Annotated in this window: 642 protein-coding genes, 8 tRNA genes, 2 rRNA genes, 1 other RNA gene, 19 pseudogenes and 2 riboswitches (2 of these 674 running past the window's edge); of the genes and pseudogenes, 294 read left to right on the forward strand and 378 right to left on the reverse strand. The window is 71.9% G+C overall.

Annotated elements, in window-relative coordinates; all coding sequences use genetic code 11:
- Both ychF and GA0070617_RS25010 read right to left on the reverse strand, forming a co-directional pair.
- Nucleotides 1–990 carry the 5' portion of a redox-regulated ATPase YchF gene (ychF, locus tag GA0070617_RS25005; protein WP_091443522.1) on the reverse strand. It extends 96 nt beyond the left edge of the window, so 990 of the gene's 1,086 nt are visible here — the first part of the coding sequence; its start codon is at nucleotides 988–990; its stop codon lies beyond the left edge, outside the window.
- A 243-nt stretch (nucleotides 991–1,233) separates the two neighbouring features.
- Nucleotides 1,234–1,656, reverse strand: a pseudogene (locus GA0070617_RS25010) (hypothetical protein); the annotation flags it as partial.
- A gap of 365 nt (nucleotides 1,657–2,021) precedes the next feature.
- On the opposite strand from GA0070617_RS25010, the pseudogene GA0070617_RS32470 reads away from it, so the two are divergent.
- The 8 genes and pseudogenes from GA0070617_RS32470 to valS form a co-directional block, all read left to right on the forward strand.
- Nucleotides 2,022–2,435 (forward strand): annotated as a pseudogene (locus tag GA0070617_RS32470) (Ada metal-binding domain-containing protein); the annotation flags it as partial.
- A 126-nt stretch (nucleotides 2,436–2,561) separates the two neighbouring features.
- A pseudogene (locus tag GA0070617_RS32475) lies at nucleotides 2,562–3,464 on the forward strand (DNA-3-methyladenine glycosylase family protein); the annotation flags it as partial.
- Entirely contained in the window at nucleotides 3,461–4,030 is a 570-nt protein-coding gene (locus GA0070617_RS25020; protein ID WP_091443528.1) for a methylated-DNA--[protein]-cysteine S-methyltransferase, read from the forward strand. The pseudogene GA0070617_RS32475 and the gene GA0070617_RS25020, both read left to right, overlap by 4 nt.
- A gap of 137 nt (nucleotides 4,031–4,167) precedes the next feature.
- A pseudogene (locus GA0070617_RS25025) lies at nucleotides 4,168–5,988 on the forward strand (ABC transporter ATP-binding protein); the annotation flags it as partial.
- A 131-nt stretch (nucleotides 5,989–6,119) separates the two neighbouring features.
- A complete protein-coding gene (locus tag GA0070617_RS25030; protein ID WP_091443536.1) occupies nucleotides 6,120–8,009 on the forward strand; it encodes an ABC transporter ATP-binding protein in 1,890 nt (629 codons plus the stop codon).
- Between the two features lie 107 nt (nucleotides 8,010–8,116).
- Nucleotides 8,117–8,416: a hypothetical protein gene (locus GA0070617_RS25035; protein ID WP_091443539.1), complete on the forward strand. Its 300-nt coding sequence runs from the start codon at nucleotides 8,117–8,119 to the stop codon at nucleotides 8,414–8,416.
- On the forward strand, nucleotides 8,416–10,056 hold the full coding sequence (locus GA0070617_RS25040; RefSeq protein ID WP_229688557.1) for an amidase: 1,641 nt from the start codon (nucleotides 8,416–8,418) through the stop codon (nucleotides 10,054–10,056). The genes GA0070617_RS25035 and GA0070617_RS25040 overlap by 1 nt, the downstream gene beginning before the upstream one ends.
- Nucleotides 10,057–10,317: 261 nt before the next feature.
- The gene (valS, locus tag GA0070617_RS25045) at nucleotides 10,318–13,092 is read left to right on the forward strand and encodes a valine--tRNA ligase (protein WP_229688558.1); all 2,775 of its coding nucleotides are present in this window, start codon (nucleotides 10,318–10,320) and stop codon (nucleotides 13,090–13,092) included.
- 104 nt (nucleotides 13,093–13,196) lie between these two features.
- Here valS and GA0070617_RS25050 read toward each other — a convergent pair whose 3' ends face one another.
- Genes GA0070617_RS25050 through GA0070617_RS25065 form a run of 4 tightly spaced genes read right to left on the reverse strand, consistent with a single transcriptional unit; the run spans nucleotide 13,197 to nucleotide 16,666 of the window.
- Nucleotides 13,197–13,907, reverse strand: coding sequence for an ABC transporter permease (locus tag GA0070617_RS25050; protein ID WP_091443547.1), 711 nt, complete (start codon nucleotides 13,905–13,907; stop codon nucleotides 13,197–13,199).
- A 5-nt stretch (nucleotides 13,908–13,912) separates the two neighbouring features.
- The gene (locus tag GA0070617_RS25055) at nucleotides 13,913–14,881 is read right to left on the reverse strand and encodes an ABC transporter ATP-binding protein (protein ID WP_091443550.1); all 969 of its coding nucleotides are present in this window, start codon (nucleotides 14,879–14,881) and stop codon (nucleotides 13,913–13,915) included.
- Complete coding sequence (locus GA0070617_RS25060; protein ID WP_091443553.1) at nucleotides 14,878–15,759, reverse strand: ABC transporter permease subunit; 882 nt, start codon at nucleotides 15,757–15,759, stop codon at nucleotides 14,878–14,880. The genes GA0070617_RS25055 and GA0070617_RS25060 overlap by 4 nt, the downstream gene beginning before the upstream one ends.
- Nucleotides 15,752–16,666, reverse strand: a complete 915-nt coding sequence (locus GA0070617_RS25065; RefSeq protein WP_091443557.1) for an ABC transporter ATP-binding protein — start codon at nucleotides 16,664–16,666, stop codon at nucleotides 15,752–15,754. The genes GA0070617_RS25060 and GA0070617_RS25065 overlap by 8 nt, the downstream gene beginning before the upstream one ends.
- A gap of 241 nt (nucleotides 16,667–16,907) precedes the next feature.
- On the opposite strand from GA0070617_RS25065, the gene cysC reads away from it, so the two are divergent.
- Both cysC and galT read left to right on the forward strand, forming a co-directional pair.
- Nucleotides 16,908–18,437: an adenylyl-sulfate kinase gene (gene cysC, locus GA0070617_RS25070; RefSeq protein WP_091443560.1), complete on the forward strand. Its 1,530-nt coding sequence runs from the start codon at nucleotides 16,908–16,910 to the stop codon at nucleotides 18,435–18,437.
- Between the two features lie 29 nt (nucleotides 18,438–18,466).
- A complete protein-coding gene (gene galT, locus GA0070617_RS25075) occupies nucleotides 18,467–19,540 on the forward strand; it encodes a galactose-1-phosphate uridylyltransferase (protein ID WP_091443563.1) in 1,074 nt (357 codons plus the stop codon).
- Nucleotides 19,541–20,230: 690 nt separating this feature from the next.
- Here the strand turns inward: galT and GA0070617_RS25080 are convergent.
- The 5 genes from GA0070617_RS25080 to purN form a co-directional block, all read right to left on the reverse strand.
- Nucleotides 20,231–21,445 (reverse strand): NADP-dependent isocitrate dehydrogenase, encoded by a 1,215-nt coding sequence (locus tag GA0070617_RS25080; RefSeq protein WP_091443566.1) that lies wholly within the window; start codon nucleotides 21,443–21,445, stop codon nucleotides 20,231–20,233.
- A gap of 144 nt (nucleotides 21,446–21,589) precedes the next feature.
- The gene (locus tag GA0070617_RS25085) at nucleotides 21,590–22,540 is read right to left on the reverse strand and encodes a malate dehydrogenase (protein WP_091443568.1); all 951 of its coding nucleotides are present in this window, start codon (nucleotides 22,538–22,540) and stop codon (nucleotides 21,590–21,592) included.
- A 160-nt stretch (nucleotides 22,541–22,700) separates the two neighbouring features.
- Complete coding sequence (locus GA0070617_RS25090; protein ID WP_091443571.1) at nucleotides 22,701–23,558, reverse strand: bifunctional methylenetetrahydrofolate dehydrogenase/methenyltetrahydrofolate cyclohydrolase; 858 nt, start codon at nucleotides 23,556–23,558, stop codon at nucleotides 22,701–22,703.
- 149 nt (nucleotides 23,559–23,707) lie between these two features.
- Nucleotides 23,708–25,279, reverse strand: coding sequence for a bifunctional phosphoribosylaminoimidazolecarboxamide formyltransferase/IMP cyclohydrolase (gene purH, locus GA0070617_RS25095; RefSeq protein WP_091443575.1), 1,572 nt, complete (start codon nucleotides 25,277–25,279; stop codon nucleotides 23,708–23,710).
- Entirely contained in the window at nucleotides 25,276–25,896 is a 621-nt protein-coding gene (gene purN / locus GA0070617_RS25100; protein ID WP_091447327.1) for a phosphoribosylglycinamide formyltransferase, read from the reverse strand. Before purN ends, purH begins: the two co-directional genes overlap by 4 nt.
- Before the next feature lie 308 nt (nucleotides 25,897–26,204).
- Here purN and GA0070617_RS25105 point away from each other — a divergent pair, with 308 nt between their 5' ends.
- On the forward strand, nucleotides 26,205–26,747 hold the full coding sequence (locus GA0070617_RS25105) for a DUF4190 domain-containing protein (RefSeq protein ID WP_091443578.1): 543 nt from the start codon (nucleotides 26,205–26,207) through the stop codon (nucleotides 26,745–26,747).
- A 56-nt stretch (nucleotides 26,748–26,803) separates the two neighbouring features.
- Here GA0070617_RS25105 and GA0070617_RS25110 read toward each other — a convergent pair whose 3' ends face one another.
- A complete protein-coding gene (locus GA0070617_RS25110; protein WP_229688559.1) occupies nucleotides 26,804–28,306 on the reverse strand; it encodes a cell division protein PerM in 1,503 nt (500 codons plus the stop codon).
- 196 nt (nucleotides 28,307–28,502) lie between these two features.
- On the opposite strand from GA0070617_RS25110, the gene GA0070617_RS25115 reads away from it, so the two are divergent.
- Complete coding sequence (locus tag GA0070617_RS25115) at nucleotides 28,503–28,763, forward strand: hypothetical protein (RefSeq protein ID WP_091443582.1); 261 nt, start codon at nucleotides 28,503–28,505, stop codon at nucleotides 28,761–28,763.
- Between the two features lie 40 nt (nucleotides 28,764–28,803).
- Here the strand turns inward: GA0070617_RS25115 and sucD are convergent, their stop codons facing one another.
- The 3 genes from sucD to icmB form a co-directional block, all read right to left on the reverse strand.
- Nucleotides 28,804–29,691 (reverse strand): succinate--CoA ligase subunit alpha, encoded by an 888-nt coding sequence (sucD, locus tag GA0070617_RS25120; RefSeq protein WP_091443586.1) that lies wholly within the window; start codon nucleotides 29,689–29,691, stop codon nucleotides 28,804–28,806.
- A 2-nt stretch (nucleotides 29,692–29,693) separates the two neighbouring features.
- Nucleotides 29,694–30,872, reverse strand: coding sequence for an ADP-forming succinate--CoA ligase subunit beta (gene sucC / locus GA0070617_RS25125; RefSeq protein ID WP_091443589.1), 1,179 nt, complete (start codon nucleotides 30,870–30,872; stop codon nucleotides 29,694–29,696).
- A 408-nt stretch (nucleotides 30,873–31,280) separates the two neighbouring features.
- Entirely contained in the window at nucleotides 31,281–31,685 is a 405-nt protein-coding gene (gene icmB, locus GA0070617_RS25130; RefSeq protein WP_091443594.1) for a coenzyme B12-dependent isobutyryl CoA mutase small subunit, read from the reverse strand.
- Between the two features lie 436 nt (nucleotides 31,686–32,121).
- Between icmB and GA0070617_RS25135 the strand changes: the two genes are divergently transcribed.
- Together GA0070617_RS25135 and GA0070617_RS25140 are read left to right on the forward strand one after the other, a co-directional pair.
- Nucleotides 32,122–32,838 (forward strand): M23 family metallopeptidase, encoded by a 717-nt coding sequence (locus GA0070617_RS25135; RefSeq protein WP_091443597.1) that lies wholly within the window; start codon nucleotides 32,122–32,124, stop codon nucleotides 32,836–32,838.
- A 274-nt stretch (nucleotides 32,839–33,112) separates the two neighbouring features.
- Nucleotides 33,113–33,946: a M23 family metallopeptidase gene (locus GA0070617_RS25140; protein ID WP_091443601.1), complete on the forward strand. Its 834-nt coding sequence runs from the start codon at nucleotides 33,113–33,115 to the stop codon at nucleotides 33,944–33,946.
- 30 nt (nucleotides 33,947–33,976) lie between these two features.
- On the opposite strand, the gene pcrA is transcribed toward GA0070617_RS25140, so the two are convergent.
- A complete protein-coding gene (pcrA, locus tag GA0070617_RS25145; protein WP_091443604.1) occupies nucleotides 33,977–36,412 on the reverse strand; it encodes a DNA helicase PcrA in 2,436 nt (811 codons plus the stop codon).
- 323 nt (nucleotides 36,413–36,735) lie between these two features.
- On the opposite strand from pcrA, the gene GA0070617_RS25150 reads away from it, so the two are divergent.
- Nucleotides 36,736–37,098 carry a chorismate mutase gene (locus tag GA0070617_RS25150; protein ID WP_091443607.1) on the forward strand — a complete coding sequence of 121 codons (363 nt, stop codon included), beginning with the start codon at nucleotides 36,736–36,738 and terminating at the stop codon, nucleotides 37,096–37,098.
- A gap of 268 nt (nucleotides 37,099–37,366) precedes the next feature.
- On the opposite strand, the gene GA0070617_RS25155 is transcribed toward GA0070617_RS25150, so the two are convergent.
- The 8 genes from GA0070617_RS25155 to GA0070617_RS25190 form a co-directional block, all read right to left on the reverse strand.
- Entirely contained in the window at nucleotides 37,367–38,380 is a 1,014-nt protein-coding gene (locus GA0070617_RS25155) for an ABC transporter ATP-binding protein (protein WP_091443611.1), read from the reverse strand.
- Nucleotides 38,373–39,395 (reverse strand): ABC transporter ATP-binding protein, encoded by a 1,023-nt coding sequence (locus tag GA0070617_RS25160; RefSeq protein WP_091443616.1) that lies wholly within the window; start codon nucleotides 39,393–39,395, stop codon nucleotides 38,373–38,375. Before GA0070617_RS25160 ends, GA0070617_RS25155 begins: the two co-directional genes overlap by 8 nt.
- Nucleotides 39,396–39,421: 26 nt before the next feature.
- A complete protein-coding gene (locus tag GA0070617_RS25165) occupies nucleotides 39,422–40,405 on the reverse strand; it encodes an ABC transporter permease (protein ID WP_091443689.1) in 984 nt (327 codons plus the stop codon).
- 63 nt (nucleotides 40,406–40,468) lie between these two features.
- Nucleotides 40,469–41,395: an ABC transporter permease gene (locus tag GA0070617_RS25170; RefSeq protein ID WP_091443692.1), complete on the reverse strand. Its 927-nt coding sequence runs from the start codon at nucleotides 41,393–41,395 to the stop codon at nucleotides 40,469–40,471.
- A gap of 144 nt (nucleotides 41,396–41,539) precedes the next feature.
- Entirely contained in the window at nucleotides 41,540–43,177 is a 1,638-nt protein-coding gene (locus GA0070617_RS25175; protein WP_091443696.1) for a peptide ABC transporter substrate-binding protein, read from the reverse strand.
- 796 nt (nucleotides 43,178–43,973) lie between these two features.
- Nucleotides 43,974–45,185: a thioester domain-containing protein gene (locus tag GA0070617_RS25180; protein WP_175440652.1), complete on the reverse strand. Its 1,212-nt coding sequence runs from the start codon at nucleotides 45,183–45,185 to the stop codon at nucleotides 43,974–43,976.
- A gap of 182 nt (nucleotides 45,186–45,367) precedes the next feature.
- A complete protein-coding gene (locus GA0070617_RS25185) occupies nucleotides 45,368–46,054 on the reverse strand; it encodes a response regulator (protein ID WP_091443703.1) in 687 nt (228 codons plus the stop codon).
- Nucleotides 46,055–46,056: 2 nt separating this feature from the next.
- Entirely contained in the window at nucleotides 46,057–47,295 is a 1,239-nt protein-coding gene (locus GA0070617_RS25190) for a PspC domain-containing protein (protein ID WP_373868396.1), read from the reverse strand.
- Nucleotides 47,296–47,480: 185 nt separating this feature from the next.
- Here GA0070617_RS25190 and GA0070617_RS25195 point away from each other — a divergent pair, with 185 nt between their 5' ends.
- From GA0070617_RS25195 to GA0070617_RS25205, 3 genes and pseudogenes are all read left to right on the forward strand, one after another.
- Nucleotides 47,481–49,394 carry a PspC domain-containing protein gene (locus GA0070617_RS25195; RefSeq protein WP_091443709.1) on the forward strand — a complete coding sequence of 638 codons (1,914 nt, stop codon included), beginning with the start codon at nucleotides 47,481–47,483 and terminating at the stop codon, nucleotides 49,392–49,394.
- Nucleotides 49,391–49,648, forward strand: a pseudogene (locus GA0070617_RS32480) (hypothetical protein); the annotation flags it as partial. The gene GA0070617_RS25195 and the pseudogene GA0070617_RS32480, both read left to right, overlap by 4 nt.
- A 342-nt stretch (nucleotides 49,649–49,990) precedes the next feature.
- Nucleotides 49,991–51,244, forward strand: a complete 1,254-nt coding sequence (locus GA0070617_RS25205) for a phosphatidylserine decarboxylase (protein ID WP_091443712.1) — start codon at nucleotides 49,991–49,993, stop codon at nucleotides 51,242–51,244.
- Nucleotides 51,245–51,344: 100 nt separating this feature from the next.
- Here the strand turns inward: GA0070617_RS25205 and GA0070617_RS25210 are convergent, their stop codons facing one another.
- The 3 genes from GA0070617_RS25210 to GA0070617_RS25220 form a co-directional block, all read right to left on the reverse strand.
- A complete protein-coding gene (locus GA0070617_RS25210; RefSeq protein WP_091443715.1) occupies nucleotides 51,345–52,298 on the reverse strand; it encodes a CDP-alcohol phosphatidyltransferase family protein in 954 nt (317 codons plus the stop codon).
- Nucleotides 52,299–52,648: 350 nt separating this feature from the next.
- Nucleotides 52,649–53,614, reverse strand: coding sequence for an NUDIX hydrolase (locus GA0070617_RS25215; protein ID WP_091443718.1), 966 nt, complete (start codon nucleotides 53,612–53,614; stop codon nucleotides 52,649–52,651).
- Between the two features lie 125 nt (nucleotides 53,615–53,739).
- A complete protein-coding gene (locus tag GA0070617_RS25220) occupies nucleotides 53,740–54,687 on the reverse strand; it encodes an NUDIX hydrolase (RefSeq protein ID WP_091443722.1) in 948 nt (315 codons plus the stop codon).
- A 169-nt stretch (nucleotides 54,688–54,856) separates the two neighbouring features.
- On the opposite strand from GA0070617_RS25220, the gene GA0070617_RS25225 reads away from it, so the two are divergent.
- The gene (locus GA0070617_RS25225; protein WP_091447334.1) at nucleotides 54,857–55,243 is read left to right on the forward strand and encodes a PspC domain-containing protein; all 387 of its coding nucleotides are present in this window, start codon (nucleotides 54,857–54,859) and stop codon (nucleotides 55,241–55,243) included.
- Nucleotides 55,244–55,249: 6 nt separating this feature from the next.
- Here GA0070617_RS25225 and guaA read toward each other — a convergent pair whose 3' ends face one another.
- Nucleotides 55,250–56,806 carry a glutamine-hydrolyzing GMP synthase gene (guaA, locus tag GA0070617_RS25230; RefSeq protein ID WP_091443726.1) on the reverse strand — a complete coding sequence of 519 codons (1,557 nt, stop codon included), beginning with the start codon at nucleotides 56,804–56,806 and terminating at the stop codon, nucleotides 55,250–55,252.
- Between the two features lie 191 nt (nucleotides 56,807–56,997).
- Here guaA and GA0070617_RS25235 point away from each other — a divergent pair, with 191 nt between their 5' ends.
- Nucleotides 56,998–58,110, forward strand: a complete 1,113-nt coding sequence (locus GA0070617_RS25235) for an LCP family protein (protein WP_229688560.1) — start codon at nucleotides 56,998–57,000, stop codon at nucleotides 58,108–58,110.
- 59 nt (nucleotides 58,111–58,169) lie between these two features.
- On the opposite strand, the gene GA0070617_RS25240 is transcribed toward GA0070617_RS25235, so the two are convergent.
- Entirely contained in the window at nucleotides 58,170–59,642 is a 1,473-nt protein-coding gene (locus GA0070617_RS25240; protein ID WP_091443734.1) for a M1 family metallopeptidase, read from the reverse strand.
- A 572-nt stretch (nucleotides 59,643–60,214) separates the two neighbouring features.
- Here GA0070617_RS25240 and GA0070617_RS25245 point away from each other — a divergent pair.
- Nucleotides 60,215–61,357 (forward strand): sugar phosphate isomerase/epimerase family protein, encoded by a 1,143-nt coding sequence (locus GA0070617_RS25245; protein WP_091443737.1) that lies wholly within the window; start codon nucleotides 60,215–60,217, stop codon nucleotides 61,355–61,357.
- Nucleotides 61,358–61,604: 247 nt separating this feature from the next.
- Nucleotides 61,605–64,889: a ThuA domain-containing protein gene (locus GA0070617_RS25250; protein WP_091443739.1), complete on the forward strand. Its 3,285-nt coding sequence runs from the start codon at nucleotides 61,605–61,607 to the stop codon at nucleotides 64,887–64,889.
- Nucleotides 64,890–64,987: 98 nt separating this feature from the next.
- On the opposite strand, the gene GA0070617_RS25255 is transcribed toward GA0070617_RS25250, so the two are convergent.
- Nucleotides 64,988–66,106 (reverse strand): GuaB3 family IMP dehydrogenase-related protein, encoded by a 1,119-nt coding sequence (locus GA0070617_RS25255; protein ID WP_091443742.1) that lies wholly within the window; start codon nucleotides 66,104–66,106, stop codon nucleotides 64,988–64,990.
- 30 nt (nucleotides 66,107–66,136) lie between these two features.
- Nucleotides 66,137–67,699 carry an IMP dehydrogenase gene (guaB, locus tag GA0070617_RS25260; RefSeq protein WP_091443745.1) on the reverse strand — a complete coding sequence of 521 codons (1,563 nt, stop codon included), beginning with the start codon at nucleotides 67,697–67,699 and terminating at the stop codon, nucleotides 66,137–66,139.
- 197 nt (nucleotides 67,700–67,896) lie between these two features.
- Here guaB and GA0070617_RS25265 point away from each other — a divergent pair, with 197 nt between their 5' ends.
- A complete protein-coding gene (locus GA0070617_RS25265) occupies nucleotides 67,897–68,307 on the forward strand; it encodes a DUF5319 domain-containing protein (protein WP_091443749.1) in 411 nt (136 codons plus the stop codon).
- Nucleotides 68,308–68,496: 189 nt separating this feature from the next.
- Here the strand turns inward: GA0070617_RS25265 and GA0070617_RS32485 are convergent.
- Together GA0070617_RS32485 and GA0070617_RS32490 are read right to left on the reverse strand one after the other, a co-directional pair.
- Nucleotides 68,497–68,700, reverse strand: a pseudogene (locus GA0070617_RS32485) (response regulator transcription factor); the annotation flags it as partial.
- Nucleotides 68,701–68,903: 203 nt separating this feature from the next.
- Nucleotides 68,904–69,339 (reverse strand): annotated as a pseudogene (locus GA0070617_RS32490) (helix-turn-helix transcriptional regulator); the annotation flags it as partial.
- Nucleotides 69,340–69,589: 250 nt separating this feature from the next.
- Here GA0070617_RS32490 and GA0070617_RS25275 point away from each other — a divergent pair.
- Both GA0070617_RS25275 and GA0070617_RS25280 read left to right on the forward strand, forming a co-directional pair.
- Nucleotides 69,590–69,967, forward strand: a pseudogene (locus GA0070617_RS25275) (WhiB family transcriptional regulator); the annotation flags it as partial.
- A 320-nt stretch (nucleotides 69,968–70,287) separates the two neighbouring features.
- Nucleotides 70,288–71,607, forward strand: a complete 1,320-nt coding sequence (locus GA0070617_RS25280) for a hypothetical protein (protein WP_091443765.1) — start codon at nucleotides 70,288–70,290, stop codon at nucleotides 71,605–71,607.
- 319 nt (nucleotides 71,608–71,926) lie between these two features.
- Here GA0070617_RS25280 and GA0070617_RS25285 read toward each other — a convergent pair whose 3' ends face one another.
- The 3 genes from GA0070617_RS25285 to groES all read right to left on the reverse strand — a co-directional run bounded on the left by GA0070617_RS25285 (nucleotide 71,927) and on the right by groES (nucleotide 76,203).
- Complete coding sequence (locus tag GA0070617_RS25285) at nucleotides 71,927–73,597, reverse strand: molybdopterin-dependent oxidoreductase (protein ID WP_091443769.1); 1,671 nt, start codon at nucleotides 73,595–73,597, stop codon at nucleotides 71,927–71,929.
- 574 nt (nucleotides 73,598–74,171) lie between these two features.
- Nucleotides 74,172–75,818 (reverse strand): chaperonin GroEL, encoded by a 1,647-nt coding sequence (gene groL, locus GA0070617_RS25290; RefSeq protein WP_091443772.1) that lies wholly within the window; start codon nucleotides 75,816–75,818, stop codon nucleotides 74,172–74,174.
- A gap of 70 nt (nucleotides 75,819–75,888) precedes the next feature.
- Nucleotides 75,889–76,203 carry a co-chaperone GroES gene (groES, locus tag GA0070617_RS25295; RefSeq protein ID WP_091443775.1) on the reverse strand — a complete coding sequence of 105 codons (315 nt, stop codon included), beginning with the start codon at nucleotides 76,201–76,203 and terminating at the stop codon, nucleotides 75,889–75,891.
- 340 nt (nucleotides 76,204–76,543) lie between these two features.
- Here groES and GA0070617_RS25300 point away from each other — a divergent pair, with 340 nt between their 5' ends.
- The 7 genes from GA0070617_RS25300 (at nucleotide 76,544) to GA0070617_RS25330 (ending at nucleotide 84,386) form a co-directional block, all read left to right on the forward strand.
- Nucleotides 76,544–77,827, forward strand: a complete 1,284-nt coding sequence (locus GA0070617_RS25300) for a THUMP-like domain-containing protein (protein ID WP_091443779.1) — start codon at nucleotides 76,544–76,546, stop codon at nucleotides 77,825–77,827.
- Between the two features lie 256 nt (nucleotides 77,828–78,083).
- On the forward strand, nucleotides 78,084–78,557 hold the full coding sequence (gene ybaK / locus GA0070617_RS25305) for a Cys-tRNA(Pro) deacylase (protein WP_091443781.1): 474 nt from the start codon (nucleotides 78,084–78,086) through the stop codon (nucleotides 78,555–78,557).
- A gap of 418 nt (nucleotides 78,558–78,975) precedes the next feature.
- Nucleotides 78,976–80,073 (forward strand): sugar ABC transporter substrate-binding protein, encoded by a 1,098-nt coding sequence (locus GA0070617_RS25310; protein WP_091443784.1) that lies wholly within the window; start codon nucleotides 78,976–78,978, stop codon nucleotides 80,071–80,073.
- Between the two features lie 160 nt (nucleotides 80,074–80,233).
- The gene (locus tag GA0070617_RS25315) at nucleotides 80,234–81,058 is read left to right on the forward strand and encodes an ATP-binding cassette domain-containing protein (RefSeq protein ID WP_091443788.1); all 825 of its coding nucleotides are present in this window, start codon (nucleotides 80,234–80,236) and stop codon (nucleotides 81,056–81,058) included.
- Complete coding sequence (locus tag GA0070617_RS25320; protein ID WP_091443790.1) at nucleotides 81,055–82,314, forward strand: sugar ABC transporter permease; 1,260 nt, start codon at nucleotides 81,055–81,057, stop codon at nucleotides 82,312–82,314. Before GA0070617_RS25315 ends, GA0070617_RS25320 begins: the two co-directional genes overlap by 4 nt.
- Nucleotides 82,315–82,345: 31 nt before the next feature.
- The gene (locus tag GA0070617_RS25325; protein ID WP_091443793.1) at nucleotides 82,346–83,527 is read left to right on the forward strand and encodes an ROK family transcriptional regulator; all 1,182 of its coding nucleotides are present in this window, start codon (nucleotides 82,346–82,348) and stop codon (nucleotides 83,525–83,527) included.
- A 118-nt stretch (nucleotides 83,528–83,645) separates the two neighbouring features.
- Nucleotides 83,646–84,386: a DUF4142 domain-containing protein gene (locus GA0070617_RS25330; RefSeq protein WP_091443796.1), complete on the forward strand. Its 741-nt coding sequence runs from the start codon at nucleotides 83,646–83,648 to the stop codon at nucleotides 84,384–84,386.
- A 111-nt stretch (nucleotides 84,387–84,497) separates the two neighbouring features.
- On the opposite strand, the gene GA0070617_RS25335 is transcribed toward GA0070617_RS25330, so the two are convergent.
- The 5 genes from GA0070617_RS25335 to ung all read right to left on the reverse strand — a co-directional run bounded on the left by GA0070617_RS25335 (nucleotide 84,498) and on the right by ung (nucleotide 87,731).
- Entirely contained in the window at nucleotides 84,498–84,752 is a 255-nt protein-coding gene (locus tag GA0070617_RS25335; protein WP_091443799.1) for a hypothetical protein, read from the reverse strand.
- Between the two features lie 17 nt (nucleotides 84,753–84,769).
- Nucleotides 84,770–85,816: a tRNA (adenosine(37)-N6)-threonylcarbamoyltransferase complex transferase subunit TsaD gene (gene tsaD / locus GA0070617_RS25340; protein WP_091443802.1), complete on the reverse strand. Its 1,047-nt coding sequence runs from the start codon at nucleotides 85,814–85,816 to the stop codon at nucleotides 84,770–84,772.
- Nucleotides 85,809–86,294, reverse strand: coding sequence for a ribosomal protein S18-alanine N-acetyltransferase (gene rimI / locus GA0070617_RS25345; RefSeq protein ID WP_091443807.1), 486 nt, complete (start codon nucleotides 86,292–86,294; stop codon nucleotides 85,809–85,811). The genes tsaD and rimI overlap by 8 nt, the downstream gene beginning before the upstream one ends.
- A complete protein-coding gene (gene tsaB / locus GA0070617_RS25350) occupies nucleotides 86,291–86,968 on the reverse strand; it encodes a tRNA (adenosine(37)-N6)-threonylcarbamoyltransferase complex dimerization subunit type 1 TsaB (protein ID WP_091443811.1) in 678 nt (225 codons plus the stop codon). Before tsaB ends, rimI begins: the two co-directional genes overlap by 4 nt.
- A 61-nt stretch (nucleotides 86,969–87,029) precedes the next feature.
- Complete coding sequence (ung, locus tag GA0070617_RS25355; protein WP_091443814.1) at nucleotides 87,030–87,731, reverse strand: uracil-DNA glycosylase; 702 nt, start codon at nucleotides 87,729–87,731, stop codon at nucleotides 87,030–87,032.
- 134 nt (nucleotides 87,732–87,865) lie between these two features.
- On the opposite strand from ung, the gene GA0070617_RS31830 reads away from it, so the two are divergent.
- From GA0070617_RS31830 to GA0070617_RS32495, 4 genes are all read left to right on the forward strand, one after another.
- Nucleotides 87,866–89,851, forward strand: coding sequence for a 3-oxoacyl-[acyl-carrier-protein] synthase III C-terminal domain-containing protein (locus GA0070617_RS31830; protein WP_229688562.1), 1,986 nt, complete (start codon nucleotides 87,866–87,868; stop codon nucleotides 89,849–89,851).
- Nucleotides 89,844–90,797 (forward strand): DUF6999 family protein, encoded by a 954-nt coding sequence (locus GA0070617_RS25365; RefSeq protein ID WP_175440653.1) that lies wholly within the window; start codon nucleotides 89,844–89,846, stop codon nucleotides 90,795–90,797. Before GA0070617_RS31830 ends, GA0070617_RS25365 begins: the two co-directional genes overlap by 8 nt.
- Before the next feature lie 163 nt (nucleotides 90,798–90,960).
- Complete coding sequence (locus GA0070617_RS25370; RefSeq protein WP_091443818.1) at nucleotides 90,961–91,173, forward strand: type II toxin-antitoxin system HicB family antitoxin; 213 nt, start codon at nucleotides 90,961–90,963, stop codon at nucleotides 91,171–91,173.
- A gap of 91 nt (nucleotides 91,174–91,264) precedes the next feature.
- Entirely contained in the window at nucleotides 91,265–91,393 is a 129-nt protein-coding gene (locus GA0070617_RS32495; protein ID WP_373868397.1) for a type II toxin-antitoxin system HicA family toxin, read from the forward strand.
- A gap of 40 nt (nucleotides 91,394–91,433) precedes the next feature.
- Here the strand turns inward: GA0070617_RS32495 and tsaE are convergent, their stop codons facing one another.
- The 5 genes from tsaE to GA0070617_RS25400 all read right to left on the reverse strand — a co-directional run bounded on the left by tsaE (nucleotide 91,434) and on the right by GA0070617_RS25400 (nucleotide 96,219).
- Nucleotides 91,434–91,916 carry a tRNA (adenosine(37)-N6)-threonylcarbamoyltransferase complex ATPase subunit type 1 TsaE gene (gene tsaE, locus GA0070617_RS25380; RefSeq protein ID WP_091443822.1) on the reverse strand — a complete coding sequence of 161 codons (483 nt, stop codon included), beginning with the start codon at nucleotides 91,914–91,916 and terminating at the stop codon, nucleotides 91,434–91,436.
- 34 nt (nucleotides 91,917–91,950) lie between these two features.
- On the reverse strand, nucleotides 91,951–93,000 hold the full coding sequence (locus tag GA0070617_RS25385) for an alpha/beta fold hydrolase (protein WP_373868403.1): 1,050 nt from the start codon (nucleotides 92,998–93,000) through the stop codon (nucleotides 91,951–91,953).
- Between the two features lie 56 nt (nucleotides 93,001–93,056).
- A complete protein-coding gene (alr, locus tag GA0070617_RS25390; protein ID WP_091443829.1) occupies nucleotides 93,057–94,175 on the reverse strand; it encodes an alanine racemase in 1,119 nt (372 codons plus the stop codon).
- A gap of 102 nt (nucleotides 94,176–94,277) precedes the next feature.
- Nucleotides 94,278–95,747: an NAD(P)H-hydrate dehydratase gene (locus tag GA0070617_RS25395; protein WP_091443834.1), complete on the reverse strand. Its 1,470-nt coding sequence runs from the start codon at nucleotides 95,745–95,747 to the stop codon at nucleotides 94,278–94,280.
- A 103-nt stretch (nucleotides 95,748–95,850) separates the two neighbouring features.
- On the reverse strand, nucleotides 95,851–96,219 hold the full coding sequence (locus tag GA0070617_RS25400) for a holo-ACP synthase (protein ID WP_091447337.1): 369 nt from the start codon (nucleotides 96,217–96,219) through the stop codon (nucleotides 95,851–95,853).
- A 259-nt stretch (nucleotides 96,220–96,478) separates the two neighbouring features.
- On the opposite strand from GA0070617_RS25400, the gene GA0070617_RS25405 reads away from it, so the two are divergent.
- Entirely contained in the window at nucleotides 96,479–96,775 is a 297-nt protein-coding gene (locus GA0070617_RS25405) for a type VII secretion target (protein ID WP_091443843.1), read from the forward strand.
- On the forward strand, nucleotides 96,772–98,358 hold the full coding sequence (locus GA0070617_RS25410) for an alpha/beta hydrolase (RefSeq protein ID WP_091443847.1): 1,587 nt from the start codon (nucleotides 96,772–96,774) through the stop codon (nucleotides 98,356–98,358). The genes GA0070617_RS25405 and GA0070617_RS25410 overlap by 4 nt, the downstream gene beginning before the upstream one ends.
- Nucleotides 98,359–98,387: 29 nt before the next feature.
- On the opposite strand, the gene glmS is transcribed toward GA0070617_RS25410, so the two are convergent.
- A complete protein-coding gene (gene glmS, locus GA0070617_RS25415) occupies nucleotides 98,388–100,298 on the reverse strand; it encodes a glutamine--fructose-6-phosphate transaminase (isomerizing) (protein WP_091443853.1) in 1,911 nt (636 codons plus the stop codon).
- Nucleotides 100,299–100,472: 174 nt separating this feature from the next.
- On the opposite strand from glmS, the gene GA0070617_RS25420 reads away from it, so the two are divergent.
- Nucleotides 100,473–101,657 carry a pyridoxal phosphate-dependent aminotransferase gene (locus GA0070617_RS25420; RefSeq protein ID WP_091443857.1) on the forward strand — a complete coding sequence of 395 codons (1,185 nt, stop codon included), beginning with the start codon at nucleotides 100,473–100,475 and terminating at the stop codon, nucleotides 101,655–101,657.
- A gap of 119 nt (nucleotides 101,658–101,776) precedes the next feature.
- Here the strand turns inward: GA0070617_RS25420 and glmM are convergent, their stop codons facing one another.
- The 7 genes from glmM to GA0070617_RS25455 form a co-directional block, all read right to left on the reverse strand.
- Nucleotides 101,777–103,129, reverse strand: a complete 1,353-nt coding sequence (gene glmM, locus GA0070617_RS25425) for a phosphoglucosamine mutase (protein ID WP_091443860.1) — start codon at nucleotides 103,127–103,129, stop codon at nucleotides 101,777–101,779.
- Nucleotides 103,130–103,245: 116 nt separating this feature from the next.
- Nucleotides 103,246–103,710, reverse strand: coding sequence for a 30S ribosomal protein S9 (gene rpsI / locus GA0070617_RS25430; protein ID WP_091443866.1), 465 nt, complete (start codon nucleotides 103,708–103,710; stop codon nucleotides 103,246–103,248).
- A gap of 20 nt (nucleotides 103,711–103,730) precedes the next feature.
- Entirely contained in the window at nucleotides 103,731–104,174 is a 444-nt protein-coding gene (rplM, locus tag GA0070617_RS25435) for a 50S ribosomal protein L13 (protein WP_091443870.1), read from the reverse strand.
- Nucleotides 104,175–104,364: 190 nt separating this feature from the next.
- Nucleotides 104,365–105,741: an MFS transporter gene (locus GA0070617_RS25440; RefSeq protein WP_091443874.1), complete on the reverse strand. Its 1,377-nt coding sequence runs from the start codon at nucleotides 105,739–105,741 to the stop codon at nucleotides 104,365–104,367.
- A 176-nt stretch (nucleotides 105,742–105,917) separates the two neighbouring features.
- On the reverse strand, nucleotides 105,918–106,211 hold the full coding sequence (locus GA0070617_RS25445) for a type II toxin-antitoxin system PemK/MazF family toxin (RefSeq protein WP_091443878.1): 294 nt from the start codon (nucleotides 106,209–106,211) through the stop codon (nucleotides 105,918–105,920).
- Between the two features lie 10 nt (nucleotides 106,212–106,221).
- Nucleotides 106,222–106,479 (reverse strand): DUF6364 family protein, encoded by a 258-nt coding sequence (locus GA0070617_RS25450; RefSeq protein ID WP_091443881.1) that lies wholly within the window; start codon nucleotides 106,477–106,479, stop codon nucleotides 106,222–106,224.
- An 82-nt stretch (nucleotides 106,480–106,561) separates the two neighbouring features.
- Nucleotides 106,562–107,257 carry a class I SAM-dependent methyltransferase gene (locus tag GA0070617_RS25455; RefSeq protein WP_091443885.1) on the reverse strand — a complete coding sequence of 232 codons (696 nt, stop codon included), beginning with the start codon at nucleotides 107,255–107,257 and terminating at the stop codon, nucleotides 106,562–106,564.
- Nucleotides 107,258–107,425: 168 nt separating this feature from the next.
- Between GA0070617_RS25455 and GA0070617_RS25460 the strand changes: the two genes are divergently transcribed.
- The 5 genes from GA0070617_RS25460 to GA0070617_RS25485 are packed head-to-tail and all read left to right on the forward strand — an operon-like array spanning nucleotide 107,426 to nucleotide 115,140.
- Complete coding sequence (locus tag GA0070617_RS25460; RefSeq protein WP_091443888.1) at nucleotides 107,426–109,573, forward strand: molybdopterin oxidoreductase family protein; 2,148 nt, start codon at nucleotides 107,426–107,428, stop codon at nucleotides 109,571–109,573.
- Entirely contained in the window at nucleotides 109,570–111,138 is a 1,569-nt protein-coding gene (locus GA0070617_RS31835; RefSeq protein WP_229688563.1) for an FAD-dependent oxidoreductase, read from the forward strand. The genes GA0070617_RS25460 and GA0070617_RS31835 overlap by 4 nt, the downstream gene beginning before the upstream one ends.
- A 38-nt stretch (nucleotides 111,139–111,176) precedes the next feature.
- The gene (gene nirB / locus GA0070617_RS25475) at nucleotides 111,177–113,708 is read left to right on the forward strand and encodes a nitrite reductase large subunit NirB (RefSeq protein WP_091447341.1); all 2,532 of its coding nucleotides are present in this window, start codon (nucleotides 111,177–111,179) and stop codon (nucleotides 113,706–113,708) included.
- Nucleotides 113,705–114,052, forward strand: coding sequence for a nitrite reductase small subunit NirD (gene nirD, locus GA0070617_RS25480; protein WP_091443893.1), 348 nt, complete (start codon nucleotides 113,705–113,707; stop codon nucleotides 114,050–114,052). Before nirB ends, nirD begins: the two co-directional genes overlap by 4 nt.
- A complete protein-coding gene (locus GA0070617_RS25485) occupies nucleotides 114,052–115,140 on the forward strand; it encodes a uroporphyrinogen-III synthase (RefSeq protein WP_091443896.1) in 1,089 nt (362 codons plus the stop codon). The genes nirD and GA0070617_RS25485 overlap by 1 nt, the downstream gene beginning before the upstream one ends.
- Here the strand turns inward: GA0070617_RS25485 and GA0070617_RS31135 are convergent.
- The 5 genes from GA0070617_RS31135 to GA0070617_RS25515 all read right to left on the reverse strand — a co-directional run bounded on the left by GA0070617_RS31135 (nucleotide 115,119) and on the right by GA0070617_RS25515 (nucleotide 120,900).
- Nucleotides 115,119–116,081 (reverse strand): ferritin family protein, encoded by a 963-nt coding sequence (locus tag GA0070617_RS31135; RefSeq protein ID WP_217628872.1) that lies wholly within the window; start codon nucleotides 116,079–116,081, stop codon nucleotides 115,119–115,121. The genes GA0070617_RS25485 and GA0070617_RS31135 overlap by 22 nt on opposite strands.
- Before the next feature lie 274 nt (nucleotides 116,082–116,355).
- Nucleotides 116,356–116,979: a GTP-binding protein gene (locus tag GA0070617_RS25500; protein ID WP_091443900.1), complete on the reverse strand. Its 624-nt coding sequence runs from the start codon at nucleotides 116,977–116,979 to the stop codon at nucleotides 116,356–116,358.
- On the reverse strand, nucleotides 116,960–117,325 hold the full coding sequence (locus GA0070617_RS25505; protein ID WP_091443903.1) for a DUF742 domain-containing protein: 366 nt from the start codon (nucleotides 117,323–117,325) through the stop codon (nucleotides 116,960–116,962). The genes GA0070617_RS25500 and GA0070617_RS25505 overlap by 20 nt, the downstream gene beginning before the upstream one ends.
- 96 nt (nucleotides 117,326–117,421) lie before the next feature.
- Complete coding sequence (locus GA0070617_RS25510) at nucleotides 117,422–117,829, reverse strand: roadblock/LC7 domain-containing protein (RefSeq protein WP_007465177.1); 408 nt, start codon at nucleotides 117,827–117,829, stop codon at nucleotides 117,422–117,424.
- Nucleotides 117,826–120,900: a sensor histidine kinase gene (locus GA0070617_RS25515; protein WP_091443906.1), complete on the reverse strand. Its 3,075-nt coding sequence runs from the start codon at nucleotides 120,898–120,900 to the stop codon at nucleotides 117,826–117,828. The genes GA0070617_RS25510 and GA0070617_RS25515 overlap by 4 nt, the downstream gene beginning before the upstream one ends.
- A 449-nt stretch (nucleotides 120,901–121,349) precedes the next feature.
- On the opposite strand from GA0070617_RS25515, the gene GA0070617_RS25520 reads away from it, so the two are divergent.
- Complete coding sequence (locus GA0070617_RS25520) at nucleotides 121,350–122,534, forward strand: ABC transporter substrate-binding protein (protein ID WP_091443910.1); 1,185 nt, start codon at nucleotides 121,350–121,352, stop codon at nucleotides 122,532–122,534.
- A gap of 95 nt (nucleotides 122,535–122,629) precedes the next feature.
- Here the strand turns inward: GA0070617_RS25520 and GA0070617_RS25525 are convergent, their stop codons facing one another.
- On the reverse strand, nucleotides 122,630–123,490 hold the full coding sequence (locus tag GA0070617_RS25525; protein ID WP_091443913.1) for an ABC transporter permease: 861 nt from the start codon (nucleotides 123,488–123,490) through the stop codon (nucleotides 122,630–122,632).
- 98 nt (nucleotides 123,491–123,588) lie between these two features.
- Nucleotides 123,589–124,620: an ABC transporter substrate-binding protein gene (locus GA0070617_RS25530; protein WP_091443916.1), complete on the reverse strand. Its 1,032-nt coding sequence runs from the start codon at nucleotides 124,618–124,620 to the stop codon at nucleotides 123,589–123,591.
- 271 nt (nucleotides 124,621–124,891) lie between these two features.
- Between GA0070617_RS25530 and GA0070617_RS25535 the strand changes: the two genes are divergently transcribed.
- The 4 genes from GA0070617_RS25535 (at nucleotide 124,892) to GA0070617_RS25550 (ending at nucleotide 129,642) form a co-directional block, all read left to right on the forward strand.
- Nucleotides 124,892–125,695, forward strand: a complete 804-nt coding sequence (locus GA0070617_RS25535) for an ABC transporter ATP-binding protein (protein ID WP_091443920.1) — start codon at nucleotides 124,892–124,894, stop codon at nucleotides 125,693–125,695.
- Between the two features lie 2 nt (nucleotides 125,696–125,697).
- The gene (locus GA0070617_RS25540; RefSeq protein WP_091447348.1) at nucleotides 125,698–126,648 is read left to right on the forward strand and encodes an LLM class F420-dependent oxidoreductase; all 951 of its coding nucleotides are present in this window, start codon (nucleotides 125,698–125,700) and stop codon (nucleotides 126,646–126,648) included.
- Nucleotides 126,645–126,953, forward strand: coding sequence for a cupin domain-containing protein (locus GA0070617_RS25545; protein WP_091443926.1), 309 nt, complete (start codon nucleotides 126,645–126,647; stop codon nucleotides 126,951–126,953). Before GA0070617_RS25540 ends, GA0070617_RS25545 begins: the two co-directional genes overlap by 4 nt.
- A gap of 76 nt (nucleotides 126,954–127,029) precedes the next feature.
- Nucleotides 127,030–129,642 (forward strand): hypothetical protein, encoded by a 2,613-nt coding sequence (locus GA0070617_RS25550; protein WP_091443929.1) that lies wholly within the window; start codon nucleotides 127,030–127,032, stop codon nucleotides 129,640–129,642.
- 148 nt (nucleotides 129,643–129,790) lie between these two features.
- On the opposite strand, the gene thiC is transcribed toward GA0070617_RS25550, so the two are convergent.
- The 7 genes from thiC to thiE form a co-directional block, all read right to left on the reverse strand.
- The gene (gene thiC, locus GA0070617_RS25555) at nucleotides 129,791–131,383 is read right to left on the reverse strand and encodes a phosphomethylpyrimidine synthase ThiC (protein ID WP_091443935.1); all 1,593 of its coding nucleotides are present in this window, start codon (nucleotides 131,381–131,383) and stop codon (nucleotides 129,791–129,793) included.
- A gap of 17 nt (nucleotides 131,384–131,400) precedes the next feature.
- Nucleotides 131,401–132,210, reverse strand: coding sequence for a bifunctional hydroxymethylpyrimidine kinase/phosphomethylpyrimidine kinase (thiD, locus tag GA0070617_RS25560; RefSeq protein ID WP_091443942.1), 810 nt, complete (start codon nucleotides 132,208–132,210; stop codon nucleotides 131,401–131,403).
- Nucleotides 132,207–132,875 carry a thiamine phosphate synthase gene (locus tag GA0070617_RS25565; RefSeq protein WP_091443946.1) on the reverse strand — a complete coding sequence of 223 codons (669 nt, stop codon included), beginning with the start codon at nucleotides 132,873–132,875 and terminating at the stop codon, nucleotides 132,207–132,209. The genes thiD and GA0070617_RS25565 overlap by 4 nt, the downstream gene beginning before the upstream one ends.
- Complete coding sequence (locus GA0070617_RS25570) at nucleotides 132,872–133,654, reverse strand: thiazole synthase (protein WP_091447354.1); 783 nt, start codon at nucleotides 133,652–133,654, stop codon at nucleotides 132,872–132,874. The genes GA0070617_RS25565 and GA0070617_RS25570 overlap by 4 nt, the downstream gene beginning before the upstream one ends.
- Before the next feature lie 5 nt (nucleotides 133,655–133,659).
- The gene (thiS, locus tag GA0070617_RS25575) at nucleotides 133,660–133,860 is read right to left on the reverse strand and encodes a sulfur carrier protein ThiS (protein ID WP_091443949.1); all 201 of its coding nucleotides are present in this window, start codon (nucleotides 133,858–133,860) and stop codon (nucleotides 133,660–133,662) included.
- A 127-nt stretch (nucleotides 133,861–133,987) separates the two neighbouring features.
- The gene (gene thiO, locus GA0070617_RS25580; protein WP_175440655.1) at nucleotides 133,988–135,175 is read right to left on the reverse strand and encodes a glycine oxidase ThiO; all 1,188 of its coding nucleotides are present in this window, start codon (nucleotides 135,173–135,175) and stop codon (nucleotides 133,988–133,990) included.
- An 85-nt stretch (nucleotides 135,176–135,260) separates the two neighbouring features.
- On the reverse strand, nucleotides 135,261–135,884 hold the full coding sequence (thiE, locus tag GA0070617_RS25585; protein WP_091443953.1) for a thiamine phosphate synthase: 624 nt from the start codon (nucleotides 135,882–135,884) through the stop codon (nucleotides 135,261–135,263).
- Nucleotides 135,879–135,987: riboswitch (TPP riboswitch) on the reverse strand. It overlaps the preceding gene by 6 nt.
- Before the next feature lie 538 nt (nucleotides 135,988–136,525).
- Between thiE and GA0070617_RS25590 the strand changes: the two genes are divergently transcribed.
- The 3 genes from GA0070617_RS25590 (at nucleotide 136,526) to GA0070617_RS25600 (ending at nucleotide 148,296) form a co-directional block, all read left to right on the forward strand.
- Complete coding sequence (locus tag GA0070617_RS25590; protein ID WP_229688566.1) at nucleotides 136,526–141,109, forward strand: ThuA domain-containing protein; 4,584 nt, start codon at nucleotides 136,526–136,528, stop codon at nucleotides 141,107–141,109.
- A 302-nt stretch (nucleotides 141,110–141,411) separates the two neighbouring features.
- Nucleotides 141,412–147,237, forward strand: a complete 5,826-nt coding sequence (locus GA0070617_RS25595; RefSeq protein ID WP_091443959.1) for a ThuA domain-containing protein — start codon at nucleotides 141,412–141,414, stop codon at nucleotides 147,235–147,237.
- A gap of 375 nt (nucleotides 147,238–147,612) precedes the next feature.
- Complete coding sequence (locus GA0070617_RS25600; protein WP_139135760.1) at nucleotides 147,613–148,296, forward strand: hypothetical protein; 684 nt, start codon at nucleotides 147,613–147,615, stop codon at nucleotides 148,294–148,296.
- Between the two features lie 111 nt (nucleotides 148,297–148,407).
- On the opposite strand, the gene GA0070617_RS25605 is transcribed toward GA0070617_RS25600, so the two are convergent.
- The 3 genes from GA0070617_RS25605 to GA0070617_RS25615 form a co-directional block, all read right to left on the reverse strand.
- Nucleotides 148,408–149,352, reverse strand: coding sequence for an aldo/keto reductase (locus GA0070617_RS25605; RefSeq protein ID WP_091443966.1), 945 nt, complete (start codon nucleotides 149,350–149,352; stop codon nucleotides 148,408–148,410).
- Nucleotides 149,353–149,438: 86 nt separating this feature from the next.
- Nucleotides 149,439–151,109: an ABC-F family ATP-binding cassette domain-containing protein gene (locus tag GA0070617_RS25610; protein WP_091443969.1), complete on the reverse strand. Its 1,671-nt coding sequence runs from the start codon at nucleotides 151,107–151,109 to the stop codon at nucleotides 149,439–149,441.
- Between the two features lie 41 nt (nucleotides 151,110–151,150).
- Nucleotides 151,151–151,768 carry a class I SAM-dependent methyltransferase gene (locus GA0070617_RS25615; protein ID WP_091443972.1) on the reverse strand — a complete coding sequence of 206 codons (618 nt, stop codon included), beginning with the start codon at nucleotides 151,766–151,768 and terminating at the stop codon, nucleotides 151,151–151,153.
- Between the two features lie 101 nt (nucleotides 151,769–151,869).
- Between GA0070617_RS25615 and GA0070617_RS25620 the strand changes: the two genes are divergently transcribed.
- On the forward strand, nucleotides 151,870–153,186 hold the full coding sequence (locus GA0070617_RS25620) for a chromosomal replication initiator protein DnaA (protein ID WP_175440656.1): 1,317 nt from the start codon (nucleotides 151,870–151,872) through the stop codon (nucleotides 153,184–153,186).
- 24 nt (nucleotides 153,187–153,210) lie between these two features.
- On the opposite strand, the gene truA is transcribed toward GA0070617_RS25620, so the two are convergent.
- The 54 genes from truA to GA0070617_RS25890 form a co-directional block, all read right to left on the reverse strand.
- Complete coding sequence (gene truA, locus GA0070617_RS25625) at nucleotides 153,211–154,041, reverse strand: tRNA pseudouridine(38-40) synthase TruA (protein ID WP_091443976.1); 831 nt, start codon at nucleotides 154,039–154,041, stop codon at nucleotides 153,211–153,213.
- Between the two features lie 70 nt (nucleotides 154,042–154,111).
- Nucleotides 154,112–154,672, reverse strand: coding sequence for a 50S ribosomal protein L17 (gene rplQ, locus GA0070617_RS25630; RefSeq protein ID WP_091443980.1), 561 nt, complete (start codon nucleotides 154,670–154,672; stop codon nucleotides 154,112–154,114).
- A gap of 34 nt (nucleotides 154,673–154,706) precedes the next feature.
- Complete coding sequence (locus tag GA0070617_RS25635) at nucleotides 154,707–155,729, reverse strand: DNA-directed RNA polymerase subunit alpha (RefSeq protein WP_091443984.1); 1,023 nt, start codon at nucleotides 155,727–155,729, stop codon at nucleotides 154,707–154,709.
- Between the two features lie 96 nt (nucleotides 155,730–155,825).
- On the reverse strand, nucleotides 155,826–156,452 hold the full coding sequence (rpsD, locus tag GA0070617_RS25640) for a 30S ribosomal protein S4 (RefSeq protein ID WP_091443987.1): 627 nt from the start codon (nucleotides 156,450–156,452) through the stop codon (nucleotides 155,826–155,828).
- A gap of 13 nt (nucleotides 156,453–156,465) precedes the next feature.
- Nucleotides 156,466–156,873 (reverse strand): 30S ribosomal protein S11, encoded by a 408-nt coding sequence (rpsK, locus tag GA0070617_RS25645; protein WP_030329919.1) that lies wholly within the window; start codon nucleotides 156,871–156,873, stop codon nucleotides 156,466–156,468.
- An 88-nt stretch (nucleotides 156,874–156,961) separates the two neighbouring features.
- Nucleotides 156,962–157,342 (reverse strand): 30S ribosomal protein S13, encoded by a 381-nt coding sequence (rpsM, locus tag GA0070617_RS25650; RefSeq protein WP_091443990.1) that lies wholly within the window; start codon nucleotides 157,340–157,342, stop codon nucleotides 156,962–156,964.
- Nucleotides 157,343–157,606: 264 nt separating this feature from the next.
- Nucleotides 157,607–157,720, reverse strand: coding sequence for a 50S ribosomal protein L36 (gene rpmJ, locus GA0070617_RS25655; protein WP_012184307.1), 114 nt, complete (start codon nucleotides 157,718–157,720; stop codon nucleotides 157,607–157,609).
- A gap of 95 nt (nucleotides 157,721–157,815) precedes the next feature.
- Nucleotides 157,816–158,037: a translation initiation factor IF-1 gene (gene infA / locus GA0070617_RS25660; RefSeq protein WP_007073013.1), complete on the reverse strand. Its 222-nt coding sequence runs from the start codon at nucleotides 158,035–158,037 to the stop codon at nucleotides 157,816–157,818.
- A 228-nt stretch (nucleotides 158,038–158,265) separates the two neighbouring features.
- On the reverse strand, nucleotides 158,266–158,919 hold the full coding sequence (locus GA0070617_RS25665) for a DUF1707 SHOCT-like domain-containing protein (protein ID WP_091443993.1): 654 nt from the start codon (nucleotides 158,917–158,919) through the stop codon (nucleotides 158,266–158,268).
- A gap of 74 nt (nucleotides 158,920–158,993) precedes the next feature.
- Nucleotides 158,994–159,845, reverse strand: a complete 852-nt coding sequence (gene map, locus GA0070617_RS25670) for a type I methionyl aminopeptidase (RefSeq protein ID WP_091443995.1) — start codon at nucleotides 159,843–159,845, stop codon at nucleotides 158,994–158,996.
- Nucleotides 159,846–160,004: 159 nt separating this feature from the next.
- Nucleotides 160,005–160,658: an adenylate kinase gene (locus GA0070617_RS25675; protein ID WP_007073015.1), complete on the reverse strand. Its 654-nt coding sequence runs from the start codon at nucleotides 160,656–160,658 to the stop codon at nucleotides 160,005–160,007.
- Entirely contained in the window at nucleotides 160,659–161,987 is a 1,329-nt protein-coding gene (gene secY, locus GA0070617_RS25680; RefSeq protein WP_091443998.1) for a preprotein translocase subunit SecY, read from the reverse strand.
- 232 nt (nucleotides 161,988–162,219) lie between these two features.
- The gene (gene rplO / locus GA0070617_RS25685) at nucleotides 162,220–162,663 is read right to left on the reverse strand and encodes a 50S ribosomal protein L15 (RefSeq protein ID WP_091444000.1); all 444 of its coding nucleotides are present in this window, start codon (nucleotides 162,661–162,663) and stop codon (nucleotides 162,220–162,222) included.
- Nucleotides 162,663–162,845, reverse strand: coding sequence for a 50S ribosomal protein L30 (gene rpmD / locus GA0070617_RS25690; RefSeq protein ID WP_091444005.1), 183 nt, complete (start codon nucleotides 162,843–162,845; stop codon nucleotides 162,663–162,665). Before rpmD ends, rplO begins: the two co-directional genes overlap by 1 nt.
- Entirely contained in the window at nucleotides 162,845–163,459 is a 615-nt protein-coding gene (gene rpsE, locus GA0070617_RS25695) for a 30S ribosomal protein S5 (RefSeq protein ID WP_091444013.1), read from the reverse strand. Before rpsE ends, rpmD begins: the two co-directional genes overlap by 1 nt.
- Before the next feature lie 32 nt (nucleotides 163,460–163,491).
- Nucleotides 163,492–163,881, reverse strand: coding sequence for a 50S ribosomal protein L18 (rplR, locus tag GA0070617_RS25700; RefSeq protein ID WP_091444018.1), 390 nt, complete (start codon nucleotides 163,879–163,881; stop codon nucleotides 163,492–163,494).
- Nucleotides 163,878–164,420, reverse strand: a complete 543-nt coding sequence (gene rplF, locus GA0070617_RS25705) for a 50S ribosomal protein L6 (RefSeq protein WP_091444022.1) — start codon at nucleotides 164,418–164,420, stop codon at nucleotides 163,878–163,880. The genes rplR and rplF overlap by 4 nt, the downstream gene beginning before the upstream one ends.
- A gap of 16 nt (nucleotides 164,421–164,436) precedes the next feature.
- Nucleotides 164,437–164,844: a 30S ribosomal protein S8 gene (rpsH, locus tag GA0070617_RS25710; RefSeq protein WP_091444025.1), complete on the reverse strand. Its 408-nt coding sequence runs from the start codon at nucleotides 164,842–164,844 to the stop codon at nucleotides 164,437–164,439.
- 115 nt (nucleotides 164,845–164,959) lie between these two features.
- Nucleotides 164,960–165,145: a type Z 30S ribosomal protein S14 gene (locus tag GA0070617_RS25715; protein ID WP_007073023.1), complete on the reverse strand. Its 186-nt coding sequence runs from the start codon at nucleotides 165,143–165,145 to the stop codon at nucleotides 164,960–164,962.
- 1 nt (nucleotide 165,146) lies between these two features.
- Nucleotides 165,147–165,716 carry a 50S ribosomal protein L5 gene (gene rplE / locus GA0070617_RS25720; protein ID WP_091444029.1) on the reverse strand — a complete coding sequence of 190 codons (570 nt, stop codon included), beginning with the start codon at nucleotides 165,714–165,716 and terminating at the stop codon, nucleotides 165,147–165,149.
- On the reverse strand, nucleotides 165,716–166,030 hold the full coding sequence (gene rplX, locus GA0070617_RS25725) for a 50S ribosomal protein L24 (RefSeq protein WP_091444032.1): 315 nt from the start codon (nucleotides 166,028–166,030) through the stop codon (nucleotides 165,716–165,718). The genes rplE and rplX overlap by 1 nt, the downstream gene beginning before the upstream one ends.
- Before the next feature lie 82 nt (nucleotides 166,031–166,112).
- The gene (gene rplN / locus GA0070617_RS25730; RefSeq protein WP_023358185.1) at nucleotides 166,113–166,481 is read right to left on the reverse strand and encodes a 50S ribosomal protein L14; all 369 of its coding nucleotides are present in this window, start codon (nucleotides 166,479–166,481) and stop codon (nucleotides 166,113–166,115) included.
- Nucleotides 166,482–166,578: 97 nt separating this feature from the next.
- The gene (gene rpsQ, locus GA0070617_RS25735; RefSeq protein ID WP_091444035.1) at nucleotides 166,579–166,863 is read right to left on the reverse strand and encodes a 30S ribosomal protein S17; all 285 of its coding nucleotides are present in this window, start codon (nucleotides 166,861–166,863) and stop codon (nucleotides 166,579–166,581) included.
- Nucleotides 166,860–167,096: a 50S ribosomal protein L29 gene (gene rpmC, locus GA0070617_RS25740; RefSeq protein ID WP_007073028.1), complete on the reverse strand. Its 237-nt coding sequence runs from the start codon at nucleotides 167,094–167,096 to the stop codon at nucleotides 166,860–166,862. The genes rpsQ and rpmC overlap by 4 nt, the downstream gene beginning before the upstream one ends.
- Nucleotides 167,096–167,521, reverse strand: a complete 426-nt coding sequence (gene rplP, locus GA0070617_RS25745) for a 50S ribosomal protein L16 (protein ID WP_067359618.1) — start codon at nucleotides 167,519–167,521, stop codon at nucleotides 167,096–167,098. Before rplP ends, rpmC begins: the two co-directional genes overlap by 1 nt.
- Before the next feature lie 3 nt (nucleotides 167,522–167,524).
- A complete protein-coding gene (rpsC, locus tag GA0070617_RS25750; protein WP_091444039.1) occupies nucleotides 167,525–168,394 on the reverse strand; it encodes a 30S ribosomal protein S3 in 870 nt (289 codons plus the stop codon).
- Nucleotides 168,394–168,891 carry a 50S ribosomal protein L22 gene (gene rplV / locus GA0070617_RS25755; protein WP_091444042.1) on the reverse strand — a complete coding sequence of 166 codons (498 nt, stop codon included), beginning with the start codon at nucleotides 168,889–168,891 and terminating at the stop codon, nucleotides 168,394–168,396. The genes rpsC and rplV overlap by 1 nt, the downstream gene beginning before the upstream one ends.
- Nucleotides 168,892–168,931: 40 nt before the next feature.
- Nucleotides 168,932–169,213, reverse strand: a complete 282-nt coding sequence (gene rpsS, locus GA0070617_RS25760; protein WP_091444045.1) for a 30S ribosomal protein S19 — start codon at nucleotides 169,211–169,213, stop codon at nucleotides 168,932–168,934.
- A 12-nt stretch (nucleotides 169,214–169,225) separates the two neighbouring features.
- Nucleotides 169,226–170,065, reverse strand: a complete 840-nt coding sequence (gene rplB, locus GA0070617_RS25765) for a 50S ribosomal protein L2 (protein WP_091444050.1) — start codon at nucleotides 170,063–170,065, stop codon at nucleotides 169,226–169,228.
- A 12-nt stretch (nucleotides 170,066–170,077) separates the two neighbouring features.
- Nucleotides 170,078–170,380, reverse strand: a complete 303-nt coding sequence (rplW, locus tag GA0070617_RS25770; RefSeq protein ID WP_007465304.1) for a 50S ribosomal protein L23 — start codon at nucleotides 170,378–170,380, stop codon at nucleotides 170,078–170,080.
- Nucleotides 170,377–171,027 carry a 50S ribosomal protein L4 gene (gene rplD / locus GA0070617_RS25775; RefSeq protein ID WP_091444054.1) on the reverse strand — a complete coding sequence of 217 codons (651 nt, stop codon included), beginning with the start codon at nucleotides 171,025–171,027 and terminating at the stop codon, nucleotides 170,377–170,379. The genes rplW and rplD overlap by 4 nt, the downstream gene beginning before the upstream one ends.
- A complete protein-coding gene (gene rplC, locus GA0070617_RS25780) occupies nucleotides 171,024–171,689 on the reverse strand; it encodes a 50S ribosomal protein L3 (RefSeq protein WP_091444056.1) in 666 nt (221 codons plus the stop codon). The genes rplD and rplC overlap by 4 nt, the downstream gene beginning before the upstream one ends.
- Before the next feature lie 11 nt (nucleotides 171,690–171,700).
- On the reverse strand, nucleotides 171,701–172,009 hold the full coding sequence (rpsJ, locus tag GA0070617_RS25785; RefSeq protein ID WP_007073037.1) for a 30S ribosomal protein S10: 309 nt from the start codon (nucleotides 172,007–172,009) through the stop codon (nucleotides 171,701–171,703).
- 350 nt (nucleotides 172,010–172,359) lie between these two features.
- Entirely contained in the window at nucleotides 172,360–173,553 is a 1,194-nt protein-coding gene (tuf, locus tag GA0070617_RS25790; RefSeq protein WP_091444060.1) for an elongation factor Tu, read from the reverse strand.
- 218 nt (nucleotides 173,554–173,771) lie between these two features.
- Complete coding sequence (gene fusA, locus GA0070617_RS25795) at nucleotides 173,772–175,868, reverse strand: elongation factor G (protein WP_091444066.1); 2,097 nt, start codon at nucleotides 175,866–175,868, stop codon at nucleotides 173,772–173,774.
- A 75-nt stretch (nucleotides 175,869–175,943) separates the two neighbouring features.
- Nucleotides 175,944–176,414, reverse strand: coding sequence for a 30S ribosomal protein S7 (rpsG, locus tag GA0070617_RS25800; RefSeq protein WP_091079418.1), 471 nt, complete (start codon nucleotides 176,412–176,414; stop codon nucleotides 175,944–175,946).
- 1 nt (nucleotide 176,415) lies between these two features.
- On the reverse strand, nucleotides 176,416–176,790 hold the full coding sequence (gene rpsL / locus GA0070617_RS25805; protein WP_007465318.1) for a 30S ribosomal protein S12: 375 nt from the start codon (nucleotides 176,788–176,790) through the stop codon (nucleotides 176,416–176,418).
- A gap of 509 nt (nucleotides 176,791–177,299) precedes the next feature.
- Nucleotides 177,300–177,671, reverse strand: a complete 372-nt coding sequence (locus GA0070617_RS25810) for a hypothetical protein (protein WP_091444069.1) — start codon at nucleotides 177,669–177,671, stop codon at nucleotides 177,300–177,302.
- 464 nt (nucleotides 177,672–178,135) lie between these two features.
- Nucleotides 178,136–178,504 (reverse strand): hypothetical protein, encoded by a 369-nt coding sequence (locus GA0070617_RS25815; protein ID WP_091444072.1) that lies wholly within the window; start codon nucleotides 178,502–178,504, stop codon nucleotides 178,136–178,138.
- Between the two features lie 94 nt (nucleotides 178,505–178,598).
- Nucleotides 178,599–182,486 (reverse strand): DNA-directed RNA polymerase subunit beta', encoded by a 3,888-nt coding sequence (locus GA0070617_RS25820; RefSeq protein ID WP_091444075.1) that lies wholly within the window; start codon nucleotides 182,484–182,486, stop codon nucleotides 178,599–178,601.
- 87 nt (nucleotides 182,487–182,573) lie between these two features.
- Nucleotides 182,574–186,014: a DNA-directed RNA polymerase subunit beta gene (gene rpoB / locus GA0070617_RS25825; protein ID WP_091444078.1), complete on the reverse strand. Its 3,441-nt coding sequence runs from the start codon at nucleotides 186,012–186,014 to the stop codon at nucleotides 182,574–182,576.
- A gap of 606 nt (nucleotides 186,015–186,620) precedes the next feature.
- Nucleotides 186,621–187,007, reverse strand: coding sequence for a 50S ribosomal protein L7/L12 (gene rplL / locus GA0070617_RS25830; RefSeq protein WP_091444082.1), 387 nt, complete (start codon nucleotides 187,005–187,007; stop codon nucleotides 186,621–186,623).
- 53 nt (nucleotides 187,008–187,060) lie between these two features.
- Nucleotides 187,061–187,609, reverse strand: coding sequence for a 50S ribosomal protein L10 (gene rplJ / locus GA0070617_RS25835; RefSeq protein ID WP_091444086.1), 549 nt, complete (start codon nucleotides 187,607–187,609; stop codon nucleotides 187,061–187,063).
- 446 nt (nucleotides 187,610–188,055) lie between these two features.
- The gene (rplA, locus tag GA0070617_RS25840; RefSeq protein WP_091444089.1) at nucleotides 188,056–188,772 is read right to left on the reverse strand and encodes a 50S ribosomal protein L1; all 717 of its coding nucleotides are present in this window, start codon (nucleotides 188,770–188,772) and stop codon (nucleotides 188,056–188,058) included.
- Nucleotides 188,773–188,958: 186 nt separating this feature from the next.
- Nucleotides 188,959–189,390: a 50S ribosomal protein L11 gene (gene rplK / locus GA0070617_RS25845; protein WP_091444093.1), complete on the reverse strand. Its 432-nt coding sequence runs from the start codon at nucleotides 189,388–189,390 to the stop codon at nucleotides 188,959–188,961.
- A 176-nt stretch (nucleotides 189,391–189,566) separates the two neighbouring features.
- Nucleotides 189,567–190,289, reverse strand: a complete 723-nt coding sequence (nusG, locus tag GA0070617_RS25850; RefSeq protein ID WP_091444096.1) for a transcription termination/antitermination protein NusG — start codon at nucleotides 190,287–190,289, stop codon at nucleotides 189,567–189,569.
- A gap of 38 nt (nucleotides 190,290–190,327) precedes the next feature.
- Nucleotides 190,328–190,738, reverse strand: a complete 411-nt coding sequence (gene secE / locus GA0070617_RS25855) for a preprotein translocase subunit SecE (protein ID WP_091444098.1) — start codon at nucleotides 190,736–190,738, stop codon at nucleotides 190,328–190,330.
- 211 nt (nucleotides 190,739–190,949) lie between these two features.
- A tRNA-Trp gene (locus tag GA0070617_RS25860) sits at nucleotides 190,950–191,022 on the reverse strand.
- A 129-nt stretch (nucleotides 191,023–191,151) separates the two neighbouring features.
- Nucleotides 191,152–191,544, reverse strand: coding sequence for a MaoC family dehydratase (locus GA0070617_RS25865; RefSeq protein WP_091444101.1), 393 nt, complete (start codon nucleotides 191,542–191,544; stop codon nucleotides 191,152–191,154).
- Between the two features lies 1 nt (nucleotide 191,545).
- Nucleotides 191,546–191,992, reverse strand: a complete 447-nt coding sequence (locus GA0070617_RS25870) for a MaoC family dehydratase N-terminal domain-containing protein (RefSeq protein WP_091444104.1) — start codon at nucleotides 191,990–191,992, stop codon at nucleotides 191,546–191,548.
- Between the two features lie 121 nt (nucleotides 191,993–192,113).
- Nucleotides 192,114–192,281 carry a 50S ribosomal protein L33 gene (gene rpmG, locus GA0070617_RS25875; protein WP_013288652.1) on the reverse strand — a complete coding sequence of 56 codons (168 nt, stop codon included), beginning with the start codon at nucleotides 192,279–192,281 and terminating at the stop codon, nucleotides 192,114–192,116.
- Between the two features lie 133 nt (nucleotides 192,282–192,414).
- Nucleotides 192,415–192,487 (reverse strand) — tRNA-Met (locus GA0070617_RS25880).
- A 26-nt stretch (nucleotides 192,488–192,513) separates the two neighbouring features.
- Nucleotides 192,514–192,586, reverse strand: a tRNA-Thr gene (locus GA0070617_RS25885).
- Nucleotides 192,587–192,712: 126 nt separating this feature from the next.
- Nucleotides 192,713–195,241, reverse strand: coding sequence for a putative bifunctional diguanylate cyclase/phosphodiesterase (locus GA0070617_RS25890; RefSeq protein WP_091444122.1), 2,529 nt, complete (start codon nucleotides 195,239–195,241; stop codon nucleotides 192,713–192,715).
- Nucleotides 195,242–196,066: 825 nt separating this feature from the next.
- On the opposite strand from GA0070617_RS25890, the gene GA0070617_RS25900 reads away from it, so the two are divergent.
- On the forward strand, nucleotides 196,067–196,897 hold the full coding sequence (locus tag GA0070617_RS25900) for a protein phosphatase 2C domain-containing protein (protein ID WP_091444123.1): 831 nt from the start codon (nucleotides 196,067–196,069) through the stop codon (nucleotides 196,895–196,897).
- A 141-nt stretch (nucleotides 196,898–197,038) separates the two neighbouring features.
- Here GA0070617_RS25900 and GA0070617_RS25905 read toward each other — a convergent pair whose 3' ends face one another.
- A complete protein-coding gene (locus tag GA0070617_RS25905) occupies nucleotides 197,039–197,776 on the reverse strand; it encodes a hypothetical protein (RefSeq protein WP_139135761.1) in 738 nt (245 codons plus the stop codon).
- 436 nt (nucleotides 197,777–198,212) lie between these two features.
- A tRNA-Tyr gene (locus GA0070617_RS25910) sits at nucleotides 198,213–198,296 on the reverse strand.
- A 150-nt stretch (nucleotides 198,297–198,446) separates the two neighbouring features.
- Between GA0070617_RS25910 and GA0070617_RS25915 the strand changes: the two genes are divergently transcribed.
- Nucleotides 198,447–198,941, forward strand: coding sequence for a YajQ family cyclic di-GMP-binding protein (locus GA0070617_RS25915; protein ID WP_091444126.1), 495 nt, complete (start codon nucleotides 198,447–198,449; stop codon nucleotides 198,939–198,941).
- 379 nt (nucleotides 198,942–199,320) lie between these two features.
- On the opposite strand, the gene GA0070617_RS25920 is transcribed toward GA0070617_RS25915, so the two are convergent.
- From GA0070617_RS25920 to GA0070617_RS25955, 8 genes are all read right to left on the reverse strand, one after another.
- Nucleotides 199,321–200,607: an MFS transporter gene (locus tag GA0070617_RS25920; RefSeq protein WP_091444129.1), complete on the reverse strand. Its 1,287-nt coding sequence runs from the start codon at nucleotides 200,605–200,607 to the stop codon at nucleotides 199,321–199,323.
- A gap of 191 nt (nucleotides 200,608–200,798) precedes the next feature.
- On the reverse strand, nucleotides 200,799–201,674 hold the full coding sequence (gene htpX / locus GA0070617_RS25925) for a zinc metalloprotease HtpX (protein WP_091447358.1): 876 nt from the start codon (nucleotides 201,672–201,674) through the stop codon (nucleotides 200,799–200,801).
- 92 nt (nucleotides 201,675–201,766) lie between these two features.
- Nucleotides 201,767–203,272, reverse strand: coding sequence for an NADH-quinone oxidoreductase subunit N (locus GA0070617_RS25930; protein WP_091444131.1), 1,506 nt, complete (start codon nucleotides 203,270–203,272; stop codon nucleotides 201,767–201,769).
- Between the two features lie 16 nt (nucleotides 203,273–203,288).
- The gene (locus GA0070617_RS25935; protein WP_091447361.1) at nucleotides 203,289–204,827 is read right to left on the reverse strand and encodes a complex I subunit 4 family protein; all 1,539 of its coding nucleotides are present in this window, start codon (nucleotides 204,825–204,827) and stop codon (nucleotides 203,289–203,291) included.
- Nucleotides 204,828–204,966: 139 nt separating this feature from the next.
- Nucleotides 204,967–206,985 (reverse strand): NADH-quinone oxidoreductase subunit 5 family protein, encoded by a 2,019-nt coding sequence (locus GA0070617_RS25940; RefSeq protein WP_091444133.1) that lies wholly within the window; start codon nucleotides 206,983–206,985, stop codon nucleotides 204,967–204,969.
- Nucleotides 206,982–207,365, reverse strand: a complete 384-nt coding sequence (gene nuoK / locus GA0070617_RS25945) for an NADH-quinone oxidoreductase subunit NuoK (protein WP_229688564.1) — start codon at nucleotides 207,363–207,365, stop codon at nucleotides 206,982–206,984. Before nuoK ends, GA0070617_RS25940 begins: the two co-directional genes overlap by 4 nt.
- Nucleotides 207,362–207,871, reverse strand: coding sequence for an NADH-quinone oxidoreductase subunit J family protein (locus GA0070617_RS25950; protein WP_091444135.1), 510 nt, complete (start codon nucleotides 207,869–207,871; stop codon nucleotides 207,362–207,364). The genes nuoK and GA0070617_RS25950 overlap by 4 nt, the downstream gene beginning before the upstream one ends.
- Nucleotides 207,868–208,638, reverse strand: coding sequence for a NuoI/complex I 23 kDa subunit family protein (locus GA0070617_RS25955; protein WP_091447366.1), 771 nt, complete (start codon nucleotides 208,636–208,638; stop codon nucleotides 207,868–207,870). Before GA0070617_RS25955 ends, GA0070617_RS25950 begins: the two co-directional genes overlap by 4 nt.
- A gap of 119 nt (nucleotides 208,639–208,757) precedes the next feature.
- Between GA0070617_RS25955 and GA0070617_RS25960 the strand changes: the two genes are divergently transcribed.
- Complete coding sequence (locus tag GA0070617_RS25960) at nucleotides 208,758–209,330, forward strand: Uma2 family endonuclease (protein ID WP_091444137.1); 573 nt, start codon at nucleotides 208,758–208,760, stop codon at nucleotides 209,328–209,330.
- 60 nt (nucleotides 209,331–209,390) lie between these two features.
- Here GA0070617_RS25960 and GA0070617_RS25965 read toward each other — a convergent pair whose 3' ends face one another.
- Nucleotides 209,391–209,981 carry a TetR/AcrR family transcriptional regulator gene (locus GA0070617_RS25965; protein ID WP_091444145.1) on the reverse strand — a complete coding sequence of 197 codons (591 nt, stop codon included), beginning with the start codon at nucleotides 209,979–209,981 and terminating at the stop codon, nucleotides 209,391–209,393.
- Between the two features lie 61 nt (nucleotides 209,982–210,042).
- Between GA0070617_RS25965 and GA0070617_RS25970 the strand changes: the two genes are divergently transcribed.
- The 4 genes from GA0070617_RS25970 (at nucleotide 210,043) to GA0070617_RS25985 (ending at nucleotide 214,642) form a co-directional block, all read left to right on the forward strand.
- Complete coding sequence (locus tag GA0070617_RS25970; protein ID WP_091444149.1) at nucleotides 210,043–210,768, forward strand: CPBP family intramembrane glutamic endopeptidase; 726 nt, start codon at nucleotides 210,043–210,045, stop codon at nucleotides 210,766–210,768.
- A gap of 248 nt (nucleotides 210,769–211,016) precedes the next feature.
- On the forward strand, nucleotides 211,017–212,060 hold the full coding sequence (locus GA0070617_RS25975) for a glutathione S-transferase family protein (RefSeq protein WP_091444152.1): 1,044 nt from the start codon (nucleotides 211,017–211,019) through the stop codon (nucleotides 212,058–212,060).
- A 245-nt stretch (nucleotides 212,061–212,305) separates the two neighbouring features.
- The gene (locus GA0070617_RS25980) at nucleotides 212,306–213,565 is read left to right on the forward strand and encodes a S8 family peptidase (RefSeq protein ID WP_091444154.1); all 1,260 of its coding nucleotides are present in this window, start codon (nucleotides 212,306–212,308) and stop codon (nucleotides 213,563–213,565) included.
- Nucleotides 213,566–213,727: 162 nt separating this feature from the next.
- The gene (locus tag GA0070617_RS25985) at nucleotides 213,728–214,642 is read left to right on the forward strand and encodes an IS5 family transposase (protein ID WP_091444158.1); all 915 of its coding nucleotides are present in this window, start codon (nucleotides 213,728–213,730) and stop codon (nucleotides 214,640–214,642) included.
- 180 nt (nucleotides 214,643–214,822) lie between these two features.
- On the opposite strand, the gene nuoH is transcribed toward GA0070617_RS25985, so the two are convergent.
- Nucleotides 214,823–215,785: an NADH-quinone oxidoreductase subunit NuoH gene (gene nuoH, locus GA0070617_RS25990; protein ID WP_091444161.1), complete on the reverse strand. Its 963-nt coding sequence runs from the start codon at nucleotides 215,783–215,785 to the stop codon at nucleotides 214,823–214,825.
- A complete protein-coding gene (locus GA0070617_RS25995) occupies nucleotides 215,785–216,636 on the reverse strand; it encodes an NADH-quinone oxidoreductase subunit C (protein WP_091444165.1) in 852 nt (283 codons plus the stop codon). The genes nuoH and GA0070617_RS25995 overlap by 1 nt, the downstream gene beginning before the upstream one ends.
- A 114-nt stretch (nucleotides 216,637–216,750) precedes the next feature.
- On the opposite strand from GA0070617_RS25995, the gene GA0070617_RS26000 reads away from it, so the two are divergent.
- The 3 genes from GA0070617_RS26000 (at nucleotide 216,751) to GA0070617_RS26010 (ending at nucleotide 219,390) form a co-directional block, all read left to right on the forward strand.
- Nucleotides 216,751–217,797, forward strand: a complete 1,047-nt coding sequence (locus tag GA0070617_RS26000) for a glucose 1-dehydrogenase (protein ID WP_175440657.1) — start codon at nucleotides 216,751–216,753, stop codon at nucleotides 217,795–217,797.
- Nucleotides 217,798–217,858: 61 nt separating this feature from the next.
- A complete protein-coding gene (locus tag GA0070617_RS26005) occupies nucleotides 217,859–218,392 on the forward strand; it encodes an RNA polymerase sigma factor (protein ID WP_091444167.1) in 534 nt (177 codons plus the stop codon).
- On the forward strand, nucleotides 218,389–219,390 hold the full coding sequence (locus GA0070617_RS26010) for a hypothetical protein (RefSeq protein WP_091444172.1): 1,002 nt from the start codon (nucleotides 218,389–218,391) through the stop codon (nucleotides 219,388–219,390). The genes GA0070617_RS26005 and GA0070617_RS26010 overlap by 4 nt, the downstream gene beginning before the upstream one ends.
- 58 nt (nucleotides 219,391–219,448) lie before the next feature.
- Here GA0070617_RS26010 and GA0070617_RS26015 read toward each other — a convergent pair whose 3' ends face one another.
- The gene (locus tag GA0070617_RS26015) at nucleotides 219,449–220,756 is read right to left on the reverse strand and encodes a DUF2252 domain-containing protein (protein WP_091444175.1); all 1,308 of its coding nucleotides are present in this window, start codon (nucleotides 220,754–220,756) and stop codon (nucleotides 219,449–219,451) included.
- 113 nt (nucleotides 220,757–220,869) lie between these two features.
- Between GA0070617_RS26015 and mgtE the strand changes: the two genes are divergently transcribed.
- The 4 genes from mgtE (at nucleotide 220,870) to GA0070617_RS26035 (ending at nucleotide 223,747) form a co-directional block, all read left to right on the forward strand.
- A complete protein-coding gene (gene mgtE, locus GA0070617_RS26020; RefSeq protein WP_217628873.1) occupies nucleotides 220,870–222,213 on the forward strand; it encodes a magnesium transporter in 1,344 nt (447 codons plus the stop codon).
- Between the two features lie 161 nt (nucleotides 222,214–222,374).
- A complete protein-coding gene (locus tag GA0070617_RS26025; protein WP_091444177.1) occupies nucleotides 222,375–222,584 on the forward strand; it encodes a helix-turn-helix transcriptional regulator in 210 nt (69 codons plus the stop codon).
- A 132-nt stretch (nucleotides 222,585–222,716) separates the two neighbouring features.
- A complete protein-coding gene (locus GA0070617_RS26030) occupies nucleotides 222,717–223,073 on the forward strand; it encodes a hypothetical protein (protein WP_091444182.1) in 357 nt (118 codons plus the stop codon).
- A gap of 38 nt (nucleotides 223,074–223,111) precedes the next feature.
- A complete protein-coding gene (locus GA0070617_RS26035) occupies nucleotides 223,112–223,747 on the forward strand; it encodes a nucleotidyl transferase AbiEii/AbiGii toxin family protein (protein ID WP_229688420.1) in 636 nt (211 codons plus the stop codon).
- Between the two features lie 12 nt (nucleotides 223,748–223,759).
- Here GA0070617_RS26035 and GA0070617_RS26040 read toward each other — a convergent pair whose 3' ends face one another.
- From GA0070617_RS26040 to GA0070617_RS26050, 3 genes are all read right to left on the reverse strand, one after another.
- Entirely contained in the window at nucleotides 223,760–224,425 is a 666-nt protein-coding gene (locus GA0070617_RS26040) for an NADH-quinone oxidoreductase subunit B (RefSeq protein WP_091444189.1), read from the reverse strand.
- A 66-nt stretch (nucleotides 224,426–224,491) separates the two neighbouring features.
- Entirely contained in the window at nucleotides 224,492–225,979 is a 1,488-nt protein-coding gene (locus GA0070617_RS26045; RefSeq protein WP_091444192.1) for a pyridoxal phosphate-dependent decarboxylase family protein, read from the reverse strand.
- The gene (locus GA0070617_RS26050; protein ID WP_091444196.1) at nucleotides 225,976–227,340 is read right to left on the reverse strand and encodes an MFS transporter; all 1,365 of its coding nucleotides are present in this window, start codon (nucleotides 227,338–227,340) and stop codon (nucleotides 225,976–225,978) included. The genes GA0070617_RS26045 and GA0070617_RS26050 overlap by 4 nt, the downstream gene beginning before the upstream one ends.
- A gap of 431 nt (nucleotides 227,341–227,771) precedes the next feature.
- Between GA0070617_RS26050 and GA0070617_RS30175 the strand changes: the two genes are divergently transcribed.
- Nucleotides 227,772–228,734 carry a hypothetical protein gene (locus tag GA0070617_RS30175; RefSeq protein WP_139135763.1) on the forward strand — a complete coding sequence of 321 codons (963 nt, stop codon included), beginning with the start codon at nucleotides 227,772–227,774 and terminating at the stop codon, nucleotides 228,732–228,734.
- 92 nt (nucleotides 228,735–228,826) lie between these two features.
- Here GA0070617_RS30175 and GA0070617_RS26060 read toward each other — a convergent pair whose 3' ends face one another.
- Complete coding sequence (locus GA0070617_RS26060; protein WP_091444202.1) at nucleotides 228,827–229,135, reverse strand: MGMT family protein; 309 nt, start codon at nucleotides 229,133–229,135, stop codon at nucleotides 228,827–228,829.
- A gap of 13 nt (nucleotides 229,136–229,148) precedes the next feature.
- Between GA0070617_RS26060 and proB the strand changes: the two genes are divergently transcribed.
- From proB to GA0070617_RS30180, 4 genes are all read left to right on the forward strand, one after another.
- Nucleotides 229,149–230,306, forward strand: a complete 1,158-nt coding sequence (proB, locus tag GA0070617_RS26065; RefSeq protein WP_091444207.1) for a glutamate 5-kinase — start codon at nucleotides 229,149–229,151, stop codon at nucleotides 230,304–230,306.
- A gap of 88 nt (nucleotides 230,307–230,394) precedes the next feature.
- Entirely contained in the window at nucleotides 230,395–231,639 is a 1,245-nt protein-coding gene (locus tag GA0070617_RS26070; RefSeq protein ID WP_091444210.1) for a glutamate-5-semialdehyde dehydrogenase, read from the forward strand.
- Between the two features lie 90 nt (nucleotides 231,640–231,729).
- Complete coding sequence (locus GA0070617_RS26075; RefSeq protein ID WP_091444215.1) at nucleotides 231,730–232,746, forward strand: methyltransferase; 1,017 nt, start codon at nucleotides 231,730–231,732, stop codon at nucleotides 232,744–232,746.
- A 57-nt stretch (nucleotides 232,747–232,803) separates the two neighbouring features.
- Nucleotides 232,804–233,592: a hypothetical protein gene (locus GA0070617_RS30180; protein WP_139135764.1), complete on the forward strand. Its 789-nt coding sequence runs from the start codon at nucleotides 232,804–232,806 to the stop codon at nucleotides 233,590–233,592.
- 30 nt (nucleotides 233,593–233,622) lie between these two features.
- On the opposite strand, the gene GA0070617_RS26080 is transcribed toward GA0070617_RS30180, so the two are convergent.
- Entirely contained in the window at nucleotides 233,623–234,453 is an 831-nt protein-coding gene (locus GA0070617_RS26080) for a prenyltransferase/squalene oxidase repeat-containing protein (protein WP_229688421.1), read from the reverse strand.
- Nucleotides 234,454–234,901: 448 nt separating this feature from the next.
- Between GA0070617_RS26080 and GA0070617_RS30185 the strand changes: the two genes are divergently transcribed.
- A complete protein-coding gene (locus GA0070617_RS30185; RefSeq protein ID WP_139135765.1) occupies nucleotides 234,902–235,342 on the forward strand; it encodes a hypothetical protein in 441 nt (146 codons plus the stop codon).
- A 78-nt stretch (nucleotides 235,343–235,420) separates the two neighbouring features.
- On the opposite strand, the gene moeZ is transcribed toward GA0070617_RS30185, so the two are convergent.
- From moeZ to GA0070617_RS32500, 5 genes and pseudogenes are all read right to left on the reverse strand, one after another.
- Complete coding sequence (gene moeZ / locus GA0070617_RS26095) at nucleotides 235,421–236,641, reverse strand: adenylyltransferase/sulfurtransferase MoeZ (RefSeq protein WP_175440659.1); 1,221 nt, start codon at nucleotides 236,639–236,641, stop codon at nucleotides 235,421–235,423.
- Between the two features lie 71 nt (nucleotides 236,642–236,712).
- Nucleotides 236,713–237,714, reverse strand: a complete 1,002-nt coding sequence (locus tag GA0070617_RS26100; protein WP_229688422.1) for a DUF3152 domain-containing protein — start codon at nucleotides 237,712–237,714, stop codon at nucleotides 236,713–236,715.
- Between the two features lie 80 nt (nucleotides 237,715–237,794).
- Nucleotides 237,795–238,835, reverse strand: a complete 1,041-nt coding sequence (locus GA0070617_RS26105) for a DUF3152 domain-containing protein (RefSeq protein ID WP_229688423.1) — start codon at nucleotides 238,833–238,835, stop codon at nucleotides 237,795–237,797.
- A 153-nt stretch (nucleotides 238,836–238,988) separates the two neighbouring features.
- Nucleotides 238,989–240,032 (reverse strand): alpha/beta fold hydrolase, encoded by a 1,044-nt coding sequence (locus tag GA0070617_RS26110; RefSeq protein ID WP_091444224.1) that lies wholly within the window; start codon nucleotides 240,030–240,032, stop codon nucleotides 238,989–238,991.
- A 176-nt stretch (nucleotides 240,033–240,208) separates the two neighbouring features.
- Nucleotides 240,209–240,922: pseudogene (locus GA0070617_RS32500) on the reverse strand (hypothetical protein); the annotation flags it as partial.
- 1,126 nt (nucleotides 240,923–242,048) lie between these two features.
- On the opposite strand from GA0070617_RS32500, the gene GA0070617_RS30820 reads away from it, so the two are divergent.
- The 5 genes from GA0070617_RS30820 to GA0070617_RS26135 all read left to right on the forward strand — a co-directional run bounded on the left by GA0070617_RS30820 (nucleotide 242,049) and on the right by GA0070617_RS26135 (nucleotide 248,809).
- The gene (locus tag GA0070617_RS30820; protein WP_175440387.1) at nucleotides 242,049–242,273 is read left to right on the forward strand and encodes a hypothetical protein; all 225 of its coding nucleotides are present in this window, start codon (nucleotides 242,049–242,051) and stop codon (nucleotides 242,271–242,273) included.
- 1,481 nt (nucleotides 242,274–243,754) lie between these two features.
- On the forward strand, nucleotides 243,755–244,393 hold the full coding sequence (locus tag GA0070617_RS26120) for a TetR/AcrR family transcriptional regulator (protein WP_091444228.1): 639 nt from the start codon (nucleotides 243,755–243,757) through the stop codon (nucleotides 244,391–244,393).
- An 80-nt stretch (nucleotides 244,394–244,473) separates the two neighbouring features.
- Nucleotides 244,474–244,698 (forward strand): DUF3107 domain-containing protein, encoded by a 225-nt coding sequence (locus GA0070617_RS26125; RefSeq protein WP_091444231.1) that lies wholly within the window; start codon nucleotides 244,474–244,476, stop codon nucleotides 244,696–244,698.
- 749 nt (nucleotides 244,699–245,447) lie between these two features.
- A complete protein-coding gene (locus GA0070617_RS26130) occupies nucleotides 245,448–247,424 on the forward strand; it encodes a DEAD/DEAH box helicase (RefSeq protein ID WP_229688424.1) in 1,977 nt (658 codons plus the stop codon).
- A gap of 146 nt (nucleotides 247,425–247,570) precedes the next feature.
- Nucleotides 247,571–248,809, forward strand: coding sequence for a class I SAM-dependent methyltransferase (locus tag GA0070617_RS26135; protein ID WP_091444235.1), 1,239 nt, complete (start codon nucleotides 247,571–247,573; stop codon nucleotides 248,807–248,809).
- A gap of 9 nt (nucleotides 248,810–248,818) precedes the next feature.
- Here GA0070617_RS26135 and GA0070617_RS26140 read toward each other — a convergent pair whose 3' ends face one another.
- Entirely contained in the window at nucleotides 248,819–249,202 is a 384-nt protein-coding gene (locus tag GA0070617_RS26140; RefSeq protein ID WP_091444244.1) for a hypothetical protein, read from the reverse strand.
- A 265-nt stretch (nucleotides 249,203–249,467) separates the two neighbouring features.
- Between GA0070617_RS26140 and GA0070617_RS26145 the strand changes: the two genes are divergently transcribed.
- On the forward strand, nucleotides 249,468–249,911 hold the full coding sequence (locus GA0070617_RS26145) for a helix-turn-helix domain-containing protein (RefSeq protein ID WP_091444247.1): 444 nt from the start codon (nucleotides 249,468–249,470) through the stop codon (nucleotides 249,909–249,911).
- Here GA0070617_RS26145 and GA0070617_RS26150 read toward each other — a convergent pair.
- The 3 genes from GA0070617_RS26150 to GA0070617_RS26160 form a co-directional block, all read right to left on the reverse strand.
- Entirely contained in the window at nucleotides 249,892–250,896 is a 1,005-nt protein-coding gene (locus tag GA0070617_RS26150; RefSeq protein WP_373868362.1) for a hypothetical protein, read from the reverse strand. The genes GA0070617_RS26145 and GA0070617_RS26150 overlap by 20 nt on opposite strands.
- A 106-nt stretch (nucleotides 250,897–251,002) precedes the next feature.
- Nucleotides 251,003–252,628 carry a hypothetical protein gene (locus GA0070617_RS26155; RefSeq protein ID WP_139135766.1) on the reverse strand — a complete coding sequence of 542 codons (1,626 nt, stop codon included), beginning with the start codon at nucleotides 252,626–252,628 and terminating at the stop codon, nucleotides 251,003–251,005.
- 111 nt (nucleotides 252,629–252,739) lie between these two features.
- Nucleotides 252,740–255,016, reverse strand: coding sequence for a RecQ family ATP-dependent DNA helicase (locus GA0070617_RS26160; protein WP_091444254.1), 2,277 nt, complete (start codon nucleotides 255,014–255,016; stop codon nucleotides 252,740–252,742).
- Between the two features lie 178 nt (nucleotides 255,017–255,194).
- Between GA0070617_RS26160 and GA0070617_RS26165 the strand changes: the two genes are divergently transcribed.
- Together GA0070617_RS26165 and GA0070617_RS26170 are read left to right on the forward strand one after the other, a co-directional pair.
- A complete protein-coding gene (locus tag GA0070617_RS26165) occupies nucleotides 255,195–255,746 on the forward strand; it encodes a hypothetical protein (RefSeq protein ID WP_091444258.1) in 552 nt (183 codons plus the stop codon).
- Nucleotides 255,743–256,315, forward strand: coding sequence for a hypothetical protein (locus GA0070617_RS26170; RefSeq protein ID WP_139135767.1), 573 nt, complete (start codon nucleotides 255,743–255,745; stop codon nucleotides 256,313–256,315). The genes GA0070617_RS26165 and GA0070617_RS26170 overlap by 4 nt, the downstream gene beginning before the upstream one ends.
- Before the next feature lie 79 nt (nucleotides 256,316–256,394).
- Here GA0070617_RS26170 and GA0070617_RS30825 read toward each other — a convergent pair whose 3' ends face one another.
- The 6 genes from GA0070617_RS30825 to GA0070617_RS26185 form a co-directional block, all read right to left on the reverse strand.
- Nucleotides 256,395–257,357, reverse strand: a complete 963-nt coding sequence (locus GA0070617_RS30825; RefSeq protein WP_175440660.1) for a hypothetical protein — start codon at nucleotides 257,355–257,357, stop codon at nucleotides 256,395–256,397.
- Nucleotides 257,358–257,473: 116 nt separating this feature from the next.
- Nucleotides 257,474–258,208: a hypothetical protein gene (locus GA0070617_RS30195; RefSeq protein WP_175440661.1), complete on the reverse strand. Its 735-nt coding sequence runs from the start codon at nucleotides 258,206–258,208 to the stop codon at nucleotides 257,474–257,476.
- Nucleotides 258,209–258,325: 117 nt separating this feature from the next.
- Nucleotides 258,326–259,507, reverse strand: a complete 1,182-nt coding sequence (locus tag GA0070617_RS30830) for a hypothetical protein (RefSeq protein WP_175440662.1) — start codon at nucleotides 259,505–259,507, stop codon at nucleotides 258,326–258,328.
- A gap of 116 nt (nucleotides 259,508–259,623) precedes the next feature.
- On the reverse strand, nucleotides 259,624–260,589 hold the full coding sequence (locus tag GA0070617_RS26175; protein ID WP_139135770.1) for a hypothetical protein: 966 nt from the start codon (nucleotides 260,587–260,589) through the stop codon (nucleotides 259,624–259,626).
- A gap of 159 nt (nucleotides 260,590–260,748) precedes the next feature.
- Nucleotides 260,749–260,985, reverse strand: coding sequence for a hypothetical protein (locus GA0070617_RS26180; protein ID WP_091444268.1), 237 nt, complete (start codon nucleotides 260,983–260,985; stop codon nucleotides 260,749–260,751).
- The gene (locus GA0070617_RS26185; protein ID WP_373868363.1) at nucleotides 260,982–261,464 is read right to left on the reverse strand and encodes a DivIVA domain-containing protein; all 483 of its coding nucleotides are present in this window, start codon (nucleotides 261,462–261,464) and stop codon (nucleotides 260,982–260,984) included. The genes GA0070617_RS26180 and GA0070617_RS26185 overlap by 4 nt, the downstream gene beginning before the upstream one ends.
- 159 nt (nucleotides 261,465–261,623) lie before the next feature.
- Between GA0070617_RS26185 and GA0070617_RS26190 the strand changes: the two genes are divergently transcribed.
- The 8 genes from GA0070617_RS26190 (at nucleotide 261,624) to GA0070617_RS26225 (ending at nucleotide 269,025) form a co-directional block, all read left to right on the forward strand.
- Nucleotides 261,624–261,854: a GntR family transcriptional regulator gene (locus GA0070617_RS26190; RefSeq protein WP_091447404.1), complete on the forward strand. Its 231-nt coding sequence runs from the start codon at nucleotides 261,624–261,626 to the stop codon at nucleotides 261,852–261,854.
- 197 nt (nucleotides 261,855–262,051) lie between these two features.
- Nucleotides 262,052–262,942 (forward strand): hypothetical protein, encoded by an 891-nt coding sequence (locus GA0070617_RS26195; RefSeq protein ID WP_091444277.1) that lies wholly within the window; start codon nucleotides 262,052–262,054, stop codon nucleotides 262,940–262,942.
- Complete coding sequence (locus tag GA0070617_RS26200) at nucleotides 262,939–263,541, forward strand: hypothetical protein (RefSeq protein WP_091444281.1); 603 nt, start codon at nucleotides 262,939–262,941, stop codon at nucleotides 263,539–263,541. Before GA0070617_RS26195 ends, GA0070617_RS26200 begins: the two co-directional genes overlap by 4 nt.
- Entirely contained in the window at nucleotides 263,535–264,101 is a 567-nt protein-coding gene (locus GA0070617_RS26205; RefSeq protein WP_091444284.1) for a hypothetical protein, read from the forward strand. The genes GA0070617_RS26200 and GA0070617_RS26205 overlap by 7 nt, the downstream gene beginning before the upstream one ends.
- A 158-nt stretch (nucleotides 264,102–264,259) precedes the next feature.
- The gene (locus GA0070617_RS26210; RefSeq protein WP_139135771.1) at nucleotides 264,260–264,826 is read left to right on the forward strand and encodes a hypothetical protein; all 567 of its coding nucleotides are present in this window, start codon (nucleotides 264,260–264,262) and stop codon (nucleotides 264,824–264,826) included.
- Nucleotides 264,827–265,559: 733 nt separating this feature from the next.
- Complete coding sequence (locus GA0070617_RS26215; RefSeq protein WP_139135772.1) at nucleotides 265,560–266,879, forward strand: hypothetical protein; 1,320 nt, start codon at nucleotides 265,560–265,562, stop codon at nucleotides 266,877–266,879.
- 150 nt (nucleotides 266,880–267,029) lie between these two features.
- On the forward strand, nucleotides 267,030–268,364 hold the full coding sequence (locus GA0070617_RS26220) for a TrkH family potassium uptake protein (protein ID WP_091444295.1): 1,335 nt from the start codon (nucleotides 267,030–267,032) through the stop codon (nucleotides 268,362–268,364).
- Nucleotides 268,365–268,392: 28 nt separating this feature from the next.
- The gene (locus GA0070617_RS26225; protein ID WP_373868367.1) at nucleotides 268,393–269,025 is read left to right on the forward strand and encodes a potassium channel family protein; all 633 of its coding nucleotides are present in this window, start codon (nucleotides 268,393–268,395) and stop codon (nucleotides 269,023–269,025) included.
- A 10-nt stretch (nucleotides 269,026–269,035) separates the two neighbouring features.
- On the opposite strand, the gene GA0070617_RS31840 is transcribed toward GA0070617_RS26225, so the two are convergent.
- From GA0070617_RS31840 to GA0070617_RS26260, 7 genes are all read right to left on the reverse strand, one after another.
- Nucleotides 269,036–270,958 carry a protein kinase domain-containing protein gene (locus GA0070617_RS31840; RefSeq protein WP_342341800.1) on the reverse strand — a complete coding sequence of 641 codons (1,923 nt, stop codon included), beginning with the start codon at nucleotides 270,956–270,958 and terminating at the stop codon, nucleotides 269,036–269,038.
- A 146-nt stretch (nucleotides 270,959–271,104) separates the two neighbouring features.
- Nucleotides 271,105–272,661 (reverse strand): fused MFS/spermidine synthase, encoded by a 1,557-nt coding sequence (locus tag GA0070617_RS26235; protein WP_091444300.1) that lies wholly within the window; start codon nucleotides 272,659–272,661, stop codon nucleotides 271,105–271,107.
- Between the two features lie 31 nt (nucleotides 272,662–272,692).
- Nucleotides 272,693–273,700 carry a coiled-coil domain-containing protein gene (locus GA0070617_RS26240; RefSeq protein ID WP_175440822.1) on the reverse strand — a complete coding sequence of 336 codons (1,008 nt, stop codon included), beginning with the start codon at nucleotides 273,698–273,700 and terminating at the stop codon, nucleotides 272,693–272,695.
- Between the two features lie 315 nt (nucleotides 273,701–274,015).
- Nucleotides 274,016–274,825 (reverse strand): inositol monophosphatase family protein, encoded by an 810-nt coding sequence (locus GA0070617_RS26245; RefSeq protein ID WP_091444304.1) that lies wholly within the window; start codon nucleotides 274,823–274,825, stop codon nucleotides 274,016–274,018.
- Nucleotides 274,818–275,270: a response regulator gene (locus GA0070617_RS26250; RefSeq protein WP_091444308.1), complete on the reverse strand. Its 453-nt coding sequence runs from the start codon at nucleotides 275,268–275,270 to the stop codon at nucleotides 274,818–274,820. Before GA0070617_RS26250 ends, GA0070617_RS26245 begins: the two co-directional genes overlap by 8 nt.
- A complete protein-coding gene (locus GA0070617_RS26255) occupies nucleotides 275,267–277,039 on the reverse strand; it encodes a sensor histidine kinase (RefSeq protein ID WP_091447411.1) in 1,773 nt (590 codons plus the stop codon). The genes GA0070617_RS26250 and GA0070617_RS26255 overlap by 4 nt, the downstream gene beginning before the upstream one ends.
- Nucleotides 277,040–277,089: 50 nt before the next feature.
- On the reverse strand, nucleotides 277,090–278,319 hold the full coding sequence (locus GA0070617_RS26260; protein WP_229688426.1) for a PP2C family protein-serine/threonine phosphatase: 1,230 nt from the start codon (nucleotides 278,317–278,319) through the stop codon (nucleotides 277,090–277,092).
- A 176-nt stretch (nucleotides 278,320–278,495) separates the two neighbouring features.
- On the opposite strand from GA0070617_RS26260, the gene GA0070617_RS26265 reads away from it, so the two are divergent.
- Nucleotides 278,496–280,874 carry a M28 family peptidase gene (locus GA0070617_RS26265; protein ID WP_091444313.1) on the forward strand — a complete coding sequence of 793 codons (2,379 nt, stop codon included), beginning with the start codon at nucleotides 278,496–278,498 and terminating at the stop codon, nucleotides 280,872–280,874.
- A 22-nt stretch (nucleotides 280,875–280,896) separates the two neighbouring features.
- On the opposite strand, the gene GA0070617_RS31845 is transcribed toward GA0070617_RS26265, so the two are convergent.
- Nucleotides 280,897–281,235, reverse strand: a complete 339-nt coding sequence (locus tag GA0070617_RS31845; RefSeq protein ID WP_229688427.1) for a hypothetical protein — start codon at nucleotides 281,233–281,235, stop codon at nucleotides 280,897–280,899.
- A 402-nt stretch (nucleotides 281,236–281,637) separates the two neighbouring features.
- Between GA0070617_RS31845 and GA0070617_RS26280 the strand changes: the two genes are divergently transcribed.
- From GA0070617_RS26280 to GA0070617_RS26295, 4 genes are all read left to right on the forward strand, one after another.
- On the forward strand, nucleotides 281,638–282,051 hold the full coding sequence (locus GA0070617_RS26280) for a GntR family transcriptional regulator (RefSeq protein WP_091444320.1): 414 nt from the start codon (nucleotides 281,638–281,640) through the stop codon (nucleotides 282,049–282,051).
- 430 nt (nucleotides 282,052–282,481) lie between these two features.
- Nucleotides 282,482–282,691 carry a hypothetical protein gene (locus GA0070617_RS30205; protein WP_139135773.1) on the forward strand — a complete coding sequence of 70 codons (210 nt, stop codon included), beginning with the start codon at nucleotides 282,482–282,484 and terminating at the stop codon, nucleotides 282,689–282,691.
- A gap of 134 nt (nucleotides 282,692–282,825) precedes the next feature.
- Complete coding sequence (locus GA0070617_RS26290) at nucleotides 282,826–284,268, forward strand: PIN-like domain-containing protein (protein WP_139135774.1); 1,443 nt, start codon at nucleotides 282,826–282,828, stop codon at nucleotides 284,266–284,268.
- Between the two features lie 113 nt (nucleotides 284,269–284,381).
- Nucleotides 284,382–285,140 (forward strand): tyrosine-type recombinase/integrase, encoded by a 759-nt coding sequence (locus GA0070617_RS26295; protein WP_229688428.1) that lies wholly within the window; start codon nucleotides 284,382–284,384, stop codon nucleotides 285,138–285,140.
- A gap of 57 nt (nucleotides 285,141–285,197) precedes the next feature.
- Here the strand turns inward: GA0070617_RS26295 and GA0070617_RS26300 are convergent, their stop codons facing one another.
- The 3 genes from GA0070617_RS26300 to GA0070617_RS26310 all read right to left on the reverse strand — a co-directional run bounded on the left by GA0070617_RS26300 (nucleotide 285,198) and on the right by GA0070617_RS26310 (nucleotide 286,775).
- Nucleotides 285,198–285,452 carry a Smr/MutS family protein gene (locus tag GA0070617_RS26300; RefSeq protein WP_007073137.1) on the reverse strand — a complete coding sequence of 85 codons (255 nt, stop codon included), beginning with the start codon at nucleotides 285,450–285,452 and terminating at the stop codon, nucleotides 285,198–285,200.
- A gap of 72 nt (nucleotides 285,453–285,524) precedes the next feature.
- The gene (locus tag GA0070617_RS26305) at nucleotides 285,525–285,911 is read right to left on the reverse strand and encodes a tetratricopeptide repeat protein (protein WP_091444332.1); all 387 of its coding nucleotides are present in this window, start codon (nucleotides 285,909–285,911) and stop codon (nucleotides 285,525–285,527) included.
- A gap of 93 nt (nucleotides 285,912–286,004) precedes the next feature.
- Complete coding sequence (locus tag GA0070617_RS26310; RefSeq protein ID WP_091444336.1) at nucleotides 286,005–286,775, reverse strand: ROK family protein; 771 nt, start codon at nucleotides 286,773–286,775, stop codon at nucleotides 286,005–286,007.
- Between the two features lie 85 nt (nucleotides 286,776–286,860).
- On the opposite strand from GA0070617_RS26310, the gene GA0070617_RS26315 reads away from it, so the two are divergent.
- The 3 genes from GA0070617_RS26315 to arfA all read left to right on the forward strand — a co-directional run bounded on the left by GA0070617_RS26315 (nucleotide 286,861) and on the right by arfA (nucleotide 291,242).
- Entirely contained in the window at nucleotides 286,861–288,501 is a 1,641-nt protein-coding gene (locus GA0070617_RS26315) for an ABC-F family ATP-binding cassette domain-containing protein (RefSeq protein WP_091444340.1), read from the forward strand.
- A gap of 151 nt (nucleotides 288,502–288,652) precedes the next feature.
- Nucleotides 288,653–289,378 carry a methyltransferase domain-containing protein gene (locus GA0070617_RS26320; protein ID WP_091447448.1) on the forward strand — a complete coding sequence of 242 codons (726 nt, stop codon included), beginning with the start codon at nucleotides 288,653–288,655 and terminating at the stop codon, nucleotides 289,376–289,378.
- A 349-nt stretch (nucleotides 289,379–289,727) separates the two neighbouring features.
- Complete coding sequence (gene arfA / locus GA0070617_RS26325) at nucleotides 289,728–291,242, forward strand: arabinosylfuranosidase ArfA (RefSeq protein WP_091444344.1); 1,515 nt, start codon at nucleotides 289,728–289,730, stop codon at nucleotides 291,240–291,242.
- A gap of 120 nt (nucleotides 291,243–291,362) precedes the next feature.
- Here the strand turns inward: arfA and GA0070617_RS26330 are convergent, their stop codons facing one another.
- Complete coding sequence (locus GA0070617_RS26330) at nucleotides 291,363–292,832, reverse strand: amino acid permease (protein WP_229688429.1); 1,470 nt, start codon at nucleotides 292,830–292,832, stop codon at nucleotides 291,363–291,365.
- Nucleotides 292,833–293,083: 251 nt separating this feature from the next.
- Between GA0070617_RS26330 and GA0070617_RS26335 the strand changes: the two genes are divergently transcribed.
- Nucleotides 293,084–293,680: a phospholipase gene (locus GA0070617_RS26335; RefSeq protein ID WP_091444347.1), complete on the forward strand. Its 597-nt coding sequence runs from the start codon at nucleotides 293,084–293,086 to the stop codon at nucleotides 293,678–293,680.
- Between the two features lie 115 nt (nucleotides 293,681–293,795).
- Here the strand turns inward: GA0070617_RS26335 and GA0070617_RS26340 are convergent, their stop codons facing one another.
- Nucleotides 293,796–296,588, reverse strand: a complete 2,793-nt coding sequence (locus tag GA0070617_RS26340; protein WP_091444352.1) for an ATP-binding protein — start codon at nucleotides 296,586–296,588, stop codon at nucleotides 293,796–293,798.
- Nucleotides 296,589–296,743: 155 nt separating this feature from the next.
- Complete coding sequence (locus GA0070617_RS26345) at nucleotides 296,744–296,965, reverse strand: FmdB family zinc ribbon protein (protein ID WP_091444357.1); 222 nt, start codon at nucleotides 296,963–296,965, stop codon at nucleotides 296,744–296,746.
- A 57-nt stretch (nucleotides 296,966–297,022) separates the two neighbouring features.
- Between GA0070617_RS26345 and GA0070617_RS31850 the strand changes: the two genes are divergently transcribed.
- Complete coding sequence (locus GA0070617_RS31850) at nucleotides 297,023–298,606, forward strand: lytic transglycosylase domain-containing protein (RefSeq protein WP_229688430.1); 1,584 nt, start codon at nucleotides 297,023–297,025, stop codon at nucleotides 298,604–298,606.
- A 72-nt stretch (nucleotides 298,607–298,678) separates the two neighbouring features.
- Nucleotides 298,679–299,695 (forward strand): GNAT family N-acetyltransferase, encoded by a 1,017-nt coding sequence (locus GA0070617_RS26355; RefSeq protein ID WP_091447455.1) that lies wholly within the window; start codon nucleotides 298,679–298,681, stop codon nucleotides 299,693–299,695.
- A 106-nt stretch (nucleotides 299,696–299,801) separates the two neighbouring features.
- Here the strand turns inward: GA0070617_RS26355 and hemB are convergent, their stop codons facing one another.
- The 6 genes from hemB to GA0070617_RS26385 form a co-directional block, all read right to left on the reverse strand.
- Complete coding sequence (gene hemB, locus GA0070617_RS26360; protein ID WP_091444361.1) at nucleotides 299,802–300,785, reverse strand: porphobilinogen synthase; 984 nt, start codon at nucleotides 300,783–300,785, stop codon at nucleotides 299,802–299,804.
- Between the two features lie 66 nt (nucleotides 300,786–300,851).
- Nucleotides 300,852–302,432, reverse strand: a complete 1,581-nt coding sequence (locus tag GA0070617_RS26365; RefSeq protein WP_091444363.1) for a bifunctional uroporphyrinogen-III C-methyltransferase/uroporphyrinogen-III synthase — start codon at nucleotides 302,430–302,432, stop codon at nucleotides 300,852–300,854.
- Nucleotides 302,429–303,397, reverse strand: a complete 969-nt coding sequence (gene hemC / locus GA0070617_RS26370) for a hydroxymethylbilane synthase (protein WP_091444365.1) — start codon at nucleotides 303,395–303,397, stop codon at nucleotides 302,429–302,431. Before hemC ends, GA0070617_RS26365 begins: the two co-directional genes overlap by 4 nt.
- Nucleotides 303,394–304,770, reverse strand: coding sequence for a glutamyl-tRNA reductase (locus tag GA0070617_RS26375; RefSeq protein ID WP_091444368.1), 1,377 nt, complete (start codon nucleotides 304,768–304,770; stop codon nucleotides 303,394–303,396). Before GA0070617_RS26375 ends, hemC begins: the two co-directional genes overlap by 4 nt.
- A complete protein-coding gene (locus GA0070617_RS26380) occupies nucleotides 304,767–305,537 on the reverse strand; it encodes a redox-sensing transcriptional repressor Rex (protein ID WP_091444372.1) in 771 nt (256 codons plus the stop codon). The genes GA0070617_RS26375 and GA0070617_RS26380 overlap by 4 nt, the downstream gene beginning before the upstream one ends.
- A 304-nt stretch (nucleotides 305,538–305,841) precedes the next feature.
- Entirely contained in the window at nucleotides 305,842–306,096 is a 255-nt protein-coding gene (locus tag GA0070617_RS26385; protein WP_091444376.1) for a glutaredoxin family protein, read from the reverse strand.
- Nucleotides 306,097–306,688: 592 nt separating this feature from the next.
- Here GA0070617_RS26385 and GA0070617_RS26390 point away from each other — a divergent pair.
- From GA0070617_RS26390 to GA0070617_RS26400, 3 genes and pseudogenes are all read left to right on the forward strand, one after another.
- A pseudogene (locus GA0070617_RS26390) lies at nucleotides 306,689–307,516 on the forward strand (ECF subfamily RNA polymerase sigma factor, BldN family); the annotation flags it as partial.
- 238 nt (nucleotides 307,517–307,754) lie between these two features.
- The gene (locus tag GA0070617_RS26395; protein WP_091444385.1) at nucleotides 307,755–308,639 is read left to right on the forward strand and encodes a DUF5667 domain-containing protein; all 885 of its coding nucleotides are present in this window, start codon (nucleotides 307,755–307,757) and stop codon (nucleotides 308,637–308,639) included.
- Nucleotides 308,640–308,797: 158 nt separating this feature from the next.
- Nucleotides 308,798–309,790 (forward strand): HAD family hydrolase, encoded by a 993-nt coding sequence (locus GA0070617_RS26400; protein WP_373868369.1) that lies wholly within the window; start codon nucleotides 308,798–308,800, stop codon nucleotides 309,788–309,790.
- A 5-nt stretch (nucleotides 309,791–309,795) separates the two neighbouring features.
- Here GA0070617_RS26400 and GA0070617_RS26405 read toward each other — a convergent pair whose 3' ends face one another.
- The 5 genes from GA0070617_RS26405 to GA0070617_RS31855 all read right to left on the reverse strand — a co-directional run bounded on the left by GA0070617_RS26405 (nucleotide 309,796) and on the right by GA0070617_RS31855 (nucleotide 313,229).
- Nucleotides 309,796–310,653: a lysophospholipid acyltransferase family protein gene (locus tag GA0070617_RS26405; protein ID WP_175440823.1), complete on the reverse strand. Its 858-nt coding sequence runs from the start codon at nucleotides 310,651–310,653 to the stop codon at nucleotides 309,796–309,798.
- A gap of 284 nt (nucleotides 310,654–310,937) precedes the next feature.
- A complete protein-coding gene (locus GA0070617_RS26410; RefSeq protein ID WP_091444396.1) occupies nucleotides 310,938–312,011 on the reverse strand; it encodes an NAD-dependent epimerase/dehydratase family protein in 1,074 nt (357 codons plus the stop codon).
- Nucleotides 312,012–312,131: 120 nt separating this feature from the next.
- Nucleotides 312,132–312,233, reverse strand: coding sequence for a 30S ribosomal protein bS22 (locus tag GA0070617_RS26415; RefSeq protein WP_007465623.1), 102 nt, complete (start codon nucleotides 312,231–312,233; stop codon nucleotides 312,132–312,134).
- A gap of 244 nt (nucleotides 312,234–312,477) precedes the next feature.
- On the reverse strand, nucleotides 312,478–312,687 hold the full coding sequence (locus GA0070617_RS26420; protein ID WP_067367634.1) for a helix-turn-helix domain-containing protein: 210 nt from the start codon (nucleotides 312,685–312,687) through the stop codon (nucleotides 312,478–312,480).
- Nucleotides 312,688–312,956: 269 nt separating this feature from the next.
- On the reverse strand, nucleotides 312,957–313,229 hold the full coding sequence (locus tag GA0070617_RS31855; RefSeq protein ID WP_373868364.1) for a GntR family transcriptional regulator: 273 nt from the start codon (nucleotides 313,227–313,229) through the stop codon (nucleotides 312,957–312,959).
- Here GA0070617_RS31855 and GA0070617_RS26430 point away from each other — a divergent pair.
- Both GA0070617_RS26430 and GA0070617_RS26435 read left to right on the forward strand, forming a co-directional pair.
- Entirely contained in the window at nucleotides 313,174–313,515 is a 342-nt protein-coding gene (locus tag GA0070617_RS26430) for a DivIVA domain-containing protein (RefSeq protein ID WP_229688432.1), read from the forward strand. The genes GA0070617_RS31855 and GA0070617_RS26430 overlap by 56 nt on opposite strands.
- Nucleotides 313,512–313,748 (forward strand): hypothetical protein, encoded by a 237-nt coding sequence (locus GA0070617_RS26435; protein WP_091444399.1) that lies wholly within the window; start codon nucleotides 313,512–313,514, stop codon nucleotides 313,746–313,748. Before GA0070617_RS26430 ends, GA0070617_RS26435 begins: the two co-directional genes overlap by 4 nt.
- Nucleotides 313,749–314,323: 575 nt before the next feature.
- On the opposite strand, the gene GA0070617_RS26440 is transcribed toward GA0070617_RS26435, so the two are convergent.
- Together GA0070617_RS26440 and GA0070617_RS26445 are read right to left on the reverse strand one after the other, a co-directional pair.
- The gene (locus GA0070617_RS26440) at nucleotides 314,324–315,112 is read right to left on the reverse strand and encodes an alpha/beta fold hydrolase (protein ID WP_091444404.1); all 789 of its coding nucleotides are present in this window, start codon (nucleotides 315,110–315,112) and stop codon (nucleotides 314,324–314,326) included.
- Between the two features lie 8 nt (nucleotides 315,113–315,120).
- Nucleotides 315,121–316,041 (reverse strand): proline dehydrogenase family protein, encoded by a 921-nt coding sequence (locus GA0070617_RS26445; RefSeq protein WP_091444445.1) that lies wholly within the window; start codon nucleotides 316,039–316,041, stop codon nucleotides 315,121–315,123.
- 423 nt (nucleotides 316,042–316,464) lie between these two features.
- On the opposite strand from GA0070617_RS26445, the gene GA0070617_RS26450 reads away from it, so the two are divergent.
- Nucleotides 316,465–317,025 (forward strand): CGNR zinc finger domain-containing protein, encoded by a 561-nt coding sequence (locus GA0070617_RS26450; RefSeq protein ID WP_091444455.1) that lies wholly within the window; start codon nucleotides 316,465–316,467, stop codon nucleotides 317,023–317,025.
- Nucleotides 317,026–317,197: 172 nt separating this feature from the next.
- Here the strand turns inward: GA0070617_RS26450 and GA0070617_RS26455 are convergent, their stop codons facing one another.
- Nucleotides 317,198–318,004 (reverse strand): sugar phosphate isomerase/epimerase family protein, encoded by an 807-nt coding sequence (locus GA0070617_RS26455; RefSeq protein ID WP_175440663.1) that lies wholly within the window; start codon nucleotides 318,002–318,004, stop codon nucleotides 317,198–317,200.
- Between the two features lie 76 nt (nucleotides 318,005–318,080).
- Entirely contained in the window at nucleotides 318,081–319,025 is a 945-nt protein-coding gene (locus GA0070617_RS26460) for a Ppx/GppA phosphatase family protein (protein WP_091444461.1), read from the reverse strand.
- Between the two features lie 52 nt (nucleotides 319,026–319,077).
- Here GA0070617_RS26460 and GA0070617_RS26465 point away from each other — a divergent pair, with 52 nt between their 5' ends.
- Nucleotides 319,078–319,878 carry a DUF3109 family protein gene (locus GA0070617_RS26465; RefSeq protein ID WP_091444465.1) on the forward strand — a complete coding sequence of 267 codons (801 nt, stop codon included), beginning with the start codon at nucleotides 319,078–319,080 and terminating at the stop codon, nucleotides 319,876–319,878.
- 55 nt (nucleotides 319,879–319,933) lie between these two features.
- On the opposite strand, the gene GA0070617_RS26470 is transcribed toward GA0070617_RS26465, so the two are convergent.
- Nucleotides 319,934–320,617, reverse strand: coding sequence for a response regulator transcription factor (locus GA0070617_RS26470; protein ID WP_091444468.1), 684 nt, complete (start codon nucleotides 320,615–320,617; stop codon nucleotides 319,934–319,936).
- Between the two features lie 22 nt (nucleotides 320,618–320,639).
- Nucleotides 320,640–321,944 (reverse strand): sensor histidine kinase, encoded by a 1,305-nt coding sequence (locus GA0070617_RS26475; RefSeq protein WP_091444472.1) that lies wholly within the window; start codon nucleotides 321,942–321,944, stop codon nucleotides 320,640–320,642.
- Nucleotides 321,945–322,155: 211 nt separating this feature from the next.
- On the opposite strand from GA0070617_RS26475, the gene phoU reads away from it, so the two are divergent.
- Nucleotides 322,156–322,803, forward strand: a complete 648-nt coding sequence (gene phoU, locus GA0070617_RS26480; protein WP_091447468.1) for a phosphate signaling complex protein PhoU — start codon at nucleotides 322,156–322,158, stop codon at nucleotides 322,801–322,803.
- Between the two features lie 84 nt (nucleotides 322,804–322,887).
- On the opposite strand, the gene GA0070617_RS26485 is transcribed toward phoU, so the two are convergent.
- The 4 genes from GA0070617_RS26485 to mshA form a co-directional block, all read right to left on the reverse strand.
- Nucleotides 322,888–323,655 (reverse strand): phosphoglyceromutase, encoded by a 768-nt coding sequence (locus GA0070617_RS26485; protein WP_091447472.1) that lies wholly within the window; start codon nucleotides 323,653–323,655, stop codon nucleotides 322,888–322,890.
- A 465-nt stretch (nucleotides 323,656–324,120) separates the two neighbouring features.
- On the reverse strand, nucleotides 324,121–325,053 hold the full coding sequence (locus tag GA0070617_RS26490) for a hypothetical protein (protein WP_091444475.1): 933 nt from the start codon (nucleotides 325,051–325,053) through the stop codon (nucleotides 324,121–324,123).
- 110 nt (nucleotides 325,054–325,163) lie between these two features.
- Nucleotides 325,164–325,679, reverse strand: a complete 516-nt coding sequence (locus tag GA0070617_RS26495) for a type III secretion system chaperone family protein (protein ID WP_091444480.1) — start codon at nucleotides 325,677–325,679, stop codon at nucleotides 325,164–325,166.
- Nucleotides 325,680–325,707: 28 nt separating this feature from the next.
- Complete coding sequence (gene mshA / locus GA0070617_RS26500) at nucleotides 325,708–327,072, reverse strand: D-inositol-3-phosphate glycosyltransferase (RefSeq protein WP_091444484.1); 1,365 nt, start codon at nucleotides 327,070–327,072, stop codon at nucleotides 325,708–325,710.
- A gap of 191 nt (nucleotides 327,073–327,263) precedes the next feature.
- Between mshA and GA0070617_RS26505 the strand changes: the two genes are divergently transcribed.
- Complete coding sequence (locus GA0070617_RS26505; RefSeq protein ID WP_091447476.1) at nucleotides 327,264–328,025, forward strand: SDR family oxidoreductase; 762 nt, start codon at nucleotides 327,264–327,266, stop codon at nucleotides 328,023–328,025.
- Nucleotides 328,026–328,113: 88 nt separating this feature from the next.
- Nucleotides 328,114–328,881 carry an SAM-dependent methyltransferase gene (locus GA0070617_RS26510; RefSeq protein WP_091444488.1) on the forward strand — a complete coding sequence of 256 codons (768 nt, stop codon included), beginning with the start codon at nucleotides 328,114–328,116 and terminating at the stop codon, nucleotides 328,879–328,881.
- A 26-nt stretch (nucleotides 328,882–328,907) separates the two neighbouring features.
- Here the strand turns inward: GA0070617_RS26510 and GA0070617_RS26515 are convergent, their stop codons facing one another.
- Nucleotides 328,908–329,999 carry a UDP-N-acetylmuramate dehydrogenase gene (locus GA0070617_RS26515; RefSeq protein ID WP_091444491.1) on the reverse strand — a complete coding sequence of 364 codons (1,092 nt, stop codon included), beginning with the start codon at nucleotides 329,997–329,999 and terminating at the stop codon, nucleotides 328,908–328,910.
- Between the two features lie 66 nt (nucleotides 330,000–330,065).
- On the opposite strand from GA0070617_RS26515, the gene GA0070617_RS26520 reads away from it, so the two are divergent.
- The 4 genes from GA0070617_RS26520 (at nucleotide 330,066) to GA0070617_RS26535 (ending at nucleotide 333,487) form a co-directional block, all read left to right on the forward strand.
- A complete protein-coding gene (locus GA0070617_RS26520) occupies nucleotides 330,066–330,824 on the forward strand; it encodes a maleylpyruvate isomerase family mycothiol-dependent enzyme (RefSeq protein ID WP_091444494.1) in 759 nt (252 codons plus the stop codon).
- A 64-nt stretch (nucleotides 330,825–330,888) separates the two neighbouring features.
- Nucleotides 330,889–331,890, forward strand: a complete 1,002-nt coding sequence (locus GA0070617_RS26525; protein ID WP_091444497.1) for a LacI family DNA-binding transcriptional regulator — start codon at nucleotides 330,889–330,891, stop codon at nucleotides 331,888–331,890.
- A 240-nt stretch (nucleotides 331,891–332,130) separates the two neighbouring features.
- On the forward strand, nucleotides 332,131–332,544 hold the full coding sequence (locus GA0070617_RS26530) for a RidA family protein (protein WP_091444500.1): 414 nt from the start codon (nucleotides 332,131–332,133) through the stop codon (nucleotides 332,542–332,544).
- Nucleotides 332,545–332,566: 22 nt separating this feature from the next.
- The gene (locus GA0070617_RS26535) at nucleotides 332,567–333,487 is read left to right on the forward strand and encodes a GNAT family N-acetyltransferase (RefSeq protein ID WP_091444503.1); all 921 of its coding nucleotides are present in this window, start codon (nucleotides 332,567–332,569) and stop codon (nucleotides 333,485–333,487) included.
- Here GA0070617_RS26535 and GA0070617_RS26540 read toward each other — a convergent pair.
- Entirely contained in the window at nucleotides 333,470–334,291 is an 822-nt protein-coding gene (locus GA0070617_RS26540; RefSeq protein WP_091447480.1) for an EI24 domain-containing protein, read from the reverse strand. The two genes, GA0070617_RS26535 and GA0070617_RS26540, sit on opposite strands and share 18 nt — an antisense overlap.
- Before the next feature lie 218 nt (nucleotides 334,292–334,509).
- Here GA0070617_RS26540 and GA0070617_RS26545 point away from each other — a divergent pair, with 218 nt between their 5' ends.
- The 5 genes from GA0070617_RS26545 to GA0070617_RS26565 all read left to right on the forward strand — a co-directional run bounded on the left by GA0070617_RS26545 (nucleotide 334,510) and on the right by GA0070617_RS26565 (nucleotide 339,365).
- Nucleotides 334,510–335,421 (forward strand): ABC transporter ATP-binding protein, encoded by a 912-nt coding sequence (locus tag GA0070617_RS26545; protein ID WP_091444507.1) that lies wholly within the window; start codon nucleotides 334,510–334,512, stop codon nucleotides 335,419–335,421.
- A gap of 11 nt (nucleotides 335,422–335,432) precedes the next feature.
- A complete protein-coding gene (locus GA0070617_RS26550) occupies nucleotides 335,433–336,167 on the forward strand; it encodes an ABC transporter permease (protein WP_091444511.1) in 735 nt (244 codons plus the stop codon).
- Nucleotides 336,168–336,174: 7 nt separating this feature from the next.
- Nucleotides 336,175–337,440, forward strand: a complete 1,266-nt coding sequence (locus tag GA0070617_RS26555) for a sensor histidine kinase (RefSeq protein WP_091444514.1) — start codon at nucleotides 336,175–336,177, stop codon at nucleotides 337,438–337,440.
- 239 nt (nucleotides 337,441–337,679) lie between these two features.
- Nucleotides 337,680–338,303, forward strand: coding sequence for a response regulator transcription factor (locus GA0070617_RS26560; RefSeq protein ID WP_091447484.1), 624 nt, complete (start codon nucleotides 337,680–337,682; stop codon nucleotides 338,301–338,303).
- Between the two features lie 90 nt (nucleotides 338,304–338,393).
- The gene (locus tag GA0070617_RS26565; RefSeq protein ID WP_091444517.1) at nucleotides 338,394–339,365 is read left to right on the forward strand and encodes a helix-turn-helix transcriptional regulator; all 972 of its coding nucleotides are present in this window, start codon (nucleotides 338,394–338,396) and stop codon (nucleotides 339,363–339,365) included.
- Between the two features lie 171 nt (nucleotides 339,366–339,536).
- Here the strand turns inward: GA0070617_RS26565 and GA0070617_RS26570 are convergent, their stop codons facing one another.
- The 5 genes and pseudogenes from GA0070617_RS26570 to GA0070617_RS26590 form a co-directional block, all read right to left on the reverse strand.
- Entirely contained in the window at nucleotides 339,537–340,454 is a 918-nt protein-coding gene (locus GA0070617_RS26570; RefSeq protein WP_091444520.1) for an SDR family oxidoreductase, read from the reverse strand.
- A 36-nt stretch (nucleotides 340,455–340,490) separates the two neighbouring features.
- Nucleotides 340,491–341,393, reverse strand: a complete 903-nt coding sequence (locus GA0070617_RS26575; protein ID WP_091444523.1) for an alpha/beta fold hydrolase — start codon at nucleotides 341,391–341,393, stop codon at nucleotides 340,491–340,493.
- Nucleotides 341,390–341,707, reverse strand: a complete 318-nt coding sequence (locus GA0070617_RS26580) for a DUF2516 family protein (RefSeq protein WP_091444526.1) — start codon at nucleotides 341,705–341,707, stop codon at nucleotides 341,390–341,392. Before GA0070617_RS26580 ends, GA0070617_RS26575 begins: the two co-directional genes overlap by 4 nt.
- A gap of 866 nt (nucleotides 341,708–342,573) precedes the next feature.
- Nucleotides 342,574–342,855: pseudogene (locus tag GA0070617_RS32235) on the reverse strand (hypothetical protein); the annotation flags it as partial.
- A gap of 592 nt (nucleotides 342,856–343,447) precedes the next feature.
- A pseudogene (locus GA0070617_RS26590) lies at nucleotides 343,448–343,820 on the reverse strand (helix-turn-helix domain-containing protein); the annotation flags it as partial.
- A gap of 123 nt (nucleotides 343,821–343,943) precedes the next feature.
- Between GA0070617_RS26590 and GA0070617_RS26595 the strand changes: the two are divergent.
- Nucleotides 343,944–344,756, forward strand: a complete 813-nt coding sequence (locus GA0070617_RS26595; RefSeq protein ID WP_091444529.1) for an alpha/beta fold hydrolase — start codon at nucleotides 343,944–343,946, stop codon at nucleotides 344,754–344,756.
- A gap of 63 nt (nucleotides 344,757–344,819) precedes the next feature.
- Here the strand turns inward: GA0070617_RS26595 and GA0070617_RS26600 are convergent, their stop codons facing one another.
- The 4 genes from GA0070617_RS26600 to GA0070617_RS26615 form a co-directional block, all read right to left on the reverse strand.
- The gene (locus GA0070617_RS26600; protein WP_091444532.1) at nucleotides 344,820–345,779 is read right to left on the reverse strand and encodes an asparaginase; all 960 of its coding nucleotides are present in this window, start codon (nucleotides 345,777–345,779) and stop codon (nucleotides 344,820–344,822) included.
- Between the two features lie 171 nt (nucleotides 345,780–345,950).
- Nucleotides 345,951–346,778 (reverse strand): beta-keto acid cleavage family enzyme, encoded by an 828-nt coding sequence (locus GA0070617_RS26605; protein WP_091444536.1) that lies wholly within the window; start codon nucleotides 346,776–346,778, stop codon nucleotides 345,951–345,953.
- 179 nt (nucleotides 346,779–346,957) lie between these two features.
- Entirely contained in the window at nucleotides 346,958–348,070 is a 1,113-nt protein-coding gene (gene ygfZ / locus GA0070617_RS26610; RefSeq protein WP_091444539.1) for a CAF17-like 4Fe-4S cluster assembly/insertion protein YgfZ, read from the reverse strand.
- Entirely contained in the window at nucleotides 348,067–348,495 is a 429-nt protein-coding gene (locus GA0070617_RS26615; protein WP_091444543.1) for a Fur family transcriptional regulator, read from the reverse strand. Before GA0070617_RS26615 ends, ygfZ begins: the two co-directional genes overlap by 4 nt.
- A gap of 200 nt (nucleotides 348,496–348,695) precedes the next feature.
- Here GA0070617_RS26615 and GA0070617_RS26620 point away from each other — a divergent pair, with 200 nt between their 5' ends.
- Nucleotides 348,696–349,535, forward strand: coding sequence for an aminotransferase class IV (locus GA0070617_RS26620; protein ID WP_091447487.1), 840 nt, complete (start codon nucleotides 348,696–348,698; stop codon nucleotides 349,533–349,535).
- A gap of 241 nt (nucleotides 349,536–349,776) precedes the next feature.
- Here the strand turns inward: GA0070617_RS26620 and GA0070617_RS26625 are convergent, their stop codons facing one another.
- The gene (locus GA0070617_RS26625; RefSeq protein WP_091444547.1) at nucleotides 349,777–350,367 is read right to left on the reverse strand and encodes a heme-binding beta-barrel domain-containing protein; all 591 of its coding nucleotides are present in this window, start codon (nucleotides 350,365–350,367) and stop codon (nucleotides 349,777–349,779) included.
- Nucleotides 350,368–350,422: 55 nt separating this feature from the next.
- Nucleotides 350,423–350,527 carry a small membrane protein MtfM gene (mtfM, locus tag GA0070617_RS32095; RefSeq protein ID WP_268239705.1) on the reverse strand — a complete coding sequence of 35 codons (105 nt, stop codon included), beginning with the start codon at nucleotides 350,525–350,527 and terminating at the stop codon, nucleotides 350,423–350,425.
- A 12-nt stretch (nucleotides 350,528–350,539) separates the two neighbouring features.
- On the opposite strand from mtfM, the gene GA0070617_RS26630 reads away from it, so the two are divergent.
- From GA0070617_RS26630 to GA0070617_RS26640, 3 genes are all read left to right on the forward strand, one after another.
- Entirely contained in the window at nucleotides 350,540–350,914 is a 375-nt protein-coding gene (locus tag GA0070617_RS26630; RefSeq protein WP_091444551.1) for a DsrE family protein, read from the forward strand.
- Nucleotides 350,915–350,991: 77 nt separating this feature from the next.
- Entirely contained in the window at nucleotides 350,992–351,399 is a 408-nt protein-coding gene (locus GA0070617_RS26635; RefSeq protein ID WP_091444555.1) for an SCP2 sterol-binding domain-containing protein, read from the forward strand.
- Nucleotides 351,396–353,450, forward strand: coding sequence for an amylo-alpha-1,6-glucosidase (locus GA0070617_RS26640; RefSeq protein WP_091444559.1), 2,055 nt, complete (start codon nucleotides 351,396–351,398; stop codon nucleotides 353,448–353,450). Before GA0070617_RS26635 ends, GA0070617_RS26640 begins: the two co-directional genes overlap by 4 nt.
- A gap of 67 nt (nucleotides 353,451–353,517) precedes the next feature.
- Here the strand turns inward: GA0070617_RS26640 and GA0070617_RS26645 are convergent, their stop codons facing one another.
- Entirely contained in the window at nucleotides 353,518–354,396 is an 879-nt protein-coding gene (locus tag GA0070617_RS26645; protein ID WP_229688433.1) for a hypothetical protein, read from the reverse strand.
- A gap of 209 nt (nucleotides 354,397–354,605) precedes the next feature.
- On the opposite strand from GA0070617_RS26645, the gene GA0070617_RS26650 reads away from it, so the two are divergent.
- The 3 genes from GA0070617_RS26650 (at nucleotide 354,606) to GA0070617_RS30210 (ending at nucleotide 360,626) form a co-directional block, all read left to right on the forward strand.
- Nucleotides 354,606–358,985, forward strand: coding sequence for a S8 family serine peptidase (locus GA0070617_RS26650; RefSeq protein ID WP_091444563.1), 4,380 nt, complete (start codon nucleotides 354,606–354,608; stop codon nucleotides 358,983–358,985).
- A 278-nt stretch (nucleotides 358,986–359,263) separates the two neighbouring features.
- Nucleotides 359,264–360,475, forward strand: coding sequence for a glycosyltransferase family 2 protein (locus GA0070617_RS26655; protein ID WP_229688434.1), 1,212 nt, complete (start codon nucleotides 359,264–359,266; stop codon nucleotides 360,473–360,475).
- A 10-nt stretch (nucleotides 360,476–360,485) separates the two neighbouring features.
- Entirely contained in the window at nucleotides 360,486–360,626 is a 141-nt protein-coding gene (locus GA0070617_RS30210) for an LPXTG cell wall anchor domain-containing protein (protein WP_139135775.1), read from the forward strand.
- A gap of 210 nt (nucleotides 360,627–360,836) precedes the next feature.
- Here GA0070617_RS30210 and GA0070617_RS26660 read toward each other — a convergent pair whose 3' ends face one another.
- Complete coding sequence (locus GA0070617_RS26660; RefSeq protein ID WP_091444567.1) at nucleotides 360,837–361,076, reverse strand: winged helix-turn-helix domain-containing protein; 240 nt, start codon at nucleotides 361,074–361,076, stop codon at nucleotides 360,837–360,839.
- A 339-nt stretch (nucleotides 361,077–361,415) separates the two neighbouring features.
- On the opposite strand from GA0070617_RS26660, the gene GA0070617_RS26665 reads away from it, so the two are divergent.
- A complete protein-coding gene (locus GA0070617_RS26665; protein WP_373868365.1) occupies nucleotides 361,416–361,688 on the forward strand; it encodes a hypothetical protein in 273 nt (90 codons plus the stop codon).
- Between the two features lie 321 nt (nucleotides 361,689–362,009).
- Here GA0070617_RS26665 and GA0070617_RS26670 read toward each other — a convergent pair whose 3' ends face one another.
- From GA0070617_RS26670 to GA0070617_RS26690, 6 genes are all read right to left on the reverse strand, one after another.
- Nucleotides 362,010–364,418: a TPM domain-containing protein gene (locus tag GA0070617_RS26670; protein WP_139135776.1), complete on the reverse strand. Its 2,409-nt coding sequence runs from the start codon at nucleotides 364,416–364,418 to the stop codon at nucleotides 362,010–362,012.
- A 257-nt stretch (nucleotides 364,419–364,675) separates the two neighbouring features.
- Nucleotides 364,676–364,999, reverse strand: a complete 324-nt coding sequence (locus GA0070617_RS26675) for a DUF1416 domain-containing protein (RefSeq protein ID WP_091444573.1) — start codon at nucleotides 364,997–364,999, stop codon at nucleotides 364,676–364,678.
- Nucleotides 365,000–365,004: 5 nt separating this feature from the next.
- Nucleotides 365,005–365,853, reverse strand: coding sequence for a sulfurtransferase (locus GA0070617_RS26680; protein WP_091444576.1), 849 nt, complete (start codon nucleotides 365,851–365,853; stop codon nucleotides 365,005–365,007).
- A gap of 199 nt (nucleotides 365,854–366,052) precedes the next feature.
- Nucleotides 366,053–366,130 (reverse strand): Ms5788A family Cys-rich leader peptide, encoded by a 78-nt coding sequence (locus GA0070617_RS32240; RefSeq protein WP_311202345.1) that lies wholly within the window; start codon nucleotides 366,128–366,130, stop codon nucleotides 366,053–366,055.
- Between the two features lie 96 nt (nucleotides 366,131–366,226).
- The gene (locus GA0070617_RS26685) at nucleotides 366,227–367,018 is read right to left on the reverse strand and encodes an LmeA family phospholipid-binding protein (protein WP_091444579.1); all 792 of its coding nucleotides are present in this window, start codon (nucleotides 367,016–367,018) and stop codon (nucleotides 366,227–366,229) included.
- Between the two features lie 60 nt (nucleotides 367,019–367,078).
- Complete coding sequence (locus tag GA0070617_RS26690) at nucleotides 367,079–368,122, reverse strand: hypothetical protein (RefSeq protein WP_091444583.1); 1,044 nt, start codon at nucleotides 368,120–368,122, stop codon at nucleotides 367,079–367,081.
- A gap of 275 nt (nucleotides 368,123–368,397) precedes the next feature.
- Between GA0070617_RS26690 and GA0070617_RS26695 the strand changes: the two genes are divergently transcribed.
- The 3 genes from GA0070617_RS26695 (at nucleotide 368,398) to mshD (ending at nucleotide 371,086) form a co-directional block, all read left to right on the forward strand.
- Nucleotides 368,398–369,111 (forward strand): winged helix-turn-helix transcriptional regulator, encoded by a 714-nt coding sequence (locus GA0070617_RS26695; protein WP_091444586.1) that lies wholly within the window; start codon nucleotides 368,398–368,400, stop codon nucleotides 369,109–369,111.
- Nucleotides 369,112–369,252: 141 nt separating this feature from the next.
- Entirely contained in the window at nucleotides 369,253–370,143 is an 891-nt protein-coding gene (locus tag GA0070617_RS26700; protein ID WP_091444590.1) for a polysaccharide deacetylase family protein, read from the forward strand.
- A 19-nt stretch (nucleotides 370,144–370,162) separates the two neighbouring features.
- On the forward strand, nucleotides 370,163–371,086 hold the full coding sequence (gene mshD / locus GA0070617_RS26705) for a mycothiol synthase (protein WP_091444593.1): 924 nt from the start codon (nucleotides 370,163–370,165) through the stop codon (nucleotides 371,084–371,086).
- On the opposite strand, the gene GA0070617_RS26710 is transcribed toward mshD, so the two are convergent.
- From GA0070617_RS26710 to pstS, 5 genes are all read right to left on the reverse strand, one after another.
- A complete protein-coding gene (locus tag GA0070617_RS26710) occupies nucleotides 371,067–371,564 on the reverse strand; it encodes a hypothetical protein (protein ID WP_091444597.1) in 498 nt (165 codons plus the stop codon). The two genes, mshD and GA0070617_RS26710, sit on opposite strands and share 20 nt — an antisense overlap.
- 7 nt (nucleotides 371,565–371,571) lie before the next feature.
- Nucleotides 371,572–372,456: a phosphate ABC transporter ATP-binding protein PstB gene (gene pstB, locus GA0070617_RS26715; RefSeq protein ID WP_091444600.1), complete on the reverse strand. Its 885-nt coding sequence runs from the start codon at nucleotides 372,454–372,456 to the stop codon at nucleotides 371,572–371,574.
- A gap of 3 nt (nucleotides 372,457–372,459) precedes the next feature.
- Complete coding sequence (gene pstA / locus GA0070617_RS26720) at nucleotides 372,460–373,377, reverse strand: phosphate ABC transporter permease PstA (protein ID WP_091444604.1); 918 nt, start codon at nucleotides 373,375–373,377, stop codon at nucleotides 372,460–372,462.
- Nucleotides 373,374–374,366: a phosphate ABC transporter permease subunit PstC gene (gene pstC / locus GA0070617_RS26725; RefSeq protein WP_091444608.1), complete on the reverse strand. Its 993-nt coding sequence runs from the start codon at nucleotides 374,364–374,366 to the stop codon at nucleotides 373,374–373,376. The genes pstA and pstC overlap by 4 nt, the downstream gene beginning before the upstream one ends.
- A 127-nt stretch (nucleotides 374,367–374,493) precedes the next feature.
- Entirely contained in the window at nucleotides 374,494–375,564 is a 1,071-nt protein-coding gene (pstS, locus tag GA0070617_RS26730) for a phosphate ABC transporter substrate-binding protein PstS (protein ID WP_229688435.1), read from the reverse strand.
- A 327-nt stretch (nucleotides 375,565–375,891) separates the two neighbouring features.
- Between pstS and GA0070617_RS26735 the strand changes: the two genes are divergently transcribed.
- A complete protein-coding gene (locus tag GA0070617_RS26735; RefSeq protein WP_091444615.1) occupies nucleotides 375,892–376,530 on the forward strand; it encodes a phosphate signaling complex PhoU family protein in 639 nt (212 codons plus the stop codon).
- Here GA0070617_RS26735 and GA0070617_RS26740 read toward each other — a convergent pair.
- Nucleotides 376,506–377,585 carry a helix-turn-helix domain-containing protein gene (locus GA0070617_RS26740; RefSeq protein WP_229688436.1) on the reverse strand — a complete coding sequence of 360 codons (1,080 nt, stop codon included), beginning with the start codon at nucleotides 377,583–377,585 and terminating at the stop codon, nucleotides 376,506–376,508. The two genes, GA0070617_RS26735 and GA0070617_RS26740, sit on opposite strands and share 25 nt — an antisense overlap.
- Complete coding sequence (locus GA0070617_RS31865; protein WP_373868370.1) at nucleotides 377,582–377,920, reverse strand: DivIVA domain-containing protein; 339 nt, start codon at nucleotides 377,918–377,920, stop codon at nucleotides 377,582–377,584. The genes GA0070617_RS26740 and GA0070617_RS31865 overlap by 4 nt, the downstream gene beginning before the upstream one ends.
- Before the next feature lie 221 nt (nucleotides 377,921–378,141).
- Between GA0070617_RS31865 and GA0070617_RS26750 the strand changes: the two genes are divergently transcribed.
- Nucleotides 378,142–378,375 carry a winged helix-turn-helix domain-containing protein gene (locus tag GA0070617_RS26750; RefSeq protein WP_091444620.1) on the forward strand — a complete coding sequence of 78 codons (234 nt, stop codon included), beginning with the start codon at nucleotides 378,142–378,144 and terminating at the stop codon, nucleotides 378,373–378,375.
- Between the two features lie 33 nt (nucleotides 378,376–378,408).
- Nucleotides 378,409–378,600: a hypothetical protein gene (locus GA0070617_RS26755; RefSeq protein ID WP_091444623.1), complete on the forward strand. Its 192-nt coding sequence runs from the start codon at nucleotides 378,409–378,411 to the stop codon at nucleotides 378,598–378,600.
- 325 nt (nucleotides 378,601–378,925) lie between these two features.
- On the opposite strand, the gene GA0070617_RS30845 is transcribed toward GA0070617_RS26755, so the two are convergent.
- Nucleotides 378,926–379,084: a hypothetical protein gene (locus tag GA0070617_RS30845; RefSeq protein WP_175440664.1), complete on the reverse strand. Its 159-nt coding sequence runs from the start codon at nucleotides 379,082–379,084 to the stop codon at nucleotides 378,926–378,928.
- 102 nt (nucleotides 379,085–379,186) lie between these two features.
- On the opposite strand from GA0070617_RS30845, the gene GA0070617_RS26765 reads away from it, so the two are divergent.
- The gene (locus GA0070617_RS26765) at nucleotides 379,187–379,399 is read left to right on the forward strand and encodes a helix-turn-helix transcriptional regulator (RefSeq protein WP_229688438.1); all 213 of its coding nucleotides are present in this window, start codon (nucleotides 379,187–379,189) and stop codon (nucleotides 379,397–379,399) included.
- Between the two features lie 62 nt (nucleotides 379,400–379,461).
- On the opposite strand, the gene GA0070617_RS26770 is transcribed toward GA0070617_RS26765, so the two are convergent.
- Together GA0070617_RS26770 and GA0070617_RS26775 are read right to left on the reverse strand one after the other, a co-directional pair.
- Nucleotides 379,462–380,034 (reverse strand): PIN domain-containing protein, encoded by a 573-nt coding sequence (locus tag GA0070617_RS26770; protein WP_091444626.1) that lies wholly within the window; start codon nucleotides 380,032–380,034, stop codon nucleotides 379,462–379,464.
- The gene (locus tag GA0070617_RS26775; protein WP_091444629.1) at nucleotides 380,031–381,128 is read right to left on the reverse strand and encodes a helix-turn-helix domain-containing protein; all 1,098 of its coding nucleotides are present in this window, start codon (nucleotides 381,126–381,128) and stop codon (nucleotides 380,031–380,033) included. The genes GA0070617_RS26770 and GA0070617_RS26775 overlap by 4 nt, the downstream gene beginning before the upstream one ends.
- Before the next feature lie 157 nt (nucleotides 381,129–381,285).
- Here GA0070617_RS26775 and GA0070617_RS26780 point away from each other — a divergent pair, with 157 nt between their 5' ends.
- Nucleotides 381,286–381,822 (forward strand): hypothetical protein, encoded by a 537-nt coding sequence (locus GA0070617_RS26780; protein WP_091444632.1) that lies wholly within the window; start codon nucleotides 381,286–381,288, stop codon nucleotides 381,820–381,822.
- Nucleotides 381,823–381,850: 28 nt separating this feature from the next.
- Here the strand turns inward: GA0070617_RS26780 and GA0070617_RS26785 are convergent, their stop codons facing one another.
- Nucleotides 381,851–382,795: an NUDIX hydrolase gene (locus GA0070617_RS26785; protein WP_091444634.1), complete on the reverse strand. Its 945-nt coding sequence runs from the start codon at nucleotides 382,793–382,795 to the stop codon at nucleotides 381,851–381,853.
- 275 nt (nucleotides 382,796–383,070) lie between these two features.
- Between GA0070617_RS26785 and GA0070617_RS26790 the strand changes: the two genes are divergently transcribed.
- Nucleotides 383,071–384,039: a Gfo/Idh/MocA family protein gene (locus GA0070617_RS26790; protein ID WP_091444638.1), complete on the forward strand. Its 969-nt coding sequence runs from the start codon at nucleotides 383,071–383,073 to the stop codon at nucleotides 384,037–384,039.
- A 130-nt stretch (nucleotides 384,040–384,169) separates the two neighbouring features.
- Here GA0070617_RS26790 and GA0070617_RS26795 read toward each other — a convergent pair whose 3' ends face one another.
- From GA0070617_RS26795 to GA0070617_RS26810, 4 genes are all read right to left on the reverse strand, one after another.
- Nucleotides 384,170–385,174 carry an inorganic phosphate transporter gene (locus GA0070617_RS26795; RefSeq protein WP_091444641.1) on the reverse strand — a complete coding sequence of 335 codons (1,005 nt, stop codon included), beginning with the start codon at nucleotides 385,172–385,174 and terminating at the stop codon, nucleotides 384,170–384,172.
- A gap of 5 nt (nucleotides 385,175–385,179) precedes the next feature.
- Nucleotides 385,180–385,806, reverse strand: a complete 627-nt coding sequence (locus tag GA0070617_RS26800; RefSeq protein ID WP_091444644.1) for a DUF47 domain-containing protein — start codon at nucleotides 385,804–385,806, stop codon at nucleotides 385,180–385,182.
- 144 nt (nucleotides 385,807–385,950) lie between these two features.
- On the reverse strand, nucleotides 385,951–386,910 hold the full coding sequence (locus tag GA0070617_RS26805) for a PPK2 family polyphosphate kinase (protein WP_229688439.1): 960 nt from the start codon (nucleotides 386,908–386,910) through the stop codon (nucleotides 385,951–385,953).
- A 66-nt stretch (nucleotides 386,911–386,976) separates the two neighbouring features.
- Nucleotides 386,977–387,483, reverse strand: a complete 507-nt coding sequence (locus GA0070617_RS26810; RefSeq protein ID WP_091444651.1) for a DUF402 domain-containing protein — start codon at nucleotides 387,481–387,483, stop codon at nucleotides 386,977–386,979.
- A gap of 150 nt (nucleotides 387,484–387,633) precedes the next feature.
- Between GA0070617_RS26810 and GA0070617_RS26815 the strand changes: the two genes are divergently transcribed.
- A complete protein-coding gene (locus tag GA0070617_RS26815; protein WP_091444655.1) occupies nucleotides 387,634–389,787 on the forward strand; it encodes an ATP-dependent DNA helicase in 2,154 nt (717 codons plus the stop codon).
- Between the two features lie 37 nt (nucleotides 389,788–389,824).
- On the opposite strand, the gene GA0070617_RS26820 is transcribed toward GA0070617_RS26815, so the two are convergent.
- The gene (locus GA0070617_RS26820; protein ID WP_308472684.1) at nucleotides 389,825–391,183 is read right to left on the reverse strand and encodes an AI-2E family transporter; all 1,359 of its coding nucleotides are present in this window, start codon (nucleotides 391,181–391,183) and stop codon (nucleotides 389,825–389,827) included.
- 125 nt (nucleotides 391,184–391,308) lie between these two features.
- Between GA0070617_RS26820 and GA0070617_RS26825 the strand changes: the two genes are divergently transcribed.
- Both GA0070617_RS26825 and GA0070617_RS30850 read left to right on the forward strand, forming a co-directional pair.
- Complete coding sequence (locus GA0070617_RS26825) at nucleotides 391,309–391,647, forward strand: GroES family chaperonin (protein WP_091444662.1); 339 nt, start codon at nucleotides 391,309–391,311, stop codon at nucleotides 391,645–391,647.
- A 170-nt stretch (nucleotides 391,648–391,817) separates the two neighbouring features.
- The gene (locus tag GA0070617_RS30850) at nucleotides 391,818–391,985 is read left to right on the forward strand and encodes a hypothetical protein (protein WP_175440666.1); all 168 of its coding nucleotides are present in this window, start codon (nucleotides 391,818–391,820) and stop codon (nucleotides 391,983–391,985) included.
- Nucleotides 391,986–392,001: 16 nt separating this feature from the next.
- On the opposite strand, the gene GA0070617_RS26835 is transcribed toward GA0070617_RS30850, so the two are convergent.
- The gene (locus GA0070617_RS26835) at nucleotides 392,002–393,627 is read right to left on the reverse strand and encodes a PrsW family intramembrane metalloprotease (protein ID WP_373868371.1); all 1,626 of its coding nucleotides are present in this window, start codon (nucleotides 393,625–393,627) and stop codon (nucleotides 392,002–392,004) included.
- 20 nt (nucleotides 393,628–393,647) lie between these two features.
- A complete protein-coding gene (locus GA0070617_RS26840) occupies nucleotides 393,648–394,850 on the reverse strand; it encodes an FUSC family protein (RefSeq protein ID WP_091447517.1) in 1,203 nt (400 codons plus the stop codon).
- Between the two features lie 119 nt (nucleotides 394,851–394,969).
- Between GA0070617_RS26840 and GA0070617_RS26845 the strand changes: the two genes are divergently transcribed.
- Nucleotides 394,970–395,608, forward strand: a complete 639-nt coding sequence (locus tag GA0070617_RS26845) for an HD domain-containing protein (RefSeq protein WP_091444672.1) — start codon at nucleotides 394,970–394,972, stop codon at nucleotides 395,606–395,608.
- Here GA0070617_RS26845 and GA0070617_RS26850 read toward each other — a convergent pair.
- Nucleotides 395,592–395,897 (reverse strand): DUF4031 domain-containing protein, encoded by a 306-nt coding sequence (locus tag GA0070617_RS26850; protein ID WP_091444676.1) that lies wholly within the window; start codon nucleotides 395,895–395,897, stop codon nucleotides 395,592–395,594. The two genes, GA0070617_RS26845 and GA0070617_RS26850, sit on opposite strands and share 17 nt — an antisense overlap.
- A gap of 95 nt (nucleotides 395,898–395,992) precedes the next feature.
- Between GA0070617_RS26850 and GA0070617_RS26855 the strand changes: the two genes are divergently transcribed.
- On the forward strand, nucleotides 395,993–397,393 hold the full coding sequence (locus GA0070617_RS26855; protein WP_091444680.1) for an FAD-binding oxidoreductase: 1,401 nt from the start codon (nucleotides 395,993–395,995) through the stop codon (nucleotides 397,391–397,393).
- Nucleotides 397,394–397,494: 101 nt separating this feature from the next.
- On the opposite strand, the gene GA0070617_RS26860 is transcribed toward GA0070617_RS26855, so the two are convergent.
- Nucleotides 397,495–399,321 carry a glycerol-3-phosphate dehydrogenase/oxidase gene (locus tag GA0070617_RS26860; protein WP_091447521.1) on the reverse strand — a complete coding sequence of 609 codons (1,827 nt, stop codon included), beginning with the start codon at nucleotides 399,319–399,321 and terminating at the stop codon, nucleotides 397,495–397,497.
- Nucleotides 399,322–399,549: 228 nt separating this feature from the next.
- On the opposite strand from GA0070617_RS26860, the gene GA0070617_RS26865 reads away from it, so the two are divergent.
- Complete coding sequence (locus tag GA0070617_RS26865; protein WP_229688440.1) at nucleotides 399,550–402,141, forward strand: S8 family serine peptidase; 2,592 nt, start codon at nucleotides 399,550–399,552, stop codon at nucleotides 402,139–402,141.
- Between the two features lie 127 nt (nucleotides 402,142–402,268).
- Here the strand turns inward: GA0070617_RS26865 and groL (GA0070617_RS26870) are convergent, their stop codons facing one another.
- The 3 genes from groL (GA0070617_RS26870) to GA0070617_RS26880 all read right to left on the reverse strand — a co-directional run bounded on the left by groL (GA0070617_RS26870) (nucleotide 402,269) and on the right by GA0070617_RS26880 (nucleotide 406,259).
- Nucleotides 402,269–403,891, reverse strand: coding sequence for a chaperonin GroEL (gene groL / locus GA0070617_RS26870; protein WP_091444684.1), 1,623 nt, complete (start codon nucleotides 403,889–403,891; stop codon nucleotides 402,269–402,271).
- A gap of 339 nt (nucleotides 403,892–404,230) precedes the next feature.
- Nucleotides 404,231–404,983, reverse strand: coding sequence for a hypothetical protein (locus tag GA0070617_RS26875; RefSeq protein WP_091444687.1), 753 nt, complete (start codon nucleotides 404,981–404,983; stop codon nucleotides 404,231–404,233).
- A gap of 1,072 nt (nucleotides 404,984–406,055) precedes the next feature.
- The gene (locus tag GA0070617_RS26880; RefSeq protein WP_007073263.1) at nucleotides 406,056–406,259 is read right to left on the reverse strand and encodes a cold-shock protein; all 204 of its coding nucleotides are present in this window, start codon (nucleotides 406,257–406,259) and stop codon (nucleotides 406,056–406,058) included.
- Nucleotides 406,260–406,484: 225 nt separating this feature from the next.
- Here GA0070617_RS26880 and GA0070617_RS26885 point away from each other — a divergent pair, with 225 nt between their 5' ends.
- Nucleotides 406,485–407,081, forward strand: a complete 597-nt coding sequence (locus GA0070617_RS26885) for a GNAT family N-acetyltransferase (RefSeq protein ID WP_091444690.1) — start codon at nucleotides 406,485–406,487, stop codon at nucleotides 407,079–407,081.
- 301 nt (nucleotides 407,082–407,382) lie between these two features.
- On the opposite strand, the gene paaN is transcribed toward GA0070617_RS26885, so the two are convergent.
- The 4 genes from paaN to GA0070617_RS26905 all read right to left on the reverse strand — a co-directional run bounded on the left by paaN (nucleotide 407,383) and on the right by GA0070617_RS26905 (nucleotide 412,823).
- Complete coding sequence (gene paaN / locus GA0070617_RS26890) at nucleotides 407,383–409,056, reverse strand: phenylacetic acid degradation protein PaaN (RefSeq protein WP_175440667.1); 1,674 nt, start codon at nucleotides 409,054–409,056, stop codon at nucleotides 407,383–407,385.
- 318 nt (nucleotides 409,057–409,374) lie between these two features.
- Nucleotides 409,375–410,391 (reverse strand): GNAT family N-acetyltransferase, encoded by a 1,017-nt coding sequence (locus tag GA0070617_RS26895; protein WP_091444697.1) that lies wholly within the window; start codon nucleotides 410,389–410,391, stop codon nucleotides 409,375–409,377.
- Nucleotides 410,392–410,664: 273 nt separating this feature from the next.
- Nucleotides 410,665–411,951, reverse strand: coding sequence for a threonine synthase (gene thrC / locus GA0070617_RS26900; protein WP_091444701.1), 1,287 nt, complete (start codon nucleotides 411,949–411,951; stop codon nucleotides 410,665–410,667).
- A gap of 12 nt (nucleotides 411,952–411,963) precedes the next feature.
- Nucleotides 411,964–412,098, reverse strand: a riboswitch (SAM riboswitch).
- Nucleotides 412,099–412,286: 188 nt separating this feature from the next.
- Nucleotides 412,287–412,823: a hypothetical protein gene (locus GA0070617_RS26905; protein ID WP_091444704.1), complete on the reverse strand. Its 537-nt coding sequence runs from the start codon at nucleotides 412,821–412,823 to the stop codon at nucleotides 412,287–412,289.
- Nucleotides 412,824–412,960: 137 nt separating this feature from the next.
- Here GA0070617_RS26905 and GA0070617_RS26910 point away from each other — a divergent pair, with 137 nt between their 5' ends.
- Complete coding sequence (locus tag GA0070617_RS26910) at nucleotides 412,961–413,419, forward strand: Rv0361 family membrane protein (protein WP_091444708.1); 459 nt, start codon at nucleotides 412,961–412,963, stop codon at nucleotides 413,417–413,419.
- A gap of 169 nt (nucleotides 413,420–413,588) precedes the next feature.
- On the opposite strand, the gene GA0070617_RS26915 is transcribed toward GA0070617_RS26910, so the two are convergent.
- The 4 genes from GA0070617_RS26915 to GA0070617_RS26930 are packed head-to-tail and all read right to left on the reverse strand — an operon-like array spanning nucleotide 413,589 to nucleotide 417,235.
- A complete protein-coding gene (locus tag GA0070617_RS26915; protein ID WP_091444711.1) occupies nucleotides 413,589–414,845 on the reverse strand; it encodes an ABC transporter permease in 1,257 nt (418 codons plus the stop codon).
- Nucleotides 414,842–415,528 carry an ABC transporter ATP-binding protein gene (locus GA0070617_RS26920; RefSeq protein WP_217628955.1) on the reverse strand — a complete coding sequence of 229 codons (687 nt, stop codon included), beginning with the start codon at nucleotides 415,526–415,528 and terminating at the stop codon, nucleotides 414,842–414,844. Before GA0070617_RS26920 ends, GA0070617_RS26915 begins: the two co-directional genes overlap by 4 nt.
- Before the next feature lie 28 nt (nucleotides 415,529–415,556).
- Nucleotides 415,557–416,693, reverse strand: a complete 1,137-nt coding sequence (locus GA0070617_RS26925) for a peptidoglycan-binding protein (RefSeq protein ID WP_091444714.1) — start codon at nucleotides 416,691–416,693, stop codon at nucleotides 415,557–415,559.
- On the reverse strand, nucleotides 416,690–417,235 hold the full coding sequence (locus tag GA0070617_RS26930; RefSeq protein WP_229688441.1) for a hypothetical protein: 546 nt from the start codon (nucleotides 417,233–417,235) through the stop codon (nucleotides 416,690–416,692). The genes GA0070617_RS26925 and GA0070617_RS26930 overlap by 4 nt, the downstream gene beginning before the upstream one ends.
- A 127-nt stretch (nucleotides 417,236–417,362) precedes the next feature.
- Here GA0070617_RS26930 and GA0070617_RS26935 point away from each other — a divergent pair, with 127 nt between their 5' ends.
- Nucleotides 417,363–418,019, forward strand: a complete 657-nt coding sequence (locus GA0070617_RS26935) for a response regulator transcription factor (RefSeq protein ID WP_175440668.1) — start codon at nucleotides 417,363–417,365, stop codon at nucleotides 418,017–418,019.
- Nucleotides 418,016–419,188: a sensor histidine kinase gene (locus GA0070617_RS26940; protein ID WP_091444722.1), complete on the forward strand. Its 1,173-nt coding sequence runs from the start codon at nucleotides 418,016–418,018 to the stop codon at nucleotides 419,186–419,188. The genes GA0070617_RS26935 and GA0070617_RS26940 overlap by 4 nt, the downstream gene beginning before the upstream one ends.
- A 210-nt stretch (nucleotides 419,189–419,398) precedes the next feature.
- Here the strand turns inward: GA0070617_RS26940 and GA0070617_RS26945 are convergent, their stop codons facing one another.
- A complete protein-coding gene (locus GA0070617_RS26945; RefSeq protein WP_091444725.1) occupies nucleotides 419,399–419,635 on the reverse strand; it encodes a winged helix-turn-helix domain-containing protein in 237 nt (78 codons plus the stop codon).
- Nucleotides 419,636–419,910: 275 nt separating this feature from the next.
- Between GA0070617_RS26945 and GA0070617_RS26950 the strand changes: the two genes are divergently transcribed.
- From GA0070617_RS26950 to GA0070617_RS26960, 3 genes are all read left to right on the forward strand, one after another.
- On the forward strand, nucleotides 419,911–420,438 hold the full coding sequence (locus tag GA0070617_RS26950) for a hypothetical protein (protein ID WP_091444729.1): 528 nt from the start codon (nucleotides 419,911–419,913) through the stop codon (nucleotides 420,436–420,438).
- 115 nt (nucleotides 420,439–420,553) lie between these two features.
- On the forward strand, nucleotides 420,554–420,811 hold the full coding sequence (locus tag GA0070617_RS26955; RefSeq protein WP_091444733.1) for a DivIVA domain-containing protein: 258 nt from the start codon (nucleotides 420,554–420,556) through the stop codon (nucleotides 420,809–420,811).
- Nucleotides 420,799–421,050 (forward strand): hypothetical protein, encoded by a 252-nt coding sequence (locus GA0070617_RS26960; protein WP_175440669.1) that lies wholly within the window; start codon nucleotides 420,799–420,801, stop codon nucleotides 421,048–421,050. The genes GA0070617_RS26955 and GA0070617_RS26960 overlap by 13 nt, the downstream gene beginning before the upstream one ends.
- Nucleotides 421,051–421,077: 27 nt before the next feature.
- Here GA0070617_RS26960 and GA0070617_RS26965 read toward each other — a convergent pair whose 3' ends face one another.
- The 3 genes from GA0070617_RS26965 to GA0070617_RS26975 form a co-directional block, all read right to left on the reverse strand.
- Nucleotides 421,078–421,527, reverse strand: a complete 450-nt coding sequence (locus tag GA0070617_RS26965; protein ID WP_091444736.1) for a DoxX family protein — start codon at nucleotides 421,525–421,527, stop codon at nucleotides 421,078–421,080.
- Nucleotides 421,528–421,704: 177 nt separating this feature from the next.
- Nucleotides 421,705–422,610 carry an ABC transporter permease gene (locus GA0070617_RS26970; protein ID WP_091444740.1) on the reverse strand — a complete coding sequence of 302 codons (906 nt, stop codon included), beginning with the start codon at nucleotides 422,608–422,610 and terminating at the stop codon, nucleotides 421,705–421,707.
- Nucleotides 422,610–425,483: an alpha/beta fold hydrolase gene (locus tag GA0070617_RS26975; protein WP_091444744.1), complete on the reverse strand. Its 2,874-nt coding sequence runs from the start codon at nucleotides 425,481–425,483 to the stop codon at nucleotides 422,610–422,612. Before GA0070617_RS26975 ends, GA0070617_RS26970 begins: the two co-directional genes overlap by 1 nt.
- 371 nt (nucleotides 425,484–425,854) lie before the next feature.
- Here GA0070617_RS26975 and GA0070617_RS26980 point away from each other — a divergent pair, with 371 nt between their 5' ends.
- The 9 genes from GA0070617_RS26980 to GA0070617_RS27020 all read left to right on the forward strand — a co-directional run bounded on the left by GA0070617_RS26980 (nucleotide 425,855) and on the right by GA0070617_RS27020 (nucleotide 436,472).
- Entirely contained in the window at nucleotides 425,855–427,129 is a 1,275-nt protein-coding gene (locus GA0070617_RS26980) for a hypothetical protein (RefSeq protein WP_091444747.1), read from the forward strand.
- Nucleotides 427,116–429,833 (forward strand): sensor histidine kinase, encoded by a 2,718-nt coding sequence (locus tag GA0070617_RS26985; protein ID WP_091444751.1) that lies wholly within the window; start codon nucleotides 427,116–427,118, stop codon nucleotides 429,831–429,833. Before GA0070617_RS26980 ends, GA0070617_RS26985 begins: the two co-directional genes overlap by 14 nt.
- A complete protein-coding gene (locus tag GA0070617_RS26990) occupies nucleotides 429,830–430,300 on the forward strand; it encodes a roadblock/LC7 domain-containing protein (protein ID WP_091444755.1) in 471 nt (156 codons plus the stop codon). The genes GA0070617_RS26985 and GA0070617_RS26990 overlap by 4 nt, the downstream gene beginning before the upstream one ends.
- A complete protein-coding gene (locus GA0070617_RS32505) occupies nucleotides 430,297–430,950 on the forward strand; it encodes a DUF742 domain-containing protein (RefSeq protein ID WP_373868366.1) in 654 nt (217 codons plus the stop codon). Before GA0070617_RS26990 ends, GA0070617_RS32505 begins: the two co-directional genes overlap by 4 nt.
- The gene (locus tag GA0070617_RS27000) at nucleotides 430,928–431,710 is read left to right on the forward strand and encodes a GTP-binding protein (protein ID WP_217628874.1); all 783 of its coding nucleotides are present in this window, start codon (nucleotides 430,928–430,930) and stop codon (nucleotides 431,708–431,710) included. The genes GA0070617_RS32505 and GA0070617_RS27000 overlap by 23 nt, the downstream gene beginning before the upstream one ends.
- A gap of 35 nt (nucleotides 431,711–431,745) precedes the next feature.
- Complete coding sequence (locus GA0070617_RS27005; RefSeq protein WP_091444759.1) at nucleotides 431,746–432,237, forward strand: hypothetical protein; 492 nt, start codon at nucleotides 431,746–431,748, stop codon at nucleotides 432,235–432,237.
- 52 nt (nucleotides 432,238–432,289) lie between these two features.
- On the forward strand, nucleotides 432,290–434,662 hold the full coding sequence (locus GA0070617_RS27010; protein ID WP_091444762.1) for an AAA family ATPase: 2,373 nt from the start codon (nucleotides 432,290–432,292) through the stop codon (nucleotides 434,660–434,662).
- 105 nt (nucleotides 434,663–434,767) lie between these two features.
- Nucleotides 434,768–435,664: an aminoglycoside phosphotransferase family protein gene (locus tag GA0070617_RS27015; protein ID WP_091447546.1), complete on the forward strand. Its 897-nt coding sequence runs from the start codon at nucleotides 434,768–434,770 to the stop codon at nucleotides 435,662–435,664.
- Between the two features lie 28 nt (nucleotides 435,665–435,692).
- A complete protein-coding gene (locus GA0070617_RS27020; protein WP_139135777.1) occupies nucleotides 435,693–436,472 on the forward strand; it encodes a hypothetical protein in 780 nt (259 codons plus the stop codon).
- Nucleotides 436,473–436,494: 22 nt separating this feature from the next.
- Here the strand turns inward: GA0070617_RS27020 and GA0070617_RS27025 are convergent, their stop codons facing one another.
- Entirely contained in the window at nucleotides 436,495–436,998 is a 504-nt protein-coding gene (locus GA0070617_RS27025) for a GNAT family N-acetyltransferase (RefSeq protein WP_091444769.1), read from the reverse strand.
- 206 nt (nucleotides 436,999–437,204) lie between these two features.
- Between GA0070617_RS27025 and GA0070617_RS27030 the strand changes: the two genes are divergently transcribed.
- From GA0070617_RS27030 to GA0070617_RS27045, 4 genes are all read left to right on the forward strand, one after another.
- On the forward strand, nucleotides 437,205–438,182 hold the full coding sequence (locus GA0070617_RS27030) for a methionine ABC transporter ATP-binding protein (RefSeq protein WP_091444773.1): 978 nt from the start codon (nucleotides 437,205–437,207) through the stop codon (nucleotides 438,180–438,182).
- Nucleotides 438,179–438,835 (forward strand): methionine ABC transporter permease, encoded by a 657-nt coding sequence (locus tag GA0070617_RS27035; RefSeq protein WP_091444776.1) that lies wholly within the window; start codon nucleotides 438,179–438,181, stop codon nucleotides 438,833–438,835. The genes GA0070617_RS27030 and GA0070617_RS27035 overlap by 4 nt, the downstream gene beginning before the upstream one ends.
- Before the next feature lie 26 nt (nucleotides 438,836–438,861).
- Complete coding sequence (locus GA0070617_RS27040; RefSeq protein WP_091444779.1) at nucleotides 438,862–439,683, forward strand: MetQ/NlpA family ABC transporter substrate-binding protein; 822 nt, start codon at nucleotides 438,862–438,864, stop codon at nucleotides 439,681–439,683.
- A gap of 199 nt (nucleotides 439,684–439,882) precedes the next feature.
- Nucleotides 439,883–440,098, forward strand: coding sequence for a hypothetical protein (locus tag GA0070617_RS27045; RefSeq protein ID WP_091444783.1), 216 nt, complete (start codon nucleotides 439,883–439,885; stop codon nucleotides 440,096–440,098).
- A gap of 3 nt (nucleotides 440,099–440,101) precedes the next feature.
- On the opposite strand, the gene GA0070617_RS27050 is transcribed toward GA0070617_RS27045, so the two are convergent.
- From GA0070617_RS27050 to GA0070617_RS27065, 4 genes are all read right to left on the reverse strand, one after another.
- Nucleotides 440,102–440,491: a DUF3263 domain-containing protein gene (locus GA0070617_RS27050; RefSeq protein WP_091444787.1), complete on the reverse strand. Its 390-nt coding sequence runs from the start codon at nucleotides 440,489–440,491 to the stop codon at nucleotides 440,102–440,104.
- A gap of 154 nt (nucleotides 440,492–440,645) precedes the next feature.
- Entirely contained in the window at nucleotides 440,646–441,659 is a 1,014-nt protein-coding gene (locus GA0070617_RS27055) for an ABC transporter permease subunit (RefSeq protein WP_091447550.1), read from the reverse strand.
- Nucleotides 441,656–442,648, reverse strand: a complete 993-nt coding sequence (locus GA0070617_RS27060; protein ID WP_091444791.1) for an ATP-binding cassette domain-containing protein — start codon at nucleotides 442,646–442,648, stop codon at nucleotides 441,656–441,658. Before GA0070617_RS27060 ends, GA0070617_RS27055 begins: the two co-directional genes overlap by 4 nt.
- A 154-nt stretch (nucleotides 442,649–442,802) precedes the next feature.
- The gene (locus GA0070617_RS27065; protein ID WP_091444795.1) at nucleotides 442,803–443,588 is read right to left on the reverse strand and encodes a DeoR/GlpR family DNA-binding transcription regulator; all 786 of its coding nucleotides are present in this window, start codon (nucleotides 443,586–443,588) and stop codon (nucleotides 442,803–442,805) included.
- Nucleotides 443,589–443,787: 199 nt separating this feature from the next.
- Between GA0070617_RS27065 and GA0070617_RS27070 the strand changes: the two genes are divergently transcribed.
- Both GA0070617_RS27070 and nagA read left to right on the forward strand, forming a co-directional pair.
- On the forward strand, nucleotides 443,788–444,894 hold the full coding sequence (locus GA0070617_RS27070) for an ROK family protein (protein WP_091444797.1): 1,107 nt from the start codon (nucleotides 443,788–443,790) through the stop codon (nucleotides 444,892–444,894).
- On the forward strand, nucleotides 444,891–446,012 hold the full coding sequence (nagA, locus tag GA0070617_RS27075) for an N-acetylglucosamine-6-phosphate deacetylase (protein WP_091444799.1): 1,122 nt from the start codon (nucleotides 444,891–444,893) through the stop codon (nucleotides 446,010–446,012). Before GA0070617_RS27070 ends, nagA begins: the two co-directional genes overlap by 4 nt.
- Nucleotides 446,013–446,020: 8 nt before the next feature.
- On the opposite strand, the gene GA0070617_RS27080 is transcribed toward nagA, so the two are convergent.
- On the reverse strand, nucleotides 446,021–447,232 hold the full coding sequence (locus GA0070617_RS27080) for a DUF4032 domain-containing protein (RefSeq protein WP_091444802.1): 1,212 nt from the start codon (nucleotides 447,230–447,232) through the stop codon (nucleotides 446,021–446,023).
- 129 nt (nucleotides 447,233–447,361) lie between these two features.
- On the opposite strand from GA0070617_RS27080, the gene GA0070617_RS27085 reads away from it, so the two are divergent.
- The gene (locus tag GA0070617_RS27085; protein ID WP_091444805.1) at nucleotides 447,362–448,129 is read left to right on the forward strand and encodes a phosphatase PAP2 family protein; all 768 of its coding nucleotides are present in this window, start codon (nucleotides 447,362–447,364) and stop codon (nucleotides 448,127–448,129) included.
- Nucleotides 448,130–448,138: 9 nt separating this feature from the next.
- Nucleotides 448,139–449,389 carry an APC family permease gene (locus tag GA0070617_RS27090; protein WP_091444807.1) on the forward strand — a complete coding sequence of 417 codons (1,251 nt, stop codon included), beginning with the start codon at nucleotides 448,139–448,141 and terminating at the stop codon, nucleotides 449,387–449,389.
- 328 nt (nucleotides 449,390–449,717) lie between these two features.
- On the opposite strand, the gene GA0070617_RS27100 is transcribed toward GA0070617_RS27090, so the two are convergent.
- Entirely contained in the window at nucleotides 449,718–450,191 is a 474-nt protein-coding gene (locus GA0070617_RS27100) for a hypothetical protein (protein ID WP_091447553.1), read from the reverse strand.
- Nucleotides 450,192–450,220: 29 nt separating this feature from the next.
- On the reverse strand, nucleotides 450,221–452,053 hold the full coding sequence (locus GA0070617_RS27105; RefSeq protein ID WP_091444814.1) for a potassium channel family protein: 1,833 nt from the start codon (nucleotides 452,051–452,053) through the stop codon (nucleotides 450,221–450,223).
- A 110-nt stretch (nucleotides 452,054–452,163) separates the two neighbouring features.
- Here GA0070617_RS27105 and GA0070617_RS27110 point away from each other — a divergent pair, with 110 nt between their 5' ends.
- The 3 genes from GA0070617_RS27110 (at nucleotide 452,164) to GA0070617_RS27120 (ending at nucleotide 455,543) form a co-directional block, all read left to right on the forward strand.
- The gene (locus GA0070617_RS27110) at nucleotides 452,164–453,696 is read left to right on the forward strand and encodes a hydroxysqualene dehydroxylase (protein WP_091444816.1); all 1,533 of its coding nucleotides are present in this window, start codon (nucleotides 452,164–452,166) and stop codon (nucleotides 453,694–453,696) included.
- Nucleotides 453,697–453,791: 95 nt separating this feature from the next.
- Complete coding sequence (locus tag GA0070617_RS31870; RefSeq protein ID WP_229688442.1) at nucleotides 453,792–454,820, forward strand: hypothetical protein; 1,029 nt, start codon at nucleotides 453,792–453,794, stop codon at nucleotides 454,818–454,820.
- A gap of 63 nt (nucleotides 454,821–454,883) precedes the next feature.
- On the forward strand, nucleotides 454,884–455,543 hold the full coding sequence (locus GA0070617_RS27120) for a type 1 glutamine amidotransferase domain-containing protein (protein WP_229688443.1): 660 nt from the start codon (nucleotides 454,884–454,886) through the stop codon (nucleotides 455,541–455,543).
- Nucleotides 455,544–455,561: 18 nt separating this feature from the next.
- Here the strand turns inward: GA0070617_RS27120 and GA0070617_RS27125 are convergent, their stop codons facing one another.
- Together GA0070617_RS27125 and GA0070617_RS27130 are read right to left on the reverse strand one after the other, a co-directional pair.
- The gene (locus GA0070617_RS27125; RefSeq protein WP_175440670.1) at nucleotides 455,562–456,191 is read right to left on the reverse strand and encodes a histidine phosphatase family protein; all 630 of its coding nucleotides are present in this window, start codon (nucleotides 456,189–456,191) and stop codon (nucleotides 455,562–455,564) included.
- A gap of 212 nt (nucleotides 456,192–456,403) precedes the next feature.
- Complete coding sequence (locus GA0070617_RS27130; protein WP_091444822.1) at nucleotides 456,404–456,883, reverse strand: hypothetical protein; 480 nt, start codon at nucleotides 456,881–456,883, stop codon at nucleotides 456,404–456,406.
- A gap of 220 nt (nucleotides 456,884–457,103) precedes the next feature.
- Here GA0070617_RS27130 and GA0070617_RS27135 point away from each other — a divergent pair, with 220 nt between their 5' ends.
- The 16 genes from GA0070617_RS27135 (at nucleotide 457,104) to GA0070617_RS27205 (ending at nucleotide 465,001) form a co-directional block, all read left to right on the forward strand.
- The gene (locus GA0070617_RS27135) at nucleotides 457,104–457,370 is read left to right on the forward strand and encodes a helix-turn-helix domain-containing protein (RefSeq protein WP_091444824.1); all 267 of its coding nucleotides are present in this window, start codon (nucleotides 457,104–457,106) and stop codon (nucleotides 457,368–457,370) included.
- Nucleotides 457,370–457,651, forward strand: coding sequence for a hypothetical protein (locus GA0070617_RS27140; RefSeq protein ID WP_091444826.1), 282 nt, complete (start codon nucleotides 457,370–457,372; stop codon nucleotides 457,649–457,651). Before GA0070617_RS27135 ends, GA0070617_RS27140 begins: the two co-directional genes overlap by 1 nt.
- Nucleotides 457,652–457,734: 83 nt before the next feature.
- Entirely contained in the window at nucleotides 457,735–458,136 is a 402-nt protein-coding gene (locus tag GA0070617_RS27145) for a hypothetical protein (RefSeq protein ID WP_091444828.1), read from the forward strand.
- Entirely contained in the window at nucleotides 458,133–458,720 is a 588-nt protein-coding gene (locus GA0070617_RS27150) for a GGDEF domain-containing protein (protein ID WP_091444830.1), read from the forward strand. The genes GA0070617_RS27145 and GA0070617_RS27150 overlap by 4 nt, the downstream gene beginning before the upstream one ends.
- Nucleotides 458,717–459,154, forward strand: a complete 438-nt coding sequence (locus GA0070617_RS27155; protein ID WP_139135778.1) for a hypothetical protein — start codon at nucleotides 458,717–458,719, stop codon at nucleotides 459,152–459,154. The genes GA0070617_RS27150 and GA0070617_RS27155 overlap by 4 nt, the downstream gene beginning before the upstream one ends.
- Nucleotides 459,151–459,459 carry a hypothetical protein gene (locus tag GA0070617_RS27160; protein WP_091444834.1) on the forward strand — a complete coding sequence of 103 codons (309 nt, stop codon included), beginning with the start codon at nucleotides 459,151–459,153 and terminating at the stop codon, nucleotides 459,457–459,459. The genes GA0070617_RS27155 and GA0070617_RS27160 overlap by 4 nt, the downstream gene beginning before the upstream one ends.
- Nucleotides 459,459–459,719, forward strand: coding sequence for a hypothetical protein (locus tag GA0070617_RS27165; RefSeq protein WP_091444836.1), 261 nt, complete (start codon nucleotides 459,459–459,461; stop codon nucleotides 459,717–459,719). The genes GA0070617_RS27160 and GA0070617_RS27165 overlap by 1 nt, the downstream gene beginning before the upstream one ends.
- Nucleotides 459,720–459,945: 226 nt before the next feature.
- Nucleotides 459,946–460,467 (forward strand): hypothetical protein, encoded by a 522-nt coding sequence (locus tag GA0070617_RS27170; protein WP_091444838.1) that lies wholly within the window; start codon nucleotides 459,946–459,948, stop codon nucleotides 460,465–460,467.
- Nucleotides 460,460–460,663 (forward strand): hypothetical protein, encoded by a 204-nt coding sequence (locus GA0070617_RS27175; RefSeq protein WP_091444840.1) that lies wholly within the window; start codon nucleotides 460,460–460,462, stop codon nucleotides 460,661–460,663. Before GA0070617_RS27170 ends, GA0070617_RS27175 begins: the two co-directional genes overlap by 8 nt.
- Nucleotides 460,660–460,812: a DUF6011 domain-containing protein gene (locus tag GA0070617_RS30855; protein ID WP_175440671.1), complete on the forward strand. Its 153-nt coding sequence runs from the start codon at nucleotides 460,660–460,662 to the stop codon at nucleotides 460,810–460,812. Before GA0070617_RS27175 ends, GA0070617_RS30855 begins: the two co-directional genes overlap by 4 nt.
- The gene (locus GA0070617_RS30860) at nucleotides 460,805–460,975 is read left to right on the forward strand and encodes a hypothetical protein (RefSeq protein ID WP_175440672.1); all 171 of its coding nucleotides are present in this window, start codon (nucleotides 460,805–460,807) and stop codon (nucleotides 460,973–460,975) included. The genes GA0070617_RS30855 and GA0070617_RS30860 overlap by 8 nt, the downstream gene beginning before the upstream one ends.
- A 127-nt stretch (nucleotides 460,976–461,102) precedes the next feature.
- Nucleotides 461,103–462,164, forward strand: coding sequence for a hypothetical protein (locus GA0070617_RS30215; RefSeq protein ID WP_139135779.1), 1,062 nt, complete (start codon nucleotides 461,103–461,105; stop codon nucleotides 462,162–462,164).
- Nucleotides 462,165–462,441: 277 nt separating this feature from the next.
- Nucleotides 462,442–462,891: a hypothetical protein gene (locus GA0070617_RS27190; protein ID WP_091444846.1), complete on the forward strand. Its 450-nt coding sequence runs from the start codon at nucleotides 462,442–462,444 to the stop codon at nucleotides 462,889–462,891.
- Between the two features lie 91 nt (nucleotides 462,892–462,982).
- The gene (locus GA0070617_RS27195) at nucleotides 462,983–464,071 is read left to right on the forward strand and encodes an HNH endonuclease (protein ID WP_091444850.1); all 1,089 of its coding nucleotides are present in this window, start codon (nucleotides 462,983–462,985) and stop codon (nucleotides 464,069–464,071) included.
- Nucleotides 464,058–464,282: a hypothetical protein gene (locus tag GA0070617_RS27200; RefSeq protein WP_139135780.1), complete on the forward strand. Its 225-nt coding sequence runs from the start codon at nucleotides 464,058–464,060 to the stop codon at nucleotides 464,280–464,282. The genes GA0070617_RS27195 and GA0070617_RS27200 overlap by 14 nt, the downstream gene beginning before the upstream one ends.
- Nucleotides 464,283–464,287: 5 nt before the next feature.
- Nucleotides 464,288–465,001 carry a DUF7341 domain-containing protein gene (locus GA0070617_RS27205; protein ID WP_139135781.1) on the forward strand — a complete coding sequence of 238 codons (714 nt, stop codon included), beginning with the start codon at nucleotides 464,288–464,290 and terminating at the stop codon, nucleotides 464,999–465,001.
- A 155-nt stretch (nucleotides 465,002–465,156) separates the two neighbouring features.
- Here GA0070617_RS27205 and GA0070617_RS27210 read toward each other — a convergent pair whose 3' ends face one another.
- Nucleotides 465,157–465,540, reverse strand: coding sequence for a hypothetical protein (locus GA0070617_RS27210; protein ID WP_091444858.1), 384 nt, complete (start codon nucleotides 465,538–465,540; stop codon nucleotides 465,157–465,159).
- 56 nt (nucleotides 465,541–465,596) lie between these two features.
- On the opposite strand from GA0070617_RS27210, the gene GA0070617_RS32510 reads away from it, so the two are divergent.
- The 27 genes from GA0070617_RS32510 to GA0070617_RS27335 all read left to right on the forward strand — a co-directional run bounded on the left by GA0070617_RS32510 (nucleotide 465,597) and on the right by GA0070617_RS27335 (nucleotide 486,414).
- Nucleotides 465,597–465,932: an HNH endonuclease signature motif containing protein gene (locus GA0070617_RS32510; protein WP_139135782.1), complete on the forward strand. Its 336-nt coding sequence runs from the start codon at nucleotides 465,597–465,599 to the stop codon at nucleotides 465,930–465,932.
- Nucleotides 465,929–466,210: a hypothetical protein gene (locus tag GA0070617_RS27215; protein ID WP_091444860.1), complete on the forward strand. Its 282-nt coding sequence runs from the start codon at nucleotides 465,929–465,931 to the stop codon at nucleotides 466,208–466,210. Before GA0070617_RS32510 ends, GA0070617_RS27215 begins: the two co-directional genes overlap by 4 nt.
- Before the next feature lie 105 nt (nucleotides 466,211–466,315).
- Nucleotides 466,316–466,798: a phage terminase small subunit P27 family gene (locus GA0070617_RS27220; RefSeq protein WP_175440673.1), complete on the forward strand. Its 483-nt coding sequence runs from the start codon at nucleotides 466,316–466,318 to the stop codon at nucleotides 466,796–466,798.
- 136 nt (nucleotides 466,799–466,934) lie between these two features.
- Complete coding sequence (locus GA0070617_RS27225; RefSeq protein ID WP_175440674.1) at nucleotides 466,935–468,611, forward strand: terminase large subunit; 1,677 nt, start codon at nucleotides 466,935–466,937, stop codon at nucleotides 468,609–468,611.
- A gap of 19 nt (nucleotides 468,612–468,630) precedes the next feature.
- Nucleotides 468,631–468,906: a hypothetical protein gene (locus GA0070617_RS30865; RefSeq protein WP_175440675.1), complete on the forward strand. Its 276-nt coding sequence runs from the start codon at nucleotides 468,631–468,633 to the stop codon at nucleotides 468,904–468,906.
- 2 nt (nucleotides 468,907–468,908) lie between these two features.
- On the forward strand, nucleotides 468,909–470,216 hold the full coding sequence (locus GA0070617_RS27235) for a phage portal protein (protein WP_091444867.1): 1,308 nt from the start codon (nucleotides 468,909–468,911) through the stop codon (nucleotides 470,214–470,216).
- On the forward strand, nucleotides 470,213–470,359 hold the full coding sequence (locus tag GA0070617_RS30870) for a hypothetical protein (protein WP_175440676.1): 147 nt from the start codon (nucleotides 470,213–470,215) through the stop codon (nucleotides 470,357–470,359). Before GA0070617_RS27235 ends, GA0070617_RS30870 begins: the two co-directional genes overlap by 4 nt.
- Nucleotides 470,356–471,039: an HK97 family phage prohead protease gene (locus GA0070617_RS27240; RefSeq protein WP_091444869.1), complete on the forward strand. Its 684-nt coding sequence runs from the start codon at nucleotides 470,356–470,358 to the stop codon at nucleotides 471,037–471,039. The genes GA0070617_RS30870 and GA0070617_RS27240 overlap by 4 nt, the downstream gene beginning before the upstream one ends.
- 54 nt (nucleotides 471,040–471,093) lie before the next feature.
- On the forward strand, nucleotides 471,094–472,329 hold the full coding sequence (locus GA0070617_RS27245) for a phage major capsid protein (RefSeq protein ID WP_175440677.1): 1,236 nt from the start codon (nucleotides 471,094–471,096) through the stop codon (nucleotides 472,327–472,329).
- A 36-nt stretch (nucleotides 472,330–472,365) separates the two neighbouring features.
- Nucleotides 472,366–472,767: a hypothetical protein gene (locus GA0070617_RS27250; RefSeq protein ID WP_091444875.1), complete on the forward strand. Its 402-nt coding sequence runs from the start codon at nucleotides 472,366–472,368 to the stop codon at nucleotides 472,765–472,767.
- Nucleotides 472,768–472,776: 9 nt separating this feature from the next.
- Nucleotides 472,777–473,160, forward strand: coding sequence for a hypothetical protein (locus GA0070617_RS30875; protein ID WP_175440678.1), 384 nt, complete (start codon nucleotides 472,777–472,779; stop codon nucleotides 473,158–473,160).
- 221 nt (nucleotides 473,161–473,381) lie between these two features.
- Complete coding sequence (locus GA0070617_RS27260; RefSeq protein ID WP_091444880.1) at nucleotides 473,382–473,933, forward strand: phage head-tail connector protein; 552 nt, start codon at nucleotides 473,382–473,384, stop codon at nucleotides 473,931–473,933.
- Nucleotides 473,930–474,271 (forward strand): phage head completion protein, encoded by a 342-nt coding sequence (locus GA0070617_RS27265; protein WP_091444882.1) that lies wholly within the window; start codon nucleotides 473,930–473,932, stop codon nucleotides 474,269–474,271. Before GA0070617_RS27260 ends, GA0070617_RS27265 begins: the two co-directional genes overlap by 4 nt.
- Before the next feature lie 2 nt (nucleotides 474,272–474,273).
- Nucleotides 474,274–474,636 (forward strand): hypothetical protein, encoded by a 363-nt coding sequence (locus tag GA0070617_RS27270; RefSeq protein WP_091444885.1) that lies wholly within the window; start codon nucleotides 474,274–474,276, stop codon nucleotides 474,634–474,636.
- Nucleotides 474,633–475,058, forward strand: a complete 426-nt coding sequence (locus GA0070617_RS27275) for a DUF3168 domain-containing protein (RefSeq protein WP_091444888.1) — start codon at nucleotides 474,633–474,635, stop codon at nucleotides 475,056–475,058. The genes GA0070617_RS27270 and GA0070617_RS27275 overlap by 4 nt, the downstream gene beginning before the upstream one ends.
- Before the next feature lies 1 nt (nucleotide 475,059).
- Nucleotides 475,060–475,473 (forward strand): phage tail tube protein, encoded by a 414-nt coding sequence (locus tag GA0070617_RS27280; RefSeq protein ID WP_091444890.1) that lies wholly within the window; start codon nucleotides 475,060–475,062, stop codon nucleotides 475,471–475,473.
- A 19-nt stretch (nucleotides 475,474–475,492) separates the two neighbouring features.
- On the forward strand, nucleotides 475,493–475,891 hold the full coding sequence (locus tag GA0070617_RS27285) for a hypothetical protein (protein ID WP_091444892.1): 399 nt from the start codon (nucleotides 475,493–475,495) through the stop codon (nucleotides 475,889–475,891).
- A 17-nt stretch (nucleotides 475,892–475,908) separates the two neighbouring features.
- Entirely contained in the window at nucleotides 475,909–476,205 is a 297-nt protein-coding gene (locus tag GA0070617_RS27290; protein ID WP_217628875.1) for a phage tail assembly protein T, read from the forward strand.
- A gap of 24 nt (nucleotides 476,206–476,229) precedes the next feature.
- Nucleotides 476,230–479,619: a phage tail tape measure protein gene (locus GA0070617_RS27295; RefSeq protein ID WP_091444894.1), complete on the forward strand. Its 3,390-nt coding sequence runs from the start codon at nucleotides 476,230–476,232 to the stop codon at nucleotides 479,617–479,619.
- A gap of 2 nt (nucleotides 479,620–479,621) precedes the next feature.
- On the forward strand, nucleotides 479,622–480,539 hold the full coding sequence (locus tag GA0070617_RS27300) for a phage tail family protein (protein ID WP_139135784.1): 918 nt from the start codon (nucleotides 479,622–479,624) through the stop codon (nucleotides 480,537–480,539).
- Nucleotides 480,536–481,714: a siphovirus ReqiPepy6 Gp37-like family protein gene (locus GA0070617_RS27305; protein ID WP_091444898.1), complete on the forward strand. Its 1,179-nt coding sequence runs from the start codon at nucleotides 480,536–480,538 to the stop codon at nucleotides 481,712–481,714. Before GA0070617_RS27300 ends, GA0070617_RS27305 begins: the two co-directional genes overlap by 4 nt.
- Before the next feature lie 8 nt (nucleotides 481,715–481,722).
- Nucleotides 481,723–482,700 carry a hypothetical protein gene (locus tag GA0070617_RS27310; protein WP_091444900.1) on the forward strand — a complete coding sequence of 326 codons (978 nt, stop codon included), beginning with the start codon at nucleotides 481,723–481,725 and terminating at the stop codon, nucleotides 482,698–482,700.
- Nucleotides 482,697–484,460 (forward strand): hypothetical protein, encoded by a 1,764-nt coding sequence (locus GA0070617_RS27315; protein WP_091444903.1) that lies wholly within the window; start codon nucleotides 482,697–482,699, stop codon nucleotides 484,458–484,460. The genes GA0070617_RS27310 and GA0070617_RS27315 overlap by 4 nt, the downstream gene beginning before the upstream one ends.
- Nucleotides 484,461–484,546: 86 nt before the next feature.
- A complete protein-coding gene (locus GA0070617_RS27320; RefSeq protein WP_175440679.1) occupies nucleotides 484,547–485,401 on the forward strand; it encodes a peptidoglycan recognition protein family protein in 855 nt (284 codons plus the stop codon).
- Nucleotides 485,401–485,781, forward strand: coding sequence for a hypothetical protein (locus GA0070617_RS27325; RefSeq protein ID WP_139135785.1), 381 nt, complete (start codon nucleotides 485,401–485,403; stop codon nucleotides 485,779–485,781). The genes GA0070617_RS27320 and GA0070617_RS27325 overlap by 1 nt, the downstream gene beginning before the upstream one ends.
- A 9-nt stretch (nucleotides 485,782–485,790) precedes the next feature.
- Nucleotides 485,791–486,105, forward strand: coding sequence for a hypothetical protein (locus tag GA0070617_RS27330; protein WP_139135786.1), 315 nt, complete (start codon nucleotides 485,791–485,793; stop codon nucleotides 486,103–486,105).
- Nucleotides 486,106–486,114: 9 nt separating this feature from the next.
- Nucleotides 486,115–486,414 carry a hypothetical protein gene (locus GA0070617_RS27335; protein ID WP_091444909.1) on the forward strand — a complete coding sequence of 100 codons (300 nt, stop codon included), beginning with the start codon at nucleotides 486,115–486,117 and terminating at the stop codon, nucleotides 486,412–486,414.
- 163 nt (nucleotides 486,415–486,577) lie between these two features.
- On the opposite strand, the gene GA0070617_RS27340 is transcribed toward GA0070617_RS27335, so the two are convergent.
- The 6 genes from GA0070617_RS27340 to GA0070617_RS30880 all read right to left on the reverse strand — a co-directional run bounded on the left by GA0070617_RS27340 (nucleotide 486,578) and on the right by GA0070617_RS30880 (nucleotide 489,977).
- Entirely contained in the window at nucleotides 486,578–486,865 is a 288-nt protein-coding gene (locus GA0070617_RS27340) for a hypothetical protein (RefSeq protein WP_091444911.1), read from the reverse strand.
- Nucleotides 486,866–486,879: 14 nt separating this feature from the next.
- Nucleotides 486,880–487,380, reverse strand: coding sequence for a hypothetical protein (locus GA0070617_RS27345; protein ID WP_139135787.1), 501 nt, complete (start codon nucleotides 487,378–487,380; stop codon nucleotides 486,880–486,882).
- Nucleotides 487,381–487,388: 8 nt separating this feature from the next.
- The gene (locus tag GA0070617_RS27350; protein WP_139135788.1) at nucleotides 487,389–487,898 is read right to left on the reverse strand and encodes a hypothetical protein; all 510 of its coding nucleotides are present in this window, start codon (nucleotides 487,896–487,898) and stop codon (nucleotides 487,389–487,391) included.
- 13 nt (nucleotides 487,899–487,911) lie between these two features.
- Nucleotides 487,912–488,148 (reverse strand): hypothetical protein, encoded by a 237-nt coding sequence (locus tag GA0070617_RS27355; RefSeq protein ID WP_091444917.1) that lies wholly within the window; start codon nucleotides 488,146–488,148, stop codon nucleotides 487,912–487,914.
- A complete protein-coding gene (locus GA0070617_RS27360; protein ID WP_091444919.1) occupies nucleotides 488,145–488,492 on the reverse strand; it encodes a hypothetical protein in 348 nt (115 codons plus the stop codon). The genes GA0070617_RS27355 and GA0070617_RS27360 overlap by 4 nt, the downstream gene beginning before the upstream one ends.
- Nucleotides 488,493–488,570: 78 nt before the next feature.
- Nucleotides 488,571–489,977 (reverse strand): hypothetical protein, encoded by a 1,407-nt coding sequence (locus GA0070617_RS30880; RefSeq protein ID WP_175440680.1) that lies wholly within the window; start codon nucleotides 489,975–489,977, stop codon nucleotides 488,571–488,573.
- A 154-nt stretch (nucleotides 489,978–490,131) separates the two neighbouring features.
- On the opposite strand from GA0070617_RS30880, the gene GA0070617_RS27370 reads away from it, so the two are divergent.
- Nucleotides 490,132–490,338, forward strand: a complete 207-nt coding sequence (locus GA0070617_RS27370) for a hypothetical protein (protein ID WP_091444921.1) — start codon at nucleotides 490,132–490,134, stop codon at nucleotides 490,336–490,338.
- A 97-nt stretch (nucleotides 490,339–490,435) separates the two neighbouring features.
- Here the strand turns inward: GA0070617_RS27370 and GA0070617_RS27375 are convergent, their stop codons facing one another.
- The 7 genes from GA0070617_RS27375 to GA0070617_RS27400 all read right to left on the reverse strand — a co-directional run bounded on the left by GA0070617_RS27375 (nucleotide 490,436) and on the right by GA0070617_RS27400 (nucleotide 495,856).
- The gene (locus tag GA0070617_RS27375) at nucleotides 490,436–490,702 is read right to left on the reverse strand and encodes a hypothetical protein (RefSeq protein WP_091444923.1); all 267 of its coding nucleotides are present in this window, start codon (nucleotides 490,700–490,702) and stop codon (nucleotides 490,436–490,438) included.
- A complete protein-coding gene (locus GA0070617_RS27380; RefSeq protein WP_091444925.1) occupies nucleotides 490,699–491,874 on the reverse strand; it encodes a helix-turn-helix domain-containing protein in 1,176 nt (391 codons plus the stop codon). Before GA0070617_RS27380 ends, GA0070617_RS27375 begins: the two co-directional genes overlap by 4 nt.
- A complete protein-coding gene (locus GA0070617_RS30885) occupies nucleotides 491,871–492,038 on the reverse strand; it encodes a hypothetical protein (protein WP_175440681.1) in 168 nt (55 codons plus the stop codon). Before GA0070617_RS30885 ends, GA0070617_RS27380 begins: the two co-directional genes overlap by 4 nt.
- Nucleotides 492,035–492,208, reverse strand: coding sequence for a hypothetical protein (locus tag GA0070617_RS30890; protein ID WP_175440682.1), 174 nt, complete (start codon nucleotides 492,206–492,208; stop codon nucleotides 492,035–492,037). The genes GA0070617_RS30885 and GA0070617_RS30890 overlap by 4 nt, the downstream gene beginning before the upstream one ends.
- 238 nt (nucleotides 492,209–492,446) lie before the next feature.
- Nucleotides 492,447–493,682, reverse strand: a complete 1,236-nt coding sequence (locus GA0070617_RS27390) for a helix-turn-helix domain-containing protein (RefSeq protein ID WP_091444931.1) — start codon at nucleotides 493,680–493,682, stop codon at nucleotides 492,447–492,449.
- 966 nt (nucleotides 493,683–494,648) lie between these two features.
- Nucleotides 494,649–495,650: a tyrosine-type recombinase/integrase gene (locus tag GA0070617_RS27395; protein ID WP_229688444.1), complete on the reverse strand. Its 1,002-nt coding sequence runs from the start codon at nucleotides 495,648–495,650 to the stop codon at nucleotides 494,649–494,651.
- Nucleotides 495,651–495,782: 132 nt separating this feature from the next.
- Nucleotides 495,783–495,856: transfer RNA gene (locus GA0070617_RS27400), tRNA-Thr, on the reverse strand.
- Between the two features lie 375 nt (nucleotides 495,857–496,231).
- Here GA0070617_RS27400 and GA0070617_RS27405 point away from each other — a divergent pair.
- Entirely contained in the window at nucleotides 496,232–497,323 is a 1,092-nt protein-coding gene (locus GA0070617_RS27405; protein WP_091444933.1) for an ABC transporter ATP-binding protein, read from the forward strand.
- A 142-nt stretch (nucleotides 497,324–497,465) separates the two neighbouring features.
- Here GA0070617_RS27405 and rlmB read toward each other — a convergent pair whose 3' ends face one another.
- Together rlmB and cysS are read right to left on the reverse strand one after the other, a co-directional pair.
- Entirely contained in the window at nucleotides 497,466–498,608 is a 1,143-nt protein-coding gene (gene rlmB, locus GA0070617_RS27410; protein ID WP_091444936.1) for a 23S rRNA (guanosine(2251)-2'-O)-methyltransferase RlmB, read from the reverse strand.
- Nucleotides 498,608–500,023: a cysteine--tRNA ligase gene (cysS, locus tag GA0070617_RS27415; protein WP_091444939.1), complete on the reverse strand. Its 1,416-nt coding sequence runs from the start codon at nucleotides 500,021–500,023 to the stop codon at nucleotides 498,608–498,610. Before cysS ends, rlmB begins: the two co-directional genes overlap by 1 nt.
- Nucleotides 500,024–500,403: 380 nt before the next feature.
- On the opposite strand from cysS, the gene GA0070617_RS27420 reads away from it, so the two are divergent.
- Together GA0070617_RS27420 and GA0070617_RS27425 are read left to right on the forward strand one after the other, a co-directional pair.
- A complete protein-coding gene (locus GA0070617_RS27420; RefSeq protein WP_091447574.1) occupies nucleotides 500,404–501,012 on the forward strand; it encodes an IclR family transcriptional regulator in 609 nt (202 codons plus the stop codon).
- 872 nt (nucleotides 501,013–501,884) lie between these two features.
- Nucleotides 501,885–502,916, forward strand: a complete 1,032-nt coding sequence (locus GA0070617_RS27425) for an endonuclease domain-containing protein (protein ID WP_091444941.1) — start codon at nucleotides 501,885–501,887, stop codon at nucleotides 502,914–502,916.
- A 71-nt stretch (nucleotides 502,917–502,987) separates the two neighbouring features.
- On the opposite strand, the gene GA0070617_RS27430 is transcribed toward GA0070617_RS27425, so the two are convergent.
- Complete coding sequence (locus tag GA0070617_RS27430) at nucleotides 502,988–503,659, reverse strand: GNAT family N-acetyltransferase (RefSeq protein ID WP_091444943.1); 672 nt, start codon at nucleotides 503,657–503,659, stop codon at nucleotides 502,988–502,990.
- A 233-nt stretch (nucleotides 503,660–503,892) separates the two neighbouring features.
- On the opposite strand from GA0070617_RS27430, the gene GA0070617_RS27435 reads away from it, so the two are divergent.
- Nucleotides 503,893–504,837, forward strand: a complete 945-nt coding sequence (locus tag GA0070617_RS27435) for a hypothetical protein (protein ID WP_091447580.1) — start codon at nucleotides 503,893–503,895, stop codon at nucleotides 504,835–504,837.
- Between the two features lie 85 nt (nucleotides 504,838–504,922).
- On the opposite strand, the gene GA0070617_RS27440 is transcribed toward GA0070617_RS27435, so the two are convergent.
- Nucleotides 504,923–505,912: an EamA family transporter gene (locus tag GA0070617_RS27440; RefSeq protein ID WP_091444945.1), complete on the reverse strand. Its 990-nt coding sequence runs from the start codon at nucleotides 505,910–505,912 to the stop codon at nucleotides 504,923–504,925.
- A gap of 82 nt (nucleotides 505,913–505,994) precedes the next feature.
- Here GA0070617_RS27440 and GA0070617_RS27445 point away from each other — a divergent pair, with 82 nt between their 5' ends.
- A complete protein-coding gene (locus tag GA0070617_RS27445; protein ID WP_091444947.1) occupies nucleotides 505,995–506,540 on the forward strand; it encodes a CGNR zinc finger domain-containing protein in 546 nt (181 codons plus the stop codon).
- A gap of 14 nt (nucleotides 506,541–506,554) precedes the next feature.
- On the opposite strand, the gene GA0070617_RS27450 is transcribed toward GA0070617_RS27445, so the two are convergent.
- The 3 genes from GA0070617_RS27450 to GA0070617_RS27455 form a co-directional block, all read right to left on the reverse strand.
- A complete protein-coding gene (locus GA0070617_RS27450) occupies nucleotides 506,555–507,964 on the reverse strand; it encodes a class II fumarate hydratase (protein WP_175440683.1) in 1,410 nt (469 codons plus the stop codon).
- 221 nt (nucleotides 507,965–508,185) lie between these two features.
- On the reverse strand, nucleotides 508,186–508,440 hold the full coding sequence (locus GA0070617_RS30230; RefSeq protein WP_139135789.1) for a helix-turn-helix domain-containing protein: 255 nt from the start codon (nucleotides 508,438–508,440) through the stop codon (nucleotides 508,186–508,188).
- 43 nt (nucleotides 508,441–508,483) lie between these two features.
- Complete coding sequence (locus GA0070617_RS27455) at nucleotides 508,484–508,732, reverse strand: hypothetical protein (protein ID WP_091444952.1); 249 nt, start codon at nucleotides 508,730–508,732, stop codon at nucleotides 508,484–508,486.
- A gap of 123 nt (nucleotides 508,733–508,855) precedes the next feature.
- Between GA0070617_RS27455 and GA0070617_RS27460 the strand changes: the two genes are divergently transcribed.
- A complete protein-coding gene (locus tag GA0070617_RS27460) occupies nucleotides 508,856–509,062 on the forward strand; it encodes a hypothetical protein (RefSeq protein ID WP_091444954.1) in 207 nt (68 codons plus the stop codon).
- A gap of 147 nt (nucleotides 509,063–509,209) precedes the next feature.
- Here GA0070617_RS27460 and GA0070617_RS27465 read toward each other — a convergent pair whose 3' ends face one another.
- The 3 genes from GA0070617_RS27465 to GA0070617_RS27475 all read right to left on the reverse strand — a co-directional run bounded on the left by GA0070617_RS27465 (nucleotide 509,210) and on the right by GA0070617_RS27475 (nucleotide 513,074).
- Entirely contained in the window at nucleotides 509,210–510,877 is a 1,668-nt protein-coding gene (locus GA0070617_RS27465; RefSeq protein WP_091444956.1) for a fumarate hydratase, read from the reverse strand.
- A gap of 118 nt (nucleotides 510,878–510,995) precedes the next feature.
- Nucleotides 510,996–512,420 carry a PQQ-binding-like beta-propeller repeat protein gene (locus GA0070617_RS27470; RefSeq protein ID WP_091447583.1) on the reverse strand — a complete coding sequence of 475 codons (1,425 nt, stop codon included), beginning with the start codon at nucleotides 512,418–512,420 and terminating at the stop codon, nucleotides 510,996–510,998.
- A 147-nt stretch (nucleotides 512,421–512,567) separates the two neighbouring features.
- Nucleotides 512,568–513,074 carry an Lrp/AsnC family transcriptional regulator gene (locus GA0070617_RS27475; RefSeq protein ID WP_091444958.1) on the reverse strand — a complete coding sequence of 169 codons (507 nt, stop codon included), beginning with the start codon at nucleotides 513,072–513,074 and terminating at the stop codon, nucleotides 512,568–512,570.
- Nucleotides 513,075–513,210: 136 nt separating this feature from the next.
- On the opposite strand from GA0070617_RS27475, the gene hppD reads away from it, so the two are divergent.
- The 3 genes from hppD (at nucleotide 513,211) to hisC (ending at nucleotide 516,878) form a co-directional block, all read left to right on the forward strand.
- Nucleotides 513,211–514,416, forward strand: coding sequence for a 4-hydroxyphenylpyruvate dioxygenase (hppD, locus tag GA0070617_RS27480; protein WP_091444960.1), 1,206 nt, complete (start codon nucleotides 513,211–513,213; stop codon nucleotides 514,414–514,416).
- Nucleotides 514,417–514,620: 204 nt separating this feature from the next.
- Entirely contained in the window at nucleotides 514,621–515,778 is a 1,158-nt protein-coding gene (locus GA0070617_RS27485) for an RDD family protein (protein WP_091444962.1), read from the forward strand.
- On the forward strand, nucleotides 515,775–516,878 hold the full coding sequence (gene hisC / locus GA0070617_RS27490) for a histidinol-phosphate transaminase (RefSeq protein ID WP_091444964.1): 1,104 nt from the start codon (nucleotides 515,775–515,777) through the stop codon (nucleotides 516,876–516,878). Before GA0070617_RS27485 ends, hisC begins: the two co-directional genes overlap by 4 nt.
- Before the next feature lie 99 nt (nucleotides 516,879–516,977).
- Here the strand turns inward: hisC and GA0070617_RS27495 are convergent, their stop codons facing one another.
- From GA0070617_RS27495 to GA0070617_RS27515, 5 genes are all read right to left on the reverse strand, one after another.
- Nucleotides 516,978–518,264, reverse strand: a complete 1,287-nt coding sequence (locus GA0070617_RS27495; protein WP_091444966.1) for an outer membrane protein assembly factor BamB family protein — start codon at nucleotides 518,262–518,264, stop codon at nucleotides 516,978–516,980.
- A 71-nt stretch (nucleotides 518,265–518,335) separates the two neighbouring features.
- Nucleotides 518,336–518,818 (reverse strand): SRPBCC family protein, encoded by a 483-nt coding sequence (locus tag GA0070617_RS27500; protein WP_091444967.1) that lies wholly within the window; start codon nucleotides 518,816–518,818, stop codon nucleotides 518,336–518,338.
- 115 nt (nucleotides 518,819–518,933) lie between these two features.
- Nucleotides 518,934–519,143: a DUF397 domain-containing protein gene (locus GA0070617_RS27505; RefSeq protein WP_091444969.1), complete on the reverse strand. Its 210-nt coding sequence runs from the start codon at nucleotides 519,141–519,143 to the stop codon at nucleotides 518,934–518,936.
- 150 nt (nucleotides 519,144–519,293) lie between these two features.
- Nucleotides 519,294–520,490, reverse strand: a complete 1,197-nt coding sequence (fahA, locus tag GA0070617_RS27510; RefSeq protein WP_091444971.1) for a fumarylacetoacetase — start codon at nucleotides 520,488–520,490, stop codon at nucleotides 519,294–519,296.
- The gene (locus GA0070617_RS27515; protein ID WP_091444973.1) at nucleotides 520,487–521,332 is read right to left on the reverse strand and encodes a hypothetical protein; all 846 of its coding nucleotides are present in this window, start codon (nucleotides 521,330–521,332) and stop codon (nucleotides 520,487–520,489) included. Before GA0070617_RS27515 ends, fahA begins: the two co-directional genes overlap by 4 nt.
- Before the next feature lie 121 nt (nucleotides 521,333–521,453).
- Here GA0070617_RS27515 and GA0070617_RS27520 point away from each other — a divergent pair, with 121 nt between their 5' ends.
- Nucleotides 521,454–522,650 carry a homogentisate 1,2-dioxygenase gene (locus tag GA0070617_RS27520; RefSeq protein WP_091444976.1) on the forward strand — a complete coding sequence of 399 codons (1,197 nt, stop codon included), beginning with the start codon at nucleotides 521,454–521,456 and terminating at the stop codon, nucleotides 522,648–522,650.
- Here the strand turns inward: GA0070617_RS27520 and GA0070617_RS27525 are convergent.
- Genes GA0070617_RS27525 through GA0070617_RS27540 form a run of 4 tightly spaced genes read right to left on the reverse strand, consistent with a single transcriptional unit; the run spans nucleotide 522,623 to nucleotide 525,447 of the window.
- Complete coding sequence (locus GA0070617_RS27525; RefSeq protein ID WP_091444978.1) at nucleotides 522,623–523,684, reverse strand: tetratricopeptide repeat protein; 1,062 nt, start codon at nucleotides 523,682–523,684, stop codon at nucleotides 522,623–522,625. The genes GA0070617_RS27520 and GA0070617_RS27525 overlap by 28 nt on opposite strands.
- Nucleotides 523,685–523,693: 9 nt before the next feature.
- Nucleotides 523,694–524,179 (reverse strand): 2-C-methyl-D-erythritol 2,4-cyclodiphosphate synthase, encoded by a 486-nt coding sequence (gene ispF, locus GA0070617_RS27530; RefSeq protein ID WP_091444980.1) that lies wholly within the window; start codon nucleotides 524,177–524,179, stop codon nucleotides 523,694–523,696.
- Complete coding sequence (gene ispD / locus GA0070617_RS27535; RefSeq protein ID WP_091444982.1) at nucleotides 524,176–524,907, reverse strand: 2-C-methyl-D-erythritol 4-phosphate cytidylyltransferase; 732 nt, start codon at nucleotides 524,905–524,907, stop codon at nucleotides 524,176–524,178. Before ispD ends, ispF begins: the two co-directional genes overlap by 4 nt.
- 54 nt (nucleotides 524,908–524,961) lie before the next feature.
- Nucleotides 524,962–525,447, reverse strand: a complete 486-nt coding sequence (locus tag GA0070617_RS27540; protein ID WP_007073334.1) for a CarD family transcriptional regulator — start codon at nucleotides 525,445–525,447, stop codon at nucleotides 524,962–524,964.
- A 376-nt stretch (nucleotides 525,448–525,823) separates the two neighbouring features.
- On the opposite strand from GA0070617_RS27540, the gene GA0070617_RS27545 reads away from it, so the two are divergent.
- Nucleotides 525,824–526,537, forward strand: a complete 714-nt coding sequence (locus GA0070617_RS27545; RefSeq protein WP_091444984.1) for a hypothetical protein — start codon at nucleotides 525,824–525,826, stop codon at nucleotides 526,535–526,537.
- A 13-nt stretch (nucleotides 526,538–526,550) separates the two neighbouring features.
- Here the strand turns inward: GA0070617_RS27545 and GA0070617_RS27550 are convergent, their stop codons facing one another.
- Genes GA0070617_RS27550 through GA0070617_RS27565 form a run of 4 tightly spaced genes read right to left on the reverse strand, consistent with a single transcriptional unit; the run spans nucleotide 526,551 to nucleotide 530,244 of the window.
- A complete protein-coding gene (locus tag GA0070617_RS27550) occupies nucleotides 526,551–527,099 on the reverse strand; it encodes a hypothetical protein (RefSeq protein WP_091444986.1) in 549 nt (182 codons plus the stop codon).
- 56 nt (nucleotides 527,100–527,155) lie between these two features.
- A complete protein-coding gene (locus GA0070617_RS27555; protein WP_175440684.1) occupies nucleotides 527,156–528,214 on the reverse strand; it encodes a type III polyketide synthase in 1,059 nt (352 codons plus the stop codon).
- A gap of 55 nt (nucleotides 528,215–528,269) precedes the next feature.
- A complete protein-coding gene (locus tag GA0070617_RS27560; protein WP_091444987.1) occupies nucleotides 528,270–529,439 on the reverse strand; it encodes an acyl-CoA dehydrogenase family protein in 1,170 nt (389 codons plus the stop codon).
- A gap of 43 nt (nucleotides 529,440–529,482) precedes the next feature.
- Nucleotides 529,483–530,244: a methyltransferase domain-containing protein gene (locus GA0070617_RS27565; RefSeq protein ID WP_091444989.1), complete on the reverse strand. Its 762-nt coding sequence runs from the start codon at nucleotides 530,242–530,244 to the stop codon at nucleotides 529,483–529,485.
- 46 nt (nucleotides 530,245–530,290) lie between these two features.
- Here GA0070617_RS27565 and GA0070617_RS27570 point away from each other — a divergent pair, with 46 nt between their 5' ends.
- From GA0070617_RS27570 to disA, 4 genes are all read left to right on the forward strand, one after another.
- Nucleotides 530,291–531,130, forward strand: a complete 840-nt coding sequence (locus GA0070617_RS27570) for a UbiA family prenyltransferase (RefSeq protein WP_091444991.1) — start codon at nucleotides 530,291–530,293, stop codon at nucleotides 531,128–531,130.
- A 129-nt stretch (nucleotides 531,131–531,259) separates the two neighbouring features.
- On the forward strand, nucleotides 531,260–532,030 hold the full coding sequence (locus GA0070617_RS27575; protein WP_091444994.1) for a prolipoprotein diacylglyceryl transferase: 771 nt from the start codon (nucleotides 531,260–531,262) through the stop codon (nucleotides 532,028–532,030).
- 90 nt (nucleotides 532,031–532,120) lie between these two features.
- The gene (radA, locus tag GA0070617_RS27580) at nucleotides 532,121–533,602 is read left to right on the forward strand and encodes a DNA repair protein RadA (RefSeq protein ID WP_373868441.1); all 1,482 of its coding nucleotides are present in this window, start codon (nucleotides 532,121–532,123) and stop codon (nucleotides 533,600–533,602) included.
- A gap of 95 nt (nucleotides 533,603–533,697) precedes the next feature.
- Nucleotides 533,698–534,882 (forward strand): DNA integrity scanning diadenylate cyclase DisA, encoded by a 1,185-nt coding sequence (disA, locus tag GA0070617_RS27585; protein WP_091445000.1) that lies wholly within the window; start codon nucleotides 533,698–533,700, stop codon nucleotides 534,880–534,882.
- Nucleotides 534,883–535,064: 182 nt separating this feature from the next.
- Here disA and GA0070617_RS32515 read toward each other — a convergent pair whose 3' ends face one another.
- The 3 genes from GA0070617_RS32515 to GA0070617_RS27600 all read right to left on the reverse strand — a co-directional run bounded on the left by GA0070617_RS32515 (nucleotide 535,065) and on the right by GA0070617_RS27600 (nucleotide 537,057).
- Entirely contained in the window at nucleotides 535,065–535,895 is an 831-nt protein-coding gene (locus tag GA0070617_RS32515) for a hypothetical protein (protein ID WP_091447591.1), read from the reverse strand.
- 104 nt (nucleotides 535,896–535,999) lie between these two features.
- Nucleotides 536,000–536,548 (reverse strand): peptide deformylase, encoded by a 549-nt coding sequence (locus GA0070617_RS27595; RefSeq protein ID WP_091445003.1) that lies wholly within the window; start codon nucleotides 536,546–536,548, stop codon nucleotides 536,000–536,002.
- A complete protein-coding gene (locus GA0070617_RS27600; RefSeq protein WP_091445006.1) occupies nucleotides 536,545–537,057 on the reverse strand; it encodes a glycine cleavage system transcriptional repressor in 513 nt (170 codons plus the stop codon). The genes GA0070617_RS27595 and GA0070617_RS27600 overlap by 4 nt, the downstream gene beginning before the upstream one ends.
- A 96-nt stretch (nucleotides 537,058–537,153) precedes the next feature.
- On the opposite strand from GA0070617_RS27600, the gene GA0070617_RS27605 reads away from it, so the two are divergent.
- Nucleotides 537,154–538,059: an HhH-GPD family protein gene (locus tag GA0070617_RS27605; RefSeq protein ID WP_091445009.1), complete on the forward strand. Its 906-nt coding sequence runs from the start codon at nucleotides 537,154–537,156 to the stop codon at nucleotides 538,057–538,059.
- A gap of 69 nt (nucleotides 538,060–538,128) precedes the next feature.
- Here GA0070617_RS27605 and GA0070617_RS27610 read toward each other — a convergent pair whose 3' ends face one another.
- The 3 genes from GA0070617_RS27610 to lysS all read right to left on the reverse strand — a co-directional run bounded on the left by GA0070617_RS27610 (nucleotide 538,129) and on the right by lysS (nucleotide 543,118).
- The gene (locus GA0070617_RS27610) at nucleotides 538,129–540,660 is read right to left on the reverse strand and encodes an ATP-dependent Clp protease ATP-binding subunit (RefSeq protein ID WP_091445011.1); all 2,532 of its coding nucleotides are present in this window, start codon (nucleotides 540,658–540,660) and stop codon (nucleotides 538,129–538,131) included.
- A gap of 492 nt (nucleotides 540,661–541,152) precedes the next feature.
- Nucleotides 541,153–541,503 (reverse strand): histone-like nucleoid-structuring protein Lsr2, encoded by a 351-nt coding sequence (locus GA0070617_RS27615; RefSeq protein ID WP_091445012.1) that lies wholly within the window; start codon nucleotides 541,501–541,503, stop codon nucleotides 541,153–541,155.
- A 106-nt stretch (nucleotides 541,504–541,609) separates the two neighbouring features.
- Nucleotides 541,610–543,118: a lysine--tRNA ligase gene (gene lysS / locus GA0070617_RS27620; RefSeq protein ID WP_091445015.1), complete on the reverse strand. Its 1,509-nt coding sequence runs from the start codon at nucleotides 543,116–543,118 to the stop codon at nucleotides 541,610–541,612.
- Between the two features lie 90 nt (nucleotides 543,119–543,208).
- Here lysS and GA0070617_RS31875 point away from each other — a divergent pair.
- Nucleotides 543,209–543,538: pseudogene (locus GA0070617_RS31875) on the forward strand (class I SAM-dependent methyltransferase); the annotation flags it as partial.
- A gap of 55 nt (nucleotides 543,539–543,593) precedes the next feature.
- The gene (locus GA0070617_RS31880) at nucleotides 543,594–543,833 is read left to right on the forward strand and encodes a hypothetical protein (protein ID WP_229688657.1); all 240 of its coding nucleotides are present in this window, start codon (nucleotides 543,594–543,596) and stop codon (nucleotides 543,831–543,833) included.
- A gap of 52 nt (nucleotides 543,834–543,885) precedes the next feature.
- On the opposite strand, the gene GA0070617_RS27630 is transcribed toward GA0070617_RS31880, so the two are convergent.
- From GA0070617_RS27630 to GA0070617_RS27660, 7 genes and pseudogenes are all read right to left on the reverse strand, one after another.
- Nucleotides 543,886–544,644, reverse strand: a complete 759-nt coding sequence (locus tag GA0070617_RS27630) for a type III pantothenate kinase (protein ID WP_091445017.1) — start codon at nucleotides 544,642–544,644, stop codon at nucleotides 543,886–543,888.
- 27 nt (nucleotides 544,645–544,671) lie between these two features.
- Nucleotides 544,672–545,595, reverse strand: a complete 924-nt coding sequence (nadC, locus tag GA0070617_RS27635) for a carboxylating nicotinate-nucleotide diphosphorylase (protein WP_091445020.1) — start codon at nucleotides 545,593–545,595, stop codon at nucleotides 544,672–544,674.
- Nucleotides 545,596–545,612: 17 nt separating this feature from the next.
- Nucleotides 545,613–547,307, reverse strand: coding sequence for an L-aspartate oxidase (locus tag GA0070617_RS27640; RefSeq protein WP_091447594.1), 1,695 nt, complete (start codon nucleotides 547,305–547,307; stop codon nucleotides 545,613–545,615).
- Nucleotides 547,308–547,368: 61 nt separating this feature from the next.
- Nucleotides 547,369–548,283, reverse strand: coding sequence for a septum formation family protein (locus tag GA0070617_RS27645; RefSeq protein ID WP_091447597.1), 915 nt, complete (start codon nucleotides 548,281–548,283; stop codon nucleotides 547,369–547,371).
- Between the two features lie 131 nt (nucleotides 548,284–548,414).
- Nucleotides 548,415–548,840, reverse strand: coding sequence for an aspartate 1-decarboxylase (gene panD / locus GA0070617_RS27650; protein ID WP_091445022.1), 426 nt, complete (start codon nucleotides 548,838–548,840; stop codon nucleotides 548,415–548,417).
- A 34-nt stretch (nucleotides 548,841–548,874) separates the two neighbouring features.
- Nucleotides 548,875–549,723: a pantoate--beta-alanine ligase gene (panC, locus tag GA0070617_RS27655; protein ID WP_091445024.1), complete on the reverse strand. Its 849-nt coding sequence runs from the start codon at nucleotides 549,721–549,723 to the stop codon at nucleotides 548,875–548,877.
- 80 nt (nucleotides 549,724–549,803) lie between these two features.
- Nucleotides 549,804–550,742: pseudogene (locus GA0070617_RS27660) on the reverse strand (Rossmann-like and DUF2520 domain-containing protein); the annotation flags it as partial.
- Between the two features lie 256 nt (nucleotides 550,743–550,998).
- Between GA0070617_RS27660 and GA0070617_RS27665 the strand changes: the two are divergent.
- On the forward strand, nucleotides 550,999–552,123 hold the full coding sequence (locus tag GA0070617_RS27665) for an SAM-dependent methyltransferase (RefSeq protein ID WP_280519285.1): 1,125 nt from the start codon (nucleotides 550,999–551,001) through the stop codon (nucleotides 552,121–552,123).
- Nucleotides 552,111–553,298, forward strand: coding sequence for an NADH-quinone oxidoreductase subunit D (locus GA0070617_RS27670; RefSeq protein ID WP_175440685.1), 1,188 nt, complete (start codon nucleotides 552,111–552,113; stop codon nucleotides 553,296–553,298). Before GA0070617_RS27665 ends, GA0070617_RS27670 begins: the two co-directional genes overlap by 13 nt.
- A gap of 8 nt (nucleotides 553,299–553,306) precedes the next feature.
- Here GA0070617_RS27670 and GA0070617_RS27675 read toward each other — a convergent pair whose 3' ends face one another.
- The 4 genes from GA0070617_RS27675 to GA0070617_RS27690 all read right to left on the reverse strand — a co-directional run bounded on the left by GA0070617_RS27675 (nucleotide 553,307) and on the right by GA0070617_RS27690 (nucleotide 558,475).
- Nucleotides 553,307–555,724, reverse strand: coding sequence for a hypothetical protein (locus GA0070617_RS27675; RefSeq protein WP_091445033.1), 2,418 nt, complete (start codon nucleotides 555,722–555,724; stop codon nucleotides 553,307–553,309).
- 168 nt (nucleotides 555,725–555,892) lie between these two features.
- Nucleotides 555,893–556,894: a glycine betaine ABC transporter substrate-binding protein gene (locus GA0070617_RS27680; protein ID WP_091445035.1), complete on the reverse strand. Its 1,002-nt coding sequence runs from the start codon at nucleotides 556,892–556,894 to the stop codon at nucleotides 555,893–555,895.
- Nucleotides 556,895–557,069: 175 nt separating this feature from the next.
- Nucleotides 557,070–557,792 carry an ABC transporter permease gene (locus GA0070617_RS27685; protein WP_091445037.1) on the reverse strand — a complete coding sequence of 241 codons (723 nt, stop codon included), beginning with the start codon at nucleotides 557,790–557,792 and terminating at the stop codon, nucleotides 557,070–557,072.
- On the reverse strand, nucleotides 557,789–558,475 hold the full coding sequence (locus GA0070617_RS27690; protein WP_091445040.1) for an ABC transporter permease: 687 nt from the start codon (nucleotides 558,473–558,475) through the stop codon (nucleotides 557,789–557,791). The genes GA0070617_RS27685 and GA0070617_RS27690 overlap by 4 nt, the downstream gene beginning before the upstream one ends.
- A gap of 2 nt (nucleotides 558,476–558,477) precedes the next feature.
- Between GA0070617_RS27690 and GA0070617_RS27695 the strand changes: the two genes are divergently transcribed.
- Nucleotides 558,478–559,494, forward strand: a complete 1,017-nt coding sequence (locus GA0070617_RS27695) for an ABC transporter ATP-binding protein (protein WP_229688655.1) — start codon at nucleotides 558,478–558,480, stop codon at nucleotides 559,492–559,494.
- Between the two features lie 39 nt (nucleotides 559,495–559,533).
- Here the strand turns inward: GA0070617_RS27695 and GA0070617_RS27700 are convergent, their stop codons facing one another.
- The 7 genes from GA0070617_RS27700 to folP form a co-directional block, all read right to left on the reverse strand.
- The gene (locus GA0070617_RS27700; RefSeq protein WP_091445042.1) at nucleotides 559,534–560,031 is read right to left on the reverse strand and encodes a hypothetical protein; all 498 of its coding nucleotides are present in this window, start codon (nucleotides 560,029–560,031) and stop codon (nucleotides 559,534–559,536) included.
- A gap of 71 nt (nucleotides 560,032–560,102) precedes the next feature.
- On the reverse strand, nucleotides 560,103–560,411 hold the full coding sequence (locus GA0070617_RS27705) for a hypothetical protein (RefSeq protein WP_091445045.1): 309 nt from the start codon (nucleotides 560,409–560,411) through the stop codon (nucleotides 560,103–560,105).
- A gap of 56 nt (nucleotides 560,412–560,467) precedes the next feature.
- Entirely contained in the window at nucleotides 560,468–561,673 is a 1,206-nt protein-coding gene (locus tag GA0070617_RS27710; RefSeq protein WP_091445047.1) for an ABC transporter permease, read from the reverse strand.
- A 123-nt stretch (nucleotides 561,674–561,796) separates the two neighbouring features.
- Entirely contained in the window at nucleotides 561,797–562,282 is a 486-nt protein-coding gene (locus GA0070617_RS27715; protein ID WP_373868442.1) for a DUF3180 domain-containing protein, read from the reverse strand.
- A 70-nt stretch (nucleotides 562,283–562,352) separates the two neighbouring features.
- Complete coding sequence (folK, locus tag GA0070617_RS27720) at nucleotides 562,353–562,880, reverse strand: 2-amino-4-hydroxy-6-hydroxymethyldihydropteridine diphosphokinase (RefSeq protein ID WP_091445049.1); 528 nt, start codon at nucleotides 562,878–562,880, stop codon at nucleotides 562,353–562,355.
- On the reverse strand, nucleotides 562,877–563,242 hold the full coding sequence (gene folB, locus GA0070617_RS27725) for a dihydroneopterin aldolase (protein ID WP_091445051.1): 366 nt from the start codon (nucleotides 563,240–563,242) through the stop codon (nucleotides 562,877–562,879). Before folB ends, folK begins: the two co-directional genes overlap by 4 nt.
- On the reverse strand, nucleotides 563,239–564,105 hold the full coding sequence (gene folP / locus GA0070617_RS27730; RefSeq protein WP_091445054.1) for a dihydropteroate synthase: 867 nt from the start codon (nucleotides 564,103–564,105) through the stop codon (nucleotides 563,239–563,241). The genes folB and folP overlap by 4 nt, the downstream gene beginning before the upstream one ends.
- Nucleotides 564,106–564,466: 361 nt before the next feature.
- Between folP and GA0070617_RS27735 the strand changes: the two genes are divergently transcribed.
- The 7 genes from GA0070617_RS27735 to GA0070617_RS27765 are packed head-to-tail and all read left to right on the forward strand — an operon-like array spanning nucleotide 564,467 to nucleotide 572,924.
- The gene (locus tag GA0070617_RS27735; RefSeq protein ID WP_091445056.1) at nucleotides 564,467–564,781 is read left to right on the forward strand and encodes a hypothetical protein; all 315 of its coding nucleotides are present in this window, start codon (nucleotides 564,467–564,469) and stop codon (nucleotides 564,779–564,781) included.
- A gap of 12 nt (nucleotides 564,782–564,793) precedes the next feature.
- Nucleotides 564,794–565,156 (forward strand): hypothetical protein, encoded by a 363-nt coding sequence (locus tag GA0070617_RS27740; RefSeq protein WP_091445058.1) that lies wholly within the window; start codon nucleotides 564,794–564,796, stop codon nucleotides 565,154–565,156.
- A gap of 49 nt (nucleotides 565,157–565,205) precedes the next feature.
- Entirely contained in the window at nucleotides 565,206–568,619 is a 3,414-nt protein-coding gene (locus GA0070617_RS27745) for an ATP-binding protein (protein ID WP_091445060.1), read from the forward strand.
- 1 nt (nucleotide 568,620) lies between these two features.
- On the forward strand, nucleotides 568,621–570,573 hold the full coding sequence (locus GA0070617_RS27750; protein WP_091445063.1) for a hypothetical protein: 1,953 nt from the start codon (nucleotides 568,621–568,623) through the stop codon (nucleotides 570,571–570,573).
- Nucleotides 570,570–571,127 (forward strand): hypothetical protein, encoded by a 558-nt coding sequence (locus GA0070617_RS27755; RefSeq protein ID WP_091445065.1) that lies wholly within the window; start codon nucleotides 570,570–570,572, stop codon nucleotides 571,125–571,127. Before GA0070617_RS27750 ends, GA0070617_RS27755 begins: the two co-directional genes overlap by 4 nt.
- Nucleotides 571,124–572,308: a M23 family metallopeptidase gene (locus tag GA0070617_RS27760; RefSeq protein ID WP_091445067.1), complete on the forward strand. Its 1,185-nt coding sequence runs from the start codon at nucleotides 571,124–571,126 to the stop codon at nucleotides 572,306–572,308. Before GA0070617_RS27755 ends, GA0070617_RS27760 begins: the two co-directional genes overlap by 4 nt.
- 13 nt (nucleotides 572,309–572,321) lie before the next feature.
- On the forward strand, nucleotides 572,322–572,924 hold the full coding sequence (locus GA0070617_RS27765; RefSeq protein WP_091445069.1) for a hypothetical protein: 603 nt from the start codon (nucleotides 572,322–572,324) through the stop codon (nucleotides 572,922–572,924).
- A 4-nt stretch (nucleotides 572,925–572,928) separates the two neighbouring features.
- On the opposite strand, the gene GA0070617_RS27770 is transcribed toward GA0070617_RS27765, so the two are convergent.
- A complete protein-coding gene (locus GA0070617_RS27770) occupies nucleotides 572,929–573,495 on the reverse strand; it encodes a hypothetical protein (protein ID WP_175440686.1) in 567 nt (188 codons plus the stop codon).
- 197 nt (nucleotides 573,496–573,692) lie between these two features.
- Here GA0070617_RS27770 and GA0070617_RS27775 point away from each other — a divergent pair, with 197 nt between their 5' ends.
- Both GA0070617_RS27775 and GA0070617_RS27780 read left to right on the forward strand, forming a co-directional pair.
- Nucleotides 573,693–576,272: an FtsK/SpoIIIE domain-containing protein gene (locus tag GA0070617_RS27775; protein ID WP_091445073.1), complete on the forward strand. Its 2,580-nt coding sequence runs from the start codon at nucleotides 573,693–573,695 to the stop codon at nucleotides 576,270–576,272.
- Between the two features lie 4 nt (nucleotides 576,273–576,276).
- A complete protein-coding gene (locus tag GA0070617_RS27780; RefSeq protein WP_229688654.1) occupies nucleotides 576,277–577,119 on the forward strand; it encodes a hypothetical protein in 843 nt (280 codons plus the stop codon).
- A gap of 41 nt (nucleotides 577,120–577,160) precedes the next feature.
- On the opposite strand, the gene folE is transcribed toward GA0070617_RS27780, so the two are convergent.
- The 4 genes from folE to GA0070617_RS30895 all read right to left on the reverse strand — a co-directional run bounded on the left by folE (nucleotide 577,161) and on the right by GA0070617_RS30895 (nucleotide 581,093).
- Nucleotides 577,161–577,778, reverse strand: coding sequence for a GTP cyclohydrolase I FolE (gene folE / locus GA0070617_RS27785; RefSeq protein WP_091447608.1), 618 nt, complete (start codon nucleotides 577,776–577,778; stop codon nucleotides 577,161–577,163).
- A 161-nt stretch (nucleotides 577,779–577,939) separates the two neighbouring features.
- On the reverse strand, nucleotides 577,940–579,958 hold the full coding sequence (ftsH, locus tag GA0070617_RS27790; RefSeq protein ID WP_091445075.1) for an ATP-dependent zinc metalloprotease FtsH: 2,019 nt from the start codon (nucleotides 579,956–579,958) through the stop codon (nucleotides 577,940–577,942).
- Between the two features lie 324 nt (nucleotides 579,959–580,282).
- Complete coding sequence (gene hpt / locus GA0070617_RS27795) at nucleotides 580,283–580,858, reverse strand: hypoxanthine phosphoribosyltransferase (RefSeq protein WP_091445077.1); 576 nt, start codon at nucleotides 580,856–580,858, stop codon at nucleotides 580,283–580,285.
- A gap of 97 nt (nucleotides 580,859–580,955) precedes the next feature.
- Entirely contained in the window at nucleotides 580,956–581,093 is a 138-nt protein-coding gene (locus tag GA0070617_RS30895) for a hypothetical protein (protein WP_175440688.1), read from the reverse strand.
- A 151-nt stretch (nucleotides 581,094–581,244) separates the two neighbouring features.
- Here GA0070617_RS30895 and GA0070617_RS27800 point away from each other — a divergent pair, with 151 nt between their 5' ends.
- Entirely contained in the window at nucleotides 581,245–582,246 is a 1,002-nt protein-coding gene (locus GA0070617_RS27800; RefSeq protein WP_091445079.1) for a GlxA family transcriptional regulator, read from the forward strand.
- Nucleotides 582,247–582,330: 84 nt separating this feature from the next.
- On the opposite strand, the gene GA0070617_RS27805 is transcribed toward GA0070617_RS27800, so the two are convergent.
- The 4 genes from GA0070617_RS27805 to dacB all read right to left on the reverse strand — a co-directional run bounded on the left by GA0070617_RS27805 (nucleotide 582,331) and on the right by dacB (nucleotide 587,306).
- The gene (locus GA0070617_RS27805) at nucleotides 582,331–582,921 is read right to left on the reverse strand and encodes a hypothetical protein (protein ID WP_091439060.1); all 591 of its coding nucleotides are present in this window, start codon (nucleotides 582,919–582,921) and stop codon (nucleotides 582,331–582,333) included.
- Nucleotides 582,922–583,284: 363 nt separating this feature from the next.
- Nucleotides 583,285–584,271 carry a tRNA lysidine(34) synthetase TilS gene (tilS, locus tag GA0070617_RS27810; RefSeq protein ID WP_091445081.1) on the reverse strand — a complete coding sequence of 329 codons (987 nt, stop codon included), beginning with the start codon at nucleotides 584,269–584,271 and terminating at the stop codon, nucleotides 583,285–583,287.
- A gap of 10 nt (nucleotides 584,272–584,281) precedes the next feature.
- Entirely contained in the window at nucleotides 584,282–585,349 is a 1,068-nt protein-coding gene (locus GA0070617_RS27815; protein ID WP_091445083.1) for a zinc-dependent metalloprotease, read from the reverse strand.
- A gap of 133 nt (nucleotides 585,350–585,482) precedes the next feature.
- Nucleotides 585,483–587,306, reverse strand: a complete 1,824-nt coding sequence (dacB, locus tag GA0070617_RS27820; protein WP_091445085.1) for a D-alanyl-D-alanine carboxypeptidase/D-alanyl-D-alanine endopeptidase — start codon at nucleotides 587,304–587,306, stop codon at nucleotides 585,483–585,485.
- A gap of 149 nt (nucleotides 587,307–587,455) precedes the next feature.
- Here dacB and GA0070617_RS27825 point away from each other — a divergent pair, with 149 nt between their 5' ends.
- Entirely contained in the window at nucleotides 587,456–587,962 is a 507-nt protein-coding gene (locus GA0070617_RS27825) for an inorganic diphosphatase (RefSeq protein ID WP_091445087.1), read from the forward strand.
- Between the two features lie 46 nt (nucleotides 587,963–588,008).
- On the opposite strand, the gene eccD is transcribed toward GA0070617_RS27825, so the two are convergent.
- Nucleotides 588,009–589,406 carry a type VII secretion integral membrane protein EccD gene (gene eccD / locus GA0070617_RS27830; RefSeq protein ID WP_091445089.1) on the reverse strand — a complete coding sequence of 466 codons (1,398 nt, stop codon included), beginning with the start codon at nucleotides 589,404–589,406 and terminating at the stop codon, nucleotides 588,009–588,011.
- A gap of 103 nt (nucleotides 589,407–589,509) precedes the next feature.
- Between eccD and eccCa the strand changes: the two genes are divergently transcribed.
- From eccCa to GA0070617_RS27845, 3 genes are all read left to right on the forward strand, one after another.
- Nucleotides 589,510–593,517 (forward strand): type VII secretion protein EccCa, encoded by a 4,008-nt coding sequence (eccCa, locus tag GA0070617_RS27835; RefSeq protein WP_091445091.1) that lies wholly within the window; start codon nucleotides 589,510–589,512, stop codon nucleotides 593,515–593,517.
- A 146-nt stretch (nucleotides 593,518–593,663) separates the two neighbouring features.
- Entirely contained in the window at nucleotides 593,664–595,124 is a 1,461-nt protein-coding gene (mycP, locus tag GA0070617_RS27840) for a type VII secretion-associated serine protease mycosin (RefSeq protein ID WP_091445093.1), read from the forward strand.
- 97 nt (nucleotides 595,125–595,221) lie between these two features.
- Nucleotides 595,222–595,950 carry a phosphatase PAP2 family protein gene (locus GA0070617_RS27845; protein ID WP_091445096.1) on the forward strand — a complete coding sequence of 243 codons (729 nt, stop codon included), beginning with the start codon at nucleotides 595,222–595,224 and terminating at the stop codon, nucleotides 595,948–595,950.
- 59 nt (nucleotides 595,951–596,009) lie between these two features.
- Here the strand turns inward: GA0070617_RS27845 and GA0070617_RS27850 are convergent, their stop codons facing one another.
- From GA0070617_RS27850 to GA0070617_RS27875, 6 genes are all read right to left on the reverse strand, one after another.
- Nucleotides 596,010–597,188, reverse strand: coding sequence for a MarP family serine protease (locus GA0070617_RS27850; RefSeq protein ID WP_091445099.1), 1,179 nt, complete (start codon nucleotides 597,186–597,188; stop codon nucleotides 596,010–596,012).
- 118 nt (nucleotides 597,189–597,306) lie between these two features.
- Nucleotides 597,307–597,996 (reverse strand): NUDIX hydrolase, encoded by a 690-nt coding sequence (locus tag GA0070617_RS27855; RefSeq protein WP_091445102.1) that lies wholly within the window; start codon nucleotides 597,994–597,996, stop codon nucleotides 597,307–597,309.
- Nucleotides 597,993–598,748 (reverse strand): TlpA disulfide reductase family protein, encoded by a 756-nt coding sequence (locus GA0070617_RS27860; protein WP_373868445.1) that lies wholly within the window; start codon nucleotides 598,746–598,748, stop codon nucleotides 597,993–597,995. Before GA0070617_RS27860 ends, GA0070617_RS27855 begins: the two co-directional genes overlap by 4 nt.
- Nucleotides 598,749–598,816: 68 nt before the next feature.
- Entirely contained in the window at nucleotides 598,817–599,596 is a 780-nt protein-coding gene (gene nth, locus GA0070617_RS27865; protein ID WP_091445105.1) for an endonuclease III, read from the reverse strand.
- Between the two features lie 85 nt (nucleotides 599,597–599,681).
- Nucleotides 599,682–600,839 carry a CapA family protein gene (locus GA0070617_RS27870; protein ID WP_091445107.1) on the reverse strand — a complete coding sequence of 386 codons (1,158 nt, stop codon included), beginning with the start codon at nucleotides 600,837–600,839 and terminating at the stop codon, nucleotides 599,682–599,684.
- An 11-nt stretch (nucleotides 600,840–600,850) separates the two neighbouring features.
- On the reverse strand, nucleotides 600,851–601,693 hold the full coding sequence (locus GA0070617_RS27875) for an adenosylcobinamide amidohydrolase (RefSeq protein ID WP_091445109.1): 843 nt from the start codon (nucleotides 601,691–601,693) through the stop codon (nucleotides 600,851–600,853).
- 219 nt (nucleotides 601,694–601,912) lie between these two features.
- Here GA0070617_RS27875 and GA0070617_RS27880 point away from each other — a divergent pair, with 219 nt between their 5' ends.
- The 7 genes and pseudogenes from GA0070617_RS27880 to GA0070617_RS32255 form a co-directional block, all read left to right on the forward strand.
- Nucleotides 601,913–602,590, forward strand: a complete 678-nt coding sequence (locus tag GA0070617_RS27880; RefSeq protein ID WP_007073398.1) for a Crp/Fnr family transcriptional regulator — start codon at nucleotides 601,913–601,915, stop codon at nucleotides 602,588–602,590.
- Between the two features lie 376 nt (nucleotides 602,591–602,966).
- A pseudogene (locus tag GA0070617_RS27885) lies at nucleotides 602,967–603,569 on the forward strand (TetR/AcrR family transcriptional regulator); the annotation flags it as partial.
- Between the two features lie 134 nt (nucleotides 603,570–603,703).
- Nucleotides 603,704–605,416, forward strand: coding sequence for an acyclic terpene utilization AtuA family protein (locus GA0070617_RS27890; protein ID WP_091447616.1), 1,713 nt, complete (start codon nucleotides 603,704–603,706; stop codon nucleotides 605,414–605,416).
- Nucleotides 605,413–607,014, forward strand: coding sequence for an acyl-CoA carboxylase subunit beta (locus GA0070617_RS27895; RefSeq protein ID WP_091445111.1), 1,602 nt, complete (start codon nucleotides 605,413–605,415; stop codon nucleotides 607,012–607,014). Before GA0070617_RS27890 ends, GA0070617_RS27895 begins: the two co-directional genes overlap by 4 nt.
- A gap of 28 nt (nucleotides 607,015–607,042) precedes the next feature.
- Nucleotides 607,043–609,004 (forward strand): acetyl/propionyl/methylcrotonyl-CoA carboxylase subunit alpha, encoded by a 1,962-nt coding sequence (locus tag GA0070617_RS27900; protein WP_091445113.1) that lies wholly within the window; start codon nucleotides 607,043–607,045, stop codon nucleotides 609,002–609,004.
- 13 nt (nucleotides 609,005–609,017) lie between these two features.
- Nucleotides 609,018–609,530 (forward strand): annotated as a pseudogene (locus GA0070617_RS32250) (acyl-CoA dehydrogenase family protein); the annotation flags it as partial.
- A 216-nt stretch (nucleotides 609,531–609,746) separates the two neighbouring features.
- A pseudogene (locus GA0070617_RS32255) lies at nucleotides 609,747–610,376 on the forward strand (acyl-CoA dehydrogenase family protein); the annotation flags it as partial.
- Between the two features lie 7 nt (nucleotides 610,377–610,383).
- Here the strand turns inward: GA0070617_RS32255 and map (GA0070617_RS27910) are convergent.
- Complete coding sequence (gene map / locus GA0070617_RS27910) at nucleotides 610,384–611,154, reverse strand: type I methionyl aminopeptidase (protein WP_091445163.1); 771 nt, start codon at nucleotides 611,152–611,154, stop codon at nucleotides 610,384–610,386.
- A gap of 66 nt (nucleotides 611,155–611,220) precedes the next feature.
- Here map (GA0070617_RS27910) and GA0070617_RS27915 point away from each other — a divergent pair, with 66 nt between their 5' ends.
- Nucleotides 611,221–611,517, forward strand: coding sequence for a helix-turn-helix domain-containing protein (locus tag GA0070617_RS27915; protein ID WP_091445166.1), 297 nt, complete (start codon nucleotides 611,221–611,223; stop codon nucleotides 611,515–611,517).
- A gap of 185 nt (nucleotides 611,518–611,702) precedes the next feature.
- Here GA0070617_RS27915 and GA0070617_RS27920 read toward each other — a convergent pair whose 3' ends face one another.
- Together GA0070617_RS27920 and GA0070617_RS27930 are read right to left on the reverse strand one after the other, a co-directional pair.
- Entirely contained in the window at nucleotides 611,703–612,734 is a 1,032-nt protein-coding gene (locus GA0070617_RS27920; RefSeq protein WP_175440691.1) for a hypothetical protein, read from the reverse strand.
- Complete coding sequence (locus GA0070617_RS27930) at nucleotides 612,731–613,687, reverse strand: transporter substrate-binding domain-containing protein (protein ID WP_229688676.1); 957 nt, start codon at nucleotides 613,685–613,687, stop codon at nucleotides 612,731–612,733. Before GA0070617_RS27930 ends, GA0070617_RS27920 begins: the two co-directional genes overlap by 4 nt.
- A 126-nt stretch (nucleotides 613,688–613,813) precedes the next feature.
- Between GA0070617_RS27930 and GA0070617_RS27935 the strand changes: the two genes are divergently transcribed.
- Nucleotides 613,814–614,113 carry a hypothetical protein gene (locus tag GA0070617_RS27935; RefSeq protein ID WP_091445179.1) on the forward strand — a complete coding sequence of 100 codons (300 nt, stop codon included), beginning with the start codon at nucleotides 613,814–613,816 and terminating at the stop codon, nucleotides 614,111–614,113.
- Nucleotides 614,114–614,168: 55 nt separating this feature from the next.
- Here GA0070617_RS27935 and GA0070617_RS27940 read toward each other — a convergent pair whose 3' ends face one another.
- The 7 genes from GA0070617_RS27940 to GA0070617_RS27970 all read right to left on the reverse strand — a co-directional run bounded on the left by GA0070617_RS27940 (nucleotide 614,169) and on the right by GA0070617_RS27970 (nucleotide 622,077).
- Complete coding sequence (locus tag GA0070617_RS27940) at nucleotides 614,169–615,752, reverse strand: serine/threonine-protein kinase (protein WP_091445181.1); 1,584 nt, start codon at nucleotides 615,750–615,752, stop codon at nucleotides 614,169–614,171.
- Nucleotides 615,753–615,783: 31 nt separating this feature from the next.
- The gene (locus tag GA0070617_RS27945) at nucleotides 615,784–616,299 is read right to left on the reverse strand and encodes a hypothetical protein (protein ID WP_229688677.1); all 516 of its coding nucleotides are present in this window, start codon (nucleotides 616,297–616,299) and stop codon (nucleotides 615,784–615,786) included.
- 145 nt (nucleotides 616,300–616,444) lie between these two features.
- Nucleotides 616,445–620,044, reverse strand: coding sequence for an adenylate/guanylate cyclase domain-containing protein (locus GA0070617_RS27950; RefSeq protein WP_091445182.1), 3,600 nt, complete (start codon nucleotides 620,042–620,044; stop codon nucleotides 616,445–616,447).
- Entirely contained in the window at nucleotides 620,041–620,880 is an 840-nt protein-coding gene (locus GA0070617_RS27955) for an MBL fold metallo-hydrolase (protein ID WP_091445184.1), read from the reverse strand. The genes GA0070617_RS27950 and GA0070617_RS27955 overlap by 4 nt, the downstream gene beginning before the upstream one ends.
- 111 nt (nucleotides 620,881–620,991) lie before the next feature.
- Nucleotides 620,992–621,453, reverse strand: coding sequence for a RidA family protein (locus GA0070617_RS27960; protein ID WP_091445186.1), 462 nt, complete (start codon nucleotides 621,451–621,453; stop codon nucleotides 620,992–620,994).
- The gene (sp36, locus tag GA0070617_RS27965; protein WP_091445188.1) at nucleotides 621,450–621,605 is read right to left on the reverse strand and encodes a Sp36 family protein; all 156 of its coding nucleotides are present in this window, start codon (nucleotides 621,603–621,605) and stop codon (nucleotides 621,450–621,452) included. The genes GA0070617_RS27960 and sp36 overlap by 4 nt, the downstream gene beginning before the upstream one ends.
- Nucleotides 621,606–621,654: 49 nt before the next feature.
- Complete coding sequence (locus GA0070617_RS27970; protein ID WP_091445190.1) at nucleotides 621,655–622,077, reverse strand: hypothetical protein; 423 nt, start codon at nucleotides 622,075–622,077, stop codon at nucleotides 621,655–621,657.
- Nucleotides 622,078–622,484: 407 nt separating this feature from the next.
- Between GA0070617_RS27970 and GA0070617_RS27975 the strand changes: the two genes are divergently transcribed.
- Genes GA0070617_RS27975 through bagB form a run of 3 tightly spaced genes read left to right on the forward strand, consistent with a single transcriptional unit; the run spans nucleotide 622,485 to nucleotide 625,243 of the window.
- Nucleotides 622,485–623,033, forward strand: a complete 549-nt coding sequence (locus GA0070617_RS27975; RefSeq protein ID WP_229688678.1) for an Rv0361 family membrane protein — start codon at nucleotides 622,485–622,487, stop codon at nucleotides 623,031–623,033.
- A 26-nt stretch (nucleotides 623,034–623,059) separates the two neighbouring features.
- A complete protein-coding gene (gene bagA / locus GA0070617_RS27980) occupies nucleotides 623,060–624,037 on the forward strand; it encodes an ATPase BagA (RefSeq protein WP_091445191.1) in 978 nt (325 codons plus the stop codon).
- 54 nt (nucleotides 624,038–624,091) lie between these two features.
- Nucleotides 624,092–625,243: an ArsA family ATPase gene (gene bagB, locus GA0070617_RS27985; protein ID WP_175440692.1), complete on the forward strand. Its 1,152-nt coding sequence runs from the start codon at nucleotides 624,092–624,094 to the stop codon at nucleotides 625,241–625,243.
- On the opposite strand, the gene GA0070617_RS27990 is transcribed toward bagB, so the two are convergent.
- A complete protein-coding gene (locus GA0070617_RS27990) occupies nucleotides 625,230–625,571 on the reverse strand; it encodes a WhiB family transcriptional regulator (RefSeq protein WP_091445195.1) in 342 nt (113 codons plus the stop codon). The genes bagB and GA0070617_RS27990 overlap by 14 nt on opposite strands.
- 402 nt (nucleotides 625,572–625,973) lie before the next feature.
- On the opposite strand from GA0070617_RS27990, the gene GA0070617_RS27995 reads away from it, so the two are divergent.
- A complete protein-coding gene (locus GA0070617_RS27995; RefSeq protein WP_091445196.1) occupies nucleotides 625,974–628,385 on the forward strand; it encodes a penicillin-binding protein in 2,412 nt (803 codons plus the stop codon).
- Nucleotides 628,386–628,504: 119 nt separating this feature from the next.
- Here the strand turns inward: GA0070617_RS27995 and GA0070617_RS28000 are convergent, their stop codons facing one another.
- Complete coding sequence (locus tag GA0070617_RS28000) at nucleotides 628,505–628,960, reverse strand: GatB/YqeY domain-containing protein (RefSeq protein ID WP_091445198.1); 456 nt, start codon at nucleotides 628,958–628,960, stop codon at nucleotides 628,505–628,507.
- Between the two features lie 25 nt (nucleotides 628,961–628,985).
- Between GA0070617_RS28000 and GA0070617_RS28005 the strand changes: the two genes are divergently transcribed.
- From GA0070617_RS28005 to GA0070617_RS28020, 3 genes are all read left to right on the forward strand, one after another.
- Nucleotides 628,986–629,882: a metallophosphoesterase gene (locus GA0070617_RS28005; protein WP_091445200.1), complete on the forward strand. Its 897-nt coding sequence runs from the start codon at nucleotides 628,986–628,988 to the stop codon at nucleotides 629,880–629,882.
- A gap of 77 nt (nucleotides 629,883–629,959) precedes the next feature.
- A tRNA-Pro gene (locus GA0070617_RS28010) sits at nucleotides 629,960–630,033 on the forward strand.
- 1,355 nt (nucleotides 630,034–631,388) lie between these two features.
- Complete coding sequence (locus GA0070617_RS28020; RefSeq protein WP_217628876.1) at nucleotides 631,389–631,721, forward strand: CPCC family cysteine-rich protein; 333 nt, start codon at nucleotides 631,389–631,391, stop codon at nucleotides 631,719–631,721.
- Nucleotides 631,722–631,723: 2 nt separating this feature from the next.
- Here the strand turns inward: GA0070617_RS28020 and GA0070617_RS28025 are convergent, their stop codons facing one another.
- Complete coding sequence (locus GA0070617_RS28025) at nucleotides 631,724–632,968, reverse strand: IS256 family transposase (RefSeq protein WP_091434154.1); 1,245 nt, start codon at nucleotides 632,966–632,968, stop codon at nucleotides 631,724–631,726.
- A gap of 1,446 nt (nucleotides 632,969–634,414) precedes the next feature.
- On the opposite strand from GA0070617_RS28025, the pseudogene GA0070617_RS28030 reads away from it, so the two are divergent.
- Nucleotides 634,415–635,276: pseudogene (locus tag GA0070617_RS28030) on the forward strand (transposase).
- A 447-nt stretch (nucleotides 635,277–635,723) separates the two neighbouring features.
- Here the strand turns inward: GA0070617_RS28030 and GA0070617_RS28035 are convergent.
- The gene (locus tag GA0070617_RS28035; protein ID WP_139135791.1) at nucleotides 635,724–636,236 is read right to left on the reverse strand and encodes a hypothetical protein; all 513 of its coding nucleotides are present in this window, start codon (nucleotides 636,234–636,236) and stop codon (nucleotides 635,724–635,726) included.
- Nucleotides 636,226–637,230, reverse strand: coding sequence for a hypothetical protein (locus tag GA0070617_RS30245; protein WP_139135792.1), 1,005 nt, complete (start codon nucleotides 637,228–637,230; stop codon nucleotides 636,226–636,228). The genes GA0070617_RS28035 and GA0070617_RS30245 overlap by 11 nt, the downstream gene beginning before the upstream one ends.
- A gap of 645 nt (nucleotides 637,231–637,875) precedes the next feature.
- On the opposite strand from GA0070617_RS30245, the pseudogene GA0070617_RS32260 reads away from it, so the two are divergent.
- Nucleotides 637,876–638,230: pseudogene (locus GA0070617_RS32260) on the forward strand (NUDIX hydrolase); the annotation flags it as partial.
- Nucleotides 638,231–638,590: 360 nt separating this feature from the next.
- Nucleotides 638,591–639,163 (forward strand): NUDIX hydrolase, encoded by a 573-nt coding sequence (locus GA0070617_RS28055; RefSeq protein ID WP_229688665.1) that lies wholly within the window; start codon nucleotides 638,591–638,593, stop codon nucleotides 639,161–639,163.
- Here GA0070617_RS28055 and GA0070617_RS28060 read toward each other — a convergent pair.
- Nucleotides 639,126–640,217 carry an NsdA family TPR-like regulatory protein gene (locus GA0070617_RS28060; RefSeq protein WP_229688666.1) on the reverse strand — a complete coding sequence of 364 codons (1,092 nt, stop codon included), beginning with the start codon at nucleotides 640,215–640,217 and terminating at the stop codon, nucleotides 639,126–639,128. The genes GA0070617_RS28055 and GA0070617_RS28060 overlap by 38 nt on opposite strands.
- 267 nt (nucleotides 640,218–640,484) lie before the next feature.
- Here GA0070617_RS28060 and GA0070617_RS31890 point away from each other — a divergent pair, with 267 nt between their 5' ends.
- Entirely contained in the window at nucleotides 640,485–640,829 is a 345-nt protein-coding gene (locus GA0070617_RS31890) for a DivIVA domain-containing protein (RefSeq protein WP_091445214.1), read from the forward strand.
- A 379-nt stretch (nucleotides 640,830–641,208) separates the two neighbouring features.
- Here GA0070617_RS31890 and GA0070617_RS28075 read toward each other — a convergent pair whose 3' ends face one another.
- Nucleotides 641,209–641,610: a GntR family transcriptional regulator gene (locus tag GA0070617_RS28075; RefSeq protein WP_091445218.1), complete on the reverse strand. Its 402-nt coding sequence runs from the start codon at nucleotides 641,608–641,610 to the stop codon at nucleotides 641,209–641,211.
- A gap of 425 nt (nucleotides 641,611–642,035) precedes the next feature.
- Here GA0070617_RS28075 and GA0070617_RS31900 point away from each other — a divergent pair, with 425 nt between their 5' ends.
- From GA0070617_RS31900 to GA0070617_RS28100, 5 genes are all read left to right on the forward strand, one after another.
- Nucleotides 642,036–642,200 (forward strand): hypothetical protein, encoded by a 165-nt coding sequence (locus GA0070617_RS31900; protein WP_229688668.1) that lies wholly within the window; start codon nucleotides 642,036–642,038, stop codon nucleotides 642,198–642,200.
- Entirely contained in the window at nucleotides 642,187–643,392 is a 1,206-nt protein-coding gene (locus tag GA0070617_RS28085) for a helix-turn-helix domain-containing protein (RefSeq protein WP_229688669.1), read from the forward strand. Before GA0070617_RS31900 ends, GA0070617_RS28085 begins: the two co-directional genes overlap by 14 nt.
- The gene (locus tag GA0070617_RS28090) at nucleotides 643,392–643,616 is read left to right on the forward strand and encodes a hypothetical protein (protein ID WP_091445222.1); all 225 of its coding nucleotides are present in this window, start codon (nucleotides 643,392–643,394) and stop codon (nucleotides 643,614–643,616) included. The genes GA0070617_RS28085 and GA0070617_RS28090 overlap by 1 nt, the downstream gene beginning before the upstream one ends.
- A gap of 104 nt (nucleotides 643,617–643,720) precedes the next feature.
- The gene (locus GA0070617_RS28095; protein WP_091445224.1) at nucleotides 643,721–644,251 is read left to right on the forward strand and encodes a helix-turn-helix domain-containing protein; all 531 of its coding nucleotides are present in this window, start codon (nucleotides 643,721–643,723) and stop codon (nucleotides 644,249–644,251) included.
- Between the two features lie 403 nt (nucleotides 644,252–644,654).
- Nucleotides 644,655–644,975: a DMT family transporter gene (locus GA0070617_RS28100; protein ID WP_091445226.1), complete on the forward strand. Its 321-nt coding sequence runs from the start codon at nucleotides 644,655–644,657 to the stop codon at nucleotides 644,973–644,975.
- A gap of 95 nt (nucleotides 644,976–645,070) precedes the next feature.
- Here GA0070617_RS28100 and GA0070617_RS28105 read toward each other — a convergent pair whose 3' ends face one another.
- Complete coding sequence (locus tag GA0070617_RS28105; RefSeq protein ID WP_091445228.1) at nucleotides 645,071–646,648, reverse strand: DHA2 family efflux MFS transporter permease subunit; 1,578 nt, start codon at nucleotides 646,646–646,648, stop codon at nucleotides 645,071–645,073.
- A gap of 273 nt (nucleotides 646,649–646,921) precedes the next feature.
- Between GA0070617_RS28105 and GA0070617_RS28110 the strand changes: the two genes are divergently transcribed.
- The 4 genes from GA0070617_RS28110 to GA0070617_RS28125 all read left to right on the forward strand — a co-directional run bounded on the left by GA0070617_RS28110 (nucleotide 646,922) and on the right by GA0070617_RS28125 (nucleotide 650,228).
- Nucleotides 646,922–647,851 (forward strand): diacylglycerol/lipid kinase family protein, encoded by a 930-nt coding sequence (locus GA0070617_RS28110; protein WP_091445229.1) that lies wholly within the window; start codon nucleotides 646,922–646,924, stop codon nucleotides 647,849–647,851.
- 87 nt (nucleotides 647,852–647,938) lie between these two features.
- Nucleotides 647,939–648,811: an META domain-containing protein gene (locus tag GA0070617_RS28115; protein WP_139135793.1), complete on the forward strand. Its 873-nt coding sequence runs from the start codon at nucleotides 647,939–647,941 to the stop codon at nucleotides 648,809–648,811.
- Between the two features lie 98 nt (nucleotides 648,812–648,909).
- Nucleotides 648,910–649,443 carry an NADPH-dependent FMN reductase gene (locus GA0070617_RS28120; RefSeq protein WP_091445232.1) on the forward strand — a complete coding sequence of 178 codons (534 nt, stop codon included), beginning with the start codon at nucleotides 648,910–648,912 and terminating at the stop codon, nucleotides 649,441–649,443.
- A gap of 47 nt (nucleotides 649,444–649,490) precedes the next feature.
- Entirely contained in the window at nucleotides 649,491–650,228 is a 738-nt protein-coding gene (locus GA0070617_RS28125) for a hypothetical protein (protein ID WP_139135794.1), read from the forward strand.
- 90 nt (nucleotides 650,229–650,318) lie between these two features.
- Here the strand turns inward: GA0070617_RS28125 and GA0070617_RS28130 are convergent, their stop codons facing one another.
- Entirely contained in the window at nucleotides 650,319–650,765 is a 447-nt protein-coding gene (locus GA0070617_RS28130; RefSeq protein WP_091445236.1) for a lamin tail domain-containing protein, read from the reverse strand.
- A gap of 205 nt (nucleotides 650,766–650,970) precedes the next feature.
- Complete coding sequence (locus GA0070617_RS28135; RefSeq protein ID WP_229688670.1) at nucleotides 650,971–651,606, reverse strand: histone deacetylase; 636 nt, start codon at nucleotides 651,604–651,606, stop codon at nucleotides 650,971–650,973.
- Between the two features lie 118 nt (nucleotides 651,607–651,724).
- On the opposite strand from GA0070617_RS28135, the gene GA0070617_RS28140 reads away from it, so the two are divergent.
- A complete protein-coding gene (locus GA0070617_RS28140) occupies nucleotides 651,725–653,146 on the forward strand; it encodes a diguanylate cyclase (RefSeq protein ID WP_091447628.1) in 1,422 nt (473 codons plus the stop codon).
- 70 nt (nucleotides 653,147–653,216) lie between these two features.
- On the opposite strand, the gene GA0070617_RS28145 is transcribed toward GA0070617_RS28140, so the two are convergent.
- Nucleotides 653,217–654,278 carry an aspartate-semialdehyde dehydrogenase gene (locus GA0070617_RS28145; protein ID WP_091445238.1) on the reverse strand — a complete coding sequence of 354 codons (1,062 nt, stop codon included), beginning with the start codon at nucleotides 654,276–654,278 and terminating at the stop codon, nucleotides 653,217–653,219.
- A gap of 6 nt (nucleotides 654,279–654,284) precedes the next feature.
- The gene (locus tag GA0070617_RS28150) at nucleotides 654,285–655,550 is read right to left on the reverse strand and encodes an aspartate kinase (protein WP_091445240.1); all 1,266 of its coding nucleotides are present in this window, start codon (nucleotides 655,548–655,550) and stop codon (nucleotides 654,285–654,287) included.
- A gap of 275 nt (nucleotides 655,551–655,825) precedes the next feature.
- Between GA0070617_RS28150 and GA0070617_RS28155 the strand changes: the two genes are divergently transcribed.
- The 3 genes from GA0070617_RS28155 to leuA all read left to right on the forward strand — a co-directional run bounded on the left by GA0070617_RS28155 (nucleotide 655,826) and on the right by leuA (nucleotide 659,382).
- Nucleotides 655,826–656,620: a hypothetical protein gene (locus tag GA0070617_RS28155; protein WP_139135795.1), complete on the forward strand. Its 795-nt coding sequence runs from the start codon at nucleotides 655,826–655,828 to the stop codon at nucleotides 656,618–656,620.
- A 41-nt stretch (nucleotides 656,621–656,661) separates the two neighbouring features.
- Nucleotides 656,662–657,330 (forward strand): nitroreductase family protein, encoded by a 669-nt coding sequence (locus GA0070617_RS28160; protein ID WP_091445244.1) that lies wholly within the window; start codon nucleotides 656,662–656,664, stop codon nucleotides 657,328–657,330.
- 294 nt (nucleotides 657,331–657,624) lie between these two features.
- Nucleotides 657,625–659,382 carry a 2-isopropylmalate synthase gene (gene leuA / locus GA0070617_RS28165; RefSeq protein WP_091445246.1) on the forward strand — a complete coding sequence of 586 codons (1,758 nt, stop codon included), beginning with the start codon at nucleotides 657,625–657,627 and terminating at the stop codon, nucleotides 659,380–659,382.
- Between the two features lie 52 nt (nucleotides 659,383–659,434).
- On the opposite strand, the gene GA0070617_RS28170 is transcribed toward leuA, so the two are convergent.
- Nucleotides 659,435–660,913, reverse strand: coding sequence for a DHA2 family efflux MFS transporter permease subunit (locus tag GA0070617_RS28170; RefSeq protein ID WP_091445248.1), 1,479 nt, complete (start codon nucleotides 660,911–660,913; stop codon nucleotides 659,435–659,437).
- A gap of 112 nt (nucleotides 660,914–661,025) precedes the next feature.
- Here GA0070617_RS28170 and GA0070617_RS28175 point away from each other — a divergent pair, with 112 nt between their 5' ends.
- Nucleotides 661,026–661,679 (forward strand): HNH endonuclease family protein, encoded by a 654-nt coding sequence (locus GA0070617_RS28175; protein ID WP_091445250.1) that lies wholly within the window; start codon nucleotides 661,026–661,028, stop codon nucleotides 661,677–661,679.
- On the forward strand, nucleotides 661,679–662,032 hold the full coding sequence (locus tag GA0070617_RS28180; RefSeq protein ID WP_229688671.1) for a hypothetical protein: 354 nt from the start codon (nucleotides 661,679–661,681) through the stop codon (nucleotides 662,030–662,032). Before GA0070617_RS28175 ends, GA0070617_RS28180 begins: the two co-directional genes overlap by 1 nt.
- An 80-nt stretch (nucleotides 662,033–662,112) precedes the next feature.
- Here GA0070617_RS28180 and GA0070617_RS28185 read toward each other — a convergent pair whose 3' ends face one another.
- The 9 genes from GA0070617_RS28185 to ffs form a co-directional block, all read right to left on the reverse strand.
- Nucleotides 662,113–663,216 carry an ABC transporter ATP-binding protein gene (locus tag GA0070617_RS28185; RefSeq protein WP_091445252.1) on the reverse strand — a complete coding sequence of 368 codons (1,104 nt, stop codon included), beginning with the start codon at nucleotides 663,214–663,216 and terminating at the stop codon, nucleotides 662,113–662,115.
- Entirely contained in the window at nucleotides 663,213–664,280 is a 1,068-nt protein-coding gene (locus GA0070617_RS28190; protein ID WP_229688672.1) for an ABC transporter ATP-binding protein, read from the reverse strand. The genes GA0070617_RS28185 and GA0070617_RS28190 overlap by 4 nt, the downstream gene beginning before the upstream one ends.
- A 68-nt stretch (nucleotides 664,281–664,348) precedes the next feature.
- Nucleotides 664,349–665,323, reverse strand: a complete 975-nt coding sequence (locus GA0070617_RS28195; protein ID WP_091445253.1) for an ABC transporter permease — start codon at nucleotides 665,321–665,323, stop codon at nucleotides 664,349–664,351.
- Nucleotides 665,320–666,324, reverse strand: coding sequence for an ABC transporter permease (locus GA0070617_RS28200; RefSeq protein WP_091445257.1), 1,005 nt, complete (start codon nucleotides 666,322–666,324; stop codon nucleotides 665,320–665,322). The genes GA0070617_RS28195 and GA0070617_RS28200 overlap by 4 nt, the downstream gene beginning before the upstream one ends.
- A 77-nt stretch (nucleotides 666,325–666,401) precedes the next feature.
- The gene (locus GA0070617_RS28205; protein ID WP_091445258.1) at nucleotides 666,402–668,066 is read right to left on the reverse strand and encodes an ABC transporter substrate-binding protein; all 1,665 of its coding nucleotides are present in this window, start codon (nucleotides 668,064–668,066) and stop codon (nucleotides 666,402–666,404) included.
- 257 nt (nucleotides 668,067–668,323) lie between these two features.
- Nucleotides 668,324–668,917, reverse strand: coding sequence for a recombination mediator RecR (recR, locus tag GA0070617_RS28210; RefSeq protein WP_091445260.1), 594 nt, complete (start codon nucleotides 668,915–668,917; stop codon nucleotides 668,324–668,326).
- Nucleotides 668,918–668,926: 9 nt separating this feature from the next.
- A complete protein-coding gene (locus GA0070617_RS28215) occupies nucleotides 668,927–669,235 on the reverse strand; it encodes a YbaB/EbfC family nucleoid-associated protein (protein WP_217628957.1) in 309 nt (102 codons plus the stop codon).
- A 146-nt stretch (nucleotides 669,236–669,381) separates the two neighbouring features.
- Entirely contained in the window at nucleotides 669,382–672,297 is a 2,916-nt protein-coding gene (locus GA0070617_RS28220) for a DNA polymerase III subunit gamma and tau (RefSeq protein ID WP_091445263.1), read from the reverse strand.
- Between the two features lie 212 nt (nucleotides 672,298–672,509).
- Nucleotides 672,510–672,599, reverse strand: an RNA gene (gene ffs, locus GA0070617_RS28225) — signal recognition particle sRNA small type.
- 82 nt (nucleotides 672,600–672,681) lie between these two features.
- Here ffs and GA0070617_RS28230 point away from each other — a divergent pair.
- The 4 genes from GA0070617_RS28230 (at nucleotide 672,682) to GA0070617_RS28245 (ending at nucleotide 675,518) form a co-directional block, all read left to right on the forward strand.
- Nucleotides 672,682–672,766: transfer RNA gene (locus tag GA0070617_RS28230), tRNA-Ser, on the forward strand.
- Nucleotides 672,767–672,942: 176 nt separating this feature from the next.
- On the forward strand, nucleotides 672,943–674,163 hold the full coding sequence (locus GA0070617_RS30900; protein WP_175440693.1) for a hypothetical protein: 1,221 nt from the start codon (nucleotides 672,943–672,945) through the stop codon (nucleotides 674,161–674,163).
- A 186-nt stretch (nucleotides 674,164–674,349) separates the two neighbouring features.
- Entirely contained in the window at nucleotides 674,350–674,961 is a 612-nt protein-coding gene (locus GA0070617_RS28240) for a hypothetical protein (RefSeq protein WP_091445266.1), read from the forward strand.
- 32 nt (nucleotides 674,962–674,993) lie between these two features.
- Entirely contained in the window at nucleotides 674,994–675,518 is a 525-nt protein-coding gene (locus GA0070617_RS28245) for a hypothetical protein (protein WP_229688673.1), read from the forward strand.
- A 66-nt stretch (nucleotides 675,519–675,584) separates the two neighbouring features.
- Here GA0070617_RS28245 and GA0070617_RS28250 read toward each other — a convergent pair whose 3' ends face one another.
- Nucleotides 675,585–676,625, reverse strand: coding sequence for a cytochrome P450 (locus tag GA0070617_RS28250; RefSeq protein ID WP_091445270.1), 1,041 nt, complete (start codon nucleotides 676,623–676,625; stop codon nucleotides 675,585–675,587).
- 211 nt (nucleotides 676,626–676,836) lie between these two features.
- Nucleotides 676,837–676,923, reverse strand: a tRNA-Ser gene (locus GA0070617_RS28255).
- Nucleotides 676,924–676,998: 75 nt separating this feature from the next.
- Here GA0070617_RS28255 and deoD point away from each other — a divergent pair.
- Nucleotides 676,999–677,706, forward strand: coding sequence for a purine-nucleoside phosphorylase (gene deoD, locus GA0070617_RS28260; RefSeq protein WP_091445272.1), 708 nt, complete (start codon nucleotides 676,999–677,001; stop codon nucleotides 677,704–677,706).
- Between the two features lie 90 nt (nucleotides 677,707–677,796).
- Here deoD and GA0070617_RS28265 read toward each other — a convergent pair whose 3' ends face one another.
- The 4 genes from GA0070617_RS28265 to GA0070617_RS28275 form a co-directional block, all read right to left on the reverse strand.
- On the reverse strand, nucleotides 677,797–678,264 hold the full coding sequence (locus GA0070617_RS28265) for a nucleoside deaminase (protein WP_091447637.1): 468 nt from the start codon (nucleotides 678,262–678,264) through the stop codon (nucleotides 677,797–677,799).
- A 178-nt stretch (nucleotides 678,265–678,442) separates the two neighbouring features.
- Entirely contained in the window at nucleotides 678,443–678,973 is a 531-nt protein-coding gene (locus tag GA0070617_RS28270) for a tRNA adenosine deaminase-associated protein (protein WP_091445274.1), read from the reverse strand.
- Nucleotides 678,974–679,071: 98 nt separating this feature from the next.
- Entirely contained in the window at nucleotides 679,072–679,239 is a 168-nt protein-coding gene (locus GA0070617_RS30905; RefSeq protein ID WP_175440694.1) for a hypothetical protein, read from the reverse strand.
- Nucleotides 679,240–679,323: 84 nt separating this feature from the next.
- A complete protein-coding gene (locus GA0070617_RS28275) occupies nucleotides 679,324–679,710 on the reverse strand; it encodes a hypothetical protein (RefSeq protein WP_229688674.1) in 387 nt (128 codons plus the stop codon).
- Between the two features lie 68 nt (nucleotides 679,711–679,778).
- Here GA0070617_RS28275 and GA0070617_RS28280 point away from each other — a divergent pair, with 68 nt between their 5' ends.
- The 5 genes from GA0070617_RS28280 (at nucleotide 679,779) to GA0070617_RS28300 (ending at nucleotide 685,976) form a co-directional block, all read left to right on the forward strand.
- Nucleotides 679,779–680,549 (forward strand): M23 family metallopeptidase, encoded by a 771-nt coding sequence (locus tag GA0070617_RS28280; RefSeq protein WP_091445277.1) that lies wholly within the window; start codon nucleotides 679,779–679,781, stop codon nucleotides 680,547–680,549.
- A gap of 21 nt (nucleotides 680,550–680,570) precedes the next feature.
- The gene (locus GA0070617_RS28285) at nucleotides 680,571–681,644 is read left to right on the forward strand and encodes a PHP domain-containing protein (protein ID WP_091445280.1); all 1,074 of its coding nucleotides are present in this window, start codon (nucleotides 680,571–680,573) and stop codon (nucleotides 681,642–681,644) included.
- Between the two features lie 77 nt (nucleotides 681,645–681,721).
- Nucleotides 681,722–682,321 (forward strand): Uma2 family endonuclease, encoded by a 600-nt coding sequence (locus tag GA0070617_RS28290; protein ID WP_091445282.1) that lies wholly within the window; start codon nucleotides 681,722–681,724, stop codon nucleotides 682,319–682,321.
- 25 nt (nucleotides 682,322–682,346) lie between these two features.
- A complete protein-coding gene (locus GA0070617_RS28295) occupies nucleotides 682,347–684,017 on the forward strand; it encodes a DUF885 domain-containing protein (RefSeq protein ID WP_091445285.1) in 1,671 nt (556 codons plus the stop codon).
- A gap of 135 nt (nucleotides 684,018–684,152) precedes the next feature.
- Nucleotides 684,153–685,976, forward strand: coding sequence for a VanW family protein (locus GA0070617_RS28300; RefSeq protein WP_091447642.1), 1,824 nt, complete (start codon nucleotides 684,153–684,155; stop codon nucleotides 685,974–685,976).
- A gap of 76 nt (nucleotides 685,977–686,052) precedes the next feature.
- Here the strand turns inward: GA0070617_RS28300 and GA0070617_RS28305 are convergent, their stop codons facing one another.
- The 3 genes from GA0070617_RS28305 to GA0070617_RS28315 form a co-directional block, all read right to left on the reverse strand.
- On the reverse strand, nucleotides 686,053–686,685 hold the full coding sequence (locus GA0070617_RS28305; RefSeq protein ID WP_091445286.1) for an NADPH-dependent F420 reductase: 633 nt from the start codon (nucleotides 686,683–686,685) through the stop codon (nucleotides 686,053–686,055).
- A gap of 165 nt (nucleotides 686,686–686,850) precedes the next feature.
- A 5S ribosomal RNA gene (gene rrf / locus GA0070617_RS28310) occupies nucleotides 686,851–686,967 on the reverse strand.
- A gap of 84 nt (nucleotides 686,968–687,051) precedes the next feature.
- Nucleotides 687,052–689,932, reverse strand: a 23S ribosomal RNA gene (locus GA0070617_RS28315); it runs 231 nt beyond the window's last position.

Below are 689,932 nucleotides of genomic sequence, written 5' to 3' on the forward strand. Positions count from 1 at the left end.
CGCACCGGCCGCGACCAGATCGTCGTAGGAGACCACCTCGGCCTTGATGAAGCCGCGCTGGAAATCGGAGTGGATCACCCCGGCGGCCTCGGGGGCGGTCGCGCCGACCGGCACGGTCCAGGCCCGCGCCTCCTTCGGCCCCGCCGTGAGGTACGTCTGGAGGCCGAGCGTGCGGAAGCCGACCCGGACGAGCTGGTCCAGGCCCGGCTCGGACTGGCCGATCGACTCCAGCAGCTCGCGGGCCTCGTCCTCGGGCAGGTCCACCAGCTCCGACTCGATCTTGGCGTCCATGAAGACCGCCTCGGCCGGGGCGACCAGGGCCCGCAGTTCGTCGAGGAACTCGGCGTTGCCCAGTTCGGCCTCGTCGACGTTGAAGACGTACAGGAAGGGTTTGGTGGTGAGCAGGTGCAGCTCGCGCAGGTGCTCCAGCTCGATCTTGGCGGCGGCGGCACCCGCGTACAGGGTGGTGCCCCCGTCGAGCAGCTCGACCGCCTGCTTGGCGGCGGTCACCGCGGCGGCCCGGTCCTTGCGGAGCTTGGCCTCCTTCTCCAACCGGGGCAGCGCCTTCTCCAGGGTCTGCAGGTCGGCGAGGATCAGCTCGGTGTTGATCGTCTCGATGTCGTCGGCCGGGGAGACCTTGCCGTCGACGTGCACCACGTTCGGGTCGGAGAAGGCCCGGACCACCTGACAGATCGCCGAGGCGTCGCGGATGTTGGCCAGGAAGGCGTTGCCCCGGCCCTGCCCCTTCGACGCGCCCCGGACCAGGCCGGCGATGTCGACGAACGAGACCGGGGCCGGGAGCACCTTCTGCGACGAGAAGATCTCGGCCAGTTTGCCCAGCCGCTCGTCCGGCAGCCCGACCACGCCGACGTTGGGCTCGATGGTGGCGAACGGATAGTTCGCCGCGAGCACGTCATTCTTGGTCAACGCGTTGAACAGAGTGCTCTTGCCGACGTTGGGCAGGCCGACGATGCCGATGGTGAGACTCACGACGGGTCAGTCTACGCGTCGCCCCACCCCGGCCCCGTCCAGCACGGTCGGCTCGGCCGCCGGCAGCCCGCGCGGGACGGTCCTCGGCGGTTCCCGATGCTCGCTCGACGGCAACTCCCGGGGCCCGGTCGGCAACTCCCGCGGCGCAGTCGACAGCAGCTCCCGCGGCGCGGCGGTCGACAACTCCCCCAAGGCGACCGAAGGCAGCTCCCGCGGCGCGGCGGTCGACAACTTCTCCAGGGCGACCGAAGGCAGCTCCCGCAGGGCAGCCGAAGGCAGTTCACGCAGAGCGGCGGTGGGCAGGGTGAAACGCTGGTCGGCGGCCGGATGGGCGGCGTACGACTCGCCGAGCAGCCAGCGGATCTCGTCGGTCGTCCAGCCCAGCCCGGAGCGGGCGGCGATCTCCCGCACCAACCGGCGGCCCGCCCGGGTGTCGTCGTCATAGAAGCGAAGGCACCAGTGGTGGGCCCACATGCCGAGGGCGCGCAGCCCGTCGGCCTCCAACGACGCGGCGAGCCGGCCGCAGGCGGTGTCGGGGAACGCCCGCGCCGGGTCAGCCGTCCGGTCCCGCTCCATCGCCCCGTACGCCGCCGGGGCGACCGCCCGCATCCGGTCGTAGAAGCCTTGGAGTACGGCGCGGTCCAGTCGCGTCGAATCGGATCGCATCAGCGGACACCTCGCCCGGCCACGCTCGCCATCACCCGCACCCTTCTTCAGTTTGGTGGCGGGACCGTACCCTCCCCGACCGACACTTTCCTGCCCGGCCGTCCCGTTCCGGCCGATGCTCTACTGCCCGGCCGTCCCGTTCCGGCCCGGCGTCGCCCGGCTGAGCTGCACGGTCGACCAGGTGAGAAGGGGACCCTGCTATACCGAAAGCGTTAACAGGGGGCCCTTCCTTCAGGTCTGAAAGCCGCGAGCGGGGGGTGGGGCGCAGGAGGGAGGATCGGGGGGTGCAGGAGTTGGACTTCGAGCGGTGCTACCGGGCCGTGGACAGCCGGGACCAGCGGTTCGACGGCTGCTTCTACACCGGGGTGACCTCGACCGGGATCTACTGCCGGCCGTCCTGCCCGGCGGTCACCCCGCGACGGCGCAACGTCCGCTTCTTCCCGTCCGCCGCCGCCGCGCAGGGGGCCGGGTTGCGGGCCTGTCGGCGGTGCCGGCCGGACGCCGCGCCCGGCTCGCCGCAGTGGGACGCCCGGGCCGACGTGGTGGGGCGGGCGGTGCGGCTGATCGCCGACGGGGTGGTGGACCGGGCCGGGGTGCCGGGGCTGGCCAGTCGGCTCGGTTACACCGAGCGGCACCTGCACCGGATGCTCCGCGCCGAGCTGGGGGCCGGGCCGCTCGCGTTGGCCCGCGCCCAGCGCGCGCAGACCGCCCGGATCCTGATCACCACGACCGGGCTGGGGATGGCCGAGGCGGCGTTCGCGGCCGGGTTCGGCAGCGTCCGCCAGTTCAACGACACCATCCGCGCGGTGTACGGGCTCGCCCCGTCGCAGCTGCGGGCCGATGGCGGCACCGGAACGCCAGGCACCGGAACGCCGGGCACCAGAGCACCGGGGATCGGAACGCCCGGCACCGGCGGCATCACGCTGCGGTTGGCGTACCGGCCGCCGTTGCACGCGGAGTCGTTGCTGGACTTCCTCGCGGTGCGGGCGCTGCCCGGCCTGGAGGAGGTACGCGACGGCACGTACCGCCGGGGGTTGCGGCTGCCGCACGGCGCGGCCGAGGTGGCGCTGACGCCCGCCGACGGGCACGTGTTGGCCACCCTGCGCCTGGCGGACCTGCGCGACCTGGCCCCGGCGGTGGCCCGCTGCCGTCGCCTGCTCGACCTGGACGCGGACCCGGTCGCCGCCGACGCCACCCTGGCCGCCGACCCCGCCCTGGCCGCGTCGGTGGCGGCCGAACCGGGGGTACGCCTGCCGCGCGCCGTGGACGGCTTCGAGATCCTGCTGCGCGCCCTGGTCACCCAGCAGATCTCGCTGCCCGCCGCCCGGACCACCCTGACCCGGCTGCTCACCGCCGTCCCCGCCGCCGGTCCACCGACCTTCCCGACGACCGAAGCCGGTCCACCGACCTTCCCGACGACCGAGGCCGGTCCACCGGTCTTTCCGACGGCCGAACAGGTGGCCGCACTGCCGGACGCGGCGTTCGGGATGCCGGTGCGCCGGCGGGAGACGATCCGGGCGGCGGCCCGGGCGGTGGCCGCCGGGGAACTCGACCTCGATCCGGGCGGCGACCGGGCGGAGACCCTCCGGCGGCTCAGCGAGCTGCCCGGCATCGGGCCGTGGACGGCCGGCTACGTGGCGATGCGCGCGCTCGGCGACCCGGACGTCTTCCTCCCCACCGACCTCGGGGTACGCCGGGGGGCCGCCGCCCTCGGCCTACCCGACGACCCGAAGACCCTCGACGCGTACGCCGAACGCTGGCGCCCCTGGCGGTCGTACGCGGTGATCCGACTATGGAGAGCAGCATGACCACGAGCAGCACGACCACGGGCAGCACGACCACGGGCAGCACGGCCACGGGCAGCACGGCCACGGGCAGCACCATCGACTTCGCCGTGCGGGACACCCCGGTCGGCCCGCTCGGCATCCTGGTCGGGCCGGACGGGGCGGTCCGGGCGGCCGGCTTCACCAGCGACCCGCAGACCCTGCTGCCGCTGGTGCACCCGGGTCTACGTGGGCCGGTGCGGCACCGTGCGGACCTCGGTCCGGTCACCGCCGCCGTCAGCGCGTACCTCGACGGCGACCTGACCGCGATCGACGCCGTACCGGTCGAGCAGCACAGCGGCGGGGCGTTCCTGGGGCACGCCTGGCGGGTGCTGCGCGAGGTGAAGCCGGGTGAGCCGGTGACGTACACCGGGTTCGCCGGGCTGGCCGGTCGTCCGCTGGCGGTCCGCGCCGCCGCGACGGCCTGCGCCCGCAACGCCGCCGCGCTCTTCGTGCCCTGCCACCGGGTGTTGCGCACCGACGGGACGCTCGGCGGGTACCGCTGGGGGCTGGCCGTGAAGGAATGGCTGCTCACCCACGAACGCCGCTGACGCCGGGCCGGGAGCAGCGGCCGGCACCCGGGCCGGTAGCAACGGCCGGGCACCCAGCCCGGGAGCACGGGCGGGAGCGGTCTCGCTGACGGCAAGCTGACAGCCGCAACTGTCACGTTTGCCGATACCGTCAGGAGGTGCCTGCGGAGCGCGACCGCGAGCCGGCCCCGAGGGCGAGTGCCGGTCGGATTCCGCCGGCCCGGGGTACGGGCGCCGGTCGACGGCTGGCCAACCTGTGGCGGCTGCGTCGTTACCTGCGCCCGTACGCCGTCCAGTTCGCTTGGTTGCTGGTCGCGGCGTTGACGGCGACCGCCGCGGGGCTGGCCGTACCCCTGGTGGTGCAGCGGGTGGTGGACGGCCCGGTGGCCCGGCAGGAGCCGGGCGGACTGCTCCGGCTCGGCGCGCTGGTGCTGCTGCTCGGCCTGGTCGAGGCGGCGTTGATCTTCATACGGCGGTGGATGCAGGCGGAGTCGTCGATAGGCATGGAGACGGCGCTGCGCGCCGACCTCTACGCCCACCTGCTGCGGCTGCCGACCAGCTTCCACGACCGTTGGCACTCGGGTCAGCTGCTCTCCCGGGCCGTCAGCGACCTGTCGGTGCTGCGCCGGTTCCTCTCCTTCGGACTCTTCTTCCTGGTGCTCAACCTGGTCACCTACGCCGCGGTGGTGGTGCTGCTGGTCCGGCTGCACCGGCCGCTGGGGCTGCTGGTGGCGGCGAGCGCGGTGCCGCTGTTCCTGATCAGCCGCCGGTTCGCCCGGCACTACCACGCCGCGTCCCGCCGGATGCAGGACCAGCAGGGCGACGTGGCCACCCTGGTCGAGGAGACCGCCCTCGGCCTGCGCACGATGAAGGCGTACGGCCGGGGACCGCAGCTGTCGGCCCGGTTCGGCGCGGGCGCGCGGGCGCTGCACGACATCGGCATCGGCAAGGCCCGGCTGTTGGCCCGCACCTCGGCCCAGTTCGACCTGGTGCCCAACCTGACCCTCGGCGGGGTGCTGGTGGCCGGGACGGTGCTGGTGGCCGACGGCCGGCTCACCGTGGGGGCGCTGGTCGCCTTCGTCAGCCTGCAACTGATGCTGATCTGGCCGGTCCAGTCGCTGGGTTGGATCATCGCCAACGGGCAGGAGGCCGCCACCGCCGCCGACCGGATCCAGGAGGTGCTGGACACCCGGCCGACCATCGTGGACGCCCCCGGCGCGATCGGCCTCCGGCGGACCGAGGTACGCGGCCGGCTGGTCTTCGACCGGGTCTCCTTCCGGTACCCGCAGAGCGCTGCGCCGGTGCTGCGCGAGGTGGAGCTGACCGTCGAGCCGGGCGAGACCCTCGCCCTGGTCGGGGCGACCGGCTGCGGCAAGAGCACCCTGTTGTCGCTGGTCCCCCGGCTGCACGAGGTCACCGGCGGGCGGATCACGCTGGACGGGCACGACCTGCGGGAGCTGCGCCTGGCCACGCTGCGGCGACTGGTGGGGGTGGCTTTCGAGGAGCCGACACTCTTCTCGATGTCGGTCTGGGAGAACCTCACCCTGGGTCGGCCGGAGGCCGACGAGGCGGAGGTCCGCGCGGCGCTGGTGCTGGCCCAGGCCGAGTTCGCGTACGACCTGCCGTGGGGGCTGGCCACCCGGGTCGGCGAGCAGGGGCTCTCGCTCTCCGGTGGGCAGCGCCAGCGGCTGGCGTTGGCCCGGGCGGTGCTCGGCCGGCCGGCGCTGTTGGTCCTCGACGATCCGCTCTCCGCGCTCGACGTGCACACCGAGGCGCTGGTGGAACGGGCGTTGCGCCGGGTGCTGCGCGACACCACCGCGCTGCTGGTGGTGCACCGGCCCTCGACAGTCGCGCTGGCCGACCGGGTGGCGTTGCTGGAGCGGGGCCGGATCACCGCCGTCGGCACCCACTCGGAGCTGCTGGCCACCGTCCCGGCGTACCGGGCGTTACTCTCCGCCGAGCCGACACCGACGCCGGCCTCGGCACCGACGCGGGCCTCGACACCGGTGTCGGCCTCGACATCGACCCCGACGTCGGTGCCGGCCTCGACGCCGACGGCCGGCCGGTCGGTCGGGGCGACGCCGACGGCCGGGCGTGGGTTGGTGTCGTCGTGACCGCCGCGCACCGCGCCGCCGGGGCGGCCAGCGGGGCGGTCGGCCCGCCGGCACCGGCGCGGTGGCGGGGCATCGCCACCGATCCCGACGCCGACCGCAGCCACGCCGAGGAGGACAGCCCCGAGGCGGTGGCCCGGCTCCGGGCCCGTAGCCGGGTGCTGCTGCGTGACCTGCTGCGCCCGTACCGGGGTCGGCTCGCGGTGGCGGTGGTCCTGCTGCTGGCCCAGAACGCCGCCGCGATGTCCGGGCCGTACCTGGTGATGCTCGGCATCGACCGGGCCGTGCCGCCGCTGCGGGCCGGCGACCCGGGGCCGCTGACCGCCGTCGCCGTCGCGTTCGTGGTCGCCGCCGGGATCGAGTACGCGGCCCGGCGCGGCTTCCTCACCCTGTCCGCCCGGATCGGCCAGGGTGTCCTGCTGGACCTGCGGCAACGCGTGTACGCCCACTTCCTGCGGCTCTCCGTGGCGTTCCACGAGCGGTACACCTCGGGCCGGATGGTCGCCCGGCTCACCAGCGACCTGGACTCGATAGGTGAGCTGGTCGACGGCGGGATCGACAGCCTGGTCCTGGCCGGGCTCAGCGTGGTGTCGGTCGCCGGGATCCTGCTCTGGCTGGACCTGCCGCTGGCCGCCGTGACGCTGCTCGCCTTCCCGGCGTTGTTCTGGCTGTCCCGCTGGTTCGCCCGCGCCTCGGCGGTGGCGTACCGCCGGACCCGGGAGGCGGTGGCGCTGGTCATCGTGCACTTCGTGGAGTCGTTGCGAGGCATCCGCGCGGTGCAGGCGTTCCGTCGGGAGCGCCGCAACGAGGAGATCTTCGCCGACGTCAACGACGAGTACCGGGTGGCCAGCCGGGACGCGTTCCGGCTGATCGCCGTCTACTCGCCGGGCATCCGGGTGATCGGCAACGTCACCGTGGCGGTGGTGCTCTGCTACGGGGGCCTGCGGGTGCTGGACGGGGCGACCGGGGTGGGGGTGCTCGCCGCCTTCCTGCTCTACCTGCGGCGTTTCTTCGAGCCGATGCAGGAGCTGAGCCAGTTCTACAACTCGTTGCAGTCGGCGACGGCGGCCCTGGAGAAGCTCGCCGGGGTGCTCGACGAACGGCCGTCGGTACCCGAGCCGGCCCGGCCGACACCGCTGCCGACCGGCCCCGGCCGGGGCGCGGTGGACTTCCGGTCGGTCACCTTCGGGTACCGGCCACAGTCGCCGATCCTCACCGGGCTGACCCTGTCGGTGCCGGCCGGGCAGACCGTCGCCCTGGTAGGTGCGACCGGGGCGGGCAAGTCGACGCTGGCGAAGCTGCTGGCCCGCTTCCACGACCCGGTCACCGGCGAGGTCCGTCTGGACGGCGTCGACCTGCGCGAGGTGGCCGACGCCGAGCTGCGCGCCGCGGTGGTCCTGGTCACCCAGGAGAACCACCTGGTCACCGGCACGGTCGCGGAGAACATCCGGTACGGCCGCCCGGACGCCGACGACGCCGCGGTCCGGGCCGCCGCCCGCGCGATCGGCGCGCACGACTTCATCACCGCACTACCTGAGGGGTACGACACCCAGGTGCACCGGCGCGGCGGCCGGCTGTCGGCCGGTCAGCGGCAACTCGTGGCGTTCGCGCGGGCCTTCCTGGCCGACCCGGCGGTGCTGATCCTGGACGAGGCCACCTCGTCGCTGGACGTGCCGACCGAGCGGCTGGTGCAGCACGCCCTGGCCACCGTGCTCGCCGAGCGTACCGCCCTGGTCATCGCGCACCGGCTGTCCACCGTGGAGACCGCCGACCGGGTACTGGTCCTCGACGGCGGCCGGATCGTCGAGGACGGTCCACCCGGGCAACTGGTCACCGCCGGTGGCCGGTACGCGACCCTGCACCGACAATGGCGGAACTCCCTGGTCTGAGGGCCCGCCGACCGGTGCCGGTTCACAGCCTGGTGACGCCAAGGTCATCGTCAGGACATCACCGAAGCTGACAGTGGGGCCACGTTTTCGCAGCTCAGAGGAGAACGATGGCACCTGTACCGCCGACCGACGCGGAACTCGACACCTTCATCCGCGCCCGGCTCGCATCCCTCGGCATCGACCTCGACCAACTCCCCGCCGGCAGCGTCGCCGACCCGGTCACCGGCTCCCCCGGCCGGGACTCCGTCCTGGCCTCGCTGCGTTCCTTCGTCCGCTCGACGGTCACCGCGCTGGCCGCGTACCAGCTGCCGGCACCGGCCGGCACCGACCCGACGCTGGCGATGGCGCTCTCCCAGCAGCCCGCACCGATGCTCTACCCCTCGATCAGCACAGAATGGCGGGCCTGATGAGCGCCGAACCGATCGACCGGACCATCGACCGGCGCGCCTTCCTGGCCCGTACCGCCGCCGTCGCCGCCGCCTCGGCGGTCGGCGCCACGATGACCCTGCCCGGCATCGCCCAGGCCGCGCCGGTGCCCCCGCCGAACACGAAGGTCAAGTGGAACCCGGCGCTGGACGTGCCGAACGCCTTCGTCAAGCCCCGGCCCGAGGCGGTCGCCGACCCCACCGAGCTGACCATCGCCGAGGCCGCCTGGCTGATCCGCAACGGCAAGCTCACCCCGCAGCAGCTCGTCGAGGCGTACCTGGCCCGGATCGAGCGCTACGAGGGCACCTACAAGGCGTTCAACCTGGTGGTCGCCGAGGCGGCGGTGAAGGCCGCCCGCCAGGCGGCCAACCGACCCAACCGGGGCGCGCTGCACGGTATCCCGCTGGCCGTCAAGGACAACTACTGGACCGCCGGGGTACGCACCACCGCCAGCTCCTTCCTCTTCGCCGACTTCGTACCGCCCTACGACGCCACCTCGGTGGCGAAGCTGACCGTCAACGGGGCGATCGTGCTGGGCAAGACGCAGATGGGTCCGCTGGCCACCTCCCGGGCCACCACCCCCGACGGGGTGGTCACCACGGTCAACGCCTGGACCCCGAACGACATCTCGGTCAACCCGGGCGGCTCCTCCACCGGCAGCGCCACCGCCGTCGCCGGCCGGCTCGCCACCAGCAGCACCGGCACCCAGACCGGCGGGTCGATCACCGGCCCGTCCAACGCGCAGAACCTGACCGGCCTCAAGCCGACCATGGGCCGGGTCTCGCTGGCCGGGATCATCCCGCTCAGCTACACCCGGGACCACCCCGGCCCGCTGGCCCGGGACGCCAAGGACGCGGCGATCATGCTGACCGCGATGGCCGGCGAGGACGCCGCCGACCCGCGCAGCCAGGGCCTGCCGCCGCTGCCCAACCTGATCAACGCGGCCACCCCGAAGCGCACCGGCAACACCGTGGTGATGCGCTGGAAGACCCGGATCGGGGTGCTGCCCGGCTTCACCGCCGGCACCTCGGCCACCGCCCTGGCCCGGCAGGCCTACCTGGACAAACTCGCCAGCATCCCGGACGCCACCGTGGTGCAGGTGCCGCTGCCGGCGGAGTGGGACCTGCTCACCGGCACCCCCTTCAACAACGTCCGGCTGCCCGAGCGCAGCGAGCCGTTCCTGCCGTACCTGCGCAAGGACCTCAAGGGCTTCGGGGTCTCGGTGACCAGCTGGTTGCAGGGCACGCTGCTGGGCGGCACCGAGTTCATCACCGGCCAGCGCGCCAAACTGCTGCTGATGGAGCGGGTGCTGGACGAACTCTTCGCCTCCTGCGACGTGGTGGTGCAGACCGGCCCGGTGCCCTTCGACATCCTCGGCCTGCCGGAGATCGCCTTCCCGATCGGCTTCGACGCCGCCGGGGTGCCGATCGGCACCATCCTCGGTGGCCTGCCGTACGGCGAGGACCGGCTGCTGTCGGTCGTGGCCGCGTACCAGGCGGTCACCGACTGGCACTGGCGTCGCCCGCCGGACCCGGCACCGGCTCCCCCGGCGACGGCCCGCGCCGCCGCACCGGCCGCGCTGCGGCTGACCGCCGAAGAGGTCGCCGAACTAACCCAGTGACCGACGTCGCGGGCGTCGCGGGCGTCGCGGGCGTCGCGGGCGTCGCGGGAAGTGAATCTTGGACACTTACCGTTCTATTTGGACGGTAAGTGTCCAAGATCTACCTGGCGAACGGGTGCCCGCGATACGCCGCGAGGGGACCGATGGTTCGGTTTTCCGGTCGGACTTGCAGACCGGCGGGGGTCAGGTCCCCGACGGTGCCGGGCCGGGTGGTCGGGAAGGCCTGTGCGGGGCCCGACGTGGCGGCTCTACGATCGGGCGATGACCGATTCGGCAAGGGCGGCCCGCGGTGGCGTGCCCGAGCGTCCCACCCTGGACGGCATCGAGCAGCGCTGGGCCCAACGCTGGCAGGACGACGACACCTACGCCTTCGACCGGTCGGCGGTGGCCGGCCGCGCCAAGGCAGCGGTAGCCGGTCGCGCCGAGGCAACGGGCCCGGGGACAGCAGCCGGCCGCGCCGGGGCAACGGGGTCGGGGACAGCAGCCGGCCGCGCCGAGGCAACGGGCCCGGGGACGACAGCCGACCGGGGCGCGGCCGGCCGCAACGTCACCCCGGGTGGCGGCCGTGGCGCCGCTCCGGGCAGCGGCCGCAGTGCCCGGGACGACGTGTACGCCATCGACACGCCGCCGCCGACGGTCTCCGGTGAGCTGCACATGGGGCACGTCTTCTCGTACACCCACACCGACATCGTGGCCCGGTTCCAGCGGATGCGCGGCAAGGCCGTGTTCTACCCGATGGGCTGGGACGACAACGGCCTGCCCACCGAGCGCCGGGTGCAGAACGTCTACGGGGTGCGCTGCGACCCGTCGCTGCCGTACGACCCGGAGTGGACCCCGCCGCAGGCCCCGGTCACCGAGGCGGCCCGCAAGGACCCGACGCCGATCTCGCGGCGCAACTTCGTCGAGCTGTGCCAGACCCTGACCGCCGCCGACGAGCAGGTCTTCGAGGCGCTGTGGCGGCGGCTCGGGTTGTCGGTGGACTGGTCGCTGACGTACACCACGATCGGTGCCGCCGCCCGGGCCACCTCGCAGCGGGCGTTCCTGCGCAACCTGGCCCGAAACGAGGCGTACCAGGCGGAGGCGCCGACGTTGTGGGACGTGGGCTACGCCACCGCCGTCGCCCAGGCCGAGCTGGAGGACCGGGAGCGCCCCGGGGCGTACCACCGGCTTCGGTTCACCGGGGCCGACGGGCGGGAGGTGCTGATCGACACCACCCGGCCGGAGCTGCTGCCGGCCTGCGTCGCGCTGGTCTGCCACCCGGACGACGAGCGGTACGCCGATCTGGTCGGCTCCTCGGTGCGTACCCCGGTGTTCGGGGTCGAGGTGCCGGTGCGCGCGCACCCGCTGGCGGACCCGGCCAAGGGCACCGGCATCGCGATGGTCTGCACCTTCGGTGACCTGACCGACGTGACCTGGTGGCGGGAGCTGGCGCTGGAGACCCGGGTGGTGATCGGCCGGGACGGCCGGCTGCTGGCCGAGCCGCCGGCCGGCGTGCCGGCGGGGCCGTACGCGGCGCTGGCCGGGCAGAGCGTCAACGCCGCCCGGCGGGCCGTGGTGGAGCTGCTGACCACGGCGGGTGACCTGGTCGGCGAGGTGCGTCCGATCACCCACCCGGTGAAGTTCTACGAGCGCGGCGACCGGCCGCTGGAGATCGTTTCGACCCGGCAGTGGTACCTGCGCAACGGTGGCCGCGACCCGCAGCTGCGGGCGGAACTGCTGGCCCGGGGTACGGAGCTGACCTGGGTGCCGGCGCACATGCGGCACCGCTACGAGCACTGGGTGGGCGGCCTCACCGGTGACTGGCTGGTCAGCCGGCAGCGGTTCTTCGGCGTGCCGGTGCCGGTGTGGTACCGGCTCGACGACGCTGGCGAGCCGGACCACTCCCAGCCTCTCACGCCTCCGGAGGTGATGTTGCCGGTTGACCCGTCCAGCGAACCCCCGCCCGGGTACGACGAGTCACAGCGCGGCCGGCCGGGCGGATTTGTGGGCGATCCGGACGTCCTGGACACCTGGGCCACCTCGTCGCTGACCCCGCAGATCGTCGGCGGCTGGGAGACCGACCCGGAACTGTTCGCCATGGTCTTCCCGATGGACCTGCGCCCGCAGGGGCAGGAGATCATCCGGACCTGGCTCTTCTCCAGCGTGGTCCGCGCCCACCTGGAGCACGGGTTGCTGCCCTGGCGGGACACCGTGCTCTCCGGCTGGATCCTCGACCCGGACCGCAAGAAGATGTCCAAGTCCAAGGGGAACGTGGTCACCCCGATGGCGCTGCTGGAACAGCACGGCTCCGACGCGGTGCGGTACTGGGCGGCCAACGGGCGGCCCGGCATGGACCTGGCCTTCGACCCCGCGCAGATCAAGGTCGGCCGGCGGCTGGCCACCAAGCTGCTCAACGCCTCGAAGTTCGCGCTCGGGCTGGGCGCGGCCGACGCGCTGCGCGCCCCGGTGACCGAGCCACTGGACACCGCGATGCTCGCCGAGCTGCGGAGCGTGGTCGGCGAGGCGACCGCCGCCCTCGACCGGTACGACCACACCGCCGCGTTGCAGGTCACCGAGGCGTTCTTCTGGCGGTTCTGCGACGACTACATCGAGTTGGTCAAGGAACGCGCCTACGGCACCGGGCCGGGGGCCGACTCGGCGCGGGCCGCGCTGGCCACCGCCCTCTCGGTGCAGCTGCGGCTCTTCGCCCCGGTGCTGCCGTACGTGACCGAGGAGGTCTGGTCCTGGTGGCGGTACGGCTCGGTGCACCGGGCCACCTGGCCGACCAGCTACGAGGTGGACCGGGCGATCACCGGCACCGGTGACCCGGCCCTGCTGCGGCTGGCCGCCGACGCGCTGAGCCAGGTCCGCCGGGCCAAGTCGGAACGGAAGCTGTCGATGAAGGCGGAGGTCCCGCTGGCCGAGGCGCTCGGGCCGGCCGCCCTGCTCGACCAGCTCACCCTGGTCGCCGACGACCTGCGCGCAGCCGGCCGGATCGGCAAACTCGACAGGCTGCCGGACCGCACCGACGAACTCGTCATCGCCTGCGCCTTCTGACCTCCGTGAAAGGAAGGGCCCCTTGTTAACGCTTTCGGTAGAGAGGGTCACCCCGCTCACCGCAGCCCGTTAACAAGGGGCCCTTCCTTGCAGAGGGGGCGGGGTCAGCTGGTTTCGCCGGCGACGCTGAAGGAGCGCAGCCGGTCCACCGCCAGCACCGTGAAGCCCACGCTGACCAGGGCGGTCATCACCGCCGCCACCGGTACGGAGACGGTGGTGGAGAGCAGTTCGGTGGGGGCCAGCCGGTCGGCCAGGGCGATCACCCAGTGCTGCACCGAGAGCACCCGGGTGCCGGTGACCATGCTGCCGAGCAGCCCCTCCCAGATCAGCACGTAGACCAGGCCGAGCAGCACCGGCCGGCGGGTGACCAGGCTCAACGCCAGGAACAACGCCGAGTACGCCAGCGCGCCGAGCGCCGCCGCGGCGACCAGCCCCAGGCCGAGGCGTACCGAGTGGGCGAGCACCCCCGCGACGTAGAGCGGCACGGCGACGGTGGCCGCGCTGACCCCGGTGGCCACCGCCAGCTTCGGCAGCACGATCTGCCAGCGGGGCAGCGGCTTGGTGAGGATGTGCACCACCGTGCCGTCGTCGATCTCGGCGCCGAGCACGCCGGTGCCGACGATCAGGGCGACCACCGGCAGCACCACGGCCAGGCCGAGGCCGACCAGCACCGGCGGACCCCACTGGCCCGGGTCCACCTTGAGCACCCGGGAGATGATGGCGAGCGTCACCACCAGCAGGGGCAGGGGCAACAGCAGCAGGAAACGACGCCGGCCGAACAGCCCGCGTACGGTGATCCAGGAAACGGTCGACACGACTCTCAGGCCTCCACCAGGTAGGAGAAGACGCTCTCCAGGGACTCGTCCTCGGGCAGCAACGCCCGGACCCGGACCCCCCGGTCCAGGGCGATCTTCGGCAGTACGCGGGTGAACGCGCCGTAGTCGCCGGCCCGCACGGTCAGTCCGGTACGGTCCAGCTCGACGCCGGTGACCGACGGCTCGGCCATCAACGCCACGGCCAGCGCCCGGTCGTCGGTGGAGCGGATGACGAAGACGTGCGGACGGTTGGTCATCAGCCGGCGGATGGTCCGGAAGTCCCCGGAGGCGGCCAGCCGGCCGGCGACCATCACCTGCACCGTGCCGGAGACCTGCTCGACCTCCTCCAGGATGTGCGAGCTGAACAGGATCGTCCGGCCGGCGTCACCGAGGCGGTGCAGCAGCTGCATCATGTGCAGGCGCTGCCGGGGGTCCATCCCGTTGAACGGCTCGTCCAGCAGCAGCACCTGCGGGTCGTGTACCAACGCGGCGGCGACCCGGGCCCGTTGCCGCATGCCCTTGGAGTACGTGCCGATCCGCCGGTCCTGCGCGCCGGCCAGCTCGACCAGGTCGATCGCCCGTCGGGCGGCGGCGGCCGGATCGGGCAGCCCGTGCAGCTTGGCGCTGGCCAGCACGAACTCGGACGCGGTGAGGAAGGTGTGCACCGCCTCCCGTTCGCTGACCAGCCCGAGCCGCCGGTAGACCTCCGGGTTGCGCCAGGTAGGCGCCCCGTCGAGGGTCAACGTGCCGCGCGACGGGGCGAGGAAGCCGGCCATCATGTGCAGCAGGGTGGTCTTGCCCGCCCCGTTGGGGCCGAGCAGTCCGGTCACCCCCGGCCCGAGGCTCATCGTGACGTCGTTGACGGCGACCACGTTGCCGTACCAGCGGGAGACCCCGGCGAGGTCCAGGGTGCTCACCCTGGTCGCCGGTGGGGCCTCGGCGCTGGTCGTCCCGACCGCGCTGGTCGTGCTCATCGGCTGGCCACCTTCCGGTATCGCGTCAGGAGCAGGGCGACGGCGGCGGCCACCAGCGCGACCGCGGCGACGGCGTAGACCGGGCCGAAGTCGCCGATCGGCGGGCCGCCCTGCCCCGGCGGGAAGAGCAGGTCGCCCAGGGCCCAGGCACCGGTTCCGGAGACCAGGGTCGACGGCGAGGCGAGCAGGGCCAACTCGTTCACCGTCTGCGACGGCATGATCGACAGGATGCCGACGACCGGGGTGGTCATCAGGAAGACCGCCACGATCCCACCGGCGGCGAAGGCCCGCTTGCTGGTCAGCGAGGCCACCAGCAGCCCGATCGAGGCGAACACCGCCGCCCAGAGCCCGGCGTAGAGCAGGCCGGGCAGCAGGTCGAGCAGCTCGTTCCAGACCCCGCGCATCCCCTCGCCGGTGGTGAAGGCCGCGCCGAGGAACATCAGCAGCTGCGGCCCGCCGAGCAACAGCCAGAGCGCGGTGGCCAGGGCCAGCAGCTTCGCCAGCGCGTAGTCCGAGCGGGGAAGTGGGCGGGAGAAGTACAGCGGCAGCACGCCGCTGCCCAGGTCGCGGGAGACCAGCTCGGGGGCGACCACCGCCACGAAGAAGATGACCAGCCAGCTCATCGAGTCGGCGAACTGCGCGTAGGTCATCACCACCTCGCCGAGCTGGGACCGGATCGCGGTGAGCCCGGCGGCGACGACCGTCACCGCCCCGACCACCAGCCAGGGGAAGATCTTGGCCTTGGCGCTGCGGCCCAGCCCGAACGCCGTACGCAGGCCGTGCAGGTAGAGCGCGCCGAAGACGTGCCGGCGACCCAGTCGGGGGCCGGTGTACCGCTGGTAGCCGATGTCGTGGATGACGCCGGTCGGCTCAGACATGGCTGGGCTCCCTCGGGGCGAACAGCTCGGCCACCCGGTGCCGGCGCTGGTCCAGCCGGTGCAGTGGCAGGTCCAGCTCGGCGACCGTGCCGAGGATGAGGTCGTAGGTGCGCTCGTCGGTGAGCGGGACCAGCAGCATCCGGCCGTCCCGGGTCACCGTCAGGTCGAGTTCGGCCAGGCGGGCGGCCAGGTTCTCGGTGCCCTCGCTGACCTCGACCGCGAGCACGTCGGTGGCCGAGGTCATCGCGGTGATGTGATCGGCGCGCAGCAGCCGACCGCCGTCGATGGCGATCAGCGTGTCGCAGATCCGTTCCACCTCACCCAGCAGGTGCGAGCAGACCAGCACCGAGATGCCGAACTCGGTGCCGATCCGGTGGATCAGGGCGAGCATGGCGTCCCGGCCGGCCGGGTCGAGGCCGTTGGTCGGCTCGTCGAGCAGCAGCAGGTCCGGGTCGTGCACCAGGGCCTGGGCGAGCTTGACCCGCTGTTTCATGCCGGTGGAGTAGCCGCCGACCGGGCGGTACCGCTCCTCGTAGAGGCCGACGTGGCGCAGCGCCTCGGAGGCCCGTTCCCGGGCGACCGTGCGCGGCAGGCCGCTGATCCGGCCGAGGTGGGTGACCAGCTCGGCGGCGGTGAGGTCCGGCGGCAGGGCGTCGTGCTCGGGCATGTAGCCGACCCGGGCCCGTACCGCGGCCGGGTCGGTGGTCGGGTCGCGGCCCAGCACCCGGACCTGCCCGCTGGTGGGTTCGAGCAGGCCGAGCAGGATCTTGATCAGGGTGGACTTGCCGGCGCCGTTGGCGCCGACCAGGCCGATGATCCCCGGCTCGACCGCGACGGTCAGGTCGGCCAACGCGGTGACCCGGCCCCCGTACGTCTTGGTCAGCGACTCGGTCGCGATCAGTGTCACGCCGCTCAGCCTAGGAAGTCGATGCCTTGGTCGGTATCGGGAACACGATCGGGGATGCCCCTGATTCTTCCAGGGGTACCGGCCCCGGGGGACGATTCCGCCCGGCCGCACGTCGGGCGGTGCCGGTGACCTGCCAGGATCACCCAGGTCGGCCACGCACGGGTCGGCCGGGCGATGCTGCTCTCGACCGATCGCCGGTCGGCTGAGAAACTGTGTGCCGGTCAGGGAGTGAGGGGTGCGGATGAGCAACGGGTGGGTGCTGCCCGACGAGGTGCTTCGGGACGCGCCGGCGTACACGCCGCGTCCGGGGGAGCTGGCGGACCTGGAGTTGTTGCTCACCGGGGCCTACGCACCGCTGACCGGCTTCATGACCCGGGCCGACCTGGTCTCGTTGAGCCGCCGGGGCCGGCTCGCCGACGGCACGTCGTGGCCGGTGCCGGTGACGTTGCAGATCCCGGCGGCGCTCGCCGCGGGGCTGGACGGCGTCGACCCGGCGCACCGCGCACTGGTGCTCACCGACGCCGAGGGCGCGCCGGTCGCGGCGCTGGACGTCACCGACGTCTGGACGGTACGCGACCAGGTGGCCGGCGTCGGCGGCACCGTGCGTCGGCTCGGCGACGGCGGCAGCGGCCCGTTCCAGCGGCTGCGCCGCAACCCCGAGGAGGTACGCGGACTGCTGCCCCCGGGCCGGGTGCTGGGGGTGGTCGCCGACCGGCCGCTGCACCGGCCCCAGTTGGCCCAGATCGCCCACGCCGCGCGGACCCTCGGCGCGCACCTGCTGGTGCTGATCCCGGTCAACGAGCAGCTCACCGGCGGTCTGCCCCCGGAGGCGCTGGTGCGCAGCATCTTCGCCGCCCGGGACCGGATGCCCCCGGCGACGCTGATCGCGGTGCCGCTGGCCCGCCGCCGCGACGAGATCAGCGACGCCCTGCTGCGGGCCCGGGTGGCCGCCGCGTACGGCGTCACCCACCTGCTCTCCACCGGCGAGTCGCTCTCCGGCGCCGGACTGCGGGTGCTGGTGCCCCGGGAGCTGGCCTACGACAACCGGGACGGCCAGTGGCGGTGGCGCGACGACATCCCGCCCCGCAACCGTCGACTGGCGTTGAGCCAGCAGGAGATCGACGACCTGCTGGACCGGGGTTTCCCGCTACCGGAATGGCACACCCCGCCGGCGGTGGCCAAGGAGCTGGTCCGGGCCCGCCCGCCGCGCCGGCACCGGGGGCTGGTGGTCTTCTTCACCGGCTTCTCCGGCTCCGGCAAGTCCACGATCGCCCGGGGCCTGGCCGATGCGCTGCGCGAGCAGGGCGACCGGACGGTGACCCTGCTGGACGGGGACGTGGTGCGCCGGGAACTGTCCGCCGGGCTGACCTTCAGCAAGGCCGACCGGGATCTCAACGTACGCCGGATCGGCTGGGTGGCCGCGGAGATCGCCCGGCACCGGGGGGTGGCGATCTGCTGCCCGATCGCCCCTTACGAGCAGGCTCGCGCCACCGCCCGGGAGATGGCCCTGACCGCCGGCGCGGGTTTCCTGTTGATCCACGTCGCCACCCCGCTGGAGGTCTGCGAGCAACGCGACCGCAAGGGTCTGTACGCCCGGGCCCGGGCCGGTCTGCTCACCGGGATGACCGGCATCGACGACCCGTACGAGCCGCCGACCGACGCCGAACTGGTCCTCGACACCTCCAACGGGACGGTGGAGGACGCGGTGCAGGCGGTCATGCACCTGCTGACCGAGACCGGTTGGGTGGAGCCCCGCCTGCAACCGGCCTGATCCCCGACCACGACGCAAGGGACAACTGAGTGAGGCGTACGAGCATCGAACTGGCCGATGGCCGGGAGCTGATCTACTTCGACGAGCGGGACGACGCGGTCCGGGACCAGCCGGACCGGCGGGAGCTGCCCGCTGTCCCGCCCGCCGCCCAACTCCGCCACGACCCGCTGACCGACGAGTGGGTGGCCATCGCCGCACACCGACAGAGCCGCACCTTCCTACCCCCGGCCGACCAGTGTCCGCTCTGCCCCTCCACGCCCGAGCGGCTCAGCGAGATCCCGGCACCGGCGTACGACGTGGCGGTCTTCGAGAACCGCTTCCCGGCCTTCGGTCAGCGGGTGGCCGACGAGCCCGCCGAGATCACCGCGTTCACCCCGGTCCGGCCGGGTCGGGGGCGGTGCGAGGTGGTCTGCTTCACCGACGACCACCAGATGTCCTTCGCCGAGTTGTCACCGGGACGGGTCCGGACCGTCCTGGACGCCCTCGCCGACCGGACCACCGTCCTGGGTGCGCTGCCCGGGGTGGAGCAGGTGTTCTGCTTCGAGAACCGGGGGGTGGAGATCGGCGTCACCCTGCACCACCCGCACGGGCAGATCTACGGCTACCCGTTCCTGCCGCCGCGTACCCGGTCCCTGCTGGCCGCCGCGCGTCGGCACGCCGAGCGCACCGGTGGCGGCAACCTCTACGCCGACGTGCTCGCCGCGGAACGCGCCGCCGGCGACCGGGTGGTCGCCGCCAACGACCACTGGACCGCGTACGTCCCGGCGGCGGCCCGGTGGCCGTTCGAGGTGCACGTCGCGCCGCACCGGGCGGTACCGGACCTACCGGCGCTGAGCGACGCCGAGCGGGACGCCTTCGGGCCGCTCTACCTGGAGCTGCTGGGCCGCCTCGACCGGCTCTTCGACCGGCCCATGCCGTACATCTCGGCCTGGCACCAGGCTCCCGTACACGAGGGGCGGGAGCTGGCGCACCTGCACCTGCAGCTGTTCAGCAACCGGCGGGCGGCGGACAAACTCAAGTACCTGGCCGGCTCCGAGTCGGCGATGGGCGTCTTCCTCAACGACATCACCCCCGAACAAGCCGCCACCCTCCTCCGCGGGTAAGGAAGGGCCCCCTGTTAACGCATACGGTCGAGAAGGGTCCCCTTCTCACCGCAGCGGCCACCGCCAGCGGCCACCGCAGCGGCCACCGCGGCCGCCAGCGGCCACCACGGCCAGCGTCACGGGCGGGCAGGGGCGCACGGGCGGACACGGGCGGACAGGGGCCGCACGGGCGGGGGGCAGGCCGGGAACAGGGCGCGGGGGGCCCGGGACAGGGCCCCCCGCAGGGAAGGGACGGCTGGCTGTACTCGACAGCCGGGAAGGCTGGCTGTCCGGCACGCACGCCGTGCGGCGACCGCGGTCAACCTTCCTGGACGCGACTGGCATCACGTCCATCCCGCTCAACGACCTACCGCCAGCACGGTGACGCCGGCGGCATCCCGCCGACATCGTCCGCCAGCGCATCGGCCCGACCCGCAGAAGCGTCGACCGCGTCCGCCGGAACGGCGACCAGCCTGCCGGAGGCCGGCCGACCGTCACACCCAGAGGCCGGCCGACCGTCACACCCAGAGGCCGGCTGACCGTCACGCCCAGAGGCCGGCTGACCGTCACGTCCGGGGGCCGGCTGAGGTTGCCGGAGCCGGCCATCGGCACGACGCCCCCGCCCCGCGCGCCGTCACCATCGGACCCCGCGACGAACAGGAGCCCGCCGGCAGCGTGCCGACGGGCTCCGGGAACGAGCGGTACGGGAGATCAGGCGAGCCGACGGGCCAGGTTCTCGTCGAGCGCGTTCATGAACTCGTCGGTGGTCAGCCACGGGGCGTCCCGGGAGATCAGCAGCGCCAGGTCCTTGGTCATCTGGCCGCCCTCGACGGTGTCGACGATCACCTGCTCCAGGGTGTCGGCGAACTCGGTGACCGCCGGGGTGCCGTCCAGCTTGCCCCGGTGGGCCAGGCCCCGGGTCCAGGCGTAGATCGAGGCGATCGGGTTGGTCGAGGTCTTCTCGCCCTTCTGGTACTGCCGGTAGTGCCGGGTGACGGTGCCGTGGGCGGCCTCGGCCTCGACGGTACGGCCGTCCGGGGAGAGCAGGACCGAGGTCATCAGGCCGAGCGAGCCGAAGCCCTGGGCGACCGTGTCGGACTGCACGTCACCGTCGTAGTTCTTGCAGGCCCAGACGTACCCGCCCTCCCACTTGAGCGCGGCGGCGACCATGTCGTCGATCAGCCGGTGCTCGTAGGTGATGCCGGCGGCGTCGAACTCGCTCTTGAACTCGCTCTCGAACACCTCGGCGAAGAGATCCTTGAACCGACCGTCGTACGCCTTGAGGATGGTGTTCTTGGTCGACAGGTAGACCGGGTAGCCCCGGTCGAGGCCGTACCGGAACGAGGCACGGGCGAAGTCCCGGATCGACTCGTCGTAGTTGTACATGCCCATCGCGATGCCGCCACCGGGGAAGTTGGCGACCTCCATCTCGACCGGCGCGGAACCGTCGGCCGGGGTGTAGGTGATGGTCACCGTGCCCGGGCCGGGAACGACGAAGTCGCTGGCCTTGTACTGGTCACCGTGGGCGTGCCGGCCGATGATGATCGGCTTGGTCCAGCCCGGGACGAGCCTCGGTACGTTGGACATGATGATCGGCTCGCGGAAGACGACGCCGCCGAGGATGTTACGGATGGTGCCGTTCGGCGACCGCCACATCTTCTTCAGGCCGAACTCCTCCACCCGGGCCTCGTCCGGGGTGATGGTGGCGCACTTGACGCCGACGCCGTGCTCCTTGATGGCGTTGGCGGCGTCGACGGTGACCTGGTCGTCGGTGGCGTCGCGGTGCTGGATCGAGAGGTCGTAGTAGTGCAGGTCGACGTCGAGGTAGGGCAGGATCAGCTGCTCCCGGATCTGCTTCCAGATGATCCGGGTCATCTCGTCGCCGTCGAGCTCCACGACCGGGTTGTTTACCTTGATCTTCGCCATCGACCGGCGCTCCTCTCGGGGGTCACGTGCTCTAGCAGTACGAGCGTACTGGAAGTTGTCCGGGACCACCGAGCGGGCCTCGCCCCGGAGGAGAAGAGGGGCGACCGGCATCGCCGATCGCCCCTTTCGCAACTGGTGCCCAGGTCACATGTTGGCGACGTCACCCTGCTTGGCACGGACCGCCTCGGCGGCCTCCTTCAGGCTGGCCAGCTCGTCGGCGTCCAGGTCGGTCTCGACGACCCGCTTGACGCCCTCGGCCCCGATCGCCGCCTCGACGCCCAGGTAGACGCCGGAGATGCCGTACTCGCCGTCGACCCAGGCGCAGACCGGCATGACCTCGCCGGAGTCCTCCGCGACCGCCTTGGCCATCCGGGCGGCGGCGGCCGACGGGGCGTAGTACGCCGAGCCGGTCTTGAGCAGCGCCACCACCTCGGCGCCGCCGTTGCGGGTCTTGACGACCAGCTCCTCGATCTGCTCGGCCGGCATCGCCTCACGCAGCGGCCTGCCGTTCACGGTGCTCTTCGACGGCACCGGCACCATGGTGTCGCCGTGCGAACCGAGGGTCAGCGTCTTCACCGACTTCACCGGTACGTCCAGCGCCTCGGCGACGAAGTTGCTGAACCGGGCGGTGTCCAGCATGCCGGCCTGGCCGAGCACCCGGTTGCGCGGGAACTGGGTGGCCAGCTGGGCCAGCGCGGTCATCTCGTCGAGCGGGTTCGACACCACGATGACGACGGCGTTCGGTGCGTACTTGGCGACGTTCTCGGAGACCTGCCGCACGATCTTGGCGTTGGTCTCCAGCAGGTCCATCCGGCTCATGCCCGGCTTACGCGGCAGGCCGGCGGTGATCACCACCACGTCCGAGCCCTCGATGGCCTCGTACCCCTCGCCGTTGGGGCCGGTGGTGGCGCCGACCAGCTTGGTCTCGAAACCCTCGATCGCCCGCGACTGGTTGAGGTCCAGTGCGAGACCGGCGGGCTTGCCCTCCACGATGTCGGTGATCACGACGGTGTCGAAGACGTCGTACTCGGCCAGGCGCTGTGCGGTGGTGGAGCCGTAGAATCCTGCCCCGACGACAGTGACCTTCTTACCCATGGGTCGTCCCACTCCCTGTTACCAGTCGGTTTTCCGGACCGTATCAGTCATCGTGGCACCCAGCAGGCCGGGGCGGACGCAAACGAGATCGTCGGCACCGGCCAGCGTGGGTTAACAAGGGGCCCTTCCTATACCAAAAGCGTTAAGAAGGGGCCCTTCCTTACCGCTCGGCGCGTTCTACGACGTTGGTGAGGAGCATGGCGCGGGTCATCGGGCCGACGCCGCCGGGCATCGGCACCACCGCGGCGGCGGTCTGGGCCACCTCCGGGTCCACGTCGCCGGTGTAGCGGCCCTTGCCGTCCGAGCCGATCACCCGGGTGATGCCGACGTCGACCACCACCGCGTCCGGGTTGATCATGTCCGAGGTGAGCAGGCCGGGCACACCGGCCGCCACGACGACCACGTCCGCCGCCCGGGTGTGCGCGGCGAGGTCCAGGGTGCCGGTGTGGCAGAGGGTCACCGTGGCGTTCTCGCTGCGCCGGGTGAGCAGCAGCCCGAGCGGCCGGCCGACGGTGTTGCCCCGGCCGACCACCGCCACGTTCGCACCCCGCAGCGGTACGTCGTACCGGCGCAGCAGCTCGACGACGCCGCGTGGGGTGCAGGGCAACGGGCCGTCGTACCCGAGCACCAGCCGCCCCAGGTTGACCGGGTGCAGCCCGTCGGCGTCCTTGTCCGGGTCGATCGACTCCAGCACCCGCTGGGTGTCCAGGTGAGCCGGGAGCGGAAGCTGGACGATGTAGCCGTGGCAGGCCGGGTCGGCGTTCAGCTCGGCCACCACCGCGTCGACCTGCTCCTGGGTGGCGTCGGCGGGCAACTCCCGGCGGATCGAGGCGATGCCCACCTCGGCGCAGTCCCGGTGCTTGCCGTCGACGTACGCCTGGGAGCCCGGATCCGCGCCGACCAGGACCGTACCCAGTCCGGGGGTGATGCCGCGTTCGGCGAGCGCCTTCACCCGCGTCCGCAGCTCATCCTTGATCGTCGCCGCTGTGGCCTTGCCGTCCAGTACCTTCGCCGTCACGTCCCGATCGTCTCACGTCCGGTGGGCCGCGCCGCGCGGACCCGGACCCACCACCGGGTGCCACGCACCCGGGACTGACCGCCGCCGGCAGGAGCAGGCGGCGACGGCCCGGGGCGGATTCCGCCCCGGGCCATCGACACCGGTCGAGGTCAGTGGAAGAAGTGCCGGGTGCCGGTGAGGTACATGGTGAGGCCGGCCTCCTTCGCGGCGGCCACCACCTCCTCGTCGCGGATCGAGCCGCCGGGCTGCACCACCGCACGGACCCCGGCGTCGGCGAGGATCTTCAGCCCGTCGGCGAACGGGAAGAAGGCGTCCGAGGCGGCCACCGAACCGCGGGCCCGCTCGGCCCCGGCCCGGCTGACCGCCAGGTGTGCCGAGTCGACCCGGTTGACCTGGCCCATGCCCACCCCGACGGTTGCCCCGTCGGCGGCGAGCAGGATCGCGTTGCTCTTCACCGACCGCACCGCCCGCCAGGCGAAGACGAGGTCACGCAGCAGCGCCTCGTCGGCCGCCTCGCCGGTGGCCAGCCGCCAGCTCGCCGGGTCGTCGCCGGGGGCGTCCACCCGGTCGGCCAGCTGCACCAGCAGCCCGCCGCTCACCTGCCGCCACTCGGCCGCCGGCGGTTGCCAGGCCGGGGCGCGCAGCAGCCGCAGGTTCTTCTTGGCCCGCAGTACGTCGACCGCCTCGGGAGCGAACTCCGGGGCCACCACGACCTCGGTGAAGATCTCCGAGATCTGCTCGGCCAGCTCGACGGTGACCGCCCGGTTCACCGCGATCACCCCGCCGAAGGCGCTCAGCGGGTCGCAGGCGTGCGCCTTGCGGTGCGCCTCGGCCACGTCCGCGCCGACCGCGATGCCGCACGGGTTGGCGTGCTTGATGATCGCCACCGCCGGCTGGTCGGCGAAGTCGTTCGCCGCCCGCCAGGCCGCGTCGGCGTCGACGTAGTTGTTGTACGACATCTCCTTGCCGTGCAGCTGCTCGGCCTGGGCCAGCCCGGCCGGAGCGTCCGGGTCGGTGTAGAGCGCCGCCGCCTGGTGCGGGTTCTCCCCGTAACGCAGGGTCCGGTCGGCGTGCAGCCCCAGCCCGGTGAAGGCGGGCCACTCCTGCTCGGCCGGGGCCAGCTGCGCCGCGCACCAGTTCGCCACCGCGATGTCGTACTCGGCGATGTCGGCGAAGGCGCGGGCGGCCAGCGCCCGGCGCTGGGTCAGGGTGAAGCCACCATCGCCGAGCGCGGCCAGCACCGCCGGGTACGCCGACGGGTCGGTGACCACCGCGACCGAGGCGTGGTTCTTGGCCGCGGCCCGGACCATCGCCGGACCACCGATGTCGATCTGCTCGACACACTCCTCGACGCTGGCCCCGGAGGCGACCGTGGCCTGGAACGGGTAGAGGTTGGAGACCAGCAGGTCGATCCCCGCGATGCCGTGCTCGTCGAGCTGACCTGCGTGGCTGGGCTTGCGCAGGTCGGCGAGGAGCCCGCCGTGGATCTTCGGGTGCAGGGTCTTCACCCGCCCGTCGAGGATCTCCGGGAAGCCGGTCACCGTCTCCACGGCGGTCACCGGTACGCCGGCGGCCGAGATCGTCGCCGCGGTGCTGCCGGTCGAGACGAGCTCCACCCCCGCGTCGTGCAGGGCGCGGGCCAGCTCCGCCAACCCGGACTTGTCGTAGACGCTTACCAGCGCCCGCCGAAGGGGGCGGCGTTCGTCCGCAGTGGCACTCACGGCACAGTGACCTTTCTTCCGGTGATCGTCCAACCATCACGGACCAGCCGACCGACCTGTTCGACGAGCTGGCGCCGTTCGGCTTCCTTGATGCGCTCGGTGAGCGTCTCCTCGTCGTCGTCGTCGAGCACCGGCACCGCGACCTGGGCGACGATCGGACCGGTGTCCATGCCGGCGTCGACGAAGAAGAGGGTGGCCCCGGTGACCTTGACGCCGTAGGCGAGGGCGTCCCGGGGGCCGTGGATGCCGGGGAACGCCGGCAGCAGGGTGTTGTGCGTGTTCAGGTAGCGGTCGCCGAAGGCGGCCAGGAACCGCGGGCCGACCAGCTTGAGGAAACCGGCCGAGACGACCAGGTCGGGGCGGTGCCGGGCGACCTGGTCGGTGAGCGCGGCGTCCCAGTCCTCACGGGTGGGGTGGTCCTTCACCCGCTCGACGAAGCTCGGCACCCCGGCCGTGGCGGCCCGGTCCAGGCCGGCGATGCCGTCCCGGTCGGCGCCGACGGCGACCACCCGGGCGCCGTACGCCGGGTCGGCTCCCGCGTCCAGCAGCGCCTGCAGGTTGCTGCCGGAACCGGAGACGAGGACGACGACGCGGGCGGCGGAGCCGGGGTCGGTCACGCGGGCGGCGAACGCGGGGGCGGTCGCCCGGGGGGCGGACGCGGGGTCGGTCACGCGGCCACCCTATCGGTCCGGCGAGCAGGTCCATCAGCTGGGCGGTGTCCGGTTCGTGGCCGGTGAATGTCGCCCCCACCAGGTACGCTGCCGCTCGCCCGGTCTTCGACAAGCGCCCGGTCACCTGCCGGGCGGCGGCCCCGGCGGCCCGGCACGATCAGGAGTCAGCGCACGGTCATGTTTTCCCGGTCGATCGGGTACTGACAGATCGGTTCCACCGACCGACAGCGATCCAGCCAAGGAGCGAATCCGACATGCAGCCCGGCAACCCCGGCCAGGACCCGTACGGCCAGCAGCCCAGCTCGGGCCAGCCGTACGGTCAACAGCCCACCTCGGGCCAGCCCTACGGCCAGCAGCCCACCTCGGGCCAGCCCTACGGCCAGCAGCCCACCTCGGGCCAGCCCTACGGCCAGCAGCCCGATCCGTACGCGCCGCCGCCGCAGGCCCCCTACGGTCAGCAGGACCCGTACGGCCAGCAGCCCCCGTACGGCCCGGGCCCCACCCACCCCAACGCCGGGTACCCGCAGCCGTCGGGGCAGAACAACACCCTGGGTCTGATCGCGATGATCCTCGGTATCGCCTCGATCCCGCTGGCCTGCTGCTACCTGGGCATCCCGCTGGGCATCGCCGGCCTGGTCACCGGTTTCCTCGGCAAGCAGAAGGCCGACCAGGGCCAGGCCAGCAACGGCGGCCAGGCCAAGACCGGTCTGATCTGCGGTGGGGTCGGTGTCGTGCTGGGCATCCTGCAGATCATCGCGATCGTGGTGCTCAACGTGAACCCGACGAGCGGGGTCTGAGCGTCCGACACCCGCGGGGGCGTTTCCGGCTGGCCCGGGGGCGCCCCTGCGTCGTACTAACGGGTAAGGGTGCGGGCCGCGGCGGCACCGAGCAGGGCACCGACCGCGACGACCGCCGTGGTCACCGCGGCCACCTGCCACGGCACCGGCCCGATCTCGGCCAACCTGCCGCCGCCCAACGAGCCGCCGGAGGCCACCGCGGCCAGGCCGAGCAGCGCCCCCGCCACCGGGCCGGCGAGCGCCGCCGGGCCGAGCAACGCCAGCCAACCGACCGGGGTACGGTCGTCGGCCGCCGCCCGCAGCACCCGGCGGGCCAGCAGCCAGCCGGCGGCCATCGCGGCGAGCACCGGCACCGCGAGCAACCCGGCCGCGAATCCGTCGACCGGCCCGCGCGGCAGCCCGGCCAGCAACGGTACGGCCGGCAGCGCGCCGACGGAGACCTCGCTGGTCCGCACGGCGGTGTCGGTGCCGACGGCGAACCCGGGACCGAGCAGGTAGCTGGTGGACCAGACCGTGGCGTTGGGCGCGTAGGCGAGGCTGACCAGGGTCACCCCGGCCTGCCCGGCCACCCCGGTCCGGTACGCCCCGATCATGTCGGCGGCGTCCCCACCACCGGTGGCCACGGCCAGGCCGCCCGCCCCGGCCCCCGCGCCGAGCAGCAGCACCCCGGCCACCAGGCCGGTCCGGATCCCGTCGCGCAGCACCGGGTGGGCCCGTTCGGCGAGCAGCGCGACGACGGCCGTGGTGCGTACCGCGCCGGCCAGGGCGGCCAGCGTGCCGAAGACGGCCAGGGTGCCGCCGGCCCGTACCGGCGACACGGTGAGCCCACCGGTGCCGGCGAGCAGCGCGGCGAGCACGCCCAGCAGGCCGTACCAGCTGCCCACCGCGACCGCCGCGGTGAGCGCCTGCCCCGGCGCGCGGGCGTTGCGGGCGCCGATCGCCCGGCTGGTGTGTACGCCCGCCCGGGCCAGCCGCCAGACCGCCAGCACGGTCAACGCCAGCGGGACCAGGCGCAGCGAACCGGTACCGGTCTCCAGGGGCACCCCGTGGCCGAGCAGCCAGCCGGCGAGCCCGGCGGAGAGCGCCTTGGTGACCGCGGCGGCGTCCTCGCTGAGCTGGGCCAGCCCGAGCACCAGCGCGACCGGCAGGTACGAGGTGAGCGCCGCCCAGCCGGCGGCGACCCCGGCGGCGACGACGAGCGGTGCCCGCCGTGGCCGCCCGCCAGCGGAACCGGATCCACCGGACCGGCCCGCCCCGCTCCTCGACGGCGCTCCGGCGGACCGGGGTGCCACGCCGGACCGGGCCCGGTCACCGGCACGGGGTACGCCACCGGAACGGGCGGCACCGGAACGGGCCGCATCGGAACGGGTGACGTCGGAACGGGCGGCATCGGAACGGGCCGCATCGGAACGGGCGGCGTCGGAACGGGTGGCGTCGGAACGGGTGGCGTCGGAGCGGGCGGCCGGCACCTGTCGGCCCCGACCGGCACGCTCGGTCGGCCGGGCACCGGCACCGGAGCCGGCGGGGCGGCGTGGCTGATCAGGGGGGACGGAGGACATCGCGTCTACTCTGGCATGCCGCGCCCGTACTGGCAGTCCGGTATCTCGGTGCGACGGTGGCGAGTTCCGGCGGGACCGGCCGGTACGGGGACGGTGGCGAGTTCGGCGAACCACCGGTACGGCGTACCGGATCCGGTTTAGCCTCGGCCCAGGACGCGACCGTCACCGTCGCGGCACCGACCGCTCGGAGGAAGCCGTGAACGCTCCGTACGCACCGCCACCGCCGGCCCCCGCAGGCCGCGACCGTACGATGCTCTATGGGATCCTGGGGATCGTCCTCGGCCTCATCTGCTGCGGCATCCTCGGCATCGTCCTCGGTTACCTCTCGATCCGCGACGCCAAGCGGTTCGGTCAGTCCCCGGTGCTCGGCTACCTGGCAATCGCCTTCGGCGTGATCAACATCATCGGCAGCGGCATCCTCCGGGCCACCGGGAACTACCCGTTCTGGAACGACTGAGGGAGCCGACCGCCGGTCGGCTCCCTCAGATGTCGTCCGGTCAGCGGGCGGACATGATCTCCCGCATCAGCTTGGCGGTCTCGGTAGGCGTCTTGCCGACCTTGACGCCGACCGCCTCCAGCGCCTCCTTCTTGGCGTCGGCGGTGCCCGCCGAGCCGGAGATGATCGCGCCGGCGTGCCCCATGGTCTTGCCGGGGGGCGCGGTGAAGCCGGCGATGTAGCCGACCACCGGCTTGGTCACGTTGGCCTTGATGAACTCGGCGGCCCGCTCCTCGGCGTCGCCGCCGATCTCACCGATCATCACGATGGCGTCGGTCTCCGGGTCGGCCTCGAAGGCCGCCAAAGCGTCGATGTGGGTGGTCCCGATGATCGGGTCACCGCCGATGCCGACGCAGGTGGAGAAGCCGATGTCCCGCAGCTCGTACATCATCTGGTAGGTGAGCGTGCCGCTCTTGCTGACCAGGCCGATGCGGCCGGCCGGCGTGATGTCGGCCGGGATGATGCCGGCGTTGGAGGCGCCCGGCGAGGCGATGCCGGGGCAGTTCGGACCGATGATCCGGGTCTGCTCGCCCTTGGCGACGTTGTACGCCCAGAAGGCGGCGGTGTCGTGCACCGGCACCCCCTCGGTGATCACCACGGCCAGGTCGATGCCGGCGTCGATCGCCTCGACCACCGCGGCCTTGGTGAACTGCGGCGGCACGAAGATGACCGTGACGTCGGCCCCGGTCTCCTTCATCGCGTCCGTGACGGAGGCGAAGACCGGCAGCTCGGTGCCGTCGAAGTCGACCGTGGTGCCGGCCTTGCGCGGGTTGACGCCGCCGACGACGGTGGTGCCCGCGGCGAGCATCCGCCGGGTGTGCTTGGAACCCTCGGAACCGGTCATCCCCTGGACGATGACCTTCGAGTCCTTGGTCAGCCAGATAGCCATTGTCAGACCCCCGCAGCTGCCAGCTCGGCGGCCCGCTCGGCCGCGCCGTCCATGGTGTCGACCCGCTGGATCAGCGGGTTGTTCGCGTCGTCGAGGATCGCCCGACCGGCCTCGGCGTTGTTGCCGTCGAGGCGGACCACGAGCGGCTTGGTCGCCTTCTCGCCGCGCTGCTCCAGCAGGGCCAGCGCCTGCACGATGCCGTTGGCCACCGCGTCGCACGCGGTGATGCCGCCGAAGACGTTGACGAAGACGCTCTTCACGGCGGGGTCGGAGAGCACGATCTCCAGGCCGTTGGCCATCACCTCGGCGCTCGCGCCACCGCCGATGTCGAGGAAGTTGGCCGGCTTGACGTTGCCGTGCCGCTCTCCGGCGTACGCGACCACGTCGAGCGTGGACATGACCAGCCCGGCGCCGTTGCCGATGATGCCGACCTCACCGTCGAGCTTGACGTAGTTGAGGTGCTTCTCCTTGGCGGCCTGCTCCAGCGGGTCCACCGCGGCCTGGTCGACCAGGGCCTCGTGGTCCGGGTGCCGGAAGGCGGCGTTCTCGTCCAGGGTGATCTTGGCGTCCAGCAGCAGCAGCTTGCCGTCCTTGGTGGTGGCCAGCGGGTTGACCTCGACCAGCGTGGCGTCCTCGGCGACGAAGGCCTTCCACAGCCCCACCGCGACCTCGACGACCTGGTCGGCGACCTCGGCCGGGAAGCCGGCGGCGGTGACGATCTCGCGCGCCTTGGCCTCGTCCACGCCCTTGACGGCGTCGATCGGGGCCTTCACCACCTTGTCCGGGGTGTCGGCCGCGACCTGCTCGATGTCCATCCCGCCGGCGACGCTGGCGATGCACAGGAAGGTGCGGTTCGCCCGGTCGAGCAGGTACGAGAAGTAGTACTCCTCGGCCACGTCCGCGGTCACGGTGATCATGACCTTGTGGACCGTGTGGCCCTTGATGTCCATGCCGAGGATGTCGGTGGACCGGTCCACCGTCTCCTGGGCGCCCTCGGCCAGCTTCACGCCGCCGGCCTTACCCCGGCCGCCGACCTTCACCTGCGCCTTGACGACCACGCGACCGCCGAGGCGTTCGGCGATCGCGTGGGCCTCTTCGGGGGTCGTGGCTACGCCGCCGGCGAGCACGGGCAACCCGTGCCGCTCGAACAGGTCCCGCCCCTGGTACTCGTACAGGTCCACGATTGCGCGTCCCGTCCCGTCTCCGCGGCGCGCCGTCGCGCCGCCACCAGCGTTGTGGAAAACATCTTGACGCCTGTCATCAGTTGAAACAGGCCATTGGGCGCAGCCTAGCGAGATGGACGACGTCGGCAACCGAGCGGGTACGCGTTGTGCCCTACTGCACACCGGCGTTGTTCGGCGTGGGTGCGTAACCCCTGATCGGGGGCGTCGTTGAGTCAGATGTCAGAACGCTGGAGCTCACCGAATTTCGGGGTTCACCGAACGGCGGTGCTCAGCGGGACGACGGGTGACGGCCGATGCCCTGTCGGTCGAGGGGTGGCGGCGGGGCATCGTGCATAGAGGGGCCGGGCGTGTGAGGGGTGCGCTCGGCCCCTCCCCCATGCGCTTTTCCAGGTCGGGGCCGATGGCTCAGCCGACCGGTTGGGCGACGTTCTGCCGGACCCACTCGACGATCGACGCGGTGGTCGCGCCCGGGGTGAAGATCTTGGCCACGCCGAGCCGCTCCAGCTCGGGCAGGTCGGCCTCCGGGATGATGCCGCCACCGAAGACGACGATGTCGCGCGCGTCGCGGGCGTCGAGCAACTCCAGCACCCGCCGGAAGAGCGTCATGTGCGCGCCGGAGAGGACGGAGAGGCCGACCGCGTCGGCGTCCTCCTGGATCGCGGTCTCCACGATCTGCTCCGGCGTCTGGTGCAGGCCGGTGTAGATGACCTCCATGCCGGCGTCCCGCAGGGCCCGGGCGACGACCTTGGCCCCCCGGTCGTGGCCGTCGAGGCCCGGCTTGGCGACGACGACCCGGATACGAGAGCTCATCAGCGCACACCTTTCACCGGTTCCGCGGCACTCACCTTAACGAACGGTAACCCGAGGGCCCCGGACCAGGAAATCCGGGCGGCCGACCGACCGTCCGGCGGGACGGCCGAGGTGGTGGCCGACCGGGCGGTCGATCCTCGCATTGCCCCGGGTGACGGCGAAAGAGACAAAGGGGTGGTGACGGTCACGCTGTGCGACAGACGGCGACAACGAGGGCGGTTGGTAAAGGTGACGAGATACCACACTAGCGGACGAATATGGACAGAAACCACCAAGGATTTCGGCGCTCCCGCTTGTGACTCCTCTGGCGGTTGGCTACCGTGTCCACGGTTGTCATCAGGTCTTAGGACGGGTGACGACGCGGAGCACCGACGTTCACGAGCCCCCGCTCGACCGCCGGTCGACCGCTTCGGATCCCCGACAACGGAGGGTGTGCGTGCGCCAGCGCCTGTCGTCTGAGCCCGATAGATATCGCGGTCGTCGCCGCGTACCCACCCCCCCACGCAGCCGCTACGCGGCCGTCGTCACCACCGCCTTCGTCGGCGCCGGTGTGGTGGCCCTCGGCGCGAGCGCGCTGCCGGACGCCAAGAGCGTCAGCCCGTCCGTGCTGGACGAGCTTCGTCAGTCCTCCGCCCTCAGTGAGGACCTGGCCGCCCGTGGTGAGTCCGCCGAGCGGGCCTCCCGCGACAGCGGCCGCGGCGGTGCCGACCAGGCCGCCGAGGAGGAGGTCTGGCTCCTGCCCCTGCAGGGCTACGACTTCAACTCCCCGTACGGCGTGCGCTGGGGCAAGCTGCACACCGGGGTGGACCTGGTCGCCCCCGAGGGCACCCCGTACGTCGCCATCCACGCCGGCAAGGTCACCAAGGCCGGCTGGTTCGGCGGGTACGGCCACGCGGTGATCGTCCAGCACGCCGACGGCAGCGAGGCGATCTACGGTCACTCCTCGGCGGTGAGCGTCAAGGAGGGCCAGCAGGTCAAGGCGGGCGACCAGCTCGGCCTGGTCGGCAACACCGGCCACTCCTACGGCTCCCACCTGCACCTGGAGGTGCATGTCAAGGGCGAGCCGCTCGACCCGGTGCCGTGGCTGCTGGAGCGCGGAGTGGACATCAAGCTGCAAATCGAGGCGTTCTACAGCGACGTGGCGAACTCCTGACGCTGCGTATCGACCGATGACCGCCCGGATCCGCGGATCCGGGCGGTTTTTCGTGGCCCGCAACCGAGCGATGTGTTCCCGGTCACTACGCCGAATGTGAGCAGCGACACGGTAACCCATGATCACTTATCGGGGCAGAAGCGTATTCACTCGGACATAGCCGGACGGCGACCGCTTACCCCCCGCCACTTCTCCCCCGCCCCGTACCCGGGACCGCTCCGCCCCAACCCCCAGTATTTCCCGGTCCACGCCCCCGACCGGGAAGGTCACCGCCATGCCGGAAGACACCCCCGTCCCGCACGACCAGCTCGACATCAACCCGGCCCGGCACCGGCGGCCCCGGTGGCATCCCGGTAACCGCTGGCTGATCACCGGAGCGGCCGCCCTGGTCGGCCTCGGCCTGACCGGCGTCGCGGTCACCGCCAACCGCGCCGACGAGCCGCAGCAGCCCACCGCAGTCGTGCTCGACGCCGACGCCCGCGCCGAGGCCGACGCCCGCGCCGACCGATCGGTACGCGAATCCGCTCCACCGGCCAGTCCCACGCCCAGCCCCACCACGGCCAGCCCGTCCCCGAGCGCCACGACGGCCGCCCCCTCGGCCAGCGCCAGCACCCCGGCCCCCACCCGCAAGGCCACCCGGAAGGCCACCGCCACGGCGAAGCCCAAGCCGGAGCCGACCCGGGCGAAGACCGCCAGCGCGCCGAAGCCCAGCTGGGTCAACCCGATGCCCGGGGCCTCCGTCACCTCCTGCTACGGACCGCGGTGGGGCGTCCTGCACGCCGGCATCGACCTGGCCGCGCCGGCCGGCACCCCGGTCCGGGCCGCCGCCGCCGGCACGGTCGTCAACGCCGGCTGGGACTTCGCCGGGTACGGCATCTCGGTGGTCCTCGACCACGGCAACGGCTACCTGACCCACTACGCCCACCTCAGCGAGGCGACGGTCGCCGTGGGAGCCTCGGTCGACGCCGGCCAGCGGATCGGCAGCGAGGGCTCGACCGGCGACTCCACCGGCCCGCACCTGCACTTCGAGGTACACCAGGGACAGTTGTGGAACCAGCTCGACCCCGCCCCGTTCATGCGCGAACGCGGCGTGGACCTCGGCTGCTGACCGTCGCGGGCCCGGCCCTCGACGGAGCGGTCAGAGCTTGTCGATCGGCGCGTGCCGGAGCACCAGCCAGATCTTCTGGTCACCGAAGTCGATCTGGGCTCGGGCACCCGCGCCGTGCCCCTCGACGGCGAGCACCCGGCCCAGGCCGTACCGCTGGTGGTTCACCCGGTCCCCGGTCGCGACCTTGGGGCCCTGGGGCAGCTCGCTGGCCGTGGCCAGCCGGCTGCCGTCGACCCCGAGCCGCTTGGCCAGCTGCGCCGCCTTCGGGGTGCCCCCGGCGAAGCCGCCGGTGCGCTCGCCGAAGCCGCCGGGGCGGTCCGCCCGGCCGCCGACCCCACCGCCGCCACCACCCCAGGCGGTGTACGACCCCTCGGTACGCTCCCAGCGGACCAGCTCCGGCGGCAGCTCCTCCAGGAACCTCGACGGCGGGTTGTAGGCCGGCTGACCCCAGGCCGACCGGGTCACCGCCCGGGACAGGTAGAGCCGCTGCCGGGCCCGGGTGATGCCGACGTACGCCAGCCGGCGCTCCTCCTCCAACTCCCGGGTGTCGCCCAGCGAGCGCAGGTGCGGGAAGACGCCGTCCTCCAGCCCGGTCAGGAAGACCACCGGGAACTCCAGCCCCTTGGCGGTGTGCAGGGTCATCAGGGTGACCACACCCTGGTGGGGGGTGTCGTCGTCGGCCTCGGTGCCCTCGGGCGGCTTGGGGATCTGGTCGGCGTCGGCGACCAGGGCGACCTGCTCCAGGAAACCGGCCAGGGTGGCCCGCTCGTCCTCGGCGCCGCTGGCCTCGACCCGCTCGGTGTACTCCCGGGCAACGCTCACCAGCTCCTGGAGGTTGTCCACCCGGCCGGCGTCCTGCGGGTCCAGGCTCTCCTCCAGCTCGGTCAGATAGCCCGAACGGGTGAGCACCGACTCCAGCACCTCCTCCGGGGTGCCGGTCTCGGCCAACTCCCGGGCGGCGTCGAGCAGGGCGACGAAGTCGGCGATGCCGTTGGCGGCCCGGCTGGAGATCCCCGGTGCCTCCCGGGCCCGGCGCAGCGCCGCGCCGAAGGAGATCCGGTCCCGGCCGGACAGCGCCTCCACGCACGCCTCGGCCCGGTCACCGATGCCCCGGCGTGGGGTGTTGAGCACCCGGCGCAGACTCACCGTGTCGTCGTCGTTGACCACCGCACGCAGGTACGCCAGCGCGTCGCGGACCTCCTTGCGCTCGTAGAAGCGCACCCCGCCGACCACCTTGTACGGCAGGCCGACCCGGATGAACACCTCCTCGAAGACCCGCGACTGGGCGTTGGTGCGGTAGAAGACGGCCACGTCACCGGGGCGGGCGGCGTGCTCGTCGACCAGTCGGTCGACCTCCCGCCCGACCCAGTCCGCCTCGGCGTGTTCGGTGTCGGCGACGTACCCGACGATCTGCTCGCCGGCCCCGGCGTCGCTCCACAGGCGCTTGGGCTTGCGGGAGGTGTTCCGGTCGATCACCGCGTTGGCCGCGCTCAGGATGGTCTGGGTGGAGCGGTAGTTCTGCTCCAGCAGGATCGTCCGGGCGTCGGTGAAGTCCCGCTCGAACTCCAGGATGTTGCGGATCGTCGCACCCCGGAACGCGTAGATCGACTGGTCGGCGTCGCCGACCACGCAGAGCTCGGCCGGCTCGATCCCCTCGGTGCCGGCGACCAGCTCCTTGATCAGGGTGTACTGGGCGTGGTTGGTGTCCTGGTACTCGTCGACCAGGACGTGCCGGAAACGGCGGCGGTAGCCCTCCGCGACGTGCGGGTGCGACTGGAGCAGGTGCACCGTCGTCATGATCAGATCGTCGAAGTCCAGCGCGTGCGCCTCACGCAGTCGCCGCTGGTAGAGCGTGTACGCCTCGGCGAGAGCCCGCTCGTTGGGGCCCTTGGCCCGCCCGGCGAACTCCTCCGGATCGACCAACTCGTTCTTGAGGTTGGAGACCTGGGCGGCCAGCCCGCGCGCCGGGTAACGCTTCGGGTCGAGATCCAACTCGCGGGTGACCAACTGCATCAGCCGCCGGGAGTCGTCGGCGTCGTAGATCGAGAAGGTCGACTTCAGGCCGGCGTGCTGGTGCTCGGCGCGCAGGATGCGTACGCAGGCGGAGTGGAAGGTGGAGACCCACATCAGCCGGGCGCGCGGACCGACCAGGTCGGTGACCCGTTCCTTCATCTCGCCGGCGGCCTTGTTGGTGAAGGTGATCGCGATGATCTCGCCGGGATGCACCTGGCGCGCGGCGAGCAGGTACGCGATCCGGTGGGTGAGCACCCGGGTCTTGCCCGACCCGGCCCCGGCCACGATCAACAGCGGTGAGCCGGCGTGCGTGACCGCGTCACGCTGGGGCCCGTTGAGGCCCTCGACCAGGGCCTGTGGATCAAGCCGGGCGGGCGGCCCGGACCGGCGCGGCGGCATGGGCTCGGGCGCTGGCGCGGACGGGGACGCGGGAATGTCGAAGAGAGGATGCATCGCACGGCGAGTCTATGCCGACCCCCGGACACTTCCCGGACAAGGCGGCTGCCACCGCCCGGCGACGCCACCGCGGCAGTACCCGGGCCGCCCGCGTCCCGGCTGGTGGACCGGGTCGGGGGCTGCTTGCGCCGGACCGGCGGCGACGGCATACTCGACGACGTGTTGGGTCAGCGCTTCTACTTTTACTACGGCACCGGGAGTCCGGCAGCCGTGGGTCGCGCCTGATCAACCAGACCTACGAAAAGCCCCGGGCTCACAGGAGCCCGGGGCTTTTTGTTCCGGGATCCGGACACCGGGCCCGACGTCCGAGGGGTACGACGATGATGACAGACGTGGTGGAGCAGAACGGCGGCGTGGCACGCGCGGCGGCTGACACGCCGGACGCGGCACCGACGCAGACCGATCCGGCGAGCCCGGGCACCGGCACCGACGAGCCGGCGGCCGCAGCCCGGATCGTCGAGATCCGGGAACGGATCGACCAGATCGACCGGACCCTGATCGAGCTGTGGCAGGAGCGGGCCGGCCTGTCGCAGCAGGTCGGCGCGACCCGGATCGCCTCCGGCGGCACCCGGCTGGTGCTCTCCCGCGAGCGGGAGATCCTGGAGCGCTTCCGGCTCGCCCTCGGCGCCGACGGCACCCAACTCGCCCTGCTCCTGCTCCGCGCCGGCCGCGGCCCCCTGTAAGGAAGGGCCCCCTGTTAACGCTTTCGGTATAGAAGGGCCCCCTTCTAACCGACCCCGCACCGGCGGGGCGAGGCGGGCAGGGGCCGACGGCCGGGCGACGTGAATAAGGCGGTGCCGACGCGGGCCGGGCGGACGATGTGGGCCGGGCGGGCCGGGCGGACGACACGGGCCGGGCGGGCCACGGGGGCCGGGTCGGAAACGGGCGAGCCGCCGTCCGGGCGTCAGGGGTGACGTCGGACGGCGGCTCGACAGACGGCCGTGGCGTGGGTCACGCCTCGTGACTGGCCACGATCTCGCGCTTCTCGGCGAAGTGGCAGGCGCTCGGATGGTCCGAGCCGTCCCGGACCTCCAGCGCCGGCACCTGCTCGGCGCAGATCTCCTGCGCCTTCCAGCAGCGGGTCCGGAACCGGCAACCCGACGGCGGGCTGATCGGCGAGGGTACGTCGCCGGTCAGCCGGATGATCGCCTTGTTCGACCGCAGGGTCGGGTCCGGCACCGGCACCGCGGAGAGCAACGCCTGGGTGTACGGGTGGGTCGGCCGCTCGTAGATCTCGTCCTCGGTGCCGATCTCCACGATCTTGCCGAGGTACATCACCGCGACCCGGTCGGAGAGGTGCCGCACCACCGACAGGTCGTGGGCGATGAAGACGTACGACAGGCCCAGCTCGTCCTGGAGCTTCTCCAGCAGGTTCATCACCTGGGCCTGGATCGACACGTCCAGCGCCGACACCGGCTCGTCGCAGACGATGATCTCGGGCCGCAGGGCGAGCGCCCGGGCGATGCCGATCCGCTGCCGCTGGCCGCCGGAGAACTGGTGCGGGTACCGGTTGATGTGCTCCGGGTTGAGGCCGACCAGGTCCAGCAGTTCCTTGACCTTGTCCCGACGGCTGCCCTTCGGCGCGACGTCCGAGTGGATCTCGAACGGCTCGCCGATCAGGTCACCGACGGTCATCCGGGGGTTCAGCGAGGTGTACGGGTCCTGCATGACCAGCTGGATCTGCCGCCGCAGCCGGCGCAGCGCGCCGCCGGAGAAGGTGGAGATGTCCTGGCCCTTGTAGAACACTCCGCCGGCGGTCGGCTTCTCCAGGTTCATCAGCACCCGGGCCAGCGTCGACTTGCCGCAGCCCGACTCGCCGACCAGGCCGAGGGTCTCCCCGGCCTTCAGCTCGAAGGAGACCCCGTCGACGGCCTTGACCTGGCCGATGGTCTTCTTGAAGACGATTCCACGGGTGACCGGGTAGTGCTTGACCAGGTCCCGGATCTCCAGGATGTTCTCAGTCACGGCTCACCAGCTCCTCGGCGAAGTGGCAGGCGCTGGCCCGGGTCGGGCCGAGCTGCAGCAGCGGCGGGACCTTCTCCCGGCACACCGGCTGCACCATCGGGCAGCGCGGGTTGAACGGGCAGCCCGGCGGGATGTTCATCAGGTTCGGCGGAAGACCCTTGATCGTACGGAGCTGCTGGCCCCGTTCGTCCATCCGCGGGATGGAGTCGAGCAGGCCGAGGGTGTACGGGTGCGCCGGCTTGGCGTACAGCTCGTACACGTCGGCTTCCTCGACGATCCGGCCCGCGTACATGACGGCGATCCGGTCGGCGACGTCGGCGACCACGCCGAGGTCGTGGGTGATCAGGATCAGGCCCATCTGCCGTTCCCGCTGGAGTTCGGCGAGCAGGTCCATGATCTGGGCCTGCACGGTCACGTCCAGCGCGGTGGTCGGCTCGTCGGCGATCAGCACCTCCGGGTCCAGCGCCAGCGACATCGCGATCATCGCGCGCTGCCGCATGCCGCCGGAGAACTGGTGGGGGTACTGGTTGAACCGGCTCGCCGCGTTCGGGATCTTGACCTGGTCGAGCATCTCGATGGCGCGCTTCTTGGCGTCGCCGCGGCTCATGCCCCGGCGGAACCGGAACTGCTCGGCGATCTGGAACCCGACGGTGAAGACCGGGTTCAGCGCGGAGAGCGCGTCCTGGAAGATCATGGCGATGCCCTCGCCACGGATCTTCCGGCGCTCCTCGAAGGACATGGCCAGCATGTCCTTGCCGTGGAAGCGGGCCTGACCGCCGGTGACGAAGCCGGGCGGGGTGTCGAGGATGCCCATGACGGCCTGCGCGGTGACGCTCTTGCCGGAGCCGGACTCGCCGAGCACGGCGAGGGTCTCCCCCGCGTCGACGTGGTACGTCACCCCGTTGATGACCTTGGCAACGCCGTCCCGGGTACGGAATTCCACCCGCAGGTCTTCGACCTCCAGGAGGCGGCCCGACGGGCGCTCGCCGGCTCCCGGCGTGGACTGCTCGGACACGAGAATGTCGGACAACTCAACCTCCCCTAGCGGAGTTTCGGATCGAAGGCCTCACGGACCGCCTCGCCGAGCATCACGAAGCTCAGTACGGCGGTGACGAGGAACCCGGCGGGGAAGAAGAGCAGGAACGGTGAGACCCGAAGGTAGTTCTGCGCCTCACTGATCATGATTCCCCAGGAGACCACCGGACTCTTCAGGCCGACGCCGAGGAAGGAGAGGGTGGCCTCGGCACCGATGAAGGAGCCGACCATGATCGTCCCGTAGACCAGCAGCGGGGCGAGACAGTTCGGCAGCAGGTGCTTGAAGATGATCCGTCCGGTGCTCGCGCCGAGGGCGCGGGCCGCGACGATGTAGTCCGCCTCCTTGGTGGCCAGCACCGAGGAGCGCATCAGCCGCATGGAGACCGGCCAGCTCAGCACCACCAGGGAGAGGGTCACCAGCCCCATGATCTCCCACTTGCCGTTCTCCGAGCCCACCCCGTTGAAGGTGGTCAGGATGACGATCGCACCGAGCACGAACGGCAGGCCGAAGAAGACGTCGGCGATCCGGGAGAGCACGGCGTCCACCCAGCCACCGAGGTAGCCGGCGACCATGCCCATCATCCCGCCGAGCAGCAGGGTGCCGGCCACCGCGCTCAACGCCACGATGATCGAGGCGCGGGCACCGTAGATCACCCGGGCGTAGACGTCCCGGCCCTGCACGTCGTAGCCGAACCAGGCGTCGCCCGACGGCGGCACCAGGCTGTTGCTCAGCGCGCCGTTGACCGCGTCCTTCGAGGTGAACAGCCAGGGGAAGGCCGCGAGTACCAGGAAGAAGACGATAAGCGTCGAGGAGATCCAGAAGATCGGCTTGCGGCGCAGGTCGCGCCAGGCGTCACCGAACAGCCCGCGCGGCTTGTTCTTGCGGGCGTTCTCCGGCAGGCCGGCGTCGGTCGGAGCACCGGAGCCGGCCTCCGTCGGGGCGGTCGACGGCGGGGTGGAGACGATGGGTGCGGAGTGCGGGTCGCTCATGCCGCCACCTCACTGCGCTCGGCGTCGGCACGGGGCCCGACGACGACGGTTCGTTCGCGGAACTCACTCATAGCGGATCCTCGGGTCCAGGGCTGCGTAGAGCAGGTCCACCAGCAGGTTCATCACCAGGTAGATGACCACCAGGACGACCACGATGGAGACCACGGTGGCACTCTCCTTGGTGGTGATCGCCCGGTAGACCTGCCGGCCGATGCCGTTGACGTTGAAGATGCCCTCGGTGACGATGGCACCGCCCATCAGCGCACCGAGGTCGGTGCCGAGCAGGGTGACCACCGGGATGAGCGAGTTGCGCAGCAGGTGCACACCGACCACCCGGCGCATCGGCAGGCCCTTGGCGATGGCGGTCCGCACGTAGTCGGCCCGGCGGTTCTCCGCGATGCTGGTGCGGGCCAGCCGGGCCACGTACGCCATGGAGGCGCTGCCGAGCACGAAGCCCGGCACGATGAGCTCGGAGAACTTCACCTCGGACGAGACCGTGGTGCTGATGAGTTTCAGCTGGAACCCGAGCACCCACTGCAGCACGAAACCGATGACGAAGATCGGCAGGGCGATCAGGAACATGGTGGAGACCAGGACCAGGTTGTCCAGGAAGCCGTTGCGGCGCAGACCGGTCAGCACGCCGGCGACGAGGCCGATGACCGCCTCGATCGCCAGGGCGACGAGCGCCAACTTCAGCGTGTTCGGGTACGCCGTGGCGATGATGTCGTTCACCGACCGACCACTGAAGGTCTCCCCGAAGTCGCCCGTGAGCAGGTTGCGCATGTAGTTCGCGTACTGCACCAGGAGCGGCTGGTCGAGATGGAACTTCTCGGTCATGTAGGTGACGTACTGCTCGGGGCAGCGCCGTTCGCCGCACTTGCCGGCGAACGGGTCACCGGGCACGGACCAGACGAGCCAGTAGATCAGGAACGTCGTCCCGATGAAGACCGGTACGAGTTGGAGCAGCCGCCTCACCAGATAACGGCCCATGGGGTGGTCCTCCAAGGAAGGAACGCGTCGGACGGCCGACACGGGTGGTGACAACGCGCGGGAGCGGGATGGTGTCCCGCGCGGAACGGCCCCGGGCCGGGCTCACGGATATGTGAGCCCGACCCGGGGCTTGAGGTGCTGGGATCAGAGCTCGACCGAGGTGATGTCGAGTTCACCGACCGCGGTGACCTCGAGCTTCTTGATCTTCTCGGAGTGTCCGCCCTGGTTGGCGTAGTAGTAGATCGGCAGACTCGGCACGTCCTGGTCGATCAGCTTGACGGCCTCGGCGAACTTGGCGTGCGAGGCGTTGATGTCGGCCTGCCCGCCCGCGTCCTTGGCCAGCGCGTCGACCTGCGGGTTGCTGTAGCCACCGTCGTTCGAGGAACCACCGGTCACGAAGAGCGGGTTGATCCAGTTCTCGATGTCCGGGTAGTCCTGCTGCCACGCGGCGCGGTACGGGCCCTTCATCTGCTTGGCGTTGATCGCCTGGCGGAAGACCGCGAAGGTCGGCATGCCCTCGGCCCGGGCCTCGATGCCCAGGGTGGTCTTGACCTGCTGGGCGACGGCCTCCATCCACTCCTTGTGGCTGGAGTCGGCGTTGTAGTAGAAGACCATCTCGCCCTCGAAGCCGCTGGAGGCGGCGAAGAGCCGCTTGGCCTCGTCGGGGTTGTAGTCGCAGACGGTGCAGTTGCCGTCAACGGTGCCCGGGGCGAGCGGGTTGGCCCAGCTCTTCGCCGGCGGCCGGGTGCCGAAGAAGATCTTGTCGACGATCTCCTGGCGGTTGATCGAGAGCGAGACCGCCTTGCGGAGGTTGACGTCCTTGTACCGCGCGTCGTAGATCGGGAAGGCGATGAACGCGGTGATCGGGGTGGTGGTGGTGATGGCCCGCTCGCCGAGGTCGCCCTTCCACTTGTCGCCCGCCAGCGCGGAGACCGGGACCTGCTCGGTCCAGTCGAGGTTGCCCGAGACCAGGTCGGCGTAGGCGCTGTCCTCGCTCTGGTAGAGCTTGACGTCGACGTCCTTGATCTTCATCTTGTCGCGCAGGTTGTAGTCGTCGAAGCGCGTCAGCTTGATCAGGACGTCGTCTTCCCAGGACACGAACTTGACCGGGCCGTTGCCGATCGGCTTGCGTCCGAAGTCCTCGGCCTTCTGGGTGAAGAAGGCGTCCGGCAGCGGCATGTACGCCGAGTAGCCGAGCTTGGTCGGCCAGACGGCGGTCGGCGCGGCCAGGGTGACCTCGAAGGTCCAGTCGTCGACGACCTTCAGGCCGGACATCGTCTCGGCGGTCGGCTCGGGGGCCTTCTGCGGGCCCTCGCCGTCCGGGTCCTGCTTGTTGACGTCGTCGAAGCCCTGGATGTCGGCGAAGAACGAGCCGTTCTGGGCGCCGTTGGGCGAGTACGCGGCCCAGTTCCAGGCGTCGACGAAGTTCTTGGCCTTGACCACGGTGCCGTCGTGGAACTTGGTGTCCTGCTTGATCTTGACCGTGTAGACCTTGGAGTCGGTGGTGTCGATCGACTCGGCCACGGCGTTACGCGGGGCGCTGCCGTCGTTCGGGTACTCCACCAGGCCGGTCCAGAGCCAGTCGACGACCTTGCCGCCGCCGGTCTCGGTGGTGTTCGACGGCACCAGCGGGTTCTCCGGCTGGACGCCGTGGATGGTGATCGCGCCGTCGGCGCTGTTGCCGCCCTCGCCGCTATCGCTGTCGCTGGAGCAGCCGGACGCGACGAGCGCGAAAGCCGCGCCCACCGCGACCACGCTGCTCGCCCGCTTCGAGACTCTCATTCGGAGGGGCCTCCTCTTTCTGACCTGGTGCCGTCGTGGGTTTCACGCACGTTGTGGGGGGTATACCGCCCGGCGATCCCATACCACACCGGTCGCCGGTTTTCCGCTGGAAATCGGGACACCCCTGATGCTCCGATCCGCCGGGCCACTGCCCCCGTTCACGGTCGACGCCGCACAGGACAGACGGCCACGAAGCGCTTCGATCAGGAGCGTTCCGCGGCCGGCATGCCGAGTGAGGCGCCTCGCGCAAGGGGGCCGAGGTGTTGCAACTGTGACACCCACCTGCCGCTTCCGTGAAGGTGCCGTTATCAAGACGTTAGTTGGTCGGCACGCGTCCGATACTTGAAAAAAGATCATGAAACCCCCTAAGACACCCCCTCTGAGCTGGGAAAACTCGGTCAGATCGGACCGCCTCAGCGGGTCGCCAAGCGGCACCGAAGGGTGACCTACTCCTCAGTACGAGGCCTCCTCAGCCGCCGCCGAGCCAGGAATTAATGTCCGTCCGGTGGAGCAACGACGCGCCGAGCGGTCATGGTCGACTCACCGGCAGAGGGATAGGGGTGGCGGCCGATGGTGCCGCTGGGCGGAACTACCGGAACTCGGGCGGCCACGCTGAGCGACAGCACCTCCGGCAAGACCACCGTCGCCCCCCGCCCGCCCCGACCTCGGCCGCATCGACAGGCGTGGAACGGGTCCGGCCCCGGCATCCACGTGCGGATGCCGGGGCCGGAGGCCGTCGGACGGTACGACGGTGGTTGACCGCCGCCAGGCGGTACTACAGGTACTACAGCCGCCGTCAGGCGGTGAAGCGCAGCTTGCGACGACGCAGCAGCAGGACGGTGAGCCCGCCCACCGCGAGCAGCAGCACCCCGGCGCTGGCCGCCACCGCGATCGGCGAACCGGTAAGCGGCAGGTCACTGCCGCCGCTCACCGGCGAGGTCGACGGGGCCGGGCTCGCCACCGGGGCCGAGGGGGACGCGGACTCCGACGGCGAGGCCGAGGTCGACTCCGACGGGGTCGGCGACGGGACCGGCGACTCCGACGGCGACTCGCTCGGCGTCGGAGAGGGCGACTCCGACGGCGCGGCGGTGAAGGTCGCCTCCGCCTTGGCGGTGATCTTCGAGCCGGCGCTGCCGCCGAGGATCAACTTCTGGTGCTTGTTCTTGTCACCGGGGAAGAGGAACACCCGGCCGAAGGAGACCGACTCGTCGGCGGAGGCGGTGACGGAGACCTTCCCGGCGTCGTCGCGGGTCAGCCAGAACTGACCCTCGTTGGCCACCGAGGTGACCGGCTTGCCCTCGGCGTCCACGGCGGTGCCGCCGTCGACCGCGAGCGTGATGTCACCGGCCGGACCACGCACCGTGAACGGACCCGCCTTCGCTCCGGCGGTCGCCTCGGCGTCCTTCGGGTCGATGCTCAGCTCGGCCTTCGGCTCGGGCTGGTCGGTGGCGTTGGTGATCAGGTAGTCGTAGATCTTCTTGATCGCGGTGTACTCGATCGGCCGGGTCAGCTCCGGACGGTTGGCCCGGTTGGCCAGCCGGATGCCGTCACTGAAGTGCCAGACGGCGGTCTGGGTGCCGAAGTACAGCACCGTCTGGCGACGTACCGGGCTGAGGTCGGCGGGCAGTTCGGCGCCGGCCGCCGCGAGCAGCGCGTCGGCGTCGGCGTTCGGGTAGCCGTGGGTGAGCACCCACTGCACCTTGCCGAGGTTCTTCACCTGGGACTCGTCCCAGGTGCCCTCCTCGTAGTTCTTGTTCAGGGCGACCGGGGTGTGGAAGTCGATGCAGAAGACCGGGACCGTCTGCTCCCCGATCTTCAGCTCCAGCGCGGAGGTGGTCTCCGGCTTGCTGTTGAGCTGGAGGGTGACCTCGGTGCGGGGTACCTGCTTGGCCTTGCCGGTGACCGGCTCCTCGGCGGCGGCGGGGCTGGCCGCGCCGAGCGCGAGCGCACTGCCGACGACGGTCGCGGCGGCGACCCGCGCCCAGCGCAGTCCTCGTTGTCCGAACATCAGATTCGTGTACCTCTCCCGCAGGGGTGACCCGCTCGGGCGGGTTGAGCGACGCCGCCGTCCCCGCGGGGATGCACCCGCACGCGAGAACGCGACGGGGCATTATCGACCGCCCGAGGGACGCTTGTCAGCCCCGGAAGTAGAGGTATCTCACCTTTGCCCGGATCGTACGCCAAAAACGATCACACGAGACGCCGGTCGGCGGCCCATCGTGACAGCTCGTAGCGGTTCGACATCTGGAGTTTGCGCAGCACGTTCGACACGTGCGTCTCCACCGTCTTGATCGAGATGAACAACTCCTTGGCGATCTCCTTGTACGCGTACCCCCGGGCCAGCAGCCGCAGCACCTCGCGCTCCCGGTTGGTGAGCTGGTCCAGCTCGGGGTCGGCGACCGGGGCGTCCGGCCGGGCGGCGAAGGCGTCCAGCACGAAACCGGCCAGCCGGGGGCTGAACACCGCGTCACCGTCGGCCACCCGACGGATCGCGGCGGTCAACTCGTCCGGCGAGATGGTCTTGGTGACGTACCCCCGCGCCCCGGCCCGGATCAGACCGATCACGTCCTCGGCGGCGTCCGAGACGCTCAACGCCAGGAAACGCACCTGGGGATGGGTACGGCGCATCGCCTCCAGCACGGCCCGGCCACCACCGTCGGGCATGTGCACGTCGAGCAGGACCACGTCCGGCGCGGTGGCCGCGATCCGGCTGACCGCCTCGGCGACCGTGCTGGCCTCTCCGACCACCTCGACGTGCACGCCCAGCTCGGCCCGGACACCGGCCCGGAACATCGCGTGGTCGTCGACCAGGAAGACCCGTAGCCGCTCGGGGCGGGCCTCCGCCTGCTCGACCGGTTCCATCGGCTGATCCGCCATGGTCAACTGTCCCTCTCCGCTGGTGACGAGTCCCGGGACATCGGCATGATCAACCGGACCTCGGTGCCTTCTCCCGGCCCGGTACGGATCTCCGCCCGGCCGCCGTGCCGCTTCATCCGTCCGATGATCGAACCCCGGACCCCGTGCCGATGATTCTCCACGCCGTCGAGGTCGAAGCCCGCGCCCCGGTCCCGGACGAAGGCGCTCACCTGCTCCGGCTCCACCTCGGCGTAGAGCGAGACGGTCTGCACCCCGGCGTGCCGGGCGGCGTTAACCAACGCCTCCCGGGCCGCCGCCACCAGCGCCGCCACCTTCTCGTCGGTCGCCCGGTCCCCCACCACCACCGTCTCCACGGTGATCGCGAAGGTGTCCTCCACCTCGGCGGCGGCCTGTTCCAGGGCGGCGGCGAACCGTTCGCTCGGCGACGCCGTCGGCTTGTAGAGCCAGCTGCGCAGGGACCGCTCCTGCCCGCGGGCCAACCGCTGCACCATCTTGGTGTCGGTGGCGTTGCGCTGGATCAACGCCAGCGTGTGCAGTACCTGGTCGTGCACCATGGCGGCCAGCTCGGCGCGTTCCTGCTCCCGGATCCGGCCCTCGCGCTCGGAGCGCAGCTGGTTGAACGTACGCCAGAGCACCGGCGCCGCCACCACGCCGACCCCGGCCAGCCCGACCAGGGCGAAGATCACGCCGTTGAGCACCGCGTCGAAGTTCTGCGCCGGGGAGTAGACCGCGGCCACCCCGATGATGCCCACCGCGACCAGGACCCCGCCGCCGATGAAGCGCAACACGAAGGCCCGCCGGTCGGTCTCCTCCACCACCGCGCCCAACCACGGCACCGGCATCGAATCGCCCCACTGGCGGCGTCGCTCCGGGGCGGACTGGTGCCAGATCACCCCGGCCCCGACCGCGATGATCGCCACCAGCCAGCCGGCGGTGCCGGCCGCGCCGACCGAGTCGAAGACGAACACCTGGACCATCAGGACCAACAGGCCGATCAGTACGAACGGCAGGAGCTGGTGGAGGTCGCGTCGAGCCGGTACGGCGGTGTCACCGGGCCGCAGCGGCACCACCGCCCAGAAGGCGGCGTAGAGCAGCAGGCCGAGCCCGCTCAGCCCGAGCAGCAGCATGAACGCGATCCGGACCCGCAGCACCGAGATGCCGAGGTGGTCGGCGAGGCCGGCGGCCACCCCGGCGGCCATCCGGTGCTCCGGTGCCCGGTACAGGCGCGGTGGCTGGGTCACGGTAGTGATCGGAAACTCCCTGGTCACGGGTACGCCGTCCGAGCGGCGCGTGCTCCGATCGTCACACGCCCGGACGACCGGCTACCACGGGGACGTCCCCGACATTCGCCCTCGGCGGATATCAGGGTGGGGTCAGGGTCGCCACCGGAGGCCGCCCGGCCTCCCCGGCGAGCAGGATCGTGGCTATGACCGAGGAAGCCGCTCCGTCCTCCCACCCCGGGACGACACCGCCGCCCGGCCCGCCGCCGTCACCCGGCCCACCGCCACCCGGGTACGGCGCGCCGGGGCCCGGCGACGACCGGTCCGTCCCCCCGTTCGGCACTGCCGGCTTCACCTCCCGGTACGGCCTGGTCCGCCCGCACGACGGGCGTTACCTGGCCGGGGTCTGTGCGGCGGTCGGCCGGGCCACCAACACCGACCCGGTGCTCTGGCGGGTACTGCTGGCGGTGCTCGGCTTCTTCGGCGGCATCGGCATCCTGATCTACGTCGCGGCCTGGTTGGTCATCCCGGGCGAGGGCGACACCGCCAGTCCGGTCGAGTCGATGCTGGGCCGCGGCCGCTCCGCGATGTCCCCGGTCACCGTGATCGTGTTGAGCATCCTGGTCGCGGTGAGTTTCGGGTACATCGTCACCGACGCGTTCCGGGCCGTGCTGCTCGGCGCGACGATCCTGGTCGGCGGGGCGCTGCTGCTCAACCGGGACCGACGCGGGGCCGCCCCGCCGGAGTACCCGGTGGGTCACCCGGCACCGTTCGCCCCGGCGACGACCGCCCCGGGCCCACTGCCCCGGCACACCCCCGTGCCCACCGGCGACCCGACCGCCTTTCCCACGAGCGGGTCGCACCCACTGCCCCCAGGCGGAGCCGCCATGCCCTCGACAGGTCCTGCGCACCCCTTCGGCCAGCCCGCCGGCACGGCGCCGGCATGGCCACCGCGGCCACCGGCACGTGGCCGTCCGGGAACTCCACCGCTGCCGCAACCGGGGGGTTGGTCGGCATCTCCGGGTGGTTATCCGCCACCGCCGCACCCGCCGGCCGGGCACCGGCCGTCGCTGCCGGGTGCGTACGGTCCGGCGGCGTACCCCTCGCCACCGCCGGCCGATGGTCCTGGTCGCCCACCACTGCCAGCGGCCGTCGGCTCCGGAGCGCCCTCACCTGCCGGCGGTTCCGGATCAGCGCTGCCGGCTTCCGGCGGCCACGGACCAGCGGTGCCCGCCGGCGGTTCCGGATCAGCGCTGCTGGCTCCCGGTGGTCAGGGACCAGCGGTGCCCGCCGGCGGCTACGGGCCACCGCCACCTCCCGGTGGCTACGGACCACCATCGTCTCCCGGTGGCTACGGACCACCACCGCCACCTTCCGGTGGCTACGGGCCACCACCGCCACCTTCCGGTGGCTACCGGCCGCCGTTCGCGCCGCACGGGCCGTACGCCGGGCCGTACCCGGGGGCACCCCGACCCGCCGCACCACCGCCCCGCCGGCCGAAACGGCCCCGGGAACGGTCCCGGCTGGGCGCCGCCACCTTCTCGCTGATCTTCCTCGCGTTGGGTGTGGTGGGTGTGCTCGACCTGGCCGGGGCCATCGAGGTCGGCGCGTCGGCGTACTTCGCGGCCGCCCTGACCACCATCGGCGGCGGCCTGCTGGTCGGCACCTGGTTCGGCCGGGCCCGCTGGCTGATCGCTCTCGGGCTGGTCACCGCGGCAGCGCTCGGCTTCGTCACCCTCGCCGAGTCCTACGACCGGATCCGCGGTGTCGACGGGAACGTCACCTGGTCGCCCGCCGACCACCGCGAGCTGGCCAACCGGTACGAGAACAGCTTCGGCGACGCCGTGCTGGACCTACGCGCGATCGACTTCGAGGGGCGGGACACGGAGGTCACCATGTCGATCAATTTCGGTGAGGCCACGGTGGTGGTGCCACCGGAGGTGGACGTCACGGTGGTGGCCGACGTGAAGGCCGGGGACGCCGTCGTCTTCGGGCAGCGCTCCGCCGGGGTGAACGGCCGCCCCCGGGAGACGACCGACCTCGGCGGGGACGGCGCGGGCGGCGGCACGCTGCGCCTCTACGTGCACGTCAACGCCGGCAATCTGGAGGTGACCCGGTGAAGGCACACCGTACCGATCTGATCAGTCTCGCCTTCGGGCTGATCTTCCTGGGTGTCGCGGCCTGGTGGCTGCTCGCCCAGCTGCTCGGCTTCGCGGTACCGGCGATCGGTTGGTTCCTGGCCGGGGCGTTGCTGCTGATCGGCGTGCTCGGCCTGATCGGGGCGCTGCGCTCGGGGCGCCCCCAGGCAGCCCCACCGGCTCCGGCCTCTCCGGCGGCGCCTGGAGTCGAGGACGGGGCCGACCCGACGGAGGGCGGTGACGCCACCGGACCGACGGGGGTCGGTGACGGCACCGGACCGACGGCGGACGGCGGACCGACGGCAGACGGTGATCCAGTGGCGGACGGTGATCCGGTCGCGGACGGTGATCCGGTCGCGGCCGTAACCGCCGATCCGTCCACCGGGGCCCCGGACCACCGGCCGGGCCAGGACCACCGGCCGGGCCAGGACCGACCGGGTGGCTGACCACGGCGGTACTGCCGCTGTCCCGAGCCGCCTATGCTGGCCTGAGGAGATCTCGCCGCAGTCCCTCGGTGCGCGTCACCGGGCCGCACCGCCCCGATCGCCCTCCGCTACCCCGTCAGGAGCCCGTCCACGATGACCCAGTTCCCCGCCGTGCCCACCTCCGGCCGGTCCGGTCCGGTCCGTGTCGGCGAGCGAGCCGCCCGTACCCTCGTCACCGAGCTCGCCCGCCGCAACGACCCGAAGCCCGCCCTGCTGGTCGGCGCGACCCCGGGAGCCGCGGTTCTCGCCGCCGCGTTCGAGTCGCTGCTCCCCGGCGACCAGCTCACCGTCGTACCCGCCGCCACGGTCACCGGTGCCGAGCTGCGCGAGCACGTGGCGGCCCAGGGCCGCTGGGTCGCCGACCGGGTACGCGTCGTGGACACCCTCGCCGAGGCCGACGCCGCCGAGGTGGTCATCGCGGCCGAGCCGCTGACCGGCACCGCCGACGAGGCCCGCGGTGTCGTCGACAGCCTGACCAAGTACCTGGCCGACGGGGCGGTGCTCTGCCTGGCGGTGCCCGCCGGGCCGGGACGTACCGACGGTGCGGCCGACGAGCTGGACCGGCAGGGCGTCCTCTTCGGCGTCGGCGTCGACCTGGTGCTGCGCAACCCGCCGCCGGTACGGGTGTACCGGTTGCGTTTCACGCCTGCCGCGGTCGGTCAGGCCGCCCAGCTCGCCCCGGCGTACCGACCGTCGAGCGTGCCGCTGACCCGCGGCATGCACCTGGACTCCAACGGGGTGGCGGCGGCCGGGATCGCCCTCGGGTTGGCGGCGGTGGCCCGGCTGACCCGGCCGAAGTCGAAGCTGTGGCTGGTGCCGGCGCTGGCCGCCGGGCCGGTGGCCGCCTTCTTCCGGGATCCGGAGCGGGACGTGCCGGAGGATCCCACCGCCGTGGTGGCCCCCGCCGACGGCCGGGTCCTCTCGGTACAGCGGCTGCACGACGAGCGGTTCGGCCCGGGCGAGTGGCTCCGGGTCGCGGTCTTCCTGTCGGTGCTGGACGTGCACGTCAACCGTTCCCCGGTGGCCGGCAAGGTGGTCGACTACTTCGTCGCCGACGGCGGTTTCGCCAATGCCATGAAGCCGGAGGCGGAGCACAACGTCGCCGCGTACACGGTGCTTGACACCGAACGCGGCACGGTGGTGGTGGCGCAGCGTACCGGCCTGATCGCCCGTCGGATCGTGCAGCGGGCCCCGGTCGGCGCGCTGCTGGCCCGGGGTGAGCGGTTCGGGCTGATCCGGTTCGGCTCCCGGACCGACGTCTACCTGCCGGTGGAGGCCGCCGAGCCGCTGGTCGGCCCCGGCGACAAGGTGATCGGCGGATCCACGGTCGTCGCCCGCTGGCGCTGAGACCGCGAGGACGCCGAAGGGGGCACCGCTCGCGCGGTGCCCCCTTCGGCGTCAGGGTCGTCGTCGGCTCAGGCCGCCCGGCGCTGGCGCAGCCGGGTGCTCAGGCCGCCCGGCGCTGGTGCAGCCAGAGCAGCGGGCCGCTGGCCAGGTAGCCCACCACGATCAGGGCGAAGGTGAGCCGGACATCGATCAGCGCACCGGTCACCGGCACCAGCAACACCCACGGCGGCAGCTTGACCAGCCGGGCGAGCTTGGCGTACGGGAAGCTGGAGACCATCGTGAACGCCAGCACCGCCACCCCGGCCACCTGCACCACGGCCGGCACCGGCAGGCCGATCAGGACCGCGAGCGCCATGACGGCGGCGGCCATCGTGGTGGGCACCCCGCAGAAGAACCGGCCGTCCTTCGGCGAGACGTTGAACCGGGCGAGCCGGATCGCCGCGCAGGCGGCGACGAGAGCGGCGGCCACCGCGGCGGCCGGCATGGGCGCCGAGCCGGCCAGCGAGGCGTAGACCACCACGGGCGCGGCGAGACCGAAGGAGCACATGTCGGCCAGCGAGTCCATCTGAGCGCCGAACGGGCTGGCGACACCGAGCTTGCGGGCCAGCATCCCGTCGAGGCCGTCGAAGGCCACGCAGGCGATCAGGAGCGCCGCCGCGATGCGTACGTCGCCCTGCATGGCCACGAAGATGGCGGTGATGCCGAGCATCAGGCTGGCCAGGGTGCACGCGTTGACAAGCGCGAACTTCATCCGACGGCTGGTGGTGCGGGCACCGGGCAGCAGCGGGATCGAGATCGCGGGCGACTCGTCGTCGACCGGTGTGCTGGGCGCGAGGGCCGGGCTGACCGGCGCGACGGCTGTCGCCTCGGTGTCCAGCGGCGGGACGGTTGTGGTCTCGGTCCGCGGGTAGCGGCCCAGACCGTAGCGGCGACGTGACCGTTCGAGATGACGCGGCTCGGGCAGCATCAGGTCCGTGCTGCCGGACGGGTCACCGTTCTGACGACCGACCCGTACCAGCAGCACCTGTCGGGCGAACGTGCTGCTGCGGCGCAACGGGCCCGCCCAACGACGTCCTGCGGGGCGCGGACTGTCAGTCGTACGACGCCGGCGCCAGGGGGCTCTCGGCACTGTTCCTCCATCACCGGATCGGCTCACCGCCACGGGGGGCGGGTGTCCGGCTGTCTCGTGCCGGACCTTCTTCTGGCCCGGCAGCCGTTTCAGCGGAGTACACAATCGCACAGGGAACGGCGGTTGGCGATAGCTGCCGGCGGTACTTATACCTCCCGTAACCGCACGAACCGCTCAGTTCTTCCCCTGTCGGGCAACCTGCCCGGTTTTCCCGCTGGTGTCCACGGTGATCGGACCGATGTTCGCGGCAAAAAGCCCGTTTTCACCAACAACTTTCACCTGCCGACTCTACCGGAGGTGGGCCAGATCGGCCTGTCGGGTGTACGCCGGGTCCGGTGTCCCCCGATCGCCCGGCTGGCGACTCCGGTCAGCCGCAGCCCGCCCACCTGCTGCGGGGTGAACCAGGCGGCCCGGGCCGTCGAGCCGCCGGCCGCCTCGGTCACCATCGCCTCGGTCGGGGTGTCGATGATCACTCGGAAGACCACCCGGACGCCGTGCCAGTCCAGCGGCCGGCCCTCGGGACCGACCGCCGCCGGGTCGTGCAGATTGTCCACGTCCAACAGCTCCAACACCCGCCCGAACTGGCCGGTCTCCTCGACCAACTCCCTCAGCAGCGCGGTGACCGGCTGCTCGCCGTGATCGGTACCGCCACCGGGCAGGTGCCAACGGCCGGCACTCGGGTACCCCTCGGCGATCATCGTGAGCAGGATCCGTCCGGCCGGGTCGGTGACCAGCCCGTACGCCGCGAAACGCTGCCGTTGGTCGGCCACGTCCCGCCCCGCCCCGGCACTCACCGGCACCGGCGGTGGCAGTGGCACCGGCGGTGGCAGCGCGGTGACGGGCAGGCCGAGCAGGTCGGCGGTGAACGGCATCAGCGGCACCCGGCCCGCCTCGTCCGGGGTGAACCAGGCGGCCTCGGCCACCCCGCCGTCGGCATCCACGCGCAGTACGCCGGGGCCGGCCTCGGCGTCGAAGAGGATCCGGTCGACGTGGCAGGTGCGGTCCGGCAGCCGGACGAGGTCCGCGACGGCGGCCCGGGGCCCGAGCACGTGGACGGTGAGGCCGGTTTCCTCCGCGACCCTGCGGACCAGCGCGTGCGCCGGGTGCTCGGCGTGCCGCGGTCCACCACCGGGCAGCTGCCACACGCCGGGAAAGTGGCACCGGGCCGAGCCCCGGACCAGCAGCACCCGGTCACCGTCGCGTACCAGCCCGTACGCCCCGATCCGCCGAACCGACTCCATCGGTGCAACCCTCCCCGCCCGTCCCGCCCCGTCGCTCAAGAGGCTAACCAGGGTCGAGGCCGGCGTGCCGCCCGGTCCGCTCCCCGACCGGCGGGCAGGGAGGGTGGGGACGGGCGGGGAGGGGGTCAGGTGAGCTGCGCGGCCTGGACGGCCTCGGCGGTGACCTCGGTCAGGCTGGTGGTGGGCAGCGCACCCAGCTCCTCCCGGGCGAACCAGCGCGCCTCGCAGGTGGAGCCACCGACGTCGGTGACGGCGCAGGGCGCCGGCTGGTCGACCATCACCCGGTAGAAGGCGCGGACGCCGTGCCAGTCGATCGGGTAGCCCTCCGGGCCGAGTGAGGCGGCGTCCCGGTGGCTGGCGACCCCGAGCAGCTCCACGAGTCGTCCGGTCTGCCCGGTCTCCTCGACCAGCTCCCGGATCAGCGCGGCACCCGGCTGCTCGCCGTAGTCCGTGCCGCCGCCGGGCAGGTGCCAGCAACCGGCGCCGGGGTAACCGTCGGAGACCCGGGTGAGCAGCACCCGGCCCGCCGGGTCGGTGGCCACCGCGTACGCGGCGAAACGCTGCGCCCGGTGCAGCCCGTCGGGGCCGGGCACGGCGTAGAAGGAGGGGAACTCGGGGGCCTCGTCGGGCACCACGTCGGCCGAGGAGGCGGGCAGGCCCAGCGCGCGGGCGGTGAACGACCGTAGCGGGAGCAGCCGGGCCTCGTCGAGGGTCACCCAGCGGACCAGGTCGGTCGGGCGGTCCACCCGCTCGGTGAGCGTGCCGCCGCGCACCGAGACGCGGTAGATCAGCCGGTCGGTGTGGATGGTGATGCCGCGGTCGGCCAGCGCCCGCATGTCGGCCAGCACGTCGGCCAGGCCGGAGACGGCGACGGAGAGGCCGGTCTCGGCGGCGGTCTCCCGGACGACCGTGTGGTTCGGGTCCTCGCCGTGGTCGACGGCTCCACCGGGCAACGACCAGGTGCCGGGGGTGCCGGAGCGCTCCGATGCGCGGACCAGCAACACTCGGCCGAGGGAATCAGCACAAACTGCGTATGCCGCGATCCTGCGGAGCGGCTCCAGCAAGGTGGTCACGGGGGGAAATTCTCCCCGGATGGCGTTACCGCAGCGGAACAGAGTCGGATTCCTGACTCAAACCTCGGCATTGAGGATCATTCAGGGTATGGCACGTCGGGGACCACTCAGGGTCGGGATCCGGGCCTTCACCGAGGTCGGCCCGGCTGCCGGCGTGGACCGTGGAGACATGACCTCGACGCACGCACCTCAGCCCCCGTACAAGCAACTCCGACGCCCGACGACCGACCGCATGCTGGCCGGGGTGGCCAGCGGGGTCGGCCGCTACTTCGCCGTCGACCCGACGCTGATCCGAGTGGTCTTCGCCGTGGCGACCCTGCTCACCGCCGGTGTCGCGGCGCTCGCGTACCCGGTGATGTGGTTCCTGATGCCCGAGGAGCCGGCGGGCGCGCCCGCCTGGCCGCACCAGACGGGCACCGCGCCACACCCGACGGGCCCGCCGCAGTGGCCCACCCCGGGCCCGTTCGGGCAGTCACCGCACGACCCGCCGGCCGCGCCGCCGGCAGCCACCACCCCACCGTCGGCGGCTACCGCGCCGGTGCCGCCGGCCGGCTGACGGTGGTCACTCCCACTCGATGGTGCCCGGCGGCTTGCTGGTCACGTCCAGCACCACCCGGTTGACCTCGGCGACCTCGTTGGTGATCCGGGTGGAGATCTTCGCGACCACCTCGTAGGGCAGCCGGGACCAGTCGGCGGTCATCGCGTCCTCGCTGGAGACCGGGCGCAGCACCACGGGATGCCCGTAGCTGCGCCCGTCACCCTGCACCCCGACGCTGCGCACGTCGGCCAGGAGCACCACCGGGAACTGCCAGACGCCCCGGTCCAGGCCCGCGGCGGTCAGCTCCTCGCGGGCGATCAGGTCGGCCTGGCGGAGCAGGTCGAGCCGCTCCTGGTCGACCGCGCCGATGATCCGGATGGCCAGCCCGGGGCCGGGGAACGGGTGCCGCCAGACCATCGCCTCGGGCAGGCCCAGTTGCAGGCCGAGCGCGCGGACCTCGTCCTTGAAGAGCGTACGCAGCGGCTCGACCAGGGCGAACTTCAGATCCTCAGGCAGCCCGCCGACGTTGTGGTGGCTCTTGATGTTGGCGGTGCCGGTGCCGCCACCGGACTCCACCACGTCCGGGTAGAGGGTGCCCTGCACCAGGAACTCGACGTCGCCGTGCGCGGCGACCTCCCGGGCGGCGGCCTCGAAGACCCGGATGAACTCCCGGCCGATGATCTTGCGCTTCTGCTCCGGGTCGGTCACCCCGGCCAGCGCACCGAGGAACCGGTCGGCCGCGTCGACCACCTTCAGCTTGATCCCGGTGGCCGCGACGTAGTCCTTCTCCACCTGCTCGGCCTCGCCGGCACGCAGCAGCCCGTGGTCGACGAAGACGCAGGTGAGCTGGTCACCGACGGCCCGGTGGACAAGCGCGGCGGCGACCGCGGAGTCCACCCCGCCGCTGAGACCGCAGATGACCTCCTTGTCGCCGACCTGCGCCCGGATCCGGGCCACCTGCTCGTCGATGATGTTCTCCGGCGTCCAGGTGGGCTCGATGCCGGCGATGTCGTACAGGAAGCGGGTGAGCATCTCCTGGCCGTGCGCGGTGTGCCCGACCTCGGGGTGGAACTGCACCCCGGCCCGGCGACCGGCCAGGTCCTCGAAGGCCGCCACCGGCGCGCCCGCCGACTCGGCGGTCACCGTGAAGCCCGCCGGGGCCTCCGTCACGCAGTCGCCGTGACTCATCCAGACCGGCAGGTCCGCCGGCAGGTCCCGGAGCAGCACCCCGGGGTCGAGCAGCCGGGGACGCAGCGGGGTGCCGCCGTACTCCCGGTTGCCGGTCCGGGCGACCGTGCCGCCGAGCGCCTGCGCCATCGCCTGGAAGCCGTAGCAGATGCCGAAGACCGGCACGTCCGAGGTGAAGACGTCGGCGTCGATCCGCGGGGCACCGGGGGCGTAGACACTGGACGGGCCGCCGGAGAGGATGATCGCGGCCGGATCCTTGGCCAGCATCTCGGCGACCGGCATCGAGTGCGGGACGATCTCGGAGTAGACCCGCGCCTCACGTACCCGCCGCGCGATGAGCTGGGCGTACTGGGCTCCGAAGTCCACCACCAGGACAGGGCGAGGCGTGCTCATGGCGAGAAAGCCTACCCACAGCCGTTCCCCGGGTGGCGGGTGGCGTCGGATCGGGGAAACGGTGGCGTCCTGACCCTGGTTCTGCGAAAGCAGCACCCCACCGTGGCGGTTTTCGGGCGATCATGTCGGTTGGGCGCGGGGGAACCTCGACGCCGGGGGCGCTGCCGCGCCCGTACCGGAGAGGAGGCCCGGTGGCGTACCAGGTCTGGTCGTCCCACCGGCGGTGGTGGGTGGGGCTCGCGGCGTTGGCCGTGGTCGCCCTGCTCGCGGCCGGCACGGTGGTCACCGCCCGGCTGGTCGGCGGGCCCGGCGACAGCACCGCCCGGCCCACCGTCGGCCCGGGTGGTACCCCGACGCCGTCACCCACGCCCAGCCCGACGCCGCCACCGGGTGCCGACCTGACCGGGCCGTTGACGTTCCTGATCGTCGGGGTGGACACCCGGGTCAGCGTGCCCGACTGGGAACCGCACGCCGACGCCGTGCTCTTGCTGCACGTCGAGCGGGCACTCGACCGGGCGTACCTCTTCTCGCTCCCCCGCGACCTGCTGGTCGACATCCCGGCCTACCCGGTCGCCGGCTACCGGGGCGGGCGGACGAAACTCACCCACGCGATGAGCTACGGCAGCCGGGTGCCGGGCAGGCGCGAGCGACCCGACACCGCCCAGGGGTACGAGCTGCTGCGCCGGACGGTCACCGACTACACCGGGTTGCGCGTCGACGCCGGGGCGGTACTGACCTTCAACGGCTTCGACAAGCTGGTGGACTCCCTCGGCGGGGTGGACCTCTACATCGACCAGCGGACCGTCTCGCTGCACCGCAAGCCCGACGGCAAGCACCGGGATCCCGGTCCCGGCGGGTACGTCGGCCCGCAGATGGTCTACGAGAAGGGTGAGCGGCACCTCAACGGCTGGCAGGCGATCGACTACGCCCGCCAGCGGTACATCACCGGTGGCGACTACGCCCGGCAACGCCACCAGCAGCAGCTGATCCGGGCCCTGGTGACCAAGATCTACGACCAGGGCCTGGCCCGGCAGCCGGACCGGGTGGAGCAGGTGGTCGCCGCCCTCGGCGACACCCTGATCTACACCGGCGGCCCGCGGATCGTGGACGTGGCGTACGCCCTGGGTGCGCTGCCGCCCGACGCGCTGACCCTGGTCGGGCTGCCCGGCGACTCGGTCGGCAAGGGCAGCGGCTACCGGGGCGAGCAGCTCACCGACGTCGGCCGGTCGTTCCTCACCGAGCTGCGCGCCGGCCGGGTCCAGGAGTACCTCGCCGACCATCCGAAGCTGCGGGTGACCAACTGAGCCCCCGACGGTGAGCGGGGTTCCCCTCTCGACCGTAGGCGTTAAGCGGGGGCCCTTCCTTACTTCGGGGGTGGGGGGCGTTGGGTGCCGTAGAGCCAGGCGTCGAAGAGGTCGTCGAGCTGCTTGCCGGAGATCCGCTCGGCAAGCGCCACGAACTCGTCGGTGGTGGCGTTGCCGTCGCGCTTCTCCTCCGGCCAGGCCTTGAGGATCCGGAAGAAGGCGTCGTCGCCGACGGCCAGCCGCAGCGCGTGCACGGTCATCCCGCCGCGCTGGTAGACCGACTCGCTGAACAGGTTCTCCGGGCCGGGCCGGCCCGGCGGGGTGCGCCAGACCTGGGCGGACGCCCCGGCGTACCGGGCGTCGAAGGTCTGCTGCGCGCTGCGTCCGCCGTCGTGCTCCACCCAGAGCCACTCCGCGTAGGTGGCGAAGCCCTCGTTGAGCCAGATGTCGGACCACCTGGCCAGCGCCACGCTGTTGCCGAACCACTGGTGGGCCAGCTCGTGCGCGACGACCTCGGTGTTCTCGCCCCGGTTGAAGAAGCTCGCCCCGTACACCGGGCGGCTCTGTGTCTCCAGCGCGTAGCGGATCCGCTCGTCGGCGACGACCACCCCGCCGTACGCCTGCACCGGGTACGGCCCGAAGACGGTCTCCAGGTAGTCGGCGACCTCGACGGTGGCCGCGATCGACCGGTCGGCCGCGCCCTTGGGCAGCTTGGTGCTGACCGCGTGGTACACCGGGCGTCCCTTGTGTTCGCCGGTGGTCAGCCGGAATTTGCCGATCACCACCGTGCTCAGGTAGCTGGCCATCGGCACCCGCTCGGCCCACTTCCAGGTGGTCCAGCCGTCCGCGCTGGTCCTGCCCCCGGGCACGCCGTTGCTGACCGCGGTCAGCCCGTCCGGCACGGTGATCTCGAAGTCGTACGTCGCCTTGTCCGACGGGTGGTCGTTGACCGGGAACCAGGTGCTCGCCGACTCGGGCTGGCCGAGGGCGATGGCACCGTCGGAGGTGTGCAGCCAGCCACCCTCGCCGAGGACCTCGTTGTCGATCGGGGCCGGCTTGCCGTCGTAGCTGATCTCGGCGACGAAGCCGTTACCGGCGGTCAACCCGGTGGCCGGGGTGACGACCAGCTCGTTGTCGGTGCGGGAGTGCTTGGCCTCGGCACCGTCCACGGTCACCTTCCGGACCGTCAGGCCGGCCAGGTCGAGGTTGAACGCGGAGAGGTTGGCGCTGGCGGTGGCCTGCACGGTGGTGGTGCCGCTCAGCTCGTCCCGCGACGGGTCGTAGCGGACCCGCACGGTGTACTTCCCGACGTCGTACCCGCCGTTGCCGTACGTGGGGAAGTAGTCGTCGCCGGCCCCGGCGGCACCGGGTTCGAAGTCCCGCGACGCAGCCGACGAGGTGGTCGGGGCCGGTCGCTCGTCCTGCTCGGGGGCCGAGTCACAGCCGCTCAGGACGAGCGCGCCGACCAGCAGCAGGGCGCACCCGCGCTTCGCGGGTGCGTCGGGGCTGCCGTCCAGCCGTGGAACTCCCATCGAATCCTCCCCTGGCGGCACACCCGCGTCGGCGGTGACGTCGGTCCGGGTCAGCCTAGTGACCCCGGTGCCGGCTGCGGCGCGGGACCGGCCAGGCCGGGGCCGGTTTCCACCGGCAGCCGCCGGGTGCGGTGACGGAGCCGTCACGCGGCATAGTCGACGGTCCGATTCGTGGCAGTCGTCAGCATCCGTACCACCGGTGAACAGGCTTTCGTCAGGAAAGACAAAAGTTTGCTCCAATGGAGCCTTTCTTTTCGCAGCCGGCCGTGGCTATGGTCTGTCCCCAAGATGTAACGCGGACGCAACACTCTACTCGGACGCGCTACGACGACCTGGTTCACCGACCTGGTCGCCCCATCCCCCGGGGCGGCGAGCGTCCACCCGTGGCGGCGGCGTGGACCACCACCTTGTCAACCACATCGCGGACCGATGGTCCCCACCGGACACCTCCAGGGACCGGACGGCGCTCGGCGGCGCCTTCGACCTGTCCGCCGTACAGCTGCTGAACACCCCTCGACGGCTCCGGCCGTCACGGACGCTCGACGGCTCTGGCCGTCACGGAAGGTGCAGAAATGCCGGACCAGCCCGCTCACGACCCGTTCACCACAACCCCCGACGGCCGGCTCAGCCGCCGCCGGCTGCTGGCCGCCTCCGCCGGTGCCGCCGCCGCGATCGGCGCCGTCGGCCTGCCGGTCCTCGGCACCGCCGCCCCCGCCCTCGGCGCCGCCAAGGGCAGCGACCCGGACGCCGGCAGCAGCGGTCTGCGGGCCGCGCCGCTGATCCCGCCGACCAACCGGGGCATCATCCTCTACTCGGTGCGGGACCGGATCTCCGCCGCACCTGACGACAGCGGCGTGCCGTACGGCTTCGAGCGGGTCCTCGCCCGGCTGGCCGAGATCGGCTACAAGGAGATCGAGTTCGCCGGCTTCAACCAGAGCACCGAGATCCTGGGCCGGCAGATCACCCCGGCCGAGATCCGCAAGATCCTGGACGACAACGGCCTGGTCGCCAACGGCTGCCACACCTCCATCAACGCGACCAGCTTCCAGCAGCAGCTCGACATCGCCGAGACGCTGGGCATGAAGAACATCGGCACCGGCAGTGCCCCGACCAACAGCGCCTACAAGGCCGACTGGGACGCCGCCGCCGACGTCTGGAACGAGCTGGGCCGCCAGGCCAAGGCCCGAGGCATGCGGCTGTACACGCACAACCACGACGCGGAGTACAGCTTCCTGCTCGACGCCGGCCCCCGGGACTCCTCGGGCCGCCAGACCCGGTCCTCCGGCATCCGCCGGCTGGAGTACTTCTTCGGCCAGACCGACCCGCGCTACGTCTTCTTCGAGCTGGACATCTACTGGGCCTACGTGGCCCGGTTCAAGCACACCAAGTTCATCAACGCGAACGGGGTGGAGAAGACCAGCCTCTTCGACCCGATCCTCAACGTGGCCGACCGGACCAAGCGGTTCCCGCTGTTCCACGCCAAGGACGGCGACCGCCGTACCGACCTGGCCAACGGGTACGAGATGACGCCGCTCGGCGACGGCGACATCAACTTCCAGCAGTTCTTCCAGACCATCGGCGAGCGGCACTTCCACCACGCCAACTGGGAGATGGACACCGCCCCGGGCGGTACCGAGAACCGGGGTCAGTCGCTGGACTTCGCGGCCAAGAGCTACGAGAACATGGCCGACCTGAGCATCTACCTGCAGAAGTGACGTCCCGGCGGGGGTCGGCGCACGCCGGCCCCCGCCCGGGTGACCGGTCGGCCCAGCCACCGGTACGGATCCGCGCCGTCGGCGGCACGCGTGGGTCCTGTCCCGTGCCGCACGGCGGCGGCACCGAACCACACCCCGTGCCGCACGGCGGCGGCACCGAACCCCATCCGAGGTTCACCCCTCTCGCACCCGCGCCACCGGCGGTATCGCCGGTGATCCCGCGCGCCTGCCGACCCCCGGAGGAACCATGAAACACACGACCGGCCGACGATGGCTCGCCATCGCCGCTGGGTTCATGCTCACCGCCTCACTCGTCCCGCCCAACGCCGCCGCCGCCAACCCGGAGGCCGCCACGCCGCCGGAGGACATGGTCGCCGCCGAGAACGGCCCGGCCGCGCTCCGCTCCGACGTCCGGCAGCCGGCAGAGGACTTCCAGGTCCTGGTCTTCACCAAGACCGCCGGTGAGCGTCGCGCGTCCATCAAGGACGGCTCGCTCCTGCTGCGCAACCTGGGCAAGAACAACGGCTTCACCACCACGGTGAGCGAGGACGCCGCCCTCTTCACCACCGAGGAGCTGAACAAGTACCGCGCGGTGGTCTTCCTCAACACCACCGGTGACATCCTGAACTCCACGCAGGAAGCGGCGTTCGAGGAGTACATCAAGACCGGTGGTGGCTTCGTCGGCGTACACGCCGCCGCCGAGACCGAGCCTGACTGGGAGTTCTACCAGAACCTCGTCGGGGCCAAGGCCACCGGCGCGTCGGCGGTCGCCGAGGCGCTGATCGACGTCGACGACCGGGCGCACCCGGCCACCGAGACGCTCCCGCGCCAGCTCCAGCACACCGACCGGTGGTACAACTTCTCCGCCAACGTCCGGGGCAAGGCACACGTGCTGGCCACCGTCGACGAGAAGAGCTACACCGGTGGCTCGATGGGCTTCGACCACCCGATCACCTGGTGCCAGGACTACCAGGGCGGACGCTCGTTCTACACCGGGCTCGGCCACACCCCCGAGACCTACCGGTACAACCCGTTCCGCAAGCAGATCCTCGGCGGCATCCGCTGGGCCGCCGGCGTGGTCGAGGGCGACTGCGGTGCCACCGTGTACGGCAACTACGAGAAGGTCGTCCTCAACGACCAGCCCGGCGAGCCGATGAACCTGTCGGTGCTGCCCGACGGCCGGGTGCTGCACAGCACCCGTGGCGGTGAGGTCCGGCTCTACGACCCGGCCACCGGCGCCAGCCCGGTGATCACCACCATCCCGGTGTACACCCACGACGAGGACGGTCTCCAGTACGTCACCATCGGTCCGGACTTCGCCAAGGACAAGTGGGTCTACATCTACTACGCGCCCAAGATCCCGGGCACGAACGAGGGCACCGCGCCGGCCACCTCCGACGATCCGACGACCTGGGACCCGTACAAGGGCTACAACCAGCTCTCCCGGGTCAAGTGGGTGGAGGACCCGACCCCGCGCCTCGACCTGACCACCGAGCAGCAGATCCTGCGGGTGGACACCGACCGGGGCGCCTGCTGCCACGTCGCCGGTGAGATCAAGTTCGACGGCAAGGGCCTGCTGTACCTGGTCACCGGTGACGACACCAACGCCAGCGGATCGGACCAGTACTCCCCGATCCTGGAGATGCCCACCCAGGGCCCGGCGTACGACGCCCAGCGCTCCTCGGCCAACACCAACGACCTGCGCGGCAAGGTCATCCGGATCAAGATGAAGGACGACGGGACGTACAGCATCCCGCGCGGCAACCTCTTCCCGCCGGGCACCGAGAAGACCCGCCCGGAGATCTTCCTGATGGGTCTGCGCAACCCGTTCCGGTTCGACGTCTCCGCCGAGGGCTTCCTGTACATCGGCGACTACTCCCCGGACGCCCGGCTCCCCAACCCGGACCGTGGCCCGGAGGGCACCGGCCGGTGGATCGCCACCAACAAGGCGGGCAACTACGGCTGGCCGTACTGCAACAGCCCGGACCTGCCGTACATCGACTTCGACTTCGCCACCCGTACCCCCAAGGGCGCCTTCGACTGCGCCGCGCCGATCAACGACTCGCCGCGCAACACGGGTCTGCGGGAGCTGCCGAAGGTCGAGCCGGTGCAGTTCTGGTACACCTTCAACGCCACCACCCCGTGCCCCGAGGCGTACCTGCAGACCCCGGCCCAGGCCTGTGACTTCAAGTGGCCGGTGATCGGCACCGGCGGCGTCGGCCCGATGGGCGGGCCGATCTACTCCTACGACAAGGACCTGGAGTCCGAGGTCAAGTTCCCCGAGTACTACGACAACGCCGTGGTCTTCGGTGAGTTCACCCGCGACAAGATCTACATGATGCGGACCAACGGCCGGGACCGGCTGTTCGACGTGGAGGAGTTCCTCCCGGGCGTCGTCTTCGACAACCCGATGGACATGGAGTTCGGTCCGGACGGCTCGCTCTACGTCCTGGAGTACGGCGACGGCTTCTTCCGGGCCAACCCGGACGCCGCGCTCTCGGTGGTCCGGTACGTCAAGGGCACCCGGGCCCCGGTGGCCGATCTCGAGGCCAGCCCGACCTCGGGTCAGGCCCCGCTGACGGTGAACTTCGACGCGACCGAGAGCTACGACCCGGACCCGGGTGAGTCGATCTCCTACGCCTGGGACTTCACCAGCGACGGCACTGTCGACTCGGCCGACCCGGTCACCTCGTTCACCTACACCCAGAACGGCACCTACACGGCCCGCCTGACGGTGACCGACTCCAGCGGCAAGACCGCGGTGCTGACCCGGCAGATCACGGTCGGCAACACCGCGCCCACGGTGACGGTCACCTCGCCGGTGTCGGGCAGCTTCTTCTCCTGGGGTGACGACATCCCGTTCGTGGTCACCGTCACCGACCCGGAGGACGGCGAGATCGACTGCAGCCGGGTCACCGTCACCTTCGTCCTCGGCCACGACGACCACGGCCACCCGGACGGCTCCACCACCGGCTGCACCGGCACCATCCCCAGCCCGGCCGACGGCGCCGACCACGCCGGTGGTTACCTGTACGGCGGAATCAGCGCCTCCTACACCGACCTCGGTGGCGGCGGCCAGGGCGCGTTGACCGAGGTGGGTCAGGCGATCGTCCAGACCAACCGTCAGCAGGCCGAGTTCGCCCAGATCAAGCAGGGCGTCACGCTGGCCAACACCAACGACACCGGTGGTGGGCAGCACGTCAACGGGATCGACCCGGGCGACCACATCGCCTTCCGGCCGATCAACCTGGGTGACGTCAACTCCGTGACGCTGCGCCACTCCGGTGGCTCGGCCGCCACCGCCGGCCAGCCCCGGGCCGCGGTGGAGCTGCGGCTCGACGCGCCGGACGGGCCGCTGGTCGGCTCGGCGACGCTGAACGCGACGGCGGGTAACAACGCGTTCGTCGAGACCAACGTCGCGGTGGACCAGCCGACCGGATCGCACACGCTGTACCTGGTCTTCCGCAGTGTCGAGGGCGGACCGACCAGTGCCCTGTTCAACCTGAACTGGGTCAACTTCAACGAGGGCTGATCCTCCTGAGGTAAGCCGCAAAGAGCCGGCCCCGCCGAAAGGCGGGGCCGGCTCCTTCGTGTCGCGGTCCGCCCGGCCGACGCCCGGCGGACCTGCGGTCAGCGGTCCAGGACCAGGCTGACCTTCTGGAACTCCTTCAGGTCGCGGTAGCCGCACTTGGCCATCGCCCGCCGGACCGCGCCGAAGAGGTTGAGCTGGCCGTCCGGCTCGTCGGCCGGGCCGAAGAGCACCCGCTCCATCTCCCCGAGCGGCTCACCGGCCACCTCGAACGCACCCCGGGGCAGCGACGGGTGGCTGGCCGCCGAGTGCCACCAGGCACCACCGGCCGGGGCCTCCGCGCAGAGCGACAACGGCTCACCGAGCATCACGGCGTCGGCGCCGCAGCCGAGCGCCTTGGCGATGTCGCCGGAGGTCCGCAGGTCACCGTCGGCGATCAGGTGGACGTACCGACCACCGGTCTCGTCGAGGTAGTCCCGGCGGGCCGCCGCCGCGTCGGCGATCGCGGTGGCCATCGGCACCCGGATGCCGAGCACCGACTCGGTGGTGGACCACTCGTCGCCGCCGATGCCGATGATCACCCCGGCCGCGCCGGTCCGCATCAGGTGCAGCGCGGTCTTGTAGTCGGTGCAGCCGCCGACGATGACCGGCAGGTCCAGGTCGGCGATGAACTCCTTGAGGTTCAGCGGCTCGTCGGTGGTGGAGACGTGCTCGGCGGAGACCAGGGTGCCCTGGATGACCAGGATGTCCACGCCGGCGTCCAGGATCACCGGGGCCAGGGCCAGGGTGTGCTGCGGGGAGACCCGGACGGCGACCGTACCGCCACCGGCCCGCAGCTCGCGGACCCGCTCGGCGATCAGGTCGGGGCGGATCGGCTCGGCGTAGACCTCCTGGAGGCGCTTGGTGGCGCGGGCCTCCTCGTCGAGGCCGGCCAGCTCCTCCAGCACCTTGGTCGGGTTCTCGTACCGGGTCCAGAGCCCTTCGACGTTGAGTACGCCGAGCCCGCCGAGCTGGCCGAGCCGGACCGCCGAGGCCGGGCTCATCGTCGCGTCCGAGGGGTGCCCGACACAGGGGATGCCGAACGGGTACGCGTCGAGCTGCCAGGCGGTGGAGACGTCGTCGACGTCCCTGGTACGCCGGCTCGGCACGATGGCGATGTCGTCCAGGTGGTAACCGCGCTGCGCGGTCTTGCCCAGCCCGATCTCGACCACGTCACGCATGGGGACTCCAGGTGGTTGGGGGTGGTGGGGTCAGCGGGTGTGGTAGTTGGGCGCCTCGACGGTCATCTGGATGTCGTGCGGGTGGCTCTCCTTGAGCCCGGCCGCGGTGATCCGGATGAGCTGGCCCCGGGTGTGCAGGTCGGGAAGGTTCTCCGCGCCGGCGTACCCCATGGCGAGCCGCAGCCCGCCGATGAGCTGGTGGGCCACCCGGGACAGCGGTCCCCGGTAGGGCACCTGGCCCTCCACGCCCTCCGGGACCAGCTTGTCGTCGCTGAGCACGTCCTGCTGGAAGTAGCGGTCCTTCGAGTAGGACTTGGCCTGGCCCCGGGACTGCATCGCGCCGAGCGAGCCCATCCCCCGGTACGCCTTGTACTGCTTGCCGTTGACGAAGATCAGCTCGCCGGGGCTCTCCTCGCAGCCGGCCAGCAGGCTGCCGAGCATCACCGTGTCCGCCCCGGCCACCAGGGCCTTGGCGATGTCGCCGGAGTACTGGATGCCGCCGTCGGCGATGACCGGCACGCCGGCCGGGCGGGCGGCGCGGGCCGCCTCCATGATCGCGGTGATCTGCGGCACGCCGACCCCGGCGACGATCCGGGTGGTGCAGATGGCCCCCGGGCCGACACCTACCTTCACCCCGTCGGCCCCCGCGTCGACCAGGGCCTTGGCCCCGGCGTAGGTGGCCACGTTGCCGCCGACGATGTCGATCGTGACGTCCTTCTTGAGCTGGCGGACCATCTCCAGCACCGCCCGCTGGTGGCCGTGCGCGGTGTCCACGATGAGCACGTCCACGCCCGCGTCGACCAGGGCCCGGGCCCGCTTGTACGCGTCCTCGCCGACCCCGATCGCGGCGGCGACCCGCAGCCGGCCGGCGTCGTCCTTGCTGGCCTCCGGGTACTGCTCGCTCTTGGTGAAGTCCTTGACCGTGATCAGCCCGCGCAGCCGACCCGAGTCGTCGACGATCGGCAGCTTCTCCACCTTGTGCTGGCGCAGCAGGGCCAGCGCCTCGTCCTTGCTCACCCCGACCGGGGCGGTGACCAGCGGCGTCCGGGTCATGATCTGGTGGACCGGGGTGGCCGGCTCGGAGACGAACCGCATGTCGCGGTTGGTGACGATGCCGACCAGCTGCCCCTCACCGTCGACCACCGGCACACCGGAGATGCGGTACCGCCCGCAGAGCTGGTCGACCTCGGCCAGCGTGTCGTCGGGGCTGGCCGTCACCGGGTTGGTGATCATGCCGGACTCGGAGCGCTTGACCAGGTCGACCTGGAGCGCCTGGTCCTCCAGGGAAAGGTTGCGGTGCAGCACGCCGATGCCGCCCTGCCGGGCCATCGCGATGGCCATCCGCGCCTCGGTGACCGTGTCCATCGCGCTGGACAGCAGCGGCACGGTGAGCCGCACGTTGCGGGTGAGCCGGGTGACCGTGTTGACCCGGCTGGGCACCACGTCCGACTCGCCCGGCTGCAACAACACGTCGTCGAAGGTCAGCCCGAGCGGCACCACCCGCGCCGACCCGGCGGGCAGCTCCGGAAGATGGCCGCCCAGCTCGCCTCGATCGGCGTCGGCCGGAAGATCGGTGCTGGGCGAATTCTCCACGATTGCTCCCCTGAGCTGCTCGAACGGGCTTCAGCGAGGTGGCGCGCGGGCGGTACGGGCCCGCAGCGGCGGCGACACGTCGGTTCATCGTACCCAGTGACCTGCGGGCCCCGGGCCGGCGGCGGGGTGCCGGCACTCCACGTCGCCGTACCTGCCCGGGGAGAGCATCGAGCCGAGGTTGGGTCTACGGTGAGGAGGTGCACGAGGAGCCCATCGACCCGTTCAACGGCGACCCGGCCGATCCCGCTGCCGGGCTGCACGATCCGGGCGACGACGCCCCGCTCGACCCGCTGACCGAGGTCGAGCGGCAGGACGTGCTGGAGGACCTGGCCGACCTGGAGATCTACCAGGCGCTGCTGGCGCCGATCGGGGTCCGTGGGCTGGTCATCGAGTGCGAGGACTGCCGCGAGCCGCACTACTTCGACTGGGACCTGCTCCGGGGCAACCTGCGGCACCTGCTCAGCTCGGGCCGGCCCCGGGTGCACGAGCCGGCGTTCGACCCCGACCCGGACCACTACGTCACCTGGGACTACGCCCGGGGCTACGCCGACGGCGTGCACGACACGTTGACCGAGGGCACCGACGACGAGCCGGAGAGCACCGACTGATCCGTCCCGGCCCGGCCGACGGTGAGCTGAGCCGCCCTCGCGGGCTGTGGGGCTGAGCCGCCCCGGCCGACCGTGGGCTGACAGCGCCCCCCGGTTGACAGTGTCCGCCGGGTGACGGGTGTCCGCCGGGTGACGGGTGTCCGCCGGGTGACGGGTGTCCGCCGGTTGACGGGCGCGGCCGTTGTCGGGTCAGGCGACCAGGCCGGCACGGAAGCCGGCGGCCACCGCATGGGCCCGGTCCCGGGCACCCAGCTTGCGGAACAGCCGGCGGGCGTGGGTCTTCACGGTGTCCTCGGAGACGAACAGCTCCCGGCCGATCTCGGCGTTGCTCTTGCCCTCGGCCATGCCGAAGAGCACCTGCAGCTCCCGCTCGGTGAGCCCCACCGGGTTCCGGGCCGTCCGCCCCGTCGACCCGGGCCGCTGCCGGCTTGGCGTCGCCTCCCCCTGGGTGCCCTCCTCGGCGGCCTCGCCCTCGTCGTCCCCCCGCTGCACGGGTACCACGCCGGGGCTGCCGGCCGGGTTCTCACCCGGCCTCGACTGGGTAGGCCCGGTGCCGGCAGCCGGCGGCGGCGCGGCCGTCGGGCCCCGGCCGTCGACCCGGGTCGAGCCGCCGACGGTCGCGGTGTCCCGGACCGGATCGGTCACCCGGCTACGGGTCGCCCGACCAGGTACGGAGAGCAGCAGCAACGCCTTGGTCACCGCGCTGGTCAGATCGTGGTCGGTGCCCTGGATCAGGCCCCGGGCTCCGGCGCTGATGGTGGCCGCCGCCGCCTCCGCCTCCTCGGCACCGAGCAGCAGCACGGCGGCCTGCGGGGCACGGGCGAGCACCCGGCGGACGAAGCCGGCGCTGTCCGGTCGGGTAAGCGCCGTGTCGGCCAACACCACGTCCGCCGGCCGCTCGGCGAGCCGCAGCATCGCCTCGGAATCGGAGACGGCGGTCCGGACGATCGAGGTCAGGCCGAGACGCGCCGCGGCGGCGATCAGATGCTGGGCGGCGAGCGGTGTCCGAACGCACACGAGAACGGTACGCACTGTGTCTCCTCTCCGCACACGAGCAGACCATGGCGGGGTCGCCTCGGGAGGAGGTTCCCGGCAATCCTCCCAACTTTTCGGACTTATCGGTCATATGCCGCAAGTCGTTTCGGGTTTTCGATCACAGACGTGTGAGTGGTGAGTCATTCGGGTACCGGTGGTGTCAAGCCGGGGACGGTGCGCCAGCGCGGCCCGCCGCCCGGGGCCCGGCAGAAGGAACGCGCGGTGCCGCGCGGAAGGAGGGGTGCTGATGTCCAACGTACGTAGACTGCCCGGACCCATCGTCGATCTGTGGGACTGGCAGCGACTCGGCTCCTGCCGAGGACGGGACAGCGCCCAGTTCTTCCACCCCGACGGTGAACGTGGCTCGTCCCGCCTGCGGCGCGAGTCCGGTGCCAAGTCGGTCTGCCGGGCCTGCCCGGTCCGCGCCGAGTGCGCCGCGCACGCCCTGTCGGTGCGCGAGCCGTACGGCGTCTGGGGCGGGTTCAGCGAGTCCGAGCGGCTGCGCCTGCTCGCGATGGGCTGGGAGGACCTGGCCGACCGCCGGCACGCGCGGGTCGACGTCGCCCGGCTGGAGGCCCGCCTCGGCAGCGCCCACAAGTCGACCGTGCCGGCCCAGGCCACGCTGCCCGGCCAGTCCTCGCTCGCCAACGCGGCACCGCTGCCGGGCCCGACCCCACTGCCCAACCAGGCCACGCTGCCCAACCAGGCCAACCTGTCAGGCCAGGCCACCGTGCCCAGCCAGCGCAGCGTCGCCTGACCGACCACCCACCCGCCCCACCTGTAAGGAAGGGCACCTTGTTAACGCCTTCGGTAGAGAAGGGAACCCCTCTCACCGCAGGCCGTTAACAAGGGGCCCTTCCTTGCGTCCAGGGTTGCCGGCGCTGGACTCGGTCCGAACCCACCCCGCCCGTCCGGTGGCGGGTGACGCCTGCCAGGATCCGGCGGATGCGGATCGACATCGCGGCACCAGACCTGCTCTGGGCACGTTGGGGCGCGCTCGCCGCCGCCCTGACCGCCCTCGGCCACCCCGATGTGTACTGGTGTGACGCCGACGGCGCCCACCATGACGACCACGGCGGCAACTGGGCCCGGTTGGTGCTCGTCGAGGGTGGCCGGGCGGTCCTCTTCGGCTACGACCACGAGTACAGCGACACCGCCGGCCTGAGTCCACCCCTGGACCTGCTCGCCGGGGCGCCCGGCTGGCTGCCCTGGCCGGAGCTGGTCCGGCACGCCGCCGACGACCAGCTCGGCTACGTCTACTGGTACGACGGCGGCCACTGGTCCCGGGTGCCGTACCCCGAGTCGCAGGTGGCCGACGGCCTGCCGGAGACCGCCGGTGCCGTCCTCGACGATGCCCGCGCCCGGCAGGAACTGGGCGAAGTGGTCTTCTCCTGGGGCGGTCACCAGCCGGCGGACCTCCCGACGGAGCGGGCCGAGGTGGCGGTGGCGGCCGGTCGCCTGCTCGACGCCGCTGCCGGCGGCGTACTCGACGGGGTGGTGCTGGCCGGGCTACTCGGCCGGATCGATCCGACCGGCCCGGCTGACGGCGGACCTGGGGCGACCGGCCCGGCCGACAGCGGACCTGGGGCGACCAGCCCGGCCGACAGCGGACCTGGGGCGACCGGCGGGGTTGACCTGGCCGCCGGTCTCGCGGTGGCCGCCCGCGCCGGGCTCCGGGCGGACGGTGTCCGGCCGGTGGTGCCGGCGGCGGCCGGGCCTCCACCCCGGCGGATCCGGCGGCTCAGCGAGGACCAGCACGACCGCCTGGTATGGACGGCGATGCGGCAGGCCGAGGAGACCCCCCGCCCGGTCCCCGCGCCCACCCCGGAGCTGACCGCGCTGATCGAATGGGCCCGCGATCGCGCCCCGTCCACGCTGTCCTTCCAGGTCACCGACACCTCACTGAGCCAGCACCGGGACGGGGCGACACCCGCTGGCCGGCCCGGCGACGACGACTGGGCGGCCTTCCGAAAGGCCGGTGACCTGGTCCGTCGGCTCCGGCAGGCCGAGGCCGACCCGGCGTACGGCTGCTGGATCTTCCTCCGCGTCGCCGCCAGCGCCGACGGGGTCACCGTGACCCGGTGCTACGACTCGTGGCCCCGCTGGATCCCGCACGAGGACCGGGGCGGGCCCTGGCGCAGCCACCTGCGACCCGAGGTGGAGCGTCGGGCGGCGGCCTACCGACCGGCCTGGTCGGTGCTGCTGGATCCGGAGGTCGCCTACCTCGGCCCGCCGCCGCCCTTCGACACACTCCCCGTCGACTGAACCGGCCAGCCGCCCCGCTACTCGGCCGGGCTTGTCGGCCGGCCTGGTTCGGCGGCCTGGTTCGTCGGCCTGGCCCATCGGCCTGGCCCGTCGGCCTGGCCCGTCGGCCTGGCCCGTCGGCCTGGCCCGTCGGCCTGGCCCGTCGGCCTGGCCCGTCGCTTGGTCCGGCGGCCCGGCCCGGCGCTTGGTCCGTCCGCGTCGGTTGGTCCGTCGGTTGGTCAGCGCCCGCCGGCTGGCCTGGCCGGTTGGCCTGCCCGTCGCTCGGACCGTCCGCGTCGGCTGGTCCCTCGGATGGTTCGTCGGCTGGTCCGTCGGATGGTCAGCGGACGGTCACCCGGACCGTGTGCCAGCCGGTGGCCCCGTCCGGGGCGACCGGCCGGCGACGCTCGGTCTGGGTCTCCCCGGCGCTGTCGGTGGCCCGTACCTGCAGGGTGTGCTCGCCCACGGTGGCCGTCCAGCGCCACGACCACTGCACCCAGGTGTCCACCGACACGGCCGGGGCCAGCTCCGCCTCCTGCCACTGACCCTCGTCGAGGCGTACCTCCACCCGGCTGATGCCCCGGTGCTGCGCCCAGGCCACCCCCGCCACCGTCACCTGTCCGGCGGTAAGCCGGTTGCGCGGGCGGGGCGTGTCGATGCGCGACTGGGTCTTCACCGGCCCCTGCGCCGACCAGCCCCGCGGCACCCAGTACGCGTCGAAGTCGGCGAAACTGGTCAGCTCCAGCTCGGTGACCCACTTGCAGGCCGAGACGTAGCCGTACAGGCCCGGCACCACCATCCGGACCGGAAAGCCGTGCTCGACCGGCAACGGCTCGCCGTTCATCCCCACCGCCAGCAGCGCGTCCCGCCCGTCGCGTAGCACCGCGGTCGGGGTGCCGCAGGTCCATCCGTCGACCGAGCGCCCCACCACCTGGTCCGCACCCTGCTCCGGTTGCGCCTCGTCGAGCAGCTCCCGGATCGGCACCCCGAGCCACCGGGCGTTGCCGACCAGGTCCCCACCCACCTCGTTGGAGACGCAGGCCAGGGTGACGTACCGCTCGACCATCGGTCGGGCCAGCAACTCGGCGAAGCTCAACTCGATCGGGTTGCGGACCCGGCCGTGGATACGCAGCCGCCAGGTGTCCGGGTCGACCTGCGGCACCACCAGCGCGGTGTCGATCCGGTAGAACCCGATGTTCGGCGTGACGTAGGGGGCGAGTTGCGGCACCGACAGGTCCGCTCCCGCCGGTACCGCCGGCGCGGGCCCCACCGGCGCCGGTAGCACCACCGCCGCCCGGGCCTCCGACACCCCCCGCTGGCCGGCCAGCCACCGCCCGGCGAGCCCACCGACGGTCGCCGTGCCGATCAGCCAGCCCGCCCCGGTCAGGAAACGCCGCCGCCCCTCCACCGACATTCCCGCCGGGGCGGCCGGGGTCGCCGCGTCCGGTGGGGGTGCTGTCGCCGGTGACGAGGTCATCGCCGGTGGAGGTGTCGCCGTCGGTGACGATGTCGCCGCAGGTGGAGGTGCTGTCGCCGGTGGGGGTGCTGTCGCCGGTGGGGACCAGGGCCAGGGGTCGGGTTGCAGCGGGCCGGCGATCAGCAGCCAGAGCGCCAGCGCGCCGAGCCCGCCGCCGAGCAACGACGGCAGCGCGTCGGCCGGGCCCGCACCGGCCCGGGCCACCGCCGCGCCCACGCCGAGGGCGGCGAACACCCCGATGCCGGCGAGGCCGGCCACCAACCACCGGACCGCCAACACCCCGATCAGCGCGGCGAAGACGCCGAGCAACAGCGCCGTCCCCACCAACAGAGCGATCTTGTCGTACGTGCCGAAGAGCGCGATGCCGAACTGTTTCGCCGGCTCAGGGACGTGGTCCACCACCAGGCCCCCGACCGCGACCAGCGGAGCCGACCGGGGACCGGTGACCACCGCCACCAGTTCCGCCGAGCCGATCGCCACGACGGCGGCGGTGATCCCGGCCAGGGCCGCGTACCCGCGGGAGATGACAGTCACCCGACCGAGTCTGACCCACACTCCGCCGAGCGTCGACTCCCCGGAACGGCCGGTGATGACCCGCTCGCCCCGGTCACCGCGCCCCTGGTCCGCAACCGACCAGATTCTGGCCCATCCGAGAGCTGGACCAGGCAGCGGCGACCCGGCCCGGTGAGAGCCGCCCTGATCCGTCGAACGCCCCGACCCCCGCCGTCGTTTCGCGGCTGAGGCGCGTTGCTGTCTCCGTACCCGACCGGCTTGGAGATCTTGGACACTTACCGTTCTATTTGGACGGTAAGTGTCCAAGATTCACCTCGGGGCCCGCTTCGGGCGGTGACGAGGGTACGTGCGTCGGTGGGGTGGCCGGGCAATAGAGCGGTTCTGCACTGATTTGCCCCTTTTTTTACGCTTATGGGGTCTCTGCGCAACAAGAGTGACCTGGAAGAAGCCGGCCGCTGGAGGGGCACTTTGCTTCCAAGATCTTTGCACCGCCCGCCCGCGGTGCAAGGAAGGGCCCCTTCCTAACCGGATGAGCGTTAAGAAGGGGCCCTTCCTTGCACCTGCGGCGGGTGTTGGGTGCCGGGGTGCGGGTGGATCAGAAGCCGGGGCCGTGCTGGTGGCCGTGGCCGTGCGAGTGGCCGTGGCCACCGGCGGCGGCCGGCTCGGCCTTCTCCGGCTTCTCCACGACCAGGCTCTCGGTGGTCAGCAGCAGCCCGGCGATCGAGGCGGCGTTGGTCACCGCGTTGCGGGTCACCTTCACCGGGTCGATGATGCCGGACTTGGCCAGGTCGACGTAGGAGCCGTTGGCGGCGTCGAGACCCTGGCCCCACTTCTCGCCGACGACCTTCTGCACCACGACGTAACCGTCCTGGCCGGCGTTCTGCGCGATCCAGCGCAGCGGCTCGACCAGCGACTTGCGCACGATCGAGACACCGACCTTCTCGTCACCGGTGAAGCCGAGGTCGTCGTCGAGCACCGGCAGGATCTGCGCGAGCGCGGCACCGCCGCCGGGCACCGTACCCTCCTCGACCGCGGCCTTGGTCGCGGCGATGGCGTCCTCGATGCGGTGCTTGCGCTCCTTCATCTCGACCTCGGTCGCCGCACCCACCTTGATGACCGCGATACCGCCGGAGAGCTTCGCCAGCCGCTCGCCCAGCTTCTCCCGGTCCCAGTCGGAGTCCGAGGCCTCGATCTCCTTGCGGATCTGGGCGACCCGGTCGCTGACCTCGCTGGACTGGCCGCCACCATCGACGATGGTGGTGGTCTCCTTGTCGACCACGATGCGCCGGGCGGAGCCGAGCGCCTCCAGGCCGACCTGGTCCAGCTTGTAGCCCAGCTCGGGGGCGACCAGCTCGGCACCGGTGGCGATCGCCAGGTCCTGGAGCATCGCCTTGCGGCGGTCGCCGAACCCGGGGGCCTTGACCGCGCAGACCTTGACGGTCTTGCGGATGGCGTTGACCACCAGGGTGGAGAGCGCCTGCCCGTCGACGTCCTCGGCGATGATCAGCAGCGGCTTGCTGTCGGAGAGGACCTTCTCCAGCAGCGGCAGCAGCTCCTCGATCGCGGAGATCTTCTGCGTGGTGATCAGGATGTACGCGTCCTCCAGGACGGACTCCTGCGACTCCGCGTCGGTGACGAAGTTGGGCGAGATGAAGCCCTTGTCGAACTGGAGCCCCTCGGTGACGTCCAGCTCGGTGTGCAGGGCGGAGCCCTCCTCGACGGTGATGACACCGTCGCGGCCGACCCGCTCCATCGCCTCGGCGATCAGCTCACCGATGGTGGAGTCCTGCGCGGAGATGGTCGCGACGTGCGCGATCGACTTCTTGTCGTCGACCTCCACGGCACGCTCCAGCAGCGCCTCGGAGACCTTCTGGGCGGCAGCGTCGACGCCACGCTTGAGCCCGATCGGGTTGGCCCCGGCGGTCACGTTGCGCAGACCCTCGCGGATCATCGCCTGCGCCAGCACGGTCGCGGTGGTGGTCCCGTCGCCGGCGACGTCGTTGGTCTTGGTCGCCACCTCCTTGACCAGCTGCGCGCCCAGGTTCTCGTACGGGTTGGTGAGCTCGATCTCCTTGGCGATGGTCACACCATCGTTGGTGATCGTCGGCGCACCGAATTTCTTGTCCAGGACGACGTTGCGCCCGCGCGGGCCGAGAGTGACCTTGACCGCGTCAGCGAGGGCGTTGACACCGTGCTCCAGCAGGTGTCGGGCGTCGTCCGAGAAGCTCAGGATCTTCGCCATGAATGTCCCTTCGAAGCGTGCTGCCCCGGCCCGGCGAGCCGGACCGGGGCAGCGACACTGATTCGGTTGGTTACTTCTCGATGACCGCGAGGACGTCGCGGGCGGAGAGCACCAGGTACTCCTCGCCGGCGTACTTGACCTCGGTGCCGCCGTACTTGGAGTAGAGGACGGTGTCGCCGACCTGCACGTCAACCGGGATCCGGTTGCCGCTGTCGTCGACCCGGCCCGGGCCGACGGCCCGGACGACGCCCTCCTGGGGCTTCTCCTTGGCGGTGTCGGGGATCACGATGCCGGACGCCGTCGTGGTCTCGGCCTCGTTCGCCTGGACCACGATGCGGTCCTCGAGCGGCTTGATCGCAACCTTGGTCGCGGTAGTCACGGGCATACCCTCCTGGGGTATTGGTTTCGTAGCCGGTCGAGAATCCGACCAGCGTCAATCTGCCTCATGCCACCGGGCGGGACCGTCGTCGCGGGTGCCGGTCCGCCTGGCGTGAGCACCCGTGCCGGGAAGGCCCGGGAGCTGGCACCCTCATGGCGAGAGTGCTAATCGCAGGTTATTCCTCGGCTAGCACTCCGTCAAGGAGAGTGCCAATCCGCCACGGTCGTGTCCGCCACTGTTCCCCCGCCGGCCACCCGCTGCGGAGATCCGAGGACCGGGCCCGGCAACGGTGGGAATCGGCGACGGCCGGCTCGGCGGTCATGGGACAGCCCGCGACAATGGCCGGGTGGATCTGGAACAGCTCGCCGCGCTGCGTACCCCCGAGGGGTCGGCGGCACTGGCCACGGCCGCGCGACTGGCCGGCGGTGACCCGCTGCGCGCGGCGGGTGCGCTGCGGGCCACCGGCGTACCCGCCGGGTTGGCCGCCGCCGCGCTGACCCAGGCGGAGCTGCGCCGCCGGGCGGTCGGCAAGTTCGGCCCGGTCGCCGCCGGGATGTTCTTCACCCGGGCCGGTCTGGAGCAGGCCACCCGGTCGGTAGTCGCCCGACGACGGGCCGAACGGTTACGGGCCGTCGGGGTGGACACCCTGGCCGATCTGGGGTGCGGCCTCGGTGCCGACGCGCTCGCCGCCGCCCGTGCCGGCATCCGGGTGTACGGCGTGGAGGCCGACCCGCTCACCGCCGCGCTGGCCGCCGCCAACGCCGAGGCCGCCGGGCTGGCCGACCTGTTCACCGTGACCTGCGGCGACGCCACCGCCTTCGACGTGTCCGGGGTGGACGCGGTCTTCTGCGACCCGGCCCGTCGGCGGGCCGGCACCGGCCGACGGATCTTCGACCCGAACTCCTACTCGCCGCCCTGGGACTTCGTCACCGGTCTGGCGCACCGGGTGCCGAACACGGTGGTCAAGGTGGCCCCCGGCCTCGACCACGCGCTGATCCCGGCCGACGCGGAGGCGGAGTGGGTGAGCGTCGACGGCGACCTGGTCGAGGCCGCCCTCTGGTGTGGCCCGCTGGCCCACCTCCCCCGCCGCGCCACCCTGCTGGGTAAGGAAGGGCCCCCTGTTAACGCATACGGTCGAGAAGGGCACCCTTCTCACCCCAGCGAGCGCGAGGCCGCGCGGCAGCACGGCGGGGGCGAGGCCGCGCGGCAGACGGTGCACCAGTTGGGCGGTAGCGGCATGGCGGAGGCGGCGGTCGGGCCGGTACGGCGGTTCCTCTACGACCCGGACCCGGCGGTGGTCCGCGCCCACCTGGTCGCCGAACTCGGCGCCGAACTGGATGCCACGCTGGCTGACCCGAGCATCGCCTACCTGTACGCCGACACCGCCACGGTGACCCCGTTCGCCCGCTGCCTGGAGGTGACCGACGTGCTGCCGTTCTCGTTGAAACGGCTGCGTGCGCTGCTGCGGGAGCGACGGGTCGGCCGGGTGGAGATCCTGAAGCGTGGTTCCGCGTTGGAGCCGGAGCAGCTCCGCCGCGATCTGCGGCTCACCGGGGACCAGCCGGCGAGCCTGGTGTTGACCCGGGTGGCAGGTGCCCCGACCACCCTGTTGTGCCGCCCAGTGACCTGACCGGCGACCCAGGGTTGATCGCGCCGGGATGACATCCATGCTGCCCTTCCCATCACTCCCGGGATGGCGCACCCCCGGCTTTGATCCACTCGGTTGGGACGACATGGCGGTATCCGGGCCCGGCTGACCCCGCCATATCGCCCCAACCGAGTGGATCAACCGGCCACGCCACCCGCCGGGCGCGCCACCCGCCGGGCGGGTCGATCGAGGCGGAATCGGCGAGCGGCGGCAGGTCCACCGGTCTAGCCTGTCGGGCATGGCGGGACAGGGCACCCCGGCGACGGCGCTGCTGACCCGGCGGCGGATCGCTCACCGCACCCACGCGTACCGGGTCGCGCCGGATGCGCCGAACTACGGCGCGGTGGTCGCGCGGGCCCTCGGGGTGCCACCGGAGCGCCTGTTCAAGACCCTGGTCACCGAGGTCGACGGCGCGCTGGTGGTGGCGGTCGTACCGGTCACCGGCGAGCTGAGCCTCAAGGCCCTCGCGGCGGCGGTGGGCGGCAAGCGGGCCGGGCTGGCCGAGCGTACGGTCGCCGAGCGGGCCACCGGTTACGTGCGTGGCGGGATCAGTCCGCTCGGCCAACGCAGGCAGCTGCCCACGGTGGTGGACTCCTCCGCGCTGACCTTCGACACGGTCTACGTCAGTGCCGGCCGGCGCGGGCTGCAACTCGAACTCGCCCCCGCCGACCTGGTCGCCCTCACCGGGGCCACCATCGCCCCGCTCGGCTGACCGTCGCCCAGGGCCACCATCGCCCCGCCCGGCTGACCGTCGTCCAGGGCCACCAACGCCCCGCCGGGCAGCCGGGCAGCCGCCAGCGCCCCGCCCGGCAGCCAGGCAGCCGGCAACGCCCCGCCCGGCAGCCATCTACACCCCGCTCAGCTGACCGCAGCCAAGGCCGCCAGCGCCCCACGGCATGGCCCCCACGCTCCGGCCGGCCCGGTCGGGGGCCTGAGCAGGGCGCCGCGACGCCGGGAGCGACCCGGTTAGCTGGGTGGTTTCCGGGGCACGGCGGTGGCGTTGCTGAATTGTTACCGCCGCCAACAAATTCATGACCTCGGCGGTCTTGTGCGTGACGTGTGACGCGAAATACGTTGCCGGACACAACAAACCACACCCGGCAACCCCACCCCCGAAAGGAACCCCGCAGATGCGCAGAGGGATCCTCACCATCGCCGCCGTGGGCCTACTCGCCACCGGCGGTCTCACCGCCTGTGGCGACGACTCCGGCGACACCGAGGCCGGCGGCAACGAGAAGAAGCCGAAGATCGGCGTGATCCTGCCGGACAGCAAGTCCTCCGCCCGCTGGGAAACCGCAGACCGCAAGTTCCTCCAGGCCGCCTTCGAGGCCGCCGGTGTTGATTACGACATCCAGAACGCGCAGAACGACAAGAACGCCTTCCAGACCATCGCCGACCAGATGATCACGCAGGGGGCGACCGCCCTGATGATCGTCAACCTGGACTCCGGCACCGGCAAGGCCGTGCTGGACAAGGCCAAGGCGCAGGGCGTGGCGACCATCGACTACGACCGGCTCACCCTGGGCGGCTCCGCGCAGTACTACGTCAGCTTCGACAACGAGGCCGTCGGCAAGCTCCAGGGTGAGGGCCTGAGCAAGTGCCTGGCCGACCAGGGCACCAAGAACCCGGTCATCGCCTACCTGAACGGCTCGCCTACCGACAACAACGCCACCCTGTTCAAGAACGGGTACGACTCGGTGCTCAAGCCGAAGTTCGACTCCAAGGAGTTCGTCAAGGGCCCCGAGCAGTCGGTGCCGGACTGGGACCCGGCCCAGGCGACCACGCTGTTCGAGCAGATGCTGACCCAGACCAGCGGCAAGATCGACGGGGTGCTCAGCGCCAACGACGGCCTCGGCAACGCGGCCATCTCGGTGCTGAAGAAGAACAAGCTCAACGGCAAGGTGCCGGTGACCGGCCAGGACGCCGACCTGCAGGGTCTGCAGAACATCCTCGCCGGCGACCAGTGCATGACCGTCTACAAGGCGGTCAAGCAGGAGGCCGACGCCGCGGCCGAGCTGGCCATCGCGGTGGCCAAGGGTGAGCGGAAGGAAACCGGGCAGACGGTCAAGGACCCGGAGAGCGGTCGGGACGTTCCCGCCCGGCTGCTGGAGCCGAAGCTGATCTACAAGGAGAACGTCAAGGACGTGGTGGCCGACGGCTACGTCGAGAAGGACAAGCTCTGCGCCGACTCGTACGCCAAGCTCTGCGCCGACGCCGGCATCAGCTGACCGTACGCCCAGCCTCGCACCGAGGCTGACCGTACGCCCAGCCTCGTACCGGGGCTGACCACCCTTCGACGCAGCGCCGCCCGGCACGGTCACCCCGTGCCGGGCGGCGCCCCGCCGGAGGGCTCTGGAAGACCTCCCCTCCGTGACGAAGGAGACCCCCGTGTCCGCGACCCCCCTGCTGGAGCTACGCGGGATCGACAAGAGCTTCGGTCCCGTCCAGGTCCTGCGTGACGTCGCCCTCTCCGCCCACGCCGGGGAGGTGACCGCACTGGTCGGCGACAACGGCGCCGGTAAGTCCACGCTTGTCAAGTGCATCAGCGGCATCTACCCCACCGACGCCGGCGAGTTCCTCTTCGACGGCCGGCCGGTGAGCATCAACAGCCCTCGGGACGCCGCCGGGCTGGGCATCGAGGTCGTGTACCAGGATCTCGCGCTCTGCGACAACCTCGACATCGTGCAGAACATGTTCCTCGGTCGGGAGAAGCACAGCGGTCTGGTGCTCGACGAGCCGACCATGGAACAGATGGCCGCCGAGACCCTCGCCGGACTGAGCGTCCGGACGGTCAAGTCACTGCGTCAGCACGTCTCCAGCCTCTCCGGCGGGCAGCGGCAGACCGTGGCGATCGCCAAGGCGGTGCTCTGGAACAGCAGGTTGGTGGTCCTGGACGAGCCGACCGCGGCGCTCGGCGTGGCGCAGACCGCCCAGGTGCTGGAGCTGGTCCGCCGGCTGGCCGACAACGGCCTGGCCGTGGTGCTCATCTCGCACAACATGAACGACGTCTTCGCCGTCTCCGACCGGATCGCCGCGCTCTACCTCGGCCAGATGGTCGCCCAGGTCAGGACCACCGACATCACCCACTCCCAGGTGGTCGAACTGATCACCGCCGGCCGCTCCGGCAACCTCGGGCTCACCGCCGACGCGGCCCCGGGCGGCAACGGCACCGGCGCCCAGCCCGTCGCCACGAACCCAGGAGCCACGCGATGACCACCACCGTCGTCAAGCAGGAAGGCCCGGCGGCGGTCACCCCCGCACCGACCGTCGGCGCCCACGTCCGCAACTACCTGAGCCGGGTACGCGGTGGCGACATCGGCGCGCTGCCCGCCGTACTCGGGTTGGTGGTGCTCTGCACCGTCTTCTCGATCATGCGTCCCACCTTCCTCACCGCGGGCAACTTCGCGAACCTCTTCACCCAGGGCGCGGCGGTCACCCTGATCGCGATGGGGCTGGTCTTCGTCCTGCTGCTCGGTGAGATCGACCTCTCCGCCGGCTTCGCCAGCGGGGTCTGCGCGGCGATCCTGGCAAACGTCGCTACCGTGCTCGGCTACCCCTGGTACGTGGCGGCGCTGGCCGCCGTCGCCACCGGCGTGGTGATCGGCACCGTCCTCGGCTTCCTGGTCTCCAAGATCGGGATCCCGTCCTTCGTGGTCACCCTCGCCGGCTTCCTGGCCTTCCAGGGCATCGTGCTGCTCCTGATCGACCAGGGCAGCAACATCGCGGTACGCGACGACGTGCTGATCGCCATCGCCAACCGCAACCTCACCCCGCTGCTCGGCTGGGTGCTGTTCGCGGTGGCGGTCGCCGGGTACGCGGCGGTGCAGCTCAACCGGTACCGCAGCCGGGCCGCCCGGGGTCTGGTCACCGACCCGATGCCGGTGGTACTCGCCCGGATCGGGGCGGTGGCGCTGGTCCTCGGCATCGCCGTGTTCATCCTCAACCAGGAGCGCAGCCGCAACGTCCTGGTCACCTCGCTCAAGGGCGTGCCGATCGTGGTACCGATCATCGCGGTGCTGCTGATCTTCTGGACCTTCGTGCTCCAGCGCACCAGCTACGGACGGCACGTCTACGCCGTCGGTGGCAACAAGGAGGCGGCGCGCCGGGCCGGCATCAACGTGGACCGGATCCGGATCTCGGTCTTCATGATCTGCTCCGGGATGGCCGCCGTCGGCGGTATCGTGGCCGCGAGCCGGGCCAACTCGGTCGACCCCAACACCGGCGGAAGCAACGTGCTGCTCTACGCCGTCGGCGCGGCGGTGATCGGCGGCACCAGCCTCTTCGGTGGCAAGGGCCGGGTGCTCGACGCGGTGCTCGGCGGTGCGGTGGTCGCCGTCATCGACAACGGCATGGGTCTGCTGGGCTACAGCGCCGGGACGAAGTACGTGGTGACCGGGGTGGTGCTGCTGCTCGCCGCGAGCGTCGACGCGCTGTCGCGGCGCCGCTCGGCCGCCACCGGCACCCGCTGACCACCGGCGAACCCGAAAGTACCCCAGAGCGATGCGCACCGGACCAAGTCAGGACGAGATCCGTCGACAGAACCTCGGTGCCCTGCTGCGGTACGTGCACGTCCACGGCGCGACCAGTCGAGCCGAGCTGACCAGCCGGTTGGGCCTGAACCGCAGCACCATCGGCGCGCTCACCGCCGACCTGGCCGGGGCCGGGCTGGTCAGCGAGGGAGCGCCCAAGGAGACCGGCCGGGCCGGACGACCGTCGCTGGTCGTCCGGCCCGAGTCGGCCCGGGTCTACGCGTACGCGTACTCGATCGAGACGGACCGGCTGCGGGCCGCGCGGGTCGGTCTCGGCGGTGAGCTGCTCGACCGCCGGGAGCTGGACCGACCACCCGGCCTGCTCGTCGACGAGGTCGTGCCGCTGCTCGCGGCGGCGGTCAAGGAGATGCAGCAGAGCGTGCCGGCGGGCTCGATCCGGGTCGGTACCGGGGCGGCGGTCTGCGGGATGGCCCGCCGCGACGACGGGCTGGTCCGGCTCAGCCCGCACACCGGCTGGTCGGACGAGTCGCTGACCACCCGGCTCCGCGACGAACTCGGCGGCGGCCTGCCCGTGGTGACCGGCACCATCGCCGACCTGTCCGCCCTGGCCGAGCACGTCCGGGGCGTCGCGGCCGGCTACCACAACGTCATCTACCTGTACGGCGACGCCGGGATCGGCGCGGGCATCATCGCCGGCGGCCGGCGCATCACCGGCCACGGTGGACACGGCGGCGAGGTCGGCCACATGGTGGTCAACCCCGGCGGCCGGGTGTGCAGCTGCGGTTCCCGGGGCTGCTGGGAGACCGAGGTCGGCGAACTGGCCCTGCTGCGGGCCGCCGGCCGCGCCGGCCTCTCCGGCCAGGCCGCGGTGCTGGCCGTGGTGGACCCGGCGGCCCGCGGCGACGCCAACGCCCAGTCCGCGGTACGTCAGGTAGGCGACTGGCTCGGCTTCGGCGTCGCCAACCTGGTGAACATCTTCAACCCGGAGTTGGTCATCTTCGGTGGCACCATGCGCGACCTCTACCTCGCCGCGGCGGCGCAGGTCCGCAGCCGGTTGAACTCCAACGCGCTGGCCGCCTGCCGGGAACACGTCCGGCTGCGCACCCCGAAGCTCGGTGACGACGGCGCGTTGATCGGCGCCGCCGAACTCGCCTTCGAACGGCTCCTCACCGACCCGCTCGACGTGGGTTGACACCCGATCGCCGGACGCTGAACCTCTCGGCCCTCTGGTGCGTACCACTGGGCGGACGGCAGCCGGCGGCTGCCCGGACACCCCGCGTTTCGGTCCGGACCGAGGAGGCACCGCAGACATGGCACCGCTGGAATCCGCACACCGTCGGCCAGGACACCGGACCCACCGGGTGGCGGTGCTTCTCATCGCGCTCGTGGCGGGCATCGCTGTGCTACCCGGGGTCGCGGTCGCCGTACCCGCGCCGCAGCAGGCCCTCAACGCCGCCGACCAGGCCCTACTGGTCGGGGTCCGGCTCGCCGGCCTCTGGGAGATGCCGGCCGGACAGATGGCCGCCGACAAGGGCCAGTCCCCGGTCGTCCGGGAGATCGGCGCCGAGATCGCCAAGCAGCACGAGGAGCTGGACCGGCTCACCGTGGAGGCGGCCAACAAGCTGGGCGCGACGATCCCCTCCGACCCGACGGCCCAGCAGAAGGCCTGGCTGCTGGAGATGCAGAACAACAGCGGGGCCCGCTTCGACCAGATCTTCGTCACCCGGCTCCGGGAGGCCCACGGCAGCATCTTCCCGGTGATCGGCGCGGTCCGGGCCGCCACCCGCAACGCCACCATCCGCAAGCTCGCCGACGACGCCAACAAGTTCGTCTCGGCGCACATGGAGATGCTGGAGCGCACCGGCCTGGTCCGCTGGGAGCAACTGCCGCCCGCCGTGCTGCCCGCCTCGGGCAACGACTCGCTGATCGCACGGGCGTCGGCGAACACCGGCACCGGGATCGGGGTCAGCAGCACCGTGGTCTGGCTGGTCTTCCTGGCCGCCCTGGCCACCGGCGGCATCGCCACCTGGCGGGTGCTACGCCGCAACTGACGAACCGCACGTCACCAGACCACACTCCGGGCCGGGCCCCGGCGCGATTCGGGCGCGCCGGGGCCCGGTCGCGTCCGGGCCAACCGGGCCGGCGGGCCGGGAGCCCGACGGTCAGCGGTCGACCTGGGTGAAGTCCCAGGAGTGTGGCGGGCGGGCCACCAGCCGTGCCGGCGGCTCCGGCAGGCCCCGGGGGCTGCTGCGCCACTTCGAGATCACCACCACCCGGTGGTCGGTGGAGGAGAAGACCTCGCTGGCCACGTGCAGTGGATCGTGCTCGAACTCGGGCAGGGCGGTGTCGCAGACCCAGGTGATCAGGTCGGCGACGCCGTACGGCTCGGCCCGTGCCTCCCACATCCGGACGATCACGTCGGCTCCTCCTCCGTTCACACGCTGACCACGGTCAGTGGCATGGCCGAATCGGCCGGCAGGTCCAGCCGGCTCGGCGCGACACCGGCGGCCACCAGGTGCGAGCCGAGCGCCGCGACCATCGCCCCGTTGTCGGTGCAGAGCTTCGGCCGGGGCACCCGTACCCGGATGCCGTGCCTGGCGGCCCGTTGCTCGGCGAGGGCCCGCAGCCGTGAGTTGGCCGCCACTCCCCCGCCGATGACCAGGGTGTCGATGCCGTGGGTCCGGCAGGCGTCCAGCGCCTTGCTGGTCAGCACGTCGCAGACCGCCTCCTGGAAGGACGCCGCCACGTCGGCCACCGGCACCGGCTCACCGGCGCGCTGCCGGGCCTCGACCCACCGCGCCACCGCCGTCTTCAGGCCGGAGAAGGAGAAGTCGTACCGGTGCGCGGCCAGGTCCTTCGGGGCGGTCAGGCCGCGCGGGAAGCGGATCGCCTCGGCGCTGCCGACGCGGGCCTCCCGGTCGATCGGGGGGCCACCCGGGAACGGCAACCCGAGCAGCCGGGCCACCTTGTCGAAGGCTTCGCCGGCGGCGTCGTCGATGGTCGCGCCGAGCGGGGTGACGCCCCGGGCCAGGTCGTCGACGAGCAGCAGGGACGAGTGCCCGCCGGAGACCAGCAGGGCGATCGCCGGCTCCGGCAGCGGGCCGTGCTCCAGGGTGTCCACGGCGACGTGCGCGGCCAGGTGGTTCACCCCGTACACCGGCTTCTCGGCGGCCACCGCGTAGCCCTTGGCGGCGGCCACCCCGACCAGCAGGGCGCCGGCCAGCCCGGGACCGGAGGTCACCGCGATCGCGTCGATGTCGGCGATGGTCACCCCGGCGGAGGTCAACGCCCGGTCCATGGTCGGCACGATGGCCTCCAGGTGGGCGCGGCTGGCCACCTCGGGCACCACCCCGCCGAACCGGGCGTGCTGCTCCACGCTGGAGGCCAACGCGTCGGCGAGCAGGGTGTGCCCGCGCACGATGCCGACCCCGGTCTCGTCGCAGGAGGTCTCGATGCCGAGGATCAGCGGTTCGTCAGCCATGCCCGTCGGTCCCTTCCCCGGTCGGTGTGGCGACCCGCTGCATGACCAGCGCGTCGGTGTTGCTCGGTTGGTAGTAGCCCCGGCGTACGCCGATCGGCTCGAACCCGTACCGGGCGTAGAGCCGCTGCGCGGGCGCGTTGTCGGCGGCGACCTCCAGCAGCGTGCTGCGGGCGTCCCGGCGGGCCGCCTCGGCGAGCAGCGCCTCCAGCAGGAGCCGGCCCACGCCCCGCCGCTGCGCCCGGCGGCGTACCGCGATGTTCTGCACCCAGGCCTCGTCGGGTGGGGCGACGGCGAGCCCGGCGTAGCCGAGCAGCCCGTCGTCGTCCACGGCGACCAGGTAGTGGTGGCCGTTGGCCAGCTCGCCCCAGAACATCCCGGCCGACCACTGCTCCGGGCCGAAGAGGTCCGCCTCGATCGACAACACCTCGTCGATGTGCCACCAGCGGAACCGGCCCAGGCGTACGCCGGTGGCACTCACGGCAGGACCGGCTTGCGGCTGGCCGCCGCCACCGCGTCCGGGCGGCGCAGGTAGAGCGGGGTGAGGCGCTCACCTTCCGTGCCGGCGCGGATCCGCTCGGCGGCCAGCAGCGCCAACGTGGTGGCGTCCGGGTAGCGCGGCTCGGCGCGTACCGGCAGGCCGAGCGCGTCGGCGTAGCGGTGCGCGCCGTCGCCGGCCGCCAGGCTCACCCCGAGGTCGCGGGCGTGGGCGGCGGCGACGGTGGGGGTGTCCACCGCCGGCCCGGCGATCCGCTCGCCGGTGCCGTCGTAGACCGCCCAGTAGATCTCCCGCCGGCGCGCGTCGCTGGCGGCCAGCACCGGCTCGCCGGTCGCCGCCGGGTGCCCGATGCCGTCCAGCGAACAGACCCCGTAGGTGGGCACGCCGAGCACCTGACCCATGGTGGCGGCGGTGACCAGGCCGACCCGCAGCCCGGTGAACGGCCCGGGGCCGAGCCCGGCGACGATCGCGCCGAGGTCGGCCGGGCGGGCGCCGGCCTCGGCCAGCACCGCGTCGACCTGCGGCGCGAGCAGCTCACCGTGCGCCCGGGCGTCGACCGCACACCGCGACGCCCGGGACGCGACACCGTCCGCCGAGACCTCCACCAGCGCCGCGGTCACCGCGGGGGTCGAGGAATCCACCACCAGTACGAGCACGGCTGCAACCCTAGCCGGCCCACCGCCGCCCCCGGTGACGCCCCACGGCGTTGCCGGGTGGTCAGCCGGCGGAACGGGCCCAGTCGACGGTCGGCAGACCGGCGTCGGCGAGGGCCTTGTTGGTCGCGCTGAACGGACGACTGCCGAGGAACCCGCGCGGATTCATCGGGCTGGGGTGGCCGGCCTCCAGCACCACGTGCTGCGGGTTGCCGACCAGGGTGGCCTTCTTGCGCGCGTACCCGCCCCAGAGCAGGAAGACCACCCGGTGCTCCAGCGCGTCCAGGGCCCGGATGGTGGCGTCGGTGAACTCCTCCCAGCCCTTGCCACCGTGCGAACCGGGCTTGGCCTGACGCACGGTGAGCACGGAGTTGAGCAGCAGCACCCCCTGCGCCGCCCAACCGCTCAGGTTGCCGCTGGTCGGCTTCGGCACGCCCAGGTCCTCGCCCAACTCCTTGAAGACGTTACGCAGCGACGGCGGCACCGCGACGCCGTCGCGCACACTGAAGCTGAGCCCGTGTGCCTGCCCGGCCTTGTGGTAGGGGTCCTGGCCGAGGATCAGCACCCGGCAGTCCTGCGGCGCGCAGAGCCGGTACGCCGAGAAGAGGTCCTCCACCGGTGGGAAGACCGTCTCGGTGGCGTACTCGTCGGCCACGAACCGGCCCAACGCGGCGGTGCCCGCCGGGTCGAGGTGCGGGGTCAGGACGGACTGCCAGGCCTCGGGGAGGTGCGCCGGCAGGTCGAGGGGCGGGACGTCGTCGGGCATGGGCCACCTTTCGCGCGAACGGTTCGGCTACTTCCTACCAGCCGGGTCCGACACCGTTACGCGGGGCGGTTGAGTACCCGTACCCAGGAAATTGGGTTCATCAGCGGATGCGCCGACCGCTCCGAGCTGGCCAAATGGACGGCATGACTCTCCAGGTGCACATCACCGGCTGCGCCTCGTACCTGCCCGGCGAGCCGGTGGGCAACGACGAACTGGTCGGGCTGCTCGGCGACGACGGCAGTTCCGCCGCGGCGGCCGTACGACGTCGGGTGCTCGCCGCCAACGGCATCCGGTCCCGGCACTACGCCCTCGACGCCGCCGGCCGGACCACCATGCTCAACGAGGAACTGGCCGCCGAGGCGGTGCTGCGGGCCGTCAAGTCCAGCGGTCGGGACGTCCGGGAACTCGGTCTGCTCGCCACCGGGACCACCCAGGGCGACGTGCTGGTGCCGGGCTTCGCCTCGATGGTGCACGGTCGGCTGGACGCCGGTCCGCTGGAGACCCTCTCGGCGGCCGGGGTCTGCGCGTCGAGCATGGCCGCGTTCCGGTCGGCGGTGGCCAGTGTCCGCCTCGGTGAGCACGACCTGGCCGCCGTCGTCGGCTCCGAGCTGATCAGCCGGGCCCTCAAGCAGAGCCGGTACGCCGCCGGCGCGTCCGGGCAGCGGGTCGGCTACGACGCCCAGTTCCTGCGCTGGACCCTCTCCGACGGCGCCGGGGCGGTGATCCTCGAACCGGGTCCCCGACCGGACCGACCGAGCCTGCGGGTCGACTGGACCCACCTGGTCTCGCACGCCCACGAGCACGCCACCTGCATGCGCGCCGGGCTGGCCGACCGGCCCGGCGGGCAGCCGGCGGCCGGTGACACCTGGCTGGACCGGGCCACCGCCGCCGAGGCCGAGCAGGCCGGCCTGCTCCGGCTCCGCCAGGACGTACGGGCCCTGCCGGACCTCTTCACCGCCGGCGTCGGCGAGTACGTGCGGCTGGTCCGGGCCGGCCGGTTCGATCCACGCGAGGTCGACCACGTGCTCTGCCACTACAGCTCCGAGCACTTCCGGGCGGACATCTTCCGGCTGCTGCGCGAGGCGGACCTGATGATCGACGAGAAGCGCTGGTTCAGCAACCTGTCCACCCGGGGCAACACCGGCGCGGCGAGCATCTTCGTGATGCTCGACGAGGCGTGGCAGAGCGGGCGGTTCGCGCCCGGCGACCGGATCCTGCTGGTGGTACCCGAGTCCGGCCGGTTCTCGTTCGCCTTCGCCCACCTGACCTGCGTCGGCCCCGCCGACCGTCCGACCCCCACGTCCCGTTCCGGCCGTACCGGGCAGACGGTGTCCGGGGCGACGGTGTCCGGGGCGACGGTGGACCGACCGGTGGCGACCGGCCAGACGGTCGGCCAGACGGGGACGGTCGAGGCGGGCGCGGTCGAGTCGCCGCTCGGGTCGCCTCGGGCCGACGACGACGAGGTCGTCCGGTGGACCGTGCTGGAGCTGGCCGGGGTCTGGGCCGACCTGGAGTCCCGGCTGCGCCGGGTGCCGGTGCTGCGCCGCCTCGACACCGGCACGGCCACCCTGGCCGACTACCGCCGGCTGCTGCTCACCCTGCGCCCCCAGGTGGTGGAGGGCGGCCGGTGGATCTCCCGGGCCGCGTCGAACTTCTCCGAGGAGTTGTTCGAGCTGCGCAGCGCCGCCATGCACCACGCCCTGGAGGAGCACCGCGACTTCCGGCTGCTGGAGGAGGACTTCCAGTCCGTCGGCGGCGACCTCACCGAGATCCGTACCGCGTCGAAGAACGTCGGCTCGGAGGCACTCTCGGCCTTCATGTTCCACCAGGCCAGCCAGCCAGACCCGGTGGACCTGCTGGGCGCGATGTTCGTCATCGAGGGCCTCGGCACGGCCAAGGCGGCACGCTGGGCGGGACAGCTGCGGGAACAGCTCGGGCTCGCCGAGGAGCAGTTGCGTTTCCTGCTCTACCACGGCGCCAACGACGACGACCACTTCGCCGCCCTGCGGGACGTACTCCGCTCGGGGTTGATCGACCGGCCCCGGGCCGAGCGGATCGTCCGGACGGCCCGGGTGGTGGCCCGGCTCTACGCTCTGCAGCTGGAGGAGATCGATGACTGAGCGAACCGGTACCCGCCGGAGGGAACCCTCGGTGTGGCAGGCGATCATGGCCGATCCCACCGTGCCGATCGGCCGGCGCACCCTGGAACTCGTCGTCGCCGACCAGCGGCGCTGGTCGCGGAGCTGGCTCTACCCGTGGGTACGGATCATGTCCCGGCTCGCGGTCACCCTGATCGGCGTGGTGAAACGGCTGCTGCCCTGGCAGCTACGCGCGCACGCCACGATGGACACCCTGTGCGTCTGGTTCCTCCGCCGGTTCGTCTCCCCGGAAGCCGGTGAGCTGCTGATCCGGCACTTCGTGGTGGAGACCCGCCTGCTCAACTTCGTGGTCCGCAACGCGGGCGTACCCGGGCTGCGGGAGGTGGAACTACTCCCGACCAACCTGCGGCAGCTGGGCGACCGGGCGGTGATCGAGCACGACCTCAACGTCTACGACGTGCTGATCGGCCTCGGCGACGCGGCGACCCCCCAGGGCGGACTCCTCCGCTACCTGGACCGACGCGGCGGCCCGCTGGACACCTCGATGCTCACCGTGCCGCCGCTGGACGCCGAGCCCGGCCGGCGTCGCCTGCTCAACCTGGACATCCAGACCGCGCTCTGCCTGATGAACATCCCGTTCGCGCTCTGCCTCACCCGGTCCGAGTACCGCCGGGCGGTGCACTCGATGCGGCTGGACACCTCGCTGCTGGCCCTGCTCACCCAGATCACCGGTGATCCGACGTTCCTGTCCTGGCGGCCGGCCGGCCCGGTGCTGCGGGTCGACTCCACGATCGACGTGCCGCAGGCGGTCTACGAGCACGCGGTGATCTGCGAGTACGCCTTCGCCCGGCTGATCGCCCTGGACACCGAGGTCACCGCGGCACCGACGACCCGCCCCACCCGCCGGCAGCGACCGTCGGAGCCGGGCCTGCGCAGTCGGCCGGTCCACACCCGGCACCGGGGCTGACTCCCGCCGACGGCTGCGGCTGCGGCTGCGGCTAGATCCCGGCTCCAGTACCGCCTCGCGGCCGGTCGGCTACACCGCAACACCCCGTCCGCCTCGGTGTGACCCGGCACGGTGAGGTCGTTGAGTAGGATGGCCTGGTCGATCGGATTGTCGCGGAGGCAGCATGATTCGCACGCTCACCGCCGCTGTGCACCAGGAAGAGGACTGGTACGTCGCCCGCTGTCTGGAGCTCGACGTCGCCAGCCAGGGTGAGACGCTGGACCACGCGCTGACGAACCTACGCGAGGCAGTCGAGGTGTACCTCGACGAGGTCGCCCAACCGACCATCGAAACGACTCCGCTGGTCACCTCGTTCCAGGTCGGTCGGGCGGCGTGAGCCCCGCCCTCGCTGACCTTCCGCTACGGAAGGTCGTAGAGGCCTGAAGAACGCGGGCTTCGACCACGTACGCACAAAGGGCAGTCACGCGGTGTATCGAAACGGTGCCGGGAACGTCGTGGTGGTGCCACAGCACGCAACGATCAAAAGCGGCACTCTGGCGTCGATCCTCCGTCAGGCCGGACTGACGCCGCATGAGTTCATCGGTCTGATCCGCTGACGTCAGGGCACTTGACGCAGTGGTAGGGCTCGCGTCGGCGTCAGGGCAAGTCGCGCAGGCGGTGGGCCCAGTCGCCGCCGACCGGCTCCAGTACCGCCTCGCGGCTGTCGTCGTCGTGCCGGTCGAGGCGGATCCGCAGGTGGGCGTCGGTCAACTGCTCGACCAGACCCTCCCCCCACTCGACCACGGTCACCGAGTCGTCCACCGAGGCGTCCAGGTCGAGATCGTCGATCTCGGCACGGGGGTCGGCCGCGTCGCCCAGCCGGTAGGCGTCGGCGTGCACCAGCGCCGTGCCGCCACCCCGGGCCGGGTCCGCCCGGTGCACCCGGGCGATCACGAAGGTCGGCGAGGTGATGTCGCCGAGCACGCCGAGACCGGCCCCGATGCCCTGGGTCAGCGCGGTCTTACCGGCCCCGAGCGGACCGGTGAGCAGCACCAGGTCGCCGGGGCGCAGCAGCCGGGCGAGCCGGCGGCCGAAGTCGTACGTGTCGGCCGGCGTCGGCAGCCGCACGGCGTCACTCACAGATCCTCCCTGACACTCACAGGTCTTCCTCCGTTCACGACTGCGGGGCTCGCAGGTCCTCAAGGAAGCGTTCCAGCGCGGCGTTCACCTCGTCCGCGTGTTCCAGCATGACGACGTGCCCACTGTCGTTGATCTTGACGTACTCGGCGTGCGGGATGCGCCGGACGATCTCCTCGGAGTGGACCACCGGAGTGATCATGTCCTTGTCGCCGACCACCACCAGCACCGGGGCGCCGGCCAGCGCGGCCAGTGCCGGGTAGCGGGAATGGGTGGCGATGGTCCGCAGGTAGCGGGTCACCGTGTCGGCCGAGGTCCGCGAGTTCATCGTCTCCACGTACGACACCAGCGCGGGGCTGGGGTCAGGGGTGCCGAAGCCGTACCTGCGGGTGAGCAGCCAGGCCACGTTGGAGGTGGAACGACGGGCCTTGTCGATCACCGTGCCGCCGTACCGGGTGGCGTTGCTGACCATGTGCAGCACCGGCGCGCCGACCCGCCCGAGCAGGGCCGGCGCGACCAGTTTGGTCTCGGCCAGCAACCCGCCCGAGGTGGCGATCAGCACGGTGCCGGCCACCCGGTCGGCGAAGAACTCCGGGTAGAGCTCGGCCAACGCCATGATCGTCATCCCGCCGAGCGAGTGGCCGACCAGCACCAGCGGTCCGCTCGGTACGGTCCGGTCGATCACCCGACGCAGGGTCTGGCCGAGCGCGGTCAGGTCGTACTCGCCGCTCTCCAGGCGACCGGAGCGGCCGTGCCCCGGCTGGTCGTACGCGACGATCCGGTGCTCGCCGCGCTCGGCGAGCAGCTTGCGCTGGAAGTGGAAGGTCCCCATGTCCAGGCAGAAGCCGTGCACCAGCACCACTGTCGGGTTGCCCTCGACCGGCCGGGTCGGCTCCACCACCTCCACGTGGATGTCGGTGCCGTCCGGCATCTCCAGCCGGTACGCCTCGTCGTAGCGCAGCTGGTCGAAGACCTCGTCGGCGTACCTGTCGACGGGGTTGGCCTTGAGCCGGCGGACCAGGGCCCGCTCGGTGGCGACGCCGGCGGCGAGCCCGGCGGCGGCCACCCCGACCGCCGCGCCCACCATGCCGGCGACCTTCCCCGCCGCGCTGCGTGGGCGGGGCAGGCGCAGGCGTGGCGTGCTCACGGTCGTTGCCCGTCGTAGCCGCGCGGCACCCGGACCCCGCCGAACCGGGTCACGATCTCGTAGTTGATAGTGCCGACCGCCTCGGCCCAGTCGTCGGCGGTGGGCTCGCCGTCGGCTCCGCTGCCGAAGAGGGTCACCACGTCACCGGCGGCCACCGGGTCGTCGCCGCAGTCGAGGACGAACTGGTCCATGCAGACCCGCCCGGCGATGGTCCGCCGCCGACCGCCGAGCTGCACCGGGCCGACGTTGGAGGCGTGCCGGGGCACCCCGTCGGCGTAGCCGAGCGGCACCACGGCCAGGTTCGTCTCCCGCTCGGTCAGGTAGGTGTGCCCGTAGGAGACCCCCGTCTCGGCGGGCACCCGCTTGGTGAGCATGACCCGGGCCCGGGCGGTCATCGCCGGACGCAGTCCGAAGCGCTCACCGGCCACCGGCGACAGCCCGTAGACGGCGATCCCCGGCCGGACCAGGTCGAAGTGGGTGTCCGGGCGGGTCAGGGTGGCCGCCGAGTTGGCCAGGTGCCGGTAGCGGGGGCGCAGCCCGGCCCGCTCGACCATGGCCAGCCCCTCGTGGAAGACCGCGAGCTGCCGGTCGGTCGTCGGGTGGCCGGGCAGGTCGGCGTAGACGAAGTGGCTCCACACCCCGACCACCTCGACCAGGCCGTCGGCCTGCGCCTTGGCGGCGGCGTCGAGCAGCTCCGGCCAGTCGGCGGTGGTCGCCCCGCCCCGGGACAACCCGGTGTCGATCTTGAGGTGCAGCCGGGCCGGCCGCTCCGCCCGACGGCTCGCCTCGATCATCTCGTCGAGCTGCGCCAGGCTGGCCGCGCCCAGGTCGACCCCGGCGGCCACCCCCTCGTGCAGCGGCAAACCCGGGGCGAGCAGCCAGGCCAGCACCGGCACGTCGAGGCCGGCCCGGCGCAGCGTCAGCGCCTCGTCGAGGGTGCACACCCCCAGCCAGTCCGCCCCGGCGTCGAGCGCGGCGCGGGCGGCCGGGATCATCCCGTGGCCGTACCCGTCGCCCTTGACCACCGCCATCAGCTCGGCGCTGGTACCCGCCCGGAGCTGGGCCACGTTGTCACGGATCGCGTCGAGGTCGACGCGTACCTCGGCCTGCCACATGCCCCCACCTTACGTCCAGCATGATCCCCCAGCCCGCCGGTAAGGAAGGGCCCCCTGTTATCGCTTTCGGTATAGGAAGGGTCCCCTGCAAACAACCACGGGTCAGCCGAGCCCGGCCAGCACCGGGCGCAGCGCCGCCGCCACGTCGGGCGCGGTCACCGGCCCACCCCGGGCCGCGGCACGACCGGCCAGCCCGTGCAGGTACGCCGCCGTCGCCGCGGCCCGGTCCGCCGGCACCCCGGCGGCGAGCAGCGACCCGAGCAGTCCGGCCAGCACGTCACCGGTCCCCCCGGTGGCCAGCGCCGGGCTGCCGGTCGGGTTCACGTACGCCCGGCCGTCCGGCATGCCGATCACCGTACGATCGCCCTTGAGCAGGACCACGGCGTTCATCCAGGCGGCCAGCCGCAGCGTGGCGGCGACCCGGTCGGCGCCCGGTTCCTCGCCGCAGAGCCGGGCGTACTCCCGGTCGTGCGGGGTGACCACGATCGGCGCGTCCCGGCTGCGCAGCTGGTCGGCCATGCCGCCGTCCACCAGCAGGGTGAGCGCGTCGGCGTCGAGCACCACCGGCACCGGCGCGGCCAGCACCGCACGCAGTTCGGCGGCGGCCTCCGCGCCGGTGCCCAAGCCCGAGCCGCAGACCCAGGCCTGCACCCGCCCGGCATCGGCTACCCGCTCGGTGGCGATCACCGACGGGTGCTGGTGGACCACCTCGGCCCGCGCGCTCCCGGCGTACCGGACCAGGCCGGTCGGGCCGGCCAGGGCCCCGCCGACCGAGAGCACCGCCGCACCCGGGTACGTCGCCGAGCCGGTCGCCACCCCCACCACGCCCCGGGTGTACTTCTCGCTCGCCGGGCCCAGCGCCGGCCACCAGTCGCGTACGTCCGTGCCCTCGACCACCTGCAGGGCCGGGGTACCGCGCAGGAACGGCCCGAGCCCGATGTCGACCAGTTCCACCTCGCCGGTCAGCGCGGCGGCCGGCCCGACCACCAGCGCCGGTTTCCACGCGCCGAACGCCACGGTCACGTCGGCGCGGATCGCGTTCGGCCGGCCGGCGGCGGTCAGCGGCACGTCACCGGTGTCCACCGCGACCCCGCTGGGCACGTCCACCGCGACCACGGTCGCCCGGTCACCGTCGCGGCCCAGGTGCCGGGGGAGGCTGGCGGCCAGTTGCTCGGCGGGCTCCCGCAACCCGCCGGTGCCGCCGATGCCCACGATGCCGTCGAGCACCAGGTCGACAGTTGCCGGTGGGCGGTCCACCACCCGGCCACCGGCCAGGCGCAGCGCGGTCAGCCCCTCCGCGTGCGCCCGGGCGGGGTCGAGCAGCAGCGCCGAGACCGCCGCTCCCCGCCGAGCCAGCTGCGCCCCGGCGAACAGGGCGTCACCGCCGTTGTCACCGGAGCCGACCAGCAGCAACACCCGACCGCCGTACACCCCGCCCCGGTCGGCCAGCAGCAGCGCGCAGCGGCGGGCCAGGCCGGTCGCCGCCCGGCGCATCAGGGTGCCCGCCGGCAGGGTGGCCATCAGCTGTGCCTCGGCCGCCCGTACGTCGGCCACCCGCCACACCGGTCTCATGCCTGTGCTCCCGTCCGGTCCAGAATCGTGCGGTCCGCCGGTCAGCGTTCCGCTACCACCGCCGTCCCTCGGTCAGCGTTCCGCTACCACCGCGGTCCCTCGGTCAGCGTTCCGCGACCACCATCGCCGAGGCGATCCCGCCGTCGTGGGACAACGACAGATGCCAGCGGTTCACTCCCCGCTCGCTGGCGGCCGACGCCACCGTGCCGGAGACCGTCAGCCAGGGCCGTCCGTCGGGATCCGGCACGATCTCGCAGTCGTGCCAGCTCAGCCCGGCCGGCGCGCCGAGGGCCTTGGCCACCGCCTCCTTCGCCGCGAACCGGGCGGCCAGCGACTCCGGTGAGCGTGGGTTGCCCGAGGCGGTGTACCGCTCGCCCTCGGTGAAGAGCCGGTCGGCCAGCAGCGGGGTCCGGGCCAACGCACGGGCGAACCGGTCCACCAGAACCACGTCGATACCGACAGCCACGATCACCCAACCCACCCTACCGGCGGCAAAGCGCCGCAGATTACCCACCGGGTTCGCCGGAGGCAAGACCTGTGGAAAACCTCGCGGTACGACCACCGCCGGTTGTCCACAGGCGGTACCGCCGCTCCGGCGTACCGCCTAGCGTCATCGGTCGGGACGAAACAAAACGAGTCGATCCGACACAGAGCGATTCGAGCTGACGACCGGGCGAGGGTGCCGGAAGCCGGAGCGGTCGGGTCGACGCCGGGAGCGAGGAGTCGGTCAGATGGGCGAGGAGCCGTTCGAGGTGCACCCGGGCCTGCTGCGTGAGGTGGCGGGTGGGCTCACCGACCAGGCCCACCGGCTGGCGTACGGGCTGGCCGGGGCCCCGGGGTTGGTCGTGCCGGCACCCCGGTGGTCGGCCGCGGCGGCCCTGGCCGAGCTGGAGTGGGCGGTGCACCGCTGGTGTGGCGGGGTCGGTGCCCGGTTGGCCGAGAGTGCCGGGGCGCTCGGCACCGCCGCCGACGGTTACCAGGCGGTGGACGACCGGGCCGCCGGTCGCCTGACCCGGTTCTCCCGGTGAACTCCTACGCCCGGCTCTGGGCGGCCGACCCCGAGGGCTGGCGGGGCGCCGGCGCCGCCTGGGGTGGGCTCACCGGCCGGTTCGACAGGTGGGGCGGTGAGCTGGCCACCGGTGCCGGTCGGTTGCGCGGCGGCTGGTCCGGTGATGCGGCGCGGGCTGCCGACGGACGACTCACCGGGTTGCGCGTCGAGCTGACCTCGGTCGTTCCCGCCCTGGTCGAGGCCGACCAGGTGCTCGCCGAGCTCGCCGGGCGGTTGCGCGCGGCCAAGGCCCGGCTGGCCGCCGCGGTCGAAGCGGCCGATCGCGGCGGGTTACGGATCGACAGGCACGGTCGGGTGTCGGCCGCCCCGTTCGGAGCCCTGCCAACAGCCCAGGTCGGGCCGGCGGTGGCGCAGGTGTCGCAGGCGGTGGGTGCCGCGTTGGCCATCGCCGATGCGGCCGACCGGGAGGCGACCCGGCGACTGGTCGAGCTGGCCGGTGCGGCCGGGTCGGGATGGAGCGCCGAGCCGCCGCCCTGGCGGCCGGGCCCGGACGCCGAGCCGGCCCTGGTCCGCCGGTGGTGGGCCGGGCTCACCCCGGCCCAGCGTCGCTGGCTGGTCCGGCACGAGCCCGGCCGGGTCGGCGCGCTGGACGGGGTGCCGGTGGCCGACCGGGACCAGGCGAACCGGCTGCTCCTCGCTGACCGGCGCGCGGAGCTGCTGGCCGAGCGGGGGCGGCTGCTGACCCGGTTCCCGCGTGGGCCGGCCGAGGTGGCCGGGTTACGCCGGGTGGCGGCGGCACTTACCGGGTTGAGCGCCCTGACCGACCGGTTGTCCGCCCGGGAGACCCCCCGGGCGTACCTGCTGGGTCTGCGCACGGGCGGGGAGGGGCGGGCGATCGTCGCGCTGGGCAACCCGGACCGCGCCGAGCACGTGCTCACCTACGTGCCGGGCATGACGGCGGGGCTGGCCGACGCCACCGGTGAGCTGGGGCGGGCGGGCCGGGTGCAGGCCCGGTGCGCCGCGCTCGCCCCCGGCGCCGAGACCGCCGCGGTGCTCTGGCTCGACTACGACGCGCCCGACTTCCTGCACGAGGCGTTCCGGGCCACCCAGGCCCGGGACGCCGGGCCGGCCCTGCACCGGTTCCAGGACGGGCTGCGGGCCACCCACGAGGGGCCGCCGGCCCGGCAGACCGTGCTCGGGCACAGCTACGGGTCGACGGTGGTCGGCACCACCGCCCGGGACCACGGGCTCGCCACCGACGCCCTGGTCTTCGTCGGCTCGCCCGGGGTCGGCGTGCAGCACGCCGGTGAGCTGCGGGTGCCCGCCGGGCAGGTGTGGTCGAGCACCGCGCCGGACGACCCCATCCGGCTGGTCCGCCCGCCGGACGACCTGCTCCGGCGGGCGGCGTCGGCGGTGCCCCCGTTCGGCCCGGTGGGCGGCCTGGTCGACCGGCCCGACGGCGGGCTGTGGTTCGGCCGTGACCCGAGCGACCCGGGGTTCGGCGGGCGGACGTTCGGCAGCGACCGGTCCGGTCACACCGGTTACTGGGAGGCCGACAACCCGGCGCTGGACGGCATGGCCCGGGTCGTGCTCGGCCGCTGACCTGGCCCCGCGTCGACGGACGCGCCGCCCTACTCCACGGTCACCGACTTGGCCAGGTTGCGCGGCTGGTCCACGTCGTGGCCCCGGGCGGCGGCGATCTCGGCGGCGAGCACCTGCAACGGCACCGTGGTCATCAACGGCGCCAGCAGCGTCGGGGTGCGCGGCACGTAGATCAGGTGGTCGGCGTAGCGCCGGACGGCCTCGTCGCCCTCCTCGGCGATCACGATGGTCCGCGCACCGCGGGCGCGTACCTCCTGGATGTTGGAGACGACCTTGTCGTGCAGCATGCCCCGGCCGACCGGCGACGGCACGATGCAGATCACCGGGGTACCCGCGTCGATCAGGGCGATCGGGCCGTGCTTCAGCTCACCGGCGGCGAACCCCTCGGCGTGCATGTAGGCCAGTTCCTTGAGCTTGAGCGCGCCCTCCAGGGCCACCGGGTAGCCGACGTGCCGGCCGATGAAGAGCACCGTCGGCTCGGACTTGATCTCCCGGGCCAGTTCGCGTACCGGCTCGATGCGGGCCAGCAGCTCGCGCAGCTTGTCGGGCATCCGGTGCAGCTGCTCCACCACGGCCGCGACCTCGTCGGCGAACTTGATCCCGCGTACCTGGGCCAGGTGCAGGCCGATCAGGTAGCAGGCGACCAGCTGGGTGAGGAACGCCTTGGTGGAGGCGACCGCGATCTCCGGCCCGCCGTGGGTGTAGAGCACGGCGTCGGACTCGCGCGGAATGGTGGAGCCGTTGGTGTTGCAGATCGCCAACACCCGGGCCTTCTGCTCCTTGGCGTGGCGCAGCGCCATCAGGGTGTCCATGGTCTCGCCGGACTGGGAGATCACCACGATCAGGGTGGACCGGTCGAGCACCGGGTCGCGGTAGCGGAACTCGCTGGCCAGCTCCACCTCGCAGGGGATCCGGGTCCAGTGCTCGATGGCGTACTTGGCGACCATGCCCGAGTGGTACGCGGTGCCGCAGGCGACGATGAAGACCTTGTCGACGTCGCGCAGGTCCTGGTCGCTGAGGCGTACCTCGTCGAGCATGATCTCACCGGTGTCGGTGAGCCGGCCGAGCAGCGTGTCCGCGATGGCCTGGGGCTGCTCCTCGATCTCCTTGAGCATGAACCAGTCGTAGCCGCCCTTCTCGGCGGCGGAGGCGTCCCAGTCGATGTGGAAGTCCTTGCCGCTGGCGGGGCGGCCGGTGAAGTCGGTGATCTCGATGGTGTCCCCGGTGATCAGCACGATCTGGTCCTGGCCCAGCTCGACCGCCTCACGGGTGTGCTCGATGAAGGCGGCCACGTCGCTGGCGAGGTAGTTCTCCCCGTCACCCCGGCCGACCACCAGCGGCGAGTTACGTCGCGCGCCGACCACCGCGCCGGGCACGGCGGCGTCCACGGCCAGCAGGGTGAAGGCCCCCTCCAGCCGCTGGCAGACCGCGCGCATCGCGGCGACGAGCAGCTGCGGGCCGTCCGGCTCGCCGGCCGCGCGCAGCTCGGCCAGGACGGCGGAGAGCAGGTGGGCGGCGCACTCGGAGTCGGTGTCGCTGGTGAACTGGACGCCGTCGGCCTCCAGCTCGCCGCGGAGCTTGGCGAAGTTCTCGATGATGCCGTTGTGGATGACCGCCACCCGGTTGTCGGGGGCGAGGTGCGGGTGGGCGTTGCGGTCGGTGGGGCCGCCGTGGGTGGCCCAGCGGGTGTGCCCGATGCCGGTGTTCCCGTCGGCGATGCCGACCGTGCCGGCCGCGCAGGAGCTGGGGTCGGTGGCCCGCTCGGCGAGGACCTTCTCGAGGTTGGCCAGCTTGCCGGCCTTCTTCTCGGTCAGCAGCTCGTCGTCGCAGACGATGGCCACCCCGGCCGAGTCGTAGCCGCGGTACTCCAGCCGCCGCAGCCCGTCGAGCACGATCCCCAGCGCCGGCCGACTGCCGGCATAACCCACGATTCCACACATGACCCGCAGCCTAACCCAGTTTCGCTCATGGCAACTGTTCGAAAGCCGGCCAAACGAACAGCGAAATTGAGTGATTGGGAGCACCCCGTGGCCCGCCCGGACAAACGTCCGAGCTCGTACGCCGCCGGTCGCGACGGGTGTACGGGTCCGGGGAGGGGTCGTACCCTGACGGGCGTGACGACGACCGCGAACGATCCACTGGTGGCCCGGATGCGGCCGTTCGGGACGACCATCTTCGCCGAGATGTCCGCTTTGGCCGCCCGCACCGGCGCGGTCAACCTCGGGCAGGGCTTCCCGGACACCGACGGCCCGTCGGAGATGCTCGCCGCCGCCGCCGAGGCGCTGCGCGGCGGCCAGAACCAGTACCCGCCAGGTCCGGGCATCCCGGCGTTGCGCGCGGCGGTGGCCGGGCACCAGCGTCGGTTCTGGGGCCTGGAGTACGACCCGGACGGCGAGATCGTGGTGACCGCCGGGGCCACCGAGGCGATCGCGGCAGCCATCCTCGCCCTCTGCGAGCCCGGTGACGAGGTGGTCTGCTTCGAGCCGTACTACGACTCGTACGCCGCCTCGGTCGCCCTGGCCGGTGCGGTCCGGCGGCCGGTCACCCTGCGTCCCGGCGACGACGGTCGGTACGGCTTCGACCCGGCGGCGTTGCGCGCCGCGTTCGGCAGGCGCACCCGGCTGGTGCTGCTGAACTCCCCGCACAACCCGACCGGCAAGGTCTTCACCCCGACCGAGTTGGCGCTGATCGCCGAGTTGTGCCAGGAACACGACGCGTACGCCGTCACCGACGAGGTGTACGAGCACCTGGTCTTCACCGACGCCGACCACCCGCACGTGCCGCTGGCCACCCTGCCCGGCATGCGCGAGCGGACCCTGCGAATCTCCTCGGCCGGTAAGACCTTCTCCTGCACCGGCTGGAAGATCGGCTGGGCCAGCGGACCGGCGGCACTGGTCTCGGCGCTGCTGCGGGTCAAGCAGTTCCTCACCTTCGTCAACGCCGCACCGTTGCAACCGGCGGTGGCGGTGGCGTTGGCCCTGCCCGACGCCTACTACACCGGTTTCCGGGACGACCTCCAGCAGCGTCGGGACCAGTTGACCGCCGGCCTCACCGGGGCCGGGTTCGAGGTGCTCACCCCGGAGGGGACGTACTTCGTCACGGCCGACATCGCCGGGCTGGGCGGCCGGGACGGCATCGAGTTCTGCCTGTCGCTGCCGGAGCGCTGCGGCGTGGTCGCGGTGCCCACCCAGGTCTTCTACGACGATGTCGAGGCGGGTCGACGGCTGGTCCGGTTCGCCTTCTGCAAGCGCCCGGAGGTGCTGGCCGAGGCCGTCACCCGGCTACACCGCCTCACCTGACCCAGCCACCCGCACCGGTCACCACCTGCGCCTGCGCCCGGCCGCCAGGTGAGGCGGCCGGGCGCAGGTGGTGAGAAGGGTGCCCCGCTATACCGAAAGCGTTAACAGGGGGCCCTTCCTTACACGGGGCTGGCGGTGCGGACGTGGGTGGCGATGCGCTCGGCGACGGTACGGGCGGTCTCCTCGGTGGCCGCCTCGACCATCACCCGGACCAACGGCTCGGTGCCGGAGGGGCGCAGCAGCACCCGGCCGGTCTCGCCCAGCTCAGCCTCGGCGCGGGCCACCTCGGCCCGTACGGTCGGGTCGGCGGCGCCGACGGTGCGGTCGGAGACCGGCACGTTGATCAGCACCTGGGGCAGCTTGGTCAGGACGGCGGCCAGCTCGGCGAGGGTCCGGCCGGTGGCGGCCATCCGGGCCATCAGGTGCAGCCCGGTCAGCACGCCGTCGCCGGTGGTGGCGTGCGCCGGCATCACGATGTGTCCGCTCTGCTCACCACCGAGGGCCAGGCCGGAGGCGCGCAGCTCCTCCAGGACGTACCGGTCGCCGACCTTGGTCTCGACCAGCCGGATGCCCTCGGCGGACATCGCCAGGCGCAGGCCGAGGTTGCTCATCACCGTGGCCACCAGGGTGTCCTCGGTGAGGGTGCCGGCCTCCCGCATGGCCAGGGCGAGGATCGCCATCAGCTCGTCGCCGTCGACCTCGACGCCGTCGGCGGTGACCGCGACGCACCGGTCGGCGTCGCCGTCGTGGGCGATGCCGAGGTGCGCGCCGTGCTCGACGACGGCCGCGCGCAGCGCGTCGAGGTGGTTGGAGCCGCAGTCGTCGTTGATGTTGAGGCCGTCCGGTTCGGCGTGGATGGCCACCACCTCGGCGCCGGCCTCGCGGTACACCACCGGGGCGACCTCGGAAGCCGCGCCGTTGGCGCAGTCGACCACTACCTTCAGCCCGTCGAGCCGGTGGGCCAGGGTGCCGACCACGTGCTGGACGTAGTGGTCGGCGCCGTCGAGCAGGTCGTGCACCCGTCCCACCCCGGCGCCGGTCGGCCGGTCCCAGGCGCTGGTGGCGTTGGCCGCCACGGCCGCCTCGATCTGGGCCTCGATCTCGTCGGGCAGCTTGTGCCCGCCGGCGGCGAAGAGCTTGATGCCGTTGTCAGGCATCGGGTTGTGCGAGGCCGACAGCATCACGCCCAGGTCGGCCTTGGCCTCGGCGGTGAGGAAGGCCACCGCCGGGGTGGGCAGCACGCCGACCCGGACCACGTTGGCCCCCGCGCTGGTCAGCCCGGCCACCACGGCGGCCTCCAGCATCTCGCCGCTGGCCCGGGTGTCCCGGCCGACCACGGCCAGCGGTGGGTGGCTGCGGTCGGACTCGGCGAGTGTGTGGGCGGCGGCGACCGCCACCGCGAGCGCCAACTCGGGCGTGAGATCCACGTTCGCCCGTCCCCGTACGCCGTCCGTGCCGAACAACCGCCCCATACCCGCCAACCTCCGATGAAACCGCCAATATATGGACAAACGAAACGGCCGGTCCACCTCCCGATGGTAGGGGGGTGAACCGGCCGCTCGTCAGAAGAACAACGCGCTGCTGATGATCAGCGCTTCGAGTACTGCGGGGCCTTGCGGGCCTTCTTGAGACCGTACTTCTTGCTTTCCTTGACCCGGGCGTCCCGGGTGAGGAAGCCGGCCTTCTTCAGCGCCGGGCGGTCGTCGGGCTCGTTGACGATCAGCGCCCGGGCGATGGCCAGCCGGAGCGCACCGGCCTGGCCGGTGGTGCCGCCGCCACGCAGGTTGGCGATGACGTCGAACGCCTCGGGCTTCTCGGCGGTGACCAGCGGGTCCTTGATCAGCTGCTGGTGCACCTTGCTCGGGAAGTAGGCCTCAAGCTCCCGGCCGTTGCAGGTGATCTTGCCGGTGCCGGGGACGATCCGTACCCGGACGATGGCCTCCTTGCGGCGGCCGACGGTCTGGATCGGGCGGTCACCACGCGGCGCGCGGGCGACGGGCGCGGGCGCCTCGGTGGCCTCGGGGGCGACCTCGGTCTCGGTGATGTCGGTCATGCTGTTTCCTTCGCCCTCGCTCACTGCGCGATCTGCTTGATCTCGAACGGCACCGGCTGCTGCGCGCCGTGCGGGTGCTCGGCACCGGCGTAGACCTTCAGCTTCTTGATCAGCTTACGGCCCAGCTTGTTGTGCGGGAGCATCCCCTTGACGGCGAGCTCGATGGCCCGGTCGGGACGCTTGGTCAGCAGCTCGTCGTAACCGACCTGCTTGAGGCCACCGGGGTAACCGGAGTGCCGGTAGGCGATCTTCTGCTGGCGCTTGTTGCCGGTCAGCGCAACCTTGCCCGCGTTCACGATGACGACGAAGTCGCCCGTGTCGACGTGCGGCGCGAAAGTCGGCTTGTGCTTACCGCGCAGCAGCGTGGCGGTGTGGGTGGCCAGGCGGCCCAGCACGACATCAGAGGCGTCGATGATGTGCCACTGACGCTCGATCTCACCCGGCTTCGGGCTGTACGTACGCACAGGTCTACCTTGTCTCGTCGTCGGTCTGGGGTCGCGCGCCGAGGTGGACCAGCGCGCACGAACGACCAAGCGTACCTGAAACGGCACGCCACTGGATGTCGTACAACAGCAGGCAACGATACCCGGCGCCCGGTCGGCAGGTCAAAACGGGTCCACCCTTACCCGCCGAGGGGGTGCTGTGAGAGGAGTCTCACACCCCGGCGAGTCGGGTCCGGCCGGGCCGCAGGTACACCACCCAGGTGAGCACGACGCAGAACCCGTACCAGCCGATGAAGGCCAGGTAGGCGGCGTCGGCGTTGCCCGAGGTCAGGAAGGACTGCCGGAAGGCCACGTTGACCAGCACCCCGCCGGACGCGCCGACCGCACCGGCGATGCCGATCAACGATCCGGTCATCCGCCGGGCCCACCGCTCGGCCGCCGCCGGGTCCCGCCCGTGCTCATCGGCGGCCCGGGCCCGGAAGATCGCCGGGATCATCTTGTACGTCGAGCCGTTGCCGACCCCGGAGAGCACGAAGAGGGCCAGGAAGCCCACCAGGTAGAGCCCGAAGGACCGGTCCCGGGCGGCGTACAGCACCAGCGCGGCACCGGCCGCCATCGCGACGAAGTTCCAGAAGGTGACCAGCGCGCCACCGAGCCGGTCGGCCAGCTGACCGCCGAGCGGCCGGACCAGCGAGCCGATCAGCGGTCCCAGGAAGGTCAGCCAGGCGGCGTCGACCGGGGTGGGGAACCGCTCGGCGAACTGGAGCTGGAGCACCTGACCGAAGGCGAAACCGAAACCGATGAACGAGCCGAAGGTGCCGATGTAGAGCAGCGACATCACCCAGGTGTGCCGGTCGGCGGCGGCGGCCCGCAGCGCGCCGGGCGCGTTGCGCGCCGCCGGGATGTTGTCCAGCCAGCGGGCCGAGGCCAGCGCGGCCAGCACGATCAGCGGCAGGTAGACCGCCGGCACCAACCGGGGGTACGCCGCGCCGGCGGTGGCCAGCACCGCCAGCCCGACCAGCTGCACCGCCGGTACGCCGAGGTTGCCGCCGCCGGCGTTGAGCCCGAGCGCCCGCCCCTTGAGCCGGTCCGGGAAGAACAGGTTGATGTTCGCCATCGAGGAGGCGAAGTTGCCCCCGCCGACCCCGGTGAGGCAGGCCAGCACCATCAGGGTGGAGTAGGAGACCCCGGGCTCCAGCAGCACCGTCATCGGCACGGTCGGCACCAGCAGCAGCAACGCGCTGACGATGGTCCAGTTCCGCCCGCCGAACCGGGCGACCGCCAGGGTGTACGGCAGCCGCAGCACCGCGCCCAGCGCGGCCGGTACGGCGGTGAGCAGGAACTTGCCGGCCGGGTCGATGCCGTACTCCGGGCCGAGGAAGAGCACGGTCACCGACCACAGGCTCCACACGGAGAACCCGACGTGCTCGGCGAAGATCGACACCCACAGGTTGCGGCGGGCGACGGGTGCCCCGGTGGTACGCCAGAAGGTCGGGTCCTCGGGTCGCCAGTCGTCGATCCGGTGCCGGCGACCGGTTCCCGGTGCCTCGGCGTCGGCTGCTGTCGGGGTGGGGGCGAGGGTGCTCACGATGGCTCCTCCTCATCGATGTGACCAGGACGAACGCTAGGGAGAGCGAATTTCCGCCCGGTGCCCGTCGCGGGTCGGCCCGGCTACGGAGAACGCACCGCCGCGCCGGGCCGGTGGTGAGGACGCAACGACGACGGTGCGGACCTCGGCGGCCCTGCCGCAGGCGGCAGCGGGGCTCAGAGCTGCTGCAGGATCCGCAGCGCCCGGCCGACGCGCTGCATCGTATCGGCGTCGGCCACTCCGACACAGGCGGTGAACCACTTCTTCATCGGCGAGGAGAGCCGGTCGGGCATGACCACCTGCTCGCCCATCCGCACCGCCAGCGGCGAGTCCCGTAGCAGCGCCTCGTCGACCACCTCGGCCACGATGACGATCGGCACATCGGTGGCGTTGTAGACGTCGGAGCTGACGACCAGGCCGTACCGCTCCCGGGCCCCTTCGATCCGCCAGACCTCGCCCCTGCGCAACACCTACGCCCCGTTACGCGGCACGGGGGTGGCCGCCGAAGAGCGCGTCGTCGACCAGTTGCACCTCGCGGGCGTCGGCGAGCGCGGCGGACTCCAGGTCGAGACCGGCCCGCCCCACGGCGGCGGCGTGCGCGGTGAAGACCTCACGCAGCGCCTTCTCCCGGGCGGCCAGGTCCATCCAGGCCGACAGCGACAGCCCTTCCCGCTTGGCGAACCGGCGCGCCTGCTCGATCGTCTCGTCCGAGAACGACAACGTCACCTTGGCGGTCATGCCGCTGAGGGTACCCAGCGGTACGACCGTCAGTCATCCACCACCGGGTCAGCGGCGGCGGCCGGTCAGTGGCGGCGGCCGGTCAGTGGCGGTGGCCGCCGAAGACGGCGAAGCGCCACTGCTTGAAGAAGCAGTCCACGTCGACCAGGCCCGCCGCTTCGAGCCAGGCGCACTGCGCGGCCACGGTCGCCGGCCGGTCGTGGCGCATCCGTCGGCGGGCGGCGGCGATCTCCTCGGCGTCGGAGCCGAGTTCGGTGATCCGGGCCGTCCAGACCTCGTCGTAGCGTCGGTCCAGCGCCGGGGTCGGGCCGGCGACCTGCTCGGCGTTGACGAACACACCGCCGGGGGCCAGCGCCTGCCCGGCCCGCCGGTACAGCTCCCGCTTGGCGTCGTCGTCGAGGTGGTGGATGGCCAGCGCGGAGACCACCGCGTCGTACCGGCCGGCGGGCAGCGGGTCGGTCAGGTCGGCGGCCACCACGCGGTGCGCCACGCCCCGGGCGGTGAGCTGCCCGGTGGCCACCGCGAGCATGCCGGGCGCGGCGTCGACCAGGGTCGTCCGCACGCCCGGCACCGCCGCGGTCAGCAGCAGCGAGAGCAGGCCGGTGCCCGCGCCCAGGTCCAACACCTCGGGGGTACGCCCCTCGGCCAGCGCCGCCCGCAGCGGCGGTGCGGCCACCTCGACGGCGGCGCCGTAGAAGTCGTCGAAGCAGGGCACGAGGCGACGCCTGGCCGCGTCGTAACTGCCCGCCACGGCGTCGAACGCATCCGCGACACTCATCGATCCGTCACCCACCCCAGCTCGATCTTCTCATCAAATGAGACGATTTTCCCACATTGTAAACCAGGCGAACCGGCCTGTTTCCCACGTGCGGTGTGAGCCGCTCTTGACAGGACCGAAACAAGGCAGACCCGGACCGGAAACCGCCCACCGGCACGCTTTGCGGACATGACAGACGGTGCACGCCCGGCGACACCAGCGGGAACCACGACCCGCGACGCCGCCACGCACTGCCCGTACTGCGCCCTCCAGTGCGCGATGACGCTGCGTCAGCGCGGGCAACGCGTCGAGGTCCTCCCCCGGCAGTTCCCGACCAACCTGGGCGGTCTCTGCCAGAAGGGCTGGACCGCCGCCGAGCTGCTCGACCACCCGGAACGGCTGACCACCCCGCTGCTGCGCGACACCGACGGCCAGCTGCGCCCGGCCGACTGGGACGCCGCCCTCGACCGGGTGGCCGAGGGGATCCGTGACGTCGCGGACCGGCACGGTCGGGACGCGGTCGCGGTCTTCGGCGGCGGTGGGCTGACCAACGAGAAGGCGTACGCGTTGGGCAAGTTCGCCCGGGTGGCGCTGGGCACCCGGCACATCGACTACAACGGACGCTGGTGCATGTCCTCGGCGGCGGCGGCCGGACTGCGCGCCTTCGGCGTCGACCGGGGCCTGCCCTTCCCGGTGGCCGACCTGGGCCGGGCGCAGACCGTGCTGATGGTCGGCGCGAACCCGGCCGAGACCATGCCACCGTTGATGCGCCACCTGACCGAGCAGCGCCGTCGGGGCGGCCGGCTGATCGTGGTGGATCCCCGGCTCACCGCCACCGCCCGCCAGGCCGACCTGCACCTGCAGCCGCTGCCCGGCACCGACCTGGCGATGGCCAACGCGCTGCTGCACATCGCGCTCACCGAGGGCCTGCTCGACCGGGCGTACGTCGCCGAACGGACCACCGGCTTCGACGAGGTGCGCCGGACCGTGGCCGGGTACTGGCCGGCCGAGGTGGAACGCCTCAGCGGGGTCCCGGTGGCCGATCTGGAGGCCACCGTACGGGCGCTGGCCGGTGTGGACCGGGCGGTCATCGTCACCGCCCGGGGCGCCGAACAGCATGCCAAGGGCGTGGACACGGTGACCGCGTACATCAACCTGGCGCTCGCCCTCGGGCTGCCCGGCCGCCCCGGCTCGGGGTACGGCTGCCTGACCGGGCAGGGCAACGGCCAGGGTGGTCGGGAGCACGGGCAGAAGGCCGACCAGCTCCCCGGGTACCGCCGGATCGACGACCCGGTGGCCCGCGCGCACGTGGCCGGGGTCTGGGGCGTCGACCCCGACTCGCTGCCCGGTCCGGGGGTGCCCGCGTACCAGCTGCTCGACTCGCTCGGCACCGCCACCGGCCCGAAGGCGATGCTGGTCTTCGGCTCCAACCCGGTGGTCTCCGCGCCCCGGGCGGCCCGGATCACCTCCCGGCTGCGCGACCTGGACCTGCTGGTGGTGGCCGACTTCGTCCGCTCCGAGACGGCCGAACTGGCCGACGTGGTGCTGCCGGTGGCCCAGTGGGCCGAGGAGGACGGCACGATGACCAACCTGGAGGGTCGGGTGCTGCGCCGCCGGGCGCTGCGCGAGCCACCCCCCGGCGTCCGCACCGACCTCGACATCCTCGCCACCCTCGCCACCCGCCTGCAAGGAAGGGCCCCCTCCTATCGTTTTCCGGATAGCAGGGGCCCCCGGCAAACCGGTTTCCCGACCGAGCCACGCGAGTGGTTCGAGGAGCTGCGCCGGGCCTCGGCCGGCGGGCCGGCCGACTACGCCGGGGTGAGCTGGGAACGGATCGAGGCCGACACCGGGGTCTTCTGGCCCTGCCCCGACCCGGACGGCCCGGACAGCCCCCGGCTCTTCGCCGACGGCTTCCCCACCCCGGACGGGCGGGCCCGGTTCCGGGCGGTGACCCACCGGCCGGCCGCCGAGCCGGTCTGCGCCGAGTACCCGCTGCACTTCACCACCGGCCGGGTGCTGGCCCAGTACCAGTCCGGCGCGCAGACCCGCCGGGTCGAGGCGCTGCGTCGGGCCGCTCCCGGAGGCTTCGTGGAGCTGCATCCCGACCTGGCCGACCGGCTCGGCGTCACCGAGGGGCAGCCGGTACGGGTGGTCTCCCGCCGGGGTGAGCTCTGCGCCCCGGCCCGGCTCAGCCCGACGATCCGCCCGGACACGGTCTTCGCGCCGTTCCACTGGCCGGGTGCCGCCCGCGCCAACTCGGTCACCAACGACGCGCTGGATCCGGTCTCCGGCATGCCCGAGTTCAAGATCTGCGCGGTCCGGCTGGAGCCGGCATGAGCATCGTGATCGTCGGGCACGGGATGGCCGGGGCACGCCTCGCCGCCGAACTGCACGCGCGGGGCGACGACCGTAAGGTCACCGTGTTCGGGGCCGAGCCGCACCGGGCGTACAACCGGATCATGCTCTCCACCCTGCTCGCCGGGAAGATCGACGAGCCGGACGTGGAGCTGACCGAGCTGGCCGGCCAGGGCGTGGACGTGCGCAACGGCCTGCCGGTCAGCGGGATCGACCGGGCCGCCCGCGAGGTGTGCACCGCCGACGGCGACCGGTTCGGCTACGAACACCTGGTGCTGGCCACCGGGGCCCGCGCGGTCGTGCCGCCGCTGCCGGGGCTGGACCCGCTGCCGGACCGGGTGGTGCCGTTCCGCACCCTGGACGACTGCCGGCGGATCCTCGCCGCCGCCCGGCACGCCCGCGACGTACTGGTGCTGGGCGGCGGGCTGCTCGGCCTGGAGGCCGCCCGGGGGTTGGCCGCCCGGGGCCTGGCCGTCACCGTGGTCCACCCCCACCCGCACCTGATGGAACGGCAGCTCGACCCGACCGCCGGCGCGGTGCTCGCCGGCACCCTGGAAGCCCTCGGGGTACGCACCGCGCTGGCGGTGCCGGCGGTCGGCGTGACCGCCGACGCCGACCGGGTCCGGCTCGACCTCGCCGACGGCCGTTCCCTCTCCGCCGACCTGCTGGTCCTCTCCTGCGGGGTACGCCCCGACACCGCGCTGGCCACGGCCGCCGGCCTGAGGGTGGCCCGGGGTGTGGTGGTCGACGACCGGTTGCGCAGCAGCGATCCGGCGATCTCGGCGATCGGCGACTGCGCCCAGCCCGACGGGGCGCTCACCGGCCTGGTCGCCCCGGCATGGGCCCAGGCCAGGGTGGTCGCCGACCTGCTCACCGGCGCCGACCCGGCGGCCCGCTACCGGCCCCGGCCGGTGGTGACCCGGCTCAAGGCCGCCGGCATCGATCTCGCCGCGATGGGCGACGTCACCGGCCCGACGCTCACCGGCGGCACCGGCGTCACGTCGACCACGCCCGGCGGTCCCGGCGGCGCGACGACGCCCGGCGGCACCGGCGACGCGACGACACCCGGCGGCGACGGCGGCGCGACGACACCCGGCGGCACCGCCAAGGACGACCACGACGGTGTGGAGGAGCTGACCTTCACCGATCCGGCCCGGGGCACGTACGCCCGACTGCGCATCCGTGGCGACCGGCTGACCGGGGCGATCCTGCTCGGCGAGAACCCGGCGGTCGGCACGGTGATGCAGCTCTTCGACCGGGGTGCCCCGGTGCCGGCCGACCGACGGTCGTTGCTGCTCGGCCGGGCGTACGGCGGCGGCGCGGCCACCCCGGCCACCTCGCCGGCGCTGATGCCGGACGCGACCACGGTGTGCCAGTGCAACGACGTCAGCAAGGGCGCGTTGGTGGCCTGCTGGCGTTCCGGTGCCCGGACCGGCGACGAGCTGTCGGCGACCACCCGGGCCGGCACCGGCTGCGGCGGCTGCCGCGACGCGCTCGCCGGCATCGTCGACTGGCTGGCCCAGTCGGACCCGGCGCCGATCCGATGAACCAGGTGACAGCCCGACCCAGTGGAGGTGCAGGGATGGTGAGTGGCGACAGGCTGGTCGTCGTCGGCAACGGCATGGTCGGGCAACGCTTCGTCGAGGCGTTGCGGGCCCGCGACCGGCAGGGGCGTTGGCAGGTGACGGTGCTCGCCGAGGAGACCCGACCGGCGTACGACCGGGTGCGGCTGTCGGCGTGGTTCGACGGGGTCGACGCGGAGCAGCTCAACCTGTACACCGCCGACGACGGCGTGGACCTGCGGCTCGGCGAGCCGGTCACCGGGATCGACCGGGACCAGCGGGTGGTCACCACGGCGGCCGGCGCGTACCCGTACGACGCGTTGGTGCTGGCCACCGGCTCGTACCCGTTCGTGCCGCCGGTGCCGGGCACCGATCTGCCGGGGGTCTTCGTCTACCGCACCCTGGACGACCTGGCCGCGATCCGGGCGCACGCCGCCGGTCGGCGGACCGGGGCGGTGATCGGCGGTGGGCTGCTCGGGCTGGAGGCGGCGAACGCGTTGCGCCTGCTCGGCCTGACCACCCACGTGATCGAGTTCGCGCCCCGGCTGATGCCGGTGCAGGTCGACGAGGCCGGTGGGGCGATGCTGCGCCGGTACGTCGAGGAGCTGGGGGTGCGGACCCACCTGGGGGTGGCCACCACGGCGCTGCGCCCCGGCGCGGACGGCACCGTCGCCGCCCTCGACCTCTCCGACGGCAGCGTGGTCGACGCCGACCTGGTGGTGGTCGCCGCCGGCATCCGCCCCCGCGACGAGCTGGCCCGCGTTGCCGGGCTGGAACTCGGCCCGCGCGGCGGGGTCCTGGTCGACGCCACCTGCCGCAGCGCCGACGAGCGGATCTGGGCGGTCGGCGAGTGCGCGGCGGTGGACGGCACCTGCCACGGCCTGGTCGCCCCCGGGTACGCGATGGCCGAGGTGGTCGCCGACCGGCTGCTCGGCGGGGCGGCCACCTTCGCCGGGGCGGACAGCGCGGCGAAGTTGAAGCTGCTCGGGGTGGAGGTGGCGTCCTTCGGCGACGCCCACGGGCGCACCGAGGGCTGTCTGGACGTCACCTACACCGATCCGGCCAGCCGGTCGTACGCGAAGCTGGTCCTCTCCGACGACGCGCGGACGCTGCTCGGTGGGGTGCTGGTCGGGGACGCGAGCGCCTATCCGACGTTGCGGGCCAGCGTCGGTGGGCCGCTGCCCGGTCCCCCGCTGGCGTTGCTGGCCCCGGCCGACGGCGGCGGCGCGGGCGCGGCGACGCTGCCCGGCACCGCCCAGGTCTGCTCGTGCAACGCGGTGACCCGCGACGACGTCGACGCGGCGATCGCCGGCGGCTGCGCCGACGTGCCGGCGTTGAAGGCGTGCACCCGGGCCGGGACGAGCTGTGGTTCCTGCGTACCGATGCTCAAGCAGTTGCTGGACGCCGCCGGCGTGGCGCAGTCCCGGGCGCTCTGTGAGCACTTCGACGCCAGCCGGCAGGAGCTGTTCGACATCGTCCGGGTCCGGGGCGTGCGGACCTTCTCCCAGCTGATCGCCGAGCACGGCCGGGGCCGGGGCTGCGACATCTGCAAGCCGGTGGTCGCCTCGATCCTCGCCTCGCTGGGCAACGGGTACGTCCTCGACGGCGAGCAGGCCTCCCTGCAGGACACCAACGACCACTTCCTGGCCAACCTGCAACGCGACGGCAGCTACTCGGTGGTGCCCCGGATCCCCGGCGGGGAGATCTCCCCGGAGAAGCTGATCGTCATCGGCGAGGTGGCCCGGGACTTCCAGCTGTACACCAAGATCACCGGTGGGCAGCGGATCGACCTGTTCGGGGCCCGGGTGGAGCAGTTGCCGCAGATCTGGCGGCGGCTGGTCGAGGCCGGCTTCGAGTCCGGCCACGCCTACGGCAAGGCGCTGCGCACGGTGAAGTCCTGCGTCGGCGATACCTGGTGCCGGTACGGGGTGCAGGACTCGGTGGGCCTGGCCGTCGCGCTGGAGCTGCGCTACCGGGGGCTGCGCGCCCCGCACAAGCTCAAGTCGGCGGTCTCCGGTTGTGCCCGGGAGTGCGCCGAGGCGCGCAGCAAGGACTTCGGCGTCATCGCCACCGAGACCGGCTGGAACCTCTACCTCGGCGGCAACGGCGGCTTCCGGCCCCGGCACGCCGACCTGTTCGCCACCGACCTCTCCACCGAGGAGCTGGTCCGCACCATCGACCGGTTCCTGATGTACTACATCCGCACCGCCGACCGGCTGCAACGCACCGCGGCCTGGATCGAGGCGCTGGACGGCGGGCTGGCGCACCTGCGCGCGGTGATCGTGGACGACTCCCTCGGGCTCTGCGCCGACCTCGACGCCGCGATGGCCCGGCACGTCGGGTCCTACTCCGACGAGTGGCGGGACACCCTCGCCGACCCGGAACGGCTGCGCCGCTTCACCTCCTTCGTCAACGCCCCGGAGGTCCCCGACCCGTCGATCCGCTTCGAGACCGTGCGGGGTCAACCGGTGCCGGGCCGCGCCGCGCCGGAGCCGGCCACCGCCGGTGGCCGCCGGCAGCCGGTCACCCTGGGCATGCCGGAGGTACGGCGGTGAGCCGGGCGACCGTACTGACCTGGACCGTGGTCTGCCGGCTGGACCAGCTGGAGCCGGACCGGGGCGTCGCCGCACTGGTCGACGGGGTGCAGGTGGCGCTCTTCCGGACCGCCGACGAGCTGTTCGCGCTGGACAACCGGGACCCGGTGAGCGGCGCGTACGTGCTCAGCCGGGGCATCGTGGGCAGCCGCGGCGGCACGCCGACGCTGGCCTCACCCCTGCACAAGCAGGTGTACGACCTGCGTACCGGCGACTGCCTCGACCTGCCCGGGGTGCGCGTGCCCCGGCACGAGGCGCGGTGCCGGGACGGCCTGGTCGAGGTGCGGCTGCGACAGGAGGAATGATGCGCGAGGAACTGGCCGGCTTCACCATCGGGGTGACCGCCGACCGGCGGCGCGACGAACTCGCCGCGCTGCTGCAACGGCGTGGGGCGCGGGTGGTGCTCGCCCCGGCGCTGCGGATCGTGCCGCTCACCGACGACACCGAGCTGCGCGAGGCGACCCGGGCCTGCCTGGACCGGCCACCGGACATCGTGATGGCCAACACCGGCATCGGCATGCGCGGCTGGTTGGAGGCGGCCGAGGGCTGGGGCCTGGCCGAGCCGCTGCGCTCGGTGCTGACCGACGCGTACCTGGTGGCCCGGGGTCCGAAGGCCCGCGGTGCGATCCGGGCCGCCGGCCTGCACGACCAGTGGTCGCCGGCCTCGGAGAGCTGCGACGAGGTCGTCGACCACCTGACCCGGCGGGGGGTGGCCGGGCAGGTCGTCGCGATGCAGTTGCACGGGGACCGGCAGCCGGAGTGCACCATGGCGCTGGAGGCCGCCGGCGCGACCGTCATCGAGGTGCCGGTCTACCGCTGGGCGCCGCCCACCGACCCGGCCCCACTGCACCGGCTGATCGACCTGGTCGCCGGCCGGCTCGTCGACGCGGTCACCTTCACCTCGGCACCGGCGGCGGAGGCGCTGCTGCGGGCCGCCGGCGACCGTACCGACGCGGTGCTGGCGGCGCTGCGCGAGGACGTCCTGGCCGCCTGCGTCGGCGCGGTCACCGCCGAGCCGCTGCGCAGACACGGGGTGCCGGTCAGTGCGCCGGGCCGGGCCCGGCTCGGCGCACTGGTCCGCACCATCGTCGACGAGCTGCCCCGGCGCACCACCACCCTGAAGGCGGCCGGGCACCTGATCACCCTGCGTGGGCACGCCGCCGTGGTCGACGGGGACCTGCGCCAGCTCGCCCCGGCACCGATGGCGGTGCTGCGGGAGCTGGCCCGCTCCCCCGGCCGGGTGCTGTCGCGTACCGCCCTGCTGCGCACCCTGCCGCGCGGCGCGGACGAGCACGCGGTGGAGATGGCGGTGGCCCGGCTGCGCGCCGGTCTGCACGCCCCCCGGGTCGTGCAGACCGTGGTCAAACGCGGCTACCGGCTGCGCGTCGACTGAGCCCGGTCACCGGCCGGCCGGGCGACCGGGCGCACCTGGTCCTCACCACCGCCGGGGACGACCAGCCCGACCAGGGCACGCAGGAACGCCGAGGCGTGGTCGGCCTCGTCGAAGGAGATCTCCCGGAACAGCGCCGCCGCCTCGGCGTCACCGGCCGCGGCGGCGTGCCGGGCGAACGACGGGTACATCACGGTCGCCTCGTACACCTCACCGTCGATCGAGTGCCGCAGGTTGTCGGTGTTCGTGCGGACCAGGCCGTACAGGTTGGCCGTCTCGGCGAAGTGCTCACCCAGCTCCTGGTTGGCGGTGTTGGTCCAGAGTTCGGCCAACCGGGGCACCCCGGCGGCACGGGCGTAGAGCGTGTACCTCGCGTACGCGAACGCCTCACCGCGCAGCGTCTCGTACAGGTTCTCCCGGGTCTGGCCCGAGCACTGCGGCTGCACCGCCCGGATCGGGACCGGCTCGACCACCTCGCCCGTCGGGATCTCCGCCCCGGACCCGGGGTCGGTGATCGCCTCCAGCGCGGTGCGGAACCGCCCGGCGTGCGCCGCCTCGTCCCCGGCCAGTTCGGTGAAGAGGGCCACCGCCGGCGCGCAGCCGTCCCGGCGGGCCTGCGCGGCGAAGTCCGGGTAGGAGACGGTCGCCTCGAACTCCTCGCCGGCGATCGACTCCTCCAGATTCTCGACGTCGCTGCCGACGAAGCCGATCAGCTCGGCCTCGGCGGTGAAGTGGTCGTCGAGTTCGGTCGCGGCGGTGGCCCGGAACAACGCGGCGACCTCGGGCTCCCCGGTCCGCTCCGCCTCCTGCGCGTACGCCAGGTACGAGGCGTGGGCGAACGCCTCCCCGTGCATCGCCGTCAGCGTGTTCGCCCGGGTATCCGGGCTGACGTCGGCCGCGTACGCGACCTGTGGGCCGGCGAGGACCGTCAGTCCGGCAGCCATGGCACAGACACCCTTGACCATTCGCATGGATTCCTCCAACGGTTCACGCGATCAAACGATCACGCAGAGTCACGTAGCCGGAATCGTAAGTCTTCCCAGGTCAGCAGGGATACGGCTGGTCGACGGCCACAGCGTGCGGGCGGCGGAGCACACGCGGCACACGCGCCGGAAACGACAAATGGGAATTCGCGGGTCCGGTCCACGGCCGACGACCCGGGGAACGGGCGCAGCCCCTGCCGGCCGAGGCCGACAGGGGCTGCGGGAGTACCCGGGTTCAGCCGACCGGGGCGGGGAAGCCTCGGCCGTGCTCGGCCTCCAGGCGCATCATGGCGTGTTCCACCACGGTCACCAGCACCTGCTTGACCGACTCCCGGTCGCGGGCGTCGGTCCAGACCAGCGGTACGTCCGGCGAGATGGCCAGCGACTCCCGGACCTCCTCCAGCTCGTACTGCGACGCGCCGTCGAAGTGGTTGAGCGCCACCACGTACGGCAGCTTCCGGTTCTCGAAGTAGTCGAGCGGCGCGAAGGCGTCGGTGATCCGCCGGGTGTCCACCAGGACGGCGGCACCCACCGCGCCCCGGATGATCTCGTCCCACATGAACCAGAACCGGGTCTGGCCGGGGGTACCGAACAGATAGAGGATCAGGTCCTGGGCCATGGTGATCCGGCCGAAGTCCATGGCGACCGTGGTGGTCTCCTTGCCCGGCACCTTGGACGGGTCGTCGATACCGACGCCGGCCGCGGTCATCACCGCCTCGGTGGTCAGCGGAGTGATCTCCGAGATCGCACCGACCAGGGTCGTCTTGCCCACGCCGAAGCCACCCGCGACCACGATCTTCGCCGAGACGATTCCCCGGTTCTGGCGGGCCCCGGCGGGGTCATAGCCTGCGAAGTCCACTTAGCACCCTTCCAAGGATTTCCATTCGCTCCTCGAACCCGTCGGCGGGAGCGGCAGTGTGTAGCGTCAGCAGACCCTCGGCCACCATGTCGGCGACCAGCACCCGGGCGACGCCCAGCGGCATCCGGGTGTACGCGGCGATCTCCGCCAACGACTGCGCCCGCCCCTCACAAACCGAGGCGATCCGGTGCTTGTCGTGTCCGGCGAACCGCGACTCGGCGACCGCGGTGGGACTTGCCGTGAGCACCGCTTCGAGCGCGATGTCCTGGCGAGGCTCGGTACGGCCACGGGTGACCGCGTACGGCCTTACCAGCGCACCCCTCGGGTCCGCGCGCCGTTGGTCCACTCCGCGATCACCTCCTCTCGTCCGACACCGGATGGTGCCGGTTCACCTACGCGTGGGCGGGGGCACCCGTGCCGCCGGGTGCCCCGGCCCACCGCCTCATGATCGAACAGCATCCCGGGGCAGCGGCACCAGTGCCGCACCGACCCGTTCCACAAGCAGTGCCATTTCGTAGCCCACCTGACCGACGTCGCAACTGCGCGCGGCGAGCACGGCCATCGACGAGCCGTCACTGATCGACATCAGGAACAGGTATCCACTGTCCATCTCGATCACGGTCTGCAGCACCCCGCCGGCGCTGAACATCCGCGCGGCCCCCTCGGTCAGGCTGACCACGCCGGAGGTGATCGCCGCGAGCTGGTCCGCCCGGTCGCCCGGCAGGTCCCGCGAGGAGGCGAGCAGCAGCCCGTCCGCCGACACCGCCACCACGTGGGCGATACCCGCCACGCTGTCGGCGAAGTTGGTCAGGAGCCAACCCATGTCCTGCATAGCCGCTGGCCTGTTCATCGGCTCGTCTCCTTGGTCGAGGTGCTGTCCTGGTCGGCCCCGGCGGTACGTCCACGTTGGACGCCCCGATGGTAGGCGGAGAGCAGACCGCGTACTTCGTCCGGCGTACGCCGGCTCCGGTCCCGCCCGCTCTTGGGCTCGATCCCACCGGGAACGAGCTGGGCCTGCGGTACCCGCTTCGGCAGACCGGACCGGGTGGTTCCGGAGGGGGCCGGCTCGGCCGCCCGGCTGGCCCGGGACCAGCCGTCGTCGGCCGCGGTCCGCCAGGCCTCCGGCTCGATCGGTGCCGCCGCGGGCGGGGCCGGCGGCGGCGTGGCCGCAGCCGGTACGACGGGGGGCGCCGACACCGGAGGGGCCGTTGCCGCCGGGGGCGGCGTGTACGTCGGCGGTGCGCTCTGCGCCGGCGGCGTCTCGACCGCGCCCGGGGTCCGGGTCGGCAACGGCGGCCGGACCGGGGCGGCCGGGGCGGGGGTGGCGGCCGGTCGGGCACCGGCGCCCGGCGGCTGGTCGAAGCGGGGTCGGGTGAAGATGGCCGTCTCGTCGTTGCCGTGGGAACGGAACCAGACCGCCTCCATCTCCCGGAAGATCGGTGCCTCGGCGGGCTGGTCCCGCCGGCCGATGACCGGTGCGGCGGGCATCGCGTTGGACACCGGCGCGGCCGGGGCCGGCGGCGCGGCCGGCAACCCGGCGGTCGGACCCAGCGGCAACGCCGGCGCGGCGGGCCGGGGCGGCTCACCGGTCGAGCCGCGCCGGGGCAGCGGATCGATCGTGGGGTACGCGACCGTCGGCGAACCCACCGACACCCCGTTGGTGCCGGGGAACGCCGGCTCGGCGGGGGCGGACCGCGTCGGCTCCGGTGCGACCGGCGGGGTCGTCAGCGACCGGCCAGCGGCCTGCACCGGCGGTGCCGAGTCGCGCGCCTGGGTAGGCGTCTGCCAGGTAGGCGTGGGGGTGCTGGTCCGCCACTGGTCGGGCAGGGTGGCCGCCGAGGTCCGACCGGCACCGGCGAGCGAGTCGCCGAGGCTCACCGGGTTCAGCGGGCTCTGCTCGATCATCGGCTGGCGTGGCCGGCCGCCTACCTGGTCGCGGCCCCGGACGTTGGGCAGCACCACGGTCGCCGCCGGCAGCGTCACCTGGGCCACCGTGCCGCCCTCGACGTTGCGCCGCAGCTCGACCCGGATGGCGTACCGCGAGGCGAGCCGGCTCACCACGGCCAGACCCATCAGCCGGAACGCGGCGACATCCACCGTGGGCGGCGCGGCCAGCCGCTTGTTGAGCGAGTCCAGCTGGTCGTCGCTGAGGCCGAGCCCCCGGTCCTCGATCTGGATCAGGACGTAGTCGCGGATCCGGCGACCGTCGGCCACCACCGTGGTGTTCGGCGCGGAGAACCGGGTGGCGTTGTCGAGCAGCTCGGCCACGAGCCGCACCACGTCGTTCACCGCGTGCGCGGCGACCGAGACGTCGGTGTCGACGGTGCCGAACTCGATCCGGTTGTACTGCTCCACCTCGGACTGGGCGGCGCGCAGCACGTCGACCAGGAGCGCGTCGTCGCGACGCGGCACGGCGGAGTCGGCACCGGCCAGCACCAGCAGGTTCTCGTCGTTGCGGCGCATCCGGGTGGCCAGGTGGTCCAGCTCGAAGAGCCGGGCCAACCGCTTCGGGTCCTCCTCGGAACGCTCGATGGCGTCCAGCTCACCGATCATCCGGTCGACCAGGGTCTGCGAGCGCCGGGCCAGGTTGAGGAACATCGCCGAGACGCTGGTCCGCAGCGCGGCCTGCTCGGCCGCGACCCGGACCGCCTCCTGGTGCACCACGTTGAAGGCCAGCGCGACCTGCCCGACCTCGTCGCGGTTGTTCAGCTTGATCGGGTCCCGGACCTGCCGGACGATCTCCTCCACACCGCCGTCGCCCACGTTGTTGATGTTCTGCAGCCGGGCGACCGCCTCCGGCAGGTCGTGGTTGGCCACCGAGAGGGCGCCCTCGCGCAGCCGGCGCAGCGACTGGTTGAGCGAGCGGGCGAGCACCACGGCCAGGCTGACGGCGATGATCAGCGTGAGCAGCACCAGCACCGACTCGACGATGGCCTGCCGGATCACGTCCGAGCGGACCTGTGCGGCGTCGGCGAGGAGGTCTTCCTGCAGCCGTACCTCGGCCCAGCGCATCAGGTCGTTGACGGCGCCGACGGCGTTGGCCGCGTCGGCGGCCGAGACCAGCGGGCGCTGCCCGACCGAGCGGCTGATGTCGGAGGCGACCCCGTCGGCGAGCACCACCGCGTCACCGGAGACCGAGCTCTCCACCAGGGCGCGCTGGGCGGGGTCGGCGGCGAGCGAGAAGGCGAGCAGGGCTTCCTGCTGGCCGGTGAGGGTGGCGACGAAGGAGGAGAACTGCTCCTCGTCCAGGCGACCGCCGACCAACGCGGTGAACGCGACCGACTCCTCCTCGGCGACGGCGCCCTTGGCCCGGCTGAAGGCGGCCACCGCGCGACGGCTGTCCGCGAGCCGCTCCTCGCCGGGCAGCTGGGCCAGCGTCTCACCGTACGAGACCAGGTCGGCGTAGATCACGCCGTAGCGCAGTGCCGCCGCGGCCACCGGCAGCTGCCGCTGGGCCAGCACCTCCTGCCGGGTGCTGCTCAGCGTGTCCAGGTGACTGTCGATGGTGTCGAGCCGGTCGCGCACCGCATCCGGTACGTCGCCGATCCGGCTCCGCTCGTCGCGGTACTCGGTGATCCGCTGGTCGGTACGGCGTACCCGCAGGTTGTACTCGTCGGGCGACTGGCCCGGCCGGGCCAGGAACGCCGAGGCCGCCATCCGCTCCCGGTGCATGTCCTGGGCCAGGGCCGAGACGTCGACGGAGAGCGCGGTGAGCGACTCGATGCGGTTGGCCTCGACGGCGCCCTCGCCGGTCGAGATGAGCCGGATGGTGGCCAGTGCGATCACCGCGGCCACCGGAACGACCAGGATCAGTGCCAGCTTCGACCGGATCCGGGCGTCCCGTAGCCGGGGTAGCCGACTCCGCAACCCGCCCTTGCTGGCCTCGCCGCTCTCGGGCAGGGTCGTAGGTCCGGTGCTCACGACATCGCCTCCGTCGTTTCTTCCACGCCTGACCCGCCGACCCGTGCCTGGTGCAGCGGACAGCGCCGCGCGCGGCACGGCCGCGATTTCATCAGAGAAGATCCGGTTTGGAAAGCCGGGATGAGAGACAGGAGGGTCGGGCACGACCCGACGTACGCACCGATCACCTGATACCGCCAATTCTCTACCGCCCCTGAGCAGGGCATATGATCCAGAGTGGTCGGATGAATCTGCAAAGTGAGCGTTTGTGAACGCTCGATTACCCCAGTATGTGGGACGGTCATCCCGAAACGCCGCCTGGTACCCGCGCTTGACCACAGGGCCCGGCATTGGCAAGGTTTTGCAGGCTTCGCGCACACCGTACGGCACATGATCCCCGATCCTCCACCGAGGACGGCAGAACCGGCGGTGACCGGGCCTCGGCCCGCGCCGCACCCTGGAGGACTGAGTTGAGCCCCATCCGCTCCGCGACCATCGCGGCGCTCGCATCGGCCGTCCTGGCCACCACGCTCACCGGCTGCCAGTTCGGCGCCGCGGAGCAGGACACTTCTCCGATCGTCATCGCCGCGGACCTGGAGATCTCCGGTGCCGCCGCCCCGGTCGGCAAGGCGTACCAGCGCGCCCTGGAGCTGAAGGTCGAGCAGCTCAACGCCTCTGGCGCGCTGGGCGGCCGGCAGATCGACCTGCGGGTGAAGGACAACCGCTCCGATGCCGCCGAGTCGCTGCGCAACATCACCGACTTCAGCAAGGACGGCAAGGTCAGCGCCATCATCATGGGCGGCTGCAACGAGTGCGCGGTCGGCGCGGTCCGGGCCGTCGGCGACGGCCGGATCCCCACCATCGCCCTCGCCGCGTCCAGCGAGGTCACCAACCCGGTGGCCGAACGCCGGTACATGTTCAAGCTGGCGCCGAACGCGGCGGACAGCGCCGCCGTGCTCGTCGACGAGCTGGGTAGGTCGGGCATCCGCCGGGTGGCGCTGCTGCACAGCGACGACAACTACGGCCGGGAGGGGCTGACCGCGCTCCGCAGCGAACTCGACAAGGCCGACATCCGGTTGGTACGGCGGTCCGCGGTGCCGACCACCGCGACCGACCTGAACGAGCCGGTCCGGCAGCTGACCTTCGGCAACATCGACGCCCTGGTCGTCTGGACCACGCCCGAGCAGGCGACGCTGGTCACCAACAGCGCCCAGCAGGCCGAGTTCCAGGGCAACCTCTACTTCGACGTGGTGGCCGGTGGCGACCTCTTCCTCGGCACCTCGACGCAGGCCAGCGCCCGGTCCACGCTGGTCTTCAGCCAGACGATGGCGATCGACGACGTGATCGCCACCACCCCGGCCAAGGCCGCCCGTCGGCAGTGGTTCCAGGACTACACGGCCCGGTTCGGCGGATACCACGGCTTCTCCTCGTTCGCCGCCGACGCGGTGCAGCTCATCGTGAACGCCGAGCTGCGGCGACCGGCCGGGACGCCCGGCCGGGTGGACCGGGACGGCATCCGCGACGTGCTGGAGACCTCGCAGCTGGACGGGCTCTCCGGCCCGATCCGGATGACGCCTGACAACCACTCCGGGCTGATGCCCCAGGCCCTCACCACGCTGGTCGCCCGGGGCGGCCGCTGGCGACTGGCCGGCTGACCCGGACGCCGTACGGCACCCGGCTGGCCGGCCTCCGTCCGCGGAGGCCGGCCAGCCGTAGGGTTCTCACCTGGCACCGGTGGACGGCCGCCCGGTCAGCGGTTCGAGGTGGTCTCGCGCACCCACGGCAGGGCGAACCGTTCGACGACGACCAGCGCCGAGTAGAGCACGATGCTCACCAGGGCCACCAGCATGATGGCCGCCCAGGCGGTGGCGGTGTCGCCGATGCCGGCGTACTGCTGGATCACATAGCCGAGCCCGCCCTCGCCGGCCTGGAACTCGCCGATCACCGCTCCGATCGCGGCCAGCGGCATGGCGACCTTGAGCCCGACGAAGATCTGCGGCAGCGCGGCCGGGAACCGCACCTTGCGGAAGGCCTGCCACCAGGAGGCGTTCCAGGACCGCACCAGCTCCGCCAGGTCGGCCGGGGTGGTGGTCAGGCCGGTGGCGGTGGCGAGCACGATCGGAAAGAAACAGAGCAGGAACACCATCGTCAGGATGGGCCGCTGCCCCCAGCCGAGCGCCACCACCAGCAGCGGCCCGAGGGTGATCTTGGGCACTGCGTTGACCGCGACCAGCAGCGGGGTGAACATCCGCTCCACGGTCCGGGACGCGGCCAGGGACAGTCCGATCAGGATCCCGGCCGCCGCCGAGAGCGCGAAGCCGATCAGGATCTCCATTGTGGTGGTACCGGTGTGCTCCAGCATCTGCGCCGGCTTCTCGACGAACGCGGCCAGCACCGATCCCGGGGTGGGCAGCGCGGCCGGGTGGACCAGTTCCAGGCGGGAGACCAGCCACCACAGGCCGAAGGCGATCAGCAGGCCGGCCACCGGCAGCAGCGTCGCCGAGGTGCCGGCGCGGAGCACCGCACCACCTCGTGCCGCCCGTCCCTCGGGGCCCGGGATCTGTGCTGTCCCCGGCGGTGTGGCCACCGCCGGGGACCGGACGTCGGTCATCTTGCACTCCTCAACCTCCGGCCCGACGGCCGGCACGGCAGGGGGGTACGCGCCGCCGGGGACACCGGCGGGGCGTACCCCCGTGTGACGGACTCTGATCAGGCCTTCGGCGCGAGGCTGAAGTCGATGATCTGGTCCGGGGTGATGTTCTGCTTCAACTGACCGGCGCCCTGCAGGATGGCGATGCTCTTGGCCACCCGGCCGTTGTCCAGGGTGCCGAGCGCGGTGCCGGAGTTGCTCGACCGGACGTACCCGGCCATCAGCTGCAGCTCGGCGGCGGCCGCGGCGGGCACGCTGGCCTCGACGTTCTTCTTCAGGATCTCGCCGGCCTCCTGCGGGTTGGCCAGGGCGTACTCCAGGCCCTTGAGCAGCGCGCCGGTGAACCGCTTGACCTTCTCCGGGTCCTCCTTGGCGATCTTGCTGGAGGTGATCAGCACGTTGCCGTAGAGGTCCTGCATCACGTTGCTGTACGGCAACATGACTGCCTTCTTCTTGGTGACCGTCTCGATGGTCGGCTGACCGACGACGAACTGGCCGATCCCGTCCACGCCACCCGAGGCCAGGGTGCCCATCAGGGTCTGCGCGTCACCGTTCACCCACTGCACCTTGGTGACGTCGACGCCGGCCAGCCGGGCGTAGGTCGGGAAGAGGTTGCGGACCACCGAGCCGGGGGTGTCGGCGAGCTTCTTGCCCTCCAGGTCCTTCGGGGAGGCGATGCCGTTGCCCTCGACCGTGGCGATGCCGGCCATGGTGCGCTGCTGGATCGCGGCCACCGCGACGAAGTCCTTGGCCAGGCCGTTGCCGACCTGCAGCAGACCACCGGTCAGGTCGATCGGGCCGAAGTCGGCCTTGCCGGCGACGACGGTCTGGATCACGCCACCGGTGCCCTGACCGGCCTGGATGTCGACGTCGAAGCCGGCATCCTTGAAGAAACCCTTCTCCTTCGCCACCCAGGCGTAGGAGTCCCGGCCGAAGTTTCCGAACGAGGTGAGATAGGTCACCTTCTCTAGTGACTGGCCGTCAGCACCCTGCGCCTCTCCGGAACCGTCCGAGCCACCGCTGCACGCGGTCACCAGGGCGAGGGTGGTAGCCAGCGCAGTGGCGGCGACCGTACGGGTCAGCCTTCTCATCAGTGCACCATGTCCTTTCCCACCAGGCGGGTTGTCCACCTGGGAGGGTCGTCGAGCCACGCCGGGTCGACCCAGGGGGAGATCGAGGCCGGCGATAGAGGGGGACGCTTTCGCGGGCACAGCGTACGAGACTCCCACCTCACGGTCACCAGTCACATCACGTTGCGAAACGAAAAACTTACCGGAGTCCACCCCGGACTGTTCTGATCCAACTCGCCTCGCTACCCTGGCCGGACCTGAGAACATCGCAGCTCAAGGAGGCTGGCCGGGCATGATCCGACTTTCCGGGGTGTCCCGAACCTTCACCGGGCGCACCGGTCGGGTCGAGGCCCTGCGCGGCATCGACCTGCACGTCGCCGAGGGCGAGTTCGTCGCGGTGCTCGGCCGCTCAGGCTGCGGCAAGTCCACTCTGCTGCGGATGGTCGCCGGCCTGCTGCCGGCGACCGCGGGCGAGATCACCGTGGGTGACAAGCCGATCACCAAGCCGCGCCGGGACATCGCCATGCTGTTCCAGCGGCCGGCGCTGCTGCCCTGGCGCACGGTGCTGGACAACGTCCTGCTGCCGGTGGAGATCTTCGGGTGGAGTCGGGCCAAGCACCGCGACCGCGCCCGGCAGCTACTGGAGCTGTCCGGCCTGGCCGGCTTCGAGAAGCGCCTGCCGCACGAGCTCTCCGGCGGCATGCAGCAGCGGGTGTCGCTGTGCCGGTCGCTGATCGGCGAGCCCCGGGTGATGCTGATGGACGAGCCGTTCTCCGCGCTCGACGCGCTCACCCGGGAGGAGCTCTCCGGTGAACTCCAGCGGGTGCACATGGAGACCCGGGCGACCATCGTCTTCGTCACCCACTCGATCGACGAGGCGGTGCTGCTCGCCGACCGGGTGGTGGTGCTCAGCCCGCGTCCCGGCCGGATTCGCAAGGTGGTCGAGGTGGACATCCCGCGCCCCCGCTCGCTGGGCCGCAACGCGCACCTGGCCGACGTGGCCCGGGTCAGCGCCGACCTGCACGAGCTGCTGATGGAACGGCACGCTCCCGACGAGGTCGCCGCGGTGGCGTCGGCCGGAGCGGAGGCATCGTGACCATGCGGGTGAGCATCTTCACCGAGCCGCACCGCGGCGCCAGCTACGACGACCAGCTCCGCTTCGCCCAGCTGGTCGAGGCCGGCGGGTTCGAGGGTTTCCTACGCGCCGACCACTACCAGTCGATGGGCGCCGAGCAGCCCCTGCCCGGTCCCACCGACGCCTGGCTCACCCTGGCCGCGCTGGCCCGGGAGACCAGCCGGATCCGCCTCGGCACGCTGGTCACCTCGGCCACCTTCCGGCTGCCCGGTCCGCTGGCGCTGATGGTCGCCCAGGTCGACCAGATGAGCGGCGGCCGGGTCGAGCTGGGCATCGGCGCCGGCTGGTACGAGCGGGAACACACCTCGTACGGCATCCCGTTCCCGGCCGTCGGTGAACGCTTCGACCGGCTCGCCGAGCAGCTCGAAGTGATCACCGGACTGTGGCGTACCCCGGTCGGCGAGACGTTCAGCTTCACCGGCGACCACTACCGGCTGGTCGACGCCCCCGCCCTGCCGAAACCGGTGCAGACGCCCGGCCCCACGGTCATCGTCGGTGGCAAGGGCCCCAAGCGCACCCCGGAGCTGGCCGCCCGCTTCGCCGACGAGTTCAACATGCCGTTCCGTACCGTCGCCGACACGGCCGCCACCTACGAACGGGTACGCGAGGCCTGTGACCGGGTCGGCCGCGCCGAGTCCGGGCGGGAGCCGCTGGTGCTCTCCGCCGGGGTAGTGGTGGCGATCGGACGTACCGACGCCGAGGCCGAGCGTCGGGCCGCCCCGCTGCACGTCAAGAGCGCGCTGCCGCCGGAGGACCCGGTGGTCGGCTCCCCCGCGCAGCTGGTCGACCGGCTCGGCGAGTTCGCCGCCGTCGGCACCACCCGGGTGCACCTGCGCCTGATCGACCTCGCCGACCTCGACCACCTGGAGCTCATCGCCGCCGAGGTGCTCCCCCAGTTGAACGGAGTCCGATGACCGACGTCAGCCAGGAGACCGAACTCGGCCCGGTCGGCCAGGAGATCGTGTACGAGAACGACCGGGTCCGGGTCTGGCACATCCGGCTGGAGCCGGGCGAGCGGCAGCCGTTGCACCGCCACGACCACCCGTATCTGGTGATCGCCGTACAGGGCGCGAAGAACGTGGTGCAGACCGTCGACGGCACCCGGATCGACGCCGACGAGCCGACCGGTGGGGTGGTCTACCGCGATCCGGGTGCGGTTCACATGCTGACAAATGTCGGAGATACGACGTATCTCGCCCGCCTGGTCGAGCTCAAGTAGACCCGCCGCCGGACACCGCCGCGCCGCGCTTTCGCGGAGGTGGCGGTAGGTCCCACCGGGCCGTAACGTGCCGGACATGGCGTTTCGGACCTGGGGCAGGCTGCTGCTCGCCGCCGTCGGGGTGAGCGTGTTGACCGGCGCCGGTCAGCTCGGCATCGGGTACGCGTTCGGCATCATCCGCCTCACCGGCGTGCCCGTCGGCGACACCGTCAACCGGTGGCCCGCCCAGCTCGTCTGGGTCGGCTGGTGCGCGGCGCTCGCCGCCGCCGCCGGTGCCGCCCTCGCCGACCGGCTGCGCCGTGGCCGTGGGTTGCCCGCCAGCACGCCGGTGCACCTGTCGATCGCCGGTGTCGCCGGGCTCGGCGCCCTGGTGGTCGCCCCGCTCTGCATGCAACCGGCACGTAGCGCCCGACTCGACGGGGTCGACCCGGTCTGGGCCGTCGCCGTCTGCGCCGTGCTCGGTGCGGTCGTCGGCACCGCCGCCGCGCTCGCCCGGCAACTGCACCCGCCGCTGGGCTGGAACGTGGCGTCCACGGCCGGCCTGCTCTGGCTGCTCGCGCTGCTCTCGGTCGTACCGTCGATCTTCACGACCGGACCACTTACCACCGTACGGCTGGGCGTGCTGGAGCCGTCCTGGCTCGACGCCGCCGCCGCGCAGCGCCTTGCCCCGCTGCTGCTGCCCGTCCTGGCCCTGCTCGTCGGCGCGACCACCGGCGGGCTGGCCCGCCGGCATGGCCACCCGCCCCTGGTCGGCGTCACTACCGGAGTGGCCGGTCCGGTGCTGGTCGCCGGCGCCTATCTGGCCGCCGGCTCGGGTGCCGCCGTCGACCGGTACCAGGCCGCGCCGTACCTCGGTGCCCTGATCGCGGTCGCCACCGGCGCACTCGGTGCCACCGCGGCCGCCCTGCTGCCCTGGCCACCGACCGCCGCGTGGCGACCCGCCCTCGCCACCGCCCGGCGGCCCTGGTCGGCCTTTGCCACCCGGTCCGGCCAGGCGATCGAACCCACCGACATCCTCCAGCCCCTGCCCACCGCCACCGACCCGCCCACCGGCCCGACTACGGCGGCCGGCACCGACAGCCCGGCCGACCTGGTCACGGTCGGCACCGGATCAGGCCGGTCCACCGGTACGGCGATCGGTGATGATCCGGCGCTCGGCACCGGTGAGGGACCCGGGCCGGGGCCCCGCTCCGGCGACCCGTCGGTGCGGCCGGCACCTGCCCACTGGGACTGGCCGACCTCGGCCAGCACCGTCACCCCCCGTCCGACCCACACCGCCAGCTCACCCGAATCGCCGACCCCGGCTGCCCACTTCCCGCCGGCCGGCGAGGCTGTGACCAGCGGTACGTCGGACAGCGCGGCGGTGGCCGGCGAGGTTACGATCAGCGCAACGACGACCAGCGAGGCGACGATCAGCGAGCCCCCGACCACCGAATCCCCGGCCCCCGAATCTGCGGCCCCTGTGTTCCCGGCCCCCGAGTCCCTTCGCGAGGGGCCCACGGGCGGCGAGCCCACGGCCCCCGTATCCCCGGCGCCCGAGTCCCTTCGCAAGGGGCCCACGGACGGTGAGCCCACGGGTGACGGCTCTCCCGTCAGCGGGGCGCCCATGCCCGCCGAGCCCACGTTGACGGATGCCACGTTGACGGATGCCACGTTGACGGATGCCACGTTGACGGATGCCACGCTCGCCGGGCCCGGTACTGTCGAGGAACCGGCTACCGAGCCCGCCACCAGCGGAATCGCCGCCGCTGAGGCCGACACCGTCGACCCCGGTGCCGTCAAGCCCACGGTGGCCGGGACCGCAGCCACCGAATCCGCCACCAGCGCAGAGGTTTCCGCCGGTGCCGCGACCGACGACGACCGGAGCCCAGCGGCCGCAACGGCGGGCTTCTTCTCCGGTCCCGTCTCGACACCGGGCCCGGTCGACGAGCTGGACCGGCCGGAACTGACCTGGCCGGCCCCCACCGGGGTGCCACTCGAACCGGCCGACGCCGCCGAGGTCGCGCCGTATCCCCGGCACCAGGTCGCGCGGCTGCCTGACCTGAGCGGCGTCAGCTCCTGGAACGCCTTCGTCCCGCCCCGCCGAACGGAGTGGCGGACGACCACACCGGACGCCACCGTCCCGGGAACCACCGTCCCGGGAACCAGCAGCCCGGACACCACCCTCCCGGGAACCAGCAGCCCGGACACCACCAGCGCGGACGCCACCAGCGCGGGGAGCACCCCACCGAAGGCCGCCACGCCGCTGGCCGGTCCGGCAGCGGGTAGCGCACCGGCAGTCCCGGGTACGCCTACCCAACGCCCGGCCGAGCCGGGAACACCGGGCACCGCGACCGGAGCGACGGACACCGCGACCGGAACCGCCGAAACCTCGGTCGGACCACGGACGGGCCGGACCACGGTGGCCGGTGCCCGTGCCGGGGAGTCCGACACCGCTGACGCCGCCACCGAGCAGGACTCCGACGTCGACTCGGGCACCGGCCGCTTCCGTAACCGGCGGGGCCTGTTCGGCCTGATCCGGAACCGGACGGAGAAGGCCGCCTCCGCCGACCAGCCGGACGAGCGTGCGGAGCCGGCACTGCCGGCGCCCGACGAGGAGTACGTCGACTGGGTCGCCGGCCTCAGCCGCCCGGCCCCGGAGGACGGCCAGCGCTCACTGCGTTCCCCCGGCCGCCACCACCGCGACTGACCCCCAACTCCCCTGCCAAAGCAGGCCCCGAGGTGAATCTTGGACACCTACCGTTCACATAGGACGGTAGGTGTCCAAGATCTACAACCCGGACGGGTACCGAGCGAGAGCGAGGGTCCCGACGATCAAGAAGGTAACGGGGCGGACGTCAGGCGAGCGGCAGGTAGACGCGGGACCCGGCGGACTGGAACTCCGCCGACTTGTCCCGCATGCCACGGGCGGCGTACTCCTTCAGCTCCTGGGTGATCTTCATGGAGCAGAACTTCGGGCCGCACATCGAGCAGAAGTGGGCGGTCTTCGCCGGCTCCGCCGGCAGTGTCGCGTCGTGGTACGCGCGGGCGGTCTCCGGGTCCAGCGACAGGTTGAACTGGTCCTCCCACCGGAACTCGAACCGGGCCTTGGACAGCGCGTCGTCCCAGGCCTGCGCGCCCGGGTGGCCCTTGGCCAGGTCGGCGGCGTGTGCCGCGATCTTGTACGCGATCACGCCCGCCTTCACGTCGTCCCGGTCCGGCAGCCCGAGGTGCTCCTTCGGCGTGACGTAGCAGAGCATCGCCGTGCCGAACATGCCGATCATCGCCGCGCCGATGGCCGAGGTGATGTGGTCGTAGGCGGGCGCGATGTCGGTGGTCAGCGGGCCGAGGGTGTAGAACGGGGCCTCGTGGCACCACTCCTGCTGGAGGTCCACGTTCTCCTTGATCTTGTGCATCGGCACGTGCCCGGGGCCCTCGATCATCACCTGCACGTCGTACTCCCAGGCGATCCTGGTCAGCTCGCCGAGGGTCCGCAGCTCGGCGAACTGGGCCTCGTCGTTGGCGTCCGCGATGGAGCCGGGGCGCAGTCCGTCGCCGAGGGAGAAGGTCACGTCGTAACGGGCCAGGATCTCGCACAGCTCACGGAAGTTGGTGTAGAGGAAGTTCTCCTCGTGGTGCGCCAGGCACCAGGCGGCCATGATCGAGCCGCCGCGCGAGACGATTCCGGTGACCCGGTCCACGGCCAGCGGCACGTACGGCAGCAGCACCCCGGCGTGCACCGTCATGTAGTCCACGCCCTGCTCGGCCTGCTCGATCACGGTGTCCCGGAACACCTCCCAGCTCAGCTTCACCGGGTCGCCGCCCACCTTCTCCAACGCCTGGTAGATCGGCACGGTGCCGATCGGCACCGGCGAGTTGCGCACGATCGCCTCGCGGGTCTCGTGGATCCGCTTGCCTGTCGACAGGTCCATCACGGTGTCCGCGCCCCACCGGGTGGCCCAGGTCAGCTTCTCCACCTCCTCGGCCACCGAGGAGGTGACCGCCGAGGTGCCGATGTTGGCGTTCACCTTGACCAGGAACGCCTTGCCGATGATCGCCGGCTCGCACTCCGGGTGGTTGACGTTGAGCGGCAGCACCGCCCGGCCGGCGGCGATCTCGTCCCGGACGAACTCCGGCGCCAGCCCCTCCCGGATGGCGACGAACTCCATCTCCGGGGTCACCACGCCGGCGCGGGCGTAGGCGAGCTGGGTCGGCCGTCGGCCGTCCCGGCCCACCAGCGGCGTCCCCGCACCCCGCGCCGGAGCCACGTCGGCGCGTTCGGCGATCCACGGTCCACGCAGCGCCGGCAGCCCGACCTCCGGGTCGGAGCCCGGCCCCGACGTGTCGTAGAGCCGCAGCGGCGGGTTGTCCCCGGCCAATTCCACCTCGGCGAACGGCACCCGGACGTCCGGGCGGGACCCCTCGACGTAGACCTTGCGACGTGCCTGCATGACAGCCTCCCTGTCGATCAGTAAGGACGCGACGACGGGGCCGACGACCAGCCGAAGTGGTCCAACGGACCGGCTCCCGCGCCCAACTTCCAGTCCCGCCCACCGCTCAGCGCGCGGGCGACGTACTCCTTGGCGGTGGCGACCGCCGTCGGCACCGGGTCACCGGCGGCCAGCCGGACGACGATCGCCGCCGAGAACGAACAGCCGGTGCCGTGGTTGTTGCCGGTGGCCACCCGCGGTCCGCGCAGCAGGGTGGTGCCCCCAGCGTCGACAAGCACGTCCACCGACTCGCCGTCGGCGTCCACGTCGCCTCCGGTGACCACCACGTGGGCGGGTCCCCGGGCGGCCAGCGTCTCGGCGGCGGTGACCATCTGGTCGACAGTGGTCACCGGAGCGCCGGTCAGGGCCGCGGCCTCCGCGCAGTTCGGGGTCACCACCAGCGCGTACGGCAGCAGCCGCTCGACCGCCGCGGTGATCCCGAGCCGGTGTCCGCTGGTGGCCACCAGCACCGGGTCGACCACCAGCTGCGGCAGCCGCCCGGCTCGGGCGGCATCCGCGATCGCGTCGGCGACGGCCGGGGTGCCCAGCACGCCGGTCTTCACCGCCCGGACGGTGAAGTCGGCGAGTACGCTGTCGAGCTGCTCGACGACGGTCTGCGGGGGCAACGGCAGCACCCCGTCGACGCCCCGGGTGTTCTGCGCGGTGACCGCCGTGATCACGCTGGTGCCGTACGCGCCCAACGCGGCGAAGGTCTTCAGGTCGGCCTGGATGCCGGCACCCCCGCCGGAGTCCGAGCCGGCGATGGTGAGGACGGTCGTGGGGGTCACTCTGTTCCTCCGCGGGACGGGTACGGGCCGGGTACCTGCCGGACGGCGGCACCGAAGGCGTGGGTGAGGCGGGCCGCCGACTCGGCCGGATCGTCGGCGCGCATCACCGCGGCGAGCACCGCCACCCCCGCCGCGCCCGCCTCGACGGCGGCGGTCACCTGCTCGGGTGTCTGGATCCCGCCGAGGGCCAGCACCGGCACCGGGGCGGTCCGGACCAGCTCGGCGAGTCCGCGGGGACGCAGCGGTGGGCCGTACCCGGGTTTGCTGTCGGTCGGCCAGACCGGCGACAGGGTGACGTAGTCCTCGGTGGTCAGCGCGGCCAGTTCCGCCGCGTCGTGGCAGGACCGGCCGACGAGCCGGACCGGCGGTGGCGGGTACGGGCCGGCGGCGGGCAGGTGCACGGCGTCGCCGTCGAGCGGGTCGGCCCCGGCGACGACGAGCGTCCCGCCCACCTGGTCGAGGACCGGGCGCAGCGCGACCGCGAGGGCGACCCGCTCGGTGCGGGGCAGGTCCCTCTCCCGCAGCACCACCCACCGCACGCCCCCGGCCACCGCCGCCGCGACCACCTCGGGCAGCGGCCGTCGCGCCACCCGCCGGTCGGTGAGCACCACCACCCCCGACGGCAGGGCGACGCCCGGACCGGTGGCACGGGTAGGCCGCGTCACAGCTCGGGCCGTCCCTCGTCGGGGGTGGACGGTAGGGCGTGCGAGCGGCGGGGGATCCGGCCGGCCTGGTGGGCCAACCGGCCGGCGGAGATCGCGTACCGCATGGCGCTGGCCATCGCCACCGGGTCGACGGCCCGGGTGACCGCGCTGGCCAGCAGCACCGCGTCACAGCCCAGCTCCATCGCCAGCGCGGCATCCGAGGCGGTCCCGACACCGGCGTCCAGGATCACCGGTACGTCGACGCTCTGCCGGATCAACCGGATGTGGTGCGGGTTGCCGATGCCCAGGCCGGAGCCGATCGGCGAGCCAGCCGGCATCACCGCCGCGCATCCCACGTCGGCCAGCCGCCGGGCGAGCACCGGATCGTCACTGGTGTACGGCAGCACGGTGAACCCGTCGGCGACCAGCTCCTCTGCGGCGTGCAGCAGCTCCACCCCGTCGGGCAGCAGCGTCCGCTCGTCGCCGATCACCTCCAGTTTGATCCAGTCGGTGTCGAAGGCGTCCCGGGCCAGGTGGGCCACCTTGACCGCCTCGGCGGCGGTGTAGCAGCCGGCGGTGTTGGGCAGCAGCTGCACCCCGCACCGGTCGAGCAGGTCGAGCAGTCCACCGGCGGTGCCGGGCGCGGTGTCTACCCGGCGCAGCGCCAGGGTGACCAGGCCGGTGCCGGAGGCCCGGATCGCCTGCTCCAGCACGTGCAGGTTGGCCGCGCCACCGGTGCCGAGGATCAGCCTCGACCCGAAGGTCCGGCCACCGAGGACGAGGTCGGAGTCGTTCGACACCGCGCTCACCCGCCCTGCGCCGCGCTGAGCACCTCGACCCGGTCGCCGTCGCGCAGCGCCGTGTCCGGCCAGCCGGTACGCGGCACCACCTCGCCGTTGACCGCGACGGCCAGGCCGCGCTGCTGGGTGGTGACCTCCCGGACCAGATCGGCCACGCTCAGGCCGACGTCGACCGTCCGGGCCGCACCGTTCACCGTCACGTCCATCTCTCCTCCTCGATCGATCGGGCGTCACCGACCGCGACAGCCGCCACCGACCCGGCCGGCACCGACACCCCCGCCGGTGCAAGGAAGGGCCCCCTTTTATCGCTTTCTGAGGTAAAAGGGCCCCTTCCTAACACGACAGGCCCCGAAGCAGCTCGGCCGGGACCGACGACGAGGCAGGTGCCATCGACCCGACGGGTACGGTGAAGCGGTCGGCGCGGAACGGAGCGAGCAGCGGGTCGGCGACCCCGGTGGTCACCAGGTCGGCGATCAGGTCGGCGGTGACCGGGGTGAGCACGATGCCGTGCCGGTGGTGCCCGGTGGCGGCGACCACGTCCGGCCGACCGGGCAACGGGCCGAGTACCGGGGCGTTGTCAGGCGTGCCGGGGCGCAACCCGGCGACCGTCTCCACCAGGTCGTACTCGGCGAGCTCGGGGACCAGGTCGACGGCGGCGCGCAGCAACCGCAGCACCGCGCCGGCGGAGACGGCGGTGTCGGAGCGCTCCTCGACGGTGGCGCCGACCACCACCTCCCCGTCGGCGCGGGGCACCAGGTAGACCGGCTCGCCGTCGGCGTACCCCCGGATGACGTGCCGGAAGCCCGGCGGAGCGCCGTCGGGCGCGCGGAGCCGGAGGATCTGTCCCTTCACCGGGCGGACCGGCAGCCCGGTCAACGCCGTCGCGCCGGTGCCGGCCGCCACCACGGTCACCCGACCGGGCCGCCGGGACAGCGCGGTGACCCCGCTGTCGACGATCTCGACCCCGGCCCGCTCGGCGGCGGTGCGCAGCGCGGCGACCAGCCGACGCGGGTCGATCTGGTGGTCGGTGGCGGCGAACGCCCCACCGCGGACCCGCAGGCTCAGCGCGGGTTCGCGTCGGCGCAACTCCGAGGGGCGCAGCGGCGTGATCGGTAACCCCAACCCCTCCTGGTACGACCAGAGTCGTCGCGCCTCGGCCAGGTCGTCGCCGGTCAGCCCGACCACGAGGGTGCCGTCGGTGCGGTAGCCCAGGTCGACGCCGGTGGCCCCGGTCAGCTCGGCGGCGAATGCCGGCCAGCGGCGGGCCGAGTCGGCCAGCAGCCCGGTCAGCTCGTCCTCGCCGAAGTGCGCCTCGACGACCGGGGAGAGCATCCCGGCCGCGACGTGCGAGGCCCCCGACCCGGGCGCCGGATCGTGCAGCCTGACCCGCACCCCGCGCTGCGCACACCGCCACGCCACCGCCAGCCCGATCACCCCACCCCCCACCACCACCACCTCCTCGGGTGCAAGGAAGGGCCCCCTGTTATCGCTTTCTGTTGCAAAAGGGCCCCTTCCTAACACGACGGCCCCCGCACCACGCCCCGCACCACGCCCCGCAGCACGACGGGCAGCATGACGGGCAGCACGACGGGCCCGGCAGCGCGACTCACGACAGGCCCCGGAGCAGTTCAGCCGTGACGCGGGCCGGATCGGCGGCGGCGGAGAGCTCCCCCACCACCGCCACCCCGTACGCCCCGGCGGCCCGCAGCGCCGGCACCCGGGCCACGGTCACCCCGCCGATCGCGATCACCGGTACGTCGACCGCCGCGACCACGGCCCGTACGCCGGTCGGGCCGATCGGGTCGGGCAGCCCGTCCTTGGTGGAGGTGTGGTGGCAGGGGCCGACCCCCAGGTAGCTGGCCCCGGCGGCGACGGCGCTGCGGGCGGTGACCGGTTCCCGGGCGGTGGCCCCGAGCACCGCCTGCGGGCCGAGTACCCGACGGGCCGCGTCGACGGGCAGGTCGTGGGCGCCGACGTGCCCCCCGGCCGCGCCGATCGCCAGCGCCACGTGCAGCCGGTCGTTGACCAGGCAGGTCGCCCGGTACGGCGCGCAGAGCGCGAGCACCCGTCCAGCCAGGTCGTACGCCTCGCGGTCGGTGGCCTCGTCGGTCACCCGCACCTGCACGACGAGGTCGCTGCCGGCGACGCCGAGCGCGGCGCGCAGCACGGCCAGCGGGTGCCGCCCGGGGCGGGTGTCGGTGATCAGATGCAGTCGTCCCAGGGACGGCACGGCAACACTCCTCCCTGCGCCGGCATTACCCGGATCAGGTTCGACGGTCGGGGGCTGCAGCCCCCCTCTCAGCCCGGTACACCGGGCTCCCGTGGGTTCGTCGGGTGTCACCGTACGTCGTTTCCGCCGCTCCGCCAACCCCCACCCTGCCGCTCCGCCGGCTCCGACCCACAGTGAAAGCCGCCGCCACCCCCGCAGCGAAAGCCGCCGCCACTCCGCAGCGCCAGCGGCCTCCACTGAGGGCGGTCGGCCAGGTCCGGACCGCCGCCTGAAATGACAAAGATGGCGATCTGCATTGACTTGCACCAATTTCAGGCACAGTTGTTATCGAAACGTAACAACCAGGCACCTTGCTGGAAATTGATCGACGAACGCAAATTGATGTGAATCGATTCGGCTTCGCGCCGCCGCGTACCCTCGCCCGCCCGGAACGAGCACTCGGATCGACTCGGAGTGACCCATCCACCACTCCAGCCCGTCCCGTACGGACAGAGGAGAACTCCGTGTCCCGATCTCGTCGTGGACGAGCAGCGCTCAGCCCCCTGCCGGTGGCGCTGCTCGTCCTCACCCTCACCCTGGGCGGTGCCCCGGCCCAGGCGAACACCGCCGCCGAGGCCAGCACCGTCCAGGCCCGCAGCACGATGACCGGCACCACGACAGCCGGCAGCACGACAGCCGCCAGCACGAAGGCCGAGCCGGCGGTGGCTGCCGCGGCGGACCCGTACGCCGTGCTGGTCTTCTCCAAGACCGCCGGTTTCCGGCACGACTCGATCCCGGCCGGGATCAGTGCGATCCAACGGCTCGGCGCGGCGAACAACTTCACCGTCACCAGCACCGAGGACGCCGCCGCCTTCACCGACGCCAACCTGGCCCGGTTCAAGGCGGTCATCTGGCTGTCGACCACCGGTGACGTGCTGAACGCCACCCAGCAGGCGGCCTTCGAGCGCTACATCCGGGCCGGTGGCGGCTACGCCGGCGTGCACGCCGCCAGCGACACCGAGTACGACTGGGCCTGGTACGGCCAACTGGTCGGCGCGTACTTCAACAGCCACCCGGCCAACCAGACCGCCACGGTGAAGGTCGAGGACCACCAGCACGAGTCCACCCGGCACCTGCCGGACCGGTGGTCCCGGTACGACGAGTGGTACAACTTCCGCACCAACCCCCGGGCCCGGGGCGTGCAGGTGCTGGCCTCGCTCGACGAGCGCAGCTACAGCCCCGGTGCCGGCGCGATGGGCGCGGACCACCCGATCGCCTGGTGCCAGAGCTTCGACGGCGGCCGGTCCTGGTACACCGGCGGCGGGCACACCCAGGACTCCTTCACCAACGCGGAGTTCCTGCAGCACCTGCTCGGTGGCATCCAGACCGCCGCCGGGGCGGTGCACGCCGACTGTGGTGCCGGTCGGGCGGCCAACTTCGAGAAGGTGACGCTGGACAGCAACACCAGCAATCCGATGGAGCTGGACATCGCCCCGGACGGCCGGGTCTTCTACATCGAGCGCGACGGACGGTTGCAGATCATCCAGCCGGACACCAACCGGACGGTCACCGCCCTGCGGTTGAGCGTCTTCGGCGGCAACGAGGACGGTCTGCTCGGCATCCGGCTCGACCCCAACTTCGCCAGCAACCGCTGGGTCTGGCTCTACTACGCGCCAAGCGCCGGCGGGTCCCGTAACCACCTGTCCCGGTTCACCGCCAACGGTGACACCATCGACCCGGCCAGCGAGAAGGTCGTCCTGCAGATCCCCACCCAGCGCAACACCTGTTGCCACATGGGCGGGAGCATGACCTTCGACTCGGCCGGCAACCTGTACCTGGCCACCGGGGACAACACCAACCCGTTCGACTCCGGCGGATTCAGCCCGCTGGACGAGCGCAGCGGGCGGGCCGACTACGACGCGCAGCGTACCGCCGGCAACACCAACGACCTGCGCGGCAAGGTGCTCCGGATCCGGCCGCAGGCCGACGGCACGTACACCGTCCCGAGCGGCAACCTCTTCGCCCCGGGCACCGCCCGGACCCGGCCGGAGATCTACGCGATGGGCCTGCGCAACCCGTTCCGGATCGGCATCGACCGCAAGACCAACGTCCTGTACGTCGCCGACTACGGCCCGGACGCCGCCACCGCCAACCCGAACCGGGGTCCGGCGGGGCTGGTGGAGTGGAACATCGTCGACCGGCCGGGTAACTTCGGCTGGCCGTACTGCCACGGCAACAACCAGGCATACAACGACTACCAGTTCCCCTCCGGCCCGAGCGGCGCGAAGTTCAACTGTGCCGCGCCGGTGAACAACTCCCCCAACAACACCGGCCTGACCAACCTGCCGGCGGCGATCCCGGCGACTGTGGACTACGGCTACGGCGGTGACGCCCGCTTCCCGGAGATCGGTGGCGGCGGCGCGCCGATGGCCGGCCCGGTCTACCGGTACGACCCGAACCTGTCGTCGCGTCGGCAGTGGCCGGCGTACTTCGACGGCAAGGCGATGTTCGGTGAGTGGAACCAGTCGCGGATGTACACCTTCCAGGTCGCCAAGGACGGCAAGTCCCTGGTGGATATCAACCGGATCCTCGACCAGATGAGTTTCGTCCGGCCGATGGACTTCGAGTTCGGCCCGGACGGGGCGCTCTACCTCATCGAGTGGGGCAGCGGCTTCGGCGGCAACAACGACAACTCGGGTGTCTACCGGATCGACTACACCGCCGGGGCCCGCGCCCCGATCGCGGTGGCCGCCGCCACCCCGACCTCCGGCGCACCTCCCCTCAGCGTCACCTTCTCCAGCGCCGGCTCCCGGGACCCCGACGGCGGCACGCTCAGCTACGCCTGGACCTTCGGCGACGGCGGCACCTCCAGCCAGGCCAATCCGACCCACACGTACACCCGGTCCGGCAGTTACACCGCGCAGCTGCGGGTGACCAACCCGGCGGGGCGTACGGCGGTGGCGAACGTGCCGATCACCGTCGGCAACACCGCGCCCACCGTCACCATCGAGTTCCCGCCGGACGGCGGCTTCTACGACTGGGGCGACCAGGTCGCGTACACGATCAAGGTGACCGACCCCGAGGACGGCACGATCGACTGTTCCCGGGTCAACCTGCAGGTGCTGCTCGGCCACGACGAGCACGCCCACCCGCTGGAGCAGCGCACCGGCTGCACCGGCACGGTGCAGACCCAGCTCGCCGACGGGCACGGCGCCGAGGCCAACGTCTTCACCGTGCTGGAGGCGACCTACACCGACCGGGGCGGGTCGAACGGTGCGGAACCGCAGACCGGTCGGGCCCTGGAGATCCTGCAGCCCAAGCGGAAGCAGGCCGAGTACTACAGCGCCACCGGCCGGGTGGCCGGTGCCACCGGCGGCGGCGACCCGGGCGTGGTCCGGGAGGCCGGTTCCGACAGCGCCGGCGGCGGGCAGAACATCGGCTTCATCGAGGACGGCGACTGGTGGTCGGTCAGCCCGGCCAGCCTGACCGGCATCACCTCGGTACGCCTGCGGGCCGCCTCGGCCTCCTCCGGTGGCCGGATCGAGGTACGCGCCGGAGCCGCCGACGGCCCACTGCTCACCTCGGCCACCGTGCCGGCGACCGGGGCCTGGCAGACGTACACCGACGTCACCGCGCAGATCCCGAACGGCGCGGCGGCCCAGGGCAGCCTCTTCTTCGTCGCCCGGGACCCGAACCGGGGCACCGGCAGCCTGTTCAACGTCAACTGGGTGGACTTCGTCGGTCCGGGGATCAGCGGCAACTCGCCACCGACGGTGACCGCCTCGGCCACCCCGACCAGCGGGACCGCCCCGCTGACCGTGGCCTTCACGGGTACGGCGACCGACCCCGACGGCGACACCCCGTTGACGTACGCCTGGAGCTTCGGTGACGGTGGTACCGCCAGCACCCTCAACGCCAGCCGGACCTACACCACGCCGGGCACCTACACCGCCACCCTGACGGTCACCGACAGCCGGGGTGCGCGGGGCCAGGCGAGTGTGCAGATCCGGGTGGACGGCACGGGCACCCCGTCCTGCCAGGCGCTGCGCTCGGACGAGTTCACCGGCACGTCGCTGGACCGGCAGCGGTGGTCCGGTGGGGTGCGGGAGAACCCGTCCTCGACCTCGGTCACCGGCGGCGTGTTGCGCCTGCCGACCAGCGCGGGTGACCTCTACGGCGCCCGCAACGACGCGACCAACCTGGTGCTCCAGCCCGCACCCAGCGGGGCCTGGCAGGCCACCACCCGCCTCACCCTGGCGGCCCGCGCCGACTACCAGCAGGCCGGCCTGCTGGTGTACGGCAACGACGACAACTACGCCAAGCTGGACCTGGTGTACGGCGGCAGCCGGCGGGTGGAGTTCATCCGGGAGAGCGGCGGTACGCCCCGCAACGAGTCGACCGACAGCACCGCGGCACCTACCGGTGACACCGTCCATCTGCGCCTGACCAGCGACGGGACGAACCTGACCGCGGCGTACTCGGCCGACGGGCAGACCTTCACCACCGTCGGCCGGTCTGCCGCGTTGGCCGGGATCAGCAACCCCCGGATCGGGCTGTTCGCGCTCAACGGCGGCACCACGGCACCGGTGGTCAACGCCGACTTCGACTGGTTCCGGATCACCCCGGACACCTCGACCGGCACGGTGCCGTCGGACGAGTTCACCGGCAGCAGCCTGGAGAAGTGCCGGTGGAACGCGGTGGTCCGGGAGGACACCGCCCGCTACCGGATGACCGACGGGTCGTTGCGTATCGACGTACCCACCGGTGACATCTACGGCACCGGCAACACCGGGCCGACGAACTTCATCCTGCAGAACGCCTCCACCGGCAACTGGACGGTGCAGACCCGGGTCGACGGCAGCACCTTCAACGAGCAGTACCAGCAGGGCGGCCTGTTGGTCTACGCCGACGACGACAACTACCTGAAGTTGAACTACGTCACGGACAACGCCGCAGGTCAGGCGGTTTCCCGCCGGATCGAGTTCCGTAGCGAGGTCGGCGGGGTGGTGCAGAGCACCCAACCCCAGGCGACCGGGCTGACCCAGGGGGTCTGGCACCTGCGGCTGTCGCGCAGCGGCACCAGCTACACCGCCGCGTACTCGGCCGACGGCACGAGCTGGACGACCCTGGGCACGTTGACCAGCACCGCCGTCGGAACCGCCCCGAAGGTGGGGCTGTTCACCCTGGGCGGCAACCAGACCGCGCCGAAGACGGCCGCCTTCGACTACTTCCGACTCACCTCCTGACCGGACCGGACGGCTTCACCGGTGCCCGCCCCCATCAGCGCCACGGGGGCGGGCACCGCCTGTCGACCCGGCCGCTCGTCTGCTTTGGAGGCACTCGCGGCTATTGCGGCGTAGCGTTACGCAACCGTTACCGGGCTGCACCTTGCCGGACATGGAGAGATCGGAACTAATTTGTTCATCGATTCGACAGAATCGCGGTCCGGTGGGTCGGCGCCCCCTGGTCAGCACTGTCGGGTCAGCTCGGAGCGGTCTTCGGCGGTCCGCTCCGACACCCGTCGTCCAGCCCGGACAGAGGAGACCTTGTGTCCCTATTCCGCCGTATCAGATCGTCGCGGGGCCCCCTCCCCGCGGCTCTGCTCACCCTCACCCTCACCACCACGCTCATCGGCGCGCCGGCCCAGGCCGCGCCCACCACCGCACTCACCGCCGCGAAGGCGGCCCCGGTCCTGGCCGCGCCCGCAACCCAGGCTGCCGAGCCGTACTCGGTGCTGGTCTTCTCCAAGACCGCCGGGTTCCGGCACGGCTCCATCCCGGCCGGCATCGCGGCCATCCAGCAGCTCGGCGCGGACAACGGTTTCACCGTCGACACCACCGAGGACGGCGCCGCCTTCACCGACGAGAACCTCGCCAGGTACAAGGCGGTCATCTGGCTCTCCACCACCGGTGACGTGCTCGACGCCGGGCAGCAGGCCGCGTTCGAGCGGTACATCCAGGGCGGCGGCGGATACGCCGGCGTGCACGCGGCGTCGGACACCGAGTACAGCTGGGAGTGGTACGGCGACCTCGTCGGCGCCTACTTCTCCGGCCACCCGGCCAACCAGACGGCCACCATCAAGGTCGAGGACCACGCACACGACTCCACCGCGCACCTGCCGGAGCGCTGGTCCCGCTACGACGAGTGGTACAACTTCCGCACCAACCCGCGCGGTGACGTGCACGTGCTGTCCAGCCTGGACGAGACCAGCTACAACCCGGGCGCCGGCGCGATGGGCGCCGACCACCCGATCGCCTGGTGCCAGGAGTACGACGGCGGGCGGTCCTGGTACACCGGTGGCGGCCACACCAACGAGTCGTTCGCCGAGCCGGAGTTCCTCCGCCACCTGCTCGGGGGCATCCAGACCGCGGCCGGGGTGGTCGACTCCGACTGCGCCGCCTCGAAGACCTCCAGCTTCGAGAAGGTCACGCTGGACAGCAACACCAGCAACCCGATGGAACTGGACATCGCGCCGGACGGCCGGGTCTTCTACATCGAGCGCGACGGCCGGGTGCAGATCGTCAAGCCGGACACCGGCAACACGGTCACCGCGCTCACCCTGAGCGTCTTCACCGGCAACGAGGACGGCCTGATCGGCATCCGGCTCGACCCGGACTTCGCCACCAACGGCTGGGTCTTCCTCTACTACGCGCCCGCCGGCGGCGGGCCGCGCAACTACATCTCCCGGTTCACCGTCACCGGTGACACCATCGACCCGGCCAGCGAGAAGGTCGTGCTGCAGGTCGACACCCAACGCAACACCTGCTGTCACGCGGGCGGAAGCATGGTCTTCGACTCGGCCGGCAACCTGTACCTGGCCACCGGGGACAACACCAACCCCTTCGAGTCCAGCGCGTACACCCCGATCGACGAGCGGCCGGGACGCCAGGACTACGACGCGCAGCGTACCTCCGGCAACACCAACGACCTGCGCGGCAAGGTGCTCCGGATCCACCCGGAGGACGACGGGACGTACACCGTCCCGGAGGGCAACCTCTTCCCACCGGGCACCGAGAAGACCCGCCCCGAGATCTACGCGATGGGCTTCCGGAACCCGTTCCGGATCGGCATCGACCCGGCCACCGACGTGCTCTACGTCGGTGACTACGGCCCGGACGCCGGCTCGGCCAACCCGAACCGGGGCCCGGCCGGGCTGGTGGAGTGGAACATCGTCGACCGGCCCGGCAACTTCGGCTGGCCGTACTGCCACGGCAACAACCAGGCCTACAACGACTACCAGTTCCCCTCCGGCCCCAGCGGCGCCAAGTTCGACTGCGCCGCGCCGGTGAACAACTCCCCCAACAACACCGGCCTGACCGACCTGCCGCCGGCCATCGCGGCCACCGTCGACTACGGCTACGGCGGGGACCCGCGCTTCCCGGAGATCGGTGGCGGCGGCGCGCCGATGGGCGGCCCGGTCTACCGGTACGACGCCGACAACCCCTCGCCGACCAAGTGGCCTGCGTACTTCGACAGCAAGGCCATCTTCGGCGAGTGGAACCAGTCGAAGATGTACACCTTCCAGGTCGCCAAGGACGGCAAGTCCCTGATCGACATCAACCAGTTGCTGGTCGGGATGACCTTCATCCGGCCGATGGACTTCGAGTTCGGCCCGGACGGGGCGCTCTACCTCATCGAGTGGGGCAGCGGCTTCGGCGGCAACAACGACAACTCGGGTGTCTACCGGATCGACTACGTCGCCGGTGACCGGGCCCCGATCGCGTCGGCCACCGCCGATCCGACCTCCGGGGCGGCCCCGCTGACCGTCACGTTCTCCAGTGCGGGTTCCCGGGACCCCGACGGCGGCACGCTCACCTACGCCTGGGCGTTCGGTGACGGGCAGACCTCGACCGAGGCCAACCCGACCCACACCTACGCCGAGGCCGGCAACTACACCGCGCAGCTCACCGTCACCAACCCGGCGGGGCGTACCGCGGTGGCGAACGTGCCGGTCACCGTCGGCAACACCGCGCCCACCGTCACCATCGAGTTCCCGCCGGACGGCGGGTTCTTCAACTGGGGCGACCAGGTCAAGTACACGATCAAGGTGACCGACCCCGAGGACGGGGAGATCGACTGCGCGAAGGTCAACCTGCAGGTACTGCTCGGCCACGACGAGCACGCCCACCCGCTGGACCAGCTCACCGGCTGCACCGGCACGGTGCAGACCCAACTCGCCGACGGGCACGGCGCCGAGGCCAACGTCTTCACCGTGCTGGAGGCGACCTACACCGACGCCGGCGGCACCGGCGGTTCCGCCCCGCTCACCGGTCGGGCCCTGGAGATCCTGCAGCCCAAGCAGAAGCAGGCCGAGTACTACAGCGCCACCGGCCGGGTGGCCGGTGCCACCGGCGGCGGCGACCCGGGCGTGGTCCGGGAGGCCGGTTCCGACAGCGCCGGCGGCGGGCAGAACATCGGCTTCATCGAGGACGGCGACTGGTGGTCGGTCGACCCGGCCGACCTGACCGGCATCGAGCAGATCCGGTTCCGGGTGGCCGCACAGGGCGCCGGCGGTCGGATCGAGGTACGCGCCGGAGCCGCCGACGGTCCGCTGATCACCACGGCCACCGTGCCGACCACGGGTGCCTGGCAGACGTACACCAATGTCACCGCGGAGGTGCCGGCGGACGCCGACACGGGCGGGTCGTTGTTCTTCGTGGCCCGGGACCCCGCCGGGGGTGCCAACAGCCTGTTCAACGTCAACTGGATGGACTTCGTCGGCAAGGGCGTCACCGACAACGCGCCGCCGACGGTGACCGCCACGGCCACCCCGCTCACCGGCACCGCGCCGGTCGAGGTCTCCTTCACCGGTACGGCCACCGACGCCGAGGACGACACCCCGTTCACGTACGCCTGGGACTTCGGTGACGGCGGTACGGCGGACACGCTGAACGCCACCCACACCTACACCGTGCCGGGCACGTTCACCGCCACCCTGACGGTCACCGACAACCGGGGCGCGAAGGCGTACGCGACCGTCCAGGTCAAGGTGGAGGCGCCGAACACCTCCTGCTTCGGTGCCCGCTCGGACGACTTCCTCGGCAACGACCTGGACAAGGACCGCTGGACGGTGGTCCGGGAGAACCAGCTCTACTCCGTCTCCGGGGGCGCGCTGCGGCTGCCCACCGCCGTCGGTGACCTGTACGGCACCCGCAACGACGCGACCAACCTGGTGCTCCAGCCCGCACCCAGCGGGGCCTGGCAGGCCACCACGAAGGTCACCGTCCCGACCACGGCCGACTACCAGCAGGCCGGCCTGATCGTCTACGGCGACGACGACAACTACGCCAAGGTTGACCTGCTGTACGGCGGCAACCGCAAGGTGGAGTTCATCCGGGAGACCGCCGCGACGCCGCGCAACGAGGGTGCCGACGCGACCGCCTGGTCCGCCGGTGACACCGTCTACCTGCGCATGATCAGCGACGGGACGAACCTGACCGCGGCGTACTCCGCCGACGGGCAGACCTTCACCCCGGTCGGCCGCTCGGCCGCGCTGGCCGGCATCACCAACCCCCGGATCGGCGTCTTCGCCCTCAACGGCGGCACCACCGCGCCGGTGGTGGACGCGGTCTTCGACTGGTTCCAGGTCACGCCCGACGCTCCGGCCGAGCCGGTGACCCCGTCGGACGAGTTCACCGGGAACAGCCTGGACAAGTGCCGGTGGAACGCGATCGTCCGCGAGGACGCCGCCGCCTACCGGGTGACCGACGGCGCGCTGCGCATCGACGTGCCCAACGGTGACATCTACGGCACCGGCAACACCGGACCGACGAACTTCATCCTGCAGAACGCGCCGGCGGGCGACTGGACGCTGGAGACGAAGGTCGACGGCAGCCTGCTGAACGAGCAGTACCAGCAGGCCGGTCTGCTGGTCTACGCGGACGACGACAACTACCTCAAGTTCGACTTCATCGCGGACAACACCGCCGGGCAGGCAGTCTCCCGCCGGATCGAGTTCCGCAGCGAGGTCGGCGGGGCGGTGCAGAGTCCGCAGCCGGAGGCCGCCAACCTGACCCAGGCGGTCTGGCACCTGCGGCTGGCCCGTAGCGGCAACAGCTACACCGCCGCCTACTCGGCCGACGGCCAGGAGTGGACCACGCTCGGGACGCTGACCAGCACCGCCGTCGGGGCCACCCCGAAGGTGGGTCTGTTCACCCTCGGGGCCAACCAGACCGCCTCGAAGACGGCGTCGTTCGACTACTTCCGGGTCACCACCGGACAGGTCGACGACACCGCGCCGGTGACCACGGCCGAGGTGTCCGGCACCCCGGTCGAGGGCTGGTACACCGGCCCGGTGACGGTCACCCTGACCGCCACCGACGCCGACACCGGCGTCGAGCGCACCGAGTACCAGCTCGACGGGGCCACCGAGTGGACCGCGTACACCGAGCCGGTGGAGATCACCGGGGACGGTGAGCACGAGCTGCGGTTCCGCTCGACCGACGAGGCCGGCAACGTCGAGGAGACGAAGACGGTCACGGTCAAGATCGACGCCACCGCGCCGGTCAGCTCCGCGCAGTTCGCCAACGCGAACGACGAGGGCTGGCACGACGGTACGGTCCCGGTGGTGCTCAGCTCGACCGACGCCGGTTCCGGGGTCAAGCTGCTGGAGTGGTCGCTGGACGGTGGGGACTGGACGCCGTACACCGAGGCGGTCCAGATCAGCGGGGACGGGCAGCACGAGCTGCTCTACCGGGCCACCGACAACGCCGGCAACGTGGAGGCGCTGAAGTCGGCGATCGTCAAGATCGACGGCACCAAGCCGACGCTGCTGGTCTCCGGCATCGCCGACGGTCAGCTCTACGGTGACAGCCAGGACGTACGGATCTCCTGGCAGGCGGTCGACTCGACCTCCGGCATCAAGACCGTCACCGGCGTGCTGGACGGCAGGACGTACGCCAGCGGGACGCTCCAGGCCATGTACGAGCTCACCCTCGGCATGCACGAGCTGACCGTGACCGCTACCGACAAGGCGGGCAACAAGACCACCTCGACGGTACGGTTCTTCGTCACCACCTCGTTCCGGGACATGCAGAACCTGATCGACCGGTTCAAGGCGACCGGGCGGCTCTCCAACAAGGCCCACCGCCAGCTGACCAACAAGCTGACGGCGGTCCGGACCTCGGAGGCCGCCGGCAACGACAAGCGGGCGGTCCAGCAGTTGACCGCATTCCGTGCCCTCGCTGCCGACACCGCCCTGGTCACCGACGCCGAGGTTCGGGAAGCCCTGGTCCGGGACGCCGACGCCATGATCGTCCGGCTCGGTGGCACGGCCAGCAAGGCCGGAGTCAAGGCGAACGACGGCAACAAGGTCGACGGCGCTGGCCGCCTCGGGGAGGATCCGACCCGGATCGCCCCCAACGGCAAGCTCTGACCGACCCCGGGGTGCCCGTCCACTGCCAACCGGCGGTGGGCGGGCACCCCGCTCGTTTCCCCCCGGACCCTTCTTCCCGCCCGCCCCGCCCTGACCAGCTCGTTTCACCTGAGGAGCGACATCATGCGTACCCGCTGGGGTTCCGCCACCGTCCTCGCCGGCCTCTGCCTGGCGGCTCTGACCGCCACCCCCGCGCCGCTGGTCACCACATCCACGATGCTGGCCGCCGAATCCACGACACTAGCGCCTGAATCAGGGAGAGTGCCCCCTCGATCTTCAGCCCTGGAATCGGTGGCCACTCAATCGGGGATGTTGGCCTCTGGATCAGGAACAGCGACCACTCAATCCACGATCCTGGCCCCTGAATCAGGGACGGTGGCCACTCGGACCGGGATGCTGCTGGTCGACGGGGAGCTGAAGCTGGTGGTGGCCGGGGACGGGGCGACCGGGATCACCGTCCAGGCCCGCTACGCCGACGACGACCGGCCATTGGACCAGATGGTCCGGCTGGTGGTGACCGCCACGGGCGAGGGCGGACGTTCGCTCGGTCCACTGCAGATCGAGCCCTCCGGCGAGGGCCAGGGCTTCTACACCACCGGCCCGGTGCTTACTCCCGGCCGTTGGCAGGTGACAGTCACCGGGCCGGCCGCCAACCCCGGTAGCGCGACCGCCGAGGTCGAGGCCCGCCCGGCGGCCAGTCCGCCCCCGGCACCCGCCGTCGACAGCCGGCAGGCCGCGGTGGAGAACGGAAGTGGCCTGCTCCGGACCGTGGGACTGGCCGTGATCGTGCTCGTCGTCCTGGCCGTGGCCGGCATCCTGCTGACCGCCCGCCGCCGTGGTCACACCCCGGCCACCACTGACACCGCAGCCACCACCGACACCGCAGCCACCACCGACACCGACACCCGCACCACCGACCGCGCAGCCACCACCCCCGGTGCCACCCCCGGCACCGGCACCACCGCTACCGCTACCTCCACCGGCACCGGCACCGGCACCGGCACCGGCACCGGTGAGCGCACAAGCCCACACGCCACCCACCCGGACACCGCCGAATAGGACAGCACCGTCCCGATGCCGCCGTACCCGGTCAACGCCGTACCCGGTCAACGCCGTACCCGGTCAACGCCGTACCCGGTCAACGCCGTACCCGTTCAACGCCGTACCCGGTCAGAGTAGGGCGCGCAGGGCGGCCCAGTCGGCGGCGTCCGGCCGCCAGGCCCCGGCCTCGGCGTTGGCGCGTACCTGGTCGGCGGTGGTTGCCCCGGCGATCACCGAGGTCACCGCCGGCTGGGCGGCCAGTCCGCCGATGGCCACCTGGAGCATCGAGAGTCCCCGCTCGGCCGCGTACGCCTCGATCGCCTCGATGGTGTCCCAGTCGGCGGCGGCGAGGCGCTCGGCGTACCGGCCGCCGCCGGCCAGCCGGGTGCCCTCCGGGGGCGCCGAGCCACGCCGGTACTTGCCGGTGAGCAGCCCGTCGGCGAGCGGGAAGAACGGCAGCAGCCCGAGGCCGAACCGCTCGCAGGCCGGCACCACCTCCGCCTCGACGCCACGCTCCAGCAGGCTGTAGTGGTTCTGGGCGCTGATGAACGGGGTCATGCCGCCGGTGCGGGCGGTCCAGTCGGCATCGGCGATCTGCCAGCCGGTGAAGTTGGAGTTGCCCAGGTAGCGGACCTTGCCGGCGCGGACCAGGTCGTCCAGCGCCGCCAGGGTCTCCTCGATCGGCGTACCCGGATCGGGCTGGTGCATCTGGTACAGGTCGATGTGGTCGGTGCCGAGGCGGCGCAGCGACGCCTCCACCGCGCGGGCGACGTACCGGCGGGCGCCCCGGGCGTCGAAGTCCGGGCCGTTCATGCCGTGCATGTCCATGCCGAACTTGGTGGCCAGCACCACGTCGTCCCGGCGGCCCTTGAGCGCCTGGCCCAGCACCTCCTCGGAGGCGCCCTGCGGCTCGCCGTAGATGTCCGCGGTGTCGAAGAGGTTGATCCCCGCGTCGATCGCGGCGTCGACCACCGCCCGGGTGCCGTCGAGGTCCAGCTTGCGGCCGAAGTTGTTGCAGCCGATGCCCACCACGGACACCACGAGCCCGGAGTCGCCCAGCCTGCGATATGCCATCTCAGTCACCGCACCACCCTATGCGAGGTGTTAGGAAGGGGCCCCTGTACAACGTTTTGCGATAACAGGGGGCCCTTCCTTTCAGCTCACCAGGTGGGGGTGGGGGTTTCGACCACCTCGTTGTCGTCGCCGAAGAGCAGGAAGCGGTCGAAGGTGCGGGTGAACCACCGGTCGTGGGTGACCGCGACCACCGTGCCGTCGAAGGCGGTCAGCCCGGCTTCGAGCGCCTCGGCGGAGGCCAGGTCGAGGTTGTCGGTCGGCTCGTCGAGCAGCAGCAGGGTCGCCCCGGAGAGCTCCAGCAGCAGCACCAGGAACCGGGCCTGCTGACCACCGGAGAGGGTGCCGAAGCGCTGGTCGCCCTGGCCGGCCAGCTCGTATCGGCTGAGCGCCGCCATCGCGGCGTGCCGGTCCATCCCGGACCGGTGCTCGTCGCCCCGCCAGAGGATCTCGACAAGCGTCCGGTCCATCAGCTCCGGCCGGTCGTGGGTCTGCGAGAAGTGCCCGGGACGGACCCGCGCGCCGAGCCGGGCCACCCCGTCGTGGGCCACCGGGGCGAGCGCCGCCGCGCCGTCGACCGGCCCGTTGGCCGGGTCCGGGTCGGTGCCGCCGCGGGCCAGCAGCCGCAGGAAGTGCGACTTGCCGGTGCCGTTGGCCCCGAGCACCGCGACCCGGTCGCCATACCAGAGCTCCAGGTCGAAGGGGTAGGTCAGGCCGTCCAGCTCCAGCTGCTCGCAGATCACCGCCCGCTTGCCGGTCCGCCCGCCGGTCAGCCGCATCCGGATGTCCTGCTCCTTCGGCGGTACGGGCGGCGGCCCGGCCTCCTCGAACTTGCGCAGCCTGGTCTGGGCGGCCTGGTACCGGGAGGCCAACCCGTCGTTGTACGCCGCCTTCTGCTTGTACATCAGCATCAGCTCACGCAGCTTCTGGTGTTCCTCGTCCCAACGTCGGCGCAGCTCGTCGAGGCGGGCGTGCCGGTTCACCCGGGCGGCGTGCCAGTCGGCGAAGCCGCCCGGGTGCACCCAGGCGCTGCCACCCTCGACGGTGACCACCCGGTCGGCGGTCTGCGCCAGCAGTTCCCGGTCGTGCGAGACGTAGAGCACCGACTTCGGCGACTCCCGCAGCCGTCCCTCCAGCCAGCGTTTGCCGGGCACGTCGAGGAAGTTGTCCGGCTCGTCGAGCAGGAGCACCTCGTCGTCGCCGCGCAGCAGCAACTCCAGCGCGAAGCGCTTCTGCTGGCCACCGGAGAGGGTCCGGACCGGTCGGTGCCCGACCGCGTCCCAACCCTGGCCGAGCACGATGGTGGCCACGGTGTCGAAGAGCACCTCGGCGTCGTACCCGCCGGTCTCGCCCCAGGCGGCCAACGCGTCGGCGTACGCCAGTTGGGCCTTGCCGGCGGCGGTGCTGTGCGGGCCGCGCGCCTCGGCCGCCCGCATCGCGGCCTCGGTGTCGGCGAGTCGCCGGCCGGCGGCACGCAGGGCGGGTGGGGTGAGGGAGAGGGCCAGGTCGGCGAGGGTGGTGTCGTCACCGATCATGCCGATGAACTGGCGCATCACGCCCAGCCCGCCGGCCCGGGAGATGCTGCCGGTGGGCACCGGCAGGTCACCGGCGACCATTCTCAGCAGCGTCGTCTTGCCCGCGCCGTTCGGCCCGACCAGGGCCACCTTGGCCCCCTCACCCACCCGGAACGACACGTCCCGGAAGAGCTCCCGGCCGTCGGGCAGGACGTGCCCGACCGCTGCCACGTCCACGTATCCCACGTGCGAATCCTGCCCGAGTCGACCACCCGGGCGACATCGAATTACCGGGTGACCCGCAGCACCCGGTACCCCTTCTGGCTGGCCTGCCGGCCGACCTGCCACCCCTGGTCGACCAACCAGCGCTGCAGCGAGTCGCCGCCGAGGTGACGGGCGACCACCAGCCAGCCGACCCCGGCCGGGGCGAGCCGCGGCAACCAGCGTCCCAACAGCTCGTGCAACTCCGCCTTACCGATCCGGATCGGCGGGTTGGACCAGATCTGGGCGAAGGCGACGTCGTCGGGTACCTCATCCGGCGCGTGGACCCGTACCCGGTCGGCGACACCGACCCGCACCGCGTTCGCGGCGGTGAGTTCCCGGGCCCGCGCGTTGACGTCGACCGCCCAGACCGTGGCCGACGGGGCACACGAGGCGAGCACGCAGGTGATCGGCCCGAACCCGCAGCCGAGGTCGAGCAACGCGCCGGAGGTGGCGGCGCTGGGCAGGTCGGCCTTGCGCAGCAGCACCCCGGTGCCGGGGTCGAGCCGGGCGGCGGAGAAGACCCCGCCGGCCGAGGCCAGGGTCCAGTCCCGGCCGGCGGCGCTGAATTCCACCTCACGGGGCGCGGCAGAGGTCGTCGGCTCGGCGGTGAAGTAGTGGTCCCCGGTCGTCACGTCCGGCATTCTCGCACCGGGTGCCCGACAGCCCCTCGGGTGTCCCCGCGTGGTCGCTTGATTTTTCCGATTTATCCCCTAATGGGGCAATGGCCCCTACGCTACACATCATGGTCTATCGGTATGAGTCCGGTGAGGACAGCCACCTGGAGCACCCGCGGCCCGGCACCGAGCTTTCGGTGATCTCCGCCGGCCCGCCCGCCCGCCCCGGGCCCTCGCCGTCCCGTTTCCCCACGCCCACGCTGCCCCGGTCGAGCCGTCCGGCAACCGTCGGCCACCCGTCGGCATCGATGCGCGCCGCCCACTCCACCACCTACCGGGTACGCGGCCCGCAGTCCGCCGCCGAACCGTACCCGGCCGACGCCGCGCACCCGGCCGAACCGTATCCGCCGCAGACCGCACACCAGGCCGAACCGTATCCGCCGCAGACCGCACACCAGGCCGAACCGCTTCCGCCGCACACCGCGCACCAGGCAACCCAGTTTCCGCCGCGGGTCTCCCACCACACCGAGCCGATCCCGCCGCACACCTCGGGCCGTCCGGTCGCGCAGCCGCTCGGGCCGTCCCGCACCCGCTCGTCGGGCGGGCGGAACTGGCAGGTCCTCGTCGGTGGCGTCGCGGTGCTCGCGCTGCTCGCCCTCACCGGCCTGGGTGCCGCCGCCCTCGTCGTCGACAGGTCCTCGCCACCGACGGTGACCCCGGTGGCCGGCCCGGCCGCCTCCCCGTCGGCGAAATCCGAGCCACCGCAGGGCATCGACTCCCGGGAGACCGATCCGGCACCGCTGACCGCCAAGGAGGTCTTCGGCAGCCAGACGCTGACCCTCGGCTCCAGCGGGGCCTCGTACCAGGTGCTCAAGACCCAGTCCAGCGGCAGCTGCGCGGTCGCGGCCACCGACGAGATCGCCGACCTGCTGAGTCTGCTGGGCTGCAGCCAGGTGGTCCGGGCCACCCTGCGCTCCCCCGACGGCGAGCACCTGGCCACCGCCGGGCTGTTCAACCTGACCGACCTGCACACCGCCGAGCGGGCCAGGGACCGGATCCGTGAGCTCCTCGACGACCGGCAGGGACGGCTGCGGGGCATGCCCGCCGACGACGACGAGACGACGGTGCTCGCCACCGCCCCGGCCCGCGTCGGCTGGCAGGTACGCGGCCACTACCTGGCGTACGCCGTGGTCACCCGGGCCGACGGCGCGGCCGCCGACGCGGACGACCAGACGGTACGCAGCGTGCTGTTCGACCTGATCGAGCTGCACCTCAACCAGGACGTGCTGGAGCGGCGGGCCAACGCGGGGGCGGCCAACCAGCCCACCGCGAGCCCCACCGAGCGCGCCGGGTCGCCGGCTGCGGACCCGGACCTCACCGAAGACCGCGACGACGGCAACGGGTACGACCCGGAGGGCGCAGACCGCTCCGGCGACCAGGACTGAGCCGGGCTCTCCGGAGCCGGCGGTTCAGGCCTCGGCGGGGACGCGGAGCCGACGGGTGAGTTCGGCCCGCCGGGCGTACTCCGTCGGGTCGGTCGGGTAGCCGACCTCGACCAGGGTGAGCCCGTGCGCCGGGGCCACGGTGACCTCGCTGGACCGTTCCCGCCGGGTCAGCAGGCCGGCCGGCCACTCCACCGGCCGGCGGCCGTCCCCGGCGACCAGCATCGCGCCGACCAGGCTGCGCACCATGGCCTGGCAGAACGCGTCGGCCTGCACGGTGGCCACCAGCACCCCGTCGGCCTCCCGACGCCAGTCCAGCCGGGTCACCTCGCGCAGCGTGGTCGCGTTCTCCTTCCGCCGGCAGTACGCGGCGAAGTCGTGCTCCCCCACCAGTCCGGCCGCCGCGGCGTTCAGCGCGGTCAGGTCCAGCGGCCTGGGCCAGGCCAGGATCTCGTGCCGGCGCAACGGCTGGGCACCGTACGGGGCATCGGTCACCCGGTACTCGTAGCGGCGCCAGGTGGCCGAGAACCGGGCGTCGAAGTCGGCGGGCACCTCGGTCATCGTCCGGACCCGCACGTCGGTGGGGAGCAGCCGGGCCAGCCGGCGCAGCAGTGACCCGGCCCGCTCCTGCCACACCTCGGTGGGCAGCTCCAGGTGGCAGACCTGGCCGGTGGCGTGCACCCCGGCGTCGGTCCGTCCGGCCACCGTCAACCCGGTCGCGGTACCCGGGCCGAGCACCAGGTCGAGGTGTTCGGTCAACACCCCGGCGACCGTACGCCGGTCGGGCTGGGCGGCCCAGCCGGAGAAACCCGTGCCGTCGTAGGCGACGTCCAGTCGTACCCGGGTCCGCTCGTGCACCTCGTACCTCCGCCTGACGGTTCGGGCCCGGCACCCCACGAAGGGGTGCCGGGCCCGACGAAGCCTGTGCTCAGGCCTTGTTCTCGTTGACCTCGTCGCTGTCCTCGCGGGCGGCGGCGGTGTCACCGGAAGCCGAGACCGGAGCCTCGGCGTCCTGGTCGGTGTCGGTCTTGGCCTGCGGGGTCTCCTCCGCCGGCGCGAGCGCCTCCACCTTGTCCTGCTGCGCCGCCTTGCGGGCGGCGGTCTTGTTGTTCGCCTTCGGCTCGGCGACCTGGAGCTCCTCGACCAGCTCGATGACCGCCATCGGAGCGGCGTCACCCTTACGCGGGCCGATCTTCACGATCCGGGTGTAGCCACCCGGACGGTTCGCGTACCGCGGCGCGATCTGGTCGAACAGGGAGTAGACCACGTCCTTGTCCTTGACGACGCCCAGCACCCGCCGACGGGACGCGAGGTCGCCCCGCTTGGCCTTGGTGATGAGCTGCTCGGCCAGCGGACGCAACCGCCGGGCCTTCGTCTCGGTGGTCTTGATCTTGCCGTGCTGGAACAGCGCGGTGGCCAGGTTGGCCAGCATCAGCCGCTCGTGCGCGGGGCTGCCGCCGAGGCGGGGGCCCTTGGTGGGCGTGGGCATGCTAGGTGCTCCTCAGGTGTGGCGGCAGCGCGGACTAGAGCTGCTCGGTCTCGCGGTAGTCGTCGGTGTCGTATTCGGCCTCACCGAAGGCGTCCACGACGTGCGCCGGGTCGAAGTTCGGGGCCGAGTCCTTCAGCCCCAGACCCATCCCGGCGAGCTTCATCTTGACCTCGTCGATCGACTTCTGACCGAAGTTCCGGATGTCGAGGAGGTCGGCCTCGGTGCGCCCGATCAGCTCACCAACGGAGTTGATGCCCTCGCGCTTGAGGCAGTTGTAGGAGCGGACGGTGAGGTCCAGCTCCTCGATCGGCAGGGCCAGGTCCGCCGCGAGCTGGGCGTCCTGCGGGGACGGCCCGATGTCGATGCCCTCCGCGGTCTCGTCCAGCTCCCGGGCCAGCCCGAAGAGCTCCACCAGCGTCGAACCGGCGGAGGCCAGCGCGGTACGCGGGCCCATCGACGGCTTGGTCTCGACGTCGATGATCAGCCGGTCGAAGTCGGTACGCTGCTCGACCCGGGTCGCCTCGACGCGGTACGTCACCTTCAGCACCGGCGAGTAGATCGAGTCGACCGGGATCCGGCCGATCTCCGCGCCGGCCTGCTTGTTCTGCGCCGCCGTCACGTAACCGCGGCCCCGCTCGACGGTCAGCTCCATGTCGAGCCGGCCCTTGCCGTTGAGGGTGGCGAGCTTGAGATCGGCGTTGTGCACCGAGACCCCGGCCGGCGGCTGGATGTCGCCCGCGGTGACGTCACCGGGGCCCTGCTTGCGCAGGTACATGCTGACCGGCTCGTCGTGCTCGGAGCTGACGCAGAGCTCCTTGATGTTCATGACGAGCTCGACCACGTCCTCCTTGACCCCGGGGATCGTGGTGAACTCGTGCAGCACACCATCGATCTTGATCGAGGTCACCGCGGCGCCCGGGATGGACGACAGCAGCGTACGCCGCAGCGAGTTGCCCAGGGTGTAGCCGAAGCCCGGCTCCAGCGGCTCGATGGTGAACCGGGAACGGGTCTCGTTGATCGCCTCTTCGGAGAGAGACGGTCGCTGGCTGATGAGCATTTCTTCTCTTCTCTTCCGGGACGCCCGCTATTTGACGTCCACGACAAAACCTGTTCCGGTGGCCCGCCCGAGCAGGCGGGCCACCGCAACGAGCCGCTACTTGGAGTAGAGCTCGACGATCAGCTGCTCCTGGACCTGGGTGTCGATCACCTGGCGGGCCGGGAGCGAGTGCACCAGCACCTTCATCTGGCTGGGGATGGCCTCGAGCCACGCCGGAACGGTCTTGGAACCGGCCTGGGCCTGCGCCACGACGAACGGGGTGAGCTCCTTGCTCTTGCCCCGGACCTCGATGATGTCGTGCTCCTTCACCCGGAACGACGGGATGTCGACCTTCTTGCCGTTCACGGTGAAGTGGCCGTGCTTGACCAGCTGCCGGGCCATGTCCCGGGAGTGGGCGAAGCCGGCCCGGTAGACCACGTTGTCCAGCCGCGACTCGAGGATCTGCAGCAGAACCTCACCCGTCTTGGCCTTCTTGCCCACGGCCTCCTCGTAGTAGCCGCGGAACTGCTTCTCCAGCACGCCGTAGACCCGACGGGCCTTCTGCTTCTCGCGGAGCTGGAGCAGGTACTCCGTCTCCTTGGTGCGGCCGCGGCCGTGCTGTCCGGGCGGGAAGGGCCGGGACTCGAACGGGCACTTCGGGCCATCGCACTTGCTGCCCTTGAGGAACAGCTTCATCTTCTCCCGCCGGCAACGGCGGCAGTCTGCACCGGTGTAACGAGCCATCTCTCTCTACCTCTCAGACCCGACGACGCTTCGGCGGACGGCATCCGTTGTGCGGCTGCGGGGTGACGTCGGCGATCTGGCCGACCTCGAGGCCCACGGCCTGCAGCGAACGGATGGCGGTCTCCCGGCCGGAGCCGGGGCCCTTGACGAACACGTCGACCTTGCGCATGCCGTGCTCCATCGCCCGACGCGCGGCGGCCTCGGCGGCCAGCTGCGCGGCGAACGGGGTCGACTTGCGCGAGCCCTTGAAGCCCACCTGGCCGGCGGAGGCCCAGGAGATGACCGCACCGGTCGGGTCCGTGATGGACACGATGGTGTTGTTGAAGGTGCTCTTGATGTGCGCCTGCCCGTGGGCGACGTTCTTGCGTTCCTTGCGCCGGACCTTCTTGACAGCGGCTCCGGCACGAGCCTTCGGTGGCATAAGTCTGTGCGCTCCTAGTTGACTTTCCGCAGCGGGTTGCGGCCCGGCCCGCCTCGGCGGCGGCCGCTCCCGTCATCCGGTTAAAGAACTACTTCTTGCCGGGCTTCTTCTTGCCGGCGACGGTCCGCTTCGGGCCCTTGCGGGTCCGCGCGTTGGTCTTGGTCCGCTGGCCACGCACGGGCAGGCCCCGGCGGTGCCGGATACCCGCGTAGCAGCCGATCTCGACCTTGCGGCGGATGTCAGCGGCGACCTCGCGGCGCAGGTCGCCTTCAACCTTGTAGTTGCCCTCGATGTGGTTCCGGAGCTGGACCAGCTCCTCGTCCGTGAGGTCCCGGGCGCGCTTGTCCGGCGAGATGCCGGTGGCGGCGAGCGTCTCCAGGGCACGGGTACGACCCATGCCGAAGATGTAGGTGAGCGCGATCTCCAACCGCTTCTCGCGGGGGATATCCACGCCGACTAGACGTGCCATGTGCGGGCGTACTCCTCGTGATGTGTGACGGAGGTGTGGACCCGTCCCTCCCCGCTACCGTCCGCCCCGTGCTGCCGGCGCGACCGCGCCGACGACCGGGAACGGTCGCTGCCCAAGCGGGCCCCGGCCTCCGACCGGGGGTCAACCACGAGAACGTACGCACTGCGTACCGCGCTCGGGGCTGGAACGAGCTGGTGAGATGTTGGCTGGATCTGCCACGCCGGGACGAACGCTCGACCGACCGTCACCGGCCGGTCGGGCGGATCAGCCCTGGCGCTGCTTGTGGCGCGGGTCGGTGCAGATGACCATGACCCGGCCGTGCCGGCGGATAACCCGGCACTTGTTGCAGATCCTCTTGACGCTCGGCTTGACCTTCACGGTTGCCTTACTTCCCATCTGGCCCTGGACCGCGACGAGGCGCGGCCCGGACGTCGAAGACGGACACGGGACGCCCCGGCCGTCGTCAGGCTCGGTTACTTGTAGCGGTAGACGATGCGCCCGCGAGTCAGGTCGTACGGCGACAGTTCGACGACAACTCGGTCCTCCGGCAGGATACGGATGTAGTGCTGCCGCATCTTGCCGCTGATGTGAGCCAGGACCTTGTGGCCGTTCGCGAGCTCCACCCGGAACATGGCGTTCGGCAGGGGCTCGATGACCCGACCCTCGATCTCGATGGCTCCGTCTTTTTTCGGCATGTCCTCCGCTGTCCTGACGTCGGTTACTCCGGACGGCTCACAACGTCTTACACGGGCGACGGATGCAAGATCCGCCATCCCGCGCCAGCCGCGGCTCCGGCCCCACCGAAGCGCAGGGTGGGCATGCCGGAGTGGACGCTGTGCGCCGATCTGAAAGTGTACGCCCGCCCACCTGCGGACGCCAAACCGGCCACCCCGGTGTCCCCCGAACCGGACACCGCGGCCGGATCAGGCGTTGACTCCGCCGTCCCGCCGGTGCTCCCACCCGTCCGGGCGGAGCTGCGGGTCGTCGCCGGGTGGGCTGATCGCCGGTGCCTCCGGCAGCGCTTCCCGCCCCAGCGCCCGCCGCTCGGCCTTCAACTCCCGCCGGCGGGCCCGCTTCTCGGCCTTGCGCACCCGCTTGCGCTCCTGCTTCTCGGCCCACCGCTGCGGCTCACCCGTGCTGAGCCCGATCCCGGTCTGGACCAGCAGGACCACTCCCCACGGCCCGGCCACCCAGCCGGGCCAGAAGTAGAGCACGTCGCCGGAGATCACCGAGATCATCGCCCAGACCACCAGCGAGATGCCGACCGCGGTCAGGTACGGCTCCCAGTTCTCCGCCAGCCACCGCGCGGTCACCGACCGGCCGGCTGTCGACCTCCCGGGGACCACCGGGTCGGCGGGGACGGGCCCGGCCACCGTGGCACCACCGGGAGCCGCCGCGACGGGCAGGTCGATGACCACGGCATCCAGTTCGCCGTACGTCCGGGCGGTGTACGTCCGCTGCAACCGCTCGTCGTACTCGTGCAGGTCCAGCCGGCCCTCGTCGAGCGCCACCCGCAACCGGTCGGCCACCGCCTGACGGTCCGCGTCGGCGGCCCGCATCCCGTCGCGTTCGTCCATCCGCCAAGCATGCCACCGCCGGGCCACCCGGCCGCGCGGTGCGGCACCCCGCCCCGCGCCGGCCGGTCGGTCAGTCAGGCGGCCGGCGAGGTGGCGGGCTGGCGGGCGGTCACCAGGTCACCGAGCCGCTCCCGACCGCCGTCCGGCGCGGTCAGCACCCACACCCCGTCGGGCAGGATCGCCATCGAGTGCTCGACGTGCGCGGCGACCGACCTGTCCCGGGTCACCACCGTCCAGCCGTCGGAAAGCTCCACCGTACGCGGCGATCCCATCGTGATCATCGGCTCGATGGCCAGCGCCATCCCCGTCACCAGCCGGGGCCCCTTGCCCGGCCGGCCGTGGTTGAGCACGTGCGGGTCCTGGTGCATCTCGGTGCCGATACCGTGGCCACCGTAGCCGTCGACGATGCCGTACCGGCCGGCCTTGCGGACCGCGTTCTCCACCGCGTGGGAGATGTCGGTCAGCCGGCCCTTTCCGCTGGCCGCACCCCGCGCCGCGGCGGCGATCCCGGCCCACATCGCGTCCTCGGCCACCTCGGCCATCCGCAGCAGCGCCGGGTCGGCCTCGCCCACGCCGACCGTGATCGCGGCGTCACCGTGCCAACCGTCCAACACCGCACCGCAGTCGATCGAGATCAGGTCACCGTCCCGGAGCACCTGCTGCGGGCCGGGGATGGCGTGCACCACCTGCTCGTTGACCGAGGAGCAGATCGAGGCCGGGAAACCGTGGTAGCCCTTGAAGGACGGGACCGCCCCCGCCTCGCGGATCGTCGACTCGGCGATCGCGTCGAGATCGGCGGTGCTGACCCCCGGTGCCACCGCCTCCCGCATCCGCCGCAGGGCATCGGCGACCACCAGGCCGGCGGCCCGCATCTTCTCGATCTGCTCGGGGGTCTTCAGCTGGATGTCCAGCTGGTGACGGCGCATGGAGGGTCAACCTTTCGTTGCCGGAACCGCGGCCGACGCCGCGGGCCGTTGCCTCAGCCGCAGTGCCCGCCCACACGTACGTGGCCGGACCGCAAGCGTACGTCGCGCGTGGTCGCCGCCGCAGCGGTAGTCGGTCCGCGTCGGGGCCGGTCCGGAGACTCAGCCGCCGTACGAGCGCAGCGCGTCGATGGCCCGCACGGTGACGTCCTCCACCGGACCGGTGGCGTCGATGCCGACCAGCTTGCCCTGGGCGCCGTAGTAGTCGACGAGCGGAGCGGTCTTCTCGGCGTACTCCCGCAGCCGGGCGGCGATGGTCTCCGGCTTGTCGTCGTCCCGCTGGAACAGGTCGGCGCCGCACCGGTCGCAGATGCCGTCCCGGGTGGTGGCGTCGAACTCGACGTGCCAGATCTTGCCGCAGCCCCGGCAGGTACGCCGGCCGGAGAGCCGCCGGATCACCTCGTCGTCGTCGACGACCAGCTCCAGCACCAGGTCCAGCGCGGTGCCGAGATCAGCGAGGAGCTTGTCCAGCGCGGCGGCCTGCGGCGTGGTCCGCGGGAAGCCGTCGAGCAGGAAGCCCTCGCTGGCGTCCGGCTCGGCGAGCCGGTCCCGGACCATGTTGATGGTCACCTCGTCCGGGACCAGCTTGCCGGCGTCCATGTACCGCTTGGCCTCGACCCCCAGGGGCGTGCCCTGGGAGACGTTGGCCCGGAAGATGTCCCCCGTCGAGATCTTCGGCACCGAGAGGTGCGCGGCGATGAACTCTGCCTGTGTGCCCTTGCCCGCACCCGGCGGGCCAACCAGAACGAGTCGCATCTACCGCAGGAACCCTTCGTAGTTCCGCTGCATGAGCTGGCTCTCGATCTGCTTCACGGTCTCCAGACCGACACCGACCATGATCAGCACAGCGGTACCGCCGAACGGGAAGTTGACGTACTGCTCGCTGTCCAGCCAGATGAAGAAGAAGTTCGGCAGGATCGAGATGATCGCCAGGTACAGCGCGCCCGGCAGGGTGATGCGGCTGAGGATGAAGTCGAGGTAGTCGGCGGTCGGCTTGCCGGGGCGGATGCCCGGCACGAAACCGCCGTACTTCTTCATGTTGTCCGCGACCTCGGTCGGGTTGAACGTGATCGACACGTAGAAGTACGTGAAGAAGATGATGAGCAGGAAGTAGACCGAGATGTAGATCGGGCTGGTCGGGTTGACCAGGTTGTTCTGGATCCACGCCTGCGTCTTGCCCGGGTCGTTCTGGTCGAAGAACTGCAGGGCCAGCTGCGGCAGGTAGAGCAGCGAGGAACCGAAGATGACCGGGATGACACCCGCCTGGTTGACCTTCAACGGGATGTAGGTCGAGGTGCCGCCGTACATCCGCCGGCCGATCATCCGCTTGGCGTACTGCACCGGGATCCGGCGCTGCGCCTGCTCGATGAAGGTGACCGCGGTGATGACCACCAGGACCAGCGCGATGACCAGGGCGAACATCTCCCAGCCCTTGGTCTGCTTGATCTGCCAACCCTCGCTGGGCAGCCGCGCCGCGATCGAGGTGAAGATCAGCACGGACATGCCGTTGCCGACGCCCCGGTCGGTGATCAGCTCGCCCAGCCACATGACCACGCCGGTGCCGGCGGTCATCGTCATGACCAGGACGGTCAGGGTCAGCCAGTCCGGGATGCCCGTCCCGGTGGGGATGATCGGGAACTGGTCACACTGGTTGTTGAAGAGCTGACCGCTACGGGCCAACGCCACGAACGCCGAGGCCTGGAGCACGCCCAGACCCAGGGTCAGGTACCGGGTGTACTGGGTGATCTTCGCCTGGCCGGCCTGGCCCTCCTTGCGGAGCTGCTCCAGCCGGGGGATCACCACGGTCAGCAGCTGCAGGATGATCGACGCGGTGATGTAGGGCATGATGCCCAGCGCGAAGACCGAGAGCTGCAGAAGCGCGCCACCAGAGAAGAGGTTGAGCAGGTTCAGGACACCCGTCGCGCCGTTCTCCAGCGTGTCGAGGCAGCGTTGCACGTTGCCGTACGAGACGCCGGGGCTGGGGATAGTGGCACCGAGCCGATAGACCGCGATGATGCCTACTGTGAACAGCAGCTTCTTGCGCAGGTCAGGCGTACGGAACGCACTGAGAAAGGCGGACAGCAACTTCTTCCTCCTGCGCGAGGCGGGCCGCCGGTGAACCCTGGCGGGGCGGGGTGGGTGCCGGGCAGACGCCCGATATCCATAGCTGGGACAGGACTCTAACAGTCCTGTCCCCGTCTGGGCAGGTGTGCCCGGCTACATAAATCGATTCCGATGTTACCTGGCCCACATGGTCCGGGCGCACCATGGCGCCCGCCAGTTCGACAACTGACGGGCGCCACGGGTCCGGACCGTTCTACAGCTCGGTGACGCTGCCACCGGCGGCGGCGATCTTCTCCTTGGCCGACGCGCTGAACGCGTGCGCCGACACCTGGAGCGCCACCCCGCCGAGGTCCCCGGTGCCGAGCACCTTGACCGGGTGACCCTTGCGGACCGCGCCGGCCTCGACCAGCTCGACCGGGCCGATCTGGCCGCCGTTGGGGAACAGCTCGGCGAGCCGGTCCAGGTTGACCACCTGGAAGACCACCTTGAACTTGTTCTTGAAGCCCTTCATCTTCGGCAGGCGCATGTGGATGGGCATCTGCCCACCCTCGAACGCCGGCGAGATGTTCTTGCGGGCCTTCGAGCCCTTCGTACCGCGACCGGCGGTCTTGCCCTTGGAGCCCTCGCCCCGACCCACCCGGGTCTTGGCGGTCTTGGACCCCGGCGCCGGACGCAGGTGGTGGACCTTGATCGTCATTACTCGACCTCCTCGACCTTCACGAGGTGGCTGACCGTGAAGATCATGCCTCGGATCTCCGGTCGGTCCTCCTTGACCACCACGTCGTTGATCCGCTTGAGACCGAGCGAACGCAGCGACTCACGCTGGTTGCGCTTGGTCCCGATCTCGGACCGGAGCTGGGTGACCTTCAGGCGTGCCATCAGGATGCCACCCCCGCCCGCGACGCCAGCATGGCCGCCGGCGCGACGTCCTCCACCGGAAGACCACGACGGGCCGCGACGGCCTCCGGGGACTCGAGCCCCTTCAGCGCCGCCACCGTGGCGTGCACGATGTTGATCGGGTTGGACGAGCCGAGGCTCTTGGAGAGCACGTCGTGGATGCCGGCGCACTCCAGCACGGCGCGCACCGGACCACCGGCGATGACACCCGTACCGGCCGAGGCCGGCTTGAGCAGCACCACACCGGCGGCGTCCTCGCCCGTGACCGGGTGCGGGATCGAGGCACCGATCCGCGGCACCTTGAAGAAGTGCTTCTTGGCCTCCTCGACGCCCTTGGCGATCGCCGCGGGCACCTCCTTGGCCTTTCCGTAGCCCACACCGACGGTGCCGTCGCCGTCGCCCACGATCACCAGGGCGGTGAAGCTGAAGCGACGACCACCCTTCACGACCTTGGCGACGCGGTTGATCGCGACGACCCGCTCGAGGTGCGGGGTCTTCTCGACGGGCGCGTTTCCGCGGCCGCCCTCACGGCGGTTGTCGCGGCGACCACCCTCGTTGCCACCGGACCCGCCGCCACGGCGCTGTTGACCTGGCATCAGCAGCCTTCCTCTCTCTCGTGACGGGGTTTCTAGAACTCGAGCCCGGCTTCGCGGGCGGCGTCGGCAAGCGCGGCGACCCGCCCCGCGTACCGGTTGCCACCGCGGTCAAAGACGACCTTCGAGACGCCGGCGGCCTTGGCCCGGTCGGCCAGGAGCGCGCCGACCTTGCCGGCCAGGGCGCTCTTGTCGCCCTCGGTGCCGCGCAGCGACACGTCCAGGGACGAGGCCGACGCCAGGGTGTGACCCTTGTTGTCGTCGACGACCTGGGCGGTGATGTGCCGCAGCGAACGGGTGACCACGAGGCGGGGACGCTCGGCGGTGCCGCTGACGTTCTTGCGGACCCGGAAGTGCCGACGCGCACGCCCGACGGCGCGCTTGGCGGCAACGCCGCGGCGGCGCTTGAGCAGCGTGGCGCTCACTTCTTACCTGCCTTTCCGGCCTTGCGGCGGATGACCTCGCCCTGGTACTTGACACCCTTGCCCTTGTACGGCTCCGGCGGGCGGATCTTCCGAATGTTGGCGGCGACCTCACCGACCTGCTGCTTGTCGATGCCGGCCACGTGGAACAGGGTCGGCCGCTCCACCGTGAAGGTGATGCCGTCCGGCGCGGGGACCAGCACCGGGTGCGAGAACCCGAGCGCGAACTCCAGGTCCTTGCCCTTGGCGGTGACCCGGTAACCGGTACCGGCGATCTCCAGGCTCTTGCGGTAACCCTCGGTGACGCCGACGATCATGTTGGCGACCAGGGTACGGCTCAGGCCGTGCAGTTCCTTGGCCTTGCGCTCGTCGTTCGGCCGGTTCACCAGCAGCTGGCCGTCCTCGGCCCGCTCCGCGGTGATCGGCGCGGCGAGCGTGTGCGACAGCTCGCCCTTCGGGCCCTTGACCCTGACGGTCTGCCCGTCAATGGTGATGTCGACGCCGGAAGGCACCGGGATCGACTTACGTCCAATACGCGACATTTCTACCTGTCTCCCGTTACCAGACGAAGGCGAGGACTTCCCCGCCAACGCTCCGCTTGCGGGCCTGCCGGTCGGTGAGCAGCCCCTGGGACGTCGAAATGATCGCCACGCCGAGGCCGCCGAGCACCCGCGGGAGCCCGTCCGACTTGGCGTACACCCGGAGACCGGGCTTGGACACGCGCTTGATGCCGGCCAGGCTCCGCTCGCGGTTCTGGCCGTACTTCAGCTCGACGACCAGTCGCTTGCCGACGGCACCCTCCTCGGGCTCCTCGACCGACCAGGTGGCGATGTAGCCCTCGGACTTCAGGACCTCGGCGATGTTCGCCTTGATCTTGGAGTAGGGCATCGTCACCTGGTCGTGGTACGCCTGGTTGGCGTTACGCAGACGCGTGAGCATGTCTGCGATCGGGTCGGTCATCGTCATGGATATCGTCAGCCTTTCTCGCCGGGGTTCCCGGGGCTCCAAGCCCCGGGCCTACGGCGAAGAGCAATACATGATCGGTGCAAGGGCCCCGGCGTGAGCCGGGGCGCGTTCGCCCTTACCAGGAAGCCTTGGACACGCCCGGCAGCTCACCGCGGTGAGCCATCTCCCGGATGCACACCCGGCAGAGACCGAACTTGCGGTAGACCGCCTTGGGGCGCCCGCACCGCTGGCAGCGGGTGTACGCGCGAACCGAGAACTTCGGCTTCGCGGCCGCCTTGAGGATCAGCGCCTTCTTGGCCATCTCAGTTCTCCTTGAACGGGAAGCCCAGGAGCTTGAGCAGCGCCCGGCCCTCGTCGTCGGTCGTGGCGGTCGTGACCACCGTGATGTCCATGCCCCGCTGCCGATCGATCTTGTCCTGGTCGATCTCGTGGAACACCGACTGCTCGGTCAGACCGAACGTGTAGTTGCCGTGCCCGTCGAGCTTGCGCCCGTCCAGACCGCGGAAGTCGCGGATACGCGGCAGCGCGATCGACAGCAGCCGGTCCAGGAACTCCCACATCCGGTCGCCCCGGAGGGTGACCTTCGCGCCGATCGGCATGCCCTCACGCAGCTTGAACTGCGCGATGGACTTGGTCGCCCGCCGTACCTGCGGCTTCTGGCCGGTGATGGTGGCCAGGTCCCGGACGGCGCCGTCGATCAGCTTGGCGTCCCGGGCGGCCTCGCCGACACCCATGTTGACGACGATCTTGACCAGCCGCGGCACCTGCATGGGGTTGCCGTAGCTGTGCTGCTCCTGCAGCTTGGCCACGATCTCGTTGCGGTACCGCTCCTTGAGGCGCGGCATGGTCGTGGTTTCGGTAGCCGTGGTCATCAGAGGTCCTTACCGGTGCTACGCGCGATGCGGACCTTCTGGCCACTGTCGTCGATACGGTAACCGACCCGGGTCGGCTTCCCCTCGGAGTCCAGGATCTGCACGTTGGAAACGTGGATCGGGGCCTCCTGGGTGACGATGCCACCGGTCTTGGCGCCGCGCTGGGTGGTGCTGACGCGGGTGTGCTTCTTGACCCGGTTCACGCCCTCGACCAGGACCTTGTCCTGCCGCGGGTAGGCCTGGATGACCTTGCCCTTGGCACCCTTGTCCTTGCCGGCGATGACGATGACCGTGTCGCCCTTCTTGATCTTCATGCCCGCGCCTCCCTGCGGTCGGCGCGCGCCTGAAGCTTGCACCTACTGAGCCTGTCGGTTCGCTCACGTCGCTCGCTCACGGTCACAACACCTCCGGAGCGAGAGAAATGATCTTCATGAACCGCTTGTCCCGCAGCTCCCGACCCACCGGGCCGAAGATACGGGTACCGCGCGGGTCGCCACCGTCCTTGATGATGACGGCGGCGTTCTCGTCGAAGCGAATGTACGAGCCGTCCGGCCGCCGCCGCTCCTTGGCGGTGCGGACGATGACGGCCTTGACGACGTCGCCCTTCTTCACACCGGCACCCGGGATCGCGTCCTTGACCGTGGCCACGATGACGTCGCCGATACTCGCGTAGCGCCGACCGGAGCCACCGAGAACCCGGATGCACAGGATCTCCCGGGCACCCGTGTTGTCGGCGACGCGCAGTCGCGACTCCTGCTGAATCACGTCTATCTCCTATGTCTGCCGGTTCTCCGGCCGCCTGCCGCAGCCGGAGCCTGGCGGAACCTGCGCCCGACTGACGCCGGGCGAGTTCGAGCCTTCGCTACTTGGCCTTTTCCAGGATCTCCACGATCCGCCAACGCTTGGTGGCGGAGAGCGGCCGGGTCTCCATGATCAGGACCCGGTCGCCGGTACCGGCGGCGTTCTGCTCGTCGTGCACCTTCAGCTTGCTGGTCCGGCGCATGATCTTGCCGTACAGCGCGTGCTTGACCCGGTCCTCGACCTCGACGACGACGGTCTTGTCCATCTTGTCGCTGACCACCAGGCCCTCACGGACCTTACGGCGCGCCCGCACGGGAGCCGCGGTGGTGTTGTCGGTCTCGCTCATGATGCAGTCACCTCAGTCGGCGCAGCCGAGAGCCCCAGCTCGCGCTCACGCATGATCGTGTAGATCCGGGCGATCTCCCGACGGATGACCTGCAGCCGCCGGTTGTTGTCAAGCTGCCCGGTTGCGGCCTGCACGCGGAGGTTGAACAGCTCCGCCTTGGCCTCCCGCAGCTTCGTGACCAGCTCCTCCTCGGAGAGCTCACGCAGCTCGGAGGCCTTAACGCCCGCTGCCATCAGGACTCACCCACTTCGCGCGTCACAATTCGGCACTTCATCGGGAGCTTGTGGATCGCGCGACGCATGGCCTCGCGCGCGATCTGCTCGTTGGGGAAGGACATCTCGAACAGGATCCGTCCCGGCTTCACGTTGGCCACCCACCACTCGGGCGAACCCTTACCGGAACCCATCCGGGTCTCGGCCGGCTTCTTGGTCAGGGCCTGGTCCGGGAAGACCGAGATCCAGACCTTGCCACCACGCTTGATGTGGCGGGTCATCGCGATACGCGCCGACTCGATCTGGCGGTTGGTCACGTACGCCGGCTCCAGAGCCTGGATCCCGAACTCGCCGAAGACCACCCGGTTACCGCCCTTGGACGCGCCACTGCGGTCCGGGTGGTGCGGCTTGCGGAAGCCCTTCGGGGGCTTGCGCGGCATCAGCATCTGTCAGCCCTCCTGCTGCGTTTCTGCCGGCTGAGTGGCGACCGCGGCGACAGCGGCGCTGTCGACCGGCTCGCCGCTCGGCGTCTCGGCCTGCTGCGCGACCGTGGTCGCGGCGGCGGCCCGGCCGGCCTCGGTACCGCCGGAGGTCGTGCCGGACGAACCGGACCGACCACGACGCGGCCGCTCGGGGCGGTCACCGCGGTCCCGGCGCGGGCGCGACGGAGCCTCGGCCGGAGTCTCCCGACCCGGCACCGCGTCACCCTTGTAGATCCAGACCTTCACGCCGATCCGGCCGAAGGTGGTACGGGCCTCGAAGAAGCCGTACTCGATGTTGGCCCGCAGCGTGTGCAGCGGCACCCGGCCCTCGCGGTAGAACTCGGTCCGGCTCATCTCGGCACCACCGAGGCGGCCCGAGACCTGGACCCGGATGCCCTTGCAGACCGGGTTCTTCATGGCCGACTGCATCGCCTTGCGCATCGCCCGACGGAAGCTGACCCGGCTGGAGAGCTGCTCGGCCACGCCCTGGGCAACCAGCTGCGCGTCCGACTCGGGGTTCTTCACCTCGATGATGTTCAGCTGCACCTGCTTGCCGGTGAGCTTCTCCAGCTTGCCGCGGATCTTGTCGGCCTCCGCACCCTTACGGCCGATGACGATGCCCGGCCGGGCGGTGTGGATGTCGACCCGGACCCGGTCGCGGGTGCGCTCGATGTCGACCTTGGAGATGCCGGCCCGCTCCAGCCCACTGGACATCATCCGGCGGATCTTGACGTCCTCGCCGATGTAGTCCTTGTAGAGCTTGTCCGCGAACCAGCGGGACTTCCAGTCGGTCGAGATGCCGAGCCGGAACCCGTGCGGGTGAACCTTCTGACCCATTACTCGGCGCCCTCCGTCTTGCTCTGCGTCTCCGCCGGCTCAGCCTGCTTCGTCTCGGCCGGCTCAGCCTGCTTGGCCTCCGCCTGCTTCACCGGAGCGGCCTTCTTCGCCGCGGACTTCTTCGGCGCAGCCGGCGCGACAGCCTCGACCGCCACGGTGATGTGGCAGGTCCGCTTGCGGATCCGGTACGCCCGGCCCTGGGCCCGCGGCTGGAACCGCTTCATCGTCGGGCCCTCGTCGACGTACGCCTCGCTGACGAGCAGCGCGTCGGGGTCCAGCCGCTCGTTGTTCTCCGCGTTGGCGATCGCGCTCGCGAGCACCTTGTACACCTGCTCACTCGCCGCCTGCGGCGCGAACTGCAGCACCGTGAGCGCCTCCTTCGCGGGCAGGCCGCGGACGAGGTTGACCACCCGGCGCGCCTTCATCGGCGAAATGCGCACGTGTCGCGCAATCGCCCGCGCGCCCGGAAGCACCGGAGCGTCGCCCTTTCCTGGCATCGCTGTAACCCCTTGATCCTCTATCCGTATGCCCGCGGCTTCAGCGCCGGCGGCTCTTCCGGTCGTCCTTCTCGTGACCCTTGAACGTACGGGTCAACGCGAACTCGCCGAGCTTGTGCCCGACCATCGCCTCGGTCACGAACACCGGGACGTGCTTACGTCCGTCGTGCACCGCGATCGTGTGCCCCAGGAAGTCCGGGGTGATCGTCGAGCGCCGCGACCAGGTCTTGATGACGTTCTTGGTGCCCTTTTCGTTCTGCAGCTCCACCTTCTTGAGCAGGTGGCCGTCCACGAACGGGCCCTTCTTCAGGCTGCGAGGCATCTTCTATCTCCCTCAGCCGCGCTTACGCGTGGCGTAGCGACGGCGGACGATCAGCCGGTCACTCGGCTGGCCCTTGCGACGGGTACGGCCCTCGGGCTTACCCTGCGGGTTGACCGGGTGGCGACCACCGGAGGTCTTACCCTCACCACCACCGTGCGGGTGGTCGACCGGGTTCATGGCGACACCACGGACGGTCGGGCGCTTGCCCTTCCACCGCATCCGGCCGGCCTTGCCCCAGTTGATGTTCGACTGGTCGGCGTTGCCGATCTCGCCGATGCTGGCGCGGCAGCGCACGTCGACCCGCCGGATCTCACCGGAGGGCATCCGCAGGGTCGCGTACGCGCCCTCGCGGCCGAGCAGCTGGATGCCGACGCCGGCCGAACGGGCCAGCTTCGCGCCACCGCCGGGCCGCAGCTCCACCGCGTGGATGGTGCTACCGACCGGGATGTTGCGCAGCGGCAGGTTGTTGCCCGGCTTGATGTCCGCGCCCGGACCCGACTCGACGGCGTCGCCCTGCTTCAGGTCCTTCGGCGCGAGGATGTAGCGCTTCTCGCCGTCGGCGTAGTGCAGCAGCGCGATCCGCGCGGTGCGGTTCGGGTCGTACTCGATGTGGGCGACCTTCGCCGGTACGCCGTCCTTGTCGACCCGCTTGAAGTCGATCAGACGGTACTGGCGCTTGTGCCCGCCACCGTGGTGCCGCGCGGTGATCCGGCCGTGGACGTTACGTCCGCCCTTCTTCGGCAGCGGAGCCAGCAGCGACTTCTCCGGCGTGGACCGGGTGATCTCGGCGAAGTCGGCGACGCTGGAGCCGCGTCGGCCCGGCGTCGTCGGCTTGTACTTACGGATAGCCATTGTCTACACCCCTCAGCTGACCGGGCCGCCGAAGGCCTCGATACGGTCACCGTCAGCCAGCTTCACGATCGCCCGCTTGGTCGCCTTGCGCTGACCGAAACCGGTCTTGGTGCGCTTGCGCTTGCCCTGGCGGTTGAGCGTGTTGACCGTCAGGACGCGGACGTTGAAGATCTGCTGGATAGCGATCTTGATCTCAGTCTTGTTCGCGTCCGGGTGCACCAGGAAGGTGTACCAGTTCCGGTTCAGCTCGCTGTAGCTCTTCTCCGAGACGACCGGCGCCACGATGATGTCGCGCGGATCGGCAATCGTGCTCACTTGCCACCCTCCTCGGTGGTCTCGGCGGGCACACCCAGGAACTCGTCCAGGGCGTCCTTGGTGAAGACCACGTCGTCGGCCACCAGCACGTCGTACGTGTTGAGCTGGCCGGCCTCGATCAGGTGCACCCGCGGCTCGTTGCGCAGGGACAGCCAGTTCAGCTCGTCGGTGGCGGCCAGCACGACCAGCACCCGGCGGGCCTCGGTCACCTTGAGCAGCGTGGCCAGGGCAGCCTTGGTCGACGGCTTCTCGCCCGAGACGAACGCCTCGACGACGTGCACCTGCCCGGCGCGGGCCCGGTCGGAGAGGGCGCCACGCAGGGCGGCGGCCTTCATCTTCTTCGGGGTCCGCTGGCTGTAGTCGCGCGGCACGGGACCGTGGACCACGCCACCGCCGGCGAACTGCGGCGCGCGGATCGAGCCCTGCCGGGCCCGACCGGTGCCCTTCTGCTTGTACGGCTTCTTGCCGCCACCGGCGACCTCGCCGCGGGTCTTGGTCTTGTGCGTGCCCTGCCGGGCAGCCGCGAGCTGAGCCACCACTACCTGGTGCATCAGCGCGACGTTCGCCTGGACGTCGAAGATGTCGGCCGGCAGCTCGACGGAGCCGCTCTTGCTGCCTTCGACGGTGAGGACGTCAACGGTGGTCACTTGGCCACACCGCCCTTCTTCACCTTGGACTTGGCCGCCGAGCGGACCAGGACCAGCGCGCCCTTCGGGCCGGGAATGGCACCGCGGACGAGCAGGAGGTTGTTCTCGGTGTCGACCGCCTGGACGGTCAGGTTCTGAACGGTGTAGCGCACGCCACCCATCCGGCCCGCCATCCGGGTGCCCTTGAAGACGCGACCCGGGGTGGCGCAGGCGCCGATGGAGCCCGGCGAACGGTGCTTGCGCTCGACACCGTGGCTGGCGCGCAGACCGTGGAAGCCGTGCCGCTTCATCGGGCCGGCGTAGCCCTTGCCCTTGGTCTTGCCGGTCACGTCGATGACGGCCCCGGCCGGGAACGCCTCGACCGTGACCTCCTGACCGAGCGAGTAGTCGGCGGCGTCGTTGGTGCGCAGCTCGACGATGTGCCGGCGCGGCGCCACGTCCGCCTTCGCGTAGTGCCCGCTGACCGGCTTCTTCACCTTGCGCGGGTCGATCGTGCCGTACGCCAGCTGGACCGCTGAGTAACCGTCCTTCTCGGCGCTACGAACCTGGCTGATGACGCACGGGCCGGCCTGAACCACGGTCACGGGCACAACCTTGTTGTTGTCCCAGACCTGGGTCATACCGAGCTTGGCGCCCAGGATCCCCTTGACTTGCCTGTCCATTTGTCCGGTCCCTACAGCTTGATCTCGATGTCGACGCCAGCCGGCAGGTCGAGGCGCATGAGCGAGTCGACCGTCTTCGGGGTCGGGTCGATGATGTCGATCAGTCGCTTGTGCGTACGCATCTCGAAGTGCTCGCGCGAGTCCTTGTACTTGTGCGGCGAGCGGATGACGCAGAAACGGTTGATCTCCGTGGGCAGCGGCACCGGGCCCGCGACCTGCGCCCCGGTACGCGTCACCGTCTCGACGATCTTCCGAGCCGAGGAGTCGACGACCTCGTGGTCATAGGCCTTGAGCCGGATGCGGATCTTCTGTCCCGCCATGGTGGCTTCTGTTCCTTCTCTCGATGCCGCTGTGTTGCGGGTGCCCGTACCGGCTGGCACAGGCCCTCTTCGCCGACCCCCGCGGTCGGGCGTGTCGCGCCCAGTGGCCAGGCTCCGCCCCGGGATACCGGAGCGATCTGACCGCGCGTGGGTCAAGGCGCCGATCGCACTACCGCGACCTGAACGCCGTGCGAGGGTGGTTGGCAACCAGGGGTCGCCAACCACCCTACGCCCGACTGTCCCTCCGCCCGGCGATTCGGCAGAAACCGAACTCGGACGGCGAACCGTCGTTACGCAACCTGACTAGTATGCCGCAACACCGGCGGCGACGCTAATCGGGGTTACCCAGGTCACTTGACGATCTTGGTGACGAACCCGGCGCCGACGGTGCGGCCACCCTCGCGAATCGCGAACTTGAGGTTCTCCTCCATGGCGATGGGCTGGATCAGCTTCACCGACATCGAGGTGTTGTCACCCGGCATGACCATCTCGGTGCCCTCGGGGAGGGTGACGACACCGGTGACGTCCGTGGTACGGAAGTAGAACTGGGGACGGTAGTTCTGGAAGAACGGGGTGTGCCGGCCACCCTCCTCCTTGGAGAGGATGTAGACGGTCGCCTCGAACTCCGTGTGCGGGGTCGTGGTGCCCGGCTTGATGACCACCATGCCGCGCTCGACGTCCTCGCGCTTGGTGCCCCGCAGCAGCAGGCCGACGTTCTCACCTGCGCGGGCGTCGTCCAGGGTCTTGCGGAACATCTCGATCGCGGTGACCTTGGTCTTGAAGCCCTTCTCGCGGATGCCGACGACCTCGACGTCCTCGTTCGGGAGCAGCACGCCACGCTCGACACGACCGGTGACGACGGTGCCACGACCGGTGATCGTGAACACGTCCTCGACCGGCATGAGGAACGGCTTCTCGGTCTCGCGCTCGGGCTGCGGGATCGCGGTGTCGACCGCGCTCATCAGCTCGAGCAGCTTCTCGGTCCAGACCGGGTCGCCCTCGAGCGCCTTCAGCGCGGAGACCTGGACGACCGGCAGGTCGTCACCCGGGTACTCCTGAGCCGAGAGCAACTCGCGGACCTCGAGCTCGACGAGCTCCAGGAGCTCCTCGTCGTCGACCATGTCGCTCTTGTTGAGCGCCACGACGATGTACGGCACGCCGACCTGACGGGCCAGCAGCACGTGCTCGCGGGTCTGCGGCATCGGGCCGTCGGTCGCCGCGACCACCAGGATCGCGCCGTCCATCTGCGCGGCACCGGTGATCATGTTCTTGATGTAGTCGGCGTGCCCGGGGCAGTCGACGTGCGCGTAGTGCCGCGCCTCGGTCTGGTACTCGACGTGTGCGATCGAGATCGTGATACCGCGGGCCTTCTCCTCCGGCGCCTTGTCGATCTCGTCGAACGGCGTGTACGGGTTGAGGTCCGGGTACTGGTCGTGCAGGACCTTGGTGATGGCCGCCGTCAGCGTCGTCTTACCGTGGTCGATGTGACCAATGGTGCCGATGTTGACGTGCGGCTTAGTCCGCTCGAACTTAGCCTTCGCCACTGGTGTCCTCCTGTGGACTTCTTGGTTCGTACGCCCGGCACGCCTACTCGGCGCTCAGGACTCTGTCGACAGCCTTTCCGGCCTGGCGGCCGGAGAGCCTTGTGGGTTCTGCGGCGGTGAAGCCTACAGGCCCGGTCTCACGCAACCCGACCGTGGGGGCCACGGGCGGAAGGAACCTCCCGCGGCCACCGACGGATCATCGGATCTGCTCAGGTGAGTCACTCACCCGTCGCCTTGGCAATGATCTCCTTCGCGACGCTCTGGGGAACCTCGGCGTAGGAGTCGAACTGCATGCTGTAGCTAGCCCGGCCCTGGGTCTTCGACCGCAGGTCGCCGACGTAGCCGAACATCTCCGACAACGGCACCAGAGCGCGGACGACACGGGCGCCGTTGCGCTCCTCCATCGCCTGGATGATGCCGCGGCGGGAGTTGAGGTCGCCGATGACGTCACCCATGTTCTCCTCCGGAGAGGTGACCTCAACAGCCATCATCGGCTCGAGGAGTGCGGGATCGGCCTTGCGGGCCGCCTCCTTCATCACCATCGAGCCGGCGATCTTGAACGCCATTTCCGACGAGTCGACCTCGTGGTACTGGCCGTCCAGCAGCGTCAGCTTGACACCCACCAGCGGGAAGCCGGCGAGAATGCCGTACTGCATCGCGTCCTGGGCCCCGGCGTCCACCGACGGGATGAACTCCCGCGGGATACGACCACCGGTGACGGCGTTGGCGAACTCGTAGGTCGGAGCGTCGTTACCCAGCGGCAGCGGCTCGACGCTCACGATCACGCGGGCGTACTGGCCGGAGCCACCGGTCTGCTTCTTGTGGGTGTACTCGATCTTCTCCACCTTGCGGCGGACGGTCTCCCGGTACGCCACCTGCGGCTTGCCGATGTTCGCCTCGACGTTGAACTCGCGGCGCATCCGGTCGACCAGGATGTCCAGGTGCAGCTCGCCCATGCCGGAGATGACCGTCTGACCGGTCTGGTCGTCCAGCTTGACGCGGAAGGTCGGGTCCTCCTCGGCCAGCCGCTGGATGGCGGTGCTGAGCTTCTCCTGGTCGGCCTTGGTCTTCGGCTCGATGGCCACCTCGATGACCGGCTCGGGGAAGGTCATCGACTCCAGGATCACCGGCTTCGCCGGGTCGCAGAGGGTGTCACCGGTGGTGGTCTGCTTCAGACCCTGCACCGCGATGATGTCGCCAGCCTTGGCGGAGCTGCGCTCCTCCCGCTTGTTGGCGTGCATCTGGTAGATCTTGCCGATCCGCTCCTTGCGGTCCTTGGTGGAGTTGACCACCTGGGAGCCGGACTCGACCACGCCGGAGTAGACCCGGACGTAGGTGAGCTTGCCGAGGTGCTTGTCGGTCTGGATCTTGAAGGCCAGGCCGGAGAAGGGCTCGGAGGTCGAGGGCTTGCGCAGCAGCGGGGTCTCGCCGTCGGTCGCCGTACCCTCGATCGCCGGGATGTCCAGCGGCGAGGGCAGGAAGTCGATGACCGCGTCGAGCATCGGCTGGACGCCCTTGTTCTTGAACGCCGAACCGCAGAGCACCGGGTTGGCCTTGCTGGCGATGGTGGCCCGCCGGATGGCGGCCTTGATCTCCTCGGCGGAGATCTCCTCGCCCTCCAGGTACTTCTCCATGACCGAGTCGTCGACGTCGGCCAGGGTCTCCATCAGCTTCTCGCGCCACTCGGCCGCGGAGTCGGCCAGGTCGGCCGGGATCTCCTCGATCGCGTAGTCCTCACCCTTCTGGGTCTCCCCACGCCAGGTGAGGGCGCGCATGCCGATCAGGTCGACGACGCCGATGTGGTCGCCCTCGAGCCCGATCGGGATCTGGAGCACCAGCGGGGTGGCGTTGAGCCGGTCGATCATCATCTGCACGCAGCGGAAGAAGTCGGCACCGGTCCGGTCGAGCTTGTTGACGAAGCACATCCGCGGGACGTCGTACTTGTCGGCCTGGCGCCAGACGTTCTCCGTCTGGGGCTCCACGCCGGCGACACCGTCGTAGACCGCCACCGCACCGTCCAGCACCCGCAGCGACCGCTCGACCTCGACCGTGAAGTCGACGTGGCCGGGCGTGTCGATGATCTGGATCGTGTGGCCCTTCCACTCACACTTCGTGGCGGCGGAGGTGATGGTGATCCCCCGCTCCTGCTCCTGCTCCATCCAGTCCATGACGGCGGCGCCCTCGTGGACCTCACCGATCTTGTACGTGATGCCGGTGTAGAACAGGATCCGCTCGGTGGTCGTGGTCTTACCGGCATCGATGTGCGCCATGATGCCGATGTTGCGTACGTTGGCGAGCGCGTCTGCGGCGGCCACTTCAGTCCCTACTTATCGTCGTCCCGACACAACTGGTGTTGGTTCCGGCGCCGGTCCGGCGCCGGAACCAGGCTGTTACCAGCGGTAGTGCGCGAAGGCCTTGTTGGACTCCGCCATCTTGTGCGTGTCCTCGCGCCGCTTGACGGCGGCACCCAGACCGTTGCTCGCGTCCAGCAGCTCGTTCATCAGCCGCTCGACCATCGTCTTCTCCCGGCGGGCCTTGGAGTAGGTCACCAGCCAGCGCAGACCGAGGGTGGTCGCGCGCGCCGGGCGAACCTCGACCGGCACCTGGTACGTGGCGCCACCGACCCGGCGGCTGCGCACCTCGAGCGTCGGCTTGACGTTGTCCATCGCCCGCTTCAGGGTGACGACCGGGTCGGTGCCGGACTTCTCGCGGCAGCCCTCCAGGGCCGCGTACACGATGCGCTCGGCGAGCTGGCGCTTGCCGCGCAGAAGGATCTTGTTCACCAACTGGGTGACCAGCGGCGAGTTGTACACCGGGTCAGCGACCAGCGGCTTCCGCGGAGCGGGTCCCTTACGCGGCATGTCAGCTCTTCTCCTTCTTCGCGCCGTAGCGGCTGCGCGCCTGCTTGCGGTTACGGACACCCTGGGTGTCCAGCGAACCGCGAACGATCTTGTAACGCACGCCGGGGAGGTCCTTCACCCGGCCGCCGCGCACGAGCACGATCGAGTGCTCCTGCAGGTTGTGACCGACGCCCGGGATGTAGGCGGTCACCTCGATCTGGCTGCTGAGCTTGACACGAGCGACCTTGCGGAGCGCCGAGTTCGGCTTCTTGGGGGTGGTGGTGTACACGCGGGTGCACACCCCGCGCCGCTGAGGACTACCCTTCAGCGCCGGGGTCTTGGTCTTGGTCGTCTTGGCCTGGCGGCCCTTTCGGACCAGCTGCTGGATGGTGGGCACCGGGTTTCTCCGCTCCCTTCGGCCGCGTTCGCGGCCGCGCCGTTGCTCGTTGGCCGTCCTGCTGGGCGACCCTCCTACATTCCGGCCGAGGCCACCTCGCGGAGGTCCCGGCACCCGCGGTCGGGCGTGTCGCCCTCGCACGGCCCGGTGTCGGCGCTCACCCGCGCACCGGAGTGTTACCACCGCACCCGCGAATCACCGCCGGTACGGGTATGTGGCTTTGTCGTGTCGTCGCGCGATCACCGGGTCACCGGGTCCGACGCACACACGAGTTGCCCAGGCAGGCCTGAGCACAAGCGGAAATAGTACCTACCACAGGGGCACAGGTCAAAACGGAACGGTCCCGACCGGCCCGTCAGCCGGCCCGACCTGATAGCTCCGTCGAGCTGACAACGGCCCGAGCGCTCGGCTCGTCGTCCCCGCCCACCCACGATGGGCACCCACGACCGCAAGTGTAGCCGCTTGCCCCGCTGCCGGCTCAGCACCCCCGAGCCGGGCAGCCGAGCCGGTCAGGCGTAGGTGACCAGCAGGGCCACCGTCAGGCCGAGCAGACTGAGCAGCGCCCCCACCCCGCCACAGCTGATGCCGGCGATGGCGACGCCTCGACCGGTGAAGTGCACCGCGGGCGGTGCCGCCGGGCGACGGATCTGTCGCAGCCCGAGCAGACCCGCCACGGTCGCCCCCGCGCCGGCCAGGAAGCCCAGCAGGGTGAACGCGCCGGCGGCCCAGGCACCGCCCAGCTCCTGCGCGGCGATGCCCAGGCAGCCGACCAGCAACGACACCAGGATCGAGGCGATCCCGGCGACCAGCGCACCCACCGCCAGGCCGGAGGTCACCGGCGCGACGTCGAGGTGCACCACGCCGAAGGGCGTACCGGGCACCGGGTCGACCCGCTTCGGCGGCCGGAGAGCGTCGGGCGGTGGCGGTGGCACCCCGGGCCGCCCCTGGCCCGCACCCCCGCCGCCGGGCGGCGCCGGCGCCCACTGCTGGCCCACCGCTGCCGGCGGCCACTCCCCCGGCGGCGGTGCGGGCTGCCACGGCGACTGGGGCGCCGGTGGGGCGTACCCGGCCGGTGGGGCGTCCGGGCGGGCCCACTGGCTCGGTCCGGCCGCCGGCTCGTCGGGTGACCCGGCGGACTGCCGCCCCGGCTCTGCTCCGGACGGCCACGCCGGTTCCGTCACCTGGTCCTCCTGTCGGAAAGTACAGCCTGTCGGGAAGTACGGCGGGTCGGGAAGTGTGGCGGGTCGGGAAGTGCGGCGGCCGTGCGGGGCGGCGACGGTCACCGGCCAGGTTACCGCCGCGGGCGGTACCGGTCCGCCCCGGTCGGGCGGCGTCACCCGGTCGCTCAGTCGATGTTCGGGGCGAAGTCCTGCCCCGTCGGGGCCTCGGCGAGCCGGACCAGCCCGGTCACCACCGCCGCGACCAGGGTCACCGCCACCAACACCAGGCCCGCCCAGGCCAGGCGTTCGCCCCGCCGTAGCCAGGCCGCGCCGGTGAGGAACCCACCCGAGGCGTACGCCTCCCGGCGGGCCTGGCGGGCCAGTTGCAGGGCCAGCGTGGCCGGGACCACGCCCCCGACGAAGAGCCCGGTGAGCGCGCCGACCAGCCCCAACGCGAAGACCGCACGGGCCTTCGTGGAGCGGACCGGTTCGGGGTCGAGCGGGTGGCGCGGCGGCTGGGGCGCGACGGGCACCGGCCCGGGTGCGGTCGTCATGTCTCCCATCATGCCCGCCCGCCCCGACGGTGTCGGCCGCAGTGCCGACGAGGCCCCCGGCAGGTGCCGGGGGCCTCGTGGTGAATCAACAGATCTAGCGGTACGACCCGAAGTCGAAGTCGTCCAGCGGAACCGCCTGCCCGCTGGCCGGTCCGAAACCGTAGTCGGTCTCCGGGTACCCGGTCATCGAGTAGACCTTGGCCTTCGCCTCCTCGGTCGGCTCGACCCGGACGTTGCGGTACTTGCTGATGCCGGTACCCGCCGGGATGAGCTTTCCGATGATCACGTTCTCCTTCAGGCCGATCAGCGAGTCGCTGCGGGCGTGGATCGCCGCGTCCGTCAGCACCCGGGTGGTCTCCTGGAAGGAGGCCGCCGACAGCCAGGAGTCGGTGGCCAGCGACGCCTTGGTGATACCCATCAGCACCGGACGACCGGCGGCGGGCTCGCCGCCCTCGCCGACGAGCCGGCGGTTCTCCGACTCGAACAGCGCCCGGTCGACAAGCACGCCCGGCAGGAACTCGGTCGAGCCGGAGTCGATGACCGTCACCCGCTTGAGCATCTGGCGGATGATGATCTCGATGTGCTTGTCGTGGATGAGCACACCCTGCGAGCGGTAGACCTCCTGGACCTCCTGGGTCAGGTGGACCTGGACCGCCCGCGGGCCGAGGATGCGCAGCAGCTCGTGCGGGTCGATGGTGCCCTCGGTGAGCTTCTCGCCGACCTCGACGTGGTCGCCGTCGTGGGTCCGCAGCCGGACCCGCTTGGAGATCTTGTCGTAGACGATCTCGTCGCTGCCGTCGTCCGGCACCACGATGATCTTCCGGGACCGCTCGGCGTCCTCGATCCGGACCCGGCCCGGGGTGTCGGCGATGGGCGCCTTGCCCTTCGGGATCCGGGCCTCGAAGATCTCCTGGACCCGCGGCAGACCCTGGGTGATGTCCTCACCCGCGACACCACCGGTGTGGAAGGTACGCATCGTCAGCTGCGTACCCGGCTCACCGATCGACTGGGCGGCGATGATGCCGACCGCCTCGCCGACGTCGACGGTCTTACCGGTCGGCAGCGACCGGCCGTAGCAGGCACCGCAGACGCCCAGCTTCGACTCGCAGGTGAGCACGCTGCGTACCCGCACCGTCTCCACCCCGGCGGCGACGATCCGGTCGACCCCGATCGAGTTGATGTCCTGACCGCGCTCGGCGACGACGGTGCCGTCCGGCCCCTTGATGTCGTCGGCCAGGGTCCGCGCGTGCACGCTGGTCTCGGCGTGCTCGTGGACGTACAGCTTGCCGTCGCGCCGCTCGCCGATCTGCATCGGGATGGCCCGGTCGGTGCCGCAGTCCTCCTCGCGGATGATGACGTCCTGCGAGACGTCCACCAGACGCCGGGTCAGGTAACCCGAGTCGGCGGTCCGCAGCGCGGTGTCCGCCAGACCCTTACGGGCACCGTGCGTGGAGATGAAGTACTCCAGCACGGACAGACCCTCCCGGTACGACGCCTTGATGGGTCGCGGGATGATCTCACCCTTCGGGTTGGCCACCAGACCACGGATCGCGGCGATCTGACGGAGCTGGAGCAGGTTACCGCGGGCACCCGAGTTGATCATCTTCCACAGCGGGTTCTCCTGCGGCAGCGCCGTGTCCATCTCCTTGGCGACCTCGTTCGTCGCCTTGGTCCAGATCTCGATGAGTTCGCCGCGTCGCTCCTCGGCGGTCATCAGACCACGCTGGTACTGCTTGTCGATCCGGTCGGCTTCCGTCTCGTACCGCTCCAGGATCTCCCGCTTGCGCGGCGGAGCGATGACGTCCTCCATGCCGATCGTCACGCCGGACCAGGTGGCCCAGTGGAAACCGGCCTCCTTGAGCCCGTCCAGGGTGGCCGCGAGAGCCACCTTGGGGAACCGCTCGGCGAGGTCGTTGACGATCGCCGAGAGCTGACCCTTGCGGATCTCGTAGTTCACGAAGCGGTAGCCGTGCGGCAGCGTCTCGTTGAACAGCACCCGGCCCAGGGTCGTCTCCACCGTCAGCGGGTCACCCTCGACCCAGCCCTCCGGGGAGACCCACGGCTGGGCACCGGCGCCGTTGTCGACGCCGACCACGCCCCGCAGCCGGATCTTCACCGGGGCCTGCAGGTGCAGCTCGCCACTGTCGAACGCCATCCGGGCCTCGGCGTCGGAGCTGAACGCCCGACCCTCTCCCTGCTCACCGGGGGTGAGGTGGGTGAGGTGGTAGAGCCCGATGACCATGTCCTGGGTGGGCATGGTGACCGGCTTGCCGTCGGCCGGCTTGAGGATGTTGTTCGACGACAGCATCAGGATCCGCGCCTCGGCCTGGGCCTCGGCGGACAGCGGCACGTGCACCGCCATCTGGTCACCGTCGAAGTCGGCGTTGAACGCGGTGCAGACCAGCGGGTGGATCTGGATGGCCTTGCCCTCGACCAGCTGCGGCTCGAAGGCCTGGATGCCCAGCCGGTGCAGGGTCGGCGCCCGGTTGAGCAGCACCGGGTGCTCGCCGATGACCTCTTCCAGCACGTCCCACACGACCGGCCGCTGCCGCTCGACCATCCGCTTGGCGGACTTGATGTTCTGCGCGTGGTTGAGGTCCACCAGCCGCTTCATCACGAACGGCTTGAACAGCTCCAGCGCCATCTGCTTGGGCAGACCGCACTGGTGCAGCTTCAGCTTCGGGCCGACCACGATGACCGAACGGCCGGAGTAGTCGACGCGCTTGCCGAGCAGGTTCTGCCGGAACCGGCCCTGCTTGCCCTTGAGCATGTCCGACAGCGACTTCAGCGGGCGGTTACCCGGACCGGTGACCGGCCGACCCCGACGGCCGTTGTCGAACAGCGCGTCGACGGCCTCCTGGAGCATCCGCTTCTCGTTGTTGACGATGATCTCGGGCGCGCCCAGGTCGATCAGCCGCTTGAGCCGGTTGTTCCGGTTGATCACCCGGCGGTACAGGTCGTTCAGGTCGCTGGTGGCGAAGCGGCCACCGTCGAGCTGCACCATCGGCCGCAGGTCCGGCGGGATCACCGGTACGCAGTCCAGCACCATGCCCAGCGGGGAGTTGCGGGTGTTCAGGAACGCCGCGACGACCTTCAGCCGCTTGAGCGCCCGGATCTTCCGCTGGCCCTTGCCGGAGCGGATGGTCTCGCGCAGGCTCTCCGCCTCGGCGTCGAGGTCCATGTTCTGGACCAGCGCCTTGATCGCCTCGGCGCCCATGGCACCGGTGAAGTACTCGCCGAACCGGTCCCGCAGCTCGCGGTAGAGCAGCTCGTCGGTGACCAGCTGCTTCGAGTCCAGCTTGCGGAAGGTGTCCAGCACCTCGTCCAGGCGGTCGATCTCGCGCTGGGCCCGGTCGCGGATCTGGCGCATCTCGCGCTCTCCGCCCTCCTTGACCTTGCGCCGGACGTCCGCCTTCGCGCCCTCGGCCTCCAGCTCGGCCAGGTCGGCCTCGAGCTTGGCGGCCCGCTTCTCGATCTCCGAGTCACGGCTGTTCTCGGACTGCCGCTTCTCGGCCAGGATCTCGTTCTCGATGGTCGAGAGGTCCCGGTGCCGCGCCTCGGCGTCCACGCTCGTGATCACGTACGAGGCGAAGTAGATGATCTTTTCGAGGTCCTTGGGGGCGAGGTCCAGCAGGTAGCCCAGCCGGCTCGGCACGCCCTTGAAGTACCAGATGTGGGTCACCGGAGCGGCCAGCTCGATGTGCCCCATGCGCTCCCGGCGAACCTTGGAGCGGGTCACCTCGACGCCGCAGCGCTCACAGATGATGCCCTTGAACCGGACCCGCTTGTACTTACCGCAGTAGCACTCCCAGTCCCGCTGCGGACCGAAGATCTTCTCGCAGAAGAGCCCGTCCTTTTCCGGCTTCAGGGTGCGGTAGTTGATCGTCTCAGGCTTCTTGACCTCGCCATGCGACCACTGACGGATGTCGTCTGCGGTGGCGAGCCCAATGCGCAGCTCGTCGAAGAAGTTGACGTCGAGCACTTGGTTATCCCTCACATCAAGTCAGCTCGGTTGATGGTTCGGCGGATCGGGTGCGGCGGCGGGTAACCGTCGCCGCACCCGGCCCGATCAGACTTCGTCGACGCTGCTCACACCCTCGTTGGGGCGGCGGGAGAGGTCGATGCCGAGTTCCTCCGCCGCCCGGAACACCTCGTCGTCGGTCTCGCGCATCTCCAGGGCGACACCGTCGCTGGAGAGCACTTCGACGTTGAGGCAGAGCGACTGGAGCTCCTTGAGCAACACCTTGAACGACTCCGGAATGCCCGGCTCCGGAATGTTCTCGCCCTTGACGATCGCCTCGTAGACCTTGACCCGGCCCAGGACGTCGTCGGACTTGATGGTCAGCAGTTCCTGCAGGGCGTACGCGGCACCGTACGCCTGCATGGCCCAGCACTCCATCTCACCGAAGCGCTGACCACCGAACTGCGCCTTACCACCCAACGGCTGCTGCGTGATCATCGAGTACGGACCGGTCGACCGGGCGTGGATCTTGTCGTCGACCAGGTGGTTGAGCTTCAGGATGTAGATGTAACCGACCGCGATCGGGTCCGGCAACGGCTCGCCGGAGCGACCGTCGAAGAGCCGGGCCTTACCGCTGGAGCCGATCAGCTGCTTGCCGTCCCGGTTGGGCAGGGTCGACGCGAGCAGACCGGAGATCTCCTCCTCGCGGGCACCGTCGAAGACCGGGGTGGCCACGTTGCTGTCCGGCACGGACTCGTGCGCCTCGATCGAGCGCAGCTGGCGCTTCCACTCGGCGTCGTCACCGTCCACGCTCCACCCGGTCTTGGCCACCCAACCGAGGTGGGTCTCCAGGACCTGGCCGATGTTCATCCGGCTCGGCACACCGAGCGGATTGAGCACGATGTCGACCGGGGTGCCATCCTCCAGGAACGGCATGTCCTCGATCGGCAGGATCTTGGAGATGACACCCTTGTTGCCGTGCCGGCCGGCGAGCTTGTCGCCGTCCTGGATCTTCCGCTTCTGGGCGACGTAGACCCGGACCAGCTCGTTGACGCCCGGGGGCAGCTCGTCGCCGTCCTCGCGGGAGAAGGTACGCACGCCGATCACCGTGCCGGTCTCGCCGTGCGGCACCTTCAGCGAGGTGTCCCGGACTTCCCGGGCCTTCTCACCGAAGATCGCCCGCAGCAGTCGCTCCTCCGGGGTCAGCTCGGTCTCGCCCTTGGGCGTGACCTTGCCGACCAGGATGTCGCCGGGGACGACCTCGGCGCCGATCCGGATGATGCCGCGCTCGTCGAGGTCGGCGAGCATCTCCTCGCTGACGTTCGGGATGTCGCGGGTGATCTCCTCCGGGCCGAGCTTGGTGTCCCGGGCGTCGACCTCGTGCTCCTCGATGTGGATCGAGGTGAGCACGTCCTGCTGCACGAGGCGCTGCGACAGGATGATCGCGTCCTCGTAGTTGTGGCCCTCCCAGCACATGAACGCCACCAGCAGGTTGCGTCCGAGCGCCATCTCGCCCTCGTCGGTGCAGGGACCGTCGGCGATGACCTGGCCGGCCTCGACCCGGTCGCCCTCGAAGACCACCGGCTTCTGGTTGACGCAGGAGCCGGCGTTGGAGCGGCGGAACTTGTGCAACAGGTACGTCCGGCGGTGGCCGTCGTCCTGGTGGATGGTGATGTAGTCGGCGCAGAGATCCTCGATGACACCACCGACCTCGGCGACCACCACGTCACCGGCGTCAACCGCGGCACGGTACTCCATGCCCGTACCCACCAGCGGCGACTCGGCCTTGACCAGCGGCACCGCCTGGCGCTGCATGTTCGCGCCCATCAGGGCCCGGTTGGCGTCGTCGTGCTCGAGGAACGGGATCATCGCGGTCGCGACCGAGGTCATCTGCCGCGGCGAGACGTCCATGTAGTCCACGGCGCCCGGGATCACGTCCTCGGTCTCGCCACCCTTACGGCGACACAGCACCCGGTCCTCGGCGAACGTGCCGTCGGCCCGCAGCGGGGCGTTGGCCTGCGCCTTGACGAACCGGTCCTCCTCGTCCGCGGTCAGGTAGTCGATCTGGTCGGTGACCCGACCCTCGATGACCTTCCGGTACGGCGTCTCGATGAAGCCGAACGGGTTGACCCGGGCGAAGGTGGAGAGCGCGCCGATCAGGCCGATGTTCGGGCCTTCCGGCGTCTCGATCGGGCACATCCGGCCGTAGTGGGACGGGTGCACGTCGCGGACCTCGAAGCCGGCCCGCTCCCGGGACAGACCACCCGGGCCGAGCGCGCTCAGCCGGCGCCGGTGGGTCAGGCCCGCCAGCGGGTTGGTCTGGTCCATGAACTGGGACAGCTGCGAGGTGCCGAAGAACTCCCGGATCGCCGCCACCACCGGGCGGATGTTGATCAGGGTCTGCGGCGTGATCGCCTCGACGTCCTGCGTGGTCATCCGCTCCCGGACGACCCGCTCCATCCGGGACAGGCCGACCCGGACCTGGTTCTGGATCAGCTCGCCCACGGTACGCAGGCGACGGTTGCCGAAGTGGTCGATGTCGTCGGCCTCGTAGCCCTCCTCACCGGCGTGCAGCCGGCAGAGGTACTCCACGGTGGCGACGATGTCGTCCTCGGTCAGGGTGCCGGTGGTGATCGGCACGCCCACTTCGAGCTTCTTGTTGAACTTGTACCGACCGACCTTGGCGACGTCGTACCGCTTCGGGTTGAAGAAGAGGTTGTCGAGCAGGGTCTGGGCGTTCTCGCGGGTCGGCGGCTCGCCAGGGCGCAACTTCCGGTAGATGTCGAGTAGCGCCTCGTCCTGACCGGCGATGTGGTCCTTCTCGAGCGTGGTCATCATCAGCTCGGACCAACCGAACCGCTCACGGATCTGCTCGGCCGACCATCCGACGGCCTTGAGCAGGACGGTGACGGCCTGCCGACGCTTACGGTCGATGCGGACGCCGACCGTGTCGCGCTTGTCGATGTCGAACTCCAGCCAGGCACCCCGGCTCGGGATGACCTTGACGCTGGACAGATCGCGGTCGGAGGTCTTGTCCGGCTCCTTGGAGAAGTACACGCCCGGCGAGCGGACGAGCTGGCTGACCACCACGCGCTCGGTGCCGTTGATAATGAAGGTGCCCTTCGGCGTCATCATCGGGAAGTCACCCATGAACACCGTCTGGCTCTTGATCTCGCCAGTGGTGTTGTTGGTGAACTCCGCGGTCACGAAGAGCGGAGCGCAGTAGGTCAGGTCCTTCTCCTTGCACTCCTCGATCGAGGCCTTGACCTCGTCGAAGCGCGGCGCCGAGAAGGAGAGCGACATGGTGCCGGAGAAGTCCTCAATGGGACTGATCTCGTCGAGGATCTCCGCGAGACCCGAGCGTGCGTGCGGGTCGTCCGCCGACCGGCCCTGCCAAGCCTCGTTGCCGACGAGCCAGTCGAAGGACTCGTTCTGGATGGCGAGAAGGTTGGGGACCTCGAGGTGTTCGGTGATCCTGCCGAAGGAAACTCGGCGGGGTGCGAAAGCGCTCGACGTACGACTGGTCTTCGCAGGGCGGGAAGCTGCCAAGATGCGTCCTTCCGAGGACCGGTGCTGCAGAACGGCTGGTACGCGTGCACTCCAATGACCCCACCGGAATTATCCAGAATCGGACATTCCGAGCAGGGGTCAAGTCGGAAGGCAGCGCAAACTAGCAGTGTAGCCGAACGGCTAACCGCTGTCCAGCCCAACCCACAGGTCGTCGCGGAGCGGTCCTCGGAACCCGCCGAAGCAGGGGTCCCGCGGGCGCTCGGAACGCGTCGTTCCTGCGGGCCGCCCGTGGTGTCACGGCCAACGGTGTCGCGGCGTGCGTCGCCGCTGCCACACCGGTGCCGCTGCCATTACCCACGTGATGGCCGTTGCAAGCGCGGAAGGTCTTGCTGTGTCTCAGCGTGCCTGTCGGGCCGGTGTCACGTCAAGGGCCGGCCCTACGGGTGAGAACTTCTTTCCCGCCGTGGACGTTCCCCGGACGTGACCCGGCTGCCCGATGCCCGGCACCGATGCCCTGGTCACGCCGCCGGCACCCGGGTGGACACCAACACGGCGGGCGGTGACCCGTTCCCGGATCACCGCCCGCCGTGACACGGTGTGCGCCGGCTCACGTCAGCCGGTCCACCGCGTCTGGTGGAACTCAGGTCACTTGAGGGTGACCTTGGCACCCTCGCCCTCGAGCTTGGCCTTGGCCTTCTCGGCGGTCTCCTTGTTGACCTTCTCCAGGATGGCCTTCGGCGCGGACTCGACCGCGTCCTTGGCCTCCTTGAGGCCCAGGCCGGTCAGCTCACGCACGACCTTGATGACCTGGATCTTCTTGCCACCGTCGGCCTCGAGGACGACGTCGAACTCGTCCTTCTCCTCCTCGGCGGGGGCGGCGGCGCCACCGTCACCGGCGGCGGCGGCAACCGCGACCGGAGCCGCGGCGGTGACCTCGAAGGTCTCCTCGAACTGCTTCACGAACTCGGAGAGCTCGATCAGCGTCATCTCCTTGAACGCGTCGAGCAGCTCGTCGGTGCTGAGCTTCGCCATGTCTGGCGTCCTTTCTAAAGGTTGACTGAGAACGTGGGTACGCCGCGCGGCCTTCAGGCCGCCTCGGCGCCCTCCTGCTCGCGCTTCTTGTCCGCCAGGGCGGCCGCCGCGCGGGCGGCCTTGGAGAGCGGAGCCTGGAACAGGGCCGCGGCCTTGCTCAGGTTGCCCTTCATCGCGCCGGCCAGCTTGGCCAGCAGCACCTCACGGGACTCCAGGTCGGCGAGCTTCGTGACCTCGGCCGCGGAAATGGCCCGGCCCTCGAAGACGCCGCCCTTGATGACGAGCTTCGGGTTGGCCTTCGCGAAGTCGCGAAGCCCCTTCGCCGCCTCGACGACGTCGCCCGAAACGAAAGTCAGCGCGGTAGGACCGGTGAACAGCTCGTCGAGGCCGGAGATGCCCGCGTCCGTCGCGGCACGCTTGGCCAGCGTGTTCTTCGCGACCGTGTAGCTGGTCTCCTTGCCGAGCGTGCGCCGCAGCTGGGTGATCTGGGAAACCGTCAGACCGCGGTACTCGGTCAGCACGGTGGCGCCCGAGCTACGGAAGCTCTCGGTCAGCTCCGCGACGGCCGTGGCCTTGTCGGCCCGGATCGGCTTGTCCGCCATGTCCCTCCTCTCTCGTTGCTCGAGGCTGGTCACCGTCCCCGGCGGGTGCCGGGGACGGTGGCGGAGGCATCGCGGCAACAGAAAAGCCCCGGCGCAGGGCGCACGGGGCGAGGTCGGCGGAGATCATCGCGGTCTGCCGACCACGAGATGCTGCCGAAGTTCGCTTGCCGCCCTGCGCGGGTCGCCCGTCTTCGCGGGACCTTCGACCATGCCGGAGCATGGTGACCAGCGGTCTCTGGGTGGATCCTCATACACAACAACATGTACGACGCTGTGCAGCTTACGCGGCGTCACGCCGTTCCACCAAATGCTCCGACGTGTCCCCGCTCACGTGCCCGGACGCCGGACGCGGCTTCCGTCGGCCCTGCCCTGCCCGCGGCGCACTGCGGGGCGAGACGAAGCGGGGCCCCGCCACAGGTGGCGGGGCCCCGGTCATGCGACGTCGCTCAGGCCTCGGCCGAGTCCTCACGCAGGTTCTTCACCACGTTGGGGTCGATCGGGACGCCCGGCCCCATGGTGGTGGTCAGGGTGACCTTGCGCAGGTACTTGCCCTTGGCCGCGGACGGCTTGGCCCGCAGCACCTCGTCCAGGACCGCAGCGTAGTTGTCGATCAGCTGGGTGGCCGAGAAGGACGCCTTGCCGATGATCAGGTGCAGGTTCGAGTGCTTGTCCACCCGGAAGGCGATCTTGCCGCCCTTGATGTCCGTGACCGCCTTGGTGACGTCCATGGTCACCGTGCCGGTCTTCGGGTTCGGCATCAGGCCGCGCGGGCCCAGGATCCGCGCGATCCGGCCGATCTTGGCCATCTGGTCCGGCGTGGCGATCGCCGCGTCGAAGTCCAGCCAGCCACCCTGGATCCGGGCGACCAGCTCGTCGGTGCCCACCTCGTCCGCGCCCGCCGCGACGGCCTCCTCGGCCTTCGCGCCGGCGGCGAAGACGATCACGCGGGCGGTCTTGCCGGTACCGTGCGGCAGGTTGACCGTGCCACGGACCATCTGGTCCGCCTTGCGGGGGTCGACGCCGAGGCGCATGGCGACCTCGACCGTGGCGTCGAACTTGGCGCTGGTGGTGTCCTTGGCGAGCGTGATCGCCTCAGCCGGGTGGTAGAGCTTCGAGCGGTCGATGGCCTCGGCGGCCTTGCGGTAGGTCTTGCTGCGCTGCATGTCTGGTGTGCTCCTGTGGTTTCTGGCGGGCCGCGGTCACCGCGTGCCCTCCCACGGTCGGATCTGGTCTGCCGGCGTCAGCCGGCGGCTGCCCCACTGCCGACGTTCCGGCGGCGGGGCCGGATCACCGACGGCTGTCGGTGGGCCCGGTTGCCGACGCTCGGCCGGCGGGCCGGTCGAGCGACGTCAGTCGGCGACGTTCAGGCCCATCGACCGGGCGGTGCCGGCGATGATCTTCTCGGCGTGCTCGATGTCGTTGGCGTTGAGGTCGGCCATCTTCTTCTCGGCGATCTCCCGCAGCTGCGCGCGGGTCACCGAGCCGACCTTCTCCTTGTGCGGGACGCCCGAACCCTTCTGCACACCGGCGGCCTTGGCCAGCAGCCGGGCGGCGGGCGGGGTCTTCAGCACGAAGGTGAAGGACCGGTCCTCGTACACGCTGATCTCGGCGGGGACGACGTCGCCCCGCTGGGACTCGGTCTGCGCGTTGTAGGACTTGCAGAACTCCATGATGTTCACGCCGTGCTGGCCGAGCGCGGGGCCGACCGGCGGCGCCGGCGTGGCCTGGCCCGCCGGCAGCTGAAGCGTGAACGTCTTGACGAGCTTCTTCTTCGGAGGCATGTCACTTCCTGGGGCTTGAAACTGGGGAAAGCGCCGGCCGCGGGCGCGCACGGTCAGCACGATGCGACGACGGCGACGTTCTAGGGTAGCGCAGCATCCGCCACCCCTTACGCCGAGGTACGGCCTGGGGCCGGGACAGACGCGCCGGCGGTGGGTCACCCCACCGCCGGCACCGGTCAGATCTTGGCGACCTGGTTGAAGTTGAGCTCGACCGGCGTCTCCCGGCCGAAGATCGACACCAGCACCTTCAGCTTCTGCTGGTCGACGTTGATCTCACTGATCGTGGCCGGCAGCGAGGCGAACGCACCGTCGGTGACCGTGACCGAGTCGCCGACCTCGAAGTCGAGGACCCGGACCTCCGGCTTGGCCTTCTTCTGCTCGGTCTCGACCGCCGGGGCCAGCCACTTGAGCACCTCGTCGAGGCTCAGCGGCGCCGGCCGGTCGGCCCGGTCGGTCGCCCCCACGAAGCCGGTGACCCCAGGGGTGTTGCGGACGCAGGAGTAGGACTCGGCGGTCAGCTCCATCCGGACCAGGATGTAACCGGGGAAGACCTTGGCCTGGATCTGGGAACGCTTGCCGTTCTTGACCTCGACCTCCTCCCGGGTCGGCACCTCGACCTGGTAGATGTAGTCCTCCATGTCGAGGGACGTGATCCGGGTCTCGAGGTTGGTCTTCACCTTGTTCTCGTAGCCGGCGTACGAGTGCACCACGTACCAGTCGCCCGGCGCGTAGCGCAGCTTCTGCCGCAGCTCGGCAACCGGGTCGTAGTTCTCGTCCGGCTCGGGCTCGGTGGTCGGGAACTCCGGCTCGCTGGCGGCCTCGACCGACTCGTCACTCGCCGCCGTCGCCACCGCGGACTGCTCGTCCTCGGGTCTGGCGGTCTCGTCGTACTCAGGCACGCTCGCTCACTTCCGTCACTATCGGCTCAGTCGGCCGGTCAGCTGGGGTTACCGAAGACCCACAGCACGCCCTTCGCGAAGGCGAAGTCAAGCCCGGCCACGATCGTCAACATCACCGTGACGAAGACGACCACCACGGCGGTGTAGGTCAGCAACTCCTTGCGGGTCGGCCAGATGACCTTACGCAATTCGGCCACGACCTCGCGGAAGAACCGCGCCACGCGGCCGAACGGGCCGACCCGGTCGCCGTCGGACTTGGTCTTCGGCCGGCTCTCCGACGACTCGACCCGAGCCTTGGACGAGGTCGCACCAGCACCGCTGGCAACCGGTTCTTTAGCACCGGTGGCGTCGTCGCCGGCCACGTCGTCGCTGGCGGTCTCGTCGACGACGTCCTCGTCGTGCTGACGGTCGTCGCCGGCGTCCTCGCCGCGCCGCTTGTTCTCGGCCACTTCGCCCTCCGTCGCGGGAAATCGGGGTCGCACGCCGGATGGGCGTACGCGGCGCTGGTCACGCCAGCCGGACCACACCGTCCCGCGACGGGCCGCGGCCGGCGGACCGACCGGGTGGGTCCGTTGCTCGGAACCACCCCGCCGCTGCCACCACCACGGGCCGGACGCCGCCGGAGGCGGCGCGACCCACGGAACGGTCAGGCCTGAGGCGCAGGGGTGACAGGACTTGAACCTGCAGCCTGCGGTTTTGGAGACCGCTGCTCTGCCAATTGAGCTACACCCCTGTGCGGCAACACTCGCCCCACCCGGCCACAGCAGACCGAGCAGGGGTCACATGCCCCACGGCGGACCAGTGTACGGGTACCGGCACCAGTTTCCCAACCGGTCTGGCCGCCACGCGTGGCGACCCGCCGTCAGCGCCGGGTCCGTACCGTCGCCCGGGCCTGCGAGAGCACCTTCTCACCCTGGCATACCGCGGTCACGTCGAGCCTGGTGAGGCCCTCGTCGGTGACCTCACGGACCTTCGCCGACACCTCGATCTCGGTGCCCTGCTCGTCGTCCGGGACGACCACCGGGCGGGCGAACCGGACGTTGTACTCGACCACGGCGTCGGGGGCACCGGCCCACTCCGCCACGGCCCGGCCGACCAGGGCCATGGTGAACATCCCGTGGGCGATCACCCCCGGCAGCCCGACCTTCGTCGCGACCCGGTCGCTCCAGTGGATCGGGTTGAGGTCACCCGAGGCGCCGGCGTAGCGGACCAGATCCGCGCGGGTCACCCGGTACGTCCTGACCGGCAGCTCCATCTCAGCCCTCCCCACGTACGACGAACTTCGACCAGAGCGTGACCACCGGCTCGCCGGCGGCGGTGGCGATCTCGGTCCGGGTGGTCAGGAAGTCGTGCCCACCGCGCTGGGTGATCTCCTCGATGGTGGCCCGGCAGACCAGCTCGTCCCCGGCGACCACCGGGCGGGTGTAGACGAACCGCTGGTCGCCGTGGACCAGCCGGGAGAAGTCGACGCCGAGCTGCGGGTCGGTGAAGATCTGCTGGCTGGCGCGCTCGGAGACCACGACGGGGAAGGTCGGCGGGGCCACCACGTCGGGGTGGCCGAGCGACCGGGCGGCCTCCGGGTCGTGGTGGGCCGGGTCGTCGGCGCCGATCGCCGTGGCGAACTCGCGGATCTTTTCGCGGCCCACCTGATAGGGGGCGGTCGGCGGATAACTCCGGCCGACGAAGGACGGGTCCATGGGCATGTCGAGAACCTACACGGAACGCACGAAAGCCGATCCGGGGGCGGACGGGCGGGGAATCCGCGCATCCGTGCCGGATCGGCGATCGGGTGTATCGGGCCGGCCGGCTCGCGCCGGCCGCAGGTCAGCGGGTCTCGCGGTGGACCGTGTGCTTGCCGTCCCGGGGGCAGAACTTCTTCAGCTCGATGCGGTCCGGGTCGTTACGGCGGTTCTTGCGCGTGATGTAGTTGCGCTCCTTGCACTCCACACACGCCAAAGTGATCTTCGGCCGGACATCGGTAGCCTTCGCCACGGCGGAGTGCCTTCCTCGCTAACGGAAACAACTACGGCGCATCAGCGTACGCGCTGACGGCCTGGACATGCAAAGCGGGCGCCCAGTGGCGCCCGTCCCATCGACCACCGGGAACGGACCTGATGGCCGAAAGTAGCGGTGGCCGGACTTGAACCGGCGACACAACGATTATGAGCCGTTTGCTCTACCATCTGAGCTACACCGCCGTGGGTGGGTCCAGCCGGACCCGTTGAGCCCCCTTACGGAATCGAACCGTAGACCTTCTCCTTACCATGGAGACGCTCTGCCGACTGAGCTAAGGGGGCCTGCGCGATCTCCCCGTGGGGCGCGCAGGGGTAAGAGTACACGGCCCGCCCCCGCAGGTGAAATCGGATCCCCCGGCCACCGTCGCCGGAAGCTCCGCCCCTGGTCAGAGCGGTTTATCGGCCGCCTCAGTGCACCGCGCGCAGCCGGGGCAGATCCACCGCCGCGGCGGTCTCCGGCTCGATCTGGGCACCGAACCAGGCGGCCAGCCGCTCGTACGGCAGCGGCCGGCTGAACAGGAAGCCCTGCCCGATCTCGCAGCCGATGTCCTGGAGCAGCTCCAGGGTCAGCTCGCTCTCCACCCCCTCGGCGACCACGGTCAGCCCGAACTGCTGGGAGAGGGTCACCACCGCGTTGACGATGGCCAGGTCACCCGGGTCGGTCGCCATGCCCTGGACGAACGAGCGGTCCACCTTCACCTCGTGCACCGGCAGCCGGCGCAGGTAGGCAAGCGAGGTGGCCCCGGTGCCGAAGTCGTCCACCGAGAGCCGTACCCCGAGGTCCCGCAGTCGACGCAGGGTGGGGATCGGCCGGTCGGTGCCGTCGAGCACCCCCGACTCCCGGATCTCGAAGGTGAGCCGGTGCGGTGGCACGCCGTACTCGGCGAGCAGCTCGCGTACCTGGTCGGGGAAGTGCCGGTCGGTGAGCGTACGGGCGGAGAGGTTGACCGAGACGGCGAGCGGCTGGTCGGCGTGCGCCCAGTCCCGACTGCGCCGCAGCCCCTCCCGCAGCACCAGCTCGGTGAGCCGACCGAGCTGGCCGGTGTGTTCGGCGACCGCGACGAAGTCCTCCGGCGCGACCGCGCCGTGCGCCTGGTGCTCCCACCGGGCCAGGCACTCCACCCCGACCAGCCGGCGGTCCCGCAGCGTCACCTTTGGCTGGAAGTAGACCTGCACGTCCCCGTCGTCCAGCGCCCGGCGCAGGTCGCCGGCGAGGCCGAGCCGGTGCAGCGCCCGCGACTCCAACGCCGGGTTGAAGACCTGCACGTTCCCGGGTACGGACTTGGCCGCCATCGCGGCCAGGTCCACCCGTTGCAGCAGGGTCACCGCGTCGCTGCCGTGATCCGGGTGTACGGCGACCCCGACGGCCGTGTCGACGTCCAGGGTCAGCGCGTCGAAGACCATCTCGTCGCGGATCTGCTCCCGCAGGCTGGCGGCCAGCTCGACGGCGGCGTCCACGTCCTCCAGCCGGAGCGTGACCAGGAACTCGTCCCCGCCGGCCCGGCCCACCAGGGCGGCCGACGGGGCGCTGGCGCGCAGTCGCTCGGCCACCTCGGCGAGCACCTTGTCCCCGGCGGCGTGCCCGAGCGACTCGTTCACCTGCCGCAGCCCGTCCACGTCGAAGAGCAGCACGGCGACCACCTCGCCGGGGGCCCGGATCTTCACCGCCTCGCCGAGCGCCGCGGTGATCCGCCGCCGGTTGGGCAGCTTGGTCAACGTGTCGTGGTACGCGTCGTGCCGGAGCTGGTCGACCAGCCGGGAGTTCTCCAGCGCGACCGCGGCATGCGCGGCGACCGTCTCGAAGACGGGGATGTCGTCCGCGGTGAAGTGGTTGGTGTCCCCGAGCCGGTTGACCACCTCCAGGGTGCCGATGACCACCTGGCCGGAGCGCAGCGGGAGGATCACCACGTCCTTGATCCGTTCGACCCGCAGGCTCGCCCGCAGGTCGGTCTCCCCGCGCAGCCGGGCGCCGACGGCGACCATCCGCGCCTCCCGCAGGGCCCGTTCCCGAAGCTCGGTCGGCGCCATCGCCACGTCCAACAGGCCGGCGTCGTCGGCCCGGGCGGTCAGCAGGACCTCCGGGTGCCGGCCCTGCGCGGGCAGCCAGAGGGTGGCGTACTCCGCCTGCATGACCCCCCGGACCCGGTCCAGCAGGGCGTCGACCAGGGTCCCGTCGTGCCCGCTCTCGGTCATCGCCCGGGTCAACTGGTAGAGGTCACCGAGCGTCCGGTGCTGGCGCAGGAACTGGGTGTAGGAGCGGTAGACCAGGCCGAGCGCCAGCGCGAAGGCCACCAGCAGGACGATCCCCCACCGGTCGGTGACCAGCGTGATGAGGACCAGCAGGCCGATCACCACGTTGATCAGCCCGGCCAGCAACGCCGGCGGCGAGGTACGGATCAGGTGCCAGCCGGCCTGCCAGCCCTGCACCACGGTGTTGACGGCGGCGACCGCCGCCAGGGTGACGAAGTGGTAGACACCGGTCGCCACCAGGAGCACGCCCCAGGTGGCCGGTCCGACACCCTCGTGCTCGGGCAGCGCCAGCAGGGCCATCTCGGCCAGCGACGTCGCCGCCGCGGCGAGGACGACGTTGAACCAGAACTTGACAGGCGCGAGCCGCCGCCACATCTGCACGATCAGCGCGGCCGACGTGTAGGCCAGCACCACGGAGAGCGGTGGCAGCAGATAGAAGGCCACCACGAGGGGAATCTCGGCAAGAATCACGCCGAACGCCTGCCGGCGGACGACGATACTGATGATCGGCAGTACCGCACCGATCATCACCACGAGCATTGCCAGGGTGGCTGGCCACTCCCCGACCGCCGGATCGGCCACCAACGCGAGAATCGTCGAACAGACGACCGCGATGACGGCCAACAGGCCAGTGATCAGCCAGGCGTTCTCGGTCGACCGGGATGACCGGGGCCGGCGTGCGACCATACCGTTCCCTCCGCCAGCGACGTCGAGCCGCGGCCAACCACCCTGGGCTGGCCCTGTGGGTATTACCGGAGCACCGAACCGCCAAGCGGCGCGGCCCACTCCCAGCCACCCTGAACATCAAAGTTCGCTCCGCCGGCCAGGACGGCCACAGCGGCGAGAGCGAGCAGGCAGCCAGCGAGACGGCTGACCCTTCGAGCAGACATGGTCGCTCCTGTCACGAGTACGTCGGAGTGAGTGAAGGTTCCACGATGGTGCCACACGGCCAGCAGGCGTAAAAGCGGAGAACGCCGCAGCCTGGCACCGTAGCCGGCTAAATCATCCGTTCGATGTCGGAGCCCGTCCCTCCGGCCCAGATCGCGTCACCGCAGGTCCGCCCCTTGCTACAGAACATGCAAATTGCGACCAGCACCTCGAACCGCGCGGATCCCGGGCTGCACTGCAGCTGCATCTGCCACCGCATCTGCAGATGCACCTGCACCACAGTGGACGGAACGCTTTAGTGGCATTATGACCAATTTGTACGATGATCTGGCTACGACGGCGCGGCGAGCCCCGCGCGCCGCATTGCTCCCGGTCATCGAATGAACCGCGACAGCGCATCTCCGGGCCCGGGACCCGCCCTGCCACTACCACGTTCAGTTGGCAGAGCAGGCCCCAACGGACCATCCTCGTCGTCGCGGGAGTACACGCGCTCGGCTCGGTCGGCGCGGTCGACTACCTCACCCGCAACCTGCCCGATCTCTACGCCCAGGTCGGCACCCACTGCTTCTCTATGGTCGTCCGCAGCGAACACGACGGTGACACGGTGACCAGGAGCGAACTCGCATGCCCGCCACGAATCCACGCCCAGACGTAGTCACCGCCGAGCGGGCCGGACGAGACCGCCCCACCGAAGACCGCATCTTCACCACACCCGACGCCGTCATCGTGCTCGACGGCGCATCGCAGCCGGAAAAGACCAGCCGCGACGGCGGATGGCTGGCCGAGCAGGTCGGGCAACACCTTCGTCAACTCCTGACCGAACACCCCCGGGCCGATCTGACCGACACACTCGCCGAGGCGATCGGCCACGTCCGCGACGGGCACACCCTGCGACCCGGCAGCGGGCCGTCGACGACGGTGAGCATCGTCCGATGGACCAGCGACGACATCGACGTTCTGGTGCTCGGCGACAGCCCCGCCATCCTGCTCACCCGTGGCGGCGAGATCCACCAGGTCCGCGACGACCGGCTCTCCCGAGTCGCCTCCGACCAGCGGGCAGAGCTGTACAACGCCGTACGACGACGGGGTGGGTTCGGCTTTCAGCACGTCGCGGAGTGGACGGCGCTGGTCCAGGCGCAGCAGCGCGCCCGCAACACTCCGGGCGGCTACTGGATCGTCGAAGCCGACCCGGAGGCTGCCCGCCACGCTGTCCGTGCGAGTTGGCCGGTCAGCGACATCGCGGCCGTACTGACGATGACCGACGGGGTGGCCGACGGCATGGATTCGTACCGGGTGCCGGCAAGTTGGACGGCGGCTTTCGCCCTCGCCGACGAGCACCCGACACTGCTCGTCGAGGCCGTGCACCAGGCCGAGGAAGGCGACGCCGACGGACGACGCTGGCCCCGCAGCAAGCAGCATGATGACAAGGCAGTAGCCCTGATCCGGTTCAGGTGACCAGAGCGAGACTCATGGTTTACGACGGATTGCAGGACGTCCGTGATCTAGGCCGACTCAACGCGTACGATCTGGTGTTTCAGTCCCGCCGCCGGCCGCTAATCGACGCGCGGACCACTATCCGCCCATGCCCACAGTGAGTCAGTAGGAGCTCATCCAGCGGAACGCCGAGACGATCACCGCCAGGGTGGCGACGCCCCACACGATGTTCCGGCCGGTGCCGGCCCAGAACAGGTAGGCGACCTGAGCGACCACGAAGACCGCCGTCAGGGCCAGGTCGACGAAGAGCAGCACGATGGTGAGCGCCAAGCGCATCAGGAACCAGACGAAGCCAAGTCCGCACCACTTGCCGATGGTCGAGTCGTCGTAGGCCCAGCGGGTGAACACGAAGGGCTTGTACAGGGAGGAGTCCCAGCCCTTGTCCCACTTCGCGCCCACCTTGGACCAGTACGATTCGCCACCCTCCTTGACCGTCGCTTGATCCACCCGCTTGAACTGCACCTTCTTGACCGCGCCGTCGGTGACATCGATCAGGACTTGCCCGTCTTTCACCTGGATCGTGGTGGTTCCGTTGACGACCACGGTGAGCTGATCACCGCCGGCCTGAACCCTGAAGACCTGATCAAATCCGGACTTTCCCTTGCTGCGGTCGCGAAGCAGGACGTATATCGCATCCTTACCGCGCGACGGAAGGGAGTAGTCGGCACCGACCGAGAACTCACCGATCGGAGTGACGACACTCGGCGTCTCACCCTCGACAGCCACGCCGTTCGGTCCGACCGTCAACGCCACCGGCAGCAGCACGGGCTTGTAACGGACCTTGCCGGAGGTCTCTGGGTCACAGCCGGTGAGAACCAGGCACAACAGTACGAGGCTCACCCACACAGCATGATCGCGGGTCGAGCGCCGGCGCGGAGACGGCAAATCTGGCGGACGAGGCGTCAGCGATACCCCTTGCCGAGTAACGGCACCTACGGTCAACGCACACCGTCCACTTGACCTGCACAGATTGACGCCAGAGCAGTTACTGCACGCAGCCGCATGGTTACGAGTGTCTCGCAGGTGGTCAAGACGCGCTGCGCCCTGTGGCATCGCCCTCATCGAAGCGCGTCACCGATCTTATCGTTCATGGTGTCGCCGCCGTCGATCGTCGACGGAACGCGGGAGTGCCACACGGACCGCCCTCGGCCAGGGCCGGGGGAGTGTCAACCGAACCCGGGGCAGTCCCGCCAGCGAGATTGAGCGGGACTGAGTGAGACTCAAAGAAGAGGCCCCTGACCGGCGTTCGCGCTGGTCAGGGGCCTCTTCTTGCACCTGGTGGCGGGTAGAGGATTCGAACCTCTGAAGCTTTCGCGACGGATTTACAGTCCGCTCCCATTGGCCGCTCGGGCAACCCGCCAGGGCGTACCACCACGCTGTGCGCGGCGGCGGATGCAAGGATAGCGGTTGCTCCCGGCCCCGGCGCAACCGGGTACGGTCGGTGGGTCTGCCGCTGGCACCAGTGGGCAGGGATACGTGTACGAGACCGCCGGACAGCAGGAGCATGAGCATGGCAGCGAACCCGTCGTTCGACATCGTCAGCAAGGTCGACCGCCAGGAGGTCGACAACGCCCTCCGCCAGGCGGAGCGGGAGCTGTCGACGCGGTTCGACTTCCGGGGCACCGGTGCGGAGATCACCTGGTCGGGCGAGGAAGCGATCAGCCTCCAAGCGGAGACCGAGGAGCGGGTCGTGGCCGCCCTGGACGTCTTCAAGGAGAAGCTGGTCAAGCGGAACATCTCGCTCAAGTCGCTGGACGCCGGCGACCCGAAGCCCTCCGGCAAGATCTTCAAGCTGGACTGCAAGGTCGTCCAGGGTATCGAGTCGGAGAAGGCCAAGGCGATCAGCAAGAAGATCCGGGACGAGGGCCCGAAGGGTGTGCAGGCGCAGATCCAGGGCGACCAGCTGCGGGTGACCGGCAAGAAGAAGGACGACCTGCAGGCGATCATCGCGCTGCTCAAGGCCGAGGACTTCGGCATCGCCCTCCAGTTCACCAACTACCGCTGACGGGTTCACCACCTACCGCCGACGGCGGAGCCGCCCAAAGATCTTGGAAGAAACCGGCCCATACGGACGGGCATAATCTTCCCAAGATCTTTAGCCTGTTCCAGACACCCCACAGGCGCGCAAAAAGGGCAAGCAGGCGCAAAGCCGGCACCGATTTCCGGTCGACCGCGCCACCCCATGCGCCCCCATCACCGCCGAAGCGGGCTCCGAGGTGAATCTTGGACACTTACCGTTCTATTTGGACGGTAAGTGTCCAAGATCTACCCCGATCGGGCTCGTCCAAGATCTTCAGGACCCGTCCAGGCTGACGAGGGCCAGGCAGGCCAATAAAGCCAGGCCAGCCGACAAGGGCCAGGCCAGCCAACAAGGGCCAGGCGGCTCAGGCGGGCTCGGGGGTGAGGGTGTCTTCGGGGCGTACCGGGGAGTGTTTTTCGGCTCGGGTGAGGGGGCCGGCCGGTAGCGCGGCGACCAGGGCTCCCACCGCGACCGTCGCGCCGGCGAAGAGGAACGCGCCGGGGACGCCGCCGCCGTGGTCGATGATCAGGCCGGCGCCCGCGCCGCCGGCCGCGCTGGCACCGACCGACATGGTCACCACCCAGGTGTACGCCTCGTTCAGCATGCCGTTCGGGGTGATCCGGCCGACCAGGGTGTTCTCCAGGGTCAGTGCCGGGGCGATCAGCGCGCCTCCGACGACGAGGGCCACGCCCAGCGCGAGGGGTCCCGGCATCATCGCGAAGACGGCGAACGAGCCGGCCACCCCGGCGAGCAGCCAGGCGAAGAGGCGGGTCATGTTGGCCGCCGGTGCCCGGGTGCCGAACCAGACTCCCCCGACGGCACTGCCGATGCCCCAGACGGCCAGCAGGATGCCGGCCAGTCCCTCGGCCGCGCCGTCGCCGGCCTGGGAGCCGGCGTGGGCGCTGGCGAAGGCGGGGACGGTGACGCCGGCCGCGCCGAAGGCGGCACCGATGCCGGCGACGCAGACCAGCAGGGCCGGGAAGCCGGGTACGGCGAGCGGGCCGAGGCCCCGGGCGTGGTGCTCGCGGGCGTGCGGGCGCCAGCCGCGCATGACCCGGCCGAGCGCCACCACGAGCGTGCCGCCCAGGGTGACCACGGCCGCGCCGAGCAGGGCGGTGGCGGCGTCGGCGAGCAGGACGAAGGCGGCCACCAGCAGGGGCCCGAGCACGAAGACCAACTCGAAGAGGGTGGTCTCGGCGGCCAGGGCGGTGTTACGCAGGTGGTACCGGCCGGTGGCGGGGGCGGTGAGGTCGTTCCAGGCGCCCCGGATCGCGGCGGTGAGTGGCGGGTACGTCGCTCCGGCCACCGCCGAGGCCAGGTAGATCCAGGTCAGCGCCGCCGGCCCGGAGCGGCTGGCGAGCAGCAGCCCGACCAGGGCCAGCGGGTGGGCGACGGCGGTGAGCAGCAGGACCGGGGTGGGGCCGACACGGTCGGCGATCCGGCCGGCGACCGGGCTGAGCACCGCACCGGAGAGCGCGTAGAGACCGCCGGCGACGGCGGCGAGCGAGTAGCGTCCGGTCACCTGTTCCACGACGAGCAGCAGGGCCAGCGGTGTCATGCCGATGCCGAGCCGGCCGACGATCCCGGTGACCAGCAGTACGGGTGCGCCGGGGATCTGCCACACCCTCAGGTAGCGACCGAACGCGGCCATGCGGACCCCCTGGTAATGAGCGAAAGACCGTACGACCCTAACGCCGGGGTGGCGTCGGGCGACATGGTTTTCTCGCTCACACACACTCCGCCCACGTCCGGCACGGGCCGGACGTGGGCGGAGGACGGTGGGTCGGTCGGCGCGGGCAGCAGCCGGACCAGCGCTGGAAGCGGGACCGGGGCAGGAGCTGGTCAGCGCTGGAAGCGGACCGGCCCGCTGTTGGCTGCCATCTGCTCCAGTCGGCGTACCCGCTCCTCCATCGGCGGGTGGGTGGCGAACATGGCGGCCATCCCACCACCCTTCTTGAACGGGTTGTCGATCATCAGGTGGGCGGTGCTGGTCAGCTGGCCCTCGGCGGGCAGCGGCCGCAGCTGGGTACCCGCGTGGATCTTGCGAAGCGCGCTGGCCAGGGCCAACGGGTCACGGGTCAGTTCGGCGCCGGAGGCGTCCGCCTGGAACTCCCGGCTGCGGCTGATCGCCAGCTGGATCACCGTGGCGGCCAGCGGGCCGAGGATGATGGTGACCAGCAGCACCAGCGGGTTGGGGCCGTTCTCGTTGCGGCCGCCCAGGGGGATGAACAGGGCCAGGTTCGCCAGCATGGTGATGATGCCGGCCAGGCCGGCGGCGACGCTGGAGATCAGGATGTCCCGGTTGTAGACGTGCGACAGCTCGTGGCCGATCACGCCGCGCAGCTCGCGGTAGTCGAGGATCTCGGTGATCCCCTGGGTGACGCAGACCGCGGCGTTCTGCGGGTTGCGGCCGGTGGCGAAGGCGTTGGGCTGCGCGGTGGGGCTCAGGTAGAGCCGGGGCATCGGCTGGTTGGCCTCGGTGGCCAGCTCCCGCGCCATCCGGTACAGCTCGGGGAACTGCGCCTCGCTCACCGGTTGCGCCCGCATCGAGCGCAGCGCGAGCTTGTCGGAGAAGAAGTAGGTGACGCCGTTCATCACCAGCGAGACGGCGACGGCGACGACCAGTCCGCCACTGCCGCCGAACCAGTAGCCCACCGCCAGGATCAGCGAGGTGAGCAGGCCCAGCAGGGCGGCGGTCTTCAGACGGTTGTGGTGCACGATCACTCCTTCGGTGCACGGATCGGACGCTCGATACCGCTGACCGGTGCAACAGACCGGTACCCCACAACAGTCCGTCTAATGACTGTGAGTTACCTGAGAGCGGTGAGCTCCAGCACCAGTTGGGGAGCCAGGCCGACCAGCACGGCCAGGACCGTCGCCACCGCCAGCGCGGCCAGCACCGAGGCCGCCGGCCGCCCCGACGACAACCCAGCGTGATCGTCGCCCGAGGCGGTCACAGGAGCCGACGCGGCGGGGGCGTACAGGGTGGCGGTCAGGCGCAGGTAGTACGCCAGGCCGATCACCGCGTTCAGCGCCACCACCACGGCCAGCGCGGCCGAGCCGCCGGTCAGCAACGACCGGACCACGGTCACCTTGGCGAAGAGGCCGGCCAGCCCCGGCGGCAGCCCGGCCAGCCCGACCAACGCCAGCCCGAACGCCGCCGCGACCCACGGATGCCGGCGGGCGGCACCCCGCAGGTCCCGCACCGTGCCGCCGTCCGCGCCCGCCGGGCGCAGCGCCACCAGCGCCGCGAACGCGCCGAACTCCAACAGCACGAAGAAGACCGCGTACGCCACCGCTGCCGCGTACGCCACCGCGGCGGCCTCCCCGGTGCGGCCGGTGGTCAGCGCGAGCGCCCCGAGCGGGGCCAGGATGTAGCCGGCCTGGGCCACCGACGACCAGGCGAGCAGCCGGACCGTCCGGCGTTGGCGCAGCGCCACCAGGTTGCCGACGGTCATCGTCAGCACCGCGAGCAGAGCCAGCACCGGCCCGGTGACGGTCGCCGGCAGCGCGTACTGGACCACGGCGAGCAGGGCCACCACGCCGCCCAGCTTCGAGGCGGTGGAGAGGTACGCGGCCACCGGCACCGACGCGCCGTCGTAGGTGGCCGGCGCCCAGGCGTGGAACGGCACCGCGGCCACCTTGAAGGCCAGCCCGAGCACCACCAGCGTCACCGCGGCGGTGGCCAACGGCAGCTCGGTCAGCTCCGGGCGCTCGGCGAAGACCGCGCCGAGCCGGTCCAGGTGCAGTCCACCGGTGACCGCGTAGAGCAGCGCCGCGCCGAGCAGGGTGAGCGTGGTGGCCACCACGCTGACCACGAAGAAGGTGACCGCCGCCTCGGCGCTGGCCAGGCTGCCCCGCCGCAGCCCGACCAGGACGTAGATCGGCAGGGTGAGCGTCTCCACCGCCACGATCAGGGTGATCAGGTCGCCGGCCGCGCCGAGCACCACCCCGCCGGTCATCGAGGCGGCCAGCAGGAAGGTGTACTCCCCCGTCGGCGACCGGCCGGCCCGCAGCAGTGGCCCGGAGAGCCCCAGCACACCGAGGGTGAGCAGGGCGAACACCCCGGCCACCAGGGCCGCCCGGTCGTTCATCACCCAGGAGCAGTCGGTGCCCACGCAGAACGTCCGCCGGGGCTCGCCGACGCCCACCACGACGGCGGCGAGCACCGTGCCGACCGCCCCGAGGGCGGCCACCGCCACCGTCACCCGGTCCCGCGACACCAGCAGGTCGGCCAGGAGCACCAGCACCGCCGTACCGGCCGCCAGGTACGCCGGCAGCAACGCCACGTGGTCGATGCTCTGCACCACACTCATGATCTACTCCTCCACCTTATGGTGCGAGCACCTCGACGAGGGCGGTCACCGGGGCGGCGGCCACGCCGAGGACCAGGGTGGGGGCCAGGCCGATGGCCAGGGCGAGCAGCACCAGCGGCGTCCAGGCGGTCAGTTCCGCACCGGCCAGGCGGGGCTCCAGCGCACCCACCGCCGGGCTGGGTCGGCCGTGGGTGACCCGGCGCAACAACCGCAGCAGGTACGCCGCGGTCAGCGCCCCGCCGACCGCCGCGAGCACGCCGAGGGTGATCCAGAACGCCCCACCCCGCTGTACGGCGGCGATCACCGCCAGTGCCTCCCCCCAGAAGCCGGCCAGGCCGGGCAGGCCGAGCGAGGCGACGGCGGCGAAGCCGAGCAACCCGGCCAGTCGGGGCGCGGCGTCGCGCAGCCCGGACAGCTGCGCCAACGATCCGGTGCCGGTACGGTCCTTGACCGCCCCGGCCAGGAAGAACAGCAGCGCGGTGAGCACCCCGTGGGCGATGTTGCCGATCAGCGCCGCCTGGATGCCGGTGGCGGTGAGCGTGGCGATCCCGAGCAGCACGAAGCCCATGTGCCCGACGCTGGAGTACGCGATCAGCCGCTTCAACTCGTCCTGGGCCAGGCAGATCAGGGCCCCGATCAGGATGGCGGCCACCGCCAGCACCCCGAGCACCGGGGCGACCTGCCGGGCGCCCTCCGGGGCGACTCCCACCGCGACCCGGATCAGGCCGTACGTGCCCATCTTGAGCAGTACCCCGGCGAGCACGACGCTGCCGACGGTGGGTGCCTGGGTGTGCGCGTCGGGCAGCCACGAGTGCAGCGGCCAGAGTGGGCTCTTCACCGCGAAGGCCAGCCCGAGCAGGATGAACGCGGCCAGCTGGGTGCCCCGGGACAGCCCGTCGCCGCCGGTGAGCGTGACCAGGTCGGCGGTGCCGGCGGCGGTGACCACGAGGTAGACCCCGACCAGCAGGAGCACCGAGCCGAAGAGGGTGTAGAGGGCGAACTTGCGACCCGCCGCCCGGGCCGCGTCCCGGGCCGACCGGCCGTCCCCGGTGGCGCTGCCGCCCCAGCCGACGATGATCGCGTACATCGGCAGCAGGACGACCTCGAAGAAGAGGAAGAAGAGCACCAGGTCCAGGGCGAGGAAGGTGCCCAGGATGCCCACCTCGACCACCAGCAACAGCGCCACCAACGCCCGGCCGCTGCCACCGGCCGGCACCTTCCAGACGGTGTACCCGCAGCAGAGCAGGGTGAGCAGGGCGGTCAGCACCACCAGGGGCCAGGAGATGCCGTCCACGCCGAGGTGGAACCGCAGCTCCAGGCCGGGCACCCAGGGCAGGTCGAGCTGGTGCCAGGGGCGTACCGCCGGGGCGTCGGCGGCCCAGGCCGTCCAGGTCCGCTCCCCGGTGGCCAGCAGCACCGCCGCGAGCAGGGTCAGGCCGGCGAAGACCGTACCGACCAGGCGGGCCGCCCGGTCCCGGGGCCACGCGGCGACCACCACCGCGCCGAGGGCCGGCACCGCCAGGACCGCGACCAGCAGCAACTCCCCGATCCTCATCCGGTCTCCTCGGCTCGCGACCGGCCGACCCGGCCAGTTGGTCGCCGGCCGGCCCGGCACTGGACCGGACCGCGCCCGGCCGGTCGGCACCGGACCGGCCGGCCCCGGCCGACCCGGCGCGGTGACGCGTTCGCGGTGGTCATGTCAGTCCGCCGATCACGATGGCGGCCAGGCCGAGCAGCAGCGCGCCGGCCAGGACGCCGGCGGCGGCCCGGGGCAGCGCGGCGCGGTGCAGTTGGGCCAGGCCGCCGCCCAGGCCCCGGGCACCCCGTCCGGTGCCCTCCACCGCGCCGTCGACCACCACCAGATCGGCGGTACGGGCCAGTCGGGCGAGCGCCCGGACCGGGCGTACCACCAGGGTCTGTTGGAGGTCGTCGAGGCGGAAGCCGGCGGCGAAGAGCGACCCCAGCGGACCGAGGGCGCGGGCCGGGTCGGCGGCCGGGTCGCCGCGCCAGCCGGCCCAGGCCAGCCCGGCCCCTACCAGCAGGAGCACGGTCGGCAGCAGCAACGCCGGCCCGAGGTGGACCAGCTCCCCGGCGGAGGCTGAGGCGGAAGCGGAGGTGCCGGCGGCGTCAGCGGTGGCCGGGGTGAACAGCCGGTCGGCGAAGGCCGGCCAGAACGCGGCCAGCCCGAGCAGCGCGGAGGGCACCGTCAGCAGCAGCACCGGCCAACGCAACACCGCCGGCGGGTCGTGCGGGTGCAGCAGCGGATCCCGCAGCTCGCCGAAGAAGACCCGCAGCAGCAGCCGGGTGGCGTACCAGGCGGTGACCACCACCCCGAGCAGCCCGGCCAGCCAGACCAGCCACGCCACCCAGCCCGGCGCGGGGCCGGTGCCGTCCAGCGCGGCGGTCTGGGCCACCGCGAGCACGCCGTCCTTGCTCCAGAAGCCGGCCAGCGGGGGCACGCCGGCCAGCGCGCCCAGCCCGACCAGGGTGCACCAGAAGGTCACCGGCATGCTGCGGCGCAGCCCGCCCATCCGGGACATCGACGCGGTGCCCAGCGCGTGGATCACCACCCCGGCGGCCAGGAACAGCAGCGCCTTGAACGCGGCGTGGGTGAGCAGGTGGAACAGCGCCGCCGGGGGTGAGCCGACGGCGAGGGCTCCGGTCATGTAGCCGAGCTGGGAGACCGTCGACCAGGCGAGTACCCGCTTGAGGTCGTCCTGGGCGGTGGCCGCGAACGCGCCGAGCAGCAGGGTCACCGAGGCCATCACGCCGAGCACGACCAGCGCGGTCGGGCTGGCCGCGAAGAGCGGCCAGAGCCGGGTGAGCGCGTACACCCCGGCGGCGACCATGGTGGCGGCGTGGATCAACGCGGAGATCGGGGTCGGGCCGGCCATCGCGTCCGGCAGCCAGGTGTGCAGCGGGAACTGGGCGCTCTTGCCGGCCACCCCGGCCAGCAGCAGCAGGCAGGCGGCGGTGAGCGTGGTGGTGCTGTGCGAGTGGGCGAGCACGTCGGCGATCCGGAAACTGCCGGCGCTCACCCCGAGCAGCGCGATGCCGAGCAGGAAACCGACGTCGCCGACCCGGGTGACCAGGAACGCCTTCATCGCGGCGGCCGGGGCCTCGGGCAGCCGGCGGTCGTGGGCGATGAGCAGGTACGAGCAGATGCCCATCACCTCCCAGCCGACCAGCAGCATGACCAGGTCCCCGGCGACCACCACGGTCAGCATGGCGGCGGTGAAGAGGCTGATCTGCGCGGCGTACGGCGGGTACCGGTGGTCGACCTCGCCGTCGTCGGCGGGCCCCGACCGCAGGTAGCCGACCGAGTAGACCTGCACGGCCAGGGCGACGGCGGCCACCGCCACCGCGACCAGCGCGGCGGCACCGTCCAGGCGTACCCCGAGGGTGATCGTCAGGCCGCCCAGCTCCAGCCAGGTGGTGCTGGTCTCGGTCGGGCCGTCCAGGCCGACCAGCAGGGCGAGAGCGACGGCGAGGGCACCGGCCGCGCCGGCCACCCCCAGCCCGATCGCCACCGGCCGCGCCGGCCCCTCGCCGCGCGCCGCCGCGCCGCCGGCCGGACCCGGCGACGAGCCAGCCGCGCCGCGTGCAGACCCCGCCGCGCCGGTCGCGACGCGCGACGCGGGCGGCAGGAGCAACCCCGCCAACCCGGCGACCAGGGGTACGGCCGGCAGCAGCGCCCCGAGCAGTCCGTTCACCGGTCAGCCTCCCCGTGCGTGCCGGTGCCGCTCGTGGCCGCCTCGGTCGAGTGTGCGGTGGCCTCCAGCTCAGGGCCCTCGGTCAGCGGCACCTCGTCCACCGCGACGCTGGCCCGCAGCCGGTAGAACTGGAGCACGATGGCCAGCCCCACCCCGATCTCGGCGGCGGCGAGCACGATCACGAAGAGCGCGAAGACCTGACCGCTCTGCGGCAGCGTGGCCCGGACGGTGGTGTCCGCGGTGATCAGGACCAGGTTGACCGCGTTCAGCATCAGCTCGACGGCCATCAGCACCAGCACGGCGTTGCGGCGGCGCAGTACGCCGTAGACGCCCAGACCGAACAGGAGCGCCGCGGTGACGTACGGGATGACCGGCCTCACCGTCGCCGCCCCCGACCGATGTCCGGGCGGGACAGCACGATCGCCCCGATCAGGGCGGACAGCAACAGCACCGAGAGCACCTCGAAGGGGAGCACCCAGCTGCGGAAGATCTGGTCGCCGAGCCGTTCGGCGGTACCCGCCTCGGGCAGGTCCACGGTCGACCACCGGTACGCGTCGACCATCAGCACGGTGAGCCCGAGTCCACTGCCGCCGCCGATCAGCGCGGCCGGCCAGCCCGGCCGGTCCAGGTCGTCGGAGGCGCCGATCGGGGCCCGGGTGAGCATCACCGCGAAGAGCAGCAGCACCACCACCGCGCCGACGTAGATCAGCACCTGCACCCAGGCGACCAGCTCCGCGCCGAGGACCAGGAAGATCCCGGCCACCGCGCCGAGGCAGACCACCAGGTACAGGCCGGCCCGGACCAGGTGGCTGGTCCCCACCACCAGCGCGCCGGCACCGACGGCCACCGCGCCGAGGGCCAGCAGCAGCACGTCCACCCCGGTCACGGGGCGGTGCCCTCGTCCGGACCCGGACCCTCCTGACCGGACGTCGCCGGGCGGGCTGGGGGCGCACCCCGTTCGGATTGCGGGGCCGCGGCGGGCGGCGGGGCGGCCTCGGCTTGCGGAGCGGCGGCCCCGGGCGACGGGGCGGCGGCGGCCGGGCGGGCTGCGGGCGTACCTCGGGGGGCGGTGGGGCGGGCGGGGGGCGCGGTGGGGGCGGCGGCCTTGCGCGCGGCGGCGGTCTCCTCCTTGGCCGGCTCGCCGTTGCGGTCGTGCGCGGGCGGCGGTGGCACGGTGGCCATCCACTCGCCCAGGTGGTCCTTGTCGTGCAGCAGGTCCTTGATGTCGTACTCGGCGTACTCGAACTCGGGTGACCAGTAGAGCGCGTCGAAGGGGCAGACCTCGATGCAGATGCCGCAGTACATGCAGAGCGAGAAGTCGATGTCGAAGCGGTCGAGCACGTTGCGCTGCCGGGGGCGGGCGGCGCCGGGCACCGCCACCTCCTCCTTGTGCGAGTCGATGTAGATGCACCAGTCCGGACACTCCCGGGCGCAGAGCATGCAGACCGTGCAGTTCTCCTCGGACAACGCGATCACCCCCCGGGAGCGGGGTGGCAGCTCGGGGGCCACGTCCGGGTACTGCTGGGTGGTCGAGCGGCGGGTCATCGTCTTGAGGGTGACCGCCAGTCCCTTCGCCAGGCCGGCGCCGGGCAGGCTGCGCTCGCTACGTTCGCCGGGCAGGCTGCGCTCACTGCGGTCACCGTGCTCGCTCATGTCGACCATCCTGCCCTGTGTGCCCGGCGCGCGCGACCACCACCCGACTCTTCGCGGCGGTACCGTACCGGTGGGGAGAACGACGCACCGGACGTGACCGCTGTGAGGAGTGACCGTCGATGACCGCCGCGCTGTCCAGCGAGCCGCCCGAGGGCGGGTGGACGACGGACGACCTCGACGCCCTGCCCGACGACGGGCGTCGCCGTGAACTGCTCGATGGAGTGCTGCTCGTGTCCCCCTCCCCCACCGCCGCCCACCAGACCATCGCCATGCGACTCGGCGTCGCGCTGGAGTCGGAGAGCCCCGACGACTACCAGGTGACCCAGGGGGTCGAGGTACGGATCAACCGTTCCCGCTGCTTCATCCCGGACGTCCTGGTCACCACGGCGACGGCGGCCCAGCGTCGCCCGGCCCGGTACGAGCCGCACGAGGTGGTGCTCGCCGTGGAGATCGTGTCACCGAGCACCCGCTCGATCGACCGGGTGCTGAAGCCCACCCTCTACGCCCAGGCCGGCATCCCGTTCTACTGGCGGATCGAGACCGAGAGCGGCGAGCTGGTGGTGCACACGCACCGGCTCGACCCGGTGGCCGAGGTCTACGCCGAAACCGGCCGGTGGACGAAGTTCGTCGACACCGGGGAGCCGTTCCCGGTGAACCTGTCCATCGCCCGGCTCACCCCCCGGTACCTCTGAGCCCACTGCCGGCGCCCCGGCGGTGGGCGGCCAAGGTCTCAGCGGCGGGCGGCCAAGGTCTCAGGGGCGGGCGGCCAGCCGGGTGAGGTGGGTGTCGATCTCGGCGCGGGCCTCGGCCGGGCTGAGCGCGGCGTAGAGCAGCCGTAGCGTCACCCCGTCCAGCACGGTGGCCAGCTCCCCGGCGGCCTGCGGCACGTCGACGTCGGCGGCGATGCTGCCGTCGGCGCGGGCCAGGTCGATCAGGCGGGCGAGGTTGGCGCGTAGCTCGACGGCGTTCTCCCGCATGATGGCCGCGATCTGCTCGTCGATCAGCGCCTCGGCGGTCAGCATCAGCCAGACCCGCGACTCGAAGATCCGCTCCTCGTCCAGCGGGACGAGCTGGACCACGGCCAGCCGCAGGGTCTCCAGCGCGCTCGGCCCGGTGGGCAGCGCCCGGGCCCGCCGGACCACCCGGTCGACCAGGTACGCCATGGCGGCCCGGACCATCAGCTCCCGGGTCGGCAGGTAGTGCTGGGCCGTCGCCAGCGGCATCCCCGCCTCGCCCGCGACGGCCCGGACGGTGGTGCCGGCCACGCCGGTACGGCTCAGCACGGCGCAGGCGGCCGCCCCGAGTCGGCTCCGACGCTCCTCGTGGTCCACGACCTTCGGCATGTCATGATCGTACGTGATCGGTCGCTTGACCGATATAGGTCAAGCGACTAATCTCCTCGCCATGACCGCCGACCTTGCCCCGAAAAGCCCCGCTACGACCCCCGGCTTCGCCCGGTTCACCTGGCCCGATCTGGCGATCGTGCTCGCGGTCGGCTTCGGTCTGGCCAACGCCCCGGTGGCGAACTTCCTCGCCCGGGGCCCGGCCGCCCTGGGCGCCTCCGAACTGCTCGCCAGCATCCTCGCCTGGCTGCTGATCAACGGGGTCCAACTGCTGGTCGGCCTCGCCGTGACGTACCACCGCTTCGGCGAGATCCGCCGGCCGCTGCTGCTGACCCGGCCCACCGCCGGCAACCTGCGCGCCGCGACCTGGTGGGGGCTGGCCAAGGCCGGGCTCACCCTCGGCCTGCTCCTGGCACTGCCGGCGGCGCTCACCGCGGACGGCGGCGGCGAGGGCGGCTACCCGCCCGGCAGCCTGCTCGCCCAGTTCACCTTCGCCTTCTTCTTCGGCGCCATCGCCTCCCCGATCTACGAGGAGGTGCTCTACCGGGGCGTCTTCTTCCAGGGCCTGGCCGCCCGGCTCCCGGCGCTGGCCGCGATCGGGATCTCCGCCGGCTTCTTCGCGGTGATGCACCTGCCCCGGGTCTTCAACACCATCAGCGCGCTCTTCGCCGGCCTGCTCTTCGCCTGGCTGCTGCACCGCTACCGCAACCTCTGGGTGCCGATCCTCGCCCACACGGTGAGCAACGGGACCCTCATCGTGCTCGCCTTCGCCGCCCAGGTCGCCTGAGCCCCGGCCTTCCCGCCGTCCGCTGCCCGTACCGCGCGGTGAACCCTGGCCTGAGCGGCCCGAGCCTGCAGCACCGCGCGGCCTGAGCCCGTACCGCGCGGCCTGAGCCCGCGCCGCGGCCTGAGCGGGCCGGCCGGTGCCGGGTCGGCGGGGGCGTGGCCGAGGTCGCGGTGGGCGTTGCCGGGTCGCTGGGTAAGGGATCGGACATGATGGGACCGACTGGACCTGCAACGGTGGAGGACGACGCAATGGCGGAGAGCAACGGCGCGGCGACGCAGACCGGCGGCAAGTACGTCGAGCCGGGCGGCGAGTTCACCCGAGACCAGCGGTACATCGCCACCCGGATCACCGCCGACGGGCGGGACGGGTACCCGGTGGAGCCCGACCGGTACCGGCTGGTGGTCAGCCGGGCCTGCCCCTGGGCCAACCGCATGATCATCGTACGGCGGTTGCTCGGCCTGGAGGAGGCGCTGCCGATGGCGGTGGCCGGGCCGACCCACGACGCCCGGAGCTGGACCTTCGACCTGGACCCGGACGGGCGGGACCCGGTGCTCGGCATCGAGCGGCTGGGCGAGGCGTTCTACGCCCGGTTCCCCGACTACGACCGGGGGATCACCGTGCCGGCCATCGTCGACGTGCCGACCGGGCAGGTGGTCACCAACGACTACGCGCAGATGACCCTGGACCTCTCCACCGAGTGGACCGCGTACCACCGCCAGGGCGCGCCGCAGCTCTACCCGGAGCACCTGCGGGCCGAGATCGACGAGGTAAACAAGGTGGTCTTCGCCGACGTCAACAACGGCGTGTACCGGTGCGGGTTCGCCGGCAGCCAGGAGGCGTACGAGAAGGCGTACCGGCGGCTCTTCGAGCGGCTGGACTGGCTCAGCGACCGACTCACCGAGCAGCGGTACCTGGTCGGCGACACCATCACCGAGGCCGACGTCCGGCTCTTCACCACGCTGGTCCGCTTCGATCCGGTCTACCACGGCCACTTCAAGTGCAACCGGCAGAAGCTGAGCGAGATGCCGGTGCTGTGGGCGTACGCGCGGGACCTCTTCGCCACCCCCGGCTTCGGCGACACCATCGACTTCGACCACATCAAGCGGCACTACTACGAGGTGCACCGGGACATCAACCCGACCGGGATCGTGCCGCTCGGCCCCGACCTGGTCAACTGGCTCAGCCCGCACGGGCGCGAGGCGCTCGGCGGCCGGCCCTTCGGCGACGGCACTCCCCCGCCGCCACCCGCCCCGGCCGAGCAGGTCCCCCCCGCACACACCCCACTCGCCTGACCCCCCACCCCGAATGCAAGGAAGGGCCCCTTCCTAACGCTTTTTGTATAGGAAGGGGCCCTTCCTATACACGCGGCACCGCCAGCCGGGGCGACCACTGAGAGCCATCACACATTCACCTTGCGTGTTCAATAGTTAACACGGCCGTCAATCGAACCTGGTCGACTTAGGGGGTCCGGCCCGGTGACCCACCGCCGGAGTCGGATCGGTCTGTCCATTGTGGACTCCCTGAGGAGGATCGAGCCTTGCGCAAGCTGGGTAGCAGAACCGCACGTCTGGGCGTACTCGCCGGGTTTCTCACCGGCGTACTCGTCGCCACCACCGCTCCCGCGAACGCGGTGCCGGGCACCGCGGAGCCGGGTCGGGCCACGCCCGCCCCGCTGCTGGCCGCCGGTGCGCCGGCCGCGCCGGACCGGTACGTCGTGGTGCTCTCCGAGAAGCCCGCCGACACCGCCCGATCCAGCCAGGCCGCCCGGTCGATCACGGTGGCCGAGGCCGCCGGCGGCACGGTACTCAACCGCTACACCCAGGTCCTCGACGGGTACGCCGCCCACCTGCCCCCGGCCGCTCTCGCAGCGGTCCGCAACGACCCGGCGGTGGCGTACGTCGAGCCGGACACGGTCGTCCGGGGTGGTCCGGTCAACCGGGTGTCGACCCCCCAGGCGGTGCAGCCGAACCCGCCGTCCTGGGGGCTGGACCGCATCGACCAGCACTACCTGCCGCTGAACAACAGCTTCGGGTACACCACCACCGGCAGCGGCGTCACCGCCTACGTCTTCGACTCCGGCATCCGCGCCACCCACGTCGACTTCGGCACCCGAGCCGCCGGGGCGTACGACGCGGTCGGTGACGGCAACGGCACCAACGACTGCCACGGGCACGGTACGCACGTCGCCGGCACCATCGGCGGCACCACGTACGGGGTGGCCAAGGCGGTGACGATCCGGGCGGTCCGGGTCCTGCAGTGCGACAACTCCGGCTGGACCACCGACCTCATCGAAGGCCTCGACTGGGTCGCCGCCAACCACGCCGCGGTCTCGGTGGCCAACTTCAGCCTCCAGGGCTACGGCACCGCCCCGAGCGTGGCCGTCGAGAACCTGATCGACTCGGGCGTCTACCCGGTCTTCATCGCCAACAACTTCAACACCGACGCCTGCACCAACGGCCCCCGGTCGACGCGCGGCATCACCGTGGCGGCGACCGACAGCACCGACAACCGGGCCTCGTTCTCCAGCTACGGCAGCTGCGTCGACGTCTTCGCCCCCGGGGTGGACATCACCTCCGCCGGCATCGCCTCGAACACCGCGGTCGCCGCCGGCTGGGGCGGCACCTCGATGGCCGCCCCGCATGTCACCGGCTGGCTGGCCCGCTACCGGCAGTCGAACCCGACGGCCACGCTGGCGACGGCCAAGTCCGCCCTGATCGCCGCCGCGACCACCGGCGTGGTGATCAACCCGGGCCCCGGCTCCCCCAACCGCCTCCTCTACGCCGCCCCTAGCTTGTAAGGAAGGGCCCCTGTTAACGCTTTCGGTATAGAAGGGGACCCTTCTAACGCCTAGGCCGTGTTTCGTAGGGCGGCGTTGTTGGGGCGTGGCGGTGGTCGCTAATGGGAGAGGTCTCCGGTAGTTGGTTCAGCGACCAAGCTGGAACTTCACACCGGAGACCTCGTGCCGAGCGTAGCGGCAGCGAGGCGACATGACCTGACCGACGTGCAGTGGGCGGTCCTCGAGCCGTTGCTGCCTGCGGGAACGGGTCATGCTCGGCCGCGCAGATGGACCATGAGACTGATCATCGACGGGATCCGGTGGCGGGTCCGGACCGGATCACCATGGCGGGACGTGCCCGCGTCCTACCCGCCGTGGCAGACCTTGTACCGGTGGTTCCGGCGCTGGCAGCGCGACGGCGTCTGGGCGCAGATCCTCACCTCGTTGCAGGCCCTGGCGGACGCGGCGGGGTTGATCGGCTGGACGGTGAGCGTGGACTCGACCATCAGCCGCGCCCACCAGCACGCCGATGGGGCCCGCCGTGACGGGCAGGCGCAGAAGGAGCCACCCGGTGGTGTGCAGACCGAGCCGGCAGGTCACGGCCTCGGCTGGTCAAGGGGCGGCTGGACCACCAAGACCCATCTGGCCTGCGAGCAGGGCCGCAAACTGATGGCCATGGTGGTGACCGCCGGACAACACGGCGACAGCCCACAGTTCATCCCCGTACTGGCCAAACTACGTGTCCCCCGCGCCGGTGGCGGCCGGCCCCGGACCCGCCCCGACATGGTGCTGGCCGACAAGGCGTACACGTCCAAAGCCAACCGAGCCCACCTACGATCCCGGGGCATCCGAGCGTGCATCCCGAGCAAGGCCGACCAGGACGCCCACCGCAAGGCCAAAGGGTCCAAAGGCGGACGCCCACCCGCCTTCGACCCCGAGGTCTACCGCCTGCGTCACGCCGTGGAGTGCGGCATCAACCAGCTCAAACACCACCGCGCCATGGCCACCAGATACGACAAACTCGCCGTGCGCTACGAAGCCACCCTCACCATCGCCGCCATCAACCAATGGCTCCGCGCACTACGAAACACGGCCTAACGGGCACCGCCTCAGCACACGGCACCGCCTCAGCGCACGGCACGGTGTGGCCTGGCCGAGGGAAGCCACCTCGGTCAGGCCACCCGCCCGCTGCCATCCGCCCGCTGCCGGTCGCGCGACCCGCTGCCGGCGTGAGAAAGGTTCCCCTCTATACCGGAAGCGTTAACAGGGGGCCCTTCCTTACAGGGCGAGGCGGACGGCGGCGGTGAGGACGAGCTGGGCGAGGGCGGCCGGCACCAGCACCAGCCAGCAGAGCCGCTGCAACTGGTCCTCACGCAGCCGCGGGTACGACACCCGCAGCCAGATGATCACGAAGGAGACGGCGAAGACCTTCAGCAGCGTCCAGAGCCAGCCGAGCTGGGCGTCGGCGAACGGCCCCTGCCAGCCACCGAGGAAGAGCACCGTGGTCAACGCGGCGATCACCACGATCCCGACGTACTCGGCGAGCAGGAAGAAGGCGAACCGCAGCCCGCTGTACTCGGTCATGTAGCCGAAGACCAGCTCGGAGTCGGCTACCGGCATGTCGAACGGGGGACGCCGGATCTCGGCCAGCCCGGCGACGAAGAACACGATCATCGCGGGGGCCTGCCAGAGCAGCCACCAGGGCTGCCACGCCTCGACGATCCCGGAGAGACTCAACGTGCCGGCCGCCATCGCCACCGACGCGGCGGCCAGCACCAGGGGCAGCTCGTAGCCGAGCAGCTGCGCCGCCCCCCGCAACCCGCCCAGCAGGCTGTACTTGTTGGCCGAGGCCCAGGCGGACATCAACACCGCGAGCACGCCGATGCCCACCACGGCCAGCACGAAGAACAGACCCACGTCCAGCGGCTGCCCGACCAGACCGCCCGGCCCGAGCGGGATCACCAACAACACCAGCAGGTACGGCACCAGCGCGACCACCGGCGCGAGCCGGAACACCGCCCGGTCGGCCTCCCGGGGAGTCAGGTCCTCCTTCTGCACGAACTTGACCCCGTCGGCGATCAACTGAGCCCAGCCGTGGAAGCCACCGGCGTACATCGGGCCGAGCCGACCCTGCATGTGCGCCATCACCTTGTGCTCGGCCTGCCCGACCAGCAGCGGCAGGGTGAGGAAGGCGACCAGCACGCCGACCACCCGGATCAGCAGCTCCAACCAGGCCGGCATCAGTCCGTACCCCCGTCGTCGCCCGGGGCCGGGCGGGCCGGACGCTCGCCGGGAGCCGGACGCTCGCCCGAGGCCGGACGCTCCGCACGATCGCCCGGAGCCGGGCGGGCCGGACGCTCGCCCGGAGCCGGACGCTCGCCCGAGGCCGGACGCTCGCCCGAGGCCGGACGCTCCGGACGGTCGCCCGGGGCCGGGCGGGCCGGACGCTCGCGGGCGGGGCGGGCGGGGGTGCCGCCGCGCGGGCCCTCGCCCGCGCCGGCTGCCCCCGCCGGAGTGGGGACCGTGCCCCACTCCCCCGGTGCCGGTACGCCCGGCGGCCGGATCGGACGACGGCCGCCGCCGGCCTGGGACTCGCCGGGCTCCTTGGCGCCGGGCCACGGCTTGGCCACCCGGGAGGCCAGCACGAACTCCTTGCGCAGCGGATGCCCCTCGAACCCGGGCGGCAGCAGCAGCGGCTTCAGCCCGTCGTGGCCGGCGAAGTCGAGGCCGAACATCTCGTGCGTCTCCCGCTCGTGCCAGGCCGCGCCGGGGAAGATGTCGACCACCGAGGCCACCGTGGGGGCGTCCCGGGGTACCCGGGTACGCAGCAGCACCCCGTGCCGCAGCCGGGTCGACCAGAGGTGGACCACCACGTCGAAGCCGCCGGCCAGCTCGTCCACCGCCGACAACCAGTCGAAGAAGTCGCAGCCCAGCTCGGCGTCGGAGCGAGCCGCCCGCACCGCGTCCCGCCAGCTCGTCAGCGGTACGTCCACCGTCGCGCGGGCGTACCCCTGACCGCCGGAGACAGTGGCGGTGGCCTCGACGGGCGCGAGGAGCGCCACCACCCGCTGACCGACCTCTTCCGGAGTCATGCGCCGATCCTATGGCCCGCGCGGCCCCGGGTCGCGGCACACGTCCCGGCGGAAAGCCGAATCGGAATCGGGAAAAGCGGCGTATCCGGGGCGAGGACGGGAAGAATCCAGGGCGTGCAGGCCGTGACCGTCACCCCAGGAGTCCCCGGATCGCTGCGTCTCGTCGACGATCATCCCGAACCGAGCAGCGACGAGGGCGCGATCCTGGTGCAGGCGTTGGCCGTCGGGGTCTGCGGCACCGACCACGAGATCATCGAGGGAGCGTACGGCGAGGCCCCGCCCGGCGAGCGTGACCTGGTCCTCGGGCACGAGTCGCTGGGCCGGGTACTGGAGGACCCGACCGGCACCCTGCAACCGGGTGACCTGGTCGCCGGCATCGTCCGGCATCCCGACCCGGTACCCTGCCCGAACTGCGCGGTCGGCGAGTGGGACATGTGCCGCAACGGCCGGTACACCGAGCACGGGATCAAGGCGCTGCCCGGCTTCGCCCGGGAACGCTGGCGGGTGCAGCCCCGGTACGCCGTCGGGTTGGATCCGACCCTCGCCGAGGTCGGCATGCTGCTGGAACCGGCCAGCGTGGTGGCGAAGGCCTGGGACCACATCGACCGGATCGGCGCGCGGGCGGAGTGGCAGCCGCGCAGCGTACTGGTCACCGGGGCCGGACCGATCGGCCTGCTGGCCGCGTTGCTGGCCAGCCAGCGGGGTCTCGACGTACACATGCTCGATCTGGCGGCCTCCGGTCCGAAGCCGGAGCTCAGCGCGGCGCTCGGCGCCACCTACCACAACGAGCCGGTCAACCAGCTCGACTTCGAGCCGGACGTGGTGGTCGAGTGCACCGGCGCGCCGGTGGTGGTGCTGGAGGCCATGTGCAAGGCCGCGCCGACCGGGATCGTCTGCCTGACCGGGGTGTCCAGCGGCGGCCGGACCATCGACTTCGACGCGGGCGCGCTCAACCGGGCCCTGGTGCTGGAGAACAACGTGGTCTTCGGCTCGGTGAACGCCAACCGGCGGCACTGGGACCTGGCCGCCGCCGCCCTGGCCCGCGCCGACCAGGGCTGGTTGGCCTCGCTGATCACCCGGCGGGTGCCGGTGAGCCGCTTCGCCGAGGCGTACCAGCAGGGGCCGGACGACATCAAGGTGGCCCTGGAGTTCGCCCGCTGACCGCGCCGGGAATACCCGCCTCGTCGGTAACCGACGGCGTCCTCCCGACATAGACAAGGGTATGAAGGACGTCAACGACCGGGGGACAGACTGGTTCCGCGGGCTCTACGCGCTGCATTTTCCGGACGTCGTCCGATACGGCCTGCGTCGACTCGACGGCATGGCAGCGGCCGAGGAACTCGCCCAGGAGGTCTTCCTGGTGACCTGGCGCCGGCGCTGGGAGGTACCGCTCCCGGCGTTGCCCTGGCTGTACGGGGTGGCCCGCCGCCTGTTGGCCAACCACTGGCGGGCCCAGCGTGTCGCGCCACCGGTGGCCGAGCTGACCGAGCGGGTCGCGTTGGACCGGCAGGACGGTGTCGTACGGCTGATGGATGTCCGCTCGGCGCTGGGCCGGCTCTCCGACGACGATCAGGAGATTCTTCGCCTGGTGGGGTGGGAGCAACTGTCGCCAGGCGAGGCAGCCCTGGTCCTGGGCTGCCACCCGACCACGGCCAAGGTGCGGTTGCACCGGGCCAGACGACGACTCAAGGCCCTGTTACGGGATCGACCCGAACAGGCATCGACGATCACGGGTGATCTGGGAGCGGTGCGATGAACCGGCGGATACCGGAGATGCTGGCGGATGCCGACCCGGCACGTGGGGTCGACGTGGGACCGGGTGACGTGGAGGCGCTGCTGGATCGCGCCCGTACCGACGTCACCTCGTACGCTCCGGTCGCGCCGGCCCGGTGGCGGCCGTCTCGGCTCGTACCGCTCGGGGCGTTTGCCCTTGTCCTGGTCGCGGCAGCGGTATTCGCCGCCCTGCGACCGCCTGTCGTTTCGCTCACCCCGGGCACGCCCGGCATGCTGCCGGAGCCCACGGCGGTTCCGGCGCCCTGCCTGGTGACGATCGCCGACAGGTTGCAGGCCACCCGGTACGACGGCACGTCGGGACGGTACGAGTACCTGCACCTGGCAAGGTCGAGCGGGATGTCGATGGAGCTGCCAGGCGGTGGTGGCCGGTTCGCCTCCGCGCGGTATCCGGAGGAGACCACCCGGTGGCTCGCGGAGGACGGGTCCGGACGGGTGCACGAGGTCCGGGGTGCCCTGGCGTACCCGGACGAGGAGTCGCAGCAGTTCTTCTCGGCGAATCCGGGTCTGCGGCCCCGGACCGGGACGACAACGACGGTACTCAGTCCGGGCGAGGTCGCCCTGCTCCCACTGCCCGCCGCCGACCCGGACGCGTTCGATCAGGCGTTGTACCAGCCACGGGACAACGGCCCGTCGCACGCACTCGTCGGCGTCGCCGACCTGAACCGGGAACGGATCCTGGACGCCGCGCACCGGAGGGCTGTGTTGAGGTTCCTCGCCACCACTGACGGCGTGGTGTGCCGGGGTGAGCAGACGGATCCGGAGGGCCGCCCCGGCGTCGTGGTCTCGGCTGACCGGGGCCGCGGCCCCCGACCGAGCCCTGGTTACCAGGGCCGCGAGTATCTGCTCTTCGACCCGCACACCGGTGAACTGTTGGCCGACGGCAGCGGGGCGGACGCTACCGGTGCCGTGACCTGGTCGACCCGGTACCTCGAACGGGGACGCACCGACGTGCTCGGCTGAACCGTGAGAAGGGGCCCCTTCTCTACCGAAAGCGTTAAGAGGGGGCCCTTCCTTACACCTAGAGTTTGCCGTTGCGGAAGGCGTCCACGAAGAGCTGGTGGTCCTCGCGGGCGCGCAGGCCGTACGCGTGGGCGAACTCCACCAGGTGGGTGACGAAGCCCGGCTCGTCGGCCTCGACCGCCGCCACGATCGCCTCCTCGGTGGAGTAGTCGACCAGGTCGTGGCTGGACTCGTCGTCGGCGACCGAGTGCATCCGGGCCACCGCCCGGCCCAGGTCGGCCAGCACCCCGGCCAGTTCCTCCGGTTCGTTGACGTCGGCCCAGTCCAGGTCGGCGGCGTACGGGGAGACCTCGGCGACGAGTTGTCCGGCCCCGTCCAGCTCGGTGTAGCCCAGCCACGGGTCGGCGTGCGCCTGCAGGGCCCGCTGCGACTCGGCGGTGCGGTGCCCCTGGTGCCGGAAGTAGCCCCGGACCCGTTCGTCGTGGATGTGCCGGGCCACCGCCGGCACCTGGGCCTGCTTCATGTAGATCACGACGTCGTTCTCCAGGGCCTCGGTGTGCCCCTCCAGCAGCAGGTTGTACGACGGCAGCCCGGCCGAGCCGATGCCCACCCCCTTGCGTAGCACCACGTCCTTGATCTGCGCCGCGACCGGCCGCAGTGCCGCGCTGGACTCGGGCAGGGTGCCCAGGTACGCCTGGAAGGCGGCGCAGACCTTCTCCCGGGTCGCCGCGTCGATCTCGTAGATGCCGTCCCGGACGGTGAACCGGCGTTCGTAGTTGTCGATGGTGGTCTGCTGCTTCAGCAGGTCGACCCGGGTGTTCAGCCGGGCCTGCTGGAGCACCCGGCGCAGCACCCCGTCGGCGTTGTCCAGGGTGATCGAGCCGATCGCGTCGTCCCCGCCGTTGACGATGCCCCGCAGCTCGGTCAGGTACGCCTCGGCCAGCCCGGTGACCAGGTCGCTGATCACCTGGTCGGAGAGGGCTTTGGCGTACCCGATCAGGGCGACGCTGGCGGCGAGCCGCTTCAGGTCCCAGGTGAACGGCCCGACGTAGGCCTCGTCGAAGTCGTTGACGTTGAAGACCAACCGCCCGGAGGCGTTCATGTACGTGCCGAAGTTCTCCGCGTGCAGGTCGCCGTGGATCCACACCCGGCTGGTCTGCTCGTCGAGGAACCGGTCGTCGGCGAAGTCACCGAGCTGGTCGGCGTAGAAGAGCGCGGCACTACCCCGGTAGAAGGCGAACGGTGAGGCGGCCATCTTCCGGAATTTGCGGCGGAACGCCGCCGGGTCGAGCGCCATGGACGTGCCGAACTCCTCGATGAGCACGTCGACAAGGTGGGCGGAGCGTTGGTCCGCAGTCTGGTTCATGGCCGCACGCTAACCCCTGCCCGCCACCGGCTCGATGAGGCCACCACTCAGCCCGGCCGGATAGGATCGCCGTCCGCTTCGCCAGAGATTCGCCGGAAAGGGGTTGCTTCGTCGTGTCCGCTGCCACCACCGAGGAGAACCTGCGCGGGCTGCTGGACCGCCACGACCTGGCCGGGGTGCGACGCTGGCTCGACGCGTACCCGCCGCATGTGATCGCCGACGAGCTGGCCCGGCTCGACCGGGCCTCGGCCGGCGTGCCGTTCCGGCTGTTGGACAAGGATCGGGCGCTGGCCGTCTTCGAGGAGCTGGAGCCGGTCGACCAGCAGGCCATCCTCGCCGGGCTGCGGGACCAGGCGTTCCACGACCTGGTCGAGGCGATGGACCCGGACGACCGGGCCCGGATGCTGCGCGAGGCCCCGGCGAAGGTCGCCCAGCGGGTGCTGGCCGGCCTGTCGGCGCACGAGCGGGAGCTGACCGCCACGCTGCTGGGCTACCCGGCCGGCTCGGTCGGGCAGATCATGGCCCCGGAGGTGGTGGCGCTGCCGGGCCGGCTCACCGCCGGTCAGGCGTTGCACCTGGTACGCGAGGCGGGCGCGGCGGCCGAGACCATCTACACCCTGCCGGTGGTCGACCCGGGCCGCTGCCTGGTCGGGGTGACCGGCCTCCGCGAGATCGTGCTCAGCCCGGCCGACCGTCCGGTCGCCGAGCTGGTCGACACCGACGTGCCCCGGGTGTACGCGACCGAACCGGCCGAGCAGGCCGCCCGGCTGATGCGCGAGACCAACGCCCTGGCACTGCCCGTCGTGGACAGCGAGGACCGGCTGGTCGGGCTGCTCACCATCGACGACGCGGTGGAGGTCATCGAGGCCGCCGACACCGAGGACGTGACCCGCCAGGCCGCGTCCGGACCGTGGCCCGGTCACTACATGTCGGTGAGCGTGTGGCGGCTGGCCCGGTCCCGTGCCCCGTGGCTGCTGCTGCTCATCGTCGCCTCGGTGTTGACGGTCAACGTGCTCCAGGTCTTCGAGAGCACCCTGGAGTCGGTCACCGCGCTGGCCTTGTTCATTCCGCTGCTGGTCGGTACCGGCGGCAACGCCGGCGCGCAGGCCGCCACCTCCGCCGTACGGGCGCTGGCCGTGGGCGAGCTGCGCGGCTCGGACCTGCCGGCGGTGATCTGGCGGGAGGCCCGGGTCGGTCTGCTGCTCGGCGGCCTGCTCGCCCTGGTCGGGCTCACCCTCGGCACCGTCCTCGTCGGCGGCGACGTCGCCCTGGTCGTCGGCCTCTCCCTGGTGGTCATCTGCGCCTGGGCGGCCACCGTCGGCGCGACCATGCCGATGCTCGCCAAGCGCCTGCGCATCGACCCGGCCGTGGTCTCCGCCCCGATGCTCACCACCCTGGTCGACGCCACCGGACTGATCATCTACTTCCTCGTCGCCCAGGCCGTCCTCGCCCTCTGACCGTCGACGTCACCTCGGCACCCGGACACCACCCCGCGCCGGCACCTGAGCGCCATCACGGGCCGACACCTGAGCGCCATCACGGGCCGGCGTCCGCGCGAGCGGCGCACTCCGGGCCGGGAGGCGGCGGGCCACGGTTGCCGGCGGGCCAGGGCTGAGCCATGACGCGGCTTCGACTGATGGGCACGCACGAGATCCGCGTACGCCTGGGCGGGATCAGCCGGCAGCGCGTCTACGAGTTGACGATGCGCCGCAACTTTCCCGAGCCGGTCGCCGAACTGGCCCAGGGCAAGGTATGGCTAGCCGAGGACGTCGACCGTTGGATCGCGGAGCATCGCCGCGAACTCACCGACAGCGAGGGCGACTCCTGACACACGACCTCACAAATAGATCGTGGAAGGAAAAGGCCCCCATAGGGGCCTAAAAATTCCAAGATCTATCGCACGGGCAGCTCAACGTGTCACGCGCGCCAGCCGAGGGGCAGCGGGACTACGCTGCAGGGTATGGAACCGCTCCGCTCCGTCACCGGCTCACGGAGAGCATACGAGGCCCGCCCCGGCCGGCGAGCCGTCGTGGTTTCCAGCCTGGACGAGCTACGCGGCCCGGTCACCGGCACCGTCGAACTACCGCACCGATTGTTCTGGCAACCCGACCGACGGATCGACCTTGACGAGCCAGGTCTACTCGCCTGGATGTACGAAACCGTGCTCACCGAGGCTGCGCACTCCGACGAGCTGCGCGCCTGGTTACATGGGCCGACTCTCATCGGGCTCTGGCCGCAGCTGTATCTGCCCCGGGGTGTACGCCGGGCGTGGGAGGAGCACCACCCAGCGTTGCGCGCCCGGGAGATCGCCGCCTGATGGCACCCACACCCACGCCGGACCCATTCCAACACGCTGTGGCTCGGATCGCGCTTTCCGTCGCCAGCCGCCACGGGTTCGCCCTCGCGGGCGGGCAAGCTCTGATTGCCCATGGCATCGGTGCCCGCCCCACCGAAGACATCGACCTGTTCACCGACCAGGACGGCGGTGTCGCCGCCGCTGCTGAGCTGGTCCGCAGCGCCCTACTCGACTCAGGTTTCCACGTCGAGACGATTGCCGACCCCACCGAACTGGATGACGTCTTCTACGGCTTCGAGCAGGAGATGACGGAATTCGAGGTCCATCGCGACGACCAGGCCGTACGCCTACAACTCGTGCGCTTCGCCCGCACCAACAGCCCTGTCGTGTTCGGCATCGGGCCCGTGCTGCACCTCGACGACGTCCTCGGCACCAAGGTCGCTGCCATGGTCACCCGAGCCCAGCCCCGCGACTACGTCGACGTCGCAGCGGCTTTACGCGACTGCACCAGAGATGACCTGATCGCGCTCGGCCGCCGCGCCGATCCCGATCTCGCGGACGACGAGATCCACGACTGCATGCGACGTCTCGACCGATTGCCGGACAGCGTCTTCGCCCTCTACCGCCTCAGTCCGACGCAGATCGAGACGGTTCGCGGGTCCTTTGCGGACTGGCCCCGGTCAGCCCGGCTCTGAGACCTTCGGTGCTCAGTCGGAGGCCGGATCTCTCCGGTCAGCGGCTCCGCTGGACGGAGGGCGGACCGGTGGAGCGGTCAGCGAGTCGACCGGGCGGGGCACGGCGACCGCCCCCGGGGCCGGCACCGGAGCGGCTGCCTCCGAGGGAACCGGCTCGGTGGATTCCAGGGCGCTGACGTCGGCCGACGGGGCGAGCGGGTCGACGCGGGGCACCCCGCCGAGGCCGGACTGCTCGGCGGCGATCTTCTCCTGAAGGCGCAGGATGCCGTGCAGCAGCGCCTCCGGCCGGGGCGGGCAGCCGGGCACGTAGACGTCCACCGGGATGAGCTGGTCGACGCCCTTGGTGACCGAGTAGGAGTCCCAGTACGGGCCGCCGCAGTTGGAGCAGGCGCCGAAGGAGATGACGTACTTGGGCTCCGGCATCTGGTCGTAGAGCCGCTTGATCGCCGGGGCCATCTTGTCGGTGACGGTACCGGAGACCACCATCAGGTCGGCCTGCCGGGGGCCGTGGGCGAACGGGATCACGCCGAGCCGGATGAAGTCGTGCCGGCCCATGCTGGTCGCGATGAACTCGATGGCGCAGCAGGCCAGGCCGAAGTTGAAGACCCACAGCGAGTACCGCCGGCCCCAGTTGAGCACGAACTTGATCGGCTCGCCGAGCACATCCGGCAGCTGCACGAGCGCACCCCTCTCCTGTCCCCGACCGACAGTGAACCACAGCGGGCGGCCGCCGTCGGCCGGCCGTCAGTACGTCGGGCGTTGCAGCAGGCTGACGAACTCGACAAGCAGCCGCTCCCGCAGGGCGGGCGGGGCCGCGTCGAGCAGGGTGTTCACCACCGCCATCCGCTCCGGCACCACCGCACCGCCCGCCCCAGCACCGCCGAAGCCGAGGCCGGTGACCAGGGTGGCGACCAGGTCGGGGGTGAGCGCGTCCGGGGTCAGGGTGCCGGTGAGGGTGAGCAGTTCGGCGGGGAGCCGGACCGGGCCGGCGGCGCGGGTCGCCGCCACCGCGGCGGTCAGGTCGGGGCCGAAGGCGGGCACCGTCGGGGCCACCGAGGCGGTCACCGTGAGGTGGACGCTGGCCGGCAGGTCGCCGTACCGGAACTGGGGTTGGGTGTGCCAACCGCGCACCGTCAGCTCGTCGACCAGGGTGAACAGGTCGAGGGTCGGGTCGGTCGAGGTGAAGCAGACGACGGTGGACTCCGGTTCGGCGAGCAGCCGCAGGCCGTCGACGCGCCGCACCGCCTCGGCGAGTCCGGCGACTGCCTGGCGGGTCTGCCGGGCCAGCGAAAGGTAGCCGGCGTCGCCGAGGTGGCGGAGGGTGGCGTAGGCGGCGGCGATCGGGCCGCCGGAGCGGGTCGAGGCGATCACCGGGTTGATCATCGTGTAGCCGGGCCAGTCGGCGAAGGCGAAGTACTGCGGAGCGCGCAGGGTCGCGTCGCGGTGCAGCAGCACCGAGACGCCCTTCGGGGCGTACGCGTACTTGTGCAGGTCCACCGAGATCGAGGTGACGCCGGGCAGGCTCAGGTCGAACGGGGGTACCGGCGCGCCGAGGCGGCGCAGGTAGGGCAGGGTCCAGCCGCCGAAGCAGGCGTCCACGTGGCAGCGCACCCCGCGTTCGGCGGCCAGCGCCGCGATCTGTTCGACCGGGTCGATCACGCCGTGCGCGTACGAGGGGGCGGAGCAGGCGACCAGGACGGTCTCCGACCGGATCGCGGCGGCCACGTCGGCCGGGGCGGGGCGCAGCGTCCGGGGTGAGACCGGCACGGTGTCCAGGGCCACCCGCAGGTAGTGGGCGGCCTTGGCGAACGCCGCGTGCGCGCTGACCGGCACCAGCAGGCGGGGCTCGGTGATCTGCGGGTTGCCGTCGCGGGCCGCCTTCACCGCGAGGATCAGCGACTCGGTGCCGCCACTGGTGAGGTTGCCGACCACCTCCGGCGCGGCCGTGCCGGGGCCGCCGCCGAGCAGCCGGGCCGCCGCGCCGACCAGGGCGTTCTCCATGGTCAGCAGGGACGGGAAGGCGGTCGGGTCGAGCCCGTTGACGTGCGCGCTCGCCGCGTGGGCGGCGGCGGTCAACTCGTCCAGGCCGGGCACCGCCGGGTCGTAGACGTAGGCGAAGAGGCGTCCGCCGTGGGTGGCCCGGTCGGCCCCGCGCAGCGCCCGCAGCTCCGCCAGCACCCGATCCGCCGGTACGCCCTCAGCCGGCAACGCCGGCCGCTTCTCGTCGGTCATGTGGGGGAGCCGCCCTTCGGGGTGTCGGTGACCGCGCGAGCCAGGTCGGCGGCGGTGAGGTGGTACCCGCGTAGTGCAACGGCGGCCAGGCCGACCAGGAGCGCGGGCAGGACGGTGAAGCCGAGCAGGATGCCCAGCCGGGCGGTGTCGGACTGGGCCACCGGGCCGGTGGACGACGAGGCGTACCCGGAGATCTGCAGGACCAGGCCGAAGAGTCCGGGGCCGAGCGCCAGGCCGAAGGTCTCCCCGGCGGTCCACAGGCCGGTGAAGACGCCGGCCTGGCGGCGGCCGGTGCGCGCGGTGTCGTACGCGATGCAGTCGGGGAGCATGGCCAGCGCGAAGACCTGCTGGCCGGCGTACCCGCAGCCGATCAGGGCGACCAGCGCGTAGGTCGCCACCGCCGGCAGCACCGGCGCGGCGACCAGCGCGAACGCCGCCACCGCGAAGATCACCGAGGCGGCGACCAGGGCGGCCCGCTTGCCCAGCCGGGCACCGACCCGGGTCCAGACCGGCATGACCAGCAGCGCCGGCCCGACGAAGCAGGCGAAGAGCACGGTCGGGCCGGTGGCCGGGTCACCCAGGATCTGAGCGGCGAAGTAGTTGACCCCGGCGAGAATGGTCGCCACCCCGACCGACTGCACCACGAAGCAGAGCAGCAGCGCCCGGAACGCCCGGTTGCGTCCGGCCACCGCCAGTTGGGCGCGCAGCGTCGGCTCGCTGCGCGCGACGGTGCCGGTCGGGGCGGCGCGGGTGCCGAGGAACGCGCCGAGCGCACCGACCGCGATCAGCGCCGCGACGAACAACCCCATCCACCGGTACCCGGCCAGGCCGTCGCCGCCGGCGGTCACCACCATCGGGGCGAGCGCCCCGGAGACCAGGATGGCCAGCGCCAGCACCGCGATCCGCCAGCTCATCAGCCGGGTACGTTCGGCGTAGTCGTCGGTCAGCTCGGCCGGCATCGCCACGTACGGCACCTGGAAGAAGGCGAACGCGGTAGCGGTCAGCAGGAACGCCACCGCGACGTACGCCCCGGCCGCCGGCCCGGTGCCGAACAGCCCGGCGAAGATCGCGGCGAACGACACCGCGAGCGCCAGCCCACCGAAGAACAGGTACGGGCGGCGGGCACCCCAGCGGGTGCGGGTCCGGTCGGAGAGCCGCCCGACCACCGGGTTGACCAGCACGTCCCAGGCCTTCGGCCCGAGCACCAACAGGGCGGCCACCCCGGCGGCGACCCCCAGGGTGTCGGTCAGGTACGGCAGCAGGAGCAGCCCGGGGACAGTCCCGAAGGCACCGGTGGCCAGCGAGCCCAGGGCGTACCCGAGATGGACCTGGCGGGGCAGCGGACCCGGCGGCGCGTGCATGAGTTTGAATCTTACTCACGTTGTTCGTTGCGTCACATCCTCCGGGCCGGGCAGCCAACGTAGCTCGACCCGGCCCGGCGAATCCCCCACTACGCATGCGGCGGGGCCGTCAATAGCACTCCGCGGCGACCACGCAAAGCCCCTGACGCGTCGAGAAGGACCTCATCTGTGCGGCCGTCAACCCGACCCTTGGTCCGGCGGTCACCCAGGAGCTTTCGTTGGAGCGGTCAACATCGCTCGCGCCACCCGCCAGGCCAACCGCCGCCCACACGGCCTCATCGCCGCCGTGATCTGCAGTTACCGCAGAACGCAAGGCCCCTGGGGTGCTCGGACAGGTCCGGTGCGCGGATGCTGGGCGGTGAACCGGCGGGGGTGAAGGCACGTTAGGTGGTAGGCAACGAGACGACATCCGACCAGAAGGTGTGACCACAATGGGTAGAAAATGGACCGATGAACAGTACGCTCAGGCTCTCAACAGCCGCAGACCAGGCGACCTCCCCAAGCAGAACGACACCGATCCAGTGGAACTCGGCGGCCAGCCGGTGGAGGTCCCCACCGGCAGACTCCTGGCCAACCTCCGGGCCGAGGGTCGGGTCGACGGCCGCACAGATCCGGCCCTCTTCGACGCACTCACCCGGCACGGAATCAACCCCATCAGGAACCCGGCAAAAGACCCCGGCCGTTGGTACATCCCTCCCTCCGGCGCACTCATCAGGTGGACGGATGACATCTACGCGAAGGCTCTCAACAGCCGCAGACCAGGCGACCTCCCCAAGAACAGCGACACCGATCCAGTGGAAATCGGCGGCCAGCCGGTGGAGGTCCCCACCGGCAGACTCCTGACCAAACTCCGGGCCGAGGGTCGGGTCGACGGCCGCACAGATCAGGCCCTCATCGACGCATTGGCCCGGCACGGAATCAACCCCATCAGGAACCCGGCAAAAGACCCCGGCCGTTGGTACATCCCTCCCACCGGCGCAGTCATCAAGTGGACGGATGACATCTACGCGGAGGCTCTCAACAGCCGGCCGCCAGGCGACCTCCCCAAGAGGAACGACACCGATCCAGTGGAAATCGGCGGCCAGCCGGTGGAGGTCCCCACCGGCCAACTCCTGAACAACCTCCGGGACAAGGGTCGGGTCGACGGCCGCACAGGTCAGGTCCTCTTCGACGCACTCACCCGGCACGGCCTCGACATCGTCCATTCCCCGGAGCACCGCCGTTGGTGGGTTGAATCGCGGGCATCGGCGCCAACCCGACCCGCAGGCGTCACTCTCGGTGATATCGCGGCGATGACCGGCCCCCACCACAACGGCACGGGAAGCTCCTCCACTGCCCGGGCAGCAGGTGATGACCCCTCAGCGGCCTTGGCACGCAAGAAGCAACGCAGATAGGTGGGCGCGGCGGTCGGGGCGGGTAACCGGCACGTACACGTCCACCGGGATCGGCTGGTTGACACCCTTGGTCACCGAGCCGCCTGCGTGGCCTACCCCTCGTACGGATCCCAGGCTGCCGACATCTCCACCCCGGCGGCCCGCAGCGGCGTGCCCTCGGCCCGCAATCGGGCCCGCGCCTCGACCTCGTGCCCCGGCGGCAGCCGCCCCGACGAGGTCACCACCCGGTGCCAGGGCACCCCGCCACCGTGCCGCGCCATGATCGAGCCGACCAGCCGGGCCGAGGCCCGCCCGGAGCGCTCGGCCAACGCGTCGGCCACCGCGCCGTACGACATCACCCGGCCCGGCGGGATCCGCTCCACAAGGTCGAGCACCGCCTCGACGTACTCCTCAGGGGTCACGACCGGCCACGATATGGGAACCGGCGCGGGACCACGCAGCGCCACCACGCAGAATGGTCGGGTGCGGGAAGCAGTCACGACGGCCCGGCGGGTCGTCGTCAAGATCGGATCATCCTCGTTGACCACCGCGACCGGCGGTCTGGCCACCGACCGGGTGGACACCCTGGTCGACGCGCTCGGCGCGCTCGCCGCGCAGGGACGCGAGGTCGTGCTGGTCTCCTCCGGCGCGATCGCCGCCGGGCTCGCCCCACTCGGCCTGCCCCGGCGACCGCGCGACCTGGCCACCCAGCAGGCCGCCGCCAGCGTCGGGCAGGGCCTGCTGATCGGCAGGTACGCGGGCAGCTTCGCCCGGCACGGGCTGACCGTCGGGCAGGTGCTGCTCACCGTCGACGACGTGACCCGGCGGGCGCACTACCGCAACGCGTACCGGACCCTGCGCAAGCTGCTCGACCTGCGGGCGGTGCCGATCGTCAACGAGAACGACACGGTGGCCACCGAGGAGATCCGGTTCGGCGACAACGACCGGCTGGCCGCCCTGGTCGCCGCCCTGGTCCACGCCGACCTGCTGGTGCTCCTCTCCGACGTCGACGCCCTCTGGACCGGCGACCCGACCCGACCCGGCTCGACCCGGATCCGCGAGGTACGCGACGAGCGCGACCTGGCCGGGGTGACCGTCGGCGGGGCCGGTCGGTCCGGGGTCGGCACCGGCGGCATGGTCACCAAGGTCGAGGCGGCCAGGATCGCCACCGGCTTCGGCATCCCGGTGGTGCTCACCGCCGCCCCGCTCGCCCCGGCGGCACTGGCCGGCGAAGAGGTCGGCACCCTGTTCCACCCCGGGCGGACCCGCCCCACCGCCCGGCTGTTCTGGCTGGCCCACGCCACCTCACCCCGGGGCCGGCTGCACCTGGACCCGGGTGCGGTGCAGGCCGTGGTCGACCGACGCAAGTCGCTGCTGCCGGCCGGGATCACCGCCGTGGACGGCACCTTCACCGCCGGCGACCCGGTGGACCTGGTGGACACCGCCGGCGACCCGGTGGCCCGGGGGCTGGTCAACTACGACGCGGTCGAGCTGCCCACCCTGCTCGGCCGCTCCACCGCCGACCTCGCCGCCACCCTCGGCCCCGGCTACGAACGCGAAGTAGTCCACCGCGACGACCTCGTCCTGCTGTAAGGAAGGGCCCCTTGTTAACGCTTTCTGTTGTATAAGGGGCCCTTCCTTACACCCCCGTCAGTGAGCAACCCACCGCAAGGAGTGCACGATGAGCGTCACCGAGCAGGCTCGACGGGCCCGGGAGGCGGCCGGCGCGCTGGCCGTCGCCACGCGTACCGCCAAGGACGGCGCGCTGCACGCGATGGCCGACGCGCTGGTGGCGCGTACCCCGGAGATCCTGACCGCGAACGAGGCGGACCTGGCGGCCGGGCGCGAGGCCGGGCTGTCGGCGGCCATCCTGGACCGGTTGAAGCTGGACGGGCCCCGGGTGGCCGGAATCGCCGAGGCGCTGCGGCAGATGGCCGCGCTGCCCGACCCGGTGGGTGAGGTGGTCCGGGGCTCGACCCTGCCCAACGGGCTGGAGCTGCGGCAGGTCCGGGTGCCGTTCGGGGTGGTGGGGATCATCTACGAGGCCCGGCCGAACGTGACCGTGGACGCCGCCGGCATCTGCCTGAAGTCCGGCAACGCGGCCCTGCTGCGCGGCTCCTCCTCGGCGGCCCACTCCAACGCGGCGTTGGTGGCGGTGCTGCGGGACGCGGTCGCCGGTGCCGGGCTGCCGGCCGACGCGGTGCAGCTGCTCGACGCCACCAGCCGGGACTCGGTCAAGGAGCTGATGCGTGCCCGGGGTCTGGTCGACGTGCTGATCCCGCGCGGTGGCGCGTCGTTGATCCGCACGGTCGTGGAGGAGTCCACCGTCCCGGTGATCGAGACCGGGGTGGGCAACTGCCACGTGTACGTGGACGCCGCCGCCGACCTGGCCAAGGCCGTCGCGATCACGCTGAACTCCAAGACCCAGCGGCTGTCCACCTGCAACACCGCCGAGTCGCTGCTGGTGCACGCCGACGTCGCGGACGCCTTCCTGCCGGCGGTACTGGCCGCCTTCGCCGAGGCCGGGGTGACCGTGCACGGCACCCCCGAGGTCGCCGCGCACTCCGCCGCGGTGGTCGCGGCCACCGACGAGGACCACCGCACCGAGTACCTGTCGGCGGACATCTCGGTCGCCGTCGTCGACTCGCTCGACGCCGCGATCGACCACATCAACAGGTACGGCACCGGGCACACCGAGGCGATCGTCACCGACTCGCAGTCCGCCGCCCGGGAGTTCGTGGCCCGCGTGGACGCGGCGGCGGTGATGGTGAACGCCTCCACCCGGTTCACCGACGGCGGCGAGTTCGGGTTCGGCGCGGAGATCGGCATCTCCACCCAGAAGCTGCACGCCCGGGGCCCGATGGGGCTGCCCGAGCTGACCAGCACCAAGTACGTCGTCACCGGCGACGGCCACCTGCGCGGCTGAGCCGGGCGGGTCGGTGGCGGCGTGCCCCGACCCGCCGCCGCTGTCGGCTGCCCGACACCTACTTTGATCAACAAGTGATCGAATGTCCCGATGATCACCCCGACTCCCCTCATGGGCATCGTGACCGGTTACTGGGCATTCAAGACGCTTGCCGCCGCCGTCGAGCTGGATCTCTTCGGCCGGCTCGCCGGCGCACGCGTGATCACCCGTGCCGAGGCCGAACAGGAGTTCGGGCTGCCCGAGCGGCCGGCCGATCTGTTCCTCGCCGCGTGCGCCTCGCTGGGCCTGCTGGAGAAGGCCGGTGACGGGTACCGCAACACCGAGCTGGCCGAGCAGTTCCTGGTGCCCGGCCGGCCGCACTACTTCGGTGGGCAGGTGCGCTACTGCGACGAGCGCACCTACCTGCCGTGGCACCGGATCACCGAGGCGCTGCGTTCCGACAAGCCCCTCACCTGGGACCCCGCCACCCAGGAGTCCCTCTTCACCGATGTCGACGAGAAGATGCTGGCGCTGTTCTGGGCGGCGATGTACTCGACCTCCAGCTTCACCGCGCGGTCGTTGGGTGAGGCGTACGACTTCGGCGGGCACCGGCGGCTGCTCGACGTCGGTGGCGGGGCCGGGGCGTTCCCGGTGGCGCTGTGCGGGCGGTTCCCGGAGCTGACCGCGACCATCTTCGACCTGCCGCACGTCTGCGCGATCGCCGAGACCAAGATCGCCTCGGCCGGGCTGACCGACCGGATCGGCACCACCGCCGGGAACTTCCTCACCGACCCGGCCCTGCCGACCGGCCACGACGTGATCCTGCTCAGCATGATCCTGCACGACTGGGACGAGGCGCAGAACCGCTCGATCCTGGCCAAGTGCCACGCCGCGCTGCCACCGGGCGGGACCGTGGTCATCTCCGAGCTGCTGCTCAACGACGAGCGGACCGGACCGCCGGCGGCCGCCCTGATGGGGCTGAACATGCTTGTCGAGACCGAGGGCGGGCGGAACTACTCGGCCGCCGAGTACGGCACCTGGCTCACCGACGCCGGCTTCACCGACGTGCGTACCGTCACCTTCGACGGACCGGGCGCCAACGGCGCGGTACTGGCCACCCGCGCCTAGGTTGGGGTCCAGCATCCCGGCCTCGCACCTGCGAGGGACGACGGAGGTACGAACACCGTGCCGAAAAGCAGAGACGAGACAGCCTGGCGGAACTGGGAACGCCATTATGATGAATTGGCCGACCGAGGCGCTTTCCAGCGCGATTCCACCGGGAAGTTACACAGCAAAGGAATACAGAACGCCGAAGAAAGGACCGTCGCCAACGAGATCGTGAGCTACAACAATCCGAAAAGGGTAGCGTACGGCGGCGGCAAAAGTATGCCTGAACTCCTCCGGCAGAAGCTGATCGATAATGGGCACGTTCCAGATGTCCCACGGAGGACTGGCAGCGCAAATAAGGTCCACCGGACCCGAGAGGAGTGGGCGCTGGCCATGCGCGAGGCCGGCCGGCAGCCGGTCCCCAAGAAAATCAGCGTGCTGCCAGCGTATTGGCCGGTCGAGGTGGAAGGGATCGGTCTCGTCGACATCGGGCCCCGACTTCGGGAGATCCGAGCCGGCCGCATTCAGCCATCCGATTCGGAGTTGATGGTCATGCATCAGAACGGATGGGACGACTTCGCCCCGAGGGAGGGTACCGCGGCGCACCTGCGGTACCAGGCACTGAAGAACAATGCCCCCGTCGCCCTTCCCATGCAGGGATCGTCCGCCGCGATCGGTCCACCGCCCCCCGGGCACCCGTCCGACCCGCACCTGAGCGACTATCCTTCGCCGACGGCGACCGCCCTGGTCGCCAGCATGACCTACGGCCATGGCTACGGCGCCCAGCCCTCCTCAAGTTCCGCCCCACCACCACCCTGGGACCAGGGCCCGGCCCAAAATCAGGGCAGAAGCAGACTGGGGAGCTGAGAGATCCTGCCGCTGACCGGGGTGGGACGGTCAGCGGCAGGCGCGGATGGCGGCGAGGGTGGTGTGCACGTCGAAGCGGTGCCCGTCGTCGCTGTCCCAGCCGCCGTCGGCGCGCTGCGTCTCACCGAGCCGGCGGCGGGCGGCGGCCAGCAGCCCCTGCTGGTCGTCGAGGCCGACCCGGCGCAGCGTGGCGGCCAGCCAGGCCACGTCGGCCGGGGACATCTCCGGCAGCCGCGCGCCGAGCACGGCCTGGATCCCGGCCGCCGGCTCGGACATCCGTTGCCGGTGCAGCACGGCCGCGCTCAGCCAGCCCGCGGCCAGGAACGACGGCCAGCTGCCGTCCGGGGCGAGCTGCCCGGCCAGGGTCTGCGCGGCGGCCTGCACCACCCCGGCGTACGCGCCGCCGACCCGGTCGTCCAGCGGCCCGGCGGCGCGGGCGTCGAGGCCGGCCACGGTGAGCCAGAAGCCGGCGTACGCGGTGAGGTAGAGCCGGGCCGCCGGGTCACCGGGCCGGGCCCACTCGGGTGCCGCCTCGGCCAGCGCCGGGTCCTCTTCCCAGCCGCCGTCGGGCAGTTGGCGGGCGGCGAGCCAGTCCAACGCCCGGCGGGCCGCCGGACGGCCGAGCGCACCGAGGTCGTCCAGTTCGGTCAGCCGGAAACAGGTGGCCTCCACCGAGGCGGCCTCGCCACCCTGTACGGCCGGCCAGCCACCGGCGGGGAGCTGTCCGTTCTCGACGGTGTCGAGCAGCTCCGGTGCCGGCTCCGGCCCGCCGCGCAGCCCGGAGAGCCTGGCCCGGTCCACCACGTCGCCGTGTGCCACGACGAACCCGACTGCCGCTTCCAAGTCGACCACGCAGGCCACGCTACCGGCGCAAACACGATTCCGCCTCGGCTAGCGTGGCCGATACTGCCGCCGGTCGGCCCCGGCTGACCAGCGGCGCAGCGCCGCAGCGGCCGAATCGACCCGCCGCACCGTGGGCGGCGACAGCAGGGGGCAGTGGCATGGTGCCAGGCAAGGACTGGAACACGTGGTTCGAGGTCTACCAACGGATGCACGAACGGGGTTCCATCACCCGAGAACCCGGTGGCCGAATGATGCTGGTCAACATCGCGGGCAAACCGGAACTCGCCGTCCGAAGGGACCTGTACGCGTACAACAACCAGCCAGCACACCGCATGTACGGCGGCCCCAAGACGATGCCCGAGCTTATTCGGGAGCAGCTCATTCAGAACGGCCACCTACCGAGGGTGTCCCGGGCGGTCGTCGGGGCGAAAAAACATTCCACCAGCGGGAGATCTACGCCCTGGCCATGGACGTACTCGAAGAGGAGGTTCGCCGCAATGGCGCGCAGCGGCCCACCAAGTCTTACCCCCCGGTACAGGTCGGAGAGTACGGGCTGGTCGACTCCGCCCACCGACTCTCCAACATCAGGGACGGCATCGTCAAGAATCCATCCGACTCGGAACTGATGAAGATCTACCAGAAGGGGTGGGAGTACTTCGCCCCGAAGGAAGGGACCTACGCGCGACAGCGGTACGACGAGCTCAAGGCGAACGCTCCCGACCTCTCGGCGCCCGATCGGCAGCGACCGGCAGCGGGGCAGCAGCCGGACCACACCGTGATCGCCCAGGCCGCGCGCCTCGGCTACGGACCCGGCTCCGGTGCCCAGCCCTCGTCGAGTTCCGCCCCGCCACCGCCGGAGTGGGGCCAGCGCCCCTCCCCGGGCCGGGGCGGACCGGGCGGCCCCTGAGCCGGCGACGCCCCCGGAGCTGTGAGAAGGGGCCCCTTCTCGACCGTAGGAGTTAAGAAGGGGCCCTTCCTTACCGGGTCAGTACGTGGGCAGCGACGGGTCGATCTGCTTGACCCAGGAGAGCACCCCGCCCTGCAGGTGGACGGCGTCCCGGAAACCGGCGGCCTTCAGCGCGGCCAGCGCCTCGGCGGAGCGCACCCCGGACTTGCAGTGCAGCACCACCTGCTTGTCCTGCGGCAGCCTGGCCAGCGCCTCGCCGGAGATGATGTCGCCCTTGGGGATCAGGGTGGCCCCGGGGATCGAGACGATCTCGTACTCGCCCGGCTCCCGGACGTCGACCAGGAAGATGTCCTTGCCGGCGTCCTGCCAGTCCTTCAGCTCGGCGGCGGTGATCGTCGAGTCGACCACCGCCTCCTGGGCCTCCACCGAGACCGCGCCGCAGAAGTCCTCGTAGTCCTCCATCAGGTCGGTCAGGGTGGCGTTCTCCCCGCAGAGCACGCAGTTCGGGTCCTTCCGGACCTTGATCTTGCGGTACTCCATCTCCAGGGCGTCGTAGACCATCAGCCGGCCGACCAGCGGCTCACCGACCCCGGCGAGCAGCTTGATCGCCTCGTTGACCTGGATCGAACCGATCGAGGCGCAGAGCACCCCGAGCACGCCGCCCTCGGCGCAGGAGGGGACCATGCCGGGCGGCGGGGGCTCCGGGTAGAGGCAGCGGTAGCAGGGGCCGTACTCGGCCCAGAACACCGACGCCTGGCCGTCGAACCGGTAGATCGACCCCCAGACGTACGGCTTGCCGAGCAGCACCGCCGCGTCGTTGACCATGTACCGGGTGGCGAAGTTGTCGGTGCCGTCGACGATCAGGTCGTACCGGGAGAAGATCTCGCGGACGTTCTCCCGGTCCAGCGCGGTGTTGTGGATCTCGACGTTGACCAGCGGGTTGATCTCGCGGATCGACGCGGCGGCGGACTCGGCCTTGGACCGGCCGACGTCGGAGACGCCGTGGATGACCTGCCGCTGCAGGTTCGACTCGTCGACGGTGTCGAAGTCGATGATGCCGAGCGTGCCGACCCCGGCGGCGGCCAGGTACAACAGGGCCGGCGAGCCGAGGCCACCGGCGCCCACGCAGAGCACCCGGGCGTTCTTCAGCCGCTTCTGCCCGGTCACCCCGACGTCCGGGATGATCAGGTGGCGTGAGTAACGGCGGATCTCGTCAACGGTCAGCTCGGCGGCGGGCTCGACGAGCGGGGGCAACGACACGGTGGACTCCCCGGGATCGGCTTCGGTGTGCCGCGCCATTGTTGCTCGCCGGGGCGGGCATCGGCCATGAGCAGGGCCACGTCGTCCGACATGCGGGAGCGGGAATAACGTCAGATGCCCGGTACGGGCTCCCCGGCGTGGCGCACCCCGTCGAGGTACGGCCAGGCGTTGGCGACGCAGCCGTCCAGCCCGTACGTCTGCTGCTGCATCACCGGGGCCGGCTCGCCGGGGCCGGGGCAGGCCTCGTGGCCCGCGCCCAACTCGTGGCCGATCTCGTGGTTGACCACGTACTGCTGGTACGTCTCCACCGGCGCGCCGTAGTCCGGCACCGCCTCCAACCAGCGGGCCAGGTTGATGATCACCTGTCCGGGCAGCCGGCAGGAGGTGTACCGCTCGGTGCTCAGCCCGCCCCGGGCACACATCCGCTCCGAGGTGACCGGGGTGGCCAGGTAGACGGTGAAGTCGGCCACGCTCGCTTCGGCGACCCGTTGCACCCGCAGGTCACCCGAGGCGATCCAGCTGCGCGGGTCGGCCAGCACCTCGTCGACCGTGCCGGCGAAGGCGGCCACGTCCTGACCGGCGCCCTGCTCGACCGCGACGTGGTAGCGGCGTACCCGGCCGCCGGTGCCCCGTACCGGGGACTCGCCGTCGGCGGTGACGAAGCCGCCGGTGCCGACGGACGGTGTCGTGGTCGGCGGCTGTTCGCCGGTGGCACCGTCGTCGCTCCCACCACCATCGTTACCGAGGCCACCTTCGTTACCAGGGTCACCTTCGTTACCAGGGTCACCGTCGACACCAGGGTTGTCGTCGCCGGCTCCTCGGGTGTGGTCGTCGCCGGTGCCGGCACCGTGGCCGAACCGGTCACCGGGGATCAGCCGGGCCGGGTCGAGCGCGGGGCCGTGCAGGCCGGGCAGCGGACCGGTGAGGGCCACCGCCGCGAGCAGCAGCGTGCCGGGCAGGACCGCCCATCGCCACCCGCGCCCGGCCGAGGCGCGGGCGTGCCGACCACGCCGCGCGGACCACGCCCGGAACCGGTACGCCCGGCCCGGTCGAGGACCCCGGCTGCCGTGCCGGGGTGACCCGGCGCGGTCGGAAGGGGACGAGAAGCTCACCCGGCCAGGGTGCCACGCTTTCCGGACTTATGACCGCTTTTGCCGCGAAAAGCGCGAGGATGTTTCACCTGACCCGGTGGTCAGAGCCGGGGACCGGCGTACCGCTTTCCGTCCCGATACGGCCACGGGTTGGCCAGGCAGCCCTTGAGGAAGATCGTCTGCTGCATCATCACCGGCGCCGGTCGCCCCGAACCCGGGCAGCGTTCGTGCCGGTGCCCCAACTCGTGGCCGACCTCGTGGTTGACCACGTACGTCCGGTACACGCCCAACGGCACCTCGGCACTGACGAAGTGCGGCACGGACGACCGCCAGCGATCCAGGTTGATGATCACCTTGCCGGGGGCCCGACAGGACGTGTACGGGCGGCCACCGATCCGGATGTCCACCCCTCCGGCGGCACACATCCGGGCCGCCGTACGGGCCGTGGCCAGGTAGACCGTGAAGTCGTGGGCGGCCGACCCGGGGACCTGGCGCAGCCGCAGCCGGCCGCCGTCGATCCAGCTGCCCGGCCCGACCAGCGCGGTGTGCACGGCGGCACCGAATCCGCCCGCGTCCTCCCCGGCACCGTGCTCCACGGCGACCCGGTACCGCCGCAGCTCACCGGAGCGCCCCAGCACCGCGCCCCTCCGGTCGTCGTACCCGAAGGTGCCCCGCCCCTTCGCCGGGGTGGGCCCCGCCAGCCGCAGCACCGTCGCGGGGTCCGGCGCGGCCGGTCCGACGATGCCCGCCGGTTCCCCGATACCGTCCGGTTCTACGATGCCGTCCGGTTCTACGATGCCGTCCGGTTCTACGATGCCCGCCGGTCCGACCAGGCCCGCCGCGCCGGGCGACCCGGCCGACTCGGGAACTACCGCCGGACCCGACGGTGCCGCTCGCCACTGCTCGGCGGTGCGCACCTCCGCCACACCAGCCGACTCGGGCCGCTGCGCGACCACGAGGATCGCCGCGCCGACCGCCAGGGCCAGCACCAGCAGCCCCGCCGCGGTCCGTCGCCGCCGGAGACCTGGCGGTACGACACTCCCGGCGGATCCGCCCGCCGTCGGTGCTGGTGCCGGCGGTGGAGTTGTCGTCGGCGTCGCGGTCGGAGTCGGCGCGGCGGGTGGGCGAGGGGTGGCAGGCACCCGGTCAGCCTGCCACGGCCACCCGACCACCGGGATCTCCGACGCGGCGTGCCGTCGCGGCCGACCGGTGCCCCGCCGGCCGCAGCCGGCACGGGATTCAGCCGGCCGCGGCCGGCACGGGATTCAGCCGGCTGCGACGGAACTGGCGGAGGTTCAGCCGGCCTGGCCTGCCCCGGCCCGACCTGGCCGCACCCGGGCCGGCCCGGTCTCTTCCGGCCCCACCTCGGCCGGCCCCACCTCGGCCGGTCCGGTCTCGGCCGACTCGGTGAGGAAACTGAGCGCGGCGCGGGCGACGACCCGGGGCACCTCCAACTGCGCCACGTGACCGACGCCCCGCAGCATGATCAGTCGGCTGTCCGGAATCACCCGGGCCGTCTGCGGTCCCACCAGGGGATCGACCAGCCGGTCCTGGAGCCCGCCGATCACCAGCGTGGGGGCACGGATGGCCGCGGCCAACCGCCACAGCGAACCGGACCCCGGCAGGTACGACCGCAGGAAGCTGCTGACCAGGCCCCGGAACGTCCGGACGTACGCGGCGGCGTAGTGCGCGGCCTCGTTGCGGATCCGGATCTCCTCCAACGCCTCCGCCCGGCGCTGGTCGCTGATCCGGCTGAGGTCGGCGACGCACGCCTCCATCGCCTGCCGGGCCATCACCTCCGGGGCGATCCGGGCCAGCCGCCAGGCGGCCAGCTGCTCGCCCCGGGGGATCGCCAGCAGGGGCAGCATCCGGCCCTGCAACGAACGGCGGAAGTCCAGGAAGGGCAGCGCCGGGGAGATCAGCGTCAACGTCCGGACCAGGTCCGGGCGGAGCCCGGCCACCTGGACGGCGACCGAACCGCCAAGCGAGTTGCCGAACAGGTGCACCGGCCCACGTCCGGTGTGCTCGATCCAGCGGACCACCCGGTCGGCGAAGGACGGGATGGTGTACCGCAGGCCCGGCTCACTGCGCCCGAAGCCGGGCAGGTCGATGGCCTGGCCGTCGAGGCGGTCCGCCAGCAGCCCGGCCAGGTCCGTCCAGTTCTGCGAGGAGCCGCCGAGACCGTGCACGTAGAGCGCCGGCTCCGCGTCCGGCCCGGTGGCGGGGGTCTCCCGCACGTACGTGACCGAGCCGTCGAGGCGTACCGGGCGACCGGGCCACGGCGGCGGGGTGCGGTGTTCGGGCAGGAGATGATCCGGCCAGAGGGTGGCGCGCTTCATCACTCCAGTCTGCCCGGGCCGCGCCCGGACGGCACCACGGCCCAGCCCCGGCCCGGCAACATCACTCGCGATCCGGCAAGCCACCCAGGATCCGGCAGGCACCGCCCAGGATCCGGCAAGCACCGCCCGGGAGCCGGCAAGCACCGCCGCGTGGTACCGGTCGACCCGCCGTCGGCTCAGGCCAGCAGAGCCTCCAGCCGCCGGTTCACCGCGGCCAGGGTGGCGCGTACCACCGCCTGTCGGGGGTCCCCGGCCACCAGGGCCGAACCGGCGAGCTGCTCCACCCAGCCGTCGCAGACCAGCAGCACGACCACGGTGGCCACCTCGCAGTTGCCGAACGGCACCACCGCCGCGTGCTCGACGAAACACCGGCCACGATCGCCCACCTGGTCGTCACCGCGTAGCAACTCGTCCACGGCCGCACCGGCCGCCACCGCGCAGAGCCGCAGCACGTACCCGTCAACCGCCGGGCCGGTGGCGAACCCGGCCGAGCTCTCCCCCGCCGCCAGCAGGCGTACCTCGACGTTGGCATCGAGGCCGAACGTGCTGACCTGCACGTGATCGATGATCACCCGGGGGCCGGGCACTCCGCCCGTGTCCAGGGGCCGGGACGGGGCGGTCTCGGTCGTGGTCATCTGCCCACCGGAGTACGACGCCGCGAGCGTGGCCGGGCTTCCGGTGGCCATCCCCTCCGGCACCGGCGAGGCCGTGGCGTACTCGGTACCGGCCCGTCCCCGGCTGCCGCCCGAGCGCCGACGACGCGCCGTCTCCGCGCCGGCCACCGGCTCCACTCCGCCCGGTGCCTGCGGTCCGCCCGGTGCCTGCGGTCCGCCGGCCACTGCCGACCCGACCGGCGGTACCGATCCGGCAGGTGCCTCGTCCCGGGACCGGACCGGGCCGGCCGGCCCGGCGCCACCCGCAACCGCCCCTGCCGGTCCACCCGGTACCCCCGATCCGCCCGGCATCGCCGGCCCAGCCGACATCGCCGGCCCAGCCGACATCGCCGGCCCAGCCGACATCGCCGATCCAGCCGGCATGGCCGATCCGCCCGGTACCGCCGTACTGGTCGGCCCTGTCGTTCCGATCTGCGGGCCTGGTCCGGCCGTCGCGTCCGGGGCAGTCGCGGGCGTCGAACCAGGTGCTGTCGCCGAACCGGTCGGGGGGATCGTGCCGCTCGGGGAGATGGTGCCGGTCGGTGGCGTCGTGCCGGTCCACGAGGCCCTGCCGGTCGTGGACGGCGGCGGGCCGCCCGGTGCCGCCGGACCAGCCGACGACGGCGTACCGGCCGGCTCATCCCCCCAGGCCGGTTGCCGGGGCTCCAGGGTACGACGGCGCACCGGTGGTGGCGGCGGGCCCGGCAGCCCGGGCAGGTCCTGCGGGGCGGCGGCCAACCCCATCCGATCCTGGAGCAGCCGAGCCACCTGCCGGCTCACCTCGGCCGGGTCCGCGCCGTCGGCGAGGTCCAGCCGGAGGCTGTGCGCACCGGCGGGGGTACGCCGCAGCGAGGCGTCCCGGACCCCGGCGACCCCTCGGACCGCGTCCAGGATCGCGTCGACGTCGAACCCCTCGGGCCGGTCCCGGGGCGGGGCGGGCTCGTCGTCCCGGCGCAGATGGGTGGCGATCCGGGCGAGTTCGGGAGATTCGGCGGGTGGGTCCACGGCTGGCGGCTCCGGCACTACGGGCACGTCCGGTTCGGCGGGGACGCGCTGCGGCAGCATCGCCGACGTACGGTCCTCGGCGGGCGGCTGGGCCGCAGGTGCCGGTTCGGGGGCCGATCGACGCGCCGCGTAGGGGGGTGCGCTCGCGGGTGCGGGCGCGGAACTGTTGCGATCGAGGCGTCCGATCCCGCTCGTGACGGAGTCGACGAGCGGGGCCGAGGAACGGTCTTCCCCGTACGCACGGGGATCGGGCTCGATCCGGTCGGGACGCCGTTCCGGCTCGCCCGGTTCCGGACGGAGGCGGAACGGCCGGACCACCCGGTCCTCGGCGTGCGCCGGGTCGGCGGAGGTCACCTCGGTGCTGGCCGGCGGGGCACTGGCCGGAGACGAGCCGGCGGAGAACCCGCTGGCCGGTGGCGCGCTGGCCGGAGACCTGCCAGCGGGAGGCGCGCTGGTCGGGGGTGCGCCGGCAGGCGACGGACCCACCGGTTCGTCGAGCGCCCACGGCGGGGTTCGAGATTCACGCGGGGCGGGCGGGCGGTACGCCGACCAGGAGTCCGGCTCCGGCCGGGCGGACTCGTAGTCCCGGGAGTCGTACCCCGCTGACGACGCGTGCCCGGGCCGCGGTTCGTACCCCGCCGGCGACTCGTACCCGGGTGGCGGTTGGTAGGCGGCCGGCGACCCCGGGCCCACGGCACCCAGCGGCGGCTCGTCAGCGGTTGGGTCGTAACCACGGGGTGCATCAGAGCCACGGGGTGGGTCGTAGGCGCGGGCCGACTCCGAACGGACCGCCTGGTAGGGCCGGCTCGGTTCGGAGCGTACCGGCTCGTACGGTCGGTGCACCTCGGCGACCGGCGGCTCGTACCGCCGGCCGGGCTCGGTGCCTGCCGGCTCGTACGGTCGGACGACCTCGGCGGCGGGACGCTCGTACGGTCGATCCGGCGGTTCACCGGTGACCGGGGGGCGTTCCCGCGGCGCGGACAGGGACGGGTACGACCGGTCGGGGTCGGCCGTCGGCGCCGGGCGTTCTGCCTCCGGCGCCCACTCGGCCCCCGCCTCGGATCGGGTACGCCCCGGCCGCGCGGCCCGACGGCCGGCCGGCTCGTCGCTCTCCCGCGCCCAGGGCGGTGCCCATCCCTCGCTCCAGCTGGGTCGGTTCCAGTTGGGACCGTCCCAGGATGGCTCGTCCGCTGCCGGGGTCGGCGGCCGGTCCTGCGCTGTCGGGGTGAACTCTTCCGCGTGGTCCTGGTCCTGAGCCCACCGGCTCGACCGGGCGGCCAAAGACTCGTCGGAGGCGTGCCGGGGATTCGTGGAGTCCTCCTCTTCCGCGGCGGCTGACGCCCCGACGGTGTGGTCACCAACCGGGGCGGGGCGTTGGGCCGGCACCGCCAGTCGGTCGCCTCCGTCGGCGTCCCGGCGCTGCTCGGCACGCGGACCGGGCGGCGCGCTCACCGGGAGCCGAGCACCCGGAGGGGCACTCACCGGAGCCTGACGCGCACTCGGCGGCCCGCTCACCGGGGCCTGGCGTGCGCCTGGCGGCGCGCTGACCGGGGTGTGGCGCGCGCCTGGCGGTGCGCTGACCGGGGCGTGGTGACCGTTCGACGACTCACCGCCGGAGTGTCCGAAGCCGTTCAGGTGATGACCGTTGGACCTCGTCGGCGGCTTTTCGTCGGATCGGCCGGGAAGTGGTGCGGGCAGGTCTGCGTACCGGGGCGACGAGCTGGCCCAGCCGGTGGCCGGATCGGACCGCTGCCACCGGGTGCCGTGCTCCCGGTCACCCGGGGAAGCCTCATCCGCGGGCCAGCCGGCGGTGAAGGGCGCCCACCCGCTGCCGGAACGGGCCAGGTCGTCCTGCTGACCTGTCCCGTCGCCGTGCTCTCCCGGGATGGCGGCTCCGGGTTGCCCTGTTTCACTCACCGCGCGCTCCTTGGTCGCCCTCGCTGAGGCTACCGTGTGGTGACAGTGGCGATAAGTTACAGCGGCGGGCCAATTCCGGAACGGGGTCGCACCCCGACCGGTTCGGGTGGTTGATGCCGGCTCGTACGGAGAAACTCGGAGGTTCCCATGACCGCGTTGGGGAACGGTGCCCAGACAGCCGGTCGACCCACGCGCCTACCTCGGTCGGCGCGGCGTAAGCAGCTGCTCGCGGCGGCCCAGGAGGTGTTCGTCGCGCAGGGGTACCACGCGGCGGCGATGGACGACATCGCCGAGCGGGCCGGGGTTTCCAAGCCCGTGCTGTACCAGCACTTTCCGGGCAAGATGGACCTCTACCTGGCATTGCTGGACACCCACTGCGACGCGATCGTGGCCAAGGTGCACGACGCGATGCGCAGCACCACCGACAACAAGGAGCGGGTCGGCGCCTCGGTGCAGGCGTACTTCGACTTCGTCGACCACGAGAGCGAGGCGTTCCGCCTGGTCTTCGAGTCGGACCTGCGCAACGATCCGGCCGTCCGGCAGCGCGTGGAGCGGGTCGAGCAGGGCTGCATCGCGGCGATCACCGACACCATCATCTCCGATACCGGAGTCAGCCGGGCCCACGCCGAACTGCTCGCCTCGGGCCTGGTCGGCGCGGCCGAGACCGCTGCCCAGTTCTGGCTGGCCGGGGGCCGGCAGGTGCCCAAGGCCGAGGCGGAGGCGTTGGTGACCGCCCTCTCCTGGCGCGGCATCGCCAGCTTCCCGTTGCAGGGTGAGCCGGCCTGAACCACGTCAGCCCGAACACCGGCTGCCCGAATCGGATAGCCTTCGTCCGGCGGTTCTTTCGCCCCAGTTGAGGAGGAACAGTGGAGGTCAAGATCGGCGTGCAGTACGCGCCGCGCGAGCTGGTGTTGGAGAGCGCTCAGTCGCCGGCCGAGATCGAGCAGATCGTGACCGAGGCCATCGCCCACGACGGAACGCTGTCCCTGACCGACGAAAAGGGCCGACGGATCATCGTGCCGGTCGGCAAGGTCGCCTACGTCGAGATCGCCGAGGCGTCGCCCCGCGCGGTCGGATTCACCGTTCGCTGATTCGGTCCGGGGCCCGGTCACCGGGCCCCGCCCCGGCCCCCCTGCCCGGCTCGGCCGCACCCCTGCCCGGCCGCACCCCTGAACGGCCACACACCTGCCCGGCCCGACCGCACCCCCTGACCGGCCCGGATAGGGGCTTGAAGATGTTGGCAGGAAAGTGCCCCCGAGGGTCGAATCCTCCAAGTCACCCTCTCTGCCGCAGACACCTCCCATGCGTCAAAACGGGGCAAACCTGCCCTGCGCCCCCACCCCCACCCACCGCCTAACGCCCCCGTCACCACCCGAAGCGGGCCCCGAAGTGAATCTTGGACACTTACCGCTCAAATAGAACGGTAAGTGTCCAAGATCTACTCCCCGATCGAGTGCGGAGAGAGCGAGGCTCCTTAGTTGCGAAGGATGGCGGGAGCGGGAGGGAGGGCGGGCGGGAGCGGGAGGGAGGGCGGGAGCGGGAGTAGGGGGAGGGAGCGCGGGGGGCGGGAGTAGGGCGGCGCACGAGGCCGCACGGAGGCCGCATCCACGCCGCATCGGAGGCCGCACGGAGTTGCCACCGTGGATAAGGCCAGATCCGGGCGGCTCAGGTAGTATGGAGCAGTTGCCGTGGGCGCCGATTCGGTCGAAGCACTGCCTACGGCGCGCGTGCGGCCCGGTCCGGCTCGGCGGTTCAGCCCCCGACCGTGTGGCCCGCGCCATACCGAGAGCGCCCTGAGGACATGACGGGGCGCACCACGAGAGGGCACCCCGACATCCATATGAGCGAACAGAACGAGACCCACACAGACGATCCCAAGATCCACGACGAGATCCCAACCGAGCAGACCCAGGCCAAGCAGGGCAAGGCCGAGCAGGTCCAAGCCGAGCAGGGCAAGGCCGAGCAAGCACAGGCCGAGCAGGTCCAAGCCGACCAGGCCAAGGCCGAGCAAGCACAGGCCGAGCAGGGCAAGGCCGACGGCATCGACGCCCCGGACACCGAGGCGCAGGAGTTGGCTCCCACCGCCCCGGTCCGCCCGGAGGCACCGACCTTCGCCGAGCTGGGCGCCCGCGAGGAGACCGTGGCGGCCCTGGCTGCCGCCGGCATCCACCGGGCCTTCGCCATCCAGGAGTACGCGCTGCCGATCGCGCTGCGCGGCACCGACCTGATCGGCCAGGCACCGACCGGCACCGGCAAGACCCTCGGTTTCGGCGTACCCCTGTTGGAGCGGGTCTTCGCCCCCGGCGAGGGCAGCGACGGGGTGCCGCAGGCGCTTGTCGTCGTCCCCACCCGTGAGCTGGGCATCCAGGTCGCGAAGGACCTCGCCGCCGCCGGCCGGACCCGGGGCGTCCGGGTGCTGCCGATCTACGGCGGGGTGGCGTACGAGCCGCAGATCGACGCGCTGCGCAAGGGCGTCGAGATCCTGGTCGGTACCCCGGGCCGGCTGATGGACCTGCAGAAGCAGAAGCACCTGCGGCTGGACCGGATCCGCGCGCTCGTCCTCGACGAGGCGGACCGGATGCTCGACCTGGGCTTCCTCGACGACGTCGAGAAGATCCTGGCGATGCTGCCGGAGGATCGGCAGACCATGCTCTTCTCGGCCACCATGCCGGACCCGATCGTCACCCTGTCGCGGCGGTTCCTGCGTCGCCCGGTGACGATCCACGCCGGCCACACCGCCGAGACCGGCCCGTCGCCGCAGACTCAGCAGCTGGCCTACCGGACCCACTCGATGAACAAGATCGAGATCGTGGCCCGCATCCTCCAGGCGGAGGGGCGTGGGCTGACCATGATCTTCACCCGGACCAAGCGGGCCGCCGACCGGGTGGCAGAGGACCTGGACTTCCGGGGCTTCGCCGTCGCCGCCGTCCACGGTGACCTGGGCCAGGGGGCCCGGGAGCGGGCGCTGCGGGCGTTCCGGGCTGGCAAGATCGACACTCTGGTCGCCACCGACGTGGCCGCCCGGGGCATCGACGTCAGCGGGGTCACCCACGTCATCAACTACGACTGCCCGGAGGACCAGGACACCTACACCCACCGGATCGGTCGTACCGGTCGGGCCGGTGCCACGGGTGTCGCGGTGACCTTCGTCGACTGGGACGACATGCCCCGGTGGCGGATCATCGACAAGACCCTCGGGCTCGACATGCCGGAGCCGCCGGAGACGTACCACACCTCTCCGCATCTCTACTCCGACCTGGCCATCTCCACCGAGATGACCGGCACGCTGCCGACTGCGGAGCGGACCCGGGCCGGGCTCTCCGCCGAGGTCGAGGAGGACCTCGGTGGTGGGCGGCCCCGACGGGGTGACGGCCCGGGCCGGCCCCGTCGCGGCGAGAGCCGCAGTGAGGGCCGTGGCGAGGGCCGCCGTGAGGGTCGTGGCCGGCGCGGCCGGGGTGACGCCGAACGCGGCGGCGAGCACGGTGGCACGCCGATCCCCGACGCCGCCGGTACGGATGCTGGCGAGGAGGGCGGCCGGACTCCGCGTCGCCGTCGTCGTCGGCGCGCCGGTGAGGTGGTCCCCGCCGAGCAGGGCACGGTGACCACGGCCACCACCGGCGTGGCTCCGCTCTTCGTCAGCCCGGCCGACCACGCCGGCGCAACGCCGGCCGCCGAGGGCACCGCCGGCCCCGAGGCCAGCGGCAGGTCCGAGGGCGGTGCCAGGCCCGAGGGCGGTGGCAAGCCGCGCCGCCGGCGCCGTCGCCGCAGCGGTGGCGGCGGTGGCTCCGACGCCCCGGCCGAGGCGACCGCCGACTGACCACCGACTCAGCTGATTCGACGTCCCCCGTACCCGATGGGTGCGGGGGACGTCGCGGTCCGGCCCCGCTCCGGGGTACGCCCGACCGACGGGGATGGGTCCGGCCCCGCTCCGGGGTTCGCCTGGCCGACGGGGATGATGGAGCGATGCCGGAACCGTTGGACGCCGCCCTGACCGAGGTACGGGCGTTGCTGCTGGACCCCGCCCTGACCCGGGCGGTCGCCGCGGGCCGTCGTCGCGGCCGCCGGCCGTCGGTGGTCCGGGCCGAACTGCGTCCGGTGACCCTGAAGGCGGGACCACGGTTGCAGATCGCCACCTCCGACGGCTCCCGCCCGTACACCCGGAACGTGGCGTCCGGTCCGGAGGCCGACGCGGCGGTGGACGCGTTGCTGGCCGAGCCGTTCGGCAACTGGCACGTGGAGACCGCCGACGCGACGGTGCAGGTGCGGGTGACCAAGTCCGGCGAGGCCCAGGTGCACCGGTCGGCGGCGAGCCGGCCGCCGGCCGAGCCCGGCGGCCACGACCGGGCCAAGGAGTACCTGCTCGACCCGGGGGATCCGCTCTTCGCCGAGATCGGTGGTTCGGCGGCCAAGCGACGGCAGGTCGACGCGTTCCTGCGGGCGCTCGCCGCCACGCTGCCCGACGAGCTCACCGGTCCGCTGCGCGTGGTCGACCTGGGCTGTGGCAACGCGTACCTGACCTTCGCCGCCTACCGGTACCTGACCCGGCGGGGGCTCGACGTCGAGCTGGTCGGGGTGGATGTCCGGGAGGACCAGCGGCGACGCAACTCCGAGCTGGCCGAGCGGCTCGGCTGGGCCGGCCGGGTCAGCTTCGTGGCCGGTACGATCGCCGACGCCGTCGTCACGCCCGCCCCCGACCTGGTGCTCGCCCTGCACGCCTGCGACACCGCCACCGACGAGGCGCTGGCCCGCGCGGTGCGCTGGTCGGCCCGCTGGGTGCTGGCCGCCCCGTGCTGCCACCACGACCTGGCGGTGCAGCTACGGGCCCGGCCGACGCCGGCCCCGTACGGGTTGCTGACCCGGCAGGGCATCCTGCGGGAACGCTTCGCCGACGTGCTCACCGACGCGCTGCGGGCGGGGCTGCTGCGGCTGCACGGGTACCGGGCCGAGGTGGTGGAGTTCGTGGACTCGCAGCACACCCCCCGCAACCTGCTGATCCGGGCCCGCCGCACCGGTGGGGAGCCGACCGCCGACCACCGCGCCGAGTACCGGGACCTGGTCGACCAGTGGCAGGTCACCCCCCGCCTGGCGACCCTGCTGACCACTCCCGAGACCGGAGCCGCGAGCGGGAGCGGAGGCGGGAGCAGGGCCGGAGCCGGAGCCGCGAGCGGGACCGGAGCCGGGAGCGGGAGCGACGACAGCTAGCGGGGCAGGCTAGCGGTGCCGGTCGGTGCGGCTCGGCGTCCGACCTCCGTCGGGGGGCGAGGTCGGGAACGGCACGACGGTACCGCTCGACTCGGCGTCACCGGCCGCCGCGAAGGCGTTCCAGGAGATGTCCACCAGCAGCCGCTTCAGCTCGGCGTGCCGGAGCGCGGCGTTGCGTTGCAGGGCCAGCCGGGCACCGAGCACCACACCGACCAGCGTGGTGGTGATCGCCCCGGTGGCGGCCAGGAGCTGGACCCCGGTCACCTCGTCGCCGGTGAGCACCGCGATCAGCAGCCACGTCCAGCAGGCGACGGCGAAGACCCCCGCCTTGGCCACGAAGAAGACGCTTACCGCACCCGGGCGGTGCGGCGGTTGACGGTCGGACTCGGCCATGCTGCTCCTTCTCGGGCACGATGCGGCCCCGCGGCGGCACCACCGCGGCGAGGACCACCGCTGCGGGACCACCGCGGCACGACGACAGGCCTCAATAGTGCCGGTCACCCGAGGGTTCCGCACGGCTACCCACCGCTGATTCGGGCCGGTGGGGGCCCGGTTCCGGACAATAGGTTCGGTCGGTCGGTTGCCTCCACCGACGGCCGTACTACCCTCGAAGACGCACCGTCCGGTGCTCGGCTGGCAGGAAGAAGACCTCACAGGGATGGGTTCGGCACAGGTTTCGCCGCAGAACGCGTTCGCCCGCTTCGTCCGTCGCGCCATCGACGACGCCCGCGAGACACGCGGCTGGACCGTGACCGACCTGGCCACCCACACCGGCGTGGGCCGCTCCACCGTGTTCCGCTGGTTGGCCGGCGACTGGCAGGACTACCCCGAGCTGGCCAAGGTGCGCAGCTTCTGCACCGCCCTGGACCTGCCGGTCACCGCGGCGTTCCGCGCGCTGGGCCTGCCCGAGGCCGGCCGGGTCGGTGGCCAGCGGCGGGGCGAGGAGGCCCCGGTGGAGGCGGACGTGCGGGTGATCCTGGACCGGCTGGCCGATCCGACGATCGCCGCCGAGGAGAAGCACCACATCCGGGACCTGCTGCGTTACCTGGCCCACCGGCCGGTCGGCGGGCGGGCCGACGACGTCAGGCGACGGTCAGCGTGAACTCGGCGGTCCGCACCTCGCCGGCTACCTGGAAGTCCAGGTAGAGCCGGTAGCTGCCGGGGCCGGGCGCGGTCACCCAGAACTTCACCGCGCCGGCGTCCAGCTCCGGCTCGGGGTGCACGTGCAGGTAGCCGAGGTCACCCGACCGCAGCGCCACCAGGTGGCCGTACGCGCCGAGGTACCGCTCCAACGTCGGCACCGCGCCGTCCGCACCCTCGATGGTGAAGACCAGGGGTACGGCGACGCCGGGCTTCGGCTCACCCTGGTAGGAGACGGTGAACCCGTCCGCGATGGTCTGCTGGGCCGGCGCGGGCAGCGGCACCGGCGCGTACTGCCCCGGGGCGGTCAGGTCCACGCCGAGGGTGACTGCGGTCTGGAGTCCGTCGTCGGCGACGGCGGTGAAGTCGGCGTACATCCGCCAGACGCCCGGCTGGGTCAGGGTCAGCGGGATCGACCAGGTGCCGTCGGGGGCCATCGTCGGGTGCAGGTGCTGGTAGCCGCTCAGGTCCCGGCGGACCACGATCAGGTGCAGCGGCTTGTCGTGCACCACGGCGAACCGGGTGACCGGCTTGCGCTGCCCGTCGTGCACCTGGAAGCGCAGCTCACCGGCCTGCCCGACGGGCAATTCCGGGGTCGACGGGACCAGCGTGTAGCCGGCCGAGGTGACCGACAGCCCGGTGGCGTCGTCCGGGTCGGCCCCGTCGTGCTGGTGCGCGCCGGTGCCGGGGGCGTGGCTGTGCCCGCCGCCCGCCGCCGCGCCGCCGACCGTCCCGCCGGCCGGGGTCATCGGGCCGGCCACCGTCTCGCGCGGGTTGATCCGCCCCAACCCGAACCCCAGGAGTACGGCCAGCAGCAGCCCGCCCACCACCAACGCCATCCGTACGGTCGAGGGGTCGACCACGGTGGGGGCCACCGTCCCGGCCGGCTCGGAGGCCGAAGCGGGGACGGGGGCCTCGTCCTCGACGGTGCTGGGCTGCTCAGGCATGCCGCCACGGTACCGCCACGACGTGCGGTGGCCGGAGGTGGACGGCGGCCGGATCCGTCGGCCGACCCCGGTGGGGCTGGCGAACGCACCACCGGTCTCGTCGCGCCTACCTCGCCGGCGCGCTTCGCATGTTCGGCTCCGAACGCGTCCGGTGCGGCACCGCCCCGGCCGACGCCAGGCTCTGCTGCGGGGAGCCCGCCGCGGGACCGACGTACGACAGCCGGGCAGCGGCGAGATCGGACACGGCCGGGCGGTTCTCGTCGGGGCCGGCGGCCCGGTCCCGCCCGACTGCCGACGTCGACGGGTTGACGGGTGCCGGCCGTACCAGGGACCGCTGTTCGAAGTTCGCCGCCACCCGCAGGGAGTGGACGGTCGCATCGGCCATGTCCCAGGCTGCGGTACGGGTTCCCGGGCCTTCGGAGGCTCGACCCGACAGGAACGCAAGCCCCTTCTCTGCCCCGTCCAGGGCGGCGATGTTGCGGCGCAGCACCTCACCGACAACCTGCTGGGCGTGGTGGACGGTCTGCAGGTCGCCGCGTTGGGGTTCGCCGGGATTCTTCAGCTTCTGGTCGATGACCTCAAGAAGACGATCGTTGACGGCCTTCAGCTTCTCGGTTTCCGGCACGAACTTCGCGAATGACACCCGGGCCAGTTCCCGCCCGACCGCCTGCTGGACACCGGCGATCTTTTCCTTGGTCGCGGCACTCGTCGGGGCGGGTTCTTCCCGGCGTACTCCGGGCTTCGCCGCCGCCAGCGCCCACATGGCTGCGCTGGAGGTTCCGCGCAGCTCATCGATGGTCTGCAGGTACCGCTCGATCTTCCCGACGCGGTCGACGTGTGGCTGGATCGACCGGGCGAGCCGGCGCGCCCCACCCAGGATCTCCTGCTGGAGGGCGCGGATCGTCTCCCCCTCCGGGCCCAGGCGGTCCGCCGTGGGCATCAGCCGCCTCAGCACCCTCGGCAACGGCAGGAGGTCGCCGGTTACGCGGTAGCCACGATCGTCCGTACTTCCACTGGCGATTGACGTGTCGGATTCGTAGCCCGCATCGAGGTCCCGACGGTCCTGCCCGGTGCCGACCTCCCGTCGGGCCGGCTCGAGTTCTCGGATCTGCCCACTGATCGCCCTGACCGAACTCTCCAGGGACTGCTGCACGTAGAGGTTTCCGACAGCGCCGGCGTTGACCCCGTCGAGGGCGTGTGCCGAGTATTCGACGGCGCCGGCCAGCTGACCCAGCCTCTTCCGGATATCGAGTTGGTTCTTGCGGACCATCCGCAGGTCGGGATGCCGGACCTCCGTCCCGGGCCGCCCGCCGGATTCCTTGATCGCCCGGTCCAGGCGGTCGAGCAGCGCCTCGTTCCGCTTCTTGGCGGCCTCCACCTCCCCGGCCAGCGCCCGGGGATTCGAATCCTGCCAGTGCTCCGCCAACCGTTCGGGGAGCTGGCCGAACCGCCGCTCGCCCCGCTCGCCGATGTCGCCCACGCTGCCGCGCCGGGTGAAAGGTGACTCGTCGCGCCCCAGGAAGTACGCGTCGATGACCCTGTGGTCCAACTCCTTGGCGTAACCGACCAGGCGGTCGAGCTGCAGGGTGAGTTCGCCCAACTGCCGGTGGATCTCCGGGCCGGCCGGCCCGAGGTCGAGCGGTGCCGCGCTCCGCGCCGGCGACTCGACTGTCTGCTCCGGGATCCGCAGCACCGTCACGACCGAGTCGGCGTCGCTGTCGCTGTGGGCCATCTCCACCTCCAGTAGATTGCCGTCGGCTCGATCTACGGAGCGCCGCAGCGACCGTTCGGTAACTTGACGTCGACGATCTGTGGAACTTGTCACAGTCGTCGATGGCCCGGCTCAGCCGGCCACGGCGAGGGTGAGGGGCAGCACCCCCGGCGCACCGGCCTGACGCAGCAGGCGGGCGACGAGGGTAAGGGTCCAGCCGGTGTCGGCCAGGTCGTCCACGAGCAGTACCGGCCCGTCCAGCCCGGCGAGGGCGGCGGCCAACTCCGCATCGACGGTGAAGGCGTCGTGCAGGGCGCGTACCCGCTGGGCGCTGTTGCCGCGCGGACCGGTGCCGGTGGGCGGGCCGACCGGGGCGACCTGGCCGAGCAGCGGGAGCCGACCGACGGAGGCGATCCGCTCGGCCAGCGAGCCGACCAGCGTCGGCCGGCGGCGGGAGCCGACCGCGACCACCCCGACCGGGCGGGCCGACCACCGGTCGTCGCCGTGTGCCCAGGCCTTGAGCACCTCGACCACGGCGGCGGCCACGTCGTCGGGGACCGGCCCGTCGGCGGCGTCCGGCCCGAGCAGGCCGCGCAGCCGGCCACCCCAGCCGAGGTCGGAGAGCCGCCCCACCGCCCGGCCGGGCAGCGCCTGCTCACCGGGCGGAATCCGACCCTTCAGCGGTACGCCGACCGCGTCCAGCCCGGTCGGCCAGAGCTTCTTGGGCGGCAGGTCGACCCCGGGTCGGCCGAGGAAGGTCCGCGCGGCGGTCAACGCGGTGTCGGAGACCGCCGGGGTGAACAGCGGTTCGGCACAGCGGTCACACCGGCCGCAGTCGGCCGCCTCGGCGTCGTCCAGGCATTCCCGCAGGTAGCGCAGCCGACAGCCGGGTGTGGCGGCGTACTCCCGCATGGCCTGCTGCTCGGCGGTGCGGGCCTGGGCGACGCGCCGCAACCGGGCCTCGTCGTAGACCCAGGGCTCGCCGGTGGCGAGCCAGCCGCCGCGCACCCGGCGGACCGCGCCGTCCACGTCGAGCACCTTGAGCATCAACTCCAACCGGGTACGCCGCAGGTCGACGATCGGCTCCAGGGCCTGGGTGGACAGTGGCCGGTCGGGGTGCAGTGCGGCCAGCACGGCCCGCACCTGCTCCTCGGGTGGGAAGGCGAGCGAGGCGAAGTACCGCCAGATCGCGGCGTCCTCGACCCCGGGCAGCAGCAGCACCTCGGCGTGCGCCACCGCCCGACCGGCCCGGCCGACCTGCTGGTAGTAGGCGATCGGCGACGGCGGCGCCCCGAGGTGCACCACGAACCCGAGGTCCGGCTTGTCGAAGCCCATGCCCAGCGCGCTGGTGGCGACCAGCGCCTTGATCTTGTTGTCCAGCAGGTCCTGTTCGGCGGCCCGCCGGTCGGCGTCGTCGGCCTGCCCGGTGTAGGAGGCCACCGACCAGCCGCGTGAGCGGAGGAACTCGGCCGTCTCCTGGGCCGCCGCGACGGTCAGGGTGTAGACGATCCCCGAGCCGGGCAGCCGGTCCAGGTGGTCGGCGAGCCAGGCCAGCCGGTGCGCCGGGCTCGGCAGATCGAGTACGCCCAGCCGCAGTGATTCCCGGTCCAGGCTGCCCCGCAACACCAGCACGTCCGGCCGCCCGCCGCGCCCGCCGTCCGCCTCGGTGCCGGTGGCCGGTCCGGTGCCGGTGGCCGGCTCGGTGCCGCCGCTCGGCTCGGTGCCGGTGGTCGGCCTGGTGCCGGTGCGGGCGGTCGTTTCGGTGTCGGTGGTTGGCTCGGTGCCCAGTTGTTCGGCGACGTCGGCGGTGACCCGGGCGTTGGCGGTGGCGGTGGTGGCCAGCACCGGGGTCCGCTCGGGCAGCCGGCCGAGGAAGGTCCGCAGCCGCCGGTAGTCCGGCCGGAAGTCGTGGCCCCAGTCGGAGACGCAGTGCGCCTCGTCCACCACCAGCAGCCCGGTGGTGGCGGCGAGCCGGGGCAGCACGCTGTCCCGGAAGTCCGGGTTGTTGAGGCGTTCCGGGCTGATCAGCAGCACGTCCACCGCACCGGCGTGGATCTCGCCGGTGATCTCGTCCCACTCGTCGAGGTTTGCCGAGTTGATGGTCCGGGCCCGGATGCCGGCGCGGGCGGCGGCCTCGACCTGGTTACGCATCAACGCCAGCAGCGGCGACACGATCACCGTCGGCCCGTACCCACCGGCACCGTCGGTGGCGCGGAGCAGGGCGGTGGCGACGAAGTAGACAGCCGATTTGCCCCAACCCGTGCGCTGCACGCAGAGCACCCGCCGCCGGTCGACCACCAGCGCCTCGATCGCCCGCCACTGGTCCTCGCGCAGCCGGGCGTGCTCACCGGCCAGCCGACGCAGCACCGCCTCGGCTCGCTCACGTACCGCCGTCCGATCCACACTCATCCGGCATTCCTACCAGCCGACCCGACCCCGGCAAGCCCGGCCAGAGTGTTCCGGGTCACAGATGAATGGCTCGTTAACCCTCGAACCACCCACCATCGACCTCCGTAGTTCGGATGCGTCCGGTCGCTCACCGACAGCAGCCCAGCCCGACGCCTCACCTGACCGAGCGGAGCAGCCAGTGGACAGGCCCAAGAGTTCGTACCCGATCGCGGACGCTCGCAACAGCCAGTACGTGACGGCGGCGTTCCTGCGGGTAAACGCGGAGACCGGCTTCGAGTACTCCCGGGAGAGAAGCGCCGAGAACGCACTGACCGCCCTGGGCAAGATCCAGGCGGTGCGAGGAGACCTCGACAAAGAGATGGAAAGGGATCCCCGCCCAGGCAAGTCGCCTCGGTGGGAGCGGCTCTACGAGACCGACGACCACATGATGACGGCCGAGATCCATCAGAAGAGGGTCGTCGAGCTGCTGTACCAGAACGAGCCGCACAGCAGGCTCCAGCACCACCAGGACAAGGCGATCGACGCGACCTCGCAGGCGTTCCGGATGACGCCCGGTGGCATCAGCCAGTCGACGGTGAGCACGGCGGCGGGGCTGGCCTCCCCCACGCCCGCCGGCCACCGGCCGGCCGGATCTGGCGATCACGGGAGCAGCGCGACTCCTGCGGCACCCGCGCGAACCGAACGTTGGTTGACCCCGCCTTCGAACCGGCCCGGCAGGAGTGCCGGATGAGACCCCCGAACCCGATGGAGTCGGCGATAGGTTCGGCACAGGCAGTGGTACGGAGCGCGCAGAACGCCGCCCAGGTGACCGAGGCCGGCGGCTCGGCGCTCACCACCGCGCTGGAGCAGATCGAGCAACGTCTGGGCCGCTTCACTACCGAATTCGAAGCGGCTCGGCAGACCCTGCCGCCCGCGGGTACGGACCGACGGCTGGACAGCGCGCTACGACAGGCCGAAGAGGGTCGTCGCAACGCCACCGAGGAGTTGGCGAAGGCCAGGGCGGGGGCGAACGACCCGACGAAGTTCGAGGTGACGCTGGCAGGCGTGGGGCAGGTCGCCGTGGATCTCGACGGCGCGGCCCAGGCACTCACCGGGGCCGGCGAGCACCTCGCCGCGCAGGCCAGGCGGGAGACCGGGCCGACAGTCGTCGCCGCTCCGCCGACGGTGACCGAGGCGGCGCTGCTGGGCAGCCCGCACCGCCCGGATGCCTCGTCGCAGGCAGGCCGGGACGGTGGATACGCTTCCCGCCCGGCCGGTCACGCCCCGGCACCACCGGGCCGGACGAGAGGCAAGACCTGACGAGGACGTGGAGCAGGTACGGCGGCCCGGCGAATCGCCGTACCGCTGTGCGCCAGTAGGACATGGGGCCGGTCCGACGTCAGTGACGCGACCGCCCATTGTTCGACGATGATCCGGGTGCCGGGTCGTACGGCGCATACCCAGCCGGCGCATGCTGCGACCTGGCAGCGGGCGGAACAAGGGCGGCAGCTGTGGCAACACCACCGGCCTGACCAGGCCAGGCCGACAGCCCCGAAACCCCCAACCCCTGCACCAACTCCGGATCCAAATCCAAATCCAAATCCATCTCCGGCACCGGCTGCGGCTGCGGCTGCGGCTGCCGCTTCGGCATGCTACCCGCCGGCCCCCGCCCGAAAGCGCCGGCCGCAGACTGAGACTCGATCAAATCGCTCGTCGCCACCGGACAATCCTTCGGATAACCACGATGCCGAATATTGCTCAGGATCTGGTTGAGATCCACCTCCATGTCGCCCACCGGAACCTTCGTGGACGACGGTTGCCCGAAACGGTTGGCGACGTGATACTCGACAGCGGCATGAACAACCGCCCAACCCGACTCACCCCGCCTGGCACTACCTCCCCTGGAGAAGGCACCCATATCGCGGTACAACTCGATCAAATCTCTCGTCGCCGCCGGACAAGCCTCCGGAAAACCCTGCCGCCGAATATTGCTCAAGGCCTTGCTGAGATCGACCTCGATGCCGTTCACCGGCACCTCCGTGGACGGCGGTTGCCCGAAACGGTTGGCGACGTGATACTCGACAGCGGCATGAAGATCCGCCCAACCCGACTCGCCCCGACGCCCACTTCCCTTGGGGAAGGCACCCATATCGCGGTACAACTCGATCAAATCCCGCGTCTCCACCGGACAGGCCTTCGGAAAACCAAGACGCCGAATATTGGTCAGGATTTGGCTGAGATTGACCTCGGTGCCGTTTACCGGCACCTTCGTGGACGGTGGTTGCCCGAAACGGTGGAGGAAGTGGTACTCGACAGCGGCATGAATATTCGCCCACCGTTGGCTCTCCGGATTTTTCGGCATGACCACTCGACGGGCCGGACTCACACACGGTTCAACCCGCACCGAACCCCCCAAAGTGACACTCGCCACACCCAGCACGGGGACCCGTCCAACACAACGACCCCCAGCATCCACGTTCAGTGACGCGACCGCCCATTGTTCGACGACGACCCGGGTGCCGGGTCGTACGGCGCATACCCCGACGGCGCATACCCGGCCGGCGCATGCTGCGACCCGGCAGCGGGCAGAACAAGGGCGGCAACTGTGGCAACACCACCGGCCTGACCAGGCCAGGCCGACAGCCCCGAAACCCCCAACCCCTGCACCAACTCCGGATCCAAATCCATCTCCGGCACCGGCTGCGGCTGCGGCTGCGGTTGCCGCTTCGGCATGCTACCCGCCGGCCCCCGCCCGAAAGCGCCGGCCGCAGACTGAGACTCGATCAAATCGCTCGTCGCCACCGGACAATCCTTCGGATAACCAGTTAGCCGAATATTGGCCAAGACCTGACTGAGGTTGACCTCGATGTCACCCACCGGCACCTTCTTGGACGGCGGTTGCCCGAAACGGTTGGCGACGTGATACTCGACAGCGGCATGAACATCCACCCAACCCGACTCGCCCCGCGCGGTCCTGCCTCTGTTGGGGAAGGCACCCATATCGCGGTACAACTCGATCAAATCCCGCGTCTCCGCCGGACAAGCCTCCGGAAAACCGTGCCGCCGAATATTGCTCAAGGCCTTGCTGAGATTGACCTCGATGTCGCCCACCGGCACCTTCGTGGACGGCGGTTGCCCGAAACGGTGGAGGAAGTGATACTCGACAGCGGCATGAATATTCGCCCACCGTCGGTTTCCCGGATTGTTCGGCATGACCACTATACGGGCCGGACTCACGCACGGTTCAACCCAGACCGGACCACCCAAAGTGACACTCGCCACACCCAGTACAGGCGGCCCGTCCAACACGACGGCCCTCAGCGCCCACGTTCAGTGATGCGATCGCCGATTGTTCGACGACGATCCAGGTGCCGGGTCGTACGGCGCATACCCAGACGGCGCATACCCGGCCGGCGCATGCTGCGACCCGGCAGCGGGCAGAACAAGGGCGGCAGCTGTGGCAACACCACCGGCCTGACCAGGCCAGGCCGACAGCCCCGAAACCCCCAACCCCTGCACCAACTCCGGATCCAAATCCAAATCCATCTCCGGCACCGGCTGCGGTTGCCGCTTCGGCATGCTACCCGCCGACCCCCGCCCGAAAGCGCCGGCCGCAGACTGAGACTCGATCAAATCGCTCGTCGCCACCGGACAATCCTTCGGATAACCACGCTGCCGAATATCGCTCAAGATTGTACTGAGATCAACCTCCATGTCGCCCACCGGCACCTTCTTGGACGGCGGTCGGCCGAAACGGTTGGCGACGTGATACTCGACAGCAGCATGAACATCCGCCCAACCTGACTCGCCCCGCTTGGCAGTGCTCCCCACAGGGAAGGCACCCATATCGCGATACAACTCGATCAAATCCCTCGTCCCCACCGGACAAGCCTTCGGAAAACCCTGCCGTCGAATATGGTTCAAGACCTTGCTGAGATTGACCTCGATGTCGTTCACCGGCACGGCCTTGGATGGTGGTTGCCCGAAATGGTTGGCGAAGTGATACTCGACAGCGGCATGAACATCCACCCAACCCGACTCGCCCCGCGCGGCCCGGCCTCCCTCGGAGAAGGCACCCATATCGCGGTACAGCTCGATCAAATCCCTCGTCTCCGCCGGAAAATCCTTCGGAAAACCACGCTGCCGAATACTCCTCAAGGCCTGGCTGAGATCAGCCTCGGTGCCGTTCACCGGCACCTTCGTGGACGGCGGTTGCCCGAAATGGTTGGCGACGTGATACTCGACAGCGGCATGAACATCCACCCAACCCGACTCGCCCCGCTTAGGGAAGGCACCCATATCGCGGTACAACTCGATCAAATCCCTCGTCTCCGCCGGACAAACCTTCGGATAACCACGTTGCCGAATATGGCCCAGGATTTGGCTGAGATTGACCTCGGTGCCGTTTACCGGCACCTTTGTGGACGGTGGATGCCCGAAACGGTGGAGGAAGTGGTACTCGACAGCGGCATGAATATTCGCCCACCGTTGGCTCTCCGGATTTTTCGGCATGACCACTCGACGGGCCGGACTCACACACGGTTCAACCCGCACCGAACCCCCCAAAGTGACACTCGCCACACCCAGCACGGGGACCCGTCCAACACAACGACCCCCAGCACCCACCTTCAGTGACGCGACCGCCCATTGTTCGACGACGACCCGGGTGCCGGGTCGTACGGCGCATACCCAGACGGCGCATACCCGGCCGGCGCATGCTGCGACCCGGCAGCGGGCAGAACAAGGGCGGCAACTGTGGCAACACCACCGGCCTGACCAGGCCAGGCCGACAGCCCCGAAACCCCCAACCCCTGCACCAACTCCGGATCCAAATCCATCTCCGGCACCGGCTGCGGCTGCGGCTGCGGTTGCCGCTTCGGCATGCTACCCGCCGGCCCCCGCCCGAAAGCGCCGACCGCAGACTGAAACTCGATCAAATCGCTCGTCGCCACCGGACAAGCCTCCGGAAAACCGTGCCGCCGAATATCGCTCAAGGCCTGGCTGAGATTGACCTCCATGTCGCCCACCGGCACCCTCTTGGACGGTGGTTGCCCGAAAAGGTTGGCGACGTGATACTCGACAGCGGCACGAACATCCGCCCAACCCGACTCACCCCGCCTGGCACTACCTCCCCTGGAGAAGGCACCCGTATCGCGGTACAACTCGATCAAATCCCGCGTCTCCGCCGGACAAGCCTCCGGAAAACCGTGCTGCCGAATATTGCTCAAGGCCTTGCTGAGATTGACCTCGATGTCGCCCACCGGCACCTTCGTGGACGGCGGTTGCCCGAAATGGTTGGCGACGTGATACTCGACAGCGGCACGAACATCCGCCCAACCCGACTCGCCCCGACGCCCACTTCCCTTGGGGAAGGCACCCATATCGCGGTACAACTCGATCAAATCCCGCGTCTCCACGGGACAAGCCTCCGGATAACCCTTCCGTCGAATATTGCTCAAGGCCCGGCTGAGATCGACCACGATGCCGTTCACCGGCACCTTTGCGGACGGTGGTTGCCCGAAACGGTTGGCGAAGTGATGCTCGACAGCGGCATGAATATTCGCCCACCGTTGGCTCTCCGGATTGTTCGGCATGACCACTCGACGGGCCGGAACCCCGCACGGTTCAGCCCGTACCGGACCACCCAAAGTGACAGTTGCCACACCCGCCGCGACATCCACCGCCGTTCCTGATCACCAAGGCGCCGAAACCGATGGTTCCGAGGACCGCGCCCGTCGGGAGAACCATCGAGGTCAGCAGTCGCCTGGGTGGCCGGCGCGTCCGGTGCAGCGTCGGCCGTTGCCGAGGAGTCGGTCGCAGAAGATCCGGTGGTGTACGCCCTGTTCGTCTTCGTACGACACGGTGGTTTCGGTGCGGTCGACGTTGCCGAGGAAGCTGACGGCGCGGGTGATGACGCGGGCGTAGCGGCGGGCGGTGTCGAGGTTGTCGGCGACCACGGGTAGGTGGACGACGAAGCGTTCGGTGCTCATCGGTTGCCCCCTGGGGTGAACTGGGACTGCCAGGTGCGCAGCGCCGTCTTGATTCGGGTGTTCTCCTCGGTGGCGGTGGTCAGGGCGTGGCGGGTGGTGGCGAGTTCGCTGGCGACGCGGTGGAGGTGGGCGTACACGTCGGTGGGGCGGAGGCCGCGGCGGACGGTGCGGAAGTGTCGGTTGCGGATCTGGGCGACGGTGAGGCGGGGGCAGGAATCGGCGCGGTACCAGCCGTCGTGCGGTGATCGGCGTCCGGCGGGTGGTGCCGGTGGGTGGTGCGGCGTGGGTGGTGTCGGTGGGTGGGTGGCTCGCCGGAGCCGGGTGAGCAGGGTACGCATGACGCCGCCTTCCTGGGCCGGGGCCCGTGTGTCGTGGGTGGAGGCGGCCCGGTCCGGGGCGGGGGAAGCGGACCGGGCCGCCGGCCCCGTGACCGCAGCCCTGATCGGCGGTACGGCCCCGGAGCCAACCTGGTTGTCCACGCTCGGAAGGGTTTGCCGAACCAACCGGAGCCGGACACTCAGCAACTTACGCGACTTACTAACCGCAGTCTAGCCCTGAGTATTGGCGCGCCTACATATTGCAGCAGCTACAGCAGGTCGGGCATGATCAGTGGTGCCGAACCGACCGGAGTCCTCACCATGCCCACAGCACAGCCGTCGTTCCGCCGCATCGTCGACGAGATCGTCGCCAAGATAGCCAGTGGCGAGCTGAAGCCCGGCGACAAGCTGCCGTCGACCAGCCAGCTCGCCATCCAGTACGAGGTCAGCAACAACACCGTGTATCGAGCGCTCGCCATCCTGCACGACCGCGATTTGATCATCGGCCACCAGGGCCGCGGCACCTACGTCGCGCAGCGGCCGGAGCGGTAGGGCCAGGACCGGACCGACCCGCCGTACCCGGTCCACCTGCCACCGGGGAGTCACCGGCCGCCGCCGGACGACCGGGGCGTCGTCGGCGTGAGACCGCGATCACCTGACCTACGATCGAACCGAGGGGCCATCGCGCCCGTCGTGAACCGGGACGACGCGACAGGCGACGACGATCGCCCCGGTGAAGGGTTCGACGAATGCAGTACGACACACAACCGCTGGACGATTACCTGAGCGCCCTGGAGGCGAATCTCGCCACGTCGGAACAGGCACGCCGAAGCAGTGGCCAGATCGCCTACCCGGCCGAGACCCCGCCCCCGTCCACCAGCCAGGTTCTCGGATCCTTGACCGACATTGCCCGAGCGCGCCAGCGAGCTGCCGCGACCGAGCTGACCACCGCGGCGGGCTACCTCGCCGCCACCGACGAACAGCTGTCGGAGCTGCTGCCGGCGCGCATGACACCGTTCCAGCTCGACTCGGCTCTCGAGAGCCGACGGAGAGCCGAGGCCCCGCTGCGCGTCGCGCTCGACGCCCAGGACACCGCCCAGAGCCAGATCTGGGAGGCGGTCCACACGCTGCGCTCCGCCGACCCGGGCAGCGCGCAGCCGTTCGAGGCCGCAGCGCACCAACAGATCAAACTGATCCGCGAGTTGGTGGCGGTCACCCGCGAGCTTCACCACGGCCCGGACCTGGAGCCCTACCGCGACCCGGCCAGGGAGGTCGCCGCGTCCCGGCAACCCGCCGCAGCCGGGCGCGAATCGCAGTTTGCGATCGACGCCGCCCTGACTGAGCACTGGAACAACGGGGCCCGCCTGCAGCGGGAAGCGCGCCTCCCTGGCCTGCCCGACGCTGCCCGTGCCGCACAGCAGCACATCCGCGTGAACCTCGCGGAAATCGAGGCGCTGACGGAACGGCAGCGGCAGGCAACCGAGCAGTTCACGACGCTCAGCCAAACCGTCCTGAGCCGGCAGGCGGCCCTCCTCCGACCGGCGCCGCCCACCCAGCCGACGACGACGAACAGTTCCACCCCGGCCAACCAGGCCTTCCACCTGCCCAACCGACAGGCCAAGGCGATGGGACCACGATGAGCTACCCGGACCGGAACCAGCAGGACTTCCCCATCCACGAGCCCAGGACCCCGCAGACCACCCGAGGCATGGTGCGGGACCACGGCGTGGATGCCGTGCGGCAGAACCTGCTCCCGGCGGATCGCCAAGCCTTCGACGAGGCCAACCCTCGGAACGAAGCCCTGCGGGCCGCCCAGGACGTCAGAGAGCACCGCCGGGAACTGGAACGACACGACGCGAGGACGATGGCGGACCTGCCGCGCAACGCCACCGAAGAGCAGGTCCGAGCGGTACGCGAAGCAGCAGCACCGAGCCGCGGTTACACCGAGGAGGACCTGGCGGAGGTCCAACAGGTGGTACGGAGCTACCGGAACAACCTCATCGAGCACGTCGACAACCGCAACCTGCTGCCGGGCGTCATCACCCGGTCGCAGCTCTACAGCACGCCAGCACCGAGTGTGGCGGACGTCGCCCCCCTCCAGTCGCCGGGCGGCAGCAGGTCGAACCAGCAGCCCCGGTCCGGGCACAGCGACAGCAGCCCCCGTCCGCCGCTGGGCGAGTCCCGGGGCGACCGATCCAGGCCCGGCCCCCGTCCAGGTGACCCCCGTGACCGATGTTGACCACCAGGGAAGAGGCGACGATGAGTTACCCCAACAGCGGGTCGGACTTCGACATCCACATCGACTGGCGGGATCGTTCGCTACGCCACGACTACACCATCGAAGCCATCCGGGATGCTCTGCCAGCTGACGTACGGAACGACTTCGACCGGGTGCACCCGTGGAGTCTGGTCGAGCAGAGCGACGCGCAGGCGGCGGAACGCCGGGCCGCGCTGGCAGACTTCGACCGGAGACAGGTCCCTTACGAACAACTCGATGCCTTCATGGCCGCCAGGCAAGAGCTGGTCAACCTCCAGACACAGGCCGACAAGCACGCGAACGACAGTCGCCACGAGTACCGGGAGAACCTGATCAACTACGTCAGTAGTCGCGGTGTGACCCTGACCTTCAGGGAGCCGTCGAGGCTGCCCCAGGAGGCGGGGGCGGGTTTCGCGCCGTACGCCACGCTGGAGTCCCCGAGCCAGGGTCGACGCGACCGGCCTCGCCGTGAGGGCGGCAGCGGACAGGCCAGCAGGCCGCCGATCGAGCCGCCCCCGCAGCGGCGCGGCCAGTTCCGCTGAGGAGAGCCGGGCCCTCGCTGGTGGCCCTCCCGCCACCGGCTCCGCCACCACTGTCCACTTGAGACAGTAATCACACGCAACCCCTGCCGCATCGAGGAATCATCGCCCCGGTCACGTCGCTGCCAATAGGAAAGGCAACGAGACAGGGGGATAAGTCGATGACTCACCCGAACCCAGAAGGCTCGTACGGTCAACAACCTGCCGCACCGCAACCACGCAACGGGCAGGAGCTGCTTGCCCAGTACGACTACCTCACGGTCCGCGACTACGGCATGACTCAGGAGCAGCGAGACCGCTACGACCGGCAGTACTACCCGCCGGTTGAGCGGGCGAACCAGCGCCTGGACAACGCCCACACGGCTCTGGAGGACTACCAGGGGTGGATGGAGATGTACCCCACGAACTCCTCCCGCGAGCGTCAGCAGCGGGCCGAAGAAGTCCAGAACCGGACCATGGAGGTCCGGAATGCCCAGCAGAACCTTATAGCCACGCAGGATGGGTACGAGCGGAACATCGTCCCCTTCATCGACCAGAACAACCTGGCCGGGCAGATGCACAACAGGATCGCCACCGGCACCTGGAGCCCGACGATGTCGGAGGTGGCGTCGCTGCGCAGCCCGGGACGCGGCAGTCAGTCCCCGGACAACAGCAGCACCCGACCGGCCCTGGCACCAACCTCCGGGAACGTCCGCCGAAACGCCCGCGGAGGCGGAGGCGGAGGGTAGCACCGGCGGTGCGCCCGACGACCGGCCGACGCCAGGTCGCCGGCTGAGCGGTACGGACGGAACGGTCGGGCCGGCCCGTCGATCCGGTGGGGCGGATCGACGGGCCCGCTGGTTCAGCGCCGCCGAGGTGAGACGGCGGTCACCGAGGCTCCGGTCGAACCGGGAGCCGTCGTTCCCGTCGTACGAGGCGGTGCTCCGAGGGGTGAACCGACCGGGCGGACGGCACTTCATGCGACTGAGCCCGCCAAGCGAATCCGCCGACCATCGTCCCGACAGGAGCCGACCGGAGTGAACCGAGACGACCAACAAACGGCCAGTACCGGGCCCCCGCGGAAATGCCGGCCAGTCGCCGGGCCCGACGATCGTGACCGACCGATGTCCCCAGGCGCGTACCGCCCCGGGGTTGCCGCCTTCCGCCGCCCGACGGCCCTACACCTGTCGTAACCGATCCCCGGCGCGCCGGGTGCGCAACTCGGCGAAGGTGCCAGAGCAGACAGGTCGCCGTTGAGCGCGAGGGTCGGCGGCTGGCCGGCAGATGAAACCCGGTCGGCGAAGCCCGGCGCGCGGCACTGCGAGTTTGCCGAAAGATCGAACCGATCAAGGTGACCGGACGTTGTGCGGAGGACCAACGGCCGAGTGACGCGGCCCCGGTCCGCCGTCGGGCCCCGTCGTCAGATCAAGGAGCCGCCCACGACGGCGGGAATCGACGGAAGCGCTATCTGGAGGAGAACGAGTGCCGGAAATACCACCGACGGAGATCGCTTATGTACAGCATCTCCTGGACGGACGTCGGGCACAGTTGCGGCAGGATCTGACCGCGCTGCCCGCGGCCCTGGCGAAGCTGTCACCTGACGAAAGAAACCTCAACAGGTACGAGGAGCTTCTCGAGAGGTACCGCTTCGTCGACGAGATGCGAAACCGCAAATTTGCGGATCGGCCAGCGTACGACTCACCGGAGTCGCTGCGCTTCGATGCATACCAGCGGAACCTCCGGGCCGAGGTCGACAACCCGCTGCGGCAGTTCCTGCAGTCCGCCCGCGACCACGCCCGACAGAACCCGCACCTGGTCACCCCACCCGAGCAGGAACTCTTGGGGCGAGCCGCAGGCGTTTTCGCGCAGGTACATGCCATGGAGAACGACCTGCGGGACGCCCGTCTCAAATTCGGCCGTGCAGCTGCGACGGCAGCTCGGGAGGGGTTCGTCCCGGTAAATCAGGTGGACGAGTTCGTCCGATCTGCTGGCACCAGCACCATGAACGCGGAGCGGGTCTTGGACCCCGAGGATGCCATTCAGGATTCCGATCTCGACACCATGCGCGGCCAAGTGGCAAACCTCGCTCGGGCGGTCGGTGGAGGAAAGTGCGGAAATTACTCGGCAGAGATCGTAACCCTGGTCCAATCGCAACTGTACGACAGTAGACGGAACATCGGCGACCAGATCACCGTCATCGACTTTTTGGCCGCCAGGGGCCAGAACGGCAAAGACGTCGGTTTCGATCACGTCGCCCCGGTCATCGGCCCGCCTTTCCACCCGGAGTCCGTCGTGGTCGACGCCTGGACGAAGGAACCCACGGTGACCAGCGTCCTCAACTACTCGGTCGCGCAGATGCGTGCCTTCGACCGCGAGTCATTCGATCGGGCGGACGGCCGAGACTACAAAGCTATCGCCGCGCGGGACCACTCACCGGAGGCGTGGCTCCGGGAGAATCCGCCTCAGCGGGTCTCGTTGGACCCGACCGCGGCGAGCCGATTCCGCGAGACGATGGCATCCCACCCCCACGCCGACAGCGTCTACGACATCCAGCACGGCTACTACAACCGCATGGCCAACCCCGCTGCGGGGCGGGCGCTGACCCTGGAGAACTTCGAACTCACCGCCGCCAACGGGTTCGCGCGTTCCCGAAGCCAGTCGCCGGCACCCGCTCTCAGCGAGGTCCTGCAACAGACCAGCAGCTTCCTCCAGAACCGGAGCAGCCAGGGGGCGCCCGCGTCCAGCTCGGCGGCACCACCCGCGCCCGCCCAGCAGAACCGAGGGACGTCGCCACGCAGGTAGCAGCCGCCGGGGCCGCCCGGAGTTGCCGGCCGCCCACAGCCCTCCCTCGCAGCTGTAAGGAGGGGACCCTTCTCGACCGTATGCGTTAAGAGGGGGCCCTTCCTTGCAGTTTGGGGGGTGGGGCGGGGTGGGGGTGGACAAGATGGGCTGGTGCGCCGGTTCTTCCGTCATCCGGTCCGGCTGGTGCCGGTGGGGTTCCTGGTGGCGATCCTGCTCGGCACCGGCCTGCTGATGCTGCCCCAGGCCTCCGCCGAGTACGAGTACACCCCGTTCACCGTGGCGCTCTTCACCGCCACCTCCGCCGTCTCGGTCACCGGCATGAGCGTGGTCGACACCCCCACCTACTGGAACGAGTTCGGGCTGATCATGATCACCGTGCTCACCCAGGCCGGCGGGTTGGGCATCCTGACCGGGGCGGCCCTGGTGATCCTGGTGGTGGCCCGGCAGCTCGGCCTGCGCAACCGGCTGCTGGTGCAGGCCGAGACCGCCGAGTACGGCCTCGGCAACGTCCGCGGGCTGCTGCTGCGGATCGCGGCGATCGCCCTGGTCAGCGAGGCGGTGATCACGCTGGTCCTGGCCGGTCGGCTCTGGCTCGGCTACGACTACCCGCCCGGTCGGGCCCTCTGGTACGGCCTGTTCCACGCCGTCCAGGCCTTCAACAACGGCGGGTTCGCGCTCTACCCGGACAGCATGCTCAGGTTCGCCCGGGACGCCTGGGTCTGCCTGCCGGTGGCCGCCGGCACCATCATCGGTGGGCTCGGCTTCCCGGCCATCTTCGACGCCAGCCGCACCTGGCGACAGCCCGGCCGCTGGGGGGTGGCCACCAAGCTGACCATCTGGGGCAGCCTGGCGCTGCTGGTGGTGGGCTTCGTCGGGCTGCTCGCCGCCGAGTGGGGCAACCCGCACACCATCGGCCCGTACGGCTGGGCGGACAAGATGCTCACCGTCGGCACCCAGGACGCGGTGCTGCGTACCGGCGGTTTCGAGTTCATCGACATGGCCGCCCTGGACGAGGAGAGCTATCCCCTGCTCCTCGGGCTGATGTTCATCGGTGGGGGCAGCGCCAGCACCGCCGGCGGGATCAAAGTCGCCACCTTCTTCCTGCTCGCCTTCGTGATGTGGGCCCAGCTCCGCGGTGAGCCGGACGTCACGGTGGGCCGCCGCCGGGTCGCCAGCACCAGCCAGCGGCAGGCACTGACCGTGGCGCTGCTCAGCGTGGCGCTCGTCGCCGCCGGCACGACCGGGCTGGTGGCGTTGGCCGAGAACGTCCGGGACTACCGGGCGTTGTTCGAGGTGACCAGCGCGTTCAGCACCACCGGGCTCAGCGTCGGGCTGGCCACGACCCTCGGTGAGCCCGGTCGTCTGGTCCTCACCGTCCTGATGTACGTCGGCCGGGTCGGGCCGCTCACCCTCGGCTCGGCGATCGCCCTGAACACCCGACGTCGGCTGTACCGGTACCCGGAGGAGCAACCCATTGTCAGCTAGGCGCAGGCGGGACACCGAAGGGGTGGTGGTGATCGGGCTGGGCCGGTTCGGTTGCCACCTGGCCACCTCGCTCACCCAGTTGGGGCACGAGGTGCTGGCCATCGACCGCAATCCGGACCGGGTGCAGAAGTGGTCGCCGACCCTCGACCGGGTCGTGCAGGCCGACGCGACCGAGGTGGGGGCGCTGCGGCAACTCGGGCTGGCCGACTTCGCACGGGTGGTGGTCGCCATCGGGGCGTCGGTCGAGGCCAGCGTGCTCAGCGTGCTGGGCCTGGCGGAGCTGGGCGTACCGCAGATCTGGGCCCGGGCCACCTCGGAGCAGCACGCCCGGATCCTGGCGGCGGTCGGTGCCCAGCAGGTGATCTTCCCCGAGGCGGAGACCGGGGAGCGGGTGGCGCACCTGATCGTCAGCCGGATGCTCGACTACATCGAGTTCGGCGACGACTTCGCCATCGCCAAGGTCCGCGCGCCGGAGGCGCTGTTCGGGCGGACCTTGCGCGAGCTCGGCCCGATCGACAGGTACGGGGTGATGGTGGTCGGCGCCAAGCTGCCCGGGGAGCCGTTCCGGTACGCCGCCGGGGACACCGTGCTGGCCCCGGGCAGCATTTTGATCGTGGAGGGCAGCATCGAACAGGTGCAGCGCTTCGCCGCCCTCACCTGATCGATACCGGTCAACGGCCACCCTTGGCCGGCTTGGCACCACCGGCGCCCTTCGCGGCCGGCTTCGGGTCGGGCTTCTGCGGAGCGGCGGACTTCTTGGCCTCGCTGGCCTTCGGGTCCGGCTTCTTCGGAGCGGCCTTCTTCGCGTCAGCAGACCCCTTGGCGGCGGACTTCTTGACCGGCTGCTTCTTGGCGGCGGAGCCGCCCGAGCCGCCGGAACCACCCGAGCCGGCGGACTTCTTCGTCGCGGCCTTCGACTTCGCCTTGGCGGCCGGCGGCTTCGTCGCCGGTGCCGTGCCGGCCACCCCGGCCACCTGCACCCCGCACCGGGTCTCGCCGAGGCGGAACTCCACAGGTAGCGGGTTCACCCCGGTGTACGTGCCGGTCAGGGCGACCTTCTCCGACTTGCCCGGCGCCACCGCCGGCCGGTTGGCAGCCGGCCGGACCAGCACCGTCTCGCCCTGCTGGCGAACTGTCGGGGCGGGCCGGGTCAGCTTCTGCTCGGCCGGGAAGCTGAAGTGCACGGTCCAGTCGCGCAGCTCCCGCCGGCCGGTGTTGGTGAGCGTCAGGTCGGCGGCGAACTCCCGGCCGTTGTCCGACCGCAGGGTGTAGGCCACCGCGCAGCTCACCGGCGGCTCCAACCCCATCCGGGCCTCCGTCGGCTGCTCCGCGCCCCCACTGGCCGGGCTGTGCTGCGACGCCACCCCCCACATCGCGGCGGTGACCGCGACGAACCCGGCCGCGACCAGCCCGGCCTCCACCCGCCGACGCCGGGCGCTGACCCGAGGGCCACCGCTCAGCCTGCCACCGCTCTGGCGGCCACCGTCCAGCCCGCCACCGACCGGTAGGCCGTTGACCGGCCCGTTGTCGACCGACCCGCCCATGAGCCGCCGGCCGATCAGCCCGCCGCCGGCCCGCCGGCCGAGCAGCCCGCCGCCACCGTGCCGACCGCCGCCGGCCCGCCGGCCGAGCATCCGCCGGCCCCGCCGGGCCTCGGTGAAGGGCAACGCGTCGGTGTCGACCCGCCAGGGCAGGATCGTGGTACCGGCGTTCGCCAGCACCCCGGGATCCACCGAGGCGGCCGGCGAGACCGGCACGATCGCCGGCACCCCGGCAGCGTCGGCCAGGGTACGGGCCAGCTCGGCGGTGCCCGGCCGGTCCTCGGGGCGCTTGGCCAGACAGCGCCCGACCAGCTCGGTGACCGCGTCCGGCAGGCCCGGCACGGGTGGCAGCGGCTCGGGATCCTGGAACATGTGCGCCCGCAACAGCTGGGTGGTGCTGGACGCGTCCCAGGGCAGTCCGCCGGTGAGCATCCGGTAGAGGAGCAGGCCGACCGCGTACACGTCGGTGGCCGGCAGGACCTGGCCGTCGTCGAGCCGCTCCGGGGCGACGTACGCCGGGGTGCCGAAGACGGTGCCGTCGGCGCCCTGCTCGCTCACCCCGACCAGCGCGGAGATGCCGAAGTCGACCACCTTGACCCCGGTCGCGGTGAGCATCACGTTGCCCGGACTGACGTCCCGGTGCACCACCCCGCGGGCGTGTGCGGCGGCCAACGCCGAGGCCACCTCGGCTCCGATGGTCACCGCCTCCCGCCAGGGCAGCCGGGCGTCCCGGCCGAGCCGGGCGCTCAGCGGGACGCCGTCGACCAGCTCCATCACCACGTACGGCACGGTCAGGCCGACCTGCACCGACTCGCCGTAGTCGTACACGCCGGTGATGTTGGGATGGGCCAGCCGCGCGGCGGCCTGCGCCTCGATCCGGATCCGGTGCCGGAAGGCCCGGTCGCTGGCCAGCCGGGAGGCGAGCACCTTCACCGCCACCTGCCGGCCGAGCACCTCGTCGTAGCCACGCCACACGACGGACATGCCGCCCGCGCCGAGCTGCTCGACCAACCGGTACCGCCGACCGAGCAGCTGTGCGCCGTTACGGACCACTCCACCCATGGTCGGAGGAGTTGCCCGACAAGCCCCGGGCTACACCTGGATGATGGCATTCGGTCAGGGATGTCACCTGATCAGGCGGTGTCGCCCCGATCCGCCGACGCCTACCCGGTCGGCCGGCCCCGGCGGGGCGCAGCCGGTCAGGCGGTGGCCAGCAGCTGGTCCACCGGGGCGTAGTCGTCGGTGAGCACCAGCGCGTCGTCCACGAACTCGGCCAGCTCCGCCCCGGACAGCAGGCGTACCGGCTCGGTCAGGGTGCCCAGCTGGTTCTGCAGCGCGGGCAGCGGCAGCGGTGAGTCCGAGGCGACGATGACGAAGTTGCTGCCCTGCCGCCCGGCCAGCGAGGCCGGCGGGGCGATCAGCGCGACGTGCTCGAACTCGGCCGCGACGGTGGCCAGCTCGGCGCGGATGAACCGCAACGGCGGATAGTCGATCACGTTCTGCACGTAGGTACCGCCGGGGCGCAGCACCCGCCGGATCTCGGCGGCCATCTCCCGGGTCGCCAGGTGCCACGGCACCACGAGGTGCCCGAACGCGTCCCCGACCACCAGGTCCCGGCTCGCGCTCGGCTCGGCGGTGAGCAACATCCGGGCGTCACCGACCCGCACCCGGAACTGCGGGCCGGTCCGCAGGTCCAGCTCCGCCCGGCTCAGGTCGACCAGGCCACCGTCGATCTCGAACACCAGGTTGTCGGTGCCCGGCCGGGTGGCCGTCAGGTACCGGGGGATGGTGAACCCGCCCCCGCCCAGGTGCAGGGCGTCGACCCGGTCCCCCACCGGCGCGACCACGTTCGCCGCCGCGCCGAACCACTTGGTGTACTCGTACTCCAGGTGGGTCGGATCGGCCAGGTCGATGTACGAGTGCTGGGCGGAGTTCAGCAGCAGGGTCCGCCCGCTCTCCCGCGCCGGGTCGGCCTCCACGCTCGCGCAGTGGTACGCGGTCTCGATGTCGCACGGGTTCGGCGCGATCGTGGTCAGCCCCGCCCCGACCAGCCCCAACACCGTCAACGCCACCCGGGTACGCGCCGGACCGGGCAGCCGGCCCGCCTGGTCCTGCCGGCGCAGGTGCACCCAGAGGCCGATCCCGACCACCGCCAACGCGACCGCCGTGGCGAGCACGATCGTCGTGCTGGTGAGCGTGGCCACCAGCACGAACCCGGTGGCCAGGGTGGCCGTGATCCCACCCAGGGTGCCGATCCCGGAGAGCTTGCCGACCACCTGGCCGGTGCGGCGCAGGTCGGCGAGCTGGAGCTTGACCACCAGCGGGGTGATCGCCGAGAGCAGCATCGCCGGCACGAAGACGGCCAGCGCGGTGAGCAGCAGTACGGCGCTCTCCGCGCCGCCGCGCAGCGACTCGCCGGCGTACCTGACGATCGGCAGGGTGACCGCGGTGGCGATGGCCGAGAGCACCAGCGCCGGGGCCAGCAGCGGACGCGGGTCACGCCGGTCGGCGATCCAGCCGCCCGCCCACGCCCCGTACGCGATGGCGGCCAACGCCACCGCGATGACCGAGCTGGTGACCTGGAGGGTCACCCCGACGTACGGGCCGACCAGACGCAGGGCCACGGTCTCCAGCACCAGCACGGCACCGCTGGAGAAGAAGACCAGGAAGGCGGCGAGACCCGCCGGCAGGGCGCGCACCGGCGGCGGACCGGCCTCGGCCGGTGGATCCACCACCTCGGGAGTTGAGCTGCTCATCGCTGCGATGGTACGCACCCGGACGGACGCATCAGTGCATCGAGGTGTGAACGTGGTTCGTGTGGTCGGCGGCCGGGCTGCCGCTGCCGCTGTAGGACCGCCAACCGGTGCCCGGGTGCCAGATCTGCCGGTACCAGATCACGTAGAGGATGCCGAGGCGGCTGGCGTTGCGGACCTGCCAGGCGGCCAGGCTGTCGCCGTACGACTTGTCCCCGCCGGTCGCGGTCTTGTCCTGGAAGCCACCGGCGGCGGCCGAGAAGTCACAGGCCCGGCCCTTCGGGTGCTCGCCCGACCCGCCGCTACGGAAACACGACGCGTACCGCTTGTAGCCGGCCGCCTTGGTCTCCTGCAGCATGTTGAGCGTCCGGGGGGTGATGCAACCGTTGGCCGGCGTCGGGTCGTTCACCGAGCAGGACTCCCCCGGCCACGACCCGTCGGAGTTACGCGGCGCCGGGCGGGCCGAGGAGGAACTGCCGCCGCTGAACCCGGCGCTGGTGCCGGTGCTGACCGCGGCGAGCGCCCGCTCGGCCTCCTTCTTCTTCTTCGCCATCGTGGCGACCTGCTTCTGCTGCTCCCGGACCTCGGCGTCGATCCCCTTCTTGGCCTCGGCAGCCTCGGCCCGGGTCTCGATCAGGGTGGCCAGCCGCTTGCTGTCCCGCTGGGCCATCACGTCCAACGCGGCCACCCGGTCCAGGAAACTGTCCGGGGTGTCGGCGTTGAGCAGCATCGCCGGGGCGGTCAACCGACCCGTCCGGTACGACTGCGCGGCCACCTCGCCAACCTGCTCGGTCAGCCCGACCAGCCGCTGCTCGACCGTCTTCAGGTCGGCGGTCAGCTTCTTCTGCCGCTTCTGGGAGGCCTCCAGCTTGTTCTTCGCCTCGATGTGCCCCTTGGCGGTGCTCTCCAGGGCGTCCCGCAGCTTCTTCGTCCCGCCCTCGTTCGGCTCGGCGTACGCCGGCACCGCGCCGACACCGAGCAGCACCGTCACGGCGGTCAGCAGGGCGACCAGCAGCCGGCCGCCCCGACGCCGGATGACCATCGTCCTCGGCACGAGAGTGTCCTTCCGTCAGCCGTCGGTGGCCCCGCATCGGCAGGGCCGAGATGGCGATCGATCCGATCGAGGACCCCGCCCGGCGCCGTCCGGCGGCCCACTGGCGGTGACCGCAGGTCACGATACCGGACCCCGCGCCCCGGACCCGCCCGCAGAACCCTCCCCCCGCAAAACATCAACCCAACGCACTCCCCCCCTCACCGTAAGGAAGGGCCCCCTGTTAACGCTTTTGGTCGAGCGGGGCACCCCTCTCACACCTCGGGTCGGGGTAGCACGGGGCGAAGCGAGGCCGGCGGGGGCGGGTCAGTCGGCGAGGAGCGCCGCGTGGGCCTCGGTCCAGACGTCCTCGGAGATCGCGACCAGCAGGCCCTGGTGCTCGTCGGCCGGGTGGTAGTCGGTGCCGTCGAAGCGACGGGCGACCCCGCCGGCCTGGCGGACCAGCAGCGTGCCGGGGACGTGGTCCCAGGGCAGGGTACGCCAGAAGAGAACGAAGTCCCGCTCACCGGTGAGCAGGTCGAGGTACTCCCGACCGGCGCAGTGCTGCCCGGGGAGCAGCCCGCCGAGCCGTTCACCGCCGGCGGCCACCCGGGCCCGGGTGGCCGGCGGCAGGAACCAGGTAGTCGCGCTGCCGCGCAGCCCGCCCGGCGTACGCCCGGTGGTGCGTGGGGTGACCGGCTGGCCGTCGAGGCGGGTGCCCTCGCCCACCCGGGCGACCGCGAGGTTGTCGGCCAGCGGATCGAGGATCCAGGAGGCGACCGGATCGCCGTCGGTCAGCAGGGCCACCATCAGCGCGAACGGTCGCTTGCCGGCGGCGAAGTTGGAGGTGCCGTCGACCGGGTCGACCACCCAGACGTCACCGGTACCCCGGACGTGCCGCAGCAGGGTCGGGTCGTCGGCGACCGCCTCCTCGCCGACCACCACCGAGCCGGGGCGCAGCCGACGCAGGCCGGCGGTGATCGCCTCCTCGGCGCGCTGGTCGGCGATGGTGACCAGCTCGCCGGGGGCCTTCTCGGTGACGTCTGCGGCGTCGAGCTTGCGGAACAGGGGCAGGACGATCTCGGCGGCGGTGTCCCGCAGCAGCTCGCCGACGTCGTCCAGGAGCAGGTCAGCCACGCGGCGGCAACTTGACCACGCTGACGAAGAACTCGTCGATCTGGCGTACCACGGAGATGAACCGCTCGAAGTCGACCGGCTTGGTCACGTAGGCGTTGGCGTGCAGCTGATAGCTGCGCAGGATGTCCTCGTCGGCCTGCGAGGTGGTGAGCACCACGACCGGGATCCGGCAGAGGTGCTCGTCCTTCTTGATCTCCTCCAGCACCTCCCGGCCGTCCCGGCGGGGCAGGTTCAGGTCGAGCAGGATCAGGTCCGGGCTGACCGCGTCCGCGTACCGGCCCTCCCGACGCAGGTACGCCAGCGCCTCGGCGCCGTCGGAGACGACGGTCAGCCGGTTGCGGAGCTTGTGCTCCTCGAACGCCTCCTGGGTCATCAGGACGTCCCCCGGGTCGTCCTCGACCAGCAGCACCTCGATCGGGCTCTTGCCGTCCGCCGGCGCGGTCATCGCACTGTCTCCTTCGTACCGTCCGTACCGCCGTCGCCTGAGGCCCGCGCGGTGTCCTTCCGTGCCGTCTGCCGCCCCACCGGCCCAACCGACTCCGGCCCGGCCGACTCCGGGTCGGCGGCCGTCGAGCCGGTACCGCCAGCAGTCGCCCCGTCCGCACCGGTCCCGCCCGGCGCAGCCGGGCCACCCGGGGCTGCCGACTCACCTTCCGCAGCTGCCTCACCACCGGTCGTACCGTCGGCGGTTGTCTTCACCGTGGCGGCCTCGACGTCCTCGGCGGTGGCCGGGACGGTGAACCGGATCGCCGTGCCCTGCGGGCTGTCGGTGTCGACCCAGACCCGGCCACCATGGTATTCCACGATCTTCTTGACGATGGCCAGACCGATCCCGGTGCCCGGGTAGGCGTCCTTGGAGTGCAGCCGCTGGAAGATCACGAAGATCTTGTCGGCGAACTCCGGCTCGATCCCGATGCCGTTGTCCTGGCAGCTGATCTCCCACTCGCCGTCGACCAACTTCGCCGAGACGTGCACCTTCGGCGGTACGTCGGGACGCCGGAACTTGATCGAGTTGCTGACCAGGTTGGCCAGCAGGTTGGTCAGCAACGGCTCCTCGCCCCGGATCACCGGCAGCTCGTCCCAGGTCAGCTCGGCGTCGGCGTACTGCCGGGCGGCCTCGGTCTGGCCGGCCACGTCCCCCATCACCTTGTTCAGGTCGACCTCGGTGAAGCCGGTGGTGAGCCGCCCGATCCGGGAGAACGCCAGCAGGTCGTTGATCAGACGCTGCATCCGCTGCGCACCGTCCACCGCGAAGGCGATGTACTGGTCGGCCCGCTCGTCCAGCTGCCCCGCGTACCGGCGTTGCAGCAACTGGCAGAAGCTGGCCACCTTGCGCAGCGGCTCCTGCAGGTCGTGCGAGGCCACGTAGGCGAACTGCTCCAGGTCACGGTTGGAGCGCACCAGCTCCTCGGCCTGCTTCTGGAGCTGGCTGTTGACCCACTCGATCCGCTCCCGGGCCTCCCGGACCTCGTCGAGGTCCCGGGCGATCTTCTGCCGCATGGCGTCCACGTCGTCGGCGAGCCCGAGGAACTCCGGCGGCCCCGCACCGCTGATCCGGTGCTGGTAGTCGCCGTCGGCGACCTCCCGTACCTGACCGGCCAGCGAGGTCAACGGTCGGATGACCATCTTCTCCAGCGACAACAGCAGCACCGCGCCGGCCACCGCGACCACCACCGCCGCGATGATCAGGAGCAGCACCAGCAGGTCACCGGTACGCTCGATGTTGGCGACCACCGTCGCGCGGGCGGTGAGGATCTCGGCCTGCAACGCGTCGATCGCGGACCTTATCCCGTCGAACCGCTGCCGGGCCTGGTCGTTGAGGAGCGCCTGACCGGCTGCCGTGCCGGCGGTCTCCGTCGTGTTGATCACCGGCTCGGCCACCAGCCGCCGCCACTGGTCGGCCTGCTCCTCGACCGCGCGGAGCTCCTGCGCGATCTCCGGGTAGTCGTCGATCAGCTCGGTCATCTCGGCGGTGACGGTCCGCTCCTGGCGCACCCCCTCCTCGTACGGGACGAGGTCGGCCCGGTTGCCGCTGACCGCGTACCCGCGGATCGAGGTCTCCTGGTCGAGCAGGGCGCTGAGCAGCTGCTGCCCGTGCACCCGCAGCGGGCCGGTCTCGGTGAGCGCCGCCTCGGTGTAGTTCCGGTTCTGGGTGGCGACCACCGCCTCGGCCCCGGCCAGCGCGACCAGCGCCACCCCCACCACGGTGAGCATCGCGACCACCCGGCGGCGCAGGGTCCAGCCACGTCCGCGTCCGGCCCCGGTCACCGCCCACCACCCCGGCTGACCAGCAGCATCGCCACGTCGTCGGCGAGCGGACCGCCGTTGATCTGCTCGGCCCGCCCGACCAGCCAGGCGGGCAACTCGGACAGCGGCACCGCGTGGTTGGCCGGCTCGTCCAGCAGACCCACCAGGCCGGGCACGTCCAGCCGCTCGTCGCCGCCGTCCACCCGCCCCTCGATCAGGCCGTCGGTGTACATCAACAGGGACCAGTCATCGGTGTCGAACTCCAGGTCGAAGGCCACGGGCCGGCGGGGTCGTACGCCGAGCAGCAGTCCGCCCGGTGCCGGCACCGGCGCGACCTTACCGCCGGCGAGCAGCAGCGGTGGCGGGTGCCCCGCCAGGCGTACGGTCGCCCGGTTGGCGGCGAGGTCCAGCCGGGCGGTGGCCACCGTCGCGAAGATCTCCTGGAGCCGGCGCTCACTCATCAGCACCTGCTCCAACGCCGGCAGCACCTCGTCGTCGGGCACCCCGGCCAGGATCAGCGCCCGCCAGGCGACCCGCAGCTCGACGCCGAGGGCGGCCTCGTCCGCCCCGTGCCCGCATACGTCGCCGACGATCAGGTCCACCCGGTCCGGCCGGGTCTGCACCACGTCGTAGAAGTCCCCGCCGATCAACGCGGCGTGCCGGCCCGGCCGGTAGAAGGTGTTGACCCCGATCTCCTCGGTGGACATCAGCGGCTGGGGCAGCAGGCCGCGTTCCAGTCGGGCCGACTCGGCCTGGCGCAGCTCGACCTCACGCAGCCGGCGGGCGTTCTCGTCGGCCCGTTTCCGCTCCACCGCGTAGCGCAGCGCGCGGGTCAGCAGGACCCCGTCGACCTGCCCCTTGACCAGGTAGTCCTGGGCTCCCTCGGCAACCGCGACGATGCCCAGGTGCTCGTCGGAGCGGCCGGTCAGCACACACACCGCCGCACCGCTGGACATCTCCAGCACCTGCCGCAGCCCGTCCAGACCCTGCGCGTCGGGCAGCCCCAGGTCGAGCAGGACGCAGTCCACGCCCATCACCCGCTTGCGGGCCTCGCTCAGGCTGGTGGCCACCAGCAGGTCGATCATCGAGTTGGTCTCGGCGAGCAGCTCACCGACCAGGAAGGCGTCGCCCTCGTCGTCCTCGACCAGCAGCACCCGCAGCCGCTCACCCGGCGGCAGGTTGGGGTGGGGCCCGTAACCGCCGTGCGGGTACGACGACTCGACCGCGGGACCGGCCCGGCCGGCCATCCGGGGTGACCGGGTGGCCTCCGCGAGGCGCGGGAGATCGCTGGTGATGTCAGGCTCCTTCCGAGTCCTCGCCGAGCATGTATTAGACAACGGTCGCACACAACGCGCCCGCGCCGGCACCGGCATGTCCCGCAGTGGGCCAGGATGGTGCCCACCCCCACCCCCGAGGAGACCCAGTGGGCGTACCCCGTACCCACGCCGAGGACCGGGCCCTGACCCGACCCCGCAACCGTCCGCTCGCCGCGCTGCTCGCGCTCCTCGCCCTGGTGGCGGTGGGTGCGGGCAGCCTGCTCGACCTGCGTACCCCGACGCCACTACCGGCCGACGCACCGGTCGACCAGTTCAGTGCCGGCCGGGCGTTCCCGCACGTCGAGCAGGTCGCGGCCGAGCCGCACCCGGCCGGCAGTCCGGCCAACGACCGGGTACGCCAGCACGTCGAGGGCACGCTGCGCGCGCTGGGCCTGGAGACCGAGGTGCAGGACCTGGTCGCCCCGGAGGCCGGCCAGCTCAGCGGGGCGGCCGCCGGGGCCACCCTGGCCCGGGTACGCAACGTAGTGGCCCGGCTACCCGGCACCGATCCGACCGGTCGGGTCTTCCTGGTCGCGCACTACGACTCGGTGCAGACCGGGCCGGGCGGCAACGACGACGCGGCCGGCACCTCGGCGATCCTGGAGGTGGCCCGCGCGCTGACCAGCGGAGACCGCCCCCGCAACGACATCGTCTTCGTGCTCACCGACGCCGAGGAGGCCTGCCTCTGCGGCGCGGCGGGGTTCGCGGCCGAGCATCCGCTGGCCGCCGACGGTGGCGTGGTGATCAACCTGGAGGCGCGCGGCTCCACCGGGCCGGTGATCATGTTCGAGACGTCCCGGAACAACGCCGCCCTGGTCGACGTCTTCGGCCGGGCCGCACCCCACCCGGTCGGCACCTCCTTCGCGGTGGAGGTCTACCGGGCGCTGCCCAACGACACCGACTTCACCGCCTTCCTCGACGCCGACTTCGTCGGGTTGAACTCGGCGTACATCGACGGTGGGGCGATCTACCACACCCCGCTGGACACCCCGGCCGCGCTGGACCGGGGCAGCCTGCAACACCACGGCGACAACGCGCTCGGCCTGGCCCGGGAGTTCGGCCGGATCGACCTGACCGACCTGGGCGCCGACCACGACGCCACGTACTTCCCGGTGCCGGGCGGACTGGTCCGCTACCCCGGCTGGCTGACCTGGCCGCTGGCGCTGGCCGCGCTCCTGGCCGTCGCCGCGCTGGGCTGGTTCGCCCGACGGCGGGGCCGGGCCACCGGACGCCGGCTCGTCGCCGCCTTCGGGTTGGCGCTCGCCCCGCTCGTCGTCGCCCCGCTGGGCGCGCAGGGGCTCTGGCTGGGCATCACCGCACTACGTCCGGGCTACGCCGAACTGCTCGACCCGTACCGGCCTACCTGGTACCGCCTCGCCGTGCTCACCCTCGCCGTGGCGGTGGTGTCCGGCTGGTACGCGCTGCTGCGCCGGTGGGCCGGACCGGCCGCACTGGCCGTCGGCGTACTCGGTTGGCTGGCCCTGCTCGGGGTGCTATTCGCGGCGCTGGCCCCCGGTGGGGCGTACCTCTTCACCCTGCCGGCCCTGGTCGGCGCGCTCGGCGGGCTGGTCGCGCTGGCCACCCGGGTCGACGGCCCGTGGCCGGTGATCGCGGCGACCGTCGTCGCGGCGGTCGGCGTGATCGTGCTGCTACCCACCGCGATCCTGCTCTTCCCGGCCCTGGGCATGGCGATGGGCGGGGTGGCCGCGCTGGTCACGGTCCTGCTCGGCTTCGCCGCGCTGCCCGTGGTGGACCTGCTGCACCCACCGGCCGGCGGCGCACGCGGCCTGACCGCGCTACGCCACCGCCGCCTCGGCCTGCTGCCCACCCTCGCCGCCGGCCTGGCCGCCGCGATCTTCGCCGGGGTCGGCCTGGCCGTCGACCGCTTCGACGCCGACCACCCCGTCCCCACCCACCTGATGTACGCCCTCGACGCCGACACCGGCACCGCCCGCTGGCTCAGCCGCGAGACCGACCCCCAACCCTGGACCGCCGGGTACGTCGCCGACACCGGCCCGGTCGACGGCTTCCCCGGCCTCGGGGCGGGCGACCTGCGCACCGGCCCGGCCCCCGCCGCCGACCTGCCCGCCCCGAAACTGGAGGTACTCGCCGACACCGGCGCCGGCCCGGCCCGCACCCTGCGGCTGAAGCTCACCCCGCAACGCCCGGTCCGGCTGACCAGCCTGCACGTCGACCTGGACACCGCAACGGTCACCAGCCTCACCGTGGCCGGCCGACCGGTGCCGCTGGGCCGCCCGGAACACCGCTGGAACCTCGGCGTCGTCTTCCACGCCCCACCACCGGAGGGCATCGAGATCACCCTGACCGTCTCGTCCAAGCCGGGCCGTCAGCTGGCACTACGCGTGATGGACGGCAGCGACGGGCTGGACGCGCTACCCGGCTTCCGCCCCCGCCCGCCCGACGTGGGCGTGGTCGGCTCACACAGCTCCGAACTCCTAGCCATAGCCCGCACCTACAAGCTGTAAGGAAGGGCCCCTTGTTAACGCTTTAGGTAGAGCGGGGCACCCCTCTCACATTCCGGAGGGGCTCGTCGGCATCAGGTTGGGGTTCGTCGGCGTCAGGGCCGGTCCGGGACTCGGCAATGTCGGGGGTGGGCCTGGTCGAGGCGCAGCGGGCCCAGCCGAGGAAGCGGCGGTAAAGCTGGGCCACCGGCACGTCGGGCAGCTCCGGCACGGCGTCGAGGTAGTGGGCGGCCAGGTACAGCGACAGGGCGATCGGAGCGCGTCCGTAGTCGGCGAGCAGCGCCTGCCGTTGGGGCTGGCAGGGCCACTCGGCACCACAGGCACCACAGGTCCAGGCCGGCCGCACCGGCCGATGCACGGTCATGATGACCTCCCTCGCCCCGGCACCACACGGCCCGACAGCTCGCGCCTCACCACTGCCGCGTGCCATGGGACGACCGCCACTCGGCCGCGAAGGTCATCAACGGACCGGTGCGCGGCAGTACCCGGGTCGGCGCGTCCCAAGCCGGTCCGGAAGGCCGGGTGCGGTACGCCGATCGGCAGGGGAACTCACTGCCGCACCGGCAGACCCCCTGTCTTTTCCGCCACGACCAGACCGGCCGGTGCCGCCTGACCAGGGCGACAGCCGCCGCAAGCAGATACTGATCTTCTCTCACGTGTCGGGCCATGATTCACCTCTCACCATGAACAACGAGAGCATCACTCTAAGTGCTGTGTTGACGTAAACACAACACTACGACAGCATGAGGTGACCTAGCGTGCGATCGTGAGCAGTGAGAGCGACTTCGATCCCGATGTCGCCACCTGGAAGCAACTGGCGGAGCGGCTACGACAAGCCATCCGCTCGGGTCAACTCGCCCCGGGCCAGCGCGTTCCGACAGAGTTGAGCCTCACCCAGGAGTACCACCTCAGCAGACTCACAGTCCGCCGCGCACTTCAGCAGTTGCGGAGCGAGGGCTTGATCGTGGTCGTCCAGAGTCGTGGCACTTTCGTCAGAGGCGAGCAGGACCGCACCATCGTGACCATGCGTGAAGGCGACCGACTACGGGCTCGAATGCCCGACCCCGAGGAACGACGGAAGTACGGCCTCCAGGAAGGCGAACCTCTCATCCTGGTGACCAGTGCTGACGGCAAGATCGGCGGGTACGGCGCGAATACCACCGAGATCGTCGCCGGCTGACCGAACCTGGGCGAAGTCCCTCTCCGCAGTTGGATACGAAGGGGGTGGTCTACTCCCGCCCGGCGCCAAGCTACCCAGCCGACGAGAGCTGATCGATCAGTACGGCGTTACCGAGCCGATGATCGACCGCGCGATGCAGGTCTCACGGATCAAGGGCATGACCGGGGGAGTTCCCTGCCATCAGCGGCTACGGTGCTCCTACTTCCAGCGGTATTGATCTAGGACAGGGGCGCAAGCGACCAAATCGGGCGACTTGGCGTCTGAGCTGCCGCGAGACATGACATGAATGGTCAACGATGGTCACTGCTGGCTCTCGTTTGACGGCCTGAAGGCGGCATGATCCTGGTGCGGTCACGTCGGGCAGGGACGAACCTGAGGCTGGGAGTTCGGGGGCCACCTTGGGCTCGGCCCCCTCGCTATGGTGAGCGACATGGATCTCCGGTACACCCGCAGCCGATCAACCCGAGTCGGCGGCAATGTAGCGCTTGGAACCGGTCTGCTGATCGCCCTGCTCATGGTCAGTCCGGAGAACCCTCAGACCGGCGGGTACGTCCTGGCCTGCGTGCTCGTGCTGACGGGTGTGGGACTGCGAGTCGAAGCAGCTCTCATCGCCTTGCACGAACAGCGCGGCGGCCGATGATTCCGGGGATTTGAACCCCGATAGTAGTCAGCATCGTTCCGCCTGGTTCCGTCGGTTGCTGTACTTCGCTGCTGCACCCCGCCATCACCACTGGCAGCACTCCCACCGCTCATGACAGGTCAAAGGTTGCATCCGTGACTGATTCTCAGCCGAAGGCTTCCAACAGCGAGCAAGGCATCGCCGGACGCTTTAAATCTTGGTGGTCAGCGGTTCCCGAAGTCGTCGACTTACAAGATTCACTTATCGTTATTGACGCTAGCGCGCTCTTGCACCTCTATCGGATAAGCCCAAGAGCCAGGGAACAAACACTCTCAGTTATGGCTCTGCTCCAAAACCAACTCTTCATTCCACATCAGGCGGCCCAGGAGTTCCATCGGAACAGGTTCGGGGTGGCAACAAGTAGAATTAAACAGTTTCGCGAAACCAGGCAAACTCTTGAGCAGGCTCCAAAAGAAGCGGTAGCGCTCCTAAGGTCCACCGTTGCCAAATTTGAGTCCTTCAGAACAAGAATAATGACCGAGAGGCACTGGAAACCGGACGACCACCATCTTGACGAGAATTCACTGAAACAACGGCTTCACGGCGTCATGGATGCCGCCCTGAGCGAGTTCGAAGCACTTGAAGCGGAGTACGACCTTCGGCCCGGCGATGTCCTCAGGATGGATCCAGTTCTTACTCGACTTGAAGAGATCACTAGCGGCAGAATTGGCTTACCCTACGATAACGATCAATTGGAGCAGCGCATACGCGAGGCGAATGAATTCAGATATCCGAACATCATCCCGCCAGGATATGCTGACGCCCGCAGCAAATCTACCCCATACCTAGCAGCCGGCGATTACATTGTTTGGCGACAAATAATTGACCAGGCCGTAGAGGCGACAGGCGGTGAATTCGTCGCCGTAGTCACTAACGATGTGAAAGAAGATTGGTGGGAACTCGACAAGAGGGGGCGCCCGACGAAAGCCCGCAGTGAACTGAGTCAAGAACTCGTTGAGACGTGCGGCCGTCAACTCAAACTCCTAACGCTTTCCAGCTTCCTCGATATTGCTGCGGTCCAGCTACCGGGGGAGGTCTCCGAAGAGACAGTCGAGCGCGTGCGAGTGTCTGAGGTTGAGACTCAGATGGATTCAGTCATTGAATCCCTGCGGGAGAGCGGGCACCCGAACCTTCTTGCACTGTCGCCCTTTGAACTCGAAGGCCTGGTACGGGCCTTGTTCGAGGCAATGGGGTATACAGCAACGCTGGTCGACTACGATCCGGAGTTAAGTAAGACTTCGAGTCCACGTTCATATGACATCCTCGCCATCGATCCTCGCACGGAGCCGCCAACGCGAACGATCGTCGAGGTAAAGCGCTACAAAAACCTGGTGGCGAGCGAGACGGTTCGTGCACTTTACGGGAGCATGCTTCACGAAGGAGCCGACCGGGGAGCGGTCGTTACCACCAGCCAATTCGGGATAGCATCCAGAGATTTCGCCGACGGTAAAAATATTGACTTGATCGACGGAATGAAGCTTTTGATGCTGCTAAACGAACACCTCGGGATCGACGTGACCTTAACCCATGAAAACTGATCATTAGGCCGATCCGCACTTCCGCCGGCTGCCTCCGCTTTCCACCCATCCCGTCGACCTTCGACCGCACACCGTGGAGCAGGTGGGGCCTGCCCGGACGGAGGTTGTCGGGATTGCCACCAACCATTGTCAGCAACCCTTTCGCGGTCAAGAGCATTCGCCGGCCGAAGCTCGCTCCAACCAAGGTGGTGCCGTGGTCGGTCAACCGATTGACGGCGTTTCGCAAGAACGTGCAGCCCCGGTACCGGGTAGCGGTGGACCTGGGCGCGGGTTGCGGCCTCCGGCAAGGGGAAATCTTTGCGGTCAGCCCCGGAGATCTCGACCCGGCCCGCCCCGTTTTGCATATCACTCGGCAGATCAAAATCGTTCGCGGCTCGCTGATCTTCGCGCCACCGAAGGGCGGCAAGTCCCGCGAGGTTCCGTTGCCGGACTCGGTAGCGGGCAGGCTGAGACAACACGCGCAGGACTGCCTGCCGGTCGCGGTGACCCTGCCGTGGGCGACCCTGACCGGTGAGCCGCGAACTGTAGAGCTGTACCTGACGACACCCACCGGCCTGGCGCTGTCCCGCTCGATGTTCAACTCCGGTTTCTGGAAGCCCGCAATCCGTGCGACCGGCATCCTGGACGACCGACACAACGGGATGCACGTCCTGCGGCACACCTACGCCTCGGTCCTCCTGGACGCCGGGGAGAGCATCAAGGCTCTATCGGCCTACCTGGGCCACGCGGACCCTGGCTTCACCCTCCCGGACCTACCACACCTGCTGCTGGCCAGCGAGGATCGCACCCGCCGCGCCATCGACAAGGCACTCGGTGAAGACCAGGGCAGCGATGATGCTCCGCAAGCCTCTGACGGCCTGGACACGGCATGATCATGGTCCAACGGCCCTGGTAGCGGCCTGCGAGGCAGGTCAGAGGCCATGTCGTAGCTATTTCCAGCGGAAGTGGACGAAGAGGCGGCCGAAGTTTTTCGAGTCCTTCTCCACCCGGTGGTAGAGCTGTTTGACGTCCTTCTGGTCGAGGAACCGCAGCACCCGCTTCTTGAGCTGGCCGGAGCCCTTGCCCGGGATGATCTCGACGAGGGTGGCCTTCTTCGCCACCGCCTCGTCCATGATTCCGCGCAGCGCCCGATCGATGTCCTGGCCCCGGTTGAAGATGTCGTGCAGATCCAGCTTGAGCTTCATACCCCGCCCACCGTCCGCTCAGCTCCGCCGCGTGGCGGACCGGTGAAACCGGCCCGCCACGACAGGCGGCGTTCAGCCGCCCTGACGACCCATGGTAGGGCCGTTGACCCGGGACTCGACCCGGCGCAGGGCGGTGAGGTAGTCGTCGTTGGTGCCGTGCATGGCAGCCGCGATGCGCAGGTGCCGCAGGGCGTCCGCCGGCCGGTTCAGCCGCTCCAGGGTACGGCCCAGCACGTGGTGGGCGTAGTGGTCGGCGGGGTCCCGGTCGACCATCTCCCGCAACTGCTCCTCGGCCCGGCTGAGCTGGGCGGACTGGAAGTACGCCCGGGCCAGCAGCTGCCGTACGGAGGAGTTGTCCGGCTCGGCCGCGACGATCGGCTCCAGCAGCCGGGCCGCCCCGGTCGCGTCACCGGCCTCGAAGAACACGGTCGCCCGCCGGTACTCGGCCAGAAAGTCCATCCGACCCACCTCCTGGTGTCCAGGTCGCCACTTCACCGACGCTGGCACAACATCGCCCCGACCGCGAGTGTTCCCGCAAGGGAACTTGCCGGGTCAGGAGGTCGGGTCGTACCGGTCGGCGGCCAGGCCCCAGGCGCGGACCCCGCCGACGATGCCGGCGGTGTTCGGTACCACCACCACGTCGTCGCCCATCCGGGCCAGTTGCTCGGGGCGGATCAGCCGGGAGTTGCCGCCGCCCAGGTAGAGCCGGTCCCAGCGGAACACCGGCCGCAGCCCCTCCACCACCTGCCGGATCCGGCGGGACCAGAAGGCGTCGCCGAGGCGGCGGCGTTCCGGCTCGCCGACGTACGTGTCGTAGGTGGTGCCCCAGCGCACCGGGGCGTGGGACAGCTCCAGGTGCGGGGCGAGCACCCCGCCGTCGAAGAGCGCGCTGCCCAGCCCGGTACCGAGGGTCAGGACCAGCTCACAGCCGGTGCCCGCGACCACCCCGGCGCCGTGCACCTCGGCGTCGTTGAGCACCAGCACGGGTACGCCGAACGCCTCGGCGAGCGCCGACCGGGCGTCGTACCCGGACCACTCGGCGAAGAGCGTCGGATCGGTCCGGGAGCGGGGACCGGAGCGGGTCACGTAGTGCGGGGTGGCCACCACCACGCCGTGCCGGATCATGCCGGGCATCCCGACGGTCACCCGGTCCGCCGTGGGCAGCCGGGCACCCAGCTCGGTCAGGGTCCGCACGAAGAGTTCCGGCGGCAGCGGGTACGGGGTGGGCACCCGCAACGGCCGGGCCCGCATCGTCCCCGCGCCGTCGAGCACCGAGGCCTTGATCCCGCCGCCCCCGCAGTCGATCGCCAGTGTGGTCACCACTCCGGTGAGTCTGCCTCGTGTCCGGTGGACACCGACGACCGGTGGCCGAAACCCGCTGGCGTCGGCCGCTAGGCTCGGGATTCTGATGAGTGCCACGATGATCGTCAAGGACCTCGCCGCCGGGCACGGTGACCGGCCGCTCTTCGCCGAGTTGGAGCTGGTGGTCGCCCCCGGTGACGTGGTCGGCCTGGTCGGGGCGAACGGCGCCGGCAAGTCGACGCTGCTGCGTACCCTGGCGGGGTTGGCCCCGGTGGAGGTCGGCAGCGTCGCGTTGAGCCCGCCCACCGCGACCGTCGGGCACCTGCCGCAGGAGCCGGAGCGACGGCCCGGCGAGACGGTACGCGACTTCCTGGCCCGCCGGACCGGGGTGAGCGCCGCGCAGGCCGCGCTGGACGCCGCGACGGAGGCGCTGACCGTCGGCGCGGCCGGCGCCGACGACGGGTACTCGGCGGCGTTGGAGCGGTGGCTCGCCCTCGGCGGCGCGGACCTGGCCGAGCGGGCCGAGCAGGTGAGCGCGGACCTGGGTCTCACCGTCGACCTGGACCATCCGATGACCGGGCTCTCCGGCGGGCAGGCGGCCCGCGCCGGGCTCGCGTCGCTGCTGCTCAGCCGGTACGACATCTTCCTGCTCGACGAGCCGACGAACGACCTGGACCTGGCCGGACTGGCCCGGCTGGAGGAGTTCGTCACCGGGCTGCGGGCGGGCACCGTGCTGGTCAGCCACGACCGGGAGTTCCTCACCCGGACGGTGACCCAGGTGCTGGAGCTGGACCTCGCCCAGCAGCAGATCCGGCACTACGGCGGCGGTTACGCGGCGTACCTGCAGGAGCGGGAGGTGGCCCGCCGGCACGCCCGCGCCGAGTACGACGAGTACGCCGACACCCGGGCCGCGTTGCAGGCCCGCGCCCGCACCCAACGGGCCTGGATGGAGAAGGGCGTGAAGAACGCCCGGCGCAAGGCCACCGACAACGACAAGATCGGCCGCAAGTTCCGCGCCGAGGCGACCGAGAAGCAGGCGGCGAAGGCGAAGCAGACCGAACGGCTGATCGAGCGGCTGGAGGTGGTCGAGGAGCCGCGCAAGGAGTGGGAGCTGCGGATGGAGATCGCCGCCGCACCCCGCGCCGGCGCGGTCGTGGCCACCTGCCGGGGCGCGGTGGTACGCCGGGGCGACTTCACCCTCGGGCCGGTGGACCTGCAGATCGACTGGGCCGACCGGGTGGCGGTGACCGGGGCCAACGGGTCCGGCAAGTCCACCCTGCTCGGCGCGCTGCTGGGGCGGCTGCCGCTGGACGCCGGACACACCGCGCTCGGCCCCGGGGTGGTCGTCGGCGAGGTCGACCAGGCCCGGTTGCTCTTCCTCGGCGACCAGCCCCTACTGGAGGCCTTCCGGCTGGCCGTACCGGACCTGTCACCGGCGGACGCACGGACCCTGCTTGCCAAGTTCGGCCTGCGGGCCGGACACGTGCTGCGTCCGGCGGCCACCCTCTCCCCCGGCGAGCGGACCCGGGCGGCGCTGGCGTTGTTGCAGGGGCGTGGGGTGAACCTGCTGGTGCTGGACGAGCCGACCAACCACCTGGACCTGCCGGCGATCGAGCAGCTGGAGACGGCGCTGGCCAGCTACCCGGGCACGCTGCTGCTGGTCACCCACGACCGCCGGATGCTCGACGCGGTGCACACCACCCGCCGCCTGCACGTCGACGCAGGCCGAGTCACCGAACTGGTGTAAGGAAGGGCCCCTTGTTAACGCTTTCGGTAGAGAAGGGTTCCCCGCTCACCGCAGCCCGTTAACAAGGGGCCCTTCCTTGCAATGGGGGGAAAGTGGGTTGAGGGGGGCATGTCGGGCGGGTTACCGGGTATAGGGCCGGCCGGAGGTGGCCATGGTCGCGCTGTCGCAGAGTCCGCCCTCGGCCGAGCGGCTGCGGGCGGTCGACGGGTTCCTCGCCGAGGCGTGGGTGGAGCAGGTGGCGTACGACGCCCGGCTGCGTGACCTCGGGGTCCAGGTGCGCTTCGACCGGGGGGTGGCGCACCTGACCGGCGAGGCGGTCGACGCCGGGCAGCTGCGGCTGGTGCGGGAGCTGGTGGGCCGGCTCGCCGGGGTGTACGGGGTCTGGGGGCGGGTCGGGGTGGCCGGGCGGGCGCCGGTCGTGGTGGACCTGGGCTGCGGCGGCACCAAGCAGTACCCGGGCAACCTCGGGTTGGACATCTTCCCCGCGCCCGGGGTGGACGCGGTCGCCGACCTGTCCGGGTCGTTGCCGCTGGCCGACGACTCGGTGGACGTGCTCTTCGCGGTGCACATCCTGGAGCACCTGATCGACTTCCTGCCGCTGGTGGACGAGTGTCACCGGGTGCTGCGGCCCGGCGGCGTCCTGCATGTGATGAGCCCCTGGTGGGGGCATGTGAACGCGGTCGCCGACCCGACCCACGTCCGGCTGCTGGACGTACAGACAATCAAGGGGATCTGTCTGCAACGGCCGCCGGGCAGCCCGCGCTGGTACCCGCTGCACGCCGGCTGCGACGGGGCCAGCATCTTCGCCGATCTCACCCCGCTGGCCCCGGACGCCGACCCACCCTCCCCCACCCACCTGGCCCGCTTCTTCTCCTGAACAACGACCGATGCACGCGGAACAGCGACCGAGCCTCCCGAGCAGCGACCGACCCTCGCTGAACGAGGACAAACCAGCGTCACCAGCCACTGGGACGCAACGACGAACATCTCTCTCGGCGCGGTACAACATCCGGACGGGATGACCACGCAGCGGCGAGAGAGGTGGTACGCGGTGCGGAACGCCCAGCTGCGGAACAGCGACCGAGCCTCCCGAGCAGCGACCGACCCTCGCTGAACGAGGACAAACCAGCGTCACCAGCCACTGGGACGCAACGACGAACATCTCTCTCGGCGCGGTACAACATCCGGACGGGATGACCACGCAGCGGCGAGAGAGGTGGTACGCGGTGCGGAACGCGCAGCTCACGATCGACCCGGCCTTCGCGGTGGGGCCGGCCGACCGCCGGCTCTTCGGCTCCTTCGTCGAACACCTGGGCCGCTGCGTGTACGGCGGGATCCACGAGCCGGGCCACCCCCGCGCCGACGCCCGGGGGCTGCGCGGTGACGTGCTGGAGCTGACCCGGGAGTTGGGTGTCTCGGTGGTCCGCTACCCGGGCGGCAACTTCGTCTCCGGCTACCGCTGGGAGGACGGCGTCGGTCCGGTAGCCGACCGGCCGCGCCGGCTCGACCTGGCCTGGAAGACCGTCGAGACCAACGCCTTCGGCCTGGATGAGTTCATGAGCTGGGCGGCGACCGCCGAGGTGGAGCCGATGATGGCGGTCAACCTCGGCACCCGGGGGGTGCAGGAGGCCTGCGACCTGCTGGAGTACGCCAACCATCCCGGGGGCACCGAGTTGTCGGACCGACGTCGCCGGCACGGCGCCGAGCAGCCGTACGGGATCCGGCTCTGGTGCCTCGGCAACGAGTTGGACGGTCCCTGGCAGGTCGGCCACAAGACCGCCGACGAGTACGGCCGGCTCGCCGCCGAGACCGCCCGCGCGATGAAGCTGATCGACCCGTCGATCAGCCTGGTGGCCTGCGGCAGCTCCGGCCGGGGAATGCCCACCTTCGCCGCGTGGGAGGCGACCGTGCTGGAGCACACGTACGAGCACGTGGACTACATCTCCGCGCACACCTACTACGATCCGTCCGACGGTGACCGGGCCAGCCTGCTGGCCTCGGCCGTGGACATGGACGCCTTCATCACCGAGGTGGTCGCCACCGCCGACCACGTGGCGGCCCGGCAGCGGCAGACCCGCAAGCTCAAGATCTCCTTCGACGAGTGGAACGTCTGGTACCAGTCCCGGGTCCAGGCCGACCTGGACCGGCGCGGCTGGGTGGAGGCGCCGGCGTTGATCGAGGACGACTACACCGCGGTCGACGCGGTGGTCGTCGGCGACCTGCTGATCACCCTGCTCCGGCACGCCGACCGGGTCGGGGTGGCCTGCCAGGCGCAACTGGCCAACGTGATCGCCCCGATCCGGACCCGTACCGGTGGGCCGGCCTGGCGGCAGAGCATCTTCCACCCGTTCGCGTTGACCGCCCGGTACGCCCGGGGCACGGTGTTGCGCACCGAGCCGGTCGGCCCGACGTACGCCACGAAGCGGTACGGCGACGTGCCGGTGCTGGACACCGTCGCGGTACGGCACGACGAGACCGGCGAGCTGGCGGTCTTCGCGGTCAACCGGGACGAGACCGACCTGCGCCTCGACGTCGACCTGCGGGGCCTACCGGCACTGGCCGGCACCGCCCACACGGCGATGACCGCGCGGGACGATCCGGCGGCGGTCAACACCGAGGCCGAGCCCGACCGGGTGGTGCCCCGCGACCTGCCCGTACCGAAGGCGGACGGCGGCCGGTGCACCGTACGCCTGCCCGCGCTCTCCTGGAACCTCCTGCGCTTCACCCCACCTGAGGGGTAAGGAAGGGCCCCCTCTTAACGCCTACGGTAGAGAGGGGTTCCCTTCTCACCGCCCGCCCCGGCCGGGCCGGGCCGGGGCGGGGCGGGGCGGGCCGGAGCGGGTGCCCCGGCCCGGGCGGAGTCAGTGCTCCTGTCGGGCGAGTCGGTTGCGGCGTCGGCCGTACCCGACGTAAATGAGCCCGCCGAGCAGCAGCCAGGCCAGGAAGCGCAACCAGGTCTCCACGGAGAGGTTCAGCATCAGGTAGACGCAGGCCAGCGCGGAGACGATCGGCAGCACCGGGGAGAACGGCACCCGGAACGGACGCTTGAGGTCGGGGCGGCTGCGGCGGACCAGCGGCACCGCGATCGAGACGATCACGAAGGCGAAGAGCGCGCCGATGCTCACCAGGTCGGCCAGGGCCGACAGGGGCAGGAAGCCGGCGAGCACCGCCACCAGCACCGTCATCGCGATGGTCACCCGGTACGGGGTGCCCCAGCGGGGGTGGATCGCGCCGATCCCCGTCGGGATCAGGCCGTCCCGGGCGATGGCGTAGCCGATCCGCCCCATCGCCACCAGTTGGACCAGGATCACGCTGGTCAGCCCGGAGACCGCGGCGATCGACACGAGCACCGCGGCCCAGCCCGCGCCGACCGCGTTGAAGGCCGCCGCGATCGGCGCTCCCCGGTCGATCTCGGTGTACGGCACCATGCCGACGATCACGAAGGAGACGCCGATGTAGAGCACGGCGGAGACGGCCAGCGTGCCGAGCACCCCGAGCGGCAGGTCCCGGCCGGGCCGCCGGGTCTCCTCGCCCAGGTTCGCCACCGCCTCGAAACCGGTGTACGCGAAGAAGACCACCGCCGCCGCGCTGAGCACCCCGGCGATGCCGAAGACCGACGGCTCCAGTCCGAAGAGCACCTGGGTCAGTGGTTGGGTCAGGCCGGACTCGCCCCCGGGCGGTGCCTCGGCCGGCGGGACGAACGGGGTGAGGTTGGCGGCGGAGATGAAGAACAGCCCGGCGACCACGACGAAGATGCAGATGGCGACCTTCACCACGACCAGCACGTTGGTGATCCGGGCGGACTGCTGGATGCCGATGGTGGCCACCACGCCGAGCAGCAGCACGATGGCGATCGCGCCGACGTTGACCACGCTGCCCTCTTCACCGAACCAGGCGGTCGGCAGGCCGAACAGTTCGGCAAGGTACCCGGACCAGCCCCGGGCGACCACCGCCGCGCCGAGGGCGAACTCCAGCAGCAGGTCCCACCCGATGATCCAGGCGACCACCTCGCCCATGGTGGCGTACGCGTAGGTGTAGGCGCTGCCGGCGGTCGGCACGCTGGCGGCCAGCTCGGCGTAGCAGAGCGCGGCCAGCAGGGCGACCACCCCGGCGACGGCGAACGAGACGATCACCGCCGGTCCGGCGGAGTCGCGCGCCTCCAGGCCGGTCAGCGTGAAGATGCCGGTGCCGATGACGATCCCGACCCCGAACCCCATCAGGTCGAACGGCCCGAGTCGGCGGCGTAGCCTCCGGTTGTCGTCGCCCTCGGCGGAACTCTGGGCGATCACGTCCTTGATCGGTTTGGTGCGCAGCACGGACACCGCGAACACCCACCCTCCCCACCGTGGCCACCCCCGTGGTGGCCGGTGACCGGCGTTGCTACCCAGCCGCCCGGTCCACCAATCACCACTGTCGATATCGATGCCGACGGGACCGGACGCGCCACGACGAAACGTCGCTTTCCGCGCATGTCACCAAGTTCTTTCCCGGCGGAAGATCCATGGCAGGCGATGCAACAACCTGGTCATCATCCGGTGACCCGCCGGTAACACCACACCCCCGCCGCCCTCGGGAGGTTCCCATGTCCCGCCGCCTCGCCACCCGCCTCGCCGCCGCCACCCTGGCCGTGCTGGGTGCGGTCGCCGTCGCCTCGCCCGCAGCCGCCGCCGTCACGCCCCAGCAGAAGCTGACCGTGCTGTCCAGCTGGACCCAGACCAGCGCCACCAGCTACGGAAACTGGAACTCCGCCCGCCTCAACCAGGCCGCCTGGGCGGGCTACTCCTTCAACTGGACGACCGACTACTGCTCGTCCAGTCCGGACAACCCGCTCGGGTTCAAGTTCGACCTCTCCTGCTACCGGCACGACTTCGGCTACCGCAACTACAAGGCCGTCGGCCAGTTCCCCGCCAACAAGGCCCGCCTGGACAGCGCCTTCTACGAGGACATGAAGCGCTCCTGCGGCACGTACAACTCGGTGGTCCGGCCGGCCTGCCTCAGCCTGGCCTGGACCTACTACGAGGCGGTCCGGATCTTCGGCTCGGTCGCCGCGGTGCAACAGTCCGACCTCGACCGCGCCGCGCGGATGAAGGCCGACGCCGAACGGAAGGCCGCCGCCGAGCGACAGGCCGCCGCCGAACGGAAGGCCGCCGCCGAGCGACAGGCCGCCCCGCGCGGCTGAGGCGCACCCCGGGGCCGGCCGTCCCGCCGGCCCCGGGCCGTCGAACCCGGGCCCGTCCGCGCCACACCCGCCGGCGCCGGCCCGCCGACCCCAACCAGCGGTACGACGGGCAGGCTCAGGGCAGGACCGGCGGCGCGGTCTCGGTGTCGAAGCGCAGCGAGTCGGCGGCCAGGTCGGGATGCTCCACCCGCAGCGCCAGCTCCGCCGCCTCCTCCAGGCTCAGCTCGCTGCCCTCGGTGTAGGTGGCGTCGAAGACCGTCTCACCGAGCAGCGCCCGGACCTCCGCCTGCCGGGCCGTCCAGTACTCGTCGTGGATGCCGGGGGTGGAACGCAGACTCGCCCGGGTCGCGTGCGCCGCACCGAAGAACCGGGCCGCGAGGTGCGGTTCACCACCGGCCGCGCAGCGTACGGCGATCGCGTCCAGGGTGTCGCAGGCCCGGCCGTGGAAGCCGTGACTGATCCGGGAGCGCAGCGCCACCAGCAGGTGCTCGTGCGCGGCCACCAGGTCGCCCCGGGCCAGCGCCACCATGCCGAGCAGCATGTCGACCGACCGGCGGCCCCGCTCCACCGGCCGACCCGCCTCGATCGGGCGGGCCGCCCCCAACAGCTCGGCCGCCTCGTCCAGGGCACCACGCCGCCAGAGCAGCTCGGCCAGGCTGAAGACGGCGAAGAGCGCGTCGGCGACCACCGCCTGCTCGTGTGCCCAGTCGATGACCTCCCGGCAGACCCGTTCCGCCTCGTCGAACTGCCCCATGTCGATCAGCGGCGCGGCCCGACCGGCCAGTACCCGGGCCAGCAGGCCCGCGTCGCCGGCCTGCCGGGCCGCCGCCTCGGCGCGCTGCGAGAAGCGCAGCTCCTCGGCGACCTCACCGTCCGCACCGGCATGCAGCGAGTGCATGTGGTACGCCGCCGCCAGCTCGGCCTCCGGAATCTCCTCCCCCGTCTCGGCGATCCGCCCGTAGAGCCGGAACAGCCACAGTCGACCCTCCCGGGCCAGGCCCCGTTCCCGCCACCACTGGTCCAGCCCGCCGGCCAGCCGCAACCCGGCCCAGGCGCTGCCGCCGGTGGCACACCAGCGCAGCGCGGCCCGCAGCTCACCGGCCAACGGGTCCAGGGAGCACAGCGACAGGGTGACCGGTAGCCCGTCCGGGCCGAGGTGGGCCCGTTCCAGGGCATGCGTCGACCAGGCGACGTGCCGTTCCCGGGCGGTCCGCTCCTCACCGGCCTGGGCCAGCCGGCGGGCCGCGTACGCCCGGATCGGATCGAGCATCCGGTACGTGCTGCCGGCGGCCCGGGGCTCGGCCAGGATCATCGACTTGTCGACCAGCACGGAGAGCGGGTCGAGCGGATCGTCGTTCAGCAGCCACTGCATGGTGGGCAGGTCGACCGGCCCGGCGAAGACCGACAGCCAGCGCAGCAACCGGGCGGCCCGTGGCCCCAGGGTCCGGTACGACCAGGTGACCGTGGCCTGCATGGTGACGTGCCGTTCGGCGGCGGACCGGCGGACCGCCCGACTGGCGGCGGTGGCCGGGACACCGCCGGCTGCGGCGGCCACCAGGTCGACGGTGTCCTGCTGGTTGCCGGTCCAGTCCCGCCCGTGAGGGCCCGGATCCGGGTCCTCACGGCCGGCGTCCAACGTGCTGAGCACGTCGTCGAGACGCTCGGCGAGCTGACCGGCGGAGAGCACCCGCAGCCGGGCCGCGGCCAGCTCTATGGCCAGCGGCAGACCGTCCAGCCGCTGCACCACCCGCCGCAGGTCGGCCGTTTCCGCCGGGTCCGGCTGCCGACCCCCCCGGGCGGCCATCGTCCGGTCCAGCAGCAACGCCACCGCGTCGCTCTGCGCGCCGTCGGGCCTCGGATCCACCGACAGCGGCGGGATCCGCCACACCACCTCGCCGGGCAGGCCGAAGGATTCCCGGCTGGTGGCCAGCACCCGTACCCCGCCGCTGCCGGCCAGCAGCCGGGAGATCACCTCGGCCGAGGCGGCGGGCTGGGCGTCGCAGGTGTCCAACACGACCAGCATGCGGCGGGCTGCAGCGTACTCGACAAGGGTGTCCACCATCGGCCGGCCCGGCTCGGGACGCAGGCCGAGCACGGCGGCGACCGCGAAGGCCACCAGGCCCGGGTCGGTCACCGTGGCGATGTCGACGAACCAGACCCCGTCCGGGTACGCCTCGACCATCCCGGAGGCCAGCTCCACCGCGAGCCGGGTCTTGCCGGCGCCCCCCGCCCCCAGCACGGTGACCAGGCGGTGCCGCTGCATGAGCCGGAACAGGTCGGCCCGTTCGGTCTCCCGGCCGACGAACGAGGTGACCTGGGTGGGCAGGTTGTGCGTCACCGTGTCGGCGGTACGCGGACGGGGGAACTGCCGCTCCAGACCGGGGGCCACCAGCTGGAACAGCCGCTCCGGGTCGTCGAAGCCGCGCAGCCGGTGCAGGCCGAGGTCGATCAGGGACGCCCCGGCCGGCAACGGGTCGGCGTGCCGGGCGGTCGCCGCCGAGCAGAGCACCTGTCCACCGTGGGCGGCGGCGGCGACCCGGGCGGCCCGGTGCACCTCCGGGCTGGCGTACTCGCCGTCGCCGGGCTCGGCGTACCCGGTGTGCAGCCCCATCCGCACCTTCGGGGCGGAGTCCGGAGTGGGCCACTCGTGCCCGGCCAACGCGAGCTGCGCGGTCAGGCACGCGGTCAGCGCGGCGGTCGCGTCCGGGAACGCGATGAAGAACGAGTCGCCCTCGGTGAGCAGCTCCGCCCCGTCGGTGGCGGCGAGCGTGTCACGCAGCAGTCGGCGGTGCTCACGCAGCACCGGGCGGTAACCCGGCCCGAGCATCTGGGCCAACCGGGTCGACCCCTCGATGTCGGTGAACACGAAGGTCACCAGCCCGCTCGGGAGGTCGATCGGTGGCGACATGCGTGGAACCTCCGCACCTCACGTCGGTGTCGTGCTCTCCGGGGTCACCGGTATCCGTCGGCTCGACGGTTACCGGTTCAGACCCAAAGGTGCCACTCGGCCTGCTTCCGGGCAAGGTCAGCAGGCCGACAACTGACCACTGGGGACAGTGGAGATCAGCAACCGCACCCGCCGCCGCAGCATCCACCCCCGCCCGCGGCGGGCGCGGAACCGGTCGGGCCGACTCCGCCCCGACCGGTCACCGCGACCGCAGAGAGCAGCTTGACCGTGTCGTCGTGCCCGGCTGGGCAGGCCGCCGGTGCGGCTGCCTGCGCCATCGGGCGGTTGACCTCGAAGGTGTCGCCGCACGCGCGGCAGCGGAACTCGTACCGGGGCATGACACCCAGGGTACGACCGCACCTGACTATCGCTGCGACATGGGTGATACTCGACGGGTGGCGGACGGTGAGGAAGATTCGACGACCCGGCCCCTGCGTGCGGCCGTACCCTCGGCCGAGCCCGGGGCCCAGGCCCCGGAGCCGGCGTCGACGCGGGTGCCCCGCCCCCGACGCCCGTGGCTCGACAAGCTGTGGCACGAGCGTCGCTCCACCGCCCCAGGCTCCGACCCCGGCCCGACGGTGAAACCCGAGCCGACCTCGACCACCGCACCCGCCCCGCTCACCACGAAGGCCGACACCACGAAGGTCGACAGCCCGAAGGTCGACAGCCCGAAGGTCGACAGCGCGCCGGTGGCCACCGGGACCGACATCGCGCCGACCGGAAGCACGTCGCCCACCACCACGGCCGGCGACGCCAAGGCCAGCGACCACGCGGCGGCACGCAACACCAAGGCCGGTGACGCCAAGACGAGCGACGCTGAGACCGGCGACGCCAAGACCGGCGACGCTGGGGGTACGAAAGCCGGGGACGCTGCGGCCGGTGGGGATGCGCCGGTGGCCGGGGCGGTCGGGGCCGTACCGCCGGTGGTGAAGCCCGGGGACCCACCGGCCGGTGCCGCCGGCGCAACGCCGAAGGGCGGCCGACGGCGGCGGATGCAGTTCGCCCACGCGATGCGGGTGCCGCCACGTCAGGCGGCGGTCACCGCGGCCCGCGCCACCCGGGAGTGGTCGCAGCGGCCCAGCGGTCGGCTCACCCTGCCCGGGGTGTTCCTGCTCGCGCTGGTCGGTGCGACGGCTGCGGCCGGCGCGCTGCTGGTGCCGGCCGCGACCCGGGACGCCCGGCCGGTGGCCGCCGACGTCTCCGTCGACCCGACCGGCGAATGGCCGGGACTGCCCGGTGCCACCGCGGTACCGACCGCACCCGGCGGTACGCCTCTGCCCGGCCTGCCCGGCGCCACCGCCGGTCCCGGCCTGCCCGGCGCCGGTCCGGGCCTGCCCGGGGTGACCCCGGGCCCCGACGGGGTGCTGCCGTCGGGACCGGCTGCCGGTCCGGTGGCCACCGGACGTCCCGCCGACGCGCTCACCGCCTGGGCCCAGACCACCGGCGCGAAGGTGGGCATCTCACCGGTGGCCATGCAGGCGTACGGCTACGCCGAGCTGGTCCTCGCCGAGACCGAACGCGGCTGCGGGCTGAGCTGGACCACGCTGGCGGCGATCGGGTTCGTCGAGTCCCGACACGGGCAGGCCAACGGGGCGACCCTGAAGTCCAACGGCCGGGCCGAGGACCCGGTGATCATCGGCCTGCCGCTGGACGGCAACGGTGGCCGGATGCGGATCGCCGACACCGACCAGGGCCAACTCGACGGGGACACCACCTACGACCGGGCCGTCGGTCCGATGCAGTTCATCCCGACGACCTGGGAGGAGATCGGGGCGGACGCCGACAACGACGGGGTCAAGGATCCGCACAACCTGCACGACGCGGCGCTCGCCGCCGGCCGCTACCTCTGCAAGGGTGGCCGGAACCTGACGATCCCCGGTGACTGGTGGGAAGCGATCCTGTCCTACAACGACGTCCGCCGGTACGCTCAGGACGTCTTCGACACGGCGAACCGGTACGGACAGGCCAGCCGCACCTGACGTGCGTTCCGGTGTACTTTGGCGGACCGGAGGCTTCCGTCAGCCACCCGATGCCGGCAAGCTGTAGGCGTGATGGTGCGCGAGTGGGATCCCAGGTCCGCGTCCTCCGCCGAGATCGCGTCGCTGCTGGACACCCTGAACGCGGTCCTGGCGACCGACCTGCCGCAGGACCCGGCCTGGTCGGGGGCGTCCATGCGGGAGTATCTCGCCGAGGTGATGCCGGGCGAGCGGCGGATCTCCTGGATGGTCCAACCCGAGTCGAGCGACGAGGGACCGCCCGGTGCGGTCCTGGGGCACGTCCACGTGCTGCTCCTCGGCGACATCGGGGTGCTGGAGCTGCTGGTCCATCCGTCGGTACGCCGCACCGGGCTGGGCCGCCGGTTGGTCCGGCTGGCCGCCCACCGGGTCTATCAGGAGGGTTTCCAGTCGATCGGGGTCGAGGTGGCCGGCGACACCCCGGCGATCGGTTTCTACACCTCGCTCGGCTTCAGCCGGGACTACGTCGAGACCCGCAGCGTGCTCGAACTCTCCGGGGTGGACTGGCCGGCGCTGGCCGACATGGCCACCGGCGTCGGGACGGGTTACCAGCTCCAGTTCCACCCGGGCGGGCCGCCGGACGAGCTGATCGAGGCGTACGCCAAGGCCAAGGCCGAGGCACGCGACGTCGAGGATGGTGAGCTGCGGCCCAGCTCGTACGATCCGCAGCGGCTCCGGGACAGCCTGGACTGCCTGCACCGGCGCGGGATGCAGCCGTACATCGTGCTGGCCCTGCACGAGCGGACCGGTGAGGTGGCGGGGCTGACCGAGGTGGTGGTGCCGGCGCAGCATCCCACCCGGGCCGACCAGTACGACACGATCGTGGCGCTGGAGCACCGGGGCCACGGCATCGACCGGGCGATCAAGGCGCGGATGCTGCTCGAACTCCGCTCGGCCGAGCCGCAACTGACCGAGGTGCAGACCTGGAACGCCCAGGCCAACGAGGCGATGTTGAAGGTCAACGCCGAGCTGGGCTACCAGCCCGACCGGGAGTGGTGCGAGTACGGCGCGGACGTGGGGGCCCTGGTGCACCGCCTGGACGCCCGGGGCTGACCCGGCGGCCCGGGGCGCGGCTGACCCGGGTCGACCCGGCGGCCCGGGGCTGACCTGCCGGCCCGGGGCGTGGGCGGCCCCGGGAGCACCGGCGGCGCGCCGGGGGTCAGTAACGCTCGCGGAGCAGCCGGGCGGCCTCGGTGGCCCAGTAGGTGAGGATGACGCCCGCACCGGCCCGCCGGATCGAGGTGAGCGTCTCCAGGATCACCCGTTCCCGGTCGATCCAGCCGTTCGCGGCGGCGGCCTCGACCATCGCGTACTCGCCGGAGACCTGGTAGGCGGCGACCGGGACGTCCACCGCGGCCCGGACCGCGGCGACCACGTCCAGGTAGGGCAGGGCCGGCTTGACCATGACCAGGTCGGCGCCCTCGGCGACGTCCAGCGCCACCTCGCGCAGCGACTCCCGCAGGTTCGCCGGGTCCTGCTGGTAGGTGCGCCGGTCGCCCTCCAGCGCCGACTCCACCGCGTCCCGGAACGGACCGAAGAACGCCGAGGCGTACTTGGCGGCGTAGGCCAGCACCGCGACGTCGGCGTGCCCGGCCGCGTCGAGCGCCCGGCGGACCACCCCGACCTGGCCGTCCATCATCCCGGACGGGCCGACCACGCCGACCCCGGCGGCGGCCTGGGCGACCGCCATCTCCGCGTAGGCGGCCAGGGTGGCGTCGTTGTCGACGTCACCGTCCGGGCCGAGCAGGCCGCAGTGCCCGTGCGAGGTGAACTCGTCCAGGCAGAGGTCGCTCATCACCACGGTCGCGTCACCGACCTCGGCGACCACGTCCCGGATGGCCACGTTCAGGATGCCCGCCGGGTCGATGCCGCCCGAGCCGGTGGCGTCCCGCTCGGCCGGCACCCCGAAGAGCATGATCCCGCCGACCCCGGCCTGGACCGCCTCGACGGCGGCCTTGCGCAGCGAGTCCCGGGAGTGCTGGAACACCCCCGGCAGCGAGGCGACCGGCCGTGGCTCGGCCAGCCCCTCCCGGACGAACATCGGCAGCACCAGCTCGGCCGGGGCCACCCGGGTCTCGGAGACCAGCCGGCGCACCGCCGGGGTGCGGCGCAGCCGGCGGGGCCGGATCTCGGGGTACGGCATGCGGACCTCCGTGAACGACTAGCGGAACCTGAGGGCTGGAGCCTGAAGGCTGGTGGAACCTGAGGGCTAGCGGAACCTGAGCGCGGTGGGGCCCTGCACCTTGGAGCCGCGACGCTGCTTGGCCGGCATGGCGGCCAGCTTCTCGCGCAACTCCACGGCGTAGGCGGCGAGCGCCTCCACCAGGTCGGGGACCGAGGCGTGCGGCGGCTGCACGTCGACCCGCAGGCCGAACTCGGTGGCGGTCTCCGCCGTCTTGGGCCCGATGACAGCGACCACGGTACGCGCGTGCGGCTTGCCGGCGATACCCACCAGGTTGCGCACGGTGGAGGACGAGGTGAAGAGCACCGCGTCGAAGCCACCCGACTTGATCGCGTCGCGGATCTCGGCCGGCGGCGGCGCGGCCCGCACCGTCCGGTACGCGGTCACGTCGTCGACCTCCCAGCCCCGCTCGGTGAGGCCGGCGGCCAGCGTCTCGGTGGCGATGTCGGCGCGCGGCAGCAGCACCCGGCCGACCGGGTCGAGGATCTCGTCGTGCGGGGAGAACTCGGCAAGCAGCCCCTCGGAGGACTGCTCACCGGCCGGGACCAGCTCGGGCTGGATGCCGAAGGCGCGGACCGCCTCGGCGGTGGCGTCCCCGATACAGGCGATCTTGACGCCGCCGAAGTGCCGGGCGTCCAGACCGTGCTCGGCGAACTTCTCCCAGACCGCCCGCACCGCGTTGACCGAGGTGAAGATGACCCAGGCGTACCTGCCGTCGACCAGACCCTTGACCGCCCGCTCCATCTGCGCCGGGGTCCGCGGCGGCTCCACCGCGATGGTCGGCACCTCGCACGGGATCGCCCCGTACGCGCGCAGCCGGGCACTCATCACCCCGGCCTGCTCCTTGGTCCGGGGGACCAGCACCTTCCAGCCGTACAGCGGGCGGTTCTCCCACCAGCTCAGCTTGTCCCGCTGGCCGACCCCCGCACCGAGGGTGAGCACCACCCGGCCGGTGAAGCCGAGCGCCGCGGCGACGAAGCTGTCCACCGTCGAGGCGGTGGTGTACTGGGTCTCCCCGGTGCCGTCGCCGGTCACCCCGACCGCGGTCGTCCCGTCGACCCCGGCGGCGAGCAGACCGTCGCGGATCGCGGCCAGGTCACCGGCGTCGACCGCCAGCGCCAGCGAGCCCCGGGACACCGCGGCGGCGAGCGCCTCGAAGTCCAGCGTGGCGACGTCGGAGACGTCGGCGGCGGTACGCACCCCGGGCAGCGGCACACCGGCGTAGGTGGCCACCCCCTCGGCCTGGCTGACCCCCGGCACCACCTCGAAGTGCGCGGCGGTACGCGCCACCGCCTGCACCTCCTTGACCACCGAGTCGTGCCCGAACGGGTCGCCGGCGACCAGGTGCACCGCGTTCAACCCGGAGCGGGCCGCCGAGATCAGCACCTTCGCCACGTCCCCCGGCACGCCCTCCGCCGGGCTGAACTGGGTGTCGGGCCGGGCCTGGGTCCGCACGGCGGTGAGCAGCGACTCGGGGACCCCCCGGTCGTACACCACCTGGTCGGCGTCGACCAGGGCGTCGAACGCCCGGCGGGTCAGCAGGCCCGGGTCGCCGGGTCCAGCCCCGACGAACGCGATACGGCCTGCGGGCTTACGGGTGCGGGTCATTCTGTGCTCCCAATGTGCTGGGTCCCCGGGGCGGCAGGTCCGTCCTGGCCGAGGATCGAGTCGGCACCGAGGTCGAGGAGTTCGGCGGCGAGGGCCTTGCCGATCTCCGCCGCCTCGGCGGGCGTACCGGTGCGGGACAGCCGGAGGTCTCGGGTGCCGTCCGGGCTGATCACCGCCCCGCGCAGGTAGATCTCCTCGCCCTGCTCGCCCTCGGCGAGCACGGCGTAGGCGGCGACCGGGGCGGAGCACCCGGCCTCCAGGGTGGCCAGCAACGCCCGTTCCGCGGTGACCGCGGCGCGCGACGGTGCGTGGTCGAGCACGGTGAGCAGCTCCACCAGTTCCGGGTCGTCGGCCCGGCACTCCACCGCCAGCGCGCCCTGGGCGGGCGCGGGCAGCATCAGCATCGGGTCGAGCGTCTCGGTGATCTCGTCGGCGCGGCCCAGTCGGGCCAGCCCGGCCCGGGCCAGCACCACCGCGTCGAGATCGGCCTGTGGGCCGAGCACCCGCCGCAGGCGGGTGTCGACGTTGCCCCGGATCGGGGTCACCTCCAGCTGCGCCCCGAGCGCGTGCAGCTGGGCGGCCCGACGCAGCGCGCCGGTGCCCACCCGGGCTCCGGCCGGCAGCTCGGCGAGAGTACGTCCGCCCGTGGCGACCAGCGCGTCGCGCGGGTCCTGCCGGGGCGGCACCGCCGCGATGTGCAGTCCGGCCGCGTCCGCGGTGGGCAGATCCTTGTAGGAGTGCACCGCGAAGTCGATGGTGTGCGCGGTGAGGGCGTCGCGCAGGGCGGAGACGAAGACACCGACGCCGAGCGAGGCCACCGGTGCGGTCGAGCGGTCCCCGGCGGTGACCACCTCGACCAGCTCGACCGCGCGCCCGGTGGCGGCGGTGAGGGCCTCGGCGACCTGCCCGGACTGGGCCATCGCCAACGCGCTGCCCCGGGTACCGAGGCGCAGCGGCCTGGTCATCGTTCACCTCCGAAGTGCGGGACGGTGTCGGTGGCGACCACGTCGGGGACGGGTTCGGTGTCGGCGTCGACCACGTCGGGGACGGTGCCGACCGGTGCGGTCTGCGGCACCTGAAGGTCGAACAGCTCGCGCAGCAGGGCCGTGTACTGGTCGCCGCCGGGCTCCGCGGCCAACTGCCGCACCCGCACGGTGGGCTGGTGCAGCAACCGCTGGACCACCCGGTGCACCGTACGCGCCACCTCGGCCCGCTGCTCGTCGCTGAGATCCGGTCGACGCTGCGCCAGCCGCCGCAGTTCCACGCTGACCACGTCGTCGGCCCGGCCCCGCAACGCGGCCACGGTGGGCGCCACGTCGGCACCGCGCAGCCAGGTGAGGAAGGCCTCGACCTCGGCGGCGACGATCCGCTGCACCGCGGCGGTGTCGTGGGCGGCCGGGCCGTCGGCCAGGACGGCGGCCATCCGGTCGATGTCGATCACTTCGACGCCGGCCAGCTCGGCGACGCCGGGCTCCACGTCCCGGGGAACGGCCAGGTCGAGCAGGACCAGTGGCCCCCGGGCCGGATCCCGGTCGGCCAGCGCCCGAGCGACCACGGCCCGGGTGAGGACCGGTTCGGTGGCCGCCGTGGCGGCCACTACGATGTCCACTGTGGAGAGCGCTGCGGTCAGGTCGGCGATCGGCGCCGCGTTAGCCCCGTACGACTCGGCCAGCCGGACGGCCCGGTCGGCCCCCCGGTTGGTCACCGTCAGCGGACCGGCGCCCAGGCGGGAGAGGGTCGCCACGCCGAGGGCACCCATCGCGCCGGCCCCGACCACCAGGGCCGGCCGGGCGGCGAGGTCGCCGTCGAGGTGCCCCGCGGCCAGCCCGAGCGCGGCGGTCACCACGCTCTGGCCGGCCCGGTCGATGCCGGTCTCGGCGTGCGCCCGCTTGCCCACCCGCAGCGCCTGCTGCATCAGCTCGTGCAGGAGCCGGCCGGCGGTCTCCGCCCCGCTGGCCCAGTGGTACGCGTCACGCAGCTGGCCGAGGATCTGCGCCTCGCCCACCACCATCGAGTCCAGGCCGGCGGCGACCCGGAAGACGTGCTCGACCGCGGCGGCGTCGAAGTGCACGTAGAGATGGTCGGCGAGCGCGGCGGGCAGGCAGCCGGCCTGCTCGGCGAGGACCGCGCAGATGTCGTCGAGGCCGCCGTGGAAGCCGGACACGGCGGCGTACACCTCCACCCGGTTGCAGGTGGAGACGAGCACCGCCTCGGCCACGAACGGCTGGGCGACCAGGCGGTCCAGGGTGCGGGTGAGGTCGGCGGGACCGACCGCTACCTGTTCCAGGACGGCGACCGGAGCGGTGCGGTAGGACGCACCGACGACAAGCAGTCTCACGTGCCGATCGCCTCCTGGGTGTCGGGGGCCGCGAGCCCGCCGGGCAGCGCGGTGAGGGTGGACCCGCCAGCGGCGGCCAGTCCGGTGCGGGACGCCTTACGGTGCTCGTGGAAGGACAGGATCTGCAACTCGATGGCGAGGTCGACCTTGCGCACGTCGACCCCCGCCGGCACCGAGAGTACGCACGGAGCGAAGTTGAGGATGCTCGTCACGCCGACGGCGACGAGCTGGTCGGCGACCGCCTGGGCGGCGGGGGCCGGGGTGGCGATCACCCCGATCGCGATGGCCTCCTCGGCGGCGATCCGGGGCAGCTCGTCGACGTGCCGGACGACCAGCCCGTTGATCTCCTCACCGACGCGTTGCGGGTCGGCGTCGAGCAGGGCGGCGATCCGGAAACCCCGGCTGACGAAGCCGTCGTACCCGGCCAGGGCGTGACCGAGATTACCCACCCCGACCAGGGCGACCCCGCGTCGCTGGGTGAGCCCGAGCACGTACTCGATCTGCTCGATCAGCAGCGCGACGTCGTAGCCGACGCCCCGGGTGCCGTACGAGCCGAGCTGGGAGAGATCCTTGCGGAGCTTGGCCGAGTTGACCCCGGCAGCCGCGGCGAGCCCTTCGCTGGAGACCGTCTCGTGTCCGCTTTCGGCGAGGTTGTGCAGGGCCCGGAGGTACTCGGGGAGTCGCGCGACCGTCGCTTCGGGTAGGTCCGGAAGCGACGGTACGACACCGGCGCGGCCGGACGCGCCAGGGTGACGATGCTGACTCATGAGACTCCGTGCGGTGCGATCCTCTGCCGGCTTTCGTCGCCGGCCGTTTCGGGACTCCCGCCTGCAACCGGTCTGGCCGGCTGTGCTAGCAGGGCGCGTCGGACCTCAAGAGTAGGCGCTTGTGAAGACGTGCACAAATCGCGATCTTGCTGATCGGCCACGGTCGAGCCGTCCGGACCCCATTCCACAAGATCGATCACACCGACCGTAGACCCCGGCGGACCGGCCCATGGACGGCCGGGACGTCGCTGGCCAGAGTGCGGCGGGGCCTGGCTCGCCAGAACTGCGGGCGAGGCCCTGCCCGCTAGAGCTGCGGAGTGGTGAGGTCGCGCAACAGCCGCTCCTCCTCCACCCGCCAGTAACCGTGCTCCCTGCCGTCCAGCAGGACCACCGGCAGTCGCTCGCCGTACTCCCGTTCCAACTCGATGTCGCCGCTGACGTCCTTCTCGATCCACTTGTCACCGGTCACCGCCACCACCCGGTCCAGCGCCGCCTTGGCGTCGTCACACAGGTGACAGCCGGGGCGGGTGATCAGGGTGAGCCGGGCGTCGGTGGACATCGGTTACCTCCGGTGGCGGACGGTCGTCGGCCGAGTGTGGCACAGCACCGGCCCGACAGTTCGTGCGAACCCCGCACAGGCACCGCGAGCAGGCACGATTCACGTATCAACCACCCCGGGAAAGTCAAACGCCCCCGACGGACAAACGGTCCGGCGGGGGACCGACAGGGACGGAATACTTCCGCTCTGTGTAACGGACTTACCACGCACGGGTGACGTCGGCCCTTATCATCACTCGGGTCGACTCACCCCATTTGCCGTGAGTTGACACCCCTCAGCCCGAGGAGGCCCCCGTGCCTGTGAGCGCATTGAACCATCACCTCATGGGGATCTGCCGTGCGTCGGCGTACCCCGGAGCAGTGCTACCCGACCGACCGGTCGGCCCCGGCGCGGTGCCGCGCGTCGTGGCCCGGTACGCCGGGACCGGACCGGGAGACGCCCGGTGACCGCCTCGGGCTGGGTCGAGCCACCCACCGGGCTCAGCGCCCCGGCGGTGCGGGCCGCCCTCAACGAACGGCTGGTCGCGGCCCGTACGTCCGTGGACGACATGCTCAGTCGCCCGGCGCACGAGGAGGACGCGGCCCGGCAGTCGCGCAACCGACCACATCACAACGAGTCCGCTGCCCGACCCGGGTTACCCGGCGGGAACGCCAAGCCGACCGGTGGTGGTCGGGTGGCGGTCCCCGCCCGACCGACCATGCCCGTGCAGGGGCGTCGGGGTAGCGAGCAGCCGCCCCCGGCCGACCCGGCCGCCGCCGAGACCACGGTCCTGCCGGCGGTACCGGCCGCCGACCCCACCCCGGGCCAGAGCAACGGCAACGGCAACGGCTTCCCGAGCCGCCCGGACCCCTCCGACCCGGCCACCGCGGTCTGGAGCCTGGTCGAGCGCGCCCAGGCCGGTGAGTCCGAGGCGTTCGGCCTGCTCTACGACCGGTACGTGGACACGGTGTTCCGGTTCGTCTACTTCCGGGTCGGCAACCGCCAACTGGCCGAGGACCTGACCTCGGACACCTTCCTGCGGGCGCTGAAACGCATCGGCAGCGTCACCTGGCAGGGCCGGGACCTGGGTGCCTGGTTGGTCACCATCGCCCGGAACCTGGTCGCCGACCACTTCAAGTCCGGCCGGTACCGGCTGGAGGTGACCACCGGCGACGTGCTCGACGCCGACCGCGAGGACCGCGGGCCGGAGGGCAGCCCGGAGGCGGCGGTGGTCGAGCACATCACCAACGTCGCCCTGCTCAGGGCGGTCAAGCAGCTCAACCCCGAGCAGCAGGAGTGCATCGTGCTCCGGTTCCTGCAGGGCTTCTCGGTCGCCGAGACCGCCCGCGCGATGGGCAAGAACGAGGGCGCGATCAAGGCCCTCCAGTACCGGGCGGTACGGGCGCTGGCCCGGCTCCTGCCGGACGGTTTCCAGCCGTGACCCCTGCTCCGACGGGCGGCCGGACGACCGGGGCGATTTCGTGACCCCGGGTCCCGTAACCGGGACCCGGGGCGCACCGTTTTTCCGGGTGCGACCGGTGGTTGCCTCGGCAGCCCGCCGGGCCCCATGGTCCGGCAGCACCGCCGGCAACGGCCTCGTACGTCGGTGTTCCGCTGCCCCCGGTCGCTGGTAACGACCACGGCCGACCGGCCGTGAGCAGCGAGAGGGGGTGCCTGCGGTGGACACGGACCTCTTCTTGCGTCGACGCGCTGAGCGCTTCGCCCAGCTTCTCGACGAAGCCAACGGCGGCCGTCGGCACCACGTCCGGTCCCGGGTGGACGATCAACTCACGACGCTGGTCGGGGTCGGGCGACAGCTCGCCGCCGACCCCCCCGTCGTCGAGGTCGACCCCGGCTTCCGGACCGGCCTGCGCGCGATGCTGATCGCCACCGCCGAGCGGGAGGGGATCGGTGCGACGGTGATCGCGCCCGCCGAGACCGTGCCGGCCCGGCGGCAGCCGACCGCCGCCGCGCCCACCCGGATGCCGCTGCTGCCGGCGGTCACGGCACGCCGGGCCCGGGCCCGGTTGGCGATCTTCGCCGGTATCGCCGCCGGCGCCATCGCCGTCTCCGGCATCTCCGCGGCCAGCGAGAACGCCGTACCCGGTGATCCCCTGTACGGCATGAAGCGCTCCACCGAGCGGGCCCAGCTCGCGCTCGCCAGCTCGGACCTGAGCCGGGGCCAGCTCTTCCTCGACTTCGCCCGGACCCGGACCGACGAGGCCGCCACCATGCGCGGCGACAAGATCGGGTTCGACCGGGTGCTCGACGACATGGACGACGACACCCGCGAGGGCCTCCGGCTGCTCTTCACCACCGTCGCGCAGCGCGCCGATCCGGCCGGTCTGGCGGCGGTGGACAGCTTCCGCAGCGGGCAACGCCGATCGATCAACGGCCTGTTCCACGGTGCCTCCCGCACCGAACGGGAACGGATCCGCCAGTCCGTCGCCCTGCTGGACACCGCCGGGAAGCGCGCCGACGCGTTCCGCGAGGCGATCGGCTGTGGCCTGCCGATGACGGCCCACACCGACAGTCTCGGTCCCGTCCCCGCTACCTGCCGCTGACCAGCGGCCGACCGACACCTCGGTCGGCCGCCGGCACAGCGGCCGGCGGACCTGCCGGGGCGGGCCCGATCCGGCCCGCCCCGGCACCGCCCGCCCCGGCCCACCGCCCGCCGGGCGCTCCCGCCCAGCGCGCTCCCGACGGTCCCGCTTGTCGCCAGCTGGGCGTTCCGGCCCGCCGGCCGGGGGCCTGTCGTCGCGGTCCGGCCGGTTGCCTCGCGGATCACGCTAGGCTCTCAGGTGCAGGCCTCGCGGTCGTCGAGCGGAGGGAGCTGACGGTGGCCGACAACGGCAAGGTCACGATCAGCACCGACGTCCACGGGCACACCGCCGGTTGGGCCGAGAGCGGGCTGGCGCCGCCGGCCCCGCCGGAGGCCGACCCGGGTGCCGCAGCCTTCTTCGACGTGGACAACACCATGATGCAGGGCGCCTCGCTCTACTGGTTCGCCCGGGGAATGGCCGCCCGCAAGTACGTCACCACCGGCGACCTGGCCCGGTTCGCCTGGCAACAGCTCCGGTTCCGGGTGCTCGCCACCGAGCACGCCGGGGACATGTCCCAGGCCAAGGAGGCCGCCCTCGCCTTCATCGAGGGCTGGCGGGTGGCCGATGTGGAACGCCTCGCCGAGGAGATCTTCGACGAGCTGATGGCCCCCCGGATCTGGGCCGGTACCCGCCGCCTCGCCGAGCGCCACCTCGCCGACGGCCAGCGGGTCTGGCTGGTCAGCGCCGCCCCGGTGGAGATCGGTCGGGTGATCGCCGCCCGGCTCGGGCTCACCGGCGCGATCGGCACGGTGGCGGAGGTCGCCGACGGGGCGTACACCGGCCGGCTGGTCGGCGACCTGATGCACGGGCCGGCGAAGGCCGAGGCGGTCGGGCAGCTCGCCACCGTCGAGGGGCTGGAGCTGTCCCGCTGCGCCGCGTACAGCGACTCCGCCAACGACCTGCCGATGCTCTCGGCGGTCGGCCGGGCGGTCGCCGTCAACCCCGACGCCACCCTGCTGCGCCAGGCCCGCCGACGCGGGTGGGAGGTGCGCGACTTCCGCACCGGCCGCCGCGCCGTGAAGATCGCGGTACCGTCGACGGCCGCCGCCGGACTACTCGCCGGAGCGGTCACCGCCGGGCTGGCCCTGAACCGACGCCTGCGCACCAACTGACGGCCTCAGGGGCCGAACGGGTCCGGGCGCCGTTCGAGTAACTGGTGCACGGTCTGCTGGATGGTCTCCCGCACCTGGTCGGCGAGGTTGAAGACCACCAGCGGATCGTCGGCGGCGTCCCGTAGGTGCGCGGTGGGGATCGGTGGGCAGAACTCGATCAGCCACTTGCTCGGCAACGGCACCATGCCCAACGGCCCCAGCCAGGGGAAGGTAGGCGTCACCGGGAAGTACGGCAGCTTGAGCAGCCGGGCCAGCGGCTTGATGTCGGCGAGCATCGGATAGGTCTCCTCCGCCCCGACGATCGCCACCGGCACGATCGGGGTGCCGGTGCGCAGGGCCGCCGAGACGAACCCGCCCCGACCGAACCGTTGCAGCTTGTACCGGTCGGAGTAGAGCTTGCCGATGCCCTTGTACCCCTCGGGGAAGACCCCGACCAGCTCACCGGCGCCGAGCAGGCGCTCGGCGTCCGGGTTGCAGGCCACCGTGGCACCGGACTTGCGGGCCAGCTCGGAGACCACCGGCATCCGGAAGACCAGGTCGGCACCGAGCAGGCGAAGAAAACGGCGGGCCGGATGCTGGTCGTGCAGGGCGGCGGAGAGGATCAACGCGTCCAGCGCCACCGTGCCGGAGTGGTTGCCCACCACCAGCCCGGCGGTGTCGGCCGGGACGTGTTCCATCCCGGTGACCTCGGTGCGGAACCAGTCCCGGTACAGCAGGCGCAGCAGCGGGTGGAGGACCTTGCCGGTCAGCTCGGGGTCGAAGCCGAACTCGTCGACCTCGTAGTCACCGGAGAGCCGTTTGCGCAGGAACGCCAACCCGGCGGCCACCCGCCGGTCCCAGTCGTCCGCCGGCCGGTCCGGCACCGACCGGGACGTCCCACCACCGGGCTGACCTTCCGCCACCCCGTTGCCACCCGGGTCCGCGCTGACCGCCGGGTCCGCGCCGGACGCGGCAGACGGCTCCGCCCCGGACACGGCGGCCGGCTCCGCGGCGGCGGTCGGCTTCGCGGCGGCCGGCTCCACGGCGGCCGGGTCCGCGGTGAGGCGGTGTCCGTTGCGGCGCGCCGGCTCCGCGTCCGGTTCCGCCACGGTCAGCGGTACGTCGAAACGTCGGCCCCGGGTACCGTCCCCCGACTGCCCCGCCCCGGTCACGACCGCTCCCGTACGGCTGCTCGCACCTGGCGGATGCCCTCCAGGACGGACTGTTCCGCGGCGGCCAGCCGGTCCCGGGTGACCAGCACCCCGCCCTGGTGGGCGCGGATGAAGTCGTCGAAGGCGGCGGCGGTGCTGCGCGGCGTGAAGGCGTACTCCTGCTCCAGCCGGCTGGTGTCGACCACCCGGCCGTGCACGAAGAGGTCGACCTGGTCGAGCCCGTAGCGGCCGAAGCCGAGGCTGCGGGCGAGCGCGGCGGCCCCGGAGAGGCCGGGCTCCAGCACCGGTACGGCGACCCGGCCGGCCCGGCGGATCGCCTGGGAGAGTGAGAGCACCCCGGAGCCGGCGACGTTGTAGGTGCCGGGGTGGTCCTCGACGATCGACCGGTACAGCACCTCCAGCGCGTCGTCGAAGTGCACGAACTGCAACCGGGCGTCCCGGCCGAAGATCGTCGGCACCAGCGGCTGGGAGAAGTACCTGGTGAGCGTGGTGTCGGCGGTGGAGCCGATGAACGGGGCGAAGCGCAGCACCGTCGCGGTCACGTCGGGCCGACGGCGCCGGAAACCCCGGACGTACCCCTCGATGTCGAGGATGTCCCGGGCGAACCCACCGCGCGGCACCTCGCGCGGCTCGGTGTCCTCGGTGAAGACGGCCGGGTCGCGGAACGACGCGCCGTAGGCGGCGGTCGACGAGCGGACCACCAGCTTGCGCAGCCGGGGCGCCCGCTGGCAGGCGGCGAGCAGCTGCATGGTGCCGATGACGTTCTGGTCCTTCATCGCCGCCCGGCCGCCGTGCTGCTTGTCGGGCGCGCTGACCAGGGCAAGGTGCACCACCGCGTCGACGTCCAGGTCGCCGAGGAGTCCACCGAGGTCACCCGGTACGACCCGGACCCGCTCCACCCGGTCCAGCACACCTGCCAACTCGGCGCTGGGCGGGGCCGAGTCCACCCCGATCACCCGGGCCACGCGGGGGTCGGCGGCCAACCGGGCCGCGACGTGTGCGCCGAGGTACCGCCCGACGCCGGTCACGACGACGACCCCCGGCACGCCTGACTCGGCACCGGGGGTCATGTCGTGCACCTGACCCGGCAGCCGGGACCGAGCCGGGAGTTCCGCGGCCTGATCACCTGAGCCTCCGGGGATCGACAGTAGGCAAGTGTCACCGGGAGCCGGGCCGAAGCCCGGCACCGGTCACTTGCCGAGACGACGACGCTGGACGCGGGTCTTGCGCAGCAGCTTGCGGTGCTTCTTCTTTGCCATGCGCTTGCGACGCTTCTTGACCACCGAGCCCATACGACAGCCTTTCGATGCAACGTGCGGGGCGGACCGGAAGACACCATCGGGTGGCGTCGGCGACCGCTTACGGACAACGAACCGGACCTGCCAGGTGGCATCGGGGCACACCGCACTGCGGTCTCGGTCGAGTCCCAGGGTAGCCGCAGACGATCAGCAGGACCAACGCGCCCCCGTCGATGCCCGTTACGTCGCCCTCCACCACACCGACCGTCACTCTCGGTGACGAACCCGTCCGGTAAGGTCAGGCGGTTTCCTGGAACGCACCCCGGAGGTACTCGTGCACCGCGTGCTCCGGCACCCGGAACGAGCGACCCACCCGGACGGCGGCCAGCTCACCGCTGTGCACCAACCGGTAGACGGTCATCTTCGACACCCGCATCACCGTCGCCACCTCGGCAACGGTGAGGAACCTGACGTCCGACAGCCGACCGTCGGACTGCGATCCGGCCATGGCCCACCGACCCATCCCATGCCCGGCGCGCGCCGTACCGACGGCTCCCCCACCGGCCCGGCAACGCGCGTGTTACCAGTACCGTAGCGGGACGGCTGTGACCGGCGCGATCCCTTCCCCAACTCATCCCCCCGTAGTGCAAGGAAGGGCCCCCTGTTAACGCTTACGGTCGAGCGGGGTACCCCACTAACAGGCCAGGGAGGGCTCAGCCGATCCCCGCGAGGGGCAGCAGCACGTCGAGCGGCGGCAGGGCGGGACCACTGCCCGGGCTACCGACCAGGCCGCTCGGCGACGTAGGTGCCTCGGCCGGGCTGCCCGGTGATGAGCTCCCGGTCGTGAAGCAACGAAAGCGCGCGCGAGGCCGTGTTCATGTGGACCTGGTACGCCTCGGCGAGGTCCCGGGTCGAGGGCAGCTTGTCGCCGGGCTTGAGTTCACCGCTCTTGATCTGCGTCCGGCTCCGGTTGGTTCGGCAAACCCTTCCGAGCGTGGACAACCAGGTTGGCTCCGGGGCCGTACCGCCGATCAGGGCGACACCACCCACGCCGCACCACCCACCGGCACCACCCGCCGGACGCCGATCACCGCACGACGGCTGGTACCGCGCCGACTCCTGCCCCCGCCTCACCATCACCCAGATCCGCAACCGACACTTCCGCACCGTCCGCCGCGGCCTCCACCCCACCGACGTGTACGCCCACCTCCACCGCGTCGCCAGCGAACTCGCCACCACCCGCCACGCCCTGACCACCGCCACCGAGGAGAACACCCGAATCAAGACGGCGCTACGCACCTGGCAGTCCCAGTTCACCCCAGGGGGCAACCGATGAGCACCGAACGCTTCGTCGTCCACCTACCCGTGGTCGCCGACAACCTCGACACCGCCCGCCGCTACGCCCGCGTCATCACCCGCGCCGTCAGCTTCCTCGGCAACATCGACCGCACCGAAACCACCGTGTCGTACGAAGACGACCAAGGCGTACACCACCGGATCTTCTGCGACCGACTCCTCGGCAACGGCCGACGCTGCACCGGACGCGCCGGCCACCCAGGCGACTGCTGACCAAAACGCTGGCCCGATTACCACTTCCCACAGCCTATCCGGCTCGGAACTCCAGAAAATACTCACAATTATCTTCGTCCCACACCAGCAAACACGATGCCATCAAGCCCAGGAGATGAATACCGGAGATCGGGAACGAGTCCCCCCGCAAATTTGGATGCCACCCAACATATCCAGCAACCACATCGTCATCGATGAGTTGCGGCATGCGAACCTCTGACACCAGCGCATCGCCCCGACGCTCAAACGCGAGAAGAAACCAACTCATCGAGGGCACGCCCGTCCCGCACTCGGTCCCTTGATACGACCTTGTGAATCCATCATCGATCCACCGACAGACCGCCACCCCTTTGGTCCGGAATACCTGACATAACGCACTTTGCTTCCAGGTACGCTCCCCGACGCCCATTGCTTCGCCGCTGCGTTCTGGTGCGGTTGCGCCGATAGCCGCCGTGCACTCTTGACGGCAAACCCGCGCAGCCAGTCAAAGCCGACTTGGTCTCCGGCTTGCCCGGCAAGCTTCGTGGCCCCTCCGAAGGCCGCACCTCCGGTGGGATCGGTCGCGACCACCCGGGTCATCGCGTGCGGCGGGTGGTGACCGCCAGGAACTCGACGAGTTGGGCGGCGGTGGCGGCCGGCTGGTCGGCGTGCGGGTAGTGACCGGAGTCGGCGATCATGCGGGCCTCGGCGGTGCGGAACCGGCGGCGGGCGGCCCGCGCCTCGGCACCCGGGTCACCGAAGTCCGGGTCCCTCGTCCCCATCAGGATGAGCACCGGCTGGCGTACGGCGGCGGCCCGTTCGGTCCAGTGTGGCGCGACCGGCGCGACCACCCCGCGTACCGCGGCCATCCGCCCGCGCAGCCCGGCCACCAACCGCGCCCGGTACGCGGCGTCGTCGGGCGGCCGGGCGGCCGGGAAGAGCGTGCGGTGGAACCGGCCGAACAACCGGGGGCTGCGCAGCACGACGGCCTGGGCCAGTCGCCGCACCAGGTTCGGCCTCGGTACGGCGACGAACGGGGCCACCTGCACGATCCCGTCGACCAGGTCGGGGGCCTCGACGGCGGCGAAGACCACGGCCGCACCGCTGGACGAGCTGCCGACCAGGGTGGCCGGGCCGCCGAGGGTACGTACCACGGCCAGCAGGTCGCCGCCGACCTCGGCCGGGGCGTACGACGGCCAGTGCGGGCTGGATTCGCCGTGGCCCCGTACGTCGACCGAGGCGACCCGGTAACCGGCCCGGACCAGCAGCGGCACCAGGTGCCGGAAGGAGGCGCGGTCCTCCCCCATGCCATGGGCGAGGACCACCAGAGGTCCGGCACCGTGCACCTCGTAGGCGATGGTCCCGTCGCCCCGCGCCAACCGCATGCCGGAGGTTACTTCTTCGAGGCGAGGGCGCGGCCGAAGAAGGCCAGGTTGGCGGGGCGTTCGGCGAGGCGGCGCATCAGGTAGCCGTACCAGTCCTGGCCGTAGGGCAGGTAGGTGCGCACGGTGTGGCCCTCCGCGACCAGCCGGGCCTGCTCCTCGGGTCGGATGCCGTACAGCATCTGGAACTCGAACCGGTCCGGGCCCCGGTCGAACCAGCGGGCCCGGTCCTCACCGATGGCGATCATGCGCGGGTCGTGGGTGGCCAGCATCGGATAGCCGTCGCCGGCCATCAGGATGTTCAGGCAGCGGACGTACGACTTGTCGACGTCCCGGGCGGCCTGGTAGGCCACCGACTCCGGCTCCTTGTAGGCGCCCTTGCACAGCCGGACCCGGGAACCGGCGGTGGCCAGGTCACGACAGTCCGACTCGGTACGCCGCAGGTACGCCTGGAGCACCGCGCCGGTCGACGGATGGTCCTCGCGCAGCCTGGCCAGGATGTCCAAAGTGGAGTCGGTGGTGGTGTGGTCCTCCATGTCCAGGGTCACCGTGGTGCCCGCCTCCTGGGCCGCCACGCAGACCGCCTTGGCGTTGTCGTAGGCCAGCTGTTCGTCGACCCGCTGGCCCAGCGCCGAGAGCTTGACGCTGACCTCGGCGGCCGGGGTGAGCCCGGCAGCCCGCAACACCCCCAGCAGGGTGCGGTACTCGTCGCGGGTGGCGGCGGCCTGCTCGGCGGTGACCACGTCCTCACCCAGGTTGTCCAGGGTGACGGTCAACCCGTCGGCGACGAGCTCCCGGGTCGCGCGCAACGCGTCGTCGGTGCCCTCCCCGGCGACGAACCGGCGGACGACGTCCCTGGTGAACGGGGCCGTCGCGACGAGCCGCTCGACCCGGGTCGAGCGGGACGCGGCGAGAATGACCGAACGGAGCATGAGCCGAGCGTAACCCTCGGCGGGACCCCCCGCCCCCGGGGCAGCACGCTTGTAAGGAAGGGCCCCCTGTTAACGCCTTCGGTAGAGCGGGGTGCCCCTCTCACCGGCCGGGGACCCATGTCACGGCCGGGACGTGTCGGCAAGCCCGTCGGCGCGGGGCGCAGGACCGGACCACGCCGCGCAGGACTCGGACCACGCCGCGTAGGACCCGCCAGGCTGCGCAGGACCGGACCACGCCGCGTAGGACCGGCCAGGCTGGGCAGAACCGGACCACGCCGCGTAGGACCGGACCACGCCGCATAGGACCCGGCCAGGCTGGGCAGGACCAGGCCAGGCTGGGCAGAACCGGGCGGACATCGACGTATCGCTACCTTCGCCGGACATCGACGGGCCGGTGTTCCGCACGTCGTCTACCGTTGGGGGGTGAACTTCGACGCGTACGCCCGGACCGGCGTTGACCTGGTCAACGCCCGGCTGGACGACCTCGACACCGTACGGGGTCTGATCCCGGACGAGAACGCCTGGATGCGTGACGAAATCGCGGACCGCGATCTGACGATCTTCCGGCGGGCCCAGAAGCGATTACGTGACGTCTTCGAGTACGGCACCGCCGGGCGGGACGCCGAGGCGGTGGCCGAGCTGAACGCGCTGCTGGCGGCGTATCCGGTGCAGCCACGCATCTCCGGTCACGACTCCAGTGACTGGCACATGCACGTGACCGGTCGGGGCGCGTCGGTGAGCGCGGAGTACCTGGCCGGCGCGGTGTGGGGTCTGTCGGTGTGGCTCTGCGAGTACGGCAGCGCCCGGTTCGGGGTCTGCGCCGACGAGCGGTGCGGCAACGTCTACCTGGACACCTCGTCGAACTGCTGCCGGCGGTTCTGCTCGGAGCGCTGCGCCACCCGCTCCCACGTGGCCGCCCACCGCGCCCGCAAGCGCGCCGCGGTCGGCGAGCAGCCCACCGACTCCCTCACCCCCGCCCGCTGACCCACCCGACCGGCCCGGTCGGGAATCACAAGGCCACGCCCTGCGGTCCCGATCAACCCGGCCCCTCCCGCGAGCCGACGGCCCCTCCCGCGAGCCGACGGCGTCCCCCGCCGGTGAGAAGGGCACGCCTCTCTACCGAAAGCGTTAACAGGGGGCCCTTCCTTACACAACCTCAGACGTCGGCGGGGGACGGGGCGGTGAGGTTGGCGCGGGCGAAGTCCAGCGCCTCCCGCAGGTCGGACTCGCGGTCCGCCCGGCTGCGGACGCCCCGGGTGGAGACCTCGACCGCTACCGAGCCGGTGAAGCCCCGGCCGGCCAGCGACCGGAGCAGCTCGGCGCAGGGCTGGTTGCCGCGTCCGGGCACCAGGTGCTCGTCGCGCCCCTCGCCGGTGCCGTCACCTAGGTGTACGTGCGCCAGGCCGTCGCCCATCCGGTCGGCCATCGCCAGGGCGTCGGTGTGCGCGGCGGCGGAGTGCGACAGGTCCAGGGTGTACGAGGCGTACCCGACCTCGGTGGGATCCCAGCCGGGGACGTACGGGACGAACTGCCGGCCGGCCATCCGGACCGGGTACATGTTCTCCACCGCGAAGCGGATCCCCTCGTACCGGCCGGCGATCTGGTCGACGCCCTCGGCGAACCCGCGGGCGTACTCGCGTTGCCAGCTGAACGGCGGGTGCACCACGACGGTGGAGGCCCCCAGGGTCTCGGCCATCTCGGCCGAGCGGCGCAGCCGCTCCCACGGGTCGGGGCTCCACACCCGCTGGGTGACCAGCAGGCACGGGGCGTGGACGGAGAGCACCGGTACGCCGTAGTGGTCGGCGAGGCCGCGCAGCGCGCCGGCGTCCTGGCTGACGGCGTCTGTCCAGACCATCACCTCGATGCCGTCGTAGCCGAGCGCGGCGGCCATCTGGAAGGCCGCAGCGGTCCGTTCGGGGAAGACGGAGGAGGTGGACAACAGCACCGGGACGCGGGTAGTCACACCGTCGAGGGTAACGCGCGCCCGTTGCGACATCGTGACGAGAGGTCACAAACTGTGGCACCACGCCCACCGAGGGTCACATCGGTCCGAGTTGGTCCAGTCGGCGCAGGATCACGCCCTCGCGCAACGCCCACGGGCAGATGTCCACCGCGTCCACGCCGAGCCGGCGCATCACCGCCTCGGCCACCACCGCGCCGGCCAGCAGCTGGTGGGAACGGCCGACGCTGACCCCCTCCAACGCGCTGAGCTGTGCCGGTGGGATGTGCCGGATGAAACCCGTCACCTGCCGCAGGCCGGTCCGGGTCAGGCTGCGCCGGGCCCAGAGGCCCGCGCCGGAGGGGGCCGCGCCGGCGAGCCGGGCCAGGGTACGGAAGGTCTTCGAGGTGGCCACCGGCCGCTCCCAGCCCACCCCGGCCATCCGGGTCGCCACCGGGTCGAGCAGGTCGTCGACGTACGCCCGGAGTTGCTCGACCTGCTCGGCCGAGGGCGGCGCGGCGGCGTCCGGGGTGATCCGCAGCCGGTCCCGGGTCAGCCGGCCCGCGCCCAGCGGCAGCGACACGGCCACGTCCGGGTCCTCGTCGATGCCCGCCGCGATCTCCAGCGAACCGCCGCCGATGTCCAGCACCAGCAGCCGGCCGGCGGACCAGCCGAACCAGCGCCGCACCGCGAGGAACGTCATCCGCGCCTCGTCGTCACCGGCGAGCACCTCCAGCCGTACGCCGGTGGTGTCCCGGACCCGGGCGAGCACCTCGGCGGCGTTGGTGGCGTCCCGGACGGCGGAGGTGGCGAAGGCGACCAGCTCACCGGCGCCCAGCGCGGTGGCCGAGTCACGGGCCGCCGCAACCGCCTTGACCAGGGATTCCGCGCCGAACTCGGTGAGCGCCCCGTCGGGGCCGAGCTGTTCGGCCAGCCGGAGTACCACCTTCTCGGAGTGCGCCGGCCAGGGGTGCGCGCCGTGATGGGCATCCACCACCAGCAGATGCACCGTGTTCGAACCCACGTCGAGGACACCCAGTCGCATGCTGGCACCCTATTCGCCGGCTGTCCGGATCGCGCGGGCGTACCCTGGTCCGGTGACGATCGAGATCCGGGCGCTGGTCGACGACCCGCAGGAGCCGCGCAGCCGGGAGGTCGGGCTGGACTTCCCCCGCGAGTGGATCGAGTTCGTCGATCCGGCCGACCACAGCCACCTGGTCCGGGCCGACCTGACCTGGCTGCTCTCCCGCTGGACCTGCATCTTCGGTCAGGGGTGCCACGGCATCGTGGCGGGCCGCGCCGCCGACGGTTGCTGTTCGCACGGCGCGTTCTTCACCGACTCCGACGACGAGCGCCGGGTACGCGCCGCCGTCAAGCGGCTCACCCCGCAGACCTGGCAGCACTACCGCCGCGGCTTCAAGAACTGGACCGAGAACGACACAGTCGACGGTACGACCCCGGCCCGGCGGACGGCCACCCGCAGCGCCGACGGCCCGTGCGTGTTCCACAACGACGCGAGCTTCCCCGCCGGTGGCGGCTGCGCCCTGCACGCCCAGGCGTTGCGCGACGGGGTGCACCCGCTGGAGTACAAGCCCGACGTCTGCTGGCAGCTGCCGGTCCGCCGGGACCAGGACTGGCACACCCGGCCCGACGACACGAAGATGCTGGTCACCACCCTCGCCGAGTTCGACCGGCGGGGCTGGGGCGCGGGCGGGCACGACCTGCACTGGTGGTGCACCTCGTCCACCGACGCGCACGTGGGCACCGAGGCGATGTACGTCTCGTACGCCCCGGAGCTGACCGCGCTGATCGGCGCCCCGGCGTACGCGAAGCTCGCCGAGCTCTGCGCCGCCCGGCTCCGGCAGGGCCAGGTCGCCCCGCACCCGGCCGGCGGCTGAGCCCTCGGCGCGACCGCGCCGGGCAGCTCGCCCAGGCCACGGCCGGTGGCTCGGCCTACGGCTCGAACTTGTAGCCCAGGCCCCGGACGGTGACGATGTAGCGCGGCGCGGACGGCTCCGGCTCGATCTTGGAGCGCAGTCGCTTGACGTGCACGTCCAGGGTCTTGGTGTCCCCGACGTAGTCGGCACCCCAGACCCGGTCGATCAGCTGCCCCCGGGTGAGCACCCGGCCGGCGTTGCGCAGCAGCAGCTCCAGCAGCTCGAACTCCTTCAACGGCAGCTGCACCGCCGCGCCGTCGACGGTGACCACGTGCCGCTCGATGTCCATCCGTACCGGGCCGGCGGCCAGCGTCGGCGCACCGGACTCGCCGCCCTCGTTGGTCTGTCGGCGCAGCACCGCCCGGATCCGGGCCACCAGCTCGCGGGGAGAGTACGGCTTGGTCACGTAGTCGTCGGCCCCGATCTCCAGGCCGACCACCTTGTCGATCTCGCTGTCCCGGGCGGTGACCATGATGATCGGTACGTGCGAACGCTGCCGCAGCTGCCGGCAGACCTCGGTGCCGGACATCTCCGGCAGCATCAGGTCCAGCAGCACGATGTCGGCGCCGGTCCGGTCGAACTCGGTAAGGGCGGAGGTGCCCGTCGGCGCGACGGAGACGTCGAAGCCCTCCTTGCGCAGCATGTACGACAACGCGTCGGAGAACGACTCCTCGTCCTCGACGACCAGAACGCGGCTCACAGGGTGTTCCTCTCCATCGCTGTCAGGCCTGCCGTAGCTCGGCCGGACCGGGTTCGATCCCAGCCGACGAAAGTGTCGCCGCCAGGTCCTCCGGGGGGCGGGCGGGCAACCGGAGGGTGAACGTCGACCCACCCCCAAGAGTGCTGGACACCTCGACCCGTCCGCCATGGTTGCTGGCGATGTGCTTGACGATGGCCAGCCCGAGCCCGGTACCGCCGGTGGAGCGGGAGCGGGCCTGGTCGGCGCGGTAGAACCGCTCGAAGATCCGGTCGACGTCGTTGGGGGCGATGCCGATGCCCTGGTCGGTCACCGCGATCCGGATGTCGTCGTCGGCCGCGCAGGCGACCACCCGTACGACGGTCTCCTCGGCGGAGTAGTTGATCGCGTTCTCCACCAGGTTGGCCACCGCCGTGGCGAGCTGGGTGTCACTGCCGTGCACGGTCAACCCGGGCTCCGCCTCCACCTGCACGTCCACCCGGCGGGCGGCGGCGCTGGTCCGGGTCCGGTCCAGCACCTCGGCGAACACCCACTCCACGGTGACCGGCTCCGGCGGCGGCTGCGGCTCGGCGCCCTGCAACCGGGTCAGCTCCAGCAGCTCCTGCACCAGCCGGCCGAGCCGGGTCGACTCGTGCTGGATCCGCTCGGCGAACCGCCGCGCCGCCACCAGGTCCTCGGACAGGTCGGGCACGTCGGCACCGGCCGGCTCGGTGGCGTCCAGCAGCGCCTCGGCGAGCAGTTGCAGGGCACCGATCGGCGTCTTCAGCTCGTGGCTGACGTTGGCCACGAAGTCCCGGCGTACCCGGGCCAGCCGGTGCGACTCGGTCACGTCCGCCGCCTCGACGGCGACGAACCCGCCGCCGATGCCCATCGCGCGCAGGTGCACGCCGAGCGGGTCCGGGCCGGCGGTGGCGCGGCCACGCGGCAGGTCCAGCTCGATCTCGCGCCGCACGCCCGTGCGCCGCACCTGCCCGGCCAGGGTACGGATCAACGGATGGGCGGCCATCGTGCCGGGCCGGGCACCCGCGCGCAGCAGACCCATCGCCCGGGCGGCCGGGTTCACCAGCACCGGTACGTCGTCGGGGCCGAGCACCACGACACCGGCCCGCAGCGAGTCGATCGTCCTGCGGCCGAGTCCGGAGACCTCGACCTGGTGGTCGTCGGCGATCGTGGGCCTCCCCCTGCCGAAGATCGAATCCCTGCCGGACCGGACGGTCGCACCCGACGCGGCTCGGCCACGCCGCGTCGACCTCACCCTGGGCAGCAGCAACCCGGCGACCAGGCCGACCGTCAGGCCGACGGCCACCGCGACCGGTACCGCCCACTCCACCTGGCGATCGTAGGGTCATTGTTCACCTGAGGGCCCGCAGGCAGGGACGAATCACGCTCACTTCCGGAAGAGTTAACCCTTCGGCTCCGCACAGTTCATCGGGGCACCATCGGGACCCGTGGTGACCGACCTACCGTGGTCGCGCACCTGTACGACCACCCCCGCCGGCGCCGGCCCCCGGCCTCGGCGGCACCGACCACGGGACGTGACCATGCGCAACGAGTTCCACGCCGACCTGCAGACCGTCAGCCAGCTGCTGGTGGAGCTGGCCCAGGAGGTACGGGCGGCGATGCGGCAGGCCACCAGGGCCCTGCTGACCGCCGACCGTCGGGCGGCCGAGGCGGTCATCGCCGGGGACCGCGACATCGACCACCGGTACCGCGACGTCGAGGAACGGGTCTGTGAGCTGCTGGCCCGGCAGGCACCGGTCGCCTCCGACCTGCGCGCCATGATCACCGCACTGCACGTCGCCGCCGACCTGGAACGCATGGGTGACCTCGCCGACCACGTGGCCAAGACCGCGCTGCGCCGGCACCCCTCACCGGCCGTACCGGCGGAGCTGCGGCCGGTCTTCACCGACATGGCCGGGGTGGCCGACCGGATGGCCGAGAAGATCGCCACGGTGCTCGCCAGCCCCGACGCCGAGCTCGCCGCCGAGCTGGACCGCGACGACGACGCCATGGACGAGCTGCACAAGGGCCTGTTCGGGGTGGTGCTCGGCGCGGACTGGCCGTACGGGGTGGAGACGGCGATCGACGCCACCCTGCTCGGCCGCTTCTACGAGCGGTTCGCCGACCACGCGGTCAACGCCGGCGAACACGTCGTGTACCTCATCACCGGCCACCCCACCCCCTCATGAAGGAAGGGCCCCCTGTTAACGGCCCCGGGTGAGAAGGGTGCCCTTCTCTACCGAATGCGTTAACAGGGGGCCCTTCCTTACACCTCAGCGGCCTTGGTTGGCTACGGCGGCGGCGGCTTCCTTGGCTGCGGTCGGGTCCAGGTAGGTGCCGCCCTGCGTGATCGGGCGCAGGTGCGCGTCCAGGTCGTAGCGCAGCGGGATGCCGGTCGGGATGTTCAGCTTGGCGATCTCGGCATCGGAGACCTGGTCGAGGTGCTTGACCAGGGCACGCAGCGAGTTGCCGTGCGCGGCCACCAGCACGGTACGGCCGGCCAGGATGTCCGGCACGATCGAGTCGTACCAGTACGGCAGCATCCGCTCGACGACGTCCTTGAGGCACTCGGTACGCGGCATCAGCTCGGTGGGCAGCAGCGCGTACCGGGGGTCGCCGACCTGCGACCACTCGTCGTTGTCGTCGATCGGTGGCGGCGGGGTGTCGTACGACCGGCGCCAGAGCATGAACTGCTCCTGGCCGTACTCCTCCAGGGTCTGCTTCTTGTCCTTGCCCTGCAGGGCACCGTAGTGGCGCTCGTTGAGCCGCCACGAGCGGCGTACCGCGATCCAGTGCCGGTCGGCGGCGTTGAGCGCCAGCTCGGCGGTGCGGATCGCCCGGCGCATCAGGCTGGTGTGCACCACGTCCGGCAGCAGGTCGTGCTCGCGCAGCAGCTCGCCGCCGCGCCGCGCCTCGGTCTCCCCCTTGGCGGTCAGGTCGACGTCGACCCAGCCGGTGAAGAGGTTCTTGGCGTTCCAGTCGCTCTCGCCGTGCCGCAGCAGGACCAGCGTCCCGACGGTGGGCCCTTCGCTAGCAGTCATGCCGGTCATCCTGCCCGAAGGCCGGAACGGACATGCGGGCAGTGCCGGGTGACGACCACCACGTGGACAGCGAAGGTGCCGGACGCGGACCACCCGGGGTGACCGGACGCGACGACGCCCACCACGGTGGTGACCGTGGTGGGCGTCGTACCCCTCGCTGTGCCCGGCGGCGGCGGGCGACTCTCACCCCCGTAAGCGTCGCCCGCTCGCGCCGCCGGTCCGACAGGTGGAACCGTCCCCCAACGGTTTGACCCACCCGCCCCATCGCGTACCGCTCGGTGCGCGGATCTGCTCGATCCGCCGCTCCCCCGAACGTTTCCGAGCGGACGCGGTGCAATAAAGTTAGTTCGCCCAGTTTGCGGATTCAACCCGGATCGACTGTCTCGCCGATCACATACCGCCTCGTCCGGACTGGGACCTTCCCGGCTGACCTGCGGATACCCGGCCCGTCCCGAGGTAAACGCCTCACCCGTCGGAACGTTGCGGAGACTCGGTCCGGAAGAAGTTGCTCTGCCGTCCGTCGCGCAACTGCTCCTGGAAGATCAGGTTCAGCCGACGGCTGTCGAAGGTGCGGAACCACTCGTCCCAGGTGATCTCGCGGATCCGGCTGCTCTCCCGGTACCCCGGGAAGTTGAAGGTCAACACCCCCGGCCGGCCGGCGCGCTCGGTGCCGGCGATGGTCGCCGGCTTCGCGCTCCGGGCCCGGGCCCACCGGCGGATCACCTCGTGGTTGGTGGTGACCAGGCTCCGACCGGGACGCTCCGGCTGGTCCGCCGGCGAGCCGATCCGCTGGGAGGACCGCACCGAGCGGGAGGTCGCCGGCCCGGTCCGGATCCCACTGGCCGACCCGGCAGCCGCCCTACCAGCCGGAGCGGCCTTGCGCGCCGACGCCGGCTTGCGCGCGGGTGCCGACCTGCCGGCCGTCGTCTTCCGCGTCGTCGAGGCCGCAGCCGGCCGGCGGGCCGAGGCCGAGGCGACCTTGCGGGCCGACGCCGGAGCCGCCCTGCGGGCCGACGCCGAGGTCGCCTTGCGGGCCGAGGCCGGGGCGGCCTTGCGGGTACGGGCCGGGGCGGCCTTGGCCCGCGTCGACTTCGCTCCCGTCGTCGCGCGGGCACCGGAACGCGCGGCCCGGCCGGCCGGGCCGGTGCTGGTGCGCCCGGCACCGCCGGACCGGCGCGCCGAACGCATCGCGCGGGCCAGGGCCTTCACCAGCTCCGGCTTGCGCAGCCCGGAGACTCCGGAGACCCCGTGTCGGCGGAGCCGGATCCGGAGTTCGTCGACCCGCATCCGCGCGATCGCGGTCTCGGAGATCTCCGGGGTACCCGGTGTCCGGTTGCCCACCTGCCGTTTCGTCCTGGTCGCGGTCCCACCGCGACCTGAGCTGTTGCGCTGAGCCATGGGTGTTCACGCTCCTCGACAGTCCGACTGGGTCACGGTGGAGGCGAACCACGCCACACCGCGCGCTGCCGCATACCCGCGACCAACCCGTCGAACCCGCCCGGAGAGCGTCAGTTACCGGTGTCCGCGCCGGTGGAGGGCTCGAAGAGGTGGGCGAAGGCGGCCAGGTTCGCGGTGGACTCGCCCCGCTTGACCCGCCACTGCCACTCCCGCCGGATCGCGGTGCCGAAGCCGATCTCCAGCATCGAGTCGAACGACTCGTCGGCGTAGGTGAGCACCGAGCCGAGGAGGCGGTCCAGCTCGTCGGCGTCCACCCCGCCCAGGTTCACCCGGCCGGTCAGGTAGACGTCGCCGACCCGGTCGATGGAGAAGGCGACCCCGTACATCCGGGAGTTGCGTTGCAGCAGCCAGGCCCAGAGCTCCTCACGCCGCTCGTCCGGCTGGCGCATGACGAACGCCTCGATCCGCAGCGCGTGCTCCCCGACGATCAGGTTGCAGATCGTCTTGAGCTTGTGGGTGCCGGGCAGGGTGACCGCGTACGTGGCGTCGCCGGTGGCCTCCCAGTCCAGCTCCCGCTCGGTACAGACCGATTCGATCAGGGCGGCAACGTCGCTCTTCGCGCTCATCGGCCCCACTGTACGACCGACCGCCGGGTCACCAGGAGCAGGCGAGGGCGGGGTCGCCGGCCAGTCGGGCGGCCCGTCGGGCCCGGTGCTCGACGATCGTCTCGCCGTAGACCTGGAGCAACCCGGCGGCGGTGTGGTGCCAGGAGAAGTTGCGGGCGTGCCGGGCGGCCCCCCGGGAGAGGGTGTCCAGGCGGGAGACGTCCGGCAGTAGCCGGCCGAGCGTACGGGCCCAGTCGACCGGGTCGTGTCCGTCGATGAGCACCCCGCTGACCTGGTCCCGGACCGCGGTGACCAGTCCGCCGACGGCGGCGGCGAGCACCGGCGTACCGCAGGCCTGGGCCTCCAGGGCGACCAGGCCGAACGACTCGTTGTACGAGGGCACGGCGACCAGGTCGGCGGCCCGGTACACGGCGGGCAGCCCGTCACCGGTCTGCGGCGGCAGGAAGCGCACCCGCGCGCTGATGCCGAGGGACGCGGCCAGTTCGATCAGGGCGGTCGGCCGGTCCAGGCCGCTGCCGCTCGGGCCACCCACGATCAGCACGGTGAGCTGGTCGGCGAGGAGCGGGTCGCGGTCCCGCAGCGCCGCAGCCGCCCGGATCAGCACGTCCGGGGCCTTCAGGGGCTGGATCCGTCCGACGAACGCCACCACGTGGCCCTGTTCCGGCAGGCCGAGCCGGCGGCGGGCGGCGGCCCGGCCCGCGGTGCGACCGACCGCCGGTGGGCGGAACCGGTCCAGATCGACGCCGGGCTGGACCACGACCACCCGGTCGGGGTCGGCGTCGTAGCAGGCGATCAGGTCACCTGCCTCGACCCGGGTGTTGGCGACCAACCGGTCGGCCTCGGCGACGACCTGCTCCTCGCCGATCACCCGGGCCTTGGGCTCGGGGCGGTCCCCGATGGCCAACCGGGAGTTCTTGACCTTGGCCAGGGTGTGCGCGGTGTGCACCAGCGGCACCCCCCAGCGCTCCTTGGCCAGCCAGCCGACCTGGCCGGAGAGCCAGTAGTGCGAGTGGATCAGGTCGTAGTGGCCGGGCGGGCGGGCCGCCTCGGCCCGCAGCACCCCGGCGGTGAAGGCGCAGAGCTGGCCGGGCAGCTCCTCCTTGGTCAGCCCCTCCAGCGGGCCCGACATCACGTGCCGGACCTGCACCCCCGGTGCGACCTCGACCACCGGGGGCAGGTCGCCGGAGGTCGCCCGGGTGAAGATCTCCACCTCGACGTCGGCCTCGGCCAGGCGGCGGGCGATCTCCAGCACGTAGACGTTCATTCCGCCGGCGTCACCGGTGCCGGGTTGGTGCAACGGTGAGGTGTGCAGCGAGATGGTGGCGATCCGTCGAGGCCGGGGCCACGGTCGGGCACCTCGCTGACGCCCGACGCCGGTGTGCGTCTCCGCCATGTCCGCTCCTTTTGTCACGGTTTCATGCCGTCCGCGTCGACCGGCGCTTTTCGGACAACGTCCGCGCTCACCTTCATCTTCCCGGTCCGGTGCCGGTGATGCGTCGGGGCCACCGCCAGGCGTGACGGACCTCATCGACCGGCGCACCCCGCCCGGCGGTGGATTCCGGCCGCACCGAGCAGAATGGCCGGATGACCCCCGTCGCGATCGTCACCGGAGCCTCCAGCGGGATCGGCGCCGCCACCGCCCGTCGGCTCGCCACCGAGGGCTTCCACGTGCTCGCCGCCGCCCGGCGTACCGACCGGTTGGCGCAACTGGTCGCCGGCATCGTCGAGGCCGGTGGCGCGGCGACCGCCGTGGCCTGCGACGTCACCTCCGACGAATCGGTGGCCGCACTGGCTACAGCCGCCACCGCGGCGCCGGGCCCGGTGACCCTGCTGGTAAACAACGCCGGCGGGGCACGCGGTCTCGACCCGGTCGAGTCCGGCTCGGTCGGCGACTGGCAGTGGATGTACGACACCAACGTGCTCGGCACGCTGCGGGTCACCCAGGCGCTGCTGCCCGCGCTGGAGGCCTCCGGCGCCGGCACCATCGTGATCGTCAGTTCCACCGCCGGCTTCACCGTGTACGAGGGCGGCGGCGGCTACAGCGCGGCCAAGCACGCCCAGACGGCGGTGGCCGGCACGCTCCGGCTGGAGCTGTCCGGCCGGCCGCTCCGGGTGATCGAGATCGACCCGGGCATGGTCCGTACCGACGAGTTCAGCCTGCACCGGTTCGACGGCGACACCGAGCGGGCCGACGCCGTCTACGCCGGGGTGCCCGACCCGCTGGTCGCCGACGACGTCGCCGACTGCATCGCCTGGTGCGCGACCCGGCCACAGCACGTCAACGTGGACCGGCTGGTGGTCCGCCCGCTGGCCCAGGCCGCCCAGCACAAGGTGCACCGGATCTGAGGTGCCCGCGTTGACGCCACAGAGCCCCGGCGGGTCGCTTTCGCGACAGGGCCCGAGCGGGTCGCTCGCGCGACAGAGCCCCGTTGGGGTGGTGACCCGGGGGACGACCAACCCGAACCGGCTCCGCCGGGTGGACAACTGGATCGTCGAGAGCTGTGGTGACGTCGTGGCCTCGGCCGCCGACCCGCTGGTGGTCGACCTCGGTTACGGCGCCACCCCGACCACCGCCGTCGAGCTGCGCGCCCGGCTCGCCGCGCGGGTCCGCGCCGACGTGCGACTGGTCGGCCTGGAGATCGATCCGGTACGGGTGGCCGCCGCCGAACCGGCCGCCGAGCCACCCGGGTTGACCTTCGCCCGGGGCGGCTTCGAGCTGGCCGGGTTGCGCCCCTGCCTGGTCCGCGCGTTCAACGTGCTCCGCCAGTACGACGAGAGCGAGGTTCCCGCCGCCTGGCAGACGATGACCCGGGCACTGGCCCCCGGTGGTCGACTCGTCGAGGGCACCTGCGACGAGCTGGGCCGGCTCGGCGGTTGGCTGCTGATCGACGCCACCGGCCCACGCACGCTGACCCTGGCCGCCCGCCTCGACACCCTGGAGTCGCCGGCCCGGTTCGCCGAACGCCTACCCAAGGCGTTGATCCACCGCAACGTGCCCGGTGAACGCGTACACGACCTGCTCCGGGCCATGGAGGAGGCCTGGCGGGCCACTGCCGGGTACGCCCCGTACGGCCCCCGGCAACGCTGGTCGGCCACGGTCGGTACGGTCCGGGCGGCCGGCTGGCCGGTGCTGGACCGCCCGCGCCGCTGGCGCCTCGGGGAGATCACCGTCCCCTGGCACACCGTCGCCCCGAACCCGTAGGCCGGGGCCAGACGGTCAGGCCGGGGTCAGACGGTGCAGTTGATCAGGACCGGCTCGGGGTGCAGGGTGACGCCGAACCGCTCGTGCACGCCGTCGCGGATCCGGCGGGCCAGGGTGACCAGGTCGGCGGTACGGGCGGTGCCGCTGCGGTTGGTGAGCGCGAGGGTGTGCTTGGTGGAGATGGCCACCCCCGCCGGACCCGGGTGCCCCTTGGCGAACCCGGCCTTGTCGATCAGCCAGGCCGCGCTGATCTTGACGACGTCCCCGGTGCCCGGCCACGCCGGCGGCTCGCCGAACTCCGCCGCACGCGCCCGGAACAGCTGGTACGCGGCCTGGTCGAGGACCGGGTTGGTGAAGAACGAGCCGACCGAACGGGTGTCCGGGTCGCTCGGGTCGAGCACCATGCCCTTACCGGCGCGCAGCCGCAGCACGGTGGCCCGCGCGTCGGCCAGTGGCACCCGCTGACCCACCTCGACCCCGAGGGACCGGGCCAGCTCGGCGTAGCGGACCGGGCCGGACAGCGGTGAGCGGGCCAGCCGGAAGTCGACCGAGAGCACCGCCCAGCGGTCGCTGTACTTGAAGATGCTGGACCGGTACGCGAACCCGCAGTCCGCGGCGGCGATCCGGCCCAGCTCGCCGGTGTGGCGGTCGTACACCTGGACGCCGGTGATCGTCTCGGCCACCTCCTGGCCGTACGCGCCGACGTTCTGGATCGGGGTGGCCCCGGTGGAGCCGGGGATCCCGGAGAGGCACTCCAGTCCGGACCAGCCGTTGGCGAGAGTCGCGGCGACCAGCTCGTCCCAGGGCTCGCCCGCCTCGACCCGTACGGTGACGGTCTCGGGGTCCTCGGCGACCACCCGCAACCCCCGGGAGCGGACCAGGACGACGGTGCCGGGGAAGCCCTCGTCACCGATCACCACGTTGCTGCCGCCCGCGAGAATGAGGACCGGCTCGTCCCGCGCCTGCGCTTCTCGTACTTTTTGTACGATTTCACCGGAGCTGGTGGCGGTCTCGATACGAGCCGCCGCTCCGCCGAGGCACAACGTGGTGAATTTCGCCAACGAACACGCGTCGGCAGGTTGGATTTCAGGGGTCGGCTGGGCACTAACGTCGGACACGCCTTTCACCCTAGGCTGAAGAGGACCCGTGGCACCCACTGGTGGCCCGGTCGCCCAGGAGGACGCATGAGCAGACTGCACGGCACGAAGGACTTCTGGATCGGCGCGCTGCGGGCCGAGGGCCCCGCGTTCGCCGCCGCCGTGGCGGAAGCACCCCCTGAGACACCGGTCCTGTCCTGCCCCGGCTGGACGGTGAACGACCTCACCCTGCACCTCGCCGGGCTCTACCGGTGGGTGCACTCCTTCGCCGGCTCCGGTGCCACCGCCGCGCCGCCGCGCCGCGAGGAGACCGAACTGCCGCCGGGCACCAGCGCGCTGCAGCTCTGGCAGCAGTCGTACGACCAGCTGATGGCCCTCTTCGACGGCCTCGACCCGGAGGCCCCCGCCTGGAACTGGGCCCCGCAGCCCAAGAAGGCCGGCTTCTGGCCCCGCCGGATGGCCCACGAGACGGCGGTGCACCGCTGGGACGCCCAGCTCGCCATCGCCGCCGGTGACCCGGTCGAGGCGAAGCTCGCCGCCGACGGGGTCAGCGAGGTGCTGGACACCTGGCTGCCGGCCGGCCGCCGGGCGAAGACCGGCCAGTGGCGCGGGGTGGTCCAGCTGACCGCCACCGACGCCGCCCAGGAGTGGTACCTGCGGCTGCGCGGCGAGGGGGTGGCCCTGCTGGACACCGACACGATCCTCGACCACGACGACCACCACGCCCGGGTGCAGGTCTCCGGCACCGCCAGCGACCTGCTGCTGGCCCTCTGGGGCCGGATCGCCTTCGACACCCTGTCCGTGACCGGCGACCCCAGCCTGCTGCCCGGTCTGCGTACCGGGTGACCGCCGGTACCAAGGGGTGATCTCCCGCACCGGGCGGTGAGCCGGGCTGGGATCATCGACGACCATGGCGCAACGTCCCACGTTGGAGGAGGTGGCCCGGCGAGCCGGGGTCTCCCGGGCCACCGTGTCGCGGGTGGTCAACGGCTCGACCACGGTCGCCGGGCCGATCCAGGAGGCGGTCCGGCGGGCCGTCGCCGAGCTGGGGTACGCCCCGAACCTGGCCGCCCGGAGCCTGGTCACCCACCGGACCGACTCGATCGCCTTGGTGATGCCGGAGGCGGCCACCCGGGTCTTCTCCGACGACCAGGTCTTCCCCGGCATCATCCACGGGGTCAGCCAGGAACTGGAGGCCGCCGACAAGCAGCTCGTGCTGATGCTCGCCGGCTCACCGGCCGGGCACGCCCGGGTACGGCGTTACACCACCGGTAGGCACGTCGACGGGGTCCTCTTCGCCTCGCTGCACGGTGCCGACCCGCTGCCCGGCACCCTGGCCGCCCTCGGTATCCCGACGGTGTGCAGCGGCCGTCCGCTCGGCGAGCAGTCGGTGCCGTACGTGGACGTGGACCACGCGGGCGGGGTGGCCCGCGCGGTGGCCCACCTGATCGACTCCGGCCGGCGGCGCATCGCCACCATCGCCGGGCCGCAGGACATGGTCGCCGGCATCGAACGCCTCACCGGGTACCGGGACGCACTCGCCGCCGCCGGGCTGCCGACGCTGGTCGCCTACGGCGACTTCACCCGGGACTCCGGGGCGGCGGCCATGCGGGAACTGCTCGACCGGCGACCCGACCTGGACGCCGTCTTCGCCGCCTCCGACCTGATGGCGCACGCCGCCCTGCGCACGCTGCGGGACAGCGGGCGGCAGGTGCCGCAGGACGTGGCGGTGGTCGGCTTCGACGACATCTCCTCCGCCGCCTACACCGAACCGCCGCTGACCACCGTCCGGCAGCCGATCCGGCAGATCGGCCGGGTGATGACCCGCCTCCTGCTCCGCCTGGCCGCCGGCGAACAGATCGACCAGGCCACCATCCTCCCCACCACCCTCATCCCCCGCGCCTCCACGTAAGGAAGGGCCCCCTGTTAACGCTTTCGGTATAGCGGGGTCCCCTTCTCACCTCCGGCAGCGGGCACCACGCGGAGCGAGCGGGCGGACACCACGGGGAGCGCGCGGGCGGGCGGACACCGCGGGGAGCGCGCGGGCGCCGCGCGGGAAACGGGTCGCGGGAAACAGGGCGCGGGAAACAGGCGCGGGCGCCGCGCGGGAAACGGGGCGCGGGTGGGTGGTGGTCGCGGTTAGCCTGCCGGGGTGCCGGATGCCGTCTCGCTGCTGCGCGTACCCGAACTGAGCGACACCGCCCAGTACGCCTACCTGGCCACCGTCGCCCCGGGATCCCGGCTGGTGTTCACCGCCGGTGCCTGCCCCCTCGACTCCACCGGGGGTGTCGTCGCCCCCGGCGACCCGGTCGGCCAGGCCCGGCAGGTCATGGCGAACCTGGTGACCGCCCTGGCGGCGGCCGACGCCCGGCTCACCGACGTGGTCAAGACCACCGTGTACGTGGCGTCGAGCCGGCAGGCCGACCTGGTGTCGGTCTGGCGGGTGGTCCGGGACGCCTTCGGGGACCACGATCCGCCCAGCACCCTGCTCGGGGTGACCGTGCTGGGCTATCCGGACCAGCTCGTCGAGGTCGAGGCGGTCGCCGCGGTCCCGGCGAGGCAATGACCCGACCGACAGGGACGCTGCCATGACGACCACCGACCGGCCTGACGTACTGGTCCGGGTCGCCCGGGCCGACGACGCACCGGCGGTCGTGGCGTTGCGGGCCCGGGTCTACCCCTTCCCGGTACGCGGGGTCGCGACTACCCGGCGTACGATCGTCGATCCGCCGCCCGGTGAGCAGCTGGCCGCCCTGGTCGCCGAGGTGGACGGGGAGGTCGTCGGATGGGTGTCGGCGTACCGCAACGGGCGTACCGCCCGCGGTGACACCGGCGAGGTGTCCACCCTGCACGTGCACCCGGAGCGACGGGGCCGGGGCATCGGCGGCGCACTGCTGGGGCGGGCCCTGGGCCACCTCACCGCGTTGGGCGTGCGCACGGTCCGGGCCCGGGTGCTGCCCGACTCGCTGCCGTTCGCCCGGCGGCGTGGCTTCGACCCCGGTCGCGAGCAGCGGTACTCCGCGCTCGACCTGCGACCCGCACCGCCGTCGCCGGTCGCCCCGACCGGGGTACGCCTGCTCCGGCTGGCCGACGTCGACCCCGGGCAGGTGTACCGGGCCGAGGCGGCGACGGTCGCCGACGTGCCCGACGACGTACCGGCCGACACGTTGACGTACGAGTTCTGGCGGTACGACGTCTGGGACGATCCCGGGCTGGACCACGACAGCAGCACGGTCGCCTGGGTCGACGGCGGGGTCGCCGCGTACAGCCTGGTGCAGGTCGACGGCGACCGGATGTGGTCGGACTACACCGCCACGGTTCCCCGGTACCGGGGGCGTGGGCTGGCCCGGCTGGTCAAGCAGGCGGCGCTGCACCGGGCGGCCCACGCCGGCGTCCGGATCGCGTACACCGCCAACGACGAGGCCAACGCGCCGATGCTGGCGGTCAACACCCGGCTCGGTTACCGGGCGGTGGGCAGCCAGTGGTCCTGTCTACGACGGCTCGACTGACCGCTGCCCGCCCCGGCTCAGCACGGTCGGTTGGCCGAGACTCCGGCGGGCCAGCAGCGCCGCGCCGGCCACCGCCGCCGGCATGATCAGGACCGCGCCGAGCGGGATCAGGAAACAGAGGAAGACCGCCACCCCGAAGCCGAGCGCGGTGGGCCGGTCCGCCTTGAGCGCCGCCCGACGCTGCGCCAGTCCCTTGCCGCGGCGGTAGAAGGGCGCCCCGACCAGCTCGGTGGCGAGCAGCCAACCACCGATGGTGGCCCCGACGACCGGTACCACGGTCTGCCCAAGCACCGGGATGAACCCGGCGGCGAAGAGCGCGATACCGATCGGTACCGAGATCGCCAGCAGCCGCAGCGAGTCGGCGGTGCTGCGCCGCAGTGAGGCCCAGAACGGCACCTCCACCGCGTCCGGGGTGCCGCCGCAGCGCTGCTCCACCCGTTCGGAGATCTTCTCGTAGAACGGGTCGCCGACGACCAGGGTGACCGCGGTGAAACCGAGCACCCCGACCATGCCGGCGAGCCCCAGCAGGGCCAGTCCGGCGATCACCCGGGTCAACCGCCGGGCGGTCGCCGACCAGTCGTCGGCGAACGGGGTGACCGCCGCCGTCCAGTCGTCGACGAAGTAGATGAGCGCGAAGAAGGCCAGGCCGAAGAGGACGGCGGTGATCAACGCCGGGATGACGCCGAGCAGCATCAGGCCGGGGCTGCGGACGTAGAGGCCGAGCCCGCGCAGCAGCAGGCCGGCCCCGGCGAAGAACCGGCCGACGGCGCCGGTGACCGGCGCGGTGATCCTGGGTGCGTTCACGAGGGGGGAGCCTAGTTCCCCCCGGCCACCACCGCCGCCGACCCGACCGACCCACGGGCCGGCCGCCCGCACCGGCCGGGCGGCTGCGGCATCAACCAGTTGGTTGACCGGATCGCTCCACCCCGGGCGGTGGCGGGTCCCGCCGGCTGGTCGATCCGCCCGGCCGCCGCGCCCGGCAGGCTTCTCCCCGGGTACGACGACAAGCGCGGGGAGGCGGCATGGCACCGGTCATCGAGGTGACGGACCTGCACAAGCGGTACGGCGATCTGGTGGCGGTGCGGGACGTCTCGTTCACGGTGGACGCCGGGGAGATCTTCGGCGTACTCGGTCCGAACGGGGCCGGCAAGACCACCACCGTGGAGTGTGTCGCCGGCCTGCGCGTACCGGACGGGGGCGGGGTGTCGGTCCTGGGGGCCGACCCCCGCCGGGACGCGGCCCGGCTCCGGCAGGTGGTCGGGGTCCAGTTGCAGGAGAGCCAACTGCCCGACCGGCTCCGGGTCGCCGAGGCCCTCCGGATGTACGCGTCGTTCTACCGCGACCCGGCCGACCCGGAGCAGCTGATCGAGGAGTTGGGGCTCGGCGCGAAGCGGAACACCCCCTACAAGAGTCTCTCCGGCGGGCAGAAGCAGCGGCTCTCCATCGCGCTGGCGCTGGTCGGCAACCCGCAGATCGCCATCCTGGACGAGCTGACCACCGGGCTGGACCCGCAGGCCCGCCGGGAGACCTGGGAGCTGATCGAACGGATCCGCGACCGGGGCGTGACGATCGTCCTGGTCACCCACTTCATGGCCGAGGCGGAACGGCTCTGCGACCGGGTGGCGGTCATCGACGGTGGCCGGGTGGTGGCGCTGGACACCCCGGCCCGCCTGGTCTCGGCGGTGGCCCCGGAGCAGCGGGTCCGGTTCCGGCCGTCGGCGCCGGTGGACGACCGGCTGCTCACCGCCCTGCCCCAGGTCGCCTCGGTACGGCACAGCGGGGCGCACCTGCTGGTGACCGGCACCGGTGACCTGCTGCACGCGGTCACCTCGGTGCTGGCCCGTAACCAGATCGTCGCCGCCGACCTGCGGCTGGAACAGTCCACCCTCGACGACGCCTTCGTCGAGCTGACCGGGCACCGCCCGGCCGAGTGAGGAGAGGCACCGTGTCCGCCTTCCGGCAGATCCTCAAGACCGAGACGAAGCTCTACCTGCGGGACGTACCGACGGTGTTGGCCGTGGTCGGCATCCCGGTCCTGGTCCTGGTCGTCCTCGGGTTGATCCCCGCGACCCGGGAACCGAACCCGGACTTCGACGGACAGTCGTTCGTCACCTACTTCGCCCCGTCGCTGCTGGTGATCACCCTGGCGGTGGCGGCGGTGAACGGCCTGCCGACCATCCTGGCCACCTACCGGGAGCGCGGGGTGCTGCGTCGGCTGGCGACCACGCCGGCCAGCCCGGCGGCGCTGCTCGCCGCCCACCTGGTGGTCACCCTGGTGGCGATCCTGGCCAGCGCGGTGCTGCTGGTGGTGGTCGCCCGACTCGCCTTCGGGGTGCCGCTGCCGAAGCATCCGTTCGGCTTCGCCGTCGCCCTCGTGGTGGGTACGGCGGCACTGCTGGTGCTGGGGCTGCTCGTCGCGGCGCTGGCCCGGACGACCCGGGCGGCGCAGGCCATGGCCGTACCGCTGTTCATGGTGGTGATGTTCTTCGGTGGGGTCTACCTGCCCCGGTTCCTGCTGCCCGACTTCCTGGCCACCGTCGGCGAGTGGACGCCCCCGGGCGTGCAGGCGCTGCTGGACTCCTGGACCGGGACCGCCCCACAGCCGTTGCCGCTGGTCATAATGGCGGTCATCGCCGTGCTCGCCGGCACGGTCGCCGCCAAGCTGTTCCGCTGGGAGTGAGCCGGACGTGACCAGCGCCGCCGAGCAGGTCGCCGGGCTCGCCGCGTGGCAGGCCCACGAGGCCCGACTGCACCGCGTGGTGCCGTACGCGGGACTGGTCCTGGGGTCGGTGTTGAGCATCTTCGCGGCGGCCCCCGGCAGCCTCCCGCTGACCGTGTCGCTGCCCGTCGCCCTGGTGGCCGCCGGCTGGGTCGGCTGGTTCGTCGACCTGCATCCCGGCTGGCGGCAGCGGCGCCGGCTGATGGCCGGGTACTACCTCGGGCTGCTCGCGTTCGCCGCCGTGCTGATCGTCGCCAGTCCCTGGTACGGCTTCTTCGCCTGGGCCGGTTTCCTGCACGCCGGCCTGGCGCTACGCGGCCGGTGGCGGCTCGCCGGGGTCGGCGCCTGCGCGGTGCTGGTCGCCACCGCGCAGAGCGCCGGCCCACCCGACTCCCTGGCACACTGGCTGCTCTGGGCGGTGCTGGTGCTGTTCAACGTGGGGGTGGCCGGCGGGGTCACCTGGTTCAGCACGCTCAACGACCGGCAGCACGCCCTACGCAAGAAGCTGGTCGAGGAGCTGGCCGAGGCGAACCACCGGCTGGCCGAGACCATGCGGGAGAACGAGGGGCTGCACGCCCAGCTGCTCACCCAGGCCCGGGAGGCCGGCGTGCTGGACGAACGGCAGCGGATGGCCCGGGAGATCCACGACACCCTGGCCCAGGGGCTCACCGGCATCATCACCCAGCTGGCCGCCGCCGGCCAGGCCCGGGACCGGCCCGCCGACTGGCAGCGGCACGTGGACACCGCGGTCGCGCTGGCCCGGGAGAGCCTCACCGAGGCCCGCCGCTCGGTCCGGGCGGTACGCCCCGAACCGCTGGAGACGGCCCGGCTCCCCGAGGTCCTGACCGACCTGGTACGCCGCTGGTCGACGATCAACGAGGTGCCCGGTGAGGTGCACACCACCGGTACGCCCCGCCCCCTGCACCCGGAGGTCGAGGTGACCCTGCTGCGGGCCGCCCAGGAGGCGCTGGCCAACGCCGCCCGGCACGCCGATCCGACCCGGGTCCGACTCACCCTGTCGTACATGGCCGACGAGGTGACCCTGGACGTCCGCGACGACGGCAAGGGCTTCGACGACGACGGCGATCGGACCACGGCGGACGGTGGCTTCGGGCTGGCCGCCATGCGGCAACGGGTGACCGGGGTGGGTGGCCGGCTGGCCGTCGAGTCCGAGCCGGGCGTCGGGACCGCCGTCTCGGCCAGCGTGCCCGCTCTACCAGGCGCGGTCGGATGATCCCCGGCGGCCCGGCCGGGGACCGGCAGGCGGGTCCCGGCGGCCCGGCCGGGGACCGGCAGGCGGGTCCCGGCCGCCCGGCCGGGGACGGTGGGACGAGTCCCGGCCGCCCGGCCGGGGACGGTGGGACGGGTTCCGGCCGCCCGGCCGGGGACAGTGGGACGGGTTCCGGCCGCCCGGCCGGGGACAGTGGGACGGGTGCCGGCTCCGGTGGTGGTGCCGGGCCGGATCCGGTACGCCTGCTGATCGTCGACGACCATCCGGTGGTCCGGGACGGCCTGCGCGGCATGTTCGCCGGCGACCCGGGGTTCGAGGTCGTCGGCGAGGCCCGGGACGGTGCCGAGGCGCTCGCCCTGGCCGCCACGTACCACCCGGACGTGGTCCTGATGGACCTGCGGATGCCGGGCATGGACGGAGTCACCGCGATCGGCCGGCTGGCCCGGTCCGCGCCGACGGTCCGGGTACTCGTGCTGACCACGTACGACACCGACGCCGACGTGCTGCCGGCGATCGAGGCCGGGGCCACCGGTTACCTGCTCAAGGACGCGCCCCGGGACGAGCTGGTCCGGGCGGTACGGGCGGCAGCCCGGGGCGAGTCGGTGCTCTCCCCCACCGTCGCCGGACGGCTCATGGGCCACCTGCGCGCCCCGGCCGCCGAGCCACTGAGCCAACGGGAACTGGAGGTGCTGACCCTGGTGGCCCGGGGCTCGTCCAACCGGGAGGCCGCCGCCCGACTGTTCATCAGCGAGGCCACCGTCAAGACCCACCTGCTGCACGTCTACGCCAAACTCGGCGTCAACGACCGGGCCGCCGCGGTCGCCGCCGCCTACGACCGCCGCCTCCTAACCCCCCGCCCCTGGTAAGGAAGGGCCCCTTGTTAACGCATTCGGTAGAGCGGGGCACCCCTCTCACGACCGCCCGTTAACAAGGGGCCCTTCCTTCACAATGGGTGGGTGCGGGCGGCCAGGTTGATCTCGATGGTGTTGCTGTTGCAGGCGCGGGAGACGATGACCGCCGCCGAACTGGCCGAGGAGCTGGAGGTCTCCGAGCGGACCGTGTACCGGGACGTGCTGGCGCTCTCCGCGGCCGGGGTGCCGGTCTACGCCGACCGGGGGCCCTCCGGCGGGTACCGGCTGCTCGGCGGGTACCGCACCCGGCTGACCGGGCTCAGCCGGGACGAGGCGGAGGCGCTTTTCCTGGCCGGGCTGACGGGGCCGGTCAGCGAGATGGGGCTCGCCGAGGCGGTTGCCGCCGCCGAGTTGAAGCTGCTCGCGGCGCTTCCGCCCACCCTGCGCGACGCTCCGGCCCGTACCGGTCAACGTTTTCACCTCGACGTACCGGGCTGGTTCCGGGAGTCCGCCGCACCACCGTGGTTGACCGAGCTGGCGCGGGCGGTCTGGCAGGACCGGATCGTCGCGCTGCGCTACCGGCGCGGCGACCGGGAGGTGCTCCGCAGCGTGCAGCCGTACGGCCTGGTGCTCAAGGGCGGGATCTGGTACCTCGTCGGGCGGGTCGGCACGGCGCTGCGGACGTACCGGGTGGACCGGGTGACCGACGTCGAGGTGGGTGCGGAGACGTTCGACCGGGACGAGGGGTTCGACCTGGGCGCGCACTGGCGGGAGCGAGCCGCCGGGTTCCTGCGGCAGATGCTGTCCGAACGGGTCACCCTACGGGTCAGCCCGACCGGCGTACGGATGCTGCACCACCTGGTGGACGCCCCGTTCGTCTTCGCCGAGGCGGTCGCCGCCGCCGACGGGCCCGACGGGCAGGGCTGGGCGGTGCTGCGGCTGCCCGTCGAGTCCGTGGAGGTGGCGTACCACCAGTTGTTGGGCCTGGGCCCGGAGGTGGAGGTGCTGGACCCGCCCGAGTTGCGCGACCTGTTCGCCGACGCGGCCCACCGGTCAGCACGACTGTACGGAGTTTGAAGCGCGGCTTACGGAGCGGCAGTAGCGCGCGGCACTACGCACCGGCGGTAGCGCGCGGCACTATGCACCCGGCGGTAGTGCGCGGCGCTGAGCACCCGGCGGTAGTGCGCGGCACTGCGGAGGTTAGAAGGGGCCCCTTCTATACCGAAAGCGTTAACAGGGGGCCCTTCCTTACCGGTAGCCGGTGGGGTTGGCGGGGTGGCCGGGCTCCTGGACCTCCAGCATGTAGCGCCAGGCGTCGGGGCGGCTGCCGTCGAGGTCGGTGAAGCCGTACACCTTGGCCAGCTCGCCGCTGGACGTGGACCGCCCGTTCCACCGGGCCCGGTCGGGGTCGGCGGCGAGGGCGGCCACCGCCCGGCCGACGAAGGCGGGGCTCTCCGAGATGACGAAGTGCGGCTCCCTGGCGGCGGCGTCCCGCCAGTTGCTCTCGGTGACACCGAAGTGGTCGAGCATCGCCTCCGACCGTAGCCAGCCGGGGGTGACCGCCACGGCGGTGCAGCCGTGCGGCTCCAGCTCCTTGGCCTGGGCGAACGCGAGCCGGTTCACCGACGTCTTGGCCAGGTCGTAGAAGACCGAGAGGCGGTAGTTGGCCTCGTTGTACTCGGTGGTGCCGTCGCCGATCTCCACCAGCAGTCCGCCCGGGTTGCGGATCAGCAGGGGCAGCGCGAAGTGGCTGGTGATCAGGTGGGTGTCGACGGCCAGCCGGAGGGTGCGCAGGCCGGCGTCGAGTGGCTGTTCCCAGACCGGCCGCTCCCAGGTGATCAGCGGGTCGGCCCCCCAGATGTCGTTTACCAGGACGTCGAGCCGGCCCTGTTCGGCGTCGATCCGCTCGACCAGGGCGCGTACCTGGTCGGGCTCCAGGTGGTCGACCACGACGGCGATGCCGGTGCCGCCGGCGGCGGTGACCAGTTCGGCGGTCTCCTCGATGGTCTCCGGCCGGTTCAGCTCGGAACGGCCGGCCCGGCTGCTGCGTCCGGTGGCGTAGACGGTGGCGCCGGCCGCCCCGAGCTGCACCGCGATCTGTCGGCCGGCGCCCCGGGTCGCCCCGGCGACCAGGGCCACGGCACCGGTGAGTGGTTGTGCTGTCATACCGGCGACGATGCCAGGGGTACCTGACAGACCACGTCAGTCTTTGTGCGCGGCCTCGTTGAGAAATTCGGAGATCCTGGCGCGCAGGTCGGCACGTTCGGACCAGAGCACCCCCGGTCGGTCGTACACGTGCAGCTCGGCGCCGGGCAGGGCGGCGGCCAGCTCCTCGGCGACCGGCACCGGGTGCAGGTCGTCACCGGCGCAGCCGATCACCAGCGCCGGCGCGGTGACCGCCGACAGCGCCGCCCGGTCGGGCAGGGGCACCTGGTCGGCGAGGGTGGCCAGGCCCGGCGCGAGACCGTCGCGCAGCAGGTGGTCGAGGCGTTGACGCAGGTACGACCAGCCGGCCGGGGTGTTACGCACCGCCGGCGGCAGCTCGACCGAGACCACCTCGGCGACCACCGAGGCGTCCCCGCTGGCGACCGCGTCGAGCAGGTCGGTGATCCGTTCCCGGGCCACCGCGCCGCGCGGCTGGTCGAGGGCCGCGGGCAGGAAGAGGACCAGCCGGTCGAAGCGCTGCGGGCTCTCGGCCAGCAGCCGGCAGAGCGCTCCCGCGCCCAGGCTCGCCCCGAACGCCCGCGTCGCGCCGCCCAGGTCGGCGATCGCGCGCAGGTCCCGGGCCAGATCGTGGTACGTCCAGGTGCCCGGCGGCGCGTCGGAACGGCCGTGTCCCCGGAACTGGAAGAAGATCCGGCGACCGGTCACCCCGCTGCCGAACGGCCGGGTGGTGGCGATGCCGTTGCCCAACCCGTGCGCGAAGACGGTGACCGGCGTGCCGGTGCCGGTGGTCAACTGCTCCAGGCGTACGCCGTGTGGCGTGGTGACCAGGTCGGTGTCCGGATCGGGCAGGGCGGGTCGACCGGTACGCGGGCCACCGGGGCCGGGGCCGGCGAGGCGCGGGCCGCCGTCGGGCGGAGGCGGCCAGCGGAAACCTCTCACCAGGACCCTCGACCGCCGTCGCTCAGGTCGCGCAACCCGACCCGGACGTCCAGCAGGTAGATGAGGCCCGCCGCGATGCCGACCAGGCCGAAGAGGCTGATCGGGCCGAAGCCGAGCAGGGTCAGCACCAGGCAGACCGCCAGGATGGCGATCCAGCCCCCCTTGGGCAGCGTGCCGATGGCGGGGAACGCGTCGGACCGCTGGGTGATGGCGTGCACCAACGCGACACCCTGGACGATCAACGCGAAGACGAGCAGGATCAGCTCGATCACGTCGCGGACGTGGAGAAAGAAAATCGGCGCGGCGTAGGCCATGCCGGCAAGCTTATGCCGACGACCCCGGAAACGTCCCACCTGACGCTTCCGGGGTCACCGGTGTGACGCTGCTATTCGGCGGCCGGGCGGGTCCGCTTCGTACCCTTGGCGGGCTTCGCCGGGGCGGTGTCCCCGGCCGCCGCACCGGCAGCCCGCGCCCGGGTGGTCCCGGTGGTGGCCGACCTGCCGGCCGACTTGCCACCGCTCTCCGTCGTGCCCTTGGTCGTGGTGGCCTTGGCCCGCGTGGCCTTGGTCGTGGCGGACTTCGAGGCGTCGGCCTTGGCAGTGGCGGACTTGGTGGTGTCGGACTTGGTCGTGTCGGCCTTGGTCGTGTCGGACTTGGCAGTGTCGGCCTTGGTTTTCACGGCCTTGGTGGCCGTGGTGACCCGGGTCCGGCCGGCCTTCGCGGCGGCCGGCTTGGCGTCCACCACCTCCGCCACGGCGGCCGGCGTGGGCACCTCGCCCGGCGCGGCGGCTGGCGCGGACTTCCCAGCCGGCGCGGTGGCCGGCTTCGTCGCGCTGGTGTCGACGGCGCTCTCGGTCGCCTCGATGTCGGCGTTCACCGTCTCGGCGGCCTCCAGCACGCCGGTGCCGACGACCCGTTCACCCCGGGCGACCAGCGCACCGTACGCGGCCAGCGCCCGCTGCTGGGCGGTGACGAACGCCACGGCCGCGTTGCGGGTGGCCGCCTCGCGCAGCCGGTCCACGTCCGCCGCGTGCCGCAACCGGTCCAGGTCGGCGACCTCGCGCAGCCGGACCGGGTCCGCCACCTCACGCAACCGGTCCGGATCCGCCAACTGTCGCAGCCGGTTGACCTCGGCCATCCCGCGCAGCCGGTGCTGGTCCACGGTCTCCCGCAGCCGGTCCAGGTCGACGGCCTCCCGCAGCCGGTCCAGGTCGGCCGGGGAGACGCCCTTCTCGCGGAGACCGGCGGCGGTCTGGTTGGCCGTCCGGAACGTCTCGGTGGCCTTCGCACGCAGCTCGAATCCGGTGACGACGGCCTTGCCACCCAGCTCGGCGGCGACCCGACCGCCCAGGTCGGACACCACCGTCGGCAGCTTGCGCAGCTGCTGGTACGCCAACTCGCCGGCGCCGGCGGCGGCGTAGAGCGGGGCCGGGATGCGGTTGGTCTTCGGCTGGGTCATCACTTCTCCTCCTCGGCCGCCGAGGCGGCCTGCTCGTCGGTCTGCTTCGCGGACGTACCGCGGGTGGTTCGGCCGGCTGCCCCGATCGGGCCCGACGCGGCGGCGGAACTGGCCGTTTCGGCCTGGCTGGACGGTTCGGCCTGGCTGGACGGTTCGCGCTGGTCCGACGTGGGGGCGGGTGCCTGGCCGGCCTCGCTCACCGCCACCGACTCCAGGACCGCCTCGGTCGGCGTACCCGCCGGGGTGGTGGGTCCGGTCGCCGCCGGCGTCACGGTCGCCGGAGCCGACGGCGCGGCAGCCGGCACCACGGTCTCCCCGGGCGTCGCGGCCTCGGCCGGCGCCGCCTGGGCCGACGCTGCCTCGGCCGACGCTGCCTCGGCCGACGCTGCCTCGGCGGGCGCTACCTGGGCCGACGCTGCCTCGGCGGGCGCTGCCTCGGCGGGCGCTGCCTCGGCGGGCGCTGCCTCGGCGCGAACCGTCTCGGGCCGCGCGACGGGCGTCGCCCCGGACTCCGTGGCCGCGGGCTGCGTCGCCCCGGACTCCGTGGCCGCGGGCTGTGCCACCCCGGATCGCGCGGCCTCGGACTGAACAGCCTCGGACTGGGCGGCGGCGGTGGCCTCGGCGAGGCGGCTGTTCTCCCGCCGGAACGTCTCGTAGATCTGGGTCAGCGACTGCTTCTGCGCCATCGTCAGATCGGCGTCGACCGCGATCGCCGCGAGCACGCCCTGCCCCTCCTTGTCGTCGAGGAGCCCGGCCCGCAGGTACATCGCCGGCGTGGAGACCCGCAGCGCGCTGGCGAGTTGCTGGAGCACCTCGGCGCTGGGCTTGCGTAGCCCGCGCTCGACCTGGCTGAGGTACGGGTTGCTCACCCCGGCCTGCTCGGCGAGTTGACGTAGCGAGATCTTCGCGTTGTGGCGCAGGTCGCGAATGAATCCGCCGACGTCGGGAAGGTCCTTTCCAGTGGCCATGACCTCGACGCTAGCGACCCGCGCTAGCTCCTGCAAGCAAAACGCTAACCTCAGTTAGCAAGGTCTCAGGGCCCGCCGGACCCCGCGCTTGCGAACCACCCGATCGGTACGTACCGTCCACCGGTGCCCAAGATCGACGTCAACGGTGCCCGGCTCGGATACGACGACACCGGTACCGGAACACCCCTGGTGCTGCTGCACGCCGGCATCGCCGACCGGCGGATGTGGCGGGAGCAGCTTCTCGCCCTGGCCGACCGGCACCGGGTGATCGTGCCCGACCTGCGCGGGTACGGGGAATCCGAGCTGCCGCAGACGGAGTTCGCCCACCACGACGACGTGGCGGCGCTGCTGGCCGCGCTCGACATCCCACGGGCGGTCCTGGTGGGCTGCTCGTTCGGCGGGGCAGTGGCGATCGACACCGCGCTGGCCCACCCGGAGCGGGTCGCCGGCCTCGCCCTGTTCGGTACCGCCGTCTCCGGGCACGAGTGGTCCGAGGAGACCAACGACCTCTGGGAGGAACTGGTAGGCGAGGTCGACCCGGCGGACCTCGCGGCCAACGCCGCCGCGGAGGTGCGGTTCTGGGTGGTCGGCCCGGGCCGACGCCCCGAGCAGGTCGATCCGGGACTCCTCGCCCTCGCCGAGGAGATGGACCGGCGCGCCCTCGCCGCCGAGCTGGCGCTCAGCGCCGTCGACCTGGCCGAACTCGACCCACCGGCGATCGGGCGCCTCGCCGACCTGCGGGTACCGGTGCTGGTCACCGCCGGCGCGGCGGACGTACCGGAGATCAGCCGGCTCGCCGACCGGATCGCCGCCGAGGCCCCGTACGCGCTGCGCCACCCCGACGTCCCCGACGCCGGCCACCTGCTGCCCCTGGAACGCCCCGAGGCGGTCAACCGCATCCTGCTCGACTTCCTCACCGGCATCGACCGGGCCTGAGGCGAGGAGCCCGGGTACGTCACCGGAGGGGCCGGACCGCCCCACCGGCACGACCCGGGTACGTCACCAGAGGGGCCGGACCGCCCCCACCGGCACGCCGCCGCCGAAGAGGGGCAGTTCGGCGTACTCCTGCAGGATCGGAGCAGCCACCCCGAGCCGGTGCAACGCCGAGACCAGCACCGGCATCCGGGGCCGCCCCGCCCCATCGTCGATCTTGAGGGCGACCGCTCCGACGTCCGGCAGTGCCACGGCGATCACGCCTTCCGCGCCCACCTTCGCCAGCGCACCGGGCACGCCCCGCATCAGCCGGGTGTCCTCGGCCTCGGTACCGCCGACCAGCTCGGGGTGGGCCCGCATCGCGTCGGCGACGGCCCGTTCGGCCGAACCCGGCTCGGCGTGGACCAACCGCAGGTACGCGCCGGCCAGCCCGGTCAGCGAGAACGCGTGCACCGGCGCACCGCAGCCGTCGACCCCGACCGCGGCGACCTGCTCACCGGTGAGCTCCTCGACGGTGGCGCGCAGCCGTTGCTGCAGCGGATGCCCCTCCCGCCAGTACCCGTCCAGCGGCCACCCGGCGGCGAGGCAGGTGAGCAGCATCCCGGCGTGCTTGCCCGAGCAGTTCATCTGCACCCGGGTCGGCCCACCGCCGGCCCGCAGCACAGCCTGCCGGGCGGCCTCACCGACCGGCAACTCCGGTGGGCAGTGCAGCGCCGACGGCTCCAGCCCGCCCCCGCGCAGCAGCCCGCCGACCCGGGCCAGGTGGAACTCCTCCCCGGCGTGACTGGCCGCCACCAGCGCCAGATCGGCCGGGTCGGTCAACCGCAGGCCGGCCCGGAGCATCCCGACCGCCTGCATCGGCTTGCTCGCCGACCGCGGAAAGACCGGCGAGGTCACGTCCCCCGCACCGGCCAGCACCGCACCCGAGGCGTCGAGCACCACCACCGAGCCGCGGTGCGACCCCTCCACGAAACCGGAGCGGACCACCTCGGCCAGCGGCACGCCACCCTCATACGTCTTCGCCACAAGCCAAAACGCTACCCACCGCCCCCGCACCCCCCGCACCCAAGGTAAGGAAGGGCCCCCTGTTAACGCTTTCGGTAGATCAGGGTTCCCCTCTCACATCGCCAGCGCCCTGGTGCCCGACTTCGCCGAGCGCGACGACGGGAGCCCGGAGACAGCGGTGGCAACGCAGCGTCAGAGGCCGAGCAGGGCGCGTGCCCCGGTGGTATCCAGCGGGGGACGCTGGGCCAGTTGGGCGAAGCCGACCGCGCGGGCGACGAGCTGCATGTTCGACTCGACCGGGCGTCCCTTGGCGTACGTCACGGTGTCCTCCATGCCGACCCGCAGGTGCCCGCCGGCCGACAGGGAGGCCAGCAACACCGCGATGGTGCTGCGACCGATGCCGGTGGCCGAGAACGTGGTGCCCTCCGGCAGGTCACGCAGCGCCTGGCGGCACGCCACCAGCGCCTCGGTGGTGCCCGGCATGCCGCCCGGCACGCCCATCACGAAGTCGACGTGCACGTGCCCACCGGCGGGCAGACCGTACCGGTCGAGCAGCCGCCGCAACGTGCTCAGGTGACCGAGATCGAAGATCTCGTACTCCGGCACGATGCCGCGCTCCTGCATCCGGGTGTGCAGGTCCACGACGAACTCCCACCGGTTGAGGAAGACGCCGTCGCCGAAGTTGACCGTTCCCATCGTGCAGGAGGCCATATCCGGCGCGGCGTCCAGGACGGCGAGCCGGGCGGCCTCCGGGTCGGTGACCGCGCCCCCGGTGGAGAGCTGCACGATCAGGTCCGTGCTCTCGCGCAGCGCGGTGACCGTCTCCCGCAGCCGGCCCGGGTCGAGCGTCGGCCTCGCGTCGTCGTCACGGACGTGGACGTGGATCACGGCGGCGCCGAGCGCCTCGCACTCCCGGGCGGTCAGCAGTAGCTCGTCGAGGGTCACCGGCAACGCCGGGACCTCCGCCTTCGCCGACTCCGCACCGGTCGGGGCAACCGTGATCAACGTCCCTGTCGTCATGCCGGCGATCCTAGACGCCCCACCCGGAGCCGGCCTCCCACCGCACCGCCCGTACGGAGCCGCCACCCACCACGGCCCCGGCCCGCGCCGCGCATCCAGCACCCCCGCCGCAAACTCAGCCCGCCCGGCGTTAGAAGGGGCCCCTTCCTATACAAAAAGCGTTAACAGGGGGCCCTTCCTTACACAGGGTCGATGGCGGCGGCGGTTTGGGCGACCAGGAGGTGGGCGTCGTCGGGGACGTTGCGCTTGAGCACCGCCAGGGCGACCTGGCCCAGCTCGTAGTGGTGCACGGCGGTGCCGACGAAACCGACCGGGCGGCCGTCGAGGGTCACCGGGGTGCCGGCGGCCGGCGGCTGGTCGGTGGTCACTCCGTCCAGGTGCAGCAGTACGAGTCGACGGGGCGGCCGGCCGAGGTTGTGCACCCGGGCCACCGTCTCCTGCCCCCGGTAGCACCCCTTCTCCAGGTGTACGGCGCGGGCGATCAGGTCCACCTCGGCCGGGATGGTCCGGTGGTCGGTGTCCACCCCGATCCGGGCCCGACGGGCGGCCACCCGGACCGCCTCGTACGCCCACAGCCCGGCCACCGGCACTCCCGCGTCCCGCAGGTCGGCGGCCACCTGTGCCATGGTGGCCCGGGGCACCAGCAGGTCCACGCCGAGCGGCACCCGTCGGGCCCACCCGCCGGCGGGCAGCGGCGCGACGGCGTACCGGACGGTCGGTCGGGCCGGCAGCTCACCGGTGCGGAACTTCGGACCGGGCACCGCGACGGCGTCGGGCTCGGCCAGCCCGCTCACGCCCAGCGTGGTGAGCGCACCGGTGGCCTGCGGCCCGACCAGGCTCAGCAGTGCCCACTCGGCGGTGGCGTCCCGCGGCTCGACCTTGCTGAAGAACCGCATCCGCTCCAGGTACGCCAGCAGGCCGGCGGTCATCCCGGGCTCGGTGTCCAGCCAGGTGGTCTCGCCGTCCTCGGCGACCATGGCGTGCTGCTCGACGTGCCCGTGCGGGGAGAGCACCAGCAGCTCGGTGCCCTCACCGGCGGTCAGGTCGGCCAGGTGCTGCGAGGTGAGGGTGTGCAGCCAGCTGGCGCGTTCCTCGCCGGGCACCGCGATCACTCCCCGGTGGGACCGGTCGACAAGTCCCACCCCGGTGGAGAGGGTCCGCTGCTCGCGCATCGGGTCGCCGTAGTGGGCGGCCACCGGCTGCACGCCGGCGGCGGCGTGCGCCGGGTCGGGCTGGTCCCGGGTCTGTTCGTCGATGGCCTCGGTGCTCACCGCTCCGGCGATGTCGATCATTTCTGGACCCCGTTCTGGCAGCGTACGCAGACGCCGAAGAGTGACACGTGGCCGATGTCGACGACGAACCCGCGCTCGGCGAGCAGCTGGTCGGCGAGCGGGCCGAAGTGCGCCGGGTCGACCTCGTCGACCGCCCCGCACTCCCGGCAGACCAGGTGCACGTGCTGATGTTCACCGGCCGCGTGGTAGGTCGGCGAGCCGTGCGAGAGGTGGGTGTGGGTGACCAGGCCGAGCCGTTCGAGCAGCTCCAACGTCCGGTAGATGGTGGTGATGTTCACTCCGGCGGCCACCTCACGGACCGCCGTGTGCACCTGCTCCGGGGTGGCGTGCCCCAGGTCCAGCACCGCCTGGAGGACCAGTTGGCGCTGCGGGGTCAGCCGCAGCCCGCGGGCCCGCAGCAGGTCGGCCAGGGAGGATTCGGACACCGTCCGATCATAGTTCGGCCCACGCCGGGCGGCCGGCCCGCGCAACGCTCCCGCCGGGCCACCGGACCGTGCGGCGGGGGCCCGGCGAGGCTCGGCGAGCGGACCGGACCGTACGGCGGGCGGACCGGTGCGGCGAGCGGACCGGTGCGGCGGGCGGACCGGACGGCGGTACCGGTGGCACGCCGGTACGCTCGGCGGTCGTGACGGCGGCGCGGGTGGCGGTGCTCGGTCGGGGGCTGGTACCGACCGGTGAGCCGGTGCTGCGCGGCGACGACCTGGGCGTACTGCACGGTGACGGCCTCTTCGAGACGATCCACCTGCGCGCCGGTCGGCCGTGGCTGCTCGACGAGCACCTGGACCGGTTGGGCCGGGCCGCCGTCCGGATGGCCCTGCCACTGCCGCCCCGAGAGGCTCTGGTCGAGCTGCTCGCGGCGGTCGCCGCCGGCTGGCCGGTCGAGGTCGAGGGGGCGTTGCGCCTGGTCTGCACCCGGGGCCCGGAGGGCGGCGGCCCACCGTCGGTGTTCGCCACCCTGGCCGAGGTCCCACCGGCGGCGCTGCGGGCCCGCCGCACCGGCATCGACGTGGTCACCCTCGCCCTGGGGGTACCGTCCACCGTCCGCCCCGACCTGGCCTGGCTACCGTCCGGCGTCAAGTCCACCTCGTACGCGGTCAACAGCGCCGCCCGCCGCTGGGCCGCCGGGCACGGCGCCGAGGACGTGCTCTGGGTCTCTACCGACGGGTACGCCCTGGAGGGGCCGAGCGCGAACGTGGTCTGGCTGGTCGGCGACACGCTGTGCACGGTGCCGGCAGACCGGACCGGGATCCTGCCCGGGGTGACCGCCCGTTGGCTGCTCGACCAGGCGCCGACGATCGGGCTCAGCCCCGCCGAACGCCTGGTCACCCCGGCGGAGCTGCGGGCCGCCGACGCCGTCTGGTTGACCTCGTCGGTGCGGGGCCTGGCCGAGGTCCGTACCCTCGACGGCCGGCGTCTCCCCCGCGCCCCGCAGGCCGTCGCCGACCTGGTCCACCCACCCACCTGACCGCCGACCCCGACAGGTGTCGGGCCTCGCCCGCCGTTGATCGACTCGGTTGAGCCGATATGGCGGTATCAAGGTGCCTCCGATACCGCCATATCTGCTCAACCGAGTCGATCAGCCGCTGCCGACGCGGGGAGAGGCGGCGCGGAAGCGGGGAGAGGCGGCGCGGGAGCGGTGGGTGGTGGGTGGTGGCGCGGGAGCGGTGGGTGGTGGGTGGTGGCGCGGAAGCGGTGGGTGGTGACGGTCAGCCCGCGACGCGGACCAGTCGGGCGGAGAGGTGCGGGGAGAGCGGATGGCCCACCCCGGCCATCTCCTGGGCGTAGAGCAGGGCACCGTCGACGATGCCGAAGAGGCGCTGCCCGGCGGTGACCTCCTTGGCGGTCGCGGTCCGGACCACCGCGTCGGTGACGAACTCGATCTGGGTGCCCTTGCGCTTGCCGACGTGCAGCTCCATCACGCCGGTCGGCACCGACATCAGCGCCTCCAGCTCGTCGGTGACCCGGTCGCCGTCCAGCACCGGTCGCCACCAGCCGACCTCCCGCCCGGCCGGGCGTACCGGCTGGCTCTGCTCGTCCAGCAGCCAGGCCCGGGACTCGTAGAACAGGAACGGCCGGCCGTCGTGGCTGATCCGGATCTCCTGCGCGAAGTCGAAGTCCTCGATGGTGGGGAAGCCGCCCCGGCCCCGGCCCCGCCAGACACCGACGTACGGCAGCAGAGCGTCCAACGAGGGGTGCAGCTTGGGACCGACCCGCAGGTCGTGGCTCTCCTCGTACGGGTACGGGTCGACCGGTGGCGCGTTCAACCACGGCGGCTGCAACGGATTCGCGTCACTCACAGGTTACTCTCCGTTCGCGACTGCGGGGCTCGCAGCACCGGCTCACTCCTCGCGCTCACAGGTTGCCTCTCGAAATGCGGACCGCCAGGTAGACCAGGCCGCCGGCGAGCGCGCCGAGACCCGCGACCAGCAGGCTGACGAACCCGATCTCGGTGACCATGCCGGCCATCCTATGCTGGGCGCCATGGCCCGCACTCTCGTCGTCAAGGCCACCGCCGGGGCGGACGCCCCGGAGCGGTGTGCCCAGGCTTTCACGGTCGCCGCCACCGCCGCCGCGGCCGGAGTGGACGTCTCGCTCTGGCTGACCGGCGAGTCCACCTGGTTCGTGCTGCCGGGGCGGGCCGCGCAGTTCGAGCTGCCGCACTCGGCGCCCCTGGCCGAACTGCTGCACGTCGTCCTCACCACCGGCCGGGTCACCGCGTGCACCCAGTGCGCCGCCCGCCGGGACATCGGCCCGGACGACGTGCTGCCGGGGGTACGCATCGCCGGTGCGGCGGTCTTCGTCGAGGAGATCATGGCCGACGACACCCGGTCGCTCGTCTACTGATCCCGAGCTGGGCTTTCGTCCCGCGGGAGAGTGTCGATACCGGCCCGGCGCGACGCCCGGCTGCCTACCATTCAACGGTGACCGAGGCGACGGAGAGGTTCTTCGCATCGTTGCCGGAACGTGCTCCGGCGGTGCTGCGCAGCCCGGTCCACGGCACCATGCAGATCGACCTCGACCACGGCGAGCAGACCGAGCACTGGCAGGTCGTGCTGGCACCGGGCAAGGCCGAGGTACGCCGGGGGCAGACCGAGTCGGACACCACCTGGTTCTGCTCCGCCGACCTCTTCGAGCGGCTGGTCACCGGTGAGCGGCAGAGCATCGCCGCGATGTTGCGCAGCGAGACCACCATCGTCGGCAACGTCGTACTCTTCCTGGCCTTCCGGGGGTTCTTCCCGAGCCCGCCGGGTACCCGCGACCCGCGGGACACCGCCCGGGAACTCCGCGACCGCGAGCAGCGGGCCAGCTCGGGTGGGCGGGACCGGTGAAGGAACGGGTACGCATCCTGGACGGCAACACCTTCCTGGTAAGTGACCGGGTAGGTGACATCGAGCCCTCCGTGGACTTCCCGACCGGGATGTTCTCCTTCGACACCCGCTTCCTGTCGACCTGGTTGCTGAAGCTGGACGGTCAGCGGCTGCACGAGTTGTCGCTCGACGACACGGAGTCGTACCAGACGCGGTTCTTCCTGGTCCCCGGCGAGCCGACGCACTACCTCGACGCCAAGGCCTCGGTGATCCGGGAGCGGTCCATCGGCGGCAGCCTGGACGAGCAGCTGAGCGTCTTCAACCACACCCGGGCCGAGGTCGGTTTCACGGTCCGGATCGAGATGGGCGCCGACTTCGCCGACCTGTTCGAGATCAAGGACTTGCAGCACAAGAAGGGACGGGTCACCGCGATCCCCGGTGTGAACGAGCTGCGGCTGGCCTACCAGCGGGAGACCTTCCGTCGGGAGGCGATGATCAGCAGCACCGCGCCCGCCGAGGTCGACGAACGCGGGATGACCTTCCGGATCCGGGTCGGGCCCCAGTCGGAGTGGAACACCCGGCTGCGGGTGGTGCCGGTCATCCGCAGTTCCCGGGGTCAGGACTTCCGGGCCGTGCTGCCGATCGCCGGGCTGCGCGACGTCGAGGCCATCCGCAGCGAGCAACGGAAGTTCGTCGAGCGGGCGCCCAAGCTCGGCTGCGACTGCGGGCCGCTGGCCGGGGCGTACCGGCGCAGTCTGGACGATCTCTCCGCGCTGCGGTACGAGTCGATCTCGCTCGGGGTCCGGCTGGTCGCCGCCGGGCTGCCCTGGTTCATGACCCTCTTCGGGCGGGACAGCATCTTCACCTCGTTGCAGGTGCTGCCCTTCCTGCCGGAGCTGGTGCCGCCGACGATCACCCTGCTGGCCGGTCTGCAGGGCACCCGGCTGGACGACTTCCGGGACGAGGAGCCGGGCAAGATCCTGCACGAGCTGCGCTACGGGGAGACCTCCGGCTTCGAGGAGCAGCCGCACTCGCCGTACTACGGGGCCGCCGACTCCACCCCGCTCTTCGTGATCCTGCTTGACGAGTACGAGCGGTGGACCGGCGACGACCAGTTGGTCCGGCGGTTGGAGACCTCGGTGCGGGCCGCGCTGGCCTGGATCGACAGCTACGGCGACCTGCTCGGCACCGGCTATGTCTGGTACCACAGCCGCAACCCGGGCACCGGGCTGGAGAACCAGTGCTGGAAGGACTCCTGGGACGGCATCCCGTACCGCGACGGGCGGCTGCCGGGTTTCCCCCGGGCCACCTGCGAACTACAGGGGTACGCCTACGACGCGAAGTTGCGCGGTGCCCGCCTGGCCCGGACCTTCTTCGACGATCCCGAGTACGCCGACCGGCTGGAACGGGAGGCGGCGGAGTTGAAGGCCCGGTTCAACCGGGACTTCTGGGTGGCCGACGGTGGGTACTACGCGCTCGCCCTGGACGCCGACGGCGCGCAGGTGGACGGGCTCTCCTCCAACCTCGGCCACCTGCTGTGGAGCGGGATCGTCGACGAGTCCCGCGCCCCCCAGGTGGCCGAACACCTGCTCTCCCCGGAACTCTTCTCCGGCTGGGGCATCCGGACCCTGGCCACCGGCCAGGCCCGGTACAACCCGATCGGGTACCACGTCGGCACGGTCTGGCCGTTCGACAACTCGTTCATCGCCTGGGGGCTGTGGCGGTACGGCTTCCGCAGCGAGGCCGGGCGGCTCGCCGAGGCGGTTCTCAGTGCGTCCCGCCACTTCGGCGGGCGGCTGCCGGAGGCGTTCGCCGGGTACCCGCGCGAGTTGACCGACTATCCGGTGGAGTATCCGACGGCGTGCAGCCCGCAGGCCTGGTCGGCGGGTACGCCGCTGTTGCTGCTGCGGGTGATGCTCGGGCTCCAGCCGCAGGGTGAGCATCTGATCATCGATCCGGCGGTGCCGGAGGGGATGGGTCGGATCGAGCTGCTGGACATCCCCGGCCGCTGGGGGCGGGTGGACGCCCTCGGCCGCAGCCGGAGCCCGCGCGACCCCGACCGCGGCCACTGACCCGGCCGAGGCCGGGCGGAGCCACTGACCCGGCCGAGGCCGTGCAGAGCGACCGCAGGAGGACGGGTCAGCCGGCGCAGCCGGTGGTGGCGGCGAGGCGTACCCGGTCGTCGAGGCGCTCGGCGACGACGGTGGTCGGGCCGCTGCGGTAGGCGTACACCTCGGGGGTTTCCAGCAGCACGGCGTCGGAGGCCAGCGGGGCGAGCGCGACCGTCGGGTCCGGGCCGGGGCCGGTCTCGGCGCGGACGGTACGCACCTGACGGTCGCCGCCGGGGCAGGCCGCGGTGAGCACCTCCCGCGGGACCGGGGCCTGCTCACCCAGGGCGGTCAGGGCCTTGAGCAGCGCCCCGTCCTGCGGACCGGCCGGCGACGCGGCGGGGGGCAGGTCGCCGCCGACCGGACGGCAGCCGGTGTCGGCGGTCAACCGGAGCCGCCCCGGGCCGCTCGGCTCGCCCTCGACGGTGACGAACTCACCGGCGTCGGCGTAGAGCCGCAGGCCCCGGTCGCTCACCCGGACGCCGGCCCGGTAGTCGGCCGGCAGCCCGGCGGCGATCCGCTCCAGCAGGGGGCGCAGCTCGCTGTCGGAGGCGACGAGCAGCTCCACCGTCCGGCGCAGGGTCGCGCCGTCGTCGAACGGGGTGATCCGGCAGCCCCGGTCGAGCCGGTCCGGGCCGAGCAGGACCACCGGTACGTCCCCGGCGGCGGCCACGATCTCGCCGACGGCCCGGTCGACCATCGGCCCGGCCTGGGCCAGGGTGCGCTGCTCGCGGACGGTCGGCTCGTCGTCACTCACCGAGCGCCAGGTGAGCGCGGCCAGCAGCACCGCCCAGACGACGGTGGCGGCCACCAGCCAGCGCGGCCAGCGGGGGGCCGGCGGCGGTGCCCAGCGCGGGCCGGGCGGCGGCCAGGGGGGCGGGGTGTGCCCGGTCGGAGCGGCGACGTTCACCTGGTCATCGTGTCACGGGCCGGCGACGGTACCCCGCCTGCGGTCGCCTCCGGCGGGATCGACGGGACAGCACATCGACGGGGCTCACAGGTTCCGTTTCGTCGATCCATTCTGACCGATTGTCGACAGACACCAGCCATTGATCGATTTCTCTCGGAGCAAGAACATGACTCTGGGCGGCACCCCGCCCGCCATCGTGGGGAGGCACAGTGTTCGACAGAACCACCGGACGGTCCACCCTGTTCAGAGCGTCGGTCGCCGTCGCGGCGGCCGTGCTGGCGCTCACCGCGCAACCCGCCGTCGCCACGGCGGCCCCGGCACCGACCGCCGGGCACGCCGAGGTCGACCGGGAGGTGGTCCGGCAGCTCGAAACCACCGGGACCGCGACCTTCCTGGTCTACCTGCGCGAGCGCGCCCCGCTTGCCGACACCGCGAAGCTGCGCGACGCCGACGGCCGGGCCCGGGCGGTGCACCGCCTGCTGACCAGCACCGCCGAGCGGACCCAGCAGGGCCTGCGGACCCTGCTGGACGAGCACAAGGCCTCGTACACCGCGTACTGGATCGCCAACGCGCTGCGGGTCCGGGGCGACCGGGCGCTGCTCGACCAGATCGCGGCCCGTCCCGAGGTGGACCGGGTCGCGCCGACCCGCAGCTACCCGCTGGTCCGTCCCGAGCCGGCCGGCACCGACCGCTCCGGCGTCAAGGCCGTCGAGTGGGGGCTGAGCAACATCCGCGCCCCACAGGTCTGGGGCTCCTTCGGCACCCGGGGCGAGGGCGTCGTGGTCGCCAACATCGACAGCGGCGTGGAGTACGACCATCCGGCGCTGGTCGGCTCGTACCGGGGCAACCTCGGCGCGGGCGGGTTCGACCACGCGTACAACTGGTTCGACCCGGCCGGGATCTGCCCCGGCACCGCACCCTGCGACAACAACGACCACGGCACCCACACGATGGGCACGATGGTCGGCGACGACTCCGCCGGCAACCAGATCGGGGTGGCGCCCGGCGCGAAGTGGATCGCCGCGAAGGGCTGCGAGAGCAACTCCTGCTCCGACGCCAGCCTGCTGGCCGCCGGTCAGTGGGTGCTCGCCCCGACCGACGCCAACGGGCAGAACCCCCGCCCTGACCTGCGCCCCGACATCGTGAACAACTCCTGGGGCGGTGACGGCGGCGACCCGTGGTACCAGCAGACCATCGCCGCCTGGCGGGCCGCCGGCATGTTCCCGGTCTTCTCCGCCGGCAACGACGGTCCGGCCTGCGGCAGCGCCGGCTCCCCCGGCGACAACGCCAACGCGTACGCGGTCGGCTCGTACACCTCCACCAACGCGATCTCCAGCTTCTCCGGACGGGGTGACGCCACCGACCCGGCCGGGTTCAAGCCGAACATCGCCGCACCGGGCAGCAACGTGCGCTCCAGCGTCCCCGGGGGCGGGTACGCCGCGTTCAACGGCACCTCGATGGCCGCGCCACACGTCGCCGGGGCGGTCGCCCTGGTCTGGTCGGCCGCACCGGCCCTGCTCGGGGACGTGGCGGCCACCGAGGCGCTGCTCGACGCGACCGCCGTCGACACCGACGCCACCACCTGCGGGGGCACCGCCGCCGACAACAACGTCTTCGGCGAGGGGCGGCTGGACGCGTACGCGGCGGTCGAACAGGCTCCGCGCGGCGCGACCGGCCGGATCACCGGCACCGTCACCGACGTCGCCGACGGCGACCCGCTGCCCGGCGCGACCGTGACCGCCGGCGCGCGCACGGCCACCACCGACGCCGCCGGCCGGTACGCGCTGACCGTGCTGGCCGGTGAGGTCGCCCTGACCGTGAGCGCGTACGGCTTCACCGACCAGAGCGCGACCGTCACCGTCGCCGAGGGCGCCACGGTGGTGCGCGACTTCGCCCTGCGGGCCACCTCGACGGTCACCGTCTCCGGTCGGGTCACCGACGCCTCCGGGCACGGCTGGCCGTTGTACGCCTCGATCGAGATCGCCGGCCGTCCCGGCGCACCGGTCTTCACCGACCCGGTCACCGGCCGGTACTCGTTCACCGTGCCGGGCCAGGCCAGCTACCGGCTCACCGTCACCGCCCGGTACCCGGGTTACCGCAGCGTGCAGCGGGAGCTGACGGTTGCCGACGAGGCGGCCACCCTCGACGTCGGCGTACCGGTCGAGGCGGCCTGCACCGCCGCCGGCTACACCGGCAGCCTCAGCGCGCCACTGCTCACCGAGGGCTTCGACGGGGCCACGAAACCGGCCGGCTGGACGGTCACCAACCGCACCGACAAGGGCGGCTGGGCCTTCGACGACCCGGGCCGGCGCGGCAACCTGACCGGTGGCGGCGGCACCTTCGCCATCGTCGACTCCGACAAGCTCGGTGCCGGCAACACCCAGGACACCGACCTGATCTCCCCGCCGGTGGACCTCTCCGGGGCCGGCGCGCCGGTGCTGCGCTTCAACAGCGACTGGCGGGCGGTCGGCATCAGCGACACCGCCGACCTGGACGTCTCCACCGACGCCGGGGCGAGCTGGACGAACGTCTGGCACCAGACCGCCAGCCGGCGCGGGCCACGGGTCGAGGAGGTCCCGTTGACCCCGGCCGCCAACGCGGCGAGCGTCCAGGTGCGGTTCCGGTTCAAGGGGACGTTCGCCTGGTGGTGGCAGGTGGACAACGTGCAGTTCGTCAACCGTGACTGCACGCCGACCCCGGGCGGACTGGTGGTCGGCACGGTCACCGACCGCAACACCGGCTCGGCCGTGGTCGGGGCGACGGTGACCAGTGACGACCGGCCCGAGGACCGGGCGGTCACGGTGGCCACCCCGGACGACGCGAACCTGCCGGACGGGTTCTACCACCTCTTCTCCGGGCTGACCGGGGCGCACCCGTTCACCGCCACCCGGACCCCGTACCCGCCCCTGACCCGGTCGGTCACCGTCGTCGCCGACGACACCAGGCGGGCCGACTTCGCCCTCGCCGCCGGCCGGCTCACCGTCACCCCGGCCACCGTCGAGTCCCACCAGCCGTACGGCAGCACCCGGAGCACCCGGGTGACCGTCCGCAACACCGGCACCGCCCCGGCCACCGTCGAGTTGCTGGAACGCGGTGGCGGCTTCGAGACGCTGAGCGCCGCCGAGGGCGCGCCCCGCCGGGACGTCCCGGTCAAGGGCATCAGCAAGGCCCGCACCGGCACCGGGTACGGCGGCGGGGTGGTCCAGGCCGACCCGGCCGAGGCCTGGCAGCCGATCACCAAGCTGCCCGCGGCGATCTTCGACAACGCGGCGGCGAACCTGGACGGCCGGATCTACTCCGTCGGCGGTGGCGGCGGCACCGGCCTGGAACGCAAGGCCTGGGTGTACGACCCGGCGGCGGCCACCTGGGCGGCGCTGCCGGACCTGCCCAACGCCCGGTCCAAGCCGGTCGCCGCGGCGGTCGCCGGCAAGCTCTACGTGCTCGGCGGGTGGGGTGCCGACGACGACCCGGTCGCCTCGGTCGACGTCTTCGACCCGGCCGCCGGCACCTGGAGCACCCTGGCCGGGGCGGTCAACCCGGCACCGGCCGCGGCGGCCGGCGGCGCGGTGGTCAACGGAAAGATCCACCTGGTGGGCGGCTGTCTCGACGCCACCTGCACCGACTCGAACCGGCTGGTGGTCTTCGATCCGGCGGCCGGCACCTTCGCCACCCGGGCGGCGTACCCGCACAGCGTCTCCTGGGTGGGCTGCGGCGGGGTCGGTGGCGCGGTCTACTGCGCCGGTGGCACCGGTGCCACCGAGTACACCGACGCCTGGCGGTACGACCCCGGTGCCGACACCTGGACCCGGCTGGCCGACCTGCCGGTGGACCTGTGGGGTACGCAGGCCACCTCGGCCGGTGGGCTGCTGGTGCTGGCCGGCGGGGTGACCGGCGGATCCACCGCCGTCACCAACTTCACCCTCGGCTACGACCCGGTGGCCGGCACCTGGCAGGACCTGCCGAACGTCGGGTTCGCCCGGTACCGGGGCGCGGCGGCGTGCGGGGCGTACAAGATCGGCGGTTCGCCCAGCTCCTTCGTCGGCTCGGCGGACAGCGAGCGGCTCGACGGGTTGGCCGACTGCACCGAGGCCACCGACCTGCCCTGGCTGAGCAGCGACCCGACCAGCTTCACCCTGGCCCCCGGGGCGTCCCGGACGGTGACCGTCACGCTCACCGCCACGGCGGCGGCGGGCGTCATCCAGCCCGGTGCCTTCACCGGTGAGCTGGGCTTCGTCGCCAACACCCCGTACCCGGTGTCGCCGGTCGCGGTGGAGATGAACGTCGCTCCCCCGGCCAGCTGGGGCAAGATCCAGGGCACCGTCACCGGGCAGACCTGCGGCGGGGAGACGGTCGGGATCCCGGCCACCGTCCGGCTCAACCTGGTCGACTCGACCACCGGGTACACGCTCACCGCCGACACCCGGGGCCGGTACGTCTGGTGGCTGCCGCGTGGCCGGTACGACGTGATCGTGGCCAAGGACGGCTGGGTCCCCGAGGTGCACCGGACCAGGATCGACGCGGGCATCACCCACTCTCTCGACGTCGACCTGACCCCCGCCTCCACCTGCACCCGAGCGACCGGCCGGTAAGGAAGGGCCCCTTGTTAACGCCTGAGGTATAGCGGGGTTCCCCGCTCACCCTCGACCGGGGCGGTGAGCGGGCGGATGTTCGGAACGCGTGGCCGTCGACCCTGACCAGGGTCGGCGGCCACCGTCGTTGTGGGCCGAGCGGCCCCGGCACGGCTCGGCCGAACGGCTCATTACCGAGGTCACACTTGGCGGCTCGCGGATTATCACTTAGCGTTACCAGCGCGCCCCAACGTGAGTGGTGCTCACAAACCCCCTTTGGCCTGTGGAATGAGCCTTCCATGCGGGAAGCTTTCCTGATCACCTCGATCACTCTGGGTGCTGTTGTCCTGTTGTTGATCGTCGTCGCGTTCCTCTACGGACTGATCCGCCCCGAGCGGGTCGAGCAGGCCCGGCACCGCGCCCCCGCCCACCCCCGGTACCGCCCGGTGTCCGGCGTCGACCAGGTCGCCGTCCTGATCGCCTGCCGCAACGGCGCCGCCACCATCGCCGGCACGGTCCGCGCCGCCCGCGCCACCGGCGCACCCGTGTACGTCGTCTCGGACGCCTCCACCGACGACACCGCCGCGCTGGCCCGTACCGCCGGGGCGCAGGTGCTGGAGCTGACCGAGAACGTCGGCAAACCCGCCGCGCTGCACGCCGCGTACGCCGGTTTCGGGCTGGGTGCGGCCTACCGGGCGGTGGCCATCCTCGACGACGACGTGTTGATCGCCCCGGACTTCGTCACCGTCGCCCTGGCCGAGCTGGAGACCGAGGTCGCCATCGTGGTCGGGCACAACGTGACCTGGTGGCCGCCGGAGCACCGGTGGAACATCTGGCTGGCCAAGCGCGCCTACAGCTACTGGATGTACCAGGCGGTGATCCGCCGGATCCAGAGCCACTTCAACGTCATGAACTGCATCTCCGGCTCCAACTCGATCTACCGCACCGATTTGTTGGACGTGCTGCTGCCGCAGCAGCCGCCGTACATCGTCGACGACACGTACTGGGTGCTGGAGACCCACCGACGGCACCTCGGCAAGGTGGTGTACGCGCCCCGGGCGGTCGCCCAGCTCCAGGATCCGACCACCGGCCGGGACTGGTACCGGCAGAACCTGCGCTGGCTGTGGGGCACCTTCCAGGGCATCATCGGCCACCGGGTGGGCCGCCGCAACAGCCGCTTCGACCACGCGTACCTGCTGTTGATGACGCACTGGACGCTCTACGTACTCGGTGGTCCACTGACTCTGTGGCTGCTGGCCACCGCCGGTCCCGGGCTGGTGCCGGGCCTGTTGCTGCTGCTCGCCGGGCAGTCGCTCTGGGTCGGGCTGGCCGCCTGGCGGCTGCGCCGCCCCCGGTTGCTGCTCTTCCTCCCCGCGATCACCCTGGCCGACCTGCTCTACCGGGTCGTCCTGGTGCACGCGCTGGTGAAGGCGATCCGGCAGCCCACCGTCGAGCGGTGCGTCTGGGCCTCACCGGCCCGCATCGCCATCCCGTCCGGTACGAGCGTGTGAGGGGGTGAATATGTCCGCGAACCAGGATCTCCCGCTCACCGGGGCCTCGACGGCGGCAGCCGGTCTGCTCGGCGCGCTGCTGCTCGGTGTCGGTGCCCTACTGGTCACCGTCGCCAAGTGGGGCGCCAAGACGCGCCGCCGCTCCAGCTGACCGATCGCGTCCAGGGCCCGTCAGGCCCTGGACGCCCCTTCCGCCATGCGCGCACGCCATCAGACCCGGCAGCCCGGCAGCCCGGCAGCCCGGTAGCCCGGTAGCCCGGTAGCCCGGCAGCCCGGCAGCCCGGCAGCCCGGCAGCCTAAAGATCTTGGAAGGAATCGGCCCGAGGGGCATTTTTCTTCCAAGATCTTTTGGTGTCGCGGGTCAGGGTTTGCGCAGCCAGGTGCTGGGGTCAGTCACGAAGACCCCCTTACCCTGGTACCGGTCGACAACCTCCAACGCCTCCAACCGGATGTACACCTGCTGAATGGTGGACGCGCCGACCCGGTACCGCACACGAAGTTGGGCGATCGACGGCAGCTTGTCGCCGGGTTTCAGTTTCCCACTACGAACGTCGTCCATGATCGCGTTCGAAATCCGCAGGTAGTCGGGCATAGCAGGCATGACACTCCTCGCGTGGCACCACGAATTCGATCACGCGGAGCCAGCTCGGACAAGTAGCCGTAGGGACACGCTTACTCTGGGTTGACTATTCCGGGATGTGCGAATAAGTTGGCTGCCGAGCCCCCCTCGCGTGGCAACGGGTGGTGCTCAACCCACGGCCGGGGTGGGTCCACCATGGACCCACCCCGGCCCCGACGACCGCGCCCGGCCAGGGCAAACACCCACACCCGGGTACGCGGTCCGCGCCGAAGGGCGATCGACGATGTGCAATCCGTTCCGGTACCCCCGACCGCGTCCACGACACGACCGGCAGCGCAGCGGCACCTCGGGAGGCCGGTCGTGACCGTGTTCGACGAGAGCGAGCCATCCCGATTCGTCGTTCATCTCACCGTGCGGGTCGCCGACCTGAGCGCCGCGCACGTGTTCGCCCGGGCGGTCACCCGCTCGCTGTCGTACCTGCCGGAGTTGGTGCTCGGCGAGACGACGCTCTCCGCGGAGGGCCTACCGAACGTGCAGCACCAGGTCTTCTGTGACCGCCTGTTGGGCAACGGCCGCCGGTGTGTACTGCGCCCGGCCCACTACGGCGACTGCGCCCGCCGCCTCCCCCGCTGACCGCCCCGCATCCCACCAGCCGATCCACACGATTCCGGGGCAGATCACCGCGCTGACCAACCCGGGCCAGCCACAACGCTGATCGACCCAGGGCCGGCCACAGCGCTGATCGACCCAGGGCCGACCACAGCGCTGATCGACCCAGGACCAGCCACAACGTTGATCGACCCGGGGCCGGCCACGGCGCTGATCGACTCGATTGAGCCGATATGGCGGCATCAACCGGCCCCGGACACCGCCATTTCGGCCCAACCGAGTCGATCAAGCTCGTCCGGCCGAGCCCAGGGAGCCCACAGAGCCCACGACACCCGGGCCGGGCGGTCAGAAGCGTCCGCCGCCGCCCCGCCGGCCACCACCACCGCTGCGCCCGGAACCACCACTGCGCCCACCGCTGGAGCCCCCGCTGCGCCGGCCGCTCGAATACCCGCCGCTGCTACGCCGGGAACGGCTGCTGCTCCCCCCGTACCCACCGCCCCAACTGCCGCCGGACGACGAGTTGCCGGAGAGGATGCCGCCGATCAGCGCCCCCCAGAAGGCGTCCGAACCGGAGCCGCCGCCACCGAACCCACCGGAGCCACTGAACCCACCGGGCCCGCCCGACCAGCCGGAACCCCCCTGCGACCAGGCATTCGCGTCGGAGCGGGCCGAGCGGCTGGCCCAGCCGGCCAGTTTCGCCGCTTCCTGGGCGGCGGCCAGCGCGGTCACCGGGTCGGCCTCGGCCAGCGCCCGCGCCCGGTCCAGGTGCTGTCCGGCGTCGGCGAGCCAGACCCGGGACTGCTGACCGACGGCCGCCCGCCGGGTGTGCACGAAGCGGCTCGCCGCGTCGATCTCGGCCGCCGCCGTCTGGATGCTCCGGCCGAGCAACGCCTGCGCCCGCCGTACCCGCTGGGCCGCCTCGATCGAGCTGGCCAGCGCCCGGTCCAGGGCGGCGTCCGCCTCCTCCAGCCGGTGCAGGGCCGCCTGCGGGTCCGGGGTCGCGCCGGCAAACTCCGCGCGTACGGCCGCAGCCACCTGCTCCGCCCCGGTCACCGCGGCGGTCAACTCGGCCTGCCGCTCCGGCGGAAGAGCAGCACCGGGTACGCCGCCCGGCAGGACCGGCCCACCGACCTGACCTCCCGGCGCACCGAGCCCGCCGGAAGGCGTACCTGGCGCACCGAGCCCACCAGAAGGCGTACCGGCTGCGCTGGAAGGCGTACCCGGAAGGGGTTCGGGGTTGCCGGCGAGCAGGGCGCGGCCCTGGGTGATCTCGGTGTCCAGCTCGGCCAGCAGGGCGTCGGCGGCCTCCCGGGCGGTGGTCAGGTCGCCGTCGAGCCGTTCGATCCCGTCCAGCAGGGTCTCCACCTGGCCCAACGCCTCCTCGGTGGTGCGTACCCCGAGGGCGGCCCGGGGCAGGTCCGACTCACCGGCGGCGGCACCGGCGGCGTCCAGTGTGGTGCCGGCGAAGGCCAGCCGTTCCCGGGCGCCGGTCAGGTCGTCGGCGACGGTGGCCAGTGCCGTGGGCGCGTACCGGCGGTGCAGGTCGACCATGGTCGCCTCGGCCCGCTCCACCCGCTGGTCGAGGGTGGTCCGCCGGGCGGCCAGCTCGGTCAGGGCCTCGGGTACCCGAAGCTCGATGGCCCGCAGCTGCTCGAACGCCTCGGCCTCGGCGTCGAGCACCTGGTCGGCCCGCTCACACCGCTCGACGATCTCCAGCAGCCGCTGCCGGCGGGTGGCGTCGTCGACGTTCTCCTCCTGGTCCAGGCTGATCCGCAGCCGGAACGCCTCGGCCAGCTCGGTGCGCGCCTGCGCCACGGCGGCGGTGAACGCGGCGGTAGCCTCCGGACCGTACTGCCCGGTGGCCAGGGTCAGCTCCTGCTCGCTGGCGCGCAGCTCGTTGTCCAGCTCGACCAGCAGGCCGTTGGCCCGCGCCGCGATCTCGTCGGTCCGGGCCCGGGCCAGCTCAGCCGCCGCCCGCGCCTGCTTGCGCCGCCGGTGCCGGGGCACCAACCACAAGGCCAACAACCCAATAATGATCAACACCAGGGGTACGAGCACCAACGCCACCGAGCCGGCCCGTTCCCCACCCGACGGGGTGTCCGGCGGGCCGGGCTGGATCGCCGGCGCCGGGATGCTGTCCCCGTCGACGGCCGCCCGGTATCCGTTGGCGGCTCCGATCGCCGCGCCGGCCCAGTCGTTCGCGCCGAGCGCCGGCTCGATCGCCACCCGGGCCACCTCGTCGAGCTGCCCGTCGGTCAGCGGATAGTTCTGGTCGAACGAGTACGCGTACGACCGGTCCCGGGTGGCGACGGCGAGTAGCGCGTCCCGGGTGCCCAGGTCGCTGCGTTCGGCGGTGTCGTCGGCCCAGTTCTGCCCGCTCCGGCCGCTGAACGTGTGCACGTAGACCACGAAGAGCTGGAGCCCGGTCCGTTGGCGCAGCTCCTGGAGCGCCTGCTGCACCTCGCCACGGCGGTCGCCCAGCACGTCCGCCTCGTCGACGAGCTGGCTGTCGAGCCGCATCGGCCGCTCGGCCCGTACCCCGGCGGCCACCACCGCACCGCCCCGACCCCCACCGGTCCCGGTGGCCGCCGCGCTCCCGCCGGACGCGGACCCAGCCGGCACGGACCCGTCGGACGCGGCGGGAGCGGACACTCCGCTGGTCGCGGACCCGGTGGCTGCGGCCGGCAGGGCCGGCACGGTCGAACCCAGGATCAGGACGCTCACGAACAGGGCCGCCCGGCGCAACATGAACATTTCCCCAGGTTAGACGCCCAGCTCAAGCTCTCCTGCCGCCCGCCCGGGGAGGAGTCCGGGTGGTGGGCACGGCGGCGGTCACCCCAGTGGCGATGCGGGGCACATCCCGCCGCCGGTGGTCGGCGGCGACGTGGGCACGCAGACGGCTCGGGCCGGCCGCCCCGGTGAGGGGGTGGCCGGCCCGAGCCGCGTAGACCGTCAGCCGGTGGTGAGAAGGGTGCCCCTGTAGACAGAATGCGTTAACAGGGGGCCCTTCCTTACGCCTGGACGGTGATGGTCACCTCGTTGATGCCTCGGGCGGCGGTGACGGCGGTGTCGCCGTTGCCGTGCCGGGAGAGCGCCCGCAGGGTCCAGTTGCCCGGCGCGGCGAAGAAGCGGAACTGGCCGGCCGGTGAGGTCACCACCTCGGCGGTGAACTCACCTGTGGAGTCGAGCAGGCGCACGTAGGCGCCCGGCACGACCTCACCGGAGTCGGCGGTCACCAGACCGGTGATGACGGTTTCCTTCTCCAGGTCGAGGCTGGCGGGCAACGGCGCGGCCTGGTCGGGCGCGGCGCAGCCGGCGGCGGTGGGAGCAGTCATGGCGATCAGGCCTCCCCGGGCTCGTCGCCGAGCGCCACCGGCACACCGACCAGCGAGCCGTACTCGGTCCACGAGCCGTCGTAGTTCTTCACGTTCCGGTGACCGAGCAGCTCCTGCAGGACGAACCAGGTGTGCGAGGAGCGCTCACCGATCCGGCAGTACGCGATGGTCTCCTTGCCGTCGTCCAGCCCGGCGTCACCGTAGATCTTGCGCAGGTCGTCGTCGGACTTGAAGGTGCCGTCCTCGTTGGCGGCCTTGGACCACGGCACGCTGATCGCGGTGGGGATGTGCCCGGCGCGCTGGGCCTGCTCCTGCGGGAGGTGGGCCGGGGCGAGCAGCCGACCGGCGAACTCGTCGGGGCTGCGCACGTCGACCAGGTTCTTGACCCCGATGGCGGGGACGATCTCGTCGCGGAAGGCCCGGATGGTGTTGTCCGGCTCCTGCGCGACGTAGGTGGTGGCCGGGCGGGTCACCGCGTCGGTGACCAGCGGACGGGCGTCCAGCTCCCACTTCTTGCGGCCGCCGTCGAGCAGCTTGACGTCGCCGTGGCCGTAGAGCTTGAAGTACCAGTACGCGTACGCGGCGAACCAGTTGTTGTTGCCGCCGTACAGCACGACGACGTCGTCGTTGCTGATGCCCCGCTCGGAGAGCAGCGCCTCGAACTGGCTCTTGTTGACGAAGTCCCGCCGGACCGGGTCCTGCAGGTCGGTCTTCCAGTCAAGCTTGATGGCACCGGCGAGGTGGCCGGTGTCGTAGGCCGAGGTGTCCTCGTCGACCTCGACGAAGACGACGCCCGGGGCGTCGAGGTTCTTCTCGGCCCACTCGGCCGAGACGAGTGCGGTGTCGCGACTCATCAGATCACTCCCTGGTGAGGATGGATGGTGAGCCTGCGCGCGGAGATCGTGGTTGCCTCTGTCACACCACGCGCGGGACCCATGGGACGGACGGATCACGGGTTCGTGCGACGGCGCCGCTGCCGGGCGTTGGGAAGCAGGAAGGGTACGCGGACCCTGCGTGCCGGTGGCCGCTAGGCGACCTTGGACAGCCCCGCCGTCAGATGACGGGGCGACACAGGCAGGTGGCCACGCGGCACAGGTCGACCGCGCGCCGTTTGGTGAGGAGCGTCCCCATGAGCAGGGAGCCTACCAGCGATCCCGCCGAGCACCAGGGGCCCGACCACCATCCGGGACGCAGCTCACCACGGGCCACCTGCCGGGCGGTGGACGCTCAGCCGGCGGTCTGGTTGATCGGTACGTCCCGGGCGTCGGCGGTGACCGCGAGCCCACCGGGCAACGGCCGGACCTCCCGCACGGTCAGCCCGAAGGGCAGCTCCGGCAGGGGTACGGCGATGGAGATGCCCTGGGCGTACTGGTTGAGCAGGCTACGGGCCAGCGGTACGGCGGGCAGCCCCTCGGCGTCCAGGTCGTTGACCTTGAGGGACACCTCGCCCTGCTCGCTGACGACCACCTCGACGACGCCGTTGACGGTCAACCGCTGACCGAGGATGTCCACCGGCGCGGTGACGGCGAGCTGCCCGTCCCGCTCGCCGAGCTTCAGCCCTGGCCGGTCGAGCAGGGCGGCGAGGCTGTCGTAGCTGATCGTGCCGGTGCCGTCGACGGTCCGGGCGACCACGTCGCCCTGCCCGGTGCGCAGCGTGTCCAGCGAGGCGCGCACGTCCCGGGCGTCGACGTCGAGCTGGGGCAGCCGGACCGCGTTGCCCTGCACCGAGCCCTGCACGTCGCGCAGGCGGATGGAGATGCGGTCGTACCGGCCGGCCACCACTTGGTCGAGGAAGGGGAAGCCACCGACCTCCACCTCGGGGGCGGCGGACTCGACCTGCTGGTTGGCCACCTCCTGGCGGACCTGGTCGGCGATGGTCCGCTCGGCGACCGCCACGGCGACCCGGTCGGCGACGGCCAGCAGCCCGCCCAGGACCAGCAGCAGCACGACGAGCGTGACGAGCACCTTGCGCCCACGTCGCCGGGGTCGTACCTGCCTCGCCGGGTAGCTGTCTGCCACGCCGCCTCCTGTCGTCGTCGTGCCGGTCTTACCCGAGGTGAGGAAACCTCAACCGTCCGGTCAGAGCAACAACCGACACATCACGTACGCGGCCGGCGCGGCCATCGCGAACCCGGCGAGCGGGCCCTGCAGGTGCCGGGCGATCCACATCGTCGGCAGCTCACCGGCCATCAACCGGCCCGCCTCGGCGTACCCGACGGCCAGGTCGGCCAGGACGGCGGTGACCGCGGCGACCAGCCCGAACAGCGCGGCCCGGACCGGGGTGAACGGGGTCACCAGGAAGCTGCCGAAGACGGCGCTGACCAGCGTACCGACCATCGCGCCGATGACCACGCCGGCGGCTCCCCGGGGGACCTGGGGGGCCAGTCGGGGCCAGGGCAGCACCGCGTCGGTGAGCCGGGCGACGGTGAGCGCGACACCGGCCGCGGTCAGGCAGACGGTGATCGCCTGGGTGCCGGCGGGGATCCGACCGAGCAGGATCAGGATGGCGAAGGCGGTCACCCCGAGCACGGTCGTCACGGTGGTGCCGAGCGAGTCGGTCAACCGGGCCCGGTCGACCCGGCGGAAGAGCTGACCGACCACGGCCAGGACGCAACCGGCCACGACGACGACGCCCAGGGGCAGCAGGGCGGCGTCGGCGGAGCGTACCGCCATGACGTCGGCCGCCACCGCGACGCCGGCGCCGACTGCGGCGACCACCAGCAATGCCGGCGGGCGGACCGCCATCGTCCGGGCCAGGATGTAGAGCAGTTGTACGCCGAGCACGATGATCGCGAAGGGCAGCCGGTGTCCCGGCCCGGCGGTCTGCGCGCCGAGGACCAGGCCGACACCGAGCAGCGCGGCGAAAGCGGCGACGGTGAGCGAGAGCGGCCGGCGGATCTCGACCGGCGGTTCCTCCTCCTCGTCCTCCATCTCGACCTCGTCGTCGGCTCGGCGGGCTGGTTCGCTGCTCTTGCGGAACCGCCGGGGTCGCCCGCGCCCGCGCCGCTCGTCGGCGGCGTCGTCGTCGGGACCGGTACGCGCAGCCGGCGGCCGACCGGCCGGATCGTCGTCGTCGTCGGCCCACGGTTCGCGACCGGTCTCGGGCGAGGTGGAGGGATACACGCCCCGATCGTGCCAGACTTGTGGACCGTTCCGGGGAGCACGGTTTCGGCCAGGTTAAAACCTGTTCCGCGATAAGGGGCAGAACGCGCAAAGAGGATAAGCCTGGAGGGGTCGGCGAGGGTCGTCGGTTAGGCTCAACGCGTTACCCGCCCGCCAGCGACGCCGGGACCAGACGTCAGTCTCTGACGCCGGGCCAACGTCAGTTCTCAGCGCCGCGTCCTGAGGGACGCCGCTGGTCGCGTGCGGTCAGTGACCGCCGGGACGGAGGTGATCGTGTGGAGATCCTGCTGCTGGTGACCGCACGCGCAGGCGAACCATCCGCGGTTCTGCCGGCGCTCGACCTGCTACCACACTCGGTCCGCACCGCGCCACGCGACGTGCGCACCCTGGTCGCCGGGCCCAGCCCGGACGCGGTGCTGGTCGACGCCCGCTCCGAGCTCAGCGAGGCCCGGGCGACCTGCCGGATGCTGCACGCCACCGGGCTCGGCGTGCCGCTGGTGGCCGTGGTCACCGAGGCCGGCCTGATCGCACTCAACGCCGACTGGGGCGTGGACGACGTCATCCTCGCCTCGGCCGGGCCGGCGGAGGTCGAGGCCCGACTGCGGCTGGCGGTCGGCCGGTTGAGCAACACCACCTCGGGTGCCGGCGGCTCGATCCGCGCCGGCGAGCTGACCATCGACCCGGACACCTACGCCGCCCGACTCAAGGGCCGCCCGCTCGACCTCACCTACAAGGAGTTCGAGCTGCTCAAGTTCCTCGCCCAGCACCCCGGCCGGGTCTTCACCCGCGACCAGCTGCTGCGCGAGGTCTGGGGCTACGACTACTTCGGCGGCACCCGCACGGTCGACGTGCACGTCCGGCGGCTGCGGGCCAAGCTCGGCTCGGAGTACGAGTCGATGATCGGCACGGTCCGCCAGGTGGGTTACAAGTTCGTCGTGCCGCCCTCGCGGTCGCTGCCGGACGTGGAGCACGCGCCCATACCAGTCTGACCCCCCGCTCGGGAGGTTATACCGATACGCCCCTTTCGCGAATCTAGTCGGTTTTATCCTGACTATCGGATTCGTGAGAGGGGCGGCGGTGTACACGTTCAGCACGGGGGTCAGGGCCACAGTCTCGGGACAGGGCACCTGATGCGGCCCACGGTGCCCCGGTCGGCCGGCGCCGGCCGGACCGCCAGCGTCCTCACCCTGCTGGTGCTCGCCCTGCTGGGCTCGGCCTACGCGCTCGGCCGCACGCTCGTGCCGGACCCGACCGGGCACCAGCCGCCGGTCCTGGGGGCCGGGGCCACCGGCCCGCAGTACGCCGACCAGCCTCCGGCCACCGGCACCGGCGCTCCGGCCCCCACCAGCCCGACCGGGCCGACCTCCGCCCCCTGGGGTGAGGCCGGTCAGGAGGGTGGCCCGACCACCGTCGAGGAGGGCCCGTACGGCACCCAGGTCACCAGCGGCACCGCCGAGGTGGCGCTTACCTTCGACGACGGCCCCGACCCCAACTACACCCCGCAGGTCCTGCAGGTGCTGCGTGAGTACCAGATAAAGGCCACCTTCTGCGTGGTCGGTGAGAACGCACAGAACCATCCGGACCTGGTCCGGGACATCGTGGCCGAGGGGCACACCCTCTGCAACCACTCCTGGAACCACGACGTCCTGCTGGGCAAACGCTCCCCCGACGTGATCCGGGCCGACCTGATCCGCACCAACCAGGCCATCCGGGCGGCGGCCCCGAACGCCCCGATCGTGTGGTTCCGGCAACCCGGCGGCGCCTGGACGTACCCGGTCGTCTCGGTGGCGCAGGAGCTGGGCATGGTCCCGCTGCACTGGAACGTCGACCCGTCGGACTGGCGCGCGCCGGGAGCGAACCGGATCGCCACCGTGCTGCACACCTACGTTGCCCCCGGCGCGGTGGTCCTGTTGCACGACGCCGGTGGCAACCGGCAGGGCACCGTCGACGCGCTGCGCTCCGCCCTGCCGACGCTTACCAGCCGGTTCCGCTTCACCGCCCTGCCCACCGGCGCGACCTGACCGCCGCTACCGTGACGGGGTGAGCACCGAGCCGACGACCGACCAGGTGAACCGGGCCGACCGGTTGACGCCCGCCGAGGTGACCGAGGTGCTCGCGCTGGCGCGCGCCGCCGGTGACACCGACGGGGCGGACCCGCTGGACGAGCACGTCCTGCTGCGGCTGCGCGACCCGGCCGCGCCCGCCACGCACCTCACCGCCCGTGCCGCCGACGGCACCCTGACCGGGTACGCCCACCTGGACACCACCGACGTGACCACCGGTACCGGGGTGGAGCTGGCGGTCCATCCGGCGTACCGGCGTCGGGGGGTCGGCCGGGCACTGGCCCGGGAGGTGCTCGCGGCGGCCGGTGGTCCGCTGCGGGCCTGGGCGCACGGTGACCACCCGTCGGCCGCCGCGCTCGCCGTGGACCTCGGCTTCACCCGCGCCCGGGTGCTCTGGCAGCTGCGCCGGTCGCTGGCCGCGCCGGTGGACCCGCCGCGGCTGCCGAACGGGGTGGCGCTGCGCGCCTTCCGGCCCGGCCTGGACGACGCCGCCTGGCTCGCGGTCAACGCCCGCGCCTTCGCCGACCATCCGGAGCAGGGCCGCTGGACCCGGGACGACCTGCGCACGCGCTTCGCCGAGCCGTGGTTCGACCCGGCCGGGTTCCTGCTCGCCGTGGAATCCGCAAGCGACCGGCTGCTCGGCTTCCACTGGACCAAGGTGCACGAGCGTCCCGGCTCGGCCCGTACCGGTGAGGTGTACGTGGTGGGCGTCGACCCGGCGGCGCACGGCGGCGGGCTGGGTCGGGCGCTGACCACCGCCGGCCTGGCGTACCTGCGGGACCGGCGCGGCCTGGACCGGGTGATGCTCTACGTCGACGAGTCCAACACCTCCGCCATGGCCCTCTACCGACGGCTCGACTTCGCCCCCTGGTCCGCCCACGTCAACTACCACCACCGGTGACCTCGGCACGGATCTGACGCCAGCGGCGGGCCTGCTCCGGGCCGAGCCAGTAGAAGGTGCCGGTCTCACCGTCCAGGGAGCTGGGGACGTACCGGTTCAGCGGCAGGCCGAGATCCCGGTAGCCGGGGTGGGACCGCAGCATCCGGCTCACCCCGGCCAGCGCGCCACCGAGCTGCTGTCGGGGCACCCGGATGGTGGCGCAGACCTCCTCGGCGGAGAGCCACTGCCCGGGTCGGGTGGCCAACAGGTCGAGCATCCGCAGCACGGTGCCGTGGCTCTTGGACCGGCCGCTGGCGAACCGCCGCAGGTCCGCGACCGGCCACTGCACGGACTCCGGCGGCTGGGGGCGGGGTTGCCGGGGCACCGGGCGCACCGCCTCGCCCCAGCCGTCCAGCTCGGCCAGGAGCGCCGCGACGTGCGGCAGGTACGCCGCCGGCACGGCGATGTGTACGAGTTCGGGGCCGGCCCCGTCAGGCATCGACCGGTCAGCCGAAACGGCCGGTGATGTAGTCCTCGGTCCGCTTGTCCCCCGGGTTGGTGAAGATCCGCGAGGTCTGGTCGAACTCGACCAGGCGGCCGTGGCGTACCTGCTTCTCGTCGACCTCGGCGGTGAAGAAGGCGGTGTAGTGGCTGACCCGGGCGGCCTGCTGCATGTTGTGCGTGACGATGACGATCGTGTACGACTTCGACAGCTCGTACATCAGGTCCTCGACCTTGCTGGTGGCGATCGGGTCCAGTGCCGAGCAGGGCTCGTCCATCAGGATCACGTCCGGCTTGACGGCGATCGTCCGGGCGATGCAGAGCCGCTGCTGCTGACCACCGGAGAGGGCCAGCCCGCTGCTCTTGAGCTTGTCCTTCACCTCGTCCCAGAGGGCGGCCCCGGTGAGCGCCTCCTCGACGTGGTCGTCGAGCTTGCCCTTGATCCCGTTGATCCGCAGCCCGTACGCCACGTTGTCGTAGATGGACTTGGGGAACGGGTTGGGCTTCTGGAAGACCATGCCGATCCGCCGCCGGACCTGGATCGGGTCCACGCCCTTGGCGTAGATGTCCTGCCCGTGGTAGCTGACCGTGCCGGTGACCCGGGCACCGGGGATCAGGTCGTTCATCCGGTTCAGCGAACGCAGGATCGTCGACTTGCCGCAGCCGGACGGGCCGATCATCGCGGTGATCTGGTTCTGCCGGATCGGCATCGAGGTGCCCCGGACCGCCTCGTAGCTGCCGTAGTGGACGCTGACGTCGGCCAGGTCCATCACGGTGGTGCTGCCGCCCGGGTTGTCCAGGCCGGCGTCCTGCCAGCCCGCCGAGGGTGCGCTGACGGAGACCGAGGGGTGCGAGGTGACGGTACCGGCGGGGGTGTTCGTGGTGGCCATGGTTCAGCGCTCCTTCAGGGCGAATCGGTTGGCGATGATTCGGGCGACGACCGTGAAGACGACCACGATCACGATCAGGGTCAGCGCCGCTCCCCAGGCCCGGTCCTGGGCGCCGACGAAGGGCTGACTGGCGTTGCGGAAGATCTGTGCCGGCAACGCGGTGTTGGAGCCGTCGAAGAGGTTGGTGTTGGTGGAGAAGACGATGCCGGTGACGATGACGATCGGCGCGGTCTCGCCGGCCGCGCGGGCCACCGCCAGCAGCGAACCGCTGGTGATGCCGGAGATCGCGGCGGGCAGCACCACGGTCAGGATGGTCCGCCACTTGCGGGCCCCCAGCGCCAGGCTGGCCTGGCGCAGCTCGTCGGGGACCAGCCGGAGCATCTCCTCGCTGCTGCGGATCACCACCGGCAGCATCAGGCAGGCCAGCGCCAGCGCCCCGGCGAAGCCGCTGAACTTGCCCACCACCAGCACCCAGGCGATGTAGATGAACAGCCCCATCACGATCGACGGGACACCGGTCATCACGTCGGCCATCAGCCGGATGATCCGGGCCAGCGGCTTCTGCTTGCCGTACTCGTTGAGGTAGATCGCGCCGAAGACGCCGAGCGGGATGGCCATCAGCGAGGCCGCGCCGGTGATCAGCAGGGTGCCGACGATGGCCGGGCCCATCCCCGGGCCCTCCCGGCGGTACGAGTTGGGGATGTCGGCATTGAGGAAGTCCAGGCTCATCACCCCGGCGCCCCGGCTCAGCACGGTCCACATCACCAGGCCCAGCGGGATGATCGCCAGGACCAGGGCGAGGTAGATGCCGCCGGAGGCGACGTGGTTGACGATCCGCCGTCGCAGCGACAGCGCGCCCCGGCTCAGGTCCGGCGCGCCCCGGCCACGGTCGGTGGCGGGCGGCGTCGCGGTGGCGGTCACGCCACCCCTCCCCTCATCTTGGCCTCCGCCCGGCGGACGATCCGCTGGGCGACCAGGTTGATCAGCACGGTCATCGCGAAGAGCACCACGCCGAGCCCGATCAGGGCGGCGGTGAACGTGCCTGTCGACTCGCCGAACTGCTGCACGATCACGGCGGCCATGGTGTTGCCGGGCTCGAAGACGTTCGCGGAGATGTTGGTGGCCCCGCCGACGACCAGCGCGACGGCGATGGTCTCGCCCATCGCCCGGCCGAGGCCGAGCATCACCGCGCCGGTGATCCCGCCGAAGCTGTGCGGGAAGACCGCGCCCCGGATCATCTCCCAGCGGGTGGCACCGAGCGCTAGGGCGGCGTCCTTGTCGGCCTGCGGCACGGTGCCGAAGACCTCCCGGCAGATGGAGGTGATGATCGGGGTGACCATGATGGCCAGGATCAGCCCGGCGGTCATGAAGTTACGCCCGCTGGCCGCCTCACCGAAGACGCTGCCGAGCACCGGGATGCCGCCGAGCAGGTCGTGCGTGCCCCGGTAGAAGTCGACGAGCACGGGGGCGAGGACCAGCACCCCCCAGAGCCCGAAGACCACCGACGGTACGGCGGCCAGCAGGTCGATCACGGTGACCGCGGTGGTACGCAGCCGGCGCGGGGCCAGCTCGGTGATGAACAGCGCGATCCCGATGGAGACCGGGACGGCGATGATCAGCGCGATCAGGGAGGTGACCGCGGTGCCGTACATGAAGGAGAGCGCCCCGAAGACGGCCGCCCCCTCGGCGGGGTTCGGGTCCCAGGTGCTCTCGGTGACGTACCGCAGGCCCATCTCGGCGAAGGCCGGCCAGGCCTCCCGGACGGTGGTGATCAGGATGAGGGCGAGGATCGCCAGCACCAGCAGCCCGGTGCCGAGGGTCCACCAGGAGAAGGCACGGTCGGCCAGCAGCCCACCCCGCTGCGGGGCCAGGCTGGGCCGGGTCTCGGGTTTGCGCTCTGTCAGGGTCATCTCGTCTCCAGCGGTCCGGGGTCTCCAGCGGCTTGCCGAGCCGGGGTGGCTCCGGCTGCCCGGTCGGGGACGAGGCCTGGTCGGCCCCGCCCCCGTCCGGCATCGCCTCGGGCGATCTCGGTCCTGATCAGCTCTGGATCTTCTCGACCTGGGCCAGGGCCTTCTCCTTCAGCGACGCGGGCAGCGGCGCGAAGTCGACGTCCTTGGCCAGGTCCTGGCCGTCGTTGAGCAGGTACGTCACGAAGGCCTTGACCAACTCGGCCTTCTTCGGGTCGTCGTAGCTGGTCTTGACCAGCAGGAAGGTCGGGGCGGTGATCGGGTACGCGTTGGCCCCGGCCGCGTCGAGCGGGTTGTAGCTGAGGTCCTCGGCGACCTGCGCGCCCTCCAGGCCGGCGGTGGTCCCCTCGATCGACGGCGCGACGTACTGGCCGTCCTTGTTCTTGATCGCGGCGAACGTCAGCTGGCTGGCCACGGCGTCGCTCAGGTCGACGTACCCGATGCCGCCGTCGGCCTGCTTGACGATCTGCGCCACGCCGGTGTTCTTCTCGCCGCCCTGGGTGTTGGACGGCCAGTTCACCGTGTCACCGCTGCCGAGCTTCCAGGTGTTCGGCGCGGCGGCGGCGAGGTACTTGGTGAAGTTGCTGGTGGTGCCGGAGCCGTCGGAGCGGTGGGCCACCGTGATCGGGGTGGCCGGCAGGCTCACGCCGGGGTTGTCGGCGGCGATCGCCGCGTCGTTCCAGGTCCTGATCTCCGACTGGAAGATCTTGGCCAGGGTGTCCGGGCTGAGCTGGAGCTTGTCCACGCCCGACAGGTTGTAGCTGACGGTGATCGGCGCGGCGACGGTCGGCACGTAGAGGTAGCTGCCGGCGGCCGGGCCGTCAGTGTCCTTGACCAGGCTGTCGGTGCCGGCGAAATCGGTCAGGCCCTCACCGAACTGCTTCTTGCCGGTGCCGGAGCCGGTGGCGTTGTAGTTGATGGTGACGTTCGGCGCGGCCTCCTTGAAGGCCGTGATGACCTCCTGGTAGTACGCGTCGGGGAAGCTCGCGCCGGAGGCCTTCAGCTCACCGGAAAGGTCGGCGTAGTCGCCTCCGGCGTTGTTGCCGGCGCCCGGGGTGTCGCTGTCGCTGTCGCTGGTGCCACAGCCAGTGAGCGCGAGTGCGGCGAGCGCTACGCCGGCGAGGACGCGCCGCGAGAGCACGTTGCGGTTCACCTCAGAATTGCCTCTCTCTAGGGGTCGTCGGGTCTTCCTCGACCTGACGCCACCGACGCTAGGAGCGGCAGGTAGCCGGATTCCCGGCACTTGGTGAACCGCAGGTGAACAGGTCCCCCGGCCCAGGTGGCCGGCAACTGAGGACGAAATGTCAGGAACATGAACGTACTGACGCGTGTGCCCGGCCCGGCGCTTCCGGCTCTCCCGCCCGGCGCTCCCGGCTCTCCCGCCCGGCTCTCTCGCCCAGGTCTCCCGGCGCGGCGCGGGCCGCTCGTCGATACGGGACCTCGTGGATCGTTGCCTACCCTTGGGGGCATGAGCCGGTACACGCACCTGGCAGACTTCGACCAGTTGGCAGGAATGTTGGCGGTGGCCGGGCGGGAGCTGTGTCCGGTGATCCGGTCGGCGAGCCGGGCCCTGCTGGAGGCCGACGCCGAGGCCGCACGGGCGGTACGCGCCGAGGTGGCCGCCGCCCGCGGACTGCACGACCGGATCGAGAGCTGGGTGCCGGCGGTGCTGGCCCGCCGCCAACCGGTCGCCTCCGACCTGCGGCTGCTCGTGGCCGGGCTGCGGATGAACGGGGACATGCGCCGGATGGGGGTGCTCGCCGGGCACATCGCCGGGGTGGCCCTCAGCCGGTACCCGGACCCGGTCCTGCCGGCCCAGGTGCGCCCCACCTTCGTGGCGATGGCCGACGCGGCGGCCCGGCTTGCCGACAAGGCCGCCCTGGTGATGGCGACCCGGGACCGGGTGGACGCGATCCAGACCGGCCTGGACGACGACGAGCTGGACGCGCTGCAACGCTCGCTCTTCACCGTGCTCACCGACGACTGGCCGTACGGCATCCCCGCTGCCGTCGACGTGGCGATGCTCGGCCGCTACTACGAACGCTTCGCCGACCACGCCGTCGGGGTGGCCCGCCAGGTCGCCTACCTGATCGACGGCAACCGCTGAGCCAGCCGCAACACCTCCGCCGGCACCGCACCGCCGCGCAGTACGGCGGCGAGCACCGTACCCGCGAACGGCCGGGACCGCAGCTCGTCCGGGGCGGTCCGGTCCAGCTCGACGAGCGTCCGCCCGGCCGCCGGCACGTCACCGACCAGCAGGAACGCCCGCGCCACGTCGACCAGGTACGCGCCCCGGTGTTCGGCCGGCAACCGCCGCCACTCCGCCAGTAGGGCGGCGCGGTCGAGCAGCTCCTCGGCGCGGGACCGGTCACCGCAGTTGGCAGCGGCGAAGGCCCCCTCGACCAGCAGCGTTCCGCGTACCGACAGCTCGGCACCGGACGGTGACCAGAGTTCGGTGCCGGGCAGCGCGTCGGCGGCGGCCACCGTCGCGGCGAGCGCCAACCGGCCCCGGCCGAGGGCCCGCAGCGCCGCGCCGAGCGGGATCGCCGCGACGGCGGCGCGCAGGGGGTCACCGGCGGCCATCGTCATCGCCCGGTCGGCGGCCAACCAGGCCAACTCGGCCGCGCCGAGTTTCACCAGCACCGCCGCCGTCACCCGGTACACCTCCCCCGCCGGCTCGGCCCGGACCGGCCGGACCGTGTCCAGCAACGCCGGCAGCGTCCGCAACAGCTGCGGATAGTGCGCGTGCTGGTAGGCCAGCCAGGCGTGGGCCACCTGCCGGTCCAGCTCGGCGGCGGTCGGTGCCGGCCGAACGGCCGGAGCGCTGTCGTACCGGGCGAGCGCGGCGCGTACCTCCTCCACGCCGTCGGCGGCGGGAGTCACGGTCGGCGGCTCGGGGCGACCGAGCAGCAGCACCGGGTCGACCCGCAGCACCCGGCCCAGATCCTGGATGACCGAGTACCGGTCGAGGGTGCGGATCCCCCGCTCCACCTTGTCCACCCAGCTCTTCGACTTACCGAGCCGGTCGGCGAGCATCTGCTGGGTCAGCCGCCGCCGGATCCGCCACTGCGCCACCCGCCGCCCGATCGGCAACTCCCGCAGCTCACCCTCGATCACGCCGCCACCGCCTCGTCCATCGCCGGCCACCGGTTCGCCGGTCACCGGTAGAGGGCGTACCGGTCGCACCACCGGGTCTGCTCCGACTGCCAGCGCCGCAGCGCCTCCTTGACCTGGTACGCCTCACCGCGCGCCCGCTCGGCCGCCTCCTGCGCGGCGGCCAGCTCGCCCGCGACCCGGTCCACGAAGCGCCGCACCTCCGCCGGGTCCAACCCGCGTCGACCGAACCGGGTACGCCCGAAGCGCCACTGCCGCACCTGCGTCGGCAGCAGCGGTACGCAGTTCCGCGACCGGTACACGGCCCCGGTGGTCCCGGCGGCGCTGTCGGGCCGGCCAGGGGCGACACCCCGTCGATGCCGAGCGGGACGACGGCGGGTCAACCACCCGAGAACCTGTCTCACGTTTCCACCTTCCGAGACGTGTGGTGAAGGGCAGCTCCGGCCACGGAAGCTTCGGTTCTCGTAGCCGGAGCGCCTACTTTGAGTCCTCATTGGTTTGCCGACCGTGAGGACTGGAACCAACCTGCCATGGCTATCTATTGCTAGTCAAGCTCTCTCCATGGATGGTTCACTCTCACTGCCGACCGTGAGAGGAACAACCAGTGCCACCGCAGTACGCCTACCAACGCGTTGCCGACGACCTGACTCGACGGATCGAATCCGGGGAGTTCCCGCCCGGGTCCCGACTGCCCAGCCGGGCTGAGCTGTGCACGGAGTACGAGGTCTCCAGCTTCGTCGCCGACCGGGTCTTCCTCATCCTCAAGATGAACGGGCTCACCGAGTCGCTGCCCGGTGCCGGGGTGTACGTCAAGGAGAGCAGCCAGCCTGCGGGCTGAGCCCGACCCGACACCCCTGAGGAGGCACCGGCCGTGGACCTGGTTGCCCTGTCGGACATCGCGAGGATGCTTGGCGACCTGTCTCGGACCCGAACGACCGAGATCACCAACCGGAAGGGCTTCCCCGACCCGGTGGCGACGGTGGCCAACGGGCGGTTGCGCATCTGGCGGCGAGCCGACGTCGACCGCTGGATCCGGGAGCACCGACCCCACCAGGCGGACTGACCGATGCCCGGTGCCGGGGTCTTGTCAGGAAGTGAGCCCGGCTGGCATCGACGTACCCACCGCCTATCGTCCGACCATGGGCCATCGAAGAAGAAGACTGTACGGCGCACAGGAGCTTCGTGAGCGCCTGGGTGTCTCTCGCACCCGCGTACTCCAACTCGTCGCACGACCCGACTTTCCAGCACCGTACGAACGCTTGACCGGTGGGGCGATCTGGTTGACGGAAGACGTGGAACGCTGGATCGCCGAGCACCAGCCGTGGAAACTCGACGAGAACCCCGACGAAGAACCGTGAGCCCGAAGGACGTAGGCATCACAGGCAGCCTCAGCCGTCATCGTCGGAGGTCGGCCAGAGCTGCCGCTCGATGATCTCCCGAGCCCGCTCGTCCTCGGCTTCCAGCCGCCGCTTCCGGGACTGCTCTTCGCTCGTCCGCCGAGGTGCCTGCCGACCTTCCCGGTCGTCAGTACCACCGTGCTCATCCATGCCGAGCCACCCTTCTCCAACCCACGGCGAAAGTGTGACTACCCTCGGTTAGTCAACTCCACTATGGGGGTTGACTACCGGGCGCCTGAGATGGTCGTCGACGTGCCTCGTCATCCACTGCTGCGCGTGATGGGTGCCGCTGAGATCGCGGAGTACCTCGGCGTGTCCCGGCAGTGGGTGGAGGTGCTCAGCAAGCGCCGGGACTTCCCCGAACCGTCGGCGACGCTGAAGGCCGGTCGCATCTGGCGTACCGAGGACATCGAGCAGTGGGCGGCCGAACACCGCCCCCAACCCGAGCCCGACGAGTCCTCCTAGCCAAACCCGTCATACCGAACCACCAGAAGGGCGCTGTCCGAGTCAGCCGGTCTTCCGGCAAATCAGGTCGGTGGTGGAAGCTCACCAGGTGACGTCAGCCCATTCTCTTCGGCCCACCTGGCGAAACCGCCCGGACCGAATGGCAACCGGTACGAGTTCTCCAAGAGGTCGTCGGCGACCGCTGAGACCAGCGGCACCGTGAGCAGCTTTTGGCGTATCGCGTCACATAACAGTCCCAGCGTGCGGCGGATCTCAACTTTCCGACTCTTGGCAGCGTTCACCGCCACCCGGTCGTCGACAACGGCCACCGCGCCGGACAGCGTCTCGGCCAATGCCAGCACGCCACATTCACCTATGTTCCGCCCGTCGGATCCGACGAGGCGCCGTTCGTAGTAGGTGAATGCGGTCAACTGATCCGTACTGTTGAGCGGGACGACCTCGATCCAGTCGGCGTCCAGGACGCTTGACAAGTACCCGTGTTGCACGACGCCGTTTCGCAACTCGGCTTCGACGACATCGGGAATCACCACCCGTGCGTCTCGAAGCACGACCTTGAGTATGTTGAGCCACTGGCTCTTGGCGAAGTGGCTCAGTGGACCGGTGTCGAGAACATAGACGGGGCGGTCGTCGGTCACGAGGTGACGGCCCAGATCTCGGCGTCGGACAGCGGCGGCCGGTCGGGCAGCGCGTCCTCGTCGAAGGTGCCCAGCAGCAGGCTGAGTGCGCGGTCGACAGTCACGGTCTCACTTCGATACAGCCGCAGGACTGCTTGCTCATAACTCCGGGGCAGCGCCACGGGCTCCAACTCGCGGGCGACGACCAGGTTCTTCTCGACGATGTCGGCCTTCTTCGTGCGAGCCTGCCGGACGTTGTTGGCCTGCGCCCCGTCGACGAGACCGAGTTCCTCCAGCCGTCGGGCGAGGGTCGCCATGTCCACCTGATAGTGGCTCCCAGCGCGGACCGCCGCATCCCGCAACGTCTCGTCGGCGTTGTCGGTCCAATGCGCCCATCGCCCTCGGAGATCACTCTCGGGGAGAAGAAGGGCGCGGGCGAAGCGATCCAGGCGGGCCTCCAGCGCGTCGGCCTCGGCCGTGGCCACCCGCCAGTCCGTGGTGTACGGGTCCGCGATCAGGTAGTGGCCCAGCTCGTGAGCGAGCGCGAGCCGACGTCGACCGACCCGCAGATCGCCGTTGACGACACTCACCCCGCCGGTTCGCAGGAGCACAGTTCCCGCGTCGGCTCCCTCACCCAACGGCACCGCGAAGGGCAGCAACCCCACCTCGGTGACCAGCTGGGACAGCTTCTGCGCGGGCTCATCGGAGCCGAGCTTCAGCAGCGTACGCGCCCGGACGGCCAACTCGTCCGCAGCCGCCATCGAGGTGGGCGTCGGCAGTGCCGCCGGCTGCGCCGCGACGAGTTCGGGCACCTCGCCGGCGACGAACTCGACGTCCCGGGCGAGCCGGTCCAACTCGTCGTCGACAGACTGGGTGGCCAGTCCAGACCTGCCGGCACGGTAGGAGACGATAGCGGGCGGCCCTGGGTCGACGAACCACTCCACGCGACGCCGCAGTTCCCTGGCGATTCCGACCAATTCGACTGCGGACACTCCCCGCATCCCGTTCTCGATCTTCGCAAGCGCGCTCCGGGCCAGGCCAACGGCCGCAGCCAGCTGAGCCTGGGTCAGCCCGGACTCTGCCCGTGCCTCCGCGATCCGCTCCCCCAACCCCATGTGTTCGATTCTAGAACATCACCTCGGCTCTGGGTCAGTCGACTGCTCACGAATCCATTCGGGCCACGCCGAACGTGAAGCCGCATGGGGCGAACCGGAACCGGTCCGCGTACGTAGAGCGAGCGGGAAGTAGACCAGCGGTGAGGGAGAACGGGCTGTGCCTGGGGAGAACGAGTCGTCGAGCGAGGAAGATCGGATCAGGCGTGACCTCGGCAGGTTGCGGGAAGTGCTCGCCGATGACGTCCGGCGGGACTTCGACGGGTTGCCGGCGGACGTCCGCCGGGAGGCGGTGCAGATGCGGCACGTCGTGGCAGCCCTCGACGCACTCGACAAGCACACTCACGATGTGAGCGTGGACCCCCGCGATTTCCGATATTCGCCTCACGATCTACTCCGCGCACGGTTCCAGCGCACCGCCGCGCCGGAACTGTTCCGGCACCAGCACCAGGAGCTGAACCGGTACGTACGGGAGTGCATCGACGCCATGACCGGCGCACAGCCCGAACCCGCCACGCCGCCTCCGACGACGACGGCGGCCACCGCCGAGTACGCCGCACTGAGCGTCGCACCGGCAAGCCGGGACTTTCGGCAGCCGCCGGTCAGCCCACCGCCGGGTTTCGAGGGTGTCCCCCGGCAGCAGCGCTCCGATCAGGGTCGGGACCACCGGTCGGGGGCCCGCCGGAGCGGGCCCTGAGGCCGGTCTCCGAGTGCGGTGGCGGCGCTCAGCCGAGCAGGAAGCGGGGCGTCTCGCCGTCCAGGTCGACCAGGCGGGGCATGACCGGGGTGGCCGGGTCGCGACCGGTCGCGGCACGTACCAGATGGGGTAGGTCTGCCGACGCCGCGACCTCAGCGAGCGTCACCCGGGTCGGGGGGAGCATGGTCAGCTCCCCGGCGTCGGCCCGGCGGACCGCCTCGGCCGGCGGCAACCACAGCGTGTGGTCGGCCTCGCCGGAGACGTCCCGAGTCCGCTGTCCCGGCGGCAACAACGCCACGAAGAAGTACGTGTCGAAGCGGCGCGGCTCGAACTCCGGGGTGACCCACCGGCTCCACGGCAGCAGCAGGTCCGACCGGAGCGTCAGGCCCCGACCGCGCAGGAACTCGGCGAACCCGGTACGACGCTGCTCCAGGGCGACCCGGTCGGCCTCCCAGTCGTCACCACTGACGTCACCGACCACGGCGGCCGGCGCACCACCGACCAGCCCCGCCCCGACAGCCCGCGCACCACCGACCAGCCCGGCACCGTCGACCGGCGTGCCGGTGACAGCGCTGGTCGGGGTCGGGCCGGCGAGCAGGACCCCCGCCTCCTCGAAGACCTCTCGGGCGGCGGCGCAGACCACCGCACGGGCCGCCTGGGCGGGCAGCGCCAGCCGTCGACCCCACTGTTCGGGGGTGGGGCCAGCCCAGCCGGGATGCGTCTGCGCGTCCGACGGGTCGACGCCGCCGCCGGGGAAGGCGTACATCCCGCCGAAGGTCATCGCGGCGACCCGGCGGATCAGGTACACCTCGAAACCGGCGACGGCCTCCCGCAGCAGCAGCACCGTCGCGGCGACCCGGGGTACGGCCGGCACGCCCCCCTCGGCACGGAACCGCCGCGCGTGCTCGATCAGCCTCGCCGGGGCGGCGAAGCTCAACGGCGGGCCGGCGGAGCTGTCACGATCGGAGATCATGACGCGAGCCTAAAGGCCGGCAGTCCCCCACCCACCAAGCGTCCCCCACCCGCCGACGCGGGACCCCAAGTGAATCTTGGACGCTTACCGTTCTATTTGGACGGTAAGTGTCCAAGATCTAGACCCGATCGGGTACGGAGCGAGTGCGGCGGGGGGGTGCGACGAGGCAGCCATGCCGCAAAAGGGGCAAGTCGCTGCTAGGGGGTTCGGTTCTGCGGGCAGATCCTTCTCGGTGCCGCTGGGAGCGCTACCGTGACCTGGGCTAGCGTCGCGGCATGACACGTTGGGGCATTCTCGCCACCGGAAACATCGCCGCCCGCTTCGCCGCCGACCTGAAACTGGTGCCGGGGGCCGAACTGGTCGCGGTCGGCTCGCGCAGCACCGCCAGCGCCGAGACCTTCGCGCGGACGCACGACATCGGGCGGGCGTACGGCTCCTGGGCCGAACTCGCCGCGGACGACGACCTGGACGTGGTGTACGTCGCCACCCCGCACTCCGCCCACCACGAGGCCACCACGATCTGTCTCGACGCGGGCCGGGCGGTGCTGGTGGAGAAGCCGTTCACCCTCGACCTGGCCGACAGCACCGAGCTGGTCGAGACCGCCCGCGCCAAGGGGATCTTCCTCATGGAGGCGATGTGGATGCGCTGCAATCCGGTCGTACGCCGAGTGTGTGAGCTGGTCGCCGACGGCGCGATCGGGGAGCTGACCACCGTGCGGGCCGATTTCGGGGTCGCCGGGCCGTTCCCGCCGGAGAGCCGGATGCGGGCCCGGGCCCTCGGTGGTGGGGCCCTGCTCGACCTGGGGGTGTACCCGGTGAGCCTGGCGCACCTGCTGCTCGGCGTGCCGCAGCACATCCGTTCCTGGGCGAAGATCAGCCCGGAGGGGGTGGACGAGAACACCGGCATCGTCTTCGGCTACGACAACGGCGCGGTCGCCACGCTGGGCTGCGGCATCCTCGGACACACCCCGGCGAACGCGGTGATCGGCGGGACCACCGGCCGGATCGAGCTGGCCGACCCGTTCTTCCGGCCCGGCACGGTGACCGTGCACCGGGCCGGGGCCGAGCCGGAGACCATCGTCGCCGAGCACGTCGGGTCGGGCTACCAGGACGAGGCGGCCGAGGTGCAGCGCTGCCTCGCCGAAGGGCTGACCGAGAGCCCACTGGTCCCGCACTCGACCACGCTGGAGGTGATGGGCCTGCTGGACGCCGTCCGCGCCCAGATCGGCGTCACCTACCGCTGACCACCCCACCCCCAGGCTGACCACCGCCCGGGCAGACCACCGTAAGGAAGGGCCCCTTGTTAACGGGCCGGCGTGAGAGGGGAACCCCTCTCTACCGAAAGCGTTAACAAGGGGCCCTTCCTTGCACCCGTCAGCTGAAGAGGGGGCGGACGGCGAAGTACATCAGGGCGCCGATGCTGCCGGCGGCCGGGAAGGTGAGGATCCAGGCGCCGACGATGTTGCCGGCCACGCCCCACCGGACGGCGGAGAGCCGCTTGGTGGCGCCCACGCCCATGATGGCCGAGGTGATGGTGTGGGTGGTGGAGATCGGTGCGCCGAGCACCAGGGCGTTGAAGTAGAGCACGCCGCTGGCGACGGTCTCGGCGGCGAAGCCCTCCGGCGGACGCAGGTCGATGATCTTGCGGCCGAGGGTCCGGATGATCCGCCACCCACCGGCGTACGTGCCGGCGGCCAGCACCGCCGCCGAGGTCCAGAACGCCCACTCGGGGATGTGGCTCGGGTCGTCCTGGTACCCGCCGACGAAGAGGGCGAGCACCACGATGCCGATGGTCTTGGCGGCGTCCTGCATGCCGTGGCCTACCGACATCGCGGCGGCCGAGGCGGTCTGCGCCCAGCGGAAGCCGCGGTTCAGCTTGGCCGGCTGCCCCTTCCGGAAGATCCACAGGACGGCGATCATCGCGATGTAGCCGAGCACGAAGCCGACCATCGGGGAGAGCACCATCGGGATGATGACGTCCCGGCCGATGCCGTCCCAGAGGACCGTGCCGGAGGCGGCGATGGTGGCCCCGACCAGGCCGCCGATCAGCGCGTGCGAGGAGGACGAGGGCAAGCCGAAGTACCAGGTGATCAGGTTCCAGACGATCGCGCCGATCACCCCGGCGAAGACGATGCCGAGGCTGGCCCGGCCGGTGGGGAGGCTGACCAGCCCGCTACCGACGGTCTTGGCCACCTCCGCGCCGAAGTGCGCGCCGATGAAGTTGCCGACCGCGGCCATGGCCAGTGCGACCCGGGGGGTGAGCGCCCGGGTGGAGATGCTTGTCGCGATCGCGTTGGCGGCGTCGTGGAAGCCGTTGGTGTAGTCGAACACCAGGGCCACCCCGATCACCGCCAGCACGGCGATGAGTTCGGGACTCACGGGGCTCAGGACTCCTTGACCGCGATGGTCTCGACGGTGTTCGCCACGTGCTCGAAGGCGTCGCAGGCGGCCTCCAGCTCGTCGGCGACCTCCTTCATCTTGAGCACCGTCAGCGCGTCGTACTCGCCGGAGAAGAGCCGGACCAACAGCATCCGGTACGCCTGGTCACCCTCGTTCTCCAGCCGGTTGCACTCGATCCAGTAGTCCTCCAGGTCCTTCATCGCCTTCAGCCGCGGCATCGCGTCGGCGGTCAGCTTCGCCTGCTGGTCGAGGACGTTGACCAGCTCGTGCATCTCCCGGGGCAGCGAGGGCAGCTGGGTGAGGCCGTAGAGGTAGAGCAGGTTGCCGACCGCCTCCAGGTGGTCCATCACGTCGTCGAGCAGCGACCCGAGGCGGTAGATGTCCTCCCGGTCGAACGGGGTGACGAACGTCGAGTTGATCTTCTTGTAGAGGTCGTGGGTGATCTGGTCGCTGTCGTGCTCGACCTCGGTGAGCCGCTCGCTCACCGACTGCACCTCCACCCCCGGCAGGGCCAGCTCGTTGAGCAGCTCGGTGCCCTTCACCAGGTTCTGCGCCGCCCTGGTGAAGAGCTCGTAGAAGGCGCCCTCGTTCGGGCGGAAGGAAAACTTCACAGCACGGACCTCGTCGTGTCGGGTGATAGGGGTGGCCGGCGTCCGCAGGGGTGCCTGCAAGTGGAGATGCTAGGAGGCCACCGATCGAGGTCTACGCCGGCCCACCCCTGATCAGATGCCATTCATTGGCCGTTCACCTGCCGTTCATCTAGGCTGCGGAGCCGCCGCCAGCTCCCCCGCCAGCCGCTGGCGTTCCCGGGCCACGTCGAAGTCCGCCGCCGGATACCCCAGGGGCAGCTCCGCGAACGTCTCCCGGAGCAGGTGGGCCACCGCCCAGTCCCGGTACCACTTGCGGTCCGCCGGCACCACGAACCAGGGCGCTGCCTCCGTGCCGCACCGGCGCAACGCCTCGGCGTACGCGGCCTGGTAGTCGTCCCAGCGGGCCCGGGCGTCGACGTCGGCCGGCTGGTACTTCCAGTGCTTGCGCGGGTCGGTCAGCCGCTGCATGAGCCGCTCACCCTGCTCGGCGTGGGAGATGTGCAGCATCACCTTCACGATGCTCACCCCGTCAGCGGCCAGCTCCCGCTCGAAGGCGTTGATCTCGTCGTACCGGGTCCGCCAGGTCGCCTCGTCGACAAGCGACTCCACCCGGGCGATCAGCACGTCCTCGTAGTGTGACCGGTTGAACACCCCGACGTACCCGGGCGGCGGCAGCGCCCGGCGGATGCGCCAGAGGAAGTCGTGCCGCAGCTCCTCGTCGGTGGGTGCCCCGAAGGACCGGATGTGCAGGCCGAGCGGGTTCATCGCGCCGGCGACCCGCTTGATCGTGCCGTCCTTGCCGCCGCAGTCCATCGCCTGCAACACCAGCAGCACCCGCCGGCCCGGACCGGCCTCGGCCGGCAGCCCGGCGGTCCGCGCCTGGGCAGCCGCCGTGGCGAAGAGCATCTCCTGCTGCCGGGCCAGCTCCGCGCCGACCTGCCGGACCTGCCCGCGGGCCCACCCCTTGCGGTCCGCGCCGGTCACCGCCACGCCGGGCAGCCCGGGGGTGGACCGGGCGTCGATCGTGGCGAGGTCCACCGGCGTCGCGGCCGGTGCGACCCGCAGCAGCTCACGCATGCTCGCGCCGACAGGGGGCAGGATCTGCGATCCGACAGGTGCGCTCATCCTGCGATCATGACCCACCGTCGCACCCCCGGCGACCGGTGCGGGCGAAGGCGGGGCCGGCGGGCCTCAGACCACCAGGGCCAACCATTTCCGGTACGCCGTGGCGAACGGCTCGGTGCCGTCGCCGAGCGCGCCGAGCAGCCACCGCGCCGCCGCCTCGGCCTCGGTCACCAGGTCGTCGGGGTAGCCGAAGCGCTCCCGGTGCTCGGCGAACTCGTCCTCGTCGCGCAACTCGACCAGCCCGGTGCTCCGCCGGCGCACCACGTCGAGGTCCAGGTCGACCAGGTGGACGGTGTGGTCGGCCTCCCAGCGGGCCGGGGTGGCGATGTCGCAGTAGACCTCGCTGGTGCGCGGCTGCGGGTTGAACATCCCGGTCCACCAGGCGTGGTGGGGCACCAACAGGACGAACGGGATCTGCTCGACGGAGGGGCGGCCGTGGTAGATCGACTCGGTGCCGGCGGTCACGCCCACCCAGACGCCGAGGTCGTCCTCGGCCAGCCGGCGGGCCGGGTAGTCCCGGTGCATGGTGCCGTCGTACTTGCGGTAGATCACACGGACGACGTCACTCGGCATGAGTCCCCACCCTAGCCGATAACCACCCAGGAGTCGCTTGCCGAAAACAACCGGACAGTGCGGTTCAGGTCACCCGTTGATGCCGTACGGTGACCCGCCCACACCCGGACTGACGCGACCGGTGTCGGTGCCGACCGGTACGGTCGCATCGTGACTCCGCCCCCCGCCGCCACCGGATCCGCCACCGCGAGGGGTCGGGGCTCCCGTCGCCGGGGCAACCGGGTAAGTGGCCCGGACCTGCTCGCCGCCGCCGTCGGCGCGGTGCCCGGCGGGGCCGCCCGCCCGGGTCAGCAGCAGATGGCCGAGGCGATCGCCGCCAGCGTCGACACCGGTGAGCACCTGCTGGTGCAGGCCGGCACCGGCACCGGCAAGTCCCTGGCGTACCTCGCCCCGGCGTTGACCGTGGACGGGCCGGTGGTGGTCTCCACCGCCACCCTGGCCCTGCAGTCCCAGCTCGTCGAGCACGACCTGCCCCGGCTGGCCGACGCGGTCACCCCGTTGCTGGGTCGCCGGCCGACCTTCGCCGTGCTCAAGGGCCGGCACCACTACCTCTGCCTGGCCCGGTTGGACAACTCGACCGAGGACGAGCCCACCGACACCCTCTTCGACGCCCCGGCGGAACGGCCCGGTGGCGGGACGAAGTGGTTGGGTGAGGCGGGTCGCCTCGGCAAGCAGATCCAGCGGCTGCGCGACTGGGCGATGGAGTCCGACACCGGCGACCGCGACGAGCTGGACCCCGGCGTGGACGACCAGGCCTGGCGGCTGGTGTCGATGCCGGCGCGGGAGTGTGTCGGCGCGGCCCGCTGCCCCTTCGGCGACGAGTGTTTCGCCGAGGCGTCCCGGGCCCGGGCCCGGGAGGCCGACATCGTGGTCACCAACCACAGCCTGCTCGCCGTGGACATGCTGGCCGGCCGGCACATCGTGCCGCCGCACAAGCTGCTCATCGTGGACGAGGCGCACGAGCTGGCCGACCGGGTCTCCTCGGCCGCCCAGGCGGAGCTGACCCCGGAGTTGATCGACCGCTCCGGCCGGCGGGCCCGGCCGCTGCTCAAGCCGGAGACCGCCGAGGCGTTGACCGAGGCCGGCGACGCGCTGGCGGTCGGGCTCGGTGAGACCCCGGCCGGGCGGCTGACCGGCGGGCTGCCGGCCGCGCTGCGTGAGGCGTGCACGCTGCTCGACGCGGCCACCCGCAGCGCCCTGGAGGCGCTCGGCGACGTCAAGGCCGACGACCCGGACCCGGTGCGCAAACAGCAGGTCAAGGCGGTGCTCGACGAGCTCTCCGGCACCGCGCAGCGGCTGCTGGAGGAGGCCGAGCACGACGTGGCCTGGGTGGAGAAGCACGACCAGGGCTCGCGGCGGGCGCTGGTGGTCGCCCCGCTCTCCGTCGCCGGCACCCTCGCCACCCACCTGTACGACGAGCGCACCGTGGTCGCCACCTCCGCCACCCTGGCGCTGGGCGGCCGGTTCGACACGGTGGCCCGCGCGTTGGGGCTGGAGACGTCACCCCCGGCGCCCCCCAGCCCGGCCGCCACCGCGTTGGCCCGCACCACCGACGGTCGGCAGTCCCGGGGCGCTCCGGCCGCGCCGGACGGGTGGGGCTCCGCTGCGGCGGTCACCCCGGTGACCGAGGGTCCGGGGTGGCGCTCGCTCGACGTGGGTTCCCCGTTCGACTACGCCCGGCAGGGCATCCTCTACGTCGCCGCGCACCTGCCCCGGCCCAGCGTCTCCGGGCTGCCCGAGGCGGCCGGCGCGGAGCTGCTCACGCTGGTGCGGGCGCTCGGTGGTCGTACCCTCGGGTTGTTCTCGTCGCGACGGGCCGCGCAGCAGGCCGCGGAGCTGCTGCGGGCGCAGACCGACCTGCCGGTGCTGCTGCAGGGCGAGGAGGCGCTGCCGCTGCTGGTCCGCCGGTTCCGGCAGGAACGGGAGAGCTGCCTGTTCGGGGTGATGTCGCTCTGGCAGGGCGTGGACGTGCCCGGCGACTCCTGCCAGCTGGTGGTGATCGACCGGCTGCCCTTCCCCCGCCCCGACGAGCCGCTCGCCGCGGCGCGGGCCGCCGCCGTGGACGCCGGCGGCGGTTCCGGATTCGCGGCGGTGAGCGTGCCGATCGCGGCGGTCCGGTTGGCCCAGGGGGTGGGCCGGCTGATCCGGGCCACCGGCGACCGGGGGGTGGTCGCGGTGCTCGACTCCCGGCTGGAGACGGCCCGGGGCTACGGGCCCTTCCTGCGCCGGTCGCTGCCGCCGTTCTGGTACACCACCCGGCCCGAGGTGGCCCAGGGGGCGCTGGAGCGGCTGGCCAAGAGCTGACCCGCCCCCGCTGTGTCGGGAGCGGGTCAGCGGACGGTCAGGGGGCCTGGGAGGCCACCACCACGGCGTCCGGCGGGGTGTCCGGCACCCGTCGGGCGGCGAGCCGGCGCACGGCGGTGTTGAGCACCGCGATCAACGGCACCGCCACCAGCGCGCCGACGATGCCGGCCAGCACCACCCCGGCGGTCACCGCGATGACCACCGGGAGCGGGTGGATGGAGACCGCCCGGCCCATGATCAGCGGCTGGAGGACGTTGCCCTCCACCTGCTGCACGCCGATCACCGCGGCCAAGATGATCAACGCGGTCACCGGACCGCTGTCGACCAGCGCCACCAGGACGGCGACCGCCCCGGAGAGGGTGGCACCGACGATCGGGATGAACGCGCCCAGGAACACCAGCGCGGTCAGCGGGAAGGCGAACGGGATGTCGAAGGCGACCAGGAAGATGCCGATGCCCACCGCGTCGATGAAGGCCACCAGCACGGTGGCCCGCACGTAGGCCACCAGGGTCTCCCAGGAGGCCCTGCCGGCGTCGTCGACCTTCCACCGGGCGGCGACCGGCAGCAGCCGGACCAGGAACCGCCAGATCTTGTTGCCGTCGCGCAGGAAGAAGAACATCGCGAAGAGCACCAGCAGCGCGCCGGTCAGCATCTCGACCACGGTGGCGGCCGTGGCCAGCGCACCGCTCGTCAACGAGCTGGTGTTCTGGTTGACCCAGCTCTGGGCCTCCTCGATGTACCGGTTGAGTTGCCCGTCGGAGAGGTGCAGCGGCCCGTCCCGCAGCCAGTCCTGGATCTGCCGGACCCCCTGCGACGACTTCTCGCTCAGCTCCGGCACCCCCTTGATGAACTCGTTGACCACCAGGGTCAGCGTGCCGACCACCCCGGCCAGGCCACCGACCAGCACCACCGCCGTGGCCAACGACCGGGGCACCCGGGCCCGCAACAGCCAGCCGACGGCCGGCGCGAGCAGCGCCGAGAGCAGCAACGCGATCGCCAACGGAATGATCACGATCCGGACCTGGCCGACGATCCGGATCAACGCCCAGAGCACGACGCCGATGACGATGAGCCGCCACGACCAGGCGGCGGCGATCCGCAGCCCCTTCGGCACGTCCTCGTCGTCCCGGCTGACGGTGGAGGCCGCCGGCGGCGACGCGCCGACCACCGTCGTGGCGGGCGAGGCCACCGGACCGGGCGAGGTCGGCGAGGCCACCTCCGCCTCGTCGGGAAGATCAGGAGAGGGGGTACGCGCGGCACGGATCGACTCCCGACCCGACTCGTACGCGCGGCGCAGCCGCCCGCGTATCCGCTCGAAGCGGCTCAAGCGCACCTCCTGGGCAGTGGTTCGGGCAGGATGGTTCGGGCAGGTGGTTCGGGCAGCCCCCGACGACAGGCAGACAGGGTACGTCCGCCAGGGCCACCGTAGGGCAGGTGAGCCACACAGTGCCCAACCCGAGGTGAACCGTAACCCCGCAGGCCCGCCGGCCCGGTATCGCGCGGCACGGTACCGTCTGCGACGTGACCTCGGACCCGAACCTCGACACCGGCCTGCCGATCCGACTGCTGCACGACCGGGTGCTGGTCCGGACGGAGGGTGCCGACGGCGAGCGGCGGTCCAGCGCCGGCATCGTCATCCCGGCGACCGCCGCCGTGGGCAAGCGGCTGGCCTGGGCCACCGCGGTCGGCGTCGGGCCGCACGTACGCTCGATCGTCGCCGGCGACCGGGTGCTCTTCGACCCCGACGACCGTTCCGAGGTCGAGTTGCACGGCCGGGCGTACGTCCTGCTGCGCGAACGCGACGTACACGCGGTGGCCGCCGAGCGGGTCGAGGAGAACTCCACCGGCCTGTACCTCTGACCCGCCCGCGCCCGTCCACGGGCGCCCGTTGATCCCCGCGCCCGTCCACGGGCGCCCGATGGTCCCCGCGCCCGTGCCGGGCGTTGTTCGCCACGCGCCCGCGCCCTCGCGCCGTTTGCTTCGTGCTCCGCTGGGAAGCCAGGCTCATCCGCCGGCCCTGGGGAGGGACGATGCCGGTAGTCATCAAGAGAGTGCTGGCCTGGGGAAGTCTCGCGTTCCTGATCTACTTCATGGCCTTCCGCCCGGAGGCGGCGGCGCAGATGTTCAAGTCGATCGGGGTGGCCCTGGTGGCGATGGCCCAGGGCCTCGGCGACTTCCTCACCGGCCTGATGACCTGACGGTCCCGGCCCACCGTCACCGGTACCAGCCGGGGTGCCCACCGTGCCCCGGGTGACCGCCGCCGTAACCCGGGGCACCGCCGTGACCTTGGTGAACGCCGTAACCCGGATGGCCGCCGTAGCCGTGGTGGACCGGGGGCGGGGTCAGCACCACCGGGATCGGCACCACCGGCTCGTCCGGAGCGGCCACCGCCCGCTGTGAGCCGTCCGGGAACCGCAGGTGGTAGCGGTCGCCGTCCCAGAGGCCGACCGGGGCCTGCGGATCCCGACCGACGAAGAACGACCGGTACCGGGCGATCGAGTCGAGCAGTTCCCGCTCCTCCTGGGCGGTGCGTTCCCGGTCGGCCGGTTTGACGTCCAGCCCGCGCCGCATGCCGTCCCGCAGCAGGGCCAGCCGGGTGGCGGCGAACTGGTATCCCCGCATGGCTCGTACCCCGCCGTCACCGGCCACCCGACGGGCCCAGGAACGGGCCGCGTGCCGGCGGCCCAGACTGCCCAGCGCGGCCACCTCGGGCGGGGTGAGCCAGCCGGCCCGCACGTAGTCCGGCAGCGTGCGCTCGGTCAGCCGGCCCTCCCAGGCACGCACCCAGACGGCCACCCCGACCATGGCGAAGAAGATCGGGAACATCACGCCGACGAAGCCGAACAACGCGATCGCCGGCCGCCCGACGGCCGCACCCAACGTGGGCAGCAGGTTCCAGGCGCCGTGCAGCATCATCGCCAGCAGCAGACCGGCGGCCGGGGCCAGGAACCGGACCCGCCGGTCGGCCGTCCGGGCGGCGATGCCCAGCCCGACACCGGTCATCGAGGTGAACAGCGGATGGGCGAAGCCGAAGAGCAGGATCCGGACGATGAAGATGGCGATCACCTGCTGCGCGCCGGTGGCCGGGCCGTACTCGTCGACGCCGGTGGCATAGCCGTACCCGCCGAGGTAGAGGATGTTCTCCACCATCGCGAAGCCGACCGCGGAGAGCCCGCAGTAGACCAGCCCGTCGGTGATCCCGGACCACTCCCGCCGCCGGAAGACCAGCAGCAGGATCGGCCCCAACGCCTTGGTCAGCTCCTCGATGAAGGGTGCCACCAGCACGGCGGTCAGCGCGGCCGGCAGGCCCCAGTCGGCGAACCGGGCGGCGAAGAACTCGTTCACCGTCAGCGAGGCAGCGGTGGAGACGAACGCGCCCCAGGCGAAGCAGAAGATCAGGTACTTGAGCGGTTCCGGCTCGTACCGGTCCAGCCAGAGGAAGCAGGCGACCAGCACCGGCACCGGCAGGATCGCCGCCACCAGACCGATCAGCAGCGCCTCCGCGCCCAGGCTGGCCCCCAGCGTGATCACCATGAACAGCGCGCACGCGGCGATCAGCAACACCACCCCGGCCAGGACCAGGAACCGTCGCCAGCCCAACCGGCGGCGGGGCATCGACCCGGCGTCCCCCGGCGGGGTGCCCGGCGACCAGCCCGACGGCGGCCCACCACCCGGCGGAGCCGACTGCGGGCCGGACCAACCCGGCGGAGCCGACTGCGGGCCGGACAAACCCGGCGGAGCCGACTGGGGGGCGGCGGACCACCCGGGTGGAGTCGACGAAGGCGGGGTGACGGCCATGCGGTCAGGGTAACCATCCCGCGCCGGACCGGCCGGCCGCATTCGGCTCCACCGCATCCGGCTCACCCCAGCGGCGGCGCGGTGGGCGGGGCCGGCGCGGGCCTGCCCTCGGCCGGGCCGCTGGCCGCCTCGGGCTCACCGAAGGCCTCCCGGACCAGCCGGTTGGCCTCCTGCTGCTCCACGCCGGAGGCCACCAGCAGGTCACTGGCGGTGGTCCGGACCTGGGCGATCACCACGCTGCCGGAAAAGCCGACCCCCATCGCGTACGCCCGGCCGGCCTCGCTGACCGCCCGTAGCGAACGCTCCCGGGCCCGCTGCGGCTCCTCTCCGACGGCGAACTCGTGCTTGAGCAGACGTACCGAATCGGCCAGGTGCCCCACCGCGTCCGGCATCGGTTCCGGCACCGCCTCCTCGTCCTCGATAAGCGTCACCGACCGGCGGATCAGGGTGCCGCTGTTGCGCATCGCCCGGTCGATCGGATCCGCCGCCTCGGCGTAGTGGGTCAGCTCGTTGCGCCGGTGCCAGCGGGCCGGCGAGATCGTGATGGTCTCCTTGGCGCCGTCGATCGCGTCGACGAAGTCGGTCAACTCCGCCTTGTTGTCCCGGAGCCGCTCCAGGGCGGCGTGGGCGGCGTCGCTGTTGCGTTCGCGCAGCGCGTCGGCGGTCCGGTCCAACTGGTCGGCGAGCAGGTCGAGCGCCGGCCGGGCGGCCCGGTTGATCACCCGTAGCGGGTTGAGCGGCAACAGCAGGGCGGTCACCAGCAACGCGGTTCCGCCGCCGACCAGGGCGTCGACGAACCGGGGGATCTCCAGGTCCGCCCCGGACGGGCTGAGCGTGACGATCAGTACCGCGGTCGCGGCGGCCTGGATCACCACCGCCACCGAACCGCCGAAGAAGATGGTCACCAGGATGGCCAGGGTGACGATCAGGCCGAGCTGCCAGGCACCGGTACCGAGCAGGTAGATCAACAGGTCACCGACGGCCACTCCGAAGCCCACCCCGAGGATCACCTCGAAGGTACGGCGCAGCCGTTGCCCGACCGAGGCGGCCAGGGTGCCGACCGCCGAGATGGGGGCGAAGACCGGTTCCGCGTTGCCCAGCAGCTCGTGGGCGATCAGCCAGGAGAGCGCGGCGGCCAGCCCGGCCTGGAAGGCGAGGATCGAGGTGGCGCGCAACCGGTGCCACCGGTCGCGCAGGGTGGTGTGCCCCTGGTGCTTCAGGTGGGACATCGCCTTGGCGATCCGGTCCGAGTCGGCGTCCGGCATGCCCTCGGCGGGCACCCGCCACAGCCACGATATTCCTCGGTTACGGGCCACGGCGGGGACTACCCGCGTTGTTGCCGGCGAATCCTCGCCCGCGGTGCCGGTGGGGCAGACTCGCAGTCGTGGGAGACCTGATCCAGCGGTGGCGGGCGGCGGCCCGCGGTGCCGGCGCGCCGGACACCGCCGAGCTGACCGCCGCGGGCGACCGGTTACTGGCCCGCTGGCGGGAACCGCACCGGCACTACCACACCGTCGGGCACCTGAGCGCCGTCCTCGACGTGGTCGACCGGTACGCGGACCACGCCGGGCACCCCGACCTGGTACGGCTGGCCGCCTGGTGCCACGACGCGGTCTACGACCCGCGCGCCCCCGGTGACACCAACGAACGCGACAGCGCCGCGCTGGCCGGCACCCTGCTGACCGAGGTCGGGTTGCCGTCGGCGGCGGTGGCCGAGGTACGCCGGCTGGTGCTGCTCACCGCCGGGCACACGGTCGCCGCCGGCGACCGCGACGGCGCTCTGCTCTGCGACGCCGACCTGGCGATCCTGGCGGCCCCACCACCGGAGTACGACCGGTACGCCGCCCGGATCCGCCGGGAGTACGCCCACGTCCCCGACCCGGCGTTCCGGGCCGGCCGGACCCGGGTGCTGACCGCCCTGCTCGCCCTGCCCACCCGGTACCGGCTGCCGGAGCCGGCCCGGCACTGGGAGCACCGCGCCCGGGCGAACCTGAACCGGGAACTCGTCATCCTACGGGGGTGAGTGTAGGTAGCCGGGTGGGTGCGGAACTCCTGACCAGGTGCTTCGGTCGACGCAGACCCGATTCGCGGAGCAGCCGGACCAGTTCCCGGCTGGGCAGCACCCGGGCGCCCAGCCAGACCGCCATCTCGAACCGTTCGGCCGGGATGTCGTAGTGGTCCCGGTCGAAGGCCCGCCGGGGCGCGCCGAGCATCTCGGCGAAAACGTGCAGCTCGGCCAGGGAGACGTCGCTGATCAGATGCGACCACAGCCGCCCCCGCCAGGGCCAGGCCGGCCGGTCCAGATACACCACGGCGTCGAATCTAGCCGGTGGAGCCGTACCGCTTCGGACCACCGGAGGTGATCAGGGCGTGGGCGAAGCGCCGAGGGGCGGTTAGCCTTCCCGGCATGGCCGGAACCCCCCTGCTGGACGAGCTGCGCGCCGCCCTCGGCACCGACGCGGTGTTGACCGACCCGGACCTGCTGCGGACCCACCAGCGCGACGAGGCGGACCTCTGTCCGGCCGGTACGCCCCTGGTGGTGGTCCGGCCGCGGGACACCGGGGAGGTGGTGGCGGTGCTGCGCGCCGCCGCGCGGCACGGCGTACCGGTGGTGCCGCAGGGGGCCCGGACCGGGCTGGCCGGGGCGGCGAACGCCGTCGACGGCGCGGTGCTGTTGAGCACGGCCGCGATGACCGAGATCCGCGAGATCGACCCGGTGGCCCGGATCGCCGTGGTGCAGCCGGGAGTGGTCAACGCCACGCTGGCCGGCGCGGTGGCCCGGCAGGGCCTCTACTACCCGCCCGACCCCGGATCGTGGGAGTCGTCCACCATCGGCGGCAACGTGGCCACCAACGCCGGTGGGATGTGCTGCGTCAAGTACGGCGTGACCGGCGAGTACGTCCTCGGCCTGGAGGTGGTGCTCGCCTCCGGTGAGGTGCTGCGCACCGGCCGCCGGACCGCCAAGGGCGTCGCCGGGTACGACCTGACCCGGCTCTTCGTCGGCTCGGAGGGCACCCTCGGGGTGATCACCGAGGTGACCGTGGCGCTGCGGCCGGCCCCGCAGGAGTCGCTGACCCTGGTCGCGGTCTTCGACTCCACGGCCGCGGCGGGTACGGCGGTGGCCCGGATCGCCGCCGACGGGCTCACCCCGAGCCTGCTGGAGCTGCTCGACCAGATCCACCTGCGGGCCATCGAGGCGTACCAACCGATGGGGTTGCGTACCGACGCGCAGGCGTTGCTGCTGGCCGCCGTCGACACCGGCTCCCGGGCCGCGGACGACCTGGCCCGGATCGCCGAGGTCTGCACGGCCGCCGGGGCCGCCGAGGTGTACTCGGCCACCGACGCGGTCGAGGCGGCGGCCCTGCTCCAGGCCCGGCGGCTGGCCCACGCGGCGATGGAACGGTACGCCGCGCAGACGTACCCGGAGGGCAACGGCGGCTTGATCATCGACGACGTGGCGGTGCCGCGCGGCGCGCTGGCGGAGCTGCTGGACGGGGTGGCCCGGATCGCCGCCGAGTGCGCCGTGCCGATCGGGGTGGTCGGGCACGCCGGTGACGGCAACATGCACCCGAACATCGTGGTGGACCGGGCCGACCCGGCGAGCGTCGAGCGCAGCCGACGGGCCTTCGACGAGATCATGCGGCTGGGGCTGGCGCTCGGCGGCACCTGCACCGGCGAGCACGGCGTCGGCCTGCTCAAACGGGACTGGCTGGCCCGGGAGATCGGCCCGGTCGGCGTCCGGGTGCACCAGGCGGTGAAGGCCGCGCTCGACCCCACCGGCCTGCTCAACCCCGGCAAGGTCCTCTGACCCGGTCGGCGACCACCCGATCCCGGACAACGGCCACCCGGGCCCGGCCAGCAGCAGAGCCCCGGTCAGCGGCGGGGCCCCGGTCAGCGGCGGGGCCCCGGTCAGCGGGCGGACGGGAGTTCGGCCGGATCGCCGTCGGTACCCCGGTCGGCGGCGAAGCCCCGCACGTCGGGCGCGCCGAGCCGGGCCGCGTCGGCGGTAGCGTCGTCCGGCATGGTCTGCGACTGCCGCTCCGCCGCCACCCGGGCCCGGTAGTGGTCGACCTCGCGGGCCCGGGTCGCGGCGTCCCAGCCCAGCACCGCGCCCATCAGCTCGGCCGTGTGCTCGGCCGACTCCAGGCCGCGGTGGGTGGTCTCGAACGAGATCCGGGTACGCCGGGTCAGCACGTCCTCCAGGTGCAGGGCGCCCTCGGCGCGGGCCGCGTACGTCACCTCGGCGGCGAGGTACTCCGGGGCCCCGGCCAGCGGGGAACCGAGCAGCGGATCGGCGTCGATCAGGGCGAGCAGCTCCAGGGTGAGGGTGCCGTACCGCTCCAGCAGGTGCTCCAGCACCCCGACCGGCATGCCGTGCCGGCGGGCCAGGTCGGCCCGGTCCCGCCACATCGCCGCGTACCCGTCCGCGCCGAGCAACGGCAGGTCGGCGGTGCGCGACCGGCGTACCCCGCCGAGCCGGCGGGCGGCCTGGTCCACCACGTCGGCGGCCATCACCCGGTACGTCGTGTACTTGCCCCCGGCGACCACCAGCAGCCCCAGCATCGGCTCGAAGACGGCGTGCTCCCGGGAGAGCTTGGAGGTGCTGTCCGCCTCGCCGGCCAGCAGCGGGCGCAGCCCGGCGTAGACGCCCTCGATGTCGGCGGTGGTCAGCGGCCGTTCCAGCACCGTGTTGACCTGGTCCAACAGGTACGCGATGTCCCGCGCGGAGGCCGCCGGGTGGGACCGGTCGAGCCGCCAGTCGGTGTCGGTGGTGCCGATGATCCAGTGCCCACCCCACGGGATGACGAAGAGCACCGAGGTGGGGGTGCGCAGGATCAGCCCGGTCTCCCCGGTGATCGCCGAGCGGGGCACCACCAGGTGCACCCCCTTGGAGGCCCGGACCCGGATCCCGGGCCGTACCCCGACGTCGTCGAGCATCCGGGACAGGTCGTCGCTCCACACACCGGTGGCGGCGATGACCGTGCGGGCGCGTACCTCGAACTCGGCGCCCGCGCCGTTGGGTGCCTCCAGGTCCCGGACCCGGACCCCGGTGACCTCCCGGGCCTGCCGGATCAGCCCGACCGCGCGGGCGCTGGTGACCACGGTCGCGCCGAGGCTGGCGGCGGTGCGGGCCAGGGTGACCACCAGCCGGGCGTCGTCGACCTGCCCGTCGTGGTAGCGGATCGCGCCGGCCAGGGCGTCGGCGCGCAGGCTCGGGAAGAGCCGCCGGGCGCCCTCCCGGCTCAGATGGCGGTGCAGCGGCATCCCCCGGTCACCGCCGAGCAGGCCGGCGAAGGCGTCGTACGCCGCGACACCCAACCCGTAGTACGCCCGTCGCCAGGCACGGGCGGGCAGTCCGCGGGCACCCGGCTCGCCGGGCAGCGGCACCAGGATCGGCACCGGCCGGACCAGGTGCGGAGCCAGCCGGGTGGCGAGCAGGCCGCGCTCGGTGAGTGCCTCGTGCACCAGCCCGAACTCCAGCTGCTCCAGGTAGCGCAGGCCACCGTGGATCAGCTTGCTGGACCGGCTGGAGGTGCCGGCGGCATGATCACGGGCCTCGACCAGGGCCACCTTGAGCCCTCGGGAGGCGGCGTCGAGAGCAGCCCCCGCCCCGGTGACACCACCGCCGATGACCAGCACGTCGAACCGCTCGGCGCGGAGGCGACGCAGGTCGGCGGCGCGGCGTTGCGGGGAGAGTCGGCCGGCCAGGGCGCGGGAGAGGTTGGGGTCACGCACCCGTCCACGGTAACCGTCCCGGGCGAGCGGCAGCAGGTGCCGTCCGGCCCGTACTGTCGGAGAATGGAGGCCGGCCACCCACCACCCGCAGGTCCGCCCGCGTCGCCCGGCCCGGTGCCACCCGGCGGTCCACCCACGCCGCCCGCCGGCCCGATGCCGCCCCCCGGGCCGCCCGCCGGCCCGCCCGCCAGCCCGGTGCCGCCCGGGTGGCCGCCGACCGCCGGCCCGATGCTGTCCGGCCCGATGCCACCCGCCAGCCCGGTGCCGCCCGGCCCGATGCCGCCCGCCGGGCCGGTGCCGCCCGGGTGGCCACCGACCGCCGGGCCAGGACCGGGCCGGTCGGGTTCCGGGCCGTGGCCGGTGGTGCTGGCGGCGCTGGTCGGGCTCTGGACCGTCGGGTTCGTCGTGGTCGGTCAGGCCGGCGGCTGGCTGGTCGACCAGGTGGTGCTCGCCACCGGCCTGCACCGGCTGGTCGGGCTCTGGCCGGGTCTGGCCCTGGGCACCGTGGTCGTGCTCGGCACGCCCACGCTGCTGCTCGCCCTCTTGCCACGCTCCCCGGCGGTCCGGACCACCGGCCGGGTCTGGCTGGCCGGCACGCTGAGCCTCGGTGTGCTGCTCCTGCTGCGGGCCGTCCCGCCCGTGCACCACGAGGCCTACCTGGCCCTGCTGGCCGGCACCGCCGCGCTGCTCGCCCTGGTCGGCGGCCGTATCCTGCGCCGCGCCGGACTGCCCGCCGGGCCCGGCCGATCCGCCGGAACCCAGCAGCCCGCCGAGCCCCGCCAGCCCGCCCAGGTACAGCAGCCCGCCGAGCCCCGCCAGCCCGCCCAGGTACAGCAGCCCGCCGAACGCCACCGTCCGGCCGGGCCATGGCGACCGGGGGCGGTCACCCTGCTCGCGGCCGCTGCCGGGTTGCTCCTGCTGCTCCCCTGGGTCTGGGTGGGTGCCCTCGGTGGCCTGCTGGAGACGGCCCTCGCCGCCCTGGCGGCGGCAGCGGTCGGTGCCCTGGCCGGGGTGCTGCTCGATGCCGGCTTCTGGGCCCGGTTCACCGTCGGCACGCCACCCCGGGCGGCCCGGTTGGTGCTGGTCGGGGGCCTGGTGGCCGGGGTGGCCCTGCTGCTGCTGGCGGCCGGTACCGGCCAGTCCGGTGCGCAGCTGCCGGCGCTGTTCACGCTGCCACCGGTCGGATTCGTGCTGGCCGCGCTGCACGCGGCGGCGCTGCGCTCGGGCCGACCGTCCGGCTCCGCCGCGACCCGCTGGCTGGTCGGGCTCGGCGTGTTCGGTCCGCTTGCCTACGCCGACCCGGAGGAGATCACGCTCCTGCTGGCCGACTCCCGCGACGTGCCGTTCTGGGTCGCGGTGGCGACCGCGGCCGGGCTGGCCGTCGCGGTCGCGCTGGCCATCGGGTACGGCGTCGTGCTCGGCCGGGCCCGCGGTGCCCACCCGGCGCGGCGGGTCGCAGTCGCCGCCGTCGCGGTCGGGCTGGCCGCCGGCGCGGTGGTCGGTCTCGGCCCCGGCCAACCCGGGCTGCACGGCGAACGGCTGCTGGTGGTGCTGCGCGAGCAGGCGGACCTGACCGACCTGCCGGCCGCCGCGCCGGGTCGTGCCGGCCGGGACGCCCGCGTCACCGAGGTGCACCGCCGACTGGTCGACACCGCCGAGCGGACCCAGGTCGACCTGCGCCGGGAGCTGCGTCGGCTGCGGCTGGCACCCACCCCCTACTACCTGGTCAACGCCATCGAGACCGACGGCGGGCCGGCGGTACGGGCCTGGCTGAGCCGCCGGCCCGAGGTGGCCCGGGTACTGGTCAGCCAGCGGCTGCGACCGCTACCGGCGGCGGTACCGGCCAACCGCGGCGACCAGAGCGCGCCGGCCGGGCCGGCCTGGAACATCTCGCTGATCGGTGCGGACCGGGTGTGGAGCGAGTTCGGGGTGACCGGTGCCGGGGTGGTGGTGGGCAGCTCCGACTCCGGGGTGGACGGTGCCCATCCGGCGCTCTCCGCCGGCTTCCGGGGCGGCGACGACTCCTGGTACGACCCGTGGGCCGGCACCCCGGCCCCGACCGACCGCAGCGGACACGGCACCCACACGCTGGGCAGCGCGGTCGGCCGCAGCGGGATCGGGGTGGCCCCCGACGCCAGGTGGACCGGCTGCGTCAACCTCAACCGCAACCTCGGCAGCCCGGCCCGGTACCTGGACTGCCTCCAGTTCATGCTGGCCCCGTTCCCGGTAGGCGGGGACCCGTTCCGCGACGGTCGCCCCGCACGCGCCCCGGACGTGCTCACCAACTCGTGGGGATGTCCGCCGATCGAGGGCTGTGACCCGGGGGTGCTCCGGCCGGCCACCGCCGCGCTGGAGGCGGCGGGCATCTTCGTGGTGGCCGCCGCCGGCAACACCGGCCCGTCCTGTGGCTCGATCGAGGACCCGCCGGCGACGTACCCGGATGTGTTGACCGTCGGTGCGGTGGACCGGCAGCGGCAGGTGACGATCTTCTCCAGCCGGGGTCCGGCGGCCGGCGGCGCGGCCAAGCCTGACCTGGTCGCGCCCGGCGCGGGGGTGCTCTCCGCGATGCCCGGCGGCGGGTACGCCACCCTGGACGGCACCTCGATGGCCACCCCGCAGGTGGCCGGCGTGGTGGCGCTGATGTGGTCGGCCAACCCGGACCTGGTCGGCGACGTCGACCGGACCCGGCAGCTGCTGCGGGACACCGCGACCCCGGCCCGGCCCGACCCCGACCAACCGGCCGGCGGGTGCCCGGGTGCGGACCGCGCCGGTGCCGGCGTGGTCGACGCCTACGCCGCCGTCCAGGCCGCCCGGGGCTGACCCGGCTGAGCTGTGCGGCTGGCCCGGGCTGGGGCTGCCCGGCTGCGGGCGACGGTGTGGGGGCTGGACAGCGGAAGGGGCGGGCCGCTGACGCGGCCCGCCCCTTCCGGCGTTCGTGGAGCTGGACTCAGAAGTCCATCTCCCCGCCACCCGGAGCAGCCGGGGCGGCCGGGTTCTTCTCCGGCTTGTCCGCCACGACGGCCTCGGTGGTGAGGAAGAGCGCCGCGATCGACGAGGCGTTCTGCAGCGCCGACCGGGTCACCTTGGCCGGGTCGATGATGCCCGCGGCCAGCAGGTCGACGTACTCGCCGCTGGCGGCGTTGAGGCCGTGCCCGGCGTCCAGGTTGCGGACGCGCTCGACGACCACGCCACCCTCCAGACCGGCGTTCACGGCGATCTGCCGCAGCGGGGCGTCCAGCGCGATCTTGACGATCTGCGCACCGGTCGCCTCGTCACCGGCCAGGTCCAGCTTGTCGAAGGCGGTCTTGCCGGCCTGCACCAGCGCGACGCCACCACCCGGGACGATGCCCTCCTCGACGGCGGCCTTCGCGTTGCGAACGGCGTCCTCGATGCGGTGCTTGCGCTCCTTCAGCTCGACCTCGGTGGCCGCGCCGACCTTGATCACCGCAACGCCACCGGCCAGCTTGGCCAGCCGCTCCTGCAGCTTCTCCCGGTCGTAGTCCGAGTCGCTCTTGTCGATCTCGGCCCGGATCTGGTTCACCCGGCCCTGGATCTGGTCGGCGTCACCGGCACCGTCGACGATGGTGGTCTCGTCCTTGGTCACCACGACCTTGCGGGCGCGGCCCAGCATCTCGATGCCGGCGGCGTCGAGCTTGAGGCCGACCTCCTCGCTGATGACCTGGCCACCGGTGAGGATGGCGATGTCGGTCAGCATGGCCTTGCGGCGGTCACCGAAGCCCGGCGCCTTGACGGCGACCGACTTGAAGGTGCCCCGGACCTTGTTGACCACCAGGGTGGCCAGGGCCTCGCCCTCCAGGTCCTCGGCGATGATCAGCAGCGGCTTGCCCGACTGCATAACCTTCTCCAGGATCGGGAGCAGGTCCTTCACCGACGAGATCTTGCTGTTCGCGATCAGGATGTACGGGTCGTCGAAGACGGCCTCCATACGCTCCGGGTCGGTCATGAAGTAGGCCGAGATGTAGCCCTTGTCGAAGCGCATGCCCTCGGTGAGCTCAAGCTCAAGCCCGAAGGTGTTGCTCTCCTCGACGGTGATGACGCCTTCCTTGCCGACCTTGTCCATCGCCTCGGCGATGATCTCGCCGACGCTGCTGTCACCAGCGGAGATGGAGGCGGTGGAGGCGATCTGCTCCTTGGTCTCGACGTCCTTGGCGAGCTTGGACAGCTCCTCCGAGACGCTGGAGACCGCGGCCTCGATGCCCCGCTTCAGGGCCATCGGGTTGGCGCCGGCGGCCACGTTGCGCAGGCCCTCACGGACCAGGGCCTGGGCCAGGACGGTCGCCGTCGTCGTGCCGTCGCCGGCCACGTCGTCGGTCTTCTTGGCGACCTCCTTGACCAGCTCAGCGCCGATCTTCTCGTACGGGTCCTCGAGCTCGATCTCCTTGGCGATGCTCACACCATCGTTGGTGATGGTGGGGGCACCCCACTTCTTCTCGAGCACGACGTTGCGGCCCTTCGGGCCGAGCGTCACCTTCACGGCGTCGGCGAGCTGGTTCATGCCCCGCTCGAGGCCGCGGCGCGCCTCTTCGTCGAACGCGATCATCTTGGCCATACGGCGTTGTCCTCCTGGACACTCACGGGCCACCCGAGTGTGAGTCCCGGATGGGCCGCCTGGTGTACGCACCTTGGGACGTCGCCGTCGAGTGACAGCGACATCCTTCGGCCGGGCCGGATAGCCCGCGACGACCGGCCATGTGCCGCGTGCCGTCTCCAACGGCGTACGACCGTGGCCCTACCGCCCCGACCATTGGCACTCACCGTACGCGAGTGCCAATGACTTGTTTAGCACTCTCCCCTGCCGAGTGCAAGCACGATGCCGCCGATCAGACCGGATCCGGGCCCTCGCCCAGCCGGACTTCAGGCGCTTGACCTGCGCGGATTCCGCTCCTGGTCAGCCGAGTTCGGCTGCCAGTCGGGCGCTGTTCACCGGCGCCTCGTGGATCCGTTGCTCGGCGTAGGTCACCACCAGCCCGACCAACTGGATGAGGTGGGCCGGCAGACTCAGCAGCGCGGAAAGGGAGACCACCACGATCGCGCCCACGGTCAGCTGCGGGGAGGTCATCGGGTCGTCCCCGAACGGCAGCATGCCCACCGACTCCAGCAGGTCGAGAAGCACGGCGATGCCGAAGACCACGGCCCCCAGCAGTGCCACCCGCCCGAGCATCATGCCGAACCGGTCGTGGAACATCCGGAAGGACCGCCCGATCGGGTTGCTCCGCTCGAACAGGTAGACCGGCCCGGCCAGGCTCAACGCGGCGGCCAGATAGATCCCGGGCAGAATGCAGAAGCAGACTCCCACCAGGATCAGCAGACCCAGCACCAGGGTCCAGCCCCACAGCCCCAACGCCCGGCGCAGGCCGTAGCGCAGGGCCGTGGCGAAGTCCACCGGTTCGCCGGCCGCCTGCCGGGCGATCACCCAGCTACCGGCCGCCCAGCCGATGCTCTGCACCAGACCCACCAGCACGGTGGCGGCCAGCAGGGTGATGCCGAAGACCACCATGTCCCGGGTGAACCCGTCGGGCAGCACCGGCAACGCACCGGGCGCCGGCTCCTCGATCCCGAACGTCGGGTCGAGCAGCAGCGTCACCACCGAGATGATCAACGTCGGCAGCACCTGGGTGAGCAGCGTCAGGGGCAGCAACACCGGCCAGCCCCGGCGTACCGCGCCGACGCACCGGGAGAACCAGCCACCCAGGCCCGCGCCGGGCGGGTTGACAAGCAGATCCCGCGGGTCCCACCCACCGGGCTGCCCGGGCCCGGCATAGGCCTGCCCGGGGTAGGGCTGACCCGGGTACGGCTGACCCGGATAGGGCTGCCCGGGATACGGCTGACCCGGGTAAGGGTGCCCGGGATACGACTGACCCGGGTAAGGGTGCCCCGGGTACGCCTGCCCGGGGTAGGACTGCCCGGGGTGGGACTGCCCGGGGTGGGACTGACCCGGGTACGGCTGGCCGGGGTGTTGCTGCCCGGGATACGGCTGGCCGGGGTGTGCTGGCGGGTTGCCCCCGTACGGTGGTTGGCCGGCGGGGGAACCGGCACCGGGCGGCGTACCGGGTGGGTAGCCCCCGGCCGGCGGGACCACGTGGGCCGGGGGGCCCGGTACGGGCGGCTCCGGACTGGACTGCCCCGCCCCCGACGGTCCGTGCGCCATCGCCCCCGGACCGAGCTGGCCCGGCCCACCAGTCCTCGACCCGGCCTGACCCGGGCCTGCCGCCCCTGCCCCGGCCTGGCCCGACGCTGCCGCCTCCGGCTGGCCCGACGCGCCCGCTCCAGGCCCGGCCGGCGCACCCGCGCCGGGCTGACCCGACCCCTGCGGGCCCGGGACGGAACCGTCCGCCCCGGAACCGGATCGATCCAGCCCGCCAGGGTCCGCACCGGCCTGTCCCGGCGCATCCAGACGCGAGCCGGACCGGCCCGGCGCACCCGGGTCGGGGTCGGGCGCGGAGGGGTCCGAGCCCGGCCAGACCGCAGTCGGATCCAACGGAGGCCGCGGAATCGAACTGTCCGGCGACTCGGACGACTGCGGCCCCGGCGACCCCGGCACGGCGGCACGCCCCGGCTCGAAGTGCTCCGGTCGCGATCGGTCGGTCATGGGGCCTCCTCAGCAACGACGGCTGGATCGGCTCATGATCCTCCACAACGCGCGCAACAACCGCATCACCGGTGTGGTGGAATCACCGCCCCCGATGGCCGAGGGCGGTGTCGGAGTGAGGCGGTCAGGCGACGACCCGTACCCGCTCGGCCTGGGGCCCCTTCTGCCCCTGGGCGATCTCGAACTCCACCCGCTGGCCATCGTCCAACGCCTTGTAGCCGTCCATCTCGATGGCGGAGAAGTGAACGAAGACGTCCTGTCCGCCGTCGACGGCGATGAAGCCGTAGCCCTTTTCGGCGTTGAACCACTTCACGGTGCCCTGTGCCACGGTGCACTTCCTCACTCTGCGCGGCGCTCCACAACCTCGCGGACGCCGGGCACGGCCGAGCGTCCGGATCGCCCCCTTTTCGATCGATGCGAACCGACGAAATCTGGCGATCGAAATCGCACGGTACACGAACCATCACGCTGGCGCACGACCGCAAAAGGTGCAAATCACTACGATCACCGACCCGACCCGCATCGGTGTGCATCGTTGCGGTATAGATCCCAGATGACCACCTTCCCGGCCGCCACCGGCACCCGTGAAGCCACCGTCCGCCGGGTACGGCCCGAGGACGCGGCCCGGATGCGGGCATTGCGGTTGGAGATGCTCGCCGACTCGCCCCTGGCCTTCCTGGAGACCCTCGCCGAGGCGGCTGCCCGATCACACACCGAGTACGCCGAGCGGGTCGAGTACTGCTCGACCGGCAGCGAGTGGGCCCAGTTCGTCGCCGATCCCACGCCACCCCGGGCCCCTCGGCCCGCTGGTGCGCCGACCGGAAACCGGACCGGGAACCGGCTCGTCGGGAACCGGCTCGTCGGGCACGCCGGCGGGACCGCACTGCCGGACGAGCCCGAGGTGACGGTGATCTACGCCGTCTACGTCACCCCGGCCTGGCGGGGCAGCGGACTGCTCGCGCAACTGGTGGACCGGGTGGCGGACTGGTCACGGGCGTGTGGCCGGCCGGACCTGATGCTGGAGGTGGTCGTGGGCAACGACCGGGCGCTCCGGGCCTACCAACGGCTGGGCTTCACCGACACCGGCGTACGGGTGCCCCACCCGAAGATCCCGGCCCTGACCGAGCTGCAACTCCGCCGCCCCGCCTGAGGTGTAAGGAAGGGCCCCCTATTAACGCTTCCGGTAGAGAGGGTGCCCCTTCTCACCACCCTTGCCGCCAGCCCGGGTGCCAGCGCGACACCCCTTGATCGACCCATGGTGCCGGGTGCCTGGTACGCCGGTAGCACCACGTCGCCGATCGTCCCGGACCCGCATCGCTTCCGAGCGATGCCGTGTTCCCTGCCGTCGTTGCCAAGCCCGCACCGTCCACCTGCCACGAATCCGGCAGGTGGACGGTGAGAAGGGCACCCCTCTATACCGGAAGCGTTAATAGGGGGCCCTTCCTTACACCTCAGGTGGGGCGGCGGGACTGGACGATGCGGAAGCGGTTGGCCACGTACGCGCCGTCGGTGAGCGCGGCGTTGGCCGCCGGGTTGGCGCCGCTGCCGTGGAAGTCGGAGAACGCCGCCGACTGGTTGACGAAGACGCCGCCGGTCAGGTTGCCGGACAGGTGTACCCCGACGTCGACCGCGACCGCCTCGGCGGCGTCGAGGACCGCCTCGTCGGTGGAGTAGACCGCCGCGGTCAGCGCGCCCTTCTCGCCGACGGTGGTGCGCAGGATCTCCAGGCTGTGCGTGGTCGAGTCGGTGGCGATGACGAACGAGATCGGCCCGAACCACTCCCGCCCGTACGTGCCGGTGTCCTCGGCGGTGAGCTTGACGATGGTGGGCGTCCGGACCACCGCGTCCGGGAAGGCGGGGTGCTCGACGGTCCGCGAGGCCAGCACGGTCTCGCCGACCCCGGTCACCTCGGTGAGGCGTTCCAGTACCCCGTCGTTGACGATCGCCCCGGTCAGCTCGACCCCCCGGGCCGGATCAGCGGTGATCTTGCCGACCGCCGCGGCGATCCCGGCGGCCACCTCGTCGAAGCTCTTGTGCCCCTGGTCGGTGTCGATGCCGCCGGCCGGGACGAGGATGTTCTGCGAGGTGGTGCACATCTGCCCGCTGTAGAGGCTCAGCGTGAAGCCGAGGTTGCGGCACATGCCGGCGAAGTCGTCGGTGGAGTCGACCACCACCGCGTTCAGCCCGGCCTTCTCGGTGTAGACGGCCGCCTGCCGGGCGTTCGCCTCCAGCCAGTCGCCGTACTCGCTGGAGCCGGTGAAGTCGACGATCTTCACGGCCGGGTGCAGGGCCAGGTCGGTGGCGAGCTTCTCGCCGGGGGCCTCCGGGGCGAGCAGCACCAGGTTGGGGTCGAAGCCGGCCTCGGCGAGCACCTCCCGGGCGTACCGCACGGTGATGGCCAGCGGCAGCACCGCGCGCGGGTGCGGCTTGACGACCACCGGGTTGCCGGTGACCAGCGAGGCGAACAGTCCCGGGTACGAGTTCCAGGTCGGGAAGGTGTTGCAGCCGATGACCAGCGCCACCCCACGCGGTACCACGTGGAACGTCTTGGTCATCCGCAGCGGGTCACCCTTGCCGGCGGCCTTCTCCCAGGCTGCCGTGCGCGGGTGCCGGCTCATCTCCGCGTACCCGTAGGCGACCGCCTCCAGCGCCCGGTCCAGCGCGTGCGCGCCACCGGCCTGGAAGGCCATCACGAACGCCTGCCCGGTGGTGAACTGCACCGCGTTGGCCAGCTCGAAGACGTGCTTGTGCAGCCGGTCGAGAATCTCCAGGCAGACCCCCGCGCGGGTCTGCGGGCCGGCGTCGCGCCAGGCCGGCAGCGCCGCCGAGGCCGCGGTGACCAGCTCGTCGACCGACGCGTGCGGGTACCGCACGCCGAGCTTCAGCCCGAACGGGCTCGCCTCGGTCGCGATCCGCTCGCCGCCGCCCGGTTGGTCGAGGGGAAAATCACCATCCAGGTACGCCTCGAAGGCGGCGTGGCCGTCGGCGGCGGCGGTCTCGCCGTACACCCGGGGGCTGGGTGACTCGGGGTAGGCAGACCAGTACGCCCGCTCGGTGATCGCGGTCAGCGCCCGCTGGAGCGTGTCGGCGTGCCTGCTGTACAGGGGATGCGGGGTCTCCGTCATGCCCGCCATCATGCCTGAGCCCTCCACCCAACGGTAAGGCCGCAAGGAAGGGCCCCCTGTTAACGCTTCGGCGGATTCTCGGGGCACCCTTCTCACCCATAGGTGCCGACAGCGCGCCGTTCTCGCGCGAGACCAGCCCCGGCGGCCACGCCGCGCGGAAAGGGCCGCCATGCCGCGCGAAGAGACCGCCACGCCGCGCGGAAAGGGCCGCCATGCCGTCCGGCGAGACCGCCACGCCGCGCGAGAAGACGCCACGCCGCGGGACCAGCAGGGCCGCCACGCCGCACGACAAGGCCGCGATACTGCGCGGAACTGCGGTCAGAGGGTCAGTTGCCAGTCGGTCCAGTTGTCGACGGGGCGGTAGCCGAGCTGTTCGTTGATGGCGATCATGTGCTGGTTGGTAGTCGCGTTCCAGGTGTCGACCACGCGCAGCTGCGGCTCGTGGGTCATGGCGTACCGCAGATTCTCGATCTTGACGATCAGCCCGAGCCGGTGGCCACGGTGGGCCGGGTCGACGAGGGTGATCTGCTGGAAGGCGTGCCACGACGCGTCCGGGTCGACATCCAGCAGCGTCCAGGCGACCACCCGGCCGCTGGCGACGTGGACGACGCCCTGGTGGTAGCGGCGGCGACCCCGGGCGTCCAGCGCCCGTTCGGCGCCCCGGACCCGTTCGGCGTCCACCGCCTCCGGCTCCCACTCCAGGTCCCCGAGCGGGGCGTCCATCATCAGCCGCCCGTCGAGGTAGGCGATGTCGGCGACGTACTCCTCGGGGGTGTTCTGCCGCCAGCCGACCAGGCGGTAGCCGTCGGCCCGGGTCCAGGCCTCGGCCAGGGCGGCGTCCAGCGCCGCCTGCTCCACCGTGGTGACGTCGAGCCGGCGACGCGCCTCGACCAGGACCGGGGCCGCACCGGTCGAGGCGGCGAAGGCACTGCCGGCCGGCGACCGGGACGGGCCACCGGGTAGGGCGTCGACGGCCATGCCGACCAGCCGTTTCCGGCCCCGCTCCCGCAGCAGGCCCAGGGCGTGCGCGTGCAGGGCGCGCCCCACCCCACGACGTCGGTACGCCGGGTGCACGACCAGGTCGATGGTGGCGTTGTCGGTGTTGTCCAGCTGCGGCAGCTCGACGGCGTAGTAACCGGCCGGTACCCCGTCCAGCCGGGCCAGCGCCCAGACCGGAAGGTTACCGGGCATCGGATGTCGCAGGGCACCCTCGAAGCGTCGGCGCACGACGGGCAGGTCCGGCAGGTCCGCGTCGCCGGCGGCGACCCCGATCCGGTACGCCTCGTCGATCGTGGCCTGGTCGTGGGCTTCGATGGGGGTGATGGCGATGCTCATGGCTGTCGAGGGTGCGCCCCGGAACGACTTCGGGCCAGCGAATTTCTCGCTGGCCCGAAGGAGGTTGGTCGGGAGGGACGATCGCACAACGCCTCCGGCGTTGGGTCGTAAGAGCTTCAAAAGTCTTCGGCGAAACGCCCTCCCGCACCGAGCATTTTGCGCCGCCTGGTTCCTGCCGTCAAGTCCTCGGAGACTGGTTTCCCGTACGGAGGGCAAAAAGTCGGTTACCCGCCGGAACAGCCGGATCTTCGGACCGGCCGGGGCCGTCCCCGCTCAGCCGAGCAGGCCGGCATCCCGGGCAGCACGCAGCGACGGCTTGATCCGGTGGGTCGGGCCGACCTGACCGGCGACCGCGTCGATGGTCTTCAGCCCCTCGCCGGTGTTGAAGACCACGGTCTCCGCCGTCGGGTCGAGCCGACCGGACTCCACCAGCTTGCGCAGCACCGCGACGGTCACCCCGCCGGCCGTCTCGGCGAAGACCCCGGTGGTACGGGCCAGCAGCCGGATGCCCTCGCGGATCTCGTCGTCGTCGACGTACTCCATCCAGCCGCCGGTGCGGCGGACCGCCTCCAGGGCGTAGAGGCCGGCGGCCGGGTCGCCGATGTTGAGCGACTTGGCGATGCCGGTCGGCTTGACCGGCACGATGGTGTCGGTCTCGCCGTGCAGGGCGGTGGCGATCGGGTTGCAGCCGGCCGACTGGGCGCCGAAGACCTTCCAGCCGCCGGCCGGCGCCTCGACCAGGCCGATCTCGACCAGCTCGCTGAACGCCTTGTCGACCTTGGTGAGCAGCTCACCGGAGGCCATCGGGATGACCACCTGGGCCGGGATCCGCCAGCCGAGCTGCTCGGCCACCTCGTACCCGAGGGTCTTGGAGCCCTCGGCGTAGTACGGCCGGACATTGACGTTGACGAAGGCGGTGTCCTCGAACTCGTCGGTCTCCACCAGCTCGCCGCAGAGCCGGTTCACGTCGTCGTACGAGCCGTCGATGGCGACCAGCTCGCCCCCGTACACGGCGGTGGTGACGATCTTGCCGGGCTCCAGGTCGCCAGGGATGAAGACGACCGAGGGGACCCCGGCGCGGGCCGCGTGGGCGGCGACCGAGTTGGCCAGGTTGCCGGTCGAGGCACAGGCGAACCGGGTGAAGCCGAGCTGACGGGCGGCGGTCAACGCGACCGAGACCACCCGGTCCTTGAACGAGTGGGTCGGGTTGGCGCTGTCGTCCTTGACCCAGAGCGGCGCGGTGATGCCCAACTCGGCGGCGAGGTTACCGGCGGCGACCAGCGGGGTCAGGCCCGGGTCCAGACTGACCCGGGTGGCCGGGTCCTGCCCGGCGGGCAGGAGTGCGGCGTACCGCCAGATGTTCTGCGGGCCGGCCTCGATCTGCTCCCGGGTGACGGCGGCCAGCGCGGCGGCGTCGTAGTCGACCTCCAGCGGCCCGAAACACTCGTAACAGGCGTGCTGGGCGGCCAACGGGTAACGCGCCTGACAGGCCCGACAGACCAGGGCGCGGGCGGGGCTGTTGGTGGTGTCGAGGCCGGAGGTGGCGAGGGTCGACGTCATGTCGAGGAAGTCCTCTCATCTTTCCCCGCATCGCACCCTGCGGCGGGGACGGAATTGGCACCTGCCCGCGATCCGACTCGTCGTCGAGCGTGCGGGTGGTTGCCGGGGCGTCGTCGGGCCGTATCCCTCAGCCCCTCTGGATGAGGTATTCAGTTGTGCCCCCGAGTTTACGACGGGGTGGGGCAACCGCCACCCGAGGTCCCACCGGGTGAGCAGCGCCGCTCGACCGAGCCGATCATGTCCACACGTACGGTGTCAACACGGCGACTCGAAGTGAGAGCCGGATCCCACCGGTCCACAACCTGCACGAACAGCGCCCCAGCCTGTGACGCGTCCTACTTCAATCCCCGCCCCTGGGGCTGCGCCTGGTTACTGCCGGGCCGCGGTGGCGGTCCCATGAGACCCGGGGCGGCGGCGGTGGTCGGGGCCTGCGGGTCTCGGTAGCCCGCCACGAAGGCAATCATCTGCTGCTGCGACGCAGGCCCGGCCGATGGCCCCGGAACCGACTGCCGACCAGAGGACTGCTGCTGGGCGAAGTACCTGTCCGCCTCTTCACGGATCTGTGCTGTCGCCTGCGCGACGTACCCGATCGGTCGAGGAGTGTCGATGTGCTTCGCCACTGTCGAGTTGAGGGCAAAGCGAGCATTGACCCGTTCGATCTGGGCGTCCGTCAGTGCCAACTGTCCGGCGGGCCCGGCCAGACTGCGGTCGGCGCGCTCCAGCCGGTCAAGAGCCTCGATCACATCCCGCTGCTGGGTGATCATCAGGGCACCGTCCAGCGTCATCGAGGTCTGCAGGGCAACCTTGGTCGCTGGGTCCAGGTTTGCAACCATCCGGTTCACGGCGCGGGTGGTGGGGTCCTCGTCTGCCATCGGCCTTCTCCCAACTCGTAGCGGTTTGGTCCTACTACGTCGACTGTCGCCCATGGTTCAACTGACCGGGCAACATTCCGGGCGGGTGGCCCGTACCAGCCGCACTTCGGTTGGCCTGGCCTTTCTAGGCTGACGAGGTGACCTACCCTCCCCCGCCCGGCACGCCCGGAGGCCCGCCGAAGGCCGCCGGGCTCGGCCGCACCGCCAAGCTCCTGATCGTGGTCGCCGCCCTGGCCACCCTGCTCTGCTGCTGCGGCGGACTGGCCGGCGGCGGATTCTGGCTCTACCGCACGGTGCAGGACGCCACCGCCGGCCCCCGCGACGCCCTGACCGGCTACCTGGCGGACGTGCGCGCCGGCAACTACCCGGCCGCCTACGACCGGCTCTGCGAGCTCCTGCGCAACCGCACGACCGAGGAGGAGTTCACCCGGGAGCGGGCCGCCGAGCCACCGCGCGGTGCCGACCGGATCACCAACACCACGGTACGCACCAGCAACGGCCGCTCCCGGGCAGAGGTGCACGTGGTCTCGGACAACGGCCCGGCCGAGGTCTTCCAACTGGTCCACGAGGGCGACCAGTGGCGGGTCTGCAGCTGACCGCCGCCCCACCGCCCCGTCGGCGGGCGCTGGGCACTGGGCACCGGACGTCTTCTGATGTCGGCGATGATCCGCCGTGGCCCGGCGGCCGGTGAAGGTCCCACCGGCCGCCGGGCCCGACCGCGCGCCATCCGGCTCACCCGTCTCCGCGCCGGTCGGGCCCGGGTGGTCACGGGGTGGCGAGGGCCTCGGTGGGCGAGAGCCGGCTGGCCCGGATCGCCGGGTAGAGCCCGGCCAGCGCGCCGATCGCGATGGTCGCCCCGATGCCGCCGGCCACCACCCAGAGCGGTACCACCGTCGGCCACCCCTGCGAGCTGGCGTAGCCGGCGGTGACCAGGCCACCGAGCAGCACCCCGCCCACCCCGCCCAGGGCGGACAGCAGCAGCGACTCGGCGAGGAACTGGGTCCGGATCTGCCCCCGGGTGGCGCCCAGCGACCGGCGCAGCCCGATCTCGGCCCGCCGCTCGATCACCGAGATGACCATGGTGTTGGCCACCCCCACCCCGCCGACCAGCAACGCCACCGCGCCGAGCCCGAGCAGCAGGCCGGTGAACGCCTCGTCGGTGGCCTGCTGGGCGGCGAGCGCGTCGGACGGCCGGGAGACCTGGATCTCGTTGGACTGCTCCGGGTTGGCCGTCGCCGCCAGCACCGCCCGGACCGCCTCGACGTGCTGCTCGGCCGAGCGGGTGTAGATCCGGGTCGGGTGCCCGTCCAGGCCGAGGTAGGTGGTCGCGGCCGACCAGCCGACCAGCGCCGACGAGTCGAGTTCCGGGGCGAGTGGGACCGGCCGCAGGATGCCGATCACGGTGAACGACCGCCCGTGCAGGTAGACCTGGGTGTCCGGCCCGGCCGCGCCGAGCCCGAGCCGCTCGGCGGCCACCGACCCGAGGACCGTGGCCGGGTATTGCGCGGTGGCCTCGTTGAGCCAGGTCCCGCTCTCCAGCGCGCCGCCGACGGTGTCGAGCAGGTCCAGCTCGACCGCCTGGGTGCCCAGCCCGCCGGTCTCCGCCGCCGGAATCCGGTCCGACCGGTAGACCGGGGTGTCGCCGAGCTGGGCGGTGGCCGACACCTGACGTACCGGGCCGATCCGGCTGATCATGCCGGCCGCCTCGACGGGCAACTGGGCGTCGGCACCGAACAGGGTGCTGCCCGGGGCGACGGTGAGCAGGTTGGTGCCGAGGGCGGCCAGCGTCCGGTCCAGGTCGGCCCGGGACGACGAGGAGATGCCGACCACGCTGATCATCGCCGCGATGCCGATGGCGATGCCCAGGGCGGACAGGAACGCCCGCAACGGCCGGGTACGCAGCCCCACCCCACCGACCCGCAGCACGTCCCGTGGGCTCAGCCGGGCCGGCCGCAGCCGCTCCGGCCGCGCGGCACCGGCCCGCCGCGCCGAGCCGGTCGGCCGCAGCGGTGTCGTGGTCATCGCGGTACCCCCTCGGTCGGGGCCGCGGAGTCGACCACGATCAACCCGTCGCGCATCTGCACCTGCCGGGGCAGGCTCGCCGCGATCTCCCGGTCGTGGGTGATGACCACCACGGTGGTGCCGGCCGCGTGCAGCTCGTGCAGCAGCTCCATCACCCCCGCACCCGAGCTGGAGTCGAGGTTGCCGGTCGGCTCGTCGGCCAGCAGCAGCGGCGGTTCGCCGACCACCGCCCGCGCGATCGCCGCCCGCTGCCGCTCACCGCCGGAGAGCTGGTGCGGCCGGTGGTCCAGCCGGTGTCCCAGGCCGACCCGCCGCAACGCGACCTCCGCCCGCCGCCGCCGCTCCCGCCGGGCCACCCCGGCATAGAGCAGGCCGTCCGCCACGTTCTCCACCAGCGGTACGCCGGCAGCCAGGTGGAACTGCTGGAACACGAAGCCGATCCGGCTGGCCCGCAGGGCGGACAGCTCCCGGTCGGACAACCGGGCGGCGTCGTACCCGTCGATGTGGACCGCGCCCGAGCTGGGCCGGTCCAGCGTGCCGATCACGTTGAGCATGGTGGACTTCCCCGACCCGGACGGGCCGACGATGGCCACCAGGGCGCCCCGGTCGATGGTCATCGACACCCCGCCGAGGGCAGCGACCGTGTCGCCGTATCGTTTCGTCACGTCACGCAGTTCGACCACGCGGTCGGGTGGGGCGGTCAGGGGTGGCTCAGTCACCGGGCATCCCCACGGTCAGCCCCTCGGTGACCTCCTCACCGGAGACCTCCACCCGGCCGTCCGCGAAGAGCCCGGTCCGCACCGCGACGATCCGGGTGCCGGTCTCCTCGACCACCTCCAGTCCGTACCCGCCCTCGGCGAGGGTGAGCAGCGCCGCGACCGGCACGGTGAGCACGTCGGCGCGTTCCGAGGCGACGAAGCCGACGTCCACGGCCGCCTTGTCGTAACCGGCCAGCACCTTCGGGTCGTCCCCGGTAACGGTGACCTCGATCTTGGTCTCGGTCTGCGCGTCCTGGCCGGTCGATGCCGCCGAGGTCTGCACCACCGTCTCGACCGTGTCGACCTTTCCGGTGCTCCGGGTGCCGTCGGGCAGGGTGACGGTCACCTTCGCGCCCTTGACGGCCAGCCGCTGGTCCTCGACGTCGAGAGTGCAGGTGACCTGCCGGGCGGTGCCGGTGGTCGAGAGGACCACCTTGCCCGCGCCGACCGTGTCGCCCACCTCGACGCCGTGGCTCTCCACCCGTACCTCGCCCGGGGCGTAGACGATCCGGGCCGGGTCGACCTGGCCGGTCTCCGGCAGGCCCAGGTCCTCCTGCCACTCCCGGACGGCGGCGGCGGTCGCCGAGGTGAAGTCCTCGTCGACGGTGAAGCCGGTGTACCCGAGCGCGGCGAGGTTCCGCTCGAACTGCTTGACGTCGTTACCGCTCACCCCGGAACGCAACGTCCGGTACGCCGGCAGACCGCCGTAGAGCAGCACCACCGGTTCGTCGTCGACCCGGTAGAGGGCCTTGCCCCGCTTGACCGTCGCGCCGCCCCGGGCCAGCCAGGTGACCGTCCCGCTCAGCCGGCTGTCCCTGGCGCGCGGGGTGCCGTACCCCAGCTCGCCGTTCTTGGTCTCCCGGTCCACCAGGCTCTGCCGGGTGACCTGGGTGCTCGACGGTGGCCGCCGGTCGACCGACGCCGCCCGGTCGGCCTGGCCGTCGGTGGCGAAGGCGACCGCCGTCCCGGCGGTCGCCACGACGAGCACCGCCACCGCGCCGGCCAGGAGCGCGGGTCGTCGGCGGCGTCGGGACGGTGCCCCGTCGGGTTCGGCGGCGGCCACCTCGACGGGTCGGGGCGCGGTGCTCATGACGCCCCCCGACGGCCACCGAAGTTGGGTACGGTCTCCTGGCACTTGTCGAACGCGGCCCGCACCGCGGGGTCGTTGAACTCGATGCCGGCCGGGCCGGGCTGCATGCGCCCGTCGGGGGCCGGGTCCGGGAAGTTCGGTACGCCGTTCTCCCGCATGCACTTGGCCAGCTTGCGGACCTGCTCGACCTGGCTGGCGTCGAGTTCCCGGGGCTGCCCGCCGTTGGGGGCGAACTCGCGGCACTGCTCGAAAGCCGCCTGCATCTTGCTCCGGTCCACCTCCGCCCCGGAGTTGAACCGTGGCCCGTTCTGCCCCGGCTGCGGGTCCGGCACGTCGAGCCCCTGCTCCCGCAGACACGCGGCGAACTTGAGCCCACGCTCGTCGTCGCTCATCGCGGCGGCGGAGGGCGAAGGCTGCGCACCGCCACCACCACCTGCGGTGGCCACCCCGGAGTCGCCGGAGTCGTCGGCCTGACAGCCGGCCAGGGCCAGGACCGCCACCACGGGCAGGGCCAGGAACAGGCCCCACGGATGTCGTCGCATCGATCGTCACTCCCTTCCCGCCGGCAGAGAACCGGCACTGGGGGACAACTCAACTCCTCGGGCTGTATCCAGGGCATAAGCGTGCTGTTTATTCGGTGGTTACGCCGCCATGGGTGAGGATGGCCCGGTGCGCGTACTGGTATGCGAGGACGAGAAGCTGCTCGCGGATGCGATCGCCGAATGGCTGCGTCGGGAGTCGTTCGCGGTCGACGTCGCGTACGACGGCGACGCGGCCCTGGAACGCATCGGCGTCAACGGGTACGACGTGGTGGTGCTCGACCGGGACCTGCCGGTGGTGCACGGCGACGACGTCTGCCGGGCCCTGGTCGACACCGAGCGGGACACCCGGATCCTGATGCTGACCGCCGCCGCCGCCGTCCGGGAGCGGGTCGCCGGCCTGGCCATCGGTGCCGACGACTATCTCACCAAGCCGTTCGCGTTCGTCGAGCTGAGCGCCCGGGTGCACGCGCTGACCCGGCGCACCCGACCGGCCGTACCGCCGAAGTTGACCCGGGCCGGGATCGTCCTGGACCCGGCCCGACTGGAGGTCACCCGCGACGGGCACCTCGTACCACTGTCCCGCAAGGAGTTCGGTGTGCTGGCCGAGCTGCTGCGGGCCGACGGCGCGGTGGTCTCCGCCGAGGAACTGTTGGAGCGGGCCTGGGACGAGCACATCGACCCGATGACCAACGTGCTGCGGGTCACCGTGATGAAGCTGCGGCGTAAGCTCGGCGATCCGCCGGTCATCGACACGGTGCCGGGAGTGGGGTACCAGATCCGATGAGAAAAGCGACCATCCGCGCCAGGCTGACGCTCATCTACGGCGGCCTGTTCCTGCTCGCCGGCACGGTGCTGCTCGCCGTGACGTACGTGCTGGTCGACCAGCGACTCGCCCACGGCTTCGGGTTCACCATGCGCGGAACGGGTGGCCGGGAGTCGGTCTCCTTCCCCCAGGGTGCTCAGATCAACGCCGACCAGGCCGAACACCTGCGCGACATCGTCCGACAGGTGCAGGAAGACGCCCGGCGGGACGCCCTGGACTCGCTGCTCACCCAGGGCGGGGTGGCCCTGGCCGTGGTGACCCTCGTCGCGGTGGCCTTCGGCTGGCTGGCCGCCGGCCGGGCGTTGCAGCCGTTGCAGCAGATCACCGGCACGGCCCGCCGGATCGCCGGGGCGGACGGCGCCGGCCGGGGGCTGCACGAACGGATCGCCCTGGCCGGCCCGACCGACGAGGTGAAAGAGTTGGCCGACACGTTCGACCTGATGCTCGAACGGCTCGACCGCTCCTTCGACGGGCAACGGCGCTTCGTCGCCAACGCCTCACACGAGCTGCGTACCCCGTTGGCGATCAACCGGTCCCTGGTCGAGCTGGCGATCACCCGCCCGGACGCCCCGGCGGAGCTGCGGCAGCTCGGTGAGACCCTGCTGTCGGTAAACGAACGGCACGAGCGGCTGATCGACGGGCTGCTCACCCTCGCCGACTCCGAGAACGCGCTCGCCGAACACGCCGAGGTGGACCTCGCCGAGATCGCCGGTCACGTAGCCGAGCAGACCGCCCGGTCGACCGCGCTCGGCGTCACCCGCGAGCTGGCTCCGGCCCGTACCGTCGGCGACCCGGTCCTGCTGGAACGGCTCACCCAGAATCTGGTGGAGAACGCGGTCCGGCACAACATCGGCGCGGACGGCTGGCTCTCGGTCGCCACGGCCGTGGTCGACGGCCATGCCACCCTGACGGTCAGCAACAGCGGGCCGGTGGTGCCGGGGTACGAGATCGAGACCATGTTCCTGCCCTTCCGCCGGCTCAACCGGGAGCGGGTCGCCGGTCACCGGGGCTTCGGCCTGGGGCTGTCCATCGTCCGGGCGGTGGCGCGGGCACACGGCGGCACGGTACGGGCGACCCCCCGCCCCGACGGTGGCCTGGTGGTCACCGTCTCCCTCCCCACCACCGCCTGACCGCCCCCGCCCCGCCCCGTCCCGCGCCCTCCCCGTCCCCGTCCCCGTCCCCGTCCCCGTCCCCGTCCCCGGAATGGTGTGAATCTTGGACACTTACCGTCCAAATACGACGGTAAGTGTCCAAGATTCACACCGGCACTCGCTTCGAACGGTGAGTGGGCGGTTGAGGGACGTATCGGAGCGGTGCGGGTCATCCTCGGCTACTGCCAACTAGGACGAGCCAGCGCCCGCGCCGTTCCGGACATAGACGCCTCGACCTTGATGGCCCTCCACCAGCCCTTCGGCACGTAGGACGAGCATCGCTGAGCGGATCACCTGGGTCGACACTCCGTACTGCTGGCACAGCTGGGAGATGGACGGCAACTTGTCCCCAGGCTTCAACTCGCCGGACCTGATCCGGTCCCGGAACTCTGTGGCGATTCGCTCGTAGAACGGCGTGACAGACATCGTGGTGCTCCCTCGTCGGCACCACAATCTGACCATCTCAGGCTTGTGACATCAAGTTCTTGGAATGCCAGGCTTGCGCTAGAGACACTAGGCATCATCTCTTGTCGAAGAGGCAGCCCTCGTCGGCAAAACAGGGCATGCCCTCGCCCTCGGGTGCCCCCATCCGAGGCGGTGTCGGGGCGGCGTAACCCCTCCAGTCGATCAGCCAGACCTACGGCTGACATCGCCCCGACACCACTGCCCCGGAAGGCTCGTCGAGCTAGGAGGAGCGACAGATGGCAGCAACGACGTCACCACAAGAGGCATCACCCGGCCTGTCGGAGGTCGAGCGGGTGGGTGGGGAGTTGCGGGAGGCGTACCTGGCGGTGGCGGCGGCCGGGGCGGCGCTGGAACGGACCGCCGCCGGTTGCGCGCATCCGGCGATCCGGCAGGCCAGACGCTGCGGCGAGGACGCTCTCGACCTGGCCGCCGAGGCCGAGCGGATGCTCTCCGACGGGGCGCACCGGCTGCGCGCCCACACCGGGCACCAGGTGCCGGCGAGCATCGGGGCGCTGATCGAGGTGCTGGAGACCACCCGGAGGCAGCTCGACGCGGCAGCCGACCAGGTCCGGGAGTTCCCGGCGCGCGTCACCACCGCCAGGCAACAGCTGCTCGACTCCGCAACCGCCGGAGAGGCCACCGACCGGGTGGCCGAGAAGTGGGAGCAGGCGGCCGGCGAACTGGGCCTGATGACCGCCAGCCTGGCTGCGGCGGCGGGCGCGCTGACGACGTACACCAGGGGTCTGTCCGCCCTGACCAGCTGACACCGGAGCACGGCCCGGACCGCCGGGCTCCGACCGGCACGCCACGCGCGGGCCGCGCCGGCCGACCCCGCCCGCCCCGGTGCCACCGCGACGGGCCCCGAAGGCGAGGAGAATCATGATCCACCGCGCCAGGCAACGACTGCTTCCGCAGTACGTCCGCGCCGCCACCTTCGACAGTCGGTGGCGCGGCCTCGACCCCGACCAGGTGTACGCCTACCTCGACCAGGTCGCCGACGAACTGGAACGACTAACCCGTGACCTCGCCACCACCACCACCGAGGGCGAGCGTATCCGGGGTGCCCTGCGCCAGTGGGGTTCCCGGCACCACGGCTGCCACCACCCGAGACCGACCAACAACCGGTGGTCCCGGTGACCGGCCCGCACTGGATCATCCATCTGCCCACCACGCTGACCAGCCGCGACCAGGCGATCGCCCTGGCCGGGGCGTTACGCCGCTCGCTCGGTCACGTCGACGCGCTCGACTTCGGTGAGACCAGCGTGTCCGAAGAGGACGCCCAGCAGCTGCGTACCCGAGTCTGGTGTGACGCCCGGGTCGTCGGTGCCGGCCGCTGCCCCCTGCCGCACGCCCACGACGGCCCCTGCCGGGCCTGATCGAAGCCGGCCCGGCAGCGGCCACGCTCAGGCGACCACCGGGCTGGGTTGCTCCACCGCGCCGGGTCGGGCCACCGCCCGACGCTGCCGGAGCAGGTTGTCGACGGCCCAGCGGCCGGGGCCCAGCGCGGCGATCAGGACGAACGACCAGCAGAAGAGCGCCGCCAGCTCACCGCCGTTGTGCATCGGGAGCAAAGCGTCGGGCTGGTGCACCACGAAGTACGCGTACGCCATCGAGCCGGAGGCGAGCAGCGCGGCGGGCCGGGTGAGCAGGCCGACGAGCACCAGCCCACCGCAGAGCGCCTGGATCAGCGCCGCCCACCAGCCTGGCCACTCACCGATCGGCACCGCGTTGCCGGTGCCCCGGCTGCCGCCGAAGACGCCGAACAGGGACGCCGCGCCGTGGAAGAGGAACAGCAGACCGATGACCATGCGGAACAGGGACAGCGCCGGCTGGGCGAACCGATCGGGGTTCATCTGACACCTCCGTGACAGGAATCTGACCTGGAGTTGACAGAATGCCGCGCCGATTTAACCGCGTCGATGCAATCCCTCTCCGTGGGAACGCTCCCACGCATAGTGTGGGACGGACAGACCGGCAAGAAGGGGCCCCTTCTCTACCGGAAGCGTTAAGAAGGGGCCCTTCCTTACACGTCAGCTGGTGATGTCCTTGCGGGTGAAGCGCCAGAAGGCCAGGCCCCAGAAGATGGTGGCGTAGCTGATCGCCGAGACGGTTCCCCGGACCAGGTCGTCGGTCTGCACCGGGGTGGAGAGCAGGCCCAGCCAGGCGTTGGCGTAGTGGGTCGGCAGGAAGTCACGCACCGCGCCGAGCGCGGTGATCTGGTCCAGGATGCTGGACAGGATCCAGAGCAGCACCGCGCCGCCGACCGCGCCGAGCGCGGCGTCGGTGACCACCGAGAGCAGGAACGCCAGACCCGCCACCACCAGCAGTACGACCGCCAGGTAGCCGAGCACGGCGAGCAGCCGCAGCAGCCCCTCGCCCGGGTCGAGCTGGGCGGCCACCGTGCTGCGCAGCGGCGACCAGCCGTAGCGCAGGGTGCCGATCAGCAGGGCGGTGCCGGCGAGCAGCAGCAGCGACAGCCCGGAGTAGGTAAGCGCGACCAGCAGCTTCACCGCCAGCAGCCGGGCCCGGGGCACCGGCACCGCCAGCAGGTACCGCAGGCTGCCCCAGCTCGCCTCGCTGGCCACCGTGTCGCCGCAGAACAGCGCCACCACCACGACCAGCAGGAAGGACGCCGAGACGAAGATCGAGAAGAGGGTGAAGTTCAGCCCGCCCGAGGTGGCCAGCTCGACCAGGCTGGAGAACTCGCCCCGACCGTTGTCGTCGTCGCCGCCGGTGTCGAACTGGAACGCGATCAGGATGATCAACGGCAGCAGCACCATGAAGCCGAGCGCGAGCTGGGTCCGGCGGCGCGCGGCCTGCCGGCGGAACTCCGCGCCGAACGGCAGGGTCGCCGCCGGCCGGTAGCCGGCCGCCGCGCCGGAGGGCGCCTCGGTCGCTTTCGCCCGGGTGTCGGCACCCGTCGGGGACTCGCCCATCACCGGTCTCCGCTTCCTCGTGAGTTCTCGCCGACCAGGGTGAGGAACGCGTCCTCCAGGCGACGTCGGGGCACCACCCGGTCCACGCCGATGCCGGCCCGGACCAGCTCCGCGACGACCTCGCTGCGCGCGGTGCCGTTGGTGTCGACCACCAGCCCGTCGGTGCCCTCGGGCAGGACCCGGACCCCCGCCAGGCGGTCCAGTACGGCCCGGGCGGCGACCGGGTCGGTCACCTCGAAGAGGGTGCTCGGCGACTCGCCGACGATCTCCTCGACCGGGCCGGAGGCGACGATCCGCCCCTTGTTGACCACCACCGCGTGGGTGCAGGTCTGTTCCACCTCGGCCAGCAGGTGGCTGGAGACCAGCACCGCGCGGCCGTCGGTGGCGTACCGCTGGAGCACCCGGCGCATCTCGGCGATCTGCGGCGGGTCCAGCCCGTCGGTCGGCTCGTCGAGCACCAGCAGCTCCGGCAGGCCGAGCATGGCCTGGGCGATGGCCAGCCGCTGCCGCATGCCGTGGCTGTACTTACGGGTCTTGCGGTGCACCGAGTCACCCAGGCCGGCGATCTCCAGTGCCTGCTCGAAGTGCGCGTCCTCCCACGGCCGTCCGGTGGCCCGCCAGTACGCCTTCAGGTTCTCCAGCCCCGACAGGTGCGGCAGGAACCCGGGCCCCTCCACCAGCGAACCGATCCGGGACAGCACCGGCGAGCCGGGCACCAGCCGGTGGCCGAAGACGTAGATCTCCCCGGCGGTGGGCTGGGTCAGCCCCATCAGTACCCGCAGCGTGGTGGTCTTGCCGGCGCCGTTCGGCCCGAGCAGGCCGACCACCTGACCGGGGTGCACCTCGAAGTCGACGTTGGAGACGGCGACGAAGCCGTCGGCGTACTCCTTGCGCAGCTGCCGGACGGCCAACGGGGTGTCGGCGTACTCCGGGTGGATCGAGGTGTCCTGGCGACGGTGCCGGCGGCGCAGCACGGCGACGACCACGACGAGCCCCACCACGATCGCGGCGAGCAGCCCGGCCAGGATCCAGCGCCAGAGCACCGCCTCGGTCGGGATCGGGTCGGCGTCCACGGTGGGCAGGCTCACCGGCGCGTCGCCCAGCGCCACGGTGTGCAGGGTGGGCTCGGTCGGCGTGGTGTACGCCTGGTCCGAGGTGGCCACCACCAGCCGCAGCCGGTGGCCGGCCTCGACCCGGTGCACGATCGCCGGCAGGGTGACGGTGACCGGCTGGGCCCCCTCGGCGGTCGCCGGCAGGTCGGTCAGCCGGATCGGGGCGACCAGTCCGCTGGGCAGCGTGGCCGCCCCCTCCGGATCGACGTCGTAGAGCTTGGCGAAGAGCACCGCCTCGCCGCTGGCCGAGCCCACCCGGAGCTGCACGGTCGGCGAGCCGACCACGTCGACCGCCTCGGGCAACGCCTCGGACTCGAACCGGGCATGCTGGCCGGGAATGTCCCCGGCCACCCCGCCGAGCAGGGAACTCAACGAGCCGGCGAACGGCACCGAGGAGATCGCGGCGGGGTTGCCGCCGGGCGGGTTCGCCACCGGCTGCGCCGGTCCGGCCAGCGCCACGTCGCGGCGGGCGGTCCCGGTCAGCCCCGGATAGTCGGTACGGCGGTACCCGGTCGCCACCAGCCCCCGGTCCATCGCGTCGAAGCCGGCGATCCGGGAGAAGGTGAAGTCGTCGCCGGGGGCGTCCCCCTCGCCCGCGACGTAGTGGTCGAGCCACTGCGCGGTCAGGAACTTCACCCGGTCGGAGTCGGTCTGCGGGCCCTGCCCGCCGTCGTGGCCGCCGGTGAACCAGGCGAGCCGGACCGGGGTGCCGTTCGCGGCGATCCCCCGGGCGTTGGCGTCCGCCTCGGCCAGCGGGAAGAGGGTGTCGGCCGCGCCCTGCACCAGCAGGGTGGGCGCGGTGATCCGGTCCAGCACCCCGGCCGGGCTGGAGCGCCGCAACAGGTCGACGGCGGCCTGGTCGGCCCGTCCGGTGGTGGCGATCCGCTGGTACGCGGCGCAGACGTCGGCCGCGAACCGGCCGCAGGAGACGTCACCGATGGCCGCCGTGGTGGGCGCGCCCGGTGCGGTACCCGGGCCGCCGCCGGGTGCCGGGCTGGGCGGGCCGGCCGAGGCGGGGGCGCCCTCGGGCTGCTCGGCGGCGGTGTTGCCGGAGATCCCGGCCGGACCGGAGCCGACGTTGCCGCCACCGCCGAAGAACAGGCCGGCCCAGCCGGACTTGAAGACGCCGTCGGTGGGCTCGCCGCCGGTGCTCTCGGGCAGGAAGGAGCGGGCCAGGTCGTTCCAGGTGATCATCGGGACGATCGCGTCGACCCGCTGGTCCTGGGCGGCCAGCAGCAGCGCCAACCCGCCGCCGTACGAGCCGCCGACCACCCCGACCCGGGGGTCACCCTCGGCGTCGGTACGGATCTCCGGCCGGGCGGCGAGCCAGTCCAGCAGCCGCTGGCCGTCGCGTACCTCGTGGTCCGGGCTGTCCAGGTGGATCTGGCCGCCGCTGCGGCCGAAGCCCCGGGCCGTCCAGGTGAGCACGGCGTACCCCCGGTCGGCGAGGTCCTCGGCGTCCAGGCGGACCGACTGCTTGGTGCCGCCGAAGCCGTGCGCCAGCAGCACCGCCGGGACCTTCCGGTCGGCCGAGGCGTCCCGCGGCAGGTACAGCGTGGTGTCCAGGTCGACCGGCTCGTCGCCGGTGGGGCCGGAACGCACCGTCACCATCGCGGATTCGGTCCGGAAACTCGGCCGGTCCGGCCAGACCGCCCAGACCACCAGGGCCGCCAACAGGGCCACGACGACCGACGTGGCAACGGCCCGGCGGCCGGTGGGCAGGGCACGGCGCAGCCGCGCGGCCGGGAACGGCGATCTCATGCGGCACACGGTACGGCGCGCAACCTGAGCGTTGGCTGAGATCCGCCGTACGTCCGCCCCGATCGGCCGATCGTCAGTCCCAGGAGGTCGACCGCACAGCGTCGCCCGGCGTTCCCTCGGCGCGAGTTCGGATCCCGTGAATTCACGTGATAGGGCGGAAATCATCTTTGATCATGTGATGTCGCCTGGAAGAAGACACTTACCGTGCCGAGCCGGTGAACCTTGCGTGACACCACCGCAAGTGACGCGAAACTGACTGGTCAACGCCACTTCCGACGATGCCTGGTCGATTAGTTTCCGGTCCGGCGCACGGGACCCGATTCGTCGACAGCACCGGCTGCGAACCCGCGCCGTCGCCGGAGGAGACCACCATGACCGTTCCCGCTCAGCGGGTCCGTCGACTTCCCTGGGCACCGGGCCGGCTGCTGCCGCTGCTGCTCGCCGCGGCGCTGCTGCTACCGGTGGTGTTCCTCGCCGTCCAGGCCGACCGGCTGCTCGACGCCGACCGGGAACTGGCCGAGCGGGAACGACTCGGCGTCGAGTACCTGCGCGCGCTCGGACCGGTCACCGAGGCGGTCGTGCAGGCGCAGTCCGCGGCGGTCGCCGGCCAGCCGGCCAGCCGGGACACCCTGAACCGGGCGGTCGAGGAGGCCGCCGCGGTGGACGCGCGGGTCGGCGGGGAACTGCGCAGCAGCGAGCGCTGGGCCGGTCTGCGGGCCAAGCTGGAGGCGCTGCCCGAGCGGGCGCTGGCCGATCCGGAGGCCGCCTTCACCGCGTACGGGGAGGTCACCGACCTGATCCTGGCCCTGCACGACAAGGTCCGCGAGACCGCCGGGCTGGTCCAGGATGCCGGCACCCACTCGTACTTCATGCAGGACGCCGTCGGGGAGGAGATGCCGGAGGCGATGGTCGCCGCCGGTCGTCTCGCCGACCTGGCGGTGCTGATCGGGCAGCGACCCGCCGCCGACCGGGCGACCTCCCTCGGTGAGCTGGCCACCATCCGGTTCACCGCCCTGCAGCCCGCCGGTGCCCTGGTGCGCAACCTGCAGTCGGCGGTGGAGGACACCGCCAGCACCGACTTCGGCGCGAACGTGCTCGCCCCGCTGGACCGGTACCAGCGGGCCGTCGCGACGCTGGCCGCCGTCTCCGTACCGCAGGGTCGCCCGGCAACCGTCGACGCGGCGCGGATCGCCACCGCCCGGACGCAGGCGCAGAGCGCCGCCCGGGAACTCCAGCCGGTCATCCTCGGCGAGATCGACCGGATCCTGACCGACCGGATCGACGGACTGGAGCGGGAGAACTGGTTGGTGTACGGGGCCGCCGGGCTCGCCGGGCTGCTGCTGGTGGTCCTCGCCGCCACCGGCTGGGTGTCCCCCGACAGAGCCCCGTCGGCGGCCGCCGACGCCACCGGCACCAGCGACCCGGCCGGCACCGTCGGCGGCGGATCGAGCGGCACCGGATCGGGTGGCACCGCCGTCGACAGCCCGGGAGGCAGGTCGGGCGGCACCGTCAGCGGCGGGTCGGACCGGTGGGCCCCGTCGACCGGACGGGCCGGCCGGCAACCGACCGAGCCGGCGCCCGGCGGGCAGCCGGTCGGCCAGCCCCGCGAAGCCGACCGGTGGAGGCCCTTCGATGCTGCTCGGTAGGCTCCGGATCCGGGGCAAGCTCGCCCTGCTGGTGACCATTCCGCTGCTCTGCATGGCCGTGCTGACGGTGCCGGTGACCTGGGAACGGGTCGCCGCCGCGCAACGGGCCGACGAGATCGCCCGGACCGTCCAGGTGGCCGGCCGGGTCGGCTCACTCCTGCAGCGTCTGCAGCGCGAGCGGCTGTTCGCCATCGGGGTGCTGCTCGGGCAGACCCAGCGCACCGAGCTGGTGCAGGCCATCGCCGAGGTGGACGACCGCGTCACCGACCTGCGCGCCGAACTCGGCGACGAGTTGCCGGCCGAGGTCGGCATCGCCCTGAACGGGGTACGGCAACTGGCCGAGGTACGCACCGCCACCCTGGCCGGTCGGGCCGACCCGGAACAGGTCATGGGCGGGTACGCGCCGGTGCACAAGGCTTTGATCGACGCGCTGCGGCTGCCCTACGACGTGGACACCCGCACCCCGGCCGGGCAACAGGTGCTGGCACTGGACAGCATCCTGCGCAAGAGCGAGGGGCTCAGCGCCGGCGCCACCCTGATCGTGCTGGTCGCCGCCCGCCCCAACCAGCAGACCGCGATCGCCTTCGTGGCCAACATGGCCACCCTGACCCTGGAGAGCCAACGGCTGCTCGGCCTGCTCACCAAGGAGCAGCTGACCCTGGTGACCTTCGAGGGGAACGCCGTGGCCGAACGGACCAGCCCGGAGTTCCTCGACCAGAGCGCCCGGGACCCGGTGGCCGCGATCGCCGGGCTGGAGGTGTCGACGCTCTTCGACTCCATCTCGTCGATGATCACGCTGGGTCAGTTCGTGGAGAAGAAGCTCGTCGCCGACGTCACCACCGAGGTACGCGCCGACCGGCAGCAGGCGCTGACCACGGCGTACCTGGTGGGTGGGGTGACCACGCTGATCCTGGTCGCGGTCCTGCTGCTCAGCGCGGCCGTCGGCCGGACGGTGGCCCGGCCGCTGACCCGGCTCACCCGGTCAGCCGACCGGGTCGCCCGGGTCGCCGAGTCCGAGCTGGTCCGGGTCACCGACGACGAGACCGAGGCCGCCCAGCCGGTCCGGCTGGACCCGATCGACGTGGGGGCCCGGGACGAGATCGGTGACCTGGCCCGCGCCTTCGAACGGGTCCAGACCACCGCCGCCCGGCTGGTGGAGCGGCAGGTGGCGAGCCAGCGCAACGTGGCCCAGATGTTCGGCCACGTCGGTCGGCGTACCCAGAACCTGGTCGGCCGGCAGCTCGCACTGATCGACCGGTTGGAACGGCAGGAGACCGACCCGGGCCGGTTGGAGCACCTGTACCGGCTCGACCACATCTCCAGCCGGCTACGCCGCAACGCGGGCAGCCTGGTGGTGCTCTCCGGCGCGGCCGGTGCCGACGCGCACGTCGCGCCGGTGCCGTTGGCCGACGTGGTCCGGCTGGCGCTCGGTGAGATCGAGGACTACCCCCGGGTGGACGTGCAGATCCCGGGCGGGGTCGCGGCGGCCCCGGCAATCGTCGGTGACCTGGTGTTGGCGCTGGCCGAGCTGATGGAGAACGCCACCGTCTTCTCGCCGCCGCACACCCGGGTGGTGGTCGCCGGTGAGCTGACCGACGACGGCGCCCGGCTGACCGTGACCGACCACGGTATCGGTATGAGCGAGCAGCGGCTGGCCGAGGAGAACGCCCGGCTGACCCGGCGGGAACGGCTGGACCTGGCCCCCACCGAGGTGCTCGGCCTCTTCGTGGTGGGCCGGCTGGCCCGCCGGCACGGCTGGACGGCGACGCTGGTCCCGACCACCGGCGGCGGGGTGACCGCCACCCTGGAGATCCCCCGGTCCGCGCTGGCCTACGGCACGGGTCAGCCCACCGCCGTCGCCCGGGCGGCCCTGCCGGCCCGCCCGGGTGCCGCCCCGGTCGACCGGGCGGGTCCGGCCACCCCGCCGCGCCGGCAGCCGGCAGCGGATTCCCCGGCCGGCGCCGGACGGGCGCTGGTCGCGGGCACCGCCGAGCCGCCGGGCGGGCCGGTGATCGACGCCACCGCGCTGCCCGGGTTCGACCCCACGTTGCTCACCCGGGCCACCCGGGCCACGGCAGACGGCGAGTCCTGGGACGCCTTCGGCAAGGTCCTCGACCCACCGGCCGGCACCGGCCGCCCCACCGACACCGACCAGCCCACCACCCCTGGCCAGCCCACCACCCCTGGCCAGGCCCTCGCCCCTGGCCAGCCCCTCGCCCCTGGCCAGCCCGCCGAGACCGGCCAGCCCACCGGCGTCGACCGGCCGGTCGCGGCCCGGCCAGCCACGGCCCGGCCCGGCCCGGTCGGCTCCCCGACCGCCGGTGCGGTCCGGCGGCGGGTGCCGGGGGCCAGCCTGACCCGGGCGACTCCGGCGGTCGGACCGGTGGACGCCACCGGGGCCGACCCGGCCGCCGCGCGGGCCCTGATCGAGCAGTTCGAATCGGGGGTACGCCGAGCCGAGCTGACCCGCTCGGAGCCGGGCCCGCAACCCGACGAACCGGCTGCCCCACCGAAGCGGTCCATCCTGAGCCGGCGGGTACCGGGAGCCAACCTGACCGTCGGACCGCCCCGACAACCACCCAGTGAGAACCCGGGCGACCCGGCCGAGGTCCGCGACCTCATCAACGCGTTCGAGACCGGTGTCGCCCGGGCTCTGCGCGAAGTCAGTCCCGACCGCAGCAACCACGAAGGGCCACCACGTTGACCAGCCCCTACCTGCACGAAAACATCGATCACCAGAACCACTCGGTAGGTGAGCTCAGCCCGGAGGCACGAACCTTCAACTGGTTGCTGGACTCGTTCACCTCCAGCACGGCCGGGGTGCTGGAGGCGATCGCGGTCTCCTCGGACGGGCTGCTGATGGCGATGTCGGCGATCAAGGACCGGTCCAACGCCGAGCGGCTCGCCGCCGTGGTCTCCGGCATGACCAGCCTGGCCGGCGGCGCGGCAAGCTGGTACGAGTTGGGTGGACTCAACCGCGTCATCGTGGACATGGCCGACGGGTACCTGCTGATCAGCGCGATCAGCAGTGGTTCGGTGCTCGGGGTGGTCGCCGACCGGTCGGCCAACCTCGGCACCGTGGCGTACGAGATGACGCTCTTCGCCGGACGGGCCGGCGGAGCGCTCAGCCCGCGACTGATCGCCGAGTTGAAGAACGCCGTCCAACAGTGACCCCGGACGTCCCCGACGAGGAACCGGAGCCCGAACCGTCGATCCGGATCCGGCCCTACCTGCAGGCTCCGCCCCCGGCCACCGACGGTGCACCGCCGTACGGCGCACGACCGGTCCGGCCCGCGGAGGGCAACCGGCCGTACCCGGCCGCCGAGGGCAACCGGCCGTACCCGGGCATGGAGGGCAACCGGCCGTACCCGGCCGGTGACGACCCGGGTCCGTTCCCGGCCGACGAGGGCCCGGCGCCGTTCCCGGTGGTGGGCGACTCGACGCCGGACGCGCCGGACCCGGTCCTCGGCCACCGCAGCGAGCTGCGCCCCTTCGTGCTCACCGCCGGTAGGGTGACCGGCGCCGACCCGGAGATCGGGCTGGAGACCCAGGTCACCACCCGGGTGGCCGACGGTGCCTGGGGGGTCGACCCGATCGCCCGACTCACGCCGGAACTCCAGGCGATCATCGCGGTCTGCGTCGAACCGACCTCGGTCGCGGAGATCTCGGCCCGGACCCGGTTGCACCTCGGTGTCACCCGGGTCCTCGTCGGTGACCTACGGGCCGCCGGCCATCTCGACGTGCACGTCAGCGATGTCCCGGACGTCCACGACCCCGACCTCATCCTGCGAGTGATTGATGGACTACGTGCGATCTCCTGAATGGCCGGTCACACCGCCGGGCGGGCTCGTCGCGAACGGCGCTCCCGGCCGGTACGCCACACCGAGCGGCCCGGCCACCGGACGGGCCGCCCTGCCGAGCCCGGAGCCGCCGACCGACCGGGCGGTGCTGCCCGTGCCCGGGGCGCCACCGCCGTACCGGTCGGCGGCCACCGCCGCGCCCGGCACCGGCCGGTCCGGACCGCCGCCGATCCCGGTCAAGATCGTGGTCGCGGGCGGCTTCGGGGTGGGCAAGACCACCACGGTGGGTGCGATCTCCGAGATCGTCCCGCTGACCACCGAGGCCGAGATGACCAGCGCCGGGATCGGGGTCGACGACCCCGGCATCGGCTCGGACAAGACCACCACCACGGTGGCCATGGACTTCGGTTGCGTCACCATCGACCGCAGCCTCAAGCTGTACCTGTTCGGCACGCCCGGTCAGGCCCGCTTCGGCTTCATGTGGGACGACCTGGCCCGGGGGGCACTCGGCGCGCTCGTGGTGGTGGACAGCGGGCGGCTCGACGACTGTTATCCGGCGATCGACTACTTCGAGCGGGCCGGGTTGCCGTTCGTGGTGGGGGTGAACGCCTTCAACGGCCGGCTGGAGCACGACCTCGACTCGATCCGGTGGGCGTTGGCCATCGGTGATCAGGTGCCACTTGTGCAGTTCGATGCCCGGGACCGGCTGTCGGTACGGGACGCCCTGCTGGTGGTCCTGGACCGGGCGCTGGACCGGGCCACCCGGGACACTAGAGCGTGAAGTGCCCGGCCGGGCCGTCGTGGAAGAGGTGAGTCGTGCGAGGCGATCTGGACGAGACCCTGGCCCGGATGGCCCGGCGCGAGGAGGCACTCCGGCGGGCCAACGATCCGGTAGGTGGCCGCAACGCCCGACCGGGAGCCGAGCGGCACGATCCGGTTCCCGGACCGCCCACCGAGCGGGACGAACCGGCCGGCTCCGGGCTGGCCACCGTCGGCGGCCCGGATCCGGTGCAGGCGGTCGTCGAGGCGGTGAGCCGGGTGGTCGCCGCGCATCCGGGAGTCGCGGTCAGCCTGCGGGTGGAGCACGCCGGGCAGGCGTACCCGGTGCGGGTCGGCTGGTCCGACCGGGGGGTGACGGTGGGTACCGAGAACGAGGCCGTACCCCCGCCGGTGTGGCCCATGCCGGCACGGACCGAACCGGCCTGGACGAACGCGCCGGAGGGTGCCGCACCCGATCCGGCGGCCCGGCTGGCCGAGATGATCCGCCGGGACCCGTCGCTGCTGCGCGACGACGGCGGTCCCCGGTGACCGGGCGGCCGGTGACCGGGCGACCGGTGCTGGCGGCGGCTACTGTCGGGCGGTGGCGCAACCCGACCTGACTCTTACCGCGAGCCTGCGACCAGCGGCGCTGGACGCCCGACGGGGCATCGTCCGGCTGCACCCGGAGGTGCTGACCGCGTTGGGGCTACGCCCCGGCGACCCGGTGCGGCTGGCCGGCCGACGGACCACCGCCGGCATCGTGGCGAAGGCCGAACAGACCGCTAGCGCGGCCCTGCTCTACGCCGACGACCTGATCCTGGGCAACCTCGGAATCCGCGACGGCGGGCAGGTCACGGTCAGCCCTCTCCCGGTCACCGCCGCCCGTCGGGTGACGGTCACCGGCGCGGCAGAGGTCGCCGCGGTGGTCTCCCCGGAGATGCTGCGCCTCGCCCTGCTCGGCAAGGTGGTCACCGTCGGCGACGACGTGTCGCTGCTCCCCCAGGACGTGTCGCCCGACGCCGCGGTCCGCACCCTGGTCGAGGCCGCCCGCCGCAGCCTCGCCAACACCGTCGGGTACGCCTGGACCAGCACCCTGCTCACCGTGGTGGGCGCCGAGCCGGAGACCGGGTCGCTGGTCACCATGGACACCATGGTCGGCTGGGAACACGGCCCGACCACCCACGGCTCGACCGGCCCCGGCAGGTCGTCGCGGACCGGCGTCGGTGCCGGCTTCGGGGCAGGTTCCTCGTTCGAGGCGGGCTCGCTGGCCGGGGCGGGCTCCTCGTCCGGGGCCGGCGCCGCAGGCGGAGCTGGTGCCACGGCCGAGGCTCAGCTGGCGGGGCTCGCCGGCCGGCGCGGTGCCGGCCAGCAGAGCGGCGTGTCGCCGGGTGCCGAGGAGACGGCTACCGAGTGGGCGCCCTCGATCGACGAACTGCCCGGCCTGCGCGGCCAGGCCGAACAGCTCACCGAGCTGCTCGATCTCGGCTTCCACCACCGGGAGGTGCTGGGTCGGCTGGGCACCACGGTCTCGCTCGGCGTACTGCTCAGCGGGCCGGCGGGCTCCGGGAAGTCGGCCCTGGTCCGGGCGGTCGCCGCCGGGGTACGGGCCCGGGTCCGCCCGCTCTGGGCACCCGAGATCGCCGCGCTGAGCAACCAGGCCGCCGCCGAACGGCTACGCGCCGCCGCCGCCGAGGTGACCGCCGAGGGACCGGCCGTGCTGCTGGTCACCGACGTGGAGGCGCTGGCCCCCGCCGACGAGCCGGGCCCGGTGGCCACCGTGTTCCGGCAGTTGCTCGGCGAGATCCTGCGGGCCGGGGTGGCGGTGGTCTGCACCACCGGCCGTCCCGAGGCGGTCGACCCGGGGCTACGCGCCCCGGACCTGCTCTCCCTGCGGATCAGCGTGTCGCTGCCCGACTCGGCGATGCGCCGGGAACAGCTGAGCGTGCTCACCCGACAGGTCGCGCTCGCCGAGGACGTACGGCTGGAGGAGGTCGCGGGGCGTACCCCCGGGTTCGTCGCCGCGGACCTGGCCGCGCTGGTCCGGGAGGCCGGGGTACGCGCGGCGCTGCGGCAGAAGACCGAGACCACCCCGACGGTGGCGATGGCCGACTTCACCGCCGCGCTGGAGGTGGTCCGGCCGACCACCATGGCCTCCTCGACGCTGGAGGTCGCCAAGGTCACCCTGGACGACGTCGGTGACCTGGTCGAGGTGAAGGAGCAGCTGACCGAGTCGGTGCTCTGGCCGCTGACCTACCCGGACACCTTCGCCCGGCTGGGCGTGCAGCCGCCGCGCGGGGTACTGCTCTACGGGCCGCCGGGCTGCGGCAAGACGTTCCTGGTCACCGCGTTGGCCGGATCGGGTCGGGCCAACGTGCTGTCGGTCAAGGGCGCGGAGCTGCTGTCGAAGTGGGTGGGCGAGAGCGAACGGGCGGTCCGGGAGCTGTTCCGCCGGGCCCGGGAGGCCGCGCCGACCCTGGTCTTCCTGGACGAGGTGGACGCCCTGGCCCCGACCCGGGGTCAGGCCACCGACGGGGGCACCACCGACCGGGTGGTCGCCGCCCTACTCACCGAGCTGGACGGGGTGGAGTCGCTGCGCAACGTGGTGGTGGTCGGCGCCACCAACCGGCCCGACCTGATCGACCCGGCGCTGCTGCGTCCCGGCCGGCTGGAGCGGCTGGTCTACGTACCGCCACCGGACGCCGAGGCCCGCGCGGCGATCCTGACGGCCGCCGCCCGCAACGTGCCGCTCGCCGAGGACGTGGAGTTGGCCGCGCTCGCCGAACAGCTGGACGGCTTCTCGGCGGCGGACTGCGCCGCGCTGGTCCGGGAGGCGGCGCTGGCCGCGATGCGCGAATCGCTGACCGCCTCGACGGTCACCGCCGCACACGTGGCCGCCGCCCGCGACAAGGTCCGCCCCTCCCTCGACCCCGCCCAGGTAGCCGCCCTGGCCGCCTACGCCACCCGACGCGGGTAAGGAAGGGCCCCCTGTTAACGCATTCGGTATAGCGGGGCACCCCGCTCACCTCGGTCCGGGGGATACCCGCTGGCTTGTCCCGGCGTCGGGGGCAAGAATCGCGTGGTGACGCTACACCAGGACGAGGTTCCCATCGACGAGACGATCGTCAGGTCGCTGCTGGCGGAGCAGTGCCCGCAGTGGGCCGGTCTGCCACTGTCGCCGGCGGGTGCCGGCACCGACAACGTGATGTACCGGCTCGGCGAAGAACTGCTGGTACGGCTGCCGCGTACCGCCGAGAAGGCCGGACCGTTGCGCAAGGAGCAGCAGTGGTTGCCGCGGCTGGCGCCGCTGCTGGCGTGTGTGGTCCCCGAGCCCCGGCACGCTGGCACGCCCACCAGCGCGTACCCGTTGCCGTGGTCGGTCTACCGGTGGATCGACGGCACCGAGGCCGGACCGGACACCGTCGCGGACTGGTCGTCCTTCGGCAGCGACCTGGCAGCCGTCGTCCGCGAGCTGCACGGCATCGATCTGATGGGGGCGACCCGCACGGGCGACCTGGGCGGGTACCGGGGAGGCAGCATGCGGGCCTGCGACGAGTGGGTCGGCAGCGCCCTCGCCGACTGCCGGGCCCTCGTCGGCGGGGAGCTCGACGTCGAGCCCCTGCAACGGTGGTGGCGGGCCGCGCTCACCCTGCCCGAGCCGTCCGGGCCGCAGGTCTGGTTGCACAGCGACCTCAAACCCACAAACCTCCTGGTACGCGCCGGCAGGCTGCACGCGGTCATCGACTTCGGTGGCCTGTCGATCGGTTTTCCCGACGCCGAGCACGCCCCGGTCTGGGATCTACCCGCCCCGGCCCGTCACGCGTACTGGGATGCCCTCGCCCTGGACGAGCTGACCTGGGCCCGGGCCCGCGCCTGGGCCATCGCGGTCGCCGCCAGCGGCATCCCGTACTACTGGCACACCTTTCCGGCATTCGTCGCCGAGTGCCGCAACCGCCTGGCGGCGATCCTCAACCACTGAACTCAGTCATCTCCCGTAAGCTCGCCTCGTGACGACCCAGGGAGGGCAGACGGGGCAGGTCATGCGTGACTCCACCCTGGTCACCCTGTCGGATGTTCCGGTCGATGCGGTCGAGCACGGCGGGGTGGGGTTCGACGACCTGGACGGCCTCGATCTCGGCTCACCCAGCCCAACTGACCTGCCGCTGTTCCTGCAGCAGCACGAGAACGAGAAGGCCCGTAAGCGGGCCACCGAACGTCGGCGCTACGCGCGGGTACGAGCTGCGCTCAAGGGCGAGGAAGCCGACCCGGCGGTGGCCCTACGCCGTACCCCTCGGGACGACACCGATCCGCAGGTCGTCACCGCACGGGCCGCCCTGCGACGGCACCTGGCCCGCAAGGAGGCCGCACGCGACGGCCAGGACCCCGATCCGGGTGCGGCGCTGCGCCGCAGACCCAACGGCGCAACGCCCGAACCGAGCGGCGTTCGCCGTCGTCAACGACGTGACGACGACGACCCGAAAGTGGTCGCCCGGCGGGCGACGATGCGACGACACTTCGCGCGCAAGCGAGCCGCACTCACCGGCGATCCACCCGACCCGGACATTGCCCTGCGCATCAAGCGGCGCGACGCTGGCGCCGGCCCGGCGTCCGCCCCGAGTACCGCCACCGCAGAGCGGCCGGAGAGCACCACGCCCGTCGCTCTCGCCGCCGCCCTCACCAGCCCCGGGCAGAACCGGACCGGCTCCCGGCCCGCCCCGGCCAGGCCCCCGCAGTCGGCTGCGACGCCGAGCGGCACGGTGGGTCGCCGGATGTCTGTCGGACGGTGAGGTTGGCGGCGGCGATCCGCATTCAGGGCTGCGGGGTGTCCAGGGAGATCTCGGCGTGCACCCGGTCGCCGTCCTCGCGGAGTTTCGCGCCGAGTTTGCGCAGCACCGCGAGGGCGTGGACGTTGTCCGGGGTGGTCTCGGCGACCACGGTGTGCATGCCGGCCGCCGCGGCGGCGTGGAGCAGCTCCCGTAGGGCTGCCGCGCCGAGGCCCTGACCGCGGGCCGAGCGGCCGAGCCACATCCCGGTCTCCACAGTCCCGGGCTCGTCCCGGCGGGCCATCCGGACCATGCCGACGACCTCACCGGCGGCGAGGATCGCGTACATCCGGGTGCGGGTGGGGCCGTCCAGGCCGCCGAAGCTGGCCCGGTGGAACTCGCGGAACGCGTCCCGGCGGGCCAACGACCAGCCGGCCGGGGCGGCCACCGGGGGCATGACGTCCTCGGGGTCGGCCTCGGCCGCCGCCACCGAGAGCAACGGCTCCAGGTTGCGCTCGTCCACCGGCTCCAGCCGTACCGCACCCGCCACGTGCCGCAGTCTGCCGCGCCGGGTCGCCGTCGTCCACCCCGACACCCACCGTCTGCCGGTACGGCGAGGGTGATACGGCCGGTCGGACCAGGCGTGTTCCACCTCACCCTCCGGTGGCAAAAGCCGATTCACGGATTAACCTACTAACCCGATAGGCATTATCGGAAGTCATGTCCGTTCCCGAAACACACCGACGAGGACCCCACGTGATCGAGTTGGACGGGCTGCGCCGGACGTACCGCGCCAAGGGGCGCCCGGTCGTCGCGGTCGACGGCGTCGACCTCGCCGTACGCGCCGGTGAGGTCTTCGGCGTGGTGGGCCGCAGCGGAGCTGGTAAGAGTACCCTCCTGCGCTGCGTCAACCTGCTGGAACGCCCCGATGAGGGCCGCGTCACGGTCGACGGGGTCGAGCTGACCGGGCTGGCCGGTGACCGGCTGCGCGCCGCCCGGCAGCGGATCGGCATGATCCACCAACACTTCGCACTGCTCAGCTCGCGTACCGCCGCCGGCAACGTGGCCTTCGCCCTGGAAGTGATGGGCGTGGGCCGGGCGGAACGGGCCCGTCGGGTGGCCGAACTGCTCGACCTGGTCGGGCTCGCCGACCGGGCCGACGCCTACCCGGCGCAGCTCTCCGGCGGGCAGAAGCAGCGGGTGGGCATCGCCCGCGCCCTCGCCGGCCGCCCCAAGGTGCTCCTCTCCGACGAGGCCACCTCGGCGCTCGACCCGGAGACCACCCGGTCGATCCTCGGCCTGCTGCGCGACCTCAACCAGCGCCTGGGCCTGACCATCCTGCTGATCACCCACGAGATGGACGTGGTGAAGCGGCTCTGCGACTCGGCCGCCGTCATGCGCGACGGGCGGATCACCGAGTCCGGCCGGGTCACCGAGCTGATCGCCCGACCCGGTTCGGAGCTGGCCGCCGAGGTGTTCCCGCTCGGCCCGCCGCCGGTCCTGCCGGACACCACGGTCGTCGACGTCACCGTCACCTCCGACGACCAGCCCTTCGTCGCCGACCTCGCCCGCCGGTACGACCTGGACGTACGGATCCTGGGCGGCGCGGTGGAGCAGCTCGCCGGTGGCCGGGCCGGACGGCTACGCCTGGCGCTGCCCGGCAACCCCGAACAGACCGCCCCCGCCGTGGCCCACCTGCGCGCCACCGGGCTGACCGTGGAGGTGCCGGCATGATCGCCCCGGACCTGGTCGAGCTGCTCTGGCAGGGGCTGCGCGAGACGGCGTACATGGTGGGGGTGGCGGCCCTGCTCGCGGCGCTCGGCGGGCTGCTGGTCGGCGTCGGACTGGTGCTCACCGATGCCGGCGGCCTGCTGGCCGCCCGGCCGGTGAACGTGCTGCTCGGCATCGTGGTCAACATCGGGCGTTCGCTGCCGTTCATCATCCTGCTGGTGGCGATCATCCCGTTCACCCGGGCGGTGGTCGGCACCACCATCGGCACCACCGCGGCGATCGTGCCGCTGACGGTCAGTGCGATCCCGTTCTACGCCCGGATCGTGGAGACCGCCCTGCGCGAGGTGGACCGGGACGTCGTCGCCGCCGCCCACGCGATGGGCGCCAACCGCCGGCAGATCGTCGGCAAGGTGCTGCTCCGCGAGGCCCGGCCGGGCCTGGTCGCCGGGCTCACCCTCACCGTGGTCGCGCTGATCGGCTACTCGGCGATGGCCGGGGTGATCGGCGGCGGCGGCCTCGGTGACCTCGCGCTGCGCTACGGCTACCAGCGTTTCGAGAACGACATCATGATCGCCACCGTGGTGCTGCTGGTGGCGTTCGTCCAACTCGTCCAGATGGTCGGCGACATCCTCGCCCGCCGCCTGGCCCACCGATAGACCAACTCCGAAGAAGGGCACCCATCGTGCGACGCCTCACCGCAGTACTCGCCGCGACCACGCTCGTCCTGGGCCTCGCCGCCTGCGGATCCGACGACTCCGACAGCAGCGCGGCGTCGCCGGACGCCCCGCTGAAGGTCGGCGTCAGCCCGGTGCCGCACGGCGAGATCCTCACCTACATCAAGGACAACCTGGCCGCCGGAGCCGGACTCAACCTGGAGATCGTCGAGTTCACCGACTACGTGCAGCCCAACCGCGCGCTCGAGGAGAAGCAGCTCGACGCCAACTACTTCCAGACCGTGCCGTACCTGGAGACCGAGAAGCAGGCCAAGGGCTACCAGTTCACCGCGCTCTCCCCGGTGCACATCGAACCGCTCGGCCTGTACTCGAAGAAGACCGAGACCCTCGCCGAGCTGCCGGAACGCGCGGTGGTGGCGATCCCGAACGACCCGACCAACTCCGGCCGGGCGCTCAACCTGCTCGCCCAGCACGGGGTCATCACCCTGCGCGACGGGGCCGGGACCTCCGCGACCCAGCGGGACGTCACCGACAACCCGAAGCAGCTCCAGTTCCGGGAGCTGGAGGCGGCCCAGCTGCCGCGCAGCCTGGACGACACCGACGCCTCGGTGATCAACGGCAACTACGCCATCGAGGCCGGGCTGAAGCCGGCCACCGACGCGCTCGCGCTGGAGAAGGCCGAGAACAACCCGAACGCCAACCTGGTGGTGGTCCGCGACGGCGACCAGGACGACCCGCGCGTGGTGAAGCTGGAGGAGCTGCTGCACTCCGCCGAGGTCAAGACGTTCATCGAGGGCAAGTACCAGGGCTCGGTGCTGCCCGCCTTCTGATCCAGAGCGGGAGGTCCGCCCGCTGCCGGGTATCCGCACCGGTGCCTGGGCACCCCGCCGCCCCTCGGACATCGGCCGCAGACGGGAAAGCCGCAACTATCGGCTGCCGATCGATGACGGAAGGTAACTTCAGTCTCGGTCGGCAGCCTCGCCGCGGTTCGGCGGGGAGCCAGTTCGTCGCGACGGGGGGAGAACGCAGATGCTGGAGCGGCTGCCCGAGTCCGGGTTCAAGGCCGAGCACGCGGACCTGGCGGGTTTCGTCAGCATCGGTCTCTCCTTCACCAGCTGGTTCCTGTCGAAGCACCTGGAGCGGGCCGGGGTCTCGCGGGCCGACCGCTGGGGCATCTTCATCGGCGAGTGGGCCCCGACGTTCTTCGCGATCGGCAACGGCCTACGCAGCTACGAGAAGCACTGACGGTCAACGACGCCGGTTGCGGGCCCGCGAGGAGCGCAACCGGCGCAGCCGGCCGATCAGCAGCGGCTCGGCCGCGAGCGCGGCCGGATTGTCCAGCAGCCCGTTGAGCAACTGGTAGTAACGGGTCGCGGAGAGGCCGAAGGAATCCCGGATCGCCTGCTCCTTCGCGCCGGCATGCCGCCACCACTGCTGTTCGAACGCGAGGATGCGCCGCTCCCGCTCGTTGAGCGCGGGGGCCGGCTCAGCGCCCGCCGAGGTCGAGGTCGCCTCGACGGTACGACCGGCAGTCTGCGCGACCTCGGCGCTGGCCGCGGGAACCTGCTCGGCGTCGGGGGCGGTGCGGGGTGGTGGGACGCTGACCCCGGTGGTCGGAGCGGCGTCGGGGGGCTGCATGGCGCTCCTCACGAGAGACGGGACCGGCCGGCACAGGCCACGCCAACCGGTGATGACCAGCGTAACCAGGGCAGACCCCGAACGCATCAGCCGGCACGGCGGGACGCCGCCAGGCGGTTCCCCGGTCGATCAGGGAACCGCCTGGCGCCAACTGTCAGGCGATGTCGCGCCGACGCATCGTCCACAGCGCCGCGCCGAGGATCACCACCAGGCCGACGGTGAACAGGACCGAGGAGTGCTGCCAGGTGACGTCGAAGGTGGCCGGCTCACACTCACCGGTATAGCTGGCACTGCACGCCTGCCAGTCCTGCAGGGTGACCTTCTGCTGCAGCCAGGCCACCGCGTACGTCGGCAGCAGCCACGCCTCGACGAACCGTACGTTGGCCATGGCGAGCAGGATGCCCAGGCCGGACTGGCCCACCACCACCAGCCCGATCGCCCCGCCGAGGGCCATCGCGGTGTGCCGGCCCAGCGAGGCCAGTCCGAATCCGCAGGCCGCCACGACCAGCACCAGCAGCAACGCGCGCAGCCCGGTCAGGGCGAACGACTGCCAGACCCCCGAGGTCATCTGCTCGGTGCTGCCCCGGAAGGTGGCGGTCAGCCACAACCCGGCGGTCCAGAGCAACGCGGTGGGCACGGTCACCGCCAGCACCCCGGTGAGCAGCGCCGCCAGCTTGGTGAGCAGTACGGTCAGCCGTCGCGGTCGCCACAGCAGCAGGTTCATCATGCCGCCGCTGCTCCACTCCGCCCCGACGAACGACGCCCCGACGGCGAACCCGACCATCGCCAGGATCCCGGTGAACGCCACCGCCAGTTCCTCGAAACTGCCGCGCAGGTCGAACGTGGCGGGCAGGAACCACTCCGTCTCGAAGCTCTCCCGGGGCGGTGCCTCGATGGCCGCGCAGTCCGGCGGGTACCGCTCGTCGTCGGCACCGCTGGCCCTGGCCCGCTCGCAGTCGGCGCGTTCCCGCTCGGCCCAGCGGACCTGCTCCTGGTAGTTCTGCTCCGCCTGTCGTTCGGCCCGCGCGAGCTGCTCCGCGCCGATCTTCTGGTTGGTGGCGAACAGCCCCACCACCACCGCGGCCAGCACCAGCAGGCCGAGCAGCGTCATATACCGGGTGAACCGCCGCTTGACCAGCCGGCGCAACTCCGTACGGTAGAGGCTCACGCGCCCCACCCTCCCCCCGCGCCGCCGACCTTCGTGGACTCGTCGACCTGCCGGTGCTGACCGGGAACCGGTGCCGTGGCGGTCAGTTCGAGGAAGACGCTCTCCAGGTCCACGGCGACCGGAGCCAGCTCGCTGACGTAGAGGCCCTGCTCGGCCAGGAGCCGGCTGACCATCGCCGGCTTGTCCACCCCGGCCAGCATCAGGTGGTCGGGGTGGCCGGTGACGGTGACTCCGGCGCGTACCAGGGTGTCGGTGGCGACGGGCAGGTCGCTGGCGGCCTCCAGGCGGACCCGGAGCGCGGCGGTGGAGTGCTGCGCCAGCACCTGCTCGACCGGGCCGAACGCGACCCGGCGGCCCAGCGAAATGATGGTGACCGAGTCGCAGATGAGCTGGATCTCGCCGAGGATGTGGCTGGAGAGCACCACCGTCATCCCGGACTCGGCGAGGTTGCGGGTCAGGGTCCGCATCTCCCGGATGCCGCCGGGGTCGAGGCCGTTGGCGGGCTCGTCGAGGATCAGCAGCTTCGGGTTCTTGAGCAGTGCCGAGGCGACCGCGAGGCGCTGCTTCATGCCCAGCGAGTACGTCTTGACCCGCTCGCCGGCGCGGTCGCGCAGCCCGACCAGTTCCAGCACCTCGTCGACCCGCTGCTGCGGCACCTCGCCCGCGCCGGCCAGCAGCGACAGGGTGTCCCGGGCGGTGAAGTGCGCGAAGAACTGCGGGCTCTCCACGATCGCGCCGACCTGGCCGGCGACCGCGGCCAGCGCCGCCGGCACCTCGTGGCCGAGGATGCCCATCCGGCCGCCGTCGGGGCGGATCAACCCGAGCAGGGTACGCAGCGTGGTGGTCTTGCCCGACCCGTTGGGCCCCAGGAAGCCGTGCACCTGGCCCGCCTCGACCCGCATGTCGAAGCCGTCGAGCGCGTGGCGGGTGCCGCGTCGACGACTTCGGTACGTCTTACGGAGTCCCTCTATCTCCAGGACAGCCGGCAAGGCTGCACCTCCCCCGATCAAGCGTTGGTGACGACGGACACCATACGCGGTATGCAGGTGATGGCAATACTCGGTATGCATCGGCGCGTCGGGGAGGAGTGAGCAAGGTACCCGGCTCTACCGAAAGCGTTAAGAAGGGGCCCTTCCTTAACGGTCAGGCGCAGATTACGGTTACGCCGGCGGCGCGGAAGCTCTCCACCAGCTCCGGGGCCGCGCCGGCGTCGGTGATCAGGGTCTCCACCCGGTCGACGGGGCAGATCCGGGCGAACGCGTGACCGCCCAGTTTGGACGAGTCGGCGATGATCACGACGCGCTTGGCCCGGGCCACCATGAGGTTGTTCATCGCCGCCTCGCCCTCGTGGTGGGCGGCGGCGCCGAGCTGCGGGTCGATCGCGTCCACCCCGAGCAGGGCGACGTCCAGGGTCACCTCCCGCAGCAGCGCCCCGCCCAGCGGGCCGACCAGCTCGAAGGACTTGGGCCGGACCACCCCGCCGGCCACCACCACCTTCATCCGGGAGCGGACCAGCAGCTCGTTGGCGATGTTCAGGGCGTTGGTGACCACGGTCAGCTGGGCGCCCTCGGCACTGGTGTTCAGGTCGGGGCGGACGGCCAGCGCCCGGGCCACCTCGGTGCTGGTGGTGCCGCCGTTGAGGCCGACCACGGTGCCGGGGGAGACCAGCGCGGCGGCGGCGGCCCCGATCCGCTGCTTCTCGGCGGAGTGCTTGGCGGTCTTGTACCGCAGCGGCAGGTCGTACGAGACGCCGTTGGCCACCGCCCCACCCCGGGTACGCGTGATCATCTGCTGCTGGCCGAGCTGGTCGAAGTCCCGCCGGATGGTGGCCTGGGAGACGTCCAGCCGCTCGGCGGCCTCCTCGACGCTCACCCGACCGTTCTCGGTAAGCATCTCCAGCAGGGCGTTCCATCTGGCGTAGCGGTCCACCCCGGGGCCTCCCAGTGACGGCGCGTTCGGTGATTGCTCGCGTGCACAGTAGTGCGCGAAACTAGCCGGGTGCAAAACCCTGACCTGCGCGATCGGTCTCCCGGTTGCCACGGTCACCCCACTTCGCGCAGAATAACGCGCGAAAGACGGTGGTATTGAACCGTATTGCGCACTACCTCCGTGATGAGGAGAGTCCCTGATGGCGTACGCCGCCGGCCGGCCCGAGGACGTCGTCGTCGCGCTCGACGTGGGCGGCACCGGGATGAAGTGCGCCCTGGTCCGCCCGGACGGCACCGCCGTGCACACCGAACGACACCCCACCGACGCCGGGCGCGGCCCCGACGCGGTGATCACCACCATCCTGGACGTCGCCGAGGCGCTGGCCCACCGGGCCCGGGCCGGCGGGTTCACCCCGGTCGCGGTCGGCCTCGCCGTCCCTGGGGTGGTGGACTCCGCCCGGGGGGTCGCGGTCTGGTCGGCGAACGTCGGCTTCCGGGACGTACCCCTGCGGGAGCTGGCGGAGAAGCGGCTCGGACTGCCCGCCGCGCTCGGCCACGACGTGCGGGTGGGCGCCCTGGCCGAGGCCCGGCTCGGGGCCGGCCGCGACGCCGGGCACGTGCTCTTCGTCGCGGTGGGCACCGGCATCGCGGGCGCGCACGTGGTCGACGGGACGGCCGCCACCGGCGCGCACGGCGCCGCCGGGGAGATCGGCCACATCCTGGTACGTCCCGACGGCCCGCCCTGCGGCTGCGGGCGCGTCGGCTGTCTGGAGGCGATCGCCTCGGCCGCCGCCATCGCCCGCCGGTACGCGCAGCTCTCCGCCCCGAACGGGGCGGACGATCCGGCACGGACGGCCGGCGCGGCGGCACTGCCCGGGGCGAGCGAACCGACCGGCGCGGCGGGCCGGCCCGCGGTGAGCACCGCCGAGGTGGCCGCGCGGGCCGCCGCCGGCGAGGAGCTGGCCGGGTGGGTCTGGCGGGAGGCGGTCGAGGCGCTCGCCGACGGCCTGGCCACCGGGCAGGCGCTGCTCGACGTGCGGACCATCGTGCTCGGCGGCGGCCTGGCCCGCGCCGGCGACCAGCTCTTCACGCCGTTGCGCGCGGCACTGCGGGACCGGCTGACCTTCCACCGGGAGCCGCACCTGGTGCCGGCCGCTTTGGGCGACCAGGCCGGCTGCCTCGGCGCGGCCCTGCATGCCCTGGACGCCCTGCACGCCGGCGGGCCGGCCGGCTCGTCCGCCGGGGCCGGCGACACCCTCGACACCGAGCAGACCAGACCCAGCGACGACAGACAGGAGCCCTTATGACCCTGCGGGTGAACGGCAAGGTGGTGACTCCGACCGGGGTGATCCGGCAGGGGTGCGTGGAGATCGACGGAGACCGGGTCACGGCGGTCGCCGAGTACCCGTCGGCGCGCGACGGGCACTGGATCCTCCCCGGCTTCGTGGACATGCACACCCACGGCGGTGGCGGGCACACCTTCACCACCGGCGACGCCGACTCCGCCCGCCAGGCAGCGGGGTTCCACCTGCGCCACGGCACCACCACCCTGCTGGCCAGCCTGGTCAGCGCGCCGTTCGAGCAGCTGCGGGCGGCGACCGTGGCGTACGCGCCGCTGGTCGACGAGCAGGTGCTGGCCGGCATCCACTTCGAGGGCCCGTACCTGTCGGGTGAGCGGTGCGGGGCGCAGAACCCCGAGTACCTGCGCGACCCGTCCACCGAGGAGCTGGCCGAGCTGATCGAGCTGGGCGCCGGCGCGGTCCGGATGGTCACCCTCGCCCCGGAACGCGAGGGGGCGCTGGCCGCGATCAGCCTGCTCACCGGGCACCGGGTGGTCGCCGCGATCGGGCACACCGACGCCACGTACGAGCAGACCCGGACGGCGGTGGCGGCCGGGGCGAGCGTCGGCACCCACCTGTTCAACGGGATGCGCCCGATCCACCACCGTGACCCCGGCCCGGTGACGGCGCTGCTGGAGGCGCCGCACGTGGTCTGCGAGCTGATCCCCGACGGGGTGCACCTGCACGACGCCACGCTGACCTTCGCCACCTCGGTCGCCGGCCCGGAGCGGACCGCCCTGGTCACCGACGCGATGGCCGCCGCCGGCATGCCCGACGGCAGCTACGAGCTGGGCGGCCAGGCGGTCACCGTCGTCGACGGCACCGCCCGGCTCGCCGGGGCGGGGGCCGGAGCCGGGGCGATCGCGGGCAGCACGCTGACCATGGCCGGTGCCCTGCGGCACGCCGTCGCCGCCGGGCTGCCCATGGTCGACGTGGCCCGGATGGTGGCCACCACCCCGGCCCGGGCGATCGGCCTCGGCGACCGGGTGGGCGCCCTCCAGGCGGGGCTGCGTGCCGACCTGGTGGTGCTGGACGACAACCTGGACGTGGTACGGGTGATGCGGGCCGGCGCCTGGGTGGACTGAGCGCCGGCTCAGCCCGTGCCGGTGAGGTCGACGCCGAGCACCGCCTGCTCGTCGGGGCGGTGCACCAGCACGTCGGCCAGGAAGCCCTGCACCGCCGGGGCCATCCCCACGTCCCGGCCGGCCTGCTCCGACAGCAGCCACTTGTGCTCGATGATCTGCGCGAAGAGTTCCTGCGGCTCCAGCTTGCGGCGCAGATGCGTGGGCACCGCCCGGACCACCGGCTCGAAGACCTCGGTCAGCCACCGGTGGGCGGCCTGCTGCTCGTCGATCGGGTCACTCTCGGCGCGGTAGGCGTCCAGGTTGTTCAGCAGCTTGCGGGCCTGGTTCTCCTCCGCGTCGAGGCCGGTCAGCCGGAGCAGCCGCCGGGTGTGGTAGCCGGCGTCGACCACCTTCGGCCGGACCAGGTACCGCCCGTCGTCGATTGTCGACATCGCCACCTCGGCGACGTCGAACCCCAGCTCGTTGAGGCGACGGATCCGCCCCTCGATGTCGTGCCGGGCCTCCCGCTCGATCCGCTGCTCGTAGGTGATCTCGTGCCAGAGCCGCTCGTAGCGTCGGACGACCTCCTCGCAGACCACCTCCGGGTCGATCGACTCGTGCAGCAGCCCGGCGGCCTGCAGGTCCAACGCCTCGCCGAAGATGTTGACCCGGGCGATCTCCAGGTCCTCGCCACGCTGGCCGTTGGAGAGCGACCGGTGCAGCGCCCCGGTCTCCGCATCCACCAGGTACGCGGCGAACGCCCCGGCGTCCCGGCGGAACAGCGTGTTGGACAGCGAGCAGTCACCCCAGAAGAAACCGGTCAGGTGCATCCGGACGATCAGCGCGGCGAGCGCGTCGAGCAGCCGGCCCATCGTCTCCGGGCGCAGCGTGTGCGAGAAGAGCGCCCGGTACGGCAGGGAGAACTGCAGGTGCCGGGTGATCAGCACCGGGTCCAGCGGCTCGCCTTCGTCGGTCTGCCGGTCCGCCACGATGGCGATCGCCTCGACCGAGGGGAAGTCGATCCGTTCCAACGCCCGCAGCAGGTCGTACTCCCGCTCGGCGACCCGCTCGCCGGTCTCCTTCACGGCGTAGACGTACTCGCCGAGCCGGACGAACCGGACGATGTGCCGGGAGATGCCCTGCGGCAGCGCGACCAGGTGCTGCGCAGGCCACTGCTCCAACGGCGTCGACCACGGCAGGTCGAGCAGCGCCGGGTCCACGAGGGCTGAGGTGATCCGCACGCAGACCAGTTTGACGGCTGACCGCAGACATCGCCCTCAATCGTGGTTCGGCACACAGCCACGCACCCGGTCACCGCCCGACCCCGCCGCCCGGCACCGCCCACCGACCGGGGTCGGTAGCGTGGTCGGGTGCGAGACACCCCGACGGTACGACCCGGAGCCCGGCTGCGCCCGGTCCGCCCGGCCGGGTGGTGGTTCGACGTACTCCTGCTCGTCGGGTTCGTGGCGATCACCGTGGCGCTCGCCAACGGCCTGCTGTTCGGGCTGGACCGGGCGGTCGACCAGTGGGCCGCCGGGCACCGGCCGCCGGCCGCCTTCCACACCGCGGTGGTCTTCAACTACCTGGGGCAGGGTGGCCCGTTGACGCTGCTCGGGGCGGGGCTGGCGGTGCTGTTGGCGGTCCGGCTCCGCTCGGTGCGCCCGCTGCTGGTGCCGGTCGCCGCGTTCGCGCTCACCACGTTCACCATCGGCCCGCTGAAGGTCTGGACGGCCCGCCCCGCGCCGAGCGCCAGCGTCAAGGAGCCGTACCTGCCGGTCGAGCGGACCCTGCCGCTCTTCGCCGACGACCTACCGGTGCGGTTCGCCCAGTCGTACCCGTCCGGGCACGTGGCCAACGCGATCGTCTGGTACGGCGTGCTGGCGCTGCTGCTCGCCCCGCTGCTGGCCACCCTCGGCCGGCGGATGCCGCCCCGACTGGTGCTGGCGTTGCGGATCGGGCCCCCGGTGGTGGTCCTGTTCACCACCACCTACCTGGGCTGGCACTGGCTTACCGACTCGGTCGCCGGGCTGCTGCTCGGGCTGCTGCTGGACCGGCTACTGCACCGGGTGCCCTGGGACGACCTGCCGCTGCCCGGGCGGTTACGGAAATTCGACCGCCCGTTCACCACCGCGCCGTAGCCTGCCTCCGTGACACAGTTGGCCCGCCGGTTGGGCGTACCCGACGCGGTGGTCGTCGGGTTGGGGGCGATGCTCGGCGCGGGCGTCTTCGTGGTCTTCGCCCCGGCCGCCGCCTCCGCCGGGGCGGCCGGGCTGCTGGTCGCGCTGGTCCTGGCCGGTGTCGTCGCGTTCTGCAACGCCACCAGCTCGGCCCGGTTGGCCGCCCGCTACCCGGAGTCCGGCGGCACCTACGTGTACGGGCGGGAGCGGCTGAACCCGTACGCCGGTTTCCTGGCCGGTTGGGGGTTCGTGGTCGGCAAGACGGCCAGCTGCGCGGCGATGGCGCTGACCATCGGGGTGTACCTCTGGCCGGGGCGGGCCCGGCTGGTCGCGGTCGGGGCGGTCCTGGTGGTGACCGGGGTGAACCTGCGCGGCATCGGCCGGACGGCGGCGGTCACCCGCATCCTGGTCGCGCTCACCCTGGGCGTGCTGGCCACCGTGGCGGTGGTCGGGCTGACCGGCGGCGACTTCGGCGCGGACCGCCTCGGCGACCTCGGCGGCACCGGCGTGCGCGGCGTGCTCACCGCCGCCGGGCTGCTCTTCTTCGCCTTCGCCGGGTACGCCCGGATCGCCACCCTCGGCGAGGAGGTCCGCGACCCGGAACGGACCATCCCCCGGGCGGTGCCGCTGGCGCTGGCGCTGGTCCTGGTGATCTACCTGGTCCTGGCGGTGGTGGCACTCGGGGTGCTGGGCGTCGACCGGCTCGCCGGGTCCGCCGCCCCGCTGGCCGAGGTGGTCGGCGTCGCCGGGTTGCCCGGTCTGGCCTGGCTGGTCCGGGTCGGGGCCACGGTCGCGGTGACCGGGGTGCTGCTCTCGCTGCTCGCCGGGGTGTCCCGGACCCTGCTGGCGATGGCCCGCCGCCGCGACCTGCCCGGGGCGCTGGCCGCCGTGCACCCGCGCCACCGGGTCCCGCACCGCGCCGAGCTGACGGTGGCCGCGGTGGTGATCGTGGTGGTGGCCCTCGGTGACGTCCGGGGCGCGATCGGCTTCTCCGCCTGCACGGTGCTGGTCTACTACGCGATCACGAACGCCGCGGCGCTGACCCTGGGCCGCGATCCGGCCCGGCGGCTGCCGGTGCGACTGCTCGCCGTGTCGGGGCTGGTCGGCTGCCTGGTGCTGGCGGTCAACCTACCGCCGGTCAGCGTGCTCGCCGGCTTCGGCGTGCTCGCCCTCGGCACCGCCTGGTACGCCCTCACCCGTCACGCCGTCTCCCGGGGGTGACCGGTGCCGGCGTAGGTCAACCAGGCCACCCGCCGGCTGTCATCGACGAGATACCAGATCCGGCCGCCGCCGGTCACCTCGTACTGCCAACGCTCGCATACCTCGCCCTTCCAGAGGCCCGAGCCCAGTGAGCCCTTCAGGCGGTGGTGCCGATCGGGAGAGACCCTGGATCGGGGATCCGTCCTGATTGTCTCGAATGCCCGCCGGAGGTTCGTCGGTGCCTGGCGAGCCAGTTGCTCCCACCCTTCGGCCGCAGCCGCACTGGCGAAACGCAACTCGAACTCGTTCCCGACGGCCGGCGGGGCGGCCCGGTCTCCCCGCTTGGGACTCACTGACGGCCCTCCGGCACGGGCACCGGTCCGAGGTCGCCGTCAGACTCCCGGGTGACCAGCTCAAGCAGGGTCGGATCGGCGTAGACCTCGGCGGTGTGTCGCCACTGGGTCAGCAGCACCGCGACCGGGTTGAGCGTCTCCAACGAAGCTGCACCCTGCGCCACCGCGATCAGCTCGTTGAGCAGTTGATCCACGTCCTCGGCAGGCAGGAACGCCACCCACGGGAGGGCCTCACCCAGTACCCGACGGACCACCTCGTGCGACTCCGAACGCACCAGCCCGGCCAGCAGCCGCGAGGTGAAATCGATGACTACCGCGTCGCGCTCAAGCTGGTCGGCGTGGGTGAGGGCAAGATCGCTGGCGTCCCGCCGCCGGAGCCGTAGCGCACGGACCGACTGGAGCCGGTCGGCGGCAGCCGCCGGCCGATGCAGGAACTCACTGAAGGGAAGTTCCTCATACGCCGCCGTCATGACCTCCACACTACCGTGGAAGTCGCTCGTCACGGAGCTTCCGGACGAGTTCGGTCGGGGCCCGGGGTGCGGGGTGCGGGTGGGGTGGAGGGAGTCGGCGGGAGCACCGGCGGGGGTGGAGAGGTCTGCCGCAGCAGCCAGCTCAGCCCGGCCCGGCGGGCCACCACGGTCAGCCGGTCCCCCGCGTTGATCACCATCCGGGCGTCGGGTGACCAGTCCACGCCGGACTGGCCGACCTGACCGGCCGGGGTGTGACCGATGAGGCGTACCCCCTCGGGTTGGTCGACCTCGGCCAGCGGGGCCCCGTCGAGCGCGGCACCGGCAGCCACCGGCACCTCGGCGACGACCAGCACGTGCCGCTCCAGCGGGATGGTGGCGATCACCACCCGGTTCAGCAGGGCACCGGTGAACGAGGGCGCGGCCAGGTAGGAGACGCTGCGGGAGATGCCGATGTCGAAGGCGCTGGAGATGCGTTCGGCGAAGTCGTCGTCGAAGAGGCGCAGCACCACCCGCAGGTCGTCGTTGACCGCCCGGCCGTTCAGCGCGGCCTGCAGGTTGGCCACGTCGTCGGTGGAGACCACCACCAGCGCCTGGCAGGTCTGCACCCAGGCCGCGCGCAGGGTCTCCTCCAGCGCCGCGTCCCCCTCGATCAGCGGCACCCCGAGCCGGCGGGCCAGAGCGGCACCCCGGGCCTCCGGGTCCTTGTCGATCGCCACCACCTCGACGCCGAAGTCCCTGAGCTGGGCCATCACCCGGGTGCCGACGTTGCCCAACCCCACCACCACCACGTGGCCCGAGCGTTCCGCCTCGGCCCGCCCGGCGTGCAGGGCCAGCCGGGCGTTGACGATCCCGTCGACCACCACGGCGGTGATCAGCGGGATCAGCGCCAGTCCGGCCAGGTTCAGCACCACCTGCATGATCTGCGCGGCGGCGTCCTTGCCGGTGTCCGGGTCGGCGCCGCTGAGCGTGGTGACCAGGGTCAGGTAGAGCGCCTCGCCGGGCGACACCTCCTCGGCCCGGGAGATCAGGTAACCGAGCAGCGCGATGACGCCCAGCACCGCGATGGTGGCGATGCCGAGCTTGCGGCTGGCGAAGCTGCGCAGCGCCCGTACCGTCATCAGCAGCGGCCGGCGACGGCGGGCCGCGACCAGCCGACGGGCGGCCAGCTCGGTGCCGGTCGGCTGGCCGGTCGCCTCGGCCAGCACCACGTCCGCGGTGGACTCGTCGGCGGGCAGCACCCGGACGAACCGGGGGTCACGCATGTCGGCCACCCCGCACACCACGTCCTCCGGCCGGACGTCGGCCCGCCGGGCCACCTGCAGGGTGCGCCCCTGGTGCCGGAAGTACGTCGGGGCGACCTCACCGAGCGCGGCGGCCACGAACGCCGGGGCGGCCATCGACGCGTCGGAGAGGACCGCCGAGGAGGGGAAGAGCTGCCGTACACCGCCGGCCAACCGGGTGTTGAACATCCGCAGGACCAGCCGGACCTCCGGGTCGACGGCCTGGGCACAGTACGCGGCGTGGATGTTGCCCACGTCGTCCTGGTGCAGCAGGGCCAACCCGTCCGCGCCGACCAGCCCGGCCCGACGGAACGTCTCCTCGTCCAACCGGTCGGCCCTGACGATCCGGATGCCCCGTACCGAGCGGATGTCCGGGCCGTCGGAGCCGCCCCGCTGCGTCACGACCACAGTGACCCGGACGGTGCCGGCCCGCAGCTCGGTGGCGAGCAGCTGCTTGACCACGTGGTACGCCAACGCGTCCTGGCCGCAGACCACGTAGTGCGGGCGGGGGTCGCCGTTACCCCGCCGCCGCCACCCCGACTCGACCGCCCGGCGGGCGAGATCCCGCAACGGCTCCGACATGCGCCGCATCCTAACCCGAAGGAAGGGCCCCCTATTAACGCATTCGGATGTACAAGGGACCCTTCCTAACGCGTGCGGCAGACTGGAGATCCAACAGCGGGAAGGTGCACATGACACTGTCGCAGCAGCTCGGGCGGCTCATCGGGGTACGCGAACACCAGGTCGACCCGGGTGGCGGCGGCCCGCGCCGGGTCCGGCACCCGGTCGAGGCGGTGGTGGTCGGCGGCGGTATCGCCGGCATGTCGGCGGCGGTGGTGCTCGCCGAACGCGGCGTACGGGTGACCGTGTTGGAGGCCGCGCCGACCCTCGGCGGGCGACTCGGCGCGTGGCCGGAGACGCTTGCCGACGGCACCCGCCAGATGAACGAGCACGGCTTCCACGCCTTCTTCCGGCAGTACTACAACTGGCGGTCGATCCTGCGTCGGATCGATCCCGGACTGGGTTTCCTCAAGCCGATCCCGGGCTACCCGATCCTGAGTGCGCAGTGGCCGACCGAGGAGTTCGGCAAGTTGCCGCCCGCCCCGCCGCTGAACCTGCTCAGCCTGCTGGCCCGCAGCCCCAGCCTGCGCCTGGGCGATCTGCGGCAGATGGACCGGGACGCCGCGTTGCCGTTGCTCACCTACGATCCGGTGCGCACGTACGCGGAGCTGGACGGCACCACGGCCGAGGAGCTGCTCGACTCGTTGAAGTTGCCGGACCGGGCCCGGGCGATGCTCTTCGAGGTCTTCTCGCACTCGTTCTTCAACCACGAGGCGCAGATGTCGGCCGCCGAGATGGTCGCCCAGTTCCACTTCTACCTGCTCGGCAACTCCGAGGGGCTGGCCTTCGACTGCCCGGACGAGGACTACGCCACGGCGATCTGGCAGCCGTTGACCCGGCACGTCGAACGGCACGGCGGACAGGTGCTCACCGGCTCGGCCGTGACCGCGCTGCGTCGCGACGGTGACCGGTGGCAGGTGGAGAGCGCCGACGGCACGACGTACCCGGCCGGGCACGTGGTGCTCGCGGTCGACCCGCCGGCCCTGGCCGCGCTGGTCAAGGCCTCCCCCGGGCTGGCCGACCAGGCACCCGGGCTGGTGGAGCGGATGCCCGCGTTCGGCACCCCCGGTCCGCCGTACGCGGTGGCCCGGTACTGGCTGGAGGGGGACGTCTCGCAGCGGCGGGCGGTGTTCAACGGGGTGTCCCGGCAGGCCACCCTGGACTCGGTGACCCTGTACCACCGGCTGGAGAACGAGCCGCGCATCTGGGCCCAGCGCACCGGCGGGTCCGTGGTCGAGCTGCACGCGTACGCCTGCGAGCCCGGGGTGCCGGCCGAGGAGCTGGCCGAACGGATGCGGGCGGAGCTGGGCGTCCTCTGGCCGGAGTTCGCCGGCCTGCGGGTCCGCGAACTGCGGGCCCGGGTGGAGGCGCAGGCCCCCGCCTTCACGCCGAACAGCCACGCCACCCGCCCCGGGGTACGCACCGACGCCGACGGCCTCTATCTGGCCGGCGACGGCATCGCCACGGATTTCCCCAGCGCGTTGATGGAGCGGTCCGCGGCGACCGGGATCATCGCGGCGAACCGCATCCTGCGGGCCGAGGGCGGCGCGGCCGAGCCGGTCCGCTCGATCCGCCCGCGCGGCCTGCTCGCCGGCCGCAGCTGAGCGGGGCACCCCCTCGGCGAATACTCATCCCATTTGCCGGAATTTTACTACCATCGGAGGGACGGAGACCGAGCAGCGCCACCGGGGGAGAGCGCGTGAACCTCACCGGCCAGCGCCGGCTGGGCCTGCCCACCCGGGTCGACGACGCCAGCGGCGGGCGGCCGGCGGTGACCGGTGGTGGCGGGCAGCCGGCACACCGCGACGATCGGGCCGCCGTGGTCACCGCGCTGCGCCTCGGCTGGTGGCTCGCCGACGCCTTCCACCAGGTACGGTGCCCGGACGCCACACCCCGACCGGGTACGCCGACGCCCGGCCGCCGGCCGCACAAGCTCTCCAACTTCACCGAGATGCCGGTACCGCAGCGGATGCGGATGTACCTGGACGGCGTCGACGTGGCCCTGACCGAGCTCGCCGGACTGACCCGACCGGGTCGTCCCGTGCCGTCGACCGCAGCCACCTGGGCCCGCCTCGACGCCGCCGATCCGGCGATCACCGCAGGCCCGGCGGGTCCGGCCGCCCCGGAACACCCGGCCGACCCGGTGACCACCGGCTGGGCCGGGGACATGTTGGAACTCCTCGACGAGTTGAACCTCGCCGTGCTACAGACGGCAGCCGAGCGGGACGACGAGCTGGCGGCCCTCGGCGCCGAACTGCGCGACCAGGGCGAGCTGTGGCGCGGCGTGCTGACCGGCGGCCTGCACCCCCGCGACCTGCTCGACGAGGACGACTACGCCCAGGTCGCCCGCAATCTGATCATCCGGGACCGCCGGCTGGTGGTCCAGGCGGCCCGGGGCATCTTCGTACCGGTGCTCGTACCGCTGCTCGCCGTGCTGCTCGTCGTGGTCGGGGTGAGCGCGTTCGCGGCCAGCGGTTCGCCGACCACCCGGGGCGCGGTGGCCCTGGTCGGGTTGGGCGCCGGGCTGGCGGCGATCTGGCGGTCCGTCTCGGCGTCGGCACTCGCCGTCGCCGGTGAGGTCAACCGACCGCTTGTCGACAGCGAGTTGACGGTACGGATGGCCGACCGGCTGAGCCGGCCGCTGCACCGCCCCCCCGGCGACGACCACCCCGACCAGCAGCGGCCCGTCCACCGGCCGGGTCCGGTCCCACACCAGGCCGCGCGGTAAACCTGCCGGTGCTGTGCCCTTCATCTATGGTCGCCGCCGGTCCGACGGGTGAGCATGGCTGACATGACTCGTGCACTGATCGCGCTGACCAGCCACCGCCAGCTCGGCGACACCGGTCGGGAGACCGGCTACTTCGTCGGCGAGGCCGCCGAACCGTGGGAGGTCTTCCGGGCCGCCGGCTACCAGGTCGACCTGGTCTCGGTGGCCGGCGGGGAGCCGCCGGTCGACGGACACGACCCCGACGACCAGACCCAGCAGACCTTCCTCGCCACCGCCGGGGTGACCGACACGCCCGCCGCCGCCTCGGTGGATCCGACCGGATACGACATCGTCTTCTTCGCCGGTGGCCACGGCACCATGTGGGACTTTCCGGACAACCCGCACCTGGCCCGGATCGCCACCTCGGTGTACGAGCGCGGCGGCGTGATCGGCGCGGTGTGCCACGGACCGGCCGCGCTGGTCAACCTCACGCTCTCCGACGGCCGGCACCTGCTGGCCGGCAGGCGGGTGGCCGGGTTCACCAACGACGAGGAGGCCGCCGTCGGCCTGACCGACCAGGTGCCGTTCCTGCTCGCCGACAAGCTGGTCGAGGCCGGTGCCCGGCACGTGCCCGCGCCGAACTTCACCGAGCAGGTGGTCACCGACGAGCGCCTGGTCACCGGCCAGAACCCGCAGTCCGCCCGGGCCACCGCCGAGGCCGTCGTGCAGCTGGTCGGCAGCTGACCGGCCGGCCGACGGCCGTCAGAACCGCAACTCCGGCGGCAGGCCGGTGCCGCGCAGTTCCCACGGCAGGTGCCCGGTGTCGTTGAAGGCGAGCAGCGTCGGCGGCCGGTCCGGCCGGTACAGGATCGCGGTCAGCCCGCAGTTGTGGCTGTTCAGCCCCAGCCAGCGCGGCGGCGGGGCGGCCAGGGCGTGCCGGACCAGCCAGGCGATCAGGAAGTTGTGCGTGATCACCAGCTCCCGTCGGTCACCCTCGGCAGGTACCGACGTGAACCGGCGGACCGCCTCCGCCGCCAGGCCCGGCCCGTCGGTCCGCTCCCGCTCGGAGAACCCACTCAGAAACTCCGCGTACGCGGGCGGCAGCCCGGTCGGGTCGGTGTCGTCGGGCAGGTAGTCCCCGGCCAGCTCCGAGGCGTACCCCGGCAGGTCCGGCCGGGCGGAGACGACCAGCTCGGCGGTCTCGGCGGCCCGGCGTAGCGGACCGTGGCAGACGGCGTCGAGCGGGAGGTCGCGCAGCCGCTCGGCGAGAAACCGGGCCTGCCGCCGGCCCCGCTCGGAGAGGCCGGTGTGCGCGGGGTCGACCGCGGCGGAGCCGCCGGGCGGACGGTCCTGCTCGCCGTGCCTGGCCAGGTAGAGCAGACGACTCGGCACGGACACCTCACGCGGTCGGGAACCGTCGAGCGTAGTCCGACCCTGCCGTGCGCAGGGACCACCGGCGGGTGGCGGAGTGTGAAGTTGAGCCCCCGGCCGGGATCGAACCGGCGACATCTCGCTTACAAGCAGAGACGCTCTGAGCGTCGTTCGGTTCGGGGTTCTGAGCGCTGACGTTGGCTACACAAAGCCGATAAGCGAATGGTCCCTGACTATGCCGTTTCCGAGCGGCCAACCGGTCCTGACCGCGACTCCGCCCCGCCGGCCTGGAGGGTCCGGATCGCGCGGACCGCCGCTACTTTGTCGGCGTCCGACGCGGTCGCGTCGAGGATCGCGTCGACGGGGTCCGCGGCTCGGGCCGCCTTGACGAGCAACACCTTGACCGCGTCCGGGTAAGGGCCGTCCAGCACCGTGGCCACCAGGTCGTGATGCCGCCGAGGTTCTACCGGCGACTGACCTGGGTCGGGCCCCTTGCCGCCGTCGGCGACCTCTCTGATCGTGCCGGCCGGCCATCCGAAGGCAGCCTCGACTCCGGTGTATGTGCTGACCTGGACGCCCTTACCGTCCTCGACGCGCTTCCAGGTGACAGGGCTCATGGACGCACGGGCGGCCATCGCCTCCAGGCTCGCCCTTTGTGCAGCACGATGCGTGACCACCAGTGCGGCGATTGCCGCTCGCTGCTCCGCACTCATCCGTCTGGTCATGCCCGCCTGCGCTATCGGTCCAGGTTCCTACACGTAGCCACAGGATGCCAGGAACCTACAGGAAACCAAAACTCCCGCCTGTGAGCGTGACTCAATCTGTGGACGTGAATTAGGTACGCCTTAAGTTCTCTCGCCAGGTCCGGACACCTTCCCTGATTCCTGTAGGTTCCTGTTGACACATGGTCGACATGTTCCTACAGTTTCCTGCATGCCAGTGACCCAGAAGAGCCGCGCCAGCGCGGCCATCGCGATCAACGGGCAGGCAATCCGCGAGGCCCGGAAGGACCGAGGCCTGTCCGTCCTGCAGCTCGCCACGCGAGTCGGGGTGACCAGGGCGTACATCACCAAACTGGAGCTGGGCCACTCGACCCGCTGCAGCCCCAAGGTCCACGCCTCGCTCGTCCGCGCCCTCCACCCGGACCACCCCGCCGCCTTCCGCACCGACAAGGCCCGCACCGACAAGGCCGCTGCCTGATGCGCGGCTTCGCAGCCCTGCCACCGGCCCAGCGCGAACTCGCCGCAGCGGTCGGCTCGCTCACCCGCTGGTCCCGCGTCACGAGCAAGGACGCCCGCAAGGACGCCCTTGCCCCAGCGCGAGCGGCCCGGCAGAAGCAGTGGGAACGACGGGCTGACCCGGACGGCACGCTCAGCCCGGAGGAGCTCGCTGCAGCTGTCGCCCGGCTCAAGGCGGCACACATCCGGCGCATGGCGATGGCCAGCGCGCGATCCCGCGCGGCCAAATCCCAGGCGCAGTAACGAAAAGCCCTCAGGGCCGCCGTGAACGGCCCCAAGGGCTCTGCACCTCACCACCCAGCCACGCAAAGCAAGGGAGCACTCAGATGCAGACCCAGCCTACCGACACCACCACCCAGCCGGCCAAACCGGACTACTGGCTGAACCTCGCCGACGACTTGCGCACCGCCGCCGACCGGGTCGCCACCCTCGCCGGCACCGACCGGACGCCGGCCCGGATCCATCTGTCCATCACGGTCGCCAGCGTGGGCAACACGGGCCTGACCGCCATCGACCTGGCTGACCAGCTGGCCGAGGCGTTCGACGCGACCACCCGCACCAGCACGTTCCCCGCCGGAGACAGGGTCCGGCAGGTCCGGGCCCGGATCGGCACGCTGGGGGTGGACGCCGACACGTACCTGCCGGCCGAGCCCGGCGAGATGGCGAAGCTCCGCGCCCGAATCACCGAGCTGGAGGCGCTCGCCGCATCCGCCGGGGGCACCCGATGACCGCCCCGGCGTTGACGGATGCCGCCGAACTGGCCTGGCTCCGTACCCGTGTGGTCGAGCTGGAGGACGAGCTGCAGAAAGCGCAGCGCGAGGCCCGTCGTGACCCGCTGACGGGCCTGCTCAACCGGCGGGGACTGAACGACGCCTGGTGGGCGGTCCAGGGGTCCTACCACCTGGCGCTGCTCGACCTTGACAGGTTCAAGCGGATCAACGACACGCTCGGGCACGAGGCGGGCGACGAGGTCCTGATCGGCGTGGCCGAGGCACTCCGTCAGTACCCGCTCGCCGCTCGGCTCGGCGGCGACGAGCTGGTGGTGGTCGGCCGGATGGCCGACGGTCCGCCGCACTCGTGGTCGGTGCCGGTCGCCGGCGCGCGGCTGACCGTCACGGCCACGGTGGGCCTCGCCCCGGTCGTCTACGAGGACCTGGCGGCCACGCTCCGAGCCGCTGACGCCGCGATGTACCGAGCCAAGCGAGCTCGCCGCAGTTCCATCGCCGCGTTCGACCCGGCGCTCGACGCCCGGCCGGTGCAGCGGCGACCCCGGCTGCGGCTGCGTGACCAGCGTCCGGGCGGTGTCCGGTGACGAGTCCACACGTACCGGCCGGCACGCGGGTCCGCCTTGTGATCCCGGACGCCACCGTCGTGGCCCACGGCAACCTGCAGCTGCAGGTCCGCTTGCCCGATCACTCGGAGATCATCCACCTGCCGATCGTGGACAACCATTTCCAGTCGATCGTCGAGGTGCTGGCCCACGCTCCCCGGGTCGCTCCCGGGCAGACGTGGCGCTCCGAGGCCGGACACCTGTTCTACGCCGTGCGGTGGCGCCAGTCCGAAGGAGACGCCGGCGAGCCCGTGCTGATCGCGGCGGACAGCGCCGGCGCCTACACGCCTGCCCAGGCCGTCGCCGACTTCGGCCAGCTGACCCTGCTGGACACCCGGGCCGTCTGGGACCCGGTCGAGCCGGTGGACCCCGACAGCACCACCATCCTGCCCCGCGTCACGGAGGGACGACCATGACCGAGACCCCGGAGACGAACCACCCCGAGTGGTGCGTTCCCCCGCTGTGCGACGCCGAGGTGCCGGCCCTGCCGGCTCTCGGCGGGGCTCACCGCGGTGAGCCCCGCCGCCTGGTCCTCGCGCTCAGCGACGGCGACGCGATGCTGGTCGTCGCGCAGCTGCAGCAGCCCGCCGGCGAGGCCAGCCCGCAGTTGGCCGTCCAGGTCGCCGGCGGCCGGCTCGTCCTGGTCCCGGTCGACCAGGTGCAGATGATGGTCGACCACCTCGCGCCGCTGCTCGGCCTGACCCTGACGGCAGCGGCCTGATGGCCCGCAAGCGGGTACCGGCCCGGTTGCCATCGGAGCGGACTCCTGACGCGGAGGTCACCCACCGGGTCACCACCCCGCTGCGGGACGCCAGCCAGCTGACGTCGTGCCGCCCGGCTACCGACCGGGAGCGGGCCCGCGTCGCTCTGCTCGCCGCCGATCACGCCCTGGCCGTCGCCGTCGACGGCGAAGCGATCACCCGAGACCTGGTCGACATGCTCGGCCTGCGGGCCGGAGCCCGGGCGGTCCGTGGTGTCTAGGGCTCGCCGCCCCGGCCGGCTCGCCGTCTCGCCGCACCCATTCGTGCAGCAGGACGGCGAGCCGGCCGACCCATGGACCGGCCTCGCCCCGTGTGCCACCTGCCGCAAGGTCGGCCGCTCGGGCGACGCCCAACACCCAGACCCCGAACTGCCAGCGGTGCCCGACGAGGTAGCCGACCTGGAGGCTCGCCGGCTCGGCGAGCGCGACTGACTGGAGATACCAGCGATGAACGTGAAGACCGCGAAGCGTGCCGCCTGCCTGTGCGGCCACCGCGACGGCCGGCACCGCATGAGCCAGGGCAGCTGCAAGGACTGCGACTGCGACGGCTACGTCGGCGCTGCCCGGGAAACTGCGGACCGCGCCGAGCCGGCCGCCGATGAGCCGGATCCCGCGCACCAGGCGCTCCGCGAGCACCTGGCCGAGGTCAAGGCCGCGCTCCGCGACCTGCAGGTGCAGCACGACCAGCTCCAGCGCGACAAGCAGGGGCTGATCCAGATGACCCACGCCCTGGCCAACGAGATCGGCCGTCTCCGGGGCGGAGGGGACCTGGTGTCCAGCTGGGACGCCCACCTCTGCGAGAAGTGCGGCAGCCGGTACACGGTCGCCTACACCGATCACGAGTGCGGCCCCTTGACCCCGGTCACCGTCCAGATCCGCCGGCAACGGCCAGCCGCCTCCGAGCGGTACGCGCTCACCACCACGGCGTACGCCGCGCTCGACACCTCGGCCGAGGCCAGCCGTGCCTAGCGCCAAGCCCCGAGCCCATTCCAGCCTCGGCCTGGAGGTATGGGCGGTCGGCACCCACGACGAGCTGATCGCCCTGCGGTCACAGCTGGCCGCCGGCGGCCGGCTCGTCGAGGTCGGCGACCCGCACATCCTCGCCGGAGCCGACGCCGGCCGGTGCCGCCAGTACATCCGGACGCAGATCCGGAGCGCGGCATGACCCCGGTGCTGTGCCTGGTCTGTGAACGGCCGCTGCGTACCCCGGTCTCCCGGGCTCGTCGGATCGGCTCCACCTGCTGGCGGCGGCTGCGTGCCGAAGAGCGCACCCAGGCCGCTGCCCTGTTCGAGCTCGAGGTGACCAGTGCCTGACCACCGCCTGGCCGACGTGCTCGCCGAACGCTACGGCAACCCGGACACCACGGCGGCCGAGCAGGCCGCTCCTGCCCCGGTCGCCGCCCGGCCGCCGCACAGCCCTGCCCTGAACCGTCGCCTGCTCACCGCGGCTCTCGCCCCCAAGCGGCGGGCCGCATGAACCATTCCTGCACGAAGAACGGCGCGGCACCCGGGCTAGGGGTGCCGCGCCGCCTGCTCAACCTCGAAAGGCCAAGCGTGATGAACAGCAAGGGTACCGCGAACCACCCGCAGCAGGGGGGCCGGCCATGACGACCTCTCGCAACAGCAACCCGGGCGACGTCGGCCTCGTGCGTGGGCGCGAGTCACCGCAGTGGACCGACGTGCACGACTGGGTAGCCCTGTCGGGCGTCAGCCCGACCGCCATCGCCCTGTACGTCGTCCTCAGGATGCACGTCAACAGGGAGCGCGGCGACCACATGGTCAAGACGTCCATGCTCACCCTCGCGGTCCTCATGGGCATGTCCCGGGGCGACAAGATCAAGCCCTACCTCGACGAGCTGGTGGCCATCGGAGCCGTCGACGTGGACCGTGGCGGTCTGCACCGCCGGAACACCTACGTCGTGCACCAACTCCCGCCGCTCGGCTACCCCGGCAAGATCACCCTCAAGTCCTGGTACAACGAGCACCGAGCGCTGATCGCGCTCAAGCGTGCCGACGAGAAGGCCAAGCGCGACGCGCGACGCGCCGCAGCGAAGGCAAAAGGCCAGGTCAGCGCTGTCACCCCTGAAACGGGGGAACAAGCAGAAACGGCTGTCACCCCGGGAACGGGTGAACAGGTCACCCCCGAATCGGGTGAACCTGTCACCCCCGTTTCGGGGCGGGAACCTGATGTTCTTGGACCTGATGATGGAGAACCTCCTCTTCCTGCCTCCTCCAGCGACGGCCAGGAAGAGGAAGAGACTTCGCCTCCGGCAGAAGGTCAACCCCGGCCAGTAGACGAGGCACTCGTCAAGGAACTGACCGCAGCACGACCGGACTGGTCAGCTCGGTCGTTGCGTCAGGTCCTGGCCGACGAGGCCATCCAGGAACGCCGCACCGACCTGGTCGCCGCTGCCTTCCGCTCCGCCGCCCAGGACCCGAAGGCCACGACGCCACGCTGGCTGCTGCACGCGCCCTGCCCGCACTGGCGCCGCGCCGCCCAGACCCTCGGACTGCTCCCGACCTCTCAGCCGGCCGCGGGCCAGGCCGAGTCGGGCGAGGACGGCCGGCCGGTCGCCGGGCGTACCTCGCCGGAGCAGTTCGCGGCCACCAGCCGACGCGGCCGCGCACTGGTCGACGCCGCGCTCGCCGGCCGGGGTGCCCGATGACCCGCCGAAGCTGGCGCGGACGGCCAGCGTGGGAAGTCGACATCGCCGCCCGACAAGCCCGCTCGCCGGAGGAAGCCACCGAGCGGGCCCGCCGCGGCCGGGCCCTCGTTGACGCCGCGCTCGCCGGCGAACCCCCGGCCGAGCCGGCCGACGACGACCTCCAGTCCCCGCCGGCCGGCTACGAGTACGTCGCCTGCGTCGGCTGCTACCGACCCGTCTGGGGCCTCCCCGGATCCCGATGCCCCGCATGCCGTCCCACCCCCGAAGGAGAGACCCGATGACCGACACCGTCGTACCTCACGAGCTGGACGCGCGGCTCCGCGCGGCCGACAAGCGGATCACCGCGCTGCACCTGGCCGTCACCCGAGCCGACAGCGAGGCAGCCCGGGCCAAGAACGCCGCCGATGCGGCAAACCTCGCTCGCCAGGCAGCAATGGAGGAACTCAGCGCCGCGCAGCTGGCCAGCCTGCAGCTCGACAGCCGGCTCCGCCGAGCTATCGCTGACGACCTCCGGCGCGACGAGGTCGTCGGCCTGGTCGTGCTGCACCTCACCAGATCCGGCGGAGCCCCGACCGACGTGGTCGCCAAGGCCCTGCTGGCCGACCTGGCCGAGCTGATCGACGGTGTACCCCAGGTCCTCGGTAGGGGCATCGCGGACCTGCCCGCTGGTCGGCACCGCGACCCCCGCTGGCTAGCCCGGCTCTGGCGACGGTGGACCGGCCGCTGACCCGCACCACCTCGCACCACCCACGGCGCGGCCACCCTCTCGGGTGGCCGCGCTCACCCCTTCCAGGAGCCCCATAGATGTTGATCTTTAGGTGGGTGAGCTGACCATGCCGTACTGGCTGGAGTCGGACACCTACGCCGACGACCCGGTCTGGGACGTCCTCGCCGGCGGCCGAGCCGACCGCGTCGACCAACTGCAGGCCGCGTACACCCGGCTCAAGTCGGCTGCCTCGCACCAGCTGACCGATGGGTACCTCACCGAGGGCACCGCCCTGCGGTACTGCCGCGGCCGCCGCCAGCTGCTCGACCTGCTCTGCACCTCGGTGCTCGACCAGCCGCCCCGGCTACACCGGCCCGGCGACGAGTGCACCTGCCTGGGCGACACCCCGTGGATCGAGGGCTACTCCTTCCGTATCCACGCCTTCCTCCGCCGCAACCCCAGCAAGGCGGAGTACCTCCGCAACCGGGCCCAACGCGCCGACCTCAAGGACCCTCGGCTCAAGGCCATGGTGTACGACCGAGACGGCGGGTCCTGCCGCTACTGCCGGTCCGGCCCCCTCTCGCCGAAGGCCGGCCGGGCCCGGGACCGCCGCAAGGTGCTCTCGTACGACCACGTCGACCCGGACCAGCCCGCCGGCCCCGACGGATCCGGCCTCGTCGTCGCCTGTGGCCGCTGCAATGAGGCGAAGGGCCACCGCACCCCCTACGAGGCCGACATGGCCCTCCTGCCCGCCCCAACGGCCGCCGAGCGGGCCGCCTGGACGGCCCGCGGCACCGTCCTCCAGGACCTCCCCGATCAAACGCGGATCACCGCCGAAACAGCGCCGGATCACCGATCAGACGCTGATCCGGTCACTGATCGGACCACTGATCCACCAGACGTCCCCACCGCTGATCCCGACGACAACACCGGGGGTGACGTGCGCCCTGATCACGATGATCACCAGCACGACCAGCCGGTGCCGTGGTCCGGGAAGGGTGCCGGGACGGGTCGGGGCGGGCATCCCACTGATCCGCCCCCCGCTCCCCCCCTCCGCCCCCAGCAACCCCGGGCCCCGGACTCCCCCGACATCTACCACCGGCGCTCCCGAGCACCTGCCCCCGCCGACCCCTACATCTGGCCCCCGGGTGCTGTCCCGGTCCAACCACCGCCCTCGGAGGATCACCATGGAAAGCCCTGACCCCGTCACTGTGGCTCGCAGCGCCTTCGACCGGCTCCAGGCCGCTGCGGCCGCGCTCAACGCCGACACGCTCTCGCCGATGGCCGCCAGGGAGACGCGCGCCGTTATCCCCGAGGTGGCCGAGGTCGCACGCACTGCGGCCCTGGTGTCGATCGCCGAGTCTCTGCACACTCTCGCCGCGAGCGACCCGGCCACCGGCGCGACTTCGTGACGGCCGTGGGGTTCCGGGCTCAGCTCGTCGACGAGATCCGGCAGTACGCGGCTGCCCTCGCCGACTCGTACCGAACGGACGAGCCGGTCTACACGAAGACCCGGGGCGGGCGGATCAAGCTGGTTGGTGTCCACGCCGAGCAGCACGACGGGCTCCTGGTGCAGCTCGACGACGTCGCGGTCCACGGCGTTACCTCGTCGGACGACGTCGCCGGCGCGCGGCCGGTGCCCCAGTCCCGGCCTCCCGGTACCTGGGAGGCGGTAGCCCTCGGGGTTGAGATCGACGCTGAGGTAGCCGGCTGGTGTGACGTGCTGGGCCTACCGAGCCGGAACAGTCTGCAGGCTGACGTGCGGCAGCTGGCCGGCGCGGCCGGCGAACCGCGCATCGTCTCCGACGACCAGGCGGCGGCCCTGTGCCGGGCGATGCGTAGCTGGCGAACCCGGGCCCAGGCCCAGATCGGGTGGACCCGCGATCCCTACCGGCCGAGGGCGACCTGCCCGGTGGTGACCTGTGGCCAGCCCGGGTTGCTCCGGGTCGACCTGATCCGCCGGGCTGCCTACTGCATCGGCTGCCAGTCGGTCTGGGACGACGTCGACGGCTCGATCCGGGTCCTGGCCGAGCACATCACGGCGCAGACCGAGGCGCGGGCCGTCACGAGCGTCCGGCTGCGGTCCGGGTGGTCCGGCCACGGTGGGGCCTGGACTCAGCCGAACGGCTAGATCCTGATCTAGGGATTTGCGGGAATGTCCGAATCCGGTGCATGATCGGCGTGGCGGACTCTGCCCGCCGCACGGTCTACTCTGCCGCGAATCCCGGGATCGGCTCCGGGCCAGCGCCCCGCACCACCAGTGCGGGGCGCTCGGTACGTCCGGGGTCAGCAGATGTGCTCGCGCATCAGCGCGAGCGCCTTCTTCGCCTGGGCGGTGTCGATCGTGGCGTTCCCTCCGGACAGCCGCTCGACGACCCGCTTGGTCAGTGCCGTTTCGGACAGTCCCTCGGCCTCGATGTCGCCGCAGGTCGTCTCGGCCCGCCGGATCGCCCGTTCCTCGTTGGCCACCAGACCCGGGTCGATCTCGGCCAGGGCGTCGAGGTAGGCGCGCTGGGCCGTCGACCAGGTCGACGCGGACGGTGCCGGCGCCGACGTCCGGTCGGCTGGCGGGGCGGCGGCCGGCTCGGCCTGGTCGTCGCTGGACCCGCCGCCGCAGGCCAACAGAGTCAGGGCCGTCACCAGGGCGGCCGTCGTGAGTGCTCGTCGCATCCGGCGATGATGCACACGACCGGCCCGTCAGGCCATACGAACATCGGATAGCGGACATGCCGACCCGAGCACCCCGCCGCTGCACCCGCCCCGGTTGCCCGGGGGGAGGGGGGTGCGCCAGGCACCAACGGCCCCGACCGACCCGCCAGGAACTGGGCTACGACGAGGACTGGCTACGGATCTCGGCCGATTTCCTGGCCGCTCACCCGTGGTGCCAGGGCTGCAAGAAGCGCAGCTCGAAGCACACCGACCACATCGACGGAGACACCAGCAACCGCGAGGAGTGGAACCTGCAGGCCCTGTGCCGTCGGTGCCACGGCGCCAAGACCGTGGCACACGACGGTGGGTTCGGCCGGCCCCGCACCCCGAGACCAGGAGACGAGAGCGAATGACCGAGCTGCACCTGCGGATGAGCGAGGGCCTGGTGGTCCGGCGCGGTGACACGCTGGTGGTCGCCATGTCCGCTGTCTTGGCCAACCGCGACGCCGAGTCCCTCGCTGGCCAGTTGGAGGAAGCCCTGCCCGGTGTCGACATCGTGGTCGTCGGCGGCGCGTCAGCGCTGGCCGCGTACCGGCCGCACGAGGTAGAGTGTCCGACCATCACCACCGCCGCCGAGCACGGCGCGGACCCTGGCCACGACGCCGCCGACCACCCGACGAACAACGGGTAGGGGCGGGTCGAATCTCTGCAGGTCAGGGGGGCCGAAACGCCGCGGTAAGTGGGCTTTCTCGCTGACGAGTTTTGACACTTGCCGTACCCGGAGGGGGTGTCCACTGTGGGCAAACGCGGTCCGCACCCGGCGCCGACGGCGCTCAAGTTGGTGCGCGGGACACGGTCTGACCGGGTCAACGTCGACGAGCCCGTCCCGTCGACGGTCGACATCGAACCCCCGGGATGGCTCAACGAGGGTGCCTTGGCGGTGTGGGAGGTGTACGCCCCGGACCTGATCCGCAAGGGCGTGCTGACAACCTGGGACGTCGAGGCATTCGGGGTGTGCTGCGACGCCGCCGCCCGCCGGCGGCGGGCCGTCGAGGCCCTGGCGGAGCAGGGTGAGGTCGTCGAACTGCCGGTCTTCGACAAGAACGGCAAGCAGAGCGGTTTCCGGACCACCCGAAACCCGTGGACGGTCATCCTGGGCCAGGCCGACCGGCAGCTGCAGACCTGGGCGGCCCGCTTCGGCATGACGCCCTCGGACCGGGCCCAGCTGACGGGTGGAGATGGTCGACGTGACCCCGCCGAGGACCTCCTCACCGGCTGAGTCGCCACCGCGGCGGCCGGCGCGGCCGCGCGCCCGAGCCGGCCGGGTGCCGGGCGACTGGATCCCGGACCACAACCGGCGGTGGCGGCCGCGAGACCGCAAGGGACCGACCTGCGGGTACACCTTCCGCGACACGATGTGCCCCCGGAGGGGCGCGCACTACTGCGAGCCCCGCGCCGACCGGGCCGTGGCCTTCCCGGCCGAGTTGCTGCGGCACATCAAGGGCCCGTACCGCCGCCGGCCGTTCGTGCTGCGGGACTGGCAGGAGCACGAGATCGTGCGGCCGTTGTTCGGCGAGGTGATCTGGTCCACGGAGTGGCAGCGGTACGTCCGCCGCTACCGCCGGGCGCACATCGTGATGGGCAGAAAGAACGGGAAGTCGGAGATCGCGGCTGCCATCCAGCTGCTGCTGTTCGTCGGCGACGACGAGGAAGCCGCGGAGTGCTACAACGCGGCGGCCGACACCAAGCAGGCCGAGAAGGTCTTCGGGCCTGCGCTGCGGATGGTTCAGCTGTCTCCGGTGCTGTCCCGGCGGCTCAAGTACTACAAGAACGAGCGCCGCCTGGTCGACGAGAAGTCCGGCAGCATCTACGAGGTCATCACCGCCGATGCCAAGGGCGAGCTGGGCCACAACCCGCACAGCTTCAACCTCGACGAGGTCCTGTCGCAGCCCGACGGCAGCCTCTGGGAGGCGATGGACACTGCCGACGGTGCCCGGGAGCAGGAGCTGCTCTTCACCACCACGACGGAGACCGACGAGCCGCTCAGCTTCGGCGCGCAGATGATCGACGAGGCCGAGCGGATCATGGAGGACCCGACCAGGGCTCCGCACGTCTTCGCGTTCGTGCGGAAGTTGCCGCGCACCAAGGAGGAATTGGCGCGGATCCGCAGGGCGCACCCCGGGCACCCGCACCTTCCGGTGTCGACGGACATCTACGACGAGCGGAACTGGAAGTGGGCCAACCCTGCCCTCGACCAGTTCAAGAGCCGCGAGGCGTTGCGGCGGCACGCCCTGGCCGCCAAGACCAACGCGGCCCGGGAGAAGGCCTTCCGCCAGTTCCAGATGAACCAGCGGGTCCAGGCCCTCTACCGGTACGTCCCGATGGATCTGTGGGACGCCAACACGGGCGAACTGGCCGTCAACCCGGACTGGCTGCTGCCCAAGCAAGAGGGTCTGCGCTGCTGGGGCGGTCTGGACCTGTCCAGCAAGCTCGACATGACGGCCTGGTGCCTGCTCTTCGAGAACGGCCAGATCCGGTGGCGGTTCTGGGTGCCCGAGGCGGTCGTGCCGGAGCTGTCGGCCGGCACCGACGGCGCATTCCAGCGGTGGGTCGACGAGGGGTGGGTGACCGCCACCGACGGCAACACGATCGACTACGAGTCGATCTACGACGCCATCGAGGAGGACCACGACCGGTTCGCCCTCGTCGATGTCACCTACGACCGGTGGTCCGGCGAGCCGGTACGGCAGACGATCGTCGACCGCACCGGCCTGGAACTGATCGAGTCCGGCACCACCTACGAGCGGATGACCGGCCCGATGACGGAGTTCTCCCGGGCTCTGACCGCCCGCGAGTACGCCCACGGCGGCAACCCCGTCGCCCGGTGGATGGCCGAGCACCTGAAAGCCAAGAGCCCGACGGACGATCCGGACCGGTACCGGCCGGTCAAGCCCGACCGGGCCAAAGATCACGTCCGGATCGACGGCCTGCCCGCCTTGTTCTTCGCGATCGACGGCCGCATGCGAGTGACCGACTCCGAATCGGTCTACGACTACCGGGGCCTGGCCGTGCTCGGCGGTGCCGCCGGCTGACATCAAGGGAGGTGATCGCGTGGACGACGACCTGGTCACCCCCACCGCCGAGGCACCACCGCGGCGTGCCCGGCTGGTCGGCGTCTTCGAGCTGCTCTCCGCCGCCGGTGTGGTGATGCTGCTGGCCGGTCTGTGGGTGTGGGTCGGTGCCGGGCCCGCGCTCGCCGTCGTGGGCGCCCTGGTGGTGTGGATGGGCGTCGCCGGCGGCCGCGCCGAGGCCCGGGCGGCCGCCGGTGAGCCCGTCGACGAGCCACTGCCCTCCCGGCCCGCCCCGTTCACGATCGAGACGAGGTAGCGGTGGGACTGATCGGCCGTACGGTGGCCACCCCGGGCCGGCGGGCCGCCGGCGGGTCCGGATCCGGTATCGCGGCCCCGGAGAAGTGGGTCGAAGAGTGGTTCGCCGGCGGCGGGGCGACGGCCGCCGGGGTGTGGGTGTCCGAGGACACCGCCTTGACCTACTCCCCGTTCTTCGCCGCCGTCAACGTGATCAGCACCGACGTGGCCAAGCTCCCGCACCTGGTCTACGAGCGACTGGACCGCGGCAAGCGGCGGGCCCGCGAGCATCCGGTCTACCGGGTGCTGCACGACGAGCCCAACGACATCATGACGCCGATCGCGGTACGCCGGACCGCGCAGGCACACGCCCTGACCTGGGGCACCGGCTACCTCAACGTCGTCTGGGACAACCGGGGCAACGTCGTCGAGCTGTGGCCGCTGCGTCCGGACCGGATCACCCCGGAGATCACCCGGACCGGGCCGGGCAAGCTGACCGTCACCTACCGGTACGTCGACGACGTCAACGGCATCCGGACCAGGCTGTTCGCCGACGAGGTGCTGCCGATCGGCGGGCTCGGCTACGACGGGGTCCGCGGCTACTCGGTGGTGGCCATGGCCCGCCAGTCCATCGGACTGGGCGTGGCCCTCGAACGGTACGGCAGCGCCCTGTTCGCCAACGGGGCGAAGCCCGGCGGGATCCTCAAGCACCCGAAGAAGTTGTCCCCGGAGGGTCACAAGCGCCTCCAGGCCGACTGGGACAACCTCCACCGAGGCCTCGACCGCGCCCAACGGGTCGCCGTCCTCGAAGAGGGCCTGGAGTGGCAGGACGTCGGGATCCCACCCGAAGACGCCCAGTTCCTGGAGACCCGCAAAATGCAGGTCAACGAGATGGCCCGTTGGCTGCGCATTCCACCCCACAAGCTCGGTGACCTGGAACGCGCAACGTTCTCCAACATCGAGCATCAGGGCCTGGAGTACGTCGCCGACACGCTCATGGGCTGGCTGGTCACCTGGGATCAGATGATCAACAAGCGGCTGTTCGTGGGCGAGGACCGGGGCCGGTACTACGCCGAGCACCTCGTCGACGCGCTGACCCGGGCGGACACCAAGAGCCGGTACGAGGCCTACAACATCGGCCGGCAGATGGGCGTCTTGTCCGGTGACGACATCGCCGAGATGGAGAACCGCAACCCGCTGCCCGGCGGCGTCGGCGAGACGTACTGGATGCCGCTGAACATGGGGCCCGCGCTGGCCCCCGGGCAGCAGCCGGACCCGGAACGCACCTGCCCGGTACACCCGGGCTGCACCTGCCAGGGAGGGCACCCGTGAACGACCACGACGACGACCAGGACCGCGAGGACGCCGGCGGCCGCCGCCGTACCCGCCGCCGTGACGCCGACCGAGCGCCGGCAGACCGACAGCAGCCGGAAGCCCCGGTAGACCGCCAGGTCCGCCCGGAGGTGAACCGGTGAAGCTCGGCTACACCCGCGCGCTCATGGTCCGCGAGGCGTCCGACGACGGTGACCTGCTGCGATTCATCGGTGCCACAGAGGGAGAGAAGGGCGACGGGATCGCCCTCAAGATGGACGGTGCGCAGCTCGATCGGTACCGGGCCAACCCGATCTTCGGATACGGGCACCGCTACTGGGGGCGTGACAGCCTGCCGATCGGCCGGTCGGAGCGCACCGAGGTCGACGACAAGCAGCGGTTGATGTTCGACATCCGCTTTGACCGCAAGGATGACTTCGCGGCCACGGTGGAACGCAAGTACCGCGACGGCTACCTGAACGCGGTCAGCATCGGGTTCAGCGTCCTGGAGTGGGAGGACCCGAAGACCCAGGACTACTGGCGCGGCGGCGTCGCCGAGAGGTGGGAGCTGTTCGAGCTGTCCAGCGTGCCGCTGCCGATGGACGCCAGCGCCGTGGTCGAGTCCGGCCGCGCCGGCGGGCCCGGTGTGAACGACGCGCTCATGGACTCGCTGCGCGGCCTGCTGGACCGGCTCGACGCCGACGCGATCACCACGCTGCGGGACCTGCTCGACCGCGCCGGCGGCCGGTCCCAGCCCGACCCCGTCCCGCCGCCCGTGCCCGGTCGGGGTCATGACCTTGACTGGGCGGTCCGCCGGCTGCAGCTGGCCGGACAGGCCCTCTGATCATCCCCGCTGCTGCCAGGCCGCGGACCCACACACCCGAAGGAGAGCACAGGCGTGGACATCAACGCCCGCAAGAAGCAGCGCGCGAGCCTGGCCAAGAAGGCTCGCGACATCCTCGACGCAGCACAGGCCGACGGCGGCCGCCGGCTAAGCGGCGAGGAGTCGGAGACGTTCGACCGGCTGATGGCTGACGTCGACGGTCACGACCAGGACATCGCCCGCGAGGAGCAGCTGCGCGCGAAGGAGCGCCGCATCGACGACGGGCCGGAGGATCAGCCGGCCCGGGAGAACAACGGCCCGGACGCCAGCGGCGCGTCCGGTGACGGGGAGCGGATGGCCGCGTTCCGTCAGTACCTCATCGGCGGCCGGGCGTCGCTCAACCCGGACCAGGCCCGCACGCTGCAGGCCGGATCCGACCCGGAGGGCGGCTACCTGGTTGCCCCACAGAGGTGGGTCAGCGAGCTGCTCAAGGGTCTGGACGACGAGGTGTTCCTGCGCAGCTGGGCGACCGTCGAGCAGCTCACCGAAGCCGCCTCGCTCGGTGTGCCCACCCTCGAAACCGACCTGAACGACGCCGAGTGGACCACCGAGCTGGCCACCGGCAGCCAGGACGACTCGCTGCGGCTCGGTAAGCGCGAGCTCACCCCCAACCCCCTGGCCAAGCGGGTCAAGGTCAGCCGGAAGTTGCTGCGGCTGACCAGCGGCCGCGCCGAGTCCATCGTCCGGGACCGGCTGCGGTACAAGTTCGCTGTCAGCACCGAGAAGGCGTACATGACCGGCGACGGCAACAAGAAGCCCCTCGGCGTCTTCACCGCCTCGACCATGGGCATCTCGACCGGCCGGGACGTCACCGTCGGCTCCATCGCCGCCGACGAGCAGGACATCAACGCCGACGGCCTGATCGACATGAAGTACACCCTCAAGGCCGGGTACATGTCGCGGGCACGGTGGCTGTTCCACCGCGACACCGTCAAGCGGATCCGCAAGCTCAAGGACTCCGAGGGCGTCTACATCTGGAGGCCGGGCCTGGCCACCGACCGACCCGACACCATCCTCGACCTGGCCTTCGGGATGAGCGAGTTCGCGCCGAACACCTACACCGCCGGCCAGTACGTGGCCCTGCTCGGCGACTTCTCCAAGTACTGGATCGCCGACGCGCTGAACATGGAGGTTCAGCGCCTGGTCGAGCTGTACGCCGAAACCAACCAGGTCGGGTTCATCGGCCGGCTGGAGACCGACGGCATGCCCGTGCTCGAAGAGGCCTTCGTCCGCGGCAAGGTCGCGGCCTGAACCACGACCCGGCAGACACGCCAGGAAGGACGAACGATGAGTAGACGAGACCTGGTCAGCAGCCTCGGCGGGGCAGTCACCCTCGCCCCCGCCGCCCGCACCGCCGCAGCGACCGGCACCGCGGTAGACCTGAACGGCTACGAGATGGCCGCCGTGCTGCTGATCTCCGGCACCATCACCGACGGCACCGGCTACGTCTGGGAGATCCAGCACTCCGACGACAACAGCACCTGGACGGCCGTGCCCGACGACGAACTGGTCGGCGCCGAACCGACCTTCGGCGCGGCCGACGACAACGCCGTCCGCAAGATCGGCTACCGGGGGCGGCGTCGGTACCTACGGGCGTCCATCGCCTCGGTGACCGGCTCCCCGTCCACCGGCGGGGTGCTCGGTGCAGTCGTCCTGCGGGCCGGGGCCCGCGTGGCCCCGGTGAGCTGAGGGGCTGCCGTGGCTACGCGCAAGATCAGGATGCGGACCCGCTACGCCTCCGAGTCCCAGGCCATCGAGCCCGGCCAGATCGGTGCCGTAGACGTCAACGAGGCGAAGACCCTCGTCGACGGCGGGTACGCCGTGTACCTCGCCGACGACGGAACCGACCAGAAGCCGACGCGCACCACCCCGGGCAAGAAGGCCCGCACCCAGACCCCACCGTCGGACGGTGACGAGGTGCCCGACGGGTCAATCACCACGGTGATGGCGTGGATCGGCGACAACCGCGACCGCGCCGCCGCCGCGCTGCAGGCCGAGCAGGCCAAGGGCGACAGGGCCCGGGTCAAGCTCGTCGAGGACCTCACCAAGCTGCTCGCCGACGGGGACGACGGGCAGCAGTAGGGGGAAACGACCCGGGCGCGTCGGGTGGCCGCGCCCGGGTCTCCCTGCTCTGCCACCCCTCAACCCCTGGACGGGGCGGCCCCCTCCCGGTCTGCGCCTGGTGAGCGAGCCGCTGAGGTTCGCCGGTCAGATGGCCCGGCAAACGCCCTCATGGGACAGATCATCGCGCTGGTCCGACGAGCCTGGCCGCCCCGTCCAGGTTTCACCGGAGAGGAGGTGCCGTGTACGCCACGCTGACCGAGCTGCGAAACCGGCTACGCATCGGCCCCGAGGACGAGTCCGAGGACGCGCTGAACGAGCTGCTGGAAGACGCTTCGCAGGTCATCGACGACGAGGTCGGCCAGCCGCTGGTCCGGTCCACCGACACCGTCACGCTCGACGGCACCGGTGGTGAGGCGCTGCTGCTGCCGCGCTGGCCGGTCCACGCCGTCGACGACGTCGTCCTGGTCGACGAGGACGGCCAGGAGCACGTCCTGGTCTACCGGGGCGACTACACCTGGTCGGCGTCCGGGGTGCTGACCAGGCGGCCCCACGGCCGGCTGTGGCCGTGCCACGACCGGGCCGTCCGGGCCACCTACACGGCCGGCTACGAGCTGGAGGACATCGCCCGGCGGGTCCGACGGATCTGCCTACGGTTGGCTGCCGCCGGCCGACGCAACCCGGCCGGCGCGGACTCCGAGGACATCGGTGACACCCGGGTCCGGTGGAACACCCCGGGGATGCTGCTCACCACCGGTGAGCGGGAGCTGCTCGCCCGGTACGCGCGGCCATGATCGGGCACACCCTGACCGTCCGGCTCGACGTGTGGCGGGCCACCCGCACCCCGGACGGTGCCGGCGGCACCACCACGACCCGGGCGGTGGTCGGCACGGTCCGGGCACGGATCTCCCAGCCCCGAGCGCGGGAGCAGGTGGAGGCCGACCAGGCCGGTGCCCGGCACGACGCGAACATCTACTGCCTGCCGAAGGCGAACGTGCGCCGTGGTGACGAGCTGCGCCCGGCCGGGGCGGCACCCGGGTCCCGGCCGTACTGGCGGGTGATGTCCACGGTCCGGCCCTCGGACCAGATCTACCTGCGGGCGGCCGCTGAGCACGTCGAACAGGAGGGCTGACCGTGTCGAAGGTGCGGATCGAGGGCATGGCTGGGCTACGGAGGGCGCTGCGCCGGCTGCCCGCCGACGTCGAGCACGAGGGCCTGGCCGGGCTGCGGGAGGCCGCCGAGGACGTCCGCGAGGACTGGTATACGTCGGCGGCCGCCGACACCGGCGCCGGCCGGGAGGGCATCGAGGTCCGGGAGGACCGGCGGGACGCCGCCGTGGAGGTCGGCATCTTCGACCCCGGCCTGTACTACATGGTCTTCCCCGAGGAGGGCACGAAGTCGCAGGCGGCGCAGCCGGCCCTGGCTGAGGCCATCGCCCGGGCGCAGCGGCGGGTGGCGGGTACGGTCGCCCGGCGGATCAGCCGGCGGTACCGGTGACCGGCCGGGCCCGGCTGGTCGCCCGGCCGCTGCAGGTGGCCCTCTACACGGCGCTGACCGGCAGCCCGGCCGTGACCGCGCTGCTCGACGGCCGGATCTACGACCACGTCCCCGAGCCGGCGGTGCATCCGTACCTGGTGATCGGTGAGGCCGTCGAGGAGCCCGACAACACCCACACCTCGTTCGGCCGGCAGGCCGACATCACCCTGCATCTGTGGGACCAGGTCGACGGCTTCTCCCGGCCCACGGCGATCGTGGCCGCGCTCGTCGAGCTGCTCGACCACCAGCGCGACGCCCTCAGCATCGTCGGCCACCGGGTGGTCAGCATCCGGTTCGTCGACGTCCGCACGCTGCGCGACTCCGACCCGCGTATCCGACACGTCCCGGTGCGAATCCGGGTCAACACCCAGCAGGAGGCATGACATGGCCGGCATCGACGGCTTCGGCACCCAGCTCCGGCGCGGCAACGGTGCCGAGCCGGAGGTCTTCAGCACCATCGGCAACAGCACCAGCATCAGCGGTCCCGGCCTGTCCCGGGAGACCCTCGACGTCACCGCCCACGACAGCCCCGACGCCTGGACGGAGCACCTCGGCTCCCTCAAGGACGGCGGGGAGGTGTCCGTCGACGTCAACTACGACCCGGACAAGCACGACGTCCTGGTCGCCGACCTCGACGACGACGAGCCGCGCGCCTACGAACTGGTCTTCCCCACCAGCCCCGCCGTCACCTGGGAGTTCAAGGCCATCCTGACCGGCTTCGAGCCCAGCGCGCCGTACGACGACAAGCTGTCCGCCTCGCTGACCTTCAAGGTCAGCGGCAAGCCCGTGCTGTCCTAACCCGGAGGTCCTACCCACCATGACCACCCTGCTCAACCGCGACCAGATCCTGGCCGTCGACGACTCCACCTGGGAGGACGTCGAGGTCCCGGAGTGGGGCGGCACCGTCCGTGTCAAGGGCATGTCCGGCACCGAGCGCGACAAGTTCGAGGCCGGCAGTCTCAAGGGCAAGGGCAAGAACCGCGACGTGAACCTGGCGAACCTGCGGGCCCGCCTGGTCGCCGCGTCGGTCGTCGACGAGCACGGCCAGCCCGTGTTCCGCCCGTACGACGTCGAGGCCCTGGGCCGTAAGAGCGCGGCCGCCCTCGGCCGGGTCTACGACGTCGCCCAGCGCCTCGCCGGGCTGACCGACGAGGACGTCGACGAGCTGACCGAGGATTTTCCCGACGACCCGAGCGAGCCTTCTACTTCCGCCTGACAGCGCATCTCGGCGGCATGACCGTCGCCGAGATGCTGTCGCGGATCTCGTCTCGGGAACTCACCGAGTGGCAGGTCTACGAGCAGCTGTACGGGCCGCTGGGCGGTGAGCGCGACGACCGCCTGGCGGCGCTGGTCGCCCACACCGTCGCCAACACCGGACGGCAGCGACGTGCCCCGTACCCGTACGACGACTTCCTCATGACCTGGGGCTCTGGCCGGCGCGAGCAGTCCACCGACGAGATGCTCGCCATCGTGATCGGCCTCAACCGGGCGATGGGCGGCGTTGACCTGCGGCCCACCAGCCAGGGGTAACAACAGAAGATCAGGAGGTTCAGCGTGGCCACCATCGCGAACCTCCTGATCAAGTTGGGCGTCGACGTCAAGGGCGTCAAGGACGCCGAGCAGGCGGCACCGGTGGCGGAGCGGGCCGGTCAGAAGACCGGCCGCTCCTTCGCCGAGGGCTTCCGCAAGACCGCGAAGATGGTCGGACGGATCGCCGCCACCGCCGCTCTCGCCGGTGGGGTGGCCGCCGGCGGGATGCTCGCCCAGGGCCTCGGCCAGGCCCTGGAGAAGAGCCGGGTCGACGCGCTGCTCGCCACGCAGATCGCCTCCACCCCGGAGGCGGCGGCGAAGGCCGGCCAGGTGGCCGGTGACCTCTACAAGAAGGGGTTCGGCGAGTCCGCGGCGGGGGTCGCGGACGCGGTCAAGAGCGTGCTGCAGCACGGGGTCATCGACCCCGAGGCGGCGACGGCCGACATCGAGAAGGTGGCCGCCCGGGCCATCTCCGTCGGCCAGGTCATGGGCGAGGAGTACGACCGGGTCGGCGCCTCGGTGTCCACGATGCTCAAGAGCGGCATCGCGAAGAACGCCGAAGAAGCGTTCGACGTCCTGGTGCGCGGCACCCAGCTCGGCGTCAACAAGTCCGGTGACCTCCTCGACACGTTCACCGAGTACTCGGTGCATTTCAAGTCGCTCGGGCTGAACGCGCAGACCAGCCTCGGCATGATGTCCCAGGCCATCGAGAAGGGTGGGTACAACGCCGACAAGGCTGCCGACGCCCTGAAAGAGTTCTCGATCCGGGCGGCCGACGGGTCGGCCCGGGCCAGCTTCAAGGCCCTCGGTCTCGACGCCGACCGGATGCAGAAGGTCTTCGCCAAGGGCGGACCCCAGGCCGCTGCCGCGCTCGGCCAGGTGCTGACCAAACTCAAGGAGACCGAGGGTCAGGCCAACCACGCCGAGATCGCCTTCGGTCTGCTCGGTACCCAGAGCGAGGACCTCAAGGGCGCGCTGCTGGCGATGAACCCGAAGACCGCAGCCGACGGGCTCGGCGACCTGGAGGGCGCCGCCGGCAAGGCCGGAGACACGTTGCAGAACTCGACCGCCGCCAAGGTCGAGGCGTTCAAGCGCAGGGTGCAGGGCGCGTTCATGCAGATGGCTGGTGCTGCCCTGCCGCACCTCGACGGGCTGATGGACAAGCTCGACAAGGTCAACTGGGACAAGATCGGCACCGACGCCGCCGCCGCAGTGCAGCAGCTCGGACCCGTGCTGCAGCAGCTGAAGACCGACGCCGGGCCGGGGATGGCCGACAGCCTCAAGGTCGGCGCTGAGGTGATGAAGTTCGCCGCCGACAACGCCGACGTCCTGGCCAAGGCCCTGCCGTACCTCGTCGCCGGGCTCATCCTGGTCAAGACCGCGCAGGCCGGCGCGAACGTCGCCCAGGCCCTGTCCCCGGTGCTCACCCTCGCCAGCGCGATGGCCAACCGGAAGCTCGCCGCCAGCAACGCCCAGCTGGCCACCGCGCTGACCGCGTCGACCACCGCGATGCGCGCCCAGGCCGTGGGCCAGGCCGCGTCCACCGCCGCCACCACCGCCGGCGACGCCGCCCAGAAACGATCCCTGATCTCGGCGGCGGCGTCCCGAGTCGCGATGGTGGCCACCGCCGTGGCGACCAAGGTCTGGGCCGCCGCCCAGTGGCTGCTCAACGCCGCGCTCGCCGCCAACCCCCTCGGGCTGATCATCATCGCGGTCATCGCCCTGGTCGCCGTCATCGTGCTGCTGTGGCAGAAGAACGAGGGCTTCCGCAACATGGTGCTCGCGGTCTGGGCCGCGATCAAGACCGGTATCGGCGCCGCCGTCAACTGGTTGAAGGTCGCCGTGCCGGCCGCCTGGGCGTTCATCGTCGCCGCGGTGTCGGCGTACCTGCGGATGGTCCGTACGGCGGTGAGCACCGTGTGGGGGTGGATCACCGCCTACATCCGCACGGTCGTAGGCCTCTGGCGCACCGTCATCACGACCGCCTGGTCGTTGATCGTCGCCGTGGTGAGAGGCGCGATCAACCGGGTGCGCGCTGTCATCGCCACGATCAGCGCGGTCGTCGGTGTGATCCGGGGCGCGTTCGACCGGGCCCGCGCCGGCGCGGTGTCCCGGCTCTCCGCGCTGATCTCCTATGTACGTGGCCTGCCCGGCCGGATCGTGTCAGCCCTGTCCTCGCTCCACGGCAAGATGCTCAGCATCGGTCAGAACATCGTGGCCGGTCTCCGGGACGGCATCGCCGGTGCCTGGCACATGGTGACCAGCAAGATCCAAGCACTGACCAACCTGATCCCCGCCAAGATCCGCGAGTTCCTAGGCATCCGGTCGCCGTCGAAGGTGACCACGAAGCTCGGCCGATACGTCACCGACGGTCTGGTCAAGGGCCTCACCGGCGGAGCGAAGGACATCAAGGCCGCCTCGTCCAAGGTGTCCCGGCTGATCGCTGAGGAGTTCACCGGCAGCCGGCGGCGCAAGCTGCAGGCCCGGGTCGCCGCCGGCACCAAGCAGCTGCTCACTCTGTCGGCCCGGCTGACCAAGGTCACCAACGACCGGGCCGCCGCGGAAAAGCGCCTCAACGACCTGTTGTCCGCCCGGACCAAGCTGGCCACCGACACCGCCGACAAGGTCCGCGAGTCCTTCAAGCTCGTCCAGGACTCGGAGGAGCCCGCCACGATCGGGTCGATGATCGGCCGGCTCACCGAGTCCCTCACCGCCGCGAAGGCCTTCGCGGCGAACATGAAGACCCTGGCCAAGCGGGGCTTGGCTGCCGACCTGATGCAGCAGCTCGCCGAGGCCGGACCGGTCGCCGGCGCGGCCACCGCCGCCGCCCTGGCCGGGGCGACCGACAAGGAGCTGGCGGAGCTCAACAAGCTGGCCACCGAGCTGGACAAGACCGCCACCGCGACCGGGAACACCGTCGCCGACTCCCTGTACGCGGCCGGCATCAAGGCCGCCAAGGGCCTGGTCGCCGGGCTCAAGAAGCAAGAGAAGGCGATCGAGTCGCAGATGCTGCGGATCGCCAAGAGCATGGCCACCGCCATCAAACGCGCGCTCAAGATCAAATCACCGTCGCGGGTGATGCGAGACCTGATGGGCTACGTCGGCAAGGGTGCCGCCCTGGGCCTGGCCGACGGGCAGCGGCTCGTCGCCCGGGCGGCCGGGCGGCTCGCCGCCGCGGCGGTCCCGGCCCCGGGCGGGTGGAGCTTCGCCGGGCACCCCAGTGGCGGTGAGGACCGGCCCGGCTGGCGGCCGGGGTGGCGGCCGCCACCGCCTCCCCCCGCCGGCGGGGCAGCCGCCGGTGGTGACGGTGGGGACACCCACTACCACTTCGCCGGGGCCGCCCCCACCGACCAGCAGATCGCCGCGATCGAGGCCCGCCGGGCCCGGCGGGCCCGGGCCGGACGGAAGGGGTAGGGATGCCAGGTCTTGCCGGGCAGGTGGTGCTCCCACCACCGCCCACCCCGCCGCCGCCGTCCCTGGACGTCGAGGAGTGGACGTTCATCGACGCTGCCGGCACGCACTGGCCGCTGACCCGGCGGGGGGTGGGGTACTGGGTGCTGCACGGCACCGTGACCGGCCTCGGTGTGACCCCCCGGGTGGTGACCCGGGACGACCGGGCCCGGGGCGGCACCGTCACCCGCCACGAGTGGATCAGCGGGAGGCTGATCACCTTCGACATGTTCGTTCGGGGCCGTACCCGGGCGGAGCTGTTGGCGCGGTGGCGGCCCCTCGGCCTGGCCCTACTCGGCGGCGGGGTGCTGCGCATCGCCCAGGCCGACGGCACCGTCCGGGAAATCGACGTCGAGCTGGAGCCCGGCAGCTACGACAACCACCCCGAGCGGATCGGCCGCCACGAGCAGCCCACCGTCCAACTGTGGTGCCCCCGCGGCTACTTCCGCGACGTCGACCCGGTCGTCATCGAGCGGACTCAGCGGCCCCGCCGCCGGTTCCTCGCCCCGTTCATGTCCGTCTCGTCGAGCCGGATTCCCGGCCGGGAGGTGCTGCGCAACGACGGCGACGCCGACGCCTGGCCGGAGGTCGAGCTGCGGGGCCCGTTCGCCGGCTTCACCGCGATCAACCACACCCTCGGTGAGACCTGGACCCTCGACCCCGGGTGGGACGGCGGCGGCCCCCTCGCCGCCGGTGAGGTGGTCCGGATCACCTCCGACCCTCCCACCGTCACCGGCCCGGCCGGCCAGGTCTGGTGGGGCGCACTCACCGGGGACCCCTGGCCGCTGGTCAAGGGCGACAACGACATCGAGATCGTGCTGTCCGGGGTCGGCCCGGGCGCCGGGGTCACCTTCACCTACCAGCGGCTGCGGGAGATCCCATGAGCGGCAGGCCCCGTCCGTACGACACCCAGGTCACCATCACCGACCGGCACTGCGTCCCGGTATCCAACCCCATCCGCTACACCGAGGTCGACGCCGAGATCCGCGTCAACGAGGTCACCGCCGGCTCGTTCACCGCCGCGGCGTACCCGGAGCTGTCCGAGGCCCTGGCCCCCGGCAACCGGGTCGTCATCCGCGACCAGGGCCAGGTCTTCAAGAGCGGGCCGATCGAGGCGGCGGACTACGTCCGGTCGGCCGCCGGGGAGGACGCCGGCGGCAAGTGGGTAGTGGACTTCGGCGACGACGGCGCGCACCTGGCCAACCGGATCACCTACCCGAACCCGGCCGTGGACGCCACCGCGCAGACCGCCGAGGCCGAGTGGACCGGCACCGGCCCGGCCGGCACCCTCATGCTCGCCCTCGTCGACGCCAACGGCGGGCCCGGCGCCCTGTCCTACCGGCGGGTGCCACAGCTGGTCATCGGCGACGGCGCAGGCCTCGGCGCGACCCTCACCTACACCAGCCGGTGGATCGACCTGTACGACGAGCTGCGGGCCCTGGCCGTGCTCGGCGGCACCGGCGTACCCGGCGGCACCCTCGGGTTCCGCGTCGTCCAGGTCGACCGGGACCTGGTCGCCGAGGTGTACGCCCCCCGTGACCGCACCGACATCGCCCGGTTCAGCTTCCCCAGCGACACGCTGCGGTCGGTGCAGGTGGTCCAGGCCGCACCGACCTGCACCGCGGCCATCGTCGCCGGCGAAGGCCGCGGCACCGACCGGTCAGTCGTCGAGCGCGTCGACGCCGACGCCGTGGCCACCTGGTGGCGCAGCGAGCAGTTCGTCGACGCCCAGTCCGAGGACGACCCGGAGCAGCTGCAGCACGCCGGAGACGAGGCCCTCGACGGCGGCCGGGAACAGCTCACCGTCACCACCGAGACCATCGACACCCCACAGGTCACCTACGGCGACGCCTACCAGCTCGGCGACCTGGCCCGGGTGATCCCCGGCGGAGCCGCCCCGCTCACCGACATCGTCCGCGCGGTCCGCCTGCAGGTGACCCCCAGCACCGGCCGCCGCCGCATCGCCCTGATCGGCACCCAGGCCGCCGTCACCGACCCGGCCTGGGTCGGCGAGAACCGCACCCTCGCCCGCCGGATCGCCCGCACCCAGAGGATCTGAGGAGGACCATGGAGATCTCCTACCCCCACGAGGACTACCCCACCGAGGGCGAGGGGGCGGTCACCGAGGCCGAGTACGCCGGCGGCATCGGCTGGGGCTCCGCCTCCGGCCTGTTCGGCTCCCCCGCCGACCCCGCCCCCCTGTACCTGTCCGGCGGGAACCTGTGGCTGCGCTCCGGCGCGGCCGCCCGCCTCTGCGGCGTGGCCTACCGCAACGTCGACGAGCCCGGCGGCGGCGACCTCATGATCACCGGCATCGGCGCCAACAGCGGCGGCGCGACCCGCCTGGACCACATCGTCGTCCGCCTGTCCTGGACCACCATGCTGGCCCGGCACCACGTCCTCACCGGCGTCGCCGGCGGCGCCCTCCCCCCGATCACCCAGCAGCGCGGATCCGGGGTCTTCGAGATCAGCCTCGGGCAGCTCGCGATCCCCGCCGGCGGCAGCGTCGCCAACGCCACCCTGACCCGACTGGGCTGGTACATCGGCACCGACGGCGACTACGTCTGCACCTCCGCCTCCCGGCCCCCGCACGCCCCCGGACGTCGAATCTGGGAGACCGACACCAGCCAGGGCCGCGTGTCCACCGGCGGCCGGTGGCTGCTGACCGCCGCACCCACCACCGAGACCGTGATCAACTCGGCGCTGAACCACCTGACCATCACCACCGACAGCGTGCTGCAGCAGTGGGGCACCGGGCCCGGCAGTGAGGTCACCCTGCGGCTCGGGTCGTTCACCCGCTCCGGCGGGTCGGCGGTCACCCCCGCCCAGGATCTGCGGCTGCCCGCCACGGTGCCGGTCGTGGCCCGACACCCCAACCGGGACCAACGGATGCCGGTCTACCTGCCCGGCGGCTACTCCGGGCAGCTGACCATCTTCTCCGCCGGTGCCAGCACTGCCGGCCAGATCCACCTCAGCAGCCACCCCGGCATCAAGGTCGGGGACACCATCCTCGGCACGAACGTGAGTTGGAGGATCCCAGATTGACGCTCTTCCGATTCGGCGGTGGGCCGGCCGACTGGAGCACCACCACCGCCACCATCTCCGGCGTCGACAACGTCGCCCGGTTCAAGGCCAGCAGCGTGCTGCGGTGCTGGGCAGCCCGAGAGGGCGACAACCGGATCACCGACCTGGCCGACGCCACCGGCACACCGGTCACCGAGATCCCGGTCACCGCGTCCAGCTTGCACCCGGCCGGGCACTGGCCAGAGTGGTTCGGCCCCCAGCCCAAGCTCTACGTCAGCGTCGACGACGGGCCCCGGGTCCTCATGGTCACCACCGACATGCCGGAGCTGGCCGGCCAGGCCCAGGCCCAGGCCACCCAGGCCGCCCAGCTCGCCCAGGCCGCCGCCGGCGCGGCCGCCGAACTCGCTGCAGCGTCCAGCGTCCCCGCACACGAGGAACGCGCCGACCCACACCCCGGCTACCTGACGACCAGCCGCGGCGACACCCGGTATCAGCGGACCACCGTGACCGTCGGGGCCCTGGCGGTGCCCCTGGAGGTCGTCACCCTCACGACCTCACCGGCCGTCGATGCCTCCGACATCCGGCAGATCTGGGTAGCCGGCCGGAAAACCTCCTGGCTCAACGAGCGGGGCTTGCCCCGTGCCGAGCAGCCCGAGGAAGAGCCATGGGACGCCCCGCTGACGCTGGTCATCGCCCGCAACGGCACCGGCCGCGCGTTGCTCGTCCAGCGACGCGACGCCGGCAGCATCCGCCGAGACGTCGGCGGTATCGACGCTCGCGGACGGTGGGTCACCTCCGACCAGGCGTGGACCCCGATCAGCACGGTCGACCCCGGCAGCACCGGCGCCTACGCGGCTGACACCTCCGACGAGGTCCAGACCCTGGCCATCCGGTGGGACACCAACGACCTGGTCAGGTTCGGCGGCCGACTGTCCTGCACCGGGATCACTGCCGGCCAGGCCCTGCTGCAGATCCCCGGGCCCTTCGTTCCCCTGTCCCGGCGGTTGCTCGCGGCCACCACCCTCGGCGGGGACCTGGTGCCCGTCGAGGCCATGCCCGATGGTCGGCTTGTGGCCCGCCGGACCGTGCCGGGTCCGGCGATCCTGTCCGTGGACGACCTCACCTACGTCCGGATCACCGGTCAGACCGGTGGCGAGGTGGGCGACGGCTGGACCCTGACGCACGCCGGCTCTGCCACGCCCGGCACCACGTCGCCGTTGACCATCACCTACGCCGGCGTCGCCGGTCGGCTCTACGTCCTGGTCCTCGCCCGCTCCACCGCCACCGACCAGTACACCGGCGTCACCGCCGGCGCCAACACCTGGACCCTACGCACCGCCGCACCCAGCTCCGGCAGCGTCGGCCGCCGCATCGAGGTCTGGACCTGCCAGGCCACCGCCACGTTCAGCAGCGTCGTGGCGGCGATGTCCGGAGGCGGCATCGGGTACGCCAGCCTCTACGAGATCACCGGCCACAACCCCTCCGCCCCGGTCGACTCCGCCGCGGTCACCTCCGGCATCCGATCGGCGAGCCTCACCCCTGAGGCGTACCTGGTCACCCCTTCCGGGCCCGGCCGGCTCGTCCTCGCCGCCGTCCAGGCCAACAACAACACCACCGACCAGATCACCCCGAGCGCCGGCTGGACCACTCTGCCGAGCGCGTCCGGCGGTCCGAAGGTCGTCTACCGGCTCGACGCCCCGGTGGAGGCGCAGGGACCGGCCTGGACGCTGGCCAACAGCGTCGGGTCCGGCCACGCTCTCGTCGCACTCAACCCAGCCTGACCACCGTCGGCAACGCCGACGAACCTCCACACCCGCAGCCGCCACGCATCCGCGTGCGCGGCCGATGACGCATGGGAGCAGCAATAATGAAGATCATCAGCAGGTCGGCGTGGGGTGCCAGGCAGCCGAAGGGAGGCATCCCCACGGTGCAGTGGGCGAGCCGGACCGGTTTCGTCGTCCACTACAGCGCGGCGTCTCCGTCCCAGACCCCCAGGATCATCCAGGACTTCCACATGGATACCCGGGGGTGGCAGGACATCGGATACAACTTCCTGGTCGACGCCTCGGGGCGGATCTACGAGGGCCGCGGCTGGACGGCGCAGGGCGCGCACGTCGGCGGCCACAACACCGCCAACCTCGGGGTCTGTTTCATCGGCCGCGACGAGAAGGACAAGATCGACGCCAGCCCGGAGGTCCGCCGGGCGATCCGGTGGCTGTACGACGAGGCCTGCCGACGGGCCGGGCGGAAGCTGACCCGACGGGGGCACCGGGACCTGGCGGCCACCACCTGCCCGGGTGACGAGCTCTACCGGTGGGTCCACGCCGGGATGCCCGTCGACGAGCCGGCCACGCCCGCCCCCAAGCCCAAGCCGCCGGCGAAGAGCCCGGCACCCGGTCCGGCGGTGGCGTTCCCGCTCCCGAAGGGCCACTACTTCGGCCCGGCGTCCGGACCGGACCGGTCGGTGTCGGGGCACCACGGCCGGCGGTTCGGCGGCCGGCTGGACCGTGACTGGCTCAAGGGCTGGGCCGACCAGCTGGCCCGCCGGGGCTGGTCGATCGGCAAGGGCAAGCGGCACCTGGGCCGGCACGGCAACGACGGCCGGTACGGCGACGAGTACCGGGCCCTGATCGAGGCGTTCCAGCGGGACCAGGGCCTGGCCGTGGACGGGCTGCTCGGCCCGGACACCTGGACCGCCGCGTACCGCAACCCGGTCACCTGATGCCGGGCCAGCCGCGCCGGTGGTCGAGGGTCGCGGGGTACACGATGATGGCGGCCGCCGGCATCGGCGCCGCCGCGTACCCCACCCCCAGCGTGCGTGACGCCACCGGACCTCTGGTCTACCTCTGGGCGACGTTCCTCGTCATCGGTGGCCTGCTCGCGGCGTATGGCGCGGTCACCGACCGGTGGATCGGCGAGCACCTCGGCCTGCCCCTGCTCTGGGCCGCACACGGCGTCTACGCCGTCGTCCTGGCCGCCGCGCTTGCCCCGGCCTCAGCAGTCGCGAGCCTGGCCATCGGCGCGTTCGCCCTGCTGCTGTTCGGCCGCTGGCGGGACGTGGCCACCGTCCGGCGGGAAGCCACCCGGCAGGCCTGCGAGTAGGGGGACCCCGTGAGCACGTCCGAGGTGGTCACCGCCGTCATCGCCGCACTGCTCGGCGGCGGCGGGCTGGCGTTCCTGCAGGCCCTGTTCAGCGGCATCGGCAGCCTGCGCTCCGGCGCCCGGGCACATGAACGCGAGTCGGTTCAAGACCTGGCCAGGGCCCGCGACAAGGCCGACGAGCGCGCCAACCGGGCAGAGACCGACCGGGACTTCTGGCGCAACACCGCCGGCGGCTACGCCTACCAGTTGCGCCTTCGCGGCGCGGAACCGAACCCGCCCGATCCTGTCCCGCCGTCCGCGCGGGACGACACCAACAACCCCTGAGGAGACTCGATGCACGACTACCTGATCTCCCTCATCCGAACCGCCGTGCCCGTCGGGGTCGGCGCGGCCCTGGCGTGGCTGGCCAGCCGCGCCGGGATTGTGCTCGACGCCGAGTCGTCCACCGGCCTGGTGGCCGCCATGGTGGCCCTGGCCATCGCCGGGTACTACGCCCTGGTCCGCGCGCTGGAGACCCGGGTGCCGTGGCTCGGGGTGCTGCTGGGCAAGCCGGCCAGCCCGGTCTACGGCCTCGACGGGCACCTGCGACAGATCCGGTCGACCACCACCTGGCCGCCACCACCATCCCGATAGGATCGTCAACGCGGTCACGACCGGCACCGGACCGGACGAGGCCGACCAACGAAGAATCGCCCCCACCACCTGGTGGGGGCGATTCTTCGTGTCTGGACATTGAGAGAAGGCGTCTCCCGGGCGCGTCCCTACGGAAGCGCGATCTCTCCGGCGCCCGTAGGACTCACCAATCCCAGGAGATCCAGTGCTTCCACTGACCGCCGATCCAGACCGCCGCGTCCCAGTCGGCTACGGTGAGCATCTTCTGGTTGGACTCGGGGACCACGGTGAACTGCCGGTCAGTGCGGACCAGGTGGAGGATCGCGGTCTCGATCTCGCCGTGGGTGAGGTCAAGCCGATCGGCGAGGGTGGCGAGGCTCATCCACCCGGTGCCCTCCGGGTGCTGGGCGCGGTACACGCCGTACGCCCGGCGGATCTCCGCCGCTGCCCGCTCGGTGGGCATGATCCGCATCAGTTCTCCCCCGCTCAGGCCGCAGCGATCCGCGAGGCACGGACATCACGGATCCGCCGCTTGGCGGTGGCCTCGGACACCTCGAACTCCTCCTGTACGTGACGAACGACCTCGGCGTACTGGTGACCCCGATCGAGCATCTGTGCGATGACGCTTTCGATCGTCGCCGGTTCGTCCTGGCCCTGGTCCTCGTCTTCGTCGTCGTCCTGGTCGTCGTCAACGTCGGGCCGGTCCCGGTCGGTTAGGCGTACGCGGTGACCGCCGACGTCGACGATCCGCCCCCACCAGCCGGTGGTGTCACGGTCGGTGTCATCGGTGTCAGACACCGAGTTGACCTGCGTGTTGACACCAGTGTCGGTGTCAGCCTCCCGGGTGGGGGAGGGGTCATCGTGGCGCTGCAGCCAGGTGTGGTGCAGGGTCGTGCCGGTGACGTACAGCGCAACGACGAGGGCCAGGGCGATGGGTCCGCCCCAGCCGCGGGCGGGTTCATCGGCGGCGGCGAGGTACGTGATCATGGGCAGCATCAGGCGGCTCCGAACAGGAGAGCGGGCAGCGGGGCAACGATGTTGGTGACGATGTCGACGAGCGAGCGGGTGAGGTCACCGATGACGCCGCCGGGAAGGTCGGACATCATGCCGAGCAGGACGGCGACGAGCCACATCTTCCCGTTGAGTCGGTACAGCGGGCTCTGGGGCCAGCTGAGGGTGGCGAACCTGCCGAGCCGCTTCGAACTCTTGACCGGCAGCATGCAGCCGATGGTGTAGATCCAGAGGAGTCCGATGCCCACGCCGAGGACGGCGTTGACGCTGGCACCCGCGATGTACGCGCCTCCGGTGGAGTCGAGAAGGCCCTGGATGACTCCGCCGAGGGCGGCGACGGTCTTCTGGTCGGCCGGGCTGCCGTCGAATCCTTCCTTGATCGCTGGGACGGCCATGATGAAGGCGATGCGGTCCCTGATGCTGTTGGGGCCGATGCTCATGTAGTCGACGATGATGGCGAGCAGTAGCAGGATCGCAACTGCGGTCGGGGACATGGTGTGTTCCACGTCAGGCCCCCGTCCAGTCGAGCACCTTCGCGCCGCTCTGCGCCTCGCGGATTTCCAGGCGGGGGACGTCCATCGGCTCGTTCTCGGCTAGGGCAGCCCGGGTGAGAGCCTGGAGGAGTCGATCGAGAATCCCGTCCACGCCAGGTCCCTCCAGGTCCAGCTGCTGCGTAAAGGTCCGATCGTGTAGTACCTCGTACTGCCCGTCGAAGACGTGCACGCGGTAGATCCGGGAGGTCACTGGCTCTCCATCTCGTGATGGGTGAGAACGGGGAACAGAGCGAGGCCGGCGGCGACCATGGCTGCGGTGGCGAGGATCGCGGTGGCGTGGTCGCCGGCCAGCACGGCGGTGATGGCCGCTGCCAAGGCGCCGAGAACGACGCCGGTGAGGTTCCAGGCGATCCAGGTCCACGGCACGGGGCGTACCTGCCAGACCACGGGGACCGCGCCGGCCTGGCGGAGTTCGGCCGCTCGCCGGTCGGCGGTAGCCCGGTCGCGGGCCGGCAGGGTCACGGTGTGGCCGGCGAGCCGGCGCAGCGGCGAGTCGGGCGGCAGAGTGCCGGCGACTCGGAACAGGGCGGTCATGATGGTCCTACCTCCTTGTGAGGGCGGGGCCCGGCTGGTGCTGCCAGGCGTGGGCCGGGCCCCGCGTAGTGCTATCGGTCAGTCGTCGGTGGTAGCAGTGCCGGTGTTGGCCCGTTTCCAGTTGTTGGCGTAGGACTTGCTGACGCCGGCTATGGCCGCAAGCTCGCTGCCGGTCGGCGGCCGGCCACGGTCGGCCAGGAACGAGGCGTAGGCAGCGGCCGTGCGGTCGGCCTCGGTGCCGGACGTGGCCGGCGGTCGGTCGGTCTTGGCGACCACGGTCCGCCGCCGCCGCGTGGTCGACTTCGTGGCCGGCACGGTGGCCGTGGTCGTGGTCGGCTCCGGGGTCGTGGTCGTGGTCGTGGTCGGCTCCGGCGCGGCCGTGGTCGGCACAACGCGGTGCTGTGCCAGCCACTCGGCCGGTACCTCGTCCGGGATCCGGGCCGCGACCGTGGCCGGCATTCGAATGCCGCCGATGGTCGTGGTCGGCTCGGCATACGCCGCTCGGTGGTCGGCGCGGAGGTTCGTGGTCACCTGACGCATGGCGATCGTCAGCTCGTCCATCAGCTGCCGCTCGCGCTCGGTCGGCTGGCGGTCGTCGCGGAACAGCTCGTCGCCGATGGAGAGCACGCGGCGCAGTTGCTCGCGGGCAGCGGCCACCGTGTCGGCGTCAGCCGACTTCGTCAGCCGTTGCACCCGGCGCAGCGCATCAGCCAGAGGGTCACCCTTCTGCGGCTGCCAGCGCCAGCGCCACCGCGACGCCTTGGTGGCCTCGGCCGGCGGAGTGCGTTCGTCCGTGCTGTGCAGCCGGGCAGCCTCCCGCTCGGCGTAGAGGTGCATCCCGGCCTCGACCAGGGCGTCGATCCGGCGCTGCCGGAAAACCTCGCCGAGGTCGTCGACGGTGCCGGGCTTGAGCAGGCCCAGGCGGACGCCGACGCGCTGCGGGGTCCAGATCCAGCGGGATGGCTGCCGCTCGGCCCGCTGCTTGTCGGCGTGCAGGCTCATGTACCAGATGCCGGCTGCCAGGGGCGGGGTGGCGAGACGGAGAGCGGCCTCGGTGAGGTTGTGGGCCGCGGTCGAGGCGATGACGCCGGACGCGATGGCGACGATCCACACCATCCGCATGTGCCGGCTGATGTCCGGTGCCGGGCCGTTACCGGCGGTGGCGAGCTTGTGCGCGGCCAAGCTGCCCTGGTGGAGCATCACCAGCTCGAACGTGGCGCAGAAGACCAGGGCAACGCCGACCGGCAGCCGAAGCGAACCACGCGCGACCTCGTACATGCCCTCCATCGCGAACAGGGTGGCCAGGGTGACGGCGGCGGTGCCGAGGCGCTCGTGGACCTCTCCGGTGCGCAGGAAGCGCCAGACCAGCAGCAGGGCGAGGGTGGCTCCGACAGCTCCGGCACCGAAGAGCAGTGGCTGACCGTGGCTGGTCAGCCAGGCAGCGACGTCGGCACCGACGTCCAAGACCGGCTGGGGGATCTGCATACCCGCAACCCTAGCAAGGGTTGCAAGAGTTGCCAACCTTGCTAGGGTTGCGGGCATGTCGCCACCCCTCGCCACCGTGCTCGCCCTACCCCCTTCCCGTCTGCGATCATCGAGAGACTCGCCAGGGTTGCGAGGATTGGCAGAGGGGCGGGGCGTGGCATCCGAGTGGCTCACCGTGCAGCAGGTGGCAGAGGCGGTCCAGGCTGCCGGCTACCCGGACAGCGTCCATACGATCCGACGGCGGATCGACGCCGGCCGGTTCGGCGAGCAGGGCAAGGACTGGTACCGCTCCGAGAGCGGCTATCGGTTCGTGCGCCCAGACGCCGTCAAGGCGTTCATCCGTCGACGTCGCGACGCGTAGACCTCAGACGGCAGGTGCGCCCCAACCAGCGTGGTTGGGGCGCACCTGCCGTCTGAGGTGGTTACAGCGCGAGGATGTGACTACGGCTGATGAGGATTCACCGGGCCGCCACCGCGTCGTACAGCCGTTCCACCCGGACGGCGACGCGCAGACACCACGGCCGGGCACACGCCGCCGCGCCAGAGCACTCCGGCAGGTGTCCGCGTACCCACATCATCCCCACCGGCGCGTCGCAGGCGGACGCCACCGCGACCGCGACCGTCCGGACCTCCAGCGGCACCGCGCCCGGCAGGCCCAGGTGCGAGGCCCAGTCGCCGGCGGCCAGGGACAGCCGGGTGCCGGCCGGCACCACCAGGCCGGTCACCGCGCACTGTCCACGCCGGCCGCTTCCGCCACCGCCAGTAGATGCGGACTCGGCCGCGGCGAACCGGTCAGCACCTCGGCCAGGACCGCCCGCCCGGCCGGGCGTACCCGCACCTCGGCGGGTGCGAGCCGGTCAGCGTCCAGCAGTGCCCGGCCGGCCGCCGCCGGATCGCCGGCGGCCAGCTGCGCCGGTGCCACGTCGACCAGGTGCGCGGCCCGATGCTCCACCGGCAGGCTTCGCCACCGGTCCCGCACGGCCAGCGCGGCGTGGAGCTCTACGGCACCGCTCAGGTCACCGAGCGCGGCCGCCGCAGTGACCTGAGCCGCATCGACTGCCGCCCGGGCCGGACTGTCCGGCTCGGTCAGGACCATGGCGCCGGCGAGCAGCTCCCGGACCGTCGGCTGGTCGTCGTGTTCGGCGGCGGCGAGCGCGGCCTGGACGAGCAGGGTCGCGCAGGCCGACCGCTGGTCGGACGTGCCCGACTCATCGTCGAGCGGGGCGACCTGGTGGGCGGCGGTCACCGTCGTCTCGAACGCGGCCCGCTGCCGGCCGGCGGCACGCAGCGCCTGACCCAACGGCAGGGCGGCGACCGCTTCCAGCAGCGGATCGTCGGTGCCGGTGGCCACGGCCAGGCCCCGATCGGCGGCCAGCCACGCCAGATCCTGGACGCCGAGCTTCACGAGCACCAGAGCAGTGAGCCGGTACGTCTGCACCTGCAGCGGCGGCCGGTCGGTGGTGGCCAGGTCGTGGCCGTCATCGAGCAGGCCGGGCAGTAGCCGGATCAACGCCGGGTACTGGGCGTGCCCGTACATCGCGTCGGCGTGCACGATGCGCGCCCGGTACCGGTACGGGTCGACCGGCACGTGGTCGGCGGGCAGCTGCAGCAGCCCGGGGTGGCGGGTGAGCGCGGCCCGGACCTCGTCGACGCCGACGCCGGCCGGCTGGGCCGGGGCGGCTGGGCCGGGCTCGTCGACCAGAACTTCCGCCGCCACGCCCAAGGCGTCGGCGACCTCCTGGAGTACCGACCACTTGTCGAGGCGGCGTACCCCGCGTTCGACTTTGTCGACCCAGCTCTTGGACTTGCCGATCCGGTCGGCGAACACCTGCTGTGACATCTTCCGGCGTGCCCGCCAGTACGCCACCCGCCGGCCGACCGGCAGATCGTCGCTCACGACGCCGCCGCGGCGAGCTGGGACCGCCACCACTGCGCCTCGCCGCACGTGGCGACCGTGTCGGCGGTGCACCGCCAGCACGGGTGGCCGGCCTCGTGCTCGGCCAGGACCCGGCGGCCGACCACGGCGACCGAGAACGGGTCGGTCGGTTCGTCGACGCTCACCGCCGTGGCCTCCGTCCGACGCGGACGGCCTGGGTGGTGTCGTCGAGCGGGGTCCGCTCGGCTTCGGCCTGGGCGAGGATCCGCCGGCGGGCGGCCTCGTGCTCGGCGGCCTGGTCGACGGCGGCCGGCGGTATCTCCGGCTCGGCCTGCTTCTGGGTGCGTTCGGTCATCGCCATCCCCCTGATCAGGTGCCGGGGACGGCTCTACCTACATGGGCACGGCCCCGGGAAGAAGGAGGGCGGCGGGAGCTCTTGGAAGGATCGTCACCGCCGCCCGGGGTGCGGTGCCTTGCTGCCTCTTTCAGCAGCAAGTCACCGCACAATCACAGGATGGCGCGGCAGTGGTGGAGGGGGCAGGGCCGTAACGTCCCACCAGGACGTGAGGTGCCCTCAGCTGGGGCAGAACGTACTAGCGGCTGCAGCCCACCAGCTCGGCCAGCTCGGCCAGCTCGCTCGTCATCGCGCGTCGGCGACCGGCAGCGATGGACTGCACGATGTCTCGCGCGTACTTCTGTTGACGCAGCCACGCCGGAGCTCGCGCCGCCAAGTCCTGCAGCACCTCGGTGGCCTCTGCGTACCGGCTGGTCTCCATGTATGACCACGCCACGTCGAGCCGATGCCGCTGTCGGCTGGACGGCGTGACCCCGGCCGACCGGTGCACCTCCCGCGCCAGCGCGAGCGCCTGGTCTGGCTGACCGGCGATCACCGAGGCCTCCACGCGCATCTGCTGGACACCCTCCACCGAGAAGTCGCAGCCCAGCACGTCAGCGGAGGGCACCGGTTGGCCGCCCAGACGGTGCGCGCCGGCCATGGCCAGGTCCAGCATGTTCGTGGCGTCGTCGAGCCGGGCGTCCCGCGCGGCCGCCGATGCGGCTTTCATGAGCAGGTATCCCCACGACGCCAACTCTGCTGGCGTGGCCGTCGATAGCCGCGGCTCGACCTGGTCGGCGGTCTGCACCGCCAACTGCTCGGACTCGGCCAACCGGCCCTGCCTGAGCAACAGCCAGCACATCGGGGCCACCACGGCTGCGCCGGTGACGTGGTCGCCACCGTGCCGGGCGTGGTCTAGCGCCCGGGTGAGGGCCAGGTGGGCGAGGTCGAGCTGCCGCAACTGGATCAGGAGCCGGCCGGCGAGCGTGTGGGCCTGCGACGCGAGTACGTGTGCCTCGATCCGGGCATCGCCGTCGGTGGCGTCGACGAGCGCGCCAGCATCGGTCAGGACGGAGGGCACGATGCGGATGGCTTCGGCGTAGTCGTTGGCGTGGTAGACGGTGTTCGCGGCCAGGACGGCCCGGCGCACGCCGTCCTGGGTGGGTGGAGTGGCGCTGGGCCGGGTGACCAGGCGGGTGCCGTCGAGTCCGGCGGCGGGCGTCAAGACTTGACGGACGCCGACGAGGCTGAGCGGCTGCGCGTCGGGCTCCCTGTCGGCGGCGGCCGCCGCGGTGTCCCCGAACAGCGCGCTGGTCGGCACGCCCAGGGCACGGGCGAGTTTGTTGAGCGTGGGGATCCGGGCGCCCTTGCGGCGGCCCTGTTCCAGCTTCTGGATCACCTCGATGCTGACTCCAGAGCGCTCGGCGAGGTGCTCCTGTGTCAGTTGCGCTTCACGGCGGATTTTGGCGAGGTTCTCGCCAATGGTCGATTCCATGGCATCTCCCAGGTAGAGGGCTGGGCGGCGTCCCGCCGGCCTCTACTCCGGCGAGCCGCCACTGTCGACGATACGCGCGGCAGCTGCGTATCTGAGAGGCACAACGGATAAGCCTGGCTGGCAGCAACTCACGCCTGGCGATCTCTCACGAGGCGTAGTGCCGGCCTGGGGCTGGCTTCGAGTGCCTCGGCCGTGCCTCGCAGCCAGCCGCGGTTGAATGCCCTACGGCGGACCGCGACAACGCCGACGACCGCACCGACGACGGTGAGAGCCAGGGCTGCCCCCGCGCCGGCCCAGACAATCGGTGGGGTTGGCTGCTGGTCGACGCCGGCCGGGGCTGCTGCGGCCGGGGCAGTCGGGGCAGGAATTGGTGCTTGCACCGCAGGAGGACTTGTCGGGGTTGGCTCCGCTGGCGGCGGAGCCATCGCAGCCGGCTCAGGGCCGCTGTCAGCGGACGGTTGTTGCGCCGGCGGAGGACTCGGGACTTTCGGTCTGGGTTCTCGGGGCTGGGGCTTGTCGGCCGGTGTCGACGTGATGGGCGGGGCCACGGTCGCTGATGGTGCGGTCCGATCAGCAGGCGATGGGGTCGGGGATGGGGCAGCGCTCGTCGGTGCTGGGACGTCGGGGGTTGGCTCTGCAGGTACTGCGGGTTCCTCTGCTGGTGGAGCTGGCGAGGCCGACGTGCCCGGTTGGACGCCGAGCAGCCGGTCCAGCAGATCTCCCACCAGGCCGCCGTCTGGGTTGGGAGCGGCGAGCGCCAGAGCCGCAGCGAGGGTGAGTGCTGCACGGCGCATGTGGGTTGACCTCCTTGGATGTGACTGAGCCACGGACCGTACCCACAGTGCGCCATCGATCACCACTCGGCGGGTTTTCTGGGATTCCCATCATCTGCAATTTTTGTTTGCAGTGCGCAAGGTGCGATGCACAGACGGACGTACCGCCTGGTCAGCGACATATCGGGGATGATCAAATTCCGTCCATGACGTTGACTCTGTCGTATGCCCGACGCGCCCGAGAGGCAGCGGCAGACCGGCCGTAGTGCCGCAGCATCTGGCTACTGCGCCACCCCGCGATGACCATCAGGTCCCCCTCGGCCCCACCAGCGTCCAGGTAGCGGTGAGCGAACGTGTGGCGCAGCATGTGCGGGTAGATCCGGATCCCGAGACGTCGGCCCCGTCGGACCAACATCTGGTACACCCCCGTCGGCGTCATCGCTGTCCGCCGCCGTACACCTAGCCACAGGTGAGGTAGATGAGCGGCCGGATGTTTCGATCGGACGCGGAGGTAGCGGTCGAGCGCCAGGGCGGCGGCCTGGTCGAACGGCACGGTGCGCTGCAGGTTGCCCTTGCCCGTCACCACTGCCTGCCGGCCGTGCGGGTCGATGTCCTCGACCTGTAGCAGCGCCAGCTCGGCGAGCCGTGTGCCGCTCGCGGCGAAAAGCCGCAAGATCGCCACGTCTCGGCGGCTTTCGAAGTCGCGGCCGCGCTCGGCATCGCGTACGAGGGCCTGGAGCTGCTCGGAGGTGAGCACGTCCGGCGGGTTCTCGTCCGGGCGCGGCGCGGCGGGCACGGACACCTTCGCCATGGGGTTCGGCGCGTCCTCCTCGTCGGCGTACCAGGCGAAGAACTGCTGGAGACTTCGGCCGACGTTGTTGGCGTACCCCTTGCCGTACCCCTTGCAGCTCGCCGGCGCGCTCTCTGGGTCGCGCAGAGCGTGCGGGCAGGGCTGCCCAGCCTCGCGCAGCCAGGCGAAGAACCCTCGGATGTGGTCCCGGCCGACCTCGTCCCAGTCGCCCAGCTCGGGGTGGCGGTGTCGGAGCCAGCCGCCGAAGAACCGGGCGACGTCGAGGTTGAGTTCCACGGTGCGCGGCGAGCGGCCGCCGGCCTGCATGCTGAGCTTCCAGGAGGTGATCCAGGTCTGGTAACCGCCCGGGTCGGGCCGGCGCACCTTGGGGTGACGGTCAGTCATGCTGACCACCGTGCCGAGCGGCGCCGTGTGTCCGGTACCGTCACAGTGGGTATAAGCGATTGGTCCCTGAGCATCGTTCGGTGTGCCTCTCCGTGAGGCTTACCGGCGTTTGCGCAGGTCAAACGCTATTTGAGCCCCCGGCCGGGATCGAACCGGCGACATCTCGCTTACAAGGCGAGTGCTCTGGCCAGCTGAGCTACAGGGGCGCGATCGGAGCAGGATCGCCCCCGAGCCGATCGTTCGCCCGTCAGCATAGCGACTGACGTCGCGATATCCCGCCTTGCTGACCCGTCCCACCACCGGAAACGTCGATTTCCCGATCCGGTGTAACGGATCGTGAACCATCGACGCTGCAATTGCACCGTGCGATTGATGCCACGCCGTGCCCGAGTGCCCGAAATGCCCCTGGCAAAAGTCCCATCGACGAACTCTCTCCTTGGCAGGTGGGCGAAAGCCGTTTACCGTGCAGTGACACGGACGACACCTCGGTGCCGTCCGTGGACCGGTGCGGGCACCGTGCCGGTCGCTCCTTCACTCGGATCGTCCGGCACGTTCCTGCCGGTGAGAGGAAGCACCCCTTCATGGCTACGGTCACGTACGCAAAGGCCTCCCGGATCTACCCGGGCACCGAACGGCCCGCGGTGAACCAGCTCGACCTCCAGATCGGCGACGGCGAGTTCCTCGTCCTGGTCGGCCCCTCCGGTTGTGGTAAGTCCACCAGCCTGCGCATGCTCGCCGGCTTGGAGGACGTCGACGACGGCGCCATCTACATCGACGACCGCGACGTCACCCACCTGCCCCCGAAGGCCCGCGACATCGCGATGGTCTTCCAGAACTACGCTCTGTACCCGCACATGTCGGTGTACGAGAACATGGCGTTCGCGCTCAAGCTGCGCAAGACCCCGAAGTCGGAGATCGACCGGCGGGTGAAGGAGGCGGCGGCGCTGCTCCAGCTGGAGGAATACCTCAGCCGTAAGCCGAAGGCGCTCTCCGGTGGTCAGCGCCAGCGGGTCGCGATGGGTCGGGCCATCGTCCGCGAGCCGCAGGTCTTCCTCATGGACGAGCCGCTGTCGAACCTCGACGCCAAGCTGCGCGTGCAGACCCGTACCCAGATCGCCTCGCTGCAGGCCAAGCTCGGCGTCACCACGGTCTACGTGACGCACGACCAGGTCGAGGCGATGACCATGGGTCACCGGGTGGCGGTCATGCTCGACGGTGTCCTCCAGCAGGTGGACACCCCCCGGGCGCTCTACGACACCCCGGCCAACGTCTTCGTCGCCGGCTTCATGGGCTCCCCCGCCATGAACATCAAGACCGTGCAGCTCAGCGACCGGGGTGCGGCCTTCGCCGAGATGCTGATCCCGCTCACCCGGGAGCAGGTCGAGGCGGCCCGCGCCGAGGGTGGCAACGACAAGGTCACCGTGGGCTTCCGTCCGGAGGACTGCGAGCTGGTCAGCCCGACCGAGGGCGGTATGCCGGTCGTGGTCGAGCTGGTCGAGGACCTCGGCTCCGACGCCAACATCTACGGCCACGCCGCCCTGGAGGGCGCCAACGAGCGCTTCGTGGTCCGCACCGACCGGCGGAACATGCCGAACATGGGTGACACCGTGTTCGTCAAGCCGCACGCCGGCCGCAGCCACGTCTTCAACGCCGCCTCCGGCCTGCGGATCTAGTAGCAGCACCGACGAGGGGGCGGTCCACGGTACGTGGTGGACCGCCCCCTTCGTCGCACCCGGATGACGTCGGCGGGCCGCCCCCAGACCTGGGGACGGCCCGCAACGGCACTGCTCTGAAGTCACACCCGCAGACGCGGGCTCAGGCCTCCACGGCCCGGCGGCGGGCGACCTCGGCGAGGGTCACGGCGGCGGCGACGCTGGCGTTGAGCGACTCGACATCGGAGACCATCGGGATGCTCACGGTCAGATCGCAGGTCTCCCCGACCAGGCGGGACAGGCCGCGCCCCTCCGAGCCGACCACCACCACCAGCGGGCCGACCGCGGCCTCCAGGTCGTACAGGTCGGTGTCGCCGTCGGCGTCCAGACCGACCACCATGAAACCGGCCTCCTGGCAGGCCTTCAGCGCGCGGGTCAGGTTGACGACCTGGGCCACCGGCACCCGCGCCGCCGCGCCGGCACTGGTCCGCCAGGCGGTCGCGGTGATCCCCGCCGCCCGCCGCTCCGGTACGAACACGCCCTGCGCGCCGAAGGCGGCGGCCGACCTGATCACCGCGCCGAGGTTACGGGGGTCGGTCACCCCGTCCAGCGCGATCAGCAGCGGGGCGGTCTGCTCCAGCGAGGTCGCCACCAGGTCCTCGAACGACTCGTACGCGAACGGCGGCACCTGCAACCCGATGCCCTGGTGCAGCACACCACCGGTCATCCGGTCCAGCTCGGCCCGGCTGACCTCCAGGATGGCGATCCCCCGGTTGGCGGCGGTCCGGACGATCTCGTTGATCCGGTCGTCGGCCTCCAGGCCCTGGGCGGTATAGAGCGCGGTCGCCGGCACCTGGGCACGCAGCGCCTCCAGCACCGGATTCCGGCCGACCATCAGCTCCGGACCGTCCTTGCTCGGGTTGGACCGGCGTCCGGGCGCGACCCGGGGACCGGACCGACCGGGGGCACCGCCCCGGGACGCGGCACCACCCCGGGACACGGCACCCCGGCCGCCGGGAACGCCCCGGCCACCGCCCCGACCCCAGGTGGTGTCCTTCGAGCCGGGCTGGCCGATCTTCGGGGCCCGGCCCTCCTCGGCGGCGGCCCGCCGCTCCTTCTCCTGCTTCCAGGCGGTGCGCTCGGGCAGCTTCTCGGTGCCCGAGTACCCCTTGTGCCACGGCCGTTCGTCGGCCGGCAGGGTCCTGCCGCGCCCGGCCAGGGAATCCCGGTTCTTGCCCCCGGAGCCCTTGACGGCACCCTTCTTCGACGTCAGTCGCCGGCCACGGCGCTGCGAATTGCCGGCCATCAGTCCTGCTCTCCAATAGTCCAACGCGGCCCCTGCGGGGTGTCCTCGACCACCACACCGGCCTGCTTGAGCTGGTCACGTACCGCGTCGGCGGCGGTCCAGTCCTTGCGGCTGCGGGCCTGGGCGCGCTGCTCAAGGGCCAACGCGACCAGGGAGTCCACCACGTCGCGCAGGTCGTCCGTCCGGCCGCCACCGGTCCAGGCCGGGTCGAGGGGGTCGACCCCGAGGATATCCAGCATCGCGCGGACGTCGGCCAGCGCGGTGCGTACGGTCACATCGTCGCCGGCGGCCAACGCGTTGTTGCCGTCCCGCAGCACCTCCTGGAGCACGGCGAGCGCGGCGGAGGTGTTCAGGTCGTCGTCGAGCGCGGCGACGAAGCCGGCGGGCAGTTCCCCGAGCTGCCCGGCGCCGACGCGTTCCGCCGCCCGCTGCACGAACCCCTCGATCCGGCGGTAACCGCCGGCCCAGTCCCGCAGGTTGTCCTCGGTGTAGTCGATCCGGGACCGGTAGTGCGCGGCGGCGAAGTAGTACCGCAGCTCGACCGGGCGGACCCCCAGCGAGGCGACGTACGCCAGGTCGAGGGCGTTGCCGGTGGACTTGCCCATCTTGGCCCCACCGAGGCTGAGCAGCCCGTGGTGCACCCAGTACCGGGCGAAGGGCAGCCCGGCCGCCTGGGACTGGGCGATCTCGTTCTCGTGGTGCGGGAAGGTGAGGTCCAGCCCGCCACCGTGGATGTCGAACTCGTCGCCGAGGTAACGCCAGCACATCGCCGAGCACTCGATGTGCCAGCCGGGCCGGCCCCGACCCCACGGCGACGGCCAGTAGGCGTCGGTCGGCTCGTCGGCCTTGACCCCCTTCCAGAGGGCGAAGTCCCGCGGGTCGCGCTTGCCCCGGTCAGGGGCGTCCCCGGCGGACTGCATGTCGGCCGGGGACTGGCCGGAGAGCGCACCGTACGCCGGCCAGGAGGCCACGTCGAAGTAGACGTCACCGGAGCCGTCGGTGGCCGGATAGGCGTGCCCGGCGGCGATCAGCGTGGCGATCAGCTCGTGCATCTCCGGGATGTGCCCGGTCGCCCTCGGCTCATACGTCGGCGGCAACAGGTTCAGTGACCGGTACGCCTCGGCCAGGACCAGCTCGTTGGCGTACGCGATCGACCAGAAGGTGCGACCCTGCTCCTGGGCCTTGGCCAGGATCTTGTCGTCGATGTCGGTGACGTTGCGGATGAAGGTGACCTCGAAACCCTTGGCCGTCAACCAGCGTCGCAGCACGTCGTAGTTGACCCCGGAACGAAGGTGGCCGATGTGTGGCGGGGCCTGGAGGGTGAGGCCACACAGGTAGACCCCCACCTTGCCGGCTTCCCGGGGGACGAAGTCCCGGACCGTTCGGGTGGCGGTGTCATACAGGCGTAGCGTCACCGTACAAGGGTAGCCGTCCGTGCATTTCCCGGTTGGCCCGAGCCGGCCTGCGCTGCCCGACCGGCCAACCCGGCCGTACGCTGCGTGCTGTGGACACGACGGCCTCCCCCGGCGGACCCGGGCATCCGGCGGACCCGGCCGACCCCCGGCCCGGAGCCGACGCGACCCGGCCCGGAGCCGACGCGACCCGGCCCGGGACCGACGCGACCCGGCCCGGGACCGACGCGACCCGGCCCGGGACCGACGCGACCCGGCCCGGGACCGACGCGACCCGGGTTGGAGCGGACGCGACCCGGAGCCGAGCGGACGCGGCTCGGGCCGGCACCGACGCGGCTCGGAGCGGCACCGACGCGGCCCGGGGCGGGGAGACGGCGCAGACCCTGGACCGGGGGCTTCGCCTGCTGCACCTGGTGGCCGACGCGCCGGCCGGGCTGACCGTCACCGAGGCGGCGAACCGGTTGGGCATCGGCCGGGCCGCCGTGTACCGGCTGGTCGGCGCGCTGACCGGGCACGGCATGCTGCGCCGCGGCGACGACGGCCGGCTACGCCTCGGGGTGGGGGTCCTGCACCTGGCCCGCCGGGCTCAGCCCCTGCTCGCCGAGGGGGCACTACCCGCCCTGCGCCGCCTCGCCGAACAGGCCGGAGCGACCGCCCACCTCACCGTGGTGGAGGCCGGCGAGGGGGTGGCGCTCGCCGTGGTGGAGCCCAGTTGGACGTCCTTCCACGTGGCGTACCGGACCGGGGCGCGGCACCCACTGGACCGGGGCGCGGCCGGACGGGCCATCCTCGCCGGGCGCACCGGTGACCCCGCCCCGGTGAGCAGTGCCGGCGAGTTGCAGTCGGGGGCGTACGGGGTGGCCGCACCGGTGCTCGGCGTAACCGGGCTGGAGGCGAGCGTCGGGGTGGTGTCGCTGGCCCCGCTGGCGACCGAGGTGATCGGCGCCCAGGTGACCGCCGCCGCCCAGGCCATCGCCACCGCCCTCGCCTGACCAGCCCACTCCCATCCTCACCTGACCACCCGCACCGTCACCTGACCACCCGCACCCGCACCCTCGCCGGACCACCCGCCACCCTCGCCCGACCAGCCGCACCCGCACCCTCGCCGGACCACCCGCCACCCTCGCCCGACCAGCCGCACCCGCACCCTCGCCGGACCACCCGCCACCCTCGCCCGACCAGCCGCACCCGCACCCTCGCCGGACCACCCGCCACCCTCGCCCGACCAGCCGCACCCGCACCCTCGCCGGACCACCCGCCACCCTCGCCCGACCAGCCGCACCCGCACCCTCGCCGGACCACCCGCCACCCTCGCCCGACCAGCCGCACCCGCACCCTCGCCGGACCACCCGCCACCCTCGCCCGACCAGCCGCACCCGCACCCTCGCCGGACCACCCGCCACCCTCGCCCGACCAGCCGCACCCGCACCCTCGCCGGACCACCCGCCACCCTCGCCCGACCAGCCGCACCCGCACCCTCGCCGGACCAGCCGCAGCCCTGCCTGACCAGCCGCACCCTCGCCGGACCAGCCGCAGCCCTGCCTGACCAGCCGCGACTTCGCTTGACAACCAGCCGCTCGCTTGGTCAGCCCACCCTCGCCCCAACCCTGACCGACCGCACGAGACCCGGCCGACCGGCCGGCCGGCGAGGTGCATGATCGACTCGGTTGGGCAGAAATGGCTGGGTCGGAGGCGCCTTGATGCCGCCATATCGGCCCAACCGAGTCGATCAAGAGCACGATCACCGGCCTTATACCACGATTCGGGACACCGAGGCGTGTTGTCCACAGGGGGCTGCCGGTCGGAGGTCGCCGGCTGTCCACAGGGCTGGTGCGGGACGACCGGTGGGCCCGAGGCTGGGTTCATGCCACCCGTACCGCATCGCCCCGCCGCTCTCGCCTGGCAGGTCTTCCGTGGCTCGGACGCGCTCCGGGGCAAGCTGCTCACCCGGTCACAGTTGCGCGGCGCTTCCTGGATTCACCTGTGTCAGGACGTCTACGCCGACACCCGCCTCGAACGGGATCACGCTCTCGCCTGCCGGGCGGTCCTGCTGACGTTGCCTGCCGGGACGACGATCGCCGGTCCGTCAGCGGCGTACCTGCACGGGGTGAAGCACGCGGCCCGATTCGACGACGACGTGCACGTTCTCGTACCCCGCGAAACGCGGGTACGTTCCCGCCGCGGCCTGCGGGTCCACTCCACCGCGCTCGGCCCGTCCATCACGCCCGGTCCCTCCATCACGCCGGGCTCGTCCACCGCGCTCGGCCCGTCCACCGCGCTCGGCCTGCCGGAGCCCGCTCCGCTCAGCTCGGCGGCTCCCGTCCCCCGGCGGGCACCGGTCACCCCCGGCGCCTCGGCGTGCGGGCTCACCTGGCCCTGGTCCAGTCCCACGCTCGCCTCCTGGGAGACGGCAGCCTGGCTTGAGCCGGTACGGGCGGTCGGCATCATCGACACCCTGCTCGGCAACGGGCTGACCACCCGCGTCCAGCTCACCGGGATCGGGAGGCGCCTCGCGGGCCGGCCCGGGGGCCGGCGGGCCCAGCTTGCGTTCGAGCTGGTCGATCCGGCTGCCCAGTCGCCGCCGGAGTCACACCTGCGGGTCCGACTGGTACTGGCCGGCCTACCTCGGCCGGTGGCGCAACATCCGGTACGCCTGCCCTCCGGCGCGGTATTGCACCCCGATCTCGTCTGGCCGGAGTTCCAGGTGGCGGTGGAGTACGACGGCCAGTGGCACGCCGATGCCGAGCAACTGCACCACGACCGTCGACGCCTCAACCAGCTGCTGACCGCCGGGTGGATCGTCCTGCACGTGACCAGCCGTCGACTACGGTACGACTTTCCCGCCGTCGTTCGGGAGATCCGCGCCGCCCTCGCCCTGCGCGGCTCGCAATGTTGATCGACTCGGTTGGGTCGATGTGGCGGCATCAAGGCCGCTCCGACCCAGCCATTTCCGCCCAACCGAGTTGATCAAGAGGCTGATCGTCGGCAGGCGGGGTTGCGCGCCTCGTACTCCACCTCGCCGTGTTCCGTACCCGGGATCGGGTCGTCGAAGTGCAGGTGGAAGGTACGCACGTAGCGCAGACCGGCGCGCTCCAGCACCGCCCGGGACCGGGTGTTGACCGCCATCGTCTGCGCCCACACCCGTCGTACGCCCACCGTGTCGAAGGCGTACCGGAGCAACGCCCGGGACCCCTCGGTGGCCAGCCCACGCCCCCAGGCCACGCGGCGGAGCCGGTAACCCAACTCCGCCGCCACGCCGTCCTCGCCCCGATCCCGCACCGGGCCGCCGGACGGCACCGTGCCGCCCTGCACCGCGCCGGACGGAACCGGGTCAGACGGAACCGGGTCGATCAGCGTCGAGCCATCGAATGTCGAGCCATCGGGCGTCGGGTCGAGGGCGAGCCAGCCCAGGAACTCGCCGGTCACGCGGTCCTCGGCGGCCCAACGCCCGAGCCCGGGGTGGCGCTGGTACTGGTCGAGCAGCCGGGGCAGCTGCTCGTCCCGGACGACCTCGACCGGGGTCGGCCGCCCGCCGGTCAGGTAACGCATCACCTCCGGGTCGGCGTCCAACGCCACCAACTCGTCCACGTCGTCCACGGTGAGGCGACGCAGCCGCAACCGCTCCGTCTCCAACCGCACGACACTCCCCGTCCCGGACTCGGCGATGCTCCCCGTACCAGCCGATCCTGCCACCGCCAGCGTGCCAGTGCCGAGGGGTTTTCGGCGGCGCACCGACGACCCCGACGCGGGGATCGGCCTATATCACATTCGATGCACTTCCGGTCGGTTGTCCACAGGGGACGCACCGGGGGTGGCATCGGTTATCCACAGGGGGTTCCGGTGGACGGGTGGGCACCCGCACCCTGTTCGGTATGCCTCGCATCGCCAACCGGCCGACCCCACTCGCCTGGCAGGTCTTCCGTGGTTCCGAAGCGGTCCAACGCAGCCTGCTGACCGAGCACCAGCTGCGCGGCTCCGCCTGGACGCAGGTGCGCCACGACGTCTACGCCGACGCCCGACTCGACCGCGACCACGCCCTGGCCTGTCAGGCGGTGGTGCTGCGACTGCCGCCCGGGGTGATGATCGCCGGCCCGTCGGCCAGCTTCCTGCACGGCGTCGACCACGCTGCCTCGTACACCGACGAGGTGCACGTCCTCGTACCGCGGTCGGTGCGGGTCGGCACCCAACGCGGCATCCGCGTCCACTCCTCCCCCCTCGACCCCCCGAGCCCTGACCCGTCCCGATCCGGCGTGCCCGGCTCCCGTCCGCAGCACGCCACCCTGCTGCGGTCCGGCCCGACTGAGGCGGCCTGGGAGACGGCCGTCTGGCTGGAGCCGGTCCGCGCGGTGGGCATCGTCGACACCCTGCTCGCCCGCCACCTGACCGACGCCGACGCACTCCGGGCGATCGTCTCGGCCAACGAGGGACGACCCGGCAACCGGCGGGCCAGCTGGGTGTTCGACCTGGCCGATCCCGCCGCCCGGTCGCCGTCCGAGTCGCACCTGCGGATCCGGCTGGTCCTGGCCGGGCTCCCCCGCCCGGTGGCCCGGCATCCGGTGCGGCTGCCCACCGGCCGGCTGCTGCATCCGGACCTGGCCTGGCCGGAGTTCCGGGTCGCCGTCGAGTACGACGGGCAGTGGCCCGCCGACGCCGACCGGTCGCACCCGGATCGGGACCGCCTCCAGCAGTTGGCCGCCGCGGGCTGGCTCGTCCTGCCCGCCCCTGCCCACCGGCTGCACCGCGACTTCCCCGCGCTGGTACGGCAGGTACGGTCCGCCCTGACGGCTCGTGGCTGGCGCACCACCCGTGGCCGGTGAGCCAGCGCAGCCGGTCGCCTACGGTTGCCGGCTGCGGCCGGCGCACGCCGACCGGCCGGACGGGACGGATGCGGGACTCCTGAGGTCAGGCTTCGGGCCGGGCCAGCGCCGGGGTCGACGGCGGGCCGGCGGGGACGGCGGGGGCGTTGTCGATCGCCGGCGCAGTGCGCAGTTCGGCCAGGCGGACCACGGCGACGCCGACCACGATCAGCGTGCCGCCGAGCAGTTGGACCACGGTGGGCAGTTCGTTCAGCACCAGCCAGGCGATCAGCACCGCGAAGAGCACCTCGGTCAGTCCCACGAAGGATGCCAGCCGGGCCCCCAGGATCCGGGTGCCGGCGACCCCGGCCAGGTACGCGACGACGGCGGCGAGCAACGCCAGCCCGGCGATCGGCACCAACCAACTGGTACGCCAGCCGGCGAAGTCGACCTGCCCGAAGGTCGCCTCCAGGGAGAGCAGTCCGGTCGCCCCGAGCAGCCCCAGCGCCGCCGCGCCGGTGGCCATGCCGAAGCTGGCCAGGGTCACCGAGGGCAGGTCGTCGTCGATCCGGCCGGCGAGCACGAAGTATCCGGCCAGGCCGACCGCCGCCCCCAACCCCCAGAGCACCCCGACCGGGTCGAGCCGGGTGCTGCCGGTCAGGTCCAGCACGAACACCAGGCCGAGCAGGGCGAGCACCGCACCGACCACGGTCAGCCGGCGGGGCCGCTGGCCGTGCGCCAGCCACATCCAGCCGACCACCAGCACGACTCCGAGGTACTCCAGCAGCAGGGCCACCCCGACCGGCAGGTACCGCACCGCGTTGAAGAAGCAGGCCTGCGCGGTCGCCACCCCGAGCAGCCCGAAGAGACCGATCGGGACGAGGTTGCGCCGCAGCACCGGCCACCGTCCCCGCAGGGCCACCAGCGCGGGTACGGCGAGCACGACGGCGGCGATGCCGACCCGGGCGATCACCGCCGCCTCGGCGGACCACCCGGCGTCGATCAGGGACCGGGCGAAGGTGCCGGAGGTGGCGAAGGTGAGCCCGGAGAGCAGCAGCAGACCGAGGCCGAGCCCGGTGGCGGGACGGGGACGCATCGAATCTCCTCGACTCGGCAGTGTCATGAGTGAACTAGGATTTCGATGATGACGGTAGACGGCCCTCACGACAGGAGTCAACGTGCTTTTCGCTCATGACACCGAGGCTGCCCTGATCAGCGCCGCCGCCCTGGTCAACACCATCGACGAGGGCGAGGGCCTGCCCGACATCTCCGCGCTGGGTCGCTTCCTCGCCGAGCACCGCTACAGCGGCCGGCACGACCGGACCGAGGCGGAACTCCGGTCGGTACGCGAGCTGCGGCCCCGGCTCCGCCGGATCTGGTCCGCCGACGAGGACGAGATCGTCGGGATCGTCAACGGGCTGCTCCACGAGGCGAAGGCGTTGCCACAGCTCATCCGGCACGACGACGAGCCGTACCATCTGCATGCCGTGCCCCGGGACGCGCCGCTGGCCCGGCGGATGGCGGTGGAGGCCGCGATGGCCCTGGCCGACCTGGTTCGCAGCGGCGAGCTGAGCCGGCTGCGCCGCTGCGCCTACCCGGACTGTGACAACGTGCTGGTCGACCTGTCGAAGAACCGGTCCCGACGGTTCTGCGACGCCGGCTGCGGCAACCGCGCGGCGGTCAACGCCTACCGCGCCCGCAAGGCCGCCGCCGATCGCCCCTGACCAACCCGCCCGACTCAGGGGTGGGTCATCCGGAGCACGTCGAGCGCCTCGTCGAGCTGCTCCTCGGTGAGCTTGCCGTTGTCGACGTGTCCCCGGGCGAGCACCACCTCGCGGATCGACAGCTCCTTGGCCAGCGCCTCCTTGGCGATCGACGCCGCCTCGTCGTACCCGAGGTGACGGTTGAGCGGGGTGACGATGGACGGCGACCCCTCGGCGTACCCCAGACAGACCGCTTCGTCCGCGACCAGGCCGACCACCAGGCGGTCGGCGAAGAGCCGGCTGGACGCGGCCAGCAGCCGGATCGACTCCAACAGGTTGCGCCCCATCACCGGCAGCATCACGTTCAGCTCGAAGTCGCCCTGCGAACCGGCGAACGCGACCGTGGCGTCGTTGCCGACGACCTGGGCGCAGACCTGGCGCATCGCCTCGGCGACCACCGGGTTCACCTTGCCCGGCATGATCGACGAGCCGGGCTGCAGGTCGGGGATGCGCAGCTCACGCAGGCCCGCCCGGGGCCCGGAGCCCATCCACCGGATGTCGTTGGCCACCTTATAGAGGCCGACCGCGACGGTACGCAACTGCCCGGAGGTCTCCACCAACGCGTCCCGGGCGCCCTGCGCCTCGAAGTGGTTACGCGCCTCGGTCACCGGCAGGTCGGTGGAGGCGCGCAGCTTGGCGATCACGGCGGCGGCGAACCCGAGCGGGGTGTTGATGCCGGTGCCGACGGCGGTGCCGCCCAACGGCAGCTCGGCCAGCCGGGGCAGGGCCGACTCCAGCCGCTCGATGCCGTACCTGACCTGCGCGGCGTAGCCGCCGAACTCCTGACCGAGGGTGACCGGGGTGGCGTCCATCAGGTGGGTACGCCCGGCCTTCACCACGGTCTCGAACTCGGCCGCCTTCGCCTCCAGCGCCCCGGCCAGGTGCTCCAGCGCCGGCAGCAGGTCCCGGGCCACCGCCTCGGTGGCGGCCAGGTGGATCGAGGAGGGGAAGACGTCGTTGCTCGACTGGGAGGCGTTGACGTCGTCGTTGGGATGCACGTCCCGGCCCAGCTCCCGGCCGGCCAGGCTGGCGATCACCTCGTTGGTGTTCATGTTGGACGAGGTGCCGGACCCGGTCTGGAAGACGTCGATCGGGAACTGGTCGTCGTACCCACCGGCGGCCACGTGCGCGGCGGCGGTGGCGATCGCGGCGGCCACCTCCGCGTCGATCACCCCCAGCTCGCCGTTGACCTCGGCCGCCGCCCCCTTGATCTGGGCCAGCGCCCGGATCTGGGCCGGCTCGATGCCCCGCCCGGAGATCGGGAAGTTCTGCACCGCGCGCTGCGTCTGCGCCCGCCACAGCGCGTCGGCGGGCACCTCCACCTCACCCATCGAGTCGCGTTCGATCCGGTATGCCGTTGCCTCTGGAGTCGTCACGCATACCATCCTGCCGCGCCCACCGGCGGCACGCAGATGATCGCACCGACCGATCAGGTCACACCGGTCGGCGACGCTTCGGGGCGGTTCCGTTGAGGAGAACGCCGCGACGAGCTAATCTGCTAGATAGCTATAGCTGATGGAAGTGGACCCGGCAGCCTTCCGGACGGTGGGTGGGCCGGGTCTCGCGCTGTCCGGGCTCAAACTTCCCGACCTTGCCTGATCATGGATCAGCCACCACCGGCCTCGCCGGACTCCACCCCGCCGGCCCGCAGTATGCGTCGCACCTGTTCACGGCCGTAGCCGGTGACCCGGGCGATCTCGCCGACCCGCCGCCCATCCCGGTACGCCGACACGATCTCGGCGGCGAGCCGTTCCCGCACCTTCGGCACGTCCGCCCGGGCCGACGCAACCTCAGCGAGCCCATCCTGCACCCGCTGGCGCGCCGCCCGGTATGCCTCCGAGGCTGCCTCAAGCTCAGACATCCGGTTGGCGTGCCGCTTCGATGTTCAGGGCCTCCGGGCTCCTTCAGGCGTTGTCCTCTGCGCTCCGGATTATCTGCCGGATCCGCTCCCGGCTGTACCCGGTCGCGGCCACGATGTCCACCTGGCGTGCCCCGTCCCGGTCGGCGGCCCGGATCGCCTCGGCCAACTCGGCCCGAGCGGCCTCCACCCGGGCGCGAGCCTCCGCGATGAGGCGGGCGGCTCGCTGCTCCGCACCTGGCACCCCAGCCTGCGCCGCACGCAGCTTCCGCACCGCCGATTCCAGGTCAGCCACTTGGCCATCGTCCCCGCCTAAGCCCTAGGCCAACTCAAATGTCCCCCACATAGGCCTAGTTACCATGCTGCCATTTGGCCAACCTTGCTGTGCAATAGTTGGCATTGGCTCAGCCCCGCGAGCATGGAGGAGAGCATCATGGAAACCGGCGAGATACTGGCAGTAGGTCCACGGGAGTTGCCGCAGAACGGCACGGTTCAGGTGTGGGTGGACGCCGGCAGCGGCAGCAGCGGACAGCGCATCGTCGTCCCCGTCACGAGCCTTCAGCCGGACGACAACGACCACGGGGAGAGCAAGACTGCCCTATACATCCTTCGGATGCACCCGTAACAGCACTGAACCTGCCCGCGCACCCCGCAGACTCACACCACGACGCTCCTCGGCGCGCACGTTCCTGGAAATAGTGGCCTCGATCAGCCTGGAGGCCACTACTTCCGCGATCTAGCGAGCCCCACGCAGGTGCGGGGGTGATCAGGGTCAGCGGGTGGCGATGGTGAGGACGGGTTTGGTGACTTCGGCGAAGAAGTCGTTGCCCTTGTCGTCGACCACGATGAAGGCCGGGAAGTCCTCCACCTCGATCTTCCAGACCGCCTCCATGCCCAGCTCGGCGTACTCCAGCACCTCGACGTGCTTGATGCAGTCCTGGGCCAGTCGGGCGGCCGGGCCACCGATCGAGCCGAGGTAGAAGCCGCCGTGCTGCTGGCAGGAGCGGGTCACCTGGCCGGAGCGGTTCCCCTTGGCCAGCATCACCTGGGAGCCGCCGGCGGCCTGGAACTTCTCCACGTACGCGTCCATCCGGCCGGCGGTGGTCGGGCCGAACGAACCGGAGGCGTACCCCTCGGGGGTCTTGGCCGGGCCGGCGTAGTAGACGGCGTGGTCGCGCAGGTACTGCGGCATCGGCTCACCGGCGTCGAGCCGCTCGGCGATCTTGGCGTGGGCGATGTCCCGGGCGACGACCAGCGGGCCGGTCAGCGACAGCCGGGTCTTCACCGGGTACTTCGACAGCTCGGCGCGGATCTCGTCCATCGGCCGGTTGAGGTCGACCCGGACCACGTCGGAGGCGTCCAGCGTCTCGTCGGTGACCTCGGGCAGGAAGCGCGCCGGGTCGGTTTCGAGTCGCTCCAACCACACCCCCGACGGGGTGATCTTGGCAACCGCCTGCCGGTCGGCGGAGCAGGAGACCGCGATGGCCACCGGGCAGGACGCACCGTGCCGGGGCAACCGGACCACCCGTACGTCGTGGCAGAAGTACCGGCCGCCGAACTGCGCGCCGATGCCGAAGTTGCGGGTCAGCTCCAGCACCTGCGCCTCCAGCTCCAGGTCGCGGAAGCCGTGCGCGCTCATCGAGCCCTCGGTGGGCAGCGTGTCCAGGTACTTCGCCGAGGCGTACTTGGCGGTCTTCAGGGCGTACTCGGCGGAGGTGCCGCCGATGACCACGGCCAGGTGGTACGGCGGGCAGGCCGCGGTGCCGATCAGCCGCAGTTTCTCCTCCAGGAACTGCATCATCCGGGTGGGGTTCAGCAGCGCCTTGGTCTCCTGGTAGAGGTACGACTTGTTGGCCGAGCCGCCGCCCTTGGCCATGAAGAGGAACTTGTACCCGTCGGGGTGCCCGTCCGGGTCCTCGGCGTAGAGCTCCACCTGGGCCGGCAGGTTGCTGCCGGTGTTGCGCTCGTCCCACATGGTCAGCGGGGCCAGCTGCGAGTACCGCAGGTTCAGTTTCGTGTACGCCTGGTAGACGCCCCGGGAGATCGCCTCGGCGTCGCTGCCGTCGGTGAGCACGTGCCGCCCGCGCTTGCCCATCACGATCGCGGTGCCGGTGTCCTGGCACATCGGCAGCACGCCACCGGCGGCGATGTTGGCGTTGCGGAGCAGGTCGAGGGCGACGAACCGGTCGTTCGGCGAGGCCATCGGGTCGTCGATGATCGCCCGGAGCTGGGCCAGGTGCGCCGGGCGCAGGTAGTGGGCGATGTCGTGCATCGCCTCGGCGGTCAGCGCGGTCAGCGCCGCCGGCTCCACGGTGAGGAAACGACGCCCCCCGGGGCCGTGTACGACGTCCACGCCCTCGTCGGTGACCAGGCGGTACTCGGTCTGGTCCGGGCCGGTCGGCAACAGGGGAGCGTAGGAGAAGTCGGCGGCACTGCTCATGAGGCGAAAGCCTAGGCCAGTCGGATCGATCAGTCCCACCCGCCGGGTGGGTCCTGGGACGCCACGCTGATCCGTACCGATCGGTGGGATCGTTCTGCGGCCTTCGGGCCCCGCGGGATCAGCCGTCCTTGTCCCGTTCGGCCTCCGGACACGCCTCCTGCTTCGGGCCGCAGTCGCGCTGGTCACCCTGGCCGCCGGGCGCGTCGGGGCCACCGGGTGCGCCGGGTGCGCCGTCACCCGCGCCCGGCGCGCCGCCGCCCGGCGGAGCGTTCGACGCGCCGAACCGGACGTACCCGATCTCCCGGCCCTCACCGATGATCATGCCGCCGGGCCCCACCGCCAGCGCGTTCGCCGCGGTCCGCAGGCTCACCAACTCCCGCCCGGTGCGCGGCTCCACCACCGCCAGCCGGGAGGGTTTCTCGTCCGAGACCACCGCACCGTACGGGGTGAGCATGGCCCTGGTCCGGTCGTTGGCGGGTCGGGTCCAGCGTTCCCGGTCGACGTCCAACTCCCGGCCGACGATCGAGCGCTGGTCGGCGCTGCGGGTCACCGTGTACCGGTCGTCGACCGCGAGCAGCTTCTCGTCGACGGCGTTGACCTGCAACAACCGACCGCTGTACCCGTCGAGCACCGCCTCCCGGCCGTCGGAGCCCATGCCGATCAGCACGTTCCGGGCGCCCTGCGGATCCTCCCGTTGGGCGCAGCCGGCGCTGTCGGCGGTACGCAGGTTGATCCCGGTCCGATGCCACACCTGCTGGCCGGTCGCCGGATCCCCCGCGGTGACGGTGAACAGGCAGACGCCCTCGGCGGAGCGCGCGGTGATCCGGACCAGCCGGCCACCGACCACGGAGAGTCGTTCGTCCCGGCCGGGTTGGACGTCCTGCAGGACCCGGCCGGTAGCGGTGTCCACCACGTGCACCCGGCCGTCGACCGGGAAGCCGAGCAGCGGCGGTACCGGCTCCGCGCCGGCCACCCCGTCGTCGACCCGGGTGGCGGTGAGCCGGCGGGTGTCCAGCACATCCGGGTTGTCGGCCAGCCAGGAGGTGCTGACCCCGGGCAGGAACGCCGTCCACAGTGGCTGCTCGCCGCGCGGCTCCCAGGCCGACAGGGTGCAGTCGGTGGCCCCGGCACAACGCGCGTCGAGCAGCAGGTTCTGGTACGTCCAGACGGCCACCGCGTCATCGACCCGGCGACGTACCGCACCGGTGTTCGGATCGAGCAGGTCGTACCCCTTGACCAGGAGCTTGCCCACGGCGACCACCGCGTCCCGGTCGCCGCCGGCCACCGCGGCCCAGTCCGCCTTACGCTCCCAGAGTTGTACGCCGGTGGCCAGGCTGCGCGCCTCGACCCGGGTACGCTGCTCGACCACGACGGCGTCCCCGGCGATGGTCACGCTCTGCGGGGTACCGCCGATGCGCTCCTGCCAGATGACGTCCGGCTCGGAGATGGGCTTGCTGCGCTTGACCCAGTCCCACATGCCGGGGAACGGGTTCCAGAGCCCGGTGGCGGCCAACACCACCACCGCGACGAGGGCGAGCAGCAGGACGCCCTTGACGCCGGGGCCCTTCTGGTTCGCCACACGGACACGGTAGTCACGATCACCGCCACGCCCGACACCCGCACGCCCGTGTCGCCACCCTTTCTCCCCCGCCCCGGGTGTAAGGAGGGGGCCCTTCCTATACAAAAAGCGTTAGGAAGGGGCCCTTCCTTGCAGCTGGGAGGCGGAGCGGACCAGGGGGAGGGTGCGGTACGGGATCGCCTCGGCCAGGGCGATGATCGTCGACGCCCGGGTGATGCCGGCGAAGGAGACGATCTGGTCGATCACCCGTTGCAGGTCGGTGTTGGAGCGGGCGACGATCCGGCAGAGCAGGTCGCTGGAGCCGGTGATGGTGTGCGCCTCCAGCACCTCCGGGATGGCCGCCAGGTGCGTGGTGACCGGGTCGTGGCCGTGCCGTTGACTGATCTCCAGGGTGACGAAGCTGGTCACCCCGAAGCCGATCGCGGCCGGGGAGATGTCCGGCCCGAAGCCGCCGATCACGCCGCGCCGGGTCAGCTTGTCCAACCTCGCCTGGACTGTGCCCCGGGCCACCCGGAGTCGACGGGAACACTCCAGCACCCCGATCCGGGGCTCCTCGGCGAGCAGCGCGATCAGGAGGGCGTCCACCTCGTCCAGCTGTACAGACTGCTCAGTGGTCATGGGTGAACATCGTACCGATTGCGCAACCTGACCAGGAGGAACGCTGACAGTTGCCCAGCCGGGCCCCGACCGCGATCCTCGCCACAGAGGTACCGGACGGTCGCCCACGAGGTGACCGGCGAGGAGGGAGTGCGCGATGACCCAGGCGATCGACCGACCCCAGTCGACCGGAGAGGTCGACGTCGACGAACTCGTCGGCGCCGTCGACCACGACATCAGCCGCGACCCGTTCCCGGTCCGGGGGCTGGACCACCTGACCTTCGTGGTGGGCAACGCCAAGCAGGCGGCGCACTACTACTCCACCGCGTTCGGCATGACCTGTGTCGCGTACCGGGGGCCCGAGCAGGGCTACCGGGACCACGCCGACTACGTGCTGACCAGCGGTTCGGCCCGGTTCGTGCTGCGCGGGGCGGTCAGCCCGACCGCGCCCGAGGTCGAGTTCGTCACCCGGCACAGCGACGGCGTGGCCGACATCGCGCTGGAGGTGCCCGACGTCGACGCCGCGTACGCCCACGCCACCGCACAGGGCGCGACCGGCCTGCTCGACCCGCACGACGTCACCGACGAGAACGGCACGGTCCGGATGGCCGCCATCGCCACCTACGGCGACACCCGGCACACCCTGGTCGACCGCTCCCGCTACACCGGGCCGTTCCTGCCCGGCTTCGTGGCCCGGGGCCCGATCGTCGACCGGCAGCCCATGATCGACGCCAAGCTGCAGCCCAAGCGCTTCTTCCAGGCCGTGGACCACGTGGTCGGCAACGTGGAGCTCGGCCGGATGGACGAGTGGGTGGAGTTCTACAAGCGGGTGATGGGCTTCTCCAACATGGCGGAGTTCATCGGCGACGACATCGCCACGGACTACTCGGCGCTGATGAGCAAGGTGGTCGCCAACGGCACCCGCAAGGTCAAGTTCCCGCTCAACGAGCCGGCGGTGGCCCGCAAGAAGTCGCAGATCGACGAGTACCTGGAGTTCTACCAGGGCCCCGGCGCCCAGCACATCGCGGTGGCCACCAACGACATCCTGGCCAGCGTCGACGCCATGCGCGCCGCCGGTGTCGAGTTCCTGGAGACCCCGGACTCGTACTACGACGACCCGGAGCTGCGGGCCCGGATCGGCAACGTCCGGGTACCGATCGAGGAGCTGAAGGCCCGCAAGATCCTGGTCGACCGGGACGAGGACGGTTACCTGCTGCAGATCTTCACCAAGCCGGTGCAGGACCGCCCCACGGTCTTCTTCGAGCTGATCGAACGGCACGGCTCCCTCGGTTTCGGCAAGGGCAACTTCAAGGCCCTCTTCGAGGCGATCGAGCGGGAGCAGGAACGACGCGGCAACCTGTGACCCCGGTAGGGCCCGCATGTTCGACGTGTCGGGCCCGTCCCGGCACCCGCGCCGTCGCCGGTGGGCGATCCACCACCGGCGGCGGCGCACCGCTGCCCGGCCTGCCCGTCGGCGTCGTCGTTAAGGTGTGCAGGTGAGCGAGCACAGCGAACGGACCGTCCGGACCAGCGCGACGCCGGCCGACGGCTACGCCGGGGTGGCGCCGTGAGCGTCGCCCCCGGCTGGTACGTCGACCCCGCCGACCGGGACACCCGACGGTACTGGGACGGTGGCGGCTGGATCGGCGCACCCATCCCGGTCGACGCCGAGGTGCCGGAGGGCCCACCCGAGCCCGAGCCGGAGCCCACCCCCGCCCAGGAGTCCACCTCGGGCGGCCCGGCCAGCGGTCCCCCGGCAGCGACCGGCAGCACCGGTACCGGGTCCGGTTCCCCGCAGTACGGCCCCGGCCAGCCCGGAAGCGGTCCGGCGCCGGGCGGCGCTGGTCCGGCACAGGGCGGCCCGGCCTGGCCCGGAGCTGGCTCCCCACCGGCCGGCCCCAGCTGGCCCGGAGCTGACGCGACCGGCCCTGGGCAGGGCGGTCCGGAGCAGGGCGGCCCGGGGCAGGGCGGGCCGGGGCAGGGCGGGCCGGGGCAGGGCGGGCCGGGGCAGGGCGGGCCGGGGCAGGGCGGGCCGGGTGGTCCCGGCTGGCCCGCACCGGGCCCGGGGCAGCCGCCCTGGACCGGACCGGGGACACCGCCCGGCTGGCCGCAGCAGGCCTGGCTGAGCCGGCCGCCCGAGCCCCGGCCGCACGGCTTCCCGTTGGCCGGGCACGGCGCCCGACTGGTGGCCCGAGTGATCGACTTCGGTGTGCTGTTCGCACTGAACGCCGTGGTGAACGGCTGGTTCGTCTGGCGCTACATCCAGGAGGTCACCCCGTACTGGCGGGAGGTGATGAGCCGGGCGATGGCCGGCGACTCCTCCACCGACGGGCTCCCCCAGCCCGGTGACCAGGCCGGTGGCCTCCAGGTTGCCATCCTGCTGATCGCCACCGCGCTCTGGTTCGCCTACGAGGTGCCGGCGATGGCGGCCAGCGGGCAGACCTTCGGCAAGAGGGTGGCCCGCATCCGGGCCGTGCCGATGGCGCAGGACCAACCGCTCGGCTTCGGCCGGTCGTTGCGCCGGTGGAACACCCTCGGCCTGCCCACCCTGCTCTGGTACTGCTGCGGGCTCGGGCTGATCCTCCAGCTCGTCGACGCGGTGTCCCCCCTCTTCGACCATCCGCTGCGGCGGGCCCTGCACGACAAGCGCGCCCAGACCGTGGTGATCCAGGTGCCCCCTGCCACTCCCCCGACCGCGCCCACCCCCCCGGGAGAAACCCCATGACGGAGACCTCACGTCACCAGCCGGCGCTGCGGCTGACCCGTGCCGACCTCGACGTGCTGCCCAACTACGTACCCGGTCGCAGCCCGGCCGACCTGGCCCGTGAGCTGGGCCTGCCCGAGGCGATCAAGCTGGCCAGCAACGAGGTCCCCTACGGGCCACTGCCCGGCGTGGTGGAGGCGGTGACCGAGGCCGTCGCCGGCACCCACCGCTACCCGGACATGGGGGTGGTCGCGCTACGCGAGGCGCTGGCCGAGCGGTACGACGTCGACGTCGACCGGATCGCCACCGGCTGCGGTTCGGTGGCGCTGGCCGAGCACCTGGTCCGGGCCACCTGCCTGCCCGGGGACGAGTTGCTCTACTCGTGGCGCTCGTTCGAGGCGTACCCGATCATCGCGGCGACCAGCGGCGCGACCAGCGTGCGGGTGCCCAACGACGCCGGCCACGGGCACGACCTCGCCGCGATGGCGGCGGCGGTGACCGACCGGACCCGGATGGTGCTGGTCTGCAACCCGAACAACCCGACCGGTACGGCGGTCGGCCGCGCCGAGCTGGACCGGTTCCTCGACACCGTCGGCGAGGACGTGCTGGTCGTGATCGACGAGGCGTACCGGGAGTTCGTCACCGACCCGGCGGTGCCGGACGGGCTAACCTACCTGGACCGGCCGAACGTGGTGGTGCTGCGCACGCTGTCCAAGGCGTGGGGGCTGGCCGGGCTGCGGATCGGTTTCCTGGTCGCCGCGCCGGCCGTGGCGGCGGCGGTACGCAAGGTGGTCACCCCCTTCTCCACCAGCCTGGCCGCCCAGGCCGGCGCGCTCGCCGCACTCGCCCAGGCCGACGAGGTGCAGCGCCGCTGCGCGCTGATCGTGGCCGAGCGGGAGCGGGTCACCGAGGCGCTGCGCAAGCGCGTCCCGGACGTGCCGACCAGCCAGGCGAACTTCGTCTGGCTGCCGCTCGGCGACCGGGCGGCCGAGTTCGGCCGGGCCTGCGAGAAGCGTGGCGTGATCGTCCGCCCGTTCGCCGGCGACGGGGTCCGGGTCACCATCGGCACCCCGGCCGAGAACGACGCCTTCCTGGCCGCCGCCGAGTCCGCCCTCACCTGACGTGCAAGGAAGGGCCCCTTGTTAACGCTTTCGGTAGAGCGGGGCACCCCGCTCACCCCGCCCCGTTAACAAGGGGCCCTTCCTTCGCGCAGGGGGCGGTCAGGTGGCGGCTAGGACGAGGGCTTCGCCGGTGAGGAAGTAGCGCTGGTCCTCGGCCTCCGGGGCGACCGGCGGCTTCAGCCGCTCCACGGCCAGGTAGCCGTCCACCGCGTACGCGTAGCCGGGTTCCCAACCGAGGCCGTCGCGCCCCACGGTGAGCACGAACCGGGAGCGCTGCGCGCCGGTGCTCGGGTCCAGGGTCACCAGCTCGCTGGTCTCGGTGAGCAGGTGGACCCGGCCCGGCTGGGCCGCCAGGATCCGGACCGACCCGAGATCGGCCCGACGCCAGAGCTCCTCCCCTGTCCGGGGCGAGCGCCCGGTGACCCCGCCGGGGATCACCCCGACCACGTGCTCGCCGACGAGTTCGGTGTCCGGACGGTCCAGGGCGGGGGCCGCGACCGGCTCGCCGGCGCCGAGCAACCAGCCCCGGCCCGTGCCGTCGCCCTCGGAGGTGGTGCGCAGCCCTCGGCACTCCGACCGGGGGGACTGGCAGCCGGTCAGCGTCGCCACCAGGGCGTCGGTGGTGCCGGGCGGTCGCCACCGGGTGGCTACCGCGCCGGTCACCGCGTCGCGCAGCTCGACCGCCGGCTCGTCACCGCAGGCGTCCACCGTGGCGACCTGCCCGGCGAGCGTGGTGCCCAGGTCGGTGCGGCACTCGGCGGTCGCGTCGGCCCGCCACAGCTCCCGGCCGTCGGCCAGGTCGAACCCGCGCTGCTGCCGGTCCCCGGTGACCACCAGCACCGGGCGGCCGTCGGTGCCCCGGGTGACGTGCAGCCCGCGCGGGTCCCAGACGGTCGCCGCACCGGTGCGCCGGACCCGCCGGTCCTGCCCGGGTGCCCGCTCCGGCCCGGCGTGCTCGGCCGCCGGTTCCGGTCCGTCGGCCCGCCAGCTCACCTGTCCGGTACGCGCGTCCAGCGCCACCAGCTTCCCGTCCGACCACCGGCTGAGCACCGTCGTGCCTTTGGCCAGGACCCCGTCGAGCCGGGCCGGCCAGCGCCGGTACGACCAGTACGGGGTGCGCCGGTTCTTGCCGGTCACCGGCTGGTCGGCGTAGACCTGCCGGTCGGCGGCGTACACCCGGAGGCGACCGTCGACGATCAGCGGGGCGACGGGCAGCCGGCCGATCACTCCGACGTCGGAGTTGGCGACGTCCGGGTAGGCCGCCTGCGCGGGGGTGCTGACCTCGGCGGGCGCGAGCACCCGGTACGCCGTGGCGGCCACCACGACGGTCACCAGCAGCGCCCCGGCCACGACCACCATCCGTCGCCGGCCCTTCGCGAACCCCATGCGCACCTCCGCCCGGCACCCTACCCAGCGGAAGTCGCCGGCTGGGCCGGCGGGCCGGACAACCCCCCGGGTCAGGCCGCTTCGACGGTGCCGGCCCGGTCGACGGCGGCGGCCAGGTCGGCGAGGTCACGGCGCAGGGTGCCCTCGACCGCGCGGGCGGCCAGGCCGCCGAAGAGCAGTCCGATCACCCGGCCGTACCCGGCGGTGGGGAGGGCCTGGTGCTCGACGGTGACCGCCGTGCAGCCCCGACGACGGCGACGCACCTGCCGCAGGGCCCAGGTGGTCCGGTAGTCGACCCCGGTGCCGGGCGAGCTGAGCACCAACCGGTCGGGTGCGCGGGCCTCCAGCACGAGAAACTCCTCGGCCAGGGTGCCGCCGTCGGGACGGGAGCGGACCTCCCGCCACGCGGTGCCCGCGCCCAGTCGTCCGGCGGTGAGCACCTCGACCGCGCCGACGGCGGTGAGCCAGTCGGCGCGGACGGACAGGTCGACCAGGAGACGCCACACGTCGACGGGGGGTGCCGCGATGAACCCGGTGACCGTGACCGTCGACATGACACCTCCCGTGTCGTCCACCGTACGGTGGGTGCGCGTGACGCGGGGGGCGGGTGTGGGGATTCCGCCGCTCGGCGTGGCGGGCTCTCCCCGTTCGGCCGGCGGCGGAACGGGGTCAGCGGCGGAACCCGCCGGCCCGGATGCCGCCGACGAAGGCCGACCAGTCCAGCGGGCCGATCTCCAGGCTGGGCCCGCTGCGGTCCTTGGAGTCGCGCACCCCGACCACCCCGAGGGTGGCGACCAGGTTGTCCGCCACCTCCACGCAGAGCCCCTGGTCGTTGGAGCGGCTGCTGGTCCGCCAGATGGCACCCGTGAGCTCGTTCATCGTGTTGCTTCCTCTCCGATCGAAACGGCACCGCCACGCCCGGCGTTCCGGGCGGGGTGCCCGGGTACCGGCGCGTGGCTGGCGATGAGTCCGGTCGATCAACGAGAGGAGCCACGGTCCCCGGTCGCACCCGATGTGCGACCGGGCGGGTCAGCGGGCCGGGCGGATGGTCCCGGTCACCTCACCGAGGGCGATGGTGGTGCCGTCCGGCCCCGGCGCGGTGGCCCCGATGGTCACCGTGTCACCGTCGGCGAGGAAGGTACGACTCTGGGTGCCGACCGTGACCGGCTCGGTGCCGCCCCAGGTCAGTTCCAGGAACGACCCGACCTGGGTACGTTCGGGGCCGGAGACGGTGCCGGAGGCGTACAGGTCGCCGGTGCGCAGCGACGCCCCGTTGACGGTCAGGTGGGCCAACTGCTGTGCCGGGGTCCAGTACATGGTGGCGAACGGTGGCTCGCTCACCCGTTCGCCGTTCCACTCGACCGTCAGGCGCAGATCCAGCCCCAGGTGGGGCACGTCCCGCAGGTAGTCGACGACCGGCGGGTCCTGCTCCGGCGCGGGTACGAAGGCCGCGCCGAGCGCCTCCAGCGGGGTCACCCAGGCCGCGACCGAGGTGGCGAAGGACTTGCCCAGGAACGGGCCGAGTGGCTGGTACTCCCAGGCCTGGATGTCCCGGGCGGACCAGTCGTTGACCAGCACCACCCCGAAGACGTGGTCGGCGAAGTCGTCGACGCCGACCGGTCGGCCCAGCGGGCTGGGCACCCCCACCACGAAGCCGACCTCGGCCTCGATGTCGAGGCGTACCGAGGGGCCGGTGACCGGGCCGTCGGCGGTGGCCCGCTGGCCCCGCGGCCGGACCACCGGGGTGCCGGAGACCACCACCGTGCCGGCCCGGCCGTGGTACCCGATCGGCAGGTGCTTCCAGTTGGGCAGCAGCGGTGGCTGGCCGGGGCGGAAGATCTGCCCGACGTTCGACGCGTGGTGTTCGGAGGAGTAGAAGTCGACGTAGTCGGCCACCTCGAAGGGCAGCAGCATTTCCACCTCGGCCAGCGGCACCAGCAGCGGCTGCACCGCCGCCCGGTGGGCTTCGTCGGTGAGCAGTTCGGTCACCCGCTGCCGGACCGCCGTCCACTGCGGGCGCCCCAACGCCATGAACTCGTTGAGGGTGGCCCGGGAGAGCGCCCCACCGGCGAGCACCAGGTCGGCCGCCTCCGCTGCGGCGAGGTCGAACACCTGGTCGGCGATCCGTACCCCGATCCGTGGCTCCCGCCCATCGGTCCGGAACACCCCGTACGGCAGGTTGGTCACCCCGTACGGCGAGCCGTTCGCGCCCGTCACCCAGGTCATTGTTGGTATCCCCCGTTCACCAGCCCCAGCCGGATCAGATCGGTAAGTGGTTCCGAGACGCTGCACGAACCGAACCCGACCCACCACGGCCGGTCGCCGGCCAGGTCGGCGCGGACGCGTTCGGCCACCGGTAGCGGGTCGGTCGAGGCGAGCCGTGCCGCGACGGTGTCCACGGTCTCGCCGTCGGCGGCGACGAGTACCGCCGCCAGCACGTTACCGAAGCCGTGGTGGGTGAACCCGGTCTCCGGGTCGAGGTGGCGGACCGCGTGGTGCAGCCCGGCGGTCAGCTTGAAGGGCAGGTCCCGGTCCCGGCAGGCGCAGATCACCGCGGCCAGCTCGGCCGGGCGGGGGAAGAGTTCGGCGGCCAGCCCGCCGGTGCGGAACTTCGCCGCGACCGGCTGCCCGGCCTGCCGGGCGGTGGCCAGGGTGTCCAGCGCCGCCATCAGCCCGAAGGTCAGCGGGATCTCGGCGTACCGGTCGATGCCGTCGGCGCGGGCGAGCAGCGCGGCCAGGCCGGGAGCCGGGTCCTCCCCCCGCTTGCCGACCGCCGCCTCGACCTGCCGGACCACGATCCGCCGGTCGGCCTCGGCGAGGGCCCGGTCGAGCTGGTCGATCGGCAGGTCGCCGATCACCCCGACCTCGATCGGGGTGTCGTCGAGCAGCCCGGCCAGCGCCGGCAGGGCGCTCGCCGGCACCAGGAGCGGGCCGACCAGGTCGGCGTACCAGGCGGTGCGGTGCGCGCGGTGCGCGCGAACCGCGTCGGGCAGGGCGGCGCTGCCGGGCGGGAAGACGGCCGCGTCGTCGACGAGTCCGGTCAGGAGGCGGGGCACCTGCGTTGACACGAGACAAGAATGTACGGGACCCTACAAGGAACGGACAACAGCGTCCGATTAACGGACGCGGCGCCACAGCTGATGCGGTGCGACGAGATACGCCGCACTCGATCCGAGTCACGGAGGCGACATGCCGTACTACCGCCGCGTCGGCGACTTACCCCGTAAACGGCACACCCAGTTCCGCCAGCCCGACGGCAGCCTCTACGCCGAGGAGCTGATGGGCCAGGAGGGCTTCTCCGCCGACTCGTCCCTGCTCTACCACCGGTACCCGCCGACCGCGATCGTGGCCGCCGAGGAGTTCCGCCCGCCGACCACCACCATCCGGCTGCCGAACCTGCCGCTCAAGCCCCGCCACCTGCGTACCCACAAACTCGACGGCACCGGGGCCGACCCGGTCCTCGGCCGGCAGGCGCTGCTGGCCAACGACGACGTACGGATCTCCTACGTGCTGGCCGACCGGCCCGGCCCGCTGTACCGCAACGCCACCGGCGACGAGTGCCTCTACCTGGAGTCCGGCGGCCTGCGGGTGGAGTCGCCGTTCGGCGTGCTGGAGGCGGTCGCCGGCGACTACGTCGTCATCCCCACCTCCACCATCCACCGGCTCGTACCGACCGGCAGCGAGCCGACCCGGCTGCTGGCCATCGAGGCGACCGGCCACATCGGCCCGCCCAAGCGGTACCTCTCGGTCCGTGGCCAGTTCCTGGAGCACTCCCCGTACTGCGAGCGCGACGTCCGGGGACCGGACGCGACGCTGCAGGTCGACGACACCGACGTGGAGGTGCTGGTCCGACACCGCTCCCGGGCCGCCGGCCCGGGCGGCGACGGCACCGCCTGGACCCGGTACGTCTACGCCCACCACCCGTTCGACGTGGTCGGCTGGGACGGCCACCTCTACCCGTGGGCGTTCTCCATCCACGACTTCGAGCCGATCACCGGCCGGATCCACCAGCCGCCGCCGGTGCACCAGACCTTCCAGGGCCCGAACTTCGTGATCTGCTCGTTCGTGCCGCGCAAGGTGGACTACCACCCGCAGGCCATCCCGGTGCCGTACAACCACCACAACGTCGACTCCGACGAGATGCTCTTCTACACCGGCGGCAACTACGAGGCCCGGCGCGGCTCCGGCATCGAGCAGGGCTCGATCTCGCTGCACCCGTCCGGCTTCACCCACGGCCCGCAGCCCGGGGCCGCCGAACGGTCGATCGGGGTCGACTACTTCGACGAACTGGCGGTCATGGTGGACACCTTCCGTCCGCTCGACCTCTGCGACGCCGCCCGGGCCTGCGAAGACGACGCCTACGCCTTCACCTGGGCCCGCCCGTAGACCGTCAACTGGGCCACCGCGGTGGCGACGATCGAGAGCACCAGCGGCCAGGGGGAACCGAACACCGCGTAGAGCAGGATCAGCACCGGTGCGGCGGCCACCGCGTACACGGCCACCGCGACCATCCGGTCGGAGCGCGCCAGGCCGGGCAGGACGGTGCTGGTCAGCCCGGGTAGCCGGGTGGCGTACCGCCACACCACCAGCCCGCAGCCGAGCGCCGCCGCCAGCGCGAGCAACCGGGACAGCCCGCCGTTGTCGGCCGCCACGCAGGCCACCAGCACCGTGCCGATCAACGACCAGCCGGCGCCGTGCAGGACCAACCGGCGCAGCCCCTCGGAGATGGTCCGGCGGTTCCCGGCCACTACCGGCATCGCTGGGTTCCCGGCCGGCTCCGCTGCCACTGTCGGCGCCGCCGCCTCGGCCAACTGCTCCAGCTCCTCGGCGTACCGCCGCTGTTCGAGCCGGAGGACACCGACGTCGTACCGGGCCTCGGCCAGCTGCGGGTTCAGCCGCAGCGCCTCCCGGTAGGCCCGCTCAGCCAGGTCGAACAGGCCCAGCCGGGCCGCCACCAGCCCGAGCACCAGGTGCGCCTGCGGCTCCTCGACCGCCAGCTCCACCCCGCGCCAGGCCGCGTTCAGCGCCGGCTGGCCGTTGCGCGCGCCGGCCAGCACCGCCGCGGCGCTCCGCTGGGCGTACGCGTCGTCCGGGCCGAGCGCCAGGATCTCGTCGGCGGTCCGGGCCGCCTCGGCGAACTCCCGCAGGTCGATCAGGGCCAGCGCCCGTACCACCAACGGCGCGAGGGCCCCGGGTGCGACCGCCACCGCCTGCTCGGCCACGGTACGCGCCTGCGCCGGCTGGTCGGCGGCGAGCCGTACCCGGGCCAGCATGGTCAACGCCGCCGCGCTGCCCGGGTCGAGGGTGACGGCGAACCCCAGTTCCGCCGCCGCCTCGTCGTACCGGCCCAGCTCGGCCAGGAGCTGGGCCCGCTGGAGGTAGCCGTCGGCGGACTCGTCGGAGGTGGGGTCGCTGGACATCGCGCGAGCCTAGGCCGACTCGGCCGGGTACACCAGCGCCACCGCGATACCGGTGAGCCCCTCGGCACGGCCGGTGAAGCCGAGCCCGTCGGTGGTGGCGGCGGAGACGGTCACCGGCGCGCCGACCGCCGCCGAGAGCACCCGCTGGGCCTCCTCCCGCCGCGGTCCGATCTTGGGGCGTACCCCGACGACCTGCACCGAGACGTTGCCGATCTCGAACCCGGCCGCCCGCACCCGGCGGGCGCTCTCGGTGAGCAACGCGACGCCGGAGGCACCCGCCCACTCCGGCTCACCGACGCCGAAGTTGGACCCCAGGTCACCGAGGCCGGCGGCGGAGAGCAGCGCGTTGCAGGCGGCGTGGGCGGCGACGTCGGCGTCCGAGTGCCCGGCCAACCCGTCCTGGCCCGGCCAGTGCAGGCCGGCGACCCAGCAGGGCCGACCGGGCTCGAAGGCGTGCACGTCGGTGCCGATGGCCACCCGGGGAACGATCATCAAAACAGGGTACGTGCCACGGAGCTGTCCGACGCTACGCCGTCGGCGGCGAGCAGGTGCTCGGCGAGGGTCAGGTCGAACGGTCGGGTGATCTTCAGGGCGTACTCCGAACCGGGGACGCACCGCACCGGCACGCCCTGCTTCTCGACCAGGCCCGCGTCGTCGGTGAGTGGGTCACCCGCGCCGGCGTGGGCGGCGGCCAGCACGGCCCGACGGAAACCCTGGGGAGTCTGCACCGCGCGCAGGGCCGACCGGTCGACCGTACCGAGGACCCGCTCCTCGGAGTCGACCTCCTTGACCGTGTCGACCACCGGGAGAACGGGGATCACCGCGTCAGCGCCGGCACGCACGGCCGCGGCCACCGACTCGATCAACTCGGCCGGGGTGAGCGCGCGGGCCGCGTCGTGGACCAGGACGATCTCCGGTCCGGCGGGTACGGCGGCCAGGGCGGCGGCCACCGAGGCCTGCCGGTGCGCGCCGCCGGGGACCACGCTGACCGGGGCCACCGGGGCGAGCAGGTCCCGGACCGCCTCGACATCGGCGACCGGGGCGGCCACCACGATGGTGTGCACGGACGGCGCGGCGGCGAGCCGGCGTACCGCGTGCACCAGCAGGGGCTCGCCGGCGAGCAGTCGCAGTGCCTTGGGACGGCCGGGACCGAGGCGTACCCCGGCACCGGCCGCAGGCACGAGGACCGCGACGTCACCGCGCGGGTTGAGCTGCGCGGTCACGTCGCGGTCCTCGGATTCTTTTGCTGCAAGGTGGGTACGACGATGCTGCGGGGACTAGGCCTCGGTCAGCACCTTGTCGAGCAGCGTCTCCGCCTCGTCCTTGGTGCTCTTCTCCGCCAGCGCGACCTCACCGACGAGGATGTCGCGGGCCTTGGCGAGCATCCGCTTCTCACCCGCGGAGAGGCCCCGCTCCCGCTCCCGACGCCACAGGTCGCGGACGACCTCGGCGACCTTCAGCGGGTTACCCGAGGCCAGCTTTTCCAGATTTGCCTTGTAACGTCGCGACCAGTTGGTCGGCTCCTCGGTGTGCGGAGCCCGGAGAACGTCGAAGACCTTGCCGAGGCCCTCTTCGCCGACCACCTCACGCACGCCCACGATCTCGGCGTTCTCAGCGGGCACCCGGACGGTCAGGTCACCCTGTGCGACCCTCAGGACGAGGTACTGCTTGGGCTCGCCCTTGATGACCCGAGTCTCGATTGCCTCGATGAGTGCGGCCCCGTGGTGGGGGTAAACAACGGTCTCGCCGACACTGAAAACCATAGGTTCGAAACCCCTTTCGCTGTGTCTAGGGTAACACGCTCAGGCACCGATGTCTCACCGCTGACCTGACCGTTGGCGCAGCTCAGAGGCCCTGTGAGAGGTATTTCTTCGGCTTGACAAGGGGCCGATTCGATGGATCGAACACGCTGCGTGACCGCCAAATGCCTTCCCGGTGAAGGGTGGTCGGAGCTGTCGACCCCCCTTGGCGGCTGTGCTCTTGCGCCCTGCCGTGCCGTCGCCGCCCTTGAGCCAGGTCGGCGCACGGTTCCATGATATCCCCCAGATCTCACCTCCGCTCAGGTGTGGCGTCAGACCGCCCGGTACGGGACGCTGGAGAGGCACCGCTGAGCGCTCAGGTTCGTCAGGGGGTGGTTCGATGGGCATGCCGGACGCAGAGGGCCCCGGGCCCACCGACGGACTGCCCGACCTGCCGGCCGAGTGGGGCCGGGTGGTCGTCCCCGACGATCCCTCCGCGCTCGCCGCCGAGACCGCACTGGTCCGGCGCGAGCTGCGCGGCCAGGCCCGCCGTCGGCGCTGGCAGCGCCGACTCGGTGGCTCCGGCCACCGGATGCTGGGCCTGCCGGTGCTGATCCTGCTGGTGGTCGCGCTGATCACCACCGGCGCGCTGCTGGCCGGCACCTGGCCCCGACCCTCCCGCGGCGGAGACCGGCCGACCGTGGTGCCGTACCCGACCCCACCCACCGGGCTGGCCGGCCGGTCGCTGCCGGCCCTGGACCTGGTCGACGCGGAACAGTCGCCGGTGTCGCTGCGTGGCCTGCTGCCGGCGGTGATCATCCTGGTGGACACCTGCGAGTGCGCGGACCAGGTGGCCGAGGCCGTCGCCGCCGCCCCGCCCGAGGTCTCCGTCGTGCCGGTCACCGGCGACCGCACGGGCCCACCCACCACCGCCCCGCCGGTACGACCACTCGCCGACCCGGCCGGTGGCCTGCGCGCCTTCCTCCGCCTGCCGGGGCGGCCCGGCAGCGCCACCGTGCTGCTGGTGGACCGCTCGGGCACCCTGCTGCGGGTGGTCGCCGAGGTCCGGACGGTCGAGGACTACCGCAGCGACCTGGCCGCCCTGACCCGGTGACCGTCGACCCCGCTCAGGGCAGGGTGACCAACTGGATCTGCACCTCGGCCGGAGCCGGCCCGGAGACCGCCAACCGCAGCCGCAGCCGACGGCCCTCCCCCGACAGCTCCAGCCCGGTCAGGGAGCCGTCGCAGGTCGACCGCTCGGCCTCGGAGGCGCGCCCCCGGGACGCCCAGACCACCAGTTGGCCCGCCCCGGTGCAGCGGTACTGCAGCAGGTACCGCCGGCCCTCCCGGGAGTCGAAGTCCCAGCGGACCGGGTCGTCCGGTCGGATGGTCACCCGGTCCCGCCAGACGGTCTCGGCGAACCGGGCCAGCCCGACCCCCGGGTACCCGTCGTAGACCAGCACCCGGCGCGGCCCGTCCACCACCTGACCGGTCCCGGGGTCGACGGTGACGACCTGAGAGGTCCGGCCCGGCTCCGACCGGGTCAGCTCCGAGGGGCCGACAGTGGCCGGACCCGGGGCGTTGGCCTGCCACCACACGCCACCGGCGACCAGGGTGACCAGCGCCAACCCGGTCAGCAGGGCACCGCGAAGCCCGTCACCCGCCGCACCGCTCACCCGTCGAGGGTAGCCAGCCGACGGCACCGGTCCCACCGTCGAGCCCGGCCGGGCGGTCAGTCGTGCCGTTCGAGCAGGGCCGTGTAGAGGGTCAGCCCGGGGCCGAAGGCGAGCAGCACCACCCGGTCCGGTGGAGAGACCGCCCGACGCAGCCGGTCCAGGATCAGCAGCACCGTCGGCGACGAACAGTTGCCGTGTTCGGCCAGGGTGGCCCGGGAGGCCGCCAGGGCCTCCGGTGGCAGCGCCAGCTCCCGCTCGACCACGGTGAGGATGCGCGGCCCACCGGGATGCACCGCCCAGCCGTCCACCTCGGACAGTTTGGTGCCGTGCCGGGTGAGCAGCTCCTCGACCAGGCCCCGCACGTGCCGGGAAAGCACCTGCGGCACCTTCGCCGACAGCCCCATCCGGAAGCCGGTGTCGGTCACGTCCCAGGTCATGTGGTCGGCCGTCGAGGTGTCGGTGACCGAGGCGACCTCACGCAGGGCGTACCCCCGGGCGTTCGGCACGACCACGGCGGCGGCTGCGGCGTCGGAGAAGAGCGCGTGACAGATGACCTGCTGGGTGTCCATCCGGGCGGTGGACGGCTGCAGGTGCAGGCTGGTCAGCTCGGCGCAGAGCAGCACCGCCGGCCGGCTGCGGGCGGTGACGAAGTCGCTGGCGGCACCCAACCCCGGCAGGGCGGCGTAACAGCCCATGTGCCCGACGAACATCCGCTGCGTGTCGGCGGCCATGCCGAGGTCCCGGGCGAGCAGGATGTCCAGCCCCGGAGTGGCGTACCCGGTGCAGGAGCAGACGACGAAGAGGCCCACGTCGGCGGCGGCGAGGCCGGCCGCGGCGAGCGCCCGCTCGACGGCCTGCCGGCCCAACGGCAACGCCTCCACCTGGTACCGGCGCATCCGGCTTTCGGTGGGCCACTGCGAGACGTCCTCCAGCAGCGGGTTCACCACCGCCTGCCGCTGGTGCACCCCGGAGTTGGCGAAGACCCGCCGGCCCAGCTCCCGGGTGGCACCGGAGAAGTGCCCGGCGAAGAAACCCGTCCACAGCTCGTCCTGCGTGGACGACGGCGGGTGCGCCGTCCCGAGCCCCGTGATCACCGGAACGGCCACCATGCCCACCTCTCGTCAGCCCTGCCGCGTCGGCGGTCACCACCGCGGTGTCGATCGGCGGCGCTCACCACCGCGGTGTCGCGGTGTCGCGGTCCGGGTCCCCGCCCAGTGCCGCGATGCCGAGCCAGTCGGCGCAGACGTCCGAGGTGGCCGGGTGCAACGAGCCGCACCGGGCATCCCGGTAGAGCCGCTCCAGCGGATGGCCCCGCCGGGTCGCCGAGGTGCCGGCCGCCTCCACCATGCTCGCCGCGACCTCGGCCGCGGTCGTACCGGCCAGCAGTTTCGCCCGCCACACCCAGCGGTTGGTCTCGGCGTCGCCCGGGGCCTCGTCCACCCGGCGGGCGGCTTCGGCCACCGCCAGCGACGCGGCGGCCACCGCCGCGTCGGCCCGCCCGAGCCGGGCCCGTACCGCCGGCAGGCCGGCCAGGTCACGGGCGTTGAGGTGCGCGGCCGCCGCCTCGACCGCGGCCCGGGCCACCCCGGTGTAGACCGCGGCGTAGCTGGCGACCAGCCAGTGCGGCATCAGCTGGGCAATCACCAGCGCCAACCCCTCCACCCCGCCGAGCAGCCGGTCGGCCGGGACGGTCACGTCCAGGTGCAGGTCGTGCGAGGAGGTCGCGCGCATACCCATGGAGTCCCAGGTCGGCTCCACCCGCAGGCCGTCACCGGTCGCCGGCACCAGGAACTGGGAGACCACCGACGGGTCCGCCGCGCTGCGCGCCGCCACCAGGTACCCGTCGGCGTGCCCGGCACCGGAACAGAAGGTCTTGCTGCCCTTGAGCTGCCAGCCACCGTCCACCGGCTGGTACTCCGTGCTGAGCTGGGACAACCGGGCACCGGCGCCGCGTTCACTCATCGCCACCGCGTACCAGGCCCCCTCGGCCGCCGCGCGCAGCAGGGCGTCCCGGGCGGCCAGCGCCTCGTCGGGTACCCCCAGCGCCTCGGCCAGGTCCTCGTCGACCGCGCCGAGCGCACCGGTGACGGAGGCGTGCATGTTGAACACCAGCGCGGTCGCGCCGTTGCCCCGGGCCAACTCGGCGGCGACCGCGGCGTACTCGGCGAAGGTCGCACCCGACCCGCCCAGCTCGACCGGGACCATCAGACCGAACAGGCCCGCCTCGCGGAGGTCGGCGAAGTCCGCGACCGGGAACGTCCCGTCCCGGTCGTGCCCGGCCGCCCGGGCGGCGAACCGGGGTGCCAACCGGCGGGCCGCCTCCAGCGCTTGCTGCGTCATCGTCGTTCCTCCTCGACGTCACCACTACCCCGTGACGTCGGCGCTATCCGCGCCGGACGCCCCGCCCCTGGTACAACACGGCGGTGGACCAGGTAGGCACGATCCGGGGTGGACGGCCACCCGGGCCCTCGGTGGCCACCAGCCGCCGGGCCAGCCAGCCGATGAGCCCCGACACCTCCGGCCGGACCCCGCGGACCCGTAGGTCGACGCCGTGCCGGGCACACTCGGCGAGCAGGGCGCGATGGTCCACGAACAACCGTGGGTCGTGAATGCCCCGGGGGACGGTGGGCAGCCGCTCGGCGACCCCGACCGCGACCAGCCGGCTCAACGCGGTGTCGTTGAGGGTGTCGAGCACCAACAGGCCGCCCGGCCGCAGCAGGCGGCACGCCTCGCCGACCGCCCGCCGCCAGTCCGGTACGTGTTCCAGCAGTTCCCCGGCGGCCACCACGTCGGCGCAGCCGTCGGCGAGCGGTACCGCCGTGGCGTCGGCGTTGACCACGGTCACCCCGTGGGTGCGGGCCTGCTCCAGCGCGGATCCGGTGAGGTCCACCCCGACGTGCCGGTAACCCTTGCCGGCCAGGTGCGGGGCGAGCAGCCCGGCGCCGCAGCCCAGGTCGACCAGGAGCGCGTCGGGGCGGGACGCCGGGGGCACCAGCGCGGCCCGGGCCCGGGCCAGCCAGTGCAGCATGGCGAACGCGCCGTCCGGTCGCCACCACTCGCCCGCGAGTTCGTCGTACTGCCGGGGGTCGTTGCGGGGCAGCGGCCCGGCGGGGACGGCGGGCGGTGTCGGACCGGCGGGTGGCATGCCACCGAGCGTGGCACGACTCCCCGGTAACGACCAGACTTCCCTTATGTCGCGATTGGTGTTAGGGCTGGTCAGAGCGAGTCACCCGGAGCCGGCGGCGGCGGTGACGGTGGCCGCCGGACTGCTCGCCTGGGGGGTGGGGCACCGACCAGCCGGGGTGCTCGCGGTGCTGGCCACGGTGGGGGCCAGTCAACTGGCGACCGGATGGGCCAACGACGCGCTCGACGCCGGGCGGGACACCACGGTGGGGCGTACCGACAAACCGGTGGCCTCGGGCGCGGTCGGCCGAGGGACCGTCGCCCTGGCCGCCACGGCTGCCGCCCTGGCCACCCCGCTGTTCGCGCTGACCACCAACCGCACGGCGGCGTTCTGGATCACCGCCGCCCTGGTCTCGGCCCTGCTCTACGACTGGCCGCTGAAGGCCACCGCCGCCTCGGTGCTGCCGTACGCGTTCTCCTTCGGGGCGCTGCCGGCGTTCGTGGTGCTGGCGCTGCCCGGCGCGCCCACCCCGCCGGTCTGGCTGGTCGCCGCCGGGGCCTGCCTGGGCGCCGGCGCGCACTTCGCCAACGTCCTGCCCGACCTGGCCGACGACGCGCGTACCGGCATCCGTGGCCTGCCGCACCGGATCGGTCCGGTGGGCAGTTGGCTGGCCGCCGCCGGGCTCCTGCTGGCCGCGACCGTGATCCTGGTCTTCGGGCCGCCCGGGCCCCCGTCGGTCGGCGGGCTCGCGGCGGTGGTCACCGCCGCCGTGGTGCCACCGCTGAGCTGGTACGGCGAGCGCCGCGCCGGCCGGGAGCCGGGCCGGCCGGTGGCCGCCTTCCGGGCGGTCCTGCTGGTGGCGTTGATCGATGTGGTGCTGCTCGTGGCGAGCGGGCGGGTGGTCTGAGCACCCCGGCATTCCCGGGTCGCCGTGCGACGGTCGCCGTGGCCCAACTACCCTGGAGCGCGGTCTGCGCGGGTATGGCCACCGCGCCCGGCGTGCGCCCGGGCCGGGATCGTAACGAGGAGGACCGACGTGACGCGCTCGATCAGGGGATCCCGACGGGCGGCCGTGCTGCTGGCCGGTCTGGCGGCGACGACCAGCCTGGCGGCGGGCTGCGGCACCGGCCAGGTCTCGGAGACGGCCAACAAGGTGCCGTCGGTCCAGGGCGTGAACATCCAGACCCCCGACGACGGCTTCAAGATCCGCGGCCTGGTCGTGGCGTACCCCGACGGCGAGGGCTACTCCGCCGGAGCGAACGCCCCGCTGAGCGCGATCCTCTACAACGACACCGCCAGCCCGGTCACCGTCACCGTCAGCACCGACAGTGCCCGGGAGGTCGTGCTGGTCGGCGGGGCGAACGCCACGGCCAACCCGACGCCCTCGCAGTCCCCGGGCAGCCCGCCCTCGCCCGGCCAGACCGCCAGTGGAGAGGCATCGCCGTCACCGGAGGGGTCCGCGTCGCCCGAGGGGTCCGCGTCGCCGACCCCGGCGGGCAGCGAGTCGGCCTCGCCCGGCCCGGACGAGTCGGCCTCGCCCAGCCCGTCCGGTCCCGCCGGGGCGCCGGCCCGCTTCGAGATCCCGGCACTGAGCTACCTGCAGCTCACCGGGGGCGACGCCGGCCAGCTCCAGTTGGTCGGTCTGAACGAGGCGCTGCGCGCCGGCCAGCAGGTGAACCTGGTCTTCGACCTCGGCAACGGCCAGACCCTCAGCACCCCGGCACCGGTCGCCGTGCCGCTCACCCCGGCCGCACCGCCCTCGCCGATCATCGAGCGTGAGTTCGGTATCGAGGGCGAAGGACACTGACCTCCGGATCCGTACCGTTCGACCGACCGCCGGCGTGGTGACCACCACGCCGGCGGTTTTTGGTCGTAGCGGACGGATAGCGTTCTGGTCGTGACGACCTCTCGATCGAGCCTGCCAGCGGGCGGCCCGGCCGCCGGCCGGGCAAAGAGCGGCACGGCCATGGGCCGCAGCCGGGCCGGTGGCCGGGAGCCCCGCCCGGCGTACGAGTGCGACGCCTGCGGCCACCAGCCCCCCAAGTGGGTGGGGCGCTGCCCGGAGTGCGGCGAGTGGGGCTCGGTGGTCGAGTCGACGGTGACCGGCCCGACGGTGGCCGGACGGGTGGTCAGCTCCCGGATGCCGGCCGAGCCGGCCCGCCCGATCGCCACCATCAGCGCGGCACCGGCTCGGGCCCGGCCCACCGGCGTCAGCGAGCTGGACCGGGTCCTCGGCGGCGGGCTGGTCCCCGGCGCGGTGGTGCTGCTGGCCGGTGAGCCCGGCGTCGGCAAGTCGACCCTGCTGCTCGACGTGGCCCAGCAGTGGGCGGCCGGCGCGGGCAGCCCGTCCCTGGTGGTCAGCGGCGAGGAGTCGGTCAGCCAGGTGCGGTTGCGTGCCGAGCGGATGGGCGCCCTGCACGAGCAGCTCTACCTGGCCGCCGAGAGCGACCTGAGCGCGGTGCTGGGCCATCTGGACGCGGTCGAGCCGGGTCTGCTGGTGCTCGACTCGGTGCAGACCATCTCCACCACCGGCACCGAGGGGGTGCCGGGCGGGGTCACCCAGGTCCGGGCGGTCACCGCCGCACTGGTCTCGGTGGCCAAGGAACGCGGCATCGCCACCGTGCTGGTCGGGCACGTGACCAAGGACGGTCAGGTGGCCGGCCCCCGGGTCCTGGAGCACCTGGTCGACGTGGTGCTGCACTTCGAGGGGGACAAGCACTCCTCGCTGCGGATGGTGCGCGGCGTGAAGAACCGCTTCGGCGCCGCCGACGAGGTGGGCTGCTTCGAGATGCACGAGGGGGGCATCAGCAGCCTGGCCGACCCGTCCGGGCTCTTCCTGACCCGCTACTCCGAGCCGGTGCCGGGCACCTGTGTCACGGTGGCCATGGAGGGGCGGCGGGCACTGGTCACCGAGGTGCAGGCGCTGATCGGCGCGACCGTCGCCGGGTCGCCCCGACGGACGGTCTCCGGGCTGGACGGTGCCCGGCTGGCGATGGTGCTGGCGGTGCTCCAACGGCGTACCGAGCGGTTGACGCTGCACGACCGGGAGGTCTTCGCCGCCACCGTGGGAGGCATCCGGGTGGTGGAGCCGGCCGCCGACCTCGCCGTCGCCCTCGCCGTCGCCTCCGGCGGGCTCAACCTGGCCATCGACCCGCACCTGGTGGCCATCGGCGAGGTCGGACTGACCGGGGAGGTACGCCGGGTCGGTGCGGTTCCCCGGCGGCTGGCCGAGGCGGCCCGGCTCGGCTTCCGCTTCGCGCTCGTGCCGCCCGGGTGCGGGCCGGAGTCGACCGGGGCCGGCCCGGAGAACATGCGAGTGGTGGAGGTCACCCACCTGCGGGCCGCGTTGCAGGCGGCCGCTCGGGCGTCGGCCGGGTGAACTGTCCGGGTACGTCGACGAGAAAGGGCCGGTCAGGTGACGCATCACAGTAACCGCGACAGCACCCAACGCAGGGCGTTCCGTAGACTGTGCCCGTGCCGACCGACCGCGATGCCACCAAGCCTGCCGGCGCGACACCTCACGTCCGTACGGGTGCCGTGGGTTCGCCCACCCGTCCCATCAGCGTCAGCGTGACCGGCGGTTCCGCCGGCACCGGCGGCGACCCGCTCCGCGCCAATCTGGCCCTGATGGCGCCGGGCACCGCGCTGCGCGACGGCCTGGAACGGATCCTGCGCGGCCGCACCGGCGCGTTGATCGTCCTCGGCTACGACAAGGTCGTCGACCAGATCTGCACCGGCGGCTTCCCGATGGACGTCGAGTTCTCCGCCACCCGGGTCCGGGAGCTGTGCAAGATGGACGGCGCGGTGGTGCTCTCCAGCGACGGCACCCGGATCGTCCAGGCCGGCGTGCACCTGATGCCGGACCCGTCGATCCCCACCGAGGAGTCCGGCACCCGGCACCGCACCGCCGAGCGGGTGGCCCGGCAGACCGGCTATCCGGTCATCTCGGTCAGCCAGTCGATGCGGATCATCAGCCTCTACGTCAACGGCCAGCGGCACGTGCTTGACGACTCGGCGGCCATCCTGTCCCGGGCCAACCAGGCCCTGGCCACCCTGGAGCGCTACAAGCTCCGGCTGGACGAGGTCTCCGGCACGCTCTCCGCCCTGGAGATCGAGGACCTGGTCACCGTCCGGGACGCGGTGGCCGTGGTGCAGCGGTTGGAGATGGTCCGGCGGATCGCCGACGAGATCGCCGGCTACGTGGTCGAGTTGGGCACCGACGGTCGGCTGCTCGCCCTTCAGCTCGACGAGCTGATGGCCGGCGTGGACGCCGACCGCACCCTGGTCATCCGGGACTATCTGCCCACCGGCCGCAAGTCCCGCACCCTGGACGAGGCACTGGTCGAGCTGGACCTGCTCGGTGCCACCGAGCTGATCGACCTGGTGGCGGTGGCGAAGGCGATCGGCTACCCGTCGGTCTCGGATGCCCTGGACGCGGCGGTCAGCCCGCGCGGCTTCCGTCTGCTGGCCAAGGTGCCGCGCCTGCCGGTGCCGATCGTCGACCGGCTGGTGGTGCACTTCGGCAGCCTGCAACGACTGCTCGGCGCGACCGTCGAGGACCTGCAGGCCGTCGACGGCGTCGGCGACGCCCGGGCCCGTGGGGTCCGGGAGGGCCTCTCCCGGCTCGCCGAGGCGTCCATCCTGGAACGGTACGTCTGAGGACGCCGGCTCCGGCACCGGACGCGACGGACCGCGCGTCGGGGTGTCGTCGACGGCGGCCCGGTTCCGCGCGCTGCCGGCGGCGGCCCGGTTCCGCGCGCTGCCGGCGGCGGGCCGGGGCCCGGCGTCGGCCGGCGGCGTGCCGGGATCCGGCGTCGCTGACGGTCGGGCCAGGGCCGGGGTCAGCTCTCGACGATGGTGAGTCGCACCGGGTCACTCAGCTTGGTGCCGAGCCGACCGAAGAGCTGGTACGACCCGGCCTTCGCGAAGGGGCCGGCGGCCAGCCCGTCGGCGCACCGGGTGGTGTCCCGACCGTTCCAGGCGACCCGGTAGGCCCGTTCGAAACCGGGGGCGAAGGACTGCACGTCGGAGCCCTTGGCCAGACCGCAGGTGTCGGACGACCAGACCCGCTCCGCGCCGGCCTTGATGAACAGCTCCTGGAGATCGGCGCCGACGTCGCGGTTACAGGTCCGCTCCGACAGGTTCTTGATCTTGATCTCCAGATCGACCACGGTGCCGCTGCGGGCCTCCGTCGGTGCCGCCACCGGGGTCACCACGATCTCGGCGTCGGTGCAGCCACCGTCGCTCGCCGGGGCCACCGGCCCTCCGGGGCCGCCCGAGTCGCCCGAGCCCGAGTCCCCCGACCCACCCTGGCTGCCCGAACCACCGGGCCCCGAACCACCGGGCCCCGAGCCGCCCGGGGCGGCACCGGGCCCGGCACCGTCCGATCCGGAACCGCCCGGACCCGCGCCGCCCGGACCGGCACCGCCCGGATCGCCCTCGCCGCCGGGGCCTCCCGGCGCCTCCGGGCCCGCGGAGGGCCCGCCGGTCTGCGGGGTCAGCACCGATTCGGTAGGCGCCGGAGACGGCCCACCCTCCGGTGTCCCGGCGGTGTTGTCCGACCGGTCGCAGGAATAGAGCAGCACAATCAGGAGAAGAAGCCCCGCTCCGAGTACGACGGCGCGACGCCGCCAGTAAACGGCGGATGGCAGGGGACCGACCGTCAGACGCATGATGCCCCCACGGTAGCGGCGTACCGCACCCGCGTCCGGCAGGACGCGCCGGACCACCGACGCCTCACCGCGACGACCTTCCACTCACGACCCGGCCGCCCCCCTCACAGGTACACCTTGCGCTGGTGGATCGCGTGCGCCCCGGCCACCCGGTCGAGGAAGAGCAGACCGGCACAGTGGTCGATCTCGTGCTGCAACGCCCGCGCCTCGAAGGCGTCGGTCACCAGCCGGACCGTCCGACCGGCACCCGGCAGTTCACCCTCCACCACGAGCCGGCTGGCCCGCTTGACGTCCCCGGTCAGGTCGGGCACCGACATGCAGCCCTCCCGGCCGGCCTTCCAGCGGGTCGCCTCGACCACCCGGGCGTTGCAGAGCACGAAGGTGCCGTGCACCGTCACCGCCTTCGGGTGCCCGGTCACGTCGACCGCGAAGACCTGTGCCGCGACCCCGATCTGCGGCGCGGCCAGCCCGACGCAGCCCGGTGCCACCCGCATGGTGGCGACCAGGTCGGCGGCGAGCCGTACCGTCTCCGCCGAGTTCGGGTCGACCTCGGCGCCCGCCCGGCTGAGCACCGGCTCGGGGGCGCAGACCACCGGCCGTACCTCCCCCGGGACCGCCAGCGCCTGCGGGGTCCAGTCACCGAGGCCGGTCACAGCAGATCCGGGTCGGCCGGCCGGAGGGTCGCCTCGACACCCAGCTCGGCGGCGGTCCGGGTCAGCTGCGCGGTCAGCTCCGAAGCGGTCCCCGACGGCAGCTCCACCTCGGCGACCACCACGTAGAGCGAACCGGCCAACCGGGTACTGAGATCGGTGACGTTGCCTCCGGCTTCGGCGATGACCCGGGTCATCGCCGCGACGATGCCCATCCGGTCGGCGCCGTGCACCGCCAGCACGTACGGCTCACCGGCCGGTGCGGTGACCCCGTCCGGCGTGACCGCGCGTACGGTCGCCAGGAGCTGACCGTCGGCGGCGAGCGGGGCCAACGCGGCCTCGGCCTCGGCGGCGGTCGGGCCGACACAGATCAGGGTCATCGCGAAGTGCCCGCGTAGCCGGGTCATGGTGGAGTCGGTCAGGTTGGCACCGAGCCGGGCGAGCACCTCGGCGACGTCGGCCACGATGCCGGGCCGGTCCCGGCCGATGACAGTGATCGCGAGCTGGTTCATTGGGGCATTCTCCCCGAACCGTCCGACCAGCCGGCGACGCCCCCGTCCGGCCCGCCCATCCTGCGGGAAGGTGGGCCGTGACATCATCGACGCGCGATGTCTGAGCCAACGTTCGCCACCCTGGTCAGCCGGTGGTACTCCGAAACCGCCCGGGACCTGCCGTGGCGCCACCCCGGCGTGTCGCCGTGGGCAATCCTGGTCAGCGAGGTCATGCTCCAGCAGACGCCGGTGGTCCGGGTGGTGCCGGCCTGGCAGGCGTGGCTGGAGCGCTGGCCCACCCCCGCCGCGCTGGCCGAGGACACCCCGGCGGAGGCCATCCGGATGTGGGGGCGGCTCGGCTACCCCCGCCGGGCGGTCCGGTTGCGCGAGTGTGCGGTGGCGATCGTCGAACGGCACGCCGGAGTGGTACCGGACCGGTTGGACCAGCTTCTGGCGCTACCCGGGGTGGGCACCTACACGGCGCGGGCGGTGGCGACGTTCGCGTACGGGCAGCGGCACCCGGTGGTCGACACGAACGTGCGTCGGGTGGTCTGCCGGGCCATCGCCGGGGAACCGGACGCCGGGCCCACCACCCGCCCCGCCGACCTGGTCGCCACCGAGGAGCTGCTCCCCGTCGAGCCGGCCGACGCGGCGCTGGCCAGTGCGGCCATCATGGAGCTGGGCGCGGTGCTCTGCGTGGCCCGGTCGCCCCGCTGCGACCGCTGCCCGGTGGCCTCGATCTGCGCGTGGCGGACCTCCGGCCAGGCCGCCCCGACCGGCCCGAGCCGCCGCCCCCAGCGGTACGCCGGCACCGATCGACAGGTACGCGGTCTGCTGCTGGGCGTACTCCGGGAGACCACCGGCCCGGTCGACCGGCAGCGGCTCGACCAGGTGTGGGCCGACGACGTGCAACGGGCCCGAGCGCTGGCCGGACTGGTCACCGACGGGCTGGTCGAGCCGGTCGGGACGGCGTCGTTCCGGCTGGCCGGCGACGGCGGCCCGCCCGCGCCGGCCGTGGTCTGACCGCTTCACGGAGAACGGCGTCGGCCCGGTGGCAGCTGCCACCGGGCCGACGCCGTTCAGTCGTTCGCCCTACTCGTCCGCACCTGCCGCGGCCGTGCCGCCCAGGTCGGCCGGGACGGCGTCCGGAACCTCCACCGGCTTGTCCGCGCCCGTGAAGATGAGCTTGGACTTGTCGATGTCCTCCGGGTCACCCTCGCAGTCCACCACGACGATCTGACCCGGGGTCAGCTCGTTGAAGAGGATCCGCTCGGAGAGGTTGTCCTCGATGTCGCGCTGGATCGTGCGACGCAGTGGACGCGCTCCGAGCACCGGGTCGAAGCCCTTCTTCGACAGGTACTTCTTGGCGTTGTCGGTCAGCTCCAGACCCATGTCCTTGTTGCGGAGCTGGGTCTCGATCCGCTGGATCATGATGTCGACGATCTGCAGGATCTCGTTCTGGCGGAGCTGGTGGAAGACGATGGTGTCGTCGATCCGGTTCAGGAACTCGGGCCGGAAGTGCTGCTTGAGCTCGTCGTTTACCTTCTGCTTCATCCGCTCGTAGTTGGAGTCCGAGTCCTCGGACGCCTGGAAACCGAGCGACACCGCCTTGGCCACGTCCCGGGTGCCCAGGTTGGTGGTCAGGATGATGACGGTGTTCTTGAAGTCCACGATCCGGCCCTGGCCGTCGGTGAGCCGACCGTCCTCCAGGATCTGGAGCAGGGTGTTGAAGACGTCCGGGTGGGCCTTCTCGATCTCGTCGAAGAGGACCACCGAGAACGGCCGACGCCGCACCTTCTCGGTCAGCTGGCCACCCTCGTCGTAGCCGACGTAGCCGGGAGGCGCACCGACCAGCCGGGAGACCGTGTACCGGTCGTGGAACTCCGACATGTCCAGCTGGATCAGAGCGTCCTCGGAGCCGAAGAGGAACTCGGCGAGCGCCTTGGAGAGCTCGGTCTTACCGACACCGGAGGGACCGGCGAAGATGAACGAGCCCGACGGGCGCTTCGGGTCCTTCAGGCCGGCCCGGGTCCGCCGGATCGCCTTCGAGACCGCCTTGACCGCGTCCTCCTGGCCGATGACGCGCTTGTGCAGCTCGTCCTCCATGCGCAGCAGGCGCGAGGTCTCCTCCTCGGTCAGCTTGTAGACCGGGATGCCGGTCCAGTTGCCGAGCACCTCGGCGATCTGCTCGTCGTCGACCTCGCTGACGACGTCCAGGTCACCGGCCTTCCACTCCTTCTCCCGCTGGGCCTTCTGGCCGAGCAGCTGCTTCTCCTTGTCGCGGAGCTGGGCGGCCCGCTCGAAGTCCTGCGCGTCGATCGCGGACTCCTTGTCCCGACGCACCTGGGCGATCCGCTCGTCGAAGTCACGCAGGTCCGGCGGAGCGGTCATCCGGCGGATCCGCATCCGGGCACCGGCCTCGTCGATCAGGTCGATCGCCTTGTCCGGCAGGAACCGGTCGGAGATGTACCGGTCGGCAAGGGTCGCCGCGGCCACCAGCGCGGCGTCGGTGATGCTCACCCGGTGGTGCGCCTCGTACCGGTCACGCAGGCCCTTGAGGATCTCGATGGTGTGCGCCAGCGACGGCTCACCCACCTGGATCGGCTGGAACCGGCGCTCCAGCGCGGCGTCCTTCTCCAGGTGCTTGCGGTACTCGTCCAGGGTGGTCGCGCCGATGGTCTGCAGCTCGCCCCGGGCCAGCATCGGCTTGAGGATGCTCGCCGCGTCGATCGCGCCCTCGGCGGCACCCGCACCCACCAGGGTGTGGATCTCGTCGATGAACAGGATGATGTCGCCCCGGGTGCGGATCTCCTTGAGGACCTTCTTCAGGCGCTCCTCGAAGTCACCGCGGTAACGGGAACCGGCCACCAGTGCACCGAGGTCGAGCGTGTAGAGCTGCTTGTCCTTGAGCGTCTCGGGCACCTCGCCCTTGATGATCTTCTGGGACAGCCCCTCCACCACGGCGGTCTTGCCGACGCCGGGCTCACCGATCAGGACCGGGTTGTTCTTGGTACGGCGGGAGAGCACCTGCATGACCCGCTCGATTTCCTTCTCGCGCCCGATGACCGGGTCGAGCTTGCCCTCGCGGGCGGCCTGGGTGAGGTTGCGGCCGAACTGGTCCAGCACCAGGCTGGTCGACGGCGCGGCCTCGCCCGGCGCGGCACCGGCGGCGGCCGGCTCCTTGCCCTGGTAGCCGGAGAGGAGCTGGATCACCTGCTGGCGGACCCGGTTGAGGTCGGCGCCGAGCTTGACCAGCACCTGGGCGGCGACGCCCTCGCCCTCACGGATCAGGCCGAGCAGGATGTGCTCGGTACCGATGTAGTTGTGGCCGAGCTGCAGCGCCTCACGCAGCGACAGCTCCAGCACCTTCTTGGCCCGCGGCGTGAACGGGATGTGCCCGCTCGGCGCCTGCTGACCCTGGCCGATGATCTCCTCGACCTGCTGGCGGACGCCCTCCAGGGAGATGCCGAGGCTCTCCAGAGCCTTGGCCGCGACGCCCTCACCCTCGTGGATCAGGCCCAGCAGGATGTGTTCCGTACCGATGTAGTTGTGGTTGAGCATCCGGGCCTCTTCTTGGGCCAGGACGACAACCCGTCGCGCTCGGTCGGTGAACCGCTCGAACATGCCCTCGTGCTCCTCACGTGCCGTGCGCCTTGACCGTCAGAATCTTGGCGGGGCCGGTGCGCGGACGTCCGGGACGGGCGTCCGTGCCTCCTTACTCTATCGCCGCGGGCCGACTCCGCTGAGGTCGTGTGTCTCCGGCGGCCGCCGCTCGCGCGTCGTTTCACCCAACCGTCCGCGCTCAGGGCCTGTTCCGGGCCCTGCGGCTGTACGCGTAGAGCGAAATTCCGCGCGTCCGGTGGACGGGTGTCCGGGCACCCGCGTCGGTTGTCCACAGGCTGTGGACAGACTTTCCACCGGCTGTGGACAACGCCCGTCCGGGCCGGATCCTTCCCGCCCGGACCGCCCTCCCGCCGCGCCGTGGGCCGGCCAGCCACGGCAGCCCCGCCCGGTGTGGCCGGCCGCCGGGCCACAGCGGCCGGGCGCGCGTCGCGGAGACGGCGACGCTGGGCCGGGGATCAGCCCCGGCCCAGCGTCAGGTCGCCCGGACCACCGTCAGCGGCCGGCCTTGGCGTGGAACTCGTCCACGATCTCCTGGGGGATGCGCCCCCGGTCGGAGATGTCCTTGCCCTGCCCCTTGGCCCAGTCCCGGATCGCCTTGTTCTGCTCCCGGTCGGAGGTGGCACCACCCCGGCCCCGCGCGGCCCGGCCACCGACCACCACACCGCCGCGCCCCACCTTGGTGCCGTGGGCGACGTAGGTGGCGAATACCTCACGCAATTTCTCGGCGTTCGAACTCGACAGGTCGATCTCGTACTGAACGCCGTCGAGGGCGAACTTGACGGTCTCGTCGGCGTCTCCGCCGTCCAGGTCATCGACCAGCTTGTGAATGATCTGCTTGGCCACGTCGCACAATCCTTTCGAGCAGGGTCTCCTGCCAGAAGCACAATAGCCCGCTCGATGCTTGTCACGTCAATAGGACCCGGAAAAAAGTCCGTCGGCGGCGCGTGAACTACTCCGGCCGGACCAAGGGGAACAGGATCGTTTCCCGAATACCCAGGCCGGTCAGCGCCATCAACAGGCGGTCGATTCCCATTCCCATACCACCGGCCGGCGGCATTCCGTACTCCATGGCCCGGAGAAAGTCCTCGTCGAGCCGCATCGCCTCGTCGTCGCCCCGGGCCGCCAGCTGCGCCTGGGCGACCAACCGCTCCCGCTGCACCACCGGGTCGACCAGCTCGGAGTACGCGGTCCCCAGCTCGAAGCCGAGGACGTACAGGTCCCACTTCTCGGCCAGCCCCGGCTCGTCACGGTGGGACCGGGTCAGCGGGCTGGTCTCCTCCGGGTAGTCCCGGACGAACGTGGGCTCCCGCAAACCAGGCACGACCAGTTCCTCGAACAGTTCCTCGGCCAGCTTGCCCGGCCCCCACTTGGGGTCCACCGCGAGGCCGACCTTGTCGGCGTACTCCACCAGGCGGGCCCGGTCGGTCCGCACGGTGACCTCCTCACCGAGCGCTTCCGAAAGGACACCGAACAGTGTCACCGAGCGCCACTGCCCGCCCAGGTCGAACTCCTGGCCATCGGCGTGGGTCACCACCGTCGACCCGCCGACCGCGATCGCCGCCCGCTGTACCAGATTCCGGGTGAGCGTGGCCATGGTGTCGTAGTCGCCGTACGCCTGGTAGGCCTCCAGCATCGCGAACTCGGGCGAGTGCGAAGAGTCGACTCCCTCATTACGGAAGTTGCGGTTGATCTCGAAGACCCGGTCGACCCCACCGACCACGGCCCGCTTCAGAAACAGTTCCGGAGCGATTCGGAGATACAGATCGGTGTGCAACGCATTGCTGTGGGTCACGAATGGGCGGGCCGCCGCGCCGCCGGGCAGCAGCTGCAGCATCGGCGTCTCCACCTCGACGAAGTCCTGCTCGTGCAACGCCTCCCGCAGACTCCGGACGGCTGCCGCCCGGGTCCGTACCATCTGGCGGGCCTGTGGCCGGACGACCAGGTCCACGTACCGCTGCCGGACCCGGGCCTCCTCGCTGAGCGGCTTGTGCGCCACCGGCAGCGGACGCAGCGCCTTGGCGGTCACCGCCCACTGCTCGGCCAGCACCGACAGCTCACCGCGCCGGCTGGTGATCACCTCACCGGTGATGCCGACGTGGTCACCGAGGTCGACCAGGCGCTTCCAGTCCGCCAACCGCTCGGGGCCGACCCGGTCCAGGGAGAGCATCGCCTGCAGCTCGGTCCCGTCACCGTCGCGCAGGGTGGCGAAGCAGAGCTTGCCGGTGTTGCGTACGAAGATCACCCGACCGGTGACCGCGACCCGGACGCCGGTGGCGGTGTCGGTGGGCAGCTCCGCGTACTCGGCCCGGATCCGGGCCAGCGTGCTGGTCCGGGGGTAACCGACCGGGTACGCCTCGACGCCCTCGGCGAGCATCCGGTCCCGCTTCTCCCGGCGGACCTTCATCTGCTCCGGAAGGTCGTCGGCGGGGTCGACTGGCACGGGGTTCTGCTCGGTCACGGCACGCTTCCTCAGCTAAGGATTCCGGCGGGGTCAGCCCCCGAGCGTACTCAAGCCCTCCCGCGACCGTTACGGGTTAACCTGCCCGGCATGACCGATCCCACTCACCGGCTCTCCTTCGGCGCCGCCGCCGAGGCGTACGACCGGTTCCGCCCGACCTACCCTCCGGCGGCCGTACGCTGGGCGCTGGACGGCCTGCCCGCCCCGGCCCGGGTGGTGGATCTCGGCGCGGGGACCGGCCTGCTCACCCGGGTGGTCCTCGATCTCGGCCACCAGGTGCTGCCGGTGGAACCCGACCCGGGCATGCGGGCGCAACTGGCCGCCACCACCCCCGGCGTCACCCCGCTGGCCGGCAGCGCCGAGGCGGTGCCGCTGGCCGACGCGGCGGCGGACGCGGTGCTGTCGGGGCAGGCGTACCACTGGTTCGACCGGGAGCGGGCGCACCCGGAGATCGCCCGGCCCCGGGTTCGGCCCGGTGGAGATGGCGGAGTTCCCGTACCACGTCACGGTCACCCCGGACGAGTTGGCCGGACTGGTCCGGACCCGCTCGCACTACCTGGTCGCCGAGGCGCCGCAGCGGCAGATCATCGACGACGGCGTACGCGATCTGCTCGCCACCCATCCGGACCTGGCCGGTCGGGAACGGATCGAGCTGCCGTACCGCACCTTCGTCTTCCGCGCCCCCCGCGCCGGCGCCCCCGCATCGTGGGGGTGAGCGGGGAACCCCGCTCTACCGTAGGCGTTAAGCGGGGGCCCTTCCTTACCGCTCAGGTGTTGCGGTCGTAGACCATGCGCAGGCCGATCAGGGTGATCATCGGCTCGTGGTGGGTGATGGTGCGGCACTCGCCGATCACCACCGAGGCGAGTCCACCGGTGGCGATGACCGCCTGCACCCCGCCCAGCTCCTCGGCCATCCGCTCGACGATCCGGTCCACCTGACCGGCGAAGCCGAAGTACAGACCCGCCTGGAGACACTCCACGGTGTTCTTGCCGATCACCGAGCGGGGCCGGGTCGCCTCGACCTTGCGCAACTGGGCCGCCCGGGCGGCCAGCGCGTCGAAGGAGATCTCGATGCCCGGGGCGAACGCGCCGCCCAGGAACTCACCCCGCCCGCTGATCACGTCGAAGTTCGTGGTGGTGCCGAAGTCGACAACGATCGACGGCCCGCCGAAGAGGGTGTACGCCGCGAGGGTGTTCACCACCCGGTCGGCCCCGACCTCCTTGGGGTTGTCGATGGCCAACTGCACCCCGGTGCGGACCCCCGGCTCGACGATGACGCTGGGCAGGTCGGCGTAGTACCGCTCCAGCATGGTCCGCAGCGAGCGCAGCGCGGCCGGCACGGTCGAGCAGGCCGCCACCCCGGTGATCTCGACGGCGTCCCCGGCGAGCAGACCCCGGAACATCAGGCCCAGCTCGTCCGCGGTCGACCGGGCGTCGGTCTTGACCCGCCAGGAGTGCACCAGCTTGTCGCCGGCGAAGGTGGCCAGCACGGTGTTGGTGTTTCCGATGTCGATGCAGAGCAGCACGTCCGAAGCCTAGACAACCACGGTCGGTCAGCGTCCCCGCAGGTCCATCGCGATGTCCAGGATCGGCGCGGAGTGGGTGAGCGCGCCGACCGACAGATAGTCCACCCCGCTCGCCGCGTACTCGGCCGCCACCGCCAGGGTCAGCCCGCCGGTGGCCTCCAGCTCGGCCCGGTCCCCCACCGCCGCTACCACCTCGGCGAGCAGCGCCGGTGTCATGTTGTCGCAGAGCAGGAAGTCCGCGCCGGCCTCGACCGCCTCCACCGCCTCGGCCAGCGTGGTCACCTCGACCTGCACCGGCACCTCGGGGAAGGCCTCCCGGACCCGCCGGTAGGCGGGTGCGACCCCGCCGGCCGCCAGCTTGTGGTTGTCCTTGATCATGGCGACGTCGTAGAGCCCCAACCGCTTGTTGGTGCCGCCGCCGGCCCGCACCGCGTACTTCTCCAACGCCCGCAGGCCCGGGGTGGTCTTGCGGGTGTCCAGCACCATCGCCTTCGTCCCGGCCAGCGCGTCGGCCCAGGCCCGGGTGTGGGTGGCCACCCCGGACATCCGGCAGAGCAGGTTCAGCGCCGTACGCTCGGCGGTGAGCAGCAGCCTGGTCGGCCCGGTGACCGTGGCCAGCACGTCGCCGCGGGCCACCCGCTCACCGTCGGCCGCCAGCACCGACACCTCGACGGTACGCGCGCCACCCGCCGGCGCCCCCTCGGTGGCACCGGTCGCCACCTCGGCGACCAGCTCGAAGACCGCCGCCGCCACGGCCAGCCCGGCCACCACCCCGTCGGCCCGGGCCACCAGGTCGGCGGTGTCGGTCTGGCCGGCCGGAATCGTGGCCACGCTGGTGACGTCGAGCAGCCGGGGACCGAGATCCTCGGTCAGCGCGTCGTCGATCACCCGCCGGACCCGGTCGGGGTCCAACCCGCCGGCCCGCAACACCTGTTCCGTCGACTGCCTCATCCCGGTTCCCTCCGCACTCATGCTGACCGTTCCCACCGCTGCGCCAACCGCCCCTGGGCCCCGATCGAGGCGAGCAGGTGGCCGTGCCACCGCTCGTCGGCCGTGGGAAAGTCCTCCCGCCAGTGGCACCCGCGGGTCTCCTGCCGGGCGTAGCCGGCCGCGACCAGCGCCGACGCCACGGTGAGCAGGTTCGTCGCCTCCCAGTCGGCGGTCCGGGGCCGCCCACGCCGCTCGCCGAGCCCGGTCAGGGTCGCGGCGGTCTCGGTGAGCGTCTTCGCCGAGCGGAGCACCCCGGCACCCCGGGTCATCGCCCGTTGCAGCGTCGGGGTGGCCTCCGCCGGCGCCACCCAGCCGGCGCCGCCGGTCCAGGCGCCGGTCGGCGCCGGCTGGGCCTGCTCGGGCAGACCGGCGGCGATGTCCTCGGCGATCCGCCGGGAGAAGACCAGCCCCTCCAGCAGCGAGTTGCTGGCCAGCCGGTTCGCGCCGTGCACGCCGGTGCAGGCCACCTCGCCGCAGGCGTACAGGCCGGGGATGGAGGTCCGGCCGTGCAGGTCGGTACGGACCCCGCCGGAGGCGTAGTGGGCGGCCGGGGCGACCGGGATCAGATCGGTCGCCGGGTCGACCCCGATGGCCAGGCAGGAGGCGACGATGGTGGGGAACCGGCGGGCGAGGAACTCCCCACCGAGGTGCCGGGCGTCGAGGAAGACATGGTCCGCGCCGGTGGCCAGCAGCACCCGGTGGATGCCCTTGGCGACCACGTCCCGGGGGGCCAGCTCGGCCAACTCGTGCTGACCGACCATGAACCGCTTGCCGTCGGCGTCGACCAGGTGGGCGCCCTCGCCGCGCAGCGCCTCGGAGACCAGCGGTTGCTGGGCCAGACCGGCCCCGGGCACCCGGGCCCGTTCCGGCACGATCAACGCGGTCGGGTGGAACTGCACGAACTCCACGTCGGTGACGACCGCGCCGGCGCGCATCGCCAACGCCACCCCGTCGCCGGTGGAGACCGCCGGGTTGGTGGTCGCCGCGAAGACCTGCCCCATCCCGCCGGTGGCCAGCACGACCGCCCGGGACAGGATCGCGCCCACCCCGTCCTCGCTGCCCTCGCCGAGCACGTGCAGGGTGAGCCCGCAGGCCGGGCCGAGGCCGTCCGGGCCGTCGCCGGGCGCCCGGAGCAGGTCCAGCACCAGGGCGTGCTCGAACAGCCGGATCCACGGGTCCCGGCGGACCGCGGCGTGCAGCGCGCGCTGCACCTCCGCCCCGGTCGCGTCGCCGCCGGCGTGCACGATCCGGTCCGCCCGGTGACCGCCCTCCCGGGTGAGCATCAGCGAACCGTCCGGATGCCTGTCGAACTCGGCACCGATGCGCATCAGCTCCCGCAGCCGGGTCGGTCCCTCCGCCACCAGGACCCCTACCGCGGCCGGGTCGCAGAGCCCCACCCCGGCCAGCTCGGTGTCCGAGGCGTGCGCCGCCGGGGTGTCCTGCGGATCGAGTACGGCGGCGATACCGCCCTGCGCCCACCGGGTCGACCCCTCGTCCATGTCGACCTTGGTGACCACGGTGACGTGCAGTCCGGCCTCCCGCAGATGCAGGGCGGCGGTGAGGCCGGCGACCCCGGAACCGACCACGATCACGTCGGTGGTCTCCACCCAGCCGGGTGCGGGCGCGGCCAGCAGTCCGGGCAGGGTCGGCAGGTCGACGGGCGAGGAGTCCATGACCACAGTCAACCGCGCCGCGACCACGAGCGGGCCCCGGGGTCGGAGTGTGTGGTTCCGACTACCCTGTCCGAACCGGTAGACCGGCCGGGCCGGCACCCGCCAGCGAGCCGGTCGTCGTGCGGTGGCTCAGCCACAGGTAGCAACGAACCCCCCGGTCACCGGCGCGCCACCGGCCGGCGGCGGGCGGGCGGACCACCACACCGCTGCGCACCGTCAGCCGGATGTCGTCCGGCACCCCGACGTACCGGGCGAGGACGGTACGGCAGCCGGTGTAGAACGGGGCCCACTCGGCGTCCCGGGCGGGGTAGGGGCGGTCCGGGGCCGCCCACACGCCCACGTATTCGGCGTTGTGCCGTTTGTCGCAGCTCACCGGGCTCAGTGTCGAGACGCCGCCACCCCGGCCCGTGGCAGCCTGCTGGCAGCCCAGTTTCAACGGCGAGGGACCTCGTAGCGCACCGCGCAGGCTGCCGGTCCGGAGCACCGTGCCGGCTCCGGCCTCCACCGTCGTCACCTCGGTCAGGTCGCACCGGTACCAGCGGGCACCGCCCGACCAGCCGTCCGGGGAGGGGATGGCCACCCCCAGCCGCAGCCGGGCACCGCGCCACTCGTGGCCGACGTAACCGGTGGCCCGGGTGTCACAGTCGGCGAAGGCCGTACGCAGCTGCGCAGACCCGGTAGGCGGCCTCGGCCGGTCCGCCGGGAAGGTCCCCACGTGCGCCGTCTCCACCCGATGCGCCCCGGCACAGTCCACCGGCTGGTACGCCGTCAGGCTGACCACCTCGGTGAAGTCGGCCTCGTGGCAGGTGGCGGCGGCCGGGGTGAACGGTACGGGTGGGGCCAGCGCCGCCCAGTCGTCGGTCAGGTCGGCGTCCAGTCCGGAGGTGGCCGCGCAGCCGGTCAGCACGAGCGTCGCCACCACGACCACGCCCAGAACCGCCCGCGCACCGGGCAGCACCGTTCTCGCACTGCTCATCGCGGCCTCCCCAGGCACCGGCACGAGGGCGGCTCCAGAGTAACCGGTCATGACCATCCGGTGACAGACCGGAATCCGCGGCCACGCCACGCATTCCGCCCAGCCGGTACGGTCGGGCCCGGAAAGGACCGTCAGACGGGTACCGCGTAGGCGGCGCGTACCGGGTCACCGGCCATCCCCGCGACGGCGGCGGTGGGGTCGGCACCCAGCTCGATGATCCGGTTCTCCCCGTCGACGTGCACGATCCGCGGCTGGTACGACCGCGCCTCGGCGGCGTCGAACTGCCCGTACGAGATCAGGATGACCAGGTCACCGGGGTGCACCAGGTGCGCGGCGGCACCGTTGATGCCGATCACCCCGCTGCCCCGCTCGCCCGGGATAACGTACGTCTCCAGCCGGGCCCCGTTGGTGACGTCCACGATCGCGACCTGCTCGCCAGGCAGCAGGTCGGCGGCGTCGAGCAGATCCTGGTCCACCGTCACCGAACCGACGTAGTGCAGGTCGGCCTGGGTCACCGTGGCCCGGTGGATCTTCGACTTCAGCATGGTCCGCAACATGGTGGTGCCTTTCGCAGAACGAACAGGGTGGTGGTCAGGGGCGCGGCGCGAGCCGGATCGCCAGGTTGTCGATCAGCCGGACGCCACCGAGCGAAGCCGCGATCAACAGCCGGGCCTCGCCGGCCACCGGCCCCGGCTCCAGATCGGGATCGGTGAGCACCAGATAGTCCAGTTCGACGGTCGGATCGACCGCCCCGAAGGCCCGGTGCGCGGCGGCGAGCACCGCACCGGCGTCGAGACCGGCCTCGGCCGCCTCGGCACCGGCCCGCAACGTGGCGGAGAGCCCCAGCGCGGCCTGCCGCTGCGTCGGGGAGAGGTAACGGTTGCGGCTGGAGAGCGCCAGTCCGTCCGGCTCCCGTACCGTCGGCACGCCGACGATCCGTACCGGCACGTTCAGGTCCCGCACCATCCGCCGGACCACGGTCAACTGTTGGTAGTCCTTCTCCCCGAAGAAGGCCAGGTCCGCCCGGGTGAGCTGGAGCAGCTTCAGGACCACGGTGAGCACGCCCTGGAAGAAGCCCGGTCGGCTCAGCCCTTCCAGGTCCGCGCCGGGCCGCCCCGGGTCGACGCGGATCTCGGGTGCCCCGTCCGGGTACAGGTCCGGCACGGAGGGGGCGAAGACCAGGTCGACCCCGGCCCGGCGGCACACCGCCAGGTCCTCGTCGAGCGTGCGCGGGTACCTGTCGAAGTCCTCGTTCGGGCCGAACTGCAACGGGTTGACGAAGATCGTCACCAGGACGTGGTCGGCCTGCTCCCGGGCGGCCCGCAACAGTGTCTCGTGCCCGGAGTGCAGGGCGCCCATGGTCATCACCACGCCGACGGTCCCGGTCAGCCGGGCCCGGGCGGCCGCCAACTCCGCCGGAGTGTGCACCAGCTCGCTCATGCCGCCACCTGCCGTGGAGCCCGATCCGGCACGTCGAGCTGCTGCTGGGCCCGGCCCAGCACGTCGAGTTGCTGCTGGGCCCGGCCCAGCACGTCGAGCAGAGGCTCGGCGTCCCGCGGGCGCAGCCGGCCGGCGGCGATGGCCCGGTCCGCGGTCCGCCGGGCCAGCACCAGGTACGCCGGCACGGACTCGGGCGCGGTCGCCGCCAGGCGGTCCAGGTGCCGGCGGACCGTACCCGCGTCACCCCGGGAGACCGGACCGGTCAGCGCGTCGTCACCCAGACTCAGCGCGTTGGTCAGCGCGGCCCCCAACAGCGGGCCGAGGACCTTCTCCGGCTGGGCCACCCCGGCGTCGCGCAGCCGGTCGGCGGCCTCGTTGACCAGGGTGACCAGATGGTTCGCCCCGTGCGCGAGCGCCGCGTGGTAGAGCGGGCGATCCACCTCACCTACCCATTCCGGCACCCCGCCCAGGTCGGCCACGAGCCGGGCGGCCAGCACCCGCAGCCCGGCGGGGGCGGTCACCCCGTACGAGATGCCGGCGAGCCGGGACAGGTCGTCGGGAGTACCGGTGAAGGTCATCGCCGGATGCAGGGCGAGCGGACGGGCCCCGACGGCGACCGCCGGGGCGAGCACGGCCAACCCGTGCGCGCCGGAGGTGTGCGCGACCACCTGACCCGGTTGCAGCGCCCCGGCGCCGGCCAGCCCGGCGACCACCCCGGCCAGGGCGTCGTCCGGTACCGCGAGCAGCAGCAGGTCGGTGGCGGACCGGGCGACCGAGGCGGCGGTGCGGTTCGGCGTCCCGGGCAGCAACAACGCGGCGCGGGCCCGGCTGGCCCCGGCCCCACCGGAGGCGGCGACCACCCGGTGTCCGGCGGCGACAAGCGCGGCGCCCAGGACGGCGCCGACCCGGCCGGTGCCGACGACACCGACGGTCAGGCGGGAGGTGGCGGACGAGTAGGCGCCCGATGGCGCGACGGCCCCGAGCGGGGCGGCCGGGCGCGGGCGCGACGGTGCGCTCATAGCATGATCCAGTCCTCGAAGGGGGTACCGGTCGATCGCAAGTATGCTCCGCCGTGACAGACCTGAAACAAGCAGTTGTGAAAACCTTCACCACCCACCCCCATGCAAGGAAGGGCCCCTTGTTAACGCTTTCTGTATAGGAAGGGGCCCCTCCAAACCGGCGGGTGACGCGAGCGGGCGGGCGGGCGGCGCATAGGGTCGGCGGGTGACCGACGTCGGACGAGGGGACGGGTCGCCGATCCGTTGGCGGATGGCGATGAGCCGGGCGCTCTACGGCCCCAACGGCTTCTTCGTCTCCGGCACCGGTCCGGCCGACCACTTCCGTACCAGCGTGCACGCCTCCCCCGCGTTCACCTCGGCGTTGCTCCGGTTGGTCGAGCGGGTCGACGCCGCGCTCGGCCACCCCGCCCGGCTGGATGTCGTGGACGTGGGCGCGGGCCGCGGCGAACTGCTCCGGACCCTCGCCGTCCAGCTGATCGGCGCGGACAGGCACTCACCGGGCGACGCGCCCAGGACGGGCGGCAGCCCGCCCGCTGCACCGCTCGCCCGACGGCTACGCCTGACCGCCGTCGAACTCGCCCCACCCCCGGCCGAACTGCCGCCCGGCATCGACTGGGTCGATCGGGTCCCGGCCGGGATCACCGGCCTACTGGTCGCCACCGAGTGGCTCGACAACGTACCGCTCGACGTGGCCGTCCGGGTCGGTGACGGCTGGCGGTACCTCGTGGTCGACCCGGCGACCGGCACCGAGACCGTCGGTGACCTGGTCGACCCGGCCGATGCCAGCTGGCTCGCCACCTGGTGGGCCGGCACCGGTGGGCCCGTCCCTGTTCGCGGCCGACCGGACGACGGTCCGGCCCGGCCCCTGGCGCGGGACACCGGGCGGACCGGGAACAGTCCGATCGTCGGACCGCGCGCGGAGATCGGCCGGAGTCGGGACGAGGCCTGGGCCGACGCGGTACGCCGGATCGACCGGGGACTCGCCCTGGGCGTCGACTACGGGCACCTGAGCGACGACCGGCCGGCGACCGGCAGCCTGACCGGCTACCGTGCCGGGCGGCAGGTGCCACCGGTACCCGACGGGTCCTGTGACCTCACCGCCCACGTGGCGGTGGACGCCGTCGCCGCGGCCGGCGCGGCGGTCGCCGGGTCGGCGTACTCGCTGGTCAGGCAGCGTGACGCGCTGCGGGCGCTCGGGGCCGACGGCGGCCGGCCACCGCTCACCCTGGCCTCGACCGACCCGACCGGGTACGTCCGCGCGCTCGCCGCCGCCTCGGCGGTGGCCGAACTGACCGACCCGGCCGGCCTCGGCGGACACTGGTGGTGGGGTCAACCGGTCGGCATCGATCCCGACGCGGTCATGGCACGATGGCGAACATGACCACGGACACCGGTGATCTCCGCGAGCTGACCGTCGGCACCGGCGCGGGACTGGTGGCCGGCACCTCCGGTGAACAGCTCGGCACCGACATGGTGCTCAACATCGGCCCGCAGCACCCCTCCACCCACGGCGTACTCCGGCTCAGGCTGGTCCTCGACGGCGAACGGGTGATCTCCGCCGAGCCGGTCGTCGGATACATGCACCGGGGGGCCGAGAAGCTCTTCGAGGTACGCGACTACCGGCAGATCATCGTGTTGGCCAACCGGCACGACTGGCTCTCGGCGTTCTCCAACGAGTTGGGCGTGGTGCTCGCCGTCGAGCGGTTGATGGGCCTGGAGGTGCCGGAGCGGGCGGTGTGGCTGCGGATGGCCCTCGCCGAGCTCAACCGGGTGCTCAACCACCTGATGTTCCTCGGCTCGTACCCGCTGGAGATCGGGGCGATCACCCCGATGTTCTACGCGTTCCGGGAGCGGGAGACCCTCCAGGCAGCGCTTGAGGAGGTGTCCGGCGGACGGATCCACTACATGTTCAACCGGATCGGTGGGCTCAAGGAGGAGGTACCGGCCGGGTGGACGGGGCGGGCCCGCGACGCCATCGGTGTCGTCCGGCGACGTATGCCGGACCTCGACGACCTGATCCGCCGCAACGACATCTTCCTGGCCCGTACCGTCGGGGTGGGGGTGCTCTCCGCCGCCGACGCCGCCGCGTTCGGCGCCTCCGGGCCGGTGGCCCGCGCCTCCGGGCTCGACTTCGACCTGCGCCGCGACGAGCCGTACCTGGCCTACGGCGAGCTGGACGTGCCGGTGGTCACCCGCACCGCCGGCGACTGCCACGCCCGCTTCGAGGTCCTCCTCGACCAGGTGTACGCCTCACTCGACCTGGCCGAGCAGTGTCTGCACCGGGTCGACCGGCTCACCGGACCGATCAACACCCGGCTGCCGAAGGTGGTCAAGGCCCCGGAGGGGCACACCTACGCGTGGACCGAGAACCCGCTCGGCGTGAACGGGTACTACCTGGTCTCGCGCGGGGAGAAGACGCCGTGGCGACTCAAGCTGCGCACCGCCTCGTACGCGAACGTGCAGGCCCTGGCCACCCTGCTCCCGGGCGCTCTGGTGCCGGACCTGATCGCGATCCTCGGTTCGATGTTCTTCGTGGTCGGCGACATCGACAAGTAGTCCGCCGGTCAACGCCAGCGACCGCCCGACTCGTCGCCACCGGCGTAGGGGGTCGCCTGATCGCCGGGGTAGGACGTCTCGTATCCGCCGGCGTGCGGAGAACGGTCGGCGCCGGCGCGGGGAACGTCGTCGCGGGGCGGGTACCCGTAGCGCTGTTCGTCGGGACGCTGGTGCCGACTATGCCGGCTCGGCTCGGGCTCCCCAGTTGACCAGCCGCTGTCCGGCTGCCCAGCCGCCGGCCAGTCGGTCCCGGCGGCCGGCTGCCCAGCCGCCGGCCAGCTGCCGTCGGGCTGTTGTCCCGCCCACCGGTCCTCGGCCGCCGGTTGCCCCGGCGGGGCCGCCGGTCGCCACTGCTCGGGCACCGGCACGCCACCAGCCGGCAGCGCCGGGCGGCCCTCCGGCCCGGCCCGGCCGCCGCCCCACCGACCAGCACCGGCCGGACCGTACGCCCCGGCTTCGCCCTGCCGACCTGCCTGCTCCGGCCTGCCTGTCTGGCGGTGACCACCGGTGGGGCCGTACCTGACGGGCTGACCCGGATCCCCGGCCGGAGCGCCTTCCCCGGCCTGGTCACGTCGACCAGCACCGGCAGCTCCGCCGGGCTGGTCGTACCCGTCGGGTGGGACACCGTGGCGGACCTCCGCCCACTGGTCCTCCACCCGGAACCCGCCGCCGGTGCCGTCGGCGTGCATCGTCGCGCGCCGTTGGCCGACCCGCACCTCGTGGCCACCTTCGTCGGCGCGTACCTCGGTCCACCGGCTCCCGGCCTGCGCCTCCGACCAGCCTTCGGCCGCACCGTGCCCGGTGGCGCGGCCGTGCGTTCCGGAGTGCCCACGCGGATCGGCGTGCCCGTACGGATCGGCGTGCCCACGCGGGTCGGCGTGCTTGTACGGGTCGGCGTGCCCATACGGATCGGCGTGCCCATACGGATCGGCGTGACCGTACGGGTCGGGGCTGCCGGTCCACTGTTGCCCAGCGGGACGGCCGGTCCACTGTTCTTCATCCGGTCGACTGGTCGGGGCGGGACCGGGCGGGACCCGCCGCCCAGGAGGGGCAGGGTCGTCACGCCCGGCCCAGGACCGGGACCGGTCCGGACCAGCCGACCCCGGCCAGGCCTGCTGTTCCCCATCGGACCAGGACCGCCCGGCCGATCCCGGATCGGACCAGGAACGGTCCGCCCCGGGTGGGCCCGCCGGCCCAGGTCCGGAGTCGGACCACGCCCGCTGGTCGGCACCGCCCCAGCGGGCGCGCTCCTGCCGGTCCGTCCGCGAGCGGTCATCGGCGCGGGACCGGTCATCGGGCCAACCATGGTCTGGCCGGGAATGCTCCGCGGCTCCCCGCCCAGGCTCGTCGTGTGTGGTGGGCGGCGACCACGGGCGCGCGTACCGGTCATCCGTTACCGGCGCGGCGCCGGATCCGTCCAGCACGGTGTGCCGGGTGACGTGCACGGTCTCGGTGTGCCGCACCACCCCCATCTGGCGGGACGCGAAGTCGGAATGCCCGCCCGATGGCACCCCGCCCGATGCCGTCCGTCCCGCAGACCGTCCGGCCGCTTCCGATCCGGTGCCGTACCGACCCGGCGGGCCGGTCGGCTGCTCGTACGCCGGGCGGGCGGCAGCGCCGTACCGGCCGGTCGGAGCGGGTGCTGGCTCCGCGTCGTACCGCCGGTCGCTGTCGGCGGTCTCCCCCGACGCGCGCGCCCGCCCGGGCGACCCGGCCACGTCCGGGGCGGAGGATACCGGGTGCCAACCGTCCGGTTCGGCCCTCGCGGAGTCGACCGACGGGGGTGGCCAGCCCGGCGGCGTCCCGGTCGTGGCACCGTCCGGCACCTCGGCAACCGGTATCCGGGAACGGGGAACCGCCACCGGCACCTCGGGGACGGAAACCCCGGCCGCCGGCACCTCCGGAACCGACGCCCGGGCCCGCGGCACCTCCGGAACCGACGCCCGGGCCCGCGGCACCTCCGGAACCGACGCCCGGGCCCGCGGCACCTCGGGGACGGGCAACTGGGCCCGTCCGGGACCTGCCGGCTGGTCCACGGCGGGCGGGGGCGGGGAATCGTCAGTGGGGGCGGAGTCGAGCCGTCGACGCAGCTCGGCCACCGCGTCCTGGGCCCGCTGAGACTGGTCGAGGGCCTGGTTGCCCCGCTGGGCGGCGGCGACGATCTCGCCGCGCAAATCCCGACGGAGTTCCTCGATCTCCTCGTACACCCCGTCCGCATCGGTGCCGTCCTCCGGCCGCAGCGCGATCGACAGACCGATCAGCACGACCGAGGCGATGGCCAGTACCGCCGCGAACCGCAGTGGTCCGTTGCTGTCGGCGATCAGCAGTGTCAACGCCGCTACCGGCGCAAACGCCACGCCGGTCCAGAAGAGCACGGTCAACAACGACGGGGTACGCCGATCGGCGGTGGGAACCGTGGCGGGCATGGGTGTGCAGCCTACCCAGCGGGTCCCGGGCAACGGAACAGTGGTGGACAACCCGGTAGGAACGGGGCGGACGCCGGAAACCGCCGGTTCAGGGGCCGGCCGGGCCAACAGACGAACGGTGCGGGACCCCGGATCGGGGTCCCGCACCGTTCGCAGCGCTCTGGTCGGTCAGCCCTGGGCGTAGGCGCCGTCGGAGGAGAAGATCAGACCCACACTGATGGTGCCGGTCCGCAACCCGGTCTTGGTCAGCGGACCGCCCTGGTCCAGCGACGAGAACGAGCCCACGGCGAGCCCGTACGTCTTCTCCAGGCCCGGCTTGCAGAAGGGCCGCTCCTGGCACTCCGGCGGACCGCCGAGCACCGTCGCGTTACCCGAGCACTTGTCGGCCAGGTCGGAGAGGGTACGGACGCCGTACTTGTCGGCGAAGGCCTGAGTGACGGCGAAGGCGTTCTGGTTCTGTGCCGCCGAGGCCGCCCCGAAGGTGAGGCCGTTGCGCTCGCCGAGGCCCTTGAGCGCCTCGACGGTCTTCTCCACCTCCGGGGAGGAGACCGGCTGCGCGTCCTTGTTGAGCTTGGCGTTCAGGAACTCGGCCATGGTGGCGGCGTACTCCGGCACCACCTGGATCTCACCCTTGGCCAGGGCCGGCTCGTAGAGCTCCCGGTTGCCGATGGTCTGCACCGTGACGTCGTACCCGGCCTCGGTGAGCACGATCCGGTAGAGCTCGCCGAGCGTCTGGCTCTCGGCGAAGTTGCCGGCGCCGACCACGATCTTGCCGCCGGGGCCCTTGGCGATGCCGTTGGTCAGTCCGTTGCCACCGGCGAACTCCTCGGCGGCCACCTTCGAGGACTTCCGGTCCACGTCGACGGCCTTGTTCAGCTGGATCAGCTTCTCGGTGTCGAGCGCCGTGGAGACCTTGTCCAGTGCCGCGATGAGCTGCGGATCGGCCGCCTCGGCGTTGACCGCGGGGAGGATGTTGTCGGCGTTCTGCAGCTTCTTGTCGTCCTCCAACGCCACCAGCTGGTCACCGGCGACCGGCGCGCAACCGGCCCCCGACGCCTCCTGCTGCGGGGCCTCGGTGCCGGAGGAACCGGCGTCACCGCAGCCGGTGAGCAGGCCTGCCGCGGCGAGAGCACCCACCGCGCCGATGGCCAGCCGTGTACGAGCGCGCATGATGCCCGCCTTCCGTGTCCCGGCGCGGCCCTACCGGGCCGGCCGCGTGTCCGACGGGCGAACTGAACCGGCCGCCCGTGCTCTCCAGCCAACATCCTCACGTACGGGTCCGACAAACCCAGGCGACGTTTGTCACCGGATCGTCACCGAGAAGCAGCCCCGCGGGTGCCGCCGGTCAGTTGCCGGCGATCGCGTTGCCGGCCCGACGGTTGGCCCGACGCCTCGCCGGTCGCAGCGGACGCGGGGTCACCAGCCGCTCGATCAGGGCCAGCACCAACTCGGCCAGGAGCGCGAGCCCGGCCACCAGGAGGCCGCCGGCCAGGATCTGGCCTCCACCGCTGGCGATGCTCAGCCCGAACCCGGCGCGGATGATCTCCCCCAGCCCGCCACCGTTGACGAACGTGGCCAGCGCGGCGGTGGCGATCACCTGGACCGTCGCGGTACGGAAACCGGCCGCCAGGTACGGCACCGCGAGCGGCAACTCGACCCGGCGCAGCACCTGCCCACCGGAGAGCCCCATGCCACGCGCCGCGTCGCGGGTCTCCGGATCGACCTGACGGACCCCGGTGTACGCGTTGGCCAGCAGCGGAGGAACCGCGAAGACGGCCAGCGCCACCACCACCGCGGGTCGGCCGAAACCCAGGAAGGTAAGCGGCAGGATGGTCAGCAGCGCGAGGGTGGGCACGGCGAGCGTGACGTTGGAGACCAGCACGACCAGGCCGCCGCCGCGGCCGGTGTGCCCGAGCCAGAGCCCGAGCGGCCAGGCCAGCAGACAGCCCAGGGCCACCGCCGTCGCGGACATGCTCAGGTGCTCGCCGAGCCGGTCCAGGATCCCGCCCGGGTTGGTCCAGTTCAGCGGGTCGTTGAGCCAGCGGACCGCCTGCTCGACGGCGCTCACCGGGCCCGCCTCGTCACCCAGGGGGTGAGCAGTCGTCCCGCCCCGGCCAGCAGCAGATCGGCCAGCAGGGCCAACAGCACGCAGAGCAGCGTACCGGTCATGATCTGGGCCTTGTAGAAGTTGTTCTGGAAGCCGGCGAAGATCAGCTGACCGAGCCCACCGCGCCCCACCACCACCCCCACCGTGACCAGCGCCACCGTCGACACCGTGGCCAGCCGGAGCCCGGTGAGGATGCCCGGCAGCGCCAGCGGCAGGTCGATCCGGAACAACCGCCCCCACCGGCCGTACCCCATGCCCTCGGCCGCCTCGCGGACCTCCGGCGGCACCTGGTTCAGACCGGCCACCGCGTTGCGCACGATGACCAGCAGCGCGTACAGCACCACCACGCTGAGCACCGTGACCGCGCCGATGCCGAGGTACGGCGCGAGGAACGCGAAGAGGGCCAGCGAGGGGATCGTGTAGAGCACCCCGGTCAGCGCGACGATCGGCCCGGCCAGCGGCCGGAACCAGTACGCGGCGACGGCGAGCGGCAGGCCGACCAGAGCGGCGATCAGCACCGCGCGGACCGTCAGCCAGGCGTGGTCACCCACCGCGGCGAGGATCGTGTCAGAGTTGTCCCGCACATACTGCCAGGAGAACCACGGGTTACCCGGGTCGGCCCGGTAGCTCAGGCGGAGGGACATACGTGGACGGTACCGTGAAGACCGCAGCCGACGCCGACCCGGATCGGGCCGGGCGGACCTCTGCGGCCTCGATCAGCCTGCACGGGATCCGCAAGCGTTACCCGGACGGCACCGAGGCGGTCCGGGAGCTGAGCCTGGAGATCGCCGCCGGTGAGCTGGTGGTGCTGATCGGCCCCTCGGGCTGCGGCAAGTCGACGGTACTACGGATGATCAACCGGCTGATCGAGCCGACCGGCGGGCGGATCCTGCTCGGCGACACCGACGTCACCCACGCGGACCCGGTCGAGCTGCGCCGCCGGATCGGCTACGTGATCCAGAACGTGGGGCTCTTCCCGCACCAGACGGTGAGCGCCAACGTCGGCACCGTTCCCCGACTGCAGGGCTGGTCCCGCGACCGGGTCCGCCGGCGCGTCGAGGAACTGCTCGACATCGTCGGTCTGGACCCGGCCCAGTTCGGTCGCCGCTACCCGCACGAACTCTCCGGCGGTCAGCGGCAGCGGGTCGGGGTGGCCCGGGCGCTCGCCGCCGATCCGGTCGTGCTGCTGATGGACGAGCCGTTCTCGGCCGTCGACCCGATCGTGCGGACCCGGCTGCAGGAGGAGTTCCTCCGGTTGCAGGCCGAGGTGCGCAAGACCATCGTGCTGGTCACCCACGACCTGGACGAGGCGGTCCGGCTCGGTGACCGGATCGCGGTGCTCTCCGAGGGCGGCCGGCTGGAACAGTACGACAGCCCGGCGGTACTGCTCGGGGCGCCCGCCACGCCCTTCGTCCGGGAGTTCGTCGGTGCCGACCGCGGGATCCGCCGGTTGGCCGTGACCCCGGTCGGCGCCGACGCGCTCGACCCGGTGCCGGCCGACGAGGTCGACCTGCCCCACGTCGCGCTCGGCACCTCGGCGTACGACGCGCTGGCCGTCATGCTCTCCTCGGCCGTGGACCGGGTGCTGGTCGACGCCGACGGTCGACCCGTCGGGGTGCTCACCCGGCACCGGCTGCTCTCCCTCGGCCAACCGACGACCTGACCCGTGCCGACAGGGCGGCCACCCCGTCCGCCCTCCTGCTCACGCCCGACCGCCGAGGCTCGCGGCCCCGACGATCCAGCCGGCGAAGACGCCGTACGTGGCACCCGTGCCGACCGCCTGGAACGCGGTCATCAGCGACGCGTCCGTGCCGAGCAGCGAGCCGAGCAACGCGGCGAAGGCCCCGGCCAGGACGTACGCCGCCCAGCCGGAGAAGAACTGGCTGAGTCCGCCGGGCGCCCGGGCGGTCTGGGCCGCCGGCAGCAGGTAGAGGAAGAGGGCGGCCAGCACGACCACCAGGATGGCCCGTAGGTCACCCGGGGCCATTCCCGGTACCTCGTCGAACCCGAACTGCCAGGACGGCCAGGCGAGCAGCCGCATGAACCAGCCACCGGCCCCGCTCGGATCGGTGTTCGCCTCGGCCCAGTCCGCGTACGCCGGGCTGCCGCAGACCGCGACGAGCAGCAGCGCGGCGAACGTGCCCGGACCCGCCGCGGTGCCGTGACCCCGGGCGGTCCCGGTCCCGTTGGTGACAGCCATGGTTGATCAGTTCCCGGACCACCCCGGCGGGCAAACCCGCTGGCCAGGCCAACGTGAAAGGCGGTCGGGTATCAGTGCTTCATCAGGTAGTCGATGAAGGCGGCCCGCAGCAGGGGAGCATGCTCCTCGTACCCGTGACCGGTCAGTTCCCGCCACAGGGCGGCGGCCTCGTCGATGGTCGGCCCGACCGAGTTCGGCGCACCGTCGAGTGCCGCGGCCTCGTCGGCGTTGGGCAGGTGACGCAGCACCGACCAGAAGAAGCCGACGTCGCGACGTTCCCGGGCGAGCGCGAACGCCTGTTCCCGAAGCTCCTCAGTGGAGAGCGCGTCGAGTTCTTCGAAGGTGCGTCCCGCGCCGCCGACGTCCGGTGTCTCGGTCATGGCACCGAGCCTAACCGGCGAGATCATCGTCCGCTCGGTGGACGCGACGGGAGAACTCAACCGTCGTCGGTCTCCCAGCGTCGGGGCCCGGACCCCCAGTCCGGCGTGGTCCACGGGTCGACCGGGCGACGTACCGGCTCGGTCGGCAGCGCCGGGGACCATGAGTTGACCGGCCGGGTTCGCGGCACCGACCAGCCCGAACTGATCGCCCCGTCGCCGCTGGTCGGGCTCTCCGCCCCGTCCGCGTCCGCCGCCCGGGGCCGTCCGTACGTCTCGACCAGGCGGGTGACCAGGAGCCCGACCGCCAGCACGGTGCCACCCACCGCCCACCGGTTGACCGCCCAGCCCCGCGCCTGGACCCAGGCCAGGAAGAGCGCCACCAGGCTGACCGCCAGCAGGGTCCCGAAGATGCCGCCGCGCCGACCGTAGGCGCTGGTGCCGGCGAGCATCGCCGTGCCGACCGCCAACACGGTGAGGTCGAGGCCGTTGACCGGGGCCAGCGGCGCGGTCGCGTCGGCGGCGAGAAGCACCCCGGCCAGCACGGCCAGCACGGTGGAGGCCACGAGCGAGAGCCCGGTCACCACCGCCGCCGCGATGCCCTGCCGACCGGCCGGGTCACCGCCCGGCCGGGTCCGTCCGACGAGCCGGCGAACCGACCGGATCGCCCCGAACGCCCCACCGAGGACCGCCAACGCGGCGAACCCGGCGAACAGGTACAGGGCGTTGCGGCGGGGGTCGTGTTCACCCTGCGCCAGGACCGGCGCCGTCCGCTGTTCGATGTACCCGATCACACCGGCCGCACCGGCCAGGCTCGCCGCCCAACCCGGCACCCGCAGCACCACCACGGCTAGGGCCAGCACCAGCCCGCCGAGCACGGCCGCCACCGTCGCCGGACCGAGCGCTGCCGGAACCCCGCGTTCACCCTGCTCGGCGAAGTGCAGCGCGGCGGCGACCGCCACCGGGCCGATCGCCAGGTTGACCGCCGAGGTCCGCAGGCTCAGCTCGGCGGCGAGGGTCAGCAGCCCGAGCGCCACCAGGTCGATCAGCAGGGACCGCAGGCCACTCCCGCTCAGCGCCGCCGGCTGCGCCTGCCAGAGCAGGTACGCCAGCACCGCCGCACCGACCAGCAGCACCGCCTCCCAGCCGAGATGTACGGCGACGCGGTCCGGACCAGGCTCGTCAGGTAGCTGGTCGTCGAGGGCCACCCAGGGCCCGGCTCCGTCCGACGGCGGTTCTCGACGGCCCGTTTCGTCGTAACCCATGACGCGCCTCCCACGGTGGCCGGTGGTCCGCCAGCTCTGACGCGGCAGGCCGTCGGCGGCCGGTGCTTCTGCGCTCGCCAGGCGACGGTACCCGGGCGCCGGGCCGGGTGTAACCCCTGTCGATCAACGGGCCCCCGGTCGCCCCTCCCGTTCGCCGTCGGTGCGGTCGTCGTCGGGCCGCTCGGGCACCCGGCAGGAGCGTTCCAGCCAGAGGGCCGCCCCGACCAACGCGAGCGAGGCGAGCAGGCCCGCACCTGCGGCGGGCCGGTCGGCGATGGCGGCGTTGGTGCGCTCGACGAACAACCAGCCGGTCACCCCCGCGTAGCCACCGGCGAAGATCGCGCCGGCCAGGGCGGAGGCCTTGGCGAGCACCACGAACCGGGCCACCAGCAGTGGATCGACCGGCTCCCGGCCGGGCTTGCGCTCGATGCGCGCCCGGGTGTTCAACCCGGCGTACCCCTCGATCACGGCCAGGGCGGCCAGGGTGAGCACCGGCAGCCAGGGCAACTCCGGCAGCGCCCGGTAGTAGAGGCCACTGATCAGCAACCAGGCGACCGCCGCGGCGGCGAGCCCGGCCACCACCAGGGTGGAGATCCTGGTGGGTCCCATCCTCGACCGGTCCGGGTCGTTCCTGCCCGGCGGTGGGGGCTGTGCTGTCATGCCGACCGGCTCCACTGGGTCATGCCGTCGACTCTATCGCCAGATCGGGGCGGGGACGCAGCGCGAGCGCGTCCTCGGCGGCCGGGCCGGTGTTCAACAGGTCGGTCAGCCAGCCGTGCCCGACCAGCCGTCCGTACGGCTGGATGTCGATCCACGGTCGCAGCACGAAGGCCCGCAGGTGCGCCCGGGGGTGCGGCAGGGTCAGCTCGGGGTCGTCGCTGACCACCGGCTCGTCGTCGGGCCCCCAGACGGTCACGACGTCGACGTCGAGGGTGCGGGGGCCGAACCGGCGGGCCGGATCGCGGGTCCGCCCGGCGGCGTTCTCGGCCGCCCGGGCCAGCTCCAGCCAGTCGCGTGGGCCGGCGGCGGGATCGACGGCGAGCAGCACCGCGTTGAGGTACGCCGGCTGGTCGACATCCCCCCACGGTGGAGTCTCGTACACCCCGGAGGTAAGCAGCACGCGGTCGGCGAAGGTCTCCACCGCGGTGCGCAGGTGCCCGAGGCGGTCACCGAGGTTGCTGCCCAGCGACAGCACCGCCCGGGTCACCGGGTACGCCCGCGGGACATCGTCACGGCCACGTCGGTGAAGGTGTGCGGCACCGGCGCCTCCGGCTTGTGCACGGTGACCGTGGCGGTGGTCACCCGGGGGTCGGTCAGGCAGACGTCGAGCAGCCGGTCGGCGAGGGTCTCGATCAGGTTGACCGGTTCACCGCTGATCACCTCGACCAGCCGCTGCGCCAGCTCGCCGTAGTGAACGGTGTCGGTCACGTCGTCGCTGGCGGCGGCCGGGCGGAGGTCCAGGCGCAGCTCCGCGTCGACCACGAAGTCCTGCCCCTGGGCGCGTTCGAAGTCGTACACCCCGTGCCGGCCGCGCGCCCGCAGCCCGGAGAGGGTGATGGTGCCGGTCACGGCGCTCCTCGCTGCTCGGTGCTCGGTGCCAGTCGGGGACGGCCGCTGGCCTGCCAGACCGCCAGGGCGTCCACGGTGTCGCGCACGTCGTGCACCCGTACCCCCCACGCGCCGGCGGCCACGGCGAGCACGCTGGTGGCCACCGTCGCCGCGGCCCGGCCGGCAGTGGGCCGGTCCCGGCCGTCCGGACCGGCGAGCAACCGCCCGAGGTACGACTTGCGGCTCGCCCCGAACAACAGCGGGAACCCGAGGTCGAGCAGTTCCGGCAGGCGGGCGGTGAGCGCCCAGTTGTGTGCGGCGGTCTTGGCGAAGCCGAGCCCCGGATCGACCACGATCCGGTCGGCGGCCACCCCGGCCCGCAGTGCCTCGTCGATCCGCTGGCCCAGCTCGGCGCGGACGTCGCCGACCACGTCGACGTAGCTGGCCAGCTCGGCCATCCGCTGCGCGTGCCCCCGCCAGTGCATCAACACCCAGGGGCAGCCGGCGGCGGCGACCACCCGGGCCATCGCCGGGTCGGCCAACCCGCCCGAGACGTCGTTGACCAGGTCCGCGCCGGCGGCGAGTGCCGCCTCGGCCACCCGGGCGCGGGTGGTGTCGATGCTGGTCGGCACGCCTGCGGCGGCGAGCTCCCGGATCACCGGCAGCACCCGGGCCGCCTCGGTGTCGGCATCCACCCGGTCGGCCCCCGGACGGGTCGACTCCCCACCGACGTCCACCAGGTGCGCCCCGTCGTCCCGGAGCCGCACACCGTGTGCGACGGCGGCGGCCAGGTCCGCGTATCGACCGCCGTCGGAGAAGGAGTCGGGGGTGACGTTGAGGACGCCCATCACCACCGGGGTCCGCGCCCGTACCAGATCGGTCACGACTTGACGGTACCGGTCGCGCCGACCGACTCCGACGGCCCGGGTGGTAACCGACAGGAACGCGTCTGACGTGCCGTTTAGCACAGGTGTACTATCGGTCGTCCGCGCCCGATCGGGTCGCCTCTTCGCGGCTTGTCGCAAAGCAGGGCGGGCCGTACGCTTTGGAATTGCCCAGCATCGAGACGGCGAAGCCCGGAGGGAGGGCTGAAGCGGGAGCAAACCGCCCAAACTTCACCACTCTCCGTGGTGAGCCACCAACACAGGGTCCGAGCACCGTCCCCTGTGCCCAGTGAGCAATGTTCCCGCCCGGCACACCTACCGCACCGCCGCGGCACGCCGGCCGCGATTTGGGGAGGTTCCAATGATCGCCATCGAGCTCCTGGAGACGACGTCTTCCGGCGTCGCCCAGACGCTCCACGCCCTGGCGTCGACTCCACTCGCCGAGCCGGCGCCCAAGGGCATCGACACCGAGGGTGTCGTCACCTTCTTCGCCAGCAAGATCGCACCCATTCTGCTCGCCGTGCTCGGTGTCATCTTCATCGGGCGAGCCAGCCGGGGTGAGATCTCCAAGGTGCTCACCAGTTCGGCGATCGCGATCGTCGGGCTCGCCTTCATCGCCGGAGCCGCCACGCTCTTCTTCGTCGGTGACTACCTGATCGATCTGATCTTCGAGTAGGCGCGGTCACAGATGCGGCTGCGCACCGACGACGACATCTACCGGGCTCGCCTGGTCTACCTCGGCCCGCCCGGCTACACCCTTCCCGTCCACCTGCCATACGCCCAGTACGGCGTCTTCATGCTGCTCGTACCCCTCTACATGTTCATCCACTGGTTGTTCACCTTCACCGTCGAGATCTTCCCGGCCTGGGAGATCGCGCTCGCGATCGTGACCACCTCGTTCATCTTCCGGTACGTCGATCCGGACCGGCCGGCGCGAATGGTGATCCGTACCGCGCTGACCGACTGGCGACGGACCCGGGAGCCGGCCGCCGAGCAGCGCGATCCGCGCCTGGTCGGGAGCCGGATCAGGATCCGGGAGGAGCTGGCATGACCGGGCGTACACCGTTCGGGTGGTCGAACGAAGCGGGTGGGACAGTCGCATGAATCGCCCCTCCACGCCGGGATACCCGGCCGGCCACCGCGCCGCACCGAGCGGTAACCGAGCGCGTTCGTTCGACTACCCCCAGGACGAGTCGGTCGGCGACGACCCCGCCGGAGATCCGGCGCTGACGACCGGTCCCGGGCAGGGTGGGGTCGGCGTCTTCCAGGCTCCCCGACCGACCCCGCACCGTCCGCCCCGCACCCCGGTCGAGGCGGCCTCGACGGTCGGCGACGCGGACATCGACTCCCCCTTCCTCGACCTCTTCGGTGCCACCCGTCCCCGGGTCAACCGGCCCGCCATCGCCGCCGGCCCGGGACGGGTCGTCGACCGCGAGCACCCCCGGACCATTCCGCATCAGGTGACCGCGCCGGTTCCGACCCGGCCCGCCTCCCGCCCGCCGCTGACCGACCAGGCTCCACCACCGGACGTTGCGGCACCCGTCCCGCCGTCGCCGAGCCCTGCCGGGCCGCCGCCCAGCCCCAGCCCCAGCCCCCGGGTGCCACACCAGGTCGGAGACCGCCTGCCCACCCTCCGCCAGACCACCGGCGCCGAACTGGACCGGACCGAGACCGAGACCGACGTCAGCCGGGCCGTCTTCCCACCCGAGTCGACCCGGCAGTCCACCGGTGCCCGGCCCGCCCCGGCCGGGGACCGGGCCGGTGGCCAGCCCGACCCGCACCCGCTCACCGCGATTCGCGACCTGCCTCGCCCGCCCGAGCCCGAACCGCCGGTCCAGGCCCGGCCGGAGCGGGTGGCGCCGATCGAGGCAGCGTCGCCGGCCACTCGCGATACGCCCGCCCAGCGGCGGACGGATCGGCCGGTCAAGCCCCGCCGACTCAAACCACCAAAGATCAAGTTCGGGGACCGGGACCCGTCGGTCGAGCTGGCGATCACCGAGATCGCCGGTCACCTCACCTTCACCCCGAACACCGTCACCGCCTGGTACTGGCTGCCCGAGGTCCGGTGGGCATTCCGGCCCGACGCCGAGCGCGAGGCGCTGCTCTCCGCGATCTCCGAGCAGTACGCCGGACTCGCCGGCTTCCGGCTGCACCTACGCCGCACCACCCGGCCGTTCCCCGCCGACGAGTGGGCCCGCACCATCGACACCCACACGGCGGCGCCACTGCCCGACGTGCCGGGCACCGCCGGTTGGGCCGACCACCTGGTGGCCGCCCAGCGGCACCTGCTCTCGGTCAACCACGCCGAGGGCCAGACCTACCTCGGGGTCACCTTCGCCCGCCGGTCACTCGGCGACTCTCTCTCCGAACGGGTGCTGCGCACCTTCGGCCGGGGCGTCGCCGAAGGTGAACGACGTCGACTTGGCCGTACCGTCGAGCAGTTCGACGAGGTGCTGGGTGCGTTCGGCATGCGCGGCCGGCGGGTCACCTCCCAGGAGTTGGAGTGGCTGCTCTACCGCTCGGTGGCGCTCTGCATGGCGCCGCCCGGCGTCCTCTCCCCCGTCGCCGACGGCCGGTGGGAGCGGGGCGACCTGCTCGCCCTCACCGAACAGGTCGAGCGCTACCGCACCCCGTACGGCTCGACAGTCAAGCTGGTCAACCGGATGACCGGCGAGGAACGGCACGTGGCCGTGCTCGCCGTGGGCCGGATGGAACCGCTGGAGATCCCCGAACGGCACGAGCCATGGCTGCACTTCCACGAGCGGCTGCCCTGGCCGATGGAGATCTCCACCCGGGTCGACATCCTCGGCTCCACCGACTCGTTCCGTAACCTGGAGCACCGGCTGCGCATGATCCGGTCCCAGCAGCTCGACTACGCCGAGCACGGCATCGACGCGCCGCCGGAGCTGGAACGGCTGGCCAAGCGGGCCCTCGTCATCGGCGACGAGATGACCACCGGCCTACCGGTCGACTCCGCGCGCGCGCACGGTTGGCACCGGATCGCCGTCGGGGGCCGCAACCGGGAGGAATGCCTGGAACGGGCCCGCCGGTTGATCCAGCTCTACGCCCGGGAGCTCCGGGTCTCCCTGCAGCACCCGAAGAACCAGGACTGGCTGGCCCGCGAGTTCATCCCCGGCGAGCCCATCGCCAACACCGGGTACGTCCGGCGGATGCCGGTCCCGTTGCTGGCCGCCGCGCTGCCCCAGGCCGCGTCCACCGTCGGCGACCGACGCGGCGACCTGATCGGCCGGACCGCCGGTACCTGCCGCCGTCCGGTCTTCCTCGATCTCCACTTCCCGATGGAGGTCCGGGAACGCTCCGGGCTCGCCGTCTTCGTCGCCGAACCAGGCGGCGGTAAGTCCACCCTGCTCGGTGCGCTCGGCTACCTGGCCGCCCGACGTGGGGTGCAGGTGACCCTCCTCGACCCGTCCGGCCCGCTGGCCCGGCTCTGTGCGATGCCCGAACTGCGGCCGTACGCCCGGGTGCTGAACCTGACCGGCTCCGAGCACGGCACGCTGGCACCGTACTCGCTCATCCCGACCCCGCTTCGCAGTGAGTTCAGCGCCGGCCCCGCGGGTGACCGGGAGTTCGAGATCGCCGTCTCCAACGCCCGGGCCGAACGCCGGATGCTCGTCCAGGACATCTGCATGATGCTGGTACCACCGCAGGTCGCCCGGGAGGCCTCCACCGCGACCCTGTTCCGGCACGCCGTACGACAGGTCCCCGCCGAGGAGACCTCCACCCTGGACGACGTGGTGGCCTGCCTCGGTCAACTCGACGACGACGCCGGCCGGGAACTGGCCAACCTGCTGCTGGACACCGCCGAGATGCCGCTGGCGATGCTCTTCTTCGGTCGACCGCCCGAAGGCCTGCTCGGCGCCGACGCGGCACTTACCGTCATCACCATGGCCGGGCTACGGCTGCCGGACCTCAAGATCGAACGAGAGTACTGGTCGGCCGAGGAGGCGTTGGCCCTGCCGATGCTGCACACCGCGCACCGACTGGCCGTACGGCGCTGTTACGGCGGCTCCATGTCGTCCCGCAAGCTGGTCGGTCTGGACGAGGCCCACTTCATGGAGGGTTGGCGATCCGGGCGTTCGTTCCTGGTCCGGCTGGCCCGGGACTCCCGCAAGTGGAACCTCGCCGCGCTGGTGGCGTCGCAGAACCCCCGCGACATTCTCGGCCTCGATGTCCAGAACCTGGTCTCCACGGTCTTCGTCGGGCGGATCGCCGAGGACGCCGAGATCGCCACCGAAGCGTTACGCCTGCTGCGGGTACCGGTCAACGACGGCTACGAGGCCACCCTCGCCTCGTTGTCGACGGCCGACGCCACCTCGGCCGCCCGGCTCGGGTTCCGGGAGTTCGTCATGCGCGACGTCGACGGTCGGGTGCAGAAGGTTCGGGTGGACGTCTCCTACGTCGACGGGCTGTTGCAGCACCTCGACACCACGCCCGCGGCGATCGCCTCGGCCACCGGAAACCTGCCGACCACCCTGTCGGACCTGGAGGCGTGACATGGTGCGGGCCCGAGCACGGATCGCGGCGCTCCTGCTCACGCTCGGCGTACTCGCGGGCGCCACGATCTCCTGGCCGTTGGTAAGCGCCACGCCAGCGTCGGCGGCACCGGTCGTCGGTGCCCAGCGGGCCGCCGCCGACCTCTGTTCCACCCAGGAGTGGCAGGCCGACTTCCGCGCCTGCGTCGGTCGACTCCAGCAGGTCGCCGAGACCGAGGTGACGTGCCGCAAACCGCCGACCCCCACGGCGCCCGACTCCGGCCTCGCCGGCTGGTTCGCCGCCCGCCCGGACTCGTCAAGAGAAACAGGCGTTCGAGGCTATTACAGCGACTACGGCTACGCCGGTTACAGCTACACGACGTACGACATCGACACCGGTTGCGCCACCGCGGTCCTGCATCCGGACTACAAGTTCACCAACACGGTGGCCAACGGCGAGTTCATGGTCGCCACCGCGATCGTCGGCGCGTCCAACGCGCTACGGGAACGCGCCTGGGACCCCGGCTCGATGTGGGGCTGGGCCGATCCACTGGTGGATCAGGCGACCAAGGCCGTCTACCAGAAGGTGTTCAGCGTCTTCGGCATCGTCACGCTCTGCGTCGTCGGGTTGTATCTGCTGTGGCGGTCCCGACAGTCGGACATGAGCAGCGCGATGACCACCGCCGGTTGGGCTTTGCTGGTCATGGTGGCCGTGACCGCCCTGGCCGCCTGGCCGGTCAAGTCCGCGAACATCGCCGACGGCACCCTGATGACGACGCTCGGCGTGGTCCACAACGCGGTCGGCCCGGCAGCGCGAGACGTACCGGCAGATAAGTGTGCTATGCCGAATCCGGAGGCATGCACCGATAAGAGGCCACCTGCGGTCCGGGCCAGTGACACATCGACCGAGTCCATGCTCTATCGCAACTGGCTGCGGGGCGTGCTCGGTTCGGCGGACAGTGAGACCGCGAAGAAGTATGGACCCGCACTCTATGATGCTAAGTCTCTAACCTGGGGTGAAGCCGAAACTTTACGTGCCAATCCCGCTTTGCGGGACACCACGATGAAAGCCAAGCAGCGGCAGTGGATGACCGTGGCCGCGCAGATCAAGACCGAGGACCCGGAGGCGTACGAGTACCTGCAGGGGGTACGGGACATGGACCGGGTCGGTGCCGGCTTCATCGCGGTCCTCGCGGCCCTGCTCTTTGCGATGTTCGACCTCACCGCCTCGGTGCTGGTGCTGCTCGGTTTCCTGATCTTCCGCTGGGCGGTCATCGCCGCGCCGATCCTCGGCACGCTCGGCCTGCTGCGTCCGGCGAGTGCCGGACTCCGGCGGCTGGGCAACGCCGTCGTGGCCGCCGTCTTCAACATCGCCATCTTCGGTACCGGTGCCGCCATCTACCTCTTCGCGGTGGATCTCATCATGAGCACCCCCACCCTGCCGGGTTGGCTCCAGGTGGTGCTGGTCTGGCTGAGCGGGGTGGTCGGTTGGCTCCTGCTGCGGCCGTACCGGCGGATCACCCAGTTGGGGGGCAAGGACAGCAGCGAGGCGGTCAGTTCGGCCGGGTCCTGGCATCGGCGGTTCTTCCGCGACATGCGGACCGCGGCCCGGTTGGACGTGGCGGAGCCCGGTGGCACCGCCGAGCCGACCGCCGGTCGCCAACGGACGGTGGTCGTCGCGCCGTCCAACGTCCGACCGGAAGCCCGCCGGGAAGACCCCGCCCACACCGGCAAGCCCGCCACCGAGCGGCAACGGCCGGACGGACGGGAGCGTCCCGACGAAGCGACCGAGCCTGCGAAGCAGCCGGATCGGCCTTCCAGGGTCGCCCCACGTCCCCGTCGACGCCAGCCCGCCAGTTGGCAGGAGCCGGACGTGCCCGAGGAGACCCCGTCGTTCGCGATCTACCGGCCCGGGTCGACCGACCGCACCCAAGCGGCCACACCCGCTCCGCGGGTGCGCTCCGAGGCTCGGTGAGGGCGATGCGCCGGGCGGTGGAGTTCATGTTCACCCGGGTGTTGCGGTCCCGGGCGGGAGCCGCACTGGTCATCGCCGTCCTCGTGCTCGGTGTGATCGCCACCGCCCGGCTGGTGGCCGGGAGCACGGATGCCACCTCGGGACTCAGCGGCGGTCCCGCCCGGCCGATCACCACCGTGGATCCCTCGGTCGGTGACGACGGCGTCATCGATGTCCCGGATCCGCCCGCGCCGGTCACCAGCCCTGGCGAGCTGACGCCGGAACAGACCGCGGACCGGTTCACCGCCATCTGGCTCGGGGGGCCTGACGTCACTGCGGACCAGTGGCAGGCGGACCTACGGCCGTTGTCGACTCCGGAGCTGACCGAGAAGCTGGCCGGAGCCGACCCGGCCGCGGTGCCAGCAGAGCGGGTAGTCGGTCGACCCACCATGCGACCCCGACACGAGTCCTTCGTCGAGCTGCTGATTCCCCTCGACTCGGGACAGCTCCGGCTTGAACTGGTGGCACCGGACGGACGGTGGCTGGTGGATGCCGTGGACTGGGAGCGGGCATGAGCGATGCGAACTGGGGTTCGGGGCAGCCGAGCCGGAACCGGCCGATTCGGCTCGGTGCCCTGAGTGCCGCCCTGACGGCGACCCTGGCCCTGCTCTGCTGCACAGGTGGCGCCGGAGCCTTCTTCCTCACCGAGCTCAGCGGTGACGCGGCGGAGGAGCGGGTGGAGAGTCAGTCGGCGTGCGGGCCGGACCACAAGGTCGATGCGACCGGCCGGATGCCGAGGTCCGCCGGCTACGGAGAGCGGCAGCTGCGCAACGCCGCCATCATCATCAAGGTCGGTCAGGACATGAAGGTGCCGGCCCGTGGCTGGGTGATCGCCATCGCCACCGCCATCCAGGAGTCCGGGTTGAAGAACTACGCGAACTCCACCGTGCCGGAGTCCCTGGCCCTGCCGCACGAGGCGGTCGGCCGGGACCACGACTCGGTGGGGTTGTTCCAGCAGCGCCCCGGTTGGGGATCGGTCAAGCAGCGGATGACCCCCTCCTACTCGGCCCGTAAGTTCTACGAGAAGCTGATCCAGGTGCCGAACTGGGAGAAGCGGTCACTTACCGATGCCGCGCAACGGGTACAGATCAGCGCCTTTCCCGACGCGTACGCGAAACACGAGGAGACGGCGAGCCGCATCGTCGATGCTCTTGCCGGTGGGGCGGCCCGCACCGTCCGGGTCGCGGACCAGGCCGTCTGCAACTCCGCCGCCCGGGGACAGATCGCCGCCTCGGGCTGGACCGCCCCGATCCCGGGCGGCGTCGGCTCCGGCTTCCGGACCAGCCAACGTCCCAGCCACAACGGGGTGGACATCGCCGCGCCCAAGGGGACGCTGATCCGTGCCGCTTCCGGCGGCCGGGTTCTCGTCTCCCGCTGCGATCCGGATCGGGCCGGTCGTCTCAGTTGTGACGTCGACGGCTGGCCCAACAAGGGCGGCTGCGGCTGGTTCGTCGACATCCTGCACGCCAACGGAAACATCACCCGCTACTGTCACCTGGTGGAGCGGCCGGAGGTCCGGGTCGACCAGCGGGTCAAGGCTGGTCAGGTGATCGGTAAGGTCGGCAGCAGCGGAAACTCCTCCGGGCCGCACCTCCACTTCGAGGTGCACGTCCGCTCCGACCGGTCCAGTGCCGGAGCCGTCGACCCGGTGCCCTTCATGCGGGAACGGGGTGCTCCGCTGAAGGGGGCGGCATGAGGCAGCGACAACGATGACCGGGCCTTTGCCGGACCCGTTCGCCGACCACCCGGACTGGGCACCACAACCGCCGAGGCCGATCCAGATCGTGCCGGCCACCGGTCGGCGTGACCTTCGTGGCAAACGGGTCTCGATAGGCCTACCCGGATTGGGCTGGCGGAATGACCTACGCGCCGACGAGCAGGTCGTGCAGTCCAGTCGCACCTACGTGCCGGTGATCCCGGAGCACGAATGGTATCGGGCCGAGGACGAGCAGATCGAGGTGTTCGCTCCACTGGTGCCGGTCGAGCGGGTCTGGGTCGAGACGCTCGACAGTCGTCCCTCGGTAAGCACCCACCAGAGCGAGTCCTCCGTGCATCTCGTCTCTCTTGATTCGCCTGCTCACCGCGCACCGGTCCCGGTCTTCGAAGCGGATTCGGTGACCGGACGCCGGGTCGTCCACGTCGAAGGGGCCACCGAACATCGTGATCTGCGTGCGGTGACCGAGAGTTATTCAGGCACCGACGGTGACATCTGCGTGCGGGTTACGCCGGAGATGGAGTGGTACCGCTGGGCTTGGCGTGGCCAGCCGCCCACCACCCTCGAAGTACCCGTACATCTACTTTGGCTTGAGTAGCACCTCAGGAGACGCGCCCAGCGCCACAGACCTGCCACTCATTTTTCAGGTTAGTTAAGAATCGCCACTCTTGACGCTCACTCTGAACCAAACCATTCACGAAAGCAGACAGAAGGATATCTATATTTACTTCAGCGCTCGAATGCTGCCCAACGACCCGCACGTTCTCCCACCTGACCGAAATGCTGGTATCAAACCGCCGCTCACGCAACTCTAAGTCATCCCGCAATACGGAAAGCTGATTCAAGTCGATACCCGCATCAGTGCACGTAAACAACTCAGCCTTGGCGTCATCCCTGTCTACAAGGAACGCCTGCAGATAGTTGACCACGACGACGTCTGGAGCACTGCGGTCCGGGGCGGTGGCCTGGTCGTACAGGAGATAGCCGGCGGCCGCGCCACCGGAAGCCAGCAGGGCCAGTACTCCGATCAGCAACGCGAGCAGGGCGCGGCCCCGCTGTGGACGCTGCGGAGCGGGCGTCGCCAGTGGCGGCGTGAAGTCGTCGGGCGGGGTCCGCTGCGCCGGTACGCGAGACACCTGGGAACCGGCGGGGGGCTGCACTGATTCCACCCCCTGAGGCTATCGGTTGGACGCGCCGTACCCAATGCCCCAGATGCAGCGGATCGTGAGGGACCGGATCGGCTCGGTGAGGATCGGCCCGATCCGCGACAAGACCGGCGCATCGCCGTGGCACGTCCCGGAGCAGCGGCTCGGCCTGGGATACCGTCTCTGCTCGGGGAGGGAGTTTGCCAGCCTCGGGAAGAGGGGTGGACGCGGTGGCCGTTCCGAAGGCACGTACCGGTCGCGCCGCCGCCCTGCACCGGCGAGCGGCTGCCATCGTGACAGCCGCGGCCGAGGTGCTGGACGAGATCCGGCCGGCGCCGGCCGACCAACGTCGCCAGTACGAACTTGCGGACCAGCTCCGTTCGGCGGCGGAGGTCCTCGCCCCCGGCTGGGCGGGATCGTCGCTGGAGTCGCTGGCCGCCGAGACCCCGCCGGGGGAGGGACCGCCGGCCTTCGTACGGATCGGCACCGGGGCGCCGCTGGACGATGCACGGTTTCCCGCTGTGGTGCCGCTGCTCGGCACCGCTCACCTGGTCGTGGACACCGACGCACGGGAGCCCCGGGTCGCCGGGCTGCTCCGGTCCGTACTGCTGCGGTTGCTGGCCGCGACACCGGCCGGTTGTCTGCTGGTACGGGCGGTGGACGGGACCGGGCCGGGTGAGGTCTTCGCCCCGTTCGGTGCGTTGGCCGACGCCGGACTGTTGCCGCCGGCCGCGCGGGACCTGGCCGGCCTGCGTGCGGTGCTCACCGAGGCGGAGCAGTGGGTGGCTCCGGACGCCGGTCGACACCGCCGTCGCGACCGTACGCTGCTGGTGATGGTGGCGAAGCTGCCGGAGCTGACCGGGCCGGACGACCTGGCCCGGTTGGTGGCGTTGGCCGAGTCCGGCCGGACGTCCGGACTGCATCTGGTGGTGGCCGGTTGGCCGAGCACGGCGAGGTCGTCGTTGCCGCAGGCAACGACCGTGACGCTGCGCAACGGGTACGCGTTGATCGGTGACCCGCCGGGTACCTCCTTCGGCGGGCTGGGCGGTGGTTCGTCCGGCGGCCTGAACACCCCGGTCTTCGTGGCCGAGGATCCGCCGGTGGAGCTGGTGACGACGGTCTGCCGGCGACTCGCCGAGCAGGTCGAGGCGGGCACTCGACTGGCGCTGGCCGGCCTGCTGCCGGAGCCTGAGACGCCACTGTGGTCGGTGTCCTCGGCGGCGGGGCTCAGCACCACGGTGGGTGACGCCGGTGGTCGACCGGTACCGGTGGGCTTCACCGAGCTGACCCCGCACTGGCTGGTCAGCGGCCGTTCGAAGGCTGGCCGGTCGGCCTTCGTCACCAACGTGCTGCTCGGCCTGACGGCCCGGTACGGCCCCGAGGAGTTGGCCTGTCACCTGGTCGATCTCGGGCCCGGCGAGTCGTTCGTGGAGTTCCTGCAGACCGAACGCGACCGTTCCTGGATACCCCAGGTCCGATCTGCCGCGCTCGCGGCCGACCGGGAGTACGTGCTGGAGCTTTTCGACCAGCTCGAAGCCGAGGTGCGTCGCCGGGAGGAGGCCGGTCAGCGGGCGGGTGGGCAACGGTTCGCCGAGCTACGCGAGCACACCGCGCTACCCCGGATCGTCTGCGTGCTCGACAACCTGCCGTTGCTCTTCGGTGAGCCGGGTGCCGGGCCGGCACCGGACCGCCTCGGCACCACCGTCCTGGCCCGGCTGGACACGTTGGCCCGGACCGGCCGGGCGTACGGGGTCCATCTGCTGCTGGCCGGCGAGGGGGATCTGGGGCTGGGCACCGGCTCCGGATCGCGTGACTCGATGCTGGGGCAGTTTCCGGTACGGGTGGCGTTGCCGGGCGGGGGTGCGGTCCTGGAGCCGAGCAACGACGCCGCGGCGGGCTTGCCGGTGGGCAGTGCGGTGGTCAACACCGCCGGCGGGTTGGGTGGCCCACGGGGTGCTACCCGGGGTCACGAACGGATGGTCCGCTTCCCGGACCCGTTCGACGCGGTGGAGACGGTGACGGAGTTGCGTCGTCGACTGTGGGCGGCTCGGCCGGAGGGTTCGGCTCCCCCGGTGGTCTTCGCCGGTGACGCGCGTCCCTCGTTGCGTAACGATCCGCGGTACCGGGCTGCCCTGCTGGGTCGGGCCGCCGAACCGGCAGCACTGCTGGGTCGGGCGGTGGACGTCGCCCGTTCGACGGTGGCGGTGCCGCTGGGTCCGGCCGCCGGGCGCAATCTCGCCGTCCTGGGCCCCGGCCTGGCGGCGGCGCAGCTCCTGGTCACGGCGGCGCGTGCCACCGCCGCACATCATCCGCCGGGCACCGCCCGGTTCGTCATCGCGGCCCTGACGGAGGAGGCCAGGGCCGCCGCCGCCGGTCTCGCGGGTGGCCTGACCGGGCAGCACACCGTCGAGATCGTCGACCTGGCCGGTCTGGTGTCGGCGTGGCCGGGCGGGGGGCCGACGGTCCTGGTGGCCTTCGGGTTGGACGTGCCGTCGGCGACCGAGCTGCCCGGGCAGTGGCTGCGATCGCTGTTGCGGGAGGGGCCACCGGCCGGTACGCATCTGCTCGGTTGGTGGCGTTCGGTGCCGTCGTTCGCCGCGCTGCTCGGGCCGGAAGCGGAGCTGGGCGAGCTCGCCGCCGTGGTGGCGGTGGACATGCCGGGTGCGCAGTTGACAGGGGTGTTGGGCCGGCCGGTCCAGTGGCGGCCCCGCCCGGGTCGGGCGATGCTGTGGGACGGCCCGGACCGGCAGGGCACCCTGCTGGTGCCGTTCGCCGCCGAGGACGAGGAGAAGGTGGCGTGAGCCGATGAGTGGTCTCCGGATGGTGCCGGTGGCGGGGCGTGAGCATCCCGGCCACGGGCGGTACCCCGATGACGAGCGAGCTACCGGGGCCGAGCAGCCCGACGCAGAGCAGCCCGCCAGCCACTCGCCCGCCGGCGAGGAACGGGCCCGTCCGGAGCGGCCCGAAGAGGAACGACCCGGTGAGGACCGGCACACCGACGGGCGGCCCGGCGGTGGCGATCCGGTGGCCGCCGCCTGGACCGCCTATCTCGCCGCCGCCCGGCAGTTGGACGGGGTACGCCGGACCGCGGCGACCGCCGCCGGGGAGCAGGCCCGGTCGGTGCAGGCCGCCCGGGAGGAGCTGACCGGGGTCAGCGCCCGGTTGACGGCGCAGCACCGCACCCTGCGGGAACGAGGGGTACCGGCGATGTCGCTGTCGCCGTCACCGCCGGAGCTGGCGGCGTCGACCCGGTCGATGGCGGAGGGCCCCTCGGCGGTCCTGGCGGCGTTGCGTACCGCCGGGGGTTGGCTCGCCGATGCCGACGGCGTGTTGGCCGCCCGGGGCGCATTCTGGTCGACCCGGTGGCGCAACGTCCTGGTGTACGGGCCGCTGTCGCTGGTCGTACCGCTGCTCCAGGTGCTGCTGTACCTGGTCGCGGGTCCGGGCGTGGTGACCGTGGTGGCGTTGGTCGTCGGGCTGCCCATGCCGGCGGTGGCCTTCGTCGCCGGCTGGTTCGCTCTCCGCCGGCTGGTGGTCCCCGGGCCGGAGGGGCGACTGGACCGTACGCCCCGCTTCGGTGCCCTGGTCTGCCTGGTCCCGGCCGTGGTGACCACGGCCGGGCTGGTCCTGGCGACGTTGGCCGGCTGACCCACGCCGGTGGGGAGCGGCGATCGGTGATCAGCCCCGGTTCAGCGGGGGATGATCAGGGCCATCGCCTCGGCGCGGGACTTGGCGTCGCGCTGCAGCACTCCCCGGACGGCCGAGGTGATGGTCTGCGCCCCGCTCTTCTGGATGCCGCGCATCGCCATGCACATGTGCTCGCACTGCAGGACGACGACCACCCCGCGCGGTGCGAGTCGTTCCATCAGCAGGTCGGCGATCTGGGAGGTGAGGCGTTCCTGCACCTGGGGACGGCGGGCGTAGACCTCCACCAGCCGGGCCAGCTTGGACAGGCCGGTGATCCGGCCGTCCGGGCCCGGGATGTAGCCGATGTGCGCGCTGCCCCGGAACGGGAGCAGGTGGTGTTCACAGAGGCTCATCACGTCGATGTCCCGGACGAGCACCAACTCCTCGTGGTTGGCCTCGAAGGTGGTGGTGAGCACCTGGGCCGGGTCGACCCGCAGGCCGGCGAAGAGTTCGGCGTACGCGCGGGCGACCCGGGCCGGGGTCTGCACGAGGCCGTCGCGGTCCGGGTCCTCGCCGACCGCGACGAGGATCTCGCGTACCGCCTTCTCGATGCGGGCGAGGTCGATGGCCTCCTCGACCGGACGGCCGGTCAGCCTGCCGTTGACCAGACGGGCGGCGATGTAGTCCAACGCGTCGTCGCCGTCGGGCTCGGTGGCGGAGCCACCGGCCCACGAGCTTCCGGGACCAGCCGTCGGCGCGGTGGTGGGGCCGGTGACCGACGGGGGTACGGCGGAGGCGGCCAGCCCCGGGGTGTCGGGGCTGGCCGCCGTGTCGTCGGTGCTCAGTGCGGGCCGTCCGAGTTGCTCTGGGAGTTGGTGCCACCGACCGTGGCCTGTACGCCGTCGGCGTGTGCCTGGGCCTTCAGCTTGTCCTTCTCGGCCGGGGTGAGCACGGGCGGCTCGGTGGAGGGCTGGCGCTTGCCGAAGCCGTTGTACGGGGCCATCGGCGGGCGCTTCACCACCCGTTCGCAGATCCGGGCCATGTCGGCGGTGGAGAGGGTCTCCTTCTCCATCAGCTCCAGGACCATGTTGTCCAGCACGTCCCGGTACTCGACCAGGATCTCCCAGGCCTCGTCGTGGGCCAGCTCGATCAGCGCCCGCATCTCGCCGTCGATCTCGGCGGCCACCACGTCGGAGTAGTCCCGCTCGTGGCCCATGTTGCGGCCCAGGAACGGCTCGTCTCCGCTGGTGCCGTACTTGATCGCGCCGAGCTTCGAGCTCATGCCGTACTGCGTGATCATCGCGCGGGCCAGCTGGGTGGCCTTCTCGATGTCGTTGCCCGCACCGGTGGTCGGCTCGTGGAAGACCAACTCCTCGGCGGCCCGGCCACCCAGCGCGTACGCCAGGGTGTCGATCATCTCGGCCCGGGTCTGGGTGTACTTGTCCTCGGTGGGCAGCACCAGGGTGTGGCCCAGCGAACGACCACGGGACAGGATCGTCACCTTGTGCACCGGCGCGGCGTGTGGCAGCGCCCAGGCGACCAGCGCGTGCCCACCCTCGTGGTACGCGGTGATCTTCTTCTCCTGGTCGCCCATCACCCGGGTCCGGCGCTGCGGCCCGGCGATCACCCGGTCGATCGACTCCTCGAGGGACTCGTTGGTGACCGCGCGCTCGTCCTTACGGGCGGTGAGCAGCGCCGCCTCGTTGATCACGTTGGCCAGGTCGGCGCCGCTGAAGCCGGGCGTCCGGCGGGCCACCGCGTCGAGGTCGACGTCGGGGGTGAACGGCTTGCCCTTGGCGTGCACCCGCAGGATGGCCTTGCGGCCCTCCATGTCGGGGGCGTCGACCGGGATCTGCCGGTCGAAGCGCCCCGGGCGCAGCAACGCGGGGTCGAGGATGTCCGGCCGGTTGGTGGCGGCGATCAGGATGACCCCGCCCTTGACGTCGAAGCCGTCCATCTCGACGAGCAGCTGGTTGAGGGTCTGCTCCCGCTCGTCGTGGCCGCCACCCATGCCGGCGCCACGGTGCCGTCCGACGGCGTCGATCTCGTCGACGAAGACGATCGCCGGGGCGTTCGTCTTGGCCTGCTCGAACAGGTCACGGACCCGGGAGGCGCCGACACCGACGAACATCTCCACGAAGTCGGAGCCGGAGATCGAGTAGAACGGCACCCCGGCCTCACCGGCGACCGCCCGGGCGAGCAGCGTCTTGCCGGTACCGGGCGGGCCGAAGAGCAGAACACCCTTCGGGATCTTCGCGCCGAGCGCCTGGTACTTGGCCGGGTTCTGCAGGAAGTCCTTGATCTCGTGCAGCTCCTCGACGGCCTCCTCGGCACCCGCGACGTCCGCGAAGGTCGTCTTCGGCGTGTCCTTGGTGATCATCTTGGCCTTGGACTTGCCGAAGTTGAGCACCCGGGAGCCGCCGCCCTGCATCTGCGACATGAAGAACAGCAGCAGCAGCACGAGCAGTGCGATCGGCAGCAGGTTTACCAGCAGGCTGACCCAGATGCTGTCGGACGACACCTCGACGTCGGCCGGACCGGTCACCCGGTTGTTGGCCTTGGCGTCGAGGACCTGGTTCCAGACCTGCTCGCCGGCCTCGTACGGGAACTGGGCCTCGATCAGGTCGGTGGTGGTGTCGCCGAACTCGGCCTCTTCGGCCAGGTCGAGCCGGATCGTCTGTTCCTTGTCCTGGAAGACGACCTTATTGATCTTGGACGTGTTGAGCTGATCCAGCGCAACGGTGGTGTCCACCCGGTGGTAGCTGGGACCAGCGGTGAACAGCTGACTGAGCACAACGGCGCCGAGGATGACCAGGATGATCCAGACCACCGGTCGGCGGAAGAAACGCGTACGTTCCATGCTGTCGTCGAGCGCCGAGGCGCCCGCATCCTCCTGATCGACGTCCTGACCGTCTGATGGTGTCGCCGCGTGGGCGGCAGCCGGGGCCGCCTTATGGGCCGACCTCGACTCCCGGGGCACGAAACCGCCGTGCCGCGGTCATTCGACGGTACACCGTGTGCACGAGATGCGAGCGTTTCGGGGCTGCTCGCACCGGTGGGCGAGCGCGGCCGAACGCGAGTCGAGCCTCACGATCACCGTTTCCCGCCACCGGTGACCACGCTAGCCGGCCCTGCTGAGAGCGCGCTGTACGTCTCCGAGACGGCCGTCGACCGCGCCGGCGGTTCAGCTACGGGCGTAGACCTCGGGCTTCAGCACCCCGACGTAGGGCAGCTCGCGGTAGCGCTCACCGAAGTCGAGCCCGTAACCGACGACGAACTCGGTGGGGATGTCGAAGCCGACGTACTTCACCGGGACCGGCACCTTGACCGCGTCCGGCTTGCGGAACAGGGCCACCACCTCGACGCTCGCCGCCGAGCGGGACTCCAGGTAGCGCAGCAGCCAGTTCAGGGTCAGCCCGGAGTCGACGATGTCCTCGACGACCACCACGTGCCGGCCGGCGATGTCCCGGTCCAGGTCCTTGAGGATGCGTACCACCCCGGAGGAGGTGGTGCCCTGGCCGTACGAGGAGATGGCCATGAAGTCCAGCTCCGCCGGGGGACCCTGCCGGCCCAGTGCCCGGGCGAAGTCGGCCATGAACATCACCGCGCCCTTGAGCACGCAGACGAGCAGCAGCCCGTCGGTGACCCCGGCGTAGTCCGCCGAGACCTGCTTGGCCAGCTCGGCGGTCTTCTCGCGGATCTGCGCCTCGGAAATGATCACGTGGTCGATGTCGGCGTCGTACCAGGAGCCGTCAGCCATGCTCCTAGCCTGCCGTATGCCGGCGGCCCCTCGTCGGCGGGGCCACTCCTTTCGGCGCGACCCCGCCGGAACACAAAGAGCATGACGGACATTTCACTCAGCAGGCATCCGGATGCCATCGGCGGCCGTCGTCAGACGGGTGCCAGTCCGCCGAGTCGCGGCTGTCCACGGTCCACCCCAGGGCGGAGGCGCTGGCGAGCGTGAGGAAGAGGAACAGAACGAAGAGGATCTCCATGGCGGCGCTCACTTTCGCGTGACTGGTTCCTGGATTCGCCGCCGGTGCGCACCGGTCTGACGACAGTCTGCGCCGGTCCCGGTGACACCGAAAGTGGCAGTGATGCCACTGATCATCGATTTTCTGCCAGCCGAGCGGTTACCCTCGTCACATGCTCAACTCGGTAGCGGTCATCGCCCTGGAGGACGTCGCCGCCTTCGAACTCGGCGTGCTCGCCGAGGTCTTCGGCACCGACCGGACGGAGGACGGTCTTCCCGCCCACGACTTCACCGTCTGCACCGTCGACGGCGGGCCGGTGCGGACCAGGTCCGGCTTCGGGCTGTCACCGCACGCCGACCTCGGCCCGGTGGCGCACGCCGACCTGGTGGCCGTCCCGGCCCACCTCGTCGACACTCACGTTCCGACCGCCGTGCTCGACGCCCTGCGCCGGGCCGTCGACCGGGGCGCGTACGTGCTGAGCGTCTGCTCCGGCGCCTTCATCCTCGGCCAGGCCGGCCTGCTCGACGACCGGGTGTGCACCACCCACTGGCGGCACGTCGACGAGTTGCAGCGGCTGCACCCCCGGGCCAAGGTCCAGTGCAACTCCCTGTACGTCGCCGACGGCCCGGTGCTCACCAGCGCCGGCACCGCCGCCGGCATCGACGCCTGCCTGCACCTGGTACGCCAGGAGTACGGCTCCGCGACGGCCACCCGACTGGCCCGTCGGATGGTCGTCCCACCGCACCGCGACGGCGGGCAGGCACAGTACGTCGAGGCGCCGATCCCCGCCACGCCCGACGCTGCGACCCTGGAGCCGGTACTGGAATGGCTGATGGGCCACCTGGACCGGCCGATCACGGTCGACGCGATGGCCGAGCGCGCCGGCATGTCCCCGCGTACCTTCGCCCGTCGGTTCCGGGCCGAGACCGGCACCACCGCGCACGACTGGCTGACCAACCAGCGGGTGCTGTTGGCCCGCCGACTGCTGGAGGAGACCCGGCTGAGCGTGGAGCAGGTGGCCGGCCGGGCGGGTTTCGGCGACGCGGCGGCGCTGCGTCACCACTTCGTCCGGCGGGTGGGTGCCACCCCGCACAGTTACCGCAGCACCTTCCGCGACCGTGGCCAGCCACCGCTCGCCGCACCGCCCGGTCTCGACACCCTGTCGGCGAGCTGAACAGCCGACCATGGAGACGCCGCTGGCCGGTACCCCCCGGGTGGGGGGTACCGGCCAGTCGGCCTTGAGCCTGTATCGCGGGGGTCAGCTGTTCCAGTGCTCGGCGACCAGGTCAGCGGCCTGCTTCTCCCACTGCGCGTAGTGGTCCGGGAACGCCGACACCTGCACCGTCTGCGCGGCCCTGGTCAGCGACATGTCCTCCCAGCCATCGACCTGCTTCAGGCCCTTCAGGAACGCCGTGGTCGCATACTGCGGATCGGTGATCTGCTCCACCGTCCCCCAACCACTGGACGGACGCTGCTGGAACAGGCCCTGCGAGTCGTGGTCGTTACGGTCACCCAGATGACCCAGGTTCTCCAACTTCGACTCCTGCAAACTGGTGGCGATCGCCACCACCGCGGCCCGCTCGTCCATCCCGGCCTTCTTCGTCGCCGCGATGATCTCCTTCGTGTTGGTCACCTGCTCGTCGTTCAACTCGATACGCGACTGACCCGACGGCTCGCCATGCGGCAGCAGAGCCGCCGTGTCCGGCTTCGACTCCTGCACCGCAGCCACCGGAGCCAGACCCGACGTCACCGGGGTGGCATCCTGATGATTCAGCGGACCCGCCGCCAGACCACCGGCAACCGCCAGACCCGCGATACCCAACACACTCCTACGAATGATCGTCGTCATGAGAAAGCTCCAACCTGGGGGTCGACACCCACACCACAAGGGGAAAAACACCGGTGCGGATGCGAGCACCACGAGGCGCCCACCAACAAGAAAAGGGGAAAGATCCCGCCGACCGGGAGCAGAGAAGAACCCCTGCTCACCGCGCCGGGTCCAGATGTAACGACCGACCACCCACCGTCATTCCCCGGCGGGCCCACCCGGCCCGGCCCGCAGGCCGAACCGCCGAGCTACTCGGTCGTACGCAGGGTGTAACGACCCCCGGCCCGCACCCATTCCGGCCCCACGAACCCGACATTCGGCCCTGAATCACCCGAAGACTCCCCGGAAAACCGGACGTCGAGGTCGCCGACCGACGACCCGGAATCACCGGTCTTCGACGACGAGCCGCCCGTCACGTCGGACCACCCGCAGACCACCCGGCAGATGGACCGCCCCCTGGCCCCGCCAGGCGGTCACCAACGCGTCGAGCGCGGCGACATGCCGGTGCGACAGAGCGGCGGCGGGGGCTCCGAGTTCCCGGGCCCAGGCGTGCAGGACCCGGCTGCGCACCGCCGGGGCGAGAGCCGTCAGGGCGGTAACCGACAGTCCGTCCCCGGCGTCCCGGATGTCCGCAAGTGCCGTGGCGGCCAGTTCGTCGAGCACGAGGGTGTCGGCGGCGAGCTGCCGGGCCGTCCGGGCCAGGCTGTCCACCACCGCCGGGCCGAGCGCCCGGACCAGCGCCGGCAGCACGTCGGCGCGTACCCGGGCCCTTGCGTACGACGGGTCGGTGTTGTGCGGGTCCGCCCAGGGACGCAGCCCGAGGACCGCGCAGGCGGCCTGGGTCTGCTCGCGGCTCACGTCGAGCAAGGGTCGTAGCAGCGGCACCCCGTCGAGGTCCCGGCGGACCGGCATCGCGGCGAGCCCGCGCGGGCCGGCCCCTCGGGCCAGCGCCAGTAGTACCGTCTCGGCCTGGTCGTCCCGGGTGTGTCCGGTGAGCAGCGCGGCCGCCGTGTGTCGCCGGGCCACCTCGACCAGCGCCCGGTAGCGGGCCTGCCGGGCGGCCGCCTCGGGGCCACCGGGGCCGGTCACCTCGACCCGTACCGCCTCGACCGGGGTGAAGCCGTACCGGCCGGCCCAGTCGGCGACCGCGTCGGCCCGCTCGGCGGAGCCCGCCTGCAGGCCGTGGTCGACCGTCACCAACCCGGCGGTACGGCCCAGTCGAGGTGCCACGAAGGCGGTGGCCGCGGCCAGGGCGAGTGAGTCCGCGCCCCCGGAGCAGGCGACCAGCACCGGGCCGTCGCCGGGCAACCCGGACAGGGCCTGCCGGACCGCCACCCGGATCGCGGCCACCGGCGGGGCGAGCGTGGCCACGACGGTCTGGTCAGCCGGCCGCGGGAAGCGGGCCGGCCGGCCCGTACACCCGGTTGACCCAGGCGTCCGGATCGCCCAGCTCCTCCAGCCGGGGCAGGGTGAGCGGCGAGCTGAAGATCTTGTTGAAACCGGCCATCCCGACCCGCTCGACGACGCCGTGCACGAACTTGCGCCCCTCGGCGTACTGACGCATCTTGACCTCCACGCCGAGCAACCGGCGGAGGGCCTTCTCCAGCGGGTTGCCCGCCTCACGGCGCCGGTTGAACGACGACCGGATCTGCTCGACGCTCGGGATGACCGCCGGACCGACCCCGTCCATCACGAACTCGGCGTGCCCCTCCAGCAGGGTCATCAGGGCGGTCAGCCGGTCGAGTACGGCCCGCTGGGCCGGGGTCTGCACGATGTCCAGCACGCTGGTGCGGCTCTCCGGGTCGCGGATCGCGTCGGCGAGGGTGGAGACCCCCCGGCGCAGCCGCTCCATCAGGTGCTCGCTGTCCTGGGACGCGTCGACGAAGGCCTGCACCTCGCCGAGGAAGTACGCCCGCATCCACGGCACGGCGGTGAACTGGGTGCGGTGGGTCACCTCGTGCAGGCAGACCCAGAGCCGGAAGTCACGCGGGTCGGCCTGGAGTTTGCGCTCCACCTCGACGATGTTCGGCGCCACCAGCAGGAGCTGGCCCGGGTCGGCGGAGAAGACCTCGTACTGCCCGAGCACCCGGCCGGAGAGATAGGCCAGCACCGTGCCGGCCTGCACCCCGGTCAGCCGGGAACCGATCGCCTCGGTCAGCGCCCCGGGTGCCTTGTCCCCGGAGAGGCGGCTCACCAGCGGGGTGATCACCTCACGCAGCCCGGCGATGTTCGTCGCCGCCCAGTCCCGGCGGTCCACCACCCGTACCGGTGGGTGCGTCACCTGCGAACGCAACCCGGTGTAGTCGGCGACGTGCTCCGCCGCCTCGTCGGTCAGCCGCCGCAGGTCCGCGACCACGTCGGTGGCCTCGGCGTACGACACCCGGGGGCCGGACTTGCTCAACGCCCCCGCCGTCGCAGCGGCCAGATCCCAGTCCACGAACTGCGCCATGCACCCCACCGTACCCGGGCCGCACACCACCGACCCGGAGCTGCCGAAGCGACGACGACCGGCTCAGCGGCAGCCGCAGCCGGCTCCACCGCCATCGGATCAGCGGCAGCCGCAGCCGGCTCCACCGTGACCGTCAGCGGCAGCCGCAGCCGGCCAGGGCCGCCGCTATCCGGTCCAGCGCCAGCCGGGTCTGTTCGATCGTGTCCGCCGGCGCCCGGTCGGTGAGGACCGCGAAGCTGAGCAGCCGGCCGTCGGCGGTGGTCACCAGCCCGGCGATCGCGTGCACCCCGGTCAGCGTGCCGGTCTTGGCCCGGACCACCCCGGCGCCGGTGTTCGTCACCGCCGAGTCGTACCGGCTGAGCAGGGTGCCGGACCAGCCGCCGACCGGCAGGCCGGCGAAGATGGCGGCCAACTCCGGGCGGCTGCCGTTACCGGCCAGCGCGATCAGATCGGTGAGCAGCGACGGGCTGATCCGGTTGCTCCGGGACAGCCCGCTGGCGTCGGCCAGGGCGAGCTCGTCGGCGGGCAGCCCCAACTCGCCCACCACCTCGTCCATCGCGGCCCCCGCGCCGACGAACGAGGCGGGCTGACTGCGGGCCAGCGCGACCTGACGGGCCAGCGCCTCGGCGACCAGGTTGTCACTGTCGCTGATCATGAAATCCACCAGCCGGATCACCGGCGGTGACTCGACCGTGCCCAGCTCGGCACCGGGTCCGGGGGTGCCGGCGTCGGTCCCGCCCGGAGCAGGGGAGCTACCCCGCTGCACTGCGTCGCCCGGTACCCCGAGCAACCGGGCGAAGGCGCGGCCGGCGGCCAGGTCGGGTTCGGGTACCCGTTCGGCACCACCGTTGCCGGCGGCCAGGTCCTTGCGGGCGCGTACCGGGTCCTTGCGGGCGCCGTCGGTCATCAGGGCGGTGACCGCGCCGCCGTAGCCGCCGGTGGGAATGTCGTCGTCCCAGCCCGGCTCGTACTTGGGGCCCGAGTAGAGGCTGGAGTCGACGATCACCTTCGTCGCGGCGACCCCGCCCAACGCCTGCCTGACCTGCTCGGCCAGCTCGTCCAGCCGGGCGGCACCGGGGTAGAAGCCGTCGTCGTCGACGGCCAGGGTCGGGTCGCCGCCACCGACGATCACCACCTCACCCTCGTTCGGCCCGGCCACGGCCCGGGTGGGGATCCGGTACGCCGGGCCACGGGCGGCGAGCACGGTCACCGCGGTCACCAGCTTGGCCACCGAGGCCGGCACGGTGCCGTCGTCGGCGCCCTGGCCGTACAGCGTCTGCCCGGTCCGTACGTCGGTCACCGACACGTTGACCCGGCTACCCAGGGCGGGCGCGCCGACCAGCGGGGCCAACGCGGCGCGTACCCCGTCCGGGGTGGGTTCGGCGGCGTTCGGGTCGAGGCCGGTGAGCACCGCGGCCGGTGGCGGCTCGGTGGTGGCACCCGGCGTGGGGGCGGCGACCTCGTCGCCCAGCCAGCCGGCGACCGGGCCGGGGCGGGTCACCACCACTCCGGCACCGGCCAGCACGAGCAGCAGCACCCCCGCCAGGACGAGCAACCGACGGCCCCGCCGGCGGGGCGCCGGACCCGGCGGGCCGGCATCGGGCGGCGCGGCGGTCGCCCCGGGTGCGTCGGCGTACCCGGAGCCGGTGCCGGGCGGTCGGTCGGCGCTGCCCGCCGAGCCTGCGGGGGGTGCTCCCGGCGGCCGGTAGATCGGCGGCGGGGGAAGGTCGCGACCGGCGCCACCGGTCGGGCCCGTACCGGTGGAGGTGCCGCCGTTGGGCCCGGTCGGGGCGGGGCCGGTCGAGGCCCCGACTGCCGGTCCGGGCATCGGTTGGGCCACCCGGGGAACGTTCGCCTCCGGGACCGGGACCCGGCCGGTCACCCCGCCGGCCCCTGGCCGACCGGTCCGCCGCCCATCCGGCCCCTCCGGGCGGTAGTGTGAATCTTCCCTCCCCACGGCCCCCTCCTCCCCGGTGCAAAATCGGCTTGGGTGACACTACTTCGGTCCGAACACTATGTGGCGTCCGGAGCCGGCGGGTGGGCATTCATCCGACCGGGGGCGCGACTGGTTCCGTTGGCCAGCGTGGGCAAACGAGGGAGCGTGAGATGGATTTCGACGTCACGGTTGAGATCCCCAAGGGTCACCGCAACAAATACGAGGTGGACCACGCGACCGGCCGGATCCGGCTGGACCGCACCCTCTTCACGTCGACCCAGTATCCGGCCGACTACGGCTTCATCGAGGGCACCCTGGGCGAGGACGGCGATCCGCTGGACGCGCTGGTGCTGGTCCCCGAGCCGACGTTCCCGGGTTGTCTGATCCGGTGCCGCGCGATCGGTATGTTCCGGATGACCGACGAGAAGGGCGGCGACGACAAGGTCCTCTGCGTGCCCTACGAGGACCCGCGTCAGGAGCACCTGCGCGACATCCACCACGTCAGCGAGTTCGACCGGCTGGAGATCCAGCACTTCTTCGAGGTGTACAAGGACCTGGAGCCCGGCAAGTCGGTGGAGGGCGCCACCTGGGTCGGCCGCGTGGAGGCCGAGGCGGAGATCCAGGCGTCCTACCGACGCCAGCAGGAGGCCGAAGCGCGCGGCGAGGCCACCCACTGACCACCCGGGGCACTCCGGTGCCCGTCCGACCGCGCCCGTGGGCCGCTCAGCCGAGCAACCCGCGGGCGCGCTCGTAGAGGCCCAGCACCGCACAGGCCACCGGCACCACCGAGACCACCAGCGCCGTGTCGGTCAGGTCCGCGATCCGGCCCAGGTACGGCGACACCGGCCGGCGTGCGTACGTGCTGCCCGCCGCCACGGTGACCAGGGCCAGTGCCGGGCCGGCGACGGCCAGCCCGGTCAGTCCGGTGGCACCGGCGCGCTGGGCGAGCACCACGCCGAGCACGGCCGCCCCGGCCAGCGCGGCGGTGATCGTCGGCACCCGGTGACGCAGCGCCACGAAGAGCCGGCAGCGCAGCAGCAGTACGGCCGACCCGACCGCCACCAGCAGCAGCCCGGCACCCCCGCCCGCGGTGGCCAACACCGACGCCGCGGCGACCGCCAGGACGGCGTGCCCGATCAGCAGGCCGGCCAGCATCTCCTCGGTACGGGCCACCGCCGCGTGCACCCGGGAGCGGTCCGGCAGGTCCCGGGCCCGTTCGCCGTCGGCCGTGCCGGTGGGCAGCGTGATCGGCGGCAGCGGCAGCTTGCCGAACCGGATGGCCAGCAGCGGTAACGCGCCGATGGCGAGGACCAGTACGCAGAGCAGCACCGCCGCGGTCGACGCCGGGGCGAGGAAGAGCCCGCCGAGGGCGGTGAGGGCGCCGGCCAGGCCGACGGTCGCCCCGGCCACGAAGACCCGGAGTCGGGCGGCCACGCCGACCAGACCGAGCACCGCGACCAGCAACAACGTCACCGTACCGGCCAGCAGTTCGGGCGCGCCGAGCCAGCGCAGCAGGGGAACCGGGCCGACCGGGTCGCCGGAGCTGACCGCCAGGGCACCGGCGGCGAAGGCGTACGGCAGCGCGTACCCGCCGAGCGTCGCCCCGGACGCGGCGTCGCCGTACGCGCGGGAGGCCGCCGTACCGGCGAGGGTGAGCAGTACCGCCACCGCGAGCGCGACCGGCCACCGGCCCGGCTGTCCCGGCGCTGGCACCAGGACGGCGACCAGCCCGGCCACCAGCGGAACCCCCGCCCCGACCAGGGTGGCCGTCCGGGTGGCACCGGGCGACCAGGCGCCGCCGCGCCGCCGCGCCCCGTCGGCGATCGCCTCCACCACGTCGTCGTACTCCAGCTCGGGCCACTGCGCCCGGGCCTGCACCAGGTGGAGCACCTCACCGTCGCGTACCCCCTGCGGGAGCAGGGCCTGGGCGGTCTGCAACACCGTGCCGTCCGTCCGTCGCAGCACCCAGCCGCCGTGTCGTTCGCCCTCGTCGGCTAGGCCCTCACCGGCGTGTCGGAGCACCTCCGGCAACAACTCGGCCAGGGGCGCCTGTTCCGGCAGGGCCACGTCCAACCGGCGTCGGGGTGCGCTGATCGTGACCCGGGCCAGCCCGATTGACATCGACTTATCTCCATACGGGACGAGGGCGGCGGCTGCGCGGACGACAGGACTTTACCTACGATGAGCCAGGCTCGGGTTACCGAGCGCTGTGGGGGAGGATCGAGTGTCCACTGTCGTCATCAAGCGACCGCCCCGGCGGCCGGCGCCCGAGATCCCGGTCGGTGAGCTGCCGGTCGAGGCGCCTCCGGAGATCCCGGCGGTCACCGGCGGGCGCTGGCAGCAGATGTTGATGGTGCTGCCGATGTTGGGTGGCACGGTCGCGATGGCGATGATGTTCGGCCGGGGCGGGGGCGCGTACTCGTACGTGGTCGGCGGCATGTTCGGGCTCTCCTCGGTGGCCATGCTGGCCACCTCGTGGGGTGCCGCCTCGGGCACGCCGAAGAAGTCCGAGATGATGGCCGCCCGCCGCGAGTACCTGCGCCACCTGGCCACGCTGCGCCGACGGGTCCGGCAGACCGCCGGCGCCCAACGGTCCGGGCTCTACTACCGGCATCCCGACCCGGGGCGACTCTGGTCCACGGTGGACAGTCACCGGGTCTGGGAACGCCGGCCGACCGACCCCGACTTCGCCGTGGTCCGGGTGGCGGTGGGTCCGCAGACGCTGGCCACGCCACTGATCCCACCGGTCACCCGCCCGCTTGAGGAGCTGGAGCCGATGACCGCCGGGGCGCTGCGGCGGTTCCTCGACGCGTACTCGGTGGTGCCCGACCTGCCGGTGGCGCTCTCGCTACGCAGCTTCGCCCGGGTCTTCGTCCGGGACGCACCGGCCGGGGGCTCGTCCGGGCGGGGCGAGACGGCCGTCGGCGGGCCGGACCGCCGGGCGGCGGGGACCACCGACGCCCAGGCACTGACCCGGGCCATGCTGATCCAGCTCGCCGTCTTCCATGCCCCGGACGAGCTGCTCATCGCGGTCTGCGCCGGGCCGGAGCGGCGGGCCGGCTGGGAGTGGATCAAGTGGCTGCCGCACGCGCACCATCCGGACCGCCTCGACGCGCTCGGTCCGGTACGGCTGGTCACCAGCTCCGTCGCCGAGCTGGAACGGCTGCTCGGCGACGTACTGTCCGCCCGGTCCCGGTTCAGCCCGACCGGACCGGTCACCGACGGGCCGCACGTGGTGGTGGTGCTCGACGGAGCCGACCTGACCGGGGCCACCGACCTGACCGGTGACGGCGGCATCGACGCGGTCACCGTGCTCGACCTGGACACCCCGCCACCGCGCCTGCTGGACCGGTTCGCGCTGCTGCTGGAGCTGCGCGGCGGCCGGTTGCACTCGGTCTCCGCCGACGGCCACGCCGAGGTCGGCACCGCCGACCGGCTCGAACCGGTCGACGCCGAGGCGATCGCCCGGCGCCTGGCCCCGCTCCGGCTGGCCGGCGCGGTGCGCGGACCGGACGCCCCGTCCGGCGCCGAGCTGGGCCTGCCCGAACTGCTCGGCATCGGCGACCCGGAGAGCTTCACCACCGAGCAGGGCTGGGCGCCCCGGCCGGCCCGGGACCGGCTGCGGGTGCCGATCGGGGTGGGTGCCGACGGGGGCGCGATCGAGCTCGACCTGAAGGAGTCCGCGCAGGACGGCATGGGGCCGCACGGGCTGCTCATCGGGGCGACCGGTTCCGGCAAGTCCGAACTGCTGCGCACCCTGGTGCTCGGGTTGGCCGCCACGCACAGCTCGGAGCAGCTCAACGTGGTGCTTGTCGACTTCAAGGGCGGGGCCACCTTCGCCTCGTTCGACCGCCTGCCGCACACCGCCGCGGTGATCACCAACCTGGCCGACGCGTTACCCCTGGTCGACCGGATGGTCGACGCGATCAACGGCGAGTTGGTACGCCGGCAGGAGCTGCTGCGTCGGGCCGGGAACTTCGCCAGCCTGCGGGACTACGAACGGGCCCGGGCCGCCGGCACCCCGCTGGCCCCGCTGCCGTCGCTGCTGCTGGTCTGCGACGAGTTCTCCGAGCTGCTGTCGGCCAAGCCGGACTTCATCGACCTCTTCGTGCAGATCGGCCGGCTGGGACGGTCGCTGGGGGTGCACCTGCTCCTGGCCAGCCAGCGCCTGGAGGAGGGCCGGCTACGGGGCCTGGACACCCACCTGTCGTACCGGATCGGGTTGCGGACCTTCTCGGCGTTGGAGTCCCGCACGGTGCTCGGCGTGCCCGACGCGCACGAGCTGCCCCGCTCCCCCGGGCACGGCTACCTGCGGTTCGGCACCGAGCCACTGATCCGGTTCAAGGCCGCGTACGTCTCCGGCACCCTGCGCCGCCGGAGCCCGACAGCGGGTGCCGGTGGGACCGCGGCCCCCCGCCTGCTCGCCTTCTCCACCCATCACGTGCCGGTGCCCGAGCCGGCCGATCCGGTGCCCACCGGCGTCGTCGACGAGGCCGGTACGGAGAGTCTGCTCGACGTGCTGGTCGACCGGCTGGCCGGGCAGGGCCCGCCGGCACACCAGGTGTGGCTGCCACCGCTGGGCAGTCCACCCGCCCTCGACGAGCTGCTCGGCCCGGCCGGCGCCGACCCGGCCCGGGGCCTCACCTTCGGCAACCCCGAGCTGCACGGCGCCCTCCAGGTGCCGGTGGCAATCGTCGACAAGCCGTACGAGCAGCGCCGGGATCTGCTCTGGCTGGCGCTGGACGGCGCGGCCGGGCACGTGGCGGTGGTGGGTGCGCCGCAGAGCGGCAAGTCCAACCTGCTGCGTACCCTGGTCTGCGCGCTGGCGTTGACCCACACCCCGGCCGAGGCCCAGCTCTACTGTCTGGACTTCGGCGGCGGCGGGCTGGCGGCGGTGCGCGGCCTGCCGCACGTCGGCGGGGTCACCGGCCGCACCGACCCGACTGCGGTCCGGCGTACCGTCGGCGAGCTGGTCACCGTGCTGACCGACCGGGAGCGGATCTTCGCCGAGCTGGGCGTCGAGTCGATGGCCGCCTACCGACGGCGGCGCTCGGCGACGGCCGCCGCCGGGCAGCCGGTGACCGATCCGTTCGGCGACGTGTTCCTGGTGGTCGACGGCTGGAGCACGCTGCGCGGCGAGTACGACGACCTGGAGCCGCTGATCACCGACCTGGCCACCCGGGGCCTGTCGTACGGGGTGCACGTGGTGGCCACCGCCGTACGCTGGATCGACTTCCGGCCCGCCATCCGGGACCTGTTCGCCTCCCGGATCGAGCTGCGGCTCAACGATCCGTCGGACTCCATGGTGGCCCGCCGGGCGGCGGCGAACGTGCCGGAGAGTACGCCGGGGCGGGGCATCACCGCCGAGAGCCTGCACTTCCTGACCGCACTGCCCCGGCTGGCCGGTGCCGGTGGGGAGACCGCCGAGGTGGTCGAGGCGGTTGCCGCCGCCTGGGCGGGACCCTCCGCGCCACCGGTCCGGCTGCTGCCGCCGGTGCTTCCCTACGCCGAGCTGCCGGTGACCTCCGCGCGCGGTCTGCAGGTGCCGGTCGGGATCGCCGAGGCGGACCTGCGGCCGGTGCTGCTGGACTTCGCCGCCGAGCCGCACTTCGTGGTCTTCGGTGACGCCGAGTGCGGCAAGTCCTCGTTCCTGCGGGCGCTGGCCACCTCGATCACCCGGCGCTTCACCCCGGAACAGGCCCGGGTGATCCTGGTGGACTACCGGCGCAGCCTGCTCGGGGTGATCGACGAACTGCCACACCTGATCGGGTACGGCACGGCCGCGCCACACACCACCGACCTGATGGAGTCCTCCGCCGGCTACCTGCAGGACCGCATCCCCGGATCGGAGGTCACCCCGGCGCAGCTGCGCCAGCGGTCCTGGTGGTCCGGGCCGGAGTTGTTCGTGCTGGTGGACGACTACGACCTGGTGGCCGGCGGGCCGACGAACCCGCTCCGCGCCCTGGTGGAGTTCCTGCCCCAGGCGCGGGACGTCGGGCTGCACCTGGTGTTGGCCCGCCGCTCCGGCGGGGCCGCCCGGGCCCAGTTCGAACCGATCGTGCAACGACTCCGGGAGCTCTCCACCGCCGGGCTGGTGATGAGCGGCAGCCCGGACGAGGGGGCGTTGGTCGGCTCGGTGCGTCCCGGGCCGTTGCCGCCCGGACGCGGCCGGCTGGTCACCCGCCGGGAGGGCGTACGGCTGGTGCAGTTGGCGCACCTGCCCCCACCCTGACCGGTACCCCGGCGTGGGCCGGGCCGACCCGCCGACCGGCCCGTGGCGCGGGCCTGGCCGACCCGCCGGGCGGGCTTGTCCGCGGTTCGCCCCGACCGGAGCGGGGAATTGGGTAATCTCCGAGGATCAAGCTTCTGTCGCGATGAATGGCTGAGAATGTGACTGGGACTCGGCACGGCCGTTCGGCAGCGTCCCGACGCGCCACGGTCACCAGCGTCCTGACCCCGGGTCGGCCGGACCGCGTCGCCGTGGCCGGCCGGACGGCCGGCCGGTTGCTGCTCGGCGTCGCGGTGGCTGTCGTCGGTGTCACCGGCGCGGCCCCGGCGGCCGGGGCCGCGCCCCTCCACCGACCCGCGACCACCATCGCCGTACCGACCGCGCTCGCTCCGCCGACCACCCTGCCCCCGGCCTCGACCCTCGCTGCGCCGACCACGCTGCCGGTGGCGTTCGCCCCGGTGGACACGCCGCGCCGGGTCGACCACGTCCGCGACGAGCAGTGGCAACTAGACGCGCTGGGGGCGAAGACCGCCTGGCGTACGTCGACCGGCCGGGGCGTCACCGTGGCGGTGGTCGACTCCGGGGTGGACGGTGGTCACCCCGACCTGGCCGGTCAGGTGCTGCCCGGTCTCGACCTGGTCAGCCCCGGCGGGGGCGGTAGCCCCGACCCGGTCGGTCACGGCACGACGGTGGCCGGCCTGATCGCCGGACGGCACGACGACCGGCAGGGGGCGGTAGGCCTGGCCCCGGAGGCGAAGATCCTGCCGGTCCGGGTCCTCGACGCGGACAACCGGTACGACGACGCGTTGATCGTCGCCAAGGGAGTGCGGTGGGCCGTCGACAACGGCGCCCGGGTGATCAACCTCTCCCTCGGTGGCAGCGGCGACAGCGCCGCCCTGGCCGCTGCGGTCGACTACGCGTTCGCCCGGGACGTGGTGGTCGTCGCCTGCTCAGGCAACGTCGCCACCTCGACCAGCAGCAAGGTCTGGTACCCGGCGCGGGAGCCCGGCGTGATCGCGGTCGCCGGCCTGGAGCGCGACACCGAGCAGCTCTGGTCCGGGTCGATCACCGGCCCGGCCACCGTGCTCACCGCGCCGGCGAGTGGGCTCGTCGGTGCGCGTCCGGGTGGCTACTGGCGGGTGCAGGGCACCAGCTTCGCCGCGCCGCTGGTCTCCGCCTCGGCCGCGCTGATCCGGGCGAAGTACCCGCAGATGTCGGCCGGCGACGTGGTCAACCGCCTGATCAGCACCGCCCGGGACATCGGCCCACCCGGGCGGGACGACCGGTTCGGCTACGGTCTGGTCGATCCGGTCGCCGCGCTGACCACCGACGTACCGTCGGTGCCGCGCAACCCCCTGGACGACCAGGTCTCGCCGGGGGTGGCCGGCTTCGGCCCGGCACCGGGCAGCAGCCAGGCCGACGACACCGACGGCGCCGGCACCGATCTCGGCTTCACCGCACCCCGGCAGCAGACCCGCTGGACCGCTCAGCCCGCCGGGGGCCAGGACGACTCGACCTCGGGGCGGCTCTGGGCCGGGCTGGCCGTCGGCACCGCCCTGGTCGCCGGTAGCACACTGATGTTCCGTCGGCTCCGCCGGTGGACCCGCTGACCCGCGGTCAGGTCCGAGCCGGGCGACAGGTCCGCGCCGGACAGCAGGTCCGAGCGGGGCAGGTCTGAGTCGTCGTCGTCCCGGGTAGGTCAGGACCATGAGCCGCACCCCCGTGCCCCCGGTCGAGCCCTCCTGGCGGGTACGCCGACTCGACCCGGACCATCCGCGTGGTCTGTCGCTCACCCTGGCCGGCACCGCCGCCGCTCTGGTGGCGGTGCCCTTCACGGGTCTGGCACTGCTGGTCCTGACGGGCTGGACCCCGCTGCGTGAGCTGGACCGTCGGGTCACCGACGGGCTGCACGCCCACGCCCTCGACCACCCCGGGTGGACCCGGCTGGCGACGCTCTGGACCGACGTCTTCGCACCCAACCCGCTGCGGGTGGGCGCCCTGCTGGTGGCCCTCTGGCTGCTGCGCCGGGGCAACCGGCGGCTGGCCGGCTGGGTGGCCGCCACCATGGTCTTCGGCGGCCTGCTCGGTCCGCTGCTGAAGCTCCTGGTCAGCCGGGACCGCCCCGACCTGTCCGACCCGGTCTCCTTCGCCAGCGGCTACGCCTTCCCGTCGGGCCACGCCCTGAACGCGGCGCTCTTCGCCGGGGTGCTCCTGGTGGTCTTCCTGCCGGACACCCGGGGCCGGCCGGGGCGACGGGCCGCACTCTGGCTGGCCGCCAGCGCCCTCGCCGGGTTGACCGGGTTCAGCCGGATCGTCCTCGGCGTGCACTGGACCAGTGACGTGCTGGCCGGCTGGCTGCTCGGCGCGGCGGTGGTCACCGCCACCGTCGCGGCCTTCGCTCCCTGGCGGCACCGAGGCACCGGTCCGGCGGCCTGACCGGACCGGCCGAGCACCGGCCGACCCGCGCCATCGGGATCACACCTCGACCACCGGGCTCAGGTGCACTCACCGGTGCCGACCGCCCGGGTCCGCTCCGCACCGGCCAGCGCCACCGGCCGGGCCTCGGCGGCCGTCACCGCGAAGCCGGTGTTCGGGTCGTCGGCGACCGCCGCGAAGATCACCCCGAGCACCAGCCCGTTGGAGGAGACCAGCGGGCCACCGGAGTTGCCGCTGCGGACCAGGGCCCGGATCGTGTAGATCTCCCTTTCGACCTCGGTGGCGGAGTAGATGTCCGGCCCCTTGATCCGGCCGACGTCCCGGATCCGGGCCGACTGGGCGTTGTACGGCCCGTCGAGCGGGAAGCCCAGCACGATGGCGTCCGCCCCGCTGGCGACGTTGCCCGCGGCGAACCGCATGGACGGGCCGGGCAGGTTGGGCACCCGCAGCACGGCGAGGTCCCGGCCCGGGTCGTAGACCACCACGTCGCCGTCGTACCGCTGGCCGTTCAGCTCGACGGCGACGGTCCGGGTGCCGGCGACCACGTGCGCGTTGGTCATCACCCGGTCGTCGGCGTACACGAAACCGGAGCCCTCGATCCGGCGCGAGCAGCTCGGCGCGGAACCGAGCACCTTCACCACCGACCGTTGCCCGTTGGTCACCACCGGCGAGCCGGCCAGCGCCGGGTCGGGTGGCGACACCTGGCGCGCCCGGGTGGGGGCCAGGTCGCCGAAGACGTCCGGGAACCCGTTGGTGTCGACGGTGTCCCGCAGTGCCGTGGAGAGTTGCTGCGCCTGGTCCGGCATGACCTGGTCCACCACGGCCAGCACCGCGCTGTTGCGTACCGAGGAGGCCAACCACGGCAGCGACGAGGATCCCAGCGGCACCGCGACCAGCCAGGCGACCAGGAGTACGGCGAGCAGCGAGACGAACGCCCCGCCCACGTCGTCGGCGCGCCGGCCGACGTCACTGGTGATCGTCCTGCGGAGATGGGAGCCGAGCCAGCCAGCCAGCGCCTGACCGACCACGGCCAGGCCGAAGACCGCCACCAGTGAGATCAACACCCGCATGCCGCTGTCGATCACCTGGTTGGCAAGCATCGGGCCGAGCTGCAGCCCGATCAGGGCACCCACGAAGAAGCCGGAGAAGGACAGCACTCCGATGACGAAACCCTGGCGGTATCCGCTGATCGCGAACACGAGCATGAGCATGAGCAGTACGAGATCCACGGCGGACACCCGTCAAGGGTACGGGCACCGCGCACGACCACCGTCAGGCGCTTGCAGAAGGTGACGACGCGGTACGTCGTCAGGCCCACGCCGGCGGCCGACGCTGCTGGCCGTCACCGGTGCACCGTCAGGTCGGCGACGCGGTGGTCTCGTCGATGCCCGCCGAGGGCGCCGGGGCGGCGCCGGTGGGCGGCAGGTCCACCACCCGGTCGGCGGACCACGGCCGGGACCAGCCGCCCATCTCCAACAGTGCGGCAAGCACCCCGGCGGTGAAGCCCCAGACCAGCATTCCCCGGGCGGCGAAGGCCGGTCCGATCCAGCCGCTGGGGTGGCGGACCTGGAGCCGGTTCGCCGGGTCGACCAGCTCGGCGACGGGCAGCCGGGCCACGTGCGCCACCTCGGCCGGCTGCCGGGCGTGCACCGGATGCGGCGCGTGCCACCAGCCGAGCACCGGCGTCACCACGAACTCACTCACCGGAATCCAGAGCCGGGGCAGCTCGGCCAGGACGGTGACGCTGTCCGGGTCGAGGTCGACCTCCTCGTTGGCCTCCCGTAGCGCGGTCGCGGCCGGCCCCGGGTCACCGGGATCGGCCGCGCCACCGGGGAAGGCCGGCTGTCCGGCGTGGTTGCGCAGGTTCGCCGCGCGCTGCAGGATCAGCACGTCCGGGCCGGTGGCCGCATCCTCGCCGAGCAGCACCAGTACGGCGCTCTCCCGGCCACCGGTGACCGGGGTGGTCAACCGGGTGAAGTCCTGCGGCCGGGCACTGCCGAGCCGGCCCAGCAGCGGCTCGATCCAGGTAGGTGGTCGACGGCTCACGCCGGCACCGTCACGCCCAGATGGTCCCGGACCAGCTCGGCCAGGCGGGCGTCGTCGAGGGCCCCGGTCACGTCGAGGTGCCGGATCCGGCCGTCGGCGCCGACGAACAGGGTCATCGGGATCGCGTTGCGCCGCAGCGCGTTCTGCACGCTGTCCCCCTGGTCGAACAGCATCGGGAACCGGACGCCGAAGTCCTCGCCGATGGACTGCGCGCCGGCCCGGCGGTCCCGGCTGTTGATCCCGATCACCTGGAACCGACCGTCGGCCCGCTGGCTGAGCCGCTGGAAGGCGGGCAGCTCCTCCCGGCAGGGCGGGCACCAGGAGGCCCAGACGTTGATCACCGCGGGACCGCGTACGTCGGCGAGTGTGACGTTCGCCCCGCCGGTGAAGCAGGTCAGCGCCAACTCCGGCAGCCGCTGCCCGACGACCTCACCCGCCCCGCCGGTCGCGCCGGACGCCGCCGGCGAGCCGGCATTGTCGGAACCAGCCGGCGAGCCGGCACCGTCGGAACCAGCCGGCGTACCACCGGGAGCTGCGGACGAGGCCGGACCGGCGGGCGAGGCCGGGCCGGCGGGGGTGGAACGGGCCGGGTCGGCCGACGGCGGCGGGGTGGTCAGGCCGGCGCAGTCGGCGAACGGCGAGGGCCGGGTGGGCCGGCTGTCGGCGGCGTCCGGAGCCGGCTCCGGTGCGGTCGTGCAGCCCGTTATGACCAGCATCACCGGTACGACCAGGGCGGCGAGTCGTCGCTGCACGGCACCTCGTCGCTGCACGGCGCCTTTGGGCTGCACGGCACCTCCGGGCTGCATGGCACCTTTGGGCTTCACGGCACCTCCGCCGCGACCGCTGCCGGTGGCACCAGATCGGGATCGACCCCGGCGGCCACCGCGAGGTCCCGGGCCCGGGGCCCCTTGAGCAGCTTGACCGCCAGCGCCGGATCGGTCGGCCCGGTGCCGTACGCCGGGCAGAGCTTCGTCAGCGTGCAGGCGCCGCAGGCCGGCTTGCGGGCGTGGCAGACCCGCCGGCCGTGGAAGATGATCCGGTGCGACAGCATCGTCCAGTCGCGCCGTTCGTAGAGCGCGCCGACGGCGTGTTCGATCTTGACCGGATCGGTCTCGGTGGTCAGCCCCCAGCGCCCGACCAGCCGCTGGAAGTGGGTGTCGACGGTGATGCCGGGCACGTCGAAGGCGTTGCCGAGGATGACGTTGGCGGTCTTGCGGCCGATGCCGGGGAGGGTGACCAGCTCGGTGAGGCGCCCCGGCACCTGGCCGTCGTACCGCTCGACGAGAGCCCGACCGAGCTTGATCAACGAGTCGGTCTTGTTCCGGTAGAAGCCGGTCGGTCGGATCAGCTCCTCCAGCTCCGTCCGGTCCGCCCCGGCGTAGTCGACGGCGCTCGGATAGCGGGCGAAGAGCTTCGGGGTGACCTCGTTGACCTTCTTGTCCGTGCACTGGGCGGACAGGATGGTGGCCACGGCGAGTTCCAGCGGGTTGGAGTGGTCCAGCTCGCAGTGGGCGTCGGGATGGGTCTCGGTAAGCACCCGTCCGATCCGCCGGGCCCGGCGTTTCCGCCCGAGTTCGGTCTCGTTGGCACTTCTGGTCACGCCGGCCAGCCTACGTCGCCACGACAGCACCCCGCTGCACCCCGCCCGGCGCCGGCCGCCGGCACCGGGCGGCGCGTCGCGCGGGTCAGCCCCGGTCGGGTGCGGAGATCCGGCCCTCGTCGTCGAGGCGGGCCCCGGTCTTCGGGAAGTCCAGCCGGTTCAACTCCCGGACCAGCCCGAGACCCCGGTCGTCCGGGTCCATCGTCGGCTTGCCGGCCCCGTTCATGTACGTGGAGGTCAGCTTCCCGCCGGCCCAGGTCCCGTCCGGCTTGAGCGACACCTTGAGCACCCCGCCCCAACCCAGCCGGCCGGAGTTGTTCAGGGTGTTGCCGCCCCCGGCGAAGTTGCCCAGGCTGTAGGCGATGAGCCGGCCCTGGTGGAACTCCATCCCCCGCAGCACGTGCGGGCCGTGCCCGACCACCAGGTCCGCCCCGGCCTCGACCATGGTCCGGGAGAACTTGATCGGGTCGCCCCGGTTCTCGCCGAGGAACATCTCGGTGCCCGGTCGGGTCCGGGTCATGGCGGCGCCCTCGGCACCCATGTGCACCTGCACCACGACCAGGTCGGCCATGGTCGCCGCCTTCTTGACCACCTTCGCCGCCGCCTCGATGTCGACCAGGCTGTTGGACCAGGCGTACGACGAGAAGCCGGCGACCGCGACCTTGACGCCCTTCGCCTCGACCACGGTGATCTGGTCCGGTGCGCCGGTGTGCGCCAGCTCGTGCTCCTCCAGCGCCTGCTGGGTGTTCTCGTAGCCCTTCGGGCCGAAGTCGTAGCCGTGGTTGTTTGCCTGGTTGAGCAGGTCGAACCCGGCGTCGCGCAGATGCGCGGCGTACTCCGGTGGGGCCCGGAACTGGAAACAGCGCGTCGAGTTGGGGCCGCACTTGCCGGTGCCGGTGTCGACGGTGAGCGGCTCCTCCAGGTTGCCCATCACCACGTCGGCCTTGAGGGCACCCTTGACCGAGTCGAAGAAGCCCTTCCCGCCGTTGGCGGGCAGCCGGGACGGCGCGTTGCCCATGATGATGTCACCGGTGGCGGAGAGCGAGATCACCTTCTCCTCGTCGGCCGGGGAGCCACCCGGACCGGGTTTGCCGCTGGCGCCCTTGGCGCTGCTGGGCGCGGGCTCCCAGACGGCGCTGGGCTCAGGGGTCGAGCAGCCGGCGACGGCGAGCAGCGCGGCCAGGGCCACGCCGAGGGCGAGGCGGCGGCGCGGACGGGTTCGGGGCAGGGCGGCGGCGGACATCGCCGGAGACCCTACCGGGCGATTTCCGGCCCGACGATGACCGTTCGGTCGGACTTTTGCCCACCCGTCCGTTCCGAAGGCGGGTACCGATCAGGCTTCCGGCCTTGCGCCCGCTCCGACCACGGGGGCCGGTCGGCCAGCCCGCCGGCCCGGACTGCGGCGTACACGGCTCTGGCCAGCAGGGCACCCCACTCCGAGCGGGGCCCACCGTAGTCGGCCACCGGCCCGTCGACCGGGCACAGCACGGTCACCGCGTCGGTAGGGGTGCCGGTGCCCGGATGCCCGAGCCCGATGATCGCCTGGGCCTTCGCCTCGGTCGCCGTGGCCACCGCGTTGACCAGGGCGGCATCGGTGAGCCGGATCGGGACGTACCCCACGATGTTGACCGTCCCGACCCTCGGCGCCGGCGGCCGGGCACGCGACCCTTCCCCAGGTGACGGCCTGCCGGCCCGGCCGGCAGGGACGGCGGCGGGGTGGGTGGCCCGACCGGCGGTGGTGGCGGGGTCGGCGGCGGGGTCGGCGGCCCAGATCGGTAGGCCCAGGCCCACGGTGGCCCAGACCCGCACCCCGGACTCCGACCGGCTGACCACGTCCGCGACGTCCACGCCGGTCAGCAGACCGACCCCGGGCCCGTCCAGGCCGAGGTCGGCGGCCAGCTCGGCCAGGTGGTCGGCGGGGTCGTCCCGCCGGTACGACATCGGCACGGTCGCGTTCACCACCCAGCCCCGGGTACCGAGCCCGCCGCCGAGCGGGGCGGAACTGACCGCGCGCAGCGGTCGCTCGGCCCGCCAGACCAACAGCGGCAGTTCCCACCCCTGCTCGACGCGGGAGGTCAGACCGGGTTCGTTCAGCACGAGGCTGACCCTACGGGCAGCTCGACGTGGGAGCGCTCACATCCGGCAGGGCAACGGATCGTAGCGGTTGACCAGGTCGGTCAGGTTACGTCCAACGATCAAGTTTCCAGGGGTGCACCTCTGATTACTGCTCACATGCGCCTAGACTTGGCGGCGCGCGAGGGATCAGCGGACGGCGGACCCGGGCCGACGGACGGCACGCGCAGGCGGAGGTGCGCGATGGACGAGGTACTGGCCCGTAGTGGGATCTTCCAGGGCGTCGACCCGGAGGCTGCCGAGGCGCTCGCCAAGGAGATGGAGACGATCGAGGTCCGCAAGGGCGAGGTCGTCTTCAACGAGGGCGAGCCCGGCGACAGCCTGTACATTCTCCTGTCCGGCAAGATCAAGGTGGGTCGCCGCGCGGCGGACGGCCGACAGAACCTGATCGCCGTGATGGGCCCCTCGGACATGGTCGGTGAGCTGTCGCTCTTCGACCCCGGGCCGCGTACGGCGACCGCCACCGCGGTGACCGACACCCGGCTGGTCCGACTCCGTAAGCAGGCCCTGCGCCCCTGGCTGAACAACCGGCCGGAGATCGCCGAACAGTTGCTCCGGGTGCTGGCCCGCAGGCTGCGCCGGACCAACGACTCGCTTGCCGACCTGATCTTCACCGACGTGCCGGGCCGGGTCGCGAAGAACCTGCTCCAGATGGCCGGCCGGTTCGGCACCCGCGACGGCGGGGTGCTGCGGGTCACCCACGACCTGACCCAGGAGGAGATCGCCCAGCTCGTCGGCGCCTCCCGGGAGACCGTCAACAAGGCGCTCGCTGACTTCGCCTCGCGGGGCTGGCTGCGGCTGGACGGCAAGAGCATCATCATCCTGGACCCCGAGCGGCTGGCCCGCCGCGCCCGGGTCTGACCCCCGCCTCCTCCTGACGGCGCGCGCGGCACCGCCACGCGCGCCGTCGCCGCACACCACGCCATCACCGCGCACCGCGCCGTCGCCGCACGTCGCGCCGTCGCCGCGCACCGCGCCGTCGCCGCGCAGCGCGCCATCACCGCGCAGCGCGCCATCACCGCACGTCGCGCCATCACCGCGCAGCGCGCCGTCGCCGCGCACCGCGCCGGTGGCACTCGATCGTGGCAAGAGTGCTGTCCAGGCCGGCGGTGGCCACCGTTTCCCGGAAACTGCCTGACCCGAGCCTGGATACGGCGGACCCACGGGTACGGGTGAGGCTCGGTGTGCCGAAAAAGTCAGGCTTGACTGTTTGTTTCGGGGGCGACACGCTGTTCCGGTGCCCACCGCATCGAGCCGCGTACCGCAGCAGGAGCGCAGCCGTGCCACCCGGGCGCGGCTGCTGGCGGCGACCGTCGAATGCCTGGTGGAGCAGGGCTGGTCCGGTACCACCACCACCGGAGTCGCCGCCCGCGCCGGTGTCTCGCGCGGTGCGCAACTGCACCACTACCCCACCAGGGCTGCCCTGGTCACCGCCGCCGTGGCCCATCTCGCCGAGCGCCGGGCGGACGAGTTGCGCACCGAGGCGCAGGCCCTACCCGCCGGCACGCAGCGGCTCGACCGGGTGGTCGACCTGCTCGGTGCGGCCTTCACCGGGCCACTCTTCGTCGCCGCGCTCGAACTGTGGGTGGCCGCCCGCACCGACCCGGAGCTACGCGCCGCCCTGGTGCCGCTGGAGAACCAGGTAGGTCGGGAGATGCACCGGCTCACCGTCGAACTGCTCGGCGTCGACGAGCGTCGGCCCGGCGTCCGCGAGGCCGTCCAGGCGACCCTCGACCTGCTCCGTGGGCTGGGCGTGGCCAACCTGCTCAACGACGACTCGGCCCGCCGTACAGCCCTCCTGCACACCTGGAAACGCCAGCTCGCCACCCTGCTCACTCCCGGACGCCCCGCAGGGACCATGCCCGCGGGGACCGTGCCCGCAGGGACCATGGTCGACCCGACCGACGCCGAGCACGGCGAGGTGGCGTCGTGAGCGAGCCACGCGAGCGAACCGTCGACGCCGTGGGCGGCCCGCTGGCGACCGGGCCGCTGCGGGTCGGCAACGCCTCCGGGTTCTACGGCGACCGCTTCACCGCCTGGCGGGAGATGCTCGACGGTGGCGAACTGGACGTGTTGACCGGTGACTACCTGGCCGAGCTGACCATGGTCATCCTCGGCCGAGACCGGGCGCGCGACGCCGGCCTGGGTTACGCCCGGACGTTCCTGCGCCAACTGGAGGACACCCTCGGCACCGCGCTGGAGCGCGGGGTACGCATCGTGACCAACGCCGGTGGGCTGAACCCGGCCGGTCTGGCCGCCGCGATCGGCGCGCTCGCCGACCGGCTCGGCCTCACCGTCCGGGTCGGTCACGTCGAAGGTGACGCCCTCGACCGGCCGGACGCCCTCACCGCCAATGCGTACCTCGGCGCGTTCGGCATCGCCGCCTGCCTGGATGCCGGGGCGGACGTGGTGGTCACCGGCCGGGTCACCGACGCCTCGCTGGCCGTCGGGCCGGCCGTCGCCCGGTTCGGCTGGGGGCGCGACGATCTCGACGCGCTGGCCGGGGCGACCGTCGCCGGACACCTGATCGAGTGTGGCGCGCAGGTCACCGGCGGCAACTTCAGCTTCTTCACCGAGCTGCCCGACGGCGGCCACCGGCCCGGCTTCCCGATCGCCGAGATCCACCCGGACGGCTCCGCGGTGCTCACCAAGCATCCCGGCACCGGCGGCGCGGTCACCGTGGAGACGGTCACCGCCCAACTGTTGTACGAGGTGGACGGGCTGGCGTACCTGGGGCCAGACGTGGTGACCTGGCTGGACACGGTACGCCTGCGACCGGACGGGCCGGACCGGGTACGGGTCCACGGGACCCGGGGCACGCCGCCGCCGGAGACCCTCAAGGTGGGCGTCAACCGGCTGGGCGGCTTCCGCAACTCGATGACCTTCGTGCTCTGCGGCCTCGACATCCCCGCCAAGGCAGCGCTGGTACGCGGACAGGTCGAGGCGGCCGTCGGCCCGGCGGGGCTGGAGTTCACGCTGGCCCGTACCGACCATCCGGACGCGACCGAGACCGAGGCGGCGAGCGCGCTGCTGCACGTACACTTGCGTGACGGTGACCGGGCGCGGGCCGGGCGGGCCTTCTCGGCGGCGGCGGTGGAGCTGGCGCTGGCCTCCTACCCGGGCTGCACGCTTACCGGCCTGCCGGGCGACGCCACCCCGTACGGCGTCTTCACCGCCGGGACCGTGCCGCAGGGCGAGGTGCCGCACGTCGCGGTCCTGCCGGACGGCACCCGGCAGCCGATCGCCCCGCCACCGGTGACCCGTTTGCAAGGGCCCCCTGTACAACAGAATGCGTTAACAAGGGGCCCTTCCTTGCGCTCTGGGCGGCGGGGGGCGTTGGGGGAGGTGGTGGGGGCACGCTCGGGCGACAAGGGCGGTGACGCCAACCTCGGGGTGTGGGCGCGCACCGACGCGACCTGGGGTTGGCTGCGCGACTGGCTGACCGTGCGGCGGCTGGCCGAGTTGCTGCCGGAGACCGCGCCGTTGACCGTCGAGCGGTACGAGCTGCCCCACCTGCGCGCGGTCAACTTCGTGATCCGGGGGCTGCTCGGGCCGGGGGTGGCCGCCTCCACGAGGTTCGATCCGCAGGCCAAGGCGTTGGGCGAGCTGCTGCGGGGGCGCATCGTCGACCTGCCCACCGACGACGGGCCGGGGGTCGGGACCATCGCGGCGGGCGGTGACCGGTGACCGTACTGGAGAGCAGTCTCGACCCGTCCGCCCCGGCCCAGCGGGCCAACCGGGCGGCGTTGCGGGAGCGCCTCGCCGAGTTGACGGCCGCCCTCGACCGGGCCCGGGCCGGTGGTGGCGAGAAGTACGTGGCCCGGCACCACGCCCGCGGTCGGCTGCTCCCCCGGGAGCGCATCGAGCTGCTGGTCGACCAGGACAGCCCGTTCCTGGAGTTGTCGCCGGTCGCCGGGTACGGCACCGACTTCCCGGTCGGGGCCGGCGTGGTCACCGGCATCGGGGTGGTCGAGGGGGTGGAGTGCCTGGTCGTGGCCAACGACCCGACGGTGCGGGGCGGTGCGGTGAACCCGTGGTCGCTGGCGAAGACCCGCCGGGCCGGCGAGATCGCCCTGGCCAACCGGTTGCCGATGGTCAACCTGGTCGAGTCGGCCGGGGCGGACCTGCCCACCCAGGCGGAGATCTTCATTCCCGGCGGCCGGGTGTTCCGGGACCTGACCCGGCTCTCCGCAGCGAAGATCCCCACGGTCAGCGTGGTGTTCGGCAACGCCACGGCCGGTGGTGCCTACATCCCCGGCATGTCGGACTTCACGATCATGATCCGGGACCGGTCCCAGGTCTACCTGGCCGGCCCGCCGTTGGTGCGGATGGCTACCGGCGAGGTCACCGACGACGAGTCGCTCGGCGGCGCGGTCATGCACGCCACCACCTCCGGCCTCGCCGATTTCCTCGCCGCCGACGAACGTGACGGCATCCGGCTGGCCCGGCGGTGCGTCCGCCGGCTCAACCGGCACAAACCGGGTCCGCCGCCGCGCACCGGTTCGGCCACACCTCCCAGGTACGACCCGGAGGAGCTGCTCGATCTGGTCAGCGCCGACCTGAAGGTGCCGTTCGACCCGCGTGAGGTGCTGGCCCGGCTGCTGGACGGCAGCGAGTTCGACGAGTTCAAGCCGGCCTACGGCACCGCCCTGGTCACCGGCTGGGGCGAGCTGCACGGGTACCCGGTAGGCGTACTGGCAAATGCCCGGGGGGTGCTGTTCGGCGCGGAGGCGCAGAAGGCCACCCAGTTCATCCAGCTCGCCAACGCCGCCGACACCCCGCTGCTCTTCCTGCAGAACACCACCGGCTTCATGGTGGGCAGCGCCTACGAGCAGGCCGGCATCATCAAGCACGGGGCTCTGATGATCAACGCGGTGGCGAACTCGACGGTGCCGCACCTGACGGTGAACCTCGGCGCCTCGTACGGTGCAGGCAACTACGGCATGTGCGGCCGGGCGTTCGAGCCCCGGTTCCTGTTCACCTGGCCGAACGCCAGGTCGGCGGTGATGGGGCCGGCGCAGTTGGCCGGGGTGCTCTCCATCGTGGCCCGGCAGGCCGCCGCCGCCCGGGGCCGGGACTTCGACGCCGAGGCCGACGCCACGATGCGGGCCACTGTGGAGCGGCAGATCGAGTCGGAGTCCGGGGCGCTCTTCCTCTCCGGCCGGCTCTACGACGACGGGGTGATCGACCCCCGGGACACCCGTACCGTGCTGGGGTTCTGCCTGTCGGCCGTGCACAACGCGCCGGTGCGGGGCAGCACCGGCTTCGGCGTCTTCCGCCCGTAGCACCGCCAGCCGAGGGAGGACCGTACCCGTGATCCGGACGTTGCTGGTGGCCAACCGGGGGGAGATCGCCCGCCGGGTCGTCGCCACCTGCCGGCGCCTGGGTGTCGCCACGGTCGCCGTGCACTCCGACGCCGACGCCGACACGCCGTTGGTCGCCGAGGCCGACCAGGCGGTACGACTGCCGGGGCGCACGCCCGCCGAGACGTACCTGCGGGTGGATGCGCTGCTGGACGCGGCCCGGCGCAGCGGCGCGGATGCCGTACACCCGGGGTACGGCTTCCTCGCCGAGAACGCCGACTTCGCGACGGCGGTGACCGACGCCGGGCTGACCTGGGTCGGCCCACCGGCCCGGGTGATCGCCGCGATGGGTGACAAGCTGGCGGCGAAGGCGTTGCTCGCCCCTGCGGGCGTACCGATGCTGCCGACCTGGACCGACCCCGACCTGATCACGGAGTACCCGGTGCTGGTCAAGGCGTCCGCGGGCGGTGGCGGCCGGGGCATGCGAATCGTCCGCGACGCCGCCGGGTTGGCCGGGGCGGTGGCCTCCGCCGGGCGCGAGGCGGCCGCCGGGTTCGGCGACGGCACGGTCTTCGTCGAGCGGTACGTCGAGGGTGGCCGCCACGTCGAGGTGCAGATCTTCGGCGACACCCACGGCACGGTAGTGGCGCTCGGGGAGCGGGACTGTTCGATCCAGCGCCGGCACCAGAAGCTGGTCGAGGAGGCCCCGGCCGGGCTCGCGCCGGAGCTGCGGCGACGACTGCACGAGGCGGCGGTGGCGGCCGGCCGGGCGGTCGACTACGTCGGGGCGGGGACGGTGGAGTTCCTGCTCGCCCCGGACGGGGCGTTCTTCTTCCTGGAGATGAACACCCGGTTGCAGGTGGAGCACCCGGTCACCGAGGCGGTCACCGGGCTGGACCTGGTCCGGCTGCAACTGCTGGTCGCCGAGGGTGCGCCGCTGCCGCTGACGGCCACCCCGCCGACCACCGGCCACGCCGTCGAGGTACGCCTCTGCGCCGAGGAGCCGGCGCGGGGCTTCCGGCCGGCCACCGGCACCCTGCACCGGTTCGCGGTGCCCGGCGTCACGGACACGTTCACCCCGGCCCGGGGGCTGCGCCTGGACTCCGGGGTGACCGACGGTTCGGTGGTGGGGGTGCACTACGACTCGATGCTGGCCAAGCTGGTCGCCTGGGGTGAGACCCGCACCGAGGCGGTCCGGGCGCTGGCCGGCGCGCTGGCCCGGGCCGAGGTGCACGGGGTGGCCACCAACCGGGACCTGCTGGTCCGGGTGCTGCGCAGCCCCGAGTTCGGCGCCGCCGAGGTGGACACCGGGTTCCTGGACCGGCACGACGCGGTCTTCGCCCCGCTGCTGCCGGCCGACGAGCTGCCCCTGGTCGCCCTGGCCGGCGCGCTCGCCCTGGCGGCGGACCGCCGGGCCAACGCCCCGGTGCTCGCCGGGCTGCCCTCGGGCTGGCGCAACGTGCCGGCGTTCCCGCAGGTCACCCGGTTCGCCGGGGCGGACGGCGGTGAACTTGCCGTCCGGTACCGGCTGGACCGCACCGGCGCGTTGGCGGACTGGTCCACCGATCCGGGGACCGACCGGCAGGTGACGCTGGTCGGGGCGGCCCCGGACCGGGTGGTGCTCGACGTCGACGGGGTGCGGCGGGCGTACCGCGTACACCGGGTGGGGTCCGAGGTCTTCGTGGACGGTCCGGACGGGGCGGCGAGCCTGACCGAGCTGCCGCGTCTCCCGCCGCCCACCGTGGCGCTGGCGGCCGGTTCGCTGCTCGCCCCGCTGCCCGGCACGGTGACCCGGACGCACGTCGGGGTCGGCCAGCGGGTGACCGCCGGTGACCTGCTGCTGACCCTGGAGGCGATGAAGCTGGAGCACCCGGTCGTCGCCCCGGCCGACGGGCTGGTCAGCGAGCTACCGGTGCCGACCGGCGGCCAGGTCGACACCGGCACCGTCCTGGCCGTCCTCACCCCCGAGTGACCTGGAGGACCCGATGGACTTCGACCTCACCGACGAACAGGCCCAGCTCCGCGACGCGGTGCGGGCGCTTGGCCGACGGTACGGCCACGGCTACTTCGTGGCGAAGGCCAAGGCCGGCGAGCACACCACCGAGCTGTGGAGCGAGGCCGGCCGGCTCGGCTACCTCGGGGTCAACATCCCCACCGGGTACGGCGGTGGCGGCGGCGGCATCACCGAGCTGGCCATCGTCTGCGAGGAGCTGGCCGCGGCCGGCTGCCCGTTGCTGCTGCTGGTGGTCTCCCCGGCCATCGCCGGCACGGTGATCGCCAGGCACGGTACCGAGGAACAGCGGAGTCGTTTCCTGCCCGGCCTCGCCGACGGCTCGACGAAGGTGGCCTTCGCGATCACCGAACCGGAGGCCGGGTCGAACTTCCACCAGCTCGGCACGGTGGCCCGCCGCGACGGCGACGACTGGCTGATCTCCGGCCGCAAGTGCTACATCTCCGGCGTCGACGAGGCCGACCACGTCCTGGTGGTAGCCCGGGTGCCCGCCGACCCCGACGGCACCGTCTCCCCTGGCGCCGGCGGCGCGACGGCGAGCGGTTCCCCCGACGACGGTGGCGCGACGGCGGGCGGCTCCCCCGACGACGGTGGCGCGACGGCGGGCGGCTCCCCCGACGACGGTGGCGCGACGGCGGGCGGGAAGGGCGGGAAGGGCGCGACGGCGGGCGGGAAGGGCGCGACGGCGGGCGGCTCGCCGCGGCTCAGGCCGGCGCTGTTCGTGGTGCCGACCGACGCGCCCGGACTGACCCGGTCGCGCCTGGAGATGGAGATCGTCTCACCGGAGAACCAGTTCCTGCTCTATCTCGACGAGGTACGGGTCCCGGCCGACGCGCTGGTCGGCGGGTCGGTGGACGCCGGGTTGCCGGCGCTCTTCGCCGGGCTCAACCCGGAGCGGATCACGGTGGCCGCGATGGGTGTCGGCACGGGCCGGTACGCCCTGGAACGGGCCTCGGAGTACACCGCCACCCGCCGGGTGTGGCGCGGCCGGAGCATCGGGTCGCACCAGGGGGTGGCCCATCCGTTGGCCCACGCGGCGGTGCAGGTCGAGTTGGCCCGGCTGATGATCTACAAGGCGGCCACCCGTTACGACGCCGGCCGGGACCTGGAGGCGGGGATCGCCGGCAACCTGGCCAAGTACGCCGCCGGGGAGGCCGCCGCACTCGCCGTGGACACCGCCGTCCAGGCGCTCGGCGGGGCCGGCATGACCACCGAGTACGGGGTGGCGACCCTGCTCGGGGCGGTCCGGGCCGGCCGGATCGCCCCGGTCAGCCGGGAGATGATCCTCAACTTCGTCGCCCAGCACGTGCTGGGCCAGGAGAAGTCCTACTGACCGTTGGTCACCTCGCCACGGTGAGGATCTCGGCGCCGTCGTCGGTGATGGCGATGGTGTGCTCGCTGTGCGCCGTCCGGCAGCCGGTCGCGCTGCGCAGGGTCCAGCCGTCGGCGTCGGTGACCAGCTCGGCGGTGTCCGCCATGATCCACGGCTCCAGGGCCAGCAGCAGCCCGGGGCGGAGCCGGTAACCGCGACCGGGCCGTCCGGTGTTGGCCACGTGCGGGCCCTGGTGCATCGTCGAACCGACCCCGTGCCCACCGAACTCGGTGTTGATCCGGTAGCCCGCCGCGCTGAGCACCGAGCCGATTGCGTGGGAGAGGTCGCCGATCCGCGCACCGGGGCCGGCCGCGGCGATCCCCGCCCGCAACGCGCGCTCGGTCGCGTCGATCATCGCCAGGCTCTCCGCGGGCCGGGTATCGCCGACGACGAAGCTGATGGCCGAGTCGGCGACGACTCCACCCAGGGAGACCGCGAGGTCGAGCGAGAGCAGATCGCCGTCGGCGAGTTGGTAGTCGTGCGGCAGACCGTGCAGCACAGCGTCGTTTACCGAGGTGCAGATGTAGTGGCCGAACGGTCCACGACCGAAGGACGGTTCGTAGTCGACGTAGCAGGACTGCGCCCCCGCCTCGACGATCATCTGTTCGGCCCAGCGGTCGATGTCCAGCAGGTTCGTGCCGACCGTGCTGCGGTCCTTCAGGGTCTGCAGCACGTCGGCGACCAGGGCACCGGTCTCCCTGCCCTGCCGCAGCTCGGTGGGGCCCAGAATCTCGATCATGCAGCGCCTTCCCTCAACTGCCAATAAGAATCCCGGCCATACTATCCCGGTACTAGAATCGGAGTCATGGTCAGGTTGCCGCTCACTCCCGAGGAGGTCGAGCGCGGGCAGCGCCTCGGCGCTCTGCTGCGTCGCGCCCGGGGAGACCGGTCGATGCTGCGCACCGCGCTCGCCGCCGGCATCTCACCGGAGACCCTTCGCAAGATCGAGTCCGGCCGGGTGGCCACCCCGGCCTTCTCCACCATCGCCGTGATCGCCGGCGTCCTCGACCTCTCCCTCGACACGGTCTGGACGGAGATCAGCCAGCCGGCCGAAGACCTCACCGGACCGATCCACCCCGCCGACGAACGCCTGGCCTCCTGACCCACCCCTGTCCCGCCGCCCCGCCTGCCCCGCCGCCCCGGCCCCGCCCCGGCCCAGCTGCCCCGCCGCCCCGGCCTGCCCCGGCCCAGCCCAGTTGCCCCGCCGCCCGGCGTGCTCCGGCCCTGGGGTGAGGTGTGAGCGGGGAACCCTTCTCTACCAAATGCGTTAATAGGGGGCCCTTCCTTTCACCCGGTGGTGCGGCAGGCGGCGTCGATGCGGTGCACCGGACGCACCCGCCGGCCCAGCCCCTCCAGCAACGAGTCCTCGATGTGGAAGTCGTGGATCCGCAACCGGTGCCGGGGCAGCTCCTCCTCGGCGGGGCAGAGCACCTGAGCCCGTACCTGGTCGACCGGGACGTACCGCACGCCGCCGCGCTCCTGCAGGATCACCATGCTGACGTCGTCGACGCTGACGACGTGCCCCCGGAGGTCCTCGGTCGCCTGCGGACCGGCCACCGTGGTCACCGTCAGCGGCAGCACCGGCGTGCTGATCACCGGCAACGCCGCCCAGACGATCACCGCCGCCACGGCGAGCTCGGTGAGCGTGCTCAGCGGCCGGATCACCCGGGCCGGCAGTGGCCCGGCGATGGCCAGGGCCAGCACCGGCGGCGCGACCAACAGCACGACCACCAGCAGCTCCCGCTGCGCCACCGCGTCGGTCAGGGTGGCCCAGAAGAACCAGAGGTACCCGCCGAGCAGCCCGACGACGATCAGCACCCGGGGGCCGAGCCGGTCGTGCAGCCGGGCCGGGCCGAGTTGGAACGCGGCGGCGAACGCGGGCAGCAGCAGCGGCAGGTAGAGCAGCTTCCAGGTGATCAGGGCGAGCAGGAAGCTGGCCACCACGAACCAGTCGGGAGTGATCTCGGTCCAGCGGGCGAAGAGCGGCCGGCGGAACGTCGCCGGCATCCGGTCGGCGCTGACCGCCAGCACCGCGCCGAGGGCGAAGACCGCGACCAGCGCGGTGGAGAGCAGCCGGGCCGCCGTGGTGAGGAACCCGGCGACCAGGTTGACCGGGCCCACGTTGGCCACCAGCAGCAGAGTGGTCTGCAGCTCACCGCCGGCCTCGACGCCGAGCCGGAGCACCGAGAAGACCGCCGGCACCCCCACCACCGCCGTCCAGAACGACTGGCTGGCCCGGGCCCGACGCTCCGGGTCGGCCCGTACCGCCCGTCCCCGGACCGACCCGGCCTCCGTTGTCGGGTCGGTGGATCCCCTCACCGCTGGGGGGCCCGGTCGTCGAAGTCCACCAGCTCGGGTACGTCGAGCGGCTGCGGCTGGGTCCGTGGCACCCCCAGCCAGCCACCCAGGGTGCGGTTGTACGCGCTCTGCCACGGGCTGTTGCCCGTCTCGCGCCCCTGTCGGTAGCTCTTCTGCAGGAAGAAGGCGACCAGGTCACGCAGCGCCGGGTCGCCGATCGGCACGCCGACCCCGATCAGCTCGCTGGTCCCGAAGGGCATGTTGACGATCTCGAAGTCGTCCGGGTAGAGGTAACGGAATCCGGCCAGCATGGTCTCGTCGGAGGCGGCGGCGTCGTACCTGCCCTCCAGCATGCCCTTGACGCAGTCCTCGACCTCCTGGACCACCCTGACCGGCACGTCGTGCTGACGCAGCTCGGTCTCCGTGGTGGACCCGCCGCTGGCGCAGACCTTGTACGCCGGATCGGCGAGGTCCTCCAACGTACGGATCTTGTCCTTGAGCGCGACCGGCACCAGCACCTCCGGGGTGGTGACCAGGTACGGCCCGGCGAAGCTGACCAGTTTCTCGCGTTCCTCGGTCATCGAGAAACTGGTGACCACGAGATCGACCGTGCCGGCCTGCAGTGCCTCGACCCGCTGCTCGGTGGTCAGCGTCACGAAGTCGATCCGCTGGTCCCCCTCGTAGCCGAGTGAGGTCGCGATGTACCGGGCGATCTCGATGTCGAACCCGGAGAAGGTGCCGTCGGCGTTGCGTTGGCTCATCAGCGGGGAGGTCGCGGAGACGCCGATCCGCAGCTTCGGCTGGCCGTAGATGTGGGACTCGCGGATCTTGTCCCGGACCGAGGGCAGCTTCGGCTCCTGCTGGTTGTCACAGCCGGCGGCAGCGGCGAGCGCGAGGGTCAGGGCCACCGCGACGGTGGTGGCGACGGAGCGCAGCCGGGACCGGGAGAGGGTCAGTTTCAACGGCGACCTCACAGGGTCGAGTATCCTGCGGAGCACCGAGAGTAGCCGGTGTCGTCCAGCCTCGACCACGGTTGACAACCGCCCCGCGCGGTACATGCTTGTCGGGTGAGGAGATTACCCCCGTTCGATGCTCGCGCGGTGGCCGTCCTCGCGTCGCTGGCGACGCTGTCCATCCTGGTGGTGCTGCTGCTGTGGCGGCGCGACGACGTCCTGACGGTGGCTCTGGCACTGCTCGGTGTGCTCTGTGGAGTGGTCACGGTGGTGGCGGTGAACGCCGCCCGGTACGGACGTCAGCCGCGCGAGACCGCCGCGCCGCAGCCGTACGTGCCCACGCCGCTCGGCGTCGACGCGGACACCCTGGACACCTTGGACAGCCGGGACGCCATGCACGCGGTGAACGTCCGCCGTCGCCGCGCGAGCGGCCTCAACGACCGGTGAGGGCCGGTCGACAGCGGCCGGTGGCCGCCGGTCGACAGCGGAGGCTCGGACGGTCTCAGCGACCGGTGAGCGTCGGGGTGGCGAGCGCGTCCACGCCCCGCCCGGCCAGGCAGCGGTAGGTCTGGTCGCCGTCCGGGTCGCCGGGTGGCAGTACCTCCAGGTTCCACCCGCTGGGGTCGCTGAGCCCGCTGGTCAGCCGGAACGTCTGCGGGTGGCAGACCTCCCGCACGGTCGCGTCGGCCCGGACCGCCTCGTATCCCGCGCCGACCAGGTCGCCGGGGAGCTCGCCCTCGGCGTAGCTCTCCCAGGTGTGCCGCCCGTCGCAGGTGACCCGGACCGCCTCCACCCGGCTGTCGCGTACCCGCAGCGGCCCGAAGCACTCCAGCTCCGGCGCGCAGCGGGCCCCGGCGGGCAGCGCCTGGGTGCCGCCGGTGCCGGGCAGGCAGCCCGGCAGGGCCCCCCAGCGGCCCGCCGGTAACACCGCCCGACTGGTCGCCGTGGTCGTCGGCGACCCGACCGGGGCGCCCCCGGCGACCCAGGCACCGGCGGTGGCCGACCCGGCGAGCGCGAGCATCCCGGCACCGCCGAGGAACCAGCGTCGGCGTCGCCGGACCGACGCCGGCACGGTGGGGTGCGGGTCCTGCTCGGCGGCCGGACGCGGCGCGGGGCGGGTCTCGGCGCGTTGACCGGACCCGGCACCGCCGGACGGGCCGGAGCCGTCGCGGGGGCCCGGCCACTGGGCGTGGGCCGCCGCGCCGCCGGAGTACGGGCCGTACGACAGGCCGCCCCCGGGCAGGCCACCGGAGGTGCCGGGGGCCAGCGGCAGCCCCATCAGCAGTCCCCGCAGCTCGACCGCGGAGGGCCGGGCACCGGGGTCGTTGTCCATCCCGGCGCGCAGCACGTCGAGGAACTCGGCCGGCACCCCGGGCAGGTCGGGGATCGGCTGGTGGAACATCTCCAGCACGGTGACCAGGCTCGGGTTGCGCTCGCTGCGCCAGCGGGGCGGGCGGCCGTACATCACCGCGTAGAGGGTCGCGCAGAGCGCGTAGACGTCGACGGCGGGCGACGGCGGGCTGTGGTTGAACATCTCCGGTGGCGCGTACGCCGGGGTGAGCACCTCCAGGGCGACCGAGGCGTCCCGCATCTCGGCCACCACGGCCAGCCCGAAGTCGGCAAGCACCGCCGAGTTGAACTGCGAGTGGAGGATGTTGGCCGGCTTGACGTCGCGGTGCAGCACGCCGGCCGCGTGCGAGTGCACGATCGCGTCGGCGATCTTGATGCCGAGGTCGCACGCCTCGGCCGGCCCGAGCGGCGAGTTGCGCATCCGCTCGGCGTACGACCCGTCGCAGAGTTCCATGATCAGGTACGGGTGCTGGTCGACCGTGACGCCGACGTCGAAGAGGTCGACCACGTGCGGGTGGGAGGACATCCGGCCGGCCGCCCGCGCCTCGCGCAGGAAGCGGGCCTGGTCGCGTTCGCTGTCCAGGGTGCGGTTCTCTATCTTGACCGCCACCTCGCGTCCCACCGAGATCTGGACGGCCCGGTAGATGGTCGCGTACCCACCTCGGGCAAACATCTCCAGATCGGTCAGACCGGGCACGATGGGTGCCGGACGGGCACCGGGCGGAGTCTCGGTCACAGCTTCGAAAATACCCAACTCGATTGACGGCTCAGCGGGCCGTGTCGGCGCTGGCAGCCGTGGCGGGCCCGGAGCCGTCGCCACCACCAGCCGAAACAGTCTTCTCGGTGCCAACCGGACCGGCTCCGTCGGCCGACGCGACCGGCGAACCCGCGCGGGCGTCCCACCGCAGACCGAGGAAGGTCGCCAACGCGCCGAGGCCCTCCCAGGCGGCCACCCCGAAGAACCGGTCCGGGGCGATGTCGGCCAGCACCGCCAGGGTGAAGACGCTGAACGTCACCAGCCGGAAGAAGACCGTGAACCGGAAGAAGGCCCGCCACTCGGTGGCGGTGGCCAGCAGGTAGTAGACCCCCATGTTGAACGAGGCCATCGAGGAGGCCATCAGGAACGTGCCGGTGTAGTCACCCGGCGCCCGTTGCTCCGGCACCTCGAAGCCGAGCAACCGCAGTTGCGCCTCCGGCCAGAGCAACCCGACCGCCCCCATGACCAGCGCCAAGACGCCGAAGACCGCGATCGTCCAGCCAGCACCGGAACGCGGCAACCTCATGACACCCCCTCTTCCACCCCACAGTGGACCCCCGCGTGCGTCCCACCGGTGGGACCCCGCTCGCGCCCCACACGCTAGCCGGTCCGCCCGGCGAGCACATCGGCGAATCCGGCACGTCCCACCGCGACCCGTCGGCCCGGGGCGATCAGGGGCGTCCGCTGAGGCGGGCGTGCAGCCGGGTGGCGGCGAGCCGCTCGCTTATCTGTTCGGTCGAGAAGGCCAGCCGTACCGCGTCCTCGGCACTGGCCAGGGCCTCCTCCGGCCGGCCGGCGGCGGCCAACGCCTCGGCGAGCACGCTGGCACCGACCACCTGGCTGCGGACGTCCTCGGCCGGGGCGGCCACCGCCCGTCGGGCCCAGTCCAGCGCCTGTTCCACCTGCCCGTGGGCGAGCAGCGCGGAGGCGTACCGGGCCATCGTGTGGCGGCGGGAGAAGAGCAGGGACGGCGCGTCGGCCGCGGCGGTCGCCACCGGGGCGAGCAATCCGACCGCGGTCGCCGGGTCACCGGCGGCCAGCCGGGCGGTGGCCAGCAGCACCCGGGGCCCCACCTGCGCCGGGGCCTGCGGATTGTGCGGTTCGACGGCGGCCAGCACCGCCCGTGCGGACCGTTCGGCGGCCTCGCAGTCGGCCATGTCCAGGGCGACGAACCCGCGCAGCGTGCCGGCCATCCCGGTCAGCAGCGGATGCGAGGTGCGCTCGGCGTAGGTCGACGCCTCGGCGAGCAGGTCCGCCGCGTGCTCCGGCTCCCCCAGGCCGCGCGCCACCACCGCCCGCACGACCAGCGCGAACCCGCAACCCCAGTCGTCGGAGGCCTCGGCGAACTCCCGGTACGCCCGGCGGGCCCCCCGGTCCGCCTCGCCCAGCTCACCCAGTTCGGCGGCGGCGTACGCCTCGACCGCGCGCAGCGTGCCCACCGCCCAGGCCTCGCCGACCCGCTCGCCGAAGGGCAGGAAGACCCGGGCCAGCCGGCAGGCCTCCCGCAGCCGGCCGGCGAGCAGCCGGGCGAACGCGGTGGTCCCGCGCAGCCAGGCCCGCCCGTACGGGTCGCGCAGCTCGGCGAAGAGCCGGGCGGCCCGGCCGAGCACGGCGTCGGTACCGGCGAAGTCGCCCCGGGTGGTGGTCACCCAGGCCAGGTTCTGCAACGACCAGGCCTGCCCGCGCGGGTCCTGCGCACCCAGGCTGACCTGGTACGCGGCGGCGAGCCGGCTGCTGGCCTCACCCAACCGCCCGGCCACGAAGTCGGCCATGCCGAGCCGCCGCATCGCCGAGGCCCGCAACGTCGGCAACGCGCCGGCCGTGGCCACCTGCATGGCCTCCTGCCAGCAGGCCACCGCCCGCTCCTGGTCGCCGAGGGTCTGGTGGGCCTGCCCGGCCAGCAGCAGGGCACTGACCCGGATGGTGTCGTCACCGGTGTTGGCGGCGATCTTCTCGGCTGAGGCCAGCGCGTCGGGGACCCGCCCTACCTGCAGCAGGGCCCGGGCGTGCACCACCCGGTCGGCGGCGGGTACCGGCTCACGGGTCAACTCGGCGGCCCGCTCGGCGTACTCCACGGCCAGGGCCGGCTCACCGGCGGCCAGTGACCGGCGGGCGGCCCGGCCCAGCGCGGCGATCCCCAGACCGGCGACGGCCCGCGCCGGTGAGTCCGGGCGCAGCCCGACCGCGTCGGCCAGGGCGACCGCCCGCTCGACGTGCGCGGCCACGAAGTCGTCCCGCCCGGCCTCGGCGCCGGTCCCGTCCCGGTTGGCCCCGGTGAACCCGCCGTCGCTCGGGGTCGCGCCCTCCGGCGCCGGGGCGGCCCAGCGGGCCAGCGCGGCGTGCCGCTCGGCCAACTCGGCCTTGCTCACCCCGGCGTAGGCGGCCTCGCGCATCAACGGGGTGGCGAAGGCGTATCCGGTGCGGGTCTTGTGCAGCATCCGGCGTTGCAGCAGTTCCTCGACGGCCCGGTCGAACTCCAGGGCGACCACCGCCGCCGGTCGGCCGTCCCGGCCGGCCCGCTGCCCCCGCAGCGCCTCCAGGGTGCCGCCGGGCACGGTGTCGCCGACCACCGCGGCGTCCCGCAGCACCGAGCGGGCGTCGGCCGGCAGGGCGTCGATCCGGGCGGCCAGCACGGCGGCCAGGTCCCGGGAGAGCAGCCGGCTGCCCAGCGAGCCGGGGGCCAGTCGCCAACCGCCGGCGCCGACCGCGGTCAGCGCGCCCCGCTCCATCAGCAGGGTGACCAGCTCGGCCAGGTAGAACGCGTTGCCCTGGGCGGTGGCGAGCAGCCGGTCGCTGTCGGCCTGGGGCAGCTTTCCGCCGCTGAGGTAGCTGGTGAGCAGCCGGGCCGCGTCGGCGCCGCGCAGCGGGGGCAACGCGTGCACCTCGGCGTCCGCGACCCGGGTCAACGCCCCGGCGGTACGCACCAGCTCGGGCCGCCCGAGCAGCAGCACCAGCACCGGCCCGGAGAGCCGGGACAGGGTGAGGCCCAATGCTCCGATGGTCTCGGCGGTGGCGTCGTGCAGATCGTCGACGATCACCGCCAGGGGTGCCTCCATCGCCAACGCGCTGAGCAGGTCGGCGACGGCGGACGGGGCCGCCTCGGCGTCGGCGGGCGCCCCGCCGGTGCCCCACTCCCCCTGGTCGGTGGGGCTGCCGGTGGGCAGGTCGGCGTAGCCGAGCAGGGCCAGCAGCTGGTCGGCGGCGATCGGGGGCGGCTCGGGGCGCAGCCGGGCCAGGCGTTGACTGAGCCGCCGCAGCCGCTCCTCCACGGCCGGGCGGGTGAGCGCGGTGGCGGTGTCGCTGGGCAACCCGACGGCGGCCCGGACCAGGTCGGCCAGGGGGGCGAGCCGGCGACGTTCACCGAAGGCGGCACAGCGTACGGAGAGCACCCGGGCCCCGGTGTGTGCGGCGTACCGGCCGGCGCCCACGTCGTAGCCGGCGGCGAGGCGTTCCACCTCGGCGGAGAACCGGGACTTGCCGATTCCCGCCTCGGCGGTCATCAGCAGCACCCGGGGTTCGCTGCGGTCGATCACCTCGGCGAGCCGGCCGGCGACCCGCCCGATCTCGGTCTCCCGGCCCACGAAGGGCGCCTCGTCGCCGAGGCCGGAGCGGGTGCCCGGGGCGTCCAGGAGCCCGAGCAGCTCGTACGCCTCGACCGGCTCGCGTTTGCCCTTGAGCCGCAGTGGCCGCAGGGCCCGCCAGGAGGCCACGTGCCGGGTGGCGGCGGAGGTGCGTCCGCCCGCGTAGACCGCCCCGACGGCGGCGGCGTCGGCGAGCCGGGCGGCGGTGTTGACCGTGTCCCCGATGACCGTGTACTCGATGGCGGCCTGGATGCCGGCGATCACGTCGCCGGTGTTCAGCCCGACCCGCAGCCCCAGCGGCGCGCCGCCGCCCCGCTCGTCGTCGAGCACCCGGCGGACCGCCCGCTGCATGGACAGCGCGGCCCGGACCGCCCGTTCGGCGTCGTCCTCGTGCGCCACCGGGGCACCGAAGACCGCCATGATCCCGTCACCGGTGAGCTTGTCGACGTGCCCGCCGAAGGTCTTCACCGCGCCGGCCAGCGCGGCGAGCACCCGGTCGGTGACCGCGCCCACCCGTTCCGGGTCGAGGTCCTCCGACCAGGAGGTGAAGTCGGAGAGGTCGCCGAAGAGCACGGTGACCACCCGGCGCTCGGCCGCCGGCAGCATCGCGGCGGCCGGCAGGGCCGCCCCGCAGTTGTGGCAGAACCGTGCGCCGGGTACCGCGACGGTTCCGCACACCGGGCAGGTCACGGCTGGTCCAACCGCGGCTCCCCGGCGCCGGATTCCCCGGTCGGCACCCCGAGGTGTTCCAGCTGGGCCCGGACCGACCACTCGGCCGCCCACCACAGCGAGCGGTCCACGTCGGCGTAGACCCTTGCGACCACCTCGGCGGCGGTCCGGTCCCCGGCGGCGACCGCCGCCCGCACCTGGTCCAGCCGGGCCCGCCGGTGGGCGAGGTAGTACCGGGCGGCGGCACCGCAGTCGGCCAGCGCCGGGCCGTGTCCGGGCAGGGCGGTCACCCCCTGGTACGCGGTCAGCCGCTCCAGGCTGGCCAGGTAGTCGCCGAGGTTGCCGTCGGGGTGGGCGACCACGGTGGTGCCCCGGCCGAGGATGGTGTCACCGGTCAGCAGCACCTGCTCGTCGCCGTGGCTGACCAGGAAGCAGACCGAGTCGGCGGTGTGCCCCGGCACCGGCAGCGGTTCGATCCGCAGCCCGGCCAGCTCCAGCACCGCACCGTGCGGCGGGCCGAGCGGGGCCGCGGTGATGGTGTGTGCCGGGTCGACGGCCCGGACCTCGACCCCGCCGAGCAGCTCGGCAAGCCGGGCCGAGCCGGCGGTGTGGTCCGGGTGCCCGTGGGTGATCAGCACGGCGGCGATCGGCCCGTGCCCGGCGATCCGGGCCAGGTGCCCCTCGTCGGCCGGGCCGGGGTCGATCACGATCGCCTCGGCCCGGCCGGGGGCCCGCAGCAGCCAGGTGTTGGTGCCGTCGAGGGTCATCGGCCCGGGGTTCGGCGCACGCAGCAGCGTCACCCAACCCGGCAGCTCGTCGGCGAGGGCCGCCGTCGGCGTGGTCACATGACCGGTCATGGCTGCGATCGTACGACCCCGGCGGGCACGGGCCGCGATCTTGGCGGGGCCGGCCGGTGCCGGCGGAGGCGGCGGTGACGCTCGGGCAGGAGGCCGTCGCCCCCCGCACGCTCAGGCGACCTCGAAGAGGACCTCCACCTCGACCGGGGCGTCGAGCGGCAACTCGGCCACGCCGACGGCGCTGCGGGCGTGCCGCCCGGCCTCGCCGAAGACCGTGCCGAACAGGTCGGAGGCGCCGTTGATCACGCCCGGCTGCCCGGTGAAGCCCGGCGCCGAGGCGACGAACCCGGACACCTTGACCACCTTGACCACGTTCTCCAGGCCGACCAGGGCGTCCACCGCGGCCAGCGCGTTGATCGCGCAGCGCTGGGCGAGGTCCTTCGCCTGGTCGGCCGAGACCCCCGCGCCCACCTTGCCGGTGGCCAGCAGCTTGCCGTCGGCGATCGGCAGCTGCCCGGAGACGTGCACGTGCTGGCCGGACTGCACCGCCGGCAGGTAGCTGGCCACCGGGGGCACCACCTCGGGCAGGGTCAGCCCCAGCTCGGCCAGCTTCGCGTGGGGGCCGCCGCTCACGCCTTGGCCCGCTTCAGGTACGCGACGAGCTGATCCGGGTTGGGTCCGGGGATCACGGCGACGAGCTCCCACCCGTCCTCGCCCCAGTTGTCGAGGATCTGCTTGGTCGCGTGGACCAGCAGCGGGACCGTGGAGTACTCCCACTTCTGCATCGCTTCGGGGCTCCCTCTCGTGGCGTCGACTGTCCCCGACAGCCTACGGTCAGCCCGTCGTACGGGGCGGGGGGCGCTGCTCGGGGGCGGTCGGCTCGCCGCACTGCCCGTGGTGGTCGTACGGCTGGGGGCAGCGGGAGCGGTCACCCAGGAGCAGGTCGCAGAAGACCCGTCGCCGGTTGTTCTGGTCGTCGGTGCTGGAGACGGTGGTCTCGCCGGCGTCCAGTTCGGGCAGGAAATCGAGCGACACGGCGACCCGGTTGGCCAGGGCGGTCGCCGCCGCCAGGTTGGTCACCCGGATCGGCAGGTGGATGACGTACCCCGGCTCCTCGTCGTCGCGGCCGTGGTCGTCCAGACGGCTCAGCGTGCGTACCAGTTCGCCGGGGTCGGCGAGGCGTCGGTACGAGCGTTCGTTCAGGGGTGGACCGTTGACCGGCCCCTCAGGTCGGGGGTTGTCCTCCGCGTCGTACATCGCAGTTCCTCCGGGCCTCGTCGTCGTCCATCATTGGCCTGCCGGGCGGACTCTTGGTCGTCGTCCACCGGTGACCTTCACGGGCGCTTCCTGGTCCGCATCGACCCCGCCGTTCGGGCCGAAAGTAGGATCACACCGCACAAGGTTCAACTAGACGCGCAGATTCGACGACCTCAAGTCACATACTTGACAGACGGCGAATCCCGTGCTGACCACGTCACCAGCCAGCCTTTCGTCCGGCGCACATCCGCACGACGGGCCGGCGGCCCGACCATCGGGCCGACGCCCTCCCCGCCGCCGGAGTATCGACGGTTAACCTTCCCTCGGGCGCAGCCCGGCTCGCCCGCCACGCTCGACTCGCGCCCGGCCGCCTCCGCGTGGCCGGACGCCGCATCCCGGGGGACCAGATGACGCAACCACCGTCCGGTGGCTCGACCCCGCAGCACGCCGCCGCCACCGGGGGCCGCCAACCCGCCGCCACCGGTCAGCCGACCCGCGCGGCGCGTTCGCCACGCAGCCGGCGCGGCCTGGTGGTGGTCTCGGTGGTGCTGGTCGCGACCCTGCTGCTCTGCGGGGGCGGCGGCGCCGCCGCGTTCTTCGCCCTGCGCAACGCCGAGAACGGCGAGGGCGCCGAGGAGCCGGCGGTGGCGGTGGAGAGCTTCCTGTCCGCCGTCTACCAGGACCGGGACCCGGCCCAGGCCGCCGAGCTGGTCTGCTCGGACGCTCGCGACGACGAGAAGATCGCCGCGAAGGTCGCCGAGGTGCAGGCGTACGCGGCCAGGTACCGCAACCCCCGCTTCCGGTGGTCGTCGCCGAGCGTGGACAGCCAGAACGGCGAGCGCGCCACGGTCAGCACCAAGCTGACCATGACCACCGCCGACGAGAAGGTCGCCGAGCAGAACCTGCGCTTCACGGTCGTACGCAAGGCGGGTTGGTGGGTCTGCGAGGTGGGCTGACGCCGTCGACTGGATAGGCTCGACGGGTGCGAGTCTCTGAGCGGCCGGCTGACCAGTCCGGTGCGGGCTGGCCGGGCCGCCTGCACGTGGTGACCGGCAAGGGCGGCACCGGCAAGACCAGCGTGGCGGCGGCCCTCGCCCTCGGGCTGGCCGCCGGTGGCCGGCGCACCCTGCTGGTGGAGGTGGAGGGGCGGCAGGGCATCGCCCAGCTCTTCGACACCGAGCCGCTGCCGTACGCCGAACGGCACCTGACCGCGGCACCCGGCGGTGGTGAGGTCCGCGCCCTGGCGGTGGACGCCGAGACGGCGCTGCTGGAATACCTGGACATGTTCTACAAGCTCGGCGGGGCCGGGCGGGCGCTGCGCAAGCTCGGCGCGATCGACTTCGCCACCACCATCGCCCCCGGCCTGCGGGACGTGCTGCTCACCGGCAAGGTGAAGGAGGCCACCACCCGCACCGACGGGCAACGCCCGGCGTACGACGCGGTGGTGTTGGACGCGCCGCCGACCGGACGGATCGGCCGGTTCCTCAACGTCACCGCGGAGACCGCCCGGCTGGCCAAGGTCGGCCCGATCAAGACCCAGAGCGAGGGGGTCGCGGCGCTGCTGCGGTCCACGGTGACCAGGGTGCACGTGGTGACCCTGTTGGAGGAGATGCCGGTCCAGGAGACGGTCGACTCGATCGCCGAGCTGACCGCGCTCGGTTTCCCGGTCGGTCGGGTGATCGTCAACGCCGTCCGGGCTCCGCTGCTCGCCGGGCGGGCGGTCAGCCAGGCCGAGCTGCGCCGGGGACTGCTCGCCGCCGGCCTGCCGGCCGAGAAGGAGGTCGTCGCCAGGCTGCACGACGAGGCACGGGAGCAGGTTGTCCGGCGCGAGCTGGAGGATTCCCTGCGGGCCGAGCTGGGCGAGCTGGGCCGCCCGTTGACCGAGCTGCCGCTGCTGCCCGACGGGGTCGACCGGGCCGGGCTGGAGACGCTCGCGGCGCAGCTCGTCCGGGCGGATTGACTCACACCTGCCGCCGGCACCGGGCGCGGTCGCCCCGAAGCCCGATACGCTCGTTTGGTGCCTTCCGAAGACGCGGCCCCTCGGCTGGACGTCGACCAGATCCTCGCCGACCCCGGCGTCCGGATCGTGGTCTGTTGCGGTGCGGGCGGCGTGGGCAAGACGACCACGGCCGCCGCTCTCGCGCTGCGCGCTGCGGAGCGACACGGCCGGCGTACGGTGGTGCTCACCATCGACCCGGCCCGCCGGCTGGCCCAGTCGCTCGGCCTGACCGAGCTGGACAACACCCCCCGCCAGGTCAAGGGCATCGACGGCGAGGCCAGCGGCGGTGAGCTGCACGCCATGATGCTGGACATGAAGCGCACCTTCGACGACGTGGTGCTCCAGCACACCGATCCGGCGAAGGCGGCGGAGATCTTCGCCAACCCCTTCTACCAGGCGATGAGTTCGACCTTCGCCGGTACGCAGGAGTACATGGCGATGGAGAAGCTCGGCCAGCTGCACGCCCGGGGCGAGTGGGACCTGATCGTGGTGGACACCCCACCGTCGCGTTCGGCGCTGGACTTCCTGGACGCGCCGGCCCGGCTCTCCCGGTTCCTGGACGGGCGGATGCTGCGGCTGCTGCTGGCTCCGGCGCGTACCGGGGGGCGGAGCATGTTCAGCTTCGTCACCGCCAGCTTCGGGCTGTTCTCGAAGGTGGTACAGAAGGTTCTCGGCGCTCAGCTGCTCACCGACCTGTCCGGCTTCGTCGCCGCGCTGGACTCGATGTTCGGCGGCTTCCGGCAGCGCTCGGAGCAGACGTACCGCATCCTGCAGGCGGCGGAGACGGCGTTTCTGCTGGTCGCGGCCCCGGAACCGGACGCGGTCCGGGAGGCCGCCTACTTCGCGGGCCGGTTGCGTGACGAGCGGATGCCGCTGGCCGGGCTGGTCTTCAACCGGGTGCACCGACCGGCCGCGGGGACCCCGGAGGCCGCGGCCAGCCTGGCCGCCGCGCAGCGCCTGGCCGACCTCGGTGGACACGAGGGCACCGTCGAGGTGTTGCGGGCCCACGCCGCCCTGGCCCAGCAGGCGGTACGCGAGCAGCGGGTGGCCGGCCGGTTCACCACGGAGTTCCCGGAGGTGCCGACGGTGTCGGTGCCGGCACAGCCCGTCGACGTGCACGACGTCGACGGGCTGCGCACGATCGGTACGGCGATCAGCCGACCGTGACCTGCGGGCCGGAGCCCGCGTTGATCAGAATCTTGTCCCTGCCGTCCTTGTCCTTGGCGTCCTTGCGCATGGCCGCCTCGAACATCTTGCGCCAGCTCGCCACCTGCGGGTGTCGACGCAGCAACGCCCGGCGTTCCCGCTCGGTCATGCCACCCCACACGCCGAACTCGATGCGGTTGTCGAGTGCGTCGGCCAGGCATTCGTACCGGACTGGGCAGCTGCGGCAGATCCGCTTGGCGACGTTCTGTTCGGCGCCCTGGACGAACAACGCGTCCGGGTCCCCGTTCTGGCACGCCGCCAGCGCCGGCCAGTCAGTGATCATGCCCATCGTTAAACGTCCCCCCTTGGAGTACAACCGACTTCGTGCGACGCCGCGCCTGTCTCCCCCCGGTCGTCCCGCCGGACCTTCGGTGAGGCGGCGCGGACGACCTGCGGCTGTGTCGCCGTCACCATCATGCTCTGTAGTCGCCTGATTACGCAACGTTGTCGGCCAAATCCATCATTCCGGACACACCCGGCTTACCGGGCGCTCGCCGGCCACTTACCCCGCCCGGCTACGTGAAAACGCTGCGCGACGCCCCGGTTACCGAGGAGACTCACCGTGGTTCACCGCAACCTCCCGCAGGGGGTCGTGCGTTTAGCACAACGAGGTCGGCGCGCGCAGGAAATGGGGAAAGTACGCCCCAGCGCCCCTCGTTCCCTGTTCGCGTACCCTGTCGAGGTGACTTGGATGCGGAAACGTGACCACAATGTCTTCACCAACGCCGCATCGCTGCTCATCTGTGGCCTGTTGGCCGGGGTGGTCGTCGCCGCGGCGGCCTTCCCTGCGGTGGCGATGTCCGGACTGGCGGCCAAGGCGGGTGCCGAGACATTCGGCAACCTGCCCAAGGAGCTGACCGCCGCCCGCCCGCCGCAGATCAGCTACCTGCTGGCCTCGGACGGCAAGACCCCGCTGGCAACCATGTACGACGAGAACCGCCGGGACGTCAAGCTCGCCGACATCTCGCCCCTGATGCAGAAGGCGATCATCTCGGCCGAGGACCACGACTTCTACAAGCACAACGGAGTCGACCTGCAGGGCGTCGCCCGGGCGTTCGTCAACAACCAGTCCGCCGCCAACTCGCGGCAGGGCGCGTCGACGCTCACCATGCAGTACGTCCGGCTGAACATCGCGTACTCGGCGACCCACCCGCAGGACGTGGTGGCCGCGACCGAGGACACCAGCGCCCGCAAGATCCGCGAGATGAACTACGCGCTGCAGGTGGAGAAGGATCTCACCAAGAACGAGATCCTGGAGCGCTACCTGAACATCGCCGCGTTCGGCAACGGCGCGTACGGCGTCTACGCCGCCAGCCAGGTCTACTTCGGCAAGCCGCCGAAGAACCTGAAGATCGAGGAAGCCGCGATGCTGGCCGGCATGGTGAAGGCTCCCACCGACTACAACCCGGCCACCGCCAGCGGCAAGCCGCTCGCCCTGGACCGGCGCAACTACGTGATCCAGAACATGGTCATCACCGGGGCCATCACCCAGCAGGAGGCGGACGCGGCCAAGGCCACCAAGCTCGTGGTCAAGGGCAAGCGGGCCCCGAACGGCTGCGTCGCCACCAACAAGAAGGGCTGGGGCTTCTTCTGCGACTACTTCTACCGCTGGTGGATGAGTCAGGAGGAGTTCGGCTCGACCACGTACGACCGGGAGCGGCGGCTCAAGAGCGGCGGCTACACCGTCACCACCACCCTCGACGTGCAGGCACAGGACGGCGCCGACAAGGCGGTCCGCAAGAGCCTGGGCGTGAACAGCAAGGCGGCCCGGATGGTGGCGGTGGTCGAGCCGGGCAGCGGCCGGGTGCGCGCCCTGGCGGTGAACCGCAACTTCAAGCTCGACGACCCGGACAAGCCAAAGAACAAGATCTCCAGCGACCCGAAGAAGGCCGCGAAGAAGATCCGGGGCAGCTATCCCAACACGGTGAACCCGCTACTCACCGGCGGTGACGGCATCACCGGCTACCAGGCGGGCTCGGTCTTCAAGATCTACACAATCGTGGCCGCGCTGGAGAAGGGCATCCCGTTGGGGTACACCTTCAACTCGCCGCAGCAGTTCAAGTCGGAGTACATCGTGGAGGCGGGCAGCCCGGCCGCCTGTCCGGGCACCAACAACTACTGCCCGACCAACTCCGACCTCAAGCCCGGTGGCCCGCAGACCATGTGGAGTGCGTTCGCCCGGTCGACCAACACCTACTTCGTCCCGCTCCAGCAGCGGGTCGGCGCGGACAACGTGATCGACGTGGCCAAGCGGCTCGGCATCGAGTTCCGGGTGAGCAGCGAGGCGAACTGGGCCAACAACAAGGAGGCCGCGAAGGACTGGGGTGCCTTCACCCTGGGCGTCTCCTCGGTCACCCCGCTCGACCTGGCCAACTCGTACGCCACCCTGGCCGCGGACGGCAAGTACTGCGAGCCGATCCCGGTGCAGGAGATCAAGGACCCGGACGGCAAGAAGCTCGACATCGCCGACCCGCGCTGCAAGAAGGTGATCAGCACCGAGGTGGCCCGCGCCGCCGTGGACGCGGCCCGCTGCCCGGTCGGTGACAACTCCTCCACCAGCCGCTGTGGCGGCAGCCGGACCGCCGCCAACGTCCGGGGGATCGTGGACGCCCCGGTGGCCGGCAAGTCCGGCACCACCGACTCGGAGAAGACCTCCTCCCTGGTGGCGATGACCAAGCAGTACGCGGTCGCCGGCATCATGGCCGACCCGGACTGGCCGCAGACCAACCAGCAGATGGGGCACGGCAATCCCCAGGGCATCAACCCGCCGGTGTACGAGACGCTGCGGGACGCGATGAAGGGCAAGAAGCGGATCAACTTCACCGCGCCGGGGGAGAAGATCTCCGTGGGTGACCAGCGGAGCATCCCGACCGTCGCCTGCCAGTCGCTGGAGAGCGCGAAGTCCCGGATCCAGGGGGCCGGCTTCGAGGCCGTCGTCTCCGACGTCCGGGTCCCGTCGACCTGCCCGCCCGGCACCGCCGCCGGCACCAGCCCGGACGGTCGGACCATAAAGGGTGGTGTGGTCACCATCCAGATCAGCGCCGGCGGAGGCGGCGGCCCCTCCGGGGGCCAGAGTCCAGCCGCCAACCGGGGCAACAACTAGCGGGACTGACAGGCACCACACGTGAGGGGGCGGCACCGACCGGTGCCGCCCCCTTCGTCGTACCCGGGTGTTTCGTCGTGCCCGGGGTGGGTCTGGCCGGGCCCGGGGTGTCGAAGCTCTCAGAGGCCGAGCTGGCGACGTACCTCGGCGGCGACCCGACCACCCTCGGCCCGGCCGGCCACCGCGGCCTGGGCCGCCTTCATCGCCGGGCCCATCTGGCCCTTGCCGGTGAAGCCACCGGCGGCCAGCGCCCCCGAGACCAGCTCGGCCACCTCGGCATCGGAGAGCTGCTTCGGCAGGTACCTGTCGAGCACCTCACCCTCGGCGGTCTCCTTGGCGGCCTGCTCGGTGCGACCGGCGTCGGCGAAGGCGGTCGCGGCCTCCCGCCGCTTCTTCGCCTCCCGGGTCAGCACGGCGAGCACCTCGTCGTCGGAGAGCTCGCGCTTGGCCTTGCCGGCCACCTCGGCGTTGCCCACGGCGGCCAGCGCCATCCGCAACGTGGAGGTGGTCAGCTCGTCGCGCGCCTTGAGCGCGGAACGCATGTCGGCGGTGAGGCGGTCCTTCAGCGTGCTCATGGTCGGTCAAACTACCCTGATCGGCATGCGAAAGCGCACACTATTCCGCCGGCTCGCGGCCGGGACCGTGGTGGCCGGCGCGGCCACCCTCGCCTACGCGTCGCTCGTCGAACGCAACATGTTCACCCTGCGCCGGTTCGACGTGCCGATGCTCCCCGCCGACGCGGAGCCGCTGCGCATCCTGCACCTGTCGGACCTGCACATGATGCCCGACCAGGCCCGCAAGCAGAACTGGGTAGCCTCGCTTGCCGCCCTCGACCCCGACCTGGTCGTGGTGACCGGGGACAACATGGCCGACCCGGCCGCCGTCCCCGGGGTGCTGCGGGCCCTGACCCCGCTGCTGGACCTGCCCGGCGCGTTCGTCTTCGGCTCCAACGACTACACCGGCCCGGTGCTGAAGAACCCGTTCACCTACTTCCTGCCCGACCGGGAGTACGCCGAGGGCGCCGAACTGCCGTACGAGGAGCTGCGCGACGTCCTGGTCGGTGCCGGCTGGGCCGACCTGAACAACGCCCGTACCTCAATCAAGGCCGGCGGACGGCTGATCGAGCTGGCCGGCGTGGACGACCCGCACATCGGCCGGGACGACTACGACCTGGTCGCCGGCCCGGTCTCGACCTCGGCGGACCTCTCCATCGCGCTCACCCACGCCCCCGAGCCGATCGTCCTCGACCAGATGGCCGCCGACGGCTTCGGCCTGCTGCTGGCCGGCCACACCCACGGCGGCCAGGTCTGCGTACCCGGGGTGGGTGCCCTGGTCACCAACTGCGGCCTGCCCCGCTCGATGGCCAAGGGCCTGCACCGCTGGCCCGGCTCCGACGCCTGGCTGCACGTCTCGGCCGGGCTCGGCACCCACCCGACCGCCCCGGTCCGGTTCGCCTGCCCACCGGAGGCCAGCATCCTCACCCTGATCCCCCGCTGATCCGGCTGCCTCCGTCGGGGGGTGGGGTACTGAGTTTGCCCCCGGAGCGGGGTGGGCTACTATTTGTCGGCACGCCTCGGGGTGTGGCGCAGCTTGGTAGCGCGCTTCGTTCGGGACGAAGAGGTCGTCGGTTCGAATCCGGCCACCCCGACAGAGGTCAGAGGGCACATCCGATCCATGGATGTGCCCTCTAGTGCTTTGTACAGCAGTGGAGTACACCAGCGGCGGTGATCACCGCAGGCTCTCGCCCGGCCGCTTGAGGGCATCGCGGGTGGCGTTCAAGGTAGGCGTCTTAGTTTCCGGTGCAGCAGTTGGCCGCCGACCCGCGGCAACTGCCAGCCGATTGACAGCTCCCCCGCCGCCAGGTCGACGGCGTCCCCGGTGAGGCCGAGCACCTCACCCCTTGCGCAGGTTGAACACTAGAATCAGCTGGTACGCGGCGTACAACGAGCCGCGCGGACTCCAGGAAGCGACGCGCCTCGTCGCTGGTCCACACCCGGCCCCTGCGGCGGCGGACCGGTGGAAGCTTGACCAGTGCGGCGGGGTTGCGGGTGACCAGCTCCTCGGTAGCCGCGTGGTTGAGCGCCGAGCACAGCACGCCCCGGACGTCCTTGACGGTGCGGGCGGACAGCACGTCACCGCAGCACCGGCCGAGCGCGCAGGAACGCTTTCTGAGTTCCGGGCAGGCGTCCTTGCCCTTGGCCGGCACTGGCAGGTGCGGGCCACCTCGTTGATCCAGTGGTGCCGGGTGTGACGGCGGTGAGGGTGCCGGCCAGGCGGATCGGGCGGGTGCAGCCTCCGGCTGCGCGGGTGTGCTCCAGCCAGCCGAAGTAGTGAGGGTGGACACGGTTTTCTCCTCAAGGGGTGGCAGGGGACGGGCGACGAACTGCCACCGGACGCCGGAGCGGTGTCCGTCGGTGGTGTTCGTGGTGTCTCCTGCCACCGCCGGAGAGGGCGGCTCACACCGGAGGGCGGGTGCAGGCCATCGGCCTTGGACCGCCGTTGAGCTGGGTTCCTGTGTTCTGGGTGATGCCGGGACGGGTGGGGTGCCTGGTCGTCGGCTTCCGGTGGTTGCCGCAGGCGATCCCCACCCGTCGAGGTGTGCGAATCCGAGGGCCATCGTGGACGGCAGGGAAGGCCGTGCTGGGCCGCTCAGCGGACTTCGGACCGGCGCAGTCGCCGGTGCGATCGAGAGCAGGCGGGACGTGACCCGCGTCAGCGGCAGGAAGGCCGCCAGCAACTCCGAATTCAAGTTCAGCGATCCGGCGGGAAGGCCGCGCTGGCGTGCTCGACGAGGAACACGTTAGCACCGAGCACCGACGCGTCAACCCGCCGTGACCCCGGACCGGAGGCGATCCAGCCGGCTGCCGGCCGTGTCGGGTCTCAGGACGTGCGTGACACGTCCCGTTAGACCATCTTGTCTGCCTCGGGCAGTTCGTGGCGACAGAGTTACGGAAGGTACGTGTAAGCGAAGCGGTAGCGCCGCCTCCCTCCGGGGGCCTTTCTGTGCTGAACTCGATCCTTGAACTGGATCGACAGCGAGAGGTGCTGATGGACGATCATGCCGGTAAGGAGGAGGGGCCGTCCGCGGAAGAACTCGCGCGCCGCACCAGGTGGTTCGAGCAGTACGTCGAGGCGTTGAACCAGCGATCTGTAGTGGCCGAAGCGGGTGACGAACCGTATGCGTGTCCCTGCTGTCGGCACCCGACGATTGAGGGGCGAGGTCAGTTCGAGATCTGCTTCGCCTGCGGCTGGGAGGACGACGGGCAGGATGACGAAGACGCGGGGTCACGTCCGCGCTGGTGGTGTAAGAGACGGCCATCGCGTGATCCGGTCTGATGTTATGCGGCGATCGGGGTGGGGTCGGGCTGGTTGGTGTCGTGTTGGTTGGTGTCGAGGGTGGTCAGGCGGGCTTTGGCGAGGAGTTCCAGGCCCATGTAGCGGCGTCCTTCGGTCCATTCGTCGGTCTGTTCGGCTAGGACTGCGCCGACGAGTCTGATGATGGCCGCTCGGTTGGGGAAGATCCCGACGACGTCGGTGCGGCGGCGGATTTCCTTGTTCAGGCGTTCCTGCGGGTTGTTGGACCAGATCTGGCGCCAGATCTCGCGTGGGAAGCCGGTGAAGGCGAGCAGGTCGTCGCGGGCGGCGTCGAGGTGCTCGGCGGCGGCCGGGAACTTCGCCTCGATCGTGGCGATGACCCGCCGGAACTGGGCGTGAACGGCGTCGGTGTCGGGCTGGTCGAAGATCGTGCGGACCAGGGTGGCTATCCACGGCTGCGCTGATTTCGGGACTTTCGTGAGCAGGTTGCGCAGGTAGTGGGTGCGGCATCGTTGCCAGGTGGCGCCGGGCAGCGCGGCGCCGATCGCTGCCACGAGGCCGCGGTGAGCGTCGGAGATGACCAGCTGGACGCCCGACAGTCCGCGGGCCGTCAGGGATCGCAGGAACGCCAGCCACCCCGCGCCGTCTTCGTCCGAGGCGACGTCGATGCCGAGGACTTCACGTTGGCCGTCGGCGTTGACCCCGACCGCGACCAGGGCGTGGACGTTGACGGTCCGGCCAGCCTCGCGGACCTTCATGGTCAGGGCGTCGGTCCACACGAACGTGTAGTGGGCGGCGTCCAGGGGCCGGTTGCGGAACGCCTCCACCTGCGCGTCCAGATGCTGCGCCATCTCCGAGACCTGCGACTTCGACAACTGCCGGATGCCGAGCTGCTCGACCAGCTTCTCCACCCGCCGCGTCGACACCCCCAGCAGATACGACGTCGCGACCACCGACACGAGGGCCTGCTCGGCCCGCCGCCGATGCGTCAGCAACCAGTCGGGAAAGTAGGAGCCCTGCCGCAGCTTCGGGATCGCCAGGTCGATCGTGCCGGCGCGGGTATCCCATTCCCGGGTCCGGTAGCCGTTACGGGAGTTGACCCGCTCATCACTGCGCTGCCCATATGCGGCGCCGCAGATCGCGTCGGCCTCGGCGGACATCACCGCCTGCGCGAACGTCTTGATCATCGCCTGCAACACATCCGGCGACGCGCCCTCGATCTGCTCGCGCAGCAGGTCAACAGGGTTCACACTCTCTGAAGCGGCCATCGCGTCCTCATCTCCTTCTCTGACTTGGTCGTCTTGAAGGATCGACGCGATGGCCGTCTCTCATCTACGCAACACGCCCAACACGGGCAAGTCGTACACCACTCCCGTGGACGTGACCAGACGCGGACACGGTGCGAGGCGGCCCCAATGGCTCGCTAAGTCTGACGGATGCCCGGCGTGCCTACGCCGAACGGCCGGTCAGCCTGGCAGATGCGCGGCGTGCCTATGCCAGACGACAAGCCCGTTGGGAAGAGCGCAGACGCCGATCGGCGCGCGAAACGACTTGACGTGATTGTGATCGCACGCCGATCGATTCGGCGCTCTCGCGGAGTGTCACCCAGGTCCTGATACCGATCTGCCACGGAGGTCCTGGGACCGGACAGCCAGCTGCCGGCCGGTGTGGGAGGACTTTCTGTACCTCTATCAAGGCGGCCCTAAACGGGCCGCACGCGCCGCCGCCAGGGCGCGCGTCCGTCGCTCCGCTGGCGCTCCGACTCCGGCCACGCAACACGCCCGGCGGGCTGGCGCGAAGGGCGGGTAGCCCGGTGGGCCGCCGAGTGACGGACAGGCCGTTGTCCGGTGGGGGGTGGTGGGGCCGGCAGCCGGCCGTGCCGCGCGGAGAGCACCGCGCGGCGTGAGGAAGCAGACGCCGGCCGCGTCGGCGAACTGGCGGCGGGTCGCGGGGTGGCGGTTACTGCGCCTCCGGCGGGGGTGCTCCGGCTCCGGGATGACCAGGGGTCCGTCGGCGGCTTGCGGTTCGTGCGTGGTGGCGGTGGGAGCCATCCCGGCCACCGTCGACCCGGGCAAGCCGAGCAGACCACCGCCCGACCCGCCAGCGTCCGTACGAGCCGTCAAGGCCGTCTTGACGTGGCGGGCCGGGCGGCGGCCCGCTCCCCAGTAGGGCGGGTCGACGGCAGACGGGATGGCTGGCTGCGCGCGACCCGGGCGTGTCAGCTCTTGTTCACCCAGAGAATGTAGCCAGGCGAGTCATGTTCGCATACGTATCGCGCGACGACCCCCGCATCGACGTAGGCTTGCCCCAATTCGCGGCAGTGAGACTGTTTCGCCCAGTGGCTGTCGAATATCCAGCCACTTCCTGGCGGTATCGCCTGTGCTGGCGATCCGATTGCCACGACAGCGAAAAGCCCGGCCGCGAGCGCGCCAACCATAGAGGTCACGAACTTTACCCTTTTCACAAGCTTTCCTCCCCCGTGGGCGATTTTTATTAGCGTAGGGCAATGCGTGGAGCTTGGCAACGGGCCGGTTGAACTTCGGCTCGTCGTGTGCCAACCGGTTACGGGCCTGATGCAGGGCGCCTGTCCGCCGCTGCACGGTCAGGCGCCGCTGGCCTGACACGGCGCAATGCAGCAGGCCGGCCGGGTCTGCTGCACCGATAGGTGACATCTGAAATGGCTTGCCTGGTGGGCAGGCTGGAAGGATGTCGCTGTGCCCAAGCCCTACCCCCGAGAGTTCCGTGACGACGTCGTGCGTGTCGCTCGTGACCGCGAGCCAGGCGTGACGGTTGAGCAGATCGCCAAGGATTTCGGCGTGCACCCGATGACCTTGTTCAAGTGGCTGCGCCAGGCCGACATCGACGCGGGCGCCACCCCTGGGACGTCCGGCAGCGAGTCGGCCGAGTTGCGCGAGGCGCGTAAGCGGATCAGGTTGTTGGAGCAGGAGAACGAGGTCCTGCGCCGGGCCGCTGCGTACCTGTCGCAGGCGCATCTGCCGGGAAAAGGCTCTACCCGCTCGTGAGTGAGCTGGCCGCCGACGGGATCCCCGTGGCGGTGACGTGCCGGGTGTTGAAGATCGCTCGTCAGCCCTACTACCGGTGGCGTGCCCACCGTGTCACCGACGCCGAACTGGCGCAGGCGTATCGGGCGGACGCGTTGTGCGACACCCACCGCGACGATCCGGAGTTCGGCTACCGGTTCCTGGCCGATGAGGCCCGCGCTGCCGGCCAGCCGATGGTCGAGCGCACCGCCTGGAAGATCTGCTCCGCCATGGGCTGGTGGAGCGCGTTCAGCAAGCGCAAGCGTCGGGGCAAGGGCGGCAAGGTCGGTCCGCCGGTGCACGACGATCTGGTGCGCCGCGACTTCACCGCCCATGGCCCGAACCGGTTGTGGCTGGCCGACATCACCGAGCACCGCACCGCCGAACCTGGACGACCCGGCAGCAGTTGAGGACCGCGATCGTGACCTGGGTCGAACGGACCTACCACTGCCGTCGACGCCAACGATCCCTGTCCCGGTTGACCCCTATCGAGTACGAGACCATCATGACCCCGCCGGCGAGTCAGGCCGCGTGACTGAAACTGTCACCTATCGGTGCAGCAGACCCGATCGAGAAGGGCGTCCATGAGTTCCGCACCGCGCACGTGTAGCTCTTCAGCTGCGATTGGTCTGCCGCCTTCGTCCTGTACGTCGAATCCGTGGATGATCAGGAACTGAATCATCTAGTCCTACCCCCTTCATCGTCGATCCAGCAGTCGTGTCGGCGTGCCCCACTGATGACCTCCTTATCGTAGTTCGGGTTGGAGGGCGTGAGGTGGACTTGTCGCTGATGTAGCCCACACGGACAACGGACCGTGTAGCACTTGGGCGGGTCGAGCATCTTGCAGCCGTGTCTGTGTAGAGCGTCCAGCACCCTCGCTAGATCTTCGTCTTGATGCCTCTGCCAGTTAGGGCGAGTAGCTGCCCGGCACCGTCAAGAGCAGATTGACAAGACGACGGCACTGCTGCAGGACTTCACCGAGCTAAAGACGAAACTGCTCGTATGCGGCTTGAGTACGTTTCAGGGCCATCAACATGATCAGAAGGAGGTGACAAATACTGAAAACAGAAACCGTGCTGATCGGCACGCCTAGCGCATGATCCTTCAAGGTCGTACTCACTCCGACGATAAGCACCGTGGTGGTAAAGAGTCCCACCAGAACGGCGTAAGCGACGTTACCTTGGAGCTGATCGACTAGTTGTGCCGTCTTTCCACTCTTTGAAATGCGGGGGTCATCGGTGATCCGGAGTCCGAGCGAAAAAACGTGAACCAGCAGTCCGAATAGGAGCGCTGTGAAGATCGCAACACCCGCTAGCAGCCCCTCCACGCCACGGAGGCGAAAGCCCGTCAAGAATCCGGCAGCAGCAAGAGCCAGCGGAAGTCCGAAAAGGCCGAGATAGTCACCTACCCGTGGTCGCTGCTTCGGATCATTCTGGTCGACAAGGGTGTTCAGCTGTTTCTTGATGATTGGTGCCACGGACCACTTAGCGCTCACGGACGGCTCCCATCTTCACTGTAAGCTGATCCTTTCGCCACTCAGCGGAGTCCCAGTCCCCGGGAAGTTCGAGTCCAAGCTGCTTCGTAAGGACTGGGACAACGCTATGCATTTCGCTGTATACGACAGAATCTTTTGCGCGTTCCTTGCCATCATGATCAACTGCATACACGAGCGCTGGCAAGTTCTCCTTACCAAGGACTACTTGGCGCTCCTGGTCGCCATCACTGAGCGTAAGGCGCGTCTCATCACTATCTTCCTCGGACAGACCAAGAAGCCCGTGCGCCTTAAGTTCGCCACCCAGTAGTCCGTTTTTCATTCTATTTCCGAGACCCTCAATACCCCAACGGGGCTTAGCCTCGTAAACAATTTTGCCAATAACTTCGGGGTCAATTCCATCTGCGAGATCGTGCGATATCTTGTAGCGTACGACCTTCACGCTGGTAAGCTTAGATCTCTCACGAAAGACTCGCCACTGCTCATTATCGATAAAGCTTTCTGAATGAAGGATTAGATCGGAGAACTTCGCCCTGAATGCCGCCTCCAACTGCCTGAGGAAAATACTCCCTACTCCACGGTTACCGTAACGCTCCGTAAAGAACACCGCAGTCTTCGACCGCGCCAGACAAAGAACCATGTTCCGAATAGGAACAATGGCGGATTCGTCAGCCCCGTACGTATGAGTAGTTTCATGGCTGCGGGTGTGCCGAATTCCCCCTTCGAGGCCGAACTTCCCGTACTCGGCATTGAAATGTATTCGGGCACCCAAGGGTTCAACTTCATCTATGTAAAGGTAGTCTTCGGACTTATCTTCCCGAAGTGGCTCATCCTTAAGATCCCGCAGGAGGCCGTGAATGAGTGACAAGAGGCCGACCCTTTTTCCTCCGATGTCGTCGAGCGGCAGTCGTTCATCCGGGCGGTAGCGCGGTGATACGTGTAGACCATAGGCGGCGAAGGCATGCCTACTCATCGGGATCCTAGCTTCAGTGAACATTGGACGAGCGTATAGGGTATCCGGTCGATCACTTTCCGCGATATTGCTTGTCGGCTGTATGACTCATCCCGCCCCGGTACCACCGCACGTCCCAGCTAGATGCTTGACAACGCAAGCCGCGCTTGCTCCTTCCTGGGCTACGGAACCCACCTGCACCTGGGGTTGGCCGACATCGACAACCGGGCTACGAGGCCGGGCGGAGAAGGATCCCCACGTCGCTTGACAACCTCGTACATCTCATTTGCTGCACCTTTGGACAGAGCAATGTAAACCATCAGGTATCAGTCAAGCTCGTAGGCGCAGTCGGCACGCAGTTACCCGTATACGGGCTCGACCGTGATGGCAGCCTTCGCCGTACCCTTCGTGATCCCCGCTTACGTTGCATCGATGGCGGGATGGTTTCTATTGGCGTGACGGCTTGCAGGGGTCGCCCGAGCGCTCGCCACTCTCGTTAGCGTTGCCGCGCCCCTGAGTCAGGGTGCCCCTTCTGGTCGTCAGATACATCGATGTTGACAGGCGGGAGTGACATTTCTGGCACAGAGGCGGCTTTTCGCAGATGGGCGGGGCTCAGTAGGTGAGATAAGGCCGAGACGAGGCAGCAAAAGCCACGACCAGCGGCAGACAACACGCGACGACTGCCACGGTCGCGCCCACAGAACGATGTACGACAGCATCCCTTGGTGGGAGCTGCACGGCGGCTACGTCGATGGCGAGGAACACCTAGCGTAGTGCGCGGTAGGTAAGGTCGAGGAGGAAATCGGCCGGCAACCCTAGGCGGTGCAGCCGTTTCTGTCCTTCCAAGCGCAGGTCGGGACTGTGGCCCTGAGAACCTTCTCGTCCTGGCCAGGGCGCGCCCGTGGACGTCAACGAGGCGGAGCAGGTCACCTGGATTCCGCTCGACGAGGCGTACAGGCTGGTGCTCCGGCGTGAGATTGCAGTACCGGCAGGGTGATCGCAGTGCTGGCGATGGATCGCGCGCAGGGCTCGCGGGAAGCTGTAGGGGCCGACGTCGCCGGCCGAGGGTGCCGTCGATGCGGCCAGTGAAGTTCCGGACGGCGGGTAGCCGCCGGTGCTGGGCGAGTTGCGCTTGCCGGTCGTGCAGGTAGCGGACGGCTCAGGCGGAGCGAAGTTGGAGGGCCAGGGCTTCCACGCCGAGGGCGCAGGCCCGGCCGGGTTCGCCCTGCTGGGCAGGGACGCTGGAAAGCAGGGCGAGGTTGAAGACTCTGCTATGTACCTAGCGGCTGTCCATGCGCAGGGATCGAACGCCCTTCAACATCTTGAGCAACTGCCCAACCACCCAGTGTTGTAATCCGCTCACGTTCAGGATCTGATGGCCGATGAGCATGGGTAGGGTGGCAGCGTGTGGGACGGGGAGGCGGGCGATGCTGAGCCGTGGTCGATCTTTGGTGAGCGGTCGATCTACGACAGCGAATGGGTCCGGCTCGGACTCGTTGAGGTTCAGCCGCCTGGGATGGAACGGTTCGGGCACCATGTCGTGCGGCTCGGTCATGTGGCGGTCATCGCCATGGTCGATGAGCAGGAGCGGGTGCTCATGTTGCGGCGCTACCGCTTCATCCCTGGGCGGTCGGCGTGGGAGCTGCCGGGCGGCATGGTCGAGCTCGGCGAAGAACCAGCCGATGCGGCATGCCGCGAGGCCGAGGAGGAGACGGGCTGGCGGCCCCGGGTGGTGCAACGCGTGGTCACCTTCCAACCCATGATCGGCATGGTCGACTCACCGCACGATGTCTTCGTCGGCTGGGGCGCGGTGAAGGTAGGCACACCTACCGATCCGGAGGAGGCGGGCCCCGTCGAGTGGATCCCCGTCAACGAGTTGCCGGGTCTCCTGGCGCGCGGGGAGTTGGCGGGGGCCGGCACGCTGGTCGCGGTGCTTCATGTCATGGCCGGGTTGTCGCGGCGGCCATCGTCTTCCTGATCCGTTCGACGCGTTGGCGATAGCGTACCGAGCCGGTCAGGTTCGTCAGCGAGCGTGCTTCTCTCAGGTGTTCCTGAGCGGCGTCCGGCTCGCCCCAGGTGAGATGTGCTTGGGCGAGGTCGCATCGGAGGCCGGCGGCAGCTCTGACGAATGTCCGGTCCATGGACATCAGCGCCGTGGACAGTTCCTTCACGGCTCGTTGGTCGCCCAGCAGTGCCAGGGAGTGGCCTCGCCAGCGGGCGAGGTGGGTTTCGTCCAGGAAGATTCCTGGCAGCTCCGGATCGCGTACGCCAGTTGTCAGCGACAGCTTCTTGTCGGCTCGGTCCAGTGAGCGGCGGCATTCGTCCGATCGGCCGCTGAGCGCCCACAGTTCGGCCTCGGCAGCGGCGAGCCAGGCGGCCAGCCGGGGCGGTGCGGTGTCAGCCACGCGTCGTTGTGCTTCTGTGGCGAGACGGGCACCGAGTTCTGGTCGGCCGGCGTCGGCCAGGACGTAGGCCTGCTCGCCCATGGCGTGAGCGAGGTAGAGCGAGTCTTCTGCCTCCCTGGCTGCGCTTTTCGCCAGTTCGTAGTGTCGCCAGGCCCGGTCGGCCGCGCCGACATCGAGGGCCTGCCAGGCGGCGAGGGAGGCAGCCTCGGCGAGGGCGCGAGCAAGCGGACGCCTTGACTCAGGCAACACGGTGAAGGAGAGGCATTCTTGAAGTTTGCCCAGATGACTGTGCATCTGGTCGACCAGGCGTGCCGCGCCGCACTGGCGGTCCAGGGTGCGCAGGAGTTCGGTCTGGCCGGTCAGGGCCTCGACCATCGAGCGACCGACAGCAGATGAGGCATCGAGTTGCTGGATCAGTCTCGCGTAGCCGTCGTCTGGCGGGTCGGCTGCCTCGTCTGCTCGGAAAAGCTCGTCGTCGGTGAGGCCCACCAGATTTCGGAGGATGGCGGCGTAGTCGGCGGAGATCTTCCGCCGCTCGTTCTCCCACTCGGACACGTAGACCCGAAGGCTCGCCATCGAGGCGACGCTTAGCGACCTTCGGCGAGCAAACTGCTGGATCTCGTGCACCAGCCTTGTCTGCGACCAGCCACGTGTGAGTCTCGCCTGCCGTAGATGATTGCTCATTCATATCCCCGTCTGCCGATTGGCGCCCATGGCCAGCTTGCATCACCTGACTCTCAATACCAAGGGGTCACAAGGTAACTGTGGACAGTTAACCCCTGTTGGCTACCCCTTCCCGCTCGCATCGGGTCTTCTGAGATCAGGGACGAGGACCAGCGGCGACGAAGCCGCAGCGACTTTTTCCTCCCTCAACTCTGAGAGAAGGGCGTGGTAATGCGAAATCTCTTTCGCCGCACAGTTGGCAGCGGTCGACATGCAATTGCGCGTATTCGGGAATCCCATCGGAGATTCGAGGGTGAGCCGTCGCGGGGGACGGCGTACCGGAGTGTGGTTGCCGGGCCGTTGCGGCCCTGGCAGGTCCGCGAGCGGTTGTTCACCGCGCGAGGTAGGTACGGGGTTGACGCCGCCGAGGTGCGGGCCTTCCTCGACCGGGTCGCCGACGATTTGGCCGGTCTCTACGCCGAGGTAGCCGTCACTCACGCCGAGGCCGACCGGATTCGTGACGCTCTGCGTCAATGGCAGACCGAGATGGCCCGCGACCTGGCGGGCGTCCGGTGACCGAGCGTTTTGTGGCGCACCTGCCGTTCACCGCCGCCGACCTGACCGCCGCGCGACAGTTCGCCGGCAGCCTCGCTCGATCCGTGAACTTCTGGTCCGAGGTGGATGCGGGTGAGACCACCGTCTCCGGCGAGGACGAACAGGGCGTACACCATCGGGTCTTCTGCGACCTGCCGCTGGGCAGCGGCCTGCGCTGCGCACGACGCGTTGACCACGACGGACACTGCTCTGTCCGGTCCTCGCGGAGGTCTACCCGACTTCAGCCCAGGCACGGTCGGTGCGATACATGATCCCCAGGCGCTTGAGGGCGTCGCGGGTGGCGTCCGAGGACGGCAACGGACGACGCGCTCAGAACTTACAAGCGAGGGCTCACCGGCTGCTAGCGGCCCACGCGTACGCGGTCGGCTGCGTACAGCTCGCGGGAGCCGTCGGCGCGGAAGACTACGAGGACCGGGACGCCTTCGCCGATCTCCAGTTCACGGCGCTCGGCAGGCGTCGGCATCCGGGCGGAGGCGGTGTCGCCCTTGAGTAGTTTCACCGTCTCGGTCGGCTCGATGGTCCGGACGAAGGTGCCGCGCGGCGGTTCTACGATCACGAGCCCTTCCGACCGGAGTATTGCTATCGCCTGCCGCACACTCGTACGGCTAAGCCCGTGCTCCTGAGCCAGCCGTAGTTCACTCGGCAGTGACGCACCAGGCGCGATGTCGCCAGACGTGATCCGGTCCCGCAGGAGGTCTGCGAGCTGCCGAAACACGGCCCGATCCGAGCTGGGGTCGATCACGAATGTGACGCTACGTGTCCTACAGTTCTACATCTTATTGTATCTACAGTCCTACGTCGGTATGGTGAACGAGCAGGCGCGGCGGCCGGATGACAGGCCCAGGCCCGGCCTCCGCGCCGTCGACCCGCCCGAGGGGAGATCTGGTGCCACGCGTTTCGTACGAGGAGTACTTGGTAGCCGCCGCCCTCAGCTTTGCCCGGCGGCATCGATCGGTCTGGTCCTGGCAGAAGTGGCGGCGGATCTGCCGCTGCGGAGCCGACCTGCCCTGCCACGCCCGACACCGCATCCCCATCAACCGTGGCCACTGGCCAGGAGAGGAGACGCTAGGCGCGGACGGTGTGGCACATGAACCCCGGTCGCATTCCAACCGAGCGCAGCGGTGGCGGTTCCTCCCATCCCGCCGCAGCACACCCGTGGAGGTGGCGATGAGTGACGACAAGCCGGTCAAGAGTCTGGGCGAGCAGGTGCAGGCGGCTGAGCATGCGGCGGCCAGGGAGCGGATTCTGGCGCTGGCCGAGGCGGAGCGGGTTCCGGTCGAGGAGACGACACGGGTGGTCTCGGATCGTCGGTGGCGTGATGCGCAGCGCTGACAACTCGCTACCGATCGGCCGGCGGGTGGCGTACTGGAGGGGTCGGCGACACCTGTCGCAGCAGGTGTTCGCCGATCGGCTCGGCAAGTCCAAGAGCTGGGTCGACAAGGTCGAGCGCGGCGTCCGCGCCCTGGACAAGGTCTCCACCCTCCAGGAGATCGCCACGGTCCTCCGTATTGACACCGCCGTGCTTCTCGGTCGCACCATCCAGCCCGTCGGCGTCATCGCACGGGCAGACGAGGTCGAGCGGATCCGGGCGGCCCTGTCCCGCTACGAGATCCCCCTCGGCAGGCCGCCGGGCAGTCGTCAGGTCCTGCCCGCCGACCGCCTGGCCCGGCAGGTGGAGCACGCCTGGACCACGTTCCAGTACGCCCGCTACCCCCACCTGGTCACCCTCCTGCCCGGCCTGTTGGCCGACGCCCAACGCACCCACGCCGCCGACCCGGCGGGCGGATGGGTACCACTGGTGCACGCGTACCGTGTCACCGCCGCGCTCCTGGTCAAGCTCGGTGATGCGGGGCTGGCGTGGTTGGCTGTCGACCGGGCGATGATCGCCGCCACCGGCGACCGGGTCCTCGTCGCCGCCTCCGCCGTGCAACTCGGACAGGTACTGCGCGCCGCCGGACGGGCACGAGAGGCGAAGTCGGTGATGCTCGCCGCCGCCTACCGCATCGCCCCACCCGTACCCGAATACGCCCCCGGCCCCGAGCTCTCCCTCTGCGGGACGCTCCTGATCCAAGCCGCCCTGGCCGCGGCCCGAGACGGCGACGACTCCGCGACCGCCGAACTCCTCGACGAGGCCACCGCGCTGGCCGCCCAGGTCGGCGACGGCCTGGACCACCACCGGACCGGCTTCGGGCCCACCAGCGTGGCCCTGGCCCGCGCCACGGCAGCGGTCGAGTTGGGCGACGCCGGGCAGGCCATCGTCTGGCACCAGAGCGGCATCCGCCGCGACGGCTGGCGCTGGCTGGCCACCGAACACCGCGCCGCGCACCTGATCGACGCCGCCCGCGCCCACCTGCACACCGACGACGCATTCTCCGCCGGGCGGCTCCTGGCCGAAGCCGACCGGACCGCACCCGCCGAGGTACGCCACCGACCCGCCGGCCGCGACCTCCTCGGTCAGATCGCCCGCGACCCCCGCGCCCCGACCACCATCACCCACCTCGCCATCTCGCTCGGAGTCGGCTGATGACCGGCCCGTTCCTGAGCCTGGCGCAGATCCACAACCGGCTGGTCCTCACCGCCCGTCAGGTCCTCCGCCAGCACCAACCAGGGCCAGACCGCCGATGCCCGAGCTGCCGCACGACCGGCTGCCCGATAGCCGACGCCGCCCGCGACGTCCTACACGCCGCCAGGGAACTACAGCTCTGGCGCACCGCACCCGACTCCGACGACCCACCGCAGCCCCTATGACCTCGGCGGATGCCTGTCCGGACGGTTCCCAGGCACGGAACCCAGCATTCAGTAGACGCAAGAAACGAAGGGGGTTACGATTCATCCGTTGAGGGGGTGAGCGCGTGACCGTAGTTGCTCTCAAGGAAGAGACCTACCTGCCAGAGGACGACCGGGAGGTAGCCAAGGTTCACGACTTCATCAGGGCCCACGAGAGGGCTGGCCGAGGGGCGCTGGAGCCACGGTATTTCCTGGCCGGAGCCACCCCCGCCGACCGGGTCGAGCTTCCGGCGGAGATCTACGGAGTGCTCCGTCAGGTGGTCGAGGCGCTACAGCAGGGGCTTGCCGTCACAGTGGCTCCCCGAACTCTGACGCTGACCACCCAACAAGCTGCCGACCTGCTTGGAGTCAGCCGCCCCACGGTGGTCAAACTGCTCGACGAAGGAAAGATTCCGTTCGAGCGGGTAGGAACCCACCGCAGGGTTCAACTGCCCGACCTCCTTACCTACCGAGAGCAGCGCCGGGCCGAGCAATACGCCGCCCTGGAAGCCACATCGGTGAGTATCGACGACGAAGAAGACCTCGACGTGACGCTACAACGGCTGAAAGAGTCTCGGCGTGCAATCGCTCGTCGACGACGTGGCCTGACAGAATAGAGCTGTGTTCACGGCAAGTCCGAGGGTCTGTGAGCGGCGGTCTGCGGGCAGGGTCAGCCACGCTCGTCAAGCGTAGGTGAGTCCGTCGGATCGGTCGCGGGCTTGGCCATCATGAGGGCGCGGTGTAGCTCGACGTGGGTGGCGAATCGGGTCAACGAGGCTGTTCGGAGCCGGTCGGCGTCGCTCTGAGCCTGTTACGGGCGAGGCTGATCTGGATACCGCAGGCTGACCTCGATGGCGCTGCAACGGCTGCGGGAGTCTCGCCACACCATCGCCTGTCGCAGGATTTCGCTCGACTTGAGCGCGTGGTCCCTCGGATCTTGGAAGATAACGGCCCCCAGAGGGGCCGTTATCTTCCAAGATCTTTCGAGTAGCTCGTACCAGGAGATCGGAGACGGAGCACGTGGCGTATCTGTTCCTGCTGGGGGCCATCACCTCCGAGGTGATCGGCACCAGCCTGCTCAAGGCGACCCACGGGTTCACCCGGCTCTGGCCCACGGTAGGGCTGGTCGTCGCCTACGTCATCGCGTTCGCGCTGCTCGCCCAGGCGGTCAGGACCGTGCCGGTCGGGGTGGCGTACGCGATGTGGTCCGGGCTCGGCACGGCGGCGATCGTGGCGATCGGGGCCGCCTTTCTCGGTGAGCCGTTGAGCCTGACCAAGGTGGCCGGGGTCGCCCTGATCATCGCCGGGGTGGTCATCCTCAACCTCAACTCCGCCCACTGACCCCGGCGAGCGACGACCACGCGCCGAACCCGGGGACCGACCACGGCCGGGGCACCTGTTCCCCCGATACAGGTGCCCCGGCCTGCCCAGAGGGGTCAGTGGATGAGGACCGGGGTCGGGGTGTCGGTGTCGTCGAGGAGTTGGGACGGCTGGCGTCGGCGGGGCAGGAAGAGCGCCGGGACGAAGGTGGCCAGGATGAGCACGAAGCCGACCATGAAGGTGGTGGCGAACGAGTCGGCCACGAACTCCAGGCCCCGTTGCAGGAGGCCGGGCTCGACCGGGAACTGCTGGGCCAGCTCCGGCTCCCGGGCCACCGCGATGGCCAGGCCGGCCTCGGTGACCGGGGCTCCGGTGGCGGGGTCCACCACGCCGGGGATGGCCGGGGAGCCGTTCAGCTCGTTGGTGAGGATCACCGACATGAGCGCGGCGCCGACCGAGCCGGCGATCTGCTGGAGGATGTTCAGCAGGGTGGAGCCGCGGGCCACCTCGTGGTTCGTCAACGTCTTCAGCGCCGAGGTCATCACCGGCATCATCGTGCCGCCCATGCCCAGCCCCATCACGAAGAGCGAACCGCAGAGCAGCCAGTACGACGTGTCGGTGTCGACCTGGGTGAAGGCGAAGAAGCCCGCCGCCAGCAGCACCAGCGCGAACGGGACGGTGCGGCCGACCGGGATGCGGTCGGCGAGCATGCCGGCGATCGGCATGGTGACCATCGCGCCGAGGCCCTGCGGGGCCATCAGCAGGCCGGCGTCGAGCGTGGACTCGCCGCGCACCTGGAGGAAGTAGCTCGGGAAGAGCAGCCCGGCCCCCATGAAGGCGACCGTGAAGACGGCGAGCGTGACCGAGGCGACGGTGAGGTTGCGGTCGCGCAGCAGGCGCAGGTCGAGCAGCGGGTGCCGGGGCTTGAAGGAGTAGAGCACGAAGCCGACCACCAGTGCCCCGCCGACCAGCATCGGCAGCCACACCTTGGTGTCTTCGAAGGTGCCGGTCTCGGGGAGCGAGGAGACGCCGAACAGGAACAGCGCCAGCCCCGGGGAGAGCATCAGCATGCCGAGGAAGTCGAACGACTCGGACGGCTCCGGGCTGTCCTGCGGCAGCGCGAGCTGCGCGTAGACCAGGGCGGCGAGGCCGATCGGCAGGTTGATCAGGAAGATCCAGTGCCAGCTCGCGATGTCGATCAGCCAGCCACCGAGGATCGGGCCACCGATCGGGCCGAGCAGCATCGGGATGCCGAGCACGGCCATCAGGCGTCCGATCCGCTGCGGGCCGGCCGCCCGGGTCATGATGGTCATGCCGAGCGGCATCAGCATGCCGCCGCCGAGGCCCTGCAACACCCGGTACGTGATGAGCTGGCCGATCGAGTCCGCGGTGGCGCAGAGCCCCGAGCCGAGGGTGAACAGCAGCAGCGCGGTCATGTAGAGCCGTTTGGTGCCGAACCGGTCGGCCGCCCAGCCGGTCAGCGGGATGACCGTGGCCAGCGCCAGGGTGTACCCGGTCATCGTCCAGGCCACCTGGGCGTAGGACGCGCCGAAGTCGGCCTGGAAGGTGGGCAGCGCCACGCTGACCACGGTCACGTCGAGAATCGACATGATCGCGCCGAGGACGACCACCCCGGCGATCTTGAGTACGGCGGCGTCGAGTCGATCCGACACCGCCACGGGCTGACTGCTCACCGAGTCTCCTGAACAACGCCATCCGGCCGCGTACCCGTTGGCACGCGGCGTCCCCACCGGGCCGGCAGCTACCGGCAACCCTGCGGAACGATCCCACGACGGTCCGACAACCCGCCCCGCCTTTCCGTCGACCACAACGACGAAATACCTGCTGACAGCTGCCTTGCTGACACCGGGAGTGACCACGCTCACAGCTTCCGGACGACAATCGGTCACCGCGGCGGCCGGGTCAGCATCGACCGCACTCGCGGCGCGCCGATAGGGTCGGTGGCCATGCGGACCAAGCAGGAGCTGAGCGCGACCATCCGGCGGGACCGGCGCGCCGCACTGGTCATCAACGCCCACTCCCGACGCGGCCGTCGGCTCTACGAGCAGGCCCACTCCCGCCTGGTGGCGGCCGGTTTCGACCTGCTCGGCACGTACCCGGTGGAGAAGCCGGGCGAGCTGGAGCGCAGTCTCACCGAGGCGGTCGGGCTCGGGCCGGACCTGCTGGTCGCCGGGGGTGGCGACGGTACGCTCAGCGCCGCCGCCCGGATGCTCGCCCACCGGGACATGGCCCTCGGTCTGCTGCCGCTGGGCACCACCAACAACTTCGCCCGTACCGTCGGGGTGCCGCTGGACCTGGACGGGGCCGTCGGTGTGCTCAGCGACGGGAAGGTCATCGACGTCGACCTGGGGATGGCCGGGGAGATGCCGTTCGCCAACCACGTCGGCATCGGGCTCTCCGCCGACATCATGCGGGCCACCCCGCCGCGCCTGAAGCGGGCCAGCGGTCGGCTCGCGTACCCGCTGACCGCCCTGGCGCTGCTGGCCCGGCACCGTCCGTTGCGGGTCACCGTCGAGGCGGCGGGCGCCGAGCACGAGTTCGTCACCCACCAGCTGTACGTCGCCAACGGCGGCTTCCAGGCCGGCCGGCCGATCACCGCCGACGCCGACGCCGACGACCGGCTGCTGGTGGCGTACCCGGTGGGTGGGCCGACCCGGGGTGGGCTGCTGCGGGAGTCGGCGCGCAACGCCACGACCGGCCACCGGCGCACCCTCGGCGAGGATCCGTTCCTGGCCGTCGACGAGTTGTGGGTACGCACCGACCGGCCGGCCCGGGTGGAGGTGGACGGCGAGCTGTGCGGGCAGACGCCGATCCGGCTCGGCCTGGCCGCCAACGCGCTGCGGGTGATGGCCGCCGCCGACAGCCCCGACCGCTGACCCGGCCGACCGGTTCGGGCCCGGGAGGGAACCGGTGCCGCCGCGTCGACGTCCTAGTCACGGGGAGCTGACAAGACGGAGGACGAGATGCGTGGCAGAGGGTACGTCGTCGGAATGCTGGCCGTGGGCCTCCTGCTCAGCGGATGCGCCGGGCGCACCGACGGGCAGGACGCGCCGGGGGACTCGACGGTGGGGTGGGACGTGGGTGAGCCGACCGGGTTGATCGGCTCGTGGACGGTGACCGGCCTGGACGGGGCCGAACCGATCCTGCGGCTCGCCCCTGACGATCTGTCCGTCTTCGAGGACTGCGGGGTACGTCTCGGCCAGTGGCGGGCCCACCCCGACGGGCTCTTCGTGGCCAGTGTCTCCGGCGGCCTCGCCACCAGCAGGAGCGCCGGTGGTGAGTGCGCCGGTGAGACCGAGACCCCGGACTGGCTGGCCCGGGTCACCGGCTTCCGTACCGACGGTGACCAGCGGGTCCTCCTGGACGAGCAGGATCAGCAGGTGGCCCGGCTGCGGCCCGGTGCCCGCCCCAGCGCGCCGCCGGAGATGTCGGCCGAGCAGGCGGCCCCGCCGGTCGTGACCGACCAGGCGCGGCGTGACCTCGGGCCGGTCAAGGAGTTGCCGGCGGCGCTCACCGCGCCGGCCCGGGACGCGGTGCTGGGCCGGTGGGCGCCGGCCGACGGTGCCCGGGGTGGTCCCCGCGCGGCGCACGTGGAGTTGCGCGCCGACGGTGACTGGCGTGGCTCGGACGGCTGCAACGGCCAGGGTGGACGCTGGGTGCTCGGCTCGGGTGGTGCCTTCCTGGCCAGCAGCGGGCCGAGCACGTTGATCGGCTGCGACAACGTACCGGTGGGGTCCTGGCTCGACGGCGCGCGACGGATCGGGCTCGACGGCGCGGTCCTGGTGCTCTTCGACGCCCAGGGGGCGGAGACCGCCCGCCTGCACCGCGCCAGCTGAGCGCCCGACCGCACCGCGCCAGCTGAGCGGGTTGACGTCAACCTCGGTTGAGTTCCTAGCGTCGTTCTGGTCAGCACCACCGACCAGAGGGAGCACCCATGACCAGTCGACCGCTGCACGTCGCCGTCCTGCTCGGCAGCGTCCGACCGGGCCGGTTCGGGCCCGTCGTCGGCAGCTGGTTCGCCGACCGGGTCGAGGGCCGGGACGATCTCACCGTCGACCTGGTCGACCTGGCCGTCCCGGAGCAGCTCACCGCGCGACTGGCTGCCGCCGACGCGTTCGTGGTGGTGACCCCGGAGTACAACCACAGCTACCCGGGCCGGCTCAAGGAGGTCATCGACGCGCACTTCGTCGAGTGGCAGGCCAGACCGGTGGGCTTCGTCTCGTACGGCGGGCTCTCCGGTGGCCTGCGCGCGGTCGAGCACCTGCGGGCGGTCTTCGCCGAGCTGCAGGCGGTAACCATCCGGGAGACCGTCAGCTTCCACGGGGGGTCGCAGCGGTTCACCGCCGAGGGCCAGCCCCACGACCGGGCCGACTGCGACGCCGCCGCATACCGGCTGCTCGACCAGCTCGCCTGGTGGGGACACGCGCTGCGGGACGCCCGCGCCGCCCGACCGTACGCGGCTGCCTGAGTCACCGGTCAGCGGCGAAGTTGCGCTGACCAGGTAAGAATGGCGACATGCCGAGATCCCGCCGTCAACCAAGCAGGCCGCAGGCGATGCTCACCGCGGTGGTGGGCGTCGGGATGCTGATCGCCGGAGCGGTGCAGTTCGTCGGCAACGGCTTCAGTTCGTTCGGTCTGATCTGGGTGGTGATCCTGCTGGCCGTCATCGCCCGGGCCGTGTCGGCCGCGCTGCCCGGCCGCGGCGACCGGCCGACCGTCGACGGGCCACACCGGTCGGAGTTCGAGACGGCTGGTCGGCCGGGTCCCGGTGAGCCCGGCCGGCCCGGCGAGGTCGCCCCGGGCCCCGACGGCACGAGGGGTTTCGGCGGTGCCGGCCTCGGCGGGACCGACCCGGGCCGGGACGTCACGACGGGTCCGGTCCGTCGACCGAGCGTCGCCGACAGCTACGTCAGCCCGGTCCAGGAGACCGGCTCCGCCTGGTCCCGGCTCTTCCGCCGGGGCGACCGGGCCGATCAGGACCGTCGGGCCGCCCGGCCGACCGGTGACCGGCCGGACCGCCGGGACGACCGGCGGCGCGTCCAGTCGAGCCGGGTGAGTGCCCTGGTCGGCGCGGCCGTCGGGGTGGTCGTGCTGGTCGTCGGGGTGAACGTGCTGCGCGACTTCAGCCAGTTCGGGCCGTTCGCCGCCTTCGGCGAGCGGGCCGATTCGTTCGTCGTCCTCTGGGTAGTGGTCGGGGTGAGCGTCATCGGCTTCAACCTCTGGTCGGCCTTCGCCCGCCGGGACCGCGACTGAGGCGGACCGCCCGGAGCAGCCGGAACGCCGTCGACGCCGGCCCCCGGGACCGGGGCGGCGTCGACCGCGCGCCTCAGCGCCGTACGAGGGTCAGCACTTCTTGTAGCTGTCGGTCTTCTTCCACGAGCAGGAGTCGATCTTCTTGCCGGCGGCGGTGCGCAGGTACGCGGTGTCCCCGGTGTTGTTCCAGATGTGCCAGCCGGAACCCCAGTACCGCTTACTGGCGGTGTTCTTGCCCTTGCCGCTGTAGAGCACCACGCTCGCCTTCGGCTTCAGCTTGAAGTCGCCGAAGGTGTAGACGTGGTTGGCCTTGTCCCGCACCGTCCAGGACTTCAGGCTGACCGTGCGGGAGCGCCGGTTGGTCAGCTTGACGTACTCGCCGTTGACGCTGCTGTTCGCCCGGGTGTCGGTGCCGGGCGCGTTGACGTACACCTTGGTGATCTCGATGACCGGCGCGGCCTGGGCCGGCCCGGCGGCGGTGAGCACCGTCCCGAGGCCGACGGCGACCGCCGCGGCGAAGCCGATGAACTTCCTCATGCTGTTCCCCACTGCTGGTGACCGGCCCCTGTCCGGCCGGTCGGTGCGCCACGCCGTGGCGTGGTCGGGTGAGGTTATCGACGCCCGACGTCCGCTGTGGACCAGTGCGGCCCGGCGGCGGCGATTGGACCTGCGGGGACGATCATGGTGTCCCCGATCGGTGGCCCCACCTGCACGAACGGCCCCCGTCGTCATCGCGGACCGGTCAGCCGGCGGGCCCACCGGTCGCGCCGGCCACCAGCGCCGCCAGGTCCTGGGCGGACCAACGGCCGGCCACCCCTGGCCGGTCGGCCAGGTACGCGGTGATCCGCCGGGCGGGCCAGCCGTGCGCCTCGCGCAACCCGCCGGCGATCATCGCGAGGTAGACCGGGGCCGGGGCGGTCCACGGCACGTCCGCCGCCGTCCATGGCGCGGTGAAGGTGAGCATCGGTACGCCGTCGAGCCGCCCCACCCCGAGCAGCGTCTCGTAGCGGCCGGGCCCGAGGGTGACCCGGCCGGTGGCGGCTGCCGCGACCAGATCGAGGTCGGAACCGGGCGGCCGGTACATCTCCTGCGCGGCGATGTCGGCGAACTGCCCGACGGTGACCAGGTAGGCGCGGGCCGCCGCCCGGCCGGGCAGCCGCGGATCGTAGAAGGCCATCCCGCCGGTCCAGGCCCGGGACTCGCCGGCGAAGTAGACGCCGCCGGGGATCAGCACCGGTTCGGTGCGCCGGGGCGCCCGGCCGTCCCGGCAACCCGGGTACGTCCGCCGGCCGCCGGGCGGGCAACCCCCGGTCAGGTACCAGCCGAGGCGCGCGGCGTACAGGTTCGAGCCGTAGGCGACGTACCAGACCAGCTCCACGCGGGGCCACACTACCGTCCACAGCCTGTGGATAGCACATGTGTACGACGGACGGCTGAGTACCCTTGACCAGGCCCGGTACCCCGCCGGGGCCACCCCTAGCCGGAACGACGTGTGCGTGGATCACAACCGGGTCATCCGTGACGCCACGGTCCGCCTCTCCATGGCGTCGACCGCGGTCGAGGCCTGCCAGTGGACCGTCACCACCCTCGCCCGGTACGCCCCGGCGACCGTCTCCGTCCTGCTGCACGTCCATGATCGGCTCCGCACGGTCGCGGCCACCGGCTCCTGGCAGGTCTTCTCGACCGTCCCGCCGAAGGCCGGCATCGTCGGCCGGGTGTACGCCTCCGGCCTGCCGGCGACCGTCGGCCGGGTCGCCGAGGATCCGGACTACCTGCCGGTGCACCCGGACGTGACGGCCGAGATCTGCGTACCGGTCTGCGACCCCGCGGGAAGCCCGATCGGCGTGCTCGACCTGCAGTGGCGTACCGAGGTGGAACTGGACCCGTGGCGGCGGACCGCCGAGCTGCTCGCCGCCCGGCTGGGCGCGCGGATCATGGCGCTGGGTGGCCCACCGGCGGAGAGCCGCAGCGAGAAACTCCTCCGGCACGCCACCGCGATGACCGCCGCGCAGACCGAGTGGGAGCTGCTGGGCACGGCGATCGGGGCGGCCCGGGAGGTCTCCACCCTCGCCGCGGCGATCGTGGTCCTCGGCGGTCGGGACGGCCCCCGACTCGACGCGCCGACCGGGGTGCCCGGCGAGTTGGAGGGGCGGCTGCGGGCCGAGCTGGCCGAGGCCGGTCCGGCGGCGCTCGGCCGGCTGGTCGCCCGCGCCCACCGGCACGGCGCGGCGTACACCCTGGGCGAGGCGGGACATCCGCCGACCGAGGACTACGCCCCGCTGGACCGGGCGGGGGTCCGCACCCTGATCGTGGTGCCGGTCGGGCAGCCGGACGTCGGCGGGGTGCTGCTGGTCGCCGACGGGCGACGGCTGCGCCCCGACCCGACCACGGTCAACCTGATGGAACTCCTCGCCGGCCAGGCCTGGAGCTGCCTGGACCGGCTCCGCACCCTCCACCAGCTCAGCGAGCAGGCCAACTCCGACCCGTTGACCGGGCTACGGCACACCGGCCCGTTCGGCCAGCGGATCGCCGCAGCCACCCCGGGGCGTACCGCCCTGCTGGCGATCGACGTGGACGGCTTCAAGAGCGTCAACGACACGTACGGCCACCAGGAGGGTGACCGGGTGCTGGTCGGGCTGGCCCGGGCGTTGCAGGCGGCGCTGCGCCACGGCGACGAGCTGTTCCGGATCGGTGGGGACGAGTTCGTGGCGGTGATCGAGGTGCACCGCCCGGCGGAGGCGGTCCGGATCGCCGAACGGCTTACCGAGGCGGCCCGCCGCACCGGCCGGACGATCAGCGTCGGGGTCGCCGTGGCCGAGCCCCACGAGTCCCCCGAAGCCACCCTCCGCCGCGCCGACCAGGCCCTCTACTTCGTCAAACGCAACGGCCGCGACGCCGTCCGGCTGGCCGCCGACTGACCGGCCGGTCTGCTCGGTCGGCGGCTGGGCAACGCGGCCGGCGGCTGGGCAACGCGGCCGGTCCGCGCGGTCAGCGGCCGGTGAGTTCCTTGGCGACCAGTTCGGCGATCTGGGCGGTGTTCAGGGCGGCGCCCTTGCGGAGGTTGTCGCCGGTGACGAAGAAGTCGAGGGCGCGCGGGTCGTCCAGGGCCCGCCGGAGCCGGCCGACCCAGGACGGGTCGGTGCCGACGGCGTCGATCGGCATCGGGAACTCGCCGGTCGCCGGATCGTCGACCATGATCACCCCGGGGGCGTTGCGCAGCACCTCACGGGCGCTCTCCGCGTCGACCTCGGCGGCGAAGACCGCGTGTACGGCCACCGAGTGTCCGGTCACCACCGGCACCCGGACGCAGGTGGCGGAGACCTTCAGGTCGGGCAGGCCGAGGATCTTGCGCGACTCGTTGCGTACCTTCATCTCCTCGGCCGACCAGCCGTCGTCGGCGAGCAGACCGGCCCAGGGGACCACGTTGAGCGCCAGCGGGGCGGGGAACGGACCCAGATCGTCACCGACGGCCTGGCGTACGTCACCGGGGCGGGAGCCGAGCGTCCGGTCCCCGGCGATCTTGCCGAGCTGGGTGTGCAGGGCGTCCACGCCGGCCTGCCCCGCGCCGGAGGCCGCCTGGTACGAGGCGAGCACCAGCTCGCGCAGCCCGTACTCGCGGTGCAGCGGTGCGACCGCGACGATCATCGCGAGGGTGGTGCAGTTGCCGTTGGCGATGATCCCCCGGGGCCGGTGCCGCGTCTGCCCCGGATTGATCTCGGGCACGACCAGCGGGACGTCCCGCTCCATCCGGAAGGCGCCGGAGTTGTCCACCACCACCGCGCCCCGGGTGACGGCGATCGGCGCCCAGTGCGCGGCGACCTCGTCGGGCACGTCGAACATGGCCACGTCGACGCCGTCGAAAGCCTCCGGGGTCAGCGTCTGGACGGTCAGCTCCTCGCCCCGGCAGCGCACCTGCCGCCCGTCGGAGCGGGCCGAGGCGAACAGCTTGATCTCACCCCAGACGTTGCGCCGGGCGGAGAGCAGCTGACACAGCACGGTGCCGACGGCACCGGTCGCCCCGACCACGGCCAGGGTGGGCAGTGCCGGCACGCCGCGCTACCGCCCGGTCCCGGCGTACACCACGGCTTCGGTGTCGCCGCCCAGGTCGAAGGCGTCGTGGATGGCGCGGACGGCCTTGTCGAGGTCGGTGTCCCGGCAGACCACGGAGACCCGGATCTCCGAGGTGGAGATCATTTCGATGTTCACCCCGGCGGTGCCGAGGGCGGCGAAGAACCCGGCCGCGACGCCCGGGTGCGAGCGCATGCCGGCGCCGATCAGGGAGACCTTGCCGACGTGGTCGTCGTAGAGCAGGCCCTTGAACTTGACCGGCTCCTGGATCTTGCTGAGCGCGGCCATCGCGGTCGGCCCGTCCGCCTTGGGCAGGGTGAACGAGATGTCCGTGCGGCCGGTCCCCTCGGTGGAGACGTTCTGCACGATCATGTCGATGTTGATCTCCGCCCCGGCGACCGTGTCGAAGATCGCCGCCGCGGCGCCCGGCTCGTCCGGCACCCCGACGATCGTGATCTTCGCCTCGCTACGGTCGTGGGCGACCCCGGTGATCAGCGCCTGTTCCACAGGAAGGTCCTCCATCGATCCGGTGACCATCGTGCCGGTGTTGGTCGAGTATGACGAACGGACGTGGATCGGCAACCCCGCTCGGCGCGCGTACTCCACGCTGCGCAGGTGCAGCACCTTCGCGCCGCAGGCGGCCAGCTCCAGCATCTCCTCGTAGGTGATGTCCCGGATGTGCCGGGCGTTGGGCACGATCCGCGGGTCGGCGGTGAAGACCCCGTCCACGTCGGTGTAGATCTCACAGACGTCGGCGTGCAGCGCGGCGGCGAGCGCCACGGCGGTGGTGTCCGAGCCGCCCCGGCCCAGCGTGGTGACGTCCTTGGTGTCCTGCGAGACGCCCTGGAAGCCGGCCACGATGACCACCGCGCCCTCGTCCAGCGCGCCCTTGAGCCGCCCCGGCGTGACGTCGATGATCCGCGCCCGGCCGTGCACCGAGGTGGTGATCACCCCGGCCTGCGAGCCGGTGAACGAGCGGGCTTCGTACCCCAGGTTGTGGATGGCCATGGCCAGCAGCGCCATGGAGATCCGCTCCCCGGCGGTGAGCAGCATGTCCAGCTCGCGGCCCGGCGGCAGCGGGCTGACCTGGTTGGCCAGGTCGAGCAGCTCGTCGGTGGTGTCGCCCATCGCGGAGACCACCACCACCACGTCGTCGCCGGCCTTGCGGGCGGCGACGATCCGCTCCGCGACCCGCTTGATCCGCTCGGCGTTGGCGACGGAGGATCCGCCGTACTTCTGCACCACGAGTGCCACGACGGCGCACTCCCTCCCAGCGTCCCTGAGCGTGCCGACGCCGCCGGGGTTGGGCCGGCGGCGTGGGTCGGACGCCCTCAGGGTATCGGGCGGCCCGGACCGCCGGGTCAGGTGATCCCACCATCCGGCCCGACCGGCCCATCGCCGCACCCCGCCCGACCAGCACCGCGGACTCCTGCGGTGCGATCTCGGTCACCCACCCGAACGGGTACGACACGCCGGGGCCGGGCCGGCGGTGCACCGGTGCAGCCGGCGGCGGGCGGAAGAATGGGCGGGTGTCCGCCCGCCTGGGCCCGGTACGCCGAACGGCCGGCCTGCTCACCCTCGTCCTGCCGGTGTGCCTCGCCGCGTGCGCGGCCGACCGGCCGGTGACCCCGCCACCGCCGCCGGGCGGGTCGGTCCCGGGTGACCTGGACGCGGCCCGCGACGAGCTGGCCGCACGGGCGGCGGCGGCCCAGGACCGCCACTTCACCGCCGGGTACGCCCTGCGGACGCCCGGGCACCCGGACCGCTCGGTCACCGTGACCAGCGCCGCCGACGGCACCTGGCGGGTCGACGTGACGTACCAGGTCGACCCGGCCGACATCGATCCCGCCGACACCGACCAGGTGGTTGACGTCTCCCTGGCGGCCACCGGCGACGGGCTCTACCGGTGTGTGCTGCCGTCGGCGGACCGGCTGGCCGGCTGCGTCCGGCTCGGCGACCCGACGGACGTGCTGCCGCACCGGCTCGATCCCCGGGTGCAGCACCCCTTCACCGACTGGCTGGCGGTACTCACCGACCGGCGGGCCCCACTGGCGGTCTCCCGGGCCCGGCCGCTGCCCGGCGTGACCGGGGGCTGTTACGCGGTCGAGTCGACCTCGGCGGCGTTGCTCCCCGCGCTCGACCCGGGGGTCTACTGCTACCAGCCCGACGGCACCCTCACCGCCGCCCGGACGGGTACCGGCACGTTGACCCTGGCCACGCCACCCGGGCCGGCTCCCGCCACCGTGCAACTGGCCGGGCCGGTGACCGACGCCACGCCGCTGCAGACCGGAGGTTACGGGTGGCTTTCCCCACATCCAACATAACCCCTTAATTGAGCAAAACCGGCATAAGGAACGCTTGGGGCATGGCCGACCTCACACCACTACTCGCCGTCCGCTGGAGCCCGCTCGCCTTCGACCCGACGGCGGAACTCACCGCCGCCGAAGCGTCGGCCCTGCTGGAGGCCGCCCGCTGGGCCCCGTCACACGGCAACGTCCAACCGTGGCGGTTCGCCCTGGGGCGGCGCGACGACGAGACGGGCAAGCGGATCCTGGCCAACCTGCCCGCCCGCGACCAGCGCTGGGCCCGGCACGCCGCCGCCCTGCTGGTCGCCGCCCACCTCGCCGACCCACCCGCCACCGCGCCTCCCGCCGCAACCGCAGCCCCCGGGACCGCACCGGTCGACGCGTTCGAGGCCGTGGACACCGAGGCGTTCGAGGCCGCGCCCGTGGACGCGTTTCGGATCACACCGGCCGACGCGTTCGAGGCCGGCCAGCGACGGGCGTACGACCTGGGTCAGGCCGTCGCCCACCTGAGCGTGCAGGCGACCGCGCTCGGTCTCTACGTCCACCAGCTCGTCGACGTGGACCACGCCGGACTCGCCGCCGACCTGGACCTGCCGGCGGAGGTCCGCCCGCACGCGGTGGTGGCCATCGGCCGGCTGGGCGACCCGTTCGCCCTGCCCGCGGACCTGCTGCACCGGGAGACCGGGCTGCGCCGCCGCCACCGCGTCGCCGACCTGATGCTGCGCTGAACCCGACCCGCGTCGCGGGGAGGCCCGGTCGGGTCGCGGGTGGGGCGGGGGTACGTCCCAGATTACGGACCGGGCTACCAGAGTCCTTGGTGACGACGTAGGGTCACTTCTGTCATGTGGCAGGCGAGCCTTCTCCTTCGTTGCCGCGGCGAGGCCCCATCGGCCGGCACCTCGTCGCGGAGTTGACGCGCGCCGTCCAGCACACCGTCCTCGCGGGAGCCCCTACGCCCCGCCGTCGGCACCGACGCCGACCCACCGACGCTGACGCCACCTGACCTCCGGGAGCGACCCACCATGGCTCAACCCGCCGGCACCACCGACGCCGACACCGATCCGATCGCCCGGCAGCGCCCCAGCCGGATGCCGTACCACCGCTACCAGCCGTACCAGCAGCAGTTCCGGATCGACCTGCCGGACCGCGCCTGGCCGGGCCGGCACGTCGAGGCCGCGCCGCGCTGGTGCGCGGTGGACCTGCGCGACGGCAACCAGGCCCTGATCGACCCGATGTCCCCGGAGCGCAAGCGCCGGATGTTCCAGCTGCTGGTGCAGATGGGCTACAAGGAGATCGAGGTCGGCTTCCCGTCGGCCAGCCAGGCCGACTTCGACTTCCTCCGCCAGCTCATCGAGCAGGACCTGATCCCCGACGACGTCACCGTCCAGGTGCTCACCCAGTGCCGGGAGCACCTGATCGACCGGACCTTCGAGTCGCTGCGCGGCGCGAAGCGCGCGATCGTGCACTTCTACAACTCGACCTCGACGCTGCAACGTCGGGTGGTCTTCGGCCTGGACCGCGACGGCATCACCGACATCGCCACCACCGGGGCCCGGCTCTGCCAGAAGTACGCCGAGATCCACACTCCGGACACCGAGATCTTCTACGAGTACTCCCCCGAGTCGTACACCGGCACCGAGCTGGACTACGCGCTGGAGGTCTGCTCGAAGGTGATCGAGGTGATCGACCCGACGCCGACCCGGCCGCTGATCATCAACCTGCCGGCCACCGTCGAGATGGCCACGCCGAACGTCTACGCCGACTCGATCGAGTGGATGCACCGGCACCTGCCCCGGCGGGACAGCGTGGTGCTGAGCCTGCACCCGCACAACGACCGGGGCACCGGGGTGGCCGCCGCCGAGCTGGGCCTGCTGGCCGGCGCGGACCGGATCGAGGGCTGCCTGTTCGGCAACGGCGAACGCACCGGCAACGTCGACCTGGTCACCCTGGGGCTGAACCTCTTCTCCCAGGGCATCGACCCGATGATCGACTTCTCGAACATCGACGAGGTCAAGCGGGCCGTCGAGTACTGCAACCAGCTGCCCGTGCACGAGCGCCACCCGTACGCCGGCGACCTGGTCTACACCGCCTTCTCCGGCTCCCACCAGGACGCGATCAACAAGGGCTTCAGCGCGCTGAACGCCGACGCGGCGGCGGCCGGGGTGCCGGTCGACGAGCACACCTGGGAGGTGCCCTACCTGCCGATCGACCCGAAGGACCTGGGCCGCAGCTACGAGGCGGTGATTCGGGTCAACTCGCAGTCCGGCAAGGGCGGCGTCGCCTACATCATGAAGACCGAGCACCAGTTCGACCTGCCGCGTCGGCTGCAGATCGAGTTCTCCGGGGTGGTCCAGCAGGTCACCGACCACGCCGGTGGCGAGGTCGACCCGGACACCATGTGGCAGATCTTCGCCCGCCACTACCTGGTGACCCACCAGGAGTCGCCCGCCCTCACCCTGGTCGGCTACACGATCGGCACCGCCGACGGCAAGGTCGAGATCAGCGCCGAGATCGAGCTGGCCGGCGCGCGGCACTCGCTCGTCGCGGTCGGCAACGGCCCGATCGACGCGTACGTCAACGCGCTGCAGTCGGTGGGCGTGGCGGTACGGGTGCTCGACTACCACGAGCACGCGCTCTCCTCCGGCGGCGACGCCCAGGCCGCCGCGTACGTCGAGGGCGAGGTCGACGGTCGGACGGTCTGGGGTGTCGGCACCGACGCCAACATCGTCACCGCCTCGATCAGGGCGGTCACCAGCGCTGTCAACCGCTCCCGCACCTGAGGTGCAAGGAAGGGCCCCCTGTTAACGCTTTCGGTAGAGAAGGGTTCCCCGCTCACCGTTGCCCGTTAACAGGGGGCCCTTCCTTCGCGGCGGGAGCGGGGGCGGGTGGGGGGCGGTGGACGAGGAAGGCGGCCAGCGCCGCGCCGGCCAGGAGCAGGCCGGCGCACCAGAGCAGCGCCCCCCGGTAGGCCGAGGTCAGCGCGGCGCTCTGCTCGTACCCGGTGCCGCTCAGCCCGACCAGCAGCGGCAGCGCGGCCACCGCGAGCAGGCTCCCGGCGCGGCTGGCGGCGTTGTTGAAGCCGCTGGCCACCCCGGCGAACCGGTCGGCGACGGCGGCCAGCACCGAGGCGGTCAGCGGGGCCACCACCAGGGTCAGGCCGGCGCCGAAGAGGATCACCCCGGGCAGCACGTCGGTCCAGTACGACGCGCCCGGCTCCACCCGGCGCAGCAGGAGCAGGCCGGCGGCGGCGACGACCGGGCCGACGCTGAGCGGCAGCCGGGGGCCGATCCGGGCCGACAACGCCCCCGCCCGCGATGAGCCGAGCAGCAGCAGCACCGTCATCGGGATGGTCGCCAGGCCGGTCAGCAGCGCCGACCAGCCCACCACGTTCTGCAGGTAGACCGAGAGGAAGAAGGTGAAGCCGCCGAGCGCGGCGTACACCACGACGGTGAAGACGTTCAGCACCGAGAAGAGCCGGCTGCGGAAGAGCCTGGTCGGCAGCATCGCGGAGTCCCCCCGGTGCCGTTCCACCAGCACGAAGGTGACCGCCGCGAGCAGCCCGACCAGCACCGCGGCCACCACCGACCACGAGGCGAGGCCCCGCACCGGGGCGTCGATCAGGGCGTACGTCACCCCGCCGAGGCCGAGCGCGCCCAACACCGCACCGGTCACGTCGAAGCGCCGGTGTCCCGGCCCCCGCCCACCGGCCCGGGAGACGTTCTCGTCCCGGCTCTCCGGGATCCAGCGCATCGCCGCGAGGAAGACCGGCACGGCCAGCGGCACGTTGATGAAGAAGATCCACCGCCAGGAGAGGGTGTCGATCAGCCAGCCGCCGACGAACGGGCCGAGCGCGGTGGAGACTCCGGACAGTCCGGACCAGGTACCGATCGCCCGCGCCCGGTCGTCGGGGTGGAAGCTGGCCTGGAGCACCGAGAGCGAGCCGGGGGTGAGCAGCGCGCCGCCGGCGCCCTGCAGGAACCGGGCCGCGATCAGCCACTCGGTACCCTGGGCCAGGCCACACAGCATCGAGGCGACGGCAAACCAGAGTACGCCGAGCAGGAACACCCGCCGCCGGCCGAACCGGTCGCCCAGTGCCCCGCCGAGCAGCACGAACGCGGCCAGCATCAACAGGTAGCCGTTTACCGTCCACTGCAGACCGGCCACGGTGGCACCGAGATCGGCACCGAGCCGGGGCAACGCGACGTTGACCACGGTGCTGTCCAGGAAGACCATCCCGGAGGCGAGGATCGCCGCGAGCAGCGCCCCCCGTCCGGCGGAGGTGCCCATGCGGAGTGCGGGAGCGGAAGCCATGGTTACCAATCTGCCTCGACGGGGGTACTGAGACGCCAGGAAACGCCGAATCCGGCAGCCCGGGGTACTGTGCGGGATCGCCGGGAGCACGCAAGCTGGAGGGGTGTCGTCTGTGCGTACCAGATCAGGACCGCGGGTAGCGGTCGCGACCGCGCTGGCGGCGGTGCTCGCCCTGGGCACCGCCGGTTGTGTGGCCATCGAGGAGTCGGGGGCGGACCCCTCGCCCAGCAGCGGCGGTGGCGGCGGTAACGCCACCGCGCAGCTCGGCGAGCTGACCGTGGCCAGTGCCGGCTCGATGAAGGGCTACAGCCGGAGCCGGTTCCCCCACTGGCGCAGTACCGGCAAGAACTGCGACGTCCGCGACACCGTGCTGGAACGAGACGGCCGCGACATCAAGCACTCCGGCTGCAACGTGGTCGGTGGCAGCTGGGAGAGCGTGTACGACGGCCGGAGCTTCTCCGACCCCTCCGACGTGGACATCGACCACATGGTCCCGCTGGCCAACGCCTGGCGTTCCGGTGCCGACGAGTGGGACGACAAGAAGCGTGGCGACTTCGCCAACGACCTGGACCGACCGCAGCTCTTCGCGGTTTCCGCCAGCTCGAACCGGGCAAAGGGTGACCAGGATCCGTCCCAGTGGAAGCCGCCGAGCCAGTCGTACTGGTGCACGTACGCCGAGGACTGGGTGGCGGTGAAACACCACTGGGAGCTCTCGGTCACCAGCGCCGAGAAGGACACCCTCGCCGACATGCTGAAGGGGTGCTGATGGGGGACCAGAAACCGGACACCGAGGCTGACACAACGAGCCCGACGGAGGCCGACGCACCGAGCCCTGCGGCGGCCGACCCGCCCGGCCGGACGGCGGCCGACCCACCGAGCCGGACGGCGGACATCGTGGCCGGGCCGGGCGGGGTGATGACCGACGAGGTGGGGGTGGTCACCGGTGAGCTGACCCTGCGCACCGAGTACGCCGACGGCCAGGTCACCCTGCACGTGCAGTACCGGGAGGCCGACGAGTGGTACGTGGTGACCGGTGGGCGGGCCCCGCTGGCCGACCCGGCCGCCCTGGACGCGGTGCACACCATCGCGGTCGGCCTGCTCGACCGCCCCGAGGGCTGAGTGGCCGCTGCCCCGATCGCCCACCGGGCCGCCGCCGATCTCAGCCCGGCCGGGTCGATCTCAGCCCGGCCGGGCGCCGGTCAGACGTACGAGCCGGGCTCGGTGGGCGCGGAGACGACCGACGGGTCCTCGCCCTCGTCCGCCGGGCGGGTGAGCTGCGGGCGTACCTGGTGCGGACGCAGCTCGCCGCTGGCGATCGGCTCGGCCCAGTGGCAGGCCACCCGGCTGCCGCCGATGTCCCGCAGTGCCGGCCGCTCGTCGGCGCACCGGGTCGGCTGGGCCCACGGGCAGCGGGTGTGGAACCGGCACCCGCTCGGCGGGTTCGCCGGGGAGGGCAGGTCACCGGAGAGCAGGATGCGCTCCCGGTTGTCCTCCACGTCCGGGTCGGGCACCGGCACCGCCGACATCAACGCCCGGGTGTACGGGTGCAGCGGCTCGGTGTACAGCCGGTCGCTCGGCGCCTCCTCGACCAGTGCGCCCAGGTACATCACGCCGACGGTGTCGGAGATGTGCCGGACCACCGCCAGGTCGTGCGCGATCACCAGGTACGTCAGCCCGAGGCTGTCCTGGAGTTCGTCGAGGAGGTTCACCACCTGGGCCTGGATCGACACGTCAAGCGCGGAGACCGGCTCGTCGGCGACGATCAGCTCCGGCCCGAGCACCAGCGCCCGGGCGATGCCGATGCGCTGACGTTGCCCGCCGGAGAACTCGTGCGGGTAGCGCGACAGCGCCCAGCGGGGCAGCCCCACCGCGTCCAGGGTCTCGCCGATGATCCGCCGGCGTTCGTCCCGGTTGCCGCCGATGCCGTGCGTCTGCAGGCCCTCGGTGAGGATCGACTCGACGTTCTGCCGGGGGTCCAGGCTCGACATCGGGTCCTGGAAGATCATCTGCATCCGGCGGCGCATGGTGCGCAGCTTCCCCGCCGGCAGGGTGGTCAACTCGGTCCCGTCGAAGTTCACCTCGCCGCCGGTGGGCGGGGTGAGCTGCAACAACGCCCGTCCGAGGGTGGACTTGCCACACCCGGACTCACCGACCAGCCCGTACGTCTTGCCGCGCGGGATGCTCAGGTCCACCCCGTCGACGGCCTTGACGTGCCCGACGGTCCGGTCGAAGAGCACCCCCCGCCGGATCGGGAAGTGCACCTTCAGGTCCCGTACCTCGACGAGGATGTCGTTCCCGGTCACGGCTTCTCCTCCTCGCGCTGCGCGGGCACCACCGGCGCGGCGACCTCCGCCGCTACGGCATCCGGCCCGGAGCCGGCCGGCCTGCTGCCGGGCAGCGGGGCCGGGTTGACGCAACGGTAGGCATGGTCGTCCTGGGTGGGCACCATGGCCGGCGGCCCGCCCACGCACTCGTCGGTCCGGCGCTCGCAGCGCGGGGCGAACGCGCACCCCTGCGGCCAGGGCAGCAGGTCCCGGACCGAGCCGGGGATCGGGTTGAGCCGTTCGCCGCGCCCGGCGTCCAGGCGCGGCACCGAACCGAGCAACCCCACCGTGTACGGATGCCGGGGCTGGCGGAACAGCGGACGACGGCGGGCCGTCTCCACCACCCGCCCGGCGTAGAGCACGTTGATCGTGTCGCACATCCCGGCGACCACGCCCAGATCGTGGGTGATCATCACCAGCGCGGTGCCCGACTCCCGGACCAGGTCCTTGAGCAGCTCCAGGATCTGCGCCTGGATCGTCACGTCCAGCGCGGTGGTCGGCTCGTCGGCGATCAGCAGCCGGGGCTGGCAGGCCACCGCCATCGCGATCAACGCCCGCTGCCGCATCCCACCGGAGAGCTGGTGCGGGTACTCCTTCAACCGGCGGCGCGGGTCCGGGATGCCTACCCGGTCGAGCAGCTCGGCGGCCTCCTTCTGGGCGGCCTCGCCCTTCATCCCCCGGTGCCGCCGGAGCACCTCGGTCACCTGCAACCCGATCGGGATGACCGGGTTCAGCGAGGAGAGCGGATCCTGGAAGATCATCGCCACGTCCCGGCCCCGGATGTCCCGGCGGGACCGGTCGTCGAGCCGGAGCAGGTCGGTGCCGTCGAAAACCGCCCGCCCGCCGACGCTCAGGCCGGGCTGCTTGGGCAGCAGACCCATGAGGGCCAGCGACGTCACGCTCTTGCCGCAGCCGGACTCGCCGACCAGGCCGACCACCTCACCGGTGTCGACCGAGAAGGAGACCCCGTCCACCGCGTGCACGGCCCGCTGCCCCCGACGGGCGAACGTGACCGAAAGGTCGTCCACTTCGAGCAGTGCCATTATCGACCTTCCGTTCGCGACTGCGGGGCTCCGCTGCGCTGCACTCCTCGCGCTTCACACATGCCGACCTACTTCCGCAGTTTCGGGTCGAGGGCCTCGCGCATCGCCTCACCGAGCAGGGTGAACCCGAGCGCGGTGATGATGATCGCGACCGCCGGGTAGATCGCCAGCGCCGGCCGGATACCGAGGTACGGCTGCGCGTCGGCGAGCATCACCCCCCACTCCGGTACGGACGAGTCGGGGTTGCCCAGGCCCAGGAAGGAGAGCGCGGCGGCCTCGATGATGGCGGTGGCCAGCGTCAGGGTGGCCTGCACGATCACCGGGGCGAGCGAGTTGGGCACCACGTGGGTCAGGGCGATCTTCGACTTCTTCACGCCGAGCGAGGTGGCCGCCAGCACGTAGTCGCTGTTGGCCTGGGAGATCATCGAGCCGCGCAGCAGCCGGGCGAAGACCGGCACCGACACCACGCCGACGGCGATCATCACGGTGGTCAGGCTGGCCCCGAGCAGGGCCGCGATGCTCACCGCGAGCAGCAGGCTGGGCAGGGCCAGCAGCATGTCGATGAAGCGCATCAGGGTGCTGTCGATCCAGCGTCCCCAGCGGCCGCCCAGCCCGGCGGCGGCACCGGCGACCCCGCCGATCAACGCGCCGACGGCCAGTCCGATCAGGGTGGAGACCACCCCGACCAGCAGGGTCTGCCGGGCGCCGACGACCATCCGGCTGAACACGTCCCGGCCCTGGTGGTCGTAGCCGAACCAGTGTTCGGAAGAGGCACCGGGGATGATGCCCTGCCCGGAGCGGACCAACCCCTCCCGGATGCCGATGGAGTCGGTCGGCCCGTACGGCACGAAGAAGGGCCCGACCAGCGCGACCAGGACGAAGATCGCCAGGATGACCGCGCCGATGATCGCGGCCGGGTTGCGGCGCAGCCGGCGGAACGCCTCCTGCCAGAGGCTGACCCCGCGCTCGTCGTCGCGGACGGCCGCCAGCTCGGCGAGCCGGTCGATCTTCTCGCCCTTTTTGCGGCCCAGGTTGACGGTCATCGCACTCTCACCCTCGGGTCGATCAGGCTGTAGGAGAGGTCGACCAGGAGGTTCACCAGCACATACACCACCGCGATGATCATGATGAAGCCCATCAGCACCGGGTAGTCACGCTGGCTGATCGAGTCGGCGACGAACGCCCCGATGCCGCTGAAGGCGAAGACCGTCTCGGTGAGCACCGCGCCGGAGAGCAGACCACCGGTGAGCAGGCCGATCGAGGTGACCACCGGCAGCATCGCGTTGCGCAGCACGTGCCGGCGACGGACGGTGTTCTCGGTCAGGCCCTTGGCCTCGGCGGTGCGTACGAAGTCCTCGTTGAGGACCTCCAGCACGCTGGCCCGGGTGATCCGGACGATGATCGCCAGGGGGATGCTGGCCAGCGCGACGCCCGGCAGCACCAGGTGCCAGATCGCGTCGGCGGCGGCGTCCCACTCCCGGGTCATCAGACCGTCGAGGACGAAGAAGTTGGTGATCCGGGTGGCCCCGATCGTCGGGTCCTGCCGGCCGCTGGACGGGAACCAGTTCAGGTTCTCCGCGAAGATCGCCTTCAGCACGTACGCCAGGAAGAAGACCGGGATGCAGATGCCGATCAGCGAACCGCCCACCGAGGCGTGGTCGAGGAACCGGCCGCGACGCCGGGCGGCCAGGTAGCCGAGCGGGATGCCGACGCCGATGGCGAGCACCATGGCCATCACGGTCAGCTCGACGGTGCCCGGGAACCGCTCGATGAACTCGGTGGTGACCGCCCGCTTGGTGGCCGTCGAGGTGCCCAGGTCCAGCCGGATCATCCGGCGCAGGAAACGGAAGTACTGCACCATGATCGGCTCGTCGAGACCCAGGTTGCGCCGGATCTCGGCGCGCATCTCGGGGGTGCCCCGCTCGCCGAGGATGGCGGTCTCGGGGCCGCCGGGCAGTCGCCGCAGCCAGATGAAGAGCAGGATGGAGAGCCCGAACAGCGTCGGTATCAGCTGTAGCAGGCGTCTGACGATGAACCGGAACACGGGCGGCCTCGAAAGGTGTACGGCGGGCTGCGGGCGGGCGCTGTGGTCCAGCGCCCGCCCGCGTCACCTGCCTCAGGTCAGGACTTGAACTCGGCCGTGGCGAACCGCTCGTCGGTGAGCGGGCTCGCCGTCACCCCGGTCACGTCCTTGCCGAGCACGATCGCCGGCGGCGAGTGCGAGATCGGCACACCGGGGAGGAAGTCCATGATGGTCTTGTTGATCGCCTTGTACTTCTCCGTCCGGGCCGCCGGGTCGGCGGTCGAGTCGGCGTCCTTGAACTGCTCGAAGAGCGCGGCGTTGGTGAAGCCCCACTCGTCCTTCTTGCGGTCGAAGAAGGTGCCGATGAAGTTGTAGCCGTCGCCGTAGTCACCGGTCCAGCCGAGGAAGTGCAGGTCGTGGTTCTTGCCGGAGGTGGTGGCGTTGAGGTAGTCCGGGCTCCACTTGAGCGGAATCGCCTCGATGGTGATGCCGACCGCCTTCAGGTCCGCCGAGAGCAGCTCGAAGAGGTCCTTCGGGTTCGGCATGTACGGCCGGGTGACCTCGGTCGGGTAGTGGAACTTCAGGGTCAGGTTCGACGCGCCCGCCTCGGCCAGCAGCTGCTTGGCCTTCTCCGGGTTGTAGTCGTACTTGGTGACGTCGCCGTTCCAACCCTCGACGGTGTCGGGGAAGAAGTTCACCGCGACCTGCGCGCCCGGGGGCAGCTTCGAGTCGACGAGCGCCTGCCGGTTCAGCGCGTGGGCGATCGCCTGCCGGACCTTCAGGTCGGCCAGCTTCGGGTTGCCCGACTGGTTGATGGCCAGGTAGAGGATGTTGAACGCCGGTCGGGTGAGCATGTTGAAGCCCTCACCCTTGAGCGGCTCGACGTCGGCCGGGCCGACCAGGTCGTAGCCCTGGATGTCACCGGAACGCAGCGCCTGCTTGCGGGCGTTCTCGTCCGAGATGGTCTTGAAGATGAGGGTCTTCAGCTTGGCCTTGTCGCCCCAGTAGTCCTCGTTGCGCTCGATGGTGAGCGTCTTGTTGGCCACGTCCCAGGCCTTGAACTTGAACGGGCCGGTGCCGGTCGGGTGCTCCAGCGCGTACGAGGGGTACTTGATGTCCTCGGCGGTGCCGGTGACGTCGCTGGCCTTGTACTCCTCCAGCGCCTTCGGGCTGTGGATGGAGAACGACGGCAGCATCAGCGCGGCCGGGATCTTGCTGGAGACCCGGGTGAAGGCCAGGTCCACCGTGGTCGGGTCGGTGGCGGTGCAGGACTTGAAGAGGCTCTCGCCGAGATCCGGGCTCTCGTTCTGGGCGTAACCACCCATCACGTCCTGCCAGTAGGCGGTGACGTCGGGGCTCTGCATCAGGCCCTTGGCGTTGTACCACCGGTTGAAGTTGACGCAGACCGCCTCGGCGTTGAAGTCGGTGCCGTCGTGGAACTTCACCCCGGAGCGCAGCTTGAAGGTCCACACCGTGCCGGTGGAGTCGGGCGTCCAGGACTCGGCCAGGCCGGGGCTGGGCTTGGTGCCGCCGTCCTCGGCGCGGATCAGCGTCTCGAACACCTGACGGGCCACCCGCAGCGACTCGCCGTCGCTGGCGAGGCTGGGGTCGAGCACCTTCGGGTCGCCGGCGACGCCGAAGACCAGGGTGTCCTTCTTACTTCCGCTGGAGCCTTCCTCACGGTCGCTCTCGGCACAGCCTGCTACCGCGAGGGCCGCGACCGCGATGGCCGCCACGGCGACCTTCGGCCTGCTTGCACGCATGGTGCTTTCACCTCGTCCTTGGGGGTACGGGACAACGTGGTGACAGGGGTCACCGATGGCGGAGACCTTAGCCTTCGTTTGGACCGACGGGAAACTGGCGGTAGCCGCTTTGGTATCGGATCGTGTCCCAACCCGGCGTGCAGATTAGATCCTTCGGCGAATGCGGTGATTCGCCGAAGGATCCCAGGTCGCGATGCGAAACTGTTACGTCGAGTAGGCCCGCTCGGCCGGCGGGTGTCAGATCGTCGGGATCGACGTCAGACGACCCGGCGGCCCTCGAACGCCCGGCCCAGGGTGATCTCGTCGGCGTACTCCAGGTCACCGCCGACCGGCAAACCGCTGGCCAGCCGGGTCACCGAGATCCCCATCGGCTTCACCATCAACGCCAGGTACGTCGCCGTCGCCTCGCCCTCGGTGTTCGGGTCGGTGGCGAGGATCAACTCCCGCACCGCCCCACCGCCCAGCCGGGTCATCAGCTCCCGGACCCGCAGGCTGTCCGGGCCGATCCCCTCCAGCGGGTTGATCGCGCCGCCGAGCACGTGGTAGCGGCCCCGGAACTCGCCGGTCCGCTCGATCGCCACCACGTCCTTCGGCTCCTCGACCACACAGAGGACCTCATCGGTACGCCGTGGGTCGCGGCAGATCCGGCACTGCTCCGACTCGGCCACGTTGTAGCAGCTGGTGCAGAACCGCACCAGCTCCTTGACCTTGCGCAACGCGCCGGCCAACCGGTTGACGTCGGCCGGATCCGCCGACAGGACGTGAAAGGCGATCCGCTGGGCGCTCTTCGGTCCCACCCCCGGCAACCGGCCCAACTCGTCGATCAGATCCTGGATCGCACCCTCGTACATCGTGTCGGCTCAGAACCCGGGCAGCCCGAGGCCGCCCATGCCCCCGGCGACCGGCCCCATCTTCTGCTCGGTCAACTCCCGGGCCGCCTCGTTGGCGTTGCGGATGGCCGCGAGAACCAGGTCCTCCAGGGTCTCCACGTCCTCCGGGTCCACGGCCTTCGCGTCGATCCGGATGCCCTTCAGCTCGCCGGAGCCGGAGACCGTCGCGGTGACCAGCCCGCCGCCGGCCGTGCCGGTCAGCTCCGCCTCGGCCAGCTCCGCCTGGGCCTGGGCGATCTGCTGCTGCATCTTCTGCGCCTGCTTCAGCATCTGCTGCATGTTCGGCTGTCCACCTGGGCGCACGGACGACTCCTTCGACACTCGACTTGACCGGCCGCCGCCAGCCTATCCCTGCCCCCTGACTCCCCCCGCGCGGCGCTCGCACCGACCGGCCACGGGGTGTGGGGACGCACGGAGCAACCCGGTCAGCGGGCGTCCACCTCGTCGATCTTCTCGGCGCCGAACGCGTCCCGGAGCAGCTGCACGGCCTGTTCCTCACTGCTCTGCCGGGCGGTCCGCTCGTCGATCACCTCGTCCAGCGGCTCGTCCCCCGGATCGAAGCCCTCGAACGCCGCAGCCGGCGACGCGCCGTGGGACTGGGCCGCCGGGCCACCGGGCCGGCTTCCGCCCCGGACCGGACCGTCGAAGTCGGGATCGTACGGCGGCTCGCCCGCCCAGTCGGCGTCGGCGGTCTTGCGGGCCCCCGCCGGCTGCCCCCGGTGCGCACCGGACGCGCCCGCTCCCCGGTTACCGGCCGCCGCGGCGGCGGCTCGGGCCGCCGCGATGGCACCGCTGGCCGCACCCCCTCCCGGGCCGTTGCGTCCCGGGCCACCGGGCTGCCGCGCCGCCCCGTTCGGTGCGGAACCGTCCGCCCCGGCACGACCGGAACCCGGAACCCCGTCCCGACCGGGCTGACCGCCGTCGGCGACCCGTTCTCGTCCGCCTTGACCGGAGCCCGACCCCACATCCCGACCGGCCGACCCGTCCCGCCCGAACGCACCGGCCCCAGCCGGTCCGCCGGAGCCGGCGGGGCCGGTCGGTCCGGAGCCGGTGACGCCGTCCTCGCCGGGGCGAGCGGCGGGACCCGACGGCTCGGCGGCGGAGGTCGCCCCACCCGGGCGGGCCGCCTCGGGCCAGTGATCGTCGGGCTGCCCGGACCCGTGGTCCGCGGCCCCGGCGGCTCCCCCGGGTCGCGCCGCCTCGGGCCACTCCTCGTCTCCACCCGACGCCGAGCCGGCCCCGGACGTCGAACCAGCCCGCGCCGCCGAGCCAACCGAGGTCGCCGAGCCAGCCGGCACAGCCGAGCCGGTCGAGGTCACCGAGCCGGCCGAGGTCACCGAGCCGGTCGAGGTCACCGAGCCGGCCGAGGTCGCCTGGCCGGTCGAGGTCACCGAGGTCCCGTCACCAGCCGCACCGGCGTCGGGCCGGCCGGACGCACGGCCACCGGCGTCAGGACGCGGGGGCGGCGGGGCAGCCGGTGGGGCGGGCGTCGGTCGGGGCGCGGCGGCGCGGGCGCCACCGCGTTCGCCGGCCACCTCGCACCGGATCTGCCAGCGTCCGCCCAACTCCTCGTAGAGCGCGTCGGTGAGCACCGGGGCGTGATCGGCGAGCATCTTGGCCAGCACCGTCGACTTGACGGTCAGCACCAGCACGTCCCCGTCGAGGTCCCGGACCACCGCGGCGCGCATCAGCGCGGCGATCTTCTTGTGACTCCGGTTGACCTTGTCGACCACCTCGGGCCAGACCCGGCGTACCGCTACCGCGTCGAGGGTGCCCGGCTGGTCCGCACCCGGTCGGGGCGGCTCCGGGGTGGCCGGGTCGGGCAGCACGGCCGACGGGGGTACCGCCCGACGGGCTGGGGCGGCGTCTCCGGCGGGGTCGCGGTCCCGGTCCACGGGCCGGCCGGCCGGGACACCGGACTCCGCGCCGGCTGCACCCGCTGCCGGAGCAGCACCGGACGGCTCGGGCCGGGCAGTAGCAGTAACGGCGGCGCGGGACGGAGCGCCGGCGGCGGCGCGGGCGGCAGCCAATCCGGAGAGCGCACCGGTGCCAGCGCCCGAGGCGGGGGCTTCGGCAGCCGCCGGCCTGCCGGCGGGGTACACCTCGGGCGCGGCGGCAGCCGCGGGCGGGGCGGGAGACTCCTGGCGTACCTCAGGGGTGTTGATCTGCTCGGTGCCGGTGAGGGTGAAGCGGCGTTCCATGCGTTCCAGGCGTTGCAGCAGGCCGCCGGTGGAGTCGTCGGCGCCGGGCAGCAACATCCGGGCGCAGATCAGCTCCAGGACCAGCCGGGGCGCGGTGGTACCGCGCATCTCGACCAGGCCGTTGTGCACGATGTCGGCGCAGCGCGACAGCGTGCCGGGGCCGAGCCGCTGGGCCTGGGCGGCCATCCGCTCGATCTGGTCGGCGGGGCCGTCGATCAGACCCTTGTCGGCGGCGTCCGGCACCTGCTGGAGCACGATCAGGTCGCGCAGCCGCTCCAGCAGGTCGGAGGCGAACCGGCGGGGATCGTGCCCGGCCTCGGCCACCCGGTCGACAGTGGCGTACGCCGCCGCGCCGTCGCCGGCGGCCAGGGCGTCGCACATCTCGTCGATCAACGCGGCGTCGGTCACCCCGAGCAGGGCCGCGGCCCGCGCGTAGCTGACCCCCTCCGGCCCGGCACCGGCGATGAGCTGGTCGAGCACCGACAGACTGTCCCGGGCGCTACCGCCGCCGGCCCGCACCACCAGGGGGAAGACCGCCGGATCGACGGTGACCCCCTCGGCCTGGGTGAGCTGCTCCAGGTACGGCCGCAGGGTCTTCGGCGGGATCAGCCGGAACGGGTAGTGGTGGGTCCGCGACTTGATCGTGCCGAGGACCTTCTCCGGCTCGGTGGTGGCGAAGATGAACTTGACGTACTCCGGGGGCTCCTCGACCAGCTTGAGCAGGGCGTTGAAGCCGGCCGACGAGACCATGTGCGCCTCGTCGATGACATAGATCTTGAACCGGCTGTTGGCCGGCGCGAAGAAGGCCTTCTCCCGCAGCTCACGGGCGTCGTCGACACCACCGTGGCTGGCCGCGTCGATCTCGATCACGTCGATCGACCCGGCCCCGTCGCCGCTGAGCGACCGGCAGGACGCGCACGTGCCGCACGGCTCGGGGGTGGGGCCCTGCTCGCAGTTGAGCGACCGGGCCAGGATCCGCGCGCTGGAGGTCTTGCCGCACCCCCGGGGCCCGGAGAAGAGGTACGCGTGGTTCAGCCGCCCGCTGCGCAACGCCTGCGACAGCGGCTCGGTGACGTGCTCCTGCCCGATGACCTCGGCGAAGGTACGCGGCCGGTACTTGCGGTAGAGCGCCAGTGCCACCCGTCCCGCCTCCTCTCGACCGAGCCATTCTGCGCCGCCGCGCCCGCCCTGACCACCCACCCCGCCGCCCCCTCGGTAAGGAAGGGCCCCCTGTTAACGCCTACGGTAGAGAGGGGTACCCCTCTCACAGCCGTGAGCAGGGCGGGCAGCAGGGGGCGGGCGGCGCAGGGTGGGCCGTTGGGGGCCGGCGACGCTGGGGTCGCCGGAGACAAAAAGGCCTCCCGTGCACCCGGAAGAGCCCGCTTATCCTTGCTGCCTTCCGGCCCTGGGGAGGTTCACGGGGTACCGCCGCACGGGAGGTAACGCCCACCCTACCCGACCCCGCGTGGATCTTCAGGGGGTGGTGGGCTGGTCCTGCGCGCGGGGACCTGTATCCTGGCTCGCGGAGGATTCGCCTAGAGGCCTAGGGCGCACGCTTGGAAAGCGTGTTGGGTTTACACCCTCACGAGTTCGAATCTCGTATCCTCCGCTCGCGAGCGGTAAGAACGACAGGGCCGGCCCCACGGGGACCGGCCCTGAATCGTTCCCGGGGCCTCATGGCACCCCACCGAGCCCACGGCTACTGTCCAGAGCCGACCGGAGCTGGCAGAATGCGTCCGCTGCGCCTATCGACGCAGTTGACAAGCCACGCGGAGTTCACCCCATATGCGCCGTTTTTCCGTGCTGCTGACCGGAGCAGTCGCTGGTTCCCTACTGCTGGCCCCGTCGGCGCAAGCCACCCCCACGCCGGCCACCCTCACGCAGGCCACCCCAACGCAGGCCACGCCCGCGCCGGCCATTCGCACGCAGGCCACGCCCACGCCCGGCACGACCCAGCCGGCCGTACCCAGCTACCACGACACCAAGATCCTCAAGACCACCATCAACAACGGCAAGCCGATCGTGCTGGGTACCACCGGGCACGTCACGGTCCCGGTCACCACCGAGGTCTACGACGACTCCGGCGGCGTGGTCCGGATCGACGCCCAGCTGCACACCATTGGCGGCGGCTTCTTCTTCACCTTCCTCGAAGGTGCCGCCGGCTACAACATGACCTGCGTGTCGTCCACCGCCACCACACAGACCTGCACCGGCACCGCGATGGTCCACCACTACGCCATGGACAACGCCTCCGCCGGCCGCCCGGTCCACCTGTCGATCGCCGGGTACGCCATCGACGGCGGGCAGTACAGCAACCTGATCAGCACCGAGAGCGTGCCGCTGCGCAAGCAGACCCGGCAGGTCACCGCGGACGCCACCCCGGAGCCGGTCCGTAAGGACGGCACGCTGACCGTCACCGGGCGGCTCACCCAGCCGGACTGGAACTACTGGATCAGCTCCACCGAGTGGCGGTCCGTCGGCTACTCCGGCCAGCCGGTGCAGCTGCAGTTCCGCAAGGCCGGCGCCACCGCGTACAGCACGGTCAAGACGGTCACCTCCGGCACCGAGGGGAAGCTGACGACCACGGTCAAGGCGACCACCTCGGGCACCTGGCGGTGGTCGTTCGCCGGCAGCGCCACCTCCGCCGGCTCGGTCGCCGGCGGGAACAGCGTCACCCTGCTCAAGGTCGCCAAGCTGACCGCGAACGCCACGCCGGAGCCGGTCGCCAAGGGCGGCAAGCTCACCGTGACGGGCCGGCTGACCCGGGCCACCACCGACGCCGCCAGCACCTTCACCGGGTACGCCAAGCAGCCGGTGCAGCTGCAGTTCCGCAAGTCCGGCAGCAGCACGTACCGCACCGTCAAGACCGTCTACACCGATGCCAACGGCAACCTGAAGACGACCACCACCGCCACGGCCGCCGGCTACTGGCGATTCTCGTACGCGGGCAACTCGACTGTCGCCTCCGTCTCGGCCGCCGGCGACGGCGTCGTGCTGAAGAAGTAACTCTCCACACCACCACGGCCGCGGGCCCCAGGGCGACCTGGCTCCCGCGGCCGTGCCGCAACCTCCGCCTGTCGGATCGTCGCGACCCTGGGCACTTACCGTTCGATGCTGACGGAACTCGTGGCGGGGGCGGACAGGCGTCGTACACATGTGCTATCCACAGGCTGTGGACAGTCGGGGGGTGAGATGAGTTACCAGCTCAGCGCGGTCGTGGCCGATGTCGAGCTGCTGCGCGAGCAGACCGTCGGGCTGGATCACGCGGTTCTTGCCGCGTTGCGGCAGGACTTCGCACTGCTGCCGGTCACCTCCCAGCTGGTCGAGGAGCTGACCGGTACGCCGTCGGACTTCGCCACCGGCGAGCCGGGGCCGCAGCAGCCGTTCGGGTTGGTGCTCTCGGCGGCGTTCACCGCCACGCTCGAAGGCTGGTCCCGGCTGGGGCCGGTGGCGTACCTGGAGGCGGAGTTCGCCGGCGGCCTCGGTCGGCAGGCGTCGGTGGTGTGGCTGGGCGGCGCGGTCAGCTTCGGGCCGGCGTACGACGACCGCCTGGACGGGCCGCGTCCAGAGTGGCCGGTGAATGCGGCGCTGGCCCGGCTCGGGGTGGAGCCGGGGCGGTGGATCGACCTGTTCGCCGAGGTCGGGTTGCACCTGGAGCGGCACACCGAGGGGTGGCTCGCGCACGGGCGGCGCGGGCTGAGCGCCGACTACTGGGACGAGCTGGCCGAGGAATGGGAGGAGCAATCCGGCGGTGACCAGCAACCTCAGCGCTCCCGTCACGTTGGGGACTGGGGGATTCCATGAAAATACGACAATTTGCCTTTATCGCGACACTCTTGACGCTCGCCTCGATCGCCGGCAGTGGGCTACCGCCGGCCGGCCCGACACCGACCGGCGGAGCGACCGACGGCGGGCCGGCCGGAGCCGAACCGGTAGGCAACACCAAGGTCGTCGATCTCAACGGTCTGTCTGACGTCGAGTTCGGCGACACCGAGCAGGAGCTTGCCCGCCGGGGCATCCTCCGGGCCGAGGTGGACACCTGCGGACCGCTGCTCACCGGACACGAGACGGTCAGCCCGATCTTCGTCGACGAGCGGTTGGTACTGCTCTGGGCCGGCGAGCCGATGAGCACCCCGGAGGGCGTCACCGTGGGTACGCCGCTCCCGGACGTCCGGGCCCGCTACCCGGCGGTCAGCCGGCTCGACGCGCCACAGGGGACGTACCGCTTCGACGGCCTGCTGGCCCGCCGGGGCGACCGGGCGTACCTCTTCCTGCACGACGGCCGGGTGGTCCGCAAGGTCATCGCCGGGTACGCCGACTGGGCCCGCCGCCTCTTCGACGAGGGCCACGGCCCCTGCTGAGCCCACCCACACCGAGCTGACCGGACCCGACCGACCACGCCGAACAGACCCAGCCGGCCCGGCGGGTCACCAGCGGACCGGCAGTGCCTCCGGGCCGAGGATCAGCTGCCCGGCCTTCCAGCGCACCTGCTCGGGCGGTACGGCGAGCCGCAGGCCGGGCAACTCCCGCAGCAGCAGTCGCAGGGCGACCCGCACCTGCAGCGCGCCCCAGTGGGCGCCGACGCAGTAGTGCGGGCCGTACCCGAAGGAGAGGTGCGGGTTCGGGTCCCGGCCGAAGTCCATCCGCTCCGGGTCCGGGAAGACCCGGGGGTCCCGGTTCGCCGCGTCCGGGGACGGGACCACGATGTCGCCCTTCCGCAGCGAGACGCCGCTGGGCAGCCGCACGTCGGCCCGTACCCGGCGGGGCATCGCGTCGGCGTTGCCGGTGGAGTGCAACCGCTCCAACTCGGTGATCGCCCGGTCCACCTGCTCCGGGTGCGCGACCAGGTGGGCCCAGGCCGTCGGGTGGTCGCCGTACGGCCTGGTGTGCAGCACGTGGAAGAAGGTGCCGATGGAGCTGGCGGCGGTCTCCCGGCCGCCCACCACCAGCGAGATCGGCAGCTTCACCTGGATGTCCGCCGGCAGGTCACCGATGGTGTGCAGGGCGAACGGCAACGCGAAGTCGGCGATCAGGTCCGCCCGCCCGCCCCGTGCGGTCAGCACGGCCAACCGCGCCTCGGCCTCGGCCTCGATCCGGTCCGACAGCCGGGCCACCGCCGCCGGGGTGAAGAAGTCCTCGATGCTGTCCCGTGCCTGCGCGTGCTCGGGTCCGTCCATCCCGAGCATCGTCCCGGCGATGTCGACCGGGTCCGCCGACCCCGCCTCGGCCCGGGAGAAGACGTCCTGCCGGCGCAGCACCTCCCGCACGTCCGCGTGCCGGCAGATCAGGTACGCCGGGGTCAACTCGCCGGCCACCTCCCGCACGATCGGCACCACCGGGTCGGACTCGGCGGCGAGCCGCCCGTACCGCCAGTGCTTGTCCGGGCCGGCGGGCCGGTTGATCCCGTCGTCGTGCAGGTAGAAGGGGTGACGGAGCCGAGTGTCGACAGGGTGGCTGGCGGCGGTCACGGTGTCGGTCCTCTCCCGCGACGGGCCGGTCGCGGGTCGGCCCGGTGCGTCTCATCGATCGACCAGACCCCCAAGATTGCATCGATGCCAGTCAGAATCAACCGGGCCGGGGTGGCCGACAGAGCGGGTCGGACAGACCACAACTGGGACCACAAGCGGAACGCCCGGTGCGATCCTCGCGGATCGACCGGGCGTCCTCGCTGTTCACGAGCGGTGGCGGCGGGATTTGAACCCGCGGAGGGCGTAAACCCTCACACGCTTTCGAGGCGTGCTCCTTAGGCCACTCGGACACGCCACCGCGAAGTAGGCTACCGCAGGCCCGGCTCGGACGCCGAACCGGTATCCCCGCGGCCGGCCTGGCAGGATCTTTGGCATGAGTACGCACATCGGCGCGAAGCCGGGCGAGATCGCCGAACGGGTCCTGATGCCGGGTGACCCCCTGCGGGCCAAGTGGATCGCGGAGACCTACCTCGAGGACACGACCTGTTACTCGACGGTGCGGGGGATGCTCGGCTTCACCGGCCGCTGGAACGGCGTGGCCGTCTCCGTCCAGGGCTCCGGCATGGGAATGCCGTCGGCCAGCATCTACGCCCACGAGCTGATCAACGAGTACGGGGTGAAGTCGCTGATCCGGGTCGGCTCCTGCGGGGCGCTCAGCGAGGACCTCCAACTGCGGGACGTGTTGGCCGCCAACGGCTCCGCCACCGACTCGAACATGAACCGGATGCGGTTCAGCGGGCTGATCGACTACGCCCCGGTGGCCGACTTCGGGCTGCTGCGTACCGCGGTCGAGGTGGCCGAGCGACGCGGCGTCGACATGCGGGTCGGGCCGGTGCTGGCCGCGGACGCCTTCTACACCGACCGGCCGGACCTCTACGACACCCTCGCCGACTACGGCGTGCTGGCGGTGGAGATGGAGTCGGCGGCGCTGTACACGATCGCCGCCCGGTACAAGGCGCGGGCGCTGACCGTGCTGACCGTCAGCGACCACATCAAGACCGGCGAGAAGACCACCGCGCAGGAGCGGGAGCAGACCTTCAGCCAGATGGTGGAGATCGCCCTGGACACCATCGTCGCCTGACCCGGCGCCCTCGCCCGGCCGGTCCGGCCCCGCCGGGCGGGGGCGACCCGGGCGGGCCGGGCGGGCCGGGCCGACGACCACCGCCCAGGGTCAGCGGAAGAAGGCGCGCAGCACGGCTGCCGTCTCGGTCTCCAGCACGCCGCCGTAGACCTCGGGGCGGTGGTTGAGCCGCCGGTCCCGCAGCACGTCCCAGAGCGAGCCGGCCGCGCCGGTCTTGGGCTCCCAGGCCCCGAAGACCACGGTCGCCACCCGGGCCAGCACCAGCGCGCCCGCGCACATCGTGCACGGCTCCAGGGTGACCACCAGGGTGCAGCCGTCCAGTCGCCACCGGCCCAGGCGCTCGGCACCGCGCCGCAGCGCCAGCACCTCGGCGTGTCCGGTCGGGTCACCGGTCAGCTCCCGCTCGTTGCGCCCGACGGCCAGCTCGGTGCCGTCCGGGCCGTAGAGCACCGCACCCACCGGTACGTCCTCGCCGGCGGCCAATCCGCCGTCGGGAGCCGCCGTACCGGCGACGGGCGGCAGGTCACCGGTGACCGCGATCTCCAGAGCGCGGCGCATCCACAGCTCGTGCCGCTGCCGCCGGCCGGTACCGGTCGGATCCGCCAGCCCTTCCCGGGCGCCCGGTCCGACCCGACCCACCGAGCCCGGGGTGGGCTGCCCGGCCCGGACGGTCCCCAGCGCCGGATCGGTCGCGTCCGCCGGCGCACCGACCGGCGGTGCGGAGCCAGCCGGCGGCTCAGACCTCACGCAGCTCCTCGACCTCGTCGCCACAGCCGAGCAGTTGGCACACCTCGGCGGTGACGTCGGCCGGCAGCATCCCCTCGTGGCCGCAGAGCGCGAGCAGGCGCTGCGCGGAGATGCCGAGGTCGGTCAGGAGGTCCGCCTCGCCGACCGGATCGGCCTCCGGGTCGACCGCCGGCTGCTCGTTGTCGTCGTCACCGCTGCCGCCGGACGGTCGCGGCTCGTCGACGTCGTCCAGCCCGGTGACCGAGGTCTTCAGGTCGCCGACCAGCATCGCGCCCAGCCGGGACTCCTCGGCGTACGCCGAGTCGGAACCGAAGATGCGCAGGTCCTCGCCCTCGTCGAGGCGCAGGATCACCAGGTACGCGTCGTCGGCCTCGACGAAGAGTAGGGACAGGTCGGCCTCCGGGTCGACGTCCCGGAGCCGGTCGGCGACCTCCTCGACGTCGGTGGCCCCCCGCAGACTGACCTCGGCAGCGGTCCAGCCACTGTCGTCACGCACCACGGCCGCAGCGAAGTACGACACGGTCCCCCCAAACTGCCACGCCGACTCGTTACGCGTGCACGGTATCCGGTCGACTCGGCGACCGAAGCGTCAACGCCCCGACGGGGTGGAGACAAAACTCAGCCGGCGACCCGGCGCCGGGTGGCGATCAGCTGCCGAAGCTGTGCGGAACGAGCCCGCTGCGGTCGCTCCCGCTGTCGTACCGCTCTGGCCCCGGCCAACTCGGCGAGGAGCTGAAGGCGGCGGCGGCTACGGTCGGGGTCGAGCCGCGGGGTGGTCCAGGCCATGGTCCCGAGGGTCGCCCAGCCCTGGCGGGTACGTCAAGATGGTCTTCACCGCGAATTCACACTGTCACGCAGAGTGAAAGCAACTCACCATAACGGCCAGTCTCCGGTACCCGACCAGCGGAGGGCCACCACGGCGGCGGCGATGCTCCAACCACCGGCGGTGACGATCGCGATGCCGGTGGCCACCCCCCGATCACCCACCCTGACCAGCACGAACGAGGTCAGCCAGGCGACCGCACCGGCGAACAGCGTCCACCGGGCGTACCCGGTCAGGTCCGAGCCGAGCAGGCCGAACAACACCAACCAGCCGGCGGCGACCGCGCCGCCGGCCGCGACCCCGGCACCGCTGACCTGGTGCGGCTCGCGGTAGGTCGGCTGTGCCGGCGGCGCCGACGGGAACAACCCCGACGGGGTACGCGGCATCGGGCGCATGCCGGCCGCCGGATCGGGCCGGAAGGCCGGGTGGGTCATGCCGTAGCTCCTCGTGCCGTGGCTCGCGCCGTCCGGCTCCAGGGTAGTCGTCGTGTCAGGATGACCGGATGGTCCCGCGATCCGCCGTCCGTAGCCGCCGCCGTCCGGCGTACCCGGTGTTGTTGCTCGCGGTGGCGGTGCTGGCCGCCGGCTGCGCGACCGAGCGGGAGTTGCCGGAGTCGCCGCAGGGCCGCAGCCCGGACGCGCTGCGCACCGCCGAGCAGCCCGCCCCGGCCGAGCCGTCGCCGGCCACCGCGTCCCCGACCCCCACCGCACCGGACGGCACGGCACCGGGCAGCACCGGGCCGACGCCTACCCGCACCGGACTGCGGCACGTCTTCCCGGTACGCGCCGACAACGTCGACTACCACCCGACCCACTCGGCGTACCCGGGCACCGACCTCTTCGCCGACTGCGGCGAGCCGTTCGTCGCGGTCACCGACGGGCGGATCCTGGAGGTCAGCCGGGTCGACCGGTACGACAAGCGGGGCCCGCAGGGGCCGTACAACGGCGGCCTGTCGGTGTCGCTGCTCGGCGACGACGGGGTGCGTTACTACGGCTCGCACCTGAGCGTCGTCGACCGCGGCATCAAGGAGGGCGCCCGGGTCCGGGCCGGGCAGCAACTCGGCAAGGTGGGCCGCACCGGCAACGCCAACAACGTCTGCCACGTGCACTTCGGCATCTCCCCGCCGTGCACCGGCCAGGACGACTGGTGGATCCGCCGGGGCGTGGTCTGGCCGGCGAAGTACCTCGACTCGTGGCGTCGCGGCGGCAACCGGGAGCCGGCCGCCGCGGTGACCGCCTGGCGACGTGAGCACGGTTGCCCCGCGAAGCCGTGACCCGGGCGTAGATTCGGCAGGGTGAGCGACCGGGATCCCATCGCCGACCTGCGCCGCATCGCCTTCCTGCTGGAGCGGGCCAACGAGGCGACCTACCGGGTACGCGCGTTCCGCTCGGCGGCGGCCGCACTGTCCGCCCTGCCCGTCGGCGAGCTGACCGAGCGGGCCGGCAGCGGCCGGCTCACCGAACTGTCCGGGGTCGGTGACGTGACCGCCCGGTGCGTGGCCGAGTCGCTGGCCGGCGAGGAGCCGGTATATCTGCGCCGGCTGACCGCCACCGAGGGCCTGGACCTGGACGCCGAGGCCGCCGCGCTGCGCGCGGCCCTGCGTGGCGACTGCCACCTGCACTCCGACTGGTCCGACGGCGGCTCGCCGATCGAGGAGATGGCGCTGGCCGCGGTCGAGCTGGGCCACGAGTACGTGGTGCTGACCGACCACTCGCCCCGGCTGAAGGTGGCCCGGGGGCTGACCGCCGCCCGGCTGCGTCAGCAGCTCGACCACGTGGCGCGGCTCAACGCCGACCTGCCGGACGGGTTCCGGATCCTCACCGGCATCGAGGTGGACATCCTCGCCGACGGCTCGCTGGACCAGGACGAGGAGCTGCTGGCCCGCCTCGACGTGGTGGTGGGCTCGGTGCACAGCGGGCTGAACGACGACCGGGCGAGGATGACCCGCCGGATGCTCGCCGCCGTCGCCAACCCGCACCTGGACATCCTCGGCCACTGCACCGGCCGGATGGTCGCCTCCCGGCCGGCCGGGGTGACCGGGCCGGGTGACCGGGGGCACCGGGCCCGTACCCGGGCCGAGAGCGACTTCGACGCGGACGCGGTCTTCGCCGCCTGCGCCGAGCACGACAAGGCCGTCGAGATCAACTCCCGGCCGGAGCGGCAGGACCCGCCGAAGCGGCTGATCCGGCGGGCCCTGGAGGCCGGCTGCCGGTTCGCCATCGACACCGACGCGCACGCACCCGGCCAGCTCGACTGGCAGCGCTTCGGCTGCGACCGGGCGGCCCGCTGCGGCGTCCCCGCCGACCGCGTAATCAACACCTGGCCCGCGAACGAGCTGCTGGCGTGGACCCGACGGTCGTCCCGCTGACCGCCGGCACGCAGTGGTGGACACCACAGCCACTTCCTAGAGTGGACGTCGTTGACCGATCGAGAGGTGGAAGCCGGATGACGGTGCCGATGAAGTTCGATCCACTGACGGATCTCGACGGGATGTGGACCACCCAGCTCGCTGATCGATACCTCCCGCTGCCCGAGTTGCCGCACGCGCGGTACGAGTGCATCGACGGAAGGTTGGTCATGACCCCGGCAGAGGTCGGCACGAACAGCTACGGCGAGATGCAGTTGGGACGGCTGCTGTCCCCCCACGCCGAGGAGCACGGTTTCTACGTGTTCGGCCAGGTGAACCTCACCTTCACCCCGCAGCGCTGGATCCAGCCGGACGTGACCGTGCTGCACACCCTGCCCAAGACCGACGAGGAGGACCGGTGGATTCCGGTCCACCTCTGCACGATGGCCGTCGAGTTCGTCTCGCCGGGCAGCCGGCGGCAGGACTTCGTCGACAAGCCGAAACGGTGTGCGGAGGGCCGGGTGCCGTACTTCATGCGGGTCGAGATCTCCCGACGGCTGCGGCACGCCGCGGTCGAGCTGTACGCCCTCGGCGAGGCCGGCGGGTACGAACTCGTCACGCAGGCGGTCAGCGGGATGCGGCTGCTCTCCACCGAGCCGTTCCCGATCGACTTCGACCCGGCCGAGCTGCTGCCCTGACCGACCCGTCCCGTACTGTCGCACCGTGGGACGAATCGATGACCTCGCCGACCGGTACGTGGCCGACTGGGCCCCGCTGAACCCGACCGGCGCGACGTACGTCGGCATCACCGGCTACGACAACCTGCTCGACGACCTGACCCCGCAGGGGTACGAGGCGCGTGCCGAACTGGCCCGCCGGACCCTGGCCGACCTGGACGTGACCGAGCCGGCCACCGAGCCGGAGCGGGCCGCCAAGGAGGCCATGCAGGAGCGGCTCGGTCTGGAGCTGGCCCGGCACGACAGCGGTGACGCCGCCAGCGAGGTCAACGTGGTCTCCAGCGGGCTGCACGAGCTGCGCAGCGTCTTCGACCTGATGCCGACCGAGGGCACCGAGGCCCAGGCGAACATCGCCGCCCGGCTCAACCGCTTCGCCGCCGCCCTGGAGGGCTACAAGACCACGCTGCGCACCACCGCCGCCGCCGGGAAGGTCAGCTCCCAGGCGCAGCTGGTCGAGGTGGCCAAGCAGTGCGACGTCTGGATCGACCCGGACGGCGACAACGTCTTCCACGCCCTGGTGGAACGGCTCGACGCCGACGGCACGATCGGTGCCGAGCTGCGTCGGGGCGCGGCGGCGGCCACCGCGGCCATCGCCGAGTTCGGCCAGTTCCTGCGCACCGAGATGGCCCCGCAGGGCCGCGAGAAGCAGGCCGCCGGCCGGGAGCGGTACGAGCTGGCCTCGCAGTACTTCCTCGGGGCCAAGGTCGACCTCGACGAGACGTACGCCTGGGGTTTCGAGGAGCTGGCCCGGTTGGAGGCCGACATGCGTACGGTCTCGGCGCGGATCGCCGGGCCGGGCGCGACGATCGACGAGGCGGTGGCGGCGCTGGACGCCGACCCGGCCCGTACCGTCGCCGGCAAGGAGGCGTTCCGGGACTGGATGCAGGAGCTGGCCGACCGGACCGTCGACCAGCTGCACGGCACCCACTTCGACATCCCGGAGCAGGTCCGCCGGATCGAGTGCCACCTCGCGCCGACCAGCGACGGGCTCATCTACTACACCGGCCCGAGTGAGGACTTCTCCCGCCCCGGGCGGATGTGGTGGGCGGTGCCGCAGGGCATCACCGACTTCTCCACCTGGCGCGAGGTGACCACCGTCTTCCACGAGGGCGTCCCGGGCCACCACCTGCAGATCGCCCAGACCGTGGTCCGGGCCGACCTGCTCAACCGCTGGCAGCGGCTGCTCTGCTGGGTCTCCGGGCACGGCGAGGGCTGGGCGCTCTACGCCGAGCGGCTGATGGACGAACTGGGCTACCTGGACGACCCGGGTGAGCAGCTCGGCATGCTCGACGGGCAGGCCATGCGGGCGGCCCGGGTGATCGTCGACATCGGCATGCACCTGGAGCTGCGGATCCCCAAGGACAACCAGTTCGGCTTCCACCCGGGTGAGCGGTGGACCCCGGAGCTGGGCTGGGAGTTCATGCGCGCGCACTGCCGGGTGCCGGACGAGAACCTGCGCTTCGAGTTGAACCGCTACCTGGGCTGGCCGGGGCAGGCCCCCTCGTACAAGGTCGGCGAGCGGATCTGGCTCCAGGCCCGCGAGGACGCCAAGGTACGCAAGGGCGCCGACTTCGACCTGAAGGAGTTCCACCAGCAGGCGCTCGACCTCGGTGCGCTCGGGCTGGACCCGCTGCGGCGGGCGCTGGCCCGGCTCTGACCGTCCGCCCACCGGGCCCGACCGGTCCATGATCGGGCCCGGAGCGGGACGGCGGCTGCCGTTCCGCCCGCGCGTTGGCTACCGTAGGTGTCTTCGTGGGGGGAGCGCTCCCCCATGTGGTACGTCCCGATCGAGGTGCCCTTGACTCTGTACGGTGAAAAAACTCCCCCCGCTGACGACCGGCCGACCGTGCAGGTCACGGCGGTCAGTTGGCCGGGCGTGGACCCGCCGCCGACGCAGGCGGGGCCCCCGACCGCCGGCCCGGCCGGCAGGCGTTCCCGCTTCCGGCGGCCCCGGGTCCTGCTCGCCGCCGGGGTCACCACGGTCGTGCTGGCCGGTGCCGGCGCCTACGCGTACGCCGGTGACGTGCCCCGGGGCACCACGGTGCTCGGCACCGAGGTCGGTGGCCGCAGTCGGACGGCGGCGGCCGGGGAACTGCGCGCCGAGTTGGAGCGACGGACCGGGACGCTGACCGCCCCGCTGACCGTCCGGGTCGGCGAGAAGACCGCGGAGATCGACCCGGCCGAGGTCGGGTTGACCGTGGACGTGGACGCGACCGTGGCGGCGGCGGCCGAGGCCGGGGCCCACCCGGTCAGCCGCCTGGTCGGCTCTCGGGAGGTCGAGCCCGTGGTGGTGGTGGACGCCGACCGGCTCGACGCCGCCCTGCGCAAGGTGATGGGCAACCAGGGCCGCAAGATGACCATGCCGGCGATCAGCTTCAAGGGCACCACCGTCAAGGTCACCCGCCCGAAGCCCAGCCTGGCGTTGGACCCGCAGCGCTCCGCCGAGGCGGTCCGGGCCGGCTGGCTCGCCGGGCAACCGGTCACCGTGCCGCTGGTCGAGACGCACCCGGCCACCACGGCCGAGGAGGTCGACAAGCTCGCCGCCGAACTGGCCGAGCCGGCCGTCGCCAAGGCGGTCACCCTGCGCACCGACCAGGGTTCGGTGAGCATCCCACCCGCCGCCATCGCCAAGAGCCTGCGGTTCAGCGCGGACAAGGCCGGCAAGCTGACCCCCAAGGTCGACGTGAAGCGCCTCCGCAGCGCCCTCGGCGACAAGCTGTCCAAGATCGAGGTGGAGGCCCGGGACGCCCGGATGGCCGTCACCGGCGGCAAGCCGAAGGTCGTCGACGACGGCCGTCCCGGGCAGCAGCTCGACACCGCCACGCTCGGCAAGGACCTGCTCGCGGTACTGCCGAAGGGCGACGACCGGACGGTCTCCGGCGAGCTGAAGCCGGTCCAACCCGAGGTGACCGCCGACAAGATCGGCGAGCTGGGCATCAAGGAGCGGGTCTCGAAGTTCACCACCCAGTTCACCGGTGGTCTCTCCGCGCCCCGCAGCAAGAACATCGTGCAGATCGCCAAGGACGTCGACGGCACCGTGGTCCTGCCCGGCGAGACGTTCTCCCTCAACGGGCACACCGGGGAACGCGGCTACGCCCAGGGCTACCACGACGCCCCGGTCATCATGGACGGCAAGCTCGTCCCCGGCGTCGGCGGTGGCACCTCGCAGTTCACCACCACGCTCTTCAACGCCACGTACTACGCCGGCCTGGAGGACGTGGAGCACAAGCCGCACTCGTACTGGTTCAGCCGGTACCCGGCGGTCATCGAGTCCACCATCTTCTGGCCGAACCTGGACTTCAAGTTCCGTAACAACACCGAGTACGGGGTCCTGATCGACACGTCGTACACGTCGAGTTCGATCACCGTGTCGATCTGGAGCACCAAGATCTACGACAGCGTCAAGACGGAGTACGGCCCCCGTCGGGACATCACCAAGCCGGTCACGACGTACCTCGAACCCGGTCCGTCCTGCATCCCGGCCAACGGCATCGACGGCTTCGCCCAGGACGCCTTCCGGGTCATCAAGAAGGACGGCAAGGTCGTCAAGCGGGAGAAGTTCAGCTGGCGCTACGCCGCCGAGCCGCGGTTCGTCTGCGGCAAGAAGCCCTCCTGACCTCCGTCGAGGGCAGACCGCACGGTGCCCCGCCGGCAACTCGCCGGCGGGGCACCGGCACATCCGGGGTACGTCCTCAGGGGCGCGCTTCGGCCAGGCCCCTACGGACGCCCTCGGCGTCGCGGTCGGTGCCGTAGACCGGGGTGTCCGGCTGCTGCCGCCAGCTCTCGTCCAGGGTGCCGGCGTCGACGGCGTCGAATCCCAGGGTGTCGACCAGCTCCATCACCAACCGCTTGGCGTCGGCGTCGGCGTCGTCGGCGGCCACCGGCAGCGCGATCCGGTCGCCCGCTCCGGCCGGCCGACCCCGCTCCAGCAGGTGCGGGGCCTGGATGTTGTTGAACGCCTTGACCACCCGGGCGCCCTTGAGGTGGTCTGCCGTCCACCGGCTGGAGCTGAGGCTGCGGTCCAGCAGCTCGGCGATGTCCCCGTCCCGCTGGGCGTAGTAGTTGTTGGCGTCGACCACCACCTTGCCCTCGAACAGCGCACCGGGCAACTCCGGTACGGCCCGCAGCGGGATGGCCACCACGACCAGGTCCGCGCCGTCGACGGCCTGCTCCACGGTCCCCGCGGTGGCACCTGTCTCGTCGGCGAGCGGGGCGAGGGACTGCGGACCGCGTGAGTTCGCCACGGTCACCTCGTGTCCCAGTGGCACCAGCCGACGAGCCAGGTTGCCACCGATGTGCCCCGACCCGATGATTCCGATCTTCATGGCGTCTCCTCGTCTCCGCCCGTCTCGGGCGGTCTGGTTCCTGTCCCGTCACAGGACAGGTACCCCGTAGGGACGCCGACGATCACGAAGGAGGCCTAGACCACGCTCCCAAACGCAAAAAGCAGTGAGGGCCATCCCTGTCGGGATGACCCTCACTGTAAGAATGTCCGGCGGTGTCCTACTCTCCCACACCCTCCCGAGTGCAGTACCATCGGCGCTGGAAGGCTTAGCTTCCGGGTTCGGAATGTAACCGGGCGTTTCCCTTCCGCCATGACCGCCGTAACCCTATCGACATATCAAACAACACCCACACACGGTGATGTCGTTCGTTTGTCAAGAGTTGCACAGTGGACGCGTAGCAGCTTCGTAGTCAAGTCCTCGGCCTATTAGTACCGGTCAACTCAACCCGTTACCGAGCTTACATTTCCGGCCTATCAACCCAGTCGTCTAGCTGGGGGCCTTACTCCACCAAAGGTGGATGGGATACCTCATCTTGAAGCGAGCTTCCCGCTTAGATGCTTTCAGCGGTTATCCCTTCCGAACGTAGCTAACCAGCCGTGCCCCTGGCGGGACAACTGGCACACCAGAGGTTCGTCCGTCCCGGTCCTCTCGTACTAGGGACAGCCCTTCTCAAGTATCCTACGCGCACGGCGGATAGGGACCGAACTGTCTCACGACGTTCTAAACCCAGCTCGCGTACCGCTTTAATGGGCGAACAGCCCAACCCTTGGGACCTGCTACAGCCCCAGGATGCGACGAGCCGACATCGAGGTGCCAAACCATCCCGTCGATATGGACTCTTGGGGAAGATCAGCCTGTTATCCCCGGGGTACCTTTTATCCGTTGAGCGACACCGCTTCCACACGCAAGTGCCGGATCACTAGTCCCGACTTTCGTCCCTGCTCGACCTGTCAGTCTCACAGTCAAGCTCCCTTGTGCACTTGCACTCAACACCTGATTGCCAACCAGGCTGAGGGAACCTTTGGGCGCCTCCGTTACCCTTTAGGAGGCAACCGCCCCAGTTAAACTACCCACCAGACACTGTCCCTGAACCGGATCACGGCCCGAAGTTAGATACCCAAATCAACCAGAGTGGTATTTCAAGATTGCCTCCACCCATACTGGCGTATGGACTTCACCGGCTCCCACCTATCCTACACAAGCTAATTCGGATACCAATGTCAAGCTATAGTAAAGGTCCCGGGGTCTTTCCGTCCTGCCGCGCGTAACGAGCATCTTTACTCGTAATGCAATTTCGCCGGGCCTGTGGTTGAGACAGTGGGGAAGTCGTTACGCCATTCGTGCAGGTCGGAACTTACCCGACAAGGAATTTCGCTACCTTAGGATGGTTATAGTTACCACCGCCGTTTACTGGCGCTTAAGTTCTCCGCTTCGCCCCGAAGAGCTAACAGGTCCCCTTAACGTTCCAGCACCGGGCAGGCGTCAGTCCATATACATCGAATTACTTCTTCGCATGGACCTGTGTTTTTAGTAAACAGTCGCTTCCCCCTGCTCTCTGCGGCCATACAACGCTCCACCCGCGCGGGGCTTCACGTCTCCGGCCCCCCTTCTCCCTAAGTTACGGGGGCAATTTGCCGAGTTCCTTAACCACAGTTCGCCCGATCGCCTCGGTATTCTCTACCTGACCACCTGTGTCGGTTTGGGGTACGGGCCGCTAAGAACTCGCTAGAGGCTTTTCTCGGCAGCATAGGATCACTGACTTCACCTGAATCGGCTCGGCATCACGTCTCAGCCTCATGCGCCACGGATTTGCCTATGGCACGGCCTACACGCTTACCCCGGCACAACCACCGGCCGGGATCAGCTACCTTCCTGCGTCACCCCATCGCTTGACTACTACCCGCCAGGTTCCCACGCTCCCCACCATCAACCCGAAGGCCTCAAGCAGTTCGGATGGTTAGCACAACGAAGTTCATCAGGGACGCTCTTTCGCGGGTACGGGAATATCAACCCGTTGTCCATCGACTACGCCTCTCGGCCTCGCCTTAGGTCCCGACTCACCCAGGGCGGATTAGCCTGGCCCTGGAACCCTTGGTCATCCGGCGGAAGGGTTTCTCACCCTTCTTTCGCTACTCATGCCTGCATTCTCACTCGTGCCGCGTCCACAACTCGATCACTCGGCTGCTTCACCCCCGGCACGACGCTCCCCTACCCATCCACACACCTGCACCCCCACCCAAAGACGGGGACGAAGTAAAAATGTGAATGCCACAGCTTCGGCGGTGTACTTGAGCCCCGCTACATTGTCGGCGCGGAACCACTTGACCAGTGAGCTATTACGCACTCTTTAAAGGGTGGCTGCTTCTAAGCCAACCTCCTGGTTGTCTATGCGATCCCACATCCTTTTCCACTTAGCACACGCTTAGGGGCCTTAGCTGGTGATCTGGGCTGTTTCCCTCTCGACTACGAAGCTTATCCCCCGCAGTCTCACTGCCGCGCTCTCACTTACCGGCATTCGGAGTTTGGCTGATTTCGGTAAGCTTGTGGGCCCCCTAGACCATCCAGTGCTCTACCTCCGGCAAGAAACACACGACGCTGCACCTAAATGCATTTCGGGGAGAACCAGCTATCACGGAGTTTGATTGGCCTTTCACCCCTAACCACAGGTCATCCCCCAACTTTTCAACGTTGGTGGGTTCGGCCCTCCACGTAGTCTTACCCACGCTTCAGCCTGCCCATGGCTAGATCACTCCGCTTCGGGTCTAGAGCATGCGACTCAAACGCCCTATTCAGACTCGCTTTCGCTACGGCTCCCCCACACGGGTTAACCTCGCCACATGCCACTAACTCGCAGGCTCATTCTTCAAAAGGCACGCCGTCACCCCTAAAGGCTCCGACGGATTGTAGGCGAACGGTTTCAGGTACTATTTCACTCCCCTCCCGGGGTACTTTTCACCATTCCCTCACGGTACTCGTCCGCTATCGGTCACCAGGAAGTATTTAGGCTTACCAGGTGGTCCTGGCAGATTCACGGCAGATTTCAGGAGTCCGCCGCTACTCGGGAACACCCACAGAAGACCAGCCACTTTCACCTACCGGACTCTCACCGACTACGGTCAGCCTTCCCAGACTGTTCAGCTAGCAACTGGCTTTATCACTCCTCACACGAGTGTCAGCTCGTGTAGCAGGGTCCCACAACCCCGACCACGCAACCCCTGACAGGTATCACACGCAACCGGTTTAGCCTCAATCCGCTTTCGCTCGCCACTACTCACGGAATCACTAA

The organism is Micromonospora yangpuensis (assembly GCF_900091615.1).
Lineage (GTDB): Bacteria > Actinomycetota > Actinomycetes > Mycobacteriales > Micromonosporaceae > Micromonospora > Micromonospora yangpuensis.

Bases quoted from the DNA above. Each gene is read 5' to 3' on its own strand.
- rplQ (WP_091443980.1), bottom strand. From the start codon at position 154,672: ATGCCCACGCCCACCAAGGGCCCCCGCCTCGGCGGCAGCCCCGCGCAC.
- GA0070617_RS26210 (WP_139135771.1), top strand. From the start codon at position 264,260: ATGACTCACCCGAACCCAGAAGGCTCGTACGGTCAACAACCTGCCGCA.
- GA0070617_RS27460 (WP_091444954.1), top strand. From the start codon at position 508,856: ATGGAGGAGAGCATCATGGAAACCGGCGAGATACTGGCAGTAGGTCCA.
- GA0070617_RS26955 (WP_091444733.1), top strand. From the start codon at position 420,554: ATGATCCACCGCGCCAGGCAACGACTGCTTCCGCAGTACGTCCGCGCC.
- GA0070617_RS26485 (WP_091447472.1), bottom strand. From the start codon at position 323,655: ATGACTGCTAGCGAAGGGCCCACCGTCGGGACGCTGGTCCTGCTGCGG.
- rpmD (WP_091444005.1), bottom strand. From the start codon at position 162,845: ATGGCACGCCTGAAGGTCACCCAGCTCCGGTCCGAGATCGGGACCAAG.
- GA0070617_RS26155 (WP_139135766.1), bottom strand. From the start codon at position 252,628: ATGGCCCACAGCGACAGCGACGCCGACTCGGTCGTGACGGTGCTGCGG.
- GA0070617_RS27735 (WP_091445056.1), top strand. From the start codon at position 564,467: ATGATCGCCATCGAGCTCCTGGAGACGACGTCTTCCGGCGTCGCCCAG.
- GA0070617_RS25970 (WP_091444149.1), top strand. From the start codon at position 210,043: ATGACCGCCGACCTTGCCCCGAAAAGCCCCGCTACGACCCCCGGCTTC.
- GA0070617_RS25405 (WP_091443843.1), top strand. From the start codon at position 96,479: ATGGGCGAGGAGCCGTTCGAGGTGCACCCGGGCCTGCTGCGTGAGGTG.
- GA0070617_RS27945 (WP_229688677.1), bottom strand. From the start codon at position 616,299: ATGAGGTTGCCGCGTTCCGGTGCTGGCTGGACGATCGCGGTCTTCGGC.
- GA0070617_RS27880 (WP_007073398.1), top strand. From the start codon at position 601,913: ATGGACGAGGTACTGGCCCGTAGTGGGATCTTCCAGGGCGTCGACCCG.
- GA0070617_RS27465 (WP_091444956.1), bottom strand. From the start codon at position 510,877: ATGAGCAGTGCCGCCGACTTCTCCTACGCTCCCCTGTTGCCGACCGGC.
- GA0070617_RS25085 (WP_091443568.1), bottom strand. From the start codon at position 22,540: ATGGGTAAGAAGGTCACTGTCGTCGGGGCAGGATTCTACGGCTCCACC.
- GA0070617_RS25055 (WP_091443550.1), bottom strand. From the start codon at position 14,881: ATGAGCACGACCAGCGCGGTCGGGACGACCAGCGCCGAGGCCCCACCG.
- GA0070617_RS26775 (WP_091444629.1), bottom strand. From the start codon at position 381,128: ATGGGGTTGGGGGAGCGGATCGCGGAGGCACGGGCAGAGTCCGGGCTG.
- GA0070617_RS26970 (WP_091444740.1), bottom strand. From the start codon at position 422,610: ATGGGCGAGTCCCCGACGGGTGCCGACACCCGGGCGAAAGCGACCGAG.
- GA0070617_RS26925 (WP_091444714.1), bottom strand. From the start codon at position 416,693: ATGAGCACCGCGCCCCGACCCGTCGAGGTGGCCGCCGCCGAACCCGAC.
- GA0070617_RS26865 (WP_229688440.1), top strand. From the start codon at position 399,550: ATGCTGTCCGGCCCGATGCCACCCGCCAGCCCGGTGCCGCCCGGCCCG.
- GA0070617_RS25615 (WP_091443972.1), bottom strand. From the start codon at position 151,768: ATGCCGGACGTGACGACCGGGGACCACTACTTCACCGCCGAGCCGACG.
- GA0070617_RS26300 (WP_007073137.1), bottom strand. From the start codon at position 285,452: ATGAAGCTCAAGCTGGATCTGCACGACATCTTCAACCGGGGCCAGGAC.
- GA0070617_RS26410 (WP_091444396.1), bottom strand. From the start codon at position 312,011: ATGACCCCCGGTGCCGAGTCAGGCGTGCCGGGGGTCGTCGTCGTGACC.
- hppD (WP_091444960.1), top strand. From the start codon at position 513,211: ATGACCCAGGCGATCGACCGACCCCAGTCGACCGGAGAGGTCGACGTC.
- GA0070617_RS26420 (WP_067367634.1), bottom strand. From the start codon at position 312,687: ATGGCCGGATCGCAGTCCGACGGTCGGCTGTCGGACGTCAGGTTCCTC.
- GA0070617_RS26605 (WP_091444536.1), bottom strand. From the start codon at position 346,778: ATGACGACAGGGACGTTGATCACGGTTGCCCCGACCGGTGCGGAGTCG.
- GA0070617_RS27870 (WP_091445107.1), bottom strand. From the start codon at position 600,839: ATGTCCGCCGCCGCCCTGCCCCGAACCCGTCCGCGCCGCCGCCTCGCC.
- GA0070617_RS26015 (WP_091444175.1), bottom strand. From the start codon at position 220,756: ATGAACCAGACTGCGGACCAACGCTCCGCCCACCTTGTCGACGTGCTC.
- GA0070617_RS25635 (WP_091443984.1), bottom strand. From the start codon at position 155,729: ATGCTCATCAGCCAGCGACCGTCTCTCTCCGAAGAGGCGATCAACGAG.
- GA0070617_RS27505 (WP_091444969.1), bottom strand. From the start codon at position 519,143: ATGAACGAGCTCACGGGTGCCATCTGGCGGACCAGCAGCCGCTCCAAC.
- GA0070617_RS25955 (WP_091447366.1), bottom strand. From the start codon at position 208,638: ATGAGCGAGCACGGTGACCGCAGTGAGCGCAGCCTGCCCGGCGAACGT.
- GA0070617_RS28130 (WP_091445236.1), bottom strand. From the start codon at position 650,765: ATGAGGAAGTTCATCGGCTTCGCCGCGGCGGTCGCCGTCGGCCTCGGG.
- GA0070617_RS30895 (WP_175440688.1), bottom strand. From the start codon at position 581,093: ATGGAGATCCTCTTCGTTCTGTTCCTCTTCCTCACGCTCGCCAGCGCC.
- GA0070617_RS25605 (WP_091443966.1), bottom strand. From the start codon at position 149,352: ATGGCATATCGCAGGCTGGGCGACTCCGGGCTCGTGGTGTCCGTGGTG.
- GA0070617_RS25365 (WP_175440653.1), top strand. From the start codon at position 89,844: ATGACTGAGCGAACCGGTACCCGCCGGAGGGAACCCTCGGTGTGGCAG.
- GA0070617_RS28000 (WP_091445198.1), bottom strand. From the start codon at position 628,960: ATGAGCACGCTGAAGGACCGCCTCACCGCCGACATGCGTTCCGCGCTC.
- GA0070617_RS26120 (WP_091444228.1), top strand. From the start codon at position 243,755: ATGACCGCGTTGGGGAACGGTGCCCAGACAGCCGGTCGACCCACGCGC.
- GA0070617_RS26130 (WP_229688424.1), top strand. From the start codon at position 245,448: ATGAGCGAACAGAACGAGACCCACACAGACGATCCCAAGATCCACGAC.
- sucD (WP_091443586.1), bottom strand. From the start codon at position 29,691: ATGGCTATCTGGCTGACCAAGGACTCGAAGGTCATCGTCCAGGGGATG.
- GA0070617_RS26930 (WP_229688441.1), bottom strand. From the start codon at position 417,235: ATGCGACGACATCCGTGGGGCCTGTTCCTGGCCCTGCCCGTGGTGGCG.
- GA0070617_RS26070 (WP_091444210.1), top strand. From the start codon at position 230,395: ATGAGCGTCACCGAGCAGGCTCGACGGGCCCGGGAGGCGGCCGGCGCG.
- GA0070617_RS26335 (WP_091444347.1), top strand. From the start codon at position 293,084: ATGTCCCGCCGCCTCGCCACCCGCCTCGCCGCCGCCACCCTGGCCGTG.
- GA0070617_RS26440 (WP_091444404.1), bottom strand. From the start codon at position 315,112: ATGCGGTTGGCGCGGGGCGACGGGACCATCGCCTACGAGGTGCACGGT.
- GA0070617_RS25195 (WP_091443709.1), top strand. From the start codon at position 47,481: ATGACCGAGGAAGCCGCTCCGTCCTCCCACCCCGGGACGACACCGCCG.
- GA0070617_RS26190 (WP_091447404.1), top strand. From the start codon at position 261,624: ATGCCCACAGCACAGCCGTCGTTCCGCCGCATCGTCGACGAGATCGTC.
- GA0070617_RS27160 (WP_091444834.1), top strand. From the start codon at position 459,151: ATGACCGAGACCCCGGAGACGAACCACCCCGAGTGGTGCGTTCCCCCG.
- GA0070617_RS27165 (WP_091444836.1), top strand. From the start codon at position 459,459: ATGGCCCGCAAGCGGGTACCGGCCCGGTTGCCATCGGAGCGGACTCCT.
- GA0070617_RS26345 (WP_091444357.1), bottom strand. From the start codon at position 296,965: ATGCCCCGGTACGAGTTCCGCTGCCGCGCGTGCGGCGACACCTTCGAG.
- ung (WP_091443814.1), bottom strand. From the start codon at position 87,731: ATGCCCGACGACGTCCCGCCCCTCGACCTGCCGGCGCACCTCCCCGAG.
- GA0070617_RS27710 (WP_091445047.1), bottom strand. From the start codon at position 561,673: ATGGGTTACGACGAAACGGGCCGTCGAGAACCGCCGTCGGACGGAGCC.
- GA0070617_RS25240 (WP_091443734.1), bottom strand. From the start codon at position 59,642: ATGGGAGTTCCACGGCTGGACGGCAGCCCCGACGCACCCGCGAAGCGC.
- rplF (WP_091444022.1), bottom strand. From the start codon at position 164,420: ATGTCGCGTATTGGACGTAAGTCGATCCCGGTGCCTTCCGGCGTCGAC.
- GA0070617_RS28025 (WP_091434154.1), bottom strand. From the start codon at position 632,968: ATGGCCGCTTCAGAGAGTGTGAACCCTGTTGACCTGCTGCGCGAGCAG.
- GA0070617_RS25215 (WP_091443718.1), bottom strand. From the start codon at position 53,614: ATGGAGTCGGTTCGGCGGATCGGGGCGTACGGGCTGGTACGCGACGGT.
- GA0070617_RS26315 (WP_091444340.1), top strand. From the start codon at position 286,861: ATGAGTGCCACGATGATCGTCAAGGACCTCGCCGCCGGGCACGGTGAC.
- GA0070617_RS26975 (WP_091444744.1), bottom strand. From the start codon at position 425,483: ATGAGATCGCCGTTCCCGGCCGCGCGGCTGCGCCGTGCCCTGCCCACC.
- GA0070617_RS30230 (WP_139135789.1), bottom strand. From the start codon at position 508,440: ATGTCTGAGCTTGAGGCAGCCTCGGAGGCATACCGGGCGGCGCGCCAG.
- GA0070617_RS25900 (WP_091444123.1), top strand. From the start codon at position 196,067: ATGCCCGCCACGAATCCACGCCCAGACGTAGTCACCGCCGAGCGGGCC.
- GA0070617_RS27675 (WP_091445033.1), bottom strand. From the start codon at position 555,724: ATGCCCGCCACGGTTCCCACCGCCGATCGGCGTACCCCGTCGTTGTTG.
- ybaK (WP_091443781.1), top strand. From the start codon at position 78,084: ATGGCGGGACAGGGCACCCCGGCGACGGCGCTGCTGACCCGGCGGCGG.
- GA0070617_RS30830 (WP_175440662.1), bottom strand. From the start codon at position 259,507: ATGCCGAAAAATCCGGAGAGCCAACGGTGGGCGAATATTCATGCCGCT.
- GA0070617_RS25865 (WP_091444101.1), bottom strand. From the start codon at position 191,544: ATGGAGCTGCCGGTCAGGACGTACCGGGTGACCCGCGCGGATCTGGTC.
- GA0070617_RS32240 (WP_311202345.1), bottom strand. From the start codon at position 366,130: ATGGGGACGCTCCTCACCAAACGGCGCGCGGTCGACCTGTGCCGCGTG.
- rpsJ (WP_007073037.1), bottom strand. From the start codon at position 172,009: ATGGCGGGACAGAAGATCCGCATCCGGCTCAAGGCCTATGACCACGAG.
- GA0070617_RS25385 (WP_373868403.1), bottom strand. From the start codon at position 93,000: ATGGTGGGCGCGGCGGTCGGGGTGGCCGCCGCCGGGCTCGCCGCCGGC.
- GA0070617_RS25110 (WP_229688559.1), bottom strand. From the start codon at position 28,306: ATGTCCTCCGTCCCCCCTGATCAGCCACGCCGCCCCGCCGGCTCCGGT.
- GA0070617_RS25455 (WP_091443885.1), bottom strand. From the start codon at position 107,257: ATGAGTGTCGCGGATGCGTTCGACGCCGTGGCGGGCAGTTACGACGCG.
- GA0070617_RS25040 (WP_229688557.1), top strand. From the start codon at position 8,416: ATGAGCGCCGAACCGATCGACCGGACCATCGACCGGCGCGCCTTCCTG.
- GA0070617_RS25675 (WP_007073015.1), bottom strand. From the start codon at position 160,658: ATGCGACTCGTTCTGGTTGGCCCGCCGGGTGCGGGCAAGGGCACACAG.
- GA0070617_RS31830 (WP_229688562.1), top strand. From the start codon at position 87,866: ATGGACGGCATGACTCTCCAGGTGCACATCACCGGCTGCGCCTCGTAC.
- thrC (WP_091444701.1), bottom strand. From the start codon at position 411,951: ATGACGTCGACCCTCGCCACCTCCGGCCTCGACACCACCAACAGCCCC.
- GA0070617_RS27570 (WP_091444991.1), top strand. From the start codon at position 530,291: ATGTCGCGATTGGTGTTAGGGCTGGTCAGAGCGAGTCACCCGGAGCCG.
- GA0070617_RS31845 (WP_229688427.1), bottom strand. From the start codon at position 281,235: ATGACCGTGCATCGGCCGGTGCGGCCGGCCTGGACCTGTGGTGCCTGT.
- GA0070617_RS27845 (WP_091445096.1), top strand. From the start codon at position 595,222: ATGAGCCGCACCCCCGTGCCCCCGGTCGAGCCCTCCTGGCGGGTACGC.
- GA0070617_RS26835 (WP_373868371.1), bottom strand. From the start codon at position 393,627: ATGCGGCCGGCCGGTCCGGCGCGGGATGGTTACCCTGACCGCATGGCC.
- GA0070617_RS27425 (WP_091444941.1), top strand. From the start codon at position 501,885: ATGCCACCCGTACCGCATCGCCCCGCCGCTCTCGCCTGGCAGGTCTTC.
- GA0070617_RS27285 (WP_091444892.1), top strand. From the start codon at position 475,493: ATGACCACCCTGCTCAACCGCGACCAGATCCTGGCCGTCGACGACTCC.
- GA0070617_RS27300 (WP_139135784.1), top strand. From the start codon at position 479,622: ATGCCAGGTCTTGCCGGGCAGGTGGTGCTCCCACCACCGCCCACCCCG.
- nagA (WP_091444799.1), top strand. From the start codon at position 444,891: ATGACCCTGCGGGTGAACGGCAAGGTGGTGACTCCGACCGGGGTGATC.
- rplL (WP_091444082.1), bottom strand. From the start codon at position 187,007: ATGGCGAAGCTCAGCACCGACGAGCTGCTCGACGCGTTCAAGGAGATG.
- GA0070617_RS26965 (WP_091444736.1), bottom strand. From the start codon at position 421,527: ATGAACCCCGATCGGTTCGCCCAGCCGGCGCTGTCCCTGTTCCGCATG.
- GA0070617_RS26200 (WP_091444281.1), top strand. From the start codon at position 262,939: ATGAGCTACCCGGACCGGAACCAGCAGGACTTCCCCATCCACGAGCCC.
- GA0070617_RS31900 (WP_229688668.1), top strand. From the start codon at position 642,036: ATGAGTGACGACAAGCCGGTCAAGAGTCTGGGCGAGCAGGTGCAGGCG.
- GA0070617_RS26490 (WP_091444475.1), bottom strand. From the start codon at position 325,053: ATGGCTCAGCGCAACAGCTCAGGTCGCGGTGGGACCGCGACCAGGACG.
- GA0070617_RS26495 (WP_091444480.1), bottom strand. From the start codon at position 325,679: ATGAGCGCGAAGAGCGACGTTGCCGCCCTGATCGAATCGGTCTGTACC.
- GA0070617_RS27915 (WP_091445166.1), top strand. From the start codon at position 611,221: ATGGTCAGGTTGCCGCTCACTCCCGAGGAGGTCGAGCGCGGGCAGCGC.
- GA0070617_RS27305 (WP_091444898.1), top strand. From the start codon at position 480,536: ATGAGCGGCAGGCCCCGTCCGTACGACACCCAGGTCACCATCACCGAC.
- GA0070617_RS26205 (WP_091444284.1), top strand. From the start codon at position 263,535: ATGTTGACCACCAGGGAAGAGGCGACGATGAGTTACCCCAACAGCGGG.
- eccD (WP_091445089.1), bottom strand. From the start codon at position 589,406: ATGTCAATCGGGCTGGCCCGGGTCACGATCAGCGCACCCCGACGCCGG.
- GA0070617_RS27670 (WP_175440685.1), top strand. From the start codon at position 552,111: ATGGCGAACATGACCACGGACACCGGTGATCTCCGCGAGCTGACCGTC.
- ftsH (WP_091445075.1), bottom strand. From the start codon at position 579,958: ATGGAACGTACGCGTTTCTTCCGCCGACCGGTGGTCTGGATCATCCTG.
- GA0070617_RS25535 (WP_091443920.1), top strand. From the start codon at position 124,892: ATGATCCGACTTTCCGGGGTGTCCCGAACCTTCACCGGGCGCACCGGT.
- GA0070617_RS27500 (WP_091444967.1), bottom strand. From the start codon at position 518,818: ATGTCGACGGTCACGGTCACCGGGTTCATCGCGGCACCCCCCGTCGAC.
- GA0070617_RS26680 (WP_091444576.1), bottom strand. From the start codon at position 365,853: ATGAGTCGCGACACCGCACTCGTCTCGGCCGAGTGGGCCGAGAAGAAC.
- GA0070617_RS26305 (WP_091444332.1), bottom strand. From the start codon at position 285,911: ATGGACTTTCTGGCCGAGTACCGGCGGGCGACCGTGTTCTTCGAGGCC.
- GA0070617_RS27290 (WP_217628875.1), top strand. From the start codon at position 475,909: ATGACCGTCGCCGAGATGCTGTCGCGGATCTCGTCTCGGGAACTCACC.
- GA0070617_RS25105 (WP_091443578.1), top strand. From the start codon at position 26,205: ATGCAGCCCGGCAACCCCGGCCAGGACCCGTACGGCCAGCAGCCCAGC.
- GA0070617_RS27450 (WP_175440683.1), bottom strand. From the start codon at position 507,964: ATGGTATGCGTGACGACTCCAGAGGCAACGGCATACCGGATCGAACGC.
- GA0070617_RS28240 (WP_091445266.1), top strand. From the start codon at position 674,350: ATGAGTTACCAGCTCAGCGCGGTCGTGGCCGATGTCGAGCTGCTGCGC.
- GA0070617_RS27495 (WP_091444966.1), bottom strand. From the start codon at position 518,264: ATGGGGTTCGCGAAGGGCCGGCGACGGATGGTGGTCGTGGCCGGGGCG.
- GA0070617_RS27210 (WP_091444858.1), bottom strand. From the start codon at position 465,540: ATGCGACGAGCACTCACGACGGCCGCCCTGGTGACGGCCCTGACTCTG.
- map (WP_091445163.1), bottom strand. From the start codon at position 611,154: ATGATCGAGATTCTGGGCCCCACCGAGCTGCGGCAGGGCAGGGAGACC.
- GA0070617_RS28085 (WP_229688669.1), top strand. From the start codon at position 642,187: ATGCGCAGCGCTGACAACTCGCTACCGATCGGCCGGCGGGTGGCGTAC.
- GA0070617_RS26250 (WP_091444308.1), bottom strand. From the start codon at position 275,270: ATGACCGCGCCGGCGGACGGCAAGAGCCCGATCGAGGTGCTGCTGGTC.
- GA0070617_RS27815 (WP_091445083.1), bottom strand. From the start codon at position 585,349: ATGGCGCAGTTCGTGGACTGGGATCTGGCCGCTGCGACGGCGGGGGCG.
- mycP (WP_091445093.1), top strand. From the start codon at position 593,664: ATGGCTGAGAATGTGACTGGGACTCGGCACGGCCGTTCGGCAGCGTCC.
- GA0070617_RS25540 (WP_091447348.1), top strand. From the start codon at position 125,698: ATGCGGGTGAGCATCTTCACCGAGCCGCACCGCGGCGCCAGCTACGAC.
- GA0070617_RS27440 (WP_091444945.1), bottom strand. From the start codon at position 505,912: ATGCGTCCCCGTCCCGCCACCGGGCTCGGCCTCGGTCTGCTGCTGCTC.
- GA0070617_RS26545 (WP_091444507.1), top strand. From the start codon at position 334,510: ATGGCACCGGTCATCGAGGTGACGGACCTGCACAAGCGGTACGGCGAT.
- GA0070617_RS25545 (WP_091443926.1), top strand. From the start codon at position 126,645: ATGACCGACGTCAGCCAGGAGACCGAACTCGGCCCGGTCGGCCAGGAG.
- GA0070617_RS26630 (WP_091444551.1), top strand. From the start codon at position 350,540: ATGCTGGGCGCCATGGCCCGCACTCTCGTCGTCAAGGCCACCGCCGGG.
- phoU (WP_091447468.1), top strand. From the start codon at position 322,156: ATGCGCAACGAGTTCCACGCCGACCTGCAGACCGTCAGCCAGCTGCTG.
- GA0070617_RS26045 (WP_091444192.1), bottom strand. From the start codon at position 225,979: ATGACCGACGAGAAGCGGCCGGCGTTGCCGGCTGAGGGCGTACCGGCG.
- GA0070617_RS30900 (WP_175440693.1), top strand. From the start codon at position 672,943: ATGCGCCGTTTTTCCGTGCTGCTGACCGGAGCAGTCGCTGGTTCCCTA.
- GA0070617_RS27345 (WP_139135787.1), bottom strand. From the start codon at position 487,380: ATGATCACGTACCTCGCCGCCGCCGATGAACCCGCCCGCGGCTGGGGC.
- alr (WP_091443829.1), bottom strand. From the start codon at position 94,175: ATGTGGCAGGCCGAGGTACGCGTCGACCTCGACGCGATCCGTGACAAC.
- GA0070617_RS27545 (WP_091444984.1), top strand. From the start codon at position 525,824: ATGGGCATGCCGGACGCAGAGGGCCCCGGGCCCACCGACGGACTGCCC.
- GA0070617_RS30850 (WP_175440666.1), top strand. From the start codon at position 391,818: ATGCCGGTAGTCATCAAGAGAGTGCTGGCCTGGGGAAGTCTCGCGTTC.
- GA0070617_RS27310 (WP_091444900.1), top strand. From the start codon at position 481,723: ATGGAGATCTCCTACCCCCACGAGGACTACCCCACCGAGGGCGAGGGG.
- mtfM (WP_268239705.1), bottom strand. From the start codon at position 350,527: ATGGTCACCGAGATCGGGTTCGTCAGCCTGCTGGTCGCGGGTCTCGGC.
- GA0070617_RS27970 (WP_091445190.1), bottom strand. From the start codon at position 622,077: ATGTACGACGCGGAGGACAACCCCCGACCTGAGGGGCCGGTCAACGGT.
- icmB (WP_091443594.1), bottom strand. From the start codon at position 31,685: ATGAGCTCTCGTATCCGGGTCGTCGTCGCCAAGCCGGGCCTCGACGGC.
- GA0070617_RS26580 (WP_091444526.1), bottom strand. From the start codon at position 341,707: ATGGCCTACGCCGCGCCGATTTTCTTTCTCCACGTCCGCGACGTGATC.
- rplO (WP_091444000.1), bottom strand. From the start codon at position 162,663: ATGACGATCAAGGTCCACCACCTGCGTCCGGCGCCGGGGTCCAAGACC.
- GA0070617_RS28160 (WP_091445244.1), top strand. From the start codon at position 656,662: ATGGCCGACCTCACACCACTACTCGCCGTCCGCTGGAGCCCGCTCGCC.
- GA0070617_RS25080 (WP_091443566.1), bottom strand. From the start codon at position 21,445: ATGGCGAAGATCAAGGTAAACAACCCGGTCGTGGAGCTCGACGGCGAC.
- GA0070617_RS27715 (WP_373868442.1), bottom strand. From the start codon at position 562,282: ATGGGACCCACCAGGATCTCCACCCTGGTGGTGGCCGGGCTCGCCGCC.
- GA0070617_RS26535 (WP_091444503.1), top strand. From the start codon at position 332,567: ATGACGACCACCGACCGGCCTGACGTACTGGTCCGGGTCGCCCGGGCC.
- GA0070617_RS26790 (WP_091444638.1), top strand. From the start codon at position 383,071: ATGACACGTTGGGGCATTCTCGCCACCGGAAACATCGCCGCCCGCTTC.
- GA0070617_RS25525 (WP_091443913.1), bottom strand. From the start codon at position 123,490: ATGACCGACGTCCGGTCCCCGGCGGTGGCCACACCGCCGGGGACAGCA.
- GA0070617_RS26050 (WP_091444196.1), bottom strand. From the start codon at position 227,340: ATGCACGCGCCGCCGGGTCCGCTGCCCCGCCAGGTCCATCTCGGGTAC.
- GA0070617_RS28305 (WP_091445286.1), bottom strand. From the start codon at position 686,685: ATGAAGATCGGAATCATCGGGTCGGGGCACATCGGTGGCAACCTGGCT.
- rplJ (WP_091444086.1), bottom strand. From the start codon at position 187,609: ATGGCGGACAAGCCGATCCGGGCCGACAAGGCCACGGCCGTCGCGGAG.
- GA0070617_RS28110 (WP_091445229.1), top strand. From the start codon at position 646,922: ATGCGGACCAAGCAGGAGCTGAGCGCGACCATCCGGCGGGACCGGCGC.
- ygfZ (WP_091444539.1), bottom strand. From the start codon at position 348,070: ATGATCGACATCGCCGGAGCGGTGAGCACCGAGGCCATCGACGAACAG.
- GA0070617_RS26980 (WP_091444747.1), top strand. From the start codon at position 425,855: ATGACCGTTCCCGCTCAGCGGGTCCGTCGACTTCCCTGGGCACCGGGC.
- GA0070617_RS25320 (WP_091443790.1), top strand. From the start codon at position 81,055: ATGACCACCACCGTCGTCAAGCAGGAAGGCCCGGCGGCGGTCACCCCC.
- GA0070617_RS25620 (WP_175440656.1), top strand. From the start codon at position 151,870: ATGGTCTATCGGTATGAGTCCGGTGAGGACAGCCACCTGGAGCACCCG.
- GA0070617_RS25930 (WP_091444131.1), bottom strand. From the start codon at position 203,272: ATGAGTGTGGTGCAGAGCATCGACCACGTGGCGTTGCTGCCGGCGTAC.
- GA0070617_RS28170 (WP_091445248.1), bottom strand. From the start codon at position 660,913: ATGGCTTCCGCTCCCGCACTCCGCATGGGCACCTCCGCCGGACGGGGG.
- rpmC (WP_007073028.1), bottom strand. From the start codon at position 167,096: ATGGCAGCGGGCGTTAAGGCCTCCGAGCTGCGTGAGCTCTCCGAGGAG.
- GA0070617_RS27070 (WP_091444797.1), top strand. From the start codon at position 443,788: ATGGCGTACGCCGCCGGCCGGCCCGAGGACGTCGTCGTCGCGCTCGAC.
- GA0070617_RS25020 (WP_091443528.1), top strand. From the start codon at position 3,461: ATGACCACGAGCAGCACGACCACGGGCAGCACGACCACGGGCAGCACG.
- GA0070617_RS27525 (WP_091444978.1), bottom strand. From the start codon at position 523,684: ATGTCCAGCGACCCCACCTCCGACGAGTCCGCCGACGGCTACCTCCAG.
- GA0070617_RS27560 (WP_091444987.1), bottom strand. From the start codon at position 529,439: ATGACGCAGCAAGCGCTGGAGGCGGCCCGCCGGTTGGCACCCCGGTTC.
- rplX (WP_091444032.1), bottom strand. From the start codon at position 166,030: ATGAAGATCAAGAAGGGCGACACGGTCATCGTCATCGCCGGCAAGGAC.
- hisC (WP_091444964.1), top strand. From the start codon at position 515,775: ATGACGGAGACCTCACGTCACCAGCCGGCGCTGCGGCTGACCCGTGCC.
- GA0070617_RS27600 (WP_091445006.1), bottom strand. From the start codon at position 537,057: ATGAACCAGCTCGCGATCACTGTCATCGGCCGGGACCGGCCCGGCATC.
- GA0070617_RS30210 (WP_139135775.1), top strand. From the start codon at position 360,486: ATGTCCGCGAACCAGGATCTCCCGCTCACCGGGGCCTCGACGGCGGCA.
- GA0070617_RS27610 (WP_091445011.1), bottom strand. From the start codon at position 540,660: ATGTTCGAGCGGTTCACCGACCGAGCGCGACGGGTTGTCGTCCTGGCC.
- rpsK (WP_030329919.1), bottom strand. From the start codon at position 156,873: ATGCCACCGAAGGCTCGTGCCGGAGCCGCTGTCAAGAAGGTCCGGCGC.
- GA0070617_RS27640 (WP_091447594.1), bottom strand. From the start codon at position 547,307: ATGGACTCCTCGCCCGTCGACCTGCCGACCCTGCCCGGACTGCTGGCC.
- GA0070617_RS25715 (WP_007073023.1), bottom strand. From the start codon at position 165,145: ATGGCCAAGAAGGCGCTGATCCTCAAGGCGGCCGCGAAGCCGAAGTTC.
- GA0070617_RS26505 (WP_091447476.1), top strand. From the start codon at position 327,264: ATGACCCCCGTCGCGATCGTCACCGGAGCCTCCAGCGGGATCGGCGCC.
- GA0070617_RS27350 (WP_139135788.1), bottom strand. From the start codon at position 487,898: ATGTCCCCGACCGCAGTTGCGATCCTGCTACTGCTCGCCATCATCGTC.
- GA0070617_RS27705 (WP_091445045.1), bottom strand. From the start codon at position 560,411: ATGACCGAGACACCGGACGTCGGCGGCGCGGGACGCACCTTCGAAGAA.
- GA0070617_RS32510 (WP_139135782.1), top strand. From the start codon at position 465,597: ATGCCGACCCGAGCACCCCGCCGCTGCACCCGCCCCGGTTGCCCGGGG.
- GA0070617_RS25815 (WP_091444072.1), bottom strand. From the start codon at position 178,504: ATGACGACCGCACCCGGGCCGGTGCCCGTCGCGCCCCAGCCGCCGCGC.
- leuA (WP_091445246.1), top strand. From the start codon at position 657,625: ATGGCTCAACCCGCCGGCACCACCGACGCCGACACCGATCCGATCGCC.
- GA0070617_RS26025 (WP_091444177.1), top strand. From the start codon at position 222,375: ATGACGCGGCTTCGACTGATGGGCACGCACGAGATCCGCGTACGCCTG.
- GA0070617_RS27645 (WP_091447597.1), bottom strand. From the start codon at position 548,283: ATGAGCAGTGCGAGAACGGTGCTGCCCGGTGCGCGGGCGGTTCTGGGC.
- GA0070617_RS27100 (WP_091447553.1), bottom strand. From the start codon at position 450,191: ATGACGGCGGCGTATGAGGAACTTCCCTTCAGTGAGTTCCTGCATCGG.
- fahA (WP_091444971.1), bottom strand. From the start codon at position 520,490: ATGACCTGGGTGACGGGCGCGAACGGCTCGCCGTACGGGGTGACCAAC.
- GA0070617_RS26240 (WP_175440822.1), bottom strand. From the start codon at position 273,700: ATGGTCATCCGGCGTCGGGGCGGCCGGCTGCTGGTCGCCCTGCTGACC.
- thiC (WP_091443935.1), bottom strand. From the start codon at position 131,383: ATGCAGGCACGTCGCAAGGTCTACGTCGAGGGGTCCCGCCCGGACGTC.
- rpsH (WP_091444025.1), bottom strand. From the start codon at position 164,844: ATGACGATGACCGACCCGATCGCAGACATGCTCACGCGTCTGCGTAAC.
- GA0070617_RS26855 (WP_091444680.1), top strand. From the start codon at position 395,993: ATGGCCGGAACCCCCCTGCTGGACGAGCTGCGCGCCGCCCTCGGCACC.
- GA0070617_RS25370 (WP_091443818.1), top strand. From the start codon at position 90,961: ATGATTCGCACGCTCACCGCCGCTGTGCACCAGGAAGAGGACTGGTAC.
- proB (WP_091444207.1), top strand. From the start codon at position 229,149: ATGGGAACCGGCGCGGGACCACGCAGCGCCACCACGCAGAATGGTCGG.
- GA0070617_RS27800 (WP_091445079.1), top strand. From the start codon at position 581,245: ATGCTCAACTCGGTAGCGGTCATCGCCCTGGAGGACGTCGCCGCCTTC.
- GA0070617_RS25245 (WP_091443737.1), top strand. From the start codon at position 60,215: ATGCCGGACCAGCCCGCTCACGACCCGTTCACCACAACCCCCGACGGC.
- GA0070617_RS25165 (WP_091443689.1), bottom strand. From the start codon at position 40,405: ATGAGCGACCCGCACTCCGCACCCATCGTCTCCACCCCGCCGTCGACC.
- GA0070617_RS28190 (WP_229688672.1), bottom strand. From the start codon at position 664,280: ATGGCACTGCTCGAAGTGGACGACCTTTCGGTCACGTTCGCCCGTCGG.
- glmS (WP_091443853.1), bottom strand. From the start codon at position 100,298: ATGTGTGGAATCGTGGGTTATGCCGGCAGTCGGCCGGCGCTGGGGATC.
- GA0070617_RS27105 (WP_091444814.1), bottom strand. From the start codon at position 452,053: ATGTCGGAGCCGTTGCGGGATCTCGCCCGCCGGGCGGTCGAGTCGGGG.
- GA0070617_RS25180 (WP_175440652.1), bottom strand. From the start codon at position 45,185: ATGTTCGGACAACGAGGACTGCGCTGGGCGCGGGTCGCCGCCGCGACC.
- GA0070617_RS26945 (WP_091444725.1), bottom strand. From the start codon at position 419,635: ATGTCTGTCACGCCGTTCTACGAGCGAATCGCCACAGAGTTCCGGGAC.
- GA0070617_RS25960 (WP_091444137.1), top strand. From the start codon at position 208,758: ATGACCGCCGCGCTGTCCAGCGAGCCGCCCGAGGGCGGGTGGACGACG.
- GA0070617_RS26885 (WP_091444690.1), top strand. From the start codon at position 406,485: ATGACCACCTTCCCGGCCGCCACCGGCACCCGTGAAGCCACCGTCCGC.
- GA0070617_RS25140 (WP_091443601.1), top strand. From the start codon at position 33,113: ATGCCGGAAGACACCCCCGTCCCGCACGACCAGCTCGACATCAACCCG.
- GA0070617_RS26180 (WP_091444268.1), bottom strand. From the start codon at position 260,985: ATGAGCACCGAACGCTTCGTCGTCCACCTACCCGTGGTCGCCGACAAC.
- GA0070617_RS25920 (WP_091444129.1), bottom strand. From the start codon at position 200,607: ATGGCCGCGTTCGGTCGCTACCTGAGGGTGTGGCAGATCCCCGGCGCA.
- GA0070617_RS26700 (WP_091444590.1), top strand. From the start codon at position 369,253: ATGCGGCCCACGGTGCCCCGGTCGGCCGGCGCCGGCCGGACCGCCAGC.
- rplC (WP_091444056.1), bottom strand. From the start codon at position 171,689: ATGGACAGGCAAGTCAAGGGGATCCTGGGCGCCAAGCTCGGTATGACC.
- glmM (WP_091443860.1), bottom strand. From the start codon at position 103,129: ATGGGGCGGTTGTTCGGCACGGACGGCGTACGGGGACGGGCGAACGTG.
- GA0070617_RS25225 (WP_091447334.1), top strand. From the start codon at position 54,857: ATGACCTCGACGCACGCACCTCAGCCCCCGTACAAGCAACTCCGACGC.
- rpsD (WP_091443987.1), bottom strand. From the start codon at position 156,452: ATGGCTCGTTACACCGGTGCAGACTGCCGCCGTTGCCGGCGGGAGAAG.
- GA0070617_RS26415 (WP_007465623.1), bottom strand. From the start codon at position 312,233: ATGGGCTCGGTGGTCAAGAAGCGTCGCAAGCGCATGGCAAAGAAGAAG.
- deoD (WP_091445272.1), top strand. From the start codon at position 676,999: ATGAGTACGCACATCGGCGCGAAGCCGGGCGAGATCGCCGAACGGGTC.
- GA0070617_RS25590 (WP_229688566.1), top strand. From the start codon at position 136,526: ATGACCGGCACCACGACAGCCGGCAGCACGACAGCCGCCAGCACGAAG.
- GA0070617_RS25485 (WP_091443896.1), top strand. From the start codon at position 114,052: ATGCGCGAGGAACTGGCCGGCTTCACCATCGGGGTGACCGCCGACCGG.
- tsaD (WP_091443802.1), bottom strand. From the start codon at position 85,816: ATGGCTGACGAACCGCTGATCCTCGGCATCGAGACCTCCTGCGACGAG.
- GA0070617_RS26675 (WP_091444573.1), bottom strand. From the start codon at position 364,999: ATGACTGCTCCCACCGCCGCCGGCTGCGCCGCGCCCGACCAGGCCGCG.
- hpt (WP_091445077.1), bottom strand. From the start codon at position 580,858: ATGGCTGACGGCTCCTGGTACGACGCCGACATCGACCACGTGATCATT.
- GA0070617_RS27395 (WP_229688444.1), bottom strand. From the start codon at position 495,650: ATGACTGACCGTCACCCCAAGGTGCGCCGGCCCGACCCGGGCGGTTAC.
- GA0070617_RS26150 (WP_373868362.1), bottom strand. From the start codon at position 250,896: ATGCCTGAGCAGCCCAGCACCGTCGAGGACGAGGCCCCCGTCCCCGCT.
- GA0070617_RS28005 (WP_091445200.1), top strand. From the start codon at position 628,986: ATGCGAAAGCGCACACTATTCCGCCGGCTCGCGGCCGGGACCGTGGTG.
- GA0070617_RS28215 (WP_217628957.1), bottom strand. From the start codon at position 669,235: ATGCAGCAGATGCTGAAGCAGGCGCAGAAGATGCAGCAGCAGATCGCC.
- GA0070617_RS27130 (WP_091444822.1), bottom strand. From the start codon at position 456,883: ATGAGTGCGGAGCAGCGAGCGGCAATCGCCGCACTGGTGGTCACGCAT.
- GA0070617_RS25325 (WP_091443793.1), top strand. From the start codon at position 82,346: ATGCGCACCGGACCAAGTCAGGACGAGATCCGTCGACAGAACCTCGGT.
- GA0070617_RS27760 (WP_091445067.1), top strand. From the start codon at position 571,124: ATGAGCGATGCGAACTGGGGTTCGGGGCAGCCGAGCCGGAACCGGCCG.
- GA0070617_RS25035 (WP_091443539.1), top strand. From the start codon at position 8,117: ATGGCACCTGTACCGCCGACCGACGCGGAACTCGACACCTTCATCCGC.
- GA0070617_RS27000 (WP_217628874.1), top strand. From the start codon at position 430,928: ATGGACTACGTGCGATCTCCTGAATGGCCGGTCACACCGCCGGGCGGG.
- hemC (WP_091444365.1), bottom strand. From the start codon at position 303,397: ATGACCAGGCCGCTGCGCCTCGGTACCCGGGGCAGCGCGTTGGCGATG.
- GA0070617_RS28120 (WP_091445232.1), top strand. From the start codon at position 648,910: ATGACCAGTCGACCGCTGCACGTCGCCGTCCTGCTCGGCAGCGTCCGA.
- GA0070617_RS27805 (WP_091439060.1), bottom strand. From the start codon at position 582,921: ATGACGACGATCATTCGTAGGAGTGTGTTGGGTATCGCGGGTCTGGCG.
- cysC (WP_091443560.1), top strand. From the start codon at position 16,908: ATGAGCAACGGGTGGGTGCTGCCCGACGAGGTGCTTCGGGACGCGCCG.
- GA0070617_RS26365 (WP_091444363.1), bottom strand. From the start codon at position 302,432: ATGACCCGCACCCGTAAGCCCGCAGGCCGTATCGCGTTCGTCGGGGCT.
- GA0070617_RS26525 (WP_091444497.1), top strand. From the start codon at position 330,889: ATGGCGCAACGTCCCACGTTGGAGGAGGTGGCCCGGCGAGCCGGGGTC.
- GA0070617_RS26140 (WP_091444244.1), bottom strand. From the start codon at position 249,202: ATGGCCGAGTCCGACCGTCAACCGCCGCACCGCCCGGGTGCGGTAAGC.
- GA0070617_RS31135 (WP_217628872.1), bottom strand. From the start codon at position 116,081: ATGGCTGCCGGACTGACGGTCCTCGCCGGCCCACAGGTCGCGTACGCG.
- GA0070617_RS27140 (WP_091444826.1), top strand. From the start codon at position 457,370: ATGCGCGGCTTCGCAGCCCTGCCACCGGCCCAGCGCGAACTCGCCGCA.
- GA0070617_RS26570 (WP_091444520.1), bottom strand. From the start codon at position 340,454: ATGACAGCACAACCACTCACCGGTGCCGTGGCCCTGGTCGCCGGGGCG.
- GA0070617_RS27170 (WP_091444838.1), top strand. From the start codon at position 459,946: ATGAACGTGAAGACCGCGAAGCGTGCCGCCTGCCTGTGCGGCCACCGC.
- GA0070617_RS26655 (WP_229688434.1), top strand. From the start codon at position 359,264: ATGCGGGAAGCTTTCCTGATCACCTCGATCACTCTGGGTGCTGTTGTC.
- GA0070617_RS27665 (WP_280519285.1), top strand. From the start codon at position 550,999: ATGAGCCGGGCGCTCTACGGCCCCAACGGCTTCTTCGTCTCCGGCACC.
- GA0070617_RS30195 (WP_175440661.1), bottom strand. From the start codon at position 258,208: ATGCCGAACAATCCGGGAAACCGACGGTGGGCGAATATTCATGCCGCT.
- GA0070617_RS27320 (WP_175440679.1), top strand. From the start codon at position 484,547: ATGAAGATCATCAGCAGGTCGGCGTGGGGTGCCAGGCAGCCGAAGGGA.
- GA0070617_RS30890 (WP_175440682.1), bottom strand. From the start codon at position 492,208: ATGACCGAACGCACCCAGAAGCAGGCCGAGCCGGAGATACCGCCGGCC.
- GA0070617_RS27990 (WP_091445195.1), bottom strand. From the start codon at position 625,571: ATGGGCATGATCACTGACTGGCCGGCGCTGGCGGCGTGCCAGAACGGG.
- GA0070617_RS26460 (WP_091444461.1), bottom strand. From the start codon at position 319,025: ATGCGACTGGGTGTCCTCGACGTGGGTTCGAACACGGTGCATCTGCTG.
- GA0070617_RS30855 (WP_175440671.1), top strand. From the start codon at position 460,660: ATGACCCCGGTGCTGTGCCTGGTCTGTGAACGGCCGCTGCGTACCCCG.
- GA0070617_RS27995 (WP_091445196.1), top strand. From the start codon at position 625,974: ATGCGGAAACGTGACCACAATGTCTTCACCAACGCCGCATCGCTGCTC.
- GA0070617_RS30185 (WP_139135765.1), top strand. From the start codon at position 234,902: ATGGACGTACTCGAAGAGGAGGTTCGCCGCAATGGCGCGCAGCGGCCC.
- GA0070617_RS26260 (WP_229688426.1), bottom strand. From the start codon at position 278,319: ATGGCCGGCCGGGCCGGTCCCGCGGTCGAGTCGTCGTACCCGCACGGC.
- rpsM (WP_091443990.1), bottom strand. From the start codon at position 157,342: ATGGCACGTCTAGTCGGCGTGGATATCCCCCGCGAGAAGCGGTTGGAG.
- GA0070617_RS26380 (WP_091444372.1), bottom strand. From the start codon at position 305,537: ATGAGTCAGCATCGTCACCCTGGCGCGTCCGGCCGCGCCGGTGTCGTA.
- GA0070617_RS27280 (WP_091444890.1), top strand. From the start codon at position 475,060: ATGGCCGGCATCGACGGCTTCGGCACCCAGCTCCGGCGCGGCAACGGT.
- GA0070617_RS27690 (WP_091445040.1), bottom strand. From the start codon at position 558,475: ATGTCCCTCCGCCTGAGCTACCGGGCCGACCCGGGTAACCCGTGGTTC.
- rplB (WP_091444050.1), bottom strand. From the start codon at position 170,065: ATGGCTATCCGTAAGTACAAGCCGACGACGCCGGGCCGACGCGGCTCC.
- panC (WP_091445024.1), bottom strand. From the start codon at position 549,723: ATGAGCGAGCTGGTGCACACTCCGGCGGAGTTGGCGGCCGCCCGGGCC.
- GA0070617_RS25250 (WP_091443739.1), top strand. From the start codon at position 61,605: ATGAAACACACGACCGGCCGACGATGGCTCGCCATCGCCGCTGGGTTC.
- GA0070617_RS26195 (WP_091444277.1), top strand. From the start codon at position 262,052: ATGCAGTACGACACACAACCGCTGGACGATTACCTGAGCGCCCTGGAG.
- GA0070617_RS30845 (WP_175440664.1), bottom strand. From the start codon at position 379,084: ATGGATGAGCACGGTGGTACTGACGACCGGGAAGGTCGGCAGGCACCT.
- GA0070617_RS28280 (WP_091445277.1), top strand. From the start codon at position 679,779: ATGGTCCCGCGATCCGCCGTCCGTAGCCGCCGCCGTCCGGCGTACCCG.
- rpsG (WP_091079418.1), bottom strand. From the start codon at position 176,414: ATGCCGCGTAAGGGACCCGCTCCGCGGAAGCCGCTGGTCGCTGACCCG.
- GA0070617_RS28205 (WP_091445258.1), bottom strand. From the start codon at position 668,066: ATGCGTGCAAGCAGGCCGAAGGTCGCCGTGGCGGCCATCGCGGTCGCG.
- GA0070617_RS26710 (WP_091444597.1), bottom strand. From the start codon at position 371,564: ATGCCTGACGGGGCCGGCCCCGAACTCGTACACATCGCCGTGCCGGCG.
- GA0070617_RS26005 (WP_091444167.1), top strand. From the start codon at position 217,859: ATGAAGGACGTCAACGACCGGGGGACAGACTGGTTCCGCGGGCTCTAC.
- GA0070617_RS26950 (WP_091444729.1), top strand. From the start codon at position 419,911: ATGGCAGCAACGACGTCACCACAAGAGGCATCACCCGGCCTGTCGGAG.
- GA0070617_RS27740 (WP_091445058.1), top strand. From the start codon at position 564,794: ATGCGGCTGCGCACCGACGACGACATCTACCGGGCTCGCCTGGTCTAC.
- GA0070617_RS26255 (WP_091447411.1), bottom strand. From the start codon at position 277,039: ATGCTCACCGTGGTGGGGGTGGCGCTGGTCGCGCTGGCCGGGGCCGAG.
- rpsS (WP_091444045.1), bottom strand. From the start codon at position 169,213: ATGCCTCGCAGCCTGAAGAAGGGCCCGTTCGTGGACGGCCACCTGCTC.
- GA0070617_RS26905 (WP_091444704.1), bottom strand. From the start codon at position 412,823: ATGGCAGACGAGGACCCCACCACCCGCGCCGTGAACCGGATGGTTGCA.
- GA0070617_RS26160 (WP_091444254.1), bottom strand. From the start codon at position 255,016: ATGAGTGTGGATCGGACGGCGGTACGTGAGCGAGCCGAGGCGGTGCTG.
- pcrA (WP_091443604.1), bottom strand. From the start codon at position 36,412: ATGCATCCTCTCTTCGACATTCCCGCGTCCCCGTCCGCGCCAGCGCCC.
- GA0070617_RS27750 (WP_091445063.1), top strand. From the start codon at position 568,621: ATGGTGCGGGCCCGAGCACGGATCGCGGCGCTCCTGCTCACGCTCGGC.
- GA0070617_RS26940 (WP_091444722.1), top strand. From the start codon at position 418,016: ATGAGAAAAGCGACCATCCGCGCCAGGCTGACGCTCATCTACGGCGGC.
- GA0070617_RS25175 (WP_091443696.1), bottom strand. From the start codon at position 43,177: ATGAGAGTCTCGAAGCGGGCGAGCAGCGTGGTCGCGGTGGGCGCGGCT.
- GA0070617_RS27825 (WP_091445087.1), top strand. From the start codon at position 587,456: ATGGATTTCGACGTCACGGTTGAGATCCCCAAGGGTCACCGCAACAAA.
- GA0070617_RS27150 (WP_091444830.1), top strand. From the start codon at position 458,133: ATGACCGCCCCGGCGTTGACGGATGCCGCCGAACTGGCCTGGCTCCGT.
- GA0070617_RS26435 (WP_091444399.1), top strand. From the start codon at position 313,512: ATGAGCACCGAACGCTTCGTCGTCCACCTACCCGTGGTCGCCGACAAC.
- GA0070617_RS30825 (WP_175440660.1), bottom strand. From the start codon at position 257,357: ATGCCGAAAAATCCGGAGAGCCAACGGTGGGCGAATATTCATGCCGCT.
- GA0070617_RS27605 (WP_091445009.1), top strand. From the start codon at position 537,154: ATGTCTGAGCCAACGTTCGCCACCCTGGTCAGCCGGTGGTACTCCGAA.
- GA0070617_RS26320 (WP_091447448.1), top strand. From the start codon at position 288,653: ATGGTCGCGCTGTCGCAGAGTCCGCCCTCGGCCGAGCGGCTGCGGGCG.
- GA0070617_RS25330 (WP_091443796.1), top strand. From the start codon at position 83,646: ATGGCACCGCTGGAATCCGCACACCGTCGGCCAGGACACCGGACCCAC.
- GA0070617_RS26340 (WP_091444352.1), bottom strand. From the start codon at position 296,588: ATGTCGCCACCGATCGACCTCCCGAGCGGGCTGGTGACCTTCGTGTTC.
- GA0070617_RS26660 (WP_091444567.1), bottom strand. From the start codon at position 361,076: ATGCCTGCTATGCCCGACTACCTGCGGATTTCGAACGCGATCATGGAC.
- GA0070617_RS30205 (WP_139135773.1), top strand. From the start codon at position 282,482: ATGGATCTCCGGTACACCCGCAGCCGATCAACCCGAGTCGGCGGCAAT.
- GA0070617_RS27215 (WP_091444860.1), top strand. From the start codon at position 465,929: ATGACCGAGCTGCACCTGCGGATGAGCGAGGGCCTGGTGGTCCGGCGC.
- GA0070617_RS25510 (WP_007465177.1), bottom strand. From the start codon at position 117,829: ATGAACAGGCCAGCGGCTATGCAGGACATGGGTTGGCTCCTGACCAAC.
- GA0070617_RS26010 (WP_091444172.1), top strand. From the start codon at position 218,389: ATGAACCGGCGGATACCGGAGATGCTGGCGGATGCCGACCCGGCACGT.
- GA0070617_RS27565 (WP_091444989.1), bottom strand. From the start codon at position 530,244: ATGCCACCCGCCGGTCCGACACCGCCCGCCGTCCCCGCCGGGCCGCTG.
- GA0070617_RS28115 (WP_139135793.1), top strand. From the start codon at position 647,939: ATGCGTGGCAGAGGGTACGTCGTCGGAATGCTGGCCGTGGGCCTCCTG.
- GA0070617_RS27325 (WP_139135785.1), top strand. From the start codon at position 485,401: ATGCCGGGCCAGCCGCGCCGGTGGTCGAGGGTCGCGGGGTACACGATG.
- GA0070617_RS27225 (WP_175440674.1), top strand. From the start codon at position 466,935: ATGTGCCCCCGGAGGGGCGCGCACTACTGCGAGCCCCGCGCCGACCGG.
- groL (WP_091443772.1), bottom strand. From the start codon at position 75,818: ATGGCGAAGATCCTGAGCTTCTCGGACGACGCCCGACACCTGCTGGAG.
- rplK (WP_091444093.1), bottom strand. From the start codon at position 189,390: ATGCCTCCGAAGAAGAAGCTCGTCAAGACGTTCACGCTTCAGCTGCCG.
- GA0070617_RS26735 (WP_091444615.1), top strand. From the start codon at position 375,892: ATGAGCCGGTACACGCACCTGGCAGACTTCGACCAGTTGGCAGGAATG.
- GA0070617_RS26110 (WP_091444224.1), bottom strand. From the start codon at position 240,032: ATGAAGCGCGCCACCCTCTGGCCGGATCATCTCCTGCCCGAACACCGC.
- GA0070617_RS28180 (WP_229688671.1), top strand. From the start codon at position 661,679: ATGGGGGACCAGAAACCGGACACCGAGGCTGACACAACGAGCCCGACG.
- GA0070617_RS27475 (WP_091444958.1), bottom strand. From the start codon at position 513,074: ATGACCACTGAGCAGTCTGTACAGCTGGACGAGGTGGACGCCCTCCTG.
- map (WP_091443995.1), bottom strand. From the start codon at position 159,845: ATGCGCCGTCACCAGCTGGACATCCAGCTGAAGACCCCCGAGCAGATC.
- rplE (WP_091444029.1), bottom strand. From the start codon at position 165,716: ATGACCACGGCTACCGAAACCACGACCATGCCGCGCCTCAAGGAGCGG.
- GA0070617_RS26145 (WP_091444247.1), top strand. From the start codon at position 249,468: ATGGGTTCGGCACAGGTTTCGCCGCAGAACGCGTTCGCCCGCTTCGTC.
- GA0070617_RS25170 (WP_091443692.1), bottom strand. From the start codon at position 41,395: ATGGGCCGTTATCTGGTGAGGCGGCTGCTCCAACTCGTACCGGTCTTC.
- pstC (WP_091444608.1), bottom strand. From the start codon at position 374,366: ATGACCCTGACAGAGCGCAAACCCGAGACCCGGCCCAGCCTGGCCCCG.
- GA0070617_RS25460 (WP_091443888.1), top strand. From the start codon at position 107,426: ATGACAGACGGTGCACGCCCGGCGACACCAGCGGGAACCACGACCCGC.
- GA0070617_RS26135 (WP_091444235.1), top strand. From the start codon at position 247,571: ATGCCGGAACCGTTGGACGCCGCCCTGACCGAGGTACGGGCGTTGCTG.
- GA0070617_RS27390 (WP_091444931.1), bottom strand. From the start codon at position 493,682: ATGGAATCGACCATTGGCGAGAACCTCGCCAAAATCCGCCGTGAAGCG.
- rplV (WP_091444042.1), bottom strand. From the start codon at position 168,891: ATGCCAGGAAAGGGCGACGCTCCGGTGCTTCCGGGCGCGCGGGCGATT.
- groES (WP_091443775.1), bottom strand. From the start codon at position 76,203: ATGCCCGTGACTACCGCGACCAAGGTTGCGATCAAGCCGCTCGAGGAC.
- rpsQ (WP_091444035.1), bottom strand. From the start codon at position 166,863: ATGAGCGAGACCGACAACACCACCGCGGCTCCCGTGCGGGCGCGCCGT.
- GA0070617_RS26520 (WP_091444494.1), top strand. From the start codon at position 330,066: ATGAGCAGACTGCACGGCACGAAGGACTTCTGGATCGGCGCGCTGCGG.
- GA0070617_RS26385 (WP_091444376.1), bottom strand. From the start codon at position 306,096: ATGTCCACCGACGCCCGGCTCACCCTGATCACCCGCCCCGGCTGTCAC.
- GA0070617_RS30245 (WP_139135792.1), bottom strand. From the start codon at position 637,230: ATGTTCACTGAAGCTAGGATCCCGATGAGTAGGCATGCCTTCGCCGCC.
- rplP (WP_067359618.1), bottom strand. From the start codon at position 167,521: ATGCTGATGCCGCGCAAGCCCCCGAAGGGCTTCCGCAAGCCGCACCAC.
- GA0070617_RS25915 (WP_091444126.1), top strand. From the start codon at position 198,447: ATGGCAGCGAACCCGTCGTTCGACATCGTCAGCAAGGTCGACCGCCAG.
- guaA (WP_091443726.1), bottom strand. From the start codon at position 56,806: ATGAGCACGCCTCGCCCTGTCCTGGTGGTGGACTTCGGAGCCCAGTAC.
- GA0070617_RS27700 (WP_091445042.1), bottom strand. From the start codon at position 560,031: ATGGCTGTCACCAACGGGACCGGGACCGCCCGGGGTCACGGCACCGCG.
- GA0070617_RS27680 (WP_091445035.1), bottom strand. From the start codon at position 556,894: ATGCGCGCTCGTACACGGCTGGCCATCGGCGCGGTGGGTGCTCTCGCC.
- GA0070617_RS25395 (WP_091443834.1), bottom strand. From the start codon at position 95,747: ATGAGACCGGTGTGGCGGGTGGCCGACGTACGGGCGGCCGAGGCACAG.
- GA0070617_RS27145 (WP_091444828.1), top strand. From the start codon at position 457,735: ATGCAGACCCAGCCTACCGACACCACCACCCAGCCGGCCAAACCGGAC.
- GA0070617_RS30215 (WP_139135779.1), top strand. From the start codon at position 461,103: ATGACGACCTCTCGCAACAGCAACCCGGGCGACGTCGGCCTCGTGCGT.
- GA0070617_RS30175 (WP_139135763.1), top strand. From the start codon at position 227,772: ATGGGTAGAAAATGGACCGATGAACAGTACGCTCAGGCTCTCAACAGC.
- GA0070617_RS27190 (WP_091444846.1), top strand. From the start codon at position 462,442: ATGACCGACACCGTCGTACCTCACGAGCTGGACGCGCGGCTCCGCGCG.
- GA0070617_RS27435 (WP_091447580.1), top strand. From the start codon at position 503,893: ATGCCTCGCATCGCCAACCGGCCGACCCCACTCGCCTGGCAGGTCTTC.
- GA0070617_RS27110 (WP_091444816.1), top strand. From the start codon at position 452,164: ATGACACTGTCGCAGCAGCTCGGGCGGCTCATCGGGGTACGCGAACAC.
- GA0070617_RS27745 (WP_091445060.1), top strand. From the start codon at position 565,206: ATGAATCGCCCCTCCACGCCGGGATACCCGGCCGGCCACCGCGCCGCA.
- GA0070617_RS26030 (WP_091444182.1), top strand. From the start codon at position 222,717: ATGGAACCGCTCCGCTCCGTCACCGGCTCACGGAGAGCATACGAGGCC.
- GA0070617_RS27050 (WP_091444787.1), bottom strand. From the start codon at position 440,491: ATGCAGCCCCCCGACGCCGCTCCGACCACCGGGGTCAGCGTCCCACCA.
- GA0070617_RS25205 (WP_091443712.1), top strand. From the start codon at position 49,991: ATGACCCAGTTCCCCGCCGTGCCCACCTCCGGCCGGTCCGGTCCGGTC.
- nuoH (WP_091444161.1), bottom strand. From the start codon at position 215,785: ATGCCGGCCTGGTTGGAGCTGCTGATCCGGGTGGTCGGCGTGCTGGTC.
- GA0070617_RS27335 (WP_091444909.1), top strand. From the start codon at position 486,115: ATGCACGACTACCTGATCTCCCTCATCCGAACCGCCGTGCCCGTCGGG.
- valS (WP_229688558.1), top strand. From the start codon at position 10,318: ATGACCGATTCGGCAAGGGCGGCCCGCGGTGGCGTGCCCGAGCGTCCC.
- GA0070617_RS25450 (WP_091443881.1), bottom strand. From the start codon at position 106,479: ATGACCGCCAAGGTGACGTTGTCGTTCTCGGACGAGACGATCGAGCAG.
- rlmB (WP_091444936.1), bottom strand. From the start codon at position 498,608: ATGGCCGGCAATTCGCAGCGCCGTGGCCGGCGACTGACGTCGAAGAAG.
- GA0070617_RS25935 (WP_091447361.1), bottom strand. From the start codon at position 204,827: ATGAGGATCGGGGAGTTGCTGCTGGTCGCGGTCCTGGCGGTGCCGGCC.
- GA0070617_RS28265 (WP_091447637.1), bottom strand. From the start codon at position 678,264: ATGCGCCGCGCTCTGGAGATCGCGGTCACCGGTGACCTGCCGCCCGTC.
- GA0070617_RS27250 (WP_091444875.1), top strand. From the start codon at position 472,366: ATGAGTAGACGAGACCTGGTCAGCAGCCTCGGCGGGGCAGTCACCCTC.
- GA0070617_RS25280 (WP_091443765.1), top strand. From the start codon at position 70,288: ATGCGGATCGACATCGCGGCACCAGACCTGCTCTGGGCACGTTGGGGC.
- GA0070617_RS27340 (WP_091444911.1), bottom strand. From the start codon at position 486,865: ATGCGGATCATGCCCACCGAGCGGGCAGCGGCGGAGATCCGCCGGGCG.
- GA0070617_RS27265 (WP_091444882.1), top strand. From the start codon at position 473,930: ATGATCGGGCACACCCTGACCGTCCGGCTCGACGTGTGGCGGGCCACC.
- GA0070617_RS27360 (WP_091444919.1), bottom strand. From the start codon at position 488,492: ATGACCGCCCTGTTCCGAGTCGCCGGCACTCTGCCGCCCGACTCGCCG.
- thiS (WP_091443949.1), bottom strand. From the start codon at position 133,860: ATGGACGTGACGGTGAACGGTGCGGCCCGGACGGTCGACGTCGGCCTG.
- GA0070617_RS27520 (WP_091444976.1), top strand. From the start codon at position 521,454: ATGCCGTACTACCGCCGCGTCGGCGACTTACCCCGTAAACGGCACACC.
- rpsE (WP_091444013.1), bottom strand. From the start codon at position 163,459: ATGCCAGGTCAACAGCGCCGTGGCGGCGGGTCCGGTGGCAACGAGGGT.
- GA0070617_RS25185 (WP_091443703.1), bottom strand. From the start codon at position 46,054: ATGGCGGATCAGCCGATGGAACCGGTCGAGCAGGCGGAGGCCCGCCCC.
- GA0070617_RS31890 (WP_091445214.1), top strand. From the start codon at position 640,485: ATGCGAAATCTCTTTCGCCGCACAGTTGGCAGCGGTCGACATGCAATT.
- nadC (WP_091445020.1), bottom strand. From the start codon at position 545,595: ATGAGGCAGTCGACGGAACAGGTGTTGCGGGCCGGCGGGTTGGACCCC.
- GA0070617_RS26175 (WP_139135770.1), bottom strand. From the start codon at position 260,589: ATGCCGAACAATCCGGAGAGCCAACGGTGGGCGAATATTCATGCCGCT.
- GA0070617_RS27780 (WP_229688654.1), top strand. From the start codon at position 576,277: ATGAGTGGTCTCCGGATGGTGCCGGTGGCGGGGCGTGAGCATCCCGGC.
- recR (WP_091445260.1), bottom strand. From the start codon at position 668,917: ATGTACGAGGGTGCGATCCAGGATCTGATCGACGAGTTGGGCCGGTTG.
- GA0070617_RS26670 (WP_139135776.1), bottom strand. From the start codon at position 364,418: ATGTTCATGTTGCGCCGGGCGGCCCTGTTCGTGAGCGTCCTGATCCTG.
- infA (WP_007073013.1), bottom strand. From the start codon at position 158,037: ATGCCGAAAAAAGACGGAGCCATCGAGATCGAGGGTCGGGTCATCGAG.
- GA0070617_RS26805 (WP_229688439.1), bottom strand. From the start codon at position 386,910: ATGAGCGCACCTGTCGGATCGCAGATCCTGCCCCCTGTCGGCGCGAGC.
- mshA (WP_091444484.1), bottom strand. From the start codon at position 327,072: ATGGCGGAGACGCACACCGGCGTCGGGCGTCAGCGAGGTGCCCGACCG.
- GA0070617_RS27405 (WP_091444933.1), top strand. From the start codon at position 496,232: ATGGCTACGGTCACGTACGCAAAGGCCTCCCGGATCTACCCGGGCACC.
- GA0070617_RS26785 (WP_091444634.1), bottom strand. From the start codon at position 382,795: ATGATCTCCGATCGTGACAGCTCCGCCGGCCCGCCGTTGAGCTTCGCC.
- sp36 (WP_091445188.1), bottom strand. From the start codon at position 621,605: ATGCAGAAGTGGGAGTACTCCACGGTCCCGCTGCTGGTCCACGCGACC.
- hemB (WP_091444361.1), bottom strand. From the start codon at position 300,785: ATGCCGTACCCCGAGATCCGGCCCCGCCGGCTGCGCCGCACCCCGGCG.
- GA0070617_RS25255 (WP_091443742.1), bottom strand. From the start codon at position 66,106: ATGCGTGACGTGGTCGAGATCGGGCTGGGCAAGACCGCGCAGCGCGGT.
- GA0070617_RS27035 (WP_091444776.1), top strand. From the start codon at position 438,179: ATGATCGCCCCGGACCTGGTCGAGCTGCTCTGGCAGGGGCTGCGCGAG.
- GA0070617_RS25995 (WP_091444165.1), bottom strand. From the start codon at position 216,636: ATGACTCCGGAAGAGGTCGGTCAGCGGGTGGTGGCGCTCCTCGCGCCC.
- pstB (WP_091444600.1), bottom strand. From the start codon at position 372,456: ATGGCCACCACGAACACCCCCGCCGGTACCGTCACCTCGCACCCCTCG.
- GA0070617_RS27045 (WP_091444783.1), top strand. From the start codon at position 439,883: ATGCTGGAGCGGCTGCCCGAGTCCGGGTTCAAGGCCGAGCACGCGGAC.
- GA0070617_RS25870 (WP_091444104.1), bottom strand. From the start codon at position 191,992: ATGCCCATGGACCCGTCCTTCGTCGGCCGGAGTTATCCGCCGACCGCC.
- GA0070617_RS25150 (WP_091443607.1), top strand. From the start codon at position 36,736: ATGATGACAGACGTGGTGGAGCAGAACGGCGGCGTGGCACGCGCGGCG.
- moeZ (WP_175440659.1), bottom strand. From the start codon at position 236,641: ATGGCGCGGCACACCGAAGCCGATCCCGGGGAGTCCACCGTGTCGTTG.
- GA0070617_RS27200 (WP_139135780.1), top strand. From the start codon at position 464,058: ATGGAAAGCCCTGACCCCGTCACTGTGGCTCGCAGCGCCTTCGACCGG.
- GA0070617_RS27540 (WP_007073334.1), bottom strand. From the start codon at position 525,447: ATGGTTTTCAGTGTCGGCGAGACCGTTGTTTACCCCCACCACGGGGCC.
- GA0070617_RS28290 (WP_091445282.1), top strand. From the start codon at position 681,722: ATGACGGTGCCGATGAAGTTCGATCCACTGACGGATCTCGACGGGATG.
- GA0070617_RS26985 (WP_091444751.1), top strand. From the start codon at position 427,116: ATGCTGCTCGGTAGGCTCCGGATCCGGGGCAAGCTCGCCCTGCTGGTG.
- GA0070617_RS27135 (WP_091444824.1), top strand. From the start codon at position 457,104: ATGCCAGTGACCCAGAAGAGCCGCGCCAGCGCGGCCATCGCGATCAAC.
- groL (WP_091444684.1), bottom strand. From the start codon at position 403,891: ATGGCCAAGATGATCGCGTTCGACGAAGAGGCGCGCCGCGGCCTCGAG.
- paaN (WP_175440667.1), bottom strand. From the start codon at position 409,056: ATGACGGAGACCCCGCATCCCCTGTACAGCAGGCACGCCGACACGCTC.
- GA0070617_RS25965 (WP_091444145.1), bottom strand. From the start codon at position 209,981: ATGCCGAAGGTCGTGGACCACGAGGAGCGTCGGAGCCGACTCGGGGCG.
- panD (WP_091445022.1), bottom strand. From the start codon at position 548,840: ATGTTGCGGACCATGCTGAAGTCGAAGATCCACCGGGCCACGGTGACC.
- GA0070617_RS25530 (WP_091443916.1), bottom strand. From the start codon at position 124,620: ATGAGAAGGCTGACCCGTACGGTCGCCGCCACTGCGCTGGCTACCACC.
- GA0070617_RS26840 (WP_091447517.1), bottom strand. From the start codon at position 394,850: ATGCCGGACGCCGACTCGGACCGGATCGCCAAGGCGATGTCCCACCTG.
- GA0070617_RS26355 (WP_091447455.1), top strand. From the start codon at position 298,679: ATGGTGCGCGAGTGGGATCCCAGGTCCGCGTCCTCCGCCGAGATCGCG.
- GA0070617_RS26170 (WP_139135767.1), top strand. From the start codon at position 255,743: ATGAGACCCCCGAACCCGATGGAGTCGGCGATAGGTTCGGCACAGGCA.
- rpsC (WP_091444039.1), bottom strand. From the start codon at position 168,394: ATGGGTCAGAAGGTTCACCCGCACGGGTTCCGGCTCGGCATCTCGACC.
- GA0070617_RS27765 (WP_091445069.1), top strand. From the start codon at position 572,322: ATGACCGGGCCTTTGCCGGACCCGTTCGCCGACCACCCGGACTGGGCA.
- GA0070617_RS25890 (WP_091444122.1), bottom strand. From the start codon at position 195,241: ATGGTCGCACGCCGGCCCCGGTCATCCCGGTCGACCGAGAACGCCTGG.
- GA0070617_RS27120 (WP_229688443.1), top strand. From the start codon at position 454,884: ATGACTCGTGCACTGATCGCGCTGACCAGCCACCGCCAGCTCGGCGAC.
- GA0070617_RS25310 (WP_091443784.1), top strand. From the start codon at position 78,976: ATGCGCAGAGGGATCCTCACCATCGCCGCCGTGGGCCTACTCGCCACC.
- GA0070617_RS27975 (WP_229688678.1), top strand. From the start codon at position 622,485: ATGACGCAACCACCGTCCGGTGGCTCGACCCCGCAGCACGCCGCCGCC.
- GA0070617_RS31835 (WP_229688563.1), top strand. From the start codon at position 109,570: ATGAGCATCGTGATCGTCGGGCACGGGATGGCCGGGGCACGCCTCGCC.
- GA0070617_RS30905 (WP_175440694.1), bottom strand. From the start codon at position 679,239: ATGGCCTGGACCACCCCGCGGCTCGACCCCGACCGTAGCCGCCGCCGC.
- GA0070617_RS26810 (WP_091444651.1), bottom strand. From the start codon at position 387,483: ATGCCGAGTGACGTCGTCCGTGTGATCTACCGCAAGTACGACGGCACC.
- GA0070617_RS26915 (WP_091444711.1), bottom strand. From the start codon at position 414,845: ATGACCACGACACCGCTGCGGCCGACCGGCTCGGCGCGGCGGGCCGGT.
- GA0070617_RS28125 (WP_139135794.1), top strand. From the start codon at position 649,491: ATGCCGAGATCCCGCCGTCAACCAAGCAGGCCGCAGGCGATGCTCACC.
- rplA (WP_091444089.1), bottom strand. From the start codon at position 188,772: ATGCAGCGCAGCAAGACCTACCGCAAGGCCGCCGAGGCCATCGACCGC.
- rpsI (WP_091443866.1), bottom strand. From the start codon at position 103,710: ATGACCGACATCACCGAGACCGAGGTCGCCCCCGAGGCCACCGAGGCG.
- GA0070617_RS25550 (WP_091443929.1), top strand. From the start codon at position 127,030: ATGGCGTTTCGGACCTGGGGCAGGCTGCTGCTCGCCGCCGTCGGGGTG.
- GA0070617_RS27955 (WP_091445184.1), bottom strand. From the start codon at position 620,880: ATGACCGGTCATGTGACCACGCCGACGGCGGCCCTCGCCGACGAGCTG.
- GA0070617_RS28195 (WP_091445253.1), bottom strand. From the start codon at position 665,323: ATGACCGTCAACCTGGGCCGCAAAAAGGGCGAGAAGATCGACCGGCTC.
- GA0070617_RS25975 (WP_091444152.1), top strand. From the start codon at position 211,017: ATGGCGGAGAGCAACGGCGCGGCGACGCAGACCGGCGGCAAGTACGTC.
- GA0070617_RS26445 (WP_091444445.1), bottom strand. From the start codon at position 316,041: ATGCTCCGTTCGGTCATTCTCGCCGCGTCCCGCTCGACCCGGGTCGAG.
- GA0070617_RS26895 (WP_091444697.1), bottom strand. From the start codon at position 410,391: ATGAGCATCGCCATCACCCCCATCGAAGCCCACGACCAGGCCACGATC.
- GA0070617_RS25665 (WP_091443993.1), bottom strand. From the start codon at position 158,919: ATGGACGAACGCGACGGGATGCGGGCCGCCGACGCGGACCGTCAGGCG.
- GA0070617_RS25060 (WP_091443553.1), bottom strand. From the start codon at position 15,759: ATGTCTGAGCCGACCGGCGTCATCCACGACATCGGCTACCAGCGGTAC.
- GA0070617_RS30880 (WP_175440680.1), bottom strand. From the start codon at position 489,977: ATGCAGATCCCCCAGCCGGTCTTGGACGTCGGTGCCGACGTCGCTGCC.
- GA0070617_RS32515 (WP_091447591.1), bottom strand. From the start codon at position 535,895: ATGCGTCTGACGGTCGGTCCCCTGCCATCCGCCGTTTACTGGCGGCGT.
- GA0070617_RS28090 (WP_091445222.1), top strand. From the start codon at position 643,392: ATGACCGGCCCGTTCCTGAGCCTGGCGCAGATCCACAACCGGCTGGTC.
- GA0070617_RS26235 (WP_091444300.1), bottom strand. From the start codon at position 272,661: ATGAGCAGCTCAACTCCCGAGGTGGTGGATCCACCGGCCGAGGCCGGT.
- GA0070617_RS26075 (WP_091444215.1), top strand. From the start codon at position 231,730: ATGATCACCCCGACTCCCCTCATGGGCATCGTGACCGGTTACTGGGCA.
- GA0070617_RS28275 (WP_229688674.1), bottom strand. From the start codon at position 679,710: ATGACCCACCCGGCCTTCCGGCCCGATCCGGCGGCCGGCATGCGCCCG.